The organism is Aeromonas sp. CA23 (assembly GCF_002587065.1).
In the GTDB taxonomy this organism is placed as follows: Bacteria; Pseudomonadota; Gammaproteobacteria; order Enterobacterales; family Aeromonadaceae; genus Aeromonas; species Aeromonas bestiarum.
This window is the reverse complement of record NZ_CP023818.1, coordinates 3,994,431-4,913,213: the sequence shown is the minus strand read 5'-3', so window position 1 is coordinate 4,913,213 and position 918,783 is coordinate 3,994,431. Positions and strand designations below refer to the sequence as shown.

Here is a 918,783-nt window from a genome sequence, read left to right as displayed (position 1 = left end):
GGCGCTGGTACCGGCATGGAACACGCCTTTCTCGCCGAGCTGTCACGCCTGCTGGCGGGCACCGATATCGAGGTGGTGCGTTTCAACTTCCCCTACATGAGCAAACGGGCTCTGGATGGCAAGCGCAGGCCGCCGGACAGAGCGCCCGTGTTGCTCGACCATTGGCGTCAGATGATCCGCGAGTTTGCCCATCCAAGACTGTTTCTGGCGGGCAAGTCCATGGGGGGACGCATGGCGGCAGAGCTGTATCGCGAAGGAGAGGATGAGATGAATGCTGCAGGATTGCTCATTCTCGGGTATCCTTTCCACCCCCCGGCCAAGCCCGACAGCTGGCGGGGCGAAGTGCTCAAGCAGATCAAGACGCCGACCCTGCTGTTGCAAGGGGAGCGCGATACCTTCGGCACGCGCGCCGAACTGGCAGATTTTCCCTTCTCACCCCACGTATCGGTCCACTGGCTGACCGATGGTGACCATGGCTTCAAACCGCGAAAGGCGAGTGGAGTGAGCGAGCAGGAGAACCTGCAACAGGCGGCCGATCGGATAAAAAGCTTTATCGCCGCCACTCGGGTTGAGGCCTGACGGTGGTGAGCGAGACGAGGAGGAGCCAAGGATGCAGATCCAGCGAGAGTTTCAGCGGCATTGGTTGGTGTTGGCTGGCCTGTTTGGCCTGACGGCAACCCTGCTGGGGGCCTACGGTGCCCACGGCCTGGCGGCGAGCGGCATCACGCCTTCGCTGCTGGCGGCGTTCAACACAGCCGTACAATATCAGTTTTTTCACGCACTGGCCCTGCTGGTGCTGGGTTGGTGCGGTGTGCGCAGCAAGGTGATCACCTTTGCGGGCTTCGCATTTGTGCTGGGGATCCTCGGATTCTCCGGCAGTATTTACGCCATGGTGCTGCTCGGCAGCAAGGGGCTGGGGCTCATTACCCCGGCCGGTGGCCTCTGTTTTATGTTGGGATGGGCGGCTCTGATATGGGCTGGCTGTCGTCTTGGAGGAAAAAATGAATAATCTGCTGCTTTATTGCCGCCCCGGTTTTGAGAAAGAGGCGGCGGCAGAGATCACCGAACGTGCCAGTAACATGCAGTGTTACGGTTTCGCCCGGGTCAAGGACGACAGCGGTTATGTGATATTCGAGCTGTATGACGAGGAGCAGGCCGATCTGCTGGCCCGCAAGCTGCCGTTCAAGGAGCTCATCTTCATCCGCCAGATGCTGGTGGTGACCCATGAGCTGAAGGATCTGGATCTCTCCGACCGGATCTCTCCCATCCTGGAGGCGGCCGCCAGCTATACCATCTGCGGCGATCTGCGGGTGGAGACAGCCGACACCAACGAGGCGAAAGAGCTGTCGGCCTTCTGCCGCAAGTTCACAGTGCCGCTTCGTCAGGCGCTGCGCAGCAACGAGCTGCTGACCAAGAAGGAGACGCCGCACCGTCCGGTGTTCCACGCCTTCTTCATGGCCAACGATCACCTGCTGATCGGTTACTCCTACTCGTTCAACAACTCCGAATTCCACATGGGCATCCCGCGTCTGCGCTGCCCGCCGGATGCCCCGAGCCGCTCCAGCCTCAAGCTGGAAGAGGCCTTCTACGTGTTCGTGCCACGGGAAGAGTGGGACCTGCGCCTCACCTCCGGCATGAAGGCGGTCGATCTGGGTGCCTGCCCGGGTGGCTGGACGCATCAGCTGGTGCGTCGCGGCATGATGGTAACCGCGGTGGATAACGGCACCATGGCCCCCTCCCTGATGGATACAGGCCAGGTGAAGCACCTGCGTGACGACGGTTTCGTGTGGCGTCCCAGCAAGAAGAACATCTACTGGCTGGTGTGCGACATGGTGGAGAAGCCGGCACGGGTTGTTCACATGATTGCCGACTGGTTCCGCGAGAACGACTGCCAGGAGGCGGTGTTCAACCTCAAGCTGCCGATGAAGAAGCGCTACGCCGAAGCTGTGCACAACATAGAAGTGTTGCGCGGCCTGCTCAAGGAGATCGACAACGCCTTCGTCATCCAGGCCAAGCAGCTCTACCACGATCGCGAAGAGATCACGGTACACGTCTACAACAAGTACTGGGTCTCCAAGCTGGAAGCCAAGGACTGACGTCCGGCGCCTTGCCGTGAACGGAAAACAGGACCGACAGCAGAGATGCTGTCGGTCCTGTCGTTTATGCAGGCCTAGAAGCGATAGTCAAAGCGCAGGGAGGACTCGCCGTCGGTGAGCTTGAGCTCTATGTCGAGGGGGATGGAGCGATCGGTCGGGCTGAACTCCAGCTTGACCCCGTTGCCGCGCAACTTGATGGAGGTGTTCATGCCACCGGCCTTGAACTTGATCCTGGGTTTGTGCTGCTCGAAGGAGAGGCTCACGCTCTTTTCGGCGGTCAGGTTCAGCTTCTGATAGGGGGTGACCTGGCTGTTGCCATTGCTGTCGGTCACTATGTCCACCCCGAAGGAGAGCGGTTTGGGCGCCTTGAGCAGCTCGTTTGTATCCATGGTGGAGCGCCAGACCTGGCTGGCTTGCTGGGTGCCGGATGCCGGTAGTTCTTTCCAGGCATTGTCGACCGGTCTGTCTACTGCCATGACACTGCTGCTGATGAGCAGCAGGCTGAAAATAGCGCGCATAATGGATCTCCTTATCCCTTATCTATTGAACATAGTAGCCAATCGATGAGGGGGGTAGCGCGCCGCGAGATAAAACAAAGGGAGCCGAGGCTCCCTTTTAAAATCAATACATTAGACTAGATTACAGCCGATCTATGATGGACTGGGTGAACTCGCTGGTGGAGGCCGTGCCCCCCAGATCCCGGGTGACCCGATCGCCGGATTCTATGGTGGCGCGCACTGCTTCCCGGATGCGTTCAGCCTTGTCCTGCATGCCCAGATATTCCAGCATCTGGATGGAGGCGAGGATCACCGAGGTCGGGTTGGCGATGTTCTTGCCGGCGATATCCGGTGCCGAACCGTGCACCGCTTCGAAGATGGCGGCGCCATCCCCTATGTTGGCGCCCGGCGCCATGCCGAGGCCACCCACCAGACCGGCGCACAGATCCGAGAGGATGTCGCCGAACAGGTTGGTGGTGACCATGACGTCGAACCGCTCCGGGTACATCACCAGGTTCATGCAGGCGGCATCGACGATCATCTCCTCGCTCTGGATATCCGGATAGCGGGCTGCCACTTCACGGGCCACTTCCAGGAACAGGCCCGAGGTGGACTTGAGGATGTTGGCCTTGTGGATGATGGTGACCTTCTTGCGCCCTTCCTGACGGGCCAGCTCGAAGGCGAACTTGACGATGCGTTCGGCTCCATCACGGGTGATGATGCTCATCGCCTCGGCGCTCTGGTTGTCATCGCTGCGCTTCTGGCCGGCACCCGAGTACATGCCCTCGGTGTTCTCCCGTACCGTGATGATGTCGATGTTGTCGTAACGGCTGCGGGTACCCTTGAAGGAGATGACGGGGCGGACGTTGGCGTAGAGGTTGAATTTCTTGCGCAGGGAGACGTTGATGGAGGTGAAGCCGCCGCCGACCGGGGTGGTGAGCGGGCCTTTCAGGCTGACCTTGTTCTTCTCGATCAGATCCAGGGTGGCCTGGGGCAGCAGCTCGCCGTGCTTCTCCAGCGCGACCAGACCGGCATCCGCATACTCGTATTCGAAGTCACAACCGGCGTGGGTCAGGATCTGGATGGCGGATTCTATGATGCTGGGGCCAATGCCGTCGCCCGGGATGACGGTAATTTTTCTTTTTGACATGAGAGGTATCCACTTCTAGGGAACAGAGGGGGAGGATTCGGCCGTTTTATACCATTTCTACACCTAACCCTCCATGTTTCTTTACATTCTATCTGCTTTTGTCAACAGCAAGGGTGAGTCCCGTCATGATTGGCAGGATTGCTGGGGCATGGTGGGAGGCCTGTCAGGCCTCGCTGTCGGGCACGGGAGGATAGCGTATCTCCCGCAGGTTGAACCCCAGCGGAATATCCCGCTGCAGCTGCACCAGCCGCTGGGCCAGCAGGGCCTCATCCTGGTGCTGGCGCAGCTTGAGCAAGGGCTTGGCTGCGCCCTCCTGCTGACAGGCCGCGAGTAGTGCCGACAGGCTGCCATGTTGTTGCAGCAACTGAGTCGCTGTCTTGGGGCCTATGCCGGGCACCCCCTTGATGTTGGAGCCACCTATACCGGTCAGGGCCCAGAAATCCACCAGTTGCGCCGGCGCTACCCCATATTGCTGCTCGACGAAGGCGGCATCCAGCCAGCGCTTGTTGAAGTAGTCGCGGATCTGGATCTGCGGGCAGATAAGTTGGCAGAACCCCTTGTCGGTGGAGATGATGGTGGCCCTGGCGCTGTGCTGGGCAATGCCGGTGGCCAGGGTGGCGATCAGGTCATCCGCCTCGTCGGTCTGGGAGAGCAGGGCATCCACGCCACACTCCCAGAACGCATCCTGCAAGCTGTTCAAGCCTTCGCGCAGCTCGACCGGCATGGGGGTTCGCCCCTCCTTGTAGGCCGGATAGACCTCTTTGCGCCAGCTGTGCACCTCGCCGTCAAATACCGCTATGGCGTGGGTCGGCTCGCTGCCGGCCAGCAGCTTGCGGCAGGTGTTGATGAGGTTGGCACGGGTGGCGATCAGCGCCTGGGCCGGGGTCAGCGCCTGCTGGGCTTGCACCGCATGCAGACGACGGATGAGGTTGAGGGCATCTATGATGAGCAGGTGCGGCCTGATAGTTGACATGGGACACTCTTGGCGGTCGAGACGCACCATTGTAACAAACAGGCCGGCCTGGTGGGGGATTGATGGCATTTGCGTGCCAGAGGCCGGTAAAAAAGGGGCGCCAATGCGCCCCTATTTTCGTATTGCGATGCCAGCCTTAGCGCACTATCTCGTAGCAGGGCACGTACTGGCTGCCCGGCAGCTTCATCCGTTGCTGCTTGACGAAGCTCTCCAGCAGCTTGTCCATCAGGTGCATCAGCTCCTTGTCGCCGTGCAGCTTGAAGGGACCCTTCTTCTCGATGGCGCGAATGCCCCCTTCCTTGACGTTGCCGGCGACTATGCCGGAGAAGGCACGGCGCAGGTTCGCCGCCAGTAGCTGGGGCGGCTGGTTGCGGTGCAGATCCAGGCTGGCCATGTTGGCGTGATCCGGCTCGAACGGCAGCTGGAACTCGGGCTCGATCTTGAGGGACCAGTTGAAGGAGTAGGCATCGCCGACCGATTTGCGATATTCGCGGATCTTGGGCATAGCCTCCTTCATCACCCTGGCCACTTCCGGCGCATCGCCGACGATGATCCGGTAGAGGCTGGTGGCAGGTTCGCCCAGGGTCGCCTTGACGAAGTCATCGATGGCGCGGAAGTAGTCGGCGCTCTCCTTCGGGCCGGTCAGGATGATCGGCATGGGCTGCCGCTCGTTGGCCGGGTGCATCATGATGCCAAGCAGGTAGAGCAGCTCTTCGGCTGTGCCGACTCCGCCCGGGAATATGATGATGCCGTGGCCCAGACGGACGAAGGCCTCCAGCCGCTTCTCTATGTCCGGCAGTATCACCAGCTCGTTGACGATGGGGTTGGGCGGCTCGGCGGCTATGATGGACGGCTCGGTCAGGCCTATGTAACGGCCGTTTCGCACCCGCTGCTTGGCGTGGCCGACGGCGGCGCCCTTCATGGGCCCTTCCATGGCACCCGGGCCGCAGCCGGTGCAGATGTTGAGCTCGCGCAGCCCCAGTTCGCTACCCACCGCGCGGGTGTACTGGTACTCGATCTCGTTGATGGAGTGGCCGCCCCAGCAGACCACCAGGTTGGGATCCGCACCCGGCAGGATCGCCTTGGCGTTGCGCAGTATGGCGAACACCACGTTGGAGATGTGGGTGGAGCTGGTCAGGTTGACCAGCCGGTTCGACTCCAGCTGGGTCGAGACATAGAGGATGTCGCGCAGCACGGAGAAGAGGTGCTCCTGAATGCCGCGGATGATCTCGCCATCCACAAAGGCGTGTTCGGGGGCATTGAACAGTTCGAGTTTGACCCCGCGCTCGCGCCGGATCACATGAATATCAAAGGATTTGAAGCGCTCCAGTATCTCTTTGGAGCTGTCGGTATGGCTACCTGAGTTGAGCACTGCCAGCGAGCAGTTGCGAAACAGTTGATAGATATCGCTGGAGGCTGTTTGTTTGAGGCGATCCACCTCGAGTTGTGACAGCAAGTCCATGCTGCCGACAGGATTGATGTGCGTAATCATAGGTTCCCCTTTCACTCGCTTGTTATCGTTGTGCTTTTCCCTGGGGAGAAAACGGGATGCCCTGTGGCACCCCTTGAATTTGATAGTAGATGTAAGCGGTGGGGCAGGGGAATAGGGGAGAAGTGCGTTTGCTGCTTTTTTAGCCTGCCATCAGGCCAGATTGACCTGATCCCGGCCCGAATTCTTGGAGCTGTAGAGCGCCTTGTCGGCCCGCTCGAACGCATCCGTGGTGTGATCCCCTTCCCGGAACAGGGTGGCACCGATGGAGATGGTGATCTCGACCCTGGCATCGCGAAAGCGGAACGGGATGCTCTTGATGGTCTGGCGCAGGGTCTCCAGCGGCTTCTGGTACTTGTCCGGGTTGATGTTCGGCAGCAGCACCACGAACTCCTCACCGCCGAAGCGGGCGATGAAGTCGGTGTCACGCAGAGCCCCCTGCAGCGCCTTGGCAACCACCTTCAACGCCTTGTCACCGGCCATGTGGCCGTAGTTGTCGTTGATGTTCTTGAAGTGATCTATGTCGATGATGGCCAGGCACAGCGGCGTGCTGTAGCGCAGCCAGCGCTTGTATTCGAGTTCGAGCCGCTCGTCGAGGGCCGCCCGGTTGTGCACCTGGGTCAGGCTGTCGAGGAACAGCTTGTGCTTCTGGATGGTGAGCCGCTTCTTGTATTCGGCGGTCTCCTCCTTCATCAGCCGCAGCTTGGCCTCCATGGTGGAGAGGCGGGTGAGCAGGTGGCGCTCGCGGGCGGCCATGGCTTCCCTGTCCTGCAACAGCAGGTCGATGGCGCCCATGTGGCCCGAGATGGCGCCCTTGAGCTCATCGAGGGAGTCATGGCTGGCCAGGGTATGGTCGATGGCCCGCAGCTCCTTGTCTATGGCCTGACGGGTATCCTGGGTGGCGCTTTGCAGGGCGCGTCCCTCGTCGAGGGATTCGGTGAAGCTGAAATGCACAGCCGAGAGGCTCTCGTTGAGGGTGCTGAGAAACGCCTGGGAGGATTTTCGCTCCTCGCGGGTTCCCTCTATGATGAGCTCGATGATCTGCAGGCAGATCTCGGCCAGCAGCGGCGGCGTGATGCCACCCAGCAGCTGGCGACGGATATCCGCCAGGCTCTCGCCGACGGCACCGGCAAAGTCCAGCTCGGTGATGAGCCGCTGCAACTCGTCGGCGATGTGGGCGTGGGTCTTGGCATCAAACGGGATGGTTGGCTCGGGGGACGAGAGTTCGGCTATGGCCACGGCCGGCGTGCTGGCAACGGGGGCCGGAGCCAGCAGGGGCTGGGTCGGCAGCAGCTGGATCTTGATGGCCTGCTGGTAGAACTCCAGCAGCCGGATCACCTTCTTCTGATGATCGCCTATGCCATAGCCATCCGGGCTCGCCAGAAACTCCTTGAGGGACTTGCGGGTATCCTCCGGGAAGCCCTTGATGGATTTGAGCTGTTTGGAGCCAAGGTCGATGGCGGACTTGGTCAGGGTGATGGACTCTTCCAGCGCGTTGCCGTGTTGCTGCAACAGCTTCTCGATGACGGCGAGATCGGCGTCGAGGGCGGAGAGCGGTGGATTGCCATCGAGTTTTTGCTTGAGCTTGGCGAGCTTGTTGTCCAGCTCGCGATCGTGGCCGCGACAGGCCTGCATCAACTTGCCGATGAACTGGATGCTGCGGGCGCGCTCGGTGTCGGAGAAAGAGACGATGCCGTCGAGCTCCAGCTGCTTTTGCTGAAGGGATTCCCTGAGTCTGGCCAATTGTCCTGCTACGGCAGCGATATCATTCATTATTCAGGTCGCCCTGTTGTCATTATCGTTTTTGTGTTGGATAGCAACGGCGGTCGAACCCAGTTCCAGACCCAGTTGATTATCTATATCGTCATTGGTCATCCGGCGCTTTCGTCCGTGAAAGTCGAAGCCAATTAACCCATTGCTTTTCATGAGAAGAATTTACTTTTACCAGTCCCTTGTCAATTGCCATCAAGCAGCATTGCCACACATCCCCATTAAAAAACGCGGCCTGTTGGCAATCGATGGCGGCCAGCTCCAGCCAGACACTTTGCTGGTGTTTTTCACTGAGCTGAATGGCTCCGGCCAGTGCCAGATAACAGAGATCGAACAGGCCGTGGTGATCGAGGGCGGTCGCCGCCTTGGGCAGGAAGGGGTGGCTGACGATGCCGAGGCTGATGTGGCGATCCAGCGGGTGCTGGCAGGGGAAGGCGGCAAAGGCCGCGAGCAGATCCTGGGCCAGCCGGTGCAGGTCTTCCACATGGCGCTGGGGCACCACGTAGAGCAGGTGGCCTTCACGCAGATCGTAGATGCGCCCATCCTGCGGCGTCAGCCCGTTGACATAGCTGCCAAAGGCCTGCTCTATCTCGCGGCTCACCTGATAGCCGTGCTGCTCCAGGCTGTTGACCAGGAAGGGCACCCGAAACAGCAGATAGTGCAGCTTGTCGTCAAATTCGCTGGTGGGCAGCTCGCTCAGATACCAGCGCTCTGATTTTTGCTGGCGTCTGGCCATCTCGCGCGGCCAGCGGCTCATCAGCCGCTGCCAGTTGGCAAGGCCGGTGCGCGGCTCGATCAAGATGGCCTCACCCAGCTGCTTGCCTTGCAGGCGGGCGACCCTGAGCTTGAGCCAGAGGGTGAAGAACAGATAGATGAACAGGGTCAGCAGCAGGCCCGTGATGACGCTCGACCAGAGGTAGCGATCCTGCTGGTGCCGGCTGGTATCTAGCTGTTGTTCCAGCTCCTTGATCTGCTGCTCCCGCTCCACCTGGACATAGTTGTCGCGGATCGCTTCCTGCTCCAGATCGACCTGCTGCTGGCGCACCTGCTCGCTGCGCTGGTGGAAATTCTTGTAGCTGTCCAGCGCCTGCTTGAGGTAGCCCTTCTGTTCGTAGGCCACAGAGAGCAGCCGGAAGATCTCGAACTGGCGCTGGGCATCGCCGATCTGGTTGGCAAGCGCCAGCGCGTTTTCCAGCTGCAGGATGGCGATGCCGCCCTCCTTCTGCTTGAGGTGCAGCTCACCCAGCAGCAGCAGGGTGTCGATCAGCGGCTCCTTGTCGTCGCCCAGCTCGTGGGACTGGCGGGCCGCTGTGAGGTAGTTGCGGGCTAGGGTCAGGTTGCCGGTTTGCAGATAGGTCTTGCCTATCTCGTACTTGAGATTGGCGATGCGGGTGCGATTGTTGCCCTCATCCAGCAGATCCAGCGCATTGAAGAAGTAGACCAGCGCCATGTTCATCTCGCCCTGATCCCGGTTGAGGCGGGCGAGCACGATCAGCGCATCGCTGAGCAGGGAGGGGTTGCCGAGGGCATGGAAGTAGTTGGCGGCCTCATTGGCGTATTGCAGCGCCTTCTGTGGCTCCTGCTCCGCCTGATAGAGGTTCACTATCTGGTTCGACAGCAGCCCGAGGAAGAGGGGATCCTGCAGTCCCCTGGCCTGTTGCTGGGCGTCGATATAGTCGCCTAGCGAGAGCTGGGGCTGCCTGAGGGCATGGTAGAGATCGCCGCTCACCGCGCTGACCCAGGCGCTGGCCAGCGGCTCCTTGGTCTTGTTCGCCCAGCGCCTAGCCTCGGCCAGTTGGCGTTTGGCCTCGTCGAACTGGTGCGCCTCTATGCTGGCGTTGGTGCGCAGCAAGCGGCTGTAGACCTGAAGCTGGCTCTCTTTGAGGCTGGGATTGCTGAGCAGGGTCTCCAGCTGGCCGAGCAGGCCAGCGCTGGCGCCATGGGAGTGATCCTGCAGATTCTGGCTGCGGATCTTGAGATAGAGGCCGTGAGCCTGCAACTCCAGTTGCTGCTCCTTGGCGGCCATGGCGATGCCCTGATCGAGCGACTTCTGTGCCGCCTGGAACTGGCCCAGTTGCAGCAGACACTCCCCCTTGAGCAGGTGAGCACCTGTGGCCTGGGCGGCCGTACCATAGCTCAGCAGTGGCTCGCGATAGCCGTACTCCTGGCGATTGCTGATGATTTGCTTGGGATTATTGGCTGTGCGTGTCAGGAAGGCCGAGGTGATCTGGACACATCTGGCAGGATCGGTGAGCACCAGGGTCTGGGCCTGCTGCAGATCGATAGACAACTGCTCCTTGGCCAGATCCAGATCAGGAGCCGACAGGGAGGACATCATCATTGCCAGAAAAAACAGTTGATTCATTGGATTAAGGACAGCACAGGGGTGTGGGCATGTTATCCAAGCCCCCCCCTGCCCGTCCAGCGTTTACTGGCGGGGATGGGGGAAGGGGTCTGGTATCCAAGCCCCTTGTTGTCAGCCGCGTCCAGCGTGGACTGGCAGTGACAGGGGAAGGGGCCTGGTATTCAAGCCCTTCCTGTCTGCCGCGTTCGACGTTTACTGGCAGAGATAGAGGAGGGGCTCGGTATCCAGGCTCCTTCCCGTCAACTGCCCCGACGTTTACTGGCGGATAAGGCGCAGGTTGGCGGGGGGAACTTCCCAGTCGCTGCGGAACGGGTTGATATCCAGTCCGCCACGGCGGGTATAGCGGGCATAGACGGTCAGCTGGCTCGGGCGACAGAAGTGCTTGAGATCGGTGAAGATCCGCTCGATGCACTGCTCGTGGAACTCGTTGTGCTGGCGAAACGAGATGAGGTAACGCAGCAGTTTTTCCCGATCGAGGCGCGGGCCGCGATAGTGGATCACCACGGATCCCCAGTCCGGCTGGCTGGTCACCAGACAGTTGGACTTGAGCAGGTGGCTGTGCAGTGTCTCTTCCACCTCCTCGTTGCTCGCCGCCCCCTGCAGCAGCTCGGCATCGAACTCGTAGCAGTCCACCTCTATGTCTTGCTCATCGATGCACTCCCCCGGCAGGGTCGCAATGTGGTGGGGTGCCTGGGTCAGCGGGAACAGGGTGACGCTCACATCGCTGCCGGCGCAGGCACTCAGATCCTTGACCAGCAGCGCCTGTACCGCTTCCAACGAGTCGCAACGGGTCTGGTTGAAGGAGTTGAGGTAGAGCTTGAACGACTTGGATTCGATGAGGTTCGCGCTGGTCGCCGGGACTGAGACCTCGCCGACGGCCACCATGGGCTTGCCTCTGGCATTGAGCCAGGAGAGCTCGTACAGGGTCCAGATGTCACAACCCTGGAACGGCAGCGTGCCGGTCAGGCCGAGGTCGTCGCGGTTCAGGCTGCGCGGTACCGGCTGCAACAGGGCCGGGCTGTACTGGCTGATGTAGGCGGACTGCTGACCCAGGCTCAGCCCCTGCAAGGCGCTGGCACCTGCGTATCTCTCTTGTTTGCTCATGTGTTTGATGATCCGGACGTTGAATGGGCCATTGCGCTGGCAGCGGCTGGGGCCCTTGCCCCAGGTCGGCGTCGCGGGAGGATAGCCACCCAGTGGCGGCGTCTCGCGCTTCACCTTGTCTGCTCACGGCTTTGATGGTGCAATAGCGGACTTTGGCAGCAATTGTGGGGAATTTCGATGTCGGATCAAGTCTTGTCTGCCCTGGAACACTTTTTTTTACGCTGGCAGCGTGATGGCGAGGCAAGGCGGGGACTGCCCCTGTGTGAATGGGAGGCTGACTGGCGCTCCCCTTGCGAGCTGGATGAACCCAGAGAGGGACGGGTCGCCTGGCGTCCGCAGCAGCGCAGTGAACCCGCTGATTTCACGGCCATGGCCGATGCGCTGGAGCTGGTGCTGCATCCCGCTGCCCTTGCCCTGTTTGGCCACTGGTTCAGCCGCCCCATCCCTTGTTCCTACAAGGGGTTGCGCCTTGAGTTGATCCTGCCGTGGAACGAGGCGGATCTGGACCTGCTCAGGGAGAACCTGATCGGCCACCTGCTGATGCTGCGCAAGTTGAAGCGTGCGCCATCTATCTTCATCGCCACCACCCGCAACGAGATGACGCTTATTTCCCTTGATAACGAGAGTGGTCAGGTGTGGCTGGAGTGGCTCGACTCGGGTCGCCGTCTGGCGCTGGCGCCCTCCCTGCCCGAGTTTCTCGCGCGGCTGGAGACATTGCCGCAATAAGGGGCCTTGTACAAACCCGAACGAAAAGAGCCTTGCCGCTTGGCAAGGCTCTTTTTCATTGTCCCTTTATCACGGCTGGCGTGGCCCCTAATCCTTGAAGTCCCAGGAGAGGTTGGAGACCAGCCGGCAGGGATCGCACTTGAAGTCGAAGATCTCGTGCAGCGGTTCGGTTAGCGCCCATTCACCGCCACAGCCGGGGCAGGGGCGAGCCTTCTCTTCGGCGGCGCTCAGCCCGCCGACCCGGTAGAGGTAGTAATAGGTAGGAATGCCGCTCAGGGCCTCCAGCCGCTTGCCGAGATCGCTGCCGCGGCGTTGCAGTCGGCTGCCTACCTCGCCGATTTCGTGCAATGCCGCGTGTTCGGCGATGGAGCCGTTCATCTGCAGCTGATCACACGCCTCCCAATCCTCTTGCCACTTGATGATCTGCTTGTGGTCGCCGTTGGCGATGGCCGGCAGCCGGTAGAGCGGTATGGGGGCGAAGTGGTCGCCACAACGCAGTGGCGAGCAGGTGTGCAGGAAGCTGGTGTAGAGCAGCATCCAGCTCGGCCGCTCGTCGGTGTGGCCGCAAGGATCCGTGCTGTCGGAGAGCAGATCCACCCCTTGCAGCTGGAGTTTTGGCGCGAGCAGTCCCGCCTGATTGAGCTGCTGTTCAGCCAGTGCCACCTGTTCGCTCTGGTTGTCCGGGTGCAGGCTGTCTTGCTCGGGGCAGACCACCCGGCTGATGAACTGACCCTGCTGCATGCTGGTGGGAAACTCCCGGCCAAGGATCTGGCCCTGATAGCGCAGCATGTCCAGGTAGTTGACTATGGCCCGCTCGGCCTCACCGAGGGAGGTATCGCGATAGCATTCAAAGCTGAGTTCGAGAATGTACATGGGGGCTCAGTCCGGCTGGCGTTGAAGCAGCAGGGCGGTCAGGCGATCGACCTTCTGCTCGAGCCGGTTGAGCTGCTCGCTCAACTGTTGCAGGCTGACGGCATCGGCCGCCAGCTCGGGCTTGGCAACCGCAGGCGTGGTGGCCTCGGATGATTCTGTGGGCTGGGGTTGCTGTTTCCACTGGCTCAGCACTTTCAGCAGCTCGGCCATGGGCACGGGCTGGCTGAGGCGAGCCTTGACCATGGCGGTGGAGGGGGCGATCCCCTTCGCGGCCAGTTCGTTGGCAATGCGGATGATCTCTTGGGCGGACATGGGGGCTCCTGCGCAGGATGGCGGTGATACGGGCTGGACGGGGCACAGAGCTTAACCAAACCGCCTTCGTCTGGAAAGCGGGCTGGCGAGAGGAGGAGGCTCAATCGGTCTGGCGCAGCAGCACATCCAGCTGATCGATGGCTTCCGACCAGTCCGAATCATCCCAGAGCGCATCGCGCAGGAAGTTGGCCTGGGACTGGGTCCAGAAAGCGGCCTCGGGCAGCAGGGTCTGATTGTCCAGCCTGTGTTCGTGGATAAAGCGGTGCAGGTTCAGCTCGTCGTTGGCCAGGCCCAGCTGGGCAAACAGGGCGGACAGGTCGTGGGTCAGGAATTCCATCTCATCTCTCCCGGGGGACATTCCTGAAAATTATAGGCCCGGATCCGTGCCGGCTTGCTATTGCGATGGCATGGGCCCGATGCGGGGTGGCTGGCCTTGGGGCCAGCGGGAGTCGCGCTGGCTGGCTTACTGGGATGGCATGCGATGGGGTGGCAGATCGACGCCGACAATGTGCAGTCCCTGCATGCGCAACTGTCCCTGATAGTGGCTCTCGCCATCGCTGGAAAATTCAAACTCGTAGTAGGTCAACAGTCGCAGTGGCTGATTGGCCAGCGCACGGTGGCTGCGCGCCAGCGACAGCAGTTGCAGGTCGTGATGCTGGCAGTAGCGGCGCATGTATTGCCAGGCGAGTTCGGCCTGGCGGCGCTGATGCCAGAAGGCAGCGCCGATGAGGATAAGCAGCAAGATACCGAGCATTTCACCCATCGAGGGCTCCTTCCTTGTGATGTGGCCTGGTGTGGACCGAGTGGCGAGCCACCCGGCCGTTATTCCATCAGATGTTACGCCGCGGCAAACAGACGGCCTATGGCCTGACCGAGTGCATCGCTGCGCGCCGGATCCCGCAATCTGGCCAGCATATCATCGCGCAGTGCCGGCAGGGTCACCAGTTCGGCAAACACATGGTTGAAGAACTGGGTCGGTTGCAGCGCCAGCTGCTCCAGGAACAGGCCGAGCAGGCTCGGCTCCTTCAGATCGGGCCAGAGGCGACCGGCGATGGCGAGCAGCAGGGCCGGGCTCGGCTGGGTTTGCAGCAGGGTCAGCAGCTTGTTGGTACGCATGGCATTGCCGTTGCAAGAGGCCAGCGCCCGGCACAGGTAGGCCAGGGTTTCCGGGTTGGGCTCGGCGCTCTCCTGCTCCTTGCCGATGCGCTCGAACAGGGCACCCTGCACGGCCGGTGGCAGCGGGACATTTTCCAGGCTCTGGCACAGGGCGTAGAGCGGCGCCTGGGGCAGCCTTGGCAACGCCTTGCACACCAGCGCCAGATTGCGCTCGTCCTGCAGTCGCTCGGCCATGTCGGCGAAGCCTTGCAGGCCCAGCGCCTGCCAGCCTTCGTCGCCGGGTGCCGCCAGATAGTGGCAGAGGGCGTTGTAGTAGGCGGAAGGGGCCTGTTCCAACTGGCGGGCCAGCTTGGCATGCAGGCTGGCCATCTTGGCCTCGGCCGGGCGGAAGGTGTAGGGGTTGTCGGCCAGTCGCTGGGCCTTCTCTTCATCCAGATCGCCGGTCAGCTTGTAGCCCAGGGTCTCGACCACCTGATCCATGAAGAGCTTGGGGCCGCTGCCGATGAGCAGACCGCGCTCATCGAGCGCAAACTTGAGGAACCAGAGATAGTGCCTGGACTCCGCCGGCTGGAAGAAATGGACGCCGAGCCAGGCGTGCTGTTGCAGGGGCCAGGGATAGGGTTCTTGCTGCTGCTCGATGCGCACGAAGGTATCGCTCGCCAGCGGTCGCACCTGGCGGCCCATGTCGAACAGTTGAAACTGGGTATCGGCCTGGGTCAGAAACTCGGTCAGCGTGTTGATGGTAGACATGATGTGATCCGGCTAAGGGTGATGCGGGCCGATTATAAAGCGGTTGTATCAGATAGCCAGCAGGGGCACCAAGACCGCTTTGTTACAAGCTGAGAAGGGTGCTGCGGGTCAAGCTGTATAAAGCGGTTGCATCAGATATCCTGTGGGGCTCGGCTCTGCGTCCAGCCTGCCAATGGAACATGGCAGAGGGGGAGGGGGACGGTGTATAGTAGCGCCCTTTTTTGATGAGCCCGGCCAGCCTGTGCCCGTTTTACCGGGGAGGTTGACCGGTATGTGGTCATGAGCAAGAGGACGACGAGATGAATCAATATTTGCTGGTAGCCGGCCTGTTGGGTGAACTCACCGCCGAGTTGCAGCGCCTGGAGCGCTGGCAAGATGAGCATCCGGGTGAAGAGGCCCTGGCGAGCGAGCTGCCGTTCTGTGTCGATACCCTGAGCTTCGATCAGTGGCTGCAGTTCGTGCTGATCCCGCGCATGGAGCAACTGGTCATGCTGCAAGCGCCGCTGCCCACCAGCGTCTCCCTCTATCCCATGGCGAGCGAAGTCTACAAAGAAGAGCTGGCCGACGTGGAAGCCCTGCTGCGGTTGATCGCCCGCTTCGATCTGCTGCTCTCCGGCAAAGTGGTTGAGCAATGATGAGTGAGCAGGCAAAGGAAGAAAACGCCTTGCAACTGACCCTGCCCTATCAGAAGGAAACGCCGGTTGGCGGTAGCCTCAATGGTTGCCGTACTAACGACGGCGGCGCGATGAAGCTGACTCTGCTCTATCAGAAGGAAACGCTGGCTGGTGGCGGCCCCCATGGTTGCTGTGCTAAAGACGGCGGCGCGATGAAGCTGACTCTGCTCTATCAGGATGACTGGCTGGTGGCGGTCAACAAGCCGTCGGGCCTGCTGGTGCATCGCAGCTGGCTCGACAAGGCCGAGACCCGCTTCGCCATGCAGATGACCCGGGATCTCATCGGCGGCCGCCACGTCTACCCCGTGCATCGCCTCGATCGCCCAACCTCGGGCGTACTGCTGTTTGCGCTCGATCCTGCGGTTGCCCGCACCCTGACCGAGGCGTTTGCCGCCCGTCGGGTGCACAAGGAGTATCTGGCGCTGGTGCGGGGCTGGGCCCCGGAGCAGGGGGTGATCGATTACCCCCTCAAGGAGCAGTTGGACAAGATAGCCGATGCCATGAGCTCCCCGGATCGTCCGGCTCAGGAGGCGGTCACCGCATTTCATCGCCTGCACCAGGTCGAGTTGCCCCATGCGGTTTCCAAGAAGCACCCCACCAGTCGTTACAGCCTGGTCAGGCTGTTCCCGAAAACCGGTCGCAAGCATCAGCTGCGCCGCCATCTGGCCCACCTGTTCCACCCCATAGTCGGGGATACCAGCCATGGTGATGGCCGCCACAACCGCTTCTTTCGCGAGCAGCTGGGGTGCGAACGCCTGCTGCTGGTGGCCCGCAGACTCAGTTTCGAGCACCCGATCCTCAAAGTCCCGATGCGGATCCAGGCGCCGCTGGGGCCGGACGTCTTGCAGCTGTTTGCCGAGCTGGGCTGGCCCGCCAGCGAGAGCGACTACTGATCTTCACCTGGCCTGCTCACTCACGGTCGGGTGTTGCCTTCGACCGGGTTGTGGCATGCTGTAAAGCCACGCCAGTCAAAGGAATCCGTTATGGCTCAGATAGATATAGTAGTGGGAACCGTTTATGGCGCGGCCATGCTGGTTGCCGAGACGCTGGCTGCGCAGTTGCAGCAGGCCGGACATGTGTGCCAGATCTTCGATGAGGCCGTGTTGGAAGACCTGGACGCCTCCCGCTTCCTGTTGGTGATCACCGCCACCACGGGGCAGGGCGATATTCCGCCCAATCTGCAACCCTTAGCCGCCGCCCTGGCCGATCGGGCTCCCTATATGAAAGGGTGGCGCTATGCGCTCATCGCCATGGGTGACAGCAGCTATGAGCACTTTTGCGGTGCCGGCCGTCAGCTTGACGGCCTGTTGCAGGAGCTGGGGGCCAGGGCTCTGTTGCCCCGTCTGGAGATAGATGCCACCGTCGACGATGAACCGGAAAAAGTGGCGCTGGCCTGGCTAACCGGCTGGGAAAATACACTCTAGTTTTCCCCTCCTTGTGTTCTTTATTTGTCCCCCGTTGGTTTGCCCATGGGGGATGTTTATTTCCGGGCCAGACCAGTCTCAACTGACCATATTTCCCACTTTTTATCCGGTTATTTTTCTGGCATCCCTTCGTTTGGCCGAGCATTTATTTCTGTCATGACCGACATGCAAGAAAATTAAAAGTTCCGCATTGAAAGCGATTTCAGTCATGTTTTTGTCATTGATTTGGGTATTTTCAACTTAATCAGCGAAGCGAATTAATGTTTGATAGCGATTTCAAGCCATGTTTTTTGCTTGTTCGTGTTTTTAATTGGTGAGTTATTGCTAATTTATTGCTTCCCATGTCCTATAAAACCCTCTTGGGTGTGGGGTGGGCGATTTGTCGCCATTTTGTGAATCAGCTCATGTTTGTCCCGAAATTGGCTACCTATAATCGGCCTCGGTTATCACCTAAACGTTTTTATGGTGATAAGAACTTGGATATTCAGGATCACACTCCTCTCAGCGGGAATAAGGAAAATGAAAATGAAAGCAAAGTGGCTCCCGATCGCTGCAGCAGTAACCGCAGCCCTGGCTTCCCAAGCCGCCTTCGCCGTTGATTTCCACGGCTACTTCCGTTCAGGTGTTGGCGTTTCCGGTGACGGAGACATGGTGAAATACAACGTGAACAAGGTTGGTCGTCTGGGTAACGAAAATGATACCTACGGCGAAGTTCAGCTGGGTCAGGAAGTATTCAACAAGGATGGCAAGACTTTCTACGTTGATTCCATGTTCGCCATGGCTTCCAACGGTTCAAACGACTGGGAAGGTACCGGTACCGTTTGTAACTTCGATGCCAAACAGTGCAACGGTGATTCCGATTTCGCCCTGCGCCAGTTCAACGTCCAGGCCAAGGGCCTGCTGGGTTTCGCACCGGAAGCCACCCTGTGGGCCGGTAAGCGTTACTACCAACGTCACGACATCCACATCTCCGACTTCTACTACTGGAACATCTCCGGTGCCGGTGCCGGTATCGAAGGCATCCAGGCCGGTCCTGGCAAGATCTCCTTCGCCTGGGTTCGCAACGACCGCAGCGCGGCCGATGTGTTCGGTCAGTACAACCAGATTGGAACAGACCCGACTACCGGTAATCCAATCTATCGTAAAAACGAAGACCTGAACGTCAACACGCTGGATCTGCGTTATGCCGGTATCCCGCTGTGGAGCGAAGCGTCTCTGGAAGTTGGCGTAGACTACGCACTGGTTAACGAGACCGAAGCGCAGAAACCGCTGAAAAACAACAACATGAAAGACGGCGTCATGCTGACTGCCGAACTGACCCAAGGCATCCTGGGTGGCTTCAACAAGACTGTGCTGCAGTACGGTACTGAAGGTTACTCCAAGACCATGGCCTTCTACGGTGACGGTTCCTGGTACGGTGCCGAAGCCAAAGACGGTGCTGATGGTTTCCGCATCATCAACTGGGGTGTTGTTCCCATGGGCAACAACTTCGAGATGGGTCACCAGCTGGTCTACGGTGTAGGCAACGAGATGTGGGATGGCAACGACAAGGTTGAAGCCATGTCCGCCGTTGTTCGCCCCATGTACAAGTGGGATGACTTCAACAAGACCATCTTCGAAGGCGGCTACTTCAAGGACAAGACCAAGTCCACCAACGGTACCTCTGTTGATGACTCCGGCTACAAGCTGACCCTGGCTCAAGCCTGGTCTGCCGGCTCCAGCTTCTGGGCTCGTCCTGAAATCCGTGTGTTCGCCTCCTACCTGGCCAATGACGAAGATCAGAAAGTCTTCGAAAGCGGCACCTCCAAAGACACCTACCAAGTGGGTGTGCAAGCGGAAGCTTGGTGGTAAGCACTTCTTTCAGTTAAGTTAGTCACTGCCCCCGTATGGGGGCAGTTTTGTTTCGCCGGGTAACGGCAACCGGGTTATGGAGATAAGAAGAATGAAACTGGTAAAGATGTCTATCGCAGCCGTGGTTACTGCGCTGTTGGCCGGTTGTTCCGGTAGCATGTTGATCCCCGTGCAGGATCACGCATCCATCCTGAGTAATGCCGAACAGGCCAAGCAGGCGCTCTCACAGGCAACCAGCTGCTGCGCTGCTTTCAACGATTTCAATTATGTGAGCCTGCCGGAAGGCGATACCTTGCTGGCCCTCGATGGCAAGCAACCCAGTTTTCAGTTTGACGAGGGGATGAGCTACTTTGCGGCTTATCGCCTGCCAGCCAACACCGGCAACCTGGCCATCAAGGTCGCCTCCCAGGTGAGCAAGACAGTGCTGGTGCCTCAGGTCATCATGCTGGATGCCCAGTTCAAGGTGACTCGTGTGCTGGGTGAGTCGGTATTCAGCTACCAGCCAGCCCATCTGTTGGACAACGATCGCATCGAAGGCAAGGTCTTTGTCGATCGCAGCATGCCGGGCAACCCGGCGGCTGAAACCTACATGATTGTCTATGCCCCGGCCAACCAGCTGGCGGGCAGTACCACCATATTGCATCCCTCCAAGGCGTTTGCCCGTGCGAATGGCACGGTCGAGCCGGATATCAAGGATCCCGTGATCCCGCACTCCCCATGGGGCCTGGTGCAGATCGAAGTCGTCGACATGGCCAAGGGGCAGGGTCTTGAGGCCGTCTTCAAACCCGAGTACGCAGACAAGGTGGCGATGAGCCAGGCCGCACCGGCGACCGCCGCCGTGGCGGCTGCAGCCGTTGCTGCGCCCAGCAAACCCGCACCCGCCATGCTGACCGAAACCGAGGCTTTCTATCAGTCCCAGATCGAGAAAGCGGTGAAAGCCGGTGATATCGACAAGGCGATGCAACTGGTCAATGAGGCCGAGCGTGCCGGCTCGACCAAGGCGAAATCCGTCTTTATTGACGCGGTCAAGCGTTCGCAGAAAGGCTGAATATTGCCCAGCCTTTAAAAGATAATATTTATTTGAGGCCTCCCTTGTTGGAGGCCTTTTTAATCGGTAGACTAAAATAGAAAAAACAGCAAATGGTTACATTAAGTTACAATGCGTTTCTTTTGGCATTAATGTGATTGGTTAAAATACAATGCGAAACAGCACTTTTCATATTTATGGCGTAGCATGAAAATGCCGAAATATATTTGAAACCTACCCGAGTTTCCCCTCAGAATTATCTTGTGATCTCCCCTCCAAATTTTTTATTCCCTTGCGCCTGATGGAAGAAATTTCCGATCTGCTGGGTTATATTCAACAGGTCAAAATAAACAACCCCCAATCGAATTCATGCCGATGAAGATGATGCTCGTGATCGTCTATCAATTGGACTGAACCGTTTACGGGAAGACAATTCATTCAGGAGCGCACACATGTTTAAAAATGCTTTCTCTAATCTGCAAAAGGTCGGTAAGGCGCTGATGCTGCCAGTATCGGTCTTGCCAGTTGCAGGTATTCTGCTGGGGGTGGGCGCCGCTCACTTCAGCTGGTTGCCAGAAATTGTCTCCCAATTGATGGAGCAAGCTGGTGGTTCCGTATTTGGTCAGATGGCCCTGCTGTTCGCAGTGGGTGTTGCCCTCGGCTTTACCAATAACGACGGCGTATCTGGTCTGTCAGCCATCGTTGGCTACGGCATCATGACAGCTACTCTGAAGGTGATGGCACCTGTGATGGGTGTTGAAACCATCGAGACCGGCGTACTGGGCGGTATCCTCGCCGGTGGTGTGGCTGCCTGGGCGTTCAATCGTTTCTACAAGATCCAGTTGCCAGAGTATCTGGGCTTCTTCGCCGGCAAGCGTGCCGTGCCCATCATCACAGGTTTCGTGTCCATCGGTCTGGGTGTGATCCTGTCCGTGATTTGGCCGCCAGTTGGTTCCGCCATCGGTGCCTTCTCCGACTGGGCTGCCAACCAGAACCCGGTACTGGCCTTCGGTATCTACGGCGTGGTTGAGCGCTCCCTGATCCCGTTCGGTCTGCACCACATCTGGAACGTGCCTTTCTTCTATCAGGCGGGTACCTGTGTCAACGGCGCCGGTGAAACTGTTCACGGCATCATGACCTGCTTCCTGACTGCCGATGACGCTTCCCGCGCTGCCGGTAACGGCTTCGGTCAGCTGGCCGGTGGCTACCTGTTCAAGATGTTCGGTCTGCCTGCTGCTGCGTTTGCCATCGCTCACGCCGCCAAGCCGGAAAACCGCGCCAAGATCGTAGGTATCATGGCCTCTGCCGCCCTGACCTCTTTCCTGACCGGTATCACCGAGCCGATTGAGTTCTCCTTCCTGTTCATCGCTCCTGTGCTGTACGCGATTCACGCCGTACTGGCTGGTCTGGCCTATGTGCTGACCAACTCCCTGGGCGTGGTACACGGTCACACCTTCTCCAACGGTTTCATCGACTTCGTGGTGCAATCACCCCGTGCCGACAACATGTTGCTGCTGGTGGGTCTGGGTCTGGTCTACGCGGTCATCTACTACGTAGTGTTCAGCTTCGTAATCCGTGCCATGAACCTGAAAACTCCGGGTCGTGAAGACGAGACTGCTGAAGAGACAGTCAGCCAAAGCAAGGACGAGATGTCCGCTGCCCTGGTCACTGCCTTCGGTGGTAAAGAGAACATCGCCTCTCTGGATGCCTGCATCACCCGTCTGCGGGTTGGCGTGAAAGACGTGGCCAAGGTTGACCAGGCTGGTCTGAAGAAACTGGGTGCTGCCGGCGTGGTCGTAGCTGGTTCCGGCGTACAAGCCATCTTCGGTACCAAGTCCGACAACCTGAAAACCGACATGGACATCTGGATGAAGAGCAACTAATCCTGTTGCCTGAATATCAGAGTTCTTGAAGAGGGAGGCGAAAGCCTCCCTTTTTGCTGGGCGAGCGTCAGGGTGATGGCGGGCAGGGACCGGGTCCGTCGAGTTGCTCATTCTGATCCAAAGGGATGGGGCGGGGGCAACTTATGGCCTGCTTCCCTCACCACATGTGGCCCGCCCATGCCATGCGGATCCCGCACAAAGAAAAGGGGCGCCTGACGGGCGCCCCTCGTTGCTGCCGGATCGGGCTTACAACTTCTCCAGATCCCGCTCTATTTCACTGATCTTGTTCTGCACCACTTTTTCCAGATGGCGCAGGTCACGCAGTATCTTCTGCTTGATATCCGGGTCGGCCTGGACGTGCACACCCTGGGTCAGGTTATCCAGCTCATCCACCACGTACTTGAGATTGGCGTTGATCTCGGTGACATCCTTGTACTCATGGGTACCCGAGTCGACCAGCATGGTCTTGCGCTGGCGGGGATATTTGAATTTGACACTCTTGGCGAAGAACTCGCCTTTCTGCTTCTTGAAGTAGATCTTGAGGATGTCGTGATTGGCTTCCTGGCGCAGGGTATAGCTGTCCACTGAGGTGGGTTCCTGGATCCCCAGGCTCTTCAGATTCTCGTACATCGGGCTTCCTCGGTTTGAAACGATCCTGACCCATCTATCTTAACCGAGTCTGTGTGGCTTGCCTGTGACAGGGGCGCCAAAATCAAAAGGGGCCCAAAAGGCCCCTTTTGCCATGATGGCTGGTCGATCACTAATCGATGGCGCGCAGCAGGGCGCTGATACCGACAGCCTGGGCCGCGGGACATTTCTATCATCTGGATGTCGATGCAATCATAAAAAGGGCGCCTCGAGGCGCCCTTGCAGCAAGCAGTTGGCCATTACTCGTCGATGGAACGCAGCAGGGCGTTGATCCCTACCTTGGCACGGGTCTTGGCATCCACCTTCTTGACGATCACGGCGGCGTACAGGCTGTACTTGCCACACTTGGAGGGCAGGGAGCCGGAGACGACCACGGAACCCGCAGGTACGCGACCGTAGTGAATTTCGCCGGTTTCGCGATCATAGATGCGGGTGGACTGGCCGATGAAGACGCCCATGGAGATGACGGAGCCTTCCTCCACGATAACCCCTTCAACCACTTCTGAGCGGGCACCGATGAAGCAGTTGTCTTCGATGATGGTCGGGTTGGCCTGCAGCGGCTCCAGTACGCCGCCGATGCCGACGCCGCCGGAAAGGTGTACGTTCTTGCCGATCTGGGCGCAGGAGCCCACTGTGGCCCAGGTGTCGACCATGGTGCCTTCGTCAACGAAGGCACCTATGTTGACGTAGGAGGGCATCAGCACCGTATTGGGGGCGATGAAGGAGCCTTTGCGGGCGGTTGCCGGCGGCACCACGCGCACACCCGCTTCCTTGAACTGCTCGGCTGTGTAGTCGGAGAACTTGAGGGGAACCTTGTCGTAGTACTGGGCATCGTCGCCCTTGATGATGCCGTTGTCATTGATGCGGAAGTAGAGCAGTACCGCTTTCTTCAACCACTGGTGTACCACCCACTCGCCGGCAATCTTCTCGGCGACACGGGCCTTGCCGGAATCCAGCAGGTCGATGGCTTGCAGGATGGCGGCCTTGGTGGCGGCATCGACTGAGCCGGGAGTGATGGAATCACGGCGCTCGAAGGCCGCTTCGATGATCTGTTGCAACTCGGTCATGACAGGTTTCCTTTAAAAAATTCCGTTTGTTGTATCACACTTTTCCAATTGTTTTTAAGGGCTCAAGCCGATTTCTTCGGGAGAACGCTGATTTATTGTGCTTGAGTGGTCCAACCATTTGTTCTGCTTGATAAATCAGGATGATGAAAGGCGCCTTGTGAGGCCTTTCACCGGCCTGTCACTGCCCTCATCATCGGCCGACTCCTGAGGATTGAGCTGATTCACCAGCCGCTCCTCCAGCGCCAGCTGCTCGTCCTGGGTCAAGGGTTCGCCCGCGAGTGTGGTAAGGCTGAAGAAGTCCTCCACCCGCTCGCCTATGGTGGTGATCTTGGCGGCATGGAGCGACAGGCCGCACTGCTGGAACACGGCACCTATGCGGGCCAGCAGCCCTGGAGTATCCAGCGCCGTCAGCTCCAGCAGGGTGTGGCGGGTCTCCCCCTTGTGGGGCAAAAACACCGCCCGGGTTGGTACGCTGAACTGGCGGTGGCGCCGTGACAGCGGCTTGTTGCGCAGCACCAGCTTGCCCGGCTCCTGCAAGGCCTTCTCCAGCGCCTTCTTGATGGTGGCGGTACGGTTGGGGCTGATGGGCTCGCCGCTCGGCTCCAGCACCACGAAGGTATCCAGCACATAGTCGCTGCGCGAATTCATGATCTGGGCATCGTGGATGTTGAGGTTCTTCTGATCCAGCGCCGAGGCCACGGTGGCGAACAGATTCGGGGTGTCGCGGCAGTAGATGAACACCTCGCTGCCCCCCGGGTCGGATGCTTGCCGATGATCACCAGCGGGGCCGGGTTGTCGCCATGTTCGATGATCTTGCGACAGTGCCAGGCGATCTGCTCCGGGCTGTGGCGCAGGAAGTAGTCGGCCTTGAAGTCGCTCCACAGCTGGTTGATGGCCTCTTCCGGTACGTCCCGCTGGGCCAGGATCTGCTTGGCCTGGCGCTGGTTCTCACGAATGCGCAGCCGCATGTCGGGCGGGTTCTCCAGCCCCTGGCGCAGCGCCTTCTGGGTGGCGAAGTAGAGTTCGCGCAGCAGGGTGCCTTTCCAGTCGTTCCAGAGGGTGTCGTTGGTGGCGCAGATGTCGGCTACCGTCAGGCAGTAAATAAGGTCGAGATGCTGCTCGTCGCGCACCTTCTGGGCAAAGTCGGTGACCACTTCGGGGTCGTAGATGTCGCGGCGCTGGGCGGTGACCGACATCAGCAGGTGGTGGCGCACCAGCCAGGCGACCAGTCGGCTCTCGTAGCGATCCAGGCCGTGCAGCTGGCAGAACTCCAGCGCATCCACGGCGCCGAGTTCGGAGTGATCCCCGCGCCGGCCCTTGGCGATGTCGTGAAACAGGGCGGCGATGCTGAGCAGCTCCGGCTTGCGCAGCCGGGTGAACACCTCGTGGCAGAGCGGGTGGGTCTGGCGGCTGGCCGGATTGGGGAACTGGTGGATGTTCTTGAGCAGCCGGTGGGTGTGCTCATCGACCGTGTAGGCGTGGAACATGTCGAATTGCATCTGGCCGACGATGAGGTTCCACTGGGGCAAATAGGCCGCGAGGATCCCGTATTTGTGCATCAGGGAGAGCGGCTGGCCTATGCCATTGGGATGGCGCAGCAGCGCCATGAACAGGCGGCGGCACTCGGGCAGGTCCTGCAGCCAGCAGTTGAGCTTGCGGCGCGCCTCGCGCAGCTGGCGCAGGGTGGCGGAGTGGATGCCGGCAATCTCGGGATGCTGGGCTATCTGGTAGAAAAGTCGCAGTATGGCGGCGGGCTCGCGGCCAAACAGCTCGGAATCCACCGCATCGATGAGACGACCGCGCAGCTGGAATTCGTCGGAGAGGCGGCGCACGTCCATGGCGGTGTTGCCGAGAATAGCCTCGTCAAACAGCTGCAACAGCATCTCGTTGAGCTCCGAGACCCGCCGCACCGTCTGATAGAAGCGTTTCATCATCTGCTCGACCGGGCTGTTGCCGTCCCCCTCGAACCCCAGCATCTGGGCCACGGTGCGCTGGCGGTCGAACAGCAGCCGGTTGTCGCCCTTGTTGATGGCCATGTGCAGGGCGAAGCGCACCTTCCACAGGAAATTCTGGCAGTCGAGCAGCTCGCGGTATTCGGCCCGGTTGAGAAAGCCGTGGCTGGTCATCTCGAACAAGGTGGTGGCGCCGAAGTGGCGGCGGGCGACCCAGGCCAGGGTCTGGATGTCTCGCAGGCCGCCGGGGTTGCTCTTGAGATCCGGCTCCAGCTTGTAGGCGGTCCCCTGAAATTGCTGGTGGCGCAGGGCCTGCTCCTCGCGCTTGGCCTGGAAGAACTGCTCGCTCGGCCAGAAGAGCTGGGGGCCGGTCGCCTCCTTGAGTTGCTGGAAACCCGCCTGGCGGCCCGTGATATAGCGCGCCTCGATCAGGTTGGTGGCGACCGTGATGTCGGCGCGGCCCTGCTCTATGCATTCGGCCACGTTGCGTACCGCCTGGCCCACCTCCAGCTTGAGATCCCACAGCAAGGTGATGAACTCGCCGATGCGCAGTCCCAGCACCTCGTCCAGCTCTTCTCCTTCATAGAGGATCAGCAGGTCTATGTCGGAGTGGGGGTGCAGCTCGCCCCGGCCATAACCGCCCACCGCGATCAGGGTGAGCGCCGTCTTGTCGAAGCCGAACTTCTGCCACAGCCGGGTCAGCAGCTCATCCATGTATTCGGAGCGGGTGGCCACCAGTTCTATGATGTTGTCACCGGCATCGAAACGGGCGTGCAGCCAGCCGAGAAAACGGCTCAGATACTCTTTGCAGTTCTCGCGGGTGAGCTGATCGTCGGGTAACAGATGGGGGGAAAGCAGGCTGGCATCCATGGCATCTCACACTCTCGGTCTGGCCGGATAAAGATCAACCCCGGCGTGTGGCCGGGGCTGAATGTCAAACGTGGCGGATAACGCGGTCGATGGTGTCATCGGGGCGCAGGGTGAGCACCTCGCAGCCATCCTCGGTCACCAGCAGGGTGTGTTCCCACTGGGCTGAGTCGCCGCCATCCTTGGTGGTCACGGTCCAGCCGTCTTTCGGATTGATGCGGCAGTGATACTTCTTGCTGTTGACCATGGGCTCTATGGTGAAGCACATGCCCGGCTTGAGCTCCTGCTTGCCGCCGTTGCGGTAGTGCAGGATCTGCGGTTCTTCGTGGAATTCGCTGCCGATGCCGTGGCCACAGTAGTCGCGCACCACCGAGAAGCCGGCCTTCTCGACGATGGGCTGGATCAGGGCGCCAATCTCTGTGATGCACATGCCTGGGCGCACCTGCTTGATGGCGGCGTACAGGCTCTCCTGGGCGACCTTGCACAGCTGGCGACGCAGCGGTGTGGTCTCACCCACGATGAACATGGCGGAGGTGTCGCCGTGGTAGCCATCCTTGATGACTGTGATGTCCAGGTTGATGATGTCCCCTTCCCGCAATTTCTTGTGGTTGGGGATGCCGTGACAGATGACGTCGTTCACCGAGGTGCAGATGGACTTGGGGAAGCCGTGGTAGTTGAGCGGGGCCGGGATCGCCTGCTGCACGTCGACGATATAGTCGTGGCACAGGGTGTTCAGCTCGTCTGTGGTGACGCCTGCCTTGACGTGGGGGGCTATCATGATCAGCACATCGGCGGCCAGCTGGCCGGCAACGCGCATCTTTTCAATCTCTTCCGGTGTCTTGATTTTAATGGACATGGGATCTCTCTTGGGGCCTGACTGCGCATCCTGTCGATGCCCAACAATCAGGTAATGAAAAATAGATGCGTTTGCAATCAGGCCAAAATTTTATCCCCAACCCCCGTTTACTTCCAGTGTGATTGTCATCACAACGTCAAATCCTCTGCCCTGCATCCACTACAGGGATCCATTTTTAGCACCCCGGCCGGTGGTGTCCTGACCAAAGTTATGGTATAAAGCGCGCCGGAATGGGGAACTTGCGTCCGCATTTCATCACCCTTACTCAATAACACACACACATCGACACCTGTACCGGGGTGCCCCTTTGGGGTCGGTTACATGGGATGTGTGGAGGCCTAACCCCAATACAGAGGTATAAAATGGCTAAAGTTTCTATGCGCGACATGCTGCAAGCCGGCGTTCACTTCGGTCACCAGACTCGTTACTGGAACCCGAAAATGAAGTCCTACATCTTCGGTGCCCGCAGCAAGGTTCACATCATCAACTTGGAAAAAACCGTTCCGATGTTTGACGATGCCATGAACTTCATCAGCTCCGTAGCTGCCAAGAAAGGCAAGGTACTGTTCGTAGGTACCAAGCGTGCCGCGTCTGAAGCCGTAAAAGATGCCGCTGATCGTTGCGACCAGTTCTATGTCAACCACCGCTGGTTGGGTGGCATGCTGACCAACTGGAAAACCGTTCGTCAGTCCATCAAGCGCCTGAAAGATCTGGAAACCCAGAGCCAGGACGGTACCTTCGAAAAGCTGACCAAGAAAGAGGCGCTGATGCGTACTCGCGAAATGGACAAGCTGGAGAAGAGCCTGGGTGGTATCAAGAACATGGGCGGCCTGCCTGACGTGCTGTTCGTTGTCGATGCCGACCACGAGCACATCGCTATCAAAGAAGCCAACAACCTGGGTATCCCGGTAGTTTCCATCGTTGATACCAACTCCAACCCGGACGGCGTTGATTACGTCATCCCGGGTAACGACGATGCTATCCGTGCCGTACAGCTGTATCTGAATGCTGCTGCTGACACCGTACTGGAAGCTCGCGCTCAGGACATCGTTGTTCAAGCCGAACAAGATGGCTTCGTTGAAGCTGAGTAATTGATAAGGACTGAAAAGCCCTTATTAACCAAGCTGATGTAATTGGTTAGCAGGGGCCCTTGTGGCCCCTGTTTCTTGTCAATTCAAGACCGAGGATACTGGACATGGCTAACGTTACTGCCGCCCTGGTAAAAGAACTGCGCGAGCGCACCGCCGCTGGCATGATGGATTGCAAAAAAGCACTGGAAGAAGCTGCTGGTGATATCGAGCTGGCAATCGAGAACATGCGCAAATCCGGTCAGGCCAAAGCCGCCAAGAAAGCAGGCCGTATCGCTGCTGAAGGCGTGATTTTCGCCCGTACCGAAGGCAACATTGCTGCCATGATCGAGCTGAACAGCGAAACCGACTTCGTCGCCAAAGATGCCAGCTTCATGGCAATGGGCCAGAAGATCGCCGATATCGCCGCGACCCAGAAAATTGCTGACGTCGACGCCCTGAAAGCGACCGATTTCGGCAACGGTGAGTCCATCGAGCTGACCATCACCAACCTGATCGCCAAGATCGGTGAGAACATGAACCTGCGTCGCGTGATGCTGGTTGAAGGTGACAACCTGGGCACCTACGTTCACGGCTCCCGCATTGGTGTTATCACCAAGCTGACCGGTGGTTCCGCCGAGCTGGCCAAAGATCTGGCCATGCACGTTGCAGCCAACAGCCCGCAATTCGTCAAGCCTGAAGACGTGTCTGCTGAAGTCGTTGCCAAAGAGCGCGAAATTCAGATCGACATCGCCATCAACTCCGGCAAGCCGAAAGAGATCGCCGAAAAGATGGTTGAAGGCCGCATGAAGAAGTTCACCGGTGAGGTTTCCCTGACTGGTCAGCCGTTCGTGAAGGATCCTTCCATGACGGTTGCCGAGCTGCTGAAGAAAGAAGGCGCTGACGTTGTCTCCTTCACCCGTTTCGAAGTGGGCGAAGGCATCGAGAAGCAAGAGACCGATTTCGCTGCTGAAGTGGCAGCCCAAATCGCGGCCGCTCAGAAGGCCTAACCGAACCGGTTTTTTCCGTTTCCCTAGACCGCGACTTATGTCGCGGTCTTTATATGACCAGGAATCAGTGACATGAGTACCAATCCCAAGCCTGCATACAGACGTGTTCTTCTGAAGTTGAGTGGTGAAGCCCTGCAAGGATCCGAGGGTTTTGGCATTGATCCGGCGGTGCTGGAGCGGATGGCCCAAGAGATCAAGGAACTGGTTGAGCTGGGTGTTCAGGTCGGTCTGGTCATCGGTGGCGGCAACCTGTTCCGTGGTGCCGGTCTTGCCAAAGCGGGCATGAACCGCGTGGTGGGCGACCACATGGGTATGCTGGCCACCGTGATGAACGGTCTGGCCATGCGTGATGCCCTGCATCGTGCTTATGTGAATGCCCGTCTGATGTCTGCCATCTCCCTGCAGGGCGTCTGCGATTCCTATAGCTGGGCCGAGGCCATCAGCCAGTTGCGCGCCGGCAAGGTAGTGATCTTCTCTGCCGGTACCGGCAACCCCTTCTTTACCACCGACTCCGCGGCCTGCCTGCGCGGGATCGAGATCGAAGCCGACGTGGTGCTGAAAGCCACCAAGGTCGATGGCGTATTCACGGATGATCCGGTCAAGAACCCGGATGCCGTGCTGTACCATGAATTGAGTTATGATGAAGTTCTTGAAAAAGAACTCAAAGTGATGGATCTTGCTGCTTTTACTCTGGCCCGTGACCATGATCTGCCGATCCGCGTGTTCAACATGAACAAACCGGGTGCGCTGCGTCGGGTTATCATGGGTGAGCCGGAAGGCACCCTGATCCACCACATCGGCAAGTAAGACAAGAGATCAGGCTGGAAGGCGCTCTTATTCATTACGCCAGCAAATAAATATGATAGACACGAGCCGCGTGGCGGCTCGTTCGCCAAAAGGAAAACCACTGTGATCAACGAGATTAAAAACGACGCCAAGGACCGCATGGCCAAGAGCGTAGAGTCGCTCAAGACCCAGATGTCCAAGATCCGTACCGGCCGCGCTCACCCGAGCCTGCTCGACGGTATCCAGGTTGAGTATTACGGTGCTGCCACTCCTCTGAAACAGTTGGCCAACGTGGTGGCAGAAGATGCTCGTACCCTGTCCATCTCCATTTTTGACCGCTCCATGATCCAGGCGGTAGAAAAGGCAATCCTGACCTCGGATCTGGGCCTGAACCCGTCCAGCAACGGCCAGACCCTGCGCGTGCCGCTGCCGCCGCTGACCGAAGAGCGTCGCCGCGATCTGACCAAGATCGTCCGTGCCGAAGCCGAAGGTGCCCGTGTGGCCGTGCGCAACATCCGTCGCGATGCCAACGCCGACTTCAAAGCGCTGCTCAAGGACAAAGAGATCTCCGAAGACGACGACCGTCGTGCCCAGGAAGAGATCCAGAAACTCACCGATGCCTTCATCAAGCTGGTGGATGACGCCCTGGCCGCGAAGGAAAAGGAGCTAATGGAAATCTAAGCCTCTGACAGGTATATTACGAGCGCCGTGTAGTGCCCCTGCACGGCGCTTTTGTCTTTGTGGGAGAAATGAATGTCGCTTTTGGCAGCGTTAGGTGATTGTGCCAACTCGTCCTTGCCTCGTCATGTGGCCATCATCATGGATGGCAACGGACGCTGGGCTCAGAACCGTGGCAAGATGCGGGTCTATGGTCACAAGGCGGGCGTGAAGTCCGTTCGTGAGGCGGTGACCTTTGCCGCGCGCGCCAAGATAGAGGCGTTGACCCTGTTTGCCTTCTCCAGTGAGAACTGGCGGCGGCCGGAAGGGGAGGTCAGTGCCCTGATGGAGCTGTTCCTGACCGTGCTGGGCCGTGAGGTCAAGAAACTGCACAGCAACGGGATCCGGCTCAAGGTGATCGGTGATACCGCCCGCTTCAGTGAACGCTTGCAGGCCAAGATCGCCAAGGCTGAGGCCCTGACCGCCGACAACCAGGGGCTGACCCTCAATATTGCCGCCAATTACGGTGGTCAGTGGGATATCGCACAGGCGGCCCGTAAACTGGCCCGTGCCGTGGCGGCGGGCGAGCTGGACGCCGATGCCATCGATGAGTCCCTGCTGGCCGGGCAAGTCTGCATGGCCGACCTGCCCCCCGTGGATCTGTTGATCCGGACCGGTGGCGATCATCGCATCAGCAATTTTGTGTTATGGCAGCTCGCCTATGCCGAGCTCTATTTTACCCCGGTATTGTGGCCCGATTTCAACGAGGCCGAGTTCAGTGAGGCCGTTGCCTCTTTCGTTGCCCGCGAGCGTCGCTTCGGGTGTACGGGCGAACAGATACGGGAATTGATCGCCGAGCATCAGACCGGCTAAATCCCCTCCCAAGAGAGAGGTTTCTTTTGCTAAAACAACGAATTATTACCGCATTGCTACTGGTTCCCCTGGTGTTGGGGGCGTTATTTTTTCTGCCGTTGAAATTCTTTGCCCTGTTGGCAGCCCTGGTGTTTCTGTTGGCCAGCCGCGAGTGGAGCGGCTTCGTCTCTGCCCGGCCGCAGCAATGGCTGCCGCTGGTGTTCTGTCTGTTGCTCGGTGCCAGCCTGTTCTGGCTACCGGTCGAGCAGCTGTGGACCCCGCACTTGCATCCGCTGGTGATGGGCGTGCTCTGGACCGCGGTCAGCTGGTGGCTGCTGGGGCTGTTGCTGGTATTGCGTTATCCCCAGAGCGCCAAGCTGTGGAAAGAGTCCATCTGGCTCAAGTCCCTGTTCGGTCTGGTGACCCTGGTGCCCTTCTTCTGGTCCCTGGTGGCCATCCGTGGTTACAACTTCTATCACGACCCCATGATGGGGGCCTGGATCCTGTTGTTCGTCATGGGGCTGGTCTGGGCGGCAGATTCTGGCGCGTACTTTTTCGGCAAGGCCTTTGGCAAACACAAGCTGGCACCGGCCGTCAGCCCGGGCAAAACCATCGAAGGCATGGTTGGCGGCCTGTTTACCGCCAGCCTGCTGGCCGTTGCCGTGACCTGGTTCATGGGCTTCGTGCCCGCCAAGATGGCCATAGTGCTGTTCTGCTCCCTGCTGGCTGTGCTGGCGTCCGTGCTCGGCGATCTGACCGAGAGCATGTTCAAGCGGGAGGCGGGCATCAAGGATTCCGGCACCCTGCTGCCCGGTCATGGCGGTATTCTCGACCGGATCGACAGCCTGACCGCCGCCCTGCCGGTATTCCTGCTCAGCTACCTGTTGCTCAGCCAGGAATTCTGATGCCTCGCTCGCTGATGATCCCGGGAGCATCCGGCCCCGTCAGTCTGTTACTCGTTCAGGAGTCTTGATGCATAGTCTGATGATCTTGAAGGCTTTCGGCTCCATCCGTTCGTTAGCAAGTCGGGAGTCTTGATGCATAGTCTGATGATCTTGAAGGCTTTCGGCTCCATCCATTCGTTAGCAAGTCGGGAGTGTTGATGCATAACCTGGTGATCCTGGGAGCTTCCGGCTCCATCGGTCAGAGCACCCTCAAGGTACTGCGGCAGAATCCGGGCCGTTGGCAAGTTCTGGCGCTGACGGCGTCCCGCAGCGTGGATGCCATGCTGCGCGACTGTCTCGAATTCTCCCCCCGCTTCGCCGTCATGGTGGATGAAGACGCGGCCGCCATGCTGGCAGGCCGGCTCAAGGCCCATGGCAGTGTGACCCGGGTACTGTCCGGTCAGGCCGCCCTGTGCGAGGTGGCAGCCCATCCCGATGTTCACAGCGTGATGGCGGCCATCGTCGGTGCCGCGGGCCTGGCTCCCACCATGGCCGCGGTGCGTGCCGGCAAGCGCATCCTGCTGGCCAACAAGGAGGCGCTGGTGATGTCCGGCGCTTTCTTCATGGAGGCGGTGCGCGAGCATGGCGCCGAGCTGCTGCCCATCGACAGCGAGCACAACGCGATTTTCCAGTGTCTGCCCGAAGTCATTCAGCGTCAGCCCGGCTTCTGCGATCTGGCGGGAGCCGGCATCAGCAAGATACTGCTGACCGGCTCCGGCGGCCCGTTCCGCTACACCGACATTCAGGAACTGGCGCGGGTCACGCCGGCCCAGGCCATCGCCCACCCGAACTGGTCCATGGGGGCCAAGATCTCGGTGGATTCCGCCACCATGATCAACAAGGGGCTGGAGTACATAGAGGCGCGCTGGTTGTTCAATGCTGCGCCCGAGCAGATCCAGGTGGTGATCCATCCCCAGTCCGTCATCCACTCCATGGTGCAGTACAAGGACGGCTCGGTGCTGGCCCAGCTTGGCAACCCGGACATGTGCACCCCCATAGCCCATGCCCTGGCCTATCCGGCTCGTGTTGAGTCTGGGGTGGAACCTTTGGATTTCTTCAGTGTCGGAGAATTCAGCTTTATCCGGCCCGATTATGAGCGTTATCCCTGCCTGGCACTGGCCATGAACGCCTGCCAGCAGGGGCAGGCGGCGACCACGGCGCTCAATGCCGCCAACGAGGAGGCCGTTGCGGCTTTCCTTGCAGAGCGGATCGGTTTTATGGATATTGCCAGAGTCAATGAGGCCATCATGGCGGCGCTGGGTAGTTCCGCCGTGGGCTCACTGGATGATTTGATTGCGCTGGATGGTGCGGCCCGTGCCCGTGCTCACAATTTGATTGAGGAGCTTAGCTGATGAGTGGTATTTCGTGGCATTGTGCTGCCTTCATCCTTGCCTTCGGGTATCGGACCATGCATGAAATCGAGGTGGCTGACTGATGAGTGCTGTGCTGTGGAATGACAAACATGCCTTGATGACTGCCTCCTTCGATTGTTCGAATGGGTATGATATCGAGGTGATCGGCTGATGGGCGGCGTGTTGTGGAACATAGGTGCCTTTATCGTCGCCCTCGGGCTGCTGGTGGCGGTTCATGAATTCGGCCACTTCTGGGTGGCCCGTCGCTGTGGCGTCAAGGTCGAGCGCTTCTCCATCGGTTTTGGCAAGGCCATCTGGCGCCGGGTCGGCAAGGATGGCACCGAGTATGTGCTGGCGCTGATCCCGCTCGGCGGCTACGTCAAGATGCTCGATGGCCGGGTCGATGAGCTCAAACCCGGTGATGAGCAGCATGCCTTCAACCACAAGAGTGTCTGGGCACGCATGGCCATAGTGGCGGCGGGCCCCATGGCGAACTTCGTGTTTGCCCTGTTTGCCCTCTGGCTGATGTTCATGATCGGCGTTCCTGCCGTCAAACCCGTGGTGGGGGAGGTGCGCCCCGCTTCCATAGTGGCGGCGGCCGGGATCGAACCCGGCATGGAGATCGTCGGTGTCGGCGACAAGGCGACCGGTGACTGGGAGAGCGTGACCTATGCCCTCATCAGCCACCTGGGCGATGATGCCGTGCAGCTCAAGCTGAAGCCAGCCAACACCAGCTATGCGGTGGACAAGACCCTGCAGCTGGCTGGCTGGCAGTTTGACCCGGACAAGGAGTCACCCATCGGCAGCCTGGGGATAGTGCCCCTCGGCGGCAAGGTGCTGCCCGTGGTTGAGGCCATAGTGCCCAAGAGTGCCAGTGAGAAGGCCGGCATCTTGGTCGGTGATCGCATCAAGCGGGTGGGCGAGCAGGAGGTCACCGAGTGGGCCCAGTTCGTGCTCCAGGTGCAGCAATCTCCGGAGCAGCCACTGCAGCTGGTGGTGGAGCGGGCGGGCAGCGAACTGACCCTGACCCTGACCCCGGATGTGAAAAAAGTGCGGGGCCAGCTGGTCGGTTTTGTCGGCCTGTCACCGCAACTGGTTCCATTACCGGATGAGTATCGAATTCTGTTACAGTATGGGCCTTTGCAAGCCCTGTGGCAGGGAGCCCAGAAGACCTGGAGCCTGACCACACTGACCTTTGACATGATTGGCAAGCTGATTGGTGGCATCGTCTCGCTGGATAATCTGAGCGGCCCCATCTCCATTGCCAAGGGCGCAGGCAGCAGTGCCGATTACGGTCTGGTCTATTTCCTCGGCTTTCTGGCGCTGATCAGCGTCAACCTGGGGATCATCAACCTGTTTCCCCTGCCGGTGCTGGACGGTGGCCATCTGGTCTACTTCCTCATCGAGGCGGTCACCGGCAAGCCGGTATCAGAAAAAATTCAGGAAGTGGGTTTCAGGATCGGCGCCGCCATTCTGATGTTACTGATGGGCATTGCGCTGTTTAATGATTTCGCTCGCCTCTGAGGCCAGAGCATCAACAAGGACACATAAGAACAAAATGGCTGTTAAAAAAGCATTGGTGTTGAGTTGCCTGCTGGGTGCCAGTTTCCTGGCCCAGGCGGCCCCTGCCTCTTTTGTGGTGCAAGATATCCAGGTCGACGGCTTGCAGCGAGTGACGCTGGGTGCCGCCCTGTTGAACCTGCCGATCCGGGTTGGCGATACCGTCGATTCCGTGACCCTGGCCAACGCCATCAAGAAGCTCTACTCCTCCGGCAACTTCGAGGACGTGAAGGTTTACCGTGACGGTCAGGTGCTGCAAGTGGCGGTCAAGGAGCGGCCGACCATCTCCAGCATCGAGTTTTCAGGCAACAAGGATATCAAGGAAGAGCAGCTGACCCAGAGCCTGGAGTCCTCCGGCATCCGGGTGGGTGATCCGCTGGATCGCACCGTACTGAGCTCCCTCGAGAAGGGTCTGGAAGATTTCTACTACGGCGTGGGCAAATACTCCGCCAGGGTCAAGGCCATCGTCACCCCGCTGCCGCGCAACCGGGTCGACCTCAAGTTCACCTTCGTGGAAGGGGAAGCGGCCAAGATCCAGCAGATCAACATAGTCGGTAACAATGTCTTCCCGGAAGAGAAGCTGCTGGCCCAGCTCTCCCTCAAGGACGATGTGCCCTGGTGGAACTTCACCGGCGATCAGCGTTACCAGAAGCAGAAACTGGCCGGTGACATCGAGACCCTGCGCTCCTACTACATGGATCGCGGCTACATCCGCTTCGCCCAGGAGTCGACCCAGGTCTCCATGACTCCGGACAAGAAGGGCGTCTACGTGACCCTGAACGTCAAGGAAGGGGATCAGTACAAGGTCTCCGGCGTTCAGCTCAAGGGTGACATGATAGATCGTGGCGGCGAGATGAAGGGCTTGATCCCTATCGAAGCCGGCAGCATCTACTCCGCCAGCCAGGTCACCCATACCGAAGAGGTGCTCTCCAAGTTCCTCGGCCGTTACGGCTACGCCTACCCGAAAGTGGTCACCTTCCCCCAGGTCAATGACAAGACCAAGGAAGTGGAGCTGATCGTCAACATAGAGCCGGGTCCCCGTGTCTATGTGCGCAACATCAACTTCAGCGGCAACGTCACCACCAAGGATGAAGTGCTGCGCCGCGAGATGCGTCAGATGGAAGGCACCTGGCTCTCCTCCGACAGCGTCGAGCAGTCCAAGACCCGTCTCAACCGCCTCGGCTACTTCGAAACCGCAGAAGTGGACACCAAACGGGTGCCGGGCAGCGATGACCAGGTCGATCTCGACTTCAAGGTCAAGGAGCAGCCAGCGGGCTCCATCAACGCCGGCGTGGGCTATGGTACCGAATCGGGCCTGAGCCTGCAGGCGGGCCTGCAGCAGGACAACTTCATGGGGACCGGCAAGAAGATCGGCATCTCCGCCAGCACCAACAAGTACTCCAAGAGCGTCGACCTCAGCTACAACGATCCCTACTTCACCGTGGACGGAGTCAGCCTGGGTGGTCGTCTCTACTACAACCAGTTCAGTGCGGCCGACGCCAACATAGTCGACTACGAGAACACCACAGTCGGCTTCCGCCTCTCCAGTGGTTTCCCGGTCAACGAGAACAACCGCCTCGACTTCAGCCTCGGCCTTGAGAACAACAAGCTGTCCCAGCCCAACCCCTATCTGCAGGTGGATGAGTTCTGGAAGGTGTACAGCAAGAACAAGGATGGCGACAACCGCATGGTGTTCAACACCGTCGACGTCACCGCCGGCTGGACCCGTTCCACCCTCAACAAGGGGATGTTCCCGACCGCCGGTGACCGTCAGCGTGTGAACGCCAAGGTGACAGTGCCGGGCATGGATCTGCAGTACTTCAAGCTGAACGCAGAAGACGCGCACTACTTCCCGTTCGATGCGGATCACAAGTGGGTGCTGATGGCCAAGGCCCGCGCCTCCTACGGCAACGGTTACGGCAGCAACGGCAACTATGACCACGTACTGCCGTTCTTCGAGAACTACTTCGCCGGTGGTTTCGATACCCTGCGCGGCTTCAAGAGCAATACCGTGGGTCCGAAGGCGCTCTACTACTACAACCTGAGCGGCAACGACGTCATCCAGGGCACCGACAGCTCTGTGGGCGGCAACGCCCTGGCGGTGGCATCCCTCGAGATGATAGTGCCGACGCCGTTCGCGTCAGAGACCTATCAGCCCCAGCTGCGTACCAGCTTCTTCATCGATGCCGGTTCCGTGTGGGATACCACCTTCGACTATGCCCAGTACCAGAACCGCTGCTTCAGTGGTTGCAACTATCTGAGCGATTATTCGGATCCGACCAACTACCGCGCCTCGGCCGGTCTGTCGCTGCAGTGGCTCTCCCCCATGGGACCCCTGGTGTTCGCGATTGCCCGTCCGCTCAAGCAGTACGAGGGCGATCGCACCGAGTTCTTCTCATTCAACATCGGCCGCACCTTCTAAGGACGGACGCACCCCCACCCAGGCGGTGGGGGTATTCAATGATGGGACGCGCAGCTTGCGTGCCTCACCAGGTAACAAGTCGGTCCGGGTACCACTTGCATAATCAGGTAAATCAGGTAGCCCTCACATGAGGGAACAAGGAGTAAGTGTGAATAAAGCGTTGAAAGTAGCTGGTTTGAGTTTTGCACTGATGGCTGCCGGCATGGGCTCCGCCTTGGCCGAGACCAAGATCGCCGTGGTCGACATGGGCGAAGTATTCCAAAAGCTGCCCCAGCGTGAAGCAGTCTCCAAGAAGCTGAAAGGTGAATTCGAGCCGCGCATGCGTGAGCTGCAGAAGCTGGAATCCGACGGTCAGGCGCTGGTCGAGAAGTTCAAGAAGGACGAAGCCTTCATGAGCGCCGAGCAGAAGAAGCAGAACCAGGAGAAACTGGCCAAGCTGCAGATGGAGTTCAACCAGAAGCGTCAGGCGTTCGAACAGGACAACGGTCGCCGTCAGTCCGAAGAGCGCGGCAAGATCCTGACCAAGGTACAGGCTGCCATCGATTCCATCGCCAAGAGCAATGGTTATGATCTGGTGCTGGAGCGCAATGCCGCCCCGTATGCCGCCAGCAAGCTGGACATCTCTGCCCAGGTTATTTCTCAGGTAAGCAAGAGCAACTAATTGATGGCATTCACTCTCGCACAGCTGGCCCAGCAACTGGGGGCCCAGGTCCATGGCGACGGAACCCTGGAAATCCGCAAGGTAGCGACACTGGAAAAGGCCGGGGAGGGGGATATCACCTTCCTGTCCAATAAAAAGTACCGGCATTATCTGGAGCAGAGCGAGGCCACGGCCGTGCTCATTACAGAAGCGGATTTGCCTTTTTGTCCCACCAATGCCCTGGTGATCAAAGACCCCTATGTGGGGTTCGCCCGGGTAGCCCAACTGCTGGACACCACGCCGCAACCGGCCACGGATATACATCCGAGCGCCGTCATCGCGGCCGACGTGCAACTGGGCGAGAGAGTGGCCATCGGGGCCAATGCGGTGATCGAATCCGGCGTCGTGCTGGGGGATGACGTGCGCATAGGTCCAGGCTGTTTTGTTGGCAAGAATACCCGACTGGGAGCTCGCTCCCGGTTGTGGGCCAACGTCACCCTGTATCACAACATCACCATGGGCACCGACTGTCTGGTTCAAGCCGGCACAGTGATCGGCGCCGATGGGTTCGGTTATGCCAATGAGCGTGGCGAGTGGATCAAGATCCCCCAGCTCGGTGGCGTGACCATAGGCAACCGGGTCGAGATCGGAGCCTGCACCACCATAGACCGGGGTGCGCTGGAAGATACCCGCATCGCGGATAACGTCATCATCGACAACCAGTGCCAGATCGCCCACAACGTCGAGATCGGTTACGGCACCGCCGTGGCCGGTGCGACCGTGATGGCTGGTAGTCTCAAGGTCGGCAAATACTGTATCATTGGCGGCGCCTCCGTCTTTAACGGGCACATGGAGATCTGCGATCAGGCCACCATTACCGGCATGGCCATGGTGATGCGACCCATTACCGAGCCCGGTGTCTACTCTTCCGGCATCCCCCTGCAAACCAATAAAGAGTGGCGCAAGACCGCCGCCCGGGTGATGCGTATCGAAGAGATGCACAAGCGGTTGAGCAAGCTTGAGAAGAAGCTGGATCAAGAATAATCACGATTGGTATAGGGTACTGTTTTGACTACTGAAAAGAAGAGCCTGGGTATCCAGGAAATCATGGATCTGCTGCCCCACCGTTATCCCTTCCTGATGGTGGACAAGGTGGAAAGCTACGAGATCAGCGACGAGCGCAAGACCCTGCGCGCCATCAAGAACGTCTCGTTCAACGAGCCGATCTTCCAGGGGCACTTCCCGGCCAAGCCGGTGTTCCCTGGCGTACTGATCCTGGAAGCCATGGCGCAGGCCACCGGTATCCTGGCGTTCACCATGGTGGGCAAGCCGTCCCCCAACGAACTCTATTACTTTGCCTCAATCGATAACGCTCGTTTCAAGCGTCCGGTCGGCCCCGGCGATCAGCTGGTGCTCGACGTGGTGTTCCTGAAAGAGCGTCGCGGTATCGCCAAGTTCACCGGTGTCGCCACCGTCGATGGTGAAGTGGTCTGTACCGCCGAGCTGATGTGCGCCAAACGCGAGGTTTAATACACGTGATCGACCAGACTGCCATCATTCACGATACCGCCATCGTCCATGAGTCTGCCGTGATCGGTAAAGGGGCTGAAATCGGCCCCTTTTCTGTCATCGGCGCCGAGGTTGAAATCGGCGAAAACACCTGGATAGGCTCCCATGTGGTGATCAAGGGCCCGACCAAGATAGGTCGTGGCAACAAGATCTTCCAGCACACCTCCATAGGTGAGGATTGCCAGGACAAGAAGTACGCCGGCGAGCGCACCTTCCTCGAGATCGGCGACAACAACGTCTTTCGCGAGAACTGCACAGTGCACCGCGGCACCATCCAGGATCAGTCCCTGACCAAGGTGGGCAGCGGTAACCTCTTCATGGTCAACGTGCACGTGGCCCATGACTGCATCATCGGTGACAACTGCATCTTCGCCAACAACGCGACCCTGGCGGGCCACGTGGTGATCGGCGATTTCGTGATCTTTGGCGGTCTCTCCGCGATCCACCAGTTTGGTCGGGTCGGCTCCCACGCCTTCGTCGGTGGCTGCGCCGCCCTCAACAAGGATGTGCCGCCCTACGTGATGGCGGCCGGCAACTACGCCAAGCCGTTCGGGGTCAACTCCGAAGGCCTGCGTCGTCGCGGTTATAGCCCTGAGGCCATCTCGGCCGTCAAGCGTGCCTACAAGGAGATCTTCCGCTCCGGCAAGACCATCGAAGAGGTATTGCCCGTGCTGATCGAGATGGCGGCCAGCGAACCGGCCGTTCAGCTCTACGTGGATTTCCTCAAGGACAACGAGCGCGGGATCATCCGTGCCTGATCCCGTTCGCATCGGTATCGTCGCCGGAGAGACCTCCGGCGACATCCTGGCCGCCGGGCTGGTGCGTGAACTGCAGCGCCGCTATCCGGACGCGCAGTTTGAAGGGATCGCCGGGCCGCGGATGCAGGCTCTGGGCGTCAAGGCCCTGTTCGAGATGGAAGAGCTTTCCGTCATGGGGATCACAGAGGTGCTTGGCCGTCTGCCCCGCATCCTCAAGGTCCGCCGCGAACTGCTGCGCCATTTTATCGCCAATCCGCCCGACATCTTCGTCGGGGTGGATGCACCGGATTTCAATATCGGGGTGGAGCTGAAACTGCGCCGCGCCGGTATCAAGACGGTTCACTACGTCAGCCCCTCGGTCTGGGCCTGGCGTCAGAACCGCATTCACAAGATCAAGGCCGCCACCGATATGGTGCTCGCCTTCCTGCCGTTTGAGAAAGCCTTCTACGACCGTTTTGACGCCCCCTGCCGCTTTGTCGGCCACACCATGGCGGACGACATCCCGCTGGTGCCGGATCAGGCCGGGGTACGCAGAACCCTCGGCATCGACGCCAACCGGCGCTGGCTGGCTGTGCTGCCGGGCAGTCGCAGCGCCGAGGTGGGCTTCATGTCACCGGTATTTCTCGAGGCCTGCAAGCGGCTGACCGTGCGTTACCCGGATCTCGGCTTCATAGTGCCGCTGGTCAACGACAAACGGCGCGAGCAATTCATGGCCATCAAGGCCGAGCTGGCGCCGGATCTCGACATGGTGCTGCTGGAGGGGCAGGGGCGCGAGGCGATGATAGCCGCCGATGCCGTGCTGCTCGCCTCCGGTACCGCCGCGCTGGAAGCCATGCTGGTGAAAAAGCCCATGGTGGTGGGTTACAAGCTCAAACCCTTCAGCTACTGGCTGGCCCAGCGGCTGGTGAAGACCGCCTATGTGTCCCTGCCCAACCTGCTGGCCGACCAGATGCTGGTGCCGGAGCTGATCCAGCACGAGTGCACCCCGGACAATCTGGTGGAAGAGGTCAGCAAGCTGCTGGAACACGACAATCGCGAGCTCATCGCCACCTTCACCCGGCTGCACCAGCGCATTCGCTGCAACGCCGATGTGCAGGCCGCCGATGCGGTGGCCGACCTGCTCGGCAGATAATATTTCCGGGCGGCCGATTGGGCTGTGCTAATCGACCCCATGTCAGGCCCTGCGGGGCCTGTTTTGATTCAAGGCTGCAAGATGATGATCGATATTCCCGAAGACAGGCTGGTTGCCGGTGTGGACGAGGTGGGGCGTGGCCCCCTGGTGGGTGACGTGGTCACGGCCGCCGTGATCCTGGATCCCGCCAACCCCATTGTCGGGCTGGCAGACTCCAAGAAGCTCTCCGAGAAGAAACGGCTGGCGCTGTTTGACGAGATCAAGGCCAAGGCGCTGGCCTGGGCCATAGGTCGCGCCACGCCCGAGGAGATAGACGAGCTCAACATACTGCACGCCACCATGCTGGCGATGCAGCGCGCCGTGGCAGGGCTGACGGTGACGCCAGATCTGGTCTTTATCGACGGCAACCGCTGCCCAAGCTTGCCGATGGAGGCCCGCGCCGTGGTCAAGGGGGATAGCCTGGTGGCTGCCATCAGCGCCGCCTCGATTCTGGCCAAGGTGACCCGCGACGCCGAGATGACCGAGCTGGACAGCCGTCATCCCGAGTATGGTTTCGCCCGTCACAAGGGCTATCCGACCCCTGAGCACCTTGCCATCCTGGCCGAGCGCGGCCCCCTGCCCGAGTATCGGCAGAGTTTCAAACCGGTGCGCCGTGCACTGGGGATCGAGTAAACCATGCAGAGCTGCCGGCATCACGACATGCACGCCACTCTGTGCAACGAGAGGGTATGACGATGGCTGAACCCCGTTTTATCCACCTGCGGGTCCACTCCGACTTCTCCATGGTCGATGGCCTGCAGAAGATTGCCCCCATAGTCGGGGCGGCAGCGGCCAACAACATGCCGGCGCTGGCGCTGACCGACCAGATGAACATGTGCGGCCTGGTGCGCTTCTACGGCGCAGCCCACGGCAAGGGCATCAAGCCCATCGTCGGGGCCGACTTCTGGGTGCAGAGCGAAGAGCTGGGCGACGAGCAGTTCCGCCTCACCCTGCTGGCCATGGACAACGACGGCTACCAGAACATCACCCTGCTCATCTCCCGCGGCTATCAGCGCGGCCACGTGCAGGGGCGCCCGGTCATCGACAGAGCCTGGCTCGCCGATCACGCCAAGGGCGTGATAGTGCTCTCGGGCGGGCGCGAGGGGGATGTGGGCAAGTTCCTGCTCAAGGGCAACCGGCAGATGACGGAGTCGTGCCTCGCCTTCTACCGGACCCACTTCCCCGACGCCTACTACCTGGATCTGCTGCGCACCGGCCGACCCGACGAAGAGGTCTACCTGCACATGGCGGTGGCCATTGCCACCGAGTTCGAACTGCCTGTGGTGGCGACCAACGAGGTGGTGTTCCTCAACGCCGAAGACTTCGACGCCCACGAGATCCGGGTCGCCATCCACGATGGCTACACCCTGATGGACAAGCGTCGCCCGCGCCGTTACAGCCCGCAGCAGTACCTGCGCAGCCAGGAGGAGATGGCCGAGCTGTTCGCCGACATTCCGGAGGCGCTGGAGAACACGGTGGAGATCGCCAAGCGCTGCAACGTGACTGTGCGCCTGGGTGAATACTTCCTGCCGAACTTCCCGACCGGCGACATGACCACCGAAGACTTCCTGGTAATGAAGTCCAAGGAGGGTCTGGAGGACAGGCTCGCCTTCCTGTTCCCTGATCCCGAGGTTCGCGTCGCCAAGCGCGGCGAGTACGACGAGCGCCTCGACATAGAGCTCAAGGTGATCAACCAGATGGGCTTCCCGGGTTACTTCCTCATAGTGATGGAGTTTATCCAGTGGTCCAAGGACAACGGCATTCCCGTCGGGCCGGGCCGGGGCTCGGGTGCGGGCTCCCTGGTGGCCTACGCGCTCAAGATCACCGATCTCGATCCGCTGGAATTTGACCTGCTGTTCGAACGCTTCCTCAACCCCGAGCGGGTCTCCATGCCCGACTTCGACGTCGACTTCTGCATGGACAGACGGGACGAGGTGATCGAGCACGTTTCCGAGATGTATGGCCGGGATGCGGTGTCGCAGATCATCACCTTCGGCAGCATGGCGGCCAAGGCGGTGGTGCGGGACGTGGGCCGGGTGCTGGGCCACGCCTACGGCTTTGTCGATCGCATCTCCAAGCTGATACCGCCGGATCCAGGCATGACGCTCGCCAAGGCGTTCGAGGCCGAGCCCAAGCTGCCCGAGCTCTACGAGCAGGACGAGGAGGTCAAGGACCTCATCGACATGGCGCGCCGGCTGGAAGGGGTGGTGCGCAACGCCGGCAAGCACGCCGGTGGCGTGGTGATAGCGCCCACCAAGATCACCGACTTTGCGCCGCTCTATTGCGATGACTCCGGCAATCACCCTGTCACCCAGTTCGACAAGAACGACGTTGAATACGCCGGGCTGGTGAAGTTCGACTTCCTGGGGCTGCGTACCCTGACCATCATCGACTGGGCGCTCGGCATGATAAACCCGCGCCTGGCCAAGGAGGGCAAGCCGCCGGTCGACATCGCCGCCATCCCGATCCACGACAAGAAGTCGTTCGATCTGCTGCAGCGGTTCGAGACCACGGCGGTATTCCAGCTCGAATCCCGCGGCATGAAGGACCTCATCAAACGGCTGCAGCCTGACTGTTTCGAAGACATGATAGCCCTGGTGGCGCTGTTCCGGCCGGGCCCGCTCCAGTCGGGCATGGTGGACAACTTCATCGAGCGCAAGCACGGCAAGGAGGCCATCTCCTACCCGGACGAGAAGTGGCAGCACGAGAGCCTCAAGCCAATCCTTGAGCCTACCTACGGCATCATCCTCTATCAGGAGCAGGTGATGCAGATAGCCCAGGTGCTGGCTGGCTATACCCTCGGTGGGGCGGACATGCTGCGCCGGGCCATGGGCAAGAAGAACCCGGCCGAGATGGCCAAGCAGCGCTCCGGCTTCGAGGAAGGCGCCGTCAAGAACGGCGTCGACGGCGAACTGGCGGTGAAGATCTTCGATCTGGTGGAGAAGTTTGCGGGCTACGGCTTCAACAAATCCCACTCCGCCGCCTATGCGCTGGTCTCCTACCAGACGCTCTGGCTCAAGACCCACTTCCCGGCCGAGTTCATGGCGGCGGTCATGACGGCCGACATGGACAACACCGACAAGATAGTGACCCTGGTGGACGAGTGCCAGCGGATGGGGCTTACCGTCATACCGCCGGATGTGAATACCGGTCGTTACCGCTTCAGCGTCAACGAAGACGGCCACATCGTCTACGGTATCGGGGCCGTGAAGGGGGTGGGGGAAGGCCCCATCGACGCCATTCTCAGCGCCCGGGATCAGGACGGGCCCTTCCGCGATCTGTTCGACTTCTGCAACCGGGTCGACATCAAGAAGATCAACAAGCGGGTGATGGAAAAGCTCGTTCTCTCCGGCGCCATGGACAGGCTCGGCCCCCACCGCGCCGCCCTGATGGCGACGCTGGAGGAGGCGATGCGCGCCGCCGAGCAGCACGCCAAGGCGCAGGCGGTGGGTCAGGTCGACATGTTTGGGGTCCTGACCCAGGAGATTGACGACGTCAAGAAGGCGTTCGCCAACGTGCCGCACTGGCCTGACAAGATCTGGCTGGAAGGGGAGCGCGAGACGCTCGGCCTGTACCTGACCGGCCACCCCATCAACCAGTACAGCGGCGAATTGCGTCGCTACACCTCGGGTCGCCTGTGCGATCTGCACCCCACCTCCCGCGATACCGTCACCACGGCGGCTGGGCTGGTGATCGCGGCCCGCAGCATGGTGACCAAGCGCGGCAACAAGATGGGGATCTTCACCCTGGACGACAGATCCGGCCGTCTCGACGTGACCCTGTTCAGTGAGGCGCTGGAAAAATATGAAGAATTGATGCAAAAAGACCGTATTTTGGTGGTTTCTGGACAGGTCAGCTTTGATGACTTCTCCGGTGGCCTTAAAATGTCGGCCCGTGAATTACTGGATATCAACGATGCGAGGGAGCGTTTTGCCAGGGCAATCCGCATCTCCCTCGATGAACAGCGGATTGATGATCGCTTTTTCCCGCGTTTGTGCGAGATTTTGGAACCCGCCCGTGCCGGAGTCTGTCCGGTTCAGGTAAACTATCGTCGCCCCGGCTCCCGGGTGCGATTGACGCTCGGTACCGAGTGGCGGGTGACGCCCACCGATCAACTGATAGATGACTTGCGAGTCCTGCTTGGACGAGAGCGGGTTGAATTGGTTTTTGATTAGAGGATCTATAGGCCCTATGAGTCTTTTTCTGGATTTTGAACAGCCAATTGCCGAGTTGCAGGCGCAGATTGATGAACTCCGTCATGTGAGTGAGCACAACAGTGCTGTCGATCTCAATGAAGACATTCGCCGGCTGGAGAAGAAAAACGAAGAGCTGACCAAGAAGATCTTCGGCGATCTGGGGGCCTGGCAGGTATCCCAGATGGCGCGTCATCCTCAGCGTCCTTACACCCTCGATTATATCGAGCACATCTTCACCGACTTCGACGAGCTGGCTGGCGATCGCGCCTATGCGGATGACAAGGCCATCGTCGGCGGCATCGCCCGTCTCGACGGCGAACCCGTGATGGTGATTGGTCAGCAGAAGGGTCGTGAGACCAAGGAGAAGATCAAGCGCAACTTCGGCATGCCGCGTCCGGAAGGATACCGCAAGGCCCTGCGCCTGATGGAGATGGCCGAGCGCTTCAAGATGCCGATCATCACCTTCATCGACACCCCGGGCGCCTACCCCGGCGTGGGTGCCGAGGAGCGTGGCCAGTCCGAAGCCATCGCCCGCAACCTGAAAGTCATGGCCGGTCTGACCGTGCCCGTGGTCTGCACAGTGATAGGTGAAGGCGGCTCGGGCGGCGCCCTGGCTATCGGTGTGGGGGATCGCGTCAACATGCTGCAATACTCCACCTACTCCGTCATCTCGCCGGAAGGTTGCGCCTCCATCCTGTGGAAGAGCGCCGACAAGGCACCGGTCGCCGCCGATGCCATGGGCATCACGGCCCAGCGCCTGAAGGAGCTGAAACTCATCGACAGCATAGTCGAGGAGCCCCTCGGCGGTGCCCACCGCAATGTGGAGCTGATGGCCAAGCGCCTGAAGGATCGCATCCAGCAGGATCTGAACGCCTTGCGTCCGCTCGAGACCGATCAGTTGCTGGAGCAGCGCTACCAGCGCCTGATGGGCTACGGCTACTGCTAAGCACCGGCTTTATTCCTATATGCCAGAAGGCCCCCGCACTGCGGGGGCCTTCTTTTTTGGGTCCGGGATAAATACTCTTCATATGGATACCAGTTGGCACGATGTTTGCCGAAAACCCCCGTGTCGGATCAACTGAGCGGCGGTTAGTGGCCAAAAAAAGTGGGATCCCGCTCCCGTTTTGCTTAAAGTGACCGCTTCCGATCGGCCCGATTGGAATACCCGCAAGGATGCCCTTCAGACGTAAACAGGATTGACCCTCAGGCATGTTCACTGTTTCGGCGACACTGTTTTCCCGGTTCCGCCTGCCTCTGGTTTTGCGTCACTCTCATCGTGCATCGTCTTCATCTGCAGCGAGTGAATCATGAGCGAATCGGTTTTTGAGATCCATGACTGGACCCTGAGCGTTGACGACAACATGCTGTGTCGCCCCGATCGCGAGGTCTACCTCGAGCCCAGGCTGGTCAATCTGTTGCGGTTTCTGGCGAGCAATGCCGGCACAGTGTTCGCTCGCGACTCCCTGATCAACGAGGTGTGGGACGGGGCCGAGGTCACCGATCAGGTGGTCACCCAGTCCATCTTCGAGCTGCGCAAGATCCTCAAAGATGGCCGCTTTGATGCGACCGACTACATCATCACAGTGCCCAAACGTGGCTACAAGCTGGTGGCGCCGGTGCGGCCTTTGCAACCTTTGCAGGTGGTTTCCGTGGTGATGGCGGATGCCCGATCAGCTCCGACGGCCAACTCGACCCTCTCCGACCTGAGCCCGCCTGCCGATGACGAGGATGAGGAAGCGATCGGTGGTGTGGCCCCCTTCCCGGCCGGCCCCCTGACCCGCGCCATCTCGACCCGGGCCCAGGACGGCCGCAGCCGCTGGAAGATGATCAGTTTCGACATCTTCGTGGCCGTCATCCTGGTCACCATTGTCAGCCTGCTCAGCTACCAGCACACCAGTCCCCAGGTGCACTCCATGCTGGATCCAAACCTGCTGGTGTTTCGCTTTCACTCCGGCATGGAGGGTGACAACGAGAACGTGCGTCTGGCCGATGGCATCACCCGTGCCCTGATGGGGGAGGTGGCGGCCGCCACGTCGCTGCGGGTGCAGTACGGCGCCAATACCCTGATGGGCGGCATACTGCCGGGCAAGGAGCTGAGCGTGCGGGTCTCCCGCCAACCGGGCGGCACCTATCTGGATCTGGAATACCGCAACATCAACACCAACCGTGTGCTGTTCAGCCACCAGTATCAGCTCAGTCGCCACAACGTCCACGCCGTGCTGCAGGCGAGCAGCCAGGATCTGCTGCGCGCCCTCGATCAGCCGGACGCCTTGCCCGGCATGGGCTGGCCCACCGACGATGCCGCCCTGATGGCCATGATGGAGGCGCACTACTACACCAACAGCCAGGATACGGTGGCGCTCAAGCGCGGCATCGATCTGCTCGACAAGTCCCTCGCAAGCCAACCGGATCAGCCGCTGCTGCTGGCCGAGCGCTATCTGGCGGGAGAGGCGCTGGCAACCCTGGCCGGTCAGTCCGAGAGTGAACGACTGCAGGGGATTGGCACCCATCTGGCCAGTCTGGTGCAGGACGGCGGCCTGCTGCCGGCGCGGGTATGGGAGGCACTGACCCTGCAGGCCATACTGGACGGCCAGCAGCAGCAGGCGAATCGCCTGCTGGCACAGGCGGCCAGCCGGGGCCGCTCAGTGCTCTATCACATACTGCTCGGCAAGCTGGCTGAGCTGGATGGTCGCCCCGAGGCGGCGGGGGATGCCTACAGTCAGGCCTTCCTGATGGAGGCGACCGAGCAGACCTATCTGCTTTGCCAGCGACTCGGTTTCTACAGCAACATGGAAACCCTGACTCCCGCACTGTTCAACGTGCTGGGCCAGAGCAAGGTGAAGCTGTTCTGAGGCGTGGCAACATGCCGCTTCGCTGATCGCAGAGGTTGCGCTCAGCCAGACAGGCTGCCTTGGGGCAGCCTGTTGCTTATGTGCCGTCTGGTGTGCCGCAGCTCGGCAATGACCAGCCTTGGGTGACCTGGCTGCCAGCCGCTCTCTTTATTCCTGTCCCTATTCCTACCCCTGCCACTGGCACCGGGCCATGGCATCTTTATCTACCCGGTTTGACTCACTCACTGCCATGTCGTCACCCCTGCGCAGATGGCCGATTCAGGGCCTGCTCCCTTCTTCACTCTGCTCGCGGCTGTGTCGTCCTGATGCTTGCCCTTTGGGTTACCCAGTCAAGGGCGGCCATTGCCGGGGGCGTCCGCTTATCCCTTGAGCCACGTGGCGGGTGGGAGGATGGCGAGGCTTCAACCGGTGGCCTGGCTGCGGGATCAGGGCAAAGGGGGCTGAATGGGACACCAAGGGCATCATGAAAAATATCAAGGTGTATCGACTGAGGCCTGACGGACCTCTCAAGCGGGGGCAGGGATATCAAGGATTTATCAAGGTGGCTTGTGGGTTGATATTCAACGTTATGTTTTTAATGGGTTTTTATTGATTGATGTCGTGGGGCGAAAAAAGTTCACTCATGTTTTTATCCCTTAGCGGGTCTTTATGTTTTCCGGGGCACAGAGGCCTAGTCTGTGGCCATTCGTTGGCGGGACGCTCCGCCAAGCGTGTGTTTGATGACCTTTTATCGACCCGGAGATCTTATGTCCCTAGATACGAGCAAGAAGATTGGCCTCATCGCCTGTACAGGTGTGGTGGCCGGCAACATGATGGGGAGCGGCATAGCGCTGCTGCCCTCGGCCCTGGCCACTATCGGCTCCATCTCTGTATTCAGCTGGGCCATCTGCCTGGTTGGTGCCATGGGCCTTGCCTTCGTGTTTGCCCGCCTCGCTACCAAGAATCCGCAAGAGGGTGGCCCCATCGCTTACGCCGGCGAGATCTCTCCTGTATTCGGCTTCCAGACCGGTGTGCTCTATTACCACGCCAACTGGATTGGCAACCTGGCCATCGCCATTACCGGCGTCTCCTACCTGTCGGTCTTCTTCCCCATCCTCAACAACCCTATCCCGGCAGCCCTGGCTACCATAGCGGCGGTCTGGATCTTCACCTTCGTCAACCTGCTTGGCGGCAGCTGGGTGAGCCGCCTCTGTACCCTGGGGCTAGTGCTGATCCTGCTGCCTGTGGTCGGTACCGCCGTGATGGGCTGGGGACATTTTGATACCAGCGTCTACAGCCAGAACTGGAACACCACCAGCGGCAGCGACCTGCATGCGGTCATCAGCGCCGTGCTGATCTGCCTCTGGTCCTTCGTGGGTGTTGAATCCGCCGCCGTCTCTTCCGGCATGGTGAAGAACCCGAAACGTACCGTACCGCTCGCCACCATGCTGGGGACCGGTATTGCCGGCGTCATCTACATACTCTCCACCCAGGTGATCAGCGGCATGTTCCCGGCCGGTGAAGTGGCAGCCTCCGGCGCCCCCTTTGCCATGGCCTCTTCCGCCATCTTCGGTAACTGGTCTGCGCCGTTCGTCTCCGCCTTCACCGCCCTGGCCTGCTTCACCTCGCTGGGTTCCTGGATGATGCTGGTGGGCGAGGCGGGCAAGCGCGCCGCCCACGATGGCAACTTCCCGAAGATCTACGGCGAGCTGGACAAGAATGGCGTCGCCAAGAAGGGTCTGATCCTCGGCTCCCTCAAGATGACCGCGCTGATGATCGGCCTGACCGCCTTCACCTCCCAGTCCGCTCACGCCGCCGATCTGTTCAACGTGCTGACCACGGATGCTGTGCTGCTGACCATGCTGCCTTACTTCTACTCCAGCATTAACCTCATCCGTTTCGAGGGCATGACCTCCCGCAGCATAGGCACCATGATCTTCTCCGGCGTCGCCTGCGTCTTCTGTCTGGTGGCCCTGATGGGCGCCCAGGGCTCCAACCTCACTGCCACCTTCGTGGTGTCGCTCATCATCCTGATGTTCTACGCCAAAAAACAGGGCCTGCGTCAACACGACGCCCTGCTCAAAGAGCAAGCCAGCCACTGATTCCGTTTCCCTTTTCCGAGCGCTCTTCACTCACCATCCCTGATGGAGAGCGCCCCTCTACGTGTGGAGTATCACGATGAATATCATTGCCATCCTCAACCACCTGGGCGTGTTCTTCAAAGAAGAACCCATTCGCCAGCTGCAAGCCTCCCTCGAGCGTAAAGGCTTTCAGGTTGTATACCCGGTCGACGTGGCCGACCTGCTGAAGCTGATCGAGAAGAACCCCCGTGTCTGCGGCGCCATCTTCGACTGGGACAAATATTCCCTCGGCCTGTGCAAGGAGATCCACGATCGCAACGAGAAGCTGCCGATCTTCGCCTTTGCCAACGACCAGTCCACCCTGGACATTCACCTGACCGACCTGCGTCTGAACGTGCACTTCTTCGAGTACCGTCTCGGCATGGCCGACGACATCGCCCTCAAGATGGGTCAGGCCACTCAGGAGTATCAGGACGCCATACTGCCGCCCTTCACCAAGGCGCTGTTCAAGTATGTGGAAGAGGGCAAGTACACCTTCTGTACCCCGGGTCACATGGGCGGTACCGCCTTCCAGATGAGCCCGGCCGGCAGCATCTTCTATGACTTCTACGGCCCCAACGCCTTCAAGGCTGACGTCTCCATCTCAATGCCGGAGCTGGGCTCCCTGCTGGATCACTCGGGTCCGCACAAGGAAGCCGAGGAGTATATCGCCCGTACCTTCAACGCCGATCGCTCCTACATAGTCACCAACGGCACCTCCACCGCCAACAAGATAGTCGGCATGTATTCCGCGCCGGCCGGCAGCACAGTGCTGGTGGATCGCAACTGTCACAAGTCCCTGACTCACCTGATGATGATGAGTGACGTGACCCCGCTCTACTTCCGTCCGACCCGCAACGCCTACGGCATTCTGGGGGGCATACCGCAGAGCGAGTTCAGCCGCGAGACCATAGCCGCCAAGGTCGCCGCCACCCCGGGCGCCCAGGCGCCACGCTATGCCGTGATCACCAACTCCACCTACGATGGCCTGCTCTACAACACCGGCTTCATCAAGGAGGCGCTGGATACCCCTTACATCCACTTCGACAGCGCCTGGGTGCCCTACACCAACTTCAGCCCCATCTACGAAGGCAAGTGCGGCATGAGCGGCGACGCCATGCCGGGCAAGGTGTTCTACGAAACCCAGTCCACCCACAAGCTGCTGGCGGCCTTCTCCCAGGCCTCGATGATCCACATCAAGGGTGACGTGGAGGAAGAGACCTTCAACGAAGCCTTCATGATGCACACATCCACCTCGCCGCAGTACGGCATAGTGGCGTCCACCGAGATCTCCGCCGCCATGATGCGGGGCAACACCGGCAAGCGGCTGATCAAGGACTCCATCGATCGCGCCGTCTCCTTCCGCAAAGAGATCAAGCGTCTGCGTGATCAGAGCGAAGGCTGGTTCTTCGACGTATGGCAGCCGGACAACATAGACACAGTCGAGTGCTGGAAGCTGGATCCGAAAGATGACTGGCACGGTTTCAACGGCATCGACGATGACCACATGTACCTCGACCCCATCAAGGTCACCCTGCTGACCCCGGGCATGGGTCGTGATGGCAAGCTGCTGGACAACGGCATCCCTGCCTCCCTGGTCTCCAAGTTCCTGGACGAGCGCGGCATAGTGGTGGAGAAGACAGGCCCCTACAACATGCTGTTCCTGTTCTCCATCGGCATCGATCAGTCCAAGGCGATGCAGCTGCTGCGCGCCCTGACCGAGTTCAAACGTGGCTATGACCTGAACCTGACCATCAAGAGCATATTGCCGAGCCTCTACCGTGAAGACCCGAGCTTCTACGAAGGCATGCGCATTCAGGCGCTGGCCCAGAGCATCCACGACCTGACCTGCAAATATCGTCTGCCGGAGCTGATGTTCAAGGCGTTCGACGTGCTGCCTGAGATGAAGATGACGCCGCACGCCGCCTGGCAGCAGGAGCTGGCCGGCAATCTGGAAGAGGTGCCGTTGCGTGACATGGTGGATCGCATCAGCGCCAACATGATACTGCCCTACCCGCCGGGAGTACCGCTGGTACTGCCGGGTGAGATGGTGACCAGCGATTCGCTGCCGGTGCTCGAGTTCCTCGAGATGCTGTGCGAGATCGGGGCTCACTACCCGGGCTTCGAGACCGACATCCACGGCCTCTATCGTCAGGCCGATGGCAGCTACACCGTCAAGGTGCTGCGTTAATCGAGAGTGACAACAACGGGCCGAGAGGCCCGTTTTTCCCTGTGTTTTTTATCCATTTTTGCGTGAGTCGCCATCATGAAGCGAATTCTCTCCATTCAATCCCACGTGGTGTTCGGCTGCGCCGGCAACGGTGCCGCCGTGTTTCCCATGCGCCGCATGGGCATGGAGGTGTGGCCCGTCAATACGGTGCAGTTCTCCAACCACACCCAGTACAGCGAAGGTTGGCAGGGGATGGCGATGCCCGGCGGCCATATCCGCCAGCTGATGACGGGGCTTGCCGACATAGGCGTGCTGGGGCAGTGCGATGCGCTCTTGAGCGGCTATCTCGGCTCGGCCGAACAGGGGGAGGAGATACTGGCGGCGGTGGCCCACCTCAAGGCGCTCAATCCAAACGCCCTCTATTTCTGTGATCCCGTGATGGGTCACCCCGACAAGGGTTGCATAGTGGCACCCGGTGTCAGCGAATTCTTTAAAACCCGGGCCTTGCCCCAGGCCGACATGCTGGCCCCCAATCTGCTGGAGCTGGAACAGCTCACCGGCCGCGAGATAAGCAATGTGCCCGAGGTGCTGGCGGCTTGTCAGCAGTTGCGCGAGCAGGGGATCAAGCTGGTGATGGTCAAGCATCTGGGGCGGGCCGGGTTAAGCCTGGACAGGTTCGAGATGGTGCTGGTGTGCGATGCGGGCGCGTTTCACATCTCGCGCCCGCTCTATGAATTTCATCGCCAGCCCATAGGGGTAGGGGATCTGCTCAGTGCCACCATGCTGGCCAATCTGCTGGCGGGACATGATCCCGTGCTGGCGTTTGAGCGCACCAACGCCAGCGTGGATGCGGTGCTGGCCCAGACCTGGCTGGCGGGCGCCTACGAGCTGCAACTGGTGGCAGCCCAGCAGGCGATGGCAGAACCCGGGGTGCGCACCCGCGCCACCCGGCTTTGAGTCTGCGTAATGGCTAGCCGGCGCGGCGGGCCAGCTGGACTCCCTGACGGGCGCCGATCGGCTTGGCGTGGTGCGGACGCTGGGGTGTGCACGCCAGCTTGAGGCGACGCCATTCCCGCCACAGCAGCCAGCACAGCGGCAGGGTCAGCAGCAAGACTGTGGTGGGCTGGGCCATCAGCACCCCCTCGCGGCCCCACCAGAGCGGCAGCAGGAAGATCAGTGGCAGCAGCAGCAGTGTCTTGGCCGCCGAGATGATCAGCGCCTGCTTGGTGCGGGCCATGGACTGCAGCAACACTATGCCGAACATGATGATCCCCTCCAGCGGAATGGCGCCGAGGTTGAGGGTCAGGCTGCTGACGGCCGCGGCAAGCAGCTCGGCATCCTGATTGCCGATGTAGAGCATGGCTACCTGGCGCGGCAGCAGCTGGATCAGCAGCCAGACCGCCATGCCATAGATGAGCGTGATCTTGAGCCCCATCTCCATCAGGAATTTCAGATCCCGATGGCGTTTGGCCCCCGTCGCCTGGCTGATGAGCGGCTGGATGCCGAAGGCCAGGCCCTGCAGGATCACGATGAACACGGCCTCGGTGTAACCGGCCACTGTGAAGCCGGCCAGATCCTTGATGGCGCCATACGCCATCAGCTGGCTGTTGTGCAGTAGCAGCAGCAGCCCCAGGTTGAACTGGGCGATCAGGCTCGGCAGACCGGTGAACAGCAGGTTGGGCATGGCCGGAAAACTGGGCACCATGTGGTGCCATGAGAGGCGCAGTTTGGCATGGCTGGTAAAGAAATAACCCAGGCCAAGCAGGCTGACGATCCCCTCGGTGATGAGCGTCGCCTGGGCCGAGCCCACCAGCCCCAGCCCCAGCCGGCCGACCATGAGGTAGTTGAGTACTATGTTGAGGATGGCGCCACTGCTGACCAGGATCATGGCCAGCCTTGGCTTGCCATCGTTGCGCAGCAGGTAGGGCACCGCCAGGTTGCAGGCCAGCAGCAGGGTGCCGCCGCCGATCCAGGTGAGGTAGTCACTGGCCTGTTTCCAGGTCTCTGTGCCTTGCTCAATCCCCAATGCCAGCAGTATGTCGATGTGCCAGTAGTAAAGCAGCAAGGGCGCCAGGGCCCCGAGCAGCCCGAGCAGCCAGAACGCATTGACCAGCGCCTGTCGGGCCAGCCGGATATTCTTTGCCCCCTGATGCAGGGAGATGGCGGTGGCCGCCCCCATGCTGATCATGGCGGCGAGCCCGATCAACACCATGATGACGGGATAGACCAGGTTGATGCCGGCGAGGCCGGCGGCGCCCACGTAGTGGCCGACGAAGATGCCATCGACCAGGTAGTAGGCACCGGAGACCAGCATGGCCATGATGGAGGGGAGGGCATAGCCCCAGAAACGGCGAGTCATCGCCCGTTGGCGCAACATGAAGTAGGCAGACATATCTGTTCTCTTGGGGAGTTCGATTATCGAGCAGACAGTCTAGATTAATATCTTTTTGTTGATAATTCGGTTTCCATTTGATGAATTGATGAGCCACGCTCAGTAATCATCGAGTTTGATAGTGTGCCTTGAGCATGTCTATCAGGGCGCGCAGGCCGCGGCCCAGCTGATGCCGGCTGGGATAAAAGAGCGAAAATCCCACGAAGGTAGGGCACCACTGCTCCAGCACGCTCACCAGTGTTCCCTGTGCCAGCTGCTTGCTCACCTCCTCCTCCAGGCAATACGCCAATCCCAGCCCCGCCTCTGCCGCCCCCAGATAGAGTGCCGGCGTGCTGGTGGTGAGGGGCCCGGTCACCTCTATCTCCAACATGGAACCTTCCTCTCCGGCAAACGCCCAGCGGTAGTGGTGGGAAGGGGTCAACCGGTAACCTATGCAGGCATGGCGCGACAATTCGCGAGGGTGTTGCGGGGTGCCGTGCCTGGCCAGATAGGCGGGGGCTGCCACCACCAGATAGCGCTGGGGCGGCCCGAGCGGCACACCTATCATCTCCTTGGGCAGCAGGTCGCCATAAAAGAGGGCTGCGTCATAGCCATCCTCGATGAGGCGCGGCATCAGCTCCTGCTCCACCACTTCCACCTGCATGCGCGGGTAGCGCACCATGTAGTCGATCAACACTGGGGCCAGCAGCTCATCGATGGCGCCCCGTGGCGCACTGATCTTCAGCCGTCCCACCGGCTCGTCGCTGTGGTGCGCCAGTTCGTCGAGTGCGCTCTGCAGGTGGTTCAGGGTGGGCAGCAACTGTTCGAGCAGGCGCTGGCCCGCATCGGTCGGCACCACGGCACGGGTGCTGCGATTGAGCAATCTGACACCCAGGCGGGTCTCCAACCCTTTCAGGCTGTGGCTCAGGGCGGAGGCAGACACCCCGAGCTCGAGGGCGGCCTTGCTGAAACTCTGGTGACGGGCGACGGCGGCAAATACTGCCAGTTCGGCGAGGTCGGTACGGGTGATGGCCATATTAATTCAACGGGGAAATGTTGATGAACAGGGTACGACAGGGCACTGCGGTGCACAACTTGAGCAACAAACAGGCAAATGTAAGCAGTTTGTTGTACCCCAAAGGATATAGATACGGGTGAAACTACCTGGAATTGTTAATGGTTGTTCACAAAATTGGGCTGGCAACGTGATCTCTGACGCCAGAAAGGCGATTCCAGTCAAACTTTGGTTGATTAATTCAAAAAAACACTGTGCTCGGTAAGGGGATTTAATTAGAGTCAGCTCATCAGAACAAAGGTGCGTTAATGAGTTGTAACGGTTGACGTGCTTGCGGCCCTCGGGCTGATGACCCACAGACCTGTTTGTTGCAGTTTGGTTGCTACATGGAGTGGCGAGCAAGTTGCCGAGTCGGTGGGATGAGAATAACAGGGATGGACTGCAGGAGTTCCAGGGAGATGGAACGGGGCATTGCGCCCGGTTGACTAGATTTTTTCTATTTTCCTTGATGACAGGAACACCCCTATGTCTGACATGAACATTGCAGTTGAAGGCAGCTTAGCCAGTAATGCGTCTTCCCGTGGCATCAACAAGGCCGACCTGGTCTGGATGCTGGGCCTGTACGGTACCGCCATCGGTGCCGGCGTCCTCTTCCTGCCGATCAACGCCGGTGTAGGTGGACTGTGGCCGCTGCTGGCCATGGCCATCCTGGCCCTGCCGTTGACCTTCTTCGCACACCGCGGCCTGACCCGCTTCGTGCTGTCCGGCTCCACCCGCGACGGTGACATCACCGAAGTGGTAGAAGAGCACTTCGGCAAGACCGCAGGCAAGTTCATCACCCTGCTCTACTTCTTTGCCATCTACCCGATCCTGCTGATGTACTCGGTTGCCATCACCAACACGGTCGAGAGCCTGATGGTTCACCAGCTGGGCATGACTGCACCTCCCCGTGCCATCCTGTCGCTGGCGCTGATCCTGGGTCTGATGGCGATCGTTCGCCTCGGCGGCCAGTTCATCGTCAAGGCGATGAGCGTGCTGGTGTTCCCGTTCGTGCTGACCCTGATGGGCCTGGCGCTCTACCTGATCCCGCATTGGAACGGTGCCATCATCACAGAAGCGCCGGCACTGTCTGACGCCTTCAACGGTGACTTCATCAAGACCCTGTGGCTGGCAATTCCGGTAATGGTGTTCTCCTTCAACCATTCCCCGATCATCTCCTCCTTCGCGGTGGACAACAAGGGTCGTTACGGTGAAGGCGCCGAGAAGAAGTGCGGCAACATACTGCTGGGTGCCCACGTCATGATGGTCATGACCGTCATGTTCTTCGTGTTCAGCTGCGTACTGAGCCTCTCCCCGGCTGACCTGGCTGCCGCCAAAGAACAGAACATCACCATTCTGTCCTACCTGGCCAACCACTTCGACAACGCCTTCATCGCCACTGCGGCTCCGCTGATCGCCATGGTCGCCATCAGCAAGTCCTTCCTGGGTCACTACCTGGGTGCACAGGAAGGCATGAACGGTCTGATGGCCAAGGCGCTGCGCGAAAAAGGCAAGAAGGTTGATGCCAAGCAGCTGAACAAGGTGACCGCGGTCTTCATGATCCTGACCACCTGGGCCATTGCCACCATCAACCCGAGCATCCTCGGCATGATCGAAGACCTGGGCGGCCCCATCATCGCCATGCTGCTGTTCCTGATGCCGATGTACGCCATCACCAAGGTACCTGCCATGCGCAAATACGCTGGCAACATCAGCAACGGCTTCGTGACCCTGATTGGCCTGATCGCCATGTCCGGCATCATCTACAAGCTGATTGCCTGATAACTCCGGCTAGTCTGTTGAAAGAAGAAGCCGCCTCGCAAGAGGCGGCTTTTTTTGTTTGAGCAACGGATAGCCCTTAACAAGCAAGGGACTGCGGCCTAACATGGCGGGGTGTTTTTCCAGTCAGGACAAAAGGATATGTCTGCGTTGAAAAAAGAGCTGGGGCTCTGGCAGGGAATGGGGCTGCTCGCTACCTCACTGCTGGGGACCGGTATCTTCGTGGTGCCGGCGACCGCGGCGTCGCTGGCGGGGGGCGCCTCGCTCTGGGCCTGGGGGTTGCTCATCGTGCTGGTGCTGCCCATCGCCTTCACCTTCGCCCGTCTTGGCCGCCGTTATCCCCATGCGGGCGGGGCGCCGCATCTCATTGGGCTCGCCTTTGGCAACGGCGCCGAGCGTTTCTCCGCCTTCCTGTTCCTGGCTGTGTTGCCGGTGGGCTTGCCTGCGGCCCTCACCATAGCCGCCGGCTTCTGGCACGCGCTTTTCGATCTGGGGGAGTGGACCCTGTGGGCCATCCAGCTGCTGACCCTGCTTGGGGTGTTTCTGCTCGGGCTGCGGGGGGCGCGCTCCTCCGGCAACCTGCAGTTGCTGATTGCCCTGGCCATATTGGGGCTGACCCTGCTCATCTGGTTCAAGGGGGATCTCAGCTGGCGCGACGCGGCCCAGCCACTGCCGACGGCGGCTGAGTGGCCCGCCATGGGCACGGCGCTGGCGGTGATGTTCTGGTGCTTCGTGGGGCTGGAAGCCTTCGCCCACATGGGGGAAGAGTTCAAGCGGCCACAGCGGGACTATCCGCTGGCCCTGCTCGGTGGCGTGCTGCTGGCGGGGCTGATTTACTGGGTCCACTCGCTGGTGGTGCTCAAATATGGTCTCTATGGCGACGAGGCGACCAATGCCACCGCCATCCCGGCCCTGCTCTCCCTGCTGTTCGGCCCCACCGCCAAGTGGCTGGTGGCCATTTTGGGCTACCTCTCCTGCTTTGCCAGCATCAACATCTACCTGCAGGGATTTGCGCGCCTCATCTGGAGCATGGCGCGGGAGGGCAAACTACCAGTCTCCCTCTCTCGCCTCTCGGCCCGGGGGGCGCCGCTCAATGCCCTGTGCTGGGTGCTTGCCATCTGCCTCGTCTCCATTACCTTGATCCTCTGGCTGCGACTGCCGCTCGATGAGCTGATCCGCTACGCCAACGGCAACTTCGTGCTGGTCTATCTGCTCTGCATGGCGGCGGGCTGGCGCCTGCTCGGTGGCATGGGCAAGGGGCTGGCGGCCTTGAGCGTGCTGCTCTGCCTCGCCGTGCTGGTGGCGCTCGCCTCCCAGGTGCTCTATGCGGCGCTGCTCACTCTGGGGTATGGCTGCTTCTCGTTGTGGCGGCGCAGACGTCGCCGCACTCTGGCCACCGACAACATCTGCGCCATCAAGTAACCGACCCGATAAAAAGCCCCGCAGTGCGGGGCTTTTTGCTGGCTATCAGATGCGGTTGTGCTCAAGGGGCTGGCAGGTCGCTGCGCAGCAGGGCGTAGTGCCGCAGGGAGATAAACTGCTCCCCCTTCCACTCGCATTCCCGAGCCGTCCCCTCGTAGCGAAAGCCGGCCCGCTCGAGCAGGCGAGCGGAGGGGAGGTTTGGCTCCTCCACCACCGCCAGCAAGCGGTGCAAATCGGTAGTGTGATAGACGAGGGCCAGAAACTGCCGCAATGCCGCCCGCATGATCCCCTGGCCCCAGTACTCGGGATAGAGCCAGTAGCCGAGCTCGGCCCGTTTGTGCTGTGGGTCGGCATCGTTGTAGCCAATGGCCCCCATTGGCTCATGGGTATCCGGGTTGCGGATCAGGAACCAGGCCCCGCTCTGGCACTGCGCTATCTCGGCGTACCAGCGCATCTGGGCCTGGCACGCCTCCATGGTGTCATAGCTGATGCCGTAGCAGGCGATGACCTTGGGGTCCGACAGACCGCGGTAGATGTGAGACAAGTCGGCATCCGTGACGGGGTCGAGCCTGATCCCGGGTTGTTGTGGTGAAGGCATGATGTGCTCCTTGCGGCCAGCCGTGGCCGGCCGCGTGAGTTGAGTGAAAGGGCGGGATAAAAGCGCGGATCGCTGCTTGGCTCAGGGTTCGGAAAGACCCAGCAAGTCGGCAAGCCTGCCCAGCTCATCGCGCCAGCCCTGTTGCAGGCGCGGGGTCTGATGTTTGGGCTTGCGGGCGAGATCGGCGGCAAGCAGGGCATCCAGCTCGTACCAGCGCGCCAGTTGAGCCTCGTCATCGTGCACCGGCATGGGCTCCTCCCCCCAGGCTTCATTGGCCTGGGCGTCGGCGGCGGGCCGATCGGGCGCATCGCCGAGCAGTTCGGCATAGGCCCGCTCGGCGCTGTGGGCCTCGTGGATCCGGCCCTGCCTGATCACCCAGAAGCGGTTGCAGCTGCGCTCGATCAGATCCCGGTCGTGGGAGACAAGCAGCACGCCGCCGACAAAGCCGGTCAGTGCCTCGGCCAGCTCCTCCTTTCCTGCCAGATCCAGATGGTTGGTGGGTTCATCGAGCCAGAGCAGATGGTGACTCGCCAGCGACAGGGCAAGGAACAACAGTCTGGCCCGCTCGCCCCCGCTCAGGGTCGCGACGCGCTGGCCGTGGCGGGAGTAGGGGAAGCCCGCGCGGATCAGCGCCTGGCGTAGCGACACCTCCGGCAAAGGCGCCAGCGGATAGAGGGCATCGGTCAGGGTGGCGTGGTCGTCCAGCTGCTGCAGGGACTGATCGTAGTAGGCGATGCTGGCGCCAGGATGGCGATACCAGCCCTCAGCCGGTCGCTGGTCGCACACCTCGCCCCAGCACTGGCGCAGCAGGGAGGACTTGCCCGTGCCGTTGGCGCCGAGCAGGGCGACCCTGTCGCCGGCGCGCAGCCAGAGATCCTCGGCCCGCAGCAGCGGCGGCAGACCGGGGGCGGGGCGCACGTCGAGGGCATCGAGTCGCAGCAGGGCATCGGCGGGCAGCGCCTGCCCGTGCAGTTCGAGGCGCCAGGGCGCGTCCACCCCGACCACGCTCTGCTCCTCCTGCAGCCTGGCCACCCGTTTCTCCATGGACTTGGCCTGGCGCACCAGCTTCTCGTTGTCATGCTCCCGCCCCCAGATGGCGAGGCGCTTGCTGCTGGCGCTCAGGCGGTCGATCTCTTTTTGCTCGTCGGCCCGGCGCTGGCGGGTTTGCTCGTCCTCTTCGGCCAGGGCCGCCCTGGCCTGACTGCAGGGCAGGGCGAAGCGATGAAGCCGCCGATCCCGCAGGATCAGCGTCTCGCGGGTCACCCGATCGAGCAGGCGACCATCGTGGGAGACCAGCACGAAGGCGCCGCGCCACGCCAGCAGGAAGCGCTCCAGCCAGAGCAGGGCGGGCAGATCCAGGTGGTTGCTGGGTTCGTCCAGCAGCAAGAGGTTGGGCTGGTGCAGCAGGGCGCGGCCTATCTGCAAACGGGTGTGCTGGCCGCCACTCAGCGCGCTGACCGGTAGGTCGGCCTGCTCGGCCAGTTGCAGCTCGGTCAGCATCTTGTCCACCTGCCACGCCTGGTCAGCCTCGTTGGCCAGCGCATCAAGCAGCACGGCGCGGGTGCTGAGCGCTTGCAGTTGCGCGGGCAGATGCTGGGCCACGAATTCACAGCGGCAGGGGGTGGCCTTGTGTATGCGGCCGTCATGGGGCTGGCGCTGACCGGCCAGCAGGGCGAGCAGTGTGCTCTTGCCACAGCCATTGGCGCCTATGAGGCCAATGCGATCACCGCTGCGGATGCTGAGGTCCAGGTTGTCAAATAACGGAAGGTGCCCCGCACTCATTTGCAGGGAATGGGTACTCATCAGGGTTGTCATGCTCTTGCTCTCTTAAATGGCGGGATCGAAGATCCCTGTCATCAGGAGCGCTGGCGACAACGGCAGAGTCGAGAAAGGTCTCGGTTTGGAAGGGAGTCGGCTTTGCTCGAACCCGCTATCGCAGCGCGATGGTATGCAGGCAAGAGCACGCGAATGTGCCGAACAGGCGGGCCGAGAACATCGGACACGCTTGGATAACCATTTTTTACCTCCTTATTTTTCGCAGTGGCAAGGTGGGGCGATTATAAACGCAGAAAAAATAGCCGTCCATCGGGGCGCAGGCCCCTAGCCGGGCGGCAAGGAGGCGGGAAAGGGCGTCGGCATCTGTCACAGACAAGGCGGCAGCCCCAAGTTGCGGGGCTGCCTCATGCGTGTGATTAATTAATCGCGGGGGGTCTTAAGCGCCTGGATCACATCTTCCGTGGGGGCCAGTTCTTCCACGTGGTTGAAGCTGTCGAGCCCCTCTTGCGGATGTATGGTGAAGGCATCGGCGCTCAGGTAGCTGCCGCTGCCGGCGCTCTCCATGATGACGATGAGCTCGGGCTGCTTGTCACCGTTGAGATCCTGCAGTTTGAGCTCCTTGATGGTGCCATCGCGCGCCAGCACCTTGCCGTCGATGAACTGATCGAGGGGGAACTGGGGATTGGCGCCTGAGTAGAGGCGCACGTCGTAGCTGCCGATGGAGGCGGGTTCACCCCGTCCCTCGCTGACGGTGATCACCTGGCCGGAGGGGAGCGTCAGCTGTTTGAAGAATCCCTCCACCGCCTGGCCAGTCAGTGGCAGGGTGAGCAGGCCGAGTGTCATGAATAAGGCTTTCATCGTTGTGACCCTTGTTGCTGCGGTGACGGGCGGCACGCCTGCCCGTCACGGATGTGAATGTGTGGGCCGGGTTCGGGCTTGCCTCTGCCCGGCTCTCTTTCTCTGCCTCGCCGGAGGCGGTCATTACCAGATCTTGACCCGTTTGGCCGGTGCCAGATAGAGCTTGTCACCCGGCTGTATGTTGAACGCCTCGTAGAAGGCGGGGATGTTCGGCACAACGCCGTTGACCCTGTACTCGGGCGGAGAGTGGGGATCCGAGGCGAGCAGCATCTGCATCAGCTCGGGGCGATACATGCCCTTCCACACCTGGGCCCAGCCGAGGAAGAAGCGCTGTTCGCCGGTGAAGCCGTCCAGCACGGGGGCTTCCTCGCCCTTGAGCGACAGCTCGTAGGCCTTGTGGGCTATGGTGAGGCCACCCAGATCGCCAATGTTCTCCCCCAGGGTGAACTGGCCGTTGACGAACTGGCCATTGATGGGCTCGAAGCGGTTGTACTGGGCCACCAGCCGGCTGGTACGGAAGCGGAACTCTTTGAGATCCTGCGGCGTCCACCAGTCGCGCATCAGGCCGTCGCCGTCGGACTTGGCTCCCTGATCATCGAAACCGTGGCCCATCTCGTGGCCGATCACCCCGCCGATGGCGCCGTAGTTGACCGCATCATCCGCCGTCAGGTCGAAGAAGGGGGGCTGCAGTATGGCGGCCGGGAAGACGATCTCGTTGTTGCTCGGGTTGTAGTAGGCGTTCACCGTCTGCGGCGACATGTGCCACTCGTCTCTGTCTACCGGCTTGCCGAGGCGTGCCAGGTTGTCGGCATACTCGAAGGCGTGAGCCCGTTGCAGGCTGCCCAGCAGATCGCCCTGGCGGATCTCGATGGCGCTGTAATCCTTCCACTTGTCCGGGTAGCCGATCTTGGGCCTGAACTTGGCCAGCTTCTCCAGCGCCTGGGTCTTGGTGGCCGGCGACATCCAGTCCAGCTCCTGAATGCTCTGGCCGTAGGCGGTGCGCAGGTTCTCCACCAGCTGCTCCATGCGGGCCTTGGCCTGGGGCGGGAAGTAGCGCTCCACGTAGAGCTGGCCCACCGCCTCGCCCAGGTGATCGTCCAGCACGCCGAGGGCACGCTCCCAAGGGGCGCGTTGCTTGGGGGTGCCGCTCAGGGTGGTGCCGAAGAAGGCGAAGTTCTGGGCGTCGGTCTGGCTGTCGAGATAGGGGGCGTAATCCGTGATGAGCTGCCACTTGAGGTAGGCTTGCCAGTCGCCGATCGGGGTCTGTTGCATCAGGCCATCGAGGGCGGCGAGATAACTCGGCTGGCCTATGACCAGGCTGCTCTGACCGGCGAGGCCGGCCTGATCCAGGTAGCCATCCCAGTCGATATGCGGGGCGAGGCGTTTGAGCTCGCTCTGGGGCACCTTGTTGTAGTTCTTCTCCCGATCCCGCAGGGCCACGTTGTCCCACTGGATCTGGGCGAGTTTGGTCTCAAGGGCCAGGATGCGCTGGGCCTTGGCCTTGGCATCCGCTTCACCGAAACGGGTCAGCATGCCGGTGATGTGCTGCTCGTATTTCTGCCGCAGCGCCTGGCTGTTGGGGTCGGTTTTGAGGTAGTAATCCCGATCCGGCAGGCTGAGCCCGGATTGATAGAGGTAGACCGCATAGCTGTCCGGCGCCTTGGCATCGGCATCGATCCAGAAGCCGAACGGGGCGCCGCCGCCAGTGCGACCGCTCTGGGCAAAGGCCCGGGCCAGCCCGCTCCGATCGCGGAGCTGATCGATCTCGCTCAGCAGGGGCAACAGCGGTGTGGTGCCCTTGGCATCCCGGCTGCCCTGATCCAGATAGCTCTGGTAGAGATCGTGGATCTGCTGGGCCGGGGTGCCTGCCGCCGCCTTGCCGTCGAGCCCCTCGACCAGCACCCGCACGTCCGCCAGTGACTTGTCCCGCAGCATGTAAAAGGCACCGTCGGCGGGCCTGTCGTCCGGGATCTTGGCGGTGGCCAGCCAGTGGCCGTTCACGTAGCGGAAGAAGTCGTCACCGGGTTTGACCCGGGTGTCCATGTTGGCCAGCGCGAGGCCGGAGTGTTTGTCTGCTGTGTCCGGCGCCTGACTACAACCGGCCAGCAGGGCCAGTCCGATGAGGCCGGCCAGCAGGCTTTTTTTATTGTTCATCTTGTTGGATTCCAATTCGGGTTATTCAGCTTCCTGGCCCAAACAGGGCAGTTCTTCACTCTAACAGTCGGGTTGCAGCTTGATAAGCCCGACTCTGCTAAGATCGGCCTGGTCGTTTTGGGGAAGCCTATGATTTCTCGTATTTATTCTCGTTTTTGTCAGACCCTGCCAGCGCCGGAAGGTTCCCGGGGCCTGTTGGTTGCCTTCAGTGGCGGGCTCGATTCCACCGTGTTGCTGGTGCTGGCGGCGCAGTTTGCCCGCGAGCAGGGGCTGGTGCTGCGCGCCCTGCACGTGCATCACGGCCTGAGCCCTCATGCCGATGCCTGGGTAGCCCATTGTGAAGCCGTGTGTCAGCAACTGGCGGTGCCGCTCATGGTCGAGCGGGTACAACTGGTGCGTGGCAATGGCGAGAGCCTGGAGGCCCAGGCCCGGGAGGCCCGCTATCAACGGCTGGCCGCCAGCCTGGGGGCCGGGGAGTGGCTGCTCACCGCCCATCATCAGGACGATCAGCTGGAGACACTGCTGCTGGCCCTCAAGCGTGGCGCCGGCGTGCGCGGCCTGGCGGGCATACTGCCGAGTCAGCCGTTTGCGGCCGGCCTGTTGCTGCGCCCCTTGCTTGAGGTGAGCCGGGCCGAGTTGGCCGAGGTGGCCCAATCGCTTCCTTACGGCTGGGTGGAGGATGAGAGCAATCAGGATGTGAGCTATGACCGCAACTTCCTGCGCCAGACGCTTATCCCGCAGCTCAAGGCGCGCTGGCCCGCCATGGCCCGCACCGCCGCCCGCAGCATGGCGCTGTGCGCCGAGCAGGAGACGCTGCTGACCGAGCTGGCCGAAGCGGACTGGCGGCTGGCCGGTGAAGGGAGTGCCCTGAATATCGAGCCGTTGCTCGGGCTCTCGGCGACCCGGCGCAACAACCTGCTGCGCTACTGGATCCGCCGGCTGGGGGGCGAGATGCCCTCCCGGGATCAGCTGGCTCTGCTGTGGCAGGAGGTGGCGCTGGCGCGAGAGGACGCCAATCCGCAGTTCAGCTTGAAGAGTCTGGATTGCCGCCGTTTTCAGGGCCGGCTTCATCTGGTCAAGCCGGGGCTGGTGCCCTGTCACGCGCAGCTGACGGTGGCGGTTGGCGAGTCGGTCGCCTTGCCGGACGGGCTGGGACAGGTGCAGCTAGTGCTGCGCCAGGGCGGTGAGGGGTTGAGGCTGCCCACCGCGCGGGAGCCAATGTTGGTGCGTTTTCAGGTGACGCCCGGGATCATGCTCAAACCCGTGGGGCGCAGCGGCAGTCGGCGCTTCAAGAAGTTGCTGCAAGAGTATGGGGTGCCCTCCTGGCAGCGGGGGCGCATTCCCATCCTCTATTACGGCGAGCAGGTGGCGGCGGTGGCCGGACTCTTTATCTGTGACGGATTCATGACGCGAGCCGCCGGTCTGGAGTGGCACTGGCTGCCAGCGGCGGACAGCTGGATCCCGGAGTGAAGCCGGGCCGCCATCAAGACAAAAAAGCCGGCATTGCCGGCTTTTTTGCACTCGTCCTCTGACGGCTTCAATCCAGCAGGCCGGCCTTGCCCGCTTTTTTGCGGGCGTAGAGGTGAGCGTCCGCCGCCTCGTACAGGCTGTGGACCGCCACCCCGGACTGCCAGCTGGCGGCCCCCAGGCTGCAGCCGACCGAGAAGGTGCTGAGCTCCTTGTGGGTCATCAGCATGTGTTGCAGCCGCAGCCAGACGGGGCGCCAGGCCTCGGGCTCGGCGGGTTGCAGCAGCAGCGCAAATTCGTCGCCACCGAGGCGAAACGCCTGATCCGTGCTGCGGATGCAGCTCTTGAGCAACTGGGCGAAGCGGCTCAGCACCAGATCGCCGATCGGGTGGCCCCAGGTGTCGTTGATCTGCTTGAAGTGATCCAGATCCAGCAGTACCAGCACCAGACCGTGAGACTCCCGGCTGTGCTGCTCCACCGCGCGGCCTATGGCCTCGTCGAAGTAGGAGCGGTTGCCGAGCCCGGTCAGGTGATCGAGTCGCACCTGTTGCTCCAGTTGTGCCAGCCGCAGATAGAGGGGCAGGGGCATGCAGAGCAGTTGATGGTACTGCTGCAGGATCCGCTGCTGGCTGCCGCTCAGGGTGTGTTCCAGGGTGTAGTGCAGCTGGCCGAACAGCTGGCCATGCTGGCCGCGCAGTTCGAACGGGTAGCTGTGCAGCGTCAGGCTGGCCTGGGGCGGTTGCTGGATCAGCCGAAGTGGCTGGGCGTGATCGAAGTAGAGGCTGTGTATTCGGACAATTCTTGCCGCACGATCGGCAAAGGTTGCCAGCAGGCTGTCGAGATCCGTCTGTACCAGCAAGAGCTCGAGCAGCTGGTTGCGATCCTGGCTGGCCAGCGGCGTGAGCCGCTCCATCTGGCGAACCCACTGCTCTATGCCATGCCCCAAGCCATTCAATGACGATGCGTTTTCCACGGTACAGCCCTCATACATCCTACTTCCTGCCACTTCCCTGCAATCCTTGTGCCCAAAATATGTTCGATGTGAACAAGGGCGGCTGGCTAGGCTTAAGTGGATAAAAAGGGAGGGAAAATTGTATACAGATGTCTTGATCCTGCTGTTTGCCGCCGTCTTGCTGGTGGCGATTTTCCGGCGCCTCGGCCAGCCGGTGATCCTCGCCTACCTGCTCGCCGGGGTAGTGCTCGGCCCCTATGGCGCCGCCGTGATCACGGGGCAGGCGATCATGCAGACCATAGCCGAGCTCGGCATCGTCTTTTTGATGTTCTCGCTCGGGCTGGAGTTCTCGCTGCCGCGGCTGATCGCCATGCGGATGCTGGTGCTGGGGGTGGGCGGTTTGCAGGTGTTGTTCACCTCCTCGCTGTTCTTCTGGCTCGCATGGTGGTGGGGGCTGAGCCTGCCGCAGGCGCTGGTGGTCGCGGGCACCCTGGCGCTCTCCTCCACCGCAGTGGTGATCAAGCCGCTGGGGGAGCAAAAACAGCTGCACACCCGCCGGGCCCAGCTCGGGGTGAGCGTGCTGCTGTTTCAGGATCTGGCGGTGGTGCCACTCTTGGTGATGATCCCCATACTGGCGAGGCCCGAGATCCAGGGCGGCGCCCTGCTGGCGGAGATCGCCTGGGCCACCCTCAAGGGGCTGTTCGCCCTGTTCAGCCTGCTGGCGGTGGGCAAGTGGCTGCTGCCGCTGCTGTTTCACGAGGTGGCGCGGGCCCGCTCCGACGAGCTGTTCGTGCTGAGCGCCCTGCTGGTGGCGCTGCTGGCCGCCTCGCTGACCCAGTGGATGGGGCTCTCCATGGCGCTGGGGGCGTTTCTGGCGGGCATGATGCTGGGCGAATCCCACTATCGCCACCAGCTGGAGGTGGACATACGGCCGTTTCGGGACGTGTTGATGGGGCTCTTCTTCATCACCATCGGCATGACCATGGACTGGCAGCTGGTGGCACGGGCCTGGTGGCAGGTGATCCTCAGCGTGCTCGGCCTCATCTTGATCAAATCCCTGCTGGTGCTGCTGGCCGGACGCCTGATGGGGGAGCGCAAGCGCGATGCCATGGCGACGGGGATCATGCTGAGCCAGGTCGGCGAGTTTGGCTTCGTGCTGCTGGCGCTGGCCAATCACCACGGCCTGCTCGACCATCAGCTGATCTCCCTGCTCATCGGCATAGGGGTGACCTCCATCGCCATGACCCCCTGGCTGGTGCAGCGGGCCCAGGGTCTGGCCCGCTCGCTCATCGACTCGACCCTGCTCTCCCGCTCCGAGGTGGCGCAGTCCGGCCTCAGCAAGCATCAACACGTCATCATCGCCGGTTTCGGCCGGGCCGGGCAGACCTGTGCCCGCTTCCTCAAGCTGGAGGACATCCCCTTCCTGGCGCTGGATCTCGATCCCGAGCGGGTGAGCGAGGCCAAGTCGGCGGGGGAGCAGGTGGCGTTTGGCGATGCGAGCCGGCGCGATATCCTGCTGGCCGCCGGCCTGTTGCGGGCCCGGCTGGTGATCATCACCTTCGACGATCGCAAGCGGGTCGAGGCCATGCTGGCGCTGATCAGGGAGTTGGCGGTGGATGTCAGGGTGCTGGTGCGCACCCGGGATGACAGCTTTCTGGAGGCCTTCAAGCAGGCGGGGGCCCATGAGGTGATCCCCGAATCCCAGGAGGGGGCCCTGATGCTGGTCTCTCACCTGCTGCTCAACTGCAACGTCCCCATAGGCCGGGTGATCCGGCGCATGGAGCACGAGCGCAGCAGCCAGTATCGCTTCCTGCACGGCTTCTACTGGGGGGATCAGAGCGCCGGCAATCTGGAGACGGACCAGCTGCTCGAGCGACTGCATCCCGTGCTGCTGCACGATCAGGCCTGGGCTGTGGGGCGCACTGTGCAGGCGCTGGCACTGGAGGAGGTACGGATCAAGGAGGTGCAGCGCGGCGAGCAGAGCCTGGAGCCCAGACCCGAGCTGACGCTGGCGGCGGGGGATCGGCTGGTGCTGTTTGGCAATGCGGTGGCGATGGAGCAGGCCGAACAGCGGCTGCTGGAGGGGCGCTAGCTCGGCTGTCCCCCGGGTTGGCTGCGGTTCATGCCTCCTCCCGCGCCATCTGTTCTATGCCCAGAAACTGTTCGACCCGCTGGCGCTCGTTGAGGGTGTCCCGGTAGCCCAGCTTGATCAACTGCTGGCAATAGCCGGGGTAGAACATCAGGAAACTGGCCAGGCTGCTGGTCTCATCCCCCGTGACCCCCAGCACCCGCAGCAGGCGGCGCAGGTGCACCGGCAGCTTGCGCAAATAGTTCAGCGCCATGATGTCGAGGTCCTCGCTCGGCTTCAGCACGCAGGTCTCCACCCGCTTCAATTTCAAACGGTTGCGCTCCCGCTCAGGAATGAGATCCAGGGTCTGGTTGATGCGCCACAGCCGCTCAAGATCCGAGTTGAGGGTGTCGGTGAAGACGGTGTCCAGCAAGTGGCTGGCGATGTTGGAGCTGGTCAGGTGACCGTGATGAAAGGTCGGCGCCGAGTGGGCCGGCGGATCCAGGGTGATCAGCAGGATCCGCTCCGCCCCCAGGTGGATGGCGGGGCTGAGCGGGCTGAGCTGGTGGATGGAGCCATCGCCGTAGAATTTGTCGCCTATATGGGTCGCGGGAAAGACAAACGGCAGCGCCGAGGAGGCCAGCAGGTGATCCGAGGTGAGCAGGGTACGCACCCCGCGCCGTCTGGCCCGCTCCCACGGCAGGTGTTCGGCCCGCCCCTGGAAGAAGGTGGTGGAGAGGCCGTCATCGTAATCGGACGCCGTGATGGCGAGCGCCTCCAGGCTGCCGTAGAGGATGTTGTCATCGATGCGGTGGTAGTCGATGAGCTGATCCAGCAGGCGGCGCAGCGGCGCGTTGTCGAACAGGTGAAAGGCGTGGTTGGTGTGGGGATTGATGAGGCCTGCCGAGCCCTCGTACATCAGCCGCCACAGCAATCTGCCGGGATGAAAGTCGAAGATGTGATGGGTCTCGAAGCGGCGCCAGACCCACTCCAGCTTGCGTACCCCCAGATGAAAACAGGAGGCATAACAGGCCAGTGCGGTGACATTGATGGCGCCGGCCGAGGTACCGCACAGTATGGGAAAGGGAATGCCGAGATTGCGGGGATAGAACTCGGCGATGGCCTTGAGGGCCCCGACCTGATAGGCGGCGCGAGCACCACCACCGGTTAACAGAAGAGCTGTGTTGGGTCTGGCCATGACGCTACCCCTTATGTTGTTGGCGGCAGCAGTACACCCTGCTCATGATACTGCGCCTTATGTGCTTGCCACTGGGGGTGTTGCCACCGAGCAATTTAACTATAAGGCGCTGTATCGAATATAAAAACAGGGTTGCTCACCATTTTTTTGCAAGCCGGTTTCGACCCCTGTCATCCGGCCGTCTGCGGCGTGTTCAGCCGATCGAAGGCGGCAAACACGGGGGCGCTGGCGAGGATGCGACCGTGGCCCAGCCCCCGGGTCGTGACCAGCCGGGTGCGGCCGTCCCGGCTTGCTCGCAGGGAGTCGTCGTGGGGGGCAAACCTGTCCTCCTCGTCGTGCACTATGGTGGCGGCTCCCGCGCGGCTGGCGAGGCGCCCCAGCGGATCGACAGTGCTGAGGGGGTGCTGGTACTCCTGCTCTATCTCTTTCACCACGGCATCGAACAGCCGGATGGAGTAGCCGGAGCGCGCCACCATGCCGTAGAGTTGGGGCACATAGTCGAGCACGGGCGAGATGAGCAGCAGTGGCAGCCGGTCCAGGCCTGGCACCCGGCTGGAGAGGGTGACGGCGCCCCCCATGCTGTGGGCTATGAGCCCCTGGATGGGGCCAGACTCGTCGCTCAGTTTGGCCACCAGCTCGTCGAAGGCGCGCACGAAGCGGGGCAGGTGGCCGGTATGGCCGGCGCTGTGGCCGTGAGCCGGATGATCATAGGCGATGGCGGTAAAGCCCTGGGCGGCGATGTGACTCATCAACGGATAGAACTGGCTGGCGCTGCCGGACCAGCCGTGCATCAGCAGCCAGACCGGCCCTTGGCCGAGCCGGTAGCTCATCAGCACACCTTCGCTGGTGTGAACGGCCTGTTTGACCAGGCCCGCAGGCGCCGCCGCGTCCCGCTGGTTGCGCTGGGGGGTGAGCAACAGCTTGCTGGCTGTGCGTTTGGCGTGGGCCGGGGCGAGTCTGTGGTGCAACCGGGTGCCGAGCCCCAGCAGCCACTTGCTCGGGCTGAAGCGGCGGGTGTTGAAGTAGATCTTGCTGCTCATGATGCTCCTGTCTGTTTTGTGTTCGAACGGTCGTGCTTTTTTGTGGGTTTTTAAAAAGGCAGTTGAAAATCAGCGCCAGCTTGTCAGCAGAGCCTCCACTTCGGGCCAGAAGTGGCGGGCCGGATCCTGACACAAGTCCAGCGCGTTGAACACCTGATCCCCCAGATAGAGGCCGTACAGCCGGTAGACGGCGCGCCAGGGATCCATGTCGCCGCGCCACTCCCCCTGCGTCTGACCCTGCACCACCTGGCGGGCCAGGTAGTCGAGCCAGAAGCGTACCAGCTGGCGTGCAGCCTGCTGCACCTCACCCTCCTGGGCCGAGGTCCAGGCATCGAGGAACATGCAGCGGCCGGCGAAGCTCTGGTTCCAGGCCAGCCAGGCCTGCAGCAGGGCGATCAGCTTCTCCTGCTGGTTGCCGTGCTGCTGCTGGCGCACCGGCTGGATCACCCGTTCCCGGAACACCTCGGCGGCGTACTCCAGCACGGCGATCTGCAGGTTGTCGCGGGATTGGAAGTGAGCAAAGAGGCCACTCTTGGACATCTCGCAGGCGCAGGCAAGGGAGCCTATGGTCAGGCTCTCCAGTCCCTGCTGGCTCGCCTGCTCAAACGCAGTCTGCAAAATGTTGTCGCGGGTCAACCGGCCCTTGCTCATCGCACTCTCCTCGTTGGCCCTGCAGCATAAAGTACGACCGTGCTATTTGTCGAGCGGCGGATCCTTATGCCAGACGAGATGAGCGGGTTCAGTCGTCCTTGATATCCATCTGCTACGGGCTATCACCGCCTGGGTGCGGTTCTTGACGCCTAGCTTGCGAAAGGCGGGAGTGATATGGGCCTTGATGGTGGCAAGGGGGTCAGTCGTCCTTGATATCCATCTGCTGCAGGGCTATGACCGCCTGGGTACGATTCTTGACGCCGAGCTTGCGGAAGGCGGGAGTGGATATGGGCCTTTGTTGGCAGCCGCTCAGTCGTCCTTGATATCCATCTGCTGCAGAGCTATCACCGCCTGGGTACGATTCTTGACGCCGAGCTTGCGAAAGGCGGGAGTGGATATGGGCCTTGATGGCGATAAGGGGGTCAGTCGTCCTTGATATCCATCTGCTGCAGGGCTATGACCGCCTGGGTGCGATTTTTGACGCCGAGCTTGCGGAAGATGGCGGTGATATGGGCCTTGATGGTGGCCTCGGAGACGTTGAGCTCCCAGGCTATCTGCTTGTTGAGGCTGCCATCGCGCAGCATCACCAGCACCTTGTACTGCTGGGGGGTGAGGCTGGCGAGCTTGCTGGCGAAATCGGGGCCATCTTCGGACTCCGGATGCAGCGAGATGCCGGCCGGCACCCAGTTATCCCCCCCGATCACCGTATTGAGGGCGTTGACCAGCTCCTTCATGGGCACGGATTTGGGGATGAAGCCCAGCGCCCCGAGCCGCAACACCTGCTGGATGATGGCGGGATCCTCCGAGGCGGAGACCACGACTATGGGCAGATCCGGGTGCTGGCCACGCAGGTGGGCGAGGCCGGAGAAGCCGTTGGCGCCCGGCATCTTGAGATCGAGCAGCAACAGGTCCACCTCAGGGTGTTCCCCCAGCAGGCTGGTCAGGCTGTCGATGGAGTCCGCCTCCAGCAGCTGGGCGTCGTTGATGGCCATGTGCACCGCTTGATAGAGGGCGCCCCGAAACAGGGGGTGGTCATCTGCGATGACGATGGTAAATTGGCTATCCATTGCTCACATTGTTGCTAACTGATTGTTTTGGAAAATCAAACTAGCATCGCTCCCCGAGGGGGTCAAACCCGCAGGCGTGCAAATGTGAAGCGACCGTCGGATGTCGTGCCATTGGGGCCGATGGGATGGTCATGAGCAACCCATGCAGGAGGCAAGAGATGGGATCCTTGGTATTGACGGTGGGCACTGGCTCCACCTGGGCGATGCGCGTCGCGCTGGTGCTCGCCATGAGCGGACTGGAGTGGCAGGAGCAGGTGTTCGATCTGGAAGATGCCAAGGCGTTGGCGCGGCTCAAGCGCGTGGGGCCTGCCGGCCTGGTGCCCTGGCTGGATCACGATGGCGTGCGGATACACGACTCGCTGGCCATCGCCGAATACCTGCACGAGCTCTGTCCAGACCGCCAGCTCTATCCCGCTTCCCGCGCCGAACGGGCACTGGCCCGCAGCCTGTGCGCCGAACTGCACGCGGGCTTTGGGCAGATCCGCAGCCAGCTGCCCTTCTTCCTGGGCGCGCCGACCCGCAGCGAGCCGCCGGTGGAGGCCATAGGCGAGCTGGCGCGCTTGCAGACCATCTGGTCTCAGGCGAGGGGGCCTTTCTACTTCGGCGAGGCGGGTATCATAGATGCTTTCTACGGGGTGATGGCTTATCGACTGGCCAGCTACGGCATCCAGCTGCCCGGTCAGGCCGGCGTCTATCAACAGGCCTTGCTGGCCTGGCCCCTGTGGCAGGCGCTGCTGGTCAAGGTGCGGCTGCAGTGGCCGGTGGCGGCCCGTCAGCCGGCGTAAGACGAGCCTGCGGAATGTTCGATGCCTGACATGAAGAGGGGAGCCACTGGCTCCCCTCTCTCTTGTGGTTAATCTGGCCCAGACGTTATTTCTGCCGACCGGCGAAGACCACCACCACCTTGTCGTTCCCCTTCTCCCGCACAAAGCTGTAGGGCGCATCGGACAGCTTCTTGTGGCTGCCTGCCGCCACCGCCGGGTGAGCGGCGCGGAACTGGCCGAGTCGCTGCCAGTGCTTGACCAGCTCGGCCTTGTCACCACTGGCCAGCTCCTGCCAGTTCATGTCAGATCGCACGCTCTGATCGAACACGCCGCCATCCTTGGCCAGACCCCGGCCCGACTCGTCCCCGTAGTAGAGCTGGATGCCGCCTGGCAGCAGCATGAAGCTGTTGGCCACCCGCCGCTGCAGCGGCACATCCTGATAGTCGCCGAAGAACAGCTTGGTGTCGTGGGAGCTGATGTAGCTCAGCACGTTGAACTCGGGATCCTGGTTGATGCGGCTGGCGTAGCCGGCATAGGTGGGCTCGCTGCCCGCCATGCACTGGGCCTGGGGCAGGGCGAACTCGCGCTGGTAGTCGAAGTTGATCAGTGAATCGAAGCCGTTCTGGTACCAGAAATCCTTGGCGACCCCGTGATCCCACACCTCGCCCACCATGTAGAAGGGCAGGTCATCGAGCGCCTTGGTCGGGTTGGCCTGTTTCCACTCCTTGAGCGCCGCCGTGCCTGCCTGCTTGAGCCTGGCCCAGACGGCGGGCTCCAGGTGCTTGACTGTGTCGGCCCGAAAGCCGTCTATGCCGAAGCGGCGCACCCAGTCGGTGTGCCAGGCGATGAGGTAGTCGCTCACGCTGGCATTGGGCAGTGGCTTGGCCCTGGTGTCCTGCTTCGCTGCCAGCAGCGGCGGCAGCCCCACAGATTTGGTTGATTCGGTCAGAAAATCGGGCAACCCCGCCACTGTGCCGGTGACGTCGTCGGTACCCGGTTGCGGGTAACCGGGCAGGCCGGCCCGCACCCAGTCAGGGCCCCACCACTTGCTCCAATCGCTCGATTGGTAGTCGATAAACTGGTTGTAGCCATGCCAGTTGAGGCCGCCGCTCGGGCGCCACTCGTTCCAGCGGGTCGGCAATTTACCCGTGTTCTGGGTCAGGTTCTCGAGCCCCAGATCCTGCAGGTCGGCCAGGGTGGCGTAGCCGGCGTGGTTCATCACCACGTCGAGGATGATCCGCATGCCGCGCTTGTGGGCCTCGTCCACCAGGGTTTTCAGGCTCTCCTCGTCGCCGTAGTTGGGATCGATTTTGGTGAAGTCCAGCGCCCAGTAGCCGTGGTAGGCGTAGAAGGGGAAGTTGCCCTGCTCGCCGCCGCCGATGAAACCGTGCACTTGCTCCACCATGGGGGTGATCCAGATGGCGTTCATGCCGAGGCTCTTGATGTAGTCGAGCTTCTCGGTCAAGCCCTTGAAGTCGCCGCCGTGCCAGGTGGCCACCTCGTCCTGGCCGTCTTTCTGGCGGCCGAAACTGTGGTCGTTGGCGGGGTCGCCGTTGTTGAAGCGGTCGGTCAGCAGGAAATAGACGCTGGCCTGATCCCAGTTGAAGGGGGCCGGCTTGGCCGCCTTGACCTGCTCGAGCAGCAGCAGGCCGCCGCTCTCTTTGGTCGGGGTCAGGGTCAGCTTGCCCCCCTTGACCATGCCTTCTTGGCCGGAGTAGGCATCCCGCAGCCGGGTGCCGTCGGGCCAGACCCCCTTGAGCGAGACGGTGACAGGGCCGCCATCCCACTGGATGCAGGGCTCCTCGGGGGGCTGGCGCTTGAACTCACTCTTCTTGGTAGCCCGCAGCACCTTGAGGCTGGGGGTAGCCGGGTTGAAGGTGAACTGATAGTCCCCCGCCAGCATCACCCGCAGGGTAAAACTTTGATCCTTGGTGCATTTGTCCATGGGTTGCGCCGTACCGAAGGGGAGCGGCTTGCTCTCGCTCGGGCCGAAGCTGGTGCCGCAGCTGCTGCCTGGGTCGCTGATCCGGATCTGGTGGCTGCCCTTGGCGAGGGTATGGGTCAGCTCCACCGGGCCCTTGTCCAGGCGCAGCGGCGTGGCGACCGCTTTGCCATCCACATAGAGATGCACCTCGGGGGCGGCCAGCACCTGGCCGGTCAACAGGGGGCCGGCCAGCAGGGCGAGCCAGAGGGGAGAGAAGCGGGGAGCGCGACGCATAAGCCATTCCTTGAGCAGGGGTAAGCGGACCAGATTCCGTCAATGGGGCTCATTCTAGGGGGCATGGTGGCGGGCATGGACAGGCAAAGCACCGATTTGTGAGCTCAGTTCAAATGGTTACGTTTTCAGAAATGGGAAAGTGTGACACCGGAACGCCAGCCATAAAAAAAGCCGGTCAGTCGACCGGCTTTTTGGTGCAAGTGATTACATCAAACGGTGAAGAACTTGAAGTTGACGAAGGCCACCGCGATGAAGGAGGCCACCATGCCGCTGACGCAGAGCACGGCCGGGCGAATGGCAGGCCAGCGATGGGTCAGCAGGACAATGGCCAGCATGGTCGGATAGAGGCCGAACATGTAGCGCGGCATGGCGTTGAGGCCTGTCATCAGCGGTATGGTGCAGCAGATGAACATCAGGGTCGCCTCGGCCCAGCGCTTCTGGCTGAACAGATAGAGGTTCAGGGCCCAGCCGAACATCACCATGATGGAGAGGTAGGACTTGCGACCCCCCAGCTCGAAGCCGCTCAGCCACCAGTCCAGCGGGCTGTCCATGTAACGGCCCCAGGCCACCTGGATGTGCTTGAAGGCCAGCGCATCACCGGTGAGGTGATAGAGGTAGACCATGTAGGCAAACAGGCCGAGCGGGATCATCCAGAGGGTGAACACCACCTTGAAGGCCCGCTCGGTGAAGCGGAAGAACTCGCGCCAACCGTAGGCCTGCAGGGCCAGGATCAGCACGGGGAACACCATCATGACCCCCAGGTTGCGGGTGCCTGAGATGAAGACGCCGAGCAGCGCCACCATCAGCCACTGTTCCCGATAGGCGAACAGGAACATCCCCAGCATCAACGCCATGAACATCGACTCGGTATAACCGGAGACGAAATAGGCGGAGAAGGGGGAGAAGGCGAGCAGCCAGACGCCGAAGCGGGCTGTCTCGTCACCCAGCTTGAGCTGACGCAGCACCAGCAGCATCAACGGCAGGCTGGCGAAGAAGGCGATGTTGGCCACCAGCATCAGGCCGATCAGACTCTCGACCTTGAGCAGGTTGGAGAGCGCGCCCGACAGCATGGGGTAGAGCGGCATGAAGGCCCAGTTGGCCGCGTTGCCCTTGCTGAGCCAGCGGGGGTAGAGATCGTAGCCGTTCTCTATGATGCGCTGGAACCAGACGCAGTCGAACTGGCAATAGGCTTGCAGCGGACCTATGTCGGTGGCGCCGTAGAGCTGAACGCCAAAATAGCCCATGCCATAGAGCGCCACTCGGCTCAGTACGAAGGCGGCGATGATCATCAGCCAGTCGCGGCTGCTAATCCGCAGTGACGGGCGGTAGGGGCCCACGTTGTCAGGGGTCATAGTTGTCATGTCATTCATCAGGCAAATACCCAGATCCTGGAGAGGAGGTAGGTGAGCACGGTGACTGTCAGGGTGGCGATCACCACAGGCAGCAGACCGGAAAGACCCGCAAACAGCAGACCGCTCAATATCAGGTTTCTCACCGCCAGCGAGAAGAGTGCGACCAGCAAGAATTTGCCGATGGCGCCCTGTTTCTGGAAGGTGATGTAGCGATGGCCAAAGAATGAGAACCAGAAGGCAATCATGAAGGCGATGGTGGTAACCCAGTGCTCAGAGATGGCAGGCCAGGTGTGGAACAGCGCGATAGAGGTGCCAAGGTCGACGAGGGTTGCCCCCCCGCCGACCAGACCGAACCGAAACAGGCGCCAGAATTCCTCGCGGGAGATCATTGAGGCGCTTGCTCCTGCTGGTCGTCAGCGGCCTTCACTGTGGCCGCCTTCTTGCCTGCGCTCTTCTTGCTGCCGGTGGCCGCGCCGTCCTGCGGTTGTGCTTCATCCTGCTTGGCATACTGGCCGTACACCCCTTCGATGAGGTAGACGGGGCGCTGCTTCACTTCCACGAACATGCGGCCTATGTACTCGCCTATGATGCCGAGCGACAGCAGCTGGATGCCGCCGAGGAAGAGCACCACCGACATCAGGGAGGCGTAACCCGGCACGTCTACGCCGAAGAAGACCACCTGGGTCACTATCTTGAGGATGTAGAGGAAGGCGACGAAGGAGACGCCGACACCGACGTAGCTCCACACCCGCAGCGGCCAGCTGGAGAAGCTCATCAGGCCGTCGAGGGCGAAGTTCCACAGCTTCCAGTAGTTGAACTTGGTTTCACCGGCGTGACGGGCGGGGCGCTCGTAAGGCACGCCGACGGCACGGAAGCCGGCCCAGGCAAACAGCCCCTTCATGAAGCGGTTGCGCTCCGGCAGTTGCTTGATCGCCTCGACCACGCGGCGGTCGATCAGGCGGAAGTCACCGGCGTTCTCCGGCAGCTTGGTGCTGGTGGAGAGGGCGTTGAAGAAACGGTAGAAGCCACCGGCGGTGAGGCGCTTCATCGGGGTATCGGCACTGCGATCCACCCGGATGCCGTAGACGGTGTCATAGTCACCTGTCTGCCACAGCTTGACGAATTCGAGGATCAGGGCAGGGGGATCCTGCAGATCCACGTCCATCGGCACTATGGCATCGCCCTTGGCATGATGCAGGCCGGCAGTCATGGCCGCTTCCTTGCCGAAGTTGCGCGCCAGGTTGACCAGGGTCACCCGGGGATCGCGGGTAATGGCCTGCTCGATCACCTCACGGGTGCGGTCACGGCTGCCGTCGTTGACGAACACTATCTCCAGCCGATCCTTGAGGGGCGCCAGTTCGTTATCTATCGCGTTGATGAAGGCATCTATGCTCTCTTCCTCGTTGTAGACGGGAACGATCAGAGAGAGTCGAAAATCGGCATGCGACATGAAAACTTCCTTATTTGGAAAATTATTTTATAAAACAGCGTATTGGATAATACGTCTTACTGGGCGACTGTCAGACGTACCGACTGGACATTGAGAGGTGTCGGTGCGGACAGCGCCAGGAAGTTGGGACGCTTGGGATCCGATGTCAGCGATTCGCCCGGCAGATTGAGCCGGATCTCGTTGATACCGGCCTTGGCCAGCTTGATGGTGGTGGTGAAGTCATGACCCAGTGCCACCTTTAGCAGTGCACCGGCTTGCGGGCTGTTGACCCGGGCCTGGATGGTCAGCTGTTCGGGTTGTGCCTGTTGCCTTGGCAGCACGAAGTAGAGGCCACCCTGGCCACTGAGTTCGGTGCCGTCCGCGCTCGGCTTCTTGGCCCAGCCTTCGCTGGAGAGGAAGCGGCTCGGCTTGGTCAGATTGAGCTCGTTGCCGGGCTGGTAGGTCATGCTGGAGTTGTGCTCCCAGAAGCGGGTCTTGCCTTCCAGGTAATAGAGCTTGTAGGCCAGGCTCACGTTGGGGTGAGCAGCCAGATAGAGGGTGTAAAGGTAGAAACCACTCAGGGCCATGATGGCCGTCAGAAAACCGAACTTTTTGTACGTCATATCACTCTCTACGCCTCACGATTGGTAGGCTGATTTCGCGCATATGCTAATCCAATTGCAAAAAAAGCATAGTGGATCACAAAAATATATTTGGTCACATATTAACCCCTTTCCAGTCAGTGCTCCAAATGTTCCTGCTTTGCCCTTTTTATCGCCTGATCCGGCCTTATGCCGCGCGGGGGCTGGGCTCATTTCCGGGCTGAGTCCCTGCTGCCGCGGCGGGCCCGTTCAGACACTGTGCTGGCAGTCGCGATCGCTGTGGCAGGATCTGTCGCCATTTTACCAAGGCCGATTTATGATGACCTATCGCCAAGTCAAGGATGACCCATGAAGCTGAAACTCTGTTGCTGGATGCTCTGGTTGCTGACCCCGCTGGTGTCGGCAAACAGCCTGTGTCCCTCTCCATTGCGGGTCGGTTACGACAACTGGCCACCCTATCACTATTACGCCAGTGCGACGGCGACCGCGCCCAAGGTGCTGCAGGGTTTTGCGGTCGAGGCGCTCAACGCCATGCTCAAGCGTCTGGACTGCCGGGCGACCTATGTCGAGCTGCCCTGGAAGCGGGTGTTGCACGGCCTGGAACAAGGCTCGCTCGATATCGCCATGGAGGCCTATTTCAACGACGAGCGTGGCCGCTACGCCTGGTTCTCCGATGCCTACAACCCGGGGCGCAGCGTGCTCTGGATCCGCAAGTCATCCTCCTATTCCGAATCCGATCTGGCGACCTGGCTGGCCAATGGCCACACCCTGGGGGTCACCAAGGACTACTACTATGGTGCCGAAACCGCCGAACTGGTGCGCCGTTATGCGGCCCAAGTCAGCGTGGTCAACGATCGGCAAAACTATGGCAAGCTGGTGCTCGGCAGGATCGACGGTTTCCTCGGGGATATTCTGGCGACCCCCTGGGGTCTGAAAGAAGAGGGGCTGGCCGATCTGATCGTACCTCACACCATGCCCGTCTATGAGGCACCGACCTTCTTCATGTTCAGCAAGAAGCGGCTGTCACCCGCGTTTGTCAAGGCGTTCAATCGGGAGTTGGCTGAATTTAAAGCAACAAATGAGTATGACATTATCTGGCGGCGCTACGCGCCCGCCAGCTAGTAAAGTCGTTGGCATTCACGCATCATGAGCGCCTTGACCGCCGGGTCTGACAGGCTGAAGTGAACCGATCTTGAGGTAAGCATGGGGAAGAAGTATTGGCTGGCATTGGCAAACCTGATCTGGCTGGGCTGTTGGCCTGCGGCCATGGCGCAGGCCAGCGAGGGTCAGGTGGTGGTGACCAATGCTGCGGTGCAGCACGACTGGTACCAGAACAGCACGGCGGAGCAGGCTCGCCACGAGTTGGAGCAGCAGTTGCAGGAGGCCGTGCTGGCCCAGCTGCACCCGGATTTCTTCAGCCTCTGGAAGAAGCTGCAGGCCAAGCCCGTTGATCAGCGCGGCGCCATTTATGACGAGGTGTTTGGCAAGCTGGCCCGCTTCCAGCAAGCCTGGCGTGCCATGGATCTGGTCTCCCGCGAGCAGATGCAGACCCTCAAACTCAACCTGAACAAGCCGCTGGCCCACGAGCCTGCCGGCGACAACCTGCTGGAGCAGGTCAAGCAGCTCAGACCCCAGGTTGCCGAGTACGACGGGGTGCGCGAGGAAGTGCGCAAGCTGCTGGCCATGCCCATGGCCAAACGCTGGCCGACCCTCACCATGCCGACCCTGCGGGCGGGTGAGACCTCGGCCGAACTGGGGCAGATCCGCACCATACTCAACGAGTTGGGCGATGCGGCTCCCCGCCATGACGACGCCACCTATGACGCCGACACCCAGCAGGCCATCAAGCAGTTCCAGCGCCGCCACGGCCTGACCGCCGACGGCATCATAGGTCGGCAGACCCGCAGCTGGCTCAATACCGGGCCCGAGGTGCGCGCCAGCCTGTTGCTGCGCAACCTGTGGCGTCGCGATCTGGTGGATCAGCTCTCCGGTGCCCGCTACGTGCTGGTCAACATTCCCGACTATCGACTGAGCGTGGTGGAGTCCGGCAACGAGGTATTCACCAGCCGGGTCATCGTCGGCAAGGAGCAGCGGGCGACCCCCATTCTGGCCAGCGAGATCCGCTCCATAGTGCTCAACCCGGCCTGGCATGTGCCGCGCTCCATCCTGAGCAAAGACATTCTGCCCAAGCTGAGCCGGGATCCCGCCTACCTCAACCGCGAGCAGTTCGAGGTGATCGACGGCGAAGGCAATCCGGTGCAGTTTACCGAGGAGGCGTGGCAGCAGGCGCTGGCGACAGGCTTCCCCTATCGCCTGCGGCAGAAGCCGGGGGATCACAATGCGCTGGGTCGCTACAAGTTCTACCTGCCCAACAACGAGGCCATCTACCTGCACTCCACGCCGCGCAAGGCGCTGTTCGAGCAGGGGGCACGCGCCTTCAGCTCGGGTTGCATCCGGGTGGAGCATGCGGACGATCTGGCCGAGCTGCTGCTGGCGGACTCCCGCTACCAGCCGGACAAGGTGGCCAGCATATTGAAAGAGACCCAGACCAAGTGGCTGCCGCTGACCACCCCGATCCCGGTGTTTACCGTCTATTGGAGCAGCTGGATCGACGAAGAGGGTCGCCAGCAACTGCGCAACGACATCTATGGATTTGATCGAGTCAGCTTCCAGAGTCGCTTGCTGTGATCCTCGCCACAGAGTGAAAAGCCCGGCCCGTGCCGGGCTTTTCTATTGAGCCCCGGCGGTTTGACATGAGGGGGCCCGGCAGGTAGTTTCGAGCCCCTGTATCAAATTCATTCACCTGTTTCACTTCAATCTGCGATGGACGGACAACGGATGCTTGAACAAGAGATAAGCCGACGTCGCCTGCTGCTGGGGGCCGGCTGCCTGCTGGGGGGAGCCATGCTGTCATCCCCGGCCATGGCGAGTCGCAGTACGGCGGGACGTGAACTCAGTTTCTTCAATCTCAATACCGGCGAGCGAGTGAGCGCCAGTTATTGGGAGGATGGCCGTTACCTGAAAGACGGGCTGGCCGAGCTCAACCATATTTTTCGCGACTACCGTCGCAACGAAGTGTTCAGCATAGACAAGAAGCTGTTCGATCAGCTCTATCTGTTGCAGCACAAGCTGGGCCGTCACGGCGAGATCCAGCTCATCTCGGGCTATCGTTCCCCCGTGACCAACCGCCAGAAGCGCAGCAGGAGCCGCGGTGTGGCCAAGCACAGCTACCACACCCTGGGACAGGCGGTGGACGTGCGGATCCCGGGCGTGCAGCTGGCACACCTGCGCAAGGCGGCGCTCAATCTCAAGGTGGGTGGGGTCGGCTACTATCCGAGCGACAACTTCGTGCACCTCGATACCGGGCCTGTGCGCAGCTGGTAGTCGTGGGCGGCTTCAACTTGGGGTGTGGCCGCGCGGATGACGGCTGGCAAACAGGGTGGCCGAGCTGGTAGGCTCTGGACACCATCCAGAGGAGAACCAGATGAAACATATTTTGCTCGGGGGTCTGATCGCCCTGTTGTTGACCGGTTGCAGCAAGCTCAATCGCGAGAACTACGACAAGTTGCAGATGGGGATCAGCTATACGCAAGCAAGCAGCATACTCGGCAAGGCGGAGCGCTGCGACGATACGCTCGGCACTACCAGCTGCATCTGGGGCAATGAGGGCAAGAACATCAAGATCCGTTTCATCGCCGACAAGGCGACCTTCTTCAGCTCGGAAGGGATCAACTGAGGCAAGCGCCCGGTTATCAATGCAAAAAAGCGCCTGACAGGCGCTTTTTTGTTGTCGGCGATCCGTACCGCCTCGCCAGAACCTGGCGCGCTCAGTGCGTCGCGTACTGGTAATGGAAGGTGGGCAGCCCCCACTTGAAACGCACCGCCAAGAGGCGCAGCACGAAGCCGATGCCGATGGCACCGAAGGCGGCCCAGTCGTTGGGCAGGCCCTGATCCAGCGCCAGGCAGTAGAGGGCGGCCGTCACCAGCGAGATGGCGGCGTAGAGCTCGCGGCGAAACACCAGCGGAATGCGCTGGCAGAGCAGATCCCGCAGCACGCCACCGAAGGCACCCGTCACCACCGCCATGATGCAGGCGATGCCGGCCCCATGACCCATCTCAAGCGCACGGGCCGCCCCGAAGATGGAGAAGACCACCAGTCCCAGCGCATCGAGCGCCATGAACAGCTTGCCGAGGTAGCGCATCAGCGGCGCCGAGATGACAGCCGCCATGGCCGCGCCGGCCACCAGCAACACATATTCCGGATGCTCGATCCAGAGCAGCGGATAGTGGCCAAGCAGCACGTCCCGTATGGTACCGCCGCCTATGGCCGTCGCCGAGGCGATGATCACCACGCCAAACAGATCCATCCGTCGCCGACCCGCTGCCAGCGCGCCAGTCATCCCTTCGGCCACCAGGCCCAACAAGAAGAGTGCATGTAACATGAGATATCCCAGGGTGCGAGAAAGGCCCGCATCCTATCAATTCAGGCTATAGGCGACAAGCGATGAAGGCTATGCATTATTTTTTATAATGCAAAAAAACGGGCACCGCCAGGGTGCCCGTTTGCCACGAGGTAAGGGATCAGCGTTTGAGCTGTTCGGCGCGGTAGTGATCCACCCACATGGCGGTGGCGCCACAGATGGCCACCGGCATCACGAACAGATTCACCACCGGGATGGCGGAGAAGAGGGTGACCAGAGCGCCAAAGCTCAGGCACTTGCCGCGGCGCTGCTTGAGGGCATCGCGCATGGTGATGAAGCTGATCTTGTGGTTGTCGAACGGATAGTCGATGTACTGGATCGCCATCATCCAGGCACTGAACAGGAACCAGAGCACGGGGGCGAGTGTCTGCCCGACCACAGGGATGAGGAACAGGATCAGGCAGCCGATGGCCTTGGGCAGGTAATATTTCAACTTGGTCCATTCGCGGCCGAAGGTGCGGGGCACATCCTTGACTATGTCCAGCATGCCGGTGTCGCTGACCACCTCGCCGGTGAGGGTCTGTTCCACCTTCTCCGCCAGCAGGCCGTTGAAGGGGGCCGCTATCCAGTTCGCCACCGAGCTGAACAGGAAGGAGAAGACCACCAGTATGGTGACCAGGGCGATGGGCCAGAGCAGGTAGTCCAGCCAGTCGAGCCAGCTGGGGATCTGCTGGTGCAGCCAGCCGAACAGGCCGTCCAGTTGCAGCAAGAGGGCGTAGAAGGCCCCCGCAAACAGTACGAAGTTGACCAGCAGGGGGATCAGCACGAAGGTGCGGATGCCGGGCTGGCGGATGAGCGAAAAGCCGCGCAGGAAGTAGTCCGCACCGCTGATTGAGTCTTTGACCATAGGGGGTGATTGGCTCATCTGAGCTCCATCTGTTCATGGGAAACTGCCAGCATATTACAAACAAGGTTTGGATTTGGTAAAGTCGCCTGCCCGCCTCCTCTTTATTTCGTTACCCACATAGGCTCCCATGCGTCTGAAATTGATCAAACTCGCCGGTTTCAAGTCGTTTGTCGAGCCGACCCGCATCGAGTTCTCGGCCGACATGACAGCCGTGGTGGGGCCCAATGGCTGCGGCAAGTCCAACGTCATCGACGCCGTGCGCTGGGTGCTGGGGGAGAGCTCTGCCCGCCATCTGCGCGGCGAGAACATGACGGACGTCATCTTCAACGGCTCCATCAACCGCAGCCCCCACGGCCGCGCCTCGGTGGAGCTGGTGTTCGACAACCCCCACAACCGGGTCCCCGGTGAATTTGGCCGCTTTACCGAAATTTCGGTGCGCCGCGAGGTGCTGCGCGACGGCTCCAACCATTACCAGATCAACGGCCAGAAGTGCCGCCGTAAGGATGTCACCGACCTCTTCCTCGGCACAGGCCTGGGCCCGCGCAGCTACGCCATCATAGAGCAGGGCACCGTCAGCCGGCTGGTGGAGTCACGCCCCGCCGATCTCAAGCTCTTTATGGAAGAGGCCGCCGGTGTTTCCCGCTACAAGGAGCGGCGCCGGGAAACCGAGCAGCGCATCCGCCATACCCAGGAGAACCTGGAGCGGCTCGGCGACATTCGCGGCGAGCTGGGATCGCGCCTCGAGCATTTGAAAGCCCAGGCCGAAACCGCCGAGCGTTACAAGCAGCTCAAGGGCCGCAGTCGTGCCGCCAGGGCCGAGCTCATCGGTTCCGAGCTGTGGGCGCTGGAGACCCGCCTCGGCGAGGCCAAGGCCGAGCTGGCCCAGGCCGAGCAGGCATTGGCGGCGCTGGATGCCAAGCGCACCGCCGACGAGGGGCGTCACGTCACCCTGTCGGTGGCCCGCCAGGAGGCCCAGGCGGAGCAGGCGAGCCGCCAGCAGCAGATTTTTCTCGGTGGTCAGGCCATCGCCCGCCTCGAACAACAGCAACTGCACCAGACCGAGCTTGGCCGCGACTGGCAGGCCCGGCGTCAGGCGCTCGGCGAGCGTATCGAGGCGATCAAGGCCCAGTTGGCCAGCCAGCAGGAGCAGCTGAGCGACGGCATTCTCAGAGAGGAGGTTGAGTCGGCGCGCCTCGAACAGTGTGAGCAGTTGCTCACCGACCAGCAGGGGGCGCGCCTGGCTGCCGGCGAGCAGCTGGAGCAGGCCCGGCAGCGGCAGCAGCAGTGGCAGCAGCAGCTCGGCCAGTTGCAGGGGCGGCTCAACCAGACCCGGGCACAGGTGAACGGTCTGCAGGAGCTGCAGGCCAAGACCCGGCTGGCCCGCCTCAAGCTGGAGGATGAACAGGCCGGCCCCCTCGGCGGGGAAGGGGAGAGCCTGCAACCCGGGCTCGATGCCCTGACGGCCGAGCTGGCGCTCTCCCGCGCCCGGCTCGCCGAGCTCGATGAACAGTGGCAGGCCAGCGTGGCTCGCCATGAAGAGTGCAAGTCAGAGCAGGGCCAGCAGAGTGGTCTGCTGCGGGAACTTGAGGCCCGCCTCACCACGCTTGACCAAATTCTTGGGGAGCAGATGGTGGGCGCCACCCTGGCGGATCGGCTGCAGGTGGCGCCCGAGTGGGCCCAGGCGCTGGACAAGGTGCTGGGACGCTGGCTCACCGCCCAGCCAGGGGACGAGTGCAACCTTGAGCAGAGCGGACTCTGGATTGGCCCGGCCCTGCCCGCGGTTGCCGGTACCCTGGCGGCCCGGCTCGAGGGCGATCACATCCCCGCCTTTCTCAACGCCATCTGGCTGGCGGAGAGCAGGGAGGCGGCATTGGCCCGCCAGTCGAGCCTTGCAGCCGGTGAGTCGGTACTGACCCCGGCGGGAGACTGGTTGGGTCCCAACTGGGCCGATCTGGGGCAGGGGGGGGCGCTCGGCACCCTGGCGCTGCTCGGTGAACGTGAGCGGTTACACACAGAGCTGACGGCTGGCCGGCAGGTGCTTGGTCGGTTGGATGATCAACTGAGCGCGGCCGATGCCGAGCGTGCCCGGCTGCACAGTGCCCATGAGCTGGCCCAGCGCACAGTGCGCGAGCAGGAGCAAAGATGGCAACAACTGCGCGAAGCCTGGAGCCTGCAACAGGGCCAGCGCCAGGAGCGACTACAGCGGCTCGGCCAGCTTGGCGAAGAGCTGATCAGGCTCGACCAGGAGCAGGCCGAGGAGGCGCAGCGACTGGCCGTGGCCCTGCAGCAGCTCGAGCTCGATGAAGCGCGGCTCGGCGAACTGCAGGAGCAGGGCGAGCCGCTGGCTCAGGCGCTGCAACTTGCCCAGGAGCGAGTCAGCAGTGCCGAGCGGGCGGTGGAAGAGGCTCGCCTGCGCCGGGAGCAGCAGCAGGCCGGCTGCCAGCGTTTGCAGCTGGAGCTGCAGAATCAGCGCCAGCTCATCACGCTGCGTGAGCAGGAGCTGGCCAGGCTCGGACTGGAATTGGCCGAACTCAAGGCGCCGGGAGCTGTGCCGGGTCAGGATCTGTCGCCCCTGCTGGCCGAGCAGCGCAACCTTGAGGCGCTGCAACTTGCCTGCCATCAACGGCTGGCAGAGTTGGAGCGCCAGCTGACCGAGCTGGAGCAGGCCCGCAGCGCCGATCACAAGCAGCTGGTGACCCTGCAGGAGAAGCTGGCCCAGCTCAGATTGGAGCGCGAGCGCAACCTGACCCGCCGGCAAGGGCTGCACGAGCAGTTCGAAGAGCTGGGTGTGCGGCTGGTGGATCTCGATCAGGCGGTGCTGATCGCCGCCGATCGCGGCAAATTGCGCCAGGAGATCCAGACGCTGGAGGCTCAGGTGGAGGCGCTTGGTGCCATCAACCTGGCGGCGCTGGAGGAGTATGAAGAGGCGAAAACCCGTTCAAGCTACCTGGAAAACCAGTGCCAGGATCTGGAACAGGCGCTGGAAACCTTGAGCCAAGCCATTAAAAGAATTGATAAAGAAACACAAATACGCTTCCGAGACACTTTCGATAAGGTCAACGAAGATTTAAAATCCCTCTTTCCAAAAGTGTTTGGGGGGGGCAGTGCCTGGCTTGAGCTGACCTCGGATGATCTTTTGGAGGCCGGAGTGAGCATCATGGCAAGACCTCCGGGTAAGAAGAATGCTACCATTGCCCTGCTTTCCGGGGGGGAGAAGGCGTTAACCGCACTTGCGCTGGTTTTTGCCATCTTCAGACTCAACCCAGCACCATTTTGTCTGCTGGATGAGGTGGATGCACCGCTCGATGAAGTGAACGTCGGTCGCTTCTGTTCTCTTGTCAAAGAGATGTCGAGCACAGTACAGTTCGTTTACATCAGTCATAATAAGGTCTCCATGGAGATGGCTGAGCAGCTGGTTGGCGTCACGATGCAAGAGCCCGGGGTTTCTCGCATTGTGTCGGTCGATATCGGTGAAGCCGTCGCTTTGGCTGAGCAAAACTAGAAAGAGAAGCAGCTAATGCAGGAATTGCGTTACATCTTGGTTGCCCTGGGCGGTATTGCTATTGCGGCATTGCTCATTCACGGGTTGTGGAGCAACAGAAAGAATCGTCAGGCACCGATCAAAGAGAAACCTCTGGGCCGGATGGAATCCAAATCACGGACTCGTGACAATGACGCCTTCGACAGCGATGGCATAGGTCAGGTGCGTGTGGTCAGCGGCAGCCGTCGTGCCGAGCCCAAGCTCCACAGTGACGAGGCTCGCCAGCCGGATGTCAGCCGTCGTGCGCCCGTCCCCGCCTTCGATGATGAGGATGATGACGCCGAGCTGCCACCGCCCGTGGTGCGCAAGCCTGCCGCTCGCTCGGTTGCCCCGCAGGACGAGGAGGAGTTCGAGGAGCCCCTGGCCGAGACAGCAGAGGAAGCGCCTGCCGCGCCGGTGCGCAAGCCTGCCCAGGTGATCCGTCGTACCCCGGTACACCGTTCCCGTCCCCAGCGCGAGCCGCTGCTGCAACCGCTGGATGATGAACCCCTGGTCGAACCGGCTTATGCCACAGCCCCGACATTCGGTGTGCGTGAACCGGTTCAGGCGCCGGCCCCCGAATACAAGCAGGCCCGTTATGCAGTCCCCGAGCCTGCCTACGAGGAGCCCGTGTATGAAGAGCCCGTCCGCGAGTCGCTGCTCGATACCCCGCCGGTCGAGAAGATCTGGCAGGATGTCTATGTCATCAACCTGATGGCGCGCCCCGGTCACGATTTGCAAGGGGCCACCCTGCTGGCCTCGCTGATGGCGTTGGGCTTCAAGTTTGGCGAGATGGACATCTTCCATCGCCACGAGGATCTCAACGGCAAGGGTGAAGTGCTCTTCTCCATGATCAACATGGTCAAGCCGGGCACCTTCAATCCCTACCGGATGGAACAGTTCGACACCCCGGGTGTCTCCCTGTTCATGCAGTTGCCGCTGCGCAGCAATGCCGCCTTTGCCTTCGAGCACATGCTGCAGGCTGCCGACCAGCTGGCCAGCGATCTGGATGCCATGCTGACTGACATGGATCGCAGCCCGCTGAGCGACGAGACCATAGCCCGTTACCGGCACGAACTGGCTGCCTACGAGGCCAGTCGCGACTAAGACTCCATGCGGGTCGAGTACATCAAGAGTGCGGTACCCAGGTGCCGCATTTTTGTTTGTGCGGTTAACTTATTATTCCAACCACAGTCCGAGACTTCTCCATGAGCGAAACCCTCTCCCGCCACCGTCAACTGTGTGAGCTGCTGATTGAATACGGTCATCAGTACTATGTGCTGGACGAGCCGACCGTGCCGGACGCCGAATACGATCGGCTGATGCGCGAACTGATCGCGCTGGAAGCCGACCATCCCGAGCTGAAGACCTCCGCCTCCCCCAGCGTGCGGGTCGGAGGTCAGCCGCTGACCGCCTTCAAACAGGTGCGCCACGAGATCCCCATGCTGAGTCTGGACAACGTATTCAGCAGCGAGGAGCTGCAGGCGTTCGAGCAGCGGATGAGGGATCGCCTGAAGCGGGAGATAAGCTTCACCTTCTGTTGCGAGCCCAAGCTGGACGGTCTGGCGGTGAGCCTGCTCTATGTGGATGGCCAGCTGGTGCAGGCTGCCACCCGGGGCGATGGCACCACGGGTGAGGAGATCACCGAGAACGTGCGCACCATCAAGGCGATCCCGCTCGTCCTGCGGGGCACGGGCTGGCCCGCCCGCTTGGAGGTGAGGGGTGAGGTCTTCATGCCCAAGGCCGGCTTCGAGGCGATGAACGCCAGGGCGCTGGCGGCAGGGGAGAAGGTGTTCGTCAACCCGCGCAACGCCGCTGCAGGCAGCCTGCGCCAGCTCGATTCGCGCATCACCGCCAGCCGGCCCTTGAACTTCTATGCCTATGGCGTCGGGGTGGGCGGCGATCAGCTGGGGGATTCCCACTTTGGTCGCCTGTGCCAACTCAAGGCGTGGGGCCTGCCCATGAGTCAGGAGGTGAAACTCAAGGAGGGGGCGGCCGGTTGTCAGGCCTTCCACGATGACATCCTGACCCGCCGTGGCGAGCTGGCCTACGAGATCGACGGCGTGGTCTACAAGGTCGATGCCATCCCCCTGCAGGAAGAGCTGGGTTTCGTGGCGCGGGCACCGCGCTGGGCCACGGCCCACAAGTTCCCGGCCCAGGAGGAGATGACACTGCTGGAGAACGTCGAGTTTCAGGTCGGCCGCACCGGCGCCGTGACCCCTGTCGCCAAGCTCAAACCCGTGTTCGTCGGCGGCGTGACCGTCTCCAACGCCACCCTGCACAATGCCGACGAGATTGAGCGCCTTGGCGTCATGATCGGCGATACAGTGATAGTGCGCCGGGCCGGGGACGTGATCCCGCAGATAGTCGCCGTGGTGGAGGCGCAGCGCCCCGTTGATGCCCGCGAGATCCTCTTCCCCACCCAGTGTCCTGTCTGTGGCTCCGCGGTGGAGCGGCTGGAGGGGGAGGTGGTGACCCGCTGCTCCGGCGGTCTGTTCTGCGAGGCGCAGCGCAAGGAGGCGATCAAGCACTTCGCCGCGCGGCGCGCCATGGACGTGGACGGCCTGGGTGACAAGATAGTCGAGCAGCTGGTGGACAAGGGGCTGGTGAAGACCCCGGCCGATCTGTTCAGCCTCACCGCCATCCAGCTGGCCGGGCTGGAGCGAATGGGGCCGAAGTCAGCGCTCAATCTGGTGGCGGCCATCGATGCGGCGCGCAGCACTACCCTGCCGCGCTTCCTGTTTGCGCTGGGCATTCGCGAGGTGGGAGAGGCGACTGCGCTCAACCTCGCCAACCACTTCCTCACCCTGGAGGCCCTGCGCGCCGCCTCGGTGGAGCAGCTGCTCGAGGTAGCCGATGTGGGGGATGTGGTGGCCAAGCACGTCTACTACTTCCTGCGTCAACCTCACAATGTGGAGGTGCTGGAAGCCCTGCTGGCGGCCGGTATCCACTGGCCGGCCATCGAGAAGAAAGAAGCGGCAGAGCAGCCCTTTGCCGGCAAGACCTTCGTGCTGACCGGCACCCTCACCCAGCTGTCACGCAACGACGCCAAGGCGGCGCTGCAGGCGTTGGGGGCCAAGGTGGCGGGATCTGTGTCGGCCAAGACGGATGTGCTGGTGGCGGGGGAAGCGGCCGGCTCCAAGCTGACCAAGGCGCAGGAGCTCGGCATCACCATCTGGACCGAAGAAGAGCTGCAACAGGCGTTGCAAGGCTGAGTCGCCCCCGCCCAGCTTGCTCGCAGCGCAACCCGATAAGAGAGAACCCGGCCTGGCCGGGTTCTCTCTTTGTTTTTGGGTGGTGAATCACTCACGCCAGAGGATCTTGTAGCGCCACTTGTCGGGCAGGGTGAGCTGCCAGCGGGCCAGCTCCTGCTTGCTGAACACATATTCGCCGCGCAGGGCGGCGCGCGGTGCCAGGGTTTTGGGCTGGGCCCCCGCCAGTATGGCGTTGACCAGCTCGGCCGCTTTCGCCCCCTGATCGCGCCCATCCAGCACCAGGCCGCCGATGGCCTTGCCCGGGCCCACGGTGAACTCCCAGAAGCAGAACAGCGGCACAGGGCTGTGGGCGCTGGTCCACTCCAGCACAGTCTGTTCGCTCACGTGCTTGCCATCATCGTCCACCAGCGTGTGGTAGAGGCCGATAAAGATGGCTTCGTAGCCATTTTTTTTGGCGTTGAGCACCGCCTCCTGCCACAGGCTGTAGTCACCTATGAGCTGACTGTTGACCCGGGTCTGGCCGACCCGCAGATCGGTCTGGGTCTTGAACTCGTCCTCGATGGCGGTGAGCGCCACGTTGCTTGAATCAAACAGCACCAGCGCCTTCTCGATGCCGCCCATCAGCTGGCTCATCTCGCTGATGTTGCGTTTGAGCAGGGGGCGTTCAAGCACGCCCGTGATCTTGGGGTGACCGACCAGCCCCTTGTGGCGCGGGTTCTCGTTCATGCCGAGAAACACCACGGGAGTGCCGAGGGAGGCAATCTCGTTGGCCAGATAGTTGATGGCGTTGTCGTCGCCGAGCACCACCAGATCTGGCTTGACCTGCTGGTAGAAGGCCAGCGCCTGTTCGGCAATCTTGTCGAAATCGCCATTGGGGTGGCGCTTGGTGTCCATGTAGAAGTGGCTGATGTGATTCTTGCCGCTCAGATGGGCTTGCAGGCTGGCGTTGTAGCTCTGATCCCACAGGTATTCGGGGTGATAGCTGCTGATCACCAGGATCTCGGCCGCCCACAACCGGCAGGGCAGGAGGCACAGCAGCAGTAGCAGGGTCTTGGCCATGTGGGGTCCCGTCGATAGCAATGATATTCCACTTATTATGCCTGTTTTGCGCCAGACGTGCCCTCGTCAGCCACTGTCGCAGGAGGGGATTTTTTTCTGTCACGGCCCCGTCGAACGCCAGCCCGCACCAGGCTTGGGAATGGCCTTGTATGGGGCTGTTTTTCACTGGTCGGGAACTGCGCCACTCGCCTCAAAACCTGTTCTGGATCAAGAAATGAGGCCGCGCTTTGGTGCCTAATAGACACCACATATAGGGACGCATTCATATAAAACACCTATATGTTGTGTTATTAAGCTGTGTACAAGCTGTTCTCTTCTCATCGTCAGCCCTGGCTTGTCAAGCCTCGGCTGAATTTATTTGCGCCCAGGACGAGGCGTGGAGAAGGGCACCAAACAAGGGTAAGCCGAAGGCGATAGCCTGGCCTTTTAAACGGGGAAAACGCATGAAACCGGTTGTGATCAAACGTGATGGATGTCGCGCACCATTCAATGCCCAGCTGATTGCCGAGGCAGTGGGCCGAGCGGCAGAGGCGGTCAGTCAGGCCAATCCGACCCTGGGTGAGCGCGTTGCCGCCGCCGTCACTCAGGAGCTGGAAGGGCGTGGCGAGGTGGATATCCACGAGATCCAGAACCGGGTCGAGAACCACCTGATGGCTTCCGACGACAAGGCCATCGCCCGTGCCTATATCGAATACCGTCACGACCGGGATCAGGCTCGCGAGGCCCGCGGCCGGTTGGCTCAGGAGATCCGTGGCCTGGTGGAGCAGACCAACGCGGCCCTGCTCAACGAGAACGCCAACAAGGATTCCAAGGTGATCCCGACCCAGCGCGACCTGCTGGCGGGCATCGTCGCCAAGCACTACGCCACCAGCCACATGCTGCCCCGCGACGTGGTGCAGGCCCACGAGAGCGGTGATCTGCACTTCCACGATCTCGACTACTCTCCCTTCTTCCCCATGTTCAACTGCATGCTGATCGACCTGAAGGGGATGCTGACCCACGGCTTCAAGATGGGCAATGCGGAGATAGACACCCCCAAATCCATCAGCACGGCCACCGCCGTGACCGCCCAGATCATCGCCCAGGTGGCGAGCCACATCTATGGCGGCACCACCATCAACCGCATCGACGAGGTGCTGGCCCCCTATGTGACCATCAGCTGGCAGAAACACAGGGAAGTGGCCGAGGAGTGGGGCATCAGCGATGTGGACGCCTACGCCATGGCCCGCACCGAGAAGGAGTGTTACGACGCCTTCCAGTCGCTGGAGTACGAGGTCAATACCCTGCACACCGCCAACGGCCAGACCCCCTTCGTCACCTTCGGCTTCGGCCTTGGCGACAGCTGGGAGTCCCGCATGATCCAGGGGGCCATCCTCAGCAACCGCATCGCCGGCCTCGGCAAGAACAGGAAGACCGCCGTGTTCCCGAAACTGGTGTTCGCCATCAAGGATGGCCTCAACCACAAGCAGGGCGATCCCAACTACGACATCAAGCAGCTGGCGCTGGAGTGTGCCTCCAAGCGCATGTATCCGGACATCCTCAACTACGACCAGGTGGTCAAGGTGACCGGCTCCTTCAAGACCCCCATGGGCTGTCGCTCCTTCCTCGGGGCTTATGAGGAGAATGGCGAGCTCGTCCACGAGGGGCGCAACAACATAGGGGTGGTGAGCCTCAACCTGCCGCGCATCGCCCTGAAATCCCGCGACGAGGCGGATTTCTGGGACAAGCTGGATGCCGCCTTGAGAGTGGCCAAGACGGCGCTCATGTATCGCATCGAGCGGCTCGACGGTGTCAAGGCGCGGGTTGCCCCCATCCTTTACATGGAAGGGGCCTGCGGGGTGCGGCTCAAGGCCGACGACAACGTCAGCGAGATCTTCAAGCACGGCCGCGCCTCCATTTCGCTCGGCTACATAGGGGTGCACGAGACCATCAACGCCCTGTTTGGCACCGATGTCCATCTGTTCGACAGCGACACCCTGCGCCAGAAGGCCATCGCCATCATAGCGCGGCTCAAGGCGGCGACCGACGAGTGGAAAGAGGAGACAGGCTACGGCTTCAGCCTCTACTCCACCCCGAGCGAAAACCTCTGCACCCGTTTCTGCCGCATCGACGCCAAGGAGTTTGGCGTGGTGGCCGGGGTGACCGACAAGGGTTACTACACCAACAGCTTCCACCTCGACGTGGAGAAGCAGGTGAACCCGTACGACAAGCTGGATTTCGAGGCGCCCTATCCGCCCATCGCCAGCGGTGGCTTCATCTGCTACGGCGAGTACCCCAATATTCAGCACAACCTGGAAGCGCTGGAGAACGTCTGGGACTACAGCTATGACAAGGTGCCCTACTACGGCACCAACACCCCCATCGACGAGTGCTACGACTGCGGCTTCACCGGCGAGTTCGAGTGCACCTCCAAGGGCTTCACCTGCCCGCGCTGCGGCAATCACGATCCGGCCAAGGTATCGGTGACCCGTCGGGTGTGCGGTTACCTCGGCAGCCCGGATGCGCGCCCCTTCAACGCGGGCAAGCAGGAAGAGGTGAAACGCCGGGTCAAGCATATGTAAGCCGGGCGGCTGAGCGGCGAGATGGCTCCCGATGATGAGGGAGCCATTTTTATTGGCGAACCCGGCCCATGACGGGTTGAGGAGAGACGAGATGCACTACCACCAATACTACCCGGTCGATGTGATCAACGGGCCCGGCACCCGTGCCACCCTGTTTGTGTCGGGCTGCGAGCACCAGTGCCCGGGGTGCTACAACCAGAGCACCTGGCGGCTCGATGGCGGCAAGCCGTTTGATGAGGCGATGAGCGATCGCATCATTGGCGATCTCAACGACACGCGCATCAAGCGGCGAGGTCTGTCGCTCTCCGGCGGCGATCCGCTCCATCCCGCCAACGTGCCCCAGGTGCTGGCACTGGTGAAACGGGTGCGGGCCGAGTGCCCCGGCAAGGACATCTGGTGCTGGACCGGTTATCTGCTTGGCGAGCTCTCGCCGGCTCAGTGCGAGCTGGTGGCCTTGCTGGATGTGCTGGTGGATGGCAAGTTCGAGAAGGGGCTGGCGGATCCCGGTCTGCTCTGGCGCGGCAGCAGCAATCAGGTGATTCATGACCTCAAGGCCTGGCGCAAGCAGCAGGAGACGCGGATCCCCTGTTTCTCTCAGCCGTGAACGGCCCTTTGTTTCGTTTGCAGTTGAGGCCAAGGCTGTTTATGGTGAGCCCATCCCGAACCGTGAAACATCTTTGACGAGGAAGTGCGAGATGAACAATCTGCTCAAGATCTTGCTGGCCATTTTTCTGCCCCCCGTGTGCGCCTTTATCCAGGTAGGCTTCAGCCTGCACTTTTTCATCAACATAGTGCTGACCCTGCTCGGCGGCCTGCCCGGCATGGTCCATGCGCTCTGGCTGGTGGTGAGCGACAAGCGCGGCTGAATCAGGCCCTTCGTTGCATGCTGAGCCAACCCGACCGGGTTGGCTTTTTTTATGATGCTCAAACGGTCTCGACTTGTGATGGCAGCAGGCCGGCAACCATGCCGGAGGATGGCGCAACGTCGTTCTGGACCGATTTCACCCAGACGCGCTATCGGGTGTATGAGCAGAAGCTCCACGCCATACGGGTGCGTGCAGTGAGTCGCTTCGATGGCGGGGTCAAATAACAAAAATCCCGGCCAGGCCGGGATTTCTCATTATTGCTGCTTGCAGTCGTTGTAGACGCTCTGCCACTCGCCATCCTTGTCGCGCATCTCGACGAATCCTTCCTCCCCCTTGCTCCACCAGACGGCCTCATGCTCATCGGTATAACGGGCGCCGGAGGCGGAGACCGTCTGCGGCAGGGTGTAATCCTTGCCATCGGGCAGTGCCAGCTTGACGAAGTTCAGGCTCTGGTCGGAGAGGGCGAAGTAACTCACCTGCACCTTCTTGCCCTGCTCACACTGATAGGTGACGGGATCGCCGCCGGTCACGCTCAAGGTGGTGGCCCCGCGTTCGCAACCGCTCAGCAGGGTCAGGGCCGTGATGCCCAGCAACAGAATATTGGTGTGTTTCATCTTGAACTCTCCATCGGTGTCATCCGGGCTTGAGCCTACCAGCTTGTGCCCAAGTCGCAATCATCCCGGAGGCGGATTGCGTCGGTAAGTGTCCGGGTGAATCGCATGGTCATACCAACGCAGCCTGCCGGATGACGGGTGTGTCGAGGGGGCATCTCATGGCGCGCTCCAGGATATCCAGGATGTCGCTGTCTATGGTCTCGTCAAACTTGCGGGCGAACAGGTGCTCGCTTTGCTGCAGGGCCTCGGCGTCGTGCACCGTGTAGTCGCGCGGGCGCAGCTTGATGTCACCCATGGGGATCCAGTCGATGGCTCGCTTGTCATCGTTGACTATCTGGCCCTGATAGCTGGTGTTCATGATCACCGTCTGGAAGAAGCCCTCGTCGGCGATCAGAGTGTGGCGGTAGAAATCCTTGAAACGATCGACCTCCGGGCTGTGGCTGACGAATTCGCAGAAGGCCCGGCTCAGGATCATCCACTGATTGCCAATGTAGGGGGTCACACCCGCCAGATAGGGACGGGTCTTCACCGGCTCGCACACCAGCTCAGTCGCGGTTTCGGTCACATAGTGATCGATGCGGTGCAGGGTGTCCGGTCTGTGCTGGCGCTGATCCGCGACCTTGAGGAAATCTTTGCCCTTGTGATCGCGCAGGAAGTCGTGAATGTCGTGCTGGGAGCGCAGCGGGAAGTCCTGGGCGCTCAGATTGATGAAGAACTCCCACTCCTTGTTTTGCTCCAGCAGCGCCGCTATGCCGCGCAGCTCCGCATCCACCAGGCTGTAACCGCCCCAGAGCGCATTCTTGCTGGGGAGCAGGGTGGCGTTGGGGTAATCGGCCAGAAAGCGGGCTATCTCCTGCTGCAGATCCGGGCCCGAGCGCTTGTCCACGTGGATCAGGTAGTGGTTGCTGTCGTGGTAAATCGCCTTGAACAGGCGCTTGAACTGACCGGGATAGCGATGAACCAGAATGAGGTAGGCAATCATGTCGATATGTCCTGTGTGGGCGGCAGGGCTGCGCCAAACAGAAAATCGCCTCAGGCCGCTGGCTTGAAGCTTGTTCTCGTCGGGATGGCCGCTGTCGCAGTAAAAATAGAGTGGATAGCAGATAACAACAGTGAGAACAGGCTGCGACGGGGAGGGGATGCGCCTTATGGCATCGGGTCAATACAGCTGGTCTGGCGACGTCGGGTTGAGGGTGAGAGGTGGGCAAGGGCTGCCCTGGCTGGCGACTCTTTTGCATGACAAGCCTGTCATCAGGTGCAGAGCGCAATCGGCCGACGAGTGAGGGGCCACAGTAGCACGGTTCGGGCCAGCGTCGTCATATATCGCCGGTGGCGCAGAAAAACTGTTCAATGGAGTCCAAGCCTGGCTTCGAAGTCCCGCACCAGCGCCTCGTAGGTGCCATTGTTTTTGATCTTCTGCAGCCCCTCCTCGAAGCGCCTGGCCATGGCCTCTCCTTGCGGATGAGCGCGAGAGAAGGCGAGCCAGAAGCCGTCGGTGGAGAGCTTGCCCACCTTGACCACCCGGCCGGTCAGCTGCTTCTGCTGGATCTTGAGGTAGCCCGGCATCTCGTTCATCAGTATGTAATCGACCCGGCCGCGCACCAGCATCTCGATGATCTGGGTGTCCGACTTGGCCTGAAAGCGGGTGATCCTGGGGTTTTCCATGAAATCGGTGGGATAGGTGTAGCCGAGGGTGATGCCCACCGTTTTCTGTTCCAGCGAGGTGAGTTTGAGATCCCGACGAGGCTCGCCGGCCAAGGCGAAGATGGCGAGATCCTCCTCGAACATGGGGGTCTCGTGCCAATAGTACTGGTAGCGGTTCTCCTCCGTGATGGTGGCATCGAAGCAGCCAAGCACCTTGTCACTTTTGGCCTCGTGCATGCAGCGGGCGAAGGGAATGGTGCGAAACTCGACGGCTATGCCCTCCACGGCGAAGATGGCCTTCACCAGATCCGGTGCCAGCCCTTCTGGCTGGCCAGTCTCCTTGTTCAGCGCGCAATAAGGGGCCCAGTCATCCTCGGCGGCGATCAGCACAGGGGCGGCCCAGGCGCTGCTTATGCCCAGCGAGAGGGCGACTGCCAGCCAGCCATTGTGAACTCGTGCCATTGTGCCTCTCCGCCTTGTGACTACCCTTGCAAGCATAGTTGCTGTTGTTGTCCGACCAGCGCGGCTGGCCTGCAAAATGCGGACAAAAAAACGCCCCGGTAGGCATAGCGGGGCGAAAAACAGCACATCCTTGAGCTAACAACAGGGAGTCAATAACCGAACCGAGTCGCCTCGAAGCGGTTAAGCAGTCGGTGGATGAGATAACAGGCCAGCAGGGTGGCGACGATGGCAAACAGTATGCTGCTCACCCGATAGAGGGCGCTGAACACCAGATCGTTGCCCGGGGTCAGGTACTGGCCAAACAGTATGCCGAGGGTGGTGAGGGCGCCGAAGCCAACCCCGGAACCGCTCGCCTCCTTCACATGGGCGTGGCTGAACAGCATGGCGCCGAGCCAGAGCATGGGGGCGACCAGCAGGAGCAAGCCGGACCAGTCGTAGAGCACCAGCTGGCTGAGCAGGCCGAAGGTCACGCCGAGCAGGGTGCCCATGGCCCGCTTGCGGGCATAGCTCAGCGCGCCGTTCCAGTGCATGGGAAACAGCAGCAGCAGGGTGGTGGCCTGGGCAGACATGGAGTCCCGCAAGTCGAAGATCTGGAACACCATGAAGGAGAGGGTGGCGATGCTGGCGCCGAGCAGGGCCTCGTGCCGCATCCTGTGTGGCGCCTTGGGGGTCGCCGCCGGCTTGGGCCGCTCCTCCACATCCGGGATCAGCGCCGTCATCAGGTAGGCGATGAGCACCGACAGTGTGCTGGCCCACAGGTTGCTGAAGATGAGGTCGTTGAGATCGGTCTGCGGGTAACTGGCAAAGTGCAGCATTATGCTCAGGCTCAACACGCCATTGGCGCCGAACAGGAACAGACTGCCCCGCGACATGGCGGCGAAGCGATAGAGAAACAGCAAAAAGGCGATGGGGATCATCAGGCCGGGATGGCCGCCAAACAGCCCTCCCAGCAGACCCACTTCCACACCGCAGATGACGGCGGCCGCGATCAGCTGACGGGCGGCATGGCCGTTCATCACTGGCACCATGCCCAGCAGCAATACCGGGGTCACGGTATAGAAGACCCCATAGTTCCAGCCGAAGGTTTTACAGAGCAAGAACCCCAGGGTGCAGCCAAAGGCGATGCGCAGACATTGGCGCAGCTCGTTGGCGGTGAGGGGCCTGTGCCACAGGTTCATGGTCGCCACCTTAGTAGATGTAGTGCAGCAGGCTGAGCAGGCGGATCTGGCCGCGGGCAAACAGGGCGCTCAGCGCGTTGTCCGGCAGCAGCTGGACGGTGGCGCGGGCACCGGCCGGCAGGTGTCCTGGCAACTGCTCCAGTGTCAGGTGCAGGCGCAGCCGCTGGGCATCGCGCACCCAGCGATCCGATTCGGTGGGGCTGGCCAGCAGACCGTTGGCATCGAACTGACCGGCGCTGACACCTGCATCCAGGCTGGTGACCCGGGCCGGATAGAGCTTGCCCGGCTCGCCATCGAAGGCGACCAGCGCCTGGCTGTCCTGAGCCACGTGACGCAGGCTCTTCTCGCGAAAATCGGCGATCACGTCCACCTGCTCGGAGACCAGTGCCAGCAGCGGGGCTCCCGCCGCCGCGAAGCTGCCCGGCTTGAGTTGCAGGTTGGTGATGATGCCATCCTGGCTGGCGTGTACCTGGCTGTAGGCGAGGTTGAGCTCGGCCTGGGCGAGGTGGTTGCGCGCCTGACGCAGCAACAGGTTGTCATCGCCGGACAGGCCGCGGTTCACCCTGGCCTGGGTCATGCGGGCCTTGCTGGCCATCAGGTTGGCCTGGGCGGTGCGAAATGCGCTGTCGGCGTCATCTTTTTGCTGTTCCGACACCATGTGACGGCGATAGAGGGCGTCGATGCGTTCGGCTTCCCGCAGCTTCTGGGAGGCCTGACTCTGCAACGAGTTGAAGTCGGCGGTCGCGGCGTTCAGGGTGGCGTCGAGCTGACGGTTCTGCTGCTCGGCCTGATCCAGCGCGAGCCGGGCCTGTTCGACGGCCAGTGCAAAGGGGGCGGGATCGAGCGTGAACAGCAGATCCCCCTGTTTGACATGCTGGTTGTTGCCGACGGCGACCTGCGCCACCTTGCCACTGACCTGGGGGGCCATCTTGGTCACGACACGGGTGGCCATGGCTTGCGGGGTGAGCGGCATCTTGAGGTCGGCCAGCAGGAAGTAGCCAAATACCAGTATGAAGGACCCCATGGCCCATTTTATCCAGCGTTTGAATTGTTGATCCGGGGTCATCTTATTCTCTCTCTTCACTCTGTGAACCTATCTTGCCGAGGGCGTTGGCGGAGATCCGGTGCACTATGTCTTCAAATTGCGTCAGCTCTTTCTGGCTGATGCCGGCGAGCAGATCCCGACGCACCCCTATGATGCGATCCTCGATCTGGTCGAGCAGCGCCTTGCCCTCTGGCGTCAGGGTGACGATGCGGGCCCGTTTGTCCTGACTGCAACTGTGGCGCTCAATCAGCCCCTGCTCTTCCAGCAGACCCAGGGTGCGCATCAGGGAGGGCAGCTCTATCTCCAGCGCCTCGGCGAGCGTCTTCTGGCTGAGGTGACCACCGAGCTGACTGAGTTTCCACAGTGCGGTCCAGCGTGGATGGGTCAGGCCCAGGGGCGCCAGCTCGAGATCGGCCACGGTACGCCACAGTCGATGCAGACGCCCGACGCGCTCGGCGAGGGACAACTCGCGCAACATTTCCAGATCCTTCATCATTCGTGCTCTCCACTTACTTAGCCTGCTAAGCATTGTAGTTATTTAGCAGGCTAAGTAAATAGTGTGATCGGGATCTTGTTTGGAAAAACTTCAGACAGGTTTCTTATGGCGCTTTTTTGATGAGTATTGAGCCTCATAAGAGGCTTTTTTGGTTGGAAATGAGCGAAAAGTGCGTGAAATCCCATGGCATACCCTGGCGGGATAAATAAACGTGGGCTGGTTGGTGGGATGAAAATAAGGAAAGGGTCGCGCCTGCTATTATTTTTGGTCAACAAGGTGTCATATAAATTCGGCAGCCTGTTTTTTATCCACTAATATTGATGGGTCAGCTAAACAGGGAGACGATAGCTGTGGAACGATATGAATCGGGTGACCCCCATTTTTCAATCGAGAGCCTGCTGGCCGATGGAGAATATGTTGCCGACGCGCATTATGGCCTCAGTCTGGAAGCGAGCGATATCTGTCATGAATTTGACCCTGCCAATATTCCACTGTTATTAGCCGAATAGCGAAAACAAGCAGGCTGAAATGAGGCACTGGCTATTCAGGTATGCCCGATCCTTGGGGCATGCCCTGTCCCGTCTGCCTCATTGATCGCACTGGAAGGCACAGTTGTCGCGTCGCGCCTGCGATGCAACCCACATGGCATCCCTCTCGGAACCCTCTCTTGCCGGTGGAGCCCGGGACCAGATGATCCGCCTGGCGCTATGCCAGCCTTGTTGCCGCTTTGATATGAAGACGCAGCCTATATATGGGGCTGTCATCATCCGAGCGCGATCCGGTTATTTCTTGCCTGTTGGTGAGTGAAATTTAATCAATGTTTAATGTTTATCCCGCCAGGTCGTGATGTCATGCCGACATCACCCTTTATTTCTGTATCTGGCTAGCGCAGTTCAGGGCTCGTGAATAACGCTGGCGGGGGCAGTTTATGGCTGTTTTTGGGTCATAGCGTTTAAGATTTTAATGTTTTTATATGCCTTTGCAATCGGGCTAACCGACAGGGAAGGGGAGGATCACTAGAGTAGCGCCACACCACACGCTGGAGCATAACAATGAAAAACCTCTCTACCTCACAAACCAGGGTCGCGCTGTTTGGCGACCGACAGATTGCCGGCATGCCCATGATGATCTTCCTCGGGCTTGCCACTTGCGTGCTCTTCTCGGGCTGGAATGGATCCTTGCCGCTTGGCATGGTCGGTGCGCTGGCGCTGATGTTCGTGCTCGGCACCCTGCTGACCGAGCTGGGGGAGCGCATCACCCCCATACGTGAATACCTGGGGGGCGGCACCATACTCGCCATCTTCGGCGGCGCCGCCCTGTTTGAATACCGGATCCTGCCAATCGAGGCGGGTCAGGTGATCATCGGCTTCATGAAGGAGGGGGGCTTTCTCAACTTCTTCATCGCCAGCCTGGTGACCGGCTCCGTGTTCGGCATGAGCAGTGCCCTGCTGAAAAATGCCGCCATGCGTTACCTGCCGGTGATCCTGGGGGGCGTGACCCTGGCGCTGCTCAGCGTCGGCCTGGTCGGCTCCCTGATGGGTTATGGCTTCAAGAATGCGGTGCTGCTCATCGGCCTGCCCATCATGGGCGGCGGCATGGGCGCCGGCGCCGTGCCGCTGGTGGAGATCCTCTCGGGCCCGATGCAGATGTCCAGCGCCGATCTGCTGTCACGCATGGTGCCCGCCGTGGTGATCGCCAACACCCTGGCCATTCTGGTGGGCACCCTGCTGGCCCGTCTCGGCCGTCGTTACCCCTCCCTGACCGGCAACGGCCGGCTGATGATCAAGGAGAGCAGCCAGACGGTGGCCGAAGAGCAGGTTCAGGCACCGACCCTGGAGAGTCTCGGCATGGGGCTCTTCATCAGCTCCAGCATGTTCGTGCTGGGCTCCCTGCTCGGCAACTTCATTCCCATGCACCCCTTCGCGCTCATGATACTGGCGGTGGCCATCATCAAGGTGAGCGGCCTGCTGCCGCGCCGTTACGAGCAGGCGGCCGCCGACTGGTACCAGTTCGTGGTCGGCAATCTGACGCCCTCCCTGCTGGTGGGGATAGGGGTTGCCTACACCAGCATCCCCGAGCTCATCAGTGCCTTCTCCATCAGCTACTTCGTGCTGGTGCTGGTGACCGTGGTCGGTGGTGCCCTGGGGGCGGCCTTGGTGGGGCGCATGATAGGTTTCTATCCCATAGAGGCGGCCATCACTGGCGGTCTGTGCATGGCCAACATGGGCGGCACGGGCGATGTGGCCGTGCTGTCGGCGGCCCAGCGCATGAAGCTGATGCCATTTGCCCAGATCTCTTCCCGTCTCGGGGGCGCCGTCATGTTGATCCTGGCCACCCTGCTCATCTCGCTGCTGGCATAAGGAATCGACAATGAACGACATCATGATGGGCACCAGCCTGCCCTATGCCGAACGCAAGCGACAGGGGCTGATGGGGCGCATGCCTCACAAGGAGGAGTCCCTTGCCCAGCAACGGCGCCGCATATACCGCCTGGTCTCTGCCATGCAGAGCCCGTTCGATCAGCACCTGCTGCTGCGCCAGCTGCAGGAAGACAACCCGGTACTGTTTTACGATCTGGTGCGCCACCATCTGCCGGAGCTGCTGCCCATCATCTATACCCCTGTGGTGGGGGAGGCGTGTCAGCGTCACAGCGATCTCTATCTGCGCAGCCACGGTCTCTATCTCTCCTGGCACGACAGGGACGATCTGGACGCCATCTTCGCGGCGGTAGAACAGGAGGTGGACGTCATCGTCATCTCCGACGGCGAGCGGGTGCTGGGGCTCGGCGATCTCGGCATCGGCGGCATGGGGATCTGCATCGGCAAGCTGGCGCTCTACTCGGCCGCCGGCGGCATCAACCCGGCGCGCACCCTGCCGCTGTGCGTGGATGTCGGCACCAACAATCCCGAGCTGCTGGAGGATGACTCCTACCTCGGCTGGCAGGCCAACCGGGTGGATGGCGAGTCCTATTACCACTTCATGGATCGGGTGGTGGCGGCCATTCGCACGCGCTGGCCCCAGGTGGTGCTGCAGTTTGAAGACTTCGCCGGCAAGCATGCTGCCAACCTCTTGGCCCGCTATAGAGACGAGCTGTGCATGTTCAACGACGACATCCAGGGCACGGCGGCGGTCGCCTCGGCCTGCGTGCTGGCGGGTTTGCAACAGGCGGGCAGTCGGCTGGCCGACACCCCTGTGCTGATCGTCGGCGCCGGCTCGGCGGGTTGCGGCATCGCCGCCATGCTGGCCCAACTGGCGGGCGGCCCGGAGCGGGTGCAGCTGTTCGATCAGGATGGACTGGTCTGCCTGAATCGCGCCAACCTGACGCCGTCCCAGCGGCCGTTTGCCCGTCCGCCACAAGAGGCCTGCGCCGAGCTGCCTGCGCTCATTGAGCGGCTGCGCCCCGGGGTGCTGATCGGGGTGAGCGGCCAGGGCGGCCTGTTCGACGAGGCTGTGCTGACGGCCATGGGCGCCGCCTGCGAGCGGCCGGTGATCCTGCCGCTCTCCAACCCCACCCGCAGTGCCGAAGCGACGCCGGAGCAGGTGTGGCAGGCGACCGGTGGGCGTGCCCTGCTCGCCACCGGCAGCCCCTTTGCCCCTGTGACTGTGGCGGGGGAGGCGCGGGTGGTCTCCCAGTGCAACAACGTCTATGTGTTCCCGGGCATTGGCCTCGGGGCCTGCGCGGTCAAGGCGCGGCGCATCAGCGATGGCATGCTGCAGGCGGCGGTGCGGGCTGTGGGCGCCTATCCGCTGGCCGAGGGGCGCTTGTTGCCGCCCATAGAGCAGGTGGGGGAGGTGGCTCGCGCGGTCGCCAGGGCGGTGGCCCTCACCGCCCGCGAGGAGGGCCTGGCCGATTTTAGTGGTGATCCTGCGCCACTGATTGACCAGACCTGGTGGCGCCCGCACTATTGGTCCGCTTCCTGATGTTGCAAGGCTAATCGATGAAACTGCGCCACCAACTGGTCACTCTCTCCCTCGGGCTCTCCCTGCTGCTGATCCTGATCCTGGGCGGCCTGCTCGCCCTCTTTATCCGCCACCTGCTGGAAAGCAACCTGCAGGAGAAAGGCAGCGATCTGGCGCGGGTGCTGGCGGCGGACAGCCGGGTGGTGCAGGCCCTGCAGCTGGGCAGGGATCCCGGACTGCGCGACTATGTGCAGGGGATCTGCAGCCGCACCGATGCCGCCTACATGGTGGTGACCGACGAGCATGGCCGTCGCCTCAGCCATCCCAGGCCCGAGCTGGTGGGGCAGAAATTCCGTGGTGAGGACATCTGGCCGGCCCTCAATGAGCGGGGCAGTTATTGCTCCAGGGACGAGGGCACCCTGGGGCCGGCCATTCGCTGCTTCGCCCCCGTGATAGGGGCGGACGGACGCGCCATGGGGGTGGTGGCGGTCGGCTACCTGATGCGGACTGTGGAGGGCATCTATCTGGAGCGGATCACCCTGCTCGTCAGCGCCATCGGCGCCGTGCTGGGCTGTGGCCTGCTGCTGGCGCTCTGGCTGCAACACCTGCTGCGCCGCACCCTGCTGGATCTGGAGCCCGAGGCCATCGTCAACCGCTTCGTGCTGCAGGAGCTAGTGCTTGAGCACATCTCCGAGGGGGTGATCGCCATCGACAGCGGGGGCAACATTCGCATGCTCAACAGCGCCGCCTGTTATCAGCTGCGCCTGCCGGGCACAGGGCGGCACTCCCTGCTGGGTCAGTCGCTGGCCGAGCTGTCGCCGCCGCTGGCCCCGGCCCTGACCCAGCTCGAGACCGAGCTCGGCTTCACGGTGCACGGGGAGTCCTTCGTGGGGCGCTGGCAGGCGGTGGAGGGCAAGGTGCCAGGGCGCCTGCTCATCTTCAGCCGCCCCGAGGTGACCGGCAGCCTCGGCATGCAGGTGACCCATCTGCGCCAGTATGCCGAGATGCTGCGGATGCAGACCCACGAGTTCGCCAACAAGCTCAGCAGCCTCTCCGGCCTGCTGCAGCTCGGCCACGTGGATCAGGCGGTGGAGCTCATTCAGCAGGAGAGCGAGGCTTGCCAGACCATGCTGCAGGGTCTGCTGCGGGCCATCGAGGACAAGCCGGTGGCCGGGCTCATCCTCGGCAAGTTCAGCCGGGCGCGGGAGCTGGGGGTGGAGCTGGTGCTGGATCCCGACTCTGCGCTGGCGGAGTATCCGGCGGCCGTGTCGGCGGATCTCATCACCCTCATCGGCAACCTGCTGGACAACGGCATTCGCGCCGCCTGGGCGCGGCGCAAGCTGTGTCCGCCGCGGGTGCTGATTTCCCTCAACGATTTTGGTCGCCGGCTGGTGATCGAAGTGGAGGACAGCGGCGAGGGGGTGGACGAGGCGCTGGCGGATCATCTGTTTGATTACGGCATCAGCCGCCAGACCGGCGATCACGGGGTCGGCCTCTTCCTGGTCAAGGAGACGGTGGCCAGGCGAGGGGGTGTGATAGAATGGCGACGCACCGCCGAACAGACAACCTTGTTCGGTATCTACTTGAATAAAAACCAATTGGTGTGATCTATGGAGCCCATTTTCACTCTGGTGATCGAGGATGACGAACGGATTGGATCCATTCTGGCCGAGCTGGTCTCCTCCACCCCCGGATTTTCCCTGCTGGGTCGGGCCGAGAGCCTGACCCAGGCCGATCTCATGATGCGTGCGACCGAGCCACAGCTGCTGCTGGTGGACATCTCATTGCCCGACGGCTCCGGCCTGGAGTGGGTGAACCGGCTGCGCAGCCACAACCGCGAGGCTTACGTCATCATGGTGACCGCCTCCTGTGACGTTGAGACCATACAGCAGGCCCTCAACCTGGGGGTGCAAGATTACATCATCAAGCCGCTGCGGCTGTTTCGCATCCAGCAGAGCCTGGACGAGATCCTCACCCTGCACAGGCGCATCTGCGAGCGCGGCTCCCTGGAGCAGAGCGATCTGGATCGGCTGATGGGCAAGGGGCGCCCCCAGGCCAGGGAGGTGCGCGATACCCCAAAGGGGATCGACGCCATCACCTTGCGCCAGGTGCTGGAGCTGCTGGCCGGCGAGCCGGACACCGCGTTTTCCACCGATACGGTGGCGCTGCGCCTCTCCTTGAGCCGCACCACGGCGCGCCGTTATCTGGAGTATCTGGAGTCGGAAGACAGGGTCGATGTGGATCTCAACTACGGTCAGCGTGGCCGGCCCGAGCGGCGCTACCACTGGCGCCGGGGCAACTGAGCCCGCGGTTTTTGCGCGAAGATGCAATGCAAGAAGGGAGCCTGGGCTCCCTTCTTGCTGTCTGCCCGTTGCGGTATGGGTTGCAGCCCTTGCTATCCCGCCTGGTTCACAGTGCGCCCAGCGGGAAAGGGTGGAGGGCTGACTCGGCCTCCTCGAACAGCTGGATCAGGTGATCAGCGACGGCCCGCACCCGTCTGGAGTGGGCGAGATCTGTGTGGATCACCAGCCAGATCGGCTGATCCACCCCCAGCTCGGGCAGGAGGCAGACGAGATCCGTCTCTTTGGCCAGATAATGGGGCAGCACCGCCAGTCCGAGGCCGGCGGTGGCGGCGGCCAGCTGGGCCGACAGCGTATTGGTCTCCACCCTGCAGGGGCGGCCACGCAACATGCGAGCCATCCATTTGGCGGCGGGCAAATGGCCGTGGGCTTCCCCCCAGCCGATGAAGGCATCCTCATCCCAGCTGGCCGCATCTGTCCCCGGCTGGCGGGTATCGACATAGCTGCGAGCCCCATAGAGGCCGAAGCCCAGAGTGCCCAGCCGCTTGATGGTGACGTTGCCGGCGTCAGGTTTGACCATGCGCACTGCCAGATCGGCATCGCGCCTGTGCAGGTTCACCGTTTGCACGCCTGTGACCAGCTCCACTCGCAGATCGGGATGAATGGCAAACAGCCTGGCCAGGGAGGGAATGATGAGCGGGTTGGCCAGATTGTCTGCGGTGGCGAGGCGCACGGATCCGGCCACCTGCCCCTGTTGCTGCCCGGCGTCGCCAAAGGCATGCCCGGCATGTTCCAGCGCCTCGGCTCGCGCCAGCAGGGCCTCCCCATCGTCGGTCAGCCGATAGCCGTGTTGATGACGACTGAACAGCGGCAGGCCCAGTGCCGACTCCAGGCGATCCAGCCGTCGAGAGACGGTGGCAATGCCCAGCTCAAGGGTGAGGGCTGCGCCACTCAAGGTGCCGCTGCGGGCGATGGCCAGAAAGACCCGGGCATCATCCCATAGCAAGAGAGAGTTCATGTATCTTCCATAATCGGAAAGCTGACTGCCAATCCAGTCTATACCGAAACCCTATTCGCAAGACCATACTGACCCCCATCTTGTAAGGAGGGAAATGTGATGCAACGACGAACACTGGGAACCGATCTGGACGTATCCGCCATGGGCCCTAGGGGGGGGGGGGGGGGGGGGGGGGGGGGGGGGGGGGGGGGAGGCTGCATGGGCATGAGTGAATTTTATGGCCCGCGGGATGACGAGCAGGCGCTGCGGGTGCTGGCCAGGGCCATCGAGATGGGGATCGATTTTCTCGACACCGCCGACATGTATGGCCCGCACCACAATGAAGCCTTGATCGGCCGCTTCCTGGCGACCCATGGCGCCGGGGTCAAGGTTGCCACCAAGTTCGGCATAGTGCGCCAGAGTGGCGAGTACAGACGCACCCTGGACAACAGCGCCCAGTATGCACGGCAGAGCTGTGAAGCCTCGCTGCGCCGGCTCGGGGTCGAGCAGATAGACCTCTACTATGTGCATCGCATCGACCCGGCGCACCCCATCGAAGAGACGATGGCGGGTCTGGCGCCACTGGTGCAGGAGGGCAAGATTGCCCGTATCGGCCTGTGCGAGGTCAGCGCGGCCACCTTGAGGCGCGCCCATGCCGTGCATCCGGTGGCGGCGGTGCAGACGGAATATTCCCTCTGGACGCGGGATGTCGAAGCCCAGGTGCTGCCGACCTGCCGCGAGCTGGGCATAGGTCTGGTGGCCTATTCCCCCTTGGGGCGGGGCTTTCTGACCGGACGTTTCCAGCAGGATACGGCGTTTGAAGAGGGCGACTTTCGGGCCAGCCTGCCGCGCTTTCAGCAGGAAAACATCGCCACCAACCGCTCGCTGGTGGAGGTGATCATGGCCCTGGCGGCACGTAAGCAGTGCACGACGGCGCAGATCGCCCTGGCCTGGCTGCTGGCGCAAGGGGATGACATAGTGCCCATTCCCGGCACAAGGCGGATCCCCCATCTGCAGGATAACCTGGGCGCCCTGTCGGTGCACCTGGCAACAGAGGATCTGGCCGCGCTGGACAGCGCCATCACGGCCTTGCCGGTGGCGGGGGAGCGCTATACCCGGGAAGGCATGAAGGGGGTGAACGCATGAGCGGGCACAGCCCGATCGGCGTGAATTAGCCTTTGCGCTGCGGGCCCGGCTCGATCCGCCGGTGCCGGGGCAACCGAGCCGGTGGTTTTTAGCGCTAAGATGCAAACAAGAAGGGAGCCTGGGCTCCCTTCTTGTCTTGTGTTGCACACACTTTACCGTGCCGCTTTATGCCTCCTCGGCGAGGGCGGGGCGTACCCTGGGTTTGAACTGGGAGAGCATGACGCCGGTCAGGATCAGGCCGCCGCCGAGCAGGTGATGGCCGTGGATTGGCTCCCCCAGGGTGATGACGGCGATCAGCGCCGTGCACAGCGGCATCAGGTTCATGAACACTGAGGTACGCTCCGCCCCCATGCAGGCGAGGCCGCGCATCCAGCAATAGGCCGCCAGCAGGGAAGAGGCTATGCCGGCAAACAGCACCAGACCCCAGCCCTCGGCGGGGACCGCCAGGGTGTCTGCGCTGAGGGCGACCGGGATCAACAGCAGTACCGCCAGCAGGATCTGCATGTAGAGGTTGAGCCAGGGGCCGAACGGCAGTTGCCAGCGGCGGATCAGCAGGCCATAGAGGGCGTAGCTGGCGGAGCCGAGCAGCATGAGCCCGTCCCCTTGATTGATGCCGTTGTGCAGCAGGGCCAGCGGCTGGCCCTGGCTCAGCAGCCAGAGCACCCCGAACAGCGAGATGCTCATGCCGAGCAGGGCCTGCTTGCCCGGCCGCTGGCCGAAGAAGAGCGCGCTCTGCAGCAGGGTCAGCAACGGGATGAGTGAGCCTATGACCCCCATGTTGGTGGCCGAGGTGGTGTGGGCGGCGTAGTAGGCGAGGCACTGGTAGAGCACCATGCCAAGGGCCGCCAGCACCAGCAGCTTGCCGAGCCAGGGGCGAATTTCGCCACGGCGGCGCCACAGCTGCGGCAGGCAGAAGGGGGTCAGCGCCAGGGCGGCGATCACCCAGCGGTAAAAGGAGATGGCGGCGGGATCCAGCACATCGGCGGCGGCCTTGGACACCACTGTATTGGTGGCCCAGATCAGCACGGCCATCAGCGGGAACATAAGCGGGAAGAAGATACGCATCAAAGGCTCCTTATTATCGAGATGGCCAGTCTACCCTTGTCTTTCTGTTATCAAGTAACGTAAAAATGACAAATTATCCCGTGCAAAGGACAATCCGCCCGTTATGGCCATACGTCACTACCATCCGACGGATCTGCATCTGCCTGAGCCCAACCCCCTCTATCTGCGCTATCAGCAGATCCAGGCCGAGAGCGCCTGTGCGTCCCACAGCCACCCCTGGGGCCAGCTCAGCATGATAAGCCTGGGGGTGTTGGAAATCGTGCTGGAGGATCACCGGCTGGTGGCGCCGGCGGACTACCTCATCTGGGTGCCCGGGAACCTGGAGCACGCCTCCTACAACCAGCAGGCCCTCGACTACACCTCCATCTATGTCAATCACGCCCTGGCGGCCAGATTGCCGGCAGAGCCCTGCCTGCTGCAGATAACGCCGCTCATCCGGGCCATGCTGGCGGATTTTTGCGAGCGCAAGCTGGGCCACATGCAGGATGAGTGGGACGTGCGCCAGGCCGAGCTGCTGGTGGAGAAGCTGACCCGCACCCGCTGCCAGGACAGCTACCTGCCCATGAGCCAGGACAAGCTGCTGGCCCCCATGCTGGCGGCGCTTCACAGCGATCCCGCCGATCCGCGCACCCTGGCCCAGTGGGCCGAACAGTTGCACAGCACGGAGCGCACCCTGGCCCGGCGCTGCGTGCGGGAATTGGGGATGAACTTCGGTCAGTGGCGGGCCCGGCTCAAGCTGCTCAAGGCGCTGGCCTGGCTCAAGGGGGAATTGCCGGTGCAGGAGATTGGCTGGCGGTTGGGCTATGGATCCACCTCGGCCTTCATCGCCATGTTCAATCGTGAACTGGGTTGCTCCCCCCAGCGTTACCGCCAGCAGCTGGGGATCGGCGCCGGGCAGGCAGCGCTCTAGCAATGAAAAGGGCGCCCGCAGGCGCCCTTGTCATGAGAGGTGGAGGCTTAGAAGAAGCCGAGCGGATTGATGTCGTGGCTCACCAGCAGGTTCTTGGTGTTCTGATAGTGGTCCAGCATCATCTTGTGAGTCTCGCGGCCTATGCCTGACTTCTTGTAGCCGCCAAAGGCCGCGTGGGCCGGGTAGGCGTGGTAGCAGTTGACCCAGACCCGGCCGGCCTGGATGCCGCGCCCCATGCGCCAGGCCAGGTTGCTGTCGCGGGTCCACAGGCCCGCCCCCAGCCCGTACTGGGTGTCGTTGGCAATGGCCAGGGCATCCGCCTCGTCCTTGAAGGTGGTGACCCCGAGCGCCGGCCCGAAGATCTCCTCCTGGAATACCCGCATCTTGTTCTGGCCGTGGAAGATGGTGGGCTGGATGTAGAAGCCCCCCTCCAGTCCGCTCACCCTGGCCGGACCGCCGCCGATCAGCATCTTGGCCCCCTCGCCACGGCCTATCTCCATGTAGCTCAGGATCTTGTCGAACTGCTCGCGGGATGCCTGCGCTCCCACCTGGGTGGCGGTGTCGAGGGGGTTGCCCTGCACTATGGTGCGGGCGCGGGCCAGCACCCTGTCCATAAAGTCGTCGTAGATCTTCTCGTGTACCAGCGCGCGGGAGGGGCAGGTGCACACCTCGCCCTGGTTGAAGAAGGTCATCAGCATGCCTTCCACCGCCTTGTCGATGTAGCTGCTCTCATGCTGCATCACATCGGCGAAGTAGATGTTGGGGGACTTGCCGCCCAGCTCCACGGTGGAGGGGATCAGCTTGTCGGCGGCGCAGCGCAGGATATGGGCGCCGACTTCAGTCGAACCGGTAAACGCCAGCTTCTGGATCCTGTCGCTGGTGGCGAGCGCCTGACCCGCCTCGGCGCCGAAACCGTTGACCACGTTGACCACGCCGGGGGGCAGTATGTCCTTGATGAGATCCATCATCAGCATGATGGTGACCGGGGTCTGCTCGGCGGGCTTGAGCACGCTGCAGCAGCCGGCCGCCAGCACAGGGGCCAGCTTCCAGGCCGCCATCAGCAGCGGGAAGTTCCAGGGGATGATCTGGCCGACCACCCCGATGGGCTCCTTGAAGTGGTAGCTGACGGTGTGCTGATCCAGCTCGGCGGCCGAGCCCTCCTGGGCACGGATGCAGCCGGCGAAGTAGCGGAAGTGATCCACCACCAGCGGCAGGTCGGCGGCCAGGGTCTCGCGCACCGCCTTGCCGTTCTCCCAGGTTTCGGCGATGGCGAGCACTTCGATGTTCTGCTCGATGCGATCGGCGATGCGCAGCAGCAGGTTGCTGCGTTCGGTGACGCTGGTCTTGCTCCAGCTGGCGAACGCCTTGTGGGCGGCATCCAGCGCCAGCTCTATGTCGGCGGCGTCGGATCGGGCCACCTCGCAGAACACCTTGCCGTCCACCGGCGAGATGTTCTCGAAATAGCGGCCGGCGCGCGGCGCCACCCAGTCGCCACCGATGAAGTTGTCGTAACGGGGCTTGAAGCTGACCAGGGCACCTGCCTGACCGGGAGCGGTATAAATCATCTCATCATCCTTATGTGTGTGAAGGTCCTGCCCGGCTGCACGCGCTGGCTGGCCGGGGTGGTACGCAGGGGGTATCGCAAGGGCCATGCCAAAGGGTCTGACCAGCGGGCAAAAGGTTACAAAAACGTTACCAAACGGGGTGCAGCAGCGTATCTTGATTAACCAATGACCCCGGCCGTGACGATGACGCTGTGCTGTTTCTGGACAGTGGCCGCAACAGTCGTGCCGTTTGTGAACAGGAGGCGTGATGAGCGAGTTACCCACATTTGCCGGCCCCATGCGTGCCGTTTGTGAACAGGAGGCATGATGAGCGAGTTACCTCAATCCAGTCTCAGCCCCAGTCCGATCCAGCGCTCCTGGCAGCGCTGCCTGCATCAGGGACTGCTCCGCCAGCAGAGCGCCGAGCTGGATCTGCTGCCCCAGGGGGAGCTGTCGGCCCGCCAGGAGCAGCACAGGACGCTGATTGCCTGCTTCCAGCGCTTCGTGCTGCCGCTGTTTGCCCAGCTGCTGGCGGGCAGGCCCTGTCGCCTGCTGCTGTGTGACGGCGAGGGGGCCATACTGGCCGCCAGCGGTGACGACGGCTTCGCTCGCCACGCCGAGCGCATCTTTTTGCGCAGCGGCGCCCGCTGGGGGGAGGCGAGCAAGGGCACCAACGCCATCGGCACAGCGCTGGCCGAGCAGAGCGAGGTGCAGGTGCTGGGGTCCGAGCACTTCTTCGCCCAGCACAGCTTCCTCAGTTGCAGCGCCAGCCCCCTGCTCGGGCCCGACGGGCAATTGCTCGGGGTACTCGACATCTCCACCGATGCGGCCCACCACGACGGCGACATGCTGGGCACTGTGCGGCTGCTGGCCATGACGCTGGAAAACGCGCTGCTGGCGCGCCAACCGGGCTGGCTGGTGGATCTCGATCCCCAGAGTCTCTGGTCCGCCCGTCTGCTGCTGGGGGAGGCGGGCGAGCTGCTCGGTGCCAACCGGGCCGGCCGGCTCTGGCTCGGCCAGCACCCCTTCGATGGCCGGCAGTTGCTGCGTGAATGCCGTGGCCTGCGGCTGGTGCCAGAGCCGGTTGCGGCGCCCCGGCAAATCGAGCAACCAGGGTCGGCACAGGTGCCGCTCAAGATGCTGGAGCGGGGCATCTCGCTGCTCATCGAGGGGGAAACCGGCAGCGGCAAGGAGCACCTGGTGCGCGCCCTGCACCGCCAGTCGAGTCGGCAGGACAAGCCCCTGGTGTGCGTCAACTGCGGTGCCCTGCCGGCCGATCTGGTGGAGGCCGAGCTGTTTGGCTACGTGGGCGGGGCCTTCAGCGGTGCTCGCAGCCAGGGCAGTCAGGGCTATCTGCGCGCCGCCCACGGCGGCATCCTGATGCTGGATGAAATCGGCGAGTTGCCGCTGCTGGCCCAGACCCGGCTGTTGCGGGTGTTGCAGGAGCGCAGCGTGACCCCGGTCGGCAGCCACAGACCCGAGCCTGTTGATTTCTGGCTGGTCAGCGCCAGCCACCGGGATCTGGCGGCCATGGTGCAGGCCGGCACGTTTCGCGAGGATCTTTATTACCGGATCTGCGGCTGGCGTCAGCAGCTGACACCGCTGCGGGCCTGGCCAAGGGGCGAGCGCCTGGGATTGATCCAGCGGCTGCTGGCGGAGATGGACTCGGCGCTGCGCCTGACGGGTGATGCTGAGCAGCAACTGCTGGCTCACCCGCTGCCCGGCAACGTGCGCCAGCTCAAGCAGGCGCTGGAGGTGGCCTGCGTGCTGGCGGAGGGACAGGGCTGGATTGAATCCGCCCACCTGCATCTGCCCGCCGCATCGGCCGCGCCCTCGTCGCAGGCGAGTACCCACACCTTGCGCCAGCAGAACCGGCTGCGGGTGCAGCAGACCCTGGCGGATTGCGGGGGCAACGTGAGCGAGGCGGCGCGCCAGCTCGGCATCAGCCGCACCACCCTCTACCGGACACTGCGCGAGGGACCATGAGGGTGTTGTTGCTCACCATTTCCCTTGTGTAAGATGGGCCCATCAGGGCCCTTTTTATTTATTTCTCGTTATTTTTCCATGGCATGGAGTGCTCTATCCTGTGTTCACATCTGATTGGCAAGCGCGCGTTTCTCCGGGGGGCCGACCTGGCACCTCCCGGTTGACGCAGGACGGCCGCACCCGGGTATCGCGCCTGATCCCGGCGCGAGTCCGGCCCTGTCCGCCGGTATCCGGCTGAGAAAATACCCTATGGCGCCGGTGTCGGCGCGTGTAATAACCAGGGATCCTGGCGCGCCGGATCCCCTGATATAGAGTCAGAGCCCCTAGTCGGGCGGAGCCTATATGACCCCTTCCTATTCTCGTCTGGCCAATGTGCTGTTCTGGGTATTGCTGGGATTGAGCCTGCTGGCGATCCTGCTGTTTGAATTCGGGCCCGATCGGCGGCTGGACATGGTGAGCAATGCCCGCCTGTCCGTCACGGCGCAGGATGACAGGGTCCACGGCGGCCAGTCTGTCACCACACTGCTGTCGGCCGGGGGCGGCTCGGCGCACCATGATGCGGTGGCGGAGAAACCCGCCATCGATTGCCAGCTGCGCGCCGGGTATGCCTTTCCGTTCTGCGAGCTGGTGCTGACCCTGACAGAGCCAGAGCGGGGGATCGATCTCTCCCGCTTCGACTGGGTGCGCATCCGGCTCAGGGTCGAGGGGGAGGGGCCCCAGATCTGGCGGCTCTACCTGCGCAACTATCACCCCGCCTATTCCAGGGCCGGGGATGCGTCGTCCCACAAGTTCAACGAGGTGATCTTCCGCCCCGATGATTACGGCCGGGTGCAGGATGTGCCGCTCAAGGTGTTCACCCCGGCCACCTGGTGGGTGCAGCAGTACAAGATACCGCTGGCGCAACAGGGGCCTGATCTGAGGCATGTCTATGCCGTCGAGCTGGCCTCCGGCATCGGCATGCAGCCCGGCCACTACCGGCTGGTGCTGGAACAGATGGAGTTTCATGGTCGCTGGGTGCAGCCGGGTTCCTTCTATCGTCCCCTGCTGTTGAGCTGGCTGGGCTATTGCCTGTTGCTGTTTCTGGTACAACACCTGCTGATGCGGGATCGATTGCGCAAGGCCCGTGCGGCCAGGCTGGCGGCGGAGGCGCTCAGCCAGAGTCTGAGCGAAAAGACCCGGCGCACCGAGGAGGAGGCCAGGTACGATCCCCTGACCGGCGCCCTCAACCGGCTCGGCGGCAACAAGCTGCTGGCCGAGCTCGGCGAGATGCCGCTCTCTTTCATCTACATCGACATAGACCACTTCAAGCGGGTCAACGATGGCCACGGTCATCCGGTGGGGGACGAGGTGCTCAAGCACATGGTGAGCGAGGTGCTGCGCCACTGCGATAGCCTGTGCCGGCTGGTGCGCTGGGGCGGGGAGGAGTTCGTGCTGGTCTGCCTGCACTACGAGCAGGCCCGCGCAGAGGGGCTGGCAGAGCGGCTGCGAGTTGCCCTGGTGGCCTATCCGCACTGGCCGCTGGCGCTGCCCATCACGGCCTCGTTCGGGGTGGCGGAGCGGCGCGGGGATCCGCTGGAGCAGGCCCTCAAGCGGGCCGACGAGGCGCTCTACCAGGCCAAGAAACGGGGTCGCAACCGGGTCGAGGTGGCCTAGCTCGCAGGCCCGGCCCGGGGCGAAGCACCCGCTCTGCGAGCGGGACCTAGCGGCTGGAACCCAGGTCTTCCTGCCGCTATGATGCGCGCCAGCCGGGGCGTGAGCCCCCTTCATCCATCTGTTGAGGAGTATTTCCATGTCACAACACATAGGCGCCCTGGCCCTGCTGGTGGCCGACTATGACGAGGCCATCACCTTCTTCACCCAGGGGCTGGGTTTTGCGCTGCTGGAAGACACGCCCCTCGACGAGCCGGGCAAACCGGGCAAGCGCTGGGTGCGGGTGGCGCCTGCCGGCGCGCCAGGCTCAGCGCTCTTGCTGGCCCGTGCCGCCACGCCGGAGCAGCAGGCCGCCATCGGTCAGCAGGGGGGCGGCCGGGTCTTTTTGTTCCTCGAGACCGACGACTTCTGGGGGGATTACCAGCGCATGCAGGCGTACGGTGTTCATTTTTGTGAACAGCCACGTAGCGAGCCATACGGCATGGTGGTGGTGTTCGAGGACATCAGTGGCAACCGCTGGGACCTGCTGCAACTCGCTGCTGCCAACTGAATCTGAAAACGTTTATCATCCCGCCTGTCATAAAGTCATAAAAGTGTCACAGAAAGTTCTAATAATTGGCGCACCCATCTTCACACAGGAGAGAGAAGGGATATGGCTAAGCGAATTCTGGTGGTCGAGGACGAAGCACCGATCCGCGAAATGCTCTGCTTCGTGCTCGAGCAAAAGGGATATGAGACGGTTGAAGCTGAAGATTACGCCGATGGACTGGCGAAGGTGCGCGAGCCTTACCCCGAACTCATCGTGCTGGACTGGATGATGCCCGGTGGCAGTGGCATCCAGTTCATCAAGCAACTCAAGCAGGATGAGGTGACCCGCCAGATCCCGGTGGTGATGCTGACCGCCCGCGGCGAGGAGGAGGACAAGGTGCGTGGTCTGGAGGCGGGTGCCGATGACTACATCACCAAGCCTTTCTCCCCCAAGGAGCTGACCGCCCGCCTGCACGCCGTGATGCGCCGCGTCTCCCCCACCTCGGTGGACGAGGTGATCGAGGTGCAGGGGCTCAAGCTGGATCCGGTTTCCCACAGAGTCAGCGCCGAGGACAAGGCGCTGGACATGGGGCCGACCGAGTTCAAGCTGCTGCACTTCTTCATGACCCACCCCGAGCGGGTCTACAGCCGCGAGCAGCTGCTCAACAATGTCTGGGGTACCAATGTGTACGTCGAGGACAGAACCGTGGATGTGCATATTCGTCGCTTGCGCAAGGCCATTGAAGAGACGGGTCACGATCGATTGATTCAGACGGTGCGCGGCGCAGGCTATCGCTTCTCAACCCGTCTGTAGAGGACGTTATGTTGCAACCTTACGCCTGGCGGCGACAGTTGTGGCGGATGGCGTTTTTTTATACGCCCTTCGTCTTGGTCGGCTGGTTGACGAATACCCTCACTCTTTGCCTGCTGGTGGCGACCGTGCTGCATCTGGGCTGGCACTATCGCTTCCAGAAGCGGCTGTCGGACTGGCTGTGGCACGATCGCAGCCTGGTGCCCCCCAATGGCAGCGGCAGCTGGGAGTACATCTTCAACGGCATCTACAAGTTGCAGCAGCGTCACCGGGCCCGCCGCCGCGAGCTGGCGGGCCTCATCCGCCGCTTTCGGGAAGGGGCAGAGGCCCTGCCCGATGCCGCCGTGGTGTTTCGCACCGATGGCAGCATCCTCTGGTGCAACCGGCTGGCGGAGCAGTTGCTCGGTTTTCGCTGGCCGGAAGACGCCGGTCAGCACATAGGCAACCTGATCCGCAATCCCGCCTTCGGCGCCTATCTGAACAAGGGGCAGTATGACGAACCGTTCGAGATGACCTCGCCCATCAACGAGGAGAAGTTTCTCGAGTTTCGCATCATGCCCTACGCCGAGGATCAGGCCATGCTGGTGGTGCGGGACGTCACTCGGCTGCGCAGCCTGGAGAAGACCCGCAAGCACTTCGTCTCCAACGTTTCCCACGAACTGCGCACGCCGCTCACAGTGCTCAAGGGCTATCTGGAGATGACCGAAGAGCCGCCGCCCCCCGCCCTGTGGGCCAAGGCGCACAGGGTGATGATGGAGCAGACCATCCGCATGGACAATCTGGTCAATCAGCTGCTCACCCTGTCGCGGATTGAGGCGGCTCCCTCGGTGGATCTATCCCACCTGGTGGATATGCCCGCCATGCTGGGGCTGCTGGAGCAGGAGGCGCGGGCGCTGTCGGGGGAGCGGGCGCACCAGATCGAGTTCAGCGTGCAACCCAATCTGTTCGTGCGCGGGGATCAGGATCAGCTGCGCAGCGCCGTCTCCAACCTGGTCTACAACGCCATTCACTACACCCCGGCGGAGCGCAAGATCAGTGTGGAGTGGCGCAAGCAGGGGGCCATGGCGTTGTTTGTGGTACAGGATGAGGGGGAGGGGATCCCGCCCGAGCATCTGGCGCGGCTCACCGAGCGCTTCTATCGGGTGGACAGGGCCCGCTCGCGCCACACGGGTGGCTCCGGGCTGGGGCTCGCCATCGTCAAGCACGCCTTGAGTCATCACGATGCCCAGCTCGATATCGAGAGCCGGGTCGGCCTCGGCAGCCGTTTCAGCTTCCTCATTCCGGCCCGCATGGTGGTGTTGAAATAGTCTTTTTCAGCAATGGGTTAGCAGTGCAGAGAGGGCGGCGACAGCGGCCCTCTTTTCATTTGCTCAAAAGCTTCGCCATGTCATTAAAGTGTCACATTAAATCCATAAATTTGTCACTGCCAGGTCAGATACTGGCGCCGTCTTGAGAACGGACCTGTCGCCGACTTGGCGCAGGCAGAGTACGAAATGCGACCAGCCGATCGCTATGCTCGGGATGCTACCACTTTCGGCCTCAGATTGACGATTGCCTTCTGTCACCGCTGGACGTGGGGAAGAGGGCATGAAATGACACTCAGCGAATCGCTCGGCGTGACCGACGGTGCGCCAAGTTAACCCGTGTTTTGATGGACTGCGTTCTGCAACCTTGGAGAGATTGGATGAAACTCAACAAACTGGCTGGTGTAATCGGATTCACCGCAGCTACCCTGTTTTCCGTCAGCACCCTGGCTGCCGGTGTGGATAAAAACCTGCCGGATTACACTCCGACCAGCGGCATCTCGGGCAACCTGTCCTCTGTCGGCTCGGACACCCTGGCCAACATGATGACCCTGTGGGCCGAAGAATTTAAGCGCATGTACCCCAACGTCAACGTGCAGATCCAGGCCGCCGGCTCCTCTACCGCCCCGACCGCACTGACCGAAGGTGTCGCCCAGTTTGGCCCCATGAGCCGTGCCATGAAGTCCGGCGAGGAAGAGGCGTTCGAGAAGCGCTACGGCTACAAGCCGACCGCCATCCGCGTCGCGGTCGATGCCCTGGCCGTGTTCGTCAACAAGGACAACCCCATCAAGGGGCTGACCATGCCGCAACTGGATGCCATCTTCTCCAGCACCCTCAAGTGCGGCGAAGCCAAGGCAGCCACCAAGTGGGCTGATCTGGGTCTGGACGGCAACTGGTCCTCCAAGGATCTGCAGCTGTTCGGTCGCAACTCAGTGTCCGGTACCTACGGTTACTTCAAGGAACACGCCCTGTGCAACGGTGACTTCAAGAGCGGCGTGAACGAGCAGCCGGGTTCTGCCTCCGTGGTGCAATCCGTCTCCTCTTCCCTGAACGGCATCGGCTACTCGGGCATCGGTTATGTCACCTCAGGTGTGCGCGCCGTACCGCTCTCCAAGGATGGCAAGACCTTCATCGAAGCGAACGCCGACAACGCCATCACCGGCAAGTACCCGCTGTCGCGCTTCCTGTACGTTTACGTGAACAAGCACCCGAACAAGCCGCTCTCCCCGATGGAGCAAGAGTTCCTGAAGATGGTGCTCTCCAAGGCGGGCCAGAACATAGTCGCCAAAGATGGCTACGTACCTGTGCCGGCCAAGGTGGTCGAAGCCGACCTGAAGAAACTGGGCATAATGTAAGCCGGTTTCCTCTGCAACACGGGCCCCGCGGGGCCCGTTTTCTTTTTGAGTGGATCCACAATGACGACATGTGACCGCTTTCGCCGAACAGCGTGATCTGTCGACTTGCGCCGGACGCCCGCATTTCCGAAAATAGGGCATCTTTATGGTGAAGGACACCTCCATGACATCTCCCCTGTTCAAGCTCGGCCTGGCGGCACTCTGTTCCACCCTGCTGGCCAGCTGTGCCCAGTCTCCTACCGGCCGCAGCCAGATGCTGCTGTTCTCGCCCCAGCAGATGAGCCAGCTGGGGGCCGACTCCTTCGAGCAGATGAAGAAGCAGGAGAAGGTGAGCAAGGATGCCAGGATCAATGCCTATGTCTCCTGTGTCGCCAAGGCGGTGACTGCCCAGGTGCCGAGCCAGTACGGCATCACCAGTTGGGAGGTGGTGGTGTTTGACTCCAAGCAGGTCAACGCCTTCGCCCTGCCCGGCGGCAAGATCGGGGTCTACAGCGGCCTGCTCAAGGTCGCCAAGAATCAGGATCAGCTCGCCACCGTCATAGGCCACGAGCTGACCCACGTGCTGGCCCAGCACTCCAACGAACGACTCTCCCGCAGCCAGCTGACCGGTCTCGGTCTGGCGGCGGCCGACATCGCCATGGGCAGCAGCGAGTATCGCGGCGCCACCATGGCGGCGCTGGGGCTCGGGGTCGAGGTGGGGGTCATGCTGCCCTATGGCCGCGAGCAGGAGAGCGAAGCGGACCGCCTCGGTCTGGATCTGATGGCCCGCGCCGGCTTCAATCCCGCCGAGGCCGTTCCCCTGTGGCAGAACATGAGTGCCGCCGCCGGTGGCAAGGCGCCGCCGCAACTGCTCTCCACCCACCCCAGCAACGAAAACCGGATCGCCGAGCTGCAGGCCCAGCAGGCTGAAGCTATGCCGCTCTACGAACAGGCCCGTGCCTCCGGTCTGGTGCCCCAATGCAAGGCATGAGCCTGCGCATGGCGCGGCCCGATGACGCCCCTGCCATGACGGTGATGCAGCGGGCCAGCTGGCTCGCGGCCTATGGCGAGGTGCTCGGTGCCGACATGCTGGCCCAGCTTTCGGTGACCGAGCACCTGCAGATCTGGCAGAGCCGGCTCGCCGAATCCGGCCCCAGGCCCATGCTGCTCTGCCAGGACGAGGTGGTCATAGGCCTGCTCTACTGGCAGCTCGTGCTGGATGGCACAGAGCCGAACGCCCTGATCCGCGCCTTTTACCTGCATCCCGATCACTGGCGCCAGGGCCATGGCAAGCGGCTGTGGCAGGCGGTGGCCATGCAGATGCGGCGCGCCGGCTGCGACAGCGTCAGATTGTGGCTGCTCGATGGCAACCGGATCGGCGAGGGGTTTTACCTGAGGCGCGGCTTCGTCTTCGACGGTCAGGCGCGCACCCTGATGAGCCTTGGCCAGGCTTGCCTGCAACGGCAAATGTTCCGTTTGCTTTGATCTCTCTCCCATTTTTCGCCCCCGGTCACTTTATTTTTTTTGCGAATTAATACAATGTGCTGCTCTGGACAGGCTGAGGTGAGGTGACTCACCGACAAGGGAGTGTGGGCATGTATTACGGCTTTGATATTGGTGGCACCAAGATAGCGTTCGCCGTGTATGACGGCGCCTTGAACCTCTGCCATGAGGAGCGCATGAGCACGCCCGGCAACGATTACGAGGGGCTGCAGCAGCTCATCCGTGCCCGGGTCGAGCAGGCGGACGCCCGCTTCGGCGCGAGAGGCGCTGTGGGCATCGGCTTCCCCGGCATCCTCAATCGGCACGATCACAGCATAGTGGCGGCGAACCTGCCCTCCATCAATGGCCGCCATCTGGGCGCCGATCTGGCCGAGCTGCTGGGTCGCCCGGTCAAGGTGGACAACGATGCCAACTGCTTCCTCTGGTCGGAAGTGCACCAGGGCGCGGCGGCCGGGGCCGACAGCGCGCTGGGGGTCACCATAGGCACCGGCATCGGCGGCGCCGTCTATCTGGCGGGCAAGCTGATCCAGGGCCGCAACTGGCTGGCGGGGGAGATAGGTCACTATCCGCTGCCGGCCACCATGCTGATGAAGTATCCCGACCTGCCTCGTCCCCGTTGTGGCTGCGGTCGCCTGGTCTGTTTTGAAACCTATGCGTCCGGCACCGGACTGGAGCGGCTCTATCACCATTTTCATGGCCAGCGTGCCAGCGGCCACCAGATAGTGGGGCGCTTCGAGGCCCATGAGCCCCATGCGGTGGCCACGGTCGATTGCTGGCTCGAGATCATGGCCGCAGGGCTCGCGACCGCCATCTCCGTGGTTGATCCCGAGGTGGTGGTGCTGGGAGGCGGCCTGAGCGGCCTGCCTGCCCTGTACCAACAGCTGCCGCTGCGCCTGCCCGGCCATCTGCTGCCCGGTGTCGCCCTGCCCGAGATCCGCCAGGCCCGCTTCGGTGGCGCCGGCGGCGTGCGCGGCGCGGCCTTGCTCAATTTATGAGATCAGATGTGCTGTCTGATCTCTCCAATAAAGGAGTCATCATGACCCGTCTTGAAATTTGTATCGACAACCTGGAATCCCTGTTCACCGCCCAGCAAGCCGGCGCGGATCGCATCGAGCTCTGCTCTGCGCTGGGGCTGGGTGGCCTGACCCCCTCTTATGGCTTCATGCAGCTGGCCGCGCGCCACGCCAGCGTCCCCGTCTACGCCATGATCCGCCCCCGTGCCGGGGATTTTTGCTTCAGCGCCGCCGAGTTTGAACTGATGCTGCTGGATATCGCCGCCGCCCGCGCCGCCGGGTTGCAGGGGGTGGTGATCGGCCTGCTGGATCAAGAGGGGCGGGTGCCCGCCGACCCGCTGCGCCAGCTGGTGGAAGCGGCCGGGCCGCTCGGCGTCACCTTCCATCGCGCCATTGACCTCTCTTCCGACTGGCGGCTGGATCTGGAGACCATAGTCGCGGCCGGCTGCGAGCGCATCCTGAGCTCGGGTCATGCGCCGACCGCGCTGGCGGGGCTGGAGACACTGCAGGCGATGCAGCAGGCTCTGGCGGGCCGTGCCAGCCTGATGCCGGGCGCCGGGGTCAATGCCGACAACGTGCGCACCATACTGGAGTTCACCGGGGTGAGCGAGGTGCACATGTCCGGCATGGGCTGGCGTGGTGGCATGGTGCCCCATGGCGTCAACATGGGCACCTCGGACGATGGTCGCGTCAATATCACCGACGGCGCCAAGGTGGCGGCGGTGCGAGCTCTGCTGGATCGCTCCTGAGCAAGGGAAGCGGTGCGGCGGCATGGTGTCTCTCCATACGGGGTCAAGATGGGCATCTCGGACGATGGTCGCGTCAATATCACCGACGGCGCCAAGGTGGCCGCGGTGCGGGCCCTGCTGGATCGCGCTGATGCCACAGCAATTGAGGTTTGAGTCCAGAGGTTCAGCGCGCCATTGTGCCTGACAGGATCGCCGCCGATGGGCGGCGATCCTGCTCTTCTTGTGTGAAGTTCCTCCCACGGGCGGGGAAATCAGGGTCGCCGCCGGCAGCACCTCGCCAAAAAGTCTGATATCATCCCGCCTCTTTATTACTTGGATCTGGAGCAACATCTCAATGTCCCAATACGACTCTATCGAACAGAAGGCCAGCTATGGCATCGGCCGCAACATGGGTGATCAGCTGGCGCAGCAAGCCTTCGCCGGTCTGGATATCCCGGCCCTGCAACAAGGTCTGGCAGATGCCCTGAATGGTCTGGAGTTCGCGGTCAGCCGTGACGATATCAATGATGCCTTCCAGGTGATCACAGCTCGCATGCAGGAAGAGCAGGAAGCCGTTGCCAAGGCTGCCGCCGCCGATGGCGAAACCTTCCTGGCCGACAACGCCAAGCGCGCCGACGTCAAGGTGACCGATTCCGGTCTGCAATACGAAGTCATGGTAGAAGGCAATGGCGCCGTGCCGGTGGCCGGTCAGTCCGTGCGCGTGCACTACCACGGTACCTTCACCCACGGTGGCGTGTTCGACAGCTCGGTCGCCCGTGGCGAGCCGGCCGAATTCCCGGTGACTGGCGTCATCGCCGGTTGGGTTGAAGCGCTGCAGCTGATGCCGGTTGGTTCCAAATGGAAGCTCTACATTCCGCAGGATCTGGCCTATGGTGCCCGTGGTGCCGGTTCCATCCCGCCCTACTCAGCGCTGGTATTCGAAGTGGAGCTGCTGGACATCCTGTGATCCGGCTGGCTTGACCACGCAAAGTAAACGGCGACCCCAGGGTCGCCGTTTCTGTTTGAGGCGCCCCCGTCTGGCGGGCCCTCGTCGATAGACAATGTGCCTTTGCGGGGGATTTGGATATAGTCAGGGCTTGGCGTTCCCGGTCACTCTGGAAAACACGCATGGCAGCCATCATAGAAGTCATTGACCTCATCAAGCACTTTCCCGGCGTCAAGGCGGTGGACGGGCTCAGCTTCGCCATTCCCGCCGGTTGCTGTTTCGGCCTGCTCGGCCCGAACGGAGCAGGCAAGACCACCACCATAGAGCTGCTGGAGGGGATCCTGACCCCGGACCGCGGCCAGATCCTGTTTCACGGCGCCCCCCGTGGCCCCGATTACCGCTCCCGCATCGGTATCCAGTTTCAGCACACGGCGCTGCAGGATTTTCTGACGGTGCGCGATACCCTGCGCCTGTTTGCCAGCCTCTATCCCAATCCCTTGCCCCAGGCGCAGCTCATCGAACTGTGCGCCCTTGGCGAGTTCATCGACAGAGACAGCCGCAAGCTCTCCGGCGGCCAGCGTCAGCGCCTGCTGCTGGCGCTGGCCCTGCTCGGCGACCCCGAGCTGCTGTTTCTGGATGAGCCCACTACTGGGCTGGATCCCCAGGCGCGCCACCATTTCTGGCAGCGCATCGAGGCGATCAAGGCCCAGGGCAAGACGGTGGTGCTCACCACCCACTACATGGACGAGGCGCAGCAGCTGTGCGATCGCATCGCCATCGTCGATCACGGCCATCTGCTCAGTCTGGATACCCCGGCCGCCCTGCTGGCCCACCACTTCGATGGCGTGCTGGTGCGTCTGCCGGATCATCCGGTCCTCGCCAGCCTGGGCTATCCGCTCTTGCCTCACGGCGATCAGGTTGAGCTGACTTGCCCAGATGTGGCGCTCCTGTTGCCGCAACTGCTGAATCTGGGGGTGCCGCTGACCGGCATGCAGGTGCGATCCCCCAACCTGGAAGATCTCTTCTTGCACCTGACTGGCCATAGCCTGAGGAGTGGCGCATGAACGCAGTCATGACGTGCCGTGTCGAGGCGCGCTGCTATCCGCGTGCCTTGCGGTGGCCGGGGAGCGGAACATGAAGGGGGCCATCAAGCGGATCGGTGCGCTCTTTTATGCCCGCAACCTGGAGTTTGTGCGCGACAGGGCGGCCCTGGTGTGGAACCTGGCCTTCCCGCTGCTGCTGGTGGTAGGTTTTTCCCTCATCTTCTCCGGCCCGCCCAAGCCGCTGGTGCAGATGGGCGTGGTAGGTGAACTGCCCGTGACCTATGCCCCCCTGAAGGCCATTCCGCTGCTCAAGCTCATCCCCTATGACGACGAGCGCAAGGGTCAGCTCAAGGTGCGCCATCATCAGCTGGATCTGCTGCTCTCGCCCGGATCGGACCGTTACTGGGTCAACCCGGACGCCGGTCAGGGCGCCATGGCCGAATACCTGTTGCGCCAGGCGATCTCCCGGCCGCTGGTGAAGGAGACCCTGAGCGGGCAGGCGATCCGCTACGGGGACTGGCTGCTGCCCGGGGTGATCGGCATGAACCTGATGTTTTCCGGCCTGTTCGGCGTCGGCTTCGTCATAGTCCGCTATCGCAAGAACGGTGTGCTCAAGCGGCTGAGGGCCACGCCGCTCTCTGCCGCCGAGTTTCTCTGCGCCCAGTTGCTGTCGCGTATTGTGATCACCCTGGTGGTGAGCCTGCTGGTGTTTCTGGTAGCGTACTGGCTGCTTGGCGTGCCCCTGCTCGGCTCCGGCTGGTTGCTGCTGCTGATCGCCCTGGCGGGCGGGGCGGCCATGGCGTCGCTGGGCTTGCTCATCGCCGCCCGCATCCAGAACGAGGAGCTGGCGAGCGGCCTGCTCAACGTCATCAGCATGCCCATGATGTTCCTCTCCGGGGTCTGGTTCTCGCTGGAAGGGGCGCCGGTCTGGCTGCAACAGCTGGCGGCCTGGCTGCCACTCAGCCAGATCATCACGGCGGCCCGCGCCGTCATGCTGGAGGGCGCCGGCTGGGCCGAGGTGGCCGCGCCGCTGGGCTGGATCCTGTTGTTTACCCTCTGTTGTCTCACCCTGGGCAGTGCCCTGTTTAAATGGAATAGCCAATGAAGCGACATCTGAATCTGGGGGCCGTCCTGGCCCTGCTGTTACTGAGCATACCGGCCAGCGCCGATGCGATGCGCTGCAAGAATGCCCTCATCACCGAAGGGGACAGTACTGCCGAGATGCTGCTCAAGTGTGGTGAGCCCATGCTGCGCGAGGAGCTCAGCCGCAACGAGGAGAACCAGTTTGGCAATCTGGTACAGGTCAAATATGGCGAGCGCTGGACCTACAACTTCGGCAAGAACGAGTTCATGCGCTTCGTCACGGTGCGCAACGGCATCGTCACCGATATCGAGAATGGCCCGCGCGGCGAATGAATCCGCTTGTCCCCTCAGGTTTTCACCCCTTGTTCGACCGGTCAGAGGCGCTTCGATGAAGGGGTCTGGCCGTGATGCCAGTGCCAGGATCGGGCTGTCCAGGAGCGGGCAGCCCGATCAAAACCCGATATTAATGAAATAGTTAACAACCAATACGCTGCCCCATGCTTGTGCAGGCCCATTTTGCCTAAAAAATAATCCACCCGGTATGGGCGGGTCATTTCAGTATGCTATTTTGTCGATAAGGGTCTATTTTTTATTCATAAGGTGTATATCGACCCATTCAAACATTTTGTGCTGCTGCACCAGAAACGGGCTTGGTTGCACCGATTGACAGGTTTTTGGCTGGCTGGATAAGCTGCGAAAAAGCAGGAAAAGCTGTGGCATCTTGCAGGGTTTGGGTGCCAATTTGAATCAAACCACAGGGAAGAGTGACATGAAGCAGATACACAAGGCGGGTATGGTGATAGTGCTGTCGCTGGCGGCAGCGAATGCCTGGGCAGACGGCACCCTGGATGCGGTCAAGAAGAAGGGGTTCGTGCAGTGCGGGGTCGGCGATGGGCTGCCCGGTTTCTCCAACCCGGATGCCAAGGGCACCTGGACGGGTCTGGATGTGGACGTCTGCCGCGCCGTGGCCGCCGCCGTGCTGGGGGATGCCGGCAAGGTCAAATATGTTTCTCTCACCGCCAAGGAGCGCTTCACCGCCTTGCAATCGGGGGAAGTGGATCTGCTGTCGCGCAACACCACCTGGACTTTGACCCGGGACGGTTCGCTTGGCCTGACCTTCGCCGGGGTGAACTACTACGACGGCCAGGGCTTCCTGGTCAACAAGTCCCTCGGGGTCAAGAGCGCCAAGGAGCTGGATGGTGCCGCGGTCTGCATCCAGTCAGGTACCACGACTGAACTCAACCTGGCGGACTATTTCCGTGCCAACGGCGGCATGAAATATACCCCTGTGGTGTTCGATACCTCGGATCAGACCGTCAAGGGGTTCGAAGCGGGTCGCTGCGACGTGCTGACTTCGGATCAGTCCCAGCTCTACTCCCTCAAGATCAAGCTGACCAAACCGGATGAGGCCGTGGTGCTGCCTGAGGTCATCTCCAAGGAGCCGCTGGGCCCGGCGGTGCGGCAGGGGGATGATCAATGGTTCAAGGTGGTGCGCTGGAGCCTCTACGCCATGCTCAATGCCGAGGAAGCTGGCGTGACCAGCGCCAATGTGGACGAGATGCTCAAATCCACCAATCCGGACATACGCCGTCTGCTGGGGCTGGAAGAGCCCAAGGGCAGTGTGCTGGGGCTGGATGACAAGTGGGCCTACAACATAGTCAAGCAGGTCGGCAACTATGGCGAGTCGTTCGATCGCAACGTGGGGAGCGGTTCGCCCCTCAAGATAGATCGCGGCATCAACGCACTCTGGAACAAGGGCGGCTTGATGTACGCCCCCCCTATTCGCTGAGTTGATGATCGCCCGGGGGGCCTGGCCCCCCATTTTCCCCTTGCCCTGGCTTTGTCGGAGTCATCCTCATGGCGCTGCACGCATCAAACCACAGGAAAGAACAGGGCCGCTGGTGGTATGACGCCAAGGTGCGGGCGCTGATCTTCCAGTGCCTGACCATAGCGGCCGTTATGGCGTTCCTGTTCTACATCATCAACAATGCCCTGACCAATCTGGCGACCCGTGGCATCACCACAGGCTTCGATTTTCTGGGCAACACGGCCGGGTTCGGCATACTGCAGAGCCTGATCCCCTACGACGAAACCTATACCTTCGGCCGCACCTTCGTGGTCGGCCTGCTCAATACCCTGCTGGTGTCGATGCTCGGCATTCTGTTTGCCACCCTGCTCGGCTTCGTGCTCGGGATCGCTCGCCTGTCGAGCAACTGGCTGGTGGCCAAGATTGCCACCGTCTATATCGAAACCTTTCGCAATATTCCGCTGCTGCTGCAGATCTTCTTCTGGTACTTCTCTGTGCTGCGCACCCTGCCATCGCCGCGCCAGAGTGTGGAGCTGGGTGAGCTTGCCTTCCTCAATGTGCGCGGTCTTTATCTCCCCAAGCCCCTGTTCGAGGACGGCTTCGGCTATGTGTTGTGGGCCCTGCTGCTGGCCTTGTTGCTGAGCTGGGGTCTGCGGCGCTGGTCGCGTCGGCGCCAGGAGTTGATCGGCAAGATATTCCCGGTCTGGCGCTGCTCGGCAGGGCTGGTGATCCTGCTGCCCTGCATTACCTTCCTGCTGGCGGGGAGTCCGCTCTCCTGGAGCATACCTGTCCTGCAGGGGTTCAACTTCCGGGGCGGATTGACAGTGCTGCCCGAACTGGCGGCTCTGCTGCTGGCGCTGACCATCTACACGGCGGCCTTCATCGCCGAGATAGTGCGCTCCGGCATTCTGGCCATCAGCAAGGGCCAGACGGAGGCCGCGTCCGCGCTGGGGTTGTCAGCCAGCAAGACCCTGCGGCTGGTGGTCATTCCACAGGCGATGCGGGTCATCATTCCGCCGCTGACCAGTCAGTACCTGAACCTCACCAAGAACTCCTCGCTGGCCACCGCCATCGGCTATCCGGATCTGGTCTCTGTGTTCATGGGTACCACCCTCAACCAGACAGGGCAGGCCATCGAGGTGATCGCCATGACCATGGGCGTCTATCTCATCATCAGCATCTCGACGTCAGTCCTGATGAACATCTACAACCGCAGAATGACGCTGGTCGAGCGCTAGGGAGTCGCCATGTTCGTGAACGAGTTGCAAGAAGCGCTGCCACCGCCCAACCGCCGCCGGGGCGTCCTCGCCTGGCTCAGGCAGAACCTGTTCCCCAACTGGTGGAACGGCCTGCTGACCCTGGTGCTGGCCTATCTGTTGCTGCCGGCTCTCTGGTCGGCGTTGGACTGGGCGCTGTTCTCGGCCAGCTGGCAGGGGAGCAGCCGCGCCGACTGCGTGCAGGGCGGTGCCTGCTGGATCTTCATCGAGAGCCGGCTGGGGCAATATCTCTACGGTTTCTACCCCGGGGATCAGTATTGGCGCATCAACCTGGCCTTCGTCGGGCTGGCCGTACTGCTGGCCTTGCTGATCTGGCCGCGCACCCCGCGCAAGGGTTGGCTGGCGCTCTTTACCCTGCTGGTGTTTCCCGTCATCGCCTTTCTGCTGATCCACGGCGGGGCCGGTCTCGAGGTGGTGGAAACCAACCGCTGGGGCGGCTTGATGCTGACCCTGGTGCTGGCGGTGGTGGGCATAGCGGTCGCCCTGCCATTCGGGATCCTGCTGGCGCTGGGGCGTCGCTCCCACATGCCGGTCATCGCCAGCCTCTCCACCGTCTATATCGAGTTCTGGCGCGCCGTGCCGCTCATTACCGTGCTCTTCATGGCGTCCGTCATGCTGCCGCTGTTCATGACCAGCGAGGTGGAGCTGGACAAGCTGCTGAGGGCGCTCATCGGCATCATATTGTTCCAGGCCGCCTATGTGGCGGAGGTGGTGCGAGGGGGGCTGCAGGCGATCCCCAAGGGGCAGTACGAGGCGGGTGAGGCGCTGGGACTCTCCTACTGGAAGGTGATGGGCCTCATCATCATGCCGCAGGCCCTCAAGATCACCATTCCCTCCCTGGTGAATACCTTTATCTCATTGTTCAAGGACACCAGTCTGGTGCTGATCATAGGCCTGTTCGATCTGCTCGCCATCTCCAAGGTGGCGCTGGCGGATCCGGCCTGGCTGGGCTTTTCCACCGAGGCTTATGTGTTTATCGCCATGATCTTCTGGATGTTCTGTTTCGGCATGTCCCGTTACTCCATCTATCTGGAGCACAAGCTCAACACGGGTCACAAGCATTAGGAGTGGTTTCAAGATGACAACGGATACCCTGGCGGCACGCAAGGACGCCAATCACCCGCAGCATGACGCCTTGCCTATGCTGCAGATGGAACAACCACCCATAGCGGGAGTGACTTCAAAATGACAATGGATCCTGTGGTTGCCCTCAAGGACGTCAACAAATGGTACGGCGACTTTCACGTGCTGCGTAACATCAACCTGCAGGTCGGCAAGGGGGAGAAGATAGTCATCTGCGGCCCTTCCGGTTCGGGCAAGTCCACCATGATCCGCTGCATCAACCGGCTGGAGGAGCACCAGAGCGGTGACATCCTGGTCAAGGGCACGGCGCTCACCTCGGATCTCAAGAACATAGAGATGGTGCGCAAAGAGGTGGGCATGGTGTTCCAGCACTTCAACCTCTTCCCCCACCTGACTGTGCTGGAGAACTGTTGCCTGGCGCCCATCTGGGTCAAGCAACTGCCACGCAGGGAGGCCGAGGAGATCGCCATGACCTTCCTGCGCCGGGTCAGGATCCCGGAGCAGGCCCTCAAGTACCCGGGTCAGCTCTCCGGCGGCCAGCAGCAGCGGGTGGCTATCGCCCGCAGCCTCTGCATGAACCCCCAGGTCATGCTGTTCGACGAGCCGACCTCGGCGCTGGATCCCGAAATGGTGCGCGAGGTGCTGGATGTGATGGTGGAGCTGGCCCATGAGGGGATGACAATGCTCTGCGTCACCCACGAGATGGGGTTTGCCAAGCAGGTGGCGGATCGGGTGATCTTCATGGACCGTGGCCAGATCATCGAGGAGAACGTGCCGGATCAGTTCTTCGACCATCCCCAGTCGGAGCGCACCAAGCTGTTCCTCTCCCAGATCCTGCAGCATTGAGTGCAGACCCGGCGTGATAATGTCCGATAAAAAATGGCCCGCACGCTCGGTGAGCGGCGGGCAAAGACGTGTATGGAAGCAGACTACAAACAGAAAGGACTATGGAAGTTACCCCAACAGCAGGTTGACGTGACGCAGGCCGCGAACCTCCAGATTGATCTGCCGGGCCAGACTCAGGGTCTGACGGCAGGTCAGGCTCTCCAGATTGATCTCTCCGCCGCTGAATTCGAACCGCCCCAGCGCCTCCACCATGAAGCTGCCGTGATGGAAGCTCTTGATGTGGCGGGCAATCTGGCGGGGAGACAAGTTCTTGAACACCTTCATCACAAAACACCTGTTGCTTGGACAGGGCACACTATGCCGTCGCCGGATGACACTGATGTGACAGTTGGTGGAGGTTTGTATGAATCCTTAATTCGGCATCGCCGCATGGGAAAATCTGCTGGTACGGGTTGAAAAAGTGCTGCCATGACAAGCCCTTGCCCCGATATACTGCGGGCAGTTGAACGACATGAGCGAAAGGGCCTGCACGTGGAATGGGTGGATGTGGTGGATGCGGATAACCGGGTGATCGGCGTTGCCGAGCGGGCCAGGGTGCGGCGGGAGAACCTCTGTCACCGGGCAAGCTATATCCTGGTGCTCGACGAGGAGGAGCGCATCCTGGTGCAGCGTCGCACCCTCAGCAAGGATTTCTGCCCCGGCATGCTGGATGCCTGCGCCGGCGGCGTGGTGACCACGGGCGAGCAGATGGAACCCGCTGCCCGCCGCGAGCTGGCCGAGGAGCTGGGCATTCAGGGCATTCCCCTGCAGGACTTAGGGTCCTTTTATGCCGAGGGGGAAGGCTACCGGGTCTGGGGTGGCCTCTACAGCTGTCATTATCAGGGGCCGCTGCGCTTGCAGGCCGAAGAGGTGAGCGAGGTGCACTGGATGAGCCAGGCCGAGATCGCCGCCCGCGCCGCCGAATTCACCCCAGACTCCCTGCTCGCCATCGCCACCTGGCAGGCGAGACGCTGACACTTCTCAGATGTTCTCCTCGCCAGAGACAAGACGGGCAGCCTGATGGCTGCCCGTTTTGCATTGTCACACCAGCTTGAGGCGCCGGTTGGTGCGCCCGCACGAACTGGCCCCCGCCAGCCAATGACCCTGCCATTCGGTGACGAGGCGCAGCAGGGGATACTCCAGATCGAGCCGGGTCACCACCAGCTGGCCGACGGTGTCGCCTATGACGGGCTCTGCGCTGGCGAGATCGATGATCTCTATGATGCAGCTCTCGTTGACGATGAAGCCGTGACCGGGCTGGCTCTCGTAGGCGATCACCCCCACATCCTGCAACAGCAGACAGTTGAGCGCCCGTATGCCGTGAACGGCCTGCAGCGGCGCCGTGTCGGGGTGAGAGGCTTCACACAGCAGGGCGCAGTGCAGGCTGTCGCTCGGGATCCCGGCCAGCTCCGCCGCCTCCAGCAGATCCAGCAGCGCCGCCAGCGGCCCGACAAAGCCGGTCGGCTGGTAGCGTTGCAGCGCCTCCAGCTGGCGCCGGGTATCGTGGGGGCCGCAAGGTACCACGGGTGCCCCCAGCTGGCGGGCACCGTTGTCGAAGATGAAGGCGGTGGGACTGATGTGGTAGTCGTGGCCGTTGAGCAGTACCTCCCCGGCCTTGAAACCGGCGGCAAACAGAGCCCGTGTCGCCCCCCACCAGTCGGCGCCCGCATATTCGGGAATGGCCAGCTGGCCCGGGCAGGCGAAGACCCGTAGCGCCTGGCTGGCGGGGCGGCCGGTGAGACCGGCGAAGGGAGGATGGGCCTGCTGGGCGGCAAACAGCTCGGCGGCGTCGAGCAGGGGCAGTGTGGTCAGCTCGCCCAGATCCTGCAGGCGACGCTGGCGATAGGCGCTGGAGTAACCGGCGCAATACTGGCTGACATGGGTGAGCAGGTGATTGAGTTGATCCAGTTGTTGCTGCTCTCGCAAGGCGGAGGGGCGAATTTCCAGTCCATCGTAATAGTTCTGCATGAGGCCTCCTTGGTCGGCTGATCCTGCTCAAGGTTAGTTCAAATGGCGGCGCTGATGGGGGTGTGTTTCGCAGGCATGGGCTGGGGTAGACTGTCGCTCCCTACCTCTACCACGGACGAGAGATCATGATAGCGATTGGCCAATCCCTGCCTTTGGGCGAATTCACCTTCATCACCCAGGAAGGCAAGCAGGTGCAGGATAGCCAGGCCCTGTTTGCGGGCAAGAAGGTGGTGCTGTTTGCCGTGCCGGGCGCCTTTACCCCCACCTGCTCCAACGCCCACCTGCCCGGTTATGTGGTGCTGGCCGACCAGTTCAGGGCCAAGGGCGTCGATGCCCTCTATTGTCTGTCGGTCAACGATGCCTTCGTGATGAAGGCCTGGCAGACGGCCCAGAATGCTGACGCCATCACTATGCTGGCCGATGGCGACGGCAGCTGGACCCGGGCGCTTGGCCTTGCCAAGGAGACGGGGGCCTTCGGCGGTATCCGCGCCCAGCGCTTTGCCCTCATCGCCAACGATGGCGTGGTCGAGCAGCTGTTCGTGGAGGCGCCGGGCAAGTTCGAGGTCTCGGATGCCGGGAGCCTGCTGGCGGCGCTGTAAAATATCAATCGGCGTTTGATTTTCCCTTGAAATGGGAAGTCGGCCCGCTACACTGGGCCCACTTCTGGACAGAGCCAGGCACAGTGCCTGGCTCTGTCGTTTGCAGGCGATGGGATGGAGACGTTATGACCCTGGCTGTTGTTGCCCTGATTGCCGGACTGGCGCTGCTGGTCTGGAGTGCGGATAAATTTGTGGACGGCGCCGCCGCGACCGCCCGTTATGCCGGCATGCCGCCGCTGCTGATCGGCATGGTCATCATCGGCTTTGGCACCTCGGCCCCCGAGATGGTGGTCTCCGCGCTGGCGGCTTCCCAGGGCAACCCCGGGCTCGCGCTCGGCAACGCCTATGGCTCCAACATCACCAACATCGCCTTGATCCTGGGTCTGACCGCCCTGATCAGCCCCATCGCTGTGGCCTCCCAGGTGGTGCGCAAGGAGATCCCGATCCTGCTCGGCATCACCCTGCTCTCCGGCGCCCTGCTGCTCGATGGTCGGCTCGATGGCACGGATGCCCTGATCCTGGGGGCCACCTTTCTGGGATTGATGGGCTGGTCCATCTGGGCCGGCATGCGGGGCAAGGGGGATGCGCTCGACACGGACACCGAGGATGACATCAGCAGCGAAGGCATGTCCCTCAAGCGCGCCATCCTCTGGCTCATCGTCGGCCTGGTACTGCTGATCGGCGCCTCCCGCCTGCTGGTGTGGGGCGCAGTGACCATAGCCCAGGCGCTCGGCATCAGCGATCTGGTGATTGGCCTCACCATAGTGGCTGTCGGCACCTCGCTGCCTGAGCTCGCCTCGTCCCTTATCGCCATTCGCAAGAATGAGCACGATCTGGCCCTTGGCAACGTGCTCGGCTCCAACCTGTTCAATACCCTGGCGGTGGTGGGGATCGCGGCTGGCATCCACCCGCTCGATGTGGCGCCCGAGGTGCTCAGCCGTGACTGGAGCATCATGATGGGGCTGACCCTGTTGCTGCTGGTGATGTGTCTGGGCCGCAAGGGGCAGGGGCGGATCAACCGGCTGGAAGGGGGCCTGCTGCTCGCCTGCTTCGTTGCCTACACAGGCTGGCTGCTGGCCAGTCAGTTTATCTGACCGATACAGGTGAAATGAAAGAGGGGAAGCTTGCGCTTCCCCTCTTTGTTATCTGCGTCGCCCTGGCGCGTCAGGCGACCGCCACCAGCTTCTGCCCTTGTTGGCTGCTGTCCAGAATGAGGATGCTCGCCTTGGGGAAGAAGTTGAAAGTCGAGGCCGAGGCCCAGGTGTAGGCTCCCATCACCCGGCCCACCACCAGCTCGCCGATGGCGAGATCCGGCAGCATTATGCCCTCGCGGATCACGTCCACGCTGTCGCAGGTGGGGCCCGAGAGCACAGAGTTGTGCAGCTCGCCACGGGCCAGCGGCGTGCTCACCGGGTAGGTGACGTGGTCATAGAGCTGGCCGTTGTAGCTGCCGTAGAGGCCGTCATCCAGGTAGTACCAGATCTTGTCACCGCGGTGGGCCTTGCCCATCACGCTGGAGACCGAGGTCATGGCCGGTGCGCTGATGAAGCGGCCCGGCTCGGCAATCTTTTGCACCGTGGCCGGCAGCTTGGCCAGCGCCTCGCGGATCGGGGCGCAGAAGCCATCTATGTCGAACTCGCCACCCTCATAATCCACCGGGAAGCCGCCGCCGATGTCCAGCACCCAGGGCTTGAGCCCCAGCTCCCAAGCCTGCTCCATGATCTCGCGGCAGGCATCGATGGCCTGCACATGGCGACGGGCGTGGGGTACCTGGGAGCCGACGTGGAACGACAGCCCCATCACCTTGATGCCCTTGGCGTGAGCCAGTTGCAGCAGCGGCAGCGCCTGCTCCGGGGTGCAGCCGAACTTCTTGGAGAGGTCGACCTTGGTCTCCGGGTTCGGGAAGCTGACCCGCAGCAGCAGCTTGACTTCGTCCTTGTAGGGAATGAACTTCTCCAGCTCCAGCGGGTTGTCATAGACAAACACTGTACAGCCGAACTCGAGCGCATAGCGAATGTCGCTGTCGCGCTTGATGGGATGGGTATGAATACAGCGTCCCGGGCGAACCCCCTGGCTGCGCACCAGATCCACTTCGCCATTGGTGGCCAGATCGAAACAGGCCCCCTCTTCCTTCAAGACAGAGACCACTGCCTCGTGGGGCAGGGGTTTGAGTGCATAGTGCAATCGCACATCGGGCAGGGCGGCCGCCAGGGCCCGATACTGTTTGCGGACGGCTGCCTTGTCGAGCAGCAGCAGGGGGGAGCCGAATTGTTCAACCAGCTGACGGTAGTCTTGTGCGATCAGGGTCTCGTTCATTCTCTTTTGAAAGTCCTTAGGGGGCAGATTTGCCCTAGCCTTGGTTTGTTGAGACGGCAGCGGCCGGCTCAGGCGAGTGGTCCGGAGGGACCAACCAGACACAATGCATAACTCCATCGCAAAGTGCTTAGTTATGCGCGGGATTATCGGCCTATTGCGTTTCTGTGCAAGCATTTTGATTGGATATGTTGGCAAGTTTTTCTGGTCGAGACGAAAGATCATCTTGATATGCGACCTGGTGGCGCAGCCTTATCGAGGGTCGCCCAAAATGGCTTAGTTAAGCTATTGATAGTTAACGAACAAATAACATATCTCCCCATGGGGGCCGAGGCGGGAAAAAAGTGGCGCAGCGGGCCGGCCGAGTGGGAGACAGCTCACATTTTTTGGATTAACATGCCCGCTTCCTAATCCAAACTAGTTCGGATGAAGGTAGCAGGAGAGCGATGGGGGACCATCCACCGAAGAAGTGAATCTTTCAGGTACCGGGCAACCGGTGTGGACTGCTACTGGACGATACTCTGGAGAGACCCGTTAAATCGGGCGCCGAAGGAGCAAGGCACCATGACGACCCGCAAGGGCAGGCTGGCGCCGGAAACTCTCAGGCAAAAGGACAGAGGGGATGGGATGGTTGTACCTGGGCTTGGCCCGCATCCGATCGCCTCTGGCCGATCGCGACACCTATGGGAAGATCATCCTTCTCCTCCTTAATTTTTGTTTTTTAAGGAGGATGCATGTCATCAATTCAATCGGCGTTAACCGCCATCGATAGCTTTATCTGGGGTCCGCCCCTGCTTGCCCTGCTGGTCGGGACAGGTTTCTATCTCACCCTGCGTCTGGGTCTGCTTCAGGTAGTGCGCTTGCCGCTCGCTCTGCGACTGGTGTTTGGCCGCGATCAGGGCCAGGGCAAGCAGGGGGATGTCTCCAGCTTCGGGGCGCTCTGCACCGCGCTCTCCGCCACCATAGGCACCGGCAACATAGTCGGGGTCGCCACCGCCATCAAGCTTGGCGGCCCGGGCGCCCTGTTCTGGATGTGGATGGCGGCCCTGTTCGGCATGGCCACCAAGTACGCCGAGTGTCTGCTGGCGGTCAAATACCGCGAGCAGGATGCCAACGGCCAGATGGCGGGCGGCCCCATGCACTATCTGGAGAAGGGACTCGGATCCAAGCCGCTGGCCAAGCTGTTTGCCCTGTTCGGCATAGGGGTGGCCTTCTTCGGCATAGGTACCTTCCCGCAGGTCAACGCCATCTCAGACGCCATGAGCCTCTCCTTCTCTGTGCCCCGCGAGGCGACCGCCGTGGTGCTGACCCTGATAGTGGCGCTGGTGACCCTGGGGGGCATCCAGTCCATCTCCAGCGTGTCGAGCAAGGTGGTGCCCTTCATGGCCATCTTCTACATACTCGCCTGTGGCGGTGTGCTGGTGAACAACGCCGGTGCCCTGCCCGAGGCCATGGGTCTGGTGATAGGCAGCGCCTTTACCGGCCACGCCGCGACCGGTGGCTTCGTCGGCGCCGGCATCATGCTGGCCATCCAGTCCGGGGTGGCGCGCGGGGTCTTCTCCAACGAGTCGGGGCTGGGCTCTGCCCCCATAGCGGCGGCGGCGGCCAAGACGGATTCCTGCGTGGAGCAGGGGCTGGTCTCCATGACGGGTACCTTCATCGACACCATCATCATCTGCACCATGACGGGCCTGACCCTGGTGGTGACAGGGGTGTGGAGCGGGGACTTGAGCGGCGCCGCCATGACCAGCCAGGCCTTTGCCCAGGGGCTGGATGCCCACATAGGCCAGTATCTGGTGAGCATAGGGCTGCTGTTCTTCGCCTTCACCACCATCCTCGGCTGGAACTACTACGGCGAGCGCTGCACCGAGTACCTGTTCGGGGTCAAGGCGATCAAGCCCTACCGCCTCATCTATCTGGTGCTGGTGGCGAGCGGCGCCTTCCTCCATCTGGACATGATTTGGCTGCTGGCCGATATCGTCAACGGCCTGATGGCGGTGCCGAACCTTATCGGTCTCATCGGTCTGCGCCACGTGGTGATCGCCGAGACTCGCGCCTACTTCAGCCGGGATCTGGACGGTGAAGCCGAGCCGGAGCCGCAGACGGCCTGACCTTATCCGCGTTGGAAAAAGCAAAGCCACGACTGCTGTCGTGGCTTTTTTTATGGTGCGTCAGGCTCTCATCCTTGCTCAGAGGGAGGGCATCTGACTCTCAGTCAACAGTCGTGCCAGCCGCCCTCGCACGTTATCTACCAGAGCCTCCTCACTCCCCCGCCAATGGATCTGCTGTGCCAGCGTGGTGGAGGTGCCGGGTGCAAAACGCAACTCCCCGCGCGCCAGCTCGTAGAAACGGCTCGCCATCCGGGTGCCCTCGTCCACATCCCCCGCCACCAGCAGCATGGCCTGCGCCAGCACGGCGCCGTGGTGATCCTGGCCCGGTGCCAGCCAGCGCTGGGCTGTGCCAGTGATCTTGCGACCCCCGATCACCAGATTGTACTGGCCGTCGCAGAAGGAGCCGGGCACGAAGTCATAGTTTCCCTCAAGGCCGAACTCCGCCAGCAGGGTCAGCAGGGGGGCGCCCAGCAGATGGTAGTAGTGGCCAAGATCCGTGGTGGTGCGGGGCAGCAGCAGGGATAGGTTGAGTATGCCGGCGCCGTGGGGCACGGCTGTGCCGCCGCTGTCGCGCACATGAACCGGCCAGCCTTCGGCGGCAAGCCGCTCGCAGGCTTCCTGATAGCGGGGCAGGCGCATGTCCTTGCGGGTAACGATAAGGCACTGGGGCGCCTGCCAGAGGTGGGCGCAGGGCTGGCCGTCACGGGCACAGTCCCGCAGCCAGTGCTGCTCTTGCGCCAGTATCTGTGCGGGGGAATTGGTGTCGGGGAGGGGAGAGAGCAGGGTATAGGGCATGACGGCATCCTTGGGCAAAGGCTGCCCAGCACACTACCCGCGGCGGAGAAGGAGGTAAAGCCCCGCATGGCGGGGCTTTGGTGCAAGGATGGCGGAGTGTCAGGCCTGTGCGGCGGTGCGTTTGGGCAGCAGCAGGTTCATGACGATGGCGGTGAGGCCGCCGGTGGCGACGCCGTAGGAGAGCACGCTTCGGGCCAGGTCCGGCAGGTGTTGCAGCACCTCGGGCACCTGGGCAACCCCCAGTCCCATGGCGAGCGACACCGCCAGTATCATGAGGGCGCGGCGGTCGAGCTCCTCGCGGGAGATGATGCGCACCCCGGCCGCGGCGATTGTGCCGAACATGACTATGGTGGCACCGCCCAGCACGGGCTCGGGTATTTGCTGCACCAGGCTGGCCACCGCCGGGAACAGGCCGAGCAGGGCCAGCATGGCGGCGATGAAGAGGCCGACGTGGCGGCTGGCCACCCCGGTCAGCTGGATGACGCCGTTGTTCTGGGCGAAGGTGGACATGGGGAAGGTGGAGAAGAGCGCCGCCAGCATGGAGTTGGCGCCGTCGGCCAGCACGCCGCCCTTGATCCGCGCCATGTAGACAGGGCCTTCCAGCGGCTCGCCCGAGATGTCCGAGGTGGCCGTCATGTCGCCGATGGCTTCCAGCGCCGTCACCACGAAGATGATGGCGAGCGGTACGAACAGCTGCCAGTCAAAGCCGAGCCCGTAGTGGAGCGGGATGGGTACCATCACCAGCGGGCCGTCGAAGGTGGGGGCCGTGACCTTGCCTAGCAGCAGTGCCACGGCATAGCCCGCCAGCATGGCGATCATGATGGCGGAGAGGCGCAGCCAGGGATTGCGGCTGCGTTGCAGCAGCACGATAAGGCCGAGCACCAGCAGGGATAGGAAGAGGTTGCTGTGGCTGGCGAAGCTGCCATCCGAGAGGGCGGCATAACCGCCACCCATGCTGATGAGCCCCACCTTGATCAGGGTCAGGCCGATCAGCAGCACCACGATCCCGGTCACCAGCGGGGTGATCACCCGTTTCACCAGATGGAGGAAGCGACTCATCACCACCATGGTGAGGGCGGCTACCAGCATGGTACCGAACAAGGTTCCCAGCAGATCCTCGGTAGGCATGGCGGCCTGCTTGAGGGCGAGGCCGGAGGCGATGATGGGGCCGAGGAAGTTGAAGCTGGTGCCTTGGACTGAGAGCAGACCGGAGCCGATGGGGCCGAAGCGACGGGTCTGGATGAAGGAGGCGATGCCGGACATGACCAGCGACATGGAGACGATATAACGGGTGTCGGCGGCAGGAAGGCCGAGGGCATTGGCGATGATGAGGGGCGGGGTAATGATGGCGACAAACATGGCGAGCATATGCTGCAGGGCGGCGAACAGGGTCTGGGGCAGGGGTGGGACATCGTCTATACCGTAGACCAGTTCGCTGTGGGCTCGCCTGGGAGGATGGGCCTCTGGGGTTGCGCGGACGGCGGCAGCCTGTTCCATAAATACCTCGAATGTGTGGGGGAGGGGGGAGAAAATTGGGCGCTATTTTAGTGATTGAGCGCGGGCTGACCAGCGCTAATTCGGGCTGAAACCAGTTTATTTTTCCATGGGTTGAAACGTTTGCGCGTGGCGATTATGATCCGCCGGTTTGTGTGACGGCGCTCGCCCTGAAATGGCGCCGGTCGCATAGGATTTTGAGCCCGTACGGCGTAGAATGAGCCCTCTGTCGAGATTTGGAGGCTCTGGATGCTGAAGTTGTCGGAGTTCTGGAGTGCCCGTGCCCACTCCGAAGATTTTACCCTGACCCGCATGGGCTTTATGACGGTGCGTCTGCGTCTGCTCACCTGTTTACTGATGGTGGGGCTGCCCGCCTGGGCCTTGGTGGACTGGCTGACCCTGCCCTCTGCCCAGTTCGACGAACTGCTTCAGGCCAGGATCTTCTGCCTGCTTGCCCTCTCTCCACTCATTCCCTTCTCCTACCTCATCCATTTCAGGCGCGAACGCATGAAGCTGGCGCTGGGCTATCTGATGGCGGTGATGATGCTCTTCTCCCTCATCTGCCTGCACAGTTTCGGCGCGGATCAGGAGCTGCAAGCAGGCTACATGGCCTTCCCCTATCTGCTCGTCAGTCTGTTTGCCATCTTCCCCATTCCGCTCTCCCTCGGCCTGCAGCTGGCGGGGGGCATCCTGGTCACCATGCTGGCGGGCAACTGGCTGCTGGTGGGACAGCCGCTCTGGAGCGTGCAGACTCTCAACCAGATCTGGTTGCTGGCGCTGTTTACCCTGGCCAGCAGCTGGGTGCAGTGCGGTCAGCTCAACATGCTGCTGCAGCTCTACCGGGAGTCCACCACGGACGAGCTGACCGGCATGATGAACCGCCGCCTGCTGATGAAGCGGCTGGAGAAGGCCAGGATGAACATGATCCGCAAGCAGGTGCCCTTTGCCGTGCTGTTGCTGGATCTGGACCGCTTCAAGCGCATCAACGACACCTTCGGCCATCTGGCGGGGGATGCGGTACTCAAGGAGGTGGCGGCGACCCTGGCGGAGCAGCTGGAGCCCGGCATGGTGCTGGGGCGTTATGGCGGCGAGGAGTTTGCCATCCTGCTGCCCAACTGCGGCGATCTGATCCAGGCGAAGCGGGTGGCGGAGCGGCTGCGGGTGGCGGTGGAGGCGCGGCTGGTGAAGAGCCCCACCTCGGATGAGCTGCTGGAGGTGACTGTGAGTATCGGCCTGACGCTGGCCCAGCGCGGAGAGAGCATAGAGGATTTGCTCAATCGGGCCGACGAGTGTCTCTACATGGCCAAAATGGCGGGGCGTAACTGCGTGGTGGGCGAGCTTGCCGGCAAGCTCGCGCTGCCCCACGCCATCAAGACAGATGCCGCCTGAGGGCGGCATCTTGTGGCCACGGGCAAGGGAGGGATCAGCTCAGCTGGTACTTGCCGGAGAGCTGCTGGGCCAGCAGCTTGAACATGTTGAACACCGCCATTGTCTTGCCGGTCGGAGTGCCATCTTCGGCTAGGAAGAATTCCCCCTTGAACACCAGAATATCCCCCTTCTGTTCCACCGAGTCGGCGCGCATACCGTGGATGAAGTCTTCGTGGCTCGTGATGATGCCGTTGGCCATCTCCAGCAGGGCAGTCTCGGTGATCAGCTCTTTCTGTGGTTGCATGCTCGTCTCCTGAAACGACTAGGGGACAGGGCATTGGACACTTGCACATGGCGGCGCCCTGTCTCTGATTGAAGAGGGGGCCAGCATACTGCAAAGCGGGATTTTCTGTCATTGATATGACCCCGCATTTTGCCGCTTCCTGCGTCCCCTTATCCTATCACCAGATTTCTGAGCCAGCGGCGCTGGCGGATCCTGCGCTGCACTAGCAGCACCTTGCACAGCTCCTCCAGCAGCACCACCGCTACCACCCAGGAGAGAGGCCAGCCGAGCAGGCTGACCGCCACCCAGGCGAGCGGCAGGCCTATGCACCACATGGCGATGATGTCGATGACTATGCTGTAGTTCACGTCGCCGCCGGAGCGCAGCACCCCGATAATCCCCACCATGTTGAACACCTTGAGCAGCATGCCCAGACACATGATGGCGAGCACCTGGCCCGCTTCCCCCATCAGCTCGCCCGGCAGGTTGCCGACCCACTGCAGCAGCTGGGTCTGCATCAGCCAGACCGCAATCCCCACCAGCAGGGCGCCGATGGGCGCCAGCAGCAGGAACAGCTGGGAGTGCTGCCAGGCTATGTCGTACTCCTCGGCCCCGAGCCGGTGGCCGAGCAGGGTGGAGCAGGCCACCGCCAGCCCGAAGAAGAGGGAGATGAGGATGCTCTCGAGCGTGCCGAGGGTGGTCATGATGGCCAGCGAGTCGGTGCCGAGGTGCGCGTAGAGAAAGCCGTAGAGCAGCATGCCGAAGGCCCAGAGCCCGTCGTGGAACAAGAGCGGCAGGGCGATCAGGGTGAAGCGCACCACCTCCTTGCGCCGAAAGGCGTCCCACCAGTCCTGCCTGCGCGGGATGAGGCGGGGCTCCTGCCGCCACACATAGGCAAGCAGCAGCGCCGTCTGCAGCAGCCGTGAAATCGTGGTGCCCCAGGCCGAGCCCGCGACCCCCATGGCCTCGAAGCCGAAATTGCCGAAGATGAGGGCGTAGTTGAGGATGACGTTGGCTATGATGGCCATGATGCCGATCCGGGTCGGCGCCGCCGCGTTGCCCACCGAACGCAGCGCCGCCTCCAGCGGCACGACGATTGCGGTGCAGAGGATGGTAGCACCGGTGATCATCAGAAACTGGTCGGCGAGGGCGCGCAACTCGGGTTCCTGGCTGGCAAAGCCGAGCACGCTGCCCGGCGCGAGCAGATAGATGAGGGCAAACGGCAGGCTCACCAGCAGTGCGCCGACCAGCGCCAGCGCCAGGGCGCGGCGCACCCCGGCCAGCTCGCCGCGACCGTAATATTGCGCCGCCAACACCGAGACCCCGCCCGAGAGTCCCGCTATCACCAGCAGATTGAAGAAGAAGACCCGGTTACCCAAGCCGACCGCCGCCACAGCCGTGGTGCCTAGCTGGCTCACCATCATGATGTCGATGAGGCCGAGCAGGGAGAACATCATGGATTGCAGCGACACTGGCAGGGCCAGCCGCCACAGTCGCGTCATGAACTCGCGATCGGTGGTTTGTTTTAAAATCGCTTGCCAATAATTCATTTATGTTAACCGGGTATGTGAAAAGCAAGGTTTGTCATGGGTATGATAGGGGCAGTGGCGAGCGGCTTCACTGTGAGCCTCTCTCGGGTTTCTTGTTCAAAACTATCATGTTGAGGCGTTATGGCATTTGTCAGCGAGTGTCTGGAAATAGCCCCGGCCTGCGAGGAGCGGATGCTGGGCCGTGAGGGATTGCCCCTGCTCGGCGAGGCGGGCATCTTTCTGACCGGCCTTTCGAACATCCGGGATCACTATCTCATTCGTCGCAACCGGCCCGAGTTTCACATCCTGATGGTGAGTCACGACGAGGGGGGCGCCCTGCTGACCGATGAGGGGGAGCAGCCGATTCCGGCCGGGTCGCTCATCTTCCTGCCCGCCGCCGTGCCGGGTGGCCTGCGGCTCATTGGCGAGCGCTGGCAGACCAGCTGGATCCTGCTGGATGACGTGCCGCGCTGGCACCATCTGCACCGGCTCGGCCACCGCATCTGGCAGGGGGAGGAGGGGGAGCAGCTCTATCACCTGCTCAGCCTGATGCAGGGGGAGGGAGTGCGTTCACCGCTGCAACCCCAGCTGCTCAGCCTGTTGCTGGCGCTGCTTGAGCGCACCCTGCAAGGGGAGGTGCGCGGCACCCCTGAGCTGAGGTTGCAGGCGCTGTTTCGGCGGGTGGAGGCACGCCTCGACGAGCCCTGGAGCGTGGCGCTGCTGGCCCGGCAGATGGCCTGCTCCGTGCCCCATCTGCATCGGCTCTGCCAGCAGGTGTTCGGCATGGGGCCCATGGCCTGGCTCACCGGGCTTCGGATGAACAAGGCGCGTCAACTGCTGCTCTACACCAACTGGCCGCTCGGCGAGCTGGCCAGCCGGGTTGGCTACAGCGATGGCGCCAACTTTGCCAACCGCTTTCGCCGCCTCACTGGTCAGACCCCCGGGGCCTTTCGTCGCCAGGGTCGCAAACCTTTTGCAACGGATGTGCAAACTCTTTGAAATTAATGGCGCAAGCCCATAGGATCGGCGGGTTCCTTTGTCCAGGCCATCGTTTAGGTACCCGATCCATGTTTGAAGATAATAACCAGAAACGCCCCCTCTACATTCCCTACGCCGGTCCCGCCCTGCTGGAGACACCGCTGCTCAACAAGGGCAGCGCCTTCACCAGCGAAGAGCGTAGCAACTTCAACCTCGAGGGTCTGCTGCCCCAGAATATCGAGACCATCGAAGAGCAGGCCGAGCGGGCCTACCGCCAGTTCATGGCGTTTGGCAACGACATGGACAAGCACATCTATCTGCGCAACATCCAGGATACCAACGAGACGCTCTTCTACCGTCTGCTGCACAACCACCTGACCGAGATGCTGCCGGTCATCTACACCCCGACCGTGGGCAAGGCGTGCGAGGAGTTCTCCAACATCTACCGCCGCGCCCGTGGCCTCTTCATCTCCTATCCGGACAAGGACAGGATCGATGACATGCTGCAAAACGCCACCAAGCAGAACGTCAAGGTGATAGTGGTCACCGACGGCGAGCGCATTCTGGGTCTCGGCGATCAGGGCATCGGCGGCATGGGCATTCCCATCGGCAAGCTGTCGCTCTACACCGCCTGTGGCGGCATCTCCCCGGCCTACTGCCTGCCGGTGGTGCTGGACGTGGGCACCAACAACCAGCAACTGCTGAATGACCCCTTCTACATGGGCTGGCGCAACCCGCGCATCTCGGGTGAAGAGTATGCCGAGTTCGTCGATGCCTTCATTCAGGCGGTCAAACGCCGCTGGCCGGAGATACTGCTGCAGTTCGAGGATTTCGCCCAGAACAACGCCATGCCGTTGCTCAACCGCTACAAGAATGAGCTCTGCTGCTTCAATGACGACATTCAGGGCACAGCCGCTGTCACCTTGGGCAGCCTGATCGCCGCCTGCAAGGCCTCCGGCGCCAAGCTCTCCGAGAAGCGGGTCGCCTTCCTCGGGGCGGGCAGCGCGGGCTGTGGCATCGCCGAGCAGATAGTGGCGCAGATGAAGGCCGAAGGGCTGACCGATGCCCAGGCCCGTGGCCGGGTCTTCATGGTGGACAGATTCGGCCTCATCACCGACAAGATCCCCAACCAGCTCGACTTCCAGCGCCGCCTCTCCCAGCCGGTGGAGCGGATCAAAGACTGGCCGGTGGGGGACAACATCTCCCTGCTGGAGGTGATGGAGCACGGTCGCCCGGATATCCTGATCGGGGTCTCCGGCCAGCCGGGCCTGTTCACCGAAGAGGTGGTCAAGACCATGCACAAGCACTGTGCCCGTCCCATCATATTCCCGCTCTCCAACCCCACCTCGCGGGTCGAGGCGACTCCGGCTGATTTGATCCGCTGGACCGACGGTCAGGCACTGGTTGCTACTGGCAGCCCGTTTGCACCGGTGGAGTACAAGGGCAAGCGTTACGTCATCGCCCAGTGCAACAACTCCTTCATCTTCCCGGGGATAGGCCTTGGCGTCATCGCCGCCGGCGCCACCCGGGTGACCGATGCCATGCTGATGTCGGCCAGCCGGGCGCTGGCGGAGTGTTCGCCGCTGGTGAAGGGGGCCGAGGGCTCGCTGCTGCCGGATCTGGCGGATATCCATCAGGTCTCCCGCTACATCGCCAAGATGGTGGCCAAGACCGCCATGCTGCAGGGCAAGGCGGTGCAGACCCCGGACGAGGTGATAGAGCAGGCCATAGAAGCGAACTTCTGGCGACCTGAATACCGCCGCTATCGCCGCACCTCCTTCTGATCCTTCGCGCAGGGGAAAAGCAAAAGGGATGCCTCGGCATCCCTTTTTTGTGCACCTTGCACAGGTTTCCCCTTCCGGTGCTTCTCACACGTCTGGCTGCTATCTTCGTTGTTTGGCGCGGCTTATTGCACGGCCGGCTCTGTGACGGGGGCCTCGGGGGCGCCCTGAGTGCCGGTGACCCTGACCTCTACCCGGCGATCCGGCCCGAGGCAGTCGATGAGCGCGGCCCTGGCCTTGATGGCATCACACTGGCTGCCGGTGACGGGGTTGCTCTCGCCATTGCCCTGGATGCTGACCTTGTCGGCGGGCAGACCCTTGCCAATCAGGAAGTTGGCGACCGTGCTTGCGCGGGCCTCCGACAGCGCCTGGTTGTTGGCATCCGAACCGATACGGTCCGTGTAGCCCATCACCACTGCGCTGCCATCCTTGGGCTGCACGTCGACTATCTGCTGATAGAGCGACTCCAGTGCCTGCATCCCCTCCGGTTTCAGATCCGCCTTGCCAAACGCAAACAGCACGTCCGAGCTCAGGTTGAAGGTCTGATCCACAGGCTCGGGTGCGGGCGGGGGCGGTGGGACGACAGCAGGGGCCGCGACAGGTTCGACCGGTTTGCTGCGGTTGGGGTGGATCACCAGCTCCAGGGTGGCTGTGCTGATATCGCTGACCCAGCGCTGGGTGCCGCTGTTGAGCTTGTCGTTGTCGGGATCGTCGCCGACCCGGACCATGTAGCGGTAGCGCGCCTGGATGTCGACCCAGTCGTGCAGCTTGGCGGTCAGGCCAAGGCCGGCCAGCGGTGCCAGGTTATTGTCGCCGCCGTTGATGGACTTGACGTGGTAGATATAACCGCCGCCCTCGGCAAATACCGAGAAGATGTCGCCAAGCGGCAAACGGCCTATCACCGACAGTGTGGCCCCCTGGCTGCTGAAGTCATTGCCCTGCACGTCCCAGTCGCCGGTCGACAGGTAGCCGAGCTCGGCGCCCAGATTCTCGGTGAAGTTGTAGCCGCCGAACAGGGAGAGTGCGGTGGCGTCCTTGCTCGCATCCTTGCCAAAATCACCCAGATCGTGGGCGATGGCCCAGCCGCCACCGACCCCGGCATACCAGTCGTTGTCCGGCGCCGCCTGCGCGCCCGTGGCCGCCAATGCCAATGCAATCCAAACAGGTTTCAGTCTTATGTTCATCGCGTATCCTCGTCGATGTTTGGTGTCGTAGGGCTCCAGCCCTGTTGTGTACAACCACCACTATTTATAGGCGATACAGGGTTTTTAACCACTTAGGTGGTACTTGGAATTGCAACGAGCGGGACGAGGTCACAAAACGGGGAGGATGAGCGGTGATCCCGAGGCAATAAAAAAGGAGGCCATCAGGCCTCCTTCCTATGCCACCTGAGTGACTTACTGTTTCACTTCCTGTACGCCGGTGACGCGCACTTCAACGCGACGATCCGGGGCCAGGCAGGCGATCAGCTGTGCCTTGGCCTTGATGCCATTGCACTGGGTGCCGGTGACCGGGCTGGCTTCGCCACGACCTTCGATGGCGACCTTGCCGGCAGGCAGACCCTTGCCGACCAGGAAGTCGGCCACGGTGCGGGCGCGGGCTTCGGACAGCTTCAGGTTGTAGGCGTCAGAACCGATGCGGTCTGTGTAGCCGACGACCACGGCGCTGCCATCTTTCGGCTGCACGTCGACGATCTGCTGATACAGGGTATTGAGCGCGGCAACCCCTTCCGGCTTCAGGGTGGATTTGCCGAAGGCAAACAGCACGTCCGAGCTCAGGGCGAAGTTCTTGTCGACGACCACGGGCTCAGGAACCGGCTCGGGCGCCGGTGCCGGGACAGGGGCAACATAAGAGGTGCGGTTTGGGTGCATCACCAGTTCCAGGGTGGCCACGCTCATGTTGGTTTCCCAGGTCTTCTGCTCATCACCCAGGTTCCACATGTAGCGGTAGCGGGCTTGCACATCGATGAGGTCGGAGAGCTTGGCGGTCAGGCCCAGACCGGCCAGCGGCGCAGTGCCGTTGTCGCTGTTGCCGTTGCCGTTGACGTGGTTGAAGTAGGCGCCGCCTTCTGCAAACACGGAGAAGATGTCGTTCAGCGGCAGACGGGCAAGACCGGACAGGGTGGCACCCTGGGTCTTGAAGTCAACGCCATCGACGCCACCCTTGCCGGCGTAGAGGTAGCCCAGTTCGGCACCGAAGTTTTCGGTGAAGTTGTAGCCGCCAAACAGGGAGAGCGCGGTGGCGTCCTTGTCAGCGTCCTTGCCAAAGTCGTTCAGGTCGTGGCCATAAGCCCAACCTGCGCCGATACCTGTGTACCAGTCGTTGGCTGCCTGAGCGGTGGAAGTTCCCATGGCCGCGATGGCCAGAGCAATCAGGGCGGGTGCCATTTTCATTTTCATCGTTTTATCCTCGTTGAGTTTGCCGTGCTAGGGCGTACTGCGCACTCTTCAGTTATACCGGTCACAAGTGACAATTCAGCTGCGACCTCCATGGTGAACCACGGCTGGCTTGAATGAAAAAAGAGATGGTTCCTGGATACTCATGAAGTCTTGGCTTCATGGACAACTAACCGGACAAGAAGCACTTTTAATAGTTCATCCAATACCTTACAAGCGGGGTTACTGTATTCTTTTGACTCGCTTTGATCAAGTTTCTGTACAGATATCCAGCGGTAGTGCGGGTTGGAGCAAAAAAGCAGGCCGTGCGGCGGGGGAGAGGGTTTGACAGAAAGTGTCGCGTCTTGCTGCGTTTACCATCAATCAATGGCAAGCGGGAAAACAAAAGGGGATGCCGTGGCATCCCCTTTTCGCATCATCTGAACAGAGTCAGATTATTGCTGAACTTCTTGTACGCCAGAGACGCGAACTTCTACGCGACGATCCGGGGCCAGGCAGGAGATCAGCTGAGCTTTAGCCTTGACGGCGTTGCACTTGGTGCCAGTAACCGGGTTGGCTTCGCCACGACCTTCTACTGCAACCTTGCTGGCAGCCATACCCTTGCTCACCAGGAAGTTGGCAACGGTACGGGCACGAGCTTCGGACAGCTTCTGGTTGTAAGCGTCGGAACCGATGCGGTCGGTGTAACCAACGACAACAGCGTTGCCATCTTTCGGCTGGAATTCAACGATTTGCTGATACAGACCGTTCAGGGCTGCAACGCCTTCCGGCTTCAGGCTGTCTTTGCCAAAGGCAAACAGCACGTCGGAGTTCAGCGCGAAGTTCTTCTCAACAACCTGCGGGGCAGGAGCCGGAGCTTCTTCAACAACAGGAGCCGGAGCCGGCGCTACGTAGGAAGAACGGAACGGGTGGTATACGGCTTCCAGGGTTGCAACGCTCTGGTTGGACTTGTAGCGTACGTCGTCGGCGTGCAGGTCAGCCACGTCCCACATGTAGCGGTAGCGAGCTTGCAGATCCAGCGCGTCGTTGACCTTGTAGGTCACGCCCAGGCCAGCCAGCGGGGATACTTTGGTATCGCTGGTGCCCATGCCGTCGGTGTGAGCCCAGTAGGCGCCGCCTTCAGCGAAGGCAGAGAAGTCGCCGCCCAGCGGCAGACGAGCGATACCGGACAGGGTGGCACCCTGGTTTTCGTAACGGTTGCCATCGGTGTTGCCACGGCCAGCGTACTGGTAGCCGAATTCGGTACCGAAGTTCTCGGTGAAGTTGTAACCAACGAAGGCGTTGGCAGCAGCCGCGTCTTCTTCGCCAGTGTTCACGCCTTCGATCTTGTTCAGACCGTTGAAGTGGGCAGCACCGACACCGGCACCGAAGTAGATGTCGTCAGCGGCGTGAGCTGCAGTTGCACCCATGGCAGCCATAGCGATGGCGATCAGGGAAGGAGCCATTTTCATCATAAAAAAATCCTCGTTGAGATGGCACGTTGTTCACGTGCTTCGCACTTTTTAATTTATGTAAGCTGCAGGCTCTGCCGAACAACAGCGTTGAGTCTGGCAGGGATCCCGGTTCCATCCGGGAGGCACACATTCCTGGTGCACAAAGCGAGCGGGTGGCAGCGTAAGCAATGCCTTCAACCCTTCACGAACAGCCGATGTCATTCCGATGACGTGGCGCACTCTATGCCGATTTCAAAACATGATCAAGCTCACACATAAGCCATATGGCAAATTGTGTCGTGTGGATAACTGGCTGTTTATCCAAATTAATTAGTGATCCAAATAGGCTCTGTGCAGCTTCTTTTCGAGTTTCATATAGGCCTGAACCCAGTCAGATTGCGCCATGGAGGGGGATTCCCTCGCCTGGAACACCGCCAGATAATCGGCCTCGGTTGCTTCGCACAGTAAGGGTGTGAAACTGAGCAAAAAATGACGGGCAAGGTAGGGATCGAGGGGCCAGATGTTGAGGATGGCCCGTGCCACGGGCTGAACCGCAGCTGAACAGCGAAAATGGTGGTGACCCGCTTCCAGCCAGAGTGCCATCTCGGCGAGTCCGCTTTCGGGTACCAGACCGCCGTCGCCCTGCTCGTTGGCAAGGGCAAGGCGCTGGCCATTGCCGAGCAGCAGATGTCCGTCTTGTTGCAAGACGCCATCGTGACTGCGCAGGGTCAGCCCTGCCACTGGCTGTTCGAGAAACAGGCTGCTTTTGTCATCGAGCGCAGTCAAAACCGCTGCCGCCTGCTCATGCATGGCGGCAGGCAACCAGAAGGCTTCGGCGCGTGTCTGCTGGCCTTGCATCAACTGGCGGGTGAGTTCTGCAGGTGTTGAAACTGGGTGTAAACAGGAGATTATGCCGGGGAGCGCCATGAGTTCCTACTCTTTAGGGATAGCTGGCGGATTATACGAGTTATTCCTGCAGCAACAATAAAGGTTTCTTTTCGAGACTGTTTACCTGAGGCGGTTGAGCGATTACCATCCCCGATGTTTGCAAGGGTTGTCGTCGAAAGACGCTGATTAAAGATAGAGGCTCGACCATAACGAGTCCGTTCAAAACTGATACACTTGACTACGAGTCGTCGCGAAAAATAAAGGTGGAGTCAATCCGCCGTACGGAGTATGGAACAATATGAATTCAAATATCGTAACTGTTGGTAAGAAGATCCGTCAGATCCGTGAAGCGGTCGGTTTGAGCCGTCCCAAGTTTGCCGATCTGCTGGGCGTTCCCCCGACCACCCTGAAGAACTATGAACTGGGTTATCGTGAAGTAGGTGGCGCCTTCCTGGTGGCACTGGCTCACCACCCTGAGCTGCACAAGTTCACCCTCTGGCTGCTGGCTGACAAGAAAGTCGCCGAAATTGGCCAGATCGGTCCGGACGATATTGCCAAGGCTTGATTTAATTGGGCTTTGACAAAAATGCCGCCATTGAGGCGGCATTTTTTTATCCATCAAATAACCACTTCATTTAATTAAATTTGGCTAAGTGTGCTCTCACCAAGGCTTTTCACGAAAATACCTTGGCAAGCCGGATTAATCCTCAGAAAATTCCTGCCCTAAAATCAGGGTTATCCTTCGCATGATGCGCACAGTGAGACAAGCATGAGTCAAATCCTTCCCCAGGCCAGAGATGGCTTTACCAGTAAATTCGGTGTCCTTGCCGCCACCCTGGGTTCAGCCGTCGGGCTGGGCAATATCTGGAAATTTCCCTACCTGACGGGTGAAAACGGCGGCGCCGGTTTTCTGCTGGTCTATGTGATTGCCACCCTGCTGGTGGGGCTGCCGGTGATGATTTCCGAGATCATGCTGGGTCGCAAGGGCAAGGCTGATGCGGTGACCACCCTGAGCAAGCTGGGTCCCAAGGGACAGCCCTGGTGGCTGATCGCCCTGATGGGGGTGGTCGCGGCCTTCCTCATCATGTCCTTCTATTCCGAAGTGGCGGCCTGGGTGTTCGCCTATATCTTCAAGGCCATCAGTGGCGAGATATTGTCGACCGACCCTGCGGTCACGGGCGCGGCCTTCAATGCACTCATCACCAACCCGCTGCAGAGCCTGCTCTGGCAATGGCTGGTGCTGGCGCTGATGGGGGGCATACTGCTGATGGGGGTTTCCAAGGGGATCGAGGCGGTCACCAAGAAGCTGATGCCGGTGCTCTTCATCCTGCTGCTGGTGATCGGCATTCGCAGTCTGACCCTGCCGGGGGCGAGCCAGGGTCTGCATTTTCTGTTCTCGCCGGACTTTTCCAAGATCACCGCCGGCGTGGTGCTGACCGCCATGGGGCTGGCCTTCTTCAAGCTCTCCATCGGCATGGGTTGCATGATGACCTATGGCAGCTACTTCCGGGATGATCAGAACATTCCGCTCACCACCTTCCGGGTGATGTGCGCCGATCTGTTCGTCTCCATGCTGGCGGGGATCGCCATCTTCCCGGCCGTGTTCGCCTTCGGGTTCGAGCCCTCCGCCGGCCCCTCCCTGCTGTTCATCACCATTCCTGCTGTGTTTGCCAGCATACCGTTCGGCCACCTGTTCATGGTGCTGTTCTTCGTGCTCTCCGCCATCGCGGCGACGGGCGCCATGCTCTCCATCCTGGAAGTGCCTGTCTCTGTGGTGTCCGAGCGTTTCCACATGAGCCGCCCCAAGGCGACCCTGCTCAACCTGCTGGTGCTGGGCGCGGTCGGTTCGACCTGCGCACTCTCCAACAGCTCGCTGGCGGAGGTGCAGATCGCCGGCAAGACCTTCTTCGACCTGTTCGACTTCGTCTCCTCCAACGTATTGATGCCCCTTGGCGGTATCTTCCTCTGCCTGTTCGTGGGCTGGGTGTGGGGCTTTGAGCGGATGAAGGAGGCGCTGACCAACGGCGGTGAACTGGAGCTGGCCATCCTCAAGCCGCTGTTCTTCATCATTCGTTATGTGTCGCCGCTGCTGATCCTGATCGTCATGCTCAAGGGGCTGGGGCTGTTCTGATGGCTTGCCTGCCGCAAGAATGCAAAAAGAGCGCCGTTGGCGCTCTTTTTTTATGGGCTCGTCAGGGTGGCACCCGGCGTCAGATCAAACCGAGACGGGAGAGCTCCTCCTTGAGCTGCTCCACGTTGCGCTCGACACAGGCTTCCCCCTCGTTGATGGCATCACCCGCCCGGTGAAAGTCCATGATGGAGAAGCTGCCAAGGCGCGGGCAGAGCTGGATCTCGGGGGGATCCCCCGCCATCCGGGCGCGGGTGATGCGCTCCTGCATTATGTTGATGGAGCCTGTCATCACGCTCCACATGCCGGGTGTATTGGGGCCCTCACCCCGGTTGAACCACTGGCTGAAGCGGTTGCCGCTGACGGGCTCGTCCGGTTCGTCGGTCCAGGGCTGGTGCATGTCGGCGTTGAGATTGACGGCGATCACCACCTCGGCCCCCATGGCGCGGGCCAGCGAGATGGGCACAGGGTTGACCACGGCGCCATCCACCAGCCAGCGATCCTCGACCAGGGTGGGGGTCAGTATGCCGGGCATGCCACAGGAGGCGCGCACGCACTGGCGCAGCGGCCCCTGTTGCAGCCAGATCTCGCGACCGGTATCGAGCTCGGTGGCGACGCAGGCGAAGGGCAGCGGCAGGCTCTCGATGGCGGGATCCCCTAAGTGATTGGCGGCGATGCCAAACACCTTTTCACCGCGAAACAGGCCGCCGGAGAGGGCGGGATCGAGCAGGCCGACCACCTGCAGCCGGCTGAAGCCGCGCACCCAGGACTCCAGTTTGTCCAGCTCGCCCGCGGCATAGGCGGCGCCGACGAAGCTGCCGATGGAGCAGCCTGCCACCAGATCCGGTTTGACACCGAGCCGCTCCAGCGCCCGTATGATGCCGATGTGCGCCCATCCTCGGGCAGCGCCACTGCCCAGAGCCAATCCCACGCGGGGTTTTCGTGACACTTTGTCTCTCCTGAGGTGAGTGAGGCGTTCAGCTTACCCGGTGTTTTTTGCGCCGTCATCCTGCCAGCGTTCACTGCGATTGCGACCGTTGGCCTTGGCCCGATAGAGGGCCACGTCCGCCCGGCGGATCGCCTCCTGCAGCTGTGTCTCGGGGGCGCAGTGGTGATAACCCAGGCTGACGGTGACCGCCAGGGTGGGTGCAATATCGCCCCACGGATGGCGGGCTATCTGCAGGCGCAACCGCTCGGCCAGCTGATCCAGTGGCTCGGATCCCTTGGCAACCAGCAGCAAAAATTCCTCGCCACCCCAGCGGATCAGGGCATCCTCTTTTCTGGTCTGGCCCTGGCAGAGCCTGACCAGCTGGATAAGCACCCGATCGCCGACCTCGTGACCAAAGCGGTCGTTGACCAGCTTGAAGTGATCGCAATCGAACATGATCACCCCGACGCCGCGCGCCCTGGCATGGGCTCGGGCCTGTTCAAATTCGTCGAAGTAGTGGCGATTGAAGGCGCCGGTCAGGGCATCGTGGTTGGAGAGATAGTCCAGCTGCCGGTTCAGGCGGTGGGACTTGAGGCTGGAGAGCGCCGCCAGCACCATGAAGAGGATGGCGATCAGGGTCGGGGCCGATTGCCAGAGCAGGGCCTGCAACAGGGAGAGCAGCGGGATGCGATGGATCAGGGTGAGCCCGGTATCGGGAATGGCGTGGACCAGTTGAAAGGCGCCCTGGCGCCATTGGTAGCTATCCCGTTCGGCCTGGAACTTTGGGACAAAGTCAGCTCCCTGATGGTTGCTGGCCAGGATCTGCTGATGCTGATTGACCAGAAACAGGCTGCCGATGCCGGGTGTGGACTCATCCAGTAGCTGTTCGAGCCGCGAGAGCAGCACATCTATGCTGATGACGCCCACCAGCACCTGATCCTTCACTATGGGTTGCGACAGTGAGATCATCTGTCCCTCCCCGGCAAAGTCCTCGTAGGGGCGCGATACGATGGCGCGCTGGCTGGGATTTTGCTGCTTCAGGGCATCCTGCCAGTAGGATTTCAGATAGATGGCGCGATGAAAGCGAAACTGGCTGGAGGGGATCCAGGGGTAGAGGTAGATGAAGTCATCCACCCCAGTGAAGTAGATCCAGGCAACCTTGTCCCCCAGCAGCTTGTTGGTGGTGGAGAGCAGGGGGGAGAGGCTCAGCGCCAGGTGCAGTCTGGCTTCCCGCTCGCTGCCCCGGGCGGGCAGCTGGCCCAGGCCGGTCAGATTGCCGCTGAGCCCCTCGGGCAGGTTGCCGGGCACCTTGTCCAGCGAGAACCCCCTCTCCGGCGAGGCTTGCAGGGCGCCATAGAGCTGGCGGGTCAGCGCCGACTGCGGATTGCTGCGCAGTCGCTCCTCGGCCTGGCCGCGCATGGCCTCGAGAAAGGTCTCCATCTGCTGAAACTGGGATCGCAAGCGGGCGGCCGTGTTGAGGGTGTCGCGCTCGTAGAGTTCGGTGACATGTTTCAGGGTCTGATGAATCGTGAGGGTCAGCAGCAGTGTGACGACGGCGCCAAGCAGCCATTGCAGTTTGTGTGTGACGAGAGCGGGGCGTGGTGCAGGCATAGGCGGTGGGGCTGGGTCTGGGCGGTTCGGTTCATCAGTGTAGGGCAGAACTGTCAGGAACGTCTCCTGTGGATCCGGTTTAGGTGATCTTCCACCGCTCCTGTTACGTTTTGTCACATTTATACATAGTCACGGCATAGTCAGGGGGTAACATTGTACCCATCATTGATGAAGTGCCCCCCTTTTCTCTTAATTTCATGGATTGCTTGATGAAAATGCGTATGTGGCTGTCGATAGCCTGTCTCTCCCTGCTGATGTCGGGTGTCTGGTATTACCGTAACAACGAACCTGCCAGCAAACCCCAGCCCCGCCAGGTCAATATCAGGGCGCAGACGGTCAAGCAGAGCCTGGCCGAACCCACCATCAAGCTGGTGAGCAAGCTGGCGGCCAACCGCTCCGTGGTGATAAGCCCCGAGGTGACAGGCCGCATCGTCAAGATAGCGGTGCGCTCCGGCCAGCAGGTCAAGCGGGGCGATACCCTGATCGCCCTGGATACGGGCAAGCAGCTCGCTGAGCTGGCGGAGCAGAACGCCAGCGTGCGCGACGAGGCCCGCAAGCTGCGGGACATGCGCCGACTGGTGGCGCGCGGTGCCATCACCACCTCAGAGCTGGAAGGGCAGGAGGCCATAGTGGCCCAGGCCCAGGCCCGCGCCGATGCGGCCAAGTACGAGCTGTCGCTGCGCACCCTGCAGGCGCCGTTTGACGGCACCGTCAGCCTGATAGACCTGAGCGAAGGGGCCCTGGTCAACAGCGGCGATACCCTGCTCCATCTCGATGAGCTGGCCAAGCTGCGGCTCGATCTGGCGGTGCCAGAGCGCTATCTCTCCCTGCTGCGCCCCGGCATGGCGGTGACGGCGACCAGCTCGGCCTGGCCGGATCAAGCGTTCAGCGGCGTGCTGGAGACCCTCGACAGTCGCGTCTCCAACGATACCCAGAACATCAAGGCGCGCGTCATCATCCCCAATCCCGATGGTCAGCTGCGCCCCGGCATGCTGCTCAACGTCGAGCTCTCCCTGCCACCCCAGAAGATGACACTGATCCCGGCCCAGTCGGTGGAGTATGCCGGTGCGCAACGCTTCGTCTATCGCCTGGAGGCGGACGGTCGGGTGACGCGGGTACCCGTGGTGCTGGGGGATACCCATGGCGAGGAGGTGTGGGTCACCGAGGGCCTGAAGGTCGGCGATCGCATCGCGGTCGAGGGGCTGGTCAATCTGCGTGACGGTGCCAGCGTGCACGATCTGGCGGAGGTAAAAGGCTGATGTGGCTCTCCGATATTTCTGTTCGCCGCCCGCTGGTGGCCGTGGTAGTGAGCGCCCTGCTGACCGTGTTCGGTCTGGTGGCCTTCAGCAAGCTGACGGTGCGGGAGATGCCGGACGTGCAGATCCCGTCCGTCTCCATCTCCACCACCTATGAGGGGGCGGCACCCGCCGTCATGGAGAGCCAGGTCACCAAGCCCATCGAGGATCAGCTCTCCGGCATCAGCGGCATCAAGAACATCAACTCTGTGACCCGCAAGGGGCGCTCCGTCATCACTGTGGAGTTCAAGCTCGGCTGGAACATGGTGGAGGGCACCTCGGATGTGCGTGACGCCATCTCCCGCGCCCGCCCCAGGCTGCCGGATGACGTGGATGAACCCATGGTCACCAAGGACAACGGCAACGGCGACGTGGCGGTCTGGCTCAACTTCAGCAGCACCCAGATGGACCGTACCGCCATGACGGACTACGCCAACCGCGTGCTGGTCGACCCTCTGAGTCTGGTGGACGGGGTGAGCGAGGTAGCCCTCTCCGGCGATCTGACCCAGGTGATGTACGTGCGGCTGCGTCCCGCCGACATGGCGGCCCGTGGCATCACTGTGGCGGACGTGCAGGACGCCCTCAAGCGCGAGAACATAGAGCTGCCGGGCGGCGAAATTCGCAACAACAGCATGACGATGGCGGTGCAGATCGCCCGTCTCTACCACACGGCCGCCGATTTTCAGGCCTTGCAGGTGCGCACCGCCGACAACGGCCAGAGCATCTACCTGGCGGATATCGCCGACGTGGAGGTGGGCGCCAAGAACGAAGACAGCGCCTACCAGCGCAACGGCCGCGAGAGCCTGGGGATAGGCATAGTGGCCCAGTCCACCGCCAACCCGCTGGCGGTGGCGCAGGGGGTCGAGAAGAAGATGGCTGAGATGCAGCGCTTCCTGCCGGAGGGGGCCACCCTGGAGATTGACTACGACTCCACCATCTTCATCAAGCAGGCCATCGACGAGGTGTACGAGACGCTGGCCATCTGCGCCGTGCTGGTGGTGGCCGTGCTCTACCTGTTCCTGGGGCAGGGGCGTACCACTTTGATCCCGGCCATTACAGTGCCGGTGTCGCTCATCTCGGCCTTCATCGGCGCCTGGTATCTCGGTTTTTCCATCAACCTCATCACACTGCTCGCCCTTATTCTCGCCATCGGTCTGGTGGTGGATGACGCCATAGTCGTGGTGGAGAACATCCACCACCACCTGCAACGGGGCGAGCCACCGCTGCTGGCGGCCTGGCACGGCACCCGCGAGGTGGGTTTTGCCGTGGTGGCGACCACGGCCGTGCTGGTGATGGTGTTCGTGCCCATCGCCTTCATGGATGGCATGGTGGGGCGGCTCTTTACCGAGTTCGCCATCCTGCTCTCCCTGGCTGTGCTCTTCTCCTCCCTGGTGGCACTGACCCTGACCCCGGCCATGGGCTCCTGGCTGATGCGCTCGGTCGACAAGCCCAACGTGCTGACGGCGGCGCTCGATCGCGGCCTCGGCTGGGTGGAGAAGCACTATCGCAGTCTGCTGGGCTGGGTGCTGCGCCGCTCGGCCTGGACTCCGCTGGTGCTGCTGCTCTGCCTCGGCGGCATCGGTGCCCTGTTTGGTCAGCTGCCCACCAGTCTGACCCCGACCGAGGATCGGGGCGTGCTCTATGTGTTCGTGAAAGGGGCCGAGGGCACCAGCATAGAGCGGATGAAGCGCAACATGCAGCAGGTGGAGGCGGCCATCATGCCGCTGCTGGGCAAGGGGGTGGTGCAGGCCATGAGCTTCAGCACCCCGGCCTTCGGCCGTGGCGGCGATCAGACCGGGATGGCGATCATCCAGCTCACCGACTGGGCCGAGCGGGATGAAACCGCCACCGAGTTTGCCCAGTCCCTGAGCGGGCGGCTGGCCGGCATTCCCGACGTGATGATCCGCACCTTCCAGCCGGGCTTTCGCGGTGGCTCCACCGCCGCGGTGCAGTTCGTGCTGCAGGGCTCGGACTATGCCGAGCTCTATCAGCAGGGGCTGGCCCTGAAAGAGGTGGCAGCCCAGAGCGGCCTGATGGTGACGCCGGATCTCGACTACGCCGAGAAGACCCCCGAGCTGCAGGTGACCATAGAGCGGGACAGAGCCAGCCAGCTCGGCATTCCGGTGTCGACCGTGGCCAGCTCGCTGCAGGCCCTGCTCGGCGGCGTCAGCCAGACCACCTATGTGGACAGGGGCGAGGAGTACGATGTCTATCTGCGCGCCAATCAGCGTGACTTCAACGGCGTGTCCGATCTCAGCCGCATCTATCTCAAGGCCGCCAGTGGCGAGATGGTGAGTCTCTCCACCCTGGCGACCGTCACCCAGGTGGCGAGCCCGCAGCGGCTCAACCACTACCAGCGGCAGAAGGCGGTGACCCTGACCGCCGATCTGGCGCCGGATCGCACCCTGGGCGAGGCGCTGGACTTCCTCGACGGCTGGGCCAGTGCCAATCTGCCGAGCGGCATGACGGTGGATTACGCCGGCGAGTCCAAGGACTATCGCGACAACCAGGGCGAGATGGTGATGGTGTTCGCGCTGGCCCTGCTGGTGGTCTATCTGGTGCTGGTGGCCCAGTTCGAGAGCATGTTGACCCCGGCTGTGGTGATGGTCACTGTACCACTCGGCATCTTCGGCGGTTTGCTGGGCTTGTGGCTGACGGGGCAGGAGATGAGCATCTACAGCCAGATCGGCATGATCATGCTGATCGGCATGGTGACCAAGAACGGCATCCTGATCGTGGAGTTCATCAACCAGCTGCGCCAGCGTGGCGAGGCCTTCGACGAGGCCATCATAGCCGGCTCGGTGCGCCGTCTGCGCCCCATACTGATGACCTCGTTGACCGCCATTATCGGCGCCGTGCCGCTGATGGTCTCCATGGGGGCGGGTTATGAGAGCCGGATGGCTGTGGGGACAGTGGTCTTCTTCGGGCTCTCCTTGGCGACCCTGGTGACCCTGGTGATGGTGCCTGCCATCTATCATCTGCTGGCCAAACGGGCGGGCATGACGGGGGCGCGGGATCTGCTGGTGGACGAGGCGCTGGCGGCCCAGTCGGCGGTCAAGAGTCAGGACAAACCGGCGGCCTGATACCTACACCCATATAGGTGAAAGACGCAGAAAGCAGATGGCATCACCCCAGCGTGCGGTTAATATATAGCCAGTTTTAACGCTGAGGTGAGCTATGTTGCCATCTGCTATCTATGAACCGCTGCCCTTCGCTTATATGGGCAGCGGTTTGCTGTTGTTGGGGGTTGCTGATCATCCGGGCCTGCTGTTGGCCGGACTGGCATTCTATCTGGCCGGATCCCTGGCCTGGTTCAGACGCAGTGCCTACCGTCGCCCCGACAAGCCAGTGGTGCGAAAGCAGGGCTGGCCGCTGTGGCTCTACGAGAGCCGCCCGTTCGCGCTGATCCTGCTGGGCTTGCTGATGCTGCGCCTCGCGACCCACCCCATCTTCCTGGCGCCGGCCCTGGTCTGGTGTCTGCTCGGTGGTTATCAACTGCTGCAGCGCCACTACAGCCGCATAGTGCTGGCCCGCGTCCTGGCCTGATCCCGCTGAACCCGCGTTATTGAGGCGAGCCCGTCACTGGCTCGCCTTTTCCTCGTGCTCTGTGGGGGCAAAAAATACATCTAACTAAAACTTCGACTAAAAACTTAGAAAACCCTTGTATGGTGCGGCCTGAAATGGCGTTATCTAATTTTTGTTGATTTGTCTAATATCCCCTTACTTTTCTATGAGCTGACTCTCGGTAACAAGCATGAAAAGTTAGACAAACAGTACGTATCCTTTTATCTAAATAACATTACTAGCAAGATATCCACTGCTTGCAGCAGTGGTACACCCTCAGCGACAGTGGTATGGAGGATGCACTATGAGATCGCCTCCATGCACCTGTTTGCCCGCCTCTCGCTTAACCAGCCCATCCCTGGCCGCATCACTATCATGAACTTTCGATACTTGCTGGAGCAGCACCAATGGGCCTACCGTAGTCCGAGTCCATCAACCTGTGGTTGCCTGAGACCGACTAATCAATGGGGAGGCTAGTATGGGAAACACCTAAAGTTCACACCCCTTGGAAAGAAGTGGCTGGTGTGGTCAGGATGGCCCCGATTTCTGTTCTGATCGCCTCATTGTGGGGAGTCAGATATGGGAAATGGCTAAAGTTGGTTGCGTCAGAAGGAGGCATGAGAAACGTAGTATAGGAAACGGGCAACAATTAAATTATTGTTATTAAACAAATAAATGCCATTTTTGGAACGTTAGTATGGGAAACACCTGAAGTTCGCGCCTACGATGACGCCCACGGGGAAGGGATGGCTAGTGTGGTCAGGATGACCCCAATTTCTGGTCTGATCGCCCCATTGTGGGAATCAGGCATGGGAAATGGCTAAAGTTTAAGTGTTTGTTTTTAAAAGAAAAATTACTAAATTTAGCAGGAGAATATAGGAAACACCTAAAGTTCGCGCCTACAATGACGCCCACAAGGAAGGGGTGGCTGGTGTGGTCAGAATGGCCCCAATGCCTCATTGTGGGGAACCAGGTATGGGAAATGGCTAAAGTTTAAGTGTTTGTTTTTAAAAGAAACAGTGCCAAGTTTAGCAGAAATAGATGAGAGACACCTAAAGTTAGGTGTATCAATCATTAGCTCCACACACACACAACAATCAGCTTCTAATGCTTCCCTTTCATATGCTTTTCGTGAGCTATTTTTATAGCTATTTTAAAACTATCTTTGGATCGTTGGAGCACAACCATTATGACTTACTCGGTATATCGTCCTAATCCCCCGCGATCACCTGCCCACAACCTTGCTTTATACCTAGACATTCCGAGCGACCCATTGGGTGTTCATCTATGGATTGTTGCAGGTATTACACCTGACATCCTCATTCGACTCATTGAATCAGTCAGGTCTGACATGAAGACGATTTGCCATCTAACCGGGATTAGTCGGAGTACCGTAAATCGCAAGCTCAGGTATGGAAGCACTCTAACTCTTGCGCAAGGAACCAGGGTATACGGAGTTATACAAGCTCTTGATGCGGCGATTTCGCTACACGATGGTGATCCTGCTATGGCGATTTCATGGTTACATTGTTCGGCAAAAGGGCTAGGGGGCGAGAAGCCTGCGGATGTCTTAGCTACGGCAATGGGAGTCCAAGCGGTGGTCGAGCTCATTGGCCGGATCGAACATGGTATTGTGTCATAAATCCCGACTACACATAGGTTGGACACGGTCTTAGAGGATATAGCGCGGAAGTGCGAGCATAGCTAAAAATTATCGTTCCACAGGCCTACGAACTGAATTTTGCATTAGCTCTATCCAGAATCTCATTACATTTGCCAGTTTTGCTATTGTGGCGAAACTTGGGTTCCCTTGACCTGACAAAACGTCATGGATGCTATCTCTGCTCATTTTGGCATCTCTCGCAAGTTGTCTAACGCTCCGAGAACGGGCGATATTGCCGAGAGCAACACCAATCATCGAAGGATCACCATCCTCTAATACAGCTTCCAGATAAGCTTTTATGTCTTGCTCATTTTGCAGATAAACCGCTGCGTCATAACGGTTAAATGTTGAGTCTTTGCCTCTCATCACACCCCCTCTAGGCTATAGCCAAGACATTTGTAAACAAGCGGTGAAACTGTGCAGTTGTCGGCATACGTCGTCATAGGTCATCCAGCGAGACGCTGACTCTGTCGAGTGAGGCCATGCGTTCATCAACTATTCGGTTAAGCTCAGCATCTTCAGCCAGCTCGACATAGTAGGCAAAGAGTTCGGGGGGCACACAGTAGAAGGCTGGCTCGTTGCGGTCGAGGATGGCAACGGCAGAACCATTGCCCTTCTTGAGTGTGCCCATCGGGTTGCGTTTCAGTTCGGTGATGCTGGCCGCAGTCGCGGAGAGGATCTGGTTGCTCATAGTCGGGGCCTGATGGTTTGGGTAGCAATTACAGCACTACTAATCGCACCTTTACAGGTGCCTTTTAGTGTACTCGCCCTGCCTCGCTGCGCTTGGCAGCTAAAAAGAGGGATGGAAGATGCCTGTTAGGCAGTCCCTGTGGGGGCCATTATGCAGCGCTGATTATTAGAAACAGGATAGGGTAATCCCCCCATTTTTAGGGGCAGTCAAAAGTAGAGATCATGCGGCCTTTGCCAGATGCTGCTTTGGCGTGTAGCCATCCAGCGCCATATTGGGCCGCTCATGGTTATAAACCCACTGCCAGTTCGTTGCAAACGCCTGTAGCTCATGGAGTGACTCAAATAGGTAATGGCTCAGCCAGTCGTAGCGGACCGTTCGGTTAAACCGCTCGATGTAGGCATTCTGCTGCGGATTGCCGGGCTGGATATAACTCAGTGCAATCCCTTGCCGCTTTGCCCAGCTCTGAAGCTCTTCACTGATGTACTCCGGGCCGTTATCGCAGCGAATGGTGGTGGGTTTCCCTCGCCACCCGATCACCTGCTCCAGTGCCCGTTTGACTCGTGATGCTGGTAAAGAGAAATCCACCTCGATGCACAACGCCTCACGGTTAAAGTCGTCGATCACATTAAATAGGCGCACCGAACGCCCATCGCTGAGCTGGTCATGCATGAAATCCATCGACCAGCAGCGGTTGGGCTGCTCGGGCACCGCCAGCGGCTCTGGCTTAGCACGCTCCAGCCGCTTCTTAGGTCTTATCCGCAAATTAAGTTCAAGTTCCCGATAAATTCGGTACACCCGCTTGTGATTCCAGCCAAACCCTTTGACGTTGCGCAAGTAGAGAAAGCAGAGCCCGAAGCCCCAGTTGCGCTGGCTGGCCGTGATACGCAACAGCCAGTCGGCAATGTCCTGGTTTTCATCGGGCTGGTAGCGATAGCAGCTCTCGCTGACCTTGAACACTAGGCAAGCCAGGCGGATGGATATGGCGTGGTGGGCCACAGCCTTGGTCGCCATCTCCCGATGGGCAGATGGCGTCACCACTTTTTTGCCATTGCCTCGGTGATGATCTCGGCCTTGAGGCGTTCCTCGGCATACATCTTCTTGAGTCGGCGGTTTTCGTCCTCCAACTCCTTGAGGCGAGCCATGAGGGAGGCATCCATCCCGCCAAATTTGGAGCGCCACTTGTAGAAGGTGGTCGTACTGATGCCATGCTCGCGACAGAGCTCCGGGAGGGGGAACCGGCCTCGGCCTGTTTGAGAATGGCGATGATCTGGGTGTCGCTAAAGCGTGATGTTTTCATGTAGAACCTCCTGCATTTAAGGTACGGGAAAATTCTACTTATGAGCACCCCGGTTTTTCGGGGGGATTACCATAGCAAAACCATCATTGAAAGTGCTGAAGTAGTGCCATTTTGTAAGTAAAGAGGACCTGTGCCAATCCATTTTCAGCAATAGAATGTCTAGAAAACCCAGGGTGATTCATTCTAGATATTTTCCCTCGTAATAAATTTTGTAACAAAGACCTTGAAATATAAAAGGTGGCCTCCATCTATAAATGGTTTGGTTGTGCGGTGCATAAACCGCGCTATGGGGAATAAAGCTAGTTGCGCCCAAGAAAATGCGCGCTGCCATATAGAATTTAAGCGAGATCACTGATGACAAACTCCCTGATGCTAGCGTCGAGCCATATCCTCCTTGCTGGTAGCATTTCGAACACGACAGAAAATGCACTCATCGACAGAGCACACGAATTTGTCGATACGTTTGTGGAAGAGGTACTGAAGGCTGGCGGAGGGTTTGTCATTTACGTTGCTGCGGAGCCAGTCAACGGAGACAACAAACCGCTACTATTCGATTGGACCGTCGCCAAGGCGGTTGACAAGCTGATACAAGGTGATAGTTCTCAGGTTCGCCTAAAAATTGTGGCTTCGCTGGAGCGTCTTCAAACCAAGGCGAACCCGGAGCAACGTAGGCTGCTTATGGGTATGGTTGCGCGTGGTATAGCCGAACTAGTCCCTCTTGACGATGAAGTGTTAACCGGCGGTAATGTCGGCGACGAACAAATTGAGCATGCAACAGCAATGGTGGCTCTGGGCGGAGGGAAAGGCGTGCTTGACCGCGCACGCAAGATGGCCAGGAAGCTATTGCCAGTGTTGCCGCTCGATTTGCAGTTGGGGGCAAACAGCGAAGATGGTGCTGGCGCGCTTGGCATCCTAAAGACCTTCCAAACAACCCCTCTGACCTATATGCCGAATAGCGGCAATAAGGTTGTCAGGGTTCTTCCCGCTCTGTCTCTGCAAGAACCCGTACTGCCCTTGCCTGAGATCAGCAGGCGCATCGTCAAAATCTTCGCTGAGGAAGAACTAGCGAGGATTGATACTTTGCCCCCTGATGTATTGGTACTAACCGCTTTGGACGTGGAATTGGCTGCAGCCAAGCAGGCCTTCGGCATCGCGGAGGATGCTGAGCATGCGACTACTGAGAACGGTCTCCACATCTGGAAGGCGCCCGTTACCCAACCTAGCGGCAAGACGGCTAGCTGCGTGGTCGCTTGCTTTGCGGGGGCCGGTAACGTAGACGCATCTTCTCTGACCTCCATGCTTTTGGGTGAACTGCGGCCTAGCAACGTGCTGATGCTGGGTATTGCGGCAGGCCTGCGAGACAAATGTGCACTGGGGGAAGTCGTCCTTGCGGAACGTATCGTCGCCTATGAAGGTGCCGCTCTCATTGAGGGAGGCAAGGTTGAAGTTCGCCCCGAAATAACAAGGTTGACTATGCGTGTTCGCCAAGACATCAGCTCCTATCTCTCCAACAGGGCAACTCTTGAATCTCGTCTCGCGGAGCGCTACCTGGCATTGGGCATCGAATTTCCCGACCAAGTCGAGGCCGGTCCTGTTGCTAAGGGGACACTGCCGAAAACGGCCACTGTTGCCAGTGGTGAAAAACTTCTTCGTGACCCAGAGAAGTTCTTGGGCATGCGTGAGCTTCACGGGAAGACTGAAGTTGCCGAGATGGAAGGTGCGGGCCTATTTGCTGCTTGCGCCAACTTCGGTAAACCTGTGCTGATGGTGCGAGGAATCAGTGATTTTGGTGACTCTAGAAAAGACAATAGATTTCATCTACTGGCAGCTAAAGCTGCAGCAGCAGTTACTGTTGACTATATTGCGCACGGCATGACATTACAGAGTTAGGGGCAGAAGCCATATCTTCTGCGAATAGGACAGTAGGGAAAACAATGCCACTATCAAATACAGAGCTTGAATATTTTGATCACAATGTGCTACGGCTTTCTGCGGAGAAACGTAAGGAATATCACGCTCAGGTTGATAATCTTGTTAGCGAGCTGAAAAAACGTATCACCGATAAATCTAAGATCAAAGTCACAAAAGTTGTTAAAGCAGGCTCGTTTGCAAAATACACTATTCTGCGAAAAGTTGACGATTATCCTACAGATGTAGATGTCGTTTTCTATATCACTGGCGTAGATGAAAATAGCGAGTCCTACAAGGATCTTTGCAATAAAATATACGATCTGTTGATAGAAATTTACCCCACCAAGAAGGTTGATGACTTCGAGATCCAACGTCGTGCGGCGAAGGTGACCTTCGTCAAAAGTGGTCTAGAAGTAGATGTTGTCCCGGTTTTGCAAGACAGCTCTAATGCCGACCACGGCTGGCAATACGACATTCAGAGCGGCGCCAGGAACCTTACCTGCGCACCGTGTCACATCCAGTTCGTTAAGACTCGAAAGGATAAGGATAAGCACTTTCGAACGCTAGTTCGCCTGGCGAAGCGTTGGAAGCACTTCCACAACATTCCTGGTTTGAAGTCTTTCCATATAGAGCTGATTTTCGGCCATATACTCGACACAGATGGACCCGCAGACAACATCGAGAAACGCTTCAGAGAGTTTCTGGCATATATAGCCAGCACAAAATTAAGTAAACGCATTGATTTTCCTGAAAATTCAGGCAAGCCGATTGCCAACTTCAGTGATCCTGTCGTGATCATTGACCCGGTGAGCCCAGAGAACAACGTCGCATCTCGCATTACCAAGGATGAGCAGGAACTTATAGCTAAAGCTGCGGAGACTGCTTTAGATACGGCGACCTATGCGTCTGTTGAAAATGATAACGAGCTGTGGAAAGAGGTTTTTGGCAATCGCTTCAAGACTAAGGATTAAAAAGGATGAGCACTTATTCGAGCACCAGTACCTACACTGTTGCAGATATTGAAAAAGTCATGCGCAGTGTTAAGGCAGACCTAATTATCATTGCTACTACCACCCAGGCAATGACCGAGGCTGATGCTGAAAATTACGCGCATGACATTGAGGCTCTAGCCAAGAAGAACCACCTTGAGTACGCTGACGTGACGCTCATGGATAATTCTTCCGAGCTGCGCGCCATAAAATATGAATTCCAAACTGAAGATGCAAGTGGCTCAGAACGGCCTGGTGGTGTGACATGGCCACTGACACCAAAAAACAAAGGTGGATGGATTCGTATTCATTTGCGCTACACCGATTCGTCGACGGCAGAAAAGCGTGCGGAACTCACCTTGAAGATATCTTGGGTGCCTGCGTCTACAGATATCAGCCACAAAGATCTAAATGAGACCTCTGGGCGAGGTTACAGTAGCAATGGATTTGGCACCAATAGGAAGGATTTTTCGTGAGCAGCTCATTTGTATTTGAAGTGAAAACCAATCTTCCTACAACCCAGCTCGATGATTTGTCGCAAACATTGCTGGGCTTTGAAGGGCGTTATCTGCGTATAAGAAAGCGCCTTCAACTCATTCTGCAAACCAATGAACTGGAGCGCTGGAGTCAGACTCATCACAAGAAAAAACTCGCGGTCATTGGACTGTTGAACGACCAGTATCCATTGGCCATTTTCCATGGTGATGTTGGAACAGGGAAGACTGCAAACGCCGAAGCGATTGCAAATCGTCTGGCTCGTGATGCGAAAATTGAAGATGCTATTCTCTTCAAACTGAGCAATAAAGTTCGCGGAACCGGTAAGGTCGGTGAGATGGGAACGCTTATCACCCAAGCGTTCGAAGATATTTCCAGGTCTATAGGGCCTGGCAATGGCCGAGCTTTCCTAATTATTGATGAAGGCGATTCTTTGGGGGCGTCCCGCAGCCAAGATCATAGCCACCATGAAGATAAGGTCGGTGTAAACACGCTGATTCAATCTATCGATAGCATGCGCAAGCATGGTGGACGTATTTTTGCCATCCTTTGCACAAACCGCTTGGCAGCTCTTGATGCTGCAATTATTCGCCGCGCGTCGATTGTTGAGGAGTTCGTGCGTCCCTCCGATGAAGAGCGAAATGAGCTCTTTACAAAAGACTTGGGAGATATGGGCTTCTCGGCGATCGAGATCAAGAAACTTGTGGAAGCAACTGCAGCAACAAAAACCAAGCCGGCCTGGACCTACTCTGATATTCGTACACGCCTGTACCCAGCAGCTGTTTCTTTGGCGTTCCCAGACTCTCCACTAAAGGCGGAACATTTCCATCAGGCTGTTGCGGAGTTGGAGCCATCGCCTGTTATGGCTGGTTGACGTAACAACTAATACCGGAGCAAGTAAATGAGCAAGAAGCCTGAAGTCTTTATCTCGGTTGATGTCGAGACTGCTGGTCCTGTCATCGGCGAGCACAGCATGCTGACCGTGGGGGCCTGCTTGGTGTACCAGCCAGAAATTTCTTTCTCAATGATGCTCAAGCCGATTAGTGACAAATCAGTTGCAGAGGCGCTTGAGGTCACGGGCCTTACGTTGGAACGGGCTGAAAAAGAAGGCTTAGCACCGACCAAAGCCATGTCGGAGTTTGCAGCCTGGATCGCCCAAAATGTGCCTGAAGACAGCACGCCAGTATTTGTGGGGTTGAATGCTCCATTTGACTGGGGATTCGTAAACTACTACTTCCTAAAGTACTTGGGTGAGAATCCATTTGGTTTTACGGCGTTAGATATTAAAGCGCTTTTCATGGGTGTTATGGGGTGCTCATGGTATGAGACCAAGTCTAGTGCCATTGACAAGATCGTTAATCCTACTCAGAAAGGAGATCACGATGCACTTCAAGACGCAAGATACCAGGCTGAACTGTTCAGGTTGATTTATAATTTGACCCAGTGTAATAAATAACTATAAGTGTGGGGTGAAAATAAATTTTCAGCCAATAGATAAGCTAATGCTGCCAGAAATGACAGCATTAGATCCTCGTTTTGAGTAAAGTATGATCCTATCATTGTGGCGAAAAGGTCCAACGATGTCATCCAGATTAAAATATGGTTTCATCCTAATTTATGTTTTTTAAACAATTCATCATGCCATTTTTGACAGTTTTTCACGAATTTTAATAGCACAGTCAATTGGAGATGCTGCGATATCTCTACCACATATTCTCATACTTTCAATACCAACTTGATGTAATTTAATATCTATTTTTTTATCTTTTTCAACAGCCTCTGGTGATGAGTGGTGCGCAATGGAATCGCAGAAAATCGCTAGTTTTTTTTCAGGAAAATAATAATCAGCATCTGTAATCGCCTTTAATCGACGGCGAGATCTTGAGTTTTCCCATAATTTGTGGAAACCCGGAACAGTGAAACCGTCTTCACAGATAATAGTTTGAAGTTCAGGATGTAGACCGATAGAATCCATCGCTTGTAGTAGAAATAGCTCGATAGGTGAGTCGCAGCCCCAAATACGTTTTGGTTTAACTTTACTAAACGGTTTAAAGTACCAATTTTTTCTATACTTTTCGTAATCTTGACGTACTTGTTTATTTTCACGTAGTGGTTCAGGAACTGATGGGGTTAGAACTTCATTATGTTTAAAAGGCATAGCAAGAGCATAGGTGCCAATAACAAAGCCTATCATATCAGACTCAATACCTGTGTAATCAGTGTGCCCCATCATATGCAGACCATAAGCTCCTACAAATGGATTAAAACCACGATAAATTCGGGGAGCATTATTTTGCTGCTCTAAATCGATATGCTCAATCCACTCAGGAGTCACAACTGACAATCCGCCCCTTTTGCTAGCTGGCTGTAAAGAAATGTTATAAGGCTTACCAACTAAAACACCTTCCACTTCTTTAAAACCATAAGCATTAACTACAACAAAAATAATTTGGAAAGTTACTTTTTCATTTTTATATATTTCTATTGATTTGGCTGATGGATTTACATGAACTAAGTGATCATTGACAATCATGTGTCTTAACTCAAGAGGTTGAACACCATCTAAGTCAAACAAGTCAAATTCAAGAAACTTTCCAATAGCTCCTGACATATCAACTCTTACTGGCAACGCTGGCAACTCACCATAATAAGGGATTCCAAATAGTTCTTTAGGTCGATTTTTAATGTTTTCTATTTCTTCCATAACCTAATTTAACTCCTATGGCATAACAATTCATTCGTAGGCATGTTTGATTATACACCTGGCTCTAAGTGAGATATTTATAATATCCTCCTCGACGAAGATACTGATAGCTTAAGCAATGTTAGCTCCATTAGTTACAGAGGTGTGTTCTCATGTTCGGAATTAAATTCACACTCACTTAAATTACTATCATTTATTTGAATTAACAAGTCAAGTCTTGAGTGTATGTTGAACGATCATGTTTTTATTTTATGCACATTTGATGAATCATTGCGTGTGGCTGTTTTATAACGATGCAGCTCCCAAGTCAGTTGGGCAATAGAGTCTGCCATCACTTTCATCTCGGTTTGAAACTGGTTGTTTTTTGATTTCAGCTTGTTATTTTTCGCTTCCAGTTCATCGTTCCGTTCTTTTAAAACTGTATTACGGTTACCTTTCTCGACAGGTGCGGTATCAGAATTTGGCTGTTGATGTTTTGCTTTTTCTAACAGCACAATTTCCCGTAATGCCGGATGGTTTTTTAGCGAACCATTAGCGACTCCAGCCCGTTTTTCCACTGCCGACGGGTTGATTTTCTTCTTCTCTTTTTTCAACGTATCAAAGGCGTTTTCCAGTTTTGTTTTGACGCTAGACATTACAATGCTCCTAAATCAAAGCGTTCGAAGGCTATATTATGGTCTGCCATGACTTTCTCCGCTGAGCGGATATCTGTTAACTCACGGGCCAGCGTGTTGCGGTTGTAAAAACCCATCGCTTTCATCTGCTGCAACTTCCCGCCAATGCGTTTATGTCGCTCTTGCCAGCGTTTGGCTTCGGCCTGATTTATGTTCAGGTTTTCGCAGTCGCGCCCCACGCAACTGGATGGCTCAAACAAATGGGTCATTTTACACTTTTCACCTGCGAAGCATCGGCCATAGCCCGTTGACTTGTTCGCCCCTTTAGTGCTCTTCGCCAGCGCCTCATATTGCTCTTCTGTCATCACCTTGGGGTCTCCCTCAAAGTTCTTCATATAGCCGCCAGACTGCTCTTCTGGGTTATCTATCATGTCTTTCAGATAGGCTTTGTGGCTTTCCATTTCTGCATCCTCCACAGCTTTTTTAATACTCGCTGGATTTTCTATCCCCATCAGAGTGAGTACTTCAGAGTGACTGGCGTAGATCGCTGTCATGGAGAGGCTGATATGCTTGAACTGATGCTTAAGCGCGGCCAATGACACCAAGTCATTTCCCACTACAAAATGTGCAAAGGTTCGTCTGAGCGAGTGAGTGGAAAACTGCCAGTAAAACGTACCGTCCTTCCGCGCTCTTATCGGGCTATTCTGAGCAAGAACCACTGGGTTGATCAGTCGATACACCTCATCCATCGCAACGGGGTCGTAGGTAATGTCAAGATGCTTTGAGTAATTCGAAAATAATCTCTTCAAATTAGAGGTATTTAAAAAAGCCTCATCCTTCTGCCTATTGATGTTTTCACCTCTCCCACATGCCCCTTCAAAACTGAAGCGCGGTGAACGGTGAATATCTCCCTTAATTGAACGGTAGTCATCATTGATGGTGGACAGTACTTCCAATGCTTTTTCGCAGATAGGCGCACAAGCCCATACATCCTCTCTGGGCAATGTCTCCAGCTTGCGCGTCCATGAGCGAAGCGTGCAAAGTGTGATACCGTCGAGGTCAATTTCCTTATACGAAGTGGCATTTATCTGGGTGAGTTCACTGACACGCATACCGGTGAAGGCTGATAGAGTCATAAAACATCCCACCTCGAAAGCATAGAATTCATTAACAGCCTGTCGTTCCGTCAGGGCGTATTGTTTTGCATAGGCCTTGACGTTTCGAAGGTGAGGTAGTCTCTCGTGAGCACTATTCACATCCTGAATTAATCGCCCGAGCAGTTGCTGATAAATCACCGGGATCACCGTGGGGAAGTGTCCATTTCCGTAAGCTGAATATTGTTTGGCTACTTGCTTAAGACGTTTTCCTTCCGGCAGCCCTAACGAAAACCGTGATTGTTCTGGAAAGTGAAAATTAACCTGAGTGAGTACGCTCAGCACTTCGAGAGTACACTTGATAGTTTTTTCGCTAAGAGCCTTACATTCTTGAAGTATTTTGCTGAAAACTAGTTCGTTACTTAGTAACGAAAAGGAGTCAATATTGGTATCCTTAAACACTCTAATCGTCTGAATTGCCCTGGCTGCTATAAAACGGCATTGACTGAACTTGCGAAATGTATCACCCTCCATGCTCAGCAGGTTTCCTTTCGCACCCCAAATCAGAAAATAAATGCGCTGCTTCAATTCTTTAAGCAATTTAGTGTTGTGTTTATCAGGAGAGAAATTTATATTGTATCGACTTTTAATCTCATTTGTGATATTAAAAAATGCGTTGTAGTCCCAGATATCATCGGCAAAGTAAGATACAGGGTTGCCATTTTGATCGATGCTGACCACAGTGTGGTCATCCGGCATTACAAACTGACTAGGAATTTGTGGTAAGGCGTATTTTTCAAATTTACAAATATCTCTACTGACACAAAACATGACTACCCCCTGAATATATCAATGACTGATTCTTCATCCCATAAAGGGTGACATTCTCGTGCCAGATGATTCTCTGCTGCTTTTAGGTGAGATCTCTTGCATTGATCCTTGAGTCTATTAAGCTTGGCTTTGACTTCTCCGTAATTGATCAGGAAATGTTCGATATTCTGGTGAGCGAGCATGGCTTCATTCAGACGTTTTTCAAAGGACAGCAAGCGCCAGATGTCGTGTGGATCATCGACAATGCCGAAATTGGCACAACCAAAGCACTTTACGACAAAGCCGCATCCCTTTTCTGACTTCTCTTCGTCACTGAGAGTACCTGCTCGGTTGACAGTCTTCTGGAACTCCCATTTTTCTGGTGTGTCTTCACCCTTACAGAATCCGCCGTTTAGATTCTGTACGATCTGATCTGTGGTATCGTTAGCCTTAAGCGCCTCCCATTCCTCATTTGAGAGCACCTTTCCGACAGTCTCTTTGGCCTTTCCTACCGCGACAATCGTGCCCCCACTGGGGTTCTCCCCCAAATAATGCAAGGCCGTTAACCCCACCGCCAGTTGACTTCGTGCTTCGTCCTTGGATACCTTGCCGTATTTAGAGTTGTCATAGGTTGAGGGCGAATTGCGCGTATTATCAGCCGCTTTTGTTCTGCCCATTCTCTGTTCAGCAAACTGCTTAATGGAGGATTTCAGCAGGTTACAATTCAGCCGAAGTTCCGGATTACTTTCGATTAGTGACTGGAGACGTATTGAGTGTTTGACTAGATAATTCTGAGCGTAATCAAGAAGGTTTGCTCCCGTAGGTGTTTTGCCGTTCATTTTTAGGAACAAGTAATGTTTATCCAGACCGAGGCTTACGGAATGTGCCTTTGACAATTTGAGGTGAGATTCAAAGAAAATTTTACATGATGCTCTTGGGGTAAACGTGCGAAGCTCAACCTTTTCTCCGCGAGTCTTAAAACCCTCAATGCTGATGCGTCCTGTACCGGAATACTGACAAAACCATTCATTTTCTAAAAACATGCTGAGTGTTTCAGTCTGCCCAGTGCCCAGATAATAGATGGTCAGAAATACCGAGTTATAAACCAGTTTGTTGAATGTAAATTGTCTTTTAAGCTTATTTAATGTGTCATCATAATAACGAGATAAAAGCTCCTTTCGGTCTTCCAGCAACGCAAAAGCAATAGCACGCAGCTCTTTGGTTGTATAATTATCTGAATGCAATGCGGCTGCCTGAGTATTGAGATTTCGAGCAGCTTTGGGGATTTGTCCAAAGCCAAACTTTTTACAAATTGAATTCAGACTCGAACCCAGATAACCAAGAGTTGTTGCCTTGATAGGGTTGCCGCTCAGCCACTTTCCAGTACTTACCATAGATAGGTAATTTGCATGAATGAACTGAGTACAGGTCACCGGTGAGAACTCCACTTTGGCTTTTTGTTCACTTGGTTGCTTATTAAAGGAATAAGCTAGCACACTTTGTATTTTTTTAAACTGCGTTGCTTTTGTAGCTTCTCGCCATCCCGACTGCTGGAACTTTGAGATCAGTAAACGAACATGGTCATCGGTGGAATACGCTTTGAGCACTGAAAAGTCAACGTTACGGTTAGTTCCGCAGCCGTCAGTCCAAACATACCTCCATTTGGTGATGCTTGTCAGGGTATTGTCTGTAACCATTTCTGTGGTCGGGGTGGAGCGGTAGGTGCGTGCATTTTCCTTTTGATTCGAGTCCTTAAAGTCGGTCATGAAATCACCTTACCTTCCAGTAGATTCATGGTTATCTCAGGGATCTGGTTCTTCTCGGGATTTCCCTCATAGTGCTTGAGATACAGCATGGTCGTATCCAGATCCTTGTGGCCCATTTCTTTCTTTAAGGTTTCCAGTGCTTGCAGCATCGATAGCCCTGACACTTGTGCCAAGGAATCAAGTTTATAGGCTCCAAAGGTGGCTCGACAGTCATGCTGCTTGTGCTTGAAGTGCGGATTGCTGTTCTCTTGGATTGCCGTTCGTAGTTTTCCCCAGAGTGTATTAAGGCTTTGGGTCGTGAAACTGTTGCCGTCCTTGTTGATGAACGCTGGCGGATTCATGTCACCCGTATTCATAAAATATAGTTGTTGCCGCTTCTTATATCGCTCACTTTGATGGTATCGGTTTATCGATTCCATCAACCAAATCGGCATAGACACCTGACGGTCGATGTTATATTTCGTTTTACACTGGTGGCTAGGCCCAATCCAAATACCTGTCAATGTCCTACCGTTAAACCGTTTGGGGATCGCAAAATGCTCAGGCTTAATATCCGCGACCTCAATCGCTCGAAGTCCAACGCCGAGCATGACACTGACCATTAGACGGAATTCAATGGAAAGCCCATTGCTACACCAGTTGTCTCTTACATGTTGAAGATCGAGGTCGTTTAAAGGTTGCAGGTTGGTATCTCTTATTTGACTGCGAATAGAGCAGTCTGTCAGCGTTTGTCCGTATCTCGTCAAGCCAGTGACTTCAAATGGCAGCTTTAAAATGTAGCCATGTCGGTAACAAAACAGGTAAAAGCGTCTTACGACAGACAGTGCAGCCACGGCGGTGTTGCGTCTTAGTTTGCCTCTTTCAATCTCACCATCGAGATATGCGCGGTATAGGAATATAGGGTAGCGTTGAAGCTGTTCTTCATGGTCGTCCCACCTGAGGTGATTTGCATCCAAGAATCGGTAATACCTCAACAAGTGAAAGCATGTTGGTTTAATGTCCTTGAGGTTCTCAATGATACGGCGATTCAGGATGAAGGCATTTGGTTCAAACACAGGTCTGCCTTCGCTGGTGAGCAGTATGAGCACGCCTTTGAATGACATTGGCTTTTCAACACTAAAAGAGCCACCGTCATCAACCACTTTCACATGACCGATGTCTATCACGGGGTTTGTCTCTACAAGGTGGTAGAAATGCTCCATCCTGCTCTTACTCCCGTATCTGTTTACCGAGACAGCATTGACACAAGGCAAAGTGAGACGGTCGTCTCGTTATCCCACTTTCCTGCTTGTTTGATCCTGCCCCTCAGGCACGCGGACTCCCATGAGCAAAAACACCACGCCATCACCGGGAATGCCACTCACGCTGATTAACAGGCCAACGAGAGAATTTTATGGAGAGTAGGTTCCATTAGTCAACTAATAGTTCAGTTAAAACAATGACATAGGTGAAACTAGAGATCGGAGAAAATTAAAAGTTAGCAGGTTCAGCTGTCGGCGATCCACTGGCGGGCCAACACGGTAGAGGTTAAGTACCGGTTTGTTACCAACGAAGGACCACTATTCATCGAGTTCGCAGATGAGGGTTACGTCGTCCAGCACTGCCTTGTAAGCGGTTACTTGCCTTGGGTTGAGTTTTTTAGCGTGCGCAGGACGGTGTTGATGCCAATCTTGAGCACACGAGCGGTGTCACGGGCACCGGAACAATTGAAGGCCATGTCGACAATCATGTCTTTCATGCCGGGTTTGAGAGCTTCGTAGGTATAGGTGAGCTGGAAGACATGAGGGCAAGCGGGGCAGCGATAGCGGGCATGACCAGCAGGGATCTTGCCGTGGTGGTATACACGAGCAGAATGGCAGCGAGGACAGTGAACGGTGAGATCGGCGAATACTTACCTTACTCCCTTTACTTTTTAAATCTAATATCAAGTGTGGATTGCAATCTAATTAAATCAAAGTGATGGCGATTTAGTGATGATCTAAAAATAACTATCAGGGCTATGAGTTGAATGTAAAAAAGCCATCGCCCCCGCTTCGCTCTGCCGGTATAATGCGCGACCCGAATTGTTCCAGGTGTTCAAAATGCAGCCGGTTACCCACCTTTTCTCCTATCCCCGCTACTGGGCCGAGTGCTACGGCACTGCGCCCTTCCTGCCCATGTCCAGAGCGGAGATGGACAAGCTCGGCTGGGACAGCTGCGACATAGTCCTGGTGACCGGTGACGCCTACGTGGATCACCCGAGTTTCGGCATGGCGGTCATAGGCCGCATGCTGGAGTCCCAGGGCTTTCGGGTCGGCATCATAGCCCAGCCGGACTGGTCATCTAAGGATGACTTCATGCGTCTGGGCAAGCCGAACCTGTTTTATGGCGTCACAGCGGGCAATATGGACTCCATGATCAACCGCTACACCTCCGACAAGAAGCTGCGCCACGACGACGCTTACACCCCGGGGGATGTGGGCGGCAAGCGGCCCGATCGCGCGACCCTGGTCTACACCCAGCGCTGCAAAGAAGCTTTCAAAGAGGTGCCAGTGGTCATAGGTGGCATAGAGGCGTCCCTGCGCCGCATCGCCCACTACGACTACTGGTCCGAGACCATACGCCGCTCCATACTGCTGGACGCCAAGGCCGACATCCTCATCTATGGCAACGCCGAGCGGCCGCTGATCGAGGTGGCACACCGCATCGCCAATGGCGAGACCATGGAGACCATGCAGGACATTCGCGGCACCGCCGTGATCCGCAAGGAGCCGCTGCCCGAGTGGCGCGGGGTGGATTCGAGCAAGCTGGATCAGATCGGCCGCATCGACCCCATCATGAACCCCTATATGGAAGGGGCGCCCTGCTCGGATGACGAAGGCACTGCGCCGATGGAGCAGGAGGCCAAGCCGGTGCTAGTGCAGCCGCCCAAGCAGAAGCCGTGGGAGAAGACCTACGTCAAGCTGCCGGCGTTCGAGCGGGTGAAAGAAGACAAGGTGCTCTACGCCCACGCGTCGCGCATCCTGCACCACGAAACCAACCCGGGCTGCGCCCGCGCGCTCTCCCAGGCCCACGGCGATCGCATCATCTGGGTCAACCCGCCCGCCTTCCCGCTGGAAACCGACGAGATGGACGGCGTGTTCGGCCTGCCCTATCAGCGGGTGCCGCACCCGGCCTATGGCAAGGAGAAGATCCCTGCCTACGAGATGATCAAGACCTCGGTCAACATCATGCGTGGCTGCTTCGGTGGCTGCTCCTTCTGCTCCATCACGGAGCACGAGGGGCGCATCATCCAGAGCCGCTCGGAAGAGTCGATCATCAAAGAAATCGAAGATATCCGCGACAAGGTGCCGGGCTTTACCGGCGTCATCTCGGATCTCGGCGGCCCCACCGCCAACATGTACAAGCTGCGTTGCAAGAGCCCCAAGGCCGAGCAGACCTGCCGCCGCGCCTCCTGCGTCTGGCCGACCATATGCCCGCACATGGACACCGACCATACCCCGACCATCGATCTCTATCGCAAGGCGCGGGATGTGAAGGGGATCAAGAAGATTTTGATCGCCTCCGGCGTGCGCTACGACATAGCGGTGGAAGATCCGCGCTACATCAAGGAGCTGGCCAAGTACCACGTCGGCGGCTATCTGAAGATCGCCCCTGAACACACGGAAGAGGGCCCGCTCTCCAAGATGATGAAGCCGGGCATGGGCAGCTACTACAGCTTCAAGGAGCTGTTCGACAAGTATTCCAAAGAGGCGGGCAAGCAGCAGTACCTGATCCCCTACTTCATCTCCGCCCACCCGGGCACCACGGATGAAGACATGGTGAACATGGCGCTCTGGGTCAAGACCAACAGCTTCAAGCTGGATCAGGTGCAGAACTTCTACCCGTCGCCGCTCGCCAACGCGACCACCATGTATTACACCGAGAAAAACCCCCTCAACAAGGTGAGCCGCCAGGGTGGGGATGTGTTTGTGGTCAAGGGTGAGCGCCGTCGTCGCCTGCACAAGGCGTTGCTGCGCTACCACGATCCGGCCGGCTGGCCGATGATCCGCGAAGCCCTGCTGGAAATGGGCAAGGGTCACCTGATCGGCAACGGCCCCAACTGCCTGGTGCCGCCGGAAGGGCGCGGCGAGGCGGTGGCCTCGCGCAGCATCAACAAGGGGCTGAAACCAGCTCTGACCCGCCACAGCAATATCGTGCATCAGCGCGGCAATGGGGTTGGCAACAAGGGCGCCCGCAGCGAGGCTGGAGCAGGGAATGCCCCGGCAGCCAGCAGAAACGGCGGCAAGGCGGGCAATGGCAAACCGGTGGGCTCTCAGCTCCAGAAAGGCTCGGGTAACGGCAAGTCTGCCGCACAGGGCGCAGGCCAGGGGAAACCGGCCGGCAAACCCGCTCACAAGGGCAAAGCCCCAACCCGCGCTGGCTCTGCCAAACCTGCCACTCAGGGCGGCAAGCCTGCCGCAAAAGGTAACGGCGCCAAGCGACCGGCTCGGTGATATTTCCCTGATAGGAAAGCGATAGAAAAAAAGGCGACCGGATGGTCGCCTTTTTATTTATGCAAAAGCCTTCTGTAAAAATTATAACTAAAGTCTCATGCAGATAATTTGGTTTAATTATGGTGTGACTAGTTATCTATTTATACGCGAAAAAATTTTTCATCTTCATCTAGTGATAATACTATCTTATCAGAATACATATCATAAACATCGTCAGGTATTTTGTCTGATAGCATTGATAAAACTTGTTGGCCTGGAAGCTTATTTGCCTCTTCGAATATTTCTTTAATTTGTTTTTTATCTATATCTTCGATGCTGTCATGAAAAACAAAAGTCGGCCTTTTAATTTTTAATTCATTTACTGCATGTATATAAGCAAAGTCAAAAGCAATAACTTCAGCCTTTTTTTTGCCCCCTTCAGGGTTTGTTGCTGAGTTATTGAGTTTGATTGAGCAGATTCCAGTATCCCTATTGAAATCGAGATCTATATCGTACTCTTCATCATGTAAATTTTTTGTTATTGACTTAAGGTGTTCATTAAATTTCTTTTCAAATAAATAAACAGTATCGATTTCTTTAGAAATTGAATCAAGAATACTTTGTAAGTTACTTTCTGATTCCAGTAAGTCAGACTTTGCTTTTGACTGTTGCTCAATTAGTCCTTCTAATTTTCCTAGTTCGACCTTAAGTTCACCAAGTTTTTTAAGGTTTTTTGTCACATGATCCAAACTTTCTTTTGATCTCATATCAGAAAATACTTGCAATTTATCTTTTCTTAATAAGTTCAGTTCTGCTTGGAGTCCATCAAATTCCTCCTGTAATCTTGGTATATCAATAGTAAGGAATAACTTCTTCTTATCAACTAGGTTATTGTGAAAGAGAATTACGTCCTCTAACTCTCGTAATGCACCATCAATCGCTATACCGGAGAAGTCATATATGGCTTTGAGTTGGCTTATTAAATACCCATTATTATCTTTTGATAATAGCTCAATAGTGTCATTAATATTGTCTATCTTTCTTTGTGTAGATAACAATTCTTCAGTAAATAAATCTTCTTTAGCTTGTAAGTCAGAAAGTCTTTCTATCGGATTGGAGTACTCTGATGAATATTCAAATGTTAGTAAGTTTTTTTCTAAATCTATAGCATCAGCTTTATATCGCTTTATCTCACTATCAGGTTTTTGTTCTTTTACTATTGCATTTATAGCCAAAGAATTTCTTTTACGACGTGCAACTAAGTTTGTAGCATCTCTTTTTTCTGTGAGAAGTGCAGTATTATTAAACCCAAAAAGATACAAAAAAAGTTCGCTATAGTCTTTGTTTCCTGCTCTTCTATCAAGAAACTTGGTTGTACTTAACATTCGATGACTATCATTTCTGATGAATTTTGGTGCAATGGCACGAACAGATGGTCTTCGGGTGGCAATGTTGAAAAATTTACTCTGTAGGAATATCTCATATTCTTTTTCATCAACAGAAGTGCCATTAATCCAGTAAGCTGAGTCTAATATAGTATTGGTGCATAAATTACGTGATATTTGGTTTAATCTATTTTCGTAATCAAAAAAACTCAACGAAGCAATAACAATATTATTTTTAAATAGTGACTCTATCTCTTGGTTTGGTTTTCTGAACTCTTCATCAATATATATATTTGATAGGTTACCTAACATCAAGAAATCTATCACTCGTGATAATGTAGATTTTCCAACACTATTACCAGTTCTACCAGAGTTTGGTTTGTTGGTTACAAGGTTTAATCCTGAGTGGAATTTGATTGACCTTATCAAATTGTTGTTTATTTTTATCTCAAGGCTATCTAGTCTCATTTATGAAAACCCCTACACCATCAAAGTCAATTGCTTTAATTGAAAAAAGCCAATCTAATGTTAGTATTATATGGTCAGTTGATACGGATAGCTCTGAAGATCCCTCAATTAAAATTTTCTCCAGAGTTAGGCTATTTCTCTCTAGTATCTCTAAAATTTTTGCACCCATACTTACAATGTTTATTTCTGGGTCGCACCCACGTCTAGGAATCATAAGTAGGATTCTCCATAATTATACATTCAATAAAGGCATGAGCGACAACTACGTTAACTCCCAACTCAATATGCTCTTTATATTCTGGAGTGTTTTTTGATTCGAAAGCAGTGTTTTTTAGATTTTGAATTATAAATTCTAAAATAAAGTCTGAGTTTTTTCTTACCTTTATGATGTCTACATCGCAAGATAAATAATCTATATTAACAGCATCTAATGCTAGGTAATATAAGTCATTCAAATTTTGAAGGATGGTATCTTTTCCAAAAGGAATTAAGGTATCAATATCTACATATGCTTCTTCTATTTTAGAAGAGTGATCTAGATATTGCTTTATAATATGACTTTTAGATTTCAGGTTATTATAATCTATTTTTATTACAGTTTCTGACGATGGGCGTCTTCTAACAGGGCTGAAAGTAAAAGGCTTGTTAGCTAATGTTCTCAATAGCTCATTTATGGCAGAACCTATTTTATATTCTGGAGAGTCTCCAATATGTAAGTTACCTGCTACTCTTTCAACATTAACGGTCTTGTTGGTAGTAGATGTATGATTTCTTTCATTATCCATAGCCAAAGTGCAGTCCCTACATGTTTATTTTCATGCCACCAGAATTATTTTTAGTATAGATATTTTTTTGACCATTCTGAATTACTTCGTCTTGACTGTTATCTGTTACTGCACTCACTGTTAAAGTTTTAATTTTTGTTTTTAATTGTTTGTTTTGTTTGTTTTTCATAATGGCAAAGACCGTACTTCCTACAGTACATATCCACGAAATAACAACACCTGCATCTGATTTAACAAAATCAATGAATTGTTCCATTTTCTTTCCTTAAAGCTTATGAAAAATTTGGTAAAAAATCGTGAAATGCACACAAATATGAGTTGAGCGACATAGCTTTAACTGCTGCACTGTTTGAGCCTGACAAAAGCACGCTACCGCCCGTGGATTACAGCTTCCAATATGCTCCATTGACCAGCGAGGGTAGCAACCTATCGCAGCTCAACAGGTTCTGGATGGCTATGGTAAGCCAAACGAAGCTGGGCCAGCGAGCACAAAACGGAGGTAACCATCAGAAAATCATCGTTTTTTGAACTGCGTCATCAAAGCGCTTAAGCAGGTGCGATAAAGGCGGGCAAGCAGGCACGGCTTTGCTATCTTGTTCTGCCTATGGATAAGGGGAGGGGCTGAATGGCCGGCTCCCTTGCACAGGAGCAATAGATGGCGGTGAAAGCCAAATCCAGAAGAGAGAAGATGGGCAGCGGCCTTGGGCTGCTGCTCGGGATCCTTATTTTCAATCTGATTGCCTACCAGTTTGTTGAGACAAAAGCGCTCTCCGAGACCAACCGGATGATAGGGGCCATTGTCAGCGCCCTGCTCTGCTCCGAGCTGGGGGCCAGAGTGGGCAAGTGGCTGGATCGCAGAGAGCCATCTTAGCGGGATTTCCCGAGTCACCCGGCAAACGGCTGTCACCTGGCCATGGGGCAGCAAAGCGTTCAGCTTTCACGCCCCTTATTGCCACACTTCCTGCCCCTTGCCATTGAGCAGGGTGTGGAACAGATAGTGATCGTCCCGATCGTAATAGACGGTGAGGGTGTGGCGCTGGGTGTAATCCGCCGCCACGCCTGCCACCGTCATCGGTATCAGGATCAGCTCCCCCAGCCCCATAGTCACGGCGCTCGCCGTGGCCTGGCCATTGCCGTCAGCGCGCTTGTGGATCTTGCCGAGCACGGTAAAGCGATCGCAACCCTGCACATTATCCTCGGTCAGAAAGGTGGCCTGCTGGCAAAGCTGGGGCTCGCCCAGTTCGGCGCGAATGGTCGCGCGTGTCTCCCCCGGTGCCAAGGTGTTGCGAAAGCGCCCCGAGTAGTGATCGATGGCGGCGGCGCATCCGCCCAGCAGCAATGGTAGCACTAGCAGGAACGGGTGAGAGAAGCGCGTGGATCGGTTCATAAGGGCAGGGCTCGGTTTGAGTCATCCTCGCCCCTTCGCTCGGGTTCGCTGCGATGCAGGAAGGCGGCCAAGGTATCGCGCGGCGGCGTGATGCCGCACTGCACCAGAATGCGCCCAATAGCCCCCCTGTGATAGCCGCCGTGAGTCACCAGGTGCAGCAGCATCTCCTCGCGGCTCATCTGCCCCCTGTCGCCATCGACAAAGCGAAACGAAAGCGAGGTTTCACCCTCTTGCGGGCTCAAGGTAGCGACGTAATCCACCAGCCAGTTATCCAGTGCCGTGACCGAGCTGCGCAGTGCCGCCAGGGTCGGCGTCTCCGGGGTATTGGTGGCACTGAAGCCGTGGGACTCCCCAAGCAGATTGGCCTTGAAGATGGCATCGACCACATGGATATGGTTGAAGATTCTAAGGCCGGTGTGATGGGCTTCGGCATATTGCTGCGAGTCCAGCGTGGCGATCGCATCCAGCAGCTCGCCATCGGCCCAACGCTTGTAGTGAAAGAGGGATTGCAGCGTCTTGTTGCTCATCGGTTCCTTGCCCCTATGTCTCCTTGAAGTGGGGCATGTTAGCCAAAATGGGTGCAATACGAAACCCGTTTTGCTGGCGATGTGCATCACTTCGACCCTCCCCTTGGCAGGGGAGGGAGTAAAGCCACTTCCGTCTGCTCCTCGCCCTTGCGAAGGGGGAGGCTGAGAGGGGGTGGGGCAGCCCGGGTTGCGGCAAGGCTGGATCTGCGGGGGAAATCCTGAGATGGTGCGGGCACTTAGCCGGTTATCCACTTATCCACTTATCCAGTGATCGAGTGACAAGGAGTTCTCATGCGCATTGCCCTCGTAGGTCTCGGCGATATCGCCCAGAAGGCCTATCTGCCGCTGCTCGCCAGCGACGAGCGGGTCACCCCGCTGCTCTGTACCCGGAGCCCGGAGGTGCTTGGAAAATTGGCCCGTCAGTACCGGATTGCCGAGTGCTTCACCGAGGTGGATGGGTTGCTCGCGAGCCGCCCGGATGCCGTGATGATCCACGCCGCCACAGCAGTGCACTTTGCGCTGGCCCGCCAGTGCCTGCAAGCGGGTATCCCCACCTTTGTGGACAAGCCGCTCTGCTTTGATTACGCCGAGGTGGAGGCGCTCGCCAATCTCGCTATCTCCCAAGATTGTCCGCTGTTTGTGGGCTTCAACCGCCGCTATCTGCCCGCCATGAGCGCCGCCCGGACAGATAATCAGTTGCTCACCGAGCTCAACTGGCAAAAGCACAGACACGCCCTGCCGGGGCTGCCGCGTCCGTTCCTGTTCGACGACTTTATCCATGTGCTCGACAGCCTCTGCTTCTATGGCGGCGCTCCGAGTGGGGATCTCCATGCGGTGCTGAGGCGGAGTGCCCAGCAGCCCGAGCTGCTGGCCGGGGTGAGCGTCGCCTGGCAAAGCGGGCAGGTGGCGGTGAGCGGCAGCATGAACCGCAGCGCCGGTATCACAGAGGAGCGCATCGATGCCTATGGCGACAACCTCTCCCTGCATATCGAAAACTGCACCCGGGGCACCTTGGCCCGCGATAAAATCGTGCAGACCCAGGCCCCCGACGACTGGCAGCCGGTGCTGGCCCAGCGGGGCTTCGTGGCCATGCTCGATCACTGGTATGGGCAGATTGAGGCGGGCCGCGCCGATGGGGCGCTTGTCGAGAGCTATCTGCAGAGCCATCGACTGGCCGAGCGGCTGGTGGCGCTGGCGACCTGATCCTTCTCCTGCGCCTGTGGCGCCTGACTGGGCGGGCCCACACGGGTGAGGAAACAGGCAGACCACTGTACAAGATGGCGGATCCCTGCGCAGTCAGCCGGCGAGGGCACCGCCGCGCGAGCCAAGCGGACGCTTGTTTGCTATCTTGGCGGCCATGAACTGCCTTCAGAGCAACAGAGTGTCATGAGCATTGTTTTGGGAATGGAGCCGGGCCACCGGCTCACGGGTGACGAGGCTGTGAGCCGCCCCCAGGCCAGCATGGCGAAGCGGCCATGAGCATTATTCTGGGGATAGACCCAGGTTCGCGCATCACAGGCTACGGCGTCATCCGCATAGTCGCAGGCAAGGCGGAGTATCTGGGCTCGGGCTGCATCCGCACCGATTTGGGCGAGCTGCCGTCGCGTCTCAAGCAGGTGTATGACGGGGTGAGCGAGATCATCACCCAGTTCAAGCCGGACGAGTTCGCCATCGAGCGGGTCTTTATGGCGCGCAACGCGGATTCTGCCTTGAAGCTGGGTCAGGCTCGCGGCAGCGCCATAGTCGCGGCGGTCAATGCCCTGCTGCCGGTCAGCGAATACTCGGCAACCCAGATCAAGCAGGCGGTGGTAGGCACGGGCGGCGCCGCCAAGGAGCAGGTGCAGCACATGGTGACCCATCTGCTCAAGCTGTCGGCCACGCCCCAGGCGGATGCGGCGGATGCGCTCGGGGTGGCACTCTGCCACTTCCATACCCGCCAGAGCCTGATCAAGATGGCGGGGCGGGCCACCAGCTCGGTGCGCGGCCGCTATCGCTGAACCCTGCCGACGCTGACTGCGTCTGAGGAGCAATGTGAGAGGAGGGCGCCCGGGCGCCCTCCTCGTTTATCAGTTTCGCCTGGGTCCTCAGATGCTCGCCATCCTGTTGTTAAAAGCCTCAACAGAGTCACAAGTTGTCGTACCAGATGGCGGGACGCCATTCGGGACTGACGACAATCCTCTTGATGAATCAATCACTTGTGACCTTGATCACACTTTCCTGGCAAGACAGGTTCACTTCGCCTCGTCATGTCACGCTCCCATAATGTGGCGCCGTTTAAGAACGGCGACCTCATGAGCCCAGGCTCATGTTCCATCCATCATTGGGAGAGTTGAGAGTGAAACCTTTTGCAGCTGAGTTTATGGGCACCTTCTGGCTGGTGCTGGGGGGTTGTGGCAGCGCAGTGCTGGCCGCCGCCTTCCCGAACGTGGGAATCGGCCTGCTGGGCGTGGCGCTGGCGTTCGGTCTGACTGTGCTGACCATGGCCTATGCCATAGGCCATATTTCGGGCTGTCACCTGAACCCGGCCGTGACCGTCGGGCTTTGGGCCGGTGGCCGTTTCCCGGCGTCCGGTGTGCTGCCCTACATAGTCGCTCAGGTATTGGGCGGGATTGCGGCAGCGGCCGTGCTCTATGTGATCGCCAGCGGTCAGGCCGGGTTTGACTTAAGCGCCGGTTTTGCCTCCAACGGCTATGGCGAGCACTCGCCGGGCGGTTACAGCCTGCTGGCAGCCCTGGTGTGTGAAGTGGTGATGACCGGTTTCTTCCTGTTCGTCATCATGGGCGCCACCGACAGCCGGGCCCCGGCCGGTTTTGCCCCCATCGCCATCGGTCTGTGCCTGACGCTCATTCACCTCATCAGCATTCCGGTGACCAATACCTCGGTCAACCCGGCGCGCAGCACTGGGGTTGCCCTGTTCGTGGGTGACTGGGCCCTCGGCCAGCTGTGGCTGTTCTGGGTTGCTCCGATCGTCGGTGCCATTCTGGGTGCATTGGCCTATCGCGCGATCGCCCCTAAAGCGTGATCCGTGACGAAAAAGTGTGGTATCGACACGCCCCCGGGCGTGTTTTTTCGTTTCAGGGGGCGCAAAAACGGGCCACGAGGGCCCGGCTGGTTGCGTTGCTGGGTGAAAGAGGGAAGGTCTTACAACCCTTTGGCGCTCAACATGTCCTTGTAGCGCTGGCGCAACAGCTGCACCCGCTCCACATAGGCGCGGGTCTCGGCATAGGGGGGTATGCCCCCATGTTTTTGCACCGCACCGGCTCCGGCGTTGTAGGCCGCGGTCGCCAGCGCCACGTTGCCGCCATATTGCTTGAGCAGGCCTGCCAGGTATTTCACCCCGCCAAAGATATTCTGCTCGGCCATCAGGGCATCGCCGACCCCCAGCTCGCGCGCCGTGGCCGGCATCAGCTGGGTCAGCCCCATGGCCCCCTTGCGGGAGACCGCCAGCGGGTTGAAAGCGGATTCGGCGTGGATCAGCGCCCGGATGAGCGCGGGCTCCACCTGATAGGCCTTGGCCGCCGCCTGTATCGTGCTGGCGTAGTCGTAGAGGAAGAGGCCAGTGGTGCGCCAGTTGACCTTGGAAGCCGGGTCGCAGGCATAGCAGTCGTTGAACAGCAGCAGCTCGTAGTGGCCCTGCTCCGGCATCATGTCGGAGTAGCGTATCACGCCGTTTTTCTGCACCGATTTGTAGACCTGGATCTGGCGCGTGCCGGGCGGCAGGCTGGCGGTCAGCCGGGTGGGTTCTGGCAGTGCGCTGGGCGCGGGCATTGCCTTGGGCGCCGCAAGAGGAACTGAGAGGGGGGCCTGCGCCTCTGTGGTCAGGATCACCACCTCGGCCGGCGGGGGAGTCTGGCTCCAGCCGGGCGGGGAAAACAGCGGGATCAATCCCATCAACATCCATGCTTTCAACGGCTTGCTCCCTTAGCCTCGTTAGCCTTGTTGAGTAAAGCATCATGGCGGTTGCAGAACAAGCTGCCGATGAGCGCAGCGCCCGAAATAAACCGGCAAATAAAGAGGGGCCGCACTGTGGCGGCCCCCGTCCGGTGTCTCCTCCTTATTCCTGCAGCCAGAGCCGGGCACTGCGGGCGGGGATGGCGACCCGTACCCACTGGCTCTGCACATTGATCAGGGCGTTGCTGTCGAGCACGTCCCGGTAGTTGCGATACCAGTTCATCTCGAACTTGGCGGTATCGAGCCAGTATTCCTGCTCGTAGTCGCACTTGTTGATGCCGACCAGCCCCAGCTTGCCGCGCTTGAACAGCACGAAGCAGTCGCCGCTGCCGATGAGCTGCATCGGCTGGCCCTGCACCGTGTTGTGGAAACGGATCATCCCCTTGAGGTCGCTGCGCTGATAGTAATCCTGCCAGCGCAGCCCGTCCTTGGCCTGGGTCTCGCCGTGATCGGAATAGACCAGGGGCGAGCCGCCATCGCGGCCGAGCAGATAGGCATAGGCCAGCTTCTCGTCGGTCTGGTTCAGGATCTGGTAGCGAAAGCCATCGTTGGTGGGAATGTCGTGGGTGATGGCGAAGGTGACCGCCCGGCTGCCCGGCAGAGCCTGACCGTAGGCACCCGGATCCGCCAGCAGGTTCATGCTGCCACCATAGCCGAGCGCCCCGCGCAGGGAGGCAAACAGCGGGAAGTCATAGGCGCCCTGACCGCTGCTGTCGAGATAGGGTTTGAGGAAGCGTTCGTAATCCGTGCTGCCGGCGCCCCCCGTGGTGATCACCTCGCCAAACACCTGCACGCCCTGTTTTATCTCGGGGGTGAACACGGCGTTTATCTGGTAATCGCTCATGTGCTTGACCGCATCGACCCGAAAGCCCTTGATCCCCATCCCCTTGAGCGCCTTGAGGTAAGCCTGTTGCTGGCTCACCACCCAGTTGTTGGGGTCGAGATCCGGCAGCCCCTTGTCACCGGCGCCGCCGCACAGGCGCCAGTACTGGACGTGGCCCGGATCGCTCCAGTCGGTGATGCAGCCTTCGGGGTGAAAATCCGATCCCGCCAGCAAGTTCTGGCCCAGATCGCCAAACAGCTTCTGGCGCTCGAAGTAGGCGGGGTTGGCCGCATACTGGCCGAGCAGCTCGCTGCCGGGGTAGTTGAGATCGCTGCGCTTCCAGCTCTCGTTGGCCATGTGGTTGAGCACCACGTCCGCATAGACGGCTATGCCTCGCGCCTGCATGGCGGCGATCAGCTGCTCGAGATCCTGCTTGTTGCCAAGGGGGGTGTCGATGAGGCGCAGATCCTGCGGTTGATAGCGTGCCCACCACTCGTTGCCCGACGACTTGAGGGGCGGCGAGATGAGCACCTGCTTGTAGCCGGCGGCCTTGATGAGATCGGCCTTGGCGGTGACTTCACTGTATTTCCAGTTGAAGGCGTGCAGTATGACGTCGGCTTGCGCCAGAGGGGCGATCAGCATGCCTGCGATCACCCAGATTCCCGCTGTTTTTTTCATTATTGTCAGTCCTTGTTTGGGTGCCCATGTGGGCACCCAGAGCCTCACATCGGCCCGCCGGGCCGGCAATCTCCTTTTGACTGTTTTGTGAGCATTTTCAAAGGGGAGTATGCGGATCTGTGACGGCTTGCATAAAACCGTCTAGCCCCCGTCATTACTGACTTTTCCATCACTTCAACGGCTGGCCGACAACTCAGTCGAGGCCGTTGTTGTAGAGCGGCTGCCAGGCACAGAAACGCTGACCGTTGCGGCTGTTTTGCAGCCAGAAACGGTTGCAGTTGTCGTCGTAGTTGCTGGCGCCGACGTTGACGGCATAGCTGCTCAGCCGCTGCCCCTGCAGGGACTGGAACACCCCGTTGTAGAGCAGGGAGAAGTGCAGGTGCGGACCTGTGGAGGAGCCGCCCTCGCACAGCGCCTCGTTGCGGTTGCTGGCATAGGTGCCTATGGGGGTGTCGGCGGCCACGTAGTCGCCGCTGCGTACCGAGATGCCGCTCATGTGGTAGTAGTTGGTGGCCCAGCCGTTGGGGGCGGTGACCCGTACCTGGCAGCGGGAGAAGACGGTGACTGTGCCGCTGTTGGCGGCGGTGACCGTGTAGGTGGCGCCGCCCCAGCCTGGCCAGTCGTAGGAGACGTCGATGGAGGAGTAGGGGTAGCCCGAGCCGCTATGGGAGTGGGCGCCGTTCACCTTCCAGCTGTAGCCCTGGCGCCAGGGCAGCTGGAACTGGCCGCCGGCCAGCCGGGCCGAGGGAACCGTAGCAGGGGCCTTGGATGAGATCATGGCCTCCTTGCCAAACAGGGTTTGCCACTGCTCGCTCAACTGCTGCCGCTCGTGCGGGCCAAGCAGGCTGGCCAGGGCGGCCTGGTGCGCGGCAAGCGGGGGCAGGGCGGGGGTGCTGCGCTGGCTCAGCCGCAACTGGGCCTGGGCCTGATAGAAGCGCTCGGAGAGCTGGCGCGCCATCGACTCAACCTGGTTGTCAAAGCCCTTGGCTTTGACCAGCCGGGCGAATGGCGCCGCCATGGCCTGTTCCGAGGGGGCCGAGATGAGCTGGCTGCTCGCCTCCATCAGTGCCAGCAGCAGCTGGGGGTTGAGGCTGGTGATGCCGCTCCAGTGCAGGATCACCTCCTCCTTGGGCAGCAGGTGAGGCGCCTGTTGCAGCAGGAGGTCGTGCAGATCGAACGCCATGGCCGCCTCGCCAAACACGAAGTGGGCCTCGTCCAGCGGCACGGTGACGGCGTCGCTGGCGATGAGCTGCTGCCGGCTGAAGTGGTAGGGAGCAAGCGGGGTGTGGATGTCGCCGGCCCAGCTGGCGGTCGGGAGCAAGGCCAGCATCAGCAGTGAAGGTATGGGTCTGAACATGGTATCTCCTTGGCAAAGTGGTGAGGTGTCAGCGTGGGAGTGATCCCGCTCAGGCAACGACAACGCGATGCTATGCCAAGGTTTCACCATAGGGTGACAGGCCGGAATTGCTATTCGAATGAGGCTTTTTGTTGCAGTGGATGACCCGTATCAATTGTTAACAAATGTTTACATAAATAGTTTCTGATGCTAAATCAGCCACTTGTTAACGAGTGAGTGAGGCCTGGTCGTAAAATCCGGCGGATCGAGCAAGCAGTGCCCGTGCGGGGGATAGCGTGATAGGATTGCCACTGGTTTCTGCGGCCGGTTGCCTGTTGAAAAGTGAACAAGCAGGGGCTGTTATTGGCTTTTTTGTTACTAAAAGGCGTGATATCTTGCTGGTTAATCTGGTCGGATCTCTTGCCGATCTGCAACTGAATATTGAGGGCTGGGCCGAGTGGCCAAGGATGGAACGGGTGTGATTAGCAAGCGGGCGATGGAGCTCACCTTCGAAGAGTACTGTGATGCGGATCTTTCCCTGATCAGGGACTACTACGAAACCACTTTCTCCCATTACGTGCCGGATCTGGCCGAGCGTATCTTCGTGGTGCGCGACGCTCACTGGCTGGTGGGCGCCGTGCGTCTACGCGACGAACAGGATTATTACCACCTGTGCGGCTTTCGCCTGCTGCCCCATTACCAGTCGCTGGGACTGGGCTCGCGTCTGTTGCAGCACGCCTGCAACGATCTGCTGGACAAGCCGGTGGTGTGCCAGGCATTGCCGTTCGAGAAGCCGTTTTACCTCAAGGCCGGTTTTGCCGACCTGCCCCTGCACGAGCTGGATGGCCCGCTCTTCTCCCTCTATGACCAGCAGCGCGAACAGGGTTATCAGATCGAGCTGCTGGTGCGTCAGACCAAGGCCCCCGTCTACAACTGACGGCTCACTGGGGCTTGGTCAGCAGGTGGATCTTGCCCGGTGACAGCTCAAGCCCCAGCAGATTCTCTTTCAGCCAGGCCTGGTTCGGGTCCTTGTCGTTGAGGCGATAGACAGGCTGGGTCTCCAGCCGTTTCTCCATGCTCTGCAGCAGCATGCCGAGCATGAAGCCGAACTTCTGCTGCGCCGCTTCCGGCTCCAGCTTGTACTCAATCAATTTCATGTTGTCGAGGAAGAGGGCGCTCTGGGCCTTGTCATAGCGCGGCCTGGCCTCATAGGTCATGTTCAGGCGCGCGTCGTATTCGGTCTGATCCGGCAGGGCGATTTTCAGCTTGCCCTTGCCATAGACGCGGGCGGTATCCGGGCTCTGGCGCCCGATCTGGACGTCGCTCTGCTCGAGCTGCACATGGGCCTTGATGATGCCGGGCAGCTCCAGCTGTTTGTTCACTTGTACCTGGGATTGCAGGTACTGGTTTATCTGTTGCTCATTGATGTCATATGAGCCTTGGCCTAGCATGGCCAGACTCAGCAGCATAGATTGCAGGATCATGCTAACGACCTGATAGAATGGGTGTGTTTTACAGCATACCATCCTGGCCCCGTGGGATCTGCCCACCGCATGTCACTCTGGTGTACAAGGAGTTCTCTTGATCAATGGCTTGGAGCACGACATCCAGCTGCTGTTTTCCCAGTTCCTCGGCTGGCTGCTGCTGCTATTTCACACCGTGATCGTGACGGGGGTCTCCCTGCGGGTGGTGATGAAACGGCGCCCCATCGGTGTCTCGCTGGCCTGGCTGGCCCTCATCTATGCCATCCCGTTTGCTGGGGTAGGCTTCTACGTGCTGTTTGGCGAGATCCGGCTCGGCCGGCGTCGCGCCGAACGGGCCCAGGCCATGTACCGCCCTTACGCCATCTGGATCCGCCAGCTGGCCCGCCTCTTCCCCCAGCACTGCTGTGAGGTGGGGGAGAAGGCCCAGCCGCTGCACGATCTGATCCAGAGCCGGCTGGCCATGCCCATGCTCTCCGGCAACCGGATGACGCTGCTGAGCAGGCCGGAATCCATCTTGCGCGAGATAGTGCGCGACATCCGCCAATCCTCCCAGTCCTGCTATCTGGAGTTCTACATCTGGCATCCGGGTGGCGATGCCGACGAGGTGTGCGAAGCGCTGATGGAGGTAGCGGCGCGCGGCGTGGATTGTCGTCTGCTGCTCGATTCCATGGGCAGCAAGGCCTTCTTCCGCTCGTCCTGGCCGAAGCAGTTGCGCAAGGCGGGGGTCAAGCTGGTGGAGGTGCTGCCGGTCGGCGCCTGGCGCATCCCGTTCCAGCGCCAGGACTTGCGCATGCACCGCAAGCTGGTGGTGATCGACGACAGGGTTGGTTACACCGGCTCCATGAACATGGTGGATCCCCGCTTCTTCAAGCAGAACGCCGGGGTCGGCCAGTGGGTCGACATCATGATCCGGGTGCAGGGGCCCATGGTGCCGCTGATGTGGTCCATCTTCGTCTGGGACTGGGAGATGGAGACCGGCGAGCGGCTGCTCGACAGCCTGCAGCACGAGCCAGAGGCCTGGCCCCAGAGCAACTATCGGGCCCAGCTCATTCCGTCCGGCCCCTTCGTCGGCGGTGACTGCATCCAGCAGAGCCTGCTGCTGGCCATCTATCAGGCCCGTCACCATCTGGTGCTGACCACCCCCTATTTCGTGCCGGATGATCCGCTGGCGGCGGCGCTCTCCTCGGCGGCGGCGCGCGGGGTGCAGGTGCAACTGGTATTGCCGGCGCGCAACGACTCCCTGATGGCCAATCATGCCTGCAACGCCTTCATGGAGGAGCTGCTGGAGGCGGGGGTCGAGGTCTACCGCTACGATGCCGGTCTGCTGCACACCAAGAGCGTGCTGGTGGATGACGACTTCGCGCTGGTGGGCACGGTGAACCTGGACAGACGCAGCCTCTGGCTCAACTTCGAGGTGACCCTGCTCATCGACAACCCTGTGTTTGTCGCCGAGATGACCCAGCTGGTGCAGGGCTACATGATAGAGGCGACCCCCATGTCGCTGGCCAAGTGGCGCGCCCGCCCCTGGTACAAGAAGGTGACGGAGAACATCTTCTATCTGTTCAGCCCCTTGCTGTGACATCACATATTTGCGGCCGACGCCGAATTGGGCTTGCCTAGCCCCGATATGGCCCCGTAGAGTGCGGCAATGAGCCTTTGGAGAATCATATAAAGATGAAGAAGCGAGTAGCGCTGGCCGTCGGTGCGGCCCTGGTAGTGGGTGGACTGGGTGCCTGCTGGCACACGGGCAATACGTTCGATCGCATCATGGCCGAGCAGATTGCCAAGGTGAAGCAGGAGAGCGGCGTCGAGCTGACCTGGCAGCCGGGTGCCAGCAACCTGTTCACCCGCGATGGCGTGCTGAAGGTGGTGGTCACGCCGCAGACCCTGGCCAGCCTGGATGGTCAGCTGGAAGGGAGTGAGCCGGTCGAGGCGCAGTTCATCGTCAACAGCCGCATCCTGCCGCTCTATATCAAGAGCAACATGCTGCTCGACACCAAACAGGGTTCGCTGGCCCCTGTGTTCAGCGCGCTCAAGCTGGAGCAGTGGCAATTTGGCATAGAGTCGGTCAGCAGCCTCTGGACCGCCAGCAACAGCAGCCGCTTCTGGGCCAACGAATTCAAGGTCAAGCAGGGGCTCGACGAGTTCAGCTTCCTGCCGATGAAGGGGGACTATCACGGTGATCTGGAAGGCAATGGTCACGTCACCTTCCATTGGCAGGGCATGACGCTGCACGAAGAGCAGAGCAAGATGGACATGGTGCTGGCCGAACTCAAGGGCAGCGCCGACATGGCCGAGATCAGCGGTATCTGGCTCTCGCCTCGCAGCGACATGACCCTCTCGGCGCTGTCGGTGCAACTGCCTGACAGCGTCAAGGTGTTACTGCAGGGGCTGACCACGGAAACCCAGCTGGCAGGGGACGATGCCCAGACCCTCTCCAGCAGCTATCAGATGAAGGTGAACACCCTCAATCTGGAGAACGAGACCGACAACCTGGCGCTGACCCAGAGCAAGCTGGCCCTGAATCTCAAAGGGCTGGATCTGGAAGGCTATCAGGCGCTGCAGGCCGCCAGCGGCCAAGGGGTGGAAGATCAAGCCATCCAGCAGGCGCTGGACAAGCTGCTCAAGCGCGGCGCGACCCTGGAGCTGGCGGACTTGAGTGCCCAGCTCAACGGCGAGCCCGTCTCCATGAAGGGGGACGTCAAGCTGGCGGCCACCTCGCTGGAGCAGCTGTTCAACAGTGAAGAGGGGATGCACGCCCTGTCCGGCCTGCTGCACGCCAACCTCAGCGGCCAGCTGGGCAAGGCAGTGCCACAACTGGCCCCCATGCTGGAGCAGTTTGCCGCCATGGGCTACCTCAAGGCGGACAAGGCCCAGCTGACCGCCGAGCTCAAGCTCGACAAGGGTGCCATGACCATCAATGGTCTGCCGCTGTAAGCCGAATGCAACAACAGGCAGTGCAGAAACAACAAAGGCTCCCACGGGAGCCTTTGTTGTTTCTGGCGTGATGCCGCAGGCGGGTTACTTGAACACCACAGTCTTGTTGCCGTAGACGAACACCCGCTCGTTGAGCACCAGCTCCAGCGCGCGGCTCAGCACGGATTTCTCCACGTCGCGACCGGCCCTGGCCATGTCGTCGGCACTGAAGGCGTGGCCGACATGGATCACGTCCTGCTCGACGATGGGGCCCTCATCCAGATCGTCGGTGACGAAGTGGGCGGTGGCGCCGATCAGCTTGACCCCGCGATCGAACGCCTGGCGGTAGGGACGGGCACCGATGAAGGCCGGCAGGAAGGAGTGGTGTATGTTGAGGATCTTGCGCGGATAGGCCTCGACGAAGCTCGGCGTCAGCACCCGCATGTACTTGGCCAGGATCACGTAGTCGGGCTGATAGCCGTCTATGATGGCGCGTACCTGCTCTTCGTGCTCGGTGCGGCTCAGATCCTCGTGACTGACGGTGTGGAACGGGATGTCGAACTTGCCCGTCAATTCTGCGAGCGTGTCGTAGTTGCCGATCACCGCCACTATGTCCATGTCCAGCGCGCCGGCGTAGTTCTTCATCAGGATGTCGCCGAGGCAGTGAGTCTCCTTGGTCACCAGGATGACGATGCGCTTCTTGCCGGCCTTGACCAGACGGCGCTGGGCACCGGCGGGCAGGGCATCATCCAGATCCGCCAGCAGGGTCTCGTCGTTGAAACGTCCCTCCAGCTCGGTGCGCATGAAGAAGCGGCCGTTTTCGTGATCCACGAACTCGTCGTTCTTGTTGATGTTGAGCTGGTGCTTGTAGCAGATGTTGGTGATCTTGGCGATGAGGCCCTTGGCGTCCGGACAGTCCGTCAGCAGTATTTTCTTTTCCATCTCTGTCATGATTCCGTTTGTGGTGTTGGCGCCTGAGTCTGCGCAGGCTGCGCGTTTTTTCAGGCACTATGCCATAAACAAAATCAGAAAAGACAGTGCCCCGTGCGTGCGTGAGTCAAGTTGCTGGCGGCGGGTACCGGTCGGTTCCATATTCATCCTTGATGGGTTTTTGGCTGGTATCCTGCGTTTTTTTTCTTTAGGCTGTCTGCGCTTATTCTCAGGGCGGGGTGAAATTCCCCACCGGCGGTATCCCGATCTGACTCGGGGAGCCCGCGAGCGCCCGACCTTGCAACCAGGTCGGGGTCAGCAGATCCGGTGAGATGCCGGAGCCGACGGTCATAGTCCGGATGAAAGAGGATAAGACAGATATTGCAGGCATGGCCCCCCTTGGGCTGGCCGCTGCATACCTATCTCTGTCTGCCTTTCCATGCCCTGATTCTGGTCCTTGTCTTGCTTAGGAGTCTTACCATGAATCAGTCTTTACTCAGTGAATTCGGTGATCCCCTTGCGCGCGTCGAAGCGGCGTTGGCGGCCCTGCGGGCCGGTCGTGGCGTATTGGTGGCCGACGATGAAGATCGGGAGAACGAAGGCGACCTCATCTTCGCCGCCCAATCCATGACCAATGAACAGATGGCCATGATGATCCGCGAGTGCTCCGGCATCGTCTGCCTCTGTCTGACCGACGAGCGCGTTCGCCAGCTGGCGTTGCCCATGATGGTGGAGGCGAACTCCAGCCACTATCAGACCGCCTTCACCGTCACCATAGAGGCGGCGCAAGGGGTGACCACGGGTGTGTCGGCGGCCGATCGCGTCACCACCATTCGTGCGGCCATCGCCGATGGTGCCAAACCGTCCGATCTGCATCGCCCTGGCCACGTCTTCCCGCTGCGGGCTCGTACCGGCGGTGTGCTGACGCGCCGCGGCCATACCGAAGCCACGGTCGATCTGATGCAGCTGGCCGGTCTCAAACCGTTCGGGGTCTTGTGTGAACTGACCAAGGAAGATGGCTCCATGGCTCGTCTGCCGGACCTGATTGCCTTCGGCCGCCTGCATCAGATGCCTGTGCTGACCATCGAAGATCTGGTGCAATATCGTCAATTGCTGTCAGAACGTTCAGCCTGAGCCTCATACGAAATTGTAATAAGCCCAAAATTTGGTTACGCTCTGTGCGAACCTCATCCAGAGGCACTCATTTTTGCTTAAAGTTTGCACATAAAGTGTGCAACTAAAAAAAAATGAGGGTTTTAATGCATTTATCTGTGATGGGGCCTATCCAAAGTATGATTCTTTTGTGCCATAATCACGCCGCTTGCTAAACGTCTGGCGAGTTAAAGGGAGCTTTTAAAAATGAAAAAATTGTTGTTGGTAGGTGTTGTTGGTCTGTCCGCTCTGCTGGGCGGTTGTGCAAACACCAGCGAACTGGAAACCTCCGTTCAGAATCTGTCTAACAAAGTTGACCAACTGGCTCAAGATGTTAGCGCAGTTCGTGCTGATCAATCCAAGATCGCTGCTGATGTTGCAGAAGCCAAGCAAGAAGCTATGCGTGCTAACCAGCGCATCGACAACATGGCTACTTCCTACAAGAAGTAATCCATGCGAAAAAATGGCGCATTCATGCGCCATTTTTTTTTGCCTGAAATTCGTCAATTCCCCGCTTTCTACCCCTGAAATCCACTTCAGCAAGGCAATGCCGATCCCTCGGCATCACCCCGTCTTTCATTCCCGCATCGATCAGTAGAGCAGGCTGTAGAGCTTGCGACGGTAGCTTTGTGCCGCCGGGTTGCTTCCCATTGTGGTCAGGATGTCCAGATAGGTCTTCTTGGCATCGCCAAAAGCCAGGTCGCGCTTAAGGATGGTAAACAGCAAGGTCAGCGCCTCTTCCTGTCGACCCGCCTGGTTGTATTGCACCGCCAGCTCCTGGGTCAGGGTGAAATTGTCAGGATCCTGCTCATGACGTGCCTCCAGCGCCCTCAGTTCCGGGCTGTCTGCGGCCTGCAGTGCCAGCGCCAGCCGGGAGATCAGGGTCTGATAATGGTCATCCTGCGCGATCATGGGGATCTTGCCGAGCCGCTCCTGCGCTTCGTCCAGCAGATTGAGATCCAGTGCCGCCTGAATGAGCCACAGGCTGATGTCGTGGCGTTCCGGAGCCAGCTGGTGAGCCTTGGTGAGATGGGCATAGGCAACATCCGCCTGGCCGTCTGCCAGTGCCTGCTGCGCCTGCTCGAACAGCAGTTCCTCCTCCTTGGGAGCGAAGGCGGCAAAATAGTGGCGCAGGGTGGCTTCGTCCTGCGGCCCTTCCAGAATGGCCTGCTCGTCCGGGCGACCCTGATGGAAGAGTACCAGGGCGGGCAGGGCACGCAGGCCGAGCTGGCTGGCCAGCGGTTGCAGCTGCGGATCGTTCATGTCGACCCTGGCCAGGGTCACCTGGGGATTGGCCGGGCCAACCAGTGACTCCACCAGCGGGGTCATGCCCTGACACTCTGGCATCTGGGGGGCGTGGAAATAGATGACGACCGGCTTTTTCATGGAAGCATCGATCAGTGCGGTTTGAAAATTCTGGGGATTGATGTCGACGATCATGAGGCTGACTCTTGGAAAATGGTGTGAGTTAACATGGGGTTGATGGGGGAGGATTTCAAGTTGTCATCCAGCAGCCAGCCGTTGACGGCCAGGGTCGGGGCGGCGAGGCTGAGCCAGCCGCTGCCAAGGGGCCAATCCTGAACCCGGTAATCGTGCTCATCGAGCCGGTTGTCGAGCCGCCACGCCTGCTGCGGCACAAAGCATACCTTGTCGAGCCCGGCGGCAATGCCGGCACCGTGGGCTTTCAACACCGCCTCCTTGCGTGACCAGAGCCGATAGAAGGCGCTTTCCTGCTCTTCTGCAGGCAGGGCGGCGAGCCACTCGTACTCGCTGGTTGCATAGAAGCGTCTCGCCAGTGGCAGGGTCTGGCGGCGACGCTGGCCCAGCTCTATATCCACCCCAAGCGGCCCTCTGGCACAGAGTGCGATCACCAGCCAGTCGCCGCTGTGGCTGAGGTTGAACTGCCAGCGCTGGTCGCTCAGCTCGGGTTTGCCGTGGGGATTGGTGCAAAACAGCAGCTCGCTGGCCAGGCATTGCAGGCGATCGGCCAGCAGGCGCCTGAGCAGCACACGGCTGATCAGGAACTCCTGGCGGCGTCCCGGATGGTGGATCTCCTGCCACTGTTGCCGCTCTGTCGGGGAGAGTGCGTCCGGCAGCAGAGCCAGCTGGTCGGCGCTGATATTTGCCGGTTTTAACAAATAGAGATCCACGGAGATCATAATTTTTCACTTTAAAAGAGGGATGAAACAGCGATAAAAGTCAGTTTGATCGAGCGAAGACGGTCGCTTTCGAGATTGTATATTGTTTGGGCATGATCACATTAATCATGAAAAATAATGCATTTCCTTGCAAAAATGTGATGTCGATAGGGATTTTCGCTTGCCTCGATAGAATTCTTGGATATAGTCGGGTGCTGTTGCCTTATAAATTGCCCTTCTGGGCCGTATTTTAACAAGTTTTACTATTTTGCGGGGATAAAGGATTGCGCCACCTGATGCTACTGCTGGTCGCGCTCGGAATGGTGGGTTGTGCCTCGGCACCCCAGCCCGAGGTCGCGAGCAAGATTGAAGTTTCCATGATGGAACCCATTATTGAACCGGAAGCTTCGCAAACACCCGATGTGAATGAAATCCTGACAGTATATAAAGAGTGGCGTGGCGTCCCGTACCGCATGGGAGGCAGCAGCCAGCGAGGCATAGATTGTTCCGCCTTTGCCCGTGAAGTGTTCCGCAATGCCGTCGGTGTCGAGTTACCCCGTGACACCCGCTCCCAAGTCCATGAAGGCACTCGTGTTTCCAAGCAAGATCTGGTCGAGGGTGACCTGGTGTTCTTCAAGATCAATCGTCGTCTCAATCATGTCGGTATCTACGTAGGCAATGGTGAATTCATCCACGCCTCGACCCGTGCCGGGGTGACGCGCTCCAAGCTGGATAGCTCCTATTGGCGCAGCAAGTTCTGGCAAGCACGCCGGATCGACATCTGAGTCAGGCTGGACAAACGGCTCGCAGTACGGACTGTTTTTCCAACCTCACTTGAACCGGGCTCCTGAAGCCCGGTTTTTTGTGGCCGCAATTTAGACTTTCCGGGGCCAAATCACTATAGTGTGGGCCCGTTTTCCCTCGGCAGGCCCAGCATGAAGACCCACTCCGACCGCAAATCCGGATTGCATCCACGCAATCGCCATCAGGCCCCCTATGATTTCGATGCGCTCTGCCAGCGCACCCCCGAGCTGCGGCCCTTGGTATTCGTCAACGAGCACGGTACCCAGACCCTGGATTTTGCCGATCCTGCCGCCGTCAAGGCGCTGAACAAGGCCTTGCTGGCACTGCACTACGGCATTGCGCACTGGGATCTGCCGGCGGGTTATCTCTGCCCGCCTATCCCGGGACGGGTGGACTACCTGCACAGGGTGGCGGATCTGCTGGCCGAGAGTGCGGGACGCGTACCGACCGGCAAGGGGGTACGAGTGCTGGACATAGGCGTGGGGGCGAACTGCATCTACCCGCTGCTGGGCGCGCGCGAATATGGCTGGCGCTTCGTCGGATCCGATATCGATCCTGTCTCGGTCAAGGCGGCGAACCTGCTGGCCAGGAGCAACGGGCTGGGCGGACAGGTCGAGTGCCGCCATCAGGGCAATGCCAAACACATCTTTCGCGGCATCATAAGCCCGCAGGAGCGCTTCGCCCTGACTCTGTGCAACCCCCCGTTCCATGGCTCGCTCGAAGAGGCGAGCAAGGGCAGCGAGCGCAAGCTGCGCAATCTCGGCAAAGCCGTGAAGGGGGCACCCCTGCTCAATTTCGGCGGCCAGAAGGCCGAGCTCTGGTGTGAGGGGGGTGAGGCCGCGTTTCTCGCCGCCATGATCGCCCAGAGCAAGGAGTTCGCCAGCCAGTGCCTCTGGTTCAGTTCGCTGGTCTCAAAAAAAGAGAACCTGCCGGCCGCGAAGAAGGCGCTGGCCCAGGTCGGGGCCCGTCAGGTGCGGGTGATCGACATGGCGCAGGGCAACAAGACAAGCCGGATCCTGGCCTGGTGTTTTCTGGATGAGGCCGCCTGTGGGCAGTGGTGGCAACCGGCGCAGCGTGACGACGCCTGACGGGCCAGGCAGGGCATAGACAGAGGCGCTCGGATGGCATTCCCCCCCGTTTCGGCCCCTGTCTGTGCTGCGCCCATGGCCGCCTGACGCTGGCCACGGCAATCGTTTTTCCCCTTGTGTCATCAGGCTTGCAGCCGACAGGTTAGTGACCACTTCTGCCCGTGGTACAGCTGTACGCTGAGATTTTTTTGCACTTGCAGTTGAAACTTTCATAAAATAGGACTGGTTAGACCTCTTTACAGGCTTTGAATCGAATAGGGATCGGTAGATGAAAGTTGTCGATTTTCTGAAGCGCAAGCGCGAAATTCTGGCGCAGCACCCCTTTGAGCTCAAGGATTGGCTCTCTCCGGCGATCCGTGACTACTGGCGTGAGTTTCAGCAAAAGGCACACCTCCACCCTCTGCTGGGTCGTGTGCTGGACCTGCAAGCTGACAGCCAGTCCGTGCAGCGGCAAGCGGGCTCGGCGCAGGTTGCCAACGGCCAGCCCCTGCAGGCTGATGAGCCGGCGGTTGAGCTCAATGGTGAGGCTGCGGCCCTGTTTGCCACTTTGCAGCCCAGCATAGGTGCCGAGACCCACGTGGGTGAATGGCTGCTGGTGAGCCAGCAGATGATCAATGAGTTTGCCGCCGTGACCGGTGACAATCAGTGGATCCACACCAACCCCGAGCGTGCCGCTGCCGAGTCGCCGTTCAAGACCACCATAGCCCATGGTTTTCTGACCCTGGCGCTGCTGCCACGGCTGACGGGCAGCATCAACGAGGCGACGCCCGAGTTTCCGAACGCCCGCATGGTGGTGAACTTCGGGCTGGACCAGGTGCGTTTCCCGTATCCTATCAAGGTGGACAGCAACATTCGCGCGCGCACCAAGCTGCTGCGGGTGACCCCCATCAAGGGCGGTCTTGAGCTGCTCAAGGAGATCAAGGTCGAGATCGAAGGCATTCGTCGTCCCGGCTGCGTCATTGAATCGGTCACCCGGATCTACTTCTGATGTCGTGACGGCCGTCACCCTGTGGCATGAATCGCATTGAAACAAAACAGGCTCACCTCGGTGAGCCTGTTTTGTTTATGGCGTTATGGTGCTTGTTTGTGGCTCAGCCATTCGCCCGTGAATGGCTTGCCCTGCTGACTAGAAGCTGGCCCCCAGGCTTATCAGATGACGCCACTCTTTGTCTGATAAGGGTGTCTGAACGCCTTGATAGTCCAATCTGGAGTCTTCCCAATCGAGCTCGCTCGACCAGGAGAGGCGCAGGTGATCGTTGAAGTAGTAGCGCATCCCCAGGCTACCTTTTACGGCCTGCTCCCGGGTGATGTAGGGTGAGGGCTGGTCCAGATAGCGCTTGTAGGTGCCCTTGCTGAACAGCTCCAGTTGCTCCGACCAGAGTGCAACGGGTTGGCGGTAGTCCCAACCAAGGCCCATCAGGGGATAGTTGATGATCCTGTCGTTGAAAATATCGGGGATGATGAAGTCGTCCCAATAACCCGGCCGGAAGTAGGAACGCTCCAGTCCGGCCTGGCTGATCAGCTCCAGCCGTCGCCGCTTGTCGTTCCAGAACCGGTAACCAGGTCCGGTCACATAGCCCATATCCATGTATTCGGGGTCCAGCATCTGGTATTCATAGTCGATGGAGGAGCGCACGAACCAGTTCTGGTCGAAGAAGAAGTCCAGCATGGGCTTGAGCCGATACTCATGGCTGTTGGTGACGTTGTTGGCCGTCTCGTAGATGTACTCTCCATCCAGCGTATAGCGCCAGTCGAGGTTGGCCACTTCGGTAGAGGCCTTCAGATTGACGTTGTTGGTCTGCTTGTCGTTGTGTTTCAGCTTCACGTTCAGGTCGCTGCTGCCGGTCCACAGCCAGGCTTTCTTGTCATCCGGCGTGAGGGCGAGCAGGGTAATGCCGGTCTTCACCGTCGGTCTTGGCTTGTCCTGCTTCTCGATACGCCAGCGTTTGACCGCCTTGCGCTTGACCGTCACCGGCGAGCTGTAGGGCAGCGCTATGCGTACCTGTTCATCCGTGATCTCCTCTATGGTGCCGGTCAGCCGGTCACCGTTGTCCATCCAGAGGATGTCTGCCAGCGCCATCGGGCTGAGCAACAGGGAGAGCAAGCACCAGAAGCGGTATCTCATGGAAAGTCCTTCATGAACACAGGGTTGCCGTTAGCCGCTGACGGGGTGTGGAATGCCGTTCTTATTGTTCAGCACGGCAGCGACCTTGTCACCGTCGATCTCGGGCATGGCGATAAAGGTTTCCACCTCGGGTGAGAGGATCAGGGGGGCGCCCTGCTTCAGCTCCAGTTCGGTGCGAGAGAGGGGGGAGTGGACCTCCAGCCAGTGGCGGCCATCGGGCTCGCTGGCGGTCTTGACCGGCTGGTTGATCACCCGTACCTGAGTGCCGAGGGGAACTATGTTGAACAGGGCCTCGATATCATCGGGGCGCAGGCGAATGCAGCCAGCGCTGACCCGCAGGCCGACGCCAAACTCCTTGTTGGTGCCGTGGATGAGGTAGTCCTGCTTGCCATAACCCAGGCGCATGGCGAACTTGCCGAGGGGATTGTCCGGGCCTGGCGGTACGACCGCGGGCAGGGTGATCCCTTTTTGCTCCAACCAGGATTTGCGCACCATGGGGCCGGGTACCCAGGTCGGGTTGGGGTTCTTGGCGATCACGGTCGTGGTCATCTCAGGGGTTTCCCGCCCTATGTCGCCAATGCCGATGGGCAAGACGATCACCTCATTTTTTCCCTTGGGGAAGTAGTAGAGACGCAGTTCGGGCAGGTTGATGACAATGCCTTCTCTTGGCACATCCGGCAGCAGCATCTGGGTCGGCAGGGTCAAGCGGGTGCCAGGTTTGGGTAAATAGGGGTCAACCCCGGGATTTGCCTCGAGCAGTGCCAAAAAACCAATCTGGGTGTGCTTGCCGATCAGTTCAAGGTGCTCGTCCGGCTGGACTATGTAGTCCTCCAGCTCGCCAATCAAACGGCTGCCTGCCGGTGGCAAGGGATAGGTCGTGGCCCAGGTTGGCGCGCTCCAGAGGCTGGCTGTCATCAGCAGCAGTGAGACAATTCGTGCATTGAGCATGGTACTTCCTGTCAAATGGCGTGAGGGCCGGTCACTGCCCGCCCTGAAAAAAGAGGTGAAATTGTTAACCAATCCACTCCTGATTACCAGCTCGTCCCACAAGGGCTACAGAGGAGTCTCGCTTCGAAGAAAGCCCCTTTTGACGACTTCCTACACCTTTTTAGTACAGTGCCGGATAACCTTGGATGAACGCTGCCCGTGATGGGATATACCGCAACCTGCAGGCAGGCCTGTTGCAGGGGGGGGCACAGTCGCCAGGTTGCCTATGGGGCTGGATCTCGGGCTCTGCGCCAAGCCTTGTCGACGTGCCATGTACAGGCCACGGTAAAAACTGCGTTCCTTGCCTGTTTTATAGGCAGTCGTTTGATCTTTAAAGAGATTCAGGTTGATTTACCTGACCGGGTTCGGTAAGAATAAAGCCCCGTGGAGAGATGCCGGAGTGGCCGAACGGGATTGACTCGAAATCAATTGTGGTAGCAATACCACCCAGGGTTCGAATCCCTGTCTCTCCGCCATTTTTGAGACCCAACTTGCCATGCAGGTTGGGTTTTTTCATTTTTCCTGTCTGCTGGCATGTCACTGGGCAATGCCACTTGATCTTGGTTGGCATGTTGTCGAGCTGTCCTGTATTGGACATTGCCTCGGGCCAGTACATTGTATTTGCCATTGCCATTGCCATTGCCATTGCCATTGCCATTGCCATAGATAAGGCTGTGTCATTCATTGATGGTGGGCACGGTCCGATATGAGCAGTGCATGGTACAGATAGTAATGAGGGTTGCTTCCTTGCTCGAAGCAACCCGGATCTCATTACATGCTGGAGAAGACGTTCATGACCACTCCGCCCGAGATAATCAGTATCATCGCCAGAATGGCGGGCAGATCCGGCTTTTGCTTGTAGAGGATCATGGAGCAGATAGTGACCCCGACGATGCCAAAGCCACACCACAGTGAATAGGCAACGCCGACCGGGATAGTGCTCATTGCGCGGGTGAGGGCGAAATAGCACAGGCCGTAGGCACAGACCACCAGCACGGATGGTCCCAGCTTACTGAAGCTGTTGGTTTTTTTTATCATCGAGGTGCCGGTGATTTCTGAGCCGATAGACAGCGCCAGCCATAAAAATCCGAAATTAAACATGAGTCATTCCTTTTCCGTTAGTTGGCGATCTTGTTGTTCATGGAGGCAGCGACTGGCTCAGCTGGAGTTTCATCGCTCTCCTCGCTGCCCATTTTGGAGAACAGGTTCATGATGACGATGCCGCTGGCAATGATGGCCATGCCGATAATGGCCGCGGTATCCGGATGCTGGCCATAAAACGCCATTCCCAGCGTGGACACCACTAGAATGCCGGTGCCGGACCAGGTGGCGTAGGCAAGCCCAACCGGAATGTCTTTTACCGCGCGGGAGAGGGAGTAGTAGCAGGTGCAATAGAGCAGCACGAGCAGACCGAGCAGCAGCATCTTGGTGGTTCCTTCACTGCTGCCAAACATCTTGAGGGTGGAGGTGGCCGATGTTTCGGACACGATCACCAGCAGCATCCATAGCCAACATTTTGTTTTTGAAGACATACGTTAAACTCCGGGTTTGTTATTTAAGGTAAGGTTGTTTTTCTTTTCTTCTGCTTTTCAAAAAATCGATGGCGGCATCGGTCAGCTGTGCCTCGGCCGTGTGTGCCAGCGCCGGATCCTTCTCTACATCGCTGACCGTGAGATAGCGCCGCGCCGTGCCCGCCGGCACAGGGGCTGCGTCGTTCGCCGTTGCCAGCTTCTCCAGCAGCTCATTCATGGTGCACAGTACAACGCCAATCTCGCCCAGACGGCTGAGCGCTGCCTGCATGTGTCCGGCGTATGGCGTGCCCGGTTGTGCCCCCAGCAGCTGGTTCAGTTCGCTGGCGGGATCGCAGTGATAGCGCAGCGCCAGCACCGGCAAGCCGCTCAGCAGCGCATCGTGCAGCCGCCGGGCAACGGGACTGCGCAGCGAGCCGCTCAGCAGGTCCATCGCCAGCGGGTAGTCGAGAAAGGGCAGCACCAGTGCGCGATAGGGGACGGGCGGCAGGGCCTGTTGCCAGACGCTTGCCGCCACGGTTTCTCCCAGCGGCTGCCACAGCGCGCCATCCTCAATGCCTTCTTCCAGCGCAAGCTGCAGGGGCAGTCCACAGCCGGCCAGACGGTTTCGAATGGCCTGCCGATAGCCCTGGGCCGCGGTCACCATCACCAGCAGTGGCGGCTGCAGGCGCCTGAGCATCTGTTCGACCAGGCGTTCAATCTGTTCGTCGGTCATGGTGATCTCCGTTAGCCGAGCAGCCTGACCTGCGCGCCGTTTTTCAAGCCGGCGGCGTTGGCCTCTTCGGTATCGATGTGAAATTCCAGGGCGAAATCGTCGCGCACCCGTACCACCACCTCATCGAAGGTCAGCTGACGCTCACCGTCGCTGCGCACCCTCACCTTCTGGCCGTTGGTCACGTTCAGCTGGCGGGCGTCTTGTGGCGAGATGTGGATATGACGCCAGGCGCAGATCACCTGGGATCGCAACTCCACGTGGCCGGCGGGGCCGATGAGCAGCGCACTGCCCGTATTTTCCAGCTGGCCGGATTCGCGTACCGGTGCCTTGACCCCGAGGGTGAAGCAGTCGGCGCGGGAGATCTCCAGCTGTGAAACCGGCCGGGTCGGGCCGAGCACGCGAACACGGGTCAGCGAGCCCTTGGGGCCGACCACGGTGACGCACTCCTCGGCGGCAAACTGGCCCGGCTGGTGCAGCGGTTTGAGCGGCGTCAGGGAGTAGCCCTTGCCGAACAGGGCCTCGACATCCTGTTGCGCCAGATGCACATGACGGTTGGAGATACCGACCGGAATTGCCGGTGACGCCAGGTTCAGGCGGCTGGCAATTTTTTGATGTAGCTGGGGGTCGATCATGCTTTCTTCCCTTTTCTTGCCGCGGCCTGTCTATCTTCCGCCTGATCTACTGCAGGCTGCGTGGCTGGCGGAGTGGCCGGTTCGGTATCGGCACTGCTTTGCGGTGGCAGGGCCGGGGCTGCGCTCGTTGCGGGCGTTATCTCGGTCCTGGTGCTGGCCGGCACGCGCGGCGGGTAGCCCTTGAGGTTGCTGAGCGCCACTACCGCGCTTGGCTCCGGACGGGCAATCACCAGTGAATGGACCTGCTTGTCGATGGTGGCGGCCACCGCGACGCCACGCTCGATGGCGGTGTGGATGGCACTGATCTCCCCTTCGAAGCAGACACTCACCAGCCCAGATCCCACCTTGCGGTAGCCGATGCAGGTCACTCCTGCGGCTTTGCAGGCGGCGTCCACGGCCTGAATGGCGGCGACCAATCCTCGCGTTTCAATTACGCCCAAACTTTTCATCGTCGACTCCTGTTAATGGCGGACCAAGCGAATATCGAAATCAAATTGTTTAAAGAAGGTCTCCAGCCGATCCAATTCGTCCGGCGTGTAAGACGGGTCTTGCGTAATCGGGTAGGGCATATCCAGCCGCTCATATTTCTTGCGGCCCAGCTGGTGGTACGGCAGCATGTCGATCCGCAGGATATTTCCCCGTTTCGCCAATTTCTGTACATATTCGATGGCGCCGGTAATGGCATCCCATGAATCGTTATATCCACGGATGAGCGGCATGCGCACAATCACCTTGGCGCCGTAATCAACCAGCCATTCCAGATTGCGGCGAATACCTTCATTGCCGATACCCAGCATCGCCTTATGCTGTTCGCTGTTGATTTGCTTGATATCGAACAAAAAGGTATCGGTGACGGGAGCCAGCTGCTGGTAATTGGCCAGCGAGGTGGTGCCCTGGGTCTCTATGGCGGTGTTGATCATCATCTTCTTGCATTCGCGAAACAGCGCGACGGCAAAGTCGGTCTGCAGGCTCATTTCGCCGCCGCCTATGGTGACGCCACCGCCGGAGGAGATGTAAAAGTCGTAGTCCTGCATGATGATCTCCATCAGCTCGCTGACGGTGACATCCTTGCCCATGATGTCCAGCGCGTGCTGGGTGCAGACCTCTTCGCATTTGCGGCAGCCGATGCAATCTTTATTGCGATCGACGAAGTGTTTCATGCTGCCGTTCTCTTCGGCCCGGTAATGGACCCCGGCCGGACAGACATTCACGCAGTCACCGCAGTTGATGCATTTGTCGTGCGAGAACATCACCTGAAATTGGCTATTCAGTCCTTCAGGATTGGCGCACCAGGGGCAGCTAAGGTTGCAGCCCTTGAAAAAAACCAGCGTGCGAATGCCATCGCCGTCATATATCGAATATTTCTGGATATTGAATATGCGGCCGGTTAGTTCATTATTTTCGATCACGCTTGCCTCCATCTCCGGATATGGCAGGCCGCAGTCGCATTATTTGCGACCCGCCATTGCGGAGTACTTCCGGTTATTTTTTCAATACAGGGACATTGCTATCAACGTATCGATTAGAACTTCTCAATCACGGTACGGCTGATGATTTCGTCCTGTACCTCTTTGCACAGCTCGACGAAATAGGCGCTGTAGCCGGCGACACGCACTATGAGGTCGCGGTACTTCTCCGGCTCCTGTTGCGCTTTTTTCAGCACATCGTTGTCGACATAGCTGAACTGCATCTGGCCGTTGCCGAGGATGGAGGCGGTGCGCAGCAGGGTGATGAGGCCATGCCGCCCCTCCTGGGTATCCAGCAGTCCCTTGAGGAACTTGAAGTTATGCACCATGCCGATGTTCATGGTCTCCACGTTCATCTTGCTGACGGACTTGATGATGGCCGTCGGACCCTGCTTGTCCGCCCCCTGGGTCGGGCTGATACCGTCGGAGAGCGGCATCCAGGCCAGGCGCCCGTTCGGTGTGGCGTTGGTCAGCTCGCCGATGGGCGTGTTGTTGGAGATGGAGAGGGTGCCGTGGCTCAGGGTGGAGTAGAGCATCTTGTATTGACGGCACTCTTTCTCGGTCCACTCTGTGATATCCAGGGCGTACTGGTCGACGTAGTTGTCATCGTTGCCGTATTTGGGCGCATTGAGGCAGTCGCGGCGCAGCGCTTCGTACCCTTCGAAGTTGGCCAGCAGCGCATCGCGAATTTGTTCGAGTGTGTATTTCTTCTCCTCGAACACCAGCTTGCGGATCGCCGCCATAGAGTCGACGTAGGTCGCCAGCCCCGAGAAGATGAGGCCAGGTCCGTGGTTGACCACGGCGCCACCGGCGGCGACGTCCTTGCCCTTCTCCATGCAGCCTTCCACCAGCAGTGACATCAGCGGTTTCGGGGCCACGTCACGGTGCACACGCTGGCTGATCACTGTGCCGATCGCCGACAGGCGAACGATGTGGGCAATCTGCTGCTTCACCGCCGCATCGAACTCCTCGAAGGTGCGCAGCTCACGCAGATCGCCGGTATCCAGCCCCTGATAGCTGTCGAACAGCACCATGCGACCACGGTTGAGCACGAACTCGATGGCGATCGGCCACTGGGTGTATCCGGTGGAGGTCCACTGATAGATGCGCCCCGATTTTTGCGGCTCGACGCAGCCCATCAGGCAGTAGTCGCGGGCGTCTTCAAAGTCGAACCCCTTGCGCAGCATCATCTTGATGTGGGCGTCATCGAAGTGGCAGGCCGGGAAGCCCATTCCCGCCTTCACGACGTCGACGATCTTCTCCATGTATTTCTGCGGCGATTGGTTGTGAATGCGGCAGGCCAGCGATGGCTGGTAGACCTTCACGAAGCGCACTGCATCCATGATGAGGTAGGTCAGGTCGTTGCAGGCATCGCCGCCGCTGCGCTTCTGGCCGCCCACGGTCAGGTTGATGAAGGGCTGATAGCCGGCGAAGTATTTCGCCCCCAGCTCGCTCGACATCCACATCAGCTCGGCACACTTGATGATGAAGGCCTGCATCATCTCGAGCGCGCCATCGTGGGTCAGGCGCCCCTCGCGAATATCGGCTTCGAACATGGGGTAGCAGTACTGGTCGACCCGACCGAGTGACAGACCGGTCTGGTTCTCTTCGATCTCGAACAGCGACTCCACCGTCCAGATGCTCTGCAGCGCTTCTTGCAGGGTCTTCGGCGGGTTGGCCGGTACGTTCTCGTTCACCTCGGCTATGGTCAGCAGTTCGACGCGGCGCTGGGCATCTTGCTCTTTCGCCGCCAGTTCGCGGGCATGGGCCGCGATGCGGCGGGCGTAGTTGACCACACCTTCGCAGGTATCGATCGCTGACTTGTAGTAGTAGATGCGATCGATATCCTCCGGGTTCTCCATGCTCAGCTGCGCGAGATGGGCCTGGGCGTCGGCCTTGATGCCGTTCATCCCCTTGGTGAACAGCAGCACGTCGTAGCCCGGGCAGGTATCGCCGCCCCCGTTGATCTGGTGGTAGGAGAGATCGCTGACGAAGGTCTCGCCGCTGAAGGCCCAGACGCCGGCTTCCCGGTACTGCGCTTCGCAAATCTCATCCAGCGAGCGGCCTTCCCAGAACGGCACTATCTCTTCGCGGATGGTCTTCTTGTCCGCTTCGTTGATTTCAAAGGGATCTTGCGGGCGGGTGCTCATGGTATCGAGCTCGTCGCGCACCCAGCGCCAGGCAATGTCCGGTGAGAAGGCGCCGGCACGTGGCTTGCCGCATGGATGGCCGACGATCAGCTCGTCGTCCTGGATAAGGATGGGGGCGGTTTCGCAGGCGTGACGGAACGCCTTGGCCCGCAGCAAGATGGTCGGCATGCCAGGGTTGGCTCTGACGACTTCAGTAAAGGCGAGTGCCCGGTAGATGGAGACGCTGGGGCGCACGGTCAGATAGTGGTTGCGCAGGCGTTGCAGACGCGGCGTCAGGCCCTCCATCACAGGCGTATCGGCACAGGCGGAGAACGGGGCGGCAGAGACGTGTTGCACCCCGCGAAAGAGGCGTACCGGCAGCTTGAGGGCGCTCAGGTTTTGCTGGGCGCAGAGGAACATCTCGGAGAGCGCGTTGATGCTAGCCTGCTCCAGGCTGGCGCCGTGCAGCAGGGCATCAAACATGGGGTAACCGTCGATGGCGCAGGTGGCGCGCACTTCGCTCAGCTGTGCCAGCTTGAACCACAGGCACTCGACGATCTCGTACGCCTGTGGTTCGGTCAGCGCGCCGTTGGCGATATCGCGCTGGAAGTAGGGCAGCAGGGCCTTGTCCGCCCCTTCCGGGTTGACTGCATAGCTACCGTTATCGAGCTGCAGCGCCAGCTGGAACAGGTAGAAAGACTGGCAGGCCTCTTTGAAGTTGCGTGCAGGGTGAGCCGGTACCTGGTGCAAAATGGCGGCACTGTCACGCAGCTCGGCCTGGCGGAACGGGTTGGTTTCGGCGGCGGCCAGGGTTTCGGCGCTGTTGGCCAGGTTTTGCGCCAGCGCCATCAGGGCATCGCAGGCATGGATGGCGGCGCGACAGCCGTTGACTTCGTCCATGCCGCTGCGGCTGACGGCACTGCCCAGCGCGCGGGTTTTCTCTTCCAGCTGATGTTTGATGGCCAGCACGCCTTTCTCCACCACCAGCTTGTAGTCGGGGGAGTCGATGGCACTGTTCAGATTCAGGAACTGGAAGGTGGACGGGAGATGCGCGGCACTTTCGTCGTGGAAAATGGCGCCGTGCGGTGTGCGGGTCTGGTTGCCGACAATCAACTCGTCGGCGCTGATGGTCAGCGGCAGTTGGCGCATCAGTTCATGGAAGCGGCGCGCCGGTTTGACGGCTGCGGGAGTGCCCGCGATGTCGCCGTCCAGCCCGTTCAGCATAGTGGCGTGTTCGCTGCACAGGGTGCTGGTGTGCGCCAGTAAACGTTCAGCCAGCACGTTGACGCGCGGCGTTAAGTTGTAGTGTGCCATGGGTAAGGTTCTCCAGTTCTTGTTCTCAGTGGCTCGGGGCGGGGTAGCCGCACCATGCCTTGCGATAGAGTTCGGTTAGTGCTTGGGCATCCGGCGCGCGCGGGTTGGTCGGGGTGCAGTTGTCGCGCAGCGCCTGGCTGACCATCTCCGCCAGACGCTGGTCGAAATCGGCTGCGATGACGCCGGTATCGCCAATCCCGGTCGGCATCTTCATCTCCTCTTTGAGCGCCTGGATGGCCACCAGCAGGCTGTTGACCCCCTCGCGCGGCGTCTGGGCGGGCAAGTCCAGCAGGTGGGCCAGGCGGGCATACTTGTGGGCGGCATGGGTATCACACTGTCCGTCGCGGTCGGCGTTCCATGCCACTACCTGTGCCATGAGGAGCGCGTTGGCACGGCCGTGCGGGACGCGGAACACGCCGCCGAGAGCATGGGCCAGGCTGTGGGTGATGCCGAGCGAGGCGTTGGTGAAGGCCATGCCCGCCATGCAGGAGGCGTTGTGCATCTTCTCCCGCGCCAGCAGATCGTGACCGTCGCGCCAGCAGGCGGGCAGGTAGCGAAAGACCTGCTGCACCACCTTCTCTGCCAGTGCGTCGGAAAAGTCGCTGGCCGCTCGGGAGACATAGGCCTCCAGCGCATGGCACAACACGTCCATCCCGGTGTCGGCGGTGATGGCTGGCGGCACCGATGCCACCAGCGAGGGGTCAAGAATGGCGATATCCGGCAGCAATGACGGGTCGACCAGCACCAGCTTCTCGCTGCGGGCTTTCACCACGGAGAAACTGGTCACTTCGGAGCCGGTGCCACTGGTGGTCGGAATGGCCACGAAGCAGGGGCGCTCGCGGCTCACATCCGGTTGTGTTTTCGCCAGGGCGAACATAACCGCTTTGGCTGCGTCAATCACCGAGCCGCCGCCCAGCGCGATCACCAGATCCGGATAGCGGCTGTCCATGAGCTTCATGCCGCGTACTATCGTGGTGATATCCGGGTCTGCCACCACATCGTCCCAGAGCTGGAAGGCGATGCCGCGCTGGCGCAGGATCTGCGTCACCCGGTCGGCCAGGCCAAACTTCACCATCATCTGATCGGTGACCAGCAGCACGTTGCGGGCGGGCAGCTCGGTCAGGACGGACAGCGCGTCCTGACCGAAGCGGATTCGGGGTTTCAGCGAAAATTCACTCATTGGGCTATTCACTCCTCAAGCGTCCCGAAACACGTTCTCGACGATGGCGACCACCGACATGGCCTTGTAGCGGTCTCTGTTGAGCGCGAGATACTCCTCGGCTAGTACTATGTCGTGCATGCCTGCGCCGACGCTGTCGACGGCGACCCAGGAGCGGTCCTTCATCGGTTGTTGCTCATCGTCCAGCTGGGTTATCAGCAGCAGGTTGCTGCCGCGCAGCTCATCGCACTTCTGCGTGGCGACGACATGTCCGGTTACCTTTGCGAGAATCATGGTTTTTATCGCCTTATCTCAATGCGTTACTTGCCAAGGCGCTCAAGCATCTGACGGATGACGCGCTCCACGTTCTGCTCGCTGATCTCGCCGCCGACCTCGACCGTGGCGCCGGCAAAGCGGTCATCGGCCGAGTTGCAGGCCTGTACCGGGGAGGTGAAGCGGGCGTCATCGAGGATGCTGCAGCGCGGATCCGCGGCCTGGGTGACGATGATTGGCTGCGGTGCAATAGGCTGATCGGGGGCGCGCAGTTCCTCGATGGAGCGCACGCCGTAACCCACCTTGCGGATGTTGAGCAGGTTCATCGGGCCGACGTTGTCGGAGCTGGAGCCGCCACCGACGGCACCGCACCCGAGCGTCAGTGCCGGCGTGAGGTTGGTGGTGGCCCCGATGCCGCCGAGGGCGGCTGGGGTGTTGATAAGAATGCGGTTGACCGGTTTTTCGAGGCTGAACTGGCGGACCACGTCCTGATTGCGGGTATGGATCACCAGGGTGTGACCCAGACCTTCGTTGGTCAGCAGCTCGACCACGCGATGGCAGGCGGCACGCCACTCCTCTTCCACGTACAGGCCGAGTACCGGGCACAGCTTTTCACGGGAGTAGGGGTTGTTGTGGGAGACTGTGGTCTGTTCGGCCACCAGCACGCGGGTGCTGGGGGGGACGCTGAAACCGGCCAGTTGGCTGAGGTAGGTCGCCGTTTTGCCCACCACCTTCGGGTTGATGGTGCCGTTCGGGCGCAGCAGCAGGGCGGCCATCTTGGCGGCTTCACCCTCGTTCATGAAGTAGGCGCCCTGGGCCGCCAGCTCGCGATGAACCTCGTCGTAGATGCAGCTTTCGACGATGATCGACTGCTCGGACGCGCAGATCACGCCGTTGTCGAAGGTCTTGCTGGTGATGATGTCCTTCACCGCCTGGTGAATGTCGGCGCTGCGTTCGATAAAGGCCGGGCCGTTGCCCGGACCGCCGCTGATGGTCGGTGTGCCGGAGGCATAGGCCGCGCGCACCATGCCTTCGCCACCGGTTGCCAGGATCAGTGATATGTCCTTGCTGTGCATCAGCTCGGAGGTTGCCTCCAGGGTCAACTGGGTGACGCCGTCCACTATACCCGCAGGGGCACCGGCGGCTTCGGCGGCCTGCTTGACGATTTCTATGGCTTTCCAGCTGCACTGGCGTGCGCCCGGGTGCGGCGAAAAGATGATGGCATTGCCGGCTTTGAGGGCGATCAGCGTTTTGTAGAAGATGGTGGAGGTCGGGTTGGTGGAGGGCACCAGCGCGCAGAGCACGCCAAGCGGCACCCCCACATCCATCACTTTTTTCTCCTGATCGTCATGAATGATACCGACGGTCTTCATCTCTTTGATGGCATCGTAAACGCGCAGCGAAGCAAACCGGTTCTTCAGAACCTTGTCCTGCCAGTTGCCGAAGCCGGTCTCTTCAGCGGCCATTTTGGCCAGCACTTCGGCGTGGCGCGCGGCTTCTTCGGCTACGTTCTTCACGATGGCGTCGATTTTCTGCTGCGAAAAGGTGGCCATGATCACCTGTGCCTGTTTGGCGTTGCGCACCAGTTCTCTCGCGTTCTGGCGGGAGAGCAAATCGGTATCGAGTTCAATCATGAATCTGTCCTTCATCAGACTAAAAAAGTGCGGACGGGGCGTGCCCTATCGGCTCATGCTTTGTGCTGTTCCGCGATCTTTTCGATGTCGTTGTGCGGTCGTGCAATGACACGAAAAGTGATCACTTCGCCAATACGCTTCGCAGCCTCGACACCGGAATCTACCGCTGCTTTCACCGCGCCTACGTCCCCTTTCACCATCGCGGTAACCAGTCCCGAGCCGACGTTTTCATAGCCGATAAGCTCGACGTTGGCGGCTTTGCACATCGCATCTGCCGCTTCAATACAGGCCACCAGACCTTTGGTTTCGATAAGACCAAGTGCTTCTTTCATTGGTTTGCTCCGGTTATTCCATGATTTTGTAATGTGCGACTATCTTGTTGATGTCGTTGTGCGGACGCGCGATAACCAGCGAGGTCACCACTTCACCGATGCGCTGTGCGGACTCCACGCCGGAATCCACCGCGGCTTTCACTGCCCCCACGTCGCCTTTCACCATGGCGGTGACAAGGCCGGAACCAACGTTTTCATAGCCGATCAGTTCGACGTTGGCGGCTTTACACATGGCGTCCGCCGCTTCAATGCAGGCCACCAGGCCTTTGGTTTCAATCAAACCCAATGCATCACCCATTTGAGATCTCCCGGCTTTAAGCCTTGTGTTTAATGACGATTTTGTTGATGTCGTTATGCGGGCGAGCGATGACCAGCGAGGTCACCACTTCACCGATGCGCTGTGCCGATTCCACGCCGGAATCCACCGCGGCTTTCACCGCCCCCACGTCCCCTTTCACCATGACGGTGACCAGGCCGGAGCCGATGTTTTCATAGCTGATCAGCTCTACGTTGGCGGATTTGCACATGGCATCCGCAGCGCCAATGCAGGCCACCAGCCCCTTGGTTTCGATAAGCCCCAATGCATCACCCATGGTGATCTCCTCAGAACAGGTTGTGTTGTGTGATTAAGGAAAACCGTCCGTGGCACGGCGTTGAGCCAGGGTTGCGGCGTTCAATCGCCACTATAGGTACTGGCAGCATTTGTGGAATTTGAATCTGAAAAATAGTGATATTTAGTTTGTTATTCTGAATTTATGATTTTTATAAGCCGTATTTATATATTCATGCTGCGGCCGCGAGGCGGTTTTCGCCTTGTATAAGGCCGAATTCAGGCTCATGAAAATATCGTCGGTCTATGTTAATGGCTTGTTGGGTAATGGAGGCCGAGAGGTAATTTGGCCGGGCGCTAACTGTGGCGGAGATCATGTTTTGCCGGCGACGCTAAATGTAAAAACCGAGCCGGATGTGACGGGAAGGAGGGATGAAGGCGGTGAGGTGACCATTGCGGCGGGTCAGAGGGGGGAGGTTGCATTGGGATCGGGGCGCGGGTCGTGTGCATGCCAGCGCGAGAGCGCATGGGTCGGGCAGGAAAATCTGAAGGAGCTGGTCCTGCTATGCAATGTGTAAGGGCCGTCTTGTCGGTATAGGGTGTGCAGCCGGGGGAAGGGATCGGGGGGCAATCACCACTATGCTGCCTGCATGCTAAAGGGCTGGCAGGCCGCATGAGGGCGGAGCCATCAAGGGGGCTTGAGCACGTCAGGTGGTCGGGGCAGGGCGGTATGTGCCGCGTCATCGACGCTTGGGTCGGGGCATCCGCAGTATTGTCGGGACTAGTTCAGCTCGCTGCCGGATTTGAGGGTGCAGATCCAGAGCGGAGAGTTGATGGAGCTCAGCAGTATGGCCTGCTGATTGAGCCGTTGTGCACTCAGAAACAGCCCATCGTGGCTGTCGGACATCTCGCGCATGAAGTAGTCAAAGATCACGTCCGGAGACTGATCGATGGAGGAGGCGCTCGCTTCCCATTTGTTGATGCGGTACTGACGCTCGGTGGCGGAGACCCGGCTGCTGCTGTAGGTAAACGTGACGTAGCGCTGGAGGTAGAGCCAGCTTGCGGCTGAATCGGTATAGCCTTCAACCACCATGGAGCCCTTCCCCTGGCGGCCAAAATTGAAGTGGATGTTGCCGTTGACGTTCTCTTTGTTCATGTCTTCAAAGCGCATGATGCCTTTAGTGGCGCAGCTCATGACACCGTCATTTTCTTTGGGCAACTGACACAGGGCATAGGCTGCCGCAGCGATGAATACCGTGCAGGACAAGAGAAAGAAGGGACGCGGCGCAAGTCTCATCACGGCTTCCAGGAGTAGTAGAAATAGTTGTCGCAGTAGCTGAACGGGTTGTCTTCGTGCATGGCGCAGTGGGCCAGAAATACCCGGCCCAAGCCGTTGGTTTCCAGTCTGTCCCCGTAGAAAAACAGGAAACGTTCGCCGGGTTTGCAACTGATGTTCAAACGCTGGCGCACCTGGTCGAAATGCTCACCGTAGGCCGCGGCGCTGACCGAGCGCAGCATCTCGTCGCTGGCCAGCAATTCGCACTGGTTATTGGGGATCCCGGTCAGTGTGACGGGGCGGGGCTCACGGGCATTCAATAGACCGAATGCCACCAGCAGCAGGGCAAAAACGAGCATGCAGCCACCCGCGATATACCAGCATATGCCTCGTGAACGGGGAGTGAGAGGAAGTTGCCACTCGGCAGGGTCGAGTACCGGTTCGGGGGTTGTCACCGTAGATGGCGGTGGCGCTATTTCAATGGGCGGTGCAGGCGCATTATCAATAGGCTCAATGTTGACCTCGGGATTGAGCTGCAAATAACCGCGCGATACCGTGATGATGATATTGTCGATATCGTAGTGGCGAAAGGCCTTGCGCAATATGCTCAGGTATTGGTTGAGATTGCTGTTCGATGACGTTAATCCGTTATCGTCCCAGACTTTTTTAAGCACCTCCTCGCGGCTGATGATCCCGGTATTTCGCAAGAAAAAATAAAACAGCGCATTGGCGGTGATGGACAATTGGCTATCCGGCTCAACACTTTCCCGCTGAGTCAAGGAACCATCGGTCGCGTCATAAATGAAGCGGGCATTGATGTGGTAGCGCATCTCGGCCTCAGCTCATGCACTTCACGTGGGAAGCGTCATATTATACAGGGTCTCCACCAGCGCCTGACGGTGCTCGGCGCTCATGGTGCGCCCTTCGGTCAATTCCGATAGCCAGATGCCGTCCGCGGCATAACGTACCAGTGTGCCGGTATGGCTATTATCCAGTTCATCGCCTTGCGCCAGATGCGTCAGCATCCAGTCACGCCAGCATTTTCGCAGCACCGGTTCGTCCGGCATGGCCAGCGAGAGCACCATCAGCTGGCGACTCTCCTGGGTGTCCGTCAATTCAGGGGCGGAAAGATAGTGCAGGTAAGCGCGAGTAAAGCGACCATAAGAAGTCGTATCCGCCGTCATCAGTGTTGAAATGGCCTCTTCCATGATGGCCAGCAGACGCGCAAACAGGGCAAAGATCAGCGCCTGCTTGTTGGGGAAGTGGTGTAGCAAGCCACCCTTGCTCACCCCGGCTTCATAGGCAACGGCATTCAACGACAGGGCGGCGATACCATCCCGGCCAGCGATGGTGGCTGCCGACTCCAGCAGTTGTCGATAAAGACGTACAGGGTCTTTTTTTCTATGTTGGGTTTCTATGCTCATGGCGCAATCATACCGACCAGACGGTATGATCATTCTTGATCGCCATCAATGTGAGGAAAGGGGGGCGGGAGTAAAAGTTGTTATTGTGTGGTGCTTCACAAATAACCTTTAAATAACGATAAAAGAGTCGGTTTAAATATTTAAATTGGATTCGATTGAGAGCTTGAATTATCTGTTGATTACGACTCGCTTATCTCCTTGTTAACGTATCTCCAATCAAGAATAACTATTTTAAGGAGTTGGGATAGGGATTAAGTTGTCATTTATTTACCTCATTGCAGAAATCATATTTCTGAGGGCTCATCTCTTTTTGTTAACCACATGGCGACTGTTTTTTAGCGGGAAGGTATATATTTCTGCCATCTTTGGCTATGGCAGAAATATCGAGGGGAAGTTCGCCTGTTGGCATCACCTTATTTTTCAAGATTGTCATCCGCCTCTTGCACCAGTTCAAGGAAGGCGCGTATGGCGGGGGTGATGCTGTGCTGACGAGTAATAAAGACGGTGCTGCCGGCCTCGAGCGGCTCAAGGGGCTGGCAGACCAGATCCGAGAGCTGGCTGGCGGAGCGGGCGAGGCCCGCGCTGACGATGGCCCAGCCCAGCCGATGGCGCACCGCGCTCACCAGGTGGAACAGGGAGTCTGTCTCCAGCACCACCTTGAGCGGGATCCCCGCCCGTTCGGCGGCGAGATCCAGGTATCTGCGAAACTGCATGGAGCGGCTTGGCAGTACCAGGGGTCTGTGTTGCAGACTGGCCAGGGTCATGGGCTCGGAGCAGGGGAGAGGCTCAGCCGCGCCGCGGTTCATCAACACGGCCATCCGGTTGTGACCCTGTGGGTAAACGCGGAAGGCGCGCCTGCCAGGTTCGCCGGGGGGCTCGTCAAACCCCAGGCCTATGTCGCACTGGTGCAGCGCCAGCTGTGACAGCAGGGCCTCGTTGCTCAACACCGACAGGCGAATGACGATATCGGGGTAGCGCTGCTTGCAGCGGGCGATGAGCGGCATTATGTCGACGTTGGACTGCGGCACTATACCGATGCGCAAGGTGCCCGACAACTCGCCGTGAAACAGCGCCAGCTCCTGCTTGAGTGCCTCCTGTTCCAGCAGCATCCGCTCGGCATACTGGCGCACCAGCTCGCCCGCCTCTGTGAGAGCGACGAACTGGCTGGTGCGCACCACCAAATCCGTGCCCAGGTTCTTCTCCAGCGCCGTGATGCTGGCTGAGAGGGTGGGCTGGGTGATGTGGCAGGCCTTGGCGGCCTTGGCAAAATGCCGATGCCTGGCCAGTTCGTGAAAATAGTGCAGCTGCTTGATATTCATGACGGTGTTGCGCGGCGTCGGGCGGGATGATGCTTAAAATTAATCAATTGAAAATTCATCGTCAATAGAGTGATTCTATCAGGAGATAGATTTAATTCATTGGTTTTGCCGGGGCGGTCTCTCTAAACTTGAATGCAGTTTGCATTTTTAGGCCACCCTTCATGCCTGCGCCCTGCTTAGTCGGCACCCCTGCCAATCCGCCCGTCTTGCCTTCGCTCGATCATCTGGCGGAGGAGGTGGCTGTTTCCATCAACATCAATGGCATCAACCACGCGGTGATGATGGCGACCCCGGACGATCTCGACGATTTTGCGGTCGGATTTCTGTTCTGCGAGTCGATCATCGGGCACAACCACGATGTGCACGATATTCAGGTATCCCCTGCTGAACATGGCTTTGTGCTGGATGTTACCATTGCCAACCGCTGTCTGGCACGGCTGCAGCTGCGTCGGCGCAGGCTGACCGGTGCGACCGGCTGCGGTATCTGCGGTGTGGAGGCGGTCGAGCAGGCATTTCCCGATCTTCGGCCATTGCCGCTGACGCCGCCCCTTGATGTTGCGCTGTTGGCCGAACTGCGGCCGCAAATCGCCCAGTGGCAGCTCAAGGGGCAACACTCCGGCGCCCTGCATGCGGCGCTGGCGCTGGATGAGCAGGGGCAGATCCTCCACTGCCGCGAAGATATAGGGCGTCACAATGCCCTCGACAAGCTGATCGGCCTCTTGCTGCGCCAGACACTCCCCTGCGACACCCTGGTGGTGACCAGCCGCTGCGGCAGTGAGCTGGTGCAAAAAACGGCGCTGTTCGGCGCTCGTCACCTCGTCTGCCTGGCGTCACCCAGCCAGTTGGCGGTCAGGTTGGCCCTCAAATACAACCTCAACGTCATCCATATTCCCAAGTTTGATGCCCCGGTCAGCTACTCCAGCTATCGCCCGGCGGATCCCATCGGAGAGTGCCATGAGTCATATTGAAAAGCCTGCCAAAGCAGGCGGTTTTTCGTCCCTGCAGTCCACCATGAAGCAGGTGTTGCGCAGCCAGAAGACCCGCCAGAACATCAAGAATCTGCTGCGGGTCAACCAGACAGACGGCTTCGACTGCCCGGGCTGCGCCTGGGGCGACAACGATCACGGCGCCTTCCAGTTCTGTGAAAACGGCGCCAAGGCGGTGGCCTGGGAGTCGACCGGCAAGACGGTGGGGGCCGCGTTTTTTGCGGCACACTCGGTGCGCCAGCTGGCCACCCAGAGCGATTACTGGCTGGAGTATCAGGGGCGGCTGACCGAGCCGCTGCGTTACAATCCGGCGACCGATCACTATGAGCCGATAAACTGGGACGACGCCTTTAAGCTTATCGCCGATACCCTCAGGGGACTCGACAGCCCGGACGAGGTGGAGTTCTATACCTCGGGCCGCGCCAGCAACGAGGCCTCCTACCTCTATCAGCTGTTTGGCCGCCTGTTTGGCACCAACAACTTCCCCGACTGCTCCAACATGTGCCACGAGGCGAGCGGGGTGGCGCTGACTCAGTCGGTCGGCATCGGCAAGGGCACAGTGGTGCTGGATGATTTTGACCGTGCCGAGGCCGTGTTCGTCTATGGCCAGAATCCGGGCACCAACCATCCGCGCATGATGAATGCCCTGCGCCAGGCGGCGCGAAATGGCTGCAAGATTGTCAGCTTCAACAACCTCAAAGAGGTGGCCCTCGAGCGCTTTGCCAGTCCGCAAAGTCCGCTCGAGCTGCTGACCCCGGCGGCCACCACCATCAGCCATCAATATCTGACGCCCAAGCTGGGCGGCGACATGGCCGCCATCCGCGGCATGGCCAAGTACATCTTGGAAGAGGCGCCACAGGTGGTGGATCGCGACTTCATCGCCCGCCACACCCGCCATTTTGACGAGTATGAGGCGCAGGTGCGCGCCACCGGCTGGGCCGAGATCGAGCAGCAATCCGGGCTGATCCGAGACGACATAGTGCAGGCGGCCCGGGTATTTGCCGCCAGCCGCAGCGTCATCAGCTGCTGGGCCATGGGGCTGACCCAGCATCTGCACTCGGTCGATACCATTCGCGAAATCGTCAACCTGCACCTGATGTGTGGCCAGATGGGCAAGCCGGGGGCTGGGCTCTGTCCGGTACGGGGCCACAGCAACGTGCAGGGCAACCGCACCATGGGGATCAACGAGAAGCCGACAGCAGCCTTTATCGACCGGCTCGAGCGTCACCTGCGGGTGAGCCTGCCGCGGGCTCGTGGTCACAATGTCTATGAGGCGCTCAAGGCGCTGCACGAAGGCAAGAACAAGGTGCTCATCTGCCTGGGCGGCAATCTGGCCGCAGCGGCCCCCGATACTGATTTCACCTACGGGGCCATGAAGAAGGCGCTGCTCAACGTGCAGATCAGCACCAAGCTCAACCGCAGCCATCTGCAGGTGGGCAAGGCGGCGTTGATCCTGCCCTGCCTCGGCCGCACCGAGCTCGATATCCAGCGCATGGGTAACCAGAAGATCACGGTGGAGGATACCTTCAGCATGGTGCACGCCTCGACCGGTGCAGCCGAGCCGGTGTCGCCGCTCTGCTTGTCAGAGACCGACATAGTGGCGCGGATGGCTCATGCCACCGTGGGTAGCGAAATTGTCGACTGGCTTGCCCTGCGCGATGACTATGGGCGCATTCGCGATCTCATCGAGCAGACCATCGCCGGTTTTACCGATTTCAATACCCGCATCCAGCAGCCGTGCGGCTTTCATCTGGACAACTCCGCGGCGCAACTGACGTGGAATACCGCCAGCGGCAGCGCCGAGTTTCGTGCCAGCACCCTGCCGCACTCTGTGTTGCCGGAGTGTACCCGCCATGCCGAACAGATGAGCGATCAGCCGGTGTTGCTGCTGCAGAGCCTGCGCTCCCACGATCAGTACAACACGACTATCTACGGCATGGACGATCGCTATCGCGGCATCAAGGGCCAGCGCAACGTGGTGTTCATGAACGGGGAAGATGCCCGCCGTCTCGGCTTTGCCGAAGGAGACAGGGTCGATATGGCGGCCATCTGCAGCGACGGGCGCGAGCGGATTGTGACCGGATTCAACGTGGTGATCTACGAGATCCCGCAGGGCAATATCGCGGCCTACTATCCCGAAACCAACCCGCTGGTGCCCATCGACAGCATAGGGGAGGGCTCGTTTACCCCCACCTCCAAGTCGATACCCGTGCTGGTGACGGCCACCCGTCAGCAGGACAATTTGTTGCTGATATAGACAAAGCCCTGGTTTGACATGCCAGCTGCTCGGTCAGGCAATCCTGTTCGCGTTGCTGGCCATAGAGGAAAATGAAGGGGCTCGTACTGTGAGGCATGTCCATGCCGACCAGTACGATGCAAGCCTGAGAGTCGTACAAACAACAACGCCGCATAAGATATGCGGCGTTGTTGTTTGCGAGATCTGGTGCCGGTAAGAGGAGTCGAACCCCCGACCTTCGCTAGTAGTTAAGATGGCAAATTGACAATTGAGGTGTAAATTCTTGAGTTTGACAACGGTTCAAGGCGTACTACCCTTTGTATAAGAGTGGTTATTGCAAGGATGCACATGATGCAACTAACAAAGGCACAACGGATTGTTCTAATACATCATTTGCCTCATACGAAAGCATATCTGTCCACCTACCCTATCAATAACTATTCTATATCTGTTCCGAATGAACAATACTTTATAACAGACATCAATAACTCAGCTGATTCCGATGATAGCATTTATTTATTTCCATTATTATTAGAAGCTGATGGTACGCCGTGGAATTTAGCAAATCTATTTCTGCTTAAAATAGCAACCGATAATAGTGCTAATTACAAAGATACAAGGGACATACGCAAAAAGGCTTCCCTCCTGCTCGACTATAAGATTTTCTGCGAAAGCGCAAGGAACAACAACAACGAGCCTGCACCAATTGATCTCTTTGATTTTAAACATGCATTAAAACACAGGTGACCCACATGGCGATACTATTCACATCTGATGCATGTGGAAAAAACAAAACCAGATTTACTAAATGCAAAAACAGGTGCGGTGTACCAGTTTTATAATTTTGCTGCAAATTTGCCAAATGTAAATTTGGATATTAAAAGAGTGGAAACGCTTACTAGCTTTTCAGTTTTTAAACAAGCCTCCTCTGGAAATACGTATCTTCTTGAGGGTGAAAAACGCTCTCAAACTGTCAAAACGGCAGAGCCTGCACCTGTCAATATTGGTTACGTCAGGGATGAAGGTGAAGATTTACGCCCTCTTTTTCAAAAAGAACTCGATGCCTTATTAGATGCATTAGAGACAGATGAATTCGCTACAGATGAGAGGTTGATTTTTTATCTTGCATTATGCACTGGAGAGCGAAAGCAAACCATTCTCACAATGCGAATGAAGCATTTAGAGTTTTTTGAGGAACAGTATTTAAGCCAGAAGAAGCAGAGCTACATATTATTTGCGAATAGACAAAATGGCTGCGACACAAAATATAATAAATCTCACGTTTTATATGTGCCGGCTTGGTTAGGAGAAAAAATAAAAATATGGGCAAATTCAAAAAAGGCCAATGAACGCAGAGAGAAATTTAAACAAAAATTTGGCAACGTTTTGAACGATGATGATATGTATCTTTTTTTGAGTCCGACAGGGGATTGTCGATATATGTCCCATTTAGACCCCCGCTACAGAAAAACACTATCGCCAGCTCTAGGCCAAGTAACAAGGAATTTAAAAACCAAGCTACTAAAAATCACAGGAAATAAAGTCTCATCGGATTTTTCATTTCATTGGCTGAGAGCAACATTTGCCCTTCTTTTATATAAAGGGTGCCAAAAACTGATTGCAGAGAAAAAGATGCTGGCTGGACAAGAGCTCAACCACATACGCCATCGGCTGCATCATGCACATCAATCTACTACTGAGGATTATTTAAAGCTGTTCAGCCAAACCAATGAACTAATAGAAGCTCAAGAAACATTTGAAAATGTCCTTTTCGGTGATGTGTTGCAAAGCCAAGAGATACCGATTGAGGACAAATGAAAATGAATGATATAAGCACGCTCGATATGGCTCCAAGAGACACCATCAAGCTTGAAGTGAGCCAGCTACTTGAGTATGAAGATGCACCTGAAAAAGTTTGTATTCTGTTACCAGAGTCGATAATAAAAGGTGCATTTGACATTGGAATAATTGCATACAGCTTAAGAGGTATGAGCTCTAAGCCAAACAATACTGTTTCACAGCCAGTTTGTATTTGTAGCCTTAAAAAGGAACGGCAAACATTTTTAACTTTGCTGTTCGATTATTTATTAACTAAAGCTTGGCGAGATTCATCTGTTTTAGCTTTTCTAAAGAGTGTTCGTACCGTTGTAAACTGGGCAGATAGTAACAACCACACAGATTTATTTACAACACCAGAATGTTTTCGCGCAGCTTATTTTGAGTTTACCAATCATTTAAATAACCAGATTTTTCATAAAAAACTAAAACCCATTACTGCGAATCAAAGCCAGAGGTCTATGAAAGACATGGCTGCAATTAACTTTGGAGAGGATGCTAGTAGACAGGTAACTTCTGGTATTACAACAATCAGCTATGGCGGCCCAGAATTACAGGCGCCAGAAAAATCGTTAGTAAAATACAACGCAAATATATTTCTAGCTATTGCTAAAGGATATAGTCATGCAGTTTTAGAAATGCAACCGTATCCTTGGTTACTACAAATGCCAGATTACCATACTTATGTTTTCCCTGCTAACTGTAGTATTAAAACACCTTTTACAACTAACCATATTGCCACGTTTAATTACGAGGAGGGTAGATTATCGACTGTTGAAGAAATGGGAAGTATTAATAGTCGACCTAAGCACAATAACGCTCACGATTTAAAAAAAGCACAAGAAAATATAGATAAACATAATAGTCTTGGTCTTAACAGCTGCTACCGAATTTGCGATATATCAATGGCTTTAACTGCTTATATGCAACTTTTTATGTTAACGACCGGATGCTATGGCAATGAAGCAAGGCAAATTGTTTACGAAAACACCCTGAATGTTGAGCGAAATATTATTCACTACAGCTTTAGAGCAGTGAAGTTCAGAGCCGGTGGCAAGGTTGTAAACTACGACTTAGGTTCAAAGTACGGTTTGAAAATTTTAAAAGAATATCTGAAGTTCCGCGAGTTTATCTTACAGGGAAAAGAGTGTAGTTTTCTGTTTTTTAAAATGAATAAAGATGGTGAGCCTGTGCAGCATACAGAGGGTTCCATATCTGGTTTAGTGATACGAGAAAGAAAGTTTTTCTTTCCTTTAGATGTTCAAGTTGTACGTAGCCGTCAGGCAAGAAAATATAAAAGCGTTGTTTTACATGAAGCAAAAATTGGTACAAAAACAATCGCCAAAATCCTAAATCACACCGAAAAAACAAACGAAGAAAATTATACTACTTACTCACCGGATACCAGCAAGAAAGAACTAGGCACACTGTGGTCAGCGATAAGCAAAGCTGCCAAAGAAATCAAAATTACGCAAGACACATCTGAACGAGATTCATCCATTCCGACAGGTCATTGTTCTAATAAAGGAAACCCTGAAAAAGTACAGGAAAGCACACCGATTGACCCCGACTGCAAAAAGCAATTTGGCTGTTTGTTTTGTTCAAAATACTTAATTCATGCAGACCGTGACGATATACACAAGCTTTTAAGCGTGAGATATGTCATAGAGCAAGTGTTAAAGATGTCAACTGATCCTGAAAAAACAGAAAAGCTCCTGAGAGAACTTTCTGTACGTATTGATTACTTAATAGATCGTTTAAAGGATTTTTCAAAAGCAACAAAAGCGCTTGTAAATACACTGTATGTAGATGTTTTTGAGTATGGTGATTTAACGGCCTTTTGGTCTTTCAGGCTAGAGCGTTATGCAGAAATGGGGATGATATTATGAATATCGTTACAAATGTTTTGTATAACACCCTGGATAGCTTCAACACCACAATATACAGCCCAGATGCTTTTACAGGAGATTCAGACCTAACCCCACCATCCGATGAATTTGTTTTATGTAAAGATGAAAAAGGTAATGCAACAGCAATCTATGGTAGTGATCTTTGGAATTTTACTCCATATGGACTCCCTGGGAACCCAATTCCTAGCTTAAATTTTAAATCGATTTGTGGTGTGAACGAGGAGCATACATTACAGCTGAAAAAAGAAGTAAAATGGATTATGTTTTGTCTCATTTACAAAACAGGCTCTGGTCGCATTGGTCGGTTAAGTACATCAACTTTATATGAATATTTTCGTGTCATTCGTATTATTTCAGGTATAGCTGTAAAACTTAGTAACAACCCGTTTAATAACCAGTTAATGTATATTTGTGACGTACTAGAAAATAAAAAAAATCTGCAAAATTATGAATACAGCAAAAGAAATTTAAATGATCTTATTTCAAAGTTGGTTAGCCTAGGGGGGAGGGAAGGAAAAGCTTGGCTATGCTGTTTGTTTTGTAAGGTTTTCTCGTGGCGATAAAGAGACCAAACAACACCCTTTGATACCCGTTGATTTATATCTTCATTTTGTAAACGCACTCACAGATGAGTTGGAAGCATTACATTCAGGAACTTCTAAAATAGCCTTTTTTTTATATCGGTTTTCGGAAAAAGGTTATGGTTTAACACATGCAACTCAGAATAAGTCTAAAAAAAGACTCAAACCAACAATGCAGGAAGCTATCACTGAGTATGGCTTAAATGATGTTCTGTCTAATGTAACTAACTATCATCAGCTATTAAAAAAAATTAAACAGATACGGTTTACATTAAAAACCGCGATCCATCTTTATACCGGCATGCGCGATCAGGAGATTATACGCCTACCGTTCAGTTGCGTATCTACCGTTGATATAAAACAAGAAGAAAAAGACGAGAACGGAAAAATAGTTGTACCAACTAACATGATAAAACTGCTTTCCACCACTACAAAATACACTGGTTATAGAAAGGATGATGCCTGGTATGCACCAGATATTATCATTAAAGCAATTGAAGTATTACAACGAATCACCAGAGGGTTATGTTGGAAAAACAATATAACAGACGTAAATGCCTACCCGTTGTTTTTAAGTGCGGGCTATTTAAGTGGGTCAATTAAGGAGGAAATCGAAGAAAATAAATATTCTTCCTTCCATAAAATTAAAAAACTGGGAGTGCCTCAGTGGCTCCTGGATGCAGTGATAACCGAAAAAGATATGGAGTTGTTGAAAGCAAGCGATCCATCCAGGGACTTCGAAAATGAAAGAGACCATAATGGAGGATTAAAATTTAAAATTGGTGATGTATGGCCACTGACTAGCCATCAATTTCGCCGTTCTTTAGCTTTTTATGCCTGTAGCTCGGGATTTGTTTCTATCCCTACATTGAAACAGCAGTACAAACATCTAACAACAGAAATAACCAAATACTACAGTAGAAACCATCAAAATATCGTTTCTATCTTTGGGCATTATGATACAGAAACAGGAAAATGGACACTTCCTGAATCACACGTAATTTTCGATTGTCAGGCCGCTTACACAATGGATGTGGCTGAACGATTGATTAATGACTTACTAGAGGGTGAGCCATTGTTTGGTAAATCTGGCAGCTACATGTCGAGACAAGCAGAACGCATTTTTGATGGCAATGTCAGCATTGTGGAATTTCGAGAAGCAACAGAAGAAAAAATAAAAAATGGTGAGATCGTATATAACAGAACTCTGCTGGGTGGTTGCACTAACATCAATGGTTGCGATTGTCGGATCTTGGGTGAGTTTACTGATTGTTTAGGCTCGGATTGTGCTGTGATAAAACGGGATAAAGTAGAAAAACAAATTATTGAAATACAAAAAGCAATGCAATTCTACACACCCAAAGATGGTGAGTATCAAGCATTAGAGGCTGAATTAGACAGTCTGAATAAATTTAAAAAGTATCAGATGAACAAGGATGAGTCTTATGAAGAATAATAATGGGTTAGAAAAGTGTTATGCTGCTTTTCAACGATTAAAAGAGGGTAAGCCTGAGCTAGTGAAGTACAAAAACTTAGCTCCATCAGCAATTACCCTCTCTGTTGTATCACAAGAAGCCGGTTTAGATGCAGGATATTTAAAGCCGAAACGAGAAAAACATCAGCCATTGATTACACTCATCAATGCTTTTAAAAATGAAATAGAGTCCCCTAGCTCGATAAGAAAGCGAAGATTTGAAAGCATTAAAATGGCGAAAGAGTTAGGTGAGGAAGAAATCAAATCACTAAAAATGCAGTTAGATGCGGCACTAGGCAGAGAGTTGCTTTTAGTTCGCCAGTTACAACGCCTTGAAGAAGAAATCGGAGAGTTAAAAAAAGAGCTAAACATCAATGTATTACCATATTGAGCACGAAGATGACATATACAAAATATACAGTTCTAGTTATCACCTGACACTGGCCTCAGACCAGTGTCTTGATTTGCACAACTTTGGGGACTCACTCCTTTGGTATCAATTTCAGGCCCTCTTCAACATGTTGTAGGGGACTGCCCTTACATCATCCTGCGCTTCCCCTAAAGCGCCATGAGTTGGCTTGGGGAGTCGTCATATTGCTAAATCTGATTGAATCTTGATGAAGTTCAAAACAATCAAATGGAAATATATGATTTTTCATCAAAATGTTGTAATAACTGATGCAGTTAAAACATTCAAGTTAACTGAATAAAGTGATTGAATTTAATACATAGCTTCATTTTGGGTAGGATAGAGATGGCAAGAATCCTGATGACTCGTGCTTTTGATGACAACGGCCATATAGTTGATGTCAAAGACGTTGTTAGTGGAAAAGGATGCAATTGCACATGCATTGGATGTCAAGGTGCAGTCTGGGCAAAGAAAGGCCCAGTTACAGCCCATCATTTTGCTCATGAGCCTAACTCTATCGAAGAAAAATCCTGTAATTGGAAGCCAGAAACAGAAATACATATCCTGGCTAAAGAAATTATAGCAGCAGAACGGCAGTTATTACTTCCTATTGGAACTATAAACCCAGTACATAAAAACATAGTCTTTGATGAGATGATATGTGAGGTTTATGAAGGCCGAATTATCCCTGATGTAATCGGATTCATTGATGGAGATAAAGTTCTCATCGAAATTGCAGTAACTCACTTTTGTGATAGAAGAAAAATTAAAGAGCTAAAGAAAGTAAATACAACTTGTGTTGAACTTGACCTGAGTAGATTTCGAGTTAAGGGAGAAACAATCTCAAAAGAAGATATTAGAGGTTATCTTAAAAGCTGCCCTAAAAAGTGGTTATCAGTATCTCCTATTGGAAATTTCTCCGAAATGATGCATTCTCATAATAGACGGGAGTTAATATCTTTACAGTATCAGCATTCATCCTTAAATTCAAAGCATCAAGCCGGGGTTAAAATACTTAATGAAGAATACAATGCAATAAAAAATACGTATCAATCAGAACTAAGCGATATGCAGCGAACAATTGAACAAGCTCGGCATTCAGAAAATAACGCTAGTTCAATTCTTCAAAAGTGGGATGGAAGAATAAGAGATAAAGAGCTATTTATCGCAAAGGCAGAGGAGAACATCATTCTCTTACAAGACCGATATAGGAGTCTTGAAGTTGAATTAAAAAACCGTCTTTATGACATACAGGATGAAATTGATAGAAAGCAAGACTTACTAAGTGATCTTGCTAATTTAGATGAGCTTAAGGCGGAGTTTTATTCACAGGTTGATGATGTAAATAGAACAATTAGAGATAAAGAAGAACGGGCTAATATAAAAGAGATTAAAATACGTCAGCTTTCAGCCTCACTAGACCTTTCACAGAGAAACTTAAACGATAGCCTTACTTCAATAAAAGAGCGAGAGAATGCTTTAACTGAAAAACACAAAGACTTGACGAACATCGTGAATATTAAATCAAGAGAGCAGGCTCAAGTAATGTATGAAAAGCTGCTAAAAGAAAAGTCAAAAGATATAAAGGCATTGGAAGAAAAAGAAAGGCAGGTCATTAAGGCTATTGATAACCTAAGGAGAAAGTATGGTTCATTTATTAAAATTCCAGAGTGAATCTCCATACATACTGATACACATTAAAGGGCCTTCTGTTCAAGAAGGCCCTTTTGTCATTTATGAAAACAAGAATTGGGTCAGGTAGCCCATCATGACGGCCATCCCCAGTATGACGGTGAGGAATGCCACGATCATGGGAGTTCTGAACATCGACTTGAGCAGGATCACCTCGGTCAGGCTGGCCCCCGCACTACCGATGATAAGAGCCATCACAGCCCCCATTCCCATCCCTTTACTCATCAGTACCGATGCAAGCGGGATAACAGCTTCTGCCCGGATATAGAGCGGAATACCCACGATGGCACTGAATGGAATAGCCAGGGGGTTATCTGCCCCAGCGTGGGCGGCGATCCACTCTGACGGAATAAAACCGTAGATAAATGACCCGATCAGTACCCCCAGCAACAAGTAGGGCAGTACCTCTTTGAATTGCTGCCAAGCATCAGCACGAGCTTTGGCAAAGGCAGTGGGGATCACTGGCGCCTGGGTCAGGGTCGCGGTGCCATCTGCGCAGCAAGAGAGCGCTGGCGTTGCCTCTGCCGCTGGTTGTGGGGCACAGCAGGATGCCGCAGCACTTATCGGTTTGACTGACTTGATGGTGCTGCTTGCACAGCAAGCGGTTGCATTCGCACTGGCCGGTTCACTCGCAGTAGTGCCGCAACTGGTGCCACAGCTGCTTTTTGGGGCATCTTTAGGGTCAATGACATGACGCTCGAACCCCAGCATGTCCAGCAGCATGCTCGCCAGTACGGAGACGCCAGCTGCGATCACGGCATACAGCACCGTCACTTTCCATCCGAAGGTAGCCCACATCAGGCCGACAATAATCGGATTGAGCAACGGTGAGACAAACAGGAAAGTCAGTGTTGGCCCAAAACCGGCTTTGGCAGACAAGAGTCCACGCAGCATAGGGATGGTTGAGCAACTGCAAAATGGGGTCAATGCGCCCAGCACCGCAGAGATCAAGTAGCCTCTGCCTTTTCGTGCCCCCAGCATGGCTTGGATCTTGGCGTCGGGTATCTTCTGGCGGATCAAGCTGACCCCGGCACTGATCACCAGGAACAGCACAGAGAGCTCAAAGGCCAGGAACAAAAACATCTGAGATGCATCCGTCAGCATGGTTAACCAGTCATTCATCTTCATATTCTCCACGTAAAAACCACATTTCTAGAATAATGGAAATGATGTGGTGATCAAGATATTTCTGGTATTATCGAAATATGCATCGTGTGGAGGGATTGGGTCATGCAGTTGGAAGAAGTCGCTAAAGCGTTGAAGGAGCTTGGTCATCCAACTCGCCTGTTCATTTTCAAGCATCTCATCAAGGCTGGGACGCAGGGCTTGCCTGTTGGAGAGCTGCAAAAACAACTATCTATCCCTGCATCAACCCTCAGCCACCATATCTCGGCTCTGGTATCGGTAGGGCTCGTCAAGCAGAACCGAGAGAGTCGCACGCTCATGTGCGTGTCTCAATTCGAGGTGCTGGAAGAGGTCATCGCATTTTTCCGTGAAGAGTGCTGCGTAAACGGCAGCTCAACCTGAATAGATTCAAAGCAGTGGCAAGCTGCCTTGATCATTTCAACTGTTCTTGTATAGTTGTAATCATGAAATGAGTGATAGAGGTTCAAATGAATAAAGATACTGCTACTAAAGTCTTCGAGTCTCTGTCGTCCGGTATCCGCCTCGATGTATGGCGCCTGCTGGTCAAAGCTGGGCTGGAAGGGATGGTTGCTGGTCAGTTGGCCAGTGAGCTCGATATCGCTCCGAATACCCTGTCATTTCACCTGAAAGCCATGCTTCACGCGGGCCTCATCTCGGTGGAGCAAGAAGGCCGATTTTTACGCTATCGCGGCAATATCCCACTGATGCTTGAGCTGATCGGTTACCTCACTGAGGAGTGTTGTAGCGGTCATCCCGAGCAGTGTTTAGATATGCGCGGCACTGCCAATTGTGCTCCCGAAGTGCTTCCCCCTCTTACCTCCTGCAACAAGGAAGGCTGTTCATCATGAACATCCTGCTTTCATGCTCGGGGAAGCGGAGCGAAGCCCTCCTGTTAGAGGTGTTTTCCGTTTTTCAACAGATCGTGAGGGGCTAAAAGCAGCTCTGGATGCTATTGCCACTGAGATTAAGCGAGGAAGTGATTATGAGATTGATACAAGTATTTGACCCTGCCCTGTGCTGCTCCAGCGGTGTGTGCGGCACAGATATTGACCAAAACCTGGTGGTCTTCGCGGGCGATGCAGAATGGCTCAAGCAGCAGGGTGGATCTCTATATCGCTTCAACCTGGCGCAACAGCCCCTGGTATTTGCTGAAACCCCTGCGGTGGCTTCTTTCCTGGAGCTCTCCGGTGAAGAAGGGCTGCCTGTGACCTTGGTTGATGGCCAGGTGGTACTCACCGGTCGTTATCCAAGCCGCACTGAGTTGATGCGCTATGCAGGTCTGGCGTTACCGAAAGCCTCCGAAACTGATGGCGCAGAGGCCAATACAGAGCCAAGCAAAGCGGGCGCCATCAAAGGGATCGTCAAGAGTGAATGCTGTTCCGGCAGCAGTGGTTGCTGCTAAGCGAGCTCACGTAGTTAGCAAGATCTCTGTTCGGTTCATTGCCTTGTTCTTCCAGATAGGAGTCTCTCATGTTCCAGTTTCTGACCAATCTGCCACCGTTTCTCTTTTACACCGGTAAGGGGGGCGTGGGTAAAACCTCGCTGGCTTGCGCAAGTGCGGTTGCCCTGTGTGACAGTGGAAAAAAGGTACTGCTGGTGAGCACGGATCCAGCCTCAAACGTGGGTCAGGTTTTCGATACCAAGATAGGCAACCAAGTCACCAAGATCCCGCAGGTTGAGGGATTGTCTGCGCTGGAGATTGACCCGCAAGCTGCCGCGCAAGCGTACCGTGAACGGATTGTTGGCCCAGTACGTGGCAAATTGCCCGAGAGCATAGTGCGCAGCATTGAAGAGCAGCTATCCGGTGCCTGTACCACAGAGATAGCCGCTTTTGACGAGTTCACTGCCCTGCTGACCGACCGTGACTTAGTGGGTCAATACGATCATATCGTGTTCGACACCGCCCCCACGGGACACACCATTCGTTTATTACAATTGCCAGGGGCATGGAGCGAGTTCTTGGAACAAGGCAAGGGTGACGCTTCTTGTCTGGGGCCGTTGGCAGGGCTGGAAAAACAGCGCAGCCAATATGCAGAGGCTGTCGCTGCCTTGTCGGATGCCGAGAAAACACGACTGATCTTGGTCGCCCGTGCCCAAACCTCGACCCTGCGGGAAGTGGCACGTACTCATGATGAACTGGCGGCCATTGGCCTTGCCAATCAGCAGTTGGTCATCAATGGCATCTTCCCAGAAAGCGAGCAGGTTGATGACCCCTTAGCCGCAGCCGTATGGCAACGAGAGCAGCAGGCTATGGCTAATATGCCAGCGATGCTGGCAAGTCTGCCACAAGACAGAGTTCCTCTCTTGGCCACCAACCTGGTGGGTGTAGACAGCCTGCGTCAGTTACTCAGCGCAGAACCGGTCAATGGGGCCTTTGAGGTCGAGAGCACGACCGCTGAGCAACACCCTGATTTGAAGCAATTGGTCGATGAACTGGCCACCGATGGTCATGGGCTCATCATGTTGATGGGGAAGGGGGGAGTGGGCAAAACCACTCTGGCGGCAGCGGTCGCGGTGGAGCTCGCCAATCGGGGACTGCCAGTTCACCTGACCACCTCAGATCCCGCAGCCCATCTGGGTGAGACGTTGGCAGGTGCCCTGCCCAGTCTGGAAGTTAGCCGCATTGATCCTCACGCCGAGACTGAGCGTTACCGCGCTCAGGTGCTGGCCACCAAGGGGGCGAGCCTGGATGAACAGGGTCGAGCCTTGTTGGAGGAAGATTTGCGTTCCCCCTGCACCGAAGAGATCGCCGTGTTTCAGGCCTTCTCACGGATCATTCGCGAGGCGGGTAAGCGCTTCGTGGTGATGGATACAGCGCCGACTGGCCATACCCTGTTGCTGCTCGATGCGACCGGCGCCTATCACAGAGAAATTGCCCGCCAGATGGGCGGGAAAGGGATGCACTTCACCACCCCCATGATGCAGCTGCAAGACCCAAAACAGACCAAGGTGATGATCGTGACTCTGCCCGAGCCAACTCCGGTGCAAGAGGCGGCCAATCTGCAAGCTGACTTGCGCCGTGCCGGCATCGAGCCCTGGGCTTGGGTGGTCAATCACATGCTGGCCCCAGCCAGCGTCACTTCCCCCCTACTTGCCCAGCGAGCATATCGCCAGCAACCCCACATCGATGCGGTGAAGGGGGAGCATGCTCAGCGCTATGCCGTAGTGCCCTTGCTGGCGACCGAGCCGGTGGGTGTGGAGGCTCTGCAAGATTTATGTCATCCCAACCAATCCCAATCCACCTGACGTTCTCACTGAGACATGGAGACGCTGTTTATCATGCACCCGTTTGACATCCTGAATCTGGATAATGGCGCCCGCCTTATCTTCACTCCCTGCCCTGGCACCAAGGAGGCTTCCCTGCAAGCCTCCCTTAAGACCCTGCAAGAGGCTGGGGCTGATGCGGTGGTCACCATGATGCCTGATGCCGAGCTTAGCGAATTCAAGGCTGATGCCTTGCCCGCCGAGTGTGCTGCATTAGGGCTGGTCTGGTTCCAGCTACCGGTAGAGGATGATTGCGCGCCCGAGGCGCCATTCACAGCAGCGTTTACGAGCCACAAGGCAGACTTGCTGGCGCGACTTGCCTCTGGCCAGACCTTGGCCATTCATTGCCGAGGCGGCTCGGGCCGTACCGGACTGATGGCGGCTATCTTGCTGTTGGAGGCAGGCTACGCCCCTGCCAAGGTCAAGACCCTGGTGCAAGGTCTGCGTCCCAAGGCGTTGACCCTGACCCCTCATGTCAATTACCTCAACACCCACTACTCATTCGCCGGTTAAGGAAAGCAGCATGACTATCAAAGTTGGTATCAACGGCTTTGGCCGCATGGGCCGCCTCTCATTTCGCGCCGCCTTCGATTGGGCAGATGTAGAGTTTGTGCGCATCAATGACCCGGCTGGGGATGCAGCATCCCTAGCACACCTCATCACCTTCGATTCAGTCCATGGGCGCTGGCATCACGAGGCCCGCGCCGAAGGTGACGAGATGGTGATTGGCAACCATCGCATCCCCTGCACTCGCAACAAAGAGATCGGTCAGACTGACTGGTCGGATTGTGATGTGGTGATCGAGGCCTCTGGCAAGATGAAGACCAAAGCCCTGCTGAGCGCCTACCTGGCACAAGGGGTAAAGCGCGTCGTGGTAACGGCTCCGGTCAAGGAAGAGGGTGTCCTGAACGTAGTGATGGGGGTTAACCACCACCTTTACGACAAGGCGCAGCATCCTATCGTGACGGCGGCCTCCTGCACCACCAACTGCCTGGCGCCTGTGGTGAAGGTGATCCACGAGCAGTTGGGTATCAAGCACGGCTCCATGACCACCATTCACGACATCACCAACACTCAGACCATTCTGGATGCTCCCCATGCAGATCTGCGCCGTGCTCGCGCCTGTGGCTTGAGCCTCATCCCCACCACCACCGGCTCTGCCACCGCCATCACTCATATCTTCCCCGAGCTCAAGGGCAAGCTGAATGGCCATGCCGTGCGAGTGCCGCTGGCCAACGCCTCCCTCACCGACTGTGTGTTCGAGGTGAGCCGTCCCACTACCGAAGCCGAGGTCAATGGCTTGCTCAAGGCCGCTGCCGAGAGTGAGCTCAAGGGGATCATGGGGTATGAAGAGCGCCCGCTGGTATCGGTGGATTACAAGACGGATCCGCGCTCTTGCACCATCGATGCGCTCTCCACCATGGTGATCAACGGCACCCAGGTGAAGATCTATGCCTGGTATGACAACGAGTGGGGCTATGCCAACCGCACTGCCGAACTGATGCGCATGGTGGGTCAGATGGATAAGGTGCAAGGATAACCCGGCCATGGCACTGACCCGACTCTCCCCCGAGACCCGCCAGTACCTGCTGGTGACCGGTAACTACTGGGCCTTTACCCTGACCGATGGCGCTCTGCGCATGTTGGTGGTGCTCTACTTCCACGGGCTGGGTTACAGCCCGCTGGCCATTGCCTCCCTGTTTCTCTTCTACGAGTTCTTCGGGGTCGTGACCAATCTGGTGGGGGGCTGGCTCGGTGCTCGCCTTGGGCTTAACCGCACCATGAACATCGGGTTGGCCCTCCAGGTGTTGGCGCTGGGCATGCTGCTGGTGCCGTCAGTCTGGCTGACGGTGCCTTGGGTGATGGCGGCGCAGGCGCTCTCCGGGATTGCCAAAGATCTCAACAAGATGAGTGCTAAAAGCTCCATCAAGTTGCTGGTGCCGGGGGAGGCTCAGGGTCAGCTCTACAAGTGGGTGGCACTCCTGACAGGCTCGAAAAATGCCTTGAAGGGGATGGGGTTTTTCCTCGGTGGTGCCCTGCTGACCTTGCTCGGGTTTCAGGGGGCCGTGCTGGTCATGGCCCTCGCACTGGCGCTGGTGTGGTGCGTGAGCATGCTGACGCTGAAACGTGACCTGGGCAAGGCCAAGAATAAACCCAAGTTCAGTGAAATCTTCTCCAAGAGTCGCGCCATCAATTACCTGTCGGCAGCCCGCCTGTTCCTGTTCGGTGCCCGCGATGTGTGGTTCGTGGTGGCGTTACCTGTGTACCTCGCATCCAGCTTTGGCTGGGATCACTGGTATGTGGGGGGCTTCCTCGCGCTCTGGATCATCGCTTACGGGGTGGTGCAGACCCAGGCCCCCCGATTTACCGGTAAGCGCCAGGGGCGTGTGCCCGATGGTAAGGCGGCGATGCGCTGGGCGCTGTCGCTGGCCTTGATCCCTGCCTTGATTGCGCTGGCGCTCCACTATGGGGTGCATCCGGCCATCAGCCTGATAGGCGGTCTGATGTTGTTCGGTGCCCTGTTTGCCATCAACTCTTCTCTGCACAGCTACCTGATCGTCAGCTATGCCGGTGCTGATGGGGTATCGCTGGATGTGGGCTTCTACTACATGACCAATGCCCTAGGCGCCTGCTCGGCACCCTACTGTCGGGGCTGGTGTTCCAGCTCTACGGTCTTGAGGCATGCCTCTGGATCTCCACTCTCTTTATTCTGTTGGCGGCATTCATCTCCATCGGCTTGCCACGCCATCAGCCTTCCGTTTCATCCAACTCTCATGGAGCCTCATAATGAGTACCAATGCCTGCTGCGATCTGCCCGTCAGCAAAAAAATGAGCTTTCTCGACCGTAACCTCACCCTTTGGATCTTTGTCGCCATGGCGATTGGGGTCGGGATTGGATATCTGTTCCCTCAGGTGGCTCAGTGGAACGAGGCGATGTCTGTCGGCACCACCAATATTCCGCTGGCCATTGGCCTGATCCTGATGATGTATCCGCCGCTCGCCAAGGTGAATTACGGCACCATGGGCGCGATGACTCGTGACCGTCAGGCCATCACTCTCTCATTGGTGATGAACTGGTTCGTCGGCCCCATCCTGATGTTTGTGATCGCCCTGGTGTTTTTGCATGACTACCCGAACTACATGGTAGGCCTGATCCTGATTGGTCTGGCGCGTTGCATCGCTATGGTGCTGGTGTGGAACGACCTGGGGGGGGGTAACAAAGAGTATGGTGCTGGCCTGGTGGCGCTTAACAGCGGTTTCCAGATCTTAACCTACAGCTTTATGGCCTGGTTGTTCATTACCGTACTGCCTCCGCTGTTCGGCTTACAGGGTTTTACGGTGGATATCACCATGCTGGATATCGCCGAGAGCGTGCTGATCTATCTGGGGATCCCCTTCCTTGCGGGCTTCTTGAGCCGTAAATATCTGGTCAAGGCGAAGGGAGAAAAATGGTATACCGAGCGCTTTATCCCGGCTATTTCCCCCATCACGCTGATCGCCTTGTTGGCCACTATCGTGCTGATGTTCAGCCTCAAGGGGGAAATGATCGTCGAGCTGCCGATGGATGTGCTGCGGGTCGCTGTGCCACTGGTCGTCTATTTCGTGCTGATGTTCTTCACCAGCTTCCTGGTCGGCAAGAAACTCGGCATCCCCTATGACAAGAATGCCTCTATCGCCTTTACCGCCACCGGCAACAACTTCGAGCTGGCCATTGCGGTCTCCATCGCCGTATTCGGGCTGAACTCGGATCAGGCCTTCGCCGGGGTCATCGGCCCGCTGGTTGAAGTACCGGTGTTGATCGCCCTGGTCAATGTAGCCCTGCGTATGAAGCGCAATTATGTGGCAGCGGAGGCCTAATCATGAATGACGCCAAGATCACCATTTATCACAACCCGGCATGTGGCACCTCTCGCAACACGCTGGAGCTTATCCGTAACTCCGGCGTTGAGCCGATAGTCATCCGCTACCTGGAGACCCCACCGAGCCGCGAGACACTGGAGTCCCTTATTCAAGCGATGGGGATGCCGGTGCGCGACCTGCTGCGCAAGAATGTCCCCCCTTATGAGGCGCTGGGCCTCGCCGAGGAGCGGTTCAGTGATGAGGAGTTGGTCGATGCCATGCTGTCTCATCCTCTCCTGATCAACCGCCCCATAGTGGTTACCCCGCTTGGCACCACACTGTGTCGCCCGTCAGAAGTCGTGCTGGATATCTTGCCAGGCCGCCAGCAAGGGGCCTTCACCAAGGAAGATGGGGAGCGGGTAGTTGATGCAAAGGGGCATCGTATTAAGTGATCCAGCAATCAGGAGCATGTGATGAGTTCTCTTGGCATCCAAAAAACCAAAGATGATGCAGTCGAGTGGGCGTTAACACACGGCGTAGCCTTCAAGGAGTCGGTGCATTCTGCCGTGCATACCCCATTTACCCTGACGCCAACACCAATAAGCCGAGGGGGGTATCAGCAGTTAAAAAGTGCGGCCCAGATCCTCAGCAAACTGATCTATTCAGTATCTGAGGATCACGGTTTCCTGTTCGATGCGATTAATCCCATCACGACTGGAGATCCCTTCTTTTCAGCCCTGCTTCGCATGCATCAACAAATACACTCATCACCCAACCAAGCTCCCCGGCTGCCATTGCTCATTATGCGCAGCGACTTTATGGACGATAAGGGCGATGGTCACAAGCTTGTTGAATTCAATGGCATCGCTGCTGGCATGGGGCCATTCGGCCAGCGAATACATGAACTGCACCGCTATCTACAACAGCAATGTCCCTCTGCATATGCCGAGTTATCGCATCAGGCAGTGGGGGAGCTTGTCGATAATCAGGCCATTGAGGGGCTATCGGCTGGCATTGCCAAAGCCACTTTCAAGATTAAGCAGGAGTTTGGAGACCTTGGCCCGGCAAGGTTTTTGATGATTGTGCAAGAGCATGAAAACAATGTGTTTGATCAGCACTTGCTTGAGTTTGCTCTCCAGCAGAAAGGGATAGAGACACAGCGCAGAACGTTTCGCGAGCTTCACAATCAATTGAGCACGGGTGCCAACAATAGATTGATCCTCAATGGTGTCGGGCCACTCGATACCGTCTACCTTCGCGCCGGGTATCAGTATTCCGATTATGAAGCTGCCGACCTCAAAGAGCAGAGATGTTGCCAGTCGCTGATGGCGACTCGTGTGTTGATTGAGCAACATCGAGTCGCAGTCAATGCAACGGTTGCCCAGCAGTTGGCAACGAGTAAGCGAGTGCAAATGCTGCTATCTCGTCTGGGAGAAGATGGACTGGTCGCATTTGGTTTGGCCCCGCAAGAGGCCGCAAGAGCGAGAAATCTTCTGGGAGAGATGCATCCTGTTACCTCAGATAGCGCTGACTTTGTAAAAGCGGCTCCCTCCGATAGTTGGGTGCTTAAAAATCAGGGAGAAGGTGGCGGGCATTGCCTGTTTGGGGCCGACATCTTGGCAAAACTGGCAACGCTTGCTCCCCAACAATATCAGGCCTGGTCGTTGATGCGCCGCTTACACCCCAATCCCAGATCTATGCCTGCATTGATTGTGCGCAAAGGGGAGCTGCATCAGGTGACTGATTTGATCAGCGAACTGGGTATGTTCACCGTTCAGGGAGATGGCAATCCTGCCAGTATTGAGCACTGTTATGCTGGATACCTCATTCGCAGCAAATCAGCTGGATCGACAGAAGGAGGCGTTCACAGTGGGCAAGGCGTTCTTGACTCGCTGGTATTCTGTGATTGAGAACTCTCAAGTTGGTGGTTATAGCAATATTCTAGAATCTGTTCTGGTATTCAATGAGGTGTGATGATTTACAGCTAAAAAAGAGGGGGGATTATGGGCAAAGAAGAAAGTGGATCTATTCGCGGCAACGCAGCGGAATGTTGAATAATTTTTTGTTCGACTGAGTGTGGTCTTTAACCAAACTGAGGAGGAAGGCTCGTTTAATACACCCCATGTTCGATTTGTCCTGCGAGATCGACAACCGCTTGGACTCCCATCGCTGTACTTAATACATCGATAGGCTTCTCACCTCCCAGTCCCCTGGCTGGTCTGCTCAACCACGACGCGCATTTCACTATATCTCCCTCATGCAGTGAGAGAGCTGCATCAAGAGCCAGTACAACACCGTAAACTCTGGCACCCTGCTCGGTGGATAGAGGGGAACAGGTTGCGATCTTCCGAGTGATCGTGCTTTGGCTAATGCCAACCAGGTCACAAACAGCCCGAGCACTTTCCCCAATCAACCCAGCAAGCTTCGGGACGAAACACCAGCCACAATCCACAGGTGTGCCTCCAGCGGGCTGTGAGGGATGCCCAGAGAGGTAATGACAGAGCTGACAGCGGTTACCCGAGTGCGAGGGTGATGAACGGCGTGAGGCATCGATAAGTGTTCCCTACTCTGCAATTTCCATAAAGCTGCTCCTAGCATAACAGCAGACTTTTCAAAATGACGTTTATGATCGGTTCATCTCCGGCAGTCCCTATCAATGAGCATCATGTGTAATAATTGGCTCATCAAGTGAGCCAAATAAAGTGCATAATCGCCTCATTTCATGGGGGAGTTCAGACGATGGGTTGGATTTGGCAACAAGCAGGCTGGCCAACATTTCATTGGCAGGACGAGGTTCTTCAACCACGTCTACGCTCACTTCATCGTCTGCTTGGCCTGCTGCTGGGGAGTTGTGCGATAGCCCCGATTCAAGAGCTGGATACTCTGGTTGCCAACATCATGGCCTCATCGGCTATCGAAGGGGAGGCACTGAATGCGCAGTCCGTTCGAGCGTCCGTGGCAGTGCGGCTCGGGGTCGTTGAGGTCGATCATCTTTTTACATCAGAAAGAACAGACGGACTAGCAGCCATGTTGATGGACGCTATTGGTGATACTCAAACAAAGCTCTCTTTTGAGCGGCTTTTACAGTGGCATCGGTCGCTATTCCCTGCATCACTTCCTGGAGGTAGCAGCATCAGTGGTGGCCAATTGCGTGACGATGGGCCGATGCAGGTCGTATCAGGGCGGTTCGACCAGCTCGTGGTTCATTTTGAAGCACCACCCCGAGCAGGTTTGGAGCTTGAATTACAAAACTTTATTGAGTGGTTTAACGAAAGTCGATTGAACCCAATTCTTGATCCGCTGCTTAGGGCTGCAATCAGCCATCTGTGGTTCGTGACGCTACATCCTCTTGAAGATGGAAATGGCCGAGTAGCACGAGCACTGACAGATTTGGCGTTAGCCCAGGCAGACCTGCACACCATCCGCCTATACGCCATGTCGGTCACCATACTTGAGCAGCGCGACAGGTATTATCAGCTTCTGGAGCAGACTCAAAGAGGAGGCTTAGATATCACACCTTGGTTAGTCTGGTTTCTTGAGACACTGGAAGCGGACTTGCAGCGTGCTATCTCTCAAGTGCAAGCTGACTTGAACAAGACTGCTTTTTGGCAAAAATATCAGGCAATTCAACTATTACCTGAGCAAATATTAGTGCTGAACCATCTATTGGAAATCCGCGATCAAGATACTGTGAATACCATAAGTGCCAGTCAATATCAGACGCTGACCGGCGTAAGTAAGCCGACTGCGACACGTCACCTAGCAGATATGGTAACGAAAGGCTGCGTGGTCCCATTGCCGGGAGGTGGCCGAAGTTCGCGGTATCAAGTGGTGAGGTCTTTTGGATAGGACTTCTGCCGCCTCCCAATCCCCCAATGAGGCTGGTATCTTTCCGAGAAATCACAGTTAGCATCCATCCTAGCCAAGGTCAGTTGGCTGAGGTAGGTCTGGGATTGCGATCCATTAATCATCCTTCGGCAGCAACCGAGATAGGCCCACTTGAGCCGGAAGTTCCCCGATGACCTCAATCTTCCAACCCGTCTGATTGGCCCGACACATGTGATAGTGGTGCGCGATGTTGGCCTGCGCTTGTACGGCGTGACGGGCTTTATCCAGGGCCTCTGTTGCATCGATGCCAATGCGGCTCAGCAATAGCTCAACGCGGGTTTCCAGTTGCCTGCATTCATGGGGGGAGAGCACCCCAGCCATCACCCTTGACGCCACGTAAAAACGGGCGTCGTCTTGCGAAATAGGCTTCAAGACACCGCGAGCATGCGCGTTGGCAAGCGTGACTTCTTGGGCCATGTATTTGTGCATGAGATGACCCTCTTCGAGGCGCATGATCACCTCGTTGACGTTGTAGTGACTGTGCTCCTCCAGATAATCACGCACCAGGATCTTGTGGGCTAGTGCGATGACATCAGCCCGTTCGATATCATTAGTGAGCCGGAGACGAAGTTCGGTTGCGCTGGCTAATTTGCCCATCGCGGCAGAAAGCAGACGTCCACGTTGCGCCTGACCGGGGGACTCATCGCGACCGGTAACGCCTGTTGGCAGGAATTTATCTGCTATCTCGCGGCTGACGGTGACGCGAATGCGGCTATTCTCCACGGTGAGGGTTTGATGCGACATGTTACTGCTCCTGAGGCTTCTCAATGACCCGCCTGTTGTACGGTAGCCCGTAGAATATTTAGCCAATACGATAAAGAGCTGAAAGCGGATTTATATGGAATGTATTGCCAAATTAGTTTACCAAAAGGAACCGTGATGGTGTTATTCGTCACTCCAATTATGTTCCATATATGGAACTTAACGGCATAAAAAGGCTCAAGCGTCCCAATAATGGAACATAACATGAGCATCTCCAATAGCGATCCTGTCGATGCTATAACCCAAGAGCTGGGGGCGAGATTGCAGCTGGTACGGTTGAATCTCATCATCACTCAAGCAGCACTTGCTGCACTGGCAGGTGTGACTCGCAAGAAAGTAATCCACGCCGAGACAGGCAATACCGATCTGGTCACCGTCGTCAGATTGATGCGAGCAATGAATATTGCCGATCAGCTTGATAGCTTCCTACCCCCAGTGCCTGTCTCACCACTTCAACTTGCCAAGTTAGCAGGAAAAAAAACAGCGGCGAGCATCCGGGACACTCGATACACAAACTAAAAAAAGTGGTCAGTGAATGGTAATCGAGTTCATCAATATCCATTACGCCTAGTACAAAGTTGGTGTCAATTGGAGTTGATTCAATTTTTGTACTCATTGATTGGTGCTTCATACAATCACAGGCTGGGAGTTAGCATTGCTAGCTCACAAAAACACAGACCTGCATCAGCGTAAGCAACGGGGAGTGGTTCCATGAAAGTTGAACAAATTGTCCCAACAGAACAGGTCGTCGATAATCTTTGCGATGTCTGTGGATGCAGCACCAAGTACTAAATTGGTTCATGTGAGTATGGAGCTCTCGAAGCTCATTGTGAGGTATGGCTCGGTGCAGCACGATGGTGAGAGGTTTCAGTTACATCTGTGCGAAGACTGTTTAGTCCAAGCACTGGCAAACTTGAGACAGGAGCATCGGTTGCAAAACGTGGTCTCGGAGGATTATCAAACCGTAGACCCTGACGCTTTTTGGCGTGTTGAGGGGAATATTGGATTCATCTAGAGAATATTATTCTAACCCCCATAGAAGACATTGTTTTCCCATTGAACGTAAAGGGCCATATGATACCATGAAAGCCAATGGCTGCTGATTACCATAGGATGTCGCTAAAAAAGTCTAAGAGATTAATTTATGACGTTGTATAAGCGACACCGGTTGATATTTACAAGAGGTATGCATGGATTATATTTTGGCATTTATAAATTCCATTAAAGACATTGCTATACCTGCTTTTGTCGGCACTTGGGCTGGCGCCTATATTATCATCTGGCGTCAAGAGTCTAAGTTAAAATATCCAAGAAAATTAATGACCGACATCCTTGATTTATTGGGGAAATATGATTCATATCAAAAGGCAGAAAGTGACTTTAACAATCGCTCTGCAATTGAAAAGAAGGCTGTACTTGTTGCACTTAAAAAACTAGGTGTTCCTGTGCAACTAAATATATTAAATGATGCATTTGATATTGATAACGTAAAGTTAGGTAACGAAAAAGTTAGTAGTGATACCATCATAAAAATGAAGGAGTTTGTCAAGAAAGGGCTGTGTGACGACTTGTTTTTCAAAGAAATCGAATCTAATTTTTATAGCGCACCACCAAAAATAATTTTCGCCAGAAATCTTGCATTGACATTTTTAGATGCTTTAGCAACTCAGGGCGATGACGTAAAATTGATTCACGTTGTTGAAAAAGCTGCCAAAATGAATTGGAATCAATTTGAGATTATACAGGTATTCTACAACACCGTTGATTTTACAAGCGATAAAAAAATCTCAGTTGAGAAAATTAATGCTGCCAAGACAAATGTTAATAATGGAGTTTTTGATCATTTATTTTATTGGGATATTCGGGCGTTCAACAATATGAACTCTCAGAGAAATGTAGCCGATATACTCGTAAATGCATCATCTTCCATCTTATCTAGCGATGCAGTTTCCAACAAGAACGACTAGAAAAACGGTGATGCCTCCAATCAGTTGAGCATGTATGATTGTGGCTTTTGAGACTCAGCATTCCTCATGGCCACCCTCATCATTCACTGTCCTCGTTGCCAATCTGACCGCGTATATCGCCACGGTAAAACCTCAGCTGGTCATGCCCGCTTCCGATGCACAGCTTGCCCTCCTGTTCTTCCAGCTCACCTATACCTATGAAGCCCGCAAACCTGGGGTGAAAGACAAGATTGTCGATATGGCCCTCAATGGCGCTGGTGTCCGTGACACCGCTCGTGTGCTCAAGGTTGGCATCAACACCGTCCTGCGCACCTTAAAAAACTCAACCCAAGGCAAGTAACCTCCGACCAAGCCGCGCTTGATGATGTGGCACTTATCTGTGAGCTCGATGAACAATGGTACTTCGTCAAAAACAAGCGCCATCGCCATTGGCTCTGGACTGGTGTCGTAGTGATTTATTGCCAACGAAAATCCACTGTTCATAGAGTTCGCAGATAAGGGCGACTGCATTCAGCACTTATATGCCAGGACCACTTGCATTAGGTTGGCAGCGAGGGCAGTGAACGGTAAGGGAAGTTATGAAAATGATGAGATTCAAATATGACCTCTCAAAAGTCACAAAAACAATTCATAGACAGTGCTTGTTTTTTTCACACGTATAGAAATACGTAATGAAGGCTTTTCACGTTTTTTACGTAGCAGTAGTGTATTGACTATGCTAGATCTCACAAACCAGTCCTGAATAAGAAGGTTAGGTCATGAACAAAGAACCATCCGTACATGAACTGAAACAAACGTGGGGGCTACCTGCTCACGCAAAAATGTTGGGTTGGCTTCTTCATGATCCATATAAGGACGAATTCTTGGTTAAGTACGCATCAAGCCCAGATATGACGGGTATGTGGTGGGGCCTGAGTCCTGAAACCGCAAAGGCTTTTAAAACGTTAAAGAAGGCAAACTCTGTCATTCAATCGCTGGAACTTACTGGGCGGGCTGTTGCAGCCCCGGCTTTTGATATTGGAAAGCAGATCATCGTTCTTACGGATAAAATTGGTGTTGAAAACCCACTTCGAGAGTTGACGCGCTTAACTCAAGATCTTGACTGATCGGTAATAGATGAAAACTGAATTCCACAATTTGGCATTAGGTTGAGAAATTTTCATATGGCCATCAATTTTGACTATCGCTGCGGGATCTTAGAGGCTTCTGACACGAGAACTGACCGTGAATGGTGTTGGTACAAAGGGGATACCGAGATCACCAGGACTCAAAATGGCGAGCTATCGAGCTCGATCAGCGTTCCCGTTGGTGCTGCCGTTGTTGAAGTAAAAAGTATTATTCGTGACGACGCGAGGAAGTAACACCAAAACTGGAATGGAGAACAATGAATGTGGTTCACTTATGTATTATCTAAATGGTTTATTTAATCTAGATTGATGTAAAAACCAATGGAGCTGTTGGCGATATTGAGTGATAATCCATTCGATTTAATAAAGTGATACATGAGGTCGTAAATGAATGATTTTTTGAAAACCCTGCTTAATATCCGCAGCCTTCGCGCTGTTCTGCGTGAGTTGTCATTTGAGCAGCTGGTCGAAGTTAAAGAAAAATTCGAAGAAGTGTTTGCTGAGCGGGAGCAACACGAAACCAAAATCAGACAAGAGTCTGCGGAACGTCATCAGAAGCTGGCTCAGTTCACTGAGATGTTGCGAGATGCAGGGATTGACCCGAGTGAGTTGGTTGGCTCCTCCGCTACCGTTAAGACCGAAGGGGCTGCAAAGTCCAAGCGAGCGCCTCGTCCTGCAAAATATAAATACACCGAGAATGGTCAGGAGAAGAGCTGGACTGGTCAGGGCAGAATGCCTAAAGCGATAGCAGAAGCTGTGGCCAGCGGCAGAGCTCTAGAAGAGTTTCTTATCTGATGCTGAGTAAGCCCATGCGTGTGATGCATGGGCTTCTTTTTATGTTTGACAGATAGTTTTCGATGTTTCTTGGAACCAATAATCGATCCTTTTCTTCTGATTATGTTTTTAAAGAAAGGCATGTAGATGGGCAGAGCGTTGCCTGGTTGCGAAAACAGCTAAAGAACACCTGCGGACGCCCTTTCTCGACCGACCCAATCCACATAGCTTCACGACCTGCTTAGACTTAGTTGCCCCTCTTGATGCGATCTGAGCGTTCTGGACAGAACCGCAAGCCAACACCTCTGGTGTCTCTGAGGCCTGGATTCTGTATGTGCGAAGTTCGATAAATAGTGAAGAAATGGACTCTTTACCAGCAACATGGCAATCGAAATTCACGAGGTATTTGCTGAAAGCAACGTGCTAGGCGAACTGTTGTTAATCAGGTGAGAATGAGTCTCTTTTTGGTTAAAAAACAATCTTACTGATGTGTCAATCGTTTTCCTTGATCGCCTCATTCGGATCAGGTATCTTTTTGCTGTATGTACAAACAGCACCATATGTAGTGTTCTGTTAATGGAAAAGATACAGGATATAGTGATGGCTTCGAGCAACAAAACTACCTCTGATAACGTCGCAACACTTGCTGCACAAGTGCTTAATGATGCTACCTCCTCTGTGACAGCACGTTCTCTTGCTGCTTCTGCTTTATCCCAGGTTAAGGTAGGAAAGCAAACAGGTGCTCAGATTGAGTCTTTTGCTTCAATGGTGCTGCAAAGCAGTAAGTACAACGAAAACACAAAAACTCTGGCCGGAAGTATCTTGTCTCAGGCTAACAAAAATCGATAATTTTAACTTTATAGTGGTCAATGTCGGTCGCATTAAGAAGGATATAATCGGTGTGGTTCAAAAAGCCAGATCAAGATATTGATGATGTGAAAGTTGATGATGCTAAAAAGGTCATCATTTCTGGAATGTGGGATACCTTAAAAAGGTATGATGCCTATATTGCAACTGTAAATTTTAAATGTGGTTTGTTGACATCGTTCAACGCCGCAATTGCATTTAGCATTCTATCAAAGTTCGATGCCATCATGAAAAGTCAACACGATTATAAAAGCTTGATGGTTTTGCTATGTATTACGTCTCTATTTCTTTGTATTACGAGTCTTTATTATGTTTTTAAATCGATTTGGCCTAATTTATCAAGTGGAAGTACATCCGCTGGTTCTGAGCCATCAGTGATTTTTTTTGGTTCTGTAAGTGGGAAATTTAATGCTGACACATACGCACGTAAAATGGAGAGCATTTCCTATCAGGACTATATCAAAGATTTATCAATTCAAGTTCATGAGATGGCTGTAATAACAAGTGTGAAAATGGCATCTATTGAAAGGGCGGGTAAGTTTTCAAAGTATAATCTTTTCCCAATTACATTGATTATGCTTGTGTGGATCTTCAATATTTCGGGGGGCATATGTCTAGCATAATTAAAGATATTTATGAGAAATCATTCTCTCATAGCAAAATAAATGAAGCGCATAACAGAATGAAGAGAGCTTCTGGAGTTGATGGCATGATCATGGAGTCATTCGCCATGGACTCTCATGACCTCCTTAAATCAACTGGTGTGGTTACAAAAAGTGAAATTTCCGTTGAGAATGATTATGACATTCAGAGGCAATTGAGACGTTGTTTTGGTAAAGAGGGAATTAATAAAAACAAGATAGGTGGACACCCAGACTTTGATTATCTAGTAGATGATAGAAAAACAAAGAGGGGTTATGTTACCACTTTATTCATAGATATTAAGAACTCAACTAAATTAGGTCTTATTTATCCACCAGAAATGGTATTTTCGATAAAAAATGACATTATAAAATGTGCTATAGAAACAATTCTGGCCTTTGATGGCCATGTCCATCGTATCATGGGAGATGCGGTTCTTGCATTTTTTAGAACAGAGCAGAGACCAGAGAATTCGGCGGTAAATGCTATCAATTGTGCAGTATGTCTTGTGAAATTTATTGAGGATGTGGTATCCCCTGGTCTTGAACAGCAAGATATAGACCCTGTTAGTATACGTATTGGTATTGACTATGGAAACGATGAAAATGTTCTATGGGGGATGTATGGATATCAAGGGGCATCGGAAGTAACGGCAACATCGTTCTATGTTGATGTTGCTGCGAAACTGCAACAGTCAGCTTCAAAAAACAAAATAATGATAGGTGATAGTTTAAGGAGTTTAATTGATATTCCTGACCATTATTTAGATTTAAAAAAGGAAGGTGACAACATATACCGATATGTAAAGCCAAATTATAGGGATGCTACAGGCAATCAAATTAATTATAAGCAGTTCGAATTAAATAGTGATAGTTATTTAAAGCTGTTACCATTGAAAGACACTGGTTTAAATATGATCCCATATTATCCAGATGACTTTTCAGTAGAAATGACCCTCACCGATAGTAATGGTTCACCTTCACAGGACGTATATTACTCTTGTGCGAGGATAGTACCTAAAAATAGAAGTATTAGGTTCAAAGTTACTTTCAGAGGTGCGAGCGACTCTAGTTATAAGGTTAGATATAGGGTTGAGAATAATGGCTTAGATGCAAAGAGAGCGTATCCTGAGAACAGCGGAAATCATGAAACATTCGTTGATGCGCAGTATCAACAAAACAATAACTATTTTGCAGTCCACCGTGAGCCGACAGCTTATCTAGGATTACATTATATGTATGTTTCTGTATATAAAAATGGGCAATTACATATGGCTGAGAAAAGAATAGGTGTATATGTCGCTTAGTTTAATTTTTGATACTTAGCCATTTCAATTCATGGGTTATATGGTTTAAGAGGGTTACAATGAAAAGTGAATATACAATAAATGCGACAATGCTCTGTCCTATATGTGGTAACGATCAGTTTGAAATTGTCTCGGAACAATTATTAATTTGTTCCGACTGCAAGAATAGTTTCGATAAAGAATCATTGATAGAACAGAATTCTACGTCGATAGATGCTATGGTCGAAGATCTTCAAAAAGAATTTATTTCCGATGTGGAAAAAGACTTAAAGAAAATGTTCAAAGGGTTCAAGCGATGACTCTAACTGATATTGTTTCGCTTCTGGCATTACTACTCTCTGTGTATTCTGCATATAGAACATTGGAGTTTAATCGACGTCAGAATGAATTTGCTAACACAGCCAATCATTTGAACAAGTTGCTACTGCGTAAAGAACAAGAGGATGCTATTGATGCTATCAGTGCAGACCTTAATGCTCGTGTTGTTAAGATCGGCAAGGGGCATCGTTTAAAGATTTATAATAAAGGAAAATCACCAGCTAAAAATGTAAGATTAGAGTGTCCTGTTGTGAGAGAATTCTCCATCATGGATGATTCGCTTCCTCTTGAGGTCATACAGGCGGGTGGCAACTTTGATCTTATTGTTGCTACCGCAATGGGGGCTCCATTTGCAGTAACAATCAAGCTGATATGGGATGATGAAAGAGGCCGAAACCAAGAGGTTGAAACCACTATTTCGCCTTATGGCTCGTAGTACAAGTTGGCTTAACTGCTTGTCCGTTGTAGTCATGCGCGAGCTGACAATCAACAGCACTGCGGTATGTTTTCAGTGATATTTATTTAGGGCAGTAAATCTTCTATGTCACAACCTAATACCTCGGAAAGGCGATAGACTTTCTCAAGTGTGACATTCACTTCTCCTCGCTCAATGCGACCAAGGTAACTTCTATCAATATCTGCCAGTAACGCGAGCGAGTCTTGGGACACACCCGCTTGAAGCCTTTTTCCACGAACTAAAATGCCAAATTTTTTTGCTAGATCTTGCATGCTTCGCCTCTCTCTGGCGAGCACTATCTCTAGTTGTCTGGCTCATGACCACGGACTATAATCCGCAATCGAATTTAGATTCCTACTAGTTGTTGTCGTTCGAGACTGAGGATTACTTATGGGCTCCCAGACTGTGTGGCTACCAACCGCACTCTACACAGCACTCATTCGATTGCAGCTGAACGATTTCACTGCACAGGAGTGCGTAAGTGCTGTATTTGGTGACAAGGTCGAGAGCTTGTCACAAAAGAAACGGTATGGCCTCATATACCGCCACTTGAACAAGTTGGTCGGTATGGGTCTCCTGAATAGGCGAGATGTTGGCAATAAATGGTTGCGCCCAAATTACGTTAAAACACCGATGTTTGATGAAGTAACCTTTCGGGAAGATTTACTTGGCCCAGAGGTCCTAGTAACTCAGGTGGAGCAAAAGCCAGTCGTGAAAGCGAAGAATGGGGTGCTAAAGGAGCTGGAAGTACTAGAGGCCAAGGCACGCTCTTATCAATGTGAGATTCAGGAGTACCAGGCTACGTTCGCCGAGTATGGTGAGCTACGAGCAGATTTCCCCGCGCTAGAAACGACCATTGAGAATGTACTCAGGCACTCCTGTAAGGAATATCGCGTCTTACGAGGCAGGTTAGCAGCCGTGGAAGAGGTGATGAAGGAGTTGGGGGGAGTGCTGAAATATTGAGTTACTAGTTGAGGCAACCCAACTGTACCTACAATGCTAAGAGTCGTGCAGATGGAGCCACCAAGTCCTACTTGGAATGAGCTCCATCAACGAGTCTTGTTTGAATCACTCCTAAAGCAGGGTATTTCTGATTTTTGGAGTGAACAGTGCTTTCAAGACATCATTGACTCACACAACCCAAAACCATGTGCATAAAACTGGTGCTGACTATCAGAATCGAACTGATGACCTACTGATTACGGGTCAGTTGCTCTACCTACTGAGCTAAGTCAGCTTAAAATATGAGATCATTACAAAATCGTGACAATCAACATTCGGATTTGAAAAACCTACATGTTCGAAGGTTGTGCTTGTGTCAATCTGGCCTGTTGATTGTCAATCCCCCCTCAAGATCTGTCAATAATTCAGTGAAACTGGACGTGTCAATTAAATTAACAACATAATCAATAAAAGTACTTTAATTACAATGGCTTGATGTGTGTCAATGTTGCAACCAACAACATATTACTATCCATTACGAATGCGCTGCTCTACCAACTGAGCTATACCGGCGTGGCACTAGATTCCCGAAAACAGCGAGGCAAGTCAATGAGCTGACATCAATTTTATGAGTGAGCTCATGGAGTTACGGGCAATGTCAGAGGTTGTCAAACTCCGGAATATGGGCGCGGCCGCGGCTCTCGAGAAAATCGAGCAGGGCGCGGGGAGATCGCGCCAGGATCCTGTCCAGCGGGAAGTTTGCCTCGGTCACCAACCGATGACAGTGCTCGAAATCCCCCAGGCTGAACGCCACGTGGGAGTCGGAGCCGAAGGTGAGATAGGCACCCAGATCGCGCGCCGCTTCGACGATGGCGCGGCAGTTGCTCTCGCTACCCGGGCGGGAATGGCTGAAGGAGGAGTTGTTGAGCTCCAGCGCCACTCGGTATTCGGCGGCGGCCTTGACCACGGCCTGGATGTCGATGGGGAAGGCGGGGTTGCCCGGGTGGCTTATCATGTCGACCCGACCGCTCCTGATGGCGTTGATCATGGCCTGGGTATGGGTAGCCTGATCGCAGGGGGGAAATACAGGTTCGTGGAAGCCCGCCATTATCATGTCGAGCCGAGACTCATAGCGCTCGGGGAAGTCGATTTCACCGTCGATATTTTTGATGTTGGCTTCGATGCCACGCAGTATGCCGACGCCGTCGACGACCCGTGGCAGAACATGCAGATTGACGAAGTGCCAGAAGTGGGGGGCATCGGCCATGTCGGGGCCGTGATCCGTGGTGGCGAACAGCTTGATCCCCTTCGCCCTGGCGATGGGCAGATAGTCGTGAATGGTGCTGTAAGCGTGGGTGCTGGCGACGGTATGGGTGTGGGTATCGACCGTATACTTCATCTTCTCTCCCCTTCTGGCGTGAGGCGCCAGCATAGCAAAGGCGGCGGGTCGAGACCATGTTGTGGCTTGTCATACTTTGTCACAAATTGCGGGGGTGTTGACAAAGTTTGAACACGCTTGGCCGCCATGATGGATGAATCGATGAAAGCCTGAACTCGCATCGATGGGTTGGATCAGGATGGTGCAACCTCTTTTCCCCGCCGTCGCTCCCTGCGACGGTTTTTTTTTTGCCCGCGCATCGTCACCAACACCAACAGGGCAAAAAAATGCCCAACTAGCATGCAGCAGGTTGGGCGAGACTTAATGTTTAATTGCAGTGGCATAGATATAGAGTGTTGTTTGTCAGCTAAGTTCCCGCCTTGTTCTCCATTTTTAGCAAAAACATTCCACTAACACCTGTTCACATTCTCTTGACATAAAAGGTTGTGAAACGTACTTTTTAAACATTCGTTTAAGTGAGGTGTCCTGTGAGTAAAATCGATACCAAGAACCGTATTCTCGATGCCGCCGAGGTGTTGTTTGCCGAACGGGGGTTCGCCGATACCTCTTTGCGTCTGATCACCAGCGAGGCCGACGTCAACCTGGCGTCGGTCAACTACCACTTCGGTTCCAAGAAGGAGCTGATCCAGGCAGTGCTCGATCGCTACCTGAGCCTGTTCATGCCCGAGTTGGATGCGCGCCTGAATACCCTGATGGAGCAGGAGCAGCTGACCCTGCTGCAGGTGTTCGAGAGCTTCGTTGATCCCCTGATGAAGCTGGTGGCGGTGCGCACCAATGGCCCCGCCATCTTCATGCAGCTGCTGGGGCGTGGCTACATCGACAGCCAGGGCCACCTGCGCCGCTTCATCACGGCTCACTACGGCCCCATTTTGCTGCGGATCACCCAGGCGATCTCCAAGGCCAATCCGTCTCTGTCACCGGCGGATCTGTTCTGGCGGCTGCACTTCACCCTGGGCACTGTCGTGTTCACCATGGCCTCCGCCGATGCGCTGCGCGACATCGCCCTGGCCGACTTTGGCCAGCAGCTCGATGTGGAAGGGCTGGTGCGCAATGTAATTCCTTATCTGGCGTCCGGTGTCGGGGCGCCCGTGGAGTCGACCAGGCTCTCCCTGGCCGTGTAACAACCAACAATAAATCAACGGAAACAGTGAAATAGAAGGAACTTGAGTATGATCACATTGCTTATCCTGCTGGTGCTGGCGATAGCCGTTGTGCTCGGCGTGCCCTCCATCCGCAAAAAGGTGGTAACCCGTCCCGTGTTCGGCATCTTCAAGAAGATACTGCCGCCCCTGTCGGCCACCGAACGGGAGGCCATGGAAGCCGGCTCCGTCTGGTGGGATGGCGAGTTGTTTCGCGGCAACCCCGACTGGAAAAAACTGCACGGCTACGGCAAGGCCGAGCTGACCGCCGAGGAGCAGGCTTTCATCGACAATCAGGTCGAGACCCTGCTCGCCATGGTCGACGACTTCAAGATCGTCAATGAAACCAAAGACCTGCCGGAGCCGGTGTGGGACTATCTGAAGAAGGAAGGCTTCTTCGCCCTGATCATCCCGAAATCTTACGGCGGCCGCGAGTTTTCGGCCATTGCCAACTCCACCATAGTCACCCGCATCGCCACCAAGAGCCTGAGCGTGGCGGTCACCGTCATGGTGCCGAACTCACTTGGCCCGGGCGAGCTGCTGATGCACTACGGCACCCAGGCTCAGAAGGATTTCTGGCTGCCGGGGCTGGCCAATGGCAAGGAAGTGCCCTGTTTTGCCCTGACCGGCCCGGAAGCGGGCTCGGACGCGGGCGCCATCCCGGACAAGGGGATCGTCTGCAAGGGGATGCACAAGGGTGAAGAGGTGCTTGGCATCCGTCTGAACTGGAACAAGCGCTACATCACCCTGGCCCCCCGTGCCACCGTACTGGGTCTGGCGTTCAAGATGTATGACCCGGAAAAACTGCTGGGTGACAAGGAAGAGCTCGGCATCACCTGCGCCCTGATCCCGACCAGCCACCCGGGCGTGCGCGTGGGCGATCGCCACTACCCCATGGGGCTGGCGTTCCTGAACGGTCCGACCTTCGGCAAGGATGTGTTCATTCCGCTGGACTGGATCATAGGTGGCCCGGATTACGCTGGCCGCGGCTGGCGCATGCTGGTGGAGTGCCTCTCCGCCGGTCGCGGCATCTCGCTGCCTGCACTCGGTACCGCCTGTGGTCACATGACGAGCCGTACCGTGAGTGCCTACTCCTATGTGCGCAAGCAGTTCGGCATGTCCATCGGCAAGTTCGAAGGGGTGCAAGAGGCGCTGGCCCGCATCGGCGGCCTGACGTATCAGCTGGAAGGGGCCCGTCGCATGACGGCCGGTTCGCTGGACTTGGGGCAGGCACCGGCTATCGTCACCGCGATTTCCAAGTACCACATGACCGAAATGGCGCGCCAGGTCATGGATGATTCCATGGACATCCATGCCGGCCGAGCCATCCAGCTGGGTCCGAAGAACTACACCGGCTACGCCTACATGGGCATTCCGGTGGCCATCACGGTGGAAGGGGCCAACATACTGACCCGCAACCTGATGATCTTCGGGCAGGGCGCCACTCGCTGCCATCCCTATGTGTTTGCCGAGCTGGAAGCGGCCGCCGACACCGACGTGGAGCGCGGCCTCGAGAAGTTTGACGCCCTGCTGCTGAAGCACATCGCGTTCGGTACCGGCAACTTCTTCGGTTCCCTGTTCCAGGGGCTGACCCTGGGCCAGTTCAACGGTTCCCCGGTGAGCGGCGAGACCGCCCGTTACTACAAGCAGCTGTCACGGATGAGCAAGGGGCTGGCGCTCTGTGCCGACGTCTCCATGCTGATGCTGGGTGGCGATCTCAAGCGCAAGGAGATGATCTCCGCTCGTCTGGGTGACGTGCTGAGCCACCTCTACCTCGCGTCCTCTACCCTCAAGCACTACGAGGATCAGGGCCGCATGGTCTCCGATCTGCCGTTCGTGCAGTATGCGGTGGAGCGCAACCTCTACCTGATCGGCAAGGCGTTCGAGGGCTTCTTCCAGAACTTCCCGAACAAGGTGGCGGGTGCCGTGCTCAAGCGGGTGGTGTTCCCGTTCGGTGTGGGTTACCAGATGCCGGCGGACGATCGCTGCCACGCCATTTGTCTGGCCATGATGACGCCGGGCGAGTTCCGCGACCGTCTGACGGCGCTGTGCTACGTGGGCAAGGATGATGCGGATCCGGTCGGTCTGATGGATCGCGCCTTCCTGGCCATGGTGGCGGTACAGCCTTACGAGAAGAAGCTGGTGCAGGCCCAGAAAGAGGGCAAGCTGCCCCGCAAGATGGCCCTGCCCGAGCTGGTCGCGGCTGCCCTGTCCCAGTCCATCCTGAGCAAGGATGAGGCCGACAAGCTGCTGGCCGCCGATGCCCTGCGTTACGAAGCTATCCAGGTGGACAACTTCGCCCCTGGCGAGCTGGAAGGTCTGTCTCAGCCGAACCCTGTGGTGCATGCCGCCTGAGTCATTGCCATCACTGAACCTGATGAGAAACCGGCCAAGTTGGCCGGTTTTTTTGTTTGTTAACCATGCATTTACAACCTCGATTAATTCCAGTTTAATGCAATGGCCCCCACCCTTGGGGCAGGAAGCAAGGCCAGCGGAATGGCCGACAACAACAAACTCAGGAAGAGTGAATGAACCTCGCCAAAACGGCGATCGAACGCCCCATCTGGGTGGCGGTTTCGATCGTGCTGATTTTTCTGCTGGGCCTGCTCAGCATCCGGGGGCTGCCGATCCAGCTGTTCCCCGACATAGACCGCCCGCACCTCAACATCTCGGTGGACTGGCGCTCGGCCTCGCCCCAGGAGATGGAGTCGGAAATCACAGACCCCATCGAGCAGGAGATGCAGGGGGTTCAGGGGCTCAAGAACCTCACCAGCAACAGCTTCCCCGGCTTCACCGAAATAGACCTGGAGTTTGCCCTCGGCACCGACATGCAGCGGGCCCAGCTCGACGTCATCTCCCGTCTGAACCGGGTCTCCGGCCTGCCGGACAAGATTGGCGGCCCCTACGTCAACAACTACAGCAGCAACGATACCCTCACCTTCTTCTTCATCCAGCAACTGCCCGGCGCCAAGGGGCAGATCGATGATCATCAGGCGCTGATCGAGGCGCGGGTCAAGCCGGAGCTGGAGCGGATCCCCGGAGTATCGACCGTGGAGGTGGAGGGGATCAACGAGCGCCAGATCCAGATCCGCTTCGACCCTTACCGCGCCGCCGAGCTGGGGGTGGAGATCCCCGTGCTCGCCAGCCGGGCCAGCACAGGCTGGGACGTCTCCGCCGGCACCCTCGACATAGGTCGCTGGGAGTACAAGCTGCGCTTCGCCGGCCGCTACGATGTGGAGACCCTGGGGGACAAGGTGGTGGACTGGCGCGACGGCCTGCCCATCTACCTGCGCGATGTGGCTGAGGTCAGGCTGGCCCGGGAGGAGAACCCTGTGCTGCGCATCCAGAACGGCAACACCGCCATCGCGGCGCAGATCTTCAAGGAGAGCGGTGCCAACGCCCTGGCGGCGCTGGAGGCGATCAAGCTCAAGGTGGGCGAGCTCAACCGCGAGGTGCTGGAGCCGGTCTGGCTGCACATGGAGCAGTCGTTCGACGCCTCCCTCTACATCAATCGGGCGGTGGGCATGGTGACAGCCAATCTGGGGCTCGGCGTGCTGCTCTCCTGCGCCATCCTCTGGGTCTTCCTGCGCCAGCTCAAGGCGACCCTGATGATAGCGCTCGCCATTCCCATCAGCATCATGCTCACCTTCTGCCTGCTCAAGGTGATGGGCAGAACCCTCAATGTCATCTCGCTGGCGGGGATCGCGTTTGCGGTCGGCATGGTACTCGATGCCGCCATAGTGGTGCTGGAGAGTATCTACCGGCGCCATGAGCGCGGGGATCTGAGCAAGGCGGAGGCGGCGCTGGAAGGGACCCGACAGGTGTGGACCGCGCTGGTGGCCTCCACCCTGACCACGGTCGCCATCTTCTTGCCTGTGCTGCTGCTCAACGACGTGGAGGGGCAGCTGTTTGCCGATCTCGCGCTCACCATCGCCTGTGCCGTGACCGTCTCCATGCTGGTGGCGGTGACCGTGCTGCCGGCGGTGGCGGCGCGCTGGATGGGGCGCGAGCGACTGGTCGATCCCTATGACTCGCTGTGGCGGCGTACCACCCGCCATGTGATCCGCGGGACCAGTACGGCCCCTCGCCGCTGGACCGTCATCACCCTGATGATGAGCCTGCCTGCGCTGGCCACCTGGGCTCTGTTGCCCAAGATGGACTACCTGCCGGATGTGAAACGCGATGCGGTGGACGTGTGGATGAACTTCACTCCGGGCTTCAACCTCAAGGCCCAGCGTGAGGAGGTGATAGATACCCTGATCGCCCGCCTCGCCCCCTATATGAAGGGGGAGAAGGAGCCGGCCCTCAAGAACTACTACATATTGCGTTACCCGGGCGGCGCCCAGATCGGGGTGCGGCCCAAGGATGAAACCCAAATCAAGGCACTGGAAAGCCTGTTGATGAAGCAGCTGCTGGTGGGCATCCCCGATACCCAGATATTCGGCGGCCAGGGTTCGCTGTTCGGCGGCTTTGGCAGCGAGAACGGCATAGCCCTGCTGTTGCAGGGCGGCTCTTTGCCTGAGCTCTACCAGGTGGCACGGGCCGCCATGGCCATCGTCAAGCAGGACTTGCCGGGGGCTCAGGTCAGGCCGCAGCCGGATCTCGACTTCACCGCCCCCGAGCTGCGGCTGGTGCCGCAAGACAGGCGTCTCGCCGAGGTGGGCTGGGATCGTACCCCCATGCCTGCCATCATCCAGACCTTCGGCGATGGACTGCGGGTCGGCGAGTATTTCGATGGGGAGGACAGGCTCGACATCATGCTGATGGGGCAGGCCTCCGCCAACCCGGACGAGCTCAAGGCGGTGCCGCTGGCGACCCCGTCCGGTCGCATAGTGCCGCTCGGTGAACTGCTGCGGGTGGAGCACGACATGGGCCCGGCCAGCATCTTTCGGGCCGACGGCAGGCGCAGCATCAGCCTGCAGATCTCGCCGCCAGAGGGGATGAGCATGGAGCAGGTACTCGATACCCTGCAGAGCAAGAGCTTTGCCGCCATCCGGCCGCTGTTGCCCGCCGGCGGCGAGCTGAGAGTCTCGGGCAATGCCGACAGCCTGCAGCAGGCGCTGGACAATCTGGGGGCCATCTTCCTGTTTGCTGTGATGATCCTGCTGATCTTGCTGTGGGGGGTCTTTGCCTCCCTCAAGGATGCCGTGCTGGTACTGCTGACCCTGCCGCTCGCCACCGTCGGCGGCGTGCTGGCGCTGCACCTGAGCGGCCTGCTGGTGCCGTTGCCGATGGATCTCTTGACCATCATAGGTTTCGTCATCCTGCTGGGGCTGGTGGTCAACAACGCCATCCTGCTGGTGCACCAGACCCGCATGGCCGAAAGGGACGGCATGAGTCGCCAGCTGGCGGTGGCCGATGCCCTGCAAAGCCGGATGCGGCCCATCGCCATGACCAGTCTCACCAGCATCTTCGGCATGTTGCCGCTGATGCTGAGCCCGAGCGAGGGCAGCGAAATCTACCGGGGGCTGGCCACCGTCATCGTCGGCGGCATGAGTTGCAGCACCCTGTTTACCCTGATCCTGTTACCCGCCTTCTTGCGCCTGGGGGAGCGTGCCGATGTGCCGCTTGCCCTGCGTCAGCGGGCCTGAGCAAGGAGCTCATCGATGACACACGGTTTTACAAGGATGGTTGTGGGCGCGGCGCTGCTGGCGGGGGGCGTGTTCCCCGTGCTGGCTCAGGGCAAGATGGTGACCCTGGCGGATGTGACCCGGGGGGAGGCGGCGGCCAGCATCTGGGTCAGCGGCACTGTGGCGAGCCGCCAGCAGGCGGCGCTCAGTGCCGAGGTGAGCGGGCGGGTGGAGTGGATTGCCGAGTTCGGCAGCCGGGTCAGGGCGGGGGATGAGCTGCTGCGCCTCGACAGCGCTGCGCTGCGGCTCTCGCTGGAGCAGGCCCAGGCCGAGCAGGCCAAGTGGGCCAGCAACGTGCGCTTCGCCCGCGCCGAGTTTGACCGGCTGGCGACGCTGCACCGCCAGAAGAGCACCTCCCAGAGCCAGTATGACAAGGCGCGCTACGAGGTGGAGCAGGCTGAACTGGCCGAGCGGCTGGCGCGGGTGCAGGTGCGCCAGATTGAGGAGCAGCTGCGCAGAAGCCACATCTTCGCGCCGTTCGACGGGGTGGTGAACAACCACTTCATCCAGCCGGGAGAGCATGTGGATGCCGGTGAGCAGGCGCTGGAGCTGGTCAATCCGGATCAGCCCGACATACGCCTGCAGGCTCCCATCATCTGGGCCGGTCAGCTGGCGCCCCGGACCCGGCTGCGGGTGGAGGGGGATCAGCTCAGTAGCCACGGGGTTTACTACCAGCGGGCGGCGAGCGCCGATCCCAAGTCGCGTCTCATCGAACTGCGCCTCAAACCCGAGTCGGGCCGCTTCATCATAGGATCGCCGGTGCGGGTGGCGCTGCCGCTGGGTGAGCAGCAGACCATGCTGTTGCCGCGCGATGCGCTGGTGCTCAATACCGAGGGGAGCGTTGTCTATCAGGTGGAGCAGAGCGGCAAGGAGCTGAAAGTGAACCGGGTGCCGGTAACAGTGCTGTTTGGCGACAGCCAGCAGGTGGCGGTGAGCGGGGCGCTCAAGCTGGGTGACAGGGTGGTGGTGCGCGGTGCCGGCAGCTTGCGCCATGGTGACAAGGTCGAACTGTTTCGTGGTTGAGGCGGCGGTTTCACCATAAAAAACGGCTCCCGCGGGAGCCGTTTTTGTTGCCGGTGAAGGGCGATTACTCGACCATCATCACCTTGCAGGTGTTGGTACTGCCGACGGTTTCCATCTTGTCGCCGTGGGTCAGCAACACCATGTCGCCGCTTTGCACCAGCCCCTTGGCCTTGAGCACGTCCAGCGCCTCGCGGCACACTTCGTAGACCGGCTTGGTCTCGTCGCCGTCGAACAGCACGGGGGTGACACCGCGGTAGAGGTTGGTCCAGGCCAGGGTCTTGTTGTGGGGTGACATGGCGAAGATCGGCAGGCCGGAGCTGATGCGGGACATCAGCAGCGGTGTGGTGCCGGATTCGGTCAGTGCCACGATCGCCTTGACCCCTTCCAGGTGGTTGGCGGCGTACATGGTGGACATGGCGACCGCCTCTTCCACCGAGGTGAAGGTGTAGCTCATGCGGTGGTTGGAGACGTTCAGGCTCGGGTGCTTCTCGGCGCCCACGCAGACGCTGGCCATGGAGGTCACTGTCTCGATGGGGAACTGGCCGGCGGCGGTCTCGGCGGAAAGCATCACGGCATCGGTCCCGTCCAGCACGGCGTTGGCCACGTCCATCACTTCGGCACGGGTCGGCAGCGGCGCGTTGATCATGGACTCCATCATCTGGGTCGCTGTGATGACCACCCGGTTCAGACGGCGGGAGTGACGGATCAGCTTCTTCTGCACGCCGACCAGCTCGGGATCGCCGATCTCGACGCCGAGATCGCCACGGGCCACCATGACGGCGTCGGAGCCGAGGATGATGTCTTCCATCGCCTCGTCGGTGGCGACGGTTTCGGCGCGCTCGACCTTGGCCACTATCTTGGCGTTGGAGCCGGCTTCGCGGGCCAGTTCGCGGGCGTAGCGCAGGTCATCGCCACAACGGGGGAAGGAGACGGCCAGGTAGTCCACGTTCATCAGGGCGGCTGTCTTGATGTCTTCCTTGTCCTTCTCGGTCAGGGCCGGGGCGGAGAGACCGCCGCCTTTCTTGTTGATGCCCTTGTTGTTGGAGAGGGGGCCCGCCACAGTCACAGTGGTGTGAATGCGGGTGCCTTCGACCTGCTCCACTTTCAGCTGCACGCGACCATCGTCCAGCAGCAGTATATCGCCGGCGATCACGTCATCGGGCAGGCTCTTGTAGTCGATGCCGACCTGTTCCTGACAGCCTTCGCCCTTGCCGAGCGCCGCATCGAGAATGAACTTGTCGCCGATGGCCAGATAGACCTTGCCATCCTTGAAGGTGGAGACGCGGATCTTGGGGCCCTGCAGGTCACCCATGATGGCGACGTGACGGCCCAGCTTGGCGGCGATGTCGCGCACCTGGTTGGCGCGCAGTATGTGGTCTTCAGCGGTGCCGTGGGAGAAGTTCATCCGCACCATGTCGGCGCCGGCACGGATGATCCCCTCGAGGATCCCCTCGCGATCGGTGGCCGGACCGAGTGTGGTTACAATCTTTGTACGTCTTGGCATGAAAGACTCCAGTTTGAAGTTGATATGACTTGAAATACTGCCCCGTCAAGCGCATGGCCCATTGCACCCGCTTGCAAGCCATCTGGGTGGCTTTTGTTACTAAATTACAATACTACACCAAGGAAGGTGGCATAGACAGCCGGGGGCCTGGGCCCCCGCTCGTCAGGAAGAGTGGGGGGTATCAAAGCGGGATTCGCGCAAACCTTCTTTGACTTTCTTCAGGTTTTCGCGAAATTTCATGCCACGGCGCAGGGTAAAACCGGTCGCCAGCACGTCTACCAGGGCCAGCTGGGCGATGCGCGACGCCATCGGCATGTAGACATCTGTGTCTTCCGGCACGTCCATGGAAAGCACCAGGTTGCATTCGCGGGCCAGCGGGGAATCCTTGGCGGTCATGCCGATGACGGTGGCGTCGTTCTCGCGGGCCAGCGCGGCGATCTCCACCAGCGCCTTGGTGCGGCCTGTGTGGGAGATAAGCACCACCACGTCCCCTTCGCTGCTGTTGATGCAGCTCATGCGCATCATGACGATGTCATCGAAGCTCACCACAGGGATGTTGAAGCGGAAGAACTTGTTCTGGGCATCGCGGGCGACGGCGGAGGAGGCGCCCAGACCAAAGAAGCTGATCTTCTTGGACTGGGTCAGGATATCGACGCAACGATTGATGGCGGAGATATCCAGGCTGTTCTTGGCGGCATCCAGACAGGCCATGGTGGATTCGAAGATCTTGGCGGTATAGGTATCGGGCCCGTCGTCCGCTTCCACGTGGCGGTTCACATAAGGGGTGCCGTTGGCCAGGCTCTGGGCCAGATGCAGTTTGAAGTCGGGAAAGCCTTTGGTATCGAGACGGCGGCAGAAACGGTTGACGGTCGGTTCACTGACGTCGGCCATCTTGGCGAGGGTGGCGATACTGGAGTGAATGGCCGTCTGCGGGGAGGCCAGAATGACCTCGGCAACTTTACGCTCTGATTTACTGAAACTTTCCAAATTATTAGTAATTTTATCAAGGGTATTCATCATCACCACCAGGCATTTTTGTAATTTAGCTTCAGTGTCTTTGCACTAAATTCACGGCTAAGCAGGTTTCCAATCAACTTGATGACTATACAAGACAAGCTCTTATCGAAACTAATCTCGGCCCTGCAAAGTATGACTCATGTCTAATTATTTCGTATTTTTGGTTACAAACTTCCACCCATCCCGTGAAAGCGCTTACAAATGTTGCAAAGCAACAACACTGTGAGCGGGCGCACACTTGCATCCATCAAACGCGCAGCGGGGGGAGGGGCTCGGGTAGAATTGTTGCCAAATAATAATTGCGGGACGGTAAGGGCCGCCCCGACCCAAGTAACGAAGGAGTTGTTTTATGCAGCATACCCATGCGCTGGTCGGCGACGTAGGCGGCACCAATGCGCGGCTGGCCCTGTGCGAGCTGGCGACCGGCACCATTTCCCGGGCCAAGACCTATTCCGGGCTGGCCCACCCCAGTCTCGAGGCCGTGGTGCGCCTCTATCTGGATGAGCATCAGGTGCAGGTGGGCGAAGCCTGTATCGCCATCGCCTGCCCCATCAAGGGCGACTGGGTCGCCATGACCAACCACAGCTGGGAGTTCTCCATCGGCGAGATGCAGGCCAATCTGGGCCTGAGCCGGTTGCAGGTGATCAACGATTTTACCGCCGTCTCCATGGCGGTGCCGGTGCTGGATGCGGCTGACAGCATCCAGCTGGGGGGGGCGGCGCCCGTGGCCGGCAAGCCCATCGCCATCTACGGGGCCGGCACTGGCCTTGGCGTCGCCCACCTGGTGCACACCGGCGAGCAGTGGCTGAGTCTGCCGGGCGAGGGCGGTCACGTGGACTTTGCCGCCAACAGCGAAGAAGAGGATGCGGTGCTGCAGGTGATGCGCGCCGAGCTGGGCCACGTCTCGGCCGAGCGGCTGCTCTCCGGCCCCGGCCTCGTCAACATCTACCGTGGACTGGTGAAATCCGACGGCCGCGAGCCGCAGGCGTTCGAACCCAAGGACATCACAGAGCGGGCGCTGGCGGGCGAATGCCTGGATTGCCGTCGCACCCTGAGCCTGTTCTGCGTGCTGATGGGGCGCTTCGCCGGCAACCTGGCGCTCAATCTGGGCACCTTCGGCGGTGTCTACATCGCAGGCGGAATCGTGCCGCGCTTCCAGGAGTTCTTCATCGGCTCGGGCTTTCGGGTGGCGTTCGAAGACAAGGGGCGTTTCAAGTCCTATCTGAAGGATATTCCCGTCTTCCTCATCACTCACGAGGGGCCAGGTCTGCTCGGTGCCGGGGCCTATCTGCGCCAGTCGCTGGGCATCAAGCTGTAGGCCGAAACAGGGGCTAGATGCCAATCACCCCATGGTTCAGCCTTGATTCAGTGACCATGGGATAGAGTAACAACACGTACTCAAGAGGCCAGGGCCCCATAAGGAATTGGGACTTGTCTTCATCCGCTGGGTGCGTTTGTCACCTGACAAGCCTGAACTGTTTCACCGGTCCTTGTGGCCGGTTTTTTTTATCTTCTGATTTCCTCCCTGCTTCCAGATTGTCGCTTCCCCTGCGTCATGTGATCTCGCGGGGCTGTGTCGGCTTGGGAAAGAGGGCGGGAGAAAGCACGACGCCTGCGGGCAGGCAGGCGTCGTTATTGGTGTCGGCCCTGTCGGGGCTGAGTCAAATTCAGGGCAGGTCCAGGGTGAAGCGGGCGCCCCCCAGCGGCGATTCATCCACCATGATCTGGCCGCCGTAGCTGTGCACTATCTCGGTGACCACCGCCAGACCTATGCCCTGGCCGGGTGAGCTGTCGGCGCGCACGCCGCGCTGGAAGATCTGCTGCGACTTGTCCGGATCTATGCCCGGGCCATCGTCTTCAATCTCGATCCGCAAGCGGTCGAGGCGGCGACTCACAGTCACCTTGATTTCGCTGATGGCGAACTTGAAGGCGTTGTCGAGCAGGTTGCCCATCAGCTCCATCAAGTCCCCCTGCTCGCCGGCGAAGAAGACGTCGTCATCGAACTTGAAGCGGGTCTGCAGCTTCTTGTGGCGATAGACCTTGGCGAGGCTGGCCAGCAGCTTCTCGATGAGGGGCACGGGTTCCGTGCCCTTGCTGGCGAGGCGTTTGCGGCCGGTGACGGCGCGGCGCAGCTGGTACTGGATGATCTGATCCATGGTCAGGATCTGCTCACTGATGTTGTCGTGGATGTCGCGCCCCAGCTTGATCTCCTGCGCCGTCATCTGGATCAGCGCCAGCCGGGTTTTCAGGCTGTGGGCCAGATCGTTCAGTGCGTGCTGGTAGCGCTGGGTCTGCTGGCGTTCGTTCTCCAGCAGCTGGTTGACCGACTCGGTCAGCGGCGTCAGCTCCCGCTCGTAGTCATTGGAGAGCGCCTCCCGCTTGCCGGCCCGGATCTCGTCGATCTGGCGCGCCATGGTGCGCAATGAGGTCAGGCTCCAGAAGCTGGTGAGCAGCAGCAGGGCGCCGAGCAGCGAGTAGGCCAGCAGGGCCTGGCGGATGCACTGATAGAGGTAGCTGCGGGTCTGGGCCAGGTAGCGCTTGGCCGAGTCGACCATCACCACGTAATAGGTGGTGGGGCCCTCACCGTGATTGCGCAGAAACCGCAGACTGTAGATGAAGTAGCTCTCGCCGTTCTTGATGGTATGGCGTTTGAAGAAGTAGTCCTGATCCAGCCCGCCGAGGTACTTCATCAGATCCTGACAGATGGTGCCCTTGGAGTGGATCACCTCCGGCATGTGCAGGCTGGACCAGCTCAGCTGGCCGTCGGCCCGGCAGATCAGAGTATCCAGATTGGGGTCGATGGCATCCGGCGTGATCTTGCCGAGATCCGTGGTGGCATGGAGATCCGGCAGCTTGGAGGAGAACAGCTTGGAGAGGTTCTCCTGCATGCGGGTGCTGGCCTTCTGGGCCTGCTCCTCGGTGTGGCCCAGATAGAGGATATAGACGGAGAAGGCCATGATGAGTGCTATGACCAGCATGGCGCTCAGCATCAGCTTGATGTGCAGCGAGCGACGGATCAGTCGCATGGGCCGAGGCAGGCGAAGGCGCATCAGTTGCACGAGAGGTTGAAGATGTAACCCTGGCGCCGGATGGTGGAGATGGGCTGGATGCTCCCCTCCGGGTCCAGCTTCTTGCGCAGTCGGCTCACCATCACCTCTATGGTGTTGGGATCCCCTTCGCCATCGCCGTAGAGCTGGTCCAGCAGTTGCTGCTTGGAGACCACCTGGCGGGCGTTGCGCATCAGGTACTCGAGGATCAGGTATTCGAAGCTGGTGAGCACGGCCGGCTCGCCGCCTATGGTCAGCTCCTTGCGGGAGAGATCCAGCTCATAGTCGCCGGCCTTGACCTTGGGCGAGATGAAGCCGGCGCTGCGGCGCACCAGGGCATTGAGCCGTGCCAGCAGTTCGTCCTTCTGGAACGGCTTGACCAGATAGTCGTCCGCCCCGGCCTCCAGCCCCTCCACCTTGTCCTGCCAGTTGCCACGGGCGGTCAGGACTATGATGGGGAAGGGGATCTGCCGCTCGCGCAGCTGTCTGATGAGTTGCAAACCGTCCATGTCCGGCAGCCCCAAATCTATGATGGCTACGTCTATGGGGTAATCGGCGGCGTAATGCAGGGCCACCTGGGCACTGTCCGTGCTGTGGACCTGATTCTGGGCCTCGGTCAGCAGGGTAGAGAGGTGGTGATTGAGCAGCTTGTCGTCTTCGACCAACAATATTTTCATAAGGTGCGCGATCATGGGGATCCAGGCTGTCAATTAGAGGGTTTATGCCGGGGAGAGTCAATCCGGATCCTAGCAGGAGTGCCTGTATCGGGACTGAATCAGGGCATTCTTTATTCACTGGTTAATCATTAACGAGCTGCTCAGCCTCTTCCCCCGTCTGCTGGCGCCACAGCCGGGCATAGAGCCCCGGTCGTGCCAGCAGCTCCTCATGGCTGCCGGACTCCACTATCTGCCCTGCGTCCATCACCAGGATGCGATCGGCATGGCGCAGCGTGTTGAGGCGGTGGGCGATGCTGATCAGGGTGCGGCCACGGCGAATGGCCGCCATGTTGGCCATGATGGCCGCCTCGGATTCGTAGTCGAGGGCCGAGGTGGCCTCGTCGAGCAGCAGTATCCTGGGGTTGGCCAGCAGGGCGCGGGCCAGGGCGATGCGCTGGCGTTGCCCGCCAGACAGGCGGGCGCCCTTCTCACCCACCTGCTGCCCAAAGCCTTGAGGCAGCTCGCGAATAAAGCCGAGCGCGCCGGCCAGCTGCGCCGCCTGTTCCACTTCGGCCTGGCTGGCATCGGGGCGACAGATGCGGATGTTGTCGGCGATCGAGCCACAAAACAGAATGCTCTCCTGCAGCACCACGCTCATGTTGCGGCGCAATGAGACGGGGTCGGCGATGGCGAGATCCATGTTGTCGACCAGCACCTGACCGTGCTGGGGCACGTAGAGCCGTTGCAGCAAGCGGGTAAGGGTGCTCTTGCCACAACCGGAAGGGCCCGTGATGCCGATGAACTGCCCGGGCTCGATGGAGAGGGAGAGATTGGCCAGCACCTCGGGGGCATCCGGCTGGTAGCGAAAGCGGATGTGGCGAAATTCGATGGCCCCCTCGAGAGCGGGGACGGAGGCGAGCCCGCCATTGCCGTGCTCCGGCGCCTCGTCGAGTATGTCCCCCACCCGGCGCAGGGCGATCAGGGTGTGCTGGAAGTCCTGCCACACCTGGGCCAGCCGCAGCACCGGCTGGGTGACGTGGCCCGCCAGCATGTTGAAGGCCACCAGCTCGCCCGGACTCAGCCTGCCGTTCAGCACCTCGCCGACCCCGAGCCAGAGCAGCAGGGCGGCGGTGAGCTTTTGCACCAGATCTATGCCCTGACCCGCGGCAAGCCCCACCTTTCTTGCCTGAAATCCCCGCCGCAACTGGCGCGCCAGCAGACGCTGCCACTCCTGATAAAAGCGTGGCTCCGTGGCTGTGGTCTTGATGGTTTCGATGCCGGTGATCGCCTCGGTCAGGAAGCTGGTGGCATCGGCATCCGCCTGATACTCGGCCTCGACCCGCTTGCGCACCAGGGGGCCAATCAGCAGCCACAGCAGAAAATAGATGAGCAAGGAGCCCAGCACGCAGCCGGTCAGCACGGGGGCATAATGGAACATGACGCCGACAAACAGCAGGATGAACACCAGGTCCAGCACCAGCATCAGGGTGGAGCCGGTGAGGAACTGGCGGATCTGGGCCATCTCCTTGACCCGGGCGATGATCTGGCCGGTCTGGCGCGCCTTGAAATAGTCGATGGGCAGGCCGACCAGATGGCGATAGAGCTTGCCGGACAGCTCGGCGTTGACCTGGTTGGCCAGATGACCGAACACCTGGCCGCGCAGAAAGCCGTAGAGCGGCTCGGCGCAGGCCAGCGCCAGCATGGCCAGGGCCAGCACCTGCAGACTGCCGAGGCTGCGTCCCACCAGCACCTTGTCGATGATGTTTTCAAACAGCAGCGGGCTGGCAAGGGCAATGAGCTGCAACACGATGGCAAAGCAGAAGACGTCTCGCACCTGCTTCTGCTGACGCAGTACCGCCGGGCTGAACCAGTCCAGCCCGAACTTGACCTCGGCCGGGGTGAGATCCTGCTGGGCCAGCAACAGATAGTGCCACTGCGCCGCCTGCGTGGGGCCCGGCAGCGGTTGCAGGCTGCTGGTGCCGGTCGCCGGATCAAACAGCTGCCAATCCTCAGGCTCGATGGCGGTGATGGTGTACCAGCGCCCCTCCCGCTTGAGCAGGGCCGGCAGTGGCAGCGCCGCCAGCGGGCAGCCCGGCCCCTGTGACAGGGCGCTGCGCAGGCCGAGCCGGGCGGCGGCCTCGCGCACCGTCAGATCGTCCGGCGCCAGATCGCAACCCATGGCGTGGGCCAGTTGTCCGGCATCCGCGGCCATCATCAGCTGATGGGCCGCGTGGGCGAGAGCGGCGAGGGCGCCATTGGCGATGGGGGCAGGCTCGTTCACGGGGGCCTCCAAGGCTGGCAAAGCGTGTGTCATTGTCATCGCTCCCGCAGTGCCTCGGCCTGGTATTCCCGGATCGGGCTCAGCAGGTAGTCGATCACCCGGCGCCTATCCGTCTTGACCTCGGCCACCACCGACATGCCCGGGGTGAGCCGTACCGGCTGACTGTCTATCTGCATCTCGCCCCGGCTCAGCTTGACCCTGGCGGGAAAGACCAGCCCCAGTTGCTCATCCGTGGTGGCATCGCGCGACACGCTGACCAGCTCGCCGTCTATGGTGCCGTAACGGGTATAAGGAAAGGCATCCACCTTGATGCTGACTGTCTGCCCTTCGTGCACGAAGCCTATGTCCTTGTTGAGGATCTTCACCTCGGCGTACTGGACTCCCTCGTTGGGCACTATGACCAGCAACTGCTGGGCCGGCTGCACCACGGCGCCCTGGGTGTGGATGGCCAGCTGCTGCACTGTGCCCGCTACCGGGGCGCGAATGACTTCCAGGTGCTCCCGCTCGCTCAGCTTGGCGAGCTCCTGTTCGATGGCGGTCAGCTGCAGCTGGGCCTGCTGGCGTTTCTCTATCCACTCCCGCTGTTTCTGCGCCTTGAAGCCGGCCAGCCGCTCCTGCAGGCTCTGCTGCTGGGATTGCAGCACCTCGAGCTCGGCTCTCTGCTGGGCGAGTTGGCGCTGGGTTTCCAGCAGCTCCTTCTCCTGCTCCAGATACTCCACTCGTGAGATGGCCTGGGACCGGCTCAGGGTCTGGCGCGCCTGCAGGCGCGGCCGGATGTTGGCCAGCAGGGTGGTGAGGGAGGCCATGTCTCCCCGTCGGGCGGCCTGATTGGCCTGATTGACCCCAAGCTCGGCCTGCAGGTTGTTGAGGGTGCTCCGGTACTCGTGCAGCTCGCTCTGGTGGTTCTCCGCCAGCGCCTGTTGCTGCGCCTGGGTGAGCCTGGCGTAGTCGGGGTGCTGGCTGACGGTTTCGTTGCCATAGAGCGCCTGATAACGGATCAGGGTCTGGTACTGGAACGCCTGTTGCTCGCGCAACCGGCTCAGATCCTGGCTCACCCCCAGGGTGTTGAGGGTCAGCAGCGGCGCGTTGGCGGCGACCGCCTGGCCATCTTCCACGTGAATGCCGATCACCCTGGCCTGCTCGTAGGACTGGATCATCTGGCTGCGGCCAAAGACCAGCAGGCGCCCGCTGGCGGTGGCCTGGATGTCGAGCTGGCCCCAGCAGGCCCAGAGCAGGGTGAGCAGCACGCCGGCGCTCAGGGTGAGCGCCGTGATGCGGGCAAAGGGGGAGGGCGGCGTCTCGGCCAGCGCCAGATGGGCAGGCAGGAAGCCGTAGTGAGCCTCCTGCTGCCGGGCTGGACCGGGTTGGCGCCAGCGGCTCAGCCTGGTGCGCAGATTCATGGGGTCTCCTCGTGCAAGTCCTGTTGCAGCTGCCACAGGCGGGCGTAGTGCTGCCCCAGTGCCAGCAGGCTGGCGTGGTCGCCCTGCTCCACTATCTTGCCGCGCTGCAGGACTATGATGCGGTCGCAGTGGCGCACTGTGGAGAGGCGGTGGGCTATGGTGATGACGGTGCGGCCGCTGGCGATCTGGCGCATGTTGTGCTGGATCAGCGCCTGGGATCCGTCATCCAGGGCGCTGGTGGCCTCGTCGAAGATGAGGATCCTGGGGTCGGCCAGCAGGGTGCGGGCGATGGCCAGCCGTTGGCGCTGACCGCCGGAGAGCGAACTGCCCCCTTCCGCCAGCACTGTGTCGTAGCCAAGTGGCAGTCGCAAAATGAACTCATGGGCGCCGGCCAGAGTGGCGGCCCGAATGATCTCGTCCAGGCTGGCGTGGGGCACCGACTGGGCCAGGTTGTCGCGCACCGACTTGTTGAACAGGTGGTTTTCCTGCAACACCACTCCCATCTGCTGGCGCAGGTGGGGGAGCGGGATCTGCTGGATGGGCTGGCCATCGATGAGGATCTGCCCCTGCTCCGGCTGATAGAGCCGCAGCAGCAGACGGGCCAGGGTGCTCTTGCCCGAGCCCGAGCCTCCGACAATCCCCAGCGTCTCGCCGGGCGCCAGGGCGAGGGAGAGATCGTCGATGATGAGGGGGGCATCCGCTTGATAGCGAAAATGCACCCGCTCAAGCGCTATGGCGCCGGCGTGGATGCGGCCATCCCCATCGCGCTGATGTTCCGGGGGGAGGTTGAGCATGTCGCCGAGTTTGTCTACCGCGATCCGGGTCTGGATGAACTGGCCCCACAACTCGACCAGGCGCGACAGGGGTTGAGCCACGTGACTGGCCATCATGTTGAAGGCGATGAGCTGGCCTATGGTGAGCTGCAGCGCGATCACCTCGCTGGCACCGAGCCAGAGCACGACGACCGTCACCAGTTTTTGCAGCCACATGACCCCGTGCTGGGAGGCATTGTTGAGTTGCTGCACCCGGTAGCCCGCTTCCACCATCTGGCGGGTCTGCTCATCCCAGCGCCGCACGAAACGCGGTTCCAGCGCCAGGCTCTTGAGGGTCTCGGCCCCGGCGACCGTCTCGTTCAGGAAAGCGGTATTGGTGGCCGCATGGCCGAACTGCTGCTCGACCGCCTGCTGCATGCGTGGCGTGATCCACCAGGCGATCAGCACATAGGCGGGAATGGAGAGCAGGATCACCAGGGTCAGCATGCCGGAGAGGCTGGCCATGACGGCCAGGAAGACAAACATGAACAGCACGTCCACCGTCAGGGTGAACAGGGTGCCGGTCAGGAACTCGCGTATGGTATTGAGCTCCTGCACCCGGGTCACGATGGCGCCCACCTGGCGACTCTTGAAATAGAGCAGGGGCAGGGCGAACAGGTGCTGCACCATGCGCAGACCGAGCTGGATATCGATCCGGTTGGCGGTGTGGGCATATTGGTATTCCCGCAACCCGCGCAGGCAGACCTCCACCAGGGCCGTGATCAGCAGCCCGAACACCAGCACATCCAGGGTTGCCCAGGCCTGATGCACCAGCACCTTGTCCATCACCACCTGAAAGAAGAGCGGGGAGATGAGCGCCAGGATCTGTAACACCAGCGAGAACAGCAATATCTCGCCGAGCAGGCGTTTTTGCTGCAGGAAGGCGGGGATGAACCAGCGGATGTCGAAGCGACTCTGCCGTTTGCCGACCTCGAGCAGGCGGCCCCCCCAGCGTGCCAGCAGCTCGTCTTGTGTTATGACCTGCGGCTTGCCCACAGCCGGATCCAGGATCAGCGCCTGTTCACCCTGGCGCTGGGCCAGCACGAACGCCTCGCCAGAGGGGCTCAGCAGTACCACCGGCAGGGTCAGTTTATCGAGTTTGCGAGGGGGAATATGACGCTGACGAATGCGGGTTCCTGTCTGTTGTTGCAGCGTATCGACAATATTGTCAAAGGTGTCGTCTGGCGTGGGTGCTATATCTTGAGAGGGGCAACCCTGCATCCCGATAATAATATTGAGACACGCTAAAACAGACTCTTCACTCGCCGTCATAATATATCCGTTTGCCGCTGTGACACCCCTCCTGTTTATATGGGGCAAGGTGGCCTGTTGCAGGCAGGGCGCGCATACTAACGAGCCATTATTTCACTGTCAAATATTATCTTGATTGATAGCTTGCATAATAAAATGGCCGTGATGGCCCAGTTAATAACGCATTGCATAATGCCGCGGTATTAACCTTAATGATTGAGTTGATATTTATATTGACGTATTTACTCTATTTTTAGGTCATTGTTTAATTGAATCGGATAATAATTTCAAATATGGTAAATATAGTGAAAAGCAAAATGTTGCTCCCGTGTTATTTTACTTGGGAAATTCCTTTTCTTTTTTGTTTGTCTTTATATTTATTGATAATGGAATTTATATGACAGAGCAGTTTGTACAGACAGTATCCAGCGTCAACTATAACAAGGGGATCTTCTCGCTCTATTTCGTCGGACAGGATCCGCTGAAGATGGCGCAAGGGGTCATGGCAGAAAGCGACAACGAGCTGGCGCTGAAGCAGACGGTCCACATGCCTGCCGCTGGCTTTATGTATATGGTTTCAATGATAAAAAACATGCTTGAAGATCCGCGCATGGCTGCCGAGTTTGACAAGTTGATCGCCGCAGGCCTGATCCCGGCCGCCCCTTCTGACGAGCAGCAAGCCGCACCGGCTGCCACAGCACAGGTCGCGCCGCGCAAGAAGAAATAATGTTCCGGTTGGGGATCCAATGAGCTTGGTATTGCAATCAACGGAACCGAACTGGCAACAAAATCAACATATGCTGGGGGGAGTCATGCTGCTGAGTCAGCACTCCTCCCTGCACCGGCGTTATTCCGTCGCCGAGTGGCAGCAGCGAATATTGCCTGCCTTCGAATTGAACCAGTTCAGCTATTATGAAGACTCACACGGGCGCCCGGTTGCATTTTGCAACTGGGCGTTTGTCTCTTTATCCATTCGTGACACCTTGCTGGCCGCCGAGCGGGAGCTGATCCGTGAGGATTGGCAATCCGGCGACCATATTTTTATTCCGGAGATGATAGCGCCATACGGACATGCCCGCGCCGTGGTGAGCGATCTGCGTCGCCGGATATTTCTGCCATGGAAAGGGCAGCGGGTCTGTACCGTGCGCGGTCATGTTCATGCCGAACTTGGCCATTGTGTGCGCAGGGTGCAGTGGTTTTCCATTTAATCATAATGAGTTAATACATGGGAAAGAGTGTATGGAGAAGTATTGAGTACTTCTTTACCGGTAATTACACGGCAGATGATGGCAATAATGACATCAATGCCTTTGGCTTTGGCGGCGTCATCCGTGCCTATGGCGGTGACGACACCATCAAGATCGGCTCCATTGGCGCCACCGTCTATACCGGCACGGGCAATGACAGCGTGTACGGCGGCGCCGCCTACCTCAAGGTGGTCGATGAGTCCGGCAACCTGACCGTCAAGGGGGCGGCGGGCTACGCGGACATCAGCAAGTCCCAGTCCGGCAATATCCACTTTGCCGGTGCCAGCGGTGGCACCAACATAGATCATCAGGGGCGCGAGGGCGACATCCTCTATCAGGGGGCGGCCCTTGCCAACTTCCTGACCCGTAAGGGGATCAGTGGCAACGTCAGCTTCGAGGGGGCCGGTGGTTACAACAAGCTCTGGCACCAGACCGACAGGGGCGATCTGACCTTCAGCGGTGCCGGGGCGGCCAACAAGCTGGACCGCACCTGGCACAGCCAGTATCAGGGCTCGAACGGCAACATCAGCTTCCATGGCGCCGGTGCGGCCAACATCATCAGCTCCCAGGTTGAGTCCGGCAACGTCACCCTGAACGGCGCTGGTGCCTACAACAAGGTGTTCCGCAAGGGGCGCGAGGGGGACGTCACCTTCAACGGCGCCGGCGGCTGGAACGAGATCTCCCGTCTGCGCAACGAACAGGATGAGTACCTGCAGACCCGTGGCGACATCCGCTTCAACGGGACCGGTGGCTACAACCGGCTGCTCTCCGATGTGGCCGAGGGCGACATCCACTTCAAGGGGGCGGGGGGTTACAACCATATCTCCCGCAAGGGGTCTGGCAGCGACAGCTCGCCCTTTGCCGGCGCCCGTGCCGACGAGATAGCGCTGACCACGGCCACCATGGGCGGCAGCTGGATCAACCAGTCCCAGGCGGTCACGGCCATCAAGTCGACCCTGCAACCCAATACCTACCTGTTTGCCTTCTTCGATGGCATGTACACCAAGATAAACCGGGTCGAACTCTCCAACGAGGGCGAGCAGGGCCCCCTGCGCTATCTCTCCACCTCCTGGTACAAGGAGGGCGATCACCTCGCCAGCCTGGCCAGCAGCCAGATCAATGAACAGCAAGGATTTACCTCGACCCGGACCGACGGCGCTTATCGCCTGACGGACTTGGTGTTTGAACGGCGTCAGCGCATCACATTGCAGGCGGTGGAAGCGGATCTGACCGAAAACAGCTGGATCAACTACGGCGGTGGCGTGAGCGTGGCCGCCGCCGATGTCACCCTCTCCACGGCCAACATGAGTGGTCATGCCATCTATCAAGATGGTACCAAGGTCGCGGTCAGCGCGGTGAAATCCCGGGCACAGGCCAACACCTATGTGTTTGCCAAGCTGCTTGGCCCCTACACCAAGATAGTGGTGGTAGAGCTGGCCAACGACAGGGAAACCGGTGCGCTCAAATACCTGTCCAGGGCCTGGTACAAGGAGGGCGATCACATCGCCGGCCTGGCCGGTCAGATCATCTCGGAGCAGACGGGTTTCAGTGCCATGGGCACGGGGGGCTACTCACTGAGCGAGGTGCACTACCAGCTCGATACCGTCACGGCCGTGTCGGATCGACTGCCGGCCACCCGGGAGTTTGACTCCCAGCCGTTGCTTCCTCGTCAGCAAGGCGGTGGCAAGAGCAAGGGCGATATCTTCTTCGACGGCGCCGGTGGCGGCAACGTCATCGAGTCCGACGTGACCGAGGGCAACATCCACTTCAACGGCGCCGGGGCGGCCAACGTGCTGATCAAGCGCGGTCAGCGCGGCGATCTGGTGTTCCGTGGTGCCGGCCTGGCCAACGTGCTGGTGCATCAGGGCGCGCAGGGGAAGATGGATGTCTATGCCGTCGGTGCGGCCAACGTGCTGGTACGCAGCGGGGACGGGGAGTATCTGGCCCGCCTGCTGGCCTATGGCAACATCTCGGTGCAGCAGGGCCGTGGCGACAGCCAGGTGGTCATGCTGGGCGGTTACAACACCCACACCCAGATCGGCGATGGCAATGGTCTCTGGCTGGCTGGTGGTGGCTTCAACCTGCTGACCCAGGCCGGCAATGGCCGGCTCGATGCGCTGTCGGTGGGCGGTGCCAACGTGCTGACCAAGCTGGGTGCCGGCCAGCTGACCGCCGGCCTGCTGGGGGGCGCCAACGTGCTCACCCACATCAGTCAGGGGGACGAGGCTGCCGATACCCGCGCCGTGCTGCTGGGGGGCGCCAACGTGCTCACCAAGAAGGGCAACGGCAAGGTGCAGGCCATACTGGGGGGCGGCGTGAATGTGCTGACCCAGATTGGCCGGGGTGATACCCAGGCGCTGCTGCTGGGGGCGGCCAACGTACTGACCCGGGTCGGTGACGGCGATCTCTCGGCCGTGATGCTGGGGGCGGGCAACGTGCTGACCCATGTCGGCGATGGCGCCACCCTGGGGGTCATGGGGGCCGCCGGCAACCTGTTCACCAAGGTGGGTGACGGCACGGCCATTGCCGCCATGATAGGCGCGGGCAACCTGTTTACCCAGATAGGCCAAGGCGATGCCTGGGCCCTGATGGGCGGAGTGGCCAACGTCTTCACCAAGGTGGGCGATGGCAATGCGCTGGCGCTGATGGTGGCCAAGGCCAATGTCTTCACCCATGTCGGTGACGGCCTGACCGTGGCCCTGATGCTGGCCCAGGGCAACCTGGCGACCAAGGTGGGCAACGGCATGACGCTGGCCGCCATGGTGGGCAATGCCAACGTTTTCACCCACGTCGGTGCTGGCGAAACCTTTGCAGCCATGCTGGGGCAGGCGAACCTGATGACCAAGGTGGGCGATGGCCTGACCGCCGCGCTGATGATCGGCAAGGCCAACGTTTACAGCCACATAGGCAACGGCACCAGCCTGGGGCTGTTCGCCGGCGAGCTGAACGTGATGACCAAGGTGGGCGATGGCACCACACTGGCGGCCCTGTTTGGCAAGGCCAACATAGTGGCCCATGTGGGCAGCGGTCTGACCGGGGTACTGGCGCTGGGCAAGGCCAACATCATCACCAAGGTGGGGGATGACTTCCTCGGCGTCATCGCCAAGGCCGATGCCAACGTGTTGACCCACGTGGGCAATGGCACCACGGCCGCCGTGCTGTGGGGCAAGGGCAATCTGCTGACCAAGATAGGTGACGGCACGACCGTGGGCCTGCTCATCTCCGAGGTGGGCAACGTCATGACCCATGTCGGCGCCGGCAGCACCATAGGCCTGGCCAAGGGCCGCGCCAACCTGATCACCAAGGTGGGTGACGGCCTGGTGGTGCAGGGCGCCTGGGGAGACGTCAACTTGCTGACCCAGGTCGGCAACGGCGATCGCTACAGCTTCGCCAAGGGCCGTGCCAACGTGCTGACCAAGGTCGGCGATGGCCGCGAGCTGGCGGTGCTGCAAGGGGAGGCCAACCTGGTCACCCAGGTGGGCGACGGTGACAGTTACACTGGTGCCTGGGGTCGCGCCAACATCATCACCAAGGTGGGGGATGGCCGTCAGGTCGTGCTGGCCAAGGGGGATGCGAACATAGTCACCCAGGTGGGGGATGGCGAGAGCTATCAGGCCCTGCTCGGCAAGGCCAACGTCGTCACCCGGGTGGGGGACGGCATCCAGGTCACCCTCGCCAAGGGGGAGGTCAACCAGACCACCACTGTGGGGGATGGCCTGAGCGTCACCGCCGCCTACGGCAAGTTCAACAACAACATCAAGGTTGGCGACGGTACCTCCATCAATCTGGCCTGGGGTGATTACAACCTCAACACCAAGGTGGGGGACGGGCTCAACGTCGCCGTCATGAAGGGCAAGGGCAATGCCAATGTCCAGATCGGCGACGGGCTCGACGTGACGGCGGCCTATGCCCGCCACAACGTGGCCATCAAGATAGGCAATGGCGACTTCTACAGCCTGGCCATCGCCAGCAGCAACACCAGCAGCAACAAGCTCGGCACCCTGTTTGACAACATCAAGCAGACCCTGTTCGGTGCGGCAGGCAACCAGGCCATCAACTACCTGGTACAGGGCGATGAAGAGGGCCCGGTCAAGGCGCCACAAGCGGCCAGTCTGGGGGATGTACAGACCCTGAGCGGCTTCGGTCTGGACGAGATTGGCGAGGTGAAATCCTCGCTGGCGAGCGGCCTGACCGGCCAGGTGAGCCAGACCGGCGAGCGGGACGAGCAAGCCATGGACAAGGCGTTGCAGCTCGATGAGCAAGGCCTGGCCAGGGGCGGCGAAAACCTCATCGTCAACGGCGATTTCGAACGGGGCGCCCACGGCTGGCAGCATGCCGGTGACGGGATCGAGGCAGACTTTTCTGCCGCCACCTACGGGCTGGCTGACGAAGGTCATGGCCAGCGTGTCAGTGAACTCTCCACCGACAGAAACACCCAGATTTCCCAGGATCTTGCCGGCCTCCAGGCAGGCGAGACTGTCACTCTGGACTTCGATTTTGCCCGTCGGGCCAACATCTCGCTGCAGCACGGCATCGAGGTACTGTGGAACGGCGAGCGCGTCTTTGCCAGCGAGGGCGACGCCGCCAGCTGGCAGACCAAACGGCTGACCCTGACCGCTCGCGCGGGGAGCAATACCCTGGCGTTCCGGGGCACGGGGGAGAGCAACGGCCTTGGCTATCTGCTCGACAACGTGGTCGCCACGGCGGCTGGCAAGGCCGAGATTGGCCAGGTCAGCGCCCAGCTGGCGGAAGACGGCAACGCCGCCCAGGCCCAAGCCGATCGGGCCAGTGCCGATGCCGACAAACAGCGACTGGAGCAAGAGAAGGCGCAGCAGCTGGCCGCCATCTCGGGCGCTCAGTCCCAGCTGGAAGCCACCGACGAGGGCAAGCTGGCCGAGAATGGTCAGGAGCAGCGCGGTGTCATCGAGGCGGAAGCGCGCGACATGACGGCTCAGCTCGACACCCTGGCCCGCCAGTTTGAACAGCTCAAGCAGCCCGAAGCGGCCACCATCCCGTCCGGCCAGCACTGGCGCAATGGTTTTGCCGACCGCTTGTTGACCGATGCACAGGAAGATCTGGAAGAGGCCAGCGGCACGGCAGGCGAGGCGATTGCGGATGCCAAAACCCGCCGCGAGCAGCAGAGCCAGCAGGTCGATGCCGCCCTGACCCAGTCCAAATCTGGTCAGCAGCGCAGCGAACAGTTGCAGGGCGAAGCCCTGGCGCAGGGGCAGAGCCGGACCGAGCAGGCCGAGCAGCGCCGTCTCGATGCCCTGACCCGCGAGGCCGATGCCCGGCAGCGGCAGCAAGAGGGCGAGTCGAGTGCCAGCCAGGCCCAGGCAGCAGGCGAGCAGGCCAGCAGCCAGGCCAGCCAGCAGGCAACACAGGCCAGACAGAATGCGGCGAGCCTGAAACAAAGCGGCGACAAGCCGAGCCGTCAGGACGCGCATGACGGCCAGATCCCGGTTGCGGCACCCCGGCTGCCGCAGGCTGGTGAGCTGGATGCGCCGGATGCCACAGGTCTGTCGACCTATGCTGCGGCCGGCGCCCAGCCATCGGTCATCGATGCCGCCAATGGCTTGAGTGAACAGGAGCAGTCCGCCCTCGATGGCGCCCTGGCTGCGGTCAATCGCCTGCAGATCAATGCTGGGAGCCGTGTTCATGGCACGCCCGCCATCACCCTGCCCGGTATGGTCGGTGAGCGCGAGTCGGGCGCCGCTGTGCCGGCGAGCCATGCGTCTTCGCGCCGCAGCGCCGAGCTGGGTCTGTCCGGGGTCTCCCTGGCCGGGCTGGGAAGCCCGGTGCGAGGCCCGGCCGTCGCCGTGCCCGAGACCGCCGGTTTTGCCTTCCAGCTGCTCAGGCGTGAAGACAATGGCTTCATTGACTCCACTCGCCGCCAGCTGGGCAAGCTCTCGACCGACTTGCCAAGCGAGCGGCTCAAGGCGGTACGCGAGGCCGTGGTTCGGGTGCAGCAGCAGCCATCGGAGGCGAATCTGGGGCTGCTGGAGCAAAGCCTGTCCCAGTGGCAGGCTCGCGACCCCAAAGAGTTTGCCCAGCGCGGTGAACAGGTGAAGGCGCTGCGCTTCGAGGCCGCCTCCTTGCTGAGCCACACCTTCGCCTTCAGGGCCAAGGCTGCCGGTGTGCATGGTCTGGCCCTGCCGCCTGAACAGACAGCCCGCTTCGAACATCAGCTGGTATTCGACGGCATAGGCCGGATCACGGGAGTGGTGGGTGAGTTGAGTGCCACCGACATAGCCAGGGTGACCGAGCTCGGCATTCGTCCGCTCACCGACACCAACTCCAACGCCGAGCGGCAGGCGCCCCGTACCGAGCATGACAGTCTGATCGCGTTTGCCCATCAGCTGGGTCAGTTCGACACGCCGCAAACCCGCCAGCTGGCCGCAGAGGTCAAGGCGCTCTGGCTCTCTGGCGAGGTGAATGGGCCTCGCACCATCGCCCTGTTTGAGACTGCCAGCAAGACGCTGGGGGATCAGCCGCAGCTGCAGGTGCTGGCGCAAGCCTTGCTGGCCGATGCGCACAAGAGCAAGGCGACCGGCCAGTACATAGACAACCTGTTTGGCCGTCGTTTCGACTCCGAGATTGCCCATGCGCTGGTGACCTCACCGTCGCAGGCGGCGATCGATACCTCGGCGCAACTGGGCGCCAGCCTGGTGAAGGAGTTTGGCGACTGGATCCAGACACTGCAGCTGGACGAGGCCACCCAGAGCCAGCGCATCGACAAGAAGATGGCGGCATTCGCCGAGGCCATCAAGAAGGACACCCGTCCCTGGTTCAGCCGGGTGCCCAGCCTGACCGATTTTCTGGCCGAGCCGAATCTGGCCAACTTCAAGCAGATGATGACCCGGGTCGACAACGGCTTCGATGTCATCAAGGTGCCCTTCCTTGCGGTGAAGATGGCCACCCATCCCGAGCTCGGCATGGACACGGCCGACTGGAAGAGAGAGGGAGATCGCTTCTATGGCAGCGTCATCACCAAGGCGCGCTCGACCAGCACCGAGATCGCCTCTGCCAAGGACGGTCTGCTGCAAGTCGACTTGCCGGGCCGCACCACCAGCGACTACGGCACGGGTCTGCACTATCAGCCCGGCGGCGACAAGTACGACGACTTCCTGAGCGGGCGCAGCGTGGCCGATGGCCGCATACTGACGCCGGGCAAGGAGACCACCTTCGAGCGCAACGCGCTGGACAAGGGCTTGCCCGTGGTGACCGGGGCCTCCGGCTCCACCAACATCATGGTGCACCTGAACAACTACCTGGCGGCGAAGGAGCCTGGCTACTCCCCGAATCAGGCCTACCTCAACACCCTTGCCTTCCTGGTGTTCGATGGCGGCCACTCGGTGAACGAGAGTCTGGCGGTCTATCAGGCCTTGCAGGCGAGCGGGGATGCGCGCAAGCAGGTGCTGGAGAGCTACACCGCCAACTACCGGGATCTGGTGGATCTGACGGGTGATGCAGGCAAGGCGGCGGTGCAGGATGCCCTCGATCGTGCCTTCGGCCGCACCCTCGATTTTTATCAGCAACACGCCCACTCGGCGCAGCTGGCTGAGCTGGCCGCACTCGGGTCGCCGCGCAAGGTCAGTGCCCCTGTCGAGGTGGTTGAACCCGCCTCATCCGGCAAGTCCGTCTCCATGGAGAACGACGGCTCGGCACCGCTAGACAGGCAGCCGCTCAACCCCCTGACCCGTTTCCTCAACGACAACCTCTATGGCACCCGTGATGAGCGGCGCCAGGTGGGCGACATCACCCGGCAGTTGCTCGACCATGCGGTGAGCAAGGGAGAGGCCGCACAGGTGACCCTGCAAGGGGACGCCGGCCGCTTGTCCGGTTACCTGCACAAGGGGGCAGAACGACAAGAAACTCAGCAGGATGGCAAGCCCGAGGTGGTGCTGTTCCTGCACGGTTCGGGCTCTTCCGCCGAGGAGCAGGCCGATGCCGTTCGCAGTCATTACCAGAAGCAGGGCATCGACATGCTGGCGGTCAACCTGCGCGGCTACGGTGCCAGCGATGGCGGCCCAAGCGAGCAGGGGGTCTATCAGGATGCCCGCACCATGTTCCGCTATCTGGTGGAAGAGCGCGGGGTGGCACCGGACAAGATCCTGATCCACGGCTACTCCATGGGCGGCCCCATCGCCGCCGATCTGGCCCGTTATGCCGCCGAGCAGGGCAAGCCGGTGGGCGCCCTCTTGCTCGATCGCCCCATGCCCAGCATGAGCAAGGCGATCACGGCTCACGAGCTGCCCAACCCGGGCGGCCTGGTCGGGGCGCTTGCCAAGGCGGTCAACGGCCGTTTCTCGGTGGAGAAAAACCTCGACGGCCTGCCCAAGATCACGCCCATCATGCTGCTGACCGACAACGAAGGGCTCGGCAGCGAGGGGGAAAAACTGCGGGCCAAGCTGGCCGTGGCCGGTTATCAGGTCAGCGGCGAGCAGACCTTCTATGGCCATCTGGCCAGCAACCGCTTGATGGGCCAGTATGCCGAGCAGATTGTGGGTGACTTGTTCAGTCGCACGCCGCCGGCAGCGGACGCCGAGGTGCCGCTCAAGGGCATCGAGGGCATCAAGCGCGATCTCAAGCGCTACCAGGAGGCGCTCGCCCCGCAGGTGGGCAACAACGGCGTGGCCAAGGACATACGTACCACCAGGGCCTTCCTCGCCGGGTATCAGCAGGGACTGGCCGGCAAGGTGGTCGAGGGCTTCCAGCCCGACATGAGCATGACCCAGCTGGTCGACTTGTTCACCCAGCCGACCCTGACGCCACAGCAGCAGGGGGCGCTCGCCTGGGAGATCGAGAACCGGGCGCTCAAGAGCACCATCCAGCCCAGGGTTGAACAGTTCAATCGCCTGTTCCGTGACGTGGCCTCGCAAGGGGGCACAGATCCGCTGGCAAGGGAGCACCTGGCTCCCCAGTTGCTGTTGCTGAACCTGGCGGATGACGGCTTCGGTGGCCGCTGCGATCCCCTCTCCAAGCTGGTGCTGGTCGCCAAGCAGCTGGAGAGCGAGGGGCAGCCGGATCTGGCGCGGCGCATGATGGAGAAGCTCTACTCGGCGGCCGCCGTCATCAACAATCCGGATCGCTACTCGGCCGCCGAGCTGGACAATGCCCGCAAGCTGGTGGGCAGTCTGGCTGAGATCCACAACAACACGCCGGCGTCCTACAACTACGACAGCCTGCGCAGCATCAAGTACGACATCGTCAAGGATAAGTGGGAGGGCAAGAGCGCCATCTCGCTCGATAGCGTGCTCGGCAAGCTGACCGCCAAGGGGAACGCCGCCCCCGTCTTGCTGGAGCTGGATGCGCCGGGCCACGCCATGGCGGCCTGGTCCAAGCAGGGTGAGTCGGGCCGAGTCTACGGTTTCTACGATCCCAATGTGGGCATAGTCGAGTTCTCCTCCGCCGAGAAATTCAGTCGTTACATGACCCGCTTCTTTGGCAAGGAGGGGCTCGACATGGCGAACGGCTACCACCTGACGCTGGGAGCGGATGGCAAGCCGCTGTTCTTCCGGGTAACCGAGATGAACGGGGGCGAGCTCGCCCGCTTCAAGCCGTCCAAGGATCTGGCCAACAAGGTCACGCTGCAGGAGATCCTGCGGTTGCCGGTGTTTGACGAGAGTCCGATGGCGGGGCTGCCGGGCAAGGTGGTGACGCAGGAGCGGGCAAGCAGCCTGTTTGCCGACGCCTACAGCCCGGATGAGCTGAAAAAAGCCGCCCAGGTATTTGCCAAGCCCATTGGCGAATCTTATCAGGGGATCCTGGATCAGCTCGCCGTGCTGCACGGTGCGACCGGGCAGGTGCAGGTGGAGGCCGCATTGCGGCTGAACAAGCTGATCGACGACTACCAGGCCAGGCACGAAGGCTCCGGCAGAAACCCGGCGCTGAGCAAGTTGCAGAGCCAGCTCAACGGCGGGCTCTATCACGGTGAGCTGGCCTCGTTGCAGGCCGAGGTGACGGCACTGGCCAAGAGTCGCCCCGATCTGGCAGCCCTCGTCATCGGCAAGGCTGCCGAAGAGGCAAAAGGCAAGCATCCGGGTCTCACCCAGATGTTGCTGCGCTGGGTGGCACAAGATCCCTATCTGGCGGCCAAGGGGGGATACCAGGGGCAAGCGCCTGCGGATCTGCCGTTTGATGCCAGCTTCCATGTCACGCTCGGCGAGCAGTATGGCGAGCTGAAGACGTGGCTGGCAGATGCCCAGTCGAAGGGGCTGCTGAGCAAGGCCGTGCTGGACGAGACCGGCAAGGTGCTGCACCTGGGCTACTCCTATCAGGAGTTGCAGGATATGACGGGGGATCAGTCTGCCCAGATGACTGTCTACTTCATCAAGGAGGCAGCCAAGCAGGCGGCGCCCGGCTCCGAGCTCTCTGCCGAGATGATCATGCTGGACAAGTTTGCCGACCGCCGCTATCTCGGCGAGCTGGAGTCACGCCGCATCGAGCAGGTTGAGAACATCTATCACAGCAGCAAGCAGACAGACATAGCGGCCTGGGATGCCCGCTATGCCGGGAACGCCCTGCGGGATCTGAACGATCAGGTGGCGCAGGAGAGCACGCTGACGGGACAATTGTCACGCCTGCTGGAGAACCGCAACGGCCTGCTGATCGGGGAAACCCATGGCAGCGACGTGCATGGTCTGCGCTTCGTCAACGAGCAGATGGATGCCCTCAAGGCGCAGGGGGTGACCGTCATCGGTCTGGAGCACCTGCGCGGCGAGCTGGCGCAGCCGCTGATAGACCGCTATCTGGCGGGGGGAGACATGTCTCCCGAGCTGGCAACCATGCTGAAAACCAAGCATCTGGATCCCTCCCTGTTCGAGCGAGCGCGTGAGAAAGGGCTGCGGATTGTGGCGCTGGACGACGGCAGCACGGCAAGACCCGCGATTGCCGGGACTGAGCACGGCCTCATGTATCGCGCCGGGGCGGCCAACAACGTCGCCGTCGACGTGTTGGGCAAGTTGCCGGCTGGCGAGAAGTTCGTCGCCATCTACGGCAGCGCGCACCTGGCCTCCCACAAGGGGATCGAAGGCTTTGTGCCGGGCATTACCCACCGTCTGGGGCTGCCCGCCCTGAAGGTGGATGCGGACAACCGCTTCCGCCTGCAGGAGGATGACGCCAGCCAGCGGGTCGAGTACGGCGATGTCGCCAGGAAATGGACGCCGGTGGCGGGCCTGGATGGTGCGGATCAGCCGGTACGCAACCAGCAGGTTACCCAGTGGCAGCAGCCTGAGGTGACACCGGGCCGCCAGGGGGGAGAGACCCGCTTCGATGGCCAGATCATCATCCAGACCGAAGATGATCCGGTTGCCGCCAAAGCGGCGGCCAGTCTGGCGGGCAAGCACCCCGATCGCAGCCTGGTGGTGCAGCTGGATGCGGATGGCAACTATCGGGTGGTGTATGGCGATCCGGCTCAGCTGGCTGGCAATATTCGCTGGCAGGTGGTGGGTCACGGTCGTGACGGTGACGAGCAGAACAACAGCCGACTCAGTGGCTACAGTGCCGATGAGCTGGCCGGGCGTCTGCGGCGGTTCGGCGAGCGCCTGCAAGAGGCGGGTGTGGCGAGCAAGCCGAGCTACGTCAGCCTGGTGGGTTGCTCCCTGGTGAGCGACGACCAGCAGACAGGGTTTGCGAGCCGCTTCATCAAGGCATTGAAAAACGAGGGGATCAACGCCCAGGTATCGGCCCGCAGCAGCGAGGTGGCGGTCGATCTGGCTGGTCGCAAGCACACCCGCGGTGAAGATGATGTCTGGGCCCGCAAGGTGGCCGGCAACAAGGTGGTGCTGACCCTCAACGAAGCCGGCGAGCCTGTGGCGCACACCGAGCTGGTGCGCGGCGGTGTGGCCGAAGGGGATATCGATCTGGCCAAAGTTGGCCGGGGTGACGGCGAGAGTCACGCCCGTGGCGCCATCGCCGACAACGACGAGACCTTTGTCGCCCCCGAAAAACAGCGCCAGTCCGAGCCTGCCGCCGGAGAGGCCGACAATGCCGTCAGCTACTCCGGCAACATTCAGGTCAACGTGGGGGATGGCGAATTTACCGCCATCAACTGGGGTACCAGCAACCTGGGTGTCAAAGTGGGCACGGGCGGCATGAAGTCGCTGGCCTTCGGCGACAACAACGTCATGGTGCACATCGGGGATGGCGACAGCAAACACAGCCTGGACATTGCCGGTTACCGGGCGTTGGAGGGGGCCCAGCTGTTCGTGGGCCAACGCAACGTCAGCTTCAACCAGGGGCGCAGCAACGATCTCATCGTGATGCTGGAGAAATCCATCCCCACGCCACCCATGGTCAACCCCTTTGGTGGGGCGGCCCGTATCGCCGGTGCCCTGCAGCAGATAGCCGGTGACGGCTCTCAGCCGAACTGGGTTGCCAGCCAGTGGGAGCAGTGGACCCTGGCTGGGGCCAACAAGTTCGTGGCGGACATGGCCGGGCTGGATCAGACCAGCAGCGTCAAGTACGGCTCGCTCACGGCACTGGACAGCGACCATGAGCGCAGCAGTCGCGGCCTCAAGAGCGATCTGGAAGCAACCCTCAACAAGGCGTTCAACCAGCACGTCTTGGGCGGCGGCCAGGGTGAAAAGGGGCCTCTGAGCCGGGCGGACAAGCTGCGCCAGGCCAACGAGAAGCTGGCGTTCAACTTCGCGGTTGCCGGGCAGGGGGCCGACATCCAGGTCACCACGGGCAACTGGAACTTTGTGTTTGGTGACAACATCCAGGCGATGCTGGACACCAACCTGGGTTCCCTGTTCGGGATCCTGACCCAGGAGTTCACGTCGACCGGGCAGGCCAAGACCACCTTTACATTCACTCCGACCGATTTGCCGCGCCAGCTGCAAAACCGGCTGCTGGGACGACTGGCCGGGGTCGGTGCCGACACCACGCTGGCAGATATCTTCGGCGTGGATTACAACGCCCAGGGCCAGCTGGTGGCGCGCGATGGCGCGGCCATCGATGCACCTGCGCTGTTGCAGGAGATGCTGGGGGTCATCGCCGAATTTGGTGGCGATCAGCTCAAGAGCCTGACCGATCCTGCCAAGTGGATCGACAGCCTCAAGGCCGGGCTGGATCTGGGCACAGATGCCCTCGGCGATTTTGCCCGCACCCACGGCTTGCAGGAGGCGGCCCCCGAAGAGGCCAAACCCGGTGAGGTGTCGGTGCAGCAGGGGGAAGGCTCTGCCAAGGCCGCTACCCAGCCGGCCGCTGCACAGGAGAAGGCGTTCGGTTTCAACGCCCTGAGCCTGCCCAACCTGTTTGCGGCCCTGTTCAACGGCGACAAGCAGGCGGAGCTCAAGGCGCTGGCCAGCAACCTCAAGCAGAACCTGACGGCCGATCTGCTAAACATGAAGGAGCAGACCTTCGACTTCCTGCGCAACAGTGGTCACCTGCAGGGGGATGGCGACATGCACGTCTCCCTTGGCAACTACAACTTCAACTGGGGGGGCGACGGCAAGGATCTGGGGGCTTACCTCGGCGACAACAACAACTTCTGGGGTGGGCGCGGGGACGATGTCTTCTATGCCACCGGTACCTCCAACATCTTCACCGGCGGTGCCGGTCAGGACACTGGCATCATGATGGGACGGGAGAACATGATGTTTGGCGGGCAGGGTGACGATGTCGCCGTGCTGGCCGGCCGTGTCAACCGCGCCTTCATGGGCGAGGGCAACGATCAGGCCTTCATCTTCGGTGAAGAGGGGATAGTGGAAGGGGGCGCTGGCCAGGATTATCTGGTCACCTCCGGCAACTACAACCAGATCGATGCCGGCGCGGATCAGGACTTTGCGGTGACCATAGGCCATCACAACCAGATCCGGCTGGGTGAGGGGGATGACGTTGCCATTGTGTTCGGCAACCACAACCGCCTGCTGGCGGAGCATGGCAACAATCAGGTCAAGCTGATGGGTTATCACGCCACCATCCGGGGCGGTGATGGCCGGGATCGGCTGATCGCCGACCAGGTCGCCAAGTTCAGCCAGCTCGATGGCGGGGACGGCGATGACCTGCTGGTGCTGGGCGGTTATCAGAACCGCTTCAGCGGTGGCACAGGCGTCGACAGCTTCGTGTTCAGTGGCGCCGTGATAGAGAACCTGGTGCAGGACATCGGCAAGGAGGACTTCATCGTCTTCAACGACGTCAGCTGGCGGGATCTCTGGTTCAAGCGCAGCGGCTACGACTTGCAACTGCTGGTCAACCGTCACACCGACGGGGCGAGCGAGCAGGGCAAGTTCGAGCAACTGGGCAGCGCCACCTTCAGCAACTACTTCGCCGACAACCGAGCCCAGCTGGTCATAGGCCTTGGCGAACAGCAGGCAGAGGGCGAGCGCGCCTACACGGCGCTCTCTCACCATGCGGTCGACAGCCTGATCCAGGCCATGAGCAGCTTCGCCCCCGAAGCGGGTAACATGGGTGTGATCAATCGCCTCGACAGCCAGGCAAACAGCCTGGTGCAGTCTGCCTGGGGGGATGTGATACAGGGTCGGGCGCACGTCGCCTGAGCGACCTGAAGCCAACTCAATGACATGCAAAACCTGCTCTTCGGAGCAGGTTTTTTTATGGGAAAACGGTGGGCGTGAGCTTCCTTGCCGGTGTGTAACGGCGGGAGAGCGCGCCTTGGCTACCGGCTCCTTAGTACAGCCTGCTCGCCGCCCATCACAGGCTCTGCCAATGGATGGGGCTGCGCCTGCCTTTCCAGCCATAGGCGCCTTCCACTCTCAGGCTGGTTATGATATCCATTCGATAACCTGGTCTGGGGCAAGCGGGTCCATGGGGACGCGCTGCCAGCGGCCAGGGCGCCGCCTGTCGGCGCTACCCGGGGCTTGGCCTCGCCGTGTTCATTCCTCCCTGCAGGTCATGGGTTATACGCAAAAGAGGCTTTATGGAGTTGTTGTTACTGGCGGATGCGCCATCTGCCGCAGGCGTGGTTGCCTCATGGTATTTTGACGAATGGTGCCGCGACAGTGGTCGCTGCACTCAAGAGCAGGTACTGGCCAAGGTCACGGCGGCCACCCAGGTCGACCGGGCTCCGCTGATGGTACTGGCCTGCCTGGCCGGTGAATGGGTGGGGGCTGCCGAGCTCAAGATCCGCGAAATGGCGATGTTTCCCGAGTACGAGCATTGGTTGGGTGGGGTATATGTGGTTGAAAAAGCGCGTGGGCAGGGGGTTGCCTCCTTGCTGGTAACAGAGATCCTCAGCCGCGCTCGCAGTGCTGGGATCAGCAAGCTGTACTTGCAAACCGAGAACCTGACCGGTGGCGTTTATTGCCGTCATGGTTTCAAGGCCCTTGAGGAGGTCCATTACAAAGGTCTTCATGTCCTGGTGATGGTGGCGGATACCGGCATCTGGCCCTCGTCAGAAGCGCTGACCCGGTGACGCCAGGCGCAGCAGCGCGCATAACCATTTTGTGCGATCAATAAAAAAAGCCAGTCAGGGTCACTGACTGGCTTTTTTATTGGCGCCTGCCGGGCAGGTGCCGTCATGGACTGCGGACTTAGCCTATCAGGCTGGCCCAGAGGTCGTATTCGTCCGCTTCGTCGATGCGGACCTTGACCAGATCGCCGGGCTTCAGATCGGTTTCACCGTTCAGGTAGACCAGACCGTCGATCTCGGGGGCATCGGCGAAGGAGCGGCCGGTGGCACCCTCTTCGTCCACCTCGTCGATCAGCACAGTCATCTCCTTGCCGACCTTGCGGGCCAGCTTGCGGACGGAGACCTGCTGCTGCAGCTCCATGAAGCGCTGGAAGCGCTCTTCCTGGATGTCTTCCGGCACAGGATCCGGCAGTTCGTTGGCCTTGGCACCCTCGACCGGGCTGTATTTGAAGCAGCCGACGCGATCCAGCTCCGCCTTGTCGATGAAGTCCAGCAGCATCTGGAACTCTTCTTCGGTCTCGCCGGGGAAGCCGACGATGAAGGTGGAACGCAGGGTGATCTCGGGGCAGATCTCGCGCCACTTCAGAATGCGCTCCAGGGTGCGCTCGACGGTGCCGGGGCGCTTCATCAGCTTCAGAATGCGCGGGCTGGCGTGTTGCAGCGGGATGTCGAGGTAGGGCAGCACCTTGCCATCGCGCATCAGTGGGATGACGTCATCCACGTGCGGGTAGGGGTAGACGTAGTGCAGGCGTACCCAGATGTCGAGCTTGGCCAGCTCTTCGCACAGGGCGACCATGCTGGTCTTGACCGGCATGCCGTCGTAGAAACCGGTACGGTGCTTCACATCGACGCCATAGGCGGAGGTGTCCTGAGAGATCACCAGTATTTCTTTGACGCCGGCTTCTTTCAGGCGCTTGGCTTCGGCCAGCACTTCGCCGATGGGACGGCTCACCAGATCCCCGCGCATGGAGGGGATGATGCAGAAAGTGCAGCGGTGGTTGCAGCCTTCGGAGATCTTCAGATAGGCGTAGTGGCGCGGGGTCAGCTTGACGCCGTGGGCCGGCACCAGACTGGTGAAGGGGTTGTGGGTCGGTTTGGCCACGTATTTGTGGACGTGACCCAGCACCTCTTCATAGGCGTGGGGGCCGGTGATCTCGAGCACCTTGGGGTGGATCTCGCGGATCTGGTTCTCTTTGGCGCCAAGGCAGCCGGTGACGATCACCTTGCCGTTTTCGGCTAGGGCTTCGCCGATCGCTTCCAGGGATTCCTGTACCGCGCTGTCGATGAAGCCGCAGGTGTTGACCACCACCAGCTCCGCATCGTCATAGCTGGGCACCACATCGTACCCTTCGGTACGCAGCTGGGTCAGGATGCGCTCGGAATCGACCAGATTTTTGGGGCAACCCAAGGAGACGAATCCTACTTTGGGGGCCTGTTTTGTGTTGGACATCGCTCAATCACTCTTAGGTGGCTCTCTTATAAGGGCGCGGATTTTACCGGAATGGCTAACCAAAAACTATACAGCCAGCATGGCAGAACCGAACAATATCTCTGGTGGGGCAAGATTGTCCCGGGGTGACCTCAGTCACATCGCCCCTTTGGGGGTATCTCCACGGGGCAGGGCGAACCGTCGACCCGCTCACATCTTGTTGAGCTTTCAGTTAACGAGATGGGAGGCGGCAGATAGGCGTCACTATACTCCCTGCAGGCACACCAGCAGGGAGAAGGGGATGGATAGCTCATTTGGCGAGAAAATGCAGAATGTGCACGCCACGCTCAGGCAGCGCTTTGACAAGTTGAGCCGGGTGGCCATCGCTATCTATGACCAGCACACGGATCGGCTCAAGACCTTTGCCCACAGCACGGAGGGGCGCTCCCCCCTGGTGCAGTACGAGGTCAAGCTGAGCGAGGTGCCCTCCCTGCGCTATCTGGCCGAACATAAACAGCCCCGCGTGCTCGACAGTCTGGACGCCCTGTTGGGGTCGAGCTCGGAGCACAGTCGCAAACTGCTGGAAGCGGGATATGCCTCCAGCTATACCGAGCCGCTGCTGTTCAACAGCAGGCTGTTTGGCTTTCTGTTTTGCGATGCGATGGAGCCGGGTTACTTCAACGAGCCTATTCGCAGCGAATTGTCAGCCTATGCCCAGGTGTTGTCGGCCATCATAGCGGTGGAATTTTTCTCCATTCAGACCCTTGGCGGGGCCCTCACCACGGCGCGGGAGTTCAGTCGCTATCGGGATGAGGAGACTGCCAACCATCTGCACCGGATGTCGGCTTACTCCCGGCTGATCGCCCGCTCCGTGGCAGCGCACCATTCGCTCAGCGACGAGGAGGTGGAGTTCATATACCTCTTCTCCGAGCTGCACGACATCGGCAAGATCGCGGTGCCGGACGCCATCTTGCTCAAACCGGGCAAGTTGACGCCGGAAGAGTTCGAGATCATGAAGATCCACCCCGGCAAAGGGCGGGAGATGATTGCCCTGATGATCAGTGAATTTGGCCTCGACGGCATTCACCATACCGACATGCTGACCCATATCATCGCCTTCCATCATGAGCGTTTTGACGGCACCGGTTACCCGCAGGGGCTGGCGGGGGAGGCTATTCCGCTGGCGGCGCGCATCGTTGCGGTGGCAGATGTGTTCGATGCCCTCACCAGCGAGCGCCCCTACAAGCAGGCCTGGCCGTTCGAGACGGCGTTCGCCTATCTGGAGGAGCATGCCGGTAGCCAGTTTGATCCCGTCTGCGTGGAGGCCGCGCTTCGCAACAAGGAGGCGTTTCGCTCCATCCATCAGCAGTATCAGGAGCCAGCCAGCTCATCGGGTGTCAGCGCTGTAGGGCCGAGTTGACTGGCATTGGTGAGTGTGTAGGGGCAAAGACAGTGCCAAGGGTGAGGGGAGGGAGAAACAGAGAGGGGGCGCCAGCAGGTGCCCCCTCTCTGTTTCTCGGGTCCGGGTATCAGGCATTGCGCCAATCGCTACCGTGCCCGCTTATGGCTTGGGCGGCGGCTCGCTGATTTGGTAGAGGTGATCGGCACAGGCGCTGGAGCAGCCGCAGGGGCGCACCTCTCTCTCTTCCCGCTTCTGGGCAAGCCGGTATTGGCGCCACCAGATGATGGTGCCCATGGCAAGGATCAGCACGAACGAGGCGAGCAGACTCAACAACCAGATGGACATGATCTCTTCTCCTTGCCGGTGATGGTATTAGTGGTGATGGCAGCAACCGCCTTGTTGATCGGCCTCCTTACTGCCGTGGCAACAAGTATGGCCTTCCCGTGGGGTATCTGCCTGATTGTCACCACTAACGCAACAATGACCTGATTCACTGTCGCATTCACCGTTGCAATGGGCAGGACTCTGGCTGTGTCCCACGCTGGTGGGGTGGATGGCGCGGATCGCAGACTTGCTCTGATGACGGCGAGACGGACGGCCCTGACTGGCATCTGTGAGCAGCTGTAGATTGGCGGGAGCCAGCAGCACGGGCAGCGGCAGGCGGGCAGAGCGGCACTGCAGCACCCGGATATTGGCCGCCAGCAGGCGTCCCAGCATCCGCTCACCGATATTGCGCACCACCACCTGACCCACCTGATGATGGGCGAGAGCGTCGAGCAGCTCCTGCTTGCCGTGGCAGCCTTCGGCAGCGGCCGGGTTGGCCAGTGTCGCGATGACGTTTCCCTCAGGGCTCAGGATCTGCAACTGCTCGGCACGGGTAAAGTGCCCGGCCAGCAGCCCCTGACTCAGCATCAGGGCGCTGTTGCAGGGGTTGGTGGCTATGGTTGTGACAGAATTCATGTCGGATCTTCTCCACTGGCTTGATGGTCGGGCTCGGCGGGTTGCATCATCAATGCCTTGCCCAGACTCAGACACTCCACCACCTTGTAGCGCGCTTTTTTCAGGATATTGGCCAGGGTCTGACGGGAGACGCCCATCACCAGGGCGGCCTGCTGCTGCTGCATGCCTTCCAGATCCACCAGCCGCAGCGCCTCGAACTCGTCGGCGGCCAGAGTGATCTGTTCCAGCTGGTGCATGGGGCGGCCATTGGGCTTGAAACAGCTGTTGGCAGGGCGGCCACAGATCTGGCGGGCAATCTTGGGTCTCGGCATGGTAGCTCCTGACTGGCATATGCCACATACCCCCATAGTAGTTGGCATATGCCAGTTAAGGGAAGATGTGATTAGGGTACATGATCGGCTGATCCGCACGCGCAGCATGAGCGGTGGCAGCGTATCGCCCTGATGTGATGTGATGTGATGTGGCGCCGTGACGCCTGTGGGCAAGGTGGCTCAGTCGTCGGGTGTTGCTCGCAACTTGATCATTTCAATAGTTCTTGTATAGTTGAAATTATGAGTCTGAGAACAAGGGTGAACAGTATGAACAAAGAGATGGCCACCAAGGTGTTTGAATCGCTCGCCTCCGGTATTCGACTGGATGTGTGGCGGCTGCTGGTGAAAGCGGGGCTGGATGGGCGGGTCGCCGGCGAACTGGCCAGCGAGCTCGATGTCGCTCCCAATACCCTGTCGTTTCACCTCAAGGCCATGCTCAATGCCGGTCTGCTGTCGGTGGCGCAAGAGGGGCGTTTTCTGCGCTACCGCGCCAACATTCCCCTGATGCTGGACTTGATCGGTTATCTCACCGAGGAGTGCTGCGCCGGCCACCCCGAGGCGTGCGGCATGATGCGCGCCGAGTCAGTTTGCTCCCCCCATGTTCTGCCTGCGCAGCCCTGCTGCAACAAGGAGTAATTCCATGTCAGCCATTCAGATTTTTGATCCCGCCCTCTGTTGCTCCAGCGGAGTCTGCGGTACTCAGGTCGAGCAGGCGCTGGTCACCTTCGCCGCCGACCTGGCCTGGGCCAAGGAGCAGGGGGTAGTCATCGAGCGTTTCAATCTGGCCCAGCAACCGATGCAGTTTGCCGAGACGCCGGCCGTCAGCGCCTTTCTGACCCATGCGGGGGAGGAGGGGCTGCCGCTGGTGCTGGTGGAGGGGCAGGTGGTGCTGACCGGCCGTTATCCGAGCCGCAGCGAGCTGGCCCGCTATGCCGGGCTGCCTGCGCCGCAAGCGGCCATCAAGGAGATCGTCAAAGGTGATTGCTGCTCCGACAGCGGTTGCTGCTGAGCTCCTGCGTCAACCCAGATTGCCCAGCCGGGCTCGCCACTCTGTCGACAGGAGTTCGTCATGTTTCAGTTTCTGACCGATCCGCCCCCCTTTCTCTTCTTCACCGGCAAGGGCGGGGTGGGCAAGACCTCGCTGGCCTGCACCAGTGCCGTGGCACTGTGCGATGCCGGCAAGCGGGTGCTGCTGGTGAGCACGGATCCCGCCTCCAACGTGGGGCAGGTGTTTGCCACCACCATCGGTAATCACATCACCGCCATCCCGGCTGTGCCGGGGTTGTCGGCGCTGGAGATAGACCCCCCCGCGGCGGCCAGGGCCTATCGGGAGCGGATCGTCGGGCCTGTTCGCAGCAAGTTGCCCGAGAGCGTGGTGCGCAGCATAGAGGAGCAGCTCTCCGGCGCCTGCACCACAGAGATTGCCGCCTTTGACGAGTTCACCGCCCTGCTGACCGATCCGGCGCTGCTGGCCGAGTATGACCATATAGTGTTCGATACGGCGCCCACAGGCCACACCATACGCCTGCTGCAACTGCCGGGGGCCTGGAGCGAGTTTCTGGAGCAGGGCAAGGGGGATGCCTCCTGCCTTGGCCCGCTGGCGGGGCTGGAGAAGCAGCGCAGCCAGTATGCCGACGCCGTCGCCGCGCTGGCGGATGCAGCCCACACCCGGCTGGTGCTGGTGGCTCGCGCCCAAAGTTCCACCCTGCGGGAAGTGGCCCGCACCCACGAGGAGCTGGCCGCCATCGGGCTCATGAATCAGCAGCTCGTCATCAATGGCCTCTTCCCCGAGTCTGCCATCGCCGGTGATGCTCTGGCCCAGGCCCTCTGGCAGCGTGAGCAGCAGGCCCTCTCTACCATGCCGCTGGCCCTCAGGGCCCTGGCGCAGGATCCGATCCCGCTGCTTGCCACCAATCTGGTGGGCGTTGAGAGTCTGCGTCAGTTGCTGCAACCCTGTGCATCCAAAGGGAGCGACGTCTCCGTTGCCCAGCCTCACGACAGTGTGACCCAACCCGATCTGGGGACGCTGGTGGACGAGCTGGCCGCCGATGGCCACGGCCTCATCATGCTGATGGGCAAGGGTGGAGTGGGCAAGACCACCTTGGCGGCCGCCGTGGCGGTGGAGCTGGCCAGTCGCGGCCTGCCGGTGCACCTCACCACCTCGGATCCCGCCGCTCACCTGAGCGAGACGCTGGCAGGCAGCCTGCCCCATCTCGAGGTGAGCCGCATCGACCCCCACGCCGAGACCGAACGTTACCGCGCCCAGGTACTGGCCACCAAGGGGGCGGCGCTGGACGAGCAGGGGAGGGCGCTGCTGGAGGAGGATCTGCGCTCCCCCTGTACCGAGGAGATCGCCGTGTTTCAGGCCTTCTCGCGCATCATACGCGAGGCGGGCAAGCGCTTCGTGGTGATGGATACCGCCCCCACGGGCCACACCCTGCTTCTGCTCGACGCCACCGGCGCCTATCACAGAGAGATCGCTCGCCAGATGGGCAGCAAGGGGCTGCACTTCACCACCCCCATGATGCAGCTGCAGGACCCCAAACAGACCAAGGTGCTGATCGTCACCCTGCCCGAGCCCACGCCGGTGCAGGAGGCGGCCAACCTGCAGGCCGACTTGCGCCGCGCCGGTATCGAGCCCTGGGGCTGGCTCATCAACCACAGTTTGCAGCAGGAGGCGGTCAGCTCGCCTTTGCTGCAACTGCGGGCCGAGCGCCAGTTGCCCCATATCGAGGCGGTCGAACAGTTGCACGCCAGCCGCTACGCAGTGGTGCCGCTGCTGGCCGAAGAGCCGGTGGGGCCGGACGCCCTGCGCCGCCTCTGTCAGCACCATTGAATCGCTGGCCCGGTGCGTTGCCGGGGCGGCTTGAATATGCCGTCAACTTGTCATGAACCCTTTTGTTGAACCTTGTTTTGAACAAATAGAAGATGCGGGATTGCGCCGCATCGGGAGCTTTTATGTCTGCAATCTGTGATGCCAAGGCAGCCCCTGCCATCGGCTTTTTTGAACGTTATCTCACCGCCTGGGTGCTGCTCTGCATTCTGGTGGGCATTGGTCTGGGGCAGGGATTGCCGGATCTGTTCAAGGCGATCGGCGCCATGGAGGTGGCCAAGGTCAACCTGCCGGTGGGGCTGCTCATCTGGGTGATGATCATCCCCATGCTGCTCAAGATCGACTTTGGGGCCCTGCATCAGGTGAAGGGCCATATGAAGGGGATAGGCGTCACCCTCTTCATCAACTGGCTGGTCAAGCCCTTCTCCATGGCCTTTCTCGGCTGGCTCTTCATCCGCGTGCTGTTTGCCGACTGGCTGCCGGCGGATCAACTGGACAGCTACGTGGCGGGCCTGATCCTGCTGGCGGCGGCGCCCTGCACCGCCATGGTATTTGTCTGGAGTCGCCTCACCAACGGCGATCCCTACTTCACCCTGTCGCAGGTGGCGGTGAACGACCTCATCATGGTGTTTGCCTTCGCCCCGCTGGTGGCGCTGCTGCTCGGGGTCTCCAGCATAGTGGTGCCCTGGGATACCCTGCTCACCTCTGTGGTGCTCTATATCGTCATCCCTGTGGTCATCGCCCAGTTGCTGCGCAAGGCGCTGCTGAAAAAGGGGCAGGCCAGTTTCGATGGTGTCATGGCCCGTATCCAGCCCTGGTCGGTGGCGGCCCTGTTGCTCACCCTGGTGCTGTTGTTCGCCTTTCAGGGCAACGCCATCATGGAGCAGCCGCTGGTCATCGCCCTGCTGGCGGTGCCGATCCTGATCCAGGTGCTGTTCAACTCGGGACTCGCCTACTGGCTCAACCGCAAGGTGGGGGAGAAGCACTCGGTGGCCGGCCCCTCTGCCCTGATAGGGGCATCGAATTTCTTCGAGCTGGCGGTGGCCGCCGCCATCAGCCTGTTCGGCTTTCACTCCGGCGCGGCGCTCGCCACTGTCGTCGGCGTGTTGATCGAGGTGCCTGTCATGCTGCTGGTGGTGCGCGTGGTCAACGCCAGCAAACCCTGGTACGAGGCGGGTCTGCGCCGCTAACCCTTTTTATCCAATGTTTTTATTCACTTAAGCCATGAGAGACACGCAAATGAGTGCAATCACCATCTATCACAACCCGGAATGTGGTACCTCCCGCAACACCCTGGCGCTTATTCGCAACAGCGGCGTCGAGCCCACCGTCATCCACTATCTGGAGACGCCGCCTTCCCGCGACCAGCTGGTGGCGCTGATCGCCGCCATGGGGATGCCGGTGCGCGAGCTGCTGCGCAAGAACGTACCCCCCTACGAGGCGCTCGGGCTGGCGGAAGGTAGCGTCAGCGATGAGGCGCTTATCGATGCCATGCTGGCCCATCCGATCCTTATCAACCGCCCCATAGTCGTCACGCCCCTTGGCACCAGGCTGTGCCGCCCGTCGGAGCTGGTGCTCGATATTTTGCCCGATCAGCAAAAAGGGGCCTTCGCCAAGGAGGATGGTGAGCAGGTGGTGGATGCGAGCGGCAAGCGCCTCAAGTCATAAGCGCAGACATGAGCAATGATCACGAGGGCGCCAGGCGCCCTCGTGCACAGGCGCTCGAGTGTCGATGGCGGCCAGGGGCTGCCTCACTGCTTGACCGCGCCGTGAGCATAGCCCGATCCGGCGTCGTCCAAATCTGCTACTGTGACCATCGACTCATCACAGAAGGTGGAGAACAGCATGAAGATTCAATTCCTGGTGATTGCAACGACGCTGGCACTGGCGTCGACCCCCGGTCTGGCCGATTGGGCGAAACTGAAGGCGGCCGCGACCGACCTGGGGACTGCTGTGAGTGACACCAGCAAGGAGGCGTGGCGGAGTGTCACCGACTTCTCCAAGGCGACCTGGGCGTCCGTCTCACAGTGGGGCTCGGAGGCGTTCAACACCGCCGGGGTCTGGACCGACAAGAGCATGGCGACCGGCAAGGAGTGGCTGGTGGTGGCCGACAAGAAACTCGACGAGATGCTCGAGCCCAAGACGGCCGAGGAGGCACGGCTCGCCCTCGATACCATGGCCGATACCGCGCTGGTGCGACTGTTCAACCAGCAACCTTCCGCCAAGTTGTTGTTTGACAAGGCCTATGGCTATGCGGTGTTCGACTCGCGCAAGTTCTCCCTGATGCTGCACACCAATCAGGGCGCCGGGGTGGCGGTCAATCGCACCAGCGGCAAGCACACCTACATGAAGATGTTCGGCGCCGGGCTCGCGGCCGGGCTCGGCGGCAAGTTCTACCAGCAGGTGATCCTGTTTGAAGACAAGGCCAGGTTCGACGCCTTCGTGACCCAGGGCTGGGAGGCCACCTCGGAGGTGGGAGCCGTGGCGGGCAAGGAGAGCGCCGAGCTCAGAGCCAAATACAACGGCGGCATGGCCATCTACCAGATCGGCGAGAAGGGCTTGCTGCTCGATGCCAACATCTCGGGATCCAAATACTGGGTGGACGAGGATCTGACCAAAAAGTAGGATGCCGCTCATCCCCCGAACATGGCCCGCATGATGCGGGCCATGTTCGTTGTGCTCCGCCTTGCTGAAATCTTGCCCTCACACCGGCTGCCTTGCGTTCGTTTCATGCCCCTCATCACCCGCCTCGAGCGCATTGGCACTCTAATTGCTTATTCGCTGTCAGCGTCAATGATTTGTCTGGGGATGAAATATGGAAATTAGTGCAAGCAGCCTGATGCAAGAGATGCAGGCACTCAAGGTGGAATCCGGGGCGACACCGCTGGCTCAGCCCGGTCGTCAGGTCACGTCCGACTTTGGTCAGTTGCTGCAGCAGGCCCTCGGCAACGTCAACGAGTTGCAAGGGGCCGCCAACGATCTGCGTACTCGCTTCGACATGGGTGACAAGTCTATCGACCTGTCCGAGGTGATGATCGCCGGCCAGAAATCTTCCATCGCCTTCGAGGCGACTGTGCAGGTGCGTAACAAGATGGTCGATGCCTACAAGACCATCATGAACATGCCGGTATAAGGATCGCAAATCGTGGTGACTGAGCATCATGAACATGTCAGCAATAAGGACATAAATCGTGGCTACTGACCAAAACGGCGAACTGCTGATGAACGATGAGGGCTCCGCCGCCCTCGATGAAAATGAGCAGAAGAGCTCCGCACTCGGCTTCCTGTCCAACACGGATGTGCTGCGGCAAATCACCCTGATCCTGGGGCTGGCCATCTGCCTGTCGATCGCCGTTTTCATCCTGCTGTGGGGCAAGGAGCCGGACATGCGGCCGCTTGGCACCTACAGTACCCAGGAGCTGGTGTCGACCCTCGATTATCTGGATCAGCAGAAGATCCCCTATGAGGTGGATGGCAAGAGCGTGCTGGTCAACGCCGAAAAATATGCCGATATCCGCCTGCGCCTGACCCGTGCCGGTCTCGCCACCAATACCGATGCCAGCAACGATGGCGAGTCCATCCTGCTCAAGGATTCCAGCTTCGGCGTCAGCCAGCGCATGGAGACGGAGCGCCTCAAGCTGAGCCGCGAGCGTCAGCTGGCGAGCGCCATCGAGCAGTTCCAGAATGTGGCCAAGGCCCAGGTGCTGCTGGCCATTCCGAAAGACAACGTGTTTGCCCGCAACGAGCGCAAGCCCAGCGCGACTGTGGTGCTGAACCTCAAGGGCAACGCCCTCGGCCAGGGGGAAGTGGACTCCATCGTCGACATGGTCGCCTCCGCCGTGCACGGCCTGGAGCCGACCCGCGTCACTGTGACCGATCAGAACGGCCGCCTGCTCAACTCGGGTTCCCAGGATCCCGTCTCTGCCCAGACTCGCAAGGAGTTTGCGATGCAGCAGAAGCAGGAGGTGGAGTACAAACAAAAAATTGACGCCATCCTGATCCCCGTGCTCGGCGCCGACAATTATACGGCGGAGGTTGACCTTTCCCTCGACTTCTCCCAGCAGGAACAGACCCGCAAGACCTACAACCCGGACTTGCCGGCCGTGCGCTCCGAGATGACCCTGGAAGAAAACAGCGCCAATGGCAGCAGCGGCGGTGTACCCGGCGCCCTCTCCAACCAGCCGCCTGCCGCCTCCAATATTCCCCAGCAGGCGACCGGTCCCAATGCCGATGCCAGCGCCGCTGCCTCCGGCCGCTCCCGCAAGGAGGCGACCCGCAACTTCGAACTGGATACCACAGTCAGCCATATCCGGCGCCAGATGGGCGGCATTCGCCGCATGACGGTCTCGGTCGCGGTGGATTACAAATCAATCACCGCCGCCGACGGCAAGGTGACCCGCGAGGCGCGCACCCAGCCAGAGCTCGATACCCTGCGCCGTTTGCTGAGCGGCGGGCTTGGCTTTGACGTGACCCGCGGTGATACTCTGGAAGTGGTCGCCATCCCGTTCAACCGGCCAGAGCTTGAGAACGTGGCCGAAGCGCCCATCTACGAGCAGCCCTGGTTCTGGCGCGCGGTGCGCATCGCCGCCTCTGTGCTGGTCATCATAGTGTTGATCGTGACAGTGGTGCGCCCCATGCTCAAACGCCTGCTCTACCCGGATGCACGTCCGGAAGGGGATCTGGATATGGACAACAGCATAGTGCTGGGTGGGGATGACGAGCTCAGTCTGCTGGCGGCTCAGGCCGATTCCGAGCCTGTGTTCGGGGTACGTGACGGCCATCTGAAACTGCCGGATCTGCACCGTGACGAGGACTTGCTCAAGGCGGTGCGTGCGCTGGTGGCGAACGAACCGGATCTGGCCGCACAGGTCATTAAAGAATGGGTAACGAACAAAGATGCCTGAAGAAAGTAAGACCCAAGTCACCGGCAATGACATTACCGACAGCCAGCGCCAGATCCTGGACCAGATGAGCGGGATGGAGATGGCGGCTGTGCTGATGCTGAGCCTCAACGAAGAGGATGCCGCCCAGATCTTCCGTCACCTCGAGCCCAAGCAGGTGCAGCGGCTCGGCATGTCCATGGCCTCCATGTCGGATTTCAGTCACGACCGGGTGGCGGCGGTGCACCGTCAATTCATCGACGATATCCAGAAGTACACCAATATCGGTATCGGCAGCGAAGACTTCGTGCGCAAGGCGCTGGTGGCCGCCCTTGGCGAAGACAAGGCCAGCAACCTGGTGGATCAGATCATCCTGGGTTCCGGTGCCCGTGGCCTCGATTCCCTCAAGTGGATGGATGCCCGCCAGGTGGCCAGCATCATCCAGAACGAACACCCGCAGATCCAGACCATAGTGCTCTCCTATCTGGAGCCGGAGCAGTCCGCCGAGATCCTGAGCCAGTTCCCGGAGCAGGTACGCCTGGATCTGGTGATGCGGATCGCCAACCTGGAAGAGGTGCAACCGGCGGCGTTGCAAGAGTTGAACGACATCATGGAGAAACAGTTCGCCGGTGCAGCGGGTGCCCAGGCAGCCAAGATGGGCGGCCTGAAGGCGGCGGCCAACATCATGAACTACCTGGATACCAACATCGAAGGCCAGCTGATGGACTCCATCCGCGAGTCGGACGAAGAGATGAGCCAGCAGATCCAGGATTTGATGTTCGTGTTCGAAAACCTCATCGATGTGGACGATCGCGGCATCCAGACCATGCTGCGGGAAGTGCCGGGGGATCTGCTGCAACGGGCCCTCAAGGGCTCGGACGATCAGATGCGCGAGAAGGTATTCAAGAACATGTCCAAGCGGGCCGCCGAGATGCTGGCGGACGATCTGGAGGCCATGGGGCCTATCCGGGTCTCCGAAGTGGAAGCGGCCCAGAAAGAGATCCTCTCCATCGCCCGCCGTCTGGCGGATGCCGGCGAGATCATGCTGGGTGCCGGTGGCGGCGAGGAGTTCCTCTAAACCATGGACCATCAATTCTACCGTTTCGCCGGGCCGCAGCTGGCGGTGGCGAGGAGCGCCTCTAAAGCATGAACAACAAGCTGCGTGGCTATGTACGTCCCGACGGGGACGACGCCCGGGTCGAGGCCTGGGGCTGGCCCGAGATGGAGGTCGAATCCGAGGTCGAGACCAATGCCCTCGGGCTGACGCCGGACTGGTATCGGCAGGAGGAAGAGGCGCCGGTCGAGGAGCCGGCAGAGGAGCCGACTCCCAGCATCACGGCAGAAGAGCTGGAAGCCATCCGTCAGGCCGCCTGGGACGAGGGCATGGCCGAAGGCCAGGCCGCCGGCTTTGCCAAGGGGCTGGAGGAGGGCAAGCTGGAAGGCCTGCAACAGGGCCATGCCGCCGGACTGGAGCAGGGCAAGGAGGAGGGACTGGCCATGGGCCGCGAGCTGGTGGATCAGCAACTGGCCCACTGGCAGTCACTGGTCGATCGTCTCGCCACCCCCCTCAACGAGCTGGATCAGGCGGTGGAGCAGCAACTCATCGCCCTGGTGCTGCAGTTGACCCGCGCCCTCATCCGGCACGAGGCAGAGACGTCCCCCCGCATCCTGCTGGAGGCCCTCAAACAGGGGCTGGCCTTGCTGCCTGCCGCCGAGCAGGGGGTCACCCTGATGCTGCATCCCGATGACATCACCCGGGTCGAGCAGGCGTTCGGGGTGGAAGAGTGCGCCAAGCGTCACTGGCGGCTGCTAAGCGATCCCACCCTCTCCCCCGGCGACTTGCAGCTGGCGACCGAGCTCTCCAGCATCGACCTGACGCTGGCGGGACGCATCGACCAGCTGCTGCGCAACTTCTTGCGGGACAATCACGAATAACCGGCGGCGGGCCGGTGCAAGCCAGCCCGTTGCAGGCATGACCCATCTCAATATCGCTTTCAGGAGGCCAGATGAGCGGCTCGTTACTCACTCGGTTGCAAGGGTATCGGGTGCGCGATATCGCGCCCAAGCCGCCCGTCGCCGGCAAGTTGACCCGGGTGGTGGGCCTCACGCTGGAAGCCATCGGCTGCCGCGCCGCCATCGGCGCCCTCTGTCGCATCGATACCCAGGACGGCATGCTGGAGGCCGAAGTGGTGGGTTTCTCCGGCGATCGCCTGTTCCTGATGCCGAGCGAGCAGCTCAAGGGGGTCATCCCGGGTGCCCGTGTGGTGCCCATCACAGAGGAGCACGGCATTCCGGTCGGCATGAACCTGCTGGGCCGGGTCATAGACGGCATAGGCCAGCCGCTTGACGGGCTTGGCCCCATTCTCTCCTCCCAGACGGTGCAGTTTGCCCAGCACCGCATCAATCCGCTCTCCCGCCGACCCATCCATCAACCGATGGACGTGGGCGTGCGCGCCATCAACGCCGTGCTGACCGTGGGTCAGGGCCAGCGGATGGGGCTGTTTGCCGGTTCCGGTGTCGGCAAGTCGGTGCTGCTTGGCATGATGACCCGCGGCTCGGTGGCGGACGTGGTGGTGGTGGGCCTCATCGGTGAGCGGGGCCGGGAAGTGAAAGAGTTTATCGAAGACATTCTGGGGGAGGAGGGGCGTGCCCGCTCCGTGGTGGTGGCGGCCCCGGCCGATGCCTCGCCCCTTATGCGTCTCAAGGGGTGCGAGACGGCGCTCGCCATCGCCGAGTATTTCCGCGATCAGGGGCTCAACGTGCTGCTCTTGATGGATTCGCTGACCCGTTACGCCCAGGCCCAGCGTGAAATCGCGCTGGCGGTGGGCGAGCCGCCAGCGACCAAGGGGTATCCGCCCTCGGTGTTTGCCAAATTACCGGCGCTGGTGGAGCGGGCCGGCAACGGCAGCGACGGCCAAGGCTCCATCACCGCCTTCTTCACAGTATTGACCGAGGGGGATGACTTGCAGGATCCCATCGCCGATGCGGCGCGGGCCATCCTGGACGGCCACATAGTGCTGTCGCGCGAGCTGGCCGATGCGGGCCACTACCCGGCCATCGACATCGAAAAATCCATCAGCCGGGTCATGCCCATGGTCACGTCGCCCCAGCACATGGAGCTGGCGCGGACTCTCAAGCAGTTCTACTCCCTCTATCAGCAGAACCGGGATCTCATCACTATCGGTGCCTACAGCCAGGGTTCGGATCCCCGCATCGATCGCGCCATAATACAAAAACCCTATCTGGATCAGTTCTTGCAGCAGGGAATGCGCGAGGTCATTCACTACGATGAGGGCCTGCAATCCCTGCAACTGGTGGCCATGCCCCTGATGCGTTGACCATATGATGAAGAGGGAAGGCAGTCATGAGTAAAGGCTTGGTGATGTTGTCCGAGCGGCTGGTGGAGGCCGAACAGCAGGCGGCGCTGGCGTTGGCCAAGGCCCAGCAGGATCTGAAAATCTTCATGGAGCAGCAGGAAGCGCTCAACCAGTACCGCCAGATCTACCATCAGCAGTGGACAGATCGCGGTCTGCAGGGCATAGCTGCCCAGCAGAATGCCCAGTATCACGCCTTCATCAACAAACTTGAGCAGGCGGCTACCCAGCAGTACGAAGGTGTGCTGCAGGTGCGCCAGGCACTGGCGTTGCGGCGCGAAGAGTGGCTGGCCGCCCAGCAGAGGCGCAAGGCGGTGGAGCTGCTGCTGGCCAAGCAGGCCGGGCGTGAGCAGCAGAAGGCCCAGCGTCAGGAGCAGAAGATGCTGGATGAGTACGCCATGCTGCGCCGCTTCCATCATTCTGGCCTGTAACTTGCTTTATTCTGCCCATCCAGTGTGCGCCTCACCGCCATCGCGTTCGTGAGGGCCGTACCAGAACCCGATTGTCGTCAGGGATTTTCATCATGATGCAGACACTGCTAACCAATACCCCCCCCGTTCAGGCTGCTGCGCCTGCCGACAAGAGTGCTCAGCTCCCTCCCCCCTCCGACAGCGGTGAACCGACGCCACAGGGTGAGCCGAAAGGCGGCTTTTCCGATGTGATGGCCAAGGCCCAGGCAGAGGGTGCGCCTGTGACCAAGGCCGCTCAGGCTTCTCAGGCGGCTGCGGGCGAGCCGAAGGCTGGTGGTCAGGTCGTCACTGACCCGGTGGCTGGTGACAAAGGTGCCAGTGACAAGCACGCCGATGCCAAATCTTTGGCGAATGCCACCGAAGGCTCGGCGGCCAGCGACGATAAAAAGAAAAAAATGGAGGAGGCCGAGAGCAGCGCCTCTCCCATCGATTTCTTGCAGCGTTTGCAAGATGCCCTCAAGCAGGACACCAGCCTGGTCTCCCCCGCGCCCCTCAACCTGGTTGCGACCGCGCCAGCCGTGGAAACGGACGGCAATATGTTGCCGCAAGCGGGGGAGGACGCAGAGGCGGCCGATGTGCTGGTCGGCGCGGGCGACAAGCCGCTCAGCCTGGATGACAGAAAAGCCGCAACCGGCGCCGCCTTGCAGGCACAACAGGCCGCCAGCCTGCTCAAGGGGGAAGGGGTCGAGGTGCCGGCAGCTGAAGGCGAGGCGCAAGCCATGGAGAGCGATGCTGCCTCTATGGCTGCCCAGCTGAAAGAGGCTGGCAAGGAGCCGAAAGAGGCAGGCAAGGACAAAGGCGCGGCTGGCACCGACAAAGCGGGCAAGGCCGAACTCACCGGCGCCGAGCGGGCCGCCTTGCTGAGCAAGGTGTTGCCGACCGAGGCGGTGGACAAGGCCGCCAAAGGCGAGGGGAACAAGTCCATCGAGATCGATGCCAGCGCCAAACCCGTCACTCCTCCCATGAGCAACAAGGAGGGTGCCGAGAAGGCACCTTCCCAGCGTGCGATGGAGCAGGCCGTGCCCACCCAGACGAGCGCCACCAGGGCGTTTGAAGCGGGTCAGGAGCGGGCTGACACGGATACGCCCCGCTCGGCGGATGGCGCTCAGACCAAGGGTGCTGCCGAGGGGGGCGAGCAGCCCCAGGCCAGGGCGACCACGGCCGCCAAGTCAGAGAGTCCGCTGGCCACCGCTAGCAGCAGCGCCACGGCGCCGGCTGCCCAGCCGCCAGCCGAACCCGTGTTGACGGCCCCGCAACAGGTGCTGGCCAGCAGTGAATCCCAGGGGCCGCAGGCCTCGCTGAGCGCCTTGTCGGCCGGGATCAAGCAGATGGAGGCCAGCGAAGGCCGCGAGTCTGCCAAGGTCAGGAGCGAGGTCAAGGTGGACGTGAAGCAGAAGGTGGCCGAGTTTGGCAAAGGCAGCGCCCTCGGGACCGAGTCCAGCACCCACGACAGTCATCACAGCCAGCAGGTGCAGCAGAACAGCCAGCCCCAGGTGGCCAACAACGACAGCAAACCCACGGTCGACATAGCGGCGCGGCGCGATCCCCAGAATCTGCCCCACCTCAAGCTGGCCAACCCGGAGGCGCCGGCCCAGCTGCACCAGAAGGTGAACCTGATGCTGGCGGACAAGTTGCAGCAGGCGGAGATCCAGCTCGACCCCCTTGGCCTTGGCAAGATGAAGATCCAGATCCAGATTGGCGCCGACAACCAGGCCAACGTGCACTTCGTGGTACAACATGGCCAGACCCGCGAAATGCTGGAGCAGGCCATGCCACGGCTGCGTGATATGCTGGCCGGGCAGGGCATCCAGCTCGGTCAGACCCTGGTGCAACAGCAGCCGCAGCAACAGTCACAGGGTCAGTCGGCCTTTGCCGGACAGGGCCAGCAAGGTCAAAAAGAGAGCGGAACTTTTGCCGAAACAGGCCAAACTGAGGCAGAGGTCACGGCCGCAGGCAGCCGTTTGCTGACGGAATCGACAAACGACAGCGGAATTGATTTCTATGCTTGATGCCAGCCTGAGTAAGTTTATGATATCGAACAAGTTTGAGACTAGGGTGGACAAGGGATGGCAGATGATAACGAACTGACGCTGAAAGACCCGGCGGTAGGCAAGAAAAAGAAGCTGATCATGGTAGTCGCCCTGGCCGTGATTGTGCTGGGTGGCGGTGGTGCCGGTGCCTGGCTGATGTTGTCCGGCGGCGACAAGCCGGCGGCCGAAGCCTCGGCGGAAGGGAAGGATGCCAAGCCCAAGGAGGAGGCGGCCCAGCCCTCGCTCTACGTGGGCATGCCGCGCCCCTTCGTGTTCAACGTCTCGGGTGGCCAGCGGGATCGACTGGTGCAGATCAAGATCCAGCTGATGGTGCGTGGCGCCGCCGACGAGACCCTGGCCAAGCAGAATGTCCCCCTGATCGAAGGCACCCTGCTGCGGGTCTTCAGTGCCGCTACCAGCGAGCAGCTGATGACCTTCGAAGGCAAGGAGAAGCTGCGCAAGGATTCACTGGAAGAGTGCCGTCGGGTGCTCAATGACCTGGTCTCTTCCCCCGTTATCGAACAAGTGCTGTTTACCGGCTTTGTAATGCAATAAGGGTGATGCGTGAGCGATCTGTTAAGTCAGGACGAAATTGATGCCCTCTTGCACGGTGTCGATGATGTCGAAGAGGAAGAGATAGGCGCGGCGGGAGATCCCGGCGTCGCCCAGTTTGACTTCTCCTCCCAGGACCGCATCGTCCGTGGTCGCATGCCGACCCTGGAGCTGGTGAACGAGCGCTTTGCCCGCCACATGCGGATCAGCCTGTTCAACATGATGCGCCGCACCGCCGAGGTCTCCATCAACGGCGTGCAGATGCTCAAGTTCGGCGAGTACGTCCATACCCTGTTCGTGCCGACCAGCCTGAACATGGTGCGCTTCCGTCCGCTCAAGGGCACGGCCCTCATCACCATGGAAGCCCGCCTGGTGTTCATCCTGGTGGAGAACTTCTTCGGCGGCGATGGCCGCTATCACGCCAAGATCGAGGGGCGCGAGTTCACCCCCACCGAGCGGCGCATCATCCAGATGCTGCTCAAGCTGGTGTTTGAGGATTACAAGGATGCCTGGGCGCCGGTGATGGATGTGGGCTTCGAATACCTCGACTCCGAGGTGAACCCTGCCATGGCCAACATCGTCAGCCCCACCGAGGTGATCGTCGTGAGCTCGTTCCACATCGAGCTCGATGGCGGCGGCGGGGATTTCCACGTGGCCATGCCTTACTCCATGCTGGAGCCCATTCGCGAGCTGCTGGATGCCGGTGTGCAGAGCGACAAGGGTGACACGGACGTGCGCTGGAGCAAGGCGCTGCGTGACGAGATCATGGACGTCAAGGTCGAGATCAGAGCCAAGCTGCTGGAGACGGATCTGACCCTGCGCGAGCTGATGGAGCTGCGACCCGGTGACATCATACCGGTGGAGATGCCGGAGAACCTGCTGGTCTATGTGGAAGATTTGCCCACCTTCCACGCCAAGATGGGGCGGACCAAGGAGAATGTGGCGCTCAAGATTACCGACAAACTCAAACGCCCGGAAGGGGTCAAGACAGAGATGCATCTGGTGACCCGGGGCGGTATACGCATCGATGGTGAGGCCGAGCTGGAAGAGCTCGAGCGCAGCATCGAAGATCAACAGCGATAACATGGACTGCCTGTCACGACAGACGGTCACGAAGCAGCATAAGGAAGCAAGATGAGCGGAACTGATGAAGAGGATCTGATGGCGGACGCCTGGGCAGCCGCCCTGGAAGAGCAGGTGATTGCCGAAGCCAAGCCGGCTCCCCTCGAGGAGCTGACCGATGACGCCCCCATCAGTGCCGAGGAGCGGCGCAAGCTCGACACCATACTCGACATCCCGGTTACCATCGCCATGGAAGTGGGCCGTAGCCAGATCAGCATCCGCAATCTGCTGCAGCTGAACCAGGGTTCGGTGGTGGAGCTGGATAGGGTGGCGGGCGAGCCGCTGGACGTGCTGGTCAACGGCACCCTGATCGCCCACGGCGAGGTGGTGGTGGTGAACGACAAGTTCGGTATCCGTCTGACCGATGTCATCAGTCAGATTGAAAGGATCAAGAAACTCAAATGACCAGGATCATTGCGTTGACTGGTCTCATCATCAATCAGGCCGAAAGGATCAACAAACTCACATGATCCGCGCGTTCCCGTTACTGCTGTTGTCCCTCCCGGCACTGGCCAATCCCGGTGCGGGGGCCAATCCCCCCAGCCTCACCTCCTGGCTGCTCTCCAGTCTGATGGTCATAGGCCTCATCCTGGTGCTGGGCTTTCTGCTCAAGAAGAGCAAGATAGCCACCGCCATGGGCGGCGGCCAGATGCGGGTCATCGCCAGCCTGCCGGTGGGTTACAAGGAGAAGCTGCTGGTGGTCAAGGTGGGTGAGCAGCAACTGCTGATCGGGGTGACGCCGCAGCAGGTCAACTTCCTCTATCGCCTGGAGGAGCCGCTGGACGAGAGCCAGCCCCAGGCGTTTTCCCAACAGCTTGGCAAATTGATGGGCAAGCATGAAAAAACCTAACCGCTTATGGTCACAGCTTGGGCTGCTGGTCGGCCTGTTGGCATCCCTGCTCCTGTTGTCACCGCTGGCACTGGCCCAGGATGGCATGTCGGCTGTGACCATCAAGACCATGGCGGACGGCAGTCAGGAATACAGCCTGACCCTGCAAGTGCTGGCGCTGATGACGGCGCTCTCCTTCTTGCCGGCCATGGTCATCATGATGACCTCGTTTACCCGCATCATCATAGTGCTGGGCATACTGCGCCAGGCCATAGGTCTGCAGCAGAGCCCCTCCAACCAGGTGTTGGTCGGCATTGCGCTTTTCATGTCGTTCTTCATCATGTCGCCCGTGCTGGATCGCATCAACAACGAGGCGCTGCAGCCCTATCTGGCCGAGACGATCCAGGCCAAGGAGGCGCTGGAGAAGGCCGAGCTGCCCATCCATCAATTCATGCTGGCCCAGACCCGGATCAAGGATCTCAACACCTTCATGGAGATAGCCAACGTGCAGGTGGACAAGCCCGCCGAGGTGCCGTTGCGGGTGTTGATCCCGGCGTTCGTCACCAGCGAGCTGAAGACCGCCTTCCAGATAGGTTTCATGCTGTTTCTGCCCTTCCTGGTGATAGACCTAGTGGTGGCCAGTATCCTGATGGCCATGGGGATGATGATGCTGTCGCCTATGCTGGTATCACTGCCGTTCAAGCTGATGCTGTTCGTCATGGTGGATGGCTGGAACCTGATCCTGGGATCCCTCGCCAACAGCTTCGGGCTGGGTGCCGGTGGTTAAGGCGGACAAACGCAAGGAGCGAATGGCATGAGTCCGGAAACCTTTATCGACGTCTTTCGCGAGGCACTCTGGCTGGTGACCGTCATGGTGTGCGCCGTGATCCTGCCGAGCCTGTGCGTCGGCCTGCTGGTGGCCATCTTTCAGGCCGCCACCTCCATCAACGAACAGACCCTGAGCTTCCTGCCCCGTCTCATCGTCACCCTGTTTGCGCTGGGGGCGGGCGCGCACTGGGGCTTGCAGAGTCTGATGGACTTCTTCCTGCTGATGGTGAGCCAGATTCCCGAGGTGGTGGGATGAGCCATGCCCGGCAAGCCTCTGGGACGTCCCCTGACGGCCCGCTGATGGCGGCATCTCACGCCACCCCCGGGGTGGTGAGATGACCTACACGACCGCTCTCATCATGGAGTGGTTGTCTTCCATCCTCTGGCCGTTGGCGCGGGTGAGCGGCCTGTTGATGGTGATGGCGGTGTTTGGCAGTCGCCTGACACCGGCCCGTATCCGTATCGGGTTGGCGCTGGCGCTGACCTTCATGATCGCCCCCCTGTTGCCTCCCATGCCCAAGATAGAGCTGTTCTCCGTCGGCAGTTTTCTGGTGTTGGCCCAGCAGTTGCTCATCGGCATAGCGCTTGGCCTCATGACCCAGTTTCTGATGGAGAGCTTCGTGATGGCCGGTCAGGTCATCGCCATGCAGACCAGTCTGGGCTTTGCCACCCTGGTGGATCCCATGAACGGCCAGTCGGCCCCCGTGGTGGGCCAGTTCTATCTGATGCTGGCGACCCTGGTGTTTCTGGCGGTGGATGGCCACCTCATCATGCTGCGCATGGTGGTGCTGAGCTTTGATACCTTGCCGGTCTCAGATGCCGGGCTCACCCTGCCCGCCATCCGCAGTCTGGTCGGATTCCTGGGGGTCATGTACCAGGCCTCGCTGGTGATGGCGCTGTCGGCCATAGTTGCGCTGCTGCTCATCAACTTTGCGTTCGGGGTCATGACGCGGGCGGCGCCCCAGCTCAACATCTTCAGCATAGGTTTCGCGGTCAGCATGATGTCCGGTCTGCTCATCCTCTGGCTCACCATAGGCGGCTTCCTCGGCCACTTCGACTCCATGTGGGAGCGGGTGCAGGAGACCAGTTGCGAGCTCATCAACGTCCAGTGCTTCGGTGGCCAGAATGGCTGATTGCGTGCAACTGGGTAGCGAACGACTCGATGCCTTCCGGGGGCGAGCACAACTAAGCAAGCTCCCGCGTGTCGGAGGTCGGCAGCATGGCTGATACCGATCAGGAACGTACCGAACAACCCACGGGCAAACGACTGCAACAGGCCCGGGCAAAAGGGCAGATTGCACGTTCCAAGGAGCTGGGTACCGCCAGCGTCCTGCTGGCGGCCGTCTTTGGTCTCTTGATGGTCAAGGAGAGTCTGGCCGGCGCCATGGTCAAGATCCTCACCATGGGTTTCACGCTCGATCGGGACCAGGCCTTCGATCCCAATGCCATGGGGGCCATGGTGCCCGCCCTGTTGAGGGAGCTGCTGCATCCGCTCGGCCTGCTGTTCATGCTGGTGGCTATCGCCGCCTTCGTTGGCAACACCCTGATGGGGGGCATGAACTTCTCCTCCGAGGCCATGCTGCCCAAGTGGAGCAAGCTGAGCCCCTTGAATGGCCTTAAGAGGATGTTCGGGGTGCAATCCCTGGTCGAGCTGATCAAGTCTATCGCCAAGGTGGTGTTCATCACCCTGTTTGCCTGGTGGATGCTGTCGAGCCAGTTCAACCACCTGCTCAACCTCTCCCTGGAGGGCTACCCTGGTGGCATCATAGATGCGCTGGATCTGCTGCTGTGGATGCTGATCATCCTCTGTTGCGCCCTCATCCCCATAGTGGCCATAGACGTGCCGTTCCAGCAGTGGAACCACATGCGTCAGCTCAAGATGACCAAGCAGGAGGTCAAGGACGAGTTCAAGGACAGCGAGGGCAAGCCCGAGGTGAAGGGCCGGATCCGCCGCTTGCAGATGGAGATGGCGATGCGCCGCATGATGGGGGATGTGCCCAAGGCGGACGTGGTCATCACCAACCCGACCCACTACTCGGTGGCGCTCAAATACGATACCGCCAAGCCGGGGGCCGCGCCCAAGGTCGTAGCCAAGGGCACTGATGAGATCGCGATGAAGATCCGGGAGATAGCAAGGGAGTACGAGATCCCCATCATGCCTTCTCCCGGGCTCACCCGCGCCATCTTTCACTCCACCGAGATAGGTCACGAGATACCGGAAGGGCTGTTTGCCGCCGTGGCTCAGGTGCTGGCCTATGTGTATCAGCTCAAGAAGTTCCGCCGTGGCCGTGGCCGGCGCCCCAATCCGCTCGCCAAGGATCTGCCCATTCCGCCTGAATTTCGCAAATGACAAACTTCTGACACAGTCAAAATAAAATCATTTAAAATCAATGCATTGAATTGTTGGCTTGATGTTTGCTTTAATCTTGCACCAGCGGTTTGAGATTGAGAAAAAAGATGAAATTCCAGGCATCATTGGGCCGATTGAAAGAGCACAGGGGATTGCTGACCAAGGGGGTGGGGACACCGCTGCTGGTGCTGGCGTCTCTGGGTATGGTCGTGTTGCCCATACCGCCGCTGATGCTGGATGTACTCTTCTCCTTCAATATCGCGCTCTCCATAGTGGTGCTGCTGGTTGCCGTCTATACCCGACGGCCGCTGGAATTTGCCGCCTTTCCAACCGTCTTGCTGCTCGCCACCTTGCTGCGTCTGGCGCTCAACGTGGCGTCAACCCGGGTGGTCTTGCTGGAAGGCCACAACGGCAGTGCGGCGGCCGGCCATGTGATCGAGGCGTTCGGCAACGTGGTGATCGGCGGCAACTATGCCGTCGGCATCATCGTCTTTACGATCCTGATGATCATCAACTTCGTGGTGATCACCAAGGGTGCCGGGCGGATCGCCGAGGTGAGCGCCCGCTTTACCCTGGATGCCATGCCAGGCAAACAGATGGCCATAGATGCCGATTTGAACGCCGGGCTTATCAACCAGGAAGAGGCGAAGAAGCGCCGCCTGGACGTGACCCAGGAAGCCGACTTCTACGGCTCCATGGACGGTGCCTCCAAATTCGTGAAGGGTGATGCCGTCGCCGGCATCATGATCCTCTTCATCAACATCATAGGTGGCTTCATCATCGGCATGATGCAGCACCAGCTGACCTTCAGTGAGTCAGCCCAGATCTATACCCTGCTGGCCATAGGTGACGGTCTGGTGGCCCAGATCCCCTCCCTGCTGCTCTCCATTGCCGCGGCCATCATAGTGACCCGGCAGAACACGGATCAGGACATGGGCACGGCCGTGCTGGGTCAGTTGTTTGACAACCCCAAGGCGCTGATCATCTCGGCCGGCATACTGCTGATGATGGGGCTGGTACCCGGCATGCCGCACTTTGCCTTCCTGAGCCTGGGGATTCTCTCGGCTGCCGGTGCCTGGTGGCTGCTGCGCCGCGAGAAGCGTGCCGCCGCCAAGGCTGCCAAGGGTGAACTGATGCCCGCCACGACTGATCAACCTCATGAACAGAAAGAGCTGAGCTGGGACGACGTGATGCCGGTGGACATCATAGGGCTGGAGGTGGGTTATCAGCTCATCCCGCTGGTGGATCGCAATCAGGGCGGAGAGCTGCTCAACCGGATCAAGGGGGTACGCAAGAAACTCTCCCAGGAGCTGGGCTTTCTGGTGCCGGCCGTGCACATTCGCGACAACCTGGATCTCGCACCCAACCAATATCGCATCACCTTGATGGGAGTCAGTACCGGCGAGGCCAATGTTTACCATGATAAGGAGATGGCCATCAATCCGGGTCAGGTGTTCGGCCAGATCCAGGGTATCGCCACCCGGGATCCCGCCTTCGGGCTGGAAGCCGTGTGGGTCGCCAAGGAGCAGGTCTCCCAGGCCCAGACCCTCGGCTATACAGTGGTGGATACCGCCACAGTGGTCGCCACTCATCTGAGCCAGATCCTCTCCAACCATGCGGCCCTGCTGCTGGGTCATGACGAGGTGCAGCAGCTGCTCGACATGATAGGGAAGCATCAGAACAAGCTGGTGGAAGGACTGGTTCCTGAGGTCATCAGCATGGGTAACCTGGTGAAGGTATTGCAGAATCTGCTCAATGAAGGCGTGCCAATCCGCGATATGCGCACTATCCTGCAGACCCTGGTGGAATACGCCCCGCGCAGTCCGGATCCGGAAGTGCTGACGGCAGCCTGCCGTATCGCCCTGCGTCGCCTGATAGTGCAGGAGATTGCCGGCCCGGATCCCGAGCTGCCGGTGATCACCCTGGCACCAGAATTGGAACGTATATTGCATCAATCCCTGCAGGCAGGGGGTGGTGATGGCGCCGGCATAGAGCCGGGCCTGGCGGAGCGGATGCAACGCTCGCTGGTGGAAGCCACTCAACGACAAGAACTGGAAGGCCAACCGGCCGTGCTTCTGACATCAGGGATACTGCGCAATACCCTGGCGAAATTTGTCAAGAATGCCATTCCTGGATTGCGCGTTCTGTCTTATCAGGAAGTGCCTGATGACAAGCAAATCCGCATCGTCAGTGCGGTAGGACAGAACTAGTTAGCGGAGATGACGGGTGAAGATTAAGCGGTTTTTTGCCAAGGACATGCGAACGGCTCTGGCCGAGGTCAAGGAGACTCTCGGGCCCGACGCCGTCATCATGTCCAACAAGAAGGTCACAGGTGGGGTGGAGATAGTCGCCGCTGTCGATTATCAATCCCAGGTCCCGGGACCCAAAGATGCGCCGGTTCGCCGTCAGTTGAACGATGAGAGCGTCAATATCTCGTCTGCCGGACGGCAGATGACCCGTCCTGCGCCCACCCAGGCCCAGGAACAGAACGAACACTATGCCGATACCCTGGCTGCTCTGCTGGCGCGCCAGCAGAAGTTGAACCCGGCCAATCCGGCCGGTCTCAAGGGGGCGGCACCCGTTGCCGCCGCCGGTTCAGCTCCCCGCACGCTGGCCGAACAGGGCCAGTGGGGGGCTGCCCCCGAGCCCGCCAAGCCGAAGGCCAGGGCGGCCGCTCCCGGTCGCGCTGCCCAGCCCGCACAGCGGGATCCCGAGATGGAAGGGATGCGCAAGGAGATGGCCAGCATCCGCAAGTTGCTGGAGCACCAGATCTCCGGGTTGATGTGGCAGGAGGTGGAACGTCGCGAGCCGATGCGGGCCCTGCTCATCAAGGAGCTCAAGAAGATAGGCTTTGACGATGCGTTTGCCGATCAGCTGGCTGGCCTCATTCCCGAGGACATGTCCATCCATCAGGCCATGGCCCAGCTGGCCGAGGTGCTGACGGCCCAGCTCAAGATCAGCGAAGACGATATTTTACGTCAGGGTGGGGCGGTCGCCCTGCTCGGACCGACCGGGGTGGGCAAGACCACTACCATCGCCAAGCTGGCGGCGCGGTTTGCCATGAAGTATGGCGCCGAGCAGGTGGCGCTCATCACCACGGACAACTACCGGATCGGCGCCCATGAGCAGTTGCAGACCTATGGTCGCATCATGGGCTGCCCGGTACGGCAGGTAAGGGATGCCGAGGAGCTGGCCACTGCGCTCTATCAGTTCCGACATCGTCGGCTGGTACTGATCGATACCGCCGGGGTGGGGCAGCGGGATATCCGTCTGACCGAGCAGCTCGATACCCTGGTCAAGAATGCCAAGGTACGCATCCGCAGCTACCTGGTGATGTCCGCCACTTCCCAGCGTCGGGTGATGCAGGAGGCGGTGGACCATTTCCGGCGTATTCCATTAAGCGGCTGCATACTTACCAAATTGGATGAGAGTCTGAATCTGGGCGAAGTGATTAACGTGTGTATCCAGAATGCACTGCCCATCAGCTATATCACTGATGGACAAAGGGTTCCGGAAGATATTCAAGTTGCCAATGCGGCGCAGCTCGTCGGAGCTGCCATGGGCTCGCTGGAGCGGGAAACAGAAGAACCCTATTTCTGGGGTGCAGGCTTTGGCGAGGCCGAAGATTCGGAGTTTTATGAGTAACATGTATATGGATCAGGCGAGTGGTCTGCGCAAAATGCGTCAAAACAATCGAGTAAAAGTGATCGCCGTTTCCGGTGGCAAGGGTGGTGTGGGCAAGACCAACGTGACCCTGAACGTGGCTGGCGCCATGGCCGCACAAGGCAAACGGGTGATGGTGCTGGACGCCGACCTTGGCCTTGCTAACGTTGACGTCATGCTGGGGCTGCGGGTACACCGCAACCTCTCCCATGTCCTGGCTGGCGAGTGCACCATAGACGACATCATAGTCGAGGGCCCCTACGGCATGATGATAGTGCCGGCCACATCGGGTACCCAGTCCATGGTCGAGCTCTCTCCGGTGCAGCATGCCGAACTGATCCGCGCCTTCAGCGAGATGAAGACCCAGGTCGACATACTGCTGGTGGATACGGCGGCGGGGATCTCCGACATGGTGCTGAGCTTCACCCGCGCCGCCCAGGACATCATGATAGTGGTGTGCGATGAGCCGACCTCCATCACGGATGCCTACGCGCTGATCAAGATCCTCTCCAAGGATCACGGCGTGTTTCGCTTCAAGGTGGTGGCCAACATGGTGCGCAGCCTGCGCGAAGGGCAGGAGCTCTACGCCAAGTTGACCCGGGTCACGGACCGCTTTCTGGATACCTCGCTGGAGCTGGTGGCGTGCGTACCTTACGACACCAACCTGCGCGCCGCCGTGCGCAAGCAGAAGCTGATTGTCGAAGCCTTCCCCAAGTCGCCTGCGGCGCTGGCGTTTCGCGCCCTCGCCAACAAGGCGGCAAGCTGGCCCATTCCTAACCAACCCGGCGGTCATCTCGAATTTTTCCTGGAAAATTTGCTGCAAAGGCCGGTCATAGCACAGGAAGGTTCCCGTGAATAAAGCCCAAGCGTACTTGCGTCATCAGGATTCCTATGTGCTGGTCGAGCGTCATGCTCCGCTGGTGAAACGGATCGCCCAGCATTTATTGGCTCGCCTGCCAAGCAGTGTCTTGCTGGATGACCTGATCCAGGCAGGTATGATTGGGCTGCTCGAAGCTTCCCGCAACTTTGACGGCAGCAAGGGCGCCAGCTTTGAAACCTATGCCGGGATCCGCATCCGCGGCTCCATGCTTGACGAGATACGGCGGGGGGACTGGGTGCCACGCTCGGTGCACCGCAACAGCCGCTCCATCGCCGAAGCCATCGAAAATGTTGAACAAGCACACGGTCGTGATGCCCGTGATACCGAGGTGGCCGCCCAGATGGGGGTCAGCCTCGGCGAGTATCACGCCATGCTGCAGGATGTCTCCTGCGGCAAGATCATCGGTATCGAGGATCTGGGGGTCAGCGAGGATGTGATAGGCCACCCCGACGATGCCGCAGGCAACAGCGGGTTTGACGAGCTGGCAGCCGAGCGCTTTCAAGGCGCCCTGGCCGAACACATAGGCCGTCTGCCGGAACGGGAAGCGCTGGTCCTCTCCCTTTACTACGATGAAGAACTGAACTTGCGTGAAATAGGCGAGGTATTGAATGTCAGCGAGTCTCGCGTGAGCCAGATACACAGTCAGGCCATGCACAGATTACGCGCTCGTTTAAGAGATTGGCATGTATAAGTGTTTGTACTGGCTACACTGAAACAAAACTCTAAGGCATAATCCGCAAAACAAAACCTGCGATCTGCATCATGTAAGTGAGCCGCTATGGCGGCTATTTAGGAGGGAATTTTGGACAAGAACATGAAAATCCTCATTGTTGACGATTTTTCAACGATGCGCCGGATTATCAAGAACTTGCTGCGTGACCTGGGATTTAACAATACCCACGAAGCAGATGATGGCAACACGGCCTTGCCAATGTTGAAAAATGGTGATTTTCAGTTTGTCGTCACCGACTGGAACATGCCCGGTATGCAAGGCATTGACTTGCTCAAGGCTATTCGTGTCGATGACAAGCTCAAGCATCTGCCGGTACTGATGGTAACGGCCGAAGCCAAGCGCGAACAGATCATTGAAGCCGCCCAGGCGGGCGTCAATGGCTATATCGTCAAGCCTTTCACCGCTGCAACGCTCAAAGAGAAACTCGACAAAATCTTTGAACGAATCGGCTAAGGAGCAGCAGGGATGAAGGCCAAAACGAGTGCAATGATTTCGCTCGATCAGGCAAGGATGCTTGTTGCCCATCTTGAGCAAGGCGAATTTGAACAGGCCGATACTATCATCGCAGATGCATGTGCTCCCAATGCGGCTGCTCTGTTTGACAAAGTGGGTCAGCTGACCCGACAACTGCACAGCTCCTTACAAGATTTCCGGCTGGATTCCCGGATCCCCGACCTGGCAACCCATGAAATTCCCGATGCCCGGGAACGTCTCAGCTACGTCATCGACATGACAGACAAGGCAGCCAACCGCACCATGGATGCGGTGGAAGCCAGTTTGCCGATTGCCGACCGGCTCAATGACAACATCCAGCTGGTTATGCCCAACTGGAATGCCCTGATGAACAGAGAGATGAATGTCGGGCAATTTAAGTCTTTGTGTCACCAACTGGATGATTTTATTAAGGCTTCTGAATCTGATGCCGATAAATTACGGCAACTGCTGACAGAGATCCTGATGGCGCAAGATTTTCAGGATTTGACCGGCCAGATGATCCGCAAGGTCATCAAGTTGGTTCAGGAAGTTGAAACTAAATTAATAGAAATGCTGACTATGTTTGGTGAGGCATCTGTTGAGCATTCATCTCGCAGCCTTCCTGTAAGCGGGATTGAAGCTGAAGGCCCCATCATGAACCCTGAGACTCGTTCCGATGTGGTCAATGGTCAGGATGATGTGGACGATCTGCTGTCTAGCCTGGGATTTTAATGGAGTGACGCATGGCCTTCGAAGTTGATGAAGACATACTGCAAGACTTTTTGGTCGAAGCATCCGAAATATTGGAACAGTTGTCCGAACAACTGGTCGACTTGGAAAAGCGACCCGATGACAAGAATCTGTTGAATGCCATATTTCGCGGCTTCCATACCGTCAAAGGCGGCGCCGGTTTTCTCTCTCTGGGTGAGTTGGTAGACGTTTGCCACGGTGCCGAAAACGTGTTCGATATCTTGCGCAATGGCAAGCGAACCGTCACGGCTGAATTGATGGATGTCATTTTGCAGGCGCTGGATGCCATCAATGTGATGTTTGCCCAGGTGCAAAATCGCGAACCGCCTAGCCCTGCCTCCGCTGAAATTCTGCATGACCTGCATGAGCTCTGCAAACCAGAAGGCGAGGAGCAGTTGTTGACCGCCTCGGCGGGCAATAGTGCGCCCGCTGAGACTGCGGCATCTGCTGACGAGGTGATCGCGGCTCCTGAGCCTGAAGCGGTTGCCGCACCCGTCGCCGTCAATGGTGGCGGCTCCATCGATGAGATCTCGGCCGATGAGTTCGAACGCTTGCTCGATGAACTGCATGGCGTCGGCGGAGCCCCGACTCCGGTTGCGAGCCCAGTGCTGACCGGTACGGGGGATATCACAGACGACGAGTTTGAAGCCTTGCTCGACCAGTTGCATGGTCAGGGTCAGCATAGCGGCGCGCCTGAGACCAATCCGTTGAAGTCGGTGCAAAAAGAGGTCGACGAACTGATCGATGATGATGAGTTCGAACGTCTGCTCGATGAGTTGCATGGTCGTGGTCAAGGGCCAAAAACCAGCATCACGCCCCCTGTTGCACCAACAGTTGCCGCACCGGTGCCAGCAGCCCCTGTGGCGCCTGCTCCCGTTGCCAAGCCAACGCCTGCTCCTGCACCCAAACCGGCAGCCGCGCCTGTTGCTGCCGCCAAACCGGCACCAGCCCCCGTCAAGCAAGCCGCTGCACCAGCAGAGAATGCGGTGCAAAGCGATACCACTGTGCGGGTGGATACCAAGACGCTGGACGTCATCATGAACATGGTGGGGGAATTGGTGCTGGTACGGAATCGTCTGGTGAGCCTCGGGATCGCCAGCAACGATGAAGACATGTCAAAAGCGGTTGCCAATCTGGATGTGGTGACCGCAGATCTGCAAGGCGCCGTGATGAAGACGCGCATGCAGCCCATCAAGAAAGTATTCGGCCGCTTCCCCCGGGTCGTGCGCGATCTGGCCCGCACCCTCAAGAAAGATATTGAGCTGGTGATGGTCGGGGAAGAGACAGATCTGGACAAGAACCTGGTCGAGGCCCTGGCCGATCCGCTGGTTCACCTGGTGCGCAACTCCTGTGACCACGGGGTCGAGATGCCGGATGTGCGGGAAAAAGCGGGCAAGCCACGGCAGGGCACCATTACCCTGAGCGCCTCCCAGCAGGGTGACCACATTCTGCTTTGTATCGAAGACGATGGCGCCGGCATGGATCCGGAGAAGCTCAAGTCCATCGCCATCAATCGTGGCGTACTGGATGCAGACACGGCGGCGCGCATGAGCGACAGCGATGCCTATAACCTGATTTTTGCTCCCGGTTTCTCGACCAAGTCCGAGATTTCCGATATCTCCGGTCGCGGTGTCGGCATGGATGTGGTTAAGACCAGCATAGTGAGCCTCAATGGCTCTGTGCATATCGACTCTACCTGGGGTAAGGGCACTCGCCTCGAGATCAAGGTGCCCTTGACCCTGGCCATCTTGCCAACGCTGATGGTGGAAGTGGGCGAGCAGACATTTGCCTTGCCGCTGGGGTGTGTGAACGAGATTTTCCATCTGGACCTCAAGAAGGCCAACATGGTGGACGGTCAGCTCACCATCATAGTGCGCGACAAGGCCATCCCGCTCTTCTATCTGCACAAGTGGCTGGTAAAAGGGACAAACAAAAAGTCACGGCAGGATACGGGCCATGTGGTCATAGTGCAGATTGGCACTCAGCAGATAGGCTTTGTCGTGGATAATCTGATTGGCCAGGAAGAGGTGGTGATCAAGCCGCTGGACAACCTGCTGCAAGGAACCCCAGGCATGGCCGGGGCCACCATCACCAGCGATGGTGGTATTGCACTCATTCTGGATGTGCCGAGTCTGCTCAAAGCATATGCGCGTAGACATTGATAGCTCAGGCCCAAGGAGTTAGAAAAATAACAATGGCAGTCAAGGTATTAGTTGTCGACGACTCGAGCTTCTTCCGCCGCCGGGTCAGTGAGATCATCAATCAGGATCCTATGCTGACGGTGATCGATACGGCCCAGAATGGACGGGAAGCGGTAGACAAAGCGCTGGCTCTGCGGCCGGATGTGATCACCATGGACATAGAGATGCCCGTGATGGATGGCATCAGCGCCGTGCGCGAGATCATGGCCAAGTGTCCCACTCCGATCCTGATGTTCTCCTCCCTGACCCATGAAGGGGCCAAGGCCACCCTCGATGCCTTGGATGCGGGCGCTCTCGACTTCCTGCCCAAGAAGTTCGAAGACATAGCCCGTGACAAGGACGAAGCCGTTCGCTTGTTGCAACAGCGGGTCAAGGAGATATCGCGCAAGCGCTTCCTGATGGCCGCGCCCGCCAGGCCAAAAGCCCCTGAACCGGCCGCTCGCAGCCCACTGGGCGGCTCGTTGTCACGCCCAGGCGATCGTCAGGTCGAGCCACAACGGGTCGTACCGGTTGCCGCGTTTAAACGCAGCGGGAAAACCTACCAGCTGGTGGCTATCGGTACCTCTACCGGCGGCCCTGTGGCCCTGCAAAATGTGCTGACCAAACTGCCGGGCGATTTCCCTCATCCCATTCTGCTGATCCAGCACATGCCGGCAACCTTTACCGCCGCGTTTGCCGCTCGCCTCAACGGTTTGTGCCAGATCGGAGTCAAGGAAGCTGAGGACGGTGATGTGCTCAAACCCGGTCACGCCTATCTGGCGCCGGGTGGCAAACAGATGTTGCTGGAAGGGCGCGGAGTGGGTGCTCGCATCCGGATCGTCGATGGCAATGACAAGGTCAATTACAAGCCGTGCGTGGACATCACCTTCGCATCGGCAGCCAAAACCTATGCCGACAAGGTGCTTGCCATCGTATTGACCGGCATGGGGGCGGATGGTCGGGATGGTGCACGCCTGCTCAAGGAGCAGGGCTCCACCATCTGGGCCCAGGATGAAGCCTCTTGCGTCGTATACGGTATGCCGCAAGCTGTCGCCAAGGCGGGCATCGCCACTGAGTCACTGCCGCTGGACCGGGTAGCACAACGTATTCTGGTTGAGCTGGGTCGCTAAAGATGGGCATGTTTGGCCTGATCCTGGCTCTGGGAGCCATTGCCATTGCCCAGCTATGGCATGGCGGCACCCTGCTCACCCTGCTCGACGGGCCGGCATTTGTCATCGTCGTTGGTGGCACTTGGGGGCCGTCATTTTGCAGACGCCGCGCAAATATCTGCTCGAGGCGATCAGGCAGCTGCGCTGGATGTTGCTCCCCCCTGGTTGGGATCTGGTCAATCAGGCCGAACGCTTGCAGGCATGGGCGGTGTTTGCCCGCCAGCAGGGTCTGCTGGCGCTGGAAAATCAGGCCGATCAGGAGAGTGACGAGTTCACCCGTCAGGGGCTCACCATGATAGTGGACGGGGTGTCGATAGATGATATTCGCATGTTGTTGGAAGCGGACATCGACATCGAGCAGGAGCGTAACGAGCACTCGGCCCGGGTCTTCGAGGCCATGGGAGGATACAGTCCGACCATCGGCATCATAGGTGCCGTGATGGGTCTGATCCAGGCCATGTTCCATCTGGAGGATCCGGCAGCCCTCGGCGCCGGCATTGCCGTTGCGTTTGTTGCCACCATTTACGGGGTCGGCTTTGCCAACCTCTTTTATCTGCCGATTGCCAACCGTCTGCGCGCCTTTCATTACCATTACGCCCTGTTCCAGGAAATGACGCTGGAAGGTTTGATGGCGATTGCCCACGGTGAGAATGGCCCTCAGGTTGAGCGGCGGTTGAAGGCTTATCTGAAAGGAGAGTAGCCATGCGCAAGCGCTATCGTTTGCATCTGCAAGGTCGAGAACATCTCGATCGCTGGCTGGTTTCCTATGCCGACTACATGACGCTGATTTTTGCGCTGTTTGTGGTGCTCTATTCGGTGGCGTTGGTCAACAAAGACAAATATCGCGCCGTCATCGACGGCATGACCCAGGCATTCAACGTCATGCAGCCACGCAGTGATGGCCTGCTGGAAGGGCAGGGGAAGTCGCTGTTGAACAACGAGGTATCGGCTGCCCCCTCAGTGCTGGAGAGTGCTTTGCCGCCTTCTCCCTCCCTCGCTCCCATCTCCGGTGTGCCCATCAAACAAGATGGCATGACGCTTGCGAAGATAGATACGCAGCTGAAAGAGAACATGGGCACCCTGGTCGAGGCCGGTGTGGTCAAGCTCACGCTGGATGATAACTGGTTGACGGTGGAGTTGAGCTCGGGTCTCTTGTTTGGCAGCGGCAGTGCCTTTATGAGCACCAATGCCGACCCTGTGCTCAATACGCTTTCAGGTATTCTGAAACCGGTCGATAACTATGTGAGAGTGCGGGGCTACACAGATAACCAGCAGATAAATAATGAAATTTTTCGCTCCAACTGGACGCTGTCAGCAGCAAGGGCCGAGGCTGTGCTCACCGCTCTCATCGCCAAGGGCATAGCACCACAGCGGCTTGCCTACGAGGCATACGGGGAGTTTTCTCCCTTTGCCGGGAATGACAGCGAACAGGGACGCTTACAGAATCGCAAGGTGGTGGTCGCTATTTCCAAGTTCGCCTGGGCGCCACCCGCTCCCGTCAAGCCTGTGATGGTGGAGCCGGTTCCTGCAGTGCAACAGGCGGTAGAGGCAGGCGAGGTCAAGGTGATCACTCTGCCAGGTGGTGGCATACGCATAACAACAAGGCAGGATTGATACAGTGATTGTTTGGACGGTTGCCAACCAAAAAGGTGGGGTCGGTAAAACCACCACAGTGGTCTCGTTAGCCGGTATCCTGGCTCAGCGTGGCCAGCGGGTGCTATTGATTGACACCGATCCCCATGCTTCCCTGACCTCTTATCTCGATTTTGACTCGGATCGACTGGACGGCACTCTCTATGAGTTGTTTCAGGCCGTCAAACCGACGGCCGAGCTGGTCAATAAACTGACGCTGCGAACCAAGTTTGAGAACATCCACCTGCTGCCGGCCTCCATTACCCTGGCCACTCTGGATCGGGTGATGGGCAACCGCGAAGGCATGGGGTTGGTGATCAAGCGTGCCCTGCTGCGCATTCAGGATCAGTATGACTACGTGCTCATCGACTGTCCGCCAGTGCTGGGGGTCATGATGGTCAACGCCCTGGCGGCCTGCGATCGGATCCTGGTGCCGGTTCAGACCGAGTTCCTGGCCCTCAAGGGGTTGGAGCGGATGATGAAGACCTTCGAGATCATGCAGCGATCCAAGCGGGAGAAGTTCCGTTTCACAGTGATCCCCACCATGTTTGACAAGCGTACCCGTGCCTCTCTGATGACACTGAAGTCCATCAAGGATCAACATGGCGATGCGGTATGGAACGCCGTCATCCCCATAGACACCAAGTTTCGGGATGCCAGCTTGCTCCACATTCCCCCTTCCATTTATTCGCCGAGCAGTCGCGGCACTTATGCCTATGAGACCTTGCTCAACTATCTTGATGCCCAGGAGCGTCAACGTGCTCATGAGGTGGCATCATGAGCGACACGACCCAAGTCAGGGCCATGGATGATTACTTCCACTCCCTGTTGCTGGATGAGGCGCTGTTGCCTGATCTGCCAGAGGAACCGGAACCTGCGCCCGTTGTCCGGCTGCTACGTCAGCCTCAGGTGCAGCCCGAGGTGGTGGTGCAACCCTATCTGGAGGCAGATGAGCGGCTCGAACAACTGAGCGAGCTGCTCGCCCAGGTGGGTCAGGTGCAGTTTGAGATGGACGCCCTGAGCCACGAAGAGGTGATCAGCGAGCCGCTGCAGATCGAGGCCGAAGATGCCCTGCTGCCGGTTGAACCCGTATGGCCGGAGGAGATGCCTGCTCCTGCGGTGGCAGAGCCATCGGCGCTGGTGATGACAGAGACGGCGGTGGAACTGGCCCCTCAGGCAGAAGTCGCACCATCGACCTGGGAGAATATCGATACCGGCAAGGAGTTTCAGGCGCTCTTCTTCGAAGTCGCCGGCGTCACCTTCGCGGTGCCCCTGACCGAACTTGGCGGTATCCATCAACTGGGAGAGGTCTCGTCACTGTTCGGTCAGCCGGATTGGTACCGTGGCATCATGACCTCCCGCGAGCAGAAGATGAACGTGGTGGACACGGCGCAGTGGGTGATGCCGGGCCAGCATCTGGACATAGCGGACTACAAGTATCTGATCATGCTGGGCGAATCTCCCTGGGGACTCGCCTGCCATCATCTGAAGGGCACAGAGTTATTGCATCGTGATCAGGTCAAATGGCGTCACCAGGAGGGCAAGCGCCCCTGGCTGGCAGGCATGGTCAAGGAGAAGATGTGTGCCCTGCTGCACGTCAGGGAATTGCTCCTGTTGCTGGAGCGTGGGGTCAACATAGAAGGTCGCTGATAACTTCTGCACTTGTGCTGTTTTATTGCTAGTTTTACCAGTAGACGTTTTCATAAAAGGAATAAAAACATGACAGAAAAGCGCAATATTGCACAGAATCTGGCCGAAGATGAAGTGCTGCAATGGGTCACCTTCCAGCTGGAAAATGAAACCTATGGCATCAACGTGATGCAGGTGCAGGAGGTGTTGCGCTACACCGAAATCGCCCCTGTGCCAGGTGCGCCCGAATATGTGCTTGGCATCATCAACCTGCGTGGCAACGTGGTGACTGTCATCGATACCCGCTCCCGTTTCGGCCTGCCTTCCGGCGATGTGAGCGAGAACTCGCGCATCGTCATCATCGAGGCGGAGAAGCAGGTGATCGGCATCATGGTCGACAGCGTGGCCGAGGTTGTCTATCTGCGCTCCTCCGAGATCGATGCCGCCCCTGCGGTGGGCACAGAAGAGAGCGCCAAATTCATTCAGGGCGTCAGCAACCGCGATGGTCAGCTGCTGATCTTGGTCGATCTGAACAAGCTGCTCTCCGATGAAGAGTGGGAAGATATTGGTTCCCTCTGATAGGAAAATGATGTGTTGATGATTGAGATAGCCGCCTTGGGGGCGTCCTTGCTGGCGTTGGTGCTGGCCCTGTACGGGGTGATCAGCAGCCGACGTGGCCAGCGAGAGTCCGAGGCCAGGGTGGAGACACTGCAAGGCCAGCTTGAGAGTCTGCGCAAGCAGATGATGGAGCTGCACACGGGGGCCATCGGCATGGGTCAGCGTTTGCAGTCCGTTGAAGGGGCCATGCAGCAGGTCAATGATCGCCAGCAGGAGCTGACCCTGCAGGATCCGGAACGCCGCCTTTACAGCCGTGCCGCCAAGATGGTGGAGCTCGGCGCCGACCTCGACGAGGTCATGAATGAATGTGAATTGCCGAAGGCCGAGGCAGAACTGTTGATTTCATTGCGAAAAGGCCGCTCATAGATCCTCAGGAAGGCGCCCGCCTTCCTGATTTTTTTCACCCGTCCGGCGTGCCAAAAAGGCGGGATCTCCCCCACAAATCCTGCTGATAGTTGGCATCTTTGAAAAGACGCTCCCCAATACTGTGTTAATATGCAGGCCGCTTCTTTTCACTGATTACATCCTCATGCTGCTTCAAATTAACAATCTGAGCTGCGTGCGTGAAGATCGCACTCTGTTTGAACATCTCTCCTTTGCGGTGGCTCCCGGCGATCTGGTGCAAATTGAAGGTCCCAACGGAGTGGGGAAGACCAGCCTGCTCCGGTTGCTGACCGGTCTGTCGCAGCCATTTGCCGGTGAGGTGTGCTGGAATGGCGAGAATATCCGCAGCTGTCGTGATGAATATCATGCCAATTTGCTCTATCTGGGCCATCAGCCTGGTGTCAAGGCGGCGCTGACGCCGCTCGAAAATCTCACCTTCTATCAAAAGTTGCATCATCCGGCTCAAGCGACGGTGGATTTGTGGCAGGTGCTCGCCCAGGTCGGCCTGGCCGGGTTTGAGGACTATCCCACCGGACAGCTCTCCGCCGGCCAGCAGCGCAGGGTCGCGCTGGCCCGCCTGTGGCTCAGTGAGAAGCCGGCACTCTGGATCCTGGATGAGCCGTTCACCGCCATCGACAAGCAGGGCGTCAAGGTGCTGGAGCGGCTGTTCCTGGCCCATGCCGAGCGGGGTGGCATGGTGATCCTCACCACCCATCAGGACATGACTCTGATGGAAGGGCAGTTGAAGACCCTCTCCCTCACGCCCTTGCTGCAGGAGTAATTTGATGTTGCGCGCCGTAATCCACCTTATTCATCGCGAGTTGCTGATGGCCCTGCGCCAGCGCTCCGACATACTTAACCCGCTCTGGTTCTTCCTCATCGTCATCACCTTGTTTCCCCTTGGCATAGGCCCCGAGCCCAAGCTGCTGGCCCGTATCGCCCCCGGCATCATCTGGGTGGCGGCCCTGCTGGCGGCCATGCTCTCGCTGGAGCGGCTGTTTCGCGATGACTTCAGCGACGGTGCGCTGGAACAGATGATGCTGATGCCTCATCCGCTCGGGCTGCTGGCGCTGGCCAAAGTGATCGCTCACTGGCTGTTGACCGGCCTGCCGCTGCTGCTCATCTCCCCGCTGCTCGCCATCCTGTTGTCGCTGGACATGAACACCTATCTGGCGGTGGTCGCCACCCTGGCGCTGGGGACGCCCGTGCTGAGCCTGCTCGGGGCGGTCGGCGTCGCCCTGACGGTCGGGTTGCGCAAGGGGGGCGTACTGCTCAGCCTGCTGATCCTGCCGCTCTATATTCCGGTACTGATTTTTGCCACGTCCGCCATCGATGCGGCGGGCATGGGGCTGCCCTATTCGGGCCAGCTCGCGATTTTGGGGGCCATGCTGGCCGGTGCGCTGACCCTGACCCCCTTGGCGGTCTCGGCGGCGCTGCGGGTCAGCGTGAACTGATGAAAGCTGTGGTAAGGCGGCTCGGGATGGGCTGTTATAAAAAATATACTTGAGATAGATCAAGAGGATGGCTGCTTATTGCTTTCGGGGGATGTGATGTTTTCCGGCAGTGGGTATGGTAGGCCTCGCCACTATATTAATAACAGAAAGGTTTTGTGAGCTATGTGGAAATGGTTGCACCCTTACGCTAAACCCGAGCGCGCCTATCAGCTGGCAGGGACCTTGCTGCCCTGGTTTGCCGTGACAAGCCTGCTGGCGTTCATCATAGGCACCCTCTGGGGCCTGGCTTTTGCACCCGCTGATTATCAGCAGGGTGACTCCTTCCGGATCATCTACATCCATGTGCCGGCCGCCATCCTCTCCATGGGGGCTTATTCCACCATGGCGGTGGCCGCCTTCATCGGGCTGGTGTGGCAACTGCGGATGGCCGACATGACGGTGGCCGCTGTTGCGCCGGTCGGTGCCGTGTTCACCTTCATCGCGCTGTTTACCGGCGCCGCCTGGGGCAAACCCATGTGGGGCACCTGGTGGGTATGGGATGCCCGTCTCACCTCCGAGCTTATTCTGCTGTTCCTCTATCTGGGGGTGATCGCGCTCTACAACGCCTTCAGCGACAAGGTGCTGGCCGGTCGTGCCGCCGGCATTCTGGCGCTGGTGGGGGTGATCAACCTGCCCATCATTCACTACTCGGTGGAGTGGTGGAACACCCTGCATCAGGGCGCCAGCATCACCAAGTTTGACAAGCCCTCCATCTCCCCCGAGATGCTGTGGCCGCTGCTCATCATGATACTGGCGTTTGCCACCTTCCTCGGGGCCCTCTCCCTGATGCGTTTTCGCAACGAGCTCTTGATGCGGGAGTGGCATCGCCCCTGGGTCAAAGAGATTGCAGAGCAGGAGAAGTAAGCATGCACTTTGCCTCTTTCAGTGACTTCATGGCGATGGGCGGCTACGCCTTCTATGTCTGGCTCTCCTTCGGTCTGACCCTGATCTGCCTGGTCGGCATTGTCATTTCCACCCGGTTGAAGACCCGCAGCCTGCTCGGCGAATTGCGCAGCAAGCAGGCCCGCGAGACCCGCCGCAAGGCGGCCCAGCAGATGGAGAACACCCTATGAACCCGAGACGCAAGAAACGCCTCACCATCATATTGGCGATAAGTCTTGGCCTCGCCGCCGTGATAGGCCTGGTGCTCTATGCCCTCAGCCAGAATATCGATCTCTTCTACACCCCGAGCGAGCTGGTGGAGGGCAAGGGACCGGACAAGATCAAGCCGGAAGAGGGGCAGCGCCTGCGCATCGGTGGCCTGGTGGTACCGGGTTCTGTGCAGAGGGATCAGCAGAGCCTCAAGGTGGTCTTCAAGCTGGTGGACAACGGCGGCCATCTGGTGACCGTCGAGTTTGACGGCATACTGCCCGACCTGTTTCGCGAAGGGCAGGGCATAGTGGCCCAGGGTACCCTCAAGAACGCCACTACGGTGCAGGCGTTCGAGGTGCTGGCCAAGCACGATGAGAACTACATGCCGCCGGAAGTGGCCGATGCCACCAATGGCATGCATTTCAAGCCGGAATATACCGAGGCGCAGTTGAAGGGAGCCAAGCAATGATCCCGACAGCATTCGCACCGCTTTCACCATTTCAAGCCGGTTTACAGGTTCGTGCTGCGGCTCATTTGAAAGGAGTTCAGCCATGATCCCGGAATTAGGACAGTTTTCACTGATCCTGGCCTTTGCCACCGCCCTGCTGCTGGGCGTCTATCCCTTGCTCGGTGCCCAGTGGGGGCGGCTCGGCATGATGTCGGCGGCCCGTCCGCTGGCCTATGCCCAGTTCCTGCTGCTGCTGCTGTCCTTCCTGTGCCTGACCTGGGCCTTCATCGACAATGACTTTACCGTGCAGTATGTGGCCACCAACTCCAATACCCTGTTGCCGCTGGCGTATCGGATCTCCGCCGTCTGGGGCGCCCATGAGGGCTCACTGCTGCTCTGGGTACTGACCCTGGGTGGCTGGACCGCGGCTGTGGCGCTGTTCAGCCGCAGCCTGCCGCTCGATGCGGTGGCGCGGGTACTCGGTGTGCTGGGGCTGATCTCGGTCGGCTTCACCGCCTTCGTGCTGTTCACCTCGGATCCTTTCACTCGCACTCTGCCTTACTTCCCGGTGGATGGACGCGACCTCAACCCGCTGTTGCAGGATCCCGGTCTCATTTTCCACCCGCCCATGCTCTACATGGGCTATGTGGGCTTCTCGGTCGCCTTCGCCTTCGCCATCGCCTCCCTGATGACGGGGCGCCTCGATGCGACCTGGGCGCGCTGGTCCCGCCCCTGGACCATGGCGGCCTGGGTCTTCCTGACACTTGGTATCGTGCTGGGCTCCTGGTGGGCTTATTACGAGCTTGGCTGGGGTGGCTGGTGGTTCTGGGATCCGGTGGAAAACGCCTCCTTCATGCCCTGGCTGGCGGGCACTGCCCTGCTGCACTCGCTGGCGGTGAGCGAGAAGCGGGCCACCTTCAAGGCCTGGACAGTGTTGCTGGCGCTCTCCGCCTTCTCCCTGAGCCTGCTCGGCACCTTCCTGGTGCGCTCCGGCGTGCTGGTCTCGGTGCATGCGTTCGCCTCCGACCCGACCCGCGGCCTGTTCATTCTGGGCTTCCTGCTGGCGGTGATCGGCAGCTCGCTCTTGCTGTTCGCCTTCAAGGGCTCCCAGGTGAAGAGCCACGGCAAGCACGAGCTGTGGAGCCGCGAGACCCTGTTGCTGTGCAACAACATCATGCTGGTGGCGGGTCTGCTGACCGTGTTGCTCGGCACCCTGTTGCCCCTGGTACACAAGGAGCTGGGGCTTGGCAGCATCTCCATCGGCACCCCCTTCTTCAACCACATCTACAGCTGGCTGATCATTCCGTTTGCCCTGCTGCTGGGGATGGGCCCGCTGTTCCGCTGGCGCCGTCAGGATCTGGGTGAGCTCAAAGGCAAGGTGATACTGGCGCTGGTATTGAGCCTGGCCGCCGCCTTCCTGCTGCCGCTGCTGCTGGCCGAGGAGTTCAAACCCTGGGCCGCGCTCGGCATTGGTCTTGGCACTTGGATCATAGTTACCAGCATCCAGGAGACCTGGGTGCGCGCCACCCACAAACACAGTTTTGCCGTCGGCGTGCGCCGGCTTGGCAACAGCCACTGGGCCATGATCCTGGGCCACGTGGGGCTCGCGGTCAGCATCATAGGCATCGCCTGTACCCAGAACTACAGCATCGAAAAGGATCTGCGCATGCAGGCCGGCGATCGGGTGCACTTTGCCGATTACGAATTCGTCTTCACCGGTATCAAGGAGAAGAACGGCCCCAACTACGACGGCTTCAAGGGCGTGCTGGAAGTGCACAAGGATGGCAAGCAGATAGCCCTGCTCAAGCCCGAGAAGCGGATGTACAAGGTGAGCCGGATGCCGATGACGGAAGCTGCCATAGACGCAGGTTTTACCCGGGATCTCTATGCGGCGCTCGGCGAGCAGCTCGACAACGGCGCCTGGGCGGTGCGGATCTACTACAAACCCTTCGTGCGCTGGATCTGGTTCGGCGGCGTCTTCATGGCCATCGGCGGCGTGCTGGCGATGCTGGACAAGCGCTACCGCTTCGGCCGTCGTGACGAGGAGGCCAAGGCATGAGCAAGAAGACCTGGTTGTTTCTGATCCCCTTCATCATCTTTCTGCTGGGGGCCGTCTTCCTGTTTCGCGGGCTCTACTCAGACCCCACCAAGCTCGAGTCCGTGATGGTGGGCAAGGAGGTGCCGGTGTTCACCCTGCAGGACATCTATGACCTGAACAAGCAGCATGACAAGAGCATCCTCAAGGGACGCCCCATGCTGCTCAACGTCTGGGCCACCTGGTGCCCGACCTGCTATGGGGAGCATACCTACCTCAAGCAGCTGGCGGGGCAGGGGATTTACATAGTCGGCATGAACTACAAGGACGAGCGCGCCAAGGCCATCAACTGGCTGGCGGAGCTCGGCAATCCCTACCAGATCAACCTGTATGATCCGGATGGCATGCTGGGGCTGGATCTGGGGGTCTACGGCGCGCCCGAGACCTTCTTCATCGACAGCCAGGGCATCATCCGCTATCGCCACGTGGGGGACGTCAACCCCGAAGTCTGGGCATCGACCCTCAAACCCATCTTTGATGCCATGAAGTGAGGGAGAGCCTGATGAGAGTATTGATTGCATCCCTGCTGTTGCTGGCAGGATTGGGTGGCGCCGGTCAGGCGCTGGCCGCCATCGATGTCTACACCTTCGACAACGATGCCCAGGAGCAGACCTTTCGCGAGCTGACCAAGGAGCTGCGTTGCCCCAAGTGCCAGAACCAGGACATAGCCGATTCCAACGCCGGGCTGGCCAAGGATCTGCGCGACAAGACCTATCAGATGGTGCGCGAGGGCAAGGAGAAGCAGGAAGTGGTGGACTACATGGTCGCCCGCTACGGCAACTTCATTCTGTATAACCCGCCGCTGATGGCGTCGACCCTGATCCTCTGGCTGGGCCCGCTGCTGGTGATCGTCATAGGTGTCGTCACTGTGGTGGTGCGCAGCCGCCGCCGTCCCGCGGCGGCCAGGCCGACGGATAGCGCCCTGAGCGCGGAGGAGCAGCGTCGTCTGACTGCCCTGCTCAAAGAGGAAGAGAAACAATGACCGCATTTTGGATAGTGATCGCGGCCCTGCTGGTGCTGGTGAGTCTGGCGCTGGTACTGCCGCTGTGGCGCGGCGAGGGCAAGCAGAGCATCAGCCGTTCGGCCCTCAACAAGCAGCTCTATCGCCAGCGTCTGCTGGAGATAGGCGAAGAGCGTGAACAGGGCATATTGGCGGAGGAGCCGGACTCCCTGGTCGAGCTGCAACGCAGCCTGCTGGACGACATTCCCGACGTGGAGCAGACCGCCCGGGGTGGCAAGAGTCTGATCTGGATCCCGGGCGTGCTGGTGCTGGTGGTGGTGAGTCTGGGACTCTATTACCAGCTCGGCTCCTGGCGGGAAGTTCAGCGTTGGCAGGATGCCAACAGCCGGCTCGGTGAGCTGAGCAACCGCATCCTGGTGGAGCGGGATGCCCAGGTGACCGAGCAGGATCTGATGGACTTCATGCTGGGTTTGCGCACCCGTCTGAAAGACGAACCGAACGATTATCGCGGCTGGCTGCTGCTGGGTCGCCTGTCGCTGGATGGCAATGATCCCGAGATGGCCCGTGAGGCGCTGGAGCGGGCCTATGCGCTGGCACCACAGAAGGCCATGGTGGCCGTGCCCTATGCCCAGGCGCTGATGATGACAGGGGATGACACCCAGGCCGATGAGCTGCTGCGTAGCGCCATCGCGCTGGATCCGGCCAACATAGAGGCGCGTTCCGTCTATGCCTTCATGGCGCTGCAAAAAGAGGACTTCAAGACGGCGCTGCTGCGCTGGCGCGAGATGTTGCCGCTGATGGAGAAGGGCTCGACCCGCTACGCCATGGTGGAGCGCTCCATCGACTATGCCGAGCAGCAGCTGAAGCAGCGTGGCATGGCGGCGCCAGGCGTGCCGGCGACCCAAAGTGAACAGGCACAGAGCCAGGCGCCTGCCCAGGTGCTGGAGGTGAAGGCCGGTGAGTTCCCGCTGCACGTCACCCTGGCTCCCGGCATCCAGTTGCCGGAGGATGCCCATCTGTTCGTGTTTGCGGTGATCCCCAACGGTCCGCCCATGCCCATCGCGGTCAAGCGCATCCCGGGTCCCCAGTTCCCGCTGACCCTGTCACTGGGGGATGGCGATGCCATGATGGAGGGCAGCAAGCTCGCCGCCTACCCGCAGTTGCAGTTCAAGGCGCGGCTCTCCCGCGGTGGCAACGTCATGAACAAGGAAGGGGCGTTTGAAGGGGTATCGGCTCCGATCCCGACGGACGCCATTCCGTCAGCACCGATTGACATTCGCATCGATCACGCCCTCTAATACTCCTTTGGCCCGGCCCCTCGATGGGGCCGGGCTGCCTATAATTCAGATTAATCACAATAAAAAGCTAGGACTTCCATATGCATGTGCGTTTAGGGGCATTGATGGTGGCCTTGTTGCTGGGTGGCTGTGCAGGTGGCCCGCCCAAGCCGGGTCCCGAAAGCCTTGACCTCAAGGAGACCCCGAGTCGACCAGAGGCGACCAGCACGGCCAGCGATGGCCGTGACCCGTTCCAGGGGGCCAACCGGGCCATGTGGGCGGTCAACTACGATGTGCTTGAGCCCTATGTGGCCCGCCCCGTGGTGCATGGCTATGCCCGCTACATCCCGCAAGGGATGAAGGACGGCATCGAGAACCTGGTCGAGAACTTCAACGAGCCGAGCAGCATGGTCAACCACCTGATCACGGGGGATCTGAAGGGGGCGGGGACCAACCTGGGTCGCTTTACCCTCAACACGACCCTGGGTCTGCTGGGGATCTTCGATGTGGCCAGGCACACAGGGCTCGAGCGCAACAAGCTGGAACTCAATACTGTGCTGGGGCGCGCCGATATCGGTGATGGCGCCTATCTGATGGTGCCCGTCTACGGCCCGACCACGACCCGCAAGCTGGTGGGGGACACCATAGACACCATTTACTTCCCCTATGCCCTGCTGACCTTGCCGCTGCGCATCACGCACTGGGCGCTGGATGGCCTGGGTACGCGCTCCAAGCTGATCGATCAGGAGCGGATAATCGACAACGCGCTCGATCCTTATGCCCTGACCAAGGACTTCTATCTGCAATACAACCAGAACAAGGTGACGGGTCGCCAGACCGAGCTCAAGCAGGAGCAGAAGGAGAAGGTGGACGACACCAATCTGGATGAATACCTGGATGAAATCGATCAGTGATGCCACTGGTTGTGCAACAAAGGCGCCTGTGGGCGCCTTTTTCATCTCGGTGCCGCGGATGCCGCCCATAAAAAAACGCCCCGCAGTGCGGGGCGTTTTGGCAAGAAGCGGCTATCAGGCAGCCAGGTTCTTGGCCACGAATTCCCAGTTGACCAGAGTCCAGAAGGTTTCCATGTACTTGGGACGCAGGTTGCGGAAATCGATGTAGTAGGCGTGCTCCCACAGGTCGACGGTCAGCAGCGGGGTAGTCCCGGCTTCGGTCAGCGGGCAACCGGCGTTGGAGGTGTTGACGATGGCCAGGGAGCCGTCGGCTTTCTTCACCAACCAAGTCCAGCTGGAACCGAAGTTGCCGATGGCAGACTTGGTGAACGCATCCTTGAACTCGGCAAAGGAGCCGAACGCCTTGTTGATGGCATCAGCCAGGGCGCCGGTCGGCTCGTTGCCGCCGTTCGGGGAGAGGCAGTGCCAGTAGAAGGTGTGGTTCCAGATCTGGGCGGCGTTGTTGAAGATGCCGCCAGTGGAGGTCTTGATGATCTCTTCCAGGGACTTGCCTTCAAACTCGGTACCCGGCACCAGGTTGTTCAGGTTGACCACATAGGTGTTGTGGTGCTTGCCGTGGTGGTATTCCAGAGTTTCCTGGGAGATGTGCGGTTCCAGAGCATTGATTGCATAGGGCAGAGCGGGAAGTTCGAATGCCATTTTCTACTCTCCATTGGCTGGCCGTGCGAAGGCGACGGTTGCAAGACATTGCGTACTCTTTTCTATTTTGAAAAGAATTGTTCTTGAAATGATGGGGCCAGTTGGCCCAAAGCCCATCGATTGTACCAGCATCAAAGATGGGCTAACAACTCTTGATTCTCGCCATGACTTGGATCAAGCTGCGGCGTATTGATTCATCACTTCTTGCATCCGGGACGGTTTGTCAGTTTGTGGTCTGCCCGGATTGCAGTAGAATGGCCGCCGAAATCGCTCTAGTGAGGCACCTATGGAAACTATTGAAAAGATCAAACAGCAGCTGGCTGACAATCCCATCATCCTTTACATGAAGGGTTCCCCCAAGCTACCCAGCTGCGGTTTCTCTGCCCAGGCCTCCCAGGCTCTGATGTCCTGTGGCGAGCCGTTTGCTTACGTCGACATACTGCAAAACCCGGACATCCGTGCCGAGTTGCCGAAGTTTGCCAACTGGCCCACCTTCCCGCAGCTGTGGGTCGAGGGTGAGCTGGTCGGTGGCTGCGATATTCTGATCGAGATGTTCCAGGCCGGCGAGCTGCAAACTCTGATCAAGGAAACGGCCGCCAAGCACAAGCAGGATGACGCTGCCGCCGAATAAGGTCACATCTGCATCATGCAAAAAGGGGAGCCAATGGCTCCCCTTTTTTTATTCCACGACTGGCATCAGGCGATGCGTTCGATCCGTGCCATGTAGAAGCCGTCAAAACCGGTCGCGGACGGGCTGACGGTGTGGTCATCCCGCAGACGGTAGTTGTCGTTGGCAGCCAGGAACTTGTCCACCTGCTGGCGGTTCTCCTGGGGCAGGATGGAGCAGGTTGCATAGACCAGCAGACCGCCGACCTTCACCATCTGGCTGTAGCGCTGCAGTATCTCTTCCTGCAGGGCGACCAGAACAGGCAGACGCTCGGCGGTGTCGCGCCACTTGGCATCCGGGTTGCGCTTGAGCACGCCCAGGCCCGAGCAGGGCACGTCCAGCAGCACGCGATCGGCGGTGCCTTTGAGGCGCTTGACAGTCTTGCTGCTCTCGATGACGCGGGTTTCCACGTTGTGGGCACCGGCGCGGCGGGCGCGCTGCTTGAGGTTTTCCAGCTTCCACTCTTCCACATCCATCGCCAGCAGACGGCCCTTGCCGTTCATCATGGCGGCGATGTGCAGCGTCTTGCCGCCGGCGCCGGCGCAGGCGTCTATGACGCGCATGCCAGGCGTCACTTCCAGCGCGGCAGCCACCAGCTGGGAGCCCGCATCCTGCTGCTCGAAGCAGCCATCGGCAAAGGCCTTGGTGCGGAACAGTGCGGCGTCCGAGGTGACCTGCAGGGCGGTATCCACGCCTTCAACGGGAATAGTGGTGACATGCTCTTTGGCCAGAATGGCCTGCAGCTCTTCACGGGTGCACTTGAGGGTGTTGACCCGCAGGTAACGCTTGGGCATCCAGGCCAGGGCGGCGCGCTCGGCAGGCCAAGCCTCGCCGAGCTGCTCGCTGCCCAGTTTTTCCAGCCAGCTGGGGCAACCGTCCATCAGCACGGGGTTCTTCTTCGCTTCGGTCAGGCGGCGACGAAATGCCTCTTCATTGAAACGATCCAGGGTCGGATGGTTGGGTTGAGCTATCTTGTGAAAAGCGTGCCAGCTGTGCAGCAGAGGCCAGACATTCTTCTCGGCCTGACGTACCTGAATGCCGGTCAGGGCGCAATAGAGGCTGAGGCGACGCAGCAGATCGCCAGTGACCAGAGCAATCCTTGCCTGTTCTTGCGGTTTGAGTTCGATGCCGGAGAAGTGACGGGCATAGGCGCGGTCCAGAGTGAGACCCTGGCCCAGCACATCGTCAACAATGGCAACGATCAGGTCCCCGAAACGGGGCAACAGTGGGGATTTGAGCATGAGATTAACCTTGGTCAGATAAAGACGAACTGTCGTCATGGTGACGCAGCTCTAAAACTGATAAATCCGCGCAATGATAGGGGCTAGACAGGGTTGGTGCAACACTCCCCATTCGGGGAATATACAGACGATGGCGCTGGACTAATCAGACCAGCAGGAAAATGATGCCGGTTGCAGTTCAGGTGAGTGCATTTAAAAGGACTAAAAAGATGCAGTTAATGAAATATTCTCCCTTGGCGCTGGTCGTGGCCAGCCTGATGAGCTCGGGTGGCCTCGCGGCCAAGGAGTGGAACACGGTGGCGGCGCGCGCCACGGCGGCGGACGGCTATGAAGTGCGGGCCAACCAGTTCCGGGTGGCCAAGGTGCCCCTCGATTATTTTGCCGGACTGCAGGCCGGGGCGCGTCAGCTGACCCTGCCACTGCCGGACGGGGGTGAGGTGAGCTTCACCTTGCAGGCCTATGATCTGCTGCCCGCCGATCTCGCCGCCAGGTATCCCGAGATCCTGACCTTCAAGGGCCATAACCCGGCGGCGCCGGTGGAGACGGGTCGTTTCGACCTGGGCCCGCAAGGTTTCCACGCCATGTTCACCCACCAGGGCAAGACGGTGTTCGTCGACCCGCTGCGCAATGCCGAAGGCTATGCCGTCTATTACCAGCAGGATGCCTACAGCCGGCTGGAAGAGGAGGCCGACAAGGTAATCGGGGCCGACGCCAAAGCCCTGGCCCGCAAGGTGCAAGTGGATGGCAACGAGCGCAAGCGCTACGTCATCGCCATCTCGGCGGCCGGGGAGTACACCCAGTTCCACGGGGGCTCCAAGGTGCTGACCATGGGCGCCCTCGCCACCCTGCTCAACCGGGTGAACGAGGTATATCAGCGCGATGTGGGGGCCGAGTTCCAGCTGGCCAGCGGCAATGACGCCATCATCTTTACCGATCCGGCGAGCGATCCGTTCAGCAATGACGACACGGATGTCGATGTCAACGGCGCGGTGCAGGCCAATGCGCAGACCTTGCCCAGCGGGGCGCTGGGACCATTCGACATAGGCCATGTGGTCAACACGGGCGGTGGTGGTCTGGCCGGATTGGGTGTGCTCTGTACGGCCACCAAGTCGGACGGCATGACGGGTTCATCCACCCCGGTGGGGGATGCCTTCTTTATCGACTACGTGGCCCACGAAATCGGCCACCAGTTCGGTGCCGACCATACCTTCAACGGCACCACTGGCAGTTGTGCCGATGGCAACCGTGAGGCGACACAGGCCTGGGAGCCGGGCAGCGGCACTTCCATCATGGCCTATGCCGGTATCTGTGGTGACGAGAACATCCAGCCCCACAGTGACCCCTATTTCCACAGCAAGTCCATCGAGCAGATGCGGGCGCACATGGCAACCGTGCCGACCTGCGGCACCACGCTGCCCCTTGCCAACAATGCTCCCCAGGCGGCTGCCGGGGCCAGCCATATCATTCCCGCCAACACCCCGTTTGTGCTCAAGGGGGCCGGGGCCGATCTGGACACGGATCCCCTGACCTACACCTGGGAGCAGATTGATCTGGGCAACCTGTCCAGCAGCGCCCTCGACATGATCGATGACGGCTCCCGTCCGTTGTTCCGCTTCGTGTCGCCGACCAGCTCGCCGGAGCGGATCCTGCCGAGCCTGCCATCCCTGCTCTCCGGCTCGCTGGCCAAGGGCGAGGCCTGGCCCACCACCAACCGGGATCTCAACTTCCGGCTCACTGTGCGTGACGGCAAGGGCGGCGTCGCCAGCGATGACATGAAGGTGCAAGTAGTCAACACCGGCAGCGCCTTCCGCCTGACCAGCCCCCTTGGCGTTATGGTGACGCCGGGCGCCAGCCAGGCGGTCGGCTGGGATGTGGCGGGCACCAGCGCGGCCCCGATCAACTGCAGCAAGGTAGACCTGTCCGTGACTCAGGATGAGGGCGCAAACTGGGCGACCCTGGCCATCGGCCAGCCCAACAGCGGCTCGGCCACCGTCACCCTGCCGGCCAAGCTCACCAGCAGCGTCAGGTTGAAAGTCGCCTGCAGCGACAACATCTTCTTCGCCATCAGCCCGCTCAAGTTGCCTGTGGTGCAAAGTGGCGGCAACTCGGGCGGTGGTGGTGGCGGTACGCTCGGTTTCTGGACACTGGCGCTGGCCCTGCTCGGCTGGCAACGGAGGCGGGCATGAGAGTCACCGGCTTGCTGCTGCTCACGCTGCTCGGGGGTTGTCAGGCGGATGCCGACACCCTGGAGCAGGCGGTCAGCGCCAGCCTTGCCAGGCAGGATTACCGGCTGATAGTGCGGGCCGGGCGTGGCGAAGTGGCGCCCGGCATTGCGACCGGTGAGCAGGAAGCGGCCAAGGCGCGCTGTGGCGTGCGCTATCTGGAGGGCTTGGGGGATGTCATCAAGCCCGATCAGAAAGAGGCTCAGGCCAGGCTGAGGGCCTATGCGGCCGAATATAACCAGCGCATGCTGGTCCATTGTCCACCGGCCGCCGGCAAGCAATAAGCCCGCAGCCGGGTGTGGGCAGAAAAGGGGAGGCGCAAGCCTCCCTTTCTTTTTGGGGCGCTGGCATTTGGCCGCCCTGAGGCTTGTACCCATGGCGTGCTCGTCGCACAATGCCAGCACGCATGGCCGCATTGGCGGCAAGAGAAAAGGAAAATCAAGATGATGGATGTGGCTGATCTGCGCCGTGAATACACCCGGGGCGGATTGCACCGGGCCGATCTGCCGGCCGACCCCCTGGCGCTGTTCGAGAAGTGGCTGGCCCAGGCCTGCGAGGCCAAGTTGACCGATCCCACTGCCATGGTGGTGGCGACCGTGGATGCCGAGGGGCAACCCTGGCAGCGCACCGTGCTGCTCAAACACTACGATGCCCAGGGTATGGTGTTCTACACCAACATGGGCAGCCGCAAGGCACACCAGCTGGAAGGCAACCCGCGTATCAGTCTGCTCTTCCCCTGGCACACCCTGGATCGCCAGGTGCACGTCACCGGCCGGGTGGAGAAGATGAGCACCTTCGAGGTGATGAAGTACTTCCACAGTCGCCCCAAGGATAGCCAGATAGCTGCCTGGGTTTCCAAGCAGTCGACCCGCATCTCGGCCCGCGGCGTGCTGGAGGCCAAGTTCCTCGAGCTCAAGCAGAAGTTTGCCAATGGTGAAGTGCCGCTGCCGAGCTTCTGGGGCGGCTATCGGGTGGTGATCGACACGGTCGAATTCTGGCAGGGTGGCGAGCACCGGCTGCACGATCGCTTCTACTACAGCCGGGAAGGGGAAGGCTGGCACATAGAGCGGCTGGCGCCCTGATCCCCCGTTTATCCTCTGCAATCCTGTGCTGACAAGGAGTCTGTATGCGTCTGTATGGCGATCTGAGATCCGGCAACTGCTACAAGGGGTGGCTGCTGGCTCGCTGGCTGGCATTGCCTCTCGACTGGGTCTCTGTGGATATCCAGGCCGGTGACACCCAAACCCCGACCTTTCTGGCCATGAATCCCAATGGCAAGATCCCGGTGCTGGAGCTTGCCCCCGGCGATGCCCTGGCGGAATCCAACGCCATCCTCTTCTATCTGGCGCAGGGCTCGGCGCTCTGGCCGGCGGAGCCGCGTCAGCAGGCCGAGGTGCTCAAGTGGCTGTTCTTCGAGCAGTACAGCCACGAGCCCTACATAGCGGTGGCGCGCTTTATCGTCCACTATCTGGGCCGCCCCGAGTCTCAGGAGGCGCGACTCGACGGCCTCAAGGCCGGTGGCGAGCGGGCGCTGGCGGTGATGGAGCAGCAGCTCAAGCGCACCCCTTATCTGTGCGGTGAGGCACCGACCATCGCCGATATCGCCCTCTATGCCTACACCCATGTGGCGGAGGAGGGGATCTTCTCGCTGCAGGGTTGGCCCGCCATCCAGGCCTGGATCGTCCGCATAGAAGCCCATCCTCGCCACCTGAGCCTGCCTGCGGCCTGCCAGGCCAGCTGATGGAGCTGCTGATCGAACGGGCGCTGTGGCAACCCCATTGGGCCCAAGTGCTGCAGGCCTGGCAGCGGCAGGGCCATCGCTGGCAACTGTTGCTCAGCAAGGAGGCAGAGTCCCATCTGGCAGAGGAGGAGGATCTCTGGTCCACCTGCCGACCCGACGGCCTCCTCTCGGCGACGTCGCTGCTGGCAGCCTGGCTCGACGGCGATTTGATCGCGGATGTTCAGGCGGACCCCAGCCGCCAGATCCTCATCAGCGCCTCTGCCTCTCTGCTGACCCTGGCCAAGGAGAGCGGTCTGCTCACCCTGGGCCCGCTCGGGGCCGATCTGGTGCTGACCGCGGACGACGACATGGGCGCCGTGCTCAACCGCCTGCTCGCCCGCCGTTTGACCGTGTCCCTGCTGCGCGAGCCCGCTGCTGCGTCCTCCTCGTCTGCGCTGGTGCTGCGGCCGCTGCTGGCCGACGACGAGGCCGCAGTGGTGCGCTACTGCGGCGACGAGGCGCTCTCCCGTTATACCCTCAACATTCCCCACCCCTACCCGTCGGAGGGGGCCCGTGACTGGCTCGTCGGCAGCTGGCGCAAGGCGGCACTGGGGCTGGGCTGGAGCTGGGCCATGACACTGCCACAGGGAGATGAGGTGGCCCCGCTGGTCGGGGTGATCTCGCTGCACTGGAACGGCGAGCTGGCCTGGTGGGTCGGTGTCCCCTGGCAGAACCAGGGGCTGGCCACCCGGGCGGCGCAGCGGGTCAAGTCCTTTGCATTCGACACCTTGCAACTGCCGGCGCTGACCGCGCGCCACATGCCGGGCAACCTCGCCTCCGGCCGGGTGATGGCCAAGCTCGGCATGCACTATCGCGGGCTGCGCGGCCGAACCGCTCAGCAGCCTTGCGAGGTGAGTTATTGGCGACTGGACAGGGCCATCAGCCTGCCCGAGCCAGTGACCCGGCAACTGGCGCCCTGGCTGGCGGACGAGCGGGTGGCCGTGGCTATCCTGCAGGGTGCCGATGCACAGACAGGGTTGGACCATGGCCGCCCGTGGCAGCTCACCCTGTTTCTGGATGAGCAGGGCTATGATCCCGACTCGCCGGGGATCGCCTCTGATGATGGGGCCCGGTTCGATGTCATCTGCTATCCGCTCAGTGAGCTGGATCTGGCCGAACCCGAGCGGTTGCCTCTGCTGGGTGGTGTGCTGCTCAAGGACAGGGATGAGCAGGGGCTTGCCTGCCTGCTGCAACTGGCCAGCCTGCGGCGTCAGGGGCCCGTCCTGCTCACCCGCGCGCAGCGACAGCAGCGGCTCGGCTGGATTGGCAAGATGGCGCGACGCACCGGCCTGCCCGCGACCGGGGCCAGTGCCGGGGACGCGGTGGCAGGGCGCTATCGCCAGCTCTGGCTGCTGGTGGAGCTGCCTGCCCTCATCGATGAGCTGGCCGGGCATTGGCATCAGGGGCCCGAGCTGGCGTTGGCACGGCTTGAGCGAGAGGATGCCGGGCTGTTTGCGGCCTACCGCGAGGCCATTGACACCCTGACGCCGGCGGCCTTGCTGGGGTTGCTGCGGCAACTTGCGGCTCGTTTTCCTGAGTCCACCCTCCCATTTCTGGACAAAGGTGCTCAGGCTGACCGGCACTTTGTGGAATAATGCCCGCTCTGCTGTACGAGGAGTAACGCTGTATGCTGAGAACCGAGCGCCCCGGCGACATGTTGCCGGTCTATGAACTGGTGAGCGCCGCCTTTGGCCGTTCCGATGAGGCCGAACTGGTCAACCGCCTGCGCGAGTGTGGCGCCGCCGTGGTGACCATGGTCGAAGAGGAAGAGTACGAGTTCATGGGGCACCTGATGCTGAGCCCGATCACCATTAACGGCCTGGAAGGGCCCTGGCTCGGTCTGGCGCCGGTGGCCGTGCATCCGGATTGGCAGGGGCAGGGCATTGGCTCGGATCTGGTGCGTGAGGGGCTGGATACGGCGCTGGAGATGGACTGGAAGGCGGTGGTGGTGCTCGGCGACCCGACCTATTACGGCCGCTTCGGTTTTCGTCCCGCCAGCGAGTTCGGCCTGCACTGCATCTACGAGGTGCCCGCCGACTGCTTTCTGGCGATGGAGCTGCAGGAAGGGGGTCTGGCCGGCATGGCCGGCGAGGTGCTCTACCACCCGCTGTTTGACGAGCTTCCCGAAGAACAATGAGCAAAGCAACGGCAGCCCTTTGGCTGCCGTTTTGTTATCTGAATGAGCAGCAAGCGCTTTGCCTTTCCCCCTCGAATAGCCGATGAGTCGCTGTTCTCCCCCGCTCCATCATCCTGGGCAGTATCCGCGACCATGCAACGCATCTTGGCCCCGTGTCGGGATATACGGAGCAAGTCGCCATATCCCTGAATATGACGGTGCTGACTCGCTGTCTGATTGCACGTCGTTGCATTTTTCCGGACGTGTTTCGTTGCAATATCTTGTTACAATTTTGCTCTCAGCAAGATCTGTTTTTGTCTAACGGGTAACACTTTCTGGTTTGACCTCATTATTGATGTTTGACTCAAATGAGGATGTAAAGGTAGGTTGTTGAATATATAAACAAGAAGGCCTGGTGCGATTGCCATGGCTTTAATTATTCATACCTGCCCTTGTCTTATATATATTAGTAGCGTTGCTGTCATATGCGTATCAATCATTCTGATGCGGTAACCTATTTTATTTTCTCACCGGAAAACAACAACCATATGCTCGGTCATGATGATATGGCCTGCCCGGCTATTGTCTGAAGATATCGATCAATCTGGAAAAACCATTGAGCACTGATAGGGATATATTATATGAAAAAACTTTCAGAAATAATCCATCGTGAAGTTTCACAGGGTCGTCGCGATTTCCTCACTTTCTCTTCCATGTCATTGCTTGGCTTGGCGGCGAGCAGCGTTTTTCCTGCCCCGGTGAAGGCCGCCATTTCTATCCTGAATAGTGGCACTTTCGCTGAACTGGATGCGATCGACTTTTACGTGATGGCGTCTAACCAGCCCGCCGTTGATTCAAATCGGGTCAACTTTGTACAAGAAACCGATGAGGCTCAATATCTTGCCCAGGTGATGTTTCAAGAGTTGATGAAATTCGAATTCCAGTATCAGAACAGCACATTAAGTGCAGACTTGGGCGCTGGCATGAAGCCTAATAATAATGTGCTGACAATGAGTGATGGCATCAACTCGGTCAATGCTATTTTCAACAGCAATCGACGCTATTTTACCGATAATATGGTTGAATATGTGAGTGGCTTGTTGCAGCACTCATATAGCAAACAAAAAGATGTCACAGTAGCTGACCGGAAGCTGTATAACTCTTGGGATATGGTGAAGGTAAATGCGAATATTAAGCAAGCAGAAAAGGGGGCGCAATTTAAAGAGATTATCGATCAGCTATACTCTGTCGCCACCCATTATTGTCAAAGTGGAAAGTTAACCGCCTACAAAGCAGGGGGCGAAAACTGGGCTCGTCAACTTATCGGGCACTACTCCAAGAATGAGGTGTTAGACGAACTTATCAGTTCTTTTAAAGTTCAGGAGTATGTGGGGTCAGGCTCATCGTTTGAAAAGGCGATGTGGAAAGTATATAACACCATCAATAAAACAAGAGCGCTCAATATCTCATCCGGTAGTCACATCTCCAGTGATGAGCTGAAAAAATTTGAACGCACCATGGCGGGTTCTGTTTACAGCGGGTTTGCCATGAACATGAGCTGGGGTCACCAAAGCGAGAAATACACAGTCTTGGCCAACAGGAGAAATTTCGATGATGTGGTGACCTTGTTGAGAAATGAAAGCGGTACTCAGCGCACCTTCTGGAACAATTTCTTCAACCAAAATAGCCCGGATAGCTTCTGGAATGAACTGAATAATATGAGCTTGAGAACGAGCACCTTGCAGGATGGGAATGCCCGGCAGCGTATTCTTCAAAGATACCCTGCTCTGGCAGGGGCGACGGGCAGTATGGCTCCCACAGCCTTCTCCGGTGTGGCTCCCGCTGCCTTCTCCATAGATTCATTCCTTTCCGTGTTTACCTTGTTGCTGGGGGTGGGCAACTTTACCTGGTTGACGGCGACCGAGCGGGAGGAATGGAGCAACCCTGTTCCTTTGATGGAGTTGGGGGCGGCCCTTTTTGATGTGACATTGAATCTGATCCAGCTCGGTCGCTTCCTTGATAAAGTGACCATGTTTATTTATGGCAATGGTGAAGGCATCATAAATAGCATAGCCATTAATATGGGGAAATTCAGTCAATTCTTGAGCAACCTTACAGCCAAAGGCCAGCATCTCACGAATGTGCTAGAGCGGCAGATAGCCAGCAAGATGTTTCTCGCCACTCAAAATATCGCTCGGGTTATCAATATATGTTTTATTGGATTGGCGGCGCTGGGGGCGGCCTTGGCCGCGTATAACCTATATCAGGCTGTCGAGGGCGGGGATGTTGGGGATATTATATTTGCTGCAATAAATATGTTGGTCGCCACTGTGGCGTTGGGCATCGCCATTGCCTCTTTTATGGGGTTTGCCATTGCCGGCCCCTTGGGTATTATTATTGCGGTGATAGGCATAGTGGTGGCCATCGCCCAGTGGATATACTCGTTACTCAAGAAAGAAGAGATCAAACCTACCCCAATCACGAGATATACCAACGAATATATTAAACCACGAGGGCTTGAGTATGAAGACCTTGGTGCATATATTTGCCGGGTATCCAGTTACTGGAAGCGTACTCTGGTATGCGCATTCGATGCAAGGACCATGAATACCGATTGGGATTACGTCCCAAGTATCGCTGATCATGATAACCCGATTTATACTCAGCCAGGGGCATTGGTAACCTCCCCAAGAAATGGCAAGATTTATAACTTTGCCAATATTCAGAAGCCAGGCTACGGAAATATATCGAATTTCTTCACAGCGGGAGCCACAACACCAATCAGTAACTGGCGGCCGGGGAGTGATTTGCAGACCTGCTGGCATGCCGTTGAGAGTCAGGCAAGCAATAATAATCGCGCTGCAATATTCGTGGTGCTGGGCAACGGCTCAAGTTTTTCACGCGCCTTCTTGACCTCTCACTTGGAAGATGCCCCTACAAGTAGCAATGAGCTGACGAGTCAATTAAATCTGGAGTGGCAAGAATATCCGCTGGATGTGGTTGCCATCAATGGCCTTGATGAGACCATGTTCCTTATCTTTACTACCCGACATATCTATCAGGTGAAGGGTGGTGTGGCGCGCAGGATAATATCTGACTTTGTCGGTCAGCGCGATACACCGATAACCTATGGTCTGAATGCACTGGCACTCGGTACCAACGTGAATTTGATCTATCGGTTAAATGGTCTGCAGGCTCCCGAGACCCGCTACCATTATCTGCTGACCCGGGATGACAATGGTGATTATACCAGTATGAAATTACTGCGGACCATCAATAATCCCCTGTCCTCAGACTCGCCGATTGTTGGCAGGTTGTTCAAGAAAACCAACGATCTGGTTTCGCGGATGGACTTTATGTATCACGATGGCAAAAGTGGTTATGCCCGCTATGGCGCAATTATGAATAAGACTGGCGATGCCTCATTGTCATTGCACAATGGGGTTGAGTTTCAGGTGCCGGATAATGGATTCAGATCCTTCTACAAGAATGCATTTATTCCTAAATAACGCAGCCAGTACCCTCTCAATCCCTGGGCCATGAAGGGCCCGTATTGAGCGTGACAGTGGCCGCAAATAAGCTGCGCCCTTATCGGCAAAACTCAAAAGCCCTCAGCGAGGGCTTTTTTAGGTTATCCCACGCTCTGCACTGGATCTTGCTCAGGCGCTGGTATCGAGCAGGTTACCCTTGCGATCCTCGGCACCCGTCATGCCCTCCAGCTGTTTTCCAAGCGGGCTCTGCCGGTATTGCAGGTAGTCGATGCGCACCTGCTGGCGCTGGTAGCGATTATCCATCCGATAGATGTCGGTGGCGTTGGGGGCGGTTGTTTCACTGCTCTCCTGCCCGCTTGCTTGCAGGTAACGCTCCACCACGGCTTTATCCTGCTGGTGGGCGGTATAGGAGACTGCCATGGTTCTGCGGGCGCTTGCCTTCTCCTCGCTCTGCGCCTGCACCTCATCCTTCTTGTCCAGTGCCTGGTTGCGGGCCTGATTGATCTGCTCCGGCGTTACGTCGGGGTAGGAGGGATACTTGCTGTAATCGGGCAGCGGCATGGGCCGGGAGCTGATCTGCATGGTGACGCTTCTCTTCTGAACAGGAACGGACGCATGATACTGGTCCGGTTTCGCTCAAGAAAGCACCATCTGTTTGTTCGTCAAGAGTGGGTTCAGCTTCGCGAATCGATTGTTAATTGCACTGCTAGGGGTAACAAAAAAGGCGCCATCAAGGCGCCTCTGTCGTTTCTGTCAGCCAGCCAAATCAGCTGAAGAACCAGTAACCACGGTTGACCAGACGGGTCAGCAGTTGCAGGAAACCGGCCTGATCGGTAAGCGTAACCATGTCGGCCTGAGTGATGATGTCCTTGTCACACAGCAGAGAGATGGCGGCTGCATCTTCGCTTGCCAGGGTCCAGGCTTCGCCGTCGATATAGCACTGCTGACTGTCGCCGCTGAACCAGACGGTGCGCAGGCCTGGCACCTTGATGGCGGGTTCGCCCTGGGTCAGCAGGTCGGCCACTTCCTCGGCGCTGTAGTCAGGCTCGACCGGATTGACGTCCAGATCGTGCTTGGCCTCGGAGATCATGGTGCCGAACCACTCCTTGAACAGGGTCTCGTCATCGAGGGCCTGCTGCATCAGCTCGCGCAGACGGTGCATCTCGTGGGGCAGGATCTCGCCGTGGCGGGCGCGGGGCTTGAGATCCCCATCGCCGTAACGCTCGGTGCGCACCTCGTTGTCGATCAGGTGATCGGCAAAGGAGGAGATGAGCGCCTTGGCATCCGGCGCCCGGAAGCCCACGGAGAAGTTCATGGAAGGCTCGATGGCGTAGCCTTCGTGGGGGAATCCAGGCGGAATGTAGAGGATGTCGCCCGGCTCCATGATGACGTCGATGATCGCCTCGAACGGTTCGCAGTGCAGCAGCGCAGCGTGGGCGGCAAACTCGTTGAGAGGCTTGGCATCGCCGACGCGCCAGTGACGCTTGCCCAGGCCCTGGGTGATGAACACATCGTAGTTGTCGATGTGGGGACCTACACCCGCATGAGGGGTGGAGAAGCTCACCATCACATCGTCAAAGCGCCAGCCCGGGATGAACTGGAACGGCAGTGCCAGCTCGTTGACCTCCGGGGCCCAGTGGTTGCAGGCCTGCACCAGAATGGTCCAGTTCTCCTCCCCCAGGTGATCGTAAGATTCGAAGGGGCCGTGGGCCGCTTCCCACTTGTTGTCGAAGCGGGTCACCAGACGGGACTCGATAACCTCTTCCATGGCCAGACCCGCCAGCTCGTCCGGGCTGATGGGATCCTGAAAATTCTTGAAGCCGCCCTTGATAAGGAGCGGGCGCTTCTGCCAGTAATGCTCGAGGAAGTGAGCGATATCCAGATTGAGTTCGTACATAGGTCTTCTCGTCAAAGGGTTCGACAAAGGTCAAGAGAGGTCTTGCCAGAGGCGGCTGCCGGCCTCGGGCAAGCCCTCTTGCAAACTGTGTATAGGGTGTCACATAAAATAACCGGGGCCCTGTTGCAGATCATGCACAGGGCCCCGGTAGTGTCATTTATCCGCTTATTTCAGCAGATCAACCAGACGCTGAGCCTGACCGATATAGTTGGCCGGGGTCAGTTTCTTCAGCTCGACCTTGACCGCTTCCGGCAGTTCGAGGGTGTCGATGAAGGTACGCATGCCTTCGGCATCGACGCGGCGGCCACGGGTCAGCTCTTTGAGCTTCTCGTAGGGCTTCTCGATGCCGTAGCGGCGCATGACTGTCTGGATCGGCTCGGCCAGCACTTCCCAGTTGGCATCCAGATCGGCGGCCATGGCACCGGCGTTGGCTTCCAGCTTGGAGATGCCCTTCAGGGTCGCCTGATAGGCAATCAGGGAGTAACCGACCGCCACACCCAGGTTGCGCAGCACGGTCGAATCGGTGAGATCTCGCTGCCAGCGGGAGATGGGCAGCTTGGAGGCCAGGTGCTGGAACACGGCGTTGGCCAGACCCAGGTTGCCTTCTGAGTTCTCGAAGTCGATTGGGTTGACCTTGTGCGGCATGGTGGAGGAGCCGATTTCGCCCGCCACTGTGCGCTGCTTGAAGTGACCCAGCGAGATGTAGCCCCACACGTCCCGATCGAAGTCGATCAGGATGGTGTTGAAGCGGGCCATGGCGTCGAACAGCTCGGCAATGTAGTCGTGCGGCTCGATCTGGGTGGTGTAGGGGTTCCAGTTCAGGCCGAGCGAAGTGACAAACTCCTCGGAGAACTGGTGCCAGTCTACTTCCGGATAGGCACTGACGTGGGCGTTGTAGTTGCCGACCGCACCGTTGATCTTGCCGAGGATCTCCACCGCCATGATCTGCTTGAACTGGCGCTCCAGGCGATAGGCGACGTTGGCCATCTCCTTGCCCATGGTGCTCGGGGTGGCCGGCTGGCCGTGGGTGCGCGACAGCAGCGGCATGTCACGGTACTCATGGGCCAGACGCTTGAGCTCGCTGATGAGCTTCTCGCAGTAAGGCTTGATGACCTCGTCACGGGCGGTTTTCAGCATCAGACCGTGGGAGTTGTTGTTGATGTCTTCCGAGGTGCAGGCGAAGTGGATGAACTCGCTGACGGCCGCCAGCTCGGGGTTCACTTCGACTTTCTCTTTGAGGAAGTACTCCACCGCTTTCACATCATGGTTGGTGGTGCGCTCTATCTGTTTGATGCGGGCGGCGTCACTCTCGTTGAAGTTGAGGACTATGCCGTCGAGCAGGGCGTTGGCGGCCGCGCTCAGGGCAGGGACTTCCGGGATCCCGGCGTGGCTGGCCAGTTTCTGCAACCAGCGCACCTCAACTTCGACGCGAAAACGCAGCAGGCCGAATTCGGAGAAGATAGGGCGCAGGGCATCGGCCTTGTCGCCATAACGACCGTCAATCGGGGAAACAGCAGTCAGCGCGGACAGCTCCATGGGGTGAACTCCTGATGTTTGGTGTGGGGGATTCTCATCAACTCGCGCGCCTGTTGCGAGGCCGTTATCAAGGCTCATGTGCTGCTCGCTTGTTGGTAACCGAGAGTGCTCATTTATCGACATAAACTCCGGTACCTGCGCTGCGCTTCACCTTGCTTCCGGCCTCTCACGACGGAGCCCGAGCCGATTCTTAAAAACGTTTGGCCAATTCCACCATCTTCTTGCGAGCGAAGATGATCTGGGTGCGGCTGCCGCCGAGCTGGCGCCACAGCACGCAGGCACGTATGCCCGCCAGCAGCAGGGCGCGCACCTTGTGCTGCACCAGCGGCTGCTGCAGGAACAGCGGGGTACCCGCCACCTGGATCCTGGGGCCAATCGGGCTGATAAGATCGCTGTAGATGCTCGCCATGTTGGCCAGGATCTGCTCGTCGAGCAGATCGAAATGCTGTTGCTGGCGGCCGATCTGACCGATCCGCTCCCCCAGCATGTTGAGTATGTCCTTGCGCTTGGCCAGCTTGCGCTCCAGCGCGATCAGGCTGACCACGTAACGGGTCAGCTCGGCGTTCTTCTGGCTGCCGTCGGCGCCCAACTGTTCGACCAGGGCGCGATAGCCATCACGAATGGCCAGGTGGTTGCCGAACACCTCCAGCGGCTGCTTGGGGTCGGTCACCAGCACGCTTTGCAGGCTCTCGCGCAGCGAGGCCTCGTCGCAGCTGCCGTCGCGGGCCACCTTCTGTACCAGATAGGCTGCCTGGCAGATGCCGGCAAAGGCCATGGTTCTGTCTTGGAATTTGTCGCTCACGTTCGCGGCCTTCTGTTAATTATTCAAAACACATTCAAGCCCGCTGGCCGAATGCGGTCTGCAAAGGGCCGCGCGTTGCGGCCCTCGTTGTTCATTTATACCGGGTGGCTGAAACGCTGTTCTATGATGCCGCCGCCCAGGCACACTTCCCCGTCGTAGAAGACGGCGGACTGGCCCGGGGTCACCGCAGCCTGCTTCTCGTCGAAGATGACCCGGATGGTCTCATCGTCGATGGGCTGAATGAGGCAGGGAATATCCTGCTGGCGGTAACGGGTCTTGACGGTGCAGCGGCGCGGGGCGCGGATCGGGGTGCGATCCACCCAGTGCAGCTGGCTGGCAACCAGGCCGTCGGAGTAGAGGCGGGGATGCTCGCCCTGCGCCACCACCAGCACGTTGCGCTCGACCTCTTTGTCGACCACGTACCAGGCCTCTTCGGTGGCGTCTTTGCGACCACCGATACCGAGCCCCTTGCGCTGGCCCAGGGTGTGATACATCAGCCCCTGGTGCTCGCCGATCACCTTGCCGTCCACGGTTTCGATGGGGCCGGGCTGGGCAGGCAGGAACTTGGCCAGGAAGTCCTTGAACTTGCGCTCACCGATAAAGCAGATACCGGTGGAGTCTTTCTTCTTGGCGGTGATGAGATCCAGCTGCTCGGCGATGCGGCGCACCTCCGGCTTCTCCAGATCCCCGACCGGGAACAGGCTCTGACCCACTTGCTTCTCGCTCAGGGTGTAGAGGAAGTAGCTCTGATCCTTGTTGCTATCCAGACCGCGCAGCAGGCGCGGGTGGCCTGTGCTGTCGTCACGGCGCACGTAGTGGCCGGTGGCTATGTAGGTGGCACCCAGCTCTTCGGCGGCAAATTCCAGGAACGCCTTGAACTTGATCTCCTTGTTGCACAGGATATCCGGGTTCGGCGTGCGGCCTGCCTTGTACTCTTCGAGGAAGTGCTCGAACACATTGTCCCAGTACTCGGCGGCGAAATTGATGGTATGCAGTTTCATACCCAGCTTGTCGCAGACGGCCTTGGCATCAGCCAAATCCTGGGAGGCAGAGCAATACTCGTCCGTGTCGTCTTCTTCCCAGTTCTTCATGAACAAGCCTTCGACCTGATAACCCTGCTGCTGCAGCAGGTAGGCCGAGACGGAAGAATCCACGCCGCCGGACATGCCGACGATCACCTTGATTTGGCTGTTGTCTGTCATTAGTCGAAGTTACCAGTTCGTTTAAACGGGGCGTATTCTACCAGAATTTCGCGCCCCCGGTCACATATCCATGCCCTGGCTCCCATCGGGCGCGCAGCGGCAGGAAATCGTTTTTCTGCTGCTGGCCATTGAGGCCAAAAAAGAGCGTCAAATGGCCTCAAATAAAGGCCTTGAGCGCCGACAGTGGCAAGCGGGTGCCCCCCAGATAGTCCTGGATGCACTGCCACACCAGCGGGCTGCGCAGGGCCGGTTTGCACTCGGCTATCTCCTCCAGGGTGAGCCAGTGGCAAGCCAGCACGTCGCCGTCAGGATCCTCTGGATGGTGCTGACCCGGCGCCTTTTCAAGGTCGAAGATGACGGCGGTGCGCACAAAGGTGGCCTCGCTGTCGGCCGGTTTGAACAGATAGGTGCCTAGCCAGGCGCTGGGGGCGGCGGTCAGACCCGTCTCCTCTTTCAGCTCGCGGCAGGCCGCTTCAATCAGGTTTTCGCCCGGTTCCACATGGCCGGCGGGTTGGTTGAAGCGGCGCTGGCCCTTGATCTCCTCCTCCACCAGCAAGAAGCGGCCCTGCCAGTGCACCAGGGCGGCAACCGTCAATCTGGCTTGCATTCTCTCTTCCATCGGCGGGTGCTTGATCATCATGACTCCTTGTCTGTGGTGTGACGGGCGGGACGGCGGGCCGTGCCGCGACCGCTGCTGCGGGGCTTGCCGCCGGTCGGGCTAGTGGTCGATGCGGTGCTGCGGGGCCGTTGATCCCGTCTCGGTTGGTTTGCCCGCCGTGGCGCCTCGCCTGCCGGTTTGGCTGCGCTGCCATCCGGGCGGGGTGATGAGGGTTTGCGCTGGCGCTGGGCCGGCGCCAGCTCGGGAGCGGGCAGGCTGCGGCTCTGCCCGGGGGCCAGCCCGTCTTCTTGCCAGTTACCCAAGGTCCAGTCGCCGATGGCGTAGCGGATCAGGCGCAGGGTGGGGTGGCCGATATGGGCGGTCATCCGCCGCACCTGCCGGTTGCGCCCTTCGATGATTTTGATTTCGAGCCAGCGGGTGGGGATCTCCTTGCGCTCGCGAATGGGCGGAGTGCGCGGCCACACATCGGGCTCATCCATGCGCCTTGCCTCGGCGGGCAGGGTCATGCCGTCGTTGAGCTCGACTCCGGCGCGCAGGGCGGCCAGCGCCTCCTCGCTCGGTATTCCTTCCACCTGCACCCAGTAGGTCTTGGGGGTCTTCTCCCCCGGCTGGGTGAGGTGAGCCTGCAGCTTGCCGTCGTTGGTGAGCAGCAAGAGCCCCTCGCTGTCGCGGTCCAGCCGGCCGGCGGCATAGATGCCGGGCTCCTTGATGTAATCCTTGAGGGTCTCCCGTCCTGCCTCATCGGTGAACTGGCAGAGCACCATGTAGGGCTTGTTCAGCAGCAGCAACTTGCGATCGGCGGGGGCCACCCGCGGTTTCTGCCCGGCCTGTTCAGCCTCGTGTGCGTGCCGGGTGCCGGCCCGTGAGCGGGCAAGACCGGGTCGGTTGGCGTCATCCAGTGCGGTGCGGCCGGAGGTGGTCGTGCGGCCTTGGAGGGAGAGACGGGGGCGGGCAGATTTCATCGCATGCATACCAAAAACAGGGGATGGCGCAGTGTATCACAGGGGGCTGAGTGGATGGGGCATGGGGATGCGCTCACCCGGCAGGCCAACGCCCTGAGGGCAATGAACAGGGTGAATTGCACCCGATTCAGTGCATCTCAGCTCAGCAACCCTTCGATGACGATGGCCTGACGGGCTGGGGCCGAGCCTGCGTGCAAGAGCGCCGTGCTGACCACCTCGTCCATCATGGCGCGGGCCAGCCGGGTGAGGGGGCGCAACTGCTCGGGGGCGAGCCCGGCCGGGATCGCCAGCAATATGATGGTCTGCACCGGCCCGAGCGTCGATCCCCACTCGATGGGCTCGGCGCAACTCAAGAGCGAGAGCGCGGGCTGGCGGATGGCGGGGCAGATCACGTGGGGCATGGCGAGGCCGGGCCGAATGATGGTGGCGGCGATCTGCTCGCGTTTGGCGATGGCCTGCTCAAGCGCGGGCCTGTCGCGTACCAGCTCGGCGGGCAAGAGATCGACCAGCACCCTCAGGGCCAGGGATTTGTCCAGCGATGCCGCCGCGTGCCCCAGCTGGGCGAGGGAAAAACAGAAGTCGGGCTGGGCGAGGCCAAGGCGCTGCTCGGCCTGGGCGGTGGTGGCGGGGCGGCCAAGGGGCTGGCCCAGTTCCACGCACCAGCAGGTAAAGGCCATGTGGGCCAGCTCGGCATCCAGCCCCTCGATGAGCAGCAGACAGAGATCGCCGGGCTGGGTGGCCAGGGTGAGCAGGGAGAGTTGGTTGGTCGCCTCCACCGTCTGGCGGCGGCTGACGTTGATGAACTGGATATGGGACTTGAACAGTCCGGCCAGCCGGCTCAGCTGCTTGGCCTGGGTGATGGTCAATCCCAGCTGGCAGAAGAAGGTGAGCTCGCGGGTGAGCATTCAGGCGCCGACGGTGGCGGTTTTGAGCACGGCGTTGGCGTCCAGCAGTACGGATTCCAGCGATACCTGACGAACCCGGCAGCCGAGGAAGCGATCCTTCTGCTCAATCTCGATGTCGGAGGCGATCAGCACCAGATCGGCGCAGGCGATGTCCCGCGCGGTGAGAATGTTCTCCAGTCCCATGGCGCCCTGGGTTTCAACCTTGATCTTCAGCCCCAGCTTGTCGGCGGCTTTTTGCAGCGCCTCGGCGGCCATGTAGGTGTGAGCTATGCCGGTGGGGCAGGCGGTGACGGCGAGGATCTTCATCGGTTCTCGAAGCAAGGAGAGGTGGGCCAACAAGATAGCGCCAAGGAGCGGACTTTGCCAAAGCTGCGGGGCAAAAATGGGATCTTGGCAGCCCAGTGGTGCCTGCGTGCACAGAGGATGGCAAGGGCCTGGATTCATCTGCTGACGATGGGATCGACAATAAAAAACCGGCCCCGCCAGAAGGCGGGGCCGGTTGCATTCAGTTAACGCGGGTTCAGGCTGACTGGGTTGCCAGCTCGGCGGCGTTCAGTTCACGCTGGTTCAGACGGATTGGGTAGCCAGGGTAGCGGCTTTCAGTTCCCGTTTGATGCGGCGGATCTTGCGCTCCTCGGCCACGGCCACGCAGGCCATCAGCACCAGACAGGCGGCGGCTGCCATGTCCAGCGCCGCGAAGGTGCCGGCCCAGCCGGTCAGACCGAAGATGGGGGTGCCATCGGCGATCATGCCCAGACCCAGCTTGGCGAAGCTGTCACCTATGAGGTAGGCGAAGGTGCCCTTGACACCATCGGCCACGCTTATGCCCTGCTTGGGTACGAAGCCCACGGCGGCCACGCCGATCAGCAGTTGCGGACCAAACACCAGGAAGCCCAGGGTGAACAGTGAGCCCAGGAACATGAACTGGGTGGTCGCGTGCTGGTAGAGACCCAGGGTCGCGATGATCAGCGCCAGCGCCACACAGGCCACCAGGCCGCGACGACCGTTGGCCAGATCCGAGAGGTAGCCCCACATCAGGGTGCCGACCAGGGCGCCCACTTCGAAGAAGGTGAAGCCCTGGATGGCGATCTCCTTGGAGAAGCCCAGCTCCTGGTGAGCGTAGACGGTGGACCACTGGTCGATGCCGATGCGTACCACGTAGAGGAAGATGTTGGCGAAGCAGAGCAGCCAGATCACCTTGTTCATCAGCACGTACTTGACGAAGATCTGGCCCTTGGTCAGCTTCTGCTCTTCGGTGGCGATGTCTTCTTCGCTGGCCACCTCGTCAAACAGCTCCTCCACCTTGCCCAGGCCATAGGCTTCCGGTGAATCGCTGCCGAAACGCAGGCCAACGAAGCCGACTACCAGGGCGATGATGGACGGGAAGATGAACATGCCGAGCACGTTGCCATCGAACAGGTAGTTGGCACCGAACAGCGCCACCCCGGCCGCACCGGCGCCGCCCACGTTGTGGGAGAGGTTCCACATGCCGAGATAGGTGCCGCGCTTGTTGCGGGGGGTCCACTTGGTGATGGTGGAGTAGCTGCAGGAGCCGCCGCAGCTCTGGAAGAAGCCGCTCAGCGCATAGAAGAAGATCATGAAGTAGAGGCTAAAACCCGTGCCGCCCATGCTGGCACTGAAGCCCAGCATGCAGAGGGCAGAGAGGATCAGCATCAGCGGCAGGAACTGCTTGGTGTTCTTGCCATCGGCGTAGTAGGAGACGACCGTCTTGCCCACCCCGTAGGTGATGGAGAAGCCAAGGCCAATCATGCCGAGCTCGGTCATGGAGAGACCGTACTCCTGGATCATGTCATTCTGCGCAATGTTGAAGTTCTTGCGGATCAGATACATGGTCAGATAGCCAATAAATACAACCAGATAGGATTGCATGAAGGGCTTGAACCAGAGTTTGCGCCGGGCTGCGACCGGCAAGTCCAGGGTCGGGACCCGCACCTGCTTGAGAAAATCCAACATATTCATCCTCTGCGAGATAGTCGGTATTTCCGCCGCGCCCCTCACTTTTTGGTTGGTGTTAGAGGTCGCGCCACGGAAAGGACAACAGCAAGAGGTTGGACTGTGCGCCTCGCTCTCCTGTCGATTGAACCCATGCCCACTCCCTGCGCCACTGCGAGGGTCGGGTAACTACATCAGGTAGCGTGACTTTAATGAGGCGCGGCGCAAATGGCGTGAGAGCCATCCCTCCCTAGGGGTATTAGGAAAATTTCCTAGTTTGGCGGGATCCGGCCGCGAAGCGTGAAGGGGATCACAGCGTGGCGGCCCACGGCGGCCTGGTGACTACGGTGATCCGGCGCGCAGGAGATGAGGGGGGGGAGAGCAAAAAGTGGGCTGGCCCGGCGGATCAACGGCCGCGCCGGTGCAATATCAGGTGCAATGAAAGAGGCCACCCGCAGGTGGCCTCTTGTCGTATGAGCGTGAGAAGGGGATCAGGCCGCCTTGGCGAGTTCCACCTCGTCGGTTTTCTTCACCCGCAGCTTTTTCAGGGCAACCGCCACCACGCCGGTGACGATGGCGCCGCAGATCATGCAGAGCAGGGCCAGCAGCGGCTTGTTGACCGCACCCAGCAGGGCCACTATGGGGCCACCGTGGGCCACGCTGTTGGTGATGCCGAACAGGAAGGCCATCACGGCGGCTGTCATGCTGCCCAATACGTTGGCGGGGATGACCGCCAGCGGGTCACGAGCGGCGAACGGGATCGCCCCCTCTGAGATACCCACCAGGCCCATGGCACCGGCGGCTTTGCCTGCCTCGATTTCGGAGGCATCGAAGATACCCAGCTTGCGACCGAGCACGGTCGCAAGCGACATGCCGAGCGGCGCGGCCGGGATGGCGCAGGCCATGGCACCCATAAACTGGGTCTGGCCGGAGGCTATCATGCCCACCGAGAACAGGAAGGCCACCTTGTTGACCGGGCCGCCCATATCAAAGCCGGCCATGCCCCCGAGCACTATGCCCAGCAGCACCAGACTGCCGCCGCTCATGGAGAGCAGCATGGCGTTCAGACCCGTCATCATGTCGGCAATGGGCGCACCTATGATGAAGATGAAGACGGCGGCGATAAAGAGCGACCCGACGATGGGGGCGATCAGGATCGGCACCAGCGGCTGCACCATCTTGTGATACTGACGGGTGGCAATCCAGCGCACCAGATAACCGACCAGCAGGCCCGCTATGATGGCACCGATAAAGCCGGTACCGGCGTCGGCGCCGTAGAAGCTGCCGTTGTTGGCGATCCAGCCGCCGATAAAGCCCGGGGCCAGGGCCGGGCGATCACCGATGGCGTAGGCGATGTAGCCCGCCAGTATGGGGATCATCAGGGTGAAGGCGGCCACGCCCACGTTGAGGATCTGGTTCCACATGCTCCCTTCCGGGATCTGCATGCCGCTCGGGGTCGGGTTGCCGCCGATGGCCAGCGCCAGCGCAATCAAGAGACCGCCGGTCACCACGAACGGGATCATGTGAGAAACGCCGTTCATCAGGTAGCGGTAGAGATCCGAGCTGCCGCCTGAGCTCTTCTCTTCGCTCTTGCGCTCATCCTTGTCCGCCACATAGGCGGGGGCCTTTAACGCCTGCTCAATCAGCCCCTTGCCATCCTTGATGGGGGCCTTGACGCCTGTCTTGATGAGCGGCTTGCCGTTGAAGCGGGCCATGTCCACCTGTTTGTCACAGGCCACGACTATGGCGCTGGCACGGGCAATCTCGGCCGTGGTCGGGCTGTTCTTGACGCCGATGGAGCCGTTGGTCTCCACCTTCACCTCAAAGCCCAGCTCCTTGGCTGCGCGCTCCAGCGACTCCGCCGCCAGATAGGTGTGGGCTATACCGGCCGGGCAGCCGGTGACACCTATGATGAAGCCTTTGTCGGCAACAGGGGCGGCTTGCTCTTCTTTCTTCTCGAGCAGCAGGGCCAGCGCGGCGGCCGGGGTCTTGGCGGCCAGCAGTTTGGCGATAAAGCCTTCTTCGATCAGCTTGGCGGAGAGCTCGGCCAGCACCTCGATATGGTGGTTGGCGCCACCGGCCGGGGAGGCAATCATGAAGAACAATTTGGACGGCTTGCCATCCTCGGCGCCGTAGTCGATGCCGCTGCGGCTGATGCCGATGGCCACCGCCGGTGTGCTCACCGCCGCGCTCTTGGCGTGGGGCAGGGCTACCCCCTCCTCGAAACCTGTGTTGTCCAGCGCTTCCCGGGCCCACAGATCCTTGATGAACTGTTGCTCATCGCTGACCTTGCCCTGCGCGACCAGCAAGCGGGCCATCTCGCTGAAGACCTCTTCCTTGCGCGTGGCCTTTAAATCGAGCGCGATCAGCTGCTCGTTGATAAGGGTGGTGATCATGGTGTTCTCCCCGCTCCTCGATGGAGCCTGTTGGCATGCCACCCGTGCTGGCACGGCATGCAGACAAAATTGACCTCACTATTATCGCGCCGGGGAGCAAGCCACCCTATCGGACAAATGTGCGAATGACTGGATTTTTGTGCGCCATCATCTCGAGTGTGACCCCGATCTCAAAGCGGGGAGACAAGAAAAATGGGGACGAATCGGATCGCCTGTTATTTTATTTTCTTTATAAATCATTTATTTGATTTCTTGTGTGATGAGGTGTTCTGGCCGTTCTCCGAGTATTTGCTCGAGAGAGGGACAGCCACTTTCTATAAATTTGTGAGGTTGAAAACGGTGGCGGCATGTGAGCCAACGCACATAAATGGCTGTCATCAGAGGAGGTTGGGGAGGACAAGCTGGAGAAATGGGCTTGGCAGGAGAGGGGAGCGAAAGCCCACTTTGCGAGGCGGCTATATCATATGTGCGACCGAATCGAGCCAGTGCGGAACTTGTTGGCGATACCAGTCCAGATAGCGCTGCGCTTGCGGTTTCTCTCTTCTGGTCAGCAGATTGGTGACCTCAATAATCAACCAGCACTTCGCCATGATGAGATGGCGCAGCAACCGGTCGCCAGAGAGAAGCGAGCTGTGGCGCAGGTAATGCTCAATGATGGCTTCATACTCCGCAAGTGAACCCATCTGTGGCACCAACGGAGCCAGATCGATGGCCGGGCTGCCATAACCAAATCGCTCCCAGTCAAACAACACCAGCTCACCATTGTCGCGGGTGCCCCAGTTACCCTCATTGCTATCCCCCGAGATGAGACAAGGCTCCGCAAACAGCTCGCGGCCAAGCTGCTGAATATGGCGGATTGTCTCACTGGCTGATTCCGGCAGGCAGAGTACAGAGAGTGCCTCGCTGGTATCGGCGAGCGACCAGCTGTGCGCTCTCAGCGTAAAATCGGGTTGATAGCGACTGTTGTGCAGACTAGCCAGCTGAACAAAGGTCTGCTCGTTGTGGTGCAGTTGCGCGAGGGTGACCGGATGAGGAATCTGCTCAAGGAACAGGGTCTCCCCCTCGACCTTGAGCAGGGCAGGTGTGTTGAGCCCGCTCAAATGCGGGGCGGCGCGTTGGTAGAAATGGCGCTCGACCGGCGATGCTCCGCTTTTTCTGATACAGGGCTTGCCATCCAGCATCTGGATATTTACGGAGGCACTCCCCATTTTTGCCAGCTCGTGTTGCGTCATCCAGTACCTTGTTAGCTGTGAGTGGTCAGTTGCGTGAGATAGCGGTTTACCTCTGCGCGAGTCGTGAAACTGTGCTTGTCGTTTGGGAATCGATCAAACAGTTCACGATGGAATTGGCGGGAGCTTTTGCTGGCTCGTTGCCCATATTCCGATGCCCACACCAGCAGTTGTTGAAAGTTCTCTTCGGCTGCAACTGCATCGCGTTGCCGGGCGCTTTGTGATCCGCGCGATAGCAGTGAATCACGGCATACAGACCAGTCGAGATCCAGAAATAGCAGAGTATCGGCGGCATCAAGCAGTTGTTCGGCCAAGGCACCAAATACCCCTTCGACCACCCATGAGGGCTCTTGAGCAAGTGTTTGAATGGCATGGTCAATCTCATGCTGGGGCCGTTTTTGGTTAAAGCCGCCCGGCTGCCAGACAATGGTGTCCAGATTGACCTCGCGGATAGTTAACCGCTTAGCCAATCGAGCCGCCAACCAGCTCTTGCCCGATCCCGAGTTGCCAATAATCAGAATTCGTTTCATCTCTGAGAGCTCTTTTCTGGAGCAGATATCTGGAGGCTGGAAAATAGAGGTGATGTTACCAATATCCGAATACGCTTCACTATTTGAACCTACGAACTTGGACATGCAACGCCTGGAGAGCATCTCTAAAGCTATTCCTTATAAATGATTTTTTGTGCAGAGAGTCATCGTAGTTTCTGACACTGATTCTCCGTCAATACGATAAAAGTCAGATGTTTCACCTATGATTTTGAAACCACACCTCAAATACAAGCTCTTTGCGGGAATATTGTTTGAAAGGACGTTTAAATCTAACCAGTCAATACTGTCCGTCTCTTGGCAAAATGGAAATGCTGATTCTAATAGCTTGACGCCTAAACCTTGTTTCCTGGCATTGTTTTTTACACCCATGCCCAACAAAACGCGATGGAAATTATATTCTCCACTGTAATGGCGCAAATCTATATGCCCAAGAATACGGCTGTTTGAGTCTTTAGCTAACCAAAGTTTCCTCCAACTTGGCTTACCGATACTAACGCCAAAACCATCTCGAAACTTGGCCCTAAGTTGTTCTGATACTTTGCAGTGATCCTTTGGAATTGGTTGGGATAGTGGTGAATGGTCGGATGCATTTTCTAGAAGATGAACACCTAGATACTCAAAGAAAAAATCTAAATCTGATATTTTTGCTTCTACTATTTCCATATATTCACCTAGTTACGTATAACGCTCGGTTAAGTGTCGATCCGATTAGAACTGTAGGTTCGATTCGCGCAGCGTAATCGGACTTTCGCGAAGACATGTTCAAGATTTTTCACCTTGTTATCAGACAAGGCTGCCGCACTGGATTTCAGCCTCCAGCCTGCTGTTTTTCACCTGTGATTGACCTGAAATGGCGTGATAGACCTGTGTCATGAATACAACTCCACCATGGCATTGGTAGCCAAGTGAAACATCTTAACCAAGGAAATATGGGGATAACACAGGGAGCCGATGAAAACCGGCTCAGGATCAACAAATTGCGTGTTAACGGGGGGGGATTGGCTCGCGTTGGACTGGGGAGCAGAGGAGTTGACCTGCCGCTGACGAGCCCGCTGTTCCGCGATACTCCGCCGGGAGCGCGGCTCAATACTCCAGAAACTTCTCTCCGCAGCGTTCGCAGATCAGATGTTTTACATGGGTGGCCTGATAGGCGAGGGTCTGGCCGAATACCGCGTTGGTCAGGAGGCTGGCGCGAAAGGCTTGCCAGAAGGTTTTGCGCGGATCCTTGGGCATGATGTCCTGGCTGTGATCCCGTGGCACCAGTACCACTATATGGCGGGTGCGCTCCCTGCATTTGTCACAGCGATGGATTTCACTTGGCGGGTTCTGGTCGTGCTGGCTGGTCATGATGGCGCTCGTGCAGGCTTGTGAAGAGAGTGGGGCGCCCATCATATTCCTCCCCACTTGGCTCTCAACCCCCTCGCCAGAGGGAGTTTGCCAATCGGGATCGGGATCACCTTTCCGGCGACCGGGGCCAGTCAGGGGACTGCGTCCTATCTCTGCTTGTCAGCCGGGGACGCTGGCATCGCTGCGCCGTTCCAGTGCCCGCTCCACATAGAGATAGCCGATGCCCATCACCTGTTGGGCGCGGTTGAGCGTGCCGACGCGCAGTTGGGTTGCATTGACCGCATCGCTGCAATCGAATGGATTGGCGCCGGTCTGGTGGATAATGGTCTGCAGCCAGGTTTCACCAAAGCCGCAGCTGCGGCCATAGAGCCAGATGCGGTTGATGTTGAGGATATTGAGGAAGTTGTAGAGGCTCAGGCCAATGGCGCGGGCCCCTTCGTCCACCAGGGCGCGGATCATGGCATCTCCCTGATGGTAGAGTGCGAGCAGCTGGGTCGTATCCAGCTCCACCCCCGACAGCGCCGGGTTGTCGGCACTGGTTTGTTGCTTGAGAAACACCCTGGCCCGTTTTTTGATGGCAAACAGCGAGGCGACCGTCTCCAGGCAGCCGTAGCGGCCGCAGGCACAGGCGCTGCCGTCCGGGTTGATGATGGTGTGGCCTATCTGGCCGCTGCCAAACAGGGCACCCCGATAGATCTGGCCGTTGATGATAAAGGCGGACCCTATGCCGTAGTCGACGTTGATGACACAAAAATCCCCGTTTCCTTCCCGGCCCTGCCACTTCTGGGCCAGTGCCAGCATGATGCAGTCGTTATCCACCATCACCTCGCAGCCGAGACGCTCTTCCAGCAGGTATTTGAGCTCGACCGGCGCGTGCCAGGGGGCTTGTGGCATGGTTTGCGACACCCCGGTGGCCGGGTTGACCTGCCCGTGTACCGCCAGAGCCAGCCGGATCGCCAGCCCCTTGTGGCGGCGCTTGTGCTGGTAGTAGTGCGCTTCAATCAGGCGCAGCAGTTCATCGGGGGTTTGCGGGGCTATCTTCTGGCCGCTGAACTCACCCAGCGGGGTGATCAGGTTGTCCACCAATATGCTCTCCAGGCTGGTGGGGCTGATATTGAGGCAGAGGATTGCCCCCTGGCCGCTGGCGATGCGGTAGCTGCCGCCGTTGATGCCGCGCAGGGAGAGGTTCTGCTCGCTGTGACTGATGGCGCCGTCGGCCACCAGTTCATCGAGGATCTTGCTGACCGCCGGGATGGAGAGCTCGCAATGGCGGGCCAGGGTGGATTTGCTCGCCTCCTTGAGCTGGTAGAGCAGCGCCAGCAACACCTGCTTGTTGTGGTGGCGTACCTTCTGGTTGTTCAGGCCGATGATCATCAGTTCACTAAACTCCGCTTACTGTATTGCGTGATCTTTAAGCGAAAATCGCTGTCATCGCCATTCTAAACTGGCCTCATCGAAACGTTTACTAATAAATGTTGAATGAGGCGAGATTGATGAGAGCTGATGTAAGAGTCTGGGTAGAGGCCGTCACCCTGCCGACCTACGAGGTCGGTGCCGAAGATCCCAACCCCATGTTTCTCGAGAAGCGGGTCTATCAGGGCTCCTCGGGGGCTGTCTATCCCTATGGGGTGATCGACACCCTCACCGGCCAGAAGCAGATGAAGTCTTATCAGGCGGTCTGGCTGGAGAACGACTTCATCAAGGTGATGCTGCTGCCGGAGCTGGGTGGCCGCATCCACCGTGCCTACGACAAGGTGATGAATCGCGACTTCGTCTATTACAACGAAGTGATCAAACCGGCGCTGGTGGGGCTGGTGGGGCCCTGGATCTCCGGCGGCATCGAGTTCAACTGGCCGCAGCACCACAGGCCCACCACCTTTATGCCGGTGGACTTCACCATTGCGGAGCGCGAGGGCGGCGCCAAGACCGTCTGGCTGGGGGAGGTGGAGCCGATGCGCGGTCTGCAGGTGATGGCGGGCTTCACCCTCTATCCCGACAAGGCGCTCATCGAGATCACCGGCAAGGTGTTCAACGGCAACGACACGCCGCGCCACTTCCTCTGGTGGTCCAACCCGGCAGTGAAAGGGGGCGATGCCCATCAGAGCGTCTTCCCGCCCGATGTGACCGCCGTCTATGACCACGGCAAGCGCGATGTCAGCGCCTTCCCCGTCGCTCGCGGCACCTACTACAAGGTGGACTACTCCGCCGGGGTCGATATCTCCCGTTACCGCAACATTCCGGTGCCCACCTCCTACATGGCGGACAAGTCTGACTACGACTTCGTCGGTGCCTACTGCCATGACGAGCAGGGCGGCCTGTTGCACGTGGCGGATCACCATGTTTCGCCGGGCAAGAAGCAGTGGAGCTGGGGCAACTGTGACTTCGGTCTGGCCTGGGATCGCAACCTGACCGACGACAACGGCCCCTACATCGAGCTGATGACCGGGGTTTACACCGACAACCAGCCCGACTTCACCTGGCTGGATGCGGGGGAGGAGAAGGTGTTCGTGCAGAACTTCCTGCCCTACAACACCCTCGGCACCCTGCAAAATGCCAACACCCGCGCCGCCATCAAGCTGGAGCGCACCGACGACGGCCTGCTGTGCGGTGCCTACGCGATCGCGCCGCTGTGCCACGCCTGCTTCGAAGTGAGCGACGAAGGCGGCGTGCTGTTCACCCAGACGCTGGAGTTGCAACCGGGTCAGGCCTGGCTTGAGCCGTTCGCCATCACCAGTGAGGGACGTTTGCAGGTGCGCCTGCTGGATGAACAGGGCCAGCCGATCCTGAGTTATCTCGAACATCAGTCCGTGGGCGAAGCCCTGCCGGATCCGGCCACGGCGCCGGAGCCAGCCGTCAATCTCGACTCTATCGATGAGCTCTACTTCATCGGCCAACATCTTGAGCAGTATCTGCACGCCAGCCGCTCGCCCTTTGATTACTACCTGCGGGCTCTGGAGCTAGACAGTGGCGACTATCGCTGCAACCTGGCGCTGGCGACGCTGGAGTACAACCGCGCCAACTATGAGCAGGCGCTGGGCTACGCCAATCAGGCGCTGGTCCGTGCCCATCGGCTCAACAAGAACCCCCAGTGTGGCAAGGCGAGCTTGCTGCGGGCCCATATCGAGGAGCGTTTGGGGCAGTTCGATGCCGCCTTCGATGACTTCTACAAGGCGACCTGGAGCGGCAACTGCCGCGACAGTGGCTTCCTTGGGCTGGCCCGCATCGCCATGGTGCGCCGTGATCCGCTGCAGGCACTGCCCTTTGTCGAAAAGAGTCTTGCGGTCAACGGCACCCACTACGGTGCCATCGCCCTCAAAGGGTTGGCGCTGCTGGAGTCTGGCCAGCGAGAGGCCGCCATCGCCTATATCGACGAGCAGCGAGTCCGTTATCCGCTTCACTATCAGCTGGCCTTCCTGCGCTGGCTGGCAAGCGAGCAGCCGACCGATCTCGAGGCGCTGCGCACCCTGTGCAACGGGCGCGGGGTGAACCTCTGTTTCCTGGCGAGCAATCTGCTGGCGCTGGGACGCCCCGAGCTGGCGCAGCAACTGCTCTCAGCACTGCCGGTGGAAGAGACCCTGCCGCTGTTGTTCCAGGCTGCGCTGCTGCCGGAAGGTGAGGCACAAGATGCCCTGCTGCAACGGGCCGAGCAGGCCTTTGGCCGCAAGGTGCGCTTCCCCAATACCCTTGGCGAGGTGGCCATGCTGGCGCAACTGCCCCACAGCTGGTTCGCCAGCTATCTGCTGGGCTGCTTCCACTACAGCAAGCGCAGCTACCCGCAAGCCATCGCATTGTGGCAGCAGGTTTGCGAGCAGGCACCCGGATTTGCCCCGGCCTGGCGCAACCTTGGCATCTATCACTTCAACAAGAGCGGCGATTCGGTGGCGGCCGAGCAGTGTCTGAGCCGGGCCTTTGCCCTCAAGCCGGACGATGCCCGTCTGCTGTTTGAACTGGATCAGCTGCACAAGCGCTGCGTCATGGCCCCCGCAGAGCGGTTGGCGCTGCTGGAGGCGCACCGTGAGGTAGCCCTCAAGCGCGACGACCTGACCGCCGAATTGCTCAGCCTCTATCACATCACCGGGCAGCTGGATGCGGCGGCCGAGATCTTGCGGCTGCGCGAATTCCACCCCTGGGAGGGGGGCGAGGGCAAGGTGACCGGCCAGTACCTCATCAATCAGCAGCGCCGGGCGCTGGTACTGATGACTCAAGGACGCCATGAGCAGGCCATTCCGTTGCTGCAACAGGCGCTGCACTACCCCCTCAATCTGGGGGAGGGGCGTCTGGTGGGACAGACCGATAACGACATCCACTACCTGCTGGCGCTCTGCCATCTGGCTTGTGACAACCAGAGTCTGGCGGTCCAGTGCCTGCAAGAGGCCTGCCTCGGCCAAGGATCGCTCGGGGCCAGCCGCTACTACAACGATCAGCCGGTGGATTACCTCTTCTATCAGGGCATGGCGCTGGCACGTCTTGGCCGGGTTGCGGAGGCGCAGCGTCTGTTCGAGGGAATGGTGGCCTGGGCCGAGCAGGCGATGGGCGAGTCGGTCGAGGCGGACTTTTTCGCCGTCTCGCTACCCGACCTCATCGTGCTGGATGACGATCCGCAGCACCAACATCGCCAGCACTGCCTGCTGGTCAGGGCGCTCGGCTTGTTGGGGTTGGGTCAGCGCGATGGCTGTGAACAAACCTTGCGAGAGCTGCTCGCCCTCAACCCGGCTCACGACAAGGGGCACCTCTTTGCCCTGATCTGCCGCGAGCTGTCACTCCACTCATAACACTCATAACAAAAACCGGCGCCCCGCCACGGTGAGGGGCGCCACTGCACCCTACAATCGACAAGATGATAAGGATGAGTCATGGAACGCACGACAAATCAATTGGATACGAATGGGCTCAATATGAGCTACATCTGGATGATCTGCCTGGTGGCCGCCTGCGGTGGCCTGCTGTTTGGTTATGACTGGGTCGTGATTGGCGGGGCCAAGCCCTTCTATGAGGCCTACTTCGCCATTACGGATCCGGCCCAGTCCGGCTGGGCCATGAGTTCGGCGCTGGTGGGCTGCGTGCTGGGGGCCGCCATTTCCGGTTGGTCTGCCGACCGCTTCGGTCGCAAGAAGCCGCTGATCTTGGCCGCCGTCCTGTTCACCATCTCGGCGTGGGGCACTGCGGCGGCCAGCGACTTCGATCTGTTCGTGGTCTATCGCATCATCGGCGGTATCGGCATCGGTCTGGCCTCTGCGCTTTCGCCCATGTACATCGCCGAGATAAGCCCGGCCGCAAAACGGGGCAAGTTCGTGGCCATCAACCAGCTCACCATAGTCATCGGGGTGCTGGCCGCCCAGTTGGTGAACCTGATGATCGCCGATCCGGTGGCGAGCAATGCAACTCAGGCCGATATTCTGGCTACCTGGAATGGGCAATCCGGCTGGCGCTGGATGTTCGGTGCCGAACTGGTGCCGGCCCTGGCGTTTCTGGTGTTGATGTTCTTCGTGCCGGAGTCGCCGCGCTGGTTGGCCAAAGATGGTCAGTATGAGAAAGCCTCCCGCATGCTCGGCAAGATTGGCGGTGATGCCTATGCCAAGCAGACCCTGGCCGATATCCGTCAAACCCTGGTGGGCGAGACCCACAAGGTTTCGCTGGCGGAGCTGGGCAAACCCTCGGTGCGGCCAATCCTCATCATCGGGATTGTGCTGGCGGTGTTCCAGCAGTGGTGCGGCATCAACGTCATCTTCAACTATGCGCAGGAGATCTTTGCCTCCGCCGGGTTTGACATCAACAGCACCCTCAAGTCCATCGTTGCCACCGGTCTTATCAACCTGCTGTTTACCCTGATTGCGCTGCCCATGGTGGACAAGATTGGCCGTCGCAAGCTGATGCTGATTGGCTCGGCGGGGCTGACCATCATCTATGCCATGATGGCGGCTGCCTATGCCAGCGGTATGCTGGGGCTGCCGGTGTTGCTGCTGGTATTGGCGGCCATCGCCATCTATGCCCTGACCCTGGCGCCGGTCACCTGGGTGCTGCTCTCGGAGATCTTCCCCAACCGGGTGCGCGGATTGGCGATGTCGGCCGGCACCCTGGCGCTCTGGATTGCCTGTTTCGTGCTGACCTACACCTTCCCGCTGCTTAATGCCGGGCTGGGCGCTGCAGGCAGTTTCCTGCTCTATGGCCTCATCTGTTTTGCCGGTCTCATCTTTATCTATCGCAAGGTGCCCGAGACCAAGGGGGTCACCCTGGAAGCGCTGGAAGCCCAGCTGGCCCAGGGCAAGGTCGAACTGACTCCGGCCAAGGCGAGTACGGCTGCATGACGGTATACACATTGAGCAACCCGCATCTTCGGATGCGGGTCTCTGCACAAGGGGCCTGCCTGCTGGGACTGGAAGATGACAAAGGGCGCCCGCTGCTGCGAGATACTGACCTGGCGCAGCCCTGGCATCCCGCACAGAGCGCGCTGTTTCCCATGTTGCCGCTGGCCAATCGGGTAGCGGGCAACCGGTTCGAGTTGTGGGGGGATGACTGTGCGCTGCCCGCGAGCGAGCTCGATCCCGATTTCTTTTTGCATGGGGATGGCTGGTTGCAGCCCTGGCAGCCGGTGGCGTTGACCGACAGCTCGGTGACCTTGCAGCTCACCAGCCAGAATGGCCCCTTTCACTATCTGGCCGAGATCGACTATCGCCTGCAGGGAGCGAGCTTGGTGGCGCGGATCGGCTTGACCCATCTCGGGGAGGCGCCCTGCCTCTACGGTGCGGGATTCCACCCCTTCTTCTGGCGCGACGAGCAGACAAAGATTCGCTTTCTGGCGAGCGGCGTCTGGCAAGAGGGGCCGGATCATCTGCCGACTAGCTGGAGCAGCAAATTGCCCCCACACCTCGATTTTCGCCAGTGGGCTTGCCCGCAAGGGTGGCTCAACCACTGTTACGGCGGCTGGCGTGGTCAGGCCGAGATCGATCATCCAGCCCGCCAGCAGCGCCTGCTGGTTTCAAGCGAGAGTGCCTTCCTGATGCTCTACCAGCCCGATGACGCGAGTGGCTTCGTCTGTCTGGAGCCCCAGAGTCACGCCGCCAATGCCCACCACATGGCAGGTCACCCTGGCCTGCGCCTGCTCGGCCGTGGCGATCGCATGAGCATCGGCATGACCCTCAGCCTGCAGCGGACACAAGCAGCCCAATAACCTTCCCTGGCTCCCTTTAACGACAGGAAGCCTGCAAGGGCCTCAAGGATATGGGCGGGAGAGATCCTGACCTCAGGCCGACTCCCGCTTCTGCAGATTGGGGGTGATGATATGGCGGTTGGGGGCAAGCTCGGGTTGCTGCATCCGGGTCAGCAGCCGCCTTGCCGCCTGACGGCCAATCTCCCGCGCCGGTGAGCTGATGAAGGTGAGGGCAGGGGAGGTGAGTTCCGCCTCTGCCACGTCGTCAAAGCCGAGCAGGGCGACCTGCTGGCCTATGTAGTTGTCCTTGCCCACGGTGCGCCCGCTCGCCTCCACCCCGTAAATGCCGCCGAGCGCAACCTCTGGGTAGTGGCAGAGCACGGCGGTTACCTTGGGATGCTGGTGCAGCAGCTGGGCTATGGTGTCGGCTGCGCTGCGCTGGGTGCGCTCGCACTCCAGTACCCACTCCGGTTTGAAGGGGAGGCCATATTGCAGCAGGCTGGCGCAGTAGCCGCCGATGCGCTCGGCGCGGGTGAGGGAGTCGGCCCGCCCGCCCACGTAGGCGATATGGCGGTGGCCCTGCTCGATGAGATAGGTGGTAGCCTGCTGGGCGGCATGGGTGTTGTCGGGGCCGATAAAGTCCACGTCATCCCGGTAGTAGGAGCGGGCGGCGCACACCACCGGCAGTTGTGAGTCAAGCAGGGTCTCCAGGGTTTTGGCCGCCGCGCCGCGCACCGGATTGAAGATGATGCCTGCCACCCCCTGACGCGACAGCGACTGGATGCTCTGCTGCAACCGCTCCGGGCTGTGGCCGCACTGGGTCAGAAACAGCAGGTAGCCCTGCTGCTCCAGCACCTCGCTCACCCCTGCCGTGACCTCGGTATAGAAGGGATCCGTGATGTCGCGCAGGATCAGGCCCACCAGGTTGGATTGCTGGCTGCGCAGGTTGGCGGCGGCGCTGTTGGGCACGTAGTCGAGCTGCTTGATCGCCTGCTGCACCCGCTCGGCGGTGGCCGGCGAGATGCGTCCCTTGCCACGCAATACCATGGAGACTGTGGTGACCGAGACCCCCGCCAGCTGGGCGACATCGGTGATCTTGGCGTTTTTCGATACAAGCGGTTTGGTCGACATAGGTTTGGACGGCATGGGTTGTGACGACATAGGACGAGTGCTGCAGCCATGGGCAAAGAGACCGGAGAACCACAGCATACCCCCTCGCATACCCAAGTGAAACGTTACATCACAGCTGCGCCGATCTGGCTCACAGATTTTGATCCACTCGCCATTCGGGCCTGCCATTCTGTGATCCTGTCGGCACTTGTGAGTTGATAAAACGTTTTATCATCCACAAAACCTGATGCGGTCTCTCTCCCCTGCCTGCCCTCCCTGAGCGCAGTGCGGGAGATCGGCATCGAGACGTGACCTTCACTTCACAAGGATCAGACACATGGCCAAGTCCCCCGCCAAATCCACCATATGGGAGTTTCTGCAGAGCCTCGGCAAGACTTTTATGCTGCCGGTCGCCCTGCTGGCCTTCTCCGGTATCCTGCTCGGTGTCGGCAGTTCGCTCACCAGCGATGCGGTCAAGCAGAGCATGCCCTTCCTCGACAACATGGTGCTGCAACTGCTGTTCCTCTGGATGACCAAGGTGGGGCTGGTGGCCTTTATCTACCTGCCGGTGATGTTTGCGGTCGCCATTCCGCTGGGGCTGGCGCGGGAAGAGAAGGGGGTGGCGGCCTTTGCCGGTTTCGTCGGCTATGCGGCGCTCAACCTCTCCATCAACTTCTACCTCACCGTGGCCAACGTCATCGGTGATGCGGCGGCGGAGAAGGCCTACGGGGTGAAATCGATCCTCGGCATCAGCTCCATCGACACCGGTATTCTGGGGGCCATCATAGTCGGGGTGATAGTCGCCAAACTGCACGCCCGTTTTTACACCTACCGGATGCCAGATGCGCTCGCCTTTTTCGGTGGTGCCCGCTTCGTGCCCATCATCACAGTGCTGGTGTTGGGGGTTGTCGGCCTGGTCGTGCCTTTCGCCTGGCCCTGGTTTGCCGCCGGCATCAACGGTATCGGGGCGCTGATTTCCCATGCCGGCCCCTTCGGTCCCTTTCTGTTCGGTACCGGTGAGCGTCTGCTGCTGCCGCTTGGTCTGCACCACATTCTGGTGGCGTTGATTCGCTTTACCGAAGCGGGCGGCACGTCGCTTGTGTGTGGCAACGAGGTGAGCGGCGCGCTCAATATCTTCTACGCCGAGCTTTCTTGCGCTGACACCACCGGCTTCTCGGTCTCTGCCACCTCCTTCCTCTCTCAGGGCAAGATGCCTGCCTTCCTCGGCGGTCTGCCGGGTGCGGCGCTCGCCATGTATCACTGCGCCCGCCCGGAAAATCGCGGCAAGATCAAGGCGCTGCTGGTCTCTGGTGTGGTGGCCTGCGTCATCGGCGGTATCACAGAGCCACTGGAGTTCCTGTTCCTGTTCGTAGCACCTGTGCTCTACGTCATTCACGCCATCCTGACGGGTCTCGGCTTTATGACCATGGGGCTGCTCGGCGTCACCATCGGCAACACCGACGGCAACCTTATCGATTTTCTGGTGTTCGGCGTGCTGCAGGGCACCGCCACCAAGTGGTATCTGGTGCCGGTCGCGGCCGCCATCTGGTTTGCCATCTACTACAGCGTGTTCCGCTTCGCCATCGTGCGCTTCAACCTGAAAACGCCTGGTCGTGAAAAAGAGAGCCGTGAAATTGAAACCAGCGAGACCGCCCAACCGGCGGGCAAGAAGGCGGGCAACAGCGGTTACAACGGTGAAATCATCCTCAACGCCTTGGGCGGGGCTGATAACATCCTTGCGCTCGATAACTGCATCACCCGCCTGCGGATGTCGGTGCAGGACATGAGCCGGGTCGATGACAAGGTATTGAAAGCGAACGGCGCCATCGGGGTGATCAAGCTCGATGAGCACAACCTGCAGGTAGTGATCGGCCCGCAGGTGCATCTGGTGAAAAACCAGCTGCAGAGCCTGATGGGGGCCTGAACCAGCCAATGAAATCCGAACGGGGGGCGCAAGCCCCCTTATTTGCCTCTCCAAATATGTCTCCTGTTTATGGATGGAGAAACTTCATGCGCAATATTGATGACTTCGACCGCGTGGTCGACCGCCACGGCACCTACTGCACCCAGTGGGACTATGTAGCCGACCGTTTTGGCCATGCCGACCTGCTCCCCTTTACCATCTCCGACATGGATTTCGAGACCGCCCCCTGCATTCGCCAGACGTTGGCCACCCGCCTCGAACACGGGGTATTTGGCTACAGCCGCTGGAATCACGGTGACTTCAAGGGGGCGGTGAGCAACTGGTTTGCCAGCCGCTACGGGGCGACCCTCGACCCCGAGACGCTGGTCTACGGCCCCTCGGTCATCTATGTGATTGCCCAGCTGGTGAGCCTCTGGTCGGCGCCGGGTGAAGGAGTGCTGGTGCATACCCCCGCCTACGATGCTTTCGGCAATATGCTGGCCGCCAATGACAGGGTGCTGCTGCCTTGCCCGCTAATAAAGGCGCAGGGGAGTTACCAGATCGACTGGCAATGTTTCGAGCAACAGGCGGCACGCCCCGATTGCCGGATTTTGCTGCTCTGCAGCCCCCACAACCCCACCGGCCGGGTCTGGACGCGGGATGAACTGAGCCGGATGGCCGCCATCTGCCAACGCCACGGGGTCAAGGTGATCTCGGACGACATCCATATGGATGTGAGCTTTACCCGCTACCTGCCCTGGAGTGAAGTGGCGCCGGACGATCACTGGGCGCTGGTGAGCTCGGGCTCCAAATCCTTCAATATTCCGGCCCTTGGCGGTGCCTACGCCTTTATCGCCAATGGTGATGCGCGGGCTGCCTATCTGCAGCGGCTCAAGGCGGCCCACGGCCTCTCATCGCCGCCCATTCTCGGGGTGCTGGCCCATATCAGCGCCTATCGGGATGGCGGTGCCTGGCTCGATGCGCTCAAATCCTATCTGCACGGCAACCTCATCCAAGTGGCGGCGCGTCTCAACGCCGCCTTCCCCGCCATCGACTATCGGATGCCCGAGGGGACCTATCTCGCCTGGATTGACTTAAGCGGCCTCGGCATCGACTCGACCGAGCAAATGGATGCGCTGCAAACCTTGCTGGTGGAGAAATACCGGGTCGCCATCATGCGCGGCGACACCTACGGCCCGGAAGGCAAAGGCTATATCCGCCTCAACGTCGGCTGTCCGCGATCTAAGGTAGATAAAGGCCTCGATGCCCTGATTGGGGCGCTGCAGGAGCTGCTTGCCGGATAGGAGAACCGCCGCCCTCGGGCGGCGGTTGTTATTTCGAGGCCGCCTTTTCAGGCTTGTAACGGGTCTGCTCTATCTGATCGAAGCGCAGGATCAGGGTATCGCCCCCCTTGAGGCGGTAGGCGCAGTGAGAGCCGTTGCAGGCGATGCGGATATGGGGCTCATCCCCCAGCAGAGGAGATTGACTATGGGCCTCGGTCAGCGGCCACTTGCCTTGTTCGAGGTGGGAGATTTGGAGATTGGCCTCCTTTTCTCCCATTGGTTTGGTGTATTCGGATGCCCAAACAACCAGCAGGAGAGGAAGAATAAAAAGTGCAAATTTTAGATAGGCGCTTTTTAACCAAATCAAGCAATTAAAAGTAAAAGGTGCTGGATAGTTGTGAGCAATTTTCCCTCCCTTCAGCACGATCGGTTGTAGAGCAAAAAAACGGATCGCCCACCAGGAAAGCGTCAGTCGCCACTTAACCTTGAAAAATAGGACTGAGAGTATGGCGAACAGTATCCCCACGGTCATAACCAGAGGAAGTACGTAAGGTAAAAACAGCTTGAGTAGTAGAACGAATCCGTGGAAGAGAGTGACATCTGCGGGTTGAGAGAACTCGGTATACTCCAGTCCGAATTGCCCCAGATAACCGTGGTAATAGCGCATTCCCACAAAGTACACAGCCGCCGTCAGCAAGGGGATTAGAGCGCATAGAATGCCGACAAATCCCAGCATGCCTTCTTTCTCTTCATCCTCGTCCTTTGAAGCCCGCAGCTCTTGCAGATGTTTCTTAAGCCATTTCCGCTTCAAGGAGGTTAAATCCATCTCCATGTGACGACTCCCTGTCTCAAGTGAGTTGGGTTGTGTTCATCTATTCATGAGTTCCAATTCGTGCCATATCAATGAAGAGAGGACGAGGGTTTGGGGCTATTCAACGGGGCTCTTCGGTACGATACAGCACCTTGCCGCAGGCGAGGCAGGTATGGCGAAAGCGGTTGTCGTACCAGCCGGTCTGGGGGTGACCCAGTACCTTATCCGAGCCGCAGGCGCAGCAGCGGGCGTTGAGCATATCCCCGGTGGCACACTCGGGATGGGCGCTCAGGTACTCGGTGCGGGTGGGCAGGCGCAGCCAGTCGGGGTGGGCGTGGCGCCTGTCCCAGAAACGCATGGCATAGAGGCTGGCCGCAAGGGAAAGCAGGCCAAACAGCCATAAGAGGTCCATGATGTGACTCCTTGGTGAGAAAGCGCGATAAGGGGCCTGGATCAGAGAATGGCGCGGCTGCGAAACAGCACCTTGCCGCAAGCAAGGCAGGTGTGACGCAGACGGTAATCGCCGGCACCGGTCAGCGGCTGGAATAGCACCTTGTGGGAACCGCAGGCGTAGCAGCTGGCGTTCTCGTCATCCTCGGTGGCGCACTCGGGATGCAGGTTGAGGTACTCGGGCAGGGTGGGCAGCTTGTCCCAGTCGGGCTGAGTGACAGAGCGGTTCTTGAGGATGATGCCGGCGGTCACCAGACCCGCCAGGGTGAGCAGTACGTCAGTCAATTCCATGAGCGTCAAGGCTCCGTCCGTGAGGGGCCGCAGGGCCGTGGGATATGCAGTTGCAATATGGCTCCTATCTTATCTTTCCGTGGGCTGAGTGTGCTATCCCCGCCTGGGTGGCCGGTACGGCTGGCGGATTGGCTCTGCTCTCTTTAGCTGGTGTTGAAATAAACGAAGGGGCCCTCGGCCCCTCCTGTTGCACATCAGATAAAGTGCCATCGTCAGGCCACCTTGCTGCCCGGCTGGGTGCGGGCCAGCAGCCCTTCCGGGTTGTGGATGGCCTCCCTGGTCTTCACATCGATGACCTCGATATTGGCGAAGCGCTCCCGGTTCTTGATGGCCACATCGTGGGCCAGTATGACGCAGCGGGCGTTGGCCACGTCCTTGGCGCTGATGCGGTTGATGATGCCGTTGGCGCCTTGTGTCTCCACTTTCAGCTTGATCCCGGCCTTGGCCGCCGCCTTTTGCAGGCTCTTGGCGGCGAGGAAGGTGTGGGCCACGCCGGACGGGCAGGCGGTGATGGCGAGCACGTCCGCTTCCCCTTCCGCTTCGATGATCTGATAGCCGCTGTCGGCGGTTGTCACTGTCTCATCCTCGGTCACCGGCTTTTTCAGCAGGTTGACGATAAGGGCCGTGGTCAGGGCGCCGAGCACGGTTCCCAGGATATAACCCATCTTGCCTTCCACCACAGGCAGCACTATCCAGCCGCCCCAGGGGGCATGGTTGATGCTGTGCATCATGAAGCCTGTGATGTTGCCGACGATCCCACCCGCGACTATGGCCGGAATGACCCGCACCGGATCGGCGGCGGCAAAGGGAATGGCCCCCTCGCTGATGCCGATCATGCCCATGATGGCGGCCGCCTTGCCCGCTTCACGCTCTTCCTTCTTGTAGCGACGTGGTGAGAGCAGGGTTGCCAGCGCCATGCCGAGCGGCGGCACGCAGATGGCGATGCCGACCCCGCCCATCAGCCAGGGCTGGGTGTTGACCTGGGTCTGGGCGAACAGGGTCGCCACCTTGTTGACCGGGCCGCCCATGTCAAAGGCGGTCATGCCACCCAGGATGGCGCCCAGCATCACCTTGCCGGAGCCCGCCATGCTGGAGAGCCAGTGGTTCATCCCCTCCATCATGGCGGCGATGGGCGCACCTATGACCCACATGACGATGCCGCACACCAGGAAGGTGCCGATCAGCGGATAGATGAAGATGGAGCCCAGCGAACTCATGGAGTCCGGTAGTTTTATGCGTTTGAGCTGGTTGACAATAAGCCCGGCGATAAAGCCCACCAGAATGGCGCCGAGAAAACCTGTGTGGAACTGCTGCACTGCTATCCAGGAGCCGATCATGCCGGGCGCCAGGCCCGGTTTGTCCGCCATTGAGTAGGCGATATAGCCGCCGAGCACGGCGGTAAACAGGGTCAGCCCCGCTATCCCCATGTCGGCCATGTCCTTGAGCACGCCCGCCTCGGGCACGGCGCCCTTGCCGCTCATCATCACGGAGAGCGACAGCAGCACGCCCCCTGCCACTATGAAGGGGATCATGTGGGAGGTGCCAAACAGCAGGTGCTGCTTGAGGGTGTTGAGCTGTGCCTTGATGCTGCGATCCTGGGGTTCAGGTGCACTGGCTCGCGGTTGAGCTGCTGCCTCGGCGCGTACCGGCGGCTTGCCGGCTAGGCCGACAGGCGCCGTGGCCGCCAGCAGTGACAGCACCTCGGCCTTGCTGGTGGCCGCCTGCATCCGGGGGATAAAGCCGGGTTCCAGCAGCTTGGTGGAGAGCTCGGCCAGCACCTCGATATGGTGGTTGGCGCCGCCCGCCGGGGAGGCAATCATGAAGAACAGTTTGGAGGGCAGCCCATCTTCGGCGCCGTAGTCGATCCCCTGCCGGCTGATGCCGATGACGATGGCAGGCTGCAATACCGCCTCACTCTTGGCGTGGGGCAGGGCAACCCCCTGTTCAAAACCCGTGTTGTCGAGGTTTTCCCGCGCCCAGAGGTCGCGCACGAACTGATCCTGATTGCCTATCTTGCCGCAGGCGTTGAGTCGGGCGGCCAGTTCGACAAACAATCCCTGCTTGTCGTTGGCCGTTATGTCGAGGCAGATCAGTCCTTCATCTATCAAGGTGGTGAGCATAGGCGTCTCCTGGCTCTGCGAGCCCTGGTGATATGAGTAACGAATGGAGCAAACGATTGACCTGCCTATTGTTTCTCCCAAGCCATGTCACCGAAATCGGATATATGTGCCCTTTACTGGATTTTTGTGCCAGTCCCCTCACCCTGTGAGCCGGTTCGCATTTTTGTTTATGCCATGGCATTGGCCAATGTTTGATTAAAGCTGTTTAAAAACAGATAGTTGAGCTTGTCAGATAAATGAGAATAAAGAGATGGCGGGACAGGATCCCCCTGAACCGGCAAGCATGGATGGAGATTTGTGCGCCCTTGCCATCTCTTGAAATGTGAGCCGCTTGGCAAAAGTGCGGTCCGGGAGCCAAAGTGCACATCAGCAAGGGGAGAGAGGCCGGCCTGGCCGAGCCGCGTGAAAAAAGTGTGCATAACCAGCGGCCCTCGATGATGGCGGTGAGAAAGTTGATGTGGTTGATTTCAATTTACTGATAATAAAAGGAAATTTATAATTTCATTACGCCGGGTTAGATGATTTCGTATGGTTTCATAAGAGGCTTTTAGCTGATTTTTAGATTAGCTTTTGCATAATCAATCGTTTATTTAGTTGGACAATCCAGGCGGGATCGGTGTCCAATCAGGGAGCAGGTTGGCCAACAGTGCCGTCAGCCAGTGTGTAACCCTATGATGTAAGGAGACATCCTGATGGAAAAACTTGACCAAGAGATCGACACCATGCGCCAGGAGTTTGAGTCACAAGGCCAGAAACAGGCCCACGACAAATGGCAAGCCAGGGTCGATGAACTGCAACGGGAACGGGAGCGTTCAGAAGCGTCCCAGCCGGAAGCGGCAGAACACTAGCCCGCCGACGGCCACCATAGTGATGGCCATCGGTCAAGCAGATAATAAAACCCCCCACAGCCCGCAAGGGAGGTGGGGGATTTTTATTGGCCGGGCGATGGTGCCCTTGAAGGCGTCATGCGGCGCAGACTGACGAACGAAGGCGCCGCCAGGGAACAACAAGGGCCATCAGTGATGGCCCTTGTTGGTTTATCCACTCATTGAACCCGTGCCGGGTTCACGCCTTAGCAGCGGTTGCCGGCGCGGGCGACCCGGCCTTCGGCCAGCAACTGGTAGTGGCCGGTGGCGGCGGGGACGAAGGCGGACTGGCCCTTCTCGAGGCGCAGCGTCTCGTCGCCCTGCTTGAGCGTCACAGTGCCATCGATGGCAAACAGGATCTCGGCGCTGGCGGTGGTGAGCGCATGCTCACCCGCCGGGTAGACGCTGAAGGTGAAGTCCGGCACCGGCACGTCGAAGTGCTGCACCACACCGTCACAGCGGGGGGCCGGCAGGATCTGGTCATCCGGCTTGGGCAGACAGCGGGTGCAGTCCAGCAGCTCGGCCACGTCTATGTATTTGGGGGTGAGACCGGCGCGCAGCACGTTGTCCGAGTTGGCCATGATCTCGAGGCCGGTGCCGCGCACATAGGCGTGGGGGGTGCAGGCATCGAGGAACATGGCCTGACCCGGCTGCAGGGTTACCACGTTCAAGAGCAGCGGCGAGAAGAGTCCCACATCCCCCGGGTACTGGGCGGCCAGGCTGGTGATCAGCGCGAAGGTCTCCTCATCCTGGTGCGCGGCGGCATAGGCCAGCAGGCCCGCCAGGGCGTCTTCCTTGCACGCACCTTGTAAAATCAGCAGCTGATGGAAGAAGTGCTGCAGGCCCGCTTCGTGCTGGTTGGCGGCAAGGGCCGCGACCAGATCGGCGATGGCCGCCAGCTTGACCCGCTCGAACAGCGCCAGTATGGCGGGAATGGCGCGAAAGCCGTTCATCGCCTGATAGGGGGTGAGGGCAAACACCAGCTCCGGCTTGTGATTGGGGTCTTTGTAGTTGCGATTGGCTGCCTTGGGGTCGATACCGGCGGCTTCTTCTTTGGCAAAGCCGGCTTCGGCCTGGGCCTTGCTCGGGTGTACCTGGATGGAGAGGGCCTTCTCGGCGCACAGCACCTTGAACAGGAACGGCAGGCTGCCGAAACGGGAGACGGTAGCCTCACCCAGCGCGGCGGCCGGGGCCGCGTCGATCACCGCCGAGAGCTTCTGGGCACTGCCCGCCAGCGTCACCTCTGAACAGCCGTTGGGGTGGGCGCCCATCCACAGCTCGGCCTGGGGTTTGCCCGCCGGATTTGGGATGCCGAACAGGGTGGTGAGGGCATCATGACTGCCCCAGTCGTAACCTTGAATCGGATTTTGCATTAACAAAAAAGAGGGCAGAAAGGAGGACAGATCGCGACTGCTCATAAGGGACGCCTCATTTAGTGTGAAGAAAGTCGGGTGAAGAAAAGGGTGGCATTGCTGCTGCGGACCGGACTATAACATGGGCGGCCTTTGCCGCCGCAACCGCTTGCCTCTCTCTATTTGATCAGGATCAGCATGTCACTTATCTTCAGCCAACTGCTCGATGGCGCCCTTCATGAGCAGGCCCCCTTCGAGCAGATCTGGTTTGCCCAGGATCAGGGGGTGCCACCCGGTTTCAGCTATCAGGTCAACTTTCCCCGCCTCGAACTGGTGTTCAGCGGCGAATACCTCAACCAGATCTGGGACAAGGAGCAGGGCTGCAAGGAGATAAGCGTGCTGCCGGGGCAGGCGCTCTACATTCCTCCCAATGGCTGGAACAAGCCGCTGTGGACCACGGACTGCTCTGTGCTGAGCCTGCTGTTTGGCAAGCGCCAGCTGGGGTTCAGCCTGGTGAGCAAGCGGCGGGAAGACCCCGATTTTTTCGACGTGCAAAAGCACAGCATAATGGCGCGGGCCGGCCATGTGATCGAACACATACTGGCGGCGCTCAACGTGCTGACCGAGGATCCCGGCCGCTCCCCCACCGACAACCACCTGTTGCAGGCGCTGCTCACCAGTGCCCGCCAGCTGCTGGCGGAGTCCGCCGCCGAGCGGCCAAGAGGGGCGGACCTGTTTCACGGGATCTGCATCTATATCCAGGAGAATTTTCACCGCCCCATCACCCGCGACTCCATCGCCCACCGTTTCAACGTCTCGGCCAGCCATCTCTCCCACCTGTTTCGCGAGCAGGGCCACATGCGCCTGGCCGATTACATCAGCTGGGTACGGATCGATCGGGCCAAGTTCATGCTGAAAAAGTACCGGTTTCGGCTGGAAGAGGTGGCGAGCCGCTGCGGTTACGGCGATGTGAACTATTTTTGCCGGGTGTTCAAGCAAAAGACCGGGCTGACCCCTTCCCAGTACCGCTCCCTGAGTCAGCCACAGGGGCAGGGTGAGGGGCTGGTGGGATAAGCAGGGATGCCGCTGGAACCTGTGTGAGTCAGGCGTTGGCGGGGCCGCTGTGGATCCGGGGCGGGCAGGCTGGACGCATTGTGATCCAGTACTCGACTATGGTCTGACATGCGTGCTCGCCATTTGATTATGAAAACGAATGGGCTAAGATGGCCGCGCGCAACTTACAGATTGATAACAAACGGAAGTTAGGAGATGCCGATGGAAAGCAAAGTAGTTATCCCGACCCAGGGCCAGAAAATCACAGTCGATGCCAACGGCAAGCTGCAGGTTCCCAACCATCCGATCATTCCGTTTATTGAAGGGGATGGCATAGGTGTGGACGTGACCCCGGCCATGTTGAATGTGGTCAATGCCGCGGTCGAGAAAGCCTACAAAGGCGAGCGCAAGATCGCCTGGATGGAGATCTATACCGGCGAGAAGTCGACTCATATCTATGGCGAAGGTGCCTGGCTGCCGGCCGAAACCCTGGATTTCATTCGTGAATACTGCGTGGCCATCAAGGGTCCGCTGACCACCCCGGTCGGTGGCGGTATTCGCTCCCTCAACGTGGCCCTGCGTCAGGAGCTGGATCTCTACATCTGCCTGCGCCCGGTCCGTTACTACGAAGGCACCCCGAGCCCGGTCAAGCGTCCCGACCTGACCGACATGGTGATCTTCCGCGAGAACGCCGAAGATATCTACGCCGGTATCGAGTGGAAGGCGGACAGCGACGAAGCCAAGAAGGTCATCGCCTTCCTGCAAAACGAGATGGGCGTGAAGAAAATTCGCTTCCCCGAGTCCTGCGGCATCGGCATCAAGCCCATGTCCAAGGCCGGTACCGAGCGTCTGGTGCGTGCCGCCATCGAGTATGCCATCGACAACGATCGCGACTCCGTGACCCTGGTGCACAAGGGCAACATCATGAAGTTCACCGAAGGTGCCTTCAAGGATTGGGGCTATGCCCTGGCCCAGAAAGAGTACGATGCCCAGCTCATCGACGGCGGCCCCTGGTGCTCCTTCAAGAACCCGAAAACCGGCAAGACTATCGTGGTCAAGGACGTCATCGCCGACGCCTTCCTGCAACAGATACTGCTGCGCCCGGCCGAGTACGACGTCATCGCCTGTATGAACTTGAACGGTGACTACATCTCCGACGCCCTGGCCGCTCAGGTCGGTGGCATCGGTATCGCGCCCGGTGCCAACATAGGTGACGGCGTGGCCCTGTTCGAGGCGACTCACGGCACTGCGCCGAAATACGCCGGTCAGGACAAGGTCAACCCGGGGTCGCTGATCCTCTCCGCCGAGATGATGCTGCGCCACATGGGCTGGGTCGAAGCGGCCGATCTCATCATCAAGGGGATGGAAGCGGCCATCGCCAACAAGACCGTGACTTATGACTTCGAGCGACTGATGGAAGGTGCCACCCTGCGCTCCTGCTCCCAGTTCGCCCAGGACATGGTCGATCAGATGTAAGCGGTGAGACTGAAATGCAAAACCGGCGCCATGAGCGCCGGTTTTTTTATGGGTGACAGGCCGCTGGCCTGAAGGTGCACCTGTGATCAGGTGGTCTTTTCCACGTGCTGTTGATAGAGCTGTTGCCACTTGCTGCTTTCGGCTTCATCGCCCTGCGTCTGCCAGAACTCGCAGATGGAGTTGGCGAGCTCGGATGCCATGGCGTGATCTCCATCGCGGCGACTCATCAGATATTGTCCCAGCCAGCTTTGATATTGTTTCATTGCCCGATCTCCTTATCTAAGGTGCCCTTGGTGGTTGCCCGTTTGGCAGACAGGCCTCTCGACCGCTGCCAGACCTGACTCAACCAGGTCACTGTTTTCCTGCGCACCTCTGTTCGTTGTTATCGCCGGATTGGGTAGCGATCTCGCCGGATAACGGCGCTAACGGGGCGCAGATGTCAAAAAACGGTCCCTATCCTATCACAAAATAACCAACTTGGGGGGATTGGCGGCCGAAGGAGGAGAGGTGAGGTGCTCACGCTCAGGGCAAAGGGTGTGCCATCTTGCTGATCCATGAAGAGAAAAACCCGCCAGGGTGGCGGGTTTATTGGGTGAAAAAAGATCAAATGTTGGCGGTGGCCAGGTATTTTTCCATCTCCTCGGCGGGCACCATGCCGCCGCCGGTGGCCCATACCAGGTGGGTGGTCTGTGCCATGTGCTGGGCAGTCAGCCCGCGCGATGCCTGCCACTCTCCATCGGCACTGACCCGCCACGGACCCGGCATGCCGGCCAGCGCCGAGGGTTCGAGTTTGATCTGCTCCTCTCTGGCCAGCAGCCCCAGCAGGTCATACATCTCCTGATCGCTCAGGGTGAAGAAGCCATCGAGCAGTCGCTCCATGGCGCGGCCGACGAAGCCGGAGGCGCGCCCCACCGCCAGACCGTCGGCGGCGGTGAGGTTGTCTATCCCCAGATCCTGCACCGCTATCCCGTCGTGCAGGCCGGTGTGGACCCCCAGCAGCATGCAGGGGGAGTGGGTGGGTTCGGCAAACAAGCAGTGGACGTTATCCCCGAACGCGAGTTTCAGGCCAAAGGCCACGCCGCCGGGGCCACCGCCCACACCGCAGGGCAGATAGACGAACAGCGGGTGTTCGGCATCCACCTTGATGCCCATCTCGTCGAACTGCTTTTTCACCCGCTCGCCCGCTACCGAGTAGCCGAGGAACAGGGTGCGGGAGTTCTCGTCATCGATGAAGAAGCAGTTGGGATCGCGCTCGGCCTCCTTGCGCCCCTGCTCCACCGCGACCCCGTAATCCTCGGCATATTCCACGACTATGACGCCATGTTCACGCAACTTGCGCTTCTTCCACTCCCGCGCATCGGCGGACATGTGGACTGTGACGGTGAAGCCGAGCTTGGCGCTCATGATGCCGATGGACATGCCGAGGTTGCCGGTGGAGCCCACGGCAATGCTGTACTGGCCGAAGAACTGGCGAAACTCGTCCGTGAACAGCTTGCGATAGTCGTCTTCTTCGCAGAGCAGCCCGGCCTTGATCGCCAGCTGTTCGGCATGGGTCAGCACCTCGTAGATGCCACCGCGCGCCTTGATGGAGCCGGAGATGGGCAGGTGGCTGTCTTTTTTCAGCAGCAACTTGCCGGTCACCTCGACGCCGTAGCGCGCATTGAGCGTTGCCTGCATGGCCGGGATGGCGGCGATCTCGGACTCCAGAATGCCCTGGCTGGCACGGGTCTCGGGGAAGGCGTCGCACATGTAGGGGGCGAAGCGGGCAAGCCGGGCGGAGGCATCCGCCACATCGCTGCCATCCAGCCCCACATGGGGCAGTCCAACCGCCAGCGTGCTGGCCTTGGGGTTGAACCAGGTCACGGGCTCGAGTGCGATCAGGGATTGCACCAGCGGGAATTGGGTAATGAGTTGTTGGACGTCGATGTTTTTCATGGGATGTCTCGGTCTTGTTACACGATATAGGAGAGCAGGAAAGTACCGGCCAGCGCCATCAGGGAGGCGACAAAGGTGGCGGTAGTGTAGTACTTGAGCGTTTCGTTCAGGGTGGCGCCGCAATACTGCTTGACCAGCCAGAACAGGGAGTCGGTCACCATGGTGCAGCCGATGGCGCCGGATCCGATGGCCAGCGTCATGATCTCGGGGCTGATGTTCGGGTAGTGCACCATGATAGGGGAGACGATGGCGGTGGCACCCATCATGGCGACGGTGGCGGAGCCGACGGCCGCATGCAGCACTATGGCCACCAGCCAGGCCAGCAGTATGGGATGCATGTCCAGCTGGGAGAGAATGGTCGCCAGGCTGTCTCCCAGGCCGCTCGCCTTGAGCACGCCGTTGAAGGCGCCGCCTGCCCCTATGATCAGCAGGATATTGGCGATGGAGGAGAAGCACTGCTCGGTCTGGTTCAGCAGCCCTTCCATCTTCATGTGCTGACGGATCCCCAGCACGTAGTAGGCGGTGAAGGCGGCGATGAACATGGCGGTGATGGGGTTGCCGATGAACTCCAGCAGGGTATAGAGGCCGCTTGCGTGATCCATGTTGAGCTCGGCTACCGTCTTGGCCAGCATCAGCAGTATGGGCAGCAGCACGGTGAACAGCGAAGCGCTCAAGGCAGGGAGGCTTGCCTCGTCGCGCGCCTCTATATTCGCAAAGGCGGCAGGCACCTCCTTGAACGGCACCCGTTTACCGAGCAGCTTAAGAAACAGCGGGCCGCCCACCAGGGAGGCAAACAGCCCGACCGCGAGGCCATAGACGATGACGGAACCTATGTCAGCACCCAGCTGATTGGTGACATAGAGCGCGGCCGGGTGGGGCGGCACTATGCAGTGCACGGCCATCAGGGCGGTGCAGAGCGGGATGGCCAGGGTCAGCAGCGAGGTTTTGGTCTTGCGGGCGATGGAGAAGGCCAGCGGAATGAGCAGCACGACTCCCACTTCGACAAACAACGTGATGCCACACACCAGACCGACCAGCACCATGATCACCTGAGGCGAGAGCCAGCGGCACTTTTGCAGGGCGAGACCTATGCGCTCCGCCGCCCCCGATACTTCCATCATCTTGCCGAGTATGGTGCCAAGACCGATGACGGCGGCGAGGAAGCCCAGGGTGCCGCCTATGCCCTCTTCCATGGCGTTGACCATCTTGACCGGGTTCATCCCCATCATGGTGCCGACATAGAAGCTCGCCAGCAGCAAAGCCAGGAAAGGATGCACCTTGCCCTTCACTATGGTGAAGACAATCAGAATGATGCTAGTCAGCAAGGTACCGACGACCCACACTTCAGAATTCATACTGCGCCTCTATGTGTCATGAGTGATGATGTAGGCGCCTATTGAATGAAAATGACGGGCGGCTGACAAATGATGAAAATGGCGTCTTGGATGAGCCAGATTGATGCAAAGGTGCCACATTCATCACATTTATCGGATTTGATGTGGTTTGGGTTGTTTGGCTGCATCCAAAGGCCGGTTTTCTGGCTATCATCTGTGCGTTTTTTGGGGGCGAAGAGGCGTGTCAGATGTATACCGAAGACAACTACGTATCGAGAAACAAACTGCTGAACGGTTATCAGCTATCCAAGCTGCATACCTTCGAGGCGGCGGCCCGCCACAGCTCGTTTGCCCTGGCGGCGGATGAACTGGCGCTCAGCCCGAGTGCGGTGAGCCACAGGATCAGTGCGCTGGAAGAGGAGCTCGGTTTCAAGCTGTTCCAGCGCTTTCACCGCAAGGTGATGCTTACCGCAGAGGGGCAAAGAGTCTTCTGGGCGCTCAAGTCCTCGCTGGAGTTCATCAACCAGGAGATCCTGGAGATCAGGCATCAGGAACTGTCCGGTTCCCTGACCGTCTACTCCCGCCCCTCCATCGCCCAGTGCTGGCTGGTGCCCAGACTCGCGGATTTTTCTCGCCTGCATCCCCAGATCGATCTCAACGTAATGACAGGCAACGAGAACATCAATCTGCACGGCTATGGCATAGACCTGACTATCTATTTCGATGACAAGACCCCGGAGCGGCTCGCCATCCACCCGCTGATGGATGAGTACATGGTGCCGGTGTGCAGCCCCGAATATGCCGAGCAGCATGGGCTGCGGGACAATCCGGACCACTTGTCTCACTGTCGCCTGCTGCACGACAGGCAGGCCTGGGGCCATGATTCAGACAGCGACGAGTGGAGCAGCTGGGCCCGCCAGTGCGGCATCTCCCTCGATGCCTGTCAGTCGAACATGGGGTTCGATCGCTCCGATCTCGCCATTATCGCCGCCATGAACCACGCCGGGGTCGCCATGGGCCGCAAGAATCTGGTGAGCAAGCGGCTGGCCAGACATGAACTGGTGGCCCCCTTCCCTGGCATGGAGGTGCGCTGCGAGCAGCGTTACTACATAGCGACCTTGCCTAACCGCCAGTGCCCCAAGATCCAGGCCTTTGTCGACTGGGTCTGCGCCCAGGCAGGGGAGACACAATAAGCGGCAGGGCCAAGCGCCGTGTTATTCCCCGTCTGGGGTGCAGGATGGAGGGTGAATACCCGGCAAAAAGCGGTGCAGATGGCAGGCGCGGCGCCGAAGAGCGGGGAATTCGTCTGACATCCGAGCGAGTTAGCCGAATGTACCGTCAGTAAAGGTTCAATCGTTCGACATAGGATGGAAACCGGACACAAATAAAAAAGGCCACTTCTTGCGAAGTGGCCTTTTCCAATGCTGGGGAGGCTGAATCAATAACTCATGGAATTGATTTTAAATGATTCTTTAGTGGTAAGAGCTTCAGTGTTACTGGCAAATAAGCCACCGCACATTTTTGCCATCATATAGGCGTACCTGCCTGCCCCGCCGAATTGTCGGGCCAGGTCACCGGCTACTTCGAGCGCTCGCGACGCACTTATCGGGATGCGGGTTCAAATCCCTATGGCCCGGATCCCACGATTCATACTCAGCGTGTTGTTCTTCGCGCCGATGTATTTCGTTTTTCACAGGGCTGCGCAATTGCGCATTATCCAAGTCTCTTACCCCCTCCCCAAGCCTTGCCACGCCTCGAACATCCTATATTGGACTATCCGTTGGGTTTCGTTTTTACGCAGTTCGTAGTGCGCTGTGCCAGTGATGGTCATACAGAACCCGTTCGACCATGGAGCAATTGCGAATGGGCACGATTGAGATGACTTGATACTGGCCACTTGGAGGAGCGACTCATAGTCGTAACTTGGCCACAGATATGCTGTTGAGCAAAGCATGTGTTTTTTGACGTTGTCGGCCCGCTCGCGGCGGGTCAGCGGTGGCTGATCGTATACCACATGGCTGATAAGGTCGAACGGGTCGAGATCTTGGTTCACTTCGGCGCTTAGGACGTCTCACCGCACCCCAGCCCGGGCCAGCTCACCCATGATGGCCTGCTTGCGCTCAACTGCCTACCAGCAGCGTCCAGTGAAGGCATCAAGGGTGGCACACTCCTTGAGCAGGGTCTTACGGGTGTCATCCTTGAATGACTCGGTCACCAGCTTGCCATCGGTACTGGCCTGACGCTTACTGCCAAGCCCGTGATGTTGAGCCCCTTGGGTGGATCTTGCCGCCGGCCCTTGACCTTACCGGGTCAGGCGAAGGCGTGGTCGCACTCTGTGGACCCGGTAGATTGCTATGCCACAGAGCGTGGACGACGGTGGCAACTGAGTGTGCGAGCCGGATATGGCACAGGGTGGAACAGCCCATACCGGAGGCTGCTACACTGGCTGAAGAGATTCGTACGGACACACCAACAAGGAAGTTGATGATGAGAGAAACTCCCAGCGCCCTCGCGGCGTGGTTGCCCCCCCAACCCCCCAGTCCGGGGCATCTGCGCGCCGATCTGGATACCTGGCGGCAACAGTTTTTTCGGGCGCTGCCCGACGCGCGGTGCCTCGAGGCCCTGTTCGATCGGGCCCCGGACATTGTTTTCTCCATCAAGGACAGGGCAGGCCGCTATGTGAGCATCAGCGAGGCCTGTACTGAGCGCTGTGGTCTGGCGAGCCGGCATGATGCCATCGGCAAGACGGCCCACGAGATCTTCCCACCCCACATGGCAGCGCGCTACCAGGCCCAGGACGATCGTCTGTTTGGCACCGGTGAGCCCGTAGTGGACAATCTCGATCTGACCCTGTTTAACGACCGCAGCCCCGGCTGGTGCCTGACCAACAAGGAGCCGCTGCGCGATGCCGGTGGCGCCATTGTAGGCCTGGTATGCATGTCACGCGATCTGCACGAGCCGAGCCGGGCCGGCTTCATCGACGATCGCTTCGTCGAGGCGGTCGATCACATCCTGACTCATTATCCCACCCCCTTGCGCATTGAATCGCTGGCAAGACGGGCCGGGGTATCAGTCGCCCAGTTTGAGCGGCGCATGAGGCGGATCTTCCAGCTCTCCGCCGGTCAGTTCATCACCAAGACTCGCATCGACATCGCGATCAACTGGCTAAAGGGCAGCGATATGGCCATCGCCGACATCGCATTGCGGTGCGGTTTTTGCGATCAGAGCGCCCTGTCGCGGCAGTTTCGAGCCCTGACAGGCCTGTCTCCACGCCAGTACCGGCAGTTGCTGCGCCGGGGGAATTGACGCGCCGCCGGTGCGGCGCGTCGTACTCACCTATTGAGCCAGCCCCACACTGAGGCTCAGATCCCGGTAGGGTGCACCGGCGTCCACCGCTATGTGGTAGTAGGTGCCACCTTCGGGGGTCTGGATGGTGACTGCCTCATCGTTACCGCCATTGGCCGAGCCCTGATCGTAGCTGTCCCGGTTCGGCCAGCCCCGGTGCATGACATAGAGGTTGGCGTCGCCACTGCCACCTCGGGTCTGCACCGTCAGCCGCGTCGTCCCCTGGGGCACGAAGACGTAGAAGTAGCGGATGTCGTCCGACGCGATACCGGTGCGGGCACAGGTCGCGTCGATGACCTGATCGTCGGGATAGCCGCAGTCCGGCTCGGGCGGCTGGCCAGCTGTGGTGGCCGTCTGCACCCAGGCGGCGAAGTCGTCGTCATAGGCCAGATCCTGCATGGTCGACCAGTAGCCGTCATAGTCGTCGGCGCGAAATCTGGTCACGGTATCGTCCACCCTGTCCCTGTGGTGTTCGAACATGTAGCGCACCGCCATATAGCCCCAGCGGTAGGCGCGGGTCCCATAGTCGTTCATGTCATAGGTATTGCTGAAGATGGTCGACAGGGGATAGGTGCCGGCCTGGGCCGCCTCGATCGCCTTGGCGTTGTCGTTGCCAAGGGACAGATACTCGGCCAGACCTTCTATCCACCAGACGGTAGGCTGGCTGATGGCTCGGGCGAAGTCGCCGGCCATGTTGAAACGTCCATCCAGATAGTGCACATACTCGTGCTCCAGATTCCACACCGAGAACAGGGGGCGCAGCCAGGAAGCCTCATGGGCGATGAAACGCGCCTGGTTGCCGGGTTGGTCGGGATCCCCTTCCAGATACATGCCGCCGTTGTCGGTGGCGATGCCGTAGATGACGCCAGCGTAGCGGCTGTAGTTGGCGTAGTCGTCGAACACCACCACCTCCAGCGCGTCGTTGACGTCGCCCGGCAGTGGCCGGTTCTGGGTCTTCAGCATGCGGTGGAAGTATTGCTCCTCGTTGGCCAAGGCTGCGCAGCTCTCGGTCAGTTGCTGCTCTGTCATATCCTGGGCTCGGATGCGCAGGGTCGACCCGCACTCGTGGCGGATCGGCAGCACTATGTCGGCCAGCCGCTGCTCGAAGTCACAGGTGCCGTACTCGGCGCAGCGGGCATTGTCATAGTATTTCACGGCACTGGCGGCCACTAACCAGAGATCGGCGCCGGGACCATCCAGACTGTTCTTTGCCAGGATCTGCTCGATCCTGGCCCGCGACGCGGCGAAGTGGGCCGGATACTGCATGTAGCGCAGGGCCTCGTTCAGGCTGTCGGTGAGCTGGTAGGCGTAGCTGGTGCCGAGCAGAGCGGCCTGGTTGTCCTGCACGAAGGCGAACAGGGCCTCGGCGTAGCTGCCGTCTTGTTCGGCCAGGGCGCGCCCCTCAGCGCGGTAATGGGACATGAACAGGACGGTCAGCAGGCCGGTGTAACCCGACCCCACCTCCCAGTGCTTGAGGGCATCGGCGGCATTCGGCTGTCCGTCTCGATTGGTGAAGCGGGCGATGAGGGGCTTGAGGCGCGGCAGGTAATAGGCCTCATCACGGAGATTGGTCATCAGGGTGAAGCTCTCTCCGATCGTGCTGCCCGCGTCCGGATTGGGGATGAACAGGGCAGGGTTGTCCAGCAGCCGATCGAGGCCAACCCGGATCGCGTCGCGCACAGTAAGCGGTGGCTCCGGATAGAGATCGCGGGCGATGGCATTGTAATAGCCAGCGCGCAGATAGAGCACCAGATTGGCGAGGCCACGGCCGCTGCCCTGATAGTCGACGGCGCGCGCCTGCAACCGTTCGGCCACCGCCAGCAGGTTGGCGGTGTCATAGATGCGGGCGCCGTCGTCCGCCGTGAGAGAGAAGAGGCCATAGGTGCACGACACCTCGGGCAGGCCCTCCAGATAGTCGGCCAGTGCAGCACCGGATTTGTCGAGGAAGCCGGCCGGATCGCGACAATCGCCCCCCTCGGCCAGCAGGCTCTGGGCCTGGGCGCGCCAGTCGGGCTCCCGGTCGCGCTGGACGTGGGGATCCTGCGCCAGCTCGGGGGCGGCGGGCGGCGGCAGCAGGCGGTGCAGCCGCGGCGCCGGCAGGGTAGCGAGGGACTGGCCGTGCTCGGCGCCGGCCAGATCTGCCGGCACCATGGCGGGCGAGGGCAGGGAGATGGGGGCCTCGGTGGCGGCCTGGGCGGTGGCCCAGCCAGCCAACAACAGACACGCCAGGGGTTTTAGTGCAAGCATAGGACTCTCCATGGTTGGGGTAGATGCCCGTGCCGGTGTAGTCACGCTGCTGGCGCCTCCCTGCGCCGGTCCGGGACACCTAATGTGGCAGAGAGTCCCCCCGCCCGTATTGGCATATCCCTGCGCCTTGACGGCGCAATTTGCCAAAAACGCTTCGCCTGGGCATGCCTTCGCCATCTGGTATGGGCAGGTAGCACCCCCATCATTGGGGTTCGCAGATGCGGGAAGATTTGGGCACCCCTTCACCATCAGGAAATAACATGGACAGGCATTGTTCATAACAGAGCTACCAAACCTATCTCCCAGTTCAACTTGATGCGCACCATTAGCCTGGCAATGCATCGTTTTGCACCACAAGATGAGACTCGATACGGTTTGGGTGAGAAAAGGCGCGAGGGAGCCCCTCGGCAGTGAGCCGAGTGAGAACATTTAGGGCCGCTAACAAAACCGCTCAACAAAGCGCAGGCAGATAACGGCACAAGCCAGCGTCAGCAAGGCGAGATGGATATTCAACCATCGTTCGAAACGAGTTCGCAGATTGCCAAAACCGGCTAGCCTCTACGACCCAGCGGCTGCCGCCAGCTCACAGATCCCTTGCTCATGAACCTCCCAGCCCATGCCCTTGCGGCTGTAAATGTCCTCAATCAGATAGAGGTAGTAATACTGATCCCGTATCCCAGCAGATAGAGCCCTTGCTGCCCTGTGAGGCTCTCACTGAGCTGTTGCTGGAGATAAATGCTCATACCGGCTTCGCCAACGAATTGACTCATGTCAGCGAATCCAATGCCCGAGCCGAGGAGCTGGTTGTCTGTATCTGCGCAGTGTTGCTGGCGAAGGCCTGCAACATCGGATTGGAGCCGCGGCTCAAGCACCAGGTATGCCCTCTATCGCCATGGGGACTCCGAGCACCCGAGGGAGTTGCACCTCAAGTGGAATAACTTGGTGCTGCCGGTGGATCACCCTTGGTGGAATACCCATTCCCCGAGCAACGGTTATGGCTGCAAGTGCAAGAAATTCCTGCTCTCGGCAGCCGACCTCAAGCAGCGCGGCCTTGAAGTCGGCAAGGCGCCGGACGACGGCGATTATGAGTGGCTGGATAAGGCCACCGGGGAGCTACACAAGATCCCCAGAGGTATAGACCCCGGCTTTGATTACCGGCCCCAGACCCCGGCTGCCCTGACCAAGGCCGTGGCCAAGCGGGAGGAAGCCAAGCCAGCGTTGGCCGAGCGGCTGCCCGAACGGCTGGTGGAGAGTGCCTATTCCAGTGCCAAGGGGGTGAGTGCGCAGGGCTTGAGCGACCTGCTGGCCCAGCTGCCAGCCCCCCAGCGTGAGCCCTTGGCGGCCTTCCTCAAGGCGCACCCGGTCAAGACGCTGTTTATCAAGCAGACCGAGATGGGGAAGGGGGCCGCGGGGCTCAAGGTCGCCTCGGCCAGGATCCTTACTCGGTCTGCTCTTTGTACTATCACCGATCTGCTGCCAGCACCAATGGCTTTACCAGCAAGCGCTGGGATCACTTGGTCATCAAGGTCAAGGCGGGTAATAAACTGAAAGAGGTAGACATGCAGGCGCTGCAAGCGGCGGCGGAAGTGATTGCGTCGGCCATTGAAAACCAGGGCCCCCGTGAATGGAGACCCAAGGGCACCAGTGGTGAGGTCCTGCGCCGTTACTTCAGTGTGTCGGCAGGGATAGGGGGTCGCTTGGGCGAATCATCCCAGCGGCTCTCCACCTGGCTGCATGAGCTGGATCAGCAGGTCCACTTCTGGGCTGGCGAGCCGGATTTGACCTGAATGGGACTCCTTACCCAGTATGCCGGCACCAATGGCAAGGAAGCCGTTGCCGAGGCCTTTGCCGCCTGGATGCTGGCTCGGGAGGCGAGGGCAAGCCACTATCCCGAGTTGGCCAAGGCAGTGCAGGATATGATCGAGCAGGCGACCCAGGCCGCTACCAAAGGAGAGAAGCGATGAATGAGAGTCTGCTGACGCAAGCGTCCCACCTCTTTGAAAAGGGGGGCAACTTCACCTTGGCTGATGTTCATGCCCTGGAGCAGCTGGAGGCTCAGGCCAATGGGGAAGAGTGTGCCCTGATCGGCGAGTTGTGGGAGGCCGCCATCATCGCGGCCGATGACGAGGCGTTCCATTACCTGACCCATTTTTAGGAGCAGTCATGGCCGGTAGTTTTATCGCCATCAGTCACCATGGGATAGTCGATGCCTATCAGCTGCTTGACCAGCTCTATCAGCGCACCGGCGATCTCAGTGAGCCGCTGGCTGATATCGGCGAGGGGTTGGCGCTCTCCCACCGGGATCGCTGGGATGAGCAGGAGAGCCCGGAAGGGGAACCTTGGGCCCCGCTCTCTGAGCAGTACCGCGCCCGCAAGCCACGCCATGCTGATGAGGTGCTGCGCCTCAACGATGATCTGCGCGATACCCTCAACTATCAGGCCGAACCCCAGGCCCTCTATTTTGGTACCCCGTTTGAATATGGTGCGGCTCATCAGTTTGGTCGCCAGATCAACCTGCCTGAGCTCCCCTATTTGGGGTTGTCGGAAGAGGACCAGCAAAGTGTACTGGAGACGCTGAAGGGGTATCTCCTCTCTGAGGCGCTGTAACGGGCTGTATAGTGTTTGGGGATCGTAGAAGTGTCTAGCATGAGGATTAGTCTTTACATTGGTTACATGAGTGTTTAAACACTCTTAAACAGTATAACTTGATAGCGATCACTCTTAACTAGTTCAGATCAAGGTAGCATCAAGCTTCATTTGCAACTGGTGTGGGTTTTAATATGAGTAATTGGTTTGATGCATTTCAGTCAAGAACAGACTTGCAAGTTTATAATGATAATGCGTTAGCTCTATTTGCCCTCGCATTGAGATTTAGAACTGAGGATCTTGACACTGTTGCTGCTGAATCGATAACAGATGGCAGGGATGATAAAAAATGTGATTTAGTTTATGTAAATAGAGAAGATGGATATGCAGTTATTGCTCAGTGTTATCTCAGCTTAAAGGATAAGCCTGCCGCCCCGGCCAATAAAGCTAGTGATTTAAATACTGCCTTAGGATGGTTGCTCTCTAGGTCAATAAATGAAGTTCCAGAGATAATAAAATCTGCTGCTCAAGAACTGAGAGATGCAATATTAGATAAAGAAGTCACTACCATATATATATGGTATGTTCATAATCTACCACACTCTAATAATGTGAGGGATGAATTAATAACTGTTCATGAAACAGCTTCCTCTATTACAAAGCAACACTTCCCTCAATAAAATATAGATCTACAGGTTTTTGAAGTTGGGAATGAAATGTTCTCTGATTGGTATGAAGATTCTCAATCACCAATCTTAGTGAATGATGAAGTCGAAGTTGACTGTGATGGTGCATATGAGGTGTCCGGGCCTGGTTGGAAGGCTGTATCAGCAACTATACCTGCAGCATTATTACATCGTTTATATAAAAAACATAAAACAAAGATGTTTTCCGCCAATATAAGGGATTACTTGGGTTCTCGCTCATCAGATTCCAATATTAACAACGGCATTAAATCGACGCTTGATAACGAGCATGATAATTTTTGGGTGTATAATAATGGACTTACAATTCTGACGCATTCTGCGTCATTTGACGCAACGAAAGGTAAGTTGTTCTTTAGAGGGCTTTCCATTGTTAATGGAGCTCAAACGACTGGAGCAATAGGCTCACTCAGAAAACTACCACACCCAGACACTGTTGTTCAGGCTAGGTTCGTAGCAACGACCAATGGAGATGAAGAGTTAATAAGAAAAATTATTCAATATAATAATAGTCAAAATAAAGTCGAGGCATCAGATTTTAGAAGTACAGATAAAGTGCAGCGAAGACTAAAAGAAGAGATCTCAAAAATCCCTAATGCTGAATATGATGGCGGTCGTAGAGGGGGGGTTACAGATGCGATTCGCCGTAGGGTTAATCTACTCCCATCATATACTGTAGGTCAGGCTTTGACTGCTTTTCATGGTGAACCAATAACAGCATATAACCAAAAATCTGGAATATGGGTTAACGATAGATTATATGGACGTATTTTCAACGAAAGTACTCATGGTGCCCATCTTGTATGCGCTTATGCCCTAGTTAGATCTATTGAAGATCGAAAGACAGAAATTATTCAAAAAGATAGGGGTGGCGTTAGTTTAACAAGAATGGAACAAGATTATTTGGAATACTTTAGACGGCGTGGCTCAATATTTCTTTTTGCAAGTGCAATTGTTTCATGCTTGGAGATATTCCTATCTAGGCAGGTTCCTAATTTATTTAGGGTGTCGTTTGGTAATTCATGTTCGCCTGCAAAGGCTCAAGAGCATTGGAAGACTGTGGTCGATGTAGGGATACCATTTTGTAAACAATTAGTTCCGGCACTGGATGGTGGTTTGAAGAATACAAAGTCCGTAAACGATGCAATTTCAACGTTCCGTTCGCTGGTTCAAGCAACATCGAGTGCTAACCAAAATATATATGATCAATTTAAAGCCGTGGTCATATCACCTATTTCATAGTGACTAACCCACCATAAACCCCACCTCCCTTCATGCCGCCGCACTATGGCGGCATGAACATATCCAAGATCCCATACTCAGCGCCCCTCGTGGCCATCCTCAATGCCAACCCCGTCAACGGGGAGCGGCTGGCCAAGACCATGCCCCAGCGCACCCAGACCATTGAGCTGCCGTTATCTGCAGACACCGGTCTCATTCTGCCGGGGGCGTTGCTCGCGGTGGATGGTTGGAAGGGCTACAACCGGGGCGTCAGGGTCTCTGCTGCACTGCAGAACAAGGCCATGACGGTGCGCCAGCAACTGAGCGTGGAGCGATTTGTATGAACCTGTTCAAGCGATTCCTGGAGCTGGTATCCGGTACCGACCCGCTGCTGGTCGGTACCGTGACAGCCATGACCAGTGCCACGACCACTTTGGATACGTTGGCGGGGGGCACCGTCACAGTGCGCGGTGTCGGGGTAGCCATCGGCAAGAAGGCGTTTTACAGGGGAGGGGAGCCGGCAGGAGAGGCGCCGGGCTGATCAAACTTGGCGATTCCTGTGCCATCAAGTTTGATAAAAGTACCAAGGGCACGGTTTTTCATTTTAGGCAGACAGATTTTTCATTTTTCGCGGCGGGCTACACATCCTTCACTGTTGTGGGGGACAGCCAGTCTGATCCTGTTCTGCGTGGCTTTCTATCCATAACGTCCATTTGTACCACCAAAAATTAGTACCACAGCCTTGTGGTACATCTGATGGTACTAAACAAGCTGGATTTTGGCGACTATCTCGGATTGCTACGGACAACAAAAAACCCGCAAGACGTTGAATCTTGCGGGTTTCTGTACTTCTTCGTTCCCGGCCGGAACATTGTTTGGTGGAGCTGGGGGGATTTGAACCCCCGTCCAAAATTACTACATCCTCGGTACTACATGCTTAGTCACTCTTTACATTCGCCAACCCGCTGCGGAGAGACACGCCACGAATTGACTAGCTCGATTGGTTTTAATGCTTCCGCCCCGAGCAGGACTTCCACACGATCCTGTGAAGGATGACCTTCCGATTCCCCCCTAGGACACAGGCAAGCTAGGGTAGAAGGGCTCAGCGCAGGTTATTAAGCTGCGAGTGCGTAGTTTTCGTCGTTTGCGACTATTTTTTTGCGGTTTGTTAACGAGGCCTACCGCACCTCGGCATGCACCTTGGGTTTCGTGAATCTTGTCGAATCCAGAATCAGCCCCAAGTTGTCAAAGCCGATTGTACGCAAAAATCCTGTCATGGCAAGGCGTTGATGGCAATCGACCGGCCTTGGCCGGTCGATTGCTGGTTTATTGGACGCCACACGGCTGCATGCGGTGCACAATCAGCCGCGATGCTTGTTCTTCATGATGCGGGCTTTCTCCCGATCCCATTCGCGGGCCTTGGTGTCTTCCCGTTTGTCGTGCTCTTTCTTGCCTTTGACCAGACCGATCTCGACCTTGACCCAGCACTCTTTCCAGTAGAGCGCCAGCGGCACTATGGTGTAACCCTGACGGGCGGTCAGGCTCTCCAGCTTGTCGAGTTCACGGCGGCTCAGCAGGAGCTTGCGGGTGCGGGTCGGATCACACACCACGTGGCTGGAGGCGGCGTTCAGTGGCAGGAAAGTGGAGCCGAACAGGAAGGCTTCGCCCTGCAAGAAGATGACATAGGCTTCGCTGATGTTGGCCTTGCCCGCCCGCAGGGATTTGACTTCCCACCCTTGCAGGGACAGACCGGCTTCCACGCGCTCTTCGATGAAGTACTCGTGACGGGCGGTTCTGTTGAGTGCAATGGTGCTGGACCCGGCTTTGTTTTTACTGTTCTTTTTGCTCATGACGGGCGCCTTTGGCAATGATTAGGAAGGCGCATTATACGTGGGTGGCGGCGGCTGTAAAACGCGCAACTGCTCGAGTGGCGGCTTTGTGAGCGGTTTTGGGGATGATCTTGGCTGACAAGGTGATAAAATCGGCCCGATTGGATGAGGAAAGCCCATGCCCCGTATTACTCGCAGTGCCCTGGTGATGTTCAGCGCAGAACAAATGTTCAGGCTGGTCAATGATGTTCACGCTTATCCGGAGTTTCTGCCCGGTTGTGTCGGCAGCCGTGTCCACGAGACAGGCGATGACTATATGACTGCCTCGGTCGATGTGGCCAAGGCGGGGATTGCCAAGACGTTTACCACCCGCAACCTGCTCGATGCCAACCGGCAGATCAAGATGGAGCTGGTGGAGGGGCCCTTCAGCAAGCTGGCTGGCTGGTGGACCTTCACGCCGCTGGATGTGGATGCCTGCAAGGTCGAATTCGACCTCGATTTTGAGTTCACCTCCAAGCTGATTGAGCTGGCGTTTGGCCAGATTTTCCGCGATCTGGTGGGCTCCATGGTGCTCGCCTTCTCCAACCGCGCCAAGGTGGTGTACGGTGTCTGATCTGCTCAATATCGAAGTTGTGTATGCCCTGCCCGAGCGCCAGACTGTGCTGCGCATCCGGGTTGCTCCCGCCACCAGCGTGCTGGCTGCCATCGAGCAGTCCGGCATAGTGCAGAAGCACCCGGAGATCGATCTGGCGGTCAACAAGTTCGGCATCTACAGCCGGCCGGTCAAGGGGACCGAACTGCTGCAGGACGGGGATCGCATCGAGATCTACCGTCCGCTCATCGCCGATCCGAAAGAGATGCGCAAGAAGCGGGCCGAGAAGGCCAAGGAGGAGGGGCGTGCCGATGTGGTGACCGGCGGCCGGCCCAATGCCAACCGCAAGCGAGGGGACACAGACCCGGCCTGATGCCGCACTCTGGAATAAAAAAGGCGCCTTGGCGCCTTTTTTGATCTGCTTTTCTGTTGAGCCGCCGCCAGCTCGCTTCAGCGGCAAAGCGCTGTCACATCCCGTGCAGCCGCTCGTTTTCCACCACCTCGACGCCACTCTCCTGCTGGCTGAGCACTATCATGGCATGGGCCACCTGGCCGGCCTCGATGGCGCGCCAGCGGCGCAACTTGCCAACCAGCAGGGGGCGCAGCAACGGATAGACAGCCTGGAAGCACTGTTCCGACAGGCGCGGCGGCTGGCGATTGCCGAGCAGCATGGCGGGGCGCACTATGGCGAGCCGTGGCCAGGCTTGCGCCAGCAGTGCCTGTTCCATCTGCCCCTTGGTGCGGGGATAGAGGGCCGGCGAGCCTGGATTGGCCCCCAGACTCGAGACGACGATCAGACGTTGGCAGCCGTGGCGGCGAGCGAGTGCCGCGAAGGCCAGCACATAGTCGTGATCGACCCGGCGAAACGCCTCGTCGGACCCCGCCTGCTTGCGGGTGGTGCCGAGGCAGCAGAAGGCGATGTCGATGGGGCCGGGCAGCGCAACCTCGTAGAGGCGTTCGAAGTCGGCCGGCAGCCAGTGATGTTGGGGCCGGGGATCACCTGCCTTGCGACAGAGCAGGGTCAGTGAGTGGGCGGGGTCGAGCTGACGGAGCAGCTCCCGGCCGATCAGCCCGCTGGCCCCGGCGATCAGGATCTGGCTCATGCGTGCCTCCCTAGTTCAACGAGGGCCGCCAGGGTCTTGCCAGCGAGTCGTCCGTGGGTATGGGGATTCTTGGGCTGGTGCATGGAGGCTTCCTCGCTAAGATGGGATGGCGGTGGCCAAATAAAACAAAACCGGCGCGGGGCCGGTTTTGTGAATGCGATCAGAGCGGGGTGTGGAAGGCCGCTGGCAATGGGAAGTCGCCGGTGACCGTGGCCAATCTGTCGTTGGCAAAGGTCAGGGTGAGCTCCTTGCGCTCCTTCTCGCCGCGACCCGGCTGGAATTCATAGAGGTAATACCAGGTGTTCGGGTCAAAGCCATCGCGCAGCATGGCGGAACCCAGCACGAACTCGACCTGTTCGCGGGTCATGCCCTGGCGCAGTTTGTCGACCTGTTTTTGTTCCACATAGTTGCCCTGGGGAATATCGATGCGATAGACCAGGCTGCAACCGGACAGGGTGAGGGCGGTCAGGGCCGCGGCAATCAGGTGTTTCATCCGCATATCGAGTTCAGATCATCCATTCAAGTCTTTTACGCTGGCCGAATCATACCTACTCCCTTGGCGGAAGTAAAAGCCATGGAAAAAATAGCCAGAGGGCGCCTGGCCCTCTGGCCGATGGGATCACTCCTCTATGGTTGGGATGGGGCGGACCAGCCGCAGCATGACGCTGGATATTCCTATTCCGCCAACGTTGAAGGTTTCCCCGCTGCCGGCAAAGTTCAGAAAGTCGTATCCTTCCCCCCCCGAGCTGTCTGAACCAAAGGCGATGTTGGTCAGTGCCCAGAGTTGTTGTTCAGCTGCGTGACATGCAGTTTTGACATCATCGGGAGCCTCGATCCACTGCTCGGTTACCTCATCCCACTTGGGCGCTGCATCAGCACACAGGGTCTCTTTGTCTGCCGCTATCTGTGATTGGAGGGATGTCGAAGGGTAACCTTGTGCCGCATAAATGGCCGGCTGGCACTGGTTGTTGTAGAGGGTAAACAGTTCCTTGATGTCGGGGGCCCGCCAGGGGTGTGCGGGTATACCCAGCCGGTCGTTGGCCTGTTTGATAGCGCCCATCAAGGGATTGTCTTCAACGTTGGCGCGGGTTGAAATAAACGCTGGTGTGCCTTCGCAGCCGGTGCCATCGGCACTGGCGTGCTGACCATAGGGACAATAGAGCCACTGCAGACCTGTGGATCTGTCGTTGACCACGTTCAGCTTGCCCTCGGCCGTGTCGATCTGTTCGCTGACGAAGCGGCTGTTGTCGTCCTGATAGCCAGGCAGACATTCTCGTGCCTGGCTGGTGACCGGCAACAGGATGGTGATCAACAATAGGGGGGTGAAATAGCGGTGCATCTTATTCTCCTGTGACCTTGAAGCCATCGCTGACCAGCATGACGTAATGGGGTTGATACTGGCGGGCGATACTGCCTCTGAGGTCAGAGCTGGGTCGTACCTTGTAGGCATCCGGCCCGCCATCATCCTTGTTCCAGGTACCGACCGGGCGGCTCACCGGCATGACATCTGCCGTCCAGAAGCCGTAGAAGATGCCTTCCAGCTCATTCCACTTGCCGTAGGTGTATGCCAGGCCGGAATAGAGCGGGAAATAGCGGGTGTCGAGCGCTATGGGGTTCTCCTTGGTCAGGGTCATGATGCCGTAGAACTCCTGCTGGTTGGGGGCGCGCCAGTTGCCAAGACCACATAGCTTGCTTCGATTGACCAGCGTGGTCTGGCGTTTCAGGTTGCAACGGCTTCTGTCGCTGACCAGGGTGCCACTTTGGGGGTCATAGCAACTGCCGTTGAAGGCGTTGTCGCTCTGGATATCGTCATAGGCAAACAGGCTCTTGTCATCGTGCAGGGAGGACTCCCCATCCTTGTGCTGCACCTTGGTTTCCCACACCAGTCCGCTCAAGGCGTCGGCCACGCAGGCGAAGGGCAATTGCTTGTAGGAGAGGTCTTGCCGTGGCAGAGGTTGACCCTGGCTGTCCAGCTTGATGTAGCGAGCACCAAGTACCCCATCCTGATTGCTGTTGACGGCCTGACCGCTCAGGGGGTCGCAGCGGTTGTCGAGATCCCGCCCCCGCTTGCCGTCATCGTCTCCCATGCTGTGGGTGATGCGGGTATCGGCCACATGCAGCTGGCCCGCCCGATAGTGCAGCGGGGCGCTGATAGTACCGCCTTCGCCCATCACCCTTATCTGGTAGTCCTGGTAGCGAGCGAGCCCGCTCAGGGTAACGCGAGTCTGCTGGCTGCTAGCTTGCTGCTCGGCGTGTTCAATATGCTCGAACGGGGTGCGTCCCCAGCCAATCCGGTACTGACTCGCCCCCTCCTGGGGTTGCCAGCCGAGGGTGACCCAGTGGCTGCCATCCTGATCACGGCCTTGGCCCAGAATGGCCAGCCCGATCACCTGATCCGACAGTACCTCGCGCTGACAGACCGCAGAGATGGGGCTGTTGGGGTAGGGGGTGATCCAGCTGCCCGGAGTGCTGGTTCCGGGATAGAGAGGGGCATCGCTCTCCGAGTTGCGGATCAGGCCGGCCGCCGCCTTGATGATGTGGGAGATGTTCTTGTCGCTCTGGCTGTTGAGCAGTGGCCCAAGCCCGCTGTTGTCGGCGAGGGCGGTCTCCAGCTTGAACAGGTCTGGTATCTGGTTGTCACGGGAGACGGTGGAATACTCATTGGCCATGTTGATCTCCAGCCAGCTCAGCAGTTGCTGGCGAAAATCCGTGCCTTCGATCAAGTTGACGTTCTGTTGCCAGAGCTCCCCCTCGGCTTGCAGGGCGACCATGGCCGCCAGCAGCTCGACCTGGTGCCTCGGCAGCGCCTTGAGTTTTTGATCCAGCTCCGCCAGGGTCCAGGCTTGCCAGCCCAGGAATGAGCCCATACCGGCACTGAGGGTGGTTTTGAGCAGCAAGGCTTGTTGAGCCGTACTGGTATAACCCACCTGCAGGCGCGGGAATTCGCCGGCGGTGAGGATGCCGTCCCGGTTGCTGTCCTGCTTGACCAGCTCGCACAGGGAGCCCAGAACGGATCGCAACTCCACCTCGCTCTGCCCATCCTGCACCACCAGGGTGAGGGTGTCCTGCATCAGGTCGTCGCTGGTGTCGCTCTTGCCTGGCTGGCAAGTGGCGAAGCTGTTGTTGAGATCCGGCAAGGTGAGGGTGAGGCTGTACCGGTTGCCTTGCTTGACGGCGAGCCCGTCAAGCATCCGGCCATCCTGGGCCCGGATGGGGAGTCGCAGTGGCCGGATGGGGCGTTCCGGTTTGAAGTAGTACTGGTTAAGGCCATCGTGATTGGGCTTGGCGCCGATCTCCACCGTGATCGTCGGCTCGGCAAGGCGTGAGGGGAATATTCCCTGCAGGGTCAGCTGGCGGTGGGGATGGAAGGTGGTGAGCAACTGATAGGCCGGGGAGCGGGTATCCAGGGTCGCCATGGCCTTGCTGGCTGCGACCAGTTTGGTCTCGGTATCGACAGGCAGTGCCGTCCCCTGCTGGGCGGCATAGTGCAGCAGCCCTTCTTGCTGTGTGCTGCCCGGCAGTGACTGCTGGCGGGCGATCACATGCCCGGCCAGCCTGGTGAGCTCGCTGGCAGGCAGTGGGATATCACCATCCAGCACGAGCTGCAGCAGTGCGGTCAGTTCGCGAGCGAAGCCGTGATTGAGTTGTGGATCGCTGACCAGCAGGGCGGTGACATCCTGCTTGCCCTCCCGTTTTTGCAGTGCCGTGGTGAGGCTCTGGTATGCCAGCAGCATGGGGGAAAGGTGCAGATGGGGTACCTCCTGCTCGGTGATGATGCCATCCCCATTCTGATCCTGTCTGAGCAGTTGCTCCAGCGAGGGCAGTTGGCTGCTGAGGATGGAGGCACTCTGCTGGCGGTGGCTGGCGGTCAGGCTCAGTGGTTTATCCTGCGGCCACTGACTCAGCTTGAGCTTTAAATCAAAGCTGCCGTCGGCCCGGATATTGGCAGGCGTACAGACCTTGTCGGAGCAGAGCTGAATCGCGAATTCGGCCCCCTGCTGGTGGCTGACGGACAGCGTGCCCGCCAGATCCAGGCTGGTGGGTTGATGGGGCTGGTCTGGCTCCTTGCCCGGTTGATCCGGCGATGTGGGCGGGGTCACAGTGCCTGCGTTGCCTGCGTTGCCTGCGTTGCCTGCGTTGCCTGCGTTGCCTGCGTTGCCTGCGTTGCCTGCGTTGCCTGCGTTGCCTGCGTTGCCTGCGTTGCCTGCGTTGCCTGCGTTGCCTGCGTTGCCTGCGTTGCCTGCGTTGCCTGCGTTGCCTGCGTTGCCTGCGTTGCCTGCGTTGCCTGCGTTGCCTGCGTTGCCGCTACCGCTGCCCGAATTTGTGTTGTTATGGTTGGTCCCGGTGTCCTTATCGGGTGTCGAGGTGGCGGGGTCCGTGGTGGTGGGCTGCGTGGTCTGACTGCCGCCGTTATTGCCGTTGGCATTGTTGTTGCCGTTATTTCCTTCCTGCCCCGGGGTGCCCAGCTCGGCCTTGCATGCCAGCAAGGCCAGGCAGCAGAGGGCCAGGGACAGTGATCGCGTTGTCCTGAACAAGATCGACTCCATTATTGTGATTTAGGTTATTAATCAGGCAAGTCAGCTATTTATTGCTATTTGCATTAATAAAGCAGACTTATTTGCTGTTTTATTTATCAAAAAGACAAATTCACTCTGCGAATTATTTCTAAAGATGATAATGATATTGATTCTCGTTTAAGATCTCAATATGATGTTTCCGCTGTTTAATTTCAGGCATAAAAAACAGGGACACTAAAAATGGACATGCGAGTTTGGGATTACCTTGGGGATTATCTGAAGGATGACACCGGCGCCACGGCGATCGAGTACGGCATTCTGGCTGCCGGGCTGGCGGCCGGGATCCTGGCCATTTTCGGGTCGGACGGGATCTTTATCACGGCCTTGAAGGAGAAGTTCACCACCATAGTGGCAGGGTTGAACATGGATGCCGCTGGCAAGTGATGGCGCCCGGGCAATGGCTGGCCATCCTGATGGCGTGCTGGTGCCTGGTCAGCGACCTGTTTGAACGGCGGATCCCGAACCCGGCGGTGCTGGTACTGGCACTCTGGGCACTTTGGTTGCTGCCGTTCAATCTGCTCTCGCTGAGCCTGGCTCTGCTGACCTTGCTGCTGGGACTGTTTGCCTATCACAGGGGCTGGTGCGGGGCCGGCGACAGCAAGTTGCTGGCGGTCTGCCTGTATGGCGCGTCTGAACGCTGGCCCGAGCTGCTGCTCTGGATGGCGCTCTCGGGCGGCGTACTCAGCCTGGTTTGTCTGGCCTATGCCCGTTTACGGCCATTTCCCGGCCCCGTCACTGTGCCTTATGGATTCGCCATCCTGTGGGCGGCGAGTCTGACCACTCCTCTATTTATGTAGTCACACCCAATGAAGAAACTCTTCTCTCTTATCGCTGCACTGCTGGTGCTGGCGGCGATGCTGGCTGCCTTCTGGCCGGTTGAACTGGCGCCGCAGACGGCTGTGCCACCGGGCGAACAGGCGCCGGAGCCAGCCGCCTCGGCCCGCCTCGCCCAAGTGCTGGTGGCGGCTCACCGGGTACAAGCCGGCGCCTTTATTCATCCCGAGGATCTGGTCTGGCAAACCCTGCCTGCCGCCGAGGAGATGAACCTGCCCGGGCTCTTCCTGTTCGGGTTTACCGATACCAAGGCGCTCAAGGGCAGTCTGGTCACCCGCACGCTGGAGGCGGGCCAGATCGTCTCGGCCGATGATCTGGTGCGCCCCGAGCAGAGCCATTATCTCTCCGCCATGATGGCCCCCGGCATGCGGGCCGTGACCCTGGCGCTGGGACGGGAGGCGGCCAGTCATGGCCTGATCCGGCCCGGCAACCGGGTGGATGTGATCCTCACCAGCAAGCATACCCACCAGCGCAATGCGCAGGGGGCCGAGGTGACCAGCAAGCAGTCGGCAGAGATCATCCTGACCGACATCAAGCTGCTGGCCATCGATGCCCAGGTCACCGATATCGCAGCACTCAACGGCACAGTGGCGGCGCAGGACAACTTCGATCAGGTCGCCGTGACCTTCGAGCTGGCCCCGAGCGCGGCGGCCCGGCTGTTGCTGGCTCATCGGCTCGGGGATCTGGCCCTGGTGCTGCGCTCGGCCCAGGCCGCCCCGACGGGCAGTGAGGCCGTGACCCTGCCAGCAGGGAGCCTGATATGGGCCGAACAGGTGGCCCGTGGCCAGAACCCGAGGGCCCTGCCGGGTCACGGCGTCCGGATCAGCTATGGCGACGGCAACGACCGTAACCGCCAACCTTAATCAACTCAGAAAGGACACGATGTTGCGAACTCTCGCCATGGTGCTCGCCCTGCTGCCGTTATGGGCAGTGGCGGCCGAGAGCCTGACTCTCACCCCAGAGCAGTCCACCCTGCTCAATTTCGATGAACCCGTGCTGGATGCCTTCGTCGCCAACTCCGAGTTGGTTCGGGTACACAGCCCCTCCGATCAGCAATTGCTGATCTATGGCCGCAAGGTTGGCCGCACCGATCTGGTGGTGACGGCCCTGGATGGTCGCACCCTGGGTCACTACCGGGTACAGGTGGTGGCGGATCTCGCTCCCCTCAAGCAGCTGGCCAGGCAGCATTTTCCCCAAAGTCGACTCAGCTTCAGCGAGTCTGGCGGCGCCATAGTGGTGGCGGGGGAGGTGACCAGTCCGCTGCAGGCCCACGAGATCCTGACCATGGTGGAGGGGTTCGCCAAGGGTATCCAGCCGCAGGGGAGTGCCCTGGGCACGACAGCCCCCGCCCCGCCTCAGACTGGCAGCCAGGATGAGGGGGCCGCGGTCGCCGGTGGCGGCAGCGGGCAATATGCTCACGTCATCAACCAGTTGCGTCTGGCGGGATCGGATCAGATCAACATATCGGTACGCATCGTCGAGATGCAGCGTACTACCAGCGAACAGCTGGGATTGCGCTGGAGTGCCATGGGGGAGTATCTGCAACTGGGGGTCTCGCCGGGCAACCGCTTCCCCAAACCTGCCGAACGGGGCAGCTGGAGCGGCAAGAAGGATGTGGTCTACATCAACGCCATCATAGATGCGCTGGTGGAGAACAGTCTGGTCAATGTGCTGGCCGAGCCGAACCTGACCGCAAAATCCGGTGAAGCCGCCACCTTCATGTCCGGCGGCGAGTTCCCCTTTCCGGTAGGCAATGGGGACAACGGCCCGGAGATCGAGTTCAAGAAGTTTGGCATCTCGCTGGAGTTGACTCCCACCTTGCTCGACAACAACCGCATCAGCCTGACGGTGTCACCCGAGGTGTCGACCCTGAGCCGGGAGAACAGCGTCTCCATCGCCGGGGTGGTGGTGCCTGGCATAGAAACCCGTCGTACCACCACCACCATAGAGCTGGCGGATGGGCAGAGTTTCGCCCTGGCCGGTCTGGTGCGCACCCATCGCAACCAGAGCAGCGAGGCCCTGCCTTTCCTTGGCGAGATCCCCGGGCTGGCCCCCTTCTTTGGCAGCAACGGCTTCAAGAACCAGGAGAGCGAGCTGGTGATCATCGCCACCGCCCGACTGGTGCAGCCCACCAGCGATCCCCTCTCCCTGTCGACACCGCTGGATCACTATCGGGCGCCGAGCCGGTTCGAGCGGCTGTTCTTCACCGACATGGGCTCAACCGAGCGACCGGGCGCACAAGCGACCCGCCTGTTCGGCAACTATGGCTACAGCTACTGAGGGAAGTGACCATGTTAAAAGAGACACTGCTGCTGGCCCTGGCGTTACCGTTGCTGGCTTGTACCACTCAACCCCCCGCCGCCCCGCTCACGGATCGGCTGCAGTTCCGGGTTGCTCCGTCGCAACTGCAACAACGGCTGCAATGGCAGCTGGCCCCGCTGGCCAGCAGGCTGGAATCCGGCTCCCTGCACCTGCGGATCACGGGCCCGCAACCCGGGAGCCATGAGCCGACAGCGGAGGCACTGCGTCAGCAGTTGGCCCTGTGGCTGGCGCTGGAGACCCGCCTCACCTTCATTTCGGCGACCCGGCAAGAGTATGAGGTCGAGCTTGACGCCACCCTGCAACCCGAGACCTGCCGCTATGCCAGAGGGGTATCCCCGCCATCCCCCATCGCCTGTCTGGTGCTGCGCAACCAGTACCGCGCCCAGAGCCATGTCGAGCACTGGGCCCGCGGCGCCGGCTATGACGGCAGCGGCAGTGCCCTCGATGCCGGCGCCGTGCAGCGCCTCTACCAGGGCAAGGCCAAATCGGCCAAGAAACAGCAGACGACGGGGGAGTAGTGAATGAGTGAACAAGTCAAACAGCTGGTGGCCGTCACCCGCCAGCCTGCTCTGAGTGCCGGGGTCGACCTGGTACTGGCCCGGCTGGCCGATGTCGAAACCCGGCAGGTCCCGGGCTCCCTGGCCGAGGCCAGGGCCCACTGCCTGACGCAAGGGGCCCCCGATATTCTGCTGGTGGAGGTGGAGAACCCGCAGACGCTGGCGGCCGATCTGGCCGCCCTCGCCGAGTGTTGTCCACCCCAGATGCGGCTGGTATTGCTGGGGGAGCGGGGGGATGTGACCCTGTTTCGCTGGCTGATTTCGGTGGGGGTGGATGATTACTATCCGGCACCGCTGGATCCCGATGCCCTGCGCACCGGCCTGTTGCGTCTGCTGGGGGTTCCCCTTGCCACCTCGTTGCGCAAGGGGCGGGTGATCTGCGTGGTGGGTGCCGCCGGCGGGGTGGGCACCAGCACTGTGGCCGCCAACCTGGCCATGGCGCTGGCCGACCGGCATCACCGCCAGGTTGCGCTGCTGGATCTCAATCTTCACCACAGTCGCCACCCCATACTGCTGGGCAGTGACTATGCCCCTCCCGGCGAGCAGTGGTGGCAGGCGACCGGGCGGCTCGACGGTACCCTGCTGGCGCATACCGCCCATCAGCTTGGGCCCAGACTCTTTCTCTTCTATGACGAGGGGCAGGAGCTGGTGCTCGGTGCCGAACAGCTGGTGGCGGCGGTCAACGTGATGGCGGAGCACTACAGCACCCTCATCATAGATGTGCCGGATCTGCGCAGTCATGCGCTGCAGGCCCTGTTGCAGCAGGCTGACGTGGCGATCTGGCTGCATGATTTCAGTCTGGGGGCGCTGCGGCTGCTGGGGCAATTCCCGCAAGGCGGGCCGGCCCAGCGCCGCCTGCTGGTGGGCAACCATTGTCGTGGCAAGGAGGGACGGGTACCGGCGCAGGCGCTTGAGCGCGTCTGTGGTCAGCCCCACGCCGCCGTGCTGCCCTACGATCACGGCGCCTTCGTGCGCGCCGAGCGAGCCGGGCAGCCGTTGATCCAGCAAAAGAGCAAGCTGGCTCGTGCCCTCACGTCATTGGCCGCCGAGCTGGTGGGGGCTCAGGTCGCGGGACGAGCCCGGGGCGGGAGGCGCTGATGTTTGGACAAGCCAATAGCCGACAGCCATCGGTGTCAGGGGCTCTGCTTACCCTGTCTGATGCCGCGCGGGAGGCTTTCTACGAGCTGGTCGAACCCTCGGTGGCGGCGACCTTGCCGCGCGCCGCGCTGCTGGAGCGGGTGGCCAGTGCCCTCGCGCAGCTCTCGGCCCGTCGCATGCTGCCCTACAACCGCCAGGAGCTGACTCAGCTCGCCCGCCAGCTGGTGGACGAGATGGTGGGGGTGGGGCCGTTGCAACCCCTGCTCGATGATCCCGAGGTATCGGATATCCTGGTCAATGGCCCTGACAAGGTCTATGTGGAGCGGCACGGCAAGCTGACCCTGTCGGGCGTGCGTTTTCGTGACCGCCAGCATGTGTTCAACGTGGCGCAGCGGATCGTCAATGCGGTGGGGCGGCGGGTGGATGAGTCCACCCCCATGGTGGATGCCCGGCTGGCCGATGGCAGCCGGGTCAACGTGATTGCGCCTCCCATCGCCCTGTGCGGCACCACCATCTCCATTCGCAAATTTCCCAGCGCCCGTCTGACCCTGGCCCATCTGGTGGAGAAGGGGGCCCTGTCCAATGCCATGGCCCGTTTTCTGGGGCTGGCGGCGCGCAGCCGCTTCAACGTGCTCATCTCCGGGGGGACTGGCTCGGGCAAAACCACCTTGCTCAACGCCCTGAGCAAGCACATCAATGATGACGAGCGGATCATCACCATAGAGGATGCCGCCGAGCTCTCCCTCGATCAGCCTCACTGGGTGCCGCTGGAGACCCGCAACGAGAGTGCCGAGGGCAAGGGGGAGGTGAGCGTTCGCGCCCTGGTGCGCAACGCCCTGCGGATGCGGCCGGACCGGATCATCCTGGGGGAGGTGCGCGGTGCCGAGGCGTTTGACATGTTGCAGGCGATGAACACGGGCCATGACGGCTCACTCTGCACCCTGCATGCCAACACCCCTGAAGATGCGCTGCTGCGTCTGACCAACATGTTGCAGATGGGGGCTGAGCGGCTCTCCGAGCAGATCATCCAGGCCCAGATCGCCAGCGCGGTGGATCTGGTGGTGCAACTGGAGCGGATGCGTGACGGTCAGCGCCGCATCACCGCCATCAGTGAGATCGCCGAACTGGCAGAGGGGCAAATCCGGATGCGGCCGCTGTTTCGCTTCGTGCTGGAGTCCGAGCTCAACGGCAAGCTGCAGGGGCGCTTCAGCGTCCACCCTCTCTCGGCCGCAGTAGAAGAGAAAGCCCGTCAGGCCGGCTTGCTGAGCGAGCTGCAATCCTGCATGGCGGGCGACGGGGAGCCAGTCTCATGAACACGCTCATTCTGGTGTGCCTCTGCTGGGGGCTGGCCTGTCTGCTGCTCTGGCAATGGCAGAGCCGATGCGATGCCTGGCAGCAGCAGTGTCAACGTTATGGCCATCAACCCGCGCAACAGAAGAGGACAAGGCCGCTGCCCCATTGGTATCAGCAGATGGTGACCATGGTGGGCCAGGAGCAGCTGACCCGCTGGACCTGGCAGGGCCCGGCGGGTGCGGCCCTGGCCTGCGTCTTGCTGGCGGCCAATGGCATGCCGTTCTGGCTGGCGGTGTTGTTGGCTGCAGGGGGGGCTCTGGCCCTGGGGCTGGTGCTCTATCAGCAGCTGCAACAGCGGGCGCTGGAGCGGTTTCGAACCCGGTTGCCCGAGGTGATCGACGGCATGATACGGGCGCTGCGGGTGGGGGCGCCGCTGGCGGATATCTTCCTGCTGGTGGCCCGCCAGCAGCGCGGTTTGATGTCACGGCTGTTTGCCCAGATGCACGACGAGTTGCAGGTCGGCCAGCCGGTGGCGCAGGTGATGCAGCAGGCGGCTGGCCGGGTCGCGGTGGCCGAGTTTCAGTTTCTGACCATAGTGCTCAGCCTGCAGCAGGAGACAGGTGGTCGCCTCTCCGAGGTGCTGGCGCAACTGGTGGAGACACTGCGTGCCCGCCAGACCCTGGCGGCCAGCATCCAGACCATCACGGCTGAGAGCCGCAATGCCGCCAAGGTGCTGGCAGCGCTCCCCGTCATCATACTGCTGGTGCTGTTCACCACAGGGCGGGAGCACTTCACCTATCTGATGACCACGACCAGCGGCCAGTGGGTGCTGGGCTATGTCTCCATCAGCGTGGCGGTCGGGCTCTGGCTCATCCGTCGCCTCACGCGTCTGCAGGGGTAGCCCATGACGGTCATGCAACTTTTTGGATTGGCGCTGAGCTGTTTCGCGCTGGCCGCGTTTGCCGGCTGGCATGGTTACCGGCAGCAGCAGCAGTGGTTGGCCCAGAGCCGTCGCTATGGCCCGCCTCGTCAAGGCAGGGACGTGGCGCGGGACTGGCTGGCCTGGTGCGGTCGTGGTTATCCGGTCGGTGCCCGGGAGCAGGCCCGCTTGCAGCAGCTGCTGGCGCAGGCGGGGATCTTCTCCCGCCATGGCTTTGACCGGCTCAGGGCGGCCAAGCTGTTGGGCGGGCTGGGAGGGGCTATGGCGACCTTGCTGTGGCGCCTGCTGGCGGCGCCTGCCGACGGCTTCACCCTGATGTGGGTGCTGGTGGCCTATGTGGTGGGGGCCGGGGTGCCCGAGCGCTGGCTGCAATGGCGCGCCCGCAAGGTGAAGGCGGCGCAGCAGAAGGTGGTGCCCGATGCCATCGATCTGCTGGTGATCAGCGTCGAGGCGGGGCTGGCCCTCGATCGGGCCCTGCTGCGGGTCGGTCACTATCTGGGGGCGCTGGAGCCGGGCCTGGCCCGCCAGTTTTTGCGCACCCATGCGGAGATCCAGATGCGCGGCGATCAGGCAGGTTGCCTGGCACGACTCGCCTGGCGTACAGGCCTGCCCGAACTGGATCGTCTCGCCAATACCCTGCAGATGGCCCAGCAGTACGGTTCGCCGCTGGCCGAGACCATGCGCACCATCAGCCAGGAGGCGCGCCAGATGCGCCGGCTGGCGCTGGAGGAGCAGGCAGGCTCCTTGCCGGGCAAGATCACTCTCATCCAGATGGCACTCATCATGCTGCCCATGCTGGTGCTGATCATTGCTCCCACCCTCAACTTGTTGATCAACAGCCTGCGCTGAGCGGGCCACAGGACTTGAAATGCGATCACGACTTCATCACCTGCTGCTGCTGGCCCTGCTCGGGCTGGCAGGTTGCAGCAATCACGGCGATACCCGGCAGCAAAGCCAGAGCAATGGCATGGCGGTAGCCAAGGCGGCGTTCGATTCGGCCCAGTATGACAAGGCGGAGCGGCTCTATCAGGCCTTGCTGGTGGACGATGCCAGCCTGGACGAGGCGCAGCTGATGCTGGCCCGCACCCGCTATCAGCAAGACAAGAAACAGGCGGCGCGCGATGGCTTGCAGCAGTTGCTGGACAAGGGCGGCAAGCAGGGGGCTCAGGCCGCCCACTATCTTGGCAAGTTTCTGCTGGATGACGGCCTGACTGCCGAGGCTGCGCGGGTCTATCAGCAGGGGTTGGCGCTGGCCGGGCTTGATCTGGACGAACGGGCGCGGCTCAGCAACGGTCTGGGGGTGGCCAGCTTGCAGCAGGGGGCGTTTGGCAAGGGGCGCCAGCAGTTTGAGGCGGCGGTGGCGGCGGCTCCCGACGAGCCCGACTATCGTGCCAACCTGGCATTGGGCTGGCTGATGGAGGGCAACAAGGTGGCGGCCCGGCAGGCATTCGAGCCCTTGCTGCACTACCAGAGCCTGCCACCGCGGGTGGAGATGAACTATGTCTTGCTGCTGCTGGCCGAGGGCAATGAGCCCCAGGCTCGCCTCATACTATCGCGCTTTCTCAGCGCCAGTCAGCTGGAGCACGACATCAGGCTGCTCAAGGCACAGCTGGGGCGGGGGCAAGGGGCGTGAGAGGCCAGCGCGGGGTAGCCAGCATAGAGCTGGTGATCATATTGCCGCTGCTGCTGGCACTGCTGTTGCTGGTGGTGGATGTGCTGCGGGTGCATCTGCAATACAGCACCCTGGAACACGGCTTGCGATCCGTGCTGCGTGAGCTGCAGGCCGAATCGGCAGCGGGGCGGATCCCCTCGGCCGACGGGATCCGCCTTCGCTTGCAACAACGGGGGCGAGGGGAGCTGGACGCCGTGACGGTGAGCGTCAACCACCATGTGTCGCTGGAGGCCATGCTGGGCCAGGAGGAGGGCAGCCCGGATCCCGCCAGCGAAACCCGCTTGCCTGCGGATCCCGTGCTGGAGGTGACGGCCAGGATCCGTCCCCGTCTACAGCTCACCCCGCGCTGGCTGATTGACGAGCGCGAACTCAGCTATCGGAGCACCCTGCTGCTGCTCACCGACCGGCTACCGGCCGGAGGTGCAGGATGAGCCGTTGTTTCCGGCGGCTGTCATCTCCCGGCCCGGGCACCATGGGCGGCAGCATCAGCATGGAGGCGATGTGCTTCATTCCCGTGCTGCTGGCCCTGCTGAGCTTTGGCAATGAAGCACTGCAACTGCTGCGCCTGGAGCAACGTCTGCACAATGTGGCCTACAACGTGACCCAGATAGTCACCCAGCAGGGCACGGGGCAAAATGCCGCCGCCGTGGCACAGCTGACCTTCTATCAGCGCTTCGTGCAGGGCCAGTTGTCTGCGCTGCAAGGGGGGCAGGCGGCACTGACCATAGAGCAATACAACAGCGCCAATGGCGAGCTTGTGCCCCTGTTGCAGGGCACTGGCTGCGCCGGGCAGGGCAGCTGGCCGTCACTGCGGGTCGGCACCCTGATGCGGGTCACTCTCTGTTATCGCCTAGGCCCCCCCCCCCCCCCCCTAGGGCAAGGGGAAGATGGCATGTTCAGCCGGTTCTGGGCGGGTCGTACCATGACCACCCACTTTATTCAGGAGATCCATTGAATGGGACAGCCCTTGCGCCAGGGGGGCGGGCTCTCCCCCGCCTTCGCCCTGATGTTGACTGGCGTGCTGGCGCTGACCGGCGTGGTCATCGAGCTGGTGCGAGGCTACAGCGGCCAGAGCCTGCTCAGCGCGGCCGCCGATGCGGTGCTTTACTCGGCCGCCGACAGCGACAGTGCGGCGGAAGATGCCGCCGCGCTGGTTCAGGCCAATCTGGCGGGGCGTCATTTGCAGGTGGGCCCCCCCAGTCTGAGCCAGAACGAGCAGGAGGCTCAGGTCATCCTGCAGGGAGAGGTGCCGGCGCTGATGGCGCTCTCCGCCATCGGCAAAAGCGGTGATCTGCCGGTAGCGGCTGCAGCCCGTGCCAGCAGTGCCCGTACCCGCATAGAAATTGCCCTGGTGCTGGATGTGTCCAACTCCATGTCCGGGGCACCTATGAAGGCGATCAAGCAGGGGCTGGCGGAGTTTGGCGAGGTGCTGTTTGGCCGCGAGCGGCGCAATCAGGACAGAGTGGTCAGCATCATTCCCGCCACCGGCCTGGTCAATATCGGGGATCACCCCGAGCTGTTTCATCCAGAGAGCCTGACATTCCCCTTCGGATTGCAGACGCTGGCCCATGAGCGAGGCTGGAGCAATTTGCTGACTCGAGAGGTGCCGGGACGCCAGCGCAAGGCATTCTGCGCTCGCCTGCCGGAGCATGTGGACGGCATCGATCGGCTGGCCGAACTTACCCCGGGCTGGATCCGCAAGCTGGAACTGGCCCCGCGTGGTGAGGCGCAGCCCCGCCTGCACTACAGCACCAAGCCGCCAGCCATCCAGCAGTATGAGGATGGTACTCCCCTACGGGCATATGCCCCGCGGGAGAACCCCCTGGAGCGTTATCTGGAGAACCGGCGTGACAAGCTCGGCATCTTCGATGATCCGGATTGCGGGGTGAGCCCAATTCAGGCGCACCTGTCGACCTGGGCCGCGTATCGTCAGGCACTCGATACCCTCCATGCCGCCTTCAACACCAATACGGCCGAGGGGGTGATGTGGGGCTGGCGGCTGCTCTCTCCACAGTGGCAGGGTCGCTGGCAGCAGGGGGCCGCCGAACTGCCGCGCCCTTACGGGCAAGCGGATAACCGCAAGATCCTGGTGCTGTTCTCGGATGGGGAGCACATGGGGCCCGAAGCGGCGCTGCGGGATCGCAAACAACTGCTGCTGTGTCGGGAGATGAAGCGCAAGGGGATCCAGGTCTATACGGTGGCATTCGAGGGGGATGCCCGTTTCGTGGCGCAGTGTGCCAGCGAACGCTCGCTGGCCTACAAGGCCACCAGCGGCAATATCAGGACAGTGCTGACCCGGCTGGCCAGCGCCATCAACGATGTGGTGCTGACAAAATAGTGCCATATGGTGCAAAAAAGAGGGGCCAAGTTTGGCCCCTCATCTCATCTGTCGAGCATCCGGTTTACATGGCGGCGCGGAAGATGGCGACTATCTCCTCGTGGCTCGCCTGTTTCGGGTTGGTGAAGCCGCAGGCATCTTTCAGGGCGTTGCTGGCCAGGATGTCGAAGTCGTCGGCCTTGACGCCGAGCTGCTCCAGACCGGCCGGGATCTTCACGTCCAGCGCCAGCTGCTTGATGGCGGCAATCGCCGCAGCTGCGCCCTGTTCGTCGTTCATGGCGGTTACATCGACACCCATATGGCGGGCCACCTCTTTCAGGCGAGCGGCGCTTACCTGAGCGTTGTATGCCTGAACGTGTGGCAACAGCACGGCGTTGCAGACCCCGTGGGGCAGGTCATAGAAGCCGCCCAGCTGGTGGGCCATGGCGTGCACATAACCCAGGCTTGCGTTGTTGAAGGCCATGCCGGCCAGGAACTGGGCATAGGCCATCTGTTCGCGGGCGTGCAGGTCATCGCCCTGATTGACCGCGGTACGCAGGTGCTTGGCGATGAGCTGAATAGCCATGATGGCGCTGGCATCGGTCACCGGGGTGGCGATGGTGGAGACATAAGCCTCGATGGCGTGGGTCAGGGCATCCATGCCGGTGGCGGCGGTGAGGCCGGCCGGCTTGGCCAGCATCAGCTCGGGATCGTTGACCGACATCAGCGGGGTGACGTGCTTGTCTATGATGGCCATCTTCACCTGGCGAGCTTCGTCTGTGATGATGCAAAAGCGGGTCATCTCGGAGGCTGTGCCGGCTGTGGTGTTGATGGCGATGAGCGGCAACTGCGGCTTGGCGGAGCGATCCACCCCTTCGTAATCCTGGATGCTGCCGCCGTTGGCGGCCACCAGGGCTATGCCCTTGGCGCAGTCGTGGGGCGAGCCGCCCCCCAGCGAGATGACGCAGTCGCAGCCGTTGGCCTTGATCATCCCCAGACCCGCTTCGACGTTGGTCATGGTGGGGTTGGGCCTGGTTTCATCGAAAACCACGCTTTCAATGCCATGTTCTGCCAAGAGGGTGGTGAGCCTGGCGACCACGCCGATCTGGCCCAGGATCTTGTCGGTGACGATCAGCGCCTTGCGATAGTCATAACCCTTGATATCGGCTGCCGCTTCTTGCAGGCAGCCAGCTCCCATCAGGTTGATTGCGGGAATGTAGAACTTGAATGTCGCCATGATGGACTCCGTATTATTAGCCATTAAGTGGTATACGGGCGCCAACATAGCATCGTCAGTGGGGATGAAAAGGGGTCAAGGGTATCCTGTTTGCAACTTTATGGACTCGATCACGTACCGATAAACCGGGGCGTGACAGGGATTGACAAGGCCGGAGACCACTCCTTTGGAAGAAAAACGTTTTTCAAGAAATTCATCAAGTTAGCAAACGTTTTGCACGGGATTTGTCACTGTCAATGCGTGGAAGTGTGAGGAGCTTCAAGGAATTGGAAAGCGCTTTCGACCATAGTTGGCGCCTCCCCAGAGAGGGGGGTAAAGGCTTGAAAGTATCATAAAGAATCATCTTAACTTGCGCCCTGACCATGCTGGCAGGGGGCAACCAGGAGTCCACTATGTCTGATGTATTTCACTTGGGTTTGAAGAAAGCGGATCTGCAAGGCGCCACCTTGGCGATCGTCCCCGGTGACCCCGAGCGTGTAAAGCGTATCGCAGAGCTGTTGGATAACCCGGTGCACCTGGCCAGCCATCGTGAGTTCACTACCTGGCGCGGCGAGATGGACGGCAAGGCCGTGATCATCTGCTCTACCGGTATCGGTGGCCCGTCCACCTCCATCGCGGTAGAAGAGCTGGCCCAGCTGGGCATCCGCACCTTCCTGCGCATCGGCACCACAGGCGCCATCCAGCCGCACCTGAACGTGGGCGACGTGATCGTCACTACCGGTTCCGTGCGCCTCGACGGTGCCAGCCTGCACTTCGCACCCATGGAGTTCCCGGCCGTGGCCGACTTCGACTGCACCACGGCGCTGGTCAACACCGCCAAAGAGATGGGCTCCAAGCTGCACATCGGTGTGACTGCTTCTTCCGATACCTTCTACCCGGGTCAGGAGCGTTACGACACCGTATCTGGCCGCGTAGTGAGCCGTTTCCAGGGTTCCATGAAAGAGTGGCAAGCCATGGGCGTGCTGAACTATGAGATGGAATCTGCCACCCTGCTGACCATGTGCACCAGCCAGGGCCTGCGTGCCGGTATGGTGGCTGGCGTTATCGTCAACCGCACCCAGCAGGAAATCCCGAACGCCGAAACCATGGCGAGAACCGAATCTGATGCCATCAAGATCGTGCTGGGCGCCGCCCGCAAGCTGATCTGATAGCCACACCGAGTGGGGGGTGGGGGCCGTTGCGAAAGCACGGCCCCTATCTTTTATCTGCCGTTTGCCCCGTTTTTCCCCTGTTGCTCCTCTGTTCCCTTCGCCTGTTATCACACCACCGCTTGATGCCACGTCTCGCTAGAAGGGGCTGGCACATCTGACCGCCATCGGTTCACCGCTCACCGGATGCCGCAAATCCAGCTCGCTGGCATGCAGCATCAGCCGTGGCGCCTGCGCTGTGCCTGGCAACGCAAGACCGCCGTAGAGATCGCAGCCGAGGATGGGGTGGCCCAGCAGCTGGCTGTGGATCCGCAGTTGATGGGTGCGGCCGGTTTCCGGCACCAGTCGCACGCGGGTCAAAGGCACTGCCTGACCTTGCATCGGCTGCGCCAGCCGCTCAATGACCCGATAGTGGGAGCGGGCGGGCTTGCCGCTGGCGGCGCAGATGGTCATCAGCGGGAAGAGAGCCGGATCCTTGGCGATGGGGGCATCGATCACCCCCTCATCGTCGACCAGATGGCCGCACAGCAGGGCGCTGTAGGCCTTGCTCACCGCCCGCTGGCTGAATTGCTGACAGAGCAGGGCGTTGATGGCCTTGTTTCTGGCCACCACCATGATGCCAGAAGTGCCAAAATCGAGGCGGTGCACCAGGGTGCAGCCGGGATAGTCCTGCACCAGCCGGTAATGGACAGAGTCGAGGTTCTGCGGGTTCTTGCCCGACAGGCTGAGCAGGCCGCTCGGCTTGTTGATCAGCAGCAGGTGCTCATCCTCAAACAGGATCTCGATGGCAGCCTCGCAGGGCGGGGCGATGAAGGTATCGACAATGACGGACATAGGGCACACGGGCTGGAAACGGGGGACGATCATACTCGAACCGGCTGCGCGGGGCGAATCGGCTGCTTGCGTCGTGTGATGCGAGGGAGTCATTCGTTCAACAGCTTGATAACGCAATGGTTTGAAACGCGAAGAAGGGCACCGTTTTGTGACCCCTTCCCGAGTTCATCCGGGGCTTGCTTGTTAAGGTATGGCTCCCTGTCATGTTGTAAGGAGTCTGTCCATGGCGTTGCCCGTTATTCTCGATTGTGATCCCGGCCACGATGATGCCATCGCCCTCATACTGGCGCTGGCCAGTCCCGAGCTCAAGGTGCTGGCGGTCACTACCAGTGCGGGCAACCAGACGCCGGACAAGACCCTCAACAATGCCCTGCGCATCCTGACCCTGCTCGGCCGTGACGACATCCCGGTGGCGGCGGGGGCACCCAAACCGCTGATGCGCGAGCTTATCATAGCCGACAACGTCCACGGCGAGTCGGGCCTCGATGGCCCCAAGCTGCCGGATCCCGCCTTTGCCCCGCAAGCCATGACGGGCCTCGAATTGATGGCCAAATGCCTGCGCGAGAGCCCGGAACCTGTGACGCTGGTGCCGACCGGGCCGCTCACCAATATCGCCCTGCTGCTGGCGGCCCATCCTGAGTTGAAATCCAGGATTGCCCGCATCGTGCTGATGGGGGGCGCGGCGGGGGCGGGCAACTGGACCCCGGCGGCGGAATTCAATATTTATGTGGACCCGGAAGCGGCCGATATGGTGTTCAAGTCCGGCATCCCCATCACCATGTGCGGGCTGGATGTGACCCACGAGGCCCAGGTGATGGACGAGGACATAGCGCGGGTGCGCGCCATCGCCAATCCGGTGGCCCAGTGCGTGGCCGGTCTGCTCGACTTCTTCATGATCTACCACAGGGATCCCAAGTGGGGATTTGCTGGCGCGCCGCTGCACGACCCCTGTACCATTGCCTGGTTGCTGGCCCCCGAGCTGTTCCACGGGGTCGAGTGCCGGGTCGATATCGAAACCGGCGGTGCGCATACCACCGGCATGACGGTGGTGGATCGCTATGGCCTGACCGGCAAAGCGGCCAATGCGCTGGTGCTGCTGGGACTGGATCGTGCGGGCTTCATCGACCTGCTGGTCGAGCGACTGCGGGCGTTTGGCTGACCGCCATTGCACTATTGAGAGAAGGGACGGGAAATGTACAAAGCGTCGCTGGCACTGCTGGCCGGGTTGCAACTGACGGCCTGCTCCACGCCGTTTGAATCTATGTGGCAGGGGCTGGCGACCTGCGAGCTCGATGATCTCTATCTCGACAGCGAGACCGGCGAGCCGGCCCACCCTCAGCTCAAAAACTTCACCCCCTACAAGGTAACGGACGGGTTTGCCTGGTACAAGACCCGCCAGGAGCTGCATGGTCTGCCCATCAGTGGCTTTCTCATCCCCTCGTCCACCTTCGAGGTGCATGCCCTGTTCGTGGACACCCCCATCGCCAATGCGCGAAGGCTGACCCACAACGCCTATGGCAGCGAGTTCTCCGACGAGCAGAAGCACAACGAGGGGCTGGCCCCCTTGCTGCTGCGCGACCCCAACAACCCCAAGCGTTCCATCATAGACTGCACCCAGGGTGAGACCCAGGAGCCGATGCCGGAAGAGCCCTTCCCGGAATAAGCCTCCCGCCATCTCCAGAGTCTTGACCGTCCTTCCGACATAAAAAAGCAGGGGCCAGCCTCATCGGCTGGCCCCTGTTCATCGTCCCCTCGTCGGGATCCGGGATAACCCGGCGTCTGCTTGATCACGGGCATCCCCCAGCCGCCGAGCAATAGCGCCCCGTCAGTATTTATGGATAACCCAGCGTCTGCTTGATCACGGGCAGTTGCGCCTTGATCCAGGCAGGATTGATGGGCCCCCAGTCGCCGATGCGGTAGTGCCCCTGCAGGTGACGCGCCCCCTCGGTCTGCTCGAAGCCGCAGCTGATGTCCAGCTCGGCCAGGGCGCTTAGCGTGTCCTGGGCCGTGCGTCTGGGCATGCCGGTGGCGGCCATGATGGCCGGGATTGTGTCTGTGCCCTGACTTATCAGCCAGGCCACGTAGAGTCGTCGGTAGAAGCTGGTGCGAGTCTTGCTCGGCTCTGTCATATCTCGTCCTCGAGCCGGTCGAAGTAGCGCCAGGTCGCCAGCGCGGCCTTGCCCATCACCAGTGCCCAGAGGCCGAACCAGAACCAGCGGAAGAAGCTCCAGGTGGAGGCGTCAGGCTGAGTGCTCTCGATCTTGGTGACGTTGGGGAACATGGAGAACATGTTCACGCGCCAGCCGTAGGAGGTGATGATGGCCAGACGCTTCTCGAACTCCATGGACTTGGCCTTGGCCTGCACGTCGGCAGCATTGAACTTGAAGTAGAAGGGCCAGCCCCACTCTGTGTCCTCGTTGCGAAACACGCGGATCTTCTCGCCGGGCCGCTCGGTATAGATGTAGTAGACGTCTGTGGTGGGACCGTCGGCCGGGTTTTTCTGGCTGATGGGGCCATCCTTGTCGGTGCGTTTCACCTCGACGCCCGTGATGGTGGCTATGGTGTGTTCCGGCAGATAGAAGTCGAGCCAGATGGCGGAGACGAGGGCGATGAGGCCCAGGCCGATGAAGGCCGGTTTCTTGAATTTCAGCTTCATGGTGATCTCATGTGAGGGGGAGTGACGTGCCTCTACCATACTCACATTTGGTGGGGTAGCCCAGCCCCTAATGAAGCCACCTCATAAAAAAGACCGTTTAAAACAATAACAAGTCGGCAGCGCCATTAACACTAAGGCCCCGCGAGCGGAGCCTTCGTTTGACGTGATAGCGCAGCCATTACAACTGGAACTGGGCCAGCTGCTTGCGCTGCTGTTCGGCGAGCTGTGACAGTTCGTGACTGGCGGCGGCGCTCTGGCTGATGCCGGCCGCACTCTGGTTCACTATCTCGTGGATGTTGGTGATGTTGCGGTTGATGTCGGCGGTGACGCAGGACTGCTCCTCGGCGGCGGTGGCGACCTGGGCATTGGCACCGTTGATCTGGTTGACCGCCTCCGTGATGCCGCCGAGCAGCGCCTGTACTTCGCCGGAGAGCTGCTGGTTGTGCGCCAGTATGGAGAGGGTCTCCTGCATGCCGCTGTTGGCTGACAGGGACTGGCTCTGCAACTGCTCTATGATGGCCTGGATCTCCTTGGTGGAGTCCTGGGTACGGGCCGCCAGCAGGCGTACCTCGTCGGCCACCACCGCAAAGCCACGGCCGGTTTCACCGGCGCGAGCGGCCTCGATGGCGGCATTCAGCGCCAGCAGATTGGTCTGCTCCGAGATGCTCTGAATGACCTCGATCACCTTGCCGATCTGCTCGGACTGGGACTTGAGGCGTGCCACCACGGCGGCGGCGCTCTCCAGACTGCCCGCCATGCGGCTGTTGGCCTGGATGCTCTCGGCAAACAGCGCCAAGCCCTGCTCGACCCTGTCGTTGGCATCCCGCGCCAGTTCGTCGGCCAGGGCCGCGTTGTGGTTGACGTTGTCGGCCGTGCTGGCCAGCTCGGTCACGGCGGAGGCCACCTGTTCGGTTTCGCTGCGCTGCTGCTGGGCATTGGCCTCGGACTGGGTCATGACGGCGGCCAGCTCGGTGGCGGCGGAGGCCACGTTGCCGCTGATGCCAGTCAGGGTATGCAGTGTGCTGCCCAGCTGGGTCAGGGTCTGGTTGATGTCCCTGGCCAGCTGGCTCAGCTCGTTGTCGCCCTCGGCGGCGGCCCGAACGTTGAAGCGGCCCTGGGCGACGGCGCGCATCACCTCCTGCAGCTGGCCTATGGGGCGCACTATCCGGCCGGACAACCACCAGCCGCCGAGCAGGGCCGCGATCAGGGTAGCGCTCATCAACAGCAGGGTACGCAGCAGGGTGGCGTGGTAGTGCGCCTCCTCCTCGGCGATTTCGGCCTGGATCAGCTGGTTGACGTGGGCCGACATGGTATCTATCTGCTTGATCAGCTGTTCACCCAGCTCGCGAAAGCGCAGCCTGGACTGCTCGTAGGCGGCGGGATCGCCAGCCCCCTGATATTTCTGGGCCAGCAGCGGCAGCATGTTGTTGCGGGTGTGGCCGAGATAGGCTTGCAGGGCGGCGGCCACCTGGCTGTTGTCCTGCTCGGCGCCGGCGATCGCCAGTCGGGCCAGGATGGCCCCTATCTCCTGCTCGGCCGCCGTCAGATCGCTCGGCAACTGGGCGAAGCGCTGCTGATCGTAGAGGCCATAGATGGCGTTGGTACGCATCCGGTAGGTGGCGTGGATCAGGGTGGCGATGTCGTCCTTGTGACGAGTCACGCTGGCTGTGGTCTGGTTCATGTCCGCAATGGCGCCGTCTATCTCCTGCTTGCTGATCCCGGCCATGAGGATCATCAACAGGCTGGCGAGCAGAAGCGGTATGAGAACTTGAAAACGGATAGACAGGTTATTCAATGACATGAAAGGTCCTAACCCAAAAGAGGAGTGAGGCGGCATCTTACACAGACGCGACAAAGGTTGTCACAGGGTTTTTATGGCTGAAATCGTGCTGAACGAAAAGGTTTTTCTTGTGTGAAAAGAGTGTGATAGGCAAGATCACAAGCCTGTTACCATGGAGGTGTCGCGTGTCCGACTGGATTGATCCCGCTATTCTGGCGCTGTTTATTCCCACGTTTTTCTTTGTCTCCGTCACCCCCGGCATGTGCATGACCCTGGCGATGACCCTCGGCATGAGCCTGGGGGTGCGCCGCACCCTGCACATGATGTGGGGGGAGCTCATCGGGGTGGGGCTGGTCTCAGTGCTGTCGGTGATCGGGGTGGCGGCCGTCATGCTCAACTACCCGGCGCTCTTCTCCGCCTTCAAATACGTGGGTGGCGCCTACCTCATCTGGCTCGGCATCCAGATGTGGCAGGCCAAAGGCAAGATGGCCATACCGGCGGATCTCTCGGCCGGGCAGGAGACGCGCCCCCTGGGGCTGGCCATGCAGGGCTTCGTTACCGCCATCGCCAACCCCAAGGGCTGGGCCTTCATGGTCTCCCTGCTGCCCCCCTTCATCAATGCGGCCAAGCCGATGGCCCCCCAGATCAGCGCCCTGGTGGCGCTGATCCTGGTCATAGAGTTCTCCTGCCTGCTGCTCTACGCCAGCGGTGGCCGCACCCTGCGCCACTTCCTTGCCAAGAGCGGCAACGTCACCCTGATGAACCGGATCGCCGGCTCCCTGATGTTTGGCGTCGGTGTCTGGCTGGCACTGGGTTGATATGAGGCCCCTCTTGTAGAGACCGAGTCGCAGACACCACTCGAGACGAAAATGAAGCAGCCCCGGCAGTGCCGGGGCTGCTTTATTTGGTGGGCAAGGGCCCTGTCAGGTGGGGAGCGGGTACATTTGCTTACATTTTTTTTGTTTTCAATCGGCGACTATTTCATCAGTCTCGAATGGCATTAGATGCATGTGCTTTACATGTGATGATGATCCGGGCAATCCAAGTTTTATATTTTTGGTCAAGGATGGTAATGGATGATGATGTTAATAGGCGCCGCGTTACTCACTTTTTCGGGTGTGGCAGCGGCCGACAATGGAAAAAACCTGGATTTTTACAATATAGAGGAACAGCAACTCGTTGACATGTTTGCTCAGCATCAGGGCGGCACCCCAGGCCAGTCAATAAAGGATTTCTCCCGCCTGTTCCTGGAGAATCCCTATATTGCCAATCGGCTGGTGGGATCGAGTGATACACAAGAGAAACTGGTGGTGGATTTTGGTGAGCTGGATTGCTTCACCTATCTGGATTACGTTGAGTCACTGCGGCACTCAACGAGTGTGCATAATTTCATTGAGAACGTCATGTACACTCGTTACGTAAATGGTGAAGTCAACTATCTGACTAGAAAGCACTTTTTCTCTGACTGGGTACATGGTGGCAATAAGGTCAGCGACGTGACCCATCTGGTGGGAAATTATGTCGTGACGGCCCCCAAAATACTGAATCAGAAAGAGGATGGTGGCCACTATATTCCCGGGCTGGGAGTGAAGAGTCGCGACATCAGCTATATTCCGGGTGATCGCGTGGATGAAGATACCTTGAGTCTGCTGGAGGATGGCGATTATATCGGCATCTATACCAATATTGCCGGTCTGGATGTGACCCATACCGGCATCTTCATTCGCGGTGAGAATGGCCCCGTTCTGCGTAATGCCTCGTCTGTCTCGACGAATATGAAGGTGGTGGATTCGCCCTTCCTTGAATATGTGAAGAGCAAGCCGGGGATCCTGGTTTACCGGGCCACGGATGACAATGGCTAGTCGTGATAGGGCCGGGCATGAGGGCGGCGTTTTAACCTGTTGGCAACGACGGGTGTAAACATACGGGCTTGGTGAGCCGGCTCTCTTCCTGCTGTGACAACAACATAAAAACCCCCGGCCAGTGCCGGGGGTTTTTATGTTGTGGGGGCGGGGGATTGAAGCGAGCCACCGTATTCTGCTGCACCCTGCACCCTGCACCCTGCACCCTGTTCCCCCCTGCAGCCCTTGTCCACCGCTCGAACTTGTGACGCCCATCTCGCGGCGGGTCTGGTGCCGGGCCCGGGGAGTTATGCGGCTTTGAAGCGCCTGACCCAGGGGTTGGCGCTGATGCCGTGCAGTATGACGCTGAGGATGATGGTGCAGAGCACAGTGGCTATGATGGGTTTTTGTCCCAGCAGGGCGGGCTCGTGCTGCAGCACCATGACGGCGAACACTATGCTGGCCAGCCCCCTTGGTCCGAACCAGCCGATAAAGAGCTTGAGCTCGGGCTTGAGGCCCGTGCCCAGCAGGCTCAGCCAGACCGGCAGCATGCGCAGCAGGGTGAGGCTGGCGGCGGCATAGAGCCAGTATTGCCAGTGCAGCAGCTCCGGCAGCATGGGCATCAGGGTGGCGCCGAACACCATCCAGATCACCACCGAGAGCAGATCCCCATACCCTTCGCAGCTGTCCATGTAGGCGTGCTTGTGCTCCCCCAGCCGGCGGCCGATCAAGAGGCCGCCCACGAAGGCGGCGATGAAGCCGCTGCCCCCCAGGGTCTGGGCCAGCGCGAAACAGAGCAGGGCCAGCCCCGGCATGGTGAGCTGACGCCAGAGTGGCAACTGCCAGCCATTGAGGTAGGAGGTCTTGATCAGACGAATGGTGAGGCCGGCGAGCACCAGGGCCACCAGCAGGCCTATGCCTATCTCTTCCAGCAGCAAGGTGACCGCCAGCATGCCGGTGCCGGCGTGTTGTTCTGTGGGGGCTATGAGGGCGAGCAGCAGCAAGAGCACGGGCACGCAGATGCCGTCGTTGAGGCCGCTCTCCTGGTTGAGCCCTTCCCGTATGGGGGCGGGCACCGCCGGGTTGCTGACCACCGCCTTGCCGAGCGCCGCATCTGTGGGGGCGAGTATGGTGGAGAGGATGGCCATCTCCAGCAGCGGCAAGTCGGGGTAGAGCCAGAGGCCGAACAGGGTGCCGCCGATCAGGGTCAGCGGCAGGCCGATGAGCAGCAGCCGCATGGGCAGGGCGCGGTGGGCCGCCAGCACCTGCCAGTTGGTGTTGGCCGCATCGCTGAACAGCACTATGACCAGGGTCAGCTCCGCCAGCAGCTTGATGCCGTCGCTGTTGATGGAGAGGGAGAGCAGACCCAGTCCGCCGGATCCCAGCAGCCAGCCCATCAGCAGAAACAGCAGCGGGCCGTTGACCAGCTTTGATTCGAATCGGCCCGCGATCAGGCTGTAGATCAGCAGGAAGGCGGCGAGCACCGCCAGGTTCTGGTAAATCAGGGATGCGTCCATGCAATCTCCTCAAGGCCCGGGGGCCGCGTCAATCAGTCAGGCAATCTGGATCGAACACATATTCACCGGCCAGCCAGCGCATGATTTCGTGCACGCAGGCCTGATCCTGGAACGGCAGGTAACGGGTCTTGAGGTGGATGATCTGCTCCGGGGTGAGCTGGGCCAGCCCTATGTCCTGAAACAGCGGCAGGTCGGCCTGGATCATGGCGGAGATCTGCGGGCCGCAGGTGGCGTTGAGGGAGGCGTGCAGCGCCTTGTCCGGATCGTACTGCTTGCCGAGCTTGTAGCTCATGGGCAGGGTGGCCAGCGGCAACACGGAGAGCGCAGCCTGCTTCATGGGGTTGACCGCGTGACCTGCCACCAGCTCCGCCAGCTCGGCGGGGCGGTTCTCGAAGGCGCGCAGGTGCAGGAAGCTGCTGGCCTTGCTGCCGTCGTTGACCGGGTAGTTGTCCCACAGGAAGGGTTTGCGGTGCAGCCAGTCGGCCACCTGCCTGAGGTGCGGGGCCGGGTACTCGCCGGAGCAGACTTTGGGGCCGGTCCAGAAGATGTCGATGCGCCGATCCAGCCCCTGGCCCAGATCGGTCAGATAGTGGGGCGGCATGGCGCCGAACACCTTCTCCAGCACGGGATCCGTCGAGTAGTAGCTGGGACAGAACAGCAAGCGGCTGGCGCGGGTGTGGGCGGCTATGTCGTGGGCCATGGTGAGCTGCCAGTGGGCGAGATCCGGGGTATCCCCCTTCATGTCGTCAAACAGCACCGCCAGTATATCGGGCTGGAGCGCCTCGTCGATGAGCCGCACCTTCTCCAGCAGAGCCGGGCGCTTGCGGGCATAGTCGTGATGGGCGCCCATGGGGCTCAGGCCTATGCCAAAGGCGAGGCCGTTTTCACGGCACTGACGGGCCAGCTGGCGCAGGGCCTCGAGCTGGGCCGCAGGCCAGGGCTGGGTCCAGTGCTTGCGCAGATAGCCATCTTCTTTCGGGGCATAGATATAGAAGCCATAGCCGTGGCGGGGCAGCCACTGGGCATAGCGGGCGCGGGCTTCCCAGCTCCAGCCCTTGCCGAAGAATCCCTCTATCAATCCCAGCTGGGGCGAAGGGGGTTGCAGGCCAGACAACAGGGTTTGGTAAGGCATAGATAACTCCCTTCTCGCTGAGGACGGGTCGGACGAGCGGCGTCAGACCGGGTCTTCTTCCTGAAAGCGCACCCCTATCTTGCGGGGTTCACCCTCTTCCATTTCGGCCACGGTCCAGATCAGGCCCTGCCATTCAAAGTGGTCGCCGACCACCAGATTATCGCCCAACTGGTTGGCAATAAAATGGCCAAGTGTCTGATCCGCCATCTCGCTCACATCCAGCCCGTAGAGCGGGGCCAGATCCACCAGATTGGCGGTGGCTTCCAGCAGGAAGTCACCGAAGAAGCGGGGGCCCAGATCCTGCTCAGGAGCCTGGCTGAACAGCTGGCCGAGGGCAGGCAGATCCCGTTCGTGGCCGATGACGCAGAGGATGTCATCGGACTGCAGGCAGGTACTGCCCGAGGGGTGCAGCAGCTCCTGATCCCGGAACAGGGCGCAGATGCGGGTCCCCCTGGGCATGCGCAGATCCCGCAGGGGCGAGCCTATGCACCACTTCTCGGCGCTGAGGCGATAGACGAAGGTCTCCCACTGGCTATCCAAATCTATCTCGAGCCCGGAGCGGTTGATGGGTGACGGCGGCGCCGGCACTTCCACCCGCGCCAGCTTTGAGGCCAGCGGCAGCGAGCTGCCCTGCAATATGAGGGAGACCAGCACCACGAAGAAGGCCACATTGAAGTAGAGCTGGGCGTTGGGCAGCCCCGCCATCATGGGGAAGACCGCCAGTATGATGGGCACGGCGCCGCGCAGGCCGACCCAGGAGATGAACCAGCGCTCGCGGGGGGCGAAGTTCTTGAACGGTAGCAGGCCAATCCAGACCGAGACGGGGCGGGCGAACAGTATCATCCACATGGCCAGCGCCAGCGCCGGCAGGGCGATGGGCAGCAGGTTGCTCGGGGTGGCCAGCAGTCCCAGCACCAGGAACATGCCGATCTGGCTGAGCCAGGTCAGGCCATCCAGCACCGACAAGGTGGTGCTGCGGCTGCGCAGGGAGAGGTTGCCCAGCAGGAGGCCGGTGAGATAGATGGCGAGGATGCCGCTGCCCCCTACGGCTGTCGTGAGGGCGAAGATCAGCAGGCCGCCGCTGACGGTGAGCAGCGGATAGAGGCCGGGGGCCAGCCTGGCGCTGTTGATGAGGCGCCACAGCAGCCAGCCGCCGCCAAGACCTATGCCGGCGCCCAGGCCAAACTGCTTGCCCAGCTGCAACAGCAGGAAGCCCCAGTCCAGCCCTTGCTGCTGGGTGGCGAGGATCTCAATCAGGGTCACGGTGAGAAACACCGCCATGGGGTCGTTGCTGCCCGACTCTATCTCCAGGGTGGCGCTGACCCGCTCGTTGAGGCTGCGCCCGCCGAGCAGGGAGAAGACGGCCGCAGCGTCGGTGGAGCCGACGATGGCGCCGATCAGCATGCCCTGCATCAGGCTGAGATCGAACAGCCAGGCGGCGATGAGGCCGGTCAGGCCCGTGGTGATGGCCACCCCCACGGTCGCCAGCGAGAGCGCCGGCCAGAGCGCCACCCGAAACGAGGAGACCCGGGTGCGCATACCGCCATCGAGCAATATGATGGCAAGCGCCAGGTTGCCCACCAGATAGGCGACCGAGTAGTCAGCGAAGTGAATGCCGCCCGGGCCATCTTCCCCGGCCAGCATGCCGACTGCGAGGAAGATCACCAGAATGGGGATGCCGAGACGAGAGGAGAGCGCGCTCAACAGGACACTGGCTCCCACCAACAAGGCCGCGATTAAAAAGAAACTGTTGATGGTGACGGCATCCAATGGCGAACTCCTTCTGTCAAAATGCAAATCAGGCACATTATATGCAGTTTGTTGGGCGCCGTGTGGCTTAATTGTGCATTAATTTGCAGTTTTTTACATTTTCGGTGCGCGGGTGGCGGGAGCATTTACGCCGAAAACAGCGGGGGGCAAGTGAAGAAAAGGGCCGCTTAATGTGAATCGGTTCACACAATCGACACGGCCTGAGGGCGGCCTGCCGGCCATGTACCCCACAAGCAGCAGGGGCGCCACAATGGCGCCCCTGGCGGGCTGGGAGGGCGGTCAGTCGTCCTCGTCGTCCTTGACTTCCCGGATCTTGTCCTTGTAGTTGGGCAGCTGTTTCTCAAGCTGTTTCATGTCCTTGATGGCATTGAGAAACAGGCCGAGCAGGAACAACAGCGGCAGGCCTATCCATAACCACAGACTCATGAGCTTTTCCTTTCATCGAGACAAAGGGTGACGTCATAACCGACCAGGAGCTCGTCGAGCCGGGTCAGCATGGTCAATTTTCCTGCAATATGCCCCGTCTTCATGAGTGATTCCTCGGGTCGGGACAGAGGGTGACATCATAACTGACCAGGAGCTTGTCGAGCAGGGTCAGCACGGTCAATTTTCCTTCAATATGTCCCGTCTTCATGAGTGACTCCTCGCGTCGGGACAGGGGGTGACGTCATAACTGACCAGGAGCTCGTCGAGCCGGGTCAGCATGGTCAATTTTCCTTCAATATACCCCGTCTTCATGAGTGATTCCTCGTGTCGGGACAGAGAGTGACATAACGGGCCAGGATCTCGTCAAGCTGGGCCAGTATGGTCGACTTGCCTTCAATATCCGCCTGTTGCAGGCAAAGCGCCAGCGCATCCGGATCCAGCCGCTGCTCGCGGGACTCCAGCGCGAAGCTGATATGCCAGGGTTCGTAGGCGACGCCGCTCTCGGCCCCCGCCGGTTTGGCATAAGGCAGGAAGAAGCCGAAGTCGTTCATGTGATCCTCAAGCCAGTCGCCCAGATCGGCAAACCAGCCGCCCTCCTCATACTCCCAGGGCTCCAGCGCCAGCTTGGTGCCAGCAGGCAGGCAGTCGGGATCATAGATGTCCAGATCCGTCCCCCAGTGATGACGACTGGTGCCGGGCAGAGCGCTCCAGCGCAGGATGGCGTGCAGCCGCTCAGTGTCGCTCAGTTGCAGAGCATCCAGCGGCTGGTTGTTGGCATCCAGCAGGGGCCGCTCGCCACGCCACTTGCCATTCCAGATGGCGAGCTGACGGTCGAACCCGCGCCAGCTGGAGGCCGCCTGCAGGTTGTGCCCCTCATGGGCGGCGGCCACCTGCATGTCGTTGAAGGCCGCCGCCGTGGCTGCGGTCAGACGATGGGGCCCGCGCCCCACCAGGATGAGGTGGTGCTCGTCTCGCCCCAGCAGTTGATCCTGTGTCATGCCCATCCCGAATCCTGTGTGTTGTTGAGTGGAATACCCGCAAGCCTGCACTGGATAGGCGTCATGCCAGCAACCGATCCAGTATGCTCTGGTACATGTCCGCCAGCAGATCCAGATCGTCCGCCTTCACGCACTCGTTCACCTTGTGGATGGTGGCGTTGACCGGGCCCAGCTCGATCACCTCGGCGCCGGTGGGGGCGATAAAGCGCCCGTCGGAGGTGCCGCCGGTGGTGAGCAGGGCCGGTTGCTGGCCATTGACTTGTTCGATGGCCGCGACGGCGGCATCGAGCAGATCGCCGGTGTCGGTCAGGAAGGGCTGGCCGGAGAGGGTCCAGTCGAGCTGGTAATCCAGCCCATGTCTGTCCAGCAGCGCCTCGACCCGCTCGCGAATATCCATGTCGGTCAGTTGGGTGCTGAAACGGAAGTTGAACTGAACCTGCAGCTCGCCGGGAATGACGTTGGAGGCGCCAGTGCCCCCCTGAATGTTGGCAATCTGGAAGCTGGTGGGCGGGAAGTAGGCATTGCCCTGATCCCATACCGTCGCCGCCAGCTCGGTCAGCGCCGGTGCCGCCTTGTGGATGGGGTTGTCCGCCAGATGGGGATAGGCGACGTGACCCTGCACCCCGCGCACCAGCAGATCGCCGGTGATGGAGCCGCGTCGGCCGTTCTTCACCACGTCTCCCACCACGGCGGTGGAGGAGGGCTCGCCGACGATGCACCAGCGGATCTTCTCGTGGCGTGCCTCCAGGGTATCTATCACCCGGGTGGTGCCGTTGATGAAGGGTCCCTCTTCATCCGAGGTGATGAGAAAGGCGATGGATCCCTGGTGATCCGGATTGGCCGCAACGAAACGCTCGGTGGCCACCACCATGGATGCCAGCGACCCCTTCATGTCGGCGGCGCCGCGACCGTAGAGCACGCCATCCTGTATGGTCGGTTCGAACGGCGGCGTGTGCCATTTGTCCAGCGGCCCGGCGGGCACCACGTCTGTGTGGCCGGCGAAGCAGAACAGGGGGCCTTCGCTGCCACGGCGGGCCCAGAGGTTGGTGGTGTCTTCAAACACCATGGGTTCGATGACGAAACCCAGGCGTGCGAGGCGCTCCGCCATCAGGGTCTGGCACCCTTCATCGAGCGGGGTGACTGAGGGGCGGCGGATCAGATCCTTGGCCAGTGCGATGACATCCGACATCGGCGTTCCTTAACAGAAAAGTTTAACGAGAGAAGAGGGATTGGTAGTTATCGGCTTTAAAACCCAGGGTCAGTTCGCCGTCCCGCTCGAGCAAGGGGCGCTTGATCATGGCCGGGTGTTCCAGCAGCAGGGCGCGTGCCTTTGCGGTGTCGAGCCCCTGTTTGGCCTCATCCGGCAGGGCGCGGAAGGTGGTGCCACGGCTGTTGAGCAAGGCTTCCCAGCCAAGCTTTGCCAGCCAGCTGTCCAGCGCGGCGGGATCCAGCCCATCGGCGCGATGGTCGTGAAAACGGTAGTCGATGCCGGCCTCATCCAGCCACTTGCGGGCTTTCTTGATGGTGTCGCAGTTTTTGATGCCATAGAGGGTGGTGGCCATGGGGAGTCCTTGTCTGCGGGCGCGGGCCCTTGGAGCTGAAACGTGAAATCGGCAACTTGAGATCTGAACGCGACATCAAGCCAAGGCCCGATTCTGGCATTGTGACTATCCCATGGCAACGGCGGAGCCGCACCTTGGGTGATTTTCCAAAGGCGAACGGGCAACAGGAAGGGGCGGGGGAGAAAAGAGCCCGGCGCCTGGGGCGCCGGCGGGATCAAAGCTCGCGCTGGGATTGGCACCAGAGGTGCAGCTCAGACTCGAACCAGTTGAGCATGGCGTGGTTGTCGTCGCGGCGATGGCGGATCAGGCTGACTTCAAAGGTCGGCAGGGCGAAGCGAGTCTCGTACTCCACCAGATCCAGCAGCGGCATCAGCGGTCGCAACACCCTGGCGGGGGAGGTCAGCAGCAGGGGCGCGTAGGGCAGGATGAAGGGCGCAGCCAGAAAGCTTTGCACTATCAAGGGGGTATGCCGGGTCATGCCGTGGGCGGCCAGCAAGTCATCGACTATGCCCCCTTCGCTGCCACGGGGGGCGACCAGCAGGTGCTGGGCCTTGGCGAAGGATTCGATGCACAGCACCTGGCCCTGGAACGGGTGGCTGCGGTGGGCGGTGCAGATCAGCTTGTCTTCAAACAGCGGGATGCGACGAAAACGGCCGGGCACCTCGTCCTGCTTGCTGATCACCATGCTGATCACCCCCTCGTCGAGCTGACGCTCGTAGTCCGCATTGAGGGGCACCATGTGGATGCGCAGGTTGGGCGCCTGCTGCTGCAGGCGCGCCAGCAGGCTCGGCATCATCACGTACTCCACATAGGTGTGGGCACCGATGCGCAGCACGCCCTCGAACTTGCCCGGATCGAGCTGCTCCGGCTGGCTGAAGGTCTGCTCTATGTCGTGCAGTATCTCCCGCAGCGGCAGCAGCAGCGCCTGTGCCCTGGCGGTGGGTTCCATGCCCTGGGGCGTGCGGATCAGCAAGGGATCGTCATAGAGCAGCCGCAGGCGAGCCAGGGCGCGACTGACGGCCGGCTGGCTCATGGCGAGCCGCTCGGCGGCCTTGGTGGTGTTGCGTTCCTCCAGCAGCGCCTTGAGCACCACCAGCAGGTTGAGGTCTACGCCTCGTAAATTCATTCTGTGCATAATGGAATACTAATAAATCATTTCCTTAAGCAGGGCCTTCACTTTAGTCTCATTCCCCGTCGATGGTCAGCATGAAGCTTGAATAAATCAGCGATTTATACAAACCCATGTTGTCCTGTTACCTCTTTCGCGTGGTGCCGGGGGTGGCAAGATTCGACAGCCTGAACTCTTTACTCTGGTCATCCAGAGCGTTGCTTGCTTAGTACCCGCCTTCGAGGCGGGTTTTTTTTGCCTGCGGTTCAGGTGAGCGGGCCCGAAGAAGTACAAAACGCGCCACCGGGCGCGTTGTTGTGATGAGGCTGTGACTCAGGGCGCTACCGGCCACTGGTAGTCAAACACCCTGGCACGTTCCCAGGGGGCGTCCGGCAGGCTGGAGGAGAGGCCGGTATATTTGCCCACATCGTCCACCACTATGGTGGAGAGGATCGGCAGCTGGTGCTCGGTGCAGTACATGCGGATGCGTTGCAGCAGGGTGCGCAGCTCATCCTGGCTATTCTCCAGCCCGGCCTGCCTGGCCAGTTTGGAGTAACGAATGGTGGTGCGTTCCTTTGCAGACTCGACGAGGATGTCCCATAGCTGGTAGTCGCTGGTGGTCATACCCGCGGTTGCTTGGTTTGTCATAACTCTCTCCGGCGCGAAATGGTCGCTGTATCGATGCGCATCTTGGCCAGTTCACTGGCCTCTGACGTTGATCCAAAGCAAAAAAGCCTGAGGTTATCCGCCAGAACGGATGGCAAAGGGATTCTAAAGGTTTGCCTTTAGTTTAAACGACCGTTTTTTGTTAAGTAGGTAGCACTTTATTCCATCAAAGGGAGGCGAAGCCACCTTTATTGACAGGGATCAAGGGGAAAGCGAGGCCCGACCACTAGATTCCGCTCCTCGATAATTTTATCAGGAGCGAATATTGGAACTCTTATTTGTCTTGCTCGTACTGATCGCCGTGGTCTACGGCATCATCAAGGATTACAACCCGCAGGCGGTGCTGGCGCTGGCGGGCATGGCCATTTTTGCGGTGGCCTACTGGTTGGGGCTGCACCCCATTCTCCCCGCGGACAAGAGCACCGGCTTCGCCCTGTTCGACCTGTTCGAGGTGTTCAAGGGGATCTTCTCCTACCGCGCGGCCGGGCTCGGCCTCACCATAATGGCGGTGGCGGGCTTTGCCACCTACATGTCCCATATTGGTGCCTCCCAGGCGCTGGTGCGGGTGGCGGTCAAGCCGGTGGCGGGCATCCAGTCCAGCTACCTGATGCTTTCAATCTGCTATCTGGTGGCGGTATTTGTCTCCCTGTTCGTCACCTCCGCCACCGGCCTTGGCCTGCTGTTGATGGTCACCATGTATCCTGTGATGCGCAACCTCGGCATCAGCCCGGCCTCCGCCTGTGGCGTCATCGCCACCTCGCAGGCGTTTGAAATTGGCCCGACCCAGACCAATGCCATCTTCTCCGCCGGTCAATCGGGCATGGATCCGACCAGCTACTTTGTCGATTACCAGATCTGGCTGGTGGCCCCCATGCTGCTGGTGACCATGGTGTTGCACTTCTTCTGGCAGCGTCACTGCGATCGCCAGGATGGCTGGGATCCGGCCCAGCATCGCGGCGAGCACGCCGAGCTGGACGAGCAGGGCACCGAGGCCGTGCAGGCGCCGATCTGGTATGCCCTGCTGCCCATCATTCCCTTCGTGCTGATGATGACCTTCTCCAAGCTGCTGGTGACCACCATCAGCGTCAGCGTGGAGGTGGCCATGCTGCTGTCGGTCTTTATCGGCATGCTGTGCGAACTGCTGCGCAGCCGCTCGCTGCGCACCGCCATGGCCGGACTGTCGAGCTTCCTCGATGGCATGGGCAAGGTGTTCGGCCCTGTGGTGGCGCTCATCGTCTGCGCCGAGCTGTTCGCCGAATCCCTCAAGGCCATAGGTGCCATCGACACCCTGCTGCACTCGGCCAGCAATGCCGGCATCGGCAGCGCGCTGATGACGCTGGTGATGGTGGCGCTGATCATGGTGGCGGCTGTCATCATGGGCTCGGGTAACGCGGCTTTCCTCAGCTTCTCGACCCTGGCGCCGGCGGTGGCGGCCAAGTTCGGGGTGCCCGCGGTGACCATGCTGCTGCCGATGCAGCTCGCCTCCAGCATTGGCCGCACCATATCCCCCATAGCGGCCGTGCTGATCGCCTGCGCGGGGATCGCCAGGGTGTCGCCCTTCGTGGTGGTCAAGCGCACCAGCGTGCCCATGGCGGGCGCCCTGGTGACGGCGCTGGCGCTCAACTATCTGCTGTTTATGTGATGGTCTGCTGTGTATGTAATGAGGGGGCGGGCAGCGCGGCTGCCCGCCCTCATCCTGTTGCTGACAGGCCTTGGCCGCGAGTGGCAAGGCTTGCATGGAGAAGATGATGACAGATGTAAAGAGCCCGTTTTCCCTCGATAGCTATCTGGCCGACTTGGCCCCGCTCATCAATCTCGATTGCGGCACCCGCACCCCGGCCGGGGTGGCTCGGGTGGCCGACATCATGACCGAAAAGTATCAGGCGATCGGCTGGCAGGTGACCCGCCACCAGTTCGCTCCTGAGTGCGGCCCCTGCCTCGAGGCAACCAATGCGCCGGGCGCCGATCACTACGACGTGATGCTGTGCGGCCACATGGATACCGTCTTCCCCGAGGGGACGGCGGCCAAGCGTCCGCTCTCCATCGAAGGCAATCAGGCTTTTGGCCCCGGCGTGTCGGACATGAAGAGCGGCCTGCTCTCTATCTGGTATGCCCTGAAAGAGATGGATCCGGCGCAACTGGCCAAACTCAAGGTGCTGGTTTGCTGCAACTGTGACGAGGAGGTGGGCTCCCCCTGGTCCAAAGATTGGCTGGTAGAGAAGGCGAAACAGAGTGGCTGCGTGCTGGTGGCCGAGGCGGCACGCCCCAACGGGGATCTCATCAGCGCCCGCAAGGGCAATGCCAAGTACCGCATCCGCTTCCACGGCAAGGCCTCCCACGCCGGTTCGGCGCTGAGCGAGGGGATCTCGGCCATCACAGAGCTGGCGCACTGGGTGCTGGCCATCAACGATCAGGTCAATCTTGAGACGGGCACCACAATGAACGTGGGGGTGGTGCAGGGCGGCACTGGCGTCAACGTGGTGCCGGACTTTGCCGAGGCGATCGTGGACTTGCGCTTCTGGCGCAACGAAGAGGCGGCGGTTGTGCATGAGCGGCTCGGCTTCATGGCCAACAATCCCTTCCTCGCCGGCTGCCGGGTCGAGGTGGATCGCCAGGCCTTCAAGCCGGCGATGCGCCCGAGTGGCGATACCGAGGCGCTGATGGCGCTGGTGGAGGCGGCGGCCTGGAGGAGGGGATCCCCTTCAACTGGCTGGAGGCAGGTGGCGGTTCGGATGCCAACTTCACCGCCGCCGCGGGCGTGCCGTCGCTGGATGGCTTCGGCCCCATGGGTGGCGGCTTCCACTCGGAGGCCGAATTCCTGCTGCTCGACAGCATAGAGCCGCGCATCCGCCTGTTGCAGCGGGTGCTGACCAAGCTGGCACGCTGACATATCGAATAAAAGCAGTGCAAACGGGAGGCTCAGGCCTCCCGTTTTTTATGGAAATTGGATGGTCTGGCGCAGCCCTAACTGATTAGATGGCTAGCGCCTAACTGACTAATGCCTAACTGACTAGATGGCTCGCGCCCTCTTCCGCCAGATAGGCCAGATGATCCTGCCGTGCCACCTGCCAGCCATTGAGGCGCAACGGAGCGGCAAAGCCGGGGCCGTCGGTCACCATGGTGTGGTACTCCCCCTGCTCGCCGCAGGCATCGAACCCCTGGCGCTCGGCCAGCTGCTGCAATTCGGCGAGGGTGGCTGCATTGAGCGAGCGCCCGGCCCACTCGGGAGCCAGCACCCGGGTATCGACGCAGGAGAGGTGAGCGACTATGCCGCGCGCCAGCATATCCGCCAGCAAGGTTTGGCGAGATTGCTGCCAGAGCGGGGTGTGGACGGCGAGCCCGAGCGGCTGGCTGCGCTCGCGGATCCAGTTTGGTGCGCCCCCCACGCTGTCGATATCGCCGGTCACTACCCCATCGAGGTTCCACTCCTGCTGCAAGCGGCTCAGCGCGGTTTCGTAGCTCTGCTCGAACGGCGCTTCTATGGTGACCAGCAGGTGAGGCAGACCGAGGGCCGCCGCCTGACGGCGCACCAGCGGCAAGGGGTGAGCCAGAAAGCGGGGCTCCAGCGGTGCAAAGGTGGCCAGTGCCACCACCTGATGACCCGCATCGCGGGCATGGCAGAGGGCCAGCATGGCATCCTTGCCACCGCTCCAGAGCAGGATGACGCGAGACATGGGGAAGAGTCCTATGGTGAAAGAGGGAGCATGCTACCCAGTGGCGGGGGTGCAGGTAAAGCCGCAGCGGGAAATCGTGGCAGGAATTGACCGGGGGAAAAAGAGCAGGCCCCCGTGCGGGGGCCTGCCTGGCAAGAGCGTGATAAACGCCGCCGTGATTAGAGCAGAATGGTGGTCAGCACATACCCCAGGGCGCAGGAGCTGCTGACCCCGATCAGCCCCGGAATGATGAAGCTGTGGTTGATGATGAACTTGCCGATGCGGGTGGTGCCGGAGCGGTCGAAACCGATACAGGCCAGATCGCTCGGGTAGGTCGGCAGCACGAAGTAGCCGTAGCTGGCCGGCAGGAAGGCGATCAGCAGCTTGGGCTCCACCCCCAGTGCCAGCCCCATGGGGGCGATGGCGGTCAGGGCGGCGGCCTGGCTGTTCACCAGCTTGGAGATGAGGAAGAGCACCAGGGCGTAGGTCCAGGGCTGGGCCTGTACCACGTGGGCCAGGGTTTCTTTCAGCAGCGGCATGTGGGCCTGGAAGAAGGTCTCGCTCATCCAGGCAACCCCGAACACGGAGAAGATGGCGACCATGCCGGCCTTGAACACGGGGCCGTTGGAGATGTCACCCGGCTTGACCTTGCAGCGCATCAGAATGATGGCGCCGGCGATCAGCATCATCATCTGGATCACCAGGTTCATGGAGAGCGGGCCCGTCTTGTCCTTGATGGTGAACACGGGACGCAGCCCTTCGTTGGCACCGAGCAAGACCACGGCGGCGATGGCGGCGAAGAAGATCCAGGTCGACCAGTAGGCCTCTTTCGGGAACTTGGTGTTGAGCAGGGTTTCACCACCGCCATAGACGAAGGTGCGCTGCTCCGGATCCTTGATCTTGGCCTGGAACTCCTCGTCCTGGTCCAGATCCTTGCCGCGGCGCAGGCTCCACAGGGCCGCCATGATCACGCCGGTCAGGGAGGAGGGGATGGCGATCATCAGGATGTCGAGCAGGCCGTAAGCCTGACCTATGCCATGACCGGCTGCCAGGATGGAGACCATGGAGACCACGGCCACCGAGACCGGGGAGGCACAGATCGCCATCTGGGAGGCAACGGATGCCACCGCCATCGGCCGCTCGGGACGTATGTTCTTCTGCAGCGCTATGTCGGCGATGATGGGGAACATGGTGTAGACCACGTGGCCGGTACCGCACAGGAAGGTGAGGGTCCAGGTAGTGAGCGGCGCCAGTATGGTGATGTATTGCGGGTGACGACGCAGCAGGCGCTCGGCAATCTGCATCATCAGGTTGAGGCCACCGGCCGTTTGCAGGGTGGCGGCGCAGCCGATCACGGCGAGTATGGTCAGCATCACCTGTACCGGCGGTTCACCGGGGGTCAGGCCGAACACGAAGGTCAGCAGGAATAGACCTATGCCGCTGATGAGACCCAGTCCCATGCCCCCAAACCGGGTACCCAGCAGCAAGCAGCCGAGCACCACAAAAAATTCCATCAAGATCATTCCATTACCTCGCGTGATTTAATCCATGTCAGTGTTGTGTTGGGTTCATGGACCGGGATTGTCTGTTTTTTATTTAGCCCTAAAGGGTTAGTGGGTATTGTGCCCTCCTAAAAGGGGTAAAAATTTGAGGTACTTCAATAACTCATCGCTTTTTGATTTAACTGCATAAAAACCACGTATTAACATCATTGTTATTTGTTGTACCAATAAACGGCACCGTACGGGGCTCTATGTGCTGCAGGGGGTGAGGGGAGTGGCAAGTGGGCTGTGGGGGAGTGGAGTGGGTGATTAATTGTGGTGGTCTGCAGGGCGGAATGGCGCTGCCTGGATAACAAAAAGCCGACCCTGGGGTCGGCTTTGTCGGCAAGTGGTAGTAATCAGAACTCGGCGGTACGCGGGGTACGCGGGAAGGGGATGACGTCGCGGACGTTGCCCATACCGGTCACATAGACCACCAGACGCTCGAAACCGAGGCCGAAACCGGCGTGCGGGACTGTGCCGAAGCGGCGCAGATCGCGATACCACCAGTAATCTTCCTTGTTCAGGCCCATCTCGGCCATGCGCTGATCGAGTACCTCGAGGCGCTCTTCACGCTGGGCACCGCCGATGATCTCGCCGATCCCCGGGGCCAGTACGTCCATGGCGGCAACGGTTTTGCCGTCATCGTTGAGACGCATGTAGAAGGCCTTGATGTCTTTCGGGTAGTTCTTCACCACGACAGGAGACTTGAAGTGCTCCTCGGCCAGATAGCGCTCGTGCTCGGAGGACAAGTCGATGCCCCAGGAGACAGGGAACTCGAAGGTCTTGCCACAGTTTTTCAGCACTTCAATGGCATCTGTGTAGTCGATCTGGGCGAAGTCGGAGGAGACGAAGCGTTCCAGACGACCGATGGCATCCTTGTCCACGTGCTGGGCAAAGAACTCCAGATCGTCGCGGCGCTCGCTCAGCACGGCGTTGAAGACGTATTTGAGCATGGCTTCGGCCAGGGCGGCGTTATCGTCCAGGTTGGCGAAGGCGATTTCCGGCTCTACCATCCAGAACTCGGCCAGATGGCGGCTGGTGTTGGAGTTTTCGGCGCGGAAGGTGGGCCCGAAGGTGTAGACCTTGGAGAGGGCGCAGGCGTAGGTCTCGACGTTGAGCTGACCGGACACGGTCAGGAAGGTCTCCTTGCCGAAGAAGTCCTTGTCGTAATCGACCTTGCCGGCATCGGTGCGCGGCAGGTTTTCCAGATCCAGGGTGGAGACGCGGAACATCTCGCCGGCACCTTCGGTGTCAGAGGCGGTGATGAGCGGAGCCGCAATCCACAGATAACCTTCTTCATGGAAGAAGCGGTGAATGGCCTGGGCCAGGCAGTTGCGCACCCGGGTCACGGCGCCGACTATGTTGGTACGCGGACGCAGGTGGGCCTGTTCACGCAGGTACTCTATGCTGTGGCGCTTGGCGGCCATGGGGTAGGTGTCCGGATCTTCGACCCAGCCTACGACCTTGACGTCGGTGGCTTGCAGTTCGAAAGCCTGACCGTTGCCCTGGGAGGCGGCAACCACACCGGTGACTTCCACGGAGCAAGCTGTGGTCAGACGCAGCACTTCATTCTCATAATTGGCCAGGGTATTGGGGACGACGGCCTGCACCGGATGGAAACAGGAGCCATCGGATACGGCCAAAAATGAGATCCCCGCCTTGGAATCACGGCGAGTCCGGATCCACCCTTTGACTGTCTGGGTGGTGCCAACCGCATATTTACCGGTCAGCACATCTACTACGGATGCGTGCGTCATCGAAATATTGTCTCCAGCTTGTTCTTGCAGCGCTATGGGTCTTGCCCGGGCATTGATAGGCCCATCATGGCAGACTAAGCCGTCAATCTTACCCGCGCGGGTTTGATAAACAAGCAAAAATGTCGGACTCTGGCGGGGTTTTGTGCCCGGATCACCTCATGACCGGGCCACTTGGGTGAGGGATGGGCATGAAAGAGCGGCGACAGGGGCCTGACCGGCTGACTCGGGTGCTGCAGGGCTTGGTGATCCTCTGCTGGGGCGGCTTCATCGCCTTGCTCTCCCTCTATCACTTCGCGCGGCCACAGACGGCCTACGGTTTTCTGATCTATGGCGGGGTCAAGGTACGCCAGAGCTGGGATCCCGTGCTGACTCCCTGGCTGGTGCACGGGCTCTGGGGTTGCTCTGTGCTGACCCTGGTGGTCTTGCTGTTCGAGCGGCAACGTTGCCGTCGCCAGGAGGATGTCGGCCTGGTGCATCTGGCCATCTTGTTGCTGATCCTCATCGCCAGCCTGCTGTTCTACTACAGGGGCTAATCTTGCTCTTTCTCGTCCCTCTCCGGGCGAGGTGCGGGGCGCTTGCCCAGTTGGCGCTCCACGCTGTCGAGCATCTGGTTGTAGGCCAGCGCGACCCGGCCTATCTCGTCCCCTTCATCCCCTTCCAGTCGATGACCGAAGTCGTGCAGATCGGTGGCCTCCTCCATGGAGCGGGTCAGCTGGTTGAGGGGGCGCACTATCCAGGTGCGGATGACCCAGAGGGTGAGCAGCAGACCCAGCCCGAAGATGACGGTGAGGCTCAGCGCCGAGGTGAGTATGTTTTGCTCGACCCGGGTAAAGAGGGTATCGAGGGAGTAATCAAAGCGCACCGCCCCCAGCACGGTATTTTCCGCCACCTGATGGCAGCTGGTACAGTCGGTGCCGCGAAAATCCTTCTTGGCCAGCAGCGGCCGGGTCACCACCAGCTTGCTGTGCATGCCGTCGTGCACCACCTCCAGGCTGCCTTTGCCCGCCAGCGCCAGCTCGTCGAACCTGTCTTTGGGCTGCTCGCTCTCGTGGCCGACCCCGTACTGCTTGCTCACCGATTCGCCGCGCACTATGCGGGCATCTTCCACGTGGGCGTGATCGAGAAACTTGCTGCGCAGGGTGTCGCGGGCATCCATCTTGCCGGTCAGCATCAGCATGTTGAGGCCGTCGAAATAGGCCTCGGTCTGCTCGCGACTCTGCTCCTTGATCAGGGTCAGGATGAGGTCGCGCTCGCGCACCGCCTGATAGGCTGCGGAGAAGACCAGCACCATGGAGAAGATGAACAGCAGGAAGAAGTTGATTTTGGCAGCAATGGAGAGGCGCATGGGAAAGGTACGTCTGTTGGGTAAAACCCGCGCAGTCTACTCGCCCCGGTGGTCCGGGTCTGGTGCCTCGCTCACATTCTGATGAAAAAGAGTCAAAAGGCCCTGCATTCTCATGCAGGGCCTGTTCATTCAGGCTCAGAATTCGCCGCTGGCGATGGCCTCATTGATGGCGCCGGTCAATACCCTCAGCTCCTCGGGGGTGATGACGAAGGGAGGCATCAGGTAGACAAGCTTGCCAAACGGCCGGATCCAGGCCCCCAGTTCGACGAACTTGCGCTGGATGCGGGCCACGTCCACCCGCTCCTTCATCTCCACCACGCCGATGGCGCCGAGCACCCGCACATCGGCCACCGCCGGGTTGAGGGTCAGTTCCACCAGCTCGGTACGCAGCTGGTGTTCGATGGCCTGCACCCGTTCCTGCCACGGGGAGGCGAGCAGCATATCGATGGAGGCGTTGGCGACCGCACATGCCAATGGGTTGCCCATGAAGGTGGGGCCGTGCATAAAGACGCCGGCCTTGCCATCGCAGATGGTGCGGGCAACCTGCTCGGTAGTCAGGGTCGCCGAGAGCGTCAGGTAGCCGCCGGTGAGCGCCTTGCCTAGACACATGATGTCGGGGCTGATCCCCGCCCAGTCACAGGCAAACAGCTGGCCGGTGCGACCAAAGCCGGTGGCGATCTCGTCGGCAATCAAGAGCACGCCGAACTCGTCGCACAGGGCGCGCACCCACTGCAGGTAGCGGGGATGGTAGAAGCGCATGCCGCCGGCCCCCTGCACTATGGGCTCGAGTATGATGGCCGCGATCTCCTGGTGGTGGTCAGCCATGAGCGTGGCCAGCTCCACCACGCTCTGCTCGTCCCACTCGGCGTGGAAGCGGCAGCTCGGTGCCGGGGCGAAATGGTGCTCCGGCAGAAAGCCTTTATAGAGCTCGTGCATGCCGCCATCCGGGTCGCAGACGCTCATGGCGCCGAAGGTGTCGCCGTGATAACCGCCGCGCAGGGTGAGGAACTTGGCTCTGGGGGTGCCCCTGGCGTGCCAGTATTGCTGGGCCATCTTGAGCGCCACCTCCACCGCCACCGAGCCGGAATCGGCAAGGAAGACTCTGTCCAGGCCGGCCGGGGTGATCTCCACCAGCTTGCGACACAGCTCGACGGCCGGGGCATGGGTCAGGCCGCCAAACATCACGTGGGACATCTTGCCGAGCTGGGCGGTGGCAGCCGCGTCCAGTTCCGGCACCTGATAGCCGTGGACGCAGGCCCACCAGGAGCTCATGCCATCCACCAGTTCGCGGCCATCGCTGAGGGTGATTTTTACCCCTTTGGCGCTGGCCACTTCATAGCAGGGCAGGGGGTGGGTGAGGGAGGTATAGGGGTGCCAGACGTGGTGCAGGTCGAATTCTTGATTGGTCATTATGTGTTCTGTTGTCAATTGGTTTGATCTGGTCGGTGTTGACAGTCTACGCGCGCTCTCTACACTAGCCAACAATTTCAGCCACTTGGCTCTGCCCATTGAGAAGGTGCAGGCACAGCGGCGGTTTCTGTGTTCGCTCATCCGGGATGGCCGGCGCAGGATCCCACTTATAACAATCGGAAGCCATGTATGAATGCTCTCACCCTGGGCGGCCACGCCCTTCGCCACGACTGGACCCTGTCCGAGGTTCAGGCCCTGTTTGCCCTGCCATTCAACGATCTGCTGTTCCAGGCCCAGACGGTACACCGCGCCCATTTCGATCCCAACGAGGTGCAGGTGAGCACCTTGCTCTCCATCAAGACAGGCGCCTGCCCGGAGGATTGCAAGTATTGCCCCCAGAGCGCCCGTTATCACACCGGGCTCGAGACAGAGCGGCTGATGGAGGTGGAGAAGGTGCTGGAACGGGCCCGCGAGGCCAGGGCCAACGGTTCGTCCCGCTTCTGCATGGGGGCCGCCTGGCGCAACCCCAAGGAGCGGGACATGCCCTATATCCTGCGGATGATCGAGGAGGTGCGCGGGCTCGGCATGGAGACCTGCATGACGCTAGGGATGCTGACCGCCGATCAGGCGGCGCGGCTGGGGGCAGCAGGCCTTGACTACTACAACCACAACCTCGACACCTCGCCGGAGTTCTACGGCGAGATCATCTCCACCCGCACCTATCAGGACAGACTCGATACCCTGGAGCATGTGCGCGGCGCCGGCATGAAGGTCTGCTCCGGCGGCATCGTCGGCATGGGCGAGCAGGCCAAGGATAGGGCGGGCCTCTTGATGGCGCTGGCCAACCTGCCGCGCCACCCGGAGAGTGTGCCCATCAACATGCTGGTCAAGGTGAAGGGGACGCCGCTGGAGAACGAAGAGAACCTCGACTCGTTCGAATTTATCCGCACCATAGCCGTGGCGCGCATCATGATGCCCGCCTCCCACGTGCGCCTCTCCGCCGGGCGGGAGAAGATGAACGAGCAGATGCAGGCCATGTGCTTTATGGCGGGGGCCAACTCCATCTTCTACGGCTGCAAGCTGCTGACCACGCCGAACCCGGACGAGAACAGCGACATGCAGCTGTTCAAGCGGCTCGGTATTCGCCCCGCCCAGCGGGCCCAGAAGCCGGATCAGGTTCAGACATTGGAACTGGAAGCCGAGCTGCTGGCCGAGGTGAGCCGCCAGAGCGAGCCGGATGAGATGTTTTACGATGCCACCCGCCCCCGTGCAGGCGTAGCGCGTCCATGAAGAGCCCTGTGGTAACGGGTCCCTTTACGCTGGGTGAGGCGCTGGCCGGGCGCGAGCAGGCCGCCTTGCTGCGCCGCCGCACCGCCACAGATGGCCGCACGGGGGCCAGGCTGGTGGTCGATGGGCGCGACTACCTCAACCTCTCCGCCAACGACTATCTGGGGCTGGCGGATCACACCGCCATCAAGGCCGCCTTCAAGGAGGGGATTGACTGCTATGGTGCGGGCTCCGGCGCCTCGCCGCTGGTGACCGGTTACAGCCGCGCCCACCAGCAGTTGGAAGAGACGCTTGCTGACTGGTTGGGGGTGGAGGCTGTGCTGCTGTTCAACTGCGGTTTCTCCGCCAATCAGGCTGTGCTCAAAGCCTTGCTCGGCAAGGATCACTTGCTGTGGCAGGACAGGCTCAACCACGCCTCCCTGCAGGAGATGGGCAGCCAGCTGCCCTGCAAGATGAAGCGTTTCGGCCACAACGATATGGCCGCGCTCGCGCGTCAACTCGAACCAAATCGGGGCTTGATCGTCTCGGAAGGGGTGTTCAGCATGGACGGGGATCAGGCCCCTTGGGCTGAACTTGCGGCATTGGCTGCCCGGAGCGGCAACTGGCTGATGATCGACGATGCCCACGGTCTCGGCGTGCTGGGGTCAGAGGGGCGCGGCACCCTGGCGGCGCAAGGAGTTGATCCAGCTTGCGTCCACATCCAGATGGGCACCTTTGGCAAGGCGCTCGGGGTGGCCGGGGCCTTCGTGGGCGGCAGCCGCGAGCTGGTGGACTACCTGGTCAACTTCGCCCGCCACTACGTCTACAGCACCCATATGCCCGCCGCCCAGGCTTGCGCCGTGAGCAAAAGCATCGAACTGGTACGCGGCGCCGACGAGGCCCGAGTCCGCTTGCAGCAGCTGATAGCCCGCTTTCGACAGGGCGCCGCCGCCCTTGGCTGGCAACTCGGCGCCAGCGACACCCCCATACAGCCGCTGCTGGTGGGGGAAAGCATCGCCGCCCTGCAGCTGGCCGAACGACTGCGCGCAGTCGGGCTCTGGGTCACCGCCATTCGCCCGCCCACTGTGCCGGCGGGCACGGCGCGGCTGCGCATCACCCTGAGCGCGGCCCACAGTGAACAGGATGTGGATCGCCTGCTCTATGCCCTCGGCCCTTGCACCCTGTCGGCTAGCGGGGATCAGGATGCCGCAGACCCGAGAGGTGCTCGCCATGCATGAGCGTTTCCAGTCGGTCGACAAGGCCCAGCTCGCCCGCCGCTTCGGGGCGGCCGCCCGCCACTACGACGCCCACGCCCGCTTCCAGCAGGAGGTGGGGCTGGCGCTGCTCGAGCGGATGCCGGACAGGCAGGTTGGCCTTGAGCTGACGGTGAGCGGGCTGGATCTGGGCTGCGGCACAGGTTTCTTCCTGCCGCACCTGGCGGGCCGTTGCCATCGGCTGCACGGGCTGGATCTCGCCCCCGGCATGCTGGCGCAGGCGGCCCTGCGCGGCAGCGGCGCTCAACTGGTGTGCGGCGATGCGGAGCAGTTGCCCTTTGCCGATCAGAGTCTGGACTGGGTCTTCTCCAGCCTGGCCTTGCAGTGGTGCGAGCGTCCGGCGCAGGCCTTTGCCGAGCTGCATCGGGTGCTCAAACCCGGCGGCCGGCTGCTGTTCTCGACCCTGCTCTCGGATTCGCTCTGGCAATTGCGTGAGGCCTGGCGCACGGTTGACGACAGTCCCCATGTCAATCGCTTCCTCAGCCTGCCACAATTGCAGGATGCCATGGCCGCAGGGGGCTTCACCGCCCCTCGCCTCGAGAGCCTGACCTGGTCGCTCGCCTATCCCGAACTGAGCGGTCTGCTGCGCGATCTCAAGGGGATAGGGGCCAGCCAGATCAATGACGAGCGTCAGCCCGGCCTCAGCAGCCGGCAGCGCTTGCAGCGCCTGAGCCTGGCCTATGAAGCCCATCGTCAGCCGGACGGCAGGCTGACCGCCAGCTACCAGGTCTGTCTGGGGCAAGCGAGCCGCCGATAAACCGGTCCGAGGTTGAGCTGGCGGTGGATCTGCCGCTTTGCCTGAAAGAGTTGATACGCAGGTGCTCTGTCCCCACATGCGGGTAGGCACCTGATTTGCGTTGAGGAGTCATCATGGTTAAATCCTTCTTTATCACGGGCACGGACACAGATGTGGGCAAGACGCTGGTCGCCCGCACCCTGTTGCTGGAATTTGCCGCCCACGGCATCCAGTGCGCCGGTTACAAGCCGGTCTCCGCCGGTTGTGCCCGCACCCCGGATGGATTGCGCAACCTGGATGCCGTCTTGCTGCAAGAGGCGGCCAGCCTGTCGCTGCCTTACGATCTGGTCAATCCGTTCGCTTTTGAACCGCCCATCGCGCCCCATATCGCCGCCAGCGAGGCCCGTGAGGCCATCACGCTGAAGGGCTTGTCCGATGGTTTGCGCCAGATAGAGCAGGCCGGCGCCGAACTCATCATCGTGGAGGGAGCCGGGGGCTGGTTTTTGCCGCTGGATCGCAAGCACCTGTTGTCGGACTGGGTCAAGCAGGAGAACATGCCGGTGATCATGGTGGTGGGGGCCAAGCTGGGTTGCCTCAACCATGCGCTGCTCACCTTCGCCGCCATTCGCAATGACAACCTGCCGGTGGCGGGCTGGGTCATCAATCGGCTGCACGGCTCCATGAGTCACTACCAGGAGAACCTGGACACCTTGCGGGGCTTGCTGCCCGCCCCGTTTTTGGGTGAAATACCCTTTGTAAACAATCCGCTCGAGGCCGATCTGCGCGGGCGTCTCGACATTTCGCCCCTGCTCTGAGGCCGACATTCAGCGAACATTCATCGAATCTATCTATTATGTGGGCAGGTGTGGTCCCGGCCGGCAGTGACGCTGTGTGGGGCCACGCATCCATATCTCACAAGGAGTCAATATGAAGCGAATTATGCTATTCCTGGTGACCAACCTGGCCGTCATGCTGGTGCTGGGGGTGGTACTCAATATCCTGTTCTCGGTTCTGGGGATCAACAAGTCCAGCATTTCCGGTCTGTTGGTGTTCTGTGCCGTGTTCGGTTTTGGGGGTTCCTTTATCTCCTTGCTGATGTCCAAGTGGATGGCCAAGCGCAGCTATGGCGTCCAGGTCATCGAGCAACCCCGCAACGAGACCGAGCACTGGCTGGTCAGTACCGTGGCCCGTCAGGCCCGTGAAGCGGGCATCAAGATGCCGGAAGTGGGGATCTACGACTCCCCCGAGATGAATGCGTTCGCCACCGGTGCCCGCCGCGACGATTCGCTGGTCGCCGTCTCCTCCGGCCTGCTCTACAGCATGAGCCGGGACGAGGCGGAAGCCGTGCTGGCCCACGAGGTGAGCCACGTGGCCAACGGCGACATGGTGACCCTGACCCTGATCCAGGGGGTGGTGAACACCTTCGTGATGTTCTTCGCCCGTATCGTGGCCGGCGTCATCAGCAACTTCTTCAGCTCCAACAACAGCGAAGAGAGCAGCAGCTCCGGTGGCTTTGCCTACATGATCACCGTCTTCGTGCTGGAGATGCTGTTCGGCGTGCTGGCTTCCATGATCGTCATGTGGTTCAGCCGTCAGCGTGAGTTTCGCGCCGACGCGGGTGCCGCCAAGCTGGCCGGCCGCGACAAGATGATTGCCGCGCTGCAGCGCCTCTCCCGCGGTGCCGAGCCGCAGATGGAAGGTGCCATGATGGCCTTTGGCATCAACGGCAAGCGCTCCGTGAGCGAGCTGTTTATGAGCCACCCGCCCATCGAGCAGCGCATCGCCGCCCTGCGCGGTTGAGTGTGATGCCAGGGTGACACACCCGCATAAAAAACGGCTGCCTTTGGGCAGCCGTTTTGCTTTGTGCCATAGGATCACAGCTTGAAGTGGCCCATCTCCTGGCGCAGCAGCCGTGACAGCTGCTTGAGCTTGGCCGCCTCCTGGGAGACGTGACGGGCCGCGTCCCCAGACTGCTCTGAGAGGGAGGTGATGTTGCCGACGGTGGAGACCACCTCGTTGGCGGCGGTGGACTGCTCGCGCAGCGTGTGGCTTATCTCCCCCATCAGGCCGGTCAGGTTGGAGGCATGGCTCTTGATGCTGGCGATGGCCTCGCCCGTCTGGTTGGCCAGGCTCACCCCGCGGGAGACGTTGTTGACCGTGTTCTCCATGCTGCGGATGGAGGCATCCGCCCCGCTCTGGATCTTGCTGATCATGCCGGTGATCTGCTGGGTCGAGGCGGCCGAACGGCTGGCGAGATTGCGCACCTCGTCGGCCACCACGGCGAAGCCGCGCCCCTGCTCACCGGCCCGCGCCGCCTCTATGGCCGCGTTGAGGGCCAGCAGGTTGGTCTGATCGGCGATGCCGCGGATCACCTCTATGATGTCCGAGATCTGCTGGGTGTGGCTGTTGAGCTCGGAGAGGCTGCTGGCCGCGTTGGATACGGTGTCCGAGATGCTCTGTATGCTGTCCAGAGTCTGCTTGATGACGCCGGATCCCTCTTCCAGGGTATTGGCGGAAACCTTGCTCAACTCGTCGGCATGGGTGGCGTTGTCGGAGAGGTGGCTGATGCTCACCACCAGCTCCTCGATGGCCGCCGCCATGGTCTGGGTGCTGGTTTGCTGGGAGGTGGCAAACTGGGCGGTCTGCTCCGCTATCTGGACTATGCTGTCGGCCGATCCCGACAGCTCCTCGGTGGAGTGGGAGACCTGGGCAATGATCCCCTTGAGGGTGGATTGCATGGTGGCCAGCAGGCCGATCAGGCTCTCCTTGGCGCCGCTCGGCACATGGATCTGGCGCGAGAAATCCCCCTGCGCCAGGCTGCCGAGATCGCTCCTGAGCTGGCTGACCGAGGTGCCGACCAGATCAAGCAGGGCTTTGTAGGTGCGCCACAGGAAGAACATCAACACCAGACCCAGGGCGATGAAGAGGTAACGCAGCATGGAGGACTGGCTGGTGGCGTCGTCCACCGCCTGCTGGGTACGGTTCTCCATCATGACGTAGAAGTCATCTATGGGGGACATGATGCGCCCCTTGTTCTGGTGATAGGCCTTGTCATGCATCATGGCGATGGCCTTTTGCTGGTTGGCTGCCTGATCACCGTCCGTCTGCTGCACCAGCTTGAAGGCCGCCACCTCTGTGTTGACCAGGGCATCCGAGTTGTTCTTGGCCTCGTTGAGCTTGGCCAGCTCCCCGTCGGTGAAGCCGGTGTCCTTCATCAGATCGATGAGGCCGCGGCGAAGATTGCCGTCGGGTCTCGGATTCTGGCCGTTGGCGGCGACGAAGTCCCAGTAGATGCGGTTGTAGCCCTCTGGCCGGTTCTGTTCACCGTTGCGAATGGCCAGGATCCGCATGTACTGCTGTTCGTAGGCGGGATCCTTGGTGATCACATAGGTGCGACCGAGCCGGGTCAGATCGTCGGAGGATTGCCGCAGTTCATCGGCCAGCAGATAGGATTGGTAGCGTTGCTGATAACTCTGTTCGAGTCGCGTCCCTGACCAGCTGTAGGCAAAAAACACCAGCGACAGCAGGATCAGGGTGACAACGGAGAGCAGGAGGTTGAACTGAAAGGTGGGTCTGTTCTGTTCCATGGTTTGAGCGTCCTTATTCTCACCAGAGCAACCCCCTTTGTCACACGGCGAAGGCCGGTACTTCTGTGGGGTTTTATTGTTGTTGCTGTGAGTATAGGAGCCGGGCTCGGCAAGTTTGGCGGGCAGCGCCGAGAAAAGGGGGAGGGGCTTGAGGGGGAGGGCCGGGATGCATGGACGACGCCATGCTCCCGGTCCCTTGGATTATCGCGGCCCGATCACCAGATCGGTCAGCGGCACGGCGCAGCAGGTGAGGATCTTGCCCTCGGCGCGCTCGGCGGCCGTGATGGCCGGGGCATCCGGGTGATCCACCTCACCCGAGACCAGGGTCTGCTTGCAACTGCCGCAGATGCCGGCGCGGCAGCTCCAGGGCAGCTCCACTCCCTGCTTGTGGGCCTGATCCAGCACGGTTCCCTGATTGTTGCCGGCAAAGGCCTGTTCACCTATGCGCAGCCGTATCGCCTTGTGGGGGCGCGCCACCGAGAGGATGGCGCCGCCGAAGCTCTCCTGCCGGATCTGGCTGGCGGGCACGCCAAGGGCGGTCAGTCTGGCCGCCGCATCGGCCATAAAGCCGTGAGGACCGCACAGGAACACCTCCCGCTGGATCAGCCCCTTGATCTGGGCCAGATGGGTATCGCAGAGGCGCCCTTTCAGCCCCTGCCAGTGACCATCGGGCTGGCTCAGGATCAGGGTGAGAGCCATCCCCTGCTGCGCCATGGCGTACAGCTCGGCGGCGGCCGGGATGTCGGCCTCGCTGCGACACAGGTGCATGAAGTGAACATCGCCAAGCTCACCGCGCAGGCCTAAGGTGCGGGCGATGGCGAGCATGGGGGTGACACCTGAGCCGGCCGAGAGCAGCAACAGCGAGCGCTCTGTGCCGAGGTGGAACTCGCCAGCCGGGGCGGATGCCAGCAGGGTATCGCCCACTCGCAGCTGCTGGTGCAACCAGGGAGAGATGCGCCCCTCACCGAGGCGCTTGACGCTGATGCTGTAGCGATCCGGCAGATCCGGGCTTGAGCTCAGGGTATAGCGCCGCTGCAGCCGCTCACCCTTGAGGTCGAGGCTGATGGGCAGGTGCTGGCCCGGCAGGTAGTCGGGCAGCGGCTCGCCATCGGCCGCTTCAAACCAGAAGGTCTCCAGATCCCGTGCCAGCGGCTCGCGGGCCACGCACACCAGCGCCCGCTTCCTGGGCGCCGCGTTGGGGTAGACCCGGGGACGGGTCGTCTCCAGCACCTCTATCTCGCTGCCCGCCTCAATCCAGCCCTCGTTGAGGGCTACCAGATTCTGGCCGAAATAGACATCCCCATCCTCGCCCCGGCGATAGCGGGTGAGGGTGGCGAGCGGTTCCTTGAGGGCATTGAAGCGATCCGTGCCCGCTTCCACCGTGGTCATGATGCCGCGGCTGCAGGGCTTGTCGACCCTGAATTCCACCTCGCCGATGCGGATGCGCACCCAGCCGTCCTCCTCGAACGGACGGGTGCCGCTCGCCACCAGGTTGGTGCGAAACTGGCTCATCTGGTGCAGGGCATCGGAGCGCAGGTTGAGATCATCGAGCGAGCTCTGGCTGATCAGCAGCAGCGGATAACCGTCGGCAAAGCTGACCCGGGTGCCTGTCTTCTCCCGAAAGCGGTCTGATGTTTCGCCAAGCCAAAGCAGTTGCACCGGCTCCCTCGTCACCTGGCTCAGCCAGTGATCGGCCTGGGGCAGGGTCTGCAGGGCGGTGAAGCTGTCGCCCCAGACGCCGGTGGCTCGGGGCGTGCGGGAAAAATCCTGCTCTCGCAGTGTGAGTGGCTCAAGACCCGGATAGCGCAACTGCAGGCCGCCTTCCATGGAGGTGGCCACTACCTGTTGCAGCTGGGGATGGGTGCGAGCCGTGATGAAGCTGCCGTCCGGCTTGACCACCATGTAGCGGCGATCCCCCAGCAGGCCCTCTTCGGTCACCCGGGCACGGGCCAGTGGCATGCCTGCCGTCGATTTGATGGGGTAGAGATGAATGCTGTCGAGTATTGGCATGTCCGAGTCCTTGTGCAGTGGCCTGTGCAGATGAAGAGGAGGCAAGATAACGGTTCCCGCCCCGTGCAGCAATCCTTGCATGGTCGCCGCCCTGTGCCGTCCTCATATGGCGATCCGGCGCCGACGGTACTGTGTCCGCCCTCGGTCGGATGAGCCGGTCAACGCCATCCCGTGTGCAATTGGGCAAGATGTTACAGGGGTCACGTTCCGCGCTCCAGACCCCATAAAGTGCAACATTTTTTGATCCTGATCCGCCATTCAGTACAAAAATCAGTCCACTATCGAGACAGCTTCCAGTTTCTAACGCTTTCGCTTCTTCCCTCTCCGGCCACCGTCCGCTCCGGCTAAACGGTATCAAGTGCCATCGGAGGGGGCCTGTCACACAAAAAGAAGAAAGCAATGTATGAGCAAACAACTGGATATGACCCCACAGCCGGATCTCTCCCAGAAAACGGGAACAGGCCCGGTCCGTACTCGGCTACCCGTTTGGCGGCCGGCCCTGCCACCTTGCAACCACGCCTGCCCGGCCGGCGAGAACATCCAGGCCTGGCTTGCCCTGGCCGAAGCGGGCCGCTTTGAAGCGGCCTGGCAGACGCTGATCGAAGAAAATCCCCTGCCCGCCGTCCATGGCCGGGTCTGCTATCACCCCTGCGAGAGCGCCTGCAATCGCGCCCAGGTGGATGATGCCGTCTCCATTCACGCCATCGAACGCTTCCTCGGCGACGAGGCGCTGGCCAAAGGCTGGCAGCCTGCGCCACCTGCGCCCGCCAGTGGCAAGAAGGTGCTGATCGTCGGCGCCGGCCCGTCCGGTTTGTCCTGTGCCTGGCACCTCAACCGACTCGGCCATCAGGTGGAGATCCGCGAAGCGGGGCCGCTGGCCGGCGGCATGCTGCGCTTTGGCATTCCCGCCTACCGCTTGCCCCGCGACGTGCTGGACAGGGAGGTGGCCCGCATCCTGGCCGCCGGCGTCACCCTCACCCTCAATCACAAGGTGGAAGACGTGCTCAAGGCGCGTGACGCGGGGGGCTTTGATGCCGTCTTCATGGCCATTGGCGCCCATCTGGCCAAGCGGGTCGATATTCCGGCCCGGGAGGCGGGCAAGATCCTCGATGCGGTGAGCTTCCTCGAGCAGGCCAGCCTGGCCGAGGAGCAGGGTCTTCCGCCCCCCAAACTGGGACGACGAGTAGCCATCTACGGCGGCGGCAACACCGCCATGGATGCGGCTCGCACCGCCCGCCGCCTCGGGGTGGAGGAGGCGATGATCATCTACCGGCGCGACCGGGATCACATGCCGGCCCACGCCTTCGAGGCCCTTGAAGCCGAGGAGGAGGGGATCAAGATCAACTGGCTGCGCAGCATTCGCCAGCTCGACAACACCAGCATTGAAGTGGAGGTGATGGTGCTGGATGAGCAGGGCAAACCTGTGCCCACCGGCCAGTTTGAAACACTCGAAGCAGACTCCCTCATTCTGGCGCTCGGTCAGGAGGTGGACTTGAGCGTGCTGGAGAGCATTCCCGGCGTGCGGGTCAGCCAGGAGGGGGTGGTGCAGGTGGCAGACAACCTCATGACAGACGTGCCCGGGCTGTTTGCCGGCGGCGACATGGTGCCCTCGGAGCGCACAGTCACCATCGCCACCGGCCACGGCAAGAAGGCGGCGCGCCACATGGATGCCTGGCTGCGCGGTCGCCACTACCACAAACCGCTCTCCTATCCATTGGTGGGGCCTGAGCAGCTGCAGCTCTGGTTCCAGACCCATGCGCCCGCCAGCAGTCAGCCGGTCAAACCGGCGTGGGCGCGGGACGACTTTGGCGAGATCATAGGTGGGCTGGACGAGACGGCGGCCCGCTACGAGGCGGCGCGCTGCTACTCCTGCGGCAACTGCTTCGAGTGCGACGGCTGTTATGGCAGCTGCCCCGAGCAGGCCATCGAGAAGCTGGGGCCGGGCCACGGCTATCGGGTGGATGCGGATCGCTGCACCGGCTGCGGTGCCTGTCACGATCAATGCCCCTGCCACGCTATCGAGCTGCGCCAACCGGAGGAGTCCCAATGAAACATGAACTGATCATGGTCGATGGCAACGAAGCCGCGGCCCGGGTGGCGTACCAGCTGAGCGAAGTGTGCGCCATCTATCCCATCACCCCCTCCTCGACCATGGCCGAGCTGGCCGACGCCTGGGCGGACGAGGGGCAGACCAACCTCTGGGGCAATATCCCCACAGTCGTGGAGATGCAGAGCGAAGGAGGGGCGGCCGGGACTGTGCACGGCGCCCTGCAGGCGGGGGCGCTCGCCACCACCTTCACCGCCAGTCAGGGGCTGATGCTGATGCTGCCCAACATGTACAAGATCGCCGGGGAATTGACCGCTGCCGTGTTCCATGTGGCGGCCCGATCGCTCGCGGCGCAGGGGCTCTCGATCTTTGGCGACCATCAGGACGTGATGGCGGCGCGCAGCACAGGCTTTGCCATGCTCGCCTCCGGCTCTGTGCAGGAGGCGCAGGACTTGGCCTTGGTTGCCCACAGCGTCACCCTGCAGTGCCGGGTGCCCTTCATCCACTTCTTCGACGGCTTTCGCACCTCCCACGAGGTGAACAAGATCACGGCCCTGCATAGGGACGAGATCCGCGCCCTCATCGACAACGACTGGGTGCGGGCCCACCGCGCCCGGGCGCTCAACCCGGATCACCCCGTGATGCGCGGCACGGCCCAGAACCCCGATACCTATTTCCAGTCCCGCGAGAGCGTCAACCCCTTCTACGAAGCTGTGCCGGCGCGGGTGCAGCAGTGCATGGACAAGCTGGGATCCCTCACCGGCCGCCACTACCGGCTGGTGGAGTATCACGGTGCCAGCGATGCGACCGACGTCATCTTGCTGATGGGCTCGGGGGCGGCCACCGCCCGCACCACGGTCGACTGGCTCAACCGTCAGGATCGCAAGACCGGAGTCCTGGTGGTGCGCCTCTATCGCCCCTTCCCGGTGCAGGCGCTGCTCGATGCCCTGCCTGCCAGTGTGCGCCGGCTGGCTGTGCTGGATCGCACCAAGGAGCCGGGTGCAGGCGGCGAGCCGCTGCTGCTGGACGTGCAGAGCGCCCTCATCGACGGCTTGCAGCGCGGCCTTCTCAAGCGACTGCCCTGGCTCAGTGGCGGCCGCTACGGCCTCTCCTCCAAGGAGTTCACTCCCGCCATGTGCGCCGCCGTGTTCGAGGAGCTGGCATCCGATGCACCGCGCCCGCGTTTCACCGTGGGGATTGTCGATGACGTCTCGGGCCTGAGTCTGGCCTGGCACCCCATCGGTGATCTGGAGCCTGCCAGCCGGGTGCGGGCGCTCTTCTTCGGCCTGGGCGCCGACGGCACTGTCGGCGCCAACAAGAACAGCATCAAGATCATCGGCGAGCTGGAGGGCTTCCATGCCCAGGGTTATTTCGTCTACGACTCCAAGAAGTCGGGCTCGCGCACCGTCTCCCACCTGCGCTTTGGCCCCGAGCCCATAGACGCGCCCTGGCTCATCGAGCAGGCGAGCTTCATCGGCTGCCACCAGTGGAGCTTTGTCGAGTCGGTGGACTTGCTGGAGCACGCCGCCGAGGGGGCCATACTGCTGCTCAACGCCCCCTGTGAGGCAAGCCAAGTCTGGGCCCGCCTGCCCGAGCGACTGCGGGCCCGCATCCGCGCCCTCAACATCCAGCTCTACTGCATCGACGGGGATCGGGTAGCCGAGCAAAACGGCATGGGCAATCGCATCAACACCATAATGCAGACCTGCTTCTTCGCGCTGGCCGGAGTCTTGCCGCGGGACGAGGCCATTGCGCTGATCAAGGAGAGCATAGAGAAGAGCTATGCCCGCAAGGGGCCAGAGGTGGTGGCGCGCAACTTCGCGGCGGTGGACGATACCCTGGCTCACCTCTGCAAGGTGGCGATCCCGGCCGGTGATGAGCCGATCAGCGACTATCCGCTGCCACTGGCCCCCGGCGGCAGCGAGTTTGTCCAGCGGGTGACCGGCGAGATGCTGGCGGGGCGCGGCGATCTCATCCCCGTCTCCATGTTGCCGGTGGATGGCACTTACCCCACAGCCACCAGTCGCTTCGAGAAGCGGGATATCGCCCGCGAGATCCCGATTTGGCACTCCGATATCTGCATCCAGTGCGGCAACTGCGTCTTCGTTTGCCCCCATGCGGCGCTGCGGGCCAAGTTCTATCACCAGGACTGGCTGGCCACCGCCCCCGAGGCGGCCCAGTCGGTGCCCGTCACCGCCAGGGGTTTCCCCGACAGCCGCTACACCCTGCAGCTCTACCCGGAGGATTGCACCGGCTGCGGCCAGTGCGTGCAGGCCTGTCCGGTGCGGGCCGGGGCCGATGCAAGCCATCAAGGCGAGCGTGTTGAAGGAGAGAGCCATGAAGGCGATCGCGCCATCACCATGATGGACAAGGCACCCCATCTGGCCGGTCAGAAGCAGGCGTTGCGCTGGTTCGAGGGGCTGCCCTGGCCTGCCCGCGAGCGGGTGGATTTCTCCACGGTGCGCGGTGCCCAGTTCCTGGAACCCCTGTTCGAGTTCTCCGGCGCCTGCGCGGGCTGTGGCGAGACCCCTTATCTCAAGCTGCTGACCCAGTTGTTTGGCGATCGCATGCTGGTGGCCAACGCCACCGGCTGCTCCTCCATCTATGGCGGCAACCTGCCGACCACCCCCTGGGCCAAGAATGGCGAAGGCAAGGGACCGGCCTGGTCCAACTCCCTGTTCGAGGACAACGCCGAGTTCGGCTTTGGTTTTCGCCTCACCGCCGATCAGCATCATGGTCAGGCGGTGGCCGCCCTCAAGGCGATGAAGGGGGATCTGGGGGATGAGCTGGTCGAGTCGCTTATCAGCGCCCCGCAGCGGCTGGAGTCACAGATCCGCGCCCAGCGGGGCAGGGTGGCACAGGTGCGCGAACGACTGGAGGAGGTGAACTCGGGACAAGCCCGCGAGCTGCTGTCTCTCATCGATCAGCTGGTGCGCCGCTCGGTCTGGATCGTCGGCGGCGATGGCTGGGCCTATGACATAGGTTCGGCGGGGCTCGATCACGTGCTCGCCTCCGGGCGGGATGTGAACGTGCTGGTGATGGACACCGAGGTCTACTCCAACACCGGCGGCCAGATGTCGAAATCGACCCCGCTGGGGGCCGTCGCCAAGTTCGCGGCGGGGGGCAAGACGCTGGCCAAGAAGGATGTGGCGCTGCAGGCCATCTCCTATGGCAATGTCTATGTGGCCCGCATCGCCTTTGGCGCCAATCCGCAGCAGACGCTGCAGGCCCTGCGGGAGGCGGAGGCCTATCCGGGGCCGTCCCTCATCATCGCCTACAGCCACTGCATCGCCCACGGCATCGACATGGAGCTGGGGCTGACCCAGCAGAAACGGGCGGTGGACTCCGGCCACTGGCCGCTGCTGCGCTACAACCCGGTGTTGCGCCACGCGGGGCAGAACCCCTTCAGCCTCGACAGCCTGCGCCCTTCGATTCCGCTTGCCGAGTACAGGGCAGAGGAGAACCGCTACCGGGTGCTGGCCCAGAGCCACCCGGAGGAGGCCGAGCGGCTGATGCAGGTGGCACAACAAGTGGCGTGGCAGAAGTGGGCTACCTACGAGGAGATGGCGACCCGGGAGGCCAGCGCCTTCCATCCTCCCGTTTGAGCCGGATCCTGAATGACGAAGCGGGCCTGTCGGCCCGCTTTTTTTATGACTGGAGAGAGGCGTGGTTCAGGGGCTGGTGGCACGCAGCACCTTGAGGTGCAGACTGCGCTCCTGATGGGCTTCTATCTCCTGCTCGGTGAAGCGCATGGGCTGCCACTGCTGGCGGGCAAACTGCTCGGTCTGATCGGTGAAGTGCGGGCTCTCGGGATCGTGGGACTGGCCGTAGCTCAGGAAGCGCTCCGCTTTGGGCCCGGCGGCATCGAACTGCAGGGCCAGCACGAAGCTGGAGCCGTAGTTGGCGCGATAGCGCAGCTCGGGCTGGCCGTCACCGTCGTCATCCAGGCTGCGCAGCGTGGTATCCGCCACGCTCTTGCCGGTCACTATGTTGGCGAGATCCGAGCTGCTGCGCGAAGGCAGATTGGTCTGCACCATGTTGAACAGCCCCTCGAACGAGTTGCCTCCCGGCAGTGCTATGGGGGTCAGCCCGGCCGCCTTTTGCACGAACTGCAGCGCGCCGAGTTCGGCATCCGGCGCGATACCGGCGGCCTGCAACCGCTGCTGAGCCCGGGCCAGCGCCAGCAGGGCGGGATCCTGATCCGGCGCGCCACCCCAGGGGGCCAGTCCGCTCGGCGTGGTGGCACCCCGGGCCGGATCGAAGGGGATGGCAAACAGGGTATCCTTGATGTCTCTGTGGCCGCTGGTGCGAAACGCCGTCAGCCATTCGCGCATCAGGTGGGCACCCCGGCTCTCCAGCTGATACTCGCCATCCCAGTTGGCGAGCGCATTGCAACTCGGGGTCAGGTCCAGCGGGCCGCTCGTCAGCTGGATCAGGGGATGGGCCTGGCAACGGGCCAGCAGGGGTTCCCTGAGTTCGCGGGCAAACAGGGAGCCGTTGTGGGTCAGCACCCGTTGCAGCGCCGGCAGGGTAAAGCGGCGATCGGCCCCGGTCAGTCCCATGGTCTCTGGGGTGCTGATGAGCTGGGCGTTGTAGCGGGTGCGCGGGCTGCGCACCGTCTGCTCCGGTCCGTAGAGGATGGAGTAACCCTCCAGCGGCACCGCCAGGTTGGTCAGCCAGTGGCTGCTGTTGGCGTTGTAGACGTAGTCGCTGCGGGTCTGGCGGGGGGCCTGGCTCAGGGGGACAAGGCCGGGGGCCCGGGTCTGGCCGCTGTCGACCCACTCGAAGTCGGGATCATTGCCCGGCAGCAGCACGCTGCCCTCGCCATCCAGCCAGACGGGGGCCAGCTGCGGGGTCTGGGAGGCCATTCGCCACCAGGCTTCGGCTTTGGCGCCGAGGCGGGGCACCTGGGTGGCATCCACATAGCTGGCCTGGCCCGCCTTGTCGATCAGCAGGATATTGACCCAGGGCACCCCCTGATGCTCGGCCAGTGCGTCGAAGAAGGCCGGGGTACTCTGGGCCCTGGCCATGGCCAGCCACTGCTCCAGCATCTTGTAGTTGCCGGCGTTGGCATCGCGGAAGCTGATGGCGCTGCTGCTGGTCCAGCCCAGGGTGGGCGAGAGGGAGGCGAGGTTGACCACGGGGCCGAAGTGGCTGGCATAGACGGTCTGGGCATAGGGTTGCAGGCTGCCATCGGCCTGACGCACTTGCAGCGTGACGGTTTTCTGGCTCATCTCCCGCCACTGGTCGCCGTAGCGGTAGCGCAGCGGGTTGGCGGGATCCAGGGTGAGCTGATAGAGGGTGAAGCGCTTGGACTGGGAGACGGTATGGGTCCAGCCCAGCTGTTCGTTGAAGCCGATCAGGATGGCGGGAAAACCCATCATGGTGGCGCCGGTCACGTTGAGTTTGCCCGGGATCTGCAGGTGCTGTTCGTAGAACCTGAGTTCGCCATCCCAGGGGAAGTGGGGGTTGCCGAGCAGCAAACTGTTGGCGTTGCTGCTGCGATCCGCCCCCAGTGCCCAGCCGTTGCTGCCGATCCCCTCGGCGGTGAGCAGCCACTCGGCTTCCGGGTCAGGCAGGGCGCGCGCCTGCGTCCCGCTGCCGGGAGGCTGGGCGCTCGCCATGGCGCCGATGAAGCTGCGGCCGCTGGCGAGCTGGGCGAGATCCAGGTGATAGGCCAGCAGCTGGGTCGGGGTGATGGGCTCGACCCACTCGGCCCCACGGCAGGGGGAGGGATAGTCCGCCGGGCCGGCTCGTCCCGCGAGTGAGTGGTTGAAGCCTGCCACATAGCCCTCGATGAGATCGCGGGCATCTGGCGCCAGCTTGCCATACAGAGCGGCGGCCTGGGCGGGCAGATCCAGCGAGCGATAGCCCACGTCGGAGAGCAGGTTGCGCTGCTGCTCTCCCGCCCCCAGCCAGCGGGATTTTTCCCCCCGCAGCTTCATGATCTGTTCGCTCAGGGTGCAGAGGTTCTCCTCGGCATGGGCGTAACCCGCCCCGAAGCCGAGGCTGGCGTAGTCATTCGCCTTGATGTGGGGCACCCCCTGCTCCGTGTAGGTGAGGGTGACGTCATAGTGGCGAGCGGGATCCGGCTCGCTGCTGTTCTCCTGGCAGCCGGCCAGAACGAGGCAGCCGAGCAGGGTAAGGGGAAAGGGAGATCGCATTTGAGTTCCTTCTGTTGTCCGTGCTTGTTATGGTTCTGTTGCTTTTTGCCCGCAGGAGAGGGTATTTAAGAGCAGGGCGAGCTGGCTGTCGCTCCGCTGGATGGAACCGGTCATAGTTCCAAAAACAGAATAAAAACAAGGATAAACAGGTCCGTCTCGATGGAGCCGTACCTGGGGGAGCAAGCATATGCAGTGGGAAGAAGTGGCGGCCTTGCTCAGTCTGAGCCTGGCGGGCATGTTGTTGCTGGCGGCGCTCGGCTGGCAGTGGCGGGGACGCTGGGACTCAGCCTCCGGTTATCTGCTGGCCCTGCTCGCCCTGAGCAGCGTGCAGGCGCTGGAGTATCTCTACCATCAGCAGCAGTTGTTCGAACGCTGGCCTCATCTGCTCAAACTGGCGGATCCCCTGGTGGTGATGCTGCCGTTCTGCCTCTATGGCTATATCCGGGCCCTGCAGGGGGAGCCTGTACTCGGCCGCTGGCGTGACCGCATGGTGCACAGTCTGCCGCTGTTGCTGGTGGCCGTGCTGGCGCTGCCTTACTGGTTGCTGCCTGGCGCCGAGAAGGTGCGCTGGATCCTGCTCGGCAAGCAGGGGGATGGGTTGTGGCCCGGCATCACCCTCTACGGCAATCGTTATCTGGCCATCATGGCCCTGCTGGGGCTGATCTACTGGTGGCGGCAGCAGCGGCTTGGGGTCGTCAGCCGCAAGCCGGCGCTGCGGGCCTGGGTGAGCCAGTTGCAGGGACTGCAACTGTTGGTGGCCTTGTTGCTGCTGGGGCGGATCGCCCTGAGCTGGCTCGGCTGGCCGCTCTCCACCGTCTATCTGCAGGCCCCCGTCACCGCCTATCTGCTGTTGCAGGTACTGGCCCATGCCCGCCTGCCGCAACAGGCGGCCTCGGCAGAGATCACGCAACCCGGCGGGAGTGAGGGTCAGGCCTGCATCATGAGCCCGGCACTGGACGCGAGCCAGCAGCCGCTGTTTGACGAGCTGGAGCGGCGGCTGAAGGAGGGGGCCTATCGGGATCCCGGGCTCTCCCTCGGCAAGCTGGCTGGCGAGTGCGGCCTGAGTACCCATCAGGCCTCCACCGCCATCAACGCCTGCTCGGGGGGCAACTTCTACGACTGGCTAAACCGTTATCGGGTGGAGGAGGCCAAACGGCTGCTGCAGGCGGGAGACGAGACGGTGGCCAGCATCTGCTACCGGGCCGGTTTCAACAGCAAGTCCACCTTCAACACCGCCTTTCGCCGCCATACGGGGCAGACCCCGAGCGAATTTCGCCGTCAGGGCCTGCCAGCGTTTCGGACGGCTTCCCCGTGACGAGACGATAAAAAGCCCGGCTTGAGCCGGGCTGGAGGGATAAGTTGCTTATCCGGGTATTCGTCGAGGCGTCTAGTGTGGATGTTGTTTGAGGATGTCGTATATCTCCTCTTTCAGTTTAAGTTTCTGTTTTTTCAGATCCTTCACCTCGGAGCTGTAGTCGCTGGCGTGATGCTTTTCCAACTTTCTAATCTCCGCATCCAGGTCGTTGTGCAAGTCAAACTTCTTCTGGAAATGGACATCACTGCTCTTCAGTTTCGAGATGAGATCTCTGTACTCTGGGAACATGTAATGAAGCCTCCTTGGTTTCGTTTGATTGTGCCTTCAAAACCAAAGTACCCCTTCCCCCCACAGATAAATGTGATCCCGATCGAATTCGGGACCAATGATTTGCTGCATCTGGGGGATGATTTTTAACTGCTTGAATCACAAGCTGATAAGCCATTTGTAAGTAAGAAACTGAGCTTCAAACTGGAATCGCGATCACAGTTGTGACGGTTTGATGACGGTGGCGGGCTGGCAAGCGGGCAGCAAAAAGGGGCCAGGGGCCCCTTCTTGAGAACAGGTGTGGCGTTTACTCTTTTTTCTTTTTCTTCTCGGGCAGCGGCTTGCCGTCTCTGGCAATCACCTTGCCCACTTCGAAGCCTATCTGCGCCGCCAGCTCTTCCAGATCCGGCGCCTTGGCCTCGTTGCCGATGGCGTACTGGTAGTTGGCTATGGTGATCTTCTCGGCCACCGGGGTGCCCGGGACTATGGGTTCACGCCAGCCCTGGCCCACATGGGCGACGAGAGTGCCGTTCATGATGAGCTCGCCGACTATCTCCTGGGTGGGGATGCCCTTGCCGTAGGTGAGACCCTGCGGGTGCTTCTTGCCGACCAGCGGCTCCGTGCTGGCGGGCATCAACTTGGTGCGGATCAGCCACTTGGGATCCTGGGTCTTGCCGAGTGCTTTGCCGGTCTGGTATTCGTTGATCTTGATGGTCTTGATCATCTGGGCTGTAAAATCTTTGGTCAGCGCCGTCTGGGTCTCGCTTGTCTCGTCGATGGCGATGGGTGCCACATACCAGGTTTTGGCGGCTTGCGCCTTGGGAGCCGCGGGCGCGGTTTGCGCCATGGCCAGCGGGCTGAGCAGGATGGCAGCCAACAAGAGTCCGATTTTCTTCATTGTGATTCCGCTTATGTTTCAACAAGAATTTTGTTTTGCCAGCGACGACTGCGCCAGCGCCAGAACATGGCCAGACCGCGCACCCACTCATCGCAGGCGAGCGCCAACCAGATGCCGACCAGTCCATAACCCTGCATGATACCAAGGAAATAGGCGAGCGGAACGGCAATCCCCCACATGGAGACGAGCGCCATGTAGAGCGGGAAACGGGCATCCCCGGTGGCACGCAGGGCGTTGATCACCACCAGGTTGAAGGTGCGGCCGGGTTCGAGGATGAGGCTGATGAGAAACAGCTGGGCCACCTGGGTGATGATGTCCGGATCGTCGGTGAACAAACTGATGATGGCGCGGCCATTGAGGGCGGCGGCGATGGCGATCAGGGTCGTGACGATGAGGCCGAGCTTGAGGCTCTTCATCAGCTGGTTGTAGGCCTGTTCGAAGCGGCGGGCCCCCGCCAGATGGCCGATGATGATCTCGTTGCCAAGGCCGATGGAGAGGCCGAACAGCAGGATGAACAGGCAGATCTGGAAGAAGTAGGACTGGGTCGCCAGCGCCTTGTCGCCGAGCAGGCCGACGAAGGCGGTGACCACCATGAACTGCAGCATCCAGGAGAGGTTCTCCCCCGCCGCCGGCAGGCCTATGTGCAGCACCTTGTCCAGCATGACCTTGCTGGGGCGGACTATCTCGGGCAAACGCAACTTGATACCTGTCTTGCGCGCCACCAGCCACACCAGCAACACAACGCCGACGATGCGACCCGCCACCGTACTGATGGCGACCCCGGCCACCCCCAGCTGGGGCAGACCGAACCAGCCGTAGAGCAGCAGCAGGTTGCCGACGAAGGTGATGAGGTTGACGGTCAGGGTCACGTACATGGCCTGACGGGTATGGCCGTGGGCACGCAGGGTGGCGGCCAGGCAGAGCGCCGCCGCCTCCGGCAGCAGGCACAGGCCGATGATCTGCAGATAAAGGGTGGCATCGCCCATCAGATGAGCGGGCAGGTTCATCAGGGAGAGCATGGTGCTGGCGCCGGCGAGCACGCCGACCGCGGCCACCAGCCCCACCAGCAGGTTGAAGCCGATGGCGGTGTGGATGACGATGCGCGCCTTCTCCCGATCGCCGGCCCCCAGATACTGGGTGATCACCACGCTGGTGCCTATGCTGACGAAGCTGAACAAGGTGATGGCCAGATCGAACACCTGGTTGCCGACCGCCAGTGCCGCCACGCCCTGATAGGAGACGTGGCCCACCATGAAGGTGTTGAGGGCCCCGGTCAGAAAGTGCAGGGCGAGATCGATAAACAGCGGCCAGGTCAGGGAGAAGAGAGTGCCCGGGCCCGCGTGGGATTGAGTTTGCATGGGGTGTCCAAATACTGGGGATGGCCCTCGTCAGCGCCATCTGGACGGGCATTTAACACCAAGAGTCCGCAGGGTGCAATCCTGCCCTGAGCGGAGAGTGCGCCAGACCCTCCCGGGGAGAGTCCGGCGCCCGATCAGGCCGGGGTGGCGCCTGCCTCCTGCTCAGAGGGGAGCGTGAGCCGCGCCGAGTCCGGCAGCGCATCATCCTGGGGCCAGTGGGAGAGGATGGCGTCCGTGGTGCTCTCCACCACTGTGTCATCCTTGAACACGGGCTCCCGGTAGCAGCGGGTCATGCGCAGCGCCTGATACATATCGGGGCAGAGGATGACCCCCTCGTCGCCCACCCGGATCCCCGCCTGCTTGAGCCACTGGCTCATCTGGCCGTGGCGACCGGCCATCACCATGTGGATGCCGCGCCGTTTCAGATCCTTGTGCAGCTCCCCCACCATGCTCATCACGCTGATGTCCTGATGGGTGAAACAGGCCACCGCATCCACCACCAGGCATTTGGGGTTGTGGGGATCCTGCACCAGCAGCGCCAGCACCCGCCGCTTGAAGTAGGGGGCGTTGAAGTAGGTGAGCGGCGAGTTGAAGCGATAGACCAGGATGCCGGGAATGGCCTTGGCCTGCTCGTTGTCCCCCAGGGTACGCACCACCCCCTCGTCATCCATGCCGAGCAACTGGTCGGTGGGGCGCATCACGTTGCGCAGGAACTGGAACAGCCCCAGCAGCACGGCGAGGGTGATCCCCGGAATGACCCCCATGGCCAGCACGCTGATGAAGGTGATGAGCGCCAGCCAGAAGGCGGCCCGATCCGAGTGGCGCAGCGCCCACAGGCCGCGAAAATCGGTCAGCGACAATGACGCCATCACCAGTACCACGCCGAGGGCGGCCGTGGGTATGTATTGCAGCGGCGCCGTCAGGTAGAAGGTGACCAGAGCGATGGCGGCGGCGGCTATGATGGAGACCAGCTGGCTCTTGCCGCCGTTGGCATCGTTGACCGCGGTGCGCGAATCCGCCCCGCTGATGGCAAAACCCTGGGAGGCGGCCGCCGCCAGGTTGGCCATGCCGAGGGCCCGGAACTCCTTGTCCGCATCGATTTCATAGCCGTTCTTGGCGGCGAAGCTGCGGGCGGTGAGCATCATGGAGACGAAGCTCACCATGGCGAGGTTGAGCGCCGGCAGCACCAGCTCGCGCATCAGACCTGGGGGAAATTCCGGCAACTGGAAGACGGGCATACCCGAGCCGATGGCCCCCAGGGTGGCGATGCCGAACTGGCCGAGATCCAGTCCCCATACCAGGGCCGCCGTCACCACCATGGCCACCATGGAGGATGGCCAGGCCGGCTTGTAGCGCTTGGCCAGCAGCAGGGTGAGCAAGGCGGTCAGGCTCATGGCCAGGGTCGGCAGATGGGTCTGGGTAATGTAGTTGGCACCGCCCGCGATCCGCTCTATGAGGTAGCGCTCGCTGAAGGTGAAGCCGAAGATCTTGGAGAGCTGACCCACCATTATGGTGATGGCCACGCCGTTGAGCAGCCCCATCAGTATGGGGCGGGAGAGAAAGTCGGCCAGCACCCCCAGCTTGAAGCGGCTGGCGATGAGGCACCAGAAGCCGGTCATGGCGGTCATTGTCATCACCAGCTGCCAGTGGCGGGTGGCATCACCGGCGGCGAGCGGGGTAACCACGGCGGCTATCACCGCGCAGGTAGCGGCGTCCGGGCCGACGATCAGCTGGCGGGAGGTGCCAAACAGGGCGTACACCAGCATGGGCAGTATGCAGGAATAGAGGCCGACCAGGGGCCCCACGCCGGCGAGTTCGGCATAGGCGATGGCTACGGGCAGCGCCACGGCCGCCACCGACAGTCCAGCGCGCACATCCGGCATCAGCCAGGCCCGCTGGTATTGCAGCAGGGCGGCGAGGCCCGGTAGCCAGCGTTCGAGTGAGAAGAAGTCGCGCATTATTTAACCCATTGAGTTACAAACAGCTTTTCCCTAGTGTGCCCAAGGTTGCCGAAACATTGCAATCAGGTTATGGCCAGTTCACCACCAGGTCAGGCCACAGCCGTTGCCACTCCTTGGCCTTGACCCGCTCGGTAAAAACCCGGCTCTCCTGCCGGCAGCGCGGGTTGGGATCCACCTGCAGGGACCAGTTGGGGGCAAAGCCGTAGGGGGTCAGCCACTCGAACTCGCCGTCTGGCCGCAACCTGACCCCGATGCAGGTGGGCACTTCCACCCAGTGACTGAGGGCCTCCAGACTGCTGACAAAGGGGGGAACCCGCTGGCGCTGGTGCATGCGGGCCTGATTGCGCACTTCCCAGCGCTGGCCAGGCACCCTGGCGGCCAGCCAGGCCTCGTGATCTGCTTCGCTCAGCCCTTGCGGATCAGCGAGATCCAGATAGATGAGATCGATATCGTTGAGCGGGGTAGGGACTGATTTACAGTGCAGATGATCCCAGATGAGGTTGCGGATAAAGCCGGCCCCCAGCGCCCAGTCGGGCAGCGCCAGCTCGCGCACTGCCTGCAGGCAGGCCATGCGCTGGCCATCGGCCCGCAGCAGGATTTCGGTCTGCGCTTGCAGGCGCGCCTCTTGCGTACTCTGACGCGTCTGTGCGTCAACCTGCATTGCGGCGCAGCCAGACGTCTATGTAGCTGCAGCTGGGCACTATGGTGAGCCCCTCCGCCTGGGTCCAGCTGTAGAAGGTGCGTGCCAGCTGATCGGCGATGCCTTGTACCCTGAGCTCCGGCGGGACGAAGGTGCTGTAGGCGTCTATGGTCTTGGCATCGAGCCGCCGGTAACGCAGCCTGGACTCCTTGCCGTCCACCACGCAGATGAATTGTTGCTGGTTGGCCTGATGAATGATCTCGCTCATGCTTGCTCCTCGGTACGGGGAATGGGGTTATCTGACCACGTTGGCAGCCCTTTGCCAACTGCACGGGCTCGCTTACACTGCGAGCCCGACCGGGTGCATACCCGCTAGCCAAGGTATAGAACAGTTAACAGAGGATGGATCCCATTATGGCCTTCGCCACGCTGGAAGATCTGATTGGCAATACACCCCTGCTGGCGCTGCGCCGCATCAATCCCTGGCCAGAGGTCACCCTGCTGGTGAAGCTGGAGGGCAACAATCCCGCCGGTTCGGTCAAGGACAGGCCGGCGCTGAACCTCATCAAGAGCGCCGAAGCGAGCGGTCGCTTGCTGCCGGGAGCCCGGCTCATCGAGGCCACCTCCGGCAACACCGGCATAGCACTGGCCATGGTGGCGGCGGCGCGGGGCTACCGGATGCGGCTCATCATGCCGCGCACCATGAGCCAGGAGCGGCGCGATGCCATGCAGGCCTATGGCGCCGAGCTGGTGCTGGTGGAGAACGGCATGGAAGAGGCGCGGGATCTGGCGCTGGCCATGGAGGTACGCGGGGAGGGACTGGTGCTCGATCAGTTCAACAACCCGGCCAACCCGGATGCCCACTATCAATCGACCGGCCCCGAGATCTGGCGCCAGAGCGAGGGGGCGGTCACTCACTTCGTCTCGGCCATGGGCACCACTGGCACCATAATGGGGGTCTCCCGTTATCTGAAGGAGCAGAACCCGGCGGTGCAGGTGATAGGTCTGCAACCGGCAGAGGGGAGCCAGATCCCTGGCATTCGCCGCTGGTCCGCGGCCTACCTGCCCGCCATTTTCGAGCCACAAAGGGTCGATCGGGTGCTGGACGTGACCCAGCAGGAGGCGCTGCTCATGATGCGCCGGCTGGCGCGGGAGGAGGGGATCTGCTGCGGGGTCAGCTCCGGTGGCGCCGTGGCCGGTGCCCTGCGGGTGGCGGCAGAGATCAAGCAGGGGGTGGTGGTGGTCATCATCTGTGATCGGGGGGATCGTTACCTCTCCACCGGGGTCTTTACGCCGGTTCCGGCAGAGCCTACCTGAGTGCGTTGGTCAGTAACATGATAGTTATCAGTAAGTTGCTGACAAACAGCTCTATGTACCCTTTGTAACAATCAACAGCTTTCGCAAGGTTGAATCCCTTTGTCTCCTGTTTGACACTCGGCGCCCTCTCGTCACCGATGCAAACAGGAGCGTCACATGATCTTGCCTTACTCCCTGAGTGTTTCTCTCATTGGCCTGGCCCTGGCGGGCTGCACCGTCGAACCCTATGCCTACCAGTGCGGCGACAAGCACTGCGCCGTCATCGATCACAAGGGGGAGAAACATGAGCGGCCGCTGGACGAGATGAAACCCGTCTGGGAGCGCAACCAGGAGCGGGAAGAGGCCATTCGTCGCAACAAGGAGTCCATCTGGCGCGAGAAGACGCCGGAGGGAAGGGACAACTATGGCGCCGGTGCCACCATCAGCTGGTAGCAAGCGGCCCCGCCATGCGGGGCCTAGCTAACCGGGCTATTCCTATTCCCAGGCCAGCTCCAGCAGGCCGAGCAGCTGGGTCCGGTCGGCATCCTTGCGGTTGTAGAGCAGGGCGCCGTCGTTGATGGCGAGATCCCGGATCTCGGGCAGCAGGGCCTTGTCGGTGACGCCGGCCTCGCGCAGGGTGCGCGGCAGCTTCACCGCCTGCCACAGGGTATCGCGCAGGGCGCACAGGGCCTGGATGCTGGCCTGTGCCCGCTCTGCGACCGGGGTCGCCGCGAAGTGCTCGGCGCCGACCAGGGGCAGCAGCAGGCGAGCCAGCTCCTCATCTATGCCCGGCCGGTTGTAGTCGAGCACGGTCGGCAGGAAGAGGTTCATGCACAGACCGTGGGGCAGGTGACAGCGGGCCCCCAGGCTGTGGCCGAGGGCGTGCACCAGCCCCACCATGGAGTTGGAAAACGCCATGCCCGCCAGGGTGGATCCTTCCGCCAGTTGCAGCCGCAGGCGCTTGTCCTGCGGGTTGTTCAGCACCTGGGGCAGGGCACTGGCGATCTTCTCCACCGCCATCAGGGCCAGGGCGTCGCTGACCGGGTTCTTGGCGTTGCCGATGAAGGCCTCGATGGCGTGGGTCATGGCATCCATGGCGGTGGCGGCCGTGATGTTGAGGGGCAAGCCCTGGGTGAGGCGCGGATCCAGCACCGCCAGCTGGGGCAGCAGGAAGGGGGAGGTGAAGGGCACCTTGCGCCCGCTCGCCTCATCCTTGATCACCGCCACCAGCGTCACCTCGGATCCCGTGCCCGCCGTGGTGGGCACCACAGCCAGCGGCTGCAGGGGTCTGGTCAGACAGCCTGCGCCGGCATAATCCAGCAGCCGCGTCCCTCCCATGGAGGCGAGGATGTTGACCGCCTTGGCGGTGTCGATGACGGAGCCGCCGCCAAGCGCCACCAGGCTGTCGCATTTGAGCTCCCGATAGCGGGCCGCGATCCGCTCCACCACGGCGGTGGAGGAGTCGGCCGGGATCTCGTCCCAGATGTCGGCGACCGGCAGCTCCCCCTCGGCCAGTACATTGGCCAGCAGGGTGGCGAGTCCGGTGCCGCTGACCCCCTTGTCGGTGAGCAGCAGCGGGCGGCGCGCGCCCAATCCGGCCAGCTCGCCCGCGAGCTGCTCCAGTGCCTGTTCGCCCGCCATCAGCTTGACCGGGCAGAAAAAATCGTAATAGCGACTCATGGTGCTCATCCTCTTGTTCAGCCGGTCAACAGACCCAGGTAGATGTGGCAGGCACGCGCCAGCTTGCGGCGCGGGTCAGAATAGTGGCGCAGCAGTGGCCGCGCGATGAAGGCGGGCAGGATCAGGGCCTGCAGCTGTTCCAGCGCCCGTACCAGGTGCATGGCGACGGTGAGATCCCCCTCCACCAGCAAGCGGTTTTCGCTGAATGCCTGATTGACCCCGAGCCGAAAGCTGAGGGCGCGAAATGCGATGCCCGGATGCTTGAAACGCACTCGCAACGGGTGCAGATCGCCGCTGGTATGGGTCGGTGCACCGCACTGCCAGCGGCCTGCCGCCTTGTGGATGATCAGCGCCTGGCTGAGGCCCGCCACCTCCAGCCGTATGGTGAGGCCGTCGGGCAGGGGGGCGAGTTCTTGTCGCACCGCCTCATCGACCCGGGCGGCGCGGCACAGGGTGCGCCCTATGACCCAGAGTAGGGTGGCTATCCAGAGACGGCGGCCAAGGGCCGCCAGGGATTCAAGCGTCCGGTTTTGCATGAGGGTTCACTCCCGAGATGGCGGACCAGAACAGGGCGAAGGCACTGGCTTGCCAGTGAGCGTCCCGTCCCAGTTCAGGTTGGTCGACAAACAGGGAGGCGCAGGCCAGAAACTGGCTCTGGCACACCTCCAGCATCAGGGCCGGCGGGGCTTGCATCAGGGCTCCGCTGGCCTGGCCCAGGCTCAGCAGGCGCGGCAGAAAGCGCAGGGTATCGCTCAGGATCTGGCTGCGCAGGGGGCGCGCCAGCAGGGGGGAGTGGAAGAACCCCAGCACGAACTTGAGCTCGTTGGGATGGGCCAGCATCCACTGCATCGCCTGCTGCCAGTAATGGCTGGCCTGCTCGCGCAGGGGCAGGGCGGCATCCGCCTCCGTGATGGCCGCGCCGAGCCGCAGTTTGACATCCTGATAGAGGCACTGGATCAGCACCTCCTTGCTGGGGAAGTGGTGAAACAGGGTGCCGTTGGCCACCCCCGCCGCCTTGGCGATGCGGGCGGTGGCGGCGCCTTGCAGCCCATCTTCGGCGCACAGGGCGAGGGCGGCATCCAGGATCTGGCGGCGCTTGTCTGTCATGGGTTTGTGCATGCAGGTCTCCGGCGCCCGTCAGCGCAAAAACAGCGCCATCATCAGCCGCTGGTGCCAGCGCCGATAAGGGGGGTGAACCAGGGAGCCTGTGCTGAACCTGCCACGGCTCAACACGGTTTTCGCCTTGGAGAAGGTGAGAAAGCCTTCGTGACCGTGGTAGTGGCCCATGCCGGAGGCGCCGATGCCGCCAAACGGCACGTCATCGGCCGCCACCTGGAACAGGCTCTCGTTGATGGCCATGCCGCCTGAGTGGGTCTCCCGGGTCACTCTGGCCTGCAGAGCCGGATCCAGGCTCATCAGATAGAAGGCGAGGGGGCGCGGGCGGGCGGCTATGTAGGCGAGTGCCTCGTCCAGGCTGTCGTAGGGCACCAGCGGCAACAGGGGGCCGAAGATCTCCTGCTGCATCAGCTGGCAGTGGTTGGGCACGTCGGTCAGCAGGTGGGGCACCAGCCGGTGGGCGACGTCGTCCCGGGCCGGGCTGCCGCAGGGGTGCACCTGGGCACCGGCCTGCTCGGCCTCGGCCAGCCAGCCGGTGAGCCGCTCATACTGGCGCCCGTTGATGATGGAGCCGTAATCCGGGCTCCCCAGCCCCTGGGGATAGAGGCGGGCGAAGTGGTTGCGGTAGGCCTCGATGAAGGCCTGCTCCTGGCCTCGTGGCAGCAGCACATAGTCGGGGGCCACGCAGATCTGGCCGGCGTTGAGGCTCTTGCCGAAGATCATCCGCTCCACCGCGAGCGCTATGGGCATGTCGGGGGCGATGAGGCAGGGACTCTTGCCACCGAGCTCCAGGGTGAGCGGGGTGAGCTGGGGGGCGGCGGCGGCCATCACCAGCTTGCCCACCGCGGTCGAGCCGGTAAACAGCAAATGATCGAACGGCAGGGCGCTGAAGGCGGCTGCCACCTGGGCATCCCCCTCGACCACTGTGACCTCATCCTCATCGAACACCTGGTCCAGCAAGGTGCGCAGCACGGCGTTGGTGTGAGGGGTGAATTCGGAGAGTTTGAGCATGGCCCGGTTGCCGGCGGCGATGGCGCTGATGAGGGGCCCCAGGCTCAGCATCACGGGGAAGTTCCACGGCACTATGATGCCGACCACCCCGAGCGGTTGATAGAACACCTCGACCCTGGCCGGGGCCAGCAGAAGCCCGGTGTGGCGGCGGTGCGGGCGCATCCAGCGCTTGATCCGGCGCTGGGTGTAGTTGATCTGCATGACGCTGGGGAGTATGTCGGCGATCAGGCTGTCGTAATCGCTGCGCTGGCCATAATCCCGGGCCAGGGCGTCACACAACGGCTGCTTGTGGGCCAGCAGGGCACGCTTGAGCTGGCTCAGGTGGGCTCTGCGTTCGCTCAGACCCGGCATGGGATTGGCCTGACAGGCCTGCCTGAGCCGGGCCAGTTTGCCCGGTAGCGACAGCTTGTCTGTGGTGGTCTCCTGCAACTGAACCGCTTCCATGGCATACCTCGCGCGTTAATTGACCGACTGATTGGTCGGTCTAAATCTAGCGGCTTGTTAATCGGCTGTAAAGTTTTGCCATCTGGCTTAGCATAGGGTCGCGGATGACTCACCTGTGAACTGTGCGACCCACCACAGTTTCGAGATTTGGTGGTTGGTGACTTATCCAATTAGGGGTGGTTTTTGGCCATCAACCTACAAGGAGTGAGCGACATGACCAGGGAACTGAACAGCTTGTTGGCCCGGCTTGATGATGTGGTCGAGCGGATGCCGGATTGCTTCAACACCTATGAATTTGCCCAGAAGCTGGCGCTGCAACACCAGCGCGAGTTCTTTGCCGCGGGTCACTCTCTGGCCGAGCAGGAGGGACGCTTGCTGCGGGTGCTGCATCAGAAGATTGCCGAGGCGCTGGCCAGCAGCGATGCGGTGATCGAGGGGGCCTTGTTGCCATGCGTCACCCCCTGGGGCGAGAAGGCCACCTCGCCGCGCTGGCATCGCAAGCACTGAGTCGGCAAACAGATAATGAGAAAGGCCCGTCACGGGCCTTTCTCATTTCTCATGGTGAGCGGGGCTCACTGCGTCAGACGACGCGCCTGCCAGTAGCGGCTGTTCCAGTAGACATTGTCGAGGCGCGAGCGGATCACTCCCTTGCTGGTGGAGGCGTGGATGAACTCCCCGGCCCCGGTGTAGACACCGACGTGGTACTGCTGCCAGCCGGTCTTGAAGAAGACCAGATCGCCGTGCTGCAAGCGGTAGCGATCGACCGGCGTGCCCAGGCTGGCCTGGGATTCAGTGGTTCTGGGCAGGTTGAAGCCGAGCACCTGCTGGTAGGCAAGCTGGGTGAAGGCGGAGCAGTCGAGCCCGGCCCGGCTGGCACCGCCCATGCGATAGGGCACGCCGCGCCATTGCTGGTAGAAGCCGTCGAAGGCACTGCTCTGACGGGGCGGCGGCGGTTCGGGCGTGCTGGAACAGGCAGCCAGCAACAGGGCCAGCAGGGGCAGCAGTAACTTGCAATGCATGGGGGCTCCTTCGACTCGACGACCCGCTCATCATAAACGGGGTTTGGGGCTCGAACATAGCCTTGTTGGCAATAAACCGCGCCTGAGCGCCCGGAAAAGACATGGGCCGAGTGACGTCATATTATCGGTTGTATTCATTTGAATAATATTTGGCGGCTATCTTGAATGAGCATTTCAATATTAACGTAATTATTCTATTCAAGTTTGAATGATTTTATCATTAACTTTATTGACGCCGTCGTGTGATCTGTGTCACGTTATTATTTCAGGCTAATTCGTTATGATGAAACCCTATTACAGCAGGCCGCTAGACAGGCAACCCCCGTCACCAATATGGTGGCAGCAAGTTAGATATATATGGGTATATTCCCGCAACTGGTTCACATAATAATATTCGGTCAATGACTGGCGTTGGCTGACAATATCACCAGACAGAGGAGGGCCACCCCATGATATCGAGCCCATAGCAGTGAGTGTTTCCTCGCGGCAGAATGCCCAAGGCATCAGGCTCCGCTTCATCGTTCAGGCCGATGAACAGGGACGCGAGGCTAAAGACAGGTGTCACCCGCATCCAAAATGGGCAGCGCTATCAGAGCGCGATAACCGTGTAATAGCATCGGCGAGCGCCGAATCTTCCACCTTAGACTGCACCGCAGTCCTTGTTTTGTCATATGAAATACCCGCCATGAATACGCTGTTAATTCACAGCGAGAAAAATGGTTGGCATTGAGCGGCAAGCAAGCAGAATAACACCGAAATATAACCATCAATAATAGGGCTATGCTGTTCCGCCTCATGGTGGAAATAGTCTGGTGTGATTCGACAAGGAGCTAACAATGAAAAACAAAAAACCACGCAAATTCATCACTCAGGCTCCCACTCTCAGTCTGCTCGCGCTGGCCTTGCTGGCAGGCAGCGTGCATGCCGAAGACATAGGCGAGCGTACCGATCAGGGCACCGCCATGCTGGCCAGCCTGCAATCGGAGCAGGGACTTGTCTACCTCAATGCCGGCGTCTGGCTGGATGAGCAGCAGGCCGCCAGGGGGCTGACCCCTGATCAACTGCGCGAGCGCGTGCTGGGGCAGGGGGAGCGCGTCTTCATCGACTTCAGCGCCATCACTGACAAGGGCGAGCAGCAACAGGCCAGAAAGGCCATGGAGCAGCTGGCCGGCATTTCGTTCGATGCCGACTGGGTGCTGGTCTCCGCTTACAAGGGCGCGCTGCTGTTTACCCCGCTGGGGGGCGTCGATGATCCGGCCTTCTATCAGGTGATGGAGCGGGTCGAGAGTCTTACGGGGCAGGGCAAACGCCACAAACGCTCCCTGACCCAGCCGGCCACCGCCGAAGCCGGCTTGCCGCACGTGGCCTTCTACCTCAACGTCAATCGCAAGATCAGCGATGCCGAGTGTACCTTCCCGCGCTCGCGCACCTGGGATCGGGGGGATCGGCTGTTCTGTGACTCACCGAACATCTCGCTGGTCTATCGGGTGAACCTGGAGCGCTCCCTGCAATTTGGCAACACGGGCTCCGCCACGCCGGATGCCAAGATAGTGCGGATCTCGCTGGATGAGGAGTCGGCCGGTGCCGGCATCCAGCTCAACGAAGATCTCACCTGGAGCGAGAACTTTGCCGGCTACACCCTGCTCGACGGCTGGGCGCGGGACTATGCCACCGACGCCATCGCCCAGGACTACCGCTTCACCATCGAAGCCTCCAACGCCAAGGCGGCCGTGCTCAAGAGCCTGCCCACCAACCTCAACAGCAAGTATGAGCATCGCGAGATCTCCGGCTTCGAGGTGGGGGTGACCGGCGGGGTCGAGGTGAACAAGGATGGGCCCAAGGCCAAGCTGGAGGCCTCGGCCAAGTTCAGCCAGCAGCGCCAGCTCGCCTACAACACCCAGGACTATCGGGTCGAACGCTCGGCTCCCAGCGCCCAGAAGGTGAGTTTCAGCTGGGTGCGGGATCAATACGCGACGGCGGAGTCTCTGCTCTCGTCCAAGACGGCCACCGTCTGGGGCATGGGGTACGATGTGGATCACAATCGCATCCAGCCGCTGAGCTACAAGGGCTTCGTGCCGAATCTGGACGTCATCTACAAGGCGGCGCCCAACGAGCAGGGCAGCACCGAGTTCAAGATTGACTCCTCGGTCAACATCCGCCCCATCTACACCGGCATCTACAAGCACTATTACGTGGTGGGCGCCCATGTCTCCTTCCAGGGCTTCGAGGATGTCGACAAGCGCAGACGGGTGACCGCCTCCACCAGCTTCAAGGTGGACTGGAACCACCCGGTGTTTACCGGCGGTCGCCCGGTCAACCTGCAGCTGGGCGGCTTTGACAACCGTTGCCTGAGCGCCGATGCCCAGCAAGGCGTGAGCGCCGTGACCTGTGACGAGAGCTCGGCCGCCCAGTCCTTCATCTATGACCAGTACGGCCGCTATGTCAGTGCGCTGGATACCCGTCACTGCCTGGATGGCAACAACCTGGGCCAGTTGCAGAGCTGCAGCCTGAGCCTGGGACAACGCTGGGAGTGGAAAGCGGAGAGTGATGCACTCAGCAACCTGAGCGCCCATCAGCTGCTGGGCCACAACAAGCAGAGCGGGGCGCTGGCGCTCTATGACGAGAATGGCCAGCCTGGTGACGTCAGCCTGCGTACCCTGACCTCCTACACCCAGATCTTCGGGCCACCGACCGGCAGCTGATCTAGTGTCAGAGTCTTGATCAATGAAAACGCCGGCAAGTTGCCGGCGTTTTCATTGAGGTCAGTCTAAGTTCAGGCCTTGGGTTCGATCAGCGGGGTGAGCAGCTCGGCCAGCTTGTAGAAGGTCTGTACCCGAGTGGTGCTGGGACGCCACACCAGGCCTATCTCGCGGTACGGCTTCTCGCCCGGCAGGGGGATGGCCACCAGATCCGTGTTGTCGAGGATGCCGGCATCTATGGCCATCTGCGGCAGGAAGGTGGTGCCAAGCCCGGCGCCGACCATCTGTACCAGGGTGTGCAGGCTGGTGGCGGCGAACGGGTTGATCTTGCTTTTGTCCCGCAACCGGCAGGCGCTGACCGCATGCTCGGTGAGGCAGTGCTCCCGCTCCAGCAGGAAGATGCTCTGATTGGGCAGCTCCTTGTAGTCGAACGGGGTGTGCAGACCGGCCGCCATGCTGGCGGGCATCACCATGTGGAAGGGGTCCTGGCCGACCATCTTGCAGTGGAAGCCGCCGATCTCCACCGGCAGCGCCAGGATCAGCAAGTCGAGCTGACCCTGCTCCAGCTGCTTGAGCAGGTTGGTGGTAGTGTCTTCACGCAGCAACAATTCCAGCTCAGGATAGGCCTTGCCACATACCTGCAGCAGCTTGCTGAGCAGGAAGGGGGCTATGGTGGGGATGCAGCCGAGCCGCACAGTACCGTGCATGACACCGCCCTGATGCTGGCCGAGTTCCATCAGATCCCGGGCATCCGAGAGCAAATTGCGAGCCCGCTCGACGATTTCCATGCCGACCGGGGTCATAATGAAGCTCTTGTGGTCCCGCTCCACCAGTTGCAGGTTCATCATGTCTTCCAGCGTCTGGATCCCGGTACTCAGGGTGGACTGGCTGACATGACAGGCCTTGGCGGCGCGATTGAAGTTCTTGTGCTCGTCGAGAGCGACCAGATATTGCAGCTGTTTCAGGCTGGGCCAACGTTGCATAGGAAAACCCGATTAATGCTATCTATTTAATTTGATTTAACTAATCTACCACCGGGTCTATAGTTTGTCGCTTGAATTAGACGGACTTGGCTCTAGGTAGCCCAATCCTGACAGGATTGTTCACTTCACATAAAGAGGAATTGAATATGGTATTGGTAGGCCGTCCCGCACCCGATTTCACCGCTGCTGCCGTTCTGGGCAATGGCCAGATCGTTGACACCTTCAACCTGGCATCCCACATCAAAGGCAAGGCAGCCGTCCTGTTCTTCTATCCGCTCGATTTCACCTTCGTCTGCCCGTCCGAGCTGATTGCCTTCGATCACCGCCTGGAAGAGTTCAACAAGCGTGGCGTGGAAGTGATCGGTGTCTCCATCGACTCCGAGTTCTCCCACAACGCCTGGCGCAACACCAAGATCGAAGACGGCGGCATCGGCCCGGTCAAGTACCCGCTGGTTGCCGACATCAAGCACGAGATCTGCAAAGCCTATGACGTCGAGCACCCGGAAGCCGGTGTGGCGTTCCGTGGCTCCTTCCTGATCGACAGCCACGGCGTGGTTCGTCACCAGGTCGTGAACGATCTGCCGCTGGGTCGCAACATCGACGAGATGCTGCGCATGGTCGACGCCCTGCAATTCCACGAAGAGCACGGCGAAGTGTGCCCGGCTCAGTGGGAGAAAGGCAAAAAAGGCATGACCGCCTCTCCGGATGGCGTTGCCAAGTATCTGTCCGAGAACGCCGCTTCCCTGTAATAAGGTCTGCGTACCGGATACTGAAAAACCGATGCCAAGGCATCGGTTTTTTTATGTCTTTTTTTGCGCCGGATCTCGTCACCCGGCCAAATGCCAGCCATAAAAAAGCGCGCCCAGAGGCGCGCTTTTGCTAGTCAGGCCGTCAGGCTATTCGTCGAAGATACCGAAGTGATCCTTGGCGAAGTTGACCCGCTGCTCCACGTTCATCTTCACCTGGCCCAGCTTCTCTATGGTCTTGAGATTGGGCACCAGGCCGCGACCGTTGGCGATCTGGATGGCGAGGCCCGGCCGGGCGTTGAGCTCCAGCAGCATGGGGCCGCGGAACTTGTCCAGCACCATGTCTGTGCCTATGTAGCCGAGGCCGGACATCTCGTAGCAGGAGGCCGCCAGGGTCAGCAGGGTATCCCAGTGGGGCACCTTGAGTTCGTACAGATCGAGGCCGGTATCCGGGTGATGACGCAGCGGATTGCCAAACTGCACCGCCCGCAGTGCCCGACCGGTGCGCAGGCACAGGCCCACGCCCACGGCGCCCTGGTGCAGGTTCGCCTTGCCGTCGGAGGCAGCGGTGGAGAGGCGCATCATGGCCATCACAGGGAAGCCCTTGAAGATGATCACCCGGGCATCGGGCACCCCTTCGAACGAGTAGCCATCGAAGACGTCATCGAAGTTGATGAGGCCTTCCACCAGCGCCACGTCGGGCTTGCCGCCCAGCGAGTAGAGCCCGGCCAGTATGTTGGAGACATGGCGCTCCAGATCCTGACCATTGCTGGCGCTGCCGTTTGGCTTGTAGAAGAGACCCTCTTCCTGGCGCAGGATCACCAGGATCCCCTTGCCGCCCGAACCGCGCGCCGGCTTGATGCAGAAACCCGGCCAATCCTTGACCAGCTGGGTGATGCGGGTCACGTCATGCTGTTCGCGGATGGTGCCGATCAATTCCGGCACAGTCACCCCCGCATCCAGCGCGATGCGCTTGGTCTGCAGCTTGTCATCCACCAGCGGGTAGAGGCTGCGCGGGTTGTAGCGGCTGATGTAGGAGTGGTTGCGTTTGTTCATGCCGAGGATGCCTGCCTGGGACAGGCTCCACGGACTGGTGTATTTTTCCCAGAACCACATCTGTTACTTGTCCTTACCCGGGGTGGCGCCAGACTTGATCTCGTTCACCAGCGGTTTGAAACGCTTGAGCTCGCTCAGCTTGTAGCCGGTGTAGTTACCCAGCAGCAGCACGGTCGCCATCAGCACAAGTTGCAGGCCGAGGAAGTTGAAGGTCAGGTGACGGATCAGCTCGTTGTCCATGGCCAGGTAAGCGATGACCGCCACCAGCAGGGAACCACCGCCCTGACGGACGACCTCTTTCGGACCCTCTTCTTCCCACAGAATGGACATCCGCTCTATGGTCCAGGAGAGGATGATCATCGGGAAGAAGGTGATCTTCATGCCGTCGGTCAGCCCCAGCTTGAAGGCGAACGCGGAGAAGATGCCGATCATCGAGATCACCATGATGATGATCGCCGATATTCGGGCCACCAGCAGCAAGTTGAGCCGCGACAGGTAGGAACGGATGATGAGACCCGTGCCGACGATCAGCAGGAAGCCGATCAGACCCGTGATGAGGGAGGTCTGGATGAAGGCGACCGCGATCAGCACAGGCATGAAGGTGCCCGAGGTCTTGATACCGACTATGACCCGCAGGAACACCACCATCAGCACGCCGATGGGGATCAGCAGCAAGCCCTTGAACAGCGCCTGCTCTTCCAGCGGCAGACTGTGGATGGAGAAGTTCATCATCTCTGATTTTTCGAACTTCTGCGCCAGCGCCACGTTCACCGGTTGCTCCTGCTCGATCATCGAGAAGGTCACCTTGGAGTTGTGGCCGCCGGTCACGTCCAGCAGGGCGCCTGAGTTGTATTCCCACAGCAGCAGGTTGGCAGGGCGACCCTGTTCACCGGTTTGCGGGTTGAACAGCTTGTAGTCGGTCGGGCTGTTGAACACCTGCAGGTAATCCACCAGCTCCTGGCGACGACGGCCGTCTTCCAGGCTCAGGGCATGGACGACCCGGGCCGGGACGTCAGCGTTGCTCAGCAGCTCGGCGATCAGGTTGGCGCGACTCTTGTGAGACTTCAGCAGCTCGGCGTTCTGCTCCTGCTTCTCGATCTCCTTGATGATCTCGCGGGTCAGGGTGTAGCCGTCGGCGGAGCGCTCCTGCGCCCGCTCGGAGATCTGCTTCATCGCGGTGGCGTAAGGCTCGCTCTCGATCTGCTTCTCGATGACGGGGGGCTGGGCCAGCGCCGCCGGTTTGGCGTGCTCGTCAGCCATCATGTCGACGCGATAGTAGAGTTCCTGCCGGCCGGAGGCGGTGCGAATGGACCACTCGGCACGGGCATCGCCATCTTTCTCGACAAACGACAGGCCATAGCCCGGGCTCGCGGCGTTCTCGTTCATCAGGGTGAAACCGGGCTGGGTGCCCGGAATGGCCAGGGAGGCGATCACAGGCTCGCCGGTGGCTTCAAATTCCAGCTTGGCCTCGATGGACCAGATCTGGCGTTTTTCACCCGGCGTCAGCGGCACGTCCAACGCTATGTGGTGATAAAACGTCATCCCCAGGCCGACAATGTACAGCAGGGCGACCAGCAAATAGAACGGCTTACGGGAAACCATGGATTATTTCACATCCTTGAGCTTGGGTTTTGGTTGGATATATTCGCGGGCCACATCAACCACGGCGATGTCTTTCAAAAATTCGCGACCCAGCAGCACGGGGAAGGTCATGTCGCTGCGGTCTTTCAGGGTAAATTCAGCTTTTTCTGTCATGTCGCCGATCCGCACAGCCAGACGCACCACGGGACGACGGTCGAGATCGTCGGCGGACGCCTGACGCACCCGCACGTGACGCACCAGCGGCGCTTCGATCTGGATCTTGTCATCCATCTCCTGGTGGCTCAGGAAGAAGCGCACCCAGTTTTTGCCGTTGCGCTCGAAGATGGTGATGTCCTGGGCGCTGATGGAGGAGGTGGTGGCACCGGTATCGACCCGCGCCTGGAAGGCGTCATTGGCGGCGTCTACCCAGATCCACTCGGCTTCACCGACCAGCAGTTTGCCGTCGACCGTGTGGCCCTGGCTTGGTGCCTGGCACTTCTCGGTCGGGATCGCCATGGGCTTGGGCGGCTCTGGCGGCAAGGATTCGAGCTTGCTGTCGACTTTTTTCACGGACTCTTTCATGTTGTTGACATCAGTGTTGAGCTGAACCAGCAGGTGCTGTTGCTGCACGTACTGCTTCTGTTGCTGTTCCATGGATGTTTGCAGACGTTGCTCGCTCAGATTGATCTCGGTGCGAAGCTCGGCCAGCGTCAAGGTAGGTACCGGGGGCGCTTTCTCCATACTGACACACCCGCCGAGACTGAGCAGGGAGAGCAGGGTCATTCCTTTTAATTTGCTTTTCATGTCATTCATTTAACTGTGCTTCCTGGAATTGGGTCAGTGTAACTTCCACAGGCGCCATCGGCTAGTCTTTGGCCTTTCTGGCAATCAGTACGGCACGTTTCGGCGCCGGGTGTCCTTCCACCGTGAGCGCTGGATCTTGAGGGTCCAGGTAATCGCTCAGGGATTCATTTATCATCCAGTCGGTACGACGCTGTTCGTCGGTGCTGGTCATATTCTCGTCTACTATCCGCACGTCGGTGAAGCCGCAGCGCTCGACCCAGAGCTTGAGGGCCGCGCTCGAGGGGATGAACCAGACGTTGCGCATCTTGCCGTAACGGTCGGTGGGCACCAGCACGTCGTTGACCCCGCCATCGATCACCAGGGTTTCCAGCACCAGCTCGCCGTCATCTTTGAGCTGGTTGCGCAGCTGCTCTATGTGCTCGATGGGGGACTTGCGGTGATAGAGCACCCCCATGGAGAAGACGGTGTCAAAGGCGCGCAGCGCCGGCAGCTCCTGAATGCCGAGCGGCAACAGGTGGGCGCGCTGGTCGCCGCCGAGAAAGTGGCGGATGGCCTCGAACTGGCAGAGAAACAGCGGGCTCGGGTCTATGCCGACCGCGAGTTTGGCGCCTTCCCCCACCATGCGCCAGAGGTGATAGCCGCTGCCGCAGCCCACATCCAGCACATAGCGACCGGCCAGCGGACTGATATGGGGCACTACCCGATCCCACTTCCAGTCGGAGCGCCATTCGGTGTCGATGTGGATGCCGTGTACAGTAAACGGGCCCTTGCGCCAGGGCATGAAGTGGCGCAGCAGGCTCTCGACCTTCTTGCGCTCCCCCTCGCTCAGGCTCTCGGCATGGCCGATCTCGACCCCATGTTGCAGCTCTATGGAGCCGGGCGCGACCGTGGGCAGCTTGTTGAGGGCACGATTCCAGCGCGGCAGATCCCCGTGCTGGTTGTCATGCTGCCAGGCGTGCAACTGGGCTGGCAGGGTATGCAGCCAGTGGCTCAGCCGGTTTTTGGCGATCAGTTGATAAAAATTGGCAAAGTCGATCATGGCTTAGTTGGCGTCGCTGGATTTGATGGCAATCATGGAACCGAAGTTGAAGCACTGGAACCAGAGATCCTGGTGAACGAAACCGGCGTCCCGCAGGCGGGCTCTGTGTATCTCCAGGCTGTCGGTGCGCATCACGTTCTCGAGGGCGTTGCGCTTCTGGCTTATCTCCAGCTCGCTGTAGCCATTGGCCCGCTTGAAATCCAGGTGCAGATCGATGAGCAGCTCGTTGACCGGCGCATCCTCGAAGCGGAACTTCTCGCTCAGGATCAGGATGCCGCCCGGGCGCAGCCCATCAAAGATGCGCTGGATCAGGGTCATCCGCTTTTCGGGGTCCACGAACTGCAAAGTGAAGTTGAGCACCACCACGGAGGCGTTCTCGATTTCGACGTCGCAGATGTCCGCTTCCACCAACTCCACCGGCACCTCGGATTTGAAGCCGGAGAGGTGGGCGCGGGCGCGCTCTATCATCGGATGGGAGAGATCCACCGCCGTGATGGCGCAACCCGGCTGGGTCACGTGGCGACGCATGGCCTGGGTGGCGGCACCCAGCGAACAGCCGAGGTCATAGAGCCGGCTCTCGGGCTGGGCGTAGCGGGCGGCCATCATGCCGATGGCGGAGATGATGTTGCTGTAACCCGGCACCGAGCGCTGGATCATGTCGGGGAAGACGTCGACGACCTGTTCGTCAAAGCAAAAGTCCCCCAATCGGGCGATGGGGGCGGCAAAAATCTGGTCTTTGGTATGCATGCTGGCGCAACCTGACAGCCGGTATATGAACCGACTGTTTGTTCAATTGAGTCGTTGGGTGACACCCTTCAGGGTTGTTTTATCACCGGTTTACGAACGGGGTGGCTGGCCGTGAGATCCTTCGGGCCGGCCCTGTTCGCAATGGGCCATCATCCGGGCCCTTGATCCGGAGCCGCGTTGTCTGTTGCAACGAATTGCAGTGGTCAACGGCAGGCCCCTTATTCGGAGCCGTGCTGTCTGTTGCAATGAATTGCAGTGGTCAACGAAGGCCCCTTGCTTGGGGCGCTAGTGTAGAGGATTGATGGGCGTTTGTCTTGACGCCGAGCCCCGTCCAGCCACAAAAAAGCGGCTTTTTTTACGCATGCCCGATAGCCTGTGAAATGGCTGACTAAAAGCGCAGCACGCCCTGGCGCGCGCGATCGTTTTCCCCCGGCCAGGGGGCCATCTCCTGCCCCAACAGGCGGGTTATCTGGCGGGCCAGTTCGGGTGACTGGGCATTGTCAGCGGTATGTATAAAGAGGTAGAGATCCTTCCCCTCCGCCAGCCACTGACGCCAGTGGGGCAACCAGCTGGGCAGGAAGGGGTGATTGGCGGCCGGATCCGGCAGACCGATGAGCCGTACCACGGGGGCGCTGGCGGTGGCCAGCAGATGCACCGGCAGTCTGGGCTTCTTGCCCTGGGCATCTATCATGGCGGCCGTGGTGGCCGGCACAGAGAACAGCGGCCGGCTGTCGAGCATGATGCGGTTGATGCCTTTTTCCATCAGCATACGGTTCAGGCTGCGCTCCGCCTCGCCCTTGGCGAAGAAATCGGGGTGGCGCACTTCGAGGGCATAGCGAAACTGTGTCGGCAGCCGGTTGAAGAATTCAGCGAGACGGGGAAGGCCGCTCGGGCCGAAGCGGGCGGGCAGTTGCAGCTTGAGCAGTCCCAGCTTGTCATGCAAGGGTTCCAGCAGGCGGATAAAGTCGCTCACCTGTTTGTCGGCGCTCACCAGATCGCTCTGATGGCTGATGGTCTGCGGAAACTTGAAGCTGAAGCGAAAGTGGGCGGGCACCGCATCGGCCCAGCGTAGCACCGTTTCCGGGGGCGGCGAGGCGTAGAAGGTGGTGTTGCCTTCTACCGTGTTGAACACCCGGGCGTAGTGGGCGAGGTGCTCGGCGGGTTTGGCCCCCACGCCCAATAATTGACCGGGCCAGGCCGGGTGTGACCATTGTGGCAGGCCCAAAAAGAGGCTCATGACGGATCCTGTCTGCGGGTTTATCTCGTTTTGCGCCCATTTTTTGCCTTGAGATGTAAAAAACAGGGCAAAGGGGGCTGCTGGCCATTTTACCCAAATGGGGGTTTTCCTCTATAATGCCAGCCCTTTTGTTTGCCAATTTGTTGTGACTCACGCCGCTGTGCGCATATTGTGGCGACGGTAGCGGCCATGAATTGGCCAAACAACGACGCTTTCCGATGCCCTCTGACCGACTGCCCGGCCGCTTGCCAGCCGCCTCTGGTCGAGCCGATATCGGTGGCAGGTGTCCGATCCAGGGGATCGGACGGTATGAGACAGATTTCAAACCGGGTAAGAACAAGACTCTGGCCAGCTGTGAGACAGACGGTGCTTGCCAGTCGTGCCCGGCGACCCAGGTTCACCGTCTCTCTACAATTTCGAAGGAAGAAGTCCATGCGCTCTATCTATTGCGGACAGGTCAATGAGGCCCATGCTGGGCAGACCATTACATTGTGCGGTTGGGTCCATCGTCGTCGCGACCTCGGCGGTCTGATCTTTATCGACATGCGTGACCGGGAAGGGATCGTGCAGGTGTTCTTCGATCCGGACAAGCCGGACGCCTTCGCCCTGGCCTCCGAACTGCGCGGCGAGTTCTGCATCCAGGTGACCGGTGTGGTGCGTACCCGTCCGGACTCCCAGCGCAACAGCGACATGGCCACTGGCGCCATCGAAGTGTTCGCCCACGAACTCAACATCATCAACCGTGCCGAGCCGCTGCCGCTGGACTTCAACCAGGTCAACAGCGAAGAGATCAGCCTCAAGTATCGCTACCTGGATCTGCGTCGCCCCGAGATGGCCAAGTACCTGAAGACCCGTGCCAAGGCCAGCGCCTTCGTACGCCGCTTCATGGACGAGCACGGCTTCCTCGACATCGAAACCCCCATGCTGACCAAGGCCACTCCGGAAGGTGCCCGTGACTATCTGGTGCCGAGCCGGGTGCACAAGGGCAAGTTCTACGCCCTGCCGCAATCTCCCCAGCTGTTCAAGCAGTTGCTGATGATGTCCGGCTTCGACCGTTACTACCAGATCGTCAAGTGCTTCCGTGACGAAGACCTGCGTGCCGACCGCCAGCCGGAATTCACCCAGATCGACGTGGAGACCTCCTTCATGACGGCGCCGCAAGTGCGTGAAATCATGGAAGAGATGATCCGCAAACTGTGGATGCACATCCTGAATGTGGATCTGGGCGACTTCCCGATCATGACCTTCGACGAGGCCATGCGCCGTTTCGGCTCCGACAAGCCGGATCTGCGTCTGCCGATGGAGCTGGTCGATGTGGCTGATCTGCTGACCGCCGTCGAGTTCGCCGTGTTCGCCGGCCCCGCCAACGATCCGAAAGGCCGCGTGGCAGCCCTGAAAGTCCCGGGCGGCGCCGAGCTGTCCCGCAAGCAAATCGACGAGTACACCAAGTTTGTCGGCATCTACGGTGCCAAGGGCCTGGCCTGGATGAAGGTCAACGACGCCGCCAACGGCCTCGAAGGCGTACAGTCTCCGGTGGCCAAGTTCCTGTCTGACGAGATAGTGCGCGAGATCCTGGCCCGTACCGGCGCTGCCGACGGCGACATCATCTTCTTCGGCGCCGACAGCAAGAAAGTGGTGGCCGATGCCATCGGTGCCCTGCGTCTGAAAGTGGGCCGCGATCTGGGTCTGGTAGAAAACTGCTGGAAGCCGCTGTGGGTCATCGACTTCCCCATGTTCGAGGAAGACAGCGAAGGCGGCCTGGCGGCCATGCACCACCCCTTCACAGCGCCGAGCAACCTGGGCCCGAGCGAGCTGAAAGCCAACCCGCTCAGCGCCTATGCCAACGCCTACGACATGGTCATCAACGGCTACGAAGTGGGTGGCGGTTCTGTGCGTATCCACAACAGCGAGATGCAGGCCACCGTCTTCGACATCCTCGGCATCACCCCGGCCGAGCAGCGCCTCAAGTTCGGCTTCCTGCTGGATGCGCTGAAATACGGTACCCCGCCGCACGCCGGTCTGGCCTTCGGCCTGGATCGCCTCAGCATGCTGCTGACCGGTACCGACAACATCCGGGACGTGATTGCCTTCCCGAAAACCACGGCGGCCGCCTGTCTGATGACAGACGCCCCCAGCTTTGCCAACCAGGCGCAGATGAGCGAACTGGCGATTGCGACGACCGTCAAGGGTGATGAATAAGCCGGCATCCGGCACAGTCCCGGCCGCGCCCGGCGCGGCCTACCCGGTCACTTTGTGTTATTGAAATCTAAAAAATATAACGGAGAGTCTCTATGGCAGGTCACAGTAAGTGGGCCAACATCAAACACCGCAAGGCAGCTCAGGATGCCAAGCGCGGCAAGATCTTCACCAAGCTGATCCGTGAAATCACCACCTCGGCTCGTATCGGTGATCCGGATCCCGCCAACAACCCACGCCTGCGTGCGGCGGTGGCGGCTGCCCTGACCGGCAACATGACCCGCGACACCATCAACCGCGCCATCGCACGTGGGGCCGGTGGTGGCGACGGCGAGCAGCTCGAGACCATAGTCTACGAAGGCTACGGCCCGGCTGGCTCCGCCGTCATGGTGGAGTGCCTGACCGACAACCGCAACCGTACCGTGGCGGAAGTGCGTCACGCCTTCAGCAAGTGCGGCGGCAACCTGGGCACCGACGGCTCGGTCGCCTACCTGTTCAGCAAGAAAGGTCTGCTGACCTTCGTCGGTGTCGATGAAGATGCCCTGATGGATGCGGCCCTGGAAGCGGGCGCCGATGACGTGGTGACCGAGGAAGATGGTTCCATCGAGGTGTACACCACCCCGAACGACTTCGGTACCGTGCTGGATGCGCTGGAAGCCGCCGGCTTCAAGGCCGAGAGCGCCGAAGTGACCATGATCCCTTCCACCGAAGCCGAGCTGGATGCGGAAACCGCCCCCAAGCTGATGCGCCTCATCGACATGCTGGAAGATCTGGACGACGTGCAGGAGGTGTACCACAACGGCTCCATCTCCGACGAAGTCGCCGCGACCCTGTAATCCGGTCCGTGAACACTCAGGTGGCGACGCTCTGTTCGCCCCCGCTAAAACGGCAGCCTCGGCTGCCGTTTTTCTTATGATGAGCTGGCACCTGAAGATCGTGCCGACCATGGCATTGCCTGCCTTAATTTTCCCTTAAGTTTGGCGACTTAAGCTGCCTGCCGTGTCCGGGCGCCCAGCCCCTTGCCGCGCTTGCCCTCAGGAAGAGGTGCGCGGCAAGCGAGCACTCACAACGGGTGCCCCCATGCAGGGGCCCCAGTCCTGCCTGGTTTGTCGGAGTATCGTTATGCGCATCACCATGGGAGTGATGAAGGTGAATCTGTTGCTGGTGCTGCTGTTTGCACTGGTGTTCAACTGGCCCATCTTCCTGCACTTTTACCACATTCTCACCCAGCTGGAGCACGTCAAGGCGGGCTTTGCCCTCTCTATCCCCTTGGTGCTGCTGGCCGCGCTCAATGCGGTGTTTCTGCCCTTTACCTTCCGCTATCTGCTCAAGCCCTTCTTCGTGCTGCTGATCCTGATGGGCTCTGTGGTCAGCTACGCCATGCTCAAGTACGGCGTCATCTTCGACGTGAGCATGGTGCAGAACATAGTCGAGACCAACAGCGGGGAGGCAACGGCCTACCTCAATGGCTCGGTCGCGCTCTGGTTCCTGCTGACCGGCGTGCTGCCGGCGCTGGCCTTGCTGTGGGTGAAAATAGCCTATCCCAGCCCCTGGTATAAGGGACTGGGGTTGCGCCTTGGCTCCATCGCCCTGTCGCTGCTGTTTCTGGTGGGGGTGGCCGCACTCTATTACCAGGATTACGCCTCGGTCGGGCGCAACAACAAGTCCCTCGGCAAGGAGATAGTGCCCGCCAACTATGTGCACGGTCTCTATCGCTATGCCACGGATATACTGTTTGCTACCCCCATCCCGTACCAGCCGCTGGGGACGGATGCCAAAGTGGTGGGGCAGGGCGGCAAGCCGACCCTGATGTTCCTGGTGGTGGGGGAGACGGCCCGCAGCCAGAACTACTCCCTCAACGGCTACGGGAAGCAGACCAACAGCTTCACCGAGCAGGAGGCGGGCATGGTCTCGTTTCGCAACGTGCGCTCCTGCGGCACAGCCACGGCTGTCTCCGTGCCCTGCATGTTCTCCAATCTCACGCGCCGGGAATATGACGACACCCTGGCCCAGTCGCGGGATGGCATGCTGGATGTGCTGCAACACGCCGGCATCTCCGTGCTGTGGAAGGAGAACGACGGTGGCTGCAAGGGGGTGTGCAAGAACGTGCCAACCATAGACATAGAGGCCAAGGCGTTCCCGCAGTATTGCCAGAGAGGCTCCTGCTACGACGAGGTGATGCTGGAGGGGCTGGATCAGCAGATAGCGCAGATGAAGGGCAACAAGCTGGTGGCTTTTCACCTGATGGGCAGCCACGGCCCGACCTACTATCGGCGTTACCCCGCCTCCGAGCGATTCTTCGTGCCGGACTGCCCGCGCAGCGACATCGAAAACTGCACCAATGAAGAGCTGGTCAACAGCTATGACAACACCATACGTTACACCGACAAGGTGGTGGCACGGCTGATCGACAAGCTCAAGACGCTGCAGAACGACTACAACGTGGGGCTGGTCTATCTCTCCGATCACGGCGAGTCCCTCGGTGCCATGGGGCTCTACCTGCACGGCACCCCCTACAAGTTCGCGCCGGACGATCAGACCCGGGTGCCGCTGCTGACCTGGCTCTCCCCCCAGTTGCAGGCGGATCGGCGGCTGAACATGGATTGCCTGCAGCAGGAGGCGGCCAGCCAGCGCTTCTCCCACGACAACCTGTTCCACTCAATGCTGGGGATCATGGATGTGCAGACCCGCGTCTATGATGGCGCGTTGGATCTGTTCAAACCGTGCCGGGCGGGCTAACCCGGCGAACAGCACACAATAAAAAAACGGCAGCCACTGGCTGCCGTTTTTTTATCTCGTAAGGCCAGCGCCTTACTTCTGCTCCATGATGATCTGCAACAGATCACCCTCCAGCAGGGCCCGCTTCACCAGGGCGAAGCCGCCTATGGTGGGCTGGTTCTGGAAGCGCGCCTTCACTATGGGCAGGCCACGGTGGAAGCTCGGCAGTGACTGGTGTTCGACACAGCGGCGGATGGCCGGGAACAGTATCTCTTCGGCGGCGGTGATTTCACCGGCGATCAGTACCTTCTGCGGGTTGAACAGGTTGACCGTGATGGCCACCGCCCGTCCCAGATGCTCACCCACGTTCTCAATCACGCTGCGGGCCAGTTCATCACCGGCCATGGCGGCCTTGCACACCTCCTGGATGGTGATGTGCTTCTCCTGCAGCGAGCTCAGGTGGCCGCGGCTGATGAGCTCCTTCACCTTGTCGACGATGGCCTCGTTGGAGGCGATGGTCTCCAGACAGCCAAAGTTGCCGCAGTGGCAGCGCTTGCCGAGCGGTTCGACCTGGATGTGGCCGATCTCGCCGACGTTGCGGTTCTGACCGAGGAATACCTTGCCCTTGGTGATGATGCCGGAGCCGGCCCCCTGGTGCACGCTCACCAGGATGGAGTCCATGCAGTCGCGGGATTCACCGAAGAAGTGCTCGGCCAGCGCCAGGGAGCGGGTGTCGTTGCCCACGTAGCAGGGCAGGTTGAAGTGGTTCTCCAGCAGCTTGGCCAGCGCCAGATTGCGGATCTGGTACTTGGGGGTATAGATGACCATGCCCGATTCCGGATTGACCAGACCCGGCATGGTCAGCGCTATGCTGATCAGGTTGCGGCTGCGCTCCTGCTGGGCGTCGATGAAGGCACCAATTTCGCGCAGCAGCATGTCGACCACGGGCTGCTGGTCGATCTCGGTCACCTGGGTGATGTGCTGATCGAGCTCCTTGCCGTCGAGATCGTACAGGCTCAGCTGCAGATAGCCGCGGCCGAGCTTGGCGGACACAAACTGAAAGCGATGCTTGATGGTGGTCAGGGAGATGGCGCGCCGCCCGCCGGTAGAAGCTTGCGGTGAGGTCTCCTTGATCAGGCCATGTTCGATCAGTTGCCGGGTTATTTTGGTCACGCTGGCCGGGGCCAGCTGACTCAACTCGGCAATTTTGACCCGCGAGATGGGGCCTTGCAGGTCGATGAGCCGATATACGGCCGCACTGTTGACCTGCTTGATAAGATCTACGTTTGCTATTTGTCCGCCAGTCATAGTGTCACTGTGTTGTGTAGTGTCCGTTAACCACGGTCCCGCAGACCGTGAAGGCCTGATCAAAGACAGTCAGGTTGGCTATTTTTCCGACCTGGATACTACCGAGACGTGAGTCCCATCCAATGGCGCGAGCGGGATATAGGGTGGCCATTCTCAGTGCTTCATCGAGCGGTAATCCGACCTGTTTGACCAGATTCTCCACCCCTTCAATCATGGTGAGGGCAGAACCGCCGAGTGTACCATTCTCGTCGACGCACTGACCATCGCGGAAATAGACGGTTGCGCCACAAAAATCAAACTTCTCAAAGCCTTCCGGCGCCCCGGCTGCGGCGGTGGCGTCGGTGACCAGCACCAGCCGATCCCCCAGCATCTTGTGGGCCAGCCGCACATTGGCCCAGTGCACGTGATGCCCATCGACGATGACGCCGGCATAGACATCCTTGCGATCGTAGATGGCGCCCACCACGCCCGGCTCGCGGCCGTTCACGGTCGGGGTCATGGCGTTGTAGAGGTGGGTGGCAAAGCGGATGCCGTTGTCAAAGCCGGCCATGGCCTGATCGTAGTTGGCGGCGGTATGGCCGGCAGAGACCAGGATGCCCGCTTCCACCAGCTGGCGGATGTGCTCCGGCTTGTTGCGCTCCGGCGCCAGGGTGATCTTGGCGATGGCGTCGCTGTTGGCACAGAAGAAGTCGATCATCTCGTCGGCGGGCTGGCGGATCTGCTCGGCCGGGTGAATGCCCTTGCGCTTGAGGTTGGTGTAGGGCCCCTCCAGATGCACGCCCAGCACCTCGTTGGGGTGGGCGGCCATGTAATCGCGGGTCACGGCGACGGCCTGCTTCATGTCCGCATCCGGGCTGGTGATCAGGGTCGGCAGGAAGCTGGTGGTCCCGGATTTCAGGTTGGCGGCCTGCATGGTCGCCAGGGTCTGGGTGGTGATGTGGCCGTTGAACATGACGCCGCCGCAGCCGTTGAGCTGCACGTCGATGAAGCCGGCGCAGAGGTTGGCGCCGTGCAGATCATGTTGTTCGATACCGGCGGGCAGTTCGGCCCGGCGGGAGATGGCGACAATCTTGTCGCCCTCGATCACCACCCCGTAACCGGTCAGCACACAGCTGCCGGTGTAGAGGGTGCAGTTGGTCAATGCGTACATGGTGGCTCCTTACAGACGGCCGATGTTGGCGGCTTCCAGCTGCTGGAAGTAACGCACCGTCTTGACCTTGAGCTCCATGGTGGAGGGCTCGTCGCACACCATCATTCCCTTCGGATGCAGTTGCAGGGTGGAGATGGTCCACATGTGGTTGACGCTGCCTTCCACTGCGGCTTGCAGGGCCTGGGCCTTGCCGTGGCCGGTCACCAGGATCATGATCTCTTCGGCGTCCATCAGGGTGCCGACACCCACGGTCAGCGCCAGCTTGGGCACCTGCTCCATGTCGCCGCCGAAGAAGCGGGAGTTGGCGATGCGGGTGTCTTCGGTCAGGGTCTTGACCCGGGTACGGGAGGAGAGGGAAGAGGCCGGTTCGTTGAACGCTATGTGGCCGTCATTGCCGACGCCGCCCATGAAGAGGTTGATCTTGCCGTAGGACTTGATCTTCTCCTCGTAGCGCTTGCACTCGGCCACCAGATCCGGGGCGTTGCCGTTGAGGATGTTGATGTTCTCGGGGCGGATGTCGATGTGACAGAAGAAGTTGTTGTGCATGAAGCTGTGGTAGCTCTCGGGGTGATCTTCCGGCAGGCCGACGTATTCGTCCATGTTGAAGCTGACCACGTGCTCGAAGCTCACCTCGCCCGCTTTATGCAGCTCGATCAGGCGCTTGTAGGTGTTGAGCGGGGTGCCACCGGTGGGCAGGCCCAGTACGAAGGGGCGATCAGCAGTGGGTTTGAACGCATTGATACGGTCAACGATGTAACGGGCAGACCACAGGCCCACTTGGCTGGCAGATTTCAACGGGATCAGGCGCATTGTAGATACCTCTGTACGGGTTGCTGCCGGGGTGTCGGCGGCAAATAGGCTGAGACGGATTCAAGTTGTTTTATAGCGTAAATAAAGATTGCGAACTAAGCCACATGTATCCGCTACCTTTATCTCGTTTGGGTGATAATGATCACGAATATACGTTTATTAATTTGCGCAGCGAAATAAAAGCCCTAGACTGCCAAACAAGCCTTGATGGCTTATGCGTCAAACGTGATAAGCACTTAATTTCTAGAAAAACATTAACTAAGGAGAGGAACCGTGAACATTCTCGGTTATTTGCAAAAGATCGGCCGTGCCCTGATGGTGCCGGTAGCGGTATTGCCTGCCGCCGCGATCCTGATGGGGGTTGGCTACTGGATTGATCCGAACGGTTGGGGTGGTGACAGCGCGCTGGCTGCCTTCCTGATCAAGGCGGGTGCCGCCATTATCGACAAGATGGCCATACTGTTTGCTGTAGGTGTCGCTTATGGCATGTCCAAGGATAAAGACGGTTCCGCCGCGCTGGCCGGTCTGGTCGGCTACCTGGTGGTGACCACACTGCTGAGCCCGGGCGCCGTGTCGCAAATCCAGCAGATCCCGCTGGATCAAGTGCCTGCCGCATTCGGCAAGATTGAGAACCAGTTCATCGGTATCTTGACCGGTGTGATCGCCGCCGAGCTCTACAACCGCTTCAGCAGCGTCGAACTGCACAAGGCGCTGGCCTTCTTCTCTGGCCGTCGTCTGGTGCCGATCGTGACCTCAGTGGTGATGATAGTCGTCGCCTTCATCCTGATGGCCGTCTGGCCGGTCATTTACGGTGGTCTGGTGAGTTTTGGTGAATCCATCGTCAACCTGGGCTCTACCGGTGCCGGTATCTACGCCTTCTTCAACCGCCTGCTGATCCCCGTCGGTCTGCACCACGCCCTGAACTCAGTGTTCTGGTTCGACGTGGCCGGCATCAACGACATCCCGAACTTCCTGGGTGGCCAATCCTCCATCGACGCCGGTAAAGCGGTTGTGGGTGTCACTGGTATGTACCAGGCTGGCTTCTTCCCCATCATGATGTTCGGTCTGCCGGGCGCCGCGCTGGCCATCTATCACTCCGCCAAGAAAGAGAACAAGGACAAGGTTGCATCCATCATGATCGCCGCCGCCTTCGCCGCCTTCTTCACCGGTGTGACCGAGCCGCTCGAATTCTCCTTCATGTTCGTGGCACCCGTGCTCTACGTCATCCACGCCCTGCTGACCGGTCTGTCCGTGTTCATCGCCGCCAGCATGCAGTGGATTGCCGGTTTCGGCTTCAGTGCCGGTCTGGTGGATATGGTGCTCTCCAGCCGCAACCCGCTGGCGACTCACTGGTACATGCTGCTGGCACAGGGTCTGGTGTTCTTCGGCCTCTACTACGTCATATTCCGTGCCGTCATCGTCAAGTTCAACCTGAAAACCCCGGGTCGTGAAGATGACGAAGCCGTACCGGTACAGGCTCAAACCACAGACCGCACCGAACTGGCTCGCCAGTATCTGGAAGTGCTGGGTGGTCAAGAGAACCTGGTCACCATAGATGCCTGCATCACCCGTCTGCGTCTGACCCTGAAAGACCGCAGCATAGTGGATGAGCGCAAGCTGAAAGCTCTGGGCGCGGCCGGTGTGGTCAAGCTCGGTGAACAGAACCTGCAGGTGATTCTGGGCCCCTTGGCCGAAATCATCGCCGGTGAGATGAAGGCCCTGCGTTAATCGGGCGCCAAGCTCGCCTCAAGTCTAAGTCCATTGTTGACATAACTAGGGCCCCGCCTCGGGGCCCAATATAAAAAAAGCCAAGAAATTCCAACCTTTACTTCAAATGAGAGCAGCAGTTATGAACTTGAAACATTCTCTGTTAGCCATTGCCATGTCTACCGTTTTCGTCAGCCAGGTACAGGCAGCCGATGCCGCCAAGCAAGCCGTGGTCGATTCCCTCGCCAGCAACCTCGTCGTCAAGTACGAAGTCGTCACCAACGACGGTGCCGGCGCCGGCCTCGATTGCCAGGCGCTGGGTTCCGAGTGGGCGAGCTGTGGCGTTGCCAAGCTGCACCTGACCAATACAGGTGCTGACGTGACTTCCAAGGACTGGAGCATCTATGTCTCCTCCATCCGTCGCATCCAGCGGGTCGACAACGACCAGTTCACCATCACCCATCTGACCGGCGACCTCTATCGTTTGACGCCAACCGAGCAGTTTAAGGGCTTTGCCAAGGATGCCACGGTCGAAGTGCCGTTGGTGGTGGAATACTGGGTACTGTTCGAATCTGACATCATGCCGAACTGGTATGTCGCCAGCGAAGGTGCCGAGCCGAAAGTACTGGCCAGCATGAGCAACATCGATGACGCCAGCACCTACGAGAAGCCGATGCCGGCCGATGGCTGGAAGCGCACCAAGGATGACAACAACATCCTGATGAACAGCGAAACCCGTTTCGCCGCCAACCTGACCAGCAGCCTGCTGCCGGCCAGCAAGATCGATGACCAGATACTGCCGACCCCGCTCAAGCAAGTCATCAAGGCGGGCCCGCAGGTTGACTTCTCCACCATCAAGCTCAATGCGCTGGACCTGCCGAGCGATCGCGCCGACGCCCTGAAGGCTCAACTGACCAAGCTGGGTGTTACCCTCTCCGACACCGGCTATCCAGTGACCGTCAAGCTCGGCAGCAAGCTCAAGCAGGCCGAAGGTTATGACATGACCGTAGGCCCGAAAGGCACTGTGATCCAGGGTCATGACATCGAAGGCGCCTTCTGGGGCGCGCAGTCCCTGATCTCCCTCTTGGGGGTCAACGACAAGCTGGTCAGCCAGATGAGCGTCGAGGATGCGCCGCGCTTTGAATACCGCGGCATGCAGACCGACGTGGCCCGCCACTTCAGAAGCCCGGAAACCTTGCACAAGCTGATCGACCAGATGTCGGCCATGAAGCTCAACAAGTTGCACCTGGGACTGACCAACGATGAAGGCTGGCGTCTGGAGATCCCGGGGCTGCCGGAGCTGACCGACGTGGGCAGCCAGCGTTGTCATGATCTCTCCGAGACCAAGTGCCTGATGCCGCAGCTGGGTTCCGGCCCGACCAGCGACAACCAGGGCTCCGGTTTCTACAGCAAGTCCGACTACATCGACCTGGTGCGTTATGCCAAGGCCCGTGGCGTGACCGTGATCCCCGAGATCAACATGCCGGCCCACGCTCGTGCCGCCGTGGTCTCCATGGAGGCGCGCTACCAGCGTCTGATGGCCGAGGGCAAAGAAGCGGAAGCCAACCAGTTCCGTCTGACCGACCCGGCGGATACCTCCAACGTCACCTCGGTGCAGTTCTACGACAAGATGTCCTTCATCAACCCTTGCCAGCCGGGTGCTGCCACCTTCGTGAGCAAGGTGATGGATGAAGTGGCCCAGATGCACCAGGCCGCCGGCCAGCCGCTGACTGCCTGGCACTACGGTGGTGACGAGGCGAAGAACATCATGCAGGGCGGTGGCTATCAGGATCCGGCCGTCACCAAGAAAGAAGAGCTGGTCGCCTGGAAGGGCAACGTCGACTCCAGCAAGCAGGACAAGCCGTTCGGCAAGTCGCCGGTCTGCCAGAAGATGATCGACGATGGCAAGATCAAGGACGTGGCCGAGCTGCCTGTCTATTTCGCCAAGGAAGTGAGCGAGCTGGCCAAGAGCCGTGGCTTCTCCACCCTGCAGGCATGGGAAGATGGCCTCAAGTACGCCAATAGCGCCAAGGATTTTGCCACCGACAAGACAGTGGTCAACTTCTGGGAAACCCTCTACTGGGGTGGTTTCAACGAGGCGATGAAGTGGGTGCACAAGGGCTATGACGTCGTGCTCTCCAACCCGGACTACCTCTACTTCGACTTCCCGAACGAGGTACACCCGGCCGAGCGCGGCTACTACTGGGCAACCCGCGTCAACGACACCCGCAAGGTGTTCGCCTTCGCCCCGGAAAACCTGCCGCAGAACGCCGAGACTTCGGTTGACCGCGACGGCAACGCCTTCGTGGCCAAGGGTGACCAGGATCCGGTCAAGTTCCGCGGGATCTCCGGTCAGCAGTGGAGTGAAACCGTGCGTACCGATGCTCAATACGAGTACATGGTCTACCCGCGCATCTTCTCCATGGCCGAGCGTGCCTGGCACAAGGGTGGCTTCGAGCTGAACTATGTGAAGGGTCGCGAGTTCTCCGGTGAGACCAAGCATGTCAACAAGGCCACCCTGAACAAGGAGTGGAACCAGTTCGCCAACCTGCTGGGTCAGCGCATCCTGCCGAAACTGGATGTCCAGGGCGTCGAGTATCGTCTCTCGGTGCCGGGCGCCAAGGTCATCGACGGCAAGCTGGAAGCGAACGTGGATCTGCCGGGCCTGCCCATCCAGTACAGCCTGGACGGCAAGAGCTGGAGTGCCTACGACGCCGCGGCCAAGCCGAGCGTGACCGGCAAGGTCTACCTGCGTACCACCAGCTTCGATGGCAAGCGCACCAGCCGCGTCACCGAGCTGAACTGATAGCAGTCAACCGTTAACGCAAGGTGGGTCGCAAGACCCGCCTTTCCCAAGCCCGATAACGTATCGGCCTTGGGAAAGGTTGACTGTGCGTGTGAGCCTTTGTTGTGTGTGTGTATTGTCTGTTTTTGTTTTTTCATCACCTTGAACCCCGCCCAGTGCGGGGTCTTTTTTTATCCGCCATGACATCCAGCCGGCGGGCGCGTGCCATTTTGGCCTGCCCGCGCCCCGAATTGGGTAAATTCAGGTTGAGACAGGGCGCGTAATGAGGGATCATAACCGGCTTGACGGCGGGGGTATGAGGGTGCCAGCCGGCACAACTTCCGCCAGTGACGCATTTTTGAGGTGAGCCATGAGTCAGGCGAACAGCCCAACTAACTTTATTCGTCAGATCATTGATGAAGATCTGGCCAGCGGTAAGCACAAGAGCGTGCATACCCGTTTTCCGCCCGAGCCGAACGGTTATCTCCATATCGGCCACGCCAAGTCCATCTGCCTGAACTTCGGCATCGCCCGTGATTATCAGGGTCAGTGCAACCTGCGTTTCGATGACACCAACCCGGTGAAAGAAGACATCGAATACGTGGAGTCCATCAAGCAGGACGTGCAGTGGCTCGGCTTCCAGTGGAACGGCGAGATCTGCTACTCCTCCGACTATTTCGACAAGCTGCACGGCTACGCCATCGAGCTTATCGAAAAGGGTCTGGCCTATGTGGACGAGTTGTCTGCCGAGCAGATGCGCGAATACCGCGGCACCCTGACCGAAGCCGGCAAGAACAGCCCGTTCCGCGATCGCAGCGTGGAAGAGAACCTGGCGCTGTTTGCCAAGATGAAGAACGGCGAGTTCGCCGAAGGCAGCGCCTGCCTGCGCGCCAAGATCGACATGGCGTCCCCCTTCATGGTGATGCGCGATCCGGTCATCTATCGCATCAAGTTTGCCCACCACCACCAGACAGGTGACAAGTGGTGCATCTACCCGATGTACGACTTCACCCACTGCATCTCGGACGCGCTGGAAGGGATCACCCACTCCATCTGTACCCTGGAATTCCAGGACAACCGTCGTCTGTATGACTGGGTGCTGGACAACATCACCATCGACTGCCACCCGCGTCAGTACGAGTTCTCTCGTCTGAACCTCGAATACACCGTCATGTCCAAGCGCAAGCTGAACCTGCTGGTGACCGAGAAGCACGTGGATGGCTGGGACGATCCGCGCATGCTGACCGTCTCAGGCCTGCGTCGCCGTGGCTACACCTCTGCCTCCATCCGCGAGTTCTGCAAGCGCATCGGCGTGACCAAGCAGGACAACATAGTCGAGATGAGCATGCTGGAGGCCTGCATCCGTGACGATCTCAACGAGAATGCACCGCGCGCCATGGCCGTGCTGCATCCGGTGAAGGTGGTCATCGAGAACCTGGCGGCCGACGAGGTGCTGACTGCACCGGCGCACCCGAACAACGCCGAGATGGGCACCCGCGAGTTGAACTTTACCCGCGAGATCTTCATCGACGAAGCGGACTTCAAAGAAGAAGCGAACAAACAGTTCAAGCGGCTGGTGCTGGGCAAGGAAGTGCGCCTGCGCAACGCCTATGTGATCAAGGCTGAGCGGGTCGAGAAGGATGCGGATGGCAAGGTGACTTGCATCTACTGCTCCTACGATCCCGAGACCCTGGGCAAGGATCCGGCCGATGGCCGCAAGGTGAAGGGCGTGATCCACTGGGTCTCCGCCACTCACTCCCTGCCGGCCGAGATCCGTCTCTATGACCGTCTGTTCAAGATGCCGAACCCGGGTGCCGAGGCTGACTTCGAGGCGGCGCTCAACCCGGACTCCCTGGTGATCATCGAAGGCGCCCGCGTGGAAGCCTCCCTGCAGAACGCCAAGCCGGAGTTTGCCTACCAGTTCGAGCGTGAAGGCTACTTCTGCGCCGACAACAAGCTCTCCAGCGCCGAGCACCTGGTGTTCAACCGCACCGTGGCCCTGCGTGACGTCTGGGGCAAGGCCGAGGTCTGACAAGCAGAGGGCAGGGGAGACCCTGTCCCTTCTTGTCCGGATTGCGGACACAAAAAAAGCCAGCGCTATGCTGGCTTTTTTATTGACCGGTGCAAGCCGTTATCAATCGTCGTGCTTGCAGTCGCCGTTGGCGCAGTGGCCGTACAGATAGAGGCTGTGATTGGTCAGGCGAATGTTGTGCAGCTTGGCGATGTCGCGCTGACGCTGCTCGATCACCTCGTCGGAGAACTCGATCACCTTGCCACAATCGAGGCAGACCAGGTGGTCGTGGTGTTCCTGGGTGGCCAGCTCGAACACCGACTTGCCCCCTTCGAAGTGGTGACGGGTAACAATACCGGCATCATCAAACTGGTTGAGAACGCGATATACGGTAGCGAGACCAATCTCTTCACCCTGGTCGATCAGTCGTTTGTACAGATCTTCCGCACTGGTGTGCTGGCAATCCGGCTGTTGCAGGATTTCCAGGATTTTGACGCGGGGCAAGGTGATCTTGAGCCCGGCCTTTTTTAACGCTTGGTTGTTGTCTGCCATATTCTACTTATTCGCATTCTCGAAGGTGTGGTTATTCTGATTGACTGCCGCTGGAATGGCAACCACGAACTCGCTTGGCCTGTCATTATAGGTCGTAGCTTACCTAAAAATAAACCCAGTAATTCAAGGGCTTTAGCGCAAAGTCCGCCATCTGGCCGAATTGGTGAAATCGCGGCACCGGCTTGCTCGCCCGTCGAATGTTGATAAGATGTAACCTTCTTCATTGTCTGGTCGGATGAGATCCATGGATTGGCTTTTTGACAACGCGGCCTGGGTGCGCCGCGCCCTCAACGCCTGGCCCCCCTTCTGGGGCGCAGGCATCAAGATAGAGGCGCTGAGCGATGATTTTCGCTACTGCCGGGTGACGCTCAAGTCCCGCTGGTGGAACAAGAACGCCAACCGTACCCAGTTTGGCGGCAGCATGTTTGCTATGACGGACCCCATTTATCCGCTGATGCTGATGGGCTATTTCAAGAACCGCTATTACGTCTGGGACAAGGCGGGCAGCATCAACTACATCAAGCCGGGCAAGGGCAAGCTGGTGGCCGAATTCAACCTGACCGACGGCAAGCTGGCCGAGATAGCGGCGGCGACCGAGGGGGGCAACAAGCACTTCCCCGAGTTCGAGGTAACGGTGCAGGACAAGGGCGGCGAGCTGGTGGCCCAGGTCAAACGCACCCTCTATGTGCGCGCCAAACCCGAGCACAGGGGCGGCTAGCAAGGGCATGTTGCAGAAACAACAAGGGCCCCGATGGGGCCCTTGTTGTCAGAGGTGGCTGGCTTGCCGGATCACTCCAGCTCGGCCAGGCACATCTCTTCATGCAGCTGCTTGCACCAGCCCTTGACGCGCTCGGCGGTCAGCTCCGGCTGGCGATCTTCGTCGATACCCAGACCGACGAAGTGCTTGTCATCCACCACAGCCTTGGAGGCTTCAAACTCGTAACCTGCGGTTGGCCAGTTGCCGATGATGATGGCGCCTTTGGCTTCGACTATGTCACGCAGTGTGCCCATGGCGTCGAGGAAGTACTCGGCATAGTCTTCCTGATCGCCGCATCCGAAGATGGCGACCAGTTTGTTGGTGAAGTCGATCTCTTCCAGCTCGGGGAAAAAGTCATCCCAATCGGCTTGGGCTTCGCCGTAGTACCAAGTCGGGATACCGAACATCAGCAGATCGAAGCTGTCGATGTCGGCCTTGCTGCTCTTGGCAATGTCACGGACTTCAATCAGTTGTTTGCCCAGTTCTTTCTGGATCATCTTGGCGACAGCTTCGGTATTACCGGTATCGCTGCCGAAAAACAGACCTACACTAGCCATAGTGTTTAGTTACCCGTATCTGGTGTTAATGCTTAACGGTCAGATTGCGATGCCTACTGCGAAAGCAGACTCAATCTGTTGCTTCAGGATAGATTGGATCAGCTCGGCTCGGCTGACGTTCTGTTGTAACGCAAGTTGGTTCAGGCGCTCCAGCAACTCGGCCTCCACCTTTAACTCAACCCGTTTCAGGCCATTCTCTCGATCGCGCTTAAGCTGGTTGCGCTTGTTGATCTTGAGCTGGGTCTCACGGGGGAGTGGATTGGTCTTTGGCCTGCCGGGGCGCTTCTCATTTGCGAACAGATCCAGTGTTGTTCGATCAGTTTGCTGTTTGGCCATACATCACAGATGAAAATAAGTTAGCCGATCCCTGAGCCTTCCCAGCCCAATTCGATCAGCCCCTTGGCGACAAAACCCGCGCAACCGAGAAAGAGAACCAACCAGACGATGAGTCGGCCGAAACGGGGCACATTACCGCGTTTGAGCACGTCGTGAATGGCCAGGCCAATCAATATGAAAATGGCCAGAAAGAACAACTTCAGGCCCAGACTCTCGATAAGATCGATATGTTCACTCAGCATGGATTGCGCACACTCCTTATGACGGGCGCACTATATCACAAAGGATTTGAAACTGTTAACCGCCTGTCGACAGGAAATCCACAACCAATTTGTTGAACAAAACCGGCTTTTCGGCGTGCAGCCAGTGGCCGGTTCCGGCGATGACCCGGGCCTTTGCCGCCGGGAATTGCGCCATCACAGTCTCGGTATGCTGGGGCTGCATGTAGTCAGAATCCCCCCCCTTGATGAAGAGTGCGGGCCCCTCGAAGCGGCTCTGGTCGTCGGGCCAGCCCATGATGTTGGCGTAGTTGCGCTCCAGCGCCGGCACGTTGAAGCGCCAGCCCCAACCTGACTCCCCCTTGGCGAAAGACTTGAGCAGGAACTGGCGCACGCCGGGGATCTCGACGTATTGGGCCAGCAGGGCTTCCGCCTCGCTGCGGCTCTGCACCGGCTGGCGCAGGGTGGCGTTGAGGCCGGCAAACACATTCTGATGGCGGGCATGGGGATAGGCGACCGGCGCTATGTCGGCCACCACCAGCTTGCCGATCCGGGCGGGGGCCTGCTTGGCCAGCTGCATGGCGACCTTGCCGCCCATGGAGTGACCGACCAGGGCCACCTGATCCAGCGCCAGGGCATCGAGCAGGGCGAGCACGTCGGCGGCTTGCTGGGGATAGCTCATCTCGCCTGAGTGGAAGGAGGCGCCATGGTTGCGCAGATCCACGCTGATGACGCGATAGTGCTCGCCGAGTGCGCGGGCCAGCAGCCCCAGATTGTCCAGGCTGCCGAACAGACCGTGGATCAGCACGACAGCCTGGCCCTGGCCCTGTTCCTTGAAGTTCAATAATGAGTTTTGTTGCAAAATGACACCTTGCCGGTCGTGGGCTTTTTCGCCTGTTTTTTAACACACTGAAAGAAAAGGATTTCATTCCCTGGGAGGCATTTTTTTGTGGTTTTTTTTCAAAAAAATGGCCCCGTATGCGCTATCAGTGCGGAGGATCACACACTTGGCCCGCCATTATGCCGTATTCTCGATGAGATTCATGCACATCTGCCAGCCCTTGGCTTGGGCTGCCGGGTTTGCCTATGTATAATCGCCGCATCCGAATTTCGACGAGTCCAGCGCATCCCTATGAAAACCATCGAGCTTGATGACGATCTCTACTTCTATATCGCCAGCCAGACCCGGCACATTGGTGAGAGTGCCTCCGATATCCTGCGCCGTCTGCTGGAACACCCCACGCACATCGCAGTGCCGCCGGCCGAGCCGGTCGTCATTGCCCAGCCGCGCGTCGTCGCCGACCCCATAGGGCTGCAGGCCCTGCTCGACTCGGGTGAGCTGCAAAAAGAAGAGAAGTCCATCAACCGCTTCATGCAGGTGCTCAGTACCCTCTATCGGGATGACCCGGTCGGGTTTACCCAGGCCACCGAAATCAAGGGGCGCAAGCGCGTCTATTTCTCGCAGGATCCCGAGGCACTGCGTGCCAGCGGCAGCACCACCAAGCCCAAGCCGGTGCCACAGACCCCGTTCTGGGTGATCACCAATACCAATACCAGTCGCAAGCAGAACATGGTGGCCCAGCTGATGGCCAGCATGGGCTATGGCGAAGAGGTGATCGCGCAGGTGTGCAGCGCAATTTAACGCTTCATCAGACTCAGGCCTTGCCGGGCAAGGCCGCCATCAAGCAAGGACAACGCCATGGCACAGCATTCCCACGCCGGTCAGCCGGCCCGTTTAAGTGACCTGACCAACATTCCCCGTCTGGTCAGCGCCTACTACCTCAACAAGCCGGACATGAGCCGCCCCGAGCAGCGGGTAGCCTTCGGCACCTCCGGCCACCGTGGCAGCGCCCTGCACAACGCCTTCACCGAATCCCACATCCTGGCGGTGACCCAGGCACTGGTGGAATATCGCCAGCAGGCCGGCATCCAGGGCCCGCTGTTTGTCGGCATGGACACCCACGCCCTGTCCGAATCCGCCTTTGCCAGCGCGGTGGAAGTACTGGCCGCCAACGGGGTCGAGACGCGCATTCAGGCAGGCCTCGGCTTCACGCCGACCCCGGTCATCTCTCACGCCATCCTGCGCCACAACGCTGGCAAGGAAGGGGCTGGCAAGCCGGCGGCGCTGGCGGACGGCGTGGTGATCACCCCGTCCCACAACCCGCCGGAAGATGGCGGCTTCAAATACAACCCGCCCCACGGCGGTCCCGCTGAAGGGGAGATCACCAAGTGGGTGGAAGACCGCGCCAACGCCATTCTGGAAGCCGGCCTGGCCGGGGTGAAACGGATGCCGTTTGCCGATGCGCTCAAGAGCCCGTTCGTGGTTGAGCACGACTACGTCACCCCCTATGTGGATGACCTGAAAAACGTGCTGGATCTGGACGCCATCAAGAAAGCGGGTATCAAGATAGGTGTGGATCCGCTGGGTGGCTCAGGTGTCGCCTATTGGGACGTGATCGCCAAGACCTATGGTCTGAACATAGAGGTGGTGAACTACAAGGTCGACCCTACCTTCTCCTTCATGACCCTGGACAAGGACGGCAAGATCCGGATGGACTGCTCCAGTCCGTTCGCCATGGCGAGCCTGATCGCGCTCAAAGACAAGTTCGACATCGCCCTTGGCAACGACCCTGACTACGACCGTCACGGCATAGTCACCAAGGCGGGGCTGATGAACCCTAACCACTATCTGGCGGTGGCGATCCAGTATCTGTTTACCCACAGAACCGGCTGGTCGAAAGAGTCTGCGGTCGGCAAGACCCTGGTCTCTTCCTCCATGATCGACCGGGTCGCCGGCGAGATTGGCCGCACCCTGAAAGAGGTGCCGGTCGGCTTCAAGTGGTTCGTGGATGGTCTCTACAGCGGCGAGTTCGGCTTTGGTGGCGAGGAGAGCGCTGGCGCCTCCTTCCTGCGCAAGGACGGCACCGTCTGGACCACCGACAAGGATGGTTTCATTCTGGCGCTGCTGGCCGCCGAGATCCTGGCCGTGACCGGCAAGGATCCCCAGGCCCACTACGACGCGCTGGAAGCCAAGTTCGGTCGCTCCAGCTATCGCCGCATCGACGCCCCGGCCAACAGTGCCCAGAAAGCCGTGCTCTCCAAGCTGGACCCGGCGCTGGTTGAAGCCTCTACCCTGGCAGGTGAGCCCATCATCGCCAAGCTGACCCGGGCGCCGGGCAATGACGCCGCCATCGGCGGTCTCAAGGTGGTGACCGAAAACGGCTGGTTTGCGGCGCGCCCCTCCGGCACCGAGTCCATCTACAAGATCTACATGGAGAGCTTCAAGGGCGAGGCACACCTGGACCTCATACAGCAGGAAGCCCAGCAGATCGTCTCCGCTGCGCTGGCCAAAGCGGGCGTCTGAGTCAGCATCAAGCCACTGTAAAGCTAAATAAAAACTGACTCAAAACCAAAAGAGGAGCCGCAATGGCTCCTCTTTTTTATTCCTCTCGGCCGAGGCGGTCTGGCACTCACGCCTGGTCGCACTGGCCCGTGCTTGCCCTGCGGGCCTGCCAGCGCTTGAAGAAGGGCCGCGCCGGCAGCTTCATCAGGAAGAGGGAGAGCAGGATCACCCCTATGCCGAGCCACTGGCGGCCATCCAGGGTTTCACCCACCATCAGCACGCCGCAGGAGACTGCCACCATGGGATTGGTGAGGGCCAGCATGCCCATCACTTCCGGGCCGTGGCGCTTGAGCCCCCACAGCCAGGCCCAGTAGGCCAGTGCCGTGTTGAGCAGAATAAGCCAGATCAGCCCTGGCGCACTCGCCGAATGGGGCAGCGGCATGGGGCCGGCCAGCCACCAGGCGAGCGGGATCAGCATCAGGCCGCCGAGCAGCAATTGCCAGGCGGTCAGCGCCAGCAGATCGCTCACCGGCCAGCGCTGCATCCAGCGGCTGGATTGGCCGATGAGCAGGGTGGCCAGCAGGGCGCAGGTCACGCCTACGGGATCCAGATTGGCGGAGGGATTGAGCAGCAGCAAGACCCCGGCCAGCCCCATCAACCCCAGCAGCAGCCACTTCAGGCTGGGCCGCGTGCCATCCTGCAGCCAGGCCAGCAACATCAAGACCAGCGGCAGTGTGGCGCCGAGCGTGCCCGCCACGGCCCCCGGCAGCCGGAAGGCAGCGACGAACAGCAGGGCGAAGAAGGCGGCTATGTTGCAAAACGCCAGCAGGAATTGCTTGCCCCATGGCAGGGGCGGCAGGCACGGGTGCAGCAACAGCAGTAGCAGCCCGGCGGGCAAGGCGCGCCACACCGCCACCCAGTAGGGGGAGTAGTCGGTCAGATAGAGGCTGACGACGGCATAGGTGCTGCCCCACAGCAGGGGAGCCAGCAGGGCGATCAGCAGAGGCATGATTTATCTCTTTGTGAAGTATCTTTAAGTAAAGATAATCTAGTCCTGGATTGGTTTACTATCAAGTATCTCGATGAAAAGATAAGTGACCTGAGATGGACAGTGATCATGTAGACCTGCTGCTGGCCCAGTGGGCCCGGCAGAGACCGGATCTCGACTGCTCACCCATGGGGGTGCTGGGTCGGGTGGCGCGGATGGCGGCGATCGCCGGACGGGAGGTGAGCGACGAGCTCAAGGAGTGCGGCCTGCTCGGCAGCGACTTCGACATTCTGGCGACCCTGCGCCGGGCCGGCGAGCCGCTGACGCCGACCGTGCTCTATCAATCCGCCATGCTGAGCTCGGGGGCCATGACGGCCCGGCTCGACAAGCTGGCTGAGCGGGGACTGGTAGAGCGACAGGCGGCGCCAAGTGACAGACGCAGCCTGCTGGTCTGCCTGACGGAGTCGGGCAAGGCCTTGATCGACCGGGCGGTCGAGCTGCACGTGGCCAACGAGCGGCGTCTGCTGGCGTCGCTGACCCTGGCCGAGCAGGCCCAGCTGGCGGCCCTGCTCAAACGCTGGCTGCTGGAAAACGAATAAAAAAACGGGCCCGTGGGCCCGTTTGTGTTGTCGCCGGATCTCGGTTCAGTAACCGCCTCTGGCATCCTTCACCGCCAGCCCTAGCTGCCACACCGCCATGGCGTAGTGGGTGCTGTGGTTGTAGCGGGTGATGGCGTAGAAGTTGGGCAGACCGTACCAGTACTGGTAACCGGTGCCGACATCCAGGCGCAGCAGGCTCGACTCGTTGTGGTTGCCGAGGGTGCTGGTGGGGGTCAGCCCGGCGCGGCGCAGGGAGGCGACAGGGTAGCGGGTCTGGAAGCCGTGCTCATAGCCGGGCAGCTGGCCCTGACCACGCACCGCCACCGGCTGGCCCTTCTCCCAGCCGTGGGCCTTGAAGTAGTTGGCCACGCTGCCGATGGCATCCACAGGATCCCACAGGTTGGTGTGGCCGTTGCCGTTGAAGTCCACCGCGTAGCGCTGGAAGCTGGACGGCATGAACTGGCCGTAGCCCATGGCGCCGGCGTAGGAGCCCTTGGGTTCGGTGGGATCCATCCCCTCGTCCCGGGTCATCACCAGGAAGGATTCCAGCTCGCTGGTGAAGAACTCGGCCCGGCGCGGGTAGTCAAACGCCAGGGTCGCCAGTGCATCCAGGATGCGGGTCTTGCCCATCACCCGACCCCAGCGGGTCTCCACCCCTATGATGCCGACTATGATCTCCGGCGGCACCCCATATACCTGCTGGGCGCGGTTGAGCTCGCTCTCGTATTCGCGCCAGAAGCTGACGCCATTTTGCACGTTGTCCGGGGTGATGAACTTGGCGCGGTAGCGATTCCAGGCGCCGGTCGGGCCCGTGGGCTTGCTCGGCGTGGGGGCCTGGGCATCCATCAGCCGGATGATCCAGTCATAACGCTGTGCCTGTGCCAGCACACCGTGCAGCTCTGCGCCGTCAAACCCGTGCTTTTGCACCATGCGTTGCACGAACTGATCCACGTTGCTGCGATTGGCAAAATCCCCCTTGCTGACCCCCTGGCCGTAGACGGGGCGGCTAGGCGGCGTCTGGTTGATGAAGGCGCTGTTGGGCTGGTGTTTGACCACGGGTTTGGCAGCCGGCGTGCTGCTGCAGCCGTAGAGCAGGGGAAACAGGGAAAGCGTGAGCACGGAGACAAGGCGACGCATAAGGTTCTCATGAGCCTGAAAAAGAGTGCCGCCATGGTAAAACATTGTCATCCATGCGCAAGTGCTCAGTGCATCGCAGGGCCTGTTCATCACATCCTGTGCCCTTGCTGCCGCAGGGTGTGATAACCGCTCCAGAGCCGGGTCAGGGTGGTGATAAGGCAGAGCAGGGCAAAGCCGTAGGCGAGCGGTGCAAACGCCGCGGGCCAGAGGCACATCAGCACGAACAGGGCTATGGTCTCGCTCCCCTCGGTGAGCCCGCCCAGATAGTAGAGGGACTTGTGGTGGTAGACGGGGTTTTCGATCCCCCGCTTGCCCGCCATGATGGCGAAGGCCAGAAAGCTCGAGCCTGTGCCCATGAAGGCGAACAGCAGGGTAGCGGCGGGCAGCGCATTGGCGGGGGCGGCGAGGGCAAAGCCCAGCACCACGGCGGCGTAGAAAATAAAGTCCAGCGTGATGTCGAGAAAGCCGCCGCAGTCGGTGATCCCGGTTTCCCGCGCCACGGCGCCGTCCAGCCCGTCCAGCAAGCGGTTGAGCAGTATGACGACCAGCGCCAGCGGATAGAGGCCGAACGCCAGCAGCGGCAGCGCCAGCATGCCGATGGCAAAGCCGGTGAGGCTTATCTGGTTGGCGCTGATCCCGGCCCGGCACAGGGGCCTGGCCAGCCGGGTGAGGGGGCTGCGGATCAGGGGAATAAGGTGGCGATCAAACAAGGTCGGGGTCCTCGGTTGGCAGACAAAGAGAGGGTGTGAGATCGAGTATGGTGCCGGGGGCGTCCTCCTCGTCATGGGTCACCAGGATGGCAGGCATGCCTCTGGCCTTGAGCCGCTCGAACACCAGGGTTCTGAACGCGGCGCGCAGCGGTTTGTCGAGGCGCGAGAAGGGCTCGTCCAGCAGCAGGGCTTGCGGCTCGGCCAGCAGGGCCCGCAGCAGGCTGACTCGCGCCTTCTGGCCGCCGGAGAGCGCCCCCGGCAACTTGTCGGCCTGATCCGCCAGCGCCACCTGCGCCAGTGCGGCCAACGCGGCTGCCCGTCTGGCCGCCAATCCCTTGAGGGTGGCGGGCATGCCGAACATCAGGTTCTCCGCCACCGTCAGGTGGGCAAACAGCAGATCATCCTGAAACAGCATACCGATGCGCCGCGCCTGGGGGGGCAGGGGGGTGAGCAGCTGCTCGTCGAGCCGTATCTCCCCCTCCAGCCGGATGGGGCCCCTGGGGGGCAAGACTCCTGCCAGCGCCGCCAGCAGCGAGCTCTTGCCGCAACCGCTTGGCCCCATCAGGGTCAGCACCTCGCCGGGGGCCACCTGCAGGGCGGGGAGCGACAGCAGCAGGTTTTCGTCGAGGTAGAGGCGAAGGGGCGTGGTGCTCAGCATCGGCAAGTTCTCATGTTCAGCGGGCGCCCTTGAGCGCCGGGTTGAGCCTGGCCGGCAGCCAGAGCGCCAGCAGATAGATAAAGAGCGGCAGCAGCAGTTGCAGCAGGCCGTAGAGGCCCGCCAGCCGCCGGTTGAGGCCGCTGCCGATGGCCACCGCCTCTGTGGTGATGGTGACCACTCTTCCTGCACCAAACAGCAGGGTCGGCAGATATTGGGCCAGGCTCACCGCCGCTCCCACCGCGAAGGCGAACAGCAGCGGACGGGCCAGCAGAGGTCCCTTCACCCGCCACCAGGTGCGCCAGGGGCCGGCCCCCAGTGTCAGCGCGGCTTGCACCAGGCGCGGGTCGAACTGGCGATAGGGGCCGTGCAGGCAAAGATAAACGTAGGGGAAGACAAACAGCAGCTGGCTCCAGAGCACCCAGCCCCAGCCGATGCCATTGCCTGTCCAGCGAAGGCTTAGCCAGTCGAGCCCGAGGCGGACGCCAAACAGCAGGCTGGCCTGGGGCAGCAAGAGCGGCAGACAGATGAGCCAGAGCGGCCAGGGGCGGCGTCCCTGCTGCGCCTCCAGGCTCAGCACCACCATGATCAGCGCCAGCAGCCCGCTTGCCAGCGCCAGCAGGGCGCTGTCAGTGAGCAGCGGCATCAGGCCCGGCAGCAGATCTTGCCAATGCTGGCCGCTCCACTGGCTCGGCCAGAGGTCGGGGAAGGACCAGCGCCGGGTCAGCGACCAGAGCAGCAGGGCTCCCAGCACCACCAGATTGACCGCGATCAGGACAAATACGCTGCCGCTGGCCAGGCCGGCGGCCAGCAGACCAGGCTCGGTCCGGCGGCCATCGAGCCAGGCGTGCTTGCCGATGCTCGTGTGGCCCCACTCCAGCAGCCGCAAACCGGCGAGCAGCAGCAGGCTGAGGGCGAGCAGCAAGAGGGCCCCGCTGGCGGTGGCGCCACGCCAGACGAGATCCGGATCCTGATACCAGAGCCACAACCTGACCGCCAGCGGGGCGGGGGCATCGGGCCCCAGCAGCTGGGCCAGATCCACCACGGCCACTCCGTAGGCGGCCACCGCATAGAGGGGCAGGCGCAGGGCGGGCCACAGCGCCGGCAGCAGCAGGCGCCACCAGATCTGCGGCGCACTGAAACCAAGGCTCGCCCCCAGCCATTGCTGGCGCGCCAGCTTGGCGGGCTCCAGTGTGGCCAGCGCCATCAGCAGCAGAAAGGGGGTTTCCTTGAGGATCAGGGCGAAGATCAGCCCAAGACCCAGCGGATCCTTGATGGTCTGCCAGTCGGGGGGAAACTCGAAACCTGTGAGCGCTGGCGAGACGAGGCGCAGCAGCCAGCCGGAGGGGGCGAGCAGAAAGGCCAAACCGATGGCGAAGGCGACGTGGGGCAGCGCCAGCAGGGGAGAGAGCAGGCGCTGCAGCAGCGAGAAGGCCCGGCTCTTTGCCCCCTGCGTGCCGCTGTGCGCCAGCAGCAGGGCGGTCAGCAGCAGGCTGCCCAGGGTCGAGGCGGCGCCAATCCAGAGGCTCAGGGTCGCCGAGTGCCAGAGCCCGGGCTGGGCCAGCAGCCGTTGAAGGTGCGGGGGGGCCACCCCTTCGGCCAGCAACAACCCCAGCCCCGCCAGCAAGGGGGCGGCCAGCAGGGCGGTGCAGCCGGCGCCAAACAAGGGGCGCCAGTGGGACTCAAGGTGACCGACCGGGCTCATCAGTGACCGTAACGCTCGGCCCAGGCCGCTTCGAGCCTGAGCTGCCAGCTGGGGTGGGGTTCAGGCTTAGCCTTGAAGCGCAGCGCAGGCGCCTGTTTGGCCGAGATCGGCAGGGCGCTGGCTTGCAGCACGCTGGGATCGCCCCAGAAGGCAGGCTCGGCCTTGCGGGCCTGGGCCACCGGGCTCAGCAGGAAGTTGGCCACCACCTTGGCGCCGGCCCGGGCCGTGGCGTTGAAGGGGATGGCGAGAAAGTGGCTGTTGGTCAGCGCCCCCTTCTCCATGGCGACCGCCACCACATTGGGTGGCAGGGTGCCGTTTTGCACCGCGCTCTGCGCTTCCTGGGGATTGAAGCTGATGGCCATGGCGAGCTCGCCATCATCGAGCAGTTGGCGGGTCTCGGCGGCGCTGGCGGGGAACAGCTTGCCTTTGCGCCAGAGCGCCGGATGCAGCTCATCGAGCCAGGCCCAGAGTGGCGCCGTGAGCCGGTCAAAGTCGGCGTCGGTCGCCTCCCGATAGAGGGGGGCGGGATCGGCCGTCAACTCCAGCAGGATCTGCTTGAGGAAGCTGGAACCATGAAACTGGGGCGGCTTGGGATAGGTGAAGCGACCGGGATGTTCCTTGACCCAGGTGAGCAGGGTTGCCGCCGAGGTGGGCGGGGTGGCCACCAGATCTCCATTGACCATGAAGTTGAGCTGGCCTATGCCCCAGGGGGCTTCCAGTCCTTCGACCGGCACAGTGAAGTCCTCACTCACCGGCAGCGTCTTGTCTACCTGCGCCATATTGGGCAGATCACCGGTAAAGGGGGCACCCAGCAGCCCCTGCTCCTTGAGCGCCTTGAAGTTCTCGCCGTTGACCCAGAGCAGATCGATGGGGCCGCCCGTGTCCTTGCCCGCCTGCTTGTTGGCAAGCAGCTGGCTGACGCTCTGGGCTATGTCATCCACCTTCACCTGCACCAGCTTGACCTGATACTGGCGCTCAAGCTCCTGGCCGGCCCACACCAGATAGGCGTTGATCTCCGGGCTGCCGCCCCAGGCGTTGAAGTAGACTGTCTGCCCCTTCGCCTGGGCCAGGGTTTGCTGCCAGTGGGCATCCTTGGCCTCGTTGGCACTGGCATGGGCAAAGAGGGCGCCGCCTGCCAGCAGGGGCAGGGCGCACAACAGGGATTTGAGCAAGGGCAGTGTCTTGATCATGTGAGTTACCTTGGGCAAAGGATCAGGCGCCGCGGCGCCAGCTATGATAACGGGCCAGCAGGGCCAGCACCCGGGTGGGCTGGTGGGCCCGCTTCCACTCACCGGCCAGGTACTTGTTCCCCTCCATCAGGGTGGGATAAGCGTGTATGGTGGCGAGGATCTTGCCAAGCCCCAGCCGGTGGCGCATGGCGAGCACAAATTCGGCGATCCGCTCGCCGGCGTGAGTGCCCACTATGGTGGCACCCAGGATCTGGTCCTTGCCGGGCACGGTCAGCACTTCGATAAATCCGTGGCGCTCCCCGTCGGCGATGGCGCGATCCAGCTCGGCCAGTTCGAAGCGGGTCGCCTCGAAGGGGATACCCTCGGCTTCGGCCTCCTTGCGGTTGAGGCCGACCCGGGCGATTTCCGGCGTGGTGTAGGTGGCCGCCGGGATCACCCTGTAGTCCGCCTTGAACCGCTTGAACTGGCCGAACAGGGCATTGACGGCGGCATACCAGGCCTGATGGGCGGCAACATGGGTGAACTGGTAGGGGCCGGCCACGTCCCCCACCGCCAAAATGCTGGGGTAGTTGGTGGCCAGAAAACCATCGACGGCCACAGTGCCGCGCGGCGCCAGTTCCACCCCCAGTGCCTCCAGCCCGAAGCCGCTCACATTGGCGACGCGGCCCAGCGCCAGCAGCAGTTGATCCCCCTCAATCACTCGCACGTCATCGCCCCGGCGCAGTTGCAGCCGAATGGGCAAGGCGCTTTGCGCTTCCGCCGATTGCGGCTGCGGGTCTGATGTCTGCTCCCCCTCTGGCAGATAGTCGACCCGCTCGGCGTGCCAGCCGGTGAGCACCCGCACGCCGTCGCGGGCCAGCTGATCCGTCAGCAGATCAGCCACCTCCCGCTCTTCGCGCGGCAGCAGCTGATCGGCCAGCTCCACCAGCGTGACCGGCACGCCGAGCAGGGCAAGGCTCTGGGCCAGCTCGCAGCCGATGGGGCCGCCGCCAAGCACCAGCAGCTGGCGCGGCGGGGTGCGCAGCTGCCAGACGGTGTCCGAGGTGAGATAAGGCACGTCGGCCAGTCCTGGCAGATCCGGCACCCAGGGTCTGGCGCCGGTGGCCAGCACTATATGGCGGCTGGCAAGGCGCCGGCCGTTCACCTCCAGCTCCCAGGGGGAGACAAGTGTTGCCTCCCCTGCGATGCACTCCACCCCCAGCGCCCGATAGCGTTCCATCGAGTCGTGCGGTTCGACTTCCTTTACCACCCTGGCGACCCGTTCCATCACGGCGGCAAAGTCGGCGCGGGCCTGGCTCGGACTGAAGCCCAGCTCGCTTGCCCTGCGCTGCTCGGCGGCAAAGCGGCTGCTTCGGATCAGCGCCTTGGAGGGGACGCAGCCGCTGTTGAGGCAATCGCCCCCCATCTTGTGTTTCTCGATCAGCGCCACCTTGGCCTTCACCGCCGCGGCGATATAGCTGGTGACCAGACCGCCGGCGCCGGCCCCGATCACCAGCAGGTTGTAGTCATAACTGGCGGGTTTTCGATAAGGGGCATGGAGGCGGCGCAGGGCAAGCTGTTGCATGGCGCGCCTGATCAAGAAGGGCATCAGCCCCAGCAGGGTCAGCGCCACCATCAGGCCGGGGGAGAGGATATTGCCCGTGCTGGTGAGGGTCGCAAGTTCGCTGCCCGCCAGCACGTAGACGAAGGTGCCGGGCAGCATGCCGAGCTGGCTCACCCAGTAGTAGGTACTGACTCTGATGGGGGTGAGCCCCATCAGCAGGTTGACCAGAAAGAAGGGGAAGAGGGGGATGAGGCGAAGGCTCAGCAGGTAGAAGGTGCCGTCCTTCTCCATCCCGGCCTGAAAGGTGGCCAGCTTGTCGCCAAAGCGGGCCCTGACCCAGTCGCGCAGCAGGAAGCGGGCGCTGAGAAAGGCCAGGGTTGCGCCCAGGGTGCTGGCAAAGGAGACCAGCAGCAGCCCCCAGCCGATCCCGAATATTGCGCTGCCGCCCAGGGTCAGCAGGCTGGCGCCGGGCAGGGAGAGGGCCGTGCTCAGCACATAGAGGACCACGAACATCAGGGCGGCGCTGACGAAATGGCTATCGACCAGGGCGGCCAGCTCGGCCTGGCGGGCCTGCAACTGGGCCAGGTTCAGGTAGCGGCCGAGATCGAATGCGAAGAAGGCGCCGATGAGGCACCCCATCACCAGCAGGAGCAGCAGGCGGGCCCGTGTCATCAGGCGTCCTTGCCGGGTTGCTGATCGGGGGCCGCGGCGGGGCGCTCGGGTTGCACCGGCAGCTGGCAGAAGCCCTGGGGGGCTATGTCGAGGGCCGCATTGAACTTGGCGGACATGTTCTGGAAGGCGATGAGGCCGGTCAGCTCCACCATGGCATCGTCGTCGAACCAGGGCTTGAGGCGCGCAGCCTGCGCGTCGCTCACCCCATCCAGGCCTGTCATGGCTTCTGTGTAGTCGAGCACCGCCTTTTCCCGTTCATCGAACAGGGGGCTGCCGCGCCAGTGTGCCAGCGCCTCCACCTTGGCGCTGGAGCCGGCCCGCTTGATGAGGGTCATGGCGTTGATGTCGACGCAGAAGCGGCACCAGTTGAGCTGGGAGACCCGCACCGTCACCAGGGAGCGCAGCACGGGATCGATGGGCGAGCGCTTGCGGTTGATGACGCCGTAGAGAGTGGCCACGGCGGCAAACAGCCGTGGCGAGCGGCCCCAGCATTTGCCCGGGATCAGCACCTGGCCGTAGTTGCGTTTCTGCAGCCAGAAAAAGGGGCGGATGAACCAGGCATATTCCCGATCTGGCTTGACCTCGACGCGCATTGATTACCTTCTATTGCTTCAAATTGGGTTTGTAGGCCTGACCGAGCCGCTCGTTGAGGCGAGTCAGAAACTCCTCTATCCGTGCCCGGTTGGTGCCCAGATCACTGCGCCCCTGGCGGGAGGCCGATCGCATGTCGATGCGGGTCTCTTTCGGGCCGGCAAAGACGCGCAGCGCCACGTCATCCTGAAAACCGAACCAGCCGGTGGTGGCCACCGCATCCAGGCCATCCTGGCTCGGTCGCACCTGCCAGCCCAGCTCCTCCATCAGCTCGTTCGCCTCGGTGATCACCTCGATCGGGGAGGCGCTGGTATAGAGAGGACCGGGTTTGCTCTCGAATGCTTTCAAGGGGGCCGCATTGATGGGCAGATCCTGCGCCGTTCTCAGCTCGGCGGCCCAGCGCAGGGGCGGCGGGTTATAGGGATCCGTGCTGATGTCGTTGAGCGGCGGCATGCGCAGTGCCTGCACCAGAAACAGCAGGGGCAGCAGCAGCGGGGTTATCCCCCACAGGCTCGGGACCTTGCGCCGGCTCCAGGGCAGGCGGACCAGCAACAGGAGCGATATCAGCGCACCGAGCAGACAGATGGCGAACCCCAGCCACCAGGGCCAGAGGTGAAGGCGGCTGCCGAGGGCGCCAGCGAGGGGCAGCAACCAGGCCAGCAGGGGCCACCACAAATAACTGGGCATAACGGGGATCCACTGGTTATGATGGACAAGTGCCCAGAAGGATAAACTTAATTGACTGATAACGTTAGTAAATTTATCTCAATCCTGCTGCTTTTCCCAAGCGCTTCGCTGTGGGCAGATACAGCAATGCTGGCGGCGGGGGACATGTGGCGCGCCGAGATCGTCTATGAGGCCGTACCCGGGGTGACGCGGGTCGAACCCGGCTATGTCATTCCCTTGCCCGAGGGGACCGCGCCTGCACAGGGGGCGGCGCGCCGCCAGGCGGTGCGCATCGATTACGATCCGGCCCTGGTGGGTTATGGGGATCTGCTCAATGTCTTCTGGCAGCTGGTGGATGGGCACGATGGTGGCGGGCAATATTGCAATCGCGGTCAGGAATTTGTCCCGGCCCTGCTGCCCAGGGATGACTATCAGTGGCGTCTGGCCCAGGTGAGCCTGACGCGCTGGCAGGCGCTGCATGGCCGCGCGAGCCGGGTATCGCTCTGGCCGGATAGCCGCTTCACGCCGGCACCCGAGATGGAGGACTGGGCGGCGCGCCATCCCTGGCGCTTCGGCTTCTATGCCCGCCGTTGCGGCGGCTGGCCGGTGACATTGACACCCGAGCCCTGAGCCATCAGTTGCGGTAGAGCACCTTGATGAGGTGAAAGCCGAACTTGGTGCGTATCGGGCCGAGCACTGTCAGCAGTTCGCCCTTGAACACGGCATCGTCAAACGGCTTGACCATGTCGCCCTTCGAAAACTCCCCCAGATCCCCCGAACGTTTGGACGAGGCACAGGTGGAAAAACGCTTGGCCATCTGACCAAAGTCGGCCCCCTTGGCAAGTTTCTCCTTGATCTCCAGACACTGCTTCTCTGTCTTGACCAGGATGTGCTGGGCACAGGCTTTCTTCATGATGTTGGCGCTCCTCGGCGGCGGGCAAATCGGGGCGCAAGATTACTCCAATTCCCGCCGCGCGTCAGCCGTCATGCAGGGATTAACTGCGGGCACGGGCGCCGAGGCGGACCCTTGGACGCGATTGCCACAGGATCTCCAGCCCCAGCAGGGCATGCAGGCTCCAGATGGCCAAGGGGTTGAGCCAGTCGCCCCCCAGTTGCAGGGTGGCCAGGGCGCAGCCCGCCAGCAAGAGGGTGATGCCCGGCAGACGCCAGTGCGCCGGCAGAGGCGCCAGCATGGCCATGCCCAGCAGTATGGCGAGCCCGAACGGCAGATTGAGGGCGGTAAAGGCCAGCGCCTGCTGGCCGTTCATGCCGGTCAGCAGGGCAAGCAGGGCGCTGCAACAGGCGAGAAAGGTGATGAACTCGAGTCGGTCGGCAATGTAGTCAGCCATCTGTTCGCTGCGTGCATGCATGATGTGTCTCCTTCGGTTGAGAGCGTCGGGGGCGACGGGCCCCTGGACTCATGACGCCGGTGCGGGCGATGCGTTTTCTTTGGTAGATGAACCCAGTGTGGGCGAGACGAGCGGCGGGGGGCAGCGGGATAAATCGATTGAGGCGAACGAGGCTTTGATTATTCAGATTCAACCAGTTGATTTTTATCATCTAAATAAGCTTTTGATCGAAGAGGAAGGCAGGGGCTCAGGGGGCAGGTAGCGGGCTGCCCGTCGTCATCTTGACCAGTTGCCGACAGGTGATGTCGCGTCGGCGAGGGGGCGTTGGCGCAAGGGGGAGGCGAGACGAACCGCCGTTTGTGATGCCTGTCATGGCCTGATGGCTGAGGAATGGCCCTTTTTTACCCACAATGGCATAAGTCTGTGGGGCAGGCGGGAGAAAAGTGAGCAAGCCGAGTGGCAAAGGCTTCAATAATAGGGTGAATTTCGATGCCGCTCCGCTCTGATGTTGCGCCGGGGATATGCTAGGATGAGGCGCGCTTGCCATCGAGTGAGCCTCATATTCATTCTAAATATTGCATTATTTTAATCATGTTCTTCGGGGAAATTGACGTTTGACAGGATGCAATCCGCCCCTGCCTGCAGGGATCTCATCGCCCGGACGGGTTTTCCGTCGTGGGCTCCGCGCGCTGGGCCTGAGCCTCTGTCTGCTGCTGTTCGTCACGCCGGCCATGGCGGCCAAACTCACCTATCAGATCAAGGGTCTGAGAGGGGAGACCAAGGATAACGTCGAAGCCTATCTCAATGCGCTGCCTGTCTATCAGGAGCGCCAATACCGGCCGGCCCGCGCCAAGATCACCGAGAGCGTGCAAAAAGCCCTGCAGGTCTATGGCTACTACCAGCCCAAGATCACCCTGAGCCGCGACAAAAAAGCCCCCGCCAGGGTGGTGGTCGAGGTGGACGCGGGCAAGCCCGTCATCATCTCCCGCCTCGACATACTGCTGGAAGGGGACGCGGGCAGCGACGAGATCTATAGCGAGCTGCTGGACAAGCTGCCCCTGAAGGAGGGGGATCCCCTCAACCACGGCAAATACGAATCCATCAAGGCGGATCTCGGCAGCCTGGGGCTGGCCCGCGGCTATTTCGACGCCAAGATCAGCAAGAGTCAGGTCAAGGTGTTCCCGGATCAGGGCACGGCCGAGATCTACATACTGTTTCGCTCCGGCCCCCGCTATCACTTCGGCGAGATCCACTACGACGCCACGCCGGAGGCGCTGCGCCTCATTCGGCCGCTCATCAACATCAAGAGCGGCGACCCCTATCTGGCGATCCGGCTGGCCGAGATGTCGCAGGATGTCTCCTCCACCAAGCTGTTCAAGCAGGTGGATATCAAGCCCATGATCAGCCAGGCCGAGGGCAACCGGGTGCCGGTGCAGGTGACCCTCTCCAACCGGGTCGACCACGAGATCGAGACGGGTATCGGCTTTGCCACCGACGTGGGCCCGCGCATGAGCGCTACCTGGGAGAAGCCCTGGGTCAACCGTTACGGCCATCGCCTCAACGCCACCGCCAAGGTCTCGCAACCCGAGGCCGAGCTGAGCTTTGACTACCAGATCCCGGTGGGCAACCCGCTGCGGGATTACTACTCGCTGCAGGCGGGTTATCAATACAAGGACAGCAACGATACCCGCTCCGACCTGACTACCGTCAGCGTGCACCGCTGGAAGCGGCGGCCGGAGAGCTGGGACAGAGACGTCTTCATCCGGCTAGAGAACGAGATCTATACCCAGGGTGCCGACGAGGGGAACAGCTTGCTGCTGATCCCCGGTGTCTCCTGGTCGCGGCTGCGGGTGCGCGGCGGTCTGGTGCCCGACTGGGGCGATCGCCAGCAGCTGACCCTGGAGTTTTCCGACCCTTACTGGGGCTCCGACATCAGCTTCGTGCGGGTGTGGGGGCGCAGCAAGTGGCTGCGCACCCTGGGGGAGGATCACCGCTTCCTGCTGCGGGCCGAACAGGGCGCCATCATAGGGGACAGCTTCTCGCTGGTGCCGCCTTCCCTGCGCTTCTTCACCGGTGGTGACCAGACGGTGCGTGGCTATGGCTACGAGACCATATCGCCGCGCGGCAGCGACGGCAAGCTGCTGGGGGGCCGTTACGTGAGCGTTGCCAGTGCCGAATACAACTACCGCTTCAGCGACAAGTGGCTAGGCGCCCTGTTCGTGGATGGCGGGACGGCCACGGTCGACTACAGCGAGGCCTGGAAGATAGGCACGGGTGTCGGCGTGCGCTGGGTTACCCCCATAGGTCAGGTCAGGCTCGATCTGGCGGTGGGCATTTCCGAGGAAGACAAGCCGCTGCGGCTCCATTTCGCGCTGGGGCCTGAATTATGATCCGGCTTGAACGCACTCATTCTCTCTGTTCTCTTTCCTGGCCGCTGCGGCTGCATGTTTCGCGGGGGTCTGCGCTGTGATCTGGGTAAAACGCATTTTTCTCTGGCTGATGGGGCTCGTCTTCCTGTTGCTCATCGGTGTCAGCCTGCTGGGTTTCACCCATCAGGGCAACAAGTGGCTGTGGCTGCAGGCCAGGGCGGCGCTGCCCTCCCTCAAGGGGGAGCTGGTGGCGGGCCAACTCGGTTATGGCTGGACCCTGGAAGGGGTCGGCTGGCAGGACGAGCTGGTGGATGTCACTGTCGATCGCGCCGTGCTGGACTGGGATCTGGGCAAGTTGTTGCAGGGCAAGCTCTGGATCAAATCCCTGACGGTCACCCACCCCGTGGTCAAGGTCGCCGAGTCCGAGCCTGTGCCGGAAGAGCCGTCGGAGCCCTTCGTCTGGCATCCGCTGCCCCTCAGGATCCAGGTCGACAGCCTCAAGGTGGCGGATCTGGATCTGGCGGTGCCCGGCGTGGATGTGACCTTCAAGTCCCTCGACATAGGCGCCACCCTCAGTCGCAAGGGGCTCATAGTACGCGGGCCCGTGCTGGACGGTCTGAACGTCACTCTGGCCGAGACGCCGGCTGCCGATGCCGCCAAACCGGCTTCCGGCAAGGCAACCTCCAAAGACAAGGCTGCGGCCAAGTCGCCTGTCACCGCCAAGGCGAAGCCGGCGGATGAGAGCAAGGCGCAGAAGGCAACCAAGGCGGCGCCCATAGAGCTGCCCGCCATCCGGCTGCCTTTCCCCATCCAGCTGGAAGGATTGCAGGCCACGGCGTTTCGCTATCAACAAGGGGAGCTGATCGAAGGGCTCGACACCCTGCGGCTGTCGGCCAGTGCCAAAGAGGAGCGCATCGAGGTGCGCGAGCTCTCCCTGCGCCATGCCATGGCGGATCTGGCGCTCAAGGGCCATGTCCGGCTGATCGAGGATTATCCGCTCGAGTTGACTCTGGATGCCAAGGCCCGCAAGGGGCTGCTCGATGGCGAACTCAAAGGGCAGCAGGCGACCCTGACCCTGGGTGGCTCGGTAGGCAAGCTGGCGCTGGCGTTGCAAGCCAAGGGGCCTGTGGCTGCCAACCTCAAGGGGTCATTGGCCGCCCTCAATCCTGACTTGCCGTTTGACCTGGGGCTGGAGTGGAAGCGCCTCGGCTGGCCGCTGCACAAGCCGACTCAAGATGAGCCCAGCTATCAGCTGGACAAGGGCAGCCTGACCGCCAAGGGCAAGCTCTCCGGCTATCAGTTTGCCTTGAATACCGCCGGCAAGGGCACGGACGTGCCCCCCTTCAAGCTGGCGCTGACGGGCAAGGGGGATCTGGCGCAGCTGAACCAGATCAACCTGCTGCTCAACGCCCTGAAAGGGGAGCTCAAGCTTGACGGCAAGCTGGCCTGGAACCAGGGGGTACGCTGGCAGGGCACCACGGAATTCAAGGGGATCAACCCGGCCGAGCTGGTGCCCGAGCTCAAGGGGTCCCTGGCGGGCAAGATTGCCAGTCGTTTCGAGCTCGATGAGGCGGGCCATTGGCAGCTGCAACTGCCCGAGCTGAAGGTGGACGGCAAGCTCAACCAGTATCCGCTGGCCATCAAGGGCAGTGCGAGCGGCAACTACAAGATGGAGTGGACCATCCCCGCGCTGGCGCTGCAAAGCGGCCCCAACCAGCTGCAGGCCAAGGGTAGCCTGAGCCAGCAGGTGTGGAAGCTGGACGCGGATATCGATGCCCCCAACCTGGCCGGGCTCTACCCCGGCCTGAAGGGGGACATCAAGGGACAGGTGCGCCTCACCGGCAATCAGCAGGCGCCCAGGGTCACCACAGATCTGGCCGCCAGCCGGCTCTACTATGCGGGCACGGATCTGAAAGGGATTGCCATCAAGGGCAATGCCCTGGTCGGCGACAAACCGGCTGGCGAGCTGGCGCTGACGGTGGCGAGCCTGGCACAGGGGGCCAACGCGCTCAGCCAGCTGGCCCTGAACCTGAGCGGTGACCTCAATCAGCATGTCTTGTCGCTGACCATGAAGGGCGATCCCGTGGCCGCCAACCTCAAGCTGAGCGGTGGCCTGCGCGGGGATCGCTGGCGCGGCGCCCTCGGGGAACTCAAGTTGAAGACGCCGCTGCGCCGTTGGGAGCTGACCGCCCCCTGGGCGCTCGACCTCGATCTGCCGCGCCAGCGGCTGACCATGGGGGATCTCTGCCTGGGATCCCAGGGGGCCAGCCTCTGCGTCAAGGGCAGCCAGGTGTCGGCCCAGCAGGGCAGCCTCGAATTTGCCCTGAGCGGCTTCGATCTCAAGCGCCTGCGCCCCTGGCTGCCGGACAACTTCCGCTGGCTGGCGGTGCTTTCCGCCGATGGCCGGGCCAGCTGGCGAGGCAACCAGCCGACCCTGCACGCCACAGTGCGTACTACGCCGGGCACCCTGGTCGCCGATGAGCTCAAGACCAACTACCAGCGCCTCGAGCTCGGGGTCGATTTCGAGCGTCAGCAGGCGGCGATCCGGCTCGACTTCGTCTCCAAACAGATAGGCACTATCGATACCGATCTGCTGATCAAGGATCCGTCCGGCCGTGGCCAGCTGTCGGGTCAGCTCAAGTTTGATGACCTCAAGCTGACCACCTTCGCCCCGCTCATCCCCGAGGTGCGCTCCCTGCAGGGGATCATCTCCGCCGATGCCCGCTTCGATGGCACCCTGGCCGCCCCCCTGCTGTTTGGTCAGCTCAACCTGCTGGATGGGGAGGTGCAGACCCATTCCGACATGGTGACCCTCTCCAAGCTGGTGACCCGCCTCAAGATCGAGGGCAACCGGGCCGAGCTCGACGGCACCATGCTGGTGGGCAAGGGTCCGCTGGCGCTGGGTGGCTGGCTGAGCTGGGCCAGGATGCCGGTCAGCGGCAGCCTCACCATTCAGGGCAAGGAGCTGGAAGCCCAGTATCCTGGCATGGGACGGGTGCGGGTCTCCCCCGATATCGCCATCTCGCTGGGAGAGGAGACCCAGATCACGGGTCAGGTCGACATTCCCTGGGCGCGGATCCTGGTCAAGAGCCTGCCCGAGAGTGCGGTGGCCGTCTCCGATGACGTGACCGTGGTCTATGACGATCTGCCGCCGCTGCCGAAGACGGCGCCGTTGCCGATGGCGATCAAGCTGGCGATCCGGCTCGGCGACGACGTGCGGCTGGAGGCCATGGGCCTCAAGACCAAGGTGGGGGGGGGCATCAACATCCGCCAGGAGCCGTCCCGGCCGCTGGCGGGCAACGGCCAGCTGGTGCTCAACGATGGCCGCTTCAAGGCCTATGGCCAGAACCTCATCATCAAGGATGGCCGCATCCTCTTCTCCGGCCCCCTCGATCAGCCCTTCCTCAACATAGAGGCGTATCGGGATCCCGATACCATAGAGGACAAGGTGACGGTCGGGGTGCGGGTGACGGGGCCGGCGAGCAAGCCCAAGATCACCGTCTACTCGGAGCCGCAGATGGCCCAGTCAGAGCAGCTCTCCTATCTGCTGCGCGGCAAGGGGCTGCAGACCAGTGGCGAGGATGGCGGTTTCAACGGTCTGCTGGTGGCCGGTGCCGTCAGCCAGGCCAACGGCGTGGTTTCCAGCCTGGGGGAATCTCTCGGCATGAGCGATGTGGCGCTCGATACCGCCGGCAGCGGTGACAACACCCAGGTGACCCTGTCGGCCTATCTGCTGCCCGGCTTGCAGTTCCAGTACGGGGTCGGGGTGTTCAGCCCCATCGCCGAGTTCAAGCTGCGCTACGAGCTGATGCCCAGACTCTACCTGCAGGCCATGAGCGGGGTGGCCCAGGCGGTGGACATCTTCTATCGCTTCACCCTGTAGGGCAGGTTGATGCAAAACGGGAGGCCCAGGCCTCCCGTTTTTTTATGTGAGCTGTTGAATGCGGCTCGGGCCGGTCGCGCCTGGCCAGAAATGCGAAAACCCGGCGCAGGCCGGGTTTTCTGAAGGGTGGTGGAGGGAGAAGGATTCGAACCTTCGAAGGCAGAGCCGTCAGATTTACAGTCTGATCCCTTTGGCCGCTCGGGAACCCCTCCACGGGGTATTACCAATTTTTATCCACGACTCGCGCCGTGATTGCACTTGAAATGGTGGAGGGAGAAGGATTCGAACCTTCGAAGGCAGAGCCGTCAGATTTACAGTCTGATCCCTTTGGCCGCTCGGGAACCCCTCCACAAGTGCGAGGCGCATACTAACAGATCTTCCGCTGTTGTGAACCCCTTGGCGGGATTTTTCCTGCTCACAGGATCCGATTTGCGGCCGATAAGCGATGAAACCACCATTTCCAAGAGTTATCTCATGCTACCCAGCGCGATACGTGATCAGCTGTTGGTTGACGAGGCCCAACTGGGGCAACGTCTCAACCGGGATCTCCAGCACGGCGACAGGGCCGACTTTCGTCTGCACCTGGCCCTGCTGACCGACGCTGTGGAGGAGCAGCCCTGGTTCGATCCGGCGGCCGTGTCCAGACCGGATCCCCAGGATTGGCGCAGCCGCTTTGCGCTGCCGGCGGTGGCCCCCCTGCAAGGGGGTGAGGACGACGGGGAGGGCGTGCGGCTCAACGAGCGGCTGCAGCAGGGGGGCTCCATGGTGGATGTCAGGCTCTGGCTGGCGCTGCGCTCGCCGCCCTTGCTGGGCCCTCAGCCTGCGCTGGAGCCCGCCGTGTATGACAACCTCTCGCCCCTGGGTCGCGAGCGCTGGCAACGCAAGCTGGCGGATCAACCGAGGCGTGACGATCCACTGCTCATGCTGCCCATACTGGATGCGCTGCAACAGGGTGTGGATGCCCGCCTGCACTGGTTGAGCTGAGACGGGGCGGCTCGCGGCAACGTCAGGATGCAAAAAGGCGGGAAGATCCCGCCTTGGTATTTGATTCGTGTGATGTGCGGCAGATTATGCGTCGGCTTCATCCGCTTGGGGTACGACGTCCTTGGCACTGGCGGCCGCACGACGGGCCATGGGCTTCTCGATATGGCGGTTGAGCTGACGTTCCAGCTTTTGCCCCAGTTCGGTGATGGCGGCGTACATATCCTCGTGTTCTGCCTGGGCAAACAGTTTGCCGTTGGGGATGCCAGCACTGGCTTCAACGATAAACATCAGACGCTCTTTGGAGACAATCACATGGGGTGTGATAAGAGGCACCTGAAGACGTTCGAGCTTTTCAAAGCGGGATTCAATGCGCTCGCGGATAGCCGGGGTGATGTCGATGATTTTGCTGGTAATTTCGATTTTCATATTGGCCCCCTTCGGGTCGTCTTGCTTGTGTCTTCACCTTCAGATTACTCATGGCGGAATATTGAAATGTGATCTGAGTCACGAAATGAATCCTTTACTATCACGCGACTTATAAATTGTGATCTTTTCCCGTTCTGCGCCAAAAAGCGCTTGAGCTCCATGAAACTGGCAGGCAGTATGGGGAAACTTGGATCGTTTCTGTCCCCTCTTGGCAGCGCCGCATGTCGACCTCATGTCCGGTTTTCACCGCATAGTCTCGCTTCTTTCGCACTCCTCACGTATCGCCCTATGCCCTTAGTGCGAGAGGGGGTTGTGGGCTCTATCAAGTTGTCAGGGTAGTGAACGTGGTTGTCGTGGTGTTGGAGTAGTAGATGAAACAGCAGGCCACTCAGATGATGTGGTTTTATGATCGGCAACATGAGCAGTGGAGCCTGTCCGATCATGCCTCTTACCAGCTATGGCAAGGGGAGGGGCCACACCCCTGGGCCGGTCAGCTGGCCGTGGACGATGAACCCGGCTTCTCTGATTTTCTCTCCAGACTCTACCACTCACGCCAGCCCGCCCAGTTCATCGGGCACCTGATGGACGAGAATGGCGAGGTGCGCCATGTGCTCTGGAGCGGCCAGTACGTCTCTGCCCAGCAGGTATGCTGTGGCTGGCTGGCCCCGCTGGATACCACCCGCAGCACGCCGCTGCCCGCCGAGCTGTCCCAGCAACTGCCCCTGTTGCAAGATCCCCTGCTGGCCCAGCTGGCCCAGGCGCTCTCCGCCAGAACCGGGCTCGACTTTTTCGATACCCTGATCAACCAGCTCGCCCATATTCTGGTCGCGGATGCGGTCTGGCTGGCGGAGCGCACCAGCAGCGATCGTCTCAAGGTATTGGCCTGTCACGGGATCGACCTCAAGGAGTACGAACTCGCCGGCATGCCCTGCCAGCAGGTCTATCGGCGTGGTGAGGCCTGCGTGGTCACCATCGAGGCCGATTGCCAGCTCAATCCGCAGTTGAAAGCGGGGCAGCGTTATTACGCCCAGCCGCTGTTCGACCGGCACGGCCAGATCCTGGGTCATCTGGCGCTGCTCTTCTCCAGCGAGATAGAGATCCCCAACCTGGGCTCAGTGCTGACCATTTTCTCCGTGCGCATGGTGGCCGAGCTGGAGCGGTTGCAGAGCGATGCCCAGCTGCGGCTCTCAGCGGTGGCCTTCGAAACCCATGAAGGCATCATCATCACGGATCCCGACTTCAAGATATTGCGGGTCAACCATGCCTTCAGCCAGATCACCGGCTTTGACAGCCAGCGGGTGATAGGCCTGCATCTTGGCAATGATCTCTGGTCAGGGCTGGGGGGGCTGGGCTATGAGCTCAATACCCTGAGCCGCTGGCAGGGAGAGACCCTGCGCCTGCACGTCGATGGTCACATCTATCCCCAGTGGGAAATCGTCACGCCCGTGCAGGATGACAAGGGGGTGATCAGCCACTTCGTCATCTGTTTCGAAGACATTTCCGAGCGCAAGGAGGCCGAGCGCCGTATCCAGGATCTCGCCTACTACGACGAGCTGACCGGCCTGCCCAATCGCCGCCAGCTGCACGAGACCCTGGCGCAGGCGTTCAGCGAGGCGAGCCGCGACAACCTGATCGGGGCTCTGCTGTTCATCGATCTGGATCACTTCAAGACCATCAACGACTCCCTGGGTCACGCCACCGGCGACTGGCTGCTCAAGGAGGTGGCCACGCGTCTCAAACGGCTGGTGCGCCAGGGGGATTGCCTGGCGAGGCTGGGTGGCGACGAATTCGTGCTGCTGCTGCCTTCCCTGTCGGCCAGCCCGCCCCAGGCGGAGATGCAGGCCGACCTCATCGCCGAGCGGCTCATCAGCGAGATCGCCGCCCCCTACACCCATGGCGGGCAGGTGCTGCACATAGGCGCCAGCGTCGGCATTACCCTCTTCCCCGGCCGTGAGCAGGGGGTGGACGATCTGCTCAAGCAGGCGGATACCGCCATGTATCAGGCCAAATCGGCGGGTCGCAAGACCCGGCGCTTCTTCGATGCCTCCATGCAGCAGCAGGCGGATCGTCGGTTGCTCATTCACAACGAGCTGCGCAATGCCTTGAGCCAGCAGGAGCTGACCCTCTACTACCAGCCGCAGCACATGGTGGAAGGGGGGGACATTATAGGAGTCGAGGCGCTGATCCGCTGGCAACCGCCGGGGCGGGCTCTGGTCTCGCCCGCCGAGTTCATTCCCATCGCCGAGGAGACGGATCTCATCGTCGACATCGGCAACTGGGTGCTGCACGAGGCGTGCGCCCAATATGTGCTGTGGGAAGAGAACGGCATTCACATCCCCCAGCTGTCGGTCAATGTCAGTGCCAAGCAGTTCCATGCCACCGATTTTGTCGAGCGCATTCACGACGTGCTGGCAGCCACCGGCATGGATCCCGCCTGCCTGAATCTGGAGATCACCGAGTCCGTGGTGCTCGGCCATGCGGAAGACACCATCAGCAAGATGAGCGAGCTCAAGGTGCTCGGCATCAGTTTCGCCATCGATGATTTCGGCGCCGGTTACTCCTCCCTGAGCTACCTCAAGCGGCTGCCGGCCGATGAGCTCAAGATAGATCGCTCCTTCATCCAGGACATTCCCAAGGATGGCGACAACATGGCCATCGTCGAGGCCGTCATCGCCATGGCGCGTCACATGGGATTCAACGTGACGGCGGAGGGGGTGGAGTCACGCCAGCAGCTGGAGTTTCTGCAGGCACAGGGCTGCCATTTCTATCAGGGCTACCTGGCCTCCAAGCCGCTGCCCGTCCCCTATCTGGAGCGTTATGTCAAACGTCTTGCCCGCCCTGATGGCGCCGTTTCAGGCGCGAAAAATAGTGTGGTGAGCGAGCTGTAGCCCTGGGCGTTAACGGGTAGAATGAGGGGATACAAGACCACCGCCAGCGGGCGGTGGCATTGCCTCTCAAGGGAGAAGTCTTTCGTGAAAGCCGTGCAGGGAATCATTTTATCGGCGCTGTGCGTGCCAGGGCTGCTGGCGCAAGTCGCGGCGCAAACCACGGAGCAGTCTCTCTATCGACAGGCCTATGATGCGGTTCGTGCCGACGATCAGGCCCGTTTCCAGCAAATTCGTGCCCGTTTGACCCATTATCCGCTGCTGCCCTATCTGGATTACTACCAGCTGGCCTTCCGGCCCGGGGCGGCAGAGTATGACGACGTGACCCGGTTCATCCGACAGCACGGCGACACGCCGCAATCCAACCGGCTGGAGCGCAGCTACCTCACCTATCTGGCCCAGAGCCAGCAGTGGTCCCAGTTCCTGCGCTTCTACCCGGCCAAGCCGAGTTCCACCGATCTGCTCTGCATGCACTATCAGGCGCGCTACTACACGGGGCAGCAGATGCAGGCCTTGCAGGAGGCGGGCAAGCTCTGGCTCAGCGGCCAGTCTCGTCCCGATGCCTGCACCCCCTTGTTCCAGCTTTGGCAGCAGGCCGGTTTGCGCACCCAGGAGAAGATCTGGACCCGCATGACCTTGGCGTTTGAAGCGGAGAACCCGAATCTGATCCGCCACCTCGGCGCCCAGCTTGGCAGCGGCATGCAGCCTTATGGCGATCAGATGGTCGCCCTGTTCGAGCAGCCCGCCAAGGCGATGAACCCGGCCTATTTTTCCACCACGGCCCCCTCAAAGCGACTGCTGCTGCTGGGCCTGGCCCGTTATGCCAATCAGCAACCCGAATCCGTGCTGGGCCAATTGCCCGCGATGCGCACGCGCTTCGGGCTGACCCCCACAGAGCTCAAACCGGTGGAGCGAGCCGTGGCGCGCCGTCTGCTGCTGGATCGTGCCACTGCCCAGCGCGGCTGGGTGGATGCCACAGTGGTGCGGCTGGTCGATCCGGATCTGCTGGAGCTGCGGGCCCGGCTCGCCATCTGGGAGCAGGACTGGCGCGGGCTCTCCGGTTGGGTCAAGCGCATGCCCATCGCCCTGCAGAAGGAGGATCGCTGGCGTTACTGGCTGGCCCGCTCGCTGGAGGTGCAGGGTCAGAAAAAACCGGCGCGGGATCTCTATCTGGAGACCGCCAACTTGCGCGGCTTCTACGGCTTCATGGCGGCGCAGCGCAGCGGCGTGCCTTATCGGATGAAGAACCAGAGTGCGGTGAAGCGGGTGCCGGACTGGCGTACCGCCAGCGCCCGTTGGCCCTTCCTGCTGCGGGTGCGTGAACTGCTCGACATGAACGAGATCACGGCGGCGCGTTCTGAGTGGATCCACAACATGGATCGCAACCCCGTGGCCCAGCGCATCGAGTTTGGCCACATCGCCCTCAATCAGGGCTGGCATGAGCTGGCGATCCTGGCCAGCATCCGGGCCGAGGCCTGGGATGCGCTCGACCTGCGCTTCCCGTTGCCGCTCAAGCGCACCTTCTCCCAGATGGCGCAGGAGCGGACCATGAATACCAGCCTGCTCTACGCCATCTCCCGCCAGGAGAGCGCCCTCTATCCGCTGGCGCAATCGCCGGTCGGGGCGCGCGGTCTGATGCAACTGATGCCGGCCACCGCCAGGGAGACCGCCAGCAAGCTGGGGGTGCCCTATCGCAACGAGGAGCAGTTGTTCGATCCCGCCATGAACATCCGCCTCGGCAGCGCCTATCTCAAGCGGCTGCTGGATGTGTATGACGGCAACCGCATCCTGGCTGCGGCGGCCTACAACGCCGGGCCTGGCCGGGTCAAACGCTGGCGCGACCAGAGTGCGGACAAGCCGATGGATGTCTGGGTCGAGAGCATCCCCTACAAGGAGACGCGCAACTATGTGCAGAACGTGTTGTCGTTCGATCTCATCTATCAGCACAAGCTGCAGCAGCCGCTGCGTTTCATGTCCGATCGCGAGCTGAGTCACGCTTATTGAGACGGCAGCCGCCCCGGCGGCTGCCAGATTCCCTTTCCTTCCCCAAAATGGTTATTATCCCATAAGGTTTTGTTACAAAAGGAAACCTGTCAGGTGATCGGGCGCCACGTCTTGGTCTGACAGGTTCGATATAATCGCTCGATCAACACAGACAGGCTTCCCCAACAAAGGAATTGATAGTGGCAACGATTAAAGACGTTTCTCGGTTGGCTAATGTGTCCATTTCAACTGTGTCGCGGGTGATCAACAACACGGCGCAGGTGGCACCAGAAAAGCGTGAGGCCGTATTGGCGGCCATGAAGGAACTGAATTTTCGTCCCAACAGTTTTGCCCAGGCACTGGTCAGCAAGCGCTCCAACTGCATCGGCGTGCTGGTGGGGGACCTGTGTGGTGGCCCCTTCTTCGCCCAGATGATGCGCGGCATCGAGACCATGGTCGACAAGGCGGACAAGTTCACCATCGTCATGTCCGGCAACCACGATGCGGTGCGCGAGCGTCACGCCATCCAGGCGCTGCTGCAGCGTCAGTGCGATGCGCTGATCCTGCACAGCAAGGCGCTGCCCGACGAGGAGTTGAGCGAGCTGGTGGCCGGCAATACCCCCATCGTCTTCATCAACCGCCAGGTGCCGGGCGCCGAGGATCGTTGTGTCTGGCTGGACAACCAGGCCGGCATCACCACCGCCTGCCAGCATCTGCTGGATGCGGGTCACCGCAAGATCGCCTTCGTGACCTCTGATGATGAAGAGTTCGTCGATGGTCAGCAGCGGATGGCGGGTTACCGTCACGCCTTGCAACGGGCGGGCATCGAGCTGGATCCCGCCTTGATTGGTCGTGCCTTCGCCGATGAGAATGGCGGTTATGTGGCCATGGGTGAGCTGCTGGAGCGGGGCGTCGAATTTACCGCCGTGCTCGGTTTCAACGATGCCATGGTGGCGGGGGCCATCTCCTGCCTGCTGGAGCGCGGCTACAAGATACCGCAGCAGATCTCTGTGGTGGGTTTCGATGACATACCCTATGCCCGCTACATCTATCCCAAGCTCACCACGGTGCGCTATCCCATCGAGGAGATGGGGGGGCGGGCGGCCGAGCTGGCCCTGCGCCTGCTGGATCACAAGCCGGTCGACGGGTTGGCGCTCAAGTTCGAAGCCGAGCTGGTCAGACGGGAATCCGTCGCCTGACGAGACAGAATTGGCCCTGAATGGGCCAATTCTTCGTCGATGCGCAGCCAAAAAATTGAAATCGTTTTCAGAAATCCTTTTCAACTGTGATCCGCTTCAAAGCTTTTTGGCCTGCCTGCCACTAGCATAGGCCCCACGAATTAGGAGCCTGCGCTCCCGATTTTCCCGCTGTGGGAGGTAACTGGTCAATCCAGCTATTTCCTTCGTTACTTTCGACGGTCATCATGGATGGCCGTTTTTTTTTGCCAGGATTTTTGCCAATGACAACAGAATGTAAACAGCAGACGGGGATAGTGGGGGCGGGTTGGCTGGGGCTGCCGCTGGCGAGGGCATTGCAGGCGCAAGGCAAGGCCGTGGTGGTGACGGTCAGCTCGGCCGAGAAGGCCGCGCGCCTGACGGCCGAAGGGGTAGCGGCCTGGCCGCTGCAACTGTCGGCCCAGCTGGACGCCTTGCCGCTGCACTGCCGCGAGCTGGTGATCTGCGTACCGCCGAGCAAGACAGAGGATTACCCGGCAGCCATCGCCCGCCTGTGCCAGCTGGCAAAGGCTGCGGGTGTGCAGCGGGTATTGTTCGTGAGCGCCACCTCGGTATGGGCGCCTGGGCAGGGGGAGGATGAACAGCCGGCTCCTGCCCACGCCCGCGGGATGCGGATGCTGGCCGCCGAGCAGGCGGTGCTGGCCGCAGGTTTTGAGTGTGCCATGGTGCTGCGTCCCGCCGGCCTGTACGGCCCGGATCGCCATCCCGGGCGTTTCCTGGCGGGCAAGACCCTGGAGGGCGGTGGTCAGGCGGTGAACCTGGTGCATCTGGATGATGTGGTGGCCGCCTGCCAGCTGATGCTGGCACAAGGCAAGGATGGCGATGCCTACAACTTGAGTGCGCCGGTCCATCCGCGCCGCGAGCAGTTCTATCCCTTTACGGCCCGCCAGCTAGGCCTGCCGGTACCCGTCTTCATCGAGCCTGCCGGGATCTTTGCCCCGGTCGAGGGGCAGCGCATCTGTGAGCAACTCGGTTTTGCCTATCGCTGGCCCGATCCGGCCCACTGGTTTGCCGAGCTGGCCGCAGGGGGCAACTGAGGCGTGTCTGGCCTGCTCACGGATCGTCTCCTGAGCGGTGGCATGCGACTCCAGGGCCCCGGCGGGCTGGGGCTGCGGGGCAATTGAGGTTTGCCAAGGCGGGGCTCGCCCCCTATCATGCCGCCATCCATGATAGAGAGAGCGGTAATGATGGTAGATACAAGACGTCACCCCGATGGGGAGCTGTTGCTGAGAACCCTGGCAATGCCAGCCGATACCAACCCCAATGGCGACATTTTCGGGGGCTGGATCATGTCCCAGATGGATATAGGTGGGGGCATCATGGCCAAGGAGCTGGCAAAAGGACGTATTTGTACCGTTTCCGTCGAGGGCATGACCTTTCACAGCCCGGTCAAGGTAGGCGATGTGGTGTGCTGCTACGGGCGTTGCCTGAAGATTGGCCGCAGCTCCATGCGTCTTAAACTGGAGGTCTGGGTCAAGCCGGTGCTGCGTGCAAACGAAGCCCAGCGTTACTGCGTGACCGAGGGGATTTTTACCTACGTCGCCATCGACGATCAGGGCAAATCCCGCCCGGTTCCAGTCTGATCCGGCTCAGATCAGCCGGGCGTTGATGATGGATATTTCCTGCTCAAAGCCGGTTTTTTGCCGTATCATGCGTTCCAGCATCTCTTCCGAGCCGACACACTGCTCAGTGTCGAACAGGCAGAGATCGCACTGGGGATCCCGTCTGATCTGATAGACGGTGGAAAGCTCCACTTGATGACAATTTCCTTGTTGATCATAAAATGTCACGCGGTACTGGTGCTGTCTCGCCATCGTTGAATTCCTTCTGGATGCGCCGGGCCGGACACGAATCATGAGCCTAGTCGGCTGCGATGACATTTGTGATGGTCATGACACAATGCAGAGGCAGGTGGTTGTTAGCCAATGAAAAATAGTTATCGCATTCTGGGAACGTCGCTGCTGACGTTGGGGTTGGTCGGCTGTTTCGAGGTGCCGGATCAGGATCATCTGGTGACGGCGCAGGGCATCATTCCCGGCGTCAATTGCCAGAAGCCGCCGCTGGTAGCGCTGGCGTCCACCGCCTTGCCCCGCGAGTTTGGCATCACAGTCTGGAACCTCTACAAGGGTCAGCGTAAAAACTGGCGAGAGGGGCTGGACGAGTATGCGAAATCCCAGGATCTGGTGCTGCTGCAGGAGTCGGCGACCCGTCCGGACATGCTGGCGTGGCTCAAGGCCGGTGAGTTCCAGTGGCAACAGTTGCAGGCGTTCACCCAGGGTGGCGTCTCGTTTGGCGTCATGACGGTCGCCAAAACGCCACAGGCCTTCGTCTGCGGCGTTCGTTCGCCAGAGCCTCTGCTACGCATTCCCAAGTCCGGTCTGGTCAGCCTGTACCCCTTGCAGGGCGATCCTGACGGTGTGCTGGTGGTGAACCTGCATGCGGTCAACTTCGAACTGGGCATGGCTACCTTCCGCGAGCAGCTCAATGATCTGACCGCCCTCATCCATCACCATCAGGGGCCTGTCATTCTGGCGGGGGATTTCAACACCTGGAGCGACAAGCGCGAATTCTGGCTGAACAAGCTGGTGGGCGAGCTGGGGCTGCAGGAAGCCATTCCGGTGCCGGATCTGCGCCGTACCGCATTTGGCCGTCCGCTGGATCACCTCTACTACCGCAATCTGGACCTGGTGGAAGTGAGCAGCCCGGCGACCGACGCATCGGATCACAATCCCATCATGGCGCGCTTCGCGGCCCAGGCCATCACTCCCTGATGGCCCGCGGCTGCACCAGCAGTCGGCATCGATAAAAAAACACCCCGCACTTGGCGGGGTGTTTTTTTATGAAGTGACGGCTGCTCAGCTGTTGTTCTTCACGAACAGGGTCAGTTCCTGACCCGGCTTGAGGTAGTCGCTCTTGCCGAGCTGATTCCAGCGCATCACATCCATCACGGCGACCTGAAAGCGGGCGGCGATGGAGGAGAGGGAGTCACCCCGACGAACCTGATAGACCATGGACTTGTTGCTGCTCTTGCCCTGCTTGGGCCAGACCACCAGTTTCATGCCGGGTTTCAGGGCCGACTTGGCGTTAAGACCGTTCCACTTGGCCAGCTGATCATGGGTCACCCCGTGTGCCTGGCTGATGCTCCAGAGATTGTCACCGGAACGCACCTTGTACTGGATCTTGCTGCCGCTGCGACTGGCAATCTGCTGCGACTTGCTCTGGGCTGCCTGACTGCTGACCTGTTTGCTGCCACCGGTCGGGATCATCAGGGTCTGGCCACGGCGCAGGTTGTTGCCACGCAGATTGTTGGCCAGCTTGAGCTGTTGCACGCTCACCCCGTGATTTTGGGCGATGCGGGAGAGGGTATCGCCACTGGTGACCTGATAGGAGCGGGTGCGGATGCGCTCGCTCTGGGGCAGGTCGGCCAGGGCCAGTTCCAGGGTATCGGCATATTCGACCGGTACCAGCAGGCGATAGGGGCCCTGAGGAGAGGTCGACCAGCGGCTCAGGGCCGGATTGACCTCTTTCAACTGGGCCGGGCGCAGACCCGCCAGCTGGGCGGCCACGTTCAAATCGATCTGGCCCCCGGTGTTGACCACCCGCAGTTGCGGCTTGTTGGCCAGTACCGGCAGGGTGACATTGTATTTGTCCGCGTTGCGGATCATGTCAGCCATGGCCAGGATCTTGGGCACATACATCCGGGTCTCACGGGGCAGATCGAGGGACCAGTAGTCGGTTGGACGACCGGCCTTCTGATTGCGGACTATGGCATTGCGCACGCGCCCTTCACCGGCATTGTAGGCGGCCAGCGTTTGCAGCCAGTCACCATCAAAGAAGCGGTTCAGGTACTCCAGATAATCCAGCGCGGCATTGGTGGAAGCCAACACATCGCGGCGGCCGTCATACCAGCTGTCGTGGCGCAGGCCGAAGTTCTTGCCGGTCGCAGGGACGAATTGCCACAGACCGACCGCATTGCTGCGGGAGCGGGCGTGGGGATCGAACATGCTCTCGATCATGGGGATGGTAATAAGCTCCATTGGCAGCTCACGCCGTTCGATTTCCTCTACCATCAGATACAGGTAGGGCTCAGCCCGGCTGGCAATGGTCGCCAGATGCTTATCATTGCGTAGTAACCAATCGCGCTGCTGGCGGACACGGTCGTTCTCCTGCGGATCAAACTGCATATCATCGCTGATACGCACCCACAGGTTCTCGGTGTCATCCAGTTCGTCTATCTGTTCGTCACCAAACAGGAAGCGCGCAGAATGTTTTTTATACGCTTTTTTGTTGACTTGGGGGGACTTGATCGGCTCGATTGCCGTTAGCGCCCGGTCATCCTGATGGCTCAGGTTTTGGCAGCCGCTGAGAAACAGCGCCGCCAATAAGGCCGTTCGTACCTTCATCTCGCTCAGGTCATCTCTTGAAAAACAGCTGTCATCATAAGGGGCAATGGCCCCCTGATCAAGGTTTGTTCAAAAAACGTCCTTCCAGCTGCGTAGCACTGCGAAGGTATCCTCTGGATTTTCCAAGCATTTTAAGGCGTGTTTCTCAGCAGAAAATTTCACGGAATCCTGTTCGCAGCGCAGAAAAACGTTGAACTCACGCTCATCACCCAGCCGGGAGGGGAGACTCGGCAGGCCCTGCTGGCGCAGTTTGCTGATCAGCCCGATCCGCTGCTGGATCGCCCTGTTGTCAGGCTCGACCGCGTAGGCGAAACGCAGGTTGGAGAGGGTGTACTCATGGGCACAATAGATGAGGGTGTCGTCGGGCAGGGCGGCGAGCCGTTGCAGCGAGTCATGCATCTGGGCCGGGGTCCCTTCGAACAGGCGACCGCAACCGGCGGAGAAGAGCGTATCACCACAGAACAGCATGCCATGGCCGTGGTAGGCGATGTGGCCCAGGGTATGGCCTGGCACGTGGATAACATCCAGGCTCAGGCCATGCCAGTTGATCTGATCCCCGTCATCGAGCCACTGACCGTGGTGATCGGGCATGGGATCATGTTTGGGACCATAGAGTCTTGCATGAGGGAAGTGAGTGAGCAGGGCGGTGACGCCACCCACATGATCCTGGTGGTGGTGAGTCAGCAGGATGGCGTCGAGTTGCAGCTCCAACACCGCCAGCCGCTCCAGCACGGGGGCCGCATCGCCAGGGTCGACCACCAGACAGTGATTTTCGTGTCGGATCAACCAGATGTAGTTGTCGTTAAAGGCTGGAACTGTGATCACTGGATACATGAGTCTGCTTCTCTTTATGGAGGGTATCTTATATAACTGGATGGCGTTCGAACCCCAAGTTGAGCCCTATTATGCAGTTGGCACGTACCGAACAACAAATCGAGATCCCGACCAGCTGGTCGGCGTTACCCATGGGGGACTGGGTGGCGGCCGAGATCCAGGAGCGGCTCGACAGCTGGTGCCCACATCTGTTTGGTTATCATCTGCTTAAAGTCGGCGCCCTGAGCGCCGAGCTCTCCTGTGGCTGCTCTTCCATCCGCCACCAGATAGGGGTGGCGACCAGTGGTCGGCTGCTGGATATCCAGGGCGATCCACTGGTCTTGCCGGTACGAACCGGCAGCGTGGATGCCTGTCTGCTCGCCCATTGTCTCGATTTCTCGCCCGACCCCCATCAGGTGCTGCGTGAAGCCGAACGTGTGTTGACCGACGATGGCTGGCTCATCGTCAGCGGCTATAACCCGCTCAGTCTGGTCGGTATCGGTCATTGTCTGCCTTTCCTGCGTCAACATCTGCCTTGGTCGGCTCGCATGTTCACCCCGGCGCGGGTCACCGACTGGTTGCAACTGCTCGGTTGCGAGGTGATGTTTGATGAGCGCTTCGGCTATTCGTTCATGAGTAAGCAGAGCCGGATCGGCTGGTGGCGGGAGAGTGTGGGGCGGGATTACTTCAGACCCTTTGCATCAGTCTATGTGATAGCCGCGCGCAAGCGGCGTTTTCCACTCATCCCGGTGCGCCGTCGCTGGCGTTTGCCTGAGTCGATAGCGGCACCGGGCATGGCGCGTCAGGGCTGGTAGCCCATATCCTAGACGAACAACTCGCGACCGCTCGGGTCAAAGACGCTCGTCACCCTTTGACAGGTGGGATCAGGGTTGATAGCCGGTGTCTTCGGCGAGCTGCTTGCCACTGGCGGCATCGCGCGCCAGCTCATCGCAGCGTTCATTCTCGGGGTGACCCGAGTGTCCCTTGACCCAGAGCCACTCGATCTGATGGCGGGCCACTTCCGCATCCAGTTCCTTCCAGAGATCGACGTTCTTGACCGGCTGGCGGTTTGAGGTCATCCATCCCTTCTTCTTCCAGCCGATGATCCACTGGGTGATCCCTTGGCGCACATACTGGCTGTCGGTGGTGAGTCGTACCTGGCAGGCCGCATTGAGGGTGCGCAGCCCCATGATGGCGGCCATCAGCTCCATCCGGTTATTGGTGGTCAGCCGAAAACCACCGGAAATCTCCTTGCGGTGATCGCCATAGACCAGGACGGCGCCATAGCCACCCGGGCCAGGATTGCCTAGGGAGGCAGGAACCATCCGTGTATAAATCAATGTGTTTTAACATGAGCAATCGATCTTTTTTAGCATGAGTCTTGGGGTAAACTAGCGGGTAAGGCCGAAGTTTGACATAGATTGGATCATGAACACACCCCAACTGAATCGCCAGATCATTCTGGATACTGAAACCACAGGTATGAACACCGCCGGTGGCCCCATCTATCTGGGACACCGCATCATAGAGATCGGCTGTGTGGAGGTGATCAACCGCAAGCTGACCGGCAATCACTACCACGTCTATATCAAGCCGGATCGGCTGGTGGATCCCGAGGCCATCCAGGTGCACGGCATCACGGATGCCTTCCTGGTCGACAAGCCCCCGTTCAGCCAGATCGCCAACGACTTCATCGAGTTCATCCGTGGCGCCGAGCTTATCGCCCACAACGCGCCTTTTGACGTGAGCTTCATGGACTACGAGTTCGGCAAGCTCGGACTCAACTTCAAGACCAAGGATATCTGCAGCATCACAGATACCCTGGCGATGGCGAGGGATCTCTTCCCGGGCAAACGCAACAACCTGGATGTGCTGTGCGATCGCTATGGCATAGACAACTCCCACCGGACCTTGCACGGGGCTTTGCTCGATGCGGAGATCCTGGCCGACGTTTACCTGCTGATGACGGGTGGCCAGACCAAGCTGAACCTGGCCACCGAAAGCCAGGAGAACGAGCGCAATCAGGACACCAGCATCCGTCGACTGGAGAGCAACCGTCCGCCACTCAAGGTCGTGCGTGCCGGCGCCGACATCGAAGCCGTGCACGAGGCGAGGCTGGATCTGGTCCAGAAGAAAGGAGGAGCCTGCTTGTGGCGGCAATGAGCAAGCTATGGAGCGGTCTGCTGCTGCTGACCTCGCTGACGGCCGGGGCCAACGAGGTGTTTGCCCCCTCCGACATTCCCCTGCTCGATAATCGCTTTCGCATCGATTACGGGGTGAAGGAGATCACCTTCATAGTGACGCGCAAGCCGGGCACCCCTTCGGTGATCCTGGTGCGGCCCGATGGCAGCAAGTTGTATGTCGGCAAGGTGACGCCGCCCGAGGTGGGCTGGCTGGCGCTCAAGGATCAGGATCTCATCACCATCCGTGATCCCATGCCGGGTCCCTGGCAGGCCATAGGTGAGGTGGATCCTGAAAACAGGGTGCGCATCCTGTCGAACATCAAACTGGAAACCGATCTGCTGCCGACCCAGCTCTATCAGGGGGAAATCGTCAAGCTCAAGTCCTGGTTGCTGATCGACGATGCCCCGCCCAAGGAGGGTTACTACCTCACGGATCTCGGCATGACGGTGAAGCTGCAGCGCTTCAATGATGCCAAGCAGCAGGGCGAGCCCATTCTGGATGAGGTGCTCGGCCACTATCGCGATGATGGCAAGGGGCTCGACGAGGTGCCGGGTGATGGCATCATGACCGCCAAGGCGGTGCTGGATGTCCCGGCCGGCAAATACAGAGCGCTCTACAGCACCGGCAATCAGGTCTTCTCGCGCGCCCGCTATCAGGATGTGCTGATCTATCCGCTACCGGTCGGTTATACCCTGGCGGCGCCGTCGAAAGAGTACGGTGCCCGGCTCTCCTTCCTGATTGACGGCGATGAGCTGGATCCCGCCTCGGTGATCATCAAGGGCAAGGCAACCAATACCGTAGGGGCCAGCATGGCGTTCAGCGCGGTGGCGACCGAACCCAGGGTGGAGGTCGATCTCTCCGTCATCAAGGAGGTGGGCCAGTATGACGTGACCGCCACCCTGTTCGGAACCACCCGCCTGGGCCGCGAGATCCAGGTCACTCTGCCGGTCAAGTCATTCAACATCTTCCCCGTGCTGGCGGCGCCCCCTTCGGCCGCGTCCGCGGCTTCGGCAGCCGTACCCGACCAGGTGAAATTTGAGGAGAAAGAGAGCAGCGGCTGGCTGCTCTGGTTGCTGGGCGGCGTCGGTATCCTAGTGACTCTGCTCGGCGGGGTTGGGTTCATCCTGTTGCAAAAACGCCGGGCATTGCAAAAGGCGATGGCTGCGCAGAAGGCAGAGAATGAGGGGGCCAAATCCGAGGCCAAGCTGGACTTGAACCTGCCCGAGCAGTAAGAGTCTGCCCTGAATGAAAAAGCCGCCCTGTTGAGGCGGCTTTTTCATGTGTAGCGGTTGGCCAGTCGGGGTGAGGGAGGATCAGTGATCCCCGACGTAGATATCCTTGTGCTGATCGCGGATCTCGAGGAACTTGTCCAGATTGGCCAGCATCAGCTCCACCAGCCGGGGATCGAAGTGCTGTCCCTTCTCCTCTTCAATCAGCGCCAGTACCTTGTCCAATGGCCACGCCTTCTTGTAGCAGCGATCCGAGCCCAGGGCATCGAACACGTCGGCCAGCGCTACCACTCGCCCTTCGAGCGGTATTGAATCGCCCTTGAGGCCGCGGGGATAGCCGCTGCCATTCCATTTCTCATGGTGGTTGCCGGCTATGGTGGCGCCTATCTGGAACAGCGCCAGATCGCTGCCGGAGAGCATGTCCTGCCCCAGCTGGGCGTGGGTCTTCATGATCTCCCACTCTTCCGGGGTCAGCTTGCCCGGCTTGTGGAGGATGGCATCCGGGATCCCCACCTTGCCGATGTCGTGCAGGGGAGAGGCGCGCTTGATGAGCTCGCTCTGCTCTTCGCTCATGCCGAGCAACTGGCAGAACAGCTCGGTGTAGAGGGCGACCCGCTTGACGTGCAGGCCAGACTCCTTGGAGCGGGTCTCCACCAGCTCACCGATGCGGTAGATGATCTCGCGCTGGTTGTCGGCGATGACCTCGTTGAGCCGGATATTTTCCAGCGCCACTATGATGTTTTCGGTAAACAGGCTCAGCAGGCCCGTGTCCATCTGGCTGAGATGGCGGGTCGTCTCGATATGAAACAGCAGGTGATGGCGGGGATTCTGGCAGTAGAGCACCATCTGGTTGCCGTCATAGACGTTGGCGCGATTGGCCATGGCCTGGCGCAAGATCAGGGGGGCATCGACCAGCCGCACGGACGGATGGCCAGGCAGCAGGGGCTCCAGGATCTGATCCCGCACCTCGTAGGCAAACTGTTTTACATCATAGATCTGGGACTCTTCCAGATTGAGCAGGGCACCGAGCTGCTCCTGAGCTCCTTCGACAAACTGGCGCAGCGCCCGTTTCTCGAAGATCCCCTTGGAGGCCTCGATGACCTTCTCCAGCCCCTGGCGATTGCTCTCCAGGGTACGAATATCGCGGTATGAACGCAGGCTGGCCCGCAACAGGGTCCGCAGCTTCTGGGAGGTGAGCTCTGTCTTGTCCTTGTAATCGTTGATGTCGTAGTTGGTGACCACATCATCTTCCGGCGCCTGACCCGGTTGTCCGGTCCGCAGCACTATGCGCACCATCTTGTTTTGCAGATCCTCGCGCACGAATTTGACCACATCGAGACCGGCGTGATCGACTTCCATGACAACGTCGAGCAGCAACAAGGCTACATCCGGGGTCTTGGCGAGCAACTCCTTGGCCTGCGCGGCTGAATAAGCATGCAAAAATTCAATGGGTTTGTTATCGAATTCAAACTTGCTCAGGGTGATCTTGGTGATGCGATGTACCTCGGGTTCATCGTCCACAATCATCACCTTCCATCCAGCCTGCTGGTTATCGAGAAGGGGCAGATCGTCATCGTCAATAATCAGGATTTGGTCATCCATCATGCAATCCTGTTTGGGATCCTGTGCTTACATTAACTGCTTCACTAAGGATAGGAAACTTATTGGGAAATAAAATTTGATCTGTGAAATCTCTTTGTCGTCATCGTGATCCAGGCCCATAAAAAACGCCTCCACATGGGAGGCGTTTGACTATTTTCCTGTGGGTCAGGCTGCTCTGTGATAGGTCGATGGCTCGAACAGGGCCTTGTTGGCAACCAGGTCGATGGGGTCGAAATCATCGACGTTGATGGTACGCAGGCGGCTCTCTTCGGCACGGCGCAGCAAGTCAGCCTCGGTCTGGTTGAGCACTCCCAGTGCCAGACCTGCATCCGCCACCTTGTTCAGCTGCATAAACGGACGCTTGATACCGTCAGCCTTGCATACTTTCTCAAACAGCGGTTCGGCAGAGAGCACGTCATCGAGTGCCTGTTCCAGCAGACCGAAGGGGTTGCCCTCTTCGCGGGTCAGATACTGGCCCCGGGCCAGACGGCTGCGGGTCTCGCTCGGCGTCTGCAGCAGACGGGCAACCTGGCTGTCCAGCTTGTCGCTCGGGCGCTTCATGTCACGGCCAAGGGGCAGCACTATGACGCGCAGGGCCAAGCCAATCCAGCGGTTCGGGAAGTTGCGCAGCAGCTCGTCGATCGCCTCTTGCGCCTTGAACATGGCATCCTGCAGCGCCCAGTGCAGCAGCGGCAGATCCGCCTGCTGACGACCCTCATCCTGATAACGCTTGAGGGCACTCGAAGCCAGATAGAGCTGACTCAGCACATCGCCCAGGCGGGCGGAGACCCGCTCCTTGCGCTTGAGCTCACCCCCCAGGGTGCCCATCGCCATGTCTGACAGGAAGGCCAGGTTGGCAGAGAGGCGGGAGAGTTGCTGGTAGTAGCCCTTGGTCTGATCCTTGAACGGTGCGGGCGCAAGGCGGGCACCGGTCAGGCCCAGCCAGAAGCTGCGCACCAGATTGCTGATGGCAAAACCGACGTGACTGAACATCGCCTTGTCAAAATCCTTCAGCGCCTGATCCTTGTCAGGGTGGCTGGCGGCCAACATCTCCGGCAACACATAAGGGTGGCAGCGGATGGCGCCCTGACCGTAGATGATCATGCTGCGGGTCAGGATGTTGGCGCCCTCTACCGTGACGGCGATGGGGGCTCCCTGATAGCCGCGGGCCAGATAGTTGTTGGGGCCCATGCAGATGGCCTTGCCGCCGTGGATGTCCATGGCATCTATGATGCACTTCTGGGCCCGGTCGGTGAGGTGGTATTTGACGATGGCGGAGATGACCGAGGGTTTTTCCCCCAGATCGATGCCGGTCACCGTCAGATTGGCGGCGGCGCCCATGATGTAGGCGTTGCCACCGAGACGGGCCAGCGGCTCTTCAATGCCTTCCATCTTGCCGATGGGCAGCTTGAACTGGCGACGGATGCGGCTGTAGGCGCCGGTCGCCAGGGCCAGCATCTTGACGCCGCCCGTGCTGTTGGAGGGCAGCGTGATGCCGCGGCCAACCGAGAGGCATTCGACCAGCATGCGCCAGCCCTGACCGGCCATGGCCGGGCCGCCGATGATGAAATCGAGCGGCACAAACACATTGTCGCCACGGGTCGGGCCATTCTGGAACGGCACGTTGAGTGGGAAGTGGCGGCGACCGATCTCGACCCCCTTGATGTGGGTCGGGATCAGGGCACAGGTGATCCCCAGCTCCTCGTCTTCACCCAGCAGGTGATCTGGGTCACGCAGCTTGAAGGCCAGACCCAGTACGGTGGCGATGGGGGCGAGCGTGATGTAGCGCTTGTTCCAGGTCAGCCGCATGCCGAGCACCTCTTCCCCTTCCCACTCACCCTTGCAGATGATGCCGAAGTCGGGGATGGATCCGGCATCTGAACCCGCTTCAGGGCTGGTCAGCGCGAAGCAGGGGATCTCCTTACCGATTGCCAGACGGGGCAGGTAGTGGTCTTTCTGCTCATCGGTGCCGTAGTGCTGCAGCAGTTCACCCGGGCCGAGGGAGTTGGGCACGCCCACGGTGGAGGCCAGCACGGCGCTGGCGCCACACAGTTTTTGCAGTACGCAGGACTGGGCATAGGCGGAGAATTCCAGACCACCGTATTTCTTCTTGATGATCATGGCGAAGAACTTGTTGTCCTTCAGGTATTGCCACACCTCGGGGGAGAGATCGGCCCGCTCGTGGGTCACTTCCCAGTCGTTGACCATGCGGCACACTTCTTCAACCGGACCGTCCATGAAGGCTTGCTCTTCGGCTGACAGCACGCTGACAGGGATGGCGTGCAGCTTCTTCCAGTTCGGGTTGCCGGCAAACAGATCGGCTTCCCACCAGGTGGTGCCCGCTTCGATGGCTTCCTTCTCGGTGCGGGACATCTCCGGCATGATGGACTTGTAGAGCTTGAACAGCGGCTTGGTCAGCTGATTGCGGCGAAAATCCACCAGATTGAGGGGGATGGCAATCACGGCGAACAGTGCCCACACCAGCAGGGGGACATGGCCATAGAATGTGCCGGCGACCAGGGCCGCGGCCGTGGCAAGCGTGGATGTGAACAGATACGCCCGGCGATAAGCCATGGCGCCGATCACCAGGATCACCCCGAGCAGAGTGAGGGTCGTCGTCATTTTTCGCTCCTTGCATGAGTTGCCGAAGTTGGGTGAAAAGTGGGTTAGCTGATCCAGAGGTCTGACCTGTTGGATATGGCCCCTGTTGTAATTCATACGCACAAACTTATCAAGCTGTTTACAAGCTTGTTACCTTGGCTCTGTGATCGGCATAACGTCCTGCCGGCGGCATCTTGACGGGCGGGGGGGCGACTCCGGGATTGGCTTGTGCGACAATGACATCGCCCATATTTTGGAAGAGACATCATGTACCAAGAACTGATCCGCAATGAATTGACCGAAGCTGCCGGCGTGCTCCAGGCGTTCCTGGCAGATGAGCAGAATCTGAAAAACATTGAAGCTGCCGCCAGGCTGCTCGCCGACTCCTTCAAGCAGGAAGGCAAGGTGCTCTCCTGTGGCAATGGGGGCTCCCACTGCGATGCCATGCATTTTGCCGAAGAGCTGACCGGCCGCTATCGCGAGAACCGTCCCGGTTATGCCGGCATCGCCATCTCGGATCCCAGCCACCTCTCCTGCGTCTCCAACGACTTTGGCTACGACTACGTCTTCTCCCGTTATGTGGAAGCGGTTGGCCGTCGTGGTGACGTGCTGCTCGGTATCTCCACCAGCGGCAACTCAGGCAACATCCTCAAGGCCATTGAAGCCGCCCATGCCAAAGGCATGAAGGTGATAGCGCTGACCGGCAAGGATGGTGGCAAGATGGCGGGGCTGGCCGACGTCGAGATCCGGGTGCCGCATTTTGGCTATGCCGACCGCATTCAGGAAGTGCACATCAAGGTGATCCATATCCTGATCCAGCTGGTCGAAAAAGAGATGGCCAAGTAAGGCAGCATGTCCAGCCGGGATGTGTGGCCTCGCCAGGCCATGTCCCGGTTGTGCCTGTCCGATAAGCGGCGGGATCGGCAGTGCTCTGCATCTGGCTGGTCCCGCTGATTGAAAAAGATGGCCCAGTAATTAAGGAGTCCGCTGCTTATGTGCGAACTGCTCGGCATGAGTGCCAATGTGCCGACCGACATCTGCTTCAGCTTTACCGGTCTGATGCTGCGCGGCGGCAAGACGGGGCCACACAAGGATGGCTGGGGGATCACCTTCTATGAGGGGAGGGGGTTTCGCACCTTCAAGGATCCCGAGCCCAGTGCCCAGTCACCGATAGCCAAGCTGGTACAGGCGTTGCCCATCAAGAGCCGCGCCGTGGTCAGTCATATCCGGCAGGCGAACCGCGGCTGCGTGTCGCTGGAAAATACCCATCCGTTCACCCGTGAACTGTGGGGCCGCTACTGGACCTTCGCCCACAATGGCCAGCTGACCGGTTACAAGCGACTCGCCACCGGGCGGCACCGCCCGGTGGGGGACACCGACAGCGAGCACGCATTTTGCTGGCTGCTCAATCGGCTGGAACAGAAATATCCCAAGCGTCCTGCCAACTTCCCTGCCATGTTTCGCCATCTGGCCACCCTGTGCGACGAGTTGCGCGGACTCGGGGTATTCAACATGCTGCTGTCAGATGGGGAATTTGTGATGACCTATTGCAGCAACAACCTGCACTGGCTTACCCGGCGGGCGCCATTTGGCGAGGCCAGGCTGCTGGATGAAGATGTGGCCATCGATTTCCAGAGTGAGACGACCCCGGATGACGTGGTGACCCTGATCGCGACCCGTCCGCTGACCGGCAATGAAGATTGGGTCAGAATGGCGCCCGGCGAGTTCAGCCTGTTTCGGCTGGGTGAGCGCGTATGCGGCAGTCAGGATCGGTAATCATCTGATTTAAATATAAAAAAATACCAGGGTAGAATCCTACCCTGGTTCTTCGCAGCAGCCATACAGGCAAAAGGGATGAGAGAGGTGTTGCTGAGTCGCATCATTCTCACGGCCTCCATTGTTATTTAGATGTTAATTTGTTGGCAACATTTATGTTTCAATCCGGCCTGCCTATCGCCACATTACTAGAACCGGATCACACTTTTCATTTTGCGGCCGCTCGCCGGTCGACAAGCAGAAGGTGAGTGAGGGATGACGCTGTCGCGCCGGGCATCTATAGTATGTTCTGTTTGAATACCGCCAAATGAGGACTGAGGGATGGAATGGTTGGATCAGAAGGTGCTGCGACAGCTGGCGGAAGACATAGGCCAGGAGATGATGCCGGTGGTGATCTCGGTGTTTATCGAGGAAGTGGGAGAGCAGCTCGCCCAGCTGCGACCGCTCTATGAACGGCGGGACTGGCCTGCGCTGGCGCGGCTTGCCCACAGCATGAAATCCTCCTGCGGCAGCTACGGCGCCCAGCTCAGCTACCAGCAGGTGGTGGCACTGGAGCTGGCCTGCAAGCATGAAGATGCCGATGACGTCGCCCGGCTGCTGACCCAGCTGGAGCAATCCCTGCCCCAGGTGCTCTCTCACCTTGCCAACTACCACTGAGCTTGCTGCACAGCGGGGAACCAGCCGGTTCACCGCTGCGCGTAGCTGCCATCAGCGTTGATTGACCAGTTGCTGGATCACCCGATCCAGCGCCAGCTTGAGTTTCAGTCTGTCGTGGCGATGGGGGAGCTCGGCCTCACCCAGCTCGGCCTGGATCAGGCGGCTGGCCAACTCGGCCGGATACTCCCCTGTGGGCGCCAGAATGGCATCGACACGACCCGTACCGGCCCGTGACTCCAGCCAGCGCCATTGGTTGATCAGACTCAGCTGACTGGCGGGGCCATTCTCGGCCACCAGATTGCAGATGAACACCAGCATGGCATCGCTCTCATTGATGGCTTGCGCCACCTCGGCCAGCAGCAGGGGCGGCATGATGGAGGTGAGGAAGCTGCCGGGCCCGAGTATAATCATGTCGGCCTGAGCCAGCGCCTGCACCGCCTCGCGAGTCGCCGGTACTTCCGGGCTCAGGCTCAGGGAGAGCGGTGGCGTATCGAGCTGATCGATGGAGACCTCTCCTCCTAGGATCTGCTTGCCACAGACGGTGTGGGCACACAGGTCGGTGGGAAATTCTGACATGGGTAACAATTGTGACTCTATTTTCAGCATGTCACTGATGAGCTTGATAGCATCAAGAGGGCGCACGCAGAGGTTGTCGAGCGCCAGCAGCATCAGGTTGCCGAGGTTGTGACCCGCCAGCTCACCGCGGCCGGCGAAGCGATATTCAAACAACAGACTGCCGATGCTGGGATCCGTCACCAGCTGATTGAGGCAGTTGCGCAGATCTCCCCAGGCGATACACTCCTGGCTCTTGCGCAGGCGCCCAGTGGATCCGCCATCGTCCGTGGTGGCGACTATGCCGGTCAGCCGCTGGCCGAGAAACGAGAGTGAAGAGAGCACGCGGCCCATGCCGTGGCCGCCACCGATGGCGACGACCCGGTCAAAGTCATTGATGTTTTTCTGCCACATGCAGCTGTCCTGTGGTTGGGCTCAATTGAGGGCCATTCTAGCCGATGAAATCAGATAATTGTTTGATAAAGGTATGATTTTTGCTTACCCCCAGCATCATGAACAACTAGGAGATGGTGTTGAACTTTCTGACGGCTCACTCTCTTGAAGAGACCTCCCTGCTGGCTGCCCGGCAGGTCAGTGAGCGGCTGCTCGCTCAATCGCCTCATTCCCCTTCGCTGTTATTGGTCTATTTTACCCAAGCTCATGATGCCGAGGAACTGCGCCATCACCTCAAGCAGCAGTTTCCGACGACCCGACTGATAGGGTGCAGCTCCTGTGGCGGCGTCATGACCCAGGTTGGCCACCACGCCCGTCAGGGGATAGGGCTGGCGGTGGCCGCCCTCTACGATGACAAGGGAGCCTATGGGGTGGCGGGACAGGCGGGGGATGAGGTGGATATTCGCCAGCTGTTGCGCGCCGCCATCGCCGATGGGGGGCGTCCCGGCGAGCTGCCTCAGCTCATCCTGTTGCACGCCAGCCCGGGTCAGGAGGAGGCGATGCTGGCCAGTATCGAGGCCGAGCTGGGAACGACCGTCCCTGTCGTGGGAGGCTCGGCGGCCGACAACAGTGTCAGCGGCGATTGGCAGTTGTGCTGGGATGAGGGCAGTGCCCGCGAGGGCGTGGTGCTGGCGGTGCTCTATCCCGATTGCCAGCTGGCGTTCCAGTTTCATTCGGGCTATGTCCCGACCGAGCATCGCGGCACCATCACCGCCCTGGCAGGGCGCGAGATCCTCACCATAGATCATGAGCCCGCCGCCGAGGTCTACGCTCGCTGGACCGGACGAACTACTGCCTGGCCTGTGGGGCCCATACTGCGGGATACCACCCTCTCGCCGCTGGCCCGCCAGGTGGGCACCCTGGACGACATGCCCTACTACAAGCTATCTCATCCCGAGGCGGTGACAGAAGGTGGCGGATTGCGCCTCTTCACCGATACCCGGCTCGGCGAGCGGCTGCTGTTGATGTACAGCAGTCAGGAGGGGCTGCTGCAGCGCAGTCTGAATGCGACCCGCATCGAACCCGAGTACGGTATGACCGCCGAGATGCAGCCGTTCGGGGCCCTAGTGATCTTTTGTGCTGGTTGTCGCTTGGCTCTTGGTGATAGCTTATGCCAATTCGTCGATCAATTTCACACCCGGCTGGGGGAGATCCCCTTCATTACCCCGTTCACCTTCGGTGAGCAGGGGCGTCTGCCCCACGGTGAGCTGGCACACGGCAACCTGATGGTATCGAGCGTGATCTTCCTCGACAGCTGATATATGGCGCTGGAAACAAGATGATAGGTAATACGGAATTGGAAGCCCTGGGTGACAAGCTGCAGACCACGCTGGTGGAGCTGGTGCGTTGTCGGGAACGCGAGGCCAAGTACCGCCAGGAGTCGCAGACCCTGCTGTGCGGGGTCGCGACGCTGGCCGATGCCCAGACCCTGGAGCAGGTGCTGGACAGCCTCATCCAGGCGCTCAAGCCCTTCATCGGTTTCGAACATGCGGATGTGGTGGCCTGGGAAGCTGGCAGTGGCATCACCCACCTCAGCACCCAGGATGGCGAGGTGGGGCGCCGCTGGCAGCTGACCCCGCTCTTCTCTCGCGCCATCGAGGGGGAGACCCTGGTCATCTATGACCCGACCCAGTTGCCCGAGCTGGCGCCACTGGCCGATGTGGCCGGCTGGGCCAGCGTCATGATGACGGGGTTGCGCGCCCCCGGTTTCTCCGGCGTCCTCATCTGCCGTCACGCCGTGATGGGTACCTTCGATCTCAAGAGCAAGGCGGCGATGCAACGCTGCCGTCCGCTCATCTCCCAAGCGCTGGTCAACATCGCCTATCGGGCCCGCTTGCAGGAGCAGGTCGAGCTCAAGACGCTAGCGCTGCAGACCAGCGAGCAGCGTTTTCGCAGCTTTGCCGGCATGGCCTCCGACTGGTTCTGGGAGACGGACACGGAGCACAGGCTCAGCTATGTGTCGGCGCCCGGATATCAGGGGGATGTGAAAGCGCATCCACCCGGTCAGAGTCTCTACGATTACGTCTATGATCGGCGGGATCCCGAGTGGGGCAAGTACCGCCGCCTCATCGAGCTGCATCTGCCGGTGCGGGCGGTACGAGCCCAGGTCAGCCTGGCCAGGGGACCCTGCTGGATGGAGATCAACGCCGAGCCCTGCTTTGACGCCGCCGGTGTCTTCATCGGCTATCGGGGCACGGCGCGGGATGTGGGCAACCAGATCCGCCGCGAGCAGGAGCTGGCCCGGGCACGGGATGAGGCCGAGGCGGCCAACCGTGCCAAGTCGCAGTTCCTGGCCATGATGACCCACGAGATCCGCTCCCCCATGAATGCGGTGCTGGGCATGCTGGATCTGTTGCAACATGCCCAGCTCGAGCCTCAGCAGCAGACCCTGCTCGGGCATGCCACCCACTCGGCCCGTCTGCTGCAGACCATCATCGACGATGTGCTCGATTTCTCGAAAATCGAATCCCATACCCTGGAGTTTCATTGCGAGACCCTGCTCCCCACTCAGCTGTGCCAATCCCTGATCGAACCGCTGCAAGAGCGCGCCAGGAGCAAGGGCATAGCCCTGCGCTGGCGGGTGGATGAGGCGGTTCCGCCCCAGTTGCAGGGGGATCCTGTGCGGCTGTCACAGGTGATCAGCAACCTGCTCGGCAACGCGGTGAAGTTCACCAGCCAGGGCAGCGTCTTGCTGCAACTGGACTGGCACGAGCAACGGCTGCGGGTGTCGGTGACCGATACCGGGATCGGCATCTCGGCCGAGGATCAGGCGCTCCTGTTCGAGCCCTTCTCCCAGGTCGACAGCTCGGCGACCCGCCGTTTCTCCGGGACCGGGCTGGGGCTGGCCATCAGCAAACGGCTGGTGGAGCTGATGGGCGGGGAGATCCGCCTGCAGAGCGCGCCCGGCCAGGGCAGCTGCTTCTGGTTCGAGCTGCCCGGCATGGCACTGCCGTGCGAGTGCAGCAGCCGGCCCGAGCCGGATCAATTGCCCATACAGGATCTGGATGTGCTGGTGGTGGAAGACAGCCCGGTCAACCAGCTGGTGGTGTCCCTCATGCTGCAAAAGCTGGTGAGTCGGGTGCGGCTCGCGGCCAATGGCCTGGAGGCGCTGGCCCAGGTGGCGGAGCAGCAGCCGGATCTCATCCTGATGGACATGCGGATGCCGCAGATGGATGGGCTGGAGGCGACTCGTCGCTTGCGGGAACTGGGCTGCAAGGTGCCCATAGTGGCCTTGACGGCCAATGCCATGGCCGAAGACAGGGCCCGTTGTCTGGCCCAGGGAATGGATGATTTTCTGGCCAAGCCCATCAGCCTGATGCGACTGAGAGAGTGCCTGCAGCGCCATATCAGCCCAGTGTTGCCGGATCGCAGGTAAAAAAAATGGTCAACCTGGGTGGTTGACCAATTCTTCAGCAAATACTGAAGAGAGCACGGGATAAATCGGGTTGTACGATTCTATATGAAAAAGTCGTGCCAACTTTTCAGAACCTGTTTATGCGGCTTGCGGCTGTGTTATTGCTTTTTATCGATCACCGCCGTTTGCAAAATGCGAAATTCTTATTTTCATTGTGGGAATATTCGCATTTTGCAATGTTCTCTTTGACTCACTGTGCGATCAGTCGGCGCAAGAATTGACGGGCCGCTTCGCTATTTTGTTTGGCAATCAACATCTGTTTTTCGTAGATGGGCATGGGCAGAATTTCGAGCCAGCGTTGGCAGAGCCAGGCCGCATCGTCAAACTGCTTGTCCGGGTAGAGCTCATCGAGCTCCGGATACTGCTCGAACACTTCCCGCAGCCGGGTGACCAGCGGTTTGTCACTGAAGTCTGAATGGGCGCTCGGCCAGTTGGGCAGCGCTTCGACCTTGGCCCGGCGCAATCCCATCTCGTCCGTTTCCATCTCATGGATGCAGAAACGTTCCATGCCGAGCACAGTGACGCCGAGCAGGCCGTCATTCAGGGTGTAGAAATCGGTCACCTTCACCCGGGTGCCGACCGGCAGTATGCGCCCGGACTTGCCCGTGGTGGTCGCCTCTTCCATCACTATGCCGAAACCCTGGTCATTGATGAATGACTCTTTGAGCATCTGCAGGTGGCGCGGTTCAAACAAACGCAGCGGAAGCTTGCCACCAGGCAGTATGTGGGAAGGCAAGGGGAACAATGCCAAGGGTTGAAGTTTCATGTTCCGTCCTCCATTGAGTAGTTGCTGAATAGGACAATGCAGCGACTGTGCCAGAGGATGAAAAAGGCCCCGAAATGGGGGTGTCAGTCTCCAAGTTGAGTCTGAAATTTATTAATAATCAGATATTTATATTTTTATCTTTTTTTCCAAGGTGATCCCGTAGTCAGCTGAATACGGCCGGATCCTGAGTACTCGCCCCCCGCTCTCTTTGCGTCCTGAATTGAAGCGCATCGCATCTTGCAAAGAGCCAAGTGCAAAATGCGCATGGCCGTTGCGGCGGCGTGCAAACCGCGTCGCTGGCCTGAGTACAAGGTGCGAGCAGGCAGGGGAGTCCGGTTTGAGAAGCGAGAAGATAGAAGCGTGCCGCAGTGACGGATGCGGTGAATCGGCGGGTGAATTCCGCTTCCACACAAGCGGGAGTGTGTGGTCGCCCATCTCGCTTGTTGTGGGGGCAAAGGGGACCGGCCGGGTTTTGCGTAGATAAGGAAAGCCCCGACGATGCGGGGCTTTGGTTTTTTTCTCAAGCTGATCAAGGCATGTGCATAGAGCGCAACAAAGTGCTCTGTTGCATGCAGTGCACAAACTGCAGCGCTTTAGGGCAAGCGCGTTAGTTGCGCTGCTCCAGGTACATGACGGCCGCTTCCACGCGGCTCTGGGCCTCGAGCTTCTTCAGCAGACTCTTCACGTGCACCTTGACCGTGCCCTCGGAGATATGGAGCACGGAGGCGACTTGCTTGTTGGAGAGGCCCTTGGCAATCTCGCGCAGGATCTGCATCTCGCGACGGGTCAGGCTCTCCAGCTTCTGCTGCAGATGATCCAGCTCGTAGATGTTCTCGAGGTAGGGGCGCAGCGGCTCGCTCAGGATCTGTTTGCCGGTCATCACGTCCGCCAGCTGGGCGAGCAGCATCTCTGGCTCGGTATCCTTGAGCAGATAGCCATCGGCGCCGGCCTTGAGCAGGGCGACCACATCCTGGCGGGCATCCGAGACGGTCAGGATCACCACCCGGGAGGTGACCTCTTCGGTGCGCAGCGCCTTGAGGGTATCCAGACCGGAGAGGCCTTTCATGTTGAGGTCGAGCAGGATCAGATCCGGTTCGGACTCCTTGGCCATGGCGACGGCGTCGGTGCCGTTGGACGCTTCACCGACCACCTCTATGTTCTCTTCCAGGGCCAGCAATTGCACAATCCCTTTGCGCATGAGGGGATGGTCATCCACGACCAGAACACTATATTTCATCTCGTCCATCAGGCATCTCTTGTTAGGCTGGTGGGAAAGGTCAGATGTACGCAGGTGCCTCTGGGCGGCTGCTCGCTGATGGTCAGCAGACCATGCAACTTGCTGGCACGCTCATTCATGATGCTAAGGCCATAGTGGTTGACCGCCGAGCTTGCGATCCCTATTCCAACACCGTCATCTGAAATCTGAACCTGAATGTTACCATTGGCGAGGGTCTCACAGCTAACATCAATCACTTGCGCGTTGGCATGTTTGATGGCGTTGAGCACTGCCTCACGGATCAGCTGCAGGATATGGATATGCTGGCCCGCCTCCAGATCCGTATCGGCCAGACCGTAATGGAGCCCGATCTCGGCCTGGGTCTGTGGCTTGAGCTGTTCCAGCATCACCTTGATGGCTTCCCCCAGATTGGCGTCACCTATGCTGAGGCGGAAGGTGCCGAGCAGCTCGCGCAGCTGGGTGTAGGCGCTGCTGAGCCCCTCGTCGATCTGTTGCATGGCGGCCTCTGTCTTGGCGGATTCCCCCTTGGCGAAGGCGCGTTTGAGCAGGGTGGACTGGATCTTGAGATAGGAGAGCGCCTGGGCCAGCGAGTCGTGCAGCTCGCGGGCGATGACGGCTCTCTCTTCCATCAGCAGCAGCCGCTGATGTTGCAGCAGGGTTTGATCCTTGTGCAGCACCTGAGCCAGCAGCATGGAGAAGTTCTTCATCAGCCGCTCGTCTATGGGGTGGCTGCTGATCACGTCAAGCCGGCCGTACTCCTGCTCATCCATCTGCAGATGAAAGCTCACCACTGAGTCGAGATCGCCGGGCCAGCCCTTGCGCCCCGTGATGTAGTCCGGCATGGCGTTGTGTTCGAAGCGGGTCAGCCGTATGTGGTCTATGTGCTGATGGGCCGCGGCCCGCTCCAGCAGCTTGAGCAGGGTGCGCCGGCTCAGCGGCGCCGCATGCAGCTTCTGGGCTGTGCTGTAGAGGAAGGAGAGGGTGTCGTTGGCCTGCTGCAGCTTGGCGGTTTTCTCTTCCACCTTGCTCTCCAGCTCCCGATAGAGCTTGCCCAGTTCGTCGGCCATGGTGACGAAGGCACCCGACAACTCCCCCAGCTCGTTCTCGCAATGGGGGGGCAGGGTGAGATCGAACTCCTGGCGCTGGATCTGGCGGGCGCAATAGACCAGCTGGTTGAGCGGTGCCACCACCTGCTGGCGGGTAAACCGCACGGTAAACCAGGCGATGGTGATGATGGAGAGCAGCCCCAGCCCTTCGGCCAGCGCCAGCATGCGCACCTTGAACTCCACGTGGTACTGCATCTGGTTGACGAAGTCGTCGATGGCCGCCACAAACTGCTCAGTGTTGTCTGTGTAGCGTCTGGGGGTGGCATTCTCGATGTGCTCGCGCATCACCTGCCATTGCAGCAACACCTCGCCATAGGTGCGGCGCAGGGAGGCGGGAGTGATCCAGCGCTGGGTCTCCTGCAACTCGGCCGCATGCAGCGTCTGTTCAAACTGATCGAGTCGTCCCAGCACGGGCTGGCCCTGCTCTATCTCGTAGGCCATGCGGTAGGCCTGCATCCGCAGCGAACCCGACAGGTTGATCGCCTTGGCATCGGGCACCGAGTAGAACAGGGTCACCATGGCCACCACGGCGATCAGGCTCGCCATGAACAGAATGAGCACCATGGAGCGCCCGATGGCGCTGCTGACCGAATGCACTTTGAACCACTTTCCCATGCTGATCGTCTTCCTTCGCATCAGACAATAACCCCACAAAGTAGCATGGGAGTGTACTCCAACTTGTGCTAGCATCGAAAAACTAGATGAACTCCGAGCTGTTTTGCCTAAGTCCTTGCGATAGGGGAAAACCGCCGTCAGCCGATGTTCGAGCTGTAAGGGTCAGGAAAGAAATGCCCTGGCCTCCCGTATTTGGAAAGGTGTTTATGTCGCCACTGCAAGATGGTTTTTCCCGTCGTTTTTACTATTTGCGCCTGTCGGTTACCGATGTGTGCAATTTTCGTTGTACCTACTGTTTGCCCGACGGCTATCGTCCCCCGGACGGGAACAAAGAGGGGCGCAAGTCGTTTCTTTCGCTGGACGAGATCCGCCGCATTGTCTCGGGCTTCGCCGCCATGGGCACCCGCAAGGTGCGTCTGACCGGAGGCGAGCCCTCCCTGCGCCGGGACTTCACCGCCATCATAGAGACGGTGGCCAATACCCCGGGCATAGAGAAGGTGGCCATGACCACCAATGGCTACCGCTTGAAAGAGCGCGCCCAGGAGTGGTTCGATGCGGGCCTCACCGCCCTCAACGTCAGCGTCGACAGTCTGGATCCCCGTCAGTTTCACCAGATCACCGGTGAGAACAAGCTGGCGGAGGTGATGGACGGGATCGAAGCGGCGCTGGCCGCCGGCTTCAAATCGGTGAAGATCAATGCAGTGCTGCTCAAGGGGCTCAATGACCATCAACTGGATGCGTTTCTGGCCTGGATCAGGCACAAGCCCATCGAGCTGCGTTTCATCGAGCTGATGCAGACCGGCGAGATGGATACCCTGTTTCAGAACCATCACGCCAGCGGTGATCTCATCAAGCAGCGGCTGCTCGAGAGTGGCTGGGTCCAGCAGTTGCGTGGTGCGGACGATGGTCCGGCCCAGGTCTTCATGCATCCTGAGTCAATGGGGGGCGTGGGGCTCATCATGCCCTACAGCAAGGATTTCTGTGCCGGTTGCAACCGGCTGCGGGTCTCCTCCGTGGGCAAGCTGCACCTGTGTCTGTTCGGTGACAGCGGGGTGGAGCTGCGTGATCTGCTGGCGGCAGACAACCAGCAGGATGCGCTGCAACAGCGCATTCGTGCCGCCCTCACCGGCAAGGCTGCATCCCACCGCTTGCACGAGGGCAATGCCGGCATGACCCCTCATCTGGCCTCTATCGGCGGCTAACCCTCAGGTGGGCTTGAAAAAATAGCCATCGATTAATAAGCAATCCTCAAATGGGGGTATTTTCACCTGCCCCCCTTCTCTCTCTTGACGCCAAGGGTTTGATCCAGCGCAAGAATCCCCCCTGTTTATCTCCCTAGTGGTATATCCCTGACCTTGTCAGGGCCGCAATATACACCCACTCTTATAATAGGTATTGAAAATGCCTGTCATGGGACTCGCTCGTGCGCTATCAACCACCAGAAAGGAGTCGATATGCCGGATGGGGTCAACCTGTCGCGTCGTGGTCTGTTTCGAGGTCGCCTGACATCGAGCGACCCTCAGGTTCAGTTGCCCTGGTCAGTCTCCTGGCCCGAGTTCGTGGCCGACTGCACCCGCTGTGGCGATTGCCTGGCGGCCTGCCCGGAGCAGATCCTGATCAAGGGTGACGGTGGTTATCCTGCGGTGGATTTCCTGCGTGGCGAGTGCACCTTCTGCGGTGATTGCGTCACGGCTTGCAAGGCGCCGGTATTTCGTCCCATGACGGAGGCGCCCTGGCGATACATAGCCCATATTGAAGCCAGCTGTCTGGCCAGTACCCAAGTCTTCTGCCAGCGTTGCCAGGATAGCTGCGAAACCCGCGCGATCCGCTTTTCTCCCGTGCTGGGCCGGGTACCGACCCCCAGCATAGATGCCGCCTCGTGTACCGGCTGTGGCGCCTGCGTGATGGACTGTCCGGTGGGCAGCATCCGGGTCGGCGCACCCAAATCCGAGGATCCAACATGAGTCAGGATGTGTGTGAAGCAGGAGCCACAATGAACCAAGAGTTCCATGTATCGAGCCTGGTGGTGCTGACCCAGCCCTCCCTGCGTCACCAGCTCGCAGAACAGATAGCATCCCTTGAGGGGGCCGAGGTCCACGCCGTCAGTGAGATCGGCAAGCTGGTGGTGACCCTGGAAGGGCCAAGCCAGCGCCCCATCATGGATGCCATAGATGCGATAAATGCCATGCCGGGCGTGTTGTCCGCCGCCCTGATCTACCATCAGTTCGATGAGCTCGATGTCGAATGCAAGGAATAGAAACGCCGTGAGGGCGGGGCCGCGAGGTTCGCGATACCCGATAAAAGCAATAAAGCGCCATGAAGCTGAGCCAGCGCGGCTCGTCACTATGGCTGTCATTGATGTGATTAAGCAATGTGAGGATATGTCATGAAGCTGAGTCGACGCGACTTTATGAAGGCCAATGCGGTGGCTGCTGCCGCGGCCGTGGCCGGAGTCAGTGCCCCCACGCTGGCGGCCAACCTGATCACCAGCACCGACAAGACCGCCATCACCTGGGACAAGGCGCCGTGCCGCTTCTGCGGTACCGGCTGTTCCGTGCTGGTGGGTTCCCAGAATGGGCGCGTCGTGGCGACCCAGGGCGATCCCGATGCACCGGTCAACCGTGGCCTGAACTGCATCAAGGGCTACTTCCTGTCCAAGATCATGTATGGCCAGGACCGGCTGACCCAACCCATGCTGCGCATGACGGATGGCAAGTTCGACAAGAACGGTGACTTTGCCCCCATCAGCTGGGATCAGGCATTCGACATCATGGCCGAGAAGTTCAAGGCGACCCTGAAAGAGAAGGGGCCGACCGCCGTCGGCATGTTTGGCTCCGGCCAGTGGACAGTGTGGGAAGGCTACGCCGCCGCCAAGCTGATGAAGGCGGGGCTGCGGACCAACAACCTGGATCCCAATGCCCGTCACTGCATGGCCTCGGCCGTAGTGGGGTTCATGCGCACCTTCGGCATGGACGAGCCCATGGGCTGCTACGATGACATAGAGCAGGCCGATGCCTTCGTGTTGTGGGGCTCCAACATGGCCGAGATGCACCCCATCCTCTGGTCACGCATCTCGGATCGCCGTTTGTCCCATCAAGAGGTGCAGGTGCACGTGCTCTCCACCTTCGAGCACCGCAGCTTCGAACTGGCCGACAACGGCATGGTGTTCACGCCGCAGACCGACTTGGCGATCCTCAACTACATAGCCAACTACATCATCCAGAATGACAAGGTGAACTGGGAGTTCGTCAACAAGCACACCCAGTTCCGCAAGGGGGTCACCGACATCGGCTATGGCCTGCGTCCGACTCACCCGCTGCAACAGCAGGCGAAGAACCCGGACAGTGGTGACTCCACCCCCATGAGCTTCGATGACTTCGCGAAATTCGTGGCGGATTACGATGTCGACTCGGTTGCCAAACTCTCCGGCGTCTCCAAAGACAAGCTCGAGAAGCTGGCCCAGCTCTATGCCGACCCGAGCAAGAAGGTGGTCTCCTACTGGACCATGGGCTTCAACCAGCACACCCGTGGCGTCTGGGCCAACAACCTCTGCTACAACATCCACCTGTTGACCGGCAAGATCTCCACCCCGGGCTCGGGTCCCTTCTCCCTGACCGGCCAGCCCTCCGCCTGCGGTACCGCGCGCGAAGTGGGCACCTTCGCCCACCGTCTGCCGGCCGACATGGTGGTGACCGAGCCCAAGCACCGTGCCATCGCCGAGAAGATCTGGAAACTGCCGGAAGGCACCATACCGGAGAAGGTGGGTTACCACGCCGTGCTGCAAAACCGCATGCTCAAAGACGGCAAGCTCAACGCCTACTGGGTGATGTGCAACAACAACATGCAGGCCGGCCCCAACATGAACGAAGAGGGGCTGCCCGGTTACCGCAACCCGGCCAACTTCATCGTGGTGTCCGACCCTTACCCGACCGTGACTGCCCAGGCCGCGGATCTCATCCTGCCCACCGCCATGTGGGTGGAGAAAGAGGGGGCCTATGGCAACGCCGAGCGCCGCACCCAGTTCTGGCACCAGCAGGTCAAGCCGCCGGAAGGGGCAAAGTCCGACCTGTGGCAGCTGATGGAGTTCGCCAAGCGCTTCACGGTGGAAGAGGTGTGGCCGGCCGAGCTTATCGCCAAGATGCCGGAAGTGAAGGGCAAGACCCTGTATGAGGTGCTCTACAAGAACGGTCAGGTCGATCAGTTCCCGAAAGAGCAGAGCAAGGGTGTGCTCAACGACGAGGCTGAACACTTCGGTTTCTACGTCCAGAAGGGGTTGTTCGAGGAGTACGCCAGCTTCGGCCGTGGTCATGGCCACGATCTGGCCCCTTTCGATCAATACCACGAGGCGCGCGGTCTGCGCTGGCCCGTGGTGGATGGCAAGGAGACCCTGTGGCGCTACCGTGAAGGGTTCGACCCTTACGTGAAAGCGGGCGAGGGGGTGCGTTTCTACGGCAAGCCCGATGGCAAGGCGGTGATCTTCGCGCTGCCCTACGAGCCGGCCGCCGAGGCACCGGACAAAGAGTACGACATGTGGCTCTCTACCGGCCGCGTGCTGGAACACTGGCACACAGGCACCATGACCCGTCGCGTGCCCGAGCTCTATCGCGCCTTCCCGGATGCCGTGCTCTTCATGCACCCGGAAGATGCCAAGGCCCGTGGCGTGCGTCGTGGCGAAGAGGTGATCGTCTCCTCCCGTCGTGGCGAGGTGAAGACCCGGGTCGAGACCCGTGGCCGTAACCGTCCGCCCAAAGGCCTGGTGTTCATGCCCTTCTTCGACGCGAGTCAACTAGTCAACAAGCTGACCCTGGACGCGACAGATCCGCTCTCCAAAGAGACGGATTACAAGAAGTGCGCCGTCAAGGTCGTCAAGGCATAAGGCGGGGGAGCGCGAGATGAGTCGTAGTCGGCGCCAGTTTCTGGCCGACATGGCCAAGGGGGCCTGCGGTGTGGGCCTGCTTGGTGTGGGGCTCGGCGGCATGGCGCGCCAGCAGGTGCAAGCCGTGCCTGTCCAGGCGCTGCGCCCGCCAGCCGCCCTCGACGAGGCCGAGTTTCTCAGCGCCTGCGTGCGCTGCGGGCTCTGCGTCGAGGCCTGCCCCTACGACACTCTCAAGCTTGCCCGGCTGTTTGAACCCGTGACCACCGGCACCCCCTATTTTGATGCGCGTGCCGTGCCGTGCGAGATGTGTGACGACATCCCCTGCGTGGTGGCCTGCCCGAGCGGGGCGCTGGATCAGGGGATGACCGACATCGATCAGGCGCGCATGGGGGTGGCAGTGCTCATCGATCACGAGACCTGTCTCAACTACCTGGGGCTGCGCTGCGATGTCTGCTACCGGGTCTGCCCCTTGATTGACAAGGCGATCACCCTCGAGCTGCAGCACAATCAGCGCACCGGCAAGCACGCCATGTTTCTGCCCACGGTGCACAGCGACAGCTGCACCGGCTGCGGCAAGTGCGAGCATGCCTGCGTGCTGGAGGAGTCTGCCATCAAGGTGGTGCCCCGTCAGCTCGCCAAGGGGGAGCTGGGCCATCACTACCGGCTCGGCTGGGAAGAGAAGCGCAAGGCGGGCAAGTCGCTCATCGGTGAGCGGCTCACCCTGCCGACCCGCAAACCGGAGGGGCTATGAGTCGTTATCCGGGGGCAGAGGCTAGCGCGCGGCTCGGCTGGTGGCGGTCACATCGCTTCCTGCTGCTGCGGCGCCTGACCCAGTGCTGCGTGCTGGGGCTGTTCCTGCTGGGGCCGCTGGCGGGCGTCTGGATCCTCAAGGGCAACCTCTCCAGCTCACTCTTGCTGGAGACGGTCCCGCTCACGGATCCCCTCACCCTGCTGCAATCGGTGGCGGCGGGCCATTGGCCCATCACCACCCTCTGGCTGGGGGCGGTCCTGGTGCTGCTGGGGTACTGGCTGGTCGGGGGGCGGGTGTTCTGCTCCTGGGTCTGTCCGGTCAACCTCATCACGGATGCCGCCGCCTGGGCCAGGGCCCGGCTTGGCCTCAAGGGCAACGGTCAGTTCAACCGCAATACGCGCTACTGGCTGCTGGCCATGGTGCTGGTGGCCCCGGCCATCGCGGGCGTGCTGGTGTGGGAGCTGGTCAATCCGGTCTCGCTTGCCCTGCGCGGTCTGCTGTTTGGCATGGGGGCTGGGTGGGCCTTGCTGGCGGTGCTCTTCCTGTTCGACCTTTTTGTGGTGGAGCGGGGCTGGTGTGGTCATCTCTGTCCGGTGGGGGCCTTCTATGCCCTGGTCAACCGGGTCGGGTTCATCAAGATTTCTGCCAGGGGGCGTGAGCGGTGCAGCAACTGCATGGATTGTTATGCGGTCTGCCCCGAGCGTCCCATTCTGCGCGGCCCCGTTCACGGTGCCAAGCGTGGTCACGGGCCCTTGATTGTGGCTCAAGAGTGTACCAACTGCGGCCGTTGCATTGATGTCTGCGCGGAGCAAGTTTTTGAAATCACTGTAGGTTTTGCCGTCAAGGCTGATAAAACGTCGGAGAACAGATAATGAAAAAGCTGATTGGAGCAATGCTGGCCTGCCTGGTGGCGGGGTCCTTGATGGCAGCACAGAATCCCGAAATCACGACGGAGACCGGTGGCATCAAGTCTGAACGGGGCACCACGGATCTCGGGACCGAGGCCGAAGCCGCCCCCATGAAGAACTTTCGCAAGGATGGCGACCTCTACGATCGCCAGTACATGCATCAGCCACCGCTGATCCCCCACGACACCCGCAACTATGAAGTGGACAACAAGGTCAACAAGTGCCTGGCCTGTCACAGCTTCAAGAATGCCAGCAAGATGAAGGCCCCCAAGATCAGCCCGACTCACTTCGAGACCCGTGACGGCATGACCTTGGGGGAGGTCTCGCCCCGTCGCTACTTCTGCCTGCAGTGCCACGTGCCGCAAACGGATGCCAAGCCGCTGGTGGAAAATACGTTTAAACCGGTTGAAGCGCTGAACTGAGGAACCCATAGATGAAATTACCTGGTTTTGTGCAACGACTGTGGACCACCTTCAAGTCTCCCTCCAAGGCCGCCCTCTGGGTGTTGCTGATGATGGGCTTCTTTGGCGGGGTCATCTTCTGGGGCGGTTTCAACACCGCCATGGAAGCCTCCAACACCGAGAAGTTTTGTACCGGTTGTCACGAGATGAAGGACAACGTGTTCGTGGAGTACCGCGACACCATCCACTACGCCAACCGTTCCGGCGTGCGCGCTAGCTGCCCGGATTGCCACGTGCCCCACGAATGGACCTACAAGATCATTCGCAAGGTGCAGGCGTCCAAGGAGCTGTGGGGCATGCTGACCGGCAAGGTGGATACCCGCGAGAAGTTCGAGAGCCACCGCCGCGAGATGGCCGAGCGGGAGTGGAAGCGCATGAAGGACACGGATTCGAGGGAGTGTCGCAACTGCCACAACTTCGAGTACATGGACTTCTCCCTGCAAGGCAAGCGTGGGGCCCAGATGCACTCCACCAGTCTGGCCAGTGGCGAGAGCACCTGCATCGACTGCCACAAGGGCATAGCTCACCAGCTGCCTGACATGACAGGGGTGAAGGGCTTCTAAGGTAGCCAGATCCAGGCCGGGCTTGCCCGGCCTGTTCATATTGCAGCCAACCGCGCCAAAACGGCATTTGTGTGTCCTTTAAATCCCCCCTCTGGCACGAGTTTTGGTAGAATCGGGCCGCCGTGAGTCGCAGCGAGTGACCATGTGGTAAGGGTCATGCCTGCGCAGGTATGGATCCTCCCCGGATCAAGCGCTGCACACCAGGATCCTGGCTACTCTCTTCTTCTCTTTGCTCACGGTCCTTTGTTATCAGGAGCTGCCCATGGGACAGAACATGACCGCATTCATTCCCCTCAAGATCGCCGTGTTGACGGTCTCCGACAGTCGTACCAGCGCCAATGACAGCTCGGGCGACTATCTGGTCTCGGCCGTGACCGACGCCGGTCACCAGCTGGCCGATCGGGCCCTGCTCGCCGACAACCTCTATCAAGTTCGCTCCCGGGTCAGCCAGTGGATCGCCGATGAGGGCATCCAGGTGGTGCTGATCAATGGCGGCACGGGTTTCACTGATCAGAACTGGGTGCCGGAGGCGGTCGGCGTCTTGTTTGACCGCACCGTCAAGGGCTTTGGCGAGCTGTTCCGTCAGCTCTCGTTTGCCGAGATCGAAGGCTCTGCCATGCAGAGCCGTGCCCTGGCCGGGCTCGCCAACCGCACCCTGGTCTGCTGTCTGCCTGGTTCTCCCGGCGCCTGCCAGCTGGGCTGGGAGCAGCTCATCCGGGATCAGCTTGATGCCCGTACCCAGCCCTGCAACTTCGTGACCCATCTCTGAGCCACGAGCCATGGATCCCAGCACTCTTTCAGCCTTCAAGGGGAACCTGATGAACCTGACCCATCTCAACCAAAGCGGCGAAGCCCACATGGTGGACGTGACCGACAAGCAGGTCACCGAACGTGAGGCCCGCGCCGAGGCTTTCGTCGCCATGGCACCGGAAACCCTGGCGCTGATCCTGAGCGGTCAGCACCACAAGGGGGACGTGTTCGCCACCGCCCGCATCGCCGGCATCATGGCGGCCAAGAAAACGGCGGATCTCATCCCCCTCTGCCACCCCCTGGCCCTTACCCGGGTGGAGGTAGAGATCGAACCTCTGCCGGCGGACAATAGGGTCCATATTCGCACCCTCTGCAAGCTCTCCGGCAAGACAGGGGTGGAGATGGAGGCGCTGACCGCGGCCTCGGTGGCGGCGCTGACCATCTACGACATGTGCAAGGCGGTGCAAAAGGACATGGTGATCGAACAGGTGCGACTGGTGGAGAAAAAGGGCGGCAAGTCCGGCCACTTTCAGCTGGGCGCGAATGCAGGGGCGCAGGCATGATCAAGGTACTGTTTTTTGCGCAAGTAAGAGAGCTGGTGGCCTGTGACGAACTGAGCCTGCCCTGCGACTACGCTACCGCCGAGCAGCTGCGGGCGACCCTGTGTGAGCGCGGTGACAAGTGGGCACTGGCGCTGGAAGCGGGCAAATTGCTGGTCGCGGTCAACCAGACCCTGGTGCCCCTCGATACCCCCATCAATGATGGCGATGAAGTGGCCTTCTTCCCCCCCGTGACCGGAGGCTGAGGATGAGCGAGATAACGACCGTGGATCGCACCACTGAGCTGTGGGACGGGGATGAGGCCGCCTTCTTCCCTCTCCTTCCAGTCACGACCGGAGGCTGAGCCATGTCTCAAGCAACCACGACGCCCGTAGATCGCATCCTGGTGCAGCGGGAAGACTTCTCACTGGCCGATGAGTATGCCCGTCTCGCCACCCGCGCCGACAGTGGCGCCATCGTCACCTTCGTCGGCAAGGTGCGCGACTTCAATCAGGGGGAGGAGGTGAAGGGGCTGGCCCTCGAGCACTATCCCGGCATGACCGAGAAGGCGCTGGCCGACATAGTGCAGGAGGCACGCCGCCGCTGGTCGCTGCAGGAGTGCACCCTCATTCACCGCATCGGCGAGTTGTTGCTCGGCGATCAGATAGTGCTGGTGGCGGTGAGCAGTGCCCACCGCGATGCCGCGTTTGATGCCTGTCACTTCATCATGGATTTTCTGAAAACCCGGGCACCGTTCTGGAAAAAAGAGCTGACTGCCGAGGGGATTCAACGCTGGGTCGAGGCCAAGGAGAGCGACAGCGCTGCCGCCGCCCGCTGGAAAATTTGACCTGTTCATCGTAGGGGCTCAGGTTCAACGGGAACCTTGCCCCTGTTTTCGGGCCTGGTGAGACCAGACCCACATCAGGAGGAAGGGAATGAAACCGTTGTTATCTGTTGTCATTGCAGGCGTCTGTGCCGCGGCGCTTAACCCCATTGCCGTACAAGCCGACGAGGTGAAGGTGGCCGTAGCCGCCAACTTCAAGGGCACCATAGAGCGCATCGGCAAGGAGTTCACCGCCAAGACTGGCCACAGCGTCATCATCAGCTCTGCCGCCACCGGTGTGCTCTACACCCAGATCAGTCACGGCGCGCCGTTCGATCTCTTCCTCTCCGCCGATGTGGCCACCCCCGAGAAGCTGGAGAAAGAGGGCAAGGGCAGCGATCGTTTCACCTATGCCATCGGCCAGCTGGGCTTGTGGAAGAAGGGCGGCCCGGCCCCCGACGAGGCGAGCCTGCGCAGTTGGAAAGGCAACCTGGCCATCGCCAATGCCCGTACCGCTCCCTATGGTGCCGCCGCCATGGTGGCCCTGGAAAGCCTCAAGATCGATCCCAAACAGTACCGTCTGCTGACCGGCGCCAACATAGGCCAGACCTGGCAGTTCGTCGATACCGGCAACGCCGAGCTGGGCTTCGTCGCCTGGGCCAACCTGGTGGAGGCGGGCAAAACAGGCGAAGCCTGGGCTGTGCCGAACACGCTGTATCCGGCCATCGAACAGCAGGGGCTGGTGCTGAAGAAGGGCGCCGCCGTCGAGGCGCTGGTCGCCTGGCTCAAGGGACCGGGTCAGGCGCAGATCAAGGCCGCAGGCTATGCCCTGCCCCAATAAGGGCATGAGCCTGATGCGCAACCATGAGTGGTCGGCCTTGGGGTCGACCACGCTTTGCCATGAGGATGCACACCATGCCGTTGGCTGATCCCAACCGGGAGCTGGGCGATGAATAAAAGGGATCTGCTGGCGATGACCTGCCTGACTCAGGATCAGGTCTATCGGGGGATCTGCTCATTTGCAGTGTCTGGTGCTGAACTTGGCGTTGGGAGTGAGTCCGATGAGTGAAGGGGATCTGCAGGCCATCTGGCTCACCCTGAAGTTGGCGGCCAGCACCACCGGCATTCTGTTGCTGCTGTCGCCGCCGCTGGCCTGGTGGCTGTCCCGCAGCCAGAACAAGTTGCGGCCCTTGGTGGAGGCGCTGGTGGCCCTGCCTCTGGTGCTACCCCCCACGGTACTCGGTTTCTATCTGCTGCTCGCCTTCTCACCCTCATACGGCCTTAGGTGCCTGGTGGCGTGACACCTTCGGCGCACCGCTTGCCTTCAGCTTTCTCGGTCTGCTGCTGGCCTCCATCCTCTATTCTCTCCCCTTCGTGGTGCAGCCGCTCACCTCCGCCTTCGTCAACATGGGCAACAAGGAGCTGGAAGCTGCCGCCACCCTGGGGCTCGGGCCGCTGGAGCGTTTCTTTCACATCATTTTGCCGATGACGCTGCCCAGCTTCGTGATGGCGGCGGCGCTCGGCTTTGCCCACACCCTGGGGGAGTTTGGCGTTGTGCTGATGATCGGCGGCAACATCCCGGGGGAGACCCAGGTGCTCTCCATCGCCCTGTTTGATCATGTGGAGGCGATGGATTACCAAAACGCCCATATTCTGGCGGGTGGCCTGATGGGCTTCTCGCTGGTGATGCTGGTGCTGGTCTACGGCGTATTGCAGCGCCGGCAACGGAGGCTGTTCGGATGAACCCGCCAGCCAATATTCCGCAGGGCCACGCCCTGCACCGCCAGTCCTTGCAACTTAATGCCAGGCGCGAGTTTGGCGCCTTTACCCTCGACTGCGAACTGACCCTCGAGCCGGGGGGTATTCTCGGCCTGTTCGGCCCCTCCGGCTGCGGCAAGAGCAGCCTGCTGCGCATCATGGCCGGATTGGATCGCCAGAGCAGCGATCGCCTGTGGTGGCGAGGGCGTGAACTGGCCGATCTGCTGCCCGAAGCGCGTCGCATCGGACTGGTGTTTCAGGATTCGCGGCTCTTCCCCCATCTGAGCGTGCTGGGCAATCTGCAGCTGGCGGCCCGCAAGGGGCGAGGGCGCTGGCAGCCCGAAGCGCTGGCCGCGCGTCTCGGCTTTGCCGAGTTGCTGGCGCAGCCGGCCCATGGCCTCTCCGGTGGTCAACGCCAGCGGGTGGCACTGGGGCGGGCGCTGCTGGCGGAGCCCGATCTGCTGCTGCTGGATGAGCCTTTTTCTGCGCTGGACAGGCGCAGCCGCATCCATCAGGCCCACGTGCTCAAGGGGTTGCAGCAGGAGAGCGGCATCCCCATGATCTTCGTCAGCCACGCCATGGAGGAGGTGAGCCTGCTGTGCGATCAGCTGGTGTTGCTGGAGGGTGGCCGGGTGGAGGCGCAGGGGCGGCCGAGCGAGATCTTCGCCCGCACCGATCTCTCGCTCGCCAGTCGCGACGATGCCGGTGTGATGCTGGATGCCACCCTGGCCCACTACGATGACGACGAGCAGATGGCGACCCTGCAGCTCGGCGAGCAGACATTGCGGGTCACAATGAACCATGTACCGGACGAGCGCGGCCCCTTGCAGATCAAGGTGGCGGGGCGGGACGTGGTGATCGCCACCGCCCCCATAGAGCACTCCAGCCTCTCCAACTGCCTCGTCACTCGCTTGCTGGCGGTGCGCGAGGTGCGCCCCGGCCAGACCCTGTTGCAGTTGGCACTGGGTGAGCAGATACTGCTGGCCCGGATCACCAGCCGTTCCGCCACCCGGCTGGCGCTGGCGCCGGAGCAGCAGATATACGCCTATATCAAGGCGGTCAGTCTGGTCAGCGAAGGCTGAGTCGGCGTCGTTCTGGTACATTATGGAGCGGCATCCCTGGTGGGTGCTGGGGGATGCCAGCAAGCTGGCCGGTCACTATCGGGATAAACAAGGCATGGTTCAGGCGATGAGTCGAGGGGCAATGAGCTGATGCGTCGCAATCAGGTGATGAAATCCAACGGTCTTGCCCTGCGCAGTGCGGGGGAGGGCCCCTTGCTGTTGCTGCTGCACGGGCTGGGCTCATCCAGTCTCGACTGGCAGGCGCAGATAGAGCGCTTCTCCGAACACTATCGGGTGGTGGCCCTCGACCTGCGAGGCCATGGTCAGAGCATGCAGGAGGGACCGTTCGACGTGGCCACCCTGGCTGCCGACGTGGTGCGCTGGCTCGACGAGCAACCGGAGCCCGCCTGGGTGGTGGGTCTCTCTCTGGGGGCCATGGTGGCACTGGAGCTGGCCTTGCAACTTCCTCACAAGGTACGAGGTCTGGTGCTGGTCAACGGTGTTAGCGAGTTTCTGCTGGAGACCCCCAAAGAGCAGGAGCGTTACGCCCAGCGCCTCAAGTTGCTGCGCTGGTTCGGCATGCGCCCGCTCGCCTGGTGGCTCGGGCGCGAGCTCTTCCCCGGCCCGGATCTCGCCCAGGTGCGCCACACCTTCCGGCTGCGCTTCGTGCGTAACAAAAAGAAGGTCTACAAGGCGCTGCTCGACGCCTTGCCCGGCTGGTCGGTGCGCGCCCGGCTCGGCGCCATCTGGCAGCCGGTGGCCATCATCTCCACCAGCCACGACTATCTGCCGCTTGCCAAGCGGGTGGAGCAGTTCGCCTCCCTGCCCAACGCCACCATCCACACCCCCAACGGTCACCACGCCTGGCCGGCAGAAGATCCCTCGGGGTTCAACCACCTGCTGCAGCGGATCCTCTCCACCCACTGAACGCGGGTCCGGGATACGAAAAAGCCGACCCCGTGGGGTCGGCTTTTTTGTGGGTATCGCTCGGGTTCAAGGATGGGAGCAAACCGGGCAGTCGGGGCGTTTGGGCAGCTTCATCTCGCGGAAGGTGCCGGTGAGGCCATCGATCATCAAGAGGCGGCCGCTGTAGCTGCGCCCCGTGCCCGCCAGCAATTTTATCGCCTCCAGCGCCTGCAGGCTGCCCACCAGCCCTACCACGGGGGCGAGTACCCCCGCCTCGACGCAGGTAAGGGCCTGCTCGCCAAACAGGGCGCTGAGGCAGGCGTAGCAGGGTTCATCCTCCTGCCAGGTGAAGCTGCACAGCTGCCCCTCCAGCCGGATGGCGGCGCCGCTGACCAGCGGCACCCTGTGCTTGCGCGCGTATTGGTTGAGCAGATTACGGATGGTCAGGTTGTCGGTACAGTCGAGCACCAGCTGATGGCTGGGTAGCAGGGCATCGAGCAGCGCCTCGTCGGCAACAGAGGCGTGAGTCTCCACCTTGATCCAGGGGTTGAGCGCGTGCAGGGACTGGGCGGCGGAGTCCACCTTGTAGTGGCCGATGCGCTCATCGGTGTGCAGTACCTGGCGCTGCAGGTTGGATAGCTCCACCTTGTCAAAATCCACCAGGGTGAGCTGGCCGACCCCGGCCACCGCCAGATACTGGCTGGCGGCGCAGCCCAGGCCCCCTGCACCTATCACCAGCACGCTGGCCTGCTTGAGCGCCTCCTGCCCCTCGAAGTCAAAGGATTTGAGGATGATCTGGCGGTTGTAGCGAAGGAGCTCGGCGTCCGAGAGAATGTCGCTCACAGCAGCAAGCCCCCGAACGGTTCGACGGTGACGGTTTCACCCGCCGCCACCTTGCCCCGCTCACGCTCAAGCACTATGTAGCAGTTGGCCCGCGACAGTGAGCTGAACACGGCGGAATCCTGGGAGCCTGTGCTGCGCACCTCCAGGCCGTCTGGCCCCTGGCTCAGAATGCCGCGCTGGAAGTCGAGTCGGCCCGGCGCTTTTTTCAGAGGCTCGCTGGCGATGGCCTGCAGTTGCAGCGGACGCTCGAACTGCTGCCCGGCCAGCTTGGCCAGCGCAGGCTGCACCAGCTGATCGAAGGTGACCATGGCGGAAACCGGATTGCCCGGCAGACCGAAGAACCAGGCGTTGGGCAGGCGGCCGAAGGCGAATGGCTTGCCCGGCTTGATGGCCAGCTTCCAGAAGCCGATCTCGCCGAGCTCCTCTAGCAACTGCTTGGTGAAGTCTGCCTCACCGACCGAGACGCCTCCCGTGGTGATCAGGGCATCGGCCTCGCGGTCGGCCTGCAGGAAGGCGGCGCGCAGCTGCGCGGGATCGTCCGGTATGATGCCAAGGTCGAGGCACTCACAGCCCATGCGCGCCAGCATGGCCTTGACCCCGTAGCGGTTGGAGTCATAGATGTCGCCATGGGCGAGCGGGGTGCCGACCGGCTTGAGTTCGTCGCCTGTGCTGAAGATGGCCACTCGCAGCGGGCGGCGCACGCTGATGGTGGCTATGCCGAGGGAGGCCAGCAGCGGCAGCTCGCGGGGGGTGAGCCGGGTACCGGCGCAGAGCACGCTGGCTCCCTCGCGGATATCTTCGCCGCGGCGGCGGATATTCTGGCCCGGGGCGGGCGGCACCAGAAAAGCGATCTTGTCACCGTCGGCCTGGGTTTCTTCCTGCATCACCACCGCATCCGTCCCCTCTGGCACGGGCGCGCCCGTCATGATCCGCACGCAGTGACCCGCGGGCCATTCCCCCTGATAGGGCTGACCGGCGAAGGCCTTGCCCGCCATGATGAGCGGGGTGCCGGCAGCGAGATCGGCCAGCCGCACGGCGTAACCGTCCATGGCGGCGTTGTCGAACGGAGGCACTGACAAGGGGGAGGCGATATCTGCCGCGAGCACCCGGCCGAGGGCCTGGGGCAGGGGCACTTGCTCGGTGTCGCAGCAGCAGGCGAGTTGGTCCAGCATCCCTTGCAGGGCATAGCTCAGGGGGAGTAGTCCGCTGGTATCAAATCCCATCGTCATTACCTCTTTGGTGTGGTTGAGGGCGGATTATCCCAAAAATCAGGGTGGATGGGCAGGCTTATCAGGAGCCGACACCAGGCTGTCTGGCACAGGGGGGGCGGAAGAGGGATTGTTTGTTGCAACCCTCCCCGTATGGGGGGGCCATCAAGGGGTAAAAGTCGACGGATTGGCATAAAGTCAGGAGACGGACTTGAGTTAGCTTGAATTATGGCAATAATCGCCGTTTACTATTGCGCCATAACAAAGTGCCGTCACAGACAAGGCGGCCATCACAGTCCCTGAGCGTGGGAGAGGAACAAGATGACGAGCTTAAGCCAGGAAGCCCTGTTGGTCAGGGCAGCCCTCGAGGCCGAGGGCCTCGAGACACCTCTGGTGGCCAATGCACTGGATGGTCAGCAGAAAAGGGAGAAGATCGAAGGCCACATGCGCGCCATCATGGAGACGCTGGGGCTGGATCTGACCGATGACAGCCTGGCGGAGACGCCGCACCGCATCGCCAAGATGTACGTGAACGAGATCTTCTCCGGCCTCGATTACAGCACCTTCCCCAAGGTGACAGTGATCGAGAACAAGATGAAGGTGGACGAGATGATCATGGTGCGGGACATCAGTCTCACCAGCACCTGTGAACACCACTTCGTCACTATCGACGGGCTGGCCCACGTGGCCTATATCCCCCGTGGCAAGGTGATCGGGCTGTCAAAAATCAACCGCATAGTGCAGTTCTTCGCCCGTCGTCCCCAGGTGCAGGAGCGGCTCACCCAGCAGATCCTGCTGGCGTTGCAGACCCTGCTCGGCACCAAGGATGTGGCCATCAGCATCAAGGCGACCCACTTCTGCGTGAAGGCGCGCGGCGTGATGGACTCCACTTCCTATACCACCACCACCTCTCTCGGTGGTGTGTTCAAGACCCAGCCCGACACCCGTGCCGAGTTTCTGGGCGGCCTGAAAGGCTAGCAGACAGGGGCATGTCGCATCGACATGCCCCTGTTGTCTTCTATCCCCTTTTGCTGTGCCCGACACTTTCGTCAGAAAAGTGCTAAAGCCATGCGCGAATGGGCCGATACAGCTCACCATGCCGGTCTAACGCTGCCCTGGCCATTGCCCTTTCAGGGCAAGGGCGCTTCAGGGGACAGGCCACGGCTACCCCTGGAACTTGCCTCATCCCTGTCATCAGGATGTAGGCGGCTCGATGAACTGCTATGGATGGCAGGTATCCTGATCCGTGCCGGGAAGGCACAGTACAGACGAATACCACTCGCTCACCCATTGCAGGACATGCCATGAACACCATGACCATAGGTAAGAAACTCACCGCAGGCTTTGCGGTGCTCGGCCTGATGATGGCCTTTATCGGCGGCTTCTCGCTGCTGCAGTTTGGCAACATGAACCGGGCCGCTACCGGCTTCACCGACAGCATCCTGCCTGCCGTCGTTCGCACCAGCACCCTGGGTGAGACCATCAATGCCCTGCGCCGCTATGAGCTGGATGTGTTCCTGGTGGCGGACGACCCCCAGCAGAAAGCCCATTACCGCGATGCCAGCGAGCAGAGCCTGCGCGAAGCAGATCGCCAGGTAGCGGCCCACGATGCCACCATCTGGGCGGAGGATCTGGAAGAGCGACGGGCCTTCGACATCGTCAAGGCGGACTGGAGCAAGTACGTCGCCCTGCACCAGCGCATCAAACAGATGCAGGACAACGGCCAGATGGCGGAGGCCCAGCGCATCTTCATGGCGGAGGGGGTCACGCTGTACACCACCCTGTCCAAGTCGGTGGCCGAGCTCATTCGCATCAATCACGGCTATGCCGCCAACTCCCGCGCCCAGGTAGTGGGGGCGTTTGACAGCGCCAAGCTGAGCATCATCATCTCCCTGCTGCTGGGACTGGGGTTGGCGGCCGTGCTCTCCACCGTGCTGACCCGCCAGATCCGGGATCCCCTGGTGATGCTGGCCCGTCAGGCCCAGCGCATCGCGAGTGGTGATCTCGGCAAGGGTGAACTGCAGGAGTGGATCCGCGGCAGTCGCTTCAAGCGTGACGAGCTCGGTCAGCTCGGCGCCGCCATCGATCGCATGCAGGGCGCGCTCGCGGATCTGGTGAGCGAAATTGCCGGCTCTGTGAGCCAGCTCAGCAGCGCCGTGGAGGAGGTGAGTGCCATCTCAGAACAGTCCGCCACCGGCATGGCCCGCCAGCAGAGCGAAGTCTCCCAGGTGGCCACCGCCATGAACGAGATGCAGTCCACGGTCAATGAAGTGGCCCGCAATACCACGGATGCCATGAGTGCGGCCAAGGATGCCTCCCGCACCTCGTCCCAGGGCAACCAGGTGGTGCGCAGTGCCATCAGCAGCATCGAAGATGTGTCGGTCAAGATTGAACAGGCGGGCGCCGTGGTGCAGCAGCTGGAGACCGACAGCGCCAACATCAGCATGGTGCTGGATGTGATCCGCGACATCGCCGGTCAGACCAACCTGCTGGCCCTCAACGCCGCCATCGAGGCCGCCCGTGCCGGCGAGCAGGGACGCGGTTTCGCCGTGGTGGCGGACGAGGTGCGCTCCCTGGCCCAGCGGACTCAGGACTCGACCGCCGAGATCAGCAAGATGATAGAGCTGTTGCAGAGCCGCGCCGCCGAGGCGGGCAGCGCCATGCAGCTGAGCCGTCAGCAGATGCAGGAGAGCGTCGGGCTGGCGCGGGATGCGGGCAGCAGCATAGATACCATCAATGGGGCCGTCACCCAGATCACCGACATGAACACTCTGATCGCTACTGCCACCGAGGAGCAGAATGCGGTGACCGAGGAGCTCAACCGCAGCATAGTCAACATCCACAATGCCGCGGACGAGAACGCCCAGGGGGCGCAGCAGACCGCCCAGGCCTGCGTCGAGCTGAGCAAGCTGGCGACCTCGCTGCACCATATGACCCAGCGCTTCACCCTCTAGGGGCAGGCCAGCGAGTTGTATGGCTACTAACAACAAGGCCCCGTCCATTGGCGGGGCCTTGTCGTTTCCGACGATCTTGAGCGTGGAGGCTGTCGGCTTGGCCTGCAGCTGCCACTCACCATCAGCTCAGTCCGACGATCTCGCCGTTATCATCGATATCGATATGACGATAGGCCGGCAGGCTGCCGAGCCCAGGCATTGTCATGATGGGGCCCGCCAGCGCATAGACGAAGCCGGCACCGGCGCACAGCTTCACCTCGTCGATGGGCACCTCGAAATCGGCCGGCACTCCCTTGAGGGCGGGGTCATGGCTGATGGAGAGCGGCGTCTTGGCCACGCAGATGGGCAGGTGATCCCAGCCTGCGGCCGAGAGCGCCGCCAGCTGGCGGCGTGCCTTGTCAGAGAGGCGCACACCGCGCCCGCCATAACCGCACTCCACCAGGGTGGCGAGCTTGGCACACAGGCTCATCTCATCAGGATAGAGCAGCTGGATCTGGCTTGGCATCTCGCAGGCGGCGACCACGGCACGGGCCAGCTCGCTGGCACCTGCGCCCCCTTGAGTGAAGGCGCTGGAGATGGCCGTGCCGCAGGCGCCGGCTTGGCGCGCCTCGCGCATCAGCAGATCCAGCTCGGCCTGGCTGTCGGTGGGGAAGCGGTTGACCGCCACCACCACGGGCACGCCATAACGGCGGGCATTGTTGATATGCCAGGCGAGGTTGGTGCAGCCTTTCTCAAGGGTGGGCAAGTCTTCCCCCAGCAGGCTCTCGGGCAGCGGCTGACCGGGACGGATATCGAGCAGGCCGCTGTTGGCCTTGAGGCCGCGCACCGTGGCCACCAGCACCACGCAGGCCGGCGCTATGCCGGACTGGCGGTGCTTGATGTTGAAGAACTTCTCCAGCCCCATGTCGGAGCCAAAACCCGCCTCTGTCACCACATAGTCGGTCAGTTGCAGCGCCATGCGATCGGCGATCACCGAGGAGTTGCCATGGGCTATGTTGGCGAAGGGGCCGGCGTGCACCAGTACCGGGGTCTGCTCCGTGGTCTGCATCAGGGTTGGTTGCAGCGCGTCTTTGAGTAGCACCGTCATAGCGCCCGCGACTTCCAGCTGCTCGGCCGTGATGGGCTGGCCCTGGCTATCGAGGGCCAGCTGGATGCGGCCGATGCGCTCGCGCAAGTCGTTCAGATCGCTCGCCAGCGCCAGAATGGCCATCAGCTCGGAGGCGGCTGTGATGACGAAGCGATCCTGGCGTTCAACGCCATCGGCGGCGCTCCCCTGCCCAATAGTGAGGTGGCGCAGGGCGCGGTCGTTCATGTCGAGGGTACGCGGCCAGAGGATGTTGGCGGGGTCGATATCGAGCCGTGCCAGCCCCGTCCTGGCGGTGAACTCGGCGCCGAGCCGGGTCTCGTGGAACAGGCGGGCATCCAGCGCGGCGGCCGCCAGGTTGTGGGCGGCGGTGAGAGCGTGAAAATCGCCGGTGAGGTGCAGGTTCATCTCCTCCATCGGCACCACCTGGGCGTGGCCGCCACCGGCGGCACCCCCCTTGACCCCGAATACCGGGCCCAGGCTCGGCTGGCGTATGGTGGCCATGCTGGGCTGGCCTATGTGATTGAGCCCCATGGAGAGACCCAGGGTGGTGACCGTCTTGCCCTCGCCGAGGGGCGTCGGTGTGATGGCGCTTACCAGCACCAGCTTGCCTGCCTTGCCAGCGGGTAGCCTGAGTAGATCCAGGCTGAGCTTGCCCTTGTAGTGACCGTGAGGGCTGAGCAGCCGAGCCGGGATGCACAAGCGCTCGGCCAGCGCATGGATGGGAAGGCGGGGGGACTGGCGGGAGATCTCGATATCGCTTAGCATCAGCACCTCGTTGGCATGTCAGGTCAAATATGCGGCGCAGTCTAGTGGAATCAACAGGGTTATCCAATGAGTAATAACATTTTATCCGGCAGTCGTGAGCTGCATCTAACGCCCATACTGCTGGATCTCAACGCCCTCTACCACCCGCCCAAGCGGCCGCTCACCGCCCTTGGCATCGTCAGCGCCTTCATGCCGCTGTTCGGTTATGGCTGGCAGGCGATGACCCAGGATCCCGAGACCCACTTTCGCCAGGAGCTGGGCAAGCGCATCAACAAGCACAAGGCGGATGAGGCCAATCTCATTCTGATGTTGCAGCTGGCCGGCATGCTCGATTGCCACTGCCTGCACATCGCTCTGCCCTATGCCTTGAGCGAGGAGCAGCTGGCGACCCTGCGGCGCCGCCTGCCGCGCTGGCAACTGATGCAGACCGATCAACTGCTGGTGGCCGAGCTGCCGCTGCCCGCCGGTCATACAGCGCCCCCCGAGACCCACTCCTGAACATCAGCCTCGCTTCCCGCCATGGGAGGCGAGGCCGCTTCCATCATCGAATCAAGGCCACCGGTTAGACCTCCCGATCCCAGTAGTGGGGAGCGAGATAGCGTTCCTGCACGAACTCGATAAAGCAGCGCACCTTGGCCGAGACGAAACGGCGGTGCGGATAGAGGGCATAGAGCCCCACCTGCCCCTTCTCCCACTCCGGCAGCAGTGACACCAGCTCCCCCGAGCGCAGCGCATCGCCGACGATGAAGGTGGGCTGCAATATGATGCCCTGATGATCGCAGGCGGCCCGGGTCAGGGCCACGCCGTTGTTGGCGCGAAGCGGCCCCTGCGGGCGCACGCTCAGCTGCTCTCCATCCCGCTTGAAGACCCAGTCCGGCTGGGTCAGGGTATAGATGAGGCAGTCGTGCTGCTTGAGATCCTCCGGGGTCTTGGGAGCGCCCTTGCGGGCCAGGTAGGCAGGGCTGGCGCACACCTCCAGCCTCATCATGGCCAGCGGCTTGGCCACCAGGGAAGAGTCCGGCAGGTTGCCGATGCGCAGCGCCAGATCGAATCCCTCTTCCACCAGGGCCACCCGCCGGTCGCTGTACTCTATCTCCAGCTTCAGATCCGGGAAGCGTTCACGAAACAGCGGTAGGGCGGGGGAGAGGTGCAGGTAGCCAAAGTCCATCGGCACCGACAGCTTGAGGGTGCCCTGGGGTTGCTGGTTGTTGCGGGTGAGCTGGCTGTGGGTCTCTTCGAGCTCCGCCAGCAGGGCCTGGGAGCGCTGGTAGTAGAACTGGCCGGCCTCTGTGGGGTTGACCTGACGGGTGGTGCGCGACAGCAAGCGGGTGGAGAGGGACTCCTCCAGCTGCTGCATCAGCTTGGAGGTCATGGCGACCGAGATGCCGAGCTGGTTGGCGGCCTTGGTAAAACTCTGACACTCCACCACCTTGATGAAGGTGCGCATGGCGGCTATCTGGTCCATCTTTCACTCTCAGTTGATAATTATTTTAATAAATCGCTGATTATCTATTCCGATATGGAGGTTAGCATCTTGGTTGTTGTTGTGAACCCCCAATATGAAGGAACGAACGGATGAAAATGACCAAGGCCCTGCTGGCCTCCTGCCTGTTTATGGCGGCCCCCCTGATGGCGGCCGATTACGATGTCGATGCGGCTCACACCACTGTCCAGTTCAAGGTGGGGCACCTCGGCTTCTCCGAGCTGGTCGGTCGTTTCAACACCTTCAGCGGCACCTTCAGCATGGACGATGCCAACCCGGCAGCGGCCAAGGCGAGCTTCGAAATCGACGCCGCCAGCGTGGACTCCAACCACGAGCCGCGCGACAAACACCTGCGCAGCCCCGATTTTCTGGATGTGAAACAGTACCCCAAGATGACCTTCGTCAGCACCGGCTATGAAGGGACCAAGGAGAAGGGCGTGTTGAAAGGCACCCTGACCCTGCACGGGATCAGCAAGCCCGTGGCATTCGAGCTGGTTCACATCGGTGAAGGCAAGGATCCCTGGGGCGGCTATCGCAGCGGCTTCAATGCCTCCACCACCATCAAGCGCAGTGACTTTGGCGTGAGCTACATGTTGCCCGGCATTCCGGACGAGATGAGCATCAACCTGTTCGTCGAAGGCGTGCGCAAGTAATGGGCGCAGCACTCCTGCTACAAACCCTGGCGGCTCCTTTGGGGGCCGCTTTGCTGTCATGGCGCTGGCCACGACTGGGGTATCTGTGGGGCGCCCTGGCGCTCTGGCTGGTGGGCTGCCTGCTGGGTGGCGCCTATGGGCTGCCGGTCAAGGCGTGGCAGTGGCTGCCGCTGACCCTGCTGGTGCCGGCGATGGCGGCGCAACTGGCCAACAAGCGGGCCGCGCTCTTGCTGTTCGCAGCGCTCGCCGCCCTGGTGTGGTGGCAGGGGCTGGCCTCTGTGCTCGCCCTGGACCCGCGCATCTGGCTGGCGCTGCTGCCCGCCATCGCCTGGTTCGGTTGGGTGCAGCTGCGCACCGACAGCCACGAGGGGCTCGGCTTTGCCCTCGGCTTCATCTGGCTGGCGCTGGTGATCGGCATAGACGGCAGTTTGCTGATTGCCCAGCTGGCGGGGGCCCTGGCTGCCTTTGCCGGTTTCCGGGCCCTGCTTGGCGCCTTTGCCGGCGTCAAGGCGGCGCCTGCCGCGCTCGGGTTGGCACTGGCCTTCATGCAGATGCTCGCCTGGCAATACGTGGAAGTGCCGCTTGCGGTCTTGCTGCCGGTCTGGCTGTTGCCGCTGCTGGAGTGGGCCTTGCGCAACAAGCCCTGGATCCAGCGTTGGGCCCTGCTGATCCTGCTGGCGGGAGTCGGCACCGGATTGAGTCTGTGGAAGGTATGGCCCGAGGCCTCTTTGTACTGATTTTTAGCATAAAAAACAGGCAATTAACCCGAAAGTTGACGACTTCGTCATAGTCTGCACAGATAAAGATTGAGCCCCCTTGTGGATTCAGATAAAAAGGATTTTCAATTATCTGGACACACACAGAACCCGGTCATGCCGGGTTCTGTTTGCCTGCTTGTTTGCGGCGCGCTAAGGAGGCCACAGTTGCGCAGTCAAGGATCTGAGCATCTGTTTTTTCGCCATTTCACCGAGCAGGGACGCCTCGACGGCCTCTGCATCCTGCTGGTTACCCATCTGCTTCCCGATCGCCCCCAGTTTATCCAGGCTCTCGATCAAATCGGGCGGATCGGCGCCATCCTGCCCAAACCCAAGTCAGTGCACGGACCGACCCTGACCTGGGCCCAGCAGCACTACCCGGTGCTGCCGCTCAACCGCCAGTGGACCAACACGCCGCAGGGGGTGATAGAGCACATAGCCCCCCTGGTTGCCCCCCATGAAAGGTTGATCATTCTGGACATAGGCGGCTACTTTGCCAAGACCCAGGCGACCCTGAGCGAGTATTTCGGCCCCCGCTTCCTCGGGGTAGTGGAGATGACCGAAAACGGCCATCAGCGCTACGAGCAGGAGGTGCTGGCCACCCCTGTCATCTCGGTGGCGCGCAGCCCCCTCAAGCAGGCCGAGGATATCCAGATTGGCCTCAGCGTGGTCTACTCCGCCGAGTCCCTGGCCCGCACCCTCAACCGTACCTTCAACGTCTGTCAGGCCGCCCTGTTCGGCTATGGCAAGGTGGGGCGCAGCATCGCCCGCGAGCTCAGGTGCCGCAACCTGCACCTGGAGCTGGTGGAGACAGACGTGCTGCGCCAGGTGGAGGCGCTCTCCCACGGCTTCAAGCTGGTGGGCAAGGCCGAGGCGCTGAGTCGGGCCGAGCTGGTGATCTGCTCCACCGGCAACGGTGCGCTGGATCTGGCCGACTTGCAGCAGTTGCGCCCCGGCGCCATGCTGGCCTCGGTCACCTCGGCCGACGACGAATTTGCATTTTGTCTCTCCCAGCTGCCCTGGCCGAGCGAGGAGGTGTGCCCCCATGTGCTGGCGCTGACCCGGCCCGATGGCAGCACCATCTTCCTGCTCAACCGGGGGGAGGCGGTCAATTTCGTCCACGGCGCCGTCATCGGCGAATACGTCTATCTGGTGCTGGCGGAGATCATCGAGGGGGTGCGTCAGCTGGCGCAGCAACCCCTGGCCCCCGGCCTGTTCGATCTGCCGCAGTCCACCATGCGCACCATAGCCCGCCACTGGTTGACCGATTTCCACGGGGTCAGCCAGTGAGCCAGGCGCTGCTTTTTGCTATTGCAGCCAGCATGGCGGGCCATCATTATCCCCATCTCCCGCTGGCCGATTTTTATGGAGTCACCCAATGACAGAGTCGTTAACCCCCATCAGCAAGCCCCGCATCGAGATCCGCTACTGCACCCTCTGTCGCTGGATGCTGCGCGCCGCCTGGCTGGCGCAGGAGCTGCTCTCCACCTTCGACAGCGATCTCGGCGAGGTGGCGCTGGTACCCGCCAGCAAGGGGGAGTTCCGCATCCTGGTCAATGGCGTGCTGGTGTGGGACAGGGTGGCTGACGAGGGCTTCCCCGAGGCGAAAGAGATCAAGCAGCGGGTGCGCGATGTCATCGCCCCCGAGCGGGATCTGGGTCACTCGGATCGCAAACCTGCCGCACAGTGATGGCGGTGGCTTGCACGACAAACAGGGAGGCTGCGGCCTCCCTGTTTGTTGTTGGTCAATCCACGGTTGAGCATGTTCCGCCGCGCTCGGTGCCGGTGGTCGAGGCGGCAGGCTGAGTGCGGCTCGGGTGACCCAGGGGGCTGCCGATATAGCGGGCCCGCTTGTGGGGTTTGAGGCGGCTTGTGTCTACCCACACCAGGCCGTCGATGCAGTGGTTGAAGTCGGGGTCTATGCCGAAATCCATGAACTGCACGCCGCCCGGCTCGCACAGCTCGGAATATTGCTTGTAGAGGGTGGGGATGGCGCAGCCCAGATTGTCGAGTCGGGCCTTGAGTTCCCGCAGATCGGCGGCGTAGTCCTGCCCTGCAAACAGCGGCGCTGTGGCGGGGTAGGGGCGGCGCGATGGGGCGAGCGCGAGCTCGGGGGCAAAGTGCTGGCGGTAGAAGCTCACCAGCAGATCCTTGGCCGGCGGCGGCAGGCTGCCGGAGAGCGACACAGGGCCGAACAGATAGCGGTAGTGGGGATAGCGGGCCAGGTAGGCACCTATGCCGAACCAGAGGTAATCCAGCCCCCGCTTGCCCCAGTAGGCGGGCTGGATGAAGCTGCGGCCCAGCTCGATGGCGAGCTCCAGCCGGGGCAGCAGCTTCTCCTCGAAACCGAACAGGGTATGGCTGTAGAGGCCGGCCACTCCCTTGCTCGCCATCAGCTCGGCCACGGGGGCGAAGCGGTAGGCGCCTATGATCTCGAGCCGGGCCGGATCCCACAGGATCAGGTGGTGATAGTCATCATCGAAGGCGTCGAGATCCCGCCGCTTGCCCGAGCCTTCTCCCACGGCGCGAAAGGCTATTTCCCGCAGGCGCCCCAGCTCGCGCAGGATCACCGAGTGGCTCAGCTCATGGCGCCGGTAGAGGTAGATCCCCTGGCCGTCCGGGGTGTGGCCGAGGGCCTCGCAAGCCTCGATGGCCTGCTTGAGCTGACGGCGCTCCTCCGGCAGGGCTATGGGGGCCTCGGTCGCGAGTTTGCCCCGCTTGCCCTTGCCGATCCGGTAGAGGTGACTGCGCACCAGTTGCGCCGCCGTCTTGGTGGGGAGTCCGGCCAGGCTGGCCGGCGGAATGCGCGCCCCTATGGTGACGGCAATGCGCCCGCCCTGCTGGCGAAACAGCTGCTTGACCAGCAAGAGACCCGCCCAGGCGTTGTTGAGCCAGGCGGCGAGATAGAAACCCAGACCGTTGCGCCCGCCCAGGTGGATGGGTACCAGCGGGGTGCGGGTACGCTGGGCCAGCTTGATGAAGCCCCCCTGCCAGGGGCCATCCTTCACCCCCCTGGGGCCGAGGCGCGACACTTCGCCGGCGGGGAAGATGACCAGGGCCCCTTCGCTCGCCAGATGCTCGCCCATCGCCAGAATGGCGCGTCGGTCGGTCTTGCCCCCCAGGTTGTCCACCGGCAACAGCAAGGGGCGCAGCGGCGCCAGCTGGGCCAGCAGCTGGTTGGCCACTATCTTGACGTCCGGCCGGATGCGACCTAGCAGGCGCAGCAGTGCCAGCCCGTCCAGCGAGCCTATGGGGTGATTGGCGACGATAATGACCCGGCCCGAGGTCGGTATGTGCTCCAGCTGTGTCTCGCTCACCCGGTAGTCAAAATCGAGCTGCTGCAGCGCCTGCTCAACGAAATCGAGTCCGCGCAGATGGGGGTAGCGGCCGGCAAAGTGCTGGAAGGCCTCTTCGTGCAGCAGCCAGCGCAGGCCCCGGCCGAGCAGGGGGCGCAGCGGCGTCTTGTCCGGGAGGTGGGGCAGGTATTGTCGTAGCAGGGTATCGACGCTGAACATGGGCAAAGCTCCGGTGAACCTTTGCCCCAGCATGTGCGGTTTCTGTTCCCGCCATGTGGCAGCGGGATGACGGTTTGATGGCAGGGGCAGGGAATGGCAGTGTTCTGTTCCCTCCCTTGTGCCGCGGGATGACTGCTTGCTAGCAAAGAGGGGAGCCCGCTAACCGGCTCCCCTCTTTGTGGTCGTGGTCGCGCTGGTTGCCCGATTAACTGCGCCAGGCCGAGGTCAGCCGCACCAGCTCGACCAGGGTGGCGACCGCTTTCTCCATGGATTGCAGCGGGATGAACTCGTGCTTGCCGTGGAAGTTGTGACCACCGGTGAAAATGTTGGGGCAGGGCAGGCCCATGAAGGAGAGGCGGGCGCCATCTGTGCCACCGCGAATGGGCTTGATCTTGGGCACCACGTCGGCGGCCTGCATGGCGGCCCTGGCCAGCTCGATGATGTGCATGTGCGGCTCTATCTGGCTGCGCATGTTGCGATAGCTGTCGGTCAGGGTGAGCTCGATGCGTGCCTTGGGGGCATCCAGCTGCGAGGAGGCGACCCGCTCCTTGAGCTGGGCCTTGCGGGCGGCGAAGCTGTCGTCATCGAAGTCGCGGATGATGTAATGCAGGGTACTCTCCTCCACAGTGCCGCTCATCTGGGCCAGGTGGAAGAAGCCCTCGTAGCCGTCGGTCGCCTCCGGGGTCTGCTCGGGGGGCATGGCGGCGTGGAAGCGGGCGGCCAGGGTCTGGCTGTTGATCATGCTGCCCTTGGCGGTGCCTGGGTGGACGTTGTTGCCGACAAACCGCACAGTGGCGCTGGCGGCGTTGAAGTTTTCATACTCCAGCTCGCCCAGTTCACCACCATCGACGGTATAAGCCCATTTGGCCGGGAATCTGTCCAGCGGGAACAGATCGGCGCCGCGGCCTATCTCCTCGTCCGGAGTGAGGCCGACCCAGACGTCGCCACGGGGGATCTCGGGGTGGGCCTGCAGATGGGCGATGGCGCTGAGGATCTCGGCGATGCCCGCCTTGTCGTCGGCGCCCAGCAGGGTAGTGCCATCCGTGGTAATGAGATCCTGGCCCAGGTAGTTTTTCAGGCAGCGATACTGGCGAATGGCCAGTACCTCGTCCCCCTTGCCCAGACAGATGTCCCCTCCCTGATAATTCTCGATGATCTGGGGCACCACCTGCTGGGCCTCGTAGTCGGCGGTGTCCATGTGGGCAATCAAGCCGATGGCCGGCGCATCCGTCTGGTTGCCCGGCAGGCAGGCGGTGAGGTAGCCGTGCTCGTCCAGGGTGACCTGGGTCAGCCCCATCTGCTGCATCTCACCTTGCAGGGCGCGGGCGAAGATAAGCTGCCCCTCGCTGCTGGGACAGACGGGATTGGTCGCATCGGAGCGGGTATGAAAAGTCACGTAACGCAGAAAACGCTCAAGCAGGGTATCCATTGGCAAGCCTCAAACCTGTGGTGAAGGGCCATTGTGGCCAATCTTGCCGGGGTGCTTATTGCGTCAGCGCAGTTTTTGTCACATTTTTTGGCGAAGATGTGGCGTGAAGCGTGTAAGGTAGAGCAAGCGGTGGCTACTGATATTCCACGCAGAATAAAATAACGAGAAATTGGCATTTTTAAGCGCGTTGTAATTAAGCCCCATCCGGTGTGCGGCGTGGTGCCACAAGGGCTCTGCCCGAGGGGGCCAATCCCGCGCTATTTTCAGGGGCAAGAATGGCCTGCGGGCGAGCCTCGGCATCCCAGTGCCAGCCTCATCGGCAGCAAGATTTGATCGCCTTATTAAAAGCAGTTTTTGAACACTATTTTTTATTGTCACCGCTGGCGGTAAGTGTGTACACTCCGCGCCGATCCAAGGGTAACCCTGAAGCAGGCAGAGGCCGCCAGAAACCTGAAAGATCATACGCCTATAGGGCGAGGCACGCAGAAACGACAGACACTGCTGGGGTATGGTTTCTTTAATACCGGTTAGGCTCCGGTATCAGGGAGAACAACGGACACTCATTATCCATCTGACCGAGTGAGCCAATGGCTCATCATCTTCCCTTGTCATGGGCGGTCACTGGTGTTGAGTTGGGCTGTGGTCGTGGTCGTCCATCAACACGCTTGCGTGCTGGCGTCTTCGCTTTCTTCTTTGAAACCTCCCTTGTCGTCGTGATGCGGCCGAATGATGAACTGACGGCGTGGCTGATGTCGTCTGTCATCAAAGTACCGCGGCGCTGTTTGCGCAGCACCGCATACCGTTGAGCTTGATGTAAAGCCACCAGCCCCACATCAAGACTCGTTACTTCCCAAAATCCACCAGGCAGCCACAGGCTTGCCGCGATGTGCAAAGAGATGGTCTGGATGTGACAGAGAGTCACGGTCGAGGTCAAGCGGCCCTGCGCCGCGGGCTCAGACAGATGACTTTCCAGACTCCAGCAGGCAGCCTTGGCTCGCCACGCTTTGCACTCGATGGTCTGGATGTGATTGAGGGTAACGAAGGCGGCCACTGGCCGCTCATTTGCGAGGCATAGCCCATGACTAACTGGTCCAGCAAGGACTCCTTGAAGGTCTACAACGTTCCCTACTGGGGTGCGGGTTTTTTCAACATCAATGACGCCGGTCATGTGACCGTCGCTCCCGACAAGTCACGCCCTGACGCACACATCGTCATCTCTGATGCCATCGAACAGTTGCGTCAGTCCGGGCTGACCACCCCAGTGTTGCTGCGCTTCCCCGACATCCTCAAGAGTCGGGTCGATGCGCTGTTCAACGCCTTTGGTCAGGCCATCGAGAAGTCAGGCTATGAAGGGGACTACCTGTGCGTTTACCCGATCAAGGTAAACCAGCAGCGTCGTGTCATCGAGACCATCAGCCAGTCCTACAGCGACAAGCCCCGGCTTGGCCTGGAAGCTGGTTCCAAACCGGAACTGCTGGCCGTGCTGTCCCATCACCATGAGCAAGGCTCGGTGATCGTCTGCAACGGTTACAAAGACCGCGAATATATCCGCCACGCCCTCCTGGGCAACCTGATGGGCCACAAGGTCTATATCGTGGTGGAAAAACCCTCCGAGCTGGAAATGGTGCTGGACGAGTCAGCTCGCCTCAACATCAAGCCCAACATAGGGGTGCGTGCCAAGCTTGCCTCCACCGGCTCCGGCATGTGGGAATCGAGCGGCGGCTCCATGTCCAAATTCGGCCTCTCCGCCTCCCAGATCCTGGCGCTGGTCGAGCGCCTGCGCAGCGTCGGCAAGCTGGATTGCCTGCAACTGCTGCACTTCCATCTGGGCTCCCAGATCGCCAACATCCGTGACATCCAGGGCGGTATCCGCGAGTGCGGCCGCTTCTATTCCGAGTTGCGTCGTTTGGGCGTGCCCATCGACGTGGTCGACGTGGGTGGTGGTCTGGGTGTGGACTATGAGGGCACCCGCTCCCAGAGTCACTGCTCCGCCAACTACAGCCTGTCCGAGTACGCCAACAACGTGGTGTGGGGCATAGGCGATGTGTGCCGCGAGTTCGACCTGCCGCACCCGACCATCATCAGCGAGTCCGGCCGTGCCCTGACCGCCCACCACGCCGTGCTGGTCACCAATCTGATTGGTGCCGAAGGGGTGGAGATGAGCGACATCAGCGCACCGGATGACGACGCCCCCACCATTTTGCAGAACATGTGGAAAGGCTGGCTGGACCTGCGCAGCGAAGATCCCTCCCTGCTGGAGATCTTCCACGACTCTGTGGCGGATCTGGGCGACGTGAACACCCAGTACACCATGGGTCTGCTCAACCTGGAGCAACGCGCCTGGGCCGAGATGCTGCACCAGAACACCTGTCTGGCGCTCAAAGAGCTGCTCAACCCGGTCAACCGCAACCACCGCGCGCTGGCTGACGAGCTCTCCGAGAAACTGGCCGACAAGTGCTTTGCCAACTTCTCCCTGTTCCAGTCCCTGCCGGATGCCTGGGGTATCGGCCAGGTGTTCCCGGTGATGCCACTGACCGGTCTCGAGCGTCCGCTCAGCCGCCGCGGCATCCTGATGGACATCACCTGCGACTCGGACGGTCAGGTGGAGCACTACGTCGACGGTCTGGGTGTCGAGAGCACACTGCCGATGCCGGAGTACGCCGAGAACGAAGTGTGCCACGTCGGCTTCTTCCTGGTCGGTGCCTATCAGGAGATCCTGGGGGATCTGCACAACCTGTTCGGTGACACCCACTGCGCGGAAGTGTGGCTCGATGACGAAGGCAAGATGGACATTCGCAACGTGGTGCGCGGCGATACCGTCGATCAGCTGCTGCGTTACGTCAACATAGACCCCTCCGTCATTCGCGAGAACTACCAGCGCATCGTCTCCCACCCGGCGCTGGACGACGCGACCCGCAAGGCCCTGCTCGACGAGCTGGAGCTGGGTCTGCAAGGCTACGCCTATCTGGAAGACGAATAAGCCTCTGGCTTGTTCGCCCCGTCGGTGGAAACAAAAAGACGGGAATGAAAAACGGCGCCTTCGGGCGCCGTTTTTGTTGATGGCATCGCCATCCTCTTGCGGCGCGCGGGAGGCGGGGCGGCCATCTTCATTTGAGTAGTGGATGTTTGCAGTAGGGGGCTCAAGGCCCGGATCCGGCAGATATCGGCCTCAGTCCGCCTCTTCTCTTGATCTGCATCAAGTCTGCCGCGGGCGGGTTATTTTACGGTCAGGAGTGATGTTGGTGGTATGTAACAAAAGGATGTGAATATGGAACTTGAAAGGGACCCGAGATGCTATACCGACGTCTGTATCGACGGTAAGTGGTATCACTATGACCACTGCAGCACGCAAGTTTACATGCTGATGGGGGGCGCGGCACCGAGACTGGAGCTGGCCTATGAGCCCAGCAGCGAGGAGGAGCTGATCGCCATGCTCCAGCAACTGGCCCGCTTCTGAGCCGGGCTGTCTGATGGCCATCGGGCAATGCGCCGCGATGGCCACCTTCTGTTTCTTTCCCGTCAGCCGTTCGTCTTGCGCTCAAACAGCTGCTTGCCCATCTCCATCAGGGCGCTCGCCGCGGCGTAGCTGCTGTCTGACTTGCCCACCTCATCGGCCACGTAGAGGAAGTTGGATCTGTATTTCTCCACCGCCTCTTCCCGGCTGTGCGCATCGATAAAATCCTCTTCCACCTCGAACCCCTGCGCCAGCAGCGCCGCTTTCTCGATCAGAAAGGTGGGGGAGGCCATGTCGACAAAGGTGTACTGCTGCCGGTTGGATGCCGGAACGGTAAAAAACTGGTATCTAGCCATCTGCGATTCCTCGCCTGAACGGGTGGTAAATGATGTGACCTTCATCTTGTCGAACTGATCCCCGCGCCTCTTGCAGGCAAAAAAGGTAACGTTCGAATCTTGTTGTGGCTGGAGATTACCCTGCTTTCACCGCATCGCACAATGGGTGGCCGATACTTTTTTCGCCAGACAAAACAATGGGCTCTGCCTGGCAGGGCAAACAAAAAACCAGCCTCATCACGAGGCTGGTGGCAGGGTTGTCGAACGAGCCGTCAACCGACGTCAGAGCGTGAAGCTCTGCACCATGGTACGCATCTGCTCGGTGAGCCGGTGGATCTGGCGGGCGGCATCGCGGGCGGCGTTGGCCACCTGCAGCGCCTCGTCGCTGCCATCCGAGATGCGCACCACGTTGCGTTCTATCTCGTTGACCACGGCCCCCTGCTGCTCGATGGCGCTGGCGATGACGGAGTTGGTATCGACCATGCGATCCACCTTCTCGGTGATGGCGCCAAAGGCCTGTTTCGCCTCCCGGGCCAGACCGACCCCCTCCTGCGCCTCATGGCTGGCCGACGACATGGCGCTGACCGAGGCGCGGGCGCCGGACTGCAGCTGCTCTATCATCTGCTGGATCTCGACGGTCGCCCCCTGGGTGCGGTTGGCAAGGGAGCGCACCTCGTCGGCTACCACCGCGAAGCCGCGTCCCTGCTCGCCGGCCCGCGCCGCCTCGATGGCGGCGTTGAGGGCCAGCAGGTTGGTCTGCTCGGCGATGCCGCGGATCACGCTGATGACGCCGCCTATCTGGCTGCACCTTTGCTCCAGCTGGCCGATGGCGTCGGCGGTGCGCAGCACCTCGCGGTTGATGTGGTCGATGGCCGCTATGGTGCGTTCGACCACGGCCTCGCCCTGGCCGACCACGGTTTGCGCCTCCTGGGTCATGCGGGCGGCCTGCAGGGCGTTGCCCGCCATGTCGTGGGAGGTGGCCGCCAGCTCCTTGATGGCGGTGGCGACCTGGTGGGTCTCCCCTTGCTGATCGGAAATCACCTCCTGGGAGCGGCAGGTGCGCGCCTCTATGTCGGTGGCACTCTCCACCACGGTGACGCCGTTTTCCCGCACCCGCAACATCAAGGTGCGCAGCGTCTGCAGCGTCACGTTGTAATCCCGGCTGATGTCAGCCAGCTCATCCTGGCCGACGATCGCGATCTGCTGGCTGAGATCCTGGGCATTGACCCGGGCGGCTATCTCCCGCACCCGGCCCACTGTGCCGCGCAGGGAGAGGTAGGCGCCGATCATCAGATAGAGATAGAGCAGCAGTATGGCGGTCAGCGGCGCCGTCACCCACCAGAAGTGGCGCTGGTTGGCGGCCAGCCGCTGGTGCAGATCCGCCTCCAGCCGCTGGCGTACCTGGGCAGCCAGTGCCGTGATGGCGGTGTCCATGCCATCCCCCAGCGCCAGCACCTCTTTGGTCGAGAGCTGTACCAGCTGATCCTTCATCATCTTGTTTTCCAGGGTATCGACTCCCTGGCGCAGCTGCTGCAACAGGGCGTCGGTCTGCTGGCCCAGCTCGGTGCGGTAGGCGGGAGCTATCTGGTAGAGCAGGGTCAAGTCGGCCTCCAGCTCCTGCAGGGTGGCGCTGATGAGATCGAGGCGAAAGCGCAGGCCGCTGTAGCCCTCTGCCTGAAACAGGCCGAAGTCGGCTATGGTGGCGGCCCTGTCCCGCACCTGGGCCAGCAGATCGCGCAATTGGGGCAGCCGCTCGCTGGCCAGGATCACCATGTAGTAGGTGCCGAGCGCCGGATCCTGGATCAGGCTGCTGGCGGCCGTGGTGCTCTTGTAGAGGTGGCGCACCTCGGTCAGCAGCTTGTCGTGGCGCAGGTTGCTCTGCTCCACCTCCAGCCCGAGCGCCTCGCTTTGCAGGCTGGACCAGCCTTGCGCCAGGGCGTCGAAGGCGGGGTTGCTCTGTTTGGTCTCGACGAAGGCGGCAAGGCTCGCTTCCACGGCCCGGGCCGCCACCTTGACCTCCTCCTCGGTGGCCGGGGCCTGCTCATAGGCGTGCCGGGTGACCAGATTGCGATGGGTCAGCAGCGCCTGCTCGATGGCGGGGACAGGGGCCAGCTTGACCACGCCCGCCAGCTCCCTGCGGGCCAGGTTGTTGTCATCCTGCAATCGCCCCAGCAGGTTGGTCATGCTGTAGGCCAGCGGCAACAGCATCAGGCAGGACCAGAGCAGGAATTTGTATTTGAAGGAGAGCTGATTGCCCAGCCGGATGGCCGGGGTGAAAATCCATTTCATGTGAAGCCTCGATACCCGAAGTGGCGGGTGTGTACCGCGATGGCTGGATATTACCCTTAGCCGGCGAGGTCCGGTGAGACTGGGGTGCAAGTTGTGATCCCCTTGGCTTTTTCGGGGCAGGGCGGGGCTGTATGAGTCAGACCAACGGGCCACCCAGAGGGTGGCCCGTTATCGGTTGAACATTGGGCCGCGCGGCCCGGTTGGCGGTGGGTCAGTTGAACGCCAGGAAGGGCGAGACGCAGAGCAGCAGGCCGGTGATTATGATGACGTAGAGGGAGGCGCCCTTGTACTTGTGCAGCGCCGGCACCTGATAGACCAGATAGGCCGGGATGAGGCACCCTACCATGCCGAAGATGGGGCTGCAGATGGAGGTGAAGCTCAGCACGGGGGCGTTGAGCACGATGGCGCCCCAGGAGAGCAGCACGGTGAACAGCATGATGCCGCGACCCACCAGCCCCTTGTTGATGCGATCTTCCGGCATGACGCGGCGCAGCAGGTTCATCGCCAGCCCCTGGCAGGCTTCACGAAAGCCCAGATAGACGCCGAAATAGGCGGTCATCACGGCGAAGATGTTGAGGGTCAGGCTCAAGAGCTTGAGGGTCTGGCCCGGCATGCCTTGCGCCACCATGGCCAGCGCCGAGATGTTCTCTTCGGAGGCCTTGACCGCCTGCTCGTGGCCCATGGCCAGGGTGAAGGAGACGGCGTAGAAGAAGACCACCACGAACAGGATGCCGAAGGCGATGTTCATGGCGCGCATCGCCTTGAAGCGGGCCACTTCCAGCGACTTCTCCCGCGAGCGGTAGGAGATCACCATGGGGCTCAGGCTCTGGATGAAGAGGATGGAGGTGAGGGTGAAGGGCAGCATTATGATGGCGTCTTTCATCCAGTCACCGGCCGCCGGCATGGCGGTGATGTTGGCCGCATCCCACTTGTCGACCATCATGAGGCCGAGCACGGCCACCACGCTTATCTTGGTCAGCACCATGAAGGTGGAGATCTTGAACAGCAGGTTCTCGCCGCGGGACGCCAGCGCCACCAGGCCGCAGATCAGCACCAGGCCGTAGAAGGGGTTCTCGGAGAGCAGCTGTTGGGTGACCCCGAAGCTCTGCAGGAAGGAGGCGCTGTCATTGGTGATGGCGGTGGCGTAGACGAACACCCAGATCACCAGCATCACGAAGTAGAGGGCGCCGAGCAGCATGCCCCAGTTCTTGCCGAGGTAGCCGGTGATGACGCTGGGGTAATCCTTGCACTCGGGCGAGGTGGCCAGGGTATTGATGAAGAGGCGCTGGAACATGTACATGGCCGGGTAGCCGATCACCGCCGACAGCAGGAAGACCCACAAGCCCATCAACCCCACCTGCACCGGCAAAAAGACGATCCCTGCGCCTATGGCCATGCCGATGCTCATGATGATCCAGCCCCAGTCGGTGCTGTCAAAACGAACTGCTTCTTTCCATTCCAGCGTGCCCATGGCGGGCCGGGTGAGTGTCGTGCTGTGAGCGTCCATGGTTGACCTTGTTGTTATGTGAGTGATTGTTGGCGCAAATATAGTTGAATAAAAAACCCTAAACAATGGCGGGTTTCTCTCATCGGCTCAAATCGGAATGGCGCTCACAGTTTGTGTTAATGCGGCGTTATCGCGCTAATCTGGTTTTAAATTTATAAAATAGTTGAACGGATGGCTTTAAAAGCAAATAATGTTGCATGAAACAAATTGCACAAGTGCAACATTATTTGAATGTAAGTGGAGGCCATATGAAAACCATCATCACATCAGCCGCAGCACCCGATGCCATCGGTCCCTACAGCCATGGCACCGCCTATGGCGACCTCATCTTTACCTCAGGCCAGCTGCCGGTGTGCAAGCAGCAGGGCGGCGTGGTGGAGGGGGGGATCGCAGCCCAGACCCGCCAATCGCTGGAAAACCTGAGATCCGTGCTGGAAGCGGCCGGTGGCAGCCTGGATACGGTGCTCAAGACCACCTGTTATCTGGCGGAGATCGGCGATTTTGCCCAGTTCAATGCCGTCTACAAAGACTATTTCCAGCAAGATTGCCCGGCCCGCAGCTGCTTTGCAGTGAAGGATCTGCCGATGGGCGTCAAGGTTGAAATCGAAGCGATTGCCCACATCGCCCGTTAATGCTGATAAAAAGGTCCCCGCAATGAAGCAAGCATGGCAGCAGTATCTGCAGATTATTCAACAGGTTGTCAAACCGGCGCTGGGCTGTACCGAGCCCATCGCCGCCGCTTATGCCGCCGCCGTCGCCGCTCGGCAACTGGGCTGTGAAGTCCGGCGCATTGAGGTCGCGGTGTCGGATAATCTCTACAAGAACTCCATGGGGGTCTATGTGCCCGGCACCGGCAAGATAGGGCTGGCCATAGCCGCGGCCGCCGGTGCCATCGGCGGCAAGGCCGATGCCGGACTGGAGGTGCTGGCCGCCATCACCCCGGCGCAGGTTGCCCGTGCCCAGACCCTGATCGATGCCGGTGGTGTCCAGGTCAGCCGCACCGAGGCGCCCGAGTTTATCTACTGCCGCGTGAGTGTGTTCGGCGCTGATGAGAAGGGGGAGGAGCACAGCGCCGACGTGACCCTGTGCGGCGGCCATACCCGCATCGTCGAGCAGCGCCGCGACGGCGAGGTGACCTTCACCGCCGATCAGAGCCAGCGTGGGGCCACAGGCGCCATCTGTGACGGCGTCGACATCAGCATCGCCGCCATCCATGAGTTCGCTACCCAGGTGGAATTTGAGCAGATCCGCTTCATCCTCCAGGCCTCCGAGCTCAACGGCAAGCTCTCCGACGAGGGGATGAATCACCCCTATGGCCTGGAGATAGGTCGCACCATGCAAAAGAGCATCAGCGCCGGCTTCATCGGCGAAGATGTGATGAACCGCATAGTGATGCGTACCGCCGCCGCCTCCGACGCCCGCATGGGGGGCGCCAGCCTGCCGGCCATGAGCAACTTCGGCAGCGGCAACCAGGGCATAGCCGCCACCATCCCCGTGGTGGTGATCGCCGAGCGTTACGGCGCCAGCGAGGAGCAGTTGGCGCGGGCCCTCATCATGAGCCACCTGGGGGCCATCTACATCAAGTCCCACTATCCGCCCTTGTCGGCGTTCTGTGGCAATACGGTCACCAGCGCGGCGGCCGCCATGGCCATGGTCTATCTGGCGGGCGGCAGCCTGGCGCAATCCTGTCACGCCATCCAGAACGTGCTGAGCGACAGCGCCGGCATGGTGTGTGACGGGGCGAAAGCCTCCTGCGCCATGAAGGTGAGCACCTCCTCCGGCGCGGCCGTGCGCGGCTTCCTGATGGCCATCAACAGCCATTCGGTGTCGGGGCAGGGGATCGTCTCGCACGATGTCGAGCAAACTATCAAAAATATCGGGCAGATGGTAAAAGACGGCATGTCTGCCACAGACATCACCATTATCGACATCATGTCTGCTTGATCACGCGACCTGGCTGCTGCCGGTGACGGGCAGCAGCACTACCATGAAGGCCCCCATGAAACTGCAAGAGTTGACCCCGACTGACTTCGAGATCCTCAAGGCGATGGAGATCATAGTGGATGGCATAGCCGCCATGTATGGCCAGCACACAGAGGTGCTGCTGCACAGCCTGGATGTGCGCAATCCTGCCATCATCAAGATTGCCAACGGCCATATCACGGGCCGCAGTGTCGGGGCCCCCATCACCAACCTGGCGATGATGAAGCTCAAGAGCGGGCAGGATATCTCCAGCCCCTACATGACCAAGTGCGCCACCGGCAAGACGTTGCGCTCCCTCACTACCGTCATTCGCAATGGCGAGGGGCAGGCCATAGGGCTGCTCTGCATCAACACCGACATGGACGCCCCGCTGCAATCCGTGCTGCGCACTATGATGCCCGAGTGCATGCAGCACCATGAGCCGAGCGGCACGCCGGAAGTGTTCGCCCGCAACATAGACGAGGCCCTCAACAGCACCATAGACACAGTCAGTGCCGAGGTGCGTGGCAACGATGCCGTGCCGCCATCCCAGAAGACCCGGGTCATGGTCAAGCAGCTGCATGATCTGGGGATCTTCGAGCTCAAAGACAGCGCCCAGATAGCCGCCCGCCAGCTCGACATCTCGGTGCACTCCATCTACCGCTATCTGCGGGAAATCAAGAAAGGCTGAGCCCGCCCAGCCTGAACGTCGTGGCAGGAACCGGGTCAGCCCTGACCCGTTTGCCCGCCCCTTGCTGCCAGCTGAGTCTCCATCGCCCCGCTCATCTGTTATCATCTGCCCTTTCGTCTATCTCAACTTGCTGGAGAAACCATGCCTCGCACCCTCTATCTGCTGCGCCACGGCCAAACCCGCTATAACGCCGAGCTGAGGCTGCAGGGGCGCTGCAACTCGGATCTGACCGCCAAGGGGGAGGCGCAAGCCGCCGCCATGGGCGCTCGCCTGCGCGCCCTGCTGGATGACGCCGCACGCTGGACTCTCTATGCCAGTCCGCTCGGTCGGGCGCGGCAGACGGCGCAACTGGTGTGCCAACAGCTTGGGTTCGATAGCGAGCGCATCGTCTGGGACGAGCGGCTGGTGGAGCTGGACATGGGGGAGTGGGAGAGTCGCCGGGTGCCCGAGCTGCTGGCGGCCCACCCAGATCTCGATCTGGAACAGCCCGACTGGTATCTGCAGGCCCCTGGTGGTGAAGATTTTCAATGCATACAACGCCGGGCCCTTGCGTGGCTGCAGGATGAGCGCATTGCCGAGCGCGCCATCGTGGTCTCCCACGGCCTGTTCGGCGCCATGCTGCGCGGTGCCTATGCCGATCTGGACTACACCACCACCTGGTCACAAGAGCTGCCGCAGGATGCCTTCTTCAAACTCAGCGGCGGCCACATCGAGCGGATCGCCTGCTAACCCCGACAAAAACGGCTCGCCACTGGCGAGCCGTTTTATTTAACAGGAGTTAGCCAACCGCCAACTTTGCTGCTTCTTTCCACATGAAGGGAGGCATCGGAGTAGCCAACTGCCATTTGATGTTCATCGGTTGGCTGCCGCTGTGGGAGACGTACTCCACCTCGCCAAAGTTCACGAAGCCAAGGGTACGGCCAAATTCATCTTTGCTCTGCTCACGGACGAACAAAAACAAGCGCTTACCCTCCTTCTTATGCTCAATATAACTCAGGCCCTTACCACGCTCAGGGCGAGCACTGTTTTGGCTCTGCCAATGGAACAGCGACTCGTTAATGGCGTAGTCGTGATAGCGAGTGGTAGGGGAGAAGTGCTGCTCCGTTTTGTTCAGAGTCACGAACAGCAACTCGATATTTTGCTCTGCGATGACATATACCCCTTCGCGAGCCGTAGGCTGTTGCTCGAAGGTAGTGGCGCCAAAGCCGACCAGTACCTGCTCTCTGGCATAACGGGCATGCAGTTGCAGCGGATTGCCGGGAAGGTCAGGCATGGCTCGTTGCTCGTGCTGCACCCGGTTGATCAGCATGGGCAACAGATCTGCCAGCTCGGCCCTTAACTCTGGTTGATTGAGTCGTTTCAGGCTGTGCGCCAAGGAGCTAAAGCCTGCATTGGGACCGCTCTGTTGCCAGAAGTCGTAATAGCACATCAAGGCCATGCGTTCATCGTGCTCGGCCGTTAAGGTAAAGGCGTCTGCCACCAAGGTTTGTAAGAATTTCAAGTAATGGAGCGCATCGCAGCCCAATAGCCGGGTTTTGATGGCCCGGGTGTAGAGGGTAGATAACTTCTCATCGCTCATTTCAGAAACGGTATGGTTGCGGGCCTGTTTGACCAAGGTGCTCCAGTTGCCGCGCTTGTAGATCTCCTCGAGGCTGATATGAGGGTAAAACTTCAAAAAGTTCGCCAGCGTCAGCGGCAAATCACAATCCTGTGAAAAACGGCGGATCAGGCCCATGAGTCGTGAGGTATTGAGGGTCGCCTTCTTGATATTGCTCAGAATTAACTCTTGGGTCTGTTTTGAGAGCTCGATGCGGCAGCCCAAGGGGGCGTGAGGGAAGCCCTGTTTGATTTCGTGGCTGATCGCCTTATTGGTTTTACCCACCAGTGCCCGGAATTTCTGGGCAAAGTCATACTCAGCACGGGCATTACCGACAAAATCCAACACGGTGCAGCACTCTTTATCGTTTGCCAGTCGCAGACCCCGCCCTAATTGCTGCAAGAAGATAGTGAGGCTTTCCGTCGGTCGTAAAAACAGCAAGGTATCGACTTCCGGGATATCGACCCCTTCGTTGAAGATGTCCACCACGCAGAGAATATTGATAATCCCGGTGCGCAAATCTTGTTGTTTGCTATGCCGCTCGTCTCGGTTATCGCTGGTGAGAATGTCAGCCTTGATGCCCTTCAATAAAAATGCCTTGCGCATAAAATCGGCATGTTCACGGCTCACACAAAAGGCCAGCGCCTTGATCATGGTTATATCGGTGACGATCTCATAGAGGCTCTGGACGATTTTCTGCACCCGCTGCTGATTGTGGGTGTAGATATTGGTGAGCTCGGTGATGTCATAGCGGCCATTTTTCCAAGCGACTTGGCGCAAATCGGTATCATCGTCGATGCCAAAATATTGGAATGGACAGAGATGGCGGCGATTGATGGCCTCTGGTAGGCGGATTTCAGCGGCGATCACGCCACCAAAGTCGGCGAGAATATCACCGCCATCATGGCGCTCTGGCGTTGCGGTCAATCCCAACAGAATGTGAGGGTTAAAGGCGGCGAGCAAACCACGATAACTGGCGGCAGCAATATGGTGAACCTCATCGATGACGATGTAATCGAAATAGTCTGGGCTAAGGCGCAAACTAGCCAGTTGGTTATTCAAGGATTGCACCGAGGCAAACAGCTGATGGTAGTGGGTTGGCACAACCCCACCGACCAAGAGTTCACCAAAATGGGATTGCTTGAGCACACCGCGATAAGAGGCCAATGCTTGGTGCAAGATCTCCTCTTTGTGGGCGACAAATAGAAGCTTGGCGTCGGGTTTGGTTTTCAGAAAACGAGCAAAATCAAAGGCGGAGATCAGGGTTTTTCCCGTGCCGGTGGCCGCAACCACCAAGTTACGAAAGCGCTGGTGCAAGGAGCGCTCCATGGCCAATTGCTCAAGGATCTCCTGTTGATGAGGAAACGGCGTAATATCAAAGAAATAGGCAGGGGCATTTTTGTCGCCATCACCACGAGCTTCTTGCAGCGCATGCTGTAATTTTGTACGGCTTTCGAGCTTGCCATCAAACAGCTCAAAATCATCGGACTCCCAATAGGTTTCAAAGGTACTCAGGGATTTCTCGATAATATGAGGGATCTCTTGCGAGGTGATTTTTAGGTTCCACTCCAAGCCGCTGGTGAGGGCAGAATGAGAGAGGTTAGATGAACCTATATAGCCGGTATGAAAGCCCGTATTTCGGCAAAAGAGATAGCTCTTTGCATGCAACCGCTCGCGCTGGGTGTTGTAGCTGAGTTTGACTTCTGTGTTGGGCAGGCTGGCTAAAAATTCGACTGCTTTGGCGTCGGTTGCCCCCATATAAGAAGTGGTAATCACTTTTAATGGGCGGCCGCTACGGGTGAACTCCTCCAGCTCATGGCGAAAAATACGAATGCCTGCCCATTTGATAAATGAGACCAGCCAGCAGATGCTATCTGCCGATAATATTTCCCGTTTAATCTCTGATTCCATCGACAAACCCGCATTGCTGCCGCAGAAAAGCTCACTTTGCGTTAGACCTGTCAGAGGGAAAATATCTTCGGCATATTGCTTTAAATTAGCGGAGATGGGGTTATCCAACTGATAGAGCGCCGTCAGGATTTTCCCCTGACTATCGATGAGGTTCTCGCCAATAAAGTCTGGGTCTTGTGTGCGATCCTTTAACCAAAGCAATAACTGGTTAGCCAGTTCAATTTGCCGTTGCAGCTGATCCTCTCCAGTGACCGAACCCACCGCATATTCCAAAACACGGCTCAGAAATCGGGATAACCAGACTGCCGCTTCGGCCGGCTCAAGCTGGCGTTCCCCTACGTAAAAACGCTCGCGGTCGAGTCGAGATGTCAGCAGTTGAGTAATCAGTTGTTCATAAATACCGCATTGTTGCATCGCACACTGGCCTTGAACGTTGTACATGAGGGTGGCGAGAAGAGTATCATTTTTTCCAACCAAATCAGTAAGCTGTTGTCGCCTGTTACTCGTTTGAAGATCGCTCACGGTTTTCCGTGATACAGCTCGGCAGTGACAACCACAGGGAGGTGGTGATGGATCCGGTTTCTTATCTTTTTTCGGCCTATCTCAATCTGGTGCAGCAGCAGGTATCGGATATTTATGGCGCTGAGCCCAAGTCGCTGGTGGTGGAGTATGAGGGGGAGCAGATCCCCTTTGTCTTCCAGTTCTGGCAGCTTCAGCCCAAAAGCGTCTGCCGCAGCTACGAGCAGGATGCGCGACGCTTCAGCCAGTGCACCGTCAAGGCGTCTGCCCTGTTTGGCAAGCTGTGTGACGAGTTGTCTCGCCAGGACAGTAATTGGCAGCAACCTCAGTATCGCGCCATGTACTGCGCGGCGTCAGTCAACTATCGCCCCATGATCGCCGATATTCGCGAGAGCAAACAGGATCCTGCCCGGCAGGCTGAACGCGCCTGTAATCAGGCCATTCTGGCGGCCATGGACAGTGATGATGAAACCCTGCTGGCTCAGCGTGAACAGGCTTGTAGCGCGCAGCGGTGAACACCAAGGCCTCTTTCACTCAGCCATCAGCCGTTCTAGGCCATCTTTGCGCCTTGCGGCACAGTTGCCATGTGTGCAATTGGATATGATGAGGGGGCTGGCGGGCCAGTCTGTACGGCCTGCGGCATCGACACACAGCAACCAGGAGGGGACATGATCAGCCACATCGACCATCTGGTATTGACGGTGAGCGACATAGAGCGGGCCGTCGCGTTTTACAGCTCTGTGCTCAACATGGAGGCCATCACCTTTGGCAAGGGGCGCCGGGCGCTGCGCTTTGGCAACCAGAAGATCAATCTGCAACTGCCGGGGCAGGAGCCGCGCAACCGGGCGCAGGTGGGGGCGGGAGATCTCTGCCTCATCACCCGCTGGCCGCTGGAACAGGTCATCGCCCAGCTTCACTGTCACGGGGTCGAGATAGTGGAGGGGCCCGTCACCAAGAGCGGCGCCTGCGGGCCCATCGAGTCGGTCTACTGCCTGGATCCGGATCAGAACCTGGTCGAGATCAGCCGCTATCCCTGATGGCGCGGTCTGATCCCTGCCGGCGAATGCTGCGGGCCCTGCCATGGCTTGGCCCCGTCAGACCCTATCGTAATCAGCTGCCTCTGGAGGGGGATGACGCCCCTCGGCTGACGACTCGCGCTTGACTGCCTGCCGATCGCCCTAAAAGGGAGAATCCGGCGTATCCGCTTCATCCAAAAACGCGTCTATGTCGGCCCGATAGTCGGCATCGCTGCGCTCGTTGCCGACCTGTGCAGGTTGCCCCATGGCCGTCGACGGGAGCTGGGCCGGTGCCGCCAGCGTCTCCATCACCCGCGCCTGCAGATAGGGGTAGAAGGGGTTGGAAGAGGTGCGGGTGAGGGAGCCGGGATTGACGATCAGCACCCCGCGCTCGCCGCGCAGGGCCAGGCCGCCCAGGTTGATGCCGTACTGGTTCATCTGCTCGGGGCATGGCGCCATGCCATAGAGGGGATCGTCCATGGGGAAGGGCAGGGCCACGTGGGAGAGGGAGTAGATCTCCTTGGGATAGTCGATGCCAAGGGGCAGGATCTGCTGCGGCCCGCCGCCCGCGGCCAGGGTGCTGGCCTGGGTCTGTGGACGGGACGTCGCCTCGTTGCCCACTACCGTCAGCCGATAGGGCTGGGGCTGGCTCGGCAGCAGGTGACTCAGGGCCAGCTCGGAGGCGCTGTTCATCAGAGGGCCGAAGACAGAGCCGCGATTGATGTCGAACAGCACCAGCTCGCTGCCGTTGGCCGGCAGGAAGTGGTAGAGATCGGCGATGATGGAGCGGGTGCTGACCGTGTAGTCCATCACCGACTGGAAGGTGAGGGCCGGGGGAAATGCCGCCAGCTCGCCACTGGCCGCCAGCTGGCGCACCTGCTGCTGGATGGCGTGGGTCAGCCGGTAGGATTGGCGTGCCCCGTTGACCGGGAAGGAGTTGTATTTGAACGGATTGAACTCCGGCATGATGCCGAGCCAGGCCGCATTGGCAAAGGCGGGCAGCAGGGCGGGCACCGCCTTCAGGCCGGCGAAGCGGGCAAAGCGGGTCACCCCTATCATGGGGGAGATGAGCACCAGCCGATCCGGCCTTGCCAAGGTGCCCGTCTTGTCTTCCAGCGCATCCAGCGCGTATTTCACCGCCAGCGCGCCGCCGTTGGAGAAGCCCACCAGATGCAGCGGCAACTTGCCAGGGGCCAGCACCCTGGCCTCGCGCACCGCCAGTCGGGTGGCCGCCAGCCAGGTTTCCCACTCCATCTTGACCAGCCCGGCGGGCACTGTGCCGTGGCCGGGAATGCGCAGGCCCAGGGCGATGAAGCCCTGCTCGCGATAGCGCTGGGCCAGGTGGCGCAGGCTGTAGGGGGAGTCGGTCAGGCCGTGCAGGAACACGGCCACCCCCTTCACCTCGCCATCCGGGCGCAGCAGGTAGGATCGGTTCCAGTTATCGCGAAAGTGGGCGGGATTGATGGGCGCATCCTGAAAGTAGCGATTGCCCGCCAGCTGTTGCTCAGGCGGCGTCTTGGCGACCACCTCCCGCTCCACCAGACTGAACAACTGCTGCTCGCGGGTTAGATAGGCTTGCCAGTCGCTGCTATCCAGCTCCTCGGCACTGAGTTCGGGTGGCACAAAGGTGTGCCACAGTTGCAGCGGCGCCGCCTGCCAGGCGAGGTAGGCGATCACCCCCCAGCCGAGCAGCAGCGCCAGCAACAGGGTCAGCAGAGAGAGGCGAAGGAGGCGACGGGTACGAGCCAGCATGAAACTGTCCTTGGCGATGAAGAGGGGGGCCGGAACAGGTTGGACCGGGCCGCCGGGATAAGCGCTGCGATTTGAATGCAGAAATATGGTCTAAAGCCTAATGGAAACAAGGTGATAAGTACAGGCGGCGGCAGGTGGCAAGGCCATGAAAAACGCGGCAGCCCCTGGGCTGCCGCGCTGTGTGTTGGGCCTGGTCAGTTGAGCTGAACTAGCAGACCCCCTGCGCCAGCATGGCATCGGCCACCTTGACGAAGCCGGCGATGTTGGCGCCGCTCTCGTAGTTCACATGGCCCTCGCCATCCTGTCCGAAGCGGACACAGGTGGCGTGTATGCTGGTCATGATCTCCCTGAGGCGGGCATCCACCTCTTCCCGGCCCCAGGAGAGGCGCTGGGCATTCTGGCTCATCTCGAGGCCCGAGGTGGCCACGCCCCCCGCATTGGCCGCTTTGCCCGGGGCAAATAGCACCCGGGCCTCGTGGAATAGCTTGATGGCGGCGGCGCTGCTCGGCATGTTGGCCCCCTCGGCGATCAGCTGCACGCCGTTCGCGATGAGGGTGACGGCGTCCTCTTCCCCCAATTCGTTCTGGGTGGCGCAGGGCAGGGCAATCTGGGTGGGCAGATGCCAGGGCGTGCGGCCGCTCAAAAACTCCAGCCCCAGCTCGTGGGCATAATCGGCCACCCGTTTGCGCTGCTCGTTCTTGAGTGCCATCAGGCGAGCCAGCTTGTCGGGGGTAAAGCCATCCGGATCATGGACAGTGCCACCGGAGTCGGAGGCGGTGATCACCCTGGCGCCGAGCGCCATCGCTTTCTCGATGGCGTATTGGGCCACGTTGCCCGAGCCCGATACTGACACCGTCATGCCCGCCAGCGACTGATCGCGATGGGCCAGCATGGCCTGGGCGAAATAGAGCAGGCCGTAGCCGGTGGCCTCGGGGCGAATGAGGCTGCCGCCAAAGGAGAGTCCCTTGCCGGTGAAGACGCACTCGGCGCTGTTGGTGAGCTTCTTCATCATGCCCGCCATGTAGCTCACCTCGCGCCCGCCCACCCCGATATCGCCGGCCGGCACGTCTGTGTTGGCCCCCAGATGGCGATAGAGCTCCAGCATCAGCGCCTGGCAGAAGCGCATCACCTCCCCCTCGCTCTTGCCCTTGGGATCAAAATCACTGCCGCCCTTGCCGCCGCCCATGGGCAAGGTGGTGAGGGCGTTCTTGAAGGTCTGCTCGAAGGCGAGGAATTTCAGCACCGAGAGATCCACCGAGGGATGAAAGCGCATGCCGCCCTTGAAGGGTCCTATGGCCGAGCTGTGCTGGATGCGATAGCCGCGATTGACCTGTACCCGGCCCTGGTCGTCGACCCAGCTCACCCGAAACTGGATCAGCCGCTCCGGCTCCACCAGCCGCTCCAGCAGGCCGTGCTGCAAATAGCGGGGGTGGCGTTCCACATAGGGCCAGATGGAGGCGACCACCTCGCTCACCGCCTGAATGAACTCGGGCTGGTGAGGGTTGCGGCTGGCCACCTGGGCCAGAAAATCCGTCTGGGATAGGGAATGACTCATCTGTAACTCCTGTAGTGAATGATGAAATTGGCCTCTTGCCAGAGAAAAGCGCATGCCGTGCATCCAAATTTATGATTTGTGTTGGGGATGAATGCGGACAAAGATTTGGTTTTGTGTCTGGTTTGCCAACGATTGTTGTGTTGGCCGCCGAAAGTCACAGAAAACCGGGATGGCTGCAGCAAGATAATTCGCGACAACGAAAATCTTTTTATGCATTTTAAGTTAATAAATAGCAAGCTGTTATTGGTGATGTAGGGCGCAGCGGCAAGCCGGTTGCATATGGCGTGAATGTTTTCAGGATGAAAATGGGAGGCTCTTTATGCCTCGCCCTGGTCGCCATTTTTTAATCTTTCTCTTGGCCGCATCCCGGCCTTGCCGTGTTGGGCGAGGAGCAAGGCGCCAGCGGTGCGGCTTCATAACGGCATGACGCCACGCACATTTTGGGGTGGCGCGTCGCCGTGGATGGCAAGTATCCGGCGTGCTGGACGGGGCAATATGCTACTGTAGCGGCGTTTTTTGATGGTTAAGCTGGCCTTGGCCTTTTTGAAGATGGAATGGTATGCAGAACTTTGACGTAGTGAATCGGCTGATGCAGCAGACAGCCTCCCCGGCCTGGCCGGAACCGGCAACCGCGCAACTGGATGGGGCTATCGGCCTGTGGCAGGTGACTCATGCTGGCTGATGAATCCATGCGCCTGAACAAATACATCAGCGAGAGCGGCATCTGCTCGCGCCGTGAGGCCGACCGCTTCATCGAGCAGGGCCAGGTCTTTATCAATGGCAAGCGGGCCGGGATCGGCGATCAGGTGTTTGCCGGGGATCTGGTCAAGGTCAACGGTCAGGTGATCGAGGCGCGGGAAGCCGACAGCCTGGTCTTCATCGTGCTCAACAAGCCGGTGGGCATAGTCTCCACCACTGAGGCGGGCGAGAAGGACAATATCGTCGATTTCGTCAACCACAGCACCCGCGTCTTCCCTATAGGGCGGCTCGACAAGGACTCTCAGGGGCTCATCTTCCTGACCAACCACGGCGATCTGGTCAACAAGATACTGAGGGCGGGCAACGATCACGAGAAAGAGTACCTGGTGACCGTCGACAAGCCGGTGACCGACGAGTTTGTGCGTGGGATGGCGGCCGGGGTGCCTATCCTCGGCGCCGTCACCAAGAAGTGCAAGGTGAAGAAAGAGGCGCCCTTCGTGTTTCGCATCACCCTGGTGCAGGGGCTCAATCGCCAGATCCGCCGCATGTGCGAGCACTTCGGCTTCGAGGTGACCAAGCTCGAGCGCATTCGCATCATGAACGTCAGCCTCAAGGGGTTGCCGGTAGGCGAGTGGCGGGATCTGACCGATGACGAGCTGATCGAGCTGTTCAAGCTGATCGAGGACTCCTCCTCCGAGGTGAAACCGGCCAAAGGCGACAAGCCCAAGGTGGCCAAAGCCGCTGTTGCCCAAACCGGCAAAGCGGCGCAAGGCAAGAAGCCGCGCCGCGATGATGACCATGAGATAGGCGGCCGCCCCAATGTGCCGGGCCCGGAAGCCTTCGAGAAGAAGAGCCCGGTGGGCAAGGTCGGATCCGGTAAAGGGGCTGCCAACAAAGGCGGCGCTGGAAAAGCCGCCGCAGGCAAAGGGGCCCCCAACAAGGGCGGCAAACCGGCCGCAGCCAAACCACGCGCCGGCCAGTCCGGCCGCCAGAAGAAGGGGCGCTGAGACGCAACCCTGAGCGGCGTCAGCCTCCCCTTGTTATCCCCAAAACACCGGCCTCAGGCCGGTGTTTTGGTATCTGCATACAGGGATCACAGCTCGTCGCGGGGGGCGGTGACGTAGTCAGGCAGTGTGCTGATCACGCGCTCTTCCTGTGACACAGTGGCAGGATCAAGGTTTCCACCCACGTTGCGCGGATCCGTCGGTATGGTGGAGGGGATCACCACTGCCTGCTCCGCCAGGCGCCATCCCAATATGGTTTCGAGGCGCCCGCCTTCTTCTTCCGGTCCTGTGATGGCGTCCAGTTGCAGTGGCAAGGGGTGACCAATCAGGCGGCCGACCTCATCAACGGCGCCGGGATCGGCCAGTGTCTGCTGGGTCGCATAGAGGCGGGGCAGCGCGGCGCGCGGCACATACACCCGCAGCAGCACGCCATTGCGGATGCGGCCACGGGCATCCGCTTCCTGATCCTGGGCGTAACCATAGGCGAGGGCCGGATCGCCAGCAACATAGAAGCCTTGCCAGGGGGCTATCGAGGATTGATCCCGTTCATGAACCCCCTCAAACACTATGCTGTGGGCGGCTTCAAGGAAGGTGCCGTGATAGCCGACGAAGAGGTAACCGCGCGCCAGCAGCTGGCGATGGGCCTGATCCAGGCGGGGCACCGACCAGTTGCGAGTACCGGCCGTGCTGAAGCTGACCTCGTCCCCTTCACCCAGGAAGCTGGCACCATTCGGATAATCCCGCTCCTGCAGGGCATCGGCACTGTCGGCCGGCGCCAGGCAGTTAAGATCGGCGGCGGGGCAGGTGAGATTGACCACGTCGGCGCTGGCGGCCTGCTGTTGGGTATTGCCCGCACGCTGGTGGGTGAAGGCATCGCTCTGGGCGGCCGCCATGCTCAGGGCCAGCCGTGCCTGGGCCGGGTTTTCCCGAATGGCTTGCGCCAGCTGCCCCTGGGGCGTTTCGCCATCTTCGGGTGTGGTGTTGGCCAGCGCCTGGGTGATCACAGTATCAAGCTGGGACCATGGCAGGCGGGTCAGCAGATAGAGGGTGATGAGATTGTGGACCGGATAGCCGCACTGGCTGAGCTCTTCCCAGCCTCTGGGTTGACGGCTTCTGGCCAGGGATTCAAGCGGTATGGCGCAAACCTGATGAGTGGTGAGGGCCGCCAGACCGTCTCCCTTGGCAAAGTGCAGACGATGACTGATGGCGGTCGGCACGATATGGGTGTCGTGAGAGGCGGGCGCACCGGCCAATACCCGGTAGACCTTGCCTTCCCATGTATCGCCCAGGTTGCAGGTGCGCTGAGACAGGTAGTTGTAGACCGCATCCAGCGGATCCAGCAGGCACAACACCTTGCCGGTGTGCCACTCGCTCCAGCGCTTCTGACGACTGTGCTGGGTGGGCGCCGCCACGAAGCCGACACCGGCTGCACTGAGGGTGAGGGTGCGATTGATCTGATTGTTTTCCACGTGCCTGACGAAGAGAGTAGAGTTGCTGGCCATGCTGCGCAGCAGGTCGTCGCTCACTTCAATGCTGTAGATGGGGGAGATATGGCTCACCTCGGATCCTGCATCCAGCTCGTGGAAGAAGACCTTGATGCTGGCGGGGGCATCGTCGCCGACGGGGACCAGCCAATGCAGCGACCAGTTGCCGCGTCCCTGGCGGGTATAGCTGTAGGTGCGCGGGCCCTTGCCCGCGGTGGCGCTGGTCAGGGTGATGGTGGTGCCATCCGTGCGCAAGGTCAGCGCATTGCCGAGGGCCAGCTTGAGGCTGTCTCCCCCTTCCTCCAATACCATGGAGTAGTGCAGTACCCCGGATCCGGCCTGTTCACCCAGCAGGCCGGTGAGATCGAGCTGGCTGGCGCGCACCCCCTGGGCCAGATCCAGAGTGCAACGGGTGGCGCACTCCTGCCACAGGTTGAATGACTCGTCGGCCATGACCGGTGAGATGGCACCGCCTAGCATGGCCAAGCCACCGAGTAGAGAAGCCCATTTTGTGTTTGTCTGCATGTGATTTCCTTTGAGTGATAGCAAAGCCACTGGCGCGTGGCGTTCTCCTCCTTGATGAATACAGCCTCTTCCCTGTCAGACGAAACGAGATTAATTCTCGTCTGAGTGCCTTACCTTAATGGGCTCATATGGCGGCGCAACCCACCATGTGGGAAGATTTAATATGTTATAAATCAAATGGATATGCAGCTTGTTGCTGATGATTTGCTCAGCTGGCCCGATACAGGAAAGCGAGAAAGGGATGGGGAGGGGCTGGAGGGCGGTGAGTTTGCCTCCTCATCCGGGAAAGAGGAGGCGAGTTCAGATCAGTTGATGGGGGTGGGTGCGGGAGACGGTGTGGCCAGCTTCATGGCACTGGGGTAGCCGCGCGGATCGAGGCGCAGCACCAGCAGGCTCATCAGCACCAGGCCCCCCAGCTGCCACTGCCAGGCGGCGGCGAAGTCGCCGCTCAGGTGATGGAGGCGGGCGGCCACCCAGGGGCCGGTCGACGCCAGCATGAAGCCAAATCCCTGCATCAGGGCGCTGAGGGTGCCGGCGCGGCGCGGGTCGGGCAGGTGATCCAGCGCTATCACCATGATGAGGGAGAAGCTGCCGCCGAGCCCTGCGCCGCACAGCATGCACCAGAGGATGGGGGCGGCTTGTGGGGCGAGCCAGAGGCCGCCAAATCCCGCCAGTTGCATGACAATGGCCAACCCCATCCAGGGGCGCCGGTCTGTGTTGCGTGCCGCCAGCAGCGGCAGGCCGAGACCGCTGGCGGTCTGGGCCAGTGCCAGCCAGGCCACCAGCTCGCCTCCCTGCTGGGCGCTCCAGCCTTGTGCCATGTAGGCGGGTGCCAGCCAAGCGACGACTATGCCGTAGCCGCTGTTGATGATGCCAAAGCAGCCGATCAGCAGCCAGCTGCGGGGCAGGGCGATCAGCCGCTGCTCGCCGTGGGGAATGGCGACCGCAGTGGCGCCTGGCAGCCGTACCCGCCAGATAAGCCAGACCATGGCCAGCAGCACCGGCAGACTCCACAGGGCGAGCGCCCGCGACCAGTCGAGGCTTGCCGCCAGTTGCGGGGTGAGGCTGGCTCCCAGCGCTCCGCCCCCCATCATGCAGGCCGAGAAGATCCCCATCACCAGTGGCACCTTTTGGGCGAAGCTCTGCTTGATAAGGCCGGGCAGCACCCCTTGCACCAGCGCCGAGCCGAGGCCACAAAGCGCCGCGCTGGCGATCAGCAGGGCGCCGCTCTGGGCATCAAAGCGCATGGCGTTTCCCATCCCCAGCAGCAAGAGAGCAGCCCCCAGCAGTTGGCTTGGGCCCGTGAGGCGGCGCAGGCCAGGGGTGATCAGCACGCCGACGCCGATAAGCCAGAGGGGCAGCAGGGTGAGCCAGGCCAGGGTATCCATGCCGAGGCCAAGGTGGTTGTCTATCGTTTGGGCCAGCGGCCCTATGGCGGTGAGAAAGGGACGCAGATTGAGGCCAATCAGGATCACCAGCACCAGCAGGGCCAGATCCTGCTTGCTGTGGTGGATGGTGCTGGCGGGCAGGTCCTTACTCATGGGCTGGTTCCGCCTCTGAGTTGTCTCCATAGAGCGCGGCGGCGTCGAGGGCGACTGGCAGCTTGATGAGGGGCAGGGGTGGCGGGCTGAGGGGCAGTCGCAGCTTGTCATAGCTTGATGTGCTGTCAAAGCCGAAGGGGGCTGCATCATGGTTATCAAAGGCGTAATAGACGGCGCGAATGCCGTTCATCACCAGCGCACTCAGGCACATGGGGCAGGGGTGACCGCTGGCATAGACGATGGCGCCCGCCAGTGGCCCGGATTGGCTGGCCTGGCGCAGGGCTTCCAGCTCCGCATGGCGGGTGGGGTCACCCTCCAGATGCATGGCATTGACGGCGCTTGCCACCAGTCGGTCATTTTGCACCAGCAGGGCGGCGAAGGGGCGACCTCCTCGCTGCCGATTCTGCAGGGCCAGTTGCAGCACCTGCTCCAGCCACTCTGGATGGGAAGGGGCCGTGAGGGCGGTCAGCGACGAGACAAGGTAGGAGCCTGAGGGCTCGTCAGGAGAGTGGGGCATGAGAGAAACCTTGAACCTATGGGGGAGCAGACCAGCCTAGTGGTGCCATCAATCATTTGGAAATTAAATGATAGAATGACATCCAGTAATTTTGTAAATGGAGAATGCCATGCTGGATCCCCTGTTGCTGCGCAGCTTCGTTGCCATCATAGACACGGGCAGCTTCACCCGTGCCGGTGAGCGGGTGCACCTGACCCAGTCCACCATCAGTCAGCAGATACGGCGCCTTGAGCAGCAGCTCGGCTGCCCGCTGCTGGACAGAAGTGGTCGTCAGGTGGTGACCACGGCGGAAGGTGAAAAGCTGCTGGGGCTGGCCCGCCGCATTCTGGCGCTGCTGGCAGAAGCCGAGGCACAGGTGACAGAAGCGAGCCTGCAATTGAGCCTGGGGGTGCCGGAGGATTTCGCCGCTGGCGCCATTGCCCCCGTGCTGGCCGCATTTGCCCGCCAATATCCACAGGTGCGGCTGGAGGTACAAAGTGGCCTCAGCCACGGGATTTGGCAGCGCTTCGAGGCCGGCGAGCTGGATCTGGCGCTGGTCAAGCAGGGCCGGGGGCGAGGAGCACCACTCGCCAGCTGGCGTGAACCCCTGGCCTGGGTCGACAGCCGCGACTGGCCTGCCTGTGATCGCGATCCCCTGCCGCTGGTGGTGTTCCCAAGTGAAGGGCTCTATCGACGCCAGATCACGGATGCGCTCGATGGGCAGGGGCGGCGCTGGCGCATCGCCTATGTCAGTGCCAGCCTCGCCAGCTTGCAGGGTGCGGTGAGCGCCGGGATCGGGGTCAGTCTGCTGCCAACACGTCTGCTGCAACCGGATCAGGTGGCCCTTTCGCACTGGCCCAGGATCAATCCGGTCGAGTTGGCCCTGCACCTGGGGGCGGAGCGGGGCGAACCCCTGGCTCGCCTCAGCGAGGCCCTGATCGCCCTGTGCGACCAGGTGATGGGGCCAGCCTGAATGGGTCGGGCGCGCTGTTGAGGGGCCAGCTTCAGGCCATGGCCTGACGCGGCACAACGGCGAGCCAGAGTTCCACTTCGCCGCTGCCGGTGTGGGGGTCATATTCGGCGCCATAGCGCTCGAAGTCGGGCTGGTGGGCAGACTGGTAATCCGATTGCGCCAGCCAGTCCAGTGCCTGCTGCCAGGTGTTTGGCATGGTCGAGACATGACCCTGATGCAAAAAGACGGCATAGGTCTGGGGCTGGATGCGCATCCGCCCCAGCGTCTTGGGCAGTACCTCCAGCGCGGCGACTTCCACCGCACACATATATTCGCATTGCGTGGCGGTTACGCCGCAGATGACGCCATAGGCATGCTCCCCCAGCTGGCCCGGCAGCGGACCCAGGGCGCTGAAATCGCGCCACTGACCGCCGAAGTCGGCGTGCGCGAATGCATGCTGGCGACGCAGGCCGCCAAACAGCATGGGGCGGCCACTTTCGAAACGTATGGGATCTGTCATCTTGCCTCCTGTGCGGGGTGAGGCGGCAGCGCTGCCACCCTCAGTGATCCTTGCCTTCCTTGAGCTTGCGTTGATAGTCCTCGGATACGATGGCAAGCGCCGCCAGGGCCAGCGCGGGATCGATCCGGTTGGTTTCCAGCAGCTCGATGAGATCCACCGCCAGCTTGACCTCGGGCGGGGCATTTTCCAATGACATGACAGACTCCGTAATGGGAAAAGCGCCATTATACAGAGCCGCACCCGGATAGGGACCGGCCCTGTATCACGGGCGATGAAGGGCTCAGAGGTGCTGACGCATCTCCTTGTCTATCTCCTCGCGCAGGGCCATCAGCTTTTTGGCGTATTGCTGCAAGCTCAGATCGGCGGCCGAGACAGGTTGCCACTGGGGCACCCTGGTCGGCGTGCCCGTCTCGTCCATGGCGACGAAGATGATGATGCAGTGGGTAGTCTTGTGGCGCTGCCGGTCCGCTGGATGGCGGCTGTAGACATCCACCGCCAGGTGCATGCTGGTGGTGCCTGTGTGGATCACCTGGGCGTGTACCTCCACCAGTTGGCCTATCTGGATGGGCCGCAGGAAGCGGATCCCCCCCACGTAGACGGTGACCGCATAGCCGCTGCACCAGCCGGCGGCGCAGGCGTAACCGGCCTGATCGATCCACTTCATCACCATGCCGCCATGCACCTTGCCGCCGAAGTTCACGTCGGCGGGCTCGGCCAGAAACTGCAGGGTCAGCTCGCGGGGTGGGGTCATGCTCTCTCCTTGTCTTGACATAGTCGCGGTACCGGTTGGTTCATTGGCGCCATGGCGGGCCTGAGAAGCTGGCCAGCATTTATGTCAGGTATACCGCGAATGGCGACAAGATGCACAGCGCCCGGCGTGATATTGGGCGCGTATTCACTCTTGGTTCATAAACTCGGCGCAAGCATGGGGGGTCAATTGCGAGGAGTCATGATGAAACAAATGCTGGATCAGTTGTTGGGCGCTGGCAAAGGTTGGCTCAACGAAGGCGGCGACAGCCGCAAGGCGCAGATGAAGGGTGTGGCGCAGGGCGGCCTGGCTGCCGGTGCCATGGCCTTGCTGCTTGGCAACAAGAAGATCCGCAAGTATGGCGGCAAGGTGGCGGCGGTGGGCGGTGCAGCGGCCCTCGGCGGGCTGGCCTACAAGCTTTATCAGGATTGGCAGGCCCAGCAGTCGAGTCCGGCGCAACCGACCCAGCCCCTCGATACTCTGCAGGGCAATGCGCTGGATGCCCGTGCAGCCTTGCTGGTCCGCGCCATGGTGGCGGCCGCCCGGGCCGACGGTCATATCGACAGTGCCGAGCGCGAGAAGATCCAGCAGTACCTGACCGAGCAGGGTCAAAGTGATACGGCGCGCTGGATTGACACCGAGCTTGCCCGCCCCCTCGACCCTCATGCCCTGGCGCGTGAGGTGACCGACATGGAGCTGGCCACCGAGGTGTACCTTGCCTCCCTGCTTGCCATCGAGACGGATCACTTTATGGAGCGCGGTTATCTCGACGAGCTGGCCCGTGCGCTCAAGCTCGATGACAACCTCAAGAGCAGCATAGAACGGCAGGTAGCCCAGCTGGCGCAGCCGGCCTGATCCCCGTCACGTACAAGGATTGTCGACAAGGCCCCGTGACGGGGCCTTGTCGTGTCTGGCCACCGGCCGAATGCCGATCGCGCCACTTCTTATCGGAGTGGGCAGCCACTATGATGGATCTTCGACCAAAAGGGAGCAGATGAGACCGTCTCATCGTCAGGGCACAGAGGCAAGGAGCATCCATTGGAAATACGCAAGGCACAGGAGCCGGACATCGACGCCATCCTCGAGCTGAACCGGCAGATAGGAGAGATCCACTATGAGCACTATCCCGAGGTGTTCTGCCCGCCTTCGCCAGAGGAGCGGGCATTCTTGCTCACTGCCATCGCCGCCGAAGGGCGACTGTTTTGCGTTGCCGAGCTGGATGGCGCTGTGGTGGGTTTTCTGACCGCGCGCATCGACATCAACGAGAGCATCCCGTTTCTCAGCAAGCAACCCATCTGCCGCATCGGCTCAGTGGTGGTCGATGAGGGGCACCGCTCGCAAGGTATCGGCAGGGCGCTGATTGCTCACTGCGACCACTGGGCCAGGGCTCACGGTGCCCACCAGATCCGGCTGGAGGTGATGGCCTTCAACGAGCACGCCAAGGCGCTTTATGAAACATTAGGGTTCAAGGTGCAGTCACAGATCATGGCCAGATAAGTCGCGTTATCTCCCACACAAAGGCCCGTTACGGGCCTCTGTTGTTTGCTTTTTCTGGTGAGTCATTTTCTGCCGGGCTCTGGTTATACGTTGCCGATATTGAGTGGCAGAATAATATATAGCTGTGCTGGTTTTAATGAACAAATGAAATTGTAATGCAGGGTTGGAACATTTCGTAACAATTTATGTAGTTGTAAAGGAATGTAATTCGACTCTTTACTTGTGGCAGGTGTGATCATGCGTTTAAAATGCACTGCGCATATCGTAGGCGCTGCTAACTAAAATCAACTACTGTGCAAGATAATATTGGCTAGTTACCTTTATGCTTTTCTTGTCAGAAACCGGATTGGTTTTACTTTCGTATTGTTTGTTCTTTTATTGGGAGATTGAGATGAAGATTTCTATTATCGCGACAGCATTGGTACTGGCTGGTTCAGGTTTCGCTGCAAACGCCTCAACGGTTGGGGACATCGCCGTATATGCAACAGAAAAATCGCAAGGCTCAATGTCGATAGGAACCAAAGATGCTTACACAAAAACCTTTGAAATTGCTTTGGCAAAGCTATCTGGCAATGACATCGACTTATCAAAAACTTGCTTGAAAGCATACGCCAAGAATAATCAGGAGTTCAAGTTAGACACCGTTGATGAAGCCCTGGTTTCAGGTGTTCTGAAAAAGGGTGATATGGTAAAAGGGATTGCAGTATTTGCTGATAATAATGATGCTGTCCTTAACGCTGCACTGGTAAAAATATCTGATAACTGTCATTAAACTTCACCCTCAACTTATGATGTTGGAATGCCAGTCGCATACGCGACTGGTTGGGAAAATTAAGTCGTGATTAAGGTTTATGCCATTTTTTATACGCATACGTTAAGCGCATTTTCCAAACATTTCATGTGCCACGGAAAGTGACGCTTATTCATACGAAGAGCTTTGCTTAAGTGTGGCGTCGATAAGCCCGGCCAGTTTGATCAGGGCGCTCTCCAACTGCTCGCTCCAGGGATGGGAGCTGTTGAGGCGCAGGCAGTGGTTGTACTGCCCCTGACTGGAGAAGAGCGCACCGGGCGCCAGCGAGAAGCCGCAGGTGAGCGCCCGGGCGTGCAGTGCCCGGCTGTCGAGACGGGGGGCAAACTCCAGCCAGAGGAAGTAGCCGCCATCGGGGGCGCTGATGCGCACTTCATCCGGAAAGAGGCGCAGGAGGGCGGCCCGCATCTGTTGCTGGCGCTGGGCCAGGGTGTGGCGCAGACGGCGAAAATGGGCATCTACCCCGCCCTGGCGCAACATCTCGGCCAGTGCCAGCTGGCTTGGCACATTGGTCGACAGGGTCGACATCAACTGCAACCGCTGAATACGCTCGGCATGAGGCCCCGCCACCACCCAGCCGACCCGAAAACCTGGCGCCAGGCACTTTGAAAACGAGCTGCAGAGCAGGCTTTGCCCCCGTGTATCCCAATACTTGATGGGCTTGGGGCGCTCGCGGCCAAAATAGACCTCGGCATAGACATCGTCCTCCACCAGCGCGACGTCGTGTGTATTGAGCAACAGCATCAGCTCGCGCTTGTGCTCATCTGGCATGGTGTGGCCAAGAGGATGTTGCACGTTACCCATCAGCCAGCACGCCTTGATGGGACGTTGTGCCAGCGCTTCTGACAGCTGCGCGAGATCTATGCCCACCCCCGGGATCACCGGGATCTCCACCGCTTTCAGTTTCAGCCGCTCTATGGCCTGCAGGGCGCCGTAGAAGGTGGGGGTCTCCACCACCACCCAGTCCCCCGGCTCGGTCAGTACCTGCAGGCTGAGGGAGAGCGCCTCCATGGCCCCCGTGGTGATGATGATCTCCTGCGGGTCGACCGCCAGCCCGTCGCTGGCGTAACGCTGGGCGATGGCGCGGCGCAGCGCCTCGTTGCCGGGGGGAAGGTCCGCCACAGTACTGAAGGGATCGAGCTTGCGCATGCAGCTGGCCAATGCCCGCCCGAGCTGGGGATGGGGGAACAGGGTCGGATCCGCCACCGACATGCCAAGGGGCACCAATTCCCGCGACTTGCTCGCCTGCAGTACCTCGAACACCAGATCGTTGATGTCCACCGAGCCGCTGTAGTGGGTCTGTTGCGGTGCATAGTGCTGCAGGCGGGAGGGGGCGGCCTTGACGTAGTAGCCGGACTGGGGGCGGGCGAGGATCCGCCCCTGGCTCTCCAGCAGCTGATAGGCCTGCAGTACCGTCATGGGGCTGAGTCCGTGGGTCTTGCAGCTCTGGCGAATGGAGGGGATGCGCTCCCCCGGTTGCCAGATACCTGTATCTATCTGGTGTTGCAGGCGGTCGGCCAGCTGGCGGTAGAGGGACATGGGATAACACAACTGTTATAGGTGTAATTCACTATAACTGCATCTGTTATAGGTGTCATGCTCCGTGGTGTACTTGTCTCGCACAAAACGTGCAAGACAAATACAACAAAAGAGAGTGACGCATGATCAATCTGGATGACGTGGTCAGCCTGTCGCGCCTGCAATTTGGCGCCACGGCCATGTTCCACTTCCTGTTTGTGCCCCTCACGCTGGGGCTGTCCTGGATCCTGGTGATCGCAGAGTCGGCCTATGTGATGACCGGCAAGGTGATCTATCAGGACATCACCCGCTTCTGGGGCAAGCTGTTTGGCATCAACTTCGTCATGGGGGTGACCACAGGCATTACCCTGGAGTTCCAGTTCGGCACCAACTGGGCCTACTACTCCCAGTATGTGGGGGACATCTTCGGCACCCCGCTGGCGGTGGAGGGGTTGATGGCCTTCTTCCTCGAGTCGACCCTGGTCGGGCTCTTCTTCTTCGGCTGGGACAAGCTCTCCCGCGGTCAGCACCTGCTGGTGACCATGCTGGTGGCGCTCGGCTCCAATCTCTCCGCGCTCTGGATCCTGATCGGTAACGGCTGGATGCAGAACCCGGTGGGTGCCGAGTTCAATCTGGTGACCCAGCGCATGGAGCTGGTGGATATCGCCGCCGTGCTGCTCAACCCTGTGGCCCAGGTCAAGTTCGTGCACACTGTGGCGGCGGGCTATGTGGCCGCCTCCCTGTTCGTGATGGGGGTGAGCAGCTGGTATCTGCTGCGCCGCATGGAGGTGCGCTTCGCCCTGCGATCCTTCGCCATCGCCTCCGGCTTCGGGCTGGCCGCCATCCTCTCGGTCATCGTGCTGGGGGACGAGTCGGGCTACCGCACCGGCGAGGTACAGAAGGTCAAGCTCGCCGCCATCGAGGCGGAGTGGGAGACGGAACCTGCGCCTGCGTCATTCACCCTGTTCGGCTTCCCGGATCAGGGCGCCGAGACCACCCATGCCGCGGTCAAGATCCCGTATCTGATGGGGATCATCGCCACCCGCTCTCTCGATGAGGCGGTGACCGGCATCAAGGAACTCAAGGTGCAGCACGAGGCACGCATCCGCAGCGGCATGGTGGCGGCCGGGGCGCTCGAGCAGATCCGCGCGGGCAACGACTCGGCCGAAAACCGCGCGCTGTTCGATCGGCACGGCCAGGATCTCGGCTACGGGCTGCTGCTCACTCCCTATGCCAGCGACATCGCCAAGGCCGGTGAGGCCGAGATAGCAAAAGCGGTGGAGGACTCGGTGCCGCAGGTAGCGCCGCTGTTCTGGGGCTTTCGCATCATGGTCGGGCTTGGGATGCTTATGCTGGGGCTGTTCGTGGCAGGTTTTGTCCAGCTCTGCCGCAACCGGCTGCTCGGGTCACCCTGGCTGTTGAAGGCGCTGTTGTGGAGCATTCCGCTGCCTTGGATAGCCATCGAAGCGGGCTGGTTCGTGGCCGAGTTCGGTCGTCAGCCCTGGACCATCAGCGACGTGCTGCCGGTATCGGCCTCCGTCTCTTTGCTGCAGCCGGGCCAGCTCTGGTTCAGCCTCATCGCCATCTGCCTCATCTACTCCTGCCTGCTGGTGGTGGAGCTGTTCCTGCTGCGCCACGTGATCCGCCAGGGGCCCGCCATTCTTCATACCGGCCGCTACCGCGGTGAACAACCTGAACTTGCGAGGATCGCCTGATGGACTACGCAACCCTGAAACTCATCTGGTGGGGGCTGGTGCTCTTCATGATGGTCGGTTTTATCGTGATGGATGGCTTCGATCTCGGCATCGCCATGCTGCTGCCGGTGGTGTCGAAAGATGACGAAGACCGGCGACTGGTGATCAACAGCGTGGGGCCCGTGTGGGAGGGCAACCAGGTGTGGCTCATCGCCGGGGCTGGCGCCCTGTTCGCCGCCTGGCCGCTGGTCTATGCCGCCGCCTTCTCGGCGCTCTATGTACCCTTCATGTTCCTGCTGTTCGGCCTCTTCCTGCGTCCGGTCGGTTTTGACTATCGCAGCAAGCTGGCCGACCCGGTGTGGCGCCGCTGGTGGGACAGAGCCCTGGTGGCCGGTGGCCTGGTGCCGACCCTGGTGCTCGCCGCCGCCATCGCGCTGGTGATGCAGGGGCTGCCGTTTCGCTTCGACAGTGCACTGCGCCTGCACTATGGCCCGTTTGACTGGCATTGGGGTTGGTTCGCCAGCGTGGTGGCGACCGGGGTGAGCCTGCTGTTGCTGCATGGTGCCAGCTTCCTGCAAGCCAAGGTGGAGGGGACTCCTGCGCTGCGTGCCCGTGGTCTCGCCATCCTGCTGGCCCCCCTGGTGACCCTCTGCTACCTGCTGGCCGGCTGGCATCTGCTGGACTTGCCCGGCTATCAGTTGACCGGTCTGGCGGGCCAGCCCTTTGACCCCAACGCGGCCATCAGTCCGCTGATGAAGGGGGTGATCCCCCAGTCCAGCGGCTGGCTTGGCAACTACTTCGACTACCCGCTGCTGTGGCTGGTGCCACTTGTCGGGGCATTGGCGCCGCTGGCAAGCGGCATCGCCGCCTGGCTGGAGAAGGGGCGGCTGGCGCTGCTGGCGAGCGGCCTGACCTGCGCCGCCATGCTCTGCTCGGTGGCCATCGCCCTGTTCCCCTTCGTGCTGCCCTCGTCGCTGGATCCGGCGAGCAGCCTGACCCTGTGGGATGGCACCTCCAGCTACAAGACCCTGGCGATCATGTTCGGGATAGTGCTGGTGCTGATGCCCATCAACCTCGGCTACACCGGCTGGGTCTACCGGGTGGTGCGTGGCAAGCTCGACCGTGCCCGCATCAAGCGCGACAGCCATCAACTCTACTGACCTCAAGGGAGCCGCTATGTGGTACTTCACCTGGATTTTGGGCCTGGGTTTCGCCCTGCTGCTCGGTCTGTGCAACCTGCTCTGGCTGGAAGCTCGCTGGGAAGCCGATGAACGGGACGACAATCCGCCCCACCTCTGACCCGTCGGCTGGGGGATGCACCCAGGTGCAGCGCCTCGGCCAACCTCTCTTGTCATACAACCGACAGGTAGTCCGTTATGAAACAGACATTGAAAGCGGTGGCGCTGGCCATCGGCTGCGCGCTTGCCGCCGCCCAGGCGAATGCCGAACCGGTACAACTGACCCCGCTGGACAAAGCCTTCACCCTGCAGGTTCTCGGCAGTGGCGGTCCCATCTCCGACGATCTGCGTGCCTCCTCCAGCGAGGTGATCTGGTGGAAGGGGAAATCCCGCATCCTGATCGATGCCGGTGGCGGCGTTTATCTACGCTTCGGCCAGGCGGGGGCCAAGCTCGAAGAGGTCGATTTTATCGGCATCACCCACTTTCACACCGACCATGTGACCGACCTGCCCGCCCTGCTCAAGGGGGCCTACTTCTTCGAGCGCAGCGATCCGCTGGATCTGGCGGGGCCGCAAGCCGGCTCGGCCTTCCCCAGCATGAGCGGCTACTTTGATGCCCTCTTCAACAAGGACAAGGGCGCCTATGCCTACCTGAGCGGCTTCAAGGATGGCAGCGATGGCCTCTTCCCCATCACATTGCACGATGTGCCCTATCAGAGCCCGCAGCCCCACACTGTCTATCAGCAGGATGGTTTGACCATCACCGCGCTCGGCATCCCTCACGGTGACGTGCCCTGTCTGGCCTATCGCATCGAGAGTGCCGAGGGGACCATCGTCATCTCGGCGGATCAGAACGGCAGCAACCCGGCCTTTGTGCCGTTTGCCAAGGGGGCCGACATTCTGGTGATGCCGCTCGCCATCCACGAAGCGGCCGACCCTGTTTCCGCCTCGCTCCATGCCAAACCGTCGGTGGTGGCCAGGATTGCCGCCGAGATAAACCCCAGGCTGCTGGTGCTGAACCACTGGATGGGGGTCGGCCTCCATCACAAGAAAGAGGCGATGGCCATCGTCAAGCAGCAGTTCCACGGCCAGGTGGTGGCCGCCCGCGATCTCTCCAGTTACCCCGTCTCATCCGTCAAGGAGTCCAACCATGAGTAATGCAAGCAACAACAAGAGCACCGGCAAACTGACTCTCTCCATCGCCATGACCGGCTTGATCGCCCTGACCCCCGGGTTGGCGCTGGCGGCCACCCCGAGCGAGGCGCCGGTGAAGGCGGCGCCGAGCGAACAGCATGGCGGCAAGTGTGCGGCTGGCAAGTGCGGCACCGAGAAGCGCTTCGAAAAGCAGGCTTTAGACAGCGATCCGCAGGGTCGGCTGGTGCGTGCCCGTGACGGCAAGTGCGGCGTGGCAGAGCAGGGGATCGATGGCGATACCTCGCGCAAGGGCAGCAAGATGACGGAGGGGGTATGCGGCCAATAAGCTCCCGCAGTCGGGGGGTCGGGCTGCGTCAGGAGCATCTGGATGCGCTCTGTAGCGGCCCCATACGCCCCGGCATCGACTTTCTCGAGCTGGCGCCGGAGAACTGGATGGCCATCGGCGGCGCCAAGCGGGCGCAGTTGCATCAGCTGGCCGAGCGTTACCCGCTGGTGGCCCACGGGCTCAGCCTCTCCCTCGGCGATTGTCAGCCGCTCAATCGGACTCTGCTTGGCCAGATCCGCACCTTTCTGGACGAGTTCGGCATCGGGCTCTACAGCGAGCACCTGAGCTTTTCCCGCGACCAGCAGGGATATCTCTACGAGCTCTTACCGGTGCCGCGCCAGTGGGAGAACATCCCTTATCTGGCAGCGCGGATCGAGCAGGTGCAGGAGGCGCTGGCCCGCCCGCTGGTGCTGGAGAATATCTCCTACTACCACGGCTATGAGCACGAGATGCCGGAGGAGGATTTTCTCGCCGAGCTGGTGGCGCGCAGCGGTTGCGAGCTGCTGCTCGATATCAACAACGTTTTTGTGAACAGCCGCAATCACGGCTACTGCCCCAAGCGGATGATCGCCGGATTGCCGGGCAGTGCGATCCGCTACTTCCATATCGCTGGCCATCTGGAAGAGGCGGACGGCACCTTGCTCGACACGCATGGTCGCCCGGTGTGCGAGGCGGTGGTGGCGCTGGCCCGTTATACGGTGCAGACCCACGGTCTGCGCCCCCTGCTGCTGGAGCGGGATCACCATCTGCCGCCTCTGGCAGAGCTGGAGGCCGAGCTGGCCCGGGTGCATGGCGCCTGCTGCGAGGCGCTCGACAGTCAGGTGCGGGAGGTGCGCTATGGATAGGCGGTTATCACTGATCACCGCGCCCAAAGTGGCCCCACAGCGGATGCAGCAGCAGACCGCCTGGCTGGCGAGCCGGGTGCGGTTGCCGCAGGATGGCATCGCCAGCCAGTATGCCCGCAGCGTGCGCGCCAATGTGGAGTCGGTGCTGGAGAGCGCGTTTCCGCTCACCCACGGCCACTGGGCGCCGGTGGACAGATGGCAGCTGGTGGAGGGCTTTGTCGCCTACCACGGCGCCGATGCCCCCGAGTTTCACCATATTGCCACCGAGTTTGTCCGCTATGTGCAGCATCGCCACGGCGAGGGCTCCCTCAACTGGTCAAGGCAGCGGCTGGCGCTGCTGGAGTATGAGTGGGCCTGCCTGTGTGTCGAGATTGACGAAGGGGTGGTGCCGCAAGTTGTGCCGTGGGAGGAGGTGACGGCGGAGAGTCCACTTTGGCTCAATCCCACCCTGCAACTGCTTGAGCTCCCCTTTGCCATTAGCCGCAGCGGCGTGGTGCCGACCCGGCAGGGCAACCACTTCTATGGTCTGTTTCGCAGCCCGGATCATCAGGTGGTGACCCAGCGGTTGCGCGAATGGGATGTGGCGCTGATCCAGCTGTTGCAACAGCAGCCGGGGCTTAGCCGAACGGCGTTCCAGCAACAGGTTCAACAGGTTCAACAGGTTCGCAGCGATTTTGATCTGACCGAATGGGCGCGCCATTTTCACCGGCTTGGTCTGCTGACGCAGCCTGTTGGCGAGCGCCAGCCCGGCGCCCCCTTGCCCTCATTTAGCAAACACCAAGGAGAATTTCCATGAACAACACCCTGATCCAGTGGTACGAGCGGGCGGTCGCCCAGTGCAAGCGGCTCGATTTTCTGGCCCTGCTGGCCATTCGCCTCTATTTGATTCCGGTCATCTATGTGGGGGCCCACTCCAAGGTGGTGGGCTTTGCCGGTACCGTTGCCTGGTTTGGCGCGCCGGCCTCGGAAGGGGGGCTCAACCTGCCGTTCCCGACCCTGCTCGCCTTTCTGGCGGCGGGTACCGAGGTGCTGGGTTGCATCTGCATCGCCCTTGGCCTCTTTACCCGCATCATGGCTATTCCCACCATCTTCCTGATGAGTGTGGCCAGCGCCATGGTGCACTGGAAGCACGGCTGGGACGCCATCGCCACCGGCAGCATGGAGGCCACCTTGCGTCTTAACGGTTTTATCGAGTGGCTGGCCGCCAACTTCCCCGGTCGCTACAACTACATCACCGAGCTGGGAGACCCCGTGATGCTCAACAACGGTATGGAGTTTGCCGCCACCTACTTCGTGATGTTGCTGGTGCTGCTGGTGTACGGCGGGGGTCGCTATGTCAGCCTCGACTACTGGCTCACGCGAGCAGTGAACCGAGGGGCCATTCGCCCGCAGGCGGCATAACAACAAGCAAAAATAGCAGAGCGTGAAAAAACGAGCGGCATGTGCCGCTCGTTTTCATTGGGAGAAGAGAAGGGGCTTGCGGCTGGTCTGTGCCCTCAATACTGGGGGCAGGCCAGTGCCAATCTGGCCTCGCGCTTCTCGCTGACGTGGGTCAGGCCGTAGGCCAGCAGCACGATCAGCGCGCCTATCCAGGGGGTGTGCATCAGCCCCAGGTGCTCCACTACAAAGCCACCAACGACAGAACCCAAGGCGATGCCGACGTTGAAGGCGGCGATGTTGAGGCCGGAGGCCACGTCCACGGCGTTGGGGGTATGGATCTCGGCCTGCTTGACCACCAGTACCTGCAACCCAGGCACGTTGCCAAAGGCGAAGGCACCCCACACCAGCACGGTCAGCACCGCCAGCACCGGATGGGGCGCGGTGAAGGTGAGCATCAGCAGGATGACAGCCAATCCGGCAAACATCAGCTTCAGGGCGGGCAATGGGCCCATCTTGTCCGCCAGCTTGCCGCCCCAGATGTTGCCGAACGCCACTGATACTCCGTACACCAGCAGGATCAGGCTCACCGCGTTGGCGCCAAAGCCACTCACCTGTTGCAAGATGGGGGCGAGGAAGGTAAACGCCGTGAAGGCGCCGCCGTAGCCGAGTGCTGTCTTGGCGTAGACCAGCAGCAGCGGCTTCTTGGTCAGCACCAGCAGTTGTTCACGAATGCTGGAGGCCGCACCCTTGGGCAGGTTGCTCGGGATCAGCAGCAGGCTGCCCACCATGGCGATGAGGCCCAAGAGGCTCACCACCAGGAAGGTCTCGCGCCAGCCAAACTGTTGGCCAATCCAGGTGCCGAGCGGCACGCCGGTGACCAGGGCGACGGTCAGGCCGCTGAACATGATGGCGATGGCGCTGGCCGCCTTCTCCCTGGCCACTAGGCCAGTGGCTATGGTGGAGCCCACCGAGAAGAAGACCCCGTGGGCCAGCCCGGTCAGCACCCGGGCGACGATCAGGCTCTCGTAGCCTGGAGCCTGCCAGGCGAGCAGGTTGCCGGCGGTGAACAGCGCCATCAGCCCCACCAGCAGCCACTTGCGCGGCAGCTTGCCGGTGAGGGCGGTCAACAGCGGCGCACCTATGGCGACGCCGAGGGCGTAGAGGCTGACCAAGAGGCCTGCGGAGGGCAGGGAGACATGAAGTTGCTCGGCTATGGTGGGAATGAGCCCCACTATCACAAATTCGGTGGTGCCGATCGCAAAGGCACTCAGGGTGAGGGCAAATAACGCCAGTGGCATACAAACTCCTTGGATAGGGACTCCCGACGGGAGAATGGCGCCAGTATGCCGATGACTTTTGTTGGCAAAAATGACGATGACATCAAATTACTTTTGCTTAATCAGCAGCAATCATCGCGATGGAGCGGGTCTTATCGGGCGGGGAATTGCGTGGGTGGCGCACAAAACCCAAAAAAGCGGGAGGCATGGTGCCTCCCGCTTGGGGTCGAAGAGATGTCCCGAACTGTTGTTCTCCCTTCTCCCCTGGCGGGAGAAGGGCCGGGGATGAGGGGGATCAGTCCCAGGCCGGTGCGAAGTCCGGATTGGCGCAGCGCTCACCCCGCTCCAGAGTGGCGATCTGGGCCATCTCGTCGGGACTGAGCTGGACCTTGAGGGCGGCCAGGTTGGCGGCCTGGTTCTCCCGCTTGGTAGAGCTCGGGATCACCGTCATGCCCTGGGCCAGCAGCCAGGCCAGCGACACCTGGGCCGCCGAGACGCCGTGGTGTTTGCCGATCTCGATCAGGAGCGGCTCGGTGAGCACCTTGCCATAGGCCAGCGGCATATAGGCGGTGATGGCGATGCCCTGCTCGCGGCAGAACTCCACCACCTTGCGGTTTTGCAGCAATGGGTGGATCTCCACCTGCTGGTGGGCGATGGCGCCCGGCCCCAGGATCTCGATGGCCTGTTTGAGCTGGGCCACAGTGAAGTTGGATACCCCTATCTCCCGGGTCAGGCCTTGCGCCTTGGCCTCGGCCAGCTGCTCCAGGTAGACCGCCATCGGCACCTCATCCTTGGGGGAGGGCCAGTGGATCAGCGCCAGATCCAGATAATCGGTGCGCAGTTTCGCCAAGCTGGTCTTGAGGCTGGGGATCAGCTTGCCCGGGCCGAACTCGCTGGTCCATACCTTGGTGGTGAGGTAGATATTCGAGCGAGGGACAGCAGTGCTGGCCAGCACCTCGCCCACTTCGCTTTCGTTGTCGTAAATCTGGGCGGTATCGATATGGCGATAGCCGAGCGCCAGGCCGGTATTCAGGGTTGCAAGCAGGGGCTCACCTTTCAGGCGAAAGGTGCCCAGACCCATGGCGGGCATTTTCATCATCTATTTCCTCAAATGGGGTGGTTGGCCCTTGCCCAGAGCAAGGGGGTTGGCTCGGTGCAAAGGCCGTGGCGGCGTTGCAAGTTGGCAGCGCCATCGTCAACGAGTCTCGGGATATTCAGGCCGGCAGTCGGCGGTAATTGCGAATATGGCTGCTGGCAAACCAGGGATCGGCCCTGGCGACAAACGCGAGGAAGTGAGCTTGCTGCTGGTGGGCTTTGAGCGCGGCTTCGCTCTCCCACTCTTCGTGCAGCATCCAGCCATGGGGGTTGTCCAGGCTCTGGTGCAACTGGTAACGCAGGCAGCCGGCCTCCTGCAGGGTGGCCGCTATCAGCGGCTCAAGGGCGGCCCGAAACTGGGTGGAAAATTCGGGTTTGGCTTCAAGTTGGGCAATCACAATCACGGGTGCTGACATCTGAACCTCCTTGCAAAAACGAAGGTCAGTATGCCTGCCGCAGGGGGAGGGAAATAGGGCAACAGCCGCAAAACACTATTGAGGAAAGAGCAGCAATGAATGGACAGACGCGATGTGGGGGTGAGGAGGTCAATGAAGCAAATGGAGCAGGGAGTGCCGGGGCACCCCCTTGCCATCAGGTATTGGCGGGCTCAGACCAGACTGCAAATTCATTGCCGCTGGGCTCGACGAAGTGGAAACGGCGACCACCGGGGAAGTCGAACAGGGGTCGTACTATGGAGCCCCCGGCGCTGGCCACCTTGCTCTGGGTCGCCACGATATCGGCACTGTAGAACACCAGCAGGGCGCCACCTTGAGCCGTGCTGCTGCACAGATCCGCCTTATAGAAACCGCCGTCCAGCCCCTCATCGGCAAAGGCGCAGTAGTCGGGGCCATAATCGACAAACTGCCAGCCGAAGGCGGCCTGAAAGAAGGCCTTGGTGGCCGCGAGATCCCGCGCCGCAAACTCCACATAGTTCAGTTTTTCATGGGCTTTCATGCTGTTTTGCTCCCTGCGTGTCCATCTTGTGTCAAGAAGAGGCTGATTAAAGAGTGCCTGGTTAACAATACCCCATCAAATCATTTCCCTGAAATTGTGGCGCTGGCAAAACGGAAGGCTATTTGAACTCTTCGCCGTGGTTTTCCAGTCGCTCCAGTCCGCACTGCTGGCACACCACATAGCGGTCGAGCAGCTCAAGTGCGGCTATGCCATGACCGCCGACCCCGGAGAAAAATCCGTTGAGAAACGCCCTGAACTGGCCGCTGCGGGTCTTGGGATAAGGGGAGGGCTTCTGTTTTATCCGCTTGCTGTGCTCTGTATCCATTCCACAGCGGGGGCAACACTGTCTGGTCATTCGTTGCACTCTTCTTTGTGGTTTGAAACCGTGGGCCTCGACCCGTTTATCGACGGTTTAGAACAGGGCTGCCATGATGAACGGTTTCAGAATGTTGGCGCCCCCAGTGCTGATGGGAATGTAAAAAATGAGTGGGACAGGATCCTTGCTGCATCTGTAGGTGTGCCAACTTCTGTTGTGATGGCGCAGAACCCGGTAGATGATCAGCAGGCCACCGAAGAAAAGGGTTAGCGCAAAGGTGACGACAAAATCCAGCAAAATCAGAGCTCCATGTAGGCAAGAACCGTTTTTTATAGGTGCAGCAGCATTATGTCCAGAGCCATATGGGTGGACTTGTCCCTTTGCCACCACTCATGCCTGCAAATGTTACTCCTTGCCCAGCTGCTCCCATGGGGTCAATTTCAGTTGCTTGCAGCGAAACCAGAACCAGCTCGCCATGGTGGGGCCAAAGAAACTGACAAACAGGGCCGTTTGATACAGAGCCGCTGCCGGCGCGATTCCCGTCCCGCGCCAGCTGAAAAACCACATCAACAGACCCCAGAACAGCCCTATGCTGATGCCAAACCCGAGAACGTTGGCTAGCCAGCCCTGATAGTGAGGCGGTTTGACCGGGCAACCCAGCCTGCGCAGCAGTCTGAACAGGGGAGGATTGTAGTTGGCGTGCCATACCCCTTTGCTGGCCAGCTCCTGATGGGCTGCTGCCAGTCGTTCTTCGAATGTCATGGTTTCCTTCCTTGTCAGATTGTGGCGCCATACGATGCCGTTTTGGCTGCATTGTACCGGCAATGGGCGAGTCTGGTTTGAGCTGGCCATCACGTTATTTATCTGTGCAAACAAAGATGTGGCACCAGAGCTCACTTGCCAATCCACAGCCACTGCGCCTATAAAGGCCCATTACTCTTGTCTGGATAACAGCAATGAAGACCCATTCTGATGAACTGACCCTGTTTGTGGCCGTGGTGGAGGCGGGCAGTTTTCGCCAGGCGGCGGAGAACCTCGGCATGGACAACTCCGTAGTGAGTCGCGGCATCAAGCGGCTGGAGGAGAAGCTTGCGACCGTGCTGCTCAACCGCACCACCCGCCGGGTCAGCCTGACCGAGGAGGGGAGCTGGTTCTATCAGCGGGCCGTGAAGATTCTGACCGAGATGAGCGAGGCTGAGGGGCACCTGCTCAGCCGCAAGGAGCAGCCGGAGGGGATTTTGAGGGTCGATGCGGCCACCCCCTTTATCCTGCACCGGCTGGTGCCCATCATAGGCGAGTTTCGCCGCCGCTATCCCGGCATCGAGCTGCAGCTGCACAGCTCGGAGGGTTTCATCAACCTGATGGAGCGGCGTGTGGACATGGCCATCCGCATCGGCGAACTGACCGACTCTTCCCTGCGCGCCCTGCCGCTCGGCCACTCACGGCTGCGGTTGCTGGCATCCCCCGCTTACCTGAGCGAGCGCGGCACCCCGCGCCAGCCGGCGGATCTGCTGGCGGGTCACGAGCTGCTGGGCTTTTTGCACCCCGATCACCTCAACCACTGGCCGCTGCTCAGTGCCGAGCAGGGGGATCGCTTTCCTATTACCCCGACCCTGCGCGCCAGCAGCGGCGAGACCTTGCGTCAGCTGGCGCTGGCGGGGCAGGGGATCGTCTGCCTGTCTGACTTTATGACAGGGCCGGATCGGGCGAGCGGCGCCCTGGTGGAGGTGCTGGCCCGCAGCAACAGCGGCGCCTCGCGCCCCATCAATGCGGTGTTCTACTCCGATGCCCAGCGCGACATCCGGCTGCGGGTCTGGCTCGACTTTATCAAGGAGCAGCTCGGTAGCCATACCCTATGATGGCGGCGTTTAAGGGCTGACACTCTTCCGGCCAAAGGGGAGGGGATGTTGGCGACCAGCCATGACAACCAGGCTGCATAGGCTGGCGTCTTCCCTTGGCAACAGAAGGGGCGAGGTAGCCTCTGGCAGCTCAGACAAGCGGGAGGGAAGAAAGAGCCGGCCTCCATCCATGACAAGAGAAAGGGAGCCGACCGGCTGTCCGCCAGAGGCGATGAATGACCACTGTGGATACCTGGCTGAATAAAGAAGAGGCCGACATCGCTGTCGGCCTCTTTGTATTTTCATCTCGGAAAGATGTCGGTTGCCCGATTAATCCTCTTCGGCCCAGCGGCGTGAGCGTTCAACCGCTTTCTGCCAGCCGTGGTAGAGCTTGTTGCGCTCTTCGTGGCTCATCTGCGGGATGAATTCGCGATCCACGCTGAACTTGTCTTCCAGCTCGTCCGAGCTCTTCCAGAAGCCGACGGCCAGACCGGCCAGGAAGGCGGCGCCCATGGCGGTGGTCTCGATGCGGGTCGGACGCACAACCGGGGTGTGCATCATGTCGGACTGGAACTGCATCAGGAAGTCGTTGGCTACCGCGCCACCGTCCACCTTGAGGGCGGCCAGCTTGATGCCGGAGTCCTGCTGCATGGCATCCAGCACATCGCGGCTCTGGTAGGCGATGGATTCCAGCGCGGCACGAATGATGTGGTTGCGGTTGGCGCCACGGGTCAGGCCGACCATGGTGCCGCGAGCATACGGATCCCAGTAGGGCGCGCCCAGACCGACGAAGGCCGGTACCAGATAGACGCCGTTGGTGTCACCCACCTTGGAGGCGAAGTAGTCGGTATCGCGGGCATCGTGGATGAGTTTCAGCTCGTCACGCAGCCACTGCACTGTGGCGCCGCCCATAAAGACAGCCCCTTCCAGCGCGTAGTTCACTTCCCCTTTCGGGCCGATGGCGACCGTGGTCAGCAGGCCGTTGCTGGAGCGAACCGGCTCTGTGCCCGTGTTCATCAGCAAGAAGCAGCCGGTACCGTAGGTGTTCTTGGCCATCCCTTTTTCGAAGCAGAGCTGGCCGAACAGGGCAGACTGCTGGTCACCGGCAATGCCGGCGATGGGGATGCGGGAACCGCCGCCACGGGTGGTGTAGCCGTAGACTTCGGAAGAGGGTTTGACCTCTGGCAGCATGGACAAGGGGATGCCCAGCTCGTCCAGCATCTTCTCGTCCCACTTCAGGTCGCGGATGTTGTAGAGCATGGTACGGGAGGCGTTGGTCGGGTCGGTGACGTGCACTTCGCCGTTGGTCATCTTCCATACCAGCCAGGTGTCTATGGTGCCGAACAGCAGCTCGCCGTTCATCGCCTTCTCGCGGGCTCCTTCGACGTTGTCGAGGATCCACTTCACCTTGGTGCCGGAGAAGTAGGCATCCAGCACCAGGCCGGTGTTCTCGCGCACATACTCTTCCAGGCCACGGGCCTTGAGCTCTTCACAGATGGCTGCGGTGCGGCGGCACTGCCAGACGATGGCGTTGTAGATGGGTTTGCCGGTGGCCTTTTCCCACACCACTGTGGTTTCACGCTGGTTGGTGATGCCGATGGCGGCGATCTCTTCACTGCGCAGGCCAGTCTTGGCCAGCACTTCGGTGAACACGGAGGACTGGGTCGCCCAGATCTCCATGGGGTCGTGCTCTACCCAGCCCGCTTTCGGGTAGTGCTGGGTGAATTCGCGCTGGGAGGTGCCGACTATGTTGGCATCCTGGTCAAACACGATGGCGCGGGAAGAGGTAGTACCCTGGTCCAGAGCGACGACATATTTTTTTTCAGCAGACATGATGTTCTCCACGTTTTTATTTTCCACGTTTTTACACGTTGGGGAGGGCCGCTCTTATGCGGCGGCCTCTTCTTTGGCGGTTTGGGCAGCTTGCTCGGTGGCGGCAACACGGTTGCCAGGCACGCAGGGAGCCAACACTTTTACATAGAGGGCAGTACCAAGCTGGGCACCGACGATGGGGCCAAGGATGGGGACCCAGAAGTAGGGGTTGTCACGACCACCTGTCATGGCCACGTCACCCCAGCCTGCCAGGAAGGCAAACAGTTTGGGGCCGAAATCACGGGCCGGGTTCATGGCAAAACCGGTTAACGGGCCGAGGGAGGCGCCGATCACGGCGATCAGGATACCGATCAGCAGGGCGGCGGCGAAGCCTTTGGGGGCGCCGTTGTTGTTGTCACCCAGTGCCATGATGCCCAGCATCAGGACGGCGGTGATCACCAGCTCGACCGCGAAGGCTTGCATGTTGGAGAGCAGGGCGTTCGGGTAGGTAGAGAAGATGCCGGCGGTACCGAGGCTCTCGACGCTGCCGCGCACCACGTTGTGGGTCACTTCCCACTGGGTGAACAGGCCGCCGTAGAGGAAGTAGACAAGGGCGGCGAAGCAGAAGGCGCCTGCGACCTGAGCGATGATGTAGGGCACCACTTTACGCTTGTCGAACCCGCAGAAGGTCATCAGCGCCAGGGTCACGGCCGGGTTCAGGTGGGCACCTGAAATACCGCCGGTCACATAGATGGCGATGGCGACACCCAGACCCCAGGTAATGGAGATTTCCCATTGTCCGAAGTTGGCACCGGCCAGCACCAGGGCGGCCACACAACCGACGCCGAAAAATATCAGCAGGCCGGTTCCGATAAACTCGGCAATGCACTCGCCAAGCAGGGTATTGGGTCTTTGTATGCTCATACCGTTATTCCTTATATCCACCCAGAGTAGGTTTGATGTTCCGTTTTGTTGTTTTTTCAGTCCCATTGTTGCGTCCGAAAACGTTTTTTCTTGTTTTTTGAGCTGGCGCAAACGTTATGCTCGTTTGCGCTCGTTCTCGGACGAGAGAGAAAATAAACCTAAATCGAACATTCACCACGCCCTCCCCGCAGGAAATGTGGACAAGATCCCACTCATTGCTAAGAAAATGTGACGGAAAGCAAGTTGCAACAGTGGTTATACCACTTAGTGGGTAGCCGAAAGCCTTGCTATACAAGGGATTGCGGCTGATGAGTGACTACTCACTTGGCACTTTCTTTTGTAATAAAACTGCAATATTTGAGCCTCCATCACAGATTAAATGTTCACATATGAGCACAATAGGCTCGCTTTCGAATCAGGACTCCTCTGGTTGGTCAGCATGGACAGGGCACCCTCAACCGCCCACAACAACAATAAGGAAGCAGAACATGCTTAGTCTCTTCAGGCCTGCACCACATATAGACAGGCTCCCGGCCGACAAGGTCGATCCCTTCTACAAACGCATGCGTTGGCAGGTGTTTTTCGGGATCTTCTTCGGTTATGCCGGTTACTACCTGGTACGGAAAAACTTCAGTCTGGCGATGCCTTATCTGATCGAACAGGGATTCTCCCGCGGCGATCTGGGCCTGGCCCTGTCCGGGGTCTCCATCGCTTATGGTCTGTCCAAGTTCCTGATGGGGAACGTGTCTGACCGCTCCAATGCGCGCTACTTCCTCTCTGCCGGCCTGCTGCTGTCGGCGGGCATCATGTTCATGATGGGGACAGTGCACTGGGCCACCTCCAGCATCGGCATCATGTTTGTGCTGTTGTTCCTGAACGGCTGGGCACAGGGCATGGGCTGGCCGCCCTGCGGTCGCACCATGGTGCACTGGTGGTCACAGAAGGAGCGTGGCGAAGTGGTCGCGGTCTGGAACGTGGCACACAACGTCGGCGGCGGCATGATAGGCCCGCTGTTCATCCTGGGGATGGGCTGGTTCAACGACTGGCGCAGTGCCTTCTATGTGCCGGCGGCGGCGGCGGCGGCCATCGCGGTTATCGCCTTCTTCGTGATGCGCGACACCCCGCAATCCGTGGGTCTGCCTCCCATCGAAGAGCACAAGAACGACTATCCGAAGGACTATAACGAAAGCCACGAGCAGGAGTTTTCCGCCAAGGAGATCTTCGTCAAGTACGTGCTGCACAACAAGCTGCTGTGGTACATCGCCATTGCCAACGCCTTCGTTTACCTCATTCGTTACGGCGTGCTGGACTGGGCTCCGACCTACCTGAAAGAGGCCAAGGACTTCAGCGTCGACAACTCCTCCTGGGCTTACTTCCTGTACGAGTGGGCCGGTATTCCGGGCACCCTGCTGTGCGGCTGGATCTCGGACAAGATGTTCCAGGGTCGCCGTGCCCCGGCCGGTATCCTGTTCATGGTGCTGGTGACCCTGGCCGTGCTGGTTTACTGGTTCAACCCGGCTGGCAACCCGACCATCGACATGATGGCGCTGGTGGCCATCGGCTTCCTGATCTACGGTCCCGTCATGCTGATCGGTCTGTATGCGCTGGAGCTGGCACCCAAGAAGGCGGCCGGTACCGCGGCAGGCTTCACCGGGCTGTTCGGTTATCTGGGTGGCGCCGTGGCGGCCAACGCCATGCTGGGCTACACGGTTGACCACTTCGGCTGGGATGGTGGCTTCATGGTGCTGACCGCGTCTTGCGTGCTCTCCATCATCTTGCTGGCCATGACCCTCAAGCACGAGAACATTGCCGTCGCGGCCAAGAAAGCGGCTGCCGATAAGGCATAAAACGTGATCCTGCCCTTATCGATCCGAAAAGGGATCAGGTAAACTGCCAAAGGCCCCGCATCTGCCGGGGCCTTTTTTCGTCTCATCATCGGAGTTCAAGCGTGAAGCAAACCCAACGACATCTGGAGATCCTGGACGTCCTGACGCGGCAGGGCTTTGTCTCGACCGAGGATCTGGTGACCCACTTTGACGTCAGCCCCCAGACTATTCGCCGCGATCTGAATGATCTCGCCGAACAGAACAAGATCCGGCGCCATCATGGCGGTGCCTCCCTGCATTCGAGTACCGTCAATACCGCCTACAGCGCCCGTAAAGTGATGCAGCTCAAGGAGAAAGAGCGCATCGCCCGCGAAGTGGCCGCCAACATTCCCGACGGTTCATCGCTCTTCATCGACATAGGCACCACCACAGAAGCCATCGCCCGCGCCCTGCTCGATCACCGCGAGCTGCGCGTGGTCACCAACAACCTCAACGTGGCCAGCATTCTCACCGCCAAGGATGACTTCACCGTCATCATAGCCGGTGGCGAGATCCGCAACCGGGATGGCGGCATAGTGGGGGAGGCGACCCGCGACTTCATCGGCCAGTTCCGCATGGACTACGGTGTCATCGGCATCTCGGGCATCGACAACGATGGCTCTCTGCTCGATTTTGACTACCACGAGGTGAAGATTGCCCAGGCCATCATAGCCCACTCCCGTCAGGTGTTTCTGGCCGCCGACCACACCAAGTTTGGCCGCAATGCCATGGTCAATCTGGGCAACCTCAACCAGATCCACGCCCTGTTCACCGATCAGGAGCCGCCCGAGAAGCTGATGCGGCTGATGTCCCAGCATCAGATCGAGTGCCACATCTGCTGAGCCGCCGTTAACCCCTCTCTGGCATCAGGCCGCCACACTGGCGGCCGCTTCTTTTCCGCTTTCTCCCCTCTGCTTTCTCCCCTCTGCTTGCACCCCCTTCGCTTGTTACTGATGCTCCGCGTCCTGGATGCCCCCCAGCATGAGCGCGATCTCGCGCACGCTTTCGGGCCCGGCAGCCCGGTGCTGACGCCCTGATCACCGACTGGCAGCATTTTTAGCATTGCCAAAACAATCGCGATCACATTTTCTCCATAAAATGTTCGTTTATCATTTTTTCATGCTCTAATATGAGCGAAATCAAACATTGCTGTCATGGCAACACAAAATAAGAAAGAGTAGGTGAACATGAGCGAACATTATGATCTGGTCGTCGTTGGCGGCGGCATCAATGGGGTGGGCATTGCGGCTGATGCAGCGGGTCGGGGTCTGAAGGTTGCCCTGTTCGAGGCACAGGATCTCGCCTCTGCCACCTCTTCCAACTCCAGCAAGCTGATCCACGGTGGCTTGCGTTACCTCGAACATTACGAATTCCGGCTGGTGAAAGAGGCGCTGGCAGAGCGGGAAGTGTTGCTCGGCATGGCCCCCCACATCGCCCGTCCCATGCGTTTTCGGCTGCCCCATCGCCCGCACCTGCGCCCGGCCTGGATGATCCGCGCCGGTCTGTTCCTGTATGACAACCTGGCCAAGCGCGACAAGCTCAAGGGCAGCTGCGGCGTGCGCTTCCTGCCGCAAGACGGTCTCAAGAGCGGCATCAACAAGGGCTTCGAATACTCGGATGCCTGGGTCGATGACGCTCGCCTGGTGGTGCTCAATGCCATGATGGCCCGCGACAAGGGCGCCGACGTGCAGACCCGTACCCGCTGCGTCAAGGCGGTGCGCGGTTCCAAACACTGGACCCTGACCCTGGAGCGGGAAGGGGGCGAGCAGTTCACCGTCACCTGCCGCGGTCTGGTCAATGCGGCCGGCCCCTGGGTCAAGACCTTCTATGATGAGAGCCTGCACGAGAAATCTCCCCGTGGCATCCGCCTCATCAAGGGCAGCCACATCATAGTGCCGCGCATCCATGAGCGCGAAGAGGCCTATATCCTGCAAAACGAGGACAACCGCATCGTCTTCGTCATCCCCTATCAGCAGGACTACTCCCTCATCGGCACCACGGACGTGGAGCATCACGGCAGCCCGCGGGAAGCGAAGATCAGCGATGCCGAGATCAGCTACCTGTGCAAGGTGGTCAACGCCCACTTCACCCGCCAGATAGCACCCAAAGAGGTCATCTGGACCTATGCCGGCGTGCGCCCGCTGTGCGATGACGAATCCGATTCCCCCCAGGCGGTGACCCGCGACTACACCCTGGAGCTCTCCGGCGAATCCGACGGCGCGCCGCTCCTGTCCGTGTTTGGCGGCAAGCTCACCACCTATCGCAAGCTGGCCCAGGCCGCCTGCAACAAGCTCAAGCCCTGGTTCAGCCAGATGGGTGAGGATTGGACCGCGAGCAGCCGTCTGCCCGGTGGCGAGTTCGACTGCTCCACCACAGAGCTGGCCCGTGCCTACCTGCTCGAGTTCGACTGGCTGGATGAGCGTAACGCCCGTCGTATCGCCGAGGCCTATGGCAGTCATGCCCGCCTCTGGTTGCACGAAGAGCGCGGCCAGCACTTTGGCGCCGGCTTGTACGAGTCGGAAGTGCGTTATCTGATGAGCCGCGAGTGGGCCCATTCGATGGAAGATATATTGTGGCGCCGCAGCAAGCTGGGGCTGCGCCTGTCCCAGCCTGAGCAGCAGCAACTGCACGCCTGGCTGGAGCAACACCAGCACGCCCTGCCCAAGGCCAGCTGATGAAGAGGCGGGCGGCCCCTTGGTCGCCCGTCGTTAAAATGCAATAAACCTCTGTTATAACAATAACCTACACCCAATAAACAATAACAAAGAGCACCGCGCATGAAAAAACTCTCTCTCTCCCTGATCGCCCTGGGCCTGGGGGCCGCCCTCGCATTGCCCGTTCTGGCTGCCGATGAAGGTAAAATCGTGATCGCCCACCGTGGCGCCTCAGGCTACCTGCCCGAGCATACCCTGGAATCCAAGGCGCTGGCCTATGGCATGGGGGCCGATTATCTGGAGCAGGATCTGGTGATGACCAGGGATGACCAGCTGGTGGTGATGCACGATCACTTCCTCGACGGCATCACGGACGTGGCCGAGCGCTTCCCCGGCCGGGCCCGTCCGGACGGTCGCTACTATGTGGTGGACTTTACCCTGGCCGAGGTGCGCTCCCTGCGCATGACGGAGCCGTTCCAGCTGGTGGATGGCAAGCAGGTGCCCGTTTATCCGGCCCGCTTCCCGTTGTGGAAGTCCAGCTTCAAGATCCACACCTTCCAGGAAGAGATAGAGATGATCCAGGGGCTCAACAAGAGCACCGGCAAGAACATAGGTATCTACCCGGAGATCAAGGCTCCCTGGCTGTTCCGCCACGAGGGCAAGGACATCTCCAAGGCGGTGCTCAAGGTGCTGAAGGAGTACGGCTACACCAGCAAGAACGACAAGGTCTATCTGCAGTGCTTCGATGCCGACGAGCTCAAGCGCATCAACAGCGAGCTGATGCCCGCCATGGGGATGGACTTGAAACTGGTGCAGCTGATGGCCGAGACCGACTGGAACGAGACCATGGTCTATGACGCCAAGGGCAAGGCAACCCCTTACGACTATGACTGGATGTTCAAGCCGGGCGCCATGAAGACCATAGCTGGCTATGCGGAAGGGATAGGCCCCTGGAAGCCGATGATAGTCACTGAGCCGGGTACCCTGGGCAAACCAGTGTTTACCAATATGGTGAAAGAGGCCCATGCCGCCGGTCTCAAGGTGCATCCTTATACCTTCCGCCAGGATGAGGGGCAGATCCCGGCCTATGCCAAGGACTTCAGCGATCTGCTCAACATCTTCCTCTATCAGGCCGATGTGGACGGGGTGTTCAGCGACTTCCCGGACAAGGCGGTTGAAGCCATCAAGGCACACGGCAAATCATAAAAGAAGAGCAACACGGGAACGCAAGCGGGGCCAGGTGTCCCGCTTTTTTTATAAAATGGAGGCAAGCACTGGGGTGGGATTGTGGTCGAGCAGCGCTGACGGCAGCATTGGGGTGTAACAACATGTTTACGATTTTGTCGGGTCAGGGGCTTTTTATCCGCTACTTTCTGGCTGTTTAGAACGCCAGGTTGGTCGTTTATCCATCTATTAGACAGTTAATCCGCTAGTTTCACTTGATTGTTTGTTTTTCCTTGGTAAGGTGAGGGCGGTTGCGTAACAAAGCGCTGACTTGTGTAAACAAATAAATACACTCGGTGCAATTGGCTTAAATACTGTAGAGAGAATGAGATCATGCAAAGAGACCCCCTGAACAACATCCATATCCAGTCCGAACAAGTGATGATCACGCCTGCCCAGCTCAAGGAGAAGCTACCCATCTCCGACCAGGCGCTGGCATTCGTGCAAGGGGCCCGCACTACCATAGCCGACATCATCCACCGTCGCGATCACCGCCTGCTGGTGATCTGTGGACCCTGTTCCATCCACGACATGGACGCCGCCAAAGAGTACGCAACCAGACTCAAAGCGCTGCATGATGCCTACCAGGATTCTCTCTACATTGTCATGCGGGTCTACTTTGAGAAACCGCGCACCACGGTCGGCTGGAAAGGGTTCATCAATGACCCGAACCTGGACGGCACCTTCGATGTGGAGCTGGGGCTGCATCGTGCCCGCGAGCTGCTGTGCTGGCTGGCGGAGCTGGAATTGCCGCTGGCGACCGAGGCGCTCGACCCCATCAGCCCGCAATACCTGGCCGAGCTCTTCTCCTGGTCGGCCATAGGTGCACGCACCACAGAATCCCAGACCCACAGGGAGATGGCGTCCGGCCTCTCCATGCCGGTCGGTTTCAAGAACGGCACAGACGGCAATCTGGGTACCGCCATCAATGCGCTGCAGGCGGCCTCCAGCCCCCACGCCTTCATGGGGATCAACCAGCAGGGCCAGGTCGCCTTGCTGCAGACCCAGGGCAACCCGGATGGCCACGTGATACTGCGCGGCGGCAAGCACCCGAACTACGACTCGGTCAATGTGTCGCTGGCGGAAGAGGCGCTGGAGAAGGCGGGCCTGCTGCCCGGCCTGGTGGTGGATTGCAGCCACGGCAACTCCAGCAAGGATCACCGCTTGCAGCCCAAGGTGGCCGACAACGTCATCCACCAGATCCAGGAGGGCAACCGCTCCATCATAGGGGTGATGCTCGAATCCAACCTGTTCGAGGGCAATCAGTCCAGCGAGCAGCCCAAGGAGCAGATGCGCTACGGCGTCTCCATCACGGATGCCTGCATCGACTGGGATAGCACAGCCAATCTGCTGGCGCGATGCCATCGCGAGCTGGCGCCGCCGCTCAGGGGCAGAACCGGGCGTTAAGCCGTGGTATCTTGTCGTAACTAATTGAACCATAGAGGTATCACCGCCCATGCGGTGATACCTTGTTGCCTCTTGAATCACAGGGCGCCGCCGCCAGCGGCGCCAGCAGGGACTGGATATGGCTGAAGAGTTGAATGCCCTCAGGGACAAGATAGATGCGGTGGACAGGCAGCTGATCGATCTGCTGGCCGCCCGTCTGGCCCTGGTGGGGGAAGTGGGTGAGGTGAAGAGCCGCCATGGCCTGCCCATCTATGCGCCGGACAGGGAGGCGAGCATGCTGGCCCGCCGCCGAGCCGAGGCCGAGCTGCTGGGGGTGCCCGGCGATCTCATCGAAGACGTGCTGCGCCGGGTGATGCGCGAATCCTACATCCTCGAATCGGCCAGCGAAAAAGAGAACCATTTCAAATGCATGAAGCCGGAGCTTGGCAAGGTGGTCATCATAGGCGGCCAGGGCCAGCTGGGCCGCTTGTTCGGCCAGATGTTCGGCCTCTCCGGCTACCGGGTCGAGACCCTGGAACAAGCCGATTGGCCAAGGGCTGACGCCATCCTGGCTGACGCGGGTCTGGTGATGGTGGCCGTGCCCATCGATATCACCTGCCAGATCATCGACCGGCTCGGCAACTTGCCCGCCGATTGCCTGCTGGTGGATGTCACCAGCGTGAAGGCGGCGCCGCTTGAGCACATGCTGGCGGTGCACAAAGGCCCGGTGCTGGGGCTGCACCCCATGTTCGGACCGGATGTGGCGAGCCTCGCCAAGCAGGTGATCGTCTGCTGTCAGGGCCGTGACGCGGCCGCCAGTCAGTGGCTGCTGGATCAGATGACCATCTGGGGCGCCCGTCTGCAACAGGTGGAAGCCAAGGCTCACGACGAGGCCATGACCCTCATCCAGGCGCTGCGCCACTTCGCCACCTTCGCCTACGGCTGGCACCTCTCCCGGGAGCGGGCCAATCTGGATCGCCTGCTGAGCCTGAGCTCCCCCATCTACCGGCTGGAGCTGGCCATGGTGGGGCGGCTGTTTGCCCAGGACCCCGAGCTCTATGCCGACATCATATTGTCGTCCCCGCAGAATCTGGCGATGATCCGCCGCTACTACCAGAACTTTGGCGAGGTGCTGGGGTTGCTGGAGCAGGGGGACAGGGCCGGCTTCATCGATGCTTTCTCGCAGGTGTCCGGCTTCTTCGGCGAACATGCCGACGAGTTCCTGCGGGAGAGTCGCATGCTGCTGGCCCAGGCCAACGACCGCCGCCACCACGGCTGACGAGATCGCACACAAGCATCATAAAAAAGGGGCCTGTTCGGCCCCTTTTCTGTCTGTGCTGTCCGGCCCGAGGTTATTCGGGCTGCGGCAGGCGCAGATCGGCGCCATCCCAACCGAGCGGCAGGGTCAGCAGCTGATCGATCAGCTCCCGGCGATCGGATTTCTCCAGATAGGCGAGGTAGAGCGGACGACTGAGTGGCTGCCCCCCCTCCACCAGATGCAGCCGTCCCTGCTCCAGGAAGGGGCTCACCATGCGCCGCGGCAGATAGGCGGCGCCACCGTTGGCCAGCACGAACTGCAGCGCCATGTTGGCTGAGCTCGAGTGCAGCACAGGGGTCTTTTGCAGGCTCTGCAAGCGGCTGGGTTGCGGCTCGAAGCTGGTGCCCCAGTCGAGGTGAATGTGGGGCATCTGCATCAGGCTGTCGGCGTTGGCGGCAGCATCCCGGCTCACCAGCTCGAACACCAGCTCACCTATGGGGTGCAGGGCTATCTCGTCGATCTTGGTCGGCTCGGAGAGCAGGGCGAGATCGAGAGATCGCTCCAGCAACTGGCGGCACAGGTGTTCGCGAGAAGCGGTTTCAAGCCGCACCGCGAGGCCGGGGGCCAGTGCATAGACATGGTTGAGCCAGTCGTTGAAATCGAGCTCCCAAAACACGGCGGGCGCACCTATGGCGAGCTGCTGGCTGAAACCGGGGGAGAGGGCCACATCCTGTCTGGCGCGGCCCAGGGTATGCAAGATGGCGTCTGCATAGGGCAGCAGACGCTCACCGGAGGCGGTCAGACGGATGTTGTTGCGATGACGGGCAAACAGACTGACCCCGAGTTGCTGCTCGAGCTGGCGGATCCGAAAGCTCACCGCCGACTGGGTCAGGTAGAGATTCTCAGCAGCCCGGCCAAAGTGCCGGGTCTTGCTGACCTCGATAAAGGTCCGAAGCAGTTCGGTATCCATTAATCGATGGACTCGTCGCTGCCGCCGCCACTGCCACCTTCAAACCCGCCGCCACCGGTTTCCTCGTTGGCGCCACCCGCGACTGTGCACAGACGATGCACGCGCTTGGGACCTATTACCTTCAGATACTTGAACCACACCTTGGCGTGGGGGTTGCTGCCGGCGGCGCCGGATTTGATCTGTTCGAGAAAGGCGCTTTCTATGTCATCGCGCGGCGTCAGGTTGCCCTGATAGAGCGCCAGCATGGCGGTGCCGTATTTTTCCAGACTGTCCGCTTCGGCCACAGTGAATTCGCCACTGCGACGCAGGCCACGGGGAAAATGTTTGAAGTCGTTGAAACGCTTGTCGGATTCGAAGCTCATAGTGCTCTTTTTCTGGTTAGTTTGACCTTTGCGGGCAAGTATCATCAGGCCGTCGCAGAGTGCAAAATCAATTTTTTCACTATATGGATAAATCTCTTTCATCGAAAGTGATTTCGCCATGATCCAGTGGGCATTCAGGGGAGACAGGAGCAAAAAAGCGAGAAAAAAAGCGGAGTTATGTCAGGTTCTGTAAAGGTTTGGCGCGCGGGGCAGACGATTTTGGGCCAAAAATAAAGCGCCATTCGGCGCTCTATTTTACATCAATCATGAACCAAAGCGGGAGGTTTGGTCTCGATGGAGACTTACTCTATCATGGCTGGCTGGGCCAGGTTGTCGGCACGCCACAGACGGTAGCGCACTTCATACTCCTGCGGGACGTAGAGCACGAACGGCAGCTTGGAGTTGTAGTTCACGAAGAAGCCCTGACCGTAGATCTGGACGAAGGTCTCTTTCTTCTGGCCATCCGGGCAGGCCATCAGGGTGCTGATGGGATCGGATACCTTGCCGAGCATCAGGTAGTTGTAGCCCCAGCCCTTGACGCTGTGCTGCTCCAGATTGCCCGCGAAGCGCGGCACATTGCAATCGACCATCATTTTCTTGCCGACCTGCAGCTCGACCATCATGTCGGCTTCGTTCTCGACTTCCGGCAGGCGGATCACGACACGTTCCTGGTTTACTTCGGCGGCCGGGAACATGCTGATATCAAATTTTTTCGGTTCGGCGGCGAAGGCATGGCCGCCCAGCAACAAGGCGCCCAGCAGGCTAAAACGCAATACGGTTTTCATCTGTACCTCATGGGGTTGGTTCAACGCCGCTAGACTAACCGCTCTGCCCGTTTCATGCCAGCGATCTGCGGTGCAAATCATGCCGGATCCGGCACAGGATGACGTGTTCTGGCTGTTTTCTGACAGGGCGCACACTCCTTGTACGCCTCACCGGCAAGGGGCTGGGGTGGCCGGAAGCGGATCCTGTTTTCAGCAGTATCTCCGGCCACCCCTGCGCACTCAGCGCACCAGGAGCAGCTGTTTGGCCCAGGCACCGGGTGCCCGCATGCCAACGGAGCCACTGGTGATATCCAGATAGGCGACGCTCTTGCTGGCCGGCACCGGGGTCGAGGACCAGAGATAGACGTAACCGTCGTTCACCTCTTTCCCTTCCCCGGCCATGGCGCGGGGGAATATGGTCTCGTTCAGCGCAGGCTTGTAGCAGGCGGATTCCAGCACGCTGGTCAGCTCCTTGATGGTAGGCAGGCGCCAATCCCGGTAACCGCCAAAGCCGTACAGGGCATGACTGGGCTCGGTGCGGATCCGCTCTGCCGTCAGCAGGGCCTGCTGCCAGTAAAGCCGGGTCGGCTCGCCGCTGCAGCTCTGGTCGCGCCAGGTCTGGCCGAGCTGGCAGCGCATCCAGGTCAGGCCCGTGCTCCTGTCCGTGACTGTGCCGTTGCCGCGATCGATGAAGCGGGCGGTGGGGCTGGTTCTGGGCATGGTGTCATCGCAGATGGCGGTGGCCAGGGCGAGGGGGCTGCCGAGGGTCAGCAGCAGGGTCAACATCAATCGGTTCATCGGGTTACCTCCGCCACCAGTCGCAGTTGCAGACCGTTGGCATCATCGCTGTTTTGAACTGTGGTGGCGTAGTCGGTGCCGGCGTCATCGCCGAGGAAGATATGGGCGATGGCGCTCAGGGGGGCGCTCTCCAGCCGACGGGACGGGGTCAGGGTCTGGCTCCAGTAGTAGCCGCTGAAATCTTTGGTCGTGGTGCCGACATCGGGGAAGTAGCGCACATCCAGGGTGACCAGCTGGCCATACTGGCGGGCGAGCGAGCCGTAGTGTTGCAGGCTCATCAGCTCGCGCGAGTGGGGCATGCGCCAGCTGGTGATGCCGCACAGCTGCTGGGCGTTGAGCCACTGGCGATACTGCTCCGTGGTACAGATGGCCTCGCCTTGCGGGCAGGCGTAGTCGCGCTCCTCCTGGGTGGGGTGATAGTCGCCAAGCTCCCAGGCGAAGGTGCGGTGCAGATCGCGGGGGCTCTTAGCATCATCCTGCTTTTTCTCCCAGATGAGGCGGGTAGTGAGATCCTCCACACACTCCCAGACGGGGGCGTCATCCGGCAGGGGCTGGCCCTTGCCATCCAGCTTGCGATAGCGCAGGGGGGCCTTGTTCAGGCTGGCCTCCTGGCCCGGGTGGTCGGCGGGCTCCTCGGTGAGCAGGTAGTCGACACCATCCGTGTAGGTAGTGACGCCGCTGCCGGTGACCAGGGGATGGGAGTATTGCTGTTGCAGCAGGCGGGAGACGCTCTCCTGCAGGCTGGTCAGCTCGCCGTGCTGGGCGAAGTGGCTGGCCAGCTCGGGCAGCAGGCTGCCGAGGGCCGGCCACACCACGGCTTGCACGAGGACGGGTGAAAGGTCCGATATCCCCGGCTCGGCATCGATCACCGTCTGCAGCAGTTGCCCCAGCGCCAGGTTGAAGTCGGCCAGTTGCGACAGGGCGGCCAGCCCCTGACCCGGTTGCAGCGGCGCCAGCGCGCTCAGCATCTGGTCGAGTGCCTGTTTGGGGGGATGTCCCTCGGCGATGCGGCTTTGCAGCAGGGTGCTGAGTAGACTGGGGGTCAGGGTCTGGCCATCCAGTCGGGCGGCCGGATGCAGCAGCGTCGGCGCCGCCGGATTGGTTGGCAGGAACAGCAGCGGACTGGTCAGCAGGGCGGGGGAGGTGCCGCTCAGCTGACGGGCACCGGCCACGCCGCTGACGCCGGGCTCCCCCTCGTCACAACTGGTGTTCTGGTTGAGATTGACGCACAGGGTGCCACTTTCGGGCAGATTGACGTTCAGGGTATAGGCTGGCGCCGCCAGCGGCGCCTCATCCGAGCCACCGCCACCGCAGGCGGTGAGCAGGGGGGCCAGCAGGCAGGCCAGACGGGAATAGGTTGGGTTCATCTCTTGTCCTTGGGAAGGGGCTCTGGGCCCCTTCTTCTTATATATGGGTGGATTACTCAGCCGCGCTGGCGAAGGCGGCGCCAGACTGCCAGCGGCAGCAGCCAGAGCAGGTTGGCGGCGCCACCGCCGCTGCTGTCGGAAACGTTGAAATGGATGATGCCGTCATCCGGCGGGGCGACCGGTTCACCGCACTGGGCGCCGATGCGCTGGCTGATGCTCCAGCCATTGATGCGGCCCTGGTGCCCGGGTTTGCTGTCCACCACTTCCAGCGTCCATCTGCCGGCCAGCGGCTCTCCCAGCAAGGGGGTGAAGGGTTGCAGGGGCTGCAGCTCGGTGGGGAAGAGCCCCTTCAGCCGTGGCAAGGGGCTGTAGCCCTTGTCCCAGATCTGGATGCGGGTGCCGGAGGGGGAGTTGAGCCAGATCTCCAGCTCATCCAGGGCATCGTGTTGCAGATCCAGGCTCAGTTGCAGCTGCTCACTCACCTTGGCACTGCTCTGCTCCAGCAACAGGCTGGCTTGGCTCAAGCCGCGAACCTCCTCGCTCTGGGCATCGTTGAGGAGCAGCGGCTGGCCAGTGGCGCGGCTGATGATGGGCGTGCCTATGGGCAGGCTCAGTGGTTGCTGCCACTGGCGCTCGGTCGGGCTGGTCCCCGTCATGGCGAGGCTCACCGGCAGGCTCACCTCATCGCCGCAGGCCAGCGGGCTCTGGGCCAGCAGCCGCAGCGTGGTGGTGGTGCTGGCACCCACCGCCAGTGTGGTGGCTTGCCACTGATAGGGATCGGCCTGCAGCCCAGCGGGCAGGGTCAGGGTCAGCTCATTGAGGGTCACAGGCGCCGGGCCCTGGTTGGTGAGGGTCAGTTGCACGGATTGACGCTGCCCCAGCTCGATGGCGCTGCCCTCGGCCAGGGCGATATTGACCGGCGCCAGCAAGAGGCCGTGCTGGCGGAAGGCCTGCTCCAGATGGCTGGCGTAGTGACGGGCCGGGTAGAGCCGCGCCGCCGTGTCCACAGTGATGCGGGCCAGTTGCGGCATGCGAATGGCAGGGCCCAGCCCGAAGTGGGATTCGATGATGACGCGGTCAAACTCGTCCCGGGCCCCTTCGCCATGCTCGGTCACCGACGCCAGCAGGGCCTGGAACAGCGGTGTGCCCCACAACTGATCGCCGTTGCTGCCGTTGATGGTGCGGTGGGCCGGATAGCTGTAGTCCGGGTGGTAGCGGGCCCGCAGATCGTCCAGCTGGCGCGGGGTGCGGTCGGTGAAACGGGCATCCCAGTTGAACACCATGGCCGGTTCGAACTGGCGACCCGCCTCGCTGCGCTGGCGGTGGCTGGCGGCCAGGTAGTCGCTGAAACCTTCGCCGATGGCGCCCCAGTCCGCCTCGTCCCCGAGATCAGGCACTATGTGGTGTTGCACTGCGTGGCCGAACTCGTGCCAGATCACCATGGGATCCTCGGCATCGGGCACGCCGCTGCGACCCAGCTCCAGCCGGCGCTCGAACGGATCGTAGAGGGAGTTGTCCTGATAGCCGGCCTCTGTGTCTATGTCGAGGGCCCCCGGGATGAGCCCGCTAAAGCCCAGCTTCTTGAGGTGGCGCTGGGCCAAGTCCAGATGGTAATAGGCGTTGATGTCGGCGAAGCCCCGATCGTCCCGGGTCAGCCGAAACGCCTGCGGGGTGTCGCCGCTGAAGGGGGCCGTATCGGGCTCCATGGCATCCACCACCCGAGCGTGAGGGCCGCTCAGCAGATAGTGGCCGCCCGCCAGGGTGACCGGCAGCGCCACCTTGTCCTGATAGGCGGCGTCCGCCAGTACCAGCTCGTCGTGCCAGACCAGGCTGGCGTCTTGCAACTGGGTGCGGGGATCCGGGTCGAACACGCGTGCTTCCACTTGGGTGTCGCCGGCGTCGGCGGTGCGGCTGGCCCGGGTGCTGGCCGCATCCATCCAGCGGCCCAGCTCTCGGCTGCCGTCGCAACTGGCGAACAGCTGCACATAGCTGGCCTTGGCGTTGCCCGCCTGGTGCTCGCGCACCCGCTGGCGCAGGGCGGGCACCAGGGTGTCGCCGTCGCGCCAGTACCAGGCCTCGACCGCGCCCAGCGTGTCGATCTCGTTGCCCGCATCGCGCAACTGGCCGAGCAAGGGATCCAGGTTGCCGCTGGCATCGCAGCCGGGCTCACTGCTCTGCAGGGGGCGGCTGTTGTGATAGAGGCGCCAGGGCTTGCCGGCCAGATCGACACTGACGGCGGCCTGGATGGTGGCCACCGGCAGGCCGTTGACCAGCTGGCGGAAGCTGTAGTGATGGCCGAGCAGGCTGGCCCTGTCGTAGTCGGGGGCGAGCGTGACGCCGAGGCGCTGTTCGAGCCACTGCTGTGGCGTCGTGGTCAGCGGTTGTTCATCGACAAACTGCAGCTCGGCCGCCAGCAGAGGCTGGGAGAGCAAGGTCGCCAGCCAGAGGGCCAGGGAAGAGGGTTTCATGGTTTACTCCAACACAAAAATGAGAAAAGGGATCACTGGCTGACACCCGCCAGGGTGAGCAGGAAGGCATACTCGCGGGCCGCCTGCTGGCGCGCCGTGCCGGCGCTGGCCTGGTGGCCGCTGTCGAGGGCCGTGCTGAGCAGATAGGGGCCCGTGCCTGTGCTGTGCTCCCGCAACCGGGCGACCCACTTGAGCGGCTCCCAGTAGGGCACCTGGCTGTCGTGCAGTCCGGCCGTCACATAGACGGGGGGATAAGGGGCCGCGTGCAGGTTGTCGTAAGGGCTCAGGCGGCGCATGGCGGCATAGTCGGCGGGGATGGCCGGGTTGCCCCACTCGGCGTACTCCTGACGGGTGAGCGGCAGTTCGGGATCGCTCATGGTGCCGAGCAGATCGACGAAGGGTACCTGCAGCACGGCCCCGGCGAAGCGGGTCGGCGCCTGGTTGAGGGCCGCCGCCACCAGCAGGCCGCCGGCACTGCCACCCATGGCGAACAGCCGGGCGGGATCAATGGACGGATCCCGGGCCAGCGCCTCGGCCACGGCCAGGAAGTCGTCCACGCTGTGCTGCTTGTGCCGGCCGCGCCCCGCCAGATACCAGTCGTCCCCCAGCATGCCGCCGCCGCGCACATGAGCGATGGCGTAGACAAAGCTGCGATCCAGCAGGCTCAGCACCTGGGGCTGGTAGTAGGGGCGCATGGGGGTGCCATAGGCGCCGTAGCCGTAAAGCAGCAGCGCCTTGGGCTTGATGATGTCGGTGCGCCACACCAGGGAGACCGGCACCTTGACGCCGTCCTTGCCCACCACCCAGCGGCGCTCGCTCCGGTAGGGGGAGGGGCGCTGCGCCTGCGCGTCGGCTTGCCACTGGCCACTGGCCAGATTGAGCCAGCGCTGGTGCGGCGGCTCGGCCATGCCCTGGCGGCGGATCAGGATCTGCCCGCTGGCGGGGTCGTGGGCACCCTGGATCCAGGCCGTGCCGGCCCCCTCGGTCAGGAGCAGGTGGTGGCTGAGTTTGCCGCCACCGTCCAGCACGTCGAGCCAGTCATCCCCGTGGTGGCGATACTGCAGGACCGTATGGTCGGCAAACAGGCGCCACTTCTCCAGGCTCTTGCCCTCGCCGGACCAGAGTGGTTGCCAGCGGCCCTCGGCCACCTGGGCCAGGCTGGCCGCTTGATAGAGGCCCAGGGCGCCATCCCGGTTGCTCTTGAGCAGCACCCGCTCCCCCTGGGTATCCAGGTAGTACTCGAGCCCGGCCTGACGGGCCTTGAGCAGAGAGGGTGCCCCCTCGTCCAGCAGGTACTGCTCCGAGCTGTCGTGGTTGTTGCTCTGCAGCAGCAGGTGGCGTTTGTCCGTGGTGCGATAGAGGCTGAGCAGCCAGGCGGGATCGGCCTCCTGGTGTACTAGCCGCTCCTTGCCATCCTGCCAGGCCCACAGCTGCCAGGGGCGCAGGGTACGGCGCTCGTTGGCAAGGGTGTAGAGGGTCTTGCCATCCAGGCTCCAGAGCAGATCGGCTGCCCTGTGCGCCAGAGTAGCGAGAGTCTTGCCATCGGCCAGATCCAGCAGGCTGATGCGGTAGTCCCGATCGCCGCGCAGATCTTCGGCCAGCGCCAGCCAGCGCCCGTTCGGGTGCAGGGCCCAGCCGGCCAGCTCGTAATAGCCGCTGGCCGGCTGGCGGGCCGCCAGTCGTTGACGGGACTGGGCCTGATCGCCGCTGCGCTGCCACAGGCTGCCGTCGGCCTCCATCCGCCACTGGCTGCCCGCCTCGCTTATCCATTCGTCCGGCATGGGCTCGCCGCGCGGCTGCGCCTGCCACTCGGCCTGCAGCGTCTGCTCCAGCGGCCGCTGGCCGGCGAGCTGCTGCTCGGTCCAGCGATTCTGTTCGCCCAGCATGGCCAGCAGGGCGGGATCCTGGCGACTGTCGTCACGCCAGCCGCCATAGGGATCGCGCCGCGCCGTGTCGCCCTTCATCAGCAGGGGCCGCTTGGCAATGGCGGGGGCGCTCTGTGGCGCCGTGGTGGTGACCGTCAGGCCCACGGCCTCGGTGGGGGAGGCCGCCGCCGGGTTGGCCAGCAGAGCCGTCATTATCAATAGCGCGTGCATCAGATCCCCACGAAGGTGTAGCGCAGGCTGGCGCTCAGGGAGCGGCCCGTCTGGGTGTAGAGGCCCGCATCCGTGCCCGCTTCCAGCCCGGCCACATCCTGATAGCGGGTGTAGCGGGTATCGAGCAGGTTATCGAGCTTGAGGTTGGCCTTGAGAGCGTCGGTGATCTGCCAGTCGGCGGTCAGGGCGAAGCTGAGCCAGCCGGCGGTCTTCATGCACTCACCCTGCTGCTGTGTCAGGCTGTTGCCGCAGGTGGGCACCCGGCTCATGGCGGTGGCGTAGTCGGCCTGCAGTCCCAGGCTCCAGTCGTTGGCCTGATAGCTGAGGCGGGTGTTGCCCTCGAGCGGGGTGAGGGCGCGCGGCGATTCGCCCTGGCTGTCCTTGCCGTCGACCCAGCCAAGCTTGGTAGCCAGCTCCCATTGCTGGGTCAGCCAGTAGCTGGCGGCGATCTCGGCGCCCCAGGTTTCGGACTTGGCGACGTTGCGGTATTGACGCAGCATGACCCCGTCGCTCAGGCGAAAGCCCACCTGACGCCAGTCGATGAAGTTGTAGTAGCGGTTGTAGAACAGGGCCGGCTTGATGCTCCACTCATCTCCTTCGCCGCTCACACCCCACTCGAAGCTGTGGCTGGTTTCTTCCTTGAGGGCCGGGTTGGCGATGATCTCGAACGGCGGCAGGGCAAAGTAGTGGGGAATGTTGCCGTACACCTTGTCGTAGGAGGGGGCACGGAAACCGTTGGCGTAGCTGAGCCAGCTGCGCCACTGCTCGTTGAAGCGGTAGCTGGTGGCCAGACTCGGGGAGAGGTGCCAGCTGTGGTTGCTCTCGCCCCGGCCATCCTGCGGGCTCAGCCACTGGTGATCCATGCGCAGCGTGGGGGTGAACTGCCACTTGCCCAGGGTCGCCACGTCCCCCAGCCAGATGCCGGCCCGATCGGTGCGGGCGCTGCTGAAGGGGGCGGACTGGGTAGGTTGGGGAATACCGGCTTCCAGCATCAGCTTCTCCACCGGCCGCTCGTGGCGGGTGCGCTCCAGCTCGACGCCATAACTCAGCTGGTGTGCGACGGCGCCCGTGGTCAGGTCACGGCGGATATCCAGCTCGCTGCCGATCAGATCCTCGGTGAAGGTGGCCAGCTCCCGCTCGCTGCGATAGCGGGGGTAGCCGCTCAGCTCGTCATTTTGCAGCAGGCTGCGCTTGTTGGCCGTGTTCTTGGCCTGGTTGCCGTGCAGGCTCCAGGTGAACTGATCCGCCAGCAGATGATCCAGACTGCGGGCCTCCCAGCTCAGCTTGCCGCCCTGGGTCTGCTGGGCGCCGTTTTCCCGGTACTGGCGTACCTGCCACTTGCCATCGGGCTGGGGCATTTCGCGCGGCCCCTGATCCCGCTTGGCGTTGTCTTCGAAGTAGTCGAGCTCGAGGCGCAGCAGGTGGTGCTCATTCAGGGTGAAACGAGAGCTGGTGGAGGCGCTGAGGCCGTCGAGATCCGCCGGGATGCGACTCTGGTCGTAGTTGGCGGTCTCGTGTCCCTGCCAGCCGGAGAGGCGCAGCAGGTGTTCCGTCATTCCCCAGCGGGCGGCACTGGTGGCGCTCAGTTTCTGCTTGGCGCTGCTGCCATCGTGCAGGATCTTGCTGCTGAGGTAGGCATCCTGCCCCTGCAGGTAATCTTCCGGCTGCTTGGTGGTGATGACCACTGTGCCGCCGATGGCGTCCGAGCCGTGCAGGGCGGAGCCGGCCCCCTTGGCCACCTCGATCTGCTTGACGTCATCGAGATCGAAGCTGAAACGGCCCACCTTGTCGTTGAGGTCGTCGGCGCCGAAGCCGTCGCTGACCCTGACCCCGTCCTTGATGATCAGCACCCGGTTGCCGCCGATGCCGCGGATGCTGATGTTCTGCGGCCGGCCCGCCGAGCCGGTCACAGAGACGCCGGGCTCGTTCTTGAACACGTCTGTGAGCTCGGTGGCGATTTGGCGCTCCAAGTCCTCTTCGGTGATGACTGTGATGGAGCCGGAGATGTCGGACAGTTTCTGTTCGACCCGCTGACCCTTGACGACTATGGTCTCGCGCGCCTTGGGCTGGGTGGTGCCGGAGGTGTCTATTCCGGCGGGATCGCCGGCGGCCAGCGCTGTACCGGACAGCAGCATGGGCCAGTAGTGAAGCAGTGTTTTCATGTTGAGAATAATTATTATTTGAGCCTGAAGGCCGCGGATTATTGCAGAGAGGTACAGCCAGATCAACGATTGATAATCATTATCATTTTGTTTTTATGATCCTGATCAGACTGGTGTTTTTGATAGCAAGCTCAGCAAGGGAGGGGCGAACGTTTGCGTTTCTCTGGGAGGCGATCTGGCGGGGCACTGGGGACGAAAGGCACCGATTGGCTATGAGTGCCGAGGTGTTCTCTTCAGGTTGTGCTGACGGAGACGGAATAAAAAGCCCGCTGCGAGAGCGGGCTTGTTCATTGCGAGCGGGCTTGGCCTCAGGGGGCGCGATAGAAGCGGTTCAGCTCGTTCATCACCTGGATCATGACGCCCATGTCGGGGGTGCCGTGCTTGATGGGGCGGTAGCTGTTGCGCTCCAGCAACTCGAAGTCACCCTGCTTGTTGAAGTGGGTGATGGTGTTGCCCTGATAGATGGCAAAGTCGCGCTGATCTCCCGCCAGCAGCCAGTTGCGCGGGCTGGTGTCGAACAGGTTGCGGCCTATGCTGTAGTCCCGCGCCGGATTGCGTACCCCCAGCATGCTTTGCATCAGGGTCGGCACCAGATCCAGGTGACTGCTCGCCTGACTCTGCGGCAGGCTGTCATTGCCCGGCCAGGCCAGCACGAAGGGCACCTGCACCTGATAGGGCGAGTAGTTGGTGCCATAGCCCCAGCTGTTGTTCTGGGTTTCGTTGAACTCCTGACCGTGGTTGGAGGTCACCACGACTATGGTCTGCTCATTGAGCCCCTGCTGTTGCAACTGGGTCAGCATCTGCTCCAGCAACTGATCGGTATAGAAGACGGTGTTCTTGTAGCGATTCTCCAGCTTTTGCAGGTTCTCGGCCTGATAGGCGGTGGCCGGATTGAACTTGGTCAGTTCGGGCTGGAAGGGCCCCTTGATGTTGGCCGGCAGCTGGTAATCACCCGGGCTCGACAGATAGACCAGCGAGAACCAGGGTCTGTCCGGTGAACGCTTGGCGAGCCACTGCTGCCAGTCGCCGATCAGCTGGTTGTCATCTGTCTGCTCTGAGACGAACACCTGCTTGCGCAGGCCCGAGAGTATGCTCTGGCGATACTTCTGGGCATCTTCCAGCGCGCCGAACAGGCCGAATTGATAGTCCTGGCGCAGCATCTCGTCGAACAGCACAGGCGGCGTCTTGTCGTTGCGAATGTCGTCGTAATAGTGGCCGGGCAGGCCATAGAAGAGGCTGAACATCCCCATCACATCATCGTTGCCGCCACTCATGTGGTTACGGAAGTTGAGGTGCTGATCCGCATAGCGTTGCAGATTGGGCATGTTGATGTTATTGAGCATGTCGGCCCGCAGCGAGTCCACCACTACGATCAGCAGATTCTTGTGCTCGACGGGGGCATTGACGCTGAGCGGACGCAGCGGGTAGCGCAAGCGGCTCGCGCTGTCGCCGTCCTGGGATTCGGCCTTCTTCTCGTACTGATCCAGATCCAGCCAGCCGTGTTTGGCCAGGAAGCTCTTGGCAGTCATGGGGTAGGAGAGCGGGAAGTTGGCGCGCTGCATTGTGATGGGCTGATACAGGGTGGCATCGGCCCAGCTGTTGACCACGTGGGTCAGAATGAAGCAGACCAGCAGGGCCAGCCCCACCTGATTGCCGTACTGGCGGCGTTTGCGCTTGTTGATCTTGCGCCAGACATAGGCCGACAGCAGCAGTTGCAGCAGGAAGATGGTCGGCACCGCCACGAAGATGATGCTCCAGATCGAGCCCTCCTCGGTCTGGGCCTGATCCAGCAGCAGCTGCCACACCTGACCGTTCAGGTGGAACTTGAACAGCTGGAACACCTGGGTGTCGATGAGCAGCAGCACCAGCGCCAGGGTGGCTATGATGGCCGAAATGAAGCGCAGCGCCTTCTCTTTGGGCAGCACGAAGCTCAGCGGAAATACCGTCAACAGATAGGTGACAAAGCTCAGAAACGAGAAGTGACCTATCCAGCTGATGATGAGATAGGTCACGCCGAGCGTGGTCGACGGCCAGCTGATCGCCCCCAGATAGCGGGTGGCAATCAGCATGGCCAGTATGATGTTGAAGAAGGAGAACCAATGCCCCCAGGTGATCAGGCGAGAGACATTATCACGATAGGGGTTGCCGGTTTCGACCATAGTGATCCATCTGCTTTGAGAAACGTCAAAAAAAAGCGGCGATTCAGTGTGCGTCGTGGCGATTGTCGACCGAGGAAGTCAGTGCCTGGACAAATTTTTCAGTGATCGCCTGGCGTTGTGCCGGGGCCATGCCGTTGATGATATTGGTTGTCACGTTACCCAGCACCATCAGGCTGAGGTCGACTGGCGCTTTGTGCTTCTCCAGTACAGTGATCAGGTCATTCATCAGGTCATCAAATTGCTGGTTTGTGTACTTTGATACGATGGGCATAATCTTGGGTTCATCTCGGTTCAAAGCGCCTTATAATACTTCACCCTTTCGGCTAACACTATGGCTTTGTGACATGAGTCTCGATATCGACAAGATCATTCTTCACTCCCTGCGCCAGGGCGGCGATGGTCAACCTCACGCCGACACCCGCAGCCAGACCCTGCCTGCCGATGAGGCGGTACAGGGGCTGATGGCGGAGCTGCATCGCATTTACAACGGCAAGGGTGGCAAGGGCTTCGGCTTCTTTGCCGACCCCGAAGCCGCCGTCGCCGAGCTGGCCGACGGTGAGGACGCCCCCAAGCAGCCTTCTCCCGCCTTTCGCATCGCCCTCGAGCAATTGCTCGGCGAACAGACCGAATTCGTGCCCTTTTCGGTCAACATGACCCAGCTGCTGGTGAAAAACCTGGTGGATCACGCCCTCGATGAGCAGGGGGTGCTGCTGTTTGCCAAATACAACTACGTCGGGGTCGATTACCTGATGCTTGCCCTGCTGGAAGGCAAGGAGAGCGTCACCGTCAGCGAGGCGCTGGACTTGCGCCATATCCATTATCTGGATATCGGCAAACTCAATCTGGTGGCCCGCATCGATCTGACCGAATGGAAAACCCAGCCGGATTCTCGCCGATATATCACCTTCAGCAAGGGGCGAGTCGGCCGCAAACTGGGCGACTTCTTCATGGATCTGCTGGGTGCCCGCGAGGGGATGGATGCCAAGGTGCAAAATAAGGGCTTGCTGCAGGCGGTGGACGATTATTGCGACAGCCGTCAGCTTGAACCCGCCGAGCGCAACGACTACAAGAAGCAGGTCTTCAAATATTGCACCGAGCAGGCCAGCGCCGGTGAAGAGATCGAAATCAAGGAGCTTTCCGCCGAACTCTCTGCAAAAGAAGCGGGCGAGGGCGACCTCGATTTTTACAGCTTCATCGGCCAGGAGTATGAGCTGGAAGATCGCTTCCCCGCCGATCGCTCCACCCTGCGCGGCCTGACCAAGTTCGTCGGATCCGGCGGTGGCCTGACCCTGAGCTTCGAGCAGAAGTTGCTGAACAGCCGGGTGTTTTATGATCCCCAGACCGACACCCTGACCATTCGTGGCGTGCCGCCCAATCTCAAGGATCAGCTGCTGCGCCAGTCGTAATGTGATCTGCTTTCCACTTTTGGCAAAAAGACACCGCACTTCCCTGCGGTGTCTTTTTATTTAAGGGGGTAAGTCGCATCGAAACCAACTCGGTGCTTTGTTAACAAATTAAACAGAATAACCACCATGAAAGGGTTTTCAATGAGGTGAAAACCCTTTCATTCGTGTTTTTTTATTTCCATTTGGTAATTTAATTTCCATTTTTGGCGAGGAATATGCCAATAAATGGCGATAACCCCCTGAAATAAGAAAATGTTTTCAGAACTTTCTGGAAGAAAATACGTAATTGCATTTCAAAAATGCGAGTTGCGTCATGTGAGGCGGTGACGGCTTGGGATAATATTCATCTCGCACACAATGCTCTTACAGCGCGGAACTAATACAAGGAAAGGCTCATGAAAAAGAAATTGCTGTCATCCCTGATCGGTCTGGCTACTCTGGGCGTGGCTTGCTCTGCCACTGCCGCCATTGACGAAGGTCAACTGACCATCTGGATTAACGGTGACAAGGGATACAATGGTCTGGCTGAAGTCGGCAAGAAGTTTGAAGCCGAAACCGGCATCAAGGTGACGGTTGCTCACCCTGATCAGGTGGAAGTGAAATTCCAGCAAGCCGCTGCCACCGGCAACGGCCCGGACATCTTCTTCTGGGCTCACGACCGTTACGGTGAGTGGGTCAAGGCCGGTCTGCTGGTCCCCGTGACCCCGAACGCAGCCACCAAAGCCAAGTTTGAACAGTTCGCCTGGGATGCCATGGCAGTCGATGGCAAGACCTACGGTTACCCGGTTGCGGTGGAAGCCGTCAGCCTGATTTACAACAAGGATCTGCTGCCTGAGCCGCCGAAGACCTTCGAAGAGATCGCCAAGATTGACGAGACTCTGAAGAAGAACGGCAAGCGCGCCATTATGTGGGCCTATGACACCCCCTATTTCAGCTATCCGCTGGTGGCTGCCAACGGTGGCTACGCCTTCAAGAAAACCGCTACCGGTTATGACGTGAAAGACACCGGCGTGAACAACGCAGGCGCCAAGGCCGGTGTGGGCTACATCTCCGAGATGATCAAATCCGGTCACCTGGAAAAAGGCATCGACTACGGTGTGATGGACGCCAAGTTCAACAAGGGCGAAGTGGCCATGATGATTAACGGTCCCTGGGCCTGGAGCAACCTGGACAAGAGCGGCATCAAGTACGGCGTAGCGCCGCTGCCGACCCTGAACGGCAAGCCGGCCAAAGCCTTCGTTGGCGTATTGGGTGCCACCATCAACGCCGCCAGCCCGAACAAGGATCTGGCCATCGAGTTCCTGGAAAACTACCTGCTGACCGACGCCGGTCTGGCACCGGTGAACGCCGACAAACCGCTGGGCGCCGTGGCACTGAAGTCCTTCCAGAAGACTCTGGAATCCGATCCGCACATCAAGGCGACCATGCAAAACGCCCAGAATGGCGAGCCTATGCCGTCCGTGCCTGAGATGAGCCGTTTCTGGTCTTCCTTCGAAACTGCCCTCAAGAACGTGACCTCCGGCCGTCAGAGCGTTGACGAAGCCCTGGATACCGCTGCCAAGCGTATCGTTCAGTAAGCATGCATTACCCGGGAGGCCGCAATGGCCTCCCACTCTCTCAAATCTCTCTTGGCGTTATAAAGGTTAATTGGCATGGAAGTAGTACCTTCTATTGAATCCTATGCCGGTCCGAAGGATAAGCACACCTGGCTTAAGTGGACCATCGCTGCTCTGGTAGCCATCCTCAACGGTTATGCGGCCGTGATGATGTACGCCAGCGGTGAGTGGGTATTCGCTCTGCTCGATCTGGTGGTGGTCTCCGTCGGTCTGTATGTCTTCATGAACAAGAAGACCTATGCCCACCGCTATATCTTCCCCGGTGTGGCTGGCATGGTTGTGTTTATCATCTTCCCTCTTGCCTACACGATCGGCATCGCCTTCACCAACTATTCGGGATCCAACTTGCTCTCCCTCGAGCAGGCGCGGGATTACCATCTGAAAAAAAGCTACAAGGTGGCGGGCGGTGAGTTCGATTTCACCCTGCTGGGTGGTGAGAACAATCAGTTTCAGCTGCTGCTGAAACAGGACGACCAATCCTTTATCAGTCAACCTGTTTCCCTGATGAACAACAAGGCGCGTGAGCTGGCGACCCGTGAGGGCCGAGTGCAAAGCACCCAGCAAGTGGTCGAACTGCAGCCCTTCACTGGCGAAGCGGCAAGCAAGGCCGCCCCGATCCGTGCCATCGTTGAGCATCGCACTCACCTGAGTGACCTGGATCTGGTCCTGCCGGATGGCGGCACTCACCTGACCCTGAGCAGCCTGCGCAAGTTTGCCGCCCAGAAACAGCAATACACCCGTCTGATGGATGGCGCCGTGCTCAAGTCCGGCGTGGTGATCAAGGACAGCAATCTGCTGCGTGACACCCAGACCGGCGAGCTGATGCTGCCCAACGGCGACACCGGCTTCTATCAATACATCGACGAGCAGGGACAGTTTGTCGGCAAGGGCATGGCCCCCGGTTTCGTGGTGAGCGTGGGGTGGAAAAACTTCGTGCGCATCATGACAGACCCGGGTATCCAGGGTCCCTTCATGCAGATCTTCGTCTGGACCGTGATCTTCTCCGCCGGTTCAGTGGCCTTCACCCTGGCCATCGGCATGGTGATGGCGTGCCTGGTGCAGTGGGAGCAGCTCAGAGGTCGCGGCTTCTACCGGGTCATGCTGATCCTGCCCTACGCGATACCGGCCTTCATCTCCATCCTGGTGTTCAAGGGCTTGTTCAACCAGAACTTCGGCGAGATCAACCTGTTCCTGGAAGCGGCGTTCGGCATCAAGCCGGACTGGTACACCACCCCCTTCCTGGCCAAGGTGATGATCCTCATCGTCAATACCTGGCTCGGCTACCCCTACATGATGATCCTCTGCATGGGCCTGCTCAAAGCCATCCCGGAAGATCTCTATGAGGCGTCCGCCATGGACGGTGCGGGTCCGGTGCAGAACTTCTTCAAGATCACGGTTCCGCTCTTGATGAAGCCGCTCACGCCGCTGCTGATTGCATCCTTTGCCTTCAACTTCAACAACTTCGTACTCATACAGTTGTTGACCAACGGGGCACCGGACATCATAGGCGCCAGTACCCCGGCCGGGACCACGGATCTGTTGGTGAACTACACCTACCGGATCGCGTTCCAGGGCTCGGGTGGTCAGGACTACGGTCTGGCCAGTGCCATCGCCACCGCCATCTTCCTGATCGTCGGCGCGCTCGCACTGCTCAACCTGAAATTGTCCAAAGCCGACAAGCAACAGTAAGGAGGCTTCTCAATGGCTATCGTACAACCCAAATCAGTCAAATACCGGGTGTGGGCAACCCACCTGGTCATGTGGGGCTTCCTGGCGCTGATCATCTTCCCGGTGATCATGGTCATCGCCATCTCGTTTCGTAACGGCAACTTCTCGGTGGGGGAGATCATCCCCTCCAATCCGACCCTGGATCACTGGAAGCTGGCGCTGGGCATGTCCATCACCAACGCCGATGGCAGCATAACGCCGCCGCCGTTCCCCGTGCTGACCTGGCTGTGGAACTCCATCAAGATCGCGTGCATCACGGCGCTGATGATAGTGACGCTGTCGACCACCTGTGCCTATGCGTTTGCCCGCCTGCGCTTTCGTGGCAAGCAGACCATATTGCAGGGCATGCTGATCTTCCAGATGTTCCCGGCCGTGCTGGCACTGGTGGCCATCTATGCGCTGTTCAACAAGATAGGTGACTATGTGCCCTGGCTGGGTCTCAACACCCACGGCGGCCTGATCCTGGCCTACATGGGCGGCATAGCGCTGCACGTCTGGACCATCAAGGGCTACTTCGAGACCATAGACTCTTCGCTTGAAGAAGCGGCAGCCATCGACGGTGCGACCCCCTGGCAGGCGTTCCGCCTGATCCTGTTGCCCCTGTCGGTGCCCATACTGGCGGTGGTGTTCATTCTGGCCTTCATCGGCACCATCACAGAGGTGCCCGTGGCCTCCATCCTGCTGCAGGATGTGAACAACCTGACCCTGGCGGTCGGTGCCCAGCAATACCTCTATCCGCAGAACTATCTGTGGGGTGACTTCGCCGCGGCCGCTGTGCTGTCTGGCCTGCCCATCACAGTGGTGTTCCTGATGGCGCAGCGCTGGCTGGTCGGTGGCCTCACTGCCGGTGGCGTGAAAGGTTAAGTGTGTTGCCGCATGCATCACACAGCCAGCACCAAGGTGTTCCTGCTGGTCTGTCACAGGGCTGGCTGGTCGGCGGCCTCACTGCCGGTGGCGTGAAAGGTTAAGTGTGTTGCCGCATGCGCCACACAGCCAGCACCAAGGTGTTCCTGCTGGTCTGTCGCAGGGCTGGCTGGTCGGTGGCCTCACTGCTGGTGGTGTGAAAGGTTAAGGTTTTAATGGCCGGGGGAGCTGACTCCCCCCGCCGTCACGATTTGCACAGATTTAAGAGCGGAGCTCGTCATGGCTGAAGTAGTACTCAACAACGTTCGCAAGAACTACGATCCGGCGGTCCACAAGGACACGCTGCGCAACATCAACCTGGCCATCAAGGAAGGGGAGTTCATCGTCTTCGTCGGCCCGTCCGGCTGCGGCAAGTCCACCCTGCTGCGCATGATCGCAGGGCTCGAGGACATCACCAGCGGTGAGCTGACCATAGGCGGTCGTTACATGAATGACGTGCCGCCGGTGGAGCGCAACGTGGGCATGGTGTTCCAGTCCTACGCCCTCTACCCGCACATGAACATCTACGAGAACATGGCGTTCGGCCTCAAGCTCAAGAAGATGGACAAGGAGAACATCCACAAGCGGGTGATGCGTGCCGCCGAGATCCTGGGGCTTGAGCCATTGCTGGACCGTAAGCCCAAGGCCCTCTCCGGCGGTCAGCGCCAGCGGGTGGCCATAGGTCGCTCCATAGTCCAGCAGCCCCAGGTGTTCCTGTTCGACGAACCCCTGTCGAACCTGGATGCCGCCCTGCGGGTCAAGATGCGCATCGAGATCGCCAAGCTGCACAAGGAGCTCAACTCCACCATCATCTACGTGACCCACGATCAGGTGGAGGCCATGACGCTGGCCAACCGCATCGTGGTGCTGAGCCCGCTCAAGGGCGATGCCGAGACCAATCTGGAGCAGTTCGGCACCCCGCTCGATCTCTACCACAACCCGGACAACAAGTTCGTGGCGGGCTTCATCGGCTCCCCCAAGATGAACTTCCTGGCTGGCGAGTTGCTGGAAATCGGCGAGCAGGAGTGCGTGGTCAAGCTCACTTCCGGCGATACGGTGCGGGCGCGGGTAGATGCCCGTCGCGGCGCGGTCGGTGACAAGGTGGAGCTGGGCATTCGCCCCGAGCACCTGGTGACCCTGGATCACCCCCATGCGCACAGCAAGGTGACCGGCGTCGTGCAGGTGGCCGAGCATCTGGGCGCCGAGTCTTTCGTCTATATGGATGTGGATGGCCACGACTTCACCGTCAAGGCGCACTCCGATATCGACGTGGCCACGGGTCAGGCGTACAGCGTCGGCATTCCGGCCGAAGCCTGCTACCTGTTCGATGCCAACGAACAAGCCTTCCCGCGCATGGCTCGCTATGTAAGAGCCTGATGGCACCGAGATTTTCCACTAAATTCAATGCCTTTTTGCCGGTCGCAAGACCGGCTTTTTATTGCCTGCCGTTCGGGGCTCGTCCGGCAGGCCTGGTTCCCTGGCCTCTGCTCAGGTTTCCAGTGCGGCCGTGATGTCGGGCACGAAGGTCTGGCTGGTCAGGGGCGGGCGCTCATAGCCCTCGGTCTTGATGGGGGGGAGTGTGATGGGCTCGTAGTGGATCGCCTCGTAGGGCACCTTGCTGAGCAGGTGGGCGACGCAGTTGAGGCGGGCCCGGCGCTTGTCGTCCGCCTCCACCACGAACCAGGGACTGTCTTGCGTGTCCGTGTAGGTGAACATGTCATCCTTGGCGCGGGAGTACTCCACCCAGCGCGAACGGGATTGCAGATCCATGGGACTGAACTTCCAGCGTTTGATGGGGGTGTTGATGCGCTCCTTGAAGCGCTTCTCCTGCTCCTCGTCCGACACCGAGAACCAGTACTTGATCAGGGTGATGCCCGAGCGGATCAGCATGCGTTCGAACTCGGGGCAGGCGCGCAGAAACTCGCGATACTCGTTGTCGCTGCAAAAGCCCATCACCCGCTCGACCCCGGCCCGGTTGTACCAGGAGCGGTCGAACAGCACCATCTCGCCGGCGGCGGGCAGGTGGGCGGCATAGCGCTGAAAATACCACTGGGATCGCTCCCGATCCGAGGGGGCGGGCAGGGCCGTGACCCGGCAGACCCGGGGGTTGAGGGGCTCGGTGATCGCCTTGATGACGCCCCCCTTGCCAGCGGCATCGCGTCCCTCGAACAGCACCACCACTTTCAGTCCCTCCTGCTTGACCCACTCTTGCAGCTTGACCAGCTCCTCCTGCAGGTGGGCGAGGTGGTGCTCGTAGCATTTCTTGTCCAGGCGCGGGCGTTTCTTGCTCTTTTCCTTGGGCATGGCTCTCTCCTTTTTGAGTCCTTTTTGTGCGTCACCCCAGCTTGCACCAGGGAGGCGCCACTGCCAAGGGCGACGTGTTACACTGCCGCCCCATCAACCGCTGGCAACAGAAACAGAAGAAAACATGAGGCAATTTATGGCGCTTGTGATGGCCGCCTCATCAGCCGCTGGCAATAGAAAAACATGACGCAGTTTATGGCGATTCATACGGCCGCCTCATCAGCCGCTGGCAATGGAAAAAACATGAAGCCATTTATGGCGATTTGCACTGCCGTCTCATCATCAGCAGTTGGCAACAGGAGAAAACATGAAGCAATTTATGGAGATAGCGGGCCGCCAAATGGCCTATCTGGACGAGGGGCAGGGCCCGGTTCTGTTGTTTGGTCACAGCTACCTGTGGGACAGCGCCATGTGGGCGCCGCAAGTCGCCGCGCTCAAGGGCCAGTACCGCTGCATTGTGCCCGAGCTGTGGGGCCACGGTGATTCCGACCTGCTGCCGGAAGGCCATTGCACCCTGGCGACCCTGGCGCGGGATCACCTGGCCCTGCTCGACGGCCTCGGCATCGACGAGTGCGTGCTGGTGGGCCTCTCCATCGGTGGCATGTGGGGTGTGGAGCTGGCCAGGATGGCGCCAAATCGCATCAAGGGCCTGGTGCTGATGGACAGCTTCGTCGGCCTGGAGCCGCAGATCACCTGCGAACGTTACCTCGGCATGCTGGGCATGATTGGGCAGCTCGGCACCATACCGGCCCCCATCGTCGAGCAGGTGGCGCCGCTGTTCTTTGCCAACCAGCCGGATGTGGCCCTGATGGCCGACTTCAAGGGGCGTCTCGCCGCCTGGCCAGGGGAGAAGATTGCCGCCATGGTGGCGGTGGGGCGCAGTTTCGTGACCCGGGAAGATCGCATCGACTGGCTGGAAGAGATGGCCATGCCTGCGCTGGTGATGACGGGGTGCGAAGACAAGGCACGCCCCGTGCTGGAAGGCTACCTGATGGCCGAGGTGCTGGGTTGCCCCTTCAAGGAGATCCCGGCTGCGGGCCATATCTCGTCGCTGGAAAATCCCGCCTTCGTCAATCAGGCTCTGGCGGCGTTTCTGGCCGACCTCTGATACAGCTACGGCCATGTTGCCAGACCAGGAAGGGAGCCATGGGCTCCCTTCCTGGTTGTGATGGCGTGGCGGCGCGGCTTACCAGATATAGCCGATCCCGAAGCCGGCGTAGAGCTCCCCCTGGTGCTGGACCAGGGGGCTGTTGGCAACCTCCTCGTCATAGCGTTCGTAGTTGGCGGCGAACATGCCGATCCAGTTGGGAGTGAAGCGGTAGCTGGTGACTATGGCCACCATGGGTGAGAGGGTTGCCCCCGTGTCCCATGCTGGTCGCTGCGCCGTGGCCTCGCTCTCGGAAACGCCGCCGAAGTAGTAGTTCGCCAGCTTGCTGCTGCGGATCATCATCCCCATGCCGGGCATGATGAGCAGCCGGTCGCGGATGATGGGAAAGTCGGCCCACAGCAACAGCTCCTGGCCCTGGCTGCGACCGGTCACGTCCGTGCTGAGGCGGGTGCTGAGCAGGGCGTAGGGGGTGATCAGGCTGGCTCCCATGCCCCCTTCCAGCTCCCACTTGCGCGGTTCCATGCCGTTGAACTGCACATATTCGTCGGGATCCAGGTTGCCAAAGCGCAGCCGGCCATAGCCGTAGGCGGCCAGGGTCTCATCCTTGTAGAAGTAGTAGCGGGCCCGATCGCCCAGGTACATGAACTGGTCGCCAAAGTAGATGAAGCCGGGAATGACGTAGCCTGCGGCATCTTGCGCCTGATAGCGCGCATCTCCGCCTATGACCGCCGTCCCCAGCACCAGCCCCTTGGGGACAGGACTGGTGGGGCTGTCGTGGGCGAACACGTCGAGGGAACCCAGATCGATCTCGGCATGGGCCGGGGTACTGAGCAGTGTGAGGGCTGTGAGTGCGCTGGCAAGCCGGCGTGCGCTAGGTAGGGTCATTGTCGCTCGGGCTCCATGAACGTGAGGCGTCCATCCTGGTCGGTTGGCGCTGTGAGGCTGGATATTAGCGCACTTTATCAGGGCGCTGACAGCGCCAGCTAGCAGATGTTCAAGATGACATAGGGCATGTCCGAAGAGATGCCCTGTGGGGATGAAGCGGGGGGGCGGGAAGGCGCCTCGTCAGGCTCCTGGCTGGGGGGCGTCATCGCGCTTGGGCCAGGCGTTGAGCACGGCCTTGACCAGGGTGGCGAGGGGAATGGCGAAGAAGACGCCCCAGAATCCCCAGAGCCCGCCAAACACCAGCACGGCTATGATGATGGCCACCGGATGTAGGTTGAGCGCCTCGGAGAAGAGCACGGGCTCCAGCACGTTGCCGGTGAGCACCTGGATCACGGTATAGACCACCATCAGCCAGGTGAATTCCGGGGTCAGCCCCCACTGGAACAGGGCCACCATGGCGACCGGTACCGTCACGGCGGCGGCCCCTATGTAGGGGATGAGCACGGAGAAGCCGACTGCCACCGCCAGCAGCACCGAATAGCGCAGCCCCAGCATGGCAAAGGCGCCATAGCTGATGACTCCGACGATGAGGATCTCGATCACCTTGCCGCGAATGTAGTTGAGGATCTGCTCGTTCATCTCCACCCAGACCCGGTTGACCAGGGTGCGGTTGCGCGGCAGGAAGCGGCGCAGGCTGCCCATCAGCACCTGCTTGTCCTTGAGCATGAAGAACGCCATCAAGGGAACCAGTATGAGGTAGATGAGGATGGCCACCACGTTGACCAGCGAGTTCAGGGAGGCGCTCACCAGCTGTTCGCCACCGGTCAGAATGCGCTGGCGAATGTTGTCTATGATGGTCTCGACCAGGGTCACGTTGATGAGCTCGGGATACTGCTCCGGCAGGGTGCGCACATAGTCCTGGGCATGGGCCAGCATGGAGGGGGACTCCTTGGCCAGGTTGATGCCCTGGCTCACCAGCGTCGGGATCAGGCCCAGGAATGCCATGACCGTCAGGGCGATGAACAGCAGCAGGATCAGGCTGGTGCCCAGGGTTCGGGAGAGACCGAGGCGCTGCAGCCGGCTCACCGGCCACTCCAGCAGATAGGCCATCACCAGCGCCACCAGCAGCGGCGCCAGCAGATCGCCAAACAGCCAGAGCACGGCGAAGCAGGCCACCAGCAACAGGAAGAGGGTGACCGCATCGGGGTCGGAGAAGCGGGTCTGATACCAGCGTTTGAGCACATCTAACATGACAGCATCCTTTCGTTACCGGGGCTCATGATGGTGCTGTGCCCCGACGACCAACTGCAAAGAGAGCGTATTGTCCTGCGCCTGCTGCACCGTGAAGAGGTGACCCTGACGTTGCAGATAGGCCGGAATGTCCTGCCGGGAGCCGGCATCAGCCAGCCGAATGGTCACGGTTTGACCGCTTTTGGCCTCCCTTAGCCAGAGCTTGAGCCGGATCAGCGGCTCGGGGCAGCGCCAGGGGGTCAGATCGAGGTGTTCCATGAGGGCTCCAGCAGGCGTGAGGCGGCTATTATGGCCGTGATGAGAGCACGAAACAACGCTTGTAGCCCTTGAGGGGCAAGGGTATTCTGCCGAGGCCCCTTCTGATGGAGATAGAGATAACGTGGCACGCTTTTCCCCCCTGATGGCATCGCTTCCCCTGCTGGCTTCCCTGATGGGTGCCACCTTCCATGCCCAGGCGAACAACCAGCTTCCCGACATAGGCACCGCCGGGGTAGCCGCCCTGCCCATCGAGCAGGAGGTGCGCTATGGCAACGCCTTCATGCGTTTCGCCCGTGCCGGCCTGCCGATCATAGATGATCCCGTGCTGAGCCAGTACATAGACGATCTCGGTCAGCGGCTGCTCTCCAACGCCGATGGGGTACGTTTCCCGTTTACCTTCTTCCTCATCAATGACCCCAGCATCAACGCGGCCGCCTTCCTGGGCGGGCGGGTCAAGGTGCACACAGGCCTGTTCCTCTACGCCGACAGCGAGAGCGAGCTGGCCTCGGTGCTGGCGCACGAAATCACCCACGTGACTCAGCGCCACATAGCCCGCTATATGGAGGCGCAGGCCAGCAGCTCCGCCATGACCCTGGCCGGGCTGGTGGGCTCCATCGCGCTGGCGGTGATCAACCCCACCGCCGGTATCGCCGCCCTGCAGACCACGCTCGGCCTCTCCATGCAGTCGGCCATCAACTACACCCGGGATAACGAGTACGAAGCGGACCGGATCGGCATGAAGACCCTGTATGACGCAGGCTTCGATCCCATGGGCATGGCCAACTTCTTCCAGAAACTGGCGGCCGAGTATCGCTACGCCAGCAAGCCGCCCGAGATGCTGCTGACTCACCCGCTGCCCGAGACCCGGATCTCCGAGGCCCGTGGCCGCGCCTCCAGCTATGCTCGCCGCAACCTGCCCCCCAGCCTGGACTTCTGGCTGGCCAAGGTGCGCATCCAGGTGCGCTATGGCACCGAGAGCCCGCAGGCGCTGCTCAGCTATTTCGACAACCGCCTGCAGAAAGGGGATTACCCGCTCAAGGATGCAGCCACCTACGGCAAGGCACTGGCGCTGTTGCAGCTCAAGCGCACCGACGAGGCCGACACCCTGATGCAGGAGCTGGCGAGCCGTCACCCGGAAGATCTGTTCGTGGTGGATGCCCTCACCGACATCGATCTCGCCAAGGGGCGCAGCGCCCAGGCCATCGCCCGGCTGGAGAAGTTCCGCACCCGCATGCCGGACAACGAGGTGGTGGTGGTCAATCTCGGCAACGCCTATCTGGAAGGGGGCAACTACAAGAAGTCCATCGCCATCCTGGACCCCTATGCCCGCGAGCACGAAGAGAACAACCTGGCCTGGAGCCTGCTCTCCGATGCCTATCGCAAGGCGGGACGGATGACGGACCTGCACATGGCGCGGGCCGAGATGCTCTCCCTGCGCGGGGATTATCAGGCCGCCATCGACGAGCTGATCGTGGCCCGTGGCACCACCAGCGACAAGCTGACCCTGGCCAGGCTGGAGGCGCGCATCACTGAGCTGGAGCGGGCGAAGAAGGATCTCGACAGCCTGAAGGGGTGATGCATCAGAGGTGCGGTGAAACGGGGTGTGCCAGCAATGGGACACCCCGTTTCCTTTCCCATCGTTGGCCTATGCCGTCGTGCAGGTCAATCCCGTCGTCGTGTGTGGGTGTGATGGGCCCCTTACTTGCCAAGGAGAGGGGAGGGATCACTCTAGCGAACCGCCGCAGCCTGCGCCTTGAGGGCGGCAATCTGCTGCGCATCGAGTTCGCCGACGATCGTCTGTTGCAGCTTGCCCTCTGCATCGAGCAGATAACTGGTGGGCAGCCCGGTGGGGTGGGGGAAAGGCAGGCTTGCCGTGTCATGGGCGATCAACAGCGGCAGGCTGACCCGGTAGCGGCTCGCCAGTGCCGCCAGCTCGGCCGGGGTGGCCGGATCATAGTGGATGGCCACCACGGCGAGGGAGCCCTCCTGTGCCAGCGCCTCCAGCAGCGGCAACTCTCGCAGGCAGGGGGCGCACCAGGGGGCGAAGTAGTTGACCAAGAGCGGCTTGCCGGCAAACTGGGCCAGTGCCACCGGCTGGCCCTGGCCGTTGGTGAATTCGGGCGCCGGGGTGCAGGCGCTCAGCAGACCGGCCACAATCAGCCAACAAATTCGTTTCAATTCCTTTCCAGTGCCGCTTACCCTGACCATCAGTTTCCCCTACAATAGTGCCGTTTCTTGTCCCATCTTGCGATCAATCAGGGAGTTACCATGAGCGAGACCCAAATTTACCACAATCCGCGCTGCTCAAAGAGCCGTGAAACCCTGGCCCTGCTGGAGCAGCACGGGATCGCCCCTGATGTGGTGCTCTATCTGGAGCAGGCGCCGAGCGAGGCGCAAATCCGCACCCTGCTGAGCCAGCTCGGCTTCACCGATCCGCGCCAGCTGATGCGCACCAAGGAAGATCTCTACAAGGAGCTGGGGCTGGGCGAGGTGAGCGGCGACGCCCTTATTCGCGCCATGCATCAGCACCCCAAGCTCATCGAGCGCCCCATCGTCATCAAGGATGGTCAGGCCCGCATCGGCCGTCCGCCCGAGCAGGTGCTGGAGATCCTCAAGTGAGCACCCGCTTCGCCCGTCTGCTGACCCTGGTCGGCTTCTTTGGCCTGCTGGGCTGGGTCATCCTCTGGCATCTGTGGCTCTCGCCCCACCCTGAGCTCAACCCCTGGCTGCTGCCGGTGATCTGGACTGTGCCGCTGCTGTTCCCGCTCAAGGGAATAGTGCAGGGCAACCCCTACACCCACGCCTGGGGCAACTTCGTGCTGATGCCCTATTTCCTGCACGCCCTGACCCTGATCACTACGGACGAGGGAGAGCGTTGGCTGGCGGTGGTGGAGCTGGTGTTCACCATACTCGCCTTCGTCGGCACCATCTATTACGCCCGCCTGCGTGGCCGTGAGCTGGGGCTCAGCATCCGCAAGAAGAAAGGTGAGCCGTCACAGCAAGAGAAATGAGGCCTGCGTCAGCGCGCCTCTATCTGCAAACCGGACCCTGGGTCCGGTTTTTTTATGGATGTGCAGCCTGGCATGACGTGACCGGGGTTGACGTGACAGCGGCTGGGCCAAAAGCCTGCTGGCAACGCAGATGCCAGGTGTATCTCGCTGATCTTGCTGTAACTATGTCGACATGATCACATCTTGGCCGCAACGAGGTGGGAGCGTGGCGGGCGGCTGACTATCCTCATTAAGCTCCCATACAGCGGTAGCCGTTAGCCTGTCGTTTTCACCAGCCTGAGTGATGCATCCTATGAAACGTCAATCCAGCCCCCTGTTCCAGAAAACCCTGTTGGCATTGACCATGGCCCTGTCGGTCAGCTCGCTGGCCGATGCCTGCACCCGCGCCGTTTATCAGGGCGACGGCGGTCTGGTGGTGACCGGCCGCACCATGGACTGGCGCGCCGCCATGCCGACCAACCTCTGGGCCTTGCCGCGTGGCATCGATCGGAGCGGGGCGGCCGGTCCGCACTCCATGAAGTGGAACGCGCGCTATGGCTCCCTGGTCGCCGCAGGTTTTGACGCGGGTACCGCCGATGGCATGAACGAAAAGGGGCTGGTGGCCAATTTGCTCTATCTGACCGAGTCCGAGTATGTGACTCCGAGCGACAAGGATCCGCGCAAGACGCTCTCCATCTCCCTCTGGGCCCAGTATGTGCTGGACAATTTTGCCACCGTCACCGAGGCGGTCGCCGCCTTGTCGAAGGACGAGTTCTATGTGGTGACCACTCTGACGCCGGATGGCAAGCCGGGCCAGCTGCACCTCTCCATCTCGGATGCCAGCGGTGACTCGGCCATTTTCCAGTACGTGGATGGCAAGTTGCAGATCCATCACGACCGCAGCTATCAGGTGATGACCAACTCCCCCGTTTTCGACAAGCAGCTGGCACTCAACGAGTACTGGGAGGAGATAGGCGGGCTCACCATGCTGCCGGGCACCAACCGTTCGGCGGATCGTTTCGCCCGGGCCTCTTTTTATATCAAGACCCTGCCCAAGACGGATCAGGCCAATGAAGCCGTTGCCGGTGTGATGAGCGTGATGCGCAACGTCTCGGTGCCCATGGGGATCAGTACACAGGATCAACCCAACATCTCCACCACTCTTTGGCGCAGCGTGTCGGATCAACAGCATCGCCGCTACTTCTTCGAGCTGACTCATTTGCCCAACACCTTCTGGGTGAGCATGGATCAGCTGGATCTGAGTGCGGGCGCCCCGGTCAAGAAACTCCCGCTGACTGAGCGTCAACTCTATGCGGGCGAAACGGCGGACAAGTTTGTGCCGGCCAAGGCGTTCACCTTCCTGCCTGCCACGCCAGGGGCCTGATGAAGAGTTGGTAGAAGGCCCCTCACGGGGTCTTTTTTATGGCCGCACGCCGGCGTGGCCGCCTGTCTCGCGATAGTGGGCGAGCTGCTGCTCGCTAAAGCGCATCAACTGGGGATAAAAGCGCAGAAATCCCTGCTCGCCACTGTGCCAGCTGGCGTCGTCCAGGGTGGCGAGGGCATCGCCCAGCAAGATGGGGCGGCGCAACCGGTGACCTATGCCGTTGAGGGCATGGCCCAGCCCCTCCCTGTGGCGATAGGAGGCGATCCAGTTCTGCTCCGCCATCCGCGTGAGCGCAACGGGCAAGCCATCCGGCAGGCGCCGATGATCCGCCAGCAGCTGCCCATAACTCTGCTGCAGAAAGCGGGGCAGGGGGTCTTCGCCAAATTGTGGCCAGTGCAGGCTGAGCCAATGGTCGTAGAGCATGTCCACCAGGATGCCGCCGAAGCGGCGCCAGGGCGCCTCGAAGCAGGCCACCGCCGCTCTGTGCTCGGGGTGGGCATCGGTGAAGGCATCGATTCTGCGGTGCAGCCAGATCCCCTCATCGAAGGCGGGACCGAGCGTGCTTGGCAAAGGGCCCTTGACGAAATCCCCCAGCAGGTTGCCGGTGAGGGAGCTTCGGGTATGGGAGGCCAGATGCAGGTGAGCCAGATAGTTCATGACGGTGGATGTTGACCAGCAAGCGGGAATTGCTGGTGAGCCTAGCCGATCCCCTCTCCCTTGCCTATGCCGAACATGGCACACTGGCCAGCAGGCACTGCCGTTACCGAGAGGCCAATGGTGGGTAAATAGCGATTTCTCTCTTTTCCCCGCAGGGGGATAGCTTGCAAGGAGTAGCCATTATGTTGACCCTGATCGAGGGCGCCGAGATCTTCAGTCCCACCCACCTCGGCCAGCAGGATCTGCTGGTGGCCGATGGCCGCATTGCCTGGATTGGCAAGGGGTTGACGGCCCCCGCAGATTGGCCGTTGACGCGGGTCGATGGTCGCGGTCGCTACCTGGTGCCCGGATTGGTGGATCCGCTGGCCCATATCACCGGGGGCGGCGGCGAGGGGGGCTTTGCCTTTCGCACGCCCGAACTCGCCGCGAGCGAGGCCCTCAAGGCGGGGGTGACCACCCTGGTGGCGGCGCTCGGCACCGACAGCCTGACCCGCAGCCCGGCCCAGGTGCTCGGCAAGGTGCGCGAGTTTCGCGCCGCCGGGGTGAGCGCCTTCATGTATACCGGCTCCTACCATCTGCCCGTCAAGACACTCACCGGCACTATGGAGTCCGACATCATGCTCATTCCCGAAGTGCTGGGGGTGGGGGAGCTGGCCATCAGCGATCACAGATCCAGCGCCCCCACCCACGACGAGCTGGCCCGGCTGGTGAGCGAGGCGCGGGTGGCCGGGCTGCTCTCGGGCAAGAGCGGCGTCAGCTTCTTCCATCTGGGGGATGGGCGCGGGGCGCTGGCACCGCTGCGGGCCCTGCGCGATGAGACCGACATTCCGCTGCGCCAGCTCTATCCGACCCACTGCAACCGCAACCCCTGGCTGTTTGCCGAGGCGATCGCCTGGGGCAAGGCGGGAGGCTGGGTCGATCTCACCACTTCCAGCTTCCCCGATCTGGTGGAGGATGGTGAACGGCTGGCCGCCGATGGATTGATCGAGTTGCTGGCCGCCGGCGTGCCTGCCGATCGCATCACGTTCAGCTCAGATGCCAACGCCAGCCTGCCGCGCTTTGATGGCGAGGGGCGCCTTATCGAGATGCGCTGCGGCCAGATTGCCAGCCTGTGGCAGGAGTGCGTGCGCGCCTGCCAGCTCGGGGTGTCGCTCGAGGTGGCGCTGGCGGTGGTAAGTACCCATTCGGCACGAGCGCTGGGATTGGCTGCAAAGGGGTGGATCGCAGTGGGGCAGGATGCGGATCTGCTGCTGATCCATCCCCACTCTTTCGCCATCGAGCGGGTAATGAGCGGCGGTCAGTGGCGCGGATAAACGGCGGATAGCGCGAGAGTACGACATATCCAGATGAAAGAAGCCCGACAGCAATGTCGGGCTTCTTTGATTCTGCAGGCGGCAGGTGTGGCCTAGATCGCCAGAAAGCCGAGGATCAGGATGGGGCCGAGCAGGCTCAGGATAAAGCCGGAGACGATGGCCACCGGCACCATCTGGATGCCGCCGGATTTCTGAATGACCGGCAGGGTGAAGTCCAGTGCGGTGGCGCCGCCGTAGCCGATGGCGGCGGAGGGGTGGCGACGCATCAGCATCGGAATGATGAGGATGGCGATGAGCTCGCGGCCCAGATCGTTGATGAAGGCGGCGGAGCCGAGCACGGGTCCCAGTTTGTCGGCCACCAGTATGCCGGACAGCGAATACCAGCCGAAGCTGGAGCTGAGCGCCAGGGCGTGGCTCAGCGGCATGCCCAGCAGCTGGGCCGCCACCACGCTGCCCAGCCAGCTGCTGATGATGACGGTGAAGGCGATCTTCATGCCCCAGGGGTTGAGCAGGATCTGACGCAACCGCATGCCGGAGTTGCGCATCTGCACCCCGATGAGCAACAGCAGCAGCATCAGGGCCCACTCGCTCAGCTTGTCGATGGGCAGGGCTTGCAGATCGACCAGCAGCCCCAGCAGCACGCCCCCCAGCACCACGAAGCAGAGCTGGAGGGACTCCCACAGCAGGTGCAGCTTGCTCGGCATCTTGGCGTCGCTGGCCTCGTGGGTCGGCGGGCTGCGCTTGTCCAGCCACCAGAGCGCCAGCAGGTTGCACAGGGTAATGGCGGCCAGCATGACACCGGCCACCTTGAAGATCACCGCCAGATTGCTGCCGAGGTTTTCCACATAGGCCAGTCCCAGCCCCATCAGAAACAGGATGAGGTAGACCATCTTGCCGAGGGACTGATTGACCAGCTTGATGAGCCGGGCGGAGGAGAGGGGGATCAGATAGCCGACGCCTAACGGCAGCAGGATCAGCAATACATTGAGCAACATCGGGGCCTCGATCACAAAAACTGATAAAAATGACACATTATCACTACTTATTGGCTCTGTGTCACATTTCTGTGAGTTTGGATGGCTCATCCGGGGCTTTTTATCAGGTTGTTATGTTTTTGGTGCAAGCAGCTGCACTCATTTGGCTCAAAGGCCCACCTTGGTGCGGCAAGCGTGCCGCCATAAAATCACGCTCATCGCCGATTTTTCAACAAGATGCAAACATCGATGGGGTGAATAAAGTCGCTTTCGCCATCTTGCTGTCATGATGTCGGAATTTTCTTGCCACCCTTGCGATCAGGGTATAAAAAGGCGGTGTCGCTCGACGGGTCCAAACCGAGTTTTATGCAGACAAAGTGCTGAAAAATACCAGTGAGACCAATAAAAATACAGACAAAACACCAAAGACCTCTGTTCTGTATTGTTTTTTAACTATTCGAGTGATATTTTCGCTGAAGGTTGCCATCGGTTAACTTTTTGTTAAATTCATGATGGTGTGAGTCACGCCCCAGCGGCGTCTAGGGACAGACAAGGTTGTAATGGATGAGTGACGTTGCCGCACTGGAAGTTCGTGAACTGCACAAGTATTTCGGCACCCACGAAGTGCTCAAGGGCATCGATATGACAGCCCGCAAGGGGGATGTCATCTCCCTGATCGGCTCCTCCGGCTCGGGGAAGTCGACCTTTCTTCGTTGTATCAATCTGCTGGAAACACCCTCTTCCGGCACAGTTTCACTCCATGGCGAGCTTATTCGCATGAAATCCAACCGGGCCGGTGAGCGGCTGCCGGAGGACATGCGTCAGGTGGAGCGTATTCGCAGCCGGCTGGCCATGGTGTTTCAAAGTTTCAACCTCTGGTCGCACATGACCATAATGCAGAACATCATAGAGGTGCCTATCCAGGTGCTGAAAGTCCCCCGCGCCGAGGCCATCGCCAAGGCGGAACACCTGCTCAACCGGGTGGGTCTGTGGGAGCGGCGCGACTACTATCCCGGTCACCTCTCCGGCGGCCAGCAGCAGCGGGCCGCCATCGCCAGGGCACTGGCGGTGGAGCCCGAGGTGATGCTGTTTGACGAACCCACCTCGGCGCTGGATCCCGAGCTGGTGGGGGAGGTGCTCGGTCTGATGCGCGAGCTGGCCGAAGAGGGACGTACCATGCTGGTGGTGACCCACGAGATGTCGTTTGCCCGTGATGTGTCGAACAAGGTAATGTTTCTGCATCAGGGGCGCGTGGAAGAGGAGGGCAATCCCAAGGAGATCTTCGCCCATCCCAAGTCGGAACGGTTCAAGCAATTCATCTCCTCCATCTATTGATGGGCGGGATCTGTTTTCAACAAGCTGCAACTTCAACAGTCGACGATTTTATCAAGGAGAGATACATGAACAAGCTGATGCTGGCGACTGCCATAGTCACTGCCCTGTCTTCCGGCAGCCTGATGGCCAAGGAGTGGAAAGAGGTGCGGATCGGGGTCGAAGGTGCTTACCCTCCCTTCTCCTGGACCGAGCCCAGTGGCGAGGTGAAAGGCTTCGACATCGACATCGCCAACGCTCTGTGCGAAGAGATGAAGGTGAAGTGTACCTTGGTCAAGCAAGACTGGGACGGCATCATTCCGGCGCTGCTGTCGCGCAAATATGACGCCATCATAGCCACCATGGACATCACCGAAGAGCGCAAGAAGAAGGTGGACTTCACCCAGAAGTACCAGCACATTCCGGCCCGCTTCGCCGCCAAGAAGGGCACAGAGGTCAAGCTCGACAAGGCCTTCATGGACGGTAAAACCGTGGCGGTGCAACGCGCCACCTCCATGGATACCTACATCACGGACAACTTCCCGAACGCCACCATCAAGCGTTACGGCACCGCGGATGAAGCCTATCTCGATCTGAAATCCGGTCGGGTTGACTATGTGATGGCCGACTCCGCCGCCATCAGCGACGGTCTGCTGAAGAAGGAAGGGGGCGATGCCTACGAGTTCGTCGGCCCGAAACTGACCGATCCCAAGTGGTTTGGCGAGGGTGCCGGCATAGCGGTACGCAAGGCTGACAAGGATCTGAAAGAGAAATTCAACGCCGCCATCCTGGCGCTGCGCGCCAACGGCAAGTACAAGGCAATCAACGACAAGTACTTCGACTTCGACGTCTACGGCGAGTAACCCCCAGGCGCGCTACACCGAGTAGCAGCCGAAGGGATTGCGGCGAATCATCACGACAGGTTGACCCTCGTCTGTAGTCATCGGGCCCGTTGTCTCTCGCAAGGGAGCGATGGGCCCGCTTAGTTGCAATGGAGCTGCATGTGTTTGGTTTGAAAGGATATTGGGACGGGCTGGCCCGCTCAATGCGTTGCAATGGAGCCGCATATGTTTGATTTGAAAGGATACGAAGCCTCCCTGCTGGAGGGTGCCTGGATCACCCTGGAGGTGGCGCTGGCCTCGCTGCTGCTGGCGTTGCTGCTGGGCATGCTGGGGGCACTCGCCAAGCTCTCCCCCTACAAGTGGGCACGTGGCATCGCCACTGCCTACACCACCGTCATTCGTGGCATTCCCGATCTGGTGCTGATGATGCTGCTGTTCTTCGGCGGCCAGGTGCTGATCAACAACCTCTGCAGCTGGATCAACGAGAGCTACAACAACTACCTGTTGGCGAGCGATCCGAACCAGGAGTGGGTCTCCCTGCTGCCTGACTACATCGACATCAGTCCGTTTGCGGCCGGGGTGGCCACCATAGGCTTCATCTTCGGCGCCTACATGACAGAGACCTTCCGCGGCGCCATTCTGGCGGTGGACAAGGGGGAGCTGGAAGCGGCTCGCGCCTTTGGCATGCGGGCGACCCAGGTGTTTGTGCGGATCCTCTTCCCCCAGATGATGCGCCACGCCCTGCCGGGTTTTGGCAACAACTGGCTGGTGCTGCTGAAAACCACGGCGCTGGTCTCCATCATCGGGCTCGATGACATGGTGCGCAAAGCATCCCTGGCTGCGGGGTCGACCCAGCAGCCCTTCACCTTCTACATGGCGGTGGCCCTGATCTTCCTGATCTTCACTGCGGTCTCCACCTCGGCACTGAAATGGGCCGAGCGTCACTACGCGATAAAGACGAGGTAAGCCATGGATTTCTCAATCATTCTCAAAGAGTGGCCCACCTACTGGGAGGGGCTCTACACCACAGTGCTGCTGGTGGCGGCCTCTCTGGTGCTCGGTCTGGCCCTGGCGGTGCCCATGGGGATACTGCGCAATAGCCGCAACTGGCTGATCAAGGGGCCGATCTGGGCCTACATCTACTTCTTCCGTGGCACCCCGCTCTTGGTGCAACTGTTCATCATCTACTACGGCGCCGCCCAGTGGGAGTGGCTGAAGAACAGCGCCGCCTGGGAGCTGTTCGCCCAGGCCTGGTTCTGCGCCTTGCTGGCATTCACCCTCAATACCGGCGCCTACACCGCCGAGATAGTGCGTGGCGCCGTGCTCAACATGCCCAAGGGGCAGATTGAAGCGGCCAACGCCTTTGGCATGACCCGCTGGCAGACCCTGACCCGCATCATATTGCCCAACTCGTTTCGCCGTGCGCTGCCTGCCTACAGCAACGAGGTGATCTTCATGCTGCAGGGCTCGGCGGTGGCCGGCATCATCACCATAGTCGACCTGACAGGTGCGGCGCGGATCATCAACTCCCGCTACTACAGCCCGTTCGAGGCGTTTTTGACCGCAGGCCTGCTCTACATGCTGCTGACCTTCGTCATCGTCTGGCTGTTCAAGAAGTGGGAAGCCCGCTGGCACGCCCACCTGCGACCCCGCACCGTGTAATCCCCATAAAAAAAGCCCGCAATCGCGGGCTTTTTTGTCTCTATGTTGCTTACAAGGTGGCGATGGGGGTCAGCATCTCTTCGGCCATGAAACCCAGGGCGCTGAGCGCGCCGATGGCGCCTATGACGCTGGACGGCGCCAGTGCCTGCTTGCCCTGTTTGACGGGCAGGGCCTGCTCGCTGTGTTGATGGATCTTCTGCACCACTGCCATGGCGCTCAGTTCCAGGTGGCGGTAGAAGCTGGCATTGAGCTGGGTCAGATGGAGCAGGGACTGGCGCATGCGCTCGAAGGTCTCGCTGCAAACCGGGCTCTGCTTGTGCCAGAACTTAGCCAGGGTGCCACGGGTGGTGAGACCCGCCAGATCATACAGGGCCCGTCCCATGCAGAAGGTCGGCACATCGTGCAGCAGGGCGGAGAGGCCAACCGTGCTGTTGATGGTGATGACCCCCTTGAGCAGTGGATAGAGGGTGGGCAGGGGCAATTCGTAGCCATAAAACACCCGTCCCTCCAAGCCAAGCAGCGTCACCAGCCGGTTTATCTGGGACTGGTAGCTGACATAACCCCGGTCCATGGGGTGGTGCTTGAACAGCAACACATCTTCGCTGCGGGCATGCTCGGCAAAGGAGTTCATCACCTGGGCGACCATCTCCTCCACTCCGCTCAAGTCAGAGTGCTCTCTTATCTGAAAATCCTCGGTGACCTGCAAGGGCACGAAGAAGATATGGCCCTTGTGCTGGGGCAGCGCCTTGAGCAGCGAGCGATCCGACCATCTGTACCACCACTTGACCAGGCCGCCCGCCACCCAGCCTCTGGCTTCCTGATACAGGCTCCAGGGTCTGTGGTTGACGAAGTGCGGATAACGCCAGCGCAGCAAATTCTTGCTGATGTGGTAGCGGCTGGCATACCAGGCGCGGCGGGCAAAGGTCTTGCCCACCTGCAACGGCGCTTCATAGGGGGCGGGCCATGTCATCTCGGCCAGCTGGTCACGTTTGGCATAGAGCGGGCTGAAGGCATTGACGCCTCCCTGTTCCAGGGTCACATAGTCTGGGCGCAGATACCCCTCTTCCATGGCCCAGACGGCAATCTTCTTCAGCTTGCAGATGCGAATCGCCTGCAGGTGGTAATAGCGGCAATCGCCGTAGCAGATGAGGCTGTCGATACCATTTCGCTTGATAAAGCGGCGAAAAAAGGTGTTCCAGGTCTCAGGCTTGCCGGTGAAGCGTTCGTTATGGCCTGCGCAGGGCCAGCACTCATCGCCGCCATTGAAATGGATCTTGTAAACCTCGTGGCCTGCCTCACTCAGGGTCTGGCTCAGGGTCTGAAAGAAGGGGCCGAGCGGTCCTTGCAACAACAAAATCTTCATGGTCGGCTTATCTCATGAACTGGGGGAGGGAGGGGCGCTGCAACAGCGTCTGTGCCAGGTAACTCAGCTTGATCTGCCAACGTTGCCACAGGCTCGACTTCTGGGTCGATGAGTGCCCTTGCTCTGCCAGCTGGCGGATCAACTGCTCCGGACTTATCCAGAGCCCTGTCTGCCAATCGATGTAGAGTGGATAGGCGACCAGCGTCAGGTAAACCAGCGCCGCCAATGGCAGGTTGCGCTGGCGCCGGGCCGGAGGATGGGCATCTGTCGTCAGTCCCCAGCCGCTGTAGAAGGGCTGGCCCCAGGTCGTGACCTTGACCCCCTGCACCAGGGCTTCGAAGCCGCTCAGCGAGGTCATGGTATGCAGCTCGCCCACGTGGGGGTAAAGACTGGTCAACCCTATGTCCAGCACCTGACTGTCGACACACTCTGCCATGCACGCGGCAGAGATGGCACCAGCCCGATTGCCGGCCACCACATCCGGGTGAGGCTTGAACAGGATATGCGCCTCTGGCTTGGCGGCGCGCACGGCCCACAGCAGCTGTTCATTGCTGCGAATGGTCGGGCTGCCGGTCAGGATGGAGGCATCCCCATCCACCTGGCCCACCACCAGCACCAGCGGGCGGCCATCGGCAGGGGGCGTGTAGTGCTGTGGCGTGCCCACGTTGTACTTGCTGACCCTGTGCTGCAGGAGCAGTTCAATCAGGGCGGCGCCCCGATTGACGTCGACTTCCGTCAGTTGCTGATAGTTGAGCAACTGTTCGAGCCCGCTTGGCATGCGGCTGTCGAAATAGATCCCGACCGGATCGATGGAGAGGGAAGAAGGACGACAGAGGTTGGAACCGAGCCCCCGGGATCGGATAAAGCCATCTTCCACCCGGATGGCCGAGGTAAGGTCCGGGTGGCGGCTGCCCCAGACCAGCACCTGCTCATCACCGGTCAGGCGTTTGGGCGGTCTGCGCACAAAGCGCAGTTCATCGGCCAGGTGGTGGCAGAACGCCTGCATGAAGGCGCGCTTCCACAGGGAGAAACCGACCAGATAGAGCCTGCGCCAACGAGGGGCGGGCTTTTGCTGGCGCGCTATGATGGCCAGCACCTCCTCCACCTCACAGCGCTGACCCAGAACCGGATCCAGATAGCGCGGATAGAGGATGAGCGCCGCTGCGACCAGCTGAGCCAGCGAGATATGGGTGCCACGTCGTTCGCACTGCTTGCTATCAAAGGTCAGGCCCCAGCCAGCGTAGAACGGCATGCCGAAGCAATATACCGGCTTGCCGAGCAGCAGGGCCTCAAAGCCGAGCTGGGAAGAGACGGTATAGACAGCCTCCACCCGGCTGAGCAGGGCATGGGGATGGCAGTGATCGGCAACCACTTCCACATCATCCAGCTGCAGTCGGGCCAGCACGCCGCTCTTCTTGCCAAAGCGGGTGTCTGGGTGAGTGCGCAGCAGCAGACGGGCATTGGGGTGATTGCGACGCGCCGCCTCGATCATGGCCACAAAATCGGCTTCACTGGCCAGGGCCCCCGGAATGGAGAGATCGCCGGCCACCTGATCCACCAGCAGCACCCTGGGTCTGGCATCTTGCAGCATGCGCTGGGCCAGCGCCGCTGGCAAACCACCATGCTCACCTCGCGCAGAGAGCCGGGCTGAGGTATCGCAAGCGGGATCGGCAGGGCGAGTGGCATAGCAGTTGTATTTGGTCACCCCGAGGCGCACCAGTGCACCCATGAGTCGCTGTGCCCGCTCAAGCAGGGCGTCATCCACAGGAGTGGCAATCAGCTGTTCAAGCTGGCTGGGCTGGCGCGCATCGTAATAGATGCCGACGGGATCGGCGATAAGCGAAACCGCCTTGCCGCCCCTGGCGGGATGACCGATATAACCGATAAAGCCATCTTCCAGTTGCCAATAGGGCAGGCCCAATGCCTGCGCCTGTTGTTTAATCTGACGGGTATTGGCCTTCTGGCCCCAACCCACCAGGGCATCGCCGGGTTGAGGAGTGGCATCAGGAGTGAGACGTGCCAATGGCTGGCCCAGACAGGCGCTGATCTGCGCGCTGCGGGCCAGTATGCCGCCAGATTGTGTCCATAGAGTCATGCAAGTTGCTCAGAGTAAAAGAAGTTTAGTAAGGCGGGCCAGATAAGCTGTACTAGTAGAACCTCTATTATATATAACTACTTAAACTCAATGTTTTGGGAGGAAGTTAGTTTTCGAAGTTTTTCTCGTAACGCTTTAGTAAGGCTTCATTTTTACACTCTAGACGATCGACAAAAGATTCCATTGCATTTAATCCCACCCTCTCGGTTGTATCATTAGAACCATGATTGACAATGTAGCAGACTACAGGTGTCTGCATGGCCATGACACTTCGACCGAAAGTAAGGGAAGATTCTGGGTATTTCGTATGATCTTTAAGAGAAAATAAGAACGTTGCTGTTTCATCGTCGTTGTTAACATCTTCCCCACTAAGTCTAGAGATAAAACAGGTTCCACAGCCTTTATAAAAAACCTTCTCCTTGCCATCAAGATACCCTACTTTTCCTCTGTTTGAATCTAGAATAAAGCCGGTATGAAATGCAATGTCATGAATGTCTGGGTTTCTTGAAAACGCAGATGAAATTACGTTAAAAAAATCTTTTGCTAGAATATCATCCGCATCAATAAACATAAATAGATCGTCAGCTTGAGCCAACTCTAATATTTTACGACGAGCGACGTTCTTCTTCGATGTTTTATCTGCCATGTATCCATTTTTATCTGTTGGAACAGGGTGCCAAACTTTCACGAAGCTGACGCGGTCATCGAACTCAGTTAAAGGGAAATCTGGCTTGTCATGACAGGCTACAACAACCTTATAGTCCCCACCAGTTAAAGATATAGATTGTAGAGTTTTATATAGTAGTTTGCATACATCATCCCAGTTATTCGAGGTTTGTTTTGCTCTTAATGGAATTGCGTAATAAATCATTTTTTACCTTTAATAAAGTCTTTGAAAAATTTTTTGGGATTGAGATAAAGCTTGCGCAGTTTTCGCCACAGGGGGCGTTTGGGGCCTATGCCATCCTGCCAGCGCAGCAGCCCCGGATAGTCACGGACGGGATACCCCGCCTCTTCCTGCAAACGGATCATCCACTCCCGAAATTCCGGCAGTTCTCCATTGAGGTCATTGCAGGGCACCACGGGCCCTTTCAGGGGGGCCCGTTCCGTCTCGGTGCGGGCAAGCATCTGTTCCAGCAACTGGTCGTTGCCCGCCCGGCGCTTGTGATAGGGGTGAGTCAGGGGGCGCGGGTGCCACTGATGCACCAGAAAGCGGCCGGCAAACAGATGGGGCAGGGCATAGTAACTGAAATAACGGCGAAAGCCCTGATAATCCCCCGGATGCTGCGCCTTGATATTCAGGCCATAATCATCGGGCCTTGGCCCTATGGGATAATGGCGGGTGAGCCGGTCAATCAGTTCCAGATCCTCACCACCATGGCCGACAAACTGTTCGTCAAAGCCCCCCAGTTGCAAAAACCACTCGCGATTGAGCAGCAAACAACTGCTGGCCAGGGCAATCCCTTCCACCCTGTGATTCTCACCGCGCAGAAAGGATTCCAGACAGCCTTGAAAATCCCCGTCAAACCGTTCCGTCTCTTCCTTGGTCAGATAGAGGCAGGGGTACATTTCAAACGCAGCCAAGCCGTATTGACTGCATGTCTGGCTACGTTCGGATAGTTGCTCAACCAGTTCAGGGGGACAGAGCAGATCTGCATCAATAAGAAAGAGCGTTTTTGTCGTGCTGCACTTGCTCGCCTGGTCACGGGCAATCCCGGGAGAGTAGACTGGAAATGGTTGCACATCTTCGATCAAATGAGCGCTCACCCTGTCCGATAGAAATTGTTTCCGATTGGTGGGGATCAGAATATCCAGCTCTGGTTTGATAGAAAGAGACTGGAGGCACGCCTCCAGTCTCTTTCTCGCTGCGTCCAGACTTCCCCGACCGCTTTGTTGAAAGTGAAACGGGGTGATAACACTGAGATCGCGCGACATATTTTCCCTAGATTTAGCCAATCAGCTCTTCAAGGTAAGTACGCAGCGTTGATGAAAGCTCAGGATGGCGTAGGCCATACTCGATATTTGCTTTCATGTGACCAAGCTTGCTACCGCAGTCGTAACGAATACCATCAAATTGATAGGCCAGCACGTCCTGCTCTTTCAGCAGATCGGCGATCGCATCAGTCAGCTGGATCTCGCTACCTGCGCCACGCTGAGTGTTTTCAAGCAGTTCGAAAATCCGGGGTTGCAGCACATAACGACCGACGATCGACAGGTTGGATGGGGCTTCTTCCCGAGGGGGTTTTTCGACCACGCCATTCAGTTTGTAGAGACGTTCACTCAATGTGATGGGATCAATCACCCCGTATTGGCTGACTTTCTCCATCGGTACTGCCTCTACGGCAACCACTGAACTCTTGCCCTCACTTGAAAGCGCGATCATGGTTTCCAGACAGGGAGTCTGTTCACAGTAAATCATGTCATCGGCCAGCAACACGGCAAAGGGCTCATTACCCACAATCTGCTTGGCACACAGGACGGCATGACCCAAACCTCCTAGGGGCTTCGGTCTGGCGAACATAGAAGCAGTTCACGCCCGCGGGAATGATATTTTTGACTGCATCCAGCAAGGCTTTTTTACCGGCTTGTTCGAGCTTGTACTCCAGCTCGAAATTGCTGTCGAAATGATCCTCAATGGCGCGTTTGGTCCAGGAGGTCACAAAGATAAGATCTGTGATACCGGCAGCAATGGCCTCTTCAACCGCATATTGAATCAACGGCTTGTCTACAACTGGCAGCATTTCCTTTGGGCATGCCTTGGTAGCAGGTAGAAAACGAGTGCCCATACCTGCTACTGGAAAAACGGCTTTTTTAATCATGAAAATGACCTATATATAATTATAAGCTTTTGGCTAATGACAAATAACGTAAAGTGATATCTTTTCCACATGGCCCATGCCCCTCTGATGCATTCCTATAAAAAAAGGTGATTAGAGGGTTCTTAATTAAGTTAGTATTCTTATATTGGCTTTGGATCCAATTTAATAGTGGGAGGCAATGCCGTTCATAATGAAAAACATCATCAAGATTCTGCATTAATATTATAGCTGGAACTTTCGATACTGATTTAAATAAATTAATGGCGCTGTACTTAAGTGGGTATTTTTCTCGATACTCTGCAACGCTCATATCATTATATATAGTCTTTAGAACACAATTAACTTTAGGTTCATAAAATAATGTCCAATCTGTTTGTGGGTTATTTACAACCACGACTGGATTGTTGAAGTATGGTGACAGCATGAGGGATGAGAAACCACCAGCTGATGAACCATACAAAATAGGCTTGTCTATGTCAAAATTCATTTTAAGGGCTATTGTTTTCAATAGCTCTGAAAAGCGATAGAAATAGTTTACATCTGTAGAATGCTGAAACCAGCCGATACTTAGCTCATTATTAAATACCGTTGGGTCATCTACTATTATAACATTCCCTTCAATTTCATCCACCCAGCTGATTCTTTGAAAATTTGGCTGTGTTTTTGTTTTATCTACAGCACCTTGCCCAAAAACAAATAACCTATTACTGTTTGTTTTTGAACGTTTTATGTAAATATTATGGGTTATAGATGCATCATTAAAAATATAATGCCCATCACCATTAAAAATAAAATCATTTATATTTTTAATTTCAATTTTATTCATTTAAATGCCTGACAGTTTTGTTGTAAGCCCACTTTCTATTGTTTTACAGTTCTTTAGATATTCTTCATCCTCAATTGTCCAGGTATGGGCACTGGTATTGGCATATCTCATTTGAATGAAATTATACTTATCGGATGAATAAATAATAAATCCACTTTCTTTACAATCTTTAAGGAAATTGGTGTCCTCACCACGATTTCGGCTATGAAATTTGACCTTTTCAAAGACCTGCTTGCGAATAACCAGAGTGCCACCTGAAATAAAATCAGAATAACGGTTGTCTTTACCTGGTTGCTTGATGGCCATGATGTTCTTGGACTCTACATAGCAGAAGTAAGAGTCTTTACCGACCACATCGGCGCCACTGAAGTTGAGCGCTAGCAGGGCATCTACCAGATAGTTGGCACCATAGATATCATCATCATCCATCTTGGCGATATAGTCGCCGCAAGCGTGTGAAACGCCGTGATTGAGGCAGTCGCCAAGGGTCAGATCCTGTGGAAGCTGGTGAACCTGAGCATTGGGTATATCTCTGATTTTTTCTTTCACTTCATCAATATTGAATTCATCGTTGTTCAATATGATCAGCAGCTCTTTATTGGGATGTGCCTGGCGCTGATAGTTATCTATCATCATGTCAATATTTTTGGGGCGGTTGGTACACATGATGGTAGATACTTTATCATCCTCGCCATTGCTGCGTGCGATGCCAACGGTATCGAGGATCTGAGCGAAGCGCTGCTGATATGAGTGATGCTGCAGGCAATGGCGTGCAGCCAGGTGTCCGAGACGCTCACGATCGAGGTCAGATTCCAGCAACTGCTGTACTACTTTCTTTGCGTCCTCTTTATCATGAACAACATGAACATGCTCGCCGAGCATCGCCTTCATCCCATCCGAATGGGTGGAAATTACAGGTGTACCGCAGGCCAGAATTTCAAAAACCCGGCGAGAGAACATGGTCGGTGAATCTTGCACCGTATTGATGTTCAGGAACAATTTGTATTGACGGTAAGCCGTGACCATCTGGTCATAGCTCAGCGAGCCGACAATAAAGGGCTGGTATTTGGCTGGGAATATACGGGACTCCCTGTGCTTGGTTGCGTGCAACATGCGATCGTAGACATGCAGTTCCCGGTGCATGGCGCCATCCAGCACGATTTCGGTCTGTATCCGACGGGTATCATGGCCATTGTTATACCAGCTACCGGCAAAACAGATTTCATAAGTCGGCAATTTCTTGCGCTTGTCACGAATTGGGTTATGAATGGCAGGTTGGGCGGCAAAGGCAAGAGGATAAACTCTATCGTGACCTACACGGCTCTTGTATTTGTCGACAATGGCTCCGTCTGTGGTAAAAATATAATCACAATCGGCGGCGACATCGATAAATACATCGTAGTTTGTCGGATCTTCCTTGTTCCAGAATACCACTGGGATATTCTTCGACTGGCAATACTTGATGGCATCGCGTAGCGGATCACCCAGATTCTTCTTGTAGCTGGCCATGGTATAGGTCCATTCGCCATCATTGCCATTCCAGGCAGACTCGACAAAGAAGAGAACCGGGTTGGCCGCATCAATTTCCTCTTTCCAGTTTTTCTTGGTTAGCGGAATGAAGTTCGCCTCATAACGGAAACACTCATAAGTGAACTTGTCACTGATAGACACGACATTGATGCTTTGGTTTCGCAGTCTGGCTCTCGGCTCAAACCCGGGCCAGGTGACTTCTTCATTGGGACGAGCCTCATTGAAGATACCAACTTGCTCCAGCAAACTCTGCTTGATGGCGTTATCCATCGGAGGCTGTTCAAATTTTCCTTTACGTTTCGCCGCTCGAATTTTGATCAGTTTTTGTGGTAGTGACAGCAGCCCAGCCAGTTTGTTTCGTTTGGCTTCCGCCAGCGTTTTGCCAAGACGATAGTAGAGCGACTTCTCCATCTGTTGCTTTTCATAGAGAGCAACGGCTAGCTTGTCTTTTAACGACTCCAGATTGGTCTTTTGTACAAGAGGGGAATCAGGTAAAGCGTGAATGCGTTTTTCAAACGCAGTGGTCAATGCCTTGGCCTTGAGCTCAAAAATGCGGGCAATCTCTTCTTCGCTCTGGCAACTTTCCAGCTTGATGGCATTAACCGGCAGCATCTCTTCTGCGATGATTTTCAGGGGTTTTATATTAAGAGTGCCTTGCCCCATGAGGCGCAAAGCAATGCTGAAATAACGGGCATCAGGCGCTGTTTCAAATTCTATCTTGTTCAGTCCGTTATAGACCTTCTGAAATTTATGGGCAATGCGCTTCTTTTCGTCATATTGAATGAAGAACATGGCACAATCTGGGCGTTGCTCACCGAATTGGGCATCAAGATGGACGCAATATTTATGGCTGCCGTTGATGCGCCAGGCACCTTTATTCAGTGGCAGACCGTTGATATCCATGCTGCCGGTCTGCAGATAAAAGCAGTCTCCATCAACCAGGGCAAGCTCCAGAGAGATACTACCGCTAGCGTCTACAGTGATCGTCTTGTTGCGGTCATTGTCTGCTGGCAGCATCCAGGCATCAGCAGTTTCAATATTGCTGATGTTGCCAAAAGTGAGCAGGGGGTAAGACTGTTCTACCCATTCAATCTTGTCGGTCTTCCTGGCCAACTGTCGATATAGGTGATCGAGGTGCTCGTCATAGATGGAGAAAACAGTATTGAGATGATTCTCTTGCTGACGTGGCGGCTGATTTTTTCGGGCGTTTTTTTTAGCGAGTCGGGTCGACATATCAGAGTTCTTTTTTTTTCACACGGTGGCCGAGTTAATCCCGGCCACCGTTTCGAGTGGATTATTGAGCGGCGTTGACGAAGTCAAGCAATTTATTGTTGGCGGTATCGCTGCGATTCAGACCAAGGAATTGCTTGTGCTTGACAAGAATAACAATCACATCCGCTTGCTGCAGAGCATCTGACAGGGAGGCCAGCTTGACGTTATTGCGATTCTCCAGCGCAGCCGGCAGAGTTTCAATATTGGGTTCAACCGCCAGGATCTGATAGGCCGGATTGTTGGCCAGGGTCTTGGTGATATCCAGCGCAGGGCTTTCACGCAGGTCATCGATATCCGGCTTGAATGCCAACCCCAGGCAGGCAATCTTCGGGTTGCTGATGCCTGCGACCACGCTTTCTACCTGCTCCACTACATATTGGGGCTTGTAGTCGTTGACCAGACGAGCCTGGTGGATCATGCGGGCCGTCTCCGGGTTTTGGTTGACGATAAACCAGGGGTCGACGGCGATGCAGTGACCACCCACGCCGCAGCCAGGCTGCAGGACGTTGACACGAGGATGGCGGTTGGCCAGGGAAATCAGCTCCCACACATTGATGCCCTGCTTGTCACAGATCAGTGACAGTTCGTTGGCAAAGGCGATATTGACGTCGCGGAAGGCGTTCTCGGTCAGCTTGCTCATCTCGGCAGTGCGGGCCTCGGTTGCGATGCACTCGCCTTTTTTGACAAACAGCTTGTAGACCTGAGTGGCGGCTGCGGTACTGGCCTTGTCCATGCCGCCTATGATGCGATCGTTTTCGACCAGTTCGCGGATAACCTGGCCTGGCAGTACGCGCTCCGGGCAGTGCGCCACAAAGATATCAGGGGTCTGGCCTTGCGCCACTGTATGGGGGAAGGTCAGATCGCTGCGCTCTTCGGCCAACCACTTGGCCATCTGCTCGGTCGCGCCGACCGGTGAGGTGGATTCCAGCACCACCAGGTTGCCTTTCTCCAGCATGGGGGCCAGTGCGCGGGAGGCGCTCTCGATATATTTCAGATCCGGCTCATGATCCTCGCCCTTGAACGGGGTCGGCACGGCGATCAGGAAGGCATCGGCTTTCTGCGGGCTGGTGTGGGCACTCAGATAGCCATCCTGCACGGCTTGCTTGACCAAGTCTTCCAGACCCGGCTCGACGATGTGGATCTTGCCCTGGTTGATGGTATCGACCGCATGCTGGTTGACATCCACGCCCACGACACGAATGCCGTTGCTGGCGATCACTGCGGCAGTTGGCAAACCGATATAACCCAGACCAACAACGGAGATGGTTTCAAATTTCATTATTTTGTGCTCTCGATAGTAAAACAGGGGGCATCAGGCATGCCCCCAAAGACAGGTATGTAATCTGTAAATCAGGCAACCTGCAGGCTGCTGTCAATCTGCTGACCCAGGGCGCCGCTAAGGCCTGTCACGGCTTCAACGATACGCTGGCTGGTTTTGCCATCCCCATAGGGGTTGTTGGCATGGCTCATCACCTTGTAAGCCAGCTCGTCGTCCAGCAGACGCACTGTCTCAGCCACTATGGTCTCATCACAGGTACCGACCAGACGCACTGTGCCAGCCTTGACGGCGGCTGGGCGCTCAGTTGTGTCGCGCATGCAGAGCACGGGTTTGCCCAGGGTCGGGGCCTCTTCCTGGATACCGCCCGAGTCGGTCAGGATCAGGTAGCTCTGTTTCATCAGATAGACGAAGGGCAGATAATCCTGCGGTTCGATCAGATGCACATTGTCGAGCCCTTTGAGGTTGCGATTGACCGGTTCCTGCACGTTGGGGTTGAGGTGTACCGGATAGACGATCTGTACGTCGTCCCGCTGGGCCAGCACTGCCAGCGCCTTGCAGATACGCTCGAAGCCGTCACCGTGGTTTTCACGGCGATGGCCGGTCACCAGGATCAGCTTCTTGCTCTTGTCCAGGAAGGGGAAGCGGCTGGCCAGATCAGCTTTCATGCCGACGTTTTTATCAATGCGGTGGGAAACCTCAATCAGGGCATCGATCACCGAGTTACCGGTCACGAAGATGGTCTCGGGGGCGATGTTTTCCATGATGAGGTTTTTCAGCGAGCTGATGGTCGGGGTGTAGTGCTGATCGGCAATTCCGCCAGTCAGGCGACGCATACCCTCTTCCGGCCAAGGGGAGTAGATGTTGCCGGTGCGAAGGCCGGCTTCAACGTGACCGACCGCAATGCGGTGATAGTAGGCCGCCAGGGTGGCAGCAAAAGAGGTGGCCGTATCACCGTGAACCAGAATGCGATCCGGCTTGAACTCCGCAAACACGGGTCTCAGTCCTTGCAAAATGGCGGTGGTGACATCGGTCAAGTCCTGGCCCGGTTTCATGATGTTGAGGTCATATTCCGGTTCTATCTCGAACAGGTTGAGCACCTGATCCAGCATCTCCCTGTGTTGCCCCGTGACACAGACTTTGACGTCAATCTTGCGATTGGCCTGGAAGGCCTTGACGATCGGCGCCATCTTGATCGCCTCCGGTCTGGTACCAAACACAATCAAAACCCGCTGCGCTTTTATAGGCATAATAATCACTCCCGTGTGAGTTAATTGGTTTTATGTATTGTCCCGAAACTACTTAATAAAGGCTGAGTTCACTGTTTAACTGCGTCAGCCGGTGTTGCCAGGTGTGTTGGGCTAGCACAATATCCCTTGCCTGCTTGCCCAATTCGTTTCTTTGTCGAATGTCTTTTTGTAATTGCACACACCATTCTCGCGCTGCCGTACCATCTTGCACCGCGATAATACTCTTGCCAAATATGTTATCCATTGCTACCGAAGGGGTGCTGATAATGGGGCAGCCAGCCGCCGCCAATTCAAATACCCGGCGAGACAACATGGTTGAAGATTGACTTATGGTATTGAAATTCAAGTAAAGCTGATATTGCCGATATGCCTTGGCGACAGAGATCGGCGAAATGGCCGGTTTGCAGTAAGGCAGAAGTTTGTCCGGGTAACTGCAGCCATTATTTTTCTGCCAGAAGCGATCGAAGATAATCAAGCCTCTGTCCCGCAGTGCATACAACACGTCTTCTTGCGTCCTGCTGCGCTCGGCCAGTTCATTGCCATAATAGCCGCCCAGAAAAGCGATCCCGGCCCCTCGTTCACCGTCCTGCGCGGGTTGATACCAGCTTGGCTGTGCGGCAAACATCAGAACTCCCACATGCTGAAATGCCTGATGGGGGAGGGTATGGTAGCGTTCAAGTGAGCCGGCATCCGTGGTATAAACCACATCGAACAACGCCGCCGCATCGGCAAAGCGCTCGAAATGGAACGGATCCTCTTTATTCCAGAAGATGGTTGTTATTTTCCGTTTTCGACAAAAATCCAGCAGTTTTCTCAGCTCGGGTTTATTGGGTGAGCTGTGTGCATAACTGGCAATCTTGCCCTGCCAGCTATTTTTGTAGCCACGCCAGGTTGACTCCACAAATAAAAAGTCAGGCTTGAAAAATCTGAGTTTCCATTGCCAGTCGAGCGGTGTGACCTGAACAAGATCGGCATCGGGTGCCAAGCTGAAAGTCGTGAACTGATCTGCCACTAATGCGATACGTGGTCGTTTATTATTATGCAAAGGAATTGACTCACAGGTGAAATAGGGTGGCAGCCACTGCCACCCTGTTCTTTTTATTACAAGAGCACCAGGGCTCTGGCCGAAATGGCGATTTGATAGAGCACCTCGGTAATATCCTTGGTGATCTGCAGCGACTTGGTATCGACCTGTGGCAGGACGAAGATCTCGTCACCCGGCTTGATAGTGATGTCTTTATTTTCCAAGTCGCTCTTTTCGATCTGGCTGAAGGTGCCATCACGATGCAGCAACAAAATACGGGAGTTGCTGGCTTTCTGGGTAAAGCCGCCGGCCAGATTGATGTAATCGGCTACGGTACGTTTGTTGTCCATCAGGATGGCATTCGGGAACATGACATCGCCGTGCACCATGATGAGGTTGGTCTGGCGCGGAATGCGGATGATATCGCCCGGTTCGAGTCGCACATCTTCCATATTGGTGCCATTGGCCAGCACCACCTGCCCGTTGGGTTGAATGTCCTTGGCGCGCTCAACCCACTGCATCAGCAGTTGGGCTTCGCTGTTGCGCAGCTTGGCTTCCCCTTCAGAAGAGGAGCGGGCGGTCAGAATACTGGCTTCCAGCGCCTTGAGTGAGGAGTTCAACATCTCCTTCTGGCGCACCTTGACCGAATCACGATAGAGCTGGATGGCGCTCAGGTCTGCATCCTGGGTCAGTTTCAGGCCGTTGAGGATGTCGCCGAGACGGGCGCCGTACTTGAGCACATACTCCTGTGCGCTGTCGTGTTCCCCTTCGACCCGTACTGCGATGGAGGCATAGCGCTTGTCGGCGATCACTTCCACTGTATCGCCCGAGCTGACCATGTGGCTGGCGAGCTGCTCATCATTGATGGGGTAGTAATCCATGCGGATATCTTCCCCCTGATTGCGGCTCACCCGAATATGAGTGGCATCGGGATCGGGACTGGCCATTTGCATCAGCTCGGCCAGGGTGACATGGGGTTTGCTCAGCTCGAACTTGTTGGCATTCGCCACCTTGCCGCGCACCGTGGTCTGATAGCGCAGTGGCGCCACCACTATGATGTCGCCATCGCGCAGCTGGGTCGGCAGCAGGGTGCCATTGACCAGGAACTGGTAGAGGTTGTAGTGGCGCAGGGTCTGGCCATTGCGCTTGAGGGCCACATCCAGATAGCTGCCGCGCTCGGGGGCGATACCGCCAGCCTTGTCGAGGAAGTAGAGGATGGAGTCGCCAGACTGACCGGCAAACAGGCCCGGCTGTTTGACAAAGCCGGTTACGAAGATCTTGACCGGCTGACTCACGTCCAGGGTGGCATAGACGCTGACGTTCTTCTGATAGACGGTGGTGACGGCGCCGAGCAGGGTGTCGTTCAGTTGCTCGTTACGTACCCCGGCTACCTTGATGGGGCCCACCTTGGGCAGGAAGATATTGCCCTGGTGATCGACGGTCAGGGGTTGATCAAACTCGACCCCCCCCCACAGTTGCACCTGCAGGCGATCGCCGATGGCGATGCGGTAATCCGGGTTGAAGCCATTGAAGGATTCGCGGGCAAACTCACCGCGAAACAGCCAGTTGCCAAACACAGGATCCCGGGTCTGGGTATCCGTGATGACCTTGCGCACCGGGGCTCCTTCCTGGGAGATTTCCAGGGCATAAGCGGGTTGCAACAAGAGGCCCAGACTCAGAGCCAGCAGACTCGGCTTGATATTCAGTGATCTAGTAAAGAAGGTATTCAACGACATACTCCTGTCAGTCCTGATGTTCGCGCAGGGTGGCAAGACCCATCACGACCAGGCCGTAGAAAAGGCAAAGCAGAACGCCTATGGTGGCCAGATTGTAGAGACGACGGGGATATTCGGCCTCTTCGGCCTGAGTCGGCTGGCTCACCACCAGCAGGTGTTTCAATTTGCGGTAGGCTTCGACGCGAGCCTGCTCCATGCTGACCAGACCCGTTTTGTAGACATCGGCCGCCAGCTGGGTTTGAACCTGCACCGCCTGATAGTCGGCATTGACCTCGTTGAGGGACTGCTTCTCGCTGCCGGTCAGGCGCTTCTTCTCTTGCGCCAGCTGGCGGGTGAGGGCATCGACCCTGTCTTTTACTGCCACCACGTCAGGGGCATTGGGGTTCATGTAGATTTGCAGTCGCTTGAGTTCGGCATCCTGGCGCACCAGTTCTGCTTCGAGTTCCGACACCACCCCCATCATGGCGGTACTGGTGGCTTCCGGGCTCATCAGCTGGTGCTGGTTCTGGAAGGCCAGCATCTTTTCCCGTTCACTGAGCAGTCGCTCGTGTGAGCGGGCCACTTCGGTTTCCACGAATTTGAGCTGCTCCATCGCCACCTGGCGGCTCAACCGGTTGATAAAACCTTCGCTCTCTTTGAGCATCAGCTGAACTGCCTGCTTGGCATAGTCAGGGTCAAAGGCTTGCAGGCTGACGGTCAGTACCCCGGAGAGCTCATCCAGGCTGACGGTGAGGTGATCCCGATAAAATGCCAGAAATTGTTCGCGGGTGGCATTTGCCGGCAGGCGCGAGAACATATCGGCACTGTCGCTTTGAAAGTGTTTTTTCAGTTGCAGCTCTTTATCCAGGGTGTTGAGCATATCCCAGGACTTGAGGTACTCCTGGATCACCAACACATCCTGATGATTGCTGCCCCCAAGCCCCAGCATGGAGAGGGCATCCGGCAGCATCTTGAGCTGATCGGCCTGCTTGATGATGAGACTCGCCTGGCTGACATAGCGATCGCTGGCAAGAGTACCGTAATAGATAGTGGCCAGGCTGAAGCAGACTACCACCCAGAGAAAACTGCCAAGCTTGATGGCTTTTTTCCAGGAGTGGTGGGCAACCCGATAACCCTTGGAGTCGATAAGAAACAGCTTGGGGTCGCGCTTGAATTTACGCAGCTTGCGTTCAAGCAGGGCGGTCAAAGTGGCTTTGGTCATAAAGGTCCGTGGAAATACTTGAAAATGAAACATCAGAGCGTTTGATAGATGGCGATGGCGTCTTCGATGTCATCGTGCAGGGTCAGCTGCCCGTTTTGCAGCACTATGCCCATGTCGCACTGTTGGCGCAGCGTCTTCATGTCGTGGGAAACCATGATCAGGCTGGCGGTCTCCCGTTTCTGGGTGAAGACATCGATGCATTTCTGTCTGAATCTGGCATCCCCCACCGAGGTGATCTCGTCGGTCAGGTAAATATCAAAATCGAAGGCCATGCTGACGGCGAAGGAGAACTTGGATTTCATCCCGCTCGAGTAACCCTTGATGGGCAGCTCATAGTGTTGGCCAATTTCAGAAAATTCCTTAACCCACTCCTCCACCGCTTCTGTGTCGTGTACCCCATGGATGCGGCAGACGAAGCGGGTATTTTCACGCCCCGTCATGCTGCCCTGAAAGCCGCCGCTCAGGGCCAGTGGCCAGGAGACCCGACTGTGGCGGATCACCTTGCCCTTGCTGGGCATGTCCATGCCGCCGAGCAGGCGCAGCAGGGTCGACTTGCCTGCACCATTTGCCCCCAGAATGCCGATATTGCGATCTCCCGGCAGGGTAAAGCTGACATCTTTCAGCACGTAATGGCGGCCAAACTTGGTCGGGTAGTATTTCGAGACGTTATCCAGAGTGATCATGTTGTCAGCTTGCTATGAGTCGTCGATGGCTGAGGCGATAGGCACTCATGGCGAAAGTGAGCAATATCAATGTAACACTCACCAGATAAGACCAACTGCCCCCCTGGGTCTGAAAACCGGCAATCCAGCCCGAGCGGATAAGCTCCAGGGCGTGCACGACAGGGTTCCACAGCATCAGGTGCTGATAGCTCTGGGGGACGCTGGCCAGCGGGAAGAATACCGCCGAGATCCACATCATGGGGCGCATCAGAATGGGGATGAGCTTTCTCGCCTCCTCGGAGAGGGAGGTGGCGATGCAGAACAAGGTCCCCAGCGCAAAGGAGAGAAGCATCAGCAGACCATACCCCGTCAGTACGGCCAATGGATCTGCTGGCATGGCATCGAAATCGAACCACATCAGCCCCAGGATCAGCACAAAGGCCACCAGTACGCCGATCAGGGTTTCCAGCAAGAAGCGGGAGAACAGGGTGGCAAAGGGGGTCACCTGTCGATAGCAGAACAGCCCCTTGTTGGCGCTGACGGCAGACTGTAACTGACCCACCATGTTTTGAAACATAATAAACGGCAGATAACCAGCTGCGATAAACACGGGCGCTTCAACCCCGCCAAAGCCGCTGCGCTGGCGCATCCCGAAGATGAAACAGAAAACGGAAATTGCGAACAGAGGATCGAGTACGGCCCATGTGTAGCCCATGCGATAGTTGCCGAAACGGGTCTTGAGTTCCCGCATCAGCAAGCCGAAGGTGACATCTTTCAGTACTGTCATGGGCGAACGATGTTGGCTGGATAAAATTGGCTTGTTCAATGGTTGGTCTTTTCTTGCAAAATGGAGTGGCGTTGTCTTGCTGAATCAAGCGAGGCGCGAGTCTACCATGTGTGTTCGATGCAAATGTAGCGGCCGACTTCTGTGTCCAGAATGGCAATGAAATTGATTGTTTGTTTTTTGTTGCCGTACCGTTTCATCTTGGGTGAAAAAAGATAGGTTTTCACCATGGCTACCGCACGGAAATGACAAGGCCCCGTTCTGAAAACAATCAATTTGTGTTTTTTGAAACATGAGGTCAATAGGAGGGCGCTGAACAACAATGTTGTTCAGAAAATTATCCTGCTATGCAGGTTGATTACCCCGTGCCCTCTGCGCGTCAATCTGTGACGTGCATCATGCTTTATTTTGTTTGTGCCGCATATTACTTATCAGGTGCGATTGAGTCAATACATAATAGCCAATCATTCGACATCAAAACACTCATATAAGTAATTGTTTTATATGTGTTTTTTAATTTTAATCGTAATTTGCAATAGTTGTTTAATGAGTTTATTTGGATAAAAAGCGATTAATTTAGATATTTCTTACATAGGTTTGATGCGTTATAGACCCCATTTTTAGTCGTGTTTTTAGCAGGCAGTCCGCCAATTTTTAATATCACCATTAGTTGGTCAATAATTGATCTGTGATCGTTTTTTGTTCTGAATTTAAGGGGGTGTACTCTTCATTGCTAGACTATTTATCCTGAAATGATGATTTTTTTAGTTTTATCCATCGCGTTGACAAGCCCCCATCCCACTGACTATTCCTGATATGTGCCCGTTCGGATGGCACCATAGATAACAAGGATGTAGGAGGGGACATGGACGCTAACACTCTCTTGCTCTCAGGACTGCTGGCTTCGTTGGTCGCGAGTTCAGGGGCAATCGCCAATGACGATATTGTTGCACTGCAATTGGGTACACCTGCCGAGAGCGAGAAGCTCGACATCTTTACTGCTGACGTGAAATTTCATCACATGTTCTGGCGCTGGGGTGATTCAGGCTGCCAGTTTGGTCTCGGCGTACGGGGAGGCATGCTGAAGGTGGGGGATGAGAACACCGCCAGGCTGGGCACGGGTGCTCGCGCCGAATGCCTGTGGGGTAACTGGGTGATCTGGCTGCCGGCTGAGGTGCTCTGGCTGGCGGACCATGAGTTTGGTCATCGCGGCAATGGCTTCAAGGATTACGGCGGTCCTTTCCAGTTTTCCACCGGTATCGGTCTTGGCTATGCAATCACCAGCAACTGGCTGATTGGCTATCAGTATGAGCACATGTCCAACGCCAACATGTATGAGCAGAACCCGGGTCTGGATAGTCACTCCCTTCATATCGAATACCGGTTTTAAGCCTTCCTTCTCTTCTTGTTACCAAGCCCCTGCTCGCCAGGGGCTTTTTGTCTGCCCGTGAGTATTGAGTCGTTGGCAGACAAGCATGGCGTTCGGGGTCAGCGCCCCAGGTATTCCCGATCGAAGAAGGTGTTGACCCAGTGGGGGCGATAGATGGCGAGCAGCGTCATTGTCATGCCGTTGAGCAGGGCTTCGGGGAAGAGCAGCAGCGGCCAGATGGAGAGGTAGTCGGCGCTGATGGTGTGCCACGGATAGGTGCCACTCATGCCCATCAGCAGGGCGCTGGCGATCACCTTGACCGAGATGCTCAGCGCCCCGCCGCCGAAGGCGACCACGAACAGGTAGACGAACAGGTGGCGGGGCATCCAGGCCCAGCTGGCCAGAAACAGCAGCCAAGTGGTGGCCACGGGCAGGGCGATGCCGATCAGCGCCTGCCAGCCGATGTCGGCGAGCTCGATGACATCGAAGTAGCCGAGCACCAGCAGTGTCAGGCAGGGAGCGAGCAGGGCGAGGCGCCACCCCAGCAGCAGGGTCAGGCTGGTGAGACCGAGAAAATGCACCTCCAGCCCCTCGTGCAGGCCGGCACGCAAGACCCAGAGTGGTACCAGCGCTATGGCGCCGCCAAGGCAGAGGTGCTGATAGAGTGGCTGGGCAAGCAGGGTTCGCAGCAGGGCGCCGCGCAGGCTGAATATAAGCAGCAATAGCCAGAGCAGGAGGGCTGCGGCTTGTCCTTCACTCATGGCATGTCCTTGTCATGTGATGGCGTACTGAGCGAGCAGGGGTGACGGATAACAATAACAAGGGCTGGCGTCTTCCCTGCCAGCCCTGCTGTAACAATCAGTATTTGACGAGCTTGTGATACTTGCTGAGGATGCCCTGGACGCGGTCCATGGTCTCCTTGCTGGGGGGCTTGATCCCGGTCAGATCATAGTTCTCACCCAGTACGTCCCACTTGTGCTTGCCCAGTTCGTGGTAGGGCAGCAGCTCCACCTTCTCGACGCAATCACCCAGCTCGGCGATGAACTGGCCCAGCCCTTCGGCGCTCTCGTCATCGTCTGACCAGGTCGGCACCACCACGTAGCGGATCCACATGGTCTTGCCCCTGGCGGCCAGATAGCGGGCGAACTCCAGGGTGTACTTGTTGCTGACGTGGGTGAGCGGTATGTGCTTCTCGTCATTGATCTGCTTGATGTCGAGCAGCACCAGATCCGTGTTGTCGAGCACCTTGTCGAGCTGTTCGTCGTAGTGACGCACGAAGCCGTTGGTATCGAGACAGGTGTGTATGCCTTTCTCTTTGCAGGCGGCGAACAGTTCGGCGATGAAGTTTTGTTGCAACATGGCTTCGCCACCCGAGGCGGTCACGCCACCGCCGGAGGCATTCATGAAGTGGCGATAGCTGGTGATGTCGCTCATCAACTCCGGCACAGTCACTTCGCGGCCACCCTGGGTGTCCCAGGTATCCCGGTTGTGGCAGTACTTGCAGCGCATCAGGCAGCCTTGCATGAACACGATAAACCGTATCCCGGGGCCATCGACGGTGCCGCAGGTTTCAACGGAATGGATCCGGCCAATGATCCCGGACGCGCTGGTTTCAGCGACCACACCGCTGGTTTCGACAGCAGGGATCCGATTAATGACAGACATAGACAACTCCAACGATTCGAGCAGGTCGTTATTTTATTACATAAAGCCCTATAAATCCTACATGTTTAGCCCGGTTGGGGCGAACCCAGCAGGCTCTCCAGGGCCCTGACAGTGAGTGGCCGACTGGTCAGGAAGCCTTGATAATGCTGGCATCCCAGTGCTTTGAGGATGGCGAGCTGCTCCTCATCTTCCACCCCTTCGGCGGTGACGGTAAAGCGGAAAACCTTGGCCAGATCCAAGATCGCCTTGACGATGGCCTTGTCCTGTTCGCTGTGCACCAGGGTCTGAATGAAACTTCTGTCGAGCTTCACCTCGTCCGCCGGCAAGTCGCGCAGGTAGGCGAGCGACGAGTAGCCGGTGCCGAAGTCATCGATGGAGAGCAGGATGCCGAGATCCTTGAGCTGGCGCATGCGGGCTATGCTCTCCAGCCGGTTCTCCAGTACTACGGATTCGGTCACCTCCAGCAGCAGGCGGGAGGGGGGCACGCCTGTGTCGCGCAATATGTACTCCACCTGCTGCACGAACCCCGCTGTGTGAAACTGGCGGGCGCTGACGTTGACCGACAGGTGGGGAATGGCAAAGCCGCGGTTGAGCCAGAAGCTGTACTGGGCGCAGGCGGTCTTCATCACCCAGTATCCTATGTCCTGGATGAGGCTGGTCTCCTCGGCGATGGGGATGAAGTCTCCCGGCGGCACCATGGTGCCGTCGCTGCGCTGCCAGCGCAGCAGCGCCTCTATCCCTGACAAGCTGCCGTTGTCGACCCTGTATTGCGGCTGGTAGTAAAGCTGCAGCTCGTGGTTGCGCAGGGCATCGCGCAGCTGGTTGTTGAGGGCAAGCTTGTTCTTCTCCTTCTCCGCCATGGCCTCGCTGAAGAACACATAGTTGCCCTGACCAGAGCGCTTGGCCATGTGCGTGGCGGTATCGGCCTGCTGCATCAGCACCAGGTGATCCTGATCCTCGTTGGAGAAGAGGCTGATCCCCACAGAGGCGCTGCAATGCAGCTTGTGATCCTCGATGTCGAACGGGGTGCGAAACAGCCCCATCAGCTCGCGGGCGAAGTGCTCGGCCAGGATCTTGGCGGTGACATAGCCCTGACCCAGGGCGGTGAACAGCAGGGCGAACTCGTCCCCCGAGATGCGGGCCAGCACCAGGTTGTCCTGGGGCAGCCCCTTGAGCCGCTCCACCACGGCTTGCAGCAGCAGATCGCCGCAGGCGTGGCCGAGGGAGTCGTTGATCGACTTGAAGTTGTCCAGATCCACCAGCAACAGGGCGCCCCACTGGCCACTGGGTGCCTGCAGGGTGCGCTGCATGATGTCGTTGAGGCTGCGCCTGTTGTAGAGGCCGCACAGATCGTCGTAATAGGCGAGCTGCTCTATGTGGCGGGCGGCGTCCTTCTCCCGGGTGATGTCGTAGAAACTGCAGACGTAATGGCTGAGCTCGCCATGCTCGTCCTTGACGCCGCTCACCATCAGCCGCACCGGGAACAGGTGGCCATCCTGGTGCAGGCAGCGCTCCTCGCCCATCCAGAACTCCTGCTCATCGACCGCCCGTCTGACATCCTCTTTCAGGTGATCGCCGTAATAGGTGGGCCGCAGCTTGACGATATGCTGGCCGATCATCTCATTGTCACCAAAGCCGGTGATGCGGCCAAAGGAGCGGTTGACCTTGAGGATGATCCCCTGGTGATCCATCACCAGCAGACCGTCGTGGGTGTTGAAGGCCACCTCAGCCAGGCGCAGGGCATCGTCGGCGGCGAGCCGCTGCAGTTCGATGGCGGCCCGCTCGTGCTGGCTGCTGAGGGCATCGAGCAGGGGCATGGGGTCGGCCAGCGGCTCGTCGAGCAGCAGGGTGAGCTGGCCCATGGGGGCGCCGCTCGGCCCGTGCAGCGGTATGCCGACATAGGCCCTGGCATTGAGGGCCAGCAACTGGGCGGCCTGGGGGTAGCGCAGGGGCAGGTCTTCCACATAGACAGCCTGACCGTGCTGGAACAGCTCCTGGCCGGGGCCCGGATCCATCTGTATGGGTTTGAGGACGGAGAAGGTTTCCCCCTCCAGCACGCAGCGCGGAATGATCCAGAGATCCTGGCCGCGCGGCTGGTACTCACCGATCCAGCCGATGCGGGCGCCACAGGCGGTCATGGCCCAGTGCACCAGGGCGCGGCAATAGGCGATGCCGGTCAGCAGGGTCAGCTCGGCCGGCAGGGTCAGCCCGGGGCTGAGCAGGGGCTCGGGTTCCGGCTGCCAGTGGCCGAGCAGTTGGGCACTGTGGCGCACCAGCTGCAGCATCTCCTCGCTGAGCGGGGTGGCGTTGAGGTATTCGAGGCTCAGCACGCCTATGAGTTTTTCCTGCTCCAGCAGGGCGCCGTCGAGGCGCGAGCTTATCCCCGCGCTGGCCAGGTAATAGTGCTGGCTCAGCATGGGCTGGTGCGCGGCTTCGGAAAAGCTCAAGGACTTGCGGGTGCGCAGGGCGCGTATGTAGCGGCTGTCACCCCGGATGGCCGAGAGCCCCTCGGCGCCGAGGGCAAAGACAGGGGTCAGCTGCTCGCTGCCGAGCGAGCCGTTGGCCTGATAGTGCCAAAGAATGAGGCGATCGGCCCCCAGGCTCTCCTTGAGGGCTTCCAGCATGGCGGCAAACTGCTGCTGGCTGGCCATCTGGCTCAGCCGTGGCAGCTGCAACGCCAGATCGGCGATGGGCTCCTGGCGCAGGGTCTGCAGGCAGATGAGCCAGAAGGCATCCTGCTCGTGGGAGAGGGCTATGTGCCACTGCTGGCCGGCGAAGCGCAGCACCAGCTTGCCTCCCTGGCCGCTGGCAAGGGCTTGCTCTATGGGCAGGCGCAGGGCATCGGGCAACTGGGCGGGCCAGGCGCTTCTCGGTTCATCCAGCCAGTAGAGCGGGGTTTGCATCACATCGGTCAGGGCGACCAGCCGTTGGCTGCGCACATCCAGACGAAAGAACAGGGGTGTCTGGCTGGCAGGGGGAAGGTGACTGAGCGCGGTAGACGACATGAACTGGTAACATCCTGTTGAACAACTGTCGGGTGGCAAGAATACTGCAAAATCGACGCAAACAAAATTTCATTGAAATCTAAATTAGATATTACTAATGTAGTGGCAATCTGTAGTTAACCGGAGTCTTGCTGATGAAACGGATCCTGATTGTAGGCGGTGTGGCCGGTGGTGCCTCGGCGGCGGCCAGAGCCCGCCGTCTGAGCGAAACGGCCGAGATAGTGATGTTCGAGCGGGGCGAGTTTGTCAGCTTCGCCAACTGTGGTCTGCCTTATCATATCGGTGGCGACATTCAGGACCGCTCGGCTCTGCTGCTGCAGACGCCGCAGAGCTTCAAGCGCCGTTTCAACGTGGATGTGCGGGTCTTTCACGATGTGATCGACATCGACAGGGCCGGCAAGACACTCCTGGTGCGCAACCTGCTCACCGGCGAAGAGCGGCGCGAATCTTATGATCAGCTGTTGCTGAGCCCGGGGGCGGCCCCCATTCGCCCGCCTTTCCCCGGTATCGACAGCCCGGGCGTGCATACCCTTCGCAACATTCCGGACATGGACCGCATACTGGCGGCCCTGCAGCGCGATGATCCGCGCCACGTCACAGTGGTGGGGGGCGGCTTCATCGGGCTGGAGATGATGGAGGCACTGCACCAGCGCAAGCTGGATGTCACCCTGCTGGAGCTCTCTGATCAGGTGATGGCACCGGTGGACAGAGAGATGGCCAACATGCTCCATGCCCGCATCCGCGAAGAGGGGATCGACCTGCGACTGCGCACCGGCCTCTCGGCCATCGAGCGCCTGGACGGGCAGCCGGCGCAAACGGTCAGCACCGGTTTGCGGCTGACCCTGAGCGACGGCTCCCGGCTCGATACCGGCCTGCTGATCCTGGCCATCGGCGTCAAGCCAGAAACCCTGCTTGCCGCCAAGGCGGGGCTTGAGCTGGGGCCGCGCGGCGGTATCAAGGTGGATGCCAGCATGCGCACCTCGGATCCCTTCATCTATGCGGTGGGGGATGCGGTGGAAGAGACAGATTTTGTGACCGGCGAGTCCGTGCTGATCCCGCTGGCGGGCCCCGCCAACCGGCAGGGACGCATCGCCGCCGACAACATGCTGGGCCGAGCTGAAACTTACAAGAAGACCCAGGGCACCGCCATCTGCAAGCTGTTCGACCTGGCGGTGGCCAGCACGGGTCTCAACGAGAAACGGTTGCTGCAACTGGGGTTGCCGTTCGAGAAGGCCTATGTGCATCCGGGCAGTCACGCCGGTTACTACCCGGGCGCCCACCCGGTCAGCCTCAAGCTGTTGTTTGCCCCCGATGGCAAGATCTACGGCGCCCAGGCCATCGGCAAGGATGGGGTCGACAAGCGCATCGACGTGCTGGCGGTGGCCCAACGTGCCGGGCTCAGCGTGTTTGATCTGCAGGATCTGGAGCTCACCTATGCGCCGCCGTTCGGCTCGGCCAAGGATGTGATCAACATGGCGGGCTTCGTGGCGAGCAACCACTTGAAGGGGGACACCCTGCTCTGCCACGCCGCCGAGGTGCAGGCCCGTCACCCCCATCAACAGGTGCTGGATGTGCGCAACGGCCCCGAGCTCGACAAGCTGGGTCGCATCCCGGGTGCCCTGCACATCCCCCTCGATGAGCTGCGCGGTCGGCTTCACGAGTTGCCCAAAGAGAAGGAGCTGCTTATCAGCTGTCAGGTGGGCCTGCGCGGTCACGTGGCCTGCCGCCTGCTCAGCCAGCACGGCTTCAAGGTGAAGAACCTCTCCGGCGGCTTCAAAACCTGGCAGATGGCCACCGCCGAATAGCGCTGACCCCGAGGGGGATCAGAGTCAACATCAGTCAAAAGGCCACTCGGGGGAGTGGCCTTTTTGTTTTCGTTACTTGCCTGATGAATGGTTAGTGCGGCGTGTTGCCCAGTTGCTTGCGAACATGGTGTTGCAGGATCGCCAGCATGCAGGCGCCGGAGAGGCCTATCATCAGGGCGCCGTTGACCGCCTCGAGCGGCCCGAGCAGCTTCCACTGTGCGCTCATGACGATGTCGCCATAGCCCAGGGTGGCGAAGTTGACGCCCGAGTGGTAGATGGCCTCCTGCAGCGTATTGAACTCGCCCAGCCACAGGAACAGGGCGCCCCAGATACCGATCTGCGCCAGGTTGCCCAGCATCACCAGGGTGATGATGCCAAACAGCGCCAACACCCCGGCGAGCATGCCTTCCCGCTCACTGAATCGCTTGACGTAGAAGCGGATGCACCAGACGGACATCAGGGATTGCAACAGCATGTTGGCCAGGATCACCGGGATGCCGACCAGAAAAATGGAAAACATATCAGTCTCCTATCGATGCTTCTGCTAGTGGCCGGCCGACGGGCCAGCACTGTTCGAGCAGCCAGATACACAGCCAGCCGTAGCCGGCCACCAACAGATAGAGGCCGCAGCGCATCGCGGCCGCCAGCCAGACATCCTTGCCGGTGGCACTGTCCTCGATTGCCGGGCCAAACAGGATCAGCGCCGTGATCCAGGCGTTGCTCCAAAATGATGGTGGGAAGCGACCCCATACCAGCTGCGTCAGTCGTCGCGCCAGCCAGAGCGTCATCAAGCCCAGCATCAGTACCAGCATCAACAGGGAGGGCCAGAGGCTGAGTCCCAGCCAGAGCACAAACGCCAGCAGGGCGCCCATCAGCGTCGACAGCACCAGCTCCCGACCCGCCTGTCTGGCATTGAGCGAGCTGCTTTGCTGAGCCAGCATCACAGTCTTCATCACCGCCGGGATATAGAACGCCGGATTGCCGAGCGCCAGCAGCCACACCGGCAGCACGATCGCGACCGCCCGCAGGGCGAGGCGCTCGGGATACTCGGGGGGGCGTGGTTTGTGAGGCTCAGCCCCCGTTGGCATCGGTTGGGGTGGAAACAGAGCATGGGCCACCCGGTTGACCAGAGTGCCTATCAGGATCCCCAGCGCCATCATCTGGGCAATGGCGATGGCCAACGCCTGCTCGATGAGGCCGGCCACCGGGATCACTGTGATGGCCATGATGAGCAGCATGGCGGCCGCCCCCTTGCCTGCCATCGCCTGCTGCATCAGACCATGGAGCAGCAGTGCGACGAGCAGCACGGCCACCAGGGCATAATGAGTCAGCAGGGGCACCAGCAACACGCCACCAACCATCACGGTCAGCAGCAGGATCCCGCCCATCAGCCCTTTGCCAAGGCCGAGCGGCTCGCCGGGGCGGCACAGCACCACCCAGGCCATGATGACGCCGAGGTGCGGCATGGGCAGGGCCAGCCCGTAGCAGATCAGCGTCGCCAGTGCGATGCCGGTGCCAATGCGCAGTACTGCCCTGTCGGCGTTATGCATGTGACGCCTCAGTAGAGAAAGGAGCAGAGGCTCATCAGTCGGATATAGAGGGCCCCCAGCAGGTTCATCAGCCCATTCTCGCCGGCATAGACCAGTACGTCGGCCTGACCGCCAACCCGCAGACTGGCAACGGGGGGGAGATCATCGGCCCTGAAGGCGATCTTGACCGGGAAGCGCTGAGCCTGGCGCAGCCAGTCACGGTTGTTGTCCACGCTCGGCAAGGTGCCTGCCGGTTGGCTCTTGCCGTCGCCCACCCCGTAGCCGACGCTGCGCACCTCGCCTTCGAACAAACGGCCGGGCAGGCTGTCGAGCAGGATGGCGACCCTGTCACCGGCTTGAATGTGGCCGAGGTTGTTCTCCGTCATATCCGCCGACACCCAGACGTCGTGGATGGCGATCAGCGTCATGACCGAGGCGCCGGCGCCGATGAACTGGCCCGCATCGGTGCGAAGATCCGTGATGAGGCCGCGGCCGGGGGCCACCATCAGGGTGTTCTTGCGATCCAGCTCGGCCTTGTGCACCGCCGAGCGGGCGCTGAGCAGCTGGGAGTTGTTGTCCCCGTTCACCCCTGCGGCTTCGATGGCCCGGCGCACGTCGGCTTCGGCCGCTACCACCTGGCTCCTGGCTGTCTCGCGGCTGGCCTGGGCCACCTCGAGGCGGCGCACCGAGATGGCACCGGGATCCTCGCGATAGAGCCGCTCCTGGCGATCGGCATCCTTGGCTGCGTTGTCATAGGCCGCACGCATGGCCTGCAGGGCCGCCTCGGCGGCCTTGACCCCTTCACCGCTCGCCTTGACGCCGCTCAAGACCGTCTGGTAGTCGGAGCGGGCCTTGGCCAGCGCTATGTCATAGGGCTCGGCATCGATTTCGAACAGCGGAGCGCCGGCCTCTACGTCCTGGTTGTCGCGCACATACACCTGCTTGATCTGGCCAGCCACCTCGGCTGCGACGGGGATCACGAAGGCCTGCACGCGAGCCTGGGAGCTGTAAGGCGTCAGCCGGTCGGCCAGCAGATACCAGCCAAGCAGCAGGACGATTAACCCCAGCAGCCCTTGGGTGGCGCGGCGGCTGGCCTGACCGGGCGAGGCAGATCTGTCAGTCATGGGTGATTACCTTGATGGTCGTGGGTGGGGGCCGGGTGGCATCGAGCAGGGGAGCCCAGTCGGCGCGGGCTCTGAGCCGGGCATCGACCTCTGGGGTCACCAGGGCGCGCGTTCGTCCCGGTTCCCAGCCACCGCCGAGAGCCTTGTAGAGCGTGATGAGGTCGCGCATCTGGGCACCGCGACTGTTGACCAGGCGCTCCTGCTGGTTGAACAGGGCGCGCTGGGAGTCGAGTACCCGCTGGAAGTCGGCCATCCCCTCGCGGTACTGGGTGTTGGCGATGTCCAGAGAGCGACGGGCCGCCGCCCCTGTCTGGATCAGCAGGGCGAGCTCATCCTGGTCGTTGGCATAGGCCACGGCCGCATCGTCCACCTCGCGAGCCGCCTTGAACACGGTATCGCGATAGCGTTCGTGCAACTGCTGGAAGCGAGCATCCTGCACCAGGATCTGGTTGCCGAGCCGCCCCTGATCGAGCAGGTTCCAGCTCAGTGACGGCCCGACGGCCCAGGAGAAGGTCTCGCTGCTGCCGCTGGTCGCGCTGATCCCCAGGGTGCCGAGCAGGGTGATGGTGGGGTAGAGTTCGGCCTCTGCGACCCCGATCAGCGCCGACTGGGCGGCCAGTTGCCGCTCCGCGACGCGCACGTCGGGGCGACGGCGCAGCAAGTCTGCCGGCATCTCGGCGACCAGTGCGAGCGCACCTTGCGGGATCTTCCCGGTATGGCGGCTCATCTCCGGCAGCGGCCCCGGAGCCCTGGCAAGCAGGGTACTGAGGGCATTCTGACTCTGGCGCAGGTTGGTTTCGAGCTGCGGGATGCCGGAGAGGGTGCCGAGGTACTGGGTCTTGGCCTGCTGCACATCCAGTTCGGCGCTGTTGCCGCTTTTGAACAGCCGCTCGGTGATCTCCAGGCTGCGCTGCTGGATGCGGGCGTTCTCATTGGCTATCTGCAGGCGGGCCTCGACTGTGCGTATGCTCACATAGAGCTGGGCCACCTGGGCAATCATCAACACCTGCACATCGTCATACTGCGCCAGGGTGGCAAAGTAGTTGGCATCCGCCGACTCGACACCACGCTGGAACCTGCCCCAGAAGTCGAGTTCCCAGCCGAGGTTGAAGCCAGCGCCATAGCGACTGCCCGCGCTGCTGTGGCCGCTCTGGGTCTGGCCGGCCTGCAGCCATTCCCCCGTGCCCACAGTGGCTTGCGGGCCGAGCAGGCTCTCGGCTATGCCGAGCTGGGCCTGGGCCTCGAGGATGCGCAGGCCCGCGATCCGTACGTCCGGGTTTTTGACCAGAGCCTCCTCGACCAGCGCAGTCAGCACGGGGTCATTCAGCCGCTGCCACCACTGGTGATAGTCGAGAGAGCGAGCCGCTGCTGGCATCTCGTGCTGGCTGGCGTTCTGCCAGCTGGCTATCTCCTCGACTCGGGGCGTCTGATAGTCGGGGCCGAGCAGGGTACAGGCGCCGAGCAACAGGCATGCGCCCCCGGCAAGCAGGGGGCGCATGAGAGGCAGGTCGGGAGCCATAGGGTTATTGGCCCGTGCTGGCCAGACCTTCGTTGACCCAGGCCATGAAGATGCGATAGCCGATGGAGAGCAGGGTGGCCCCGATGAACATGCCGAGGATACCGCTGGTGGCCATGCCGCCCAGGGCGCCGAGCAGCACCACCGGCATGGGGGCATCGACACCACGCCCCAGCAGCAGCGGCTTGAGCACGTTGTCTGCCATGCCCGCTACTATCAGCAGTACAGAGTAAATGATGTTCACTACTGTGCCGTGATCGCCCGCCGCCCACATGTAAGCGATGGCGGGGCCTGTCACCAGAATAACGGGGACCTGGGCTATGCCCAGGATGAGGGCCAGGATAAAGAAGATGCCGACCGCCGGGATCCCTGCCAAGGACATGACGATGCCTGCCAGCAGGGCCTGAATGAAGGCGACCCCGATGACCCCTTGAGCGACGGCCCGTATGGTGCTGGTGCACAGCTTGGTCAGGGCGAGGCCCTTGCGCTCATCCGTGATGCGCATGGCGATGCGGTCGGCACTGACGGCACCTGCCGTGCCCCAGGCCATCATGATGCCGGCGACGATGAAGGAGACAACGAAGCCAAGCAAGCCGCCCCCCATGCTGGCCAGCATGCCGACGACTTGCTTGGCCAGATCTCCCAACTGCGGCCGGTAGCTGTTCACCAGGCTGGGCAGATCCTGCGAGGCTTTTGACCAGATGCCATGCAGCTTGGCGCCCACCAGCGGAATGCTGGCGATGTCAGCAGAAGGTGCCGGGATCACCAGAGTATTGTTGTCCATCTTGTCGACCAGGGCGCTGACGCTGTCGCCCAGCGAGCTGAGCATGGCCACGGTGGGGGCCACGATCAGCAGCACGCCAAGCAGCACCAACAGGGTCGATGCCCGCCCTTGCTTTCCCCCCAGCCGTGCGGCAAAGCGCTGGTGCAGCGGATAGAGGGTCACGGCCAGGATAAGGGCCCATAGCATCATGTTCATGAAGGGTGAAAAGACGGTAAAGCAGAAAGAACCCAACCCCATGATCAGACCAAACTTGATGAACATATCTAGGAATCTGGCAACTAGTCGTTTTTCAAAAAGAAACTGGTCATTATTTTCCATTTTGACGAAACCTCATGATTAACAAAGGGGGCATACTATTCGGTGTGGCTAACGTCCAAGCCGGCAATCACATAAATATAATTGGATCTTTCATGTCGCTATATTCATGGCTGCACATCATCTCGGATGATGTTTGTCGCAATGCATTGAATAAATTAGATGTTTATCAAGCTTCTTAAAGATGGATTCTCTTTGTAATTTCCATTTCGACATGTTCTAAAAACAGTTGCTGTCTGAGCGTGAACCATCGTTAACTTCAGTAAAGATGACAGTGACATTCAGTTTAGCCGGGGTTGATAGAAAGCATGTGGGTAGCGTCACACCAAGCATGGGTTTCGTAAGAGGTGCCCAATGACATGTCTGCCGGCTTGTTATTCGAACGACAACGCTATGGCCGTCTGGAATCACTGCTGAACAGCGAGGCGCTTGGCCTCCAGGAAATGAGTTTTGTGTCAAGCGAGTCGGATGTCTTATCCTGTTGCCTATCGCGCTGCTGTGGCAGCGATCCAATCCGGGATGGAACCTATGCGCCCCTTTGACCCTCGCCCTGCTGCCCACCACCTTGCTCCCCTGCGGCTTGCGCCGCGCCGGCGTCGCTGGTCTGCCTTGTTGTTGAGCGGACTGGCCGGTCTGCTCCTGGCCGGCTGCGGCCCTGACAAGCCCGCCACTCATGCCACAGCCAGTGCGCCGACTACGCAAACCGGCGCGCAGCAGGAGGCAGGAGCACCTGGCTCAGTGGTGCAGGCCAATGCCCGCCAATATAGAGACGCACCGGCGTTGGCGCTGGTCTTCTCCGGCCCGCTGGCGCCCAGGGCGAACTGGCAGAGCTGGCTGGCGGTGAGCCAGGGGGGCAAGCAGGTGCAGGGGGAGTGGATCCTGGCCGAGGATGGCCGCACCCTCTACTTCCCGCAGGTCGCACCCGACCAAAGCTACGAGGTGACCCTCAAATCGGGCCTGGGTCCTGAGCCCCAGCGCTGGACCCTCAAGACCCGGCCGCTGGAGGCGGGGGCCTCGTTTACCGCCAGCGGCATGGTGTTGCCGCTGCGCCAGGAGCTGCGCCTGCCCATCAGCGCGGTCAACGTGGATGAGGTCAATATCGACTTCTTCCGGGTCGATGCCGGCTATCTGCCGCGCTTCTTGGCCGAGTACAGACCCGGCGCCGGCATGGGCAACTGGGAGCTGGATCAGATCACCAGCCGCGCCAAGCGGGTATTCAGCGGCCGCTACGCGCTGGCGCTGGATGCCAACCGCCGCGAGACCCGCCTCATCAACGTCAAGGAGCCGCAGCTGGCCGAGGCCGGTGTTTACTTCGCCGTCATGTCCCCCCTTGGCAACTACGACTGGCGCAAGGAGACCACCTATTTCGCGGTGAGCGACATGGGGCTCAGTGCCCGCCGTTACCGGGATCAGCTGGAGGTGTTTGTCAGCTCGCTGGCGAGTGCGGATCCCCTCAAGGAGGTACAGCTCTCCCTGCTCGATGAGAAGGGCAACCGGCTGCAGGTGCAGACCAGTGACAATCAGGGCCATCGCCGCTTCGACCAGGTGCAGGGCGCCCGCCTGCTGCTGGCCGAGCAGGGCAGCCATCTGGCTGTGCTGCGCCTCGATGGCGCCGCGCTGGATCTCGCCGCCTTCGATCTCGGCACCCAGCCCTGGCAGGCCCAGCAGTTGTATCTGTTCAGCGGGCGGGATCTCTATCGTCCCGGCGAGCGGCTGGACAGCGAGATCCTGCTCAAGGGGCAGGATGGCCAGCTGCTGCCGGGAATGGCGGTGGAGCTGGAGGTGAAACAGCCGGACGGCCAGCTGCTCGAACAGAAACGGCTGCTGCCGGACAGCCTGGGGGCCGCCCACTACGGTCTGCGCCTGCCGGATGACGCGCCGCTCGGGCGCTGGACCATCAGCCTGAAAACCGCCGCTGGCAGCCGCTTCGAGTGGCCCTTCCTGGTGGAGGAGTTCCTGCCGGAGCGGCTCAAGCTGCAACTTGGCAAGGGGCCGGATGGCGAATTGCTGACCCCGCAAGAGGCGCTCACCCTACCGTTGCAGGGGGATTATCTCTACGGCGCCCCCGCCAGCAACACCAAGGCGAAGGCCGACGTGAAAATAAGCCGCGCGGCCATGCCTTTCACCCAGTGGCAGGAGTTCACCCTGGGGGACGTGCTGCTCGCCGAGCAAACCAAGGAGCTGGAACCCCTCAACCTCACCCTGAATGAACAGGGGCAGGGGACCTTCTCGCTGGCAGATGAGCTGGATGGCGTGCGCGCCCTCGGACCGCTGGAGGTAGCCTATCGGGTGTCGCTCTCCGAGCCAGGCGGTCGCGCCGTCAATCGCAGTCGCACCCAGTACGGTTGGCCGGCGGGCAGCCAGTGGCCGGCCCTCAGGGCCGATTTCGTGGCGGACAGGGTGGAAGGGGGCAAGCCGCTGCCCTTCCAGATCCTCAACCTGGATGACAAGGGCCAGCCGGTGGCGGGCGAGGTGAAGGTGCGACTGGTCAACGAATACCGCGACTACTACTGGCACTACGCCGACGGCGAGGGGTGGAAGTACGAGTTCAACAGCCAGCCCTATCTGGAACAGGAGCAGATCTTGCAACTCGATGGCAAGGGGCCGACCGCCCTCAGTTTGCAACTGGCGGCGGGCTGGTATCGAGTGGAGGTGGAGAACAGTCAGGGCCATCAATCCAGCCTGAGGGTCGAGATCGGCAGTTACGCCTGGGGCGGCGGTGGTGAGCAGGCGCGGCCTGACAAGATTGCCATCAGCCTCGACAAGCGCGCCTATCAGGCCGGCGACAAGGCGAAGGTGACCCTGGTTGCCCCCCGTGCCGGCAAGGGACTGCTGCTGGTGGAAGATGGCGACGGCCTGCGCTGGTGGCAGCGTATCGAGCTGCGAGCCGAAGGCGGCGGATCGGCAGAGGCGCGCGGCGAGTTCGAGATCCCCGTGAGCCCAGAGTGGCAGCGTCATGATCTGCATATCTCAGCCCAGATCGCCGCTCCCGACAGCGAATCAAAGCCGGTGAGCCAAAAGAGCGTGCAGAGTCTACGTTCGGTCGGGCTGGTGCCGCTCACCCTGGACAGAGAAGCCCGCCGCCTGCCGCTCAGCCTGAGTGCGCCGGACAAGGCGGTGCCGCTCACCCGTTTCGAGGTAACCGCCACCTCCACTCCCAATAGTCAGGGGCGAGTGGTATTGGCGGCGGTGGATCGGGGCGTGCTCAATATCAGCGATTACCAGCCCCTCTCCCCGTTCGAGATCTTCTTTGGCCGCAAGCGCTTCGCGCAAGACTTGTTCGACAACTACGGTCAGGTGATACCGCCGCAGGATGGCAAGCTGGCCCGCCTCAACTACGGCGGCGATGCCCCGGCGCTGAAGAAGGGCGGTGCGCTGGAGAGCCGGGTCGAGATCGCCGCGCTCTGGAGCGGTGAGGTGAGTTTTGACGAGAGTGGCAAGGCGGTGATCCCGCTCGACCTGCCCAACTTCAACGGCGAGCTGGCGCTGATGGCGCTGGCCTGGAACGCGCAGCAGGTGGGGGAGGCCGAGCGCGCCGTCAAGGTGGTGGCACCGCTGGTGGCCGAGATCGGCTGGCCACGCTTTGGGGCCAGGGGGGATCAGACCCGCGCCCTGATGCAACTGCGCAACATGAGCGGCGAGGATCAGAGCCTGTCGCTGGTCTGGACCCTGACCGGCGGCTTGCAGGCGGGCGGTGAACTGCCCGAGACGTTGACGCTTAAAAACGGCGAGGAGCAGTGGCTGACCCTGCCGCTCACAGTGACCGGGGCGAGCGGGGTGGCCCGCCTGCAACTGGCGGCGAGCGGCAAGGGCTTTGCGATAAGCCGCGACTGGTCGCTACCGCTGCGCTCCCCCTGGCCTGCCCAGACGCGCCAGCGTTACCAGATGCTGACTCCAGGTCAGCAGATGAGCTTTGCCCAGAGCGAACTGGCCGGGCTGGATCCCGCCAACCTGCAGGGGCTGCTCAGCCTCTCAGGTACGCCACCCTGGGATCCGGCGGCCCAGTGGCAGGCGCTGGCCGATTATCCCTACGCCTGTCTGGAGCAGACCCTGTCCCGCGCCTGGCCTTACTTGCTGACCACGGTGGATGAGCGTGCGGTCTGGGCTAAACCTGCAGAGGGGAGCAAGCCGGTGAGCGAGGCGGATCTGCAGCGCACCCTGCTGCAGCGGCTGCAACGGTTGCAACTGCCGAGCGGCGGCTTTGGCCTGTGGGATGGTCGCTCCGACGAGGAGCAGTGGCTCACCGCCTATGCGGCCGACTACCTGCTGACCCGCAAGGAGGCCGGCGACGCCGTGCCCGAGGCCATGTTGAGTCAGGCCCTCAATCGCCTGCAGAGCTACCTCACCGACAGCCAGTACGGCGAGCGCTGGAGCAGTGCCCCCGAGCATAGCCGGTTGGCCTATCAGGCCTACAGCGCCTATGTGCTGGCGCGGGTGGGCAAGGCGCCGCTCGCCACCCTGCGCCTCATCTGGGAGCAGCAGGCGGATCACGCCCGCTCAGGCCTGCCGCTCTTGCACCTCTCGCTGGCGCTTTCGGCCATGGGGGATGAGCAGAATGCCGCCAAGGCCCTGGCTCGGGCATTGGCGACCGAGCGCGGTGAGGATTATCTGGGGGATTACGGCTCACCGTTGCGCGATGATGCCCTTGCGCTTTCGTTGCTGCGCCAGCACAAGCTGGCCGAGGATCGCTGGCCTGCGCTGAGCGCCAGGGTGGCCGATACCCTGGCTCATCGTCAGTGGCTCAGCACCCAGGAGCGCCTCGCCCTGCTGCGGCTGGCGCAAGTTGATCCCGCCGCCGACTGGCAGGCAAGGCTAGTGTCAATCAATGGCGATCATCCCGTTGCCGGTAAAAACAGCCTGCAGATCGGCGCCCCCGAGGCCCTGGCGGCCGCTGCCGTGACCAACGAGGGCAAGGGCTCCCTGTATGTGCAGCGCACCCTGGTAGGCTACCCGGAGCAGGCGCCCGCGCGCATCAGCCAGGGCATGAGCGTGACCCGCAGCTGGTTCAATGCCGATGGTAAGCCGCTCGATCCGGCCAAGGTGCGGGTCGGCGATCTGGTGGTGGTGCGGCTCAATGTGAGCAGCGAGCAGACTGTGCCCGACGCCCTGCTGGTGGAGATGCTGCCGGCGGGTTTCGAGCTGGAAAACCCGGCCCTTGGCACCAGCATCAAGCTCGAGGAGCTCAGCATAGAGGGCAAACCTGCGTGGCAGAGCGAGTGGAACGACTACCTCAAGCATCAGGAGTTTCGTGACGACCGCTACACGGCGGCGCTGGATCTGAGCGAGGGGGGCAATCAGCAGCTGGTCTACCTGATGCGGGCCGTGACCCCGGGCCGTTATCAGGTGCCGCCGACCCAGGTGGAGGATATGTACCGGCCGGAGCTGCGGGCGGTCGGGCAGGATATTCACGAGGTGATCATCTCTGAGTAACGCCCCCTTGCTGGAGACGATTCTCCCGGCCACCTTCTGGCAACGTGGCCGTTTGTGGTTGCGCCAGACTTGGCTTGTGCTGCGGCATCTGCCCCGCTGGCTGCGCCTGACGGGGCTGTTATTGGCTGGCGTGATCCTGTTGTTGCTGGTGCTGGATCGCGCCTTTCCGCCGCCACCGCTGGATCCCGCCTTTGCGCGGGTGGTGCTCGACATCAAGGGGAGGCCGCTGCGGGCCTTCGCCGATACCAGCGGGGTGTGGCGCTATCCCGTGACCCTGGAGCAGGTCTCCCCCCGCTATATAGAGGCGCTGCTGGGCTACGAGGATCGCTATTTCTGGCGCCATCCCGGGGTCAACCCTGTGGCCATGGTGCGCGGCATCGGTCAGTGGCTGCGCTATGGTCGTGCCGTCTCGGGGGGCTCGACCCTCACCATGCAGGTGGCCCGCCTCATTGAGCCCTATCACAGGAGCGTGCCCGGCAAGCTGCGCCAGATGGCGCGGGCGCTGCAACTGGAGTGGCACTATGACAAGCGCACCCTGCTTACCGTTTACCTCAATCGGGCGCCGTTTGGCGGCAACCTCGAAGGGGTGCAGGCGGCCAGCTTTGCCTATCTGGGCAAGAGTGCGGCCAAACTCACCCATGCCGAGGCCGCCCTGCTGGCGGTGCTGCCGCAGGCCCCCAGCCGTTACCGGCCGGACAGGCACCCGGATCGCGCCCGCGCCGCCCGTGACAAGGTGATGCAGCGACTGGTCAGGCAGGGGGCCTGGCCGGAGGCAGTCTGGACGGAGGGGCGCATCGAACCCGTGCTGGCGCGCGGCCACTTCACCCCCATGGAGGCACCGCTGTTTGCCCGCCTCGCCGCCGACAGCCAGCCGGGGGCCCTGGTGCACACCACCATAGACGGGGATCTGCAGCGCTGGCTTGAGGCGCGGGTGGAGAGCTATATCCGCCGTTTCCCGGAGCAGACCTCCGCCGCCCTGCTGTTGGTGGACAACAGAACCATGGCGGTGCGCGCCTACGTGGGCAGCGCCGAGTACGGCAACTTGAGGCGCCACGGTTACCTCGACATGGTGCAGGCGATCCGCTCCCCCGGCTCCACCCTCAAGCCCTTCATCTACGGTCTGGCGCTCGATGCCGGGCTGGTGCACTCCGCCTCCCTGCTCTCCGATGCCCCCAGATTGGGATCCGACTATAGGCCCGCCAACTTTACCGGCGCCTTTCAGGGGCCCGTGACCCTGACCCAGGCGCTGCAGCAATCCCTCAACGTGCCGGCCGTGCAGGTACTGGAGGCGCTGGGGCCCGCTACCCTGGTCAATCGACTGGACAACGCCGGGGTCAGGCTGGCCCTCTCCGACAGGCCCAACCCCGCCATTGCGCTGGGGGCGGCGGGCATTCGGCTGGAGCAGCTGGTGGCGCTCTACAGTGCGCTCACCCGGCAGGGACAGGTGGCGATGCCGGTCTGGCTGGCGGGACAACAGGCGGTCTCGCGACCCTTGCTGAGCCCGGGAGCCGCCTGGATCATCTGGCAGATCTTGAGTGCACAGGGGCGGGCGGATCAGCCCTTTGCCAGCGAGGCGACCGGCCGGGTCAACCGGCTGGCCTGGAAGACGGGCACCAGCTATGGCTATCGCGACAGCTGGGCGCTGGGGGTCTCCGGTCGCTGGACCATTGGTGTCTGGCTGGGGCGCCCGGACGGCACCCCCTTGCCCGGTTTTTACGGCCAGAGTGCGGCCGTGCCGCTGCTGCTCTCCGTCTATTCGCGGCTGGGGGACAACAGCCCCTTGCCGGTGCAGCCCAATACGGTGAGCGAGGCCGACATCTGCTGGCCGCTCGGGCGGCGGGTGAGTACCACCCTGCCAGAGGCCTGCCTGCAACAACAGAGCGCCTGGCTGCTGGACGAGCGGGATCCCCCCACCTTGCCGGACCCCATGGATTGGCCCTCACCGCTGCGCCAGGTGGCGCTGACCGAGCAGGGAAACCCCACCCTGGCGCGCTGCAGTGATGCGACCCACTCACGTTGGCGAGCGCTCTGGCCGCTCTCGCTGGAACCCTGGCGGGCGCCGGGGGAACGGCGCACGGCGCTGCTGGCAAGCCATTGCGCGGGGGAGGGGCAGAGTGCCGAGCTGCAGGCGCCTATTCGCATAGTGGCGCTGGGGGAGGGCAACCTTATCCGCAGCCAGCGCTATCGCCTGCAACCCAGGGTGCTGGGTGGCGTGGGCAAGCCGTTCTGGTTTCTCAACGGCCAGCGGCTGCGTTGGGACGGGGATCAGGTATTGAGCGAGGCGGGGCGCTACCAGCTGGTGGTGGTGGATGAGGCGGGCAACAGCGACAGAGTCGAATTTCGGCTGGAAAACCCCTCCTGAGGAGACTCCTGATCCGCGCTGACCAAGCGCCAGAATATTGACGGCGCCTCATGTCACCAAGACGGGATCAGGCTGTGAGCCGATCCCGTTGGACCATATTGGCGGCCGGCGGGCTCAGGGTTTGACTTGCCCCAGCCGGGTGAAGAAGTGCTGGCTCTTGCGCTGATGGAAGTGGCTCTTCTTGATGGGATGGAAGATGAGCGCCGTATCCGGGTGGCTCGCCTTGAGCCGATGGATCATCGCCATGGCCGGTAAGCCAGTACTGACGAGCGTGGTGAGTGGCAGACACTGGGTCTCTGCCCCCAGCAGCAGGTTGAGCCCTTGCTGGGCCTGCTCGAATCGCGTCATGACGGCGGGGTCGGCGTAGCCGCTGCCCAGCATGGCGAGCAGGGCATCGAGGGCCTGATGAAATGCCGCCAGCTGTTGGCGAAAACCGCTGCGGGCCCGCAGGGCGATAAGCTCCTCGAAGGGGATCTCGGCGAGGTGAGTGGGCACTCGCAACGGGATCTCGAGGTGGAAGCAATCCTGACCGCCCCGGTTATGGTAGCGGGATTCGAGCAGGTGCAGCAATCGGTCCAGATAGTCGTGATCCGTGATGAGGGCCCCCTCATTGGCGAGCGCCCACTCACGGGCGAGACGCATGGAGAGCAGATTCGCGAAGCGCCGCGCCATCCTGATCCCCCCCTCGTCCTGGCTGGCAAAGCCGGTGGCGAGACAATAGCCGTGCAGCCGCTCGAGGCCATCCTGAGCCGGGCAGAAACAGTCGTGATTGCTGGCCTGACGCCAGCGGCCGATGAGCTCCTTGTTGCCAAACACCTTGTGGCGGACGAAGTCAGGGGCGATAAGGCCGTCGAGCTGGCTCTCCAGCTGCGGGGTGATGTTGGCGAAGAAGCTGGCATCGGGCCGCTCGGCCAGCAGATCGGTCTGCTGGCGCAGGGTTTCCAGCAGGGCGGTCAGGCCGCTCTTCTCGCTGACGGTAAAGACGAAGGCGAGCCGCTCCAGATAGATCAGGGCAAACTTGAGCCAGAGTTCATCCCGCACTTCCATGCCGGGGTAGTAGATATAGGTCTTCATCGAATCGATCTGTTATCAAGACTGTTGCCAAGCCGCAGGCTGGGGAATATACGCAAGATCGCCGTCTGGCGGCAAACATTGCGTGGGGAATTGTGCGGGGGAATGTGAGCGGGTGCTCAGCCAGTAGGCGCTGGCCCCAAACTTCTGATATAATTCGCGCCCTTAAATCGAGGCCACCCGAGTCATCATCATGAAGTTCATTATCAAGCTGTTCCCGGAAATCACCATCAAGAGCAAGTCAGTGCGCCAGCGCTTCACCAAGATGCTGCAGGGCAACATCCGCAACGTGTTGCGCCGCTTTGACGAAGATGCCCGCGTGCGGATGGACTGGGACAAGCTGATAGTGAGCTCGCGCAACGACCAGTTCCACGCCCAGTATCTGGAGACCCTGGCCTGCATCCCCGGCATCCAGTATTTCCTTGAAGTGAAGCTGAGCAACTTTACCGACCTGCACGACATCTTCGAGCAGACTCGCGCCGTCTGGGGGGATCGCCTGAAAGGCAAGACCTTCTGCGTGCGTGCCCGCCGGGTCGGCAAGCACGACTTCAGCTCTCTGGAGCTGGAGCGCTATGTGGGTGGTGGCCTGAACCAGCATTGCGAAACCGCCGGTGTGCGCCTGAAAAAACCCGATATCCAGGTCAACCTGGAGGTGGAAAATGACGAGCTCTACATCATCAGCGCCGTTCACCACGGCATGGGCGGTTTCCCCATGGCGACCCAGGAAGACGTGTTGAGCCTGCTGTCCGGCGGCTTCGACTCCGGCGTTGCCTCCTACCAGTTCATCAAGCGCGGCTGCCGGGTGCATTACTGCTTCTTCAATCTGGGCGGGGCCGCTCACGAGATCGGCGTCAAGCAGGTTGCTTATTACCTCTGGAGCAAGTTCGGTGCCTCCCACAAGGTGCGCTTCACCGCCATCGACTTCGAGCCTGTGGTGGCGGAGATCCTCGAGAAGATCGACAACGGCCAGATGGGCGTGGTGCTCAAGCGCATGATGATGCGTGCCGCCGGCCAGGTGGCCGAAACCTTCCAGATCCCGGCGCTGGTGACTGGCGAATGCGTGGGTCAGGTCTCCAGCCAGACCCTCACCAACCTCAACGTCATCGATCGGGTGACCGACAAGGTGATCCTGCGCCCCCTCATCACCTGGGACAAGCCGGATATCATCGCTGAGGCCCGCCGCATCGGTACCCTGGAGTTCGCCGAGACTATGCCGGAGTATTGCGGCGTCATCTCCAAGAAGCCGACCATCAAGGCCGTGCTGTCCAACATCGAGGTGGAAGAGGGCAACTTCGACTTCGCCATCCTGGACAAGGTGGTGAGCGAGGCGCGCTATCTCGACATCCGTCGCATCGGCGAGGAGACTTCCGCCCAAGTGCAGGAGGTCGAGACGACCGAGGTGCTGGCCGCCGATGAGGTTGTGCTGGATATCCGCTCCAGCGATGAGCGCGACGAGAAGCCGCTGGTGGTGGAAGGTCGCGAGGTGCTGCACCTTCCCTTCTTCAAGCTGGCCACCGCCTTTGGCGATCTGCCAAAAGAGAAGACCTACCTGCTCTACTGCGATCGCGGCGTGATGAGCAAGCTGCAGGCGCTCTATCTGAAAGAGAAGGGCTTTGACAATGTGAAGGTGTACCGCCCGTAACGGCATACGCGTTCCATAAAAAAATCCGGCCAATGTGCCGGATTTTTTTATGGAACGCTGATTGCATCCTGACGTCGTGCGCGGCTCAGGGGCAGGGGACGGGTGTAAAGGTCGATTGCCCCTGACAGCGCCAGCCCATTTCGGCTTGCCGCATCTGCCACAGGTTGTTGCTGCGAAACAGGGTCAGGATGTAGATCATGTCGCTCTTGTTGCCATCAAGGGCCACCGAGAGCACCAGATCGTTGTCCAGCTGTTGTGCCTGGATACGACTGGGTATGTCGCTGTGGCCGACGAAACGCAGCGCCACTTCACGATAATCATTGACCCAGGTTTGCTGGGCAGTGCTTGCCTGGCGGATCTGCTGGTTGAACTGCTGTACCGGGGTAGAAGCCAGTCGTCCGAACAGTACCTGTGCATCGGCTTGCGCCGTTGCCACATTCATCAGTAACAGGGAAGTGATGAGCCCAAGTTTTTGCATGAGGGATTCCGGCTTACAACGACTGGATCCTATGACAACAGAAAAGCCTGCTTGGTTCAACGTAACGAGGCCGGGAGTGCGACATGGCGCCCCCGGCCTGGATATCAATGGCGTTGCAGCGAGAAGGTGGGCAGTGACAGGTGCCAGTAGATGGCGGCAACCCGCAAACCGAACACGGCCGTCATGCAGATGAGCATGGCGGTGACCCTGTCCATATTGACCTCAAGCGCCAGGGTGTAGAGGATGCCGCCCAGGATGCAGGCGGTGGCATAGATCTCCTTTTGCAGCACCATGGGCACCTCCCGGGCCAGCACATCGCGGATCATGCCGCCAGCCACCCCTGTCATGGTTCCCATGATCACGGCAATCAGGCCGGGGGAACCAAAGTTGAGGGCCTTCTGGGTGCCGATCACGGTGAAGAGGGCCAGCCCGAAGGCATCCGCCACCGGCAGCACATACCAGGGCATGCGACGGGGCAGCTTGACCATCCACATGCCGATCAGCGCCGTGGCGATAACGACCCAGATATAGAGAGGGTCACGCACCCAGAACACGGGGGTGGCCCCCAGGATCATGTCACGTATGGTACCGCCACCAATGGCGGTGACGGCTGCCAGCACCATGACGCCGAAGCCATCCATCCTGAGCCGCCCCGCAACCAGCACGCCAGAAAACGCGAATACCGCAGTACCAAACATGTCGCTGATGTAAACAATCTGCTCAACCAGTGTCTGCATGGAGAACAACTCACGTCCAATTGTTGATGGGGCCGCGATTTTAGGGGCTGGGCCAGCATCTGACCAATGGCTGCCTGCAAAAGTGGGAGCCAGACCAAGTTTTTGCAGGCGGGATGGGTGGGAGGCAGAGGGGACGTGGCTGCTGGCTTGAGGCGGGAGCCGCAGCTGGCAAGGGGGCTGTGCTTCTCATTGTCCTCCGCCTGTGCCTGCATCCTGCTGATAAGGGGCACTTTTTGAATTTTTTCCCTTAAGTCCTGCGAGAATGTGCCGATAAATAGGGTAAGCGGCGTTAATGCGATGAAGCGTTAAAAATAATGCTAAAGACATCGAAAAAGAGGCCGTTAAATAAGACGCATCGGACATGAAAGACAATAAAGTTCGAGCAAATTAGATAGTAAATTTAATAGCTTAGGAGAATGGTCATGGGTCTTTATATCAATACGAACGTTTCATCGCTCAACGCTCAGCGTAACCTGATGAACACCAACAAATCTCTGGATACTTCCTACACCCGCCTGGCATCTGGTCTGCGCATCAACAGCGCAAAAGATGATGCCGCCGGTCTGCAAATATCCAACCGTTTGACCTCCCAGATCAATGGTCTGGATCAAGGTAACCGCAACGCCAACGATGGTATTTCCGTTGCCCAGACCGCTGAAGGCGCCATGGACGAAGTGACCTCCATGCTGCAACGGATGCGTACCCTGGCTCAGCAATCCGCTAACGGCTCAAACAACACGGATGACCGTACCGCGTTGCAGCAAGAGTACTCCCAGCTGATGACTGAAATCGACCGCGTGGCCAAAGACACCACCTTCGGTGGCCAGAACCTGCTCAAGGGCGGTTACGTGGGCTCCTTCCAGGTCGGTGCCGATGCGGGTCAGACCATTACCTTCCGGATGACCACAGCCTTTACCATCTCGGGCATGGCTTCAGCAACCAGCGGCAGTGCGACTGTGGCGACCACTGCCTCAGGTGAACCTTATGCAATCACCAAGACGGCGGGAACACCGGTCAGCTCCACCAGTATGTCGACCATCACTGCAGCAAGTTCCGCCCAGTCGGCCATGGCCAACTTGGACTTCATGATCAAGGTTGTGGACAGCAAACGAGCTGAATTGGGTGCGGTACAGAACCGGTTTGACTCGACCATTCGCAACCAGGCGAACGTGTCCGAGAACGTTAGTGCGGCCCGCTCACGGATCCGTGATGCAGATTTCGCGACAGAAACCGCCAACCTGACCAAGCAGAACATTCTGCAACAGGCTGCATCGACCATACTGTCACAGGCAAACCAGCGTCCTCAGTCAGCCCTCTCGCTGCTGCAGGGCTAACAAAAGAAAACAGGGCGGTTGTTCAGGCCGCCCTGGTCAAGAGATGGAACAAAGGGGTGTTCGGGTTTGCACTCTGTTCTATCGGGAGAGAATCAATTCTCTATTACTAATGCCAAGTGTTGTCCAGCTGTTCAGTTCTGTCACCCTTGGTCGTATTCTCCTGAGCATATGCTCATTTTAGGCCGGATTTTCCGGCCTCTTTTTTATTGTGCCGTCAAATTGACGCCACTCCATCATAGCAAGCACAAACCGTGCCAAAACCAATCTCTCCTGTGTGCATGTCGTCATGGTGCCTGACGTCACATGGCGAGTCTTCTGATGCCTGCGATTTGCCGCTTGCCGGATAAAACTTGCCGCCTTCGGCAATTATTTTCCTAAAGCTTGTGTCCATGCGGCCGTTAAATAAAGTGAAGCAATCGAGGGGTGTTCGGAATCCAACGTTTGCACTACTGCGGGTGGCCTGTTCGTTCAAACAGACACCCGCCAGAAGACACAGGATTGTTCAACCTGTTCTTCTAACGGTGGGACGTCGCTTTGGCGGCGCAACCCGCAGTCGCATGTTCTTCGGGAGAATATTTTATGGCCATGTATATCAACACGAATACTTCATCACTGAACGCCCAGCGTAACCTGATGAACACCAACAAGTCCCTGGATACGTCCTATACCAGACTGGCCTCAGGTCTGCGTATCAACACCGCCAAGGATGACGCAGCCGGTCTGCAGATCTCCAACCGTTTGACCTCACAAGTCAATGGCCTGGATCAAGGTAACCGCAACGCCAACGATGGCATCTCTGTTGCTCAGACCGCTGAAGGCGCCATGGATGAAGTCACCTCCATGCTGCAGCGTATGCGTACCCTGGCCCAGCAATCGGCCAACGGTTCCAACAACACTGACGACCGTACAGCACTGCAGCAGGAATTCGACCAGCTGACCACAGAGATCGACCGTATCTCCACCGATACTTCCTTTGGTGGTCAAAAACTGCTGGATGGCAACTACAAAGGTTCCTTCCAGGTCGGTGCCGATGCCGGTCAGACCATCACCTTCAAGATGACATCTGCCTTCACGATCAGCGGTATTGCGTCATCGACCAAGGGCAGTGCTACCGTTGCAACCAGCGCTACCGGTGAACCCTACACGGTAACCAAGGGCACCACTGCTGTGACTTCCACCAGTGTAAGCAGCATCAGTACTGCTAAGGATGCCCAGACCGCCATGGCCAACCTTGATTTCATGATCAAGGCGGTTGACAGCAAGCGGGCAGAGTTGGGTGCGGTGCAGAACCGTTTTGACTCGACCATTCGCAACCAGTCCAACGTCTCCGAGAACCTGAGTGCAGCACGCTCTCGTATTCGTGACGCAGACTTCGCGACTGAGACGGCCAACCTGACCAAGCAAAACATCCTGCAACAGGCTGCCTCCAGCATCCTGGCGCAAGCCAACCAAAGACCGCAATCTGCCCTGTCCCTGCTGGGTTAACAGACAGGCTGTGATGAGATAGAAAGAGGAGCGACGATATGGCCAATGAAATTGGAATCCCGTCATCGGTCACTCCTTCTTCTCTTCAGTCAAGTAGCAAGAGCGGCCAATCGGCCGCTCAAGTGCTATCTGGCACGACAGAAGAGCAGCGGGTGACGGCACAGGATGTGAAAAAACAGCAAGAGGTCAAAGCTGAAGAAAAAAGCAGCAAGCAGGACACCTCCGAGATTGATGTTGAAAAAGAGGTTCAAAACTTGCAGGAGTTCAGTAAGTTGCAAGGATGGACAGTCAATTTCAGTGTTGAGAAGGATCTCGAGCAGGTCGTCATCAAGGTGATGGATGCTGAAACCAAATCTATGATTCGCCAGATACCCAGTGAAGAGTTGCTGGCCATCAGCAAACGGATCAAGGATTTGCGCGAAGGCGATGTGGCCGGTGGAGGCTCGCGCGTCGGGTTGTTGCTCGATAAAGAGATCTAATACGCAAGCGTTACGAGGAGAGTGAGTATGACCACGATTACTTCTGCAGGTGCGGGTTCGGGACTCGACCTGGAGTCAGTGATTGCTGCCAGTGTCGATGCCAAGAAGGCACAGCTGCTGCAGCCTATCACCACCAAGAAGACCAACACTCAGATCACTCTCTCAGGGGTTGGGCAGCTGAAATCCGCAATTGCCTCTTTCGTGACCACGCTCAAGGCGATGTCCAAGGATGATGCCTTCAACAAGCGGGCCATCTCTATCACCCAGGACAAGGATAATCCTGTCCTCAAAATCGAGAGTAAAGCGGGAGCTTCCAACGGGCAGTATGACATTACCGTCGAAAAATTGGCAAAGACCAGCAGGTTTGAAGGTGTGTTCGACAAATCCACCGACCCTCTTATTACCCAGGATGGTGTCCTGACCTTCAAGGCCGGTGACAAGACCTTTGACGTGGATGTCAAGGCGGGGGATACGCTGCAATCCATTCGCAAGCGCATCAATAATGACGGTGACAACTTCGGCCTGAGCGTCAACATCATGAACACATCCGATGGCAAGTCCAAACTTGTCATCGACTCTGGCATCAGTGGTACAGGCAAGGATCTGCAGATTACCGGCAATACCACTGAGCTGACTGACAACCTTGTCTCCAAGCTGAGCCAAAAACAAGCTGCTCAAGATGCCCAGATCAAAGTGGATGGCAGCACGCTGACCAGTGCGACCAACACATTCGATGGCACCATTGCAGGACTCAAGCTCACTGTGTTGAGGGAATCGGACAGTACCACGGTCGGGACCACGACTACTTACAAGTCGAACAAGGTTGACGTGACCACCGACAAGGGCGGCATCAAGGACATGGTCAAAAGCTTCATCGATGGCTATAACGCCTTGGTGAAGAAGAGCAGTGACCTTGGCAAACGCAACTCGATTGTGGCAGGGGTCAGTCAAAATGATGGCGGTGCCTTGGCCGGTGACGCCACGACTCGCGCCGTGGCCAACATGATGAGCGGTGCGATCACAGAGCCTTCCAATAACTCGTCCACGTTTTCGACCATCTTCCAGTTGGGTGTCAAGATGGACAACAAGGGAGTACTCTCCCTCGATAGTGAAAAATTTGATGAGGCTATCGACAAGAACTTCGACCAGGTAGTTGCCGTATTTGGTGGCAAGGATGGTGTGGCGGGCAAGTTGGCCGGGCAGCTTGAAAGTTACTCAAAAACGGGCGGGTTGCTTGCCAAACGTGAAGAGAGCCTCAATTCGGATCTGCGCGATGTCAATCGCAAGCAGTCGGATGTCGCGGCCCAGCTGACCAAGTATGAAGAGACCCTGCGTGCCCGCTACGGGAGTCTGGATAGCATGCTGGCCAAGATGAACAAGTCGGCCTCATATTTGAATCTGCTCAACACCAAGAGCAGCTAATTTGTAGTCAGGATCGGTGTTTCATATGTATCGGAAAAATATCAAAGCCTATACCACCCAGAGTCTGCAATCCGAGCTGGCAGTCGCAGACCCTTATCGCGTCATCCAGCTGTTGATGCAGGGGTGTCTCGAACGTCTTGCTCAGGCGCGTGGTGCGATTGAGCGCCGTGATTTTGAGAGCAAGTCCCAATCCATTTCCAAAACCATGGCCATCATCAACGGGTTGCAGGACTCGCTGGATCTCTCCTACGGCAAGATACCAGAAGATCTCTTTGCGCTTTATGACTATATGAAGGTGCGGATGATGGATGCCAGCCGCGACATGGATATCGCCATCGTTGACGAGGTGATGGCCCTGATGTTGACCGTGAAAAGCGGGTGGGATGCGATTCCTGTTGAAGAGCGTGACAAGGCGCTGGCTCAGCAAAAAGTGGGCCGGCCGGAATGAGCCATGTCCCGTTATCCGAGCTGATTGAGCATGGCAACCAGCTGTTGGCCCTGCTGGAGCAGGGCGACATGCTTGCGGCAGACAAGCTGACGGCTCATTACTTGAGCGCGCTTGATGGTGTGTTTCAACACATTGAACTTGGAACTGCATTGAGTGTGGAACAGCAACAAGTATTGCTGCAGTTTCAAACCATCCACGACTGGGTAGAAAAAGCGAAGCATCTGACAGAACAAGAGTTACTGCAGTTTTCCAAGGCCGGTCGAGCCTCTGATCTTTACAAATTGAATGCAGGTTAGGCATATAGAATGGATTTTAATAAAAATATTACTCAGGTCGAGAATGAATTATCCCGCCTCGAACTGCAAAAAAAGCAGGAGGCCGCCATGCTGGATGTGCTGCCTGCTCGTTATGAACTCAATATGGCGGCCTTCGAAAAATACATGCCTGGCATTCATGAATTTTTCAAAGATTACCAGCCTGTCAGGCCGTTTCGCTTCTTCTGCAATGAGAATGGTATTCCCAACGTCTTATGGCTTGATGAACAAGTGTCACTCTATGGGGAAGACCCACTTGTCGAAGCACAAGCACAGATAACCGAAGTGATTGAACAGAGTGTGTTGCAATGCATCGATTTTGTTCCCCAGTGGTACATCGATGGTCAAATCCATATAAAATACAACAATGAAATATCCAATCTTAAAGACAAGGCCGCGTTGGAAGGACTTAGATTAAATAAGGTATTGAATTCAGATATTCCATTGTCACTCATGTTTGGCATTGGTCTGGGTTACCAGCTGGGTTATCTCTATGAGCGGTGCAAGATAAGGAATCTATTTGCCTTCGAGCCTGATCTCGACATGTTCTATGCTTCCCTCTACTGCTTCGACTGGCATACTTTGCTTGAGTATATGGAGCAAGAGTCACTGACTCTGCACCTGTTCATCGGTGTAGATGAACAATTGCTGGTAGCGGACATGATGGAGGCCCTCCATCGCAAGGGGGCATTCTGGTCGGCCAGTTATTTCTCGTTTTGTCATTATCATTCACCAAAATTACATGAATTGATAGATCAGGTAGAGCGCGAGTTCTATTTGCTCAAGACGGGTTGGGGATTTTTTGACGATAATATTTATGCACTTGCCCATAGCCATAATCATCTGCAGGAGGGAACGCCATTCCTCAAGCGGCAGCGTGATACGTCGGCATTCAGCCAGGTCCCTGTATTTGTTGTAGGTAATGGGCCGTCTCTGGACCAGAGCATAGATTTTATCAAGCAGCACCAGCAGCAGGCCATTATCATCGCCTGTGGTACGGCCGTCAGCGCGCTTCACAAGGCAGGAGTCAAACCAGATATCTATGTGGCGGTAGAGCGAACCAAGAGTTCGGCCGATTTTCTGCGTATTCTGGATGCCGATGATTTTATCAAGGATACCGTCTTCCTGAGTGTTGATGTCATCCACCCTGAGTGCAAAGAATTCTTCCGCAAGACGGGATTGACGTTCAAACCCAACGAGCCCATGTTCTCCATGCTGATAAGTGTCTTTGGCCAAGCATTTGAATATGACTCCATTGAGTTTTCCAACCCGTTTGTTGGGAATACAGGTCTCAACTATGCAGCCTTGCTGGGTTTCAAACAGGTTTATCTGTTCGGCATCGACAATGGTTACAAGTCTGCTGGAAAACACCACTCCAGTTTGAGCCTGTATTATAACGACAAGAAAGAAGCAAAATATGACGAGGATCTGAAAGACACTTTCCCCGCACCAGGCAACTTTGGTGGCGAGGTGCGCATCAACCATTTGTTTGGGCTCGCTATCCATAATATGGAGCGGGTACTGAATGATTATCCTGATTTGCGCTGTATCAACAGCAGCGATGGTGCCTATATAGAAGGCGCCAAACCTCAGCGTATCGAATCTCTGCAGCCATTCTGGCCTGAACTGAATAAAGTTCACTTGATGGATGAGGTGATGGAACGTTGTTTCCAACCTTTTGACATGTCCAGTTTTGATTTCAATGCTGCGCTCAATGCGCCACTCTTCGATGAGCTGATAGATAAACTTCGAGCAGACTGGCAAGTCGTGCCGTGCGAGCACAATGCCATATTAGCCCTGATGCAACGGCACCATGATTATCTCCTCTACTTGCTCATGAGTCGGGAATGCCATTTCTATCGTGTACTGATTGGTTCGATAAACTATTTCTATGCCAATATCATCAGCTTGATGATGGCATTGGTGAATGCAGAGTCTGACGAGTTTGAAATAAAGCTGAAAGAGGCTGAAGCAATACTCGGTCACTTCTTTGATGAGAGTAAGGTCATGTATGCCGATGCGTTCCAGCGGCAGGATTCTACCTACTTCGCCGGGCTTGATGTCTTCAAACATACCTGACAAGCAGGCCATGCCTTCTACTGAAAAGATGCCTGTTCAGGCATAACGAGACGCCGGCTGATGCCGGCGTCTCTGTTTTCAATATCCTGGTGTCATGACCAGATCTGGTTGCTACTTGGTTTGCAACTGCGCGATGGCATCACACACCTGCTGTACGGCATTGAGTGCCCTCGGGGTGAAGCGATGCAGCTCATCCGAGTTGATGAGTTGCAGGCGCTGATGCTTGACCGCATCGATCATGGGCCACTGCTGCCAGTGACGCAGGGCGTCGGGATCTTGACTCCCCGCCAGGATCAGTGCCGGGTTGGCCTTGATGATCTGCTCCAGGCTGACCTGGGGGTAGGGAGTGCGGGCTCCCGCCATCACATTCTCTCCGCCACACAGTTCGATGGCCTGAGCCGGCCAGGCGGAACCGCTGACGCTGGTCAGGGGGGGATCCCAGAGCTGATAAAACACCTTGATATGCTTGGGCTGGCCGTAGCGTTGCTTGAGGTCGGTCAACCTGGCGAGATAGGCATCGGCCTGGGCATTGGCCGCTTGCTCCAGCTCCAGCCGTGTTCCCAGCACGCGTATTTCCGAGGCCAGGGAGGCGAAATCCGTGGGCTCGGAGTAGAACACCGGAATACCCAGCTGCTCTATGGGGGCCAGCATGCGGGATTGGGCCGAGCGCCAGGCCACCACCAGATCCGGTTTCTGGGCCAGCAGGGCTTCCAGGTTGATGCTGCGGTAGTTGGCCACGTGTGGCCGTGTCGTCACCTCGGGTGGAAAGTCGGAGGCATCATCGGTGGCGACGATGCGATCGCCGGCACCGATGGCAAACAGCAGCTCGGTCAGATGGGGGGTGAGGCTGACGATGCGCATCGGCGCAGCCGCCTGCAGCATCAGTGGCCAGCAGAACAGGCAGATCAGGGCGACATGCCTAGCCATGCAGTTGCTCCAGCGCGGTGAAGAGGACGGCCAGTGCCAGCCAGCCCCAGCCAATTTGTTGCAACCGGTTGAGCAAGCGCAGTGCACTGCTGGCGTCAGGGTCGCTCACCGCATAGAACACAGGGAAGCGAAACAGGGTGTCCTGGTAATAGCGTGGGCCGCCCAGCCGGATCCCCAGCGAGTGGGAAAGCAGCATCAGCAAGGCGCCCATGGCAGGGTAGGGCCACCGTATGGCCGTGCGCAGGCGAGCCCCCAGTTGACGCAGCTGGGTCAGGCACAGGGGCAATGCCAGCAGCAGGATGGCGGGGGTACAGAGTCCCTGGTAAAGCACGGCAGCGGCGCGGCCGAAGTGGCTGAATGCCGCTTGCTTGGGGCTCCAGCCCTGGTTCATCAACTGAGCGAGTCGCCACAGCAGGGCACCCTGAACGCCCGCCAGTGCAAACCCGAGCAAGGGACCGGCCCATTGTCCTGTCAGTCGCAGCGTGCAGGTCTCGCTGACCGCCTTGGCGACCCCCATCACGGAGAGTTTGCCGGTATCGCGCCTGAGCCAGGGGGCAGCCTGCAGCCGGGCAACCACCAGCGTCTCCTGACTTGCCAGCGAACGGGTGGCCTTGGCCAGCTCTCGCAGCGGGCGCGACTCTATCATCAGCAGCAGAAACAGCAGATCAAACAACGGCTCCGAGAGGGAAAGGTTGCGCACCGCCCAGAGTCCGGCGGCGCACGGCAGCCAGACAACCAGCAAGGCCAGCAGACCGGCCTGGAATTGCTGCCTGGGCGCGCCATCTGGCCTGTGTACCTTGTGGCCGAGGCGGGTCAGCAGGGGCACCAAGGCGGAGAGCCTGAACTGGGCAGGCCAGGGCAGTATGGCTTCCAGCAGCGTGGCCCCGAGCAAAATGGCCGCCGGAGTGGCGGCCATGTGTTCCAGCGTGGCGAGGTCGATCACAGCTTGCCGAGCATCTTGATGATCATCTCGGCCGAATGCTGGCCCGCCACCTCGATGAAGGCGTCGAAGGATTCAACCTGTTCCTTGCCGGCGATATCCGACATGGCGCGGACCACCAGATAGGGGACCTTGAACATGTGGCACACCTGGCCGATGGCGGCTCCTTCCATCTCAACTGCCAGCATCTGCGGGAAATCGGCACGGGCTTTCGCAATCGCCTCGGGCTTGCACATAAACTGATCGCCGGTGCAGATGAGGCCAACTTTGGTCTGATGCTTGCCTTGCTCGGCGATGCAATCCTGGGCCACCGCGATCAGCTTCTCGTCGCAGGGGAAGGCGGCGGGTTGTTGCGCCATCTGGCCCATCTCGTAGCCGAAGGCGGTCACATCCACGTCGTGGAAGCGCATTTCGCTGGCGATGACCACGTCACCTATATGCAGATCCTGGGCAAAGCCGCCGGCGGAGCCTGTGTTGATCACGCAATCCGGGGCAAATTTTTCCAGCAGCAGGCTGGTGGCGACGCTGGCGGCGACCTTACCGATGCCGGAGCGAGTCAGGATCACCTCTTTGCCCGCCAGCATCCCCTGATAGAACTCGCAACCGCCCAGTTGCAGGGTGGTTGGCTCGCTCATCTGGCTGCGCAGCAGGGCCACTTCCTGTTCCATGGCGCCGATAATACCTACTTTCATCACTCACCTCGTCTCGATGGCCGCGTGGCCGAATAAGTTGTTGTGGATCATAACAAAAGTTGGCGATGGCGCCGAGCATTCCGAGATGGTCGCCAGGAGGAAGATAAAAGGGGAAAGAGGCGGAAGTGACGTGTCCCCGCTCAGCGGTATTGTTCCACCAGCCTGGTCAGCGCGCCGCTGTCGGCCAGTTGCTGCAGCGTGCTGGCAAACAGGGCCAGCCGCGCGGGCGAGGTGTGTTGATGAAACAGTATGTAGAAAGGGGTCTCTTCCATGACGGTGGGGAGTATGCGCACCTGGCCGGTGAGCCTGTGCTGGCGAATATCGAATTCGAAGCCGGGTGAGCGGTAATAGATGAAGCGCCCCCGTTTCATCCGCAGCTTGTCGTAGTTGGCTGTGCTGTTGATCCCGCCGCTGTCGATGAGGAGCCCGCCGATGGCTTGCAGCCGCTCTATGGCTCCGCTGCCATGGTTGATGAGGATGATGCCCTCCTTGCCAAGGGCCCTGACATCGTCCCAGTGACGAATATGGATGGGGTCGTCGCTGCGCACCGCCAGGTGGTAGCGCACCGTGAAGATGGGCGGTTGCAGATAGATGAAGTGGTTGCGGCGGGCCGGGTTGTCGCCGACGCCGCAGATAAAATCGAGCTGGCCGTGCAGCACGCTCTTCTCCAGCCGTTTCAGCGGCAGGAAGATCTGATCGCCCTGGATGCGCAGGGCGGGTTCTCGCTGCTCCATGAGTCGAAACAGGTCGACGCAGATCCCGCCGACGTGTCCATCCGGGTTTTCAATGTATTTTGGGGCCGACTCCGGCTGCGCCGCCGTGTGATAGACCTCTATGGTACTGGCTGCCCAGAGCGCAGGGGCAAGCAGGAAAAGCAGTGAGGCCACCCAGGATCTCATCTCATGCAGGCCCTTGATGAAGGCTCGGGGAGATCCCGATGCCAGCTATGTCAGTATCGTCAACGAATGGGACATTGGGCTATTTATCAGCATCTTATCAACCCAATGCGGTGTCGAGCGTCATCATGAGGGCAAAGCCGGCCATCAGCCCCAGGGTGGCGTGGGTCTGGTGACCATTGCGATGAGTCTCGGGGATCACCTCGTGGGATACCACAAACAGCATGGCGCCGGCGGCCAGCCCCAGCCCTATGGGATAGGCGATGGCCATGCCGCTGGAGAGGCCCACTCCGAGCAGGGCGCCGAGCGGTTCCAGCAGACCGCTGCCGATGGCGACCAGTACGGCTTTGCCTGGATGAAAACCGGCGGCGCACATGGCCAGCGCCACCGCCAGCCCTTCCGGAATGTCCTGCAGTGCGATGGCGGTGGTGAGCGGCAATCCCACCGACATGTCTCCCTGGGAGAAGCTGACCCCGATGGCCATGCCCTCCGGCAGGTTGTGCAGGGCGATGGCAAACACGAACAACCAGACCCGGGAGCAACTCTCATGGCCCGGGCCGCAGGGGCCCGTCTTGTCGTGTTCATGGGGAGTGAACTGATCCAGTCCCAGCATCAGCAGTACCCCCAGCGTCATACCGGCTACCACCACGGCGGCGGCGAGGAAGCCATCCCCGGTGATCCCTTCCGCTGCCTCGAGTCCCGGCAGCAGCAGGGAGAAGGCACTGGCGGCCAGCATCATGCCGGCGGCAAAGCCCAGCATGCTGTCTTCCACCCGTTGTGGCACGGCGCGCAGGAAGAGGGCCGGCAGGGCCCCGAGGGCAGTGGCGGCAAAACCGGCCAGTCCACCGATGAGGCCATAACGGGCTCCCGGACTGATGTCACCAGCCGCCAGCATGATGAGGCTCTGCAACAGCAGCAACAACACGGCTGCCAGGGCGATGAGCAGGCCGATCGCGGTCAGCGGGCGAGCCTGCATCTGCTCGCGCAGCTGAATTGACCAGGAGGAAACCGGCAGCGCCGACGCGTTATCCATAAGCATGACCTCGATTGGCAGCGGATGAGGGGGCTCATCACCATGGTCTTGCATTACACCGAGGCGGGCCTGCTTTGTCCATGCCCGCTGACCGATTGCCTTCATCGGCTAACTATTTGATATGTTTTGGTCGCTATAAAAAGTTTGTGATGAAAGTCCGGTTGTGCGGAAAAACAACTTGCTTTCACACCGCGAAATCCGGTGAAGGAGTAGGCAGATCTGTGGTAAAGTGCCGCCCTCGCGAAACCAGCCCTTCCCTTGGTTTTTCGCAACGTCCCATCTCCCGTCAGGAATGTCCGGGTATCAGCTCATACGGATGTGATCGCCACAGTGCACCTGCTTGTCAGCAGTTGAGGATCACCAGCCACCATGTTTTACAAAAATCTGTCTATCGGCAAGAAGATTGCCGTGGTCTTTGCGGTCATTGCCGCCGTCAACGTGATATTCGGTATTTTTCTCTCCAGCGAGCTGCGCGGCGTGCGCGACCGCGTGCTGAACTTTACCGACTCCACCCTGCCGAGCGTGCTCTCGGTGGAAACGCTGCTCTACGACGTCTCTTACGTGCGTCGGGCCCAGTTCGCCCTGCTGATGGTTGACGATGCCGCCGATCTGCAGGCTCGCCGTGGCCGCATTCAGGACAATGTCCAGAAGGTCGAGCGTGCCTTTCGTGCTTACGAGTCCACGGTCGGTGCCGATCATGAGCGCCAGGTGTTCAACCGTGCCAAGCAGGACTGGCAGCAGTACCTGAACTCGGTCAATGCGGTGGATCAGCTGCTGGTACAAGGCCAGCTGGCCCAGGCCAAGGCGCAGCTGTTCCAGTCCAACGCTGCCTATGGTGCGCTGGAACAGTCGGTCAACAGCCTGGTGGAGGTGAACCTCGGCTTCGTGAAGGAGAATCGGGGCAGCCTGCTCGACAGCGTCAACATGGTGACCAGCTTTGCCATGGTGAGCATAGGTGGCCTGCTGCTGTTCATGATGGCCATGACCTGGTTCCTGACTCGCCAGATCTGCCTGCCACTGCAAGCCGTGGTGGCGCAGGCCAACGCCATCGCCGCCGGTGATCTGACCCATCAGCTGGATCGACAGCACATAGGTCGCGATGAGCTGGGCATGCTGGCCAAGGCATCTCTCAAGATGCAGGACAACCTGCGTGGCCTGATTGAAGAGGTAGTAGCCGCGGTGACCCAGCTTGGCGCCGCCATCGAAGAGGTGAGCGCCGTTTCCGAACAGTCGGCGCAAGGGATCCAGAGCCAGCAGCAGGAGATCTCCCTGGTGGCAACCGCCATGACCCAGATGAAGGCCACCGTGGCCGACGTGGCCGGCAACACTGAGACCGCCTCCGAGTCCGCCAGCTCCGCCAACGCCCTGGCCCGTCGCGGCAATCAGGATGTGCAGAGCTCGCTGGTGGCCATTACCCGGGTCGCCGAGGAGATTGAACAGGCGGGGACCCTGGTCGCCGAGCTGGAGCGTGAATCTGCCCAGATCAATGTGGTGGTGGACGTGATCCGTGGCATCGCCGATCAGACCAACCTGCTGGCGCTCAACGCCGCTATCGAGGCGGCCCGTGCTGGCGAGCAGGGCCGCGGCTTTGCCGTGGTTGCCGATGAGGTGCGTACCCTGGCGGGTCGTACCCAGGCCTCCACCGGCGAGATAGTGGCCATCATAGAAACCCTGCAGGCGCGCGCCAACCAGGCGAAAGAGGTGACAGGTCAAAGCTGTGACATGATCCGCCAGTGCGTGGTACAGAGCGAGCAGACCAGCAACGGCATCCAGCAGATCGAAGAGGCGGTCGCCCAGATTGCCGACATGGCCATTCAGATTGCCAGTGCCTGTGGCGAGCAGGATGCTGTCTCCGATGAGCTGGGTCGCAACGTGGAGCGGATCAATGAATCCTCCAACGAGGTTGCCATCGGTGCCGATCACACCGCCCGCGCCTGTCTGGAGCTGAGCCAGCTGGCTGCCGGTCTGAAGCAGACCATAGGTCGCTTCCGCCTGGCCTGATGAGGGCAATGCCGGCTTGGTCTAGGCTGAGCCGGCCCATGCCCGCTGGACACACAACAAAACCCGGCGCTTGCCGGGTTTTGTTGTTTTACAGGGCGCCAGGGGAGGCGGATACCCGGCGAATGAATCCTGATCTTCACGTCTTCATGCCGGGCCTGCGACTGCGGGCGGATGGCCGCGGGCAAAGGATTGATGTCGGCAGTTAAGCATGGTGAAACCCGGTTGGCGGGAAAGGGGTATGAGGATTTGCGTTGATAACGCTCATGCCTGCCGGGCTGCAAGGGAGGCTCAGGACTGCCATGGAAGGGCCTGCCTCGTTGCTGTAGCAATAAAAAAACCCGGCCAAGGCCGGGTTTTTTGTGCGTGCGCTGCGAGAGGCTGGCTTATTTGGCCAGGGACTCCGGCAGGTTTTCGCGGATCTTGCCGAGCATCTCTTTCAGGACGCGCGGGTTGGCAACCACTATGTTGCCGGAGTTTTCGTAGTTGTGACCACCCACGAAGTCGGTGACGATGGCACCGGACTCTTTGGCCAGCAGCTCACCGGCAGCGGTATCCCAAGGCTTGAGGCCGATTTCCCAGAAACCGTCGACGCGACCGGCGGCCACATAGGCCAGATCCAGTGCGGCAGAGCCGGAGCGACGGATGTCGGCACATTCGATGAACATGCTCTGGAACATCTTCAGGTACGGCTCTATGTGGTGCTTCTGCTTGAACGGGAAACCGGTGGCCAGTACTGTGCCAGCCAGCTCTTTGGCCTTGCCGACACGGATGCGGTAGCCGTTCAGCTGGGCGCCGTTACCACGGGTCGCGGTAAACAGCTCGTCACGGATGGGATCGTAAACGACGGCCTGTTCGGTCTTGCCCTTGACGCGCAGGGCGATGGAGACGGCAAAGTGCGGAATGCCCTTGACGAGGTTGGTCGTGCCATCCAGTGGGTCAATGATCCATTGGTAGTCCGGATTGGTACCGGCAATCTCACCAGACTCTTCAGCTATGATGCTGTGTTCCGGGTAAGATTTTTTGATGGTGTGAATGATGGCCGCTTCGGCGTCACGGTCAACGTTGGTCACGAAGTCATTGCTGCCTTTCTGGATGGCCTCGATGTTCTCGGGCTGGGAGAAGGCTTTTACTACTACTTGACCGGCGTTGCGCGCAGCGCGCACGGCGATATTCAGCATCGGATGCATAGGTTCACCACTGGATGTTAAAGAACGGGGGATAAAAGGACGCGGTATAATACCAGTCTTTTCGATAATGGCAACCGTTATACGCCTTCTCCCTGACCTTGGCGACTGCCAGATCTGACGGCTCCAATATAGGCTTCTTTTGGTCTAGTCTTATGGCAGCAGCCGAATAACAGGCTGCATTGAGCATAGGGACGTGGATCATGAATCTGTCATTAGTCAGTCAAAAACCGTCGGCAGCGAGCACTCAAGGGCTGCTGGCTGCCTTGAGAGCATCAACCGGATATGGCGACTACTTCAACGAGGTGAGCATTGCCCAGCCATCACAGTGGCAGCCGGGCAAAGAAGAGGCGGCCATACTGCTGCTCGATGGCGATACCCCCTGGCCCGAGTTTGCCTGGCAGCGCAGCGGCGAGACGTTCGGCTTGCCGGTATTGCCGCTGCTGATGCGCGGCGGGGATGAGACCCTCACCATTCAGGGGCCGGATGTGCGGGATCCGCGCTTCTATTTTGTCTCCAACGGCATAGTACTGGACGAATCCGAGCTGGCCGATCCCGCCTGCAGCAGAGTGCTGTTGAGCAAGCTTGAGTCCTACTTCCCGCTGTTGTCCCGCCTCATTTTACTGCGCCAGCGCCAACCCGTGGGGCTGTGCAACTAGCGTTTCTCTTCCTGCTTCCGGGCTGTTCAAGCGGCGCAATATTTGTCATAACTGACCCGTATTGCGCCGCTTTGCCATGCCGGAGCCGGGAAAATGTCCGCATGGCGTCTATCCCGTTGTCTTTACCTGTCTGGCATAAGCACAGCAGTGATCGTGTCTGTGCCAATGTGTGGATCACAAGGAGTTCATGATGATCGATTTTTATACCGCAGCCACCCCCAATGGTTTCAAGGTGGCGATCGCCCTCGAAGAGCTGGGACTGCCCTATCGGGTGATCCCGCTGGATTTGTCGGCGCTGGATCAGAAAACCCCCGCGTTTCTGGCCATCAACCCCAACGGACGCATCCCGGCCATCGTCGATCGGGATAACGGTGACTTCGCCGTGTTCGAGTCCGGCGCCATCCTGCTCTATCTGGCAGAGAAGGCGGGCAGGCTGTTGCCGCAGGATCCCAAGCGTCGTTCCCAGGCCATCCAGTGGCTGATGTTCCAGATGGGCGGGGTCGGCCCCATGATGGGGCAGGCCAACGTCTTCTATCGCTACTTCCCGGAGAAGATCCCGGCCGCCATCGAGCGCTATCAGAAGGAGGGGCGCCGCCTGTTCGAGGTGCTCGACAGCCACCTGGCACAGCACGAATACCTGGCCGACGAGTACAGCATCGCCGACATCGCCACCTGGCCCTGGGTGCGCATTCATGACTGGAGTGGCATCTCCATCGAGGGTCTGCCGCATCTGCAAGCCTGGATGGCGCGCATGGCAGAGAAACCCGCCTGCCAGAAGGGGATCACCATACCGCCACGCAACGAGACACCGGAGGATCTGGTCAAGCAGGCCCAGCAGATGGTAACGCGTTGATTTTTATTGCTGACGGGGCAAATTGCCCCGTTACATTAGAAAAACTAGGGAAAGCTGATTACAAAGATTCGTTCGTTTTTCGTGATCTGAATCACTAAGATCACGCCAAGCCAAGGGAGTGTCCTGCTCCCGGCCGGTGCGGGTTCTCCGCCTTGTATTTTCACCTTTGATTGACTCTGTTTTTTTGGATCCCCTCTGCAGGTTTCTGCCAGGGGTGCGGCAGCTTTTTGATGATTTGCGGGACTGAGATATGTATCGGCACAGTTTTTACCCTCTGTTTTTTCTGACCATCCTGATGGTCGCCGTGGGCCAGATGACCCAGACCCTGTATGTGCCCTCCATTCCCATGATGGCGGGGGACTTCAACGTGGCCTCCGGCCAGTTGCAGGCGGTGATGGCCTGTTACCTCATTCCGTACGGGCTCTCCCAGTTTGTCTATGGCCCGCTGTCGGATCGCATCGGTCGTCGTCCTGTGCTGCTCATCGGCATGATGGTGTTTCTGGTGGGGACCCTGACCATTCAGCTGATCCCGAGCTTCACCGCGCTGCTGGTGGGCAGCCTGATCCAGGGGATGGGCACGGGTGCCGGCGGTGCCATGAGCCGGACCGTGATGCGCGATCGTTACAGCGGCGCCGAACTGAACCGGGCCAACAGCTTGGTGAGCATGGGGGTGATCTTCTCCCCGCTGCTGGCCCCCGTCCTGGGTGGCTGGTTGACCGAGCTGTTCAACTGGCGCGCCGGTTACTGGTTCCTGTTCGGCTTTGGTGCCGTGACCACCCTGGCCCTGCTGGCCTGGTTTGGTGAAACCCTGCCGCAAGCGGCTCGCCAACAGCCGCTGCGGGTCGGCGCCGCCTACCGCCACGTGCTGGGCAATCCGCGCTTTCAGGGCAACCTGCTCTGCCTGATGGCGACCTTCGCCGGTCTGGCGGTGTTTGAAGCGGCGGCCGGCGTGCTGCTCGGCGATGTGCTCAAGCTGAGCGCCCGCACCGTGAGCGTGCTGTTCGTGTTGCCGCTGCCCGGCTACCTGTTCGGCGCCTGGCTCTCCGCCAAGCTGAGCTTCCGATTGAGTCAGGGCAAGCTGATGCGCCTTGGTATCGTCTTCCTGGCGCTGGGGTCACTGATCATACTGCTGCCTGGCTTGTTCGGTGTGGTGAGTGCGGCCTCCCTGGTGGGGGGCGCGGCCGTCTACTTCATCGGCAGTGGCATCCTCTATCCGACCGCCACCTCCTGCGCCATCGAGCCTTTCCCGGGGCAGGCTGGCACCGCCGGCGCCATCCTGGGTGGCATGCAGAACCTGGGGGCGGGGATAGTCACCCTGCTGGCAGCCTGCTTCCCGATGGAAGGCCAGGTGACCCTGGGGGCCATCATGACGCTCATGGTCCTGCTGGTGGCTCTGAGCTTTGCCTGGCTGCGCCACCACGGCTCGCCGCACGAGCAGATGGCCGTCTGATCGCCTCGTCACAGTGACAAGCCCGCCCTCGCCGGCGGGCTTTTTATTGGTTCGATACTGGTGTTGTGGGGGCCTGGGCTGGGGGAGACATTCGGGGTGAATCTGAGCAGACAAGGATGAGCTGCCGCGCTGGGCATCTGTAAACGGGAGGCAAAGAAAAAGCCCGTCATCGTGATGACGGGCTTTTTGCTGTTGGTACCCCGGAGATGCCGTTGCCGGTTTGGGCCCTTGAACCGTAGGTTCAAGGCGGGAATCGAATCTGACCGCAGGCTTCTCGGTCGTGCCGAGCATGCGCAATAGCCAGAAGGCCGATCCCCTGGTGGGTATGATTATCGGCTCGGGGACTTGAACCGGCTGACGCACATCCCAGGGAATTTTAAAACGGTGCGCGATTAGGGCTGCAGGCCCTCGCCGCTGGATTCGCCATACTGTCCGTGCTCGATCAAGGCCGCTTCTATGGTGCGTTGCAGCATCTTGATCCGCTTGTCCATGGTCTCAGAGTATTGGTGATTCTTCTCTTTTTCAAGGCAGAGCTCATGGCAAAAATTGAGCGCTGCCATGATCGCCAATTGCTCGTTGCTGGAGACCTTGGAACGTTGACGCAGCTCGATGAGTTTGTCAGTCAGCTGGTCGGCGGCCTGGCGCAGGGCATCCTGCTGTCCCAAGGGACAGGATACCTTGTAGGGACGTCCCAAAATGACGATTTCTACGGCCTCTGTGCTCATGCCTTCCTCAATACGGCGGTGCTGATTTCCGCCTTTATCCACGTGGACAACTGGGCGGGACTATATAGCGCAGATGCAGAAGTTTCAAGGCCTTGCTGGCTCTGGAAGGGGGAGAATGCTAGGATCCTGACCATTAATTTTGCATATTTGCCTGAACTTTGAGCGGATCTTCGATGAGCAAAACGAACCCCCTGAAATACACGGCCGTGGCCGACCTGATGGAACAGCATGAGCTGATGGCAACGGCGGTGGAGGCCCATGGCGTGATCTGCGGTCTCGTCTGCGGTGGCGTGGCACTGGACGACAAGAGCTGGCTGCCGCCATTCAACGATCTGGTCAACGACGGTTTCGGCTTGCCGGCCCCGGTGCGCCAGGTGATGACAGATCTCTATCACGAGATAGTCGAGAGCCTGATGGCCCAGAAGGGCGTCGAGCTGCTGCTGCCGAGCGATGAGGCGCCGCTTGACGAGCGCATCGATTCGCTGGTGGACTGGTCACAGGCATTTCTGGCCGGGTTTGGCGTGGTGCAACAGGAGCTTTCCAGGGCGTCCGAAGAGTTGCAGGAGATGATCCAGGACATCGCCAGCATCACCCAGGTCTCTGCCGAGTTCGATCAGGAAGATGACGAGAACGAAGCCTCCTTCCTGGTGCTCTACGAGCATGTGCGCCTGGGGGTCATGATGACCTTCGAGGAGTTTGGCAAGCGTCCCGATACCCCGATCGCGCCGCCGACCCTGCACTGATCGCTCCTGCGACAGAAACAGCATAAAACAACGCAGAGCGCCCCGGTGGCGCTCTGCTTTTATCTGGCCGTATGGGGGAGGCAGTTCAGCATTTTTTCAACCAGATCATGGTCGTGACGCCGTTTTTTGCCCGTGGCCTCGCATCCCGGCCCCCCGCTTTGTGATAGCATGAGGTCACGTTCCCAGCTTCTTCCTCTCATCTCATGTCTCAATCTGATCTGGTTCACGTCGACGTGGCTATCGTCGGCGGTGGAATGAGCGGCGCCGTGCTGGCGCTCTCTCTTGCCGCGTTGCGAGGTGCCGACGGCGAGCCCCTGCAGATCCTGCTGCTGGAGGCGAGCGCCCCCGAGCTCAATGCCCATCCGGGCTTCGATGCCCGCGCCATCGCGCTCTCTGCGGGCACCTGCGAGGCGCTGGTCCGTCACGGGCTTTGGCCTCGCTTCGCCCCTCACTGCTCCCCCATCACCCAAATCCATGTCTCGGATCGGGGCCACGTCGGCCAGGCTGGATTGTCGGCGGCGGAATATGGTCTGCCCGCGCTCGGTCAGGTGATAGAGCTGTCGGCGGCCGGCATAACACTGCAGCAGGGGATGGCGGCCTGCCCCCACATCCATATGCTGTGCCCGGCCCAGCTCTCGACCATTGAGCCGCTTGAGGAGGGCGTGACCCTGACGCTGGCCGGTGGCGAGCGCTACCAGACCCGGCTGCTGGTGGCGGCCGATGGCGGTCACTCCTTCGTGCGCCAGCACTTCAAGATGACCGTCACTCGTCACGACTTTGAGCAAAGTGCCATCATAGCCACGGTCAAGACCGCCGAGGATCCCGCCGGGCGGGCGTTCGAGCGCTTCACCCAGGGGGGGCCGCTGGCCTTGCTGCCGATGCAGGATGGGCTCTCCTCCCTGGTGTGGAGCGTCGGGCGGGAGCAGGTGGATGAACTGATGGGGCTGGATGAGGCCACCTTTCTCGCCCGGTTGCAGCAGGCGTTTGGCTGGCGGCTGGGCCGTTTCGAGCGATGCGGCCAGCGCCACGTCTATCCGCTGGTACAGACGGCCACCGACTACCCGCTGGCCCAGCGCACCGTGCTGGTGGGCAATGCCGCCCACCTGCTGCACCCCATAGCAGGGCAGGGCTTCAACCTCGGCATGCGCGATCTGGACCTGCTCACCCAGGCGGTTGCTGGCGCGCTCGCGGCGGAGGAGGACATAGGCAGCTTTGCGGTGCTGAACGGTTACTGGCAGCTGCGCAAGGAGGATCAGGCCCGGACCATCTGGCTCACCTCCTCGCTGGCCCAGCTCTTCTCCAATGGCCACGATCCGCTGGTGGCGGGCCGCAACCTGGCGCTCTCCCTGATGGGGCGGCTGGCTTGCCTCAAGGCGCCGCTGGCCTCCCGTACCCTGGGGTTTGTGGCCGACCTGTGCCGTAAATGAGGGGCGCCGCCCACCTGCGGCGGTCAATCGCGAATTGAAAGGGGCTATGCCAACGGGCGTCCCCTGCTGACCCGGCGGTCAGCCACGAAAGGAACAGATGATGCAGATGCAAAATGTGGATGTGGTGATAGTGGGGGGCGGCATGGTGGGCCTGGGGCTCGCCGCCGCGCTCAAGGAAAGTGGCCTCAAGATTGCCATCGTGGAGGGGCAGTTGCCCGATCCTGAGCTCGGGAACGCGCCGGACAACCGGGTCAGTGCCCTGAGTCTGGCCAGCCAGCGCATCTTGCAGCAGGTCGGCGCCTGGGCCGGGATAGCGGCGCGCCGCCTGCAGCCCTACGAGAAGATGCAGGTGTGGGAGCAGGACAGCTTCGGCCAGATTGGCTTTGATGCCGCCAGTCTGCGCCAGGGGGCGCTTGGGCACATAGTCGAGAACCGGGTCATCCAGCTGGCGTTGCTGGAGGCGATTCTTGGTGGCAATGCAGGGGATGCAGACAACATACAGCTGCTGAGTCCGGCCCGGGCCGCCAGCCTGCAAAGTGGCGAGGCGGGGTCGCTCCTGCTGCTGGACGATGGCCGCGCGCTGTCGGCCAAGCTGGTGGTGGCCGCCGATGGCGCCCACTCCTGGGTGCGCCGACAGGCGGATATCCCGCTCACCAGCTGGGATTACGGCCATCACGCCCTGGTGGCGACGGTGCGCTGTGCCGAGCCCCACGAGGCGGTGGCCCGCCAGATCTTCACCCCGGATGGCCCGCTTGCCTTCCTGCCTCTGTGGCAACCGGATCTCTGCTCCATCGTCTGGTCCGTGCCCGCCAGCCGGGCCGAGGCACTGTGCGCCTGCGATGACGAACGGTTCAACCGCCAGCTCACCACCGCCTTCGATGGCCGGCTGGGATTGTGCAAGGTGGAAGGGGCGCGCAGCGCCATCCCGCTCACCGCCCGCTATGCCCGCGACTTCGCTCGCGAGCGGCTGGTGTTGGTGGGGGATGCGGCTCACACCATACATCCGCTGGCGGGGCAGGGGGTCAACCTGGGCCTGCTGGATGCGGCGGCGCTGGCGGAGCAGATTGTGCAAACGCATCGTGCCGGTGGGGACATAGGCCTGCTGGCCAACCTGCGCAGCTACGAGCGCTGGCGCAAGAGCGAGGCGGCCCGCATGCTGGCGGCCATGGAAGGGCTCAAGCGGCTGTTCAGCGGGGCCAACCCCCTCAAGAAGCTGGTGCGCGGGGTGGGATTGTGCGCCTTCGACGCGCTGGCGCCGCTCAAGCAGGGGGTGATCCGGGCCGCCATGGGGCTCGATGGCGAACTGCCCGCCCTGGCCAAGGGTGAAAAAATCTAATACTACTCAGGTTTTTTTACAACAAAACTAATCTGACGAGGCTGATGACCCATTTTGGGCATCAGCCTTTAATCTGGGTGGCAGGCGAAACGTTTTTCTTCAAATTGTGACGAAACGGTAAAAATCGAAATTTAATCTCGTGTGAGTCGCTGTTCGACTGTTTTTATCACTGTTTTTACCTTAGTGTCTGGGGTCTGTTTACTGGCGGTGGATTAGTTTTTTTTGAGCGGCAGGCTCGCCCGCTTGTCATATAATCCGCTGCGTTCAAGGAATCACTCTTGCCCCGCGGGGCTGGAACGAGCACAGACTCCAGCCGTCTCTTCTCTTTCTGTTGCACAGGCGATTGCATGTCCTGTTGGCTGTCAGGGGAGGGCGGATTGCGAGTGTTGTCGCGAACGCTTAAGGAAACACAGCGATGATCCAGACTACAGTACTGCATCCCAAGCACCTGGAAGCCGGCGCCAAAATGGTGGACTTCCACGGTTGGGAAATGCCCATCAACTACGGCTCCCAGCTGGAAGAGCACCACGCGGTGCGCACCGATGCCGGCATGTTCGACGTCTCCCACATGACCATAGTCGACTTGACCGGCGAACGGGTCAAAGCCTTCCTGCAACACCTGCTGGCCAACGACGTGGCCAAACTCACAGTCCCGGGTAAGGCCCTCTACAGCGGCATGCTCAATCCGGAAGGCGGCGTCATCGACGACCTCATCACCTATTACCTGACCGATACGTTTTACCGCCTGGTGGTGAACTCCGCCACCCGCGAGAAGGATCTGGCCTGGATCCGCCACCACGCCATCGATTTTGCCGTGAGCGTGACCGAACGTCCCGAGCTCGCCATGATCGCGGTGCAGGGCCCCAACGCCAAGGCCAAGGCGGCCAAGGTGTTCACCCCTGAGCAAAATGCGGCAGTGGAGGGGATGAAGCCCTTCTTCGGCGTGCAGGCAGGGGATCTCTTCATCGCCACTACCGGCTACACAGGCGAAGACGGTTATGAAATCGTGGTGCCACAAGAGAAGGCGTGCGACCTGTGGCAGGCGCTGCTGGACAACGGTGTGGCCCCTTGCGGGCTGGGCGCACGGGATACCCTGCGCCTCGAAGCCGGCATGAACCTCTACAGCCAGGACATGGACGAGAGCATCAGTCCGCTCGCCGCCAACATGGCCTGGACCCTGGCCTTCGAGCCGGCCTCCCGCCAATTCATCGGTCGCGCCGCGCTGGAAGCACAGAAGGCGGCGGGCACTCAGCCCAAGCAGGTCGGTCTGGTGATGGAAGAGAAGGGGGTGCTGCGTGCCGGCATGCCGGTCACCTTCACCACCGCCAGCGGCGAGAAGCGGGAAGGTGTGATCACCTCGGGTTCTTTCTCGCCGACCCTGGGCTACAGTATTGCCCTGGCGCGGGTGCCCCGCGACATCGGCGAACAGGCCGAGGTGGAGATCCGCAAGAAGCTGGTCACCGTCAAAGTCACCAAGCCCGCTTTCGTGCGCAACGGCCAGAAGCTGGTGTAACAACCCCATTGCGGCGAAGGGGCTGCCCTTCGCCAGTACCCCTTGTACGCGGTCCAGGTACAAGTGATCCAAGTGAATAAGAAGGAAGCACAAATGAGCCATATCCCGAGCGAACTGAAATATGCCACCTCCCACGAGTGGATCCGTGTTGAAGCCAACGGCGAGGCCGTGGTCGGTATCACCGAGCACGCCCAGGATCTGCTGGGAGACATGGTGTTTATCGACCTGCCGGAAGTGGGCAAGCAAATTGGCGCCGGTGATGACTGCGCCGTGGCCGAGTCGGTCAAGGCCGCCTCCGACATCTACAGCCCGGTGAGCGGCGAAATCATCGCCATCAACGAAGAGCTGGAAGGCAGCCCGGAACTGGTCAACTCAGACCCCTACGGCGCCGGCTGGCTGTTCCGCATCAAGCTGGATGACGCGGGCGAGCTCGCCAACCTGCTGGATGCCGAAGGCTACCAGAACCTGGTGGACGAAGAGTAATGCCCCCGGGCCCTGCCAACACAGCAGGGCCCCTTTGTATGACCGCCAGCCGGACACACGCCGGCCGGTGGAAGGGTGAAGTCGCCGCGCCCGCCGTTTGTCAGCCTGGCCTTGCCAGGAGGCAAGCGGGCCGGTACGCAACAAGGCGATCCCCTGTCGATGCTGCCGCAGCATCCGGTGCCGCACCCTGTCTGCGGGACCCAGAACATGAGTGGAGTCGGTATCAGCCGGCTATCAGGAACATCAGGTCTTGGTTATCAGGACTTAATACCAGGAATAGGGAAATGACCCAGTCACTGTTTGAACTCGAGCAAAAAACCGATTTCATCCGTCGCCACATAGGCCCGGGTGAGGAAGAAGTGCGCGCTCTGCTGGCCGTCGTGGGCGCAGAGAGCCTGGACGATCTGATTGAGCAGACGGTCCCCGCCGCCATTCGCCGGCCGGGCCCGCTCGGTATCGGCGCCTCCATGACCGAAGTGGAGGCACTGGCCAAGCTCAAGGGCTACGCCGCCCAGAACAAGATCGCCAAGAGCTACATCGGCATGGGCTATCACGACACCCATGTGCCCCATGTCATCCTGCGCAACGTGCTGGAGAACCCTGGCTGGTATACCGCCTATACCCCGTATCAGCCCGAGCTGGCTCAGGGCCGTCTCGAAGCCCTGCTCAACTTCCAGCAGCTCACGCTGGACTTGACCGGCATGGATCTGGCCAGTGCCTCCCTGCTGGATGAAGCCACCGCCGCTGCCGAAGCCATGGCGCTGGCCAAGCGCATGGCCAAGTCCAAGTCTCATCTCTTCTTCGTGGCCGATGACGTGCATCCCCAAGTGATCGACGTGGTCAAGGAGCGCGCCGTGCACTTTGGCTTCGACGTGGCCGTCGGCCCTGCCAGCGAGGCGGTGAGCGAAGAGGTGTTCGGTGCCCTGTTCCAGTACCCCACCACCACGGGGGAAGTGAAGGATGTACGGGCGCTGGTCGCCGCCGTGCAAGCCCAGAAGGGGCTGGCCTGCGTCAGCGCCGACCTGCTCTCCCTGTTGCTGCTCAAATCCCCGGGTGAACTGGGCGCCGACGTGGTGTTCGGCTCCGCCCAGCGCTTCGGTGTGCCCATGGGTTACGGTGGCCCTCACGCCGCCTTCTTCGCCACTCGCGATGCCTACAAGCGTTCCATGCCGGGCCGCATCATAGGCGTTTCCAAGGACGCCCGTGGCAAGAGTGCCCTGCGCATGGCGATGCAGACCCGCGAGCAACATATCCGCCGCGAGAAAGCGAACTCCAATATCTGTACTGCCCAGGTGCTGCTGGCCAACATGGCGAGCTTCTACGCCGTCTACCACGGCCCCGTGGGGTTGAAAACCATCGCCTCCCGGGTGCACCGTCTCACCAGCATCCTGGCGCTGGGGCTTAAAACCAAGGGCGTGGCCCTCAAACACGCCAGCTGGTTCGATACGCTTACCGTGCTGACGGGCGACAAGGCGGCACTGATCGCCAAAGCAGAAGGGCTCGGCATCAACCTGCGCGCCGATCTCGATGGTGCCGTGGGTGTGTCGCTTTCCGAGACCACCACCCGCGCCGATGTGGCCGAGCTGTTTGATCTCTTCCTCGGCAAGGGCCACGGCCTGGATGTGGAGGCGCTCGACAAGGCGGCCCAGATCCATCACGGCATACCGCAGGATCTGCTGCGCACCGACGCCGTGCTGACCCACGAGGTGTTCAACAAGTACCACTCCGAAACCGAGATGCTGCGCTACATCCACCGTCTCGAAGCGAAAGATCTGGCGCTCAACTACGCCATGATCTCGCTAGGCTCCTGCACCATGAAACTCAACGCCACCGCCGAGATGATCCCGGTGACCTGGCCCGAGTTTGGCAAGCTGCACCCCTTCGCCCCGCTGGCCCAGGCCAAGGGCTACCAGCTGCTGCTGGCCGACCTCGAAGACTGGCTGGTGAAGGTGACAGGTTACGATGCGGTCTGCATGCAGCCGAACTCTGGCGCCCAGGGCGAGTACGCTGGCCTGTTGGCCATCAAGAAGTACCATGAGTCCCGTGGCGACGGTCATCGCGACATCTGCCTCATTCCGGCTTCCGCTCACGGCACCAACCCGGCCTCCGCCCAGATGGCGGGGCTGCGGGTCATCGTCACCGCCTGTGACAAGTCCGGCAACGTGGATCTCGACGACCTGCGCGCCAAGGCCGCCGAGGCGGGGGAGAAGCTTAGCTGTCTGATGGTGACCTATCCCTCCACCCACGGGGTGTACGAGGAGACCATCAAGGAGGTGTGCGACATCGTTCACCAGCACGGTGGTCAGGTCTACCTCGACGGCGCCAACATGAACGCCCAGGTGGGCCTCACGGCGCCGGGCTTTATCGGGGCGGACGTCTCCCACCTCAACCTGCACAAGACCTTCGCCATCCCTCACGGCGGTGGCGGTCCGGGCATGGGCCCCATAGGAGTGAAGAAACACCTGGCCCCCTTCGTGGCCGGTCATGCCGTGGTCAAGACCGACAAGGAGAGCCGCAACAACGGCGCCGTGTCGGCGGCACCGTTCGGTTCGGCCAGCATATTGCCCATCAGCTGGATGTACATCGCCATGCTGGGCGACGAAGGGCTGAAGAAATCCACTCAGGTGGCCATCCTCAATGCCAACTATCTGGCCAAGAAGCTGGGTGAATCCTTCCCCGTGCTCTATTCCGGACGCAACGGCCGGGTGGCTCACGAGTGCATCCTGGATATCCGCCCGCTGAAAGAGGCGTCCGGCATCAGCGAGATGGACGTGGCCAAGCGGCTGATGGACTACGGCTTCCATGCGCCGACCATGAGCTTCCCGGTGGCGGGCACCCTGATGGTCGAGCCGACGGAATCCGAATCCAAGCGCGAGCTGGATCGCTTCGTCGAGGCAATGACAGCCATCCGTGCCGAGATTGCCAAGGTGCAGGACGGTCACTGGAGCCTGGCCGACAACCCGCTGGTCAACGCGCCCCATACCCAGGATGACGTGATGGACGCTGAGTGGAATCGTGGCTACAGCCGCGCCGAGGCGGTGTTCCCGTCCGATGCAGTCCGTGCAGCCAAGCTCTGGCCGTCAGTGAATCGCATCGACGATGTATACGGCGATCGCAACCTGTTCTGCGCCTGCATCCCGACCGAGGATTACGCCAAGTAATCGCGGTGCAGAGTGAATGAGGGTTAGCTACCCGATAAAACCAAGGCCACCCCAGCGGGTGGCCTTGTTGTTTGTGGCGAATGTCTGACATGACATCACGCCGGAGTCTTCGCAGCCTCGGGCTGCGTCAGGACTTGGCCGGTGCAAGCAGGGCCAGGGCTTTGGCCAGGGCATCGACGGATTCCTGATGCTTGCCCGCCTTGTGCAGAGTTTCCCCTTCGGCCCGCAGCCTTTTCACCTCGGCCAGTTGCTCTGCACTGAGGGCCGGGCCTGCGGCGAGGGCATCATCTATCTTCTTCATGTCTGCGGGGCAGTGAAAGGCGAGGGCGTTGCCAGCAAAGAGCAGGCCGATCATCAGCAGTTTGGTTTTCATGTTTGTTATCTCAAGGAGGGGGCTCATCAAGGATAGCGCGCCCCTTGCAGGGCCGGTTGGGTTGATGTGGGCAGGAAGCAAGCGGTACCATGACTGTTTAGCTCATTAATGAGCCACACAGGGAGACTCAATGTCACTCACAAGGTTGCTGTCACCCTTGGCCAGTCTGGTAATTTTTATCCTGGGCCACGGCATGTTCAATACCCTGCTGACGGTGCGCCTCTCGGCAGAGCAGGTGTCGGTGCAAGCCATAGGCCTGGTGTCGGCCGCCTATTTTGGCGGTCTGGTGCTAGGGGCCTTCGTCAACGCGCGCCTCATCATACGGGTCGGCCATATCCGGGCCTATGCGGCCTACGCCTCCCTGCTCTGTTTTCTGTTCCTGCTGCACGGCATGGTGGTGGAACCCGTCAGCTGGGCGGCGCTGCGGCTGGTGGGAGGCTTTGCCACCGGCGGTCTGTTCGTGGTGCTGGAGTCCTGGATGCTGGTCTCTAGTTCCCCGGCCAATCGGGGGCGGCTGATGTCGCTCTACATGATCCTGCTCTACGGATCACTGGCCATGGGCCAATTGGTGCTCAAGTGGGTGGATCCCATGGTGCTGACCCCGTTTGCCCTGTGTGCCATGGCGGCCACCTTGTCGGTGGTGCCGCTTGCGCTCTCCCGGGTGGCGACACCGGCCATGGTGGCGCCCCAACCTGTCGGGGTGATCGAGCTGGTGCGGCTTACCCCGGCGGGCATGGGCAGCAGCTTCACCTCAGGTCTTATCCTCGGTGCCATCTACGGTCTGTTGCCGCTTTATTTTACCGATAGCGGTGCTTCGCTTTCGCGGGTGGCGGACATGATGGCGCTGGTGATCCTGGGGGGCATGTGCCTGCAGTATCCCATTGGCCGGGTCTCTGATCGCTATGACCGGCGGCTGGTGATCCTGCTGCTCAGTGCCGTGCTGACCCTGCTCGCTTTGCTGATGGTGTTGTTGCCCGAGGATTGGCGCGAGCCGATCGCCGGCGTCCTGGTGTTCTTGCTGGGGGGGATGGCGTTCTCCATTTATCCCCTGAGTCTGAGCCATGCCTGCGATGAGCTGCGCCCGGATCAGGTGCTGGGGGCCAATCAGGGATTGCTGCTCGCCTACAGTTTGGGCGCCATGATAGGGCCATTGCTGGCGCCTTTGTCATGATGCAGTTCGGGCCACAGGGGCTGTTTGTCTACTTTGCCCTGTGCGGCGCCCTACTGACGGCTTATCTGGGCTGGCGCAAGCGGCAGCGGGCCCCCATTCCGCTGGCCGAGCATCAGGTGTTCATGCCGGTACCGCCCAATACCCCCATGACTGCCGAACTGGAGCCGAGAACGGATCTGGCGGGGGAGGCTGTCCCTGCCAGCTATGCCACGCCTGAGTCGTCCGGGCCGCAGGATATGAAGGCCAGCTAGCGGTCACTGAATCACGCGGATAAAAAAGCCGACTCCAGGGAGTCGGCTTTTTATTGGCAACGGGACTATTTGCAACGGGACTATCAGGCGGTCACGGCATCGGCCTTGGCGGATGTCTCGGTGGCGTCCGGCGCCGCATTGCGGATGAGGTAATCAAATGCCCCCAGCGCTGCGGTCGCCCCTGCGCCCATGGAGATGATGATCTGCTTGAACGGCACCGTAGTGGCGTCACCGGCAGCATAGACCCCGGGCAGGGAAGTGGCGCCCTTGGTGTCGATCTCGATCTCGCCGAAGCGGGTCAGTGCCACCTCGCTCCCCTTGAGGAACTCGGTGTTCGGCACCAGACCGATCTGGACGAAGATACCGGCGACCGCCAGGTGCTTGATCTCACCCGTGGTGCGGTCCTCGTAATCCATACCCACCACCTTGCTGCCGTCACCGATCACTTCCGTGGTGCGGGCGCTCATGATGATGTCGATGTTGCCCATGGAGCGGGCTTTCTTCTGCAGCACCTCGTCGGCGCGCAGGGTATCGGCAAATTCCACCACTGTGACGTGCTCGACGATGCCGGCGAGATCGATGGCTGCTTCGATACCGGAGTTACCGCCACCGATCACTGCCACCCGCTTGCCCTTGAAGAAGGGACCGTCGCAGTGGGGGCAGTAGGCTACGCCCTTGGTGCGGTATTCGAGTTCGCCAGGCACGTTCAGGTCACGCCAGCGGGCACCGGTCGCCAGGATCACGGCGCGGCTCTTCAGCGTGGCACCAGAGGCCAGCGCCACATTCACATAGCCGTCCTTGCTGATTGCTGCGGCACGCTGCTCGGTGATCACTTCCACACCGTACTGCTTGACGTGCTGCTCCAAGCTTGCAGCCAGCTTGGGACCTTCGGTGTAGGGCACGGAGATGAAGTTCTCGATGCCGACCGTGTCCATCACCTGACCACCAAAACGCTCTGCGACGATGGCGGTACGAATGCCTTTACGGGCGGCATAGATGGCTGCTGCGGCACCAGCCGGGCCACCACCCACTACCAGCACATCGTAAGGCGCTTTTTCATTGAGCTCTTCAGCCTTGCGTTCTGCGGCGCCTGTGTCGAGCTTGGCAATGATCTCTTCCAGCGAGATACGGCCCTGGCTGAACGGCTGACCGTTCATGTAGACGTTCGGCACCGCCATGATCTGGCGCTCGTTCACTTCGTCCTGGAACAGGGCACCGTCGATCATGGTGTGGGTGATACCGGGATTCAGGGTCGCCATCAGGTTCAGCGCCTGTACCACGTCCGGGCAGTTGTGGCAGGAGAGGGAGATATAGGTCTCGAAGTGAAATTCGCCCTTCAGCTGCTTGATCTGCTCCAGCACGGCCGGATCTGTCTTGGAAGGGTGGCCGCCGCTTTGCAGCAAGGCGAGCACCAGAGAGGTAAATTCATGACCCATGGGGATGCCGGCAAAATGAACGCGCGGGGCCTGGCCCTTTGGCGCGATGCTCATGGAAGGCTTGCGAGCGGCAGTGCCAGAGGTCTGGGTAATCTTGGGGGACATCTCGCTGATCTCTGTGGCCAATGCCAGCAGCTCTGCGGATTTGTCACTGTCATTGCCGGACACGCTGATCTCGATGGGATTGACGATGTACTGCAGATAGGTGTTCAGCTGTTGTTTGAGGTTGGTATCCAACATCTTCGAATTCCTTCTTTTGATTGCGGGTCGGCGTTTTGTCAGGCCAGAAAGCAGACCGGCCCTTGAATGGGCCGGTCTTGGAAGCGGAGGCTTAGATTTTGCCTACCAGATCCAGGGACGGGGCCAGGGTGGCATCGCCTTCTTTCCACTTGGCCGGGCAGACTTCACCCGGGTGGGAAGCAACGTACTGGGCCGCTTTGACTTTGCGCAGCAGTTCCAGGGCGTCACGGCCGATGCCGCCAGCGTTGATTTCAACGATCTGGATGATGCCCTGCGGGTCGATGACGAAGGTGCCGCGGTCAGCCAGACCGGCTTCTTCGATCATGACGCCGAAGTTGCGGGTGATGGCGCCAGTCGGGTCACCAATCATCGGATACTGGATCTTCTGGATGGTGTCGGAGGTGTCGTGCCATGCCTTGTGGGTGAAGTGGGTGTCGGTGGAGACGGAGTAGATCTCGACGCCCAGCTTCTTGAATTCGGCGTAGTTGTCAGCCAGGTCACCCAGCTCGGTCGGGCAAACGAAGGTGAAGTCAGCCGGGTAGAAGAACACCACGGACCACTTGCCTTTCAGGTCAGCGTCAGACACCTGAACGAATTTGCCATTGTGGTAGGCGGTGGCGTTGAACGGCTTGATTTCAGTGTTGATGTAGGTAGACATGTATTAGCTCCTTGGTGATGTACATATGCCTGTCTGGTATTGAAGAGTCTGTCCGGACCAGGCGTTTAACGTTCGATGGATTCATCATAGGGGCTTCTCCTAATCGGTTAAAGCCGCAATTTTGAATCACTTCAATCTATCTATTAGATAACCTACCGCTGCTGTACCTAACATGAATATTTCTGACATGCAGAGGTAACCCCTTGTCGAGATTCAACATCTGTGCGGTTCTTGGGTTTTTCAAGGGGCGAATGGGCAGCTTTCTCGGGGGGACGGGGCGTGGCAGTGACGTACTGGGCGAAACACGCAAAAAGAGGGGGGCCCGGGGCAGGGCAGGAGGGTGCAGATAAAAAAAATCCCGGCGCTGTCGTAAGGACAAGGCCGGGTCATCAAACAAGGAATGGCTATATAAACAAAAGCTTTACAGCAAAGACTAACTACGGGGTGTGCAAACTTGCAGACATATGAGAGGAAGAGGCTGGGTGCACAATCCCTCGTCTCCCCCTCGGCAACTATTGCATGGGGGAGATAATAGTGTGATGCAGATCACAAAGCAAGGTTGTGGTGTAAATTTTCAATCAAAATGAAAGTCTTTCAGCTTTATTGCCGATTTCATGTGCTGAAAACGCTTTTATTGTAATTTTATTACAGGTTTTAAAGATCAGAAATCGCCGGGCGGTTCCTGTTCTTCCATCAGTTCGAGCAGGTTGATGGCAACCGCAATGAAATCCGACTCCGTGACTATGCCCACCAGTTTGCGCCCCTTGAGCACCGGCAGGCAGCCATATTTGTGGCGCTGCAGGTAGAGCGCCGCCTCCTTGATGCCGGCGTGGGGATCCACGCTCGCCACCTGGCGGGTCATGATCTCGTCGAGCTGGACGCTGTCGGTGAATTCCGCTTCCCGCTCCGGGTTGATGAGCAGCAGCTTGGACTCGCGGGTGGCCAGGATGTCGGTGAGGGTGACCAGACCCAGCAGGTGATGGTGCTCGTCGACGATGGGGATGTGGCGGATCCGCTCCTGCTGCATCAGATCCATCGCCTGTTTGACGCTGTTTTCCGGACCCAGAGTGAAGGGATGTTCTGTCATGATCTCGGATAAGGTCATCATGGTGGGCCTCCTTGTGTATCTGCTTTCACCCTAGCCCAGCCCCCACAGGCAAAACATGATCAGGGTCAATACAAAACCTTAAAGGTTTTTTAACTGGCCCTGCTTCACATAATTGCTCGCTATCCCTTGTCTCTCTTGGGTTTTTGGTCTTTTGGGTTGCCTTGGAAGAGGGGGATAACTAGACTAGCCGCCGATTCCCCCGAGGTGAAAGATGCAAGTATCCGATTTTCATTTTGATCTGCCAGACGAGCTGATTGCCCGCTATCCGATGGCAGAGCGTACCGCCAGCCGCCTGTTGCAGCTCGATGGTCAAAGCGGCGCCCTGCGCCATGGTCAATTTGTGGACGTGCTGGACCAGCTCAACCCCGGCGATCTGCTGGTATTCAACAACACCCGTGTCATTCCGGCGCGCATGTTTGGCCAGAAGGCCAGCGGCGGCAAGCTGGAGGTGCTGGTGGAGCGCATCCTGGATGAACAGAGCGTGCTGGCTCACGTGCGCTCTTCCAAATCGCCCAAGCCCGGCACCCGTCTTATTCTGGATGGTGGGCCCGACGGTGAGAAAGTCGAAGCCGAGATGCGGGCCCGCCACGATGCCCTGTTCGAGATCCATTTCCAGGACCCCCGCCCCGTGCTGGAGATCCTGGAGGCCATAGGCCACATGCCGTTGCCCCCCTATATCGACCGCCCCGACGAGGATGCCGACAAGGAGCGTTACCAGACCGTTTACAACCAGAAGCCGGGCGCCGTGGCGGCGCCGACCGCCGGCCTGCACTTCGATGAGCCGCTGCTCGAGCGGATCAAGGCCAAGGGTGTGGAGCTGGCCTTCGTCACCCTGCATGTAGGGGCGGGGACCTTCCAGCCGGTGCGGGTGGACAAGATTGAAGATCACCACATGCACTCGGAATATGCTGAAGTGCCGCAGGAGGTGGTGGATGCCATAGCCGCAACGCGCGCCCGCGGTGGCCGGGTGATTGCGGTGGGGACCACCTCGGTACGCTCGCTCGAGAGCGCCGCCAAGGTGAGCCTGGCTCAGGGCAAGCCGCTGGCGCCGTTTTTCAGCGACACCGACATCTTCATCTTCCCCGGCTACCAGTTCCAGGTGGTCGATGCCATGGTGACCAACTTCCATCTGCCGGAGTCGACCCTGATCATGCTGGTCAGCGCCTTCGCCGGTTACGATCACGTGATGGCGGCCTATCAGGCGGCCGTGACCGAAAATTACCGTTTCTTCAGCTACGGGGACGCCATGTTCGTCACCCGTCGCCGGGCGGTGGCATAAGCCTCGCCCTTTATACCGGGCCTTCGGGCTCTCTATTGTCAGACTGTTTCTCTGACGCAACGAGGTAGCAATGAAATTTGAACTGAAAACCACCGACGGCCGTGCCCGTCGCGGCCAGTTGGTATTCGAGCGCGGCACAGTGCAGACCCCAGCCTTCATGCCGGTCGGTACCTATGGCACCGTCAAGGGGATGACCCCGGAAGAAGTGCGCGAGACAGGTGCCCAGATCCTGCTTGGCAACACCTTCCACCTCTGGCTGCGGCCGGGGCAGGAAGTAATGCGCGCCCATGGCGATCTGCATGACTTCATGAACTGGCAGGGCCCGATCCTGACCGACTCGGGTGGTTTCCAGGTGTTCAGCCTGGGGCACATTCGCAAGATCACCGAGGCGGGCGTGCACTTCCGTCACCCCATCAACGGCGAGAAGATCTTCCTCGACCCCGAGAAATCCATGGAGATACAGTACGATCTGGGCTCCGATATAGTGATGATCTTCGATGAGTGCACCCCGTACCCGGCCACGTACGAAGAGGCGCGCAAGTCCATGGAGATGTCCCTGCGCTGGGGCAAGCGCTCGCGCGACAAGTTTGATGCCCTGGGCAACAAGAATGCCCTGTTCGGTATCATTCAGGGCTCCGTGTATGAAGAGCTGCGGGACGTGTCCCTCAACGGTCTGCTGGAGATCGGCTTCGACGGTTATGCGGTCGGCGGTCTGGCGGTGGGTGAGCCCAAGGAAGACATGCACAGGATCCTCGAGCACGTCTGCCCGAAAATTCCGGCCGACAAGCCGCGTTACCTGATGGGCGTGGGCAAGCCGGAAGACTTGGTGGAAGGGGTGCGCCGCGGGGTTGACATGTTCGACTGCGTGATGCCGACCCGCAATGCCCGCAACGGCCATCTGTTCACCACGGATGGTGTGGTCAAGATCCGCAACGCCAAGTATCGCAGCGACACCAGTACCCTGGATGCGGACTGCGATTGCTACACCTGCAAGAACTACACCCGCAGCTATTTGTACCATCTGGACAAGTGCAACGAGATCCTCGGTGCCCGTCTGAACACCATTCACAACCTGCGTTATTACCAGCGTGTGATGCAGGGTTTGCGGGACGCGATCGAGCAGGGTAAATTAGACGACTTTGTAGCTGAGTTTTACCGTCGGCAAGGGAAGCCTGTGCCTCCGTTAGCTGAAAATGACGTGAAATAACAACGATATATAAGCCAGTTCTCAAATCTACATCAATAAGAGGTTGTTAAATGAGCATTATCTCCAAGGCGTATGCAGAAGGCGCAGTTCCGGGTGCACAGGGTGGTGGTATGGAAATGATCATCATGCTGGCCGTGTTTGGCCTTATCTTCTACTTCATGATCTATCGTCCCCAGGCCAAGCGCGCCAAGACTCATCGTGATCTGATGAGCTCCCTCTCCAAGGGTGATGAAGTGCTCACTTCCGGTGGCCTGGTCGGCAAGATTGCCAAGGTGTCCGCCGATAGCGAATACATAGTGCTGGCCCTGAATGATCAGACTCAAGTCACCATCAAACGTGATTTCGTCTCTGCCGTTCTGCCCAAGGGTTCTATTCAGTCCCTTTAATCTCCCGAGGAGCACAGCGTGTTAAATCGCTATCCGCTGTGGAAATACCTGATGGTGGTCTTCGTGATCGCCATCGGTTTTCTATATGCAGCCCCCAATCTTTACGGCGAAGACCCGGCCTTGCAGATCTCTGCCAGCCGGGGTGCCGAAGTCAAGCTAGAGACGCTTGATCTGGTGAAAGAGACGCTGGATGCGGCTCAGATCCCGGTCAAGCATGCTGCGTTCGAACACGGTTTCATTCTGATCCGTTTCAAGAACACCGAAGAACAGCTCAAGGCGCGCGACGTCGTCGCCAACAAGCTGGGCGACAACTTCATTACCGCTCTCAACCTGGCGCCCTCCACGCCTGCCTGGCTCGAAGCCATCGGTGCCAACCCGCTCAAGCTGGGTCTTGACCTGCGCGGCGGTGTGCACTTCCTGATGGAAGTGGACATGGCCGAGGCGCTGACCAAGCAGCAAGAGCAGATGGTGCAGGATTTCCGCGCCGAGCTGCGTACCCAGAAGATCCGTTATTCCGGCGTGCGTCGGGCCGGTGATCAGGTACAGGTGCTGTTCCGCGATGAAGCGGATCAGGCCAAGGCGGTCTCTCACCTGCGTCGTCAGAACCCTGATCTGACCTTCACCACAGAACAGAAGGGGGATGAGTTCATCCTGCTGGCGGGTCTGAGCGAAGCCAAGATCAAGGAAGTGAAGAAGTACGCCCTCGAGCAGAACATCACCATCATCCGTAACCGGGTGAACGAGCTGGGTGTGGCCGAGCCGCTGGTACAACAGCAGGGTGCCGAGCGCATCGTGGTGGAGCTGCCCGGTATTCAGGACACGGCCCGTGCCAAGGAGATCCTGGGCGCGACCGCGACCCTGGAATTCCACATGGTCGATGAGACTGCCGATATCCAGGCCGCCGCCGATGGCCGGGTGCCACCGAGCTCCAAGGTCTACAACGATCGCAACGGCCGTCCCGTCGTGCTGCAAAAGCGCATCATACTGACCGGTGACCACATAGTGGGTGCCCAGTCCGGTTTCGACGAATACAGCCGTCCCCAGGTCAACATCAAGCTCGATGGCCAGGGTGGCAACAAGATGGCCAACTTTACCAAGGACAACGTCGGTAAAGGCATGGCCACAGTGTTCATCGAATACAAGCCGGTCGGTCAGCCGGGTCCGGATGGCAAGCGCAAGTTCCGCAAGCAGGAGGAGGTGATCAACGTCGCCACCATCCAGTCGCGTCTTGGCAGCCAGTTCCGCATCACGGGTATCGACAACGCGAACGAAGCCCACAACCTGGCGCTGCTGTTGCGTGCCGGTGCCCTGATAGCCCCGATCCAGATCGTCGAAGAACGCACCATAGGCCCGAGCCTGGGTCAGCAGAACATCGACAGCGGTATGGAAGCTATCGGCTGGGCCATGCTGGTGATCGTGCTGTTCATGGGGATCTACTACCGTGCATTCGGCTGGGTGGCCAACCTGGCGCTTACCATGAACCTGGTGCTGATCGTCGGCATCATGTCGATGATCCCCGGGGCCACCATGACACTGCCGGGCATTGCCGGTATCGTCCTGACCTTAGGGATGGCGGTGGATGCCAACGTGCTGATCTACGAGCGTATTCGTGAAGAGATCCGCAACGGTCGCGGGGTGCAGCAAGCCATCCATCTGGGCTTCGACCGCGCCTTCTCGACCATAGCCGACTCCAACGTCACCTCGCTCATCACCTGCGTGATCCTGTTCGGTATCGGCACCGGCGCCATCAAGGGCTTCGCCCTGACGCTGGGCATTGGTCTGAGTGCCTCCATGTTTACGGCCATTACTGTATCCCGCGCCATCATCAACCTGGCCTGGGGTGGACGGCGCATCGACAAGCTGCCGATCTAAGGAAGAGACATGTTTCAGATTCTACATTTTGAAAAGCCTATCCCCTTCATGCGCTTCGCCAAGTCGGGAATGGTGTTCTCTGCCCTGCTGACGATACTCGCCCTGTTCTGCCTGTTCGATCGGGGTCTGAACTGGGGTCTGGACTTCACCGGTGGTACCACCATAGAGGTGGGATTCCAGCAATCGGTGAGCCTGGACAAGATGCACGAGGCGCTGGATCAGCAGAAGATTGAAGGGGCGACCCTGCAATTCTTCGGCTCCAGCCGTGACGTGCTGGTGCGCATGACCCCGAAAGAGGGGGTCAAGGTGGAGCAGCAGGGTAACGAAGTGCTGGCTGCAGCCAAGTTGATCGATCAGAGCGCCGTGCTCAAGCGCGTCGAATTCGTCGGCCCCTCGGTGGGTGACGAGCTGGCGACAGACGGTGCCCTGGCCATGCTGGCCTCCATCATCTGTATCCTGATCTACGTGGCGGTGCGCTTCGAATGGCGTCTGGCCATGGGGGGCATTCTCTCCCTGGCGCACGATGTGATCATCACCCTCGGCATCTTCGCCTACTTCCAGTACGAGTTTGACTTGACCGTGCTGGCGGCCTTGATGACGCTGGTGGGTTACTCTCTGAACGACACTATCGTGGTGTTCGACCGGTTGCGGGAGAACTTTCGCAAGGTGCGCAAGGGAAATACCAGCGAAATTATGGATCTTTCCATGACCGAGACCCTGAGCCGGACCATCATCACCTCGGGGTTGACTTTCGTGGTGGTGGTGGCGCTGCTGCTCAAGGGCGGTCCGCTGATCCACGGTTTTGCCATCGCCATGGTGATCGGGGTGGCCTTCGGGACCTACTCCTCCATCTATGTGGCGAGTGCCTCAGCCATGTTCTTCGGGGTCAAGCGGGAGCACATGCTGCCGACCCAGGTGGAAAAAGAGGGCGCGGATCAGCAAGAGATCCTGCCGTAAACGACAAGGGCGCCGCGAGGCGCCCTTTCTCTTATGGCCCGGGTGAGTCATTATGCTCCCCGTTACCCATCTCCTATCATCCAAGGCAAGGAGCAAGCCATGCAACACAATCCCCGTTTTCTGGCGCTGGTAGAGGCCGTTCGTCCCCAGGTGCAAGAGACAGACGTGCATCAGGTCAAACGCTGGCAGGATGAGGGGCGCGCCTTTCATCTTATTGACGTGCGGGAAGAGAGCGAGTGGGCAAGGGGTCATCTGCCGGGGGCCGAATACCTGGGCCGTGGCGTGATCGAGCGTGACATAGAGACTCGCTATCCGGATCCGGCCTCCGAGCTCTACCTCTATTGTGGTGGGGGATTTCGCTCCATCCTGGTGGCGGATAACCTGCAGAAGATGGGTTATAGCCGGGTTGTCAGCGTAGATGGTGGCTTTCGGGGCTGGTGTGATGCCGGATACCCTGTCGAATCCTGATTTATTTGAGGGAGAGAGGATCAGCCACATGACAAAGTGTCGGTTGACCTTTACCATATGCGGGGTCAAGCGTAAGCGTCGGAGTGTTCATTGAACGTCAGGAAAGGGATTGGATACCTCCTTGGTATCCTGTTGCTGCTCCCCATGTGGGGTTGCAGCAGTAGCAGTCAGGTTGAAGCGCCTCAAGTTCCCAAGCCGCAACCCGCTTCACTGGTATTGGCGACCCCCCTGCAGGTCTCTTACCAGAGCGAGTTGGCGTTGGCGCGACTCGGGCAGATGCTCGGTGAGATGGAATTGACCACCGAGCAACGGGCTGAACTGTTTTATGAGCGTGCAGTGGTGTTTGACCGGGTTGGCTTGCGCTCCCTGGCGAGGCTGGATTTCAACCGGGCCTTGCGGGAGAAACCGGATTTTGCCGAGGCCTACAACTTCATCGGCGTCTATCTGGTGCAGCAGCAGAATTATGACGAAGCCTACGAGGCATTTGATTCCGCCCTCGAGCTGGCTCCCGATTATGACTATGCCTATCTCAACCGTGGCATAGCGCTCTATTACGGCAATCGTCCCGAGCTGGCCGCAGCCGATATGAAACGCTTCTATGAAGCGCAGCCGGAAGATCCCTATCGGGTGATCTGGCTCTATCTGGCCGAGCAGAAGCTCAACGCGCCGGCCGCCATGAGCCGGATGCGCGAGCGTCTCAACAAATATGACGATGACGCCTGGAACTGGGATCTGGTTCGCCTCTACACAGGCGAGCTCAATGCGACCCAGTTGATGGGCAACGTGGTGAAAGGGGTGAAGGACAACCGGGAGCTTGCCGAGCGCCTGTGTGAAACCTACTTCTACCTCGGCAAGTTTGAACTGGCCAAGGGCAACCGCAAGGAAGCCATCAGCTACTTCAAGCTGGCACTCGCCAACAACGTGTACGACTTCATCGAGCACAGGTATGCCCTGCTCGAGCTGGAGCTGATGGCGCGCAAACCCTTGCCGCCGGGTGCCCAGAGCGCACAGGGCAAGAGTAGCAAGCAGGCCTCCTGATTGCAGGCTCTCGCGATGTAAAAAAGGCCTCACAATGAGGCCTTTTTGCTGTCTGCGCTCTGGCATGGGTGTGGTGTTATTCCACCAGGCCTATGCCGGGGATATTTGGCAACAGTAGCCGTGGCAACCGCGCCCAGACCTGTCTGCGCTCTGGCATGGGAGTGGCGTTATTCCACCAGGCTCATGCCGGGGATCTGACGCCAGTAACCGTTGCAGTCTCGCTCCTGCTGCAGGGGGAGAGGAGCCTGACCCTGCACATTGGCCTTGAAGCTGGCCAGTATCTCCAGTGTCTCCATCCCTTCGGGAGAGAGGCGCACCACGTCCACCAGACCGTCCATCGTTTTGAGCTCGTTGCCCAGATTGTAGCAGTAGCCGGACTGGGTCTGGATACCGTTGAGGTTGAACACCTTCTGCCCCTCGCGGCTGCTGGCGAGGCGCCCCGTGGGGTAGTGGATGCAGGCGAGTTCGCAGTTGTCCTTGGGCTTGTCGAGGGAGCGGGCGGTGAAGCAGCGCGCCGAGTAGGCGAGCGGCAGGTGGCCGTAGGCGAACACCTCCACCTCGAACTGCTGGCGCGCGCTGCCCAGATCCTGATTGAGCTGCACCAGCCAGTCGCGCGACAGCTCCACCGGCATCACCCAGCGTGTCATCCCCTGTTTGAGCAGCATGCGCAGCACATCGGCGTTGTAGGCATTGATGGCCGGGCCGCAGACAAACGGGATCCCCGCCTCCCAGGCAAGTTGTACCGTGCCGAGATCGTTGGCCTCGACCATGAGATCGCCATTGTCGACCAGCCGCTTCACCTCCTTGAGCTCCGAGGGGGCCGAGATCAGCGCCAGGGTGGAGAGCACCACCTGCTTGCCCGAACCGGCCACCTGGCGGGCGAGGGTAATCCAGTCATCCACTTTCAGTTCGCGGCGCTTGCTGCAGACGGTTTCCCCCAGATAGATGATGTCCGCCTGGCTCTGTGCCGCGGCGTCGTAGAAGGCCTGGGTGTCGGCCTTGGGCCAGTAGAAGAGCAGAGGCCCGAGAGAGAATTGCATGTGGTTGAGCTCCTTTATTGCCACTGACGATGATAGGCACCCAGGGTAGTCTGGCTCCCCTCGGAGACGCGGGCGAGCTGGGCATCCCACTCGGCCTTGACGCTGTAAGCCTCGGGATTGGCCTGGTAGGCATCGATGGCCGCGCGCCAGACCCGGGTGACCTGCTCCACGTAGGCGGGACTGCGCTGGCGCCCCTCGATCTTGACCGACTGGATCCCGGTCTGGAACAGCTCGGGCAAGAGGCCGAGCGTGTTGAGGCTGGTCGGCTCCTCCAGGGCGTGGTAGGTCTGGCCATCCACCTCGAAGCGGCCCTTGCACAGGGTCGGGTAACCGGCGTTTTCACCCGGGCCGTAGCGGTCTATCAGCACCTCGTTGAGGCGGGACTCGAGGCCAGCCGGCGTCTCCTCCCAGCGTACAAACTTGGCCGGTGAGCAGGCACCCACGGTATTGGGACTCTCGCCTGTCATGTAGGAGGAGAGATAGCAGCGCCCCTCGGCCATGATGCAGAGGCTGCCAAAGGCGAACACCTCGAGGCCGACATCGGTCTCGCGGGCCAGCTGTCTGACCTGATGCATGGAGAGCACCCGTGGCAACACCACCCGGCCGACGTTGAAATTCTGCTGATAGAAGCGGATGGCGGCGGCATTGGTGGCGCTGGCCTGCACCGAGACGTGCAGCTCCATGTCCGGATGATGGCGGCTGGCGTAATCGAGCACGGCGAGATCGGCGATGATCAGGGCATCGGCACCGAGCGCCACACCCCTGTCCACAGCCTGCTTCCATCTGGCATCCGAGCCCGGGTGGGCGAAGGTATTGATGGCGATGTGCAGCTTGCGGCCATGCTGGTGCACGTAGTCCACCGCTTTTTCCAGCTTGCTGTCGGTGAAGTTGAGACCGGCAAAGTGGCGGGCATTGGTGTCATCCTTGAAACCGATGTAAACCGCATCGGCCCCGTTATCCACGGCTGTTTTCAGTGCCGGCAAACTGCCTGCCGGACAGAGTAATTCCATCGGGTACGCTCCGAGAGGGCAAAAAATGCAAAAGTGGCCCGATTGTATTCATCGATGCCTTCCCACTTTTTGACCTGAGGCAGCTTTGTGTGGCTTTACCCTTCTTGAGGTAAGTCGGCACAAGTTTGATTTCCAACAGGATCCAGAGCGTGGCCCTGTGTTTGAATGCGCAAAAAACTGGGAGTTTATCGTGTTTCAACAACTGCAATGTCGCCTGGTCGAACAGGCTCCCCGCTTTCTGCGCCGCCCCCTCAAGCTGGTGCCGTTTGCGCTGCAGCAGAACCTGATGGAGCGCCTGCTGGCACGGGTGTTCAAGGAAGCCATCCAGGATGGTGACTTCGAATTTCTGGCCGGCAAATGGCTCAAGGTCGAGGTATCGGATCTCGAGCTGTGCTGGTTCATCAGCGAACAGGATGGAAAACTGGTGGTGGCCCGCGATTGTGAGCGGGCGGATGTCTGCTTCAGCGGCACCACCAACGACCTCATACTGATCGCCGGTCGCAAGGAAGATCCCGATTCCCTCTTCTTTCAGCGCAAGCTGAAGATTGAAGGGGATACCGAGCTGGGACTGGAGGTGAAGAACCTGATGGACAGCCTGGATCTGGCTGGCTTGCCGAGCCTGATGCGCTATCCGCTGATGGATCTTGCCACCTTCATCGAACGGGCACGGACCGCGTCAGCGCAGGAGCCGCACTCTGCGCCGACGGGCGGGGTCCCGTCTCAGGTGTGATGCCAGGCCACCGGCATGGTGGCGGTAGTGGCTGCGAGCCCACAGGCAGCGGCAGGCCCAGACGCATGGGATCAAGGCCAGCAGGGCAGTGGCGTTGGGGAGGCGGGAGAGCAACAGGCCCAGCGCCAGCCAGACGAAGGGCTGCGCCTCGTACAGCCACTCCGGCTGGAACCAGCGTTTGGTCGGAAAGATGACCAGATCGGTGCGCCGATAGCTGGATCGCATCATCCAGATGACGGCGCCTGCGACAAACAACAGGCTGCCCGCCAGCCAGAGCAAGGGGGTCTGGGTAAGCGTGAGCGTGCCGACCGCGATCAGCAGATAGCAGACTGGTAACCTCTCATAAAGCCAGCGTGGGCACATGTTGCCTCCGCTCCTAGATCCACTCATCCTCCAAGTTTAGCCTGCAGTCAGCCTCCGCTCATGATGCTTTGTTCTACACAATGATGGTTTTGTTGTGAAATGGCGCGCCTTTTACGGTGCCAAAATAGCGATTGGCTATGTTACAATTGCGCGCCATTTTTGACTGAAGATTGACTGGGCATGTTGGATCAGATTCGTATCGTGTTGGTAAACACTTCTCACACCGGCAACATGGGCTCTGCGGCGCGCGCCATGAAGACCATGGGACTGACTCAACTGGTGTTGGTTGATCCGCAGGCCCTGCCAGATGACAACGCCATGGCCCTGGCGGCAGGGGCCAGCGATGTCCTGGCCAATGCCCGTATTGTCTCGACGCTGGATGAAGCCATTGCTGATTGTGGTCTGGTCATAGGCACCAGCGCCCGTTCCCGGACCCTGAGCTGGCCCATGCTGGATCCTCGCGAAGCGGGGGAGAAGGCGGTGGTGGAGGGGGTGAAGCATCCGGTGGCTCTGGTGTTTGGTCGTGAACGCACCGGCCTCACCAACGACGAGCTGCAGAAGTGCCACTATCATGTGGCCATTGCGGCCAACCCTGAATACAGCTCCCTCAATCTGGCCATGGCGGTGCAGACCCTCTGCTACGAAGTGCGGATGCACTGGTTGCAGGATCAGGCTCCCGAGGTGGAGAGCGAGGCGGATTATCCCAGTGCCGATCAGCTGGAAGGTTTCTATCAGCACCTGGAGCAGACCCTGCTCAAGACGGGTTTCATCGCCGATGATCATCCGGGGCAGGTGATGAGCAAGCTGCGTCGCCTGTTCAATCGAGCCCGTCCGGAAACGGTGGAACTCAACATTCTGCGCGGCATTTTGACCTCGGTACAGAAGCCGAAACCGCAGGATTAAACCTGACTGTATTACTCAACCATATACTTGACTGTTTTAGTCGGGTATGTGACCATATGCCCATATTGATTGGTTCGCAAGACGGTAAGGCATATGAGACTGACCTCAAAAGGACGTTACGCTGTGACTGCCATGCTCGACGTGGCGTTGCATGCAGAGCAGGGGCCCGTGCCCCTGGCTGATATTTCAGAACGCCAGGGCATCTCCTTGTCCTATCTGGAGCAACTGTTTGCCCGCCTGCGCAAGCATGGTCTGGTGAGCAGCGTACGTGGCCCGGGTGGCGGTTATCGCCTCGGTCTGGCCCCTGACGCCATCTCGGTCGGTCAGGTGATCACCGCGGTCGACGAATCGGTGGATGCCACCAAGTGCCTCGGCAAAGGCGGCTGCCACGGCGGCACCCAGTGCCTCACTCACTCCCTGTGGCGTGATCTCAGCGAGCGCATTTCCAGTTTCCTGGGGGATATCACCCTGGCAGAGCTGGTGGGTCAGGCGGATGTGCGCCGGATCGCCGGCAAGCAAGACGAACAAATGAAAACCGTGTTGTCCCTGGTTGATCGGGCAGAACGCGGCGATGTGAGCTTGAAAGTCCAACTATAAACAAACGTGCTTTCCACAGTCGGTCGATGTGTGACCCTGGCTGTAACGGAGAAAAACATGAAACTGCCTATTTACCTTGATTATTCGGCAACCTGTCCGGTGGACCCGCGTGTCGCAGAAAAAATGATGCAGTGTCTCACCATGGATGGCCTGTTCGGCAATCCAGCATCCCGTTCCCACCGCTTTGGCTGGCAAGCCGAAGAGGCGGTAGACCTGGCCCGTAATCAAGTGGCAGAGCTGATCGGTGCCGACCCGCGCGAGATCGTCTTCACCTCCGGCGCGACAGAATCCAACAACCTGGCCATCAAGGGCGTTGCCCATTTCTATGCTGGCAAGGGCAAACACATCATCACCTCCAAGACAGAGCACAAGGCAGTACTCGATACTTGCCGCCAGCTGGAGCGTGAAGGCTATGAGGTGACCTACCTCGAGCCTATGCCGAACGGCCTGTTCACCTTGGCGCAGATCGAAGGTGCCCTGCGCGATGACACCATTCTGGTCAGCATCATGCATGTGAACAACGAGATCGGCGTGGTGCAGAACATTGCCGCCATCGGCGATCTGTGCCGCTCCCGCAAGATCCTGCTGCACGTGGACGCAGTCCAGAGCGTGGGCAAGATCCCGGTGGATGTGGAAGCCCTGAAAGTGGATCTGCTCTCCATGTCCGCCCACAAGGTATACGGCCCCAAAGGCATAGGTGCCCTCTATGTGCGCCGCAAGCCGCGCGTTCGTCTGGAAGCCCAGATGCACGGTGGCGGTCATGAGCGCGGCATGCGTTCCGGCACCCTGCCGACCCACCAGATCGTCGGCATGGGCGAAGCCTTCCGCATCGCCAGGGAAGAGATGGTGAGTGAAGGTCAACGTATCATGGCCCTGCGTCAGCGTCTGTGGGATGGCATCAAGGACATCGAAGCCGTTTACATCAACGGTGACCTGGAACAGCGTGTGCCGGGCAACCTGAACGTCAGCTTCGCCTATGTGGAAGGAGAATCCCTCATCATGGCGCTGAAGGATCTGGCGGTCTCTTCCGGCTCTGCCTGTACCTCGGCCAGCCTGGAGCCCTCCTATGTGCTGCGTGCACTGGGTCTGAACGACGAGCTGGCGCACAGCTCCATCCGTTTCAGTCTGGGTCGCTTCACCACAGAAGAAGAGATTGATTACGCAATCAAGCTTATCCGTGACTCCATCGGTCGTCTGCGCGAGATGTCTCCCCTGTGGGAGATGTACAAAGACGGCGTCGATCTGAACACGGTCGAATGGGCTCATCACTGATCCACAGGATCAGTGATCAACGGAATTAGCAGGAGTTAGATATGGCTTACAGTGAAAAAGTAATCGACCACTACGAGAATCCCCGCAACGTAGGTGGCTTCGACAAGAACGATCCCAACATTGCGACCGGCATGGTTGGCGCCCCGGCTTGTGGCGACGTGATGAAGCTGCAGCTGAAGATCAGCGACGACGGCATCATCGAAGATGCCAAGTTCAAGACCTATGGCTGTGGTTCCGCCATTGCCTCCAGCTCCCTGGTGACCGAGTGGGTCAAGGGCAAGACCCTGGACGAAGCCGCCGGCATCAAGAACACCGACATCGCCGAAGAACTGGCCCTGCCGCCGGTGAAGATCCACTGCTCCATTCTGGCTGAGGACGCCATCAAGGCCGCCATCGCCGATTACAAGCAGAAGAAAGGTCTCTAAGGTCAGGAGCGCAGTATGGCCATTACCATGACAGATGCCGCAGCGGCACGGGTTTCCTCTTTTCTGACCAACCGGGGCAAGGGCATTGGCCTGCGCCTCGGCGTCAAGACCACCGGCTGTTCGGGTCTTGCCTATGTGCTCGAGTTTGTCGATGAGCTGGCGGATGAAGATCAGGTGTTTGAGCAAAACGGTGTCAAAGTCATCGTCGATGCCAAGAGCCTGATCCATCTGGATGGCACCGAGCTGGACTTCGTCAAGGAGGGGCTCAACGAGGGCTTCCAGTTCAACAACCCCAACGCCAAGGGCGAGTGTGGTTGTGGCGAAAGTTTCAGTGTCTAACCGATTTGACGCACGGCATGTGTTGCCGCTTGAACTGGCCGGAAACGGCCAGTTCAACATCGCCAGCGCCAAGGGCGAGTGTGGTGATGGCGAACGTGTCTAAGAGGCTTGCATGAATCATTTCGAGCTGTTTGGGCTGGTTGAAGGCTTCGAGCTCGATACCCGTCAGCTGGCGGACACCTACCGTCAGTTGCAAACCCAGTTCCACCCCGATCGTTTTGCCACGGCTCCCGAGCGGGAGCAGCTGGTTGCGGTGCAACGTGCCGCCCAGATCAACGATGCCTTCACGACCCTCAAGGCGCCCCTGCGCCGAGCCGAGTATCTGCTCTCCCTGCGCGGCACCGAACTTCGTGGCGAGCAGCAAACCCTGCAAGACACTACCTTCCTGATGCAGCAACTGGAGTGGCGCGAGCGACTGGCCGACTTGAAAGGGGAGCCCGAGCCTGAGCGCGCCATCAAGGATTTTCGCCACGAAATCAGGCATGATCACCAGTTGTTGATGCAACGCCTGACGCAGGATCTCGCCGCTGGCGATGATGTGAGCGCGGCTGATTGCGTTCGCAAACTCAAGTTTGTCGACAAGCTCCTCGAAGAGCTGGAACGATTCGAAGACTCGCTGTTCGAGTCTTGATCCTTTAACGCTGGAATTTTGATTACCCATGGCATTACTGCAAATCGCCGAGCCCGGCCAGAGCGCCGCACCTCATCAGCATAAACGTGCCGTTGGCATCGATCTTGGCACCACCAACTCTCTCGTTGCTGCGGTTCGCAGCGGCCACGCCGATACTCTCTGCGACGAGCAGGGACGCGATCTGCTGCCGTCCGTGGTGCACTATCAGTTCGACAATGGTCAGGCTGATGCGATCCGGGTCGGCTTCGACGCCAAGCGCGAGGCGGCCCTCGATCCGCACAACACCATCGTCTCCGCCAAGCGGATGATGGGCAAGGCACTGGCCGATATCGATACCCGCCAGCAGCCTTACCAGTTCGTGGCTGCCGACAACGGCATGCCCCAGTTGCAGACCCGTCAGGGGCTGGTCAACCCGGTGCAGGTCTCAGCCGAAATCTTGAAGAAACTGGCCGAGCGGGGCGCCGCCGCACTGGGCGGCGAGCTGGATGGCGTTGTCATTACCGTGCCCGCCTATTTCGATGACGCCCAGCGTCAGGGCACCAAGGATGCGGCCCGTCTGGCCGGTCTGCACGTGCTGCGCCTGCTCAACGAGCCGACCGCGGCCGCCATCGCCTACGGCCTCGACTCCGGTCAGGAAGGGGTGATAGCTGTCTATGACCTCGGCGGCGGTACCTTCGACATCTCCATCCTGCGGCTGCACCGCGGCGTGTTCGAGGTGATGGCCACCGGCGGCGACTCCGCCCTCGGCGGCGATGATTTCGATCACCTGCTGGCGGACTGGATCAAGGCGCAAGCCGGCCTTGAAGGCCAGCTCGACGCCCGTACCCAGCGCGAGCTGCTGGACGTGGCCGCCGCCGTCAAACACGGCCTGACCGATGCCGATCGGGTGCCCTGTGCCTTTGCCGGCTGGCAGGGAGAGGTGAGCCGCAGCCAGTTTGATGAGCTCATCATGCCGCTGGTCAAGCGCACCCTGCTGGCTTGCCGCCGCGCCCTGCGCGATGCGGGGCTGGAGCAGGTGGAAGTGCTGGAAGTGGTGATGGTCGGTGGTTCCACCCGGGTGCCGTTGGTGCGCGAGCTGGTGGGCGGTTTCTTCCAGCGTCCGCCGCTGACCAGCATAGATCCGGACAAGGTGGTGGCCATCGGCGCCGCCATCCAGGCCGACATCCTGGTGGGCAACAAGCCCGATGCCGAGATGCTGCTGCTGGACGTGATCCCGCTCTCCCTGGGGCTCGAGACCATGGGTGGCCTGGCCGAGAAGGTGATCCCGCGCAACACCACCATACCGGTGGCCCGTGCTCAGGAGTTCACCACCTTCAAGGATGGCCAGACCGCGATGGCGATCCACGTGGTGCAGGGGGAGCGCGAGCTGGTGGCCGATTGCCGCTCCCTGGCCCGGTTCACCCTGACCGGCATTCCGCCGATGGCGGCGGGCGCCGCCCACATTCGCGTCACCTTCCAGGTGGATGCGGATGGTCTGCTGTCGGTCAGTGCCATGGAGAAATCCTCCGGCGTGCAGGCCGAGATCCAGGTCAAGCCCTCCTACGGGCTGGGGGAGGAGGACATACTCACCATGCTGAGCGCCTCCATCGCCAATGCCCAGCAAGACATGGATGCCCGCATGCTGGCAGAGCAGCAGGTGGAGGCCGATCGTGTGGTCGAAAGCCTCACCGCCGCGCTGGCCGCCGACGGCGATGTACTGCTGAGCGCCGCCGAGCGCGCCGCCATCGACGGTGCTATCACCCATCTGCTGGCCATGCGCGCCACAGGGACAACCAATCAAATCAAAGATGCCATCGAGGCGGCGGACGCCTCCAGTGGCGAATTTGCAGCCCGCCGGATGGATGCCTCCATCCGCAAGGTGCTGACCGGACAAAACGTCAACAAGGTGTAATATGCCAAAACTGATTATTCTGCCCCATCCCGAGCTCTGTCCGGACGGTGCCGCCCTCGAAGGCAAGAGTGGCGAGACCATTCTGGACGTGGCGCTGCGCAACGGCATCGAGATCGAGCACGCCTGCGAGAAGTCCTGCGCCTGCACCACCTGTCACTGCGTGGTGCGGGAGGGGTTCGACTCCCTCGAGCCGAGCGATGAGCTGGAAGATGACATGCTGGACAAGGCATGGGGACTGGAGCCGGAATCCCGCCTCAGTTGCCAGGCCCGTCTGGCGGACGAGGATCTGGTGGTGGAACTGCCCAAGTACACCATCAACCTCGCCTCAGAACGCCATTGATGACGCCTTAATTACACATGAGTGAATTGAGCGTGCAGCATCCCATGGTGCAGTAATGATATGGTGAAGGCCGTGACCCTCGAGGGGAACGGCCTTTTTTGTGCTCGTTATTTCCCTGTTCATGAATGAAAGTGCCAATAAAAAGGAAGCAAGCGAAGATGGCTGACATGATGAAGGTTCTGTTGTCCACCCAGGCCGCCGCCGCCCATTGGGGCGAAGGCGCCCTGCTCAGTTTCAACGATGACCAGGTGCTGATCCATCTGGACCTTGCCCGCCAGGAGCCGGATGCACTGCGTGCCATCCAGCGTGCTGGCCGTCGACTCGAGTCGACCGGCATCAAGCGGGTCAAGCTGGCCGGTGATGCCTGGGATCTGGAGCGCCGCTACGCCTTTGTCCAAGGGCGTGCGTGAGCTGGACTGTGAGCAGAGTGTTGCTGATGCCCACGAGCTGGATGCGCTGATCAAGGCGAGCCGCTGGGTGCGCGAGGTGACCAACGGTTGCCCGGAAGACATTTATCCCATGAGCCTGGCGGAATCCGCCCTGCTGCTCATTCGCGGTCTGGCCGGGGATCAGGTGACTGCCCGTATCACGGCTGGCGAGGCGCTGCGTGAAGCCGGCCATATCGGGATCTGGTCGGTGGGCCGTGGCAGCGAGCGCGAACCCGTGCTGCTGGAGCTGGACTACAACCCGACCGGGGATCGCAACGCCCCCGTGGTGGCGGCCCTGGTGGGCAAGGGCATCACCTTCGACTCCGGTGGCTACTCCATGAAGTCCTCTGACAACATGCTGCCGATGAAGTCCGATATGGGCGGCGCCGCCATGGTGACCGGCGCCCTGGCGCTGGCCATCAGTCGCGGTCTCAAGCAAAGGGTCAAGCTGATCCTCTGCTGCGCCGAGAACCTGGTCTCCGGCCACGCCTTCAAGCTGGGTGACATCCTCACCTACAAGAACGGCATCTCGGTCGAGATCCAGAATACCGATGCCGAAGGGCGTCTGGTGCTGGCCGACGGCCTGATGGCCGCATCCGACAGTGGCGCCGCCTATATTCTCGATGCCGCCACCCTGACCGGCGCCGCCAAGACGGCGCTGGGTCGCGACTACAACGCCGTGTTTGCCCTCGATGAGACCGAGCTGCAACGCACCCTGGTCGCCGCCAAAGCCGAGCAGGAGAAGGCCTGGGCCCTGCCGCTGGAACCCTGGCATGCCAGCCAGCTCACCTCCGCCTTTGCCGAGTTGGGTAACGTGGCCTCCGCCGAGGGCACGGCCGGTGCCACCACGGCGGCCGCGTTTCTGTCCCGCTTTGTGCGTGACGAGGGGCGGGGCTGGGTGCACCTGGATCTGGCAGCTTCCTATCAAAAATCCGGCAACGATCTGTGGGCGACCGGTGCCAAGGGCCACGGTCTGCGCACTATCGCTCGCTGGCTGCAGGAGGTGACTGAATGAGTGTCTGGCTGAGTCAAGAATTGGGCGATGGTTTGGGACAACCGGCGCAAAGAGCCACGGCCTGCGCATTATCGGTAGCCCGCAGGCTGCAGGAGGAAACAGCATGAACGTCTGGTTAAGCCGTGAGTTCGCACCGGCCGAGTGGGGGGAGGGAGCGCTGCTCTCTCACCGCGCCGATGGCATGGTGATCCATCTGGTCACCGCCACGCCGCTGCTCGATATCCAGCAGGCGGCGCGTCGTCTGTGCAGCCAGGGGATCCAGAAGGTGGCGCTGGCCGGTCATTGGGAGCGCGAGCAGCAGTGGGCCTTTGCCCAGGGGCTGCAAACGCCCAAGGCCGAGGTCGAGCTGCAGTGGGCCACCTCGTCGGAAGAGGACAGGGAAGAGCTGGAGGCACGCTGGCTGTGCGGGCGCTGGGTGCGCGAGATGACCAATGCCACCCCGGAACAGCTGGGGCCGCTGGAGCTGGCGGTGGAGGCGGCGGCCTTCATCACAGAGCTGGCGCCGGACAAGGTGAGCCACCGCATTTTGAAAGGTGAAGCCTTGCAACAGGCTGGCTGGGTCGGCCTCTATCAGGTGGGCCGTGGCAGCGAGCGCGAACCCGTGCTGCTGGAGCTGGACTTCAACCCGGGGCGCGATCCCAAGGCGCCGGTGGCAGCCGCTCTGGTAGGCAAGGGCATCACCTTTGACTCCGGGGGTTACTCCATGAAGAGCTCGGAAGGCATGCTCACCATGAAGTGCGACATGGGCGGGGCCGCCATCGTCACGGGCGCGCTGGCGCTGGCCATCTTGCGCGGACTCGACAAGCGGGTGAAGCTCATCCTCTGCTGCGCCGAGAACCTGGTCTCGGGTCACGCCTACAAGCTGGGTGACATCCTCACCTACAAGAACGGCACCACGGTGGAGATCGTCAACACCGACGCCGAAGGGCGTCTGGTGCTGGCCGATGGGCTGCAACTGGCGAGCGACAGCGGGGCGCCACTCATCATAGATGCCGCCACCCTGACCGGCGCCGCCGTGATGGCGCTGGGGGGACGCTACAACGCCCTGTTTGGCCTGGACAAGGGGCTGCTGAGCCGGGCCATGGTCTACGCCGATGCGGAGCAGGAGCCGGCCTGGCCGCTGCCGCTGGAGCCCTGGCATCGCCAGCAGTGTCCGTCCCACTATGCCGACACGGCCAACAGTCGTCCGGTCAAGGGCGGCGGCCCGGGTGGTGCTTCCAATGCGGCGGGCTTCCTCTCCCGTTTCGTCGCGAGCGAGGGGCAGGGCTGGTTGCATATCGATCTGGCCGCCTGTTTCAGCGACAACGGCGACAGCCTGTGGGCGCCGGGCGCCAACACCCTGGGCATGCGCACCATAGCGCATACCCTGCTGGCGGAAGCGCGCTGAGCAGAGAGACAATCGTCAAGGAAGGGCACCTGAGGGTGCCCTTTTCAACCGTGCTGGATGAGTAAGCAATAGGCAGGGTTTCAGAGGCTTAACATGGCTATCGTGCACAAGCGCACATTTTTTCCTGCTGCACTGGGCCAAGATGAGTGGTGATGTTGTTTTAAGGACGTGTTTGTTTAATAAAAAGTTGCTTTTTTGTGTGTTATTTCGGTTTTTGTTTACGTATAATCGCCGCCGAACATGGATTCTAACAATAAAACTCTGTAGTTAAGGAAAGATCTCAATGGCCATCGAACGTACCTTCTCTATCGTGAAACCGGATGCTGTCAGCAAAAACCTGATCGGTGCCATCTACAACCGCTTCGAGAGCGCTGGCCTGAAGGTCATCGCCGCCAAGATGCTGCACCTGAGCAGCGAGCAAGCCGCCGGTTTCTACGCAGAACACCAGGGCAAGCCTTTCTATGATGCGCTGGTCAGCTTCATGACCTCTGGCCCTGTCATGGTACAGGTGCTGGAAGGGGAAGAGGCCATCCGCCGTCACCGTGAAATCATGGGGGCGACCAACCCGAAAGAGGCCCTGGCCGGTACCCTGCGTGCCTGCTACGCCGAGAGCATCGACCGCAATGCGGTGCACGGCTCCGACGCCCCGGCCTCTGCCGCCCGTGAAATTGCCTACTTCTTCTCCGACGACGAGATCTGCCCGCGCGGCTGATCTTGCCCTGAGATGATCAAGGGAGCCTCGGCTCCCTTTTGTTTTTTGGCCTTTTGGTCAATATCCTCTTATTCTCCAGCTGGAAAGCCGGACCCATTATTTGTACAATGCCGCCCCCTGACATAGTCAGCCAATAATTTATGTAGTTTGTGGACTGAGGCCTTTGATGAGCGAAATAAAAACCAACCTGCTGGATCTTGATCGGGATGCCATGCGTGCCTTCTTCGTCGAACTGGGCGAGAAGCCATTCCGGGCAGATCAGATCATGAAGTGGATCTATCACTTCGGTTGTGATGATTTCGATCAGATGAACAACGTCAACAAGGTACTGCGCGAGCGCCTGAAGGCGATCGCCGAGATCCGCGCGCCACAAGTGAGCCGTGAACAGCGTTCCGCGGACGGCACCATCAAGTGGGCGCTGCAGGTTGGCGATCAGGAAGTGGAAACCGTCTATATCCCGGAAGAGGACAGGGCCACCCTGTGCGTCTCCTCCCAGGTAGGCTGTGCGCTGGCGTGCAAGTTCTGCTCCACGGCCCAGCAGGGTTTTAACCGCAACCTGAAAGTGTCCGAGATCATCGGCCAGGTATGGCGCGCCGCCAAGATAGTCGGTGGCAAGCGCCCCATCACCAACGTGGTGATGATGGGCATGGGCGAGCCGCTGCTCAACCTCGCCAACGTGGTGCCGGCCATGCGTCTGATGATGGATGACTTCGGCTACGGCATCTCCAAGCGCCGGGTGACCATCTCCACCTCGGGTGTGGTGCCGGCGCTGGATATCCTCGGCGATCAAATTGACGTGGCCCTGGCCATCTCCCTGCATGCGCCGAACGACAAGCTGCGTTCCGAGATCATGCCGATCAACGACAAGTACAACATCGAGGACTTCCTCGCCGGTGTGCGCCGTTATCTGGCCAAGTCCAATGCCAACGGTGGTCGCGTGACGGTGGAGTATGTGCTGCTCGATCATATCAATGACGACATGCAGCATGCCCACGAACTGGCCAAAGTGCTCAAAGACACCCCGAGCAAGATCAACCTGATCCCGTTCAACCCCTTCCCGGGCAACCCCTATGGCAAGCCGAGCAACAGTCGCATCGACCGTTTCTCCAAGGTGCTGATGGAATATGGCTTCACCGTCATAGTCCGCAAGACCCGTGGTGACGACATAGATGCCGCCTGCGGTCAGCTGGTGGGAGAGGTGATAGATCGCACCAAACGCACCATGAAAAATCGGATGCAACAGGATGGGATTTCCGTCAAAATGGTTTAAATTGCTAAGCCATTGTATAGTCAGGGAATGGATACACGTACATTGATCGTAGTGGCAGCGCTCTGCGCGCTGCCAGGCTGTGTTACCGAGACCACTTACGCGGGCCAGAATTCGACCCAGCGTGAAGTGGGTCCCGACCTCAAGGCGGCTGCCCAGACCCGTCTGGACTTAGGCATTCAATATTTGCGACAGGGCAATGCCGAACAGGCCAAGTTCAACCTTGATCGCGCCCTCCAGTACGACCCCGACAACCCTCAGGTCTACATCGGCTTCGCTTACTTCTACCAGCAGGTAGAGGATTACAAGGCGGCCGAGGAGAGCTACAAGAAAGCCCTCGCCATGGATCCGTCCAATGCTGACGCAATGAACAACTATGGTGCCTTCCTGTGCAACCGTGGTCGCTTCGACGAGGCGGAGAAGGCATTCCTGCAGGCGATCAGCCAACCCAATTACATCAAGATTGCCGATACCTATGAAAATGCGGCACTTTGCGCCGCGCAAAATCGCAGAAATGATAAAGCAAGCGAGTACTATCGCTTGGCCTTGGGGTATAATCCCCGCAATCCAAGGTTATTGCTGGACATGGCTGAGCTTTCCATGAAAGATGGCAAGCTGCCTGATGTGCAGGCCTATCTCGCTCGTTTCGCCGATGCGTCAGACGAGAACGAGAGCAGTCTCTGGTTGAGATTGCGGCTGGCTCAGGCCATGGACAAACCGGCACTCCTTCACCAATTCGGGACTGAGCTGGTAAGGCAATATCCCTCTTCGCAACAAGCCAAGCGTTACTTAGCCAATGACTACTGAACAGCCACACGATTTTCAAGACGACTCTCAGGCAGCAGGCCCAGGCCAGCTGCTGCGCAACGCCCGTGAACAGCTTGGCTGGACACGAGAACAGGTTGCGTCCCGCATTCACCTTCGTCTGACCCTGATTGCTGCGATCGAATCAGATACGTATGACAAGCACACTTCCCATACTTTCATTCGGGGCTACCTGCGTACCTACGCCAAGCTGGTCGGCATCCCGGATGAGACCATACTGGCCGCCTACGACAAGCTGGGGCTGACGCCCCCCGACAACATCGACATGCAGAGCTTCTCCCGTCGCTCGCGCCAGCAGGCCAACGACAGTCGGCTCAAGGTGGTGACCTGGCTGGTGATCCTGGTGCTGATCGCGCTCTCCGTCGCCTGGTGGTGGCAGAGCACGGCGCGCCGCTCCGCCGGTGACGAAGCTCTGGCGGCCACTGAAATGAGTGCGACCGCCAACCCGCAGGGGGCAACCCTGTCTTCTGCGGCGGATGTGGTCGACCCTGTGCTCATGCCTGTTGCCTCCGATGCGATGGCAACGGCCGCAGAGCCGACCGTGAGCGGCGCTGCTGCCACGGCGCCGCAGGTTGAGGCCAGCAGTGCCGCCGTGGCGACTGTGACCTCTGCGAGTGTGGCGACGCTGCCGGTCGCTGATGATGATGCGACCGTGGATCCCGCCAAGGCACCTCAGCTCAAGATGAGTTTCACCGCCGACTGCTGGCTGGACGTCAAGGACGCCAAGGGCAAGACACTGTTCAGCGGCCTGAAGAAGGCAAATGATCAACTGGTATTGGAAGGACCCGAGCCGCTCAAGTTCATCATTGGCGCGCCCATGGCGGTCAATATCGAATATCAGGGCAAGTCCATCGACATGAGCCGTTACAACAACGGCCGGACTGCTCGCCTCTCACTGCCGCAGGAGTAATCTGTCCGCCATGTCCGCTCACGAATCTCCCATCATTCGTCGTAAATCCAGGCAGATCATGGTCGGTAACGTACCGGTTGGGGGCGACGCCCCCATCACGGTCCAGACCATGACCAACACCAAGACCACGGACGTGGCCGCCACCGTCGAGCAGATCCGGCGGATCGAGCGGGTTGGCGCCGACATAGTCCGGGTCTCGGTACCCACCATGGAAGCGGCGGAAGCCTTCAAGCTCATCAAGCAGCAGACCCGTATCCCCATCGTTGCCGACATCCACTTCGATTACCGCATCGCCCTGAAAGTGGCCGAGTACGGCGCCGACTGCCTGCGCATCAACCCGGGCAACATAGGCAACGAAGAGCGGGTGCGTGCCGTGGTCGACTGCGCGCGCTACTACAACATCCCGATCCGCATCGGCGTCAATGGCGGCTCTCTTGAGAAAGACATTCAGGAGAAGTACGGCGAGCCGACCCCGGAGGCGCTGCTCGAGTCGGCCATGCGCCACGTGGATTACCTGGATCGCCTCAACTTCGACAACTTCAAGGTGAGCGTCAAGGCGTCTGACGTCTTCCTGGCCATCGGGGCCTATCGCCTGCTGGCCAAGCAGATCGAGCAGCCGCTGCACCTTGGCATCACCGAAGCGGGCGGTTTTCGCGCCGGCGCGGTGAAATCCGCCGTCGGGCTCGGCATGCTGCTGGCCGATGGCATAGGCGATACCATCCGCATCTCGCTGGCGGCCGATCCGGTGGAAGAGATCAAGGTAGGCTTTGATATCCTCAAATCCCTGCGCATCCGCTCCCGTGGCATCAACTTCATCGCCTGCCCCTCCTGCTCCCGTCAGGAGTTCGACGTGATCGGTACCGTCAACGCCCTGGAAGCGCGGCTGGAAGACATCATCACCCCCATGGATGTCTCCATCATCGGCTGTGTGGTGAACGGGCCGGGCGAGGCGCTGGTCTCCGATCTGGGGTTGGCGGGGGCCGCCAACAAGAGCGCCTTCTACGAGGGCGGTCAGCGGGTCGACCGGCTGGACAACAAGGATCTCATCCCGATCCTGGAGCGCCGCATTCGCGCCCGGGCGGCCATGCTGGATCCGGCCAACCAGATCCAGGTGGACGAGGGTTGAGCCAGTGCGGGGCCACCTAGGGTGGCCCCGTCTTTAGGTTGCTGATTTTAAATCCCGCATTGGAACGCCCTGATTTTACCTCTGGGTCGAAAATCCCTATAATGCGGCCAAATTTCACGTCTTTTTCTCGAGTATCAACGTGGCAAAACAGATCCAAGCTATTCGCGGTATGAACGATTGCCTGCCGGAGCAGAGCCCGGTATGGCAGAAAGTAGAACAGATACTGCGCCAAGTGGTCGCCAGCTATGGCTACAGCGAAGTGCGCATGCCGATCGTCGAGCAGACTCATCTGTTCAAGCGTGCCATCGGTGAAGTGACCGACGTGGTCGAAAAAGAGATGTACAGCTTCGAAGACCGCAACGGCGACAGCCTGAGCCTGCGTCCGGAAGGGACCGCCAGCTGTGTCCGCGCCGGTATCGAGCACGGCCTGCTTTACAACCAGGAACGCCGGATGTGGTACATGGGCCCCATGTTCCGCCACGAGCGCCCCCAGAAGGGCCGTTACCGCCAGTTCCATCAGTTCGGGGTCGAGCTGTTTGGCATCAACGGGCCAGATATTGACGCCGAACTCATCATGCTGACCCACCGTCTGTGGCGGCTGTTCGGCATCAGCGATCATGTCACCCTGCAGCTCAACACGCTCGGTCAGAGTGCCGAGCGCGCCGCCTATCGCGATGCGCTGGTGGCCTACCTTGAGCAGTACAAGGATCAGCTGGACGAAGAGAGCCAGCGCCGCATGTACAGCAACCCGCTGCGGGTGCTCGACTCCAAGGATGCCAAGGTTCAGGCCATTCTGGTGGATGCCCCGCGCCTGTTCGATCACCTGGGCGAAGAGAGCCTGGCTCACTTCGAGGGGCTCAAGCACCTGCTCACCTCCGCCGGTATCCAGTTCGAGGTGAACGAGCGTCTGGTACGCGGCCTTGACTATTACAACCTCACCGTGTTCGAGTGGGTCACCAACAGCCTGGGTGCCCAGGGCACCGTCTGTGCTGGTGGCCGTTACGACGGCCTGGTGGAGCAGCTTGGCGGTCAAGCGACCCCGGCGGTGGGCTTTGCCATGGGCATGGAACGTCTGGTGCTGATGCTGGAGACCCTGGAGCTCAATGCCGACATTCGTCCTGCGGTGGATGCCTATCTGTGCATGGTGGGCGAGGGGACTGAGCAAGCGGGCTTCCAGTTGGCCGAGCGTCTGCGCGATGCCCTGCCTGACCTGCGCCTGATGAGCCACTGCGGTGGCGGCAACTTCAAGAAACAACTCAAGCGTGCCGACAAGTGCGGCGCGGCCATTGCCCTGATCCTCGGTGAAACCGAGGTGCAAAACGGGGAGATCACCATCAAATATCTGCGTGGCCAGGCCGAGCAACAGACCGTCACGGTCGACGCCGCCATTGCCCTGCTGGCAGCCAAAGGAGAGTAAGCAGTGGAAGTTTATACCACCGAAGAACAACAGGTTGAGGTCATCAAGAGCTGGTGGAAAGAGAACGGAACCTCGGTGCTCGCAGGAACTGTTATCGGTCTGGTTGGACTCTTTGGCTGGCGTTATTACAACGAGCGTCAGCAGACCAATCAGGAAGCCGCTTCCCAGGCTTACAACGAGATCTCGGCCCAGCTGGCCAAGGGTGATGCCGCCGCCTTCGAACAGGTGCAAGGCTTCATCAGTGCCCACCAGGGTGACTCTTACGCCGAGCTGGCCGCCCTGCAACTGGCTGCCGCTGCCGTCAAGGCAAACAAGCTGGACTTGGCTGCCGAGCAGCTGACCCAGGTGGCAAACAATGGTGATGAGAGCATTCGTCCCATCGCCGCCCTGCGTCTGGCCCGGGTCCTGAACGATCAGGGCAAGGCCGACGAGGCCCTGGCCCAGCTTGGCAAGATCAGCAATGACGCCTTCAAGGCCCAGGTGGCGGAAGTGCGTGGCGACATCCTGCTCAAACAGGGCAAGGCCGAAGAGGCGCGCGATGCCTATCAGGCGGCGGCCGATGCTGGCGGCCTGCAGGGCAGCGCCGAGCTCAAGCTGAAGATGGACGATCTGGCGCTGCCAGCCGTGACCACGGGTGGAGCTCCGGATGCGTAATCTGTTCAAGATGGTGGCGTTGGGGGCGGCAGTCTCCTTCGCCCTGCAGGGGTGCTCCCTGTTCAGCTCGGAAGAAGATCTCAACCCCATGGCGCCTTTGCCCGTGGTTGAGTCTGCCTTCACCGCCGACACGGCCTGGTCCTCTTCCGTCGGGGACGGCATAGGCGATTTCTACTCCCAGCTCAAGCCGGCGGTGGAAGAGGAGCGCATCTATGCCGCGGCCCGCGATGGCGATGTGACCGCCTTCGATCGTGCCAGCGGCAAGGAGCTGTGGAGCGTGGATCTGGCTGACCTGCCCATCAACGCCGACAAGCGCAGCGCCCGTCTCTCCGGCGGTCTGGTTTCTCGCTACGGCAAGCTGTTCCTCGGCTCCGAGAACGGGGTTGTCTACGCCCTGAACGAAGAGAACGGGGAAGTGCTGTGGCAGACCACGGTGCCGGGTGAAGTGGTGGCAAGCCCCGCCGTCGAAGACGGTCGTGTGGTGGTGCTGACCACTTCGGGTCGCCTGGTGGCGCTCGATACCGATGAAGGCAAGTTGCAGTGGACCCTGGCGGAAGAGCAGCCGCCGCTGACCCTGCGCAGTGCCGGTGCCCCCATCATTACCAACGGCGCCGTGCTCTATGGCCGTGCCGATGGCAAGGTAGGCATTGCCCTGCTGAGCAATGGTCAACCGGTGCGCCAGTCCAAGGTGGCCGATCCGCGCGGTGCGACCGAGCTGGATCGCATGGTGGACGTGGATGCGACGCCGCTGATCGCCGGTGATGAGCTCTATGCCATCGCCTACAATGGTCAGCTGATGGCGCGCAAGCTGATGACGGGTGACGAGGTGTGGAAGCGCAAGTATTCCGGCTACCGCGACATGGCGGTGACCGGCAATGCCATAGTGCTGACCGACAGCCGCAGCCATCTGTTTGCCGTTGACAGACGCAATGGGCTTGAGCTGTGGTCCAATACCCAGCTGGAAAACCGCACCGTGACTGCCCCCGTCATCCTGGGTGACTATGTGGTGGTCGGCGATGTGGAAGGTTACCTGTATTGGCTGGATCGTACCGACGGGTCCATCAAGGCCATGCAGCAGCTCGACAGCAGTGGTCTCTACGCCGCCCCTCTGGTGGACGGTGACACCCTGTATGTGCAGAGCCGTGGCGGCAAGTTGTACGCTATCAAGCGTCCCTGATCGTCCGATAATGTGAATATCCGGCTCCTGGTCTTCGGACCCGGAGCCTTTGTCGTCTTGAGAATGAGGCTTTTATGACTCCTGTAGTAGCCCTGGTGGGCCGCCCCAACGTGGGGAAATCCACCCTGTTTAACCGCTTGACCCGTACCCGGGATGCCCTGGTGGCCGACTTCCCCGGTTTGACCCGGGACCGTAAATACGGTCAGGCGAAGTTGGGCGAGCTGGAATTTATCGTGGTGGATACCGGTGGTATCGATGGCACCGAAGAGGGGATCGAGCTGAAGATGGCCGAGCAGTCCCTGCTGGCCATTGAAGAAGCCGATGTGGTGCTGTTCATGGTGGATGCCCGTGCCGGTCTGACCGCCTCGGATCAGGCCATCGCCGAGCACCTGCGCAAGACCCACAAGACGGTGTTTCTGGTGGCCAACAAGACAGATGGCATCGACGGTGACTCCGCCGTGTCCGAGTTCTACGGTCTGGCGCTGGGGGAGGTCTACCAGATCGCTGCCGCCCACGGCCGTGGCGTGCTGAGCCTGCTTGAACTGGCGCTGGCACCCCATCTGGAAACCCTGGTCGAAGCCGCTGCCGAAGAAGATGCGCAGGATGAAGAAGAGGAGGACTTCGACGAAGAAGCCCTGCTGCGCATGGTAGCCGCCGGTGATCTCGATACCCGGGAAGATACCAAGGAGACCCCGTTCGCCGACTTGCCCATCAAGTTCGCCATCGTCGGTCGCCCCAACGTCGGCAAATCGACCCTGACCAACCGCATGCTGGGTGAAGACCGCGTCATCGTCTATGACATGCCGGGCACCACCCGCGACTCCGTTTATGTTCCGATGGAGCGTGACGAGCAGAAGTACGTCATCATCGACACCGCCGGTGTGCGTCGTCGTGGCAAGGTGCATGAGACGGTGGAAAAGTTCTCCGTCATCAAGACCCTCAAGGCCATTGAAGATGCCAACGTCTGCCTGCTGGTGATCGATGCCCAGGAGACCATCACGGATCAGGACTTGAGCATCCTCGGCTTCGTGCTCCACTCGGGCCGCTCCGTGGTACTGGTGGTGAACAAGTGGGATGGCCTGGATCAGAAGGTGAAAGAGGACGTCAAGAACGAGCTGGACAGACGCCTGGGCTTCATCGATTTCGCCCGTGTCCACTTCATCTCCGCCCTGCACGGCAGCGGTGTCGGCCACCTGTTCGAATCCATTCAGGAGGCGTACCAGTCCGCCACCCGCCGTACCAGCACCGCCATGCTGACCCGCATCATGCAGATGGCGCAGGAAGATCACCAGCCGCCCATGGTGAACGGTCGCCGCGTCAAGCTGAAGTATGCCCACGCCGGTGGTTACAACCCGCCGCGCATCGTGATCCACGGCAACCAGTTGAACGACCTGCCGGATTCGTACAAGCGGTATCTCATCAACTACTTCCGCAAGTCGCTCAAGATCATGGGCTCCCCGATCCGGGTCGAGTTCCAGGAGTCGGCCAACCCGTTCGAGGGCCGGAAGAACACCATGACCCTGAGCCAGGAGCGTCAACGCAAGCGCCTGCTCAAGGCCAAAACCAAGAAGTAAGGCCCAGCGGCTGCCCTCACCGGCAGCCGTTTTTTCTTGGGGAGAGGCGAAGGGGATCTGCTGTGGGGAGACCCACAGCAGATCCCCTTTGAGAGGAGTCGAGTATGAGCACCCTGATATGCCCGGCCTGCGGCGCCGAGCTGGACAGCCGCAGTCCCGAGGTCTGCTGTGGCCAGTGCCAGGCCCGTTATCGCATCCGCGCCCTGTGTCCGACCTGCCAGCAGGAGCTGGAGCGGCTCAAGGCCTGCGGCGCCGTGGATTACTTCTGCAACCACTGCAACAGCCTGGTGTCGAAGCGCGCAGTGCACTTCGAGGCGAGCCCGGCAGGGCAGGCGTGAGGCAATAAAAAACCCGGCAAATGCCGGGTTTATGCTGTGTGTTCTGCTATCAGCAAGGTGTAGGAGCGGTTTCTGCGCCATATCTTGCGTTTGGTGTCATTGAGCTTGAGTTTGCGTCTGGGGCTCCAGGCGCACTTTGCTTTTCTGACCAGAGTAGTTCTTTTACGAGCTCGCATCTTGGTCTCCTCCCATTGGATGGCCATCCCGGCCTCGATGAATGGAGCCCATCTGAAAATGCTGTCATCCAGCTGTCAAGCTGCTGAAATCAGGCGATAAAAACAGTTTCGGACAGGCCCCGGCACATCCGGATGGTAACAGAGAACCTACCGGTAAAACAAACTTGTCAACAAGGGTTCAACGCAGGGTGATCTGCTTGACCACTTCGGCGATGACGGTGGGACGTTCGGCACTGGGCGGCTCGCTGCTGTCGTCGTCATCCAGTTCCTCGCGGCGGTGGGCCTTCTGCTGCTCGTTGTCGAGCCAGAGCAGGCTCTGGTAATACTGGCGCACGTTGTTGACGTAGTTGCGCGCCTCGCCGCCCCTGGCATAGCCGTAGCGCGCCTTGCGGTGCCAGCGTGCCTGCTGCAGCAGGGGCAGCACCTCTTTCACGTCGCTCCAGGCGTCGGGATTCTTGCCGAGCTCCTTGGTCAGGCGGCGGGCATCCATCATGTGGCCGTAGCCGATGTTGTAGGCGGTGAGGGCAAACCACACCTTCTCGTCATCGGGCACTGAGGCGGGCACCTTCTCCATCATCTGTTGCAGATAACGGGCGCCGCCCTTGATGCTCTCCTCCGGGTGCAGCCGGTTGTTGACCCCCATCGCCTTGGCGGTGGGTTCGGTCAGCATCATCATGCCGCGCACGCCAGTATAGGAGCGCGCCTCCGGATCCCAGTGGGACTCCTGATAGCTGATGGCGGCCAGCAGGCGCCAATCCACCACGCTGGCGTGGGTCTTGAACAGATCCTGATACTTGGGCAGCAGACTCTTGGCCCGTTGCAGGAAGGTGCGGGTGTCAACGAAGTCGAAGTTCTGCACGTGGCCGAAGTACTTCTCGTCCAGCTTGGCGATGGCGCCATCCATGAAGCGCTGGCCGAAGAAGTCGATGATGCTGGCGTAGAGGCTGTCATCGGGCAGCTTGGTCATGGCCCAGGCCACCGTCTGGTTCTTGGAAAGGGTCAGCCCCTCGGTGAGCTCTGGGTAGTAGCGCTGGGTACGGGCCAGCACAGTATCCTGCACCACTGTGTAATCAATCTTGCCGTCGGCCACCTGCTTGAGCAGCTCTTCCACATCCGCGTCCCGATTGGTGCTCCATTTCAGGTTGGGGTGCTGCTTGCCGAGCTCCTTGAGCAGATCTTCCCCGGTGGAGCCGGCAGGCACCACTATGGAGCCCTTGAGATCAGCTATCCCCTTGGGCTTGGGGGAGCCGTTGCGATAGACCAGCTTGGGGGAGACCTGATAAAAGCCGGGGCCGAAGCGAAACAGGGCACGTCGCTCCGGGGTGACCACGATGGCGGCGGCGGCGAGATCCAGCTTGCCCTTCTTGAGCAGCTCGACCAGTTCGGCGGTGGAGTAGACGGGGACTATGGTGAGCTTGACGCCCAACCAGTCGGCATAGCTTTTCGCCAGCTCGTAATCGAAGCCCTGGGCGGTCTCGTCACGCTGGTAATAGGAGGTGGGGCCATAGATGGTGCCAACCCGGATCTCGCCCCGTTGGCGGATCTGTTCCAGCTGGCTGGAGGGGGTGTAGAAGTCACAGCCGACCAGGGTCAGCAGCAACATCAGCCCGATAAACAGTCGAAAAATGCAGCGCAAGTAGGTGAGTACCCTTGTTGAAAAAATCGGCATTTGTCAAAAAAGAGGGACCTTTATACCAGAGAGTGTGCACCGAGTCACACTTGGCAAATCAAGAAAAACGTTTGTCCGGCGTCGGCCTGATCCCTATAATACGCGCGTCTCAATTCCCCCCCACTTTAACACTTGGTGAGAAAGGTCATATGGATATCTTGCGTGGTGCCCCAGCACTGTCTGATTTTCGTGTCCAAAAACTGCTGCAACGCTTCGCACAGATGAGAAAGGAGAGTGGAGTAGAGAGCGGAGTAGAGATAGAGGATGTCTATGCCGAATATGTGCACTTCGCCGAGCTTTCGAGCCCGCTGTCACCGCCCGAGCGAGCGACATTGGGCCAGCTTCTGCGCTACGGCCCGACCATCCCCGAACACACCCCCAGCGGTCAGCTGTTTCTCGTTACCCCCCGCCCCGGCACTATCTCCCCCTGGTCTTCCAAAGCAACCGACATAGCCCACAACTGCGGCCTGAGCCAGGTCAAGCGGCTGGAGCGTGGCATCGCCTATTACGTGCAGGCCAAGGGCGAGTTGACCCAGGCCCAGTGCGCTGACGTTGCCGCCGTGCTGCACGATCGCATGATGGAAGTGGTGTTTGCCGAGATGAGCCAGGCGAGTGCCCTGTTTGCCCACCAGGCGCCGCGCCCCTTCACCCAGGTGGATGTGCTGGCCGGTGGCCGCAGCGCGCTGGCGGAGGCCAACGTGGTGCTGGGTCTGGCGCTGGCCGATGACGAAATCGACTATCTGGTGGAGAACTTCACCAAGCTTGGTCGCAACCCCAACGACATCGAGCTCTACATGTTTGCCCAGGCAAACTCCGAGCACTGTCGTCACAAGATCTTCAACGCCGACTGGACCATAGACGGCGAGCTGCAGCCCAAGTCGCTGTTCAAGATGATCAAGAACACCTTCGAGCAGACGCCGGATCATGTCCTGTCTGCCTATAAAGACAACGCCGCCGTGATGGAGGGCAGCCAGGGTGGCCGCTTCTTCCCGAGTCCGGCCAGCGGTGAGTACCAGTATCATCAGGAGCGCGTCGACATCCTGATGAAGGTGGAGACCCACAACCACCCGACCGCCATCTCCCCCTTCCCGGGGGCCGCCACCGGCTCCGGCGGCGAGATCCGCGACGAGGGGGCAACCGGCCGTGGTGCCAAGCCCAAGGCGGGTCTGGTGGGCTTCACCGTCTCCAACCTGCGCATCCCCGGTTTTGAGCAGCCCTGGGAGCAGGACTTTGGCAAACCGAGCCGCATCGTCAGCGCCTTTGACATCATGCAGGAGGGGCCGCTCGGCGGCGCCGCCTTCAACAACGAATTCGGTCGTCCGGCCATTCTCGGCTACTTCCGCACCTTCGAAGAGGAGGTGCCGAGCCACAACGGCGTCGAGGTGCGCGGCTATCACAAGCCCATCATGCTGGCGGGCGGGATAGGCAACATCCGCACCGAACACGTCCAGAAAGGGGAGATCCCGGTCGGGGCTGCCCTCATAGTGCTGGGCGGCCCGGCCATGAACATAGGCCTGGGGGGCGGCGCAGCCTCTTCCATGGCCTCCGGTCAGTCGGCCGAAGATCTCGACTTTGCCTCGGTCCAGCGTGACAACCCCGAGATGGAGCGCCGTTGCCAGGAGGTGATCGATCGCTGCTGGCAGCTGGGGGACGACAACCCCATCGTCTTCATCCATGACGTGGGGGCCGGTGGCCTCTCCAACGCCATGCCGGAGCTGGTCAACGACGGTGAGCGCGGCGGTCGTTTCGATCTGCGCGCCATCCAGAGCGACGAGCCTGGCATGAGCCCGCTGGAGATCTGGTGCAACGAGTCCCAGGAGCGTTACGTGCTGGCGGTGGCGCAGGACAAGCTGCCGCTGTTCAAGGCGCTGTGCGAGCGTGAGCGCGCGCCCTATGCCGTCATCGGCATCGCCACCGAAGAGAAGCACCTCACCCTCTCCGATAGCCACTTTGACAACCAGCCCATCGACTTGCCGCTGGACGTGCTGCTGGGCAAGGCGCCCAAGATGCACCGTGATGTGGTCACCCTGCCTGCCCAGGGCAAGCCGTTGCAGCTCGATGGCACCACCCTCTCCGAGGCAGCCGAGCGGGTACTGCGTCTGCCGGCCGTGGCGGAGAAATCCTTCCTCATCACCATAGGTGATCGCAGCGTGACCGGTCTGGTCAACCGTGACCAGATGGTCGGCCCCTGGCAGATCCCGGTAGCCGATTGCGCCGTCACCGCCGCCACCTACGACGGCTATCATGGTGAGGCAATGTCCATGGGCGAGCGCACCCCGGTGGCGCTGCTCTCCCATGCCGCGTCGGCCCGCATGGCGGTGGCCGAAGCGCTCACCAACCTGGCACCGGCTCACATAGGATCGCTCAAGCGGGTCAAGCTCTCCGCCAACTGGATGTCCGCAGCCGGCCATCCGGGTGAGGATGCCGGCCTCTATGAGGCAGTCAAGGCGGTGGGCGAGGAGCTCTGTCCGGCCCTTGGCATCACGATCCCGGTTGGCAAGGACTCCATGTCCATGAAGACCCGCTGGCAGCAGGATGGCAAGGAACAGAGCGTCACCTCGCCGCTCTCCCTGCTCATCACCGCCTTTGCCCGTGTCGAGGATGTGCGCAATACCGTCACTCCGCAACTGCGTACCGATCTCGGTGAGACAGACCTTATCCTCATCGATCTTGGCAACGGCAAGCAGCGTCTCGGCGCCTCCGCCCTGGCCCAGGTCTACCGCCAGCTGGGGGACAAGGCGCCGGATCTCGACAATCCGGTCCAGCTGAAAGGCTTCTTCAACGCCATTCAGGCGCTGGTGGCCGATCGCAAACTGATCGCCTATCACGACAGATCCGACGGCGGCCTCTTCGTCACCCTGACCGAGATGGCCTTCGCCGGTCACTGCGGCCTCGACATCCAGCTCGATCGCATCGGTGGCGAACTGCTGCCGGCGCTGTTCAACGAGGAGCTGGGTGCCGTCATCCAGGTGCGTCGCGACGACAAGGAAGCCGTGATGACACTGCTGGCCGGTCACGGCCTGGCCGCCTGCTCCCACGTGCTGGGCACAGTGCGCGAAGGTGATCTCATCACCCTGCAGCGCGCGGGCCAGGAAGTGTATCGCGCCAGTCGCACTGCGCTTCGCACCCTCTGGGGCGAGACCAGCTGGCAGATGCAGCGTCTGCGCGACAACCCGGCGTGCGCCGATCAGGAACATGCCGCCCGTCAGGACGCCACGGATCCGGGTCTGCAGGCAAAACTGAGCTACAACCCGTCCGACGACGTGGCTGCGCCCTATATCGCTCGCGGGGTATCCCCCGTCTGGCGGTGCTGCGCGAGCAGGGGGTCAACTCCCACGTGGAGATGGCGGCGGCGTTTGACCGCGCCGGCTTTGCGGCAGTCGACGTCCACATGAGCGACATCCTCAGCGGCCGCATCAAGCTGGAAGAGTTCCAGAGCCTGGTGGCCTGTGGCGGCTTCTCCTACGGCGACGTGCTGGGGGCAGGTGAGGGCTGGGCCAAGTCCATCCTGTTCAACGACAACGCCCGCGAGCAGTTCCAGCGCTTCTTCGAGCGTGGCGACACCCTCTCCTTGGGCGTGTGCAACGGCTGCCAGATGATGTCCAACCTGCGCACCCTGATCCCGGGAGCCGATCTGTGGCCGCGCTTCGTGCGCAACCGCTCCGAGCGCTTTGAGGCGCGCTTCAGCCTGGTGGAAGTGCAGGAGTCGCCGTCCGCCTTCTTCGCCGGCATGGCGGGTTCAGTGATGCCCATTGCCGTCTCCCACGGGGAAGGGCGAGTGGAGGTGCGTGACGCCGCTCACCTGAGCGCGCTGCAAGCCAGCGGTCTGGTGGGACTGCGCTTCGTGGACAACCGCGGCAAGGTCACCGAGCAGTATCCGGCCAACCCGAACGGCTCGCCGGACGGCATCAGCGCAGTGACCACCACAGACGGTCGCGCCACCATCATGATGCCGCACCCGGAGCGGGTGTTCCGCACCGTGGCCAACTCCTGGCACCCAGACAACTGGGGCGAGGACGGTGCCTGGATGCGGATGTTCCGCAACGCCCGGGTGCAACTGGGTTAATCCCGCAGCGCAACCTGCAACAATAAAAAACCGGCCAGCAGGCCGGTTTTTTATCTCTGCCTCCTGCTAGCCGTTGCCCAGCTCGTGGGGGGTGAAATCCCCCCGATCCAGAATGCGCAGGCAGGCATCCACCACGGCCTCGTCCAGCTGGGCTCCCCGCATCCGTATGATGTGAGCCCTGGCCTGGGGAATGCCGAGGGCGGCGCGGTAGGGACGATCCGAAGACATGGACTCGACAATGTCGGCCACGGTGAGAATGCGCGCCTCCAGCAAGATCTGATCCCCCGCGAGACCCTCGGGATAGCCTGAGCCGTCGAGATACTCATGATGCTGGTGGATCATCTGGGCGATGGGCCAGGGGAAGGCGATGTCCTTGAGGACCTGGTAACCGGCGCCCGGGTGCTCCTTGACCAGGTTGAACTCCTGGGGGGTCAGCCTGCCCGGTTTGGTGAGGATGTCGACCGGTACCTGGATCTTGCCGATGTCGTGCACCATGGCCCCCAGATAGAGGCCGCGCAGCTGTTTGTCGCCCAGTACCAGCTCGCGGCCTATGGCCATGGCCAGGGTGGCGACATGCTTCTGGTGACCGGCTGTGTAGGGGTCGCGTTGTTCCAGTACGGCGGCGATGGCCCCCAGGGCATCCTCCAGCGCCAGCTCCAGCTGGCGGGCATGCAGCACCTTGTCCTGCTGCGCGGCGAGATAGGCCTGTTGAGTGCCACGGGCGTGCAGGCCATAGGCCAGGTAATCGGCCAGCTGACTGAACAGTCGCACCTCTTCCTCGGTGAAGGCCCTGGCCTGCGGACTGTGGATGAGCAGGGCGCCCCGCACGCTGGAATGCCACGGCAGCGGGAGCAGCAGGCGGGCCCGCAAGGTGGCCGAGTGATGGACAATCTCGCTCGCCAGTGCTTCGTTGCGTGGTTCATCATCGCGGATGGCCTGACGCAAGGCCGGATCCCGGGTGAGCCAGCGGTCGTTGGCAAACCAGACGGCATTGCCCGCCTGCGCCAGGATCTGCAGCGCATCCGGCTCTGCGGCCTCCTGCAGCACGGTGACGAGGGGAAAGCGGCCATCGAAGGTGATGGCGTCACAGATCTCCTGCAGCAGCATCTGCTCATCCCCCTGCCTGAGCATGGCATGGTGGGCGCGGCCAATGGCCTCCAGCGTCCAGGTATATTGCAGCAACTGCTCCTGCTGCTGTTTCTTCTCCGTGATGTCATCGAAGAAGACGCCGACGCCGATCACCTGGCCCAGCTCATCGCGCAGGGGAAACTTGGTGGTGCTGAGCCAGCGGGCCTCGCCGCCCTTGAGGTAGGGTTCTTCGTGCCGGTGCGTTGTGCCGTTGGTCATGACCCTGAGATCGTCATCCCGATAGCGCTGGGCCAGTTCGGCCGGGAAAAAATCGGCATCGCACTTGCCGATGATCTGGGCCGGCTCCAGGGCGAGATCATCGGCCAGCAGCCGGTTGCAGGCGGTGAAGACGGAGCGGGTATCCTTGAGCAGGACGCGATAGGGCAGCTGATCCATCACCTGAGCGAAGAGAGGGCCAGCGGGCAACGGCAGCTGGCGGGATGAGGGTTCCGGTCTTGAAGTCATCTGTGCTCCTGCGGCTGATCAGCTGGTAGTGAAACGGTAGCCCGCCTGCCACACGGCGAGACAGGCGTTCACCACTTGCTCGTCATAGTGGACGCCGGCATAGCGCGCCAGCTGGGCGAAGGCATCGGTCAGCGACATGGCGCGGCGGAAGGGGCGGTGCGCCGTCATGGCAGCCAGCGAGTCCGCCACCCGGATGATCCTGGCCTCCAGGCAGATGGCATCACTCTGCAGGCCCTGCGGGTAGCCGCTGCCGTCCATGTTTTCGTGATGCTGCTGCACCATGGTGGCGATGGGCCAGGGGAAATCTATCTGCTGCAGGATGTCACAGCCGGCCTGAGGGTGCAGCTTGATCAGTTCAAACTCCACCGGCCTGAGCTCACGGGGGCGGGTGAGGATTTCGGCCGGGATCTGCAGCAGGCCTATGTTGTGCACCATGGCCGCGAGACCGAGCCCATCCAGCTGCTCCTGTGGCAGTTGCAGGTGTTGACCTATGGCCAGCGCCAGGTCGTGTACGCGCCTTTCATGGCCGGCCGTGCCGGGATCCTTGTGGGCGATGGCGGAGGAGAGTGCCGCTATGGTTTGAAACAGCAAGGTGCGCTGATGCTGCTCGCTCTCCTTGATATGGGTGATATCGACCAGTGCTCCTATGATGCCGGCCACCTTGCCCTGATGGTCATAGAAGAGACCCTTGAAGTTGAGCACCTGATAACGGTGGCCGCTGCGATCGAGCAGACTGTGCTCGAAATATTGCGGCTGCTTGCTGCGCAGTACCTCCATGTCCCGCTGGCTGTACTCGTCCGCCATCTCGGGCGGTAGAATTTCATCCACGCGTTTCCCCAGCAGCTCTGCCTTGCTGATGCCGGTGATCTGGGTAAAGGTCGGGTTGCAACTGATGAAGCGCCCCTCGACGTCCTTGTAGAACACGGGGATAGGGATCGCCTTGAGCAGGGATTCGTTGAAGCGCTGCATGTCCACCAGCTCCGCCTGCTGACGCAGGGCCAGCTGCTCGCTGTCCCGGCACAGCTGGATGGCGCGAGCCAGGTTGCCGAGGATGGGGCTGAACAGGTGGCACAGCTGTTCACCCTCTTGTTCGGCTCTGGGGGAGAGCAGCAGCATGAGGTAGCCCCCTTCGATCCGCAAGCGGTAGGCAAAGGGATAGGGGCGGGAGCCGGGCAGGGGGATGGGGCCGTGCAGGGTGCACTGCTCGCCGTCACTGACCCAGGCGGGCAGCACCAGTGGTTGCCCGTGCTGCTGGATCAACTGCTCGTCCCCGATGGCCTTGACGATCTTGTACTCCCCCTGCGGCAACTGCTGCAGCACGAGACCAACCGGGCAGGCGCAGTGAAACAGAAAGCGTTGCAGCACCTTGGTCAGCAAGGCATCCAGGGTCACCTCGCGTCCAATGCAGAGGGCGAGATCGCAGACGATGGCCATGGCATGGTCGTTGTTCATGACGGCGTTGCTCCGTTGCAGAGAATGGCGCCATTGTGGAAGAGGGGATAATCCCCCGCCCGCAAACTGCCAATCTCGCCGAGTGAGAGGGCGCCGACCAGCTCGCGGGCGCCGCTATGGGTAAACAGCGTGCTCAGCTCGAGCTCGCTCTGCTGGCCAAAATGCTGCTGACGGCCGGCGCAGTAATAGAGCTCCAGCGTGTCGACCGGGCCGTGCTGGCGGAGCTTGCCGGCCAGTTCGATGGCATGGGCGGTCGGGCTATGGGGGGCCTTGAGCAGGGTGAGAATGCTGTGATCCGGCACCTCGCCGACACAGAGTAGGGCGCCCTCTTCGGTGACTGTGACCGGGATCCTCACGACCACGTCGCCATTGGCCCGCAGCAGACCCAGCGGCAGGTGGACGCCGTACTGATAGAACTGCGCCTGGGTCAGCGTCTGCTGAAATTGTTGCCGGACAAGCGACTGGTAGCGGCTGAAGGCGGGCTCCCAGTCGATGAAGGAGACCTTGTTGCCCTCCGTACTGGTGGCGAGCATGGGCTGGGCCATGAGTTGATAGCCATGCTCCAGCAGGGGATAGCTGTGATGGGGCAGTAGGCTGCAGATGACCGCCTGACTCGTCAGGGTCTGGCTGTCGAACAGGCAGGGCATGGCCTTGAACTGGCCGCTGCCCGCATTGACGCCTGCGTAGTTGACCCTGTCCGCCAGCCTGAGATAGATCCCCTCGAGGATGGAGGCGATGTTGGGGATCATGGCATCGAAGGTCAGAAAGAGGGTGGGGGGGCGGGCCGGATCCGGCCATTGCGCGAGCCGGGGCGCCAGCTGTTCGCAGAGCATGGCGGCAAGCCGGTCTGCATCGTCATTTTGGGGTAACGAGATCAGCCGGGGATCGTGGGATGACGGACGGGGCAGCAACCAGGCGCCCCTGTCATGAAAACCCTGTCGGCTGATGAGGCGGGGAAAGATGGCGCCGGAAAGCGAAATCGCCAGCTGCCGGCACTCTTGCTGCAGCTCGGCGACACGGTCGATATCCTGTTCGGCCAGCAACACATCGAGCCGACCGCCTCGATAGGGGAGCAGTGCATCGACCAGTGAGCGGGTATCAAAGAGGCAAAAGGAGGGTTGCGTCATGGCTCCTGGCTCCATTCCTGTATTTCATGAATATATCAGCAAGGGGCGGGGTGATGATACTCAGCGGTGACCTGCGATGTGACATAAGTGGTTATAAATACGCATAAAAAAAGAGCTTGCCACCTTGCGGCCGTGCTCTTGCTCAACCAGAAACACAAAACCGGCCATCTGGGCCGGTTTTGTGTTTCTGGCAGGGGCGCTACTTATTAGCGCAGCACCAGGTTCTGGAAGCCCTGCACCAGGCTGATGACGGGTTGGGGGTAGATGCCCAGCGCCACCACAGCCGGACTTTGACCGTCACGTCGATCAGATGGGACTTGCCGATAGGCCCAATGTCATGGGAATACCTGGGCGATTCCCTGACCTGGGATATAACGCTCCCACTTACACAAAAAATGACATGGTTTTGTTTGAATTCACGTCGGTGAATGGTTACACACATCCCAGTTTAAAAATAAAATTTGATCCCTTGGTGAACTGGATATAAGACTTACTCTGCACGGGACTCACAAGGAAGATAAAATGAAAAATGGAAGAACAGGATGGTTAAATATTTTAACCATCCTAGGGCTAGGGTCAGTAATGTTCACTGTTCAAACGGAGGCTGCAATACCTTATGTCAACTATCATCACACGGTTACGCAGCCGGATGGTTCGACACTTGAGTTGATCCTCAATGGTTCAACTCTTTACGCAGATCAACGTACTAAAGATGGCTATCCGGTTATCTATGACAATACCCTGAAAGGTTACGCTTATGCCAAGCTTTCAGAAAATGGAGAAATGTTTGAGTCGACCGGAATTCTAGTTACCAAGTCGAATGGTGTTAGCACCAGGTCCATACAGAAGGACACCGATATTCCTCAACATGCCAAGCGTTCTATCGTGCAACGTAACGCCAAGCAATTACAAATTTTACAATATCAACCCCAGTCACCAAAAATCAGTGTTTTTGCCAATCAATATGCCAATGTAACAGGTAATGTTCGAGGGTTGACCATATTAATTCAGTTTCCTGATGAATCCAGTTCTATTCCACCCAGTGAGGTCATCAACTACACCAACCAAATCGGTTACACAGGCTATGGAAATGCACAATCAATCCGGGACTATTTTCGTGCTGTGTCTGGTAATAAATTAGACTATACAAATACTGTTGTTGGATATTATACGGCCAAGAAATATAAGTCCTACTACACAGACCCCACGATAACCTATGGTGCCAGAGCAAGAGAGTTGATAGCCGAAGCTCTGGATTGGCTTGAATACACCGAAGGCTTCGACTTTTCGACCATCTCGAAAGATATTGACGGCAATATTCGTGGTTTGAACGTGTTCTATTCTGGCAGTACTGGTGGTGGCTGGGCTCAGGGCCTATGGCCTCATCAAGGTGGCTTGAACCGCTGGTGTGCTGATGGGGTCTGTGCATCCAAATACCAGATCTCCAACATGGATAGCAGTTTATCTATCGGGACCTTCATCCACGAGTCAGGACACCTGTTGTTCGGCTGGCCTGATCTTTACGATTACGATGGCAGCTCAGGAGGATCCGCTGGCTCGCACTGCATTATGGGATATGGCGGTGTAACCGGTAACAGACATAAAAAACCAGTTCCACCCAATGGCTACTTTCGCTCACTGAGTGGCTGGGAAACGATCACCGAGCTCAATCCTGCGGTTAACAGCAATGCTCCTTCAGGTCTATTGAGTCACCAGGCTAACAGCAACACACTATACCGCTGGTCCAACCAGAATAAAGCTGGTGAGGCTTTTTATATAGAGACAAGAACGCAAGTCGGGCAAAATCAGTATATGCCAGGTCAAGGTCTGATTGTATGGCATGTTGATCCTAATGGCTCCAATAATAATGAGTGGTATCCATATGTTCAGATGGAGCATGCGGATGGGAATCGTGACCCAGAAAAAAATACTAATCTTGGTGATGCTTATGATATGTATCATGCTTCTGGGCAAGACACTTTCGGTGATACTCAACCCAATGCGCTGTCCAGCCGAGGAACCAATTCACGCTGGTGGAGTGGTGCTGATTCAGGGTTGGAGCTGACTAATATCAGCGCTGTCTCAAGTCAAATGACATTTGACATCGGTGGCAAGGGTAATTCAAATCAAGAGGAAAATTATTCAGGTTATCTGAGTGGGAAGGGCGTTAGTCATATCATTCCGAATGGCAGCTGGTTTCAATATGATGGTGGAACCCTGAGTGGTGTGTTGACCGGCCCCGGCAATGCTGATTTCGATTTGTCACTGGAAAAATGGCAGAATAGTACTTGGATAGCTGTGGCAACATCAACAAGCGTCACCTCGAATGAAGCGATTAACTATGTTGCAAGCAGTGGTTATTATCGGTTTAATGTTTATTCTTATAATGGTGAGGGGAACTATGATTTCACGTTGAGAAAATAGATTCTTGTCATAAATATAAAGGGTCTTAATAAACACATTAATGGAATGTGTCGACTAAAGTCCTATTCTGAATCTGTAGGTTTCATCTGCTGACAATCACATTAATCCGAAACCAGCCAAGCTGGTTTCGGATTTTTTCATCTCTGGAAGATGGCCAATGGTACCTGACACAAGGGGCATTGGCCATCAGGGCGGGTTAGCGCAAGACCACGTTCTGGAAGCCCTGCACCAGGCTGATGACGGGTTGGGGGTAGATACCCAGCGCCACCACTATGATGGCGGAGAGCAGGACCACCATGCCGCCCGAGGAGACGGCCCAGTCGGCCTTGGCATCACGCAGCTGCATGCCGGGTTCCCGCAGATAGAGGGTGACCATGACGCGCAGGTAGTAATAGAGACCCAGGGCGCTGCCCAGCACTATGGCGCCGGAGAGCCACCACAGCTTGGCATCGACCGTCACCCCGATGAGATAGAACTTGCCGATGAAGCCCAGCGTCATGGGGATACCCGCGAGCGACAACATCATCACCGTCATGACGGCGGTCAGGTAGGGGCGGTGCCAGAACAGACCACGGTAGCTGTGCAGGGAGTCCGCATCCTTGCCGCGATAGGGGCTGGACATCATGCTGATGACGCCGAAGGCCCCCAGGCTGGTGAACAGGTACATCAGCAGGTAGACGCCGGCCGCTTCCACCGGCATCTGGCCGAGGCGGCTGGCGACGATCACCGCCAGCAGATAACCGAAGTGGGAGATGGAGGAGTAACCCATCATCCGCTTGATGTTGGTCTGCAGCAGGGCCAGCAGGTTGCCGATGACGATGGAGACGACCGCCATGGCGGCCAGCAGCCAGTGGATCATGGGATCTCCCGCCGCAGGCACCGCCAGGTAGAAGCGCAGCAGCACGCAGAACACGGCTATCTTGCTGACGGTGGCCAGGAAGGTGGCTACAGGTGCCGGGGCGCCTTCGTACACGTCAGGTGTCCAGAGGTGGAAGGGGGCCAGGGAGAGCTTGAAGGCAAACCCCACCAGCATCAGTCCCAGACCGCCCATCAGCAGCGGGTGGTGAGCCGGGGTGGTGGCCAGGGTCAGGCCGAGATCGCTGAAGCTCAGGCTGCCCGCCTGGGCATAGAGCAGCGCCATGCCAAACAGCAGGAAGGCGGTGGCGGCGGCGGAGAGCACCATGTACTTGATGCTGGCCTCCAGCGAATGGCGCTCGCGGTAGGCGTAGCCCACCAGACCGAACATGGGCAGGGTCAGCATCTCGATCCCGATGAACAGGGAGGCGAGGTGGCGGGAACCGGCCAGCACCAGGCCGCCGGCGGTGGCGATCAGCAGCAGCAGGTAGAACTCTTCCCGGTTGTCCGGATAGCCCTTGAGCCAGGAGCGGCCGAAGGTGCAGGTGGCCAGGGCGCCGATGAGCACCAGCCCCATGTAGAAGACGGCGTAGCCGTCTATCTGCAGCAGCGGAGTGACCCCCTGATCACCCTGCGCCATGACGATGGGCAGGGAGAAGAGCGCCAGGTTGAGGCCCGCTATGGTGACGACGAAGGCTGTGTCGTCACAGCGCCGCCAGGCGATGGCCAGCATCAGGGCCAGCATGGCCCCCGTGGTCAGCAGCAGAGGCAACAGGGCCAGCAGTTGAGAAGCTGTGAATGTCATTGCAGTGCTCCTGTAATGGACAAGTAAGGCAACAGGGCCAGCGGTCGGGAAACAGTCAGGTTCATTGCAATGCTCCAGCGGACGGCAGTGCGTACCAGTGCAGCACGCTCATCAGGCTGCTGCCTGCGGTATCGAGCACCGGCTGGGGATAGACACCGAGCAGCACCAGCAGGCCGGCTATGGTCAGCATCATGGCCAGCTCGCGGCTGTCCAGTCCCTTGAGGAGCTTGTCGTCCTTGGGCGCGCCGAAGCAGGCCCGTTGCAGCATGATGAGGGAGTAGACGGATGCCAGCACCAGACCGAAGGTGGCGATGATGGTGATGATAGGAGCGACCTGGAAGCTGCCGATGAGGATCAGGAACTCGCCGACGAAGTTGCCGGTACCCGGCATGCCAAGGGAGGCCACCGAGAAGAACAGCATGACGCCGGGCAGGTAGCGCAACCGGCCCCACAGGCCGCCCATCAGGCGCAAGTCACGGGTGTGCAGCCGCTCGTAGAGCTGGCCGCACAGGATAAACAAACCGGCGGCGGAGAGGCCGTGGGCGATCATCTGCACCACGGCGCCTTGCAGCGCCAGCTCGCTACCCGAGTAGATGGCGATCATCACGAAGCCCATGTGGGAGATGCTGGTGTAGGCCACCAGCCGCTTGATGTCGGTCTGGGCGAACGCCACTATGGCGCCGTAAACGATGCCGACCAGGCCCAGCAGCATGGCGTAGGGGGCGAACTCGGCGGAGGCCTCCGGGAACAGCGGCAGGGCGAAGCGCAGCAGACCGTAGGCGGCGGTTTTCAGCAAGATGCCGGCCAGGTCCACGGAACCCGCGGTCGGCGCCTGACTGTGGGCATCCGGCAGCCAGCCGTGCAGCGGTACCAGCGGCATCTTGACCGCGAAGGCGATGAAGAAGCCCAGCATCAGCAACCACTGGACGCCCTTGCTCATCGGGGTGTTGAGCAAGTCCTGATAGTCAAAGGTGAACACGCCGGTGGCTGCGTGGTGGGTCAGCACCAGACCCAGGATGGCGACCAGCATGATGAGGCCGCTGACCTGGGTGTAGATGAAGAACTTGGTGGCCGCGTTGATCCTGGACTTGCCGTCGGTGACCGAGTGGCCCCACAGCGCGATCAGGAAGTACATGGGGACCAGCATCATCTCCCAGAAGAAGAAGAACAGGAACAGATCCAGCGCCATGAAGACGCCGAGCACGCCCCCCAGGATCCAGAGCAGGTTCAGGTGGAAGAAGCCGATGCGCTGCACGATTTCCTTCCAGGAACAGAGGATGGCCAGCACGCCGATGAAGCAGGTGAGCATCACCATCAAGAGCGACAGGCCATCCACCGCCAGGTGCAATGAGATGCCGAAGCGGGGGATCCAGGGCAACTGCAGTTCGGCGGCCCAGGCGGACACGCCCGTCTGGGTCGCAAGGGAAAAGTCACCGCTCCACCAGATGGCGCCGGAGAGCAGCAGGCAGGCGCTCATGGACAGCAGGGCGACCCAGCGCACGAAGTATTCACCGAAGCGCTCCGTCTGCCAACAGAGCAGACCGCCGATGAAGGGTATTAACAAGATCCAGAGTAAGGTCACGATATCAGCTCTCGTCTATGTTCTAGTCACTGTGCAGGCCCGTGGGCTTGCTGCGAGTTCAGGGGCTGCATCACGGGATCAGCCGAGCAGCAGCAGGGCCAGGATCAGGGCGGCGCCCATCCCCATGGAGGCTGCATACCAGCGCAACTTGCCGGAAACGGTCCAGGCCAACAGCTGGTGGCCACTCTGTGCCAGCCAGGCCGGCAGGTTCATCATCCAGTCCAGCGGATCCTTGCCGAGCAGGCGGGTGCTGAGCAGGTAGGGTTTGACCCACAGCTGATCGTACAACCAGTCAAAGCCCCAGGCATTGAACCAGAGGGTGCTGAGCAGACGGCCTGGCGCGCTGTTCGCCACGCTGGTGGCCAGTCGACGCTCACCCAGGAACAGGAAGGCGGCCAGGGCTATGCCCGCGATGGCGACTATGCCGGAGGCTATTTCCAGCGCATGACGACCCGCTTCTATGTGATCTCCCGGACCGGCCGGCAGTACTCCGGCCAGCGGCGGTACTATCAGGGCCCCGATCCCGGTGGAGAGCACCAGCAGCACCAGCAGCGGCAGCTGGTGGGCCAGGCCGTGGCCGGCGTGGGCCTCGGTCTGCACCTTGCCGTGGAAGGCGATGAAGATGAGGCGGAAGGTGTAGAGGGAGGTCAGGAAGGCCCCCACCAGACCGGCCCACAACAGTGTGGTCTGGCCGGATGCCTGCACCTGCCACAGGATGGCATCTTTACTGTAGAAACCGGCCGTGACCAGCGGCAGCGCGGCCAGCGCCGAGCCCCCCACCAGGAAGCAGGCATAGACCAGCGGCAGACTCTTGCGCAGGCCTCCCATCTTGAAGATGTTCTGCTCGTGGTGGGTCGCGACTATGACGGCACCGGCGGAGAGGAACAAGAGCGCCTTGAAGAAGGCGTGGGTCATCAGGTGGAAGATGGCCCCTTCCCAGGCGCCAACCCCAAGGGCCAGGAACATGTAGCCTATCTGGCTCATGGTGGAGTAGGCCAGGATCCGCTTGATATCGGTCTGTACCAGGGCCGCAAAACCCGCCAGCACCAGGGTAATGGCACCGACCAGCGCCACCAGATGCAGGATCTCGGGGGCCAGCAGGAAGAGGCCGTGGGTACGGGCGATGAGATAGACACCGGCGGTCACCATGGTCGCGGCGTGGATCAGGGCAGAGACAGGCGTCGGGCCCGCCATGGCATCCGCCAGCCAGGTTTGCAGCGGCAGCTGGGCGGATTTACCGACGGCGCCGCCGAGCAGCATCAGGCAGGCGAACGACAGGGCAGGGGAACCCTCGGCAAACATCGCGGGCGCGCGCACCAGCAGCTCATGGATGTTGAGGGTGCCCAGCTCCCGGTAGAGGACGAACAGGCCGATGGCGAGGAAGACGTCGCCGACCCGGGTCACCACGAACGCCTTGAGGGCGGCCGCCCCGTTGGCCGGGTTGCGGTAGTAGAAGCCGATCAGCAGGTAGCTGCACAGCCCCACCCCTTCCCAGCCGAGGTAGACGAACAGCAGGTCATCGGCCAGCACCAGGAACACCATGCTGGCGATGAACAGGTTGGTGTAGGTGAAGAAGCGGGAATAGCCCTCTTCTCCGCGCATGTACCAGGAGGCGAACAGGTGGATGAAGAAACCCACTCCGGTCACCACCCCCAGCATGGTCAGCGACAGGCCGTCCAGCGCCAGGCGGAAGGTGGGATTGAAGCTGCCCACCGACATCCATTGCCACAGGGTCTGGGTGTAGACACCGCCGACCGGCATGGTATTGAGGAAATCGATGCCGACCCACAGGGTGGTGAGGGCCGACAACCCTATGCTGCCGACGCCGATCAGTGCCGAGCTGCGCTCGCCGAAACGGCCGAGGGAGAAGGCCAGCACCAGCCATCCCAGCAGCGGGAATAGAAAAGTCAGGTATAAGAGGCTCATCCGCGCATCTCGCTCACAGTGTCCACGTTGAGGGTGTGGTAACGACGATAGAGCAGCAGTAACAGGGCCAGGCCTATACTGGCCTCCGCTGCCGCCAGAGAAATCACCAGTATGTACATGATCTGGCCATCGGCCTGGGCCCAGCGGCTGCCAGCCACCACGAACGCCAGTGCGGACGCATTCATCATGATCTCGATACTCATGAGGATAAACAGCAAGTTACGGCGGATCAGCAGACCGCACAAACCGATGCAAAACAGCACGGCGGCCAGCAGCAGACCGTGTTCCATGGGGATGCCACTCATTGCTGACCTCCTTCTTGAGATGGACTTGGTGCTGGGCGCACGGCAGTTTTGGGAACGGAAAGCACTTCCCCGCTCTTGTCTTCACGGCCCAGGTGGTAGGCGGTCACCAGACCCGCCAGCAGCAGGATGGAAGCGAGCTCCACCGCCAGCACATAAGGGCCGAACAGGGCGATGCCGACCTCTTTCGCGCTGACGTCGGTCAGACCAAGCTGACCCCCTGTCACGCCGAGGATGCCGTAGGCCAGAAAGCCCAGCAGGACGAGAGAGAGCAGGCCCGGACCCACCCAGGTGGTGGGGGTGAGCCAGTTCTTCTCCTGATCCTGGGACGATCCCAAGTTCAGCATCATCACCACGAACACGAACAGCACCATGATGGCGCCCGCGTAGACGATCACCTGCAGGGCACCCGCGAAGGAGGCACCCAGACAGAAGAAGATCATGGCCACGGCGATGAGCGAAATAATGAGATTGAGCAGCGCATGCATGGGATTGCTGGTGCTGATCACCCGCAGCGTGCTGTAAACGGCTACCAGGGCCGCGGCATAAAATGCCAGTTCCATGATTGACTCCTAGGGCTAGGGCAGCAGGCTCTTGACATCGATAGGTTTGGCTTCGTGCTCGGCATCCCCTTTCGGCTTGCCGTCGATGGCCATACCGCTCATGCGATAGAAGTTGTAATCCGGGTATTTGCCGGGCCCGCTGATCAGCAAGTCTTCCTTCTCGTACACCAGATCCTGGCGGCGGTATTCGCCCATCTCGAAATCCGGCGTCAGCTGGATGGCGGTGGTGGGGCAGGCTTCTTCGCACAGGCCGCAGAAGATGCAGCGGGAGAAGTTGATGCGAAAGAACTCCGGATACCAGCGACCATCGTCCCGCTCCGCTTTCTGCAGCGAGATGCAGCCGACCGGGCAGGCCACGGCGCAGAGGTTGCAGGCCACGCAGCGCTCGTCGCCGTCCGGGTCGCGGGTCAGCACGATGCGGCCACGGAAACGGGGGGCGGCATAGACAGCCTCTTCCGGGTAACTCAGGGTTTCGCGTGGTCGCCAGGCATGGGAAAACACCATGCCCAGACTGCGAAGTTGGGTACCGACACCCTTGATTATGCTAACAATTTTCATAGTCGTGCCTCACTGCACATTCATCAGCACCACAGCCCCTGAGCCTTGCATCCCGAGCGGGGTGCAAGGCGCGAGGCAAGCAGACGTTCCAGCCAAACGGCATCACAATGTTCATATCCATTCCGGCCTCACTGCGCACTCATCAGCACCACGGCACCCGTGATCAGCATGTTGATCAGGGTCAGCGGCAAGCAGACTTTCCAGCCAAAGGACATCACCTGATCAAAACGCGGACGGGGCAGGGAGGCCCGCAGCAGGATGAAGAGCACCATGAAGCAGGCGGTCTTCAGGGCAAACCAGATGAAGGGCGGCAACCAGGGGCCGTGCCAGCCACCGAAGAACAGGGTCACTATGAGGGAGGAGATCAGCACTATGCCGATGTACTCGCCCACGAAGAACAGACCCCATTTCATGCCCGCATACTCGATGTGATAGCCGTCGGCGAGCTCCTGCTCGGCCTCCGGCTGGTCAAACGGGTGGCGGTGGGTGACGGCGACGCCGGCAAACAGGAAGGTGATGAAGCCCAGGATCTGGGGCACCACGTTCCACAAGCCCTCCTGGGCCTCGACTATGTCTCTCAGGTTGAAGCTGCCGGTCTGGATCACTATCCCCATCAGGGAGAGCCCCAGGAACACCTCGTAGGAGAGGGTCTGGGCCGAGGCGCGCAGGCTGCCGAGCAATGAGTACTTGTTGTTGCTCGACCAGCCGGCGAACAGCACGGCATAGACCGCCAGTCCCGCGATGGCCAGTATGTAGAGCAGGCCCACGTTGAGATCCGCCACGCCCCAGGTGGGGGTGAGCGGCACCACGGCAAACGCCAGAATAAAGGCGGTAAAGGCGATGATGGGGGCCAGGATGAAGATCCGGCGATCCGCGAACGGCGGGATCCAGTCCTCCTTGAAGAACATCTTGACCATGTCGGCCGCCAGCTGCAGCAGGCCGAACGGGCCCACCCGGTTGGGGCCGTAGCGATCCTGCCACAGCGCCAGCAGGCGACGTTCGATGAAGCTCATGAAGGCGCCAGCCCCCACTATCCCCACCAGCACGATCAGCGCCTTGCCGACTTCAATCAGCAGCTCCATCAGGGAATCACTCATGCGATCGCCTCCTGCAGGTTGTTGATGTAGGCCTGTTGCAGCGCGGTCGGCAGACCGTTCACGCCGAGCGGCAGACCCAGCAGACCCTGTGCCAGAGCATGGCTCAGCCGCAGCTTGAGGCGCCAGTGGTTGCCACCCCAGGAGAAGCTCACCTGGTTGCCCGCGTTGAGGGCAAGGCGAGCCGCATCGGCCGGGTTCAGCACCAGCTCGGGTTCGTTCATGCGGGCCTGGATCACCGGGCTGCGAGCGGAGAGCTCCTCGCCGCCAAACAGCTGGTCATAGTTGACCACCTGCAGGGCTTCCTGAGCCACGAAGGGGGCCGGTATGGCATCAAACCAGCCAAGATTGTCTTCACCCGGCTCCAGCAGGCGGCGACCCGGATCACCGGCGCGCAGCTTGCCGCCCACCTCGTCCTGGAACTTGTTCCAGGCCGATGGCGAGTTCCAGCCCGGCGCCCAGGCAAACGGCACCTGTTGCATCGGCTGGCGGGCACCGGCATAGCCTTCCATGGAGAAGTTGAAGGGGGAGTCCGGATCCTGGGCCACTCTCGGCTCGCTGACGTTCTGATCCGCCAGCATGGAGGTGCGACCGCTGTAGCGGTGCGGCTCACGAGCCAGCTTCATGCCACGGATCCGCAGCCCGGCGTTGGGCGAGGCTTCCAGCATGGGGGCGAGCAGCGGCGTCGAGGCGGCGCAGGCACCGCTGATCTCGTCAAGGTTCTGCCAGCGCAGGGGTTTGTTATCGAGAGCCCCCTGCAGCGCGGCCAGCCAGCGCCACCCTTCCCGGATCTGGATGTCGGCGTTGTAGAAGGCCGGCGCATAGACCTGGAAGTAGCGCTGGGCACGGCCCTCCATATTGACGAGAGTGCCATCGGCCTCGGCAAAGCTGGCGGCAGGCAGCACCAGATCGGCCTTCTGGGCTGTCTGGGTATCCTGATGATCGACCACCAGCAGGTGTTGCAGGCGGGCGATGGCCGCATCGACCCGATTGCGCGGGGCGCGGCGATAGAGATCGTTCTCCAGGGTCACCAGTGCCAGGTTATCCTGGGCTTCGATGCGCTCAAGGGCAGCTTCCAGCGATTTGCCTGACGACTTGCCTGCATCCAGCATGGCCAGACCCAGACTGTTGGCCTCTTGCGCCACCAGTGCCAGGCTGACGTCCTGGCCACGGCCCTTGAGGGCACGGACTATGTTGCTGGCAGCCTCGATCAGTGCCGGAGTACGGGCGCCGGAGCCTGCGATGATGAGCGGCTTTTTGGCGTTGCCAAGCAGGTCGGCCCAGCGAGCGGCTTGCGCCTGTTGTTCTTGGCCGAGATCGGCCAGGGCCGGGGCCGAGCTGTCGAGCAGATGGGCGATGGCAAAACCGAGGCGGGCCTGATCCGCGTGGGGGGCGTGCAGTTTTTCTGCCGCCACGTCGTCGAGGCGGGTGCTGTCCAGACTGGTGATGAGCAGCGGGTAGCGCTCATTCTGGCCCAGGGTCTGCACCGCGGCGACCTGCCACAAGTCCACCTTCATCTTGCGGGCGATCTCGCGCGCCTTGCCCTTGACCGACTGGCGCAGGGCCAGGGCGATGCGGGCGGCGCTCATGGTGACATCTTCACCCAGCACCAGAATGGCGTCGGCCTCTTCCATGTCCCGCAGGCTCGGCGTGCGAATGCCGCCGTGTTGCAGTATGTGCAACATCTTTTGCAGGCACTCCCACTCGCTCTGCTCGACGCCGCAATAGAAGTTGTCGGCACCTACCAGCTCGCGCAGGGCGAAGTTGCTCTCCAGCGACGCGCGGGGAGAGCCGATGCCGATGACGCCGGCCGCAGTGCGCAGGGCGTCGGCGGCACGGTTCAGGGCGCCGTCCACCGTGATGGCCAGCTTGTCGTTGCCGTCACGCAGCAATGGCTGACGCGGGCGATCCGCCAGATTGACGTAGCCATAGCCAAAGCGGCCGCGATCGCACAGGAAGTAGTGGTTGAGGCCACCGTGGAAGCGGTTCTCGATGCGGCGCAGCTCGCCGTAGCGCTCGCCCGGGCTGATGTTGCAACCGACCGAGCACTGCTGGCAGATGCTGGGGGCAAACTGCATGTCCCACTTGCGGTTGTAACGCTCGGAGTGGGTCTTGTCGGTGAACACGCCGGTGGGGCAGACCTCCACCAGGTTGCCGGAGAACTCGCTCTCCAGGGTGCCATCTTCGACCCGGCCGAAATAGACGTTGTCGTGGGCGCCATAGACACCCAGATCCTCGCCGCCGGCGTAATCCTTGTAGTAACGCACGCAGCGATAACAGGCGATGCAGCGGTTCATCTCGTGATTGATGAAGGGCCCCAGTTCCTGATTCTGGTGGGTGCGTTTGGTGAAGCGGTAGCGACGGCTGTTGTGGCCTGTCATCACCGTCATGTCCTGCAGGTGGCAGGCACCACCCTCTTCACATACCGGGCAGTCGTGGGGGTGGTTGGTCATCTGCCACTCCACCACCGTCTTGCGAAACTCTTTCGCCTCTTCGTCTTCGATGGAGATATAGGTGCCATCGGTAGAGGGGGTCATGCAGGACATGACCAGGCGGCCGCGCTTGTCGTCGGCATTCTGATACTGCTTGACCGCACACTGGCGGCAGGCGCCGACGCTACCCAGCGCCGGGTGCCAGCAAAAATAGGGGACGTCCAGCCCTAAGGAGAGACAGGCTTGCAGCAGGTTGTCTGCCCCGTCTACCTCGTACTCTTTACCGTCTACAAAAATGGTGGCCATACAACTTCCCTGACATCAATTAGATAAAACGCGCAGATTGGATTAGCCGGCAGGCGTAATCAGACAATGGCGTCATCAAACATTCGTGAACTCTGGTTTGCACCTGTGTTGCATGAAACGGCCGATCAGGCTTCGCCCATCGGCCCTGCGTCCTCGTCTTACCAGCGTTCACCCAGCAGATTGGGCTGGATCCCTTTGAGCAGCTTGTGATTGTCCTGCGGTCCCTTGATCCCGGCCTCGAACTCGGCGCGGAAATACTTGAGAGCGCTGCCAAGCGGCTCGACGGCGCCAGGGGCATGGGCACAGAAGGTCTTGCCCGGGCCGAGGAAACTGACCAGCTGTTCCAGCGTTGCCAGATCTCCTTGCTGACCCTCGCCCCGCTCCAGCGCCCGCAGCAGCTTGACGCTCCAGGGCAGGCCGTCGCGACAGGGAGTGCACCAGCCACAGGATTCACGGGCGAAGAACTCTTCCATGTTGCGCAAGAGCCCCACCATGTTGATGCTGTCATCCACCGCCATGGCGAGGCCGGTGCCCATGCGGGTGCCGACCTTGCCGATGCCGCCGGCATACATCTGGGCATCCAGGTGCTCGGGCAGCAGGAAGCCGGTACCGGCGCCGCCCGGTTGCCACGCTTTGAGGCGGTAGCCGGGCTTCATGCCACCGGCGTAGTTTTCAAACAGCTCGCGGGCCGTGATGCCAAACGGCAGCTCCCAGACCCCAGGGTTGTTCACCTTGCCGGAGAAGCCCATCAGTTTGGTGCCGTGATCTTCGGAGCCCGGCAGCGCCAGCCCCTGATACCAGGCAACCCCGTTGCCTATGATGGCGGGCACGTTGCACAGGGTCTCGACGTTGTTGACGCAGGTCGGCTTGCCCCAGACGCCGGAGACGGCGGGGAAGGGGGGCTTGGCGCGCGGGTTGGCGCGGCGCCCTTCCAGGGAGTTGATGAGCGCCGTCTCTTCGCCGCAGATGTAACGACCGGCGCCGGTGTGGACGAACAGCTCGAAGTCAAAGCCCGAGCCCAGGATGTTCTTGCCGAGCAGGCCGGCGGCCTTGGCCTCTTCCACCGCGCGGCGCAGGTTTATGGCGGCATCCACGTACTCGCCACGCAGGAAGATGTAGCCGCGATAGGCCTTGAGGGCCTTGGCGGAGATGATCATCCCCTCGATCAGCAGGTGGGGCAGTTGCTCCATCAGCAGCCGATCCTTGTAGGTATTTGGCTCCATCTCGTCGGCGTTGCAGAGCAGGTAACGTATGTTCATGCTCTCGTCTTTGGGCATCAGGCCCCACTTCACCCCGGTGGAGAAGCCGGCGCCACCGCGACCCTTGAGGCCGGCATCCTTGACGGTGCCGACTATCTCGTCCGGGCTCATCTGGCCGAGGGCTTTGCGGGCAGCGTCATAGCCCTGCTTGCTCTGGTATTCATCCAGCCAGACCGGCTGGCCGTCGTCACGCAGCCGCCAGGTGAGCGGATGGGTCTCGGGGGCGCGCGCGATCAGGTTGGCCGTGCCGATGGAGGCGAGAGGCGTGGTCGGCCGTGGGCTCATGGACATAGGTTGGCCTCCGGGGTCTGGTTGCGTTCAAGGCGCATGGGCAGATTGCCCTCGTGAAGACTCATGGGTAGGCCTCCAGGGTCTTGAGCAGGCTGATGGCATCGAGTCCGCCATAGGTGTCGTCGTCGATCATCAGCGCCGGCCCCTTGTCACAGTTGCCGAGGCAGCAGACGGGCAGCAGGGTGAAACGGCCGTCGGCGCTGGTCTGGCCGGGAGCCAGATCCATCACTTCCTTGAGGCCGGCCAGCAGCCCTTCGTGGCCGTTGATGTAACAGACCATGCTGTCACAGACCCGGATGATGTGGCGCCCGACCGGCTGGCGGAAGATCTGGCTGTAGAAAGTCGCAACCCCTTCCACGTCGCTGGCGGGAATGCCGAGTTCGGCAGCGATGGCATGGATGGCACCGTCCGGTACCCAGCCGCGGGCCTGCTGCACTATCTTGAGCGCTTCTATGCTGGCGGCGCGGGGATCTTCGTAGTGGTGTATCTCATGCCGGATGGCATCGCGTTCGGCCTGGCTCAGGACGAAGCCGTCCCCCTTGCCCTGGCACTCACTTTGCCCCTGCGGGGTCTGATTGTTTTGGCACTGACATTGCTGGCTCATGGCTTAACCTTTTGTGGCTTGTCCTTTTTGTCGCGTAACGGTTGTTTAGTAACAGCGGTTACTCAACGATCCACATCCGACATAACGAAATCGATACTGCCCAGGTAGGCGATGAGATCCGACACCATGCTGCCCCGGATCACCGAGGGGATCTGTTGCAGGTGAGCAAAGCTCGGGGTGCGGATCCGGGTCCGGTAGCTCATGGTGGAGCCATCGCTGGTCAGGTAATAACTGTTGATCCCCTTGGTCGCCTCTATCATCTGGAAGGATTCGGCGGCCGGCATCACAGGGCCCCAGGACACTTGCAGGAAGTGGGTGATCAGGGTCTCTATGTCTTGCAGGGTGCGATCTTTGGGCGGCGGCGTGGTGAGCGGGTGATCCGCCTTGAATGGCCCCTCCGGCATGTTCTTCACACACTGCTCTATGATGCGCAGGCTCTGGCGCATCTCTTCGAGGCGTATCATGCCGCGGTCGTAAACATCACCGTTGGCACCGACCGGCACCTCGAACTCGAACTGATCGTAGCCGGAGTAAGGGCGCCATTTGCGCACGTCAAAGTTGAGGCCGGTGGCGCGCAGACCGCCCCCCGTGATGCCCCACGCCAATGCCTGTTCTGTGGTATAGGGGGCGACGCCTATGGTGCGGCCGCGCAATATGCTGTTGCGCATGGCCGCCTTCTCATAATCCATCAGCCGCTTGGGCAGCCAGTTCAGCAGGTTATCCTGGATGAGACGAGCCCAGCCCACCGGCAGATCGTGCGCCACGCCGCCGATACGGAACCAGGCCGGGTGCATGCGTGCGCCCGTGATGGCTTCGATGATGGTGTAGATCTTCTGGCGATCGGTGAAGGTGAAGAAGACGGGGGTCATGGCGCCCACGTCCTGGATATAGGTCCCGAGGAACAGCAGGTGGCTCTGGATGCGGAACAGCTCCGCCAGCATCACCCGGATCACGTCGACCCGGTTTGGCACCTTGATGCCCGCCAGCTTCTCGACCGCCAGCACATAAGGCAGGTTGTTCATGACGCCGCCCAGGTACTCGACCCGGTCGGTATAGGGGATGTAGCTGTGCCAGGACTGACGCTCACCCATCTTCTCGGCACCGCGGTGGTGATAGCCGATGTCGGGCACGCAGTCGCGTATCTCCTCGCCATCGAGCTGCAGCACCAGCCGGAAGGCGCCGTGGGCGGAGGGGTGGTTCGGGCCGAGGTTCAAGAACATGTAGTCCTCGTTCTCGTTGCCCCGGTTCATGCCCCACTCTTCGGGTTTGAACAGCAGGTTGTCCTGCTCCTGATCCTGTTTGACCGCATCGAGCATGAAGGGATCGAACTCGGTGGCGCGCGCCGGATAGTCTTTGCGCAGCGGGTGACCCTGCCAGCTCTTGGGCATCATGATGCGGGTCAGATGGGGGTGACCATCGAAGTTGATGCCCATCAGATCCCACACTTCCCGCTCGTACCAGTTGGCGTTGGGGAAGTGGCGGCTGATGGTTGGCAGGCTCAGATCGCTCTCTTTGAGCGGCACCTTCAGTATCACATCGGCGTTGCGGTCGATGGAGATGAGATGATAGAAAACGGTGAAGTCGCTCTCGGGCAGGCCGTCGCGATGGCTGCGCATCCGCTCGTCGGTGGCGCTGAGATCAAACAGCATCACGAACGGGGAGGGGAGCTTGCGCAAGAAGCCGATCACGTCCAGCAGCAGCTCGCGGGAGAGCCAGACCACGGGCACGCCGGTGCGGGTGGTCTGAACGGTGAAGCGCTCGGCGCCAAAGTGGGCAAACAGCTCGCCGACCACCTGGGCATCCTGGTGATCGCTCGGTTGCCACTGGGCCATGGTGTAGTTACTGGGGAATTCTCGAGTCAGTTTCATGATCAGATCTCATCCGGCGTGCGCAGGTTGGTAACGTTGATCCGCTCGCCGCGCTTGCGTTCCTTCTCGGCCTGCATCTGGGGACGGTAGATCCCCTGATCGCCCACCACCCAGGAGAGGGGGCGGCGTTCCTTGCCGATGGAGTCCTGCAGCAGCATCAGGGCTTGCAGGAAGGCCTCGGGACGGGGCGGGCAGCCAGGAATGTAGACGTCGACCGGCAGGAACTTGTCCACGCCCTGTACCACTGAGTAGATGTCATACATGCCGCCCGAGTTGGCGCAGGCGCCCATGGAGATGACCCACTTGGGTTCGAGCAGCTGTTCGTACAGGCGCTGGATGACGGGTGCCATCTTGATGAAGGGCGTCCCTGCTATCACCATGAAATCGGCCTGACGCGGCGAGGCTCGAATAACCTCGGCGCCGAAGCGGGCCACGTCATGGGGGGAGGTGAAGGCAGTACACATCTCCACGTAGCAGCAGGAGATGCCGAAGTTGTAGGGCCAGAGGGAATTCTTGCGACCCCAGTTGACGGTGTCTTGCAACACCTCCTCGAGACGCCCCATCATGATGCCGCGTTCAGCCTGTTGCGCCAGCGGATCATCGACTGTCTGGCGCTGTTCCTGGGGGTAGCGCTCAACCGGCGCATCCGGGTCAATCCGGGTCAGGGTGTACTTCATGGTGCAACCTCAAAGGGAATATCGGTAATTCAGTCTGGCTTCTTGTCAGTCAGAACGCGTTTCTTTGGTGCCCAGTCGAGGGCGCCGATGCGCCACAGGTAGATAAGACCTACCAGCAGCAGAGTGATAAAGATGGCGGCTTCAATAAAGCCGACCCAGCCACTCTCCCGAACGGAGACGGACCAGGCGAACAGATAGAGTGCCTCGACGTCGAAGATGACGAAGAACATGGCGACCAGGTAGAACTTGGCGGAGAAACGCAGACGGGCATTGCCAACCGAATCTATGCCCGATTCGAAGGGCTTGTTTTTGGCTCGACCGTAGGCACGGCCTCCCAGCAAGGCGGCCAGACCTATCATGATCAGGCACAGGCAAATGGCTGCAACGACATAGATAGCAAAAGCCCAATGCTGGACAGCAATATCAGCAAACATATAGGTTTTCCCTAACCGAATTAATCATGTGACTTAACAAGGGTGTTACGCATTATGCCACTTCCATACTGATTTACATGTCATTTCAAAGGATTAATTATTAATCATGGGGGGAAAAATCGGTTTTTGCTAGCAAGGTCAATTTTCTCATTTGAGAATCATTTTCAATGGCGCGAATAGACCCGGAAAACGGCGCGCCGCAGGGGCCTGTACGGCGTGGCATGCGGGGAAAATAGGGGATGCTGGTCGGATGACTTGGGCGATAACGGCTGGATGAGATGCAAAGAAAACCCCGCTGGGCGGGGTTTGCTGATCAGGGTTTGAGGATGGGGAGCGCCTCTTCGGCAGCCTTGCCTTGGGAGAGGGTGATCTCGACCCGGCGGTTGGCCTGTCGATGCTCAGGCGTGTCGTTGGCATAGCGCGGCTGGGCATCGGCCACCCCCTGAGCTATGACCCTGGTTGCGTCCAGCTTGGGGTTGGTGAGCAGGGTATGGACGATGGAGGCCGAGCGCAGCACCGACAGCTCCCAGTTGCTGCGATAGAGCTCTATCGGCGCCTGCGAGTTGTCCGTGTGGCCTGTCACCACCACCTTGCCCGGGATGTCGGCCAGTATGCCGGAGATCTTGCTGACCAGCGGAATGAACTGGGGCTGCAGGAAGGCCGAATCGGCCGGGAACAGCGCCTTCTCGCCGATGCGGATCACCAGCTGGCTGCCGAGCTGCTCCACCTCCAGATCCTTGGATTCAATCTGTGCCTTGAGCTGCTGCTCGAGTTTCTTCTTGGTGACCTGTACCCACTCCTGTTCCTTGGTCTTGTGCGGCCAGGCCTCGGTGGCACTCGGCTTCTCCGAGGCCCCTATGGTTTCGTTGAAGGGATCTGCCGCCGCGGTCGGTGCCTCTTTTTCCAGCACGGTTTCTTTATCCGGGCTGCTGGGGGCCGTTCTGGATTCCGGCTCCAGGATCCCGGTGCCGCCCTGCATCACAGGGGAACCCGCGGGTGGAGAGATGAGGCCGATTTTACCCAGCGACTCGATGAAGCCCTGGATCAGCACCCGGGTCTCGGATTGTTTGGCCATGGCAAAGGAGTAGAGCACCACGAACAGGGCGAACAACAGGGTCATGAAGTCGGCATAGGAAACCAGCCAGCGTTCGTGGTTCTCCGGCGCTTCAGGCTTTTTCTTTTTGGCCACCATGGCCTCCCAGATAAGGTTCGAGGGTAACTTGTAACCGGGCTTGCGACTCGCCATCCACGATGCAGAGGATACCGGTCAAGGTCATCTCCTTGTAGTGGCGGATATCATGGGCAAACCCCTTGTAGCGGTTACCGAAGGGAAGAAAGATCAGGTTGGCGGCACCCACCCCGTAGATGGTGGCGATGAAGGCCACCGCGATGGCACCACCCAGTTTGTCAGGGGCATCCAGCAGGCCCATGGCGTGGATCAGGCCAAATACCGCGCCCACTATCCCCATGGTCGGGCAGTAGCCGCCCATGGCCTCGTAGAATTTGACCGTCTGCTCGAGATCCTCATGCTCGAACTCGATCTCGTTCTCCAATACCTCGTGGATCTTGGTCTTCTCGTAGCCATCGACCATCATTTGTACCCCTTTTTGCAGGAAGGGATCCTTGATCTCGTCGATCATGCCTTCCAGGGCCAGCATGCCGCTGCGTCTGGCGTTGCCGGCCAGGGTTTCCAGCAACTGTGCCTGTTCCAGCATGTCGAGTTTGGGGGGGGCAAGCAGCCACTTGAAGCGCTTGAAGGTTTTACCGACGACGGAGAAGGGAAACTGGGTCAGTGCGGCACCGACAGTACCGCCTATCACTATGAGGAAGGCTGGCAGATCGAGCAGGGCGCTGGGATGGCCCCCCTCGATGATGTTACCGCCAAGGATACAGATTATTGCAAAAATCAGGCCAATCAAGCTCATTCTTTGTACGTCCCTGAATATTGATAATGGCTAGTGTAGCTATTTAAGTATCAGTTTTTCAAAATGATATCCAATCGGTGTGCAATAAATCAGAGCCGGGTCCGGCGGGAAAATATTTGACGGCGCAGGGTGGAACACCTGTCTGGACAGGGCGAGAAACCAGGCATTGTGATACCGAGGGGCAAGGACGCCTGATATGAAGAATGCCCCCAAGGTCATGCCGGTGTTTTTCGAGCGGGTGGTGAGAGCATTAGCCGCTCGAGAGCCGATGCGCAGGCCAGAAAGCAAAAAGCCCGACCAGTGGGTCGGGCTTTGCAATTTGGCGGTGAGGGAGGGATTCGAACCCTCGATACGTTGCCGTATACACACTTTCCAGGCGTGCTCCTTCAGCCACTCAGACACCTCACCAAATTTTGGTCTGTTGTTTAGGGTGCTCAGCCAGCACCTTGTTCGCTGCGCCGTTGCGCTGGAACGGGGCGTAATTTAGGGGAAAGGGCTGCCGGGGTCAACCACTTTTCCCCTTATTTTTCATAATCTTTATCGGATGCCTATCCCTTGAACAGAATGCCGGTTTTTTAAACCCGATCAGGGCTTGTCCAGGATGATCAGGCTGTCGGGCAGCTCATTCTGATCCCGGGTCGCCGGGAAGGCATCGGTCAGGATGGCGCTGGTGCGCTCCACGCACTCGATGAATCCCTGCTCCACCTCCCGGTTGCGCACCCGTTGGGTGAAGTCGTCGATGATCGCCTGCCACTGGGCATTGTCGATGTGCTGGGCTATGCCGTCGTCCACCAGTATCTCCACGTAGTGCTCGGCCACCGAGACAAAGATCAGAACCCCCAGCCGGTCACGGGTGCGGTGCAGACCCTGTTCGACAAACTGCAGGCGAGCCATCAGCGCCGCCCTGTGCCGGCGTACCTTCTTCGGGATCAGGTACATCTTGATGGGGGTCCAGTGGAACAACAGGCTCAGCAGCAGCCAGACCGACCACTGTGCCAGCAGGATCTCGTACCAGCCGAGCCAGAAGCCGAGCTCAAACACCAGCAGGGGTGTGAGCATGGCAATCAGCGCTGCCCACAGGGTGGGAATATAGCGATAACCGTCACTGGCTGGCGCCAGCACTGTGACCAGTTCAGCATCCGTTTCCAGCTCAGCCTCGCGAACCTTGGCCTGCAGCGTGTGGAAGAACTGTTTAGAAATCATGGTGTCGTCTCTTCATTCCTGTATTCCTGTTACCAACCACCGGAGGCTCCGCCGCCGCCAAAACTGCCGCCGCCCCCGCTGAAACCGCCACTGCTGCCGCCACGGCCACCGAAGCTGCCGGCCCCGAAGCCTCCGGTCAGCAAGGCCGCGCGGCGTCGGCCACCGCTGCCACCCCCCCCGCCACCGCCGCGCAGGTTGTGCAGCACTAGCATCACAATCACCATCAGGATGAACAGCCAGGGGCCGCCCAGCTTGCCCTCCTGTTTGTCGGTGTCCACCGGCGTGTACTCACCCGCCAGCGCCTGCATGATGCTCCGGCTGCCGGCGACCACGCCGGCGACCATGTCGCCACGCTTGAAGGCTGGCAGGATCCGGGTCTGGATGATGTTGGCCGCAATGGCGTCGGGCAGGGCACCTTCCAGCCCATAGCCCACCTCGATGCGCACCTTGCGTTCATCCTGGGCGATCAGCAGCAGGATGCCGTTGTTCTTGCCCTTCTGACCTATGCCCCAGTGGCGGCCGAGCTGGTAGCCGTACTCCTCTATGGTGTCGCCACCCAGCGTGTCGATGGAGACCACCACCAGCTGGATGCCGCTGCGCTTTTCAAACGCGGCCAGTTGCTGGGTCAGCTGATGGGCCTGCTTGCGGGACATCAGGTTCGCCTCGTCCACCACCCGGCCGCTGAGGGCTGGAAAGGTGGGGGCGGCTTGCAGCGCCGCCGTCCACAGCAGCAGACAGGGCAACAGCCAGCGAACAAGCCTACTCATTGGAAGCTGACCTTGGGCGCCTCATCGGCACCTGGCTTGGCACTGAAGCTAGGTTTGGCCTCCAGATCCGAATAGAGCAACTTGGACCAGATGACGCCGGGGAAGGTGCGGATCTCGGTATTGAACTGGCGCACCGCCTCTATGTAGTCGCGGCGGGCCACAGAGATACGGTTCTCGGTGCCTTCCAGCTGGGCCTGAAGGGTGAGGAACTGCTGATCCGCCTTCAGGTCCGGATAGCGTTCGACCACTACCATCAGTCGGGAGAGGGCGCTGGAGAGCTGGTTCTGGGCCGCTTCAAACTCCTTGAGCTGGGCGGGATCGCTCACCTGCACGCTGCCGACCCGGGCACGGGCGTCGGTGACCGCTTTCAGGGTCTCCTGCTCATGGCTGGCATAGCCCTTGACGGTGGCCACCAGATTGGGAATGAGATCGGCCCGGCGCTGGTACTGGTTCTCGACCTGGCCCCAGCTCGCCTTGACCTGTTCATCCAGGGTCGGAATGTTGTTCATGCCGCAACCCGTCAGTCCCAGCAGCAGGGTCAGGGTCAACAGGCTCTGTGTTGTCCTGCGCCAGAGTGAAGTGGCCATCTTGTTGTTCTCCATTGAAATTTCTAGCGGATATAGGTGCACCATAACAGCTTGTGGTCAACTGCCACAACGGGCGGGCAGCCTGGGTTTGCTGTACGCCATCGAGACCTTGGGCAATTGCGGCTTGTCCTTGAGCCAGGAGGCCAGCTCGGCGCCGCAGCCATTGCCGGGCGGGATCGGGGCCTGGGGCTGGCAATCCGGACTGCCAGCCGGACAGCGCAGGCGCACATGGAAGTGGCTGAAGTGGCCGACCCAGGGACGCAGCTTGGCGACCCAGGGTTCGTCGGCGGCCCGTTTGCACACCTCGCCCTTGAGCACAGGGTTGATAAAGATGCGGGCCACCTCGGGCTTGCTGGCCGCGAGGCGCAGCAGTTCCAGTTGCTGGGGGCCGAAGCGTCCCGGCAAGACCCGGTAACTGGGCTCGTCGATCAGTGCCCACTCCCTGGGGGCATCTTGCTCCCATTTGCTGATGGGCTGGTTGGCCATCCGAAACCAGATGTCGGCATCGAGCCCGGTCTGGTGGCTGCGATGGCCCGAGCTGAAGGGGCCGCCGTGGGCCATGGCCAGATCGGCGATATAGAGATCCGGCATGCCAGCCATCCGGGTCTGGTTTGCCAGGGTAGTGAGGTAGTGAATAAGGTCAGGGTGACCGTAGTAGCGCAGTCGTTTGCTGCGGATCACCTGATAGCCGGGCCCTGTCAGCGGCAGGGCCACGCCATTTTTGAGGCAGCCGGCCGAATAGCCGCCAATGGCTTCGGGATCGATCGGGCGGCTGGTCCCGGTATGCAGGGCACTGGCCATGAAGAGCAGGGTGGTAGCAAGCATGAGACTCCCGACAATCACGCTAAGAGGTGGGCTCAGATAACCCCAATCATATCAAGAGTCTGGCAAGGTCGTCACCCGACTTGCCGGTCGGGTTGCATCTTGGCGTCCGGCTCCCGCACAATGCGCGCCACAGCCAGGTGAGCGCACGAGAGCATGAGGAGAAGGAGATGAAGGTGAGTGAGCTGGTGGAGAAGGCGGGGCTCTGTTGCCTGATGCCTCCCGCCCGACGTTTTTATCCTGTGATGGGGGTCTTGCTGCTGGCGAGTCTGGCAACCGTGTTTGCCGCCGTCGGCCTGGGTTATCCGACGATGGGGCTGCTGCCCTGGGTGGGTCTGGTGTTTGGCGGCATAGTGCTGCTGATGATGGTGCTGCCTCGCAACTGGCAGCGCTGGCGACTGGCCGAGCTCGCCTGGGACGATGAGCGCCTCTATCTGCTCAATGGCAGCGATGACAGGGCGCTGGCACTGCCAAGAGCGGCCCTGGTCGGCATAGAGCGGGATCGCAAGGTGGGCCACGACGGCCAGTGGCTGGAGTTCAGCCTGGATCTCAGGCTCGATGGCGAGCAGCTCGCGGCGGCGACCAAATTGATGGGGCTTGGCCGTGAGGGAACCCACGAGGTCGCGCCCGGCATTTATCGCTTCGGCTTTAAACGGGCCTGGCACGGTCGCCGTGCACTCAAGGAGATACTCAGGGCGCTGCTCCCCATTTGAGCTGACTATTTTCTCGACAATCCACCCCAAAGCTCAGATACTGCCAGTGACTCGAATTGATCTTGCCTGTTCTGTTCGCCCAAGAGATCAATGACTTGAGTGAACAGGACGGGGAGTGCCTCGGCATGATGCCCTGGCAGGTCCGGCATGGAGGTTGTGCCCTTACTTCTGTGTTGGTGATTGGATAGAGAAGGCACCTTGAATCGAGAGTGGATGGCATGAAGATTTACGTAGGTAATCTGTCGTACCGGATGACGGCCGACGAACTGACAACCGTGTTCAGCCAATTTGGGCAGGTAGAAAAGGTCGATATCATCATCGATCGCGATACCGGTCAGTCCAAGGGGTTTGGCTTTATTGAAATGCCTGTCAATGGCGATGCCGAGAAGGCCATCGCCGGTTTGCATGGCACCGAAATCGGTGGCCGCACCATCACAGTCAACCAAGCCAAACCGAAGACAGATGCACCACGTGGTCGCCCCCAGCGTCATCGTTGAGTTGCCTCGATAATGCAAAACGGCATGGGTATCCCCCATGCCGTTTTTGTTGGTGCGGCGCCATGCCGCTGTCACTCAGGGTCAGGGCACGTCATACCCGAGCGCCGCCTTGCGAATGCGGAACCACTGCTGGCGAGTGAGCACAATGGACTCGGCAGCCACGGCGGCGGCGATCCGCTCCCGCTTGCCTGATCCTATCAGCGGCAACGGCTGGCTTGGCAGCATCATCACCCAGGCGTAGACCAGCTGCTCTATGTGCTGAGCGCCCACTTCATGGCGGATCTGCTCGAGCTCGGCGCGCAGCGGCGCATACTCCTGGCCGTTGAACAGGCGTCCGCCACCGAGGCAGGACCAGGCCATGGGCTTGATGCGCAGTTGCTGGCATTGATCAAGGGTGCCATCCAGGGTGGTGCTCTGGTTCAGCGGCGAGATCTCCAGCTGGTTGGTGACCAGCGGGAAGGGCAGGCGCGATTGCAGCAGCTCGAACTGGCGAGGGGTGAAGTTGGATACCCCGGCGTGTTTGATCTTGCCTGCCTGCCTGAGGGTGATGAAGGCATCGGCCACCTCGTCGGCATCCATCAGGGGATCCGGACGGTGGATCAGCAGCAGATCCAGATGGTCGGTGCCGAGCTTGTGCAAGGAGGCCTCGGCGCTGGCGATGATGTGTGCCTTGCCGGTGTTGTAGTGGTTGAGGGCATGTTCAGGCCTGGCGGTGAGGGCGATGCCGCACTTGCTGACGATCTCCATCCGCTCGCGCAGGGAAGGCTCGAGGCGCAGGGCCTTGCCGAACGCCTCCTCGCACTGGTAACCGCCGTAGATGTCGGCGTGATCCAGGGTGGTCACTCCCAGATCCAGGTGGTACTTCATCAGGTCGAGCAGCGCGGCCGGGGAGAGTTGCCACTCCATCAGACGCCAGTAGCCCATGATGAGGCGGGAGAAGGTCGGGCCCTGATCGTGCAGGGTGACGCGAGATACAGACATGAGTGACTCCTTGGGAAATTAATGCTGCCAGCATCTTGGTCTCTTCTGCCTGGCAAGGCAATAATGCGGCTTTTGTTCACTCGAACTTTGGTTCTGACGGGATATATATGGAAGGATTTGCCGAGCGGTTGCGGAGTCTGATCGGGGCGGGCAGCATCAGCGCGTTTGCGCGTAAAGTCGGCTTGAGCGAAGCCCTGATCCGCAAATATCTAAAGGGGGCCGAGCCCGGCCTTGGCAAGGCAAACCAGATCGCCATGGGGGCCAACTGCTCGCTGGAGTGGCTTGCCACCGGTTGCGGTTATCTTTACCGACAGGCAGAAGTGGTGGATCGGGAGGCGCTGGCCGCCGCAGGCGCCCTGCTGCAGGAGCTGCAGCCGGCGCCATCCCTGCCTGATGAAAGGCAACTGGTCACCCTGCTCGCCTACTACCAGTTCTTGCGCAGCCACAAGAAGGCCGACGGCTTCCTGGATCTGGCGCTGGCGCGCGAATTTGGCAAGCACCTCAATGAGGCATGAACCCGGATGGGCGTAGCCGGCCAACTCTTGGCGGCAGCCGGTTATTATTCTGATAACCTCTAAACAGACGGCAGATCCGGGGAGAGGGTGATGGGCTATCTGATCTTGGGCAGTGGTGGATTGGGCACGGCGCTGGCCAGGGAGCTGTCGGACCGGGGCGAGGAGCTGGTGCTGGCGGGCAGGCAACTGCCAAAAGGGCTGGATCCGGCCTGCTACTTCCCGTTGCAGGAGGTGGATCCACTCTCCTTCGATGCGCTGTTCACCCTCTATGACACGACCACCCTGCCGAGCGTGGTGATCAACACAATAGGTCTGCTGCACGACATCAACTTCATGCCGGAGCGGCGGGTGGAGGAGGTCAATCCCAAGTGGCTATGCGACAGCCTGCTGGCCAATGCCTGGCCACATCTGGCCCTCGGCGCCTGCCTGAGCCGCCGCATGGCCCCGGATGCCAGCTTGTGGCTCTGTTCTCTCTCCGATCTGGCCGGCAGCCTGACCGCCAATGAGACGGGTAGCCGCTACAGCTACCGGATGAGCAAGGCGGCCCTCAACATGGGGGCCAGGACGCTGGCGCTCGAATGGCGGGACCGCTTCCCCTGCGCCGGGGTGATCACCGTGCATCCGGGTCCCATGGATACCCCCATGAACCAGCCCTTTCTCCATGAGCTGGCCCCCGCCAGCCTGCAGGATCCGGCATGGGTCGCCCCCCGTTTGCTGGATCTGATCGCCGGTTTGTCGTTGGTACAATCCGGCGCATTTGTGGATCTGCAGGGGCAGCCGCTGCCCTGGTAAGCCGTCACCGGGTTCACATTCCAGCGACGCCCTGCTTGCCAAGCCCGCCCGGGCTGGCTAACGTCGTCCTCCTGCACCAGGAGGGATGTCATGCGCTACATCGATTTACGAAGTGATACGGTCACCCAGCCCACGGATGCCATGCGCCAGAGCATGCTGCATGCCGAGGTCGGGGACGATGTCTATGGGGAGGATCCGGGCGTCAATGCGCTGGAAGCCTATGGCGCCGACCTGCTTGGCAAGGAGGCCGCGCTGTTCGTGCCGTCCGGCACCATGTCCAACCTGCTGGCGGTGATGAGCCATTGCCTGCGAGGGGAAGGGGCCGTGCTGGGCTCGGCAGCCCACATCTATCGCTACGAGGCGCAGGGTTCTGCCGTGCTGGGGTCTGTGGCCCTGCAACCCGTGCCCATGCAGGCCGATGGCTCGCTGGCACTGGCGGATGTGCGGGCGGCCATAGCCCCTGACGATGCCCATTTTGTCCAGACCCGCCTCGTCTGCCTCGAAAACACCCATAACGGCAAGGTGCTGCCCCTGTCTTATCTGCGCGAGATGCGCGAGTTTGTCGACGAGCATGGCTTGCAGTTGCACCTGGACGGCGCGCGTCTGTTCAACGCAGTGGTGGCGAGTGGCCATACGGTGCGCGAGCTGGTCGCGCCGTTTGACAGTGTCTCCATCTGCCTCTCCAAGGGGTTGGGGGCGCCGGTGGGATCGTTGCTGGTGGGTTCCCATGCCTTTATCGCCCGTGCCAGAAGGCTGCGCAAGATGCTGGGTGGCGGCATGCGTCAGGCGGGGATCCTGGCCCAGGCCGGCCTGTTTGCCCTGCAGCAGCATGTGGTACGCCTTGCAGACGATCATCGCCGTGCCAGACGGCTGGCCGAGGGGCTGGCGGCGCTGCCCGGCATCAGGCTGGATCTGGCGCAGGTGCAGACCAACATGGTGTTCCTGCAACTGACGAGTGGCGAGAGTGCACCCTTGCTGGCCTTCATGAAGGAGCGGGGGATCCTCTTCTCCGGCTATGGCGAGTTGCGGCTGGTGACCCATCTGCAGATCCACGATGATGACATCGAAGAGGTGATCGACGCCTTTACCGAGTACCTCGGAGCGCATTGATACAGATTGTTCACTACAGAAACAGCACAGGGCGCCGCGGCGCCCTGTTTCATTTTTGAATGATGTTGTTTGTTACGCCTGTCGCTGGCCTGTCATCAGCATGGCCTCGTCGGTAGCATCGTAGATCATCACGGCGATATGGGTCACCTGACCGCCGAAATCGGCCAGCGGCACCAGGGTCAGATTCTGGAACATGTGGGGGGCCGAGCCCGTGATGGGGCGATAGTTGGAGAAACGCAGCAGATAGGGTTTCTGCTCCCAGGTGCTGAAGGCGCGATTGTTGAGCTTGAACACCATGTTGGCCTTGCGTTCGAACCAGGCCCTGTCCACGTCGGGGAAGAGATCGAACAGCACGCCATCGCGCACCTCACCGGCCAGCCGGCCGCTGTGGCTCTCCATGAAGCCGTTCCATACCTGCACCCTGTACTCCTTGTCGAGCACCACCAGCCCCACGTCCAGGTTCTGGACTATGTTCATCAGCCAATGAAATTCACGAATTTCCATGGTCACTCCCTAGAGCATGTGCATGATTTTGTTGTTCATGGTGGCGATGGAATCTTCGGTAAACAGCAGCAGCAGGTCACACTGCACCGCGTAATCCTGGACCCGGTAGTTGATCTCGATGGCCAGGGTGCGACGCCAGCGGCTCTTGTTGGTGTTGATGAGATCCTTGATGGGCCTGTGCTGGCCGAGCACCACAGGGTGACCTTGGCTGAAGGGGGTATCGAGCTGGCTGGCGTAACCGCGCAGGAAGGCGCCGATCAGCACGTTGGCCGTGTCCATCAAGAGTTCCAGCTCGGCATTGCGATCCAATGCGCCCTGATGGTTCATCAGCCGGGCCAGATCCTTGAAGCTGGAGTCGTGGAACAGGATCAGCGCTTCGCCGGCGATCCCCGCCCCGATGAAGCCCTGGCAGACGGCGGAGAGGGTATCCGAATCGGCGGCGGCCGAGAGGGCCATGTGCAGCTCGGAGACTTCCAGTACGTTGACATTGGGGATGGGCAGCACCACGAAGGCGTTGAGCAGGCGGGCCAGCAGGTCAGCGGCCTGGCCCATGGAGACGTTGGCAAGCTCCTGATAAACGTCGCGGATCTCGGGGGTGATCTTGACGCCGACATCGGCATCAGGTTCACCTGCCGCCAGGCCTTCCAGCAAGGCAGGTGCAGCGGCGACGCCATTGGGTTGCCACAAACCGTGTTGTCTGAGCAGGGCGCTCAGGGTCTCGGGGGCGGCGGGTTTCTTGATGAAATCGAGGGCGCCCAGGCTCATGACCCTTTGATGCGCCTCGGGCTGGATGTCGCCAGACACAACGAACACCTTGTTGCGCAGCCCTTCCTGTTGCAGTGTCTCCAACACCCCGTAGCCGTCCATTTCCGGCATGGTCAGATCCAGAAAGATCAGATCGCCATGCCCCATCAGCACCTGTTCCACCCCTTCGAGCCCGTTTGCGGCGTAATGCAGCGTCACATCCCAGTCGGAAGGAAGGGCGCGGGCCAGCTGTTTACGAGCGAATCCTGAGTCATCACATATCAATACATTCATAGTGTTAGGCTGGCCTGGTCAACGAGGATTGCTATAAGTGTGGCCCGCTGACGGTCAGATGCAATGGGACAAACTGGTTGCCGGTGAAAATTGGTTGTCCCATTGGTGGTTCCGGTAGCGCGCTGAGTATTTTTCAACGAATTCAGCGAACATCTTAACACGCAGCGGGGCGAACTGAGGCTGGCAGCGCAACATATAGAAGGGGCGATTGCCGGTTTTCCAGTCCGGCAGCACGGCGACCAGTTGCTCATCCTGCAGGAAGGGGTGCACGTAGTGGCGCGGTGCATTGACTATTCCCAGATGCCGTCTGGCGGCCCTGACAGCGGCCTGGGTCTGGTTGACGGTGAGCTTGGCGGCGCGTTTGATCTGCACCGTCTGCTCGTCCCGGCCGGTCAGTTGCCAGTGCTGATGGGGCCAGCAGTAGATCAGGGAGTGTTCCTCCAGCTGGGCCGGGTGCGCCGGTGTGCCCATCTTTTCCAGATAGAGTCTGGAGGCGAACAGGCCGTATTCGATGTGACCGAGACACTGGGCATTGGTCATGGATTGGGGCAGTTCACCGTTGAAAAACACCAGATCTCGATCGTTGTCGAGCAGGTGCTGATGGTCGTTGGTCTGGGCGATGTCGAACCGCACCGCCGGGTAGTGGAGGCCAAAATCCGCCAGCATGTCGACCAGTATGGTGTTGGAGAGCGCGATGGGCGCGGCGAGGCGGATCACCCCGTTGATGTCGGCTTCCCGGCCCTGGATTTCACCCGTGGCCTGCTCAATCTCGGCCAGCGGGGTGCACAGACGCTCGTAATATCTGAGCCCGTCGTCGGTGAGGCGGAGTTTGCGGGTGGATCTGTGTAGCAAGGAGCAGCCGAGCTGCTCTTCCAGCTGAGAAATACGTCGACTGATGGTGCCGGTAGGCATGCCCAGTGCGGCAGCCGCGTGGGAGAAGCCTCCCTCTTGCACCACCTTGACGAACAGATAGAACTCTTCGATGTACTTCATAAGCGGTGTTCTGGGTGTAACAAGGGAGTGACCTTAAAAAGAGCCGCCCGCCTTGGCAAGTGCAATCCGGCGTTTAATTGATCTGGATTAGATTCGACTCCCGCTGGTATTGGTGCAACAGGCGGACAAATTCGGCCGGATCCCGGTCCAGACTGTTGTCCGGCACCAGCAGATCGTAACCGAGCAGGTCACGCAAGCGGGTCATGCGATTGGCCAGCATGGCGATCACCCCCTCGTAGCGCTGACCAGACGGGGAGCGAAAGTGGCTCTCTTCCAGCAATCCCTCCCCCTGAAAGGCATCACCGCAGCCGCCGCTGGCACAATCTTGCCGTTCACTGCGCAGGGCTTGCAACAGCACGGCCCGCTGTTCGGTCAGCAGGCGCACTGCCAATCTGGGTGTGATCAATGTCAAAAAATCGTCGTAATCTTTTATCTTCAAACCTATGTAGGGCAGGGCGACCAGATCCCAGCCCAGATGAATGCGTGGTTGGTCAATACGTTGAATATTTCTCCATTTCAGGATCCAACCGCCGTATTTATGGTGATATTGCAAACAATCGTGACAGAGCGAGAGGCTGAAATGGGGTTCAACCAGCTTCAATGAGCCGATAAATATCATCATCAGACCCGCCAGCAGGCCGGAGACGAAGGGGATTAGTGGTTGTTCACGGAATAAAAAAAGTATAAAAATCATAGTAATGGTTACTATGATGCCCAACAATATCAAGGTGAGTCCGTTTTTCCTGACCATGGGTTTCACATGTAGCGTTTTCATATGAAGTCAGCCCTTGTGCGCATGCTTATTTCCAGATTATGGGCTGGATCCGATTTTGTACCAGCACCGGGCGTCCCGAGAGGGCGTCTTGTTGCAGGGTTTCCCTGTGATCACACATCATGAATCACCATATTAGATGAATACGCTAGACGAACGGTTATTGAACGGGATGGATGTGCTGCATACCCCGATCTGGGTTTATGACATCCGGCACCATCATATCTACTGGGCCAACCGCACCGCATTGGGGGTGTGGGAAGCCAGCTCGCTTGCCGAACTGCAATCGCGTGACTTCTCGGCCGACATGGCCGATGCCATCGACTTGTTGCTGCAACGCTATCTCGGTGATTTTCAACAGGGGCGCAGCTACAGCGAGTGGTGGACCCTCTCGCCCAAGGGCGTCAAGAAGCAGATCTACCTGCGGCTGTCCGGCATTCAGCTCGCTGGCCGCTTGATGATGATGACGGAGGCGGTGATCGACGCCGATACCCTCTATCAGGAGTCCTCCCTCGCCACTGGCGACACCCTGGCCTGCCTGTTTGACAATCAGGGGCGGCTGGAGAGTGGCAACCACCACTTCGACATGTGTTTCGGTGGCCAGGTCAGCCAACTCTCCCAGGTGTTTTCCGGCAACGACGAAGCCTTCTATCAGAAGCTCTCCCGACTCGACGAAGTGGTGGCCGAGGGGGAGTGCCGGACGCTCAAGGGGATGCGCTGGTTCCAGTACCAGTTCCGTCATATCCAGCAGGGGGCGCAGATCCTGCTCACCATGCGCGACATCACGGACCGCAAGCTGGAGGAGCTGGAACACCGCCATCTAGCCTGGCACGACTCGCTGACCGGGTTGCTCAACCGCTACGGCCTGATGAAATCCCTCGAGGCATATTGCGGTCTGGGTGGGCGTTTCGCGCTGGTGTTCATGGATCTGGACAACTTCAAGCTGGTCAACGACAACTATGGCCACAAGGCCGGGGATCGGCTGCTGGAGCGGGTGGCCGGTCGGCTCAAGCAGGTTTGTCCGCGAGATGTGGAGCTGGCGCGCCTCGGCGGAGACGAGTTCACCGCCCTGGTGCCGCTGACGCACTCCAGCGATCGGGCGCAGGAAGTGGCCGATCTCATGCTCTCCCAGATGACCAAGCCGCTGCAGCTGAGCGGGGTGCCGGAGGTGACCATAGGCGGCAGCATAGGCATCGCCATCTACCCGGACGATGCGGATGACGGCGACAACCTGATCACCCGCGCCGACATGGCCATGTATCAGGCCAAGCAGATGGGGCGCCTGCGCTGGCAGCGTTTCACCCCCAGCATGCAGCAGACCCTGCACCGCAAGCTAACCCTGAAGCAGTTTCTGGCCAAGGCCATAGGTCGGCAGGAGTTGAGTCTCTGCTACCAGCCCCAGGTGGATGTGGCAAAGGGCAAGTTGCTCGGTTACGAGGCCCTGCTGCGCTGGCACAATCCTGTGCTCGGCCATGTCTCGCCGGTGGAGTTCATTCCGCTGGCCGAGGAGATGGGGCTGATCCGGGAGATCGGCAGCTGGGTGCTCTCGACGGCCTTGGCCCAGATGGCCCATTGGCAGCAGCAGTGGCGGGTGCGGGTGCCGGTTTCGGTCAATCTGTCCGGGTTTCAGCTCTCCTCCTCCTTGCCGGAGCTGGTGGCTCAGCAGCTCAAGGCGTATGGCGTGGATGCCAGCCTGTTGACTCTGGAGCTGACCGAGACAGTCCTTATGCTGGACATGAAAGGCTGCATCGAGATCCTCGATGCCCTGAGCGAGCAGGGGATCAAGATCGCCATCGACGATTTTGGTACCGGCTATTCGTCGCTGGCCTACCTGAACCGACTGCCGATCGACACCATCAAGCTGGATCGCTCGTTCGTGGTGGGGCTGAACCTGCCGGTGATCCGCGCCACCGTCGCCATGGCGACCAGCCTGGGGCTTGGCATCATGGCCGAAGGGGTGGAGGATGAGCATGAGCTCGCCGCGCTGCGTGCCCAGGGTTGTCACGTGTTCCAGGGCTTTTTGTTCAGCAAGCCGATGACGGTGGAGCAGGTGGAGGCCAGCGCTTTTCTGGTGTGCTGCAAGGCGGGCGACTATCCGCTGGCAGGATAGGGCCAAGGAAGTGCATCCGTCATCGTCAGCTACGAGGGGCCTTGGGCCCCTCCGTTTTTTTGGGTAGAGTGTGGGCTTCTTCCTGGAGGCATCATGAACCCGACCATAGACCTTATTCTCGCCCATAGATCCATTCGTCAATTTACCCCGGAGCCCATCACGGCGAGCCAGCTCGACCAGATCCTGAGTGCGGCCCAGTCTGCCTCCAGCTCCAGTTTCCTGCAGGCGAACAGCATCATACGGGTGACCGACATGGCCCTGCGTGCCCGGCTCGCCGAGCTGGCGGGGCATCAGGCCTATGTGGCCGAGGCGGCCGAGTTTCTGATGTTCTGCGCCGATTATCATCGCCACGGCCAAATCGTGCCGGATGCCCAGACAGGTTTTGTCGAGCAGTTGCTGATCGGGGCCATCGATGGCGCCCTGATGGCCCAGAATGCCCTGCTGGCCGCCCAATCGCTGGGATTGGGTGGCGTCTACATCGGTGGCATTCGCAACAATCCGGTCGCCGTGAGCGAGGCGCTGGGGCTGCCTCATCAGGTGATCCCCCTGTTTGGGCTCTGTCTGGGCCATCCGGCGCAGGCTCCCGAGCAGAAACCCCGCTTGCCCCGGGCGCTGGTGGTGCACGAAAACCACTATCAGGCCGAGCTGGACCGCCCCTTGCTGGCGCAATACGATCAGCAGATCGAGGCCTACTATCAGGCTCGCAGCAGCAATAACAAGCAGCAGACCTGGAGCAGCCAGATCCGGGGCATCCTCGGCAAGGAGGCGCGCCCCTTCATGCAGGAATTCCTGCAATCGAAAGGGTTCAACCTCAAGTAATGGGCCCGATGGGCGATACTATGAGGTAATGGCAGTGTTGCCATCGCTGCGTGATCCTGATCTCCGCTGCCGATTTGTGGCTCCAAAGCGCAATAAATCGTGGGTAAGCGCGGCGGTGCGGACTACCTTAAGTGGGTAAGCTGTTGTAGGATCACGCAATTGGATTGGGACAGGAGTTTGAACATCCTATGATTTTAACCTTGGTATTGCTGTCTATTGGCGCACTCCTGTTTCTGGTGATCGCCTATAACGTGATGCAGCAATATAAGCAGAAGGCAGAGGCCGACAAGCGCCATGCCATCGCTCGTCATAAGGCAGTGGCGGATGAAACCGAAGAGGTGCTGCTGAATGTCAACTTGGTGCCCTTCTCCAAGAACATAGTGCTGTTGCTGCAACACCGTATTCTGGATGCGTACCGGGCGATCGCCCTGGTGATGCCCAATGGCCAGATCAAACAGCGCATCGCCGATGTGCAGACCCAGATCAAGAATGTGCAGGAGAATTACAGCAGCCAGGATGAGGGGCACTTCAAGACGCCCGAATCCGACCGCCAGGCCATTCAGATGCTGCAACTGGTCAAGAAGATGCGGGCCGTGCTGCGGGTCGAGCACAACAAGGGCAAGATAGATCCCCACGGTTTTGCCCAGGAGGAGCGTCGCCTCGAGCTGATGCAGCTCAAGATCAACATCTCCAATCTGGTCAAGCGGGCCATGGATGCCCAGATCCAGGGGCAATACGGTACCTGTCGTCAGCTCTATACCAAGGGGCTCTCCGCATTGGCCGGGGTGTCTGACAAGGATCCCTATCTGATGGCTCGTGAAGAAGACATGCGCCAGGGGCTGGCCGGACTGGATGCCCATCTGCAGCAGCACAGCGAGAAGGAGCTGCAGAACATCAAGGATAAAGAGGCGGACGAGCTGGACGTCCTGTTCCAACCCAAGAAGAAATGGTGATCATGTCCCACCCACTCGATACCACACTGGGGCCCATGGCCCCATTTGTTTGCCAGCTGCTGGCTGAACTGGCGCAACGGGCCGTCCATGTCGATGCCATCGACGTTGACCACCTCTGTTACCGTGCGGCCACGCTGGTCGAATATCAGGCCCTGCAACAGACCCTGGTGGCGCACGGTGCCCTGCTGGTGGAAGGCATGATAGGGGGGCGTCCCATTGCCACCTACCAGCTGCATCATCCCGTGTGCTGTGGCGACGTCAGCGTGCCCTGCATCGAACTGGCGGCGCCCAAACCGGGTCGCAGCCATCAGGCGGGGCTGGAGCACATAGAGCTGGTGGTGCCGTCACTACCGGCGCTGGTGGCCGCGCATCCCGATGTGCCGTTCAAGACTGGCAACATGGATGATCTCCGCAACCCTGACGTGGGCTTGATGCTGGCGTCTGGCCAGATCAAGTTTCACCTGCGCTCTTTGGCCGAGGTGATCGAGGAAGAGCTGCACACTGGCGCCGTGGTGCCTGTGCCCGCCGATTATTACGACAACCTCTGATTGATGCGAGCGCGGGCACGGGTGCCCCTTGATGATGACGCTGTGTAGGCGTGGGAGCCGCTATCCGTGACTACGATGGCGTATGGCAGGAGAGGGGGCGGGTGTTACGCCCCTTCAAGTGACCGAGCCAGAGGCTCAAGCCCGCGGTGATCACCAGCACCAGCTCGATGCCGAGCACCAATCCCCCCAAGCCACCCCGCTCCCAGAAGGGGTGCAGGTAGAGGCCTCCCAGGCTGGCCCCCAGATAATACCCCACCAGATAGAGTGACGAGGCGAGCGCCCGGTTGTGTTCCACGTGCTGACCGACCCAGGCACTGGCACAGGCGTGGGCGAGAAAGAACCCGAAGCTCGAGATGAGCAGCCCCGTCAATATGGCCGCCAGCGAGCCATACAACAGCAGCGCACTGCCCAGCGCCATCAGCGAGATCCCCGCCAGCAGCAGGCGCTGTGCCCCCCAGCGGTGGGCGCAGCGACCACTCAGGGAGGAGGCGACCGTACCCGACAGATAGGTCAGGAACAGCATGCCGAGCCACTGGGTGGGCAGGGAGAAAGGGGCCTTGGCCAGCAGGAAGGTGAGGTAGCTGTACTGGTTCAAAAACACCATGAAGTTGAGCCCGCCGATGAGATAGGCACCGACCAGCAGCGGGTTGCCGAGGTGGCTGCTGATGGCCTGCCGGAACTGGCCCGGCTCGGCGATGACGGGCACGAAACGGGTCTGGGCCGGCAGCAGCCAGATGACGAGTGGCAGCAGGGCAAGGCTTATCAGGCCTATGCCGAGAAAGGTGTGCTGCCAGTCGCCAAACCAGCCAGCAAGCAAGCCGCCGACCACCCGGCCGGCGATCCCGCCGAGCGAGTTGGCGGCGATATAGACACCGACGGCGGAGAGCAGGGCGCGCTTGCTGAACTCTTCTCCCATGTAGGCGATGGCGGTGGCGGGCAGCCCGGCCAGCAACACCCCTTGCAGTATCCTCAGCAGCAACAGCGATTCAAACTGGTGCACCAGGCTGATGAGCAGGGAGAACAGGATGGCGCCGGCCAGGCTCCACAGCATGATCCGTCGCCGACCGAACCTGTCCGCGAGGCGGGCGCAGAGCAGCAGCGAGGCGGCCAGACCTGCGGTGCAGCCAGCCAGTGTCCAGCCCGCCGCCAGCGAGCTGACGGAGAAGACATCCGCCAGCAGTGGCAGCAGGGGATGAGTCTGGTAGAGGTTGAGAAACACCAGGAAGGAGCCCAGGCTCAGGGCCAGGGTGGCGCGTATCCATTCGCGGCTACCTACTTCGATCATATGCGGTTGTCCTGACGGCTTTTGTGCAGAGTAGTGCGCCGCAGAGCATAAATATAATATATTTAAGTTATCCAACTAATAAGATTAATTGATATGGATTTGAAACAGCTCACCTATTTGCTGGCGGTGCGGGATGCCGGTTCCTTCACTAAAGCAGCCAATGGCCTCCATATAGCCCAGCCCGCCATCAGCATGGCCATCGCCAAGCTGGAGCAGCAGCTCGAGTTGCGGCTGTTTGACCGGCAGGATCGCACTGTGCGACTCACCCCGGAGGGGGAGGTACTCTGCCGTCATGCCGAGCGACTGTTGTTGCAGATGCATCAGGCGGAAGCCGAGATGGCCGAACTGAAAGGGCTGGAGCGTGGCGAGGTGCGTATCGGCATTCCCTACATGATGGGCTCTTACTATTTTCCGCCGATCCTAATGGCCTTCAAGCATCGCTATCCCGGCCTCAAGATCCGGGTGGAGGAGGCGGGCTCGCGTGAGCTGCTGAGCCGCATGGTGGACGGCACCCTGGATCTCGCCATCCTGATCACCAGCGATCTGCCCCCAGCGCTGGAAGGGGCCCAACTGCTGCGTGAAGAGATGTTGATGGTGGTGGGGGAGGAGCATCCGCTACGGCAGGCCCAGGCCGTCTCCCTGACCCAGTTTTTCGGCCAGGAGCTGGCCATGTTCCGGCGCGGTTTCTACCACCGCGAGCACATGGAAGCATTGGCGCAGGGGCTGGGCTGTGAGCCCAATATCGCCTTCGAGAGCAACCTCATCCCGCTGCTCAAGGCGGTGGTAAAGCAGGGCTTTGCGGTGACCACTTTCCTGCGGATGGTGCTGGACGAGGAGACTGCCTTGACCGGCGTGCCGTTTGCTCCACCCATTTTCCTCGATCTCTGCGTGGCGTGGCGACGGGGGGATCCGCTCTCCATGGCGAACCGTGCCTTGCGGGATTTTTTGCTGGCACAGGCCCGGCCATAAATGGCCAAGAAGGAAAGGCTATCAGGCAAAAGTTTGTTAGTATTAGTTCAAGTCGCCTTTAGAGCCTAACACCATGAAACTCCAACAGTTGCGTTATATCGTTGAGGTTGCCAACCACAGATTGAACGTGTCGGCAACGGCAGAGAGCCTCTACACCTCTCAGCCAGGGATCAGCAAGCAGGTGCGCATGCTGGAAGATGAGCTGGGGATCCAGATTTTCGAGCGCAGTGGCAAGCATCTGACTCAGATCACCCCGGCAGGACGGGATGTGATCAAGATAGCCAACGAGATCCTGGGCAAGGTGGAGAGCATCAAGGCGGTGGCGAGCCAGCATACTCATCCCGAGCAGGGCACGCTGCATATCGCGACCACCCATACCCAGGCCCGCTATGCGTTGCCCGATGTGATCAAGGGGTTCATCAAGCGCTTTCCCAAGGTCTCCCTGCACATGCATCAGGGCACCCCGACCCAGATCAGCGAAGCCGTGGTCAAGGGCCAGGCCGACTTTGCCATTGCCACCGAGGCGCTGCACCTGTACGAAGATCTCATCATGCTGCCTTGCTACCACTGGAATCGCAGCGTGATCGTGCCCAAGGGCCACCCGCTGACCCAGGTTGGCAAGCTCTCCATTGCCGATATTGCCCGCTTCCCGCTGGTGACCTATGTGTTCGGCTTCACCGGCCGCTCCGAGCTGGATACCGCCTTCAACCGGGCAGGGTTCGAACCCAATATCGTCTTCACCGCCACCGATGCCGACGTGATCAAGACCTATGTCCGATTGGGCGTCGGGATCGGCGTGATGGCGACCATGGCGCTGGATCCCCAGGTCGATACCGATCTGGTGGCGCTCGATGCCAGCCACCTGTTCGCCCACAGCACCACCAAGATAGGGTTTCGCAAGGGCTCCTTCCTGCGCACCTACATGTATGACTTCATGACCCGCTTCGCCCCGCACCTGACCCGGGATGTGGTGGAGCGCGCCATCGCGCTGCGCTCCAGTGACGATGTGGATGCCATGTTCGCCGATATCGAGCTGCCCATCCGCTAGCGCGGCCAGCCTGAGTGTCTGCCAACAAAAACGCCTCCCGATGGGAGGCGTTTTTCATGCCGGCGTGTGGCGGGCCGGGATCACTTCTTGAACAGGTGATCCAGCTTGCTCGCCTTGGTCGAGAGATAAAACTCGTTGTGGGGATTGCGCCCTTCCTGCAGGGGAACCCGCTCCGCCACCGGAATGCCAAAGCTCTCCATCGCCTTCATCTTGCGCGGGTTGTTGGTCATCAGGCGCAAACTGGTGACGTGCAACGCCTTGAGCATGTCGGCGCAGATGGTGTAGTCGCGCATGTCGGCGGCAAAGCCCAGCGCCACATTGGCCTCAACGGTATCGGCGCCCTGATCCTGCAGGTGGTAGGCCCGGATCTTGTTGAGCAGGCCTATGCCGCGCCCTTCCTGGCGCACGTACAACAAGACGCCACGACCGGCCTTGGCGATGTTCTCCATGGCGGCCTGCAATTGGAAACCGCAGTCGCAGCGCAGGCTGAACAGGGCGTCTCCGGTCAGGCACTCAGAGTGAATGCGGCCCAGCACAGGCTCATCACCCGTGACATCGCCCATCACCAGCGCAGCATGATCCTTGCCGGTACCGGTTTCCTGAAAGCCTACCAGCGTGAAGGTGCCCCAGGGGGTCGGCAACTTGGATTTGGCCACGAGGGTAACGCTGCTCATAGGTTGCTCCTTACTACAGCTGCTTAAAAAGGGCGGCCAGTTTAGCGCGCCTTGTCCAGAACAACCATAAGAACAAAACCTTGCACTGTTTAATGACTTGAGTCGCTGTACGCAAACCACGCGATCGCGACGGCTTCTGCGCAAATGTGCGCCTTGACGACTGCCAGGCTCGGCACATTTGGGTATAATCGGCGCCCATTACCCCATCCCTTCCGGGATGTGTGCAACAAGTGTGCAGGAGAGAAGTTATGCCTCAGATGGCCCCCGTGATGACAATCGATGGCCCGAGTGGTGCCGGTAAAGGCACTCTGTGCCAGTTGCTGGCTGAGAAACTGGGTTGGCACCTGCTCGATTCCGGCGCCATCTACCGGGTGTTGGCCCTGGCTGCCTTGCATCACGATGTAGAGCTCGATTCTGAAGCCGCATTGGTCCCACTGGCTGCCAACCTGGATGTGCAATTCCAGGTGGACAGCGAGCAGGTCAAGGTGGTGCTGGAAGGGGAGGATGTCTCCCGTACCATACGTACCGAAGAGGTGGGCAATGCCGCGAGCAAAATCGCCGCCTTCCCGCGGGTACGCGAAGCCCTGCTGCGCCGCCAGCGTGCATTTCGTCAGGCACCGGGTCTGATCGCCGATGGACGTGACATGGGAACCGTGGTTTTCCAGGAGGCCGAGGTGAAGATTTTCCTCGACGCCAGTGCGGAAGAACGCGCCCAGCGCCGCTATAAGCAGTTGCAAGATAAGGGCTTTGATGTTAACTTTGAGCGTCTTTTAACCGAGATTCGGGAACGTGACGATCGCGACAGAAATCGCGCCGTAGCGCCCCTTAAACCGGCAGAAGATGCTCTCGTGGTGGATTCTACCGCCATGACCATAGATGAAGTGCTGGCAACGGTACTCGCCTATGCAGAGCAACAACTTGGTGATGCCAGCGCAAGCTGACATCCGGTCGTCTGCACCAAGGATGGCGCAGATTATTTAAAACAGCCCCGCTTGTGCCGGATTGCAAGTGGATGTTTCATTTGTGACATAAACAATGATCGAATCTTTTGCTCAACTCTTTGAAGAGTCCCTGAACTCCGTTGAAACCCGTCAAGGTTCCATCGTCAAGGGTACTGTCGTTGCTATCGAGAACGGTTTCGTACTGGTTGACGCCGGTCTGAAATCTGAGTCCGCCATCCCGGCTGAAGAATTCAAGAACGCCCTGGGCGAGCTGGAAATCAGTGTGGGTGACACTGTTGACGTAGCTCTGGACTCTATCGAAGATGGTTTCGGCGAAACCAAGCTGTCCCGTGAAAAAGCCAAGCGCCACGAAGCCTGGCTGCAGCTTGAAAAAGCTTACGAAGAGCAAGCTACCGTTATCGGTATCATCAACGGCAAGGTCAAGGGTGGTTTCACCGTTGAACTGAATGGCATCCGTGCCTTCCTGCCGGGTTCTCTGGTTGACGTACGTCCGATCCGTGACACCGCTCACCTGGAAAACAAAGAACTCGAGTTCAAAGTCATCAAGCTGGACCAGAAGCGCAACAACGTTGTTGTTTCCCGTCGTGCCGTGATCGAGACCGAGAACACCTCCGAGCGCGAGAGCCTGCTGGCTAACCTGCAAGAAGGTCAAGAAGTTAAGGGTATCGTCAAGAACCTGACCGACTACGGTGCATTCGTAGATCTGGGCGGTGTTGACGGCCTGCTGCACATCACCGACATGGCGTGGAAGCGCGTTAAGCATCCTTCCGAAATCGTCAACGTTGGCGACGAGATCGCAGTCAAGGTTCTGAAGTTCGACCGCGAGCGTACCCGTGTATCCCTGGGTCTGAAGCAGCTGGGCGAAGATCCCTGGGTTGCTATCGCCAAGCGTTACCCGGAGACCACCCGTCTGTCTGGCCGCGTGACCAACCTGACCGACTACGGCTGCTTCGTTGAAATCGAAGAAGGCGTTGAAGGCCTGGTACACGTATCCGAGATGGATTGGACCAACAAGAACATCCACCCGTCCAAAGTTGTTAACGTTGGCGACGTGGTTGACGTGATGGTTCTGGATATCGACGAAGAACGTCGTCGTATCTCCCTGGGTCTGAAGCAGTGCAAATCCAACCCGTGGCAGCTGTTTGCCGAAACTCACGCCAAGGGCGACCGTGTTTCCGGTAAAATCAAGTCTATCACTGACTTTGGTATCTTCATCGGTCTGGACGGCGGCATCGACGGCCTGGTTCACCTGTCTGACATCTCCTGGAACAACCAGGGCGAAGAAGCAGTTCGTGAATTCAAGAAAGGCGACGAGATCGAAGCCGTTGTTCTGCAAGTGGACCCGGAGCGTGAGCGCATCTCCCTGGGTGTCAAGCAGATCGAAGAAGACCCGTTCAATAAGTACCTGTCTGATAACAAGAAAGGTGCTATTGTGAAGGGTAAGGTTACCGAGGTTGATGCCAAGGGTGCCGTGATCGAACTGGCTGACGGCGTAGAAGGCTACCTGCGTGCCTCCGATGCTGCTCGTGACCGTGTTGAAGACGCGACTCTGGTACTGTCTGTTGGTGATGAAGTTGAAGCCAAGTTCATGGGCGTTGATCGTAAGAACCGCACCGTAAGCCTGTCTGTCCGTGCTAAGGACGAGGCTGACGAGCGTGTTGCTATCGATAGCCTGAACCAACAAGAAGAAGTTGTGTTCAGCAATGCTATGGCTGAAGCGTTCAAAGCTGCCAAGGGTGAATAATCCTTGATGCAAGAAAAGGGCGGCTTCACGCCGCCCTTTTTTATATTGGCGTAATGAATATTGCATGTGATCGGGGAAGGAGATTTAACGTTATGACCAAATCAGATCTCATCGAACAATTGGCTGCGAGCCGCATGCATATGCCGGCCAAAGATGTCGAAGCTGCCATCAAGGAGATCCTTGAGCAGATGGCATCGACTTTGCAAAACGGCGATCGGATTGAAATCCGTGGATTTGGAAGTTTTTCACTGCACTATCGTGCCCCCCGTGTGGGTCGTAATCCCAAGACCGGGGACAAGGTTGAACTGACCGGGAAATATGTCCCTCACTTCAAGCCTGGCAAAGAGTTACGCGAGCGCGTGAACATTATTGAATAATGCAGAAAACGGCATACTTGGGTATGCCTTTTTTGTTTTTATGGCCGCTATTGTGCCAATCGTCCGGTTTCTCCAAGTCTTTTCCCATTCGCTCTAGAGTCTGCCCGTGATTTTAAGGATAATCAGCCTTTCATTAGATACTGACAGGGAGCTCCTATGAAGCGTATCTTGGCCCTCATTCCGCTGGTGCTGGTGTTTATTCTGACCTTGGCCATCGGTTCGCAAAATGGTCAGCTGGTGCAGTTCAACTATCTGATTGCCCAAGGGGAGTTCTCGCTCTCCATGCTGCTGGGTTTCTTCTTTGGCGGTGGCTTCCTGCTCGGCTGGCTGGTGTTCGGTCTACTGTTTTTGCGCCTCAAGATGCAAAACCGTACCCTCAACCGCACCATGCGTCGTCAATCCCGCGAGTTGGAGCTGGCTCGGTCGGCAGTCAAGGAATAATGTCCCTCGATGCTTGAACTGCTTTTCCTGCTGTTGCCGATTGCCGCTGGTTATGGCTGGTACATGGGGCGCAGGAGTGTTCGCCAGGACACCCAGAAACAGAGTAACCAATTTTCCCGCCAGTACGTGGCGGGCCTCAACTATTTGCTGTCCGATGAATCTGACAAGGCGGTGGATCTCTTCATCCAGCTGCTGGAAGTAGACAGCGAAACCATCGAAACCCACCTCTCCCTTGGCAACCTGTTTCGCCAGCGCGGCGAAGTCGACCGTGCCATCAAGATCCACCAAAACCTGGTGACCCGTGAGCTGACCCGTGAGCAGCGCCAGCTCGCGCTACAGGAGCTGGCGCGAGACTTCCTGGCCGCAGGCTTGCTGGACAGGGCCGAGGCGCTCTGGAACGAGTTGTGCGAAGACGGTGACTATGAAGAGACGGCGCTGGCCCAGCTGCTGATCATCCATCAGCAGTTGCGTGACTGGGACAAGGCCATCGAGGTCGCGGTGCGGTTGCAAAAATATCAGGGCAAGAAGCTGGCCGATCCCATCTCGCATTTTTATTGCGAGCAGGCAGACAGTGCCTTGCGCGACGGCGACAAGCCAGCTGGGCTTGCCAAGCTCAAGCGGGCACTGGGGGTCAATCCTGCCTGTGCCCGCGCCAGCCTGCGGCTGGCCGAATTGGCGATGGAGGCGGGGGAGTATGAGCAGGCCGGCAAGGATCTGCTGCGGGTGTTCGAGCAGGACATCGATTTTGCCTCCGAAGCCATCCCTCGGCTCACCGAATGCTACCAGCGCCAGGGCCGCTCTCTCGAGCTCATTCCCTTGCTGGAGCAGGCGGTGGAGGATCACGCCGGCGTCAGCGTGACCCTGGCCCTTGCCAAACTGGTGGAGGAGCGCGATGGCCTGAGTCAGGCCCGCGCGCTGGTGCTGCGCCAGCTGCGCCGTCACCCCTCCATGAAGGGCTTCTACCAGTTGGTGGGCTTCCAGCTTGCCAGCGCGGAGGAGGGGCCCGCCAAGGAGAGCCTGGAGTTGCTGCAGCAACTGGTTGGCGAACAGATCAAGATCAAATCCACCCACAAGTGTCGGCAGTGTGGTTTTGCCACCCACTCGCTGTTCTGGCAGTGCCCATCCTGCCGTCAGTGGGGATCCATCAAGCCGATCCGCGGCCTGGACGGCGAGTAAGAGCCGGATCAATTGAAAGTGAGATGCCGGGTGCTGCAAGTGCCGCCGCGGTGTCATCAGGTTGAACCTGGGCCTGGATGGTGAAGCCGTGCCCAGATGGTGAACAACAATCAATAGGAAGTGAGATGCTAGATCCCAAAGTACTGGTAGCGCTGGATTATCAGCACGAGGCCGATGCCTTCGCGTTCATTGAACGTATCTCTCCGGCCCAGTGCCGCCTCAAAGTAGGCAAGGAGATGTTTACCCTGTTTGGCCCCCAGTTTGTGCGTCAGCTGGTCGCCAAGGGATTCGATGTGTTTCTGGATCTGAAGTTTCACGACATTCCCAATACCGTGGCCAAGGCCGTGGCCGCCAGTGCCGAGCTGGGTGTCTGGATGGTCAACGTCCATGCCAGCGGTGGTGAGCGCATGATGCGTGCCGCCAGAGAGGCCTTGCTGCCCTATGGCGACAAGGCGCCGCTGCTGATCGGGGTGACAGTGCTGACCAGCATGGAGCAATCCGACATGGTGCCCCTTGGCCTGGATGTGAGCCCGGCCGAGCAGGTGATCCGGCTGGCGACATTGACCAGGGCCGCAGGGCTGGATGGGGTGGTCTGCTCCGCCAATGAGGCGAGTGAACTCAAGGCCCTGCTCGGCGCCGACTTCAAGCTGGTGACCCCGGGTATTCGCCCCACCGGGTCTGCGGTCGGGGATCAACGCCGGGTGATGACGCCGCTGGCTGCGATGCAAGCCGGCGCCGACTATCTGGTCATAGGTCGCCCCATCACCCAGGCAGAGGATCCCGCCGCCATGTTGGCAGGCATCAATGCGGAGCTGGCCGGGCGTTAAGGTTTGAAGGCCGGGTGACCCCGGCCTGTTTTTTGGTCAAGGCAACCAGGCGTTGGGCGCCATCACTCCTTGATGGGCTGGCTGCCGAGACTGACCGGCAACAGGCCGAGCAGCAAGCCCGCCACCGAGCCAATCAGATGTGATTCGATGTGAACCCGGGCGCCTATCAGTACAGAAACCGGGCTCTCGCCCGCGCTGTAGAAGTCCACGCCAAGCTTGATGGCCACCCCCAGCAGCATCAGCCAGCCCGAATAGCGGCGATAGCGGATGTCCTGCAAGGCTCCCCATACGAACAGGCCGTGCAAGGCGCCCGACAGCCCCATGTACCACTGGGTCTGCGGGCATAACCACCAGATGCCGAGACCGACGGCACCCCCCAGCAACAGCAGCAATACCGGCAGGCGGCAACCCGTCAGGTATTCACGAAACAGGCTGTAGAGCACGCACAAGCCGCTCAGGTTGAGCAGCAGGTGCCATAAATTGGTGTGGGCCAGATTGCCTGTTATGATGCGCCACCCTTCGCCTTGGGCGATCAGGGTGCGATCGAAGGAGAGCAAATGATTCGGTACTGTGAAGAAAAGCAACAAGCTGGCGAGTGAAAGCGTGATGACCCAGAGCAATCCTGATTTTTCTGACAACATGAAACAGCCCAACGACAAGAACAGCCGATACTGTACACGTTGCACCAGAGCCCTCAAAGCCTGTCTGTGTGATTATATTCGGCAGGTGCCGCATCTCGCTCCCCTCCATATTTTGCAGCATCCGAGCGAAGCGGGGCACCCCAAGGGCACAGCCGCTCTGCTCGCCGCCTCTCTCACCCAGGCCAGCATTCATGTGGGGGAGGATTTTGCCGAGGCAAATTGGCTCAATGCATTGCTGGCGGATCCCGAGGTGCACTGCTATCTGCTCTGGCCTGACGAGCATGCGCTGGCGCTGGATCAGGTACGCGATCAACGGCATCAGGCAGGGGATCGCCGTCAGGTCTGCTTTTTGCTGCTCGATGGCACCTGGCGCAAGGCGTATCGCATCTTGCACAGCAATCCGGCGCTGCTAAGGCTGCCCAGGATCAAGCTCGGCGCCATACCGGGCCAGTACTCCATTCGCAAGAAGCCGTTTCCCGAGGCGTTGTCGACCCTGGAAGCGGGTTATCATCTGTTATCCCAGTGGGAGGGCGAGCCCGAGCGCTTCGCCCCGCTGATGAACCTCTTTACCCATTTAAACCGGCAGTGGCATGACTTTGCACAAGGTCGCCGTACTTGAACTGCCTGAAGGAGTGATAAACGTGAAAAAAGCCGTCGTGGTATTCAGTGGTGGGCAGGACAGCACCACCTGTCTGGTGCAGGCTCTGGCCCAGTATGACGAGGTGCACGCCATTACCTTTGACTATGGCCAGCGCCATCGGGAGGAGATAGAGACGGCTCGCCGACTGGCCGGCGCGCTTGGCATTGCCGCCCACAAGGTGATGGACGTGACCCTGCTCAATGAACTGGCGGTCTCGGCCCTGACCCGTGACGACATTCCGGTCAGCTGCGAGCTGCAGGACAACGGTCTGCCCAATACCTTTGTGCCGGGCCGAAATATATTGTTTCTGACCCTGGCCTCCATCTATGCCTACCAGGTGGGCGCCGAATCGGTGATCACAGGGGTGTGCGAGACAGATTTCTCCGGCTACCCGGATTGTCGCGACGAGTTCGTCAAGGCGCTCAATCAGGCGGTCTCCCTGGGGCTGGGTCGCGGCATCCGCTTCGATACCCCGCTGATGTGGCTCGACAAGGCCGAGACCTGGGCGCTGGCGGATCACTATGGTCACCTGGAGACGGTGCGCCAGCAGACGCTGACCTGCTACAACGGCATCGCCGGCGATGGTTGTGGCACCTGTCCTGCCTGCGAACTGCGTAGCCGGGGGCTGAATCTGTATCTGGCCGACAAGGCGGGCATCATGGCCCGGTTGTACGAGAAAACCGGGCTGGGCGAGAAAAGCGGACTGTGAGCCTGCGTCTTGCCTTCGCTTGGGGTATAATCCGCGACTTTTGCAACAAGCCGTGACCGAGATGCACTACCCAATCAACGAGATTTTCCAGACCATCCAGGGGGAGGGCATCTTCACCGGCCTGCCCGCCATCTTCGTTCGCCTGCAAGGCTGCCCCGTGGGCTGCCCCTGGTGCGATACCCGCCATACCTGGATTGTCGATCCCGCTCGTGAAGTGGGGGTTCAGGCGGTGCTCGACTGTTCCAATGAATCCGATGGTTGGAGCAAGATGAACACCGAGCAGATCCTGGCCAGTTTCCAGCAGCTCGGTTATCAGGCTCGTCATGTGGTGATCACCGGGGGAGAGCCTTGTCTGTATGACTTGCAGGCGCTCTCTTGTGCCTTGCTGGCAGCCGGCTATCAGGTGCAGATTGAAACCAGCGGTACCAGCGAGATCCAGACCCATGCCAATACCTGGGTCACAGTGTCGCCCAAGATTGGCATGAAGGGGGGCCTGCCCGTGCTGGTCTCGGCCCTCGAGCGTGCCAATGAGATCAAGCATCCGGTGGCGACCGAGCGCCATATCGAGGAGCTGGATGCCCTGCTGGCGACCGCCACCTTGCGTCCTGACGTGGTGATTGCGCTGCAACCCATCAGCCAGAAGCCCAGAGCCACCCAGCTGGCGATGGCCACCTGCATCGCCCGTAATTGGCGGCTCTCCATCCAGACCCATAAATATCTGGACATCGATTAATATGGAGTGGCTCTCTGACGAGCGGGTGTTGCTGACCCTGGCCCACAAGATGCCTTACGGCAAATATCGGGGGCGGCGCATCATAGATATTCCAGAGCCCTATCTGGTGTGGATGGCGCGCACCGGTTTTCCTGCTGGCGCGTTGGGCCAGACCCTGGCCCTTGCCTATGAGATCAAGCTCAACGGGCTCGAATCCATGATTGTTCCCATTATTAACAGGATGTCGGTATGAGAATATATACGAGGCAGGGTGATAAAGGCATGACCCGGCTGGCCGATGGTGTGCAATTGGCCAAGGACGATATGCGGGTGGAAACCTATGGCTATATCGATGAATTAAATTCTCATATAGGTCTACTCATTGCCGAGGTTCCTGCTGCTGAAACCGGCTTATTAGCTGACTTGTTATTATTGCAACAAGAGTTGTTCGATTTGGGCGGTGAACTGGCATTTTCCAGCGAGGGTCAGCAGGAGGCCATCTGGCAGGTGAATAATGCATGGACGTTGCGCCTGGAGCGGCAAATTGATGGCTACAGCGCCAATTTGCCCGTGCTGCGCAATTTCATTTTGCCCAGTGGTTCCCGGGCGGCGGCGCAAACCCATGTGGTGCGCACCCTGACCCGTCGTTGTGAGCGCCTGCTGCTGAGTCTGAGCCGTGCGGAGCAGATCAATCCGGCCATACTGCCTTATATGAACCGGCTGAGTGACTGGTTCTTCACCATAGCCCGCTACCTGCTGGCCTGTACCGCGACGCCGGAAGTGCTCTGGGTCAAGGCGGCAGAACGGAGTTGATGAGCGGATATCAGGCAATAAAAAACCTCGCAGTGCGAGGTTTTATTAGAGGTCGTTTGCCTGATCAGATGGCAAATTCTTCGACGGATTTACCGTCGGCAACGGCCTTGGCAATCACGGACGGCATGCGACCCTGACCGGTCCAGGTTTTTTCAATGCCGTTATCCAGATAGCGATATTTGGCCGGGCGAGGGGCGCGCTTGCCTTTGGCGGCTTTGGCCGGTTCAGTGGCAACCGTGCCCACCAGTTCGGCCGGATCAATGCCGGCGGCTTTCAGCATTTCAGCATATTCGTTAATCTTGCGCTGATGCTCTTCACGGGCCTGACGATCGGCGGATTCATCTTGCTGACGTTCGGCAACAATAGCAGAGAGCTTTTCCAGCCCCTCTTCCAATTGCTCCAGGGTCAGCTCACGGCAAGCTGCGCGCAAGCTACGGATATTCAGCAGTACTTTCAAAAATTCGTTCATAGTGTCCACCACGCGAGCAAAGGAGTGAATTAAATAAAAAAGAGTAATTTTGGGTAATTTATACGGCAGCTTGCTATTAAGTCAAGATAAGCGAATTAATAAATTCAGAGTGCAAATTAAGTGAACTATTTTGAATTCAGGCTGGATTCAGCAATATTGGCCGTCATCATACTCGACTGAGTTCTGGATAGATGAAAATAGCGACAAAATCAATATATTTGCACCATTTGACTACCATTTTGCCATTTTAAAACGCCCCATATGGGGATTTAATCAAAAAACTTGCTATAACGTGCCGGCACGATAAAATGTGCCTCGAATACCTTTAAGTAGAGGCGCGCTGCCTATGACTACTTGTGCGGAGGGTGATGCCTGTGATGCATGAGGAAAGGAGTCAGCGCCGAAGTGGCCAGGCCATCATACCGGGCTGCTGGTTCTGCATCGAACAGGTGCAGGACTGCCATAGTCATCCACTATGGAGCGCTACCTGAAGGGGCTGAGGAGTATAACCTCCCCATGGGTTTTGTTTCTTTATCCTCTCGGTAGATCTCCACCTGCTGTCTTTAGGTGCAAAGAGATCATGGACATCATTCATTACGCTGACTCCGGTTGGTCTGTCATTCCCCCTTTATTGGCCGTCGCTCTGGCGATCATCACTCGCCGCGTCCTAGTGTCGCTGGGGGTGGGGATCCTTGCCGGCAGCCTGCTGCTCAACCAGTTTTCCCCGCTCGATTCCCTGCATTACATGTTGAATACCGTGCTCAAGATCTTCTGGGTCGAGGGTGCACTCAACCGTGACAACGTCAACATGCTGCTGTTCATGCTGCTGCTGGGCGGCCTCATCAGCCTGATGAGCGTCTCCGGTGCGACCCGTGCCTTCGCCGAGTGGGCCGAGCGTCGTGCCAAGACCCGCAAGGGGGCCAAGGCGCTCACCGGCATGATGGTGTTTGCCTTCTTCATCGATGACTTCTTCCACAGTCTGTCGGTGGGGGCCATCTGCCGTCCGGTCACCGACCGCTTCCAGATCTCCCGTGCCAAGCTGGCCTATCTGCTGGACTCCACCGCTGCGCCCGTCTGCGTGCTGATGCCCATCTCCTCCTGGGGGGCCTACATCATTGCCCTGGTGGGGGGCATCATGGCGGCGCACGGTCTGACCGATCAGAGCCCCATCTCCGCCTTCGTCGAAATGATCCCGATGAACCTCTACGCCGTGTTCACCCTGATCATGGTGCTGGTGGTGATCGCATTCCAGCTCGACATAGGCTCCATGCGTCAGCATGAGCAATGGGCGCTGGAAGGCAAGCTGTGGGACGAGTCCAAGGGTCGCCCCATAGGTCTGGACATGGAGAGCCCGGAAGAGAGCAATGGCGGCATGATCGACATGGTGCTGCCGATCCTGACCCTGACCGCCGCCACCGTCTACTTCATGATCCACTCCGGTGCCGCCGTACTGAGCGAGAAGGGGCTGCCGTTCAGCGTGCTCGGCTCGTTCGAGAACACCAATGTCGGTTCTTCCCTGGTCTATGGCGCCCTGTGCAGCCTGGTGGTGTCCATCGGTCTGGCCATGCGCCTCAAGCTCGGCGCCAAGAACTGGATGAAGGCCGCCCCGCAAGGGATCATGGCCATGCTGCCGGCCATCAACATACTGCTGTTTGCCTGGACCATAGGCGCCGTGGTACGCGACGTGGAGACCGGCAAGTACCTGGCCTCCATGGCCAACGGCAACCTGCCGATCGAAGTGTTGCCGGCGGTGGTGTTCATCCTCTCCTGCGCCATGGCGTTTGCCACCGGCACCAGCTGGGGCACCTTTGGCATCATGCTGCCGCTGGCCGGTGACATGGCGGCCGCCAGCGACATCAGCCTGATGCTGCCCATGCTGGCCGCCGTGCTGGCAGGCTCTGTGTTCGGCGACCACAGCTCGCCCATCTCGAGCACCAGTATACTGTCGGCCACGGGCGCAGGGTGCCATCACATCGATCACGTGATGACCCAGCTGCCCTATGCGCTGGCCATCGCCTTCGGTGCCGCGCTCGGTTACCTGGTCATGGGGTTGATGCATTCCGTACTGGCGGGCTTCACGGTCAGCGGGCTCTGGTTTGTGATCTTCTCCGGTTACCATCTGCGCAAGGCTCGGCTCCATCGAGAGCTGGCTATCGCATAAATAGAACAAGGGGCCCACGGGCCCCTTGGTTTTGGCAGGGGCTTTGGTTAGCATGCGCCCCATAAATTCAGTTTCGGAACAACACCATGGCTTCACTGCACTACAAATTTGCCACCATGAATTCAGGCAAATCCACCCAGCTCATCCAGGCCCACTTCAATTATCTGGAGCGGGGCATGCAGCCCCTGGCCATGACACCGGCCATCGATGACCGCTTCGGCGCGGGGGTGATCAGTGCCCGGGTGGGATTGGAGCTGAAGGTGGATGTGTTCAGTGACTGCTGCGATCTGTTCGAGATGGTGAAGGCGCGCCATGCCCAGAAGCGCATCGATGTGTTCATCGTCGACGAGGCCCAGTTTCTGACCCGCGAGCAGGTCTACCAGCTGGCGCGCATCGTCGATGAGCAGGATATTCCCGTGATGGCCTACGGTCTCAAGACCGACTTTCGCGGTGAACTGTTCCCCGGCTCCTACCATCTGCTCTGTCTTGCCGACAAGTTCGAGGAGCTGAAAAGCATCTGCTGGTGCGGCAACAAGGCGCACATGAACTCCCGGGTTAATGAAGCAGGCCAGGTGATGCGCGATGGTGAGCAGGTGGAGATAGGTGGCAACGATCGCTATGTGTCGCTGTGCCGCAAGCACTATCTGGAAGGACGGGCCTACAAGTGATCCGGCCGGGATAAGAGAGAAGGGCGCCAATCTGGCGCCCTTCTTGTTCGCGACTCAGTCGATCTCGATATCCACCGGCGCAATAATGGGATCGGCCACCGGCAGGCGATGGAACAGCTGGCGAAAATGTTGCTGAACCCGGCCTATGTCCACCAGCGACATGCCGGAGGCGAAGCCGAACCAGACGTAGAGTCCGGTGAGATCGCGAAACATGGGCGGCAGGTAGCGGGGGGCATCGATCAGTCCTTCCAGATAGTGCTGATAGAGCACGGGGATGTCGTCCAGGGTCACCTTGCCGACGAACAGCATGGGCAGGATCTCGGGGACCCCTTCCAGCACGGCGCTGCGGATGAAGTTGACCGTCTCCACGTAGCCGCGCACGTAGGAGAGATCCTTGGTAAAGCAGGCACCGCCACCCACCATGCCGCCACGAAACACCCGCTGGGTGATCTTGTAGGCATCGTGCTCGCTGGTGCCCTGCGCCACAAAATGCTGGAACACCTCGACAAAGTCGGCGCCTCGCTCCGCCATGTCGATGGCCATCACCCGATCCGAGATGCGCTTGGCCCGATCCGGAAAGGAGCTGAAGGTGAGCGTCTCGATGAGGACCGCCAGCCCCTCCTGACAGGCGGTGATGCGCGGCGAGCCGGCGCTGAGCCAGGTGGCGTAGGGCTGCTGGCGGCCGTTGAGGGTGGTGCCCACGTGCACCCAGCCCTCGTGTACCTCCAGCACCTGCAGATCCAGCTCGGAGAAGCGGGCGTGGGAGTTGAGCTTGATGTAATCGCCGCCGGCGGCGGCGTCCGAGACGATGCCATCGCTCAGCTTGACCTGTACAGTGCCGTCGCTGAAATAGCTCGACAGCTTGCCCTGCAGCTTGGCGACCGCCGCTTCCCCTTCAAACTCCTTGGGGTAGGGGCGCACCAGATGACGGGCACCGGGCAGAGAGAAGATGTCGCACAAGCGGGCTCCCAGCTCCTTGAGGGTCTTGCGATCCCCGCGCAGGTGATCGCTGGCCGAGCCGTACAGCAGTTGGCTGTAGCGCAGGAAATCAGGCTGCCCGCGTTGGCGCAGCATCTCGATCACCACCATGTACTGATCGACCGTCTCTTGCAGGATCCGGCCCAGATCATCCTGAGGGCCCAGCCGGCGCCGGATCCTGTCCCGCAACTCCTTGAGTTCAAGATACTTGTTGCGAGGATCGAAGCCGAGGGGCAGGGCATCGTAGAAGTGCTGATCGATGGCGGGCAGCGCTCGTCCCCCGTTGGCCAAAAAATCGGCCTGGAGGTGACGGGGCCACTTGATGGCATCCAGAATGCGAATGGGCTTTTGCAGGGCCAGCAGTTCATCCGAGAGGGATTTCAGATGCAGGCGGTACTTTTCTTGGATGGTCATCAGGCCTTCTGTGGGGTGAAGGTGGGGCGAGAATGGCTGAGTATATGCATAGTGTTTGCCAAAAAGAAGCTGGCTCCCTGCTTATCCGGCCACTGCACTTTTGGTTGCCGGAAAATTGGTTTAGACTGCGCCCCTTGATCCTTATCGTGTCGTGGAAATGATGAATATCCCCAGCTCTGAAATGATAATGCGTTGGTTGCAGCAGGCTCGTATCGAGCACTATGTCTGCGATCAGTGTCATGGCATCCACATTGTCTCCCTGCAGTCCGTCGACGGCATCCAGGAGAGCCGGATCTTTGTCGAAGAGGAAGGGCTGCTGTTTTCATCCGAGCTGGAAGTGCGTCCCTCCTCGCTGCTGCCGCTGATGGCCGAACTGGGTCGCCTCAACATGCAGTACCCGTCGCTCAAGGTGTTCCTCGACATTATCGATGACAACCTGCCGCGCCTCATCGTGGGCCACACAGTGTTCACCAAGGCGGGTCTCTCAGTGGAACAGTTCCTGCTGTTCGTCGAAAGCACCACGGCCGCGACCCATGAAGTAGTGTCCGAATGCGAGCGCCTTGGCTTCCTGAACCTGCCCGAGATCCTGGTCGCGCCGGAATGCGTGCACTGATTTGTGCGTTAAATGTGCGAACGATCCGTCAGGCAAAAAAAGCCGTTGACGCCGGCGGGGCTTTCCCCTAAATTACGCCCCGTTCCAGCGCAACAGCGCCGTGAACACAGTGTTGGCTGAACACGTTAAACAACAGACCAAAATTTGGTGATGTGCCCAAGTGGCTGCCAGCCGATGGTATCGGCAAGCAAGCACGAGCCCATGACTAGAACAAATTGGTGAGGTGTCCGAGTGGCTGAAGGAGCACGCCTGGAAAGTGTGTATACGGCAACGTATCGAGGGTTCGAATCCCTCCCTCACCGCCAAATGATAAGCCCAAGCAATTGAATTGCTTGGGATTTTTCTTTATGTGCAATTTTCGTTATGCCATTCACTATGCCATCTGATGTTGGCTGGTACGGAACTATCTCGTACCCTGTTGGACAATGTGGTCGATGATTCACGGGTTGTCACCTACGGGGCAAGAGCGATCATCATGTGCTATCTAGATAGGGATAACGCCCACCTCCCACGTAGCTTAATGAGCGTTATCTCTTATCTCGTCGGTTTTGAACAACCCTGGAATCTGATTTTTGTAAGTCTGCAACTGGTTGAACATGGCTAGCAGCAAGCCATTTATGAACACCGCCACATCGGGCTGCCGGTTATTCTGACTGCAGATCACCACAAACTGGCTTACCGCCAGCAAGTCGTTTTGCTCCGGTTGCTCAACGTTGATGAGCGCTGTCTTGCCAGCAGTCACAGTGCAGTTGTTCACGTAGTGCTGGACGTACACACCTTCTGTCATCAGCTTGTGGATGCGGCAGTTTTCGAGCAACGATGACAGTTCGGATTGCATCACGCGGCACAAGGAGTCCTGCTTGGCCTCTCCAGTGGTAGGCTAGGGCTCAGACGTGTGACAGCGTCTTAGAGTCGTTCCTTGAGGACGCTCTCATCGTGACTCTCGCGCTCTGATCGATGTCCATCAGGGCCGATGACCTCCTAGCGTGCGATGCTGTATTCCAACTCTCCCAACTGTTCCAGTAATGCCAGTTCCACCGAGGCCTTGGATAAAAAAGCCATTAGCCTTCTCCTTGTTCCACCACAAATTCGATGATTGATATCCCACCACCGTTGTCATCGCCATTCCACTCGGCTGGTACATTTGGCGTTTTGTCGACATTATTGGCCGCGCCATCATCGCCTCCGCCAAACAGGGAGAAACTGGAGTGACCTGCCTGCGAACAGAACAATACGCCATTCCCTCGCATAGCAGATGTGGATTGGCCAGCCGCACGCCCTATAAAAATGGTTTTAGCCTTGGCCGTCTCGTCTATCAGATCCTGGATCACTCGGTTCCATCCGCGGGTTCTAGGCTTCGGCTTGACAAAGACCTTGCCAGCATTGCCCGCTATAAAGTCCACAAGATCGCCTGCAAAACACTTATAGCGGCTAATTTTCGGCCTCGTAGGTTGTGCGGTATGGTGAAGGCCAATCTCTGGCCAGTGACAATGCCAATGGAATGGCCAATAACTGCAGCATGCGCAATACTGGCCAAGTGCCGCAGAGTCTGTGCCAATCAAGAGATATTTTGACGCTTCATACATATCCGGCTCTTTGATGTGCCGTGGTTTTCCTGTCAGACAACCAGATCTGGGCGCGTAAGTAAATCCAGGCCACTGCTCATAAAGATGCCATTGGTTTTTATTGTCAGGTATGACAGGAATGCTATCCGTCTTTTTTGCCTGCAGAAGCAAGGCTCGGTTTTCTACAACCTTACCGCTCACAACCAATGTTCGGATCAACAAGAGATCACCTATCTCTACTGATGCAGGGGTGGGCTGTGGAAATGACTTACAAGCAACAAAAGGCCGCGAATGAACGAATACACCGCCAGCCGTAACTTTCATTGTTCCGGGACATATGGCCTTATTAATCTGCTTGGGAAACTCGAAAACCAGGTTAGCTACCAATTGTGGTTCTGATTGCGTTGGATGTTTGAAGGCGTTGGACAATGCATTGGCAACTGCATCGCCAATATGCATCATGTTCCGCCTCGAGTAAAAAGGCATTACGGTTCTCCTTGTTCTTCGACGGGAGCCACGGCCGCAGCCGGAACCACACGAGCAGCGTTCAACGCCTCTACATAAGTGCCACGAATCCAGTAGGTAAAACAATCGGCTGATTTTGATTTTGATGTGTAGTGTTCACTGATAGTTGGATGAGATTTTTATCTCACACGAGTCTATTTAGGAGTAGCTTGAATCTCCTCAGGTAAGAACCATTTGCTCTTATGGGCATAGGCAAGTGCATAGCCTGCATCGCGAGTCCAGAGCACTAGGGCCAAGCTTTCTTTTGCTCGGCTGCAGGTCACATAGAGAAGACGGAGAGTGCGGTCAATCGATGTTTCCTTGTTCTCTTCCACGTTCTTGAGGTCAGAGGCCCCCAAAGGGGCGCCAAACAGCCGGTCATATGAGAACAAAAAACCACCGGCATCTTCATCGTCCATTACCACCATGACATGCTTAAACTCTGAACCCTTGACTACTTGGTGAGTGGCGAGGTGCGAATTACCACTTAAGTAGGTCTTGAATCTCCGCACCTGAATCCACGGTGAAGCGAAAAGAGCATGCCAACCTCTGGCCAGCCGATTCTCGACACTCTCTTTCTGGCGTGGTTCTGGCGCATCAGGAGGTGGCTGGGTGTCATTAAAAGCTGCGAGTAACCTCTTGTCTGACTCGAAAAGGCCACTATGAACTATGGGGGCCAAGACCTCCCTTACCGTTGCAGAAGGTCTCGAGCAAACAGCTGCGAAGTGTTCGATTGCACACCGATATGCCCTCAACTGCTGAGCACGACTATCTCTATCAGCAGAAAGATTCAAAAGCCGGTCGTAGCGATGAAGGACCTCCATGACGGCGAAATCCGATGAAACTTGACCATTTGCTACACAATCTGCGAGATCCATCATTTCTCGCAATAAAACTTGCACCGCAGCGGGACCAGAAGCTTCACCTGTCGTATCTGGTCGAACTGAATCGGGATCAAGTAGTGCTAGTGCTTCAAAGATTTCAAGAAAATCACCGCGTCGAGCAACCAACGAATGTTCAAGAGCAAGAATCTTGTGTCCGGGATTGCCTCGCTGCCACTCAGTTGTACCCACGGCAGTCTCCATTGCAGACCCACAAAGGGCCTCTCGTCGCAGTTTATCTTCAGGTGAAGCCGCCGTATCGCCGATGAATACTCGTACGATCCCTGATGATTTCTCTTCTCGAGAATGCTGACGCACCGCCTTTTTAGACTGCGTTCGCCCTTCCAAATCGGAATCCCAAATATCGTTAATTAGATCAACTATACGGCGCTGACTTCTGTGATTCATCTCCAACTTTGGGGTAGCCCACTCTGGTGGAACAATGCTCGGAAGGTCCGCATGCCCATCCATGTAGATGCGTTGACGGTGATCTCCTAACAAGCCGAGCATCAACCGAGTCGGGTCCTCTGCCGCGACTTCAAGCAGAGCATCTAGAATGTTCTTCATCGTGTCCTGAGACTCGTCAATCAGGATAACCGGATGCTGGTCGCGAAGAATGCGCCGCAGAGTCGGTTTTTGATTGAGCAGCCAAGCTGCCACGCTCAGGACTTGCGCATGGCTCAGGGCTCCATCGGAAAATCGTTTCCGATCAGGGCTGTATATGAATTGTGGAGTTTTGGACAGGGCTATAGCTTTAGCCGCAAGTTCCGCAATTACAACCTTATCTTTGTCTGTAGGTCCCTTCTTCCTGCCAGCAGCAACTTCCCGCGCCTTCTCTACCGCACTGCTATTTAATGCCAGAAGAGCTTCGCGGATATCGTCGTCAAAGCCCGCGATCAAGTCCCAGCAAAAGGAGTGAATGGTGGCAACTTGTGTAAGATCGTTGATACCCAATCGGCCGGTGACTACCAAGGCGGCATTTTTCGTATATGTGATTACACGAATAGTCTGGGCTCTAGCTCTCAGTTCTCGTGCAAATCGAAGAGCCAGGTCGTCTGCTGTATCCTTAGACCCCGGTTGCGCGTCTTGTTGCTCGCCGCCAGTGATCCTGCGGAGAACAGAAACTAATGTCCGCGTTTTACCGGAGCCAGCACCAGCAAAAAGAAAGAAGCTTCTAGGCGGCGTGCTTGTGACATAGGAGACAATTTCGTCCACTACACCAGTATCGCGCTCATTCGGATCTATTATTTCGCTAACCATCAAGCCAACTCCTTCTTTGACGGCGCTAATTCATTATCGAGCCACGCCAGAGCATCGGCGATATAGCCTGGACAAGCTAATTTGTCGCCCACACTGATGCGTTCAAACATGGTTACAGCGAACTCAGCCTTTGCGAAATTTTCACGCAGCATAGAATGAAGCGCAATACAGAGTTTCGCAGGCTCCTGTTCGGCAAGAACGGTATTAACAGCTACGCGCAAGGGACCTGTCACTTTCGGCGTAGCTACCTCACCTGCTGCGGGTTTCTTGCCAATCCCTTGCCCAATGTTTTTGAACCAATCAATGTTGGACAATATCAAAGAGTCCTCAAACGAGCTCGGCCAAGGGCCGTTTTTGGGGACTGGGACCTGCCATGCAAATCGGACCCGTCCGCCGCTTCCGTTGCTCCAGGTCTGGTCTGCTTCGACCGGATCTGCCAACAAATGCAGTTCCTTCTTCTTGGGGTGCCAGCCATTGAGAGTGTCATTTCCGCACTCAAGACTATTTGGGTCAACGATTGCTGCTGCCTTTCGTATGACCTTATCATTTTCGCCCTTCGTTACTTCCACCGGGTCCACATCGGTGATGATAACCGTAGGGATTCCAAGCCTCTCTACGAGAGGTCGTAGTCGGTGGGCATGACGCCCGCCGAGGTCGAGGAAGGAGATATAGCGCTTGTCGAGCTCTTCGAAATCGCGCTCGATGAACAAAGGAACAAGCATCCTCTCTGCCGCGCCTTCTACAAAGATCGCAGCGTCGGCGAACAGTAGGTCCGTATGCTGCACTCGGAAGTATCGTTCCGCAAATGTCCGTGTTTCTTTGTCGGTTCCAAAGGCTGTAGCGAGATCGATAACATCGGAGCACGGCATCGTGCCTACTGTGGACGGAATCCGCCTGACATATCTCAAGCGGTCGAAGTTTTCTGCATGAGCTAGATGACTTGCATGAGTGCTGATGACTAATTGGCTGCTTAGATGCGCATGTTCAGGGGCGGTCGGACTGATGAGCTCGGTTGCTCGCTGTGGAAAAATGCGTTGCACCTGAACATGTAGATGGGCCTCAGGTTCTTCAACAAGTACAAGGTGCACTGCCGGTGGGCTACCTTCAGTGGGTGTTAGCCGAGCATCTCTGAATGAGACTAGCTGATAACTCAGCGATTGGAGGTTCTGGTAACCTAAACCAATTGAATACTCAGGCAGGTAGACGTCAGCCTGCACTCCATCAAGGCGGTACTGCACTGCGGTACTGTGGTCGAGCAAATCTCCAGTCTGTATACGAGTTCTGAAATGAATCTCTTGGGGGTCATGAAGAGTTGGATACCCAAGCTTCTTTACATGTTCTATGGATGGCGTCAAAGCAACTTTTATTCGATCGTCAAGGTCTTCCTGGGCTTGAGCAATGGCTGCAATCAGTTCTGGCTGATGGCCCTGACCTTTCGTCGCTATGTTCAGATGCTGACGGGCGTACTTCAGCAGCTGGTTGGAAAATAGGCCAACGCGATTCGTACCAGAACTGGAGCGAGACTCGGCTTCCTCAGTACCAAATCCGCGTTGTGCTGCAACGAAGTCGACACGTAGGAGCTTAGATAGTTTTGTTCGGTCAATAGCTACCGATTTTGGCGATAAGGACTGTGGCGCAGTTGCTGGGGGGTGGCAAGCGGTCCCAGTGCTGGATCCAGCCTATAGACAAGAACACTACCAAGGTCGGAAGGATGACGCAGCCAGTAATCAATGAGGTCTACTGGCCAGGCATGAGCCTGCTTTTTAAAGTCTTTGACTGGATTCCGAGCCTCACGGTATCGCCATGCCAGCCGTTGGAGGTCTTCTACCGAAGAAGCTGGCTCAAGGCGCAGACGAACCCCTACTGCTCCGCCCCCCCAGTCGAGCGAGGTAATGAAGGGCGCAACCAGATTGTAAGATCCTGGCTGAGCATCGAACCACAAATCCAATGTAGGCATAGAACCTAAGAGTGCTGCCAACTGCTCTTTCCACGTATCGATATCCTCCGATATCGATGTAGGATCTTCTGTCAGTTTTTCCCACTCAGAGCCAAGGGCCTTCAGCGTTGGCCATTGGTCAATGCTGATATCGAAGGCGCCGAAGACTTGACTTGAGGCCAAGAAATTGCGGATAGCGATAAGAATAGATGTTTTACCACTGTTGTTGGCTCCGACTAAGACAGTTGTTCTCCTGTCGATCTGGACACAAGCCTTTGCCAAGCGTCGAAATCGACTGAGTTCTATGCAAGTGAGGCTTACTTCTGGTACTAAAGGGGGCTTTGCTAATGGATCACTCATCTAGGTTCCTTGGAGATTTGGGAGCTATTTGATATCTGGCGATCACGTTGCATGGCCCCCAACCGTCAAGTGGGAGTTCAAAAATTCAGTAGTCGCCGCCCATACTACCTTGCAGTTTGACCATTCCGTCTACAAGGCAATGAAAAGGGCTTTATTGAGTCTAAAACGGTCATGTTAGCACACACATGACTGACTGCTAAGAGAGCAGACAGCTAGACGGGATGAATGGAATATTATTGCTTGGGTCTTATCTCAGCCCCCCTCTACAGTAGGGCACAGTCAATATTAGTGAGGGTAGCAATAGCCACTTACCACGGGAACGAGTTGTGTAATTTGCAGTTGGGTTTCCAAACATTGTGCATGATTGGGTTGTTCTAGCGACGTTGGCTTGGTTTCTACTCCTATTCATGTCAAAGATGCAGTGCAATATGGCGGGACCAGCAAGTACCACCGAACCTCTTTTTACCAGGCCTTCGTTCACAACGGGACTAAATAAGGCTTGCGCGCTCGCTGCATGCCGTAAAAGTCTGTTCTTGGCAGCTTTTTTCTGGGACGATTTGCAGTCATGACAAGTCAATCCATCTCAATACAGTATGCTTACGCCCTAGATAGCCAAGGCGCGCTCACGCACATTAGCGATGCTTTGCGCTCGGGTTCCTACACCTGTCCAGGCTGTAAAAGCCCCCTCACGCCAGTATTAGGTGAGAACTATGCTAAGCACTTCCGTCATTCGGAAGAATGCTGCACCCTTGAAACCTATCTTCACAAGTGCGCCAAAGAAGCATTCTTCTATCGCTACCAACAAGCTCTCAGCCATGAAGTGCCTATTAGCCTTGAGCTAGAGCGCCGGGTTTCCTGCAATGGTTCTCGTTTAGCCTTAGTTAGAGACGAAACACGTCACTGCCTAAAATTCGTACCTGCACGCTACAACTTGACTCAATTCTTCGATCAGGTGGAGCTGGAAAAGTACGATAAGGTTACAGGACTGCGCCCAGACATAATGTTGTGGGATACGGCTGGCGAAAGGCGTTGTTATGTTGAGATTTGTGTTACGCACCCCTGCTCTCAAGAGAAGATCGAAACCGGCATCCCGATTCTTGAGTTTAAGGTTCAATCTGCCGCCGATATTCAGATGTTGCTTACCGGGTCATACTCAATCAAGGAGAAGCGCCTAGAGGTGTTCAATTGGCATCCTTCCTCGCAAGCCGTTGATACGTGCACTGGCGTCTGCTCCGTAGGTAACATGGTTATGTCTGTCTGGAGCTTAAGTGATTCCGGCCGACTCAACGAACAAACGATGCAGCTCGCTGAAGTGGATTTAACAATCAACTCTGACGTGAACACATGGCCCAGATCGTTAGGATATGCCGAACTGGCCGATAACTTGAGAAATTTTATCCGTCACGCCGATCATCATTCGCTATTTTCTAACTGCATTATGTGCGAGCAAGCAGACCGGTGGGAGGATGGCTATCTGCAATGTCGGAGTAAGGCAAAAATAGTTCCTTACACCGAGGCCCGTCAGTGCGCCAGTTACAAGGTGAAGGTATGACAAAAAGACTGACTTGGGAGCAAAAAAGCATTGTCGGCCATGATACCGGGCATGCGTTGGTAAAAGCCGTACCGGGCAGCGGAAAAACAACCACGCTCGTCAAGCGTGTTGAAAGGTTAGTAAAAACGGGGACGGACCCTCGTTCCATCCTAATTTTGATGTACAACAAATCAGCCCAGGAGAACTTCACTGAGAAATTGAAAACAGCACTGAAGTTGGGCGTGATGCCAGAAATTCGCACGTTCCATAGTTTGGCCTTGAAGATTATTGGTTACGGGGAGCGCCGACAGCTAATCAAGAAGAAAGACCTCATCACACCCGCCGACTACCGCTATGAGCAACTGGTTAAGCAAGCTTACCGCCATGGCTTTGACTGTGAGGCGAATTACATCGACCCCAATGATATTGAAAACTTCGAACTGTTTATCGCTCGTTGTCGGGCGGCGGCAGTGACTCCTGTTGATGCTGCTAATGATCCAACATTCAGCAGCATCAAACGGGAGTTTATTCGCGCTTATGGCCGCTATTGTGAGCTGTTGGAGGAAAATAGTCTGCGAACCTTTGATGACTGTTTGGTTGAGGCTGTCGCACTGTTGCGTAATGACAGCAGCCTTGGCGCCCACTTCAAGCACATCATTGTTGATGAATATCAGGATGTTAACCTGATACAGCATGAAATGACCCGCTTGCTATCTAAGCCGGATGCGTCAGTTATGGCTGTTGGCGATGTTAACCAGTGTATTTACGAGTGGCGTGGTGCTCGACCAGATTTTATCGGTGGCCTGTTTGAACAGCATTACCGGAATACGAAGGTGTTTCAACTTTCATGCACTTTCAGGTTTGGCCATGAGCTTTCCTTGATGGCTAACTCGGTAATTCGGCGTAACTCCACAAAGCTGACTAGGCTTTGTGTCAGTCATCCTAGCACCCCAAAAACAGAGGTCAGATTGCACTTTGATAACTGCTTATCCAAGGTGTTATCAAACCTTTCGGTGAGCTGCGGAACACAAGCTATATTGTCCCGCACTAAGGCGAATCTTGCCGAGGCGGAAATTGCATTACGCCTGTGTGGTCTACGCTATCGCTACCTCAATGGTTCAAGCGCATTACATACCCGTACTGAAATCGGGATACTGGTAGTCGGCGTATTGCTGTCTGTGTACGGCGATCTGCGGCTACTTGAAAACCACCCCAACAAAAAAGCGATTGTCTACGGCTTTCTGAAGGAGGCTGGTTTTAACTGGCAGACAGGGCAATTAAACGCTGCGCTCAATGGATTGATGGCTCCACACGCCGACCTATGGACTGTTCTTGGTCAGTTATTCGACGGTGCACAATACCAAAAGGACCGGCTGGGAAGGCTTGCCACTATCTGCCAAAAGGACGGAGAGGAAACGCCAGCTATTGATGCGTTACGCCGCCTTAGCATGGAGGGTTTCATTGATAGTGTTGGCTCAGACGGCGTGACACGCACTGGCTCAAACGATCGGCAACGAGGAGTCGTGAGGATCGGGGAACTACTTGACTCTAGTAAGATCGATTCCCGCACGTTTTTAAACCTTATCCTAAACCCAGAGGAGGCTGCTACTGACTGCGAGCCCTTCATCCTTTCCACACTGCATGGTTCCAAGGGGCTAGAGTGGGATAATGTAATACTGATCGGTTTGAATGAGCAGGAATTTCCTGGTGGCAAAACCGATGCTGTTCACAGCGTGCGCACATCGATGAACACCCCTTCGACTGACGAGGAAATCGAGGAAGAACGTCGGTTGTTTTATGTCGGTATCACTCGCACAAAACAACAACTTAATCTGGTTGCCCCTCTTGACGAAGGGCTCACACTGTGGCTGAAAAAACGCTGGGACAGCACCCCGAAGAAGTCACCGATAGCTACTCGCTTCGTCTATGAGGCTGGCTTGTCTGCTTGCGCTGTTACCAGTGATGCGATCTATAACAGCACAGTAGAGAAACTGAAGACTGACCTCAGCAAATTTCACCAATGGTATCTAAGAGATCTTCAGCGATTAAAAGTCTAGGGATCTCGGACAAGATACTTGTCGATTTCTGCTGGATTTGACCCCATAGATCCAGACACTTTTTCCCGCTTAGGGTTGTGGTATCCGACAGCGCAGATATTCCCGAGATGAACGGTATCCCAATGAGCTGTGCGTGTGGTGTTCGTTATAATGCTCAAACGCGATGGCCAAGTTGCCTACCGCTGTTCGGTATCTTCTCGATATATAGTCTCGCTTCATCGTCTTTACGAAGCTCTCCGCTACACCGTTGCTCTGTGGGCTCCTCACCGCCAGTCGTTCTGGGCTCCAAACCGATTTCTCGTGCATACGCACGGGTTTCATGGGCTCGATACGCCGAACCATTCTCTGTCAGCCATTCCACCGCAGATGCCGGCAACGCCCCCCTGAAGCTACAGACAGACCTAAGTATGGCATCTTGCACTGTGTCACTGTCGTAACCCCCTATTTGACTGGCATAGGCGAGGCGGTAAAAATAGTACTGTACTATATTGCCAAGGGCTATAACGTACCATCGTTAAGGAAGATACAGACGCTGTTGCTTCCAATACTCGATGCCACCTAAAATATTGTCCGCCCTAAGCCACGTTCTAGCAATCTGAATCTGAATGTGTGGGGCGTTTAGAATACTGACGATCTGTGAACTTTCGGTCAACAGCTGAACGATATACGTTACGACATAATTTCCCGGATTTAGATATCCCCTATGTAACCGCTTTTCTTGCAGCACGCTTTGGCTGCCCTTAGGCCAACGGCGTCGCAGTGCGGAAAGCAGGATATTGACGTAATTAATATTTGCCAGCACTAGGTCTGCGATGCGGTCTTCTTCTCGAGCAGTGCTGCGTTCAATAAGATAAAAACCAGGGACTGCTGGGCCATCTGGGGTGTAAAAGTCTGGTCGACTGCTCTCGTGGTATAGTAAATTCCAGACTTCACCAAAGGAAAAAATTTCTTCATCAGAAAACATGGCAGCCAAGCGAACGCGCTCCATTTGAATTCTTCCCTGCAAATACAGAGGCAACTTCTCATTTTCAAGCTTCATGAAATGCTGAAAGAAAATGGTGCATATATTCTCACCTAAGCATCGCAAAGGCCTACTTTGCCAGAAACGCCATCGCTGCCACCGTTCGGCGATGTCAAGTAGGCAGGAAAATGCGTCGATTTGCTCATCGAATGAAGGTCTGCTTCGACTCTTTAAGCACTTAACTAGATAGAATAAGATCGCTGTTGCTGGTTTTCCTTTAGTGCGAAGAAGACCTGTGCTGTTCACTTTTCTGGAATTTTCTATTGGGGTCTTCAGATAGTTTTGTATCAATAGTGCCTCGGCAATAAATCCACGAGAATAGTAAATATCAGCCTCAAAAGGAACCATTGATTTGTCATGTTCCATTAAGCGCTTCAAACAGCGGAGTTGCTCCTCGGCCAGTTGACCAAGCCCGATCGAGCTGGCCAACCGAGTACCAGTAAGGTACTTTTCTTTCTCGGTTGGGGTGTAATATGCGGCTATTGCTGTTCGCCACCAGTCGCAACCTTCTATGGTATCGCCCAAGTTCCTACGAGAAATGCCCAGTAGTGCAATCAGTAGATCTGTTGTTGGCCCGTATTGAACCCTCGTACCGCCAAATGCACTCTGCCAGTAGACTTTCGGCTCACGATTTTCCTGCCCGCTCAGCCGCCATGGCTCCTCCACTTCTTTTGGGTGATGGTCAATCCATACCAACCGGGTCGTACGCTTTGTATTCCATCGCTCGCGGATCCAATGATTAATGTCAAAATGGTCGGTGCCACTGTAGCCCGCAACCACCATTAAATCGGCCTGACTTGTAACTTGCTCGAGCAGAGTTTTGAATGCTTCCGGCAGCCCGTGCTCTAGGTCTGCAAGCGTTGCACCAAGCTCAGCACAACCGAGCTCTATGGTGCCATGCACTTTGATGATGCCCCAGTCTTCACCGTACTCCCGGTGCAGGATGTCAACCTTTTGAGTATCAGGATCTATAACGTGCACGGGGATCTGATGACGGCCAGCCTGTTCGATACAGTTATCAAAGTTGGTAGTAATACACCAACTGCGCTGCTTAATCAGATAATCGGCAATCAGGTGGTGATTCGCATTTGGGGGACGCTGAGAAAAGATGCGCAGCAATTCGCGGGCTGCACCGCTACGCTCGACGCCTTCAACTGCTGAAGGTTCAAACGCTTTATCAAGTACATGTTCCAGACGTGGTAAACCTCGCCCCATCCACTGTTCACATTGACTAAATACAGTTTTTATTTCGGAGGCCGCGCGGCTATCAAGCAAATGGTCAAGTAACGCTTCCGTGAGCGCATATCCGCCAGGTAGTTGCGTAGGAGGCTCTATAGAAACCCCGGCCCCAACCATCAACACCACTTTGCCTGGGCAGGGCTGCTCCGGTGTAAACATATTCCAACCATTCCACCAGTCGTCTATCATCGTAGTTTCCCTCTGATTCCGCTCAGGAATGTAATTAATAGAATCTCCCTTAGTTCCTGTGACAATCCAATGCGTTAAACCGGTTCATTCTTGTCCCGGTAGACACCCTGTCCTAAAGTTTGGTGCTAAGTTTTGGATAAGATTCTCTATGGCAATTTTCGATTCTGATAATACCTGATAGACCCATCCTCATTGATCAAGCGCTCGCCCCTCACAGCTTCCACCGCTCGGACAAACCAAAACCAGCCATCCTCACAACTGCGGGGAGCTGCTTCAATAATACGGAGAACCTCTTCCCTTGAATATGCTCTCAACATATTCGAGATGTAATTCAGATCATGTGATTTAAGCTGTCCGCCGAGAGCCTGCGCAATAAGCTGCTCATGCAGGCTACGGTGCATAGGGCTCGCCTTAGCTGCCAATCGGTATAGTAAGCTACTTTGATCGATGTAGTCCGATGAAATACAGCGTCGGAGTTCCTCTACTGGAAATAGGTCAAAGCTATCCGCGAACACTTGTGGAACGAGCGAGGCGAGTGTTGGGACAGCAAGCATGCGATCCAGCAATGGAGCACTGTATGCAACATTTCCCTTCAACGCTTTCAGTATTGCGGCCGCATGTTCATCGTCCACGCGATAATGTGCAACATAGTCAACTGCCAAACATGGTGTAAGGGCCAGCAACTCTGGAGTGAAGTGATCTTCCCATTCGCTCATTATCTTGTTGCTGACAATCCACTCCAAAACAGGATGTTCTACACCATCGGCTGTTTTTACACATAGCTTGATACCAGACCTCTTTTGCCACTCTTCATAGAGAGCAAGAGCTTGACGTAGATGGTATCCAGGAAGTGCGTTCGGTTGTTCTGTAATGAATCTTACAATGTGTATCATTCCTGCCGGGTAGACACGCGCAATAGCATTGAGCACATCTTGCATTGCCTTAGGCTGCATAGGGCTACCGAGCCGATGCCAAATCTCATCAATGAGCGTATCTGGCGCGTTCGGAAGCCAACGCATGTGAGCAAGTGCTGGGATATGGTGAATATCAGCAAAAGATAAAGGCAACAGCCCAATCATTTCCGGCAATATGGCCTCACCATGGCGGGCGATTAATACTCGCCAACCAGCCTTGTCATGTCCGGCAGCAATCCAAGCTCGTGCCGTTTCATCATCAATTTCAAGAGATAGTTCATCGGCTAGTTTGTGATGGTGAGAGGCGCCAGTTATTAATGCCAAACGCTGAAAGCGGGCAACCCAGGGTGAACCACGTTCGACAATAGCAAAACCAAGTAGTTCTTGTGCATGAGAACTCATAGAAGGGAACTGGGCGACCAAGAGATCGAACACATCATCATCCCCACAGCCAACAAGCACTCGATTAAGCTCGAGCCAAGCGCTGGAGCTCGGCATTGCAACTGTGTCGACTAATCGTTCGTAATTGATAGCGATAAATCGTGCCAAGGTTCTGTTGCTGCGTCTTGTTGCTGCTGCCCGAAGCATCCAGGCTCTCGAAGCAATTACGGAATCAAGATGTGGCCAGGACCATTGCGGAACATCGCCACAGCAACCAAGTGCTGTTGCTGTTGCCTCGATCCAACTTATCCGCCTATCTAGTGCTACCTGCTCGAGCCAAATATTCCACTCTGGTCCTCCATCTTCAGCGATTGCATTGAGGATTAGATTACTATTCGGAGCCCCTAGCCACTCGGCGAGCGTAGCCCGCTGGCTAAATAGTGAGCTAGGGCGGAGTACCTGTTCCCACTCTGGAGAATACAAGTTGGCCCGACCCAAGTCGCTGAGTACTTCCAAAGCGGGACGGAGAAGCTCCGGTCGAGCTCCACTCAGTGCCGCAAGGGCTGCACGATTACGCACAGCCAAACGAGGATCCGCTAGCATTTGAGAAAATGCCTCTGCCAAGGCTGGAGTGGCGCGAGCTCCACTGCGGCTTGCATCAAGGGCTGCTGCCAGTACAAGGTCATCATTTATTATTGCGTTGACATCACTCTCAACTGCGCATCCACCGGCTTGAATGGCTAAGGCATAGCTCTCACGTGTCCGGAGTGAGTCTACTGCATGTTCGGCGATGGCATTTTGCAAAAGGCCAAGCCCTGCGAGCCAGCTCCAATAAAGATCATGGACAGGTACCGCCAGGCCTCCTCGTTCGAGGATCGTGCCTAGACTCTTCAGCAATCTGGCTGGGTCCGCAAGGCTTATCTTTCCCCCTCGAGTTTGAATCTCATTTCTTAAACGACCAAAAGATCGTGTACCCGCCAGTGTTAGGTCTGCTACTGCTCCAGCGAGTACGTCGGTGAAGCTCTCAGGCAAGTCGCGCATCAGGTGTTCATGGAACTGACGCAATAGATCACCAGTCGTCACAGACCGTGCATCCGAAAGAATGTGGATAGATAAAAGAAGAGGCAACCGTAGAAGGTCAATTACTGAACTAGGCGGAAGTGGTTCGCCTGACGTGGCTTCCGCGACCGCACGTGTCACTCGATCAGGAGAAAGCAAGTCGAGCGACCAATGCTTAAAGGCTCCATCGTCGATGTCAGTGAATTTGGCCGTGGCAATCAAGCGAGTACTACGCAGTGCGCATTGCGCTCGTCTCTTCTCACCAGCCTGTGAAATAGCAGCAAACTCGGACCAACTATCGACGAAGACGCAGATTCGTGGGTCTTGAAACAGCGTAGATAGCTCAATCCCAGGTGCTGCCCCCATGATCATTTCTTCTAGGTCGCGCCAGCCAGTTGCCTGCCCTGCGGGAAGGTACAATGGGATTATCTTCCCCTTTGTGAGAAGTTCGTTTGCAGCGTGCCAGAGGGCATGCGTCTTCCCGGAGCCTGGCTGACCAACTATGAGGTGCTTTTTTTCTGGGAGTTCAACTAGGTCCAATAATTGGGCGCTCGCGGGAACTCCGTCAGGCTTAATCTCTGTGAGTCGTGGCCCTACAGAAAAAGCTGCCATAAGGGCGTCCCGAGCTACCTTTTTGGCTTCAGGGAAGAGCAGGTCTATCGATGGCGGTGTGCCAGTTTCAATCAATGAAATCGCAAGTTCTCGCAGCTCATCAATAGACAAATTGGATCTTGGGCGAACGGCTTGTTTACCCAGTAAATCCATCACGATCCCTGACGGAACAGGCAGTGATGTTGCCTGCTCTAGACACGTTCTAAGTCGCGAGCTATCTAAGCGACGTTGACCCGAGCCAAGGACACACGCAATAACGTCACGGAACACAGCATCATAGGCACGCCGAGCCATATCTGATGTTGATGCATACTCATTTCGACGTTCTACAAGTGCACGCCGATTCTGCTCTTCAAGAGAGCTCCAATCCAGTGCGCCACATGCGAAGACCAAGGGGCTGAGCAGCTCACTCCTTAATTGCTCGGGCGGACTATTGGTGACAAAAGTTTGCAACGCTTCTGACAGAGGACGTTGAAGAAGAGCGCTTCGTAGCTCCTCAATATCGCCTCCGGAGGCAGCTTTTCCCCAAGCGGTCAGGCCTGGTTCTCCAGAATGCAATGCATTCTTGCGTTCCCTTCCAATGCTTGATGTTGTGAGAAACACGAGCCTAACTTCCCGGCCTGGATTGTGAACACGAAGCCTATGTAGAGCCTCAATAGCAGCTAAAACATCTGGTGAATTCAGCGTCACAGAACCAGACTCGCGGGTGTCTTTCACTTGCGTAGCTCTCAACACGTCATGTATTCCACCTGGTTCACGTAGAAGCTCAGTGAAGTCCTCTGCGACCTCCAAGTAGAGTTCATCATCTGCCCCCAACGCCAACCACGCGGCAGCCGAGGCATGGAGCTGGTAAACATAGCCACGAAGGGATGCTGTTGCTTGTCGGCTCAGATCTTCTGGTGGAACGTTCCAAATCCGAGAAGGGTCTCCGAAAATAGACACGGTGTTGGTAGACATAGGAGTGACTCAGGGTTTTCGCCGTTATTAATTGGTTAATTTAGAGGCTGGGTCTCAAGGGAGTGCCCTTGGGGGATTCACAGTACGAATCGTGCATATAAAAGATCATTCTCACACAAATAGACCCTTATGTCGCAACAAAAGGGATTCCTTTGCTCCCTAATAAAATGTGATGATGGCTAAAGTAGCCTTCGTGGGCTACTAAAAATTGAGTGGATATATCATAAAAAACAAAGGGAAGGCCAATTCGTGGCCTTCCCCTCACACCTACACACTCATCACGGGCGAGTAGGTGTCGAAATGTTACTACAAGCGGATGTGTGTTCACGCCTTACAACCATGACAGGCGTCCATGCTCGCCAAAGGGTAAATCGCCAAGTAGACATATCCATGGCTGCCCAGGGTATCGGCTTCGCAGGTAAACCCACTGTGCTGGATGGTGATACGTTGCTGGCATCGGGCATCCAGCTCGCCTGTTAGCAATCTTGCTTCCAGTTCCTTGATGATGGCTGGGAAGACGTCTTCCAGACGGTCTATTGCCTCCTCTTCCCATTCGCCAATCAATGAGGCTCGATCTGACAAAAAGTGCAGCCGGTGATGCTCTTGAATGAGACGAGCGCCAAAGCGGGGCGTCACGGTATGGGGCAAGCCCCACGGTGCAAAAATCCAGGTGGACTGGTCTGGTGCTGCGGGTTGTTGGTCCTGAGTGTTTGTAGTTGTAGTGGTCATGATTAACGATACCTCAGTTCAATGTCGATGTGGGTGCCTGGCACGTTGTGGCGCTGGCGTAGTCTGGCTAGGTGCTCTGGGAGGTCTGTCAGGCTGGTCAGCCGTCCCCGATAGAGCCGGGAGATATTGATGTAGTCGGGATGGTGTACGGTGATGGTCACCTGATGTCCGGGCTGCCAGTGGCCAAACAGGCGTGCTTTAGCCTCTTTGATGGTGGTGATGCCAGGAGCTGGTAACGTCTGGCGGTTGCGCAGATGCAGTTTGTTGAGCTCGGAGGCATAGCGATGCACCTCGAGCCCAGTGATAAGACGGGTCATGTTCGGTGACTCCAATGATGCAAAGGGCCAGCCTGTGAGGGCTGGCCCTTTATGCTGTTTGTGGATGAGCGGGGCTGGCTTGTTGTGGCTGTTGACCGCTACCAGGTCGCGGTGGCTAGCCGTTGTAAAACAGGATGTAGTTCACGCCAGCATGCTGGGCGGCAGTGAGCAAGGGTTGCAGTGCTGGCGGGATGGCATCGAGCTCCATGGCCAGGTTCAGAGTGAACTCATAGGCGGAGTCATCCTTCACGCCGACATGTTTATGGGAGGCCATTCGCTTGACCCATTGCCATTCTGGTACCAGGTCTGCGTCATCGTAATCGCCAACGATGGAGCTCATAACGACATCCAGCATCAGCATGGTGAGGTGTTCTGCCAGTGGGTCAGCAGTGGGTTGTGTGCCGGTCATGTGGTCTCTTCGATATTGCGCTGGTGTCCTCTGTGAGTTGGTCATGAGTGCGCATTGCGAGTGGTGAAGTACCGTGCGATTTGCGTCGCCACCCAGCGTCCTTTTTGAAACACCACGCCATTGCCAATCATGCGATAGGCGTCCGAGTCAGGGACATTAAAGGTGAAGTGGTCAGGCAGTCCCATCAGCCGTGCGTATTCCCGGACTGTGTATGGCCTGGGTGTGCGGGTCTTGGGGTCGATAACCAGCCGGGTGCCCTTGTCTTTGGCGTAGTGGGCCAAACAGGTGGGGGCGATATCGCCCTTGAAGGGGTCGCTGATGATGGGTCTGTCGCGGTACTGCCCATTGAGGCGGGCATAGACGGATGGGGGGATGACTATCTCGGGGTCACGCTCCAGCAGGGACATGAGCGAAGGCACCTTGTGTTTGTCGGGTGCTTGCCAGCTGAAAGGACGACGACTACCGATGATGATGAGGCGGTCACGCCGCTGCGGCACCATGTGCTCGGCCTGTACGGGATTGAAGGTGGTCACATAGTAATCTGGCAGTTGGGTCATGGCCTCCATCACCACCGGGAACTTGGTCATACCGGGCACATTTTCCACCACATAGACCTCGGGTTGCATCAAGGCGATGTGTCGAAAGAAATGCAAGAACAGGTCATCCCCCGTACGCGCGCCATTGATGTCCGCGATGCTGCTGTATTTGGTACAGGGGTAGGTGCCAATAATCACGTCCGCTTCGCCTTGGCCGGTGACACACAGCCGGGAGATATCGACGTTCTCAACGTGATGACCCAGGTTGTCACGCTGCACCTTGCAGGCACGGGCATCGAGCTCGAACGAGCGGGTAATGGGCAGACCACCACAGATGAGACCTGCATCCATGAGGCCTGCGCCGGAGAAATAGGAATGAACGGTGGGGTGGAACATGTGGTTTCTCCATGAAAGTCATCTTGCATCAGGGTGACCTGATGCGGGAGGGAATATGCCGAGTGGGTGGGTTAGCGCGATGGATTGATAACAGGCTTGCAATTGAGCCGGTCCAGCAGGTGCAGCGAGCCGTACTGGGCTACCAGTCGGTCTATGGCCATCTGGGCGCAGGCCGTTCTGCTGGGCTTATTCTCAGGTATTACGTAACGAGCGGTGAGCCAGCCACCGAGCAGCGCAATGCGATAGCCGCTCGGGATGTGGGTGAGCGACGTACCGATGCCCCTCCCATGAATGAGGAAAGGCACGGCCTGCCCGCCGATGTTGATATCCATGCGCTGGCCCTTGAGCTCGAAGGTGGTGAGCTCGCCAGTTTGCGGATGTTTGCCTGGCACCTTGATAGTGATGTTCTTAGCCATCTCACACCTCCGGTTTGGCTTCAAAGTGGTGGGTCACAACGCCTGCTTCCGGGTCGATACTGATAAATGCTGGGGCTTGAGGGTGGTACTGATAGAGCCGCGCCAATTCAGAGCGAAACGCCTCGACGTTCGGTGCTATCACATGGCAGATATCGCCCTCTGCATAGGTAAAGGTCTCGCGCTTCTCTGTGTTAATCCAGATACCGAAATACCAGGCGTCCTCCTCGGTGTCGTACTGCTGCCAGCCTTGGGCCAGTAGCGTCCTGTCGTAGTAGTAACGGTCTGCTTGATGGCTACCCCGGTCGATGCGGCAGCCGGTCACTGTAAGTTCAAACGGGATACGCCCCGCTTTGTGGGCTTTCTTGACTCGGCGCAGCAGCGTGATGGCCTTGGCTCTGCTGCGACTATTACCGAGCGGGTGCGGCTGTTTGGCCCGCAATGCGAGGTGGCTCATTATCTTTAGCGTAGTGTTGTAGTTGAGCTGACTGATGGCAGTTGTAATCTGCTTCGGCGTCAGGGTCTTGTAATCACGCAGGTCGTGCATGGTGTGGTTCCTTAAAATGCAAACAGCCCCTCGGCGTGAGGGGCTGCATGGGGTTAGGGGGAGGATTGTCTATAGCGATTGCTTGAGGCGCTTGATGTCTCGCTGATAGCGACGGCGGTGGCTGTGCCAAATCACCTGTTCGGCAGCCGTCTCTAACAGTGCAGTGGTCACGGTGCGGGGCAGGACCAGATTTGCCCCGTCCCAGTTATCCAGGTCCAGCACGCCGGAACGTGCCAGACTGGCCAACTGCGTATCGAGCTTTTGGGTCAGCTCCAGCGCAATGAACTCCTCGATATGTACTCGGAGCCTGGCGATAGCGGCCTCTGACTCCATTGGTGGTGCTGTCGGCGTTGTTGTGGTCATGTATGGCTACTCCAATCTGGCGCATCGTTGCTGCCATGGTTGACGTAGGCTCCAACAATTACCCGTTGCCACTCGCCGACCGGTTGGCCAGCTGCATTACAGGCACAGCGAAAGCGAGCGAAGTTAATCTCTCGCGGCAGGTGCTCACGCATATCCCGTGGGCTGACAAAGAGCGTGGTCTTGTGCAGCACCGGGTTGGGGGCAACTAGTGGGCCACCAATTCGCCGCCCCTCCACATCGTGGGCATAGGCAAAGCCAGGCAGCATCAACTGTTGACTGATGAGCTTGGCAAGCCCTGAATGGGCACACATGGCCTCCGCCACGGCGGCCTGGCTAAAGCTGTCGTTGAACTCAATCATGGGTGTTTCTCCCTTTCCTCCGGTGCACGGTAAGCCTCTACCAACAGCGCAAACTGTTCGACCAGATAGCTGATACTGATGCCCAGTTCATCACTGACCCCATCCCCCAGACGCTGATGCAGGTGTGCCATGTCATCAGAGATACGTTGGGCTATCTGGGCTGTGCCGTCCGGTGGTGAACTCATCATGGTCAGGGTGATGGAAAGGTTCATCACATCTCCCCCCAAGGGGCTTGTTCCCACAATGACAACCGGGTCAGCACGTCTTGCGCCAGTGCTTGTTGCAACTGCTGTAGTACCTTCACTAGCCGGGGGGGCTGTTCAGGGCTGCCGGTCCATTCGCTCGATTGGTACAGGGCGCAGCAGGTGAATTTATACAGGGCTACCCGTTCGGCATCGGTAAGTGGTACTTGGTGGTAACGGTGGACAGGTTTAAGTGGGCTCAGCTTGGTAGAGCTACGTTGGTACGGTTCCTTGCGTTCCTGCTGACGTCCCAGCTGATAGCGATGCCAGACTGCACGGCGATTAGCGAGCATCATCAGCCGTGCTAACCGGTCAACCCGCCACGCCCAGGTACTGGTCGTGTCTGCTGGCGGCATCCACCAGAGGGTGCGCAGAAGTTCCAGGGTGTAATGGGGTGGCATCGGGGCATTGCAGAAACGGTGTAACTGTACGGTAAAGGCAAGGTAGTCCTTGCGGTCAATCATAAAAGCAGACATGTCGGTGGTTCCTTGAAATGACAAAGGCCACCTGCAGTGAGGTGGCCTTGTGGGGTAGTGGGCTCATTAGAATTGCTCTGAATGTGCCGCGTTATCGGATGGGAAAATGTGATCGACTAGCGATGTTATTTTGTTATCGGCATGCGTGAGGGGGGCAGTGATACCAGGATCATGTCCGTTGCTGCAGATGATCCTGGTGGATGTGTAGGGTGCTTATCGAATTGGGCTGATATGGGGCAGACATCCACCAGTCAATATGTTCTTACAATGGGTATCTTTTTTGCTAACTCCTCAACTCCCTGCCTTCCATTAGCAAGTAGCCATCATTGACGGTATTTTAGGTTTGAACAGGTGATCACCACTGCCTGAGGTCTCCCTATGCAGTGGTTTAATAACCCCCGACCCAGCTCAGCCCGCTTAGTATTAGAGGGCCTGATAGACCAGCTTGCCCTTGAACATGGTCCAGAGCACCTTGGTCTCCTTGATTTGCTCGCTCGCCACCTGCTCCAGATTGCGATCCAGCAAGGTTAGGTCAGCACTCTTGCCTACGCTGATAGAGCCAATCTCTTTTTCCTGCCCAATCACCTTGGCGGCGTTGAGCGTATATGCCTGCAAGATCGCCTGACGGCTGATCTGTTCGCTGGCAGGGGGCAGCAAGCCAAGCTCCCCTTGTCGGGTGATTGCGGTATACATGGCGAGGAAGGGGTTGGGGCTTGAGACCGGCCAGTCACTGGCTCCCGCGATAATTACCCCGTTTTGTAGCAAGCTTCCAGCCGGGTAGAGGCGGGCCAGCAGGGCCGGGGGTACTTTCCCCTCCAGCAGCATGGTGGTTGCCACGTTTTTCCCGGCCCACAACTGCTGCATCGACGCGGCCACATTGAGTGGTTTGAAGCGGGCAATGCTGACCGGGCTCACCACCTCCAGATGGGTGATGCTGTGCAGCAGGCTTTGATCCTGATTGTGGGCTCGTGTATAGGCGATGGCATCCAGTGATTCACGGACGGCCCGATCCCCGATGGCATGAAAATGAGCGATCAGCTGATGGGAATCTGCGGTGCGGATCAGCTCGTTGAAACGCTGCTTGTCCAGATCATCCTTGCCGCTGTAACCGGGGCGGTTGAGGTAGGGTTCGCTCAACTTGGCGGTCTGGGATGGAAACTCGATGACACCATCTTGCAGGATCTTGATCCCCACCAGTTTGACGTCCGGGGCATCTTGAAACTGCTGCTGTAGCGCCAATATGTCATCAATGATGGCTGGCGATGCGTGGATACCCACCAGTGCCAGTGCAGATACATGTCCGGTCAGCTTGCCTTCCCGGGAGAGCATGCTGTACGCCGGTAGCAGGCCAGTGTCACGGCGATCCGGCTCGGCGTTGAAGATGGGCGCGAGGGGACGAATGTTGCTGATAGGGTCCATCCAGGCTGTAATGCCCACCTGATTGAGCTGCTTGGCTGCGGTCATGATGGCACTGGCAATCTTCTCGTCGCTGACGGGGGGCAACGCCTTGAGGATTGCATCCCACCCGCCTTCCGAGGCAAAGCCATTCAGCTCGCCGGATGGGGTGAGGCCAAAATTGCCTTTCAGCGGGGCATAACGACTGGCAAGGGACTCGGCATCAATGCCAGCCTTGCGCAGCATGGCCTGATTGGCCCAACCGGTGTGGGCATCCGAACCGGCCAGCACCACCGGGGTCTGCTGGTATTGCGGGCCATTGAACACCTGATCGAGCAGGGGTAGCTGATGCCAGTAGTCGAGGGAGACATTGCTGTATAGCTGCACATCCCCCAGTGTCAGGCGAGGATCACCCTTGCTGCGGGTCAGAAATTGCTGCACCTGCTCAACCTGGTTCATGGCATCTGGAAAGTTAACCGTCATCCCTTGAAAGCCGGCAAATGCCGCGTGAACATGGCTGTCGATGAGCCCTGGCATCAGGTACTTTCCTTTCAGGTCAAGGCGCTTGGCATGGCTGCCGAGTCGGGCGCTGACCTCCTGATAGCTGCCGACCGCCACGATCTTTTTACCTTCAATGCCGACCGCCTCTGGGTGAGGATTCGCCGGATCACCGCTGTAGATGGTGCCGCCAAAGATCAGGGTCTGGCTCTGTGGCTGGGCATTCGCGGCAGCGGGAAGCGTCACCAGCAGGCTGGCGAGAAACAGCGTTTTGATATTTATGGGCATGACTCCGTCGCTTCGGCGCCCGAAGGCACCGAAGTGGGTAAGTGGAAATGGGGTATCGGCTTATGGGTTGATAAGCGGGATACAGATATCAAACACGTAATGATCCCGGTCGGGATCCGTGCCCGCGTGGTATTGCTCGTAACACGGGCGATCGTCGCAGTTCAGCCCTTGGCCCACTACCCAGCGAAACGCCGTCTCCCAGCAGGCGACCAGTTGATCGCCGCGAGCGATAAACTGGCATACCGCATAGGGGCCCGCGGCTATGGTCTGGGTGGTTAACTGGCGCCCAACGGGGATCTTTGGCCCCAGCTCAATGCAAACGTCAGTACGGCAGCGCGTCTCATCGGTGATATCGGGGATATCCCAATAGAGACTCAGGGTACCCGCCGGTGTCATCGCCTCGTCTGAGGCGAACTGCGCGAGCAAATCCCGATGGGCTTGCTCGCAGGTCTCCTTGCCATAGGGGCCCAGGCGGCGCATGTATGCCACACGCCGGGCGGGCATCTGCCTGACGTTTGCCCCCTGCAGCAGACCCGGGTGTTCGGTGACCGGGTGCATGACCAAGCCATCATAGGTGTCAAAGGGAAGGGGATCGTTTCCAATCTTGCTTTTCCAGTTTCCCCCCTGCTGCTGGCGGTATTCCGAGGGGCTCATGGCGAAGTGCAGGCGAAAGGCCTTGGCGAAATTCTGGGAGCTGGAGAACCCGGCGGCCAGCGCGAGGGTGGTGATGTCGCTCTGGGGGGAGGCGAGCAGGCGACGGGCGGCACGCTCCATGCGCAGGCGCCGGGTAAATCCGGCAATGGTCTCGCCGACCATCGTCTTGAAAATACGGTGGAAGTGAAAGGTGGAGATGGCCGCTGCCGCTGCGACCTCATCCAGACTCGGATTGTCATCCAGATGGTGGCTGATGTAGTCCATCGCCTTGAACACAGGTTTGCGATAATCCAGAACGGACTCCTTGCCAGCCAGCAAAAGTGGGCGTCAGAGTCGGATTTAATCAGAGCCCTCTGCCGTTGTCGAACCCGTTTGCTCTGGTCACTCATTCATCTTCACTATCTTTTCTGCCAGACAACTCTATGTCCCCTAAAGAAATGGACGCTTTCGGTCGAGAGATTTTTATCTCTCCACTACGTTCATCTCTCAGGTGACGTCCTGCCAAGCATACGCATCAGAGTCTTATCTTTATCCAGCAGGTGATGTTTTACCGCGCCGACAATATGAATCAGCACGAATGCCAGCATGATATAAGGTAGATATACATGAGCGGAATGAGTGATATCACTCAATGATTCACTATATGGAATAACATTCTCTGGATCATTGCTATCTGGATTCATTGGGATAATGAACCAGCCAAACAGGGTAACGCCACGGCCTGCAGCACCGGAATAACAAATACCAGAAACAGGGATGAGCAAGGTTGAAATAAGCAATCCCCAGTGGATCATTTTGGCTGTCATAGCCTCGTAGCGGGGGTATTGGCGAACCGGTGCAGGCCACCCTTTGCCAAGTCTGACAATTGCCCGTGGCACCACAAGCAGCAATGCCACCACGCCCAGTGATTTATGCAGGGGATAGAGAGCCCATATCTCAAGTTTCACCATCAGATAACCCAGCAGGGTCAGGCCAATCATCAGCAAGGCGACCGACCAATGCAGAAATCGGGTTAGCAGGCTTAACGGCGGTGAGTGATCCACTATCATCTTCATTGTTTCCTTAAATTTTTTTGGAATATTTCTTTTGGCCGAAATACGTCTAAGCGATTGCCGATTGGCCGAAATTAATAAAAAGTATCGAAATATAATATAAAGTAAATGAAACACCCGCGTTTCCAATCTTGCTTTTCTTGTATTGCATTGACGATCTCTGCCACAGGGTAATGGCGCTCAGTTACCAGCTTGACTGCGGCCAGTTTGAATTCTTCCGTGTAACGTTGCTGCTTGATCATGACACCTCCTGAATGACCTCAGTTTGAGGCTCTTGAGGTGTCTAGGAAAATCGGGGTGATTCACATTGAGTTTTGGTGAGATCCAGCGCATCGTTTAGAAGTACGCTAGGTGTAGGAAGTGAGGTTGCAGCCGAAGGCAAGCTGACTACCTGGGGTGAGGTGCATGATGAGGTCTTATGTCGTGGATATATTGCTAGTGTTCGCAATTCTGATAACCAGTGCGGCTACAGGGTGGGCACTCGGCGCTTTATTTGTTTATGTGACAAAAAGCTTTCCATCATTAGGCCACAGCATCACCAGCAATGCCGCACCTTGCCGGCCTCTTTACAACGCCAACACACAACTACGCCGTTGTCAGAATACGGTTGAGCATTTGCAGCAAAGCCCTTCAAAGAGCGGTAACTAGCACAGTCTGTCACGACTCTTTGAAGGGGCGCCAAGTAAAGCGCGGCAGGCAAAGTACCTAATTGCCAATCACTTCAGGCAGTTTCACTGGTTTCCATGATGCTGGTATCTTGATGCGACTCAACAGCGACATTGGTATCAATGACTGCTCCTGCCACCACGACACGATTCCTCCCTGTCTGCTTTGCAACCAGTAAGGCTACATCAGCAGAATGCACGATTTCATCGAAATCTATGGGGCCTTCGCCGTAGGCAACCCCGAAACTGGCCGTGACTGCTGGCATGGCCCCTGACATGCAGGCGAGGTCGAGTTGTTCTCGCACTCTATTCATCACATCCACAGCAACGGTTACGGGAGCATCAGGCAGTATCACGACAAATTCTTCGCCACCATAGCGTCCGACGATATCGGTGTTGCGTACCACATCGCTCAACACGCGCGCAAAGACCCGTAGTGCACGATCGCCAGCTTCATGGCCAAAACTATCGTTGAGTCGTTTGAAGTGATCCAAATCACAAAAAGCCACAGATACGGGCCCTTTGCGAGACAGCAACGCTCTCGCCTGGTTTTCAAGGCTGCGTCGATTCAATAACCCAGTGAGACCATCGGTTTCTGCTTGCAACTGTGTTTCTTGCATGGCTCGTAACATGGCGATCCGGGTGCTCGCGCGTGATGCGATAGACTGCAAGCGTGAAACAGTTTCACTATCAAAGACTTGTCCCTTAACTCCCGATACGTGTAAAACACCGGCTTGTTTGCCCATGCTTGTCATTGGAATACACACGGCAGAGCAAGTGCCACCTGGGCGTCCTCTTAATTTGCGGCATGCATCCATCAACTCTGAATCTGGGAATATCAAGGTTGCCCCTCGTCTGAACGCCAAACATTGGCGAGGAGTCTGAGCCATGCATCCGGGAGCTCCCGCCGGTTCGGCAGTTACAACTTGGCGAAAATGCATCTGACTCGAGTCTGCCAATAACATTTCCCCTGGTGTTTCTTTGATGGCAAGTGATAGTGCTTCACCCACCACTGCAAATGTCTCCTCCTCCGACTCACTGGCATCCAGCGCCCGGTGCAACTTAGCTTCAAAATCTTGACGCTCAGCTTCTTTAAACAGTGCCTGCTCTCGTCCTTCAGTTGTTCTTCTGACTGAACGACTGATGGTAAGGGCCAGCCACAGGATCAGCGGAAATGCGATTAGTGAGACAATCACGACAAAATTACCCAAATCACGTGCAGCAATGGATGCCGCCGCAAGATCTTGCTGAACCAGTACTCCCCAGTGATAACCCTTGAAGCCAAGAATGCCTTTGGAGCTGGAATAGCCAATGATTTGGGCTTTTCCACCTGCATCGTCGGCGTCCACTGTGATAAAGCCAGCGGAGCGTTGATGCAGGTCCATGGTACCTAGCGAACCAATTTTCAGCAATTGTGCTGGTGAAGCTCCATCATCCGGTCTCGGCTCGAGTATCAAACCATCATGAGACAGTACCTGGGTACCTATGCCCGCATTACCGCCATCCAATAATTGCTGCCGAACGCTTCTCATTATTTCGCCAACAACACGATCAAACGAAACCCAGTTAGCCCATATACGCGCTATCTTGCCATCCGCGCCATAAATAGGTGCAACAAACAGGAGCGTCTGCGCTTCAGTGCCGGTCGCCAATTTAAGTAGGGGGTCATACGTAGCATCACGGTAATAGCTTTGACCATGACCGAGGTAACCACTCATCGCACGTCGGAACCACTCCGTATCTGCGACCGATGTACTTCGTAATGCATCGCTGTTGATCTGCCGACCATCTCCTGTCGAAGTGCTGTTGGCGATGATGTTCCCCGCTGAGTCGGCAATCACCATCAAGTCATAAAAACCATATGCTTGGGTGTAAATGTCAGTGGTATTACTGATGCTTGCGGGATCCCCCAATGCCTTGGGGTTGAGGGCCATCATCTGCACGTCGCTGTAGCGCTCAAACAGGTTGCGATCAATCTTGTCTATCGCTTCTCGTGCCTGAGCGGCCAGAAAACTACCCGTTTTATCATTCAGGCTTTGACTACTGCGCTGATATGCCAAGAATCCCACCGATATAAGTGGTACCAACCCAATAAAAAGCAGAGATACCAACAGGTATCGAGTCAGGCTCTTTACATGAGTACTGGTCGGGTTCGTAATGCTATGCATGGAAGTACGTTTCATCCTTACCCTTGCCTCTCAGCCCAGCAGAAAATAAAAGCTCAACTATCAGCGGCGCTACTGACATGTATGAGAATATAGGTTGATTTGTTGTCTGCTGCCAATCTCACATGGCACCTGCAATGCCAACAAGTCTGCTCAAAATGTGATTTCAGCGCATCATGGAAATGGCAACAGCAGGAGCGCATTGATGCGCCCCTTTTTACTGTTCCTGATTAAGCTCTCGCTGCGGGAGCAGCCACCCGTCAGGGCTGAGTGAATTGATAAGACTCAGGGCCAACTGAGTGGCGGGGTTGGCAAGACATCGTACTCTAGGGGTAGAACAATCACATCGCTCTTATCTCTTGTTGGGTGGGCCAATGACGCAGTTGGTGCAGCAGTGCATCAATGGCCTCGATGCAGTCGGCCTGGGTGAGTTGGTAACCGTTGGGTAGGTAGGCCACGATGGCGGGCTCTGCCTGCATCTGGATGTTGTCTTCGAGCCAGCCGCGCAGCTCAATGAGGATATCGAGGGCTGTGAGGTGTGATTTGTCTGAAGGAAGGTTCATAGCAGGTTTCGCTCTGCCAGTGACACCACGCCCTCTGCGCCGACCACCAGATGGTCGAGCAGCCGGACATCGACCAGGGCTAATGCCTCTTTGAGGGCCTGGGTAAAGACCCGGTCGGAGTGGCTGGGTTCGGGGTCACCGCTTGGGTGATTATGGACCGCGATAAGCGCACCACTGTTGAGCAGTAAGGCCCGCTTGACCACTTCCCGTGGATAGATGCTGGCACTGTCGAGGGTGCCGCGAAACAGCTCTTCAAAGGCCAGTACACGATGCTGTGAGTCGAGGAACAGAGCGCCAAACACTTCGTGTTCCCGGTCCTGCAGCAAGGTTTGTAGCCGCTCTGCGGCGTCCGTGGTGCTAGTGATGGCAGTGCCTTTGGCTAGGCGCTTGCGGGCAATTTGGTTGGCGATACGCAGCAGGTCTTGCTCGGTCACCGGTTCGGTGACGACATAGGTGCCGGGGCATTCCCCGGCTTTCAGTTTGTGGTAACGCATAGTGGAGTTCTCCAAATAAACAAAACCCCGGCACGCATGAAGCATGTCGGGGTTAAAGGTAGAGAGGTTGTTGGTTCACTTTGAGGGTAGTTCAGTTGCCCGTGGCTACGGGGCACTCTGTACCGGTATCAGTGGTCCGGGGACCAGCACAGTGAGCAGGATAGCCAGCGCAATGCTCAGCCGTTCCGCCAGTTCATAGGCTGGCCCTATAGTGTCGTAGTCGGCCACCCAGGTAGCCAAGGCCAGGCTGCTGCCCTCCACTGCCCGCAGGTAGACGCTGTAGCCGTGCACTGTCAGGCCACTGTCACGCACCACCTTCGTCTCCTCCTCCCGATTGATGGCCTCAAGCTCAACGGCTATTGGTTGTTTGGGCATCGTGTGCCTCCTCTTGGGGTAAGGGGTCACTCTCCACGCAATAACCGTGATGGATGCAGGTGCGTTGCAGGTCACTCAGAAAGCTACCCAGCACGCGGGGCTGATCGATGAGCGGAACCGGTCCTGCCTGACAGCGCCAGAAACAGCGACGCGTGGGGTCCAGGCAGATTTCATCCTCGGGCTGGCTCATGGTGCGCCAATCCTCGGCATTGGTGAGTGAAATCAGTTGCCACTGCACGCCAGACCAACGCAGATGCAGCGTGACGGTGCGGGCGTTTGGGTTACCAGGAGTGAGGTGCAGCAACCAGCGCTCGCCCTGGCGAGTTGGTTGCAGCTTGGCCTTGGCCGCGACCAGTCCCAGCCACTGGCGTGAGTAGTGGGAGAGCGGCAGTTCGTTAGTCATCACACACCTCCTAATCCCCACTGACCTCAACGGTGAAGTACGCCATCCGGCAGTAGGCAACAAAGTTGGTCTGCCACAAGGTGAATAACTCATGGGCCTCTGAGCGCTGGATTGGCCCCCATCCTTGCAAATAGTGCTCGTCATCCAGGAAGTTGAAATCGAGCTCCTTGCAGAGCTCGGCATCCTGACCGAGTCCCTGGTAACTGAAGTCGGTGACGTAATCGAACAGCCAGCCATCAAGGCCGCGAATCAGACGTATCTCGACGGGGTGAGCCCCTCCTTGCTCGGGGCTGTAGGTGGGACTGCGAAAGTTGAAGGTAAGCTGGGTCAGGCGCTCGAGGTCAATGTCGGCATGAGCGACCTCCTGATTGAGGAGCGAGAGCAGCGCTTGGGCAACGGGCAGGGCAAAACCGCCCCGGTGAAAAGGAATTGTCATGATGTGTCCTCGGTGAGTGGGGAAGAGGGGCCTTCATGTGGGGTCAGTCTTTGAGCCAATCCCACAGTTTGCTGACGCCATAGGCTGCGACGGCGCCTACTGCAAGGGGAGCTAACAGCGGGGCTGAAGCAATACCGGTCACCGACACCACCGTCGCAGCGGCACCACTACCGCCAGCAGTAGTGGCCAGAGTGGCGGCTGCAAGCCCAGCCGTTGCACTGGTGGCTGCTTTACCCAGCGTATGGCGAGCCACCTCAGCTGCCACCACCGTTGCTACAGCGGTTTGCAGCAGCTTTGGGGGATGCTGAACCCCTTCTATGCACCAAGTGACAAATCGCTCGCCATTGGCGAACTGTTGACCTTGCTCACCTTCATTGAGTCGGGCGTAAGCCCGTGTCAGGCTTTCCTCTCGACTGAACAGGCGTTGGGCATGGGGCTGGACCTCAATGGTGCAGTGCTGACTGAATTCAGCCAGCGAGGTCAACGCCAGTTGACCTGAGTGATCACCGGCAGGAGTTGGTAGACAGTGAATGACCTGGTCATGGCCAACAAAGATGCCATGATGCTGGCCTTCAGGCTGCGGTGTTACCAAGTGATCGCCGATAATGAAATGTCGTGTCATGGGGTGATGTTCCTCATCAAGGGTTGGAAATGAAAAAGGGCGTCACCGTGATGGTGACGCCCTTTGGCTTTATTTTTTTCTGAGCGGGCTACTTGCCGCCTACGGTGATCTTCAGTGGTTGATGAAACTCGGGTGTGAAGGTGGAGATGGGGAGCCGGGTAACTTGGTTACGTGCAAAGACTTCGGTCGCCTGAATAATGGCGATAGACTTGGCTTGCTCAACCAATCCGCAATCAACTTCCGTAAAACCGCCACCATAACGAGTCGCGGAACTCCCACCAAAGGGTTCAACTTCCAGCGTTGATTCGGCCAGCGCTTTGCCCTTCTTGTCATTAAATTGCAGCGTGATATACAAATGACCAAACTCGTCTGCCCCACCACTATCTAAAGAGAAGTGATACGCACAGACACCTTGGTTTGCGTAAAGCGTGTCGGTGTGCTGGATAGCGAGGTAGCGTTGGGCCTCGGCAAAACAGGTAGTACTCCAACACAAACCACTCACGAGAAATACCGAGAAGCTTTTTTTCATGCCACTTCGTACCATTCGAATTTTATTCATGTTCAGCTAAGCCACCTTTTAAACTGGGTGTTAGTTTCAACACGTTTAATTAACAGTTGCCGCTTTTCTGACAGAGCTCTTTCAGACTTTGTTTGCCAACCCATTGCTGAAGATCTCGTTCTTCTTGGCGCTGTTTGGCTTTGATTGAACTGAGCTGTTGTTTATCGATACAACGCTCTGGTAACACCATTAGTATTTCGGTGCTGACTGACTGCTGTGGTTCATCTGAAAGCATAGAGTAACGCGACTGCTCAAATTCAAGCACCTTCCCGGTGTCGACAATGGAGACGTAGCAACCTTTCCCTTCATTTTCACCTTGATATATGATGCTGATATCAGAGTAGTCACCACTGCGTGGCTTGTACGCAAGATAGGTAAGTGTCTTTTTGTTCTTATCAGCTAAAAACAGAGGACTTCCAGACATTTTCCTCAGGAAGGCATATTTGGTCCATGGATATTGATTTATGACCTCACCACTCCATGTCAGGGCGTTATGCATCTTGTTGTCATCAAAATTATCAGATGAGTGCCAGCCCTGAGATTTCATTGTCGCCCAGGTATCATACGTTCCTGTGATTTCAGCAGCGTGAGCAGACATCGCGGTGAACATCAGACCACTCGATATCATCATTGTTTTGAGTATACTCTTCATATCTATCTCCATTGTATATATCCCCATTGCCAAAAGACGTCCTATCGATGTTTGGCTTGCCAGTAAGAAAAATTTACTGTTAATCTCACATTGCTTCTGGTCCAAATTGTGTTTGGTTAGTTTGATTTCTGAGAATACGTTGTACGCTGGAAACACTTATTCCCGTGCGCTTGGCGATTTCAGTTCTGGATAGTCCTTTGGCAACCAGTGCAAGAACTTCATTACCTTTTGCCATGGCTGTAGGTTTTCGGCCTTTATAAACACCTCGTCGCTTGGCTAACTCAATACCCTCTGCTTGCCTCTCCAGCATCAACTCTCGTTCAAACGTTGCGATAGCACCGATCATGGTGAGCATTAACTTGCCGGTAGGCGTAGAGGTATCGATCCCCAAATTCAATATCCGCAATGCAACTTGCTTATGTTGTAGAAATTCTGATATTTCCAATAGGTGACGAGTATTACGAGCCAGACGATCCAGCTTGGTAACCATCATCACATCTCCCTTCTTCACATAATCCAACAGGAGAGTAAGTTGCGGTCTATCATCACTGGCTCCGCTAACCTTCTCCTGGAAAACTTTATTGCATTCGGCCAGCGCTCGAAGCTGGACTTCCAGGCTCTGACCTCCCGTACTAACACGTGCGTAACCTACCAGTGCCATGGTCTCCTCCCGGTCAATAGGGCAAGGTACACTGACCTCCATGGTCAAAAGTCTCGAAGAGACCTTAATGACCAGAAAATGGAGGGAAATAGATGAAATGAGTGCCGATTTCGTGAGTGTCACTAGGGCTTGATCTATTGAATCAAACCAGTGGTTTAAAGACGTAATGTGTCATCTTGTGACAGTTGCAGTAATGGCTGACTACAACCACGCATCACAAAAATCTAGTAGTGTTGCTTTGATTTGGTTAGACAGCCGTCCTAATCACTCTTGGAGTACCGTGGGGAATACACATTACTAATGCGTGGTTCTTCCAAAAATCAGTATCAAGATTAAATTTGACCAATTGTTAATATCAGTTATAGAGGCAAACATAATGATTCCTTTATAAAAAGGAGTGCGTATTGCGCACTCCTTTGGGATAGTTCACTTCAATAAAGTATATCCAAGATTATTTGAAATAAATATTAATGTATTCTTGTAGTGAATGACTTTTAAGAGTGTCTGAAATGTATACCGCTATTAAAATGCATTATTTAAATGATGCAACAGCCTCTGATCACCAATGATGCGAACTAGCAAGAGAACTATGAATTAAACTTTTGTCAATACCATCGGTGCTCTTTTTAAGTGCTATTTTTGATACGAATAGCAAAAGTAGCAGGGTTTTGCTGGTTACACTATCAGTAAAGTTTACGATGACGAAGGGTGAAAAGTCGCGTTAGGCCATCTCATCTATTGTCTAACCTTATTCAAGCCGGTTGGCATTTTCGCTCTTCGTCTATTTTTTAGTGTGATTCTGATAATACTTAAACAGCAATTTTACGACGTCTGAGCGAGCTCCAAGTTTGACAAAGCTTTCGACTTGGTCATCAGGAACTGAATAGAGCATTTTAATAGATTCGGAATCTAATAGACAAACTCCAATGGAGGAACCATTAATGCAGTGGATTAAATTAACAATCAGCTCCTCAGATGAAACAACACCTTTCTTTATTAAATCACTGACAAAGACATCTGGTTCTACATTCGTGTTGATTCCATCTAGATTAGATAATATTCTCTTGGAAATATTGTTTAGCCCTTCAAGTAAATCGTGACTAATCATCTCTGAACCATGATTTAGGTCTACTATAGTTGCTGTCGATACATTTATGTTTGTTTGAGGGTAAATATAATCTGTATGCAGCGTAAATAAAATAGTATGGCGAGCGATGGTGAAGTTATAACAATAAATAGCTTGTGCCATCACTGCGTTATAGGTATTGCCACCTGCAACAATAGAATGTGCAATATAATCACTCTCGGAAAGCCAGGATTGTCTATTTTTTATGCTTGTATGAGGAGATAAAATAGTAGGTATATAGATCAATCCTTGATGATTTATAATATCATTGACCTGCGGCATTAAGGATAAATTTTTTATTTCCTTTCTTTCTTGATTATACATCAATCCAATTTTGAGGACGGCTAGAGCATGTTTGATAAATCCAAATAATGGTAACGATTTATGGTCTATTCTATCAATGATTTGTAGTGCTCGATAAGGATCGTAGTTTTTTATACTGCGAAGTACATCAATTAACAGTTGGCATTGATGGAAATATACCTTACTCGGATGGCCATTCATTGTTGCCAATATATTAATTGCGGTGAAATAGTCCTTCTTGAATGTTAAAAAGCTCTCATATTTTGAGGTTATCTCTTCTCTACAGCAGTTTCTACAAACCTGAAGTCTTTCATTATCCTTCATTGGCATGTAAAAAATAGGTGGAAGAGATACCATCTGGGACAACAAATATTCTTCTGTAAGTGCATCAAAAACGAGGTTGTCTACTATAACATTATTTCGGATTTCGTTTGATTCGCAGAATATATTTATTCTAATATTTTTTATCAACTTATGAATTGAAGTTATATGGCTAACTTCTTGTCTATTAGATGGTGTGCTATTTACATCACAACCTTCAACTCTATTTTCAAAGAAGCTCAAGGCTCGATATAAATTTTCTTGTAACTCGTTAAGAGTTACAGCATTTCCTTTGGCTAGTTTATTGTAGGTTTTATGAAAATTATTAAACATGCCTATTTTATTGTTTATATCTTGCAGGATAATAATTGCTGCATAAGCAGAAAATATAGATCTAGTGTTAATATTTAAATTATGGAACTTTTCATTATTAAGCCTTTGATTACAAATTTTAATTTTTTCACGTAACGTGATGCAGGTTTGATTTTCTTTTTTTGAAAAAGACGATAAATACTCCATTATCTCTGGGAGTAATATTTCAGGCTCAATGGAAGTGGCTTTTTTATGGGCTTGGTTGTAACGTAGTTCGCACTCTATTAGATGGGTTTCAATGAAATCCACTGTGTATTTCTTAGCTGTTAGTTTGTTATATGTCACTACAGGGCCGTTAGATTTTATTATATCTTCATTCAATAACAATCTATTTAGGTGAAAATAAATCGAGTCTTGAGTTGCATTGTTTTTAAAAATGCTAATGTCTGCGCACATTAAAGGTATTAAGGCATTTCTAGTATATTTTTCAATGGTGTCTTCTTCAGACTTTTCCCAGATAAATGTAGTCTGAGCTAGCGATGTATATATCGCTTCTAATACAGGCACATGATTTATTAGAACGTTTGATGGTTGATTGCTTCCAATATGTAAGTAATTGCATATCAGATCTAACCTCGGCAAATAATCATTCCGATCTGGCTCAGTCTTATTATCTCTAGACCTGTTACTATCTGAGAGAACGTCATTGCCTTGTTGTGAATCATGAACACTTTGGAAATGCCCTTTATGCGCATCGAATGGTGCTCTTCTGATTTGCTCAGATTGGCGGCCTCCACTCCACAGCCCAAGCGTTTTTTGTACTGAATAGATAAAACTTGCAAAAGGATGGGGGGTCATGATTTCACCTGCATGGCTGTTCCGAAGAGTAGGTCGCTGGAAGAAGGAAACTCAGTCCAGTTTGTGCGCTCTCATTAGTCGCCAAACAAAACAAACCCAAAGGACTGAGTTGATGCCTATCTTACCACCCCTGCCACAACCACAGCGGCGCCGCATTCACAAAATCAGCCATGCCAGGCGTGATAAAGGACATGTTCGTCGCTTGATGACCATCTTGCTGTTACGTGAAGGACGCACGATCACTGATGTTCATCACCTTACCGGCGCAGCTCGCTCGACCATCGGCCGTTGGCTTCTGTTGTGGTCAACTAAATCCGGACACTTGGTTAGGCCGATCCTCGGCTTTTGCTGGCCGAGCCCCGGTCTTACCTGTCGCGAAGATTGCCACCTTACTGGCGCTGCTCATGGAGCTTTCTCCGCAAGATTGTGGTTATCAGCGTAGTCGTTTGTGTACCGAACTATTGGCTATCAAAATCAATCGGTTAATAGAGCTCAATGTGGCAGCCTCCACCCTTCGTCGAGGGTTACCTCGTATGGGCATTGTCTGGCTGCCAACCTTATGGTGCTGCACTATTAGGTTCAGCTATTTAGTTGGGTTCGTAGTTTCACCCCATGACGACACCTCACCCTTGCTCAAATATACGAACACATTCAAAGCGACACCAGGAGACCGCTTATGTCAAAAGTGCAAGATCGTATCATCAGGCTGCCAGAACTGCTCACCATGATTGCTTCTAGCAGGTCAACGGTTTACGAAAAAATCAATGAGAAATCTCGTCGTTACGACCCGTCCTTTCCAAGACCTATTAGGCTCTCCTGCTCGGCTAGATCAGCTATAGGCTGGCGCCTGAGTGAAGTGCAACACTGGATTGCTACCCGTTAACGCATTGCTAAGGAGTGACCTTATGAACCTTGATCGGATACTGGAAAGGCTGCCGCCATCGATACTCGCTGTAATAGTGCTCTTGCACCGTATAACCAAGGCTCCTCTGCTACTGATCCTCTCAGAGTTGCTTAGCGTGATGAGTATTGTAGCGCAACAGCTGGTAGACATTAGTCCTAAGAAAGGAATGGTTTTTCCCACATCATTATTTTTTATCGTATTGGCAAGCTCAGGTGAGCGAAAAAGTACGATAGATAAATACTTGATGAAGGTAATTTATGAATTTGAAAAAAGTATGCTCGAGGCCTACAGGCGTGAATATGAAGAGTTCAAGGTAGAGTCGGAGCTGTGGGAGATAAAGAAAACTGCAATCACTACTGCACTGAAAAGAATGAGCTCACAGGGGAGTACGGAATTCAGCGAGCTTGATGAAAAATTTAAGGTCCATATGAGAAGCAAACCCATGGAACCACAGAAAAAACGTATGTTGGCTAATGATGTCTCTACTGCAGCATTAAAGAAAATGCTCATCGGGCATGAGGTTTCTCTTGCTCTAATGTCAGATGAAGCTAGCTCCATTTTTAATGGTGACTTGCTGAAAGATTCTGCGCTTTTTTGTTCTCTGTGGTCTAACCAACCACTAATAATTGATAGGGCTAATAACTCAAGCGCCAAAATCGAAGGGGCTCGGTTAACAATGAGCCTGATGATCCAACCTGAACTGTTCAACACCTTTAATGAACGTCACGGGGAGACCATGCGTAGTTCAGGTTTTTTCTCAAGGGTATTTTTTTGCCAGCCTGAATCTGAGATTGGTAAGCGGTATGATTTCGGTCTTGTTACACAGCACAACATGATGCCGCTGGATAATTTTCATGCAACTGTTCATCGCCTTTTGGCATTAGGACAAGAACGAGTCACACAAGGCGATAAACGTGATTTATTAACGTTATCTCCTGATGCTGAGTGGTTATGGCTAGAGAAGTACAACCAGATTGAAGCAGCGATGGCTAAGGGGCAATGGCTTGAGGAGTACACGGAGTTTGGCTCTAAATTTATGGAGCAGGCGACTCGGTTAGCGGCAGTATTGCATGTCTTTAGTCATGCTCAGCAAATAGAGAATGTTGTTGAGAAAGAGACGATGGAGACGGCGATTCAGCTAACAGAACTATATTTTGAACATGCGATAAATCTATTCAAGTCACCCGCATCCTTGACGCTGCCGGACCGTCGTGGTGCCGAGGTACTATTAAAATGGTTATACGATAACTTCAATGGTATACCGATTAAGAAAAGTACAATTAGACGTTGTGGCCCCTACAGTATTAGGAATCAAAAGGGGCTGGCTGAGGCAATAAACATACTCCTTGCAGAAGAACATATAACTTGCTTTAAGAAAAAACAATCTATTAGTGTTATTCTGTCGCACAGGAAGTATCCATATCTTAGTAATGGATTAAAGAATCCTTTTGTTTTTAAAGATGTTGGTGGCGACTATGGTGAGCCCTACTATGGTAGTAATATCTCAAGATTTTATAGCGGGAGAGGCGGTATCAACTTACAAAATAATACGACAGTTCCAAGCATTGAAGGCTTGATTGATCATGATGAATTGGGTGAACAATTTTATTTCTAATCGAAAATAACTTCAGAGTTGATATTTATAACTATATTTATATGCAATTCATTGTGAGCCTTATATGGCAAGGATTGAGCTTATTATATTATCTAATTGATAGGGGGAATATGTCCGGTATATGTAATATATGTAAATGAAGTATATCAATAAAACATGTGTCATCACACTCGTTATACGCCCTATAACGGTGTCTATATCATCATCTAGATATCCCCTCTCTCTTGAGAGGGGAGGATTAAATTTTATTTAAAACACTAACTCACGTTATTGTGACAGGCATAACATTTTTCAAACACTTAGCATTTAGGAGTGCTCATTATGTATGACAAAATATTATTAACCAATATGGAGTTTGAAGCGCTGTTGCAGAAGTGCATATCTGGATATGGGCCAATGAACCTCGATTATCTGGCGCGCAGTGTAGAATTTACAGCTCAAGTATTAGCAGAGACTCCTCGAGTCTTTGCTATTCGATGCGATTTAAGGTTCGCAGTGGATACCACTGAATACGACCTGGATCAACTTATCTTCATGCAGCGTACAGACCCAGCGGTTATCACACGCTTCATGGAATCCCTTAAAAGCCAGATCAAAGCAAACCATAAACGTAACAACCGACGAGGGGAGCCTCGTCTACCTGCTTACATCTGGTGCAGGGAAAAGGACTCATCAGCACACCACCATTACCACGTCATGCTATTCTTCCACAGAGACGATTATGCCTATCTGGGTAACTATTTAGAAAGTGATGGTGATAACATGGGGGTGAGGATACAGAAAGCGTGGTGTAGTGCACTAAGCTTACCGCATCCAGAGCATGCTCACTTGGTTCATTTCCCTTCCAAAGGGACTTATGGACTATTTCGCAATGCGGCAATTAATCGAGATAAAATCTATCACGACTTCCTATTTCGTCTGGCTTATTTCAGTAAACAGAGTACGAAGGTTATGGGTGGGCAACGCAACTTCGGTTGCAGTCAAATACGATAAGACGCTTGAGCACATCAGTGCTCATTAGTATGCTATAGAACAATCCCTGCGTATTTAATTAAAGGATATCTATGAGTGAATTTCTGAAAGTGCTGTTGAACATCCGTAGTCTGCGGGCAGCACTGCGCGAGTTGTCTCTGGATCAGCTCAAAGAAGCCCACGAGAAAATCGAGCTGATTTATCTGGAGCGGTTAGAGGTAGCTGAGAAAGAACAAGCCGCCCAAGCTGAGCACCAGCAAAAACTGGCTGAGTTCCAGGCGATGTTGGCACAAGCTGGTATCGACCCGACTGAGTTGGTTGGCAGTACTCCGGCAGCTGCGACTGCGGCTAAAGCTAAACGAGCACCTCGTCCCCCCAAATACCGTTACGTTGAAAATGGCGTAGAGAAAACCTGGACCGGTCAGGGCCGTACGCCCAAGTTCCTGGCTGAGCAGCTCGAGCAAGGCCGCCAATTGGATGAGTTCCTCATCTGAGCGAACGAGGCCATGCCATTCATCGGCATGGCCTTTCCTATTGAACAGGTGAGAGACTAAGACACTCGGCGGTATCTATGTGCCCGTGTCGGTATTGCTCAATATGACCCGCTCAAACCGCATGCTCTATCATGAGGTGTGCCAGACCGCTGATCGCTTGTTCCAGGTATTGACGCGGACAACCCAGATTTAGTCGGATAAAACCACTGCCCGCCTCCCCGAAGCCAATTCCCATAGAGGGGACTATGCTGGCGTGTTCGATCATGTGGCACTTCAGCTCATCGTCGCTCAAACCCAATGCACTGCAATCAATCCAGGCCAGGTAGGTTGCGTCGGCGTCCATCAGCGTCAGCGCCGGGATGCGATGTGCCAACTGAGCTGCGAACCAGCGGCGGTTGTCACTGAGATAGACGAGTAACTCATCTAGCCAGACCTCTCCTTCTCGGTATGCCGCCGTGGCTGCTTCCATGGAGAGGGCGTTAAATACGTCCAGGCCATGCGCATCAAGCCTTTGTTTGAAGCGTTGGCGTAAATTTGCGTCAGGCAAGATGAAGTTGGAGATCCGCAGTGAGGAGAGACCAAAGCTCTTGCTGGCTGATGTCGCCACGACCAGATGCGATAGCAGATGGTCAGGCAACGTGAGCACTGAACAGTGTTGATGACCATTTAGCTGCAAATCCGCCCATATCTCATCGGAGATGAGGGTAACCTTGTGCTGCTGGCAGAGGACTGCAAGGGCATGAAGTTCCGCTTGCTCCCAGGCTCTACCAGTTGGATTGTGTGGGTTGCAGAGGATCATGACGGTCGGCTGCTCTCGGATGAACAACTGCTCGAGATGGTGCAAATCCATCTCGTAGCGTGTTCCTTTACGACGTAGCGGGTTGTCGAGCAAGCGACGCTCATTCAAGCCGATGATTTTGGCAAAGGAGCCATAACAGGGACCTTGTATTACCACGCCGTCACCGGGGCGAGTGAGCATCTGCAGCAGCAGCGAGATACCTGGAATGACCCCTTCGATAGACTGGATCCACTCTCGTTTAATCGTGACCCGGTGGCGACGGGCAAACCACTGTTGTACCGCCTCAAAGTAGTCGTCACGACGCTCGCTGTAGCCGAATACGCCATGCTCAACTCGACGCTGCAGAGCGGCTTTCACTACGTCCGGGCAAGAGAAATCAAAGTCAGACACCCACATGGGCAACAGGTCTGTACCGTCCAGCCCCAGATACTGGTTCATGCAATCCCATTTGATGGAGTTGGTGTTACGGCGATCGATGACGAGATCAAAGTGGGCGTTATGCATGATGGCGGCCTTCAACTGTTGGCTGGAGGAGGGTTTCTGGCGAATCGGCCAGCCCGGTGTTACGGGCAATACCAATGCCAGTGAAACCGTAGAAAAGTGCAAAGAAGAGTGCCGAATAGCACTGGATAGCCCAAGGTAGGTAATCCAACGTACTGACGCCGAGTGTGCCTGCCATGTAGACCCCCGCTGCCGTCCACGGGATCAATGGCTCAATGACGGTGCCTGCATCTTCGATGGTGCGAGACAGGTTTTTGGTATCCAGTCCCATACGGCGGTAGGCATCCTGAAACAATTCACCGGGGATCAACAGGGCCAGTTTGCCATCACTGGTCGCACCGGTGACCAGCAGTGTGGTCGCGATGGTGGAGGCGATGAGCTGCCCGGTAGAGTGGATCAGTTGCAGCAACCGGTTGATGATGAGATTGAGTGCGCCGGTCAAGGTCAGTACCCCGGCGAAGGAGAAGGCACAGAACACCAGCAGTATGGTGCTCATCATGGAAAACATGCCGCCCCGGTTGAGCAAGCGGGGGATGTCGGCGATGAGGCTGCTGACATCGTGTCCTTGGGTCGTGAACATGGTCAGGTTGAAGCCATCGATGAGCGCATCAAAACCAGCCTGTAACGGCAGACCCTGCATGACCATCCCCAATACAATGGCGATGGTACTGGCCAGCAGCATCAACGGGATGGTCGGTTTCTTGGCAACGGCTCCCCACAGTACGATAACAGGTGGAAGTAGCAGTAACGGGCTGAAGTGGTAGAGCCCCTCTAGGCTGGTCAGTATGGTGACGACCTTTTCGGGCGTTGCAACTTGTTCACCCATCGTGGACAGACCCGCCGCAAAGAAGACTCCGGCAGCCAGCAGGAAGCTGGGCAACGTCGTCCAGAGCAGATGCTGGATATGGGCGTACAGGGTCGTATCCGCCACGATGGCGGCAAAGTTGGTGGAGTCGGAGAGCGGGGAGATCTTGTCACCAAAATAGGCACCGGAGACCACTGCGCCAGCTGCAGCAGCCAGAGAGATATCCAGGCCATGTGCCACGCCTATCAACGCCACACCAACGGTACCTGCTGAGCCCCATGACGTGCCGGTGCAGACAGAGACCAAGCTGGTAATGAAGAAGGCGGCAATCAATATGTACTGCGGGCTGATGAGTTTTAGTCCCCAATAAACCATGTAGGGGATGGTTCCGCTGAACATCCAGCTACCTATTAGCCCCCCCACGCAGACCAAGATCAATATGACCGGCATCGCCTTGGTCAGCTTCTGGACGATGGAATGCATAATCTCATCCCAGCTGTAGCCCTGCCAAAGGGCCAACAGTGCGGTAAACACGGCGGACAGCAGCAACAGTGGCTCAATCCTGAGCCCCATCAGGGCGTACCCCACGACCAGTAGCGTCAACATCACCAGAATGGGCAGGGTGGCCATGCCCAGAGTCAGTGCCTTTATGTTGTTTTTCATTATCATGAACCCATCGCTTGAAGATGCCTTATTGTGCCGGTCTCCATATCAAGAAATGTGAGCCAGGAGCACCTCTCATGTAATCGCTTACATGGCGTCATTAAACGTGACTTACATCTCAATGTTCCAGCTTGACCAAGGAATGGACCGAGCCGCGCACCACCAGTGTGGGTGTGAATTCCTGGAGTTCTGGCCGCTGTTCAAGTTGTTGTAAGCGGGAAATTGCCAGTTCGGTTGCCCGACGCGCCATGGTTTCGATGGGGTAGTGGAGTGTTGTCAGCGGAGGGTAGAGATAGCGAGCCAGCAAGATGTCGTCAAACCCGACGATGGAGAGCGCTTGAGGCAGCTCTCTTGCGCATTGACGCAGGTGGGCCATCATGCCTGCCGCCATCACATCATTGAAAGTCAGTACCGCAGTGACTTCTGGACTCTGTGCAAGCAGCTGTGCAGCGGCTTGCTCCCCCCCAAGTTCCGTGAAAGGTTGGCTGATAATCCAGTGCGGTTTGATTGGAAGGTGGTGATATTCCATCCCCTGCAGGTATCCCTCTAGTCGCAGCTGCCTATCGGCAATTGGCAGGTCACACGTGATGCAGGCGATATGCTGGTGACCATGGGCCACCAGGTGATCAACGGCAGCTCTAGCGCCTGACCGGTTATCAAGCCAGACACTGCGGTGAGCCAACTCGGGCAGATAACGATTGATGGGAATGAGCGCAGGCATGTGCGCGGCGTAGCGTAGCAATGTTTCATCAGGCAGGCGGGTGGTATGTGCGACAATGGCTTCACAACCCTGATTGATCAGGAAGTCGAGACCATGCTGCTCCTGTTCGCTCTGGTGGGATCCGCTGCATACCATCAAACGGAAACCTTGTTGGCGGGTGACGGACTCTACGCCACGCGCCAGCCTGCCAAAGAAGGGATCAGCCAGATTGCCGGTCAACAAACCCAGCAGGTTGCCACTGCGTTTGGCCAGGGCCACAGCTGTCATGTCCCGTCGGTAGTTGAGGGTGCGCATGGCGTTTTCAACCCGCTCACGGGTGACGGGTTCAACATATGCAGTGTCATTGATCACCCTGGAAACGGTCGCGGTAGATACGCCTGCTAGCGTGGCAACCTGTTTAATCGTAGCCATGTCACGGTCTTTACTTCGTTGGATAGCAAGGGCCTTTCTTATAGCGGTATCTTCTGCTGCAATCTATCTCGTCCCCCTTTGCAGGGGCTGATCTGTGAGCCGTTTGGCAAGACTGGGCACTTTGGTGGCAGATATCGAGTGGTTAAGTAGCCCAGTGATATAGCAAAGGTAGTGGGCCTATGGACCATGACATTTCACCTCAATCGGGTAGTCGAGAAGCTCGGGGTTAGCAGTAAACCCCCGACGATGCCCTGATGAGTACTTTACCAACAGTAGGGACTCATCCATTTGCCGCAACTACCGCAGAGGCTTCTGTGGACGAAGGCATGAACCTGTCCGAGAGCCGGATGCGTTAGAAGTGTACCTCTGGTTCGATGAGCAGGGGGGAACGGGATTATGGTCAGGGCAGTAAGGCACCACCAATCGAAAGAGGCGGCAACAGATATGTCTGACCTGCAAAATTACTGCGCCATATCTCGACTTTGCCCTACCCGTTTCTGAATCGATCCCAAGTAACGGATTAATTTAGCCTCATGAAAATTTCGGCGGTTCCGGTGAAGAACTTCCTCTTGATAATTTTTACTACAGCCTATATATCCAGTTTGAGGGCTTTCCTCTTAAACATGTAAAGGATAACTATTATGGGTCTCAAACCTGGTCCGAAACCAATTGCTAAATCAACAGGGAAACCTGATCAACGTCGCCGTGATAATAAAGATACTCCGGGAAATACTCCATCGTTAAAGCCGAGTAAATCCACAGGGAAGTAAGACGGTCAGGAAATATATGCCGGGGAGGTGGGGCCGATGGCCCCATTTCTTCGCCCCTCCCAGCCTCTTACAATCAAGATTGCTTTCTATAGTAATCGCAATAAAATCAGCGATTTGCTTTGCTTTAATGTTCAGGCCCTGAGGGCGTTGTTGCCCAAGTCCATATGGATGGAATGGAACAATTGAAAATTCAGCAATCTTAGCACCACCATCCCTTTTAGGTCTGCCCCTAGTGGCATGATAGTTGTCACTGGAGCAGCGCGAACAAGGCTATCAGCTGGACGAGTTCCTCATCAAAATTTGTGGGCGATGCCGACTATTGATGTAGCCATTCATTTATTTATTGACGGGGCATTATACTATCTGATTGATTATTGGTAATATTTAGTACGTTTTATCGCTTGTAAGCTGAATGCTTGACCACCACCCCGCTTCATTTCCTCAATACTGCCGACGCACTGACGCTCATCAACCAGTTCGATACGGCAACTGACGAGCACACCATCGTCACGCTGTTGCGCACCCTCAGCCAGCAGATGGGCTTTGACCACTTTCGGCTGGGATTCATTTTTCCAAGCTCTATCCAGCGCCCCGAGGTGCGTATCTTCAATGGCTGTCCTGCCCAGTGGGTGCAGGCCTATGATGCGCAGCACTTCTTCGCGGTAGACCCGGTGGTACGCAAAGGGATGACTCAGAGCATGCCGTTTCTGTGGGCCAATCTCATCAACGAGTGTTGCGAGCAACAGGATACCTCTGGTGTAGAGGTCATGCTGCAGGCCCATGATGCGGGATTGTGCGATGGCATCACGTTCCCCTGGCATGGGGCCAACGGTCATGTGGGGTTGCTGTCATTTATTACCCGAACACCCCGTCCGGAACACCAGTGGCTGACGGCCACGCCCTTTTTGAGCTGGTTATCGATGCATATCTTTGAGGCGGTCGTTCGGGTCTGCTTGTCCGATATGCCTCCTCGGGATGCGCTGAGTCTACGGGAGCTGGAAGTGTGTCAGTGGGCAGCGGAGGGCAAGCAAGTCAGCGACATCGCCCAGATATTGGGTATCACCCCAAGAACCGTGACCTTTCACCTCAATCGGGTTGTCGAGAAGCTGGGGGCGAGCAGTAAAAGCCAGGCGATATCCTGGGCGCTCAAGCAGGGGCTGGTGCGACTTAACATCGATACCGCATTAGTGGGAAATATTGATGAGGGTGACCAATAGTTCTGACTGGAGCAATTCATTGCGCAATTTGTGGAATTTAACGCTGATAATGCCATTCTTGCTGGCTTGATACTCTGCTTGGTGCAACATCTTGCTGCTGGTTGGGGCGGTGTAGTGGCGGGTGTTTGTAAGTTATTGATAATTAACAGCTCAATAAAGTGGCATGGTCACTGCTAAGAGTTTTGGTCGAGTGCTATCTCATTTAACCAATCTATCTAGGAGCAACCCCATGCCAACTCCGTGTTATATCAGCATCGAAGGTAAAACCCAGGGCAACATCACCGCGAGTGCCTTCACTTCCGACTCCGTCGGCAACATCTTCGTGCAAGGCCACGAAGACGAGATGCTGGTACAAGAGTTCAATCACCAGGTGACCGTACCGACTGACCCGCAATCCGGTCAGCCAGCTGGTCAGCGTGTCCACAAGCCGTTCAAGTTCACTGTGGCCCTGAACAAAGCTGTTCCGCTGATGTACAACTCCCTGGCTTCCGGTGAAATGCTGCCGAAAGTGACCCTGAAGTGGTACCGCACTTCTGTGGAAGGCAAGCAGGAGCACTTCTTCAGCACTGTGCTGACCGATGCCACCATCGTTGATATCGACTGCCAGATGCCGCACTGCCAAGACCCAGCGAAATCTGATTTCACCCAGCTTATCCAGGTCTCCCTTGCTTACCGCAAGATTGACTGGGAGCACACCGTTGCCGGTACCTCTGGTTCTGACGACTGGCGCGCTCCTATCGAGGCATAAGCCTGACTTTCTGATTTCGCTATTCCTTGTATTACGTTTTGTATCTTGTGGCCGGTGTGCTCCGGCCTTTATCCCGTGTTTCTCCGGTCAGTCTTTGGCTGCCGGAGCTTTTATGTTTTGCCATCCCCCTGTCTGGCCGCTGATGTAATGGGAATTACCGTGGTAGCGAGTGCGGGGGGATGGCAAAGCACACAAGAGGTTTTACGTTATGTGTCCCTCCATTGCATTGCTCGGTGACATTGGCACCGACCACGATGGCTTCCCGCCGACGCCGGTGATAGCCGCCAGCCCTGATGTATTCCTCGATGGCAAGCCCGTCGCTCGTCAAGGTGACCCACTCGCACCGCACGACAAGCCCAACAATCCACCCCATCCACGCAGCATTGCCGGTGGAGTGGGTTCGGTATTGGTGAACGGCAAGCCTATCGCCGTCACCGGCACAGCCGTGGATTGTGGTGGCGTGGTAATCGGTTCGGGTAGTGGGCAAGCAGGATAAGGAACAGAGTCATGGCACAGAGCACAGGATTACAATTTACCGTCAAGGTTGGCGCACTGGCTGACAGTACCTTTGTGGTCGCGAGCTTCAAGCTCGATGAGGGCCTAAACAGCCCATTTAGCCTTAAGCTGGAGGTGGCCAGCCAGCAACCGGACATTGACTTTGGTGCTGTACTGGACCAGCCCAGCGAGCTGCTGGTGTGGTACAACGGCGAGCAGCAGCGCCGGGTCTGCGGGGTAGTGAGCGAGTTTGCCCAAGGGGACAGTGGCTTTCGCCGCACCCGTTACAGTCTGGAGGTCAAACCGGCCCTGTGGCGACTGGGATTGCGCCAAAACTCCCGCATCTTCCAGGCACAGAAACCAGACGAAATCCTCTCCATCCTGCTGCAAGAGCACGGCATCACCGATTACGCCTTTGCGCTGAAAAACGAGCATGCCCAGCGGGAATATTGCGTGCAGTACCGGGAGACTGACCTCGAGTTCGTCAACCGGCTCGCAGCTGAAGAGGGGCTGTTCTACTTCCACGAATTCGAGCAAGGCAAGCATCGCATTGTCTTTGCCGACGATGCGGCGGCATTAACCGCTGGCCCCGAGCTGTTCTTCAACCTCGGCAACCGCTCGCTGGAACAAGGTGCTTATGTCCGTCAGTTCCACTACCGCGAATCAGTGCGCCCCGCAGAGGTCGAGCTCAAGGACTACAGCTTCAAGACCCCAGCCTACAGTCTCTCCCAGAAGAAGATGGGAGCCGAGCTCGAGCACCAGCGCGACACCTACCAGCACTTCGACTATCCGGGCCGCTTCAAGCAGGACCCGAGCGGCAAGGCATTCACCCAGCACCGGCTCGATGCCTTACGCAATGACGCCGTGGCGGGCAGTGGCAAATCCAACAGCGCAGCCCTGCTGCCGGGCCAGTTCTTTTCCCTCTCCGAACACCCGAACGGCAGCCTCAATACAGGCTGGCAAATCGTCCATATCCGCCATACCGGCGAGCAGCCGCAGGCGCTGGAGGAAGAGGGCGGCGATGGCCCTACCGTCTACCACAACGAATTTGGGGTAGTGAAAGCCAGCACCACTTGGCGCGCCCATATCGGCAGCCCACAGGCGCCCCACAAACCCATGGTGGATGGCCCGCAAATCGCCAGCGTAGTGGGCCCGGAAGGGGAAGAGATTTACTGCGACGAACATGGCCGGGTCAAGCTGCAATTCCCGTGGGACCGCTATGGCTCGAGCAACGACCAGAGCTCCTGCTGGGTACGCGTATCCCAAGGCTGGGCCGGTGGCCAATACGGTATGATGGCCATTCCGCGCATCGGCCACGAGGTTATCGTGAGTTTCCTGGAAGGGGACCCCGACCAGCCCATCGTGACAGGTCGCACCTTCCATGCCACCAACCGGCCGCCCTACGACCTGCCAGCCAACAAAACCCGCACCGTGCTGCGCACCGAAACCCATCAGGGCGAGGGTTTCAACGAGCTGCGCTTCGAAGACCAGGCGGGACAGGAAGAGATTTACATCCATGGTCAGAAAGACCTGAACGTATTTATCGAAAATGATGCGGCCTGGCACATCAAACATGACCAGCACACAGACATCGACAACGAGCGGGTCACCCGCATCAAGGCGAATGACCACCTGACGGTAGAAGGTGAGAAGCGCGACCACATCAAGGCCGATTACTCCCTCACTGCTGATGCCTCCATGCATCAGAAACTCGGCCAGTCATTGTTGGTTGATGCTGGTAGTGAGGTCCACTGTAAGGCCGGGATGAAGATTGTGATGGAAGCCGGTGCCGAGCTAACCCTGAAAGTGGGCGGCAGCTTCGTTAAAATCGACCCGAGTGGCGTGACCCTCAGCGGTGGTTCTATCAAGATGAACTCGGGTGGTAGCCCTGGTGCTGGGTCAGGTTGGGCCGGGCAGATGCCCATTCAGCCAGGTGATGTCGAGGTTGTGCCACCACCGCCACCGGTAGACCCCATCCGTCAGATAGCCACCCTCAAATCCGCTGAACCCGTCTGTGAGATTTGTGAACAGATGGCGAAGGAGGGCAAGTAATGGTCTTGCCAGAAGTCGCCTTGGCTAATGGTGAGCGTCTTTATCTGTTGCTCGATGGCGGACAACTCCCCGAGCTTGAAAGGCAGCTGTTTGAGGTAAGCGATAGCCCGGCTTACCAACCTCTTTATCTCTATTCCCCCTGGGATAGCTTGCGAGAGGTATCCCCTTGCCTGGTTGAGGCTAGTGAGCCGTTGCTCAGCTGGTTTCAGCAGCTGCCCGCCAATACGGGATGGCTGCTCGCCTCGCATTTGACGTTATTGCCGCTGGCTGACCAGTTACGCCAGCTTATCGAGGTCGAAAGCCCCTACTGTAGCCGCATCTTGCTCAAACTGGCGGCTCCGGAAACCATGGCATGCCTGATGGTGGATGCAGACCCCTGGCTGTGGCGGGGGATTTCACAAGTCTGGTTGCCGACCCGTGCGGGTTGGCACCATTGGCAGGTCAAAGAGACGCTTGCCGAGCTGATGGGCGACACATGCAGGCTCACCGATGTGCAATGGGCTCGCTTGGGCGAAGTGAGTTGGCAAAACCAGCTGGATGCGGTTTATCGCCATATGCAGGTGTGGTTTCCTACCCGGTTAGCGCAGCAGCTCGCGCCGCAGGAGTGGATTGCCCGTTGGGCCAGACGAGCTTACCAACTGGGGTTTCAGACCGAGCGTGACCTGCTGCTGTTTTTCAATGTGCTGGGATTTGTCGGCGATGGATGGTGGGAGGGCGATGACTATCCGACCCTGAGCAAGTATCTAACCTCCCCCTCGGCACAAACCCCGTCACAACGTGTGGAGCTGGCGGCCAACTGGGCAGAGCAGCACGCATTACCACAGGAGTTAACCTAAATGGGCCAAATGAACCAACCCAAGAGCGGACCCAACCAGGCAGCCATGGCGGCCAGCAATAAAGACTGTAAAAGCCCGGTGGGCACCTGCCCCTTTAAAAATAAAGAGCTCGCACTGGTGCCGGTGCGTTACGCGGTGGATGAACCGTTTGAGGCGCCTGCCACACAACCTCATCCCCTGCCAGCCAAAGACTTCAAAGGCCCCCTGACGCTGAAGGCCAACCCCTACACTTTACGTCAACTGCGTGATGGCTGGCTCTATGTCTTTGACGAAACAGCGAAAGAGCTCGATGAGTACGAGGTCAAAGGCAGCCAATTTATCCATACCAGCAAGGGCAGCAAAGGGCATTTGCTCTACCATGCCAACCACAAGGTGGCGATGGCTTTCTCCCATCAGCGCTGGACGGCGCGCCTGAAAACGGCCTATAGCGAGCAGAGCGGCCTGCGCAGCAAAGGCATGCGCCGCTTCAACCTGCTGTCGCTGGCGAGCAAAATGGGTGGTACCCATGCGGGATTACTGGATGTGCTCTCAAGCCATGTGGCAGACATGGGGCTGGCCAATAAAGGCTTTGAGGCAAGCTGTGCCCCAGTTAAAGCCCCGGACGGGGCCGCGCCGGGTCTGCTTTGGCACGACAAACCGGCCGGTTCACCTGCGCCCTGCAAGGTTGGAATGCCTGATCTGAAAAGTGCACTGGTCGTTGCGCTTGATGACATCGTCTCCGATATGCACGATTTGACGGTACGACTGGGTGAGGTGTGGGCCAAGCAGGAAAATCCCTTCAGTGATGACACCCAGCGCCACAAATGGACCATGGCCGCGATTACCGAGATGGTTGGGTTGCCGCCCGTGAATGAGCAACAGCTCCCTGCCGCCATCAAGGGCAATCGACTGGCGACCTTTCGTTTTAAAAAGAGCCTGTTGGTTTACGCCAAAGCTGAGCGAGAGCGCCAACAGTTTATGCTAGCGCCTCCCGTGGCCGTCAGTACCCCTCAGATAGCCACGTCGTTAATGGCCAGTGTGGATAAGGCGCTAACGGCGCTGCAAGGGTATAAACCAGGCCCAGACCTAGTGCAAAAGTGGGGTGAGTTCCGCTATAAGGATGTGGTTCGCTGGCAAGCGCTGGAAGCCCAGATTGCACAACACCAACCCTTGATGGACAAACTCCGGAAGCGATGGGAAGTGACCTATGACGATGCCCTGCTTGTGCTGGCGGCGCTGCCGGGTAACCCTCTGTTGCTTGGGTTTGATAGTCAGACGGAAAAAGCACAAGCCTACCTGCTCACCAGTGCCCAAGAGTGGCTGGCGATGTTGCAGGTGACGACACCTGGGATGGAATGGGCCAAGACTCTGCAAAAGCAATTACGTAAAGGCGCCTTACCCGCATTGGCGCATTACGGCTTTGACGAGACAGTAAAAATAGAGCTGGTCGAACAGGCATCCTGGCTCAATATCAGTAACACCACCGCGGGCGCTAACGCCAGTGCGGGGTGGAGTGCGCTGGCCGATGAAGGGCGCTTGCTCGATAGCAAATTGTTTGCCGGATTGGGGGCATCATCCAAGGCCACCATGGATGCACTTCATCAAGCCATCACTGGCCCAGCCATGCAGGCATGGGAGCGGCTGACCATGGTGTTGCATCCCCTACTGCTTAAAGGGCAATCCAACGCTGCCTGGGTGGCAGCAGTAGCGCTGGAGGCGGTGCATACCGGGCAGGCAGTACGCTTTAACAAGGCATTCAATACCGAAGCCAAGGCGTGGCTACAGCACCAACACGATGCGGCGGGGATGCAGAGCCGTCAGCTGGGTACCCCAGGGCAACCCATCTCCCCACACCAAACGCAGGAGCTGGGACAAGCTGGCCAGCAGTTGCAACGCGCCCGCTGGCCCCGCCTGTTTCTCCTTGAAGGTAAGCAGGTCGAGTTTGAAGCCAATGTAGCGCGCTATCAGGCGCTGTTGCACCAAGGGGGAGTAAAAGCGGCAGGGCAGGCTGGCAAGGTCTGGGATAGCTGGGGAAACTTTGGTGGGTTGGCCGCCCTGGTCAATATGACCAATCTCGTTTCAACCCTGGACCACTATCAGGAGAACCGCTTAAAAGTCACAGGCAGCCCCAAGGCCTTGGCGGACCTTGATCGTGCTGTAACCTATACCGCTGCCTGGACAGGTAGCGCCATTGCTGGTGTCTATCAGGGCAGTGCATACGGTGCGCTCAAAGAAAATACATTATTGGCCATGAAGTTGAAGGATGTGGCCAAAGAAGGTTATGGCGTGTTGGCCCGCCGCTTTGCGCTCTCGATGGGTGCCATGGCGGGGTTAGGCTTGCTGGCTGCTTCGTTGGAGCTAGCGGAAACATGGGGTAAAACGGAAGACACAACGAACTCTGATACGGAGCAGTTTGCTTACTACTTAAAGGCAATGGGTATTGGAGCTCAAGCGGTTGCTTCTGGAGTAGCTCTATTTCAATTAGTTTCTGGTTCTCTTATAGGTGTAATTTGGGCTCCTTGGATGATGGCGTTTATTGCTATTGGGGGTGTTGCTTACTTGGTATCAACCTGGTTATTGGCCCGTTTTGGGCGAACCCCCATCGAGCGTTGGTTGCTGCAATCGACCTGGGGCACCAAACCTGCGGGCTGGACACCCGCAGTCGAGCTGGGGGAGTATGAGCGATTGGCCCATGCCCCGGAAGTGACGATGGATGAAAAAGGACGGGAATTGGTGATCCGCATGCCAGCACATATCAGTGAAATGACTTTGCAGGCGGGCGTCCAGCGTATTAGCTATCAGGCCAACCCCAGTGGCAGTTATCCGGCTGCCGTGTCGGTACATGGCGCTCCTCAGGCGCTACCTCTGCCCACTCGTCAGGGTCAACGGGGTGAATATCGTTTGCCACATACGCTGACACAAGGGGACAAGCTGATACTGCTGATCACCTATCCAGCAGAAGAAAGCTTGAGTGGCACAGCACAACGTTTTGTGATCCGTGGCTCCCTCTCCCTCGGGGCCGTTCTCACCGCAGAAATAGATGCCGCCTTACCGGTAAAAGGCATATTGATCGAGATGAAGCAATGAATGACGTACAAGTAGAGGATCATCCGCCCCGTTCAGGGGAACCACTATTTCGCTATATCGCGGAACAATATCAGGCACTGCAACAAGAGCCTGTAATCTACCAATGGAAGATTAATTATCAGAGCCCAACTGCTTGGCACTCAGGTCTGTTTGGTGGAGGGGTAGGTATATTTCTTGGTCTATATTTCCCGTTGAGAGATGGTGATGTCAGTATTTTTAATACGATGTCAAACATACTCTATTCCTTAGGTGTAATAATGATTTTTTATGCCCGTTATTTGATAAATACCAACAAAATCTACCACTACCATATTACGGCCAAGGGTATTTATTACACCTTGCAGGATGACATTCCCGAGATTGCCTTTACCATCATGCGTGGTGTGGGATGGTTTGGCTGTATCGCCTGTGTCCTAGCGGCAGGTCTGCTTGGCCCAGCCGCCTTTATCGGTGCTGGTGCAAGTGCTTTGCTGGCTTGGAAGATAAAAGATATGAAGCCGGAGTTAAAAGAAGAAGTATGTCTTTACTCTAATGGTGATAAAGCCGAGTTGACCCTTTTTGAGAGAGGGGGAGCAATTAAACTACATGGCCGTGAACATATCTCAGAGTTCGGTGTACTCTACTGTTTAGAGGGGGAATATCAGAAGGTATTGAAACTGCTCTATCCCTATCTGGATAATTATGAAGTGCATGAGGTAGGTAGCTGGCGTGCGTTCTGAAATTGAGTCTGGTATGCCGAATAACTAATTAGCCTGTTCCTCAAACCACCTGACAAGCAAGGCTAATGGCCAGGGAAGGCGCCGCATCAGCTTTATGCCCATCAGGTGGCTGCGTAGCATAACGGATTAGCCCGCAATACTGCAGTACCTCATCCGTCACTTTTCACTCTGCGAAGAATTTTCCCATGACACATCGAGCCTTATGGCTGGCACTGACAGCTAGCATGCTTGCAGCCTGTACTTCCACTGCCTCACGCACTGAGGCCGAGTTATCCCAAGCTGCAAAGCAGGGGGATGGCCGCGCCCAGTATGAGCTAGCCAAACGGCTGGCAACCCAACCCGATTACCCCAACGCAATGCACTGGATGCAGCAAGCGGCAGAGCAGTCAGGCCCCTTGGCCGCCGATCAGCAGATCCGCGCGAACGCCGCATGGCAGGTAGGTGACTGGTACCAAGCAGGGCTCGGTGAGCCTAAAAATCCGGCACTTGCCAATCAGTGGTGGCAACGTTCTGCGCGTCTTGGTAACACCCATGCCAGCTATCGGTTGGGGCTGATGTGCCAGGAGCAGCATCAAGGCAAACTGGTGAATGAATGCCTCGATTGGTTCGAGCAGGCCGCCAAGCGGGATCATGTCGAAGCGCAGTTAGTCCTGGCCCGGTGGTACAGTAAACAACCGGGTGCAGATGCGGACGCCATCAAGTGGATTGAGCGGGCCGCAGAACTGGGCCACCGTGATGCCCAGTACCTACTGGGTGAGCGATATGCGCAAGGCCGAGGGGTCGCCAAACGTCCAGATATTGCCCAGCGCTGGTTTGAGAAGGCTGCCGCCCAGCAGCAGCCGGATGCTTTGTTATTGCTGGCTCGTCAGGCAGCACCTGCCAATGCGTTCACGGCCTATCAGCGCGCCGCCACTGCGGGCTCTGCCGAGGCTGAACTCTGGCTAGGAATGGCGTATCTGGCAGGGAAACAGGTCCCGACAGACCCGGCCTTGGGGCGTTACTGGCTGGAGCTGGCCGCCGGACACGGCTCCCACGAGGCCGAGTATCAACTGAGCTTGCAGCAGGTAGACCAGAAGCAGCAGCTCTACTGGTTAGAAAAGGCTGCTGACGGTGGCGTACCCAAGGCGTTGTTCGAGCTGGCGGAGCTACAGCATAAGCAAGGTGAACTGGAGCGGGCCAGAGCCAGTTATGCCAAGGCCGCCCAACAAGGACACATTGCCGCGCAGTACACCTACGGTGAAATGTTGCGTTTGGGGCAAGGTGGCAAAGAGGATTACGCACTGGCTCTCAAGCAGTATCGCCTGGCGGCCCAGCAAGGTGACCGCATGGCTCAATACCGGATGGGAACACTACGTGAGGAAGGTCTGGGGGCGCCGCGCAACCGGGTGCATGCCTACGCCTGGTTGTCTCTAGCTGCAACCGAAGGGATGTCTGAAGCAGTACGGGCTCGTGACGAGCTGGAGGCTGTAATGACCAAGCCAGAAGTAAAGCAGGCTCAAAAACTGTCGGAGCATTGGTTTCAGTTATCAAAAAACAAAATGGAAAGGGGATGACTATATATCCCCTGTCTGTTTTTGTATTAACACTCACTGAAAAACTTTAATTCTCCACATTCCTTGCAGGCGATATGTATGTTATTCCCAGTCATTACGGGAATAATTTCATGAGAGTTACATGCTGTACAATGCAACAAGTTAGGCGCGTGTGCAGTAAAATATTTCTTCTTGATATCTTCTTCCCAGAATGGGGTTAGTGGCTTGTAAAATCCAGCATCCTTAGCATTAAGTATTTGCTCGTAAAGGATAATGCTTAATGCTGAGCGAGGTAGGGCGGGATTTCTCGGGGGATTGGATATTGACCATGACTTTATTTTTGCTCGCTCTGCTTTTTTAAGCATTTCACCAGGGATGCTGTATGTAGCATGTCTTCTACCCTTCGAGAGTCCACTATTGTAAAATTTAATAGCATTGTCTATTGCTAGCTTTGCAAGATGACGAATCTCACTTACTGAAAAGTCATTTAGCATAGCAATGATGCTTTTTCTCGTGCTGGTGCTAGGTGGCTCAGTAAGTTGGTCATGTTTTTCTATCGCCGTACTTATATTCGTCATGGCCTCTTCGGTGGCTATTTTGAAGATCAAGTCATGTATCTCCATAGACCATTCTGGCCTGATTCTGCCATATATGACATCTTGAGCGATCTGGTCTCGCAATACTATTGCATTAGCTTTTTTAATTGTATCTAAGGTGACGTTTACTACCCAAGATACACTTTCAAAATCGAAGGTGTTGAAGTTGTTCGTCTCATGGAAGAAGCAGGTTGGTGTATCAGGATTAACCAGTAATATCTTCCTATGAAAAAGTGATGTCAAGCATTCAACTCCCATGCTACGGCTTGGCGTAAATGGCTTGCTATTAGATGTTTTATTCAGTGGGTGAAAAGTTTGTTCGGTATCAATGTGCCCAGCTTCGATAAGGGCAAGGATAAACAGTTTCTCCGAAAAGCTTAACTGTGAGTAAGGATAAGCGGGATATGAATTAGTTGAATATTTTTCAGAGATAATAGCTCTGTTCATAGTTGCTTTTATTTCTGCTTTGTGCTTTTTTAAGTTGTTGCATTGGGTACATGTGCATAATTCATTTCTGCTGTTATCTTTATCTGCGTACTCTATATGTTGACACTCTATGCATATTGCAGAAGGCTGATTATAGTAGTGTGTATTCTTTCTTCTTACCTCACGATACATCTGTTCTTTACAGTGAGGACAAGTAAAATTACTCGCTATACATAATGGTAAAATTTTCGAGAGCTTGTTTGGTGTGGTTTTGATATTGTAATCACTTATCAGTTGGGCACACTTCTCCCCCGCCTCATATCGGGCAGATAGTTCATCTATCTGTGCTGCAGATAGGTGGGTTAGTTCTTCTCTTATTTTTAGCAACGGCCTATTAGAACTCATCATTAATGCCCCTATTCGAAAGTTCGCTTATTTTACATAAAAATTTAAAACTACCAAAGCTGAGCACGTGCGGTGATGTTCTGTTTGGTGACTTGATATCGATTACAGGCTGTGGCAAAGAAGAGAATGGATGTAGATACTGGCGTAATACTGGGTTGTCATATGGCATAAGGAATGAAGAGGGGTTTGTAATACTACGCATGCCCATTTTTTGCCATGCCTGATGTACTACAGTAACGATATGGTCAGGCTGTCTGAGCTCTGGCCTGGCAAGATGGCATCATCAGTCAGAGCAAGCTAAAAAAAAGAACATAGAAGGAAGCGGCCCATCAGGGCCGCTTCCTTCTTATTCTGTTGGTAAATTATCAGCCACAAATTCAGCCCAAGCATCCATCATGGGCCGTCGTTGGTCCAGCAAGTCCGTGCGATGGTACGCAGCTTCTACCTTGTTTTGCACTGTATGAGCTAACGCTCGTTCAGCGAGATCCCTTGCATAACCCTGCTCGCTGCACCAGTCGCGAAAGCTGGAACGAAAACCATGCGCCGTTGCCAGACGGCCAGGAGTAGAGCTTGGCGCTTTTACCCGTCGCAAAAATGTCGTTAGTACCATATCTGATAGGGGGACTTGATCGCGTGGAGAAGGGAAGACCAATTCATCATGCAACCCCTGCAACCCCATCAGGATCTCGACGGCTCGAAGAGATAACGGGACGCGATGCATTTGTTTGGCCTTCATTCGTTCTGCTGGCAAGGTCCAGACCTTTGCTTCCAGGTCTACCTCTGACCATTTCATGGCTCTCACTTCACCTGAACGGCAAGCCGTCAGGATCAAGAACTCCAGCATTAAGCGAGTTACATCGTAACGTTGTGTTGTCCTCAGATGCTGCTGAACAAAGGCTGGAATGTCACGCCAGGGCATGGCAGGTTGATGTTCGGTACGAACGGCTTTACTGGGTTGTAGTGGGAGTAAGTGATTTACCACATCGACCGGGTTTGCTTGGCAGTGACCATGCGCCCAGGCCCAAGCCATGACCGCATGCAGCCGTTGTTTCACACGGCTGGCAGTTTCAGGGATCTCCAACCAGATCGGCATTAAGACCTCAGCGATCTGTGCAGGAGTGATGGCAGAGATTGAGCACTGGCCAATCATGGGGAATGCATATTGCTCGAGCGTCGAGATCCACTGTTTGCCGTGTTTGGGGTTTTTCCATCCAGGCAGCAGTTTGGAGTGAACTTCTCGAGCTGCTGCCTGGAAAGTTGGGATAGAGGGTTTGCTCTCTTCAGCACGTTTGAGTTCGAGTGGGTCAAGGCCATTGGCGAGTTGCTCTCGCATCTTCTGTCCTTGCTTGGTGGCATCGGCGATGGATATCTCTGGGTAAGAACCAAGCCCCGCATTTCTGCGTTTGCCGGTCACTGGGCTGACATAACGAAGCACCCAGTTGCCACGGCCTTTCGCCGTTGACGGATGAAGTGCAAGGCCTGTTACACCACCATGTGCAATTGCTTTGTCACCCGGCTTGAGATTACGTGCTTTGGTATCGGTAAGAAGTGCCATAGGGAAGATTCCTTGAGAATGTGGCATGCCATGGACTATGCCATCCATTGTGCCATTTAGAGCGGGATAGTGTCATTTATAGTCGGACGATGTTGGACGATTTTTTCTGTAAGATACTGATTGTAATTGGATGTGTAGGATGTGGTTGGTTTTGACTGGACTTAATTCAGGCGGTCTCCCTCACCGCCAAATAAAACAAAAGGGCCTGTCGAAAGACAGGCCCTTTTGTTTCTCCAGTGCTTGCTGGTGCAACCCCTATCCAGGCTCGGCAAGCGGACAGGCTCCGCCATGCCGGGTAGCCAAGAGTGCCCCTTGGGCGAGAGCCCGCTGACGGTGAGCACATCCCGGCCGAATACCGCCTTGAAAAACCGACCTGATGGTCGGTTTTTTGCTTTCAGGCAGGTCATCTTTCACTGCCTGCCGGGGGACGCACCTTCGCCGAGCGCGGGATCGCCGCACTTCAGGGCCTTGAGCATCACACGGGTGGCGGGCGAGACAGTCAACCCGGCCATGGCTGATGCGCGTTGGCGCTAGCCTGCCAGGGGGTGACCGGCGACCATGCCGTGTGGGTCTAGGCGCATCTCTCGGCCTGGGTCTGTGTGTTCAAAGAGTTCGGGGCCAAGCCCCAGCGGACGCCTGGCTCGGCAGATGCTCTGCGCAAACGGGGGCCCGGCTGACGGAGGGGCTGCAACTCATGATGCCCGGCGCCTTGATCACGCAGATGCCGGTCGGGTTTGATATCGACTAGCCAGAACAAGCCCCTGTGCGCTGCGTCGAGCAACTCGCCCAGGGTCGGAGCGGCTGGCCAGCGTGAGCCCGCCTCAGCTACCAGAGGCTCAGTCACACCCGGCGCAGTCCGGCTGCGCCGGGTGTTTTTTAGATGCCGCCATGCCTTATCTCTCCCGAGTTGAGATGGGGGAGCCTGTGCTAGGCCATGACTCGCCGGGCGCGGCCTGCATATGAGGGCATATCGGCGTCTGCCAGCGACTGTGCATTGGCGCAGGGCTGGGCAAGCGTGACGAACACCCGGGAGGTGAGGCGGGTCAGCAGTTCATAGGGGATAGTCCCTATCTTCTCCGCCACCTGTTCCACCGGCAGACCCTCTCCCCACAGGATCACCTCATCCCCGCACTGGTCGCTGGTGTGTGGCCCGAGATCGATCGTGATCATGTCCATGGAGACCCGGCCGACGATGGGCACCCGGCGACCATTGACCAGCATGGGCGTCCCCTCGGGAGCCATACGTGGATAACCGTCGCCATAGCCGACCGCGACCACCCCCAGGGTGGTGTCGCGCTGGGCCACCCAATGGGCGCCATATCCTACCGATTCTCCCCGCTTGCACTCTCTGATGGCGATGAGCTGGCTCTTGAGGGTCATGACGGGGCGCAGCCCATGATCGGTGGCCAGCTGACCCCCGAAGGGGGAGGCGCCATAGAGCATGATGCCAGGTCTTATCCAGTCGCTGCGTGAACCCGGCCAGGCCAGGATCCCCGCCGAGTTGGCCATGGCCCGCTCGCCCGGCAGGTGGGCGGTGAGCTGGTTGAACGCCTCGATCTGCTGCTGGGTGGCTTGGTTCTCCTGCTCGTCGGACTGGCCGAAATGGGTCATCAGATGGAATGGTTGTACCACGCTCCTGCAATGGCTCAGTCGTTCGATGAAGGCGGGCAGATCCTGCGCCCTCACCCCCAGCCGGTTCATCCCGGTATCGAGCTTGAGCCAGACCTTGATGGGGGCCGGCAATTCAGCCTGTTCGAGCAGTGCCAGCTGATCCCAGGTGTGCAGTGTGGTCTGTAGATTGTGCTCCGCCAGCAGCGGCAGCGCCTCGGCCGAGAAGAAGCCACCCAGCACCAGAATGGGTTTGGTGATGGCATTGGCACGCAGTACCAGCGCCTCTTCGAGTCGCGCCACCGCATAGGCATCCGCCTGGACCAGGGTGTTGGCGACTTGCAGCAGGCCATGACCATAGGCGTTGGCCTTGAGGACCGCGATGATCTTGCTGTGGGGGGCGTGACGCCGCACGACGGCAAAATTGTGATGGAGCGCATCGACATCGATGCTGGCCGTAACTGTGTTCATCATGGGATCGGGTGTCTGCTCGATGAGGATCTGGGTTGGCTGTTCGTCTCAATCTTGACCCGCTGGCTTGGGCGCCCTGTGTCGGGTCGCCGGAGTACGCAGCGGATGTTTATTTATATGCTTTAAAATGTACGATTATGTTATCAGTTGTTTTTTGTTTGGTAAATTACGTGGCGAATGGGAGCGCATGAATGGCCTGAATACGGGATATTCCTCTGTATAAATGTGCTTCCCAACGCTTTGTCTTGCTCCCTATCACGCGATATTTATCACTGGTTATGACCCGCCAAAAGGCAGGGGTTAATGTGGATTTTTCAGTGAGTTGGCGGCAGGACCCGGCTCGGGTTGATGGGGTTTGACACGGATTGGGAGCCGAGACCGGCCGGATGAAGGTGTGGGGGGAGGGGAAAAGCAGGGCTGCCGGGATGGCAGCCCTTGTTGGCCTGCTACACCTTGAAGAAACCTATGCCCTGGTTGAGCTGGTGGATGATGTCGGTCAGCTGGGAGGCATCGTGGTTGACGCTCTCGGCGGCGGATACGTTCTCCAGCGACATCTGGGTGATCTCTTCGACCGACTGGGCGATCAGCTGGCTGGCGGCGGCCTGCTCATGGAGCATGGAGCTGATCTCCTGGATGAGGCCCACCACCTTGCGGGAACTCTGATCCACCTGGGCCATGGTATCGCTGGAGCTGTCGGTGGTTTCTCGCACCCTGCTCATGCTGTCGGCACAGGCATTCATTCCCTTGACCGCACCTGTGGCCCCCTGCTGGATCGACTTGAGCATCTCGTTGATCTCTTGTGTCGCCTGGGTCGTCCGCGCCGCCAGGGTGCGCACCTCGTCGGCCACCACGGCAAAGCCACGCCCCATGTCACCGGCCCGGGCGGCCTCGATGGCGGCGTTGAGTGCCAGCAGGTTGGTCTGATCCGCCACTCCCTGGATCATCACCGAGATCTGGCTGATGCGGGTGATGTCATCGAACAGCCCCTGCACCTGTTTGGCCGAGTCGTTGACGGCCGTGGTGACCTTGAGCACCTCTTGCGAGGCGTGCTTGACCTGCTCTTCACCCGAATGGGCAATCTCCCCCGACTGCATCACCACGCTGTTGGCCTGGTTGGCGAAGGAGGAGAGCTGGGAGACCGAGGTGGTCAGCTCTTCGACCGATGCGGCTGTGTTGGCGGTCGCCAGCGACTGTTGCTGGGAGCTGGTGTTGACCTGCTGGGCGGCGGCGACCAGCTGGGAGGAGCTGGCAGTCAACCCTTCGGCGGCACGCTGCATGGTCGAGACGATGTCGCGCAGGCTGTGGCGAGTGCTGCTCATGGCTTGCTGCATCTGGGTCAGCTCGTCGTTGCCTTCCGCACTGTCCTGCGCCGTGAGATGCCCTTGCGCCAGCTGCTTCAGCTCGCTCATGATGGCGAGCAAGGGCAGATTGATGCTGCTGCTGAGCAGCCAGCCCAGCAACAGGGAGAGCATGACGGATCCGGCGAGTATGGTATAGGTGGTGGTGGTGATATCGGCGACGATCACGTCGCTGTCATCATAGGCCTTCTTGCCGAGCCCCTGATTGATGTCCACCAGCTTGCTGAGCAGATCGTCGACCACCTGAAAGCTGGCGGCGGCTTCCCCCTTCATCAGCTTGACGGCGGTGTCGTTGTCATTGGCATAGCTGGCGGCCATCGCCTTTTTCGCACTCTCTTTATAGATGGGCCAGGTTCTGTCCATCTCCGCCAGCGCGGCTTTTTCCGGCTCGGTCAGCTCGGTCGCCCGGTATTTATTCAGCAGGGTATTCATCTTCTGTTCGTAGCCATCCATCTGGCTGGCGATCTTGTCCATACCTGGCTGTGTTGGCTCGATGACATAGTCAAACAGCGAACGGTTATGGTAGATGGCCTGCATATTGGCATTGGCTATGTCGGTGATGGGGGTCAGGTTGTTGAGATACATGCCATTGAGCATGTCATTGACAGTGGCAGTATTCTGTTTGCCGTAGAGCCCCACCCCGATCAGGATGAGGTTCAGCAACAGAAAAGAGACGATAAGCCGCGTCTTGATGGAGATCTGGCGAAGTAGGTTGTTCATGGTAGCCTCATGCTTGTTTTATTTGCGTTCCCTGCAGCGAGATTACGACTGCTCTCTTGTCATCCCACCCCTGGCCGGGTGAGCACCACAATATCGTTTCTGCATCCTCGTTATTTCACCCTTCATGTCACCCTGGCTTGCCATTCGGCAAACCAGGACGTTATCTGTGCCACAGGCAAGGGGCGACTGACGTAATAGCCCTGGGCCAGTTCACAGCCCAGCAGGGCCAGTTGCCGCCAGTCCTCTTCGCTTTCAACCCCTTCGGCCACCGTCTTGAGCCCAAGCTTCTGGCTCATGACGATGGCTGAGGTCAATATAGCCAGCTTCTTCGGGCTGCTATGGGCGTCGTGGACAAATTCTTTATCTATCTTGATCTCGGTGAAGGGGCAGCGGGATAACTGCTTCATGGAGGAGTAGCCGGTGCCATAATCATCCATTGCGACGCCAAACCCCCTGAGCCGCAAACGGGCCAGGGTGCCCAATGACATGGAGAGATTGGACATGAAGGTGGTTTCGGTGACTTCAATAATGATGGCGTTGCAGGGCAGTTGGTGTTCCTGCACGACGGCAATCATGTTCTCGACCAATTTATCCGTGAGCAGCAGGCTCACCGGCAAATTGATCGAGCAGCTGATGGGGTCGGGCAGGCTGGCCAGTGTCGTGAGCGCATCACAGGTGGCGTGCAGGAAGTGATAAAAGAAATCCAGCGCCAATTGCCCCTCTTCCAGATGGTGGACGAAACAGACGGGCGGGATCACGCCGTGTTCGGGATGGAGCCAGCGCACCAGGGCCTCAAAGCCATAGAGGCGCGAATCCGCCATCGTTATCTTGGGTTGCAGAAAAGGCACCAGTTGCCGGTTGTCCAGCGCCTGCTGCACATCGTCGGCGGTGAAGGCGAGCTGCATCCACTTCTTGTTCTCCCTGTGCACCAGGGGATCGCAATGCTGCAGCATGTTGCGCAGGTCGCTCGATTTGAGCGGCTTTGACAGCACGCCTATCACCTCCAGGGTACCCGCATCGGCAATGGCGTGGATCACGTCCAGCACATCCCGCTCCACTCCGCTCATCACGGCCACAAACATCCGGTAGTGGGTATTTTTCTCCAGGTTGCTGATGAGCTCCACCCCGTCCATGCCCGGCATGTTGAGGTCGGTCAGCAGCAGATCGATGCGCTCGTCTATGTGCTCCAGTTGCTGCAACCTGTCCAGTGCATCCTGACCATCCTGAGCCACATGAACGTGGCCAAACCCCAGCTCCTGCAACAAGCAGGTCACCTCATACTGCTGGGTGCGGGAGTCATCGACCACCATGGCACTGCGTCCTTGCCATTTTTCCAACGACATAATTACACGCCTCGCTGATCCGGACGGCTGAGCGTCTGGGTGATGTGGGTGAGTGACATGACTTCGTCCACGCCGCCATGGGCTATGGCCTCCTTGGGCATGCCAAACACCACGCAACTGCCTTCATCCTGCGCTATGGTGCGGGCCCCTGTGTCGTGCAGCTCTTTCATGCCCCGGGCTCCGTCGTCTCCCATGCCGGTCATGATGATGCCAAGCGCATTGCTGCCTGCACTCACGGCCACCGAGCGAAACAGCACGTCCACCGACGGGCAGTGGCGGGAGACCGGCGGGCCCTCTTTCACTTCGGCCAGATACTGGGTGCCGCTGCGCTGGATCAGCAGGTGCTTGCCGCCCGGGGCTATGATGGCGACGCCCGGCAGCAGGCGATCGCCGGTGGCGGCTTCCTTTACCTCCAGCTGGGAGAGGCTGTTGAGCCGCTCGGCGAAGGAGGCGGTAAAGCGGGCCGGCATGTGCTGCACTATGGCCAGCCCAGGGCAACTGGCCGGCAGGCGGGAGAGCAGGTATTCCAGCGCCTGGGTGCCGCCGGTGGAGGTGCCGAGCGCGATGATCTTCTCCGTGGTGCGAAACGAGATCCGCTCGGCCGGGGGGGAGAGCATCTCATCGGCATTGTGGCGCGGGACGACCGCAATCTGATTGGTCGCGGGCAGCAGATTGCGCAGCTTGGCGCCGACGGCAGCTCGTATCTCCTGGATGAAGTCGTTGGCCGACTGCTGCAGGAAGCTCTTGATGCCCACGCTGGGCTTGGTGACGATGGAGATGGCCCCCGCCGAGAGGGCCTCCAGGGTGATCATGGCACCCTCCTCGGTCAGGGAGGAGCAGATGATGACGGGGGTCGGGCGCTCGGCCATGATCTTCTTGAGGAAGGTCAGCCCGTCCATGCGCGGCATCTCTATGTCGAGGATGATGACATCGGGCCAGCACTTCTTCATCTGCTGCATGGCGAAGATGGGATCGAAGGCGGCGCCAATGACCTCTATATCCGCAGCCTTGCTCAGCATCTGGGTCAGCACTTCCCGCACCAGGGCCGAGTCGTCGACGATCAATACCCGTATTGTCATGGCGCATCCTTTGCTGGCAGACGGCGATAGCGGGAAGGGGCTTCCTGCACGAGGGGAAGATCTTGCTGGCGAATGACCTCTGAGTGCCCGACCAGCAGATAGCCACCGGGTCTCAGCAGCTGGCAGAGCTGGGTCAGGACGCGGGCCTTGGTGGTGTCGTTGAAGTAGATGAGGACATTTCTGAGCAAAATCACATCGAAATCGCGCTCCTGATAATCGCTGCACGACAGCAGATTGAGGTTGGCGAAGACGACTTTTCTGGCGAGCGTCGGCTTGACCCGGATCTTGCCCGCGTATTCGTCGTGACCGCGCTGAAAGTAGCGCAGCCACAGATGGGGCGGCACATGGCGGGCCCGCTCGACCGAATAGATGGCACGCCGGGCAAAGGGAATGACGCGGGTATTGATGTCGGTGCCATGAATGCTCCAGCGTTCGTTGATGCCGAGCTGCTCGGCCAGCACCATGGCGGCGGAGTAAGCCTCCTCGCCGGTGGAGCAGGCTGCGGACCAGACGCGAAGCGGCTGGCTGCGACTGGCGAGCAGCTGCTCGGCATGGTGTTTGAGCCAGCTGAAGTGCTGGGCCTCGCGAAAGAAATAGGTCTCGTTGGTCGACAGCAGATTGATGGCGAGCTGGCGTTCCTGGGGGGCGAGGGGCTGGTTTATCCGTTCCCAATAGGCTTGATAGCTGGTGAGCTGCAACGCCCGCAGCCGCTTGGCGAGCCGGGATTGCACCAGTGCCCGTTTGCAGGGGGCGAGATCTATGCCCGCCGTGTTGAGGATGAAACGCCGAAACAGATCAAATTCGCTCTGACTGAGGGTCGGGACCAGCTCTGGCGTGAACAGCGGCGCCGCCATGTTCATCCGCCTTGCTCTTGCGAGAACAGCTGGCCGGTGGCGGCCTCGGCCATGGCGCTCAGTTCGGTGATGGAGAGCGCCTTGTGCATGTCGAGCAGGATGGCGAACCGCTGATCTATGGTGACGACCCCTTGAATGAAGTCACCCCGGATGTGGGTGCCGAAGGTCGGTGCCGGCTCTATGGTGTCGGTGCGGATCTCCAGCACCTCGCACACCGCATCCAGCAGCATGCCGATCTCCTGCTCCTCCCCATTGCTGTTGGGCAGGGAGAGGATCGCGACGCAGGTGGTGGGTAGCAGCGGAGTCTGATCTCTGCCAAAGCGGATGGAGAGATCGATCACCGGTACCACGGCGCCGCGCAGGTTGATGATGCCCCGCACGAAGCGCGGCATCATGGGGACCGGGGTCATGCCTTCGAACTCGATGATTTCACGGATGCAGCCTATGTCGACCCCATACAGCTCCCCCCCCAGCATGAAGGTGACGCAGTGAAAATGGGAAGCCGTGGCAGCAGGAGCAAAGGTATCTCTCATCGGCCTGCTCCTAATAGTTGGTGAACTTGCCATCGTCGATTTCCCGCTCCAGATCCTCTTCGTGGAAGGGCTGTTGACGGGCAGTTCCCTTCTTCGGCTTGATGCGTCTGGCGGCTGAGTAGGTGGCACTGTGCAAGGGATGGGGTTGGCGGTTGTTGCCCCCCCTGAGCGTGAACTGCTGCATCAGCTCCTGCAGTTGCAGGGCGGTGGAGCTGAGCTCTTCCGAGGTGGAACTGAGCTCTTCCGCCGAGGCGGCCGAGGCCTGCATGCCATCGCTTATCTGGGTCACGGCTATGTTGATCTGGGAGACGCTGGCCCGCTGCTCGCGGGAGGCGGAGGCTATCTCCTGCACCAGGGTGGCGGTCTGATCGATGCCGGGCAGCATCTCGCGCAGCAACGAACCCGCCTGCTCGGCCACGCTGACGGAGCGACCCGCCAGCTCGCCTATCTCCTTGGCGGCGGTTTGTGACCGCTCCGCCAGCTTTCTTACCTCGGCGGCGACGGTGGCAAAGCCCTTGCCGTGCTCACCGGCCCTGGCCGCCTCGATGGCAGCATTGATGGCCAGCAGATCCGTCTTGTTGGCGATGTCATTGATGACTGTGATGCGCGAGGCTATCTCCTTCATGGCGTGGACCATCTCGCCAACCGCCTTGCCACTGTCGGTGGCGCTGCTGGCAGCCTTGGTGGAGATGTTCTCGGTCACCCTGGCGTTGTCGGCATTCTGGCTCACTGTTGCCGTCATCTCCTCGACCGAGGCGCTGGTCTGCTCGACGCTGGAGGCGAGTTCGGATGACGTCTGGGAGAGGGCATTGGCGGTGGCGGCCACCTGCTCGGAGGCCGAACCTATCGCCTCCGACATGGCACCCACCTCGTTGAGGGTATCGGAGAGGCGGTGGGCCATGCTCTTGATAGCGTAAAGCAGGCTGCTGGTGTCGTCGGCCCTGAGCAGCACAGGGGTGGAGAGATCGCCGTCGGCGACGCGGGCTACCACCTGCACCGTATAGGAAGGATCTCCTCCCAGCTGGCGTAATATGCTGCGGGTCACCAGCAGGGCCAGCACGAAGCAGATAAGAAAGGCGCTGCAGGCGATGGCGATCAGGATCTGCAGATTGTCCCCATAAATGATTTTGCTGTCGGCTAATGACTGAGTGGCGAGTTTGTCATTCAGGTTGACCAGGTCGGTGAGAAGATCGTCAGCAACATTGAACGCCGGTCGCCCCTGTTCGGCCAGCATGATGGCGGCTTTCTGGTTATTGAGATTATCCCCCGTATCGGATTGCACAGTCCGTATGATGCTGTCGGCTATGGGTTTGTAAATTGCCCATGCCTGGTCAAAGCGAGCCAACATATCTATTTCTGGCTGGGTGAGGTAGGTTTTGCGATATTTTTCAATTAACTCATTCATTTTCTTCTCATAACGAAACATGTTGTTTTCGTTTACTTTTCTGGTCTCCACATTGTTCTCGAGCACATAGCGATAGAGGGCCCGACTCATGTATATGGCCTGTATATTGGCGTTGGCCAGATCCTTGATGGGGACGAGCTGATTGGCGTGCATGTTCTCGACCAGCTTTGCCATCTCCTTGGTGGAGGAGTAGCTGGTGAGCGTCAGCACGCCCAGCAACAGCATGAGAATGGAAAACGAGAACACCAGCTTTGTTCTGACTTGCAAGTTGTGAAACCAGTCCATGGCTCTACTCCGTGAATCCTGTTAGTGACAGTATGGTCTGTGGTCAATGTCTGATGGTGTACAGGGCGTCGGCCTGCTGATGGAGCAAGTGTTGCTCCCGCCGCCACGCCAGCTGGATGAGTTGGGGTACGTCGAGGATCAGCGCCGGCTGGCCATTGCCCAGAATGGTGGAGCCGCTGACGTAACGCAGGGATTTGAACAAGTCTCCCAGCGGCTTGATCACCGCCTGCACTTCCCCTATCAGGCGATCCACCACGATACCGGCGCGGTTGTCGGCGTAATCGACCATCACCACGAACTCGGGTTCGGTCGCCGCCGGCAGGGCAAACAGTTCGCGCAGGGCGATGAAGGGAACCCACTCTCCGCGCACGTTGATCTGGCGACTCTGGCTGTGCAGGGCATCCGGCGGCAGGTCGATGCACTCGACCATCATGTCGAGGGGGATCACCAGGGAGGCGTGATCCACCTCAATCCGGAAGCCGTCTATGATGGCCAGGGTCAGGGGCAGCCTGAGCCGGAAGGTGGTGCCTGCACCCAGCCGACTCTCTATGGTGGTTTCACCGCGCAGAAAGTCCAGATTGCGCTTGACCACATCCAGCCCGACCCCGCGCCCCGAGAGATCGCTGACATCGGCGGCGGTCGAGAACCCCGGCAGGAACAGCAGCTGGAAGATCTCCTGCTCACCGAACACCTTGCCCTCCGGCACCATGCCATGGGCGTGGGCCTTGGCGAGGATCTTGTCGCGATCTATGCCCCGGCCGTCATCGCTCACCTCCACCACAACGGCACCGGCGTCATGGTAGGCGTTCAGGGTGATCACCCCTTGCGCCGGCTTGCCGGCCGCCAGCCGCAGTGCCTGATCTTCGAGGCCGTGATCGGCGGCATTGCGCACCAGGTGCATCAGGGGATCGGTCAGTTTCTCGACCATGGATTTGTCGATGTCGGTGTCGGCGTTGCGGATCTGCAGCTGGATCTCCTTGCCCGTCTGCTGGGAGAGTTCGTGCACCAGTCGCGGGAAACGGTTGAAGATCTCGTTGATGGGCACCATGCGCAGGGTCAGGGCATCGTCACGTATCCCCTCCACCAGGGTGTTGACGGTGGCGACTGATTCGATGAGCTCCGCATCCCCCCTGAGTCTGGCCTGCAGTGTGGTGGCCGAGGTGGCGATCACCAGCTCGCCGACCCGGTTGATCAGGCGATCCAGCTTGGCCGCCTCGATCCGGATGTAGTGCCCTTCGGCGCGCAGTTGTGGCTTGGCCTGAACCAGGGGGGCGGGGATCGGGGCCGGATCGGGCTTCGTTGGTGTCGGCGTCGTGGCGGCACTCGGCAAGTCACCGCTCGCGATGCGGGCGGCTTCCGCTTCGGTCAGTGCCTGGGCGGCCACCCAGCGTTGCAGCTGGGCCGAGAGCGGTTCATCCCGCCATGCCGCCAGCCGTTGGCCCTGCTCGGCAAACAGCGCCAGATCCTGATGCGGCGTGAGCACGCTGATGAGGCTGGCGTGGGCGATAAAGTCGAAGGTGCCCAGGATCCGCTCTCTGGGCTCGGCACTGAGCAGGCCTATCTCGTAGCCGAGAAAACATTCTGTGGGATCGAGCAGTTGCAGTGGTGGCCACTCGTGCCAGACTGGCTGGATGAAGTGGATCCGTCCCAGATTGGCCAGGTAGCGGATGAAGGCAAGCAGGTCGAAGCCATCCTGATACAGGGCCGGATAGAAGCGCAAGGAGAGGTGCCAGGGGCGCAGATCCTGCGAGGCGACGGGGGTCGGCGAGGGCATGGCCAGCGGCTCGCTGGGCAGGGTCTGGTGACCCTGCAACTGGGAGAGCAGGGCCAGGATCTGCTGGGTCTCGGTCTGCTGCAGTTCGGGATTGTGTTCGGCGCCCTGCAACAGATCGCGCAGTTGATCGTTGCAGGCCAGCAACAGGTTGATCAGGTGTTCATCCAGCGCTATCTCGCCGCTGCGCAGCCGCTCCAGCATGTTTTCCATGGCATGGGCGAAGCGCACCAGCATGGTCAGCCCCAACATGCCCGCCGAACCCTTGATGGTGTGGGCGGTGCGAAACATCAGGTTGTAGGTGTCGGGGTGGGCCGGATAGCTCTCACGATCCAGCAGGGCATGTTCCAGGTTGTCGCATTGCTCATAGGCCTCTTCGAAAAAGAGGGCACGGGCCTTATTGATGTCCATGAATCGCCCCCTCTGAGCCTACGTCTGCCCACAACCCCAGCTCGGTCAATACCTCGTGGGCGACACACTCATCGCTCGCCAGCAGCCGCAGCCGCTTGCTCTGCTGGCTTGCTTCCTGCTGCAAGATGGCGATGAGCTGGGCGCCACAGCCGTCGAGCACCTCCAGCGGGTTCAAGTCCAGGTTCAGGTCGGCAAAGTTGAGCAGGCCGAACAGATCGTCCTGCAGATCCCCCAGCGTCATTATGCTCAGTTCACCGCTCAGGGTGGCGGTGGGGGGCGTGTGCCGGGTATCGAGTTCCAGGCTCATGACAGTCGCTCCCGGATCATGGTTGCACCACCTTGTAGACATCATCGAGCAGCTTGAGCGGCTCGAACGGCTTGGTCAGCCAGACCCGGGCGCCGGCCTCGAATCCCTCTCGCTTGATCTGGTCGGAGTCTTCCGTGGTCAGCATGATGAAGGGGAGGTAGCGGGTCGTCTGCTGCGCCTTGACCCGTCTGAGCAGCGTCATGCCATCCATGCCGGGCATGTTGAGGTCTGAAATAATGAGGTGTACGCGTTGGTTGCCCAGCTGGATGAGGGCGGCCTCGCCATCTTCTGCTTCTATCACGTCAAAACCGGCGCTGCTGAGCGTCATGGTGATGGCCGCCCTGATCCCGACGGAATCATCCACCACCAGTATGGTCTTGCCCATAAGTCATCCTCTCGACGCTACATCAGGAGTGGGCCCCAGCGCAGGGGCGAGGCCAGCTCTGGGCCTCAGTGATAATTGTTGTTCAAGAGTCTGATGTTGGAGAGATTTTTTATATTGCAACCAGACCTGGGAGACACTTGGCACTGATTGTGCAACCTCATATGGGGGCTAGGGGTGGAAACGAGGGGAAGGCTCCTGGCCGTAGTGCGGTTTTGCCCAAATAAAAGGCAGTTGAATGAGCGCTGCCATGAGCACGATATTGACGGAGCGACAGCTGATAATAAATATCATTGGCAAGTCCATTCTTGTTGTTTACATATATGATCACAAATAATAAAGGTATATTTTATCGGCCTCTTTCTTTTCTGGCGATCACTCATGGCTGATAACATCAGTGGCCTGTAAAATAGTGTGACAACGCTTTCATTCTGATTATTTAACATCGCGAATTAACGAATGATTTTTATGTTGTTAATTCATAAAGCCACAAAAATAACCCTTTGTGGGTATTTTGTTGGTTCATTGGCGATTTTGCTAACTATATGCTGCATATGGTTTTTTTAAATTAATGATGATGAGTTATATATCCGGATAATGTCCCGCAGCTTGATGGAGATCAACACGGGAGGAGAGGGGAGTCCTTAGCATTTCCGCTATTAAGCATTTATCAAACAAGTGCTCACTAACGGGAATAAGAAGAATGGTCGAGGATAATTTTTTATCGGCTCATGGAATTAATCGCCGTGACTTTATGAAATTGTGCGCCGGGATGGCCGCAACCCTGGGATTAAGCCAGAATGCCGTGGCCAAGATGGCCATGGCGCTCACCAGCCCCGAGCGGCCACCGGTGATCTGGATTGGCGCGCAGGAGTGCACGGGTTGCACCGAGTCACTGCTGCGCTCAACCCACCCCACCATAGAAAACCTGATCCTCAACACCATTTCGCTGGAGTACCACGAGGTGCTCTCGGCGGCCTTTGGCCATCAGGCGGAAGAGAACAAGCGCAACGCCATCGAGCGCTACAAGGGCAAGTATGTGCTGGTGGTGGACGGCTCCATTCCATTGAAAGATGGTGGCGTCTACTGCATGGTGGCCGGTGAACCCATAGTCGATCATATCCGCCGTGCGGCTGCCGATGCGGCCGCCGTCATCGCCATCGGTTCCTGCTCTGCCTGGGGCGGTGTGCCCGCCAGCGGTGGCAACCCGACCGGCGCCGTCAGCCTGGAGGAAGCCCTCGGCAATATCGGCACCCCCATCATCAATATTCCAGGTTGTCCGCCCAACCCCCACAACTTCCTCACCACGGTCGCCTACTACATCACCTACGGCAAGTTGCCGGCGCTGGATAGCAAGAAGCGCCCGCTGTTTGCCTATGAGCGCCTCATCCACGAGAACTGCGAGCGCCGCCCGCACTTCGATGCGGGACGCTTTGCCAAGGAGTTCGGCGACGAGGGCCACCGTCAGGGCTGGTGTCTCTACCATCTTGGCTGCAAGGGACCCGAGACCTATGGCAACTGCTCGACCCTGGAGTTCTGCGACGTGGGTGGCGGCATCTGGCCGGTGGGCATAGGCCATCCCTGCTATGGCTGCAACGAACAGGGGGTGGGTTTCAGCAAGGGGATCTTCCAGCTCGCCAAGGTCGAAAATCCGACCCCGCGGGTGGAAAAACCCGATGTGGCCATTCAGGAGGGGGGACACATGTCGCCCACCGCCACCGGCCTCATCGGCGGTGCCCTCGGGGTGCTGGTCGGGGTGAGCCTGATGACGGTGCGTGAACTCGGTCGCCAGCAGAAGCGCCACGAAGCCGGGCAGCACCCATCACGGGAGGAGTGACCGTGAACAGACGCAATTTCCTCAAGTTTGCCTCCGCCAGCGCGCTGGCGGCAGGGGCTGCCGTGCCCGGCAGCGCCATGGCGGCGGCCAAGAACAAGCCGCCCATTCCCGGATCGCTCGGCATGTTGTACGACTCCACCCTCTGCGTCGGCTGTCAGGCCTGCGTGGCGGAGTGCCAGCGCCTCAACGGCAACCCGGCCAACCCGGCGGGGGAGCAGACCTGGTCCAACAACGACAAGCTGACTCCCTACACCAACAACATCATCCAGGTGTGGAAGAGCGGCACGGGTGAGAACAAGGATCAGCTGGTGGATGGCTATGCCTACATCAAGAAGCAGTGCATGCACTGCGTCGATCCCAACTGTGTCTCCGTCTGTCCGGTGCAGGCCCTTAAAAAAGATCCCAAGACCGGCATAGTCCACTACGACCCGAGCGTCTGCACCGGCTGCCGCTACTGCATGGTGGGCTGCCCGTTCGATGTGCCCAAATATGACTACGACAACCCGTTCGGGGCCATTCACAAGTGCGAGCTCTGCAACCAGCAGGGGCTTGAGCGGATCAATCAGGGCAAGTTGCCCGGTTGTGTCGAGGTGTGCCCGACCGGCGCCGTCATCTTCGGCAGCCGCGAGGATCTGATGGCCGAGGCCAGGCGCCGCCTGCTGGCGAGCCCGGGCAGCGAGTACGCCTATCCGCGCCAGACCCTTAACGCCAACGACCCTTATCTGCATGAAGTGCCGAACTACCAGCCCTACGTCTATGGCGAGAAAGAGGGCGGTGGCACCCAGGTGCTGGTGCTGGCCGGAGTGCCTTACACCAAGCTCGACATGCCTGACTTGCCGGAGCTCTCCTCAGGGGCGCGCTCGGAGCATATCCAGCACACCCTCTACAAGGGGATGGTGCTGCCCATGGTGGTGCTGACCGGCCTCTCTGTGCTCATTCGCCGCAACGCCAAGAAGCACGATCAGGCGCACCCTCATGACGAGGACCCTGCGCCTGGGCAGGGCAAAGAGCCGGGTTCTGACAAGGGAGGCAAGGATCATGAGTAACCACAAGGCACATCCGCTCGGTGGCAAGCTGGTCAGCTGGCCCGTCATAGTGCTGGCGCCCTTCGTCATCCTGTGCGGCATGCTGATCCTCAAACGCCTCATCTTCGGGCTGGGTTCGGTCACCGATCTCAACGGGGGCTACCCCTGGGGTCTGTGGATCTCGTTTGATCTGCTGATCGGCACAGGTTTCGCCTGCGGTGGCTGGGCACTGGCCTGGGCCGTCTACGTCTTCAACCGGGGCGAGTATCACCCCCTGGTGCGACCGGCCCTGCTGGCGAGTCTGTTCGGCTATTCGCTGGGCGGCCTCTCCATCACAATCGATGTGGGGCGTTACTGGAACCTGCCTTACTTCTACATTCCGGGTTTCTTCAACACCTCCTCTGTGCTGTTCGAGACGGCGGTCTGCATGACCATCTACATAGGGGTGATGGCGCTGGAGTTCGCACCCGTGCTGCTCGAGAAGTTCGGCTGGAAGACCTCCATGGCCCGGCTCAACAAGATCATGTTCTTCATCCTGGCGCTCGGGGCCCTGCTGCCCACCATGCACCAGTCCTCCATGGGATCCCTGATGATAGTGGCGGGGGAGAAGATACATCCGCTCTGGCAAAGCTACGAGTTGCTGCCGGTCTTCTCCTTGCTGACCGCCTTCATCATGGGCTTCTCCATCGTAGTGTTTGAAGGATCCCTGGTGCAGGCAGGGCTGGCGGGGCGGGGTCCCAACGAGAAGTCGCTCTTCTACAAGCTGACCCAGGTGATCGACATCTTCCTGATCCTGTTTGTGGCGCTGCGCTTTGCCGAGATCGTCATCAACGACAAGTCGTCCTATCTCTCCGAGTTCAACCGCTACGCCGTCATGTTCTGGAGCGAGATTGCGCTGATGATATTCCCGCTGCTGGTGTTCCACTGGGACAAGAGCCGCCGGGACTCGCGCATGTTGTTCCTGGGGGCCCTCAGCATGCTACTGGGCGCAGCCCTCTGGCGACTGGATTACTCCCTGCTCGCCTTCAACCCCGGCAATGGCTATCACTACTTCCCCTCCGCGGCGGAAGTGCTGATCTCCTTGGGCTTCGTCGCCATCGAGGTCTGTGCCTATTTGCTGCTGATCCGGCTGCTGCCGGTACTGCCATCACTTGAACGTGTTCACCAAGATTATCAGGCCCGAGGGAAAGCCAACGTATGAGCCAACGTATCACCATAGACCCCATCACCCGTATTGAGGGGCACCTGCGTATCGACTGCGAGATCGAAGGCGGCATAGTCACCAAGGCCTGGTCGTCCGGCACCATGTGGCGCGGAATGGAGGAGATCGTCAAGGGCAACGACCCGCGCGATGCCTGGATGATAGTGCAGCGCATCTGCGGGGTATGTACCTCCATTCACGCCATCGCCTCGGTGCGGGCGGTGGAGAACGCCATCGGCGCCCAGGTGCCGGTCAACGCCCAGTACATCCGCAACCTCATCATCGCGGCCCACAATATCCACGATCACATAGTCCACTTCTACCAGCTCTCCGCGCTGGACTGGGTGGACATCACGGCGGCGCTTGAGGCCAACCCGCAAAAGGCGGCGGACATCCTCAAAGGGGTGTCCACCTGGTCCCTCAACAGCGCCGAAGAGCTGACCAAGGTGCAGGACAAGATCCGTGCCCTGGTGGCGAGCGGCCAGCTCGGCATCTTTGCCAACGGCTACTGGGGTCACAAGGCCATGAAGCTGAGCCCGGAGGTGAACCTCATCGCCGTGGCCCACTACCTGCAGGCGCTGGAGTGCCAGCGCGATGCCAACCGCATCGTCGCCATCCTCGGTGGCAAGACGCCCCACATCCAGAACCTGGCGGTGGGCGGGGTAGCCAACCCCATCAACCTGGATGCCCCTAGCGTGCTCAACCTGGAGCGGCTGCTCTATGTGAAGAGCTTTATCGATCGGCTCGGCGAGTTCATCGAGCAGGTCTACAAGGTGGATGCCGCCATCATAGCCGCCCACTATCCCGAGTGGCTGAGCCTGGGGCAGGGAGCCAAGCATTACCTGAGCGTGCCCGAGCTTCCCACCGATGCCAAGGGTGGCAGCTTCCTGATGCCGGGTGGTTACATCGAAAACGGCGATCTGGCGGGTTATCGCCCCATCGAGAGTCATCAGGATGCCTGGCTGATGGATGGCATAGCCGAGAGCAACAAGCACGCCTGGTACAAGGATGACGAACCTCTCAAACCCTGGGAGGGCAAGACCGAGCCCAACTACACCGGCTGGCAGGATGACGGCAAGTACTCCTGGGTCAAATCCCCCACCTTCTACGGCA

Annotated in this window: 815 protein-coding genes, 6 tRNA genes, 2 other RNA genes, 19 pseudogenes and 4 riboswitches (2 of these 846 running past the window's edge); of the genes and pseudogenes, 450 read left to right on the top strand and 392 right to left on the bottom strand. The window is 59.6% G+C overall.

Annotated elements, in window-relative coordinates:
* The 3 genes in view from CK910_RS22575 to rlmM are tightly spaced (at most 31 nt apart) and all read left to right on the top strand, a layout consistent with a single transcriptional unit that may run on beyond the window.
* Window positions 1–579, top strand: partial view of an alpha/beta fold hydrolase gene (locus tag CK910_RS22575; protein ID WP_098984776.1) — the 3' portion only. The gene continues 60 nt to the left of window position 1, outside the view; only the last 579 of its 639 coding nucleotides appear in the window; the start codon falls outside the window, past its left edge; it ends in the stop codon at window positions 577–579.
* Between the two features lie 31 nt (window positions 580–610).
* The gene (locus CK910_RS22570; protein ID WP_043134447.1) at window positions 611–1,009 is read left to right on the top strand and encodes a DUF423 domain-containing protein; all 399 of its coding nucleotides are present in this window, start codon (window positions 611–613) and stop codon (window positions 1,007–1,009) included.
* Window positions 1,002–2,096, top strand: coding sequence for a 23S rRNA (cytidine(2498)-2'-O)-methyltransferase RlmM (gene rlmM, locus CK910_RS22565; protein WP_043134451.1), 1,095 nt, complete (start codon window positions 1,002–1,004; stop codon window positions 2,094–2,096). Before CK910_RS22570 ends, rlmM begins: the two co-directional genes overlap by 8 nt.
* Window positions 2,097–2,170: 74 nt before the next feature.
* Here rlmM and CK910_RS22560 read toward each other — a convergent pair whose 3' ends face one another.
* The 7 genes from CK910_RS22560 to queF form a co-directional block, all read right to left on the bottom strand.
* Complete coding sequence (locus CK910_RS22560) at window positions 2,171–2,614, bottom strand: hypothetical protein (RefSeq protein ID WP_098984775.1); 444 nt, start codon at window positions 2,612–2,614, stop codon at window positions 2,171–2,173.
* Between the two features lie 121 nt (window positions 2,615–2,735).
* Window positions 2,736–3,743, bottom strand: coding sequence for an isocitrate dehydrogenase (locus CK910_RS22555; protein ID WP_098984774.1), 1,008 nt, complete (start codon window positions 3,741–3,743; stop codon window positions 2,736–2,738).
* Window positions 3,744–3,906: 163 nt separating this feature from the next.
* Window positions 3,907–4,716: a flap endonuclease Xni gene (gene xni, locus CK910_RS22550; RefSeq protein ID WP_172955405.1), complete on the bottom strand. Its 810-nt coding sequence runs from the start codon at window positions 4,714–4,716 to the stop codon at window positions 3,907–3,909.
* Between the two features lie 136 nt (window positions 4,717–4,852).
* A complete protein-coding gene (ppnN, locus tag CK910_RS22545) occupies window positions 4,853–6,208 on the bottom strand; it encodes a nucleotide 5'-monophosphate nucleosidase PpnN (RefSeq protein WP_011705076.1) in 1,356 nt (451 codons plus the stop codon).
* A gap of 150 nt (window positions 6,209–6,358) precedes the next feature.
* Window positions 6,359–7,978 (bottom strand): GGDEF domain-containing protein, encoded by a 1,620-nt coding sequence (locus CK910_RS22540; RefSeq protein ID WP_098984772.1) that lies wholly within the window; start codon window positions 7,976–7,978, stop codon window positions 6,359–6,361.
* Window positions 7,979–8,069: 91 nt separating this feature from the next.
* On the bottom strand, window positions 8,070–10,340 hold the full coding sequence (locus CK910_RS22535) for a hypothetical protein (RefSeq protein WP_043134459.1): 2,271 nt from the start codon (window positions 10,338–10,340) through the stop codon (window positions 8,070–8,072).
* A 255-nt stretch (window positions 10,341–10,595) separates the two neighbouring features.
* Entirely contained in the window at window positions 10,596–11,444 is an 849-nt protein-coding gene (gene queF, locus CK910_RS22530) for an NADPH-dependent 7-cyano-7-deazaguanine reductase QueF (protein WP_098985210.1), read from the bottom strand.
* 177 nt (window positions 11,445–11,621) lie between these two features.
* Between queF and syd the strand changes: the two genes are divergently transcribed.
* On the top strand, window positions 11,622–12,170 hold the full coding sequence (gene syd, locus CK910_RS22525; protein WP_098984771.1) for a SecY-interacting protein: 549 nt from the start codon (window positions 11,622–11,624) through the stop codon (window positions 12,168–12,170).
* Window positions 12,171–12,257: 87 nt separating this feature from the next.
* Here syd and CK910_RS22520 read toward each other — a convergent pair whose 3' ends face one another.
* The 5 genes from CK910_RS22520 to CK910_RS22500 form a co-directional block, all read right to left on the bottom strand.
* Window positions 12,258–13,043: a Zn-ribbon-containing protein gene (locus CK910_RS22520; protein WP_042867179.1), complete on the bottom strand. Its 786-nt coding sequence runs from the start codon at window positions 13,041–13,043 to the stop codon at window positions 12,258–12,260.
* Window positions 13,044–13,049: 6 nt separating this feature from the next.
* A complete protein-coding gene (locus CK910_RS22515; RefSeq protein ID WP_098984770.1) occupies window positions 13,050–13,355 on the bottom strand; it encodes a hypothetical protein in 306 nt (101 codons plus the stop codon).
* Window positions 13,356–13,455: 100 nt separating this feature from the next.
* Complete coding sequence (locus tag CK910_RS22510) at window positions 13,456–13,692, bottom strand: DUF2789 domain-containing protein (protein WP_043134467.1); 237 nt, start codon at window positions 13,690–13,692, stop codon at window positions 13,456–13,458.
* 126 nt (window positions 13,693–13,818) lie between these two features.
* A complete protein-coding gene (locus CK910_RS22505; protein WP_098984769.1) occupies window positions 13,819–14,118 on the bottom strand; it encodes a DUF3301 domain-containing protein in 300 nt (99 codons plus the stop codon).
* 74 nt (window positions 14,119–14,192) lie between these two features.
* Window positions 14,193–15,221, bottom strand: coding sequence for a DUF3549 family protein (locus CK910_RS22500; RefSeq protein ID WP_098984768.1), 1,029 nt, complete (start codon window positions 15,219–15,221; stop codon window positions 14,193–14,195).
* Between the two features lie 299 nt (window positions 15,222–15,520).
* On the opposite strand from CK910_RS22500, the gene CK910_RS22495 reads away from it, so the two are divergent.
* The 6 genes from CK910_RS22495 to ptsG all read left to right on the top strand — a co-directional run bounded on the left by CK910_RS22495 (window position 15,521) and on the right by ptsG (window position 22,080).
* Window positions 15,521–15,856 (top strand): YqcC family protein, encoded by a 336-nt coding sequence (locus tag CK910_RS22495; protein ID WP_042867184.1) that lies wholly within the window; start codon window positions 15,521–15,523, stop codon window positions 15,854–15,856.
* Between the two features lie 191 nt (window positions 15,857–16,047).
* Window positions 16,048–16,788 carry a tRNA pseudouridine(65) synthase TruC gene (truC, locus tag CK910_RS22490; protein ID WP_043134766.1) on the top strand — a complete coding sequence of 247 codons (741 nt, stop codon included), beginning with the start codon at window positions 16,048–16,050 and terminating at the stop codon, window positions 16,786–16,788.
* Window positions 16,789–16,878: 90 nt separating this feature from the next.
* Window positions 16,879–17,319 carry a flavodoxin gene (locus CK910_RS22485; RefSeq protein ID WP_098984767.1) on the top strand — a complete coding sequence of 147 codons (441 nt, stop codon included), beginning with the start codon at window positions 16,879–16,881 and terminating at the stop codon, window positions 17,317–17,319.
* 525 nt (window positions 17,320–17,844) lie between these two features.
* The gene (locus CK910_RS22480) at window positions 17,845–19,170 is read left to right on the top strand and encodes a maltoporin (protein ID WP_290017336.1); all 1,326 of its coding nucleotides are present in this window, start codon (window positions 17,845–17,847) and stop codon (window positions 19,168–19,170) included.
* Between the two features lie 91 nt (window positions 19,171–19,261).
* Window positions 19,262–20,218, top strand: a complete 957-nt coding sequence (locus CK910_RS22475; protein WP_172955403.1) for a MalM family protein — start codon at window positions 19,262–19,264, stop codon at window positions 20,216–20,218.
* Between the two features lie 431 nt (window positions 20,219–20,649).
* A complete protein-coding gene (gene ptsG, locus CK910_RS22470; protein WP_043134475.1) occupies window positions 20,650–22,080 on the top strand; it encodes a PTS glucose transporter subunit IIBC in 1,431 nt (476 codons plus the stop codon).
* Window positions 22,081–22,326: 246 nt separating this feature from the next.
* Here the strand turns inward: ptsG and CK910_RS22465 are convergent, their stop codons facing one another.
* From CK910_RS22465 to map, 4 genes and pseudogenes are all read right to left on the bottom strand, one after another.
* Window positions 22,327–22,710: a DUF3461 family protein gene (locus CK910_RS22465; RefSeq protein ID WP_011705091.1), complete on the bottom strand. Its 384-nt coding sequence runs from the start codon at window positions 22,708–22,710 to the stop codon at window positions 22,327–22,329.
* A gap of 257 nt (window positions 22,711–22,967) precedes the next feature.
* Window positions 22,968–23,795, bottom strand: a complete 828-nt coding sequence (gene dapD, locus CK910_RS22460; protein ID WP_042867191.1) for a 2,3,4,5-tetrahydropyridine-2,6-dicarboxylate N-succinyltransferase — start codon at window positions 23,793–23,795, stop codon at window positions 22,968–22,970.
* 135 nt (window positions 23,796–23,930) lie between these two features.
* Window positions 23,931–26,617: pseudogene (gene glnD / locus CK910_RS22455) on the bottom strand (bifunctional uridylyltransferase/uridylyl-removing protein GlnD).
* Window positions 26,618–26,681: 64 nt separating this feature from the next.
* Window positions 26,682–27,470, bottom strand: a complete 789-nt coding sequence (map, locus tag CK910_RS22450) for a type I methionyl aminopeptidase (RefSeq protein ID WP_042867193.1) — start codon at window positions 27,468–27,470, stop codon at window positions 26,682–26,684.
* A gap of 362 nt (window positions 27,471–27,832) precedes the next feature.
* Between map and rpsB the strand changes: the two genes are divergently transcribed.
* From rpsB to pdxY, 21 genes are all read left to right on the top strand, one after another.
* Complete coding sequence (gene rpsB, locus CK910_RS22445; RefSeq protein ID WP_042867194.1) at window positions 27,833–28,561, top strand: 30S ribosomal protein S2; 729 nt, start codon at window positions 27,833–27,835, stop codon at window positions 28,559–28,561.
* A gap of 104 nt (window positions 28,562–28,665) precedes the next feature.
* Window positions 28,666–29,547 (top strand): translation elongation factor Ts, encoded by an 882-nt coding sequence (gene tsf, locus CK910_RS22440; RefSeq protein WP_042038148.1) that lies wholly within the window; start codon window positions 28,666–28,668, stop codon window positions 29,545–29,547.
* A gap of 72 nt (window positions 29,548–29,619) precedes the next feature.
* Complete coding sequence (gene pyrH / locus CK910_RS22435; RefSeq protein ID WP_042038153.1) at window positions 29,620–30,354, top strand: UMP kinase; 735 nt, start codon at window positions 29,620–29,622, stop codon at window positions 30,352–30,354.
* A gap of 102 nt (window positions 30,355–30,456) precedes the next feature.
* Window positions 30,457–31,014 carry a ribosome recycling factor gene (gene frr / locus CK910_RS22430; RefSeq protein WP_043134480.1) on the top strand — a complete coding sequence of 186 codons (558 nt, stop codon included), beginning with the start codon at window positions 30,457–30,459 and terminating at the stop codon, window positions 31,012–31,014.
* Between the two features lie 72 nt (window positions 31,015–31,086).
* Window positions 31,087–31,863: a polyprenyl diphosphate synthase gene (gene uppS, locus CK910_RS22425; RefSeq protein ID WP_098984764.1), complete on the top strand. Its 777-nt coding sequence runs from the start codon at window positions 31,087–31,089 to the stop codon at window positions 31,861–31,863.
* A gap of 26 nt (window positions 31,864–31,889) precedes the next feature.
* Window positions 31,890–32,747, top strand: a complete 858-nt coding sequence (locus CK910_RS22420; RefSeq protein ID WP_098984763.1) for a phosphatidate cytidylyltransferase — start codon at window positions 31,890–31,892, stop codon at window positions 32,745–32,747.
* 197 nt (window positions 32,748–32,944) lie between these two features.
* Complete coding sequence (ispC, locus tag CK910_RS22415) at window positions 32,945–34,138, top strand: 1-deoxy-D-xylulose-5-phosphate reductoisomerase (protein WP_098984762.1); 1,194 nt, start codon at window positions 32,945–32,947, stop codon at window positions 34,136–34,138.
* A 171-nt stretch (window positions 34,139–34,309) separates the two neighbouring features.
* Entirely contained in the window at window positions 34,310–35,662 is a 1,353-nt protein-coding gene (gene rseP / locus CK910_RS22410) for a sigma E protease regulator RseP (protein WP_043134487.1), read from the top strand.
* Between the two features lie 34 nt (window positions 35,663–35,696).
* Window positions 35,697–38,120, top strand: a complete 2,424-nt coding sequence (gene bamA / locus CK910_RS22405; protein WP_043554778.1) for an outer membrane protein assembly factor BamA — start codon at window positions 35,697–35,699, stop codon at window positions 38,118–38,120.
* Window positions 38,121–38,268: 148 nt separating this feature from the next.
* Complete coding sequence (locus tag CK910_RS22400; RefSeq protein WP_042867201.1) at window positions 38,269–38,781, top strand: OmpH family outer membrane protein; 513 nt, start codon at window positions 38,269–38,271, stop codon at window positions 38,779–38,781.
* Window positions 38,782–38,784: 3 nt separating this feature from the next.
* On the top strand, window positions 38,785–39,804 hold the full coding sequence (gene lpxD / locus CK910_RS22395) for a UDP-3-O-(3-hydroxymyristoyl)glucosamine N-acyltransferase (RefSeq protein ID WP_098985209.1): 1,020 nt from the start codon (window positions 38,785–38,787) through the stop codon (window positions 39,802–39,804).
* A 24-nt stretch (window positions 39,805–39,828) separates the two neighbouring features.
* A complete protein-coding gene (fabZ, locus tag CK910_RS22390) occupies window positions 39,829–40,290 on the top strand; it encodes a 3-hydroxyacyl-ACP dehydratase FabZ (protein ID WP_042038166.1) in 462 nt (153 codons plus the stop codon).
* Window positions 40,291–40,295: 5 nt separating this feature from the next.
* Complete coding sequence (lpxA, locus tag CK910_RS22385; RefSeq protein ID WP_080741035.1) at window positions 40,296–41,087, top strand: acyl-ACP--UDP-N-acetylglucosamine O-acyltransferase; 792 nt, start codon at window positions 40,296–40,298, stop codon at window positions 41,085–41,087.
* On the top strand, window positions 41,080–42,219 hold the full coding sequence (gene lpxB / locus CK910_RS22380; RefSeq protein WP_098984761.1) for a lipid-A-disaccharide synthase: 1,140 nt from the start codon (window positions 41,080–41,082) through the stop codon (window positions 42,217–42,219). The genes lpxA and lpxB overlap by 8 nt, the downstream gene beginning before the upstream one ends.
* Before the next feature lie 81 nt (window positions 42,220–42,300).
* A complete protein-coding gene (gene rnhB, locus CK910_RS22375) occupies window positions 42,301–42,891 on the top strand; it encodes a ribonuclease HII (RefSeq protein ID WP_098984760.1) in 591 nt (196 codons plus the stop codon).
* A gap of 62 nt (window positions 42,892–42,953) precedes the next feature.
* A complete protein-coding gene (gene dnaE / locus CK910_RS22370; protein ID WP_043134772.1) occupies window positions 42,954–46,433 on the top strand; it encodes a DNA polymerase III subunit alpha in 3,480 nt (1,159 codons plus the stop codon).
* A gap of 16 nt (window positions 46,434–46,449) precedes the next feature.
* A complete protein-coding gene (gene accA / locus CK910_RS22365; protein ID WP_042867203.1) occupies window positions 46,450–47,400 on the top strand; it encodes an acetyl-CoA carboxylase carboxyl transferase subunit alpha in 951 nt (316 codons plus the stop codon).
* A 361-nt stretch (window positions 47,401–47,761) separates the two neighbouring features.
* Window positions 47,762–49,306, top strand: coding sequence for a lysine decarboxylation/transport transcriptional activator CadC (gene cadC, locus CK910_RS22360; RefSeq protein WP_098984759.1), 1,545 nt, complete (start codon window positions 47,762–47,764; stop codon window positions 49,304–49,306).
* A 746-nt stretch (window positions 49,307–50,052) separates the two neighbouring features.
* Window positions 50,053–51,387: a cadaverine/lysine antiporter gene (gene cadB, locus CK910_RS22355; protein ID WP_043554782.1), complete on the top strand. Its 1,335-nt coding sequence runs from the start codon at window positions 50,053–50,055 to the stop codon at window positions 51,385–51,387.
* A 76-nt stretch (window positions 51,388–51,463) separates the two neighbouring features.
* Window positions 51,464–53,596: a lysine decarboxylase CadA gene (locus CK910_RS22350; RefSeq protein WP_098984758.1), complete on the top strand. Its 2,133-nt coding sequence runs from the start codon at window positions 51,464–51,466 to the stop codon at window positions 53,594–53,596.
* Window positions 53,597–53,671: 75 nt separating this feature from the next.
* Complete coding sequence (gene pdxY / locus CK910_RS22345) at window positions 53,672–54,532, top strand: pyridoxal kinase PdxY (RefSeq protein ID WP_098984757.1); 861 nt, start codon at window positions 53,672–53,674, stop codon at window positions 54,530–54,532.
* A gap of 13 nt (window positions 54,533–54,545) precedes the next feature.
* Here pdxY and CK910_RS22340 read toward each other — a convergent pair whose 3' ends face one another.
* The gene (locus CK910_RS22340) at window positions 54,546–55,967 is read right to left on the bottom strand and encodes an MATE family efflux transporter (RefSeq protein WP_043554786.1); all 1,422 of its coding nucleotides are present in this window, start codon (window positions 55,965–55,967) and stop codon (window positions 54,546–54,548) included.
* 106 nt (window positions 55,968–56,073) lie between these two features.
* On the bottom strand, window positions 56,074–56,982 hold the full coding sequence (locus CK910_RS22335) for a LysR family transcriptional regulator (RefSeq protein WP_098984756.1): 909 nt from the start codon (window positions 56,980–56,982) through the stop codon (window positions 56,074–56,076).
* 504 nt (window positions 56,983–57,486) lie between these two features.
* Here CK910_RS22335 and CK910_RS22330 point away from each other — a divergent pair.
* Together CK910_RS22330 and yjeH are read left to right on the top strand one after the other, a co-directional pair.
* On the top strand, window positions 57,487–58,782 hold the full coding sequence (locus tag CK910_RS22330; RefSeq protein WP_043134499.1) for an HAAAP family serine/threonine permease: 1,296 nt from the start codon (window positions 57,487–57,489) through the stop codon (window positions 58,780–58,782).
* A 138-nt stretch (window positions 58,783–58,920) separates the two neighbouring features.
* Window positions 58,921–60,201, top strand: coding sequence for an L-methionine/branched-chain amino acid transporter (gene yjeH, locus CK910_RS22325; RefSeq protein WP_098984755.1), 1,281 nt, complete (start codon window positions 58,921–58,923; stop codon window positions 60,199–60,201).
* A 61-nt stretch (window positions 60,202–60,262) separates the two neighbouring features.
* On the opposite strand, the gene CK910_RS22320 is transcribed toward yjeH, so the two are convergent.
* From CK910_RS22320 to CK910_RS22305, 4 genes are all read right to left on the bottom strand, one after another.
* A complete protein-coding gene (locus tag CK910_RS22320; protein ID WP_098984754.1) occupies window positions 60,263–60,799 on the bottom strand; it encodes a GNAT family N-acetyltransferase in 537 nt (178 codons plus the stop codon).
* An 81-nt stretch (window positions 60,800–60,880) separates the two neighbouring features.
* The gene (locus CK910_RS22315) at window positions 60,881–62,614 is read right to left on the bottom strand and encodes an ABC-F family ATP-binding cassette domain-containing protein (protein WP_098984753.1); all 1,734 of its coding nucleotides are present in this window, start codon (window positions 62,612–62,614) and stop codon (window positions 60,881–60,883) included.
* A 381-nt stretch (window positions 62,615–62,995) separates the two neighbouring features.
* Window positions 62,996–63,433 carry a PliI family lysozyme inhibitor of I-type lysozyme gene (locus tag CK910_RS22310; RefSeq protein WP_098984752.1) on the bottom strand — a complete coding sequence of 146 codons (438 nt, stop codon included), beginning with the start codon at window positions 63,431–63,433 and terminating at the stop codon, window positions 62,996–62,998.
* A 123-nt stretch (window positions 63,434–63,556) separates the two neighbouring features.
* A complete protein-coding gene (locus CK910_RS22305) occupies window positions 63,557–65,587 on the bottom strand; it encodes a M13 family metallopeptidase (RefSeq protein WP_172955401.1) in 2,031 nt (676 codons plus the stop codon).
* Between the two features lie 129 nt (window positions 65,588–65,716).
* On the opposite strand from CK910_RS22305, the gene tilS reads away from it, so the two are divergent.
* Window positions 65,717–67,057, top strand: a complete 1,341-nt coding sequence (tilS, locus tag CK910_RS22300; protein ID WP_098984750.1) for a tRNA lysidine(34) synthetase TilS — start codon at window positions 65,717–65,719, stop codon at window positions 67,055–67,057.
* A gap of 67 nt (window positions 67,058–67,124) precedes the next feature.
* On the opposite strand, the gene CK910_RS22295 is transcribed toward tilS, so the two are convergent.
* Window positions 67,125–68,045, bottom strand: a complete 921-nt coding sequence (locus CK910_RS22295) for a GGDEF domain-containing protein (protein ID WP_172955400.1) — start codon at window positions 68,043–68,045, stop codon at window positions 67,125–67,127.
* Between the two features lie 100 nt (window positions 68,046–68,145).
* Here CK910_RS22295 and CK910_RS22290 point away from each other — a divergent pair, with 100 nt between their 5' ends.
* Window positions 68,146–70,098, top strand: a complete 1,953-nt coding sequence (locus CK910_RS22290) for a cation:proton antiporter domain-containing protein (RefSeq protein WP_098984748.1) — start codon at window positions 68,146–68,148, stop codon at window positions 70,096–70,098.
* 28 nt (window positions 70,099–70,126) lie between these two features.
* On the opposite strand, the gene CK910_RS22285 is transcribed toward CK910_RS22290, so the two are convergent.
* The 5 genes and pseudogenes from CK910_RS22285 to CK910_RS22265 all read right to left on the bottom strand — a co-directional run bounded on the left by CK910_RS22285 (window position 70,127) and on the right by CK910_RS22265 (window position 74,030).
* Window positions 70,127–71,272 (bottom strand): patatin-like phospholipase family protein, encoded by a 1,146-nt coding sequence (locus tag CK910_RS22285; RefSeq protein ID WP_043134513.1) that lies wholly within the window; start codon window positions 71,270–71,272, stop codon window positions 70,127–70,129.
* A gap of 170 nt (window positions 71,273–71,442) precedes the next feature.
* Window positions 71,443–72,312: an alpha/beta hydrolase gene (locus tag CK910_RS22280; protein ID WP_172955399.1), complete on the bottom strand. Its 870-nt coding sequence runs from the start codon at window positions 72,310–72,312 to the stop codon at window positions 71,443–71,445.
* Window positions 72,313–72,381: 69 nt separating this feature from the next.
* Window positions 72,382–72,963, bottom strand: coding sequence for a TetR/AcrR family transcriptional regulator (locus CK910_RS22275; RefSeq protein ID WP_098984747.1), 582 nt, complete (start codon window positions 72,961–72,963; stop codon window positions 72,382–72,384).
* Between the two features lie 309 nt (window positions 72,964–73,272).
* A pseudogene (locus CK910_RS23960) lies at window positions 73,273–73,372 on the bottom strand (DNA-binding response regulator); the annotation flags it as partial.
* A gap of 13 nt (window positions 73,373–73,385) precedes the next feature.
* Entirely contained in the window at window positions 73,386–74,030 is a 645-nt protein-coding gene (locus CK910_RS22265; protein WP_042867224.1) for a response regulator transcription factor, read from the bottom strand.
* 158 nt (window positions 74,031–74,188) lie between these two features.
* Here CK910_RS22265 and CK910_RS22260 point away from each other — a divergent pair, with 158 nt between their 5' ends.
* Window positions 74,189–74,815, top strand: coding sequence for a glutathione S-transferase (locus CK910_RS22260; protein ID WP_098984745.1), 627 nt, complete (start codon window positions 74,189–74,191; stop codon window positions 74,813–74,815).
* A gap of 85 nt (window positions 74,816–74,900) precedes the next feature.
* Here the strand turns inward: CK910_RS22260 and CK910_RS22255 are convergent, their stop codons facing one another.
* The 5 genes from CK910_RS22255 to CK910_RS22235 all read right to left on the bottom strand — a co-directional run bounded on the left by CK910_RS22255 (window position 74,901) and on the right by CK910_RS22235 (window position 80,416).
* Window positions 74,901–77,012 carry an alpha-amylase gene (locus tag CK910_RS22255; RefSeq protein WP_098984744.1) on the bottom strand — a complete coding sequence of 704 codons (2,112 nt, stop codon included), beginning with the start codon at window positions 77,010–77,012 and terminating at the stop codon, window positions 74,901–74,903.
* 209 nt (window positions 77,013–77,221) lie between these two features.
* The gene (locus tag CK910_RS22250; RefSeq protein ID WP_043134523.1) at window positions 77,222–78,382 is read right to left on the bottom strand and encodes a membrane protein; all 1,161 of its coding nucleotides are present in this window, start codon (window positions 78,380–78,382) and stop codon (window positions 77,222–77,224) included.
* The gene (locus CK910_RS22245; protein ID WP_042867228.1) at window positions 78,382–78,753 is read right to left on the bottom strand and encodes a GtrA family protein; all 372 of its coding nucleotides are present in this window, start codon (window positions 78,751–78,753) and stop codon (window positions 78,382–78,384) included. Before CK910_RS22245 ends, CK910_RS22250 begins: the two co-directional genes overlap by 1 nt.
* Window positions 78,750–79,814 (bottom strand): glycosyltransferase family 2 protein, encoded by a 1,065-nt coding sequence (locus CK910_RS22240; RefSeq protein ID WP_043134526.1) that lies wholly within the window; start codon window positions 79,812–79,814, stop codon window positions 78,750–78,752. Before CK910_RS22240 ends, CK910_RS22245 begins: the two co-directional genes overlap by 4 nt.
* 56 nt (window positions 79,815–79,870) lie before the next feature.
* Complete coding sequence (locus CK910_RS22235) at window positions 79,871–80,416, bottom strand: hypothetical protein (RefSeq protein ID WP_042038194.1); 546 nt, start codon at window positions 80,414–80,416, stop codon at window positions 79,871–79,873.
* A 327-nt stretch (window positions 80,417–80,743) separates the two neighbouring features.
* Between CK910_RS22235 and CK910_RS22230 the strand changes: the two genes are divergently transcribed.
* The 4 genes from CK910_RS22230 (at window position 80,744) to CK910_RS22215 (ending at window position 84,131) form a co-directional block, all read left to right on the top strand.
* On the top strand, window positions 80,744–81,517 hold the full coding sequence (locus CK910_RS22230; RefSeq protein ID WP_043554804.1) for a substrate-binding periplasmic protein: 774 nt from the start codon (window positions 80,744–80,746) through the stop codon (window positions 81,515–81,517).
* An 81-nt stretch (window positions 81,518–81,598) separates the two neighbouring features.
* A complete protein-coding gene (locus CK910_RS22225) occupies window positions 81,599–83,083 on the top strand; it encodes a L,D-transpeptidase family protein (RefSeq protein ID WP_098984743.1) in 1,485 nt (494 codons plus the stop codon).
* A gap of 150 nt (window positions 83,084–83,233) precedes the next feature.
* Complete coding sequence (locus CK910_RS22220) at window positions 83,234–83,779, top strand: DUF882 domain-containing protein (protein ID WP_098984742.1); 546 nt, start codon at window positions 83,234–83,236, stop codon at window positions 83,777–83,779.
* 100 nt (window positions 83,780–83,879) lie between these two features.
* Entirely contained in the window at window positions 83,880–84,131 is a 252-nt protein-coding gene (locus CK910_RS22215) for a hypothetical protein (protein ID WP_043134531.1), read from the top strand.
* A 91-nt stretch (window positions 84,132–84,222) separates the two neighbouring features.
* On the opposite strand, the gene CK910_RS22210 is transcribed toward CK910_RS22215, so the two are convergent.
* Both CK910_RS22210 and cysZ read right to left on the bottom strand, forming a co-directional pair.
* The gene (locus CK910_RS22210) at window positions 84,223–84,837 is read right to left on the bottom strand and encodes a trimeric intracellular cation channel family protein (RefSeq protein ID WP_042038201.1); all 615 of its coding nucleotides are present in this window, start codon (window positions 84,835–84,837) and stop codon (window positions 84,223–84,225) included.
* Window positions 84,838–84,976: 139 nt separating this feature from the next.
* Window positions 84,977–85,741: a sulfate transporter CysZ gene (gene cysZ / locus CK910_RS22205; RefSeq protein WP_043134533.1), complete on the bottom strand. Its 765-nt coding sequence runs from the start codon at window positions 85,739–85,741 to the stop codon at window positions 84,977–84,979.
* A 109-nt stretch (window positions 85,742–85,850) separates the two neighbouring features.
* On the opposite strand from cysZ, the gene CK910_RS22200 reads away from it, so the two are divergent.
* The 3 genes from CK910_RS22200 (at window position 85,851) to ligA (ending at window position 92,458) form a co-directional block, all read left to right on the top strand.
* Window positions 85,851–89,225 (top strand): AAA family ATPase, encoded by a 3,375-nt coding sequence (locus CK910_RS22200; protein ID WP_098984741.1) that lies wholly within the window; start codon window positions 85,851–85,853, stop codon window positions 89,223–89,225.
* 15 nt (window positions 89,226–89,240) lie between these two features.
* Complete coding sequence (zipA, locus tag CK910_RS22195; protein WP_098984740.1) at window positions 89,241–90,350, top strand: cell division protein ZipA; 1,110 nt, start codon at window positions 89,241–89,243, stop codon at window positions 90,348–90,350.
* A gap of 101 nt (window positions 90,351–90,451) precedes the next feature.
* The gene (ligA, locus tag CK910_RS22190) at window positions 90,452–92,458 is read left to right on the top strand and encodes an NAD-dependent DNA ligase LigA (RefSeq protein WP_098984739.1); all 2,007 of its coding nucleotides are present in this window, start codon (window positions 90,452–90,454) and stop codon (window positions 92,456–92,458) included.
* Between the two features lie 87 nt (window positions 92,459–92,545).
* Here ligA and CK910_RS22185 read toward each other — a convergent pair whose 3' ends face one another.
* Window positions 92,546–93,517, bottom strand: coding sequence for an ABC transporter substrate-binding protein (locus tag CK910_RS22185; protein WP_098984738.1), 972 nt, complete (start codon window positions 93,515–93,517; stop codon window positions 92,546–92,548).
* Window positions 93,518–93,960: 443 nt separating this feature from the next.
* Between CK910_RS22185 and nrdD the strand changes: the two genes are divergently transcribed.
* The 4 genes from nrdD to CK910_RS23955 all read left to right on the top strand — a co-directional run bounded on the left by nrdD (window position 93,961) and on the right by CK910_RS23955 (window position 97,168).
* Entirely contained in the window at window positions 93,961–96,078 is a 2,118-nt protein-coding gene (gene nrdD, locus CK910_RS22180; protein ID WP_098984737.1) for an anaerobic ribonucleoside-triphosphate reductase, read from the top strand.
* A gap of 91 nt (window positions 96,079–96,169) precedes the next feature.
* On the top strand, window positions 96,170–96,682 hold the full coding sequence (gene nrdG, locus CK910_RS22175; protein ID WP_098984736.1) for an anaerobic ribonucleoside-triphosphate reductase-activating protein: 513 nt from the start codon (window positions 96,170–96,172) through the stop codon (window positions 96,680–96,682).
* Window positions 96,683–96,773: 91 nt separating this feature from the next.
* Entirely contained in the window at window positions 96,774–96,944 is a 171-nt protein-coding gene (locus CK910_RS22170; protein WP_042867241.1) for a YqaE/Pmp3 family membrane protein, read from the top strand.
* A gap of 17 nt (window positions 96,945–96,961) precedes the next feature.
* On the top strand, window positions 96,962–97,168 hold the full coding sequence (locus tag CK910_RS23955) for a hypothetical protein (RefSeq protein ID WP_157774668.1): 207 nt from the start codon (window positions 96,962–96,964) through the stop codon (window positions 97,166–97,168).
* 30 nt (window positions 97,169–97,198) lie between these two features.
* On the opposite strand, the gene CK910_RS22165 is transcribed toward CK910_RS23955, so the two are convergent.
* From CK910_RS22165 to slyA, 6 genes are all read right to left on the bottom strand, one after another.
* Window positions 97,199–97,558, bottom strand: a complete 360-nt coding sequence (locus CK910_RS22165; RefSeq protein ID WP_098984735.1) for an MliC family protein — start codon at window positions 97,556–97,558, stop codon at window positions 97,199–97,201.
* A gap of 109 nt (window positions 97,559–97,667) precedes the next feature.
* A complete protein-coding gene (locus CK910_RS22160) occupies window positions 97,668–98,540 on the bottom strand; it encodes a beta-1,6-N-acetylglucosaminyltransferase (RefSeq protein ID WP_098984734.1) in 873 nt (290 codons plus the stop codon).
* A 365-nt stretch (window positions 98,541–98,905) separates the two neighbouring features.
* Window positions 98,906–99,664, bottom strand: coding sequence for a substrate-binding periplasmic protein (locus CK910_RS22150; RefSeq protein WP_098984732.1), 759 nt, complete (start codon window positions 99,662–99,664; stop codon window positions 98,906–98,908).
* Window positions 99,665–99,813: 149 nt separating this feature from the next.
* The gene (locus CK910_RS22145) at window positions 99,814–100,842 is read right to left on the bottom strand and encodes a DUF2955 domain-containing protein (protein WP_043554816.1); all 1,029 of its coding nucleotides are present in this window, start codon (window positions 100,840–100,842) and stop codon (window positions 99,814–99,816) included.
* 10 nt (window positions 100,843–100,852) lie between these two features.
* Window positions 100,853–101,908, bottom strand: coding sequence for an HlyD family secretion protein (locus CK910_RS22140; RefSeq protein WP_043554817.1), 1,056 nt, complete (start codon window positions 101,906–101,908; stop codon window positions 100,853–100,855).
* A 1-nt stretch (window position 101,909) separates the two neighbouring features.
* Complete coding sequence (gene slyA, locus CK910_RS22135) at window positions 101,910–102,383, bottom strand: transcriptional regulator SlyA (RefSeq protein ID WP_043134552.1); 474 nt, start codon at window positions 102,381–102,383, stop codon at window positions 101,910–101,912.
* A gap of 317 nt (window positions 102,384–102,700) precedes the next feature.
* Between slyA and CK910_RS22130 the strand changes: the two genes are divergently transcribed.
* The 5 genes from CK910_RS22130 (at window position 102,701) to CK910_RS22110 (ending at window position 108,586) form a co-directional block, all read left to right on the top strand.
* On the top strand, window positions 102,701–102,892 hold the full coding sequence (locus CK910_RS22130) for a hypothetical protein (protein ID WP_084214009.1): 192 nt from the start codon (window positions 102,701–102,703) through the stop codon (window positions 102,890–102,892).
* 543 nt (window positions 102,893–103,435) lie between these two features.
* Window positions 103,436–104,743 carry a 2-hydroxycarboxylate transporter family protein gene (locus CK910_RS22125; RefSeq protein ID WP_098984731.1) on the top strand — a complete coding sequence of 436 codons (1,308 nt, stop codon included), beginning with the start codon at window positions 103,436–103,438 and terminating at the stop codon, window positions 104,741–104,743.
* 10 nt (window positions 104,744–104,753) lie between these two features.
* On the top strand, window positions 104,754–106,304 hold the full coding sequence (gene maeA / locus CK910_RS22120; RefSeq protein ID WP_098984730.1) for an oxaloacetate-decarboxylating malate dehydrogenase: 1,551 nt from the start codon (window positions 104,754–104,756) through the stop codon (window positions 106,302–106,304).
* A 17-nt stretch (window positions 106,305–106,321) separates the two neighbouring features.
* Entirely contained in the window at window positions 106,322–107,890 is a 1,569-nt protein-coding gene (locus tag CK910_RS22115; RefSeq protein ID WP_043554821.1) for an ATP-binding protein, read from the top strand.
* Window positions 107,891–107,893: 3 nt separating this feature from the next.
* Entirely contained in the window at window positions 107,894–108,586 is a 693-nt protein-coding gene (locus CK910_RS22110) for a response regulator (RefSeq protein WP_005316875.1), read from the top strand.
* Between the two features lie 106 nt (window positions 108,587–108,692).
* On the opposite strand, the gene CK910_RS22105 is transcribed toward CK910_RS22110, so the two are convergent.
* A complete protein-coding gene (locus CK910_RS22105) occupies window positions 108,693–109,601 on the bottom strand; it encodes a LysR family transcriptional regulator (RefSeq protein ID WP_098984729.1) in 909 nt (302 codons plus the stop codon).
* A 204-nt stretch (window positions 109,602–109,805) separates the two neighbouring features.
* Between CK910_RS22105 and CK910_RS22100 the strand changes: the two genes are divergently transcribed.
* Window positions 109,806–110,726, top strand: a complete 921-nt coding sequence (locus CK910_RS22100) for an aldo/keto reductase (RefSeq protein WP_253852779.1) — start codon at window positions 109,806–109,808, stop codon at window positions 110,724–110,726.
* 165 nt (window positions 110,727–110,891) lie between these two features.
* Here the strand turns inward: CK910_RS22100 and CK910_RS22095 are convergent, their stop codons facing one another.
* Window positions 110,892–111,791, bottom strand: coding sequence for a DMT family transporter (locus tag CK910_RS22095; RefSeq protein WP_098984727.1), 900 nt, complete (start codon window positions 111,789–111,791; stop codon window positions 110,892–110,894).
* A gap of 103 nt (window positions 111,792–111,894) precedes the next feature.
* Here CK910_RS22095 and CK910_RS22090 point away from each other — a divergent pair, with 103 nt between their 5' ends.
* Entirely contained in the window at window positions 111,895–112,701 is an 807-nt protein-coding gene (locus tag CK910_RS22090; protein WP_098984726.1) for an AraC family transcriptional regulator, read from the top strand.
* A 47-nt stretch (window positions 112,702–112,748) separates the two neighbouring features.
* Here the strand turns inward: CK910_RS22090 and exaC are convergent, their stop codons facing one another.
* Window positions 112,749–114,266, bottom strand: a complete 1,518-nt coding sequence (exaC, locus tag CK910_RS22085; RefSeq protein ID WP_098984725.1) for an acetaldehyde dehydrogenase ExaC — start codon at window positions 114,264–114,266, stop codon at window positions 112,749–112,751.
* A gap of 306 nt (window positions 114,267–114,572) precedes the next feature.
* Between exaC and CK910_RS22080 the strand changes: the two genes are divergently transcribed.
* The 19 genes from CK910_RS22080 (at window position 114,573) to CK910_RS21995 (ending at window position 133,187) form a co-directional block, all read left to right on the top strand.
* Window positions 114,573–116,231 (top strand): sigma-54-dependent Fis family transcriptional regulator, encoded by a 1,659-nt coding sequence (locus CK910_RS22080; RefSeq protein ID WP_098984724.1) that lies wholly within the window; start codon window positions 114,573–114,575, stop codon window positions 116,229–116,231.
* 342 nt (window positions 116,232–116,573) lie between these two features.
* Complete coding sequence (locus tag CK910_RS22075) at window positions 116,574–117,884, top strand: GGDEF domain-containing protein (protein ID WP_172955398.1); 1,311 nt, start codon at window positions 116,574–116,576, stop codon at window positions 117,882–117,884.
* Window positions 117,885–118,020: 136 nt separating this feature from the next.
* On the top strand, window positions 118,021–118,431 hold the full coding sequence (locus tag CK910_RS22070; RefSeq protein WP_043134567.1) for a VOC family protein: 411 nt from the start codon (window positions 118,021–118,023) through the stop codon (window positions 118,429–118,431).
* 102 nt (window positions 118,432–118,533) lie between these two features.
* A complete protein-coding gene (phoB, locus tag CK910_RS22065) occupies window positions 118,534–119,223 on the top strand; it encodes a phosphate regulon transcriptional regulator PhoB (RefSeq protein ID WP_043134568.1) in 690 nt (229 codons plus the stop codon).
* Window positions 119,224–119,231: 8 nt separating this feature from the next.
* Complete coding sequence (gene phoR, locus CK910_RS22060) at window positions 119,232–120,527, top strand: phosphate regulon sensor histidine kinase PhoR (RefSeq protein ID WP_043554831.1); 1,296 nt, start codon at window positions 119,232–119,234, stop codon at window positions 120,525–120,527.
* Window positions 120,528–120,904: 377 nt separating this feature from the next.
* Window positions 120,905–121,879 (top strand): PstS family phosphate ABC transporter substrate-binding protein, encoded by a 975-nt coding sequence (locus tag CK910_RS22055; protein WP_042867267.1) that lies wholly within the window; start codon window positions 120,905–120,907, stop codon window positions 121,877–121,879.
* Window positions 121,880–122,042: 163 nt separating this feature from the next.
* Window positions 122,043–122,849: a M48 family metallopeptidase gene (locus tag CK910_RS22050; RefSeq protein ID WP_098984723.1), complete on the top strand. Its 807-nt coding sequence runs from the start codon at window positions 122,043–122,045 to the stop codon at window positions 122,847–122,849.
* A complete protein-coding gene (locus CK910_RS22045; RefSeq protein WP_098984722.1) occupies window positions 122,837–123,343 on the top strand; it encodes a GNAT family N-acetyltransferase in 507 nt (168 codons plus the stop codon). Before CK910_RS22050 ends, CK910_RS22045 begins: the two co-directional genes overlap by 13 nt.
* 110 nt (window positions 123,344–123,453) lie before the next feature.
* Window positions 123,454–124,356, top strand: a complete 903-nt coding sequence (locus tag CK910_RS22040) for an ROK family protein (protein ID WP_043134576.1) — start codon at window positions 123,454–123,456, stop codon at window positions 124,354–124,356.
* 41 nt (window positions 124,357–124,397) lie between these two features.
* Entirely contained in the window at window positions 124,398–125,123 is a 726-nt protein-coding gene (locus CK910_RS22035; protein WP_098984721.1) for a copper homeostasis protein CutC, read from the top strand.
* A gap of 48 nt (window positions 125,124–125,171) precedes the next feature.
* Complete coding sequence (locus CK910_RS23950; RefSeq protein WP_172955397.1) at window positions 125,172–125,276, top strand: copper homeostasis protein CutC; 105 nt, start codon at window positions 125,172–125,174, stop codon at window positions 125,274–125,276.
* Window positions 125,277–125,457: 181 nt separating this feature from the next.
* On the top strand, window positions 125,458–126,069 hold the full coding sequence (locus CK910_RS22030; RefSeq protein WP_043134579.1) for an FKBP-type peptidyl-prolyl cis-trans isomerase: 612 nt from the start codon (window positions 125,458–125,460) through the stop codon (window positions 126,067–126,069).
* Between the two features lie 161 nt (window positions 126,070–126,230).
* Window positions 126,231–127,112: an ABC transporter ATP-binding protein gene (locus tag CK910_RS22025; protein ID WP_043554837.1), complete on the top strand. Its 882-nt coding sequence runs from the start codon at window positions 126,231–126,233 to the stop codon at window positions 127,110–127,112.
* Between the two features lie 70 nt (window positions 127,113–127,182).
* Window positions 127,183–128,196, top strand: coding sequence for an ABC transporter permease (locus tag CK910_RS22020; protein WP_098984720.1), 1,014 nt, complete (start codon window positions 127,183–127,185; stop codon window positions 128,194–128,196).
* On the top strand, window positions 128,193–128,507 hold the full coding sequence (locus CK910_RS22015) for a DUF2845 domain-containing protein (RefSeq protein ID WP_043134583.1): 315 nt from the start codon (window positions 128,193–128,195) through the stop codon (window positions 128,505–128,507). Before CK910_RS22020 ends, CK910_RS22015 begins: the two co-directional genes overlap by 4 nt.
* 436 nt (window positions 128,508–128,943) lie before the next feature.
* The gene (locus tag CK910_RS22010; protein WP_043134584.1) at window positions 128,944–129,963 is read left to right on the top strand and encodes an amino acid ABC transporter substrate-binding protein; all 1,020 of its coding nucleotides are present in this window, start codon (window positions 128,944–128,946) and stop codon (window positions 129,961–129,963) included.
* Window positions 129,964–130,031: 68 nt separating this feature from the next.
* A complete protein-coding gene (locus CK910_RS22005) occupies window positions 130,032–131,219 on the top strand; it encodes an amino acid ABC transporter permease (protein ID WP_052159019.1) in 1,188 nt (395 codons plus the stop codon).
* A 9-nt stretch (window positions 131,220–131,228) separates the two neighbouring features.
* Window positions 131,229–132,323: an amino acid ABC transporter permease gene (locus CK910_RS22000; RefSeq protein ID WP_043134586.1), complete on the top strand. Its 1,095-nt coding sequence runs from the start codon at window positions 131,229–131,231 to the stop codon at window positions 132,321–132,323.
* Between the two features lie 120 nt (window positions 132,324–132,443).
* Window positions 132,444–133,187: an amino acid ABC transporter ATP-binding protein gene (locus CK910_RS21995; protein WP_043134587.1), complete on the top strand. Its 744-nt coding sequence runs from the start codon at window positions 132,444–132,446 to the stop codon at window positions 133,185–133,187.
* Between the two features lie 108 nt (window positions 133,188–133,295).
* Here the strand turns inward: CK910_RS21995 and CK910_RS21990 are convergent, their stop codons facing one another.
* Window positions 133,296–133,511: a DUF1107 domain-containing protein gene (locus tag CK910_RS21990; RefSeq protein WP_098984719.1), complete on the bottom strand. Its 216-nt coding sequence runs from the start codon at window positions 133,509–133,511 to the stop codon at window positions 133,296–133,298.
* A 207-nt stretch (window positions 133,512–133,718) separates the two neighbouring features.
* Between CK910_RS21990 and yfcD the strand changes: the two genes are divergently transcribed.
* A complete protein-coding gene (gene yfcD / locus CK910_RS21985; RefSeq protein WP_172955396.1) occupies window positions 133,719–134,201 on the top strand; it encodes an NUDIX hydrolase YfcD in 483 nt (160 codons plus the stop codon).
* Between the two features lie 66 nt (window positions 134,202–134,267).
* Here yfcD and CK910_RS21980 read toward each other — a convergent pair whose 3' ends face one another.
* Window positions 134,268–135,194, bottom strand: coding sequence for a phenylacetate--CoA ligase family protein (locus tag CK910_RS21980; protein ID WP_043134591.1), 927 nt, complete (start codon window positions 135,192–135,194; stop codon window positions 134,268–134,270).
* A gap of 125 nt (window positions 135,195–135,319) precedes the next feature.
* Between CK910_RS21980 and CK910_RS21975 the strand changes: the two genes are divergently transcribed.
* Together CK910_RS21975 and CK910_RS21970 are read left to right on the top strand one after the other, a co-directional pair.
* The gene (locus tag CK910_RS21975) at window positions 135,320–135,793 is read left to right on the top strand and encodes a peroxiredoxin (RefSeq protein ID WP_098984717.1); all 474 of its coding nucleotides are present in this window, start codon (window positions 135,320–135,322) and stop codon (window positions 135,791–135,793) included.
* Between the two features lie 125 nt (window positions 135,794–135,918).
* Complete coding sequence (locus CK910_RS21970) at window positions 135,919–136,887, top strand: calcium/sodium antiporter (RefSeq protein ID WP_098984716.1); 969 nt, start codon at window positions 135,919–135,921, stop codon at window positions 136,885–136,887.
* A gap of 70 nt (window positions 136,888–136,957) precedes the next feature.
* Here CK910_RS21970 and CK910_RS21965 read toward each other — a convergent pair whose 3' ends face one another.
* Window positions 136,958–138,109, bottom strand: coding sequence for a type III PLP-dependent enzyme (locus CK910_RS21965; RefSeq protein WP_043134595.1), 1,152 nt, complete (start codon window positions 138,107–138,109; stop codon window positions 136,958–136,960).
* A gap of 508 nt (window positions 138,110–138,617) precedes the next feature.
* Window positions 138,618–138,733: riboswitch (glycine riboswitch) on the top strand.
* A gap of 107 nt (window positions 138,734–138,840) precedes the next feature.
* Here CK910_RS21965 and CK910_RS21955 point away from each other — a divergent pair.
* A complete protein-coding gene (locus tag CK910_RS21955; protein WP_098984714.1) occupies window positions 138,841–140,217 on the top strand; it encodes an alanine/glycine:cation symporter family protein in 1,377 nt (458 codons plus the stop codon).
* Window positions 140,218–140,295: 78 nt separating this feature from the next.
* Here the strand turns inward: CK910_RS21955 and CK910_RS21950 are convergent, their stop codons facing one another.
* The gene (locus tag CK910_RS21950) at window positions 140,296–141,012 is read right to left on the bottom strand and encodes a lipoyl protein ligase domain-containing protein (RefSeq protein WP_098984713.1); all 717 of its coding nucleotides are present in this window, start codon (window positions 141,010–141,012) and stop codon (window positions 140,296–140,298) included.
* Between the two features lie 99 nt (window positions 141,013–141,111).
* Window positions 141,112–142,509 carry a nucleobase:cation symporter-2 family protein gene (locus tag CK910_RS21945; protein WP_098984712.1) on the bottom strand — a complete coding sequence of 466 codons (1,398 nt, stop codon included), beginning with the start codon at window positions 142,507–142,509 and terminating at the stop codon, window positions 141,112–141,114.
* A gap of 246 nt (window positions 142,510–142,755) precedes the next feature.
* Between CK910_RS21945 and CK910_RS21940 the strand changes: the two genes are divergently transcribed.
* Window positions 142,756–143,895, top strand: coding sequence for a GGDEF domain-containing protein (locus CK910_RS21940; protein ID WP_098984711.1), 1,140 nt, complete (start codon window positions 142,756–142,758; stop codon window positions 143,893–143,895).
* Window positions 143,896–143,929: 34 nt separating this feature from the next.
* On the opposite strand, the gene CK910_RS21935 is transcribed toward CK910_RS21940, so the two are convergent.
* Both CK910_RS21935 and CK910_RS21930 read right to left on the bottom strand, forming a co-directional pair.
* The gene (locus CK910_RS21935; protein WP_098984710.1) at window positions 143,930–144,178 is read right to left on the bottom strand and encodes a DUF2498 family protein; all 249 of its coding nucleotides are present in this window, start codon (window positions 144,176–144,178) and stop codon (window positions 143,930–143,932) included.
* 149 nt (window positions 144,179–144,327) lie between these two features.
* Complete coding sequence (locus tag CK910_RS21930) at window positions 144,328–145,707, bottom strand: MATE family efflux transporter (RefSeq protein WP_098984709.1); 1,380 nt, start codon at window positions 145,705–145,707, stop codon at window positions 144,328–144,330.
* A gap of 120 nt (window positions 145,708–145,827) precedes the next feature.
* Between CK910_RS21930 and CK910_RS21925 the strand changes: the two genes are divergently transcribed.
* Together CK910_RS21925 and CK910_RS21920 are read left to right on the top strand one after the other, a co-directional pair.
* Window positions 145,828–146,685, top strand: coding sequence for a helix-turn-helix transcriptional regulator (locus CK910_RS21925; protein WP_172955395.1), 858 nt, complete (start codon window positions 145,828–145,830; stop codon window positions 146,683–146,685).
* Window positions 146,686–146,753: 68 nt separating this feature from the next.
* A complete protein-coding gene (locus CK910_RS21920; protein ID WP_043554864.1) occupies window positions 146,754–148,448 on the top strand; it encodes an NAD-dependent malic enzyme in 1,695 nt (564 codons plus the stop codon).
* A 122-nt stretch (window positions 148,449–148,570) separates the two neighbouring features.
* Here the strand turns inward: CK910_RS21920 and CK910_RS21915 are convergent, their stop codons facing one another.
* The 4 genes from CK910_RS21915 to CK910_RS21900 form a co-directional block, all read right to left on the bottom strand.
* Window positions 148,571–149,629, bottom strand: a complete 1,059-nt coding sequence (locus tag CK910_RS21915) for an OmpA family protein (RefSeq protein WP_098984708.1) — start codon at window positions 149,627–149,629, stop codon at window positions 148,571–148,573.
* Between the two features lie 213 nt (window positions 149,630–149,842).
* Window positions 149,843–150,844: a porin OmpAII gene (ompAII, locus tag CK910_RS21910; RefSeq protein WP_043134609.1), complete on the bottom strand. Its 1,002-nt coding sequence runs from the start codon at window positions 150,842–150,844 to the stop codon at window positions 149,843–149,845.
* Window positions 150,845–151,275: 431 nt separating this feature from the next.
* On the bottom strand, window positions 151,276–152,295 hold the full coding sequence (gene ompA / locus CK910_RS21905) for a porin OmpA (protein ID WP_042873650.1): 1,020 nt from the start codon (window positions 152,293–152,295) through the stop codon (window positions 151,276–151,278).
* 309 nt (window positions 152,296–152,604) lie between these two features.
* The gene (locus tag CK910_RS21900) at window positions 152,605–153,201 is read right to left on the bottom strand and encodes a hypothetical protein (RefSeq protein WP_098984707.1); all 597 of its coding nucleotides are present in this window, start codon (window positions 153,199–153,201) and stop codon (window positions 152,605–152,607) included.
* A gap of 259 nt (window positions 153,202–153,460) precedes the next feature.
* Here CK910_RS21900 and CK910_RS21895 point away from each other — a divergent pair, with 259 nt between their 5' ends.
* Both CK910_RS21895 and CK910_RS21890 read left to right on the top strand, forming a co-directional pair.
* Window positions 153,461–153,727 carry a helix-turn-helix domain-containing protein gene (locus CK910_RS21895; RefSeq protein ID WP_005298604.1) on the top strand — a complete coding sequence of 89 codons (267 nt, stop codon included), beginning with the start codon at window positions 153,461–153,463 and terminating at the stop codon, window positions 153,725–153,727.
* 204 nt (window positions 153,728–153,931) lie between these two features.
* Entirely contained in the window at window positions 153,932–155,293 is a 1,362-nt protein-coding gene (locus CK910_RS21890; RefSeq protein ID WP_043134613.1) for a sodium-dependent transporter, read from the top strand.
* 79 nt (window positions 155,294–155,372) lie between these two features.
* On the opposite strand, the gene rssA is transcribed toward CK910_RS21890, so the two are convergent.
* Both rssA and CK910_RS21880 read right to left on the bottom strand, forming a co-directional pair.
* Window positions 155,373–156,239, bottom strand: coding sequence for a patatin-like phospholipase RssA (gene rssA / locus CK910_RS21885; RefSeq protein WP_043134615.1), 867 nt, complete (start codon window positions 156,237–156,239; stop codon window positions 155,373–155,375).
* 33 nt (window positions 156,240–156,272) lie between these two features.
* Window positions 156,273–157,829, bottom strand: a complete 1,557-nt coding sequence (locus CK910_RS21880) for a sensor domain-containing diguanylate cyclase (RefSeq protein ID WP_098984706.1) — start codon at window positions 157,827–157,829, stop codon at window positions 156,273–156,275.
* Between the two features lie 209 nt (window positions 157,830–158,038).
* Between CK910_RS21880 and CK910_RS21875 the strand changes: the two genes are divergently transcribed.
* The 5 genes and pseudogenes from CK910_RS21875 (at window position 158,039) to CK910_RS21855 (ending at window position 164,330) form a co-directional block, all read left to right on the top strand.
* Entirely contained in the window at window positions 158,039–159,088 is a 1,050-nt protein-coding gene (locus CK910_RS21875; RefSeq protein WP_043134617.1) for an efflux RND transporter periplasmic adaptor subunit, read from the top strand.
* Window positions 159,088–162,207: an efflux RND transporter permease subunit gene (locus CK910_RS21870; protein WP_098984705.1), complete on the top strand. Its 3,120-nt coding sequence runs from the start codon at window positions 159,088–159,090 to the stop codon at window positions 162,205–162,207. The genes CK910_RS21875 and CK910_RS21870 overlap by 1 nt, the downstream gene beginning before the upstream one ends.
* Window positions 162,208–162,301: 94 nt before the next feature.
* Window positions 162,302–162,670 (top strand): hypothetical protein, encoded by a 369-nt coding sequence (locus tag CK910_RS21865; RefSeq protein ID WP_043134620.1) that lies wholly within the window; start codon window positions 162,302–162,304, stop codon window positions 162,668–162,670.
* A 266-nt stretch (window positions 162,671–162,936) separates the two neighbouring features.
* A pseudogene (locus CK910_RS21860) lies at window positions 162,937–163,140 on the top strand (transposase); the annotation flags it as partial.
* A gap of 737 nt (window positions 163,141–163,877) precedes the next feature.
* The gene (locus CK910_RS21855) at window positions 163,878–164,330 is read left to right on the top strand and encodes an antitoxin Xre/MbcA/ParS toxin-binding domain-containing protein (protein ID WP_098984704.1); all 453 of its coding nucleotides are present in this window, start codon (window positions 163,878–163,880) and stop codon (window positions 164,328–164,330) included.
* A gap of 69 nt (window positions 164,331–164,399) precedes the next feature.
* On the opposite strand, the gene CK910_RS21850 is transcribed toward CK910_RS21855, so the two are convergent.
* The 3 genes and pseudogenes from CK910_RS21850 to CK910_RS21840 form a co-directional block, all read right to left on the bottom strand.
* Window positions 164,400–164,717, bottom strand: a complete 318-nt coding sequence (locus CK910_RS21850; protein ID WP_098984703.1) for an addiction module antidote protein — start codon at window positions 164,715–164,717, stop codon at window positions 164,400–164,402.
* Window positions 164,718–164,790: 73 nt separating this feature from the next.
* Complete coding sequence (locus CK910_RS21845; RefSeq protein WP_098984702.1) at window positions 164,791–165,042, bottom strand: plasmid stabilization protein; 252 nt, start codon at window positions 165,040–165,042, stop codon at window positions 164,791–164,793.
* A 219-nt stretch (window positions 165,043–165,261) separates the two neighbouring features.
* Window positions 165,262–166,339 (bottom strand): annotated as a pseudogene (locus tag CK910_RS21840) (IS3 family transposase).
* A gap of 354 nt (window positions 166,340–166,693) precedes the next feature.
* Between CK910_RS21840 and CK910_RS21835 the strand changes: the two are divergent.
* From CK910_RS21835 to CK910_RS21815, 5 genes are read left to right on the top strand one after another with little or no spacing between them, the layout of a single operon-like run.
* On the top strand, window positions 166,694–168,229 hold the full coding sequence (locus CK910_RS21835) for a phosphorylase family protein (RefSeq protein ID WP_098984701.1): 1,536 nt from the start codon (window positions 166,694–166,696) through the stop codon (window positions 168,227–168,229).
* A 44-nt stretch (window positions 168,230–168,273) separates the two neighbouring features.
* A complete protein-coding gene (locus tag CK910_RS21830; RefSeq protein ID WP_098984700.1) occupies window positions 168,274–169,221 on the top strand; it encodes a CBASS oligonucleotide cyclase in 948 nt (315 codons plus the stop codon).
* Between the two features lie 5 nt (window positions 169,222–169,226).
* The gene (locus tag CK910_RS21825) at window positions 169,227–169,715 is read left to right on the top strand and encodes an HORMA-1 domain-containing protein (protein WP_098984699.1); all 489 of its coding nucleotides are present in this window, start codon (window positions 169,227–169,229) and stop codon (window positions 169,713–169,715) included.
* A complete protein-coding gene (locus tag CK910_RS21820; RefSeq protein ID WP_098984698.1) occupies window positions 169,712–170,608 on the top strand; it encodes an AAA family ATPase in 897 nt (298 codons plus the stop codon). The genes CK910_RS21825 and CK910_RS21820 overlap by 4 nt, the downstream gene beginning before the upstream one ends.
* A 27-nt stretch (window positions 170,609–170,635) precedes the next feature.
* Window positions 170,636–171,190 carry a 3'-5' exonuclease gene (locus tag CK910_RS21815; RefSeq protein WP_098984697.1) on the top strand — a complete coding sequence of 185 codons (555 nt, stop codon included), beginning with the start codon at window positions 170,636–170,638 and terminating at the stop codon, window positions 171,188–171,190.
* A 180-nt stretch (window positions 171,191–171,370) separates the two neighbouring features.
* On the opposite strand, the gene CK910_RS21810 is transcribed toward CK910_RS21815, so the two are convergent.
* From CK910_RS21810 to CK910_RS21785, 6 genes and pseudogenes are all read right to left on the bottom strand, one after another.
* Window positions 171,371–172,438, bottom strand: a complete 1,068-nt coding sequence (locus CK910_RS21810; RefSeq protein ID WP_098984696.1) for a hypothetical protein — start codon at window positions 172,436–172,438, stop codon at window positions 171,371–171,373.
* Between the two features lie 236 nt (window positions 172,439–172,674).
* Window positions 172,675–173,073 (bottom strand): hypothetical protein, encoded by a 399-nt coding sequence (locus tag CK910_RS21805; protein ID WP_098984695.1) that lies wholly within the window; start codon window positions 173,071–173,073, stop codon window positions 172,675–172,677.
* A complete protein-coding gene (locus tag CK910_RS21800; RefSeq protein WP_098984694.1) occupies window positions 173,073–174,977 on the bottom strand; it encodes an integrase in 1,905 nt (634 codons plus the stop codon). Before CK910_RS21800 ends, CK910_RS21805 begins: the two co-directional genes overlap by 1 nt.
* Before the next feature lie 2 nt (window positions 174,978–174,979).
* Window positions 174,980–176,722, bottom strand: a complete 1,743-nt coding sequence (locus CK910_RS21795; protein WP_098984693.1) for a hypothetical protein — start codon at window positions 176,720–176,722, stop codon at window positions 174,980–174,982.
* Window positions 176,719–177,924: a tyrosine-type recombinase/integrase gene (locus CK910_RS21790; protein ID WP_098984692.1), complete on the bottom strand. Its 1,206-nt coding sequence runs from the start codon at window positions 177,922–177,924 to the stop codon at window positions 176,719–176,721. The genes CK910_RS21795 and CK910_RS21790 overlap by 4 nt, the downstream gene beginning before the upstream one ends.
* 360 nt (window positions 177,925–178,284) lie before the next feature.
* Window positions 178,285–178,592, bottom strand: a pseudogene (locus CK910_RS21785) (IS1-like element transposase); the annotation flags it as partial.
* 211 nt (window positions 178,593–178,803) lie between these two features.
* Here CK910_RS21785 and CK910_RS21780 point away from each other — a divergent pair.
* Window positions 178,804–181,197: a YgiQ family radical SAM protein gene (locus CK910_RS21780; protein ID WP_098985204.1), complete on the top strand. Its 2,394-nt coding sequence runs from the start codon at window positions 178,804–178,806 to the stop codon at window positions 181,195–181,197.
* A 140-nt stretch (window positions 181,198–181,337) separates the two neighbouring features.
* On the opposite strand, the gene CK910_RS21775 is transcribed toward CK910_RS21780, so the two are convergent.
* The 4 genes from CK910_RS21775 to CK910_RS23940 are packed head-to-tail and all read right to left on the bottom strand — an operon-like array spanning window position 181,338 to window position 184,070.
* Entirely contained in the window at window positions 181,338–183,029 is a 1,692-nt protein-coding gene (locus CK910_RS21775) for a DUF2326 domain-containing protein (protein ID WP_098984691.1), read from the bottom strand.
* On the bottom strand, window positions 183,016–183,198 hold the full coding sequence (locus CK910_RS24620) for an ABC-three component system middle component 6 (protein ID WP_367582018.1): 183 nt from the start codon (window positions 183,196–183,198) through the stop codon (window positions 183,016–183,018). Before CK910_RS24620 ends, CK910_RS21775 begins: the two co-directional genes overlap by 14 nt.
* Before the next feature lie 34 nt (window positions 183,199–183,232).
* Entirely contained in the window at window positions 183,233–183,820 is a 588-nt protein-coding gene (locus CK910_RS23945) for a hypothetical protein (protein ID WP_157774666.1), read from the bottom strand.
* 10 nt (window positions 183,821–183,830) lie between these two features.
* Complete coding sequence (locus CK910_RS23940; protein ID WP_157774665.1) at window positions 183,831–184,070, bottom strand: hypothetical protein; 240 nt, start codon at window positions 184,068–184,070, stop codon at window positions 183,831–183,833.
* Window positions 184,071–184,469: 399 nt separating this feature from the next.
* Between CK910_RS23940 and CK910_RS21770 the strand changes: the two genes are divergently transcribed.
* Complete coding sequence (locus CK910_RS21770) at window positions 184,470–184,685, top strand: hypothetical protein (RefSeq protein ID WP_098984690.1); 216 nt, start codon at window positions 184,470–184,472, stop codon at window positions 184,683–184,685.
* Window positions 184,686–184,760: 75 nt separating this feature from the next.
* Here the strand turns inward: CK910_RS21770 and CK910_RS21765 are convergent, their stop codons facing one another.
* A complete protein-coding gene (locus CK910_RS21765) occupies window positions 184,761–185,201 on the bottom strand; it encodes a hypothetical protein (protein WP_098984689.1) in 441 nt (146 codons plus the stop codon).
* Window positions 185,198–185,728: a DinB family protein gene (locus tag CK910_RS21760; RefSeq protein WP_098984688.1), complete on the bottom strand. Its 531-nt coding sequence runs from the start codon at window positions 185,726–185,728 to the stop codon at window positions 185,198–185,200. Before CK910_RS21760 ends, CK910_RS21765 begins: the two co-directional genes overlap by 4 nt.
* 291 nt (window positions 185,729–186,019) lie before the next feature.
* On the opposite strand from CK910_RS21760, the gene CK910_RS21755 reads away from it, so the two are divergent.
* The 3 genes from CK910_RS21755 to aqpZ all read left to right on the top strand — a co-directional run bounded on the left by CK910_RS21755 (window position 186,020) and on the right by aqpZ (window position 188,750).
* Complete coding sequence (locus tag CK910_RS21755) at window positions 186,020–186,931, top strand: Gfo/Idh/MocA family protein (RefSeq protein ID WP_098984687.1); 912 nt, start codon at window positions 186,020–186,022, stop codon at window positions 186,929–186,931.
* Window positions 186,932–187,203: 272 nt separating this feature from the next.
* Entirely contained in the window at window positions 187,204–187,725 is a 522-nt protein-coding gene (gene ruvC, locus CK910_RS21745) for a crossover junction endodeoxyribonuclease RuvC (RefSeq protein ID WP_043134627.1), read from the top strand.
* Between the two features lie 338 nt (window positions 187,726–188,063).
* On the top strand, window positions 188,064–188,750 hold the full coding sequence (aqpZ, locus tag CK910_RS21740; RefSeq protein ID WP_098985203.1) for an aquaporin Z: 687 nt from the start codon (window positions 188,064–188,066) through the stop codon (window positions 188,748–188,750).
* 119 nt (window positions 188,751–188,869) lie between these two features.
* Here the strand turns inward: aqpZ and CK910_RS21735 are convergent, their stop codons facing one another.
* From CK910_RS21735 to CK910_RS21725, 3 genes are all read right to left on the bottom strand, one after another.
* Window positions 188,870–189,625, bottom strand: a complete 756-nt coding sequence (locus CK910_RS21735; protein ID WP_172955447.1) for a lytic transglycosylase domain-containing protein — start codon at window positions 189,623–189,625, stop codon at window positions 188,870–188,872.
* A 157-nt stretch (window positions 189,626–189,782) separates the two neighbouring features.
* A complete protein-coding gene (locus CK910_RS21730) occupies window positions 189,783–191,180 on the bottom strand; it encodes an alpha-amylase family protein (RefSeq protein ID WP_172955394.1) in 1,398 nt (465 codons plus the stop codon).
* A gap of 193 nt (window positions 191,181–191,373) precedes the next feature.
* Window positions 191,374–192,537, bottom strand: a complete 1,164-nt coding sequence (locus CK910_RS21725; RefSeq protein WP_098984684.1) for a M23 family metallopeptidase — start codon at window positions 192,535–192,537, stop codon at window positions 191,374–191,376.
* A gap of 314 nt (window positions 192,538–192,851) precedes the next feature.
* Here CK910_RS21725 and CK910_RS24135 point away from each other — a divergent pair, with 314 nt between their 5' ends.
* Both CK910_RS24135 and CK910_RS21720 read left to right on the top strand, forming a co-directional pair.
* Window positions 192,852–192,998, top strand: coding sequence for a hypothetical protein (locus tag CK910_RS24135; protein ID WP_172955393.1), 147 nt, complete (start codon window positions 192,852–192,854; stop codon window positions 192,996–192,998).
* A gap of 14 nt (window positions 192,999–193,012) precedes the next feature.
* On the top strand, window positions 193,013–193,453 hold the full coding sequence (locus CK910_RS21720) for a GNAT family N-acetyltransferase (protein WP_052449139.1): 441 nt from the start codon (window positions 193,013–193,015) through the stop codon (window positions 193,451–193,453).
* Between the two features lie 4 nt (window positions 193,454–193,457).
* On the opposite strand, the gene CK910_RS21715 is transcribed toward CK910_RS21720, so the two are convergent.
* Window positions 193,458–194,000 carry a DUF1439 domain-containing protein gene (locus CK910_RS21715; RefSeq protein WP_026080151.1) on the bottom strand — a complete coding sequence of 181 codons (543 nt, stop codon included), beginning with the start codon at window positions 193,998–194,000 and terminating at the stop codon, window positions 193,458–193,460.
* A 97-nt stretch (window positions 194,001–194,097) separates the two neighbouring features.
* Here CK910_RS21715 and cls point away from each other — a divergent pair, with 97 nt between their 5' ends.
* Both cls and CK910_RS21705 read left to right on the top strand, forming a co-directional pair.
* The gene (gene cls, locus CK910_RS21710; RefSeq protein WP_098984681.1) at window positions 194,098–195,579 is read left to right on the top strand and encodes a cardiolipin synthase; all 1,482 of its coding nucleotides are present in this window, start codon (window positions 194,098–194,100) and stop codon (window positions 195,577–195,579) included.
* 95 nt (window positions 195,580–195,674) lie between these two features.
* Entirely contained in the window at window positions 195,675–196,937 is a 1,263-nt protein-coding gene (locus CK910_RS21705; RefSeq protein ID WP_098984680.1) for a DUF945 family protein, read from the top strand.
* Window positions 196,938–197,021: 84 nt separating this feature from the next.
* Here CK910_RS21705 and purU read toward each other — a convergent pair whose 3' ends face one another.
* The gene (gene purU / locus CK910_RS21700; protein ID WP_043134635.1) at window positions 197,022–197,858 is read right to left on the bottom strand and encodes a formyltetrahydrofolate deformylase; all 837 of its coding nucleotides are present in this window, start codon (window positions 197,856–197,858) and stop codon (window positions 197,022–197,024) included.
* A 209-nt stretch (window positions 197,859–198,067) separates the two neighbouring features.
* Window positions 198,068–198,221, top strand: a riboswitch (FMN riboswitch).
* Window positions 198,222–198,326: 105 nt separating this feature from the next.
* Here purU and ribB point away from each other — a divergent pair.
* Window positions 198,327–198,980, top strand: coding sequence for a 3,4-dihydroxy-2-butanone-4-phosphate synthase (ribB, locus tag CK910_RS21695; protein WP_098984679.1), 654 nt, complete (start codon window positions 198,327–198,329; stop codon window positions 198,978–198,980).
* Window positions 198,981–199,205: 225 nt separating this feature from the next.
* A complete protein-coding gene (locus CK910_RS21690) occupies window positions 199,206–199,448 on the top strand; it encodes an Lpp/OprI family alanine-zipper lipoprotein (RefSeq protein ID WP_005334342.1) in 243 nt (80 codons plus the stop codon).
* Window positions 199,449–199,589: 141 nt separating this feature from the next.
* Here the strand turns inward: CK910_RS21690 and CK910_RS21685 are convergent, their stop codons facing one another.
* Window positions 199,590–200,438, bottom strand: coding sequence for a tetratricopeptide repeat protein (locus CK910_RS21685; RefSeq protein ID WP_098984678.1), 849 nt, complete (start codon window positions 200,436–200,438; stop codon window positions 199,590–199,592).
* Entirely contained in the window at window positions 200,435–201,157 is a 723-nt protein-coding gene (locus tag CK910_RS21680; protein WP_098984677.1) for a 4'-phosphopantetheinyl transferase family protein, read from the bottom strand. The genes CK910_RS21685 and CK910_RS21680 overlap by 4 nt, the downstream gene beginning before the upstream one ends.
* Before the next feature lie 275 nt (window positions 201,158–201,432).
* Here CK910_RS21680 and CK910_RS21675 point away from each other — a divergent pair, with 275 nt between their 5' ends.
* The 3 genes from CK910_RS21675 (at window position 201,433) to CK910_RS21665 (ending at window position 204,016) form a co-directional block, all read left to right on the top strand.
* Complete coding sequence (locus CK910_RS21675; RefSeq protein ID WP_043554066.1) at window positions 201,433–201,921, top strand: C40 family peptidase; 489 nt, start codon at window positions 201,433–201,435, stop codon at window positions 201,919–201,921.
* 150 nt (window positions 201,922–202,071) lie between these two features.
* A complete protein-coding gene (gene rlmF / locus CK910_RS21670; protein ID WP_098984675.1) occupies window positions 202,072–203,028 on the top strand; it encodes a 23S rRNA (adenine(1618)-N(6))-methyltransferase RlmF in 957 nt (318 codons plus the stop codon).
* A 268-nt stretch (window positions 203,029–203,296) separates the two neighbouring features.
* Window positions 203,297–204,016 (top strand): MaoC family dehydratase, encoded by a 720-nt coding sequence (locus CK910_RS21665; protein WP_043554068.1) that lies wholly within the window; start codon window positions 203,297–203,299, stop codon window positions 204,014–204,016.
* A gap of 138 nt (window positions 204,017–204,154) precedes the next feature.
* Here CK910_RS21665 and CK910_RS21660 read toward each other — a convergent pair whose 3' ends face one another.
* A complete protein-coding gene (locus CK910_RS21660; protein WP_098984674.1) occupies window positions 204,155–205,153 on the bottom strand; it encodes a DUF481 domain-containing protein in 999 nt (332 codons plus the stop codon).
* Between the two features lie 30 nt (window positions 205,154–205,183).
* Window positions 205,184–206,101: a L,D-transpeptidase family protein gene (locus CK910_RS21655; protein ID WP_098984673.1), complete on the bottom strand. Its 918-nt coding sequence runs from the start codon at window positions 206,099–206,101 to the stop codon at window positions 205,184–205,186.
* 425 nt (window positions 206,102–206,526) lie between these two features.
* On the opposite strand from CK910_RS21655, the gene CK910_RS21650 reads away from it, so the two are divergent.
* A tRNA-Ser gene (locus CK910_RS21650) sits at window positions 206,527–206,616 on the top strand.
* A gap of 295 nt (window positions 206,617–206,911) precedes the next feature.
* Here the strand turns inward: CK910_RS21650 and CK910_RS21645 are convergent.
* The 17 genes from CK910_RS21645 to CK910_RS21560 form a co-directional block, all read right to left on the bottom strand.
* Window positions 206,912–207,241 (bottom strand): DMT family transporter, encoded by a 330-nt coding sequence (locus CK910_RS21645; RefSeq protein WP_098984672.1) that lies wholly within the window; start codon window positions 207,239–207,241, stop codon window positions 206,912–206,914.
* A gap of 17 nt (window positions 207,242–207,258) precedes the next feature.
* A complete protein-coding gene (locus CK910_RS21640) occupies window positions 207,259–207,642 on the bottom strand; it encodes a DMT family transporter (RefSeq protein ID WP_253852778.1) in 384 nt (127 codons plus the stop codon).
* Between the two features lie 49 nt (window positions 207,643–207,691).
* Entirely contained in the window at window positions 207,692–208,384 is a 693-nt protein-coding gene (locus CK910_RS21635) for a hypothetical protein (protein ID WP_098984670.1), read from the bottom strand.
* An 11-nt stretch (window positions 208,385–208,395) separates the two neighbouring features.
* Window positions 208,396–209,016, bottom strand: coding sequence for a phosphate propanoyltransferase (locus CK910_RS21630; RefSeq protein WP_098984669.1), 621 nt, complete (start codon window positions 209,014–209,016; stop codon window positions 208,396–208,398).
* Entirely contained in the window at window positions 209,013–209,465 is a 453-nt protein-coding gene (locus tag CK910_RS24695; RefSeq protein WP_098984668.1) for a BMC domain-containing protein, read from the bottom strand. Before CK910_RS24695 ends, CK910_RS21630 begins: the two co-directional genes overlap by 4 nt.
* 12 nt (window positions 209,466–209,477) lie before the next feature.
* Window positions 209,478–210,425 carry a choline TMA-lyase-activating enzyme gene (gene cutD, locus CK910_RS21620; RefSeq protein ID WP_098984667.1) on the bottom strand — a complete coding sequence of 316 codons (948 nt, stop codon included), beginning with the start codon at window positions 210,423–210,425 and terminating at the stop codon, window positions 209,478–209,480.
* 113 nt (window positions 210,426–210,538) lie between these two features.
* Complete coding sequence (gene cutC, locus CK910_RS21615; protein ID WP_098984666.1) at window positions 210,539–213,925, bottom strand: choline trimethylamine-lyase; 3,387 nt, start codon at window positions 213,923–213,925, stop codon at window positions 210,539–210,541.
* Between the two features lie 25 nt (window positions 213,926–213,950).
* Entirely contained in the window at window positions 213,951–215,105 is a 1,155-nt protein-coding gene (locus tag CK910_RS21610) for a 1-propanol dehydrogenase PduQ (RefSeq protein ID WP_098984665.1), read from the bottom strand.
* Between the two features lie 15 nt (window positions 215,106–215,120).
* On the bottom strand, window positions 215,121–215,378 hold the full coding sequence (locus tag CK910_RS21605) for a EutN/CcmL family microcompartment protein (protein ID WP_098984664.1): 258 nt from the start codon (window positions 215,376–215,378) through the stop codon (window positions 215,121–215,123).
* Window positions 215,379–215,404: 26 nt separating this feature from the next.
* A complete protein-coding gene (locus tag CK910_RS21600; protein ID WP_098984663.1) occupies window positions 215,405–216,991 on the bottom strand; it encodes an acetaldehyde dehydrogenase (acetylating) in 1,587 nt (528 codons plus the stop codon).
* A 53-nt stretch (window positions 216,992–217,044) separates the two neighbouring features.
* Window positions 217,045–217,323, bottom strand: coding sequence for a BMC domain-containing protein (locus CK910_RS21595; RefSeq protein WP_098984662.1), 279 nt, complete (start codon window positions 217,321–217,323; stop codon window positions 217,045–217,047).
* A gap of 13 nt (window positions 217,324–217,336) precedes the next feature.
* The gene (locus CK910_RS21590; protein WP_098984661.1) at window positions 217,337–217,621 is read right to left on the bottom strand and encodes a BMC domain-containing protein; all 285 of its coding nucleotides are present in this window, start codon (window positions 217,619–217,621) and stop codon (window positions 217,337–217,339) included.
* Between the two features lie 16 nt (window positions 217,622–217,637).
* Window positions 217,638–217,916 carry a BMC domain-containing protein gene (locus CK910_RS21585; protein WP_098984660.1) on the bottom strand — a complete coding sequence of 93 codons (279 nt, stop codon included), beginning with the start codon at window positions 217,914–217,916 and terminating at the stop codon, window positions 217,638–217,640.
* 738 nt (window positions 217,917–218,654) lie between these two features.
* Window positions 218,655–219,170 carry a FidL-like protein gene (locus CK910_RS21575; RefSeq protein WP_172955391.1) on the bottom strand — a complete coding sequence of 172 codons (516 nt, stop codon included), beginning with the start codon at window positions 219,168–219,170 and terminating at the stop codon, window positions 218,655–218,657.
* A complete protein-coding gene (locus CK910_RS21570; protein WP_098984658.1) occupies window positions 219,170–219,979 on the bottom strand; it encodes a winged helix-turn-helix domain-containing protein in 810 nt (269 codons plus the stop codon). Before CK910_RS21570 ends, CK910_RS21575 begins: the two co-directional genes overlap by 1 nt.
* A 21-nt stretch (window positions 219,980–220,000) precedes the next feature.
* Window positions 220,001–220,573 (bottom strand): TetR/AcrR family transcriptional regulator, encoded by a 573-nt coding sequence (locus CK910_RS21565; protein ID WP_172955390.1) that lies wholly within the window; start codon window positions 220,571–220,573, stop codon window positions 220,001–220,003.
* Window positions 220,574–220,986: 413 nt separating this feature from the next.
* A complete protein-coding gene (locus CK910_RS21560; protein WP_098984656.1) occupies window positions 220,987–221,892 on the bottom strand; it encodes a LysR family transcriptional regulator in 906 nt (301 codons plus the stop codon).
* A 161-nt stretch (window positions 221,893–222,053) separates the two neighbouring features.
* Here CK910_RS21560 and fdhD point away from each other — a divergent pair, with 161 nt between their 5' ends.
* The 9 genes from fdhD to CK910_RS23915 all read left to right on the top strand — a co-directional run bounded on the left by fdhD (window position 222,054) and on the right by CK910_RS23915 (window position 232,998).
* Window positions 222,054–222,860: a formate dehydrogenase accessory sulfurtransferase FdhD gene (gene fdhD / locus CK910_RS21555; RefSeq protein ID WP_172955389.1), complete on the top strand. Its 807-nt coding sequence runs from the start codon at window positions 222,054–222,056 to the stop codon at window positions 222,858–222,860.
* Window positions 222,847–225,135 carry an FdhF/YdeP family oxidoreductase gene (locus tag CK910_RS21550; protein ID WP_098984654.1) on the top strand — a complete coding sequence of 763 codons (2,289 nt, stop codon included), beginning with the start codon at window positions 222,847–222,849 and terminating at the stop codon, window positions 225,133–225,135. Before fdhD ends, CK910_RS21550 begins: the two co-directional genes overlap by 14 nt.
* Before the next feature lie 330 nt (window positions 225,136–225,465).
* Window positions 225,466–225,861, top strand: coding sequence for a hypothetical protein (locus CK910_RS23935; protein ID WP_157774664.1), 396 nt, complete (start codon window positions 225,466–225,468; stop codon window positions 225,859–225,861).
* Window positions 225,862–225,894: 33 nt separating this feature from the next.
* The gene (locus CK910_RS21545) at window positions 225,895–226,932 is read left to right on the top strand and encodes a site-specific integrase (protein WP_157774663.1); all 1,038 of its coding nucleotides are present in this window, start codon (window positions 225,895–225,897) and stop codon (window positions 226,930–226,932) included.
* The gene (locus tag CK910_RS23930; protein ID WP_157774662.1) at window positions 226,929–228,839 is read left to right on the top strand and encodes a hypothetical protein; all 1,911 of its coding nucleotides are present in this window, start codon (window positions 226,929–226,931) and stop codon (window positions 228,837–228,839) included. Before CK910_RS21545 ends, CK910_RS23930 begins: the two co-directional genes overlap by 4 nt.
* Entirely contained in the window at window positions 228,836–229,423 is a 588-nt protein-coding gene (locus CK910_RS23925; protein ID WP_157774661.1) for a hypothetical protein, read from the top strand. Before CK910_RS23930 ends, CK910_RS23925 begins: the two co-directional genes overlap by 4 nt.
* Window positions 229,424–229,442: 19 nt before the next feature.
* Window positions 229,443–230,897: a tyrosine-type recombinase/integrase gene (locus CK910_RS21540; protein WP_157774660.1), complete on the top strand. Its 1,455-nt coding sequence runs from the start codon at window positions 229,443–229,445 to the stop codon at window positions 230,895–230,897.
* Window positions 230,887–231,306 carry a hypothetical protein gene (locus tag CK910_RS23920; protein ID WP_157774659.1) on the top strand — a complete coding sequence of 140 codons (420 nt, stop codon included), beginning with the start codon at window positions 230,887–230,889 and terminating at the stop codon, window positions 231,304–231,306. Before CK910_RS21540 ends, CK910_RS23920 begins: the two co-directional genes overlap by 11 nt.
* A gap of 363 nt (window positions 231,307–231,669) precedes the next feature.
* Entirely contained in the window at window positions 231,670–232,998 is a 1,329-nt protein-coding gene (locus tag CK910_RS23915; protein ID WP_157774658.1) for a hypothetical protein, read from the top strand.
* 60 nt (window positions 232,999–233,058) lie between these two features.
* On the opposite strand, the gene CK910_RS21530 is transcribed toward CK910_RS23915, so the two are convergent.
* A complete protein-coding gene (locus tag CK910_RS21530; RefSeq protein WP_098985200.1) occupies window positions 233,059–234,138 on the bottom strand; it encodes a permease in 1,080 nt (359 codons plus the stop codon).
* A gap of 108 nt (window positions 234,139–234,246) precedes the next feature.
* Between CK910_RS21530 and CK910_RS21525 the strand changes: the two genes are divergently transcribed.
* The 10 genes from CK910_RS21525 to CK910_RS21480 all read left to right on the top strand — a co-directional run bounded on the left by CK910_RS21525 (window position 234,247) and on the right by CK910_RS21480 (window position 243,176).
* Complete coding sequence (locus CK910_RS21525; RefSeq protein ID WP_029304595.1) at window positions 234,247–234,543, top strand: ArsR/SmtB family transcription factor; 297 nt, start codon at window positions 234,247–234,249, stop codon at window positions 234,541–234,543.
* An 86-nt stretch (window positions 234,544–234,629) separates the two neighbouring features.
* The gene (locus CK910_RS21520) at window positions 234,630–235,010 is read left to right on the top strand and encodes an ArsR/SmtB family transcription factor (protein WP_029304596.1); all 381 of its coding nucleotides are present in this window, start codon (window positions 234,630–234,632) and stop codon (window positions 235,008–235,010) included.
* Window positions 235,011–235,144: 134 nt separating this feature from the next.
* On the top strand, window positions 235,145–235,564 hold the full coding sequence (arsD, locus tag CK910_RS21515; protein ID WP_098984650.1) for an arsenite efflux transporter metallochaperone ArsD: 420 nt from the start codon (window positions 235,145–235,147) through the stop codon (window positions 235,562–235,564).
* A gap of 68 nt (window positions 235,565–235,632) precedes the next feature.
* Window positions 235,633–237,408 (top strand): arsenical pump-driving ATPase, encoded by a 1,776-nt coding sequence (gene arsA / locus CK910_RS21510; protein ID WP_098984649.1) that lies wholly within the window; start codon window positions 235,633–235,635, stop codon window positions 237,406–237,408.
* Between the two features lie 33 nt (window positions 237,409–237,441).
* Entirely contained in the window at window positions 237,442–237,939 is a 498-nt protein-coding gene (locus tag CK910_RS21505; RefSeq protein WP_253852774.1) for a phosphatase domain-containing protein, read from the top strand.
* A gap of 10 nt (window positions 237,940–237,949) precedes the next feature.
* Window positions 237,950–238,966 carry an ArsJ-associated glyceraldehyde-3-phosphate dehydrogenase gene (locus tag CK910_RS21500; RefSeq protein ID WP_029304601.1) on the top strand — a complete coding sequence of 339 codons (1,017 nt, stop codon included), beginning with the start codon at window positions 237,950–237,952 and terminating at the stop codon, window positions 238,964–238,966.
* A gap of 7 nt (window positions 238,967–238,973) precedes the next feature.
* Window positions 238,974–240,275: an organoarsenical effux MFS transporter ArsJ gene (gene arsJ, locus CK910_RS21495; RefSeq protein WP_253852773.1), complete on the top strand. Its 1,302-nt coding sequence runs from the start codon at window positions 238,974–238,976 to the stop codon at window positions 240,273–240,275.
* Entirely contained in the window at window positions 240,214–241,284 is a 1,071-nt protein-coding gene (arsB, locus tag CK910_RS21490; protein WP_172955388.1) for an ACR3 family arsenite efflux transporter, read from the top strand. Before arsJ ends, arsB (CK910_RS21490) begins: the two co-directional genes overlap by 62 nt.
* A gap of 2 nt (window positions 241,285–241,286) precedes the next feature.
* The gene (gene arsC / locus CK910_RS21485; RefSeq protein WP_098984647.1) at window positions 241,287–241,718 is read left to right on the top strand and encodes an arsenate reductase (glutaredoxin); all 432 of its coding nucleotides are present in this window, start codon (window positions 241,287–241,289) and stop codon (window positions 241,716–241,718) included.
* A 21-nt stretch (window positions 241,719–241,739) separates the two neighbouring features.
* Window positions 241,740–243,176, top strand: a complete 1,437-nt coding sequence (locus CK910_RS21480) for a glutathione synthase (RefSeq protein WP_098984646.1) — start codon at window positions 241,740–241,742, stop codon at window positions 243,174–243,176.
* Between the two features lie 200 nt (window positions 243,177–243,376).
* Here the strand turns inward: CK910_RS21480 and CK910_RS21475 are convergent, their stop codons facing one another.
* On the bottom strand, window positions 243,377–243,718 hold the full coding sequence (locus CK910_RS21475) for an antitoxin Xre/MbcA/ParS toxin-binding domain-containing protein (protein WP_253852772.1): 342 nt from the start codon (window positions 243,716–243,718) through the stop codon (window positions 243,377–243,379).
* Between the two features lie 287 nt (window positions 243,719–244,005).
* On the opposite strand from CK910_RS21475, the gene CK910_RS21470 reads away from it, so the two are divergent.
* Window positions 244,006–245,115 (top strand): DUF4172 domain-containing protein, encoded by a 1,110-nt coding sequence (locus CK910_RS21470; protein ID WP_098985198.1) that lies wholly within the window; start codon window positions 244,006–244,008, stop codon window positions 245,113–245,115.
* A gap of 114 nt (window positions 245,116–245,229) precedes the next feature.
* Here CK910_RS21470 and CK910_RS21465 read toward each other — a convergent pair whose 3' ends face one another.
* Complete coding sequence (locus tag CK910_RS21465) at window positions 245,230–245,898, bottom strand: hypothetical protein (RefSeq protein WP_098984645.1); 669 nt, start codon at window positions 245,896–245,898, stop codon at window positions 245,230–245,232.
* Window positions 245,899–246,120: 222 nt separating this feature from the next.
* Between CK910_RS21465 and CK910_RS21460 the strand changes: the two genes are divergently transcribed.
* The 10 genes and pseudogenes from CK910_RS21460 to CK910_RS21410 all read left to right on the top strand — a co-directional run bounded on the left by CK910_RS21460 (window position 246,121) and on the right by CK910_RS21410 (window position 253,353).
* Window positions 246,121–246,435, top strand: coding sequence for a helix-turn-helix domain-containing protein (locus CK910_RS21460; protein WP_098984644.1), 315 nt, complete (start codon window positions 246,121–246,123; stop codon window positions 246,433–246,435).
* A gap of 671 nt (window positions 246,436–247,106) precedes the next feature.
* Window positions 247,107–247,883: a hypothetical protein gene (locus tag CK910_RS21450; RefSeq protein WP_098984643.1), complete on the top strand. Its 777-nt coding sequence runs from the start codon at window positions 247,107–247,109 to the stop codon at window positions 247,881–247,883.
* 66 nt (window positions 247,884–247,949) lie between these two features.
* A pseudogene (locus CK910_RS21445) lies at window positions 247,950–248,321 on the top strand (IS1 family transposase); the annotation flags it as partial.
* Window positions 248,322–248,641: 320 nt separating this feature from the next.
* The gene (locus CK910_RS21440) at window positions 248,642–248,989 is read left to right on the top strand and encodes a hypothetical protein (RefSeq protein WP_050490569.1); all 348 of its coding nucleotides are present in this window, start codon (window positions 248,642–248,644) and stop codon (window positions 248,987–248,989) included.
* A gap of 408 nt (window positions 248,990–249,397) precedes the next feature.
* Window positions 249,398–249,805 (top strand): H-NS family histone-like protein, encoded by a 408-nt coding sequence (locus tag CK910_RS21435; protein WP_098984642.1) that lies wholly within the window; start codon window positions 249,398–249,400, stop codon window positions 249,803–249,805.
* Between the two features lie 555 nt (window positions 249,806–250,360).
* On the top strand, window positions 250,361–250,633 hold the full coding sequence (locus tag CK910_RS21430; protein ID WP_253852771.1) for a hypothetical protein: 273 nt from the start codon (window positions 250,361–250,363) through the stop codon (window positions 250,631–250,633).
* Window positions 250,634–250,683: 50 nt separating this feature from the next.
* Window positions 250,684–251,274, top strand: a complete 591-nt coding sequence (locus CK910_RS21425) for a Pycsar system effector family protein (protein ID WP_098984640.1) — start codon at window positions 250,684–250,686, stop codon at window positions 251,272–251,274.
* The gene (locus CK910_RS21420; RefSeq protein ID WP_216640169.1) at window positions 251,262–252,599 is read left to right on the top strand and encodes a nucleotide-binding domain-containing protein; all 1,338 of its coding nucleotides are present in this window, start codon (window positions 251,262–251,264) and stop codon (window positions 252,597–252,599) included. The genes CK910_RS21425 and CK910_RS21420 overlap by 13 nt, the downstream gene beginning before the upstream one ends.
* A 59-nt stretch (window positions 252,600–252,658) precedes the next feature.
* On the top strand, window positions 252,659–252,898 hold the full coding sequence (locus CK910_RS21415) for an ECs_2282 family putative zinc-binding protein (protein ID WP_098984639.1): 240 nt from the start codon (window positions 252,659–252,661) through the stop codon (window positions 252,896–252,898).
* Complete coding sequence (locus CK910_RS21410; protein ID WP_157774657.1) at window positions 252,895–253,353, top strand: hypothetical protein; 459 nt, start codon at window positions 252,895–252,897, stop codon at window positions 253,351–253,353. The genes CK910_RS21415 and CK910_RS21410 overlap by 4 nt, the downstream gene beginning before the upstream one ends.
* 86 nt (window positions 253,354–253,439) lie before the next feature.
* On the opposite strand, the gene CK910_RS21405 is transcribed toward CK910_RS21410, so the two are convergent.
* Window positions 253,440–253,646 (bottom strand): helix-turn-helix domain-containing protein, encoded by a 207-nt coding sequence (locus tag CK910_RS21405; protein ID WP_098984637.1) that lies wholly within the window; start codon window positions 253,644–253,646, stop codon window positions 253,440–253,442.
* A 118-nt stretch (window positions 253,647–253,764) separates the two neighbouring features.
* On the opposite strand from CK910_RS21405, the gene CK910_RS21400 reads away from it, so the two are divergent.
* Window positions 253,765–254,337: a hypothetical protein gene (locus CK910_RS21400; RefSeq protein ID WP_098984636.1), complete on the top strand. Its 573-nt coding sequence runs from the start codon at window positions 253,765–253,767 to the stop codon at window positions 254,335–254,337.
* 198 nt (window positions 254,338–254,535) lie between these two features.
* Here CK910_RS21400 and CK910_RS21395 read toward each other — a convergent pair.
* A tRNA-Thr gene (locus CK910_RS21395) sits at window positions 254,536–254,611 on the bottom strand.
* Window positions 254,612–254,974: 363 nt separating this feature from the next.
* Entirely contained in the window at window positions 254,975–255,715 is a 741-nt protein-coding gene (locus CK910_RS21390; RefSeq protein ID WP_098984635.1) for a phosphatase, read from the bottom strand.
* A gap of 467 nt (window positions 255,716–256,182) precedes the next feature.
* Here CK910_RS21390 and CK910_RS21385 point away from each other — a divergent pair, with 467 nt between their 5' ends.
* The 4 genes from CK910_RS21385 to CK910_RS21370 all read left to right on the top strand — a co-directional run bounded on the left by CK910_RS21385 (window position 256,183) and on the right by CK910_RS21370 (window position 263,507).
* Window positions 256,183–256,836: a TetR/AcrR family transcriptional regulator gene (locus tag CK910_RS21385; protein WP_043134650.1), complete on the top strand. Its 654-nt coding sequence runs from the start codon at window positions 256,183–256,185 to the stop codon at window positions 256,834–256,836.
* Between the two features lie 48 nt (window positions 256,837–256,884).
* A complete protein-coding gene (locus CK910_RS21380) occupies window positions 256,885–259,209 on the top strand; it encodes an acyl-CoA dehydrogenase (protein WP_043554080.1) in 2,325 nt (774 codons plus the stop codon).
* 173 nt (window positions 259,210–259,382) lie between these two features.
* Window positions 259,383–262,445: an efflux RND transporter permease subunit gene (locus CK910_RS21375; protein ID WP_098984634.1), complete on the top strand. Its 3,063-nt coding sequence runs from the start codon at window positions 259,383–259,385 to the stop codon at window positions 262,443–262,445.
* Window positions 262,446–262,460: 15 nt separating this feature from the next.
* Window positions 262,461–263,507 carry an efflux RND transporter periplasmic adaptor subunit gene (locus CK910_RS21370; protein WP_098984633.1) on the top strand — a complete coding sequence of 349 codons (1,047 nt, stop codon included), beginning with the start codon at window positions 262,461–262,463 and terminating at the stop codon, window positions 263,505–263,507.
* A 64-nt stretch (window positions 263,508–263,571) separates the two neighbouring features.
* On the opposite strand, the gene pyk is transcribed toward CK910_RS21370, so the two are convergent.
* Window positions 263,572–265,011, bottom strand: a complete 1,440-nt coding sequence (gene pyk, locus CK910_RS21365; RefSeq protein ID WP_043134654.1) for a pyruvate kinase — start codon at window positions 265,009–265,011, stop codon at window positions 263,572–263,574.
* Window positions 265,012–265,173: 162 nt separating this feature from the next.
* Window positions 265,174–266,028: a MurR/RpiR family transcriptional regulator gene (locus CK910_RS21360; RefSeq protein WP_165576240.1), complete on the bottom strand. Its 855-nt coding sequence runs from the start codon at window positions 266,026–266,028 to the stop codon at window positions 265,174–265,176.
* A gap of 349 nt (window positions 266,029–266,377) precedes the next feature.
* Here CK910_RS21360 and glk point away from each other — a divergent pair, with 349 nt between their 5' ends.
* Window positions 266,378–267,346, top strand: a complete 969-nt coding sequence (glk, locus tag CK910_RS21355; protein ID WP_098984631.1) for a glucokinase — start codon at window positions 266,378–266,380, stop codon at window positions 267,344–267,346.
* 349 nt (window positions 267,347–267,695) lie between these two features.
* Here glk and CK910_RS21350 read toward each other — a convergent pair whose 3' ends face one another.
* From CK910_RS21350 to CK910_RS21330, 5 genes are all read right to left on the bottom strand, one after another.
* On the bottom strand, window positions 267,696–269,078 hold the full coding sequence (locus CK910_RS21350; RefSeq protein ID WP_043134656.1) for an ATP-binding protein: 1,383 nt from the start codon (window positions 269,076–269,078) through the stop codon (window positions 267,696–267,698).
* Window positions 269,078–269,752, bottom strand: coding sequence for a response regulator (locus CK910_RS21345; protein WP_043134657.1), 675 nt, complete (start codon window positions 269,750–269,752; stop codon window positions 269,078–269,080). The genes CK910_RS21350 and CK910_RS21345 overlap by 1 nt, the downstream gene beginning before the upstream one ends.
* A gap of 121 nt (window positions 269,753–269,873) precedes the next feature.
* A complete protein-coding gene (locus CK910_RS21340) occupies window positions 269,874–272,012 on the bottom strand; it encodes a type I secretion system permease/ATPase (protein ID WP_253852769.1) in 2,139 nt (712 codons plus the stop codon).
* Between the two features lie 35 nt (window positions 272,013–272,047).
* Entirely contained in the window at window positions 272,048–273,412 is a 1,365-nt protein-coding gene (locus tag CK910_RS21335) for an HlyD family type I secretion periplasmic adaptor subunit (protein WP_098984627.1), read from the bottom strand.
* A complete protein-coding gene (locus CK910_RS21330) occupies window positions 273,409–275,445 on the bottom strand; it encodes a peptidase domain-containing ABC transporter (protein ID WP_301336235.1) in 2,037 nt (678 codons plus the stop codon). Before CK910_RS21330 ends, CK910_RS21335 begins: the two co-directional genes overlap by 4 nt.
* A 427-nt stretch (window positions 275,446–275,872) precedes the next feature.
* Between CK910_RS21330 and rtxH the strand changes: the two genes are divergently transcribed.
* The 4 genes from rtxH (at window position 275,873) to CK910_RS21310 (ending at window position 292,101) form a co-directional block, all read left to right on the top strand.
* Entirely contained in the window at window positions 275,873–276,202 is a 330-nt protein-coding gene (gene rtxH / locus CK910_RS21325) for a protein RtxH (RefSeq protein ID WP_172955387.1), read from the top strand.
* A 19-nt stretch (window positions 276,203–276,221) separates the two neighbouring features.
* On the top strand, window positions 276,222–276,683 hold the full coding sequence (gene rtxC, locus CK910_RS21320) for an RTX toxin-activating lysine-acyltransferase RtxC (RefSeq protein WP_043134661.1): 462 nt from the start codon (window positions 276,222–276,224) through the stop codon (window positions 276,681–276,683).
* Between the two features lie 17 nt (window positions 276,684–276,700).
* A complete protein-coding gene (gene rtxA, locus CK910_RS21315) occupies window positions 276,701–291,226 on the top strand; it encodes an MARTX multifunctional-autoprocessing repeats-in-toxin holotoxin RtxA (protein WP_098984624.1) in 14,526 nt (4,841 codons plus the stop codon).
* Window positions 291,227–291,606: 380 nt separating this feature from the next.
* Window positions 291,607–292,101, top strand: a complete 495-nt coding sequence (locus CK910_RS21310; RefSeq protein WP_098984623.1) for a GNAT family N-acetyltransferase — start codon at window positions 291,607–291,609, stop codon at window positions 292,099–292,101.
* A 118-nt stretch (window positions 292,102–292,219) separates the two neighbouring features.
* On the opposite strand, the gene rimO is transcribed toward CK910_RS21310, so the two are convergent.
* Entirely contained in the window at window positions 292,220–293,548 is a 1,329-nt protein-coding gene (rimO, locus tag CK910_RS21305; RefSeq protein ID WP_098984622.1) for a 30S ribosomal protein S12 methylthiotransferase RimO, read from the bottom strand.
* Between the two features lie 280 nt (window positions 293,549–293,828).
* Between rimO and CK910_RS21300 the strand changes: the two genes are divergently transcribed.
* Entirely contained in the window at window positions 293,829–294,947 is a 1,119-nt protein-coding gene (locus CK910_RS21300) for an HD domain-containing phosphohydrolase (protein ID WP_098984621.1), read from the top strand.
* Window positions 294,948–295,088: 141 nt separating this feature from the next.
* Here the strand turns inward: CK910_RS21300 and CK910_RS21295 are convergent, their stop codons facing one another.
* The 3 genes from CK910_RS21295 to CK910_RS21285 are packed head-to-tail and all read right to left on the bottom strand — an operon-like array spanning window position 295,089 to window position 296,200.
* Window positions 295,089–295,274, bottom strand: a complete 186-nt coding sequence (locus tag CK910_RS21295) for a hypothetical protein (protein ID WP_098984620.1) — start codon at window positions 295,272–295,274, stop codon at window positions 295,089–295,091.
* Between the two features lie 27 nt (window positions 295,275–295,301).
* A complete protein-coding gene (locus CK910_RS21290) occupies window positions 295,302–295,889 on the bottom strand; it encodes a NifB/NifX family molybdenum-iron cluster-binding protein (RefSeq protein WP_098984619.1) in 588 nt (195 codons plus the stop codon).
* Window positions 295,886–296,200, bottom strand: coding sequence for a DUF134 domain-containing protein (locus CK910_RS21285; protein ID WP_098984618.1), 315 nt, complete (start codon window positions 296,198–296,200; stop codon window positions 295,886–295,888). Before CK910_RS21285 ends, CK910_RS21290 begins: the two co-directional genes overlap by 4 nt.
* Window positions 296,201–296,467: 267 nt before the next feature.
* Between CK910_RS21285 and CK910_RS21280 the strand changes: the two genes are divergently transcribed.
* From CK910_RS21280 to CK910_RS21060, 45 genes and pseudogenes are all read left to right on the top strand, one after another.
* Window positions 296,468–296,836: an ArsR/SmtB family transcription factor gene (locus CK910_RS21280; protein ID WP_098984617.1), complete on the top strand. Its 369-nt coding sequence runs from the start codon at window positions 296,468–296,470 to the stop codon at window positions 296,834–296,836.
* Window positions 296,837–296,840: 4 nt separating this feature from the next.
* Window positions 296,841–297,209: an arsenite efflux transporter metallochaperone ArsD gene (gene arsD, locus CK910_RS21275; protein WP_098984616.1), complete on the top strand. Its 369-nt coding sequence runs from the start codon at window positions 296,841–296,843 to the stop codon at window positions 297,207–297,209.
* 60 nt (window positions 297,210–297,269) lie between these two features.
* A complete protein-coding gene (arsA, locus tag CK910_RS21270; RefSeq protein ID WP_098984615.1) occupies window positions 297,270–299,036 on the top strand; it encodes an arsenical pump-driving ATPase in 1,767 nt (588 codons plus the stop codon).
* Window positions 299,037–299,158: 122 nt separating this feature from the next.
* The gene (gene arsB, locus CK910_RS21265; protein WP_043134678.1) at window positions 299,159–300,223 is read left to right on the top strand and encodes an ACR3 family arsenite efflux transporter; all 1,065 of its coding nucleotides are present in this window, start codon (window positions 299,159–299,161) and stop codon (window positions 300,221–300,223) included.
* Window positions 300,224–300,272: 49 nt separating this feature from the next.
* Window positions 300,273–300,701: a glutaredoxin-dependent arsenate reductase gene (gene arsC / locus CK910_RS21260; protein WP_098984614.1), complete on the top strand. Its 429-nt coding sequence runs from the start codon at window positions 300,273–300,275 to the stop codon at window positions 300,699–300,701.
* 177 nt (window positions 300,702–300,878) lie between these two features.
* The gene (gene befA, locus CK910_RS21255; protein WP_098984613.1) at window positions 300,879–301,658 is read left to right on the top strand and encodes a beta cell expansion factor BefA; all 780 of its coding nucleotides are present in this window, start codon (window positions 300,879–300,881) and stop codon (window positions 301,656–301,658) included.
* A 190-nt stretch (window positions 301,659–301,848) separates the two neighbouring features.
* The gene (gene fliE / locus CK910_RS21250) at window positions 301,849–302,166 is read left to right on the top strand and encodes a flagellar hook-basal body complex protein FliE (RefSeq protein WP_043134682.1); all 318 of its coding nucleotides are present in this window, start codon (window positions 301,849–301,851) and stop codon (window positions 302,164–302,166) included.
* Between the two features lie 58 nt (window positions 302,167–302,224).
* Window positions 302,225–303,937 carry a flagellar basal-body MS-ring/collar protein FliF gene (gene fliF, locus CK910_RS21245; RefSeq protein ID WP_172955386.1) on the top strand — a complete coding sequence of 571 codons (1,713 nt, stop codon included), beginning with the start codon at window positions 302,225–302,227 and terminating at the stop codon, window positions 303,935–303,937.
* On the top strand, window positions 303,930–304,991 hold the full coding sequence (fliG, locus tag CK910_RS21240; protein ID WP_098984612.1) for a flagellar motor switch protein FliG: 1,062 nt from the start codon (window positions 303,930–303,932) through the stop codon (window positions 304,989–304,991). Before fliF ends, fliG begins: the two co-directional genes overlap by 8 nt.
* A 68-nt stretch (window positions 304,992–305,059) precedes the next feature.
* Entirely contained in the window at window positions 305,060–305,848 is a 789-nt protein-coding gene (fliH, locus tag CK910_RS21235) for a flagellar assembly protein FliH (RefSeq protein ID WP_098984611.1), read from the top strand.
* A 71-nt stretch (window positions 305,849–305,919) separates the two neighbouring features.
* Window positions 305,920–307,251 carry a flagellar protein export ATPase FliI gene (gene fliI / locus CK910_RS21230; protein WP_043134686.1) on the top strand — a complete coding sequence of 444 codons (1,332 nt, stop codon included), beginning with the start codon at window positions 305,920–305,922 and terminating at the stop codon, window positions 307,249–307,251.
* A 26-nt stretch (window positions 307,252–307,277) separates the two neighbouring features.
* A complete protein-coding gene (gene fliJ, locus CK910_RS21225; RefSeq protein WP_042871992.1) occupies window positions 307,278–307,718 on the top strand; it encodes a flagellar export protein FliJ in 441 nt (146 codons plus the stop codon).
* Between the two features lie 92 nt (window positions 307,719–307,810).
* Window positions 307,811–309,766 (top strand): flagellar hook-length control protein FliK, encoded by a 1,956-nt coding sequence (locus CK910_RS21220; protein WP_098984610.1) that lies wholly within the window; start codon window positions 307,811–307,813, stop codon window positions 309,764–309,766.
* Between the two features lie 57 nt (window positions 309,767–309,823).
* Window positions 309,824–310,342, top strand: coding sequence for a flagellar basal body-associated protein FliL (fliL, locus tag CK910_RS21215; RefSeq protein WP_098984609.1), 519 nt, complete (start codon window positions 309,824–309,826; stop codon window positions 310,340–310,342).
* 9 nt (window positions 310,343–310,351) lie between these two features.
* Window positions 310,352–311,422 carry a flagellar motor switch protein FliM gene (fliM, locus tag CK910_RS21210; protein ID WP_043134689.1) on the top strand — a complete coding sequence of 357 codons (1,071 nt, stop codon included), beginning with the start codon at window positions 310,352–310,354 and terminating at the stop codon, window positions 311,420–311,422.
* A 51-nt stretch (window positions 311,423–311,473) separates the two neighbouring features.
* A complete protein-coding gene (gene fliN / locus CK910_RS21205; protein ID WP_017412373.1) occupies window positions 311,474–311,866 on the top strand; it encodes a flagellar motor switch protein FliN in 393 nt (130 codons plus the stop codon).
* A gap of 61 nt (window positions 311,867–311,927) precedes the next feature.
* Complete coding sequence (gene fliO / locus CK910_RS21200; RefSeq protein ID WP_043134690.1) at window positions 311,928–312,311, top strand: flagellar biosynthetic protein FliO; 384 nt, start codon at window positions 311,928–311,930, stop codon at window positions 312,309–312,311.
* Window positions 312,298–313,077 (top strand): flagellar type III secretion system pore protein FliP, encoded by a 780-nt coding sequence (fliP, locus tag CK910_RS21195; protein WP_098984608.1) that lies wholly within the window; start codon window positions 312,298–312,300, stop codon window positions 313,075–313,077. The genes fliO and fliP overlap by 14 nt, the downstream gene beginning before the upstream one ends.
* A gap of 27 nt (window positions 313,078–313,104) precedes the next feature.
* Entirely contained in the window at window positions 313,105–313,374 is a 270-nt protein-coding gene (fliQ, locus tag CK910_RS21190; protein ID WP_098984607.1) for a flagellar biosynthesis protein FliQ, read from the top strand.
* 79 nt (window positions 313,375–313,453) lie between these two features.
* The gene (gene fliR / locus CK910_RS21185) at window positions 313,454–314,251 is read left to right on the top strand and encodes a flagellar biosynthetic protein FliR (protein WP_098984606.1); all 798 of its coding nucleotides are present in this window, start codon (window positions 313,454–313,456) and stop codon (window positions 314,249–314,251) included.
* A gap of 86 nt (window positions 314,252–314,337) precedes the next feature.
* Window positions 314,338–315,468 (top strand): flagellar biosynthesis protein FlhB, encoded by a 1,131-nt coding sequence (gene flhB, locus CK910_RS21180; protein WP_098985195.1) that lies wholly within the window; start codon window positions 314,338–314,340, stop codon window positions 315,466–315,468.
* 107 nt (window positions 315,469–315,575) lie between these two features.
* Window positions 315,576–317,678 carry a flagellar biosynthesis protein FlhA gene (gene flhA / locus CK910_RS21175; RefSeq protein WP_098984605.1) on the top strand — a complete coding sequence of 701 codons (2,103 nt, stop codon included), beginning with the start codon at window positions 315,576–315,578 and terminating at the stop codon, window positions 317,676–317,678.
* A gap of 16 nt (window positions 317,679–317,694) precedes the next feature.
* The gene (flhF, locus tag CK910_RS21170) at window positions 317,695–319,113 is read left to right on the top strand and encodes a flagellar biosynthesis protein FlhF (protein WP_043134696.1); all 1,419 of its coding nucleotides are present in this window, start codon (window positions 317,695–317,697) and stop codon (window positions 319,111–319,113) included.
* Between the two features lies 1 nt (window position 319,114).
* Window positions 319,115–319,990: a MinD/ParA family protein gene (locus CK910_RS21165; RefSeq protein WP_042872011.1), complete on the top strand. Its 876-nt coding sequence runs from the start codon at window positions 319,115–319,117 to the stop codon at window positions 319,988–319,990.
* Window positions 319,983–320,702: an RNA polymerase sigma factor FliA gene (locus tag CK910_RS21160; RefSeq protein WP_043134697.1), complete on the top strand. Its 720-nt coding sequence runs from the start codon at window positions 319,983–319,985 to the stop codon at window positions 320,700–320,702. The genes CK910_RS21165 and CK910_RS21160 overlap by 8 nt, the downstream gene beginning before the upstream one ends.
* A gap of 123 nt (window positions 320,703–320,825) precedes the next feature.
* Window positions 320,826–321,197 (top strand): chemotaxis response regulator CheY, encoded by a 372-nt coding sequence (gene cheY / locus CK910_RS21155; RefSeq protein WP_005298814.1) that lies wholly within the window; start codon window positions 320,826–320,828, stop codon window positions 321,195–321,197.
* Window positions 321,198–321,209: 12 nt separating this feature from the next.
* Window positions 321,210–321,950, top strand: coding sequence for a protein phosphatase CheZ (locus tag CK910_RS21150; RefSeq protein ID WP_098984604.1), 741 nt, complete (start codon window positions 321,210–321,212; stop codon window positions 321,948–321,950).
* An 11-nt stretch (window positions 321,951–321,961) separates the two neighbouring features.
* Window positions 321,962–324,130, top strand: a complete 2,169-nt coding sequence (locus CK910_RS21145) for a chemotaxis protein CheA (protein ID WP_098984603.1) — start codon at window positions 321,962–321,964, stop codon at window positions 324,128–324,130.
* Window positions 324,131–324,162: 32 nt separating this feature from the next.
* Window positions 324,163–325,278, top strand: a complete 1,116-nt coding sequence (locus CK910_RS21140; RefSeq protein ID WP_043555984.1) for a protein-glutamate methylesterase/protein-glutamine glutaminase — start codon at window positions 324,163–324,165, stop codon at window positions 325,276–325,278.
* 2 nt (window positions 325,279–325,280) lie between these two features.
* Window positions 325,281–326,017, top strand: a pseudogene (locus tag CK910_RS21135) (flagellar motor protein).
* A gap of 2 nt (window positions 326,018–326,019) precedes the next feature.
* Window positions 326,020–326,931: a flagellar motor protein MotB gene (locus tag CK910_RS21130; RefSeq protein ID WP_098984602.1), complete on the top strand. Its 912-nt coding sequence runs from the start codon at window positions 326,020–326,022 to the stop codon at window positions 326,929–326,931.
* 4 nt (window positions 326,932–326,935) lie between these two features.
* Window positions 326,936–327,730: a ParA family protein gene (locus tag CK910_RS21125; protein WP_043555988.1), complete on the top strand. Its 795-nt coding sequence runs from the start codon at window positions 326,936–326,938 to the stop codon at window positions 327,728–327,730.
* Window positions 327,727–328,599: a chemotaxis protein CheW gene (locus CK910_RS21120; RefSeq protein WP_098984601.1), complete on the top strand. Its 873-nt coding sequence runs from the start codon at window positions 327,727–327,729 to the stop codon at window positions 328,597–328,599. Before CK910_RS21125 ends, CK910_RS21120 begins: the two co-directional genes overlap by 4 nt.
* 69 nt (window positions 328,600–328,668) lie before the next feature.
* A complete protein-coding gene (locus tag CK910_RS21115) occupies window positions 328,669–329,157 on the top strand; it encodes a chemotaxis protein CheW (RefSeq protein WP_005298836.1) in 489 nt (162 codons plus the stop codon).
* An 18-nt stretch (window positions 329,158–329,175) separates the two neighbouring features.
* Window positions 329,176–329,562 carry a DUF2802 domain-containing protein gene (locus CK910_RS21110; protein WP_098984600.1) on the top strand — a complete coding sequence of 129 codons (387 nt, stop codon included), beginning with the start codon at window positions 329,176–329,178 and terminating at the stop codon, window positions 329,560–329,562.
* Between the two features lie 163 nt (window positions 329,563–329,725).
* Window positions 329,726–330,361 (top strand): cytochrome c biogenesis heme-transporting ATPase CcmA, encoded by a 636-nt coding sequence (gene ccmA / locus CK910_RS21105; RefSeq protein ID WP_098984599.1) that lies wholly within the window; start codon window positions 329,726–329,728, stop codon window positions 330,359–330,361.
* Between the two features lie 4 nt (window positions 330,362–330,365).
* A complete protein-coding gene (gene ccmB / locus CK910_RS21100; RefSeq protein WP_042034081.1) occupies window positions 330,366–331,034 on the top strand; it encodes a heme exporter protein CcmB in 669 nt (222 codons plus the stop codon).
* Between the two features lie 162 nt (window positions 331,035–331,196).
* Window positions 331,197–331,937, top strand: a complete 741-nt coding sequence (locus CK910_RS21095) for a heme ABC transporter permease (protein ID WP_043134710.1) — start codon at window positions 331,197–331,199, stop codon at window positions 331,935–331,937.
* 2 nt (window positions 331,938–331,939) lie between these two features.
* Entirely contained in the window at window positions 331,940–332,146 is a 207-nt protein-coding gene (gene ccmD / locus CK910_RS21090) for a heme exporter protein CcmD (RefSeq protein WP_042872035.1), read from the top strand.
* Complete coding sequence (ccmE, locus tag CK910_RS21085) at window positions 332,143–332,634, top strand: cytochrome c maturation protein CcmE (protein ID WP_098984598.1); 492 nt, start codon at window positions 332,143–332,145, stop codon at window positions 332,632–332,634. Before ccmD ends, ccmE begins: the two co-directional genes overlap by 4 nt.
* Window positions 332,635–332,716: 82 nt before the next feature.
* Window positions 332,717–334,672 (top strand): heme lyase CcmF/NrfE family subunit, encoded by a 1,956-nt coding sequence (locus tag CK910_RS21080; protein WP_098984597.1) that lies wholly within the window; start codon window positions 332,717–332,719, stop codon window positions 334,670–334,672.
* Window positions 334,669–335,199: a DsbE family thiol:disulfide interchange protein gene (locus CK910_RS21075; protein WP_098984596.1), complete on the top strand. Its 531-nt coding sequence runs from the start codon at window positions 334,669–334,671 to the stop codon at window positions 335,197–335,199. The genes CK910_RS21080 and CK910_RS21075 overlap by 4 nt, the downstream gene beginning before the upstream one ends.
* Window positions 335,200–335,210: 11 nt before the next feature.
* Window positions 335,211–335,690: a cytochrome c-type biogenesis protein gene (locus CK910_RS21070; protein WP_043555993.1), complete on the top strand. Its 480-nt coding sequence runs from the start codon at window positions 335,211–335,213 to the stop codon at window positions 335,688–335,690.
* A complete protein-coding gene (gene ccmI / locus CK910_RS21065; protein WP_098984595.1) occupies window positions 335,687–336,967 on the top strand; it encodes a c-type cytochrome biogenesis protein CcmI in 1,281 nt (426 codons plus the stop codon). The genes CK910_RS21070 and ccmI overlap by 4 nt, the downstream gene beginning before the upstream one ends.
* Before the next feature lie 80 nt (window positions 336,968–337,047).
* Window positions 337,048–337,860, top strand: coding sequence for an MlaA family lipoprotein (locus tag CK910_RS21060; RefSeq protein ID WP_172955385.1), 813 nt, complete (start codon window positions 337,048–337,050; stop codon window positions 337,858–337,860).
* 114 nt (window positions 337,861–337,974) lie between these two features.
* Here CK910_RS21060 and sodB read toward each other — a convergent pair whose 3' ends face one another.
* A complete protein-coding gene (sodB, locus tag CK910_RS21055) occupies window positions 337,975–338,559 on the bottom strand; it encodes a superoxide dismutase [Fe] (protein WP_005319233.1) in 585 nt (194 codons plus the stop codon).
* 286 nt (window positions 338,560–338,845) lie between these two features.
* Between sodB and CK910_RS21050 the strand changes: the two genes are divergently transcribed.
* A complete protein-coding gene (locus CK910_RS21050; protein ID WP_043134716.1) occupies window positions 338,846–339,190 on the top strand; it encodes a Grx4 family monothiol glutaredoxin in 345 nt (114 codons plus the stop codon).
* Window positions 339,191–339,255: 65 nt separating this feature from the next.
* Here the strand turns inward: CK910_RS21050 and CK910_RS21045 are convergent, their stop codons facing one another.
* Window positions 339,256–340,467, bottom strand: a complete 1,212-nt coding sequence (locus CK910_RS21045; protein ID WP_098984593.1) for an RsmB/NOP family class I SAM-dependent RNA methyltransferase — start codon at window positions 340,465–340,467, stop codon at window positions 339,256–339,258.
* A gap of 209 nt (window positions 340,468–340,676) precedes the next feature.
* Between CK910_RS21045 and CK910_RS21040 the strand changes: the two genes are divergently transcribed.
* The 7 genes from CK910_RS21040 (at window position 340,677) to CK910_RS21010 (ending at window position 350,094) form a co-directional block, all read left to right on the top strand.
* Window positions 340,677–342,653: a reprolysin-like metallopeptidase gene (locus CK910_RS21040; RefSeq protein WP_172955384.1), complete on the top strand. Its 1,977-nt coding sequence runs from the start codon at window positions 340,677–340,679 to the stop codon at window positions 342,651–342,653.
* Window positions 342,650–342,973 (top strand): hypothetical protein, encoded by a 324-nt coding sequence (locus CK910_RS21035; protein ID WP_098984591.1) that lies wholly within the window; start codon window positions 342,650–342,652, stop codon window positions 342,971–342,973. Before CK910_RS21040 ends, CK910_RS21035 begins: the two co-directional genes overlap by 4 nt.
* 159 nt (window positions 342,974–343,132) lie before the next feature.
* Window positions 343,133–343,771: a pyridoxamine 5'-phosphate oxidase gene (gene pdxH / locus CK910_RS21030; protein ID WP_098984590.1), complete on the top strand. Its 639-nt coding sequence runs from the start codon at window positions 343,133–343,135 to the stop codon at window positions 343,769–343,771.
* A gap of 44 nt (window positions 343,772–343,815) precedes the next feature.
* Window positions 343,816–344,430: a glutathione S-transferase family protein gene (locus CK910_RS21025; RefSeq protein WP_098984589.1), complete on the top strand. Its 615-nt coding sequence runs from the start codon at window positions 343,816–343,818 to the stop codon at window positions 344,428–344,430.
* Window positions 344,430–346,064: a GNAT family N-acetyltransferase gene (locus tag CK910_RS21020; RefSeq protein ID WP_098984588.1), complete on the top strand. Its 1,635-nt coding sequence runs from the start codon at window positions 344,430–344,432 to the stop codon at window positions 346,062–346,064. Before CK910_RS21025 ends, CK910_RS21020 begins: the two co-directional genes overlap by 1 nt.
* Window positions 346,065–346,096: 32 nt before the next feature.
* Entirely contained in the window at window positions 346,097–346,606 is a 510-nt protein-coding gene (locus CK910_RS21015) for a GNAT family N-acetyltransferase (RefSeq protein WP_016350073.1), read from the top strand.
* 620 nt (window positions 346,607–347,226) lie between these two features.
* Complete coding sequence (locus CK910_RS21010; RefSeq protein WP_098984587.1) at window positions 347,227–350,094, top strand: hypothetical protein; 2,868 nt, start codon at window positions 347,227–347,229, stop codon at window positions 350,092–350,094.
* A 150-nt stretch (window positions 350,095–350,244) separates the two neighbouring features.
* Here CK910_RS21010 and CK910_RS21005 read toward each other — a convergent pair whose 3' ends face one another.
* The 16 genes from CK910_RS21005 to CK910_RS20930 all read right to left on the bottom strand — a co-directional run bounded on the left by CK910_RS21005 (window position 350,245) and on the right by CK910_RS20930 (window position 366,849).
* Window positions 350,245–350,658, bottom strand: coding sequence for a hypothetical protein (locus CK910_RS21005; protein ID WP_098984586.1), 414 nt, complete (start codon window positions 350,656–350,658; stop codon window positions 350,245–350,247).
* 184 nt (window positions 350,659–350,842) lie between these two features.
* A complete protein-coding gene (locus CK910_RS21000) occupies window positions 350,843–351,973 on the bottom strand; it encodes a ribosomal protein uL16 3-hydroxylase (RefSeq protein ID WP_098984585.1) in 1,131 nt (376 codons plus the stop codon).
* A gap of 165 nt (window positions 351,974–352,138) precedes the next feature.
* The gene (gene purB, locus CK910_RS20995) at window positions 352,139–353,509 is read right to left on the bottom strand and encodes an adenylosuccinate lyase (protein ID WP_042872066.1); all 1,371 of its coding nucleotides are present in this window, start codon (window positions 353,507–353,509) and stop codon (window positions 352,139–352,141) included.
* 190 nt (window positions 353,510–353,699) lie between these two features.
* Window positions 353,700–354,311, bottom strand: a complete 612-nt coding sequence (hflD, locus tag CK910_RS20990) for a high frequency lysogenization protein HflD (RefSeq protein WP_043134725.1) — start codon at window positions 354,309–354,311, stop codon at window positions 353,700–353,702.
* Window positions 354,312–354,406: 95 nt separating this feature from the next.
* Window positions 354,407–355,513, bottom strand: coding sequence for a tRNA 2-thiouridine(34) synthase MnmA (gene mnmA, locus CK910_RS20985; protein WP_098984584.1), 1,107 nt, complete (start codon window positions 355,511–355,513; stop codon window positions 354,407–354,409).
* Between the two features lie 157 nt (window positions 355,514–355,670).
* Complete coding sequence (locus tag CK910_RS20980; RefSeq protein ID WP_172955383.1) at window positions 355,671–356,150, bottom strand: NUDIX hydrolase; 480 nt, start codon at window positions 356,148–356,150, stop codon at window positions 355,671–355,673.
* Entirely contained in the window at window positions 356,150–357,094 is a 945-nt protein-coding gene (locus tag CK910_RS20975) for a pseudouridine synthase (protein WP_441296856.1), read from the bottom strand. The genes CK910_RS20980 and CK910_RS20975 overlap by 1 nt, the downstream gene beginning before the upstream one ends.
* Window positions 357,095–357,231: 137 nt before the next feature.
* Window positions 357,232–357,999: a PTS sugar transporter subunit IIA gene (locus CK910_RS20970; protein WP_098984582.1), complete on the bottom strand. Its 768-nt coding sequence runs from the start codon at window positions 357,997–357,999 to the stop codon at window positions 357,232–357,234.
* Window positions 358,000–358,305, bottom strand: a complete 306-nt coding sequence (locus CK910_RS20965; protein WP_043134732.1) for a PTS fructose transporter subunit IIB — start codon at window positions 358,303–358,305, stop codon at window positions 358,000–358,002. It lies immediately after the preceding gene.
* Window positions 358,306–358,566: 261 nt separating this feature from the next.
* Window positions 358,567–359,973: a hexose-6-phosphate:phosphate antiporter gene (gene uhpT / locus CK910_RS20960; RefSeq protein WP_043134733.1), complete on the bottom strand. Its 1,407-nt coding sequence runs from the start codon at window positions 359,971–359,973 to the stop codon at window positions 358,567–358,569.
* A 470-nt stretch (window positions 359,974–360,443) separates the two neighbouring features.
* The gene (locus CK910_RS20955; protein WP_098984581.1) at window positions 360,444–362,348 is read right to left on the bottom strand and encodes a fructose-specific PTS transporter subunit EIIC; all 1,905 of its coding nucleotides are present in this window, start codon (window positions 362,346–362,348) and stop codon (window positions 360,444–360,446) included.
* A 455-nt stretch (window positions 362,349–362,803) separates the two neighbouring features.
* Window positions 362,804–363,580 (bottom strand): phosphotransferase family protein, encoded by a 777-nt coding sequence (locus tag CK910_RS20950; protein ID WP_253852766.1) that lies wholly within the window; start codon window positions 363,578–363,580, stop codon window positions 362,804–362,806.
* 11 nt (window positions 363,581–363,591) lie between these two features.
* Window positions 363,592–364,107, bottom strand: coding sequence for an AAA family ATPase (locus CK910_RS20945; protein WP_098985191.1), 516 nt, complete (start codon window positions 364,105–364,107; stop codon window positions 363,592–363,594).
* 138 nt (window positions 364,108–364,245) lie between these two features.
* Window positions 364,246–364,791: a GNAT family N-acetyltransferase gene (locus CK910_RS20940; RefSeq protein ID WP_098984580.1), complete on the bottom strand. Its 546-nt coding sequence runs from the start codon at window positions 364,789–364,791 to the stop codon at window positions 364,246–364,248.
* Window positions 364,792–365,211: 420 nt separating this feature from the next.
* The gene (locus tag CK910_RS20935) at window positions 365,212–365,475 is read right to left on the bottom strand and encodes a hypothetical protein (RefSeq protein ID WP_043134736.1); all 264 of its coding nucleotides are present in this window, start codon (window positions 365,473–365,475) and stop codon (window positions 365,212–365,214) included.
* Between the two features lie 159 nt (window positions 365,476–365,634).
* The gene (locus tag CK910_RS20930; protein ID WP_172955382.1) at window positions 365,635–366,849 is read right to left on the bottom strand and encodes an ROK family transcriptional regulator; all 1,215 of its coding nucleotides are present in this window, start codon (window positions 366,847–366,849) and stop codon (window positions 365,635–365,637) included.
* Window positions 366,850–366,968: 119 nt separating this feature from the next.
* Between CK910_RS20930 and CK910_RS20925 the strand changes: the two genes are divergently transcribed.
* The 3 genes from CK910_RS20925 to CK910_RS20915 all read left to right on the top strand — a co-directional run bounded on the left by CK910_RS20925 (window position 366,969) and on the right by CK910_RS20915 (window position 372,643).
* On the top strand, window positions 366,969–370,247 hold the full coding sequence (locus tag CK910_RS20925; RefSeq protein WP_098984579.1) for a DUF5107 domain-containing protein: 3,279 nt from the start codon (window positions 366,969–366,971) through the stop codon (window positions 370,245–370,247).
* An 81-nt stretch (window positions 370,248–370,328) separates the two neighbouring features.
* Window positions 370,329–371,780 (top strand): sugar porter family MFS transporter, encoded by a 1,452-nt coding sequence (locus CK910_RS20920; protein ID WP_065402922.1) that lies wholly within the window; start codon window positions 370,329–370,331, stop codon window positions 371,778–371,780.
* Window positions 371,777–372,643: an aldose 1-epimerase gene (locus CK910_RS20915; RefSeq protein WP_098984578.1), complete on the top strand. Its 867-nt coding sequence runs from the start codon at window positions 371,777–371,779 to the stop codon at window positions 372,641–372,643. The genes CK910_RS20920 and CK910_RS20915 overlap by 4 nt, the downstream gene beginning before the upstream one ends.
* 72 nt (window positions 372,644–372,715) lie before the next feature.
* Here CK910_RS20915 and CK910_RS20910 read toward each other — a convergent pair whose 3' ends face one another.
* Window positions 372,716–373,753 carry a Mal regulon transcriptional regulator MalI gene (locus CK910_RS20910; protein WP_098984577.1) on the bottom strand — a complete coding sequence of 346 codons (1,038 nt, stop codon included), beginning with the start codon at window positions 373,751–373,753 and terminating at the stop codon, window positions 372,716–372,718.
* A gap of 316 nt (window positions 373,754–374,069) precedes the next feature.
* On the opposite strand from CK910_RS20910, the gene malX reads away from it, so the two are divergent.
* Both malX and CK910_RS20900 read left to right on the top strand, forming a co-directional pair.
* Complete coding sequence (gene malX / locus CK910_RS20905; protein ID WP_098984576.1) at window positions 374,070–375,656, top strand: maltose/glucose-specific PTS transporter subunit IIBC; 1,587 nt, start codon at window positions 374,070–374,072, stop codon at window positions 375,654–375,656.
* Between the two features lie 86 nt (window positions 375,657–375,742).
* Window positions 375,743–376,939, top strand: coding sequence for a MalY/PatB family protein (locus CK910_RS20900; protein ID WP_098984575.1), 1,197 nt, complete (start codon window positions 375,743–375,745; stop codon window positions 376,937–376,939).
* A 28-nt stretch (window positions 376,940–376,967) separates the two neighbouring features.
* On the opposite strand, the gene CK910_RS20895 is transcribed toward CK910_RS20900, so the two are convergent.
* The 4 genes from CK910_RS20895 to CK910_RS20880 form a co-directional block, all read right to left on the bottom strand.
* Window positions 376,968–377,750 (bottom strand): hypothetical protein, encoded by a 783-nt coding sequence (locus CK910_RS20895; RefSeq protein ID WP_098984574.1) that lies wholly within the window; start codon window positions 377,748–377,750, stop codon window positions 376,968–376,970.
* 100 nt (window positions 377,751–377,850) lie between these two features.
* Window positions 377,851–378,141 (bottom strand): hypothetical protein, encoded by a 291-nt coding sequence (locus CK910_RS20890; RefSeq protein ID WP_098984573.1) that lies wholly within the window; start codon window positions 378,139–378,141, stop codon window positions 377,851–377,853.
* 41 nt (window positions 378,142–378,182) lie between these two features.
* Window positions 378,183–378,470 (bottom strand): hypothetical protein, encoded by a 288-nt coding sequence (locus CK910_RS20885; RefSeq protein WP_098984572.1) that lies wholly within the window; start codon window positions 378,468–378,470, stop codon window positions 378,183–378,185.
* Between the two features lie 212 nt (window positions 378,471–378,682).
* Window positions 378,683–380,590 (bottom strand): PTS fructose transporter subunit EIIC, encoded by a 1,908-nt coding sequence (locus CK910_RS20880; protein WP_098984571.1) that lies wholly within the window; start codon window positions 380,588–380,590, stop codon window positions 378,683–378,685.
* Between the two features lie 692 nt (window positions 380,591–381,282).
* On the opposite strand from CK910_RS20880, the gene CK910_RS24130 reads away from it, so the two are divergent.
* Window positions 381,283–381,438, top strand: a complete 156-nt coding sequence (locus CK910_RS24130; protein WP_098984570.1) for a hypothetical protein — start codon at window positions 381,283–381,285, stop codon at window positions 381,436–381,438.
* Between the two features lie 224 nt (window positions 381,439–381,662).
* Here CK910_RS24130 and manA read toward each other — a convergent pair whose 3' ends face one another.
* The gene (manA, locus tag CK910_RS20870; protein ID WP_098984569.1) at window positions 381,663–382,874 is read right to left on the bottom strand and encodes a mannose-6-phosphate isomerase, class I; all 1,212 of its coding nucleotides are present in this window, start codon (window positions 382,872–382,874) and stop codon (window positions 381,663–381,665) included.
* A 132-nt stretch (window positions 382,875–383,006) separates the two neighbouring features.
* On the opposite strand from manA, the gene CK910_RS20865 reads away from it, so the two are divergent.
* Window positions 383,007–383,882, top strand: a complete 876-nt coding sequence (locus tag CK910_RS20865; protein ID WP_043134753.1) for a helix-turn-helix transcriptional regulator — start codon at window positions 383,007–383,009, stop codon at window positions 383,880–383,882.
* Between the two features lie 201 nt (window positions 383,883–384,083).
* A complete protein-coding gene (gene icd / locus CK910_RS20860) occupies window positions 384,084–385,337 on the top strand; it encodes an NADP-dependent isocitrate dehydrogenase (protein WP_005312750.1) in 1,254 nt (417 codons plus the stop codon).
* An 86-nt stretch (window positions 385,338–385,423) separates the two neighbouring features.
* Here icd and CK910_RS20855 read toward each other — a convergent pair whose 3' ends face one another.
* From CK910_RS20855 to dsdX, 3 genes are all read right to left on the bottom strand, one after another.
* Window positions 385,424–385,600: a hypothetical protein gene (locus CK910_RS20855; RefSeq protein WP_005328937.1), complete on the bottom strand. Its 177-nt coding sequence runs from the start codon at window positions 385,598–385,600 to the stop codon at window positions 385,424–385,426.
* Window positions 385,601–385,940: 340 nt separating this feature from the next.
* A complete protein-coding gene (locus tag CK910_RS20850; protein ID WP_098984568.1) occupies window positions 385,941–387,272 on the bottom strand; it encodes a D-serine ammonia-lyase in 1,332 nt (443 codons plus the stop codon).
* 17 nt (window positions 387,273–387,289) lie between these two features.
* A complete protein-coding gene (gene dsdX, locus CK910_RS20845) occupies window positions 387,290–388,627 on the bottom strand; it encodes a D-serine transporter DsdX (RefSeq protein ID WP_098984567.1) in 1,338 nt (445 codons plus the stop codon).
* A gap of 227 nt (window positions 388,628–388,854) precedes the next feature.
* Here dsdX and dsdC point away from each other — a divergent pair, with 227 nt between their 5' ends.
* Entirely contained in the window at window positions 388,855–389,799 is a 945-nt protein-coding gene (gene dsdC / locus CK910_RS20840; RefSeq protein ID WP_098984566.1) for a DNA-binding transcriptional regulator DsdC, read from the top strand.
* A gap of 533 nt (window positions 389,800–390,332) precedes the next feature.
* On the opposite strand, the pseudogene CK910_RS24690 reads toward dsdC, so the two are convergent.
* Window positions 390,333–390,833: pseudogene (locus CK910_RS24690) on the bottom strand (type I restriction-modification enzyme R subunit C-terminal domain-containing protein); the annotation flags it as partial.
* A gap of 260 nt (window positions 390,834–391,093) precedes the next feature.
* Between CK910_RS24690 and CK910_RS20830 the strand changes: the two are divergent.
* Window positions 391,094–391,912 carry an AraC family transcriptional regulator gene (locus CK910_RS20830; protein WP_098984565.1) on the top strand — a complete coding sequence of 273 codons (819 nt, stop codon included), beginning with the start codon at window positions 391,094–391,096 and terminating at the stop codon, window positions 391,910–391,912.
* Window positions 391,913–391,942: 30 nt separating this feature from the next.
* Here CK910_RS20830 and CK910_RS20825 read toward each other — a convergent pair whose 3' ends face one another.
* Together CK910_RS20825 and CK910_RS20820 are read right to left on the bottom strand one after the other, a co-directional pair.
* The gene (locus tag CK910_RS20825) at window positions 391,943–394,198 is read right to left on the bottom strand and encodes a M9 family metallopeptidase (protein WP_157774656.1); all 2,256 of its coding nucleotides are present in this window, start codon (window positions 394,196–394,198) and stop codon (window positions 391,943–391,945) included.
* A 438-nt stretch (window positions 394,199–394,636) separates the two neighbouring features.
* Window positions 394,637–394,753 (bottom strand): annotated as a pseudogene (locus CK910_RS20820) (IS5/IS1182 family transposase); the annotation flags it as partial.
* Window positions 394,754–394,890: 137 nt separating this feature from the next.
* On the opposite strand from CK910_RS20820, the gene CK910_RS24465 reads away from it, so the two are divergent.
* The 10 genes from CK910_RS24465 to CK910_RS20785 all read left to right on the top strand — a co-directional run bounded on the left by CK910_RS24465 (window position 394,891) and on the right by CK910_RS20785 (window position 399,250).
* Window positions 394,891–395,136 carry a Tn3 family transposase gene (locus tag CK910_RS24465; RefSeq protein ID WP_441296855.1) on the top strand — a complete coding sequence of 82 codons (246 nt, stop codon included), beginning with the start codon at window positions 394,891–394,893 and terminating at the stop codon, window positions 395,134–395,136.
* 4 nt (window positions 395,137–395,140) lie between these two features.
* On the top strand, window positions 395,141–395,746 hold the full coding sequence (locus CK910_RS24460; protein WP_253852761.1) for a hypothetical protein: 606 nt from the start codon (window positions 395,141–395,143) through the stop codon (window positions 395,744–395,746).
* Between the two features lie 11 nt (window positions 395,747–395,757).
* A complete protein-coding gene (locus tag CK910_RS24455; protein ID WP_253852759.1) occupies window positions 395,758–395,985 on the top strand; it encodes a hypothetical protein in 228 nt (75 codons plus the stop codon).
* Window positions 395,986–396,162, top strand: coding sequence for a hypothetical protein (locus CK910_RS24450; protein WP_253852757.1), 177 nt, complete (start codon window positions 395,986–395,988; stop codon window positions 396,160–396,162).
* Complete coding sequence (locus CK910_RS20805; protein WP_098984564.1) at window positions 396,159–396,353, top strand: hypothetical protein; 195 nt, start codon at window positions 396,159–396,161, stop codon at window positions 396,351–396,353. Before CK910_RS24450 ends, CK910_RS20805 begins: the two co-directional genes overlap by 4 nt.
* Window positions 396,354–396,361: 8 nt before the next feature.
* Window positions 396,362–396,805 (top strand): phage virion morphogenesis protein, encoded by a 444-nt coding sequence (locus CK910_RS20800; protein ID WP_098984563.1) that lies wholly within the window; start codon window positions 396,362–396,364, stop codon window positions 396,803–396,805.
* Between the two features lie 173 nt (window positions 396,806–396,978).
* Complete coding sequence (locus CK910_RS24235) at window positions 396,979–397,464, top strand: hypothetical protein (protein WP_216640168.1); 486 nt, start codon at window positions 396,979–396,981, stop codon at window positions 397,462–397,464.
* 36 nt (window positions 397,465–397,500) lie between these two features.
* Entirely contained in the window at window positions 397,501–398,730 is a 1,230-nt protein-coding gene (locus tag CK910_RS20795; protein ID WP_216640167.1) for an AIPR family protein, read from the top strand.
* Between the two features lie 89 nt (window positions 398,731–398,819).
* On the top strand, window positions 398,820–399,053 hold the full coding sequence (locus CK910_RS23910; RefSeq protein ID WP_253852756.1) for a hypothetical protein: 234 nt from the start codon (window positions 398,820–398,822) through the stop codon (window positions 399,051–399,053).
* Complete coding sequence (locus CK910_RS20785; protein ID WP_098984562.1) at window positions 399,050–399,250, top strand: hypothetical protein; 201 nt, start codon at window positions 399,050–399,052, stop codon at window positions 399,248–399,250. The genes CK910_RS23910 and CK910_RS20785 overlap by 4 nt, the downstream gene beginning before the upstream one ends.
* Before the next feature lie 335 nt (window positions 399,251–399,585).
* On the opposite strand, the gene ssrA is transcribed toward CK910_RS20785, so the two are convergent.
* Window positions 399,586–399,948: a transfer-messenger RNA gene (ssrA, locus tag CK910_RS20780) on the bottom strand.
* Window positions 399,949–400,070: 122 nt separating this feature from the next.
* Window positions 400,071–400,559, bottom strand: a complete 489-nt coding sequence (gene smpB / locus CK910_RS20775; RefSeq protein WP_042036966.1) for an SsrA-binding protein SmpB — start codon at window positions 400,557–400,559, stop codon at window positions 400,071–400,073.
* Between the two features lie 157 nt (window positions 400,560–400,716).
* On the opposite strand from smpB, the gene CK910_RS20770 reads away from it, so the two are divergent.
* Both CK910_RS20770 and CK910_RS20765 read left to right on the top strand, forming a co-directional pair.
* A complete protein-coding gene (locus CK910_RS20770) occupies window positions 400,717–401,151 on the top strand; it encodes an SRPBCC family protein (protein WP_042873080.1) in 435 nt (144 codons plus the stop codon).
* On the top strand, window positions 401,144–401,503 hold the full coding sequence (locus CK910_RS20765) for an RnfH family protein (RefSeq protein WP_098984561.1): 360 nt from the start codon (window positions 401,144–401,146) through the stop codon (window positions 401,501–401,503). The genes CK910_RS20770 and CK910_RS20765 overlap by 8 nt, the downstream gene beginning before the upstream one ends.
* Window positions 401,504–401,597: 94 nt before the next feature.
* Here CK910_RS20765 and CK910_RS20760 read toward each other — a convergent pair whose 3' ends face one another.
* The 4 genes from CK910_RS20760 to CK910_RS20745 form a co-directional block, all read right to left on the bottom strand.
* A complete protein-coding gene (locus CK910_RS20760; RefSeq protein WP_098984560.1) occupies window positions 401,598–402,233 on the bottom strand; it encodes an NAD-dependent epimerase/dehydratase family protein in 636 nt (211 codons plus the stop codon).
* Between the two features lie 160 nt (window positions 402,234–402,393).
* A complete protein-coding gene (locus CK910_RS20755) occupies window positions 402,394–402,732 on the bottom strand; it encodes an outer membrane protein assembly factor BamE (RefSeq protein WP_011705347.1) in 339 nt (112 codons plus the stop codon).
* A 120-nt stretch (window positions 402,733–402,852) separates the two neighbouring features.
* Window positions 402,853–403,572, bottom strand: coding sequence for a DUF1566 domain-containing protein (locus CK910_RS20750; RefSeq protein ID WP_098984559.1), 720 nt, complete (start codon window positions 403,570–403,572; stop codon window positions 402,853–402,855).
* 1 nt (window position 403,573) lies between these two features.
* On the bottom strand, window positions 403,574–406,768 hold the full coding sequence (locus tag CK910_RS20745; protein ID WP_098984558.1) for a fibronectin type III domain-containing protein: 3,195 nt from the start codon (window positions 406,766–406,768) through the stop codon (window positions 403,574–403,576).
* A gap of 222 nt (window positions 406,769–406,990) precedes the next feature.
* Here CK910_RS20745 and CK910_RS20740 point away from each other — a divergent pair, with 222 nt between their 5' ends.
* The 13 genes from CK910_RS20740 to flpL are packed head-to-tail and all read left to right on the top strand — an operon-like array spanning window position 406,991 to window position 417,864.
* On the top strand, window positions 406,991–407,194 hold the full coding sequence (locus tag CK910_RS20740; RefSeq protein ID WP_011705350.1) for a Flp family type IVb pilin: 204 nt from the start codon (window positions 406,991–406,993) through the stop codon (window positions 407,192–407,194).
* The gene (locus CK910_RS20735; RefSeq protein ID WP_172955381.1) at window positions 407,194–407,607 is read left to right on the top strand and encodes a prepilin peptidase; all 414 of its coding nucleotides are present in this window, start codon (window positions 407,194–407,196) and stop codon (window positions 407,605–407,607) included. Before CK910_RS20740 ends, CK910_RS20735 begins: the two co-directional genes overlap by 1 nt.
* Before the next feature lie 9 nt (window positions 407,608–407,616).
* Complete coding sequence (cpaB, locus tag CK910_RS20730; RefSeq protein ID WP_098984556.1) at window positions 407,617–408,507, top strand: Flp pilus assembly protein CpaB; 891 nt, start codon at window positions 407,617–407,619, stop codon at window positions 408,505–408,507.
* A 19-nt stretch (window positions 408,508–408,526) separates the two neighbouring features.
* Complete coding sequence (gene flpC / locus CK910_RS20725; protein ID WP_065478520.1) at window positions 408,527–409,924, top strand: type 4 pilus assembly secretin FlpC; 1,398 nt, start codon at window positions 408,527–408,529, stop codon at window positions 409,922–409,924.
* Between the two features lie 11 nt (window positions 409,925–409,935).
* A complete protein-coding gene (flpD, locus tag CK910_RS20720) occupies window positions 409,936–410,484 on the top strand; it encodes a Flp fimbrial biogenesis protein FlpD (RefSeq protein WP_098984555.1) in 549 nt (182 codons plus the stop codon).
* A 3-nt stretch (window positions 410,485–410,487) separates the two neighbouring features.
* A complete protein-coding gene (locus CK910_RS20715; RefSeq protein WP_098984554.1) occupies window positions 410,488–411,621 on the top strand; it encodes an AAA family ATPase in 1,134 nt (377 codons plus the stop codon).
* Window positions 411,621–412,934, top strand: a complete 1,314-nt coding sequence (locus CK910_RS20710) for a CpaF family protein (protein ID WP_098984553.1) — start codon at window positions 411,621–411,623, stop codon at window positions 412,932–412,934. The genes CK910_RS20715 and CK910_RS20710 overlap by 1 nt, the downstream gene beginning before the upstream one ends.
* Window positions 412,931–413,815, top strand: a complete 885-nt coding sequence (gene flpG, locus CK910_RS20705) for a Flp fimbrial biogenesis protein FlpG (protein ID WP_098984552.1) — start codon at window positions 412,931–412,933, stop codon at window positions 413,813–413,815. The genes CK910_RS20710 and flpG overlap by 4 nt, the downstream gene beginning before the upstream one ends.
* A gap of 3 nt (window positions 413,816–413,818) precedes the next feature.
* Window positions 413,819–414,703, top strand: a complete 885-nt coding sequence (gene flpH / locus CK910_RS20700) for a Flp fimbrial biogenesis protein FlpH (RefSeq protein WP_098984551.1) — start codon at window positions 413,819–413,821, stop codon at window positions 414,701–414,703.
* 19 nt (window positions 414,704–414,722) lie between these two features.
* Window positions 414,723–415,487 (top strand): Flp fimbrial biogenesis protein FlpI, encoded by a 765-nt coding sequence (gene flpI, locus CK910_RS20695; protein WP_098984550.1) that lies wholly within the window; start codon window positions 414,723–414,725, stop codon window positions 415,485–415,487.
* A complete protein-coding gene (gene flpJ / locus CK910_RS20690) occupies window positions 415,484–415,957 on the top strand; it encodes a Flp fimbrial biogenesis protein FlpJ (RefSeq protein WP_065478498.1) in 474 nt (157 codons plus the stop codon). Before flpI ends, flpJ begins: the two co-directional genes overlap by 4 nt.
* The gene (locus tag CK910_RS20685) at window positions 415,954–416,481 is read left to right on the top strand and encodes a pilus assembly protein FlpK (protein ID WP_098984549.1); all 528 of its coding nucleotides are present in this window, start codon (window positions 415,954–415,956) and stop codon (window positions 416,479–416,481) included. The genes flpJ and CK910_RS20685 overlap by 4 nt, the downstream gene beginning before the upstream one ends.
* The gene (gene flpL, locus CK910_RS20680; RefSeq protein WP_098984548.1) at window positions 416,482–417,864 is read left to right on the top strand and encodes a Flp fimbrial protein FlpL; all 1,383 of its coding nucleotides are present in this window, start codon (window positions 416,482–416,484) and stop codon (window positions 417,862–417,864) included.
* 64 nt (window positions 417,865–417,928) lie between these two features.
* Here flpL and yiaY read toward each other — a convergent pair whose 3' ends face one another.
* Window positions 417,929–419,080 (bottom strand): L-threonine dehydrogenase, encoded by a 1,152-nt coding sequence (gene yiaY / locus CK910_RS20675; protein ID WP_098984547.1) that lies wholly within the window; start codon window positions 419,078–419,080, stop codon window positions 417,929–417,931.
* Window positions 419,081–419,472: 392 nt separating this feature from the next.
* Here yiaY and udp point away from each other — a divergent pair, with 392 nt between their 5' ends.
* Window positions 419,473–420,228 carry a uridine phosphorylase gene (udp, locus tag CK910_RS20670; RefSeq protein ID WP_043138232.1) on the top strand — a complete coding sequence of 252 codons (756 nt, stop codon included), beginning with the start codon at window positions 419,473–419,475 and terminating at the stop codon, window positions 420,226–420,228.
* A gap of 138 nt (window positions 420,229–420,366) precedes the next feature.
* Here udp and CK910_RS20665 read toward each other — a convergent pair whose 3' ends face one another.
* Window positions 420,367–421,095: an RluA family pseudouridine synthase gene (locus tag CK910_RS20665; protein ID WP_172955380.1), complete on the bottom strand. Its 729-nt coding sequence runs from the start codon at window positions 421,093–421,095 to the stop codon at window positions 420,367–420,369.
* Between the two features lie 190 nt (window positions 421,096–421,285).
* On the opposite strand from CK910_RS20665, the gene rihA reads away from it, so the two are divergent.
* Together rihA and CK910_RS20655 are read left to right on the top strand one after the other, a co-directional pair.
* Entirely contained in the window at window positions 421,286–422,221 is a 936-nt protein-coding gene (rihA, locus tag CK910_RS20660) for a pyrimidine-specific ribonucleoside hydrolase RihA (RefSeq protein WP_098984545.1), read from the top strand.
* A gap of 33 nt (window positions 422,222–422,254) precedes the next feature.
* On the top strand, window positions 422,255–422,725 hold the full coding sequence (locus tag CK910_RS20655; protein WP_043557622.1) for a hypothetical protein: 471 nt from the start codon (window positions 422,255–422,257) through the stop codon (window positions 422,723–422,725).
* 169 nt (window positions 422,726–422,894) lie between these two features.
* On the opposite strand, the gene CK910_RS20650 is transcribed toward CK910_RS20655, so the two are convergent.
* The 3 genes from CK910_RS20650 to CK910_RS20640 all read right to left on the bottom strand — a co-directional run bounded on the left by CK910_RS20650 (window position 422,895) and on the right by CK910_RS20640 (window position 425,519).
* On the bottom strand, window positions 422,895–423,191 hold the full coding sequence (locus tag CK910_RS20650) for a winged helix-turn-helix domain-containing protein (RefSeq protein WP_043140989.1): 297 nt from the start codon (window positions 423,189–423,191) through the stop codon (window positions 422,895–422,897).
* The gene (locus tag CK910_RS20645) at window positions 423,188–423,718 is read right to left on the bottom strand and encodes a DUF1523 family protein (RefSeq protein WP_043140986.1); all 531 of its coding nucleotides are present in this window, start codon (window positions 423,716–423,718) and stop codon (window positions 423,188–423,190) included. Before CK910_RS20645 ends, CK910_RS20650 begins: the two co-directional genes overlap by 4 nt.
* Before the next feature lie 178 nt (window positions 423,719–423,896).
* Window positions 423,897–425,519, bottom strand: a complete 1,623-nt coding sequence (locus tag CK910_RS20640; RefSeq protein WP_098984543.1) for a methyl-accepting chemotaxis protein — start codon at window positions 425,517–425,519, stop codon at window positions 423,897–423,899.
* A gap of 164 nt (window positions 425,520–425,683) precedes the next feature.
* Between CK910_RS20640 and CK910_RS20635 the strand changes: the two genes are divergently transcribed.
* Window positions 425,684–426,316, top strand: coding sequence for a LysE family translocator (locus CK910_RS20635; protein ID WP_043557625.1), 633 nt, complete (start codon window positions 425,684–425,686; stop codon window positions 426,314–426,316).
* A gap of 258 nt (window positions 426,317–426,574) precedes the next feature.
* Complete coding sequence (locus CK910_RS20630) at window positions 426,575–427,360, top strand: DUF1460 domain-containing protein (protein ID WP_098984542.1); 786 nt, start codon at window positions 426,575–426,577, stop codon at window positions 427,358–427,360.
* Window positions 427,361–427,647: 287 nt separating this feature from the next.
* Here the strand turns inward: CK910_RS20630 and CK910_RS20625 are convergent, their stop codons facing one another.
* From CK910_RS20625 to CK910_RS20585, 9 genes are all read right to left on the bottom strand, one after another.
* On the bottom strand, window positions 427,648–428,856 hold the full coding sequence (locus tag CK910_RS20625; protein ID WP_098984541.1) for a cation:proton antiporter: 1,209 nt from the start codon (window positions 428,854–428,856) through the stop codon (window positions 427,648–427,650).
* Between the two features lie 28 nt (window positions 428,857–428,884).
* Entirely contained in the window at window positions 428,885–429,988 is a 1,104-nt protein-coding gene (locus CK910_RS20620) for a beta-N-acetylglucosaminidase domain-containing protein (protein WP_098984540.1), read from the bottom strand.
* A 42-nt stretch (window positions 429,989–430,030) separates the two neighbouring features.
* Complete coding sequence (locus CK910_RS20615; RefSeq protein ID WP_098984539.1) at window positions 430,031–431,758, bottom strand: potassium/proton antiporter; 1,728 nt, start codon at window positions 431,756–431,758, stop codon at window positions 430,031–430,033.
* Window positions 431,759–432,037: 279 nt separating this feature from the next.
* On the bottom strand, window positions 432,038–432,184 hold the full coding sequence (locus CK910_RS20610) for a hypothetical protein (RefSeq protein WP_098984538.1): 147 nt from the start codon (window positions 432,182–432,184) through the stop codon (window positions 432,038–432,040).
* Window positions 432,185–432,492: 308 nt separating this feature from the next.
* Window positions 432,493–433,182 (bottom strand): M15 family metallopeptidase, encoded by a 690-nt coding sequence (locus CK910_RS20605; RefSeq protein ID WP_098985188.1) that lies wholly within the window; start codon window positions 433,180–433,182, stop codon window positions 432,493–432,495.
* Between the two features lie 61 nt (window positions 433,183–433,243).
* Window positions 433,244–434,371 (bottom strand): succinyl-diaminopimelate desuccinylase, encoded by a 1,128-nt coding sequence (gene dapE, locus CK910_RS20600; RefSeq protein WP_098984537.1) that lies wholly within the window; start codon window positions 434,369–434,371, stop codon window positions 433,244–433,246.
* A gap of 22 nt (window positions 434,372–434,393) precedes the next feature.
* Window positions 434,394–434,744 carry an ArsC family reductase gene (locus tag CK910_RS20595; RefSeq protein WP_042873123.1) on the bottom strand — a complete coding sequence of 117 codons (351 nt, stop codon included), beginning with the start codon at window positions 434,742–434,744 and terminating at the stop codon, window positions 434,394–434,396.
* A 214-nt stretch (window positions 434,745–434,958) separates the two neighbouring features.
* Window positions 434,959–435,870 carry a LysR family transcriptional regulator gene (locus CK910_RS20590; RefSeq protein ID WP_043140966.1) on the bottom strand — a complete coding sequence of 304 codons (912 nt, stop codon included), beginning with the start codon at window positions 435,868–435,870 and terminating at the stop codon, window positions 434,959–434,961.
* Window positions 435,871–436,185: 315 nt separating this feature from the next.
* Window positions 436,186–436,500 (bottom strand): hypothetical protein, encoded by a 315-nt coding sequence (locus CK910_RS20585; protein ID WP_043140964.1) that lies wholly within the window; start codon window positions 436,498–436,500, stop codon window positions 436,186–436,188.
* Between the two features lie 283 nt (window positions 436,501–436,783).
* Between CK910_RS20585 and dcuC the strand changes: the two genes are divergently transcribed.
* Complete coding sequence (gene dcuC, locus CK910_RS20580) at window positions 436,784–438,160, top strand: C4-dicarboxylate transporter DcuC (protein ID WP_098984536.1); 1,377 nt, start codon at window positions 436,784–436,786, stop codon at window positions 438,158–438,160.
* Between the two features lie 106 nt (window positions 438,161–438,266).
* Window positions 438,267–439,405 (top strand): annotated as a pseudogene (locus CK910_RS20575) (M20 family metallopeptidase).
* A 115-nt stretch (window positions 439,406–439,520) separates the two neighbouring features.
* Here CK910_RS20575 and CK910_RS20570 read toward each other — a convergent pair.
* The 3 genes from CK910_RS20570 to asnS form a co-directional block, all read right to left on the bottom strand.
* A complete protein-coding gene (locus tag CK910_RS20570; protein WP_098984535.1) occupies window positions 439,521–440,192 on the bottom strand; it encodes a hypothetical protein in 672 nt (223 codons plus the stop codon).
* A gap of 158 nt (window positions 440,193–440,350) precedes the next feature.
* The gene (locus CK910_RS20565) at window positions 440,351–441,694 is read right to left on the bottom strand and encodes an anaerobic C4-dicarboxylate transporter (protein WP_098984534.1); all 1,344 of its coding nucleotides are present in this window, start codon (window positions 441,692–441,694) and stop codon (window positions 440,351–440,353) included.
* A 377-nt stretch (window positions 441,695–442,071) separates the two neighbouring features.
* On the bottom strand, window positions 442,072–443,472 hold the full coding sequence (gene asnS / locus CK910_RS20560) for an asparagine--tRNA ligase (RefSeq protein ID WP_043557632.1): 1,401 nt from the start codon (window positions 443,470–443,472) through the stop codon (window positions 442,072–442,074).
* A gap of 182 nt (window positions 443,473–443,654) precedes the next feature.
* Here asnS and CK910_RS20555 point away from each other — a divergent pair, with 182 nt between their 5' ends.
* Window positions 443,655–444,005 (top strand): hypothetical protein, encoded by a 351-nt coding sequence (locus CK910_RS20555; RefSeq protein WP_098984533.1) that lies wholly within the window; start codon window positions 443,655–443,657, stop codon window positions 444,003–444,005.
* Here CK910_RS20555 and CK910_RS20550 read toward each other — a convergent pair.
* Both CK910_RS20550 and bioA read right to left on the bottom strand, forming a co-directional pair.
* Entirely contained in the window at window positions 444,002–444,817 is an 816-nt protein-coding gene (locus CK910_RS20550) for a HAMP domain-containing protein (RefSeq protein ID WP_098984532.1), read from the bottom strand. The two genes, CK910_RS20555 and CK910_RS20550, sit on opposite strands and share 4 nt — an antisense overlap.
* 135 nt (window positions 444,818–444,952) lie before the next feature.
* Window positions 444,953–446,227 (bottom strand): adenosylmethionine--8-amino-7-oxononanoate transaminase, encoded by a 1,275-nt coding sequence (gene bioA / locus CK910_RS20545; RefSeq protein ID WP_172955379.1) that lies wholly within the window; start codon window positions 446,225–446,227, stop codon window positions 444,953–444,955.
* A gap of 189 nt (window positions 446,228–446,416) precedes the next feature.
* On the opposite strand from bioA, the gene bioB reads away from it, so the two are divergent.
* The 5 genes from bioB to htpX all read left to right on the top strand — a co-directional run bounded on the left by bioB (window position 446,417) and on the right by htpX (window position 451,303).
* Window positions 446,417–447,517, top strand: a complete 1,101-nt coding sequence (gene bioB / locus CK910_RS20540; RefSeq protein ID WP_098984530.1) for a biotin synthase BioB — start codon at window positions 446,417–446,419, stop codon at window positions 447,515–447,517.
* Complete coding sequence (gene bioF, locus CK910_RS20535) at window positions 447,514–448,731, top strand: 8-amino-7-oxononanoate synthase (protein ID WP_098984529.1); 1,218 nt, start codon at window positions 447,514–447,516, stop codon at window positions 448,729–448,731. Before bioB ends, bioF begins: the two co-directional genes overlap by 4 nt.
* Complete coding sequence (gene bioC, locus CK910_RS20530) at window positions 448,724–449,524, top strand: malonyl-ACP O-methyltransferase BioC (protein ID WP_098985187.1); 801 nt, start codon at window positions 448,724–448,726, stop codon at window positions 449,522–449,524. The genes bioF and bioC overlap by 8 nt, the downstream gene beginning before the upstream one ends.
* A gap of 113 nt (window positions 449,525–449,637) precedes the next feature.
* The gene (gene bioD / locus CK910_RS20525) at window positions 449,638–450,318 is read left to right on the top strand and encodes a dethiobiotin synthase (protein WP_098984528.1); all 681 of its coding nucleotides are present in this window, start codon (window positions 449,638–449,640) and stop codon (window positions 450,316–450,318) included.
* Between the two features lie 112 nt (window positions 450,319–450,430).
* Window positions 450,431–451,303 (top strand): protease HtpX, encoded by an 873-nt coding sequence (gene htpX / locus CK910_RS20520; protein ID WP_042651327.1) that lies wholly within the window; start codon window positions 450,431–450,433, stop codon window positions 451,301–451,303.
* Window positions 451,304–451,377: 74 nt separating this feature from the next.
* Here htpX and CK910_RS20515 read toward each other — a convergent pair whose 3' ends face one another.
* Complete coding sequence (locus CK910_RS20515) at window positions 451,378–453,090, bottom strand: methyl-accepting chemotaxis protein (protein ID WP_098984527.1); 1,713 nt, start codon at window positions 453,088–453,090, stop codon at window positions 451,378–451,380.
* A gap of 201 nt (window positions 453,091–453,291) precedes the next feature.
* Window positions 453,292–455,100: an MOSC N-terminal beta barrel domain-containing protein gene (locus CK910_RS20510; protein WP_172955378.1), complete on the bottom strand. Its 1,809-nt coding sequence runs from the start codon at window positions 455,098–455,100 to the stop codon at window positions 453,292–453,294.
* 403 nt (window positions 455,101–455,503) lie between these two features.
* On the opposite strand from CK910_RS20510, the gene CK910_RS20505 reads away from it, so the two are divergent.
* Window positions 455,504–457,150, top strand: a complete 1,647-nt coding sequence (locus tag CK910_RS20505; protein ID WP_098984525.1) for an NAD(P)-binding protein — start codon at window positions 455,504–455,506, stop codon at window positions 457,148–457,150.
* Window positions 457,147–460,752 (top strand): pyruvate:ferredoxin (flavodoxin) oxidoreductase, encoded by a 3,606-nt coding sequence (gene nifJ, locus CK910_RS20500; RefSeq protein ID WP_098984524.1) that lies wholly within the window; start codon window positions 457,147–457,149, stop codon window positions 460,750–460,752. The genes CK910_RS20505 and nifJ overlap by 4 nt, the downstream gene beginning before the upstream one ends.
* Before the next feature lie 66 nt (window positions 460,753–460,818).
* Here the strand turns inward: nifJ and CK910_RS20495 are convergent, their stop codons facing one another.
* On the bottom strand, window positions 460,819–463,311 hold the full coding sequence (locus tag CK910_RS20495; protein WP_098984523.1) for a penicillin acylase family protein: 2,493 nt from the start codon (window positions 463,309–463,311) through the stop codon (window positions 460,819–460,821).
* A gap of 187 nt (window positions 463,312–463,498) precedes the next feature.
* Between CK910_RS20495 and CK910_RS20490 the strand changes: the two genes are divergently transcribed.
* Window positions 463,499–464,626, top strand: coding sequence for a helix-turn-helix domain-containing protein (locus CK910_RS20490; RefSeq protein ID WP_098984522.1), 1,128 nt, complete (start codon window positions 463,499–463,501; stop codon window positions 464,624–464,626).
* A 72-nt stretch (window positions 464,627–464,698) separates the two neighbouring features.
* On the opposite strand, the gene CK910_RS20485 is transcribed toward CK910_RS20490, so the two are convergent.
* From CK910_RS20485 to CK910_RS20460, 6 genes are all read right to left on the bottom strand, one after another.
* Entirely contained in the window at window positions 464,699–464,914 is a 216-nt protein-coding gene (locus tag CK910_RS20485) for a YdcH family protein (protein ID WP_005313020.1), read from the bottom strand.
* Between the two features lie 286 nt (window positions 464,915–465,200).
* Window positions 465,201–465,791: a hypothetical protein gene (locus CK910_RS20480; RefSeq protein WP_098984521.1), complete on the bottom strand. Its 591-nt coding sequence runs from the start codon at window positions 465,789–465,791 to the stop codon at window positions 465,201–465,203.
* An 11-nt stretch (window positions 465,792–465,802) separates the two neighbouring features.
* Entirely contained in the window at window positions 465,803–467,149 is a 1,347-nt protein-coding gene (locus tag CK910_RS20475; RefSeq protein WP_043141015.1) for an MATE family efflux transporter, read from the bottom strand.
* A 134-nt stretch (window positions 467,150–467,283) separates the two neighbouring features.
* Window positions 467,284–469,107 (bottom strand): SulP family inorganic anion transporter, encoded by a 1,824-nt coding sequence (locus CK910_RS20470; protein WP_098984520.1) that lies wholly within the window; start codon window positions 469,105–469,107, stop codon window positions 467,284–467,286.
* A 70-nt stretch (window positions 469,108–469,177) separates the two neighbouring features.
* Window positions 469,178–469,771: a nucleotidyltransferase family protein gene (locus CK910_RS20465; RefSeq protein WP_098984519.1), complete on the bottom strand. Its 594-nt coding sequence runs from the start codon at window positions 469,769–469,771 to the stop codon at window positions 469,178–469,180.
* Entirely contained in the window at window positions 469,761–470,018 is a 258-nt protein-coding gene (locus CK910_RS20460; protein ID WP_011705401.1) for a GNAT family N-acetyltransferase, read from the bottom strand. The genes CK910_RS20465 and CK910_RS20460 overlap by 11 nt, the downstream gene beginning before the upstream one ends.
* A 134-nt stretch (window positions 470,019–470,152) precedes the next feature.
* Between CK910_RS20460 and cysM the strand changes: the two genes are divergently transcribed.
* Both cysM and CK910_RS20450 read left to right on the top strand, forming a co-directional pair.
* On the top strand, window positions 470,153–471,067 hold the full coding sequence (cysM, locus tag CK910_RS20455; protein ID WP_098984518.1) for a cysteine synthase CysM: 915 nt from the start codon (window positions 470,153–470,155) through the stop codon (window positions 471,065–471,067).
* 156 nt (window positions 471,068–471,223) lie between these two features.
* Window positions 471,224–471,499 carry a hypothetical protein gene (locus CK910_RS20450; RefSeq protein ID WP_098984517.1) on the top strand — a complete coding sequence of 92 codons (276 nt, stop codon included), beginning with the start codon at window positions 471,224–471,226 and terminating at the stop codon, window positions 471,497–471,499.
* 42 nt (window positions 471,500–471,541) lie between these two features.
* Here the strand turns inward: CK910_RS20450 and CK910_RS20445 are convergent, their stop codons facing one another.
* Genes CK910_RS20445 through CK910_RS20430 form a run of 4 tightly spaced genes read right to left on the bottom strand, consistent with a single transcriptional unit; the run spans window position 471,542 to window position 475,297 of the window.
* Window positions 471,542–472,726 carry an iron-containing alcohol dehydrogenase gene (locus CK910_RS20445; RefSeq protein ID WP_098984516.1) on the bottom strand — a complete coding sequence of 395 codons (1,185 nt, stop codon included), beginning with the start codon at window positions 472,724–472,726 and terminating at the stop codon, window positions 471,542–471,544.
* 17 nt (window positions 472,727–472,743) lie between these two features.
* A complete protein-coding gene (locus CK910_RS20440; protein WP_098984515.1) occupies window positions 472,744–473,262 on the bottom strand; it encodes an SCP2 sterol-binding domain-containing protein in 519 nt (172 codons plus the stop codon).
* On the bottom strand, window positions 473,243–473,845 hold the full coding sequence (locus CK910_RS20435; protein WP_043141031.1) for a TetR/AcrR family transcriptional regulator: 603 nt from the start codon (window positions 473,843–473,845) through the stop codon (window positions 473,243–473,245). The genes CK910_RS20440 and CK910_RS20435 overlap by 20 nt, the downstream gene beginning before the upstream one ends.
* 18 nt (window positions 473,846–473,863) lie before the next feature.
* On the bottom strand, window positions 473,864–475,297 hold the full coding sequence (locus CK910_RS20430) for a coniferyl aldehyde dehydrogenase (protein WP_043141034.1): 1,434 nt from the start codon (window positions 475,295–475,297) through the stop codon (window positions 473,864–473,866).
* Between the two features lie 213 nt (window positions 475,298–475,510).
* On the opposite strand from CK910_RS20430, the gene CK910_RS20425 reads away from it, so the two are divergent.
* Complete coding sequence (locus CK910_RS20425) at window positions 475,511–475,804, top strand: hypothetical protein (protein WP_098984514.1); 294 nt, start codon at window positions 475,511–475,513, stop codon at window positions 475,802–475,804.
* Between the two features lie 65 nt (window positions 475,805–475,869).
* Here the strand turns inward: CK910_RS20425 and CK910_RS20420 are convergent, their stop codons facing one another.
* Entirely contained in the window at window positions 475,870–476,316 is a 447-nt protein-coding gene (locus CK910_RS20420; RefSeq protein ID WP_042872518.1) for a C40 family peptidase, read from the bottom strand.
* Between the two features lie 836 nt (window positions 476,317–477,152).
* Between CK910_RS20420 and ahh1 the strand changes: the two genes are divergently transcribed.
* Entirely contained in the window at window positions 477,153–479,018 is a 1,866-nt protein-coding gene (gene ahh1, locus CK910_RS20415) for a hemolysin Ahh1 (protein WP_098984513.1), read from the top strand.
* A gap of 71 nt (window positions 479,019–479,089) precedes the next feature.
* Here ahh1 and CK910_RS20410 read toward each other — a convergent pair whose 3' ends face one another.
* Window positions 479,090–479,998 carry a hydrogen peroxide-inducible genes activator gene (locus CK910_RS20410; RefSeq protein WP_043141650.1) on the bottom strand — a complete coding sequence of 303 codons (909 nt, stop codon included), beginning with the start codon at window positions 479,996–479,998 and terminating at the stop codon, window positions 479,090–479,092.
* A gap of 146 nt (window positions 479,999–480,144) precedes the next feature.
* Between CK910_RS20410 and CK910_RS20405 the strand changes: the two genes are divergently transcribed.
* Complete coding sequence (locus tag CK910_RS20405; protein WP_042872512.1) at window positions 480,145–480,747, top strand: peroxiredoxin C; 603 nt, start codon at window positions 480,145–480,147, stop codon at window positions 480,745–480,747.
* Between the two features lie 147 nt (window positions 480,748–480,894).
* Here the strand turns inward: CK910_RS20405 and CK910_RS20400 are convergent, their stop codons facing one another.
* The 6 genes from CK910_RS20400 to CK910_RS20375 form a co-directional block, all read right to left on the bottom strand.
* A complete protein-coding gene (locus CK910_RS20400) occupies window positions 480,895–481,860 on the bottom strand; it encodes an alpha-L-glutamate ligase-like protein (RefSeq protein ID WP_043141648.1) in 966 nt (321 codons plus the stop codon).
* A 3-nt stretch (window positions 481,861–481,863) separates the two neighbouring features.
* Window positions 481,864–483,402 carry an inactive transglutaminase family protein gene (locus CK910_RS20395; RefSeq protein ID WP_043141646.1) on the bottom strand — a complete coding sequence of 513 codons (1,539 nt, stop codon included), beginning with the start codon at window positions 483,400–483,402 and terminating at the stop codon, window positions 481,864–481,866.
* A 3-nt stretch (window positions 483,403–483,405) separates the two neighbouring features.
* A complete protein-coding gene (locus CK910_RS20390; protein WP_043141644.1) occupies window positions 483,406–484,194 on the bottom strand; it encodes an ATP-dependent zinc protease family protein in 789 nt (262 codons plus the stop codon).
* A gap of 52 nt (window positions 484,195–484,246) precedes the next feature.
* Window positions 484,247–485,224, bottom strand: a complete 978-nt coding sequence (gene cmoB, locus CK910_RS20385) for a tRNA 5-methoxyuridine(34)/uridine 5-oxyacetic acid(34) synthase CmoB (RefSeq protein WP_098984512.1) — start codon at window positions 485,222–485,224, stop codon at window positions 484,247–484,249.
* Window positions 485,225–485,227: 3 nt separating this feature from the next.
* Complete coding sequence (gene cmoA / locus CK910_RS20380; RefSeq protein WP_098984511.1) at window positions 485,228–485,971, bottom strand: carboxy-S-adenosyl-L-methionine synthase CmoA; 744 nt, start codon at window positions 485,969–485,971, stop codon at window positions 485,228–485,230.
* Between the two features lie 388 nt (window positions 485,972–486,359).
* Window positions 486,360–487,208 (bottom strand): DUF72 domain-containing protein, encoded by an 849-nt coding sequence (locus tag CK910_RS20375; protein WP_098984510.1) that lies wholly within the window; start codon window positions 487,206–487,208, stop codon window positions 486,360–486,362.
* Between the two features lie 432 nt (window positions 487,209–487,640).
* Here CK910_RS20375 and aspS point away from each other — a divergent pair, with 432 nt between their 5' ends.
* From aspS to CK910_RS20355, 3 genes are all read left to right on the top strand, one after another.
* A complete protein-coding gene (gene aspS / locus CK910_RS20365) occupies window positions 487,641–489,407 on the top strand; it encodes an aspartate--tRNA ligase (protein WP_098984509.1) in 1,767 nt (588 codons plus the stop codon).
* Window positions 489,408–489,499: 92 nt separating this feature from the next.
* Window positions 489,500–490,240 carry a YebC/PmpR family DNA-binding transcriptional regulator gene (locus tag CK910_RS20360; protein ID WP_043557237.1) on the top strand — a complete coding sequence of 247 codons (741 nt, stop codon included), beginning with the start codon at window positions 489,500–489,502 and terminating at the stop codon, window positions 490,238–490,240.
* Between the two features lie 286 nt (window positions 490,241–490,526).
* Entirely contained in the window at window positions 490,527–492,143 is a 1,617-nt protein-coding gene (locus tag CK910_RS20355) for a phosphoethanolamine transferase (protein WP_098984508.1), read from the top strand.
* Between the two features lie 72 nt (window positions 492,144–492,215).
* On the opposite strand, the gene nagC is transcribed toward CK910_RS20355, so the two are convergent.
* The 3 genes from nagC to nagB are packed head-to-tail and all read right to left on the bottom strand — an operon-like array spanning window position 492,216 to window position 495,390.
* Window positions 492,216–493,430, bottom strand: a complete 1,215-nt coding sequence (gene nagC, locus CK910_RS20350; protein WP_042872493.1) for a DNA-binding transcriptional regulator NagC — start codon at window positions 493,428–493,430, stop codon at window positions 492,216–492,218.
* 4 nt (window positions 493,431–493,434) lie between these two features.
* Window positions 493,435–494,580 (bottom strand): N-acetylglucosamine-6-phosphate deacetylase, encoded by a 1,146-nt coding sequence (gene nagA / locus CK910_RS20345; RefSeq protein ID WP_098984506.1) that lies wholly within the window; start codon window positions 494,578–494,580, stop codon window positions 493,435–493,437.
* 9 nt (window positions 494,581–494,589) lie between these two features.
* Window positions 494,590–495,390 (bottom strand): glucosamine-6-phosphate deaminase, encoded by an 801-nt coding sequence (nagB, locus tag CK910_RS20340; RefSeq protein ID WP_042872490.1) that lies wholly within the window; start codon window positions 495,388–495,390, stop codon window positions 494,590–494,592.
* A 273-nt stretch (window positions 495,391–495,663) separates the two neighbouring features.
* Between nagB and nagE the strand changes: the two genes are divergently transcribed.
* The 3 genes from nagE (at window position 495,664) to glnS (ending at window position 501,914) form a co-directional block, all read left to right on the top strand.
* Window positions 495,664–497,118 (top strand): N-acetylglucosamine-specific PTS transporter subunit IIBC, encoded by a 1,455-nt coding sequence (gene nagE / locus CK910_RS20335; RefSeq protein ID WP_042872488.1) that lies wholly within the window; start codon window positions 495,664–495,666, stop codon window positions 497,116–497,118.
* A gap of 121 nt (window positions 497,119–497,239) precedes the next feature.
* Window positions 497,240–499,903: a beta-N-acetylhexosaminidase gene (locus CK910_RS20330; RefSeq protein WP_098984505.1), complete on the top strand. Its 2,664-nt coding sequence runs from the start codon at window positions 497,240–497,242 to the stop codon at window positions 499,901–499,903.
* A gap of 349 nt (window positions 499,904–500,252) precedes the next feature.
* The gene (gene glnS / locus CK910_RS20325; RefSeq protein ID WP_098984504.1) at window positions 500,253–501,914 is read left to right on the top strand and encodes a glutamine--tRNA ligase; all 1,662 of its coding nucleotides are present in this window, start codon (window positions 500,253–500,255) and stop codon (window positions 501,912–501,914) included.
* A gap of 102 nt (window positions 501,915–502,016) precedes the next feature.
* On the opposite strand, the gene fur is transcribed toward glnS, so the two are convergent.
* Window positions 502,017–502,445, bottom strand: a complete 429-nt coding sequence (gene fur / locus CK910_RS20320; protein ID WP_042036904.1) for a ferric iron uptake transcriptional regulator — start codon at window positions 502,443–502,445, stop codon at window positions 502,017–502,019.
* A 244-nt stretch (window positions 502,446–502,689) separates the two neighbouring features.
* On the opposite strand from fur, the gene CK910_RS20315 reads away from it, so the two are divergent.
* Window positions 502,690–503,163, top strand: coding sequence for a DUF4442 domain-containing protein (locus CK910_RS20315; RefSeq protein WP_172955377.1), 474 nt, complete (start codon window positions 502,690–502,692; stop codon window positions 503,161–503,163).
* Window positions 503,164–503,234: 71 nt separating this feature from the next.
* Here CK910_RS20315 and fldA read toward each other — a convergent pair whose 3' ends face one another.
* From fldA to CK910_RS20295, 4 genes are read right to left on the bottom strand one after another with little or no spacing between them, the layout of a single operon-like run.
* On the bottom strand, window positions 503,235–503,759 hold the full coding sequence (fldA, locus tag CK910_RS20310) for a flavodoxin FldA (RefSeq protein WP_017412672.1): 525 nt from the start codon (window positions 503,757–503,759) through the stop codon (window positions 503,235–503,237).
* 39 nt (window positions 503,760–503,798) lie between these two features.
* A complete protein-coding gene (gene ybfE, locus CK910_RS20305; RefSeq protein ID WP_098984502.1) occupies window positions 503,799–504,095 on the bottom strand; it encodes a LexA regulated protein in 297 nt (98 codons plus the stop codon).
* Between the two features lie 20 nt (window positions 504,096–504,115).
* Complete coding sequence (locus tag CK910_RS20300) at window positions 504,116–504,337, bottom strand: DUF2788 domain-containing protein (protein WP_042036907.1); 222 nt, start codon at window positions 504,335–504,337, stop codon at window positions 504,116–504,118.
* Window positions 504,338–504,392: 55 nt separating this feature from the next.
* A complete protein-coding gene (locus CK910_RS20295) occupies window positions 504,393–505,157 on the bottom strand; it encodes an alpha/beta fold hydrolase (RefSeq protein WP_098984501.1) in 765 nt (254 codons plus the stop codon).
* 288 nt (window positions 505,158–505,445) lie between these two features.
* On the opposite strand from CK910_RS20295, the gene seqA reads away from it, so the two are divergent.
* Both seqA and pgm read left to right on the top strand, forming a co-directional pair.
* The gene (gene seqA, locus CK910_RS20290; protein WP_172955376.1) at window positions 505,446–505,955 is read left to right on the top strand and encodes a replication initiation negative regulator SeqA; all 510 of its coding nucleotides are present in this window, start codon (window positions 505,446–505,448) and stop codon (window positions 505,953–505,955) included.
* 57 nt (window positions 505,956–506,012) lie between these two features.
* Window positions 506,013–507,677, top strand: coding sequence for a phosphoglucomutase (alpha-D-glucose-1,6-bisphosphate-dependent) (pgm, locus tag CK910_RS20285; protein ID WP_098984499.1), 1,665 nt, complete (start codon window positions 506,013–506,015; stop codon window positions 507,675–507,677).
* A gap of 106 nt (window positions 507,678–507,783) precedes the next feature.
* Here the strand turns inward: pgm and CK910_RS20280 are convergent, their stop codons facing one another.
* The gene (locus tag CK910_RS20280; RefSeq protein WP_098984498.1) at window positions 507,784–508,665 is read right to left on the bottom strand and encodes a DMT family transporter; all 882 of its coding nucleotides are present in this window, start codon (window positions 508,663–508,665) and stop codon (window positions 507,784–507,786) included.
* A gap of 95 nt (window positions 508,666–508,760) precedes the next feature.
* Between CK910_RS20280 and CK910_RS20275 the strand changes: the two genes are divergently transcribed.
* On the top strand, window positions 508,761–509,243 hold the full coding sequence (locus CK910_RS20275; RefSeq protein ID WP_098984497.1) for a MarR family winged helix-turn-helix transcriptional regulator: 483 nt from the start codon (window positions 508,761–508,763) through the stop codon (window positions 509,241–509,243).
* A gap of 45 nt (window positions 509,244–509,288) precedes the next feature.
* Here the strand turns inward: CK910_RS20275 and mltB are convergent, their stop codons facing one another.
* From mltB to CK910_RS20235, 8 genes are all read right to left on the bottom strand, one after another.
* Window positions 509,289–510,380, bottom strand: coding sequence for a lytic murein transglycosylase B (gene mltB / locus CK910_RS20270; protein ID WP_098984496.1), 1,092 nt, complete (start codon window positions 510,378–510,380; stop codon window positions 509,289–509,291).
* 89 nt (window positions 510,381–510,469) lie between these two features.
* Window positions 510,470–511,090, bottom strand: a complete 621-nt coding sequence (locus CK910_RS20265) for a CDP-alcohol phosphatidyltransferase family protein (protein WP_098984495.1) — start codon at window positions 511,088–511,090, stop codon at window positions 510,470–510,472.
* On the bottom strand, window positions 511,083–511,748 hold the full coding sequence (locus CK910_RS20260; RefSeq protein ID WP_098984494.1) for an ATP-binding cassette domain-containing protein: 666 nt from the start codon (window positions 511,746–511,748) through the stop codon (window positions 511,083–511,085). The genes CK910_RS20265 and CK910_RS20260 overlap by 8 nt, the downstream gene beginning before the upstream one ends.
* Before the next feature lie 16 nt (window positions 511,749–511,764).
* On the bottom strand, window positions 511,765–513,450 hold the full coding sequence (locus CK910_RS20255; RefSeq protein WP_098984493.1) for an ABC transporter permease: 1,686 nt from the start codon (window positions 513,448–513,450) through the stop codon (window positions 511,765–511,767).
* Window positions 513,450–514,640 (bottom strand): ABC transporter substrate-binding protein, encoded by a 1,191-nt coding sequence (locus CK910_RS20250; protein WP_098984492.1) that lies wholly within the window; start codon window positions 514,638–514,640, stop codon window positions 513,450–513,452. Before CK910_RS20250 ends, CK910_RS20255 begins: the two co-directional genes overlap by 1 nt.
* Before the next feature lie 22 nt (window positions 514,641–514,662).
* On the bottom strand, window positions 514,663–516,855 hold the full coding sequence (locus CK910_RS20245; protein ID WP_098984491.1) for an FAD-dependent oxidoreductase: 2,193 nt from the start codon (window positions 516,853–516,855) through the stop codon (window positions 514,663–514,665).
* Window positions 516,855–517,448 (bottom strand): carboxymuconolactone decarboxylase family protein, encoded by a 594-nt coding sequence (locus CK910_RS20240; protein ID WP_098984490.1) that lies wholly within the window; start codon window positions 517,446–517,448, stop codon window positions 516,855–516,857. The genes CK910_RS20245 and CK910_RS20240 overlap by 1 nt, the downstream gene beginning before the upstream one ends.
* 10 nt (window positions 517,449–517,458) lie before the next feature.
* On the bottom strand, window positions 517,459–518,133 hold the full coding sequence (locus tag CK910_RS20235; RefSeq protein ID WP_098984489.1) for a DUF1499 domain-containing protein: 675 nt from the start codon (window positions 518,131–518,133) through the stop codon (window positions 517,459–517,461).
* A 51-nt stretch (window positions 518,134–518,184) separates the two neighbouring features.
* Here CK910_RS20235 and CK910_RS20230 point away from each other — a divergent pair, with 51 nt between their 5' ends.
* Window positions 518,185–518,742 (top strand): peptide-methionine (S)-S-oxide reductase, encoded by a 558-nt coding sequence (locus tag CK910_RS20230; protein WP_098984488.1) that lies wholly within the window; start codon window positions 518,185–518,187, stop codon window positions 518,740–518,742.
* 4 nt (window positions 518,743–518,746) lie between these two features.
* On the opposite strand, the gene CK910_RS20225 is transcribed toward CK910_RS20230, so the two are convergent.
* Window positions 518,747–519,025 carry a peptidylprolyl isomerase gene (locus CK910_RS20225; protein ID WP_043138524.1) on the bottom strand — a complete coding sequence of 93 codons (279 nt, stop codon included), beginning with the start codon at window positions 519,023–519,025 and terminating at the stop codon, window positions 518,747–518,749.
* Between the two features lie 82 nt (window positions 519,026–519,107).
* Window positions 519,108–519,482, bottom strand: coding sequence for a hypothetical protein (locus CK910_RS20220; protein WP_098984487.1), 375 nt, complete (start codon window positions 519,480–519,482; stop codon window positions 519,108–519,110).
* 593 nt (window positions 519,483–520,075) lie between these two features.
* Between CK910_RS20220 and tamA the strand changes: the two genes are divergently transcribed.
* Both tamA and tamB read left to right on the top strand, forming a co-directional pair.
* Complete coding sequence (gene tamA, locus CK910_RS20210; RefSeq protein WP_098984485.1) at window positions 520,076–521,851, top strand: autotransporter assembly complex protein TamA; 1,776 nt, start codon at window positions 520,076–520,078, stop codon at window positions 521,849–521,851.
* Window positions 521,852–521,927: 76 nt separating this feature from the next.
* Complete coding sequence (gene tamB, locus CK910_RS20205; RefSeq protein WP_098984484.1) at window positions 521,928–525,713, top strand: autotransporter assembly complex protein TamB; 3,786 nt, start codon at window positions 521,928–521,930, stop codon at window positions 525,711–525,713.
* Between the two features lie 127 nt (window positions 525,714–525,840).
* On the opposite strand, the gene CK910_RS20200 is transcribed toward tamB, so the two are convergent.
* Window positions 525,841–525,925: transfer RNA gene (locus tag CK910_RS20200), tRNA-Tyr, on the bottom strand.
* Between the two features lie 52 nt (window positions 525,926–525,977).
* Window positions 525,978–526,062, bottom strand: a tRNA-Tyr gene (locus CK910_RS20195).
* 125 nt (window positions 526,063–526,187) lie between these two features.
* On the opposite strand from CK910_RS20195, the gene CK910_RS20190 reads away from it, so the two are divergent.
* On the top strand, window positions 526,188–526,697 hold the full coding sequence (locus tag CK910_RS20190; RefSeq protein WP_098985185.1) for a VC2046/SO_2500 family protein: 510 nt from the start codon (window positions 526,188–526,190) through the stop codon (window positions 526,695–526,697).
* 84 nt (window positions 526,698–526,781) lie between these two features.
* Here CK910_RS20190 and hpf read toward each other — a convergent pair whose 3' ends face one another.
* Window positions 526,782–527,123, bottom strand: a complete 342-nt coding sequence (hpf, locus tag CK910_RS20185) for a ribosome hibernation-promoting factor, HPF/YfiA family (RefSeq protein ID WP_043138515.1) — start codon at window positions 527,121–527,123, stop codon at window positions 526,782–526,784.
* 371 nt (window positions 527,124–527,494) lie between these two features.
* Between hpf and CK910_RS20180 the strand changes: the two genes are divergently transcribed.
* The 5 genes from CK910_RS20180 (at window position 527,495) to yciA (ending at window position 534,809) form a co-directional block, all read left to right on the top strand.
* Window positions 527,495–530,011 carry a putative bifunctional diguanylate cyclase/phosphodiesterase gene (locus CK910_RS20180; protein WP_043138511.1) on the top strand — a complete coding sequence of 839 codons (2,517 nt, stop codon included), beginning with the start codon at window positions 527,495–527,497 and terminating at the stop codon, window positions 530,009–530,011.
* 84 nt (window positions 530,012–530,095) lie between these two features.
* On the top strand, window positions 530,096–532,012 hold the full coding sequence (locus CK910_RS20175; RefSeq protein WP_098984483.1) for a transglycosylase SLT domain-containing protein: 1,917 nt from the start codon (window positions 530,096–530,098) through the stop codon (window positions 532,010–532,012).
* Between the two features lie 179 nt (window positions 532,013–532,191).
* The gene (locus CK910_RS20170) at window positions 532,192–533,190 is read left to right on the top strand and encodes a LacI family DNA-binding transcriptional regulator (protein ID WP_043557209.1); all 999 of its coding nucleotides are present in this window, start codon (window positions 532,192–532,194) and stop codon (window positions 533,188–533,190) included.
* A 260-nt stretch (window positions 533,191–533,450) separates the two neighbouring features.
* Entirely contained in the window at window positions 533,451–534,263 is an 813-nt protein-coding gene (locus CK910_RS20165; protein ID WP_098984482.1) for an NAD-dependent epimerase/dehydratase family protein, read from the top strand.
* Window positions 534,264–534,410: 147 nt separating this feature from the next.
* Window positions 534,411–534,809, top strand: coding sequence for an acyl-CoA thioester hydrolase YciA (yciA, locus tag CK910_RS20160; RefSeq protein ID WP_080741131.1), 399 nt, complete (start codon window positions 534,411–534,413; stop codon window positions 534,807–534,809).
* A 6-nt stretch (window positions 534,810–534,815) separates the two neighbouring features.
* Here yciA and CK910_RS20155 read toward each other — a convergent pair whose 3' ends face one another.
* The gene (locus CK910_RS20155) at window positions 534,816–535,040 is read right to left on the bottom strand and encodes a hypothetical protein (protein WP_042872430.1); all 225 of its coding nucleotides are present in this window, start codon (window positions 535,038–535,040) and stop codon (window positions 534,816–534,818) included.
* Window positions 535,041–535,151: 111 nt separating this feature from the next.
* Between CK910_RS20155 and CK910_RS20150 the strand changes: the two genes are divergently transcribed.
* Window positions 535,152–535,997: an endonuclease/exonuclease/phosphatase family protein gene (locus tag CK910_RS20150; protein WP_098984480.1), complete on the top strand. Its 846-nt coding sequence runs from the start codon at window positions 535,152–535,154 to the stop codon at window positions 535,995–535,997.
* Between the two features lie 84 nt (window positions 535,998–536,081).
* Here CK910_RS20150 and CK910_RS20145 read toward each other — a convergent pair whose 3' ends face one another.
* Together CK910_RS20145 and gloB are read right to left on the bottom strand one after the other, a co-directional pair.
* Window positions 536,082–537,629: a LysM peptidoglycan-binding domain-containing protein gene (locus CK910_RS20145; RefSeq protein ID WP_098984479.1), complete on the bottom strand. Its 1,548-nt coding sequence runs from the start codon at window positions 537,627–537,629 to the stop codon at window positions 536,082–536,084.
* Between the two features lie 69 nt (window positions 537,630–537,698).
* Window positions 537,699–538,463, bottom strand: a complete 765-nt coding sequence (gloB, locus tag CK910_RS20140; RefSeq protein WP_043138498.1) for a hydroxyacylglutathione hydrolase — start codon at window positions 538,461–538,463, stop codon at window positions 537,699–537,701.
* 71 nt (window positions 538,464–538,534) lie between these two features.
* Between gloB and CK910_RS20135 the strand changes: the two genes are divergently transcribed.
* Window positions 538,535–539,257 carry a class I SAM-dependent methyltransferase gene (locus CK910_RS20135; protein WP_172955375.1) on the top strand — a complete coding sequence of 241 codons (723 nt, stop codon included), beginning with the start codon at window positions 538,535–538,537 and terminating at the stop codon, window positions 539,255–539,257.
* Window positions 539,258–539,326: 69 nt separating this feature from the next.
* Here the strand turns inward: CK910_RS20135 and rnhA are convergent.
* A pseudogene (rnhA, locus tag CK910_RS20130) lies at window positions 539,327–539,795 on the bottom strand (ribonuclease HI).
* 75 nt (window positions 539,796–539,870) lie between these two features.
* Here rnhA and dnaQ point away from each other — a divergent pair.
* Window positions 539,871–540,605 (top strand): DNA polymerase III subunit epsilon, encoded by a 735-nt coding sequence (dnaQ, locus tag CK910_RS20125; protein WP_042034628.1) that lies wholly within the window; start codon window positions 539,871–539,873, stop codon window positions 540,603–540,605.
* Window positions 540,602–541,858 carry a TIGR03503 family protein gene (locus CK910_RS20120; RefSeq protein WP_098984477.1) on the top strand — a complete coding sequence of 419 codons (1,257 nt, stop codon included), beginning with the start codon at window positions 540,602–540,604 and terminating at the stop codon, window positions 541,856–541,858. Before dnaQ ends, CK910_RS20120 begins: the two co-directional genes overlap by 4 nt.
* Before the next feature lie 81 nt (window positions 541,859–541,939).
* Here the strand turns inward: CK910_RS20120 and CK910_RS20115 are convergent, their stop codons facing one another.
* Window positions 541,940–543,457, bottom strand: a complete 1,518-nt coding sequence (locus CK910_RS20115) for an HD domain-containing phosphohydrolase (RefSeq protein ID WP_043138490.1) — start codon at window positions 543,455–543,457, stop codon at window positions 541,940–541,942.
* 165 nt (window positions 543,458–543,622) lie between these two features.
* Complete coding sequence (gene fadE, locus CK910_RS20110; protein ID WP_098984476.1) at window positions 543,623–546,079, bottom strand: acyl-CoA dehydrogenase FadE; 2,457 nt, start codon at window positions 546,077–546,079, stop codon at window positions 543,623–543,625.
* Window positions 546,080–546,325: 246 nt separating this feature from the next.
* Here fadE and lpcA point away from each other — a divergent pair, with 246 nt between their 5' ends.
* From lpcA to CK910_RS20095, 3 genes are all read left to right on the top strand, one after another.
* Window positions 546,326–546,904, top strand: coding sequence for a D-sedoheptulose 7-phosphate isomerase (lpcA, locus tag CK910_RS20105; protein ID WP_042872411.1), 579 nt, complete (start codon window positions 546,326–546,328; stop codon window positions 546,902–546,904).
* A 147-nt stretch (window positions 546,905–547,051) separates the two neighbouring features.
* Window positions 547,052–547,834 carry a class II glutamine amidotransferase gene (locus tag CK910_RS20100; protein WP_042872409.1) on the top strand — a complete coding sequence of 261 codons (783 nt, stop codon included), beginning with the start codon at window positions 547,052–547,054 and terminating at the stop codon, window positions 547,832–547,834.
* Window positions 547,835–548,155: 321 nt separating this feature from the next.
* Window positions 548,156–548,491 (top strand): Hpt domain-containing protein, encoded by a 336-nt coding sequence (locus CK910_RS20095; RefSeq protein WP_043138484.1) that lies wholly within the window; start codon window positions 548,156–548,158, stop codon window positions 548,489–548,491.
* Between the two features lie 51 nt (window positions 548,492–548,542).
* On the opposite strand, the gene CK910_RS20090 is transcribed toward CK910_RS20095, so the two are convergent.
* Complete coding sequence (locus tag CK910_RS20090; protein ID WP_098984475.1) at window positions 548,543–549,457, bottom strand: gluconeogenesis factor YvcK family protein; 915 nt, start codon at window positions 549,455–549,457, stop codon at window positions 548,543–548,545.
* 113 nt (window positions 549,458–549,570) lie between these two features.
* Between CK910_RS20090 and CK910_RS20085 the strand changes: the two genes are divergently transcribed.
* The gene (locus CK910_RS20085) at window positions 549,571–550,755 is read left to right on the top strand and encodes an FIST signal transduction protein (protein ID WP_098984474.1); all 1,185 of its coding nucleotides are present in this window, start codon (window positions 549,571–549,573) and stop codon (window positions 550,753–550,755) included.
* A 20-nt stretch (window positions 550,756–550,775) separates the two neighbouring features.
* A complete protein-coding gene (locus CK910_RS20080; RefSeq protein ID WP_172955374.1) occupies window positions 550,776–552,872 on the top strand; it encodes a hybrid sensor histidine kinase/response regulator in 2,097 nt (698 codons plus the stop codon).
* A gap of 229 nt (window positions 552,873–553,101) precedes the next feature.
* Here CK910_RS20080 and CK910_RS20075 read toward each other — a convergent pair whose 3' ends face one another.
* The 3 genes from CK910_RS20075 to narQ all read right to left on the bottom strand — a co-directional run bounded on the left by CK910_RS20075 (window position 553,102) and on the right by narQ (window position 556,635).
* Window positions 553,102–553,677 (bottom strand): LON peptidase substrate-binding domain-containing protein, encoded by a 576-nt coding sequence (locus tag CK910_RS20075; RefSeq protein ID WP_042872396.1) that lies wholly within the window; start codon window positions 553,675–553,677, stop codon window positions 553,102–553,104.
* A 607-nt stretch (window positions 553,678–554,284) separates the two neighbouring features.
* Window positions 554,285–554,923 carry a two-component system response regulator NarL gene (narL, locus tag CK910_RS20070; protein ID WP_011705476.1) on the bottom strand — a complete coding sequence of 213 codons (639 nt, stop codon included), beginning with the start codon at window positions 554,921–554,923 and terminating at the stop codon, window positions 554,285–554,287.
* A complete protein-coding gene (gene narQ, locus CK910_RS20065; RefSeq protein ID WP_043138475.1) occupies window positions 554,923–556,635 on the bottom strand; it encodes a nitrate/nitrite two-component system sensor histidine kinase NarQ in 1,713 nt (570 codons plus the stop codon). Before narQ ends, narL begins: the two co-directional genes overlap by 1 nt.
* Before the next feature lie 79 nt (window positions 556,636–556,714).
* Window positions 556,715–556,854, top strand: a riboswitch (molybdenum cofactor riboswitch).
* On the opposite strand from narQ, the gene moaA reads away from it, so the two are divergent.
* From moaA to CK910_RS19985, 16 genes and pseudogenes are all read left to right on the top strand, one after another.
* Complete coding sequence (moaA, locus tag CK910_RS20060) at window positions 556,842–557,837, top strand: GTP 3',8-cyclase MoaA (protein WP_098984473.1); 996 nt, start codon at window positions 556,842–556,844, stop codon at window positions 557,835–557,837. (Overlaps the previous riboswitch by 13 nt.)
* Window positions 557,838–558,089: 252 nt before the next feature.
* Entirely contained in the window at window positions 558,090–558,599 is a 510-nt protein-coding gene (gene napF, locus CK910_RS20055; protein ID WP_043557196.1) for a ferredoxin-type protein NapF, read from the top strand.
* Window positions 558,600–558,628: 29 nt separating this feature from the next.
* Window positions 558,629–558,892: a chaperone NapD gene (locus tag CK910_RS20050; protein WP_043138469.1), complete on the top strand. Its 264-nt coding sequence runs from the start codon at window positions 558,629–558,631 to the stop codon at window positions 558,890–558,892.
* A gap of 129 nt (window positions 558,893–559,021) precedes the next feature.
* Window positions 559,022–561,511: a nitrate reductase catalytic subunit NapA gene (gene napA, locus CK910_RS20045; protein WP_098984472.1), complete on the top strand. Its 2,490-nt coding sequence runs from the start codon at window positions 559,022–559,024 to the stop codon at window positions 561,509–561,511.
* Between the two features lie 16 nt (window positions 561,512–561,527).
* The gene (napG, locus tag CK910_RS20040; RefSeq protein ID WP_098984471.1) at window positions 561,528–562,262 is read left to right on the top strand and encodes a ferredoxin-type protein NapG; all 735 of its coding nucleotides are present in this window, start codon (window positions 561,528–561,530) and stop codon (window positions 562,260–562,262) included.
* Window positions 562,259–563,134, top strand: a complete 876-nt coding sequence (gene napH, locus CK910_RS20035) for a quinol dehydrogenase ferredoxin subunit NapH (protein WP_098984470.1) — start codon at window positions 562,259–562,261, stop codon at window positions 563,132–563,134. The genes napG and napH overlap by 4 nt, the downstream gene beginning before the upstream one ends.
* The gene (locus tag CK910_RS20030; RefSeq protein ID WP_043138461.1) at window positions 563,134–563,592 is read left to right on the top strand and encodes a nitrate reductase cytochrome c-type subunit; all 459 of its coding nucleotides are present in this window, start codon (window positions 563,134–563,136) and stop codon (window positions 563,590–563,592) included. Before napH ends, CK910_RS20030 begins: the two co-directional genes overlap by 1 nt.
* Window positions 563,593–563,603: 11 nt before the next feature.
* Complete coding sequence (locus tag CK910_RS20025) at window positions 563,604–564,194, top strand: cytochrome c3 family protein (protein ID WP_043138459.1); 591 nt, start codon at window positions 563,604–563,606, stop codon at window positions 564,192–564,194.
* A 262-nt stretch (window positions 564,195–564,456) separates the two neighbouring features.
* Window positions 564,457–564,963, top strand: a complete 507-nt coding sequence (moaB, locus tag CK910_RS20020; protein WP_043138457.1) for a molybdenum cofactor biosynthesis protein B — start codon at window positions 564,457–564,459, stop codon at window positions 564,961–564,963.
* Between the two features lie 49 nt (window positions 564,964–565,012).
* Window positions 565,013–565,507, top strand: a complete 495-nt coding sequence (moaC, locus tag CK910_RS20015; RefSeq protein ID WP_098984469.1) for a cyclic pyranopterin monophosphate synthase MoaC — start codon at window positions 565,013–565,015, stop codon at window positions 565,505–565,507.
* Window positions 565,504–565,749, top strand: a complete 246-nt coding sequence (moaD, locus tag CK910_RS20010; RefSeq protein ID WP_043557190.1) for a molybdopterin synthase sulfur carrier subunit — start codon at window positions 565,504–565,506, stop codon at window positions 565,747–565,749. Before moaC ends, moaD begins: the two co-directional genes overlap by 4 nt.
* 101 nt (window positions 565,750–565,850) lie before the next feature.
* Window positions 565,851–566,330: a molybdopterin synthase catalytic subunit MoaE gene (gene moaE / locus CK910_RS20005; RefSeq protein WP_098984468.1), complete on the top strand. Its 480-nt coding sequence runs from the start codon at window positions 565,851–565,853 to the stop codon at window positions 566,328–566,330.
* Window positions 566,331–566,418: 88 nt separating this feature from the next.
* A complete protein-coding gene (gene modA / locus CK910_RS20000) occupies window positions 566,419–567,147 on the top strand; it encodes a molybdate ABC transporter substrate-binding protein (protein ID WP_098984467.1) in 729 nt (242 codons plus the stop codon).
* A gap of 220 nt (window positions 567,148–567,367) precedes the next feature.
* Window positions 567,368–568,049 (top strand): annotated as a pseudogene (modB, locus tag CK910_RS19995) (molybdate ABC transporter permease subunit).
* The gene (gene modC / locus CK910_RS19990) at window positions 568,046–569,146 is read left to right on the top strand and encodes a molybdenum ABC transporter ATP-binding protein (protein WP_098984466.1); all 1,101 of its coding nucleotides are present in this window, start codon (window positions 568,046–568,048) and stop codon (window positions 569,144–569,146) included. The pseudogene modB and the gene modC overlap by 4 nt, the downstream one beginning before the upstream one ends.
* A gap of 129 nt (window positions 569,147–569,275) precedes the next feature.
* Window positions 569,276–570,052 carry an alpha/beta fold hydrolase gene (locus CK910_RS19985; protein WP_172955373.1) on the top strand — a complete coding sequence of 259 codons (777 nt, stop codon included), beginning with the start codon at window positions 569,276–569,278 and terminating at the stop codon, window positions 570,050–570,052.
* 66 nt (window positions 570,053–570,118) lie between these two features.
* Here the strand turns inward: CK910_RS19985 and moeB are convergent, their stop codons facing one another.
* Together moeB and moeA are read right to left on the bottom strand one after the other, a co-directional pair.
* Window positions 570,119–570,874 carry a molybdopterin-synthase adenylyltransferase MoeB gene (gene moeB, locus CK910_RS19980; RefSeq protein ID WP_098984465.1) on the bottom strand — a complete coding sequence of 252 codons (756 nt, stop codon included), beginning with the start codon at window positions 570,872–570,874 and terminating at the stop codon, window positions 570,119–570,121.
* On the bottom strand, window positions 570,871–572,097 hold the full coding sequence (gene moeA, locus CK910_RS19975) for a molybdopterin molybdotransferase MoeA (RefSeq protein WP_098984464.1): 1,227 nt from the start codon (window positions 572,095–572,097) through the stop codon (window positions 570,871–570,873). Before moeA ends, moeB begins: the two co-directional genes overlap by 4 nt.
* Window positions 572,098–572,403: 306 nt before the next feature.
* On the opposite strand from moeA, the gene folE reads away from it, so the two are divergent.
* Window positions 572,404–573,060, top strand: coding sequence for a GTP cyclohydrolase I FolE (gene folE / locus CK910_RS19970; protein WP_042872363.1), 657 nt, complete (start codon window positions 572,404–572,406; stop codon window positions 573,058–573,060).
* 326 nt (window positions 573,061–573,386) lie between these two features.
* Window positions 573,387–575,036, top strand: a complete 1,650-nt coding sequence (locus CK910_RS19965; protein WP_098984463.1) for a methyl-accepting chemotaxis protein — start codon at window positions 573,387–573,389, stop codon at window positions 575,034–575,036.
* 121 nt (window positions 575,037–575,157) lie between these two features.
* Here CK910_RS19965 and CK910_RS19960 read toward each other — a convergent pair whose 3' ends face one another.
* Window positions 575,158–576,888, bottom strand: coding sequence for a formate--tetrahydrofolate ligase (locus CK910_RS19960; RefSeq protein WP_098984462.1), 1,731 nt, complete (start codon window positions 576,886–576,888; stop codon window positions 575,158–575,160).
* Between the two features lie 66 nt (window positions 576,889–576,954).
* Between CK910_RS19960 and CK910_RS19955 the strand changes: the two genes are divergently transcribed.
* On the top strand, window positions 576,955–577,386 hold the full coding sequence (locus tag CK910_RS19955; RefSeq protein ID WP_098984461.1) for a hypothetical protein: 432 nt from the start codon (window positions 576,955–576,957) through the stop codon (window positions 577,384–577,386).
* 64 nt (window positions 577,387–577,450) lie between these two features.
* Here CK910_RS19955 and CK910_RS19950 read toward each other — a convergent pair whose 3' ends face one another.
* Window positions 577,451–578,353 carry a LysR family transcriptional regulator gene (locus CK910_RS19950; RefSeq protein WP_043135190.1) on the bottom strand — a complete coding sequence of 301 codons (903 nt, stop codon included), beginning with the start codon at window positions 578,351–578,353 and terminating at the stop codon, window positions 577,451–577,453.
* Between the two features lie 110 nt (window positions 578,354–578,463).
* On the opposite strand from CK910_RS19950, the gene CK910_RS19945 reads away from it, so the two are divergent.
* From CK910_RS19945 to CK910_RS19930, 4 genes are all read left to right on the top strand, one after another.
* On the top strand, window positions 578,464–579,024 hold the full coding sequence (locus CK910_RS19945) for a YceI family protein (RefSeq protein ID WP_098984460.1): 561 nt from the start codon (window positions 578,464–578,466) through the stop codon (window positions 579,022–579,024).
* Window positions 579,024–579,761: a hypothetical protein gene (locus CK910_RS19940; protein WP_098984459.1), complete on the top strand. Its 738-nt coding sequence runs from the start codon at window positions 579,024–579,026 to the stop codon at window positions 579,759–579,761. The genes CK910_RS19945 and CK910_RS19940 overlap by 1 nt, the downstream gene beginning before the upstream one ends.
* 186 nt (window positions 579,762–579,947) lie before the next feature.
* Window positions 579,948–581,069: an adenosylhomocysteinase gene (locus tag CK910_RS19935; RefSeq protein ID WP_098984458.1), complete on the top strand. Its 1,122-nt coding sequence runs from the start codon at window positions 579,948–579,950 to the stop codon at window positions 581,067–581,069.
* An 88-nt stretch (window positions 581,070–581,157) separates the two neighbouring features.
* The gene (locus CK910_RS19930; protein ID WP_042872344.1) at window positions 581,158–581,469 is read left to right on the top strand and encodes a SelT/SelW/SelH family protein; all 312 of its coding nucleotides are present in this window, start codon (window positions 581,158–581,160) and stop codon (window positions 581,467–581,469) included.
* A gap of 55 nt (window positions 581,470–581,524) precedes the next feature.
* Here the strand turns inward: CK910_RS19930 and CK910_RS19925 are convergent, their stop codons facing one another.
* From CK910_RS19925 to CK910_RS23905, 3 genes are all read right to left on the bottom strand, one after another.
* Entirely contained in the window at window positions 581,525–583,294 is a 1,770-nt protein-coding gene (locus CK910_RS19925; protein WP_253852752.1) for a lysophospholipid acyltransferase family protein, read from the bottom strand.
* Window positions 583,295–583,499: 205 nt separating this feature from the next.
* Window positions 583,500–584,723: a peptidase T gene (pepT, locus tag CK910_RS19920; RefSeq protein ID WP_098984457.1), complete on the bottom strand. Its 1,224-nt coding sequence runs from the start codon at window positions 584,721–584,723 to the stop codon at window positions 583,500–583,502.
* 595 nt (window positions 584,724–585,318) lie between these two features.
* Entirely contained in the window at window positions 585,319–585,774 is a 456-nt protein-coding gene (locus CK910_RS23905; RefSeq protein WP_157774654.1) for a hypothetical protein, read from the bottom strand.
* 27 nt (window positions 585,775–585,801) lie between these two features.
* Here CK910_RS23905 and speA point away from each other — a divergent pair, with 27 nt between their 5' ends.
* Both speA and CK910_RS19905 read left to right on the top strand, forming a co-directional pair.
* A complete protein-coding gene (gene speA / locus CK910_RS19910; RefSeq protein ID WP_043135196.1) occupies window positions 585,802–587,703 on the top strand; it encodes a biosynthetic arginine decarboxylase in 1,902 nt (633 codons plus the stop codon).
* A 288-nt stretch (window positions 587,704–587,991) separates the two neighbouring features.
* Window positions 587,992–588,180: a hypothetical protein gene (locus tag CK910_RS19905; protein ID WP_042865725.1), complete on the top strand. Its 189-nt coding sequence runs from the start codon at window positions 587,992–587,994 to the stop codon at window positions 588,178–588,180.
* Between the two features lie 62 nt (window positions 588,181–588,242).
* On the opposite strand, the gene CK910_RS19900 is transcribed toward CK910_RS19905, so the two are convergent.
* The 3 genes from CK910_RS19900 to CK910_RS19890 form a co-directional block, all read right to left on the bottom strand.
* On the bottom strand, window positions 588,243–588,533 hold the full coding sequence (locus tag CK910_RS19900) for a hypothetical protein (protein ID WP_098984456.1): 291 nt from the start codon (window positions 588,531–588,533) through the stop codon (window positions 588,243–588,245).
* Window positions 588,534–588,794: 261 nt separating this feature from the next.
* Window positions 588,795–590,801, bottom strand: a complete 2,007-nt coding sequence (locus tag CK910_RS19895) for a methyl-accepting chemotaxis protein (RefSeq protein ID WP_098984455.1) — start codon at window positions 590,799–590,801, stop codon at window positions 588,795–588,797.
* Between the two features lie 211 nt (window positions 590,802–591,012).
* Complete coding sequence (locus tag CK910_RS19890; protein ID WP_216640166.1) at window positions 591,013–592,308, bottom strand: amino acid permease; 1,296 nt, start codon at window positions 592,306–592,308, stop codon at window positions 591,013–591,015.
* A 248-nt stretch (window positions 592,309–592,556) separates the two neighbouring features.
* On the opposite strand from CK910_RS19890, the gene CK910_RS19885 reads away from it, so the two are divergent.
* From CK910_RS19885 to CK910_RS19870, 4 genes are all read left to right on the top strand, one after another.
* Entirely contained in the window at window positions 592,557–592,940 is a 384-nt protein-coding gene (locus CK910_RS19885) for a RidA family protein (protein ID WP_043135200.1), read from the top strand.
* A gap of 22 nt (window positions 592,941–592,962) precedes the next feature.
* Window positions 592,963–594,252 carry an L-cysteine desulfidase family protein gene (locus tag CK910_RS19880; RefSeq protein WP_098984453.1) on the top strand — a complete coding sequence of 430 codons (1,290 nt, stop codon included), beginning with the start codon at window positions 592,963–592,965 and terminating at the stop codon, window positions 594,250–594,252.
* 55 nt (window positions 594,253–594,307) lie between these two features.
* A complete protein-coding gene (locus tag CK910_RS19875) occupies window positions 594,308–594,961 on the top strand; it encodes a helix-turn-helix transcriptional regulator (RefSeq protein WP_098985182.1) in 654 nt (217 codons plus the stop codon).
* 141 nt (window positions 594,962–595,102) lie between these two features.
* Window positions 595,103–595,690, top strand: coding sequence for a histidine phosphatase family protein (locus CK910_RS19870; protein WP_098984452.1), 588 nt, complete (start codon window positions 595,103–595,105; stop codon window positions 595,688–595,690).
* A gap of 49 nt (window positions 595,691–595,739) precedes the next feature.
* Here the strand turns inward: CK910_RS19870 and CK910_RS19865 are convergent, their stop codons facing one another.
* The gene (locus tag CK910_RS19865) at window positions 595,740–598,883 is read right to left on the bottom strand and encodes a DUF3427 domain-containing protein (protein WP_098985181.1); all 3,144 of its coding nucleotides are present in this window, start codon (window positions 598,881–598,883) and stop codon (window positions 595,740–595,742) included.
* Between the two features lie 155 nt (window positions 598,884–599,038).
* Here CK910_RS19865 and CK910_RS19860 point away from each other — a divergent pair, with 155 nt between their 5' ends.
* Together CK910_RS19860 and CK910_RS19855 are read left to right on the top strand one after the other, a co-directional pair.
* Window positions 599,039–599,503, top strand: coding sequence for a hypothetical protein (locus CK910_RS19860; protein WP_098984451.1), 465 nt, complete (start codon window positions 599,039–599,041; stop codon window positions 599,501–599,503).
* A gap of 153 nt (window positions 599,504–599,656) precedes the next feature.
* On the top strand, window positions 599,657–600,025 hold the full coding sequence (locus CK910_RS19855; protein WP_043135206.1) for a VOC family protein: 369 nt from the start codon (window positions 599,657–599,659) through the stop codon (window positions 600,023–600,025).
* A 141-nt stretch (window positions 600,026–600,166) separates the two neighbouring features.
* Here CK910_RS19855 and CK910_RS19850 read toward each other — a convergent pair whose 3' ends face one another.
* Entirely contained in the window at window positions 600,167–601,756 is a 1,590-nt protein-coding gene (locus CK910_RS19850) for an alpha/beta fold hydrolase (protein WP_098984450.1), read from the bottom strand.
* 208 nt (window positions 601,757–601,964) lie between these two features.
* Window positions 601,965–603,311, bottom strand: coding sequence for an NADP-specific glutamate dehydrogenase (gene gdhA, locus CK910_RS19845; RefSeq protein ID WP_098984449.1), 1,347 nt, complete (start codon window positions 603,309–603,311; stop codon window positions 601,965–601,967).
* Window positions 603,312–603,870: 559 nt separating this feature from the next.
* Here gdhA and CK910_RS24555 point away from each other — a divergent pair.
* On the top strand, window positions 603,871–603,993 hold the full coding sequence (locus CK910_RS24555) for a hypothetical protein (RefSeq protein ID WP_274452199.1): 123 nt from the start codon (window positions 603,871–603,873) through the stop codon (window positions 603,991–603,993).
* Window positions 603,983–605,017 (top strand): 23S rRNA pseudouridine(2604) synthase RluF, encoded by a 1,035-nt coding sequence (gene rluF, locus CK910_RS19840; RefSeq protein WP_098984448.1) that lies wholly within the window; start codon window positions 603,983–603,985, stop codon window positions 605,015–605,017. The genes CK910_RS24555 and rluF overlap by 11 nt, the downstream gene beginning before the upstream one ends.
* Window positions 605,018–605,103: 86 nt before the next feature.
* Here rluF and CK910_RS19835 read toward each other — a convergent pair whose 3' ends face one another.
* The 3 genes from CK910_RS19835 to CK910_RS19825 form a co-directional block, all read right to left on the bottom strand.
* Window positions 605,104–606,984 (bottom strand): exotoxin A binding domain-containing protein, encoded by a 1,881-nt coding sequence (locus CK910_RS19835; RefSeq protein ID WP_098985180.1) that lies wholly within the window; start codon window positions 606,982–606,984, stop codon window positions 605,104–605,106.
* A 344-nt stretch (window positions 606,985–607,328) separates the two neighbouring features.
* Window positions 607,329–608,564, bottom strand: a complete 1,236-nt coding sequence (locus tag CK910_RS19830) for a cyanate transporter (RefSeq protein ID WP_098984447.1) — start codon at window positions 608,562–608,564, stop codon at window positions 607,329–607,331.
* Window positions 608,557–609,081, bottom strand: a complete 525-nt coding sequence (locus CK910_RS19825; RefSeq protein WP_098984446.1) for a nucleoside deaminase — start codon at window positions 609,079–609,081, stop codon at window positions 608,557–608,559. Before CK910_RS19825 ends, CK910_RS19830 begins: the two co-directional genes overlap by 8 nt.
* A 109-nt stretch (window positions 609,082–609,190) precedes the next feature.
* Here CK910_RS19825 and CK910_RS19820 point away from each other — a divergent pair, with 109 nt between their 5' ends.
* The gene (locus tag CK910_RS19820) at window positions 609,191–610,033 is read left to right on the top strand and encodes a LysR family transcriptional regulator (protein ID WP_005310011.1); all 843 of its coding nucleotides are present in this window, start codon (window positions 609,191–609,193) and stop codon (window positions 610,031–610,033) included.
* Window positions 610,034–610,064: 31 nt separating this feature from the next.
* On the opposite strand, the gene CK910_RS19815 is transcribed toward CK910_RS19820, so the two are convergent.
* The 3 genes from CK910_RS19815 to CK910_RS19805 form a co-directional block, all read right to left on the bottom strand.
* Window positions 610,065–610,532 carry a GyrI-like domain-containing protein gene (locus tag CK910_RS19815; protein ID WP_098984445.1) on the bottom strand — a complete coding sequence of 156 codons (468 nt, stop codon included), beginning with the start codon at window positions 610,530–610,532 and terminating at the stop codon, window positions 610,065–610,067.
* Window positions 610,533–610,572: 40 nt separating this feature from the next.
* Complete coding sequence (gene rsmS, locus CK910_RS19810) at window positions 610,573–610,728, bottom strand: pleiotropic regulatory protein RsmS (RefSeq protein ID WP_005310018.1); 156 nt, start codon at window positions 610,726–610,728, stop codon at window positions 610,573–610,575.
* Window positions 610,729–610,812: 84 nt separating this feature from the next.
* On the bottom strand, window positions 610,813–611,283 hold the full coding sequence (locus tag CK910_RS19805; RefSeq protein ID WP_021141144.1) for an acyl-CoA thioesterase: 471 nt from the start codon (window positions 611,281–611,283) through the stop codon (window positions 610,813–610,815).
* A 201-nt stretch (window positions 611,284–611,484) separates the two neighbouring features.
* Between CK910_RS19805 and CK910_RS19800 the strand changes: the two genes are divergently transcribed.
* The 3 genes from CK910_RS19800 (at window position 611,485) to CK910_RS19790 (ending at window position 613,549) form a co-directional block, all read left to right on the top strand.
* Entirely contained in the window at window positions 611,485–612,135 is a 651-nt protein-coding gene (locus tag CK910_RS19800; RefSeq protein WP_058395720.1) for a tellurite resistance TerB family protein, read from the top strand.
* A 183-nt stretch (window positions 612,136–612,318) separates the two neighbouring features.
* A complete protein-coding gene (locus tag CK910_RS19795) occupies window positions 612,319–612,777 on the top strand; it encodes a GNAT family N-acetyltransferase (RefSeq protein WP_021141142.1) in 459 nt (152 codons plus the stop codon).
* Window positions 612,778–613,168: 391 nt separating this feature from the next.
* Window positions 613,169–613,549 (top strand): DUF4354 family protein, encoded by a 381-nt coding sequence (locus CK910_RS19790; protein WP_098985179.1) that lies wholly within the window; start codon window positions 613,169–613,171, stop codon window positions 613,547–613,549.
* Window positions 613,550–613,696: 147 nt separating this feature from the next.
* Here the strand turns inward: CK910_RS19790 and CK910_RS19785 are convergent, their stop codons facing one another.
* A complete protein-coding gene (locus CK910_RS19785; protein WP_098984444.1) occupies window positions 613,697–615,124 on the bottom strand; it encodes an aminotransferase-like domain-containing protein in 1,428 nt (475 codons plus the stop codon).
* Window positions 615,125–615,246: 122 nt separating this feature from the next.
* On the opposite strand from CK910_RS19785, the gene CK910_RS19780 reads away from it, so the two are divergent.
* From CK910_RS19780 to CK910_RS19745, 8 genes are all read left to right on the top strand, one after another.
* On the top strand, window positions 615,247–616,818 hold the full coding sequence (locus CK910_RS19780) for a cytochrome ubiquinol oxidase subunit I (protein WP_098984443.1): 1,572 nt from the start codon (window positions 615,247–615,249) through the stop codon (window positions 616,816–616,818).
* The gene (gene cydB / locus CK910_RS19775; protein WP_098984442.1) at window positions 616,818–617,957 is read left to right on the top strand and encodes a cytochrome d ubiquinol oxidase subunit II; all 1,140 of its coding nucleotides are present in this window, start codon (window positions 616,818–616,820) and stop codon (window positions 617,955–617,957) included. The genes CK910_RS19780 and cydB overlap by 1 nt, the downstream gene beginning before the upstream one ends.
* Window positions 617,958–617,973: 16 nt before the next feature.
* Window positions 617,974–618,096: a cytochrome bd-I oxidase subunit CydX gene (gene cydX / locus CK910_RS19770; protein ID WP_042865745.1), complete on the top strand. Its 123-nt coding sequence runs from the start codon at window positions 617,974–617,976 to the stop codon at window positions 618,094–618,096.
* A 77-nt stretch (window positions 618,097–618,173) separates the two neighbouring features.
* Window positions 618,174–619,133, top strand: coding sequence for an MBL fold metallo-hydrolase (locus tag CK910_RS19765; RefSeq protein ID WP_098984441.1), 960 nt, complete (start codon window positions 618,174–618,176; stop codon window positions 619,131–619,133).
* Window positions 619,126–619,455 (top strand): hypothetical protein, encoded by a 330-nt coding sequence (locus CK910_RS19760; RefSeq protein ID WP_098984440.1) that lies wholly within the window; start codon window positions 619,126–619,128, stop codon window positions 619,453–619,455. Before CK910_RS19765 ends, CK910_RS19760 begins: the two co-directional genes overlap by 8 nt.
* Window positions 619,443–620,300, top strand: coding sequence for a DUF692 domain-containing protein (locus tag CK910_RS19755; protein ID WP_098984439.1), 858 nt, complete (start codon window positions 619,443–619,445; stop codon window positions 620,298–620,300). Before CK910_RS19760 ends, CK910_RS19755 begins: the two co-directional genes overlap by 13 nt.
* The gene (locus CK910_RS19750; protein ID WP_098984438.1) at window positions 620,293–621,096 is read left to right on the top strand and encodes an HvfC family peptide modification chaperone; all 804 of its coding nucleotides are present in this window, start codon (window positions 620,293–620,295) and stop codon (window positions 621,094–621,096) included. The genes CK910_RS19755 and CK910_RS19750 overlap by 8 nt, the downstream gene beginning before the upstream one ends.
* Window positions 621,093–621,701 (top strand): HvfX family Cu-binding RiPP maturation protein, encoded by a 609-nt coding sequence (locus tag CK910_RS19745; RefSeq protein ID WP_098984437.1) that lies wholly within the window; start codon window positions 621,093–621,095, stop codon window positions 621,699–621,701. The genes CK910_RS19750 and CK910_RS19745 overlap by 4 nt, the downstream gene beginning before the upstream one ends.
* A 95-nt stretch (window positions 621,702–621,796) precedes the next feature.
* On the opposite strand, the gene CK910_RS19740 is transcribed toward CK910_RS19745, so the two are convergent.
* From CK910_RS19740 to CK910_RS19710, 7 genes are all read right to left on the bottom strand, one after another.
* The gene (locus CK910_RS19740) at window positions 621,797–622,978 is read right to left on the bottom strand and encodes an MFS transporter (RefSeq protein WP_098984436.1); all 1,182 of its coding nucleotides are present in this window, start codon (window positions 622,976–622,978) and stop codon (window positions 621,797–621,799) included.
* 274 nt (window positions 622,979–623,252) lie between these two features.
* The gene (gene dkgB / locus CK910_RS19735) at window positions 623,253–624,056 is read right to left on the bottom strand and encodes a 2,5-didehydrogluconate reductase DkgB (RefSeq protein WP_098984435.1); all 804 of its coding nucleotides are present in this window, start codon (window positions 624,054–624,056) and stop codon (window positions 623,253–623,255) included.
* 115 nt (window positions 624,057–624,171) lie between these two features.
* Complete coding sequence (locus CK910_RS19730; protein WP_098984434.1) at window positions 624,172–624,468, bottom strand: putative quinol monooxygenase; 297 nt, start codon at window positions 624,466–624,468, stop codon at window positions 624,172–624,174.
* 175 nt (window positions 624,469–624,643) lie between these two features.
* Window positions 624,644–625,006, bottom strand: a complete 363-nt coding sequence (locus CK910_RS19725; protein ID WP_098984433.1) for a VOC family protein — start codon at window positions 625,004–625,006, stop codon at window positions 624,644–624,646.
* Window positions 625,007–625,124: 118 nt separating this feature from the next.
* Complete coding sequence (locus CK910_RS19720) at window positions 625,125–625,361, bottom strand: hypothetical protein (RefSeq protein ID WP_098984432.1); 237 nt, start codon at window positions 625,359–625,361, stop codon at window positions 625,125–625,127.
* Between the two features lie 57 nt (window positions 625,362–625,418).
* A complete protein-coding gene (locus tag CK910_RS19715; RefSeq protein ID WP_098984431.1) occupies window positions 625,419–625,619 on the bottom strand; it encodes a hypothetical protein in 201 nt (66 codons plus the stop codon).
* Window positions 625,620–625,727: 108 nt separating this feature from the next.
* Complete coding sequence (locus CK910_RS19710) at window positions 625,728–626,084, bottom strand: DUF6404 family protein (protein WP_098984430.1); 357 nt, start codon at window positions 626,082–626,084, stop codon at window positions 625,728–625,730.
* 194 nt (window positions 626,085–626,278) lie between these two features.
* Between CK910_RS19710 and CK910_RS19705 the strand changes: the two genes are divergently transcribed.
* Complete coding sequence (locus CK910_RS19705; protein WP_043135247.1) at window positions 626,279–627,181, top strand: LysR substrate-binding domain-containing protein; 903 nt, start codon at window positions 626,279–626,281, stop codon at window positions 627,179–627,181.
* 309 nt (window positions 627,182–627,490) lie between these two features.
* Here the strand turns inward: CK910_RS19705 and glpK are convergent, their stop codons facing one another.
* Entirely contained in the window at window positions 627,491–628,993 is a 1,503-nt protein-coding gene (glpK, locus tag CK910_RS19700) for a glycerol kinase GlpK (protein ID WP_005310059.1), read from the bottom strand.
* A gap of 54 nt (window positions 628,994–629,047) precedes the next feature.
* The gene (locus CK910_RS19695; protein WP_043557135.1) at window positions 629,048–629,896 is read right to left on the bottom strand and encodes an MIP/aquaporin family protein; all 849 of its coding nucleotides are present in this window, start codon (window positions 629,894–629,896) and stop codon (window positions 629,048–629,050) included.
* A gap of 488 nt (window positions 629,897–630,384) precedes the next feature.
* On the opposite strand from CK910_RS19695, the gene glpT reads away from it, so the two are divergent.
* The 6 genes from glpT to tyrA all read left to right on the top strand — a co-directional run bounded on the left by glpT (window position 630,385) and on the right by tyrA (window position 638,304).
* Window positions 630,385–631,743 carry a glycerol-3-phosphate transporter gene (glpT, locus tag CK910_RS19690; RefSeq protein ID WP_098984429.1) on the top strand — a complete coding sequence of 453 codons (1,359 nt, stop codon included), beginning with the start codon at window positions 630,385–630,387 and terminating at the stop codon, window positions 631,741–631,743.
* Between the two features lie 101 nt (window positions 631,744–631,844).
* Complete coding sequence (locus CK910_RS19685; protein ID WP_005310067.1) at window positions 631,845–632,603, top strand: DeoR/GlpR family transcriptional regulator; 759 nt, start codon at window positions 631,845–631,847, stop codon at window positions 632,601–632,603.
* A 345-nt stretch (window positions 632,604–632,948) separates the two neighbouring features.
* Window positions 632,949–634,436, top strand: coding sequence for a glycerol-3-phosphate dehydrogenase (gene glpD, locus CK910_RS19675; RefSeq protein WP_098984428.1), 1,488 nt, complete (start codon window positions 632,949–632,951; stop codon window positions 634,434–634,436).
* Between the two features lie 102 nt (window positions 634,437–634,538).
* Window positions 634,539–635,621: a glycerophosphodiester phosphodiesterase gene (glpQ, locus tag CK910_RS19670; RefSeq protein ID WP_098984427.1), complete on the top strand. Its 1,083-nt coding sequence runs from the start codon at window positions 634,539–634,541 to the stop codon at window positions 635,619–635,621.
* A gap of 351 nt (window positions 635,622–635,972) precedes the next feature.
* On the top strand, window positions 635,973–637,046 hold the full coding sequence (locus CK910_RS19665) for a 3-deoxy-7-phosphoheptulonate synthase (RefSeq protein WP_098984426.1): 1,074 nt from the start codon (window positions 635,973–635,975) through the stop codon (window positions 637,044–637,046).
* Between the two features lie 118 nt (window positions 637,047–637,164).
* Window positions 637,165–638,304 carry a bifunctional chorismate mutase/prephenate dehydrogenase gene (gene tyrA, locus CK910_RS19660; protein WP_043557130.1) on the top strand — a complete coding sequence of 380 codons (1,140 nt, stop codon included), beginning with the start codon at window positions 637,165–637,167 and terminating at the stop codon, window positions 638,302–638,304.
* Between the two features lie 73 nt (window positions 638,305–638,377).
* On the opposite strand, the gene hdfR is transcribed toward tyrA, so the two are convergent.
* The 10 genes from hdfR to CK910_RS19610 form a co-directional block, all read right to left on the bottom strand.
* On the bottom strand, window positions 638,378–639,253 hold the full coding sequence (gene hdfR, locus CK910_RS19655; protein ID WP_098984425.1) for an HTH-type transcriptional regulator HdfR: 876 nt from the start codon (window positions 639,251–639,253) through the stop codon (window positions 638,378–638,380).
* The gene (locus CK910_RS19650) at window positions 639,253–639,615 is read right to left on the bottom strand and encodes a DUF413 domain-containing protein (RefSeq protein WP_042865769.1); all 363 of its coding nucleotides are present in this window, start codon (window positions 639,613–639,615) and stop codon (window positions 639,253–639,255) included. The genes hdfR and CK910_RS19650 overlap by 1 nt, the downstream gene beginning before the upstream one ends.
* Before the next feature lie 302 nt (window positions 639,616–639,917).
* Window positions 639,918–640,400, bottom strand: coding sequence for a serine protease inhibitor ecotin (gene eco, locus CK910_RS19645; protein ID WP_043557129.1), 483 nt, complete (start codon window positions 640,398–640,400; stop codon window positions 639,918–639,920).
* A 219-nt stretch (window positions 640,401–640,619) separates the two neighbouring features.
* Window positions 640,620–641,177, bottom strand: coding sequence for an Lcl C-terminal domain-containing protein (locus CK910_RS19640; RefSeq protein WP_098984422.1), 558 nt, complete (start codon window positions 641,175–641,177; stop codon window positions 640,620–640,622).
* Entirely contained in the window at window positions 641,174–642,544 is a 1,371-nt protein-coding gene (locus tag CK910_RS19635) for an Lcl domain-containing protein (protein WP_098984421.1), read from the bottom strand. Before CK910_RS19635 ends, CK910_RS19640 begins: the two co-directional genes overlap by 4 nt.
* Window positions 642,545–642,600: 56 nt before the next feature.
* A complete protein-coding gene (locus CK910_RS19630) occupies window positions 642,601–645,012 on the bottom strand; it encodes a proprotein convertase P-domain-containing protein (protein ID WP_098984420.1) in 2,412 nt (803 codons plus the stop codon).
* Window positions 645,013–645,044: 32 nt separating this feature from the next.
* Entirely contained in the window at window positions 645,045–647,108 is a 2,064-nt protein-coding gene (locus CK910_RS19625) for a prolyl oligopeptidase family serine peptidase (RefSeq protein ID WP_098984419.1), read from the bottom strand.
* Window positions 647,108–649,270: a TonB-dependent hemoglobin/transferrin/lactoferrin family receptor gene (locus tag CK910_RS19620; RefSeq protein WP_098984418.1), complete on the bottom strand. Its 2,163-nt coding sequence runs from the start codon at window positions 649,268–649,270 to the stop codon at window positions 647,108–647,110. Before CK910_RS19620 ends, CK910_RS19625 begins: the two co-directional genes overlap by 1 nt.
* Before the next feature lie 308 nt (window positions 649,271–649,578).
* The gene (locus CK910_RS19615) at window positions 649,579–651,429 is read right to left on the bottom strand and encodes a DUF3413 domain-containing protein (RefSeq protein ID WP_098984417.1); all 1,851 of its coding nucleotides are present in this window, start codon (window positions 651,427–651,429) and stop codon (window positions 649,579–649,581) included.
* 43 nt (window positions 651,430–651,472) lie between these two features.
* A complete protein-coding gene (locus CK910_RS19610) occupies window positions 651,473–651,700 on the bottom strand; it encodes a YejL family protein (protein WP_042034515.1) in 228 nt (75 codons plus the stop codon).
* Between the two features lie 73 nt (window positions 651,701–651,773).
* Here CK910_RS19610 and yejK point away from each other — a divergent pair, with 73 nt between their 5' ends.
* The 5 genes from yejK to CK910_RS19585 all read left to right on the top strand — a co-directional run bounded on the left by yejK (window position 651,774) and on the right by CK910_RS19585 (window position 658,459).
* On the top strand, window positions 651,774–652,835 hold the full coding sequence (yejK, locus tag CK910_RS19605; RefSeq protein WP_043136962.1) for a nucleoid-associated protein YejK: 1,062 nt from the start codon (window positions 651,774–651,776) through the stop codon (window positions 652,833–652,835).
* Window positions 652,836–653,230: 395 nt separating this feature from the next.
* Window positions 653,231–654,412, top strand: coding sequence for a maltose/maltodextrin ABC transporter substrate-binding protein MalE (malE, locus tag CK910_RS19600; RefSeq protein ID WP_098984415.1), 1,182 nt, complete (start codon window positions 653,231–653,233; stop codon window positions 654,410–654,412).
* Window positions 654,413–654,487: 75 nt separating this feature from the next.
* The gene (malF, locus tag CK910_RS19595) at window positions 654,488–656,140 is read left to right on the top strand and encodes a maltose ABC transporter permease MalF (RefSeq protein WP_043557121.1); all 1,653 of its coding nucleotides are present in this window, start codon (window positions 654,488–654,490) and stop codon (window positions 656,138–656,140) included.
* Between the two features lie 12 nt (window positions 656,141–656,152).
* Entirely contained in the window at window positions 656,153–657,043 is an 891-nt protein-coding gene (gene malG, locus CK910_RS19590; protein WP_043136954.1) for a maltose ABC transporter permease MalG, read from the top strand.
* A 279-nt stretch (window positions 657,044–657,322) separates the two neighbouring features.
* Window positions 657,323–658,459 carry an ABC transporter ATP-binding protein gene (locus CK910_RS19585; RefSeq protein ID WP_042865784.1) on the top strand — a complete coding sequence of 379 codons (1,137 nt, stop codon included), beginning with the start codon at window positions 657,323–657,325 and terminating at the stop codon, window positions 658,457–658,459.
* A 111-nt stretch (window positions 658,460–658,570) separates the two neighbouring features.
* Here CK910_RS19585 and ppk2 read toward each other — a convergent pair whose 3' ends face one another.
* Window positions 658,571–659,386 (bottom strand): polyphosphate kinase 2, encoded by an 816-nt coding sequence (gene ppk2, locus CK910_RS19580; RefSeq protein WP_043136951.1) that lies wholly within the window; start codon window positions 659,384–659,386, stop codon window positions 658,571–658,573.
* A gap of 307 nt (window positions 659,387–659,693) precedes the next feature.
* Here ppk2 and CK910_RS19575 point away from each other — a divergent pair, with 307 nt between their 5' ends.
* The gene (locus tag CK910_RS19575; protein WP_098984414.1) at window positions 659,694–660,494 is read left to right on the top strand and encodes an alpha/beta fold hydrolase; all 801 of its coding nucleotides are present in this window, start codon (window positions 659,694–659,696) and stop codon (window positions 660,492–660,494) included.
* A gap of 78 nt (window positions 660,495–660,572) precedes the next feature.
* Here the strand turns inward: CK910_RS19575 and CK910_RS19570 are convergent, their stop codons facing one another.
* The 3 genes from CK910_RS19570 to CK910_RS19560 form a co-directional block, all read right to left on the bottom strand.
* Entirely contained in the window at window positions 660,573–661,379 is an 807-nt protein-coding gene (locus CK910_RS19570) for a MipA/OmpV family protein (protein WP_098984413.1), read from the bottom strand.
* Between the two features lie 180 nt (window positions 661,380–661,559).
* Window positions 661,560–662,630, bottom strand: coding sequence for an AI-2E family transporter (locus CK910_RS19565; RefSeq protein ID WP_098984412.1), 1,071 nt, complete (start codon window positions 662,628–662,630; stop codon window positions 661,560–661,562).
* A 15-nt stretch (window positions 662,631–662,645) separates the two neighbouring features.
* Window positions 662,646–662,888, bottom strand: coding sequence for a sulfurtransferase TusA family protein (locus tag CK910_RS19560; RefSeq protein ID WP_098984411.1), 243 nt, complete (start codon window positions 662,886–662,888; stop codon window positions 662,646–662,648).
* A 121-nt stretch (window positions 662,889–663,009) separates the two neighbouring features.
* On the opposite strand from CK910_RS19560, the gene CK910_RS19555 reads away from it, so the two are divergent.
* Entirely contained in the window at window positions 663,010–664,464 is a 1,455-nt protein-coding gene (locus CK910_RS19555; protein ID WP_347005396.1) for a beta-barrel assembly-enhancing protease, read from the top strand.
* Between the two features lie 152 nt (window positions 664,465–664,616).
* On the opposite strand, the gene CK910_RS19550 is transcribed toward CK910_RS19555, so the two are convergent.
* Window positions 664,617–665,096 (bottom strand): TlpA disulfide reductase family protein, encoded by a 480-nt coding sequence (locus CK910_RS19550; protein WP_098984410.1) that lies wholly within the window; start codon window positions 665,094–665,096, stop codon window positions 664,617–664,619.
* Between the two features lie 60 nt (window positions 665,097–665,156).
* Here CK910_RS19550 and arsC (CK910_RS19545) point away from each other — a divergent pair, with 60 nt between their 5' ends.
* The 3 genes from arsC (CK910_RS19545) (at window position 665,157) to CK910_RS19535 (ending at window position 667,262) form a co-directional block, all read left to right on the top strand.
* On the top strand, window positions 665,157–665,507 hold the full coding sequence (gene arsC, locus CK910_RS19545) for an arsenate reductase (glutaredoxin) (protein ID WP_098984409.1): 351 nt from the start codon (window positions 665,157–665,159) through the stop codon (window positions 665,505–665,507).
* The gene (locus CK910_RS19540; protein ID WP_043136923.1) at window positions 665,504–665,899 is read left to right on the top strand and encodes a DUF2069 domain-containing protein; all 396 of its coding nucleotides are present in this window, start codon (window positions 665,504–665,506) and stop codon (window positions 665,897–665,899) included. Before arsC (CK910_RS19545) ends, CK910_RS19540 begins: the two co-directional genes overlap by 4 nt.
* Before the next feature lie 292 nt (window positions 665,900–666,191).
* A complete protein-coding gene (locus tag CK910_RS19535) occupies window positions 666,192–667,262 on the top strand; it encodes a linear amide C-N hydrolase (protein WP_098984408.1) in 1,071 nt (356 codons plus the stop codon).
* A gap of 36 nt (window positions 667,263–667,298) precedes the next feature.
* Here the strand turns inward: CK910_RS19535 and CK910_RS19530 are convergent, their stop codons facing one another.
* Complete coding sequence (locus CK910_RS19530; RefSeq protein ID WP_098984407.1) at window positions 667,299–667,919, bottom strand: acyl carrier protein phosphodiesterase; 621 nt, start codon at window positions 667,917–667,919, stop codon at window positions 667,299–667,301.
* Between the two features lie 182 nt (window positions 667,920–668,101).
* On the opposite strand from CK910_RS19530, the gene iadA reads away from it, so the two are divergent.
* Entirely contained in the window at window positions 668,102–669,232 is a 1,131-nt protein-coding gene (gene iadA, locus CK910_RS19525; RefSeq protein WP_098984406.1) for a beta-aspartyl-peptidase, read from the top strand.
* A gap of 92 nt (window positions 669,233–669,324) precedes the next feature.
* Here iadA and CK910_RS19520 read toward each other — a convergent pair whose 3' ends face one another.
* Complete coding sequence (locus CK910_RS19520; protein WP_098984405.1) at window positions 669,325–670,227, bottom strand: lysine exporter LysO family protein; 903 nt, start codon at window positions 670,225–670,227, stop codon at window positions 669,325–669,327.
* 543 nt (window positions 670,228–670,770) lie between these two features.
* On the opposite strand from CK910_RS19520, the gene CK910_RS19515 reads away from it, so the two are divergent.
* The 4 genes from CK910_RS19515 (at window position 670,771) to CK910_RS19500 (ending at window position 674,021) form a co-directional block, all read left to right on the top strand.
* Window positions 670,771–671,541 carry an ABC transporter ATP-binding protein gene (locus CK910_RS19515; RefSeq protein WP_043136913.1) on the top strand — a complete coding sequence of 257 codons (771 nt, stop codon included), beginning with the start codon at window positions 670,771–670,773 and terminating at the stop codon, window positions 671,539–671,541.
* A 65-nt stretch (window positions 671,542–671,606) separates the two neighbouring features.
* A complete protein-coding gene (locus CK910_RS19510) occupies window positions 671,607–672,380 on the top strand; it encodes an ABC transporter substrate-binding protein (protein WP_043136911.1) in 774 nt (257 codons plus the stop codon).
* Window positions 672,381–672,584: 204 nt separating this feature from the next.
* The gene (locus CK910_RS19505) at window positions 672,585–673,325 is read left to right on the top strand and encodes an ABC transporter permease (protein ID WP_098984404.1); all 741 of its coding nucleotides are present in this window, start codon (window positions 672,585–672,587) and stop codon (window positions 673,323–673,325) included.
* Between the two features lie 3 nt (window positions 673,326–673,328).
* Window positions 673,329–674,021, top strand: a complete 693-nt coding sequence (locus CK910_RS19500; protein ID WP_042641721.1) for an ABC transporter permease — start codon at window positions 673,329–673,331, stop codon at window positions 674,019–674,021.
* 49 nt (window positions 674,022–674,070) lie between these two features.
* Here CK910_RS19500 and CK910_RS19495 read toward each other — a convergent pair whose 3' ends face one another.
* From CK910_RS19495 to CK910_RS19435, 14 genes and pseudogenes are all read right to left on the bottom strand, one after another.
* Window positions 674,071–675,384 (bottom strand): capsule biosynthesis protein, encoded by a 1,314-nt coding sequence (locus CK910_RS19495; RefSeq protein ID WP_098984403.1) that lies wholly within the window; start codon window positions 675,382–675,384, stop codon window positions 674,071–674,073.
* Window positions 675,385–675,391: 7 nt separating this feature from the next.
* Window positions 675,392–677,479 carry a capsular polysaccharide biosynthesis protein gene (locus CK910_RS19490; protein WP_098984402.1) on the bottom strand — a complete coding sequence of 696 codons (2,088 nt, stop codon included), beginning with the start codon at window positions 677,477–677,479 and terminating at the stop codon, window positions 675,392–675,394.
* Between the two features lie 106 nt (window positions 677,480–677,585).
* Window positions 677,586–678,350 (bottom strand): glycosyltransferase family A protein, encoded by a 765-nt coding sequence (locus CK910_RS19485; RefSeq protein ID WP_098984401.1) that lies wholly within the window; start codon window positions 678,348–678,350, stop codon window positions 677,586–677,588.
* Window positions 678,347–679,414, bottom strand: a complete 1,068-nt coding sequence (locus CK910_RS19480; RefSeq protein WP_253852748.1) for a galactosyltransferase-related protein — start codon at window positions 679,412–679,414, stop codon at window positions 678,347–678,349. The genes CK910_RS19485 and CK910_RS19480 overlap by 4 nt, the downstream gene beginning before the upstream one ends.
* Before the next feature lie 13 nt (window positions 679,415–679,427).
* A pseudogene (gene galU, locus CK910_RS19475) lies at window positions 679,428–680,298 on the bottom strand (UTP--glucose-1-phosphate uridylyltransferase GalU).
* A 19-nt stretch (window positions 680,299–680,317) separates the two neighbouring features.
* On the bottom strand, window positions 680,318–681,124 hold the full coding sequence (locus tag CK910_RS23900) for a hypothetical protein (RefSeq protein ID WP_157774653.1): 807 nt from the start codon (window positions 681,122–681,124) through the stop codon (window positions 680,318–680,320).
* Window positions 681,125–683,887: a glycosyltransferase family protein gene (locus CK910_RS19470; RefSeq protein WP_098984400.1), complete on the bottom strand. Its 2,763-nt coding sequence runs from the start codon at window positions 683,885–683,887 to the stop codon at window positions 681,125–681,127.
* Between the two features lie 61 nt (window positions 683,888–683,948).
* Complete coding sequence (gene wecC, locus CK910_RS19465) at window positions 683,949–685,205, bottom strand: UDP-N-acetyl-D-mannosamine dehydrogenase (protein WP_098984399.1); 1,257 nt, start codon at window positions 685,203–685,205, stop codon at window positions 683,949–683,951.
* 71 nt (window positions 685,206–685,276) lie between these two features.
* Window positions 685,277–686,422: a non-hydrolyzing UDP-N-acetylglucosamine 2-epimerase gene (gene wecB, locus CK910_RS19460; protein ID WP_367582003.1), complete on the bottom strand. Its 1,146-nt coding sequence runs from the start codon at window positions 686,420–686,422 to the stop codon at window positions 685,277–685,279.
* 82 nt (window positions 686,423–686,504) lie between these two features.
* Complete coding sequence (locus tag CK910_RS19455; protein ID WP_253852746.1) at window positions 686,505–687,464, bottom strand: CgeB family protein; 960 nt, start codon at window positions 687,462–687,464, stop codon at window positions 686,505–686,507.
* Window positions 687,465–687,553: 89 nt separating this feature from the next.
* Complete coding sequence (locus CK910_RS19450) at window positions 687,554–689,182, bottom strand: polysaccharide biosynthesis/export family protein (protein WP_098985175.1); 1,629 nt, start codon at window positions 689,180–689,182, stop codon at window positions 687,554–687,556.
* Window positions 689,183–689,219: 37 nt separating this feature from the next.
* Window positions 689,220–690,413, bottom strand: coding sequence for a sugar transporter (locus CK910_RS19445; protein ID WP_098984397.1), 1,194 nt, complete (start codon window positions 690,411–690,413; stop codon window positions 689,220–689,222).
* 32 nt (window positions 690,414–690,445) lie between these two features.
* On the bottom strand, window positions 690,446–691,096 hold the full coding sequence (locus CK910_RS19440) for an ABC transporter ATP-binding protein (RefSeq protein ID WP_098984396.1): 651 nt from the start codon (window positions 691,094–691,096) through the stop codon (window positions 690,446–690,448).
* A 4-nt stretch (window positions 691,097–691,100) separates the two neighbouring features.
* Window positions 691,101–691,901: an ABC transporter permease gene (locus CK910_RS19435; protein WP_098984395.1), complete on the bottom strand. Its 801-nt coding sequence runs from the start codon at window positions 691,899–691,901 to the stop codon at window positions 691,101–691,103.
* Between the two features lie 823 nt (window positions 691,902–692,724).
* Between CK910_RS19435 and CK910_RS19430 the strand changes: the two genes are divergently transcribed.
* A complete protein-coding gene (locus CK910_RS19430; RefSeq protein WP_098984394.1) occupies window positions 692,725–693,249 on the top strand; it encodes an acyloxyacyl hydrolase in 525 nt (174 codons plus the stop codon).
* A 98-nt stretch (window positions 693,250–693,347) separates the two neighbouring features.
* Here CK910_RS19430 and CK910_RS19425 read toward each other — a convergent pair whose 3' ends face one another.
* The 3 genes from CK910_RS19425 to CK910_RS19415 all read right to left on the bottom strand — a co-directional run bounded on the left by CK910_RS19425 (window position 693,348) and on the right by CK910_RS19415 (window position 697,898).
* Window positions 693,348–693,989 (bottom strand): energy-coupling factor ABC transporter permease, encoded by a 642-nt coding sequence (locus CK910_RS19425; protein WP_098984393.1) that lies wholly within the window; start codon window positions 693,987–693,989, stop codon window positions 693,348–693,350.
* 97 nt (window positions 693,990–694,086) lie between these two features.
* Window positions 694,087–694,893, bottom strand: coding sequence for a pyruvate formate lyase 1-activating protein (pflA, locus tag CK910_RS19420; protein ID WP_080741090.1), 807 nt, complete (start codon window positions 694,891–694,893; stop codon window positions 694,087–694,089).
* Window positions 694,894–694,958: 65 nt separating this feature from the next.
* Window positions 694,959–697,898 (bottom strand): sensor domain-containing phosphodiesterase, encoded by a 2,940-nt coding sequence (locus tag CK910_RS19415; protein ID WP_172955371.1) that lies wholly within the window; start codon window positions 697,896–697,898, stop codon window positions 694,959–694,961.
* 134 nt (window positions 697,899–698,032) lie between these two features.
* Here CK910_RS19415 and CK910_RS19410 point away from each other — a divergent pair, with 134 nt between their 5' ends.
* Window positions 698,033–699,703, top strand: a complete 1,671-nt coding sequence (locus CK910_RS19410) for an FAD-dependent oxidoreductase (RefSeq protein WP_098984391.1) — start codon at window positions 698,033–698,035, stop codon at window positions 699,701–699,703.
* A 91-nt stretch (window positions 699,704–699,794) separates the two neighbouring features.
* On the opposite strand, the gene CK910_RS19405 is transcribed toward CK910_RS19410, so the two are convergent.
* The 5 genes from CK910_RS19405 to CK910_RS19385 are packed head-to-tail and all read right to left on the bottom strand — an operon-like array spanning window position 699,795 to window position 704,917.
* Window positions 699,795–700,223 (bottom strand): ion channel, encoded by a 429-nt coding sequence (locus tag CK910_RS19405; protein ID WP_098984390.1) that lies wholly within the window; start codon window positions 700,221–700,223, stop codon window positions 699,795–699,797.
* Between the two features lies 1 nt (window position 700,224).
* Complete coding sequence (locus CK910_RS19400) at window positions 700,225–701,253, bottom strand: DUF2955 domain-containing protein (RefSeq protein ID WP_098984389.1); 1,029 nt, start codon at window positions 701,251–701,253, stop codon at window positions 700,225–700,227.
* Window positions 701,254–701,261: 8 nt separating this feature from the next.
* Window positions 701,262–702,356: an HlyD family secretion protein gene (locus CK910_RS19395; RefSeq protein WP_098984388.1), complete on the bottom strand. Its 1,095-nt coding sequence runs from the start codon at window positions 702,354–702,356 to the stop codon at window positions 701,262–701,264.
* A complete protein-coding gene (locus CK910_RS19390) occupies window positions 702,349–703,854 on the bottom strand; it encodes an efflux transporter outer membrane subunit (protein ID WP_253852742.1) in 1,506 nt (501 codons plus the stop codon). Before CK910_RS19390 ends, CK910_RS19395 begins: the two co-directional genes overlap by 8 nt.
* A gap of 25 nt (window positions 703,855–703,879) precedes the next feature.
* Window positions 703,880–704,917: an AI-2E family transporter gene (locus CK910_RS19385; RefSeq protein ID WP_241278201.1), complete on the bottom strand. Its 1,038-nt coding sequence runs from the start codon at window positions 704,915–704,917 to the stop codon at window positions 703,880–703,882.
* Window positions 704,918–705,499: 582 nt separating this feature from the next.
* Here CK910_RS19385 and CK910_RS19380 point away from each other — a divergent pair.
* Window positions 705,500–710,401, top strand: a complete 4,902-nt coding sequence (locus CK910_RS19380; protein ID WP_253852740.1) for an alpha-2-macroglobulin family protein — start codon at window positions 705,500–705,502, stop codon at window positions 710,399–710,401.
* A gap of 19 nt (window positions 710,402–710,420) precedes the next feature.
* Window positions 710,421–712,763 carry a penicillin-binding protein 1C gene (gene pbpC, locus CK910_RS19375; protein ID WP_441296871.1) on the top strand — a complete coding sequence of 781 codons (2,343 nt, stop codon included), beginning with the start codon at window positions 710,421–710,423 and terminating at the stop codon, window positions 712,761–712,763.
* A 114-nt stretch (window positions 712,764–712,877) separates the two neighbouring features.
* On the opposite strand, the gene CK910_RS19370 is transcribed toward pbpC, so the two are convergent.
* On the bottom strand, window positions 712,878–713,837 hold the full coding sequence (locus tag CK910_RS19370) for a hypothetical protein (protein ID WP_098984383.1): 960 nt from the start codon (window positions 713,835–713,837) through the stop codon (window positions 712,878–712,880).
* 190 nt (window positions 713,838–714,027) lie between these two features.
* On the opposite strand from CK910_RS19370, the gene thiI reads away from it, so the two are divergent.
* A complete protein-coding gene (thiI, locus tag CK910_RS19365) occupies window positions 714,028–715,476 on the top strand; it encodes a tRNA uracil 4-sulfurtransferase ThiI (RefSeq protein ID WP_098984382.1) in 1,449 nt (482 codons plus the stop codon).
* Between the two features lie 85 nt (window positions 715,477–715,561).
* On the opposite strand, the gene CK910_RS19360 is transcribed toward thiI, so the two are convergent.
* Window positions 715,562–715,954 (bottom strand): hypothetical protein, encoded by a 393-nt coding sequence (locus CK910_RS19360; protein WP_042865809.1) that lies wholly within the window; start codon window positions 715,952–715,954, stop codon window positions 715,562–715,564.
* A 104-nt stretch (window positions 715,955–716,058) separates the two neighbouring features.
* A complete protein-coding gene (locus tag CK910_RS19355) occupies window positions 716,059–716,691 on the bottom strand; it encodes a trimeric intracellular cation channel family protein (protein WP_042865810.1) in 633 nt (210 codons plus the stop codon).
* A 422-nt stretch (window positions 716,692–717,113) separates the two neighbouring features.
* On the opposite strand from CK910_RS19355, the gene flaA reads away from it, so the two are divergent.
* The 7 genes from flaA (at window position 717,114) to CK910_RS19320 (ending at window position 724,252) form a co-directional block, all read left to right on the top strand.
* A complete protein-coding gene (gene flaA / locus CK910_RS19350; RefSeq protein WP_098984381.1) occupies window positions 717,114–718,025 on the top strand; it encodes a flagellin A in 912 nt (303 codons plus the stop codon).
* Between the two features lie 579 nt (window positions 718,026–718,604).
* Entirely contained in the window at window positions 718,605–719,510 is a 906-nt protein-coding gene (flaB, locus tag CK910_RS19345; RefSeq protein ID WP_098984380.1) for a flagellin B, read from the top strand.
* 38 nt (window positions 719,511–719,548) lie between these two features.
* The gene (locus tag CK910_RS19340) at window positions 719,549–719,989 is read left to right on the top strand and encodes a flagellar protein FlaG (protein WP_098984379.1); all 441 of its coding nucleotides are present in this window, start codon (window positions 719,549–719,551) and stop codon (window positions 719,987–719,989) included.
* Window positions 719,990–720,016: 27 nt separating this feature from the next.
* Window positions 720,017–721,411, top strand: coding sequence for a flagellar filament capping protein FliD (fliD, locus tag CK910_RS19335; protein WP_098984378.1), 1,395 nt, complete (start codon window positions 720,017–720,019; stop codon window positions 721,409–721,411).
* 25 nt (window positions 721,412–721,436) lie between these two features.
* A complete protein-coding gene (gene fliS, locus CK910_RS19330) occupies window positions 721,437–721,859 on the top strand; it encodes a flagellar export chaperone FliS (protein ID WP_098984377.1) in 423 nt (140 codons plus the stop codon).
* Window positions 721,856–722,155, top strand: coding sequence for a hypothetical protein (locus CK910_RS19325; RefSeq protein WP_098984376.1), 300 nt, complete (start codon window positions 721,856–721,858; stop codon window positions 722,153–722,155). The genes fliS and CK910_RS19325 overlap by 4 nt, the downstream gene beginning before the upstream one ends.
* A gap of 9 nt (window positions 722,156–722,164) precedes the next feature.
* On the top strand, window positions 722,165–724,252 hold the full coding sequence (locus CK910_RS19320) for a motility associated factor glycosyltransferase family protein (protein ID WP_172955370.1): 2,088 nt from the start codon (window positions 722,165–722,167) through the stop codon (window positions 724,250–724,252).
* Window positions 724,253–724,363: 111 nt separating this feature from the next.
* Here the strand turns inward: CK910_RS19320 and CK910_RS19315 are convergent, their stop codons facing one another.
* The 5 genes from CK910_RS19315 to CK910_RS19295 form a co-directional block, all read right to left on the bottom strand.
* Window positions 724,364–725,179, bottom strand: coding sequence for a cobalamin-binding protein (locus CK910_RS19315; protein ID WP_098984375.1), 816 nt, complete (start codon window positions 725,177–725,179; stop codon window positions 724,364–724,366).
* Complete coding sequence (locus tag CK910_RS19310; protein ID WP_172955369.1) at window positions 725,172–726,122, bottom strand: cobalamin biosynthesis protein CobD/CbiB; 951 nt, start codon at window positions 726,120–726,122, stop codon at window positions 725,172–725,174. Before CK910_RS19310 ends, CK910_RS19315 begins: the two co-directional genes overlap by 8 nt.
* Window positions 726,119–726,811 carry a 5'-methylthioadenosine/S-adenosylhomocysteine nucleosidase gene (gene mtnN / locus CK910_RS19305; RefSeq protein ID WP_043136828.1) on the bottom strand — a complete coding sequence of 231 codons (693 nt, stop codon included), beginning with the start codon at window positions 726,809–726,811 and terminating at the stop codon, window positions 726,119–726,121. Before mtnN ends, CK910_RS19310 begins: the two co-directional genes overlap by 4 nt.
* A gap of 140 nt (window positions 726,812–726,951) precedes the next feature.
* The gene (locus CK910_RS19300; RefSeq protein WP_098984374.1) at window positions 726,952–727,710 is read right to left on the bottom strand and encodes a substrate-binding periplasmic protein; all 759 of its coding nucleotides are present in this window, start codon (window positions 727,708–727,710) and stop codon (window positions 726,952–726,954) included.
* Between the two features lie 97 nt (window positions 727,711–727,807).
* Window positions 727,808–728,740, bottom strand: a complete 933-nt coding sequence (locus tag CK910_RS19295) for a ZIP family metal transporter (protein ID WP_043137005.1) — start codon at window positions 728,738–728,740, stop codon at window positions 727,808–727,810.
* 369 nt (window positions 728,741–729,109) lie between these two features.
* Between CK910_RS19295 and CK910_RS19290 the strand changes: the two genes are divergently transcribed.
* Window positions 729,110–730,741 carry a methyl-accepting chemotaxis protein gene (locus CK910_RS19290; RefSeq protein WP_043136824.1) on the top strand — a complete coding sequence of 544 codons (1,632 nt, stop codon included), beginning with the start codon at window positions 729,110–729,112 and terminating at the stop codon, window positions 730,739–730,741.
* 383 nt (window positions 730,742–731,124) lie between these two features.
* Here CK910_RS19290 and suhB read toward each other — a convergent pair whose 3' ends face one another.
* On the bottom strand, window positions 731,125–731,928 hold the full coding sequence (suhB, locus tag CK910_RS19285; protein WP_005310327.1) for an inositol-1-monophosphatase: 804 nt from the start codon (window positions 731,926–731,928) through the stop codon (window positions 731,125–731,127).
* 200 nt (window positions 731,929–732,128) lie between these two features.
* Here suhB and CK910_RS19275 point away from each other — a divergent pair, with 200 nt between their 5' ends.
* The 3 genes from CK910_RS19275 to emrD all read left to right on the top strand — a co-directional run bounded on the left by CK910_RS19275 (window position 732,129) and on the right by emrD (window position 734,887).
* The gene (locus tag CK910_RS19275) at window positions 732,129–732,584 is read left to right on the top strand and encodes a hypothetical protein (RefSeq protein ID WP_043136820.1); all 456 of its coding nucleotides are present in this window, start codon (window positions 732,129–732,131) and stop codon (window positions 732,582–732,584) included.
* Between the two features lie 190 nt (window positions 732,585–732,774).
* Window positions 732,775–733,437 (top strand): glutathione S-transferase family protein, encoded by a 663-nt coding sequence (locus CK910_RS19270; RefSeq protein ID WP_098984373.1) that lies wholly within the window; start codon window positions 732,775–732,777, stop codon window positions 733,435–733,437.
* A 250-nt stretch (window positions 733,438–733,687) separates the two neighbouring features.
* Window positions 733,688–734,887 carry a multidrug efflux MFS transporter EmrD gene (gene emrD / locus CK910_RS19265; protein WP_043136815.1) on the top strand — a complete coding sequence of 400 codons (1,200 nt, stop codon included), beginning with the start codon at window positions 733,688–733,690 and terminating at the stop codon, window positions 734,885–734,887.
* 193 nt (window positions 734,888–735,080) lie between these two features.
* On the opposite strand, the gene ssrS is transcribed toward emrD, so the two are convergent.
* A non-coding RNA gene (gene ssrS, locus CK910_RS19260) (6S RNA) lies at window positions 735,081–735,263 on the bottom strand.
* Between the two features lie 16 nt (window positions 735,264–735,279).
* Window positions 735,280–735,612: a cell division protein ZapA gene (gene zapA / locus CK910_RS19255; protein ID WP_042865847.1), complete on the bottom strand. Its 333-nt coding sequence runs from the start codon at window positions 735,610–735,612 to the stop codon at window positions 735,280–735,282.
* Between the two features lie 173 nt (window positions 735,613–735,785).
* Here zapA and CK910_RS19250 point away from each other — a divergent pair, with 173 nt between their 5' ends.
* The 6 genes from CK910_RS19250 to gcvP all read left to right on the top strand — a co-directional run bounded on the left by CK910_RS19250 (window position 735,786) and on the right by gcvP (window position 744,275).
* The gene (locus tag CK910_RS19250; protein WP_042034443.1) at window positions 735,786–736,355 is read left to right on the top strand and encodes a UPF0149 family protein; all 570 of its coding nucleotides are present in this window, start codon (window positions 735,786–735,788) and stop codon (window positions 736,353–736,355) included.
* Window positions 736,356–736,558: 203 nt separating this feature from the next.
* Complete coding sequence (gene ubiH, locus CK910_RS19245) at window positions 736,559–737,782, top strand: 2-octaprenyl-6-methoxyphenyl hydroxylase (RefSeq protein WP_098984371.1); 1,224 nt, start codon at window positions 736,559–736,561, stop codon at window positions 737,780–737,782.
* A gap of 100 nt (window positions 737,783–737,882) precedes the next feature.
* Window positions 737,883–739,118, top strand: coding sequence for an FAD-dependent 2-octaprenylphenol hydroxylase (locus tag CK910_RS19240; protein WP_172955368.1), 1,236 nt, complete (start codon window positions 737,883–737,885; stop codon window positions 739,116–739,118).
* Window positions 739,119–739,533: 415 nt separating this feature from the next.
* Window positions 739,534–740,631 carry a glycine cleavage system aminomethyltransferase GcvT gene (gene gcvT / locus CK910_RS19235; RefSeq protein ID WP_098984370.1) on the top strand — a complete coding sequence of 366 codons (1,098 nt, stop codon included), beginning with the start codon at window positions 739,534–739,536 and terminating at the stop codon, window positions 740,629–740,631.
* Between the two features lie 93 nt (window positions 740,632–740,724).
* Complete coding sequence (gene gcvH / locus CK910_RS19230) at window positions 740,725–741,114, top strand: glycine cleavage system protein GcvH (RefSeq protein WP_043136806.1); 390 nt, start codon at window positions 740,725–740,727, stop codon at window positions 741,112–741,114.
* A 284-nt stretch (window positions 741,115–741,398) separates the two neighbouring features.
* Window positions 741,399–744,275: an aminomethyl-transferring glycine dehydrogenase gene (gene gcvP / locus CK910_RS19225; protein WP_098984369.1), complete on the top strand. Its 2,877-nt coding sequence runs from the start codon at window positions 741,399–741,401 to the stop codon at window positions 744,273–744,275.
* Between the two features lie 127 nt (window positions 744,276–744,402).
* Here gcvP and CK910_RS19220 read toward each other — a convergent pair whose 3' ends face one another.
* Window positions 744,403–744,648 carry a hypothetical protein gene (locus CK910_RS19220; RefSeq protein ID WP_098984368.1) on the bottom strand — a complete coding sequence of 82 codons (246 nt, stop codon included), beginning with the start codon at window positions 744,646–744,648 and terminating at the stop codon, window positions 744,403–744,405.
* A gap of 130 nt (window positions 744,649–744,778) precedes the next feature.
* On the opposite strand from CK910_RS19220, the pseudogene CK910_RS19215 reads away from it, so the two are divergent.
* Window positions 744,779–746,070 (top strand): annotated as a pseudogene (locus tag CK910_RS19215) (MFS transporter).
* 83 nt (window positions 746,071–746,153) lie between these two features.
* On the opposite strand, the gene ahpF reads toward CK910_RS19215, so the two are convergent.
* The 3 genes from ahpF to CK910_RS19200 all read right to left on the bottom strand — a co-directional run bounded on the left by ahpF (window position 746,154) and on the right by CK910_RS19200 (window position 749,512).
* Window positions 746,154–747,746 (bottom strand): alkyl hydroperoxide reductase subunit F, encoded by a 1,593-nt coding sequence (ahpF, locus tag CK910_RS19210; RefSeq protein ID WP_098984367.1) that lies wholly within the window; start codon window positions 747,744–747,746, stop codon window positions 746,154–746,156.
* Window positions 747,747–747,837: 91 nt separating this feature from the next.
* Window positions 747,838–748,404 (bottom strand): alkyl hydroperoxide reductase subunit C, encoded by a 567-nt coding sequence (ahpC, locus tag CK910_RS19205; protein WP_017411392.1) that lies wholly within the window; start codon window positions 748,402–748,404, stop codon window positions 747,838–747,840.
* Between the two features lie 661 nt (window positions 748,405–749,065).
* On the bottom strand, window positions 749,066–749,512 hold the full coding sequence (locus tag CK910_RS19200) for a CBS domain-containing protein (protein ID WP_098984366.1): 447 nt from the start codon (window positions 749,510–749,512) through the stop codon (window positions 749,066–749,068).
* A gap of 211 nt (window positions 749,513–749,723) precedes the next feature.
* On the opposite strand from CK910_RS19200, the gene queA reads away from it, so the two are divergent.
* From queA to nlpI, 7 genes are all read left to right on the top strand, one after another.
* The gene (queA, locus tag CK910_RS19195) at window positions 749,724–750,791 is read left to right on the top strand and encodes a tRNA preQ1(34) S-adenosylmethionine ribosyltransferase-isomerase QueA (RefSeq protein WP_098984365.1); all 1,068 of its coding nucleotides are present in this window, start codon (window positions 749,724–749,726) and stop codon (window positions 750,789–750,791) included.
* A gap of 70 nt (window positions 750,792–750,861) precedes the next feature.
* Entirely contained in the window at window positions 750,862–751,998 is a 1,137-nt protein-coding gene (tgt, locus tag CK910_RS19190) for a tRNA guanosine(34) transglycosylase Tgt (protein ID WP_042865859.1), read from the top strand.
* A gap of 50 nt (window positions 751,999–752,048) precedes the next feature.
* Window positions 752,049–752,384: a preprotein translocase subunit YajC gene (gene yajC, locus CK910_RS19185; protein WP_098984364.1), complete on the top strand. Its 336-nt coding sequence runs from the start codon at window positions 752,049–752,051 to the stop codon at window positions 752,382–752,384.
* Between the two features lie 18 nt (window positions 752,385–752,402).
* Window positions 752,403–754,256: a protein translocase subunit SecD gene (gene secD / locus CK910_RS19180; RefSeq protein WP_043555278.1), complete on the top strand. Its 1,854-nt coding sequence runs from the start codon at window positions 752,403–752,405 to the stop codon at window positions 754,254–754,256.
* 9 nt (window positions 754,257–754,265) lie between these two features.
* Window positions 754,266–755,213, top strand: a complete 948-nt coding sequence (secF, locus tag CK910_RS19175; protein WP_043136784.1) for a protein translocase subunit SecF — start codon at window positions 754,266–754,268, stop codon at window positions 755,211–755,213.
* Between the two features lie 99 nt (window positions 755,214–755,312).
* Window positions 755,313–755,681, top strand: coding sequence for a rhodanese-like domain-containing protein (locus tag CK910_RS19170; RefSeq protein WP_098984363.1), 369 nt, complete (start codon window positions 755,313–755,315; stop codon window positions 755,679–755,681).
* A 90-nt stretch (window positions 755,682–755,771) separates the two neighbouring features.
* The gene (gene nlpI / locus CK910_RS19165) at window positions 755,772–756,719 is read left to right on the top strand and encodes a lipoprotein NlpI (protein WP_280136097.1); all 948 of its coding nucleotides are present in this window, start codon (window positions 755,772–755,774) and stop codon (window positions 756,717–756,719) included.
* A gap of 167 nt (window positions 756,720–756,886) precedes the next feature.
* Here nlpI and CK910_RS19160 read toward each other — a convergent pair whose 3' ends face one another.
* Together CK910_RS19160 and ubiU are read right to left on the bottom strand one after the other, a co-directional pair.
* Window positions 756,887–757,759: a U32 family peptidase gene (locus CK910_RS19160; protein WP_098984362.1), complete on the bottom strand. Its 873-nt coding sequence runs from the start codon at window positions 757,757–757,759 to the stop codon at window positions 756,887–756,889.
* A gap of 14 nt (window positions 757,760–757,773) precedes the next feature.
* Entirely contained in the window at window positions 757,774–758,769 is a 996-nt protein-coding gene (ubiU, locus tag CK910_RS19155) for a ubiquinone anaerobic biosynthesis protein UbiU (protein ID WP_098984361.1), read from the bottom strand.
* A gap of 190 nt (window positions 758,770–758,959) precedes the next feature.
* On the opposite strand from ubiU, the gene ubiT reads away from it, so the two are divergent.
* Complete coding sequence (gene ubiT / locus CK910_RS19150) at window positions 758,960–759,499, top strand: ubiquinone anaerobic biosynthesis accessory factor UbiT (protein WP_043137002.1); 540 nt, start codon at window positions 758,960–758,962, stop codon at window positions 759,497–759,499.
* On the opposite strand, the gene CK910_RS19145 is transcribed toward ubiT, so the two are convergent.
* The gene (locus tag CK910_RS19145; protein ID WP_098984360.1) at window positions 759,446–759,862 is read right to left on the bottom strand and encodes a hypothetical protein; all 417 of its coding nucleotides are present in this window, start codon (window positions 759,860–759,862) and stop codon (window positions 759,446–759,448) included. The two genes, ubiT and CK910_RS19145, sit on opposite strands and share 54 nt — an antisense overlap.
* A gap of 180 nt (window positions 759,863–760,042) precedes the next feature.
* On the opposite strand from CK910_RS19145, the gene trmJ reads away from it, so the two are divergent.
* The 20 genes and pseudogenes from trmJ (at window position 760,043) to CK910_RS19045 (ending at window position 779,090) form a co-directional block, all read left to right on the top strand.
* Complete coding sequence (gene trmJ, locus CK910_RS19140; RefSeq protein WP_098984359.1) at window positions 760,043–760,765, top strand: tRNA (cytosine(32)/uridine(32)-2'-O)-methyltransferase TrmJ; 723 nt, start codon at window positions 760,043–760,045, stop codon at window positions 760,763–760,765.
* A gap of 93 nt (window positions 760,766–760,858) precedes the next feature.
* The gene (gene iscR / locus CK910_RS19135) at window positions 760,859–761,362 is read left to right on the top strand and encodes a Fe-S cluster assembly transcriptional regulator IscR (RefSeq protein ID WP_042865866.1); all 504 of its coding nucleotides are present in this window, start codon (window positions 760,859–760,861) and stop codon (window positions 761,360–761,362) included.
* A gap of 57 nt (window positions 761,363–761,419) precedes the next feature.
* Complete coding sequence (locus CK910_RS19130) at window positions 761,420–762,634, top strand: IscS subfamily cysteine desulfurase (RefSeq protein WP_098984358.1); 1,215 nt, start codon at window positions 761,420–761,422, stop codon at window positions 762,632–762,634.
* Window positions 762,635–762,675: 41 nt separating this feature from the next.
* Entirely contained in the window at window positions 762,676–763,059 is a 384-nt protein-coding gene (iscU, locus tag CK910_RS19125; protein ID WP_005310405.1) for a Fe-S cluster assembly scaffold IscU, read from the top strand.
* A gap of 15 nt (window positions 763,060–763,074) precedes the next feature.
* Window positions 763,075–763,398, top strand: coding sequence for an iron-sulfur cluster assembly protein IscA (iscA, locus tag CK910_RS19120; protein ID WP_042865868.1), 324 nt, complete (start codon window positions 763,075–763,077; stop codon window positions 763,396–763,398).
* Window positions 763,399–763,510: 112 nt separating this feature from the next.
* On the top strand, window positions 763,511–764,029 hold the full coding sequence (gene hscB / locus CK910_RS19115; RefSeq protein WP_043136762.1) for a co-chaperone HscB: 519 nt from the start codon (window positions 763,511–763,513) through the stop codon (window positions 764,027–764,029).
* Window positions 764,030–764,057: 28 nt separating this feature from the next.
* On the top strand, window positions 764,058–765,920 hold the full coding sequence (gene hscA, locus CK910_RS19110) for a Fe-S protein assembly chaperone HscA (protein WP_098984357.1): 1,863 nt from the start codon (window positions 764,058–764,060) through the stop codon (window positions 765,918–765,920).
* 1 nt (window position 765,921) lies between these two features.
* Window positions 765,922–766,260, top strand: a complete 339-nt coding sequence (fdx, locus tag CK910_RS19105; RefSeq protein WP_005310414.1) for an ISC system 2Fe-2S type ferredoxin — start codon at window positions 765,922–765,924, stop codon at window positions 766,258–766,260.
* Between the two features lie 158 nt (window positions 766,261–766,418).
* Window positions 766,419–767,703, top strand: a pseudogene (pepB, locus tag CK910_RS19100) (aminopeptidase PepB).
* Between the two features lie 103 nt (window positions 767,704–767,806).
* Window positions 767,807–769,090, top strand: coding sequence for an aminopeptidase PepB (gene pepB / locus CK910_RS19095; protein ID WP_043136753.1), 1,284 nt, complete (start codon window positions 767,807–767,809; stop codon window positions 769,088–769,090).
* A 283-nt stretch (window positions 769,091–769,373) separates the two neighbouring features.
* Window positions 769,374–769,802 (top strand): nucleoside-diphosphate kinase, encoded by a 429-nt coding sequence (gene ndk / locus CK910_RS19090; protein WP_043136750.1) that lies wholly within the window; start codon window positions 769,374–769,376, stop codon window positions 769,800–769,802.
* A 166-nt stretch (window positions 769,803–769,968) separates the two neighbouring features.
* The gene (locus tag CK910_RS19085; RefSeq protein WP_098984356.1) at window positions 769,969–771,072 is read left to right on the top strand and encodes a bifunctional tRNA (adenosine(37)-C2)-methyltransferase TrmG/ribosomal RNA large subunit methyltransferase RlmN; all 1,104 of its coding nucleotides are present in this window, start codon (window positions 769,969–769,971) and stop codon (window positions 771,070–771,072) included.
* A 12-nt stretch (window positions 771,073–771,084) separates the two neighbouring features.
* Window positions 771,085–771,876 (top strand): PilW family type IVa pilus biogenesis/stability lipoprotein TapF, encoded by a 792-nt coding sequence (gene tapF, locus CK910_RS19080; protein ID WP_098984355.1) that lies wholly within the window; start codon window positions 771,085–771,087, stop codon window positions 771,874–771,876.
* On the top strand, window positions 771,866–772,804 hold the full coding sequence (locus CK910_RS19075; RefSeq protein WP_098984354.1) for a RodZ domain-containing protein: 939 nt from the start codon (window positions 771,866–771,868) through the stop codon (window positions 772,802–772,804). The genes tapF and CK910_RS19075 overlap by 11 nt, the downstream gene beginning before the upstream one ends.
* A 10-nt stretch (window positions 772,805–772,814) precedes the next feature.
* Complete coding sequence (gene ispG, locus CK910_RS19070) at window positions 772,815–773,930, top strand: flavodoxin-dependent (E)-4-hydroxy-3-methylbut-2-enyl-diphosphate synthase (RefSeq protein ID WP_098984353.1); 1,116 nt, start codon at window positions 772,815–772,817, stop codon at window positions 773,928–773,930.
* Window positions 773,931–774,069: 139 nt separating this feature from the next.
* The gene (gene hisS, locus CK910_RS19065; RefSeq protein ID WP_098984352.1) at window positions 774,070–775,347 is read left to right on the top strand and encodes a histidine--tRNA ligase; all 1,278 of its coding nucleotides are present in this window, start codon (window positions 774,070–774,072) and stop codon (window positions 775,345–775,347) included.
* Window positions 775,348–775,350: 3 nt separating this feature from the next.
* Window positions 775,351–776,001 carry a YfgM family protein gene (locus tag CK910_RS19060; RefSeq protein WP_042865878.1) on the top strand — a complete coding sequence of 217 codons (651 nt, stop codon included), beginning with the start codon at window positions 775,351–775,353 and terminating at the stop codon, window positions 775,999–776,001.
* On the top strand, window positions 775,994–777,178 hold the full coding sequence (gene bamB, locus CK910_RS19055; RefSeq protein WP_043136735.1) for an outer membrane protein assembly factor BamB: 1,185 nt from the start codon (window positions 775,994–775,996) through the stop codon (window positions 777,176–777,178). The genes CK910_RS19060 and bamB overlap by 8 nt, the downstream gene beginning before the upstream one ends.
* A gap of 74 nt (window positions 777,179–777,252) precedes the next feature.
* Window positions 777,253–778,752 (top strand): ribosome biogenesis GTPase Der, encoded by a 1,500-nt coding sequence (der, locus tag CK910_RS19050; RefSeq protein WP_098984351.1) that lies wholly within the window; start codon window positions 777,253–777,255, stop codon window positions 778,750–778,752.
* Between the two features lie 104 nt (window positions 778,753–778,856).
* Entirely contained in the window at window positions 778,857–779,090 is a 234-nt protein-coding gene (locus CK910_RS19045; RefSeq protein WP_098984350.1) for a zinc ribbon domain-containing protein, read from the top strand.
* A 354-nt stretch (window positions 779,091–779,444) separates the two neighbouring features.
* Here the strand turns inward: CK910_RS19045 and mltF are convergent, their stop codons facing one another.
* Window positions 779,445–780,935, bottom strand: a complete 1,491-nt coding sequence (gene mltF, locus CK910_RS19035; protein ID WP_098985171.1) for a membrane-bound lytic murein transglycosylase MltF — start codon at window positions 780,933–780,935, stop codon at window positions 779,445–779,447.
* Between the two features lie 149 nt (window positions 780,936–781,084).
* Between mltF and purL the strand changes: the two are divergent.
* Window positions 781,085–785,001, top strand: a pseudogene (purL, locus tag CK910_RS19030) (phosphoribosylformylglycinamidine synthase).
* A 66-nt stretch (window positions 785,002–785,067) separates the two neighbouring features.
* Here purL and CK910_RS19025 read toward each other — a convergent pair.
* Genes CK910_RS19025 through CK910_RS19015 form a run of 3 tightly spaced genes read right to left on the bottom strand, consistent with a single transcriptional unit; the run spans window position 785,068 to window position 789,173 of the window.
* Window positions 785,068–786,594, bottom strand: a complete 1,527-nt coding sequence (locus CK910_RS19025; protein ID WP_098984348.1) for an HD domain-containing phosphohydrolase — start codon at window positions 786,592–786,594, stop codon at window positions 785,068–785,070.
* A gap of 18 nt (window positions 786,595–786,612) precedes the next feature.
* On the bottom strand, window positions 786,613–788,046 hold the full coding sequence (locus tag CK910_RS19020; protein ID WP_098984347.1) for an HD domain-containing phosphohydrolase: 1,434 nt from the start codon (window positions 788,044–788,046) through the stop codon (window positions 786,613–786,615).
* Entirely contained in the window at window positions 788,043–789,173 is a 1,131-nt protein-coding gene (locus tag CK910_RS19015; RefSeq protein ID WP_043136714.1) for an FIST signal transduction protein, read from the bottom strand. Before CK910_RS19015 ends, CK910_RS19020 begins: the two co-directional genes overlap by 4 nt.
* Window positions 789,174–789,695: 522 nt before the next feature.
* Here CK910_RS19015 and CK910_RS19010 point away from each other — a divergent pair.
* Window positions 789,696–791,597 (top strand): M6 family metalloprotease domain-containing protein, encoded by a 1,902-nt coding sequence (locus tag CK910_RS19010; protein WP_253852735.1) that lies wholly within the window; start codon window positions 789,696–789,698, stop codon window positions 791,595–791,597.
* Window positions 791,598–791,793: 196 nt separating this feature from the next.
* Here CK910_RS19010 and nuoN read toward each other — a convergent pair whose 3' ends face one another.
* From nuoN to mepA, 20 genes are all read right to left on the bottom strand, one after another.
* A complete protein-coding gene (gene nuoN, locus CK910_RS19005; RefSeq protein ID WP_043136710.1) occupies window positions 791,794–793,257 on the bottom strand; it encodes an NADH-quinone oxidoreductase subunit NuoN in 1,464 nt (487 codons plus the stop codon).
* Between the two features lie 61 nt (window positions 793,258–793,318).
* Window positions 793,319–794,839, bottom strand: coding sequence for an NADH-quinone oxidoreductase subunit M (gene nuoM / locus CK910_RS19000; RefSeq protein ID WP_098984346.1), 1,521 nt, complete (start codon window positions 794,837–794,839; stop codon window positions 793,319–793,321).
* Window positions 794,840–794,917: 78 nt separating this feature from the next.
* On the bottom strand, window positions 794,918–796,765 hold the full coding sequence (gene nuoL, locus CK910_RS18995) for an NADH-quinone oxidoreductase subunit L (protein ID WP_043136704.1): 1,848 nt from the start codon (window positions 796,763–796,765) through the stop codon (window positions 794,918–794,920).
* Window positions 796,762–797,070, bottom strand: coding sequence for an NADH-quinone oxidoreductase subunit NuoK (gene nuoK / locus CK910_RS18990; RefSeq protein ID WP_042034381.1), 309 nt, complete (start codon window positions 797,068–797,070; stop codon window positions 796,762–796,764). The genes nuoL and nuoK overlap by 4 nt, the downstream gene beginning before the upstream one ends.
* Window positions 797,067–797,630: an NADH-quinone oxidoreductase subunit J gene (nuoJ, locus tag CK910_RS18985; RefSeq protein WP_043555311.1), complete on the bottom strand. Its 564-nt coding sequence runs from the start codon at window positions 797,628–797,630 to the stop codon at window positions 797,067–797,069. Before nuoJ ends, nuoK begins: the two co-directional genes overlap by 4 nt.
* Before the next feature lie 15 nt (window positions 797,631–797,645).
* Complete coding sequence (gene nuoI, locus CK910_RS18980; RefSeq protein ID WP_043136700.1) at window positions 797,646–798,188, bottom strand: NADH-quinone oxidoreductase subunit NuoI; 543 nt, start codon at window positions 798,186–798,188, stop codon at window positions 797,646–797,648.
* A 128-nt stretch (window positions 798,189–798,316) separates the two neighbouring features.
* A complete protein-coding gene (gene nuoH, locus CK910_RS18975; protein ID WP_043555312.1) occupies window positions 798,317–799,285 on the bottom strand; it encodes an NADH-quinone oxidoreductase subunit NuoH in 969 nt (322 codons plus the stop codon).
* Window positions 799,282–802,020 carry an NADH-quinone oxidoreductase subunit NuoG gene (nuoG, locus tag CK910_RS18970; RefSeq protein WP_098984345.1) on the bottom strand — a complete coding sequence of 913 codons (2,739 nt, stop codon included), beginning with the start codon at window positions 802,018–802,020 and terminating at the stop codon, window positions 799,282–799,284. The genes nuoH and nuoG overlap by 4 nt, the downstream gene beginning before the upstream one ends.
* A 158-nt stretch (window positions 802,021–802,178) precedes the next feature.
* Window positions 802,179–803,564, bottom strand: a complete 1,386-nt coding sequence (nuoF, locus tag CK910_RS18965; protein ID WP_043136999.1) for an NADH-quinone oxidoreductase subunit NuoF — start codon at window positions 803,562–803,564, stop codon at window positions 802,179–802,181.
* A 67-nt stretch (window positions 803,565–803,631) separates the two neighbouring features.
* A complete protein-coding gene (nuoE, locus tag CK910_RS18960; protein WP_043136692.1) occupies window positions 803,632–804,174 on the bottom strand; it encodes an NADH-quinone oxidoreductase subunit NuoE in 543 nt (180 codons plus the stop codon).
* A 62-nt stretch (window positions 804,175–804,236) separates the two neighbouring features.
* Complete coding sequence (gene nuoC / locus CK910_RS18955; protein ID WP_098984344.1) at window positions 804,237–806,042, bottom strand: NADH-quinone oxidoreductase subunit C/D; 1,806 nt, start codon at window positions 806,040–806,042, stop codon at window positions 804,237–804,239.
* 2 nt (window positions 806,043–806,044) lie between these two features.
* Window positions 806,045–806,719 carry a NuoB/complex I 20 kDa subunit family protein gene (locus CK910_RS18950; RefSeq protein WP_042034369.1) on the bottom strand — a complete coding sequence of 225 codons (675 nt, stop codon included), beginning with the start codon at window positions 806,717–806,719 and terminating at the stop codon, window positions 806,045–806,047.
* A 29-nt stretch (window positions 806,720–806,748) separates the two neighbouring features.
* Window positions 806,749–807,153, bottom strand: a complete 405-nt coding sequence (locus CK910_RS18945) for an NADH-quinone oxidoreductase subunit A (protein WP_042865893.1) — start codon at window positions 807,151–807,153, stop codon at window positions 806,749–806,751.
* Window positions 807,154–807,466: 313 nt separating this feature from the next.
* Window positions 807,467–808,345, bottom strand: coding sequence for a flagellar motor protein MotB (locus tag CK910_RS18940; RefSeq protein ID WP_043555315.1), 879 nt, complete (start codon window positions 808,343–808,345; stop codon window positions 807,467–807,469).
* The gene (locus CK910_RS18935) at window positions 808,320–809,078 is read right to left on the bottom strand and encodes a flagellar motor protein (protein ID WP_043555316.1); all 759 of its coding nucleotides are present in this window, start codon (window positions 809,076–809,078) and stop codon (window positions 808,320–808,322) included. The genes CK910_RS18940 and CK910_RS18935 overlap by 26 nt, the downstream gene beginning before the upstream one ends.
* A 320-nt stretch (window positions 809,079–809,398) precedes the next feature.
* Window positions 809,399–809,486: transfer RNA gene (locus tag CK910_RS18930), tRNA-Ser, on the bottom strand.
* Window positions 809,487–809,663: 177 nt separating this feature from the next.
* Window positions 809,664–810,281 carry a TPM domain-containing protein gene (locus tag CK910_RS18925; RefSeq protein ID WP_098984343.1) on the bottom strand — a complete coding sequence of 206 codons (618 nt, stop codon included), beginning with the start codon at window positions 810,279–810,281 and terminating at the stop codon, window positions 809,664–809,666.
* 29 nt (window positions 810,282–810,310) lie between these two features.
* Window positions 810,311–811,048: a TPM domain-containing protein gene (locus CK910_RS18920; protein WP_098984342.1), complete on the bottom strand. Its 738-nt coding sequence runs from the start codon at window positions 811,046–811,048 to the stop codon at window positions 810,311–810,313.
* On the bottom strand, window positions 811,045–811,650 hold the full coding sequence (locus tag CK910_RS18915) for a LemA family protein (RefSeq protein WP_172955367.1): 606 nt from the start codon (window positions 811,648–811,650) through the stop codon (window positions 811,045–811,047). Before CK910_RS18915 ends, CK910_RS18920 begins: the two co-directional genes overlap by 4 nt.
* 42 nt (window positions 811,651–811,692) lie before the next feature.
* Window positions 811,693–812,460 carry a penicillin-insensitive murein endopeptidase gene (gene mepA / locus CK910_RS18910; RefSeq protein ID WP_172955366.1) on the bottom strand — a complete coding sequence of 256 codons (768 nt, stop codon included), beginning with the start codon at window positions 812,458–812,460 and terminating at the stop codon, window positions 811,693–811,695.
* A gap of 167 nt (window positions 812,461–812,627) precedes the next feature.
* Between mepA and CK910_RS18905 the strand changes: the two genes are divergently transcribed.
* Together CK910_RS18905 and CK910_RS18900 are read left to right on the top strand one after the other, a co-directional pair.
* Window positions 812,628–813,170: a hypothetical protein gene (locus CK910_RS18905; protein ID WP_098984340.1), complete on the top strand. Its 543-nt coding sequence runs from the start codon at window positions 812,628–812,630 to the stop codon at window positions 813,168–813,170.
* A gap of 218 nt (window positions 813,171–813,388) precedes the next feature.
* Window positions 813,389–813,667 (top strand): RNA recognition motif domain-containing protein, encoded by a 279-nt coding sequence (locus CK910_RS18900; protein WP_080741091.1) that lies wholly within the window; start codon window positions 813,389–813,391, stop codon window positions 813,665–813,667.
* A gap of 81 nt (window positions 813,668–813,748) precedes the next feature.
* On the opposite strand, the gene CK910_RS18895 is transcribed toward CK910_RS18900, so the two are convergent.
* Window positions 813,749–814,648 carry an aldo/keto reductase gene (locus CK910_RS18895; RefSeq protein ID WP_098984338.1) on the bottom strand — a complete coding sequence of 300 codons (900 nt, stop codon included), beginning with the start codon at window positions 814,646–814,648 and terminating at the stop codon, window positions 813,749–813,751.
* Window positions 814,649–814,755: 107 nt separating this feature from the next.
* Between CK910_RS18895 and CK910_RS18890 the strand changes: the two genes are divergently transcribed.
* The 3 genes from CK910_RS18890 (at window position 814,756) to ltaE (ending at window position 817,065) form a co-directional block, all read left to right on the top strand.
* Window positions 814,756–815,163: a helix-turn-helix domain-containing protein gene (locus CK910_RS18890; RefSeq protein WP_043136665.1), complete on the top strand. Its 408-nt coding sequence runs from the start codon at window positions 814,756–814,758 to the stop codon at window positions 815,161–815,163.
* Between the two features lie 90 nt (window positions 815,164–815,253).
* The gene (locus tag CK910_RS18885) at window positions 815,254–815,955 is read left to right on the top strand and encodes a short-chain dehydrogenase (protein ID WP_098984337.1); all 702 of its coding nucleotides are present in this window, start codon (window positions 815,254–815,256) and stop codon (window positions 815,953–815,955) included.
* A 90-nt stretch (window positions 815,956–816,045) separates the two neighbouring features.
* Window positions 816,046–817,065, top strand: a complete 1,020-nt coding sequence (gene ltaE, locus CK910_RS18880) for a low-specificity L-threonine aldolase (protein WP_098984336.1) — start codon at window positions 816,046–816,048, stop codon at window positions 817,063–817,065.
* A 72-nt stretch (window positions 817,066–817,137) separates the two neighbouring features.
* Here the strand turns inward: ltaE and CK910_RS18875 are convergent, their stop codons facing one another.
* From CK910_RS18875 to CK910_RS18860, 4 genes are all read right to left on the bottom strand, one after another.
* Window positions 817,138–817,569 carry a PAS domain-containing protein gene (locus CK910_RS18875; RefSeq protein ID WP_042871318.1) on the bottom strand — a complete coding sequence of 144 codons (432 nt, stop codon included), beginning with the start codon at window positions 817,567–817,569 and terminating at the stop codon, window positions 817,138–817,140.
* 9 nt (window positions 817,570–817,578) lie between these two features.
* The gene (locus CK910_RS18870) at window positions 817,579–818,607 is read right to left on the bottom strand and encodes a response regulator (RefSeq protein WP_043555334.1); all 1,029 of its coding nucleotides are present in this window, start codon (window positions 818,605–818,607) and stop codon (window positions 817,579–817,581) included.
* Between the two features lie 54 nt (window positions 818,608–818,661).
* A complete protein-coding gene (locus tag CK910_RS18865; protein WP_043136656.1) occupies window positions 818,662–819,600 on the bottom strand; it encodes a LysR family transcriptional regulator in 939 nt (312 codons plus the stop codon).
* A gap of 73 nt (window positions 819,601–819,673) precedes the next feature.
* Window positions 819,674–820,375: a DUF2982 domain-containing protein gene (locus tag CK910_RS18860; RefSeq protein ID WP_043555338.1), complete on the bottom strand. Its 702-nt coding sequence runs from the start codon at window positions 820,373–820,375 to the stop codon at window positions 819,674–819,676.
* Between the two features lie 169 nt (window positions 820,376–820,544).
* On the opposite strand from CK910_RS18860, the gene CK910_RS18855 reads away from it, so the two are divergent.
* The 4 genes from CK910_RS18855 (at window position 820,545) to CK910_RS18840 (ending at window position 824,802) form a co-directional block, all read left to right on the top strand.
* A complete protein-coding gene (locus CK910_RS18855) occupies window positions 820,545–822,482 on the top strand; it encodes a putative bifunctional diguanylate cyclase/phosphodiesterase (RefSeq protein WP_043136650.1) in 1,938 nt (645 codons plus the stop codon).
* A 93-nt stretch (window positions 822,483–822,575) separates the two neighbouring features.
* Window positions 822,576–823,301, top strand: coding sequence for an oxygen-insensitive NADPH nitroreductase (gene nfsA, locus CK910_RS18850; protein ID WP_043555340.1), 726 nt, complete (start codon window positions 822,576–822,578; stop codon window positions 823,299–823,301).
* A 188-nt stretch (window positions 823,302–823,489) separates the two neighbouring features.
* Window positions 823,490–824,254 carry a hypothetical protein gene (locus CK910_RS18845; protein WP_043136644.1) on the top strand — a complete coding sequence of 255 codons (765 nt, stop codon included), beginning with the start codon at window positions 823,490–823,492 and terminating at the stop codon, window positions 824,252–824,254.
* Complete coding sequence (locus CK910_RS18840; RefSeq protein ID WP_172955365.1) at window positions 824,248–824,802, top strand: VOC family protein; 555 nt, start codon at window positions 824,248–824,250, stop codon at window positions 824,800–824,802. Before CK910_RS18845 ends, CK910_RS18840 begins: the two co-directional genes overlap by 7 nt.
* Before the next feature lie 70 nt (window positions 824,803–824,872).
* On the opposite strand, the gene CK910_RS18835 is transcribed toward CK910_RS18840, so the two are convergent.
* Entirely contained in the window at window positions 824,873–826,087 is a 1,215-nt protein-coding gene (locus CK910_RS18835; RefSeq protein ID WP_098984334.1) for an MFS transporter, read from the bottom strand.
* A 93-nt stretch (window positions 826,088–826,180) separates the two neighbouring features.
* Here CK910_RS18835 and CK910_RS18830 point away from each other — a divergent pair, with 93 nt between their 5' ends.
* Both CK910_RS18830 and cysB read left to right on the top strand, forming a co-directional pair.
* Window positions 826,181–827,056, top strand: coding sequence for a LysR family transcriptional regulator (locus tag CK910_RS18830; RefSeq protein ID WP_098984333.1), 876 nt, complete (start codon window positions 826,181–826,183; stop codon window positions 827,054–827,056).
* 73 nt (window positions 827,057–827,129) lie between these two features.
* Window positions 827,130–828,104, top strand: coding sequence for an HTH-type transcriptional regulator CysB (gene cysB / locus CK910_RS18825; RefSeq protein WP_043136635.1), 975 nt, complete (start codon window positions 827,130–827,132; stop codon window positions 828,102–828,104).
* A gap of 80 nt (window positions 828,105–828,184) precedes the next feature.
* Here cysB and ribA read toward each other — a convergent pair whose 3' ends face one another.
* A complete protein-coding gene (ribA, locus tag CK910_RS18820) occupies window positions 828,185–828,778 on the bottom strand; it encodes a GTP cyclohydrolase II (protein WP_043555348.1) in 594 nt (197 codons plus the stop codon).
* A gap of 248 nt (window positions 828,779–829,026) precedes the next feature.
* Here ribA and cmk point away from each other — a divergent pair, with 248 nt between their 5' ends.
* The 6 genes from cmk (at window position 829,027) to pyrF (ending at window position 834,305) form a co-directional block, all read left to right on the top strand.
* Entirely contained in the window at window positions 829,027–829,719 is a 693-nt protein-coding gene (cmk, locus tag CK910_RS18815; protein WP_042871343.1) for a (d)CMP kinase, read from the top strand.
* Window positions 829,720–829,813: 94 nt separating this feature from the next.
* Window positions 829,814–831,484, top strand: coding sequence for a 30S ribosomal protein S1 (gene rpsA, locus CK910_RS18810; RefSeq protein WP_042034339.1), 1,671 nt, complete (start codon window positions 829,814–829,816; stop codon window positions 831,482–831,484).
* Between the two features lie 92 nt (window positions 831,485–831,576).
* A complete protein-coding gene (ihfB, locus tag CK910_RS18805) occupies window positions 831,577–831,861 on the top strand; it encodes an integration host factor subunit beta (RefSeq protein ID WP_005299934.1) in 285 nt (94 codons plus the stop codon).
* 156 nt (window positions 831,862–832,017) lie between these two features.
* On the top strand, window positions 832,018–832,302 hold the full coding sequence (locus CK910_RS18800; RefSeq protein WP_042034338.1) for a LapA family protein: 285 nt from the start codon (window positions 832,018–832,020) through the stop codon (window positions 832,300–832,302).
* Between the two features lie 9 nt (window positions 832,303–832,311).
* On the top strand, window positions 832,312–833,478 hold the full coding sequence (gene lapB / locus CK910_RS18795) for a lipopolysaccharide assembly protein LapB (protein ID WP_098984332.1): 1,167 nt from the start codon (window positions 832,312–832,314) through the stop codon (window positions 833,476–833,478).
* Window positions 833,479–833,603: 125 nt separating this feature from the next.
* Complete coding sequence (gene pyrF, locus CK910_RS18790) at window positions 833,604–834,305, top strand: orotidine-5'-phosphate decarboxylase (protein ID WP_098984331.1); 702 nt, start codon at window positions 833,604–833,606, stop codon at window positions 834,303–834,305.
* A 62-nt stretch (window positions 834,306–834,367) separates the two neighbouring features.
* Here pyrF and rrtA read toward each other — a convergent pair whose 3' ends face one another.
* The gene (gene rrtA, locus CK910_RS18785) at window positions 834,368–834,946 is read right to left on the bottom strand and encodes a rhombosortase (RefSeq protein ID WP_253852731.1); all 579 of its coding nucleotides are present in this window, start codon (window positions 834,944–834,946) and stop codon (window positions 834,368–834,370) included.
* On the opposite strand from rrtA, the gene CK910_RS18780 reads away from it, so the two are divergent.
* From CK910_RS18780 to CK910_RS18760, 5 genes are all read left to right on the top strand, one after another.
* On the top strand, window positions 834,876–835,565 hold the full coding sequence (locus CK910_RS18780; RefSeq protein WP_098984330.1) for a tRNA-uridine aminocarboxypropyltransferase: 690 nt from the start codon (window positions 834,876–834,878) through the stop codon (window positions 835,563–835,565). The two genes, rrtA and CK910_RS18780, sit on opposite strands and share 71 nt — an antisense overlap.
* 22 nt (window positions 835,566–835,587) lie before the next feature.
* The gene (gene queC / locus CK910_RS18775; protein ID WP_098984329.1) at window positions 835,588–836,295 is read left to right on the top strand and encodes a 7-cyano-7-deazaguanine synthase QueC; all 708 of its coding nucleotides are present in this window, start codon (window positions 835,588–835,590) and stop codon (window positions 836,293–836,295) included.
* A 61-nt stretch (window positions 836,296–836,356) separates the two neighbouring features.
* On the top strand, window positions 836,357–837,028 hold the full coding sequence (queE, locus tag CK910_RS18770; RefSeq protein ID WP_042871353.1) for a 7-carboxy-7-deazaguanine synthase QueE: 672 nt from the start codon (window positions 836,357–836,359) through the stop codon (window positions 837,026–837,028).
* A gap of 1 nt (window position 837,029) precedes the next feature.
* Window positions 837,030–837,260: a DUF3820 family protein gene (locus tag CK910_RS18765; RefSeq protein WP_098984327.1), complete on the top strand. Its 231-nt coding sequence runs from the start codon at window positions 837,030–837,032 to the stop codon at window positions 837,258–837,260.
* Window positions 837,257–837,820: a cob(I)yrinic acid a,c-diamide adenosyltransferase gene (locus tag CK910_RS18760; RefSeq protein WP_098984326.1), complete on the top strand. Its 564-nt coding sequence runs from the start codon at window positions 837,257–837,259 to the stop codon at window positions 837,818–837,820. Before CK910_RS18765 ends, CK910_RS18760 begins: the two co-directional genes overlap by 4 nt.
* A 64-nt stretch (window positions 837,821–837,884) precedes the next feature.
* Here the strand turns inward: CK910_RS18760 and CK910_RS18755 are convergent, their stop codons facing one another.
* Entirely contained in the window at window positions 837,885–838,289 is a 405-nt protein-coding gene (locus CK910_RS18755; protein ID WP_042871358.1) for an H-NS family histone-like protein, read from the bottom strand.
* Between the two features lie 322 nt (window positions 838,290–838,611).
* Window positions 838,612–838,783, top strand: a riboswitch (Lysine riboswitch).
* Window positions 838,784–838,869: 86 nt separating this feature from the next.
* On the opposite strand from CK910_RS18755, the gene CK910_RS18750 reads away from it, so the two are divergent.
* Both CK910_RS18750 and CK910_RS18745 read left to right on the top strand, forming a co-directional pair.
* Window positions 838,870–840,450 (top strand): Na+/H+ antiporter NhaC family protein, encoded by a 1,581-nt coding sequence (locus tag CK910_RS18750; RefSeq protein WP_098984325.1) that lies wholly within the window; start codon window positions 838,870–838,872, stop codon window positions 840,448–840,450.
* Window positions 840,451–840,536: 86 nt separating this feature from the next.
* Window positions 840,537–841,118: a thymidine kinase gene (locus tag CK910_RS18745; protein WP_098984324.1), complete on the top strand. Its 582-nt coding sequence runs from the start codon at window positions 840,537–840,539 to the stop codon at window positions 841,116–841,118.
* A gap of 54 nt (window positions 841,119–841,172) precedes the next feature.
* Here CK910_RS18745 and CK910_RS18740 read toward each other — a convergent pair whose 3' ends face one another.
* Window positions 841,173–842,510, bottom strand: coding sequence for a flavohemoglobin expression-modulating QEGLA motif protein (locus CK910_RS18740; protein ID WP_098984323.1), 1,338 nt, complete (start codon window positions 842,508–842,510; stop codon window positions 841,173–841,175).
* 157 nt (window positions 842,511–842,667) lie between these two features.
* Between CK910_RS18740 and CK910_RS18735 the strand changes: the two genes are divergently transcribed.
* Both CK910_RS18735 and CK910_RS18730 read left to right on the top strand, forming a co-directional pair.
* Window positions 842,668–843,123, top strand: a complete 456-nt coding sequence (locus CK910_RS18735; RefSeq protein WP_084214039.1) for a YbjN domain-containing protein — start codon at window positions 842,668–842,670, stop codon at window positions 843,121–843,123.
* A gap of 217 nt (window positions 843,124–843,340) precedes the next feature.
* Window positions 843,341–843,428: transfer RNA gene (locus tag CK910_RS18730), tRNA-Ser, on the top strand.
* Window positions 843,429–843,640: 212 nt separating this feature from the next.
* On the opposite strand, the gene CK910_RS24230 is transcribed toward CK910_RS18730, so the two are convergent.
* The 5 genes from CK910_RS24230 to CK910_RS24225 form a co-directional block, all read right to left on the bottom strand.
* Entirely contained in the window at window positions 843,641–843,961 is a 321-nt protein-coding gene (locus tag CK910_RS24230; RefSeq protein WP_253852904.1) for a type I restriction endonuclease, read from the bottom strand.
* Between the two features lie 223 nt (window positions 843,962–844,184).
* Complete coding sequence (locus CK910_RS23895; RefSeq protein WP_157774652.1) at window positions 844,185–845,150, bottom strand: hypothetical protein; 966 nt, start codon at window positions 845,148–845,150, stop codon at window positions 844,185–844,187.
* A 197-nt stretch (window positions 845,151–845,347) separates the two neighbouring features.
* Window positions 845,348–847,333, bottom strand: coding sequence for a UvrD-helicase domain-containing protein (locus CK910_RS18715; protein WP_098984320.1), 1,986 nt, complete (start codon window positions 847,331–847,333; stop codon window positions 845,348–845,350).
* On the bottom strand, window positions 847,333–848,937 hold the full coding sequence (locus CK910_RS18710) for an ATP-dependent nuclease (RefSeq protein WP_216640199.1): 1,605 nt from the start codon (window positions 848,935–848,937) through the stop codon (window positions 847,333–847,335). Before CK910_RS18710 ends, CK910_RS18715 begins: the two co-directional genes overlap by 1 nt.
* A 2-nt stretch (window positions 848,938–848,939) precedes the next feature.
* Complete coding sequence (locus tag CK910_RS24225) at window positions 848,940–849,629, bottom strand: AAA family ATPase (protein ID WP_216640164.1); 690 nt, start codon at window positions 849,627–849,629, stop codon at window positions 848,940–848,942.
* Window positions 849,630–850,194: 565 nt separating this feature from the next.
* Here CK910_RS24225 and CK910_RS18705 point away from each other — a divergent pair.
* Window positions 850,195–851,181, top strand: coding sequence for a hypothetical protein (locus tag CK910_RS18705; RefSeq protein ID WP_098984319.1), 987 nt, complete (start codon window positions 850,195–850,197; stop codon window positions 851,179–851,181).
* The gene (locus tag CK910_RS18700) at window positions 851,178–853,217 is read left to right on the top strand and encodes an ATP-dependent helicase (protein ID WP_098984318.1); all 2,040 of its coding nucleotides are present in this window, start codon (window positions 851,178–851,180) and stop codon (window positions 853,215–853,217) included. Before CK910_RS18705 ends, CK910_RS18700 begins: the two co-directional genes overlap by 4 nt.
* Before the next feature lie 69 nt (window positions 853,218–853,286).
* Here the strand turns inward: CK910_RS18700 and CK910_RS18695 are convergent.
* From CK910_RS18695 to CK910_RS23880, 28 genes and pseudogenes are all read right to left on the bottom strand, one after another.
* Window positions 853,287–853,665, bottom strand: a pseudogene (locus tag CK910_RS18695) (integrase core domain-containing protein); the annotation flags it as partial.
* Between the two features lie 66 nt (window positions 853,666–853,731).
* Complete coding sequence (locus CK910_RS18690; RefSeq protein ID WP_098984317.1) at window positions 853,732–855,666, bottom strand: SIR2 family protein; 1,935 nt, start codon at window positions 855,664–855,666, stop codon at window positions 853,732–853,734.
* A gap of 146 nt (window positions 855,667–855,812) precedes the next feature.
* Complete coding sequence (locus CK910_RS23890; protein WP_157774651.1) at window positions 855,813–859,589, bottom strand: hypothetical protein; 3,777 nt, start codon at window positions 859,587–859,589, stop codon at window positions 855,813–855,815.
* Window positions 859,590–859,913: 324 nt separating this feature from the next.
* Window positions 859,914–860,318 (bottom strand): type IV toxin-antitoxin system YeeU family antitoxin, encoded by a 405-nt coding sequence (locus tag CK910_RS18680; RefSeq protein WP_098984315.1) that lies wholly within the window; start codon window positions 860,316–860,318, stop codon window positions 859,914–859,916.
* 2 nt (window positions 860,319–860,320) lie between these two features.
* Window positions 860,321–860,635 (bottom strand): hypothetical protein, encoded by a 315-nt coding sequence (locus CK910_RS18675; protein ID WP_098984314.1) that lies wholly within the window; start codon window positions 860,633–860,635, stop codon window positions 860,321–860,323.
* Window positions 860,636–860,750: 115 nt separating this feature from the next.
* The gene (locus tag CK910_RS18670; RefSeq protein WP_172955363.1) at window positions 860,751–861,044 is read right to left on the bottom strand and encodes a hypothetical protein; all 294 of its coding nucleotides are present in this window, start codon (window positions 861,042–861,044) and stop codon (window positions 860,751–860,753) included.
* Window positions 861,045–861,085: 41 nt separating this feature from the next.
* A complete protein-coding gene (locus CK910_RS18665; RefSeq protein ID WP_098984313.1) occupies window positions 861,086–861,976 on the bottom strand; it encodes a DNA cytosine methyltransferase in 891 nt (296 codons plus the stop codon).
* A gap of 71 nt (window positions 861,977–862,047) precedes the next feature.
* Entirely contained in the window at window positions 862,048–862,392 is a 345-nt protein-coding gene (locus CK910_RS18660; RefSeq protein WP_098984312.1) for a hypothetical protein, read from the bottom strand.
* Between the two features lies 1 nt (window position 862,393).
* Complete coding sequence (locus CK910_RS18655; protein WP_098984311.1) at window positions 862,394–862,936, bottom strand: hypothetical protein; 543 nt, start codon at window positions 862,934–862,936, stop codon at window positions 862,394–862,396.
* Window positions 862,937–863,005: 69 nt separating this feature from the next.
* Window positions 863,006–863,299 carry a hypothetical protein gene (locus CK910_RS18650; RefSeq protein WP_253852729.1) on the bottom strand — a complete coding sequence of 98 codons (294 nt, stop codon included), beginning with the start codon at window positions 863,297–863,299 and terminating at the stop codon, window positions 863,006–863,008.
* Window positions 863,296–863,658 carry a hypothetical protein gene (locus CK910_RS18645; RefSeq protein WP_098984309.1) on the bottom strand — a complete coding sequence of 121 codons (363 nt, stop codon included), beginning with the start codon at window positions 863,656–863,658 and terminating at the stop codon, window positions 863,296–863,298. The genes CK910_RS18650 and CK910_RS18645 overlap by 4 nt, the downstream gene beginning before the upstream one ends.
* The gene (locus CK910_RS18640) at window positions 863,655–863,870 is read right to left on the bottom strand and encodes a hypothetical protein (RefSeq protein WP_098984308.1); all 216 of its coding nucleotides are present in this window, start codon (window positions 863,868–863,870) and stop codon (window positions 863,655–863,657) included. Before CK910_RS18640 ends, CK910_RS18645 begins: the two co-directional genes overlap by 4 nt.
* On the bottom strand, window positions 863,870–864,376 hold the full coding sequence (locus tag CK910_RS18635) for a hypothetical protein (RefSeq protein WP_098984307.1): 507 nt from the start codon (window positions 864,374–864,376) through the stop codon (window positions 863,870–863,872). The genes CK910_RS18640 and CK910_RS18635 overlap by 1 nt, the downstream gene beginning before the upstream one ends.
* A gap of 423 nt (window positions 864,377–864,799) precedes the next feature.
* Window positions 864,800–866,551 (bottom strand): amidohydrolase, encoded by a 1,752-nt coding sequence (locus tag CK910_RS18630; protein WP_098985163.1) that lies wholly within the window; start codon window positions 866,549–866,551, stop codon window positions 864,800–864,802.
* Window positions 866,552–866,617: 66 nt separating this feature from the next.
* Window positions 866,618–867,529, bottom strand: coding sequence for an AraC family transcriptional regulator (locus CK910_RS18625; protein WP_172955362.1), 912 nt, complete (start codon window positions 867,527–867,529; stop codon window positions 866,618–866,620).
* Window positions 867,530–867,690: 161 nt separating this feature from the next.
* On the bottom strand, window positions 867,691–868,260 hold the full coding sequence (locus CK910_RS18620; RefSeq protein WP_253852725.1) for a cytochrome b: 570 nt from the start codon (window positions 868,258–868,260) through the stop codon (window positions 867,691–867,693).
* A gap of 146 nt (window positions 868,261–868,406) precedes the next feature.
* Window positions 868,407–868,505, bottom strand: a pseudogene (locus tag CK910_RS24685) (transposase); the annotation flags it as partial.
* A gap of 479 nt (window positions 868,506–868,984) precedes the next feature.
* Window positions 868,985–871,111, bottom strand: a complete 2,127-nt coding sequence (locus CK910_RS18615) for a sensor domain-containing diguanylate cyclase (RefSeq protein WP_098984306.1) — start codon at window positions 871,109–871,111, stop codon at window positions 868,985–868,987.
* A gap of 323 nt (window positions 871,112–871,434) precedes the next feature.
* Entirely contained in the window at window positions 871,435–871,656 is a 222-nt protein-coding gene (locus CK910_RS18610; RefSeq protein WP_098984305.1) for a hypothetical protein, read from the bottom strand.
* The gene (gene radC, locus CK910_RS18605) at window positions 871,653–872,150 is read right to left on the bottom strand and encodes a RadC family protein (RefSeq protein ID WP_098984304.1); all 498 of its coding nucleotides are present in this window, start codon (window positions 872,148–872,150) and stop codon (window positions 871,653–871,655) included. The genes CK910_RS18610 and radC overlap by 4 nt, the downstream gene beginning before the upstream one ends.
* A gap of 105 nt (window positions 872,151–872,255) precedes the next feature.
* Complete coding sequence (locus CK910_RS18600) at window positions 872,256–872,525, bottom strand: hypothetical protein (protein ID WP_098984303.1); 270 nt, start codon at window positions 872,523–872,525, stop codon at window positions 872,256–872,258.
* Complete coding sequence (locus CK910_RS18595; protein WP_098984302.1) at window positions 872,500–872,928, bottom strand: hypothetical protein; 429 nt, start codon at window positions 872,926–872,928, stop codon at window positions 872,500–872,502. The genes CK910_RS18600 and CK910_RS18595 overlap by 26 nt, the downstream gene beginning before the upstream one ends.
* 10 nt (window positions 872,929–872,938) lie before the next feature.
* The gene (locus CK910_RS18590; protein WP_098984301.1) at window positions 872,939–873,364 is read right to left on the bottom strand and encodes a DUF2787 domain-containing protein; all 426 of its coding nucleotides are present in this window, start codon (window positions 873,362–873,364) and stop codon (window positions 872,939–872,941) included.
* Between the two features lie 43 nt (window positions 873,365–873,407).
* The gene (locus tag CK910_RS18585; protein WP_098984300.1) at window positions 873,408–873,986 is read right to left on the bottom strand and encodes a lecithin retinol acyltransferase family protein; all 579 of its coding nucleotides are present in this window, start codon (window positions 873,984–873,986) and stop codon (window positions 873,408–873,410) included.
* A gap of 88 nt (window positions 873,987–874,074) precedes the next feature.
* Complete coding sequence (locus CK910_RS18580) at window positions 874,075–874,545, bottom strand: IrmA family protein (RefSeq protein ID WP_253852723.1); 471 nt, start codon at window positions 874,543–874,545, stop codon at window positions 874,075–874,077.
* Window positions 874,546–874,594: 49 nt separating this feature from the next.
* Complete coding sequence (locus CK910_RS18575; RefSeq protein WP_098984299.1) at window positions 874,595–875,197, bottom strand: hypothetical protein; 603 nt, start codon at window positions 875,195–875,197, stop codon at window positions 874,595–874,597.
* Between the two features lie 85 nt (window positions 875,198–875,282).
* Window positions 875,283–875,858 carry a recombinase family protein gene (locus CK910_RS18570; RefSeq protein ID WP_098984298.1) on the bottom strand — a complete coding sequence of 192 codons (576 nt, stop codon included), beginning with the start codon at window positions 875,856–875,858 and terminating at the stop codon, window positions 875,283–875,285.
* Window positions 875,859–876,639: 781 nt separating this feature from the next.
* A complete protein-coding gene (locus CK910_RS23880) occupies window positions 876,640–878,778 on the bottom strand; it encodes a hypothetical protein (protein WP_157774650.1) in 2,139 nt (712 codons plus the stop codon).
* A gap of 112 nt (window positions 878,779–878,890) precedes the next feature.
* Here CK910_RS23880 and CK910_RS18565 point away from each other — a divergent pair.
* The 5 genes and pseudogenes from CK910_RS18565 to CK910_RS18545 form a co-directional block, all read left to right on the top strand.
* A pseudogene (locus tag CK910_RS18565) lies at window positions 878,891–879,338 on the top strand (IS630 family transposase); the annotation flags it as partial.
* A 116-nt stretch (window positions 879,339–879,454) separates the two neighbouring features.
* Window positions 879,455–879,661 (top strand): helix-turn-helix transcriptional regulator, encoded by a 207-nt coding sequence (locus CK910_RS18560; protein ID WP_080631381.1) that lies wholly within the window; start codon window positions 879,455–879,457, stop codon window positions 879,659–879,661.
* 22 nt (window positions 879,662–879,683) lie between these two features.
* Complete coding sequence (locus CK910_RS18555; protein ID WP_098984297.1) at window positions 879,684–881,297, top strand: YfjI family protein; 1,614 nt, start codon at window positions 879,684–879,686, stop codon at window positions 881,295–881,297.
* 321 nt (window positions 881,298–881,618) lie between these two features.
* Entirely contained in the window at window positions 881,619–882,290 is a 672-nt protein-coding gene (locus CK910_RS18550) for an inovirus Gp2 family protein (protein WP_157774649.1), read from the top strand.
* Between the two features lie 71 nt (window positions 882,291–882,361).
* The gene (locus CK910_RS18545; protein ID WP_098984296.1) at window positions 882,362–882,763 is read left to right on the top strand and encodes an H-NS family histone-like protein; all 402 of its coding nucleotides are present in this window, start codon (window positions 882,362–882,364) and stop codon (window positions 882,761–882,763) included.
* Window positions 882,764–882,875: 112 nt separating this feature from the next.
* Here CK910_RS18545 and CK910_RS18540 read toward each other — a convergent pair whose 3' ends face one another.
* From CK910_RS18540 to CK910_RS18530, 3 genes are all read right to left on the bottom strand, one after another.
* Complete coding sequence (locus CK910_RS18540; protein ID WP_098984295.1) at window positions 882,876–884,066, bottom strand: MalY/PatB family protein; 1,191 nt, start codon at window positions 884,064–884,066, stop codon at window positions 882,876–882,878.
* Entirely contained in the window at window positions 884,059–885,531 is a 1,473-nt protein-coding gene (gene nhaC / locus CK910_RS18535) for a Na+/H+ antiporter NhaC (RefSeq protein WP_216640163.1), read from the bottom strand. Before nhaC ends, CK910_RS18540 begins: the two co-directional genes overlap by 8 nt.
* 118 nt (window positions 885,532–885,649) lie before the next feature.
* On the bottom strand, window positions 885,650–886,663 hold the full coding sequence (locus CK910_RS18530; RefSeq protein WP_098984293.1) for a LacI family DNA-binding transcriptional regulator: 1,014 nt from the start codon (window positions 886,661–886,663) through the stop codon (window positions 885,650–885,652).
* A 1,186-nt stretch (window positions 886,664–887,849) separates the two neighbouring features.
* Between CK910_RS18530 and CK910_RS18520 the strand changes: the two genes are divergently transcribed.
* From CK910_RS18520 to CK910_RS18485, 8 genes are all read left to right on the top strand, one after another.
* Window positions 887,850–888,650 (top strand): LuxR family transcriptional regulator, encoded by an 801-nt coding sequence (locus tag CK910_RS18520; protein ID WP_098984292.1) that lies wholly within the window; start codon window positions 887,850–887,852, stop codon window positions 888,648–888,650.
* A 229-nt stretch (window positions 888,651–888,879) separates the two neighbouring features.
* Window positions 888,880–889,398 carry a type VI secretion system effector Hcp1 gene (gene hcp1, locus CK910_RS18515; RefSeq protein WP_042867111.1) on the top strand — a complete coding sequence of 173 codons (519 nt, stop codon included), beginning with the start codon at window positions 888,880–888,882 and terminating at the stop codon, window positions 889,396–889,398.
* Between the two features lie 208 nt (window positions 889,399–889,606).
* Window positions 889,607–889,894, top strand: a complete 288-nt coding sequence (locus CK910_RS18510; protein WP_021141173.1) for a type VI secretion system PAAR protein — start codon at window positions 889,607–889,609, stop codon at window positions 889,892–889,894.
* Window positions 889,895–889,905: 11 nt separating this feature from the next.
* On the top strand, window positions 889,906–891,945 hold the full coding sequence (locus CK910_RS18505; protein WP_098984291.1) for a type VI secretion system Vgr family protein: 2,040 nt from the start codon (window positions 889,906–889,908) through the stop codon (window positions 891,943–891,945).
* Window positions 891,945–892,781, top strand: a complete 837-nt coding sequence (locus tag CK910_RS18500) for a DUF4123 domain-containing protein (protein ID WP_098984290.1) — start codon at window positions 891,945–891,947, stop codon at window positions 892,779–892,781. Before CK910_RS18505 ends, CK910_RS18500 begins: the two co-directional genes overlap by 1 nt.
* The gene (locus tag CK910_RS18495; RefSeq protein ID WP_098984289.1) at window positions 892,782–895,847 is read left to right on the top strand and encodes a toxin VasX; all 3,066 of its coding nucleotides are present in this window, start codon (window positions 892,782–892,784) and stop codon (window positions 895,845–895,847) included.
* A complete protein-coding gene (locus tag CK910_RS18490) occupies window positions 895,844–896,566 on the top strand; it encodes a hypothetical protein (protein WP_098984288.1) in 723 nt (240 codons plus the stop codon). Before CK910_RS18495 ends, CK910_RS18490 begins: the two co-directional genes overlap by 4 nt.
* 185 nt (window positions 896,567–896,751) lie before the next feature.
* Window positions 896,752–898,119, top strand: a complete 1,368-nt coding sequence (locus CK910_RS18485; RefSeq protein ID WP_098984287.1) for a tetratricopeptide repeat protein — start codon at window positions 896,752–896,754, stop codon at window positions 898,117–898,119.
* Between the two features lie 26 nt (window positions 898,120–898,145).
* Here the strand turns inward: CK910_RS18485 and CK910_RS23875 are convergent, their stop codons facing one another.
* The 12 genes from CK910_RS23875 to CK910_RS18430 form a co-directional block, all read right to left on the bottom strand.
* Window positions 898,146–899,528, bottom strand: coding sequence for a hypothetical protein (locus CK910_RS23875; RefSeq protein WP_157774648.1), 1,383 nt, complete (start codon window positions 899,526–899,528; stop codon window positions 898,146–898,148).
* 343 nt (window positions 899,529–899,871) lie between these two features.
* Window positions 899,872–901,080, bottom strand: coding sequence for a tyrosine-type recombinase/integrase (locus tag CK910_RS18480; protein WP_098984286.1), 1,209 nt, complete (start codon window positions 901,078–901,080; stop codon window positions 899,872–899,874).
* Between the two features lie 927 nt (window positions 901,081–902,007).
* Window positions 902,008–903,162, bottom strand: a complete 1,155-nt coding sequence (alr, locus tag CK910_RS18475) for an alanine racemase (RefSeq protein WP_172955361.1) — start codon at window positions 903,160–903,162, stop codon at window positions 902,008–902,010.
* Between the two features lie 443 nt (window positions 903,163–903,605).
* Window positions 903,606–905,237: a methyl-accepting chemotaxis protein gene (locus CK910_RS18470; RefSeq protein ID WP_098984285.1), complete on the bottom strand. Its 1,632-nt coding sequence runs from the start codon at window positions 905,235–905,237 to the stop codon at window positions 903,606–903,608.
* 122 nt (window positions 905,238–905,359) lie between these two features.
* Window positions 905,360–906,580 (bottom strand): EAL domain-containing response regulator, encoded by a 1,221-nt coding sequence (locus CK910_RS18465; protein WP_098984284.1) that lies wholly within the window; start codon window positions 906,578–906,580, stop codon window positions 905,360–905,362.
* A 2-nt stretch (window positions 906,581–906,582) separates the two neighbouring features.
* Complete coding sequence (locus CK910_RS18460; protein ID WP_043136609.1) at window positions 906,583–907,659, bottom strand: protein-glutamate methylesterase/protein-glutamine glutaminase; 1,077 nt, start codon at window positions 907,657–907,659, stop codon at window positions 906,583–906,585.
* The gene (locus CK910_RS18455) at window positions 907,656–908,519 is read right to left on the bottom strand and encodes a CheR family methyltransferase (RefSeq protein ID WP_253852721.1); all 864 of its coding nucleotides are present in this window, start codon (window positions 908,517–908,519) and stop codon (window positions 907,656–907,658) included. The genes CK910_RS18460 and CK910_RS18455 overlap by 4 nt, the downstream gene beginning before the upstream one ends.
* On the bottom strand, window positions 908,516–909,046 hold the full coding sequence (locus CK910_RS18450; protein ID WP_098984283.1) for a chemotaxis protein CheW: 531 nt from the start codon (window positions 909,044–909,046) through the stop codon (window positions 908,516–908,518). Before CK910_RS18450 ends, CK910_RS18455 begins: the two co-directional genes overlap by 4 nt.
* Window positions 909,047–909,056: 10 nt before the next feature.
* Complete coding sequence (locus CK910_RS18445) at window positions 909,057–910,736, bottom strand: methyl-accepting chemotaxis protein (protein ID WP_098984282.1); 1,680 nt, start codon at window positions 910,734–910,736, stop codon at window positions 909,057–909,059.
* A 43-nt stretch (window positions 910,737–910,779) separates the two neighbouring features.
* A complete protein-coding gene (locus CK910_RS18440) occupies window positions 910,780–912,918 on the bottom strand; it encodes a chemotaxis protein CheA (protein WP_098984281.1) in 2,139 nt (712 codons plus the stop codon).
* The gene (locus CK910_RS18435; RefSeq protein ID WP_098984280.1) at window positions 912,905–913,225 is read right to left on the bottom strand and encodes an STAS domain-containing protein; all 321 of its coding nucleotides are present in this window, start codon (window positions 913,223–913,225) and stop codon (window positions 912,905–912,907) included. Before CK910_RS18435 ends, CK910_RS18440 begins: the two co-directional genes overlap by 14 nt.
* 16 nt (window positions 913,226–913,241) lie before the next feature.
* The gene (locus CK910_RS18430; protein ID WP_098984279.1) at window positions 913,242–913,610 is read right to left on the bottom strand and encodes a response regulator; all 369 of its coding nucleotides are present in this window, start codon (window positions 913,608–913,610) and stop codon (window positions 913,242–913,244) included.
* Window positions 913,611–914,310: 700 nt separating this feature from the next.
* Here CK910_RS18430 and hybO point away from each other — a divergent pair.
* The 4 genes in view from hybO to hybC are tightly spaced (at most 2 nt apart) and all read left to right on the top strand, a layout consistent with a single transcriptional unit that may run on beyond the window.
* On the top strand, window positions 914,311–915,444 hold the full coding sequence (hybO, locus tag CK910_RS18425; protein WP_042871387.1) for a hydrogenase 2 small subunit: 1,134 nt from the start codon (window positions 914,311–914,313) through the stop codon (window positions 915,442–915,444).
* Between the two features lie 2 nt (window positions 915,445–915,446).
* Window positions 915,447–916,490, top strand: a complete 1,044-nt coding sequence (gene hybA, locus CK910_RS18420) for a hydrogenase 2 operon protein HybA (protein ID WP_098984278.1) — start codon at window positions 915,447–915,449, stop codon at window positions 916,488–916,490.
* A complete protein-coding gene (gene hybB / locus CK910_RS18415; protein ID WP_098984277.1) occupies window positions 916,483–917,670 on the top strand; it encodes a Ni/Fe-hydrogenase cytochrome b subunit in 1,188 nt (395 codons plus the stop codon). The genes hybA and hybB overlap by 8 nt, the downstream gene beginning before the upstream one ends.
* On the top strand, window positions 917,667–918,783 hold the 5' portion of the coding sequence (gene hybC / locus CK910_RS18410; RefSeq protein WP_098984276.1) for a hydrogenase 2 large subunit. The gene runs 587 nt beyond the window's last position; the window shows 1,117 of its 1,704 coding nt (coding positions 1–1,117); its start codon is at window positions 917,667–917,669; its stop codon lies off the right edge, out of view. Before hybB ends, hybC begins: the two co-directional genes overlap by 4 nt.

What these genes read in the sequence shown, in the direction of transcription:
- CK910_RS22570 (WP_043134447.1), top strand. Translation starts at nt 611, where the DNA reads ATGCAGATCCAGCGAGAGTTTCAGCGGCATTGGTTGGTGTTGGCTGGC.
- rlmM (WP_043134451.1), top strand. Translation starts at nt 1,002, where the DNA reads ATGAATAATCTGCTGCTTTATTGCCGCCCCGGTTTTGAGAAAGAGGCG.
- CK910_RS22560 (WP_098984775.1), bottom strand. Translation starts at nt 2,614, where the DNA reads ATGCGCGCTATTTTCAGCCTGCTGCTCATCAGCAGCAGTGTCATGGCA.
- CK910_RS22555 (WP_098984774.1), bottom strand. Translation starts at nt 3,743, where the DNA reads ATGTCAAAAAGAAAAATTACCGTCATCCCGGGCGACGGCATTGGCCCC.
- xni (WP_172955405.1), bottom strand. Translation starts at nt 4,716, where the DNA reads ATGTCAACTATCAGGCCGCACCTGCTCATCATAGATGCCCTCAACCTC.
- ppnN (WP_011705076.1), bottom strand. Translation starts at nt 6,208, where the DNA reads ATGATTACGCACATCAATCCTGTCGGCAGCATGGACTTGCTGTCACAA.
- CK910_RS22540 (WP_098984772.1), bottom strand. Translation starts at nt 7,978, where the DNA reads ATGAATGATATCGCTGCCGTAGCAGGACAATTGGCCAGACTCAGGGAA.
- CK910_RS22535 (WP_043134459.1), bottom strand. Translation starts at nt 10,340, where the DNA reads ATGAATCAACTGTTTTTTCTGGCAATGATGATGTCCTCCCTGTCGGCT.
- queF (WP_098985210.1), bottom strand. Translation starts at nt 11,444, where the DNA reads ATGAGCAAACAAGAGAGATACGCAGGTGCCAGCGCCTTGCAGGGGCTG.
- syd (WP_098984771.1), top strand. Translation starts at nt 11,622, where the DNA reads ATGTCGGATCAAGTCTTGTCTGCCCTGGAACACTTTTTTTTACGCTGG.
- CK910_RS22520 (WP_042867179.1), bottom strand. Translation starts at nt 13,043, where the DNA reads ATGTACATTCTCGAACTCAGCTTTGAATGCTATCGCGATACCTCCCTC.
- CK910_RS22515 (WP_098984770.1), bottom strand. Translation starts at nt 13,355, where the DNA reads ATGTCCGCCCAAGAGATCATCCGCATTGCCAACGAACTGGCCGCGAAG.
- CK910_RS22510 (WP_043134467.1), bottom strand. Translation starts at nt 13,692, where the DNA reads ATGGAATTCCTGACCCACGACCTGTCCGCCCTGTTTGCCCAGCTGGGC.
- CK910_RS22505 (WP_098984769.1), bottom strand. Translation starts at nt 14,118, where the DNA reads ATGGGTGAAATGCTCGGTATCTTGCTGCTTATCCTCATCGGCGCTGCC.
- CK910_RS22500 (WP_098984768.1), bottom strand. Translation starts at nt 15,221, where the DNA reads ATGTCTACCATCAACACGCTGACCGAGTTTCTGACCCAGGCCGATACC.
- CK910_RS22495 (WP_042867184.1), top strand. Translation starts at nt 15,521, where the DNA reads ATGAATCAATATTTGCTGGTAGCCGGCCTGTTGGGTGAACTCACCGCC.
- truC (WP_043134766.1), top strand. Translation starts at nt 16,048, where the DNA reads ATGAAGCTGACTCTGCTCTATCAGGATGACTGGCTGGTGGCGGTCAAC.
- CK910_RS22485 (WP_098984767.1), top strand. Translation starts at nt 16,879, where the DNA reads ATGGCTCAGATAGATATAGTAGTGGGAACCGTTTATGGCGCGGCCATG.
- CK910_RS22480 (WP_290017336.1), top strand. Translation starts at nt 17,845, where the DNA reads ATGAAAGCAAAGTGGCTCCCGATCGCTGCAGCAGTAACCGCAGCCCTG.
- CK910_RS22475 (WP_172955403.1), top strand. Translation starts at nt 19,262, where the DNA reads ATGAAACTGGTAAAGATGTCTATCGCAGCCGTGGTTACTGCGCTGTTG.
- ptsG (WP_043134475.1), top strand. Translation starts at nt 20,650, where the DNA reads ATGTTTAAAAATGCTTTCTCTAATCTGCAAAAGGTCGGTAAGGCGCTG.
- CK910_RS22465 (WP_011705091.1), bottom strand. Translation starts at nt 22,710, where the DNA reads ATGTACGAGAATCTGAAGAGCCTGGGGATCCAGGAACCCACCTCAGTG.
- dapD (WP_042867191.1), bottom strand. Translation starts at nt 23,795, where the DNA reads ATGACCGAGTTGCAACAGATCATCGAAGCGGCCTTCGAGCGCCGTGAT.
- map (WP_042867193.1), bottom strand. Translation starts at nt 27,470, where the DNA reads ATGTCCATTAAAATCAAGACACCGGAAGAGATTGAAAAGATGCGCGTT.
- rpsB (WP_042867194.1), top strand. Translation starts at nt 27,833, where the DNA reads ATGGCTAAAGTTTCTATGCGCGACATGCTGCAAGCCGGCGTTCACTTC.
- tsf (WP_042038148.1), top strand. Translation starts at nt 28,666, where the DNA reads ATGGCTAACGTTACTGCCGCCCTGGTAAAAGAACTGCGCGAGCGCACC.
- pyrH (WP_042038153.1), top strand. Translation starts at nt 29,620, where the DNA reads ATGAGTACCAATCCCAAGCCTGCATACAGACGTGTTCTTCTGAAGTTG.
- uppS (WP_098984764.1), top strand. Translation starts at nt 31,087, where the DNA reads ATGTCGCTTTTGGCAGCGTTAGGTGATTGTGCCAACTCGTCCTTGCCT.
- ispC (WP_098984762.1), top strand. Translation starts at nt 32,945, where the DNA reads ATGCATAACCTGGTGATCCTGGGAGCTTCCGGCTCCATCGGTCAGAGC.
- rseP (WP_043134487.1), top strand. Translation starts at nt 34,310, where the DNA reads ATGGGCGGCGTGTTGTGGAACATAGGTGCCTTTATCGTCGCCCTCGGG.
- bamA (WP_043554778.1), top strand. Translation starts at nt 35,697, where the DNA reads ATGGCTGTTAAAAAAGCATTGGTGTTGAGTTGCCTGCTGGGTGCCAGT.
- lpxD (WP_098985209.1), top strand. Translation starts at nt 38,785, where the DNA reads ATGGCATTCACTCTCGCACAGCTGGCCCAGCAACTGGGGGCCCAGGTC.
- rnhB (WP_098984760.1), top strand. Translation starts at nt 42,301, where the DNA reads ATGATGATCGATATTCCCGAAGACAGGCTGGTTGCCGGTGTGGACGAG.
- dnaE (WP_043134772.1), top strand. Translation starts at nt 42,954, where the DNA reads ATGGCTGAACCCCGTTTTATCCACCTGCGGGTCCACTCCGACTTCTCC.
- accA (WP_042867203.1), top strand. Translation starts at nt 46,450, where the DNA reads ATGAGTCTTTTTCTGGATTTTGAACAGCCAATTGCCGAGTTGCAGGCG.
- cadC (WP_098984759.1), top strand. Translation starts at nt 47,762, where the DNA reads ATGAGCGAATCGGTTTTTGAGATCCATGACTGGACCCTGAGCGTTGAC.
- cadB (WP_043554782.1), top strand. Translation starts at nt 50,053, where the DNA reads ATGTCCCTAGATACGAGCAAGAAGATTGGCCTCATCGCCTGTACAGGT.
- CK910_RS22350 (WP_098984758.1), top strand. Translation starts at nt 51,464, where the DNA reads ATGAATATCATTGCCATCCTCAACCACCTGGGCGTGTTCTTCAAAGAA.
- pdxY (WP_098984757.1), top strand. Translation starts at nt 53,672, where the DNA reads ATGAAGCGAATTCTCTCCATTCAATCCCACGTGGTGTTCGGCTGCGCC.
- CK910_RS22340 (WP_043554786.1), bottom strand. Translation starts at nt 55,967, where the DNA reads ATGTCTGCCTACTTCATGTTGCGCCAACGGGCGATGACTCGCCGTTTC.
- CK910_RS22335 (WP_098984756.1), bottom strand. Translation starts at nt 56,982, where the DNA reads ATGGCCATCACCCGTACCGACCTCGCCGAACTGGCAGTATTTGCCGCC.
- CK910_RS22330 (WP_043134499.1), top strand. Translation starts at nt 57,487, where the DNA reads ATGTCTGACATGAACATTGCAGTTGAAGGCAGCTTAGCCAGTAATGCG.
- yjeH (WP_098984755.1), top strand. Translation starts at nt 58,921, where the DNA reads ATGTCTGCGTTGAAAAAAGAGCTGGGGCTCTGGCAGGGAATGGGGCTG.
- CK910_RS22320 (WP_098984754.1), bottom strand. Translation starts at nt 60,799, where the DNA reads ATGCCTTCACCACAACAACCCGGGATCAGGCTCGACCCCGTCACGGAT.
- CK910_RS22315 (WP_098984753.1), bottom strand. Translation starts at nt 62,614, where the DNA reads ATGACAACCCTGATGAGTACCCATTCCCTGCAAATGAGTGCGGGGCAC.
- CK910_RS22310 (WP_098984752.1), bottom strand. Translation starts at nt 63,433, where the DNA reads ATGAAAGCCTTATTCATGACACTCGGCCTGCTCACCCTGCCACTGACT.
- CK910_RS22305 (WP_172955401.1), bottom strand. Translation starts at nt 65,587, where the DNA reads ATGAACAATAAAAAAAGCCTGCTGGCCGGCCTCATCGGACTGGCCCTG.
- tilS (WP_098984750.1), top strand. Translation starts at nt 65,717, where the DNA reads ATGATTTCTCGTATTTATTCTCGTTTTTGTCAGACCCTGCCAGCGCCG.
- CK910_RS22295 (WP_172955400.1), bottom strand. Translation starts at nt 68,045, where the DNA reads ATGTATGAGGGCTGTACCGTGGAAAACGCATCGTCATTGAATGGCTTG.
- CK910_RS22285 (WP_043134513.1), bottom strand. Translation starts at nt 71,272, where the DNA reads ATGGCCAGACCCAACACAGCTCTTCTGTTAACCGGTGGTGGTGCTCGC.
- CK910_RS22280 (WP_172955399.1), bottom strand. Translation starts at nt 72,312, where the DNA reads ATGAGCAGCAAGATCTACTTCAACACCCGCCGCTTCAGCCCGAGCAAG.
- CK910_RS22275 (WP_098984747.1), bottom strand. Translation starts at nt 72,963, where the DNA reads ATGAGCAAGGGCCGGTTGACCCGCGACAACATTTTGCAGACTGCGTTT.
- CK910_RS22265 (WP_042867224.1), bottom strand. Translation starts at nt 74,030, where the DNA reads ATGGATAGCCAATTTACCATCGTCATCGCAGATGACCACCCCCTGTTT.
- CK910_RS22260 (WP_098984745.1), top strand. Translation starts at nt 74,189, where the DNA reads ATGGGATCCTTGGTATTGACGGTGGGCACTGGCTCCACCTGGGCGATG.
- CK910_RS22255 (WP_098984744.1), bottom strand. Translation starts at nt 77,012, where the DNA reads ATGCGTCGCGCTCCCCGCTTCTCTCCCCTCTGGCTCGCCCTGCTGGCC.
- CK910_RS22250 (WP_043134523.1), bottom strand. Translation starts at nt 78,382, where the DNA reads ATGAATGACATGACAACTATGACCCCTGACAACGTGGGCCCCTACCGC.
- CK910_RS22245 (WP_042867228.1), bottom strand. Translation starts at nt 78,753, where the DNA reads ATGATCTCCCGCGAGGAATTCTGGCGCCTGTTTCGGTTCGGTCTGGTC.
- CK910_RS22240 (WP_043134526.1), bottom strand. Translation starts at nt 79,814, where the DNA reads ATGTCGCATGCCGATTTTCGACTCTCTCTGATCGTTCCCGTCTACAAC.
- CK910_RS22235 (WP_042038194.1), bottom strand. Translation starts at nt 80,416, where the DNA reads ATGACGTACAAAAAGTTCGGTTTTCTGACGGCCATCATGGCCCTGAGT.
- CK910_RS22230 (WP_043554804.1), top strand. Translation starts at nt 80,744, where the DNA reads ATGAAGCTGAAACTCTGTTGCTGGATGCTCTGGTTGCTGACCCCGCTG.
- CK910_RS22225 (WP_098984743.1), top strand. Translation starts at nt 81,599, where the DNA reads ATGGGGAAGAAGTATTGGCTGGCATTGGCAAACCTGATCTGGCTGGGC.
- CK910_RS22220 (WP_098984742.1), top strand. Translation starts at nt 83,234, where the DNA reads ATGCTTGAACAAGAGATAAGCCGACGTCGCCTGCTGCTGGGGGCCGGC.
- CK910_RS22215 (WP_043134531.1), top strand. Translation starts at nt 83,880, where the DNA reads ATGAAACATATTTTGCTCGGGGGTCTGATCGCCCTGTTGTTGACCGGT.
- CK910_RS22210 (WP_042038201.1), bottom strand. Translation starts at nt 84,837, where the DNA reads ATGTTACATGCACTCTTCTTGTTGGGCCTGGTGGCCGAAGGGATGACT.
- cysZ (WP_043134533.1), bottom strand. Translation starts at nt 85,741, where the DNA reads ATGAGCCAATCACCCCCTATGGTCAAAGACTCAATCAGCGGTGCGGAC.
- CK910_RS22200 (WP_098984741.1), top strand. Translation starts at nt 85,851, where the DNA reads ATGCGTCTGAAATTGATCAAACTCGCCGGTTTCAAGTCGTTTGTCGAG.
- zipA (WP_098984740.1), top strand. Translation starts at nt 89,241, where the DNA reads ATGCAGGAATTGCGTTACATCTTGGTTGCCCTGGGCGGTATTGCTATT.
- ligA (WP_098984739.1), top strand. Translation starts at nt 90,452, where the DNA reads ATGAGCGAAACCCTCTCCCGCCACCGTCAACTGTGTGAGCTGCTGATT.
- CK910_RS22185 (WP_098984738.1), bottom strand. Translation starts at nt 93,517, where the DNA reads ATGGCCAAGACCCTGCTACTGCTGCTGTGCCTCCTGCCCTGCCGGTTG.
- nrdD (WP_098984737.1), top strand. Translation starts at nt 93,961, where the DNA reads ATGAAACCGGTTGTGATCAAACGTGATGGATGTCGCGCACCATTCAAT.
- nrdG (WP_098984736.1), top strand. Translation starts at nt 96,170, where the DNA reads ATGCACTACCACCAATACTACCCGGTCGATGTGATCAACGGGCCCGGC.
- CK910_RS22170 (WP_042867241.1), top strand. Translation starts at nt 96,774, where the DNA reads ATGAACAATCTGCTCAAGATCTTGCTGGCCATTTTTCTGCCCCCCGTG.
- CK910_RS23955 (WP_157774668.1), top strand. Translation starts at nt 96,962, where the DNA reads ATGCTGAGCCAACCCGACCGGGTTGGCTTTTTTTATGATGCTCAAACG.
- CK910_RS22165 (WP_098984735.1), bottom strand. Translation starts at nt 97,558, where the DNA reads ATGAAACACACCAATATTCTGTTGCTGGGCATCACGGCCCTGACCCTG.
- CK910_RS22160 (WP_098984734.1), bottom strand. Translation starts at nt 98,540, where the DNA reads ATGATTGCCTACCTCATTCTGGTTCATCGCTATCCCGGTCAGTTCAAG.
- CK910_RS22150 (WP_098984732.1), bottom strand. Translation starts at nt 99,664, where the DNA reads ATGGCACGAGTTCACAATGGCTGGCTGGCAGTCGCCCTCTCGCTGGGC.
- CK910_RS22145 (WP_043554816.1), bottom strand. Translation starts at nt 100,842, where the DNA reads ATGAACCTGTGGCACAGGCCCCTCACCGCCAACGAGCTGCGCCAATGT.
- CK910_RS22140 (WP_043554817.1), bottom strand. Translation starts at nt 101,908, where the DNA reads ATGACCCCGGATCAACAATTCAAACGCTGGATAAAATGGGCCATGGGG.
- slyA (WP_043134552.1), bottom strand. Translation starts at nt 102,383, where the DNA reads ATGATGAAGGATCTGGAAATGTTGCGCGAGTTGTCCCTCGCCGAGCGC.
- CK910_RS22125 (WP_098984731.1), top strand. Translation starts at nt 103,436, where the DNA reads ATGAAAAACCTCTCTACCTCACAAACCAGGGTCGCGCTGTTTGGCGAC.
- maeA (WP_098984730.1), top strand. Translation starts at nt 104,754, where the DNA reads ATGAACGACATCATGATGGGCACCAGCCTGCCCTATGCCGAACGCAAG.
- CK910_RS22115 (WP_043554821.1), top strand. Translation starts at nt 106,322, where the DNA reads ATGAAACTGCGCCACCAACTGGTCACTCTCTCCCTCGGGCTCTCCCTG.
- CK910_RS22110 (WP_005316875.1), top strand. Translation starts at nt 107,894, where the DNA reads ATGGAGCCCATTTTCACTCTGGTGATCGAGGATGACGAACGGATTGGA.
- CK910_RS22105 (WP_098984729.1), bottom strand. Translation starts at nt 109,601, where the DNA reads ATGAACTCTCTCTTGCTATGGGATGATGCCCGGGTCTTTCTGGCCATC.
- CK910_RS22100 (WP_253852779.1), top strand. Translation starts at nt 109,806, where the DNA reads ATGAGTGAATTTTATGGCCCGCGGGATGACGAGCAGGCGCTGCGGGTG.
- CK910_RS22095 (WP_098984727.1), bottom strand. Translation starts at nt 111,791, where the DNA reads ATGCGTATCTTCTTCCCGCTTATGTTCCCGCTGATGGCCGTGCTGATC.
- CK910_RS22090 (WP_098984726.1), top strand. Translation starts at nt 111,895, where the DNA reads ATGGCCATACGTCACTACCATCCGACGGATCTGCATCTGCCTGAGCCC.
- exaC (WP_098984725.1), bottom strand. Translation starts at nt 114,266, where the DNA reads ATGATTTATACCGCTCCCGGTCAGGCAGGTGCCCTGGTCAGCTTCAAG.
- CK910_RS22080 (WP_098984724.1), top strand. Translation starts at nt 114,573, where the DNA reads ATGAGCGAGTTACCTCAATCCAGTCTCAGCCCCAGTCCGATCCAGCGC.
- CK910_RS22075 (WP_172955398.1), top strand. Translation starts at nt 116,574, where the DNA reads ATGACCCCTTCCTATTCTCGTCTGGCCAATGTGCTGTTCTGGGTATTG.
- CK910_RS22070 (WP_043134567.1), top strand. Translation starts at nt 118,021, where the DNA reads ATGTCACAACACATAGGCGCCCTGGCCCTGCTGGTGGCCGACTATGAC.
- phoB (WP_043134568.1), top strand. Translation starts at nt 118,534, where the DNA reads ATGGCTAAGCGAATTCTGGTGGTCGAGGACGAAGCACCGATCCGCGAA.
- phoR (WP_043554831.1), top strand. Translation starts at nt 119,232, where the DNA reads ATGTTGCAACCTTACGCCTGGCGGCGACAGTTGTGGCGGATGGCGTTT.
- CK910_RS22055 (WP_042867267.1), top strand. Translation starts at nt 120,905, where the DNA reads ATGAAACTCAACAAACTGGCTGGTGTAATCGGATTCACCGCAGCTACC.
- CK910_RS22050 (WP_098984723.1), top strand. Translation starts at nt 122,043, where the DNA reads ATGACATCTCCCCTGTTCAAGCTCGGCCTGGCGGCACTCTGTTCCACC.
- CK910_RS22045 (WP_098984722.1), top strand. Translation starts at nt 122,837, where the DNA reads ATGCAAGGCATGAGCCTGCGCATGGCGCGGCCCGATGACGCCCCTGCC.
- CK910_RS22040 (WP_043134576.1), top strand. Translation starts at nt 123,454, where the DNA reads ATGTATTACGGCTTTGATATTGGTGGCACCAAGATAGCGTTCGCCGTG.
- CK910_RS22035 (WP_098984721.1), top strand. Translation starts at nt 124,398, where the DNA reads ATGACCCGTCTTGAAATTTGTATCGACAACCTGGAATCCCTGTTCACC.
- CK910_RS23950 (WP_172955397.1), top strand. Translation starts at nt 125,172, where the DNA reads ATGGGCATCTCGGACGATGGTCGCGTCAATATCACCGACGGCGCCAAG.
- CK910_RS22030 (WP_043134579.1), top strand. Translation starts at nt 125,458, where the DNA reads ATGTCCCAATACGACTCTATCGAACAGAAGGCCAGCTATGGCATCGGC.
- CK910_RS22025 (WP_043554837.1), top strand. Translation starts at nt 126,231, where the DNA reads ATGGCAGCCATCATAGAAGTCATTGACCTCATCAAGCACTTTCCCGGC.
- CK910_RS22020 (WP_098984720.1), top strand. Translation starts at nt 127,183, where the DNA reads ATGAAGGGGGCCATCAAGCGGATCGGTGCGCTCTTTTATGCCCGCAAC.
- CK910_RS22015 (WP_043134583.1), top strand. Translation starts at nt 128,193, where the DNA reads ATGAAGCGACATCTGAATCTGGGGGCCGTCCTGGCCCTGCTGTTACTG.
- CK910_RS22010 (WP_043134584.1), top strand. Translation starts at nt 128,944, where the DNA reads ATGAAGCAGATACACAAGGCGGGTATGGTGATAGTGCTGTCGCTGGCG.
- CK910_RS22005 (WP_052159019.1), top strand. Translation starts at nt 130,032, where the DNA reads ATGGCGCTGCACGCATCAAACCACAGGAAAGAACAGGGCCGCTGGTGG.
- CK910_RS22000 (WP_043134586.1), top strand. Translation starts at nt 131,229, where the DNA reads ATGTTCGTGAACGAGTTGCAAGAAGCGCTGCCACCGCCCAACCGCCGC.
- CK910_RS21995 (WP_043134587.1), top strand. Translation starts at nt 132,444, where the DNA reads ATGACAATGGATCCTGTGGTTGCCCTCAAGGACGTCAACAAATGGTAC.
- CK910_RS21990 (WP_098984719.1), bottom strand. Translation starts at nt 133,511, where the DNA reads ATGAAGGTGTTCAAGAACTTGTCTCCCCGCCAGATTGCCCGCCACATC.
- CK910_RS21980 (WP_043134591.1), bottom strand. Translation starts at nt 135,194, where the DNA reads ATGCAGAACTATTACGATGGACTGGAAATTCGCCCCTCCGCCTTGCGA.
- CK910_RS21975 (WP_098984717.1), top strand. Translation starts at nt 135,320, where the DNA reads ATGATAGCGATTGGCCAATCCCTGCCTTTGGGCGAATTCACCTTCATC.
- CK910_RS21970 (WP_098984716.1), top strand. Translation starts at nt 135,919, where the DNA reads ATGACCCTGGCTGTTGTTGCCCTGATTGCCGGACTGGCGCTGCTGGTC.
- CK910_RS21965 (WP_043134595.1), bottom strand. Translation starts at nt 138,109, where the DNA reads ATGAACGAGACCCTGATCGCACAAGACTACCGTCAGCTGGTTGAACAA.
- CK910_RS21955 (WP_098984714.1), top strand. Translation starts at nt 138,841, where the DNA reads ATGTCATCAATTCAATCGGCGTTAACCGCCATCGATAGCTTTATCTGG.
- CK910_RS21950 (WP_098984713.1), bottom strand. Translation starts at nt 141,012, where the DNA reads ATGCCCTATACCCTGCTCTCTCCCCTCCCCGACACCAATTCCCCCGCA.
- CK910_RS21945 (WP_098984712.1), bottom strand. Translation starts at nt 142,509, where the DNA reads ATGGAACAGGCTGCCGCCGTCCGCGCAACCCCAGAGGCCCATCCTCCC.
- CK910_RS21940 (WP_098984711.1), top strand. Translation starts at nt 142,756, where the DNA reads ATGCTGAAGTTGTCGGAGTTCTGGAGTGCCCGTGCCCACTCCGAAGAT.
- CK910_RS21935 (WP_098984710.1), bottom strand. Translation starts at nt 144,178, where the DNA reads ATGCAACCACAGAAAGAGCTGATCACCGAGACTGCCCTGCTGGAGATG.
- CK910_RS21930 (WP_098984709.1), bottom strand. Translation starts at nt 145,707, where the DNA reads ATGAATTATTGGCAAGCGATTTTAAAACAAACCACCGATCGCGAGTTC.
- CK910_RS21925 (WP_172955395.1), top strand. Translation starts at nt 145,828, where the DNA reads ATGGCATTTGTCAGCGAGTGTCTGGAAATAGCCCCGGCCTGCGAGGAG.
- CK910_RS21920 (WP_043554864.1), top strand. Translation starts at nt 146,754, where the DNA reads ATGTTTGAAGATAATAACCAGAAACGCCCCCTCTACATTCCCTACGCC.
- CK910_RS21915 (WP_098984708.1), bottom strand. Translation starts at nt 149,629, where the DNA reads ATGAACATAAGACTGAAACCTGTTTGGATTGCATTGGCATTGGCGGCC.
- ompAII (WP_043134609.1), bottom strand. Translation starts at nt 150,844, where the DNA reads ATGAAAATGAAAATGGCACCCGCCCTGATTGCTCTGGCCATCGCGGCC.
- ompA (WP_042873650.1), bottom strand. Translation starts at nt 152,295, where the DNA reads ATGATGAAAATGGCTCCTTCCCTGATCGCCATCGCTATGGCTGCCATG.
- CK910_RS21900 (WP_098984707.1), bottom strand. Translation starts at nt 153,201, where the DNA reads ATGGCGCTCCCCGGCATAATCTCCTGTTTACACCCAGTTTCAACACCT.
- CK910_RS21895 (WP_005298604.1), top strand. Translation starts at nt 153,461, where the DNA reads ATGAATTCAAATATCGTAACTGTTGGTAAGAAGATCCGTCAGATCCGT.
- CK910_RS21890 (WP_043134613.1), top strand. Translation starts at nt 153,932, where the DNA reads ATGAGTCAAATCCTTCCCCAGGCCAGAGATGGCTTTACCAGTAAATTC.
- CK910_RS21880 (WP_098984706.1), bottom strand. Translation starts at nt 157,829, where the DNA reads ATGCCTGCACCACGCCCCGCTCTCGTCACACACAAACTGCAATGGCTG.
- CK910_RS21875 (WP_043134617.1), top strand. Translation starts at nt 158,039, where the DNA reads ATGAAAATGCGTATGTGGCTGTCGATAGCCTGTCTCTCCCTGCTGATG.
- CK910_RS21870 (WP_098984705.1), top strand. Translation starts at nt 159,088, where the DNA reads ATGTGGCTCTCCGATATTTCTGTTCGCCGCCCGCTGGTGGCCGTGGTA.
- CK910_RS21865 (WP_043134620.1), top strand. Translation starts at nt 162,302, where the DNA reads ATGTTGCCATCTGCTATCTATGAACCGCTGCCCTTCGCTTATATGGGC.
- CK910_RS21855 (WP_098984704.1), top strand. Translation starts at nt 163,878, where the DNA reads ATGACTTACTCGGTATATCGTCCTAATCCCCCGCGATCACCTGCCCAC.
- CK910_RS21850 (WP_098984703.1), bottom strand. Translation starts at nt 164,717, where the DNA reads ATGAGAGGCAAAGACTCAACATTTAACCGTTATGACGCAGCGGTTTAT.
- CK910_RS21845 (WP_098984702.1), bottom strand. Translation starts at nt 165,042, where the DNA reads ATGAGCAACCAGATCCTCTCCGCGACTGCGGCCAGCATCACCGAACTG.
- CK910_RS21835 (WP_098984701.1), top strand. Translation starts at nt 166,694, where the DNA reads ATGACAAACTCCCTGATGCTAGCGTCGAGCCATATCCTCCTTGCTGGT.
- CK910_RS21830 (WP_098984700.1), top strand. Translation starts at nt 168,274, where the DNA reads ATGCCACTATCAAATACAGAGCTTGAATATTTTGATCACAATGTGCTA.
- CK910_RS21825 (WP_098984699.1), top strand. Translation starts at nt 169,227, where the DNA reads ATGAGCACTTATTCGAGCACCAGTACCTACACTGTTGCAGATATTGAA.
- CK910_RS21815 (WP_098984697.1), top strand. Translation starts at nt 170,636, where the DNA reads ATGAGCAAGAAGCCTGAAGTCTTTATCTCGGTTGATGTCGAGACTGCT.
- CK910_RS21810 (WP_098984696.1), bottom strand. Translation starts at nt 172,438, where the DNA reads ATGGAAGAAATAGAAAACATTAAAAATCGACCTAAAGAACTATTTGGA.
- CK910_RS21805 (WP_098984695.1), bottom strand. Translation starts at nt 173,073, where the DNA reads ATGTCTAGCGTCAAAACAAAACTGGAAAACGCCTTTGATACGTTGAAA.
- CK910_RS21800 (WP_098984694.1), bottom strand. Translation starts at nt 174,977, where the DNA reads ATGTTTTGTGTCAGTAGAGATATTTGTAAATTTGAAAAATACGCCTTA.
- CK910_RS21795 (WP_098984693.1), bottom strand. Translation starts at nt 176,722, where the DNA reads ATGACCGACTTTAAGGACTCGAATCAAAAGGAAAATGCACGCACCTAC.
- CK910_RS21790 (WP_098984692.1), bottom strand. Translation starts at nt 177,924, where the DNA reads ATGGAGCATTTCTACCACCTTGTAGAGACAAACCCCGTGATAGACATC.
- CK910_RS21780 (WP_098985204.1), top strand. Translation starts at nt 178,804, where the DNA reads ATGCAGCCGGTTACCCACCTTTTCTCCTATCCCCGCTACTGGGCCGAG.
- CK910_RS21775 (WP_098984691.1), bottom strand. Translation starts at nt 183,029, where the DNA reads ATGAGACTAGATAGCCTTGAGATAAAAATAAACAACAATTTGATAAGG.
- CK910_RS24620 (WP_367582018.1), bottom strand. Translation starts at nt 183,198, where the DNA reads ATGGGTGCAAAAATTTTAGAGATACTAGAGAGAAATAGCCTAACTCTG.
- CK910_RS23940 (WP_157774665.1), bottom strand. Translation starts at nt 184,070, where the DNA reads ATGGAACAATTCATTGATTTTGTTAAATCAGATGCAGGTGTTGTTATT.
- CK910_RS21770 (WP_098984690.1), top strand. Translation starts at nt 184,470, where the DNA reads ATGGCGGTGAAAGCCAAATCCAGAAGAGAGAAGATGGGCAGCGGCCTT.
- CK910_RS21765 (WP_098984689.1), bottom strand. Translation starts at nt 185,201, where the DNA reads ATGAACCGATCCACGCGCTTCTCTCACCCGTTCCTGCTAGTGCTACCA.
- CK910_RS21760 (WP_098984688.1), bottom strand. Translation starts at nt 185,728, where the DNA reads ATGAGCAACAAGACGCTGCAATCCCTCTTTCACTACAAGCGTTGGGCC.
- CK910_RS21755 (WP_098984687.1), top strand. Translation starts at nt 186,020, where the DNA reads ATGCGCATTGCCCTCGTAGGTCTCGGCGATATCGCCCAGAAGGCCTAT.
- ruvC (WP_043134627.1), top strand. Translation starts at nt 187,204, where the DNA reads ATGAGCATTATTCTGGGGATAGACCCAGGTTCGCGCATCACAGGCTAC.
- CK910_RS21735 (WP_172955447.1), bottom strand. Translation starts at nt 189,625, where the DNA reads ATGTTGATGGGATTGATCCCGCTGTTTTCCCCGCCCGGCTGGAGCCAG.
- CK910_RS21730 (WP_172955394.1), bottom strand. Translation starts at nt 191,180, where the DNA reads ATGAAAAAAACAGCGGGAATCTGGGTGATCGCAGGCATGCTGATCGCC.
- CK910_RS21725 (WP_098984684.1), bottom strand. Translation starts at nt 192,537, where the DNA reads ATGTTCAGACCCATACCTTCACTGCTGATGCTGGCCTTGCTCCCGACC.
- CK910_RS21720 (WP_052449139.1), top strand. Translation starts at nt 193,013, where the DNA reads ATGGAGCTCACCTTCGAAGAGTACTGTGATGCGGATCTTTCCCTGATC.
- CK910_RS21715 (WP_026080151.1), bottom strand. Translation starts at nt 194,000, where the DNA reads ATGATCCTGCAATCTATGCTGCTGAGTCTGGCCATGCTAGGCCAAGGC.
- CK910_RS21705 (WP_098984680.1), top strand. Translation starts at nt 195,675, where the DNA reads ATGAAGAAGCGAGTAGCGCTGGCCGTCGGTGCGGCCCTGGTAGTGGGT.
- purU (WP_043134635.1), bottom strand. Translation starts at nt 197,858, where the DNA reads ATGGAAAAGAAAATACTGCTGACGGACTGTCCGGACGCCAAGGGCCTC.
- ribB (WP_098984679.1), top strand. Translation starts at nt 198,327, where the DNA reads ATGAATCAGTCTTTACTCAGTGAATTCGGTGATCCCCTTGCGCGCGTC.
- CK910_RS21690 (WP_005334342.1), top strand. Translation starts at nt 199,206, where the DNA reads ATGAAAAAATTGTTGTTGGTAGGTGTTGTTGGTCTGTCCGCTCTGCTG.
- CK910_RS21685 (WP_098984678.1), bottom strand. Translation starts at nt 200,438, where the DNA reads ATGATCGTCGACATCAATCCCCAGAATTTTCAAACCGCACTGATCGAT.
- CK910_RS21680 (WP_098984677.1), bottom strand. Translation starts at nt 201,157, where the DNA reads ATGATCTCCGTGGATCTCTATTTGTTAAAACCGGCAAATATCAGCGCC.
- CK910_RS21675 (WP_043554066.1), top strand. Translation starts at nt 201,433, where the DNA reads ATGCTACTGCTGGTCGCGCTCGGAATGGTGGGTTGTGCCTCGGCACCC.
- rlmF (WP_098984675.1), top strand. Translation starts at nt 202,072, where the DNA reads ATGAAGACCCACTCCGACCGCAAATCCGGATTGCATCCACGCAATCGC.
- CK910_RS21665 (WP_043554068.1), top strand. Translation starts at nt 203,297, where the DNA reads ATGAAAGTTGTCGATTTTCTGAAGCGCAAGCGCGAAATTCTGGCGCAG.
- CK910_RS21660 (WP_098984674.1), bottom strand. Translation starts at nt 205,153, where the DNA reads ATGAGATACCGCTTCTGGTGCTTGCTCTCCCTGTTGCTCAGCCCGATG.
- CK910_RS21655 (WP_098984673.1), bottom strand. Translation starts at nt 206,101, where the DNA reads ATGCTCAATGCACGAATTGTCTCACTGCTGCTGATGACAGCCAGCCTC.
- CK910_RS21645 (WP_098984672.1), bottom strand. Translation starts at nt 207,241, where the DNA reads ATGTTTAATTTCGGATTTTTATGGCTGGCGCTGTCTATCGGCTCAGAA.
- CK910_RS21640 (WP_253852778.1), bottom strand. Translation starts at nt 207,642, where the DNA reads ATGCTGCTGGTGATCGTGTCCGAAACATCGGCCACCTCCACCCTCAAG.
- CK910_RS21635 (WP_098984670.1), bottom strand. Translation starts at nt 208,384, where the DNA reads ATGACCGACGAACAGATTGAACGCCTGGTCGAACAGATGCTCAGGCGC.
- CK910_RS21630 (WP_098984669.1), bottom strand. Translation starts at nt 209,016, where the DNA reads ATGATCGACCCCCAGCTACATCAAAAAATTGCCAGCCGCCTGAACCTG.
- CK910_RS24695 (WP_098984668.1), bottom strand. Translation starts at nt 209,465, where the DNA reads ATGAAAAGTTTGGGCGTAATTGAAACGCGAGGATTGGTCGCCGCCATT.
- cutC (WP_098984666.1), bottom strand. Translation starts at nt 213,925, where the DNA reads ATGGCACACTACAACTTAACGCCGCGCGTCAACGTGCTGGCTGAACGT.
- CK910_RS21610 (WP_098984665.1), bottom strand. Translation starts at nt 215,105, where the DNA reads ATGAGTGAATTTTCGCTGAAACCCCGAATCCGCTTCGGTCAGGACGCG.
- CK910_RS21605 (WP_098984664.1), bottom strand. Translation starts at nt 215,378, where the DNA reads ATGATTCTCGCAAAGGTAACCGGACATGTCGTCGCCACGCAGAAGTGC.
- CK910_RS21600 (WP_098984663.1), bottom strand. Translation starts at nt 216,991, where the DNA reads ATGATTGAACTCGATACCGATTTGCTCTCCCGCCAGAACGCGAGAGAA.
- CK910_RS21595 (WP_098984662.1), bottom strand. Translation starts at nt 217,323, where the DNA reads ATGAAAGAAGCACTTGGTCTTATCGAAACCAAAGGTCTGGTGGCCTGT.
- CK910_RS21590 (WP_098984661.1), bottom strand. Translation starts at nt 217,621, where the DNA reads ATGGGTGATGCATTGGGTTTGATTGAAACCAAAGGCCTGGTGGCCTGC.
- CK910_RS21585 (WP_098984660.1), bottom strand. Translation starts at nt 217,916, where the DNA reads ATGGGTGATGCATTGGGGCTTATCGAAACCAAGGGGCTGGTGGCCTGC.
- CK910_RS21575 (WP_172955391.1), bottom strand. Translation starts at nt 219,170, where the DNA reads ATGAGACTTGCGCCGCGTCCCTTCTTTCTCTTGTCCTGCACGGTATTC.
- CK910_RS21570 (WP_098984658.1), bottom strand. Translation starts at nt 219,979, where the DNA reads ATGCGCTACCACATCAATGCCCGCTTCATTTATGACGCGACCGATGGT.
- CK910_RS21565 (WP_172955390.1), bottom strand. Translation starts at nt 220,573, where the DNA reads ATGAGCATAGAAACCCAACATAGAAAAAAAGACCCTGTACGTCTTTAT.
- CK910_RS21560 (WP_098984656.1), bottom strand. Translation starts at nt 221,892, where the DNA reads ATGAATATCAAGCAGCTGCACTATTTTCACGAACTGGCCAGGCATCGG.
- fdhD (WP_172955389.1), top strand. Translation starts at nt 222,054, where the DNA reads ATGCCTGCGCCCTGCTTAGTCGGCACCCCTGCCAATCCGCCCGTCTTG.
- CK910_RS21550 (WP_098984654.1), top strand. Translation starts at nt 222,847, where the DNA reads ATGAGTCATATTGAAAAGCCTGCCAAAGCAGGCGGTTTTTCGTCCCTG.
- CK910_RS23935 (WP_157774664.1), top strand. Translation starts at nt 225,466, where the DNA reads ATGCAACTAACAAAGGCACAACGGATTGTTCTAATACATCATTTGCCT.
- CK910_RS23930 (WP_157774662.1), top strand. Translation starts at nt 226,929, where the DNA reads ATGAAAATGAATGATATAAGCACGCTCGATATGGCTCCAAGAGACACC.
- CK910_RS23925 (WP_157774661.1), top strand. Translation starts at nt 228,836, where the DNA reads ATGAATATCGTTACAAATGTTTTGTATAACACCCTGGATAGCTTCAAC.
- CK910_RS23920 (WP_157774659.1), top strand. Translation starts at nt 230,887, where the DNA reads ATGAAGAATAATAATGGGTTAGAAAAGTGTTATGCTGCTTTTCAACGA.
- CK910_RS23915 (WP_157774658.1), top strand. Translation starts at nt 231,670, where the DNA reads ATGGCAAGAATCCTGATGACTCGTGCTTTTGATGACAACGGCCATATA.
- CK910_RS21530 (WP_098985200.1), bottom strand. Translation starts at nt 234,138, where the DNA reads ATGAATGACTGGTTAACCATGCTGACGGATGCATCTCAGATGTTTTTG.
- CK910_RS21525 (WP_029304595.1), top strand. Translation starts at nt 234,247, where the DNA reads ATGCAGTTGGAAGAAGTCGCTAAAGCGTTGAAGGAGCTTGGTCATCCA.
- CK910_RS21520 (WP_029304596.1), top strand. Translation starts at nt 234,630, where the DNA reads ATGAATAAAGATACTGCTACTAAAGTCTTCGAGTCTCTGTCGTCCGGT.
- arsD (WP_098984650.1), top strand. Translation starts at nt 235,145, where the DNA reads ATGAGATTGATACAAGTATTTGACCCTGCCCTGTGCTGCTCCAGCGGT.
- arsA (WP_098984649.1), top strand. Translation starts at nt 235,633, where the DNA reads ATGTTCCAGTTTCTGACCAATCTGCCACCGTTTCTCTTTTACACCGGT.
- CK910_RS21505 (WP_253852774.1), top strand. Translation starts at nt 237,442, where the DNA reads ATGCACCCGTTTGACATCCTGAATCTGGATAATGGCGCCCGCCTTATC.
- CK910_RS21500 (WP_029304601.1), top strand. Translation starts at nt 237,950, where the DNA reads ATGACTATCAAAGTTGGTATCAACGGCTTTGGCCGCATGGGCCGCCTC.
- arsJ (WP_253852773.1), top strand. Translation starts at nt 238,974, where the DNA reads ATGGCACTGACCCGACTCTCCCCCGAGACCCGCCAGTACCTGCTGGTG.
- arsB (WP_172955388.1), top strand. Translation starts at nt 240,214, where the DNA reads ATGAGTACCAATGCCTGCTGCGATCTGCCCGTCAGCAAAAAAATGAGC.
- arsC (WP_098984647.1), top strand. Translation starts at nt 241,287, where the DNA reads ATGAATGACGCCAAGATCACCATTTATCACAACCCGGCATGTGGCACC.
- CK910_RS21480 (WP_098984646.1), top strand. Translation starts at nt 241,740, where the DNA reads ATGAGTTCTCTTGGCATCCAAAAAACCAAAGATGATGCAGTCGAGTGG.
- CK910_RS21470 (WP_098985198.1), top strand. Translation starts at nt 244,006, where the DNA reads ATGGGTTGGATTTGGCAACAAGCAGGCTGGCCAACATTTCATTGGCAG.
- CK910_RS21465 (WP_098984645.1), bottom strand. Translation starts at nt 245,898, where the DNA reads ATGTCGCATCAAACCCTCACCGTGGAGAATAGCCGCATTCGCGTCACC.
- CK910_RS21460 (WP_098984644.1), top strand. Translation starts at nt 246,121, where the DNA reads ATGAGCATCTCCAATAGCGATCCTGTCGATGCTATAACCCAAGAGCTG.
- CK910_RS21450 (WP_098984643.1), top strand. Translation starts at nt 247,107, where the DNA reads ATGGATTATATTTTGGCATTTATAAATTCCATTAAAGACATTGCTATA.
- CK910_RS21440 (WP_050490569.1), top strand. Translation starts at nt 248,642, where the DNA reads ATGAACAAAGAACCATCCGTACATGAACTGAAACAAACGTGGGGGCTA.
- CK910_RS21435 (WP_098984642.1), top strand. Translation starts at nt 249,398, where the DNA reads ATGAATGATTTTTTGAAAACCCTGCTTAATATCCGCAGCCTTCGCGCT.
- CK910_RS21430 (WP_253852771.1), top strand. Translation starts at nt 250,361, where the DNA reads ATGGAAAAGATACAGGATATAGTGATGGCTTCGAGCAACAAAACTACC.
- CK910_RS21420 (WP_216640169.1), top strand. Translation starts at nt 251,262, where the DNA reads ATGTCTAGCATAATTAAAGATATTTATGAGAAATCATTCTCTCATAGC.
- CK910_RS21415 (WP_098984639.1), top strand. Translation starts at nt 252,659, where the DNA reads ATGAAAAGTGAATATACAATAAATGCGACAATGCTCTGTCCTATATGT.
- CK910_RS21410 (WP_157774657.1), top strand. Translation starts at nt 252,895, where the DNA reads ATGACTCTAACTGATATTGTTTCGCTTCTGGCATTACTACTCTCTGTG.
- CK910_RS21405 (WP_098984637.1), bottom strand. Translation starts at nt 253,646, where the DNA reads ATGCAAGATCTAGCAAAAAAATTTGGCATTTTAGTTCGTGGAAAAAGG.
- CK910_RS21400 (WP_098984636.1), top strand. Translation starts at nt 253,765, where the DNA reads ATGGGCTCCCAGACTGTGTGGCTACCAACCGCACTCTACACAGCACTC.
- CK910_RS21390 (WP_098984635.1), bottom strand. Translation starts at nt 255,715, where the DNA reads ATGAAGTATACGGTCGATACCCACACCCATACCGTCGCCAGCACCCAC.
- CK910_RS21380 (WP_043554080.1), top strand. Translation starts at nt 256,885, where the DNA reads ATGATCACATTGCTTATCCTGCTGGTGCTGGCGATAGCCGTTGTGCTC.
- CK910_RS21375 (WP_098984634.1), top strand. Translation starts at nt 259,383, where the DNA reads ATGAACCTCGCCAAAACGGCGATCGAACGCCCCATCTGGGTGGCGGTT.
- CK910_RS21370 (WP_098984633.1), top strand. Translation starts at nt 262,461, where the DNA reads ATGACACACGGTTTTACAAGGATGGTTGTGGGCGCGGCGCTGCTGGCG.
- pyk (WP_043134654.1), bottom strand. Translation starts at nt 265,011, where the DNA reads ATGCCAAGACGTACAAAGATTGTAACCACACTCGGTCCGGCCACCGAT.
- CK910_RS21360 (WP_165576240.1), bottom strand. Translation starts at nt 266,028, where the DNA reads ATGAATACCCTTGATAAAATTACTAATAATTTGGAAAGTTTCAGTAAA.
- glk (WP_098984631.1), top strand. Translation starts at nt 266,378, where the DNA reads ATGCAGCATACCCATGCGCTGGTCGGCGACGTAGGCGGCACCAATGCG.
- CK910_RS21350 (WP_043134656.1), bottom strand. Translation starts at nt 269,078, where the DNA reads ATGCGCCTTCGCCTGCCTCGGCCCATGCGACTGATCCGTCGCTCGCTG.
- CK910_RS21345 (WP_043134657.1), bottom strand. Translation starts at nt 269,752, where the DNA reads ATGAAAATATTGTTGGTCGAAGACGACAAGCTGCTCAATCACCACCTC.
- CK910_RS21335 (WP_098984627.1), bottom strand. Translation starts at nt 273,412, where the DNA reads ATGAATCTGCGCACCAGGCTGAGCCGCTGGCGCCAACCCGGTCCAGCC.
- CK910_RS21330 (WP_301336235.1), bottom strand. Translation starts at nt 275,445, where the DNA reads ATGCAGGGTTGCCCCTCTCAAGATATAGCACCCACGCCAGACGACACC.
- rtxH (WP_172955387.1), top strand. Translation starts at nt 275,873, where the DNA reads ATGACAGAGCAGTTTGTACAGACAGTATCCAGCGTCAACTATAACAAG.
- rtxC (WP_043134661.1), top strand. Translation starts at nt 276,222, where the DNA reads ATGAGCTTGGTATTGCAATCAACGGAACCGAACTGGCAACAAAATCAA.
- rtxA (WP_098984624.1), top strand. Translation starts at nt 276,701, where the DNA reads ATGGGAAAGAGTGTATGGAGAAGTATTGAGTACTTCTTTACCGGTAAT.
- CK910_RS21310 (WP_098984623.1), top strand. Translation starts at nt 291,607, where the DNA reads ATGGAGTTGTTGTTACTGGCGGATGCGCCATCTGCCGCAGGCGTGGTT.
- rimO (WP_098984622.1), bottom strand. Translation starts at nt 293,548, where the DNA reads ATGTCCAACACAAAACAGGCCCCCAAAGTAGGATTCGTCTCCTTGGGT.
- CK910_RS21300 (WP_098984621.1), top strand. Translation starts at nt 293,829, where the DNA reads ATGGATAGCTCATTTGGCGAGAAAATGCAGAATGTGCACGCCACGCTC.
- CK910_RS21295 (WP_098984620.1), bottom strand. Translation starts at nt 295,274, where the DNA reads ATGTCCATCTGGTTGTTGAGTCTGCTCGCCTCGTTCGTGCTGATCCTT.
- CK910_RS21290 (WP_098984619.1), bottom strand. Translation starts at nt 295,889, where the DNA reads ATGAATTCTGTCACAACCATAGCCACCAACCCCTGCAACAGCGCCCTG.
- CK910_RS21285 (WP_098984618.1), bottom strand. Translation starts at nt 296,200, where the DNA reads ATGCCGAGACCCAAGATTGCCCGCCAGATCTGTGGCCGCCCTGCCAAC.
- CK910_RS21280 (WP_098984617.1), top strand. Translation starts at nt 296,468, where the DNA reads ATGAACAAAGAGATGGCCACCAAGGTGTTTGAATCGCTCGCCTCCGGT.
- arsD (WP_098984616.1), top strand. Translation starts at nt 296,841, where the DNA reads ATGTCAGCCATTCAGATTTTTGATCCCGCCCTCTGTTGCTCCAGCGGA.
- arsA (WP_098984615.1), top strand. Translation starts at nt 297,270, where the DNA reads ATGTTTCAGTTTCTGACCGATCCGCCCCCCTTTCTCTTCTTCACCGGC.
- arsB (WP_043134678.1), top strand. Translation starts at nt 299,159, where the DNA reads ATGTCTGCAATCTGTGATGCCAAGGCAGCCCCTGCCATCGGCTTTTTT.
- arsC (WP_098984614.1), top strand. Translation starts at nt 300,273, where the DNA reads ATGAGTGCAATCACCATCTATCACAACCCGGAATGTGGTACCTCCCGC.
- befA (WP_098984613.1), top strand. Translation starts at nt 300,879, where the DNA reads ATGAAGATTCAATTCCTGGTGATTGCAACGACGCTGGCACTGGCGTCG.
- fliE (WP_043134682.1), top strand. Translation starts at nt 301,849, where the DNA reads ATGGAAATTAGTGCAAGCAGCCTGATGCAAGAGATGCAGGCACTCAAG.
- fliG (WP_098984612.1), top strand. Translation starts at nt 303,930, where the DNA reads ATGCCTGAAGAAAGTAAGACCCAAGTCACCGGCAATGACATTACCGAC.
- fliH (WP_098984611.1), top strand. Translation starts at nt 305,060, where the DNA reads ATGAACAACAAGCTGCGTGGCTATGTACGTCCCGACGGGGACGACGCC.
- fliI (WP_043134686.1), top strand. Translation starts at nt 305,920, where the DNA reads ATGAGCGGCTCGTTACTCACTCGGTTGCAAGGGTATCGGGTGCGCGAT.
- fliJ (WP_042871992.1), top strand. Translation starts at nt 307,278, where the DNA reads ATGAGTAAAGGCTTGGTGATGTTGTCCGAGCGGCTGGTGGAGGCCGAA.
- CK910_RS21220 (WP_098984610.1), top strand. Translation starts at nt 307,811, where the DNA reads ATGATGCAGACACTGCTAACCAATACCCCCCCCGTTCAGGCTGCTGCG.
- fliL (WP_098984609.1), top strand. Translation starts at nt 309,824, where the DNA reads ATGGCAGATGATAACGAACTGACGCTGAAAGACCCGGCGGTAGGCAAG.
- fliN (WP_017412373.1), top strand. Translation starts at nt 311,474, where the DNA reads ATGAGCGGAACTGATGAAGAGGATCTGATGGCGGACGCCTGGGCAGCC.
- fliO (WP_043134690.1), top strand. Translation starts at nt 311,928, where the DNA reads ATGATCCGCGCGTTCCCGTTACTGCTGTTGTCCCTCCCGGCACTGGCC.
- fliP (WP_098984608.1), top strand. Translation starts at nt 312,298, where the DNA reads ATGAAAAAACCTAACCGCTTATGGTCACAGCTTGGGCTGCTGGTCGGC.
- fliQ (WP_098984607.1), top strand. Translation starts at nt 313,105, where the DNA reads ATGAGTCCGGAAACCTTTATCGACGTCTTTCGCGAGGCACTCTGGCTG.
- fliR (WP_098984606.1), top strand. Translation starts at nt 313,454, where the DNA reads ATGACCTACACGACCGCTCTCATCATGGAGTGGTTGTCTTCCATCCTC.
- flhB (WP_098985195.1), top strand. Translation starts at nt 314,338, where the DNA reads ATGGCTGATACCGATCAGGAACGTACCGAACAACCCACGGGCAAACGA.
- flhA (WP_098984605.1), top strand. Translation starts at nt 315,576, where the DNA reads ATGAAATTCCAGGCATCATTGGGCCGATTGAAAGAGCACAGGGGATTG.
- CK910_RS21165 (WP_042872011.1), top strand. Translation starts at nt 319,115, where the DNA reads ATGTATATGGATCAGGCGAGTGGTCTGCGCAAAATGCGTCAAAACAAT.
- cheY (WP_005298814.1), top strand. Translation starts at nt 320,826, where the DNA reads ATGAAAATCCTCATTGTTGACGATTTTTCAACGATGCGCCGGATTATC.
- CK910_RS21150 (WP_098984604.1), top strand. Translation starts at nt 321,210, where the DNA reads ATGAAGGCCAAAACGAGTGCAATGATTTCGCTCGATCAGGCAAGGATG.
- CK910_RS21145 (WP_098984603.1), top strand. Translation starts at nt 321,962, where the DNA reads ATGGCCTTCGAAGTTGATGAAGACATACTGCAAGACTTTTTGGTCGAA.
- CK910_RS21140 (WP_043555984.1), top strand. Translation starts at nt 324,163, where the DNA reads ATGGCAGTCAAGGTATTAGTTGTCGACGACTCGAGCTTCTTCCGCCGC.
- CK910_RS21130 (WP_098984602.1), top strand. Translation starts at nt 326,020, where the DNA reads ATGCGCAAGCGCTATCGTTTGCATCTGCAAGGTCGAGAACATCTCGAT.
- CK910_RS21120 (WP_098984601.1), top strand. Translation starts at nt 327,727, where the DNA reads ATGAGCGACACGACCCAAGTCAGGGCCATGGATGATTACTTCCACTCC.
- CK910_RS21115 (WP_005298836.1), top strand. Translation starts at nt 328,669, where the DNA reads ATGACAGAAAAGCGCAATATTGCACAGAATCTGGCCGAAGATGAAGTG.
- CK910_RS21110 (WP_098984600.1), top strand. Translation starts at nt 329,176, where the DNA reads ATGATTGAGATAGCCGCCTTGGGGGCGTCCTTGCTGGCGTTGGTGCTG.
- ccmA (WP_098984599.1), top strand. Translation starts at nt 329,726, where the DNA reads ATGCTGCTTCAAATTAACAATCTGAGCTGCGTGCGTGAAGATCGCACT.
- ccmB (WP_042034081.1), top strand. Translation starts at nt 330,366, where the DNA reads ATGTTGCGCGCCGTAATCCACCTTATTCATCGCGAGTTGCTGATGGCC.
- CK910_RS21095 (WP_043134710.1), top strand. Translation starts at nt 331,197, where the DNA reads ATGTGGAAATGGTTGCACCCTTACGCTAAACCCGAGCGCGCCTATCAG.
- ccmD (WP_042872035.1), top strand. Translation starts at nt 331,940, where the DNA reads ATGCACTTTGCCTCTTTCAGTGACTTCATGGCGATGGGCGGCTACGCC.
- ccmE (WP_098984598.1), top strand. Translation starts at nt 332,143, where the DNA reads ATGAACCCGAGACGCAAGAAACGCCTCACCATCATATTGGCGATAAGT.
- CK910_RS21080 (WP_098984597.1), top strand. Translation starts at nt 332,717, where the DNA reads ATGATCCCGGAATTAGGACAGTTTTCACTGATCCTGGCCTTTGCCACC.
- CK910_RS21075 (WP_098984596.1), top strand. Translation starts at nt 334,669, where the DNA reads ATGAGCAAGAAGACCTGGTTGTTTCTGATCCCCTTCATCATCTTTCTG.
- CK910_RS21070 (WP_043555993.1), top strand. Translation starts at nt 335,211, where the DNA reads ATGAGAGTATTGATTGCATCCCTGCTGTTGCTGGCAGGATTGGGTGGC.
- ccmI (WP_098984595.1), top strand. Translation starts at nt 335,687, where the DNA reads ATGACCGCATTTTGGATAGTGATCGCGGCCCTGCTGGTGCTGGTGAGT.
- CK910_RS21060 (WP_172955385.1), top strand. Translation starts at nt 337,048, where the DNA reads ATGCATGTGCGTTTAGGGGCATTGATGGTGGCCTTGTTGCTGGGTGGC.
- sodB (WP_005319233.1), bottom strand. Translation starts at nt 338,559, where the DNA reads ATGGCATTCGAACTTCCCGCTCTGCCCTATGCAATCAATGCTCTGGAA.
- CK910_RS21050 (WP_043134716.1), top strand. Translation starts at nt 338,846, where the DNA reads ATGGAAACTATTGAAAAGATCAAACAGCAGCTGGCTGACAATCCCATC.
- CK910_RS21045 (WP_098984593.1), bottom strand. Translation starts at nt 340,467, where the DNA reads ATGCTCAAATCCCCACTGTTGCCCCGTTTCGGGGACCTGATCGTTGCC.
- CK910_RS21040 (WP_172955384.1), top strand. Translation starts at nt 340,677, where the DNA reads ATGCAGTTAATGAAATATTCTCCCTTGGCGCTGGTCGTGGCCAGCCTG.
- CK910_RS21035 (WP_098984591.1), top strand. Translation starts at nt 342,650, where the DNA reads ATGAGAGTCACCGGCTTGCTGCTGCTCACGCTGCTCGGGGGTTGTCAG.
- pdxH (WP_098984590.1), top strand. Translation starts at nt 343,133, where the DNA reads ATGATGGATGTGGCTGATCTGCGCCGTGAATACACCCGGGGCGGATTG.
- CK910_RS21025 (WP_098984589.1), top strand. Translation starts at nt 343,816, where the DNA reads ATGCGTCTGTATGGCGATCTGAGATCCGGCAACTGCTACAAGGGGTGG.
- CK910_RS21020 (WP_098984588.1), top strand. Translation starts at nt 344,430, where the DNA reads ATGGAGCTGCTGATCGAACGGGCGCTGTGGCAACCCCATTGGGCCCAA.
- CK910_RS21015 (WP_016350073.1), top strand. Translation starts at nt 346,097, where the DNA reads ATGCTGAGAACCGAGCGCCCCGGCGACATGTTGCCGGTCTATGAACTG.
- CK910_RS21010 (WP_098984587.1), top strand. Translation starts at nt 347,227, where the DNA reads ATGAAAAAACTTTCAGAAATAATCCATCGTGAAGTTTCACAGGGTCGT.
- CK910_RS21005 (WP_098984586.1), bottom strand. Translation starts at nt 350,658, where the DNA reads ATGCAGATCAGCTCCCGGCCCATGCCGCTGCCCGATTACAGCAAGTAT.
- CK910_RS21000 (WP_098984585.1), bottom strand. Translation starts at nt 351,973, where the DNA reads ATGTACGAACTCAATCTGGATATCGCTCACTTCCTCGAGCATTACTGG.
- purB (WP_042872066.1), bottom strand. Translation starts at nt 353,509, where the DNA reads ATGGAGCTGTCCGCGCTGACTGCTGTTTCCCCGATTGACGGTCGTTAT.
- mnmA (WP_098984584.1), bottom strand. Translation starts at nt 355,513, where the DNA reads ATGACAGACAACAGCCAAATCAAGGTGATCGTCGGCATGTCCGGCGGC.
- CK910_RS20980 (WP_172955383.1), bottom strand. Translation starts at nt 356,150, where the DNA reads ATGATCAAGCACCCGCCGATGGAAGAGAGAATGCAAGCCAGATTGACG.
- CK910_RS20975 (WP_441296856.1), bottom strand. Translation starts at nt 357,094, where the DNA reads ATGAAATCTGCCCGCCCCCGTCTCTCCCTCCAAGGCCGCACGACCACC.
- CK910_RS20970 (WP_098984582.1), bottom strand. Translation starts at nt 357,999, where the DNA reads ATGCTCACCCGCGAGCTCACCTTCTTCTGCCAGCTGGGATTGACCATC.
- CK910_RS20965 (WP_043134732.1), bottom strand. Translation starts at nt 358,305, where the DNA reads ATGAAGATCCTCGCCGTCACCGCCTGCCCCACCGGCATAGCTCACACC.
- uhpT (WP_043134733.1), bottom strand. Translation starts at nt 359,973, where the DNA reads ATGTTGGATTTTCTCAAGCAGGTGCGGGTCCCGACCCTGGACTTGCCG.
- CK910_RS20955 (WP_098984581.1), bottom strand. Translation starts at nt 362,348, where the DNA reads ATGATCACCACCCTTATCAACGAGCAGCTGATCGCGCTCGATTTAAAG.
- CK910_RS20950 (WP_253852766.1), bottom strand. Translation starts at nt 363,580, where the DNA reads ATGACGCAACACGAGCTGGCAAAAATGGGGAGTGCCTCCGTAAATATC.
- CK910_RS20945 (WP_098985191.1), bottom strand. Translation starts at nt 364,107, where the DNA reads ATGAAACGAATTCTGATTATTGGCAACTCGGGATCGGGCAAGAGCTGG.
- CK910_RS20940 (WP_098984580.1), bottom strand. Translation starts at nt 364,791, where the DNA reads ATGGAAATAGTAGAAGCAAAAATATCAGATTTAGATTTTTTCTTTGAG.
- CK910_RS20935 (WP_043134736.1), bottom strand. Translation starts at nt 365,475, where the DNA reads ATGACCAGCCAGCACGACCAGAACCCGCCAAGTGAAATCCATCGCTGT.
- CK910_RS20930 (WP_172955382.1), bottom strand. Translation starts at nt 366,849, where the DNA reads ATGATCATCGGCCTGAACAACCAGAAGGTACGCCACCACAACAAGCAG.
- CK910_RS20925 (WP_098984579.1), top strand. Translation starts at nt 366,969, where the DNA reads ATGAGAGCTGATGTAAGAGTCTGGGTAGAGGCCGTCACCCTGCCGACC.
- CK910_RS20920 (WP_065402922.1), top strand. Translation starts at nt 370,329, where the DNA reads ATGGAACGCACGACAAATCAATTGGATACGAATGGGCTCAATATGAGC.
- CK910_RS20915 (WP_098984578.1), top strand. Translation starts at nt 371,777, where the DNA reads ATGACGGTATACACATTGAGCAACCCGCATCTTCGGATGCGGGTCTCT.
- CK910_RS20910 (WP_098984577.1), bottom strand. Translation starts at nt 373,753, where the DNA reads ATGTCGACCAAACCGCTTGTATCGAAAAACGCCAAGATCACCGATGTC.
- malX (WP_098984576.1), top strand. Translation starts at nt 374,070, where the DNA reads ATGGCCAAGTCCCCCGCCAAATCCACCATATGGGAGTTTCTGCAGAGC.
- CK910_RS20900 (WP_098984575.1), top strand. Translation starts at nt 375,743, where the DNA reads ATGCGCAATATTGATGACTTCGACCGCGTGGTCGACCGCCACGGCACC.
- CK910_RS20895 (WP_098984574.1), bottom strand. Translation starts at nt 377,750, where the DNA reads ATGGAGATGGATTTAACCTCCTTGAAGCGGAAATGGCTTAAGAAACAT.
- CK910_RS20890 (WP_098984573.1), bottom strand. Translation starts at nt 378,141, where the DNA reads ATGGACCTCTTATGGCTGTTTGGCCTGCTTTCCCTTGCGGCCAGCCTC.
- CK910_RS20885 (WP_098984572.1), bottom strand. Translation starts at nt 378,470, where the DNA reads ATGGAATTGACTGACGTACTGCTCACCCTGGCGGGTCTGGTGACCGCC.
- CK910_RS20880 (WP_098984571.1), bottom strand. Translation starts at nt 380,590, where the DNA reads ATGCTCACCACCTTGATAGATGAAGGACTGATCTGCCTCGACATAACG.
- CK910_RS24130 (WP_098984570.1), top strand. Translation starts at nt 381,283, where the DNA reads ATGGAAAAACTTGACCAAGAGATCGACACCATGCGCCAGGAGTTTGAG.
- manA (WP_098984569.1), bottom strand. Translation starts at nt 382,874, where the DNA reads ATGAGCAGTCGCGATCTGTCCTCCTTTCTGCCCTCTTTTTTGTTAATG.
- CK910_RS20865 (WP_043134753.1), top strand. Translation starts at nt 383,007, where the DNA reads ATGTCACTTATCTTCAGCCAACTGCTCGATGGCGCCCTTCATGAGCAG.
- icd (WP_005312750.1), top strand. Translation starts at nt 384,084, where the DNA reads ATGGAAAGCAAAGTAGTTATCCCGACCCAGGGCCAGAAAATCACAGTC.
- CK910_RS20855 (WP_005328937.1), bottom strand. Translation starts at nt 385,600, where the DNA reads ATGAAACAATATCAAAGCTGGCTGGGACAATATCTGATGAGTCGCCGC.
- CK910_RS20850 (WP_098984568.1), bottom strand. Translation starts at nt 387,272, where the DNA reads ATGAAAAACATCGACGTCCAACAACTCATTACCCAATTCCCGCTGGTG.
- dsdX (WP_098984567.1), bottom strand. Translation starts at nt 388,627, where the DNA reads ATGAATTCTGAAGTGTGGGTCGTCGGTACCTTGCTGACTAGCATCATT.
- dsdC (WP_098984566.1), top strand. Translation starts at nt 388,855, where the DNA reads ATGTATACCGAAGACAACTACGTATCGAGAAACAAACTGCTGAACGGT.
- CK910_RS20830 (WP_098984565.1), top strand. Translation starts at nt 391,094, where the DNA reads ATGAGAGAAACTCCCAGCGCCCTCGCGGCGTGGTTGCCCCCCCAACCC.
- CK910_RS20825 (WP_157774656.1), bottom strand. Translation starts at nt 394,198, where the DNA reads ATGCTTGCACTAAAACCCCTGGCGTGTCTGTTGTTGGCTGGCTGGGCC.
- CK910_RS24455 (WP_253852759.1), top strand. Translation starts at nt 395,758, where the DNA reads ATGCAGGCGCTGCAAGCGGCGGCGGAAGTGATTGCGTCGGCCATTGAA.
- CK910_RS24450 (WP_253852757.1), top strand. Translation starts at nt 395,986, where the DNA reads ATGGGACTCCTTACCCAGTATGCCGGCACCAATGGCAAGGAAGCCGTT.
- CK910_RS20805 (WP_098984564.1), top strand. Translation starts at nt 396,159, where the DNA reads ATGAATGAGAGTCTGCTGACGCAAGCGTCCCACCTCTTTGAAAAGGGG.
- CK910_RS20800 (WP_098984563.1), top strand. Translation starts at nt 396,362, where the DNA reads ATGGCCGGTAGTTTTATCGCCATCAGTCACCATGGGATAGTCGATGCC.
- CK910_RS24235 (WP_216640168.1), top strand. Translation starts at nt 396,979, where the DNA reads ATGAGTAATTGGTTTGATGCATTTCAGTCAAGAACAGACTTGCAAGTT.
- CK910_RS20795 (WP_216640167.1), top strand. Translation starts at nt 397,501, where the DNA reads ATGTTCTCTGATTGGTATGAAGATTCTCAATCACCAATCTTAGTGAAT.
- CK910_RS20785 (WP_098984562.1), top strand. Translation starts at nt 399,050, where the DNA reads ATGAACCTGTTCAAGCGATTCCTGGAGCTGGTATCCGGTACCGACCCG.
- smpB (WP_042036966.1), bottom strand. Translation starts at nt 400,559, where the DNA reads ATGAGCAAAAAGAACAGTAAAAACAAAGCCGGGTCCAGCACCATTGCA.
- CK910_RS20770 (WP_042873080.1), top strand. Translation starts at nt 400,717, where the DNA reads ATGCCCCGTATTACTCGCAGTGCCCTGGTGATGTTCAGCGCAGAACAA.
- CK910_RS20760 (WP_098984560.1), bottom strand. Translation starts at nt 402,233, where the DNA reads ATGAGCCAGATCCTGATCGCCGGGGCCAGCGGGCTGATCGGCCGGGAG.
- CK910_RS20755 (WP_011705347.1), bottom strand. Translation starts at nt 402,732, where the DNA reads ATGCGGATGAAACACCTGATTGCCGCGGCCCTGACCGCCCTCACCCTG.
- CK910_RS20750 (WP_098984559.1), bottom strand. Translation starts at nt 403,572, where the DNA reads ATGCACCGCTATTTCACCCCCCTATTGTTGATCACCATCCTGTTGCCG.
- CK910_RS20740 (WP_011705350.1), top strand. Translation starts at nt 406,991, where the DNA reads ATGGACATGCGAGTTTGGGATTACCTTGGGGATTATCTGAAGGATGAC.
- CK910_RS20735 (WP_172955381.1), top strand. Translation starts at nt 407,194, where the DNA reads ATGGCGCCCGGGCAATGGCTGGCCATCCTGATGGCGTGCTGGTGCCTG.
- cpaB (WP_098984556.1), top strand. Translation starts at nt 407,617, where the DNA reads ATGAAGAAACTCTTCTCTCTTATCGCTGCACTGCTGGTGCTGGCGGCG.
- flpC (WP_065478520.1), top strand. Translation starts at nt 408,527, where the DNA reads ATGTTGCGAACTCTCGCCATGGTGCTCGCCCTGCTGCCGTTATGGGCA.
- flpD (WP_098984555.1), top strand. Translation starts at nt 409,936, where the DNA reads ATGTTAAAAGAGACACTGCTGCTGGCCCTGGCGTTACCGTTGCTGGCT.
- CK910_RS20715 (WP_098984554.1), top strand. Translation starts at nt 410,488, where the DNA reads ATGAGTGAACAAGTCAAACAGCTGGTGGCCGTCACCCGCCAGCCTGCT.
- CK910_RS20710 (WP_098984553.1), top strand. Translation starts at nt 411,621, where the DNA reads ATGTTTGGACAAGCCAATAGCCGACAGCCATCGGTGTCAGGGGCTCTG.
- flpG (WP_098984552.1), top strand. Translation starts at nt 412,931, where the DNA reads ATGAACACGCTCATTCTGGTGTGCCTCTGCTGGGGGCTGGCCTGTCTG.
- flpH (WP_098984551.1), top strand. Translation starts at nt 413,819, where the DNA reads ATGACGGTCATGCAACTTTTTGGATTGGCGCTGAGCTGTTTCGCGCTG.
- flpI (WP_098984550.1), top strand. Translation starts at nt 414,723, where the DNA reads ATGCGATCACGACTTCATCACCTGCTGCTGCTGGCCCTGCTCGGGCTG.
- CK910_RS20685 (WP_098984549.1), top strand. Translation starts at nt 415,954, where the DNA reads ATGAGCCGTTGTTTCCGGCGGCTGTCATCTCCCGGCCCGGGCACCATG.
- flpL (WP_098984548.1), top strand. Translation starts at nt 416,482, where the DNA reads ATGGGACAGCCCTTGCGCCAGGGGGGCGGGCTCTCCCCCGCCTTCGCC.
- yiaY (WP_098984547.1), bottom strand. Translation starts at nt 419,080, where the DNA reads ATGGCGACATTCAAGTTCTACATTCCCGCAATCAACCTGATGGGAGCT.
- udp (WP_043138232.1), top strand. Translation starts at nt 419,473, where the DNA reads ATGTCTGATGTATTTCACTTGGGTTTGAAGAAAGCGGATCTGCAAGGC.
- CK910_RS20665 (WP_172955380.1), bottom strand. Translation starts at nt 421,095, where the DNA reads ATGATCGTCCCCCGTTTCCAGCCCGTGTGCCCTATGTCCGTCATTGTC.
- rihA (WP_098984545.1), top strand. Translation starts at nt 421,286, where the DNA reads ATGGCGTTGCCCGTTATTCTCGATTGTGATCCCGGCCACGATGATGCC.
- CK910_RS20655 (WP_043557622.1), top strand. Translation starts at nt 422,255, where the DNA reads ATGTACAAAGCGTCGCTGGCACTGCTGGCCGGGTTGCAACTGACGGCC.
- CK910_RS20650 (WP_043140989.1), bottom strand. Translation starts at nt 423,191, where the DNA reads ATGACAGAGCCGAGCAAGACTCGCACCAGCTTCTACCGACGACTCTAC.
- CK910_RS20645 (WP_043140986.1), bottom strand. Translation starts at nt 423,718, where the DNA reads ATGAAGCTGAAATTCAAGAAACCGGCCTTCATCGGCCTGGGCCTCATC.
- CK910_RS20640 (WP_098984543.1), bottom strand. Translation starts at nt 425,519, where the DNA reads ATGTCATTGAATAACCTGTCTATCCGTTTTCAAGTTCTCATACCGCTT.
- CK910_RS20630 (WP_098984542.1), top strand. Translation starts at nt 426,575, where the DNA reads ATGATGATGTTAATAGGCGCCGCGTTACTCACTTTTTCGGGTGTGGCA.
- CK910_RS20625 (WP_098984541.1), bottom strand. Translation starts at nt 428,856, where the DNA reads ATGGACGCATCCCTGATTTACCAGAACCTGGCGGTGCTCGCCGCCTTC.
- CK910_RS20620 (WP_098984540.1), bottom strand. Translation starts at nt 429,988, where the DNA reads ATGCCTTACCAAACCCTGTTGTCTGGCCTGCAACCCCCTTCGCCCCAG.
- CK910_RS20610 (WP_098984538.1), bottom strand. Translation starts at nt 432,184, where the DNA reads ATGAGTCTGTGGTTATGGATAGGCCTGCCGCTGTTGTTCCTGCTCGGC.
- CK910_RS20605 (WP_098985188.1), bottom strand. Translation starts at nt 433,182, where the DNA reads ATGACACAGGATCAACTGCTGGGGCGAGACGAGCACCACCTCATCCTG.
- dapE (WP_098984537.1), bottom strand. Translation starts at nt 434,371, where the DNA reads ATGTCGGATGTCATCGCACTGGCCAAGGATCTGATCCGCCGCCCCTCA.
- CK910_RS20595 (WP_042873123.1), bottom strand. Translation starts at nt 434,744, where the DNA reads ATGGCCACCACCCTCTATGGCATCAAAAACTGCGACACCATCAAGAAA.
- CK910_RS20590 (WP_043140966.1), bottom strand. Translation starts at nt 435,870, where the DNA reads ATGAATTTACGAGGCGTAGACCTCAACCTGCTGGTGGTGCTCAAGGCG.
- CK910_RS20585 (WP_043140964.1), bottom strand. Translation starts at nt 436,500, where the DNA reads ATGACAAACCAAGCAACCGCGGGTATGACCACCAGCGACTACCAGCTA.
- CK910_RS20570 (WP_098984535.1), bottom strand. Translation starts at nt 440,192, where the DNA reads ATGTCTCGCGTCATCCTGCTCTGGAGCGGTGGCAAGGATGCCATGCTG.
- CK910_RS20565 (WP_098984534.1), bottom strand. Translation starts at nt 441,694, where the DNA reads ATGATCTTGATGGAATTTTTTGTGGTGCTCGGCTGCTTGCTGCTGGGT.
- asnS (WP_043557632.1), bottom strand. Translation starts at nt 443,472, where the DNA reads ATGACGCACGCATCCGTAGTAGATGTGCTGACCGGTAAATATGCGGTT.
- CK910_RS20555 (WP_098984533.1), top strand. Translation starts at nt 443,655, where the DNA reads ATGGGCATGAAAGAGCGGCGACAGGGGCCTGACCGGCTGACTCGGGTG.
- CK910_RS20550 (WP_098984532.1), bottom strand. Translation starts at nt 444,817, where the DNA reads ATGCGCCTCTCCATTGCTGCCAAAATCAACTTCTTCCTGCTGTTCATC.
- bioA (WP_172955379.1), bottom strand. Translation starts at nt 446,227, where the DNA reads ATGACCAATCAAGAATTCGACCTGCACCACGTCTGGCACCCCTATACC.
- bioB (WP_098984530.1), top strand. Translation starts at nt 446,417, where the DNA reads ATGAATGCTCTCACCCTGGGCGGCCACGCCCTTCGCCACGACTGGACC.
- bioF (WP_098984529.1), top strand. Translation starts at nt 447,514, where the DNA reads ATGAAGAGCCCTGTGGTAACGGGTCCCTTTACGCTGGGTGAGGCGCTG.
- bioC (WP_098985187.1), top strand. Translation starts at nt 448,724, where the DNA reads ATGCATGAGCGTTTCCAGTCGGTCGACAAGGCCCAGCTCGCCCGCCGC.
- bioD (WP_098984528.1), top strand. Translation starts at nt 449,638, where the DNA reads ATGGTTAAATCCTTCTTTATCACGGGCACGGACACAGATGTGGGCAAG.
- htpX (WP_042651327.1), top strand. Translation starts at nt 450,431, where the DNA reads ATGAAGCGAATTATGCTATTCCTGGTGACCAACCTGGCCGTCATGCTG.
- CK910_RS20515 (WP_098984527.1), bottom strand. Translation starts at nt 453,090, where the DNA reads ATGGAACAGAACAGACCCACCTTTCAGTTCAACCTCCTGCTCTCCGTT.
- CK910_RS20510 (WP_172955378.1), bottom strand. Translation starts at nt 455,100, where the DNA reads ATGCCAATACTCGACAGCATTCATCTCTACCCCATCAAATCGACGGCA.
- CK910_RS20505 (WP_098984525.1), top strand. Translation starts at nt 455,504, where the DNA reads ATGAGCAAACAACTGGATATGACCCCACAGCCGGATCTCTCCCAGAAA.
- nifJ (WP_098984524.1), top strand. Translation starts at nt 457,147, where the DNA reads ATGAAACATGAACTGATCATGGTCGATGGCAACGAAGCCGCGGCCCGG.
- CK910_RS20495 (WP_098984523.1), bottom strand. Translation starts at nt 463,311, where the DNA reads ATGCGATCTCCCTTTCCCCTTACCCTGCTCGGCTGCCTCGTTCTGGCC.
- CK910_RS20490 (WP_098984522.1), top strand. Translation starts at nt 463,499, where the DNA reads ATGCAGTGGGAAGAAGTGGCGGCCTTGCTCAGTCTGAGCCTGGCGGGC.
- CK910_RS20485 (WP_005313020.1), bottom strand. Translation starts at nt 464,914, where the DNA reads ATGTTCCCAGAGTACAGAGATCTCATCTCGAAACTGAAGAGCAGTGAT.
- CK910_RS20480 (WP_098984521.1), bottom strand. Translation starts at nt 465,791, where the DNA reads ATGAAGAAAATCGGACTCTTGTTGGCTGCCATCCTGCTCAGCCCGCTG.
- CK910_RS20475 (WP_043141015.1), bottom strand. Translation starts at nt 467,149, where the DNA reads ATGCAAACTCAATCCCACGCGGGCCCGGGCACTCTCTTCTCCCTGACC.
- CK910_RS20470 (WP_098984520.1), bottom strand. Translation starts at nt 469,107, where the DNA reads ATGCGCGACTTCTTCTCACTCGAACGCTGGCTACCGGGCCTCGCCGCC.
- CK910_RS20465 (WP_098984519.1), bottom strand. Translation starts at nt 469,771, where the DNA reads ATGCAGGTTGACGCACAGACGCGTCAGAGTACGCAAGAGGCGCGCCTG.
- CK910_RS20460 (WP_011705401.1), bottom strand. Translation starts at nt 470,018, where the DNA reads ATGAGCGAGATCATTCATCAGGCCAACCAGCAACAATTCATCTGCGTG.
- cysM (WP_098984518.1), top strand. Translation starts at nt 470,153, where the DNA reads ATGGATCCCATTATGGCCTTCGCCACGCTGGAAGATCTGATTGGCAAT.
- CK910_RS20450 (WP_098984517.1), top strand. Translation starts at nt 471,224, where the DNA reads ATGATCTTGCCTTACTCCCTGAGTGTTTCTCTCATTGGCCTGGCCCTG.
- CK910_RS20445 (WP_098984516.1), bottom strand. Translation starts at nt 472,726, where the DNA reads ATGAGTCGCTATTACGATTTTTTCTGCCCGGTCAAGCTGATGGCGGGC.
- CK910_RS20440 (WP_098984515.1), bottom strand. Translation starts at nt 473,262, where the DNA reads ATGCAAAACCGGACGCTTGAATCCCTGGCGGCCCTTGGCCGCCGTCTC.
- CK910_RS20435 (WP_043141031.1), bottom strand. Translation starts at nt 473,845, where the DNA reads ATGCACAAACCCATGACAGACAAGCGCCGCCAGATCCTGGATGCCGCC.
- CK910_RS20430 (WP_043141034.1), bottom strand. Translation starts at nt 475,297, where the DNA reads ATGGAAGCGGTTCAGTTGCAGGAGACCACCACAGACAAGCTGTCGCTA.
- CK910_RS20425 (WP_098984514.1), top strand. Translation starts at nt 475,511, where the DNA reads ATGACCAGGGAACTGAACAGCTTGTTGGCCCGGCTTGATGATGTGGTC.
- CK910_RS20420 (WP_042872518.1), bottom strand. Translation starts at nt 476,316, where the DNA reads ATGCATTGCAAGTTACTGCTGCCCCTGCTGGCCCTGTTGCTGGCTGCC.
- ahh1 (WP_098984513.1), top strand. Translation starts at nt 477,153, where the DNA reads ATGAAAAACAAAAAACCACGCAAATTCATCACTCAGGCTCCCACTCTC.
- CK910_RS20410 (WP_043141650.1), bottom strand. Translation starts at nt 479,998, where the DNA reads ATGCAACGTTGGCCCAGCCTGAAACAGCTGCAATATCTGGTCGCTCTC.
- CK910_RS20405 (WP_042872512.1), top strand. Translation starts at nt 480,145, where the DNA reads ATGGTATTGGTAGGCCGTCCCGCACCCGATTTCACCGCTGCTGCCGTT.
- CK910_RS20400 (WP_043141648.1), bottom strand. Translation starts at nt 481,860, where the DNA reads ATGTGGTTCTGGGAAAAATACACCAGTCCGTGGAGCCTGTCCCAGGCA.
- CK910_RS20395 (WP_043141646.1), bottom strand. Translation starts at nt 483,402, where the DNA reads ATGGTTTCCCGTAAGCCGTTCTATTTGCTGGTCGCCCTGCTGTACATT.
- CK910_RS20390 (WP_043141644.1), bottom strand. Translation starts at nt 484,194, where the DNA reads ATGAATGACATGAAAAGCAAATTAAAAGGAATGACCCTGCTCTCCCTG.
- cmoB (WP_098984512.1), bottom strand. Translation starts at nt 485,224, where the DNA reads ATGATCGACTTTGCCAATTTTTATCAACTGATCGCCAAAAACCGGCTG.
- cmoA (WP_098984511.1), bottom strand. Translation starts at nt 485,971, where the DNA reads ATGCATACCAAAGACCAGATTTTTGCCGCCCCCATCGCCCGATTGGGG.
- CK910_RS20375 (WP_098984510.1), bottom strand. Translation starts at nt 487,208, where the DNA reads ATGAGCCTCTTTTTGGGCCTGCCACAATGGTCACACCCGGCCTGGCCC.
- aspS (WP_098984509.1), top strand. Translation starts at nt 487,641, where the DNA reads ATGCGCTCTATCTATTGCGGACAGGTCAATGAGGCCCATGCTGGGCAG.
- CK910_RS20360 (WP_043557237.1), top strand. Translation starts at nt 489,500, where the DNA reads ATGGCAGGTCACAGTAAGTGGGCCAACATCAAACACCGCAAGGCAGCT.
- CK910_RS20355 (WP_098984508.1), top strand. Translation starts at nt 490,527, where the DNA reads ATGCGCATCACCATGGGAGTGATGAAGGTGAATCTGTTGCTGGTGCTG.
- nagC (WP_042872493.1), bottom strand. Translation starts at nt 493,430, where the DNA reads ATGACTGGCGGACAAATAGCAAACGTAGATCTTATCAAGCAGGTCAAC.
- nagA (WP_098984506.1), bottom strand. Translation starts at nt 494,580, where the DNA reads ATGTACGCATTGACCAACTGCACCCTCTACACCGGCAGCTGTGTGCTG.
- nagB (WP_042872490.1), bottom strand. Translation starts at nt 495,390, where the DNA reads ATGCGCCTGATCCCGTTGAAATCTGCCAGCCAAGTGGGCCTGTGGTCT.
- CK910_RS20330 (WP_098984505.1), top strand. Translation starts at nt 497,240, where the DNA reads ATGAACTTGAAACATTCTCTGTTAGCCATTGCCATGTCTACCGTTTTC.
- glnS (WP_098984504.1), top strand. Translation starts at nt 500,253, where the DNA reads ATGAGTCAGGCGAACAGCCCAACTAACTTTATTCGTCAGATCATTGAT.
- fur (WP_042036904.1), bottom strand. Translation starts at nt 502,445, where the DNA reads ATGGCAGACAACAACCAAGCGTTAAAAAAGGCCGGGCTCAAGATCACC.
- CK910_RS20315 (WP_172955377.1), top strand. Translation starts at nt 502,690, where the DNA reads ATGGATTGGCTTTTTGACAACGCGGCCTGGGTGCGCCGCGCCCTCAAC.
- fldA (WP_017412672.1), bottom strand. Translation starts at nt 503,759, where the DNA reads ATGGCTAGTGTAGGTCTGTTTTTCGGCAGCGATACCGGTAATACCGAA.
- ybfE (WP_098984502.1), bottom strand. Translation starts at nt 504,095, where the DNA reads ATGGCCAAACAGCAAACTGATCGAACAACACTGGATCTGTTCGCAAAT.
- CK910_RS20300 (WP_042036907.1), bottom strand. Translation starts at nt 504,337, where the DNA reads ATGCTGAGTGAACATATCGATCTTATCGAGAGTCTGGGCCTGAAGTTG.
- seqA (WP_172955376.1), top strand. Translation starts at nt 505,446, where the DNA reads ATGAAAACCATCGAGCTTGATGACGATCTCTACTTCTATATCGCCAGC.
- pgm (WP_098984499.1), top strand. Translation starts at nt 506,013, where the DNA reads ATGGCACAGCATTCCCACGCCGGTCAGCCGGCCCGTTTAAGTGACCTG.
- CK910_RS20280 (WP_098984498.1), bottom strand. Translation starts at nt 508,665, where the DNA reads ATGCCTCTGCTGATCGCCCTGCTGGCTCCCCTGCTGTGGGGCAGCACC.
- CK910_RS20275 (WP_098984497.1), top strand. Translation starts at nt 508,761, where the DNA reads ATGGACAGTGATCATGTAGACCTGCTGCTGGCCCAGTGGGCCCGGCAG.
- mltB (WP_098984496.1), bottom strand. Translation starts at nt 510,380, where the DNA reads ATGCGTCGCCTTGTCTCCGTGCTCACGCTTTCCCTGTTTCCCCTGCTC.
- CK910_RS20260 (WP_098984494.1), bottom strand. Translation starts at nt 511,748, where the DNA reads ATGCTGAGCACCACGCCCCTTCGCCTCTACCTCGACGAAAACCTGCTG.
- CK910_RS20255 (WP_098984493.1), bottom strand. Translation starts at nt 513,450, where the DNA reads ATGAGCCCGGTCGGTCACCTTGAGTCCCACTGGCGCCCCTTGTTTGGC.
- CK910_RS20250 (WP_098984492.1), bottom strand. Translation starts at nt 514,640, where the DNA reads ATGATCAAGACACTGCCCTTGCTCAAATCCCTGTTGTGCGCCCTGCCC.
- CK910_RS20245 (WP_098984491.1), bottom strand. Translation starts at nt 516,855, where the DNA reads ATGACACGGGCCCGCCTGCTGCTCCTGCTGGTGATGGGGTGCCTCATC.
- CK910_RS20240 (WP_098984490.1), bottom strand. Translation starts at nt 517,448, where the DNA reads ATGCGCGTCGAGGTCAAGCCAGATCGGGAATATGCCTGGTTCATCCGC.
- CK910_RS20235 (WP_098984489.1), bottom strand. Translation starts at nt 518,133, where the DNA reads ATGCCCAGTTATTTGTGGTGGCCCCTGCTGGCCTGGTTGCTGCCCCTC.
- CK910_RS20225 (WP_043138524.1), bottom strand. Translation starts at nt 519,025, where the DNA reads ATGAAGAAAGCCTGTGCCCAGCACATCCTGGTCAAGACAGAGAAGCAG.
- CK910_RS20220 (WP_098984487.1), bottom strand. Translation starts at nt 519,482, where the DNA reads ATGCATGCACGCAGCGAACAGATGGCTGACTACATTGCCGACCGACTC.
- CK910_RS20190 (WP_098985185.1), top strand. Translation starts at nt 526,188, where the DNA reads ATGCTACCCAGCGCGATACGTGATCAGCTGTTGGTTGACGAGGCCCAA.
- hpf (WP_043138515.1), bottom strand. Translation starts at nt 527,123, where the DNA reads ATGAAAATCGAAATTACCAGCAAAATCATCGACATCACCCCGGCTATC.
- CK910_RS20180 (WP_043138511.1), top strand. Translation starts at nt 527,495, where the DNA reads ATGAAACAGCAGGCCACTCAGATGATGTGGTTTTATGATCGGCAACAT.
- CK910_RS20165 (WP_098984482.1), top strand. Translation starts at nt 533,451, where the DNA reads ATGACAACAGAATGTAAACAGCAGACGGGGATAGTGGGGGCGGGTTGG.
- yciA (WP_080741131.1), top strand. Translation starts at nt 534,411, where the DNA reads ATGATGGTAGATACAAGACGTCACCCCGATGGGGAGCTGTTGCTGAGA.
- CK910_RS20155 (WP_042872430.1), bottom strand. Translation starts at nt 535,040, where the DNA reads ATGGCGAGACAGCACCAGTACCGCGTGACATTTTATGATCAACAAGGA.
- CK910_RS20150 (WP_098984480.1), top strand. Translation starts at nt 535,152, where the DNA reads ATGAAAAATAGTTATCGCATTCTGGGAACGTCGCTGCTGACGTTGGGG.
- CK910_RS20145 (WP_098984479.1), bottom strand. Translation starts at nt 537,629, where the DNA reads ATGAAGGTACGAACGGCCTTATTGGCGGCGCTGTTTCTCAGCGGCTGC.
- gloB (WP_043138498.1), bottom strand. Translation starts at nt 538,463, where the DNA reads ATGTATCCAGTGATCACAGTTCCAGCCTTTAACGACAACTACATCTGG.
- CK910_RS20135 (WP_172955375.1), top strand. Translation starts at nt 538,535, where the DNA reads ATGCAGTTGGCACGTACCGAACAACAAATCGAGATCCCGACCAGCTGG.
- dnaQ (WP_042034628.1), top strand. Translation starts at nt 539,871, where the DNA reads ATGAACACACCCCAACTGAATCGCCAGATCATTCTGGATACTGAAACC.
- CK910_RS20120 (WP_098984477.1), top strand. Translation starts at nt 540,602, where the DNA reads ATGAGCAAGCTATGGAGCGGTCTGCTGCTGCTGACCTCGCTGACGGCC.
- CK910_RS20115 (WP_043138490.1), bottom strand. Translation starts at nt 543,457, where the DNA reads ATGGATGACCAAATCCTGATTATTGACGATGACGATCTGCCCCTTCTC.
- fadE (WP_098984476.1), bottom strand. Translation starts at nt 546,079, where the DNA reads ATGACGACGACCCTCACTCTGCTCGGGGTGATCCTGGTGATCGGCGCC.
- lpcA (WP_042872411.1), top strand. Translation starts at nt 546,326, where the DNA reads ATGTACCAAGAACTGATCCGCAATGAATTGACCGAAGCTGCCGGCGTG.
- CK910_RS20100 (WP_042872409.1), top strand. Translation starts at nt 547,052, where the DNA reads ATGTGCGAACTGCTCGGCATGAGTGCCAATGTGCCGACCGACATCTGC.
- CK910_RS20095 (WP_043138484.1), top strand. Translation starts at nt 548,156, where the DNA reads ATGGAATGGTTGGATCAGAAGGTGCTGCGACAGCTGGCGGAAGACATA.
- CK910_RS20090 (WP_098984475.1), bottom strand. Translation starts at nt 549,457, where the DNA reads ATGTGGCAGAAAAACATCAATGACTTTGACCGGGTCGTCGCCATCGGT.
- CK910_RS20085 (WP_098984474.1), top strand. Translation starts at nt 549,571, where the DNA reads ATGGTGTTGAACTTTCTGACGGCTCACTCTCTTGAAGAGACCTCCCTG.
- CK910_RS20080 (WP_172955374.1), top strand. Translation starts at nt 550,776, where the DNA reads ATGATAGGTAATACGGAATTGGAAGCCCTGGGTGACAAGCTGCAGACC.
- CK910_RS20075 (WP_042872396.1), bottom strand. Translation starts at nt 553,677, where the DNA reads ATGAAACTTCAACCCTTGGCATTGTTCCCCTTGCCTTCCCACATACTG.
- narL (WP_011705476.1), bottom strand. Translation starts at nt 554,923, where the DNA reads ATGGACGAGATGAAATATAGTGTTCTGGTCGTGGATGACCATCCCCTC.
- narQ (WP_043138475.1), bottom strand. Translation starts at nt 556,635, where the DNA reads ATGGGAAAGTGGTTCAAAGTGCATTCGGTCAGCAGCGCCATCGGGCGC.
- moaA (WP_098984473.1), top strand. Translation starts at nt 556,842, where the DNA reads ATGTCGCCACTGCAAGATGGTTTTTCCCGTCGTTTTTACTATTTGCGC.
- napF (WP_043557196.1), top strand. Translation starts at nt 558,090, where the DNA reads ATGCCGGATGGGGTCAACCTGTCGCGTCGTGGTCTGTTTCGAGGTCGC.
- CK910_RS20050 (WP_043138469.1), top strand. Translation starts at nt 558,629, where the DNA reads ATGAACCAAGAGTTCCATGTATCGAGCCTGGTGGTGCTGACCCAGCCC.
- napA (WP_098984472.1), top strand. Translation starts at nt 559,022, where the DNA reads ATGAAGCTGAGTCGACGCGACTTTATGAAGGCCAATGCGGTGGCTGCT.
- napG (WP_098984471.1), top strand. Translation starts at nt 561,528, where the DNA reads ATGAGTCGTAGTCGGCGCCAGTTTCTGGCCGACATGGCCAAGGGGGCC.
- napH (WP_098984470.1), top strand. Translation starts at nt 562,259, where the DNA reads ATGAGTCGTTATCCGGGGGCAGAGGCTAGCGCGCGGCTCGGCTGGTGG.
- CK910_RS20030 (WP_043138461.1), top strand. Translation starts at nt 563,134, where the DNA reads ATGAAAAAGCTGATTGGAGCAATGCTGGCCTGCCTGGTGGCGGGGTCC.
- CK910_RS20025 (WP_043138459.1), top strand. Translation starts at nt 563,604, where the DNA reads ATGAAATTACCTGGTTTTGTGCAACGACTGTGGACCACCTTCAAGTCT.
- moaB (WP_043138457.1), top strand. Translation starts at nt 564,457, where the DNA reads ATGGGACAGAACATGACCGCATTCATTCCCCTCAAGATCGCCGTGTTG.
- moaC (WP_098984469.1), top strand. Translation starts at nt 565,013, where the DNA reads ATGAACCTGACCCATCTCAACCAAAGCGGCGAAGCCCACATGGTGGAC.
- moaD (WP_043557190.1), top strand. Translation starts at nt 565,504, where the DNA reads ATGATCAAGGTACTGTTTTTTGCGCAAGTAAGAGAGCTGGTGGCCTGT.
- moaE (WP_098984468.1), top strand. Translation starts at nt 565,851, where the DNA reads ATGTCTCAAGCAACCACGACGCCCGTAGATCGCATCCTGGTGCAGCGG.
- modA (WP_098984467.1), top strand. Translation starts at nt 566,419, where the DNA reads ATGAAACCGTTGTTATCTGTTGTCATTGCAGGCGTCTGTGCCGCGGCG.
- modC (WP_098984466.1), top strand. Translation starts at nt 568,046, where the DNA reads ATGAACCCGCCAGCCAATATTCCGCAGGGCCACGCCCTGCACCGCCAG.
- CK910_RS19985 (WP_172955373.1), top strand. Translation starts at nt 569,276, where the DNA reads ATGCGTCGCAATCAGGTGATGAAATCCAACGGTCTTGCCCTGCGCAGT.
- moeA (WP_098984464.1), bottom strand. Translation starts at nt 572,097, where the DNA reads ATGGGATTTGATACCAGCGGACTACTCCCCCTGAGCTATGCCCTGCAA.
- folE (WP_042872363.1), top strand. Translation starts at nt 572,404, where the DNA reads ATGACGAGCTTAAGCCAGGAAGCCCTGTTGGTCAGGGCAGCCCTCGAG.
- CK910_RS19965 (WP_098984463.1), top strand. Translation starts at nt 573,387, where the DNA reads ATGAACACCATGACCATAGGTAAGAAACTCACCGCAGGCTTTGCGGTG.
- CK910_RS19960 (WP_098984462.1), bottom strand. Translation starts at nt 576,888, where the DNA reads ATGCTAAGCGATATCGAGATCTCCCGCCAGTCCCCCCGCCTTCCCATC.
- CK910_RS19955 (WP_098984461.1), top strand. Translation starts at nt 576,955, where the DNA reads ATGAGTAATAACATTTTATCCGGCAGTCGTGAGCTGCATCTAACGCCC.
- CK910_RS19950 (WP_043135190.1), bottom strand. Translation starts at nt 578,353, where the DNA reads ATGGACCAGATAGCCGCCATGCGCACCTTCATCAAGGTGGTGGAGTGT.
- CK910_RS19945 (WP_098984460.1), top strand. Translation starts at nt 578,464, where the DNA reads ATGAAAATGACCAAGGCCCTGCTGGCCTCCTGCCTGTTTATGGCGGCC.
- CK910_RS19940 (WP_098984459.1), top strand. Translation starts at nt 579,024, where the DNA reads ATGGGCGCAGCACTCCTGCTACAAACCCTGGCGGCTCCTTTGGGGGCC.
- CK910_RS19930 (WP_042872344.1), top strand. Translation starts at nt 581,158, where the DNA reads ATGACAGAGTCGTTAACCCCCATCAGCAAGCCCCGCATCGAGATCCGC.
- CK910_RS19925 (WP_253852752.1), bottom strand. Translation starts at nt 583,294, where the DNA reads ATGTTCAGCGTCGATACCCTGCTACGACAATACCTGCCCCACCTCCCG.
- pepT (WP_098984457.1), bottom strand. Translation starts at nt 584,723, where the DNA reads ATGGATACCCTGCTTGAGCGTTTTCTGCGTTACGTGACTTTTCATACC.
- speA (WP_043135196.1), top strand. Translation starts at nt 585,802, where the DNA reads ATGACTAACTGGTCCAGCAAGGACTCCTTGAAGGTCTACAACGTTCCC.
- CK910_RS19905 (WP_042865725.1), top strand. Translation starts at nt 587,992, where the DNA reads ATGGAACTTGAAAGGGACCCGAGATGCTATACCGACGTCTGTATCGAC.
- CK910_RS19900 (WP_098984456.1), bottom strand. Translation starts at nt 588,533, where the DNA reads ATGGCTAGATACCAGTTTTTTACCGTTCCGGCATCCAACCGGCAGCAG.
- CK910_RS19895 (WP_098984455.1), bottom strand. Translation starts at nt 590,801, where the DNA reads ATGAAATGGATTTTCACCCCGGCCATCCGGCTGGGCAATCAGCTCTCC.
- CK910_RS19890 (WP_216640166.1), bottom strand. Translation starts at nt 592,308, where the DNA reads ATGGACGCTCACAGCACGACACTCACCCGGCCCGCCATGGGCACGCTG.
- CK910_RS19885 (WP_043135200.1), top strand. Translation starts at nt 592,557, where the DNA reads ATGAAAACCATCATCACATCAGCCGCAGCACCCGATGCCATCGGTCCC.
- CK910_RS19880 (WP_098984453.1), top strand. Translation starts at nt 592,963, where the DNA reads ATGAAGCAAGCATGGCAGCAGTATCTGCAGATTATTCAACAGGTTGTC.
- CK910_RS19875 (WP_098985182.1), top strand. Translation starts at nt 594,308, where the DNA reads ATGAAACTGCAAGAGTTGACCCCGACTGACTTCGAGATCCTCAAGGCG.
- CK910_RS19870 (WP_098984452.1), top strand. Translation starts at nt 595,103, where the DNA reads ATGCCTCGCACCCTCTATCTGCTGCGCCACGGCCAAACCCGCTATAAC.
- CK910_RS19865 (WP_098985181.1), bottom strand. Translation starts at nt 598,883, where the DNA reads ATGCAACAATGCGGTATTTATGAACAACTGATTACTCAACTGCTGACA.
- CK910_RS19860 (WP_098984451.1), top strand. Translation starts at nt 599,039, where the DNA reads ATGGATCCGGTTTCTTATCTTTTTTCGGCCTATCTCAATCTGGTGCAG.
- CK910_RS19855 (WP_043135206.1), top strand. Translation starts at nt 599,657, where the DNA reads ATGATCAGCCACATCGACCATCTGGTATTGACGGTGAGCGACATAGAG.
- CK910_RS19850 (WP_098984450.1), bottom strand. Translation starts at nt 601,756, where the DNA reads ATGCTGGCTCGTACCCGTCGCCTCCTTCGCCTCTCTCTGCTGACCCTG.
- gdhA (WP_098984449.1), bottom strand. Translation starts at nt 603,311, where the DNA reads ATGAGTCATTCCCTATCCCAGACGGATTTTCTGGCCCAGGTGGCCAGC.
- CK910_RS24555 (WP_274452199.1), top strand. Translation starts at nt 603,871, where the DNA reads ATGCAGAACTTTGACGTAGTGAATCGGCTGATGCAGCAGACAGCCTCC.
- rluF (WP_098984448.1), top strand. Translation starts at nt 603,983, where the DNA reads ATGCTGGCTGATGAATCCATGCGCCTGAACAAATACATCAGCGAGAGC.
- CK910_RS19830 (WP_098984447.1), bottom strand. Translation starts at nt 608,564, where the DNA reads ATGAGTAAGGACCTGCCCGCCAGCACCATCCACCACAGCAAGCAGGAT.
- CK910_RS19825 (WP_098984446.1), bottom strand. Translation starts at nt 609,081, where the DNA reads ATGCCCCACTCTCCTGACGAGCCCTCAGGCTCCTACCTTGTCTCGTCG.
- CK910_RS19820 (WP_005310011.1), top strand. Translation starts at nt 609,191, where the DNA reads ATGCTGGATCCCCTGTTGCTGCGCAGCTTCGTTGCCATCATAGACACG.
- CK910_RS19815 (WP_098984445.1), bottom strand. Translation starts at nt 610,532, where the DNA reads ATGACAGATCCCATACGTTTCGAAAGTGGCCGCCCCATGCTGTTTGGC.
- rsmS (WP_005310018.1), bottom strand. Translation starts at nt 610,728, where the DNA reads ATGTCATTGGAAAATGCCCCGCCCGAGGTCAAGCTGGCGGTGGATCTC.
- CK910_RS19805 (WP_021141144.1), bottom strand. Translation starts at nt 611,283, where the DNA reads ATGACCCCACCCCGCGAGCTGACCCTGCAGTTTCTGGCCGAGCCCGCC.
- CK910_RS19800 (WP_058395720.1), top strand. Translation starts at nt 611,485, where the DNA reads ATGAAACAAATGCTGGATCAGTTGTTGGGCGCTGGCAAAGGTTGGCTC.
- CK910_RS19790 (WP_098985179.1), top strand. Translation starts at nt 613,169, where the DNA reads ATGAAGATTTCTATTATCGCGACAGCATTGGTACTGGCTGGTTCAGGT.
- CK910_RS19785 (WP_098984444.1), bottom strand. Translation starts at nt 615,124, where the DNA reads ATGTCCCTCTACCGCCAGCTGGCCGACCGCCTGCAACACCAGATAGAT.
- CK910_RS19780 (WP_098984443.1), top strand. Translation starts at nt 615,247, where the DNA reads ATGATCAATCTGGATGACGTGGTCAGCCTGTCGCGCCTGCAATTTGGC.
- cydB (WP_098984442.1), top strand. Translation starts at nt 616,818, where the DNA reads ATGGACTACGCAACCCTGAAACTCATCTGGTGGGGGCTGGTGCTCTTC.
- cydX (WP_042865745.1), top strand. Translation starts at nt 617,974, where the DNA reads ATGTGGTACTTCACCTGGATTTTGGGCCTGGGTTTCGCCCTGCTGCTC.
- CK910_RS19765 (WP_098984441.1), top strand. Translation starts at nt 618,174, where the DNA reads ATGAAACAGACATTGAAAGCGGTGGCGCTGGCCATCGGCTGCGCGCTT.
- CK910_RS19760 (WP_098984440.1), top strand. Translation starts at nt 619,126, where the DNA reads ATGAGTAATGCAAGCAACAACAAGAGCACCGGCAAACTGACTCTCTCC.
- CK910_RS19755 (WP_098984439.1), top strand. Translation starts at nt 619,443, where the DNA reads ATGCGGCCAATAAGCTCCCGCAGTCGGGGGGTCGGGCTGCGTCAGGAG.
- CK910_RS19750 (WP_098984438.1), top strand. Translation starts at nt 620,293, where the DNA reads ATGGATAGGCGGTTATCACTGATCACCGCGCCCAAAGTGGCCCCACAG.
- CK910_RS19745 (WP_098984437.1), top strand. Translation starts at nt 621,093, where the DNA reads ATGAACAACACCCTGATCCAGTGGTACGAGCGGGCGGTCGCCCAGTGC.
- CK910_RS19740 (WP_098984436.1), bottom strand. Translation starts at nt 622,978, where the DNA reads ATGCCACTGGCGTTATTTGCCCTCACCCTGAGTGCCTTTGCGATCGGC.
- dkgB (WP_098984435.1), bottom strand. Translation starts at nt 624,056, where the DNA reads ATGATGAAAATGCCCGCCATGGGTCTGGGCACCTTTCGCCTGAAAGGT.
- CK910_RS19730 (WP_098984434.1), bottom strand. Translation starts at nt 624,468, where the DNA reads ATGTCAGCACCCGTGATTGTGATTGCCCAACTTGAAGCCAAACCCGAA.
- CK910_RS19725 (WP_098984433.1), bottom strand. Translation starts at nt 625,006, where the DNA reads ATGAAAGCCCATGAAAAACTGAACTATGTGGAGTTTGCGGCGCGGGAT.
- CK910_RS19720 (WP_098984432.1), bottom strand. Translation starts at nt 625,361, where the DNA reads ATGACCAGACAGTGTTGCCCCCGCTGTGGAATGGATACAGAGCACAGC.
- CK910_RS19710 (WP_098984430.1), bottom strand. Translation starts at nt 626,084, where the DNA reads ATGACATTCGAAGAACGACTGGCAGCAGCCCATCAGGAGCTGGCCAGC.
- CK910_RS19705 (WP_043135247.1), top strand. Translation starts at nt 626,279, where the DNA reads ATGAAGACCCATTCTGATGAACTGACCCTGTTTGTGGCCGTGGTGGAG.
- glpK (WP_005310059.1), bottom strand. Translation starts at nt 628,993, where the DNA reads ATGTCTGCTGAAAAAAAATATGTCGTCGCTCTGGACCAGGGTACTACC.
- CK910_RS19695 (WP_043557135.1), bottom strand. Translation starts at nt 629,896, where the DNA reads ATGAGCATACAAAGACCCAATACCCTGCTTGGCGAGTGCATTGCCGAG.
- glpT (WP_098984429.1), top strand. Translation starts at nt 630,385, where the DNA reads ATGCTTAGTCTCTTCAGGCCTGCACCACATATAGACAGGCTCCCGGCC.
- glpD (WP_098984428.1), top strand. Translation starts at nt 632,949, where the DNA reads ATGAGCGAACATTATGATCTGGTCGTCGTTGGCGGCGGCATCAATGGG.
- glpQ (WP_098984427.1), top strand. Translation starts at nt 634,539, where the DNA reads ATGAAAAAACTCTCTCTCTCCCTGATCGCCCTGGGCCTGGGGGCCGCC.
- CK910_RS19665 (WP_098984426.1), top strand. Translation starts at nt 635,973, where the DNA reads ATGCAAAGAGACCCCCTGAACAACATCCATATCCAGTCCGAACAAGTG.
- tyrA (WP_043557130.1), top strand. Translation starts at nt 637,165, where the DNA reads ATGGCTGAAGAGTTGAATGCCCTCAGGGACAAGATAGATGCGGTGGAC.
- hdfR (WP_098984425.1), bottom strand. Translation starts at nt 639,253, where the DNA reads ATGGATACCGAACTGCTTCGGACCTTTATCGAGGTCAGCAAGACCCGG.
- CK910_RS19650 (WP_042865769.1), bottom strand. Translation starts at nt 639,615, where the DNA reads ATGAGCTTCGAATCCGACAAGCGTTTCAACGACTTCAAACATTTTCCC.
- eco (WP_043557129.1), bottom strand. Translation starts at nt 640,400, where the DNA reads ATGAAAACCGTATTGCGTTTTAGCCTGCTGGGCGCCTTGTTGCTGGGC.
- CK910_RS19640 (WP_098984422.1), bottom strand. Translation starts at nt 641,177, where the DNA reads ATGAACCGATTGATGTTGACCCTGCTGCTGACCCTCGGCAGCCCCCTC.
- CK910_RS19635 (WP_098984421.1), bottom strand. Translation starts at nt 642,544, where the DNA reads ATGAACCCAACCTATTCCCGTCTGGCCTGCCTGCTGGCCCCCCTGCTC.
- CK910_RS19630 (WP_098984420.1), bottom strand. Translation starts at nt 645,012, where the DNA reads ATGAAACCCTCTTCCCTGGCCCTCTGGCTGGCGACCTTGCTCTCCCAG.
- CK910_RS19625 (WP_098984419.1), bottom strand. Translation starts at nt 647,108, where the DNA reads ATGCACGCGCTATTGATAATGACGGCTCTGCTGGCCAACCCGGCGGCG.
- CK910_RS19620 (WP_098984418.1), bottom strand. Translation starts at nt 649,270, where the DNA reads ATGAAAACACTGCTTCACTACTGGCCCATGCTGCTGTCCGGTACAGCG.
- CK910_RS19615 (WP_098984417.1), bottom strand. Translation starts at nt 651,429, where the DNA reads ATGGTCGAAACCGGCAACCCCTATCGTGATAATGTCTCTCGCCTGATC.
- CK910_RS19610 (WP_042034515.1), bottom strand. Translation starts at nt 651,700, where the DNA reads ATGCCCATCGTATCAAAGTACACAAACCAGCAATTTGATGACCTGATG.
- yejK (WP_043136962.1), top strand. Translation starts at nt 651,774, where the DNA reads ATGAGTCTCGATATCGACAAGATCATTCTTCACTCCCTGCGCCAGGGC.
- malE (WP_098984415.1), top strand. Translation starts at nt 653,231, where the DNA reads ATGAAAAAGAAATTGCTGTCATCCCTGATCGGTCTGGCTACTCTGGGC.
- malF (WP_043557121.1), top strand. Translation starts at nt 654,488, where the DNA reads ATGGAAGTAGTACCTTCTATTGAATCCTATGCCGGTCCGAAGGATAAG.
- malG (WP_043136954.1), top strand. Translation starts at nt 656,153, where the DNA reads ATGGCTATCGTACAACCCAAATCAGTCAAATACCGGGTGTGGGCAACC.
- CK910_RS19585 (WP_042865784.1), top strand. Translation starts at nt 657,323, where the DNA reads ATGGCTGAAGTAGTACTCAACAACGTTCGCAAGAACTACGATCCGGCG.
- ppk2 (WP_043136951.1), bottom strand. Translation starts at nt 659,386, where the DNA reads ATGCCCAAGGAAAAGAGCAAGAAACGCCCGCGCCTGGACAAGAAATGC.
- CK910_RS19575 (WP_098984414.1), top strand. Translation starts at nt 659,694, where the DNA reads ATGAAGCAATTTATGGAGATAGCGGGCCGCCAAATGGCCTATCTGGAC.
- CK910_RS19570 (WP_098984413.1), bottom strand. Translation starts at nt 661,379, where the DNA reads ATGACCCTACCTAGCGCACGCCGGCTTGCCAGCGCACTCACAGCCCTC.
- CK910_RS19565 (WP_098984412.1), bottom strand. Translation starts at nt 662,630, where the DNA reads ATGTTAGATGTGCTCAAACGCTGGTATCAGACCCGCTTCTCCGACCCC.
- CK910_RS19560 (WP_098984411.1), bottom strand. Translation starts at nt 662,888, where the DNA reads ATGGAACACCTCGATCTGACCCCCTGGCGCTGCCCCGAGCCGCTGATC.
- CK910_RS19550 (WP_098984410.1), bottom strand. Translation starts at nt 665,096, where the DNA reads ATGGTCAGGGTAAGCGGCACTGGAAAGGAATTGAAACGAATTTGTTGG.
- arsC (WP_098984409.1), top strand. Translation starts at nt 665,157, where the DNA reads ATGAGCGAGACCCAAATTTACCACAATCCGCGCTGCTCAAAGAGCCGT.
- CK910_RS19535 (WP_098984408.1), top strand. Translation starts at nt 666,192, where the DNA reads ATGAAACGTCAATCCAGCCCCCTGTTCCAGAAAACCCTGTTGGCATTG.
- CK910_RS19530 (WP_098984407.1), bottom strand. Translation starts at nt 667,919, where the DNA reads ATGAACTATCTGGCTCACCTGCATCTGGCCTCCCATACCCGAAGCTCC.
- iadA (WP_098984406.1), top strand. Translation starts at nt 668,102, where the DNA reads ATGTTGACCCTGATCGAGGGCGCCGAGATCTTCAGTCCCACCCACCTC.
- CK910_RS19520 (WP_098984405.1), bottom strand. Translation starts at nt 670,227, where the DNA reads ATGTTGCTCAATGTATTGCTGATCCTGCTGCCGTTAGGCGTCGGCTAT.
- CK910_RS19515 (WP_043136913.1), top strand. Translation starts at nt 670,771, where the DNA reads ATGAGTGACGTTGCCGCACTGGAAGTTCGTGAACTGCACAAGTATTTC.
- CK910_RS19510 (WP_043136911.1), top strand. Translation starts at nt 671,607, where the DNA reads ATGAACAAGCTGATGCTGGCGACTGCCATAGTCACTGCCCTGTCTTCC.
- CK910_RS19505 (WP_098984404.1), top strand. Translation starts at nt 672,585, where the DNA reads ATGTTTGATTTGAAAGGATACGAAGCCTCCCTGCTGGAGGGTGCCTGG.
- CK910_RS19500 (WP_042641721.1), top strand. Translation starts at nt 673,329, where the DNA reads ATGGATTTCTCAATCATTCTCAAAGAGTGGCCCACCTACTGGGAGGGG.
- CK910_RS19495 (WP_098984403.1), bottom strand. Translation starts at nt 675,384, where the DNA reads ATGAAGATTTTGTTGTTGCAAGGACCGCTCGGCCCCTTCTTTCAGACC.
- CK910_RS19490 (WP_098984402.1), bottom strand. Translation starts at nt 677,479, where the DNA reads ATGACTCTATGGACACAATCTGGCGGCATACTGGCCCGCAGCGCGCAG.
- CK910_RS19485 (WP_098984401.1), bottom strand. Translation starts at nt 678,350, where the DNA reads ATGATTTATTACGCAATTCCATTAAGAGCAAAACAAACCTCGAATAAC.
- CK910_RS19480 (WP_253852748.1), bottom strand. Translation starts at nt 679,414, where the DNA reads ATGTCGCGCGATCTCAGTGTTATCACCCCGTTTCACTTTCAACAAAGC.
- CK910_RS23900 (WP_157774653.1), bottom strand. Translation starts at nt 681,124, where the DNA reads ATGAATAAAATTGAAATTAAAAATATAAATGATTTTATTTTTAATGGT.
- CK910_RS19470 (WP_098984400.1), bottom strand. Translation starts at nt 683,887, where the DNA reads ATGTCGACCCGACTCGCTAAAAAAAACGCCCGAAAAAATCAGCCGCCA.
- wecC (WP_098984399.1), bottom strand. Translation starts at nt 685,205, where the DNA reads ATGAAATTTGAAACCATCTCCGTTGTTGGTCTGGGTTATATCGGTTTG.
- CK910_RS19445 (WP_098984397.1), bottom strand. Translation starts at nt 690,413, where the DNA reads ATGACCAAAGCCACTTTGACCGCCCTGCTTGAACGCAAGCTGCGTAAA.
- CK910_RS19440 (WP_098984396.1), bottom strand. Translation starts at nt 691,096, where the DNA reads ATGATCACTCTGGATAACGTCTCGAAATACTACCCGACCAAGTTTGGC.
- CK910_RS19430 (WP_098984394.1), top strand. Translation starts at nt 692,725, where the DNA reads ATGGACGCTAACACTCTCTTGCTCTCAGGACTGCTGGCTTCGTTGGTC.
- CK910_RS19425 (WP_098984393.1), bottom strand. Translation starts at nt 693,989, where the DNA reads ATGAGTGAAGGACAAGCCGCAGCCCTCCTGCTCTGGCTATTGCTGCTT.
- pflA (WP_080741090.1), bottom strand. Translation starts at nt 694,893, where the DNA reads ATGTCTGTCATTAATCGGATCCCTGCTGTCGAAACCAGCGGTGTGGTC.
- CK910_RS19415 (WP_172955371.1), bottom strand. Translation starts at nt 697,898, where the DNA reads ATGTCGTCTACCGCGCTCAGTCACCTTCCCCCTGCCAGCCAGACACCC.
- CK910_RS19410 (WP_098984391.1), top strand. Translation starts at nt 698,033, where the DNA reads ATGAAACGGATCCTGATTGTAGGCGGTGTGGCCGGTGGTGCCTCGGCG.
- CK910_RS19405 (WP_098984390.1), bottom strand. Translation starts at nt 700,223, where the DNA reads ATGTTTTCCATTTTTCTGGTCGGCATCCCGGTGATCCTGGCCAACATG.
- CK910_RS19400 (WP_098984389.1), bottom strand. Translation starts at nt 701,253, where the DNA reads ATGCATAACGCCGACAGGGCAGTACTGCGCATTGGCACCGGCATCGCA.
- CK910_RS19395 (WP_098984388.1), bottom strand. Translation starts at nt 702,356, where the DNA reads ATGACTGACAGATCTGCCTCGCCCGGTCAGGCCAGCCGCCGCGCCACC.
- CK910_RS19390 (WP_253852742.1), bottom strand. Translation starts at nt 703,854, where the DNA reads ATGCGCCCCCTGCTTGCCGGGGGCGCATGCCTGTTGCTCGGCGCCTGT.
- CK910_RS19385 (WP_241278201.1), bottom strand. Translation starts at nt 704,917, where the DNA reads ATGTTCATCAAGTTTGGTCTGATCATGGGGTTGGGTTCTTTCTGCTTT.
- CK910_RS19380 (WP_253852740.1), top strand. Translation starts at nt 705,500, where the DNA reads ATGCGCCCCTTTGACCCTCGCCCTGCTGCCCACCACCTTGCTCCCCTG.
- CK910_RS19370 (WP_098984383.1), bottom strand. Translation starts at nt 713,837, where the DNA reads ATGAAGACCTATATCTACTACCCCGGCATGGAAGTGCGGGATGAACTC.
- thiI (WP_098984382.1), top strand. Translation starts at nt 714,028, where the DNA reads ATGAAGTTCATTATCAAGCTGTTCCCGGAAATCACCATCAAGAGCAAG.
- CK910_RS19360 (WP_042865809.1), bottom strand. Translation starts at nt 715,954, where the DNA reads ATGCAAAAACTTGGGCTCATCACTTCCCTGTTACTGATGAATGTGGCA.
- CK910_RS19355 (WP_042865810.1), bottom strand. Translation starts at nt 716,691, where the DNA reads ATGCAGACACTGGTTGAGCAGATTGTTTACATCAGCGACATGTTTGGT.
- flaA (WP_098984381.1), top strand. Translation starts at nt 717,114, where the DNA reads ATGGGTCTTTATATCAATACGAACGTTTCATCGCTCAACGCTCAGCGT.
- flaB (WP_098984380.1), top strand. Translation starts at nt 718,605, where the DNA reads ATGGCCATGTATATCAACACGAATACTTCATCACTGAACGCCCAGCGT.
- CK910_RS19340 (WP_098984379.1), top strand. Translation starts at nt 719,549, where the DNA reads ATGGCCAATGAAATTGGAATCCCGTCATCGGTCACTCCTTCTTCTCTT.
- fliD (WP_098984378.1), top strand. Translation starts at nt 720,017, where the DNA reads ATGACCACGATTACTTCTGCAGGTGCGGGTTCGGGACTCGACCTGGAG.
- fliS (WP_098984377.1), top strand. Translation starts at nt 721,437, where the DNA reads ATGTATCGGAAAAATATCAAAGCCTATACCACCCAGAGTCTGCAATCC.
- CK910_RS19325 (WP_098984376.1), top strand. Translation starts at nt 721,856, where the DNA reads ATGAGCCATGTCCCGTTATCCGAGCTGATTGAGCATGGCAACCAGCTG.
- CK910_RS19320 (WP_172955370.1), top strand. Translation starts at nt 722,165, where the DNA reads ATGGATTTTAATAAAAATATTACTCAGGTCGAGAATGAATTATCCCGC.
- CK910_RS19315 (WP_098984375.1), bottom strand. Translation starts at nt 725,179, where the DNA reads ATGGCTAGGCATGTCGCCCTGATCTGCCTGTTCTGCTGGCCACTGATG.
- mtnN (WP_043136828.1), bottom strand. Translation starts at nt 726,811, where the DNA reads ATGAAAGTAGGTATTATCGGCGCCATGGAACAGGAAGTGGCCCTGCTG.
- CK910_RS19300 (WP_098984374.1), bottom strand. Translation starts at nt 727,710, where the DNA reads ATGAGATCCTGGGTGGCCTCACTGCTTTTCCTGCTTGCCCCTGCGCTC.
- CK910_RS19295 (WP_043137005.1), bottom strand. Translation starts at nt 728,740, where the DNA reads ATGGATAACGCGTCGGCGCTGCCGGTTTCCTCCTGGTCAATTCAGCTG.
- CK910_RS19290 (WP_043136824.1), top strand. Translation starts at nt 729,110, where the DNA reads ATGTTTTACAAAAATCTGTCTATCGGCAAGAAGATTGCCGTGGTCTTT.
- suhB (WP_005310327.1), bottom strand. Translation starts at nt 731,928, where the DNA reads ATGCATCCGATGCTGAATATCGCCGTGCGCGCTGCGCGCAACGCCGGT.
- CK910_RS19275 (WP_043136820.1), top strand. Translation starts at nt 732,129, where the DNA reads ATGAATCTGTCATTAGTCAGTCAAAAACCGTCGGCAGCGAGCACTCAA.
- CK910_RS19270 (WP_098984373.1), top strand. Translation starts at nt 732,775, where the DNA reads ATGATCGATTTTTATACCGCAGCCACCCCCAATGGTTTCAAGGTGGCG.
- emrD (WP_043136815.1), top strand. Translation starts at nt 733,688, where the DNA reads ATGTATCGGCACAGTTTTTACCCTCTGTTTTTTCTGACCATCCTGATG.
- zapA (WP_042865847.1), bottom strand. Translation starts at nt 735,612, where the DNA reads ATGAGCACAGAGGCCGTAGAAATCGTCATTTTGGGACGTCCCTACAAG.
- CK910_RS19250 (WP_042034443.1), top strand. Translation starts at nt 735,786, where the DNA reads ATGAGCAAAACGAACCCCCTGAAATACACGGCCGTGGCCGACCTGATG.
- ubiH (WP_098984371.1), top strand. Translation starts at nt 736,559, where the DNA reads ATGTCTCAATCTGATCTGGTTCACGTCGACGTGGCTATCGTCGGCGGT.
- CK910_RS19240 (WP_172955368.1), top strand. Translation starts at nt 737,883, where the DNA reads ATGCAGATGCAAAATGTGGATGTGGTGATAGTGGGGGGCGGCATGGTG.
- gcvT (WP_098984370.1), top strand. Translation starts at nt 739,534, where the DNA reads ATGATCCAGACTACAGTACTGCATCCCAAGCACCTGGAAGCCGGCGCC.
- gcvH (WP_043136806.1), top strand. Translation starts at nt 740,725, where the DNA reads ATGAGCCATATCCCGAGCGAACTGAAATATGCCACCTCCCACGAGTGG.
- gcvP (WP_098984369.1), top strand. Translation starts at nt 741,399, where the DNA reads ATGACCCAGTCACTGTTTGAACTCGAGCAAAAAACCGATTTCATCCGT.
- CK910_RS19220 (WP_098984368.1), bottom strand. Translation starts at nt 744,648, where the DNA reads ATGAAAACCAAACTGCTGATGATCGGCCTGCTCTTTGCTGGCAACGCC.
- ahpF (WP_098984367.1), bottom strand. Translation starts at nt 747,746, where the DNA reads ATGTTGGATACCAACCTCAAACAACAGCTGAACACCTATCTGCAGTAC.
- ahpC (WP_017411392.1), bottom strand. Translation starts at nt 748,404, where the DNA reads ATGTCTACCTACATCAACACTGAAATCAAGCCGTTCAACGCCACCGCC.
- CK910_RS19200 (WP_098984366.1), bottom strand. Translation starts at nt 749,512, where the DNA reads ATGATGACCTTATCCGAGATCATGACAGAACATCCCTTCACTCTGGGT.
- queA (WP_098984365.1), top strand. Translation starts at nt 749,724, where the DNA reads ATGCAAGTATCCGATTTTCATTTTGATCTGCCAGACGAGCTGATTGCC.
- tgt (WP_042865859.1), top strand. Translation starts at nt 750,862, where the DNA reads ATGAAATTTGAACTGAAAACCACCGACGGCCGTGCCCGTCGCGGCCAG.
- yajC (WP_098984364.1), top strand. Translation starts at nt 752,049, where the DNA reads ATGAGCATTATCTCCAAGGCGTATGCAGAAGGCGCAGTTCCGGGTGCA.
- secF (WP_043136784.1), top strand. Translation starts at nt 754,266, where the DNA reads ATGTTTCAGATTCTACATTTTGAAAAGCCTATCCCCTTCATGCGCTTC.
- CK910_RS19170 (WP_098984363.1), top strand. Translation starts at nt 755,313, where the DNA reads ATGCAACACAATCCCCGTTTTCTGGCGCTGGTAGAGGCCGTTCGTCCC.
- CK910_RS19160 (WP_098984362.1), bottom strand. Translation starts at nt 757,759, where the DNA reads ATGCAATTCTCTCTCGGGCCTCTGCTCTTCTACTGGCCCAAGGCCGAC.
- ubiU (WP_098984361.1), bottom strand. Translation starts at nt 758,769, where the DNA reads ATGGAATTACTCTGTCCGGCAGGCAGTTTGCCGGCACTGAAAACAGCC.
- CK910_RS19145 (WP_098984360.1), bottom strand. Translation starts at nt 759,862, where the DNA reads ATGTGCCCACGCTGGCTTTATGAGAGGTTACCAGTCTGCTATCTGCTG.
- trmJ (WP_098984359.1), top strand. Translation starts at nt 760,043, where the DNA reads ATGTTGGATCAGATTCGTATCGTGTTGGTAAACACTTCTCACACCGGC.
- iscR (WP_042865866.1), top strand. Translation starts at nt 760,859, where the DNA reads ATGAGACTGACCTCAAAAGGACGTTACGCTGTGACTGCCATGCTCGAC.
- CK910_RS19130 (WP_098984358.1), top strand. Translation starts at nt 761,420, where the DNA reads ATGAAACTGCCTATTTACCTTGATTATTCGGCAACCTGTCCGGTGGAC.
- iscU (WP_005310405.1), top strand. Translation starts at nt 762,676, where the DNA reads ATGGCTTACAGTGAAAAAGTAATCGACCACTACGAGAATCCCCGCAAC.
- iscA (WP_042865868.1), top strand. Translation starts at nt 763,075, where the DNA reads ATGGCCATTACCATGACAGATGCCGCAGCGGCACGGGTTTCCTCTTTT.
- hscB (WP_043136762.1), top strand. Translation starts at nt 763,511, where the DNA reads ATGAATCATTTCGAGCTGTTTGGGCTGGTTGAAGGCTTCGAGCTCGAT.
- hscA (WP_098984357.1), top strand. Translation starts at nt 764,058, where the DNA reads ATGGCATTACTGCAAATCGCCGAGCCCGGCCAGAGCGCCGCACCTCAT.
- fdx (WP_005310414.1), top strand. Translation starts at nt 765,922, where the DNA reads ATGCCAAAACTGATTATTCTGCCCCATCCCGAGCTCTGTCCGGACGGT.
- pepB (WP_043136753.1), top strand. Translation starts at nt 767,807, where the DNA reads ATGAACGTCTGGTTAAGCCGTGAGTTCGCACCGGCCGAGTGGGGGGAG.
- ndk (WP_043136750.1), top strand. Translation starts at nt 769,374, where the DNA reads ATGGCCATCGAACGTACCTTCTCTATCGTGAAACCGGATGCTGTCAGC.
- CK910_RS19085 (WP_098984356.1), top strand. Translation starts at nt 769,969, where the DNA reads ATGAGCGAAATAAAAACCAACCTGCTGGATCTTGATCGGGATGCCATG.
- CK910_RS19075 (WP_098984354.1), top strand. Translation starts at nt 771,866, where the DNA reads ATGACTACTGAACAGCCACACGATTTTCAAGACGACTCTCAGGCAGCA.
- ispG (WP_098984353.1), top strand. Translation starts at nt 772,815, where the DNA reads ATGTCCGCTCACGAATCTCCCATCATTCGTCGTAAATCCAGGCAGATC.
- bamB (WP_043136735.1), top strand. Translation starts at nt 775,994, where the DNA reads ATGCGTAATCTGTTCAAGATGGTGGCGTTGGGGGCGGCAGTCTCCTTC.
- der (WP_098984351.1), top strand. Translation starts at nt 777,253, where the DNA reads ATGACTCCTGTAGTAGCCCTGGTGGGCCGCCCCAACGTGGGGAAATCC.
- CK910_RS19045 (WP_098984350.1), top strand. Translation starts at nt 778,857, where the DNA reads ATGAGCACCCTGATATGCCCGGCCTGCGGCGCCGAGCTGGACAGCCGC.
- mltF (WP_098985171.1), bottom strand. Translation starts at nt 780,935, where the DNA reads ATGCCGATTTTTTCAACAAGGGTACTCACCTACTTGCGCTGCATTTTT.
- CK910_RS19025 (WP_098984348.1), bottom strand. Translation starts at nt 786,594, where the DNA reads ATGACTTCAAGACCGGAACCCTCATCCCGCCAGCTGCCGTTGCCCGCT.
- CK910_RS19020 (WP_098984347.1), bottom strand. Translation starts at nt 788,046, where the DNA reads ATGAACAACGACCATGCCATGGCCATCGTCTGCGATCTCGCCCTCTGC.
- CK910_RS19015 (WP_043136714.1), bottom strand. Translation starts at nt 789,173, where the DNA reads ATGACGCAACCCTCCTTTTGCCTCTTTGATACCCGCTCACTGGTCGAT.
- CK910_RS19010 (WP_253852735.1), top strand. Translation starts at nt 789,696, where the DNA reads ATGAAAAATGGAAGAACAGGATGGTTAAATATTTTAACCATCCTAGGG.
- nuoN (WP_043136710.1), bottom strand. Translation starts at nt 793,257, where the DNA reads ATGACATTCACAGCTTCTCAACTGCTGGCCCTGTTGCCTCTGCTGCTG.
- nuoL (WP_043136704.1), bottom strand. Translation starts at nt 796,765, where the DNA reads ATGAGCCTCTTATACCTGACTTTTCTATTCCCGCTGCTGGGATGGCTG.
- nuoK (WP_042034381.1), bottom strand. Translation starts at nt 797,070, where the DNA reads ATGAGTGGCATCCCCATGGAACACGGTCTGCTGCTGGCCGCCGTGCTG.
- nuoJ (WP_043555311.1), bottom strand. Translation starts at nt 797,630, where the DNA reads ATGGAACTGGCATTTTATGCCGCGGCCCTGGTAGCCGTTTACAGCACG.
- nuoI (WP_043136700.1), bottom strand. Translation starts at nt 798,188, where the DNA reads ATGAAAATTGTTAGCATAATCAAGGGTGTCGGTACCCAACTTCGCAGT.
- nuoH (WP_043555312.1), bottom strand. Translation starts at nt 799,285, where the DNA reads ATGAGTGATTCCCTGATGGAGCTGCTGATTGAAGTCGGCAAGGCGCTG.
- nuoG (WP_098984345.1), bottom strand. Translation starts at nt 802,020, where the DNA reads ATGGCCACCATTTTTGTAGACGGTAAAGAGTACGAGGTAGACGGGGCA.
- nuoF (WP_043136999.1), bottom strand. Translation starts at nt 803,564, where the DNA reads ATGAGCCCACGGCCGACCACGCCTCTCGCCTCCATCGGCACGGCCAAC.
- nuoE (WP_043136692.1), bottom strand. Translation starts at nt 804,174, where the DNA reads ATGAGCCAGCAATGTCAGTGCCAAAACAATCAGACCCCGCAGGGGCAA.
- nuoC (WP_098984344.1), bottom strand. Translation starts at nt 806,042, where the DNA reads ATGAAACTGACTCGAGAATTCCCCAGTAACTACACCATGGCCCAGTGG.
- CK910_RS18950 (WP_042034369.1), bottom strand. Translation starts at nt 806,719, where the DNA reads ATGAAGTACACCCTGACCCGGATTGACCCGGATGCGCCGGTTGAGCGC.
- CK910_RS18945 (WP_042865893.1), bottom strand. Translation starts at nt 807,153, where the DNA reads ATGTTTGCTGATATTGCTGTCCAGCATTGGGCTTTTGCTATCTATGTC.
- CK910_RS18940 (WP_043555315.1), bottom strand. Translation starts at nt 808,345, where the DNA reads ATGGTGGCCAAAAAGAAAAAGCCTGAAGCGCCGGAGAACCACGAACGC.
- CK910_RS18935 (WP_043555316.1), bottom strand. Translation starts at nt 809,078, where the DNA reads ATGAGCTTGATTGGCCTGATTTTTGCAATAATCTGTATCCTTGGCGGT.
- CK910_RS18925 (WP_098984343.1), bottom strand. Translation starts at nt 810,281, where the DNA reads ATGATTTCTAAACAGTTCTTCCACACGCTGCAGGCCAAGGTTCGCGAG.
- CK910_RS18920 (WP_098984342.1), bottom strand. Translation starts at nt 811,048, where the DNA reads ATGAGTAGGCTTGTTCGCTGGCTGTTGCCCTGTCTGCTGCTGTGGACG.
- CK910_RS18915 (WP_172955367.1), bottom strand. Translation starts at nt 811,650, where the DNA reads ATGGAGAACAACAAGATGGCCACTTCACTCTGGCGCAGGACAACACAG.
- mepA (WP_172955366.1), bottom strand. Translation starts at nt 812,460, where the DNA reads ATGCTTGCTACCACCCTGCTCTTCATGGCCAGTGCCCTGCATACCGGG.
- CK910_RS18905 (WP_098984340.1), top strand. Translation starts at nt 812,628, where the DNA reads ATGAAGGTGAGTGAGCTGGTGGAGAAGGCGGGGCTCTGTTGCCTGATG.
- CK910_RS18900 (WP_080741091.1), top strand. Translation starts at nt 813,389, where the DNA reads ATGAAGATTTACGTAGGTAATCTGTCGTACCGGATGACGGCCGACGAA.
- CK910_RS18895 (WP_098984338.1), bottom strand. Translation starts at nt 814,648, where the DNA reads ATGTCTGTATCTCGCGTCACCCTGCACGATCAGGGCCCGACCTTCTCC.
- CK910_RS18890 (WP_043136665.1), top strand. Translation starts at nt 814,756, where the DNA reads ATGGAAGGATTTGCCGAGCGGTTGCGGAGTCTGATCGGGGCGGGCAGC.
- CK910_RS18885 (WP_098984337.1), top strand. Translation starts at nt 815,254, where the DNA reads ATGGGCTATCTGATCTTGGGCAGTGGTGGATTGGGCACGGCGCTGGCC.
- ltaE (WP_098984336.1), top strand. Translation starts at nt 816,046, where the DNA reads ATGCGCTACATCGATTTACGAAGTGATACGGTCACCCAGCCCACGGAT.
- CK910_RS18875 (WP_042871318.1), bottom strand. Translation starts at nt 817,569, where the DNA reads ATGGAAATTCGTGAATTTCATTGGCTGATGAACATAGTCCAGAACCTG.
- CK910_RS18870 (WP_043555334.1), bottom strand. Translation starts at nt 818,607, where the DNA reads ATGAATGTATTGATATGTGATGACTCAGGATTCGCTCGTAAACAGCTG.
- CK910_RS18865 (WP_043136656.1), bottom strand. Translation starts at nt 819,600, where the DNA reads ATGAAGTACATCGAAGAGTTCTATCTGTTCGTCAAGGTGGTGCAAGAG.
- CK910_RS18860 (WP_043555338.1), bottom strand. Translation starts at nt 820,375, where the DNA reads ATGAAAACGCTACATGTGAAACCCATGGTCAGGAAAAACGGACTCACC.
- CK910_RS18855 (WP_043136650.1), top strand. Translation starts at nt 820,545, where the DNA reads ATGGATGTGCTGCATACCCCGATCTGGGTTTATGACATCCGGCACCAT.
- nfsA (WP_043555340.1), top strand. Translation starts at nt 822,576, where the DNA reads ATGAACCCGACCATAGACCTTATTCTCGCCCATAGATCCATTCGTCAA.
- CK910_RS18845 (WP_043136644.1), top strand. Translation starts at nt 823,490, where the DNA reads ATGATTTTAACCTTGGTATTGCTGTCTATTGGCGCACTCCTGTTTCTG.
- CK910_RS18840 (WP_172955365.1), top strand. Translation starts at nt 824,248, where the DNA reads ATGGTGATCATGTCCCACCCACTCGATACCACACTGGGGCCCATGGCC.
- CK910_RS18835 (WP_098984334.1), bottom strand. Translation starts at nt 826,087, where the DNA reads ATGATCGAAGTAGGTAGCCGCGAATGGATACGCGCCACCCTGGCCCTG.
- CK910_RS18830 (WP_098984333.1), top strand. Translation starts at nt 826,181, where the DNA reads ATGGATTTGAAACAGCTCACCTATTTGCTGGCGGTGCGGGATGCCGGT.
- cysB (WP_043136635.1), top strand. Translation starts at nt 827,130, where the DNA reads ATGAAACTCCAACAGTTGCGTTATATCGTTGAGGTTGCCAACCACAGA.
- ribA (WP_043555348.1), bottom strand. Translation starts at nt 828,778, where the DNA reads ATGAGCAGCGTTACCCTCGTGGCCAAATCCAAGTTGCCGACCCCCTGG.
- cmk (WP_042871343.1), top strand. Translation starts at nt 829,027, where the DNA reads ATGCCTCAGATGGCCCCCGTGATGACAATCGATGGCCCGAGTGGTGCC.
- rpsA (WP_042034339.1), top strand. Translation starts at nt 829,814, where the DNA reads ATGATCGAATCTTTTGCTCAACTCTTTGAAGAGTCCCTGAACTCCGTT.
- ihfB (WP_005299934.1), top strand. Translation starts at nt 831,577, where the DNA reads ATGACCAAATCAGATCTCATCGAACAATTGGCTGCGAGCCGCATGCAT.
- CK910_RS18800 (WP_042034338.1), top strand. Translation starts at nt 832,018, where the DNA reads ATGAAGCGTATCTTGGCCCTCATTCCGCTGGTGCTGGTGTTTATTCTG.
- lapB (WP_098984332.1), top strand. Translation starts at nt 832,312, where the DNA reads ATGCTTGAACTGCTTTTCCTGCTGTTGCCGATTGCCGCTGGTTATGGC.
- pyrF (WP_098984331.1), top strand. Translation starts at nt 833,604, where the DNA reads ATGCTAGATCCCAAAGTACTGGTAGCGCTGGATTATCAGCACGAGGCC.
- rrtA (WP_253852731.1), bottom strand. Translation starts at nt 834,946, where the DNA reads ATGTTGTCAGAAAAATCAGGATTGCTCTGGGTCATCACGCTTTCACTC.
- queE (WP_042871353.1), top strand. Translation starts at nt 836,357, where the DNA reads ATGCACTACCCAATCAACGAGATTTTCCAGACCATCCAGGGGGAGGGC.
- CK910_RS18765 (WP_098984327.1), top strand. Translation starts at nt 837,030, where the DNA reads ATGGAGTGGCTCTCTGACGAGCGGGTGTTGCTGACCCTGGCCCACAAG.
- CK910_RS18760 (WP_098984326.1), top strand. Translation starts at nt 837,257, where the DNA reads ATGAGAATATATACGAGGCAGGGTGATAAAGGCATGACCCGGCTGGCC.
- CK910_RS18755 (WP_042871358.1), bottom strand. Translation starts at nt 838,289, where the DNA reads ATGAACGAATTTTTGAAAGTACTGCTGAATATCCGTAGCTTGCGCGCA.
- CK910_RS18750 (WP_098984325.1), top strand. Translation starts at nt 838,870, where the DNA reads ATGGACATCATTCATTACGCTGACTCCGGTTGGTCTGTCATTCCCCCT.
- CK910_RS18745 (WP_098984324.1), top strand. Translation starts at nt 840,537, where the DNA reads ATGGCTTCACTGCACTACAAATTTGCCACCATGAATTCAGGCAAATCC.
- CK910_RS18740 (WP_098984323.1), bottom strand. Translation starts at nt 842,510, where the DNA reads ATGACCATCCAAGAAAAGTACCGCCTGCATCTGAAATCCCTCTCGGAT.
- CK910_RS18735 (WP_084214039.1), top strand. Translation starts at nt 842,668, where the DNA reads ATGATGAATATCCCCAGCTCTGAAATGATAATGCGTTGGTTGCAGCAG.
- CK910_RS24230 (WP_253852904.1), bottom strand. Translation starts at nt 843,961, where the DNA reads ATGCAATCCGAACTGTCATCGTTGCTCGAAAACTGCCGCATCCACAAG.
- CK910_RS23895 (WP_157774652.1), bottom strand. Translation starts at nt 845,150, where the DNA reads ATGATGCATATTGGCGATGCAGTTGCCAATGCATTGTCCAACGCCTTC.
- CK910_RS18715 (WP_098984320.1), bottom strand. Translation starts at nt 847,333, where the DNA reads ATGGTTAGCGAAATAATAGATCCGAATGAGCGCGATACTGGTGTAGTG.
- CK910_RS24225 (WP_216640164.1), bottom strand. Translation starts at nt 849,629, where the DNA reads ATGAGTGATCCATTAGCAAAGCCCCCTTTAGTACCAGAAGTAAGCCTC.
- CK910_RS18705 (WP_098984319.1), top strand. Translation starts at nt 850,195, where the DNA reads ATGACAAGTCAATCCATCTCAATACAGTATGCTTACGCCCTAGATAGC.
- CK910_RS18700 (WP_098984318.1), top strand. Translation starts at nt 851,178, where the DNA reads ATGACAAAAAGACTGACTTGGGAGCAAAAAAGCATTGTCGGCCATGAT.
- CK910_RS18690 (WP_098984317.1), bottom strand. Translation starts at nt 855,666, where the DNA reads ATGATAGACGACTGGTGGAATGGTTGGAATATGTTTACACCGGAGCAG.
- CK910_RS23890 (WP_157774651.1), bottom strand. Translation starts at nt 859,589, where the DNA reads ATGTCTACCAACACCGTGTCTATTTTCGGAGACCCTTCTCGGATTTGG.
- CK910_RS18680 (WP_098984315.1), bottom strand. Translation starts at nt 860,318, where the DNA reads ATGACCACTACAACTACAAACACTCAGGACCAACAACCCGCAGCACCA.
- CK910_RS18675 (WP_098984314.1), bottom strand. Translation starts at nt 860,635, where the DNA reads ATGACCCGTCTTATCACTGGGCTCGAGGTGCATCGCTATGCCTCCGAG.
- CK910_RS18670 (WP_172955363.1), bottom strand. Translation starts at nt 861,044, where the DNA reads ATGACCGGCACACAACCCACTGCTGACCCACTGGCAGAACACCTCACC.
- CK910_RS18665 (WP_098984313.1), bottom strand. Translation starts at nt 861,976, where the DNA reads ATGTTCCACCCCACCGTTCATTCCTATTTCTCCGGCGCAGGCCTCATG.
- CK910_RS18660 (WP_098984312.1), bottom strand. Translation starts at nt 862,392, where the DNA reads ATGGCTAAGAACATCACTATCAAGGTGCCAGGCAAACATCCGCAAACT.
- CK910_RS18655 (WP_098984311.1), bottom strand. Translation starts at nt 862,936, where the DNA reads ATGCACGACCTGCGTGATTACAAGACCCTGACGCCGAAGCAGATTACA.
- CK910_RS18650 (WP_253852729.1), bottom strand. Translation starts at nt 863,299, where the DNA reads ATGACCACAACAACGCCGACAGCACCACCAATGGAGTCAGAGGCCGCT.
- CK910_RS18645 (WP_098984309.1), bottom strand. Translation starts at nt 863,658, where the DNA reads ATGATTGAGTTCAACGACAGCTTTAGCCAGGCCGCCGTGGCGGAGGCC.
- CK910_RS18640 (WP_098984308.1), bottom strand. Translation starts at nt 863,870, where the DNA reads ATGAACCTTTCCATCACCCTGACCATGATGAGTTCACCACCGGACGGC.
- CK910_RS18635 (WP_098984307.1), bottom strand. Translation starts at nt 864,376, where the DNA reads ATGTCTGCTTTTATGATTGACCGCAAGGACTACCTTGCCTTTACCGTA.
- CK910_RS18620 (WP_253852725.1), bottom strand. Translation starts at nt 868,260, where the DNA reads ATGATAGTGGATCACTCACCGCCGTTAAGCCTGCTAACCCGATTTCTG.
- CK910_RS18615 (WP_098984306.1), bottom strand. Translation starts at nt 871,111, where the DNA reads ATGAAACGTACTTCCATGCATAGCATTACGAACCCGACCAGTACTCAT.
- CK910_RS18610 (WP_098984305.1), bottom strand. Translation starts at nt 871,656, where the DNA reads ATGAACCTTCCTTCAGACAAATCACACCTCACAGCCCTCGATATCCTC.
- radC (WP_098984304.1), bottom strand. Translation starts at nt 872,150, where the DNA reads ATGCGTTACCACAAACTGAAAGCCGGGGAATGCCCCGGCACCTATGTC.
- CK910_RS18600 (WP_098984303.1), bottom strand. Translation starts at nt 872,525, where the DNA reads ATGCCCAAACAACCAATAGCCGTTGAGCTTGAGGCCATCAATCGGGAG.
- CK910_RS18595 (WP_098984302.1), bottom strand. Translation starts at nt 872,928, where the DNA reads ATGACTAACGAACTGCCGCTCTCCCACTACTCACGCCAGTGGCTGGGA.
- CK910_RS18590 (WP_098984301.1), bottom strand. Translation starts at nt 873,364, where the DNA reads ATGACAATTCCTTTTCACCGGGGCGGTTTTGCCCTGCCCGTTGCCCAA.
- CK910_RS18585 (WP_098984300.1), bottom strand. Translation starts at nt 873,986, where the DNA reads ATGACACGACATTTCATTATCGGCGATCACTTGGTAACACCGCAGCCT.
- CK910_RS18580 (WP_253852723.1), bottom strand. Translation starts at nt 874,545, where the DNA reads ATGAATAAAATTCGAATGGTACGAAGTGGCATGAAAAAAAGCTTCTCG.
- CK910_RS18575 (WP_098984299.1), bottom strand. Translation starts at nt 875,197, where the DNA reads ATGAAGAGTATACTCAAAACAATGATGATATCGAGTGGTCTGATGTTC.
- CK910_RS18570 (WP_098984298.1), bottom strand. Translation starts at nt 875,858, where the DNA reads ATGGCACTGGTAGGTTACGCACGTGTTAGTACGGGAGGTCAGAGCCTG.
- CK910_RS23880 (WP_157774650.1), bottom strand. Translation starts at nt 878,778, where the DNA reads ATGACCCCCCATCCTTTTGCAAGTTTTATCTATTCAGTACAAAAAACG.
- CK910_RS18560 (WP_080631381.1), top strand. Translation starts at nt 879,455, where the DNA reads ATGTCAAAAGTGCAAGATCGTATCATCAGGCTGCCAGAACTGCTCACC.
- CK910_RS18555 (WP_098984297.1), top strand. Translation starts at nt 879,684, where the DNA reads ATGAACCTTGATCGGATACTGGAAAGGCTGCCGCCATCGATACTCGCT.
- CK910_RS18550 (WP_157774649.1), top strand. Translation starts at nt 881,619, where the DNA reads ATGTATGACAAAATATTATTAACCAATATGGAGTTTGAAGCGCTGTTG.
- CK910_RS18545 (WP_098984296.1), top strand. Translation starts at nt 882,362, where the DNA reads ATGAGTGAATTTCTGAAAGTGCTGTTGAACATCCGTAGTCTGCGGGCA.
- CK910_RS18540 (WP_098984295.1), bottom strand. Translation starts at nt 884,066, where the DNA reads ATGCATAACGCCCACTTTGATCTCGTCATCGATCGCCGTAACACCAAC.
- nhaC (WP_216640163.1), bottom strand. Translation starts at nt 885,531, where the DNA reads ATGAAAAACAACATAAAGGCACTGACTCTGGGCATGGCCACCCTGCCC.
- CK910_RS18530 (WP_098984293.1), bottom strand. Translation starts at nt 886,663, where the DNA reads ATGGCTACGATTAAACAGGTTGCCACGCTAGCAGGCGTATCTACCGCG.
- hcp1 (WP_042867111.1), top strand. Translation starts at nt 888,880, where the DNA reads ATGCCAACTCCGTGTTATATCAGCATCGAAGGTAAAACCCAGGGCAAC.
- CK910_RS18510 (WP_021141173.1), top strand. Translation starts at nt 889,607, where the DNA reads ATGTGTCCCTCCATTGCATTGCTCGGTGACATTGGCACCGACCACGAT.
- CK910_RS18505 (WP_098984291.1), top strand. Translation starts at nt 889,906, where the DNA reads ATGGCACAGAGCACAGGATTACAATTTACCGTCAAGGTTGGCGCACTG.
- CK910_RS18500 (WP_098984290.1), top strand. Translation starts at nt 891,945, where the DNA reads ATGGTCTTGCCAGAAGTCGCCTTGGCTAATGGTGAGCGTCTTTATCTG.
- CK910_RS18495 (WP_098984289.1), top strand. Translation starts at nt 892,782, where the DNA reads ATGGGCCAAATGAACCAACCCAAGAGCGGACCCAACCAGGCAGCCATG.
- CK910_RS18490 (WP_098984288.1), top strand. Translation starts at nt 895,844, where the DNA reads ATGAATGACGTACAAGTAGAGGATCATCCGCCCCGTTCAGGGGAACCA.
- CK910_RS18485 (WP_098984287.1), top strand. Translation starts at nt 896,752, where the DNA reads ATGACACATCGAGCCTTATGGCTGGCACTGACAGCTAGCATGCTTGCA.
- CK910_RS23875 (WP_157774648.1), bottom strand. Translation starts at nt 899,528, where the DNA reads ATGATGAGTTCTAATAGGCCGTTGCTAAAAATAAGAGAAGAACTAACC.
- CK910_RS18480 (WP_098984286.1), bottom strand. Translation starts at nt 901,080, where the DNA reads ATGGCACTTCTTACCGATACCAAAGCACGTAATCTCAAGCCGGGTGAC.
- alr (WP_172955361.1), bottom strand. Translation starts at nt 903,162, where the DNA reads ATGATGAACACAGTTACGGCCAGCATCGATGTCGATGCGCTCCATCAC.
- CK910_RS18470 (WP_098984285.1), bottom strand. Translation starts at nt 905,237, where the DNA reads ATGAACAACCTACTTCGCCAGATCTCCATCAAGACGCGGCTTATCGTC.
- CK910_RS18465 (WP_098984284.1), bottom strand. Translation starts at nt 906,580, where the DNA reads ATGTCGTTGGAAAAATGGCAAGGACGCAGTGCCATGGTGGTCGATGAC.
- CK910_RS18460 (WP_043136609.1), bottom strand. Translation starts at nt 907,659, where the DNA reads ATGACAATACGGGTATTGATCGTCGACGACTCGGCCCTGGTGCGGGAA.
- CK910_RS18455 (WP_253852721.1), bottom strand. Translation starts at nt 908,519, where the DNA reads ATGAACATGGCGGCGCCGCTGTTCACGCCAGAGCTGGTCCCGACCCTC.
- CK910_RS18450 (WP_098984283.1), bottom strand. Translation starts at nt 909,046, where the DNA reads ATGAGAGATACCTTTGCTCCTGCTGCCACGGCTTCCCATTTTCACTGC.
- CK910_RS18445 (WP_098984282.1), bottom strand. Translation starts at nt 910,736, where the DNA reads ATGGACTGGTTTCACAACTTGCAAGTCAGAACAAAGCTGGTGTTCTCG.
- CK910_RS18440 (WP_098984281.1), bottom strand. Translation starts at nt 912,918, where the DNA reads ATGGACATCAATAAGGCCCGTGCCCTCTTTTTCGAAGAGGCCTATGAG.
- CK910_RS18435 (WP_098984280.1), bottom strand. Translation starts at nt 913,225, where the DNA reads ATGAGCCTGGAACTCGATACCCGGCACACGCCCCCCACCGCCACCCTG.
- CK910_RS18430 (WP_098984279.1), bottom strand. Translation starts at nt 913,610, where the DNA reads ATGGGCAAGACCATACTGGTGGTGGATGATTCCGTCGGGATCAGGGCG.
- hybO (WP_042871387.1), top strand. Translation starts at nt 914,311, where the DNA reads ATGGTCGAGGATAATTTTTTATCGGCTCATGGAATTAATCGCCGTGAC.
- hybB (WP_098984277.1), top strand. Translation starts at nt 916,483, where the DNA reads ATGAGTAACCACAAGGCACATCCGCTCGGTGGCAAGCTGGTCAGCTGG.